The organism is Microbacterium sp. C-MGS6 (assembly GCF_058140415.1).
Map to the genome: position 1 here is coordinate 563,408 of NZ_CM176934.1, position 898,002 is coordinate 1,461,409.

Consider the following 898,002-nt stretch of genomic DNA (forward strand, 5'->3'; position numbering starts at 1 on the left):
CTACGCGGCGATCGCGTCGTTCGCGGCCTCGCTGATCGTCTCGATCCTCGGCGTCCTCATCACCGCTCGGACCACGTCTCCGTTGATCCCCGAGGCTGCGCGCATGGTCCTGCGCCCGCGACGGTTCCCTGGCGTACGGGTGATGGACGTGGGATGGCCGATGCTGGCTCAGATGGTGACGTATCCGATCGCGGTGGGGTCGCAGCGGTACGTGATCGCCCAGCTCGGCGGTCCGACCGACGTCGCCGAGTACGGTGTGGCCGGGCAGGTCTTCTTCGCGCTCAACGGTCTGGTGATGGCCGGTGGGCTCGCGCTCTGGCCGCATTTCGCCCGCATGCGACACCAGGGCGATCTCCGCCGCGGACCGTTCCTGCTCTCCGGACTGTTCGCCGTGGCGGTCGCCCTCGCGACGGTGGTGGTGTGGCTCGTCGGGCCGTGGCTGTTCGGGTTCATCACGCAGGGAGAGCTGGAGGTCCGGCCGACCACGATCTTCGCTTTCGGCCTCATGATCATGCTCACGGCGGCTGTCTACCCGCTCGGGATGTTCATCATGGACAAGCCCGGGATCCGATTCCAGGTGATCCCCACCCTCAGCATGGCCGCGGTCGGGGTCACCCTGGCGTTCGTCCTCACACCGATCCTCGGTATCGCCGGTCCGCTCCTCGGTGTCGCCTTCGCGCTCCTGGTCTGTCAGCTGATCCCGTTCTCGATCTACATCGTGCGTCATCGGGCGCGGCTCACGGCCGAGGCCGCCGTCTCGGCGTGAGCCCAGGTCGCGTGCGCCCGGCGCCGTGCGGATACCCGCGGGTCGTCAGTCGACGACGCCGGCCGTGACGCCGGCGCGGTAGACCGCAGGTGCGTGCCGACGCAGGGCTTCGTCGCGGCTCTCGGCCACACTGCCCACGAGGTCGTCCCACCGTGCGCACACGTCGTCGAGTGCGGCGGCGATCGCCGGAGCATCGTCCGGTGCGACCAGCTGCGCCGTGGCGTAGCCGCCCGCGGCCTCGCGCAGACCGCTGCTGTCGCTCGCGATGACGGGGCGGAGCCCCAGAACGCCCTCGACGGCGGTGTTCCCGAACGGCTCGTCCACCCGGGAGGGCACGACCAGCACGTCGGCTTCCGCGAGGAACGGCCAGATGTCGGCGTGGAATCCCGCGAAGGTGACGGAGACCCCGGTCTCTGCGGCACGGGCGCGCAGTTCGCGCTCGTACCATTCGTATCCCTCGAAGACCGCCCCGAGGAGCGTGACCTCGACGGGCCGCCCCTCCGCCTGCACTGCCGCCGCGGCGTCGATGACGAGGTCGGGACCCTTCCGAGGCGAGAGCCGCCCGACGTACAGCACGCGGAGGGCGCCGTCGATCCGGGGCCGCGGCGGCGCGGGGTGCGGGGGCGACGCGACGCCGTTGGCGACGATCCGGGTGCGGTCGGCGAGAGCGGGCAGCGCGCGCCGGATGGTGTCGAGGCTGAAGCGGCTGTTCACGAGGGTGCGGACCGAGGCGAGGTGCGGCATGTAGAGCAGGCGGTTCACCAGCGTGCTCCCGGAGGCCTCCGCCTCGTGCACGTGACTGACCGCGCGAGTGCCGCGGAGTCGGGCCACGAGGGGCCATTGCGGAATGATGATGGTCGACACGTAGACGGCGTCGGGGCGCACGCGTCCGATCAGACGCCATGCGGCGCCGAGGCCCCGGAACATGTCGCGGAACAGGCGGGGCAGACCGCGCGGGGTGAGCAGCACCTTGCGCAGGACGAGCATCGGCAGGATGACGACCTCTGCTCCGGCGGCGCGCAGCGGCGGGACGAGCAGACCCGAGCTCGGAAGGGCGACCACCACACGGGCGCCCGCCTCCACGAGACCGGTCGCGCTCTCGAGGAGCATGCGGTCCGACCCGAACATCTCGGCACCGGGATGCACGAGAAGGACGGTCTTCCTCTTCACGCCGGTGGTCATCGTGTCGCGTCCGCGGGGGCGGGTGCCCAGTCGGCGCTCCGTCGGCGCGCACGCCGCGCGGACGCGTGGACGCTGGAGCCTTCGGACAGACGGCGGGCGAGGTCTTCGTACTCGTCCGCCACGTCGTCCCAGCGGAAGCGCGTGCGGGCGATCTCCTGCACCGCGGCTGCATGCGCGTCGCGGGTCGTGGGGTCGGCTTCGGCGGCCGCGACGTGGGTCGCGACGTCATCCGCGTCGGCGAAGAACCAGCCGTTGCCGCCGAGGACCTCCCGGTTGAAGGGCACCTCGTAGCCGATCACCGCGGTGCCCGCCCCCATGGCGCGCAGGAGCGACGGGTTGGTGCCTCCGACGGAGTGGCCGTGCAGGTAGGTGGCGGCGTGGGCGTAGAGGCCGTCGAGGAGCTCCTGGTCGTAGACGCCGCCCACGAGGCGGATCCGCTCGTCGCCCTCGGCGGCGTTCCGGATCTCCTGGATGTATCCGGCGGCGTACGGCGCGGAGCCGACGACCACGAGCGGCAGTCGCGCGGCGCTGGCGCGGTATCCGCGGACGATCTCGAGCACGTGGTTCTCCGGCTCGAACCGAGCGACGACGAGGTGGTAGCCGTTCGGAGTGAGGTCCATCTCGGCCAGGCGGTGCGTCGGCGGCTGATCGAGGATCGGCGCGCCGTATCGGATGAGCTCCGTGGGCACGTCGAACTGGTGGCGGTAGTAGTCGGAGATGCCGGGGGCGTCGGCGATGAGCGCGTCCGCGGTGCGGACGCCGAACTGCTCGGCCCAGCGATAGTACGCCTTGCCGCGGGGACCCCACTTCGACCGGCGCCACTCCAGACCGTCCATGTGCAGGGCGACGGGCGCCCGGCGCAGCCGGAGCAGCGGGAGGAACGGCGAGTTGGCGGCGTTGAAGACGAAGGTCGCGTCGGGGCGGCGGTGGAAGAGCAGATGCAGGGCCGACAGCCCGGTGTGGCTGAGGGTCTCGATCTGCTTCACCGGGACCGCGGGGAGGTGCACCACGCGCATGCCGAGGTACTCCTTCTCGCGGTGCTCGGAGCCGCGGGTGTACACGACGACGTCGTGGCCACGGTCGGCGAGCCGTCGCCCCACCTCTTCGATGGCCGTCTCGAATCCGCCGTAGGCCGCAGGCACGCCGCGGGTCCCCACCATCGCGATCGTGAGGGGTGTCGTAGTGCTCATCCGCTCAGTATGCCCCGCTCGGCTGCGCCATGACCTTCGCGGTGCGCCACATGATCTGCAGATCGTTCATGACGGACCAGTTCTCCACGTAGCGCAGGTCGAGCCGCACGCTCTCGTCCCACGACAGGTCGCTGCGTCCGGAGACCTGCCACAGACCCGTGATCCCGGGCTTGATGTACAGGCGGCGGAACACGGTGCCGTCGTAAGCGGTGACCTCGCTGGGCAGCGGCGGCCGCGGACCGACGACGCTCATGTCGCCGACCAGCACGTTCCAGAACTGCGGGAGCTCATCCAGCGACAGCTTGCGCAGCACCTTCCCGACGCGGGTCACGCGGGGGTCGTCCTTCATCTTGAAGAGGAGGCCGGCGCCCTCGTTGTGGTCCTTCAGCGCCGCGAGCTGCTTCTCGGCGTCGGTGCGCATGGAACGGAACTTGACCATCTTGAACGTACGGCCGTCCCGGCCGACACGCTCCTGGAAGAAGAACACGGGCCCCGGAGAGTCGAGCTTGATGAGAGCGCTGAGCACAGGTGTGAGCAGCGCGATCGGAATCAGCGCGATGGCGGCCACCAGTACGTCGAGGGCGCGCTTCAGCAGGTGGACGCCGCCCTCGTAGGTCGGAATCTTCACCTGGATCAGCGGCAGGCCGTCGACCTGGCGGAGCGAGATGCGAGGACCCGCGACGTCCGTCAGGCGGCTCGAGAGGACGAGCTCGGCGGCCGTGCCTTCGAGCTGCCAGCTGAGCTGCTTGACGAAGTCGGGGGACCCCTCGGGGCGGCTCGCCACGATGATGGTGTCCGCCCCGAGCTGTGCCGCCGCGGGGGCGACGGTGTCCAGATCGCCCACGACCGGGTAGATGCTCTCCCCGATCCTGAGCGCGCCGGCATTGCGATCCAGCAACGTCGTCCCCACGACGTGGTAGCCGTTCTCCCCGCCCTTCTGCAGGGAGTCGATCACATACTCGACGTCCTCGGTGGCGCCGACCACCAGTGTCCTCGACGCGAACCGTCCGGACAGGCGCTGCCGCTGCAGCCAGCGACGCCAGGCCCAGCGGGCGAAGAGGAGACCGAGCATGCCGACCGGGAGCGCGATGAAGAACAGCGGCTGCAGCCCTTCCCACTCCAGGAGCACGCCCGCAATGGCGGTGATGCCGAAGGCGAGACCCGCCGCGTGCGCGACGCGACGGTACTCCGTGGCCCCAGACCCGAAGATGGCGGCGGCTCGGCTGTTGAGCGCCGACAGCATCAGGTACCAGGCGAGACCCAGCAATGCGGCGTTGCGCACGGCCTCGATCACCGTGACGCCGGTGAGCAGCTGGACCGTCGCCGTCAGTGCGACGGCGATCAGGATGACAGCCGCATCCGTGATCCGCAGTCGCATCCGATAGCGACGCTCCCACTGCAGGCGTCGTTCGAGCGTCGCCGAGACACGCGGCGTGCTCGCCGCATGCGTCACCGACGCGGTCGCCCGCGGAGCCGTGATCGGCGTGAAACCCGTACGAGCGATGCTCAGAGCATCCTCGACGGAAGTCATGCCGAGGCCCCTTGAGCCGTGAATGTACGCAGATAACCCCAGTGCGCCATCGTTTCCCCAGTTTTCCCCAGACCATGAACCCCACGTTCACGGACACGTCTGCGTCCCGACCCCTCGGGTCCTGCTGAAGCTTCGCGATCCCACATCGAGAAGGTGTCCTCGTCGTCCCAAACCGACGAGGCGTGCAGCAGGCACTGCAGACGGTCATCACTGTAGCGGATTCGGCCGCCCGACGGAAGCGCTTCCCGAGGGTGAGCGAAAACCCGTTCCGGAATACCGCATGCGAGGGTGCACCCGGAGCTAGTCTGTCGCGGTGACCGCGCACCCGACATCGAGTCCTCGCTTCCGTCTGCAGCCCATGCGGCCGCGCGACCCCGGTCAGCCGCATCGGGCCGCGAGTCCGCTGGAGCTCTTCTTCGACCTCGTCTTCGTGGTGGCGGTGAGCATCGCCTCGGCGCAGCTGCATCACGCGCTGAGCCACGGAGACTTCCTCCACGGGATCACCTCCTACGCGATGCTCTTCTTCGCGATCTGGTGGGCGTGGATGAACTTCACCTGGTTCGCGACCTCGTTCGACACGGACGACTGGCCGTACCGGATCGCCACGTTCGTCCAGATGGCGGGCGTCCTCATCCTCGCCGCCGGGATCCCCGGGGCCTTCGAGGAGGGCGACTTCACGCTCCCCGTGGTGGGCTACGTCGTCATGCGGATCGCGGTGGTGGCGCAGTGGCTGCGGGCCTCGCGGAACGAGGGCCCGCTCCGGCGCGTCGCTCTGCGGTACGCCCTCGGCATCGCCGTCGTGCAGGTGCTGTGGCTTCTGTTCCTGCTGATCCCGTCCGGCCCCGTGCAACTCGCGGCCTTCGTCGTCTTCGCGCTCATCGAGATCGCGGTCCCGGTGTTCGCCGAGCGCCGGCACCAGACACCCTGGCATCCGCACCACATCACGGAGCGCTACGGTCTGTTCACCCTCATCGTGCTCGGCGAGAGCCTCCTCGCCTCCGCCAACGCGATCATCGACGCGCTGGACGAGGTGGAGGCCCTGGGTCCGCTCCTGGCCATCTCGGCCCTCGCCTTCGTCGTGACGGCGGCGTTGTGGTGGATCTACTTCTGGCCGCCCCACCACCGGGCCATCACCACTCTCGGCCGTTCGCTGCGCTACGGCTACACGCACTACTTCGTCTTCGCGGCGGCCGCGGCCTTCTCCGCCGGCATCGAGGTGGAGCTGGACGTGATGACGGGGGAGAGCCATCTCACTCCCGTGGCGGCCACCGTCACGGTGTCCATCCCGATCGCGGTGTTCCTCATCGGGATCTGGTGGGTCGCCATCCGCGACAATGCCGACCGCGTCGTCAACACGGTCATCCCCGTGGGGGCGCTGCTCGTCCTGCTCGACCCGTTCGTGCCCGTGCCGGTGGCGCTGACGGCAGCGGTCATGGTGGGGATCGTGGCGGTGCTGGTGATGCGGCCGCCGATTCCCCGCGGCGCCGCGGCGACGGACGCCTGAGCGCCGCGGTCAGACGCTGGCGGCGAACAGGTCCAGGCATTCGACGCGCAGGCGCGCGATCGCCTCGGTGTCACCGCGGAGGTGACGGATGAGGGCGTGCTGCATCATGCCGTCCGTCAGCGCATACGCGAAGAGCGGCGTGAAGCGGCAGGGCCGACCGCGCAGCTCGGAGTAGCGCTCGACCACACGCCAGATGGCCTCCTGCAGGTCGGCCTCGACCTCCGCGATCGTGTCGCCGAAGCCGGACTCGAACAGCGATTGATTGCGGAGGTCGTACCAGAGCCGGTGCAGGCGGGCGTCGTCGTGCACGCTCCTGGCGAGTTCCTCCGCGGCGCCGGCCGCCAGGTCCTCCGCGGTCTCCGCCTCCTCCATGACGGCGAGGTAGCGGTCACCGAGCCCGCCCTTGGAGATCCGCACGGCCTCCGCGATGAGGTCGTTCTTGTCGGTGAAGTAGTAGTGCAGGGCTCCGTGCGAGAGCTCCGAATGCTGGGCGATCTCGCGGAGTCCCGTCCTGGCGAACCCGCGCTCGGCGATCGCCTCCAGCGCCGCTTCGGCCAGCGCTCGCCGGCGGATCGCGAACTTGTCCACCCCTGCGCGTTCCGCCCGCTTGGTCACCGTCGTCATGCTGTGCCCCCGGTCTCGTCCCCTTCGGGATCGGTGCGGGCAATGCTATGGCATTCTCGCGGATCTGGACAGACGTCCAGGAAAAACTTGACAGGTGCCAAGCTGCGTGTTGCACTGGATGCGCCATGGCCGCGCATGTCCCCTGCATGCCGGCCGTCTTCGTGGCCGCGCGAGCGATTCCCCCATCGCCCCGGCCCTGCGTTGTCCGCCGAGTTCTTCGAGCGCCAGCGCTGCAGAGCGGAGCGATGTCCCCGCATCCTCCGCTCTGCTCCCGCTTCTAGGCTCCTCATCGGTCGCGCATAGCTCCCTGATTGTTCACTCGTCGAGCATCGGGGGCAACGCCGCCCACGCTCGAGAGGAGCACATCATGAGCCGAATCCCCGAACCGACGTCGACGCCGCAGGGGCCCATGTACGAAGGACGACCGCTGGATCGCGCGGACGAAGAGGTGGTCGACCAGGGCGTCGCCTTCGATCTCCGGACGCTGATGAGCCGCCGCGGGCTCCTGATCGGCGGCGGCCTCGGCCTCGGCGCCGTCGTCCTCACCGCCTGCGCTCCGACAGCCACCGGCTCGTCGTCGACGACCGCCACGCCCACGCCCAGCGCCGGCGCCACCGCATCGGACTCCGCGATCACGGAGATCCCGGATGAGACCGCCGGCCCCTACCCGGGCGACGGCTCGAACGGTCCCGACGTCCTCGACGAGGCGGGGATCATCCGCCAGGACATCCGCTCGTCCATCGACGGCGGTGCCACCGCGGACGGGGTCCCGCTCTCGTTCGAGTTGCAGATCCTCGACCTCGCGAACGGAGGGGTGCCGTTCGCGGGCGTCGCCGTGTACGCCTGGCACTGCAACGCCCAGGGGGAGTACTCGCTCTACTCGTCGGGGCTCGAGGACGTCTCCTATCTCCGAGGGGTGCAGGTCGCTGACGGCGACGGCAGGGTCTCCTTCACGTCCGTGTTCCCCGGGTGCTATTCGGGGCGGTGGCCCCACATCCACTTCGAGGTCTACCCGGACGCGGCATCGATCACCGAAGCATCGAACGCGATCGCGACATCCCAGCTCGCGCTGCCCGAAGACGCCTGCGGAGCGGTCTACGCGGAGACGGCATACGCCGGATCGGCGGACAACCTGGCACGGATCACGCTGACCTCCGACAACGTCTTCGGCGACGACGGCGGGGCATCGCAACTCGCGACGACGACGGGGAGCGTCGCCGGCGGCTACACGGCGACGCTCGTGATCGGCGTCGACACCACGACCGCCCCGAGCGCCGGTTCCGCACCGGGCGGGAGCGGGAGCGGACGCCCGCCGGGAAGTTGAGGTCGTCGGAGCGTGGTTCCGTGGATCTGCTACACTGATCGTGCAACGTGTGCGTTTCGCCCCCTCTCGGCCGCCTCGTCGCCACTGATCAGGGCCATCCACGGACCACGCGCATCGACGCGCGCGGAATCCGCCCTCGGTCTCTTCACGTGCGGAGCGCGACAGCGCGCCCGCCCCACAGCAATGAGCATGAGCATGAGCACCACCACCATCCCTCCGTCCACCCCTCTCACCTGGAAGCAGGCCGACGTCGACGTGCACGTCGCCACCCGGAACGGCGAATTCGCCGGATTCGTCGAGTTCGACGGATCCGCGCACCGACTGCGCGACGAGCGTGGCACCGATCTCGGATCCTTCCCCTCCCTCGACGACGCCTTCCGTGCGCTCGCCGAGGCGAACGAGCCGAAGCGCGCCGCGGCGTCGCCGACTCGCCCGCGCCCCCGCCGTCGGCGCATGCGGCGGGCGCGAGCCTGACTCGTATGCCGGCTCGCGTATGCGGGCGCGGTTAGTGTGGCCACAGCGATCGGCATCCGCCCTTGGCTACCTCAGCTCAAGGGCTCCCGATCGGCAGGAGAGCATCATCTCCCTTTCACCCTCCCCGTCCGTCACCGCCACTCTGGGGCCCGTCCGTCAGACCTATGCCGGCAACGCGGACTTCCCGCCGCTCGCCCGGGCCTACCGGGACGTGCAGCAGGTCGTGAAGGAGACCGGGCTCCTGCAGCGGACGCCCGTGTTCTACTCGCTCGTCGGCGCCGCGCTGGTCGTCGCCTTCGCCGGTTGCGTCGCCGGATTCCTGCTCCTCGGTGACAGCTGGTTCCAGCTGCTCATCGCCGCCGCCCTGGGCATCGTCTTCACGCAGGTCGCGTTCCTCGCCCATGAGGCCGCGCACCGCCAGATCCTCTCCACAGGACCGGCGAACTTCCGCCTGGCCCGCGTGCTCGCCGGCATCATCGGCATGAGCTACCACTGGTGGGATTCCAAGCACACCCGCCACCACGGCAACCCGAACCAGGTCGGCAAGGACCCTGACATCCAGGTCGACACCATCTCCTTCCTGGAGGAGGATGCGGCACAGTCGCGTGGCATCGTCCGGCTCATCACGCGGAAGCAGGGCTGGCTCTTCTTCCCCCTTCTGACGCTGGAGGGGCTCAACCTGCACTTCCTGGGTCTGAAGCACCTGATGACGCGCAAGAACGTGAAGGGTCGCTGGATCGAGCTCGGACTCATCGTGCTGCGGTTCGCCGTCCTCCTCGTGCCGCTGTTCCTCCTGCTGCCCGTCGGCATGGCCTTCGCGTTCCTGGGTGTGCAGCTCGCGGTCTTCGGCGTCTACATGGGCGCATCCTTCGCCCCCAACCACAAGGGCATGCCGGTCATCGCGCCCGACGCCAAGCTCGACTTCTTCTCGAAGCAGGTGCGCACGTCGCGCAACATCCGCGGCGGATGGTGGGTCACCGGGCTCATGGGCGGCCTCAATCACCAGGTGGAGCACCACCTCTTCCCGAACATGTCGCGGCTGCACCTGTCGAAGGCTCGCGGCATCGTGCGCGACTACTGCGCCGCCAACGGCATCCCGTACACGGAGACGAGTCTCGGGCGCTCGTACGCGATCGTCATCGCCTACCTGAACCGGGTGGGCCTGGCGGCGCGCGACCCGTTCGACTGCCCCGCGGCGGCACAGCTCCGTCGCGCCTGACGCACACGGAGACGACGAAGGGGCGGGCAGACAGCTGCTCGCCCCTTCGTCGTATCCGCGCGGATCAGCGCTTCGAGTCGTCCGTCTCGACGACGTCGATCGTGATCTTCTCCAGCGGACGGTCGTCGTCGAGCTCGTCGTCGAGGACCTCGTCTCCGCGGAAGCTCTCGACGGACGCCTCGACGACGTCGTCCTCGTTCTCGTCGTCGTCCTCGTCGATCGTGGCCTCTGTCACCGCGATCTCCGTGGGGAGGCTGTCGTCGCTGAAGATGCCGTCGGGCCGGATGAGCTCGCGCACCTCGGCCATGAAGCTGGTGAGCTGCTGCTGCTGCCACCGCAGTTGACGGGCTCGGTCCTCGGCGTCGCGGAGGACGGTGGAGGTGTGCCCGGTCACCGCATCGACGATCTTCTGCGACTTCACGCGGGCACGCTCGAGGATGTCCCGCGCACGGACCTGTGCGTCGGCCTCGATCGCCTGCGCCTGCGAGCGCATGAGCTTCTCGTAGCCGTCGGCCTTCGCGGAGATGCGCTGGGCGTGCTCCAGCGAGGCCGTCACCTGCTCGTTGGCGTCGGTCGTGATGCGCTCGGCGTGGGCGACGGCCTGGTTGTGGAGGACCAGGAACTCCTGCTGCGCGTCGTCCTGCCGGCGGGTGAGGGTCTCCTCGAACTCCAGCACGCGGGCGTTCATCTCGCGTACCTCGCGCTCGGCGTCGGCCCGCAGCTGGGTGGTCTCGCGCGTGACGAGGGAACGCAGCGCGGCGGCCCCCTTCTCGGCCTCGGTGCGGATCGCCGTGGCCTCCTGCGACGCCTGGCTGACCTTCTCCGCGGCGTGTGCGGCCTCGCGCTCGATGCGCGCCTCATGGGCCGTGTACTCGGTCTCCATCTTCAGTCGCACCTGGTCGGCGTCGCGCTGAGCCTGGGAGATGATGCGCTCGGCATCCGCCTCGGCCTCGGCGCGCTGCGCGGCGACTTCTTCGCGGGCAGAGGTCATCAGGCGGTCGGCCTGCACGGCGGCGTTCTGGATGAGGACGTTCGCCTGCTCCTCGGCCACCCGCAGGATCGCCTCGAACTGCTGGCGAGACGGCGCTTCCTCACCGTCGGCCTGCGGCATGTCGACGAGCTCGGAGGTGAGCGTCGCCACCTGCTGCTCCGCGTCCGAGGCCTTGGCGTTCGCCGCGGCGAGCTCGGCCTCGAGGGCCTCCCGTGCCTCTCGCTCCTCCGCCTTGACCGCGTCGACGGACTCGGCCTCGCGGGCCTTCGCCTCGGCCACCTCGTCGGCCGCCTGCTGGAGCTGGGCCCGCATCGATGCGAGCGCGGCGTCGACCTCGCCCTTGTCGTAGCCGCGGAATCCGATGGTGAATGCGGCCGAGGTTGAGGACGACGTGTCGCGGGGATTCGTCTCGATCAGCTGATCGAAGAAGTCCGGCGACCGCTCGTCGTCGCGGGGAGTGCCCGAGGATTCGCTCATGGGTTCAAGCCTTTCTGGCGTGTCCGCGACACGAAGCGGACTTCGTTTCCGTGGACGGGATCGCAAGCACGGAGGAGGAGGCCTCCGGCATGCGCCACGACCGGGTCGTCATCCGAGTCCCTGCGGGGCGCGGCGCGCGTCTAGCCTAATTGCGTCGCCTGAGAATCGTGACCCCCATCTGCGGGGGCCGGTGAACGCTGATCAGGCCTGGCGGAACCAGCGCGCGTTGCGGTCGTCGAGCACAGGGCCCCGCTCGAACACGGAGACGGGTCCGTCGGCCACCTTGATCTGACGGGTAGCGGCCTCCGCGGCCACCAGGGCCCGCAGCTCCCGCCACAGCGGCGCGGTCTGCGGGAAGCCGAGGTACTCGCGGAAGGTCTCGACGCGCAACAGTGTTCCCTCGGGACCCGGAACCAGTCGTGCGACCGTGTCGTCCGGTTCCACGAAGCGGATACCCAGTGCGTCGTCGGGGAGCAGAGAGAAGCTTGTGCCGCGGTCCGCGATGACCGTGCGCACGATCTCGGCCGCGGCTGTGGGGGAGTCACGGACGACCAGCGTGGCGCCGAGATCGGCGAGGATCTCCTCCGTGCGGGCGGCGGTGTACCGATCGCCCGCACGCTGTCCCGCGGACGACGCGCTGCGCCGTACCCACCCCCGCAGGAACGCCGCTCCGACGATGAGGCCGAGGATGATCACGAAGAGAGCCGGGATCACTGCGGTGTCCACGGGCAGCGCCCCTTCCGTACCGGACGTCGGAGCGCGTCAGCGCGGGTCGGTGAGGTGGTCCAGGTGAAGATCGCCGGAGGCGTTGAGGGCCTGCACGATCTGCTGGATGCGGTGCGGGTCCACCGCCGGTGGCTCCGCGTCGTCGAAGCCGAACTGCAGGGGGATGGCGGGGTGGATCCACACGCTCGCCCGCCGGTCGATGCCACCCTCGAGAGGCCGCCACGTCATCATGAAGCTCTCCTGTCGGCGCAGCTTCGTGGCGATGACGATCTTCAGATGCGCGAGCGTCTCATCGTCGATGAGGATCGGATCCGAGTGCCCGTCGTACCGGAGTCTTCCCATGATGCTGACGGTACACCCCTCCGGGGTCTCACCCCGTCCGGGGCGCGAGAGCAGCGGAACGGGAGTGAAGGGGGTGGCGTTCGCGTCGCGGGACGCCCGCCCTTGGTACGGTGACCGCGGAGGACACCACGTCCCCTGGGGCCGCCGAGCAAGAGAGAACTTCGAGATGAAGCGCATGTCCCGCTTGCGTCTTGGTCGCATCGGGATCGTCGCCGTGCTCGCGATCGTGCTGGGATCCCTGGTGCCGGCCCTCACCACGACCGGCTCCGCGGTCGCCGCTTCCGACGGCTACATGGTCTATCCGGCCTCGGGCAACATTCAATCGAAGGTCGGAGACGGCTGCCTCGGCAACTATCGCGCGCACGACGGCATCGACATCTCCCGGAACGGCGGGACACCGATCCTGGCGGCGTACGACGGTGTGATCAAGAGCCGCACGTCGAACGGCGGATACGGCAACTACGTCGATGTGCAGCACCCGGGCGGCTACGTCACCCGGTACGCCCACATGGCGGCATCCGGCTGGTACGCACCGGGGACGAAGGTCCTGCGCGGGCAGCAGATCGGCGTCGTCGGGAACACCGGCAACTCCGCCGCCTACCACCTGCACTTCGAGGTGTGGTTGAACGGCAAGGTCTACTCCCAGATCAACCAGGGTTTCACCTGCCTGTCGAACGTCACGCGAGGTGGGACGATCCCGCTGTTCTTCCCCGGTCTCGGAGCCAGCGATTCGGCGGGGATCGACACCGCTGACTTCACCGGTAACGGAAAGGCCGATCTTCTCGTCGTCGCGGGCAACGGGGACCTCCGGCTGCGGGCGGGGAACGGGCGCAGCGGCCTCGCCGGCCCGACCACGCTGTTCGGAGGCGGGTGGGGGAACTCCCGACGGCACATCACCCACTCGGACTTCAACGGAGACGGCCATGCGGACATCCTCGTGGCGCGCTCCGACGGCGCCCTGGAGTTCTACGCCGGGAACGGTGCCGGCGGCTTCCGCGCAGCGACCACCCCGGGAGCCGGGTGGTACGGAATGCGTCACGTCACATCCGGTGCGGATTTCACCGGGGATGGACGGCAGGACGTCATCGGGGTGTCCCCGACCGGGACCCTCGTGATCTTCCCCGGCAACGGGGCGGGCGGCTTCCGCACTCCGAACGTCACCGTGGGCAACGGCTGGGAGGGTTTCCACTACCTCGTCGCCGGAGACTTCGACGGCGACGGACGGGGTGACCTCATCGGGGTCGCCGGTGATGGCGTGCTGAGGCTCTACACCGGCGCGTCGGGCCTGCGTACCTGGCGTCAGGCCGGGACTGGGTGGCAGGAGATCACCGAGGTCACCGGCGGCGCGGACTACAACGGGGACGGCCGTGCGGACCTCGTCGCGCGCACGGCCGCAGGACAGCTCTATCTCTATCCGGGAAACGGCGCCGGAGGGTTCGGTACCAGGATCCTCATGGCCTCGGATGCGGCGGACTACCTCGCGATCGAATAGCCCCGTCGTGTGACCGTCCCCCGCCGACGCGTATCGTGGGCGCATGGCCGCTCCGACCCTCGATGACATCGCGGCGGCGCTCTACGCCGGGCCGCCCGAGGAGTTCACGGCCGCCCGGAATGCGCGGGCGAAAGACCTCGACGATCGCGCGCTCGCCGCGGAGGTGAAGGCGCTGCGCAAGCCGGCAGTGGCTGCTTGGGTCGTCAACGTCTTCGCGCAGGAGCGTGCCGCGCAGCTCGGGGAGGCCCTGGCGCTGGCGGCGGAGCTGCGCGAGGCGCAGGCGGATCTGGACGCTGCGGCGTTGGCGAAGCTCGGCCGGGAGCGGCGCGCGCTGACCCGGCGGCTCGCCGAGACCGCCGCGGACCTCGCGGGCTCCCGCGGAGAACGAGTGACGGCGGCGACGCGGGATGCGGTCGAGCAGACGATCTCCGCGGCGTTCTTCGACCCGGACGCGGCGGCCGCCGTGGCGTCCGGACGTCTCGTGCGGACGTTGGAACCTTCGGGCACGGCGGACGACATCCGCGACGCGGTGGCCGGGACGCTCCCCGCGCTGCAGCCGCAACCCCCGCGTCCCCCGGACGAACTGCAGGAGCGCCGGAAACGTCGGGACGCGGAACGTCGGGTGGCTGCTGCGGAGAAGGACCTCGCGGTGGCGGAGCGCGCCCTCGCGAAGGAGGACGAGGCGGTGCAGGCGCTGCACGACCGCGCCGAGGAGCTGGCCGACGGAATCGCCGAGCTGGAAGCGCAGCTGGAGCAGCTGCGTCAGGAGGCCGACCGCGTCGACCGCGACCGTCCCGCCGCGGAGAAGAGGCGCACCGTGGCCGTGGAGAAGAAGGACACCGCTGCCAAGGCCGTGCAGGCGGCGCGCGAGGCCCTCGACGGCCTCTGAGCGTCAGCTTCGGGCGGCGGTCTTCTCCTCGTCGGAGTTCGGCGTCCATCCGAACCAGCCGTCGTCGGACGGGATGACGCTCCAGTCGCCGCAGACGAAGACGGTCTTCGCCTCGTACGCGGAGGGGGCATCGTCCAGAGTCCAGGTCGGGGCAGAGGTGCGCTCCGTCTCCACGCAGTCCTCCGGCAGTTTGGCCGTGCTCGCCAACAGGAGGACGGCGTCGTCGGCGTCCTCGATCGTCGACGTCCGGAGCGTGAGCGTGGTCGCGTCTTCCGGAACCCAGTCCGCATCGACCGGCGCGTCCGCGCGGAAGGCGTCGACGTCATCGAACGTCCTGGTCGACTGCTTGTGCACGAGACCCTCCACGGCGGCGCATCCGCCGAGCAGCAGGGTGCCACCGAGGAGCAGGGCGGCAGCGGGGAGGAGGGTGCGTCGTGTCATGATTCCACTCTGCTCACGGGCGCGGCGAACGGCGTCCGTCGGGGGAGGTATCCCTCGTCATCATCGGGAGTGATCTCTCCCGGAGGTGCCTCCGATAGCCTCGGAGGATGCGGGAGGAAGTCCTCGAGGGCGGCAACGCGAGCGGACCCGTCGTGCGGGTCGGGGACACCGTCCGGAAGGCGTGGACGGCCGCGACTCCGCACGTGATCGCCTATGTGCAGGCGATGCGGGACCGCGGAGTGGATGCGCCCGAGCCGCGCGGTAGAGACGCGCAGGGGCGGCAGATCATCGAGTTCGTCCCCGGCACGCTCGCGATGGACTCCGCACCGCTCTCCGCCGCCGAGCTCGGCCGCGTGGGCGGGATGGTCCGGCGGATCCATGACGTGTCGGCGCGCCATGTCCCCGCCACCGATGCGGTCTGGGAACCTCCCCTGTCAGCGCCGGCGCAGGAGCTCATCTGCCACAACGACCTGGCGCCGTGGAACCTGATGCTCGGCGACCGCTGGGTCTTCATCGACTGGGACGGCGCCGCCCCGAGCACTCGGTCCTGGGACCTCGCCTTCTCCGCGCAGACGTTCGCGCTTCCGGATCCGGCCCGCGACCCGCAGCGCTCCGCCGACGACCTGGCGGCCTTCGTCGACGGATACGGTGCCGACGAGGAGCTGCGCGCGGAGCTTCCGGACATGATGCGCCAGCGCACGCAGGCGATGCTCGATCTGCTGCGCTCGTCCGCGGAGGCGGGACGCGAGCCGTGGGGGACGATGTACCGCACGGGTCACGGGGCGCACTGGAAGGCGGTGCTCGACTACGTCACCGCGCATCGGGATGTGTGGCAGCGCGCGCTCGGGTGACGTTCCGCCGGTGTGATTCTCCTATGGTGATCGATATGAGTGACGACCTCGGCCGCGCAGTGATCGCGGATCTCTGCCGGATCCCGAACCCGGAGTCGATCGACAGGACGGCGTACGTCGACCTCGGCGGTGTCTCCCAGTTCGTCTCGATCCGCGGCCGCAGCATACGGAACCCCGTGCTCATCGTCTGTCACGGCGGTCCGGCCCTCCCGTCGCTGCCTTCGTCGTGGGTCTGGCAACGAGGCGTGGAGGAGTACTTCACGGTCGTCAACTACGACCAGCGCGCGAGCGGCAAGTCCGCGAGCGCAGTATCCGAAGGCATGGACCTCAGCGTCGACCGGTACGTCGACGATCTCGCGGAGCTGATCGCGTGGGTTCAGAGGGAGCTCGGCGTGCAGAAGGTCGGAGTCCTCGGGCACAGCTGGGGGACGGTCCTCGGTCTCACCCTCGCCCGGCGGCGTCCCGACCTGCTCTGGGCGTACGTCGGCGTCGGCCAGGTCATCTCCGGTCCCGAGAACGAGGAGGAGAGCTTCCGCCACGCGATGCGGAGTGCCGTCGCGGATCGGAACGAGCAGGCGGTCTCCGAGCTGCGGGCACTCGGGGAGTACCCCGGTGACGAGCCGTTGACCGTCGAACGCATCGTGACCTGCCGGAGATGGGCGCAGTACTACGGCGGCCTCTCGGCGTATCGCTCCGACTTCGCGTACTTCACCGAGTCGCAGGAGCTGTCCCCGTATTACACGGACGCCGACCTGGGCCTCATCGGCGTCGGGCAGCGGGCGACCATGCCCGAGGTGCTGCCCGCCCTGCTCGGCTTCGACGCCCGCGATCAGACGGCGTTCGAGGTGCCGATGCTCCAGTTCCTCGGACGACACGACTGGACGACCCCCACCGGACCGGTGGCCCGCTGGCTGGAGACCGTGACGGCGCCCGCGACGCACGTCGTCTGGTTCGAGAACTCCGCACACCTGTGCATGTTCGAGGAGCCGGGGAAGTTCCTCGTGAGCCTCGTGACCCACGCGCTGCCGCACGCGGTCGCCGCGGGGAACGCGAGGGGGGACGGCTCGACGGACTCACCCGTGCCGACGTAGGTCTGCGGGCCACCCGTCCCGTTCTCCCCTCTCTCCGAACCCAGATTCTGCATCGTCGATGCAACACTTCGGCCAGGACCGGACACGAGTGGTAGTGAACGGATCATCGGAGGAACCATGGACGACACACAGCTCAACCGGCTGCTCACTCCGCACGACAAGTGGGCGGAGTCGCAGGGACTCCTTGACGCGACGTTGGAACGAGTCGTGAGGAACGCGGCAGAGCAGCATGCGCGTCCGCCGCGTCGTCGCCGCGGTGTACGCATCGCCGTCGTGGTCGGCGCCCTCCTGGGCGTGGGGATTCTCGCGACAGCAGCCGCCGTCTACGTTGCCCCGAACTTCACTCCGGACGCCGTCATCCCGATCACGTACGTCACCGACGAGGGCAACGCCGTCGAATGCACGTACTCGCTCGCCGTCACCTCCTGGGACGGCACGAACGTCACCGAGGCCAAACAGTGGATCGCATCCCACGACTGGACGGGCGTCGGCCAGCGGGGATACGACCTCGGCGAGGAGCACCCCCTCTCCGTGGGCGACCCCGACGTGGATCCGACACTCAGCCGAGAGGACCTGGACCAGGCGACTGTTTCCACCGGCATCGTGACCGCGGTTATCGAGGAGATCCCGGCGGAGCTGCTCGACGGCGTCGGGGTCGGTACAGCAGGAACGTCGACGTGCACCTGGGTGCGGCACTGATGTCGGGCCGTCCCGACGAGTCCGTCGAAGCTCTGGCCTCGATGCTCAGCGACGAGACGCTGGACCTGCCGCGTCTGATCGAGGAGAGCAAGCGAGCGCTCTTCGCGTACTTCGCACGAAGGGTCGTCTTCACTGACGACGCTGCCGATCTCACCGGTGAGGTGCTGCTCACGATGTGGCGCAAGGTCGACGCGATGCCACGAGCGCCCGTCGAAGCGCGGATGTGGGCGTTCGGGATAGCCCGCAACGTGCTCGCCAACCACCGACGTGCCGTATCTCGCCGGATGAAACTCAGCGACAGGCTCAGAGGCGAAGCGCTCGTCAGCGGCGATACTCGTCCCGTGCGCGACGACGTGTGGGACGCGCTCCAAGCACTTCCAGCGGGGGACCGGGAGATCATCCAACTCGTCCACTGGGACGGTTTCTCCCTGAGGGAAGCCGCGACGATCCTCGGGAAGAAGTCGGCGACGGTCCGCAGCAGATACGCGCGTGCGCGAGCAAGGCTTCGGGCCGACCTCACCGTGGAGTCCGACCTCTAGAGGATGCGCCGTACCCCACGACGTGCGGCGATGGGGACCGCAGGGGCGATCCTCCTCAGGGGTCAGAGATGGATGGGGCCGGGGGAGGGGACGGCTGTCGGCAGGCCGCCATCGAGGATCCGCTCGACCATGCCGATAGCGCGATCGCTGAGACCGTCGCCCGGGTAGAAGTCCTCGTAGTGAGCCTCCGCCGCCTCCAACGTGGTGATGCCGCAGAGGGTGAGCAACTGACGAATGTCGTCCACGTCGCGTCCTGGTCGGTTGGCGCGGAGCTTCATGGCGAGAAGCGCGCCCTTCGAGGCGACCTGGATGATGACGCCATCTCGGTCGTAGATCGTCTCCCACTCGACAGTTCGACGCCCGAACGTCGGCACGGAATCCGCGTGCTCCACAGCGAAGTTGAACCAGCCGTCGCTCCACCCTCGTCGGTCTCCGACGCGCGAGGCCGCGGCGAGAACGGCTTCGTCACTTCCAGGGTTGATGTGAAGGGAATCGAGGTCTCCGGTGGCACGGCGGTCGAAGTACCTGATAACGAGCGCAGCGCCACCGACAAGTCGGATGCCTGCGACTTCGCCAGCGGCATGAAGCTCGCCGACCAGGTCGCGGAGGCCGGCGATGATGTCGTCGCGGTTCAGGGCGTCAGCCATCAGACGCTCGTCAGCGTGTCTCGCCAGACAAGGACACCACGCTCGAAGAACTCCGCGGGCACGTCGTCGGGTGCCGGGATCGGATCCGCCGGATCGACGTCCAGGGTACGGGGCACGTGGACCCGCCTGTTCGGGGCGTCGACCCACGCCGGAGTGGGGAGCCCCTCCTCGCGGAGGCGAAAATCCACGAGCGCTGCCAGGGCGGCGTCCCAGACGCGGTCGCCGGTCGGCTCGGGCTCCGCGAGACCGAGGACCCCGCGTACGAGGCCGTGCTCGGCGTTGAGGTTGTCGCTCAGTTGGATGAACTCGCGAAGCGCGCTGTACTTGTCACCCGCTCGCAGGTATCCGCGGATCGCCGCCGCGATGGTCGCCGCGTCGTCCCGTCGCGTTGGTGCGGAGTACAGGCGATAGCCGGCGCCACGGAGGAAGCGTTCGACTGTGCTGAACTCAGCCTCGCGGCCACCTTCCACTCGAGATACTCGGCCTTGGTCGACGTTGGTTCGCTCGGCGAGATCCTTCTGCGTGAGCCCGCTGCTCTTCCGCGCAGCGCGCACGAGCACTGATGCGTTGGTCACGTCGCCTCCCCGTAAAAATGTCCTCTGAGCCATATTCTACGTCGGCTGGGATTAGGATGCGACGCCTCAGATCCGGTAAGCCACGCCCTGTTCGTTCCGGGGGAAAGCAAAACCCCCGCCATGTAGAAGCTAGGCGAGGGTTTCTGGGCTGATTGTAATGATCAGCCGTGTGGCTCCGACCGGCATCGATCCGGTGACCTTTCGATTTTCAGTCGAACGCTCTACCAACTGAGCTACAGAGCCGCGCGGCGATGATGCTGCCGCGTCCTAGACGAAGAGCCCTCTCCGAAGAAAGAGCTCGTCGCACGGAGCGACCCTGACGGGACTTGAACCCGCGACCTCCGCCGTGACAGGGCGGCACGCTAACCAACTGCGCTACAGGGCCATACTGGTGTTTTCAATTGTATCGGATGGAGTGACCCCAACGGGATTCGAACCCGTGCTACCGCCGTGAAAGGGCGGCGTCCTAGGCCGCTAAACGATGGGGCCGAGTCAGTCCCGGGGGACTTCCTTGCCGACGCTCAAGCATAAGGGATCATTCGGGCAAATCGCGAATCGAGCCCGGAACCCGCTTCCCCCGGGCGTGTTCGAGCGGGACCATGGAGGAGTCGGGGATGCCGTTTCCGCCGCTTCACGAGTCTGGTGCTGGTGTGAAAGTTGTTGTTACTGTGGCATCTGTGAAACCGGCGGAAGGGGCCGTGTGAACGACAAGACCACGCAGGATGCGGCACTCGCGGCATCCGCGGACTGCGGGTGTGCGCCCACCCCGGCGGAGCGCCGTACCCTCTTCCGCGACGGGATCAGCCGCCGCGGCGCTCTCGGACTCGGCGCGCTCAGCGTCGTCGCCCTCAGCGCGTTCGGCATCTCGTCCGGTGTCACGGCCGCGCACGCCGCGTCGTATCCGAGCTGGGACGACGTGCAGAAGGCCAAGCAGAACGAGGCCTCCAAAGCCGCAGAGGTGAAGCGCATCGAGGGGCTGATCCAGTCGCTCACGCAGAAGGTCTCCGAGACGCAGGCCGCGGCCGAGGTCGCCTCGACCGAGTTCTACAACGCGCAGCAGGCCTACTTCGCCGCGATCGCGGAGGCCGATTCCCTGCAGGAGAAGGCGGACGCGCAGGCCGCCGTCGCCGACGAGTCCGCCCGCAAGGCCGGCCAGGTCGCCGCACAGCTCTACCGCAACGGCGGTGACGACACCTCGCTGGAGCTGTTCTTCGCGGATTCCGCCGCCAACGCTGACGAGCTCCTCGCCCGCCTCGGCTCCATGGACAAGCTCCTCGAGTACAACAAGACCGTCTACAACGACGCGGTCGCCGCGCGGAACTCCGCACAATCCCTCAGCGATCAGGCCGTCGTCGCCCGTGACGAGCGCGACCGCCTGCAGAAGATCGCCGAAGAGAAGATGGTCGCGGCGCAGCAGGCCGCCGACGCCGCGCAGGCCGCGCTCGACGAGCAGTCCTCGAACCTCGCCACCATGCAGGCGCAGCTCGCCGCGCTGAAGGACACCACCGCGACCACCGTCGCCGGCTACCAGAAGGGTGTCGAGGAGCGCGAGAAGGAGCGCAAGCGCCGCGAAGCCGCCGAGGCCGCCGCGAACGCCGGCGGCAACAGCGGCGGCGGCGGGACGCCGGGGAGTGGGGGCTGGGTGCGTCCGCACGGCGGCTACCGCAGCTCCGGCTACGGCCCCCGCTCGCAGCAGTGCAACGCCAACGGCTGCTCGTCGAGCTGGCACTACGGCGTCGACCTCGCCAACGGCTGCGGCGCGGCGATCTACGCAGCGCACTCGGGCACGGTGGACGCGGCCTTCTACAACGGCGGGTACGGCAACTACGTCCGGATCCAGCACGGCGGCGGCATCGCCACCGGATACGCGCATATCAAGCCCGGCGGCTTCGCCGTCCGGAACGGCCAGTGGGTGCGCGCCGGCCAGGTCATCGCGTATGCGGGCAACACCGGCGGTTCCTTCGGGTGCCACCTGCACTTCGAGGTCTACATCAACGGCCGCTACACGAACCCCATCGACTTCATGGCGGGCAAGGGCATCTCCGTCTGACGGACGGCTGGACAGCGGAAGACCCCCGGATGCATGGCGTCCGGGGGTCTTCGCTTCGACAGGCTCAGCGACCCATATGAGGTCAGCGACCAGTGAAGGTCAGCGACCCAGTGAAGGTCAGTCACCCATGAGGTCAGGGACCCAGGTGAGGTCGGCGATCTGGGGTCAGTGACCCTGCTCGCCGAAGCGGACGATGGCCTCGTCGAGGATGCGCTGCGCCTCGGCGGCGTTGCCCCACTCGTCGACCTTGACCCACTTGTTGGGCTCGAGGTCCTTGTAGTGCTCGAAGAAGTGTGCGATCTCCTTCTTCGTGTACTCGGCGATGTCGTCGATGTCCTGGATGTGGGCCCAGCGCGGGTCCTTCGAGAGCACGGCGACGAGCTTGTCGTCGCCACCGGCCTCGTCGCTCATCTTGAGCACGGCGACGGGACGGACCTCGACGACGACGCCCGGGTAGATCGCGTGGTCGAGGAGCACCAGCACGTCGAGCGGGTCGCCGTCCTCGCCGAGCGTGTTGTCGAAGTAGCCGTAGTCGGCCGGGTAGCCGAAGGTCGTGTAGAGCACGCGGTCGAGGTGCACTCGCCCGGTCTCGTGGTCGACCTCATACTTCACGCGGCTGCCGCGCGGGATCTCGATGACGGCGTCGTGTGCGCCCATGCGTGTGCTCCTCAGGAAGATCGGTTGGATGCCGCCGACCAGCCTACTCGGGGGCCGCGGATCCGACCGTGACGGCCGAGGCCGTGCCCTAGCGTGGAGGGATGCCCTCCCTCGCTCCTGCCGTCGCCGAGATCCGCCTCGCCGTGCGCACCGCGCTCGCCGATCTGCCCGAGGGCTCGACCGTCGTCGTCGCGCTGTCCGGCGGTGCCGACTCGCTCGCACTGGCGGCGGCCACCGCGTTCGAGGCTGCGAAGCGGGGGGTGCGTGCGACCACGGTGACAGTCGACCACGGTCTGCAGGAAGGGTCTGCCGAGGTCGCCGCCGAGACGGGACGCATCGCCGGACGACTCGGGCTCGAGGCGCTCGTCGTCCGTGTCGAGGTCGACGGCGACGGCGGTCCGGAGGCGGCCGCGCGGGACGCGCGGTACCGCGTGCTCCGGGACGCGGCGGGTGACATCGGCGCCAGGGCGGTCCTGCTCGGCCACACCCTCGACGATCAGGCGGAGACCGTCCTCCTCGGGCTCGCCCGCGGCTCCGGGGCGACGAGCCTGCAGGGCATGGCACCGGATCGGGAGGACGACGACGGCCTCCGCTGGCTGCGTCCTCTGCTCGGGGTGCGACGCGAGACCACCCGCGCCTTCTGTGCCGCGACGGAGCTGCAGCCGTGGGAAGACCCCCACAACACCGACGACCGCTATACGCGGGTGCGGGTGCGTCACCACGTGCTGCCGGTGCTGGAGACGCAGCTCGGCCCGGGCATCGCCGAGGCGCTGGCTCGCACCGCCGAGCAGCTCCGGGAGGACGCGGAGGCGTTCGACGAGATGATCCACGAGACGATCGAGGACATCGTCGAGCATGCCGAGGCCGGGATCTCCGTGAGCGTCGCCGCGCTCGCCGCCAACCCCGCCGCGTTGCGCAACCGCATCATCCGTCTCGTGGTCGACAGCGAGTTCGGGGCGAGCCTGAGCCGTGCGCAGACGATCGAGGTCGCCCGACTCGTGACCGACTGGTCGGGTCAAGGGCCGATCGACCTGCCGGGGTGCGCCGCCGTGCGCCAGGGCGGCCGAATCGTGTTCACCGCCGCGACCCGCTGAATCCCTGGCCGCGGCGGCGTCACGTCCTACTTCTTGCCGCCGAAGAGGCCGCCGAGGATCCCGCCGAGGTCGATGCCGCCGCCGGAGCCGCTCTTGCCGCCGCCGAGGAGGCCACCCAGCACGTCACCCAACCCGCCGCCGGAGCCCGAGTCGCCGCCGCCGAGGATGCCGCCGATGACGTCGCCGATCCCGCCGGAGCCCTCCGTGCCCGCATCCGCCTTCGCCGTCTTGTCCTTGGTCGCGTTGGCGATGAGACCCATCACGATCGGCGCGAGGATGGGGAGGAGCTTCCCGAAGTCGATGCCCGGGGTCGCCTTCGACTCCGTCAGCTCCTTCGTGACCTCCTTCTCCTTCCCGCCGAGGATGTGGGAGACGATCTTCTCGCCGTCCTCCTGGTCGATGTCGTCGACCGTCGCCGGGCTCGACGCGCCGCGGTGCTTGCCGAGGGCCTTCTCGATGGCCGCCGATCCTTCCGAGCTCTCCGCGTTCTTCGCGAGTCCGCCGAGGAGCACGGCGCCCCCCTGCTCGACCGCGACCTTGGCCTCGTCACGCGACACTCCGAGCTTCTGCGCGATGTCGTCGAGGGGCACCTGGCTGAGGATGTCGTGAGTCGCCATGGGGATCTCCTTCCGTCGGGGCGTGCGCCCGCGTCACCGTCAGAGTAGTGCGGTGTCGTCGCGCAGGGGAGGGTACGCGCCTGCGACCGGAGCACACCGCCGCGTCGCCTAAAATCGATCCATGCGCGCCGCGGAGATCCAGGACGACCTTGCACAGATCCTCGTCACCGAGGAGGAGATCAACGCCAAGCTCGAAGAGCTCGCGGCGCAGGTCGCGAAGGACTACGAGGGCAAGGACCTCCTCCTCGTCGGCGTGCTGAAGGGCGCGGTCATGGTCATGGCCGACTTCGCACGCGCACTGCCGTTCCACGCGCCGATGGACTGGATGGCGGTGTCGAGCTACGGCGCCAGTACGAAGTCGAGCGGTGTCGTGCAGATCCGGAAGGACCTCGACACCGACCTGCACGGCAAGCACGTGCTCATCGTCGAGGACATCATCGACTCCGGCCTCACGCTGAGCTGGCTGCTGGAGAACTTCGGGTCCCGCGGTGCGGAGTCGATCGAGGTGCTCGCGCTGCTGCGCAAACCGGAGGCCGCGAAGGTCGAGATCGACTGCAAGTACGTCGGCTTCGACATCCCCGTGGAATTCGTCGTCGGCTACGGGCTCGACTACGCCGAGCGCTACCGCAACCTCCGCGACGTCGCGGTGCTGGCGCCCCACGTGTACAGCTGACGCTTCGACAGGCTCAGCGACCCACGCTTCGACAGGCTCAGCGACCCACGCTTCGGCAAGCTCAGCGACCCACGTTTCGGCAAGCTCAGCGACCCAGAGGCGGGAGCGTTGCGCCGTGGGTGAACGCACAGCGGCCCCCTAGCACGGAGGCGATACGCTGATCCGACCATGGATGTGAAGAAGCTCACCCGCAATCCGCTGATCTACGTCGCTCTGATCGGCGTGCTGCTCTTCGGCGGATTCCTGCTGATCTCCAACCTCGGCGCGCCGAAGCAGATCACGACGCAGGAGGGGCTCGAGCTGCTCTCCGGCAAGACCGTGACCGAGGTCGTCACCACCGATGGCGATCAGCGCGTGGACATGACGCTGTCGAAGCCGTTCGAGGGCTCCGAGAACGTCCAGTTCTACTACGTCGAGGCCCGCGCCGACGAGGTGGTCTCCGCGATCGACGCGGCCGCTCCGAAGGACGGCTTCAACGACGCCGTGCCGCGCGCGACCTGGTTCGACGGCTTCCTCTCGCTGCTGCTTCCCCTCGTGCTGCTCGGCCTGCTGTTCTGGTGGCTCCTGTCGTCCATGCAGGGCGGCGGCGGCAAGGTCATGCAGTTCGGCAAGTCCAAGGCCAAGCTCGTCAACAAGGAGACCCCGACGGTCACCTTCGCGGACGTCGCCGGAGCAGACGAGGCGATCGAGGAACTCCACGAGATCAAGGAGTTCCTGCAGGACCCGGCGAAGTTCCAGGCCATCGGCGCCCGCATCCCGAAGGGCGTGCTGCTGTACGGCCCTCCCGGAACCGGAAAGACCCTCCTCGCCCGCGCCGTCGCCGGTGAGGCCGGCGCCCCGTTCTACTCGATCTCCGGTTCCGACTTCGTCGAGATGTTCGTCGGCGTCGGTGCCTCCCGCGTGCGCGACCTCTTCAGCCAGGCCAAGGAGAACGCTCCGGCCATCATCTTCATCGACGAGATCGACGCCGTCGGTCGCCACCGCGGCGCCGGCATGGGCGGCGGAAACGACGAGCGCGAGCAGACGCTGAACCAGATGCTCGTCGAGATGGACGGCTTCGACCCGAACGCGAACGTCATCGTGATCGCGGCCACCAACCGTCCCGACATCCTCGACCCCGCGCTCCTGCGCCCCGGACGTTTCGACCGCCAGATCGGCGTCGACGCCCCCGACCTCAAGGGTCGCCAGAAGATCCTCGAGGTGCACAGCAAGGGCAAGCCGCTGTCGAAGAACGTCGACCTCGAGGTCGTCGCCCGCAAGACCCCCGGCTTCACCGGCGCCGACCTGGCGAACGTGCTGAACGAGGCCGCGCTGCTCACGGCCCGCTCGAACGCGCAGCTCATCGACAACCGCGCCCTCGACGAGGCCATCGACCGTGTGATCGCGGGTCCGCAGCGCCGCACGCGCGTGATGAAGGACAAGGAGAAGCTCATCACGGCGTACCACGAGGGCGGACACGCACTCGCGGCGGCGGCGATGAACTACACGGATCCCGTGACGAAGATCACGATCCTGCCCCGCGGCAAGGCGCTCGGCTACACGATGGTGCTGCCGCTGGACGACAAGTACTCCGTGACCCGGAACGAGCTGCAGGATCAGCTCACCTACGCCATGGGCGGCCGCGTCGCCGAGGAGATCGTCTTCCACGACCCGACCACCGGTGCCTCGAACGACATCGAGAAGGCGACCTCGATCGCTCGCAAGATGGTCATCGAGTACGGCATGACGACGCAGGTCGGCCCCGTCAAGCTCGGCACCGAGGGCGGAGACATGTTCGTCGCCCGCGACATGGGCCGCGGCCGCGAGTACTCGGAGAAGGTCGCGGAGCGCGTCGACGCCGAGGTGCGGGCGCTCATCGAGCAGGCGCACAACGAGGCGTACGCGGTGCTCAGCGAGAACCGCGACATCCTCGACCGTCTCGCTCTGGCCCTCCTCGAGGAGGAGACCCTCGACCACAACCGCATCGCCGAGATCTTCACCGAGGTGAAGAAGCTCCCGGAGCGTCCGCTGTGGCTGTCGAGTGAGGACCGCCCGGTCTCGGAGCGGCCGCCGATCGAGGTCCCGAAGAAGGACGTCTCGCTCGCCGCCTCCGTCGAGGCGCCGACGACCCCGCCGCGCCCGCAGCAGGGCTCCGCCGGAGCGGGCAGCCCTCGTCCCGCGACGGCGTGACGTGACCGTCGACAAGGGACGCGTCGAACGGCTCACCAGGGAACTCCTGGAGGCGATCGGCGAGGACCCCGATCGCCCGGGGATCAAGCAGACTCCCTCCCGGATGGCCGAGCTGTACGCGGAGTTCTTCGCCGGGGTGGGGGAGGATCCCGCCGAGCCGCTCGCGCACACGATCAGCGTGACCCGCGGGCCGGCGCCGGACACCCTGCCCTCCGGCGCGGTGCTCCTGCGCGACATCCGCTTCCGCTCGGTGTGCGAACACCACCTGCTGCCCTTCGCGGGGCATGCGCACATCGCCTACCTTCCGGGCGAGCAGGTCGTCGGTCTCGGTGCGCTCGTGCGCGTCGTCGAGATCCTCGCCGCGCGGCCGCAGGTGCAGGAGCGGCTGGGCGAGCAGATCGCCGACACGATCGCCGAGAACCTCGATGCCCGTGGCGTGCTCGTCGTGCTCGATGCCAGCCACGGCTGCGTGACGATGCGGGGTGGACGGCAGACCGAGGCCTCGACGCTGACCATCGCGGCGCGCGGGGTCTACACCGATCCGGTGGCACGTGCGGAACTGGTGACCCTGATCGGCATGACCGTGCCAGGGGGCGGGACGTCGCGCGCATGACCGGGATCTGGGGCATCGTCAACGTCACGCCCGACTCGTTCAGCGACGGCGGGCGCTACCTCGACGCGGACCGGGCGGTCGCCCACGGCCTTCGCCTGCGAGCCGAAGGGGCGTCCGTCCTCGACGTCGGGGGAGAGTCGACCCGGCCGGGGGCGGAGCGCGTCGGGGTGGAGGAGGAGCAGCGCCGCGTCCTTCCCGTCGTCGAGCAGCTCGCGGCGGCCGGCGTCGTCGTCAGCATCGACACCCTCAACGCGTCGACCGCGGCGGCGGCCGTCCGTGCGGGGGCGCGCATCGTCAACGACGTCTCCGGCGGGCTCGCCGACCCCGACATGCGCGCCGCGGTGGCGGAGTCGGGAGCCGACTTCGCGATCGGGCACTGGCGGGGCTTCTCCGCCGACATGTACGCGAACGCCGACTATCGCCGTGTCGCCCGGGAGGTGGCCGGCGAGCTGCGCGAGCGGATCGGGGAGGCGGCGGCCGCCGGCATCGCGCCGTCCCGCGTGATCGTCGACCCGGGTATCGGGTTCGCCAAGGCGGGCGGCCAGAACTGGGATGTGCTGCGGGGCCTCGACGAGATCGTGGGCCTCGGCTTCCGCGTGCTGGTCGGGACGTCGCGCAAGCGCTTCCTCGCCGACGTGCTGCAGTCGGCGGCGCCGGGCAGTGACGGCGTCTCCGAGGAGCGCCGGGACCTCGCCACCGCGGTGACGAGTGCGCTCGCGATGCGCGCCGGCGCCTGGGCGGTGCGCGTGCACGACGTCGCGGGGACCCGCGACGCCCTTGCGATCACCCGCGCCTGGGAAGGCTGAGTGCGGAGTCGGAGCGTCACCGTACCCTAGAGGCATGGACTTCCTCGACGAGATCGTGCTGACAGGGCTGACTGTGTTCGGCCACCACGGCGTCTACCCGCACGAGCGGGAGAACGGGCAGGAGTTCACGGTCGACCTCCGGCTGCGGCTCTCCCTCGAACAGGCCGCCGCCTCCGACGACGTGGCCGACACGGTCCACTACGGCGAGCTCGCGGAGCGCGTGGCCGCGGTCGTGTCGGGTGAGCCGGTGAACCTCATCGAGACCCTGGCCGAGCGGATCGCGGACGTCGCCCTCGGCGACCGCCGCGTGCAGCAGGTGACCGTGACGGTGCACAAGCCGCAGGCGCCGATCCCGCTGACCTTCGGTGATGTGGCCGTGACGGTGCATCGGACGCGGGCGCCGGAGTCGCTGGAGGACATCACGACATGAGCCGCAACCTCACGCGCCCGCCGGAGGTGCCGGGCCCCCGGCCGCCACGCCCGGAGACGGTGGCGGTCGTGGCGCTCGGCGCCAACCTCGGCGACCGCGAGGACACGATCCGCGCTGCGGCGGCACGAATCGGGCGTCTTCCGCTCGTCTCCGACGTGCGCCTGTCGCGCCTGTTCGAGACGGTGGCGCTCCGCGTGGACGGCCCCGATCCCGACGCCCCCGGCTACGTGAACGCAGTGGCTCTGGTGACCACGCGCCTCGCTCCGGAGATCCTCCTCGGCATGCTGCACGCCATCGAGGACGAGAACGGTCGCGTCCGCGGCGAGCGGTGGGGTGACCGCACTCTGGACCTCGACCTCATCGCCTACGGCGACGTCGTCTCGGACGACCCCCGGATCCAGTTGCCCCATCCGCGGGCGGCGGAGCGGCTGTTCGTCCTGGAGCCCTGGCTCGACGTCGCCCCCGACGCCGAGCTCGCGGGGCGCCGCGTCGCTGATCTGGCGGCGGACCTCCGCGCGCGAGGCGAGGGATGAAGCGCACCTCTGCCGGGCTGCTCGCCGTCCTCGCGCTCGTCGGCGCCGGTGCGGGGTTCATCCTCGACCAGATGCTCACGGCGACCGGTCGAGCCACGTTCACGCCGTCCCTGTTCCTCCCGGTGCTGCTCGTCCTCATCGCCGGCGCATCGCTCGGGGTGGCCTGGCCGGTGCGGCGCAGCGTCCGGTCCGGGGTGCGCATCGACCCGTTCCGTGCCCTGCGGGCCGCGACCCTCGCCCGGGCGTCCAGCCTGCTGGGCGCGATCCTGGCCGGCTTCGGCGCCGGGCTGCTGGCCTTCCTCCTCACGCGCCCCATCGATCCCCCGATAGGGTCGACTGTGGCCATGGTGGCGCTGATCGCGAGTGCGGTCGTGCTCGTCGTCGCCGCTCTCGTCGCCGAACAGTTCTGCACCCTGCCGAAGGATCCTGATGACTCAGAACCCAGAGACCGCGCCCCTGAACCCGGCGGAGGGCACTGACCTCGACGCCCTCGACCAGGGCACGTACACGCGGCTGCGCACGGCACGCAACGAGTCCCGCCTCGAGCTCGACGGCACCTGGCACCAGATCTCGCCGCGCTACGTCGTGTCGCAGATCGTGCAGAACGTCATCTTCCTGGCCATCGTCGTTGCCGCCGCGATCGTCCTGAACATCGTGCTCGAGCAGGACTGGGTGTGGATCCCGGCCGGGATGATCATCCTCATCACGCTCGTGACGCTGATCATCCTCCCGCGACAGGCGCGGGCGATCGGCTACATGCTGCGGGCGGACGACATCGTATTCCGCAAGGGCATCCTGTGGCAGCGCATGATCGCGGTGCCGTACGGGCGTATGCAGCTCGTCGACATCACCCAGGGGCCGCTCGACCGGGCGTTCGGCATCTCCCAGCTCAAGATGGTCACCGCGGCGGCGACCACCGGTGTGCAGATCCCCGGCCTCACCCAGGCAGCGGCCGAGGCGCTGCGCGACACGCTGATCCAGGTCGCCGAGACCCGCCGGACCGGCCTGTGAGCGAGTCGCAGCTTCCCACCGCCGCGCCGGGGCAGACCTCCGCGGGCACGCCGTCGACGCACCTCGCGGACGGCGAATGGCACCGGATGCATCCGCTGACGCCGCTGTTCAAGGGCGGCCTGGCGCTCATCATCGTGGGCGGCATCGTGATCGCGAACATGCGCGACCGGGTCATCGCCTGGCTCGTCGGGCAGTTCGCGCCGGAGGAGGCGCACTACGACGAGTACACCGGGGGCGACCCGGTGGACTGGGTGCTCGCGAACAACTTCGCCCTGATCGCGCTGCTGGGTGTCCTGGCGCTCGTCGTGGTGCTCGTGGCGGTCTTCTGGTTCGTCTGGCGCTTCCAGCAGTTCCGCATCACCGGCGACCACGTCGAGGTGCGAAAGGGCATCATCTTCCGCTCCCATCGCCGCGCGCCCCTCGACCGCGTGCAGGGCGTGAACCTCACGCGGCCGTTCCCCGCACGCATCATCGGCCTCGCGAAGCTCGAGGTCGTGGGCGCGGGCACGGATGCGAACGTCGCGCTGGAGTACCTGGCGACGCCGCGGGCCGAGGGGGTGCGCGCCGAGATCCTCCGACTCGCCTCGGGCGCGCGCGCCGCACGGCACGCCGCCCTCGACCCTCAGGGCGCAGCGACGCCCGACGGGTCCGCTCCGACCTCCGCGCGCGCACAACTCGTCGGCTCGATGAACGAGGGCGTCAACGGCTTGCTCGCCGGAGTGGACCTGCAGGACGTCGTGCCCGAGAGCGTCGTCAAGATCCCCGCCGGCCGACTGATCGGCTCGCAGCTCATCTCCGGGCTGCTGTGGCTGGTGTTCTTCGGCGTGATCTTCGCCATCGCGATCGGCAGCACCCTGATCGGCGTCCTCATCGACGGGGATCCCGACGGCGGGATCGTCCTCCTCGGCATCGGTCTCGGCATGGGCGTCCCGATGCTCATCGCGGTCGTCGGTATCACCTGGGCGCAGATCTCGAAGTCGCTGCGGTACTCCATCGCGCCCACCCCCGACGGCGTGCGCATCACCTACGGACTGCTCACCACCGTCACCGAGACCCTCCCGCCCGGCCGTATCTTCGCGGTCGAGGTGTCGCAGTCCCTGCTCTGGCGGCCGTTCGGCTGGTGGACCATCAAGATCAACCGAATGAGCGGCAAGAGCGCCGCCCAGCAGTCGTCGAGCAGCGGTCAGCAGTTCAACGTCGTGCTGCCCGTCGGCAAGCGCGCGGACGTCGAGCGCGTGCTGTCGCTCGTGCTGCCCGACGTCCCGGCGGAGAGTATCCCCGCGCTGTGGGATCAGGGCGTCGTCGGTCCGGCCGAGAACGACCCCTACCGGACGATGCCGCGCCGGGCGTGGTGGCGGCGGCCGGTCTCCTGGAAGCGCCACGGATACGCGCTGACGACGGACGGACTGCTGCTGCGCCGCGGCATCGTGTGGCGCAAGCTCGCGGTCTTCCCGCTCGCGCGTCTCCAGGGTGTGTCGCTCAGTCAGGGGCCGATCGACCGGGCTCAGGCGGTCTCCGGAGCCCAGGTGCACACCGTGCCCGGACCGATCACCGGCCTCCTGTCGGGTCTCGAGCGGGCCGATGCCCTCGCACTGCTCGACGAGGTCAGCATCGCCGCCGCCGAAGCGGCATCCCGCGACCACACCCACCGGTGGAGCGAGCACGCCGCGGCTCCCGTCGCGCCGCCCGCTCCGCCGCAGTTCGGCGGTCCTGCCGCTCCGATGCCTCCCGCGCCTCCCGTGTTCGGCGGCCCGGCATCAGCCCCGTCCGTGGCACCCGCGCCCCCGGTCGCGCCGCCCTCCGCATCCCCGGGGTCGGCGGCCCCACCTGCTCCGCCGGTGCGGACTCCTGCGGTGACGCCGCCGCCGGCGCCTCCGGTGACCGCGCCCCCGGTCGCACCGCCTCCGGCCCCTCCCGTCACGGCGCCCCCGGTCGCACCCCCACCTGCTCCGCCGGCGCCGCAGACGACCGCGCCTTCGGCCCCGCCGGCGCCGACCGCGCCGCCCGCGCCGCCGGCGCGAACCGACGCGCCGCGCGAGGAGTGAGCGTGGTGCGCGACGGCCGTCTCGGCGTCGGCATCATCGGCGCGGGGCGGGTCGGACCGGTCATCGGCGCGGCGCTGGCCGGGGCCGGGCACGCGATCGTCGGGATCACCAGCGGGTCGGACGACGAGCGTGCGTCGGCGGTGCTCCCCGGCGTCCCGGTGCTGGAGACGCAGGAGGTGGTGCGGCGGTCCGAACTGGTGATCCTCGCGGTCCCTTCCGCTGAGCTGTCGGCCCTGGTCTCGGGCATCGCCGAGCTCGGCGGGTGGCAGATCGGCCAGCTCGTCCTCCACACCGATCCGGCACAGGGCATCGAGGTCCTTCGCCCGGCGGCGGAGCGCGGCGCCATCCCGTTGGCGGTGCATCCGGCGATCACGTTCACCGGGACCTCGATCGATCTCCGGCAGTTGCAGGCAGGATTCGCGGCGGTCACCGCTCCCGCCGCCGTGCTTCCGATCGCCCAGGCGCTGGCCGTCGAGATGGGGTGCGAACCGGTCGTCATCGCGGAGGCCGACCGTGCCGCCTATGCCGACGCGATCGCCACGGCCACGGAGTTCTCCCGTTCGATCATCGGACAGTCCACCTCGCGGCTCCGGGAGATCGGGGTCGAGAATCCGGGCGGCTTCCTGTCGGCCTTGGTGCAGTCGACCGTCGAGCGGGCGTTGCGCGACGCCTCGGACCCGCCACCTCTCGTCTGATCACGCGCCCGCGCCGTGACCCCGGCTCAGCGTCCGCCGGAGAAGCCGCCGCCACCGCCGCCCCCGGAGAAGCCTCCGCCGAACGAGCCGCCGGTGCTGGACGACGTACCGGTGGACGGGGCCGAGTAGGTCGCGGCCGCCGTGGAGGAGCTCATGAACGCCACGAGCGACGTGCGGAGAGCGAAGGACGTGGGGTCGCCGATCCACGTCGGGCCGTACGCCTCCCGGCTGTACGCCGTCTCGAGCACCCGGCCCCACTCGTCCTCCATGCCGAACAGCATCGCGTAGGGGAGGAGGCGCTCGTACACATGGATGACGTCCGCGCCCTCCTCCGTGCGCCGTTCCGCGCCGGTGTAGGACTGCAGCATCCGCAACCGATCCTCCTCCGCGACGCGGATGAACTCGCGCACCCCCTGCAGGTGCTCGTACGCCTGCGCTCCCTCCGGAGTCAGGACCGTGTGCCGAGAGAAGGTGAAGAAGCTCGAAGCCGCGACGAGCAGCGTCCCGACGGAGATGGCCAGAAGCGCGGGTCCCGCAGACAGGCGACCGGATGCCACGGCGACGATGGCGACGACGAGACCCACCACGGCGACGGCGATGGCCACGGACTGCAGGATGACGGCAGCGCGGCTCCGCACCCTGGTCGTCAAGCCCCGGCGGGAGGCCTCCTCCTGGCCCTTCGTCGTCAGCGCGGTCATCCGCGTGGCGAAGGCCTCGCTCTCGGCCGGCAGGTCCACGACGCCGTCCGCATCCGCGTGGAGGAAGAGCGCGTCGAGCGCAGCCTGGTCGAGGGGACTCGGCGCGCTGCCCTGGGGCTGTCGTCGCAGCCGGGGCGCTTCGTCCGACGCCCCTTCCTCGATGCGCAGCGTGCCGCGGACGGCGAGGTGGACGATCTCCGCCGGGACGACGTTCTTCGCGCCGGGGATGAGCGCCGCGGCGAGCAGGGGGGGCTGGTCATCGGGGACGTCGTACTGCGCCACGATGATCCCGGTGGCGCGGCGTCGACGTCGGTCGGCGGCCACGGTCGCCACCCAGCCGGCCGCCGCGAGACCGACGGCGCCGACGGCGGCGACCACCGGCCCGACATCGGCGACGGGGTCGGGGGTCCGCGCGGATGGCTGGACCACCGTGCCGGGGTCGAAGCCGACGGCCACCGTCACCCCGTCCGCCGCTGGCAGCGGTCCGGCCTCGACGCGGAAAGTCGTGGCGTCTCCGTCTGCGACCGGTCCCTCGAGGTCGCAGGGCTCCGTGGAACCGGAAGGACCGATGTAGCACTTCGTCGCCCCGGTGAGATGGCTGCTCAGGGCGGCATCGAATCGGATGTCGGCCCGGAACGCCTCGATCGGCTGCGTGCTGTCGAGGGGGAGGAGGTCCCAGTAGAACTCGTCCGCGGCGCGGGAACCGGACGCGTCGGGTGCGCTCCCGACGATGACGTCGCGCATCTCGTATTCGATGACATAGGTGGTGAGGCCATGGACGAAGTCGTCGTCCCCGGTGAGGACGAAGAGGGTCCCGTCGTCCTCCTCGGTCTCGTACGGGACCGCGGTCCCGTCCTCGTCGGTGACCGCGATGACCCGGGTGTCGATGCCGGCGCCCTTGTACGTCGTCGCCAGGCCCCGCACGATGCCGCGGTTCTGGTCGGCGTCGGGGAAGCGGGCGACCACCGTCTCCGTCACCTGCATGCGCGCCCGGCCATCGTCGTCGAGTCCGACGTCGTAGACCGCATCCCAGGATGCGTACGAGAAGTCGTCGACATCGGCGGCCGCAGCGACCGTCGTCGCCGGGCGTTCCACGGCCATGGCGACCGAGGGGGCGAGGACCGGGATGACGGCGAGGGCGAGGACGGCGCTGGCGCGGAGGATCCGGGTGGGGGCCATGGTTCGAGGCTACCGAGCCCCGCGCCGCGGGAAGAACGCCCGCCGTCGGTCTCCGCCCGACCGGCCGGAGTCCGCCGCGCCATCTCGGTAAACTGGGTACGACTTCCAAGGAGCCCCGCACATGACTGACGCGCCCGCCGCGCCCGAAACGGCCTCGGCCGCCTCTTCCGCCGAAGAGGACATCCACGAGCAGAAGGCCGTCCGCCTCGCCAAGCGCGAGCGCCTGATCGAGAAGCGCGCGGACGCGGGCGGCGGGGCGTTCCCGGTCGCCGTGCCGGTGACGCACAGCATCCCCGCCCTGCGGGCGGAGTACGGCGACCTCGAGCCCGGAGCCGAGACCGGTGTGATCGTCGGCGTCGCCGGCCGCGTGGTCTTCAGCCGCAACACCGGCAAGCTCTGCTTCGCCACCCTCCAGGCCGGGGACGGCACCCGGATCCAGGCGATGGTCTCGCTGGCCAACGTCGGCGAGGAGTCGCTCGCCGAGTGGAAGGAGTTCGTCGACCTCGGGGACCACGTCTTCGTGCACGGCGAGGTCATCTCCAGCCGCCGCGGTGAGCTGTCGATCATGGCGGATGATTGGGCCATCGCCTCGAAGGCGATCCTGCCGCTCCCCAACGCCTACGCCGAGCTCAGCGAAGAGGGCCGGGTACGGAGCCGCTACCTCGACCTCATCGTGCGGGAACAGGCGCGGACGACCGTGCGCGCACGCGCCGCGGTGAACGCCAGCCTGCGGTCCACGTTCGCCGCGCACGGCTACCTCGAGGTGGAGACTCCCATGTTGCAGGTGCAGCATGGCGGCGCATCCGCCCGACCCTTCATCACCCACTCCAACGCCTTCGACACCGAGCTCTACCTCCGCATCGCGCCGGAGCTCTACCTGAAGCGCGCGGTCGTGGGCGGTATCGAGCGCGTGTTCGAGATCAACCGGAACTTCCGCAACGAGGGCGCCGACTCGACCCACAGCCCGGAGTTCGCGATGCTCGAGGCCTACCAGGCCTACGGCGACTACAACCAGATGGCCGCGCTCACCCAGGAGCTCGTCCAGCAGGCGGCGGTCGCGGTCGCCGGGTCGACCACGGTGACCTGGGCGGACGGCACCGAGTACGACCTGGGCGGTGAGTGGGACCGCATCTCGATGTACGAGTCGCTGTCGGCCGCCTCCGGCCGCACCGTCACGCCGACGGACGCCGTCGAGGACCTGATCGCCTTCGCCGAGGCGAACGGCGTCGACGTGCCGCCCCAGGCCACGCACGGGAAGCTCGTCGAGGAGCTCTGGGAGCACTTCGTGAAGGGTGACCTCGTGCGGCCGACCTTCGTCATGGACTTCCCCGTCGACACGTCGCCTCTCGTGCGCGAGCACCGGTCCGTCGAGGGCGTCGTGGAGAAGTGGGACCTCTACATCCGTGGCTTCGAGCTGGCGACCGGCTACTCCGAGCTCGTGGACCCGGTCATCCAGCGGGAACGGTTCGAGGAGCAGGCGAAGCTCGCCGCGCGCGGCGATGTCGAGGCCATGCCGATCGACCAGGAGTTCCTGCGGGCGCTGGAGCACGGCATGCCGCCGTCCGGGGGTATGGGCATGGGCATCGATCGCCTGCTGATGGCGATCACCGGCCTCGGCATCCGCGAGACGATCCTCTTCCCGCTGGTCAAGTAGCCGCGAGCCAGTCACTCTCCACGCCGCCCGCGGAAGGCCCACTCGGGCAGCACGGCACCGCACATCATGGTGTCCAGGAGCAGGGCGAGGCTGTAGTCGGGATCGATCTCCCTGGCCATGTCGAGGTAGCGGCCCGCGTGCGTGGCGCGGCCGAGCGCCCAGGAGAGCCACGCGGCGACCGTGAGCGGTCCGGGGCGCGCTCCTCGTGGCGCCAGGGCGGTGGCGTGTCGGACGGCGTGCAGCGCGGTACGAAGGCGCTCGCCGTCCGGCGCCGGGCCGCGACCGAGGAACACCCGTCCGATGTCGTCGGGTACCGGAGCGCCGGAGGCTGCGAAAGCCAGCTGCGCCTCCATGGTGCGGATCCCGCGGCGGTGATCGGTGGCCCACTGGGCGATGGCCGCGTCGCGCACCGGCGGGCGCCCGAGGCACCACACGAGCGCTGCGGCGGCCAGAGGCTGCAGGGGTTCACGGGCGAGGGCGACGGCTTCGAGGAAGGCGGGGATGTCGTCGAGGAGGGCGTACGCCGCGATCACCTCCGCGTCCGCCGGATCGGAGGCCTCGGCAGGCCCGGACGGGAGCGCGCCGTCGAGTCCGCGCAGCACGCGCGCGACCTGCTGCTCCTCTGCGGCGGAAACCGGAGGCAGTCCCGCGCCGGAGAACTGGTCGCCGGAGACGTCGCCGAGCGCGGAGGCGTCCGGCGGGGGAACGATGTCCGACAGCGGATGCATCGCCGGCTCGGCGTCGTCGTAGCGGGCCCATCCCTCGGGCGTCACGCACAGGGCCTCGACGGCGCGCAGGCCGGCTCCCTCGGCGCAGCCCAGCAGCGTGTCGACCATCACGGCGTGCGGCAGGACCAGACCGTCAGGCGTGCGCTGTGGGAGCTCGTCGGTGTACACCACGACGGCCACCGCGTCGGTGCCAGGTACACGGACGACGAGCTCGACCGCCGCTGCGGCGTAGTGCAGGACCGGGACGGCGGCGTCAGGGAGGTCGAGGCGCATCGCCCCGTCGCTGCGGGTGCCGTGGAACGGGAGGAGGGCGATGCTCTCGCGCGGCGTGAAGCCGGCGAGAGCGGGCACGATACTGAGGAACTGGGCGGAGTCGGAGGCGCGGAGCACGGTTGTCATGAGGAGAGGTTCGCGTGCCTTCGCCCCCGTCGGACCGGTGATGGACCCATGTGGATGAGAATCCTGAGAAGCGCCGCCTGTGCACGATCAGTCGCTCGCGTACGATGGAGGCATGGACAACTTCTGGCTCGCCGCGGCATGGTCGCTCCTGCCGACGGTCGGCGTCAGCATCGTCTTCTTCGTCGTGCTCCGCGGCATCCTGCGGTTCGACCGCACGGAACGGAAGGTCCATGCGCAGATCGAGGCCGAGGAACGCGCCGCGCGCGGGCTGCCTCCGCGGGCCTGAGTCCGACCCATCCGCTACTGTGAAGCGAGCGCGCCGGGTCCGGTGCGCCCCGGGGTGACGATCCCCGGTGTGGGTGAGGGGGCGTGATGACCGCGGAGTCCTGGGGCTGGTGGGTCGCCGCCGTGGTCCTGGTGCTCGACATCATCATCCGCGTCACCGCCGTCATCGTCATCCCGCGCAACCGCCGCCCCACCGCGGCGATGGCCTGGCTCCTCGCCGTGTTCTTCATCCCGGTGGTCGGCGTCTTCCTGTTCCTGCTGATCGGGAACCCCCGCCTGCCGCGCGCGCGGCGCCGGAAGCAGGAACAGATCAACGAGTACATCGCCGAGACGAGCGAGCACCTGCACTTCGGGACGCTGCGGCCCAACGCCCCCGCATGGTTCGGTCCCATCGTGCAGATGAACCAGCGCCTCGGTGCCCTGCCGCTCTCCGGGGACAACGGCGCGCACCTCATCTCGGACTACCAGGAGTCGCTCGACGAGATGGCCGAGGCCATCCGCACCGCGCAGGATTACGTGCACGTGGAGTTCTACATCCTGCAGTCCGACGACTCGACGGACAACTTCTTCCGCGCCCTCGAGGAGGTCGCCGCGCGGGGCGTGGCGGTGCGCGTGCTCCTGGACCACTGGGCGAACCGCGGCAAGCCCCGCTATCGCCAGACCATCGCGCGTCTGAACGAGATGGGCGCCGAGTGGCACCTGATGCTGCCCGTGCAGCCGCTCAAGGGCAAGATGCAGCGGCCGGATCTGCGCAACCACCGCAAGCTCCTCGTCGTGGACGGCAACATCGCCTTCCTGGGGTCTCAGAACATCACGGATTCCACCTACAACCTGCCGAAGAACATCCGGCGCGGTCTGCACTGGGTCGACCTGATGGTCAGGCTCGACGGACCCGTCGTGCTGAGCGTCAACGCGATCTTCCTCAGCGACTGGTACAGCGAGACCGATGTCGTGCTCGAAGAGATCGACATCTCCCACGCCAACATCGGCTCCGGGGACCTGGACTGCCAGGTGGTGCCCTCAGGCCCCGGCTTCGAGGTCGAGAACAACCTGCGGCTGTTCCTCGCGCTCCTCTACGCGGCGAAGAAGCAGATCATGATCGTCAGCCCGTACTTCGTGCCCGACGAGGCCCTGCTGCTGGCGGTCACCGCGGCCGTGGACCGCGGGGTCGAGGTGCAGCTGTTCGTCTCGGAGGAGGGCGACCAGGCGATGGTCTACCACGCGCAGCGCAGCTACTACGAAGCGCTGCTGCGCGCCGGCGTGCGGATCTGGATGTACCGGAAGCCGTACATCCTCCACACGAAGAGCCTCACCATCGACGACGAGGTCGCCGTCATCGGCTCGAGCAACATGGACATGCGCTCATTCGGCCTGAACCTCGAGGTCTCGATGCTCGTGCGCGGCGAGGAGTTCGTCGCCGAGATGCGCGAGGTGGAGGACAAGTACCGGTCGCTGAGCAGGGAGCTGACCCTCGAGGAATGGATGCAGCAGCCCCTGCGCTCCACCGTGCTCGACAACCTCGCGCGGCTCACCTCCGCACTGCAGTGAGCGGGCATTCCGTCAACCCCCGTTTCGGGTGGAGGAACCCGCCGCTACCCTGAGGGCATGACTCCCCGCAGGCTCGTGATCGCCGTGTCCTCCGCGCTCGCCGCGGCCCTCGTCCTCGCCGGCTGCACGGTCGGCCCGGGCGGCACCGCACCGCACACCACGTCGGATCCCTCCAGCGGCCCCGGGAACGCCGGGAGCAGCGACGAGCAGGACGACATGGACGCGACGCTCCTCGACGACGGGCGGATGTTCGCCGTCGTGAGCTGGGGATCCTCGACGTGCCTGCCTCAGGTCGATGAGATCACCGCCGAGGGGCAGCGGGTCTCGGTCACCCTCGTCGAACCGGAAGGCGATGGCGCGACGGAGCAGGCGTGCACGGCGGACCTCGCGCCGCGGGCGAGCGTCGGTGCTCTGCCCGAGGGCGTGGACCCGACGAAGGACATCACTCTCGTGGTGACCTACGGCGACCTGCTCGACGAGATCGATGTCGATGCCGACCCCGAGGCCACGGCGACGCCGGGCTCGGCGACCGAGTACCAGCCGTCGGCCGGCTGGTTCGACGACGGCGGGCTCGTCCTGTTGACCTGGGGGTCCTCCAGTTGTGCTCCGGTCGTCGAATCCGCCGAGGCCGACGGATCCACGGGGACCGTGACCTTCGTCACCGACGAGAACCAGGTCTGCACCATGGACATGGCGCCGCGGGCCACGGTGGTCGAATTCCCCGAGGATGACGTCGACGACGACGGTCCGTTCCAGCTGACGCTCGTCGGTGGCGGCCTCGACGGCACGGTCGAGGTGCGCTGAGTCCGCAGCGCCTGGTCAGAGGATGTGCACCGGGTGCCCGGTGGGCAGCGCCAGCAGGAGCGCACCGGGGTCCGCCCGGCAGGTGACGTGCACGGCCTCCCCGAACTCGTCGCCGTCGAGCTCGATCGGCGTGGGGCCGGGTGCGGCGGCCTCGGCGCGGGCGCCGCGGAAGTAGTGAACGGACGCGTCCGTGCCGCGGCGATCGAGCACGAAGCGTCCGGCGCGGAAGCGGCGCAGCACGGAGTTGTCCCACCAGATCTTCCGCCAGACGCCCAGCCAGCCGAGAACGCCGGTGGGCTGGATGACCGCGACGTCGAGGGTGGCGTCCGTGATGGAGGCGTCCGGGATGAGGGAGATGCCCGCCGGGAGGGTGCCGCAGTTCGCGAACAGGATGCTGTGCACCTTCGTGGAGTGCAGGCGTCCCGTGCCGATCTGGTACACGGCGCGGAAGGGCTTCGCGCGCGGAAGGGACCGCGCCGCGCCGTCGACGTACGCGATCCAGCCGACGGACTTCTTCAGGTCGGCTCGGGTGTTGGCGATCATGTCGGCGTCGAGACCGATGCCGGCGAGCACGACGAAGGCGTGCTCCTCCTCGCTGCCGTCCTCCCTGGTCATCCGTGCCCACCCGATGTCGATCGGATGGTGGAAGTCGCCCAGCGCGGCGCGGATCATCTCCGCAGGGTCGGTCAGCGGGAGGCCGAGGTTCCGCGCGAGGAGATTCCCGGTGCCGCTCGGGAGGATCGCGAGTGGGACACCCGTGCGGGCGATGGCTTCGGCGACCGCCCGCACCGTGCCGTCGCCGCCGGCCACGAGCACGACGTCCACCCCGCGTGCGAGCGCTTCCGCCGTCGCACCCTGCCCCGCGTCCTCGATGGTCGTCGGATAGAAAGCGGGGTGATCCCACCCCGCTTCGCGGGAGAGGTCGCGGACCTGAGCGCGCAGGCGCTTCCCGTCCACTTTCACCGGGTTGTACACGAGCGCCGCCTGCTTCAGGACGGGGGGACTCGTGGTCATGGCGCTACTCTAGACCGCCCGCCCGGGCCCTCCCTTCGCACCTCGTAGACTTGCGGGATGATCGACCTCGCACTCCTCCGCGACAACCCGGAGATCGTCCGCCGTTCGCAGGCTGCCCGTGGCAACGACCAGAGCACCGTCGACGTCGCACTCGAGGCCGACCGATCGCGCCGCGCCGCGCTCGCCGCATTCGAGGAGCTGCGCGCCGAGCAGAACGCGTTCGGCAAGCAGGTCGCGAAGGCACCCAAGGAGGAGAAGGCCGCCCTGGTCGCGCAGGCCAAGGACCTCGCCGACCGGGTCAAGCAGGCGCAGCACGCGGCGAACGAGGCGGCCGAGGCCGCGGCCACGGCACTGGCGCGGATCGAGAACGTCGTCATCGACGGTGTCCCCGCCGGCGGTGAGGAGGACTTCGTCGAATTGCGCCGCGTGGGCGAGGTCCCCGCGTTCGACTTCGAGCCGCGCGACCACCTCGAGCTCGGTGAGATGCTCGGCGCCATCGACATGGAGCGCGGGGCCAAGGTCTCCGGAGCGCGCTTCTACTTCCTCCGCGGGATCGGCGCCCGGCTCGAGATCGCGCTCATGAACCTCGCTCTCGACAAGGCGCTGCAGAACGGCTTCGTCCCGCTCATCACGCCCACCCTCGTGCGCCCTGAGATCATGCAGGGCACCGGCTTCCTCGGCGAGCACGCTGACGAGGTCTACCACCTCGACAAGGACGACGACCTCTACCTGGTCGGCACGAGCGAGGTCGCCCTCGCCGGCTACCACAAGGACGAGATCGTCGATCTGGCACCTGGTGCGCTCCGTTACGCCGGATGGTCGACCTGCTACCGCCGTGAGGCCGGCTCGCACGGCAAGGACACCCGCGGGATCATCCGCGTGCACCAGTTCAACAAGCTGGAGATGTTCGTCTACACCACGGCCGAGGACGCCGAGGCTGAGCACCTGCGCCTCGTCGCTCTCCAGGAGGAGATGCTGACCTCGCTCGGTCTCGCGTACCGGGTGATCGACGTGGCGGCAGGTGACCTCGGGTCGAGCGCAGCCCGCAAGTACGACATCGAGGCGTGGGTGCCCACCCAGGGAGCGTTCCGCGAGCTGACCTCCACGTCGAACTGCACGACCTTCCAGGCGCGTCGTCTCGACGTGCGATACCGCCCGACGGCGGAGGACGGTGGCACGGCACCGAAGACCCAGCATGTCGCGACCCTCAACGGCACGCTCGCGACCACGCGCTGGATCGTCGCCCTGCTCGAGACGCATCAGCAGGCGGACGGCTCGGTACGGGTCCCCGAGGTCCTGCGCCCCTACCTCGGCGGACTCGAGGTGATCCGCCCGCTCGCCGACGAGCAGAGCACCCGGTGACGGCGCCCTGGCTGGTCGGCCTCGACGTCGACGGGACCATCCTCCTCCAGGACGAGACGATGAGCCCCGGGGTTCCCGAGGCCATCACCCGTGTCCGCGAGGCGGGGCACGTGGTCACCATCGCCACCGGCCGCAGCTGGATGGCGACCCGCCGCTATGTGGAGGAGCTCGGCCTCACCGCCGACTACGTGGTGTGTTCCAACGGTGCCGTGACGATGCGCCGAGACGGGGATGACTGGGAGCGCTGGCACGTCGAGACCTTCGACCCGACACCCGTGCTGGCCCTGTTGCGGGATCGGCTTCCGGACGCCCGGTACATGGTCGAGCTCGGCTCCGGCCAGCGCCTGTTCACCGAGCAGCTCGACGACTGGACTCTCGACGGCGGACGCCAGGTCGACTTCGAGGAGCTCGGAGCCCTTCCCGTCTCCCGGATCGTCGTCGTCTCGCCCGGACACGACGAGGACGACTTCCATCGGCTCGTCGCCGACGCCGGCCTCAACGAGGTCTCCTATGCGATCGGGTGGACGGCCTGGCTGGACATCGCTCCGCAGGGCGTCGACAAGGGCACGGCCCTGGAGCGTGTGCGGGACGAACTCGGTCTCGACGCTGCGCGGGTGCTCGTCGCCGGGGACGGACGCAACGACATCGGCATGTTCGGCTGGGCCCGCAGCGGCGGCGGACGCGCGGTGGCCATGGGACAGGCGCCGGTCGAGGTGAAGGACGCCGCGGGGGAGATCACCGCCGACGTCGAGCGGGGAGGGCTCGCCGCCGCCCTGAACACGCTTCCAGCGCCCGCCCAGGTCGACGCCGGAGAATAGAACTCGGCTAGACTCGCGCCTGGTCGACAGAAGTTTCTGTCGGGAGGGTTGTCCGAGCGGCCGATGGAGCTGGTCTTGAAAACCAGTGGGCAGAGATGTCTCGTGGGTTCGAATCCCACACCCTCCGCTTCCTGAGCGCGGTACCCCCGCCGTCGCTGAATCCGAAAGGGCCCGAGTGAGCGAGAACACCCGACGCCGCCGCACCGTCGCGCGACATGGTCAGCTGCGCTCGCCCGGTCCCGTCAGCCAGCTCCTCCGGCTTCTCGCGATCAGCATGGCGGTGGTGCTCGTCAGCGGCATCGGCGTCGCGGCCTACTTCTACCTCGACTTCTCCAGCACCGTCTCCGCGAACGCCGTCGATCTCGACGGGCAGGAAGACCTGCCGCCGGACATCGGGGCCTACAAGGGTGGGTTCAACCTCGTCCTCGCCGGAGTCGACACCTGCGAGGACGACTACAAGCAGTACTTCGGCGACCGGTGCACCGGCGGCGACGCCGAGGGCACGCTCAACGACGTGAACCTGCTCGTGCACGTGTCCGAGGAGCCGCGGCGGATCACCGTCGTCAGCTTCCCGCGTGACCTCATGATCCCGATCCCGTCGTGCGAGGACGAGGACGGCAACGCCACGGCCGCGATGAGCAAGCAGCCGCTCAACGTCGCGTACACCGACGGCGGGCTGAACTGCGTCGTCCGTACGATCTCGGCGCTCACGGACCAGGAGGTGCAGTTCGCCGCCTCCGTGACGTTCGGTGGTGTCATCGAGATCACCAACGCGATCGGCGGGGTCGACGTCTGCCTCGCGAACCCGATCCGGGACCGCTACACGGGTCTGGACATGGCGGCCGGCACGCACACCGTCCAGGGCCTCGAGGCTCTGCAGTTCCTCCGCACCCGGCACGGCGTCGGCGACGGCAGCGACCTGGGCCGCATCGGCAACCAGCAGCAGTACATGTCCAGTCTCGCCCGCAAGCTCATCAGCGGCGAGGTGCTGGGCAACGTGCCGGTCATGCTGAAGCTCGCCAACACCGGCATCCAGAACCTGGAGACGAGCACGTCGCTCGCCGACCCGATGATGATCGTGCAGATCGCGCTGGCCGTGAAGTCGGTGCCGTTCGAGGACATCGTGTTCGTGCAGTATCCGACCCTGGAGGACTGGGACGACCCGAACAAGGTCGTGCCGAACGAGGAGGCCGCCGCCGCCCTCTGGGACGCGATCGAGGCCAACGCCCAGTTGCAGATCACGCACGAGAACACCAGCAACGATGGCGTCGTCGTGGAGGAACCGACGACTCCGACCGAGCCCACGGAGCCCACCACGCCGACACAGGGGGCGACGCCGACCCCCACGACGGCTCCGGACGTCGTGGCGCTTCCCGATTCCATCAAGGGCAACTCCGCCGCGCAGCAGACGTGCTCGAACGGCAACGTGCGCTGAGCGGGGCTCAGGAGCTCCGCGGGCGATAGGCCGCCGGCGGATGCGTCGCGGCGACGAGGGCGCGAAGCTCCGAGAGCTCGGCCGGCGCCGCGCCCAGAGCCCGCGCCTGGACGAGGACGTTGCCGAGGGCTGTCGCCTCGACAGGCCCTGCCAGGACGGGAAGCCCGGTGCGGTCCGCCGTCGCCTGACACAGCAGCCGGTTGAGAGACCCGCCGCCGACGAGGTGGACGACGTCGAGAGACTGCCCGGAGAGCCGGCCCGCCGTGCGGACCGCGTCGGCGAACGCGGCGGCGATGCTCTCCACGACGAGCCGGACGAACGCCGGACGATCGGTGGGCGCGACGGCACCGTGTGCGTGCAGGAGGCCAGCGATACGCGTCGGCATGTCCCCGGGGGCCGACAGCGAGGGGTCGTTCGCGTCGAACACGGCGGAGGGCGGCGCCGTGGCGGCCGCCTGGTCGAGAAGCCCGGACAGGTCGATGGCCTTGCCGTCTTCGCTCTCCCACGCGCGCACGGTCTCGCTGAGGAGCCAGAGACCGGTCACGTTGTGGAGGACGCGGAACCGATCGTCCACACCGCGTTCGTTGGTGAAGTTCGCTTCCCTGGCCGCGTCCGTGAGGATCGGCTGAGCGTGCTCCACACCGACCAGCCCCCAGGTGCCGCAGGAGATGTACGCGGCGCGGGGCGATGTCATCGGAACGGCGGCCACCGCCGACGCGGTGTCGTGCGAACCGACCGCGATCACCGGCAGATCGGCGCCGATGCGCTCTGCCACCTCCGGGCGCAGCCGGCCGATGACCGTGCCGGGATCGACGAGGTCCGGCAGGAGGGAGGCGTCGATCCCGAGACGGGTCGCGAGCGCCACATCCCAGGTGCCGGACTCCACGTCCAGCAGGCCTGTCGTCGAGGCGTTGGTCCGTTCGGCGACGCGGGCACCGGTGAGGAGGAAGGCGAGGAGGTCCGGGATGAGGAGCGCGGTGTCGGCGTCGTGCCGGAGCTCGTCCGCCCGGAGCTGGTAGAGCGTGTTGAACGGGAGGAACTGCAGGCCGTTGCGGGCGTGGAGCTCCTCGAACGGGACGAGGGCGTGGACCTCGTCCACGCCGCCGGCGGTGCGGTCGTCGCGGTAGTGGAACGGCTCGGCGAGCAGCTCACCGGCACGCAGGAGGCCGTAGTCGACCGCCCACGAGTCGATCCCGATGGACTCGATGTGCGGTTCCCGGCGCACCGCTTCCGCGAGGCCGTCGAGGACATGGGCGACGAGGGCGTCGAAGTCCCAGTGCAGACCGTCGGCGCGGGTCACCGGTCCGTTCGGGAACCGCGACACGGGCTCGAGCTCCAGGACACCCGGTCCCACTCGGCCGATCATCACCCGACCGCTCGTGGCGCCGAGATCCACCGCCGCGACCGCACGGACGTGCCGTACGGTCGCGGGCGAGCGGTCGTCGGTCATCGCAGGAACGCCGCGGCGACGCCGGAGTCGACGGGGATGTGCAGACCGGTGGTGCGGCTCAGCTCCGGGCCGGTCAGCACATAGACGGCGTCCGCGACGTTCTCCGGCACGACTTCGCGCTTGAGGATCGTGCGGTCGGCGTAGAACTGGCCGAGGTCCTCTTCCTTGACGCCGTACGTGGCCGCCCGGTTCGCTCCCCAGCCGGAGGCGAATATCCCGGACCCGCGGACCACGCCGTCGGGGTTGATGCCGTTGACCCGGATGCCGTGCGCGCCGAGCTCCACGGCGAGCAGCCGCACCTGGTGCGCCTGGTCGGCCTTCGTCGCCGAGTACGCGATGTTGTTCGGGCCGGCGAAGACGGAGTTCTTGGAGGAGATGTAGATGATGTCGCCGCCGAGTCCCTGGTCGATGAGCACGCGCGCGGCGGTCTTCGAGACGAGGAACGAGCCCTTCGCCATCACGTCGTGCTGGAGATCCCAGTCCTTCTCGGTCGTCTCCAGCAGAGGCTTCGACAGCGACAGGCCGGCGTTGTTCACCACGAGGTCGATGCCGCCGAACGCGAGCACCGCCTGGTCGATCGCGGCCTGCACCGCATCGGCGTCGGCGACGTTCGCGGCCACGCCGATCGCCACGTCGTCGTTCCCGAGCTCGGCGGCCGCGGCCCTGGCCTTGTCCAGGTCCAGGTCGGCGACGACCACACAGGCGCCCTCCGCGGCGAGGCGGGTCGCGATGGCCTTGCCGATCCCGCTCGCGGCACCGGTGACGAGGGCGATGCGGCCCTGGTGGGACTTCGGCTTCGGCATGCGCTGCAGCTTCGCCTCCTCCAGCGCCCAGTACTCGATGCGGAACTTCTCGGCGTCGGAGATGGGGGAGTACGTGGACAGCGCCTCGGCACCGCGCATGACGTTGATGGCGTTCACGTAGAACTCGCCGGCGACCCGAGCGGTCTGCTTGTTCGCCCCGTAGGAGAACATGCCGACGCCGGGCACGAGGACGATCAGCGGATCCGCGCCGCGGATCGCCGGCGACTCGGCCGTGGCGTGGGCGTCGTAGTAGGCCTGGTAGTCGGCGCGGTAGGCGGCGTGGAGCTCCCGCAGCCGTGCGGTCTGCTCCTCCACGGTCGCCGTGACAGGGAGGTCGAGGAGGAGCGGCTTGACCTTGGTGCGCAGGAAGTGATCGGGGCAGCTCGTGCCGAGGGCGGCGAGGGCCGGGGCCTTCTCGGAGGCGAGGAAGTCGAGGACCACGTTGCTGTCGGTGAAGTGACCGACCATCGGCTTGTCCGTCGACGCGAGCCCGCGGATGGTTCCGGCGAGGGCGGCCGCCCGCGCGCGGCGCTCCGGCTCCGGCAGGGCTTCGAAGCCCGAGCGCGTGCCGCCGAACGGTTCGGGGGACCCGTGCTCCGCGATGTAGGCGGCGGCGGTGTCGATGATCCAGAGGGAGTTCGCCTCCGCCTCCTCGGAGGAATCGCCCCAGGCGGTGATGCCGTGTCCGCCGAGGATCGTGCCGATGGCCTGCGGGTTCGCCGCCTTGATCTCCGCGATGTCCAGCCCCAGCTGGAAGCCCGGGCGGCGCCACGGCACCCAGACGACCCGGTCGCCGAAGATCGCTCTCGTGAGCTCCTCGCCGTCGGCGGCGGTGGCGATCGCGATGCCCGAGTCGGGATGGAGGTGGTCCACGTGCGGGGCATCGACCAGGCCGTGCATCGCGGTGTCGATCGAGGGGGCGGCGCCGCCCTTGCCGTGGAGGCAGTAGTCGAAGGCGGCGACCATCTCGTCCTCCCGCTCGACGCCCGGATAGACGTCGACGAGCGCGCGCATGCGATCGAGGCGGAGGACGGCCAGGCCGTTCTCGGTCAGCGTGCCGAGGTCCCCGCCCGACCCCTTGACCCAGAGGAGCTCGACCGGCTGCCCGGTCACGGGGTCGATCTCGGTGCCCTTGGCGGACGTGTTGCCGCCGGCGTAGTTCGTGTTCTTGGGGTCGGCGCCCAGGCGGTTGCTCCGCGCGAGTAGTTCGGCGGCGGTGGGGTTCGTCATGCGAGTCCTCGGTTCGTAAGTGAAAATACCCGGTCGGCGCCGGAGAGTCAGGGGAGTTGCAGGATCCGAGCCGCGAACCGATCGATCGTCGAGGCGAACGCGGATTCCTCGGGGCGATTGAGATGGCCGTGGGTGGTGCCCGGCTCGACAGCGACGGCGACCTCGACGCCGGCGGCGGTGAGGGCTCGGGCGAATGTCTCGCCGGACACGCGGAGCTCGTCGGTCTCGTCGTTGACCATGATGGTGGGCGGGAAGGAGACGAGCGCCGCGGATGCTGCGGTGCCGGGGATGGCATAGACGTCCGCCGTCTCGGGGTCGCCGCCGAGGTAGTTCTCATACATGCCACGCACGAAGTCGGGGGTGAACACGTCGGCGGAAGGATCTCCGTCGAGCAGGGCGCGCAGCTTTGGGCCGGGCGCCGCCTGCACCGCTTGCAACGTCGGGTAGGCGAGGACGGCGAGAGCGGGCACGATGCCGCCCTCGTGGGAGAGGCGGAGCGCCGCGCCGGTCGCAAGGTTGCCACCTGCGCTGGCTCCGCCGATCGCCCATCGTCGCGTGGCGACGTCCGACGTGGCGGCCCAGCGGAACGCGAAGACCATCTCGTCGTGCGGGACGGGGTAGTGCACGCCGCCGCGTTCGGGCGCGCCGAGGCGCGCGGTCCACTCGGGGGTGATCGGGGCGAGAGCGTAGTCCACGCTCACGACCGCGATTCCCCGATCTACGAACGCCCGTGCGACGGCGTCGGCTTCCGGCATGTCAATGTCGCCGCCCGCGAATCCGCCGCCGTGCGCCCAGACCAGGCCGTGGCCGCTCGGCGACTTCGAGGAGTAGACGCGCACACGCAGCGGACCGTGCGGGCCGTCGAGGACGTGGTCGCGGATGTCGTGCGCGGTCATCGGCTCAGGCCCCCCAGCCGGCCTGCACGCCGCCCACGCGCTCCTCCGCGATCCGCTGCCCGTACCCGGAGGCCGCGTAGGCCGCCATCGGGTCGGCGGGGAGACCCCGTCCCTCTCGCCATTCGGCCAGCGCCGGACGGACGTCGGTGGAGAAGGCGTCCATGAAGACGGCGTGCGCCGTCAGCACGTCCCCGCTGCGCTGAGCGGTCGTCAGGGCTTCGCGGTCGACGAGCAGCGCACGCGCTGTCATCTCCTGCACGTTCAGCACGGAGCGGATCTGTCCGGGGATCTTGTCCTCGATGTTGTGGCACTGGTCCAGCATGAACGCCACGTCGGGGTTGTTCAGCCCTCCGCCCCGGATCACCTCGAACAGGATCCGGAACAGCTGGAACGGGTCGGCGGCACCCACGATGAGGTCGTCGTCCGCGTAGAAGCGGGAGTTGAAGTCGAACGAGCCGAGCTTCCCGAGGCGCAGCAGCTGCATGACGATGAACTCGATGTTGGTGCCCGGCGCGTGGTGACCGGTGTCGAGGCAGACCATCGCCTTGTCACCGAGGGCGGTCACCTGCACGTAGGACGTCCCCCAGTCCGGCACGTCGGTGTGGTAGAACGCGGGCTCGAAGAACTTGTACTCGAGCACGAGGCGCTGGTGGTCGCCGAGGCGCGCGTAGATCTGCTGCAGAGAATCGTGCAGCCGATCCTGCCGCCCGCGCAGATCCGCTTGCCCGGGATAGTTCGAGCCCTCCGCGAGCCAGATCTTCAGGTCGCGGCTGCCGGTCGCGTCCATGACGTCGATGCAGGCCAGGTGGTGATCGATGGCCTTGCGGCGGACGGCCGCATCCTCGTGGGTGAGGGCGCCGAACTTGTAGTCGTCGTCCTGGAAGGTGTTGGAGTTCACCGTGCCGAGGGAGACGCCCTGGTCCTCGGCGTGACGTCGCAGGTCGTCGAACGAGTCGACGAGGTCCCACGGGATGTGCAGCGCCACGGTCGGGGCGAGCCCGGTGTGGGCGTGGACCTGCGCGGCGTCCGCGATCTTCTCGTACGGGTCGCGGGGCGTGCCGGGAGTGCTGAACACCTTGAACCGGGTCCCGGAGTTGCCGAACGCCCAGCTGGGCAGCTCGATGCTCTGCTTCTCGAGCGCGGCGAGGATGTCGGGGGTGAGGATGCTCACGATGCACGGCCTTCGTTGTCGGTGGCGGGTGTGGCGCTCTCGCCGGCGGCGGCGAGCTGGTCTTCGAGGTGGAACACCTCGGTGAGAGGGGTGGCGGCCTGATCGGGACGGCCGTCGAGGTCGAGGAAGAAGGGGGCCATCTCGGCTTCCCAGCGTGCGGCGACGGGGGAGGCGGCGAGGTAGGCCTGCGCGGCCGCATCGTCATCGGTCTCGTAGTAGCCGAAGAGCACGCCGCCGGCACCGAGGAAGAGACTGTAGTCGCGCCGGCCGGCGGCCGCGATCTCGCGGAGCATCTCGGGACGCACCGGCGTGTGGCGGGCGAGGTACTCGGACAGCAGCTCGGGCTTCACCTGGAGCTGGAAGGCGACGCGGGTCATGCGATTCCTCTCGGAGGTCCGGCCGGCGCCCGCGGGGAGCGCCGGCCGGAGGGCGACTCAGAAGTCGAAGTCGCCGATGTTGTCGGCGTCGAACACGAACGGGTCGCCCAGCAGGACGACGCCGTCGGCGCCGACGGTGTACTCGCCGAGGTCGCCGGCCTCGAAGGTGTCGCCTTCCTCACCGGTGATGTCACCCGCGATCAGGGCCTGCGCGGCGTAGGCGGCCAGGTAGCCGAGGTCGGCCGGGTTCCACAGCGCGAAGGCGGTGACGGTGCCGTCCTCCACGTACTCGCGCATCTGGTTGGGCGTGCCGAGGCCGGTCAGCGCGACCTGGCCCTTGAAGTCGGACGTCGACAGGTAGCGCGCCGCGGCGGCGATGCCGACCGTGGTGGGCGAGACGATGCCCTTGAGGTCGGGGTGGGTCTGCAGCAGCGCGGCCGTCTTGTCGAACGACGTCTGGTCGTCATCGTCGCCGTAGACCGTCTCCACGATCGTGATGTCGGGGTACTCGCTGGCGACGTACTCCTCCATCAGCTCGATCCAGGCGTTCTGGTTCGTGGCGTTGGCCGAGGCGGAGAGGATGGCGATCTCCCCGGCGCCGCCGATCTGCTCGGCGATGAGGTCGATCTGCACCTTCGCGATGCCTTCGGAGTCGGCCTGGTTGATGAACAGGTCGCGGCAGTCGGTGTTGGTGTCGGAGTCGAAGGTGACGACCTTGACGCCGGCGTCCCTGGCCTCGTTCAACGCGTCGCAGATGGCCTGCGGGTCGTTGGCCGAGACGACGAGGGCGCCGACTCCCTGCTGCGTGGCCGTGTTGATGTAGCTGACCTGGGCGTCGGGCGTGGCCTCGGCCGGGCCGACCTCGGAGAACGTGCCGCCGAACTCCTCGACGGCTTTCTTGCCGCCCTCACTGGACGTGTCGAAGTACGGGTTGCCGAGGTTCTTGGGCAGGAAGGTGATCGAGGCGTCCGACCCGTCGCCGCCGCCGTCTCCTCCGCCGTCGGTGGAGCCGGCGCAGCCGGTGAGTGCGACCGCCGCCGCCACCGCGAGGGCGGCGAAGGCGGTGACACGCTTGCGTGCAAACGTCATTGTTCGTTCCTTTCGTCGGGAGATGCCGCGGATGCGGCGTCCATCGGTGCCTTCGTCGCTGTGGCGGCACCGGCGGGGGGTCTGCCCGGTCGGCGGCGTGCCTTCTGCAGCCAGGCCAGGAAGCTTGCGGCCACCACCGAGATCACGAGGAGCGTGCCGGTGATGATGTTGATGACGTCGGAGGTGACGTTCACCAGGCGGAGTGCACTCGCGAGCGCCCCGATGAGGAAGGCGGCGGCGATGACGCCGTAGATCTTGCCGCGACCGCCGAACACCGACACCCCGCCGAGCACGACGGCCGCGATGACCTGGAGCTCGAGGCCGGTGGCGTTGTCGCCGCGGGCGCTGCCGTAGCGGAGCGTATAGAAGATGCCGGCGAACGCGGCGACCGCTCCGGACAGCACGAACAGGATGAGCTTCGTGCGCTCGACGTGCACACCGGAGAAGTGCGCCGCGTCCTTCGACAGACCGATCGCGTACACCCCGCGGCCGAACGGCGTGAAGTGCAGCAGGACCGAGAAGACCGCGACGAGCAGGAGGAACGGGATCGTGATGACGGGGATCGGGGTGCCCGCGATCTTCGCCTTGGCGAGAGCCGTCCAGAACTCCGGGAAGTCGGTGACGGCGGCCGTGCCCAGCAGCGCGACGGCGAGGCCGCGGAAGAGGGCGAGCGTGCCGATCGTGACGGCGAGCGAGGGTAGTCCGACGACGGTCACGAGGAAGCCGTTGAACGCTCCGCCGACCACGCCCACGACGAGGGCGGCGAGCGCGGCGAGCTCGAACGGGAGCCCCGCCTGCACCAGCGCGCCGGTGACGACGCTGGACAGCCCGACCATGCTGCCCACCGAGAGGTCGATCTCGCCGGTGATCATGATGAGGGTCATCGGCAGGGCGATCAGGAGGATCGGCGCGATGTCGAGCAGCAGGTAGGTCAGCGTGATGGGCTGTCCGAACCCGCGGATGCTGGAGGCCGAGACGACCGCGACGAGCAGGAGCAGGCCGACGATCGCGGCTTCGCGCGTGAGCAGGAGCCGGCGCCACAGGGGCTTGTCGTAGTCGCGGATGACGCGGGTGGTCGCGGTGGCGGTCGCGGTGGTCATGATTCGTCCCTCGCCTCGATGAGCCGCCGTCTCTGCCGCACCGCGAGCACGCGGTCGAGCACGATGGCGCCGATGATGAGCAGGCCGACGACGGCACGCTGCCAGAAGTCGGGGATGCCGAGGATCGGCAGTGCGCGGTTGATGGTCAGCAGCAGCACGGCGCCGATCGCGGCGCCCCACACCGAGCCGATGCCGCCGGTGATCGCGACGCCGCCGATGACGGCCGCGCCCACCGCGTCCAGCTCCCATCCCGCTCCCGCCTGGGAGTTGATGGTGCCGTACCGGGCCGCGTAGAAGACGCCGGCGAGTCCGGCGAGAGCTCCCGACAGGACGAACGCGGTGAGCACGCGGCGGGTGACGCGCAGGCCGTAGAGCTCGGCCGCCGCGGGGTCGGAGCCGATCGCGTAGAACTCCCGGCCGCCGCGGGTGTTCTTCATGTACCAGGCGGCGACGGCGAGTACGAGGACCGCGACGATCGCGAGGATCGGGATGCCGAGGAGCTGCCCTGTGCCGAGGGCGAGGAAGTCGCGCGGCATGTCGGAGGCGTTCACGCGGTCGCTGCCGGTCCACAGCACGTTGATGCCGCGGTAGGCGTAGAGGGTGCCGAGGGTGATCACCATCGCCGGCACCTTGGCGTACGCGACGAGCGCGCCGTTGACGAGGCCGAGGAGGGCACCGAGCACCACGGCGGCGACCACGACCAGGACGATCGGGAGGCCGGGGATGTCGATGAAGAGCCGACCGGTCAGGTACGCGGTCAGACCCATCACGGAACCCACGGACAGGTCGACGTTGCGCGTGATGAGGACGATGGCCTGTCCCACCGCGACGAGCACGAGGATCGACGGCGTCAGCAGCAGGTCGCGCCAGCCGTCGGCGCTGAACAGGAACTTCGGGTTGTTGAGGGTCGCGGCGGTGACCACGAGCACGAGGGCGAGGAGGATGCCGAACTCTCGGGCCCTGCCGAGACCGGAGATGCGCTTGGTGAGCGCGGAGACGGGGATGGCGGTGGTCACGAGCTGAGCTCCGATGCGTGCGTCGCGGCGAACATGACGTTCTCGGAGGTGGCCTCCGAGCGGGGGATCTCGGCCGTGATGCGACCTTCGCGCATCACGAGCACCCGGTCGGCCATGCCGAGGACCTCGGGCAGCTCGGACGAGATCATGAGGATGCCCATGCCCTGACCGGCGAGCTGGGACAGCAGGCGGTGCACCTCGGACTTGGTGCCGACGTCGATGCCGCGGGTGGGCTCGTCGATGAGCAGCACCTGCGGCTGCGTGGCGAGCCCCTTCGCGAGGACGACCTTCTGCTGGTTGCCGCCGGAGAGCGTCGCGGCGACGGTGTCCAGGGCGTGCGTCTTCACCTCGAGCCGCGAGGCCCACTCCCGAGCGGCGCGGTTCTCCATCGCCGTGGTGAGCAGGCCGAGGCGGGCGAGACGCCGGCGGATCGCGAGGGTGATGTTCCCGCCGACGCCGGCTTCGATGACGAGGCCCTGCTTCCGGCGGTCCTCGGGGACGAGGGCGAGACCGGCGCGCATCGCGTCCACCGGACGGCGGGCGCGGATGCGGCGGCCCTTCATGCGCACGCTGCCCTCGCGGTACCCGTCCACGCCGAAGACCGCGCGGGCGACCTCGCTGCGCCCGGCGCCGACGAGGCCGGCGAGCCCGACGATCTCGCCCGCACGGACGGAGAAGGAGATGTCGTGGAAGAGGCCGGGGCTGGTCAGCCCCTCGACCTCGAGCAACGGTTCGCCGATCGTCGCCTCCTGCTTCGGGAACAGCTCGGACACCTCGCGACCCACCATCTGATGGACGAGCTCGTCCACGGTGGTCTCGGCGATGGCGGAGGTCGCGATGTACGCGCCGTCCCGCATGACCGTCACGGTGTCGCAGAGCGCGAACACCTCGTCGAACCGGTGTGAGATGAAGATGAGGCCGCGGCCTTCGTCGCGCAGGCTCCGGGCGATCGCGAACAGGCGCTCCACCTCCACGCCGGAGAGTGCCGCGGTGGGCTCGTCCATGATGAGCAGCGTGGCGTCGAGGGAGACCGCCTTGGCGATCTCGATGACCTGCTGGTCGGCGATTGACAGCCCTTCGGCGGGGCGGTCGGGATCGATGGTGACGCCGAGGCGGGTGAAGAGCCGCTCGACCTCGTGGCGCATGGCCTTGCGATCGATCCGTCCGAACCGCCCGACCGGCTGACGGCCCATGAAGATGTTCTCGGTGACGGAGAGGTCGGGGAAGAGTGTCGGCTCCTGGTAGATCACCGCGACGCCTGCGGCCTTCGACTGCGCGGTCGAGGTGAAGTCGACGTCCTCGCCGCGGAAGCGGAAGACTCCGCCGTCGCGCTGGTAAAGACCGGCGACGATCTTCACGAGGGTCGACTTGCCGGCACCGTTCTCACCGACGAGCGCATGGATGGAACCGGGGTGGACGGCGATCGTGCCGGAGCGCAGGGCGATCACCGACCCGAAGGCCTTCTGGACGTCGGCGAGCTCGAGCACGGGCGCCGTCGTGGGTGAGGACATCATTTCTCTCTCCATTGAGGGAATGAATCGTTTCAAACCCTGATGGAGTTGAGACTAGGGGCTGTGTTGACGCGTGTCAATACGGCGTGAGAGTCTGAGGCGATCCCCGCGGATGAGTCGTTTCAGCGGCGGGAACCGGAGGGAGGGCGCGATGGCCGTCAGTGTGCGGGAGGTCGCCGAGGACGCGGGTGTCTCCGTCGGGACCGTGTCGAACGTGCTCAACCGGCCGGAGAAGGTGGCTGCGGAGACCGTCGCTCGTGTACAGGCGTCCATCGACCGTCTCGGGTTCGTGCGCAACGACGCGGCGCGGCAGCTCCGTGCCGGGCGCAGCCGCACGATCGGGCTCGTCGTGCTCGACATCCGGAACCCGTTCTTCGCCGAGGTGATCCGCGGGGCCGAGGAGCGCGCCGACCAGCACGGACTCTCCGTCCTCGTCGCGAACAGCGACGAGAAGCAGGACCGCGAGGCGATGCACCTGGACCTCTTCGAGGAGCAGCGGGTGACGGGTGTGCTCGTCACGCCGGTGGCGGAGTCCCTGCCGCGGCTGGTGCGGATGCATGAGCGCGGTACGCACGCCGTCCTCGTCGACCGGGAATCGCAGGATGAGCGGTTCGCCTCCGTCGCCGTCGACGACGTCGAGGGCGGACGCATCGCGACGGAGCACCTGCTCGGGGTCGGCCGTCGCCGGATCGCCTTCGTCGGCGGCCCGGTCGCGCTGCGCCAGGTCTCCGATCGCCTGAGCGGCGCGCAGGCCGCGGCGGCAGCGGCAGGGGTCGGGCTGGAGTTCATCGCGACCTCCGCGCTCACCGTCGAGGAGGGGCGGCGCGCCGGGGCGCAGATCCTCGACCGTGCCGCGGGGGACCGGCCGGACGCCGTCTTCGCGGCGAACGATCTCCTGGCCCTCGGCCTCCTGCAGAGCCTGGTGATGACCGGCGATGCCCGGGTCCCCGAGGACATCGCGCTCGTCGGCTACGACGACATCGACTTCGCCGCGGCCGCCGTGATCCCGCTCAGCTCGGTGCGGCAGCCGGCCGCGCTGATCGGCTCCACCGCGGTCGACCTGCTGCTGCGGGGCCAGGACGACGTGGCGCCCGCGCCGGAGCACGTGCTGTTCCGGCCGGAGCTCGTCGCCCGCCGCTCGACCACCGGGGAGTGACCGCGGTCAGGCCGGCGTCGGCGTGGAGCGCTGGGCGCTGGCGCCCCGCATGATGCGCGCCACGGCGGTGATGAGGAAGAGCTGCCCGGTGATCCCCTCGGCGATGGCCACCGCCTGCACCCCCGATCCGACGGGGACGAGGTTGCCGTAGCCCGTCGTCGTCAGGGCGGTGAACGAGAAGAAGAGCTGATTGCCGAGCGAATCGCTCGCCGCATCGCCGAACAGCGGGGTCGGCAGCAGCAGCGACAGCAGGTTGTAGACGAAGGCGAAGAACATGCCCACGAGGATGTACGCGGTCACCGCGGCCAGGAGCGCCTCGACGTCGAGGCCTCGGCGGGTGACCTGGTGCGCGATGATGGCCCACGGCGCGACCAGCAGCGCGATCATGGAGGCGGCGGAGAGGGCGACGGCGAGGGCCGGACTGTCCGTGGCGAAGAACGCCGCGAGGAGGGCAGCGAGCCCGGCGGCCGAGAGCACGACCCACGACACCCGCTGCACGAGGGCGCGGGCCCTGGTCACGCGGAACACGATCGCGACCGTGACCAGCATCGCCAGGAACGCCCAGGGGCTGGGAACCGTGCCGGGTTGGGCCGCGCACAGTCCGTACGAGACGATGAGGAGGGCGAGCACCGCGGCATAGCCGAGGGCACCGCGCCTCGGGTCGGCCGGGGCGGCGAATCCCGCGCGGACGTGCGCTCCCGATGGCTCGGACATGGCGTCTCCTCTCGCGTCCGCGGGGGCGGGCCCTCGCAACGTGCGGCCAGTATCGCAGGGCGGCCAGCCCGCGCCGGGGAGCGTCCCGAGACCGGCGGTTCGTGACCACGCGTCGGACCCGTTATGATGGTGGGGTGCATCCGTGCTCTCGAGCCGGATGCCTGGAGACGTCGCATAGTCCGGCCTAGTGCACCACCCTGCTAAGGTGGAGTCCCCTCACGGGGACCAGGGGTTCAAATCCCCTCGTCTCCGCACGGAGAAGCCCCGACGAGTCCGCTCGCCGGGGCTTTCGTGTTCCCGGCTGCGGGGCTGTCCTCCTCACGCCTGCGTCCCGGGCATCCAGGTCGGATCAGGGGAGAGTGCGGCGGAGATCTTCCGGCTGGCCGCACCGAGCTGCCGCGCCTGCGCCGGTGTGAGGGCATCGAAGACGACGCGGCGGATGAGGGCCTGGTGGGCGGGAGTCGACTCCTCGACCTTCCGATGGCCGGCGTCGGTGAGGATGCCGAGGGTGAAGCGCCCGTCCTCCGCGTCGACTTCGCGTCGGACCCAGCCTTTCGCCTCCAGGCGAGTGATGGCGCGGGAGAGCCGGGACAGCGTGCTGTTCGCGTAGCCGGCGAGGACGCTGAGGCGGAGGGTGCGCTCCGGCGCCGAATCGAGGGCGAAGAGGATCCCGTGCTCGAAGTGGGTGAGCCCGCTGTCCCGCTGCAACTGCGCGTCGAGGGCCGCCGGGAGCCGTTCGAGGAGCGTCGCGAGTGTCGACCAGACGTCCATCTCTTCGGCGTTCAAGGGGGCGGGGGAGAGCGGCGACATTCCTCCACCGTAGCGGTTGAGCCATGCTCGTCGCTTGCTTGGGAAAGTGAACAGCGGCTAGTGTAACTTGCTCAGGCAAGTCATGCGGGAGGTCTGCTGAAGCGAGAGGGAGACGGATGGAACTGGGGCTGCGCGGCAAGAGGGCGTTCATCAGCGGGTCGAGCCAGGGGATCGGATATGCGGTCGCGTCCGCTCTCGCTGCCGAGGGGGTCGATGTCGTGATCAACGGTCGTGACGAGGGACGCGTCGACGCGGCGGTCGCCGCCGTGGCCCTCGCGCATCCCGGTGCGGCCGTCTCCGGGATCGCCGCGGACTTCACCGATCCCGACCAGGTGGTCGCGGTGACGGAGAAGCTCGGTCAGGTGGACATCCTCGTCAACAACGTCGGTCTCTTCGGACTCGCCGACTTCGCGGACATCACCGATGAGGACTGGGCGCGCTACTTCGAGGTGAATGTGATGAGCGGAGTGCGCCTCTCCCGGGCTCTCCTGCCGGGGATGCGGGACCGGGGCTGGGGACGCATCGTCTTGGTCAGCAGCGAGTCCGGCGTGAACGTCCCGGCCGACATGGTGCACTACGGCGTGACGAAGGCGGCGATGATCGCCCTCGGCAACGGGTTGGCCAAGCTCACCCGCGGCACCGGCGTGACGGTCAACACCGTCCTGGGTGGCCCGACCTACTCGGAGGGCGTCGCGGCGAGCGTCGCCGCCGTCGCAGCAGCCCAGTCCGTCTCCGTGGACGTGATGAAAGAGGCGATCATCGGACAGAACACGACCACACTCCTGGAGCGCTTCCTCGATCCGACCGAGGTCGCCGACCTCGTCGTCTACCTCTCCAGCGTCCGGGCCTCCGCGACGAACGGCGCCGCGCTGCGGGCGGATGGGGGCGTGCTGACGGCGATGCTCTGACCCGAGCGCGTCACTCGCCGGGGCCCATGGCTTCCGGTATCCTCGCGGGCATGCCTAGACCCACCCAGACGCCGCAGCGCGAGGCCTTCGGCTCGCGGAACGTGTTCATCCTCTCGGCGATCGGCTCGGCCGTGGGTCTCGGGAACATCTGGCGCTTCCCGTACGTCGCCTACGAGGGCGGCGGCGGTGCGTTCCTCATCCCGTATCTGTGTGCGTTGTTGACGGCCGGCATCCCGCTGCTGTTCCTGGACTACGCGATCGGCCACCGGTTCCGGGGCTCCGCGCCGCTCGCGTTCCGACGCCTGCACCGGGCCGCCGAACCGCTGGGGTGGTGGCAGGTGCTGATCTGCGTCGTCATCGCGGTGTACTACGCCGTGATCGTCGCCTGGGCCGGCATGTACACCTGGTTCTCGGCCCAGCTCACCTGGGGAGCGGGCAACGAGAACGACTTCTTCTTCGTCGACTTCCTGCAGTCCGCCGACGTCGCGGAGGTCGGCCTCTCCGGCGAGTTCGTGCCGCAGGTGGGCCTGCCGCTGATCGCGGTGTGGCTGATCGTCATCATCATCATGGCGCTCGGCGTCAAGCGCGGTATCGGGCGCGCCAACATGATCCTGATGCCGCTGCTCACCCTCATGTTCGCCGTGCTCGTGGTGCAGGCCCTCTTCCTCCCCGGCGCCCTGGACGGTCTCAACGCCTTCTTCACGCCGAACTGGGAGGCACTCGCCGACCCGGCCGTGTGGGCCTCCGCCTACGGGCACATCTTCTTCTCGCTGTCTGTCGCCTTCGGGATCATGGTGACCTACGCCTCGTACCTGAAGCGCAAGACCGACCTCACCGGCTCGGGCCTCGTGGTCGCGTTCGCCAACTCCGGTTTCGAAATCCTCGCCGGCATCGGCGTGTTCGCGGCCCTCGGGTTCATGGCGCAGGCGCAGGGCACGGATGTCTCCGGCGTCGCGACCTCGGGCATCGGCCTCGCCTTCGTCGCGTTCCCGACGATCGTGTCCCAGGCGACCGGCGGGTCGATCATCGGCGTGCTGTTCTTCGGCGCCCTCGTCTTCGCCGGGATCACCTCGATGATCTCGATCCTGGAGGTGATCGTCGCGGCACTGCAGGACAAGCTCGGCTGGGCGCGGGTGCGCACCACCCTCGTCGTCTCGATCCCGCTGGCCATCATCTCCGCCGCGCTGTTCTCCACCACCACCGCGCTGTCGGTACTCGACACCACTGATGCCTTCGTCAACGCCTTCGGCATCATGGCGGTCGCCCTCGTCGCGGTGATCGTCGTGGCCTGGGTGCTGCACAAGCTGCCGCAGCTGCAGGAGCACCTGAACCGCCGTTCGAGCTTCCGCGTCGGCCTCCTCTGGCGCCTGCTCGTGGGCGTGCTGGCCCCGCTCGTGCTCGGGTACCTGCTGATCACCGAACTCCTGACGAAGATCGCGGAGCCGTACAGCGGCTACCCCGGCTGGTTCCTCGGCGTGTTCGGCTGGGGCATGGTCATCGCGTTGGTGGTCGGCGGAGTACTGCTGTCGCTGGTGCCGTGGAGCAGGCGCTCCCGCGCCAAGGACGACGTCGGCTACGACGACTTCCTGGACCAGGAGGAGTACGCCGCCGATCCGGAGACGACGAGCATCGCCGTCCCGGCCGCGCAGACGAAGGGAGCAGGGGCATGACCACCACTGCGATCGTCATGATGATCATCGCCATGGTCACGGTGTGGGGCGGCCTCATCGCCGCCGTCGTGAACCTCGCTCGGCACCCCGAGGTGGAGGACGCCGAGCCGGCGGTGCCGACCGAGCTCTGATCTCCGACCCGATCGCATCGGACCGGGACGATCGGGTGCCGGGAGGGCTGCGGCGACACGATGGTGGGGAAAGGAGGACCCCCGTGATCGGCACGCTCAACGCCCTGGTCGACCTCGTCGACGCGGACAGCGGTCAGGAGATCGACGTCGCCGCGTTCGCCCGCGCGCACGGCACCACCGAGTACCACCTGCGCCGGATGTTCTCGGCGCTCGCCGGGGTGCCGTTGACCGAATACGTGCGGCGTCGTCGGATGACGCTCGCGGGTGCGGAGCTCGCCGCCGGTGCACCGAGTCTGCTCGATGTCGCCGTTCGGCACGGCTACGGCTCGACCGAGGCGTTCGCCCGGGCGTTCCGCGCCGTGCACGGCATCGGGCCGGCGGACGCGCGTCGGCACGGGGGTCCTCTCCGCACACAACCCACGCTCCGGTTCCGCCTGAGCGTCGAAGGGAGCACCCCGATGGATGTCACCATCACCCACCGCCCCGCGTTCGCCCTCGTCGGTCATGCCGCGGAGGTCCCGCTCATCCACGTCGGCGTCAATCCGCACATCCAGGCGCACATCGCCGCCATCCCGCCGGAGGAGCACGCCCGCCTCAAGGCGCTCGGCAACGAGGAGCCCGCGGGCATCCTCGCCGTGACCGCCGACATCGATCCGGATGCCCCGGAGGGGACGCCGCTGACCTACCTGCACGGGGTGGCCGTGCGCGACGACACCGCGGTTCCGGACGAGCTCGACACCCTGCGCGTGGCGGAGGGCACGTGGGCCGTGTTCGGCGCGAGCGGCCCGTTTCCGGAGACTCTGCAGGATCTGTGGGCGGCGACGGCGACCGAGTGGTTCCCGTCGAACCCGTGGCGGCTGCGACCCGGGCCCTCGATCGTCCGCTACCGGGAGTTCACCGGCGACACGGCCTCCTGTGAGCTCTGGCTCCCCGTCGAGCAGAGCTGAGCGTGGATCGGGTCGGGCCCGTGGGGCTCGACCCGATGTCGGTGCCCTGGGGCACACTGACCGCACGACGACGAAGCGGGGGCAGGCCATGACGGCGACCGATCCGAAGAAGACGCTCGATGCGTACCAGGCGAAACGGGGGACCTTCCGGATCCTCGACGTGCCGCCACTGACCTATCTGATGGTCGACGGCGCCGGCGATCCGAACACCGCGCCGGCGTTCTTCGACGCGGTCGCTGCCCTCTACCCGCTGGCGTACACGCTCAAGTTCGCCAGCCGTGCCGAGCTCGGCGTCGATCAGGTCGTGATGCCCCTGGAAGGCCTGTGGCACGCGCCCGACATGGCGTCGTTCACCACCCGGCGCGACAAGTCGACCTGGCTCTGGACGCTGATGATCATGGTCGGCGACCACGTCGCTCCCGCCTTCTTCGACCGCGCGGTCGAGTCGGTCGCGGCGAAGAGCGCGAAGAAGGGGGAGGAGCTCCCGGCGCTGGCCGCGGTCCGGCGGGAGGTGCTCGACGAGGGGCTGTGCGTGCAGACGGTGCACGTCGGACCGTTCGACGATGAGGGCCCCGTGCTGGAGGAGCTGCACGAGCGGTTCGTCCCGGAGAACGGGTTGCGGATGCGCGGTCGGCACCACGAGATCTACCTCAGCGACCGTCGCCGGACGGCCCCGGAGAAGCTGCGCACCATCCTGCGGCAGCCGGTGGAGCGGATCACCTGAGCACTTCCGCACCGCGCGTGCGGAAAGCAACCCCCTGATTCCGACCGCCCGCGGCGGATACTCTTCGAGCATGAGCACCGTCAAGCATGCGGCGCGCGTGGCGAAGGACTCCACCGCGTTCCGGCGGACCGCCCGCGCGGGTTTCGTCGTCCTCGGCGTCATCCACATCATCATCGGCGCGATCGCCATCACGATCGCCGCGGGCGGGTCGGGTGACGCCGACCAGGACGGCGCGATGGAGCAGGTGCGCAACAACCCGGTCGGGGGACTGCTGCTGCTCGCGATCGCCGTGGGCCTCCTCGCGCTCGCCGTGTGGCAGGTGGCGAGCGGGTTCCTCGCCGCCGACCCCGCCGAGACGAAGAAGTGGGGCAAGCGTCTCAAGCTCTTCGGCATCTCCGGCACGTACCTCGTGATCGCCGGACTGGCGCTCATCTACGCCGTGGGCGGCCGGGCGGAGTCCTCCGACGCCTCGAAGACCCTGAGCCAGGTGGTCCTGTCCGCGCCCGGCGGGGTGGTGCTGCTCGTGGTGATCGGTCTCAGCGTCATCGGTGTCGGCATCGGCTTCATCGTCGGCGGGGTCATGCGCTCGTTCCGCAAGCTCATCGACGTGCCGACCGGAGCCGCCCGAGCCGGAGTGATGGCCCTCGGCATCGTGGGCTACATCGGCAAGGGCATCGCGGTGGGAGTCACCGGCGTGCTGTTCGTGGTGGCCGCTGTGACGCAGGATCCGGAGCGCGCCGCGGGGCTCGACGCCGCCCTGCACAGTCTCCTCACCCTGCCGTTCGGCCGCCTCATCCTCGGGGCGGTCGGCGTCGGCTTCGCGCTGTACGGCGCCTTCTGCATCGCGCGGGCCCGTCTCGCCCGCATGTCCTAGTCCTTCCGCCCGTGCACGACTTCGGAGATCGCCGCCGACGCGCCGCTCGGTAGTCGCACGGCCCGGGGTGTCTCGTCCCGTCTCCGAAGCTGTGCCCGCCCGGAGCCGGACCCGGGCCACGCGGAAGATGGGAGACTGGAACGATGAGCGCTTCTCCCGGAGTCGACGTGATCACCCCGCTGACCGAGACCGAGGTGCAGCGGATCCGCGAGGACTTCCCGATCCTGCACACCCGCGTGCACGGCCACCCCCTGGCGTACCTCGACTCGGGCGCGACGTCGCAGCGTCCGGAGTCCGTGCTCGACGCCGAACGACGCTTCGCCACCACCATGAACGCGGCCGTCCACCGCGGCGCCCACACGCTCGCGGCAGAGGCGACCGAGCTGTTCGAGGATGCCCGCAGCACGCTCGCTCGTTTCGTGGGCGCCGACGACGACGAGATCGTCTGGACCTCGAACGCCACCGAGGCCGTCAATCTCGTCGCCTACTCCCTCTCCAATGCCTCGCTCGGCCGGGGCGGTGCCGCCGCTGCAGTCCTCCGGCTCCGCGAGGGGGACGAGATCGTCACCACCGAGATGGAGCACCACGCCAACCTCATCCCCTGGCAGGAGCTCGCTGCGCGCACCGGGGCCACGCTCCGGGTCATCCCGCTCGACGACGACGGGGCCCTCCGTCTGGATGCGGCCGCGGAGCTCATCTCGGAGCGCACGAAGCTCGTGGCCTTCACCCACGTATCGAACGTGTTGGGCGTGATCAACCCCGTCGAGACCCTCGTCGCGCTGGCCAGGGAGGTCGGCGCCCTCACGCTGCTCGATGCCTGCCAGTCGGCTCCGCACCTGCCGCTGGACCTCCACGCGCTCGGGGTCGATCTCGCCGTCCTCTCCGGCCACAAGATGCTCGGCCCCACCGGCATCGGGGCGCTCTACGGCCGTCGCGAGGTCCTCACCGCGATGCCCCCGTTCCTCACGGGCGGTTCCATGATCACGACCGTCACCACGACCGAGGCTGAATACCTGCCACCGCCGCAGCGCTTCGAAGCGGGCACGCAGCGGGTGTCCCAGGCGATCGCGCTCGCCGCCGCGGTCGACTACCTCTCCGCGGTGGGGATGGATCGCATCGCCGCGCACGAGGCCGCGTTCGGGCAGCGACTCGTCGACGGGCTCGGGGCGATCGACGGCGTGCGGGTCCTGGGTGCGGGCATCGAGCTGCCGCGCGTGGGGCTCGCAAGCTTCGACGTCGCCGGGATCCACTCGCACGACGTCGGGCAGTTCCTCGACGACCGGGGCATCGCCGTGCGCGTCGGGCACCACTGCGCGCAGCCGCTGCACCGCCGGCTCGGTGTGACCTCGTCGACGAGGGCGAGCACCTATCTGTACACGACAGCGTCCGAGGTGGATGCCGTCATCGAGGCGGTCGCCGGGGCGATCGCGTTCTTCGGGAGGGGCGCATGAGCGACCTGCAGAGCCTGTACCAGGAGCTGATCCTCGACCACTCGCGCACGCCGCACGGCTTCGGGCTCCGCGAGGAGATCGCGGCGCAGTCGCATCAGCTCAACCCGACCTGCGGCGACGAGGTCACCCTGCAGGTGCATCGCGGCGCCGACGGCGACGTGGAGGCGATCGCGTGGGAGGGGCACGGGTGCGCCATCTCCCAGGCGTCCGCCTCCCTGCTCGCCGAGCTCGCCGAAGGCCTCACCGTGGACGAGCTCGAGGTGCGCATCGCGGCCTTCCGCGAGGCGATGCGCTCCCGGGGCACGATCGAGCCGGACGAGGAGCTGCTCGGCGACGCCGCGGCCCTCGGCGGGGTCTCCCGGTATGTGGCTCGCGTGAAGTGCGCCATGCTGGCCTGGGTGGCGGCCGAGGACGCGCTCACGCGCCTCTGACCTCGTCCGCTCCTGTCTCGGACCGGGAATAGCATCGGGCGGCAGACGTTGGCCCGAGCATGACAACTCTCGGAATCATCGGAGCAGGCAACATCGGCAGCCAGGTCGCCCGAGTGGCGGTGGCCAACGGCTATGACGTCGTGATCGCGAACTCGCGAGGGCCGGAGACCTTGGCCGACCTCGTCGCAGAGCTCGGGCCGCACGCGAAGGCGGCGACGGCGGAGGAAGCGGCCGCCGCGGCGGACGTGGCCGTGGTGACGGTGCCGCTGCACGCGATCGATCAGCTTCCCGCCGCACAGCTCGCCGGGAAGATCGTGCTCGACACGAACAACTACTACTTCGAGCGCGACGGGCACATCGAGGCCCTCGACAAGGGCGAGACCACCACGTCCGAGCTCGTGCAGGCGCAGCTCCCGGAGTCGAGGATCGCCAAGGCGTTCAACCACATCTACGCCGCGGACATCACGACCGACGGGACTCCGGCCGGTACGCCGAACCGTCGGGCGCTGGCCACCGCGGGTGATGACGCCGAGGCTGTGGCCTTCGTGACCCGCTTCTACGACGAGGCCGGCTTCGACACGGTCAACGTCGGCCCGCTCAGCGAGTCGTGGCGGGTCGAGCGCGACCGTCCGGCGTACGTCGTCCGGCAGAACGCGGAAGAGCTGACCGCGAACGTCGCGCGGGCGAACCGTCTGCCCTGAGTCGGCTCGCGCCTCCGGTCTGGGATACCAAACTTGGCCAATCCCGGGCCGGGGTGCGAGAATGCCCGGATGGCGGGGGCTGTGGGGGTAGGCGGGGAACTCGAGTCGGTCAGGGTCACGAGGATCCTCCGAGACGACATCGTGCTCGGGCGACGCCCTCCGGGATCGCGTCTCGTGGAACGGGACATCGCCGCCGAGCTGCAGGTGTCGCGTCTCCCGGTGCGGGAGGCGATCAGGACCCTGGTCGCGGAGGGCGTGGTGGTCGCACGACCGCGGACCTGGGCGGTCGTGCGGGAGTTCACCCATGACGACATCCGCAACTTCGCCGAGGTGCGGGAGGCGATCGAGACCCTCATCTTCGTGTTCGCGGCCGAGCGGCATGACGCCGCCGGGCTCGCACGCCTGCGGGATGCCTATGAGCGCGAGGCTGCGGCGGCGCGGGCAGGAGACGCCGAGACCGCGCGCACAGCGGCGGCCGAGTTCCACGAGATCGCCGTCGATCTGGCGGGCAACGAGATGCTGGGCGAGCTCATCGCGGTGTTCCTGACCCGCCTGCGGTGGCTGTTCGGACAACACGACGATCTGGCGGCGATGGCGGACGAGCACCGCGTCATCCTCGAGGCCGTCGCCGCGCGGGACGTCGAGGCGGTGCGCCGGATGGTCCCCGCTCACCTGGCCAGCGGACATTCGGCAGCCGAACGACGGCTGGCGCAGACCGTGACTGGCTGAGCGCGTCCGTCTGCGATGACACCCCCACCGCGCGGAAGGCCGGTTGTATCCTTGTCCGGTCGGAGTCGGTCCGGTCTGTTCGCGCTGTCCTGGGGAGCGAGATGCGAAATCTTGCTGTCGTCGTCGGGGGAATCCTCCTGCTCGGCGGTGCTGCGCTCCTCGTCGTGGCCGACCAGGAGCGTGCCGCGGACGTCGCCGCTGTGAAGGCCGAGATCGCTCGGATCGAGGACGTGCTCGACGAGTCGCAGACGGAGAACCTCGCCCTCGCGGAGCGTCTCACCGAACTCCGGTCCCGTATCGCTGAGCAGGACGCCGATCTCTCGAACACGACGGGCTTCCTGCCGTGATGCGCCGGAAACTGACGGTGACGGTGTCGGTGGCCGTGCTCCTCGCGGCGGCCGTCGTCGCCCGGGCCGACGCGCTGGACCACGAGCGGGCGGAGGCGTTGGCGCAGCTCTCCGTTCTGGCCGACCGATCGCACGACGCCGCGCAGCGCACAGACCACCTGTCCGGCGCCGTCGCGCAGGCCGAGCAGGACACCGCGGATCGGGCCGCCGTGCTGGCCGTGCGTCCCGCGTTCCTCGAGGAGCTCTCGACGCTCGCGGCCGTCCTCCGTGGTGCGGACGGCAAGGTCGACACCGCGGCGCATCTCGCGTCCGCCCGGTCGGCTCAGGAGACGGTGCGCGCCGAGCGCCACGATCCCGACACCGTGGTCGCGGCGACCGCGACGGTCGAGGCGCTCACGCAGAAGGTCGGCACCGAGGTCGCAGGGTGGCAGGCATCGCAGAGCGCCGGTCCCGGCGGGCCCGTGTGGACGTCGAGCGGGCCGGACGGCTATGCGCGGGTGCGCGCGGCCCTCGACCGGGTGGGCGGCGGGGGCGTCGGGCTGTACGAGTCGTCGTCGTGTGCGGGCGGCACAGCGCCGGCCTGCGCCAACAGCAACGGCTACATCAAGTACCGTGCCGACATCACAGGGTGGAGCGACGGACGCCTGAACTGGGCGATGGCGCACGAGCTCGCCCACATCCATCAGTTCCGGGTCTGGGGTGCCCTCACCTCGTCCGGCGCCTACGCGACGATGTTCGGCGGCGATCCGGAGTTCCTGGCCAACTGCATGGCCGTCGTCCGCGGCTTCCCGGGTTCGGTCGGGTGCTCCGGCGAGCAGCAGACCTGGGCCTCCGGTATCTGGGTCGGGGTCGTCCGCTAGCCCCGGCCCGACACGGGCTTCGATGTCGGAGGTGTGCGGCATGCTGATCCGGAGCCAATCCGGCCGAGACTGCGCGGCATCGGTACCGGTACGCTCGAGAGAAGGAGGTGCCGGTGGGACGGACTGCGGATGCCATCGCCGAAGGCGTCGCGATCGCGACGGCCGCTGCGCGCCTCGCCGTGAAGAATCACATCCTCATCGGCACCATCGCCGAGGACGGCGTCTTCGACCTCGACAAGTACGTCGAGGATGCGAGGGCTGCGCTCGGGGCGATGGCCGAGGAGTCCGAGGAGGCCGCGGCCACGGTCACGGCCTTGCGCAAGCGCGCCCGCGGTCGGCATTCCGATCCGGTCGGCACGCACGACTACCGCGACCGCGATGTGCGCAATCTCCGGAGGCGGGCGAAGCAGTCGCTCGGCGTCGCGCAGCGTCTGCGCGAGATGATGGATGACCGTGCCCAGCTGGAGAGCATCGTCGAGGAGGCGCGCGCGGCGGCCTGGGCCGACGTGCGGCACAACCTCGACCGTCGACTGCGCGTCGAGGGCATGCGACCCGATCAGGATCCCGACTACGCACGTATGCGTGAGGCGCGGATGCAGGCACTGCGGCTCGTCGACCTGCAGGCGCTCTCCTCGCAGCAGCGGGCCAGGGAGAAGCGGCGGAAGAAGCAGGAGAAGGTGGCCGCGAAGGGGGAGTGAGCCCTCGTTTCGCTTTCCGGTCTCGTCTGTTGTAGGCTGGTCGTCGGCCCGCTGAGCGGTAAAGCACCGCGGGTCCTGCGCCTCTAGCTCAATGGATAGAGCATCTGACTACGGATCAGAAGGTTGGGGGTTCGAGTCCCTCGAGGCGCACACTGTGTTGAGACAGTACGGAAACCCCCGTCGCGGAAGCGGCGGGGGTTTTCGCTGTCCGGGGGCAGGTGCCGCGGTCAGAGCAGGCTGGTGATAGCGGGATCGCGTTCCGCGAGGTCGGCCGCCGTCGCCATGATCGCCGACCGCATCGCGGCGACCGCGACGGCGGGCGTCACGTCGGAGCGGTGGGCGAGGCTGATCGTCCGGGACATCGCGGGGTGGGCGAGACGCGCGGATCGCAGTGCGGGGCGTTCGTACAGCACCATCGCCGGGACCACCGCGACGCCGACGCCGCGCTCGACGAAGCGCAGCACCGCATCCATCTCCGCGCCCTCCAGCGCGAGGGTCGGGGTGAGATCGGCGGCCCGGAAGACGGCGTCCATCGCGGCGCGCAGTTCGTAGCTCTCGTCGAACTGGATGAGCGGGAGCGTGGCGAGGTGCGCCAGGCTCACGGACGAGCCGTGGGTCACCGGAGGGGCCGCCGCCGACGAGATCACCACGAGCTCCTCGGCGAGCAGCGGGACGTGCGTGAGGCTGACCCCTGCCGGCACCGGACCCTCGGACTGGGTCACGAGGGCGATGTCGACCGCGCCGACCGCGAGCTGCTCGACGAGCAGGCGAGAGCCGCCCTCCGTGAGGTGCAGATCGATGCCGGGGTGGGTGGCATGGAACGAGCTGAGAGCTTCCGCCACGAGGCTGATGCACAGGGTGGGCGGGGCGCCGAGTCGCACCCGTCCACGGCGGAGCCCGGCGAGCTCGGCCACCTCGTCGCGGATGGCGTCGGCTTCGGCGAGCATGCGCTGCGCGCGAGGGAGGACCGTCTCCCCGGCCGCCGTCAGGGCGATGTGGCCGCGCGCGCGATGGAACAGCTCGGCGCCGAGCTCGCGTTCGAGGGTCGAGATCTGACGGCTCAGCGACGGCTGGGCGAGGTGGAGGTGCTCGGAGGCGCGGGTGAAGTGGCCGAGGCGGGCGACTTCGACGAACCCGCGGAGCTGCTCGAGGTTCATATCCATAGCGTACCCGCATGGTTTCCAGACGAACTATGCATTGGAGTTATTAGGATCGCCTAACTAGCGTCGAGAGCATGAATGCACCCGAACGTCAGATCTCCACCACGGTCCTCGTGATCGGCACCGGAGGCTCCGGGCTCCGCGCCGCGATCGAGGTCGCCGAGCACGGCGTCGACGTGCTCGCCGTCGGCAAACGCCCGCGGCAGGACGCCCACACGTCGCTCGCGGCCGGCGGCATCAACGCCGCTCTCGGCACGATGGACGCCGAAGACAGCTGGCAGCAGCACGCGGCGGACACGATCAAGGAAAGCTACCTCCTCGCCAACCCCCATACCGTCCAGATCGTCACCCAGGGCGCCGAGCGCGGCATCCGCGACCTCGAGCGCTGGGGCATGGACTTCGCCCGCGAGGGCGACGGCCGCATCTCGCAGCGCTTCTTCGGTGCGCACACCTACCGCCGCACCGCCTTCGCCGGCGATTACACCGGCCTCGAGATCCAGCGGACGCTGGTCGCCCGCGCCGAGCAGCTCGACGTCCCCATCCTCGACAACGTCTACATCACCCGTCTGCTCGTGCGCGACAACGTCATCTTCGGCGCGTACGGCTTCGATCAGGCGGACGGCACGCGCTACCTCATCCATGCGGACGCGGTGATCCTCGCCGCGGGCGGGCACAACCGCATCTGGCGCCGGACGTCGTCGAGGCGTGACGAGAACACCGGAGACTCCTTCCGGCTCGCGGTCGAGGCGGGGGCGCGACTCCGCGACCCCGAGCTGGTGCAGTTCCATCCGTCCGGCATCATCGAGCCCGAGAACGCCGCCGGCACCCTCATCTCCGAGGCCGCGCGCGGGGAGGGCGGCATCCTCCGCAATGCCCGGGGCGAGCGGTTCATGGAGAAGTACGACCCCGAGCGGATGGAGCTGTCGACGCGCGACCGTGTCGCGCTCGCCGCCTACACGGAGATCCAGGAGGGCCGCGGTACGGAGAACGGCGGCGTCTGGCTCGACGTGTCGCACCTGCCCCGCGAGACCATCATGACCCGGCTTCCGCGCGTCTATCAGACGATGATGGAGCTGCAGATGCTCGACATCACCGCGGACCCGATCGAGATCGCGCCGACCGCGCACTACTCGATGGGCGGCGTGTGGGTGCGGCCGGACGACCACCAGACCGACGTCGACGGGCTGTACGCGATCGGGGAGGCGTCGAGCGGACTCCACGGCGCGAACCGTCTCGGCGGGAACTCGCTCATCGAGTTGCTCGTCTACGGCCGGATCGTCGGTCAGGCCGCCATGGCCCACGCCGCGGGGCTCGACGCCCAGCGCCGGTCGGCCGATGCGGTCGCCGCCGCTCGTGCCGAGATCGACGACCTCCTCGCCGCGGAGGGGCGCGAGAACGTGCGGGCTCTGCAGCGCGCGATCCGCAACCTCATGACGGAGTACGCCGGCGTGGTGCGGTCGGAGGACGGGCTGAAGGCGGGCCTCGCCGACCTCGACATGATCGAGGGGCGCATGGAGGACATCGGCATCCACCCGGACATCGCCGGATTCCAGGACCTCGCGCACGCGTTCGACCTCAAGGCCTCCGCGCTCGCTGCCCGGGCCACGCTGGAGGCGGCGCGGGAGCGTCGGGAGACTCGCGGATGCCACAACCGCAGCGACTTCCCGGACACCGATCCCACGCTGCAGGTGAACCTCGTGTGGTCCCCGTCCGCCGGCGTGACCCGCGAGGAGATCCCCGCGATCCCCGAGGAGATCGCCGAGCTCGTGCGCGACGTCGACACGACCGGCAAGCTCGTCGAGTAGATCCCCGAGACCCCGCTCTCGCGTCGAGACCCCGCCCTGCAGACGTCTGCGGGGCGGGGTCTCGGCGGTAGTCCGGGGTTTCGGGGAGGGAGTCAGTCGACGCCGAGGCCGACGGCCTCGTGATCCGGTTCCGGGTCGTCGCGCTTCGGGGCCTTCGGCTCCTCGCCGGGGGACTTCTCGGTGCTGGGCTCCTCCAGCTCCTCGGTGCTCGGGACCTCGGCCGGGTCCGCGTCCTCCGGGGAGTCCGCCTGCTCCGGCGTCGTCGCCTCGCCCTCCGAGGTGTCGGACGCGGGGGTCGGCGTGGGGGTCTGCGCCTCGGGCGAGAGCTCGTCGTTCGCGGTCGGTTCGGGAGTGTTGTCGGTCATGATCGTCCCTTTCTGCGATGTCGTGCTCTCAGCCTGCCTCCGCCTCGACGCGAGATGAAGGGCCTTGACGCGGACCCGTCGGCGACGCGGTTAATCGCGGTGAACCGGATCCGCGAAGTCGGCGTAGCCTGGAGGGGTGACTGCGTACGTCTCGGCCTTCGACCTCTTCTCCATCGGCGTCGGCCCGTCCAGCTCGCACACCGTCGGACCGATGCGGGCGGCACTCGACTTCGCGCGCCGGCTCTCCGGCTCCGGCGAGCTCGACCGCATCGCCCGGGTCGAATGCACGCTGTACGGCTCGCTCGGCGCCACCGGCATCGGCCATGGCACCCCGGACGCGGTGGTCGCGGGGCTGCGCGGTCTCGCACCCGAGACCTGTGACCCGGCGGCGGTGCGCGCGGCCTGGTCCGCCTACCCCGAGGGGGAGCCGCTGCGGATCGACGGCGCCCACGCGGTGCCGTTCCGGAAGGACGACATCGTGTTCGCGCCGCGGACCCGCCTCCCCGGTCATCCGAACGCCATGACGCTCATCGCCCGTGACCGGGACGGAACCATCCTGTTCGAGCAGACGTACTACTCGATCGGCGGCGGGTTCATCCGGCGCGAGGGGGAGGAAGCGCAGCTCTCCACCGGCGCCTTCCCGCAGCCGTATGCCGATGCCGCCTCGCTGCTCGCCCTGTGCGACGAGCTCGGACTGTCCATCGCGGAGGTCGCCCGCCGCAACGAGACGGCGCTGCGGAGCGAGGAGGAGGTCGCCGCCGGCCTCGACGCGATCTGGGATGCGATGTCGGGCTGCGTGGACGCGGGGCTCCACGCCGACGGGGTGCTTCCGGGCATGCTGCAGGTGAAGCGCCGCGCCGGCACGATCCGCGCACAGCTCGAGGCGGTCGAAGCCGAGGGGCACCGAGAGCTGCCCGGCGAGTGGCTCGGCGCGTTCGCGCTGGCCGTGAACGAGGAGAACGCGGCGGGTGGGCGCGTCGTGACCGCTCCGACCAACGGCGCGGCGGGCATTCTCCCCGCGGTGGCGATGTACTGGTGGCGCTTCCTCGCCGACTCGGGGCTCGGCGCCGGGAACGCGGTGACGCCGTACGGGGAGCTCGTCGGCAGCGCGCTGCTCGGGTTCGACGGGGCCCCGCCGCCCGCTCCCGCACTCGACGGGGAGGACGCGGAGATCGCGGAGGCCAATCGCCGCCGGGGCATCCGCCGGTTCCTGCTGACGGCTACCGCCCTCGGGTCGCTGTTCAAGGCCAACGCCTCGATCTCCGGCGCCGAAGGCGGGTGTCAGGCCGAGGTCGGCTCCGCGTGCGCGATGGCCGCGGGTGGGCTCACCGCGGTGATGGGCGGCACGAACCGGCAGATCGAGAACGCCGCGGAGATCGCGATGGAGCATCACCTCGGCCTCACATGCGACCCGATCGGCGGACTCGTGCAGATCCCGTGCATCGAGCGCAACGCGATCGCCGCCTCCACCGCGGTCACCGCCGCACGTCTCGCGCTCCGCGGCGACGGGAGCCACTATGTCTCGCTGGATGCCGTCGTCGAGACGATGCGCCAGACCGGTCTCGACATGTCGACCAAGTACAAGGAGACCAGCGAGGGCGGTCTGGCGGTGAACGTCATCGAGTGCTGACCTCGCCGACCCACCCCCTCTCGTGCGTTCCGGCCCGTTGCGTGCGCATGAAGAGGGGTGGCAGGCACACAGAGGGGTGGGTCGACGGAGGAGGGAAGGGAGAGGCATATGCGGCAGCAGCCGGTCGTCGCGGTGCGGGCGAACGACGAGGCGCCGACCCCGGACGGGACGTGGCCGACGAACATCCCCGCGGTGGCACAGGTGCTGCGCGAGGGACTGGATCTGGGACCGGGAGTGACCTTCCTCGTCGGCGAGAACGGCAGCGGGAAGTCCACCCTCGTCGAGGGCATCGCGATCGCGTACGGTCTCTCCCCGGAAGGCGGATCCCGGCAGGCGCAGCACCGGACACGTCCGACCGAGTCGCCGCTGTCGGACTGGCTGCGCCTCCAACGGGGCGTCGGCGCGCACCGCTGGGGATTCTTCCTGCGGGCCGAGACGATGCACTCGTTCTACACGTACCTCGAGGAGAACCCCTCCCTGCGCGGCGACGTGCCCTTCCACGAGATGAGCCACGGGGAGTCGTTCCTCGCCCTGCTCGACAGCCGCTTCGATGATCCGGGGTTCTACTGCCTGGACGAGCCGGAGGCCGCCCTGTCGTTCCATTCGACTCTCACGCTGATCGCCGTGCTGCAGCGCATCGCCGACGAGGGCGGCCAGGTGCTGTGCGCCACGCACTCCCCGGTGCTCGCGGCGCTCCCGGGCGCCACCATCCTGGAGGTCGGGGAGTGGGGGCTCCGCCCTGCCGCCTGGGAGGACCTCGAGATCGTGAACCACTGGCGCTCGTTCCTCGGGCAGCCGCAGCGGTATCTCCGGCATCTGCTCGACGAGCGAGGCTCCGCGGAGCCGTAGGCTGACGGGCATGACCGAGCAGAGGGCGCCGAGACGACGCGGGCGCCCGCGCGGCGGCACCGACTCCCGCGAGCGCATCGTGTCCGCGGCCGTCGACGAGTTCGGCGCGCAGGGGTACGACGGCGCCACGGTGCGATCGATCGCCGCCCGCGCCGGGGTCGACTCCGCACTCGTCCACCACTACTTCGGCACCAAGGCCGACCTGTTCGCAGAGGCCGCCGGGATCCCGTTGCGCCCCGACCTCGACGTCCCGGAGATCCTCGCGGGGCCGAAGGACGAAGCGGGGGCCCGGCTCGTCCGCTACGTGCTCGACGCGTTCGAGAAGCCCGACGTGCGCCGCCGCGGGGTGCTGCTCCTGCGCACGGCGATCGGGAGCAGGCTGACGACCCCCCTGCTCGCCGGCTTCCTCTCCCGCGAACTGCTCTCCCGCGTGGCACGACGCCTCGACGTGGAGGACGCCGACCTCCGCGCCGCCCTCGTCGCCTCGCAGATCGCCGGCATGCTCATCGGTCGCTACGTGCTGCAGCTCCCCGCGCTCGCCGGAGCCTCCGTCGAGGAGCTCGTCCGCCGCGTCGGCCCCACCGTCCAGCGCTACCTCTTCGACTGACGCCCGCGTCCCCGGGCACGGCTGCGGAGATCTCGACCGCCGCGCCGGTCGGCACGGGCCGGCGACGGCGTGTCGATCCGGCGCTCCGCAGCTGTGCCCACGGAGCCGTTGACGCCCGACGAGGCGAGGCGCATAATTCATCGCATGATGAATAACGCGGCGGTCGAGATCACGCAGCTCCGCGTGCGGCGTGGGGCCGTATCCGTGTTCGACGGCATCGACCTCGCCGTCCCCCGCGGGCAGATCACGGGTCTCCTCGGCCCCTCGGGGTGCGGCAAGACCACGCTCATGCGGTCGATCGTCGGTGTGCAGCGGATCGCCTCCGGCGACGTGACCGTTCTGGGTGAGCCGGGCGGTTCGCGTCGGCTCCGGCACCGCGTGGCCTACGGTACGCAGGGCGCCTCGGTCTACGGCGACCTCAGCGTGCGGCAGAACCTCTCGTACTTCGCGTCGCTCCTGAAGGCGCCGAAGGGCGATGTCGACCGGGTCATCCAGGAGGTCGGCCTCGGCGCACAGGCCACGCAGCTCGTCGATGCGCTGAGCGGCGGCCAGGCGACGCGGGTGTCGCTCGCGGTGGCTCTGATCGGCTTGCCGGAACTGATCGTGCTGGACGAGCCGACCGTCGGACTCGACCCCGTGTTGCGGGCGGAGCTCTGGACCCTGTTCCGCCGGCTGGCCGACCGGGGCGTCACGCTCATCGTGTCCAGTCACGTGATGGACGAGGCGGTGCGCTGCGACCGGCTGCTGCTGATGCGGGAGGGGAGGATCATCGCCGACACCACGCCGTCGTCCCTGCTCACCGACACCGGCACGACCGACGCCGAGGCCGCGTTCCTGGCGCTGATCGAACGTGACAGGGCCGCCGGCGCCGCGACCACCCGGCGGGCGCGGCGAGAAGCGCACGAGCGCCAGGAGAAGGACGCGACATGAACGGCCGCCGGCTGTTCGCGACCGCCGGCCGTGTGCTCACGCAGCTCCGACACGACCCGCGGTCCATCGCCTTGATGCTCATCGCCCCGAGCCTGCTCGTCGGTCTCTTCGCCTGGCTGTTCAGCGAGCAGGACGGTGTGTTCGATCAGTTCGGGGGTGCCATCCTGGCGCTGTTCCCGTTCATCGTGATGTTCCTCATCACGTCGATCACCACCTTGCGCGAACGCCGTTCCGGCACGCTCGAACGGCTGATGACCACGCCGCTCGAGAAGGCCGACTTCATCCTCGGGTATGCGCTCGCGTTCGGGCTGATGGCCGTGCTGCAGGCGGTGATCACGGTGTCGTTCGCGGTCGGGGTGTGCGGGCTCGACGTCGACGGACCGCTGTGGCAGCTGGGCCTCGTCGCGGTGGTCGACGCACTGCTCGGCACAGCCCTCGGCCTGCTGGCGAGCGCGTTCGCCCAGACCGAGTTCCAGGCCGTGCAGTTCATGCCGTTGCTGGTGTTCCCGCAGATCATCCTCGGCGGGTTGTTCATGCCGCGCGACCAGATGCCCGACGTGCTGTACGCCATCTCCGACTGGCTGCCGCTCAGCTACGCGATCGATACGATCAACGCCGTCACGGCGGGGGACGAGGGGAGGGACGTGTTCGGTCCGCTGCTCATCGTCGTGGCCTTCGCCGTCGGCGCTCTGGTGCTCGCCGCCCTCACGCTGCGGCGGCGTACACGCTGAGCCGGAGTCCTGGCCTGGGTCAGCGCGCGGCGCGGTTCTTGGTGTGCTTCGTCGGCAGGGCGGCCCAGGGGTCCTCGGGCCAGGGGTGCCGGGGGTAGCGGCCGCGCATCTCGGCGCGCACCTGGGCATAGGGGCCGGACCAGAACGAGGCGAGGTCGTCCGTGACGGCGAGCGGCCGCCCCGCGGGGGACAGCAGGTGGAAGAGGACGGGAACGCGGCCGTCCACCAGCCGGGGAGTCTCCGCCCACCCGAAGCACTCCTGCAGCTTCACCGCGACGACGGGGCGTGCGGTCGGATCCCCGTCGGGTTCCGGGTAGGTGATGCGGACGCGGGAGCCGCTGGGGACCTCGAGCCGCTCCGGGACGAGGGCCTCGAGGTGCACGGCCTCGGGCCAGGGCAGCAGACGGCGCAGCGCCGAGGACAGATCCAGCCGACTCGCGGGGGTGCCGGATGCGAGAGCCTCGAGCTCCGGTGCCATCCAGGCATCGAGGGCGTCGATCAACCCCGCGTCCGACACATCGGGCCATGGCTCACCGAGCTCACGTCGGAGCAGCGCGAGTCTGCGGCGGAGGGCCTCCGCCCCGTCGGACCAGGTGAACATGCCGAGGCCATCGCGTCGGACCGCCCGGGCCACGGCATCCCGCCCTGTCGATGCCGCCGCTCGCACCGGCACCGAGGAACGCAGGATCGCACCGATCCGGCGCTCGCGGCGGGCCTGCACACGACCTCCGACGAACTCGGCTTCCACGCGGTCGCTCATCAGGGGGCCCGCCGCGCGCTCCGCCTGCTCCTCGGTGAGGGTCGCCGCCGTGCGGATGACCGCACCGGAACCGGCGGCCGCCCGGGACGAGGCGCGGGCGACATCGGCCACGGCGAGCCATTCCGAGGACGCGAGGGAACCGCTCACTCCGGCCCGCGTGCCGGAGGCCAGCAGGAACGTGGCTCCCGATCCCGTGTGCTCGACGCGGTGGGCGACACGTTCGGGGAAGGCCAGCGCGATCATGAGACCGACGCCGTCGAGACCCGCGCGGGTGTCCGGTGTCGGATCGGCGAGGCGTTCCAGACGACGCGCGTCCTCGCGCCAGCGACGGGCCTCCGCAGTCCCGCCGCCCCGCAACGCGACAAGAGCGTGGGCGACGTCGGCATCCGGGACGCGCTGATCACCGCCCAGAAGCGCGACGACCTCGGCGGCGAGCCGGCTCCCCACCACGGGGCTGCCGTCCCGCAGCGCCCTGGCCAGCCGGGGATCGGTCGGGATGCGGGCCAGCACGCGGCCCTCGGCCGTGGCGCGCCCGTCGTCGTCGATCGCTCCGAGACCGCGAAGCACCGCGACGGCGTCGGCGAGACTGTCGGCTCGCAGCGGTTCGATCAACCGCAGGCCTGCTCCGCCCGGGGCACCCCAGCACGCCAGGAGGAGGGCGGCGCCGGTGAGGTCGGCCGTCGCGATCTCCGGGGACGGACGCGCGGGAGCCGCCGCGTAGGCGCGCTCGTCCACACACCGGACGACGATGCCGGGGCCCTGACGCGTCGCGCGTCCGGCACGCTGCACGCACGAGGAACGGGAGGCGGCGGTGGTGACCAGACCCGTCATGCCGCGGGCGGCGTCGCGCTGCGGCTGCCGGGACAGACAGCTGTCCACGACCATCCGCACACCCGGCACCGTGATCGACGACTCGGCGAGCGAGGTGGCGACGATGATGCGGGGCACGCCCCCCGGTGCACGACCGCGGATCACGGCATCCTGTTCCGCCGGCGGGATCTGGCCGTGCAGCTCCCGCACGTCGAAGGCGCCGTTCCGAGTGCGGACGCGTCGGGCGATCTCCGACACCTCGCGAGCGCCCGGGGCGAACACGAGCACGTCGGCTTCGGGGTCTTCGCGGACCAGCTCGGTGGCGGCGGAGGCGGAGACACTCGCGATGTGGTCGAGGAAGCCGCGGGTGACTCCCCGTTCGTCGAGGCGGGGCGTGGGACTCGGAGCCCAGCGCTCGGTGAGGGGGAAGGCCGGGACGTCATGGTCGACGATCGGCGCGGGGGACTCGGCGGTGCCGATGACGGCGGCGAGCCGGGCAGCGTCGAGGGTGGCGGACATCGCGACGACGACGAGGTCATCCCGCAGCTCCCGCACCTCCGAGAGCAGGCCGACGAGGAGGTCGGTCTCGAGGGCACGCTCGTGCACCTCATCGATGATGACCGCACTCACGCCGTCGAGTCCCGGGTCGTCCAGCAACCGTCGCAGGAGCACGCCGGCGGTGACGAACTCGACCCTCGTATCCGGCCCGGCTGTGCGCTCGCCGCGGACGGTGAAGCCCACCCGGGATCCGAGCGGGGAGCCATCGAGGTGTGCGAGTCGGCGGGCGGCGGCACGCGCGGCGACCCGGCGGGGTTGGGTGACGATCACGCGGTCGGTGGTTCGTGAGGCGACGAGCGGCGGTACGAGGGTGGTCTTGCCCGTGCCCGGCGGCGCGGTCACCACCACGGAGCCGCTCGTGTCGAGGGCAGCGGAGAGCTCCTCGAGGGCGCCCGCGAACGACAGGCCGGCACCGATGGCGGCGAGGTCGAAGGCAGCGCGGGTCACCCGTCCAGTCTGCCCGGTCGATCGGCGCCCGGAGCCGTTCACAACTCAGGAGATCCGGGGGGATTCGGCGCAGCGGGACGGATCGCCGCGTCCGTGCTTGCCGATCTCCTGAGTTGTGAACCGGCAGAGGCGGTGCCCGACGACAGACAGCGGATGCCGCGACCGAGTCGGTCGCGGCATCCGCTGTCCTGTGCTGCTTACTCCGCGTCGGGAGCCGGAGGAGCGGGGGGCGGCGGGGTGGTCGGTGCGGGCGTGCGCGGCGCAGGGGCCGGTGCGGACGCTTCGGCGACTCCGGCTCCGAAGCCGCGACCGACGGCCTGCCCCTGGATGATTCCGGCCAGGTCGAGGCCTGTCGCGGAGTGCACGCTGTCGAACACCGAGCGCATGGCCTTCGCGCTGTCGGCGCCCACGACGTTCGACGCGCCGTCCTCGGCGGACCCGCCGACGATCGAGACGCTGCCGATGGCGGCGTAGCCCTTCGCGAACTCCGACATGATCGACGGCAGCACTTCCAGCACGCGCTGCGAGAGGAAGGCATCCTGGTTGGAGGCGATGGCCTTGGCCTCGGCCTCGACAGCGGCTGCACGGGCCTCACCCTCGGCGCGGATCGCCTCGGCCTCGGCGTTGGCGCGGAGGCGACGGGCCTCGGCTTCGGCCTCCGCCTGGGCGCGCAGAGCATCCGCGTCACCGGTCGCCTTCGCGATCGCGGCGGCAGCCTCACCGTCGGCGCGCGCCTTGTCGGCCTGCGCCTGCTGCTCGGCGATGCGGGTGCGCGCCTCGGCCTGCTTGACCTGCTCGATCGCCGCCGCCTCGGCCGCCCGCTCACGCGTGTAGAGCTCGGCCTGCGCGCGGGTCTCCGCCTCGTACCGCTGGGCGTCCGCGACGCGCTTGACGTCGGCGTCGAGCTGCGCCTGCTTGTTCTCGGCCTGCTGCTGCAGCACGGCCTGCTCGGCCTGGGCGCGGGCGAGCTGCTCGGCCTGCTCCGCCTCGGCGCGGGCCCGGCCGATGCCGGCGTTGGCGTTGGCGGTGTTGGTGTCGAGAGCGGTCTGCTCGACGAGGTTCGCCTCCTGGTTGGCGATGTTCTTCTGGTTGATCGCGCGGTCGGCGTTGGTCTGCGAGATCTCCGCGGCCTGGCGCTTGGCCTGGATCTCCGGCGCACCGAGGGACTGGATGTAGCCGACCTTGTCGGTGATGCCCTTGATCTGGAAGGAGTCGAGGATGAGGCCCTGTTCGGCGAGCTCCTGGGAGACGTCGGCGGCGATCTGGTCGGAGAACTTCTTGCGCTCCCGCATGAGCTCCACGACGGAGAGCGTCGCGACGATGCCGCGCAGGGCGCCCTCGAGCTGCTCGGTGGTGAACTGCTCGATGGCCTTGTCCTGGGAGGCGAAGCGCTCGGCGGCCCGGCGCACCAGCAGCGGGTCGGAGCCGATCTTGACGATGGCGACGCCGTCGACGTTGAGCGTCACGTTGTCGAGCGACTGGGCCTCGGCGTTGAGCGACACCTGCCGTGAGCGGAGGGAGATGATCTCGTGGCGCTGGGTGATCGGGTTGACGAGCGACTTCCCGTTCACGATGACCGTGACGGGCGATTCCGTCATCTCCGAGCTGCTGGTGCCGTCGGCGCCGATGACGGCACGCTGCACCTTCTGCTTGCGTCCGGAGATGACGAGCGCTTCGTCGGCGCGAGCCACCTTGATCCAGCTGCGGGCGAACAGCAGCAGGATCAGCAGGACGACGATCGCGGCGACGACCGCGATCCCGATGACGATGAGGATGCCGACGATTCCGGCGATCTCCATGGATGACCTCCCTGGTTCCCCCCGAGGGGGCGGTCCGATATGCCCACGGTCGATGTGGGCGTGCGCAACCCACCCTGCCAGAAAAGAGACGCCCGCCACCGCGTCGGGTGCCATCATGCCGGTATCGGTGGACGTTCCTCCCGCCGCCCTGCCTGCGGAGGAGGGGAGCGGTCAGCGGGTGCGGAGTTTCTCCGCGAGGTCGCGCAGCAGGCGCAGCTCCTCGTCGTCGAGGCGTGACATCCGGTCGGCGATCGACCGGCCGTGCACGGTCGCGAGCGCTCGGAAGGCCCGGGCGCCCTCGTCCGTCGCGCGGATCAGGGCGCCGCGGCCGTCGTCCGGGTCGGCGCACTTCGCGACCAGTCCCCGCGTCACCATCCGGTCGACGAGGCGGGAGACGCTCGGCTGGCTGATGAGCATGTTGGCGGTGATGTCGCGCAGGCGGGCGGTCATCTCCGGCGAGCGTGTGACGGTGAGCAGCACGTCGTACTCGGCCTGCGTGATGTCGCCGGTGTCGAAGTCGGCTGCCATCTCGGTGAACAGTTCGTGCTGCGCGCGGAACAGGCTTTCCCAGGCCTCCAGCGCGAGCTTCCGATCGGTCATCCTCACAGAGTACCGGGCGCAGTAAAGGGCCGGTCGGAGAGGCTCCCGACCGGCCCTTGTCCCTTGCACCAAGAGTGTCCTGCAATCACATGCGGTGGATGCCACAGCAAACATTCACCGTGCGATCACTGTATAACGGCGAGGTAACGAATGCAACGGTTTGATCACAAATGGCAGGCCCCCCGCGACGATTGTCCGATCTCACCAAAAGTGTCGGAGTCTCACGAAAGGTGTCAGAGCGTCTCACGAAGCTGTCGGAATCTCACGAGACGTGTCGGAAGCGCGGCGTGTCGACGAGACCCGTCGAGCAGCGGACATAGTCTGCCCGTGAGCAGATCCCCAGTCGGGCATCTTTGTCAGGGCTCAGAACATAGGCCAGTACCGCTCCCCAGGAGAGAGGCTGACTGCCAAATAGGAAGCATCCGTCGACGTCGATTGGATCCCTATGGACCTGACTCAGCAGTGGCCTGTCCCTCCGTCGCCTGAAATGGGCAGGAGGCGAGCTCGCGTTGAGTATCGTCTCGATGGCGTGCAATTGGAGCTTGACGCCGTCGACTGCGACGACGTCCCCTTCGAACGAGGCGACCCTGCTCGGAGCTTTCCCAGTTGGCGCCTCAAACGGCACTACGACGGCTACCACTGGATGGGAACGCTTGGTGCGTCGATCGGATTCGAGTCGCTGACCGAGCGGGGCTGCCTCATCGAGTTGGACCGCACCCCCGGCGTAGTTGCGGTCGCCAGCCAGCCGATGTGGATTCGGTGGACCGCGTCCGACGGCCCGCGCGAGCACTACCCGGACTACTTCGTGCGTCTGGACGACGGGCACGCCGTGCTGATGGATGTCAAGCCGGCGGCTCAGATCAAAGACAACGTCAGAAGACAGTTCGACATGACGGCGGTGTTCGCCGCTGAGCGCGGCTGGCGGTATGTCGTCTATGACGCGGAATCGCCAATCCGCGAAGCCAACCTCCGATTCCTGGGCCCGTTCCGAGACTGGGCGACCAGCAAGGAACTGCCGATGCTCCCAGAAGATGGGCTGCCGCTGGCTGAGGTAGCTGCGCTATTCGGCGTCGGATCCGAGGGCTTCGCGCACTGCTACGCGCACCTCTGGTCAGGGGCGCTCGAGGCAGATCTCGATCAGCCCCTCAGCATCAGAACGATCGTGTGGGAAAGGAGCGCGTGATGCGCGTTGTGGTTGGCGGGTCGCTTGTGTGGCGTCAACGCAGATTCGCCGTTTTGTTCATTGAGAACGACTCGGCGATGCTCCGAGATGAGGACGGAAGTGAGGTCGAAGTCGCTCTCGACGAGCTTGGACATGATGCAACACCGGTGCCTAGCGACACTTCGGGTCTGCTGAACCTCTCTCTGCAGGTGCAGGACATCGAGCCCGACATGGATCCCTGGCTGCAGTCGTGCATACGCATTGAGGCGACCCGAGAAGAAATCGGGGTCGGGAAGGCTGTCGAAACGGAGCGCGAGTGGCTGGAGACGCGCCTAAGTAAAACCGTCTCCACGCGCGCTGTGGAGCGTCGGCTCAAAGCGTTCCGAGAGCAGGGGACGACCACTGCAGGGAAGTGCTCCCCACGCAAGAGCACCTGGGATCCGCGCCTCGTCGAGGCCATCAACCACGTACTCGGAGGAAAGAGCCGCGCCTCGACTGTCAGCCGAACTACAGCGATCGAACAGATCACGAGGCGCGTCGAACGTCTCCATGGCGATGCGGTGAAGCTGCCGAGCCGAGCAACGTTCTTCCGACTTCTCGAAGCAGACGAGCACGGGCAATTCACCTTCGGTTCGGCCAAGACTCGTGAGTCGCTTGCGCTGCAACCCGACGGCAAATTCGGCACCCGCACCGCACTGCGTCCCGGCGAATTGGTCGAGATGGACTCCACGCGGATCGATGTCATGTTGCGGATCGATGAGGAAACGGTCGGTCGGCCCGAGCTGACCATTCTCCTAGACGTCGCGACGCGCTCGATCCTGGCGGCGATGCTGCGCCCGGAGGGGACCAAGAGCGTCGATCTGGTGGCTGTGCTCGCACGGGCCCTGGTGCCCTATGGGCGGCGTATGGAAGGCGTTCGCGAGACTCGACAGCTGATCTCGACGGCATGGGCTGATGATCAACTGATCGATCAGGAGCGATTTGAGCGATTGCGTCTCGCGCAGCCGTACGTGTTTCCCGACACGATCACCACCGACCGCGGACGAAACTACTTGTCGCGGCATTTCCGGGCTGCGTGCGAAACCTTGAATATTTCACTGATCACCTCGGCGCCGCACACGCCAACGGACAAACCGCACGTAGAGCGAGCGTTCGGGGCCATCAACTCGATGCTGCTGCAACATGTGAAGGGATATGTAGGACGCAGCGTCGAACATCGCGGTCGCGACACAGACGTGGAATCCGACGAACTACTGACGATTGCGCAGGCCCAGGAGCTCCTCGAGGACTGGATCGCGGTGGAGTGGCAGAGCCGTCCGCATGACGGACTGCGCGACCCGTTGCATCCGCGTATCAAGTTGTCGCCGAACGAGATGTGTCGAGCGTTCCGTGCTTACGTGCCGGAGCTTCACGTACCGCTGACGCGAGACGACTACACTGCGCTGCTGCCCGTCCAGTATCGAGTGCTCAATCGCTACGGCGTGCGCATCGACCATCGCATTTACAACTCAGAGCGGCTCAAAGGCCTGTGGCGACGTAAGTCTGACGACAAGGCGAGAAACGGACGATGGCCGATCCGTGTGGACCCCTACAACCTGCACGTCGTTTGGCTTGAACATGATGGCGAGTTCATCCCGCTCCGATGGTCGAATCAGGTTCATGAACTCCCGATGCTGGGTGATGTGTGGCGGTACGCCCGTGCTGAGCACGCCCTCCGTGACGTTGAGCTCGACACGGAACGTCGTGAGCTAACGATCGCGATCAAGGCGTTCGCCGGGCAAGGAAATCGCGGGGCCAAGGATGTGAAGCCGGCTCGAAACGCGCGGCAGCGTGCGCGAGTGGCGGCGATCGCCGACGATCCAATGAACTTCACGAGCCTCAAGAGCATCGAGCTGGAGGAAACACCCGCCGATGAGGGCGAATTGTTGACCGATGGCACATCAGTCGACGAGTGGCCGAACACGGGCGGCTTCCCGTTCATCGGGGACGCACTCGATGAGGCGCGACGGAGGATCGACGAATGATCGAGATCGCAACCAAAGCCGGTTGGCGTGAGTACGTGGAAGCCACCTACGATCGACCCGCGCCGATCACTTCACAGGAACTTCGAGCGCTTAGCTTCGGCGACCGTGCTTTGTACAATCAGGGTCGCGCACAGTACGCGCAAGCAGGAGCATTCGTGCAGACTCCGCGGTTCAAGGCGTTTCAGCACGCTGTGCGAGACCGCGTAATGCTCAATACCTACCGACGAGTTGGAAAACTGGGCTTGATCTTGTCCGGGGAACCGGGTCATGGAAAAACGACTTCGCTGGTCGAGGTGGGTAGGTCACACGAACTCCGTCGGCGAGAGATCGGCCATCCTGCGGCAGGGCCGGGAAAGCTCCCTGTCGTTTACGTCGCGGTGCCGGCGCAGTGCTCTGCCAAGGCTTTGATGCATGAGTTTGCTAGGTTCTTGGGCCTGCCCCTCGTCGGACGAAAGACATACGGGGACCTGCTCGACATGGTGGCCAACGCACTTCGAGGATGCTCCACCGAACTCATATTGATCGACGACGTTCACCATCTCGACCTCAAGTACCGGCAGAACATCGAGGCTTCCGACATGCTCAAGCAACTGTCAGAGAGATGCGGGGGAACCTTCGTCTACGCAGGAATCGCGGTCGAAGGCACTGGACTGCTCGACGGTGAGCGCGGTGGGCAGATCGGGAAGCGGTTCGAAGTTCATGTCGCCGCACCGTTCAGCCTGGGCTCGAAAGCCGACGACTCCTGCTGGGGCGACCTGCTCCTGGCTATGGAGAACTCGTTGTGCCTCACGGAGCAAAAACTGGGGTCCATACTGTCCGTGGCAGAGGTTCTTCACGCGCTGACTGGTGGCGAGATCGGCTTGCTCAAAGATCTACTGCAGTTCGCTTCGCTCAAAGCCATGGACGACGGAACCGAAAAGCTCGACCTAGCGGCGTTTGATCACGACTTACAGCGGAGGCAGGAAGTCGCCAAGCTCCTCAATCCGAAGCCACCTCGCTCTCGAGTTGCGGCGCATTCGAGATGAGAAGCGTTACAGCTCTCCCTATTGCGGTTCAGCCCTTTCGCGACGAGACAGCAACGAGCTACTGGGTACGCCTGTGCCGCGCCAATGCCATCGCTCAGGCCGATCTCTGGCTCGCGTTAAGGCACCTCGATCGCGCGCTCCCAATCGGCGTCACGCCTAGGAACGCGATCAGGCATATCGAACTCCTGGGCGGACTCACCGAAGGGCTCTTGCAGCACCCAATGCGCAGAATCTCCTGCAAACACGGTGGATCCACGCGGCGGGTGGACTGTGCAGTTTGTCGGATGCTCCCCGCCGCGATCAGCCTGTGCAGGCGGTGCACTCGAGGCGAACTGGTGACCGCAGCACGTCGGAGTGGGCCGATCTGTGTGCGCCACCGCCGGTGGCACCTTGACAACCGTGACCTCGATGTCGGAGGCAAAACGAGGCACTTGAGAGCGCAGCGTCTGCTCAACGGGACGATGGCATTGCGCGGAGTGTCGTACATGTCGAGCGAAGTCGAGGCGGCGACCTTGCTGCTACAGCTGCGAGCGGGCGAGAACGATCCTGAGCCGCGCGACCGGGAGCATAACCAAGTCTCCTTGTTTCCACTGCACATCAACATCGCCCTGGTGCTTACGGATGACCGGATGGCGGGCGTGCTAATGTCCCGTCGGATCGGGCCTCACGCGACCGCAGTGGCGATCGATTGGGTCCTCAGTGCTCATTTCATTGGTCGCCGCGTCGGGAATGACGCGCTCAACGAAATCAGGATCGAAGGGCGCGAGCTCTGGCTTGGTAGAACCGCCGTCCGGCTTCAGGGCGGATGTGCTCTCACGTCATCCGCGCTGCGGCTCCTCCCGCACGTGAGAACGCTGAGGGTGCAACTCCTTCAGCATCGTTCCAAACTAGTCGGCGACCACTCATGATTCCCCTCCCTTGCCGAGTTCGACCGTTGACGGGGGAGACGCCAGACGGGTTCCTGGGACGACTCGCGGCGACGAACGCCATCGGTCTCACGAGTCTCCAGCGCTATATCTGGCAGGAGCTGGGTCTGACGACAGCGAACTCAACCAACGCTCGCTATGTCGCGGCAATTGAGCAGGCCGGGGGATTGGAGCCAGGGCACTTCGCCGGTCAACACGCTAGGTCTGGTCTGTTCCGCCGCTGCCATCACCACCACTGGCTTCTCACGCCCTGCCGCAAGTGTGGTGTGTTGGACCGCCCACGCGCGGCATGTTCAGTCTGCAGCGACGGGATCCTGACCGAGGTTGTCAGTCGAGGTGGGGGATTCTGCGTCCGGCACCGACGATGGCACATGTTCGGGCAGGACGAGTTGATTCGTCCCCCCGACGTCAACCGTCACGCCGAGCAGGTGCTGTCGGGACGGCTCTGGAACCGCGGCGTGACGATGCACACCGGCGAGATCGCGCTCGCGATCACCCTGATTCAAGACAGCCGAAGTGAGACATCCTGCAGCAGCGATGCCGCGCTCTCGCTTGTATATGGGCCTGCCGTTGAGCTGGCATTGACACTGACCGATGCCAGTGTGGCTCTCAGTTTGAGTGCTCTCTCAGAAGGCGAAGCACGCCAAGTCGAGGGACTCATCGGGCTGACGATCGGAGCAGGCCGAGGCTCTCGAACACCGGAGCTGGAGAGGACTGCGGCTCTGGTTGTCGCCGCGCATCGCACCGCGTTGGACGAGGCGGTACATATGCCGAACTCGCCCGCTACACGCGTGCGGATCGTGAGGTTTGAGAAAGGAATCGCCGAGGCGTCCTTTCGGAGCAAGGCCGTCCTGCTGCGACACGTCACACGCCCTGGGCGTCGAGTGAACGGCGCGAAGCTCCTGGTGCGAGGTGCTCCCAGTTCGCGGGTGGTTTCTCGCCGTATCGTTCCGGGGTGGGCTGATGACGCGCCGTGGATCCGAGATGTCGTCGTTCCGTCAACGGCTTCGAAGGTCGGGGACGTCGTCCGGAATCAAGTCGTGCAGTGAGATCCCCAGCACCTGCACCAGCGCGAGAACGGTGCGAATGGTCGGGTTGGCTGGATGGCCCGGACGGGACTCCCCTTTTTCGTACTTCTGGTACGTGTAACGCGTCAGGCCCGAGCGGTACGCGACGTCCTCTTGCGTCAGCCCCGCGCGCTCGCGCGCGGAACGAAGCGAGGTCGCGAGGCGGCGCGCATACGCGTTCCATTCCGCGTCGATGTCATCGTTCCGTCGGGGCACCTACCAAGCGTCGCGACGGGCAACTCCTCGTATGGCCTAATCGGTATGGCATAATTTCGAAGGCCATACGAAACAATCTCGTCCTCGTCGGATCGCTCCGCTCTTCCCTGCACGTGTGCTGCCCATCCCGATGACAGGCGGTCGCGTCGCGGGAAGGCCCGTGCGAGCGACCGCGATTGTGATGGTTGAGATGCCCGAGTCGTACCCGATCTGGTGGCAGGAAATCGACTCGCCGCCGCCAGCTGAGTGGGTGTTCATGTTCGAGGACTTCACCGGTGAAGACACCGCCGAGCAATGGGCGCTGGCCGCGGCGATCTTCATCGCCCAAACTCGCCGCCGCACGGCAGCCGGCCCCACCTTCGCTGAACTGTTCACCTACCTGCTGCCGGACACCGACGGACTCCCTGGCCCCCTGCCGCGGAACCTGGACTTCATCCAGCGGCGCCGCGCCGTCGCAGGTTTCCGCGGCCACGCGGCAATCGAGTGGCGCCGTCGGGGAATGATCAGCTTCGACATCGGCGTCATGCGCAGCCTTCGAGTTGGACGTGAGTTCCGCGAGCGGTCGCGGCGTCGCCAACAGGCCCGAGAAGCGACACGCCATCAGCGCGGAATCGAACGCGAACCAAGATTGGAACTCACGGACATTGCCGCCACCACGGAACGAGAGAGTTGACATGACCGAGGAATATCCGCCGGAACTCCGCGGCCTACTCAAGCGGATCGCTCCAGGCTGGCCAGAACTGCTGGAAGTCGGTGCCGGCTGGTACCCGCTGCTGGCGAGACTCGATGCAACGCTGTCCGTCATCGCCCCGAGCTACGTCGTGCAGCAGGTGAAGTCGAAGTTTGGTGCCCTGAGCTTCTATGCCGACCCGTCCGATGACCCGTCGAACTTCGATCAGGCGTTCGCGGACGCGGTGCGTGCGGCTGAGTGGGAAAGTACCGAGACGTGCGAGGTATGCGGGGCTCCGGCGAAGCAGTACGTGATCAGAATGTGGGTATCGACACTCTGCCAACGTCACGCCGCCGAGGCGGGAGGTGACGTGCTCGACCCAGATCCGCCGCCTTCGGCAGCCTGACTCGACGTCGCTGGCCGACACAGATTCGCACTCCTGCCGAGCCGTAGACTCGACTGCATGTCCTCTCAACCCGGAGCCAAGCCGCGCGTCGGCGCTGCTCTGGATCGGGGGGCCGCCGAGGAACTGGCGCGCACGCTGAGAGCGGTCGCTGACCCCACACGTCTGCAGATCCTCAGCATCATTCTGGGATCGGTCGACGAGCGCGCGACCGTCGGTCAGCTTGCAGATGTGCTGGGATTGCGGCAGCCGACAGTCACCCACCACGTCCGAATCCTGCTCGACGACGAATTCCTCACGCGGCAGCAGGACGGAAAGCTGGGCTGGCTGTCCGTCAGCCCCTCACGACGCAGCGCAGTTGAGGACTTCCTCCGGTGAACGATCGCTCGGCACACCGCGTCGGTCGGCCACTCGACGTGCAGTCAGCGCGAGATCGCGCGGCGCAGGTCTCGGTGCTGGGCAACCCCGACACCCTGCGAGTGCTCAGCGCACTCGCTTCCGACGTGCCGATCGGTGATATCCCTGCCGAACTGGCGCTCGATGCTGGAGTAGTCGAGGCGGCGCTCAAGTCGCTGCGGATGACAGGGCTGATTCGTGACTCTGCCGGGGCTGTGGCGCCGACGGTCGATGCCTGGGTGAGATTTGGGCGTCTGTTGGCGAGCGAGTCGATACAGCCCGCCGCGGCGGCGCCTGCAGCCACCGCGCTCCCACCGGGCGTAGCCACGATCGTCTCTGATCTCGCTTATCGGTTCAACTCGACGTTCAGTCGTGAGACGGTCGCCAGCTATGTCGCACAGAGCTATCTGCTTCTGAGCCAGCGGGCTCGTGTGCGCGAACATTTGCTGACGATGACGGCGCGGTATGCGGCTGATCGCCTCGACGCTCTCGCGACTGCACAGGGATTGATCCTGAGGGATACTCCGGAAGTGCTGTTCGTCTGTGTGCAGAATGCGGGGCGATCGCAGATGGCCGGGGCGTTCCTGCGGCATCTATCGGGCGGGAAGGTGCACGTGCGAACGGCAGGTTCGTCGCCTGCGGAGACCTCTCATCCGCGGGTGGAGGCGGCACTGGCCGAGGTGGGTGTCGAGCTCTGGGGTGAGTTCCCTAAGCCGCTCACGGAGGACGTGGTGCGCGCCGCTGACTACGTCATCACGATGGGTTGCGGGGATGCATGCCCGGTTTTCCCGGGCCGCCGATACATGGAGTGGGACCTCGCAGACCCGCTCGAACTCGATGACCAAGGGCTTCGCGTCGTGCGCGACGATATCCGCAGGCGCGTACTGGGGCTTCTCGTTGAGCTGGGTATTGAGCCTCAGGACGCGAGCCGGTAGCCGGCGACGCGGACCGTCTCGATGAGCGCCTGTGCAGGAGCGAAGTTTGCCAGACGCGCGCGCAGTTTCGTCATCGCAACCCGGACTGAGGCGTGAGGGTCCTCCAGATCCGATCCGAAGGCGAGAGCAAGCGTGTCGATGCTCACGCTCTCCGGATAGGCGCGGACGATCTGATGCAGCAGCTCGAACTCCCGCGGCGGAAGCAGGAGCGCATGGTCCCGCCAGCGGAGACTCCGGTGCGGGACATCGAGGGTCAGTTCTCCGAAGCGGAGCGAGCGATCCTGGGGCCCCGTTCTCGGGTGCAGGCGAGCTACTTCCCGCAGGCGATCGGGCGTGATGGGAAGGCGGATAGTGCCGCGCAATCCGGCCCGCATCGCGGCTTCGATCGTGGCGGTCTCGGTGTCGTCGGAGACTCCGAGGAAGATCGATCCACCACACACCGGTTCCGCGATCTGCATGATGGCTGCAAGCCTCTCGAACGACTCGCCACCGGCGAGGATGAGAGACGACCCGTAGTCGTGGGCCAAATCGGCCAGCGCGTCGACGATCTCGGCGTGAACCGTGATGGGGACTCCGGCATGGCGGAACTCAGCGAAGCTCCCGCGGAAGATCTCCGAACTTCGCCCGTGTAGGACGAACCGAGGATCGCCGCCAGACGGGGAACTCATCCGAACCGTCCGCTGATGTAGTCCTCCGTGCGCTGGTCCTGCGGCTGCTCAAAGATGTTCTTGGTGAGGTCGTATTCCACCAGAACTCCGGTGCGGTCCCCCGTCGTCTCGTCAGCCAGGGCGGTGAAGAATGCGGTCCGGTCAGCGACTCGAGCTGCCTGCTGCATGTTGTGGGTGACGATGATGATTGTGTAGTCCTTGCGCAGTTCGTGCATGAGGTCTTCGATCCGCGAGGTGGCGATGGGGTCGAGGGCCGAGCACGGCTCGTCCATGAGGATCACATCGGGCTGCACGGCGATGGTGCGCGCGATGCACAGACGCTGCTGCTGGCCGCCGGAGAGCCCGAACGCGGACTGCTTGAGCTTGTCCTTCACCTCGCCCCAGAGCGCTGAGCGTGTCAGTGCTTCCTCGACGAGGTCGTCCATGTTGTCGACCTTCATCCCGGTTACGCGAGGGCCGTAGGCGATGTTGTCGTAGATCGACTTCGGGAACGGGTTGGGCTTCTGAAACACCATGCCGATGCGTCGTCGAACCTCGATGGGGTCGACGCCCTTCGCGTAGATGTCCTCTTCCTGGAAGATGACGTTTCCTTCGACGCGGGCACCGTCGACGAGGTCGTTCATGCGGTTCAGAGAGCGCAGGAGCGTGGATTTGCCGCAGCCGGAGGGGCCGATGAGTGCGGTGATCTCGTTGCGTCCGAACTCGAGGTTCACGCCGGTGACTGCGCGGAAGTCCCCGTAGTAGACGTTGACGTCTTCGCAGCGGATGAGTCCGCTGGGGGTTTCAGCAACGTGACGCGATTCTGCGGCCTGGAAGTGGGTGTGCGCCGCCGGTGCGGAGCTGTCCTTCGAGGTGCTCGTGGAGGTGCTCATGGGTTTACCACCGTTTCTGGAACTTGTTGCGGATGAAGATGGCGAGGGCGTTCATCAGGATGAGGACGGCGAGCAGGAGGAGGCTTGTGGCTCCGGCGAGCTCGTGGAATCCCTCCTGCGGGCGTCCGGTCCAGTTGAAGATCTGGATGGGGAGCGTGGTGTAGCCGCTGAGCAGACCGTTCGGATCGAATGTGATGTATACGAGCGCACCGAGGACGAGCAATGGGGCTGCTTCGCCGAGAGCTCGTGACAGCGCGAGGATCGAGCCGGTCGCGATACCTGGGACCGATGCGGGAAGCACCTGCCTCCACGTTGTCTGCCATTGTGTGGCCCCCAACGCCAGCGAGCCGTCGCGGATCTCCCGGGGCACGGCGCGCAACGCCTCCCTGGTGGCGATGATGATGACCGGGAGGATGAGGAGCGTCAGCGCGAATGCTCCACCGATGACGATGTTCTTATTGGTGACTCCGAGCATCGACAGGAAGGCGAGGGCGAGGAGACCGTAGACGATTGAGGGGACAGCGGCGAGGTTTTGGACGTTGAGTTCGACGAACCGGTTGAACCAGCGTTTCCGGTCGGCGAACTCCTCGAGGTGCACGGCGGCGGCGATGCCCAGGGGGAGCGTCATCACCGCGGTGGCACCAATCGCCCAGACTGATCCGAGGATGGCCGGACGAGCGCCGGCCTCCTCCGGGTCAGCGGAGGGGAAGTTCGTCACGAGGTTCCAGCTGAGCTTGTTCTGCCCGGTGATGAAGATGGTGATGAGCAGTGTGACGAGCACGGCGAACGCGACGAAGAGTGACAGCCAAAGGAGCAGGAGGAAGATCAGCGCGGTGGGACGCAGTTCGCCGTTTCGGCCGGTATTCAGCGGCCGGGTCGCGTTAAGGACGCGGGACTCGGGAGTCGTGGGCGCGGACATCAGTAAGCCTCCCGGAATCGGCGAACGAATCGGATGCTGATGAAGTTGATGAGCAGGGTGATGAGGAACAACAGCAGTCCGACAGCGAAGAGGGTGTTGTACTCGAGGCTTCCGACGCGGGAGTCGCCGAGGGCGGCGTTCGCGATGAAGCCGGTCATCGTCTGCCCTTGCTCCAGCGGATTACTCACGAGCTGCGCCTGACTACCCGCAGCGATTGCGACAATCATCGTTTCTCCGACGGCTCGGGAGATTCCGAGAACCACGGCGGCGACGATGCCAGACAGCGCGGCCGGGAAGACCACGCGGAGAGTGGTCTGCATGCGGTTGGCGCCAAGAGCGGCACTTCCCTGACGGAGCGCGCTGGGGACAGCAGACATCGCGTCCTCTGCGATGGATGCGATGGTGGGGATGATCATGACTCCCATGACGAGGCCGGCGGCGAGGACGCTGAACGCCCCGGTGGGGAGCTGCAACCAGTCGCGGAGGACGGTGCCCTGCACGAACTGGAGAGCGAAGAACCCGTAGACCACGGTCGGGATACCCGCGAGGATCTCCAGCAGGGGCTTGAGCACCTTGCGCACTCGCGGTTTCGCGTACTCCGCGAGAAGGATCGCCGCACCGAGGCCGAAAGGAACGGCGACGAGGAGCGCGATGACGGTGGTCCACAGGGTTGCGGTGACCAGGGGGAGGACGCCGAAGGAGGCGTCCGCGAATCGGGGGGCCCAGCGCGTACCGAAGAGGAACTCGAACGGTGAGACCTCCGCGAAGAAGCTCAGGGACGGAACCAGGAGCGCGATGACGATGCCCACGGTCGTGATGACCGTGATGGCTGCAGCAAGGCGCAGACAGAGTTTGATGAGGAACTCACCGGGCCGGCGGCGGCCGGCGAAAGACGAGGAGGGGGCGGGGGCCCGGCCGGTAGCCGGGCCCCCGGGCCGCTCAGTGACGGTGGTCATGGGTAGCGTCCTGAGCGGTCGGGTCAGCCGAGCGAGGCGAGCTCGTCAGCAGCCGTGGTGACCTGCTCCTCGGTGAGGGGCACGAAGAGTGCGCGCTCTGCGATGTCGAGCGAGTTCGCGACGTAGAAGTCGATGAACGCCTTCACCGGCTCCTTGTCGACGTACGACGCGTTGTTGACGTAGACGAACAGCGGGCGGCCGAGCGGCGTGTACGTGCCGTCCTGAACGGTCTCGGTGCTCGGCATCACGCCGTCGACCGCGACAGCCTTGATGACGCCCTCGTTCTCTTCGACGTAGCTGAGTCCGAGGAACCCGATGGCGCCGACGTCACCTGCGACACCCTGGATGGTGATGTTGTCGTCTTCCGAGGGGCTGTAGTCGGTGCGGATCGCGCCCTCTTCGCCGTTGATGGCGTCGGTGAAGTAGTCGAACGTGCCCGAGTCAGTGCCTGCACCGAAGAGCGTGATTGCCTGGTCGGGGAAGCTCGAGTCGACCTGGTTCCAGTTGGTGATCTCGCCCTCGGCCTCGGGGCCCCAGATCTTGTTCAGCTGCTCGACGGTGAGGTCTTCAGCCCAGTCGTTCTCGGGGTTGACGACGACGGACAGGCCGTCGTTGGCCGCGATGATCTCGGTGTACTTGATGCCGGCGGCCTCGCACTCAGCGGCTTCTTCGTCCTTGATGGCGCGGGAGGCGTTGGAGATGTCTGTCTCGCCGGCGCAGAAGGTCTTGAAGCCTCCACCGGTGCCCGAGGTGGCGACGGAGACGTTCACTCCGGCTTCCTCGTCGCGGAACAGGTCAGCTGCGGCCTCCGTGAGAGGGGCGACTGTCGACGACCCATCGGTGTTCACGGAACCGGTCAATCCGCCCGATCCTTCACCGGAGCCGGCGGATTCGCCTGCGCTCGGCTGCCCGCCACAGGCGCTCAGCGCAAGAACGCCGATGACCAATGCTGTGGAGGCGAAGATCTTTGCTGTGGTCTTTCGCACGATTGCTTCCTTCATCTCAGACTCGTGACAGGCGGCCGATAGACCGCCTCGAATAGATGGTGATCTATTCGACGTATTGATAGAAGGTCATCTATGTGAACGTGAGGTTAACGGACTTGGAAGAGCGCCCGCGGATCGCAGGCAGTCGCTCGGCGGACCGTCTAGGAGAACCGGGCGAAGGCGAGTGAGATCGCCGCGAGCCCGACGGCGATGAGAGCCATGGCGGAGTAGGAACCGGTGGCTACTGCGAGAAGCGGACCGAGTGCGGGGCCGAATGCTCCGATGAGCGTTATCGGGGCAGCGAAGATCCCGTTGATGGCGCCGTAGTTGTGGGTGCCCCAGCGGTCCGCGATGGCGGAACCCTGGACAAGCGTCTGAGCGCCTCGCACGGCTCCGGCCACGATTCCGATGAAGACCAGTAACCACGGTGGCCCAGGAACCAACGCCAGGAGCGCGAGGGACCCAACGCTGAGGCCAGCCGTGACAGTCAAGGGGACCCATGGCGCGGCAGTGTGCGGGACGGCCACATAGAGCAGGCGGCCGACTACCTGCCCTGCGCCCAGGAGCCCGAGGGCCCAGGCTGCGAGCTCGTAGCTCATGCCCTTCTCAGTGAACAGAGGAATGAGAGCGAGTGTGACGCTGAAGAGCGCGGCTGCGAGAGCAAGCGTCGACAGCTCGAGCATCCAGAAGCGCCGGGTGCGCACGACCGTGCTCACCGTGTGAACCTCTGTGGCATCGTCATATCGAACGGGAGACCAGGTGCGCTCGAGGCTGAACCAGTGCAGAGGCACGGTGGTGAGGAGCAGAAAGCCAGCAAGTATCAGGAACATCGTGCGCCAGTCGATGACACCCAGGAGGCCGGCGACGACGGGAGCAAAGATCGTGGACGCGAGCCCGCCGGCCAACGTCAGAATCGTCATCGCGCTACGGCGTCGCGCCCCGTATCGCCGAGCGATGACAGTGAACGCGGCCTGATAGAGCACCGCCGATTGCGCAACACCCGCCACAACCCACCCAGCCGTGAAGATTACGAGATCCGGTGCGAGGGCGACGACCACGAGGCCGAGTGGACCGAGGATGCTCCCGGCGGTCATGATGAGGCGCGGGCCCCGCTCGTCGAGCCATTTGCCCACGAACACGCCGGCGGCCGCGGATGCGACAAGGCCAGAAGAGAATGACAGGGTTACCAGGGCCACGGGCCAGCCCGTGTCATCCGCGATTGCCGGAGACGCGACAATCAGCGCATCGAACAGGATCCCCCAACTGATGACCTGCCCCACCGAGAGCGCAGCCAACCGTCCGCCCAGGCGAGGCGGAGCACTAACTGCGCTCACACTGTGCGGAGAGCGTCGGCAGCAGCATCCATCGCGTCGCCGTTGAGAGCGAAGTACGCCCACTTGCCGCGCTGCTCCCGTGTGACCAGTCCAGCATCCGCAAGGAGCTTCATGTGGTGAGAGACGGTGCCCTGCGAGAGGCCGACTGGCTCGGTCAAGTCGCAGATGCACGCTTCCCCACCCGCGCCAGCAGCGATGAGGGACAGTAACCGGACCCGCGTCGGATCGCCGAGTGCTTTGAACACCCTCGCGACGCGCTCGGCTTCCTCGGCAGTCAGCGAGGATGTGATTCGCGGGACGCAACAGGTCGTCGCTTCGATTGTCGTTGGCAAGCTCACGGATCTAGTCTGACACGTATTGACAATCTTCGATAGATGGACGACAGTCGTTACATTGAAGAATTTCGATTTGAGGAGATGTGATGTCTGAGCTTCCTGTCGTCGTCATCGGTGCAGGGCCGCAGGGTCTCGCTGCAGCGGCGCATTTGGTCGAACGCGACGAGAACGTCCTCGTCGTTGAGCGCGGGCACGGCCCTGCCACTGCAGTCGCCGAGTGGGGGCATGTGCGGTTGTTCTCGGCATGGCCGGAGCTCACGGACGCAGCTGCGCGACGCCTGCTCGAGCCCACAGGATGGAGCGCACCCGCCTCCGGGTATCCGACCGGGGCGGAGTGGGTGAGCGGGTACCTGGCGCCGCTCGCAGGCGCCTTGGGCGAGCGAATCCGCTACGCGACGACCGTCACCGGGGTCGCCCGCCAGGGCCGCGACAAGGTCGTCGACGCAGGGCGCCGGAGCCAGCCGTTCGTCGTGCACACCGTCGACGCCGCGGGTAACGAGTCCCGCCTCCTCGCCCGCGCCGTCATCGACGCCAGCGGCACATGGGGTCTCCCGAATCCCGCTGGGGCGGATGGATTCCCCGCCCTCGGCGAAACCGCAGCGTCCGACCTGATCTCGTACCGCATCCCCTCCGACGTGTCAGAACTTGCCGGTTCGCATGTCGTCGTCGTGGGAGCGGGACACTCGGCCACGCATGCCGTGCTGCGCCTGAGCGAGTTGGCCCGCCGGTCGCCGGGAACGCGTGTGACCTGGCTGCTGCGCAGAGGGAGTGCCGCAAACGTCTTTGGTGGCGGAATCGGGGACGAGCTGCCAGAGCGCGCCGCGCTCGGCTCCCGCGCGCGCAAGGTAATCGACGACGGGGTCATCGACCTGGTGACAGGGTTCCGCGTCGCCGAGTTCCAGCGAGGCGTCGACGGTCTGACAGTCGTCGCCGAAGATGGGCGCGAGGTGACGAATGTCGGGCGAGTAATCGCGCTCACGGGCTTCCGCCCTGACACCGGGATGCTGCGGGAGCTCAGGATCGACCTCGACCCCACGCTCGAGGCGGTCGCAGGCATCGCTTCCGAGATCGACCCGAACATCCACTCCTGCGGATCGGTGTCGGCAACCGGAGCGAGAGAGCTGGCGCAGCCGGAGCAAGGGTTCTTCATCGTCGGAGTGAAGTCCTACGGGCGAGCCCCGACCTTCCTCGCATTGACTGGGTTCGAGCAGGTCCGGAGCGTCGCAGCGCACCTCGTGGGCGACCACGAGGCAGCCGCCCGTAACGAACTCGCTCTCCCTGACACCGGTGTGTGCGGTGGATCCGGTACCTTCGACGACAACGCGGGTAGCTGCTGCGCAGCCCCCCAGACCCTGCAGATCGGCGCGCGGCCTGTCACCGTCGGCTGATTGCAACTCATGAGGGGTGGGGCTCCCGAACCGAGCCCCACCCCTCAGTACTTAGCTGACGAGCCGAGCCGCCAAACCACGCACCTTCGCGTCGATGGCGTCGCGGAGTTCTCGCACGCCGTCGGCCTCCCAGTTCGACGGATCCGGGAATGACCACTCGACCAGCTCTCCACGCACCTCACCCGGGAGCGGGAGGCCCGGCTTCATCAGGACCACGACATCGGCCGCATCGAGATCTTCCACTGTCACCGCCCGCGGCGTGGCCGCTGACGTGTCAATTCCGAGCTCGTGCAGTGATTCCGCGATGGCAGGGTTGATCTTTTCCGCTGGGCTGATTCCCGCACTCCTCGCCACCAGTCGCTCATCGCCGACGTGCCCGAGAAGATGAGCGCCCAGTTGTGAGCGCCCCGCATTGTGCTTGCAAATGAACAGAACCGTCTTGGGCTGGGTCATTCGTCGTCCTCTGATTCGCTGGGTATCTTGATTGCTTCAACCGCATGATCCGTCCGGCAGGTGACGAACAGGTGAACTCCGCCAGGAGCAGTTGCAATCGGTATCGATGGATGTCAATATAGACACATGTCGATTCAAGAGGTTGAGCTGGTCATCATCGGGTCTGGCCCTGCGGGATACACCGCGGCCGTCTACGCCGCGCGTGCAGGTCTCGCTCCCGCAGTCCTCGCCGGTTCCGTGACGGCGGGCGGCGCGCTGATGACCACCACCGAGGTCGAGAACTTTCCCGGCTTCGTCAACGGCGTGCAGGGACCCGAACTAATGGAGTCGATGCGCGCTCAGGCCGAGCGCTTCGGTGCCCGCATCCTCCTCGACGACGCCATCCGGGTCGACCTCGACGGGCCTATCAAGACGGTCGAGACCGGCGCTGGAGAGACCTTCCTCGCCCGCGCCATCATCCTCACCATGGGCTCCGCTTATCGCAAGCTCGGGCTGCCGGATGAGGATCGACTCACCGGCCACGGCGTCTCCTGGTGCGCCACATGTGACGGCTTCTTCTTCCGTGATCAGGAGATCATCGTCGTCGGCGGCGGAGACTCCGCGATGGAGGAGGCACTGTTCCTCACCCGCTTCGCCTCGAAGGTGACCGTCGTGCACCGCCGGGAAGAGTTCCGCGCGTCGAAGATCATGGCACAACGCGTGCTCGACCACCCGAAGATCGAGGTCGCCTGGAACAGCGAGGTAGCCGGCCTCGTCGGCGCTGAGAAGGTCGAAGCCGTCACACTACGCGATACCGTCACCGGCGCCGAGCGGAAGTTGTCAGCCACCGGAGTGTTTGTCGCCATCGGCCATGACCCGCGGTCCGAGATCGTCACCGGCCTCGTCGACACGGATGCCGACGGCTACGTGCTCGTGGAGCACCCCTCCACCCGCACGAACCTTGCGGGAGTCTTCGCCGCCGGCGATCTCGTCGACCACACCTACCGCCAGGCCATCACCGCCGCAGGCACCGGATGCGCCGCAGCACAAGACGCGCAGCACTACCTCGCTGCCCTTGACGAGTCCGCACCAGTACCGACCGAGACCGAGGAGGTCTTCGCATGAGCGTGCCCATCACTGTCACCGATGCCACCTTCCAGGCCGAGGTCATCGACTCCGATATCCCCGTCGTCGTTGACATCTGGGCCACCTGGTGCGGGCCGTGCAAGCAGGTCGCGCCCCTCTTGGATCAGCTCGCCGCCGAGTATGACGGCCGAGTGAAGATCGTCAAGCTCGATGCCGACCAGAACCCCGAGACGGTGACCGCTGTCGGTGTCACATCCATTCCTACCCTCGGCTTCTACACGGCAGGCGCGCGCGTCGACATGCTCATCGGCGCCCACCCGAAGCCCATCATCGCCGAGAAGATGGAGGCGCTCCTCGCATGAGCACCACAACCGCCGACATCCCCACCATCGCCGCCCCGGCGACGCGCCGCCTGTCGAACCTCGACCGGTGGTTGCCGCTCTGGATCGGCCTGGCCATGGTCGGCGGCATCGTCATCGGTCGCTTCATCCCAGGAGTGTCCGGCCTCCTGGCCAGCCTCGAGGTCGGTGGAATCTCGATCCCCATCGCCCTCGGCCTCCTGGTGATGATGTATCCGGTTCTCGCGAAGGTCCGCTACGACAAGGTCGCCGCGGTCACCGGAGACAAGAAGCTCCTCATCTCCTCCCTGGTGCTCAACTGGGTCATCGGCCCGGCGCTCATGTTCGTTCTCGCCTGGGCGCTCCTCCCGGACCTGCCCGAGTATCGCACCGGGCTCATTATCGTCGGCCTCGCCCGCTGCATCGCCATGGTCGTGATCTGGAACGACCTCGCCTGTGGCGACCGAGAAGCCGCGGCAGTGCTCGTCGCCATCAACTCGGTCTTCCAGGTCTTCGCCTTCTCGCTGCTCGGCTGGTTCTACCTGACGGTTCTGCCCGGTTGGCTCGGGCTCGACTCGCAGGGCCTGGAGATCTCGGTCTGGCAGATCGCGCTGAACGTGCTGATCTTCCTCGGCATACCCCTCGTCGCCGGATTCGCCTCCCGCTTCATCGGGGAGCGCACGAAGGGACGCGACTGGTACGAAGACCGCTTCCTCCCGAAGATCGGCCCCTGGGCCCTCTACGGTCTCCTCTTCACCATCGTGCTGTTGTTCGCTCTTCAGGGCGAACAGGTCACCAGCCGCCCCTGGGACGTCGCTCGGATCGCGCTCCCATTGCTGGCGTACTTCGGGATCATGTGGTTCATCGGCCTCTTCACCGGCAAGGTGCTGGGGCTCGGATACGCCCGCTCGTCGACACTTGCGTTCACGGCGGCCGGCAACAACTTCGAACTCGCCATCGCCGTCGCCATCGGCACCTTCGGCGCGACCTCCGGCCAGGCCCTCGCCGGGGTCGTCGGCCCGCTCATCGAAGTCCCTGTTCTCGTCGGACTCGTCTATGTCTCTCTCTGGGCGGCCCGACGCTGGTTCCACACCGATCCATTCACCGCTGAAAGGATGTAGACATGAACGCCGTGCTGACCACCCAGGGCGACACCTGCAGTCCCGTCGCCAGCCACGCCATAGGCGTCGATGCGGCCACCTCGGTCGCCTCGACTCTGAAGGCGCTGTCGGATCCGCTCCGACTTCGAATGCTGTCCGCCATCGCGTCCGACCCTCGCGGGGAGTCGTGCGTCTGCGACCTCGCAGAGCTCGCCGACGTCGCCCAGCCGACGGTCTCTCACCATCTGAAGGTGCTGAAGGACGTCGATGTCCTCACCTCCGAGCGGCGTGGAACCTGGGTCTGGTACCGGATCAACCCGAACCGGCGCAGCGCCGTTACGGCCCTGCTGGAATCCTTCGCGCCCGCGACGCTCGCGCCGTGGAGTGTTCCCGACGGCCACGATGAGCCACGGCCCGACTTCGATGCGCGGGTGACCCATCTCGCAGATGAGCTCGCAGCGGAAGTCCCCGAGCTCGACCCCAACGTCGTGCTCACCATCGTTCGCGAGTCCTACACGGCCCTCGCCCGCACCGCACGAGTCACCTCAGCACTCGTGCCACTGACCGAGCGCTTCGCACGTCAGCGACTCGCCGACCTCACACGCGACCGCGACTCCGCTGTGCCCCAGGTGCTCTTCGTCTGCGTGGCCAACGCTGGGCGTTCGCAGCTCGCCGCCGCGCTCGTCAACAAGCTGGCGGCCGGCAAGGTCGTGGCTCGCTCGGCAGGATCGGCCCCCGCCGACGTCATCCACCCGCACGTCCGGTCGATTCTCGCCGAGATCGAAGGAGACGCTGCCGCCGAGCGCTTCCCGAAACCTCTCACCGATGATGCCGTCCGCGCAGCAGATGTCGTCATCACGATGGGCTGCGGAGATGTCTGCCCGATCATCCCGGGCGTCCGCTACGACGACTGGGCAGTCGGCGACCCTGCCCTCGCGTCGCGCGATGGTGTCGAAGCCATCCGTGACGACATCGCCGGACGCGTGCGCGCGCTCGTCGACGACCTTCTTTCTTGACCAACCCCTCGCACCAGGAGCAACCATGACTGACACGACCACCAAGCCCTCCGTCCTCTTCGTCTGCGTGCACAACGCCGGCCGCTCACAGATGGCCGCAGGCTTCCTCCGCGACATCGCCGGCGACCGCATCGAAGTACGCTCCGCTGGCTCCATGCCCGCCGACCAGATCAACCCGACTGCCGTCGAAGCGATGAATGAGCTCGGGATCGACATCACCGCCGAGCAGCCCAAGATCCTGACGACCGAGGCCGTGCAGGCATCCGACGTCGTCATCACGATGGGTTGCGGCGACGCCTGCCCGTTCTTCCCTGGCAAGCGCTACGAGGACTGGAAGCTCGACGACCCGGCCGGCCAGGGCATCGATGCCGTGCGTCCGATCCGGGACGACATCCGTGCGCGCATCGAGCAGTTGGTGAGCGAGCTGGTCTAAAGACCAGTCAGAACCAGCTGAAGCTTCAGCGGTTCTGATCTGTGCGCTCGAGGACGGCGGCGATTCTGACGACGTCTTCGAGCGTGAGACCCACATGCTTGTTCGGCCGCACGACGAACGAGGGAACCTCGGTCATTGCCGTGAGCCGTCGTGCGGCATCTTCTGGCGCACGGTCGTCCGCCCAGGCGACGGCGGAGGGCTTCACGTCGCGCACGTAGGAGATCAGGCTTTGCAGTCGCCAGCCCTGTTTCGGCCAGTTCTGCCAGGGCACGTAGGGGCCTGAAAGCTTGCCGCGAAGAGGCCCCTGGATGAGCCAAGCGACTTGATCGTGAGGCCACGTTGTCAGCCATGCCACGTCAATCTGAGAACCCTCGACGAGTTTGTGGAGTGCATCGACTACGTCATCATCAACGCTCATCCACGAACGCCATTGCGGCTGGTCTTCATGCAGAACGCGCTCTTCGTTTCGGTAGATCCGAGAAATGGTCCCGTCGACGTCGAGCACGAGAAGCTTGCGTTGGGGTTGCCGAGCTGACGGTGGCACTCTGTCGGCTCCTTGTGGTCATCGTGCGGCGAGTTGGACGCTTAGAGCGGAGCATCCCAGGTCGTGATCGCGAGCTCGACGCGCTCTTCCTCGAATGTGTTCACTGTAATGCGGGCATAGTTCCCGGACTGCAGGCGGATGCAGACGCGTCCATCCAGGCGATGAGGCTCGATCGTTTTCGTGGGGGCATACCCGGTGGCGACGGCGCAAGTCTCATAGGCGGCTTTTCCTTCGGGAAGTAGGAGCACATCGATATCCCACAGTGAGGTCAGAACTCCGTCCCGGGACTGGAGGGTGTCCTTCTGGATCCGATCAGCACCGTTCCCGAAGTTGGGGAGCGTGGAGTTCAGATCTATCGAATCGCCGCCGTCGGCCAAAGTTACGGTGCCGATGTTTCGTGCAGCAGGCACTTGCTCCGGCGGGATGCTCGGCGGGAGCGCAGCCAGGAGTTCCCGGTTCTCTGCGCGGAGGTCCTCGATGATCTCCTCGCGATCAGTGAGCAACGCCTCGGCGGACGCCACATCTTGGTGAAGCCCGTTGATCGTGGCGTTGAGATGAGCGACATCGGAGTTCAGGTTGGTCACCCATACGCCGAGCGCGATGCTCACGATAGGAGCAACGACGGCGAGCGAGTTCGCGATCACGCCGAGGACGCTAGAGTGTCGACCCAATCGAAGATTGCCGCGCTCGACGCGCGAAGAATTGAAGGACGTCTGAGGCATGAAATCGCATACTGGGGCGTGCCATCGACATCGTCGCACCACTGACCGCTTACGTATGAATCAGCTCACGGACACCGCAATCCGATTCGAATCGTTGCTCAGACAACCTCCCGCGCGCACCCGGATGGCGCAAGATGTAAGCGGGAGGCGATGCCCATGAATCTCTACCTCGTGAGGAACCCTGACGGCGTGCCTGTCTGGGTTGCGTTCGAGAGTGACCAGGAGCGCCTGTACACGTACGTGCAAAACTCCGGAAGATTCCATCTGAACCCGGGAATCTACAATGACTTCTACTTCGAACACAAGATGACGTACGAACCATTGGACGAGGCGGCCGCGGAGGAAGCGATCCTGAGCGGTCTCGGCCTCCTGGACGAACGCACGGTATCCCACATCATCGGGCGCTACCACCGGGATCCGGACGCCATCTCACCCGAAACGGTGTTCGTCCATGCCCTCGAATCATCGGGCACCACAGCCCAAGTCAGAAGCGAGGCGAAAATCCAAGACCCCTAGCGTCGAGCTTTCGCGCTAAGCGCCAATCTGGCGCGACCGCCCGCGATCGCGGAGTTCGGGTACGAACGTCTAGGCCCACGGACCGGGACGTGACGGGTCGAGACATGGCGCAGGATGCAAGAACCCGAACGGTGATGGACGAGCTCACGCGCCTGGCAGCGGCGGGATTCCTGTTTCCATCAGCGAGAGCGCATCAAGGATGAGATCCGCTGTCCGTTCCGTGATGAACTCAGTCCAGTCGTCCGTGAACAGCTGTTCTGGTATCAGTTGTGAATGAAGGATCGGGCCGATGTTCTTGCCCATCAAGCCTCGGTAAGAGGACGGAGCCTTATCGGAAATCTCACGGTTCTCGGATCTGCTTAGGAACGCGAAGTTTGCGAGGCAATCGATGCGAGCGCCCTTGAGATCGACGCCCTGCCTAACCAGGTATGCCTTTGGGAAGCAGTGATGATACTCACGGCGGTTTGGCTCGGCGAGCACCTTATCGAGGGCGATTTGGTTACCGCTCAATAGCGATCGGGGATGATGAGCGGCAAGCTGCAGGATGAACGCCTTCGTTGCAACCGTTCCCGTGTTGAAGCCGCGCGACGTGTAGAACGAGGGATCGATGCTCGAGGTGACGTCGTCCAGGGTGTGTGGCTGGTCTAGGCGGAGCTTGACGGCCTGCTGAACATCCGATTTCACGTTCCGCGACGGGTTGCCGCTGTACCGATGTGTAAACGACGTGCGCCAAAACCAACGTACGAGGGCGTCGCGGTGGTGGGCCGGAACCGATTTGCCTTGCCGCTGAGAGAAATATGCAGCAAGCGGGATCAGCAACGCCGAGTACGGCAAGAACTTCAGGTGCCGAACTTGGAGGTTGCTTCGTAGAAAGTCAATGGCCGCGTCCAGCGCCTTCGACACCGAGTCGAACTTGTCGCGCACCTCAGCACCGTTGACGTCAATGAGCGCCGTGGGAGAAGGGTCACCTCGAAGCACGGCAGCCGCGCACCGAAGCATCAGGTCGTTATCGGTGCCGACATCTTGAAAGCCGAACTCTTCAAATCGCTCCGCGAGTGCCTCGAACTTTGCCTGTAGATCGAAGTCTTCACTCCAGGTCCAAGCTGTCAGCAGTTGGAAGGTGTCGAGCTTGATCCCGAGCCTGTTCACACGTTCAAAGACGATAGCCACGCTGGCTCTGTTCTCTTCAACGAACGTCTCGACGGGGATAAGAGTGCCCGCGAACCGAGACTGGGCGTTGACAATTTCTGTCAATCGATCGTCATCCAGGCGCCGCTGTTCGAGAGCAAACTTCACCGGGTCGAAGAAAGTGCGCAGTGCGAAGTGGCGCTCTGGGTCAACTGCGGCGGAAGGGAGAGCGACAAACTTCGAGTCTTGGGCATCGGCCTGCGCTTCGAAGTCGTAGTAGATCGGAAGCCAGACCGCGGGGTCCTCCGCCTTTGCGGGCAGAGCGGTCTGGAAAGTTGCAAAGATGCTGGTTATTCGCTGCTGCCCATCGAGGACGTAGTCCAGCGGATAGTCCGCCTCAGGGTTTGGTAAGGCAAAGCCTCCAAGCTCCTTTTCGGTGCGTAGCTCCGTGCGAGTTCGCCAGAGCAACACGGATCCGAACGGATATTGCTTGTAGATCGAGTCCATCAAGAGTGCGGCGCGCTCGGGATCCCACACGAAGTTCCGCTGGAACCCCGGAACGCGTATTTCGCCGTGCATCACACGTTCGATCAGTCGTTGGATCTGCATGGGTTCACCCATTTCTTACCTCATCCGTTAGGGGGTACCGCGCCGTTTCAACCTGATGTTCTTCACCACTCGTAGACCGCTGCTCCGCCGATCGTGCGTGTGGGCCGCTTCACCGTTCCGCCGAGCAGATCGACAACGTCCCCGCCGTCGATGTGCTCCGAGCCGCCTCGCGTACCCATGTTCTCGATGACACCCGAGACGTGAAGGGACCCCGCCAGCCGTCCGCCACGTTTGACGATGACTCGTCCTCCCTTCGCAACGTGAACGCTTCCACTTTGCTTGCCCCGAACTGTGACCGTTGCCTCGCCTGCAACATGGAGCGAGCCGGTGTGGGAACCGCTGATGATGACCTGGGCGCCAGGCTCGACCTGCAGTGAACCACTGTGTGAAGCACTCGGACCGATCGTGAAGACGCCGGAGTGGACACATATGCCACCGCTGTGAGAGCTCCGGAGCGTCTCATCCGTCTCGACGATCTTCCGAGGAACCGTCGTCTGCGAGCCGTCAGGGCCGATACGGATGTCGTCGTCGTGTGAGTGCATCTGCTTCCTTGCAGTTCGAGGTGTGAATTTCCAGAATAGGGCGGTCGGTGCCGGCGCAGGGGCCATGAAACTCACATGACTAAGTGCCCGCACCAGCTCGGCGACTGCGCCCTGTGACTTCCGCCAACGTCGCCGACGTCATTTCTGGGGCTCTAATGGATTGAGGATGAGCTATCCGGAGAGATCCGCTCGTGATGTCGGTGGTCGCCGCTAGCATTCACATGCGGCGGGCTGCCGTCGGAGGCTGGGGGAAAGATGCGACAACGAACGGCAGAACCGTCAGTGGCGAATCGTTTGTTGCTTCTCAACCAGGTGAGGGAGCTGTACGGGCGGATCGCATACACCCAGAAGACGCATGAGAAGCAAGCTGACATCTGCGCGATGTCCTCGCGGAGGCAACGAGGGTGGAAGGTCGTCTTTACAGCGGTTGGGTCAGGGACGTTCCTTGCCTCCCTCTTCGGGGTGCTTCTGGAACCGCAGTGGGCATCGCTTGCTACTTCATTCATCGCTGTGCTGGTTACGGCGGCGAGCCTGGGCGACCGGACATTCCGGCACGGCGAGGAGATGCAGCAGCACCGCGATACAGCGGCCCAGCTTTGGGATTTGCGGGAGTCCTATCTGTCGCTGATTGTGGATCTGAAGTCGGAAACGGTGTCGCTCGGCCAAGCGCTGCACAGAAGAGACGAGCTACAGAAGGCCGCTCAAGCAGTGCTCAGGGATGCCCCGCGCACGACGCCACGGGCGTACACCATGGCTCAATCCGGTCTGAAGGACAACGAGGATCTCACCTTCAGCACGGAGGAGATCGATGTGATGCTGCCGCAGGCGCTCCGAGAGAATGGGGCGCAGTGATATCACAAACCGGCGATATCTTCGATGGTCTCCTAACCAATCTGAAGGTCAACACAGCTGAGAGCATCGCAGACCGGCGGGACGAAATCACGAAAGCGCTGAACAGCGAGTTCCGAGGTTTGACCGGCTCCACGGCGAACAAGCTGATGGTCGGTTCCTACGGTCGTTGGACAGCGATCAAAGGCATATCCGACCTCGATCTCCTGTATGTTCTGCCGGCGAGTCTGCGCGACACCTACGAGCAGGAAGGCGGGCCACTCAAAGCGCTGCAGCGCACGCGAGCCGCGATCCAGAAGCGGTACCCGACCACCACGGTCGGAGTCGACAGGCTCGTCGTCGTGGTGGAGTTCTCGAACTTCACGTTCGAGGTGCAGCCCGTGTTCGAAAATGACGACGGGTCGTTCGACTACCCAGACACTTACAGCGATTCATGGAAGCTGACAAAGCCCCGCGATGAGATTTCGGCGATCAGCGAAGAAGACACGTCGACTAGCGGCAACTTGCGAAGCCTGTGCAAACTCGCTCGAGCGTGGCGGAACAAGCACGGAGTCGTGATGGGTGGACTGCTGGTAGACACCCTCGCCTACAATTTCCTGACATCTACGACGGAACATCGCTCGGGCGCATCCGAAACCTACGGCGAGATGATGCGCGACTTCCTTCTGTACCTCGCGGACCAGGTGGACCACGATTTCTATCTGGCGCTCGGAAGCCGCCAGCGCGTTCGAGTCAAGAAGCACTTCCAGAAGAAGGCTGCGTCCGGCGCTGAGCTTTGCACTGAGGCCGTCAACGCTGCTGGTCAGAAGAACGAATACAAGAAGTGGAGAGCGGTATTCGGGAAGTCCGTCCCAGCAGTAGTGAGTGGAGGAGAGACGGCTCTTGCAGCCCGATCGTTCAACGACACAGAAGAGTTCATTGAGGACACTCATCCCGTAGACATCCGTTTCTCTGTCGAGATCAGCTGCACCGTGACCCAGGACGGATTCCGTCCTACCTCGCTGACCGCATTTCTCAACCTGTTCTCGCGACTGCCAGCAAAGAAGCAACTTGCCTTCGCGATCGACAACACCGACGTGCCGGGCTCGTACGAGGTGCGGTGGAAGGTGCTGAACCGAGGAGCCGAGGCTGAGCGGCGGGATCACATACGCGGTGAAATTATTCGTCCAACACACGGCACCGAGCGCCGCGAAGTGACTTCCTTCCGAGGGAACCACTACGTGGAGTGCTACGTCATCAAGCGCAACGTTGTCGTCGCTCGGGGGCACATCGACATTCCGATCGCAGCAGAGGCGGCTTCCTAGGCCGCCGCGCTCCGAGGGCGGCGGATGCGCATGCTCCGCCGCCTGCGGGCCGATCCATACTGCCAGGGTGGCTGGTTCTCACGCCTCTTGAGCGAGTAAAAGTGGCCGATCATGCTGATTCGCGCGGCGCTTCCGGCGAAAGGCGAGGCCGATGAAGATGTCCGTCGTCGAAATTCTGACAAGTGTCATGAGACAAAATCGCTCTATGTGCCAGCTGCAGCTGTCCCGGAAATTCGCGGGATCTGTGTCTCATCTCATGACAACTCCCGTGAGATCGGACAATTTCGACATGTCGTTTCTCATGAAACCTGTCGCATTCTCACGAAACCTGTCGCATTCTCACGAAACCTGTCGCTGTTCTCCTGAAAGGTGGCGGATTCTCGCGGATGTTGTCACACGGTCGTCCGGGATTGACGCCGTGTGTCAGCCACGCCGAGGTCGCCTACGCATCAACTTGCTCTGACGAACATCGAAAGTGGCAAGCGATCTCGTGGGGCGGTGGCACGGTTCGGCGGACGCATAGGGGATCTGCGTAAGGTGCGAATGTGCCTCGAGACCCACGTTTTAGTACCGTTCGCGGTGCGGCGGGAGTCATGCTCGCCGCAGTGTTCGCCATCGGTCTGAGCGGGTGTGCGCCGGATCCGGTCAGCGATTCCTACCTCAAGGGTGAGAACACCGGGTATGTGGCCGGCAACGGCGCTATTGTCGAGGTCCCGGTGGCCGAGCGGAGCGAGCCCGTGGTCTTCAGTGGCGTTACTGAAACTGGTGATGATTTCGACAGTGCGGACAACGCCGGCAAGGTCACGGTGGTGAACTTCTGGTACGCCGGGTGCGCGCCGTGCCGCATCGAGGCGAAGGATCTTGAAAGCGTCTGGCAGGAATACGGCGGCGAGGATGTGGCTTTCATCGGCATCAATACCCGCGACCAGGCTGACACTGCCCAGGCTTTCTCTGACGAGTTCGGCATCACCTACCCGAGCCTGATCGACGTGAACACGGCCGAGGCGAAACTCGCTTTCTCCGAGGCTGTGCCGATCCAGGCGACACCGACCACTCTCGTGCTCGACAGACAGGGCCGTGTCGCCGCCCGCATCATCGGGCCCATCGACGGCACCTCGATCCTCTCGACCCTCGTCAAAGACGCCCTAGCGGAGACGCCGTGAACGCAGACACCATCATCGGGTCCGGTGCGCTCTGGCTCGCAGTCCCCGTCGCGATGCTCGCCGGCCTCGTGTCGTTCCTGTCGCCCTGCGTGCTCCCGCTGGTCCCCGGCTTCCTCGGCTTCCTCGGCGGAGCGGTCGCGCCGCGCTCGAAGGGTGACGCGACGAACGCAGTCGCGCCTGAGCGCCGTCAGCTCGTTGTCGGCGTGCTTCTGTTCATCCTCGGCTTCAGTGTCGTCTTTGTTCTCATCACTGCGCTGAGCGGGACGGCCGGCGTGTTCTTCCTACGCTGGGGTGACCTGGTCACGCGCATCCTCGGAGTCGTCGTCATCCTGATGGGGCTCGTCTTCCTCGGGTTGTTCAGTTTCGCCCAGCGGGAGGTCCGCTTTCACGTTGGCTCCCGGGCCGGTGTCGTCGGGGCGCCGCTACTCGGAGTGGCACTCGGTATCGGCTGGGCGCCGTGTATGGGGCCGACGCTTGCCGCGATCATCGCGCTTTCGTTCAACGCCGGCGACCCTGTCCGGGCTGGCTTCCTTGGTCTCGCGTATTCGCTTGGCCTCGGCATCCCGTTCCTGCTGGTCGCACTGGGGTTCGGTTGGGCGGCGAAGACGGTCGAGTTTCTCCGTCGTCACATCCGGGTGCTGAATGTCTGCGGCGGTATCCTCCTGATCGTCCTCGGCCTCCTGATGGTGACAGGGCTGTGGACCGACATCATGTCGCGGCTGACGGCGGTGATGGGCAGCGTCATCCTCCCGCTCTGAGATCCCTAGCAAGGATGTCGGGAGTGACGACTGGAGCAGCCTTCTCTACCCAACTGTTCATGTCGACGGCGCCACTTCGTGATCCGGCGTCGGAACCTTAGATATAGACGCCACGGTCTTCCATGAACCGGACGGGGTTGGTGTAGCCACCGTTGATGTAGACCTCGAAATGCAGATGGCACCCGAAGGAGCGTCCGGTGTCACCCGCGTATGCGATGACCTGGCCGGAATTGACCCATTGCCCCCGGCTGACGGCGATGCCACCGGGTTTGATGTGGGCGTACCCGGTGCTGACGCCCCCGCCGTGTTGGATGCGGACGTAATTGCCGTAGTTGCCGTTGGCGGCGGCGTAGTCCACGGTTCCGGAGTTGGCGGCGTAGATCGCCGCTCCGCAGCCGTTGGCCAGGTCGGCGCCGTAGTGGTAGCTCGAGGAGCAGCCCTGCGAACCACAGATGGGGGTCCGCGGGCCGTAGCTTGAACTTCGGCCGCCCCCGTGGGGCCGAACCCAACCGCCGCTCCCGGCGGAGCCTCCGCCGCCACCGTTGCCGCCTCCGTTGGCTGCCGCTTCGGCGGCTTCGCGTTCGCGACGGGCGCGCTCTTCGGCCTCGCGCGCGGCTACACCCGCCTGGTAGCCGGCGACCGTCTGCGTGGTGGTGTCTTTCAGCGCGGCGAGCTGCGCCTGCATCGTCTCGAGGTTCGCGGCTTGCTCGTCGAGCGCGGCCTGTGCGGCGTCGGCCGCTTCTTGTGCGGCAATCATCTTCTGCTCCGCGACCTGCTGCAGGCGGTCTCGTTCGTCGCGGGCGACCTTCGCCTGATCGGTCAGCGATTGGGCGGTGTTGCGCGCCGAGATTGCGTCATCGTAGACCGACCGGTTGTACTCGAGCAGCTTGTCCATGGTGCCCAGCCGGGACAGGAGCTCATCGGCGTTGTCCGCGGAGCCGGAGAAGAACAGTTGCAGTGCTGAGTCGTCTCCACCGTTGCGGTACAGCTGTGCCGCAACTTGACCGGCCCTGCGCGCAGAGGTTTCGGCCATCGCTGATTGTTCGTCGGCCTGCGCCTGCAGGCTCTCGGCTTCCGTGATCGCAGCGAAGTATTCCTGTTGTGCTGCGTAGAACTCGTCGGAGGCTGTATCGGCGGCAGCCTGGGTCTCGGCGACTTTCTGCGTCAAGGACTGGATCAGCCCTTCGATTCGGGTGATCTCGGCGGCCTTGGCAGCTTCGTTGTTCTTGGCGCGTTGGACATCGTCCCAGCTCGGGTAGGACGCAGCGTACGCCGCTGAGACGCCGGAGCCGATACCGAATGCAGCGAATGCAGCGACGCCGAGGGCGCCGAGTCCGAAAGCGCCACGTCGAGTCACACTCAGCTTCCAGAATGAGTCGCGTTCGGCGGGCGTGGGTGCACACCCGCATTCTTCAGCCGCCTCCGTAGCAGCCGCGGAGACGCGTCGTTCGTTCACTGTGCCCTCTCCTCGAGTTCGGCTTCGTGGATTCTGCTGCCATGGGCGCGCCGATTGGCCATGCTCGCGTTGCCCGCTGTCTGGTCTATCGTCCGTTCGTGGGGGCCGAAGTCGCGCCGACTCGCCCGTGATCTCTGATCTGTGGCCCATATTTGACGCATCGAACTTGAGTTCGACTGTCCTGGCACGAGGCTCACTCTTTCGGGTCCGTGTGGACGTCGGCGCTCGACCGGTTGTGTTTTTTCTTCTTCACTTGCCGTACGACAACGGTGGCGGTGATCACCGCGGCACCGATGACAGCAACGGCGATGATGAGCGGGATCGCGATTGAAGCCACCTCGTTCTCGCCTGCAGATACCACCGGGGCAGGGGTGTCCGCTGCTGGCGGTTCGGTGGTTGGCGCGGTGGAGGGCGACGCCTTTGCCGGTTGGATCCGTGATTGTTCGTTCCCGCATGCTGGTTTGTCCCATCCCAGCCCTGGCTCGCTGCTGGTGGGAGCGTACGTGAACGTGAAGCTCTCGGAGATGGGGTGACCGTCGCTGGAGACGGCGTTCCACAGCACGGTGTAGACGCCCGGTTCTCCGAGTGCGACCGGGGTGGTGAGGATGTTGCGGTCGATGGTGGAGCAGCTGGATTCGTAGAAGAGGCCGTCGGGTCCTTGCACTTGGGCGAAGCTGGCCTGGCTGAAGTCAATGAGTTCCCCGCTGAACGTGAGAGCGACGTCGTCAAGTTGGGTGACGGTTTCGTCTGCCCCGGGCACGGTGTCCAGGAGGTTGTCGTGCGCGAGAGCTGCGGGGGCCGGTGCGGCCACGATTCCCAGTGTGATGAGAGCTAGAAGTGTGCTGGCGAGCCAGCGGGTGCGGTGGGTGGAGGTCACAGGTGCGGGTCCTTTCGTACGGCGGGCACGGGGGTGCTGTCGGTAGGTCGGTTGTTGCGTTTCGTGTGGAGGACGGAGAAGCCGGTGAGGATTGCGAGCATTCCCGCGATCACCAAGGTGGCGGCTCCGGCGAGGGCCTGGTCCTGGAGGGGGGTGGGTCCCCATGTCCGCCCCATGGCGCCAAACCATTCCGCGACGATGAGGTCGGAGCGAGTGATCGTGGCGATGCCGAAGAACGCTGCCACGCCTGTGAGCGCAGTGAGTGAGGCCACACGCCACCGCCCCTCGGGGGTTGTGGACGCGTTCAGGGAAAGCGATCGTATGAAAAGGCACCCGGTGACGAGGAGCTGGCTGATCATCCATTCCGCTCCGAGCTGGTCGTAGAGCGACCAGCGGAACAGGTCGGAGTAGTGGAACAACCACAGCGACGTGGCGAAAAGAGCCGCGGCGACGACGGGGCGCAGAGTAAATCTGGCCAGCGGGCTGTGGGCGGCCCAGAGAAGCCATTCCCGCGGTCCTCGGCTTCCATCGTCCCGTGGATGGATGACCAAGGCTGCGAGGGTGATCGGCGCCGCGAAGACAAGGAGCAAGGGGATCGCGAGGCTGAGGAGAGCGAAGGAGAGGAATCGCATACTGATGAGCGAGTCGTCGTAGGCGGCGAGCGGGCCACTGGTTGTCCACAGAAGCGCACCCATCCCCGCAATCCAGCTGACCGTCCGCCTGGCTGGCCACGGATACCCGCGGCGCCGTGCGCGTTGGACGCCGACGAGGTAGAAGACGATTCCGAAACCCGCGACGAGCACCCAGAGGAGGTCGGGGCTCCACGCCGTGAACCATCTCTGCAGGGTGAGTGCGATCGGGACGGGTGCGTCGGTGAGGATCTCCGCGGCGGTGTTCTGCGGCAGTGTGATCGTATCGGCGGGGGCGGCGGTGCGGGCGAGGGCGGCGGCCGCACCGCTCGCGATACCCATGAAACCGAGTTCGACGCTCACGATCATCCAGAAGGCGCCACGGCCCTCGCTGGCATTTGCGAGGAGTCGACGGCGGTAGGCGGCACCCAGGACGCCCATGACCAGAAGAGCGCCGATCTTTGTGAGAAGGATGAGGCCGTACGGTGAGGCCAAATCCTCCCACCGGCCGAGGGCAGTGAGCGCCCGCGCGTATCCCGAGACGGCGACACCGATGAACGCGATGAGCGCCACCGTCGAGTACCGGCGAAGCACGTTGTCGAGTTCGTGCGGAGAGCTGATCGGTCGCACGACGACGAGCAGGATGAGACCTCCGAGCCATATCGCTGCTGAAATGACGTGCAGGACGAGGGACATGACCGCGGGATCGTGGTTGGCGAGCTCACCCGAATGACCTTGGGTGGCCATGGGTATCAGGCTGATGATCGCAAGCATGGTTGTGATCAGCACCGCACCATAGCTGCGCACAGCGAATGCGAGGACTGTCACGACCGAGGCGAGGATCGCGGTGATAAGCCATGATCGTCCCAGTTCGGTGTCGAGGAGGAAGCGGCCCAGCTGCGCGCCGAACTCAGCGCTCAGGTTCACTTGCGGATTGAATGAGGACAGGAAGGTGAGGTAAGCCACCACCCCGCTTGTGATGGTGAGGGTCGCGGCGCCGGCGGAGGCTATATCGAGCGCGACGGTGAAGGGCTTCCCTGCCGAGGGGAGAGCGAACACCGCCAGTACCAGGGGCCCGAGCATCGCCGCACCGGAGAGATTGACGAACAGTTTCGCGGCCGGGAGTCCCCATCGCACGAGCGCTCCAGGGTCACTGGTGAGTCTTGGTGCAGCTCCTCCACCGATCGCGAGCCCGACGACCACAGCGATGAGTGCGGCGGCAACGAGGAGCGTCGGTCCAGCGATCCGGAGAACAACGGCATTCATGGAGTGGTATCCCCTGTCTCAGTGCCAGGAGCGTCCGGGTCTTCTGTCACAGGCGCCGTGCATTCACCGGTCTTGGTGAGCTGCTGGATCGCCCCGGCAAGAGATTCGAGAACCGCGTCCGCCGACAGGGTGGTGGTGTCCACGTACACCTGGGCAGCTGGCTCTCGGCCGTAGGTTGTGAGCCGCAGATTCGGGGTCTCCTCCTCGTCGACGATCCAATCGACGCCACCCAAGCTGACACATTGCAGGGTGGTGGGGGCCGGGGGCTCCAACCCGCAGGTGAGGAGCACGCTGCTGGGGGTACCCCATGCTGCGGTGGCCTGAGCGTCCGTCCAGACGCGAGCCTGGTCGCCAATTGAGTCCGGTAGTCGTACGGTGACCTCTGCGCACAGCGGGTCGTTCGCGTTTGCTGCGGGCTCGAGGTGGATGGTGGGTGCGCAGCTGGTGAGCACAAGCAGTGCGCACAGCGCCGCGACAGAGGTCAGAATCTTGAGCTTCACAACGTCATCCATCCGTCTTCCTGGGAGTCAGCACGAGTCCGTCGCGGTCGGATCGACATGACGAGCAGCGCTAGTACCGTTCCGATACTGAGCATCCAGTCGAGCCACGGCATCAGCACGACAGCGAGAGTCGTGCCGGTGCGGAGGGGGACCTCGGTGATCTTCGCCGCGGTCGTGTCCACCGCAACCTGCGCCAGCACCTTTCCATCGCGGCCGATGACTTGACTGGTCCCGGTGGTGGAGACGTTCACCGCAGTTCTCCCTGTTTCGAGCGCGCGCATGCGGGCGATGGCCAGCTGTTGGAGGTTCTCGTCGGTGCCTCTGAAGTCCGCGTTGTTGGTTTGAAACACGAACATTTGCGCGCCAGAGGCAGCGCTTTGGTGGATGACGTCGTCGTAGATGACGTCGAAACAGATCGCCAGACCGATGGGCACATCGTCAACGTTCATGAGGGGTGTGTTGGAGCCGGGCGTGTACTCGCGTTGTATCAATCCGATGAGGTCGGGGGCGATGGCTTCGTAGAACCAACGGTCCGGGACGTATTCGCCGAAAGGGACGGGGTTGACCTTGTCGTGGAGCTGCTGCGGCCCGGCGCTGGTCCACAGCATGGAGGTGTTGAACGTGTCGGCTCCGCGGGTGGTTGCCGCATTCACCAGTGCCGGAGTGCCGGCACTCTGCACGAGTCGATCAAGGCGGTCTGCGACGGCGGCATCGCGCAGGGGATCGGCGTCGACGGCCCCTTCTGGCCAGACGAGAAGGTCCATTTCACGCCCCAGGAGAGGAGATGTCGCTTCTTCCTGTGCGCGCAGGATGTCGCCTGGTGTCCTGGTGTCGAAGTAGCCGCTGGGTCCGTTGCCCTGTACCCATCCGACGCGCATCATTCCCGCTTGCTCGGTGGGGAACAGAGGGATGGCTATCGCGGCAACGACGATGACCACGGCCGTTGCTGCTGGCTCCCATCGGCGGAGGATGAGGGCTTCCACGACGCTCGCGCAGACGAGAACGGTCAGGAAGGACAGCCCCGTGGTTCCCACCCATGAAGCGGCTTCCGCGAGCGGGCTCTCGGCGAGGCTGAAACCGACGCGCGCCCATGGGAACCCGGTGTACGGCGTACTCCCCATCAGTGTTTCTCGCAGCATCCATACCCCGGCGACGAGCATGGGAGTGATCGCACGATACGCGTATCCCGCGCGGGTGGTGGTGACCCGATAGGCGAGTGCGATCAGCGCACCGCCGGCACCGAACAGCAGGGATTCCAAGCCAGCCAGCGCGACCCATGGGATGGGTCCCAGAAACCGGGTCACCCATACCAGGTGGGTGAAGTAGAAGGTCGCGCCGTAGACGAGGGAGATCAGGAACGCCCCGGGTAGAGAGCGTCCGCGGAGCGTCCACAGCCCGATGGTTACGCTCACGAACGTTGCGGGCCACCACCCGTTTGCGGGGTAGGCGAGATCCAGCATGCCTCCTGCGATGGCGGACGCGACGATCGCTACGGGAAACGGCACCCCAGCTGGTAGGCGCGCATCGTGCGCTCGGGGGTTCCCGCGCCGTGGTCGAACGGAGAGGGCGTGTCTCACCAATGGGTCAGCGGTCACGGTCATGAGAGCTCAGTTTTTTGAGGTAGGCGTTGTACATGTCGAGGTCGGTGTTCCCGTGCACGTCGGCGTACCGGTCGGCCGCGGCAGCCCGGGCGGTGTCGCTGCGGAACCAGCGATGCATCACGTAGATCAACATCAGCACGGTCGGGGCTTCACCGTAGGACCATGCCAGAGCGCCGGCTAGCTGCTGATCGGCGAGGGGATCGATGCCCAGTGCTTTGGTGGGGGCGACGAATGAGCCGACCAGGATCGTGCTGGCCATCATGAGGAACACCCCGAAGAACGCGTGGAGCGCGGCTTCAGCAAACACGTCCAGTGCACGGGCACCATGACCCAACCTGACCGGCAGCGGATCGGAGGACAGGATGGGGATGGTGAAGAGCATGCCGGCGAGGAGGAATCCGACCTCGAGTGCGACGTGGCCCCCGGGGAGAGCGAGGATGGCATCGGCAGCACCCGCAAGGTAGATGCCGTAGAACGCGAACAGGTACAGCGGGACAGTGGCCCACGGGCTGAGTATCCATTTCGCGGCCGGGCTTCGAAGAGCACTGTGGGCCGCTGTGAGGACTACCCGTCCCGCCCCATGGTGCGGTGTTGATCGCAGAAGAAGGGTTCCGGGTGAGCCGAGGACCAGTAGCGGCGGCACCATCATCATCAGAGTGAGCTGCTGGAACATGAAAACGGACACCAGCGCCTGGCCGTAGGTTTCAACACCCAGACCGGTGACCGCCGCGAGGAGAACGCACCCGAGCAGGAAGCTGACCGTGCGCCACACGGGCCAACGACGCCCGTGCGTCCACAACCGGATCGCGCCGACGAGATACAGCGCAGCGAGGATCCCCGCAACGATCGGTAGCACTGGAAGCGGAATGTCGGCCGGTGCGAGGAACGCCTGCAGAGATGGGGGGCTGTCGGGGATCTCGCCGCTCATACGCATGGTCGTGACAAGAAGATCGCGCAGTTCACTTCCGGATCACCTTGATCGTCGCCCCCGCTGCCAGGAACACCACGGCCGCGATGGGTTGTGCTGTGGTCCACACGACACCGGAGAAGGGGAAGGGCATCACCGGATTCCAGAGCACGGCAATGGCGAGGAAGACCGGGATCCACCACCAGTGGCGTGCCTGGAGCGCAAACCACGCGACGATCAGCCCGAAAATTGAGGCAATGAAGAGGACGAGCGGCGCCCAATTCGCCTGGAAGAGCGCCGGGGCCAGAAACAGGATCGCGGCGGCGACGAGGCTGGGGGCCAGGGCGTTCCGCTGGTAAGTGGAGGGGACGCGTTCTTTGGGACTCATGGGTGAACCGTTTCTTCGGCGGGTACAGGGTCGTCGGGGCGGGACGTGGGGTCTGGCCGGCGACGGCTCGTGCGCAGACCCGCGACGATGAGGAACACGGCACCGATGCCGAGAGCGATATCGGCGAGGTTGCCGATGAACAGGTTCCCGTAGGCGAGGAAATCGGTGACGTGCCCGATCCCGAACGCGGGCGGCGAGAATAAGCGATCGATGAGGTTCCCGATCGCACCGCCCACGATGAAACCGAAACCAACCGCCGACCACACGTTCCGGGCTCGGGTGGCGGCAACGATGAGGACCGCGGTGACAGCGACCCCGATGACGGTGATGACCCATGTGGAGCCTTCCCCGAGCGAGAAGATCGCCCCGGGGTTGAAGGCCAGTTGAAGACCGAGCCAGTCACCGATCAGCGGTATACGCGCATCCTGCCGCAACGTGTTCAGAGCAAGAGTCTTGGTGCCTTGATCGATCAGGATGACGATGGCGGCGACGATGAGCATCACGGCCGACCGGCGGACTCGATCACGCATCGGCGTCTTTCTCCTTAGCTGCAGCATCCTTGGCGGCCTGTGCGCGGTCGCGCTGGTGACGCTGGCGCCCGGCCATAACCACTCCCACAACGCCGATCCCCAGAATCAGTGCCAGACCCGAGAGGAAGAACAGGGGGAGCAGTTCGAAAGCACCGCCACCGGATGCCGTGCCACCGTATGTTTGCGCGGGTCGGGCCGGTTCCGGCTCCTCCGTTGGGGAGGTTTCAGGGGTGGGGCTTGTGGTCGGAGTGCTGGGTTCCGTGTCCGTCGCGGGCGTGACGGTGTACACATACTCCCCGTTGATCGGGTGTCCGTCGGCGGAGACGGTCTTCCAGCGGACGGTGAAGATGCCGGTTGCGGCGTCGGGGGAGAGGTGTTGAGTGATCGAGTCACCGCTCACCGTTGGCGGGTCGACGGCGACGTTTGCTCCGCTTTCATCGATAACCTCGACGACCGTTGCATCGTCACCACCGGTGAGGGCCCCGGTGAACATCAAAGAGATCTCGTCGGGGGAGCCGTTGATGGTCGAGTCGGCGGTGGGGTACGACGAAACGAAGTCGTCGTGAGCGGCCGCCGGAGATGCAGTCCCAAGGACGACGGATGCCGACAACAACAGGGTGGTGAGGACGGCAGCGGTGCGTGCCGAGAGGCGTTTATGCATGGGTGTCGTGCTCTCCGGGGTGGGATTCGGGTTCGATCTGAAAGGTGGAGTGTTCGATGCTCACGGCGAAATGTTCGCTGACGCATTGCTGAAGTGATGTCAGCAGTGCGGCGGAAGCTTCCATCGTGACGGTGTCATCGACCACGACATGGGCGGTGAGCGTGGGGAGGTCGGTCGAGACCTGGGTCGCGTGGAGGTCGTGCACAGCGACCACGTGCGGCAGGGCAAGGATGTGGCGGCGGACATCCTCGAGATCGAGGCCGGCAGGTGTGGACTCCATCAATACCCGGCCGGATGCTCGCAACAGGATGAGGGTGCGGGGGATGATGAGGAGCGCGATCAAGACGCCCGCGACGGCGTCCGCCTGATACCAACCGAAAACGGCGATGAGGATGGCGCTGGCGATGACGCCGACGGAACCGAGGGCATCGTTGACGACCTCGAGGAACGCGGCGCGCATGTTGAGGTTGCGTCCGCGGCCGCTGAACAATACGAGCATGGAGGCGATGTTGGCGACGAGACCGACGATGCCGAAGAACAGCAGACTTCCCGATGCGATCTCAGGGGGCTCGAACAGCCGCCGTACGCCTTCCACGAGCGCGAAGATACCCACCCCGAGCAGCAGAGCTGCTTGAGCGAGCGCACCGAGCACCTCCGTGCGTTGAAGACCGAAGGTGTACCTGGGAGTCGGGGGACGATTCATCAGATGCGCGGCGGTGACGGCCATCGCCAACCCGACGACATCGGTGAGCATGTGCGCCGCATCAACGAGCAGTGCGAGGCTGCCTGTGATAATCGCCCCGATCACTTCGACGATGAAGACCGAAGAGGTGATCGCGAACGCGATGACCAGGCGATTGCGAGGAGTGGCGTCACCAATACCGTGACTGTGCCCTGCTTCTGTCATGGTGCTCCTTACGGCCGTCCAACGATGAGTCGGGCGACGGTCGCCGCATCACGACCCGCCCCAACGAGGGTGTCCGCATCCGCCCGGGAGTAACGGGGCATGCCAACAGTGAACAGTCCCGGGATGCGTGCACTGACGTGCAAAGGCTGACCGGGCGGCTCCGAATCGGGCAGCCATGCGTCTGCCGGCCTGTACCCGGTCGCAAGGATCACGGAATGCGGCTTCACGGACGCCCCATCGGCGAACATCACGGTGTCTCCGTGAACCTCCGTCACGGCGACGGCATGAGTGACGTCTGTCGAAGCTACGCGGGGGCGTGCCTCGGAGAGCGCACCCTTACGTCGCAGCCTCGACCAGATAGGCCGCTCCGACACCCCTGAGGGTTCCGCTCGAGTGGAGAGGGTGACGTCGTGGGAGGACGCGAGCTCCTCAGCAATCTCCACTCCGCTGAATCCGCCGCCAACGATCAACACGTGGCCGGGAGGTATCTGGGCGGGGTAGAGGTACTGGCTGGAATGCAGCACAACACCGGGTACGGCCAATCCCGGGCGCCAGCCCGGTATGCGCGGCACCGCGGCAGCTCCCGTTGCACAGACCACATTTCGGGTTTGCACTTCCCCGGCGGAGGTCGACAGATGCAGCGTGGATCCGTCGCCCAACCGGTTGATTCCAAGAGCACGAGTGCCCCACACGGTCTTCACACCGAGGGCTTTCTCCACCGAAGACAGGTAATCGGACATCTCATCCACACTCGGATGACGGTCTCCATCGCCCGGGAAAGGGAACCCGCGGACGACACTGTGGCGTGCCGCGCTGCGCAGTTTCATCGACTGCCACCGTGTGGCCCAGCTTCGTCGACCGGGGGGTGCAGAATCGATGATCACGAAGTCTTTCTGTGGCTCAAGCCCAGAGGACCTGAGCGCGGCGGCTGTCGCCAATCCGGAGTGCCCGGCACCGACGATGATGACTCGACGGTGCGATAGCGAACGCGCCATCATTCAGCACCGTTCACGGCGGCTTCAATGCTGTCCTCCAGATCGGTCCACGTTTCCAGCACGACAGGCTCCCCATCGATGAAGAACGAGGGGGTACTGCTGACACCGAGCTGCTCACCCTCGTCGAGATCGAATTGAACCCGTTCCGCTGTCGCCGGATCAGCGACCGCATCATCGAACGCGGCCATGTCCAATCCGAGTTCCTCCGCAAACCCCCGGAACAGGTCCGCACGAGACTCTTGAGCCTCACCCCATTGAGACTGCGTCTCGAACAGGCGGTGATACATGTCTTCGAGCCGTCCCTGCTGCGCTGCGGCTTCGGCAGCGATTGCGGCGTTCTTTGAGTTGAGGTGACCAGGCAGCGGGAAGTAGCGGATCACGTAGGTGATCTCGCCATCGAACTTGCCGCGGAGATCCTCGACGAGGGGATAGAAAGCACCGCAGGCCTCGCACTCGAAATCGAGGAACTCGACCACCGTCACCGCCCCTTCTCCTCCGTCATCGAGGACGTGCGAGTTCTCACGGACGACTTGTGGACCGTCAGCGGTCCCCGTCTCGGGTGCGGCAGCTTGATTCTGATTAATCAGGACGAAGACCAGTGCGACGACCAGCAACACCACGGCGAGAGACACGGTGACAAGTACCGCTTTCACGGAAGATTTCATAACACTCCAGACACACACAACGAACGGGGACGACCAGTGGAGCGCCATCGAAGAGATGGCGCCGCCGGAGTCAGGTCCGCGACAGAGAAAGCTGTGTGAGAGAAGGAGGCAATGCGAACAGGCGCCCCGTCATAGCTGCCAGTGATGGTGCGCGCGGCAAACGTTCGCGAATGTGAGAAGAGGGGACGTGACGGCGGAAGTTCCGCGTGACGATGAGCACCAAGAAGCAGCAGATGATACCCAAGAGGCACCCGGCAACGCCGATCACGATGTCGTTCGCGCTATCCCCGGCCAGGAATTGTTCCGCGGTCGCGCCGACAACGCTTTCACCCGAACCCGCCGAAAAATGACCAGCAGAAGGCGTCCCTAGTGACGACGAGGATGTGGTGCTCAGATACGGAGTCGCATCTGTCGCATCACGATGGCCGCCCGGCCACGCTCCAACAACGAGAAGAAGCGCCAGCCCGAGGGCTGTAATGATCTTCGTTATCAGGAACTCGTCGGCTCGGCTAACGCATTTGTGAGCGCGACCGTGGACGACCATGACCTCAGGATGGTACCAGCCCGACCAATCAAGTCTTCTTGCGAGCCCCAGAGCCACGCACCCGCTCTACCGGCGAAGCGAGGAAGACTTGGGACGTCCGCTGAGCCAGCCCATCACCCATTCAACTGGGCCAGTTCCAACGAACCGCCACCACAACCAACCCACCACGATCATGCCCGGAACGATCACCAGCCAGCCCAAGTAGAAGTTCTCGGCAGGGCGGCCATACGCGTTACTCCAAAATGCGATGAGACTGCCGTGCAGCAAGTACAGAGACAACGCCACCTGACCGCAGGCGCACAAGGGAACAAAGACAGCACCCCAAAAACGTTCTGCGTGCTCCCGCCGCACCGTAGCCCCCAGCACAACGCAGACGTAGACGGCGAACACCAAGCCAATATCCCTCAGAGAGTCCAGGTAGTCCCCCGATAACACCGTGCCGAAGCGCTGCCCGAAACCCCAGGCAAGATACGCCAACAGCGCCACAGCCGCCATGATCCACAACAAGCGATCGCGTTTCAAGCCGTGACGGATCAACAGGGCACCGATGAGGAACACCGGCAACAGGTTGACCACCCGATACTGAGGGCCCAGGAACATCCAGGTCGTGACCTCACGCACGGGCGGCGGCGCGGTGTAGACCCAAATCCAGGTGCGTGCGACGCTCAGCAATGGCTGACTGGCCAGGACAAGGACCGCTGTCGCGGCAATCACGACCGAGCTGCGCAGGAGTAGAAGGGGCGCGCCGATGATGATCAGCAGCCCGAGATAGCTCAGGATGACCGCCAGCCAGGAGCCCCACGTGGCCATCCAAACACCCAGGACGATGAGGAACAGGCCACGCAGAGTCTGTTGCAGCAACGTCACCCCCACAGCGCCGCCGCGTCTCCACACAAGCTCCGCCGACATGCCCATGACAAGAGCGAAGAGCGGCGACGCGACACTACTGAAGTTCGCCGTGACGAATTGCACCGCCCACGGTGCGTTCGGCACGAAAGGAGCCGCGTGCGCGATGAGCATCGCGACAATCGCGAACCCGCGGAGCGCGTCCGGAACCAGAAGACGGCTCATGTCGGAGACGCGTCGAGCTCGCCTGTGCATTCTGGGCGGCAGCGTTCTTTCGGGCTCGAAGACCATGCCCTGAGGGCATTGGCTTGACCGCATAGGAAATAGGTCAGCGGAGACTGTATAGTTCAGCTTATGCTGACCATTGCTTCTCGTCTCGACGTCATGAACCGGCTCGGCCGCGCCATGGCTGATCCTACGCGTTCTCGGATTCTCATGACTCTGCTCGGTGGCCCGAGCTACCCCGCAGTCCTGTCCCGTGAGCTAGAGCTGACGCGCTCCAACGTGTCGAACCATCTCACCTGCCTGCGTGACTGCGGGATCGTTGTCGCCGAGCCTGAGGGCCGCCAAACCCGCTACGAGATCGCCGACCCGCATCTTGCGGCTGCGCTCGTCGCGCTCGTGGACGTGACACTGGCGGTCGATGAGCACGCGCCCTGCGTGGACTCAGCGTGCATGGTGGCTGGCTGCTGTGGGACGGGGGCTGACGCGTGAGCGAGGCGTGTGGCTGCGAGCACGAGCCTGCCGCGACGGCAGGCGAAGAGATCGAAGAGGCCGAGCGGCCCTGGTGGAGAGACCGCGGGGTCATGGTGCCGGTGTTCTCCGGCGTTGCGTTCCTGGCCGGTCTGATCTTCGAGTGGTCCGGGCTCGAGATCCCGGCACTGGTGCTGTTCTGGGTCGGACTGCTGCTGGGCGCATCGACGTTCACGCCCGGCGCGATCCGGAAACTGTTCAAGGGCAAGCTCGGCATCGGGCTGCTGATGACGATCAGCGCGATCGGTGCCGTCATCCTCGGGTACGTGGAGGAGGCTGCAGCTCTGGCGTTCTTGTACTCGATCGCGGAGGCGCTTGAGGACAAGGCGATGGACCGCGCCCGCGGCGGACTGAGGGCACTACTGAAGCTCGTGCCGGAAACAGCGACCGTGCTTCAGAGCGGTGTCTCCGCGCAGGTGCCGGCGAAAGAGTTGACGGTCGGCCAGGTCATGGTGGTCCGCCCGGGTGAGCGGATCGCGACTGATGGGGTCGTGCGTTCTGGTCGCTCCAGCCTGGATACCTCGGCGATCACCGGGGAGTCGATCCCGGTCGAAGTTGAGCCCGGGAATGCGGTGTCGGCCGGTGCGATCAACAGCGCCGGTGTCCTGGAAGTCGAGGCGACCGCTGCGGGCACCGATAACTCGCTCACGACGATCGTGGAGCTGGTAGAGAAAGCGCAGACCGAGAAGGGCGAGCGTGCCCGTCTGGCGGACAGGATCGCCCGCCCGCTCGTACCCGGAGTACTGATCCTCGCTGCGCTCGTCGCGATCATCGGGTCGCTGCTGGGCGACCCGGAGGTGTGGATCACTCGCGCACTCGTCGTGCTGGTCGCCGCTTCTCCGTGTGCGCTGGCAATCTCGGTTCCGCTGACGGTCGTCGCGGCGATCGGTGCGGCGAGCAAGTTCGGCGTGATCATCAAGTCCGGCGCCGTTTTCGAGCGCTTCGGCACGGTCCGCCACGTTGCCGTCGACAAGACCGGCACCCTCACCCGCAACGAACCGGCGGTCACCGCCGTGCTCACCACAGATGGCGTTACGGAGGCTCAGGCGCTGGCGTGGGCGGCCGCGTTGGAGCAGCACAGCACCCATCCTCTCGCCTCAGCGATCACTGCCGCAGCCCCGGGGACACCGGGAGCTGCAGATGTGACCGAGCAGGCCGGGCACGGCATCGACGGCACCGTCGACGGATCGAGAATCACCGTCGGCAGTCCCCGCTGGCTGAACGCCGGCGACCTCGCGGAGCGGGTCGGCGAGTTGGAAGAGCAGGGCATGACCGTCGTGATCGTCCACCGCGACGGGTCACCGGTCGCCGCGATCGGCGTTCGGGACGAGCTGCGCCCGGAAGTCCCCGAGGTCGTCCGGACACTCACCGGCCAGGGCGTCGGGGTGACGATGCTCACCGGCGACAACGCCCGGACCGCTCGTGCACTGGCGGCACAGGCAGGGATCAGCGACGTGCGCGCGGAGCTGCGCCCGGAGGACAAGGCGACCGCGATCGGGGAACTGTCGACGGCGGGACCGGTCGCGATGATCGGCGACGGCATTAACGATGCCCCGGCCCTCGCTGGCGCGGACATCGGTATCGCGATGGGCGCGACCGGCTCCGACGCAGCGATCGAATCCGCCGACGTGGCCTTCACCGGCCATGATCTGCGCCTCATCCCGCGGGCGTTCGACCACGCCCGGCGCGGTCGACGGATCATCAACCAGAACATCGTCCTGTCGCTGCTGATTATCACCGCACTGCTCCCGCTCGCGCTCTTTGGCGTGCTGGGGCTCGCCGCGGTCGTCCTGGTCCACGAGGTTGCGGAGGTCATCGTGATCCTCAATGGTCTGCGTGCCGCCCGCACCCGCACGCCACGGTTGGGAAGCTGATGCTCGCCACCATCGGTTCAGCGATCGGCCTGTTCGCGGCGACCAACATCGACGACATCGTCGTGCTTACCGTGCTGTTCCTCGCTTCCAGTCGAGGGAAGCCCCGGCCGTGGCAGATCGTCGCGGGCCAGTATCTCGGGTTCATCACCCTCGTCGTGATCAGCGTGATCGCCGCTCTCGGTCTCACCATCGTTCCGGACGAATGGGTCGGTTTCCTGGGTCTGATCCCGCTCGGCATCGGCATCTGGACGCTCATTCGCGGCCTGCGCCGTAACGGCGATGACGATGATGACGACTCCAAGATCACCGCGGTCGGACTATGGGGTGTCGCGGGTATCACGATCGCCAACGGGGCCGACAACATCTCCCTCTACACGCCGATCTTCCGCACCAGCGCCCCCAGCGACGTCGCGATCATGATCGTCGTGTTCCTGGTCCTCGTCGCGGTCTGGTGCGCGGCCGGCCGGCTGATCGGCACCAACAAGGCTGTCACCGAGGGGCTGGAGCGCGTCGAGCACTGGCTCGTACCGGCCGTGTTCATCGGCCTGGGCCTGTTCATCCTGATCGAATCTGGGGTCATCGTCCGTCTGATCGAGGTGCTCGCATGACCTCCTCCCAGGCAGAGGCTCATCCGCCCGCTGCGAGCAAGCTGTCGTCGACCCGGCGGCGGCAGCTCACTGGTGGAGCGCTCTTGATCGCCGTGGTCGTCGTGCTGATCGATCAGGGAACCAAGGTGTGGGCCGAAGCGACCCTCACCGAGCGTGAGCGCATCCCGCTGATCGGTGACCTGCTGGGTTTGCAGCTCGCCTATAACCCCGGAGCGGCATTCTCCTTCGGGGAAGGCTTCACCTGGGTGTTCGCACTGCTCGCTGTCGCAGCCACCATCACAGCGATCGTGTTCGCGTTCCGAGTGCAACGCGTGGGATGGGCGATCGTCATCGGCGCGCTCGGCGGCGCTGCCGCCTCACACGCAGGCGACCGCCTCTTCCGCGACCCCGGATTCGCCCGGGGGCACGTCGTAGACTTCCTCGCCTACGGCAACTGGTTCATCGGGAACATCGCCGACATCGTGATCTTCGCCGCAGCGATCACCGGAGCAGTTTTCATGATCCGCACAGGCGATGAGACCACCGAGTGAGATCCGTTGTGCGGTGGTGGGATATCCGTCAACTGGCTCTCTACATCGGCGCGATCGCCGTGGGGGCGGCCGTCGGGCTGATAACGCCGCAACTTGCTCCGAGCCTCGAGCATTCGATTGAACCGGCACTGATGCTGCTGTTGTTCGCGACGTTTCTCGGCGTCCCGCTCATCGAGGTGAAACGCGCGTTCCGCGATATCAGGTTTCTAGGCACGGTGCTGGTGGCGAACTTCGTCATCGTGCCGATGCTCGCCTGGGGCCTCTCGCGCTTCGTGGTCGATGACCGGGGACTGTTGCTCGGGGTGTTGTTCGTCCTGCTGACCCCGTGCATCGATTACGTCATCGTGTTCGCCGGTCTCGCAGGTGGCGCTGGCGCACGACTGCTCGCAGCCGCGCCACTGCTGATGTTGGTCCAGATCCTGCTTCTGCCGGTGTTCCTGTTCCTCTTCGCGGGCGGCGCTGCGCTCGATGTGGTCGACATCGGCCCATTCATCCGGGCATTCCTGTTGCTGATCGTGGTCCCCCTCTCCGCAGCAACGGTGGTGCAGGCTGTTGCGCGTCGTCACCGGGGAGGCCGCTTCATAGAGAAGATCATGGCGGGCGCGATGGTGCCGCTGATGATGGTGACCCTCGCTGTGGTCATCGGCTCCCAGATCGCCGCTGTTGGATCGCAGATCACCGCCCTCCTGCGCGTCGTACCGCTCTACATCGCCTTCGTCATCCTCGCCGTCGCGATCGGGAAGCTCGCCGGCCGGGTCGCACGACTAGAGGTCCCCGCCACCCGCGCGGTGATGTTCTCCGCCGCGACGCGCAACTCGATCGTCGTCCTACCGCTCGCTCTCGCTCTCCCTGCCTCGATGAGCATCGCCCCGCTCGCGGTAGTCACACAAACCCTTGTCGAACTGGTCGCGATGATCATCCTCGTCCGTGTCGTCTCCCTCCGCGGGCGCGAACCGCGGCCCAGCCTCCCGGGAAACAGCTAGGGGCCAAGAAGCGACAAGAGAATCCGAAAGTGATCGGGTCGGGCATCGTGTGAACGTGAACTATCACCCCCGCTACAGCAACCGTCAACATGCGCTGACTGTACAGCTGGTAGTGTCTAATCGTCGGCTACCCTGATTCCACTTCGAACGTAGGACCGTCCAATGATCCGCCCCGCCCTCACTGAGCGCGCTACCGCTGCGCGCACGAGTGGGCTAGCGGCGAGGCTGCTGATCGGCCTGGGGCTAGCATTGACGCTCCTGGTCGGATCGTGGGTGGCGACGCACGCGGGGACCGAGGACCTGCAGGTAGCGCCTATCGCGGAGCTGATCGCCACGAACGACTTGGGTGTCGTGCCCGGCGTGATGGCAGACGGTCATGCTGGCGAGGCTGAAGACCTTGGTGCCGCCCTATGTCTTTTGGGAGTGGCGTGCGTGCTGGCGCTCGTCATCTCTGCCTGGCGAGCACCGTCTCGCACATGCAGCACTGGACGTGTGACGCGGAGGGTGCGAGAGACAGTCGCGCGCCAGCCGTCCCAATCACCGATGCTCACACTCACGCAACTGCGCGTTTCCCGAACCTGAATCACGATCAACTCCCTCTCATCCGTGAAAGCACGCGGATTCTCGCGCTATCAAGCGCGTTTACTGAGTTCCCAATTTGGAGTAGTCGTGACCAACCCGTTCGGGGTGGCTTCCACCACCCGCGCCACACCATCTGATCCCCAGCGAAAGTTTGAACACACGTTTCGTGCCGTCGCCGCGATGGTCGCCGTCGCCACCGTGCTTACAGTCACGGGCTGCACGTCCCAAAGTGACCTCGCTGATGCGATGAACAACGGCACCGGTTCCACCAGCGTCGACGAGCGCGTCGTCGAGATACCTGCGGACGAGCGCGGCGAGACGGTGGTATTTGCCGGCGTCGACGAGCGCGACAACCCGATCAGTAGCGGCGAATTCGCTGGCGAGGTCTACGTCGTGAACTTCTGGTATGCGGCGTGCGGGCCGTGCCGGGTCGAGGCGCCGCTGCTGGAGGAGGTGTGGCAGAGCTATCAGACCGAGGGGGTGGGTTTCATCGGGGTGAATATCTACGACCAGCCTGCCACCGCGTTGTCCTTCACGGAGGACTACGGGATCACGTACCGCAGCGTGATCGACATCGTCGACGGGAAGACGAAGCTCGCGTTTGCGGCGGTCACCCCCATTCAGGCGACGCCGACGACTCTTGTTATGGACCGCGAGGGTAGGGTCGCCGCGCGAATCATCGGTCAGCTACCGGCCGCGTCTATCCTGTCCACCCTGATCGCAGACGCGCTGGCGGAAAGCGAATGAATGCCGAGGGGCTCATTTTCGACGGTGCGCTGTGGGTGGCTGTGCTCATCGCCATGCTGGCGGGGCTGATCTCCTTCGTCTCCCCGTGTGTGCTCCCGTTGGTGCCCGGCTACTTCGGCTACCTCGGCTCTTCCCTCTCCAGCTCGCCGACACGGACTCCCGCTTCTGGTCGTGGACGACTGTTCGGTGGGGTGGCATTGTTTGTGGCAGGGTTCACGCTCGTGTTCATGACCGTCACGGTGCTCGGTGGGGTCGCGGGGATGTTTTTCCTCGAGTACGCCAACATCCTCACTCGGGTGCTCGGAGTGGTCGTCGTCGTTCTGGGTCTGGTCTTCATCGGGGCATTCCCCCGCACGCAACGCACCCTCCGACCCCGTTTCCGCGGCAACCTAGGCCTGCTCAGCGCGCCGCTGCTGGGAATAGCGCTCGGGATCGGGTGGACGCCCTGCATCGGACCGACGCTCGCGGCGATTATGTCGGTGTCGTGGAATCTCGGGGACCCCGGCCGTGCTGCGCTGCTGGGGCTGGCGTACTCACTCGGCCTGGGCATTCCGTTTTTCCTACTCGCGCTCGGACTGGGCTGGGCCACCCGATCGGTTGCTTTCCTCCGCCGTCATATCCGGGTAGTCAACATCATTGGCGGCAGCATGCTGATCGCGCTGGGTGTGCTGATGGTCACGGGCATCTGGGGCATGCTGATGTCAGTTCTGCAGGGGGTGATGCTCAGTGTCACGCTCCCTCTCTGACCAGCTTCCTGCCGACCCCTCTCGACCCGCCGATCACATCGATCAGGAAGAGCCGGACACCGTCACGTCCCCGACGCTGGGAGCCGTCGGGTGGCTGCGGTGGGGGTGGCGGCAGCTGACCAGCATGCGCACCGCCATCCTGCTGCTGCTCCTGTTGGCCATCGCATCAGTTCCCGGGTCCATTTTCCCTCAGCGCACTGCGGACCCCAACGGGGTCGTCCAATACTTCCGGGACAACCCGGACCTGGCGTCTTTCCTCGACGGCATCCAGGTGTTCGATCTGTACAACTCTGCCTGGTTCTCAGGTATCTACCTGTTGCTTTTCATCTCCTTGATCGGCTGCATCATTCCTCGCACCCGACACCATTGGAAGGCGCTCCGCTCCCGTCCACCACGCACCCCGGCGCGGCTCAGTCGGCTGGGCACCCACCTCCACGTTGACGTCCCGCCGAAAGCTGAGGACATAGGCGCGGACGCGGACGCGGCGATCACCGCCGCGACAACAGATCTGCGTCGACGCGGATACCGTGTTCAGCGGTATGACACCGCCCGCTCGTGGTCGGTGTCGGCCGAACGCGGGTACCTTCGAGAAACCGGCAACCTTCTCTTTCACGCATCTCTCGTTGGGGTGCTGGTCGCTGTGCTCGCCTCCAGCGGGTTTTCCTACACCGGGCAAAGGGTCATCGTTGAGGGGACCACCTTCGTCAACACCCTCAACGACTACTCCTCGTTCAGCCCCGGCAGGTTCGTGAACGGTACACAGCTGGACCCATACTCGCTGACCCTCGACAGCTTCGAGGTCAACTACGTGCCCTTGGGGTCTGCCGGGGCCGGCCAAGCAGGCGACTTCGCCGCCAACCTCACTATCCGTGATGCCCGCGCCGGGACAGAGGGCACGGAGAAGGTGCGCGTGAACCACCCCATCACTGTCGGCAGTGAACGGGTTTACCTGCTTGGAAATGGCTACGCACCCACCATCACCGTCAGAGATCCTGAGGGGACGATCGTGTACAGCGAGTCGCAGCCCTTCCTCCCGCAGGACTCCATGATGACCTCGCTCGGCGTCATTAAGGTGCCGGATGGGCTTGCCGAACAGATCGGGCTCATCGGGTTCTTCTACCCAACCCAAGGTGTTCTTGACTCCGGGGCGTTCACCTCGGTGTATCCCGACCTGCTGAATCCGGTCGTCACGTTTAACGTGTTCTCCGGCAGCCTCGGCATCGACGACGGCGTACCCCGGTCGGTGTACACCCTCGACACCACCGACATGACCCAGCTCACGGGCGGCGGTAGCGGCACGGAGTCGATCGAGCTCACGCCCGGGCAGACCGCAGACCTTCCCAACGGGTGGGGAACTGTCACCTTCGAGGATGCGTCCGACGGCTCGGATCCGCTGGCAGCAGTGAAGAGGTTCGCGTCGTTGGATATCAAACGTGACACGGGTGGAACATGGGTGCTCGCCTTCGCCACCCTCGCCACCCTGGGCCTAATCATCGGCCTTCTCGTTCCCCGACGGCGGGTGTTCGTCAAGGCATCCGTCGTCGGCTCCCCGGTAGCACCCTCCCTGCACCTGGAATTCGCCGGCCTCGCGCGAGGAGAGGACCCGCAGCTTCCGGACGAAATAGCCCACCTCCGCGACAACCACATGGCCCGCCGCGGAGGCTCAAGCCCACAGATGCCCCGCCGAAGGAAGCCATGATGAAGTCCTCCCGGAAAGTCACCCTCATCACAATCGCTACCGTGATCGCGCTGTCACCGGCGCGATTATCTACACGATCGCCACCCGTCCAAAAGCGTCCACAGACGACAATGCCGCCGCACTTATTGGTGCTCGCGCCAACTCGCACGTGTTGGACAGCGCTGGACCCGATCCCCCGACACTGGTGGAGTTTCTCGACTTCGAATGCGAGGCCTGCGGGGCGTTCTACCCGTTCACCACGGTGATCGCACTTGGTGCGATCACCGGTTTCGCGATGGCTGGAATCAGCCATCGGCACTTCCACTCCAGCCCCCGTTCCGCCCGAGGAGAAACTGATGCCTGAACCCGAATCCCTGACCATGGACGGCATCGCTCTGCTGTTGGTGTGGACCGCAATTGCCGTATATCTGCTCGCGTTCGTCGCCTACGCAATCGACCTTGCCCAACGCTCAGTGCGCCGCGATGAGGTCCAACGGGTACCCGCGCTCGTGGCCGCCAACGGCGAAGCAAAGGCGCACGATACCGACGACGAACGCCCAACACTGAACGAAGTCCGTACCCGGCCAGGCCAGCGGCAACGTCTGCTCTGGGCGCGCATCGGCACTGTCCTGACCGGGTTCGCGTTTATCTTTCACCTCGCTGGCACTTTAGGGCGAGGGATCGCCGCAGACCGGGTCCCGTGGGCGAACATGTACGAGTTCGCCCTCACCGGTACCCTGCTGGTCGTCGCGGTCTACATGGTCGTACTCCGCCGGTACGACCTACGCTTCCTAGGCTCGTTCCTCATCGGCATGGTCGCGCTACTGCTCGGGGGAGCGACCCTTGCCTTCTACGTCGAGATAACCCCTCTGATGGATCCACTCAAGAGCGTATGGCTCGTCATCCACGTCTTCGTCGCCTCCCTCGGCACCGCCCTCTTCGCCATCTCCTGCGGACTATCAGCCACACAACTCATGCAGGCCCGACGCGAGCGACGGATCGCGGCGAAAGGCGAGGCGGCGAAGATGGCCGGGGCGGGATATCTGCGCACGCTCCCGACCGCCGAAACGCTGGAGTCCCTCGCCTATAGGTTCGCGATCGTCGGGTTCATCTTCTGGACGTTCACCTTGGTCGCCGGATCAATCTGGGCCAACGATTCCTGGGGACGATACTGGGGATTCGACACCAAGGAAGTTTGGACGTTCGTGATCTGGGTGCTGTACGCAGGCTACATCCACGCGCGGGCGACCCGCGGCTGGCGGGGCAACCCGTCGGCATGGCTGTCGATCGTCGGCTTCACCGCAGTGCTGTTCAACTTCACGATCGTGAACGTGTTCTTCAAGGGCCTGCATGCATACTCCGGCCTCAACTGACGATCAACGCCGCTTCACTAACAAAGGACGCACCGCTCCGTGTTCACAGCACTGCTAGATCCCGGCCGGCCTCCACGGTCGCAGGCGGGTACGGGTACCCTCCACCGTCGCAATAACTTCTACGTGTGGGACCCACGTTGAGGGGCGATCGTAGTCGAAGATTGGTAACCGCGTGCCTGGTTGCACTCTCGATGGCTGTCATCGACCAGGGCACGAAGGCCCTGGCGCTTGCGCAACTGAGCGAGCAAGAGCGCACTCCGCTAGTCGGTGATCTGTTCGGCATGCAGCTCGCTTTCAACCCCGGCACCATTATGTCTTTCGGCTCAAGCAGCACCTTTGTGTTCACGGTGATCGGAACCGTAGCCGTAATTGCGTTGTTCTACGCCGCATGGCGGGCGACATCCACAACGTGGGCAGTCGCCATCGGATTTGTTTGGGGTGGAGCGGCCGGGAACCTCATCGACCGCCTCTTCGCCCCTCCCGGGTTCGCCCGCGGTCACGTCACCGATTTCCTCGCCTATGGCAACCTCTTCATCGGAAATATCGCCGACGTCGCCCTCGGAATCGGTGTCGGACTCGGCATCCTCCAGATGCTCCGCAGCCGCCAACCGCAACCGTCCAGTGAACATGCAACGGAGATCTCCGCCGACGAGAAGTAACCTCGGTTTATCAAGGTGAAACGCGCATTCCGTGACATCTACGCTTATGGCACGACGTGAGGAGGAGATATGGCGGCTGTGCGCCTGATCTACAAGCGGCCCGATGGTAAGTGGGCATGGAAGCTCACATCCCAGGGCCACGTCATCGCCACCGACGGGGGACGAGGCTATAGAAACGAAGCGGATTGCCGGCGGATTGCCGACGCCGTCATCGGGGGAGCCTTTTCCGACGCTGAGACGAGAGTTCTCCGCTAGCTCACATCAGGCAGACATCCTTAGTAGCACTCAACGAGGGGTGTTCATGTTCAGTCTCGGCAGTGGCAGCGTTGATGAGGCACTCGCGGTCGGCGATCCGCTCCGATATGAATTCTTTGACGCGGCGACCACGCCGGAAACGATCGTTTCCGGCGAACTCGCGTTACACGTCACCGGACGCTCGCCGCTAACGCCCGCCGGTATCTGCTTTCGGCAGGCGTTTCCGGCGTTCAGGTAGCTGATCTGGCTGCCCTCGCTCGTCGTCTGTCGATGCGAGTTGGCGTGGTTGGTTTCGTTCCGCGCGGAGTTGTTGCTCGATCTTGGCGTGTGCTTATCGCTCGCTGCGGTCGGCTCTGACGATGGACCGCAGGACGAACCAGAATGCCGCGACGACGGCGATCGTGGGGATGACGGACCAAAAGGCGTTGGTCCAGTAGTCATTGAGATTCATCCGCGCCTCCCGGGGGGTTCACGCAGCACGAGCGCCAGTCCGACGATCGCGAGGATGAACGCTGTTTCGTAGCTTCCAAGCGTGTATGCCCAGAATGACCATTGGTCTGGGACGGTTGTGTCGATGAGGAGATGAGCTGCGATCAGTGCGACGGCGACCAGGAGGAGGATGGCCCCGCCACGTACGAGACGATCGTGACGCAGCCGCGGGGACAGGCGGCTGGTGGGCGTGACTGGTTGAGCAGGAACGTCTCGTTGTGGTCTGAGAGGAGCAGGGTACGGGTGGCGGGTCATCTGAATATGGCTCCGATGAGGTAGAAGCTCGCAAGGGCGAGAAGTAGGGCGAGGACTGTGGCGCACGCGACGAAGACGGATATGCGTCGGAAGGGATTGCGGCGGGGGACCATGGGTGGCCGTTCTGGTGGTGGCTTTCTCTACCGGGCGGGGGCGAGGATGGTTGTGTCGTCTGCTGTGATCTGGACGATGCCGCGGTCGTCGACAACGATGAAGCGTTCGTCATCGATCGCGGTGAAGGCCTGAGCGGCCCCTTGAAGCGCGTCGAGGCGTTGCCATGTTCCTTCGGTATTCTGTGACCAGAGGGCACCGTCGGTTCCGACTCCTGCGAGCGAGCCATTGGGTTTGGCGTCGAGTGTGTAGAGCAGGGGGGCGTCGGCGATGGGGGTGAAGGTGGCGCCGTTGTCGGTGCTGAGGAGCAGTCCTTCTTCTGAGGCCGCGTAGAGACCGTCGCCGTTGGCGGCGAGGTCTGCCGCGGCAAGCGTTGCGCCGCGGGTCCATTCGAGACCGTCGTCAGTGCTGATGAGCAGATCGACGCCATCGGACGCGATCCCGTAGAGAGTGCCGTCCGGTCCGGCGGTGAGGACATGGAAGTCCGTGCTGCCAGTGAGCGCGATCGGTGACCACGACTCGCCGAAGTCGTCACTGCGAATGACACCTAGGTTCGGGGAGCCGAGCTCTGCGGGTGTCTGTGTGCCCGGGTGTCCGGATGCGAAGAGGGCGTCGTCGAGGACGGTAAAGCCCATCGCATCGAAATCGTGGCCTCCGATGGGACCGGCGATCGCACCTTCGGGTGTGAGGGTGAAGAGCCCTCCGTGGGTGGCTACGAAGAGGTCCTCACCGCGGGGGTCAGCGGCAACACCGTGAATGTGTTGGATGACGGGGGGGACCGCGTTGGTGCCGGAGGCCTGCGGCACGGCGCAGCCGGTGAGGGCGACGGCTACGAGAGCGATCGCGAAAGCGGGTAGGGGCGAGTGGCGGTTCATGAGACTCCGACTTGAAGAAATGCATGCGGGTGCGCGAGCGGTACGCGAATGAGAGTCGCGACAGGGCACCAGCGCGGTGGCGTGGGTTACTGCGAGATGGCCAGTTCGGGGGTGCGGGCGAGCGCCGCACCCCCGAAGGTAGATCAGAGTGTGGCGAGGAGATCTTTCATCGTGGCGATCTCCGTGGTCTGCGCCTCGATGATCGTCTCGGCCAGAGCGACCGCGTCGCTGTTCTGGCCGTTGTCGACCTCTTCTTGGGCCATCTCGACGGCACCCTCGTGGTGCTGAATCATCTGCTCGAGGAACAGGCGGCTGGCGTCCGCACCGGTGGCATCCTCGAGAGCCTGCATGTCATCCTCCGACATCATGCCACCGCCGTGATCCATGCCCTCCATGTCGGAGGTATCAGCGCCCCACTCTTCGAGCCACTGGTCCATTTTCTGGATCTCGGGCTCCTGCGCGGCCTTGATCTCTTCCGCAAGAGCGACGACACGTTCGTCGACACCCTCCTTGCTAAGGAGCATGTCGGACATGTCGATGGCCTGGGCGTGGTGCTCTTTCATCATGCTGGCGAACATGATGTCGGCGTCGTTGGCGTCCGCGGACGCCGGGGCCGAGGTGCTGCTTTCGTGGTTCATGCCGGGCATGTCGCCGCCGGAGGTGGTACCGGCGCAGCCGGCGAGTCCAAGCACTGCGGCGAGGGTGAGTGCGGCTGTCGCCGCAAACCGGGTCTTCATGATGGGGTTCTCCAAGAGTCGATGATGGTGCCCAGCGAGAGAGGCTGGGCGAGGGCGTTACCCGCGGAAAGCGGGCGCGCCTGCCATCACGTGCGACTGATGCAGAGAACGGTGAGAGACGGAGGCCGCAGCGGATGCAGCGCATCCCGGAGATGTAGGCGGGACACGGGCGTTCCCGGGGAATGTGCGACGGTTCGCCACCAGGCGGACGGCCGGGCGAGCAGCACGACAGCGATGAGGAGCGCGAGAACGCAGGCCATCCACGCCATGCCGTGATCGTCAGAACACGTGGCGCACCCCGCCTCGTCCACCGCTGCGGCGTCGCCAGAGGCGTGTGCGGGGTGAGCATCGGCATGCGCGGGTGCGACGGCGATGGTCTCACTGTGCCCGGAGGGCATGGTGTGCGTGTTCATCGAGTGCATCGCCAGAAGCCCGAAGATCACGGAAAAGGCGACGGCGACGACGGTCAGGAGGGTGCGGGTGAGGGTGCGCTGGTCATGCACGCGCCGTGCGATCGTCATCAACACTGTCCCACCTCCCTTTCTTCCAGGGTACGTCGCCGCCGCCCATGCGCCTACTTGTCGACGACGGCGTCCGGGCTGAGGTTCAGCCGTCGCAGCAACTGCGCATTCAGCGCGACAACGATCGTGGATAGTGACATCAACACCGCACCGACCGACATCGGCAACACGAACCCGACGGGGGCGAGCACACCGGCAGCCAACGGCACCGAGAGAAGGTTGTACCCGGCGGCCCACCAGAGGTTCTGTTTCATCTTCCGGTAACTGGCCCGCGACAGCTCAATCACGGAGATCACCGATCGGGGGTCGTCGCTGGCGAGGATGACACCTGCGGAGGCGATCGCAACGTCCGTTCCTGCACCGATCGCAATCCCTACGTCTGCCTGGGCGAGGGCGGGGGCGTCGTTCACGCCGTCACCGACCATCGCGACCTTGCGGCCTTCGTTTTGCAGTTCTTTCACCTTGGAGGCTTTGTCCTCCGGACGGACCCCGGCGAAGTACCGGTCGATACCCAGCTCGCCGGCGACGGACGCGGCGACCGCATCGGCGTCACCGGTGATCATCACCACCTGCACGCCCCGTTCGTGGAGCGCATCGACCGCGTTACGCGACTCGGACCGGATCTCATCCGCCAGGCGCAGCGCGCCCGTCACCTGACCGTCAACGAGCACGTGGAGGATGATCGCACCCTCACCGCGCCACTCGTCGGCCACCGGCAGCTCGGTGGCGTGTTCTTGCTCGAGCATGTACGGGCCGCCGACCTGCACGACGTGTCCGTCGACACGGGCACGCACCCCCACGGCGGGGGAGGATTCAAAATCGGTCGATCGCGGAACGGTGAGGTTCTTCTCTTTCGCTGCGTTGACGATCGCACGGGCGAGGGGGTGCTCGGAGTCCGCTTCCGCGGCCGCCGCCCACGCGAGCAGCTGATCGGCGTCGGCCCCTGTGACGGGATCGATCGCGGTCACGGCGGGGGTGCCCTTGGTGAGCGTGCCGGTCTTGTCGAACAGGATCGTGTCGACGGTGCGCATGCTCTCCAGGGCGAGACGATCCTTGATCAGCACACCTCCACGGGCGGCGCGTTCGGTCGCTATCGACACGACCAGTGGGATCGCGAGACCCAGCGCGTGCGGGCAGGCGATGACCAGCACGGTGATGGTGCGGATCACGGCTGCCTCGGGCTGGCCGACGAGAGTCCACACAATCGCGGTGATCGCGGCAGCGCCGAGCGCGAACCAGAACAGCCACCCCGCTGCCTTATCCGCGAGTCGTTGCGCCCGCGACGATGAACTCTGCGCCTCCGTGACCAGTTTCTGGATGCCCGCGAGTGCGGTGTCTTCACCAATGGCGGTGATCTCTACCCGCACCCCGGAATCGGTGGCTACGGTTCCAGCGATTACCGGGTCACCATCGCTGCGGCGCACCGGCCGAGACTCTCCTGTGATCATCGACTCGTCCATGCTGGCCGAACCCTGCACGATCCGCCCATCCGCGGGGACCCGCCCGCCCGGACGCACCACCACCACGTCTCCGACCTGCAGATCAGCCGGTGCGACGGTGACAGTGGTGTCTCCGTCGACCTTCTCCGCCTCGTCGGGCAGCAATGCGGCGAGGGAATCCAACGCCGACGTCGTCTGGGCGAGGGAACGCATCTCGATCCAGTGGCCGAGCAGCATGATCACGATCAGCAGCGCCAGCTCCCACCAGAAATCCAGCTCGTGGTGCAGCAGCCCGATGCTCGCCCCCCAGGAGGCGAGGAACGCCACGGTGATCGCGAGGGCGATCAGCAGCATCATCCCCGGTTTGCGGGCACGAAGTTCACCGACCGCACCGGTCAGGAACGGGGCACCGCCCCACACGTACATCACCGTTCCGAGAGCCGGTGACACCCACGCGACCCACGCCGCGTCCGGCAGCGGGTACCCCAGGATCATCGAGAACATCGTCGAGAATCCGACCACCGGCACGGCGAGGAGCAGCATGATCCAGAACAGGCGCCGGAACTGCCCCACATGATCCCCGTGGCCGCCATGCCCGCCGTGACCGGCGTGATCTTCGTGGCCGCCGTGCCCGGTGTCTTCGTGCGGTGCAGCGTGATCGTGGCTCATCGCCCCATGGTCGTGCTCCGTCGTTGCCGCCGCCGTGTGGTTGCGGTGCGCGGTGTGATCGGTGTGTTCGTCGTGCTGGCTCATCGGAGACTCCTTGCTCAGGTGCGCCCGGGGTAAGCCGGACGCCGACAGATGCAACTCAGGGCTGGCTGGTCGCGAGAGCGTAGCCGGCCTCCTCCACCGCAGCCTTCACAGCGGCGGGGTCAACCGGGGCGGTGCTGCGGATGGTCACCCGGGAGGTGCCACCCGCGTTGAGATCCACGGTGACGGACTCGACACCGTCGACAGCGCCCAGCTCCTCACTGACGCTCGATGCGCAATGCGAGCATGTCATCCCGTCGACGAGCACCTCCGATGTGACCGCAGAATCGTCGTGGACGGCTGTCTCTGTGTTCGATGGGGCAGCGCAGCATGCGCAACCAGCGTTCGCATCCGTCAGTCCCAGCTCGATGCGATCAGTCATGGTGTTCTCCTTTACTAAACAGACGTGTGGTCATGAACGAACCAGGCGGGCGATGGCTTCGTTGGCCTCACGAACCTTCTCCGCTGCGAAGTCGCCACCCTCAGCACTTGCCTGAGCGACGCAGTGACTCAGATGATCGCTCAGCAACGACAACGCCACCGTCTCCAGGGCCTTCGTCGCCGCAGAGACCTGCGTAAGGATGTCGATGCAGTACTTGTCCTCATCAACCATCCGGGAGATCCCCCGCACCTGGCCTTCGACGCGATTCAACCGCTTGCGCAGGTCGTCCTTGCTTCCGTCGTACCCGTTCATGCCTCGAGCATACCCCCTGGGGGTATCTAACTCAATGTTTTCGCTTCTATTCCCGCTAGGCGAACGTGGTCGCCGACTCTGTTCAGCTCACAGGCTGATCTGCGCAGCGCGGCGGCTTATCAATACCGGGTTACCAGACCCCAGCGGGGTATTCAAGGGCCTCAGTGCGCGGGCGATGCGAGCGTACTTTCGTGGCTCACGAAAGGAGTTCTCTCATGACCGTCACCGAAGAAATGCTCAGCACGTATCCGAAAGATCTGGGCGGAATTGATCAGAAGAAGCTCGTCGACTGCATCGACGCGTGTCTCGCGTGCGCGCAAGCCTGCACCGCATGTGCCGACGCTTGCCTCAGCGAGGACATGGTTGCTGACCTAATCAAGTGCATTCGCGCGAACCAGGACTGTGCAGACCTTTGCGTAACCACCACCCGGATCCTCTCCCGTCGCACCGGGCACGACGCCAGCGTCACCCGTGCCGCGCTCGAAGCTTGCCGAGCGGCGTGCCTGAGCTGTGCTAACGAGTGTGAACAGCACACCATGCACGAACACTGCACGATCTGCGCTGAGGCATACCGACGCTGCGAACAGGCGTGCGTTGCACTGCTGGAGTCGCTATGACAAGCCAGCACGCCGACAACGGTTCACGCCCGCCGGCCGGCCACTCCCAGGGGAAGAATCAGGGCGGGATGTCGAGCTACCTTAAGCTCGCCGTCTCGCTATCGCTCAGCTTCGTTGTGATGTACTTCCTCACGTTTGCGATGATCAACGTCCTGGACGATCTCTTCCTCAACATCAGCAACCTCTACATGGCACTGATGATGGTCTTCCCCATGGGCATCATCATGGTCATCGTCATGTGGAAGATGTTCCCGAACAAGGCCGCGAACATCAGCTTGCTCGTAGGTTTCGCCGCGCTTTTCCTTGTCGCCTTCTTCATGGGACGCTCGGAAGCGTTCGTCGGTAACGACCAGTTCCTCCGTTCCATGATCCCGCATCACTCTCGAGCGATTCTGGTGTGTGAGCAATCAGACATCAGCGACCCGGAGATCCAAGATCTCTGTGAGCAGATCATCTCGTCACAGCAGGAAGAGATCGACCAGATGAATGAGATTCTCGACCGTCTCGACGATTAGTGGGGCGTCGGCACCACCCTTGCGACGAGTGGACCGGCTACCGCGCTCATGACGAGCGGACCGGATCACCGCCGTCGACAGGGTCCGGGTCGACCAGGCAACCTTACGCCTCAGCCTTACGCGAGAGCTGCCGAAAACGATCGTTTCCGGCGCGGTATCACTTGGTTGCCGGGGCGGTCGCCGCTAACGGGAGCCGGAACCCCGTTCTGGCATGGGCCTTCGGTTGGTGCCGCGACCGGACTTGCTAGCGGTCGAGCTGCGGAGGGCGCGTTTGTGGCGGGCGTACTCTTGTCCGATGACTCGACCTCTCACGAAGTGGCATTCCGCGCACGCAGAGCTCGACCTACGTCGGGATGTGCCTTCCATAGCCGCGCCGGGAGAAAGAACGGGGCGATGATGTTGGCGACGCATCCGGGTGAACCCCACCGCGGCGATCTCGCTGGGCGGCTCAACTGGCTCAGAGCCGGAGTGCTCGGCGCGAACGACGGCATCGTGTCGGTCGCGTCGCTCGTCGTCGGTGTCGCGGGGGCGACGACCGATTCCGCGACGCTGCTCGCCGCGGGTGTCGCCGGTCTCGTCGGCGGTGCGATCTCGATGGCGCTCGGGGAGTACGTGTCGGTGAGCAGCCAGCGAGACAGCCAACGGGCTCTGATCGAGAAGGAACGAGGAGAGCTGGCCGATAATCCTGCGACCGAGCTCGAGGAGCTGGCGGGCATCTATCAGGCGAAAGGTCTTAGCCCGGCGACCGCACGCCTCGTTGCGGAGGAGCTCACCGCGCACGACCCGCTGACCGCGCACCTCGAAGCGGAACTAGGCATCACGGAGAATCAGGTGGTCAGTCCGTGGGCGGCGGCGGGGGCCTCCGCACTTGCCTTCGCACTCGGAGCGCTGCTTCCGCTCTTGGCGATACTGCTCCCGCCTCCCGAGATCCGGGTGCCGGTCGCTTTCGCGGTGGTGCTGCTGGCGCTCGCGCTGACCGGATTCCTGAGCGCGAGGATCGGCGGGAACCCCGCGCTGAGGCCCACGATCAGGGTGGTGCTCGGTGGGGCGATCGCGCTGGTGGTCACGTTCGCGATCGGTACGCTGCTCGGGACGAGTGGCGTTGCCTGAGAGACAGATATGAGTTGCCTATCGGGAGCCGTTCCTTAGACCTGTCTCAGAGTCGGCGCAGCACGATTCCCCTATGACCACTCTGACGACGAGACCGCGTGCTTCCGTCCCCGCCGCTTCCCCTGAGCCACGGCGGGCAGCCCATGGCCGCGCGCGGGTCTGGCGTGCAGCGGCGATCACGGTGATCTGGGCGACCAGCCTGTTCGTCGTCGCTTTGTGGATCGCCTGTGGTGGAGTGACCGCAGTCCTGGGAGTCAACGCCGAGACCGTCACGACGCTCGGACGCCTCACCGGGTTGGTCGCGGCGAATCTGCTGCTCTATCAGGTGCTGCTGATGGCGCGCGTCCCGCTGTTCGAGCGCGGATTCGGTCGCGACGGGATCACGCGGCTGCATCGCTTCGTCGGATTCTGGTCGTTCTGGTTGATGGGCGCGCACATCGCACTGCTCGCGGTGGGCTACGCGATGGCTGCCGGCATCAACCCGCTCGTCCAGCTGTGGAGCTTCATCTGGGAATACCCCGGCATGCTCCTGGCGACTGCCGGCACTCTGCTGATCCTGCTCGTGGTCGTCACCTCGATCCGGCGTGCTCGTCGGCACCTGCGGTACGAGTCCTGGCACCTCCTGCACCTGTACGCGTACCTGGGCGTCGGGCTCGCGCTGCCGCACCAGCTGTGGACGGGCGCCGACTTCCTGTCCTCACCGATCGCGACCGTCTACTGGTGGTCGATCTGGGCGCTCTCCGCAGGATCGGTACTGCTCTTCCGCATCGGGATGCCGCTGCTGCGGTCCACTCGTCGGGCCCTGCGGGTGGCGGGGGTCGAGGCGGACGGTGCTCGGGGCGTCACCATCCGGGTCACCGGTCGCGACCTCGCGACGCTCGGTGCCAGGGCTGGTCAGTTCTTCGTCTGGCGGTTCCTCGATGGACCGGGCTGGACTCGCGCGCACCCGTTCTCGCTCTCCGCTGCGCCGGGAAGCGAGCTGACGTTGACTGCCCGTGTGCTGGGCGACGGCACGCGACGCCTCACCGCGCTGCTCCCTGGCACCAGGGTCATCATGGAAGGACCATACGGGGAGATGACCGGTGAGCGCAGGACCGGGACGAAGCTGCTTATGATCGGCGCAGGCGCCGGGGTCGCACCGCTCGTCTCGCTGCTCGAGACGGAAGGCTACGGACCGGGAGAAGCGATGCTTATCACCCGGGAGTCCGCGGCCGAGGACGCTCTTCGGCAGGAGGCCATCGCTCACCTCATCAGTACCCGTGGCCTGAGCTACCTGCCGTTCATCGGCCCGCGATCTTCCGGCGCGTCGAGCTGGATCCCTGCCACGCACGAGGCGTGGTCGGGCGCAGATCTCCTCCGCCATCTCGTGCCGGAGCCGAAGGACCACGACGTGTTCATCTGTGGCGGTGAGGCCTGGATGAAAGACCTCAGGCGCGACCTGGTTGGCGCCGGGTTCCCCGCCCATCGCATCCATTCCGAATCGTTCACGATCTGAGCAGGGAGACGGCCATGAAGAAGATCCTCTACACGCTGCTCGCGACCGTCAGCGGACTCGTGCTGCTGTTCAGCTACCGAACGTCTCTGGAGGCGGTCACCCCGACCGACGCCAGTGCGGCGACAGCGGGCAGTTCATTGACGACCGCCGAGACCGGCGCGAGCGGCTCGGGAACCACATCGACGAACTCGGGAACCATGTCTGGCACCGGCCTCGCCGACGGAACCTACACCGGCGCATCATCGCAGACCCGCTACGGGCCGGTGCAGGTGCAGATAACCGTCTCCGGTGGACAGATCACGGACGCACAGGCGGTCGATTACCCGAACAGCAACGGTCGGGACCGGCAGATCAACGGCACCGCGATCCCGAGGCTCGTCTCGGAGACGATCCAGGCGCAGAGCTCGAAGATCCAGATGGTGTCCGGTGCCACATACACGAGCGGTGGCTACCTCTCGTCGCTGCAGAGCGCGATCGACCAGGCGCAGAGCTGATGCGTACCGCGAATGAGGTGACGCGGGTCTGGGTCGAGGAGATCATGGGCATTCCGATGAGCATCCATCTGATTGCTCCGGGGGAAATGACCGACGAGGGCGCCGACCGGGCAGTGCGAGCATGCTTCGACGAACTGCGTGACATCGACCGGGTCTTCTCGACATATCGCACTGATTCCGACATCAGCCGCATCCGTCGCGGTGAACTCTCCATCGCCGACGCTGACAGCAGGGTGGCGCTGGTCGCGGATGCCTGCGAACGCGCCGAAGAGGAGACTGGCGGCCTGGTCTCCGCCCGGTGGCGGGGAAGGTTCGACCCGACGGGATACGTCAAGGGCTGGGCGGTGGAAGCTGCGGGCCGTCGGCACCTCGAGCCGCTGCTGGCTGCCGCGACCGCGGTCGGCATCAACGCCGGAGGAGACCTGCAGCTGTTCACAGCCGAGGGAGCCGACTGGCGATGGCCGGTGGGAATCGCCGACCCGCACGACCGCGGTCAGTTGATCGCGGTGGTCGACGTGGTGAACGGTGCGGTGGCGACCTCAGGGACGGCGGAGCGCGGGCATCATATCCTCGATCCGCGCACCGGTAGGCCCGCGACAGGCACCGCGTCGGCCACGATCGTGACCGACGGTCTCACGCAAGCGGACGTCTGGGCGACCGCTGCCGTGGTGGCCGGCCCGGCGAACCGCTCGTGGATCGCGGCTGCGGGGTCGCGCACCGGCATCGTCGTCGATGCTGATCGTCGCGTGACCCGCTGGCTCGGCACGACGATGGTGGACGTGCAGACGACGACGGTCGGTTCGCATCCGATCGGAGGAGACGCACTCGTTCAGGGATGAGCCGGCAGTGTGAGCAGGAAAGTCGTGCCGGATGCTGTCGACCGTTCGACCTCGATGGACCCTCCGGCACGGCGAGCGACATCTCGCACGAGTGAGAGTCCGAGACCGAAGCTGCGAGGGCGCCCACTCTCGCGCGGACGCGCGAAGCGCTCGAAGACCTGCTCGGGCGAGATGCCTTCGATCCCGGAGCCCTCGTCGATGACGCGCACCGTCACGTTGCGGGCGTCCCGCGCGATGCGGATCGAGACGGTACCTCGCGCCGGGGAGTGCTGCACGGCGTTGTCGAGCAGCGCGACCAGGATGCGGACGAGCGTGACTTCCGGCAGCTGCGCCTTCACCTCCTGATCCACGGTGATCGCGAGCGAGACCTCGGAGCGCTTCTCGCTCGTCGTCATCGCTGCGACCGCTGTCGCCGCCGCTGTCGCGACGTCCGCGTTCCCGTCGGCGAACGATTCTCCTTCCGCGGCGATGAGCAGGTCGTTGAGCACGTCGGCCATCATGTCCGCATCGCGCCGGAGGTTGGTGAGACCCGCTCCGAGGTCCTCGCCTCGGTCATGACGGCGTTGCAACACCTGGATACGGCTCGTCAGCGCCGTCAGCGGCGTACGCAGTTCGTGGCTCGCGTCGGCCACGAAGTTTCGCTGCCGACGCAGCGCCTCCCCGAGCGGGCGGACCGATCGTCGAGCGGCGACCGCGGCGACAACCCCGAGCAGCACCACGCCGATCACTCCGAGGATGATCACGGCCGGAACGATCACGTCGATGTCGACGATGAAGTCGTCCCGCGTTCCGGCGGGACCGCCGAACCAGCCGCCGCCGTGCTCCTCGCCTTCGCGGCGCGACGTTGAGAGCACCACCGCGATCAGCACGCCGATGCCGATCGCGACGATCACACCCGACGAGACTCCGACCCAGAGTCCGATGGATAGCGCTGCGCGACGCACGCGTCGATTATCGGCGTCGCTCATGACGGTGTTCCCGCGCGGTAGCCGCGTGCGCGGACGGTCTCGATCATGTCGGGGGACGTCTTGCGCCGCACATAGTGCACGTACGTGTCCACCGAACTCGTCGTATCTCCTTCATGGAACACGGCGCGGAGGATCTCGTCCCGACTGAACACGTGCTCGGGGCTGGTGCTCAACAGCTCCAGGAGCGCGCTCTCCGTCGCCGTCAGCGCCACTCGGATTCCAGATGGATCGTACGCGGCCTGGGCGTCCGGCGTGAACACCCACTCGCCGAGGCGTCGACGTACCCCATCAGCCCTGAACGCGCGTCGCAGCGCCCGAAGGCGCGCCAGCAGCTCGTCGTAATCGAACGGCTTCACCAGGTAGTCGTTCGCTCCGCCGTCGAGACCGGTGACACGATCGTCCACGGTGCCGAGCGCGGTCAGCATCAGGACCGGCGTCGTGATGTGCGCGGTACGCACGGCACAGATGAAATCGACGCCGTCCATGCCGGGGAGGCGTCGATCGACCACCATGGCGTCGTATCGCCTGCTCAGCGCGAGCCGGAGCGCGGTCTCGCCGTCCGCGGCATGCTCGACGTCGTACACCTCTTCCAGCACTTCGACGGTCAGCGCAGCGATCTCCGCATCATCTTCAACATAGAGCAGCGAACCGCGTGGCCCCTGTGCCGAGTCGCCCATGGTCGTCGTCCCGTCTTCCGCGATCGAGACCATCAGCGTACGCCCGGCGCAAACCGGGTCGGGTAACCCGGATGATCTTCCGCATGCCGTCGTCCGTCACACCAGAAACGATCGTTTTGGCGTCACTGGCCCGGTGGCTCCTTATGAGGCGCCACAAACGATCTTCGGAAACCCCTCTCGGCAGGGATTTTCGGCGCACCACGTCAAGAGGCGTTGTGTCCGTGATCGCTTAGACAGAACTAGCTGACAGCTGGAGGTGTGGGTGGCGTTCAGCTCTCGTCTGCGCTGCTGGGCTGATGTTCCACCGCTGGCGCGCGTCCTTCTTGGTACACGGAGGGTTCGGGTTCGGGGTGTCGTCGCCCCTGGACGACGAATAGCGCGATGCCGAGGGCGACGACGACGACGGATGCCCAGACGTTCGCGGGGATGCCGAACAGGGCGTCGCTGGTGGGGTCGATCCTGATGGCCTCGAGCCAGCTGCGTCCGAGGCCGTACCAGATCATATAGAGGGCGAAGGTTCGTCCCCACCGGAACCGGTATCTGCGCTCGAGGAGGAGGATGATCGCCACGCCGATCAGGTTCCAGATGATCTCGTACAGGAACAGCGGGTGGAACAGCGTTCCGGCCGGGAGGCCGTCCGGGAACATGGTGTCCGTCGGCAGGATCTCGAGCCCCCACGGCAGCGTGGTGGGCAGCCCGAAGAGTTCGTGGTTGAAGTAGTTGCCGATCCGACCCATGGACTGCGCGATGAGCATCGCGGGCGCGAGAGCGTCGGCGAAGGACCACAGCCGGATACCGGTTCGTCGGCAGCCGATGTACGCACCGACAGCGCCGCCCAGGAGGGACCCGTAGAGGGCGTTGCCGCCGTCCCAGATGGCGAAGATGTTCCCGAGGTTCGCGCCCGGATAGAAGTAGTCCCCGACGTGGGTGAACACGTGATAGAACCGGGCTCCGATGATGCCGATCGGGACAGCCCAGATGACGATGTCGACAACCACGCCGTCCTCCGCGCCTCGTGCCGACAGGCGTCGTTGGGTGATGATCACGGCGGCGATGATCCCGGCGATGATGCACAGCGCGTAGGTGTGGATTGTGAGCGGCCCGAGGGTGAACTGTGCCCACGACGGTGGGGGGCTGGGAAGACTCGTCAAAAGCACGAAGCACCGCTCCTCATCTGGCATCACTGTGAATGCTTCAACACATCATTGTTCAGCGCCGGTCCCATGCGAACAGCGCCCTGGGAAGACTAACGGTGTTCGACACGGGAATCGTCGAACTCCTCCCAGGTCACCAGGCGAGGGCCCCGAGGAGCGGGCCTGACCGGTTCAGGCCAGGGAGAGGAAGAGCTTCTCCAACTCGGCGGGGGAGGTGACGTCGTCGGCGTCCGGATCGGTGAGGCATTCCCGCAGCGCGGTCGAGATCACGAGGAATCCGGCCCGGTCGAGGGCCTTCGAGACGGCGGAGAGCTGCTGCACGACGTCGCGGCAGTGCGCGTCGTCCTCGACGGCCGTAATGACCGCCGCCAGCTGGCCCTGAGCTCGCTTGAGGCGGTTGACGACTTTGCGCTTGGCTTCGGGGTCGTGGACGAGCGGGTCGCCGGTGACGAGGGTGTCGGTCATGGGTGGTCCTTCCGTCGAGTTGACAACCACTATACCCCCTGGGGTATCGTATTCACATGAACTGATACTCCCCGGGGTATCGCCGAGCAAGGAGATCAGCGTATGTGCAGAGCAACGAAGTGCCACACCTGTGGAAAGACGACCTGGACCGGGTGCGGTCAGCACGTCGCATCCGTGCGGAAATCCGTGCCCGCATCCGACTGGTGCAATGGCAGCCATACCCGTGCCGAAGTCCAGGCCGCCCAGTCTCAGCGGGGTGGCTTCTTCGCCCGCCTGTTCGGACGGTGATCGGCGATGGCAACTGTTGAACTGACCACCGGGAACTTCGAACAGCTCACCCACGCCGAGGGCATCGCGCTGATCGACTTCTGGGCTGAGTGGTGTGGACCCTGCCGGGCCTTCGCCCCGGTATTCGATGCAGCATCCGACAGGCACCCCGACATCCTCTTCGGGAAGGTCGACACCGAGGCCGAGACCGCTCTGGCCTCCGCCCACCGCATCACCTCGATTCCGACCCTGATGGTCGTCCGCGACGGCGTCCTGGTCTACCGGCAGCCGGGAGCTCTTGCCGAACCGCAGCTCGAGCTGCTCATCGAGAAGGCCCGCGAACTGGACATGGACGACGTCCGCCGCCAGCTCGCCAACACCGCTACCCCCTGAAAGGACCTGGCACCATGTGCGCACGAATCACCTGCTCCTCCTGCGGCAAGCCCACCTGGGACGGCTGCGGCCAGCACATCGAACAAGCCCTCGCGGGCGTCCCCGTATCCCAGCGCTGCACTTGCACGCACTGACCCAGAAGAAAGCGACGGAGACCCTTATGCTCCTCGAACGCCTCTACGACGACGACCTCGCCCACGCCAGCTACATCATCGGCTGCCAGCGCACCGGTGAAGCGATCGTCGTCGACCCGCGCCGCGACATCCAGGTCTACCTCGACCTCGCCGCGAAGAACAGCATGACCATCACCGCGGTCACCGAGACCCACATCCACGCCGACTACCTCTCCGGCACCCGCGAGCTCGCAGCCCGTACCGGGGCGACGATGTATGTCTCCGGCGAGGGCGGCCCGGACTGGCAGTACGGTGTCGGGTTCCAAGACGCCACCCGGATAATGCACGGTCACCGCATCACGGTCGGCAACATCACGGTCGAGGCGGTCCACACTCCCGGGCACACCCCCGAGCACCTGTCCTTCCTCGTCATCGACGGCGCCACGACCTCCGAGCCGGGCTATGTCCTCACCGGTGACTTCGTGTTCGTCGGGGACGTCGGACGCCCGGACCTGCTGGACGAGGCCGCAGGCGGCATCGACACCCGCTTCGACGGCGCACGGGATCTATTCGCGAGCCTCCGCGACCACTTCCTCACCCTGCCCGACTACGTGCAGGTGCTCCCCGCGCACGGGTCGGGGTCCGCCTGCGGCAAGGCGCTCGGCGCCGTCCCAAGCTCGACAGTCGGATACGAGCGGCGTTTCGCCTGGTGGGCTCCCTACCTCGAGGCCGGCGATGAGCAGGGATTCATCGACACGCTGTTGAACGATCAGCCCGACGCACACGCCTACTTCGCACGAATGAAGCGGCAGAACCGCGTCGGACCGGCCGTGCTGGGCGAACTTCCTCCGCTCCTCGAGCGCAGCGTCTTCGATCTTGACGCCGACATCGACGCCGACCGGGTCATCATGGTCGACACCCGCCACCACTCCCTCGTGCACGAGGGCACTGTTCAGGGCGCGCTGAACGTGCCCGGAGTCGCGAAAGCAGCCAGCTACGGCGCCTGGGTCTACGACCCCGACACCGAGACGCGGCCGCTCGTCCTCATCATCGACTCGGGGGACGCCGCGGCCCGGTTCCGGGATCATCTGCTGCGGGTCGGCATCGATCAGGTCGACGGGTTCATCACCACACTCGATGGCCTCCCCACGGTGCAGCCCAAGACGATCGCCCCCACCGACCTGGACCAGGTCGACGCGGCGCTCCTCCTCGACGTGCGAAACCGTACCGAGTACAACGCCGGGCACATCCCCGGCGCCGCGCAGCTCTCCGGTGGTCGGGCCCTCTGGCACACCGACGAACTGCCCGCCGGCAAGATCCTCACCTACTGCCAGAGCGGCGTCCGCAACAGCGTCGCCGCCAGCGCCCTGCGCCGGGCCGGCCTCGACGTCATCGAGATCGAAGGCAGCTACAACGCCTGGCTCGCCGCGACGCCGTCTCGGCCGACGGCCGCCTGAGCGGCCGAGGAGCTCGAGTGGACACCTCCATCATCCTCGCGATGACTCTCGCGGCCCTTGTCGGTGTCGCACTCGGGCTCCTCGGCGGCGGGGGCTCCATCCTCACTTTCCCCATCTTCTCCCTCGTCCTGGGCATCGGAACGAGGGAGACGATCGTCTCCTCTCTCTTCGTCGTCGCTATCACCAGCGCCGTCTCCGCCGCCTTCCGTGTGCGCCGACGCGAGGTGCGCTGGAAAGTCGCCGGCGTCTTCGCGGCGACCGGCTTGATCGGGGGAATCGGTGGCGGGATGGTTGGTCAGCTGCTACCAGAAACCGTGCTCACCGTTCTGTTCGCGGCGATCATGATCGTCACAGCGATCGCCATGATGCGGCCGCGACGAGGACGCGCGGCGCGCCCTCCGACGCGGCCGGTCGTCCGTGGAATCCGAACGACAGCTACGGGACTCGGCGTGGGAGTCCTCACAGGGGCACTGGGAGCAGGCGGCGGGTTCCTCATCGTCCCCGCCCTCACCTTCCTCGGCCAGCCCATCGCCGCTGCAGTGGGGACATCGCTGCTAGTCGTCGCCGTGAACTCGTCCGCCGGCTTCCTCACCCAGATCACGACCGTGGCCATCCACTGGCCCATCGTCCTCACCTTCACCGCGCTCGCCGTCGCTGGATCCTTCATCGGTCTGGCACTGTCGCATCGCCTCCCGGCTGCCGGCATCCGGACCGGGTTCGGGGTTCTGGTGCTGGCCGTGGGGCTGACCATGCTCGCCACCCTCATCATTCAGACGCTCTCCGCCTGACCACCACCAGAAAGAAGCCCATGCCTCACGCGACCGACACCGCGCCCCGCACCGGGGAACACGTCGACGGATACGAGGTGCCCGTCCTCGACGAGCACGCCGTCCGCATCGCCGCCGGCATCCTCCTCGCCATAGGCATCACCGCCCTTACCATCACGCTCGCCTCCGACAGCATCAGGCCGCTGCAGATGTTCGGCATGTTCTTCCTCCTCGACATGACGACGCGCGTACTCATCAGCGACCGGCTGTCCCTCACTCTCGCCCTCGGCCGTGCTCTGACACGCCGCCGCCGTCGGCACTGGGTGGGCGCGCCGCAGAAGGTCTTCGCCTGGTGGCTCGCCCTCGGTCTCGCTGCTATCTCGTGCGTGACGATGAGCGCTGGAATGGTCCCGCTACCCGTGACTCTCGGGCTCTGCGGAGTCTGCTTCACGGTCCTGCTCCTAGAAGCCACCCTCGGGTGGTGCGCGGGATGTGCCCTGCACCAACGCTTCAGTAGGCAGCCCACCCGCCACTGCGCCAACGGCGCCTGCGACCGCTGACACTCTCGCTCCCTCACAACGAAAGGACGCACATGGGCCGCCTAACCCTCACCACCCTCGCCGTCATCACCGCACTCACGCTCACCTCCTGCGCCAGCACACCCACACCACAGGCTGACCTCGGCCCCGACGCGGTCATCATCGACGTGCGCACCCCCGCCGAGCGCGCCACCGGCCACCTCGACGGCGCCCTCCTGCTCGACGTCACGGGCGGCGACCTCCAAGCTGCGCTGCCGGACCTTGACCCCGAAGCCACCTACCTCGTCTACTGCCGTTCAGGTAACCGGGCAGGAGTCGCCATCGACCTGATGAAGCAGGCCGGCTTCACCGACCTCCTCAACCTCGGCTCCCTGGAAGACGCCGCCGCCACGACAGGCCTCCCCGTCGTGCAGCCCTGAGACGTACGTGCTCGCCCCCACGAGCACGTACCTGCGTGCACAGCACGCCACCGCATCGCTCGAGCACTGCCTCGCGATGCACAGTCGGGGCGGGGTCGCCAGATGCCCGCCCCGACTGTTCAAACCTGCTCGCCTTAGCCCACCGAAAACGATCGTTTACGGTGAGGTCAGGTGTCGTGCGCTTTCGAGGGTGCCACTAACGTTCGCCGGAAGCGCGTTTCGGCAGGCGCTTTCGGCAGCTCCCGTTGATCGCCGGCGGACGGAAAAAGTCGATGCCTACCCGTCGAACACCTCACCACTAGCAAATGCGGCATCCTCGGCTAAGAGTTCCACGAGGGGTGTTGGACACTTCGTGAGGATGTCTCGTTCTGCTGACGGCATTGGCTGCGAGCGAAAATCGGCCCTCACGTCGTAGCAGGTGTAAACCTCGCTTGGCCCGTTGTAGGCATAGCCATCATCGGTCGGGATGGCCGGTCGTGGTCCTGAGGCGATGAACACCGAGACGTGAGCGAAGGCATCCGTCGAAGAGATGTTGTAGAGGACGATGCCACCCTGCTCGATCTCGAACTCAGCCGCTGAGAGGGCGTCGCCATCCCACCGTGCGCCAGGAAGGGTGTCGAGGTAAGCCGTCGGACCATCAACTGGGGGACTGTAGAGACGCTGGGATAGAGGATCTTCGAAGGATGCGACTTGTCGCCAGAGCACACCATCTATTCCGCTGGGATAGCCATGGTATTCGACAGCGCATCCTGTGAATGTTGTCGTCGCCACGATTGCGCAGAGGAACATCGCGCCCGCTCTGCCCTTCCGCCTCATCTCCACGCTCTCACTCTCTCACTCCGAAGCTCGAGAAATGTCGGAGATGTGGTTCAACGGGATCCCCCGGAGAATAGCCGCGATCGCAGCCGAAATCGATCGTTTACGGCGCGATCCTGGCGTGTGCAACGGAAGGCCTGCCGAAAACGCGCGGCGTAACCACCAAGCGGCAGAGGTTTTCGGCTGAGCGTGCGGGTGACAGCGACGCTAGGAGCTCGCCACTAGTCAGCGTCGGGAGCTACGTTAACGTCCCAACCGCCTAACGAGTCAGGCAGCGAGCTCGTCCAGCGCAGCATGTCTTGCCAGGGAAGAGGGGTCGCATGTACGACGCTGGGCTTTCCCGCGCATAGGTCGTACCCCCATTGGAACGCTGCAATCGGCGTGATCACTCGCGGTTCGTAAACAGAGAACCGGACAAGATATGAATGGGCGCGCCATTGAAGGTCTGGCGCGTTGGGATTCGCGGGGGCGTCAAACAGCGTCGGCAGAAACCCAAGCGAACTGAAAGGACCCTGCTGGTTCAGGCTCGGCATATTGTCCAAGAACGCTGTCGAGGGCGATTCATCTGCGGGGGTCATCTCCACGAACTGAACCCAGGCGAACACAGCGTTGTAGCCGGAGCCGGCATGCTCAACGGTTGCCGTCATGATCGGGTAGCCGATGAGCCGTTCGTGTGGCACATCGTTCAGAAGGGCGTTCAGCCCAGTCTGCGAAATGTTCGTGCTCGTCACCGTGTCTACAGTGACGACGCCTGCAAACCCCTTCGACTCGAACGGGATGCGCAACACCTGACCCGTGCTCATCCTCTGAGCCTACGGTGGGTCTCATCTGACGAAGGGCATACTCCGTAGTTGTGGAGTGCCGAAAACGATCGTTTACGGCGTGATTTCGTATTCTGCTCTGCGAGGGGTGCCGCAAACGTGCACCGGAAGCCGGTTTCGGCAGACTGTTTCGGCGCGCTGGAGGGCCGAGCCTCGCGCTCGATGCCGAGCTTGAGGGTCGAGGAGCGGCGGCGTCGGTGGATGACGAAGAAGGGGCGACCCGAGGCCGCCCCTTCTTCTTGCGTGAATCGTGACTCAGTGCCCGGCGCCGAGGTTTCCGGTGAGGCGGCCGTGGAACGCTGCTGCGGTGTCGTTCAGGCCTTGGATGGTGACGGTCTTCCCGTGGTTTTCGTACTTGGTGACGATGGCGTCGAGGGCGGCCACGGTGGAAGCGTCCCAGACGTGGGAGTGACTCATGTCGATGACTACCGTGTCGGGGTCGTCGCCGTACTCGAACTGGGTGGTGAGGTCGTTGCTGGAGGCGAAGAAGAGTTCTCCATCGACGGCGTAATGCGCTGTGTCGCCGTCGTCACTGAGGGTGCGGGTGACGCTGACGAAGTGTGCGACGCGTCGGGCGAACATGATCATCGCGGCCACGACTCCGAGGATGACGCCAACGGCGAGGTTGTGGGTCCAGACGGTGGCGATGACGGTGATGAGCATGACGGCGGTCTCGCTCTTCGGCATGCGCTTGAGCGTGCTCAGGCGGATGCTGTGCCAGTCGAAAGTCGCAATCGAGACGAGGATCATGACGGCGACGAGCGCTGCCATGGGAATGATCGCCACCACGTCGCCGAGCGCGAGCACGAGGACCAGCAGGAAGACGCCGGCGAGGAAGGTCGAGATCCGGGTGCGTGCGCCGGAGGCTTTGACGTTGATCATGGTCTGGCCGATCATCGCGCAGCCACCCATGCCGCCGAACGCGCCGGAGAGAACGTTCGCGGCGCCCTGTCCAAGTGCCTCGCGGGTCTTGCGGGAGTGGGTGTCGGTGATGTCGTCAACGAGCTTCGCGGTCATGAGCGACTCGAGCAGGCCGACCACGGCCATAGCCAGCGCGTAGGGAGCGATGATCTGCAGCGTCTCGAAGGTGAGCGGCACATTCGGAATGAACAGCGCCGGCAAGCTCTCGGGAAGTTCTCCCTGATCGCCCACGTTCGGCACGTTCCACGCGAAGACCACGACTGCCGCGGTGAGCAGCACGATCGCGACGAGTGGCGCCGGGATCACCTTCGTGATCCGCGGCATGAGATACATCACCAGCAGGCCGACCGCGACGAGCGGGTAGACCAGCCAGGGAACGCCGATGAGCTGCGGAAACTGCGAAGTGAAGATCAAGATCGCCAGAGCGTTCACGAACCCGACCATCACCGAGCGCGGGATGAACCGCATCAGCTTGGCGACCCCGAGCAACGCGAGGACGATCTGGATGAGTCCACCGAGCAGGACCGTGGCGATGAAGTAGTCCATGCCGTACTCACGAGCGACGGGCGCGATGACGAGCGCGATTGCTCCGGTGGCCGCGGTGATCATGGCAGGGCGTCCGCCGAGGAACGCGATCGCGACGGCCATGATGAAGGACGAGAACAGGCCGACTCGGGGGTCGACGCCCGCGATGATCGAGAACGCGATCGCCTCCGGGATCAGGGCAAGGGCGACGACGAGGCCCGCGAGGACTTCACGGGTCAAAAGGCGCGGGCTGCGCAGCGCCTGCATGACGGTGGGTTCGATGCGGTAACGCGACGCGGAGTCGCGGGTGGGGGTGACGGCAGTCATGTGCCCTCCGGGTGCTGGGCTCTCTCGTGAGAGCGCGGGAAACGAATGGGAGCGCAGCGGTGCGCAGGCGTCGGTCAGGCCGACACGGAAAGATAAGGGGAGCGGGCGCGAGAGCCGCGCTGATCTAGACTCTAACGTAACGTGAGTGTTGTGGGGAAATCAGTGGAAGACGAACACAGGACCGTCGAGACGATGCGGATCGGCGAAGTGGCCGAGCGCACGGCGCTCTCGTTCCGCTCGCTTCGACACTGGGACGACGTGGGGCTCGTGCAGCCGTCCGCGCGCACGGAGGGCGGGTTCCGGCTTTACACCGAGAAAGATGTCGATCGCATCCTCATCATCCGCAGAATGAAACCGTTGGGATACACCCTCGACGAGATGCGCGAACTCCTCGACGTCGTCGACGCCCTCACCGTCGACCCGAGCGACGTGGCGTTGCGCGCCCGGATCGATGACATCCGCGACGGCGCCGACCAGCGTCGCCAGAAACTCACGGAGCAGCTCGCCATGGCCGACGAGTTCGTGCAACTGCTCGGTCAGCTCTAAAGAGAGACGGATGCACCGCGTTGGAGGCCTCGGCCCATAGTCGATCGGTCTGCCGAAAACGATCGTTTCCGGCAGCCCCCTCCCAGGCCGCCGGCCGACCACACGACACGCCGGCCGTGCGCCGACCGAAACCCCCTGCCGGAACCTGCCGCGCCGAAACCGTCCGCTCGACGTTTTAGGCAGGACGGGTTGAGACGCGATTACCGACAAGTTTCGTGAGACAACGGGCGCTTTCGGCGCCGCATCAGCCACCCGTCTTTCCGGGGCTGCTCTGTCTCACCAGCCGACAACTTTCGTGAGATCGGACAACGATGGTCCGCGCATCGCCTCAGCCGATCACATCGCGGCGTCGCAGCGCCCAGGCGCTTCCGGCGACGAATGCGACGTTCACCGCCCAGAGCGCCACGGTGCCGCGGGGATCGAACCCCTCCGCGAGCGGAGCCTGGTGGAACGCCCAGGAGTACGGTGAGATCGCCCGGAGCCACTCGGCGTTCTCCACCTGGTTCGCGATCGCGTTGAAGGCGTACCCGGCGACGGCGATTCCCGCGCCCCCTGCGACAGCCCAGGAAGTGCGACCGAAGAGAGCGCCCAGCAGGAGCGCGGCGCTCCCCGAGAGCATCGTGAGGCCGACGAAGACGACGGTGGTGTCGATGATGCGGATCGGATCGATGTCGAGCTGTGCCGAGTCGTTGAGCAGGGCGACGACAGCGCCCGCGAACACGCCCAGCCACGCGAGCCGGGCGAGGATGGCGAAGGCGGACGCGATCGCGTATCCGACCCGTCCCACACCGTGAGCCAGGTCGAGTTCGAGGCGCCCTGACGCCTCCGCGCCGGCGATGGCGCCCGCTCCCCAGGACGTGCCTGCGATGGTCAGGAGGAGGAAGCCGATGAGGCCGTAGAAGGTTCCCTGGGCGTAGCCCGCCCCGGTGCCGATCTGGTCGTAGCCGAGTGCTCCCACGAGCTCCGGGGGCAGGCTGTCGATGATCTGCTGCATCTGCCCGTTGCCGCCGATGCTCGGGAACAGGGGCAGGTACAGGAACAGCACTGCCGCGACGCCGATGGTCCAGCCCACCGTTCCGCGCCAGGTTTCGCGGAGAGCGCGCCGGAAGATGGGAAGCGCGTCACGCATCGCCCTCACCCGCCTCGAGACGCGAGGAGTCACCGTAGAGCCGCAGGACCGATTCCTCCAGGTCTGGTTCCTCGATCGCGAGGTCGAGGACGTGGTGCTGCGCCAGCACCTTCACCAGCGGGTCGATGGCACCTTCGACGGTGGCATTCACCTGCACGATGTCCGTCTCGCCGCGGACGTCGAGCTCGGAGATCTGCGGCAGTGCACCGAGTTGCTCCCGGATCAGGGTCGCTGCCGTCGTATCGAGACCGACGCGTACGCGCCGGATCGCGCCGAGTCTGAGTGAGGCCACATCACCCTCCGCCACGACCCTCCCTCGACTGAGGACGGCGACGATGTCGGCCGTCTGCTGGATCTCACTCAGCACATGGGAGCTCAGCAGCACGGTCTGGCCGCGATCTCTGGCTTCGGTGACGAGGTGGAGGAACTCTCTCTGGACGAGCGGGTCGAGCCCGCTGGTCGGCTCGTCCAGCACGAGCAACGGCGGTTCGTGCATGAAGGCTTGGACGATCCCGAGCTTCTGCTTGTTGCCCTTCGAGAGCGCGCGCACCGGTCGACTCAGATCGAGGTCGAGTCGGTCCGCGAGGCGGTCGATCGTGCCGGGGTTCACCGGGCCGGACACCTCGGCGTAGAAGTCGAGCATGCGGCGTCCCGTCGTGCGGTCGTCGAGTCGGAGCTCGCCGGGGATGAAGCCGATGCGTCGTCGGAGGGCCGGGCCGCCGCGGCGCGGGTCTTCGCCCAGGACGCGGATAGCGCCCGATGTGGGGCGGATGATGTCGAGGATCATGCGCAGCGTGGTGGTCTTTCCTGCGCCGTTAGGGCCGATGAGCCCGAACACGGTGCCGGGATCGACGCGGAGATCGATGGAGTCGACCGCTGTGTGCCGACCGTACTGTTTGCGAAGGTGAGTGAGCTCGATGGCAGGGGTCATGGCCCTGCTCCTTTCGGAGGGTGAAGGGGACCAGGTTCGGAGATCTCGTCAGCGGGGAGGATCCGGGTCCTGATTCGGGTCGTTCTCGCCCTTGTCCGAGGAGGGCCCGCTGCTTCTGGCGAGCGCTTCCTTCGCGGCGACGAGCAGATGGTCGTCGGCGTAGAGCCCGTGCGTGTAGAGCTCCAGCACGGGAATGGTCGACCGTTCCAGCAGCGATGTCGTCAGCGTGCTCTCTCCGAAGGCGCGCGCGAGGTGCCGCCGCAGGATGACGGGACCGAGACCGTAGAGGGTCATATACACGGCAGTGGCTTCCAGGTCGGACTGCTCGCGCATCGTGCCCGCGGCGATCTGTTCGCGCAGCATGTCTCTGGTGCTGGCGAGGAACATGTCGAAGAGATGGTCGGACGCGGCGGAGTCGTCGAGAAGCATCCGGGCGAGGTAGTCCAGTGCGACATTGCGACCCTCTAACGAGTCCAATGCCTCCCGCATCAGGCGCGCGGCGTCGGCACCCGTCATGCCGTCTCGCTCGGCGAGGAAAGTGCTCACGACGTGCGCGTCGCACACGTCGCGCAGTCCTTCCTTGCTTCCGAAGTGGTGCAGGATCAGCGCCGGGCTCACGCCCGCATCCTGCGCGATCTGCCGCAGACTCGTGCCGTCGAATCCGCGCTCGCTGAACCGGACGATCGCGGCGTCGCGAATGCGCGCCCTGGTGGTGAGGTCGTCGGCTCCTGAACGCATAGTCAGCATGCTAAACGAGCGTTCAGTCCGGGACAAGGGTCAGGGTCATCTCCGTTCCGTCGGTCTCGCAGACTGAGCGTCTGAGGCGGCGATGGATGTGGTCATCGCCGACGCGACGCGGGGAGATCGATCGGTCCCGTGACCGACAACTCGTCCTCCCAGACCTCGATCCCGCTGACCTCCGGAAGACGTGCCCTCGTGAAGACCGGGTCCAGCCCTTCTCGTCGTTGCTGGGTGTAGTCCTTCAGCAGCTTGAAGGCGATTCCGGACAGCAGCGCGATCGCGACGAGGTTGACGAGGGCCATGAATCCCATCGCGCCGTCGGCGAAGTTCCACACGACATCGGCGGAGACGAGGGCCCCAGCGAACACTGCGGCGATCGCGAAGAGACGATAGCCGAGCAGGACTCCGGTGCGGGAGGTGATGAACTCCACGTTGGTCTGCCCGTAGTAGTAGTTGCCGAGGATCGAGCTGAACGCGAGCAGGAAGATGATGACGATCAGGAGGATGTTCGACCAGGTGCCCAGCGCGCTGACGACCGCGCCCTGCGTCAGCCCGATGCCGCGTTCGGCGCCGGCCAGGTCTGGAACCGAGACCAGGATGATGAACGCGGTGATCGAGCAGACGAGGAAGGTGTCGAAGTACACGCCCAGCGTCTGCACGAGACCTTGTTTGACCGGGTGTGTCACCGCCGCGCTCGCTCCTGCGTTGGGGGCCGACCCCAGTCCGGCTTCGTTGGAGAACATCCCCCTCTTGACGCCGGTGAGGATGATGTAGCCGAGCGCTGCGCCGACGACCTCGTTCGGGCCGAAGGCTTCGAGGAAGATCGTGGCGAAGACTCCGGGAAGGCGCTCGATGTGCATCGCGACGATCACCACGCCGAGAAGCAGATACAGCAGTGCCATGATCGGGACCAGCGTCTGGGTGACGGAGGCGATGCGGCGCACGCCCCCGAAGATGACGAGCCCCATGAGCAGTGCGAGTGCGCCGCCGGTGACCCACGGCAGCCAGGCAGCAGACTCTCCGCCGAGGCTGCCCGCGATCGTCGCCTGGATGGTGTTCGCCTGCAACGAGCTGAAAGCGATGGGGAAGCAGATGATGAGGATGACGGCGAAAAGCACGCCCATCCATCGCGCTCCGAGTCCGCGTTGCATGTAGTAGGCGGGGCCGCCGATGAACCCGTCCCTATCGCGCCTCTTGTACAGCTGTGCCAGCGAGGACTCGATGAACGCGGACGCTCCACCGATGAATGCCATCAGCCACATCCAGAAGACCGCGCCGGGACCGCCGATCGCGATCGCGGTTCCCACTCCCGCGATGTTGCCGACGCCCACTCGTGAAGCGGCGGAGATGGTGAATGCCTGAAAGGAGGAGACCGATTGAGGCTCGCCGGTCTCCGTGCGGGGCGTTCGATCCTTCAGAGTGCGGAACATCTCCGGAATCAAACGGAACTGCACGACGCCCGAGCGAATCGTGAAGTAGAGCCCGAGGAGGACGACGATCGGAAGGACGATCCATGTCCACAGGTTGTCGCCCCAGGTCAGCAGCCACTCGTTAACAGCATCCATCCGCACAGTATGGCGACGTCGACGCCGGCTCACCAGGCTGAGAAAAATCCAGGAGCTGAGAAGCTGCCGGGGCCGCCGGTGTCTGCCCGCCCTGCGGAAGACGAGGAAGGCCCCGATCGGGCGGATACTGGAAGGGACGGTATCGAGAGCCCCCGCCTCCGCACCGCGCGGCAGACCTCTCGACGCCAGGAAGAAGATGCTCATGAAAGCTCTCCGCTACGTCGAGATCGGCAAGCCCCCGGTGGTGGTCGACATCCCGATTCCGAAGCCCGGCCCCGGCCAGGTCCTGCTCAAGATCACCGCGGGTGGTGTCTGCCACTCCGACGACTACGTCATGGGGCTCCCCGAGAAGGACTACCACGAGCAGGGTTACCCGCTGCCGCTGACGCTCGGGCACGAAGGCGCTGGCATCGTGCACGAGATCGGCGAGGGCGTCGACTCGACGCTCAAGGTCGGGGATGCCGTGGCCGTCTACGGTCCGTGGGGCTGTGGTCGCTGCCACAACTGCTCGATGGGCAAGGAGAACTACTGCACGAACGCCGCCGCCGAGGGCATCCGTCCTCCGGGGCTGGGCAGCCAGGGCTCGATGGCCGAGTACATGATCGTCGACGACGCGCGCCACCTCGTGCCGCTCGGTGACCTCGACCCCGTGCAGAACGTCTCGCTGACCGACGCGGGTCTCACCCCGTACCACGCGATCAAGAACTCGCTTCCGAAGCTCGGCGCCGGCACGTTCGCCGTCGTGATCGGCACCGGCGGTCTCGGCCACGTCGGCATCCAGATCCTCAAGGCCATCTCGGGGGCCACGGTCATCGCCCTCGACGTGAACGACGAGAAGCTGAAGCTCGCCACCGAGGTGGGCGCCGATCACGTGCTGATCAGCGATGCATCGGCCGCCGAGAAGATCCGCGAGCTCACCGGCGGTCTCGGCGCGAACGCGGTGTTCGACTTCGTGGGCGCGAACCCGACGATCGCCCTGGCCCAGAGCGTGGCCGCGCTCGAAGCCGACATCACCATCGTGGGCATCGGCGGGGGCAGCATGACGCTCGGGTTCGGCTCGATCGCCTACGACGCCGCCGTGCGCATTCCCTACTGGGGCTCACGCGCCGAACTGATCGAGGTGCTGGACCTCGCCCGCGCCGGGAAGATCCACGTCCAGACCGAGAGCTACACGCTCGACGACGGCCCGAAGGCGTACGAGGACCTCGCGTCGAACAGTATCCGCGGACGCGCCGTCATCGTCCCTTGACGCCGGCAGGGGAGCGCCCGGGAGGACTCACCTCCCGGGCGTTCTTCTTCTGGTTGCGCCTCCGCAGACCATTCCCCGCACGTCCTTCGATGCTCGGCGCGTCGCGTGGTAGATACTCAATTGACTTGAATATCATGTCGACATGACTACGAGAGAGATGCGTGAGCCGACGTTCCTGATTCTGACCGCACTCGCCGGAGGGCGAAAGCACGGTTACGCGCTCATCGCCGAAGCAGACGAGCTCTCGGCGCACCGCGTTCAGCTCAAGGTGGGCACTCTCTACGCAGCGTTGGATCGTCTGGGAGCTGAAGGGCTGGTGAGGGCGGCGGGGGACGAGGTGATCGATGGTCGTGTCCGTCGCTACTACGAGCTGACGGACGAGGGGGCGGCGGCGTTGGCTGCCGCCGCAGAGCGATCCGCCCGGATTGCGGCCGAGGCTCAAACGAGGTTGAAACGAGCCCGTCCGGCGTTCGGCATGACCGTGAGCGTCGCATGACCGCGCTCGATCCCCAGCGATTCCGACGCGCTTTCCTGCTGCATCCGCGAGCGTGGCGCGAACAGAATGAAGCGGCGGCGGTAGGCGTGCTCATGGATGCCGCGGAGTCCTCGGGTGAGGCGCGGCTGCCGTTCGCAGAGCGACTGAGTATTTACTTCCACGCGGGGTCTGCGTGGCTTGAGTATGCCCTTGGCCCCGCGCGCAACGCGACCGCCTCGCTCGGACTGGGCACCGGCATCGCCGTAGCTGCTGTCTACCTGGCGGCCTTCGTGGTGGCCCCCGTAGCGGCGCAGGAGTTCGTCCCCGCGAGCATGGCGCTCGTCGGCGTGGCACTCGTCGTCCCGTGGGTCGCTGCGGGGTTCCTGGCGATGTCCGGATATGGGCGCGCAAGTCGGTGGGCTGTTGTGGCCGCAGCGCTCGCATGTCTCGCGGTCGGCACGGCGCGTCTCTGGCTGCCGCATTTGCCTCTTCCGTCAACGATGACCCTGTTGTTCTTCGCCCTGTCGGCTGTCGTCGCTCTGCTGGGCCGTCCCCGAGCGTCGGTTACCTGGGGAGCACTGATCGGGGTCGGGCTCTTCGTCGCGGCGATCGCGCTGGCGTCCGGGTTGTTCGGGAGTTTCACCGATTGGCGCCTGTGGGTGCAGTCGTCCTACTTCTTGATCTTCGTCCTGAGCGCCTGGTTCGTCGGTCTTCTCACGGCTGCCGCTTGTGGGCACGAGTCTGTCGCGCTGGCGGGCATGGTTTACGCCGCTCCCTGGGCGATCCTGATGGTCGCTGGGGCAGGGAGGGGTGGCGCCCCCGCGTGGGCCCTGTTTCTGATCGTTCTCATCTGGCTGTGTGCATCCGTCGCAGTAGCCGTTACCGTGCGTGTTCGGGGTTCGCGTCTGCGACGTCGCACGTACGTCCGTTGATCTGAGCTGCGGCACGTCGGAAGTCAGACCGCAGCCATCCTGGTGAGGCCAGGGAGGAGTCGCGGCGGCTGGCCCTCAGGCGCGGCGTCGCCGGTCGGCGAGGAGGGCGAGCGCCGCGTCGATCGCACTCGCCGCGGCGTCGGGGGCCACGCGGACGAGGGCGAATGCGGAGACCACCAGACCCGTAGAGGCGTCCGCCAGGGTCGCGACTTCCGTTCCCGCGAGCTCGGGGAGGGCGGCCCGGACGCCGCGGGCGAACGCCGCACGGAGCTCCGCGCGATAGGAGGCGACGACCCGGGCGACCGCGTCGTCGGTGCCGATGGGGGCGGCGGCGGTGTTGACCAGCAGGCAGCCGCTCGTCGCCGGGAGGCTGCCTGCTGTCAGCAGTGCCGTACGCAGTCCGCCGAGGTAGGTCTCCAGAGCCTCCGGCGCCACGCTCTCACCCGTCAACGGGGCGAGGCGCGGGCGGATCACCTCGTCCAGATAGCTCTCGACGGCGGCGTCGAAGAGTCCGCGCTTGGAACCGAAGGCGTGATAGATGCTGGAACGACTGAGGCCGGTCGCGCGCTCGAGCTCCGGCAAGGGAGCGCTCTCGAAGCCGCGCTCCCAGAACACGCCGCGTGCCGCGCGGACCGCTTCCGCGGTGTCGAAGGTCTGTGTGCGCCCCATTCGCCGTGCTCCTGCCCCTTTTGTGAATCGCTCGATCCAGTATATATTGGAACGACCGATACAGAATGCGCGGCCTCGCCGCGTCGAAGGGGGACTGTCATGGTCATCGCCGGACTCGTGCTCGCAGGCATCGCAGCACTCGTGCACGTCTACATCTTCTGGCTCGAGTCGTTCGCCTGGACGAGCGCGCGCGCTCGCCGCACGTTCGGCACGGGCACGGCGGAGGAGGCCGCGCGACAAAAGGAGCTCGCGTTCAACCAGGGCTTCTACAACCTGTTCCTCGCGGTCGCCGTCCTCCTCGGCATCGTCCTCTTCGCCACGGGAGCGACGGCCGTCGGCGCGACTCTCGTCTTCACCGGCGCCGGATCGATGGTCGCCGCGAGCCTCGTGCTGCTGCTGTCGAGCCCCGACAAGGCGTCCGCCGCCCTGAAGCAGGGCGTCATCCCGGCGCTCGGCGTCATCGCGCTCGCCATCGGCCTCCTCGTCTGAGTCCGGCCGCAGCACCCCTAGATCCTCACGAAGGAGAGAAATGTCCCACGCCATCAGCACGCAGATCCAGCTCGCCCGCCGCCCCGAGGGGTGGCCGACCCACGACGACTTCCGCACCGTCGAGGTGGAGCTGAGCGATCCGGCGCCGGGGGAGGTGCGCGTGGCGAACGAGTTCGTCTCCGTCGACCCCTATATGCGCGGGCGGATGAACGACGTCCGCAGCTACGTCGCCCCCTACGCCCTCGACGAAGTCATCGCCGGTGGCGCCATCGGCCGGGTCGTCGCCTCTGCGGCGGACGACCTCCCCGTCGGCACCGTTGTGCTGCACCAGCACGGCTGGAGCGATGTCGTGCAGGCGGACGCGTCGACCTTCCGGGCCGTGCCCGAGGTGCCCGGCATGCCGCTGTCGCTGCGCCTGTACATCCTCGGCATGACCGGCCTCACCGCGTACGTCGGGCTCACCGCGATCGCCGGACTCGCCCCGGGCGACACCGTCTTCGTCTCCGGCGCCGCCGGTGCCGTCGGCACGGCTGTCGGTCAGATCGCCAAGCTCCTCGGCGCGGGCCGCGTGATCGGCTCGGCGGGCTCGCCCGAGAAGGTCGCCCTGCTGACCGAGAAGTACGGCTACGACGCGGCGTTCAACTACAAGGACGGCCCGGTGCGCGAGCAGCTCGCCGCCCTCGCGCCCGAGGGCGTGGACGTGTTCTTCGACAACGTCGGCGGCGACCACCTCGAAGCCGCGCTCGACGTGATGAACGACGGCGGTCGGATCGCGCTGTGCGGCGCCATCACGAGCTACAACACCACCGAGCCGGTGCCCGGCCCCGACAACATGGCGAACATCATCACGCGCGGTCTCCGTCTCCAGGGATTCACCCTCGCGAACTACCTGCACCTGTCGCCGGAGTTCAGCGAGAAGATGACCCGCTGGTTCGCAGAAGGGCGGATCGCGTACGACGAGACCATCGTCGACGGCATCGAGAACACGGTCGACGCGTTCCTCGACATGATGCGCGGAGCCAACACGGGGAAGATGCTCGTGCGGGTCGCACCCTCCGCCTGACGTCGGAGCGGGCCGCCCGCGCATTTGAGATATATTGCTTGAGACGTAGAACTTCACTCTCCATGACCCCCACTGGAGGCAGTGTGACACTCTCTGGCGGCCCCCTCGAACGCCGGTCGATGAGCGACGAGGCTTTCGTGCGCCTGCAGGATGCCATCATCAGCGGCGAACTCCAGCCCGGCGAGCGCCTGCGCGATTACGAACTCGCCGAACGCCTCGGCACCTCGAAGACGCCGATCCGTCATGCCCTCGACCGCCTGGCCGACAACGGCCTCGTCGAGATGCAGCGGAACCGGTACACCCGCGTGGCCCCGATCGATCTGGAGCGCGTGCGGAACGCGGTCGACCTGTTCGGCGACATCTGGATCGGCTCGGTCCGTCACGTCATGCCGGTCATCCAGGACGACGATGTGGCCTACCTCGTCGAGCTGGCCGACGACATGGCGGCGTCGGTGCAGGAGCGGGACATCATCGCGTTCGGGGCGGCGCTCCGCAGCGCGGCGACGGGCTTCGCCCGGATCGAGGGCAACGCCACGCGCGCCAACTCCATCGAGCGCCTCGGGCCGCAGATCCGTCGCTTCACCCAGCATGCGAAGGACGCCGTGGACTGGTCCGCCGTCGAGGAGTTCGTCGGCGCGATCCGCGAGGCGACGTCCGAACGGGACGCAGTCAAGACCCGGGCCGTCCTGGTGAGCTTCTTCGACGAGACGCTCCCCGCGATCATCGATCGGGCCGAGCAATCGGGGCTGGCCGAGATCACGGAGTGATCCGCCGCTGACGAACGAGGGCGACCGCACACCGCGGTCGCCCTCGTCGCGTCCCGGGGCTACGGCGTGAGGCGATGGACGTCGCGCGGGAACAGCGTCACCTCACGCACGTTGGTCGCCTCGACCAGTCGGCCGACCCAGCGCTCCAGTCCGATCGCGAAGCCGCCGTGCGGAGGCATCCCGTGCGCGAACGCCTCGAGGTAGCCGGCGTACGCCGAGGGCAACTCGCCCCGAGCTTCGATCGCCGCGATGACCTCGCTGTGCCGATGCAGCCGCTGTCCGCCGGTCACGAGCTCCAGACCGCGGAACAGGAGGTCGAAGCTGTTGCTCCCCTCCGTGTCGTCGGGCTGCGGATGCGTGTAGAACGGGCGCTTGCGCATCGGGTATCCCTCGACGGCCAGCACGTCGCTGCCGAACTCTTCCTTCGCCCACGCCCCGAGCGTCCGCTCGTGTGCGGGGGACAGGTCGGGCTCGTCGGCCGGAGCACCGACCCGGCGCAGCGCATCCCGGAAGTGCACGACGGGGATGTCCTCGGGGATGACGGGGAGCGTCACGTCGAGCAGCGCGAGTTCCTCCGCGGCGTCGGTACGGATGCCGTCGAGCATGCCGCGCAGCACGTGGCCGAGGAGGCGCAGGATGTCGCGGTGGTCGTGGATGAACCCGAACTCGACGTCCAGCGACACGTATTCCGAGAGGTGCCGCACGGTGTCGTGCGGCTCGGCGCGGAAGACGGGACCCACCTCATAGACGCGCTCGAACACCCCCACCAGCTGCTGCTTGTAGAACTGCGGACTCTGCGCGAGATATCCGGTCCTGCCGAAGTAGTCGACCGGGAACACGTTCGCTCCCGACTCCGTCACGGTGTCGACGATCTTCGGGGTCTGCACCTCGGTGAAGTCCGCGGCGTCGAGCACCCGGCGGAACGCGCGCACGCTCGCCGCGGCGATCTGCCAGGTCGCGCGGCGTGCCGGATGGCGCCAGGTCACCGCGGCGTGATCGAGCAGCGTCGGCAGGCTCGTTTCGAGTGTCGGACGCCACAGTTCCACGACCGGCGGTGCGGCCGGCTCCGACAGGCTCTCGATCTGCGGGTCGACGATCTCGACGCCGCCGGGGGCCTGCGGGTTCGCGGCGACGGTCCCCGTCACGCGGACGACCGTCTCCTCCGGAGGGAGCCCGCCGGCCGGAGCCTGCGCGGGGCGGACGACGACCTGTGCGAGTCCGGAACGGTCGCGGATGATCAGGAACGCGACGGTGGCGAGCTCCCTCCGGCGGTGGACATGGCCGAGCAGCGTGACGCGGTGGTCGGGGGCGGCCTCGGCGAGCTCCGCGGCGAGCGTGCGGGCGGGGTCGGGTGATCTCATTTCTCCTCCAGGTTGTGGGAGCCCTGGAGGTGTGGGCGGGGGCCAGATCGCGGTGCCACCACACCTTCGCCGGTGAGAAGCCGGCCTCTCGTCGGTACGCCGGACGCGCGGGGACCGCCTGCCCGGAGGCCGGAGGTCGTCACGCTCCGGCGGTCGCCGCGTCCAGTCTAGGGGCGCTCTCGGCAGATCCACAGAATCCCGCGGCCACCGTCTCGTACCCTGGATTATCCAAGGGGAGTACTCCGACACGGTCGGGTCGTCATTACGGATGCGTCTGCATCCCGGCCCACCGGTCCCGCTCGGCGGGATGGGGAAGACTTTGGCGCTGTTCCGTCACGCCCGAGTCTGGAGTACCCGTTGGAAATCACCCCCTTGATCTGGGTCATCACGATCGCGGTCACCATCGCGTTCTTCGTGTACGAGTTCTTCGCGCACGTCCGCAAGCCGCACGAGCCGAGCATCGGCGAGTCCGCACGCTGGTCGATCTTCTACATCAGCCTCGCGCTGCTCTTCGGCGTGGGCATCGGCATGGTGTCCGGCTGGACGTACGGCGGCGAGTACTTCGCCGGCTACCTCACCGAGAAGGCGCTGTCGATCGACAACCTCTTCGTGTTCCTCATCGTGATGACGGGCTTCGCGGTGCCGAAGATCTATCAGCAGAAGGTGCTGATGATCGGCATCGTGATCGCGCTGATCCTCCGCGGCATCTTCATCGCGGTCGGCGCGACCCTCATCGAGAACTTCTCCTGGATCTTCTACGTCTTCGGCGCGCTGCTGCTCTTCCTCGCGTACCGCCAGGCCTTCAGCAGCCACGAGAGCAACCCTGCGAACGGTCGCTTCATGACCTTCGTCCGCCGCCACCTTCCCGTCAGCGAGGAGTACAACGGCGACAAGCTCACGGTCGTCCAGAAGGGCAAGCGCTACGTCACGCCGATGCTGCTGACGATCATCGCGATCGGTTTCATCGACCTCGTCTTCGCCGTCGACTCGATCCCCGCCATCTACGGCCTCACGGACGAGGCGTACATCGTGTTCACCGCGAACGCGTTCGCTCTGATGGGTCTGCGTCAGCTGTACTTCCTCATCGGCGGCCTGCTCGAGCGCCTGGTCTACCTGGCTCAGGGCCTCGCCGTCATCCTCGCGTTCATCGGTGTGAAGCTCGTGCTGCATGCCCTGCACGTCAACGAGGTGCCGTTTATCAACGGCGGCGAGCCGATGCTGTGGGCGCCCGAGATCCCGATCTGGTTCTCGCTGCTGTTCATCGCCGCGACCATCGCGGTCGCCACCGTCGCGAGCCTGATGAAGACGCGCCGGCACCACAACACCCTCTCTTCCCCGACCGATTCCACCCCCACCATCGACAAGGAGCACTCTTGAGCGCGCAGCGCTGTTCTGACTCTTCGGACTCTGACAGTACGAGCACCCGGTTCATCCCGGGTGCTTACCCCGCCACCGAGGAGGTCGCCCGCTGATGGGCGATCTGCTCTGGAACATCGCCCTCGTCCTGCTCTTCGTGCTGATCGGTGGTGTCTTCGCTGCGACGGAGATGGCGCTGGTCACGCTCCGTGAGAGCCAGCTCAACGCGATCGCCGCTCGTGGCCGTCGCGGGGCGAAGGTCGCCGCGTTGGCCCGCAACCCCAACACCTTCCTCTCGGCGGTGCAGATCGGCGTGACCGTGGCGGGCTTCGCGTCCGCCGCCTATGGGGCGACCTCGATCGCGCCGTCCGTCGCGCCGCTGCTGCAGGGCTGGGGCGTCGCACCTCCGCTCGCGATGACCCTCGCGACCATCGTGCTGACGCTCATCATCGCGTACCTGTCGCTCGTGCTCGGCGAGCTCGTGCCGAAGCGGCTCGCGATCCAGCGCAACGCGCAGTTCGCGTATGCCGTGGCGCCGGCGCTGAACGGCTTCGCGACCGTCATGCGTCCGGTGATCTGGCTGCTGTCGGTCTCGACGAACGCCCTCGTCCGCGTGCTCGGCGGCGACCCGCACAAGACGAGCGACGAGCTCACCGATGAGGAGGTGCGCGATATCGTGGCGACCCACCAGGGCCTCCCCGACGACGAGCGCCGCATCCTCGACGACGTGCTCTCGCTGCGTGGGCGCCAGGTGAGCGAGGTCATGCGCCCGCGACCGGAGGTCGTGGCGCTGGACGAGGCTGCCACGGTCGGGGCGGCGGTGGAGCAGGTGCGCGAGCTGCCCTACTCCCGGTACCCGGTGTCGCAGACGTCGATCGACGACATCACCGGCTTCGTGCACGTACGTGACCTCTTCGAGGCGGCGGCGGACGACCCGGAGCGCCCGCTGCAGGGGCTCGTCCGCGACATCCCCTACATCCCGTCCACGGCAGGCGTGCTGCCGACTCTGACCCGCATGCGGGCGGAGGGACACCACATCGCGGTCGTCGTGGACGAGTACGGTGGCACCGACGGTCTGGTCACGCTGGAGGACCTCGTGGAGGAGGTCGTCGGTGAGATCTTCGACGAGTACGACGCCGAGGTGTTCCTCTCCGCCAACGACGGGCTGGACGGGCGCCTCAACCTGCAGGACTTCGAGGAGGCGACGGGGCTCGCGATGCCGCGCGGTTCCTCCGACACCATCGCCGGATTCGTCACGGAGCAGCTCGGACGGCTTGCCGTGGTCGGCGACACCGTCGAGGTCCCGGGTGCGACGATCCAGGTGGTCGAGATCGATCGCCGCCGCATCGCACGGGTGCGGGTCTCGATGCAGACCGATCCGGCAGCGGGACGAGGCGCCGAGGACTGATGCACGACCGGGTGGCGGGGTGCGTCAGTCGCGCGCCCCGCTGCCCAGCTCGCGCAGTCCGTCGTGGAGGACCTCGGTGAGGAGCCGCGCGTAGCGGCCATCCGGATCGAGGTCGGGATCGAAAACGGTGATGCTGGCTCCGATCGCCCGCGGGGCGAGGGCGCGCAGGAGAGCGGTGAGCTCCGCCGCGTCGAGACCGCCGGGGTCAGGGCTGTCGACGGCGGGCATCACCGACGGGTCCAGCACATCGACGTCGAGTTGCAGCCAGTAGCGACCGCCCGCGGACGCCGCCGTCTCGGCGGCGACCGCATCCGCTCCTCGCGCCCGCACATCGGCCGCAGGTGTGACACGTGCGAGGAGGCTGCGGACCTCCGCCTGCTCCTCGTCATCATCACGGTGCCCGATGTGGGCCGTGCCAGCGGTAGAGAAGTACGGCGCGAGCCCCTCGATGTCGGCGATGACCGGCCAGTGCGCGCCGACGGCGGCCGCCAGCGCTTCGCCCGCCACGCTCGCGCACTCGTCGCTGTTGCCCGGGTGGCGGAAGTCGGTGTGTCCGTCGATGTGCACCAGGCCGGCCCCGCCGCGGCGCTTCACCGCGATCCCGGCGGCGACGAGGATGCCGCAGTCGCCGCCGATCACGAGCGGCGCCCGACCATTATCGAGGGCCTCGCCGATACGTGACGCCAGCCGGCGGGAGTGGTCGACGAAAGCGGCCTCGTTGCGCACCCGGTCGGCGGGCCGGGTCGCGTCGTCGTCCACGTAGCGCCCGGCCAGCACGATGCCGCCGTCAGTCGCTCCCCGATCGGTGAAGCGCCGGAACAGCCCCGCTTCGCGGAACGCCTCGGGGGCCTTCGCGGAGCCGGGCACGCTGCCGGGCTCCGGTGGGCGCAGGCCGAGGTTGCTGGGGGCGGACAGCAGCGTGATCATGCGCTCATCCTGCCCCGGGCGTCCGACATCGCCGTCGATCAGCGGATGGCGTAGACGGCGCTGCCGACGATCACCGCGATGACGGTCGTCCAGCCGATGATCGCGACGGCCTGCCAGACGAGGATGCGTCCCTTGCCGATGCCGGACGCGGCCAGCATGGTGGCGGTGAAATGGGTCGGCAGCAGCAGCGGTCCCAGCAGGCTCACCCCGGGGACGCCGTAGCGCTCGAACGCGCGCTGGAACTTCTCCCGGCGGGCGGACCCGCGTCCGGTCTCCGCCGGGACGCCGTCGGCCTCCAGGCTCATCCCGCCGCCCACCGTCACCGGCTGCTTCGCCCGCGAGCGGTCCACGATGGCCCGACGGGCGCCCGCGCTGGCGAGCACCAGGATCGCGACGCAGAGGAAGTTGCCGACCATCGCCGCGACGGCCGCGACCACGGGCGGGATGCCGCCGAGGATGCCGATGCTCGCGGCGCCCTCGCCCTCGACGAACGGCACCGCACCGGCGAGGGCGACGATGAGCGGCTGGACGAGGTCGGGGACCTGGGCGACGAGGTTCTGGAAGGTCTCGATGAGGTTCATGGGGGAAGCTCCGGGTGTCGGTGCGGACGGTCTCTCCGTCGCGATGACCCCAGTCCAGTCGAAGCGGCCCCGGCGCGGCAGTGTCGCCGCGTCACCGCTCTCCATGCGGTTCGCACCGGATCCCGTGACATGTGTCACGCCTCTATCGTGGGGAGCGTGAGCAGTCCTTCCCCCGCCCTCTCCGATCCCGGCCCCGGTGCCCGCCAGCTCGCGCGGGGCATCACCGCCACCTGGTGGTACACGGTCGGCGGGGTGATCTTCATCGAGCTCATGCTGGTGGCCGCCTGGCTGGGCATCGCCGTGGCACTGGATCGCTCGGGCGTCGCGCTGCTCGTCGTGGGAGTCGGGGGCGTGCTCTGGGCGGCGTCGACCGTCCTGCTGCTGGCCGACTACCGCCATCGCGTCGAATCCGGCCCCGGGGTGGGCTGGGCTCGCCTGGCCGTGCCGACCCTCGTCGCCCTGATCTACGGCGGCGCGGCGGGGGCTCTCGTCGGCAGTTGGCAGCTCGCCGCGATGCCGGTGGTGCAGGTCTTCGTGCTGGTGAGCTGGCCCCGCGGGATCCGGGTGCGGGTGGCCGTGGCGGCGACGGTCGTGCTCGTCGCTCTCGCGCTGCTCGACTCGACCACGACCTTCGGCTCCGGCGTCCCGGTGTGGGTGCCGGTGCTCTACGGAGTCATGCTCCCCGGGATGACCGTGAGCTCGCTGTGGTGGTGGGACGTGCTCATGGCCCTCGATCGGGCGCGCGCGTCCGAGGCGCGACTGGCGGCGACGCAGGAGCGCCTGCGCGTGGCGACCGACGTGCATGACCTCCAGGGGCATCACCTCCAGGTGATCGCCCTGCAGCTCGAACTGGCCGAGCGCCTCCTCCCGACCGATCCGCAGGCGGGGATGGATCAGCTCCGTGCGGCCCGGGCGAGCGTGGACGACGCGCGGCAGGGCACCAGAGACCTCGCCACGCGGTTCCGCTCGGTGCCCCTCGGCGACGAGCTGGCGAACGCCCGAGACCTGCTCGTGGCGGCAGGGCTGACGGTGGATGCGCGGATCCACCCGGATGCGGACGCGGCGCCCGCGGCCGACCTCGGCCCCGTGATCCGGGAGACGACCACGAACGTCCTGCGGCACGGACGCGGTGGTCACGCGCGCCTGATCCTCGACCGGACGAGGGATGCCTGGCGGTACGAGGTCGCCAACGACGCGGACCCCGCGTCCGAGGACGGGGCGGGCGGCTCCGGGCTCGACGGCGTCCGCCGGCGGATCGGCGAGGCGGGCGGCACGTACGAGCAGCGGAGGGACGCCGACGAGTTCGTCGTGACGGTCACCGTGCCAGCGCAGGCGGAGATCGTCCGATGATCCGGGTGCTGCTCGCCGACGACGAGGGGATGATCCGCTCCGCGCTCGCCGCTCTGCTGCGCCTCGAGGATGACATCGACGTCGTCGCGGAGTGCGCGGACGGCGAGGAGGCCGTCGCCGCCGCCACCCGGCTCGAACCTGACGTGTGCCTGCTCGATCTGGAGATGCCGGGGCTCGACGGCGTGCAGGTCGCCGAGAGACTCAACCGCACGATCCCCACCCGCTGCATCGTCGTCACCCGGCACGCGCGTCCAGGGGTGCTCCGGCGGGCGCTCGCCTCCGGCGTCTCGGGTTTCGTGCCCAAGTCGCGGGGCGCGGACGAGCTCGCCGCGATCATCCGCCGCGTCGCGGCCGGCGCCCGGTACGTCGATCCGGAGATCGCCGCGGATGCGCTGAGCGACGAGCGCTCGCCGCTCACGGACCGCGAACTGGACGTGCTCCGCGCCGGGCGCCGAGGGGAGACCACGGGACAGATCGCGCGGGCGCTGGCGCTGGCGCCGGGGACGGTGCGCAACCACATCTCCGTCATCCTCGGGAAGCTCTCGGTGAGCACCCGTCAGCAGGCCGTGCTCGTCGCCGAGGAGCGCGGCTGGATCTGACCGTCGTCACGCGTCCGTTTCGGTGGCCACGGCCTGCGAGAATGGAGGCGCCGAGTCCCGAGCCGAGGAGCACACGTGCCGTTCATCTCCACCCGCGGCGGCATGCAGCCGCAGTCGTTCAGCGAGACGCTGCTGGAGGGCCTGGCGCCCGACGGCGGTCTGGCCGTTCCCGATGTCATGCCGGAGGTCGACGGCGAGACGCTCGAGCGCTGGCGGGCGCTGACCTATCCGCAGCTCGCGACCGAGGTCCTCGGCCTCTTCGCGACCGACATCCCGCGAGAGGACCTCGCGCGGATGACGGCGGCGGCGTACGCGGACTTCCCGGACGGCGTGGTCCCGCTTCGTCGCGTGGACGACGACCTCACGCTGGTCGGCCTCTCCGAAGGCCCGACGCTGGCGTTCAAGGACATGGCCATGCAGTTCCTCGGGCAGGTGCTGGAGTACACGCTCGAGCGCCAGGGCGCAGTCCTCAACATCCTCGGCGCGACCTCGGGCGACACCGGCTCGGCTGCGGAGCACGCGCTGCGCGGCAAGGAGCGCGTCGCGGTGTTCATGCTCTCGCCGCAGGGCCGGATGAGCGCGTTCCAGCGGGCGCAGATGTTCTCGCTCGACGACGCGAACGTGCACAACATCGCGGTGGAGGGCGTCTTCGACGACTGCCAGAACCTCGTAAAGAAGCTCGCCGGCGACCTCGACTTCAAGCGCGCCCAGCACCTGGGGGCCGTGAACTCGATCAACCTCGCCCGCATCACCGCGCAGACCGTCTACTACTTCTGGGCATGGCTGCGCGCGACCGACGCCGGCGGCTGGACCGAGGTGTCGTTCACCGTCCCCTCGGGGAACTTCGGCAACATCCTCTCCGGGTTCTTCGCGAAGCAGATGGGACTGCCGATCCGGCGGCTCGTCCTGGCCGCGAACGAGAACAACGTGCTCGACGAGTTCTTCCGCACGGGGGTGTACCGCCCGCGTAGCGCCGCGCAGACACTGGCGACCTCGAGCCCGTCGATGGACATCTCGAAGGCGTCGAACCTCGAGCGGTTCATCTTCGAGCTCGTGGACCGCGACCCCGCGCGCGTCGTCGGCGCCTGGGACGACCTGGAGGCGCAGGGCTTCTTCGACTTCTCGGCCGAGCAGGCGCGCTTCACCGAGGAGTTCGGCATCGTGAGCGGCACCTCGACGCACGAGGACCGGCTCGCGACGATCCGGGACGTCTACGAGACCTCCGGCGAGGTGATCGACCCGCACACCGCCGACGGGGTGAAGGTCGCGCGGGAGTATGTGGAGCCCGGAGTGCCGATGCTCGTGCTGGAGACGGCCAAGCCGGAGAAGTTCGCCGAGACCATCCACGAGGCCATCGGGGTCGAGCTGGCGTACGCCCCCGAGCTCCGCGCCATGCTCGACGCCGCTCAGCACGTGACCGAGATGCCCGACGACGAGGACTCTCTCCGCGCCTTCATCGAGGCGAACGCTCTGCACTGATCCGCAAGACCCCGCTTTCGCGCCGAACCCCCCTGTCCCCGACGCCGGAGACAGGGGGTTTCGACGTGAAGCCGGGGTCTCGGCGAAAAGAGGAGGGGGTGGGCAGTATGCACAGGAGGAAGGCAGATCAGGGCGGAGTGCACATGTCGGGAAAGGTGGCGGCGTGAGTACCGTGGCGGACAACCCGTTCCCTCCTCCCGAAGGACTCCCATGGCACGCACGGCGCACGCAGACGACTTCGCGCTCTCCCGAGTGACTCCCGAGGCCCGCAAACCCTGGTTCGGAATCGCCGTTCAGCGATTCGGGCAGGTCTCGGCCCTCTCGCAGTTCCTCCTCGGCGCGACCCTCGGTTACAGCATGACCTTCGGCGAGGCCGTCCTCGCCTTCCTCTTCGGCTCGCTCATCCTCGAAGTGATCATGTGCGTCGTCGGCTTCATCGGCCAGCGCGAGGGTTTGAACACGGCGCTCCTCGCCCGCTGGACCGGCTTCGGCGAGATCGGCGCCTCGCTCGTCGGCCTCGCGATCGGCATCAGCCTCATCGGCTGGTTCGGCATCCAGTCCGCGATCTCCGCGCAGTCGCTCGACGCGCTGATGCCCGGCGCGCTGCCCGTCTGGGCCTGGAGCCTCATCTTCGGCCTCGCCGTCACCGCGATCGTCGCCTTCGGCTTCGTCGGCATGCAGTGGCTCGCCAACATCACGGTGCCGCTGTTCCTGATCCTCGTGGGCTGGTCCGTCATCTCCGAGCTCACCCGCCACGACATCGGCGAACTGCTCACCGGCCCGGCGCCCGGCCCGACCATGAGCGTCTGGGCGGGAACCGGCATCGTCGCCGGGGGCCTCATCGTCGGCGCCATCATCACCGGCGACATGACCCGGTTCAACCGCTCGCGGGCCGACGTCGTCAAGCAGACGGTGCTCGGCGTCTCCCTGGGCGAATTCGTGATCGGACTCGCGGGCGTCCTCCTCGCCCACGCGGCGGCGACCGGCGACATCGTCGCGATCGTGACCTCGTCCGTCGGCTTCATCGGTCTGTTCATCGTCCTCACCGGCACGCTGAAGATCAACGACTGGAACCTGTACTCCTCCACTCTCGGCCTGGTGAACTTCATCTCCACGGCCTTCGGCAAGAACCTCCACCGTGTCACCACTACGATCGTCCTCGGAGTGGTCGGCTCGGTGCTGGCCGCCGTCGGCATCCTCGGTCAGTTCACCGAGTTCCTCGTCGTGCTCAGCGTCGCGTTCCCGCCGATCGCCGGGATCATGGTCGCCGAGTACTACGTGGTGCGCCGCTGGCGTCCCGAGCTCGACGCGACCCGTGCCGCGGGGACCCTGCCCGCCACCGCCCCGAGGATCGTCCCGGCCACGATCGTCGTCTGGCTGGTCTCCTCGCTGGTCGGCTACTTCGTGACCTGGGGCATCCCGTCGCTGCTCAGCCTCTTCCTGTCGATGGTGCTCTACATCGTCGCCGGCAAGCTCGGCTGGGTGCGCGGCGTCGGCGTCGCGACCACCCGGCAGGCGAGCCCCGTCGACAGCACCCCCGCCGCGGTCTGAGCAGACGCGCCGGAAAAGAACCACCTCCACGAAAGCGAGCACCATGCACATCGGCATCGACGTCGGCGGTACCAACACCGACGCCGTCCTCATGGACGGCACCCGCACCCTGGCCGGGGTGAAGCACTCCACGACCCCGGACGTGACGAGCGGGATCGTCCAGGCCATCGAAGACCTCCGTGCGGGGCACGCCTTCGAGGGCGCCGACATCGATGCGGTGATGATCGGCACGACGCACTTCATCAACGCGCTCGTGCAGGCGAGCCGGCTCGCCCCGGTGGCGGCGCTCCGGCTCGGCCTGCCCGCGACGCGCGCACTGCCCCCGTTGATCGACTGGCCGGAGGTGCTCGTCGCCGCCACCCGGGCGCGCAGCTACCTGGCGCACGGCGGCTACGAGTTCGACGGCCGTCCGATCTCGCCGCTCGACCCCGATGAGATCCGCGCGCACGCCGAGGACATGAAGGCGCACGGCATCCGGTCCGTCGCCATCTCGTCGGTGTTCAGCCCGGTCAACCACGACCTCGAAGTGCAGGCGGCCGAGATCGTCGCCTCGGTGCTGGGGGAGGACGCCGCCATCTCGCTCTCGCACGAGATCGGCCGCATCGGGCTTCTGGAGCGCGAGAACGCGACGATCATCAACGCCGCCCTCCGGGAGCTCGCGTCGGAGATCGTCGACGGGTTGACCTCGGCGGTCCGCGCGCAGGGCATCGAGGCGCCGATCTTCCTCAGCCAGAACGACGGCACGCTGATGGACGAGGACTACGTGCGCCGGTACCCGGTCGCCACGTTCGCGTCCGGACCGACGAACTCGATGCGTGGAGCCGCGGCCACGAGCGGACTCGTCGACTGCGCCGTCATCGACGTGGGCGGCACCACCGCCGACATCGGCCTGCTCATCAACGGCTTCCCGCGGGAGACGGCGAACGAGGTGAAGGTCGCCGGCATCCGCACGAACTTCCGGATGCCGGACGTGCTCTCCCTCGGCATCGGTGGCGGCAGCATCGTCGACGAGGAGACCGCCGAGGTCGGCCCGGCCTCGGTCGGCTACACGCTGACGACGGAGGCGCTGGTCTTCGGCGGCTCGACCCTCACGGCCACCGACATCGCGGTCGCCGCCGGTCGCGCGCAGGTGGGAGACCCCGCCAAGGTCGCGCACCTGGACCCCGCTTTCGTGGAGCGGGTGCTCGCCCGGATCGCGGAGCGGGTGGCGGAGGCGGTGGACCGCATGCGCACGTCGCCCGAACCCATCGCGGTCGTGGCGGTCGGTGGCGGGTCCATCCTGCTGCCCGACGAGCTGCCCCTGTTCGGCACCGTGCATCGGCCGGAGAACTATGCGGTCGCCAACGCCATCGGCGCCTCGATCGCGCAGGTCGGTGGCGAGATCGACAAGGTCTACGCGATCGAGCCCGGCCGTCGCGATGAGACCATCGCCGAGGTGCGCGCGGAGGCCGTCGACAAGGCCATCGCGGCCGGTGCCAAGCCCGCGACCGTGACGATCATCGACTTCGACGAGGTCCCCATCCCGTATCTTCCCGGCAACGCCACGCGCATCCGCGTGAAGGCGGTCGGCGACCTCGACATGGGGGCCTGACATGAGCACGACGATCACCGCGGCCGACATCGACGGCCTCGCCCGCGGCGCGGCCGTGCTCGGCACCGGCGGGGGTGGCGACCCGTACATCGGCGCCCTCCTCGCCCGCCAGGCCCTCGCCTCCGGAGACGTCACGGTCGTGGCGCTCGACGAGGTGCCGGACGACGCCCTGGTGCTGTTCGTCGCGATGATGGGCGCGCCCACCGTCATGGTCGAGAAGCTGCCGAGCCTCGCGGAGGTCATCGAGCCGGTCAAGGCGCTCGGCATCCACCTCGGCCGCCCGGTCACGCACATCGCCTGTGCCGAGGTGGGCGGGGTGAACTCGACGATCCCGATCGCCGCCGCCGCCGCGCTCGGGCTTGCGCTCGTCGATGCGGACGGCATGGGGCGCGCGTTCCCCGAACTGCAGATGGTGCTCCCGACGCTCTACGGCGTGACGGCCTCGCCGCTCGCCTTCAGCGACGAGAAGGGGAACACGGGCGTGCTGCAGACCGCCGACAACTCCTGGACCGAGCGCATCGCCCGTGTCGCGTGCGTCGAGATGGGCTGCTCCGTCATGATCTCCGGCTTCTCGATGTCGGGTGCCGCCGCACGTCAGTCGCTGGTGGCGGGATCGCTGTCCCGGTGCATCGACATCGGTCAGCGGATCGCGGAGGCCCGCGAGGCGAAGACCGACCCGGTCGCCGCTGTCGTCGAGCTCCTCGGCGGTCGCGAGCTGTTCGGCGGCAAGGTGGCCGACGTGAACCGGGCCACGACCACCGGCTTCGCGCGCGGCAGGGCACGGATCGATGGAGACGGCGGCACCTCGCTGACGCTGCAGTTCCAGAACGAGCACCTCGTCGCCGAAGCGGACGGACGGGTGCTGGCGACCACTCCGGACCTCATCATGGTCCTCGACGGCGAGTCGGGGGAGCCCGTCACGACCGAGGGGCTGCGCTACGGACAGCGCGTCCGCGTGATCGCCGCTCCGGCCGACGAGCGCTGGCACTCGGATGCGGCTCTCGCGATGGTCGGCCCGGGATATTTCGGCTACGACATCCCGGCGCATCGCTTCGACGGCACGGTCTCCGCCGGAGACGCCGCGGCAGGGGCCGCCGCATGAGCTGGGAGCTGACGGCGGCGGACCTGCCCGACCTCGCCCGCGGTGCGACGCTGCTCGGCACCGGCGGCGGGGGCGACCCCTACATCGGCAAGATGCTGGTGGAGCGGGTGCTCGGCGACGGGACCATCACGATCCTCGATCCGGACGACCTCGCCGATGACCTCTTCGTGATCCCGACCGCGCAGATGGGCGCGCCGACCGTGATGGTCGAGAAGATCCCCGCCGGCACCGAGCCCACCCTCGCGCTGCGCACCCTGGAGGACCACCTCGGACGTCGGGCCGATGCGACCATGCCCATCGAATGCGGCGGGATCAACTCGATGATCCCGCTCATCGTCGCCGCGGAGACCGGACTGCCGGTCGTCGACGCGGACGGCATGGGACGCGCCTTCCCCGAGCTGTCCATGGAGACCTTCGCGGTGTACGGCGTCCACGGCTCGCCGCTCGCCCTCGCCGGAGAGCGCGGGGAGCGGGTCGTCATCGACACCGGGGACGACGACCGCCAGATGGAGTGGCTCGCCCGGGGCATCACCATCCGGCTGGGTGGCGTCGGTCACATCGCCGAGTACGCCATGAGCGGCGCCGACGTGCGACGCACAGCGGTGCCGCGGACCATCTCGATGGCCCTCGCGCTGGGTCGGGCGATCCGCCTCGCCCGGGAGGAGCACCGCTCGCCGTTCGAGGCCATCGCCGCGACGCTGTCGACGACGCTCTACCCGCATATGCGCGAGCTCTGCGTCGGGAAGGTGATGGACGTCGAACGACGGACCACCGAGGGTTTCGCGAAGGGGCGGGCGGTCATCGCTCCGCTCGGTGCCGTGGAGGACGACACGTTCGAGATCGCGTTCCAGAACGAGAACCTCACCGCGCGGCGGGCTGGACGGCTCGTCGCGATCGTCCCCGATCTCATCTGCGTCGTCGACCACGAGACGGCCGAGCCCATCACCACGGAGGGCCTCCGCTACGGTCAGCGCGTCCGGGTGCTCGGCATCTCGACGCCGGCGATGATGCGCACCCCCGAGGCGCTGGCCGCCTTCGGGCCGTCGGCCTTCGGCCTGACCGAGGAGTTCGCTCCCGTCGAGGGGATGGCCGCGTCCTAGGCTGGATCCCATGAGGCTGGAGCGGGACGACCTGGAGGCGCTCGCCGGCGGGTACGCCCTGCTCGGCTCCGGCGGCGGCGGTTCCACGACGATGCTCGAACTCATCCTCGACACCACCGCGGGATGGCCCCTCGAGGTCGCGCCCGTGGATGCGCTCGATCCCGGCACGCCCTGTCTCGGCGTGGCCTTCGTCGGGTCGACGATGCTGCTCGGCGAGCGGATGCCCGGCGCCGCGCCCTTCGCCCCGCTGCTGCGGGCGGTGGAGCGGTGGCTCGGGCATCCCGTCCCGGCCGTGTGCTCCCTCGAGGGCGGCGGCATGAACGGCCTCGCGCCGCTCACCCTGGCCGGATCGCACACCGTGGTGGACGCCGACTGCACGGGGCGTGCGGTGCCGGGACTCGATCAGATGTCCCTGTTCGTCGACCGCGTGCCGGGACTGGTCTTCGCGTGCGAGACCGGCGCCGACGGGGTGGCGCTGGTGGAGGCGACGAGGGCCATCGATGCGGAGCGTGTCGTCCGTTCGGCCATCATCCAGGCCGGAGGCGTCGGCTGCGCTGTGCTCGCCGGCTTCACCGTCGGCGACCTGCGGGAGCACGCCATCGCCGACCACCTCGCCCGCGCGCTCGCCCTCGGTCGCAGCTTCCTGGCGCACCGGTCGGCGCCGCTGCCGGTCCTGGCCGACGTGCTCGGCGGGACGCTGCTCGCCGAGGGTCGCATCGTGGCCGGTGCGTCCTCCGGCACCGATCCGCACGTGAACGCGGTCGAGATCGCCGGACTCGGCGGAGCGGTGCATCGGATCGTCACCCGTTCCGAGACGCTGGCGGTGCTCACCGACGGCCTGCTCGTCGCCGCGGCCCCCGAGATCATCGTGCTCCTGGATGCCGTGTCCCGGGAAATCCTCGAGGTCACCGAACTCGCCCCCGGGCGCACGGTGGCGGCCGTCGCCCTTCCCGCGCCGGAGTGGTGGAACGCCCGCCCTGAGCGGCGGGCCCGGGTCGTGCCTTCCGCCTACGGGCTCGTCGATCTGGACGCCGCGTGAACGGCGCGCTCGCCCTGGGGGCCCTTCTGGCGCAGGAGGAGAACGGCGTCCTCCGCCATGTCGCCGGCCCGCGCGACGTCGGGTGGGACGCGGTCGTGGTGGAGGCTGCGGAGTCCGACCTGCCGGACGAAGGGACCGCCCGGCTCGCCATCCTCACGGCGGGGGCACCGCTCGCCACCTGGCAGCAGGACGCGATGCTGCGCCGGGTCCGTGACCGCGGGTTCACCGGACTCGCGCTCCCCGGCGCCGCCGGTGTCGATCCCGGGGCGCTCCGCCTCGCGGACCGGATCGGTCTCGCCCTGCTCGACGTGGAGAGACCGGTGCAGCTCGCCCGCGCCTGTTGGATGCTCATCGAGGTGAGAGACGCCCTCACGCTCACACGGGTGCGCAAGGTCGCGCAGTCCTTCGAATACGCGGCCGACGACCTCGGCGACCTGCTCGGACACCTCGCGGCGAACCTCGGGCTCGGCGTCGCCCTCGTCGACGCCGCGGGAGTGCTGCGTCAGGCCGGAGGACATCTGGGTGCCGACCTGCACGCGGCGATCCGCTTCGACTCGTGGAGCGATGGCGCCAGGGCGGGGGAGGGCGCGGCCGCCTCGGTGCGCGTGGACAGCCCCGGCCGGTCCGGTCTGCGCCTGGTCCTGTTCGGCGACGGCTTCGGAGAGGCGCAGCTGCAGTCGCTCCTGGTGGCCGCGGAGGTCGCAATGCCCGCGGTGGCCGCCCGCATCCTCATCGACGAGATCGCGGCCGTCAACGACGTCGCCGCGTCGTCCGGGCTGCTGCGGGACTTCGTCGAGCTCCGCGGAGCCGCCGATGCCGATGTCGAACGGCGCATGGCGGAGCGGGGGTGGCGCACCGGTGGGCATCACCTCGGGTTCCGCATGGTGGCGCGCAGCCGGGTGGAGCCGCTCGCGCTCCTTCGTGCGATCAGGCCGGGGCTCAGCGCGATCGACGCCGAGGCGCACGCGACCACCGCGGGTCGAGGCCTCAGCGGTTGGCTCTCCTTCGCCGAAGCCCCCGGTCCCGACCGCATCGAGCGGGCCGTGGCGGCGCTGCGCGACCTCCACCTCGCGGCCCTGCGCGACTTCGCGGTGGCGACCGGGGTGGGCTCGGCGCAGACCGGGCCGGAAGGACTGGCGGCGACCCTCGACGAGGCCGGCGATGCCGCACGGATCGCCGCGGCCCGGTCGGCGACCGGATGGTTCGTCCGCGTCGACAGCCTCGGGCTCGAACAGCTCCTGCTCGCCTGGACCGGGAACGACACCTTCGTTCCGGCCGCGCAGTCGCTGCTGGCACCCCTGGGGGAGGGGAACGGCGAGTTGCTCACGACGCTGTCGGCGTACCTCGACCATGAGTCAGGCATCGCGGCCACGGCGGCCGCTCTCGGGCTGCATCGCAACACGGTCGCCGTGCGGATCCGGCGGGTGCAGGAGCTCCTCGGGATCGACATGAGCGACCCCGAGGCGCGGCTGGCGTTGCACCTCGCGTGTCGCGCCGTGCTGCCGCGCTGAGCCCGGCGGTCACTCCGGGTCGCCGTGCAGCATTCAGGCGATCCCGAAGCGGTCGACGAGCATGCCGAACGTCCCACCCCACGGCGGCACGTCGAGCGGCATCGTGATCGTGGCGCCCTCGGAGAGCCGGTCCCACACCTGTCGGGTGACCTCCTGTGTATTGCCGCTCAGCGAGACGGAGATGCCCTGCGGTCTCTCGTAGGTCATGCCCTCCGGAGTATCCGAGGCCATGAGCACGAGACCGTCGGGGGTCGTGAGCTGCGCATGCATCACGAGATCCTTCTGGCTCGGATCCTGCACCATGTCGGGGAAGTCGCCGAAGACCGTGATGTCGAGGTCTCCGCCGAGGACTCCCCGGTAGAACTCCATGGCCTCGCGGGCCTCGGTGCGGAAGGACAGGTAGGGATTGAGGTTCGCCATGCGTGCTGCTCCTGGTCGCTCGACTGCTGGAAAGACCCCCGCCCCTCCTCAGTCTGCGCGCGCCGGCACCGCTTCGGCAAGCCATTCCGCGAACGTCTGCGTCCCGCGAATCGCGTCTGGTCCCGGCAGCGCCTTCCCCGCGCGCATCCCCGCCATCTGCGGACCTGGCACGTTCAGCGCCGGGATCCAGCCGCGGTACCCGATGCGTCGCGCGTACGCCCGCACCATGTCGGCGAGCTGCTCTTCGCGGGGGCCGGCGAGGTCGGGCACTCGGCCCAGCGCGTTCCCGGTCGCGAGCGCGACGAGCTGTTCCGCGACCTCGCGGGCCGCCACCGGCTGCGTGCGCGCACGCGGGGCGAGATGCAGCGGACCCGCCTTCGCGCGCGCGAACATCTGCGCGGCGAACTCGTGGAACTGCGTGGCTCGGAGGATCGTCGAGGGGACGGCGGACGCGGAGACCAGCTTCTCCTGGGCCACCTTGCCCGCGTAGTAGTCGTAGGGGATCCGGTCGATGCCGACGATGGAGAGCAGGACGACGTGTCCCACGCCGGCGTCCGCGGCGGCGGCGAGGAGGTTCCCGGTGGCGGCCGTGAAGAACTCGATCGCCGTGCTCGCCTTCAGCGTCTCGACGCTCACGACGTCGATCACGGCGTCGGCTCCGGTCAGCGCCGCCTCCAGCCCGCGCCCGCTGACCAGGTCGACGCCGTGCGAACGACTGAGCACGACGGCCTCATGACCCGCGCTCCGGACGGCCTCCACCGTGGGCGTGCCGACGACGCCGGTTCCTCCTGCGACGACGATCCTCATGCGTCGATCCTCACTCCCGATCCAGTCCGAAGGTGCGCTTCACGAGCGCCTGCACATCACGATCGAGTCCGTCGATACGGGCGTTGACGCCGTCGATGCGGGTGCCGACCGCGTCGAACCGGGTGTTGACCGCATCGAAGCGCGCGGTCATCTCGTTGCGCAGGCCGCCGAGCTGACCGTTCATCTCGTTGCGCAGGCCGCCGATCTCGCTGCGCAGGACGCGGATGAACAGCGTCGAGACGACCGTGAGCATGCCCATCATCAGCGCCGTGAAAGCGCCGATCATGGTCCAGACCTGTGCACCGTCCATGGTTTCCATCCCCTCATCGTGGCACCGGACCCTTCAGCCTGCCAGCATCCTGGCGGACGCCACGCTGGGCGACCCGCGCTCTGTGGAGACACCAGGAATCGCGCGGATTGGGGAGGAAGGGCCGGGCGAGGATCCTTCTCACCCGGCCCTCGGTCAGTCGCCCTTCACGTTGACGAGCTGCCGCAGCGTGTGCCGGATCCGCACCAGGCTCGCCGCATCCGCCATCACGCGATCGATGGGCTTGTACGCCTGCGGGATCTCGTCGATGAAGGCGTCGGTGTCGCGGAACTCGATGCCGGCCATCGCCTCGCGCAGCTGCGCATGCGTGAACGTCTTCCGGGCCGCGGACCGCGAGTACTCGCGCCCGGCGCCGTGCGGTGACGAGTTCAGCGACAGCGGGTCGCCGAGCCCTTCCACCACGTAGGACGCCGTGCCCATCGACCCGGGGATGAGTCCGGGCCGACCCGCATCCGCCTGGATCGCGCCCTTCCGGGACACCCAGACGCGCTTCCCGAAGTGCATCTCCGACTCCGTGAAGTTGTGGTGGCAGTTGATCCGCTCCTCCTCCTCGACCGGGGTGCCGAGGAACTCGGAGAGCTGCCGGATGACGCGGTCCATCATCTCCTCGCGGTTCAGCAGCGCGAAGTGCTGCGCCCACCTGAGCTCCCGGATGTAGCGGGTGAACTCCGGCGTGCCCTCGACGAGGTAGGCCAGGTCGGGGTCGGGGAGGTCGATCCACCATTGCTTCGCCAGACGCTGTGCGACGGCGATGTGGTGCCCGGCGATCCTGTTGCCCACGCCGCGGGAACCGGAATGCAGGAACAGCCAGACCCGGTCGAGTTCATCCGCCGACACCTCGATGAAGTGGTTTCCCGACCCGAGGGTGCCGAGCTGGAGCCGCCAGTTCTTCGCGTAGCCCTCGGGGTCGAACTCGGCCGCGGTGGCCCGCTCCTCCAGCTCGACCACGCGAGGAGCGGCCGTCCCCACGACCTTGTTGTTGTAGCGCCCGGCGGACAGCGGGACCGCGCGCTCGATCTGCTCCCGGAGCGCGGCGAGGTCGCGCCCGTCGAGGTCGTCCTTCGTGAACGGCGTGCGGACGGCGATCATGCCGCAGCCGATGTCGACGCCGACGGCGGCGGGGATGATCGCGCCGAGCGTCGGGATGACCGACCCGACGGTCGCCCCCTTGCCGAGGTGCGCATCCGGCATCAGCGCCAGGTGCGGGTGGATGAACGGCATGCGTGAGGTGGTGCGCGCCTGATCGAGGGTCTTCTCATCGATCAGGGACGCCCACGACAGCAGCCGTGCGGAGAGCCTCTCCATGATTCCTTTCCTTGTGGTGATGTCCAGCCCACAGGTCAGGGGAGTCTTCCGACGGAAAACGCCCCGGACCTGACGGTGCGGGGCGTTGCGAGAGCGGATGCTGTCACACGGCGCGCGCCGGAGGGTACGACTCGTCGCGGTCATTGCGCTTCTGCGGAAGCGGCAATGCCGTGATCGGGTGGAGATTCCGCGGGGCGGTCATCCGTCGTCTCCTCGGCTGGTGTGCGGCGCCGGTCGGCACAGCCTTGCCACCCTAGGCGGCGACACGCCCGGGCGTCAAGCGTCCCTCGGCGGGTTGTACATGAACTCGAGCCGGATGCCGTCGGCGTCCTCGACGAAGGAGGCGTAGTACCGCTCGCTGTACCGCGGATATTCCTTCGGGTCCCGCACGGCGGTCCAGCCGGATTCGAGCGCGAGATCGTGGAGCCTGTCGACCTCGGCGCGCGACGGCACCGCGAAAGCCATGTGCTGCCAGCCCACGCGGCCGTGCCGGTGGGGCGTGGAGTCGTCGTCCCAGGTGTAGAGGATGATCTCGGTCTCGTCGCCGGTGTGCCAGGAGATCGAGTGATCGTCCTCGCCGCCGAGTTCGTAGCCGAGCGCGGTGAGCACGGGATGGAACTGCGCCCGTCCGCGTTCGAGGTCGGCGACGGTGATGCCCAGGTGATCGAGGAGAGCCATGCGCCCAGTCTGTCAGCGCATCGACCCGGTGTCAGTGGGGAGCGTGGTATTCGGCCTCGCCGCGCTTCCAGTAGCCCTTCACGACGGCGTTCGCGTTGTCCACGCCCCAGCGTGCCAGCAGGGCCCGACCGGGCTTCACGATGGACTGCTCGGCGGCGATGAAGACGAACGGGTCGGGTCCGACGACCTCGTCCTCGGTGAGCGCGTCGAGGAAGGAGATCAGCGCAGAGCCGGCGGGAGCGGCGCCGCGGTGCAGCCACTCGACAGCCACCGGAGCTTCGAGAGCGACCTCGCCGGCTGCCGACGTGGTCTCGATGACGATGCGTGCCGGCGTGCCGTCGGGGATGAGGGCGGCGAAACGGCGGATCGCGGGGATGGCCGTCTCGTCACCGACGAGGAGCCACGATCCCGGCTCTCCGGTGAGGACGGCGGCGCCGCGCGGCCCGCCGACGCCGATGGTCGACCCCAGCGGGGCGTTCGCGGCCCACGGTGCGGCCACGCCCTGATCGCCGTGCACGGCGAACTCGACATCGAGCCAGTCGTCACCCCACGCGAGGGGCGTGTACTCGCGGCTCGGGGCGGCGCGCAGCTCCTCCACCGAGCCCACGGGGCCGCTCGGGAAGAAGAGCCGCATGTGGTCGTCTGAGCCCGGGGAGTCGAAGCCGGCGAGGTCGGGGCCGGACAGCCGGACGCGCACGAAATCCGGAGCGAGCCATTCGCGGGCGCTCAGCGTGACGTTGCGGAAGCGCAGCTCGAGGCCGCGACGCTCGATCGAGAAACCGGATTTCGTATCGCTCATAAAGTAAGGCTAACCTAAAAACCGACGCGGTCGGCTCGCCCGCCCGTCGGACCGGCGCCCCACGAGGGTGCACACATCCCCGCAGAACAGGAGTCTCTCCATGTCCGTGCCCAGAACCCTCACCGCCACGAGCGTCGCTCTCGTCGGCCTGCTCGCCCTCTCCGGCTGCGCGTCCGGCGGCGAAGCCGAACCCGAAGCGACGACCGCGGGATCGGGGACCGTGACCATCGAGGACAACACCGGCACGCATGAGATCACCACGCCGCCGACCTCGGTCGTCGCTCTGGACAACCGGACCTTCCAGACCCTGTCCGACTGGGGTGTCGAGCTCTCCGCCGGTGCGGTCTCCCTGATGCCGGAGACCGTCTCGTACGCGAAGGACGAGGACATCGTCGACATCGGCCTGCATACCGAGCCCGACCTCGAGGCCATCGTCGCCGCCGACCCCGACCTCATCATCAGCGGTCAGCGCTTCACTCAGCACAACGAGGCCATCGCGGAGCTGGTCCCGGACGCGACGATCATCGACCTGGAGCCCCGAGACGGCGAGCCCTTCGATGAGGAGCTCAAGCGGCAGACGACCGTCCTGGGCGAGATCTTCGGCACGCAGGACGAGGCCCAGAAGCTCGTCGAGGAGTTCGACGCCGCGGTGGACCGCGCGAAGGCGGCCTACGACGACGCCGACACCGTCATGGCCGTGAACACCTCGGGTGGCCAGATCGGCTACCTCGCTCCGACGGTCGGCCGCTCGCTCGGCCCGATCTACGACATGCTCGGCCTCACTCCGGCGCTGCAGGTCGACGATGCGAGCGACGACCACCAGGGCGACGAGATCTCGGTCGAGGCCATCGCCGCCTCGAACCCCGACTGGATCCTGGTGCTCGACCGCGACGCCGTGTTCGCCGCGGAGACGCCGGACTACGTGCAGGCGGCGGAGATCATCGAGAACTCCGAAGCGCTCGCCGGCGTCACCGCGGTGAAGGACGATCAGATCGTCTACATGCCCACGGACACCTACCTCAACGAGAGCATCCAGACGTACACGACGTTCCTCAACGACCTCGCCGACGCGCTCGAGAAGAGCGCCGACAAGTAAGGGCTGGGCGGCGGCGTCCCGACCGGGGCGCCGCCGCCGGCATCCCCCCATGACCTCTCCTCTCCTCACCTCGACACCGCGATCGTCCGCACGGCTTTTCGATCCGAAGCTGCTCATCGGCGTCCTCGTCGTGGCGGCGCTTCTGGTGATCTCGCTCTTCACCGGTGTGTACGACATCGCCGGCGCGGACGACGGCGCGCAGATGTTCCAGATCACCCGCGTCCCCCGGACGATCGCGCTCGTGCTCGCGGGCGCGGCGATGGCGATGGCCGGTCTCGTGATGCAGCTGCTCACGCAGAACCGCTTCGTCGAGCCGACCACCACCGGGACCACGGAGTGGGCGGGACTCGGGCTCCTCACCGTGATGGTGCTCGTGCCGCAGCCCTCCCTTCCGCTGCGCATGGCCGGGGCCGTGCTCGCCGCGTTCGTCGGCACGATGGTGTTCTTCGCGTTCCTCCGCCGGGTGGCGTTGAAGTCGTCGCTCATCGTGCCCATCGTCGGCATCATGCTGGGCGCGGTGGTCGGCGCGATCACGACCTACTTCGCCCTCGTCACGAACTCCCTGCAGATCATCGGTGTCTGGTTCGCGGGCAGCTTCACCTCGGTCATGCGCGGACAGTACGAGATGCTGTGGATCGTCGCCATCATCGGCGTCATCGTCTTCCTCGTGGCCGACCGACTGACCATCGCCGGGCTGGGGGAGGAGATCGCCACCAACGTCGGGGTGAACTACAACCGGATGATCCTGCTCGGCACCGCGCTGATCGCGGTGACGACCGGTGTGGTCACCGTCGTCGTCGGCAACCTTCCCTTCCTGGGGCTGATCGTTCCGAACATCGTCTCGATGGTCCGTGGCGACGACCTGCGCAGCAACCTGCCGTGGGTGTGCCTGCTCGGCATCGCGATCGTCACCGTCTGCGACATCATCGGCCGGACGATCATCATGCCGTTCGAGGTGCCGGTGTCGCTGATCCTCGGTGTCGTCGGCGCCGTCGTGTTCGTGCTCCTCCTCCTGCGGCAGCGTCGTCGTGGCTGAGGCGACGATGACGGCGACGACGGCCTCGCGGACGACGCGCTCGGCCGGGGCGTTCACGACCGTGCGGGCGCGTCGCCGCTACATCGTCGTGCTCGTGGTGCTCGGCGTGCTCGCCCTCGGTTCCGCGTTCGGTCTCCTCGCCTGGGACAACCCGCTGCCCGTCGGCACGCCCGGGTTCTGGCGCATCGCCCAGCACCGCGCGACCGCCGTGGTCGTGATGGCGCTCGTCGCCGTCGCCCAGGCCGTCGCCACGGTCAGCTTCCAGACGGTCACGAACAACCGGATCATCACTCCCTCGATCATGGGCTTCGAGTCGCTGTACCGTGTCGTCCAGACCACGACCGTGTACCTCTTCGGCGTCGCCGGGCTGGTGGCGATCCAGGGCGTCGGCCAGTTCGCCCTCCAGGTGCTCATCATGGTCGCGCTCGCCGTCCTCCTCTACGGGTGGCTCCTGTCCGGGCGCTACGGCAACCTCCAGATCATGCTGCTCGTGGGCATCGTGATCGGGGGCGGCCTCGGGGCGATCGCCACGTTCATGCAGCGGCTGCTCACCCCCAGCGAGTTCGATGTGCTCGCCGCCCGGCTGTTCGGCAACGTCTCCAACGCCGATCCCTCGTATCTCCCGCTCGCGATCCCGCTCGTGATCGCGGCCTCGACCCTCCTGTGGCTGCGGTCCCGGCGTCTGAACGTGCTCGCGCTCGGCCCCGATGCCGCACGATCGCTCGGCCTCGACCACCGGCGGGAGCAGTTCCTCGTCCTGACCCTCGTCGCCGTGCTGATGGCCACCTCCACAGCCCTCGTGGGTCCGATGACCTTCCTCGGCTTCCTCGTGGCGACGCTCGCGTACCAGTTCGCCGACACGCACGACCATCGGCTGATCTTCCCGGTCGCCGTCCTCACCGCGTTCTCGATCCTGGCGGGGGCGTACTTCGTCATGAAGAACGTCTTCTACGCGCAGGGCATGGTCTCGATCCTCATCGAGATCGTGGGCGGCACCGTGTTCCTCATCGTCATCCTCCGAAAGGGCAGACTGTGATCGCACTCGACGGCGTCCGCCGTGACTACAGCAGCGAGGTCGCGATCGGCCCCGTCGACCTCCGCATCCCCACCGGCGGGATCACCGCCCTCATCGGGCCGAACGGTGCGGGCAAGTCGACGCTCCTGACCATGATCGGCCGGCTGAACGGGATGGACGCCGGGGCCATCGAGATCGCGGGCCTCGACGTCGCCTCCACGAAGTCGAAGGACCTGGCCAAGGTGGTCTCGATCCTCCGCCAGGAGAACCACTTCGTGACCAGGCTCACCGTGCGGCAGCTCGTGGGTTTCGGCCGCTTCCCGCACTCCCAGGGCCGGTTGACGAGAGCCGACGAGGAGGTCATCAGCCAGGCGATCGACTTCCTCGATCTGGGGGCGCTCGAGGGGCGCTACCTCGACGAGCTCTCCGGCGGGCAGCGGCAGCGGGCTTACGTGGCCATGGTGCTCGCGCAGGACACGGAGTTCGTGCTGCTCGACGAGCCCCTCAACAACCTCGACATGCGGCACGCCGTGCAGATGATGAAGCACCTGCGGCGCGCGGCGGAGGAGCTCGGGCGGACGATCGTCATCGTGTTGCACGACATCAACTTCGCCGGACACTACGCCGACCACATCTGCGCCATGAAGGACGGTCGGGTGGTGGAGTTCGGCCCGCCGGCGGCGATCATGACGGACGACGTGCTGAGCCGCGTGTTCGACACCCCCGTGCAGGTCGTGGACGGACCCTCGGGCCCCCTCGCCGTCTATTACTGACGCGGGCCGGCGATCCGAGGGGCCCGGAGGTCGTCGTTCTCCACGATCACCGCGGCGTGCCGCTCCGGGTCGTCCTCTCGCAGGTACATCCGCTGACCCTCGACGTAGCGTCGGTCGCTCGCCGCCTCCGGGGCCACCGTGGGGTGCCGCGGCGCGAGGAGTTCGGCGATCTCGTCGGCGAACACCGTCTTCCCCGAGCCGTCCACGCCGTCGATGCCGACGAACACGTTGCGGCGGAGATCCTCCGGCCGCGGAATCACCGACACCACGGCCGTGAGCACGGCCCGACGGCCGGCGCTGGACTGCCGCTCCATGGCGTCAGAGCTCGACGCCGTTGTCCTCGTCGTTCACGCCCGCGTTGTGACCGCGGCGGGACTCGTAGCCGAGGAACCAGCCGAACCACACGATCGCGGCGAGCAGCACGCCCAGCCACACGTTCTGGAAGATGAGGCCGAGGACGACACCGGCGATCAGCAGGCCGACCGTGACGAAGATGCGCAGGGCGGTACGGGACATGCGCTCAGCATACGTCGGCCGCTCCGGGAACGGGCCGGTCAGCGTCGGCGGTGGTCTTCCGGGGCGAGCCGGGGTCCGCGCCGCGCCTCGGCGACGCCGCTCGCGAAGATGAGCCGGATGACGCGCTGCCGGTGACCGGCCCAGGGAGCGAGCAGCTCGACCATGCCGGCGTCATCCGTGCGGTGCCCCGTCAGGGCATGTCCGACCTCGTGCGCCAGATGGTAGTCGCCCACGCTGACGGCATCGGGGTCGCCCAGCGCGCGGATGCGCGTCTCCGCAGCGGTCCAGACGCCGACCCCGGGCAGGCTCGTGAGGACGCGGTCACGGTCAGGGCCGGTCGTGGCCGCTCGGACGGCATCGGCGATGCGGTCGCCGCGCTCCGCCGCCCGCACGATGGTCTTCGACTGCGGCGGCTCCACTCCGGCGCGGTGCCACGCCCAGGACGGGATGCGTCGCCACTGCGCCGCCGTGGGAGCGACGGCCATCGGTCGCGGCGTCGGCCCCGGCGCCGGGTCGCCGAAGCGCGACACGAGGTATCGCCAGGCGCCGAAGGCCTGCATGGAGGTGACCTTCTGCTCCAGGATGCCGCAGGCGAGGGCATCGAAGACCTCATCCGTGCGTGCGAGCCGGATGCCGGGGTGTCGTCGGGCCGCCTCGGCGATGAGGGGGTGCAGGGAGGGATCGAAGCCGGTCGGGTCGTCGCCGGCACCGCACAGTGCCGGCACGAGGGCGAGTGCGTGCTCGGCGCCCGGACCCCAGGCGGTCGCCGTGACCTCGTTCCCCGACATCCGCAGGGCCAACGTCGACGGACCCTGTGGCGTGCGGACCGCGCGCCAGATGACGGGGCCGTCGAAGACCGTCGTCGGATCGGTGCCGCCGCGGCGCAGCATGCCGACGGTACGCCGGAGATCGAGCGGGTGCGGCGGGCGGTACGTCGTCTCCCGCGGAGCATCCGCGCGGACGGCGCCCGCCGTCGCGGGGGCGGCGGCGAGGGTCATGCGCCCACCCTACGCGCGGCTCCTGACACCGGCCTCCGGGTCGAGCAGGAGCGGGTCAGAAGCGGTCCGGCGACGGGGTTCCGTGGCCGTAACGGATGACGACGTCGGCGTGACGGTCGAAGCGGTAGCCGATGCCGCGCACGGTACGGACGATGTCCTCGTAGCGGCCGAGCTTCGCCCGCAGCCGGCGCACGTGCACGTCGATCGTGCGCTCGCCAGGGGTCTCGTCGTCCTGGGCCTGCCAGAGGGCGGCGACGAGCTCGCTGCGCTCGATCGTGCGGCCCTCGCGGAGGACGAGGTACTGCAGCAGCTCGAACTCCTTGTAGGTGAAGGCGGCGGACTCGCCGTCGATGAGCACGCGCTTGCGGGAGATGTCGACGGTGACGCCGGACTCCTCGGGCGTGGTCTCCTCCTCGGCGGCGGCCTTGGTGCGGGCGATCGCGCCGGGCTCCTGCAGGGCGAGACGCACGACGTCGAGGTCGCGGCCGCCGGAGCCGTGCGGGGCGAGGGCGACGGTGGCGTGGGTCTCGGCGCCGGGCGCGAGCTCGGCAAGCGTGCGGCGGAGGGCGTCGACGAGCAGCGGAAGGCTCACACCGGCTTCGGCGGCCTTGATCTCGTCCAGGCCGACGTAGAGGGCGAAGCCGCGGGGCGAGCGGACGGCGGGGAGGTCGGCGCCGGCCGGGGCCAGCGGAGCCGACGACTCGGCGGGTCGGACGGTGCGGTTCGGGGCGGTGACGGCGGGACGCTCGAGAAGGGCGGAGTTCGACATGATGATGGGTCCTCAGGACGTGAGCCCGACGGGAGGGGGCTCGGATGCGTTGCACGAATGACCGGCGGAGCCGGGGAAGCGAGCACGGGTGTGTGCTCGGGACACTGCTCTCGCAGATGGCGAGGAGTCAGGTCAGACGAGGTGGCTGTTCGTTCAGCGACACATTCGGCAACACATGTCAACGCGACCGGGCATCATCATCCCGGCAGTCCCGTTCGCCTCCTGGGCGGACAAAGGGCGTGCGTTGATGGTCATGGGGGGATTATGTCCGATCGTGACGGGACATGTCAAAACGCCCGGGCGCGTCGCAAGAGGCGTAACGTGACACGGATGACGATCTCGCACACCGTCGGCGGCTTCATCCTGACCGACGAGAAGGACGCATCGCGGTACACCCTCACGCGCGACGGGAAGCTCGTCAGCGTGCTCGACTACCGGGACGACGGCCACACCGTCGCGCTCACCCGGGCCTACACGGTCCCGGCATTCCGCGGAAACGGATACGCCGGGAAGGTGGTCGAGGGGGCCGTGGCCGACATCGCGGAGCGCGGCGACCGCAAGGTGGACGCCGTCTGCTGGTACGTGGCGGAGTGGTTCACCGCCCACCCCGAGCAGTCCGGACTCCTCCGCTCACGCTGACGCTCCGGCTGTATGACGAACTGTTACGGCCGCCGCCTGCGAGGATGAGGACATGAGACTCGCCGAAGCCCTGGCCGCCCGCGCCGACCTGCAGCGCCGCATCGAGCAGCTGCGGGCGCGCATCGTCGCGAACGCCCGGTACCAGGAGGGTGAGGAGCCTGCGGAGGACGCGGCGGCGTTGATCGAGGAGGCCGATGACGCACTGACTCGGCTGCAGAGCCTCATCCGCCGCATCAACGTCACGAACTCCCGCCTCGACCTCGGCGCGGACGGCACGATGACCGACGCGCTCGCCGCGCGGGACGTGCTGCGCCTGCGCCACTCGGTGCTCGCCGACGCGGCGGCCGCCGCGTCCGGGGCGAGCGAGCAGTACCTGCGTCAGATGCGCTCGGAGCTGAGGCAGGTGTCGGCGCTGCCGGTCGCCGCGCTCCGGGCCCGGGCGGACGCCGTCGCCCAGGAGCTCCGTGCGCTCGACAACCGGATCCAGCAGGCGAACTGGTCGCACGACCTCGAGGAGGAGAGCGGAAGTCGGTAGTCGCGACGGAGCGGGCACAACCCTCAGCCGGCGGGGCAAGCCGGCACCTGTGGGCGGAGGGCAGCCCTGATCTCGCATCGCGCAGCCCCGCACGTCGCACAGGTGAAGATGCACGGTGCATCTCGCATCACCACGTGCCGGTCGTCGCGACGAGGGTGGGTCAGGGGACCTTCCGCCTTCTCCTCGGCCGTCGGGAGACGGCGGTCCCGGCACGCCTCGGACGGAATGTCCGAGGGGCTTCGTACCGTGGGGGTATGCGGATCCTGCACACCTCGGACTGGCACATCGGCCGGACGTTCCATGGCAACTCGACCATGGACGCGCTGGCCGAGGTGCTCACCGCCCTGACCGCGCAGGTCAGGGAGCACGAGGTCGACGTCGTGATCGTCGCGGGCGACGTGTTCGACTCCGCCACGCCCTCGGCCGCCGCCTATACGCTGCTCGGAGACGCCCTCGTCGATCTGCATGAGACGGGTGCACGGGTGGTCGTCACCAGCGGGAACCACGATTCCGCCGCGCGGCTGGGGTTCCAGGCCCGGCTGCTGCGCGACGGCATCCACGTGCTCACCGACCCCCTCGCGGTCGGTACCCCCGTCACGATCGACGACGCTCACGGTCCGGTGCATTTCTTCGGGATCCCGTATCTGGAGCCCGCGATCGTCCGCCAGCACTGGCCGGAGGGCGACGCCGAGGGACGGCAGCTGCGCACGCAGGCGCAGACCATGACGCACGCGATGACCCTCGTCCGCGCGGGCATGCAGGAGCACGCGGGTCGGTCGATCGCGATCGCCCACTGCTTCGCCGCGGGGGTGGAGCCGACGGAGGGTCTGGAGCGCGAGGTGCGACAGGGCGGCCTCGACGTCGTGCCGCTCCGGGCGTTCGACGGCCCCGACTACGTCGCACTGGGTCATATCCACGGTCGTCAGCAGGTCAGCGAGCGGGTGCGATACGCCGGCGCTCCGCTGCACTACAGCTTCGGCGAGCAGCACAAGCCGCGCGGCTCCTGGCTCGTCGACCTCGATGCCGACGGGCTCGCGGGCGTCGAGTGGCTGGAGCTGCCGGTTCCGCGGCGCCTGGTCACCCTGACCGGCGCCTTCGAGGAGATCCTCTCCGCAGAGAACATCGCCGCGCACGCCGACGCCTGGGTGTGCGCCGTCTACACCGACGCCGTACCGCAGACCGAACCCATGCGACGGCTGCGCGAGGCGTACCCGCACTGCGCCATGGTGCAGCATCAGCCCGCGACGGTCGGGGAGGAGCGTGAGCGGTCGTACGGCGAGCGGCTGCGCTCCGCGGTGACCGACGCCGACCGGATCGAGGCGTTCCTCGAGCATGTGCGGGCGGGCCAGGGAGCGACCGAGGTCGAACGCGAGCTGATCCGCGAGGTGCTCGACGACCGGGTCCGCGCGGAAGCCCTCGTCTAGTGCGGCTGCATCGGCTGGAGGTCGAGGGTTTCGGGCCGTTCCGCGCGCGTCAGACCGTGGACTTCGACGCCTTCGCCGACGACGGGATCTTCCTCATCGCCGGCCGCACCGGAGCGGGGAAGTCGAGCATCCTGGACGCGGTCTGCTTCGGGCTGTACGGCGGGGTGCCGCGGTACGACGGCGGGGAGAAGAGGCTCCGCAGCGATCACAGCGAACCGGACGATCCCTCCGAGGTGGTCGTCGAGTTCAGCACGCCGTCCGGTCGCTACCGGGTCACGCGTTCGCCCGAGTACCTCCGGCCGGCTCGGCGCGGCGGAGGCCTGACCAAGCAGGCGGCTGCGGTCTCCCTGGAGGAGCTCACGGACGACGGCTGGGTGGGTCGCGCGGCGCGGGCGGTCGACGTGGCGCACGAGCTCGATGACATCCTCCAGCTCAGCCGGGAGCAGTTCCTGCAGGTGATCCTTCTGGCGCAGAACCGCTTCTCGGAGTTCCTCCTCGCGGGTAGCAGGGATCGGCAGGCGCTGCTGCGCCGGCTCTTCGGCACCGAGCGTTTCGAAGACGTGCAGGCGCGGTTCGACGAGCGGCGGCGCCACGCTGAGCAGGGGCTCGGCGCGCGCCTGGCCACCGTCTCCGCGCGGCTGGACGAAGCGGAGCGCCTGGTGGCGGATGCCGCCCTCGGGCGCGACGGCGGTGACGACGAGGGCGGCATCGCGTCGGAGGTGCAGGGCGCTGGCACCACGACCGCCGATCGCCTGGCGGAGCTCGAACGGGCGCAGGCGCGCGCTGCGTATCGGGCGGAACGGCGCGCCGCCGATCGCCTGGAGGCGGAGAAGCGGTTCGAGGTCGCCGATGCTGCTCTGGCTGCGGCGCGCGAGGATCAGCGCGCGCAGAAGGAGCGAGACCGTGCCCGCGCGGCGATGGCCCGTCTGGATGCCGAGGAAGCGGCGGTCGCCGCGGCGAAGGCGGAGCTCGCCAGGGCGCGGGCAGCCGAGGTGCTCCGTTCCTCGATCGCCGCGGCCACACGCGCGGCGGCGGCAGCGGACGAGGCGGCCGCCACGGAGGAACGGGCACGCGCGGCCTGGGCCCGGCTCGGCGTCGAGACCGACGACCTCGACGCGTGGATCGCGGAACGGACGCGTGAGTCCGGGATCTGGGAGCGCGCCGTCACGCTGGAGGCACAGGCGCCGTCCCGCGCCACCGAGCGCGGGACGGCGGAAGCGGCTGTCGTCGCCGCCGAGCGCCGGTGCGAGGACGGGCAGGCGGAGCGCGCTGCCCTCCCCGGGCGGATCGCGGCCGCAACCCTGGAACGGGACGACGCCCGTCGACTCGCCGACCGCATCGCGGAATGGGAGAGCGTGCGCATCGCCGCGGCCGTTCGCCGCGAAGCCGCGGTAGAGGCGGAGACCCTGCAACAGGAGTGCACCTCCGCCGAGCGGGTCCTCGCCGAGGCGACGTCTGCACAGGCCGCCGCACAGTCGGCTCTCGCTGACCTGCGGCAGCGCCGGATCGACGGCATGGCGGGGGAGCTGGCCTCCGCCCTCGTCGACGATCACCCCTGCCCGGTGTGCGGTGCGCGAGAGCACCCGGCCCCGGCAGACCACGGCGCGACGGTCTCCGCGGAGGACATCGCGGCTGCGGAGGTCCGGAGGGACGAGGCGGCGCGGCGCGAGCAGCAGGCGGCGTCGACCTGCACGACGTTGCAGGTCCGACTCGCCGCGGCCACGGCGCGCGCGGACGGACGGGACGTCGAGACGGCGGGAGCCGAGCTCGATGCCGCCCTTGCCGCGGAGAAGGAAGCCCTTGCCGCCGCCGAGACCGCGCGGCGACGCGATGTCGTCCTCGCCGAGCTCCGCGAGCAGCAGGACGCCCTGGAGCTCCGCCGTGTCCAGGACGAGGCGGCCCTCGCCGCAGCCCGCGAGCAGCTGGCTCTGGTGGTCCAGCGAGACGATGACGCCCGCAGGGCGATCGACGAGGCGCGAGGGAGCTACGCGTCGGTCGCCGAGCGGACGGCGGAGACGACCGCCCACCTCGCCGTGGCCCGACGCCTCCTGGACGCCGAGGCCGAACGTGCGCGGAGACAGCAGGCGGCGACGGAGGCGGCCGCCGAGAGAGACGTTGCACTCGATGCCTCCGAGTTCCCCGACGTCACGGCCGTCGTGGAGGCGTTGCGCCCGCCGGCGGTGCAGGCAGAGCTCGATGAGCGGGTGACGACGCACGCGGTGCAGCGGGAGAAGGAGCGTGCACTTCTCTTCGACCTCGAACTGCGGACCCTGCCGGAGGAGCCGATCGACCTCGCGCCCATCGAGCAGGCAGCGCTCGATGCGAGGGCGGCGTGGACCGCCGCCGTCGACGAGGCCACGAGGACGGCGGGCGACGCTGCGCGGCTGGCCGGCCTCATCGACGCCGCGAAGGACGAGCACGCCCGCACAGCAGAGGACGCGGCGGCGTTCGAGGTGCTCCAGGCCCTCGCCGACACCATCGCCGGACGCGGTGCGAACACACGCAAGATGACGCTGGAGACCTTCGTGCTGGCGGCAGAGCTCGAAGAGATCGTCGACGCCGCGAACCGCCGCCTCCACGACATGTCGGAAGGACGCTACCGGCTGCAGCACTCCGATGCCCTGGCGGCACGCGGTGCCGCGTCCGGACTCGGCATCGTGGTCGCCGACGCGTTCACCGGGCAGACCCGCCCGCCACAGTCGCTGTCCGGCGGCGAGACGTTCCTCACGTCCCTGGCGCTCGCCCTCGGGCTGGCCGAGGTCGTGACGGCCCGCGCCGGCGGCATCCGCCTGGACACGCTCTTCATCGATGAGGGATTCGGCTCGCTCGACGGCGACACACTCGACGTCGCGATGCGCACGCTCGACGAACTGCGGCAGGGCGGGCGCACGGTCGGGGTCATCAGCCACGTCGAGGCCATGCAGGAACAGATCCCGGCTCAGCTCACCGTCCGCGCGCTGCCGAACGGGCCGAGCGTCATCGAGATGCGCTGAGCTCAGACCCCGTATTCGGCGCGGATGACTTCGCGCAGCTCGATGCTGCATCGGGCGATGGCCTCGCGGAAGTCGGCCAGGGCGCCGTCCTCGGCCTGGTCGGAGACGGCGCGGAAGGCGCGGATGGGCACGCCGAACTGTCCCGCGACCCAGATGTACGCGTAGGTCTCCATGTCCACCAGTGCGGCGCCCATCGGCCGGATCACCGCCGTGACCTCGGCGTCGTTCACGAAGTGGTCACCCGTGGCGATCACGACGCCCTCGCGGCCCGTGGTCACCTGCGGCGGAAGCGAGACGTGCCGTCCGACGACGCCGTCGAGATCGATCACGTCGTGCTGCACCGCCGTCGCGATCTCGTGCACCGCGTACGGACGCCCCTTCTCGATGGAGCCCGCGGTGCCGACGACGACGACCTCGTCGTAGGTCTTCGCGTCGAGGGCCCGGGTCAGCGCGTACGTCGCCGGCAGCTTGCCCGGGCCGGTGACCAGACGGTCGAAGCCGTCGAGCTCCTCGGGGAAGGCGGACAGTTCGGACTCGAGGGCGGCGACGAGGAGCTTCACCGCTTCAGTCTCTCAGGTCGCGGCTGGATACCGCGTCCTGGCGCAGTGGCGTGACCCGCAGGAAACACGGAAGGGCGATACTGGAGTGAACCGATGAGCGGAGGACAACGTGTCGTTGCAGAAGCAGATCGCGGAAGACCTGGGCGCCCGGCCCGACATCGACCCCGAAGCGGAGGTGGAGCGTCGCGTCGGCTTCCTCGCGGACTACCTGCGCACGACGGGCGCGAAGGGCTTCGTCCTCGGCATCTCCGGCGGACAGGACTCGACGCTCGCGGGGCGCCTCGCCCAGCTCGCGGTGGAGCGCGTGCGTGCCGAGGGCGGGGAGGCGACCTTCCTCGCGGTGCGCCTGCCCTATCGCGTGCAGCACGACGCCGACGACGCGCAGGCCGCGCTGGACTTCATCGCGCCGGACTCGTCGATCGAGGTGAACATCCAGAACGGGGTCGAGGGTGTCGAGAAGGACATCGAGTCCGCCGTCTCCAGCGACATCTCCGACTTCAACCGCGGGAACATCAAGGCCCGCCTCCGCATGGTCACCCAGTACGCGCTCGCCGGGCACGAGGGTCTGATCGTGATCGGCACCGACCATGCCGCCGAAGCCATCACGGGCTTCTACACGAAGTTCGGCGACGGCGCGGCCGACGTCCTCCCGCTCGCCGGGCTCACGAAGCGACAGGGTCGCGCCCTGCTCCAGTTCCTCGACGCCCCGGAGCGCCTGGCCTTCAAGGTGCCGACGGCCGACCTCCTCGACGACCAGCCGGGGCGCACCGACGAGGACGAGCTCGGGCTGACGTACGAGCAGATCGACGACTTCCTCGAGGGCCGGGAGGTCGACCCCGAGGTCGCCGGGCGCATCGAGGCGCGGTATCTCGCGACTCAGCACAAGCGTCATCTGCCCGTGACGCCCGACGACACCTGGTGGCGCTGACCCGGGGCGCCTCACGCGGGACCGCCCGCTTTTCGCCGTGTCGGATGCCGCGGATAGTGTCGAAGCAGCCGACAGAACGGGAGAATCGTGCGGATCGACACAGAGGCGCAGCGGGTCATCTGGAGCGCGAGCGACCTCAAGGCGGCCGCCGAGTGCGAGTTCGCCTGGTCCCGCGCGATCGATGCGAAGCTCGGTCGGGTCCCCGCGGTGGAGGAGCCGGAGGACGCGACGCTCCTCCGCGCGGCCCAGCTCGGAGACGTGCACGAGCAGAACGTGCTCGAGCGCTACATCCGGGAGCTCGGCGACGAGCGGGTGCATCGGGTCGCCAAGGTCTCGTCGAGCGATCCTGACGCGCTGGCTGCCGCCGTCGACGAGACGTTGAGCGCTCTGCGGTCCGACGCCCTGGTCGTCTTCCAGGCGGCCTTCGCCACCGACGAGTTCGTCGGGTTCGCCGACTTCCTCCGCCGCGATGCGGACGGGCGTTGGCGCGTGCAGGACTCGAAGCTGGCCCGCAAGGCCCGGGTGACCGCGCTCATGCAGCTCGCGGCATATGTCGACCAGCTCGACCGGCTCGGCATCCCGCGTGCGGACGAGGTCGACCTCATCCACGGCGACAACAGCGTCAGCACGCATGCGGTCGAGGACCTCCTCCCACTGTTCCGCGTGCGCCGGGCGCGGCTGCGCGCTCTGATCGCGGACCGCTCCGTGGCTGACGGCGCGGCCGGGGCGCCGCTCGCGTGGGGCGACGACCGCGGCGATCTGCGCGTGGTCGCCTGCGGACGTTGCGCCACGTGCGAGGAACAGGTGCTGGCCCATCGCGACCTCCTCATGGTGGCCCGCATGCGGCCGGTGCAGCGGGCCCGTCTGCGCGCCGCCGGGATCCTCACCATCGACGACCTGGCCGCGGCGACCCAGGCACCGGAGGGCATGAACGTCGACACGTTCGAGAACCTCCGCGCCCAGGCACGCGTGCAGCTGCGGGCGGATGCCGAGGGGGCGGCGACGTACGACGTGCACTATGCCGCGGCGATCCACACCCTCCCTGTGCCCAGCCACGGGGACATCTTCTTCGACTTCGAGGGCGATCCGCTGTACACCGAGCCCGCTCCCGACGGCGAGGCCGAGTGGGGCATCGACTATCTGTTCGGCTGGGTCGACAACGCCGACCAGTACACCGCGCTCTGGGCGCACTCGTTCGCGGAGGAGCGTCGGGCACTGGAGACCTTCCTCGATTTCGTGAAGGTGCGTCGCGCCGCCCACCCCGGCATGCACATCTATCACTACGCCCCCTACGAGACCTCCCACCTGGTCGCGATGGCCGCCCGCCATGGGGTGCGCGAGGGTGAGGTGGACCGCCTGCTCCGCGAGGGCGTCTTCGTTGACCTGTACCCACTGGTGCTGCGCACCGTCCGCGTGGGTTCGCGGTCCTACTCGATCAAGAAGCTCGAGCCCCTCTACATGGGGGAGGACGTGCGCACGAGCGACGTCCAGAAGGGCGACGACTCCATCGTGCAGTACGTCGCGGCGCGGGAGCTCGCGGCAGCGGGGGCGCAGGCCGAGGCCGACGCGGTGCTCGCCGACCTCGCCGACTACAACCGCTACGACTGCGTCTCCACCCGGCGGCTGCGCAACTGGCTCATCGACATCGCCCGCGCGGAGGGGGTCACGCCGGCCCCGCCGGACGACGCGGACGAGGTCATCTACGAGCCGTCGCCGCGTTCGCTCGCGCTGCTCGGCGACGCGGAGCGTGCGGTGGAGGTCGGTGGCGATGGGCTCGTGCACCGGCTCGCGGCGGCCGCCATCGACTACTTCCCACGCGAGGCGAAGAGCTTCTGGGTCGCGCACTTCCAGCGGCTGCGGGAGCCGGTCACGATGTGGGACGGCACCCGCGATGTGGTGAAGGTCGATGCGACCCGCTCGCGGGTCCGCCGGGACTGGAGCATCGGCGAGGGCCGCAGAGTCCTGTCGCGCGAGCTGGAGATCCGCGGCGAGGTGTCCCCTGGCACGACGCTCGGTCCGGGTGCCCAGCCGTTCGCGCTCTACGACGTCCCGGCGCCGTTCGACACCGACGTCCCGTCGCGCGCGGTGCACGTGCCGCACGGGGTCACGGTCGTCGAGGTGCTGGACGACGGCTATCTCGTGGCGGAGTCCGCGGTCCAGGGGCAGACCTGGAATGACCTCCCCGTCGCCCTCACCCCCGCCGCGCCGCCACGGGTGGTGTCGCTGCAGCAGGCGATCGACGAATGGGCCGATGCGGTGCACGCGGCCGCTCCGGACTTCCCCCAGGACGCGGCGACCGACATCCTCCGCCGCCTCCCTCCGCGCACCGTGTCGGGGAACGCGCTCCCGGCCGCCGGCGACGACCCGATCGACGCGATCGTCCGCGGGATCCTGGACCTCGACCGCAGCTATCTCGCCGTACAGGGGCCTCCAGGTACGGGGAAGACCTACACGGGCTCCCAGGTGATCGCCCGGCTCGTCACAGAGCACGGCTTCCGGATCGGCGTCGTCGCGCAGTCCCACGCGATCATCGAGACGCTGCTGGAGCGCGTCGTCGCCGACGGTGTCGCCCCGGGTCACGTGGCGAAGTGCCCCAAGGACGCGAACGCCGATCCCGGGTACACGGTGATCCCGAAGACCGGCATGGCCGCCTTCCTCGCGGAGCACGCAGACGGGGGCGCCGTCGTGGGCGGTACCGCCTGGGACTTCAGCAACACGCAGCGGGTGGCCAGGGGAGAGCTCGACCTGCTCGTGATCGACGAGGCCGGGCAGTTCTCGCTCGCCTCGACGATCGCGGTCGCCACGGGCGCGCAGAGGCTTCTCCTCCTCGGCGACCCGCAGCAGCTGCCCCAGGTCAGCCAGGGCGCCCACCCGGAGCCGGTGGACACGTCCGCGCTCGGCTGGGTGATGGACGGCGACCCCGTCGTGCGCCCGGAGTACGGCTACTTCCTCGCGCGCTCCTGGCGGATGCACCCGCACGTCGCGGCTCCGGTGTCGAAGCTCGCCTATGCCGGGAAGCTCGCCTCCGCACCCGGTACCGAGCGGCGCGCGGTCGAGGGCATCGACCCGGGCCTCCACGTGGTGCCGCTGCGCCACCGCGGTAACGCGACCCAGTCGCCGGAGGAAGCAGAGGAGGTCGTGCGCATCGTCCGCGACCTCGTGGGCCGCGCCTTCCACGACAACGATGCGGCGGGCACCGTGCGGCCACTGACGCCGGAGGACATCATCGTCGTGGCGCCGTACAACGCGCAGCGGCAGCTCGTGCACGACGCGCTCGCCGCGGCGGGTTTCGGCGGCGTTCCGGTGGGCACGGTCGACAACTTCCAGGGCAAGGAGGCCGTCGTCTCGATCACGACGCTCGCGGCGTCGAGTGGCCGAGACGCTCCCCGGGGCCCGGAGTTCCTGCTGCTGCAGAACCGGCTCAACGTGGCGATCTCCCGGGCGCAGGTCGTGGCCTACCTCATCCACTCGCCGGCGCTGCTCGACGACCTGCCGTACACGCCCGAGGGCGTCGCCCGGCTCAGTGCCTTCGCCCGCCTGGTGGGGGCCGCGGAGGAGGAGGGTTCATGACGACGACGGTTCCTGCACCGGCCGCCGACGGCACGCCGACCGAGGCGGACATCCTCCGTGCCGCCGCCGCGTGGGCCTGGTTTCCGCGCGGCAGCGAGCATGTCCGCGGCGACCTGCTCCTCGTGCGGTACCCGGAGCGGTTCGGGGGCGGCGTCCGCGGCTCGCAGGTGACGTCCGCGCGCCCCGCCGCCGAGGTGCTGGACGGGGCGCTGGAGCGCACCAGAGCCTGGGGCGAGAGCGTGTTCACGTTCTGGACGAATCCCGCCGACGACCCCGACCTCGAAGAGGAGCTCCGACGCCGCGGTGCCGTGCACTTCGACACCGTCACCGTGTTCGCGCGTCCGACCAGTGGAGCCGCGGTCGGCGTGCCGCCCGGGGTCTCCGCCGAGGTCGTGCGGACCGTGGATCAGCTCCGCGAGGTCGATGCGATCAACGTCCCGGTCTGGGAGCAGCAGCCCCTCGACGACGACGGTCTGCGTGCCGAGTTCGCCGAGCTGACCGAGGCTCTCGATGCCGGTACCGGTTTCCGGGTGCTCGGGCGCATCGACGGACGCGCGGTGAGCACGGGGGGATGCACCATCGTCGACGGGTTCACTCGACTGTGGGGAGCGGCGACGCTCGAAGCCGATCGTGGTCGCGGCGTCTATCGAGCGGTCCTCGCGGAACGCCTGCGGCAGAGCGCCGCGCGCGGTGCGAGGACTGCGCTCGTCAAGGGCCGTGTCTCGACATCGGCGCCGATCCTCGCGAGAGCCGGCTTCACGCGCTACGGCGACGAACGCGGCTACCGCCTGGCCCTCTGACGTGGGAGCGGCGGCGACGGCCTCAGACGGTGCCGTACAGCCGGTCTCCCGCGTCGCCGAGACCGGGCACGATGTACCCCTTCTCGTCGAGGCGCTCGTCGAGCGCTCCGAGGACGAGGGTCACGTCACGGTCGCCGGCCATCGCCTCGATCGCCGCCACACCCTCCGGAGTGCCGAGCAGGCAGATCGCGGTGACGTCCTTCGCACCGCGATCGAACAGGAACTGGATCGCGGCGGCGAGCGAGCCGCCCGTCGCCAGCATCGGGTCGATCGCGAAGCACTGGCGGTCGGAGAGATCGTCCGGAAGCCGCTCGGCGTACGTGGTGGGCTCGAAGGTCTCCTCGTCGCGGACCATGCCGAGGAAACCGACCTCCGCGGTGGGGAGGAGCTTGACGAGGCCTTCGAGCATGCCGAGACCGGCGCGCAGGATGGGGACGACGATGGGTCGCGGCTCCGAGATCTTCACGCCCGTGGTCGTGGTGACCGGCGTCGTGATCTCGATCGGAGTGACCTTCACATTCCGGGTCGCCTCGTACGCGAGGAGCGTCACGAGCTCTTCGGTCAGCTGGCGGAAGACCGGCGACGGGGTGCGCGCGTCGCGCAGCACCGAGAGCTTGTGGGTGATGAGAGGGTGGTCGGCGACGTGGACACGCATGGATACAGGCTAATGCGCCCCGCGTCCGCGCACGACATCGGGTGCCGTGGCGGACACCGCGCGCTGTCGTAGGCTCGGGGCATGACCGCCGCCGACCGCCGTGCGATGCAGCGTGCCCTCGAGCTCGCCGCCGAGGCCGCGGACGCCGCGGAGATCCCGGTCGGCGCCGTCGTCCTCGATGCCGACGGGAATTTCCTGGCGGAAGGACGGAACACCCGCGAGACCACGCACGATCCGACCGGGCACGCCGAGATCGAAGCCATCCGGGCTGCGGCGGCGCACCGGGGATCGTGGAATCTCGACGGCTGCACGCTCGTCGTCACGCTCGAGCCCTGCGTGATGTGCGCCGGCGCGATCCTGCAGGCACGCATCGGCCGCGTGGTCTTCGGCGCGTGGGATGACAAGGCGGGAGCGGCCGGATCGATGTACGACGTGCTGCGCGACCGGCGCCTGCCCTACCGCGCCGAGGTGATCGGCGGCGTGGACGAGCACGCGTCCATCGCGCTGCTCCGGGCCTTCTTCGAGGACCGTCGCTGAACGCTCAGTCCGAGGACTTGAGGACGAAGACGTCCGTCGAGGGCTCCGGATCGATCGCGGGACGGTAGACGTCCGGCTCGATGTAGACGACCCGGGCGACCGGCACGGCGGCGCGGATGCGAGCCTCGATCTCGTCGATGTCGTCGGCGACCTCGCGCAGCGGCTTGTCGGCGCTGAGCGCGATCTTCGCGGCGACCATCAGCTCGTCGGGCCCCAGGTAGAGGGTCTTCATGTGGATGATCTTCTCGATCTCCGGGCCGTCGTTGATCGCGTCCACGATCCGGTCGTAGTCGGCGGGAGTCGCTCCCTCGCCGACGAGCAGGCTCTTGGTCTCCACACCCAGCACGATCGCGATGACCACGAGCAGGACGCCGATCATCACCGTGCCGAGGGCGTCGAAGACGGGGTTGCCGGTGAGCAGCGTGAGACCGACGCCGAGCAGGGCGAAGGTGAGTCCGGTGAGGGCACCCACGTCCTCGAGGAGGACGACGGGGAGCTCCGGCGCCTTGGACCGTCGTACGAAGGAGAACCACGACTGCCCCTTCTCGCGCACGACGTTGCTCTCGCGCACGGCGGTGCGCAGCGAGAACGACTCCAGGCCGATCGCGATGAACAGCACGACGAGGGGGAGCCACCACCAGGTCTGATCGATCTCATGCGGATGGGTCAGCTTGTCCACACCCTCGTAGATCGCGAAGAGCCCGCCGACGGAGAAGAGGATGATCGACACGACGAAGGCGTAGACGTAGCGCTCGCGGCCGTAGCCGAACGGGTGCGAACGGTCCGCATGGCGCTTCGCCTTGCGCCCGCCGAGCATCAGCAGCAGCTGGTTGCCGGAGTCGGCGACGGAGTGGATCGCCTCCGCGAGCATCGATGCCGAGCCGGAGAGAGCCCACGCGAGGAACTTCGCGAGGGCGATGCCCAGGTTCGCCAGGAACGCCGCGACGATGGCCTTGCTGCCTCCGGATGCACTCATGCGACGAGTCTAGGACGGCGACCCGGCCGCCACAGGAGCGCCCGCCGTAGGATGACGACATGGCTGATGCGCTCCCGTCCCTCGCGTTCCTCGGTGCCGGATCGATGGGGGGAGCGATCCTCCGCGGCGTACTCGCCTCGGGCGTCCCCGTGCAGGGAGGGATCACGGCCACGAACCGCACGCCGGAGAAGGCGGCGGCGTTCGCGGGTCTCGACGGCGTCACGAGCATCGCGCTGTCCGAGCGGCCGGAGGGCAACGCCGAGGCCGTGGCCGGCGCACGGGTGGTCCTGGTCGGGGTGAAGCCGGCGATGGTCCCCGACCTCCTGCGCGAGATCGCGCCGCACCTGGCCGCGGAGACCGTCGTGGTGAGCCTCGCCGCGGGTGTCACGCTGCAAACCTTCGCCGACGTCCTCGGTGCCGAAGCCCGCGTCATCCGCTCCATGCCGAACACCCCGTCGACGATCCGCAAGGGGGTCACCGGGCTCGCGGCCGGCGCCGCGGCGACCCCCGACGACCTCGCGCTCGTGCGTCGTCTGTTCGAGACGGTGGGCGCGGTGGTGGAGGTCCCCGAGTCGCAGATCGATGCGCTCTCGACGATCTCGGGCTCCGGTCCCGCGTACGTCTTCCTCCTCATCGAACAGTTCACCGCAGCCGCGCGGGAGATGGGCTTCGCCGACACGGACGCCCGTCTGCTGGCCGAGCAGACCTTCATCGGCGCGACCGCGCTGCTGGATTCGACGGGGGAGGACCCCGCGGAGCTCCGCCGCCGGGTGACGAGCCCGAAGGGGACGACGGAGCGCGCGGTCGCCGTGCTCCAGGACGCGCACCTGTCCGACACCTTCGCCGCCGCTGCTGCCGCCGCCCTCGCTCGCGCGAAGGAGCTCGCCGCCGGCGTCTGATCCCGCCTGCCTGTTCTCGCGCGCTTCCATCCCGCGAAGGGAGGCTTTCACGCGAGTTCAGGCAGCCAGCACTCCTGGAGCCTGAACCCGCGCGAGTGCCTGTTGTGGCGAGGGCGGCGGGGAGCAGGCGACCACGCGAGTTCAGGCGGCCAGTGTTCCTGGAGCCTGAACTCGCGCGAGTTCCTGTTGTGGGCGAGGTGTCGTGCGGCTAGGCGTCGCTGGCGACCTCGGTGAGCACCTCGGGCCAGCGCCGTTGCAGGACGTGACCGCCGAGCACCGTGCCGCCCCAGAGGGCCGCGCCCCCGAGGACGACGGCGGCCGCGAGGCTCGCCCAGCCCAGGGGCGGGATCCAGATCGACGCGATCGCGAAGCCGAGGGCGGGGCCGCCGAGCAGCAGCGTGATCGGGGACATGATGAGCATCGCGAGGAAGGACTGCGCGCCGCCGGAGGAGCCGCGTCCGAACGGGTTGGCCTCGGGTGCCGGAGCACGTCCCGGCAGGAACGCCCCCACCCAGGACCCCGCTCCCGCCGACACCGCCATGAGCCCGAGAGCGGCGCCCAGGCTGCCCGGAAGCAGATCCGCACGCCCGGCCAGCAGGCAGCTCGCGACGCAGAGGAGGACCGTGATCGGCACCGCGATCAGCGCGAACCCGAGCAGCCGTCCGACGCGGTCGGCCGCGCCGCTCACCCCGGTGAGGATGTGCAGCGCGACGGCGTCGTTGTCGTAGGCTATCGCCATCTGCACGATGCTCCCGGCGAGGAGGGCGTTGATCGCCGGAATGAGGGTGATCGCGGGCGCGAAGCCGGCACTGTCCTGCTGCATTCCGTTCATGAGCGCGAGTCCGAGGAAGATCGCCGGGAGCAGCAGGAGCATCACGATGTTGACGACCTGGCGCGGATCGCGGCGGAAGTAACGGAGCGTCCGTCCCGCGATGGCACCGACGGGGCCCGCGGGGAGCAGGCGGTCGAGCAGGCCGCCCGAGCGCACGCGTCCGCCGCCGCTCGACTGCAGCGGCGCGACCAGGCGCGCATCGAGCATCCGGCGCGCGGCGACCCAGAAGACGACGAGGGTGCCGGCGGCGACGAGCAGTCGCAGGAGGGCGGTGAGCACGTCGCCCTGTGCCACCGCGGCCGGGACCCCGAACACGGCCGCCACCGGCGTCCACGCGGCGATCTCGGCGACCGTCGTGAAGGCGCCGCCGACGTCGCGCACGGTCGACAGTGCCTGCAGCCCGATGTTCAGGAGGAGGCCGGAGGAGGCCAGCAGCACGACGCCGAGGGTGAGGACGAGGTCTCGCGTCCGCCGACGGGCGAGCCACCCCGCGAGCAGACCGCTGACGACGCGGGCGCCGAGGACGCAGGTCGCGAGGGCCACCGGGACCATGAGCACCGCGACGAGGAGGGCCGGAACGCTGACCGACCATCCCACGAGCATCAGCAGCAGGGCCAGGGCGGTGCCGATGCCGCCGATCGTCGTCATCCCCGCCACGACCAGTCCGGGGAGGAGAGAACGGGCGGTCACCGGGAGCAGGGCGAAGCGCTCAGGTGCCAGCGAGTCGTCCGCACTGACCAGGATCGACCCGATCCACCACCCGAGCACGATGACGGCGCCGGTGAGCACCATCGCGGTCACGGCGGCGTCGGGAGCTCCCACCCGCAGGGCGATCAGCCCGACGGTGAGCAGCCCGAGCATGCTCAGCGCGATGAGACCCACGATCGCGAGGGTCACGATCATCCAGGGGTTGCGCCTGAGCTGATGTCCGAGCTGTCGCAGCCGCAGGCCTACGAGGAGCGCAACCACGCGAGCGTCTCCGTTCCGAGGTCGTGCGCGCCCACGAGGGTGAGGAAGCGCTCCTGCAGCGTGAGCCCGGCGCGCACCTCGTCGAGCGCACCGTGTGCCAGCAGGCGGCCCTCGGCGACGATGGCGACGCGGTCGCACAGCGACTCGACGAGCTCCATGACGTGGCTGGAGAGGACGACCGTGCCGCCGCCGTCCACGAAGGAGCGGAGGATCTGCCGGATCGTCTGTCCGGAGACCGGGTCGACCGCCTCGAGCGGTTCGTCGAGGATCAGCAGCCGCGGCGCGTGGATGAGCGCGCAGGCCAGGCCGATCTTCTTCTTCATGCCGGCCGAGTAGTCGACGACGAGCGTGTCGCGGGCCTCCGTCAGGCCGAGCGCGTCGAGCAGCTCACCGGAGCGGGAGACGACCTGCGCCTCCGGCATCCCGCGCAGCAGGCCGGTGTACCGCAGCAGCTCGGCGCCGGTGAGGCGGTCGAGCATCCGGATGCCGTCAGGGAGCACCCCCATCCGCGCCTTCGCGGCGGCAGGGTCCTGCCAGACGTCGGCGCCGAGCACCCAGGCGGTCCCGGCGTCCGGGCGCAGGAGCCCCGTGGTCATGGCGAGCGTCGTCGTCTTGCCCGCACCGTTCGGGCCGAGCAGCCCGAGCATCGAGCCTGCGGGGACGTCCAGGGACAGCGCGTCGACGGCGACCTTCTGCCCGAACTGCTTGCGGAGCCCGCGGAGGGCGAGGACGGGCGGTGCGGGGGCGTGATCGCTCATGCCCCCATCCCACCACGGCGGCCGTGGCGGGCGCATCCGCCGTGGGGAGGACCCGGTTCAGCGGTCGAGGGCGGCGAAGCGCTCGATGTCGCTGTTCGTCCCGGAGACGATGATGAGGTCGTGGTTGGTCACGATCGTGTTGGCCTCGGCGTACCGGAACGGCTTGCCAGGGCTCTTCACGCCGACGACCGTGACCTTGTACTTCGAGCGCACACCGGATTCGTTCAGGCCGACGCCGCGGATGAACTTCGGCGGGTACATCTTGGCCAGGACGAAGTCGTCGTCGAAGCGGATGAAGTCGAGCATGCGCCCGCTCACGAGGTGGGCCACGCGCTCGCCGGCCTCGCGCTCGGGGTAGATGACGTGGTTGGCACCCACCCGGGCGAGGATCTTGCCGTGCGACTGGGAGACCGCCTTGGCCCAGATCTGCGGCACCTTGAGGTCGACGAGGTTGGCCGTGATGAGCACCGACGCCTCGATCGAGGAGCCGACGGCGACGACCGCGACCTGGAAGTCCTGGGCGCCGATCTGACGGAGCGCGTCGATGTTGCGGGCATCGGCCTGCACGGTGTGCGTGACGCGGTCCGACCACTTCTGCACGAGCTCGAGGTTGTCGTCGATCGCGAGCACCTCGCGGTCGAGGCGGTCGAGTTCGCCGGCGCAGGCGGCGCCGAACCGGCCGAGACCGATGACGAGGACGGGAGCGTCCCCCCGAAGGACTTCAACCAACGATCGGCCTTTCCACGGGCAGTGAGTAGTACTGCGTGCGCGATGTCGCGGCGACTGCCGCAGCGAGAGTCACTGTACCAACGCGGCCCATGAAGATCGTCGCGGCCATGACGTACGAGGCGGAATCCGGCAGCTCCCCGGTGAGGCCGGTGGAGAGCCCGACGGTGCCGAACGCGGAGATGACGTCGAAGAGCACGTGGCTGATGTCGGCCTTGGTGATCTGCGCGATCACGATGGTCGACAGGGCGACGATCGTGGCACCCCAGGCGACGACGCTGAGGGCGACGCGCTGCACGTCGCTGGGGATGCGGCGGCCGAACGCCTCGACGGACTGGCGGCCCTTCGCTTCGGACCAGACGGCGATCGCGAGGACCGCGAGCGTGGTCACCTTGATGCCGCCCGCCGTCGACGCGGACCCGCCGCCGACGAACATGAGCATGCTGGCAGCGAGCAGCGACGAGCCGTTGAGGTCGTCCATCTCGATGACGTTGAAGCCGCCGGAGCGGGTCATCGCGGAGAGGAAGAACGCCTGGAAGGTCGTGTCAGCGGCGTCCATCGAGCCGAAGGTATTCGGGTTGTTGTACTCGAGGATCAGGAAGGCGGCGGCGCCCAGGATGAACAGCAGCACGGTGGTGACGATGGTCAGCTTCGAGTGCAGCGACCAGCGCTTGACGTGCCAGACGTGCTTCGCGAGCGTGTAGATCACCGGGAAGCCGATGCTCCCGAGGAACACGCCGACCATGAGGAGTGACAGCACGAGGTAGTCGTCGGCGAAGACGGCCACCCCGCCGTCGTTCGGCGCGAAGCCGGTGTTGGTGAAGGCCATCGCCGAGAAGTACGGGGCCTCCCAGAGCGCGGCGATCGGGTCCACCCCCGCCATCACCAGCGCCGGGTAGAGGAGGGCGGCGAGGGCCGCTTCGATGAAGAGGGCCGAGAGGGCGACCGTGGTGAGCAGCTGGCCCACCTCGCCCAGGCGCACCGTCTGGCTCTCGTTGACCACGCCGCCGTGCGCGCGGAGCGGATTCGTGTCGCCGGCCGCCATGAGCTTGGCTCGCAGGCCGAGGCGCTTCGAGATGAGCATCCCCATGAGGGAGGCGAGGGTCAGCACGCCGAGGGCGCCGATGTTGACGCCGATGAACACGACGACGTGGCCGAAGGGCGACCAGTGGTTGGCCATGTCGACGGTCGCGAGGCCCGTCACGCAGATCGTGGAGACGGCGGTGAAGAGCGCATCGCTGAGCGGTGTCACCGTGCCGCTGGCGGAGGCGATCGGCAGCGAGAACAGCACCGTGAACACGAGGATCAGCAGCGCGAAGACGGCGATCGCGAACCGGGAGGGCGACGAGGTGATGAGGTGCTTCACCCGGCCGGCGGCTCCGGGGAGACCGGTGCGAGGAGACGACGCCGAAACGATGCCCGACATCGCTGCCCCCTTCTTCTGCGCCGTCCGTTCCCCGGCGGCAGCACGGCGCCTCTCGCCGAGCCTTCGTCATGGTACTCCGTGCCGGGGCGCACTACCCTGATCACATGACGGACATCTTCGACGTGATCGCAGACGGTACGAGGCGCGACATCCTCCAGCTCCTGCTCCGCCGCACGTCCGAAGGCGAGTCCGGCACGAGCGTGAGCCAGATCGTCGCCGACCTCGGCATCAGCCAGCCCACGGTCTCCAAGCACCTCAAGGTGCTCCGGGACGCCGAGCTGGTGACCGTCCGCGAAGACGGCCAGCGCCGTTTCTACAGCCTGTCCGTCGCGCCGCTCGAGGCCGTCGACGACTGGCTGGTCCCGTTCCTCGTCGACGCGTTCGGCGACACCGCGCCGGACATCGCATACCCGGGCGCTCCGATCCCCGACGGTGCTGCACACGCGGCCGAGGTCGTCGGGCGTGCAGCGGCATCCGCCAAGCACGTGGTCGCCAACGCGCTGAAGCGCCTCGGCGCCTGACCCGACGCCCCGCCCGGACGGAGAACCGCCCCCGACGGCAGGGGGGATGCCGTCGGGGGCGGTGTGCGGACCCCAGATCCGCGCGGACTCGGCAGGTGCCGGCACGGGTCCTGCACTCGACACTGGCAGGGCTGTCTGAGCGATCGGGCAATGCGGGCTATGCGCGGGCTGGACGTCGGCGTGCCGGTGGGCCAGGGCGGGCCACGCATCGTTCCGGAGGAGCCCGTCGGGCAGGATGGGCACATGACGGACGAGTACCGCGCGCACTTCGACTTCGCGATCACCTTCGCCAACGGCGGCGGCCTGCAGGGGCAGGGGTTCCGCCTCGATCTGCCGAGGAAGGACATGACGGCCGAGGAGGTCTCGAGCCTGCTCGTGTCACACCTCGGCCTGACGCTCGTGGGCAGGGTCGAGCTCCGCGACCTGCAGATCGTCTCCGAGCCGCACCGAGGCAGTCGTGGCGTCGCGACGCCGGGTCCTGAGGGCCGCACCGGACGCGTCGTCGACCTGAGCCACCCGATCGCCGAGGGCATGGTCACGTATCCCGGGCTGCCCGCGCCGAGCATCACCCCGCACCTCACCCGCGCGGCCTCTCGCGAGCGCTACGCGCCGGGGACGGAGTTCGCGATGGACGTGATCACGATGATCGGCAACACGGGGACGTACCTCGACTCCCCGTTCCACCGCTATGCGGACGGGGCGGACCTGGCGGCGCTCGACCTGGAGAGCCTCGTGGATCTCCCCGCCGAGGTCTTCCACCTCCGCGACGCCTGGACGCCGCAACGGCGGGGCATCAGGGCGGCGACGCTCGCCGACCGCGAGCTCCGCGGCAGCGCGGTGCTCCTGGACACCGGCTGGAGCCGCTTGTTCGGCACCCCCGACTACGGCACGGGCGCACCCTTTCTCGCCGAGGACGCCGCGCGATTCCTCGTCGATGCCGGGGTGCGCCTCGTCGGCATCGACGCGCTCAACATCGACGACACGGAGAGCGGAGGGGAGCGGCCCGCGCACAGCATCCTCCTCGCAGCGGGCGTGCACGTCGTCGAGCACCTCACGGCTCTCGATCGCCTCCCCGCACGCGGGGCGCGGTTCACCGCGGCCCCTCCGGCGATCCGCGGGTTCGGAACGTTCCCGGTCCGGGCGTTCGCGACCGTGCCGATATCTCACTGATCACAGCAGTCACGCGGGTTTACACGCGTCCCAACGACCCCATAGAGTGTGCTCATCGAGAAAGGGGTACGTGGGATGCCCGAGGTTCCAGACGTCCGATTCCTGACGGTGGCCGAAGTCGCCGAGCTCATGCGCGTGTCCAAGATGACCGTGTACCGGCTCGTGCACGCCGGTGACCTTCCCGCCATCCGGTTCGGACGGAGCTACCGCGTGCCGGAGTCCGCCGTCGCGGAGGCTCTGCAGCGGCCCATCGCCGACGCCGGCTGACGGAGGGCGCGGGGCACCCTCCTGAGTTTGCTAGGATGATCCGAGGCATTTTTCGTGCTCGTACCCGGGTGTCCGATTCCGGCGACACCCAGCCCCTGACTTAGTGAGGTTTCCGTGGGTTCTGTCATCAAGAAGCGCCGCAAGCGCATGGCGAAGAAGAAGCACCGCAAGCTGCTTCGCAAGACTCGCCACCAGCGCCGCAACAAGAAGTAAGCGGCCAGACACCGAGCGCCTGTCTTCGGACGGGCGCTTTGTGTCTCTGCGCGCCGTTCCGCACCGCCGAGAGGATGTCATGAAGTCGATCACCGTCGCCGAACTCGCCGAGCGCTCCGGCACGCCCCTCATCGATGTCCGGGAGGTGAACGAGTTCCAGGCAGGACACGTCCCCGGCGCCGTGAACATCCCGATGTCCGAGATCGGCAACCGCTTGGAAGAGCTTCCCGCGGAGTCGTTCGACGTGATCTGCCAGGCCGGCGGCCGCTCGGCCCGTGTGGTCGAAGCGCTCGAGGCCCGCGGCTACGACGCCACCAACGTCGAGGGCGGCACCGGCGAGTGGATCGCGCAGGGACGCGAGGTCGAGGTCCCGTCGTCGTGACGACGCTGACCCTCATCGGCAAGCCCGACTGCCATCTGTGCGCCGTGGCCTCCGAGGTCGTCGACGCGGTCGTCGCCGAGCTGCCGGACGCCGCCGCGGAGCGCATCCAGATCGTCGAGGCGTCGATCCAGGACGACCCCGCCCTGTACGAGCAGTGGTGGGAGAAGATCCCGGTCGTCCTCATCGACGAGCGACTGCACGCGCACTGGCGCGTGTCCCCCGACCGCCTGCGCGAGGCGCTGGAAGAAGCCGTCGACGCGGAGGCCCGCGCCGACCAGAAGGAGCTGCGATGACCATCCGCCATGTCGTGACCTGGAAGCTGGCCGCGGAGGACGCGGGGGAGCGGAAGGCTCAGGCGGCTGAGGTCGCCCGGCGTCTGAACGCCCTCGACGGCGTCGTACCGCAGTTGCGCAGCATCTGGGCCGGCGCGAACGACGCGTACCCCGACGCCAACTGGGACGTCACCCTGGTCGCCGACTTCGACTCCGTCGCGGACCTCGAGCGGTATCAGGTGCACCCCGCGCACGAGGAGGTCGCCGGGTACATCCGCTCGGTCGTCGCCGGTCGCGTGGCGGTCGACGCCGAGGTCTGAGCGTCGAGGCTCGTCCTCGCGGCACCGAAACACAAACGTGATGCGGCGCGAGGGGATGTCATTGGTCACGCGACGAGCCGCATGTTTAGATGAACTCCTACCCGTCCGTGGGCTCACCCGCCCCCCGACTCTCAGGAGCCGACATGTCCCGTCGTAACCTCTTCGCCGGCCTCGCGATCGCGGCCACCGCCACCCTCGCGCTCGCCGGATGCGCCACCGGCTCCTCCGATGCGGGCAGCAGTGGCGAGCCCGCCGCGGGCGACGAGTACGGCCTCGTCGAGGCGGGCACGCTCACCGTCTGCTCCGACATCCCCTACCCGCCGTTCGAGTTCGAGGGTGACGACGGCGAGTACACCGGCTTCGACATCGACCTCCTCGGCGCGATCGCCGAGCAGCTCGACCTCGAGCTGTCCGTGCAGGATGTGGGCTTCGACGCGCTGCAGTCCGGCACGACCCTCGCCGCCGGTACCTGCGACGTCGGCGCCTCGGCCATGACGATCACCGACGAGCGCAAGGCCAACATCGACTTCTCGGACCCGTACTACGACTCGCTGCAGTCGCTCCTCGTGCGCACCGATTCCGGCATCACGTCCATCGATGACCTCGACGGCAAGAACGTCGGCGTGCAGCAGGGTACGACGGGTGAGGCCTACGCGACCGAGAACGCTCAGGGCGCGCAGCTCGTGCAGTACCCCTCGGACGGCGAGCTGTGGCCGGCCATCCAGGCGGGGCAGATCGACGCGATCCTGCAGGACCAGCCCGTCAACCTCGAGCACGAGAAGGCCGACTCCGCGTACGAGATCGTCGAGACCTACGAGACCGACGAGTCCTACGGCTTCGCGTTCGCGAAGGGCGAGAAGGACGAGCTCCTCGACGCCGTGAACGGTGCGCTCAAAGACCTGAGGGACAACGGCGAGTACCAGAAGATCTACGACCAGTACTTCACGGCGAACTGAGCCGGGGAACACGGAGGTCGGGAGGACCTTGACAATGGCGTTGAGGCGCACCACCAAGCAGAAGCTGTACCGGTACACCGTCTATGCGGTGCTGATCGCGATCGCCGTCTGGGTCGCGTTCAGCACCGACTGGTCCCGGCTCGGGCAGCTCTTCTTCAACCCCGAGGTCGCAGCCAAGATGCTGCCGGGGATCATCACGACCGCGCTCGTCAACACGCTGTGGTTCACTGCGGTGGCGTTCGCCGGCGGCCTTCTCCTCGGCGTGATCCTCGCGCTGATGAAGCTGTCCGAGATCGGTCCGTTCCGGTGGATCGCGACCGTCTGGATCGAACTGTTCCGCGGGCTCCCCGCCCTGCTCACGATCTTCGCCATCGGGTTCATCGTGCCGATCGCGCTCGGCGTGCGGGCGCAGGAGCTCGGCGGTCCCGTGGTGCTCGGCCTGATCGGTCTCGTGCTCGTGGCGTCGGCGTACATGGCCGAGACCATCCGCGCGGGACTCCAGGCGGTGCCGAAGGGGCAGACCGAGGCCGCGCGATCGCTCGGCATGTCGCCCATGAAGACGACCTTCTGGATCGTCGTGCCGCAGGGCTTCCGCATCATCATCCCGCCGCTGACGAACGAGTTCGTGCTGCTGCTGAAGGACACGTCGCTGCTGTTCGTCGTCGGCACGTTCATCTGGTCGAAGGAACTCACGACCTTCGCCCGTGACGCCAGCACGCAGAACGCCAACGGAACGCCGCTGATCATGGCGGCGATCCTCTACCTGATCGTGACGATCCCGCTCACGCGTTTCAGCGCGTGGCTGGAGCGTCGGATGGCGAGGACACGATGAGCACCGACCTGATCGACGTGCAGGCCCCCGCGATCGCTATCCAGGACCTGCACAAGAGCTTCGGCGACAACGAGGTGCTCAAGGGCATCGACCTGACGGTGCTCGCCGGCGAGGTCGTCTGCGTGATCGGCCCGTCCGGGTCGGGCAAGTCGACGTTGCTCCGCTCCGTGAACCTCCTGGAGGAGCCCACAGGCGGCAAGGTGCTCATCGAGGGCATCGACATCACCGATCCCGACATCGACATCGACCGCGTGCGCACCCGCATCGGGATGGTGTTCCAGAGCTTCAACCTGTTCCCGCACCTCAGCGTGCTCGGCAACCTCACGATCGCGCAGCAGCGGGTGAAGAAACGCTCGAAGGCCGAAGCGGAGAAGGTGGCCCGCGCCATGCTCGAGCGCGTCGGGCTCGCGGAGAAGGCCGACGCGTACCCCGGGCACCTGTCCGGCGGACAGCAGCAGCGGGTGGCCATCGCGCGGGCGCTGTGCATGAACCCCGACATGATGCTGTTCGACGAGCCCACGTCGGCCCTCGACCCCGAGCTCGTCGGCGAGGTCCTGCAGGTCATGCGGTCGCTGGCCGATGAGGGCATGACGATGCTCGTCGTCACGCATGAGATGGGCTTCGCGCGCGAGGTCGGCTCGCGGCTGATCTTCATGGACGGCGGACAGATCGTCGAGGAGGGCGACCCCCGCGAGGTGCTGGCGAATCCGCAGCACCAGCGCACGAAGGACTTCCTCTCCCGCGTCCTGTAGTTCGCTCCGCCGTGGTGTCGCCGAGACCCCGGGCATTCGTCGAGACCCCCGGCTGCAGACGACTGCAGCCGGGGGTCTCGACGTGAACCCGGGGTCTCAGGTCAGCCGCGCGGACGCGCGACCACCGGGACAGGGGTCACCGCGATCCGGACGCGGTCGCCGAACGACGGGTGCACGGTGGGTGCGTGCTGCACGCGGACGAGCTCGCCCGACTCGGTGCGCACGAGGGTTCTCCGCATGCTGCCGAGGAACGTGCTCTCCTCCACGAGGGCATCTGTGGCGGCATCCTCCGCGGAGGTGAAGCGCACGTTCTCCGGGCGGAGGTACACGTCGACGGGGCCATCGGCGGGGGTCTGCAAGGGAAGACGCTGCCCCCACACGACGACGTGATCGCCCTCGGCGACCCCGGACACGACGCTGGAGAGGCCCACGAACGCGGCGACCTCGGCGCTCGCGGGGGTGGTGTACAGCTCCTCCGGGGAGCCGATCTGCTCGATGCGACCCGCGTTCATGACCGCGATCCGGTCGGACACCGCGAGGGCCTCCTCCTGATCGTGCGTGACGAACACGGTCGTGATGCCGAGCCGCAGCTGAATGCGCCGGATCTCGTCACGGAGCTGCACGCGCACCTTCGCGTCGAGTGCCGACAGCGGCTCGTCGAGCAGCAGCACCCGAGGCTCCGTGACGAGGGCGCGAGCCAGGGCCACCCGCTGCTGCTGCCCGCCGGAGAGCTGATGCGGGAACCGGTCGGCCAGGTCGGCCAGACCCACGAGGGCGAGCGCGTCGAGGGCCCGTCGCGCCGCCTCACCCTTGCCGACACCCCGACGACGGAGCCCGAAGGCCGTGTTGTCGACGACGCGGAGGTGCGGGAACAGCGAGTACGACTGGAACACCATCCCGATGTCGCGCCGGTTGGTCGGCACACGCGAGACATCTCCGCCGCCGAGGAGGACGGTCCCCTCGTCGGCGCCCTCGAGTCCGGCGAGCACGCGGAGCAGGGTGGTCTTCCCGCAGCCGGACGGACCGAGCAGCGAGACGAACTCCCCGGGAGCGATGTCGAGGTCTACGCCGTGCAGCACCCTCGTGCCGCCGTAGCTCTTCACGATGCCCTGCAGCTCGACCCGCGTGCCCTCGCCGGCCTGGGCGAGCAGCAGGTTGTCCTTGGTGCGCGGGAGCGCGTGATCGAGGGTCATGAGCGGGCCTTTCGCGGACCGCGGGCGACGCGGCCGATGAGCAGGAGCAGGAGGAAGACGAACAGCAGGGCGAGCAGCGTGAAGATCGCGGGCGCGAACGGGTCCTGCTTCTGCACCACGACCATCGCCGTCTGGAAGACCTGCCGGTTGAGGAGGGACGCGATCGTGAACTCCCCGAGCACCACCGCGATGGAGATCAGCGCGGCGGCGAGCAGGCCCTGTCGGAGGTTCGGCGCGAGGACGCGGAGCACGACCGTCGGCCACCCCGCCCCGAGCGAGCGTGCTGCCTCGGACAGCGTGCGCAGATCGGCGGCATCGATGGACGCCTGGATCGAGCGGAACGCGAAGGGAAGGACTGTGACGCCGTAGGCGAAGGCGAGGGTCCAGGTGCCGGTGCCGAGGGTCCGCCCGATCTGCAGGTAGATCGGCGCGAGGCCCACCACGAGGACGATCGCGGGGATCGAGATCGGGAGGAGCGCGACGAACTCGAAGGCCGCCTTCAGTCTGGGGAAGCGCAGGTTCACGAGGATCATCGTGGGGGCCAGGAGGAACAGCACGATCGCCACTGTCACCACCGCGAGGATCAGCGAGTTGCCGAGCCCCGTCCAGATGGGCTTCAGGCTCGCCGACGCCGCGGGGTCGACGAGGGCGGCCCAGTGCGCGAAGGAGAGACCGTCCGTGCCGCGCAGCGTGAAGAGGAACGTCGACACGAGAGGCACAGCGAAGAACGCGCCGACCACGATGCCGATCACCGCACGGGTTGCGCGGGACGGGGCGAGGCCGTTCATGCCTGCCACCGCGCGGCGCGTCGCTGGATGACCGAGTACAGCGCCATCACGACGCCGACCACGACGATCATGCCGAGGGCGAGAGCGCCCGCGAGATTCTCCCGGCCGAGCAGCGTCTCGCTCGTGAGCGCCGTGCGGATCTGCAGCGGGACGATCTGCGAGCCCTGACTCGCGAGCGCCGCGGCCGTGGCGTAGGAGGAGAACGCGTTCGCGAAGAGCAGCAGCAGGCTCGCGAGGAACGACGGCGCCAGCACCGGGAGGCCGATCCGCAGCCAGAAGCTCGCCCTGCTGCCCCCGAGGGTGAGGTTCGCCTCGACCCACTGCGGCTTCAAGGCGGCGAGGGCGGGGAGGAAGGTGATGACCATGAGCGGCACCTGGAAGTAGATGTACGGGAGGATGAGGCCGGGCAGCTCGTACAGCCAGGTGCCCTCGGCGAAGATATCGATGCCGAACGTGTCGCGGAGGAAGACGGTGACCACGCCCTGGATGCCGATCATGGCGATGAAGGCGAAGGCGAGCATGACGCCGCCGAACTGCGCGAGGACCCCGGCGGCCGCGTCCACGGATCGCCGCACGACGCCGTCCGGGTTCATGCCGAGCAACGCATAGGAGACCAGGGCACCGACGGTGGCGCCGACCGCCGCGGTGAGCAGGGAGAGCCTCGCCGAGTTCGCGAAGGTCGTGAGCACGACGGGGTCGCCGAGGGCGGCGACGTTCGTCCAGGTGAAAGCGCCGTCGCCGTCGAAGAACCCGGAGCCGATCGCGAGCACGGTGGGCAGGGCGAGGAACAGCAGCACGTAGGCGGCGAAGGGCACGAGCCCCAGCCACGCCGTGGACGGCGCAGACCGCCGGGCCCGCGCGTGCGACGCGGGTCCGGCGGCGGTGACGGGGGCGGACGCCGCGGCATCCACCCCCGGTGCGACGAGAGAGGTCACTGGACCGCCGCTGCCCACTTCTCGCCGAGCAGCGTGCCGGCGTTCTCGGACTGCTCCTCGGTCGGCACGACGGTCTCCTCCGGAGCCTCCGGGAGAGCCGCCGCGAGCTTCTCGTCGATCGTGCCCGCTTCGGTCATCGCCTCCATGCGCACCGGACGGGCGCCGCCCTTCAGCCACAGGTTCTGCACCTCGTCGCTGTAGAGGAACTCCTGCCACAGACGCGCGGCCGCCGGGTTCGGCGCGTCGACGTTGATGGCCTGGTTGTAGTAGCCCGCGTAGCCGGTGCCGTCGAAGACCTCGACCTTCCAGTTCGGGTTGTCGGCCGTGTGCGCGGCGTTCAGGTAGTCCCAGTCGAAGACGACCGGGGTCTCGCCGCTGGCGACGGTCGCGGTCGTGACGTCGACCTTGAGCAGGTTCCCTGCCTTCTGCAGGTCGGCGAAGAAGTCGATGCCCGGCTGGAAGTCGTCGAGCGTGCCGTCCGACTGCACCGTCGCCAGGCCCACGGCGGCGAAGGCGGCGCCGGCCTGCGTCGGGTCGCCGTTGATGGCCACGGCACCCTTGTAGTCGGCGGAGAGCAGGTCGGACAGCTCGGCCGGCGCCTCGAACTTCGAGGAGTCGTAGCCGATCGACATGTACCCGCCGTAGTCGCCGACGAAGAGGCCGGTGGGCTCCTTCAGCTCGTCGGGGATGTCGTCCCAGGTCTGGACCTTGTAAGGAGCGAAGGCATCGGTGTTCTGCAGAGCGACGGTGAGGCCGAGGTCGAAGACGTCGGGGGCGGTGTCGAGGCCCTTGTTCGTCTCGGCGGCCTGGATCTCCTCGGCGCTGGAGACGTCGGGCGACGCCTCGTTGATGGTGATCTCGGGGTACTTCTCGGCGAAGAGGTCGAGGATCTCGCCGTAGTTCGCCCAGTCGCGCGGGAGGGCGATGACGTTGAGCTGACCCTCCTCCTTCGCGGCGGCCTCGAGGTCGGCGAACGAGCCGAAGTCCTCGACCGACGTCGCGCTCGCCGCGTCCACGGCGTCGTCGCCGGCGGCCGGGGCGTCGGTCGCCGAGGCGCAGGAGGTCAGTGCGATGACGGCCGTGGTGGCCAGGGCGATGCCGGCGCCGATGCGTGCGCGGCGGATGGAGCGTGCCATGAGTGTCCTCTCGGTGTCCGGCGTTGCACGCCGGTGTCGGGTTGCGAGAGGACACTATGAGCCCGAGGTAGCCGCGGGGAGCGGCGCGGGTGAACGGTCGGTGTCGGGCGGGTGGCGCAGGGATGCGCCGGGGGATCAGTCGTGCCGGACCGTGTACTTGAAGCCGCGGTGCGAGCCCACGTAGCCGAGGCGCTCGTAGAACCGGTGTGCGTCGGTGCGGGCGGCGTCAGAGGTGAGCTGCACCATGGCCGCGCCGAGGGCGGGCGCCGCGGCATCGCCGACCCACCGCATGACCGCGGAGCCGATGCCGGACGAGCGGAGGTCGCTGCGCACCCGGACCGCCTCGACGAGCAGCCGCCGGGCGCCGCGGCGTGCCATGCCCGGGATCGACGTGAGCTGGAGGGTGCCGACCACCGCGCCGTCGAGCTCGACCACGAGGACGTCGTTGGAGGGATCGGCCAGGATCTCGCGGAGGCCGCGCTCGTACGCCGGGCGGTCCTCGTCGGAGGCCACGTCGCCGCGGGCGGCGCTGATCGGGTCGTCGGCGAGCAGCGCGATGACGGCGTCGGTGTCGGCCTCGCTCGCTCTCCGGAGCACGGCGTCCCCGCTCCTCGACGCGAACGGGTGCGGCAGCGGGAGAGCGGGAAGCATGACCCCAGTCTGCCAGCGGCGCGGATGCGTGACGGTGCCCGCGGGTCTGGAATCATGGCGGGGTGGATATCGGCAGCCTCCTCGGACTCGAGCAGCTCACCTGGGGGATGTTGATCCTCATCATCGTGGCGGCGTTCAGTGCCGGGTGGATCGACGCGGTCGTCGGCGGCGGAGGACTGCTGCAGCTTCCGGCACTGCTCCTCATCCCCGGCATCGCCCCGGTCCAGGCGCTCGCGACGAACAAGCTCGCCTCCGTGTTCGGGACCGCGACCAGCAGCATCACCTACTACCGCCGTGCCAAGCCCGACCTCCGCACGGCCCTGCCGATGGCGGTGATCGCGTTGATCGGCTCGTTCGGCGGCGCGGCGGTCGCGACGGTGCTGCCCCCGGCCGCCTTCAAGCCCATCATCGTGATCGCGCTGCTGGCGGTCGCCCTGTTCACGGCGCTCCGTCCCCAGCTCGGGGCGGCGACGCAGCTGCGCTTCCACGGGCACAAGCACCACATCATGGCCGGGCTGGCCGGGCTCGGCATCGGGTTCTACGACGGGATGATCGGTCCGGGGACGGGCACCTTCCTCGTGATCACCCTCGTCGCGCTGCTGGGGTACGACTTCCTGCAGGCGAGCGCGAAGGCCAAGATCGTGAATCTCGCGACGAACGCGGGGGCGCTGCTCCTCTTCATCCCGCACGGCTCGGTGCTGTGGCTGCTCGGGGGCATCCTCGCGGTCGCGAACGTCGCCGGCAGCTACCTGGGCTCGCGGATGGCCATCTCCCGCGGCACGACGTTCATCCGCGTGGTGTTCCTCGTCGTGGTGGTGGCTCTCATCGCGAAGCTCGGTGTCGACGTGTGGAACGAGAACCTCGCCCCCCTCTTCGCCTGATTCTCCCTTTCTTTCTTCGCCGAGACCCCGGGTACGCGACGAGACCCCGGGCTGCCGGCGGCAGTGTCCCGGGGTCTCGGCGGTAAGACAGGGTGTCGGCGGGTCAGGCCTCGTCCTCGGGTGTGAAGTCCACACCGGCCTCGGCGCGCTGCTCCGGGGTGATCGGAGCGGGAGCGGAGGTGAGGGGATCGAAGCCGTTGCCGGACTTCGGGAAGGCGATGACATCGCGGATCGACTCGGTCTTGGTCAGGTGCTGGAGCACGCGGTCCATGCCGAGCGCGATGCCGCCGTGCGGGGGAGCGCCGAACTTGAACGCGTCGAGGAGGAAGCCGAACTGCTCCTGCGCCACCTCGTCGCTGATGCCCATGACCTCGAAGACCCGCTTCTGGATATCCTCGCGGTGGATGCGGATGGACCCGCCGCCGAGCTCCGAGCCGTTGCACACGATGTCGTACGCGTAGGCGAGGGCCGATCCGGGGTCGGTGTCGAACGTGTCCTCGAACTCGGGCTTCGGGCCCGTGAACGCGTGGTGCACGGCCGTCCAGGCGCCCGCACCCACGGCCACGTCTCCGGAGGCGACCGCATCCGCGGCCGGCTCGAACATCGGGGCGTCGACGACCCACGTGAAGGCGAACTCGTCCGGGTTCAGGTACCCGAGGCGACGGCCGATCTCGACCCGTGCGGCGCCGAGCAGCGCCCGGCTCTCCTTGGTGGCACCGGCGGCGAAGAACACGCAGTCGCCCGGCTCGGCGCCGACGAACTCCGCCAGTCCCGCCTGCTCGGCCTCGGACAGGTTCTTCGCGGCAGGGCCGCCCAGGGTGCCGTCCTCGTTGAACAGCACGTAGGCGAGACCGCGCGCGCCGCGCTGCTTGGCCCAATCCTGCCACGCGTCGAGCTGCTTGCGCGGCTGGCTCGCACCGCCGGGCATGCGCACCGCGCCGACGTACTCGGCCTGGAACACGCGGAACGGGGTGTCCGTGAAGTACTCGGTCGCCTCGACGAGCTCGAGCCCGAAGCGGAGGTCGGGCTTGTCGGAGCCGTACTTCGCCATGGCATCGGCGTACGTCATCCGCGGCAGCGGGGTCTGCACCTCGACGCCGATCGTCTTCCACATCGCCACGATGAGCGACTCCATGAGGGCGATCACGTCCTCCTGGTCGACGAAGCTCATCTCGATGTCGAGCTGCGTGAACTCGGGCTGACGGTCGGCGCGGAAGTCCTCGTCGCGGTAGCAGCGGGCGATCTGGAAGTACTTCTCCACACCGCCGACCATGAGCAGCTGCTTGAAGAGCTGCGGGGACTGCGGCAGGGCGTACCAGCTGCCCGGGTGCAGACGGGCCGGGACGACGAAGTCGCGGGCGCCCTCCGGCGTGGAACGGGTGAGGGTCGGGGTCTCGACCTCGGTGAAGTCCTCGGCGTGCAGGACGTCGCGGATCGCCTTGTAGACGTCGGACCGCAGGCGCAGCGCGGAGGCGGCGGCCGGGCGGCGGAGGTCGAGGTAGCGATATTTGAGGCGTGCCTCCTCGCCGACGGTCTCGGTGTCGGCCAGAGCGGTCGAGACCTGGAACGGCAGCGGCGCCGACTCGTTCAGCACCTCGACCTCGGCCGCGATGACCTCGATCTCGCCGGACGGCAGGTTCGGGTTCGCGTTCCCCTCGGGGCGACGCGACACCTCCCCGGTGACCTTGAGGACGAACTCGTTGCGCAGCGGGTGGGCGATCTCCTCGTCGCGGATGACGACCTGGGCGATGCCCGACGCGTCCCGCAGATCGATGAAAGCGACGCCTCCGTGGTCACGACGACGATCGACCCACCCGGTGAGGGTGACGGTCTGACCGATGTTCTCGGCGCGCAGGGAGCCTGCGGAGTGGGTGCGCAGCACGGAGGATTCCTCCTGATCCGGGGAAAGATGAACCCGCCCAGTCTACGCGGGCGTCCCGGCCCTTCCCGGCCGGGTCGCCTGCGCGGAGCAGCGGCACCTCAGTAGGATCGCCACGACGAAAGGCGCACCCCCATGAACCTCTCCATCTCGGACGGCAACGGCCTTCCCGACCTGTTCGGCGCGATCTTCTCCGGCACGACGGGACTCATCGCCCTCATCTTCTATATCCTCGTCGTGGTCGGCCTGTGGAAGGTGTTCACGAAGGCGGGCTACCCCGGAATCCTCGCGATCATCCCGATCGTGAACGTCGTGTTCCTCGTGAAGATCGCCGGGATGTCGGGCTGGTTCGCCTTGCTCTACCTCGTGCCGATCGCGAACTTCATCCTCGGTGTCATCGTCGCGTTCAAACTCGGCGCGCGCTTCGGCAAGGGCGGGGTGTTCTCCTTCTTCCTGCTGTTCCTCTTCCCCTACATCGGCTATCTGATCCTCGGGTTCGGCGACTCCCGCTACCGCGAGGTCTGACGTGGCGGCATCACTTCTGCACCTCGTTCGCCACGGTGAGGTGCACAACCCGTCCCGCGTGCTCTACGGACGGTTGCCCGACTACCACCTCAGCACCGCGGGGGAGGAGATGGCGCAGGCGGCGGCGGAGCATGTGGCCGGGCTCGGCGATCCGGTGACCGCGCTGTTCGCGTCGCCTCTGGAGCGCGCGCAGGAGTCGGCCGCCCCCTTCGCGGAGGTGTTCGACCTCGAACCCGAGACGGACATCCGCCTGATCGAGCCGACGAACGTGTTCGAGGGCACCCGGATGCGGCGGTCGCTGATGAATCCGGTGAACTGGTGGCACCTGCGCCAGCCGTCGCTGCCGAGCTGGGGGGAGCCGTACGCCTCGATCGCGGAGCGCATGCTCGGCGTGATGGACGAGGCATGGACGGCCGCGGCCGAGATCCCGACCGCGGGGGACATCGTGATGGTGTCGCATCAGGCGCCGATCTGGATCACGCACCTCCGCGTGGCCGGCCTCCCGCTGCAGCATGACCCGCGGACCCGCCGCTGCGCCCTGTCGAGTGTGACCTCGTTCGAACGCGTGGGCGACGTCTGGCGCGAGGTCTCCTACGCCGAGCCCGCCGCGACCGGCGGTGCTGTCGACGTCGGGGCCGTCTGACCCCCTGTTCGAATCGCCTGAATGGCCCCATCCGGCCCGGAGATGGGACCGATCGGGCGATTCGAAGTCAGAGGGACTGGAGCACCCCCACCGCGGCGAGCTGTCCCGCGGCGGCGGCGAGCAGGACCGAGGCCATCGGGCCGGGGAGGGTCGCGCGATGGGCGAGGTCGCCCGCCGCGAAGACCCCCGGAAGTGACGTCCTCCCGAACTCGTCGATCTCGATGGACCCCGACTCCAGCATCCGCAGCCCGAGGTCGGCGGCGAAGGGCGCCCGGTGTCGCATCGTGCCGGAGGCCACGAACACGCCCGCGACGTCGAGGTCGCCCTCGGCGCTGCGCACCCGCACCCCGTCCCCGTGCGCGGCGACAGCCTCGACCGGAGCGGAGGCCACCCGTACCCCGAGCTCCTCCAGCGCGGTACGGTCCTCCGCAGCGAACGGCTCTCCCACCGGGACCACCGTGATCTCGCCGACGATCCGGCCGAGCAACCCGATCAGATGGGCTGCCCGGGGCGCCGCCCCGAGGATCGCGATCGGCCTCCCGGCGTGCTCGTGTCCGTCGCAGAACGGGCAGCTGAAGACCCGGACGCCCCACAGCTCGGCGAGACCCGGAACCGGCGGGAGGTCGTCCGCGACGCCGGTCGCCAGGATCACCCGTCGTGCGTCGGTCACCGACCCGTCGGCGAGGCTCACCGAGAACCCCGTCTCCGCGTCGCCGGAGATCCGCTGCGCCGCGACGTCCCGCACCTCGACGTCCGCATAGGCCGCGAGCTCGGCCCGGGCCTGGGCGCGGAGGTCCGCCGGGGCCCTCCCATCGGCACCGATCATGTTGTGCATGTGCTGCACGGTGCCATTGCGGTACTCGCCGGAGTCCAGCAGGAGCACCGGCCGATGCATCCGTCCGAGGGTGAGCGCCGCCTGGAGTCCGGCGGGGCCGGCACCGATCACGATCGCGTCGTACATGGGGGTTCCCTTCTCGCGTCTTGCGTTCGGCACCAGTCTGTGACTTCATGTCAACATGAAGTCAAGCGACCTGCATCCCTGGTCCGTCGGCGAGGTCGCCGCGCGTTTCGACCTGCCGACGAACGTCCTGCGGCACTGGGAGACGGTCGGCCTGCTGCGGCCACCCCGGGACGCGGCGGGCCGGCGTCGCTACGGCGAGGACGAGGTCGTGCGCATCGCCGTCATCCAGCGCAGCAAGGCCGCCGGCATGAGCCTCGACCAGATCGCCGTGCTCCTCGACGACGGCAGCGCGGGCCGGCATCAGGTGCTGCAGCAGCATCTCGACGACCTCGACAGGCGGATGGAGGAGATGCGCCGATCCCGGGAAATGACGGAGCACGCTATGGGGTGCCGGGCGCACGACATCGCGACCTGTCCGCGGTTCCGCGCCGGGGTGGACGACGTGCTCGCGCGCTTCTGACTCCCCCCGGGGGTACCCGGCCGATGCATAGGAAGCTCTGCGTAAACTCGGAGACGTGTCCCGCGCTTCCAGGATTCACCCGATCCGCAACGGCCGCCCCTCCCGTCTTCGGCCCCTCGGCCGCCTGGGCGGAGCCGCGCTCGCTGCGGTGCTCGCCGTCGGTTTGAGCGCCTGCGCCCCCGACGCCGTGAGCGAGTCGTTCCTGAGCGGCGAGAACACCGGGTACGTCGCCGCCGACGGCGCGATCGTCGAGATCCCCGTCGCCGAGCGTGGCGAGCCGGTCGAGTTCGCCGGAGTCACGGAGCACGGCGAGGACTTCGACAGTGCCGACATCGCAGGACAGGTCGCGGTCGTCAACTTCTGGTACGCCGGCTGCGCCCCGTGCCGCGTGGAGGCCCCCGACCTGGAGGCGGTCTGGCAGGAGCACAGCGACGCGGACGTGCAGTTCATCGGCATCAACACGCGGGATCAGGCCGACACCGCGGCCGCGTTCGCCGACGAGTTCGGGATCACGTACCCGAGCCTCATCGACGTCGACACCGCCGAAGCCAAGCTCGCCTTCGCGAAGGTCGTGCCGATCTCGGCGACCCCCACCACGCTCGTGCTCGACAAGCAGGGGCGCGTCGCCGCGAAGATCATCGGTCCGATCGACGGCACCTCCGTCCTCTCCACGCTCGTCAAGGACGCGCTCGCGGAGGACTCCTGATGTCCGCGAGGTCGTCATGAGCCCCGAAGCGATCATCGGCTCCGGCGCCCTCTGGATCGCGATCCCGGTGGCCATGCTCGCCGGACTCGTCTCGTTCCTCTCGCCGTGCGTGCTCCCGCTCGTGCCCGGCTACCTCGGCTTCCTCGGCGGAGCCGTGGCACCGCGGGGATCGTCGACGACCGGCGGCACCACCCAGACGGCCACCCGAAGCCGCCCCGTCCTCGGCGTGCTGCTGTTCATCCTCGGCTTCACCGTGGTCTTCATCCTCTACACGGTGCTCGGCGGCACTGCTGGCGTGTTCCTGCTCCAGTGGGGCGACCTCATCACCCGCATCCTCGGCGTCGTCATCATCGCGATGGGCCTGGTCTTCCTCGGGCTCTTCGGGTTCGCGCAGAAGGAGGTCCGCTTCCACGTCGACTCGAAGGCCGGGATGGTCGGTGCTCCGCTCCTCGGCGTCGCGCTCGGCATCGGCTGGGCGCCCTGCATGGGCCCGACGCTCGCCGCCATCCTCGCGCTCTCCTTCAATGCCGGAGATCCCGTGCGTGCGGGGTTCCTCGGCCTCGCCTACTCGCTGGGACTCGGCATCCCGTTCCTGCTCGTCGCCCTCGGCTTCGGCTGGGCGACCAAGGCCATCGGGTTCCTGCGCCGCCACATCCGGGTCGTGAACATCCTCGGCGGCGTGCTGCTGATCCTCCTCGGTGTCCTGATGGTCACCGGCCTGTGGACCGACATCATGTCGCGGCTGACGGCGGTGATCGGCAGTGTCATCCTCCCGCTCTGACCGCTCCGAGACGACCATGACGAAGAACAAGGGTGCCGTGACCAACGACTCCAGCGATCCGCTCCGCCCGTCCGACCACGTCGACGGCGACGACACGATCACCCAGCCGCGCCTCGGATTCGTCGGCTGGCTGCGGTGGGGGTGGCGGCAGCTCACCTCCATGCGTACGGCGCTCGTCCTGCTGCTCGTGCTGGCGATCGCGGCCATCCCCGGGTCGATCTTCCCGCAGCGGATGGCCGACCCGAACGGCGTGACGCAGTGGGAGCGCGACAACCCCGATCTGTTCCCGGTGCTCGACGGGCTCAAGCTCTTCGACGTGTATCTGTCGCCCTGGTTCTCGGCGATCTACCTGCTGCTGTTCACCTCGCTCGTCGGCTGCGTCATCCCGCGCATCAAGCACCACGCGAAGGCGCTGCAGGCCCGTCCGCCGCGCACGCCCGCGCGACTGCGACGCCTGGAGGATTACCGCGCCGTCACCCGCGACACGGTCGCCGACTCCGGCACCCGCACCGGAGACGCCGCTGCGGAGGCGGCCGCCTCGATCGACGTTGCCACGAAGCAGCTCAAGGCGCTCGGCTACCGCGTGGAGCGCTACGACCGGGGGCGCACGTACTCCGTGTCGGCCGAGCGCGGCTACTGGCGGGAGACGGGCAATCTGCTCTTCCACCTCGCCCTCGTCGGCGTGCTCGTGACGATCGGCGTCGGCGGCGGCTTCGCCTACACCGGGCAGCGCGTGCTCGTCGAGGGGGAGACCTTCGCCAACACGCTGCTCGACTACGACTCGATGAACCGTGGCCGCTTCGTGGCCGACGACTCCTTCGCGCCGTACTCGATGCGGCTCGACTCCTTCGACGTCACGTATCAGCCGTTCGGCGAGCCGGGCTCCGGCCAGGCGGGCAACTTCTCCGCGAACATGACCATCCAGGAGAACGGCGAGGAGCGCGAGGGCGCCGTCAAGGTCAACGAGCCGCTGGGCGTGGCCGACGACGACGTGTTCCTGCTCGGCAACGGGTACGCCCCGACGGTGACGGTGCGCGACCCCGAGGGAAACGTGGTGTTCCACAACAGCACGCCGTTCCTCCCACAGGACAACAACATGACCTCGCTCGGGGTGCTCAAGGTCCCGGACGGCCTGGCCGAGCAGGTGGGCCTCGTCGGCTTCTTCTACCCGACCACGGGCGTGCTCGACACGGGCGCCTTCTTCTCGGCGTACCCCGACCTCACGAACCCGACGCTCACGCTCGACGTGTACACGGGTGACCTCGGGATCAACGACGGTGTGCCGCGCTCGGTCTACGTGCTCGACACCTCCGACATGACCAAGCTCACCGGACGCAGCACCGACGTCGAGTCGATCGAGCTGTCCCCGGGTGAGACCGCGCAGCTGCCGAACGGCCTCGGCTCGGTGACCTTCGACGACGAGTCGCCGGAGGGCGCCACCGACACCTCGGAGTCCGTCAAGCGCTTCGCCTCCCTGCAGATCCACCGCGACGAGTCCGGGGTGTTCGTGCTCGGCTTCGCGCTGCTCGCCCTCGGCGGCCTCATGCTCGCCCTGTTCGTGCCGCGTCGGCGCGTGTGGGTGAAGGCCACCGCGACGGACGGCGCGGTCGACCTCGAGTACGCGGCCCTGGCTCGAGGGGAAGACCCCACGCTGGCCCGCGCCGTGGACGACCTCCGTGCCGGGCACGCCCGGCTGCTCGACGCCGCGGGCGGCACGGCCGCCCGTACCCCTGAAGACGCCGACGAGGATGCCGCGGACGCCGCCGCGGACCCTGCGGCCCCGGCACCCGGAAAGTAGACTGACACCATGCTCGAGCTCACCGTGATCTCGCCCGTCCTGCTGTGGACGGCGATCGCGATCTACGCGGCGGCCTTCGTGGCCTACGCCTTCGATCTCGCGCGCCGCTCGCAGGCGACGGCCGACGCCCACACCGTCCGCGAGGGCGAGCTCGTGGCCGCCGGTCGTTCCGGTGGCGTCTCGGCTTCCGCACCCGTCGATGCGCCCGGAGCTCCGAAGCCGCAGCGCTTCGTCATGGCGCGAATCGGCACCTCGCTCACCGTGCTCGGCTTCGTGTTCCACCTCGCCGCCGCTGTGACGCGCGGCATCGCGGCCGGTCGGGTGCCGTGGGCGAACCTGTACGAGTTCGGCATGGTCGGAACGCTGCTCATCATCGCCGTCTACCTGGCGGTGCTCACCCGCCTCGACCTGCGCTTCCTCGGCACCTTCATCACGGGCCTCGTCGTGGTGCTGCTCGGGCTGGGCGCGACGAACTTCTACGTCGAGGTCTCGCCGCTGATGGACCCGCTGAAGAGCGTGTGGCTGATCATCCACGTGTTCGTCGCCTCGCTCGCGACAGCGTTCTTCGCCCTCGCCTTCGCGCTCTCGGTGATCCAGCTCATGCAGGCCCGGCGCGAGCGGCTGCTCGGTGAGGGGGCGGCCAAGACCGGCCCCGGCTTCCTGCGCACGTTCCCGCCGGCGGAGCGCCTGGAGAGCCTGGCGTACCTGTTCACGATCATCGGCTTCATCCTCTGGACCTTCACCCTCATCGCCGGGTCCATCTGGGCGTACTACGCGTGGAGCCGCTTCTGGGGCTTCGACGTGAAGGAGACCTGGACCTTCGTGATCTGGGTGCTCTACGCCGGGTACATCCACGCCAGGGCGACCCGCGGCTGGCGCGGCAACCCTTCGGCCTGGCTGTCGATCGTCGGCTTCACCGCCGTGATCTTCAACTTCACCATCGTCAACGTCTTCTTCAAGGGCCTGCACGCCTACTCCGGCCTGAGCTGAACCGGCCGAGCACAGCTTCGGAGATCGCGAGGGGCACGCCGACGGGCGGACCTCGGTCGCGGTGTGTCGTCCGGCATCTCCGAAGTCGTGCCCGCCGGGACGGAGCTCAGCCGCGGAGGGGGATGACCTCGGCGTGCTCGACGCCGCCCTCGTACCAGACGAACTCGGCCTCGGTGACGACCTCCGTCGGCGCGGGGGTGAGCGGACGGACCTCGGTGGCGGCGAGCTGCTGCCATGTCTCGGGATCCAGCGTCTTGCCGTAGAGCACCGAGAGGTGGAAGGTCCAGTCCTCGACGGAGAGCTCGTCGAGGCGACGGAAGTCCGTCGGCCGGAGCACCTCCGTCAGCGAGGCGTATGCGTGCACGAGCGCGGGGGTGCGGGCGAGGCGCAGGATCACGATCTGCCACGGCGCGGGGAAGACGTCCACGGCGTCGGCGGTGAGTTCGAGAGGACTCTGTTCCGCGGCCCAGGCGCGGATCAGGGCCCGCAGCTCCTCCCGGCGCTCCGGCTCGAAGAAGCCGCGAAGCGTCACGTGCTCCGTGTGCGGATGCCGCAGGGGCGTCCCCAGGCGATCGAGCGCGCCCTCCTGGATGGCCCGATATTCAGAAGCGACGGCCTCCGTCGGCCGGAGCACGAGATACTGCTGTCCTTCGAGGCTCGCGAGCTGGTCCGGAGTGTCCATGAACGGTCGGCGCATGGCACGAGGGTACGGGGTGTCGTCGTCGCGTCCGTGCACTGTTTCGGAGAACGGACGCGACACGCCGTCGGCAGGGGGTGTCCGGCGGCGTGTCGTCCGTGATCTCCGAAGTTGTGCCCGGGGGTCAGGCGGTGACGACGGCGCGGGCGGTGGTCGTGCGACGGACCGCGACGACCACCGTCGTGGCGACCATCGAGAGCACGCCCCAGACTACGAGGGCGGCGACGGCGGCCCCGCTCGCCTCCACGAGACCCGCGAAGGCCGGTGCGGTCGGGAGGGCGGCCCCGATGCTCGCGAGCCAGTCGGGCACGGTCGAGATCAGTCCCGTCGCCACGGCGATGACGCCGATCAGTGCGGCGATCCAGCGTCCGACGCCGCCGAACACCGCCACGAGGGCCTGGTTCACGGCGGCGAACACCACCCCGGCGAGGACGGCGGTGCCCGCGAACGCCCACCATGCCGCAACGTCATAGTCCGCCACGGTCTGCACGATGAGGGAGACGAGCAGACCCTGCGCGGCGCCGATCGCCGCGGCCGGCCAGAACGCGCGGAGGGTGAGGGAGGCGGACGAGCGTCGCGACGTGAGCGTGCGTGCCGTGTGGGCGCGGAGGACGAGGAACGACGCGAGACCGCCGAACCACAGCACCACCGCGGTGAGCAGCGGGATCGCGGTGGGACCGAAGAGCGAGCCCATCGAGGAGTCGGTCGCCACGGGATCGGCGATCACCGAGGCCAGCGACGTCGACTCCTCGTCGCTGAAGGACGGGAGGGAGTCCGCCGCGGTGCGCAGTCCGCCCGCGAGGTCGCCGGTGCCGGTCGCGAGGGTGTCGAGGCCGGTGGCGAGCTCCGTGCTGCCGTCGGCGAGCTGGGTCGCGCCGTCGGCGAGCTGCGTCGCGCCGGACGACAGGGCTCGCGCTCCCGCCGCGGACTGATCCACGCCCTCGCTCGCGAGGCGATTGAGCCCGCCGGCGAGCTCTGTCGCCCCGGCGCCCGCCTCGCCGAGCTGAGTGCCCAGGGTGGAGAAGGTTCCGGGAAGCGCGGCCACACCCGCGGCAACCTCTTCGTTGTTGAGGATGCCGGAGGCGGTTCCGGCCGACGTGGCCGCTGCCGCCGCCTTCGAGGCGAGGCCGGAGAGCTGTCCGCACTCCGGCGATTCCGGATCGGCGGCGCACGCCGTGGCCGCCATCGTCCCGAGACCCTGTGCGACCGTGGCCGAGTCCGTCGCGGCCGACTTCGCCGACGCGCCCGCCGACTGGATGCTACCGGTGAGCTTCTGGACGCCGGCGACCCGGCCCTGCAGCTCGGTCGCCGCGGAGGTGAGTCCCGCACCGATGGTGCCGGCGCCGGTCGCGGCCTGCCGGGTCTGCCCCGCGATCGTGTCGAGGCCGGACGCGAGGGTGGAGGCCCCCGTGCCCAGCTCTCCGGCACCGGCGGCGAGCTGCGTCGCGCCCTCCGGGAGGGCGGCGGCGCCGGTGGCCGCGTCGCGGGCGCCCTTCGCCAGCTCCAGGGCCCCGTCCGCCGCATCGCCGATCTGGTCGCCGATGGTGGTGAAGCCGACGAGGATGTTCTCGGTCGTCGCCTCGGACAGCATGGTGCCGAGCGTCGAGGCCGCCACGTCGGCGATCTGTCCGGTGATGAGGTCGTCGGCCACGAGGCCGTCGTCGGGCGTCGTCACCTGGATCGTCGCCTGCTCCGCGTCCCCGCCGCCGTCGGCGACCGCCTGGCCCGCGGAGGTCGCCGCGGCCGAGAAGTCCTCGGGGATCGTGATGACGGCCTGGTACGAGCCGTCGGCGAGTCCGTCGGCGGCGTCCTCCTCGTTGGAGATGACCCACGTGAGATTCGAGTCGAGGTCGTCCGACCCCTCGACGAGCCCGGAGGCGAGCTGGCGTCCCAGGGGAGTGGTCTGGCCGTCGATCTCGACGGGTTCGTCGAGGTTCACGATGGCCGCGGTCATGGAGTCGAGGCGTTCGGTCGGGTTGTAGAGCGCCGCCATGAGGATGCCGCCGACCGCTGCCGGCAGCAGCAGGACGCCGAGGATCGTCAGCCAGGTGATGGGTTTGCGCGAGCGGGCACGCTCGAGGGGGAGGGTCATGCGGGCACCTCGGTCGTTTCTGCGGCGCTCGGGCGGGGCGCGCGCGTGTCGAGAACGTCGGCGGACGGCCATCCGGCCTCCGCGAGAAGGGAACGGGCCGCGTCGGGATCGGCGGCGGTGGCGAAGACGGCGAGACTCCGGCGGGACTTCGCGTCGCGCAGCATCGCGGCCACCTGGTCGCGCTCGCCGCCGCGAAGCCGGTCCGCGCCGTCGATCACGACGAGCTCGGAACGACCGCGGAGGGCTTCGCGGAGGTCGGCGAGGACGGATCCGTCGTCGGCGAGCACGCAACCCACGTGCGAGCGGACCCACGCCGCACGACCGGGGAGCAGGTGCCCGGCGACGCGGAGGCGTCCGTCGGCTGGGGCGATCCGCGCGCCGACGGTGAGCGCGAGGGCGCGCAGTGTTCCGGCATCAGCGCCGCTGACGATCAGGGCCGCGCCGGGCGCGACCCGCAGGGACAGGCCCTGCGCCGCGGGGAGTCCCGCGCCGAGCTCCAGGTCGTCCGCGGCGACGAGCGACCCGTCTCCCGGCCAGGCTTCGAGGTGCCGTTCGCGCTCCACCGCCTCGCCCTCGATGTCCACCCGAGGGAGGATCCGCTCCAGCCACGACGGGATCTCCCAGGCGCGCTCGCCGAGGATCGCCATCAGCGCCGGGATCAGCGTCATCCGCACGAGGAAGGCGTCGAAGGCGATGCCGGCGGCGAGTCCGAGGGCGATGGGTTTGAGGGAGGAGTCGCCCTCGGGTACGAAGGCCACGAACACCGCGAACATGATGAGCCCGGCTGCCGTGACGACCTTCGCCGACCCGGTGAACCCGCTCCGTACGGCGCGCAGGGCCGCCGCACGCCGGGTGGCGCGGTCCACCGACCCCGCACCCTGGCGCAGGTCGGGATCGTGCACGAAGTCCTCGCGCATCCGCGACACCAGGAACACCTGGTAGTCCATAGCCAGGCCGAAGAGCACGCCCATGAGGATGATCGGCATGAAGCTGATGATCGGTCCGACCTTCGCCACATGCAGGAGGTCGGCGAACCAGCCCCACTCGAAGACCGCCCCGACGACACCGAAGGCGGCGACGATCGACAGCAGGTAGCCGGCCGCGGCGGTGATCGGCACCCAGAGGGAACGGAACACGATGGTGAGGAGGATCAGCGAGAGTCCGATCACGAAGATCCCGAACGGCAGCAGAGCCGCGCCGAGCTGATCCGAGATGTCGATGCCGACAGCGGTGAAGCCGGTGACCTTGAGGTCGATGCCGAACTCGTCCAGCCACTCGTCGTGGTGGCTGCGGAGCTCGCGCACGAGGTCGGCCGTCGCGGGGTCGTCGGGAGCCGTCTCCGGGATGATCTGCACGATGCCGGTGTCGGCGGTCTCGTTCGGCGTGGCGAGGGCCACCTCCTTCACGCCGGGAACCTCGGCCACCGCGTCTCCGAGGTCTTCCATGAGACCGAGCGGATCGGTGGAGGTGACGATGGTCCCGGTGAGGATGAGGGGGCCGTTGAAGCCGGGACCGAACTGCTCGCCGACGAGGTCGTAGTTCTGTCGCGCCTCGGAGTCCTTCGGCAGGACGCCGGCGTTCGGCAGGGCGAGGTCGAGGCTGAGGGCGGGGACGGCGACGATGCCGAGTCCGAGGACGACCGCGAGGGAGACGAGGACGGGGTGCTTCGTCACGCCCTCCACCCACCGACGGCTGCCGCGGGGCTTCGTGGCGGCGTCCTTCGCGGCCGCCTTCTTCGGGGCCTTCGTGCGCTTCGGCCGTCCGGCCACGCGCCCCTTGAGGAAGCCGAGCAGGGCGGGGGTCAGCGTCACGGCGATCGCGACGGCGACCGCGACGGCCACGGACGCGGCGACGCCCATGGTGGTGAGGAAAGGGATCCCCGCGAAGCCGAGCCCGATCAGCGCGATGAGCACGGTGACGCCCGCGAAGACGACCGCCGAGCCGGCCGTGCCGACCGCTCGCGCGGCCGATTCCTCGGGCTCCACACCCTCTCGGACCTGGTCCTGGTGGCGAGCGACGATGAAGAGCGCGTAGTCGATGCCGACCGCGAGTCCGAGCATCAGGGCGAGCAGCGGCGTGGTGGAGGAGACGGTCGCGAAGGCGGTCGCCGTGAAGATCCCGGCCATGGAGATGCCGACGCCGAGGATGGCGGTGAGCAGGGGGAGTCCGGCGACGACGAACGACCGGAACGTGACGATGAGCACGAGGAGCGCGATGAGCAGGCCCACGGCCTCGGTGAGCGTGACGCCGGGGATCGAGATCGCGAAGAGGTCGCCGCCGAGCGAGGCCTGCGCACCGTCGGGGAGCTCTGCCGCGAGCTCGTCGACGGTGGAGCGCAGGGCGTCCTTCGTCTCCTCGGAGACGTCGGTGGACTCGCCGTCGAACTGCAGGCGCACGATCGCCGCCGTGTCGTCGTCGTTGATCATGCCGTTGACCATCTCGTCGTACGGCGAGGTGGCGGCGAGGACCTCGTCGAGGTCGCCGAGCTCCGACACGGCGTCCTCGATCGGCTCGCGGTACTCGTCATCGGTGATCTCGTCGCCGTCCGCGGCCACGACGATGAACTGGGCGTTCGTGCCGCTCACCTGGGGGAAGGAGCGGGAGAGCTGCTCGAGGCCGGCCTGGGACTCGGTTCCGGGGATGGAGAACGTGTTGTCGGTGCCGGCGCCGAGGACCACGGCTCCGGCTCCGGCGATGCCGAGGGCGAGGAGCCAGGAGACGAGGACGCGCCACGGGTGGCGGAAGGACCAGCGTCCGAGGGACGAGAGCAGTGTGGACACGCGAATCTCCGTGGGGTGCCGGGTGGATACACAGGTGTATCCGATACATAGATGTATCGTAAGGTCATCCGCCATCCGGAGTCTGTGCACCGGGTGTGAATCGTCGAGAGGGAAGGCCAGGAGGTTCCGATGTCGTCACCCGCCACCCGCAGCCGGGAGAACACGAAGGCGCGTCTGCTGGAGGCCGCCGCGCAGGTGTTCGCCGAGGTCGGTCTGGACGGCGCCTCGGTCGAGGCGGTCTGCGAGCGCGCCGGCTTCACGCGCGGGGCGTTCTACTCGAACTTCGACTCGAAGGACGAGCTGTTCCTGACGCTCGCTGCCGGTGTCGCCGACGCGAGGGTGGCGGCCGTGCGGACTCGCGTGGAGCAGATGCGGGCGGACGGCGAGCTCGCCGACGACTGCGACCCGACAGATCTCGTCCAGCAGATCATGGAGCTCGGCAGCGACGACCGCCTGGGCGTGATGCTGATGAGCGAGATCCGGATCCGCGCCCTGCGCGACCCGCAGTTCGGCGAGGCCTACCTCGCCCAGGAGCGCGAGATGGTGGCGAGCATCGCACGCATCGTGGAGGACATCGTGGAGGCGGCGGGCACGCTGCGTCTCCGGCTGCCCGCGACCGATGCGGCGCGCATGCTGATGATCCTCTGGGAGGGCATGACCGTCCGCGGCGCCATGGCCGGCCGCGACGACGCGGCGCTGCGGCACTCCGGCGGCGAGGAGCTCGGGCGGCTCGTGGAGCTCCTCGTCGAGTCCTAGGCGCTGCGGGCTGCGAGCAGTTCGTGGTGGCAGCGGGCGAGGCGGGCCAGCCACCATTCCCGGCGTTCGTCCGCGGCGGCGAGGCGCGTGAGGGCTGACGGGTCGGGAGACAGGCGTCCGACCGGGATCGCCCCGTCGGCGGGGCGGAGGTCGGCGACGTCGTCCTGGAACAGCGAGGCCGTGCCCAGGCCGCAGTCGTAGTCGAGGGTCGGGAGGGCGGCGGCCAGGGCGGCTCCCTGCGTCAGGCCGATAGCGGTGTCCAGCGCGCTGGAGACGACCGCGGGCAGGCCGGCCGCGGTGACGATCTGCAGCGCGTGGGTGAGCCCGCCCAGCGGCTGCGCTTTGATGACGACGATGTCCGCGGCCCCCGCGCGCGCCACGGCGAGGGGGTCTCCGGACTTCCGGATGCTCTCGTCCGCCGCGACCGGGATCCCCATGTAGGCGATCCGCCGGCGCAGCTCGACGAGCTCGGGCACCGAGGCGCACGGCTGCTCGACGTACTCCAGGTCGAACGCGGCGAGCGCGTGGACGGCGTGCTCGGCCTCGTCGACGTTCCACAGGCCGTTGGCGTCGATCCGGATGCGGCCCTCCGGCCCGAGAGTCTCCCGGACGGCGCGGACCCGGTCGACGTCGTCCGCCAGCACCTGCCCGGGCTCGGCGACCTTGACCTTCGCGGTCCGGCATCCGGAGAAGCGCGCCAGGACCTCGGGCACGCGAGCGGCGTCGACGGCCGGCACCGTGGCGTTGACGCCCACCCGATCCCGCAGCGGCGCGGGTTGCGGGGCGTAGGCGTAGTCGATCGCGGCGGCCAGCCAGGTCGCCGCCTCGGCGTCGTCGTATTCGACGAAGGGGGAGAACTCGGCCCAGCCCTCCGGCCCTTCGAGCAACAGGGCCTCCCGTGTGTCGACGCCGCGGAAGCGGGTCTGCATCGGCAGGGCGACGACGCGGGCGGAATCGAGGAGCTCCGTGACGGCGGGGATCATGACCCCATTGTGCGCCACGACCCTCGGGAACATGTGGCACGGAGATGTGTCGTTGACAATGGTGCGTGACACACACTAATGTGATCGACATGAACGAGACGCTCGACACGCACCTGCAGGAACTGCGTCGGGGCACGGTGGTCCTGGCATGCCTGCAGCTGCTGCGCACGCCGGAGTACGGATACGCGCTGCTCGAGCAGCTCGAGAGCCGGGGCTTCGCCACCGATGCGAACACGCTCTATCCGCTGCTCCGTCGTCTGGAGAAGCAGGAATACCTGACGAGCGAGTGGAACACCGACGAGGCCCGTCCTCGCAAGTTCTACCGCACCTCGGAGGCCGGCATCCGGCTGGCCGACACCCTCACCGACGAATGGCGCGCGCTCACCGGCGCGATCGCCTCCCTCACCCCCGAGGAGAACTGACATGACCACGAGCACGCTCACCGAGCGTTACATCAGCGCCACGATCCGCAGCCTCGCACCGGAGGCGCAGGACGAGGTCCGCGCCGAGCTCGAAGCCGCCATCGCCGACGCCGTCGACGCGAGGCGGGAACAGGGCGAGAGCCCGGAGGAAGCGGAACGGGCCGTCCTCACCGACCTCGGCGACCCGGGCATCCTCGCCGCCGGATACGCCGACCGGCCGCTGCACCTCATCGGCCCTCGGTACTACCTCACCTGGTGGCGGCTGCTGAAGCTGCTCCTGTTCATCGTGCCGCCGTTCGCGGCCGTCGGGGTCGCGATCGGACAGCTGATCAACGGTGCCGACCCCGGAGAGGTCATCGGCGCGGTCGTCTCCGTCATGCTGTCGGTGATCGTGCACCTGTGCTTCTGGGTCACGCTCGTCTTCGTCGTGCTGGAGCGCACCGGTGCGGACACCGGGGTGCGATGGGACGTCGATCAGCTCCCCGAGCCCACGGAGCACGGGGCCGCTCGCGCCGACGTGATCGCCTCGCTCGTGTTCCTCCTCGCCGGCATCGGTGCGATCGTGTGGGACGCCACGCTCGGGTTCTTCCCGACCGGCGGCGACCCGATCCCGATCCTGGCGCCCGCGCTCTGGCCGGTGGGCATCGGCGTCCTCCTCGCGCTCATGATCGCCGAGGCCGGACTGGCCGTCGCCGTGTACGCGCGCCGCCGGTGGACCGTCGCCGCCGCCGTCGTGAACACCGTCCTCGCGGTCGCCTTCGCGGTGTGGGCGCTCACCCTGCTCCTTCGGGGCGAACTGCTGAACCCGGCCTTCCTGGAGTTCGTGTTCACGGGCAACGGGGTGGATGCCGACACGATGCGCGTCCTCACGGTGATCACGGGTGTCTGCCTCGTGGCCTTCCCGGCCTGGGACATCGTCGACGGGTGGATGAAGACGGCGCGTGCCCGGGGAATAGGCTGAAGACCGTGACCGATGCCTTCGTCTCCGACCTGTTCGATCCCGCCGAGTGGGAACTCGCGCCCGGCGCCGAGCACTACACCGACATCACCGCGCACGTGAGCCGCGACGGCGGGGTCGCCCGCATCGCCTTCGACCGGCCCGAGGTGCGCAACGCCTTCCGCCCGCACACGGTCGACGAGCTCTACCGCGCCCTGGACATCGCGCGGCAGGACGCGCGCATCGGGGCGGTGCTGCTGACCGGCAACGGACCGAGCCCGAAGGACGGCGGCTGGGCGTTCTGCTCCGGCGGCGATCAGCGCATCCGCGGCCGCGACGGGTACAAGTATGCTTCGACAGGCTCAGCAACCCAAGGGGGAGACTCAGCAACCGAGGGGGAAGGGGCCGCCCCGGCTGTCGGGCGGCTGCACGTCCTCGAGGTGCAGCGGCTCATCCGGTTCATGCCCAAGGTCGTCATCGCCGTGGTCCCCGGGTGGGCGGCCGGCGGCGGCCACTCGCTGCACGTGGTGTGCGACCTGACCATCGCATCGGCCGAGCACGCGCGCTTCAAGCAGACGGACGCCGACGTCGGCAGCTTCGACGCCGGGTACGGCTCCGCCTACATGGCCCGGCAGACGGGGCAGAAGTTCGCGCGGGAGGTGTTCTTCCTCGCCGAGGAGTACTCGGCGCAGCGGGCCTACGAGGCGGGCGCCGTGAACCGCGTGGTGCCGCACGCCGAGCTCGAGCGTGAGGCGCTGAAGATGGCGCGCACCGTGCTGACGAAGTCGCCGACGGCGATCCGGATGCTCAAGTTCGCCTTCAACGCGGTCGACGACGGCCTCGTCGGCCAGCAGGTGTTCGCGGGAGAGGCCACCCGTCTCGCCTACGGCACCGACGAGGCGGTGGAGGGCCGGGACTCCTTCCTCGAGAAGCGCGCCCCGGACTGGTCGTCCTTCCCCTGGCACTACTGAGTCCGCACGAGAGACGGAGCCGACCGTGACCGCGCTGATCCCGACCGACGCCGAGGACACCACGCTGCTGCGGGAGGCGCTGCTCCGGGCGCTCGACGAGGGACCGGCTCTCGGGTTCGGCATGCTCGCCGACGCTCCGGCGGAGGTGGACGACGGCATCGCCGCAGTGATCGCGACCTCCGGATCCAGCGGCGTCCCGAAGCGGGTGGCGCTGAGCGGCGAGGCCCTGCGGGCGAGCGCGGAGGCCACCGCCGCCCGGATCGGCAGCGGGCGCTGGCTGCTCGCGCTGCCGGCCGGTTACGTCGCGGGGCTGCAGGTGATGGTGCGGTCGATCCTCGCGGGCACGGAGCCGACGCGGATCGAGGGACGGTTCACGCCGCACGCGTTCGCCGAGGCCACGCGGGGCATGCTGCACGCCACGACCGCCGGTGTCGTCCCCGCGCTCTACACCTCCCTCGTCCCGGCGCAGATCGCGACGTTGCTGGACGCGACAGGGGAGCCGGGGGTGCTCGCGGCACTGCGGGCCTATGAGGCGATCCTCGTCGGCGGGCAGGCACTCCCGGATCCGCTGCGGGAGCGGGCGGCCGACCTCGGGGTCCGTCTCGTGCGGACCTACGGCTCGACGGAGACCAGTGGCGGCTGCGTGTACGACGGCGTCCCGCTCGACACCGTGCACGTCCGCGCCGTCGACGGGGAGCTGCGGATCGCCGGCCCCCTGCTCGCGGAGGGGTATCTCGGGGACCCGGCGCTGACCGCGCGCACGTTCGCCAGGGACGAGCACGGCATCCGCTGGTACCGGACGGGAGACCTCGGTCTCGTCGAGAACGGTGTGGTCCGCGTGCACGGCCGCGCCGACAACGTGATCGTGTCCGGCGGCATCAACATCTCGCTGGACCGGGTGGAGCGGATCGTGCGCTCGGTGCCCGGGCTGCATCAGGCCGTGGTCGTGGGCGTCGACGACGAGCGCTGGGGGGAGGCCTCGGTCATCGTCGCGGCGCGCGGGGAGGCCCTGCGGCGCAGCGAGTCCGAGCAGCTCGCCCAGGCCAGGGAGGCGGTGGCCCGCGAGATCGGCGCCCACGCGCGTCCGTCCCGTCTGATCCTCGTGGACGAGCTCGACGTCCTCTCCTCAGGCAAGCCCGACCGCGAGGCGATCCGCCGCATGGTCGCCTCCCTCTAGCCCGTCGACGGGGGTGCCAGACTGAGCGGATGGCCTCGTACACGCATGGACACCACGAATCCGTCCTCCGCTCGCACAGTGTGCGGGACATCGCGAACTCGGCGGCGTATCTGCGACCGCACCTCACGGCCGAGACCCGGCTCCTCGACGTGGGGGCGGGGCCGGGATCCATCACGGTGGACTTCGCGGGAGTGGTCGCGCACGTCACCGCGACCGAGATCGATGACGCCGCACTGTCCCTCTCGCGTGACCTCGCCGCGGCGCAGGGAGTCGCGAACATCGCCTTCTCCATCGAGGACGTGCACGCGCTGAGCTTCGCCGACGACTCCTTCGACGTCGTGCACGCGCACCAGGTGCTGCAGCACGTCGCCGATCCGGTGCAGGCGCTGCGGGAGATGCGTCGGGTCGCGAAGCCCGGGGGACTGGTCGCCGCTCGCGACGCCGACTACGCGGGCTTCCTGTGGTTCCCTGTCCTGCCGGAGCTCGACCGCTGGCTCGCGCTGTACCGCGCCGCCGCCCGGGCGAACGGCGGAGAGCCGGACGCCGGGCGCCGCCTGCTGTCCTGGGCGCGGGCGGCGGGCTTCGAGGACGTCTCGGCGACCGCGTCGACCTGGTGCTACGCGACCTCGTCCGAGCGCGCCTGGTGGGGCGGGATGTGGGCCGACCGCATCCTGGAGTCGGCGCTCGCGCGGCAGCTCGTGGACCAGGGCATGGCCACGCGCGTCGATCTGCAGGAGATCAGCGACGCCTGGAAGCGCTGGGCCGACGACGGCGACGGCTGGTTCCTCGTGCCGCACGGGGAGGTCCTCGCCCGCGCCTGACGGATACATCCCGCGACGGATGCCAGTCCACGAGCGCTCGCGTAGCGTGGGGGAGTGATCCGTCCGCTGTCCCGTACCGGCCTCGTCCTCGACATCGTCGGGGCGGTGCTGCTGTTCGCGCTCCTGACGCCGCTCGGGGTCGTGTTCTACGCCCCGCAGCCGGAGCTGGCCGGCTCGTCCGCGGTGAACGTCATCGGGCTGATCTCGTCGTCGGTGTTCCTGTTCGGCGGGGTGGCGATCGGACGCCTCGCTCCCGGTCTCGCGCTCGCCGCCGCCTGGGCCGGAGCCATCGTGCAGATGCTCGCCGGCTTCGGACCGCTGCCGACCGACTTCGCGATCCTCCTCGTGCTGTACGCGACGTCCGCGTGGGGGTCGCGCCGCGTGCTCTGGTGGGGGTTCGGCTCCGTCATCGTGGGCGGCATCGTCGCTTCGCTGTACCTGGTCTTCGTCGGGGGCGTCGCGTTCGGCTCCGGCAGCGGGTGGGAGCTCGTGACCGGCGGCACTCTGCTCGTGGCAGCCTCGATCATGGCGCTCGGGTTCGCGTGGGTGTGCGGCCTCCTCTGGCGGGTCGTGCTGCGCAACCGGCGCACGCGCTCGGCGCAGCTGCAGGCCGAGGCCCTGGCCGCCGAGGAGCAGGAGCGGGTGCGCATCGCGCGGGACATGCATGATGTGGTCGCCCACTCGCTCGCGGTCGTCATCGCTCAGGCTGACGGCGCGCGCTACGCCGCGGCGGTGAAGCCCGAGATCGCGACGGAGGCCCTCGGCACGATCGCGCAGACCGCCCGCGGAGCCCTGAGCGACGTGCGGATGCTCCTCACCCAGCTCCGCCATCGGCAGGGGGACGGTCCGCAGCCGACCCTCGCCGACCTCGAGACGCTGTTCGCCCAGGTGCGCCAGGCCGGCATCGAGCCGCGGGTCACGGTCGACCCGATGCCTCCGGGGGAGCCACCGGGGGCGATCCAACTCGCCGTCTACCGGATCCTCCAGGAGGCGTTGACGAACGCGATCCGCCACGGCGACGGCGCGGTGGACGTGCATCTCGCGTGGCTCCCCGATCGCGTGGACATCGAGGTGCGCAACGCCGTCTCGCCGGAGTCGACGCCGGGCGCGCCCGGGGGACACGGTCTGATCGGCATGCGCGAGCGGGCGCAGCTCGTGGGCGGTAGTCTGCAAGCCGAGCGCCGTGGTGCGCAGTTCGTCGTCCAGAGCAGCCTTCCGATCGGAGCCCCGCAGTGATCAGAGTCGTGCTCGTCGACGACCAGGCGCTGTTCCGTGCAGGTATCCGCATGCTCGTGGCCTCCCAGCCGGACCTCGAGGTCGTGGGGGAGGCGGGGAACGGGCAGGAGGCGCTCGCCGTGGTCGCCGCGACCCGGCCCGACGTGGTCCTCATGGACATCCGGATGCCGGTGATGGACGGGCTGACCGCGACCGCCGAGATCCTGTCCCGTCCGGAGCCCCCGCGCATCGTCATGCTCACCACGTTCGACCTCGACGAGGCGGCGGCGCGGGCGATCCGGCAGGGGGCGAGCGGCTTCCTCCTCAAAGACGCCGATCCGGAATTCCTGCTCGCGGCGATCCGGACGGTGCACGCGGGGTCGAGCGTCATCGCGGCGTCGGCGACCCGCGAGCTGTTCGAGCACTTCGCGGAGGCTCCGAAGCCGGTACCCCCGCAGTATGCCGAGTTGACGGAGCGGGAGCGGGAGATCTTCGCGCTCGCCGCCCGGGGCCTCTCGAACGCCGAGATCGCCGCGCGGGAGTTCCTCAGCGAGGCCACGGTGAAGACGCACATCAGCCGCATCCTCACGAAGCTCGCGCTCCGCGACCGTGTGCAGCTCGTCGTGTTCGCGTTCGAGCACGGCCTCGCCTGACGCCGACCCACCCCCTTCTGTTCGACCCGGCCCTTTGCGGCGGGCCGTAGAGGGGTGGGTCGAACGCAAGGGGGTGGGTCGAGGGGAGGGGGATCATCCTCCCGATGTATCGGGATGCTCCCGGAGGGCGACGCGGGGGACCGGGCGCGGAAATAGCGTCGGAAGCATGGAGATCACGACCACCGACCTCGGGCTCGCCGCCCGCGTCCAGCACCTGAAGAAGACCTACGGTTCGGGCGAGGGCACCGTCCGCGCGCTCGACGATGTGAGCGTCGGCATCCGCCGCGGACAGTTCACCGCCATCATGGGCCCGTCCGGATCCGGCAAGTCCACCCTCATGCACATCATGGCCGGCCTCGACAGCCCGACGGAGGGGCGGGCGTGGATCGGCGACACCGAGATCACCGGCCTCGGCGACCTCGACCTGACGATCCTGCGCCGCCGCCGCGTCGGGTTCATCTTCCAGGCGTTCAACCTCGTCCCCACGCTCGACGCCCTCGGCAACATCCTGCTGCCGTTCGAGCTCGACGGCCGTCGGCCCAGCGCCATCGAGCGGGCAAGGATCGACGGTCTCATCGAGACGCTCGGCCTCGGCAAGCGCCTCGGGCACCGGCCGCACCAGCTCTCGGGCGGACAGCAGCAGCGCGTCGCGATCGCCCGCGCCCTCGCCACCGCCCCCGACCTGGTGTTCGCGGACGAGCCCACGGGCAACCTCGACTCCCAGACCGGACGGGAGGTGCTGCGCCTGCTCGCCTCCGCCAGCCGGGAGCACGGCCAGTCCATCGCGATGGTCACGCACGACGCGATCGCGGCCAGCCATGCCGATCGGGTGCTCTACCTCGGCGATGGGCGCATCGTCGCAGACCACCCGCGGCAGACCGCGGAGCAGATCTCCGCCTACATGCTCGCCGCGGAGGTGTCGGCATGACCGCGCTCACCACGGTCGTCCCGGAGACGCGGACGACCGGACCCCGGCTGGCCTGGCTCCGCGACCGCGGCATGGGCGCGAGCGTCCTCGTCGCCGCGCTGTCGTCGGCGTTCGGGGTGTTCCTCGTCGAGATCACGGCCTACATCGGCGCCGTCCTCCAGGCCGATCCGTTCATCGGCGACAGCGGCACGCTCGCGGTCGTCGTCGCGATCCTGTCGGTGCTGCTCACGGCGGTGGCGATGTACGTGGCGGCGATCGTCACGGCGAACACGTTCTCGACGATCATCGCGGGACGCACGCGGCAGATCGCGCTGATGCGTCTCATCGGGGCGACGGCGCGATCGCAGCGGGCGCAGGTCGGCCGGCAGGGCCTCGTCGTCGGGCTCCTCGGAGCAGGGCTGGGGCTGCTCGCCGGCCTCCTCCTCTCCGCGGCCGCGGTGCAGCTCGGCGGACAGCTCGTCGCCACCGCGCCGTCGTCCTTCTCGCTCGCGCAGCCCGCTCTCGCCCTTCCGGCGGTCGGCGTCGCGCTCACCACGTGGGCCGCCGCATGGGTGGGCTCCCGCCGCGTCCTCGCGGTGACCCCCCTGCAGGCTCTGGGCGGCGCGGTGGAGCGCACGCGCGACGAGGTCTCCGGGCGGAAGGGCCGCCATGTCGGGGCCTGGGTGCTGTTGATCTCCGGCGCTGCTCTGCTCGCGGGCGGGGTCGTCCTCGGCCTCGTCACGCCGCTCGGGGTCGTGGTCGCGTTCTTCGGCGGCATCCTCTCCTTCACCGGGCTGGCCCTGGGGTCCGTGCTGTTCATGCCGCCGGTGCTCCGGCTCGTGGGGCGGATGTTCGGGTCGAGCGCGACCGCCCGTCTCGCGGCCGAGAACGCCCTGCGGTACCCGGAGCGGTCGTCGCGGATGGCCATCGGCGTCGTCATGGGCGTGACCCTGGTGACGATGTTCGCGGTGGCGCTGGAGTCGTCGAAGCGCCTCATGACGAGCCAGACCACGGAGGAGATCCCGGCCGAGTTCTTCGCGCCCTACGACGCCTTCGCGGCGATCATGATGGTGCTCGTCGCGGTCTCCGCGGTGATCGCGGCGGTCGGCCTCGTCAACCTCCTCACCATCGGCGTCGTGCAGCGTCGTCGCGAGCTGGGGCTGCTGCGCTCGATCGGCCTGTCCAACCGGCAGGTGCGCCGCATGGTGCTGCTGGAGGCGACGCACATCACGGTGGCAGCCACCCTCACCGGGCTCGTGCTCGGGGTGCTCTACGGGTGGATCGCGGCCCAGTCGCTGCTGGGCTCCGTGCCGGTCCTGCCGGAGTTCACGCCCGCAGGGCTGATCGCTCCGCAGGTGCCGTGGCTCCCCGTGGTGATCATCGTCGCCGCGACGGCGCTCCTCACCCTCGTGGCCGCCGCGACGCCCACCCGGTTGGCGACCAGGGTGGCTCCGGTCGAGGCGCTCGCCGCCGACTGACGGCTCTAGGCTGGACGGATGCCGTCGCCGTTCGATCAGTCCCCGTACCAGGTCCGACTCGACTGGGGGGTGTCAGGGCTCGCCCGCCTCGCCCCGGCCGACGTGGTCGTGGTGATCGACGTCCTCCGGTTCTCCTCGACGGTCGTCGACGCGGTGGCCGCGGGAACGGACGTCGACCTCTCGACAGCCCTCGGATGGTCGCGGAACGGGGCGGCGGTGGCCGATGCCGCCGCCTCGACCGGGGCCACCGTCCTGCTGGGGGCGATCCGCAACGCCGGTGCCGTGGCCAGGGCCGTGCAGGTCGAGCAGGAGCGCCGGCAGGGCCGCACCTCGGTGGCACTCATCCCGGCGGGGGAGCTCGACGCCGCGGGGGAGCTGCGCGTCGCGGTGGAGGACCAGCTCGGGGCCGGCGCGATCGCCGCGGCTCTGACCGACCTCGGCATCGACCACACGGCGCCGGACGCGGCCGTGGCAGCGGAGGGCTTCCGTGCCCTGCGGCGCGCGGTGAAGCACCTGATCGGGGCGACGGGTTCCGGACGCGAGCTGCAGGCCGGCGTCCCGGCCACCGATCGGATCCGGGCCGCCGGACTGGAGCCGACCAGCACCGCCGACGCGGCCGTCCTCGATGCCGCGGACACCGTCCCCGTCCTGCGCGACGGGCGGTTCACGCGCTACGAGTGAGCGCGCCTTCCGCGTAGGGTCGAGGAATGAGGTTCCTCCCCGCTCTCCTCGTCGACGCCGTCCTCGTCCTCGTCTTCGCCGCCATCGGCCGGGCCTCCCACCAGGAGGACCCGGCAGGGTTCCTTCTCACGGCCTGGCCCTTCCTCGTCGCCCTGCTGCTCGGGCACGCTGTCGCGGCGCTGCTCCCCGGGCGCCCGCGTCGGCCGTGGTCGCTGCCGTGGGGCGCGGTGGTCTGGGCGGTGACGGTCGTCGGCGGCATGCTGCTGCGGCTGCTCAGCGGAGACACCGCGGAGCTGCCCTTCGTCATCGTGGCGACGCTCGTGCTCGGCGTGTTCCTGCTCGGCTGGCGTGGGCTCACCGCGCTCGTCCGTCGCCGACGCGTGACCGCGGCGGCTGCGACGGGGGAGGACTCCGCCGTGCCCGCTCCGGAGGCCGCACCGGTCGCCGAAGAGGTGGCGCCGGAGGATGAGGCGCACACGCCCGATGAGGAGAACCGATCCGCCTCCGATGAGCAGGCCCGTCCCGGCGGCCCGTCGGCCTGACACGGCTCCGCTCGCGCCGCTCCGGCAGGACTCAGCGCGGCGCCTGCGCCGCGAGCCGGGCGTCGGTGGTGATCTCACGACGCGTCCAGGCGAACAGATGTTGCGCGTCGAATGTGCGGGAGCACCGGGCGCAGGACGTGGCTCGCGTCGGGCGCCGGTGGCGGTACGTGACGTGTCCGGCCGGGCATCGCCCCACCCAGGGGGCGAGCTCGACCGCGGTCTCCCCGTGATGCGTCGTACCGCCGACGTAGCCCAGGTCGCGCGCCACGCGCTTCCACGCCGGACCGTGCGCCGCCTTGTGCCCGGCGAGCGCGTGCGCGACCTCGTGCAGCAGCACCTGATGGATGTCGTCGTCCTCGAAGCGGGCGGCGAGATACCGCGACACGGTGATGCGCTTGCGCGTGTAGTCGCACTGCCCGGCGCGACGCTTGGCATGGTCGAAGTCGAACGACCAGCTGTCGTCGAGATGCAACCGGATCAGTGCCTCGCCCCAGACGCGCACGCGGTCAAGTTCCGCCATGCGCTCAGGCTAAGGCATGCCGCGGACACTCAGGCGCATCGGCGTCAGCCCGCGACGAGCTGCGCCGGACGACGACGCTCCACGGCCTCGATGGCCAGCAGCACCGTCTCGAGCTCGCGGTCCTCGGCGCCGGACTCGCGCCGCAGGAACAGCGACTGCTTGAAGCTCTCCCGCGCGGTCTCGTAGTCTCCCGCGTCGTAGGCGTTCTTGCCGTGGTGCTGGTAGGCGAACGCGGCGATCGACAGCCAACGCTGGCCCTCGGCCTCCGTGGCGCAGGTGGCCAGCTCCTGCTCGGCGGCGGCGTGGGCCCCGCGGTACTGCAGGATCGTGGCGTGGAGCACGCGGGCGCGGAGCACGTCCTTGCGCGTGCCGGCCATGCGGGCCTGCCGCACGGCCTCGTCGGCGAGGACGAGGGCGTCGTCGAGGCGACCGAGCACCTTCAGCAGCCACACGCGCTCGAGCAGGGCGGGAAGGCTCCGCTGCTCCTCGATCTCGTCCAGGCGGGCGGCGCACTCATCGAGGTCGACGCGTTCGCGGAGGCTCTCCTGGTCGTATCCCCGGATCAAACTCATTGCTCTCCTTCCGCGCGTCCCCGCGACTGTCCCCGTCCAGTCTGCCTGCCGCTTCCGCGCTCCTCGGGGCGGCGCGCCCGGTCAGCGCAGGAACAGCGACGCATCCGGGCGCGGGGAGGCGACCGCGTCGGCATCGGTGACGATGCGGGCCCCCTGGAGGAAGGCGCGGGCCTCGTCCCCCTGGGCGATCTTCGCGGGGTGCGGGCCGGCGGCCAGTATCCGCGGCAGCCACTCCGTCGGCAGCGGCGCGGCGGATGCCGCCAGCACGAGATTGCCGAAGCGGCGGCCCTTGAGCACCTGGGTGTCGGCGAGGATGCCGATCTCCGGAAGGACCTCGGCGATCGTCGCGGCCTGTCGACGGGCGAACGCGAGACCGGGGCCGTCGGCGACGTTGACCAGCAGCACCCCGCCGGGCGCGAGCAGCGCGGCGAGCTCGCGGTAGAACTCCACGCTCGTGAGGTGGGCGGGGGTCTGCGCGCCCGAGTACACGTCGGAGACGACGAGATCGCAGGCGGTGTGCAGGGCGGCCGGGAGCTTGCGGACTCCCTCCCTGGCATCGCCGATGCGCAGGCGGATCGCCGCCCCCTTCGGCAGCGGGAGGTGCTCGCGGACGAGCTGGACGAGCGGGGCCTCCAGCTCGATGACCTGCTGACGGGACCCCGGCCGCGTCGCGTCGATGTAGCGGGGGATCGTCAGGGCGCCGGCGCCGAGGTGGACGGCGGTGAGCGGTCCGGGGCGGAGCTGGTCGATCACGGCGCCCATCCGCACGATGTACTCGAAGTGCAGGTGGGTGGGGTCGTCCAGATCGACGTGGGACTGCGGGGTCTCGTCGACCACGAGCTCGAAGCCGCTCGTGAACTCGGAGGGGACGATGCGGGCGATTCCGCCGTGGTCGAGACGGGTCTGCGGGTGCTCGGCATCCCGTGATCGCGTCCGTCCCATGTCGTCGAGCCTACGCCGCGCCCGCCTCGGGTCAGCGCTGGTTGCCCACCGCGCAGGTCTCCTGCTCGAGGGTCTGGCCCGAGACCTCCGGCGGGAGGGTCGCGCGGGCATCCGGCGTTGCGGTCGCCTCGGGACCGGGGTCCGACTCCGGGGCCGTGGGCGCCGTGGGAGCGGGGGTGACGAGCTCCACGCCGCGGTGCGTCGTCACGTCTCCGGTGAGCTGCAGCGGTTTGCCGGCCCTCACCGCATCCCAGAGCGCGGCGGCGGCGTCCTCGTCGGGCACGACCTTGTCGTCGTCGAACGGGTCGACGACGTTCGGATACTGCACGAAGGCGAAGTCGCCGAACCTCACGTCCTTGAGAGCGAGCGCGAGCTGCGCCAGCCGCAGCGGGTCGGCGAGCTCGTCGCTGGGGTCGATGTTGTCGGCGATGGCGTTCGTCAGCCGGAGCACCTTGGGGATGTCGGTCAGCGTCTCCTCGCTCAGCACCTTCTTGGCCAGTCGCGACATGTACTGCTGCTGATTGGAGATGCGGGCGAGGTCGCTCTCGTCCCCCACGCCGTGCCGGGTGCGGATGAACTGGAGCGCCTCCACGCCCGAGACCGTCCGCATGCCCGCCGGCCAGTCGATGCCCGTGTGGCGGTCGCGGATGCCGTCGCCGGCGATGCAGACCTCGACCCCGCCTATCGCATCGGTGACGGCCATGACGCCGTCGAAGCTGATCTTGGCGGCGAACTCCACGGGGATGTCACCCAGTTCGCTCACGGTCTTCGCGATACAGGAGAGGCCGGCGTGCTCGAACAGCGAGTTCATCGATGCCTTCTCCATCGCCGACGCGACGGAGCCGTCCTCGCGGGTGCATTCCGGCACGGGCACGCCGAGGTCGCGGGGGAGGGAGACGACGGTCACGTTCCGCGGGGCGGCGGAGACGTGCACGAGGAGGTTCACGTCGTTCCGACTGAGGCCGTCCGCCTCGGCGCAGCGCTCATCGAAGAGCGCGGTGGCCTTCGGGCCGCATTCGTCCGTGCCCACGATGAGGATGCTGAAGGCCTTGTCGTCGGGATACGCGCCGAGGGTGGGCGGGTCGACCTGCGGTGCACCCTCCAGGGTGACGGCCCCGTCGCCCACGCGGTTGAACACGTCCCAGACGAGGAACCCGGCGACCGCCGCGGTCGAGACCAGCACCACGGCGAGTCCGATCCCGAGCCCGCGGAGCACGCGGGACGCGCGTCCGCGTGCAGGGTGCGGGGCATGCCGGGGGAGTGGGCGGCGGTCGGCGTCAGATCCACGTCGGGGCATGCGGGGAGCCTACCCCGGAGGCCTGATGTTACGGCGGTGTGACGATTCTGGGAGGAACTTGCAGGGAATTAGTTAGTCGTGAATACTTTTTCCTATCCCCGGTACGCACCCGATGCACACCTGGACTTTCAAAGAGGAGATCCCCCCATGCACAAGCGCATTCTTCCGGCGGTGGCGCTCGGCGCCGTCGCCACGATCGCTCTGGCCGGCTGTGCCGGCGGCAGCGGTGACAACGGCTCGACCAACGGCGAGGGCCAGGAGCTGACCGTCTGGATCATGAAGGGGACCAACCCCGACGCGACCGCCTTCTACGACAAGGTCTCGGAGGCCTTCGAGGAGGAGACCGGTGCGAAGGTCACCATCGAGGAGATCCAGTGGGCCGACGCCCACGACCGCTTCGTGACCTCGATCGCCGGGAGCACGACCCCGGACATCGCCGAGACCGGCACCACCTGGACCGCGGAGTTCGCCGACGCCGGCGCGCTCCTCCCGCTCGACGAGTACGTCGACGCCGAGGATGGCCTCCGCGACGACCTCGTCGAGGGCCTCGCCGTCGCCGGCACCTACGAGGACGAGCTGTACGGCATGCCGTGGTACGCCGGCGTCCGCTCCATCGTCTACCGCACCGACGTGTTCGAGGAGCTCGGTCTCGAGGCTCCGAAGACCTGGGACGACATCGTCGCCGCGGGTGAGGCCATCAAGGCCGCCAAGCCCGACATGCTGCCCTTCCCCGTCGCGGGCGACGCCGAGTTCCAGGTCTACCCCTGGGTCTGGGGCGCCGGCGGCGAGATCGCCACGAAGGACGGCGACACCTGGACCAGCGAGCTCGACAGCGCCGAGTCGCAGGCCGGCATCGAGTTCTACACGGGTCTGGCCACCGAGCACGGCTTCTCGTCGGCCGGTGCGACCACGTGGAAGGAGACCGACCTCCGGGACGCCTTCACGCAGGGCAACGTCGCGATGATGCTCTCCGGCTCCTGGACGCCGAACGCCCTCATCGAGGCCAACCCCGAGCTCGAGGGCAAGATCGGCGCCGCCGTGATCCCCGGCCAGGACGGCGGCATCGCGCCCTCCGTGCTCGGCGGCTCGCACCTGTCGGTGTTCAACACCACGAAGAACGCCGACCTCGCGTGGGAGTTCGTCAAGCTCATGACCACCGGTGAGTTCGCCGAGCAGTGGTCCGACGAGACCGGCTACTTCCCTGGCGTCCAGTCCGCGATGGAGGAGGCCCTCGCCTCGACCGACCCGCTCGTCGCACCGTTCGCCGAGCAGATGGTCGACGGCGGCGCGTCCGTCCCGGTCACGCCGAACTTCGGCGCCGTGCAGGCGAAGAAGACCACCAACGCCATGATCCAGGCCATCCTCAGCGGGCAGAAGGACGTCGCGACCGCGACGAAGGACGCCGCTGCCGAGATGACCGAACTGCTCAACCAGTAAGGAACCATTCCTTCCATGTCGATGGTGCAAGCGCCACTGCCGGCCACGAAGGCGGAGCCCTCCTCCGCCTCCGTGGCCGGCGGCCGGAAGCGTCGGGGTCTCTCGATCGTCACGGCCCGCCCCTGGCTCCTCCTCGCCCCCGGGCTGATCATCCTCGCGGGGCTGATGCTCTGGCCGCTCGTGCAGGTGTTCCTCTACTCGCTGCAGGACTACGGTCTGCGCGAGATCAACACCGGTGAGAGCAACTGGATCGGGCTGGACAACTACGCCGAGGCGCTCACCAATCCGACCCTGTGGACGGTGGTGCTCCCCAACACGGTCGGCTTCGCGGCCGTCGCGGTGTTCACCACCGTCGCACTCGGAACCCTCGTGGCGCTGCTGCTGGCGCGGCTGGGCACCGTGTGGCGCACCATCGTCTCCAGCTGCATCATGGTCGCGTGGGCGATGCCCGCCGTGACCGGCACGTACGTCTGGACCTTCATCTTCGATGCCGACCGCGGCATCTTCAACAGCGTCCTGCAGGACCTCGGCCTCATCGACGGTCAGGTCAACTGGTTCACCAACCAGTGGTCGTTCTACGCGATCGTGCTGCTGAACGTCGTCCACCACGGCTTCCCGTTCGTGGCCATCACCGTGCTCGCCGGCCTCCTGGGCGTCTCGAAGGAGATGCTCGAGGCCGCGGCGCTCGACGGGGCCGGCGCGTGGCGCCGCTTCTGGAAGATCATCTTCCCGACGCTCAAGCCCGTCTTCTCCGTCGTCATCATCCTGTCGACGATCTGGGACTTCAAGGTCTTCGCGCAGGTCTACCTCATGCCCGGCGGCAGCGGCGGCAACCGTCAGGTGCTCAACCTCGGCGTGTGGTCGTACGTGGAGTCGTTCGGTCAGAACCGCTACGGGTTCGGCGCCGCGCTGGCGGTGCTGCTGACCCTCGTGCTGATCGGCATCACGATCGTCTACATCCGCTCCCTCATGAAGGAGGACGAGCTGTGAACCCCCGCCCCAGGCTCCGGTCGCGCATCGGACTCGGCATCGGCGTCGCCGCCGTCCTCATCTTCACGCTGTTCCCCGTCTACTGGATGGTCTCCAGCGCGTTCGACGGCAAGGCCTCCAGCGGTGGGCAGTCGCTCCTCCCGCAGGAGTTCACGTGGGACAACTTCGCCTTCGTGCTCACCGAGGGCGGCTTCGGCACCTACCTGCGCAACTCCGCCATCGTGGCCCTCGTCACGGTGCTCGTCAGCGCGATCGTCTGCCTGCTCGCGGCGGTCGCCGTGGCGCGGTTCCGCTTCAAGTTCCGCACCACGGTCCTGATGATGATCCTCGTGGTGCAGATGGTGCCGCTCGAGGCCCTGGTCATCCCGCTGTTCCTCCAGGTGAAGAGCCTCGGCCTGCTGAACAGCATCATCGGCCTCATGGTGGTCTACGTGGCGCTGTCGCTCGCGTTCGGCATCTGGATGCTGCGCGGCTTCGTCGCCGCCGTCCCGGTCGAGCTCGAGGAGGCCGCCTACATCGACGGCGCGAGCTGGTGGCGGATGTTCCGCTCGATCCTGCTGCCCCTGGTGATGCCCGGCCTCGTCGCGACGAGCATCTTCAGCTTCATCACGGCGTGGAACGAGTTCATCTTCGCCATGACGATCCTCGGCGCGCAGACCGACCAGTACACGGTCTCGATCGGGCTCAAGTCGTTCTTCGGCCTGTACTCGAACGACTGGGGCAGCATCATGGCCGCCTCCACGATCATCACCGTGCCCGTCATGATCTTCTTCGTCATCGTGCAGCGCCGGCTCTCCGCCGGCATGGTCGCGGGAGCGGTGAAGGGATGACCGACGAGCTCGAGCGCCTCGCGAACGGCGTGCTCTGGCCCGGGTTCCTCGGCACCACGGCGCCCGCCTGGCTCGTGGAGGAGCTGCGCGACGGCCTGGCCGGAGTCGTGTACTTCGGACAGAACGTGGGAGAGGGACTGCCCGCGCTGAGTGCGCAGATCCTCGACGCGAACCCGGACGCCCTGATCGGCGTGGACGAGGAGGGCGGCAGCGTCACGCGGCTGGAGTCCGGGAGCGGCTCGACCCTTCCCGGCGCCGCGCAGCTCGGTGCCCTCGACGACGTGGTCGCGTCGGAGCGGACCGGAGCGGAGCTCGCCCGTCGCGTGCGCGCCGTCGGTGCGAACGTGGTGCTCGGTCCGGTCGCCGACGTCAACACCGACCCGCGCAACCCCGTCATCGGCGTGCGCTCGTTCGGATCCGACGAGGCGCTGGTGACGCGCCACGTCGTCGCCACGGTCGACGGCATCCAGGACGGCGGCGTCGCCGCGTGCGTCAAGCACTTCCCCGGTCACGGCGACACCCACCTCGACTCGCATCACGCGCTTCCCGAGATCGCGCTCGACGTGGCCGAGTACGAACGCGTGCACCTCGAGCCGTTCCGGGCGGCCGTCGAGGCGGGCGTCGACGCGATCATGACCGCGCACATCGTCGTCCCGGCGTGGGGCGCGCAGCCGGCGACCCTCAACCCGCGTGTGCTCGGCATGCTGCGGGAGTGGGGCTTCCGGGGCGTCATCATCACCGATGCGCTGGACATGGCCGCGATCCGCGAGACCGTCGGGCTGGGAGGAGGCGCCGCCCTCGCTCTGGCCGCCGGCGCCGACCTCCTGTGCATCGGAAACCCGACCAACCCCGGCGACGCCGCCCTTCCCGACCAGGACCGCCGCGACTTCCTCGCCGCCCGCGACGGGATCGTGGCCGCGCTGCGTGACGGCTCGCTCTCCCGGGAGCGCGTCGAGGAGGCCGCCGCGCGGGTGTCGGCCCTCGCCACCCGGCTGCGCACGAGCGATGCCTCGGACGAGGAGATCGCCGCGTTCGACGCCGCCGAGATCGTCCGTCGGTCCGTGTCGCTGACCGGCGTCGCACCCGAGGCCGCCGACGCCCTGGCGGTGATCGACGCCCGACGTCGCTCGACGCTCGCGGTGGACAGCGCCGCCTCCTACGTGGCCGAAGCGCTCGCGGGAGACGGCGTCCGGGTGCGGCTCGACGTGGCCGCGCGCACCGTGGACGAGCAGGACGCCGTGATCGACGAGGTCGCCGCGGCGACCGGCACGACGGTCGTCCTCGTGGACCGGCCGGATGCGGAGCCGGCGCAGCGCGCACTCATCGAGCGGACCGCGCTCCGGGATCCGGGAGCGGTCGTGGTGAACGTCGGCCTGCACGTACAGGAGCCGCTGCCGCTGCCCACCATCGAGGTCGGTGCCGCCAGCCGGCTCGGCGCTCAGACCGCGCGGGACGCGCTCCTCGGCCGCTTCGTGCCCCGACAGAGGACGACCGCCGCCGGTTGAGACGGGATCAGCGCATGGACGACGACGTTCTGGCCGTGGTGCGGCGCTCCCTCCCCAAGCTCAGCGCGGCGGAGGGACGCGTCGCCGAGAGGATCCTCGGGGACCCCACCCTCGTGGTGGACCTCGCGATCAACGACCTCGCGCAGCTCTGCCAGACCTCGCTCTCGACCGTCGCCCGGTTCGCGCAGTCGTTGGGCTACAGCGGCTATCGGGAACTCCGGGTGGCCGTCGCCCGCGCGGTCACCCTCGCACAGGCGCAGCAGGCCCGCTTCGGACTCGATTCCACGGCTATCGACCGGGACGACGGGCCGGCCGCGATCGCCGCGAAGCTCGCCGCGCAGGAGATCGACGCGATCGAGAAGACGGCACGGGCCCTGGACGCGGACGCCCTCGACCGGGTCGCGCGGGCGGTGGTCGTCGCCCGGCACATCGACCTGTTCGGGCAGGCGGCGTCGTCGCTGACCGCCCAGGATCTCCAGCTCAAGCTGTCCCGGATCGGCTGCTCGGTGACCCACTCGGCCGATCCGCACCTCGCGATCACCGCGGCCTCGTTGCGGTCGTCCGCCGACGTGGCGATCGCCTTCTCACACGGCGGCGAGACGGCCGAGACGGTCCGCGCCCTGGAGGTCGCGCGGGCCACGGGTGCACTCGCGGTGGCGGTGACGAGCGCTGCGGACTCCCCGCTCGCGGCCATCGCCGACGTCGTGCTCCTCAGCCAGGCCCAGGAGTCGCCGTTCCGGATGGCCGCCATGTCGAGCCGCATCGCGCAGCTCGCGCTCATCGATGTGCTCTTCGTGCGGATCGTGCAGCACCGGGGCGAGCACGTCGCGGTGTCGCTGCAGCGCACGCACGACGCGGTCCCGCCGCGGCGTGGACGTCACGCGGACTGAGGTCGCCCGGTCAGTCGACGTGGTCCCGCGTGCTGGTGATCGCGCGCGTCGCGATGCGGTGGGCGCGGGCCAGGCTCCCACCCAGGGTCAGACCGGTCAGGACGCCCGCGAGGAAGCCCGCGGCGAACGCGTCGCCCGCTCCGATCGTCTCCACGACCGGTACGTCGAGGGCGTCGCTGGCCGCGCGCTCCGCGCCGTCGAACGCGACGGCACCGGCGGGGTGGGTCACGACCAGGTACCGCGGCTCGGGGAACAGCGTCCGCAGGTCGTCCGGTGCGCTCGTCCCGAACACGGCCTCGGCATCCGGCCGGGTGCAGAAGACGATGTCGGCGCGGTGGGCGAGGTCGGTGAGCAGGGCACGCCCCTCGTCCTCCCGCCCCCGCCACAGCGCGGGGCGCCAGTTGAGATCGAAGCTGACGAGGCGGCCGGGTCGGGGCGCCGCCACCAGGGCCTCCTGGGCGGCGCGTGCGGACGGAGAGAGCGCCGGCGTGATGCCAGAGGTGTGCACGAGGGCTGCCGCGGCGAGCAGCTCCGTCGCCACCGGCGACTCCAGCGAACCCGGTGACAGCGCCGCCGCGGCCGACCCCGCACGGTAATAGTGCATGGTCCCGTCCACGGCGCCGTCCGTCCGCGGCGAGAGCTCCTTGACGTAGAGCCCCGTCGGCGCGACCGGGTCGACCTCGACGGCGCGGTCGTCGACCCCGTGCGCACGGAGCTCGGCGGTGAGGAACCGTCCGAACCCGTCGTCTCCGACGCGGGACACGACCGCGGTCCGGATGCCGGCGGAGGCGAGTGCGATCGCGGTGTTCCACTCCGCCCCGGCGAGGGAGCGGTGGAACGTGCGGCAGGTCTCGAGCGGCCCGGCGGTGGCGGAGACGAGGGCGACCAGGCCCTCGCCCAGGCACACGACGAGGGGAGTGGTGTCCGGCACGTTCTGGACATTACCGGATCGACGGCGGCCCCGCGTCGATACCGGATCGCAACATCGGACTCTTGGCATCCGCCGGGCCGCTGGGTACCTTCGAGGAATCACCGTCTCCGCGGCGACGATGCCCGGAGACGCGCAAGGAAGCGCCCGACAGGGAAGGTCATACACACATGCACCAGTCAGCCATGCCTCGGCGAGGACTCGCCGCCGTCACCGGAGCGACCATCGCCGCTCTCGCACTCGCCGGATGCGTCGCCAGCGAGCGCGGGGACAACGGGTCGGAAGGATCGGGTGACGTCGACGGCACCTTCGTCTTCGCCGCCTCCTCGGATCCCGCGAGCCTCGACCCGGCGTTCGCGCAGGACGGCGAGACCTTCCGCGTCTCCCGCCAGATCTTCGAGGGTCTGGTGGGCACGGAACCCGGCACGGCCGACCCGGCACCGCTGCTGGCGGAGTCGTGGGAGTCGTCCGAGGACGGCATGTCCCACACCTTCGCGCTGAAGGAGGGCGTGACCTTCCAGGACGGCACCCCGTTCAACGCCGAGGCCGTCTGTGCCAACTTCGACCGCTGGTACAACTGGACCGGTCTCGCCGCCTCCGAGGCCTTCGGGTACTACTACAACAAGCTCTTCAAGGGCTACGCCTCCAACCCGGAGGACGCGGTCTACAAGTCGTGCACGCCGGACGGCGACAACTCCGTCACCATCGAGCTGAACAAGCCGTTCGCCGGCTTCATCGCCTCGCTGTCGCTGCCGGCCTTCGGCATGCAGAGCCCCTCGGCGATGCAGGAGTTCGGCGCTGACGAGGTCGGCGGCACCGCCGAGGCCCCGCAGCTCTCCGAGTACGCCATGGGACACCCGGTCGGCACCGGCCCCTACCAGTTCGAGGAGTGGGCACCGGGCGAGCAGGTCACGCTCAAGGCCTACGACGACTACTGGGGCGAGGCCGGCCAGATCGACGAGATCATCTTCCGCACCATCGACGACCCGACGGCCCGTCGCCAGGCGCTCGAGTCGGGTTCCATCGACGGCTACGACCTCGTGGGCCCCGCCGACACGAAGGCGCTGGAGGAGGACGACTTCACCATGGTGTCGCGTCCCCCGTTCACGATCCTCTACCTCGCCTTCAACCAGGCGATCCCGGAGCTGCAGGACCCGAAGGTGCGTGAGGCGCTGTCCTACGCGATCGACAAGGACGCCCTCATCAGCCAGGTCCTCCCGGAGGGCACCGAGAAGGCGACGCAGTTCGTCCCGCCGGTGGTCAACGGCTACAACGACGAGGTCACGACCTACGACTACGACCCGGAGAAGGCCAAGGAGCTCCTCGCGGAGGCGGGCTACGACGAGGCGAACCCGCTGGCGCTGGACTTCAACTACCCGGTCAACGTCTCGCGTCCGTACATGCCGGACCCCGAGCAGATCTACACCGTCCTGTCGTCGCAGCTCTCCGAGGTCGGCGTGGAGACCACCCCGGTCTCCGAGGAGTGGGTCGAGTACCTCGACCGCACCACCGGCACCGCCGACCACGGCATCCACCTGCTCGGCTGGACCGGCGACTACAACGACACCGACAACTTCGTCGGCGTCTTCTTCGGCCAGAAGAGCTCCGAGTGGGGCTTCGACAACCCGGAGCTGTTCCAGGCGCTGACCGAGGCGCGCGGGGTCTCCAACCTCGACGACCAGACGGCGCTGTACGAGGACATCAACGAGATGGTCGCGGAGTTCATCCCCGGCGTCCCGCTCGCGCACCCGGCGCCGACGCTCGCCTTCGACCCGCGCGTCGAGAGCTACCCCGCCAGCCCGGTGAACGACGAGGTCTTCACGGACATCGTCCTCACGAAGTAGGCCTGACCTTTTGATATGCCGAGCCCCGGTTCCGCTCCTGCGGAACCGGGGCACGGCGTACCTTCTGATCGACGGAGAACTCTGTGCTGCGCACCATCGGCAGGCGACTGCTGTTCCTCATCCCCACCCTGTTCGGGCTCAGCATCCTGCTGTTCGCCTGGGTCAGGGCCCTCCCCGGCGGCCCCGCGGTCGCCCTCCTCGGCGAGAAGGCCACCCCGGAGGCCATCGCCAGGGTCAACGAGCTCTACGGCTTCAACAAGCCCCTCATCGAGCAGTACTTCATCTGGGTCACCCGGCTGCTGCAGGGCGACTTCGGTACGTCCATCCAGACCAACCGGCCGGTCACGGAGGAGTTCCTCCGCCGATTCCCCGCGACGATCGAGCTGAGCGTCGCGGCGCTCATCTTCGCCATCGGGGTCGGCATCCCGCTCGGATACTGGGCGGCCCGTCGCCACGGAAAGTTCACCGATCACGCGTCGGTCGTGCTGAGCCTCATCGGCATCACGATCCCGGTGTTCTTCCTCGCCTTCATCCTCAAGTACGTCTTCGCCGTGCAGCTGGGCTGGCTGCCCTCGGACGGTCGGCAGGATCCACGGATCGATGCGACCCATCCCACGGGCTTCTACGTCTGGGACGGCATCATCACGGGGGAGTTCGACGCCGCATGGGATGCGATCCTCCACCTGATCCTCCCGGCGCTCGCCCTCGGCACCATCCCGCTCGCGATCATCGTCCGCATCACCAGGGCGAGCGTGCTGGAGGTGCAGAACGCCGACTACGTGCGGACGGGGCGGGCGAAGGGCGTGGGCTCCGCCACCCTGCGCAGCCGGTTCATCCTCCGGAACGCCATGCTCCCGGTCATCACGACGATCGGTCTGCAGACGGGACTGCTCATCTCGGGGGCGGTGCTCACCGAGACGGTGTTCGCCTTCCCCGGCATCGGGTCGTTCCTCGCGCGGGCGATCTTCACGCGCGACTTCCCGGTGCTGCAGGGGTTCATCATCTTCATCGCGATCGCCTACGCCCTCATCAACCTGGCCGTGGACGTGTCGTACAGCTTCATCGATCCGAGAGTGAGAGTGCAGTGATGTCCTCCTCCCTCATCCGAAAGGAGGCGCTCGCATGAGCATCGCCCTCCCACCCGCACAGGGCCCGTCCGCCGAGAGCGGCGGGAGCATCGACACCGTCGCGATCGCCCAGGCCGACCTCAAGGACGGCGGCGGCGGCTTCTGGCGCGACGTCTTCCGCCGGCTCCGGCGCAACCCGACGGCGTGGATCGGCGCCGTCATCGTGCTCCTCTTCCTGCTCGTCGCGGTGCTCGCGCCGGTCCTCGCTCCGTACCCCGAGACCGCGCTCCCTGGGGCGAAGGAGATCACGCCCACGCACATCCCCGGCCCGGGGGAGCTGCCGCAGTTCCCGCTCGGTCTGGACCGGTTCGGCGGCGACGTGCTGTCGAAGCTCATCTGGGGCGCGCAGGCGTCGCTGCTGATCGGCGTCGTCTCCACCGCGATGGGTCTCGTCGGCGGCATGATCCTCGGACTCCTCGCCGGCACGTTCGGCGGCTGGGTCGACACGGTCATCATGCGCGTCGTCGACATCATCCTGTCGGTGCCGAACCTGCTGCTGGCGGTGTCGATCGCCGCGATCCTCGGACAGACGCCGTACGCCGTGATGATCGCCATCGGGGCCTCCCAGGTGCCGATCTTCGCGCGCCTGCTGCGGGCGTCCATGCTCCAGCAGCGCTCCAGCGACTATGTGCTGTCGGCGCAGACACTCGGCCTCGGCCGCGGCCGGATCACGATGTCGCACGTCCTCCCGAACGCCATCGGTCCGGTCATCGTGCAGGGCACCCTGACCCTCGCGACCGCGGTCATCGACGCGGCAGCGCTGTCGTTCCTCGGTCTCGGCGGCGGCGGGCCCGCGACCGCCGAGTGGGGCCGCATGCTCACGTACGCACAGGCCGAGCTGGCGATCGCCCCGTGGCTGGCGTTCCTCCCCGGCATCTGCATCGCCGTCACCGCGCTGGGCTTCACCCTGCTCGGCGAGGCGCTGCGTGAGGCCATGGACCCGAGGACGAGGGCACGATGAACATCCATGACGAGGGCGCCGTGCGCGCCGCGAAGGAGAACGGCATGGCGGACGAGCCCCTGCTGTCGGTCGAGGGCCTGGCGGTGGACTTCGCCACCATGGACGGCGTCGTGCACGCCGTCGAGGGCGTCGACCTCGAGATCCGCCCCGGGGAGACGGTGGCGATCGTCGGCGAGTCCGGTTCCGGCAAGTCGACCACCGCGATGGCGATCATCGGTCTGCTCGCGGGCGGGGGGAAGGTGGCCGCCGGCAGCATCAGACTCGACGGGCGGGAGATCTCCCGCGCCTCCGAGAACGAGTTGCGGTCGATCCGCGGACGGGACATCGGCCTCGTGCCGCAGGACCCCATGTCCAACCTCAACCCGGTCGCGAAGATCGGCACCCAGGTCGCCGAGACGCTGCTCGCCCACGGCCTCGCCACCCGGCAGAACGTGCAGTCCAAGGTCGTCGAGGCGCTCACCGCCGCCGGCCTCCCGGATCCGGAGAGCCGTGCGAAGCAGTACCCGCACGAGTTCTCCGGCGGCATGCGGCAGCGGGCGCTCATCGCGATCGGGCTGGCGTGCAAGCCGCGGCTGCTCATCGCGGACGAGCCCACCAGCGCCCTGGACGTGACCGTGCAGCAGACCATCCTCGACCAGATCGGCGAGATGACCAGGGAGCTCGGCACCGCCGTGCTCCTCATCACGCACGACCTCGGGCTCGCCGCCGAGCGGGCCGAGCGGGTGATCGTGATGCACCGCGGCAAGGTCGTCGAGCAGGGTCCCGCGCGGCAGATCCTCGAGGATCCGCAGCACCCGTACACCCAGTCGCTCGTGAAGGCCGCGCCGTCGGTCGCGGTGGCACGGCTGCGCCCGGAAGCCTTCGTGCAGGGCGCTTCGACAGGCTCAGCGACCCAGGAGGAGGCCGGGTCAGCGACCCAGGAGGGCGCTTCGACAGGCTCAGCGACCCAGGAGGGCGCTTCGACAGGCTCAGCGACCCAGGAGAAGGCTGGGTCCCTGAGCTCGTCGAAGGGCAACATCGTCGAGATCGAGAACCTCACGAAGGTGTACCCCGTGCGCGGCAAGCACGAGGACTTCGTCGCGGTCGACGGCGTCTCGCTCGCGATCCCGCGCGGCGAGACCGTCGCGATCGTGGGGGAGTCGGGGTCGGGCAAGACCACGACCGCGCGCATGCTCCTCAAGGTGATCGAGCCCACGAGCGGCCTCATCCGCTACGAGGGCAAGGACATCTCGACCCTGAGCCGCGCGGAGACGAAGGACTTCCGGCAGCGGGTGCAGCCCATCTTCCAGGATCCGTACTCCAGCCTGAACCCCATGTTCACGATCGAGCGGCTGATCGCGGAGCCGCTGGAGTTCTACAAGCGGGGGAGCGGAGCAGACCGGCGCAAGCGCGTGCGGCAGCTCCTGGACGACGTCGCGCTGCCGCAGTCGATGCTGCGGCGCTACCCGTCCGAGCTCTCCGGCGGGCAGCGTCAGCGCGTGGCGATCGCGCGGGCACTGGCCCTGTCGCCTGACCTCATCGTGTGCGACGAGCCCGTGTCGGCGCTCGACGTGCTCGTGCAGGACCAGATCCTGCGGCTGCTGGGCGACCTGCAGCGGGAGTACGGCCTGAGCTACCTGTTCATCTCGCACGACCTCGCGGTGGTGCGGCTCATCAGCGACTACGTGTGCGTGATGAAGGACGGGAAGCTCGTGGAGGCCGCGTCGTCGGAGGAGATCTTCACGAACCCCCGTGACCCCTACACGCGCCGCCTCCTCGCCTCGATCCCCGGCAACGAGCTCAACATCGCGTCCTGACCCGAGACCCCGGTTTCGCGTCGAAACCCCGCCCTGCCCCCGCGGCGAGGGCGGGGTTTCGACGCGAAGGCGGGGTCTCGGCCGTCCCATTACCGCAGCGAGGAAGATTGGTCAAGGATTGCGCTTGCCATGTCGTGAGATCGCGTCTATAGTTGGTAGTTGCGCTCGCTTCTCCCTGCCCTCATATGGTGGTCGGCATCTCGTGAGCTTCTGAGCGCACTCCACCTGACGACAAAGGAATCGAGAAGCCCTGCGGGGCTCACGGAGGTTATTCCCTTGGCTGCTGCTCCCAACGCATCCACATCCACCACCACCAAGAACGGACGCGGAGCTTCCCGTCTCTCGTTCGCCAAGATCTCCGACACGCTGACGGTCCCGGACCTTCTCGCCCTGCAGACCGAGTCCTTCGGTTGGCTGGTCGGCAACGACGCCTGGAAGGCGCGCGTGGCCGAGGCCAAGGCCGCCGGTCGCACCGACGTGAACGAGAACAGCGGTCTGGGCGAGATCTTCGAGGAGATCTCCCCGATCGAGGACCTCGGCGAGACGATGCAGCTGTCGTTCACGAACCCGTACCTCGAGCCCGAGAAGTACTCCATCGAGGAGTGCAAGGAGCGCGGCAAGACGTACGCGGCCCCGCTCTACGTCGAGGCCGAGTTCATGAACCACCTCACGGGTGAGATCAAGACTCAGACGGTCTTCATGGGCGACTTCCCGCTGCAGACCGACAAGGGCACGTTCATCATCAACGGCTCCGAGCGCGTCGTCGTCTCGCAGCTCGTGCGCTCGCCGGGTGTCTACTTCGACAAGACCCCCGACAAGACGTCCGACAAGGACATCGTGTCGGCGCGCGTCATTCCGAGCCGCGGCGCGTGGCTCGAGTTCGAGATCGACAAGCGCGACCAGGTCGGCGTCCGCGTCGACCGCAAGCGCAAGCAGTCCGTCACGGTCTTCCTCAAGGCGCTGGGCATGACCAGCGAGGAGATCCTCGCGGAGTTCGCCGGCTACACCTCGATCGAGGAGACGCTCGCGAAGGACACCATCGTCACCAAGGAAGACGCGCTGCGCGACATCTACCGCAAGCTGCGTCCGGGCGAGCAGGTCGCCGCCGAGGCCGCCCGCGCGCTGCTCGACAACTTCTACTTCAACCCGAAGCGCTACGACCTCGCCAAGGTCGGCCGGTACAAGATCAACCACAAGCTGGGTCTCGACACCCCGCTGACGGAGTCGGTGCTGACGGTGCAGGACATCGTCGCCACCATCAAGTACCTCGTGCGTCTGCACGCGGGCACCGAGGAGACCTTCGAGGGCATCCGCGGCGGCAAGAAGACCGAGATCCGTCTCGCGACCGACGACATCGACAACTTCGGCAACCGTCGCATCCGCGCGGTCGGCGAGCTGATCCAGAACCAGGTCCGCACCGGTCTGTCCCGCATGGAGCGCGTCGTCCGCGAGCGTATGACCACGCAGGACATCGAGGCCATCACGCCGCAGACCCTGATCAACGTGCGTCCCGTCGTCGCCGCGATCAAGGAGTTCTTCGGAACCTCGCAGCTGTCGCAGTTCATGGACCAGAACAACCCGCTCGCGGGTCTGACCAACAAGCGTCGTCTGTCGGCTCTGGGCCCCGGTGGTCTGAGCCGCGACCGCGCCGGCGTCGAGGTCCGTGACGTCCACCCCTCGCACTACGGCCGCATGTGCCCGATCGAGACCCCGGAAGGCCCGAACATCGGCCTGATCGGTGCGCTCGCGACCTTCGCGCGCATCAACTCGTTCGGCTTCATCGAGACCCCGTACCGCAAGGTCGTCGACGGTGTCGTGACCGACCAGATCGACTACCTGACCGCCTCCGAGGAGGTCGACTACAACATCGCGCAGGCCAACGCGCCGCTCGATGCGAAGGGTCGCTTCCGCGAGAGCCACGTGCTCGCGCGCCCGAAGGGCGGCAGCGGTGAGGTCGACCTGTTCCTCCCGGAGGAGATCGGCTACATCGACGTCTCGCCGCGCCAGATGGTGTCGGTCGCGACCTCGCTCGTGCCCTTCCTCGAGCACGACGACGCGCAGCGCGCGCTCATGGGCGCCAACATGCAGCGTCAGGCCGTGCCGCTGCTCCGCAGCGACTCGCCTCTCGTCGGAACCGGTATGGAGGGCTACACCGCCATCGACGCCGGTGACGTGATCACCGCCGAGAAGGCCGGTGTCGTCTCCGAGGTCTCCGCGGACCGCGTCGTGGTCATGCTCGACGAGGGCGGCACGCAGGAGTACCACCTGCGCAAGTTCGACCGCTCGAACCAGGGCACCTCCTACAACCAGAAGGTCGTCGTCAACGCCGGTGAGCGCGTCGAGGTCGGAGAGGTCATCGCCGATGGCCCCGCCACCGAGAACGGCGAGCTGGCCCTCGGAAAGAACCTCCTCGTCGCGTTCATGACGTGGGAGGGCTACAACTTCGAGGACGCCATCATCCTGAGCCAGGACCTGGTGAAGGACGACACCCTCTCCTCGATCCACATCGAGGAGTACGAGGTCGACGCCCGCGACACGAAGCTCGGCAAGGAGGAGATCACCCGTGACCTCCCCAACGTCAGCCCGGAGCTGCTGAAGGACCTCGACGAGCGCGGCATCATCCGCATCGGCGCCGAGGTCCGCCCCGGCGACATCCTCGTCGGCAAGGTCACGCCGAAGGGCGAGACCGAGCTGTCGGCCGAGGAGCGCCTGCTCCGCGCGATCTTCAACGAGAAGAGCCGCGAGGTCCGCGACACGTCCCTGAAGGTGCCGCACGGCGAGCAGGGCACGATCATCGCGGTCAAGGAGTTCAACGCCGAGGACGGCGACGACGAGCTCGGCTCCGGCGTCAACCGCCGCGTCGTGGTCTACATCGCCCAGAAGCGCAAGATCACCGAGGGTGACAAGCTCGCCGGCCGCCACGGCAACAAGGGTGTCATCGCGAAGATCCTCCCCATCGAGGACATGCCGTTCCTCTCGGACGGCACGCCGGTCGACATCGTCCTCAACCCGCTCGGCATCCCGGGCCGAATGAACTTCGGCCAGGTGCTCGAGACCCACCTCGGGTGGATCGCGAAGCAGGGCTGGAAGGTCGAGGGCACCCCGGAGTGGGCCGCTAAGCTGCCGCAGCAGGCCTTCGAGGCCGCGCCCGGCACCAAGGTCGCCACCCCGGTGTTCGACGGTGCCAGCGAGGAGGAGATCTCCGGTCTGCTCGACTCGACGCTCCCGACCCGTGACGGCCTGCGCCTGATCGACTCGAGCGGCAAGACGCAGCTGTTCGACGGCCGCTCCGGCGAGCCGTTCCCGGCGCCGATCTCCGTGGGCTACATGTACATCCTGAAGCTCCACCACCTGGTGGACGACAAGATCCACGCCCGCTCCACCGGTCCGTACTCGATGATCACCCAGCAGCCGCTCGGTGGTAAGGCGCAGTTCGGTGGACAGCGCTTCGGTGAGATGGAGGTGTGGGCCCTCGAGGCCTACGGTGCGGCGTACGCCCTCCAGGAGCTCCTCACGATCAAGTCCGACGACATCCTCGGCCGCGTCAAGGTGTACGAGGCGATCGTCAAGGGCGAGAACATCCAGGAGCCCGGCATCCCCGAGTCGTTCAAGGTGCTCATGAAGGAGATGCAGTCGCTCTGCCTGAACGTCGAGGTCCTCTCGGCCGACGGCACGCTGGTCAACCTCCGCGACACCGACGACGAGGCGTTCCGCGCCGCAGAGGAACTCGGTATCAACATCTCCAGCCGCTTCGAGGCCGCCTCGATCGACGAGATCTAACCCTTCGACGGGCTCAGGGACCCAGGTTCCTGGGATCAGGACCCACCGGGTCGCTGAGCCCGTCGAAGCCCAGACTTCTCAAAAAGAATTTCCGACACAGGAGAACTAGTGCTCGAGTCCACAACTTTCGATGAGCTTCGCATCGGCCTGGCGACCGCAGACCACATCCGCGCGTGGTCCTACGGCGAGGTCAAGAAGCCCGAAACCATCAACTACCGCACCCTCAAGCCGGAGAAGGACGGTCTCTTCGGAGAGCAGATCTTCGGCCCGTCCCGTGACTGGGAGTGCGCCTGCGGCAAGTACAAGCGCGTCCGCTTCAAGGGCATCGTCTGCGAGCGCTGCGGCGTGGAGGTCACCAAGAGCTCCGTCCGTCGTGAGCGCATGGGTCACATCGAGCTCGCCGCTCCCGTCACCCACATCTGGTACTTCAAGGGCGTGCCCTCGCGCCTCGGCTACCTGCTGGACATGGCGCCGAAGGACCTCGAGAAGGTCATCTACTTCGCCGCGTACATGGTCATCTCGGTCGACGAGGATGCCCGTCACCGCGACCTGGGCACCCAGGAGAACAACATCCGTCTCGAGCTGAAGACGCTCGGCGACCGCCGCGACTCGAAGATCGCGGAGCGCCTGGCGAAGCTGGAGGAGGAGCTCGCGGCCCTCGAGGCCGAGGGTGCCAAGGCCGACGCCAAGAAGAAGGTCAAGGACGCCGCCGAGAAGGAGATGTCGCTCATCCGCAAGGGTGCCGACGAGGCGATCCTGAAGCTGGAGCGCGTGTGGGAGGACTTCCGCACGCTCGAGGTCGGTGCCCTGCGTCCGGAGGACGACGTCTTCCACGAGCTGCAGGACCGCTTCGGCCAGTACTTCGAGGCCTACATGGGTGCCGAGGCGATCCAGCGTCGCCTGGCCGCTTTCGACCTGGCCGCCGAGGCCGAGAACCTGCGTCTGCAGATCTCGGAGGGCAAGGGCCAGCGCAAGATCCGTGCGATCAAGCGCCTCAAGGTCGTCAGCTCGTTCCTCGAGACCGGCATGAGCCCGGCCGCGATGGTTCTCGACGTCGTCCCGGTCATCCCGCCGGAGCTGCGTCCGATGGTCCAGCTCGACGGTGGCCGCTTCGCGACCTCCGACCTGAACGACCTGTACCGCCGCGTGATCAACCGCAACAACCGTCTCCGTCGCCTGATCGACCTCGGTGCCCCCGAGATCATCGTCAACAACGAGAAGCGGATGCTGCAGGAGGCCGTCGACGCCCTGTTCGACAACGGCCGCCGCGGTCGCCCCGTCACCGGTACCGGCAACCGCGCCCTGAAGTCCCTGAGCGACATGCTCAAGGGAAAGCAGGGTCGCTTCCGCCAGAACCTGCTCGGCAAGCGCGTCGACTACTCGGGCCGTTCGGTCATCGTCGTCGGCCCGCAGCTGAAGCTGCACCAGTGCGGTCTGCCCAAGCAGATGGCGCTCGAGCTCTTCAAGCCGTTCGTCATCAAGCGCCTGATCGACCTCGGTCACTCGCAGAACATCAAGGCCGCGAAGCGCGCCGTCGAGCGCACCCGTCCCGAGGTCTGGGACGTGCTCGAGGAGATCATCCGCGAGCGTCCGGTGCTGCTGAACCGTGCACCCACCCTGCACCGTCTCGGCATCCAGGCGTTCGAGCCGCAGCTCGTCGAGGGCAAGGCCATCCAGCTGCACCCGCTCGTCTGCGCGGCGTTCAACGCCGACTTCGACGGTGACCAGATGGCCGTGCACCTGCCGCTGTCGGTCGAGGCTCAGGCCGAGGCCCGCGTGCTCATGCTCGCGTCGAACAACATCCTGAAGCCGTCGGACGGCCGTCCGGTGACCCTGCCCTCGCAGGACATGATCATCGGTCTGCACCACCTGACGACGGTCAAGGCCGGCGCCAAGGGCGAGGGTCGTGCGTTCGGCTCCGTCGGCGAGGCACAGCTCGCGTACGACGAGGGCACGCTCGACCTGCAGGCGAAGGTCCGCATCCGCATCCCGGGTCTGGCCTTCCTCGAGGGCGAGGCTCCCGAGGGCTACGAGAAGCACGGCCTGGTCGACGCTTCGCTGGGTCAGGCGATCTTCAACGACGCGCTCCCGAAGGGCTACCCCTTCGTGCGCGAGCAGGCCGACAAGGGCAAGCTGTCGCAGATCGTCAACAAGCTGGCCGAGGAGTACCCCAAGGTCGAGACGGCCGCCACGCTGGACCGCATCAAGGACGCCGGTTTCTACTGGGCGACCCGTTCGGGTGTGACCGTCGCGCTGAGCGACATCCTCACCCCGCCGAACAAGGCGGAGATCGTCGCGGGCTACGAGAAGCAGGCCGCGAAGGTCCAGTCCCAGTACGAGAAGGGCCTCACGACCGACGCCGAGCGTCGTCAGGAGCTCATCAAGATCTGGACCGAGGCGACCGACGAGGTGCAGGCCGCGATGAAGGCGCACTTCCCGGAGGACAACACCATCAACCGCATGGTGTCCTCCGGCGCCCGTGGTAACTGGCTGCAGATCCGGAACATCGCCGGTATGCGTGGTCTGGTGAACAACCCCAAGGGTGAGATCATCCCGCGTCCGATCATCTCCTCGTACCGCGAGGGTCTGTCGGTGGCGGAGTACTTCATCGCGACGCACGGTACCCGTAAGGGTCTGGCCGACACCGCTCTGCGTACCGCCGACTCGGGTTACCTGACCCGTCGTCTGGTGGACGTCTCGCAGGACGTCATCATCCGCGAAGAGGACTGCGGCACGTCGAAGGGCCTCGAGCTCCCGATCGCCGCTCCGAACTCGCAGGGTGAGCTGGTGCGCGACGCGAACGTCGAGAACTCGGTGTTCGCCCGCACGCTGGCCTCCGACGTGGTGAGCGAGTCGGGCGAGGTTCTCGCTTCGGCCGGCGACGACGTGGGCGACGTGCTCATCGACAAGCTCGTCGGACTCGGTGTCGAGACCATCAAGGTCCGTTCGGTCCTGACGTGCGACTCCGCCGTCGGTGTGTGCGCGCAGTGCTACGGCCGTTCGCTCGCGACCGGCAAGACCGTCGACATCGGCGAGGCCGTCGGCATCATCGCGGCCCAGTCGATCGGTGAGCCCGGTACCCAGCTGACGATGCGTACCTTCCACACCGGAGGTTCGGCGTCGGCGGATGACATCACGCAGGGTCTGCCCCGTGTGCAGGAGCTGTTCGAGGCGCGTACCCCCAAGGGTGCGTCGCCGATCGCGGAGGCCGACGGCCGCATCACGATCGACGAGACCGAGAAGGCCAAGAAGGTCATCCTGACGCCCGACAACGGCGACGAGCCCGTCGTCTACCCGGTGCTGAAGCGTGCCACCCTCCTCGTCGAGGACGGCCAGCACGTCTCGGTCGGTCAGCCCCTGCAGGTCGGCACGCTCGACCCCAAGGAGGTCATGCGCGTCATGGGTGCCCGTGAGGTGCAGAAGTACCTCGTCGGCGGCGTCCAGGGCGTCTACCGCTCGCAGGGTGTGCCGATCCACGACAAGCACATCGAGGTCATCGTCCGTCAGATGCTCCGCAAGGTCACCGTCGTCGATCACGCCGACACGACCCTGCTGCCGGGTGAGATGGTCGACCTGAAGCGCTACCAGCAGATCAACCGCGAGGCCGTGGCCGAGGGCAAGCGCCCCGCGTCCGGTCGCCCGGAGCTGATGGGTATCACGAAGGCGTCGCTCGCGACCGAGTCGTGGCTGTCCGCTGCGTCCTTCCAGGAGACGACCCGCGTGCTCACGCAGGCCGCCATGGAGGGCAAGCGCGACCCGCTGGTCGGTCTCAAGGAGAACGTCATCATCGGAAAGCTCATCCCTGCCGGAACCGGTCTCTCGAAGTACCGCGACGTCACGGTCGAGGCCACCGAGGAAGCCAAGAGCGAGCGCTACCCGAACCGGATCTTCGCATCCGACGGTGCGTACGCGGACGGCGACTTCGGCTACGTCGACTTCGACGCGTTCTCGACGGACGACATCACCCCCGGTACCTACAACTGAGGTGTGAGTGAGTGAACGAAGGCCCCGGGGTTCTCCCCGGGGCCTTCGTCGTCCCTCGGCCCGTTCGGGTGTGCACAACTTCGGAGATACCGGGACGGCAGGCCGCCGTCGGCTGCTCGTGACGGCATGGAGGCCCAGGTCTCCTGAGTTATGCACACGGTTCGGCGCTGCTTCGGGGCGCGGGCGGCGCGGTAGGGTCGGCGAGTGAGCACTGAGACTTCCCCCGGCGGCGCGGCCGTCGTCATCGGAGACGCCCTGATCGACGAGATCCGGGATGACAGCGGCGTCCGTGAGTTCGTCGGTGGAGCGGCCCTGAACGTGGCGGTCGGGCTGCGCCGGCTCGGCATCCCCACGACCCTCATCGCGATGGTGGGGGAGGATGTCGCGGGCGCGCACATCCGCGAGTACCTGGCCGATCACGGCGTGCGGCTGATCGCGAGCGTGGCGCCGCACGGGTCGTCGCGGGCCGTCGTGACCCGGGCCGCGAACGGCGAGCCGAGTTACGTCTTCAATCGCGCGGCCCAGGAGCGGACCATCCGGTACTCGGACGAGGCGAGGGCCGCCATCGGCGACGCGGACATCGTCGCCGTGAGCTGCTTCCCCTTCGATGCCCCCGAGGAGGTCGACGCCCTCGCGGCCGCAGTGGAGGACGCGCGGCTGGCGATCGACCCGAACCCGCGCACCGGCATGCTGTCCGACCGCGAGGAGTTCGTCCGCGGCTTCGAGCGGCTGGCTTCGAGGGCCGAGCTGGTGAAGGTCGGTGCCGACGACGCTGCCGTGCTCTACGACGGCGACCTCGACGCCCTGCGCGCGCGGCTCCGGAGCCTCGGAGTCACCGCTGTGCTCGCGACGGCCGGGGCAGACGGCGCGGTGCTCGAGTCGGACGGCGGGTCGGTCTCGGCTCCCATCTCGGCGCTCCCTGGTCGCGTGGTCGACACAGTGGGGGCTGGGGATGCGACTCTCGCCGCCGTCGCCGCCGGGCTGGTGGACGGCGGCCCGAAGGCGGCCGAGGAGTGGACGGCCCTGCTCACGCGCGCGATGGACGTGGCCGCCGCGACCTGCCGCGCCGAGGGCGGGCTGCTGCGCACACCGGAGTCGCTGGCCGTCGCCGACCGCGGCGTGTACGGGAGCTGACGCCTCGATTTCTCGCGCCCGCATCCGGCAGGTATGATTGTTCTTCGTGCCCCCGGTTGGCTGTTCAAGTCGGACGGGTGCGCTCTGGCGAGTTACCCAAGTGGCCAAAGGGATCTGACTGTAAATCAGCCGTCTTCGACTTCGGGGGTTCGAATCCCTCACTCGCCACCACGGAAGCCCCCGCTCGCGGGGGCTTCTCGCGTTCCCGGCCTCACCTCCGCGCCGAGTTCCTAGACTGGAGCGATGCGACCTCTCACCGAAGCCGACGTCCGGGCCTCGTTCGTGAACGCGGACGCCGACGAGCTGCGCGTCATGGAGATGCCGCACGACTTCCTCCTCGTGGACTGGGACTACCTCGACTTCTTCGCCTGGCGCGACCCGAGTGCCGGCAAGCGCGGCTACGTCCTGATCCCGCACGAGGGGCGCGTGGTCGGCGTGGTGCTGCGGGCGTCGGAACCAGGGCGCGGGCGCTCCGGCATGTGTAACATCTGCCACACGATGCAGCCGGGCAACCAGGTGGCGTTGTTCGCCGCCCGGCGCACGGGGGAGGCGGGGGAGCGCGGCGACTCGGTCGGCACCTACATCTGCGCCGACCTGTCCTGCCACGAGAACGTGCGCCTGGCGCATCCGCTCGCACCGAACGAGATCCGGGCGGCGGGACAGGTCGACTTCCGCCTCGACGGCACCCGGCGGCGGATGGAGCGGTTCGTCGCTCGCGTCTGGGACGGCTCCTGAGCGCGGCTAGCCTGGAGGCATCCGCCTGTGCTCGAAGGAGAAGCCATGAGTGATGCCGTCCTGTTCGCCGTCGACGAGGGGATGGCGCGGCTGACGCTGAACCGTCCGACCCGCCTCAACGCCTTCAACGCCGATCTGGCGTACGCCTGGCGGGATGCGACGGTCGAGGCGACGTCGCGCGACGACGTGCAGGCCATCCTCATCGACGCGGCGGGACCGGCGTTCTGCGCGGGCGGCGACGTGATCGACATGGCGATGACCATGGGGTCGTCCGGGGCGGAGATCACCGCGCTGGCCGAGGTCATCAACACCGGGATCCGCGCGCTCACGGAGTCGAGCGTGCCCGTGGTCGCCGCCGCGCACGGGGCGACGGCCGGCGGTGGACTCGGCATCCTGCTCGCCACGGACTACGCCGTGGTGGGCTCGCGGTCGCAGCTCGGGAGCCTGTACGCGAACATCGGCCTCACGCCCGACCTCTCCGTGTCGGCGCAGCTCGCGCGGGCCGTCGGCCAGCGCCGCGCCCTCCAGCTGGTGCTGCAGGACCGGCTGCTCACCGCCGCGGAGGCCCTCGACTGGGGGCTGGTGGCCGAGGTCGTGGAAGGCGAGGACAGCAGGACGGAAGCCGACCGGGTCCGTGCGCGGGCCGAGGAGGTCGCGCGGTTCTGGCTCGCCGGGGCCGCCGACGCGTACGGACAGGCCAAGCGGCTGGTGCGGTCGCAGCCGGAGCGCACGTTCGCCGAGCAGTTGAGCGAGGAGGCCCGGTCCATCGGCGCCGCCCTGGAGACCCCGGACGCGCAGGCGCGGGTCGCGGCCTTCGCTGAGGCATCCGCGAAGAAGGCCGGCTGACCCCTCCTCCCCAGAGCGCGGTCGCTTCCCGATCTCCCGCGCGCCTGAGGGAAGCCGGAACAAGCGGGCCTGCGCGTGGCAGGATGAAGGCATCGCCGCTCGACGAGAGGATCCCCATGTCCCATCCGGACACCGCACGGCTGCAGCCGCAGGGTGACAAGAAGAACATGTCGCTGCTCATCAGGGGGTCGCTGTGGGTCGCCATCGGCGCCCTCATCGCCGCCGCACTGGTCTGCGTCGTGTGGGTCCTGGTCGGTGATCAGAACGGCCTCATCGGTCGTGCCTTCCTCACGATCCTCCTGCTCGCCGCCTTCGCCGGAATCGCCATCCTCGAGGCGGGCCTCGCGCCGAACCGGCCGGACTGGCTCCAGCTCGCCAGCATGGTCACCTGGGTCGTCGCGCTCCTCGTCGGCCTTGTGAAGATCTGGCTTCCGGAAGACGGCCTCTATTTCGGCGCGGAACGGTTCTTCCAGCTGCTGCTCGTGATCGGGATCCTTCAGCTCGCACTGCTCCACGTGCGGCTGTTCACCCGTGCCGCGCAGCGACACGTCACGACCTTCACGAAGGTGATCCACATCGTGACGATCGTCTTCCTCGGTGCCCTCGTCGCGCTGCTGGTGTTCTTCCTCGCGTTCCCGAACACCTTCGACTACACCGAGCTGTACTGGCGCATCGTCGTCGCCCTCACGATCCTCGTCGCCGTCGGCACCACGCTGATTCCGCTGCTGAACGCCCTGTTCGCGCCGAAGAAGGCTCCCGCCGCCCGTCCCGTCGCTTCCGCCCCGTCCTGGCCGACCTACGCCGATGGGATCACGCCACTCCCGGTCCTCCCGGACGGCAGCCCGGACTGGAACGCCTACTACACGGGGTACCCCTCGACGGCCCCTCCGGCACTGGGTCAGGCGCCCGCCACGGCGTTCCCCGTGGCGACGCCGCCCCTCGCGCCGACGACTCCGGCCCTTCCCGACTTCGGCGCTCCTCCCGCTCCGGGACCCGTGCCGCCCGCGCCTGACCGACCCGCTCCGCCGCAGCCGGCGTCGGCACCCGCTCAGTCGGCGCCTCCGCAGCCGGCCCCGCCGCAGCCCGCGTCGCCCGCCCAGGGTGAGCCCCCGGCCTTCCCGCCGCCGCCGCCCGCCCCCTCGCACCCGGCGCCGTGATCGACGCTCTCGAGCTCAGCGCCCTGGCGGCCGAGATCGCCGAGGAGGCGGGAGCTCTCGCTCGGACCCGTCGACGGGAGGGCGTACGCCTCGCCGCGACAAAGTCGACGCTCGCCGACATCGTCACGGACGCCGACCGCGAAGTCGAGGAGCTGATCCGCGAGCGCCTGCGCGCGGCGCGACCGGCGGACGGCTTCCTCGGTGAGGAGTCGGGCGCGGCCACCGGCGACAGCGGGATCACCTGGGTGGTCGACCCCATCGACGGCACGGTGAACTACGCCTACGGCATCCCGGCGTACAACGTGAGCATCGCAGCCGTCAGCGGTCCGCCGGAGCCGGACGAGTGGGAGGCGCTGGCCGCGGCCGTGCACGCACCCGCCGTGGGGGAGACCTTCACGGCTGCTCGCGGCCACGGGGCCTGGTCGGACGGCGTCCGGCTCGCGGTCACCGAGGTGACCGACGCCGGCGCGCTCCTGGCGACCGGATTCGGCTACGACCCGACGACCCACGACGGCGACCTCGCGACGGTCCGGCGGGTGATGCCGATCGCCCGTGACCTCCGTCGTATGGGGTCGGCGGCCCTGGATCTGGCCTATGTGGCGGCCGGCCGACTGGACGGATATTTCGAGCGCGGGCTCAAGCCGTGGGACCATGCCGCGGGCGCGCTGCTCGTCCAGGAGGCGGGTGGCCGGGCCAGCCGGATCGATCGGGAATCGCCGCGGCCTTTCCTGATCGCGGGCGGCGTGACCCTGCACGACCGACTCCGCGCTATCCTCGATGAGGAAAAACCCTGACCGATCCATGGCATTCACAGGTCGATCGGGGTAGTGTTTACCCGATCGTTACTTTCACCACCCGAAGGTGAGAGTTGTCATTGCGCCCCCGAGCATCACGAACGACCGAGAGATTAGCTTTGCCCTTCGAGAACCCCCAGGCTGCGGCTGCGCCCACGCGCCGGTCCAGCCGCCCTCGCACTGCGGCCTCCGAGGCCTCGGCGAGCGGGTCGACGGCACCCCTCGCTGACGCGGAGACCGTGATCGCCCTCGCTGCTGTCATCCCGCTCTCCCGTCGCGCCGCGCGTCAGCGTCAGGCCGACGTCCCTCCGGTGCCCGCCGCGCCGGAGGAGCCCTTCATTGCGGCGGCTCCCGCGCCTGCCATCGCCGATGTCCCCGCGGTGCCCGTCGTCGCGGAGATCGTCGAGAAGGCCGAGGACACCGTTCCGGTCGAGGACATCGCCCCGGCGTCGGAGCCCTTCGTCGCCGAAGCCGACGCCGAGGGTGACGCCTTCGAGCGCGCCTCCCGCGCCTTCCGCACCACCGGCTCCATCCCGACGTCGTCGGCGTCCCGCCGTTCGGCCTTCGCCCCGAATGCCGCGTCGCAGACCGCGCCGAAGATCGACACCGCAGGCCTCGCGGCCGTCGGTCCTCGCCGCACGCGCAGCATCCGCAAGGCCCTCACTGCCGGTGCCACCGTCGGAGCCATGGGCCTCGCCGGCCTCCTGGCCGTGTCCATGACGCTTCCTGCGGAGGCGGTCGCCGCCGCCCAGGGCGGCTCCCTCGCCTCGACCTCCCTCGTCACCGCAGCGGCTGCTGACGCAGCAGGCTCGGCGGACGACGAGATCCAGGCCTTCGTCGCGCCATCCGGCGTGCAGAACGAGCCGCTCTCGCGCGCCGACAACTTCAGCACCGTCTCGCTCGTCGAGGTCGCCGCGGAGCAGGGCATCAACTACTCCGGCGAGATCTTCACGAACGACCCGGATGCCGCCATCCAGTGGCCGTTCCTCGTCGGCGTCGGCATGAGCTACGGCTACGGCATGCGCAGCGGCCGCCTCCACGAGGGCATCGACTTCGTGCCGGGCAACGGTGCGCCCATCCAGGCCATCGCCGACGGAACCGTCCGCATCGCGACCGAGCAGGGTGCCGCCTACGGTGTCACGGTCTACATCGACCACGTCATCGACGGCTCCGTCATCACGAGCCACTACTCGCACATGCAGTACGGCTCGCTGCAGGTCAAGGCGGGCGACAAGGTCAAGGTGGGCGACATCGTGGGCAAGACCGGCAACACCGGCCGCTCCTACGGCGCGCACCTGCACTTCGAGCTCATCGTGAACGGGACGACCATCGACCCGATGCCGTGGCTCAAGAAGAACGCCGGACGCACGTCTCTCACCTCGGAGGAGTGACCGTCTCGATTTCATGAGGACGCCACAGTGATGGTATTCTCGTGTGGTTGCCCCGCGAGGGGCAGCACGCCCCGATAGCTCAGTGGCAGAGCACTTCCATGGTAAGGAAGGGGTCGTCAGTTCAATCCTGACTCGGGGCTCGGAGTTCGCATCTGCGATGCGGATGCCGTGCGGCAGGGTAGCTCAGTTGGTGAGAGCGCACGACTCATAATCGTGAGGTCGCGGGTTCAAGCCCCGCTCCTGCTACAGAATGAAACCCCCGGAACCTTCCGGGGGTTTTGTCGTCTCCGACCTCAGTGCCGGGATACCGTCCTCACCCTGCGCGGAGCGTCCTAGAGTGTGTGACGCGTCGGCCTCCCAGCCGGCCACCGAGATGGCGGGCATCGAGGGACGAGGTCTGCCGTGTCTGCGCCCGATCGCCGTGCGAGCATCGTGTTCCGGGACGCCCGGCGCGCCCTGGAGGAAGCCGTCGCGGACGGGCGCGGTCATTCCCTCGGGCTCGAAACGCTCGCGCCGCACGAGTCCTGGGACCTGCTGGTCGCCGAAGGGTACGGGCGCGCGTTGCTGACCGGCGCCCTCGCCGGGGCACTCGCCGGGCTGCTGCGACACGGCGTGACCGTCGCCGACGTGCTGAGCTGTCCTGCGGTCCCTCTCGGGGTCGAGCTCGGGACGAGATCCCTCCGGCTCGTCATGGGGTGGCTCGCGGACGGCGTGGCCGAGATGGACGATGCCGTCGTGTCGCGGACGATGGTGGCGGGCGTCGCCGACGATCTCGTCGGTGCCTCCGACGCGGCCCTGGCCGTCGGCGATGCGCACCGGGTGGCCGTGCTGGTCTTCGCGATCGCGGCCGTCGGCACGCACGCCGTCTGGCGTGCGGTGTGATCCGGGCGGTCAGCGCTGCGGGGCGAAGGTGTCGGGTGCGGAAGCCCCGACCCGACCACGGATGAAGATCATCAGCACGAGACCCGCGACGATCACGACGATGTTGCCGAGCCCCGCGACCACGGTGAGCCCGCCCTCGGCGGGGTGCAGAGTCTGCAGGAAGATACTCGGATCGGTGCTGGCGTGCAGGAGGATCGGGGCGATGATCGTCCCGGTGACCCGGAGCGCGAGGTACATGCAGATGCCGAACGCGAACGTGTACACGAGCTGGAACAGCGTCGGGAGCAGATCCTGCCCCGTCAGGAGATTCCCCGCATGCAGAGCGGCGAAGATCGCCGCGGAGACCACCGCGACGACCAGTTCGCGTGCGCCGGCGTCCCGCATCATCTTCACGACGAGGCCGCGCGTGAGCACCTCTTCCGCGAAGCCGATGGCGAGTCCCGCGAGCAGCCAGGTCGCGACAACATCACGTCCGACGCTGCCGTCCTCGATCGTGAGGAAACGGAGGACGTTGAACAGCAGGACCGCGATGATCGCGATCCACATCCACCCCGCTCCCCGGATGGGCTGGGGCCCGAACACGGGTCGCCACCACCCGAGCGAGGCGATGAACGCGACCAGCAGGAGGCCCCCGACGAGGATCGGCAGGACGTCGTAGACGAGGACGCCGGCTGCACTCGCCGGATCGTCGACCTGCGCGGCCAGCGGGAGGAGGGCCAGCGAGAGCAGCTGATAGAGCCCGTAGTACACGGCCGCGAGCAGGAGGGCGCGCCACCAGCCTCCGCGATCCCAGAAGCGCTGCCAGGCGGAACGGTGCGGTGCGGCGTCGATCACGGGTGCTCCTCGAGAAGGGAGGGAGAGGGGGGCGAACAGCTCCAGTCTGGTGGCTCCGCCCCCGGCGAGTGGGCGTGCGGCGGCGACACGCCGTGTCAACCCCCTCGGCCGCGTCGGCGCCCCCGCGCAGACTGGCCGTCCGGATCCCCAACATCAGGAGGCGCCATGTCCGACACGTCGAACAGCCAGGACAACCAGGAGGAGATCGAGGCCATCGGCGTCGACCCCGACTTCGTCACCACCGATCACGACCCCGAGCCTGACGACCTTCCCGCGACGGGCGGTGGGGAGGACGACGACGACGTCGACGTCGCCGACCTCCCCTAGCGCGGGCTACCTGCCCGTGGACGCCGAGCCGGTCTCTTCCGGCTCGGCGTCCGCGCGTCCGGCATCGACGCGTCCGGCGGTGCGGAGCTCGGCCTCGAGGCGCTCGGCCTCCTCGCCGCTGATCGCCTCGCCGCGCGCGACGAGACCCGCCTGATCCGACAGCGGGATCTGCTTGAGGAACAGCGACAGGATGAGCGCGAGCGCGATGAAGGGCACGAGGTACCAGAACACCGGGGCGAGGGCGTCCGCATATGCCGTGACGATGCCGTCGCGGACCTCGTCCGGCAGGCTGTTCAGCGTGGCGGGGTCGATCGTGGACGCGGCTTCGGAGGCGGACTCGGGGGACGCCCCGGCGCCGGCGAACACGCCGAGCAGGTTCTCCGTCAGACGTGTGGTGAAGATCGTGCCGAACACCGCCGTCCCCAGCGAGGCGCCGACCTCGCGGAAGTAGTTGTTCGTGCTCGTGGCGGTGCCGATCTCGCCCGCCGGGACGGCGTTCTGCACGACGAGCACGACGACCTGCATGATGAGGCCGAGCCCGGCGCCGAAGACGAACAGGAATGCGCAGATCAGCCAGATCGGCGTCTCCGCCGACAATGTGGTCATGGCGACCATCGCGATACCGGTGATGATCGTTCCCAGGATCGGATAGATCTTGTACTTCCCGGTCTTCGAGATCGCGAGGCCGGAGAAGATCGAGGTCCCCATGAGGCCGACCATCATCGGGATCATCAGCAGCCCGGAGGCGGCGGCGGAGGTGCCGGACGACATCTGCAGGAACGTCGGGACGAAGCCGATCGCCGCGAACATGCCGATGCCGAGGACGAGGCCGATCGCCGTGGCGTTCACGAAGATCGGGTTGCGGAAGAGGCTGAGCGGGATGATCGGGTCCTGCACCCGGGACTCGGTGATGACGAACGCCGTCGCCGACACCACGAGCCCGGCGCCCCAGGCCCAGGTCGCGAGCGAGTCCCAGCCGAACGCGGCGTCGCCGCCGAAGTCGGTGAAGAAGATGAGGCAGGTCGTGGCGGCGGACAGGAAGAGCACGCCGAGGATGTCGATCGGCTTCTCCGCCTTCTTGCTGGGGAGCTTCAGCGCCACGAGGGCGATGAGGAACGCGGCGATGCCGACCGGGATGTTGATGTAGAACGCCCACTGCCAGGTCATGTGATCGACGAAGAAACCGCCGAGGAGCGGTCCGGCGACGGCGGAGAGGCCGAACACCGCGCCGAGCGGACCCATGTACTTGCCGCGCTCGTTGGCGGGCACGATGTCGGCGATGATCGCCTGCGACAGGATCATGAGCCCGCCGCCGCCGAGACCCTGGAGGGCACGGAAGACGACGAACATCCAGAAGTCCGTCGCGAACGCGCAGCCCACCGAGGCCAGTGTGAACAGGGCGATGGCGACGAGGAAGAGCGACCGTCGTCCCAGCACGTCGCCGAACTTGCCGTAGATGGGCATGACGATGGTGGTGGCGAGCAGGTAGGCGGTGGTGATCCAGACCTGATGGTCGACGCCGCCGAGCTGGCCGACGATCGTGGGCATCGCCGTCGACACGATGGTCTGGTCGAGGCTCGCGAGCAGCATGCCCGCGATCAGGGCGCTGAAGATGATCCAGATGCGGCGCTTCGTGAGGAGGAAGGGCGCATCCGCGGTGGCGGTGGCGGACATCAGTGGGCTTTCTGTGAAGGGGAGTAGAGATCGCGCGCGAGGCGCAGTCGGCGGGCGATGAGGTCGGCGAACGGCTCGGTGGAGTGGTGATGCAGCAGCTGCTCCATGCAGAGGCGGACGAGCGCGCCGACGGAGTGGACGAGCACCTCGGCGCGGAGCTCCGCGTCGGTGGCACCGCCGATGCGGCGCGCGACGAGGGCGATGTCGCGGCGCTCGTGCTTCTCCTGCTGCTCGAACGCCGCGCGTAGCAGCCGCGGCTCCTGCTCGATGACGGCGAACAGCTCGGCGGCGTGCTCGATCGGATCGAAGAGGGCGAAGCGCTCGACGGTGAGCTGCACGAAGTCGTCCAGGAGATCGCCGTCGCCCTCGAGGAAGACCGCTTCGAGCTCCTCCTGGCGGGAGTCGATCACGGCGAACCCGAAGACGGCGTTCTCCTTGCTCTCGAAGTAGTTGAAGAACGTGCGCCGGGAGACTCCGGCATCGGCGCACAGCTCCTCGACCGTGAAGCCGGCGAAGCCCCGCTCGGCCGTCAGGCGGCGCGCGGCCTCGGTGAGTGCCCGCGTGGTCCGCCGCTTGCGTTGCTCCCTCGTGGATTCTGCACTGTTCTCCATAGAGTGCAACTTTGCACTCTGAACCTTGGAGTGCACTGAAAGTTGCCGCCGAGGAAGGCGCGGAGATTCGTTCCGAGAAGTTTGTGACATTCTGTGCTCCTCGACCGTCTTAGTGGTGTCGTGAGAACACGGCCCGCGCGGAAACCGCGTGGACACACGGATGAAGGAGCTCGAGATGGCGAACGTGACTGGGGGCACCCAGCCCAAGGCTCAGGTCGTCCCGGCGTCGCAGGGGGCGGCGGGGAAGACGACGATCGAGGATGCGGTGGTCGCGAAGATCGCCGGCATCGCGGCGCGGGAGGTCGACGGCGTCTACGCGCTCGGCGGTGGCGCCGCGCGCATGATGGGTGCGATCCGCGACGCCCTCAACACGACCGACCTCGCGCAGGGGATCAGCGTCGAGGTCGGCGAGACGCAGGTGGCCGTCGACGTGACGATCGTGGCGGAGTACCCGGTGTCCCTGCAGAAGGTGGCCGACCAGGTGCGGGCCGCGATCCACCGGGCCATGGTGGAGCTGGTGGGCATGGACGTCGCCGAGGTGAACGTGACCGTCAACGACGTGCACATCCCCTCGGAGGACGACGACGAGGCTCCGGAGGCGCGGGTCCAGTGAACGCCTCGGTGATCGGCGGAGCTGCGGCGACGGTGCTCGCGCTGACCTGGATCGTCTGGGGGTTCTGGGCGTTCCTGCTCGTCACCCTCGCGATGCTCGTCGGCGCCGTCGTCGGCCGCATCGTCGACGGTCGCCTGGACGTGCGGGCGCTCGCCGACGTGGTGCGCGGGCGGCGATCGTCCTCATGAGCGTGGCACAGACGGACGGGCCGACGACCGTGGCGGGGGCCACGGTCGTCGAAGCCCGCGCGTTGCACCGGCTCGCTCTGGGGATCGTCCGCGATGCCGCTCGGGTCGGTACCGACGACGTGAGCGTTCAGCTGGCGGACCGTCGCGGCGACCTGCGGGTGTCCGTGGAGGTTCCGGTCGTGCTGAGCCGTCAGGGCACCGATCCCGTGAGTGCACGGGCGGACGCCGTCCGCGACGCCGTCGTACAGGGGATGCGCGACCTGGCAGCGCGTCACGTGGGAGCGGTGGACGTGCGCTTCGCCGGCGTCCGACGCGAGACGGAGAGGAGAGTGGCATGACGACGAACACCGCGACACCCCGGCGGCTCCTCCGCCGAGAGGCGAGGGCGACGCGTCGCGGCCCTGCGATCGCGCTCGCCGTGGTGCTGACCCTGGTCCTCGCCGTGTTGCTGGTCGGGGTGGCGGCGTGGGCCCTCGACGAGGGGTTCCGCACGCAGGCCGCCGCCTGGTTCGCGCCCGTCCCGGCGCTCCTGCAGATGCCGTCGGCCGTGATCGCGGTCGGGGTCGTGCTTCTCCTCCTGGCGTTGCTCCTCTTCGCGCTCGCTGTGCTTCCGGGCCGGCGTGCGCGCCGCACACGTCTCGACACGCGGGCAGCGCTCGTGATCGACGACGGTGTGCTCGCCGACGCCATCGCGGACGGGGTCGCACGCCGGATCGGGGTGCCGCGCGGGCAGGTGGGCGTGACCGTGGCCCGACGCGCGGCGCTGATCCGGGTCACTCCGACGAGTGGGGTGCCGGTGGATGCGGCTGCCGCCGAGGAGGCAGCGGCCCGAATGCTGGACGAGGTCGGCTTCCGGCTCTCGCCGCGGGTGCAGGTGGAACGGGAAGGAGTGATCGCATGACGTCGGCAGGGACGGCGGCGAACCGCGCGGTCCTCCTCGGGGGAGCGGCAGTGCTTCTGAGCGGGGGCGTCGTCCTCCTCGCCGGGGGGCTGCGGGGCACGGGCATGCTCCCGCCACCCTTCGAGGAGGTGCTCGCGCAGGCGGACGGCCTCGTGGCGTGGTCGGGGGCATGGGGCCTCGACATCCCCGGTGCGGGCTTCGTGCCGCTGTGGGCGATCGTGGGGATCGCCGCTGCGGCACTGCTCGTGGTCCTGCTCGTGGCTTTCCTGTTCACCCGCCGGCCGCGGCGGGAGCACACCCTCCTCCGCCTCGTCGGCGGAGGAGGAACGACCACCGTCGACCGGAGCGTGGCGGAGGAGCTGCTCGCGGCGCCGCTCGCCGATCGGGCGGACGTGCTCGCGGCCCGGCTGACGAGCCGGAGAGTCGGGCGAGGGATCGCTCTCGGCCTCGTGGTGACCCCGCGCCCCGGTGCGGCTCTGGGCGGGCTGCTCGCGGCCGTCGATGACGTGGTGCAGGAGTGGGACGCCCTCACCGGTACCCGCATGCCGCTCGTCGTGCACGTCGCCGACCGCGGGTGGCGGGAACTCTTCCGGTCGCGGCAGCGGATGCGTCGTTCGCTCGCGACGGGACGGACCGCGGCGCCGGAGGGCCGGAACGCCGCACGGACATCGACCCCGACCGTCGGGGTCGTGTGAGGAAAGGAGACGCCATGAGCGCGGAGAACAAGATCAAGGCCGCAGCCGAGAAGGTGGCGGGCAAGGCCAAGGAGGTCGTCGGCGAGGTCACCGACAACGACAAGCTCGTCGCCGAGGGCAAGGCCGAGCAGGCCAAGGGCGATGTCAGGAACGCGGCCGAGGATGTCAAGGACACGTTCACCAAGTGACGGAGGGGGAGGAGACGCCCGTGCGGGCGTCTCCTCCGCCTGCGCGCATCGGGTCGTCACGATCCGACGCGGCGCGGGCTCCGAACGCCCGGGGAACCGTGAACGAGGGGTGGGGGAATGGCAGCCGACCGCTGGGGTGAGGCGCTGGAGCAAGCTGGGGACCGCATCGTCGCCGGCCGTGCGATGGATGGGGACGTCGCCGCATTCGCGGTGCTCGTGCGCAGGTACACGCCGATGATGAGGGCCTACACGCACAGGATGCTGAACGCATCGGCGGAGGTCGACGACATCGTGCAGGATGCGTTCGTGACCGCGTGGCAGCGGTTCGGTGAGCTGGAGGACCCCGCCAAGGTGAAGAGCTGGCTCATGCGGATCGTGAGTCGCAAAGCGGTGGACCGGCTGCGGCAGACGCGGCCGGCCCTCGACGTGGACGAGATCGACCGGCCCGCGCCGCCGCAGGCGTCGCCCGCCGCGGTCGTCGAAGCGCGAGCGGGTGTCGCGGCCCTCGGTGCCGCTCTGCGCGAGCTCCCCGAGGCCCAGCGCGAGTGCTGGGTGCTGCGGGAGCTGGGCGGCTACAGCTACGACGAGATCGCCGAGGAGCTCGGCATCCCCGTCAGCACGGTGCGCGGACTGCTGTCCCGCGCGCGACGATTCCTGATCACACGGATGGAGGCGTGGCGATGACCGATCACCACGAGGACGACCAGCTGCGCCGCCTCGGTCTCGAGCCCGCCGACCTGGACGGGCACACGATCGAGGACCTCAGCGATTACCTGGACGCCGGACGCACCCCGCGGAACCCCGCGATCGAGGAGTCTCCGGGATGCCAGCTCGCGCTCGACGCCCTGGAGAGGCTGCGCGGCCTCGGCAGCGAGCTGATGGATGACGACGCGGCCTCTGCCGCGCCGGTGGACGAGAGCTGGGTGGACCGGATCCTCAGCGGCATCGCGATGGATGCCCAGGCAGGACGCCGTATCCCGTTCGCCTCCGACGATCCGGCCGTGGAGCTGGCGATCACCGAGGGTGCCGTGCGCGGACTGGTCCGTGCCGCGGAGGAGGCCGTCCCCGGGGTTCTGGTCGGCCGGTGCCGACTGGACGGCGACGTGACCGAGCCCGGAGCGCCGGTGCGGGTGATGATCGACGCGAGCGTGCGCCTCGGCGACCCTCTCCGCAGCGTCGCCGACCGGCTGCGCGCCGAGGTGGATGTCCGGCTGCGTCGTCACACCGAGCTGCAGGTCATGGCGATCGACGTCGCGATCACCGACGTCAGGGAGGGGGCATGATGGCCGACGCCGAGCTGACGAAGGAGGAGCGCGCGGATCTCGCGATCCGGATCGAGACCGCCCTGCGCGCCTGCTCGGGGGTGCGCGGTGTGTACCGCTCCGGATCGCTCGTCTCGAACCTCGTGCGTGCGGGGGCGGCCGCCTGGGGCGTCGAGCGCGGTGCCGACCCGATCGTGTCCGTCACCGCGGCGCCGGAGGGCGTGGCGGTCGAGGCCGCGATCGGGGTCGACGGGCGGGTGAGCAGCGTCGCGACCCTGCGGCACGCCCGCGAGACCGTGGATGCCGTGCTGCACGTGGACGGCCTGCGGCGCGACAGGCTCACGCTGACCGTCGCCTATGTGCAGAGCGCCGGGGAGCCGGTGCCGGGGGAGCGCCGCCGCCCGTGACGGCGGCCGGCGGCGCTCCTCACCTCACACCAGGGCGCGGAGGCCTTCGACGAGCGGTGTCGTCGGGCGGCCGATGAGGCGGCGGAGCGTGCCGTCGGTGTCTGCCAGTGCGCCGTCGCGGATACCGGCGTCGAGGGCCACGACGAAGCCGGCGGTGCCCTCATCGAGCCCGGCGGCGCGCAGCGCGGCGAGCTGCTCGTCCGCGGAGAGCGGGAGGAAGGCGACCTCGCGGCCGGTGACCTCGGTCATCGCGGCGGCAAGGTCGGCGTAGGTCCACGCGACGTCTCCGCCGAGCTCGTAGACGGCGCCGATGTGTCCATCCTCCGTGGCCACGGCCGCGGCGGCCTCGGCGTAGTCCTTCCGGCTGGCGGAGGCGACGCGGCCGTCTCCGGTGCCGGCGCTGAGGGCGCCGGTCTCGGCGGCGCGGGCGAGGTCCGCGGCGTAGTTCTCGGTGTACCAGTTGTTGCGGAGGATCACCGCGGGGAGGCCTGCGGCCGCGATGAGCTCCTCGGTGGCCTTGTGCTCGGGAGCCAGGACGAGGGTGCTCGTGGTGGCCTTCGGCGCGCTCGTGTAGATGAACTTCGACACGCCGGCGTCCTTCGCGGCGTCGATCACCGCCCGATGCTGCGCGACGCGCTGGCCCACCTCGGAGCCCGAGACGAGCACGGCGGTGTCCACGCCGTCGAGCGCCGCGGCGACCGATTCCGGGTCGGTGTAGTCGAGACGGACGACGGGCACGCCGAGGTCGGCACCCTGGCGAGGTCGCGGGCGCCGGCGCGGATCGCCTGCGGCTCGACACCGCGCTCCAGGAGGGCGGCGACGATGAGGCGGCCGAGGTGACCGGTCGAACCGGTGACGAGGATGGTCATGGGAGTCCTTTCGTAGCTGACTCCCCGGACAACCCCGATAGCCGTCGTGAGCATTCCTTTCAGCAGGTACCCACTTTTCGGTAAGGTACCCACATGACGGTGAGTTTTGCGCAGATCCGCGATTCTCAGCCGGCCCTCTTCGATCAGGGGTGCGGCACGCGCGTCGTCCTGGACCACATCATGAGCAAGTGGGGCGTTCTGGTTCTCTCATGTCTCTCCGACGGCACCCACCGCTGGGGAGAGCTGCGCCGACAGGTGGACGGCATCAGCGAGAAGATGCTCGCCTCCACCCTGCGCACGCTCACCGACGACGGCCTGGTGCACCGGGAATCGCTGCCGACGGTGCCGCCGCACGTCGAGTACAGCCTCACGCCGCTGGGGCGCGACCTGATGGAGCGGATGCTGCCCCTGATGGAGTGGGTGGCGGCGCACGCCGACGGAATGCTCGCTCGCGACTGACCCACGGAATCCTTCGCATATCCCCACACGACGCGTGGAATCCGTCGCCGAAACAAAAGGATTGACGGGATACCGCGGCCCGCCGTACTGTTCTGAGCATGGCAACGACGCCCATCCACCTTGAACGACCCGACGGCAAGGGCCTGGCTGCAGGCACCCTCGGCCTGTGGGGATCCACCGTCATCGGTCTGGCCTCCACGGCCCCCGTCTACTCGCTCGTCGCGACGCTCGGCTTCGTCGTGCTCGCGGTGGGCGCCCAAGCACCGATCGCCTTCATCATCGCCTTCGTGCCGATGCTGCTGATCGCCTTCGCCTACCGGGAGCTCAACAACGCCGTCCCCGACTGCGGCACCACCTTCACCTGGGGCACCAAGGCCTTCGGCCCCTGGGTGGGATGGATGGGCGGCTGGGGCGTCGCGGTCGCCGGCATGGTCGTGCTCGCGAACCTGGCGCAGATCGCCTCCGTCTACTTCTGGTCGCTGATCGGACAGGACCTCGAGAACAACGACTGGCGGGTCGTCGTCGTGGCCGTGCTCTTCATCGCCGCCATGACCTGGGTGAGCTGGCGCGGCGTGGAGATCGGCGAGCGCATCCAGAACGTCCTCCTCGCGATCCAGTACCTCGCGCTGGCGATCTTCGTCGTCGCCGCCCTCTGGCAGTTCTTCACCGGCGACGCCCCCGACGCCACGCCGTTCGCGTGGGAGTGGCTGAACCCGTTCGGCTTCACCGACTGGTCGGGCTTCACGGAGGCCATCCTCCTGGCGCTCTTCATCTACTGGGGGTGGGACACCTGCCTCGCCCTCAACGAGGAGACCAAGGACCCGAAGCGCATTCCCGGCCGTGCCGCGGTGCTCACCTGCGTGATCCTCCTGGTGACGTACGTCGCCGTGACGATCGCCGCGATGATGTACGCCGGACTCGGCGAGGATGGCACGGGACTCGGCAACGAGGCCAACGCCGACGACTTCTTCCTCGCCATCAAGGACGGCCTGCTCGGCCCGTTCGGGTGGGTGCTCGTGGTCGCGGTCATCATCTCGGCGATCTCGTCCACCCAGACGACGATCCTCCCGACCGCCCGCGGCACGCTCGCGATGGGCGTGTACCGCGCGCTCCCCGCGAAGTTCAAGGACGTGCACCCCGTCTACAAGACGCCGTCGTTCTCGACGATCGTCATGGGCGTGGTGGCCTCTCTCTACTACGTGGGCATGACCCTCATCAGCGACAACATCCTCCAGGACTCGATCCTGTCGCTCGGACTCGCGATCGCGTTCTACTACGCGATCACCGGCTTCGCCTGCGTCTGGTACTTCCGCGCCGATCTGCGGCGCTCCGCTCGCGACCTGTTCTTCAAGGGGATCTTCCCGCTGGTCGGCGCCCTGCTGCTCACCGGGGCGTTCGTCCAGTCGGCGATCGACATGTGGGACGTCGACTACGGCTACACCGTGCTCTTCGGCATCGGCGGGACGTTCGTGATCGGCATCGGGTCGCTGGCGATCGGCCTGGTCCTGATGTTCCTCTGGTACCTCTTCCCGCGGTCGAAGCGGTTCTTCCGGGGCGAGAGCCTGAACCGGGAGACCCAGGTGATGGTTCCCGAGGAGCCGGGCGCGCTGATCCGATCGGTCGACGGCGGCATCTGACGCACGGGGTGCGCACGCGGCTGTCCTAGGCTGGCCTCGTGCGCATCCGGCTCGACATCGCCTACGACGGCACCCATTTCCGCGGGTGGGCCACGCAGCCCACGCTCCGCACGGTGCAGGGGACGCTGGAGGCGGCGCTCGCCCGGATCGTCGGCTCCGACGTGCGGTTCGTCGTCGCCGGGCGGACGGACGCCGGCGTGCATGCGAGCGGACAGGTCGCGCACGTGGATCTCGACGAGGCGCAGTGGGCGCGGATCGAGGCGCGCCACGGCCGCGCCGCCGAGGACCCGGCCGGCAGCATCGCGGCGCGGATGCGCGGGGTGCTCGGCGCCTACCCCGACGTGACGGTCACCCGCTCCTCTCTCGCCCCCGAGGGCTTCGACGCGCGATTCTCGGCCGTCTGGCGCCGCTACCGCTACCGGCTCGCCGACGACCTCGCCGGATACGACCCGCTGCGGCGGCTCGACACCACCACCATCCGGGGGCGGCTGGACGCGGAGGCGATGGACGCCGCGGCGCAGACGCTCATCGGCCTCCACGACTTCGCCGCCTACTGCAAACCCCGTGAGGAGGCCACGACCATCCGTACGCTGCTCGATTACCGGTGGCAGCGGGACGCGGACGGGGTGCTCGTCGCGGAGGTCAAGGCCGACGCGTTCTGCCACAGCATGGTGCGGGCCCTCGTCGGCGCCTGTGCGGCTGTGGGGGAGGGGCGCCTCAACGTCGGCGATCTCGTCGTGCTCCGCGATGCGCTCACGCGGACGAGTGAGTTCAAGGTCCTCGCCGCCCGCGGGCTGACCCTCACGGAGGTCGGCTACCCGGCAGAGGAGCTCCTGGCCACCAGAGCCGCCCAGACCAGGGCCCGACGCGACCGCGAGAGCGACTGATCGCCGGGATCGGGAGCCGGGGCACAGATGGGGCGGGTAGCGTGGGGACGATCATGAAGGTCATCTCCTACAACCTGCGCAAGCACCGCGCCGCCGGCGAGCTCGCGGCGCTCGTCGATGAGCATGATCCCGACATCCTCTGCCTCCAGGAGTGCGATGTCCCGGAGCTTCCGGATCGGATCGGCGGTCTCGTGCTGGCGGACGCGACGCAGGGCAACAGGCTCGGCCTCGCCCTCTTCTATCGCGAGAGCACCTATCGTCTGCTCGGCATCCGCACCCTCGGCCTGAAGAAGTCGCTGCATGACCGCATCGCCAAACCCGCGCATGAGCGCGTCCTCGGCGCCCGCCTGCGCGACATCGACGACGGCGGCGAGTTCATCGTGGCGTCCTTCCATGCCGCGCCCCTGACGGCGTTGAACTCACTGCGCCGGCACCAGATCCGCGCGGCGCTCGCCGAGCTCGCGACGCTCGGCGAGGGGCTGCCGCAGCTCATGGTGGGGGACTACAACTACCCCGTCTTCAAGGAGAACCTCGGTCAGGCGGTGCGCGATCAGGGATACGCGCTGTCCCTCAGCGACGACCACACCTACACGCGGTACCGGGTCTTCCGCGGGCACTACGACTTCGCGACCTCGTCCGGCTTCGAGATCGAGCGCATCACCACGCTGCCGCAGCGCTCCAGCGACCACCGCCCGATCCTCGTGACGGTCCGTCCGAACTGACACCCGTGCCGGGTGGGTTTGGGGAATGCCGTTCCGGTGGCGTATGCTGACTCTTTGGTGCCCTTCCCTGCCTGCGGGGAAGATGCACATCCGAACGTGAGCCCTCCACTGGCGTGTTCCTCCCCGTAGGGAACGAACCACCCCGGAGTGGGATTCACGAACACCTCCGTTCGACAAGAAAGCAGCACTATCGTGACGCGCACTTACACCCCCAAGGCTGGCGAAGTCCAGCGCGACTGGGTCGTCATCGACGCCACCGACGTCGTTCTCGGCCGCCTGGCCTCGCACGCGGCGACGCTTCTGCGTGGCAAGCACAAGCCGACCTTCGCCAACCACATCGACTCGGGTGACTTCGTCATCATCGTGAACGCCGACAAGGTCGCGCTCACCGGTCAGAAGCTCCAGAAGAAGCTGGCCTACCGCCACTCCGGCTACCCGGGCGGCCTGAAGTCGGTCACCTACGCCGAGCTTCTCGAGAAGAACCCGGTCCGCGCCGTGGAGAAGGCCATCCGTGGCATGCTCCCGAAGAACAGCCTGGGCCGCCAGCAGCTGTCGAAGCTGAAGGTGTACACCGGTGCCGAGCACCCGCACGCCGCGCAGCAGCCCCAGCCGTACACCCTCGACCAGGTCGCCCAGTAAGCGCCGTACAGACTAAGGACATACTCGTGGCTGACATCCAGGACTCCACCGAAAACCTCCAGAACTTCTCGACGTCGACCCCGGAGACCGACGCGGTCGAGGCGGCTCCCCGCCCCGTGCTGAGCGTCCCCGGCGCCGCTGTCGGCCGTCGCAAGCAGGCCATCGCCCGCGTGCGTCTGGTCCCCGGCTCGGGCACCATCACGGTCAACGGCCGTACGCTCGAGGACTACTTCCCGAACAAGCTGCACCAGCAGCTGATCAACGACCCGTTCACCGCGCTGAACCTCGCCGGTGCGTACGACGTGATCGCCCGCATCTCGGGTGGTGGCGACTCCGGCCAGGCCGGCGCCCTGCGTCTCGGCATCGCGCGTGCCCTCAACGGCATCGACGCGGAGAACAACCGTCCGACCCTGAAGAAGGCCGGCTTCCTCTCGCGCGACGCTCGCGTCAAGGAGCGCAAGAAGGCCGGACTCAAGAAGGCCCGTAAGGCGCCTCAGTACTCGAAGCGTTAAGGTCCACTGCTCCGATGCCGATCTTTGGCACGGACGGCGTGCGAGGACTCGCCAATGGCATCCTCACCGCCGACCTGGCGCTCACCCTGGCCCAGGCGACTGCTGTCGTCCTGGGCCAGGGCCGTACGGCGGAGGCTCGCAAAGCCGAAGGCAAGCGACTCACCGCCGTCGTCGCCCGTGACCCCCGGGTCTCCGGGCACTTCCTGACCGCTGCCGTCGCCGCGGGCCTCGCCTCTTCCGGAGTCGACGTCCTCGAGGCCGGGGTCATCCCCACGCCGGCTCTGGCGTTCCTCGTGGCGGATCGCGATGCGGACTTCGGCGTGATGATCTCCGCCTCGCACAATGCGGCGCCCGACAACGGGATCAAGATCTTCGCCCGTGGCGGACGCAAGCTCCCCGACGTCGTCGAGCAGCGCATCGAGGAAGCCATGCATGGCGAGATGCTGCGCCCCACCGGTGCCGGCGTCGGCCGCATCGACCGCTTCTCCGATGCGGAGGACCGCTACGTCGTCCACCTGCTCGGCTCGCTGCCGCACCGCCTCGAGGGCGTCCACGTCGTGCTCGACTGCGCCCATGGCGCCGCTTCCGGGGTGTCTCCCGAGACGTTCCGCGACGCCGGTGCCGAGGTCACCGTGATCGGTGCCGACCCCGACGGCTGGAACATCAACGACGGCGTCGGCTCCACGCACCTCGACAACCTGGCCGAAGCCGTCGTCCGCCTCGGCGCCGACGTGGGCATCGCCCATGACGGCGACGCCGACCGCTGCCTCGCGGTGGACGCGCAGGGCAACGTCGTGGACGGCGATCAGATCATGGCGATCCTGGCGCTGTCGATGAAGGAGCGCGGCCGTCTCACCGACGACACGCTCGTCGCGACGGTCATGAGCAATCTGGGTCTGCACGTCGCGATGCGCGAGCACGGCATCACGGTGCGCCAGACGGCCGTCGGCGACCGCTACGTGCTCGAGGACATGAACGAGGGCGGGTACGCGCTCGGCGGCGAGCAGTCCGGCCACGTCATCATGAGCGAGTACGCGACCACGGGGGACGGCCTGCTCACAGGTCTCCATCTCGTGGCCGAGATGGCGCGGCAGGGCAAGTCCCTCGCGGAGCTCGCATCGGTCATGACGGTCTACCCGCAGCTGCTGATCAACGTCCGCGACGTCGACAAGGATCGCGTCGCCGAGGACGAGGTCGTGCAGCAGGCGGTGCGCGATGTCGAGGCTGAACTCGGCGACACCGGGCGCGTGCTGCTGCGCAAGTCCGGCACCGAGCCGCTCGTGCGGGTCATGGTCGAGGCCGCCGACTCCGAGTCGGCCCGGACCTACGCGGAACGTCTCGCGGCGGTCGTGCGGGAGCGCCTCGCGCTCTAGGACCGCCGTCTCCGAACCGGTCGGTCGCCTCGGCGGCCGGCCGGTTCGTCGTCTCCGGAGGCCGCGTTCAGCGGGCGGCGCAGAGGCGGCTCGTCGTCCCCTCGGCCAACGTCGCCGTGGCGCAGTCATCGAGGGTGAGTCGCGGTGCCTCGGTCATCGACGGCGCATCCTGCAGGCCGAGATGCGCGCCGGTGAGCACCACCAGCGGCACCGCCCAGCCCCAGCGCTCCGCGGCGACCCATTCGACGTCGTTCTCCTCGACCCAGGCCCGCAGCGGCTCGACGTCGGCCCGCTGCTGGGCGAGCGTCAGCCCGGGGGACGTGACGGTGCCTGCGACGTGCAGCACCGCGCCCGCCGCGACGATCATCGCGACCAGGGCCGCCGCGACGGTCCCGCCGAGCCGCCACGCGCGTCGCTCGGGAAGCCGCGCGACCGACCAGACCGCGACGGCGGCGAGGACCGGGAAGAAGGCGAGGACCCCCGGCGCGGGATGCCGGACCCACAGCGGCAGACGCGACGCGGTCGCCCACCAGGTCACGAAGGCGAGGGCGCCGACGACGGCGGCGAGTGCGTAGGCGATGACCACACGTTCCTCTTCCGTCGCGGTGCGCCAGCGACGGGCGACGCCGAGCGTCACCAGAGCGAGGGTGAGGACAGCGCCGAGGAGCGCGACGGCGGGCGGCAGCGACCAGGAGTCGGCGAGCGTGCCGAGCTTCTGCAGCACCGTCGTCGCGGCGTCGGCCTGGCCGCCGCTGCGCACGAAGCGGACGAACGCGCGCAGGTGCTCCACGAATCCGGCCGGGCCGAGAGCGAGGAGCGCCCCCAGCTCGAACAGGGCCGTCGGCACCGCCGAGAGGAGGAGCGGCAGCCAGGCGCGGCGCAGGGCGTCGCGGACGCGTACCCATCCGTGGCCATCGGCGAGGACCCACAGCGCGACGGCGTAGGCAGGGAGGGCGAGCGCGGCGATGAGTTTGGCCTGCACTGCGAGACCGACGAGAAGCCCCGCGAGCCAGGCCCGTCGCGGGAGCACGGCGAGAGCCCAGACCAGGAGCGCCGCGGCGGGGATCTCGCCCAGCAGGTCGGCAGGCCCCTGGATGGGGGAGACGCCGGCGCCGGCGGTGAACGCCAGGGGGACCGCGACGGCGAGAAGTGCCGCCCACCGCCCGCCGATACGACGGCCGAGGACCGCGAGTCCAGCGAGGAGCAGCAGCCAGAAGGCGAGCGGCACGAGTCGGGCCGCCAGAACCGGGTCCATGCCGGTCGCCAGGAGCGTCGCGACTGGGAGGAGCACGACGGGCCCGGTGGAGATGCGGGGGTCGAACGGCGTGATCGTCGAGCCGGACAGGGCGCCGTCACTGGCGTATCCGAGCCCGGCGAGGAGGTTGCGGGGCACGGTCAGATTGAACGCCTCGTCCTCCCAGAAACGGGACACCGTGAGGCTGTGCCAGGCGAGGGCGACGTGGCCGATCACGAGGGCGGCGGCCGCCACCCAGAAGAGGGCCGTGCGCAGCCGGCTCATCGGCGCACGGGCTCCGGACGACGGACGGCCCGGAGCGGAGCGGACGGACGCAGCGAGAGGAGCCAGGCCTCGCTGAGGGCGGAGCGCACGAAGACGCGCAGGCGCTTCGGTGGCAGGGGGAGCCCGCCGCCACGGCCCCACATGGTGCCGGTGCTGGATGCACCGCGGCGCGGGATGCTGGCGACGCGGACGTAGCGCACGCGGAAACCGCCCCGCGCCTCGGCGAGCGAGAAGTGTACGTGCGGCACCGTCGCGTCCGCGGGCACCGCCTCGACCAGGACTCGCAGAGCCTCGGGACGGTAGGCGCGCAGGGGCGTGTTCACGTCCGGGATGCGGCGACCCGCTGCGACGGCGATGAGGAGGCCGACCGCGCCGGTGAGCGTCTTGCGGTACCAGGGATCGGTGCGTCCGTCGCGCACGCCGTGCACGACGTCGGCCTGCTCGTCGGTGAGCGCACGCAGCAGCCGGGGGAAGTCGGCGCCGTGGAACTGCCCGTCACCGTCGACGTGCACGAGCGCGTCCGGGTCTGCGGCGAGTCCGGCGCGATAGGCCGCGAGGGCGGTCGGACCGTGGCCGCGGTTGGTCGCCTGCACGACGACGGTGGCGTCGGCGACGTCGTCGAACACGGTCGCGGTGGCGTCCGTCGAACGATCGTCGGCGATGTGGAAGGAGACCTCGTCGGCCAGAGGCTCGACCGCCGACCGGATCTCGTCGATGAAGCCCCGGATGCCCTCCACCTCGTTGTAGGCGGGCATGACGATGGCGAGGTGGCGGAGAGTCACGGAGTCCTTGCGGTGGCGGGCTGCAGAGGTGTCAGCCAGTAGCCTAGTTGAGCCATGAATCCTCCCTCCCGACTGCGTCGCCTCGCCGGCGTGGGCAGCCGCTTCCTCGTGGTCGGGGCGCTGAGCACCCTGATCGAGGTCGGCGTCTTCAACCTCCTCGTCTACGCCTGGGGGTGGGACGTCGTCGCCGCGAAGATCGTGGCCTCGCTCGTCGCCCTCATCAACGCGTACATCGGCAACCGCGAATGGACCTTCCGCCACCGCGATCGCCGGGGACGGGCCGCGGAGGTCGCCCTGTTCCTCGCGACCAACGCCGTGTGCACCGCGCTCGGGGCCGCGCTCGTGTGGGTCGGCGTCGAAGCGGTCGGCGGCATCCTCGGCCGCACGCCCGGAGCCGTGGCGGTCAACCTCGTGAACCTCGTCAGCATCGTCATCGTCGTGCTGCTGCGCTTCGTGCTCTACCACTCGATCGTCTTCCGGGTCGCGTCGCCGAAGGCCTGAGCGGCCGACGGGGTCGGCGTCAGGCACGGGCGGTGGTGCGCTTCTTCGGGGCGCTCTTCCTGCCCCACCCGCGTCCGAACTTCGCGGTGACCCTGGTGGAGGGGCTGCCGTCGAGCTCGTGGGTCGAGCCGTAGGTGTACGCCCCGTAGCCGTAGCTGTCCGGTCCCTTCGTCGGCAGCATGGTGACCACGACGCCCAGCATCTGCACGCCGGCGTTCTCGAGAGCGCGGACGGCGCCCGAGAGCTCCTGCTTCTTGGTCTTCCCCGAGGCGGCGGCGAGGATGACACCGCGCGTCTTGGTCCCCAGGACCGCCGCGTCGGTCACCAGGAGCAGCGGCGGGGCGTCGATCAGGACATAGTCGAAGTACTCGCCCAGCGCCTGGAGCACGTCGTCCATCGCCGACGAACCGAGCAGCTCACTGGGGTTCGGCGGAACCTGTCCGCTGGGGAGGACGTAGAGGTCGTTGCGACCCCACTTCTGGAGGGCGTCCGCCACGTCCATCCGGCCGATCAGCACATCGGTGAGACCGGCGCCACCCTCGAGGCCCATGTAGTCGGCGACGCGGGGAAGGCGGAGGTCGCCGTCGAGGAGGGCGACGCGCGCGCCGGTCTCCGCAAGGGCGATCGCCAGGTTCGCGGTCGTAGTCGACTTGCCCTCGCCGGGGCCCGCGCTGGAGACGACGAAGATGCGCGGTCCGCTGTCGAGGTTCAGGAACTGCAGGTTCGTCCGCAGGCTCCGGAAGGACTCCGCGCGGGGGCTTCGCGGATCGGCGTGCACGATCAACGGACGCTTCGGTGCCTCCGGGTCGAAGGCGATGCCGCCGAGCACCGGGCGGTCGGTGAGCGCCTCGATGTCATGCAGGGTGTGGATGCGGTTGTCGAGCACGGTGCGCAGCATGGCGATGCCGACGCCCAGCGCGAGGCCGATGACGCCCCCGAGCAGGATGAGCATGCGCGTGTTCGGGCTCACGGGGGAGGTGGGGACCGCGGCCGGCTCGGTCACGGTGATCTGCACGGGGCTCACCGCGCCCTCGGCGGCCGGCTGCTCCAGTGTGTTCTGCACCGCGTTCTGGAAGCTCGCCGCTACGGCGTCGGCGATCTCCGCCGCTCTGGCCGCGTTCCCGTCGGCGACGCTGACGTCGATGAGGACGGTGTTCAGCGGCGTCGTCGCCGTGACGCGACGGCTCAGGCTCGAGACGGTCTCGTCGAGATCCAGTTCCTCGATGACCGGGTCGAGCACGAGGGCCGTGCCCACCACGTCGACGTAGCTGGTCACCATCTGCCGCGCGAACGTCGTTCCCTGCACGAGGTCGCCGGTCGCGGCGCCCTCCGTGCGGACCGAGACGTACAGCTGCGTCGAGGCGACGTAGGAGGGCTGCTGAAGTGCCGCGTACCCGGCACCGCCCACGACGCCGAGGACGAGCAGGATCAGGATCATGATCCAGTTGCGGTGCAGGATGCGCACATAGTCGCGAAGTTCCACGCGGCAGTTCTTTCTGTTGCTGGGCAGCTCCCGGTCGTCGGTGAGCCGCGGAGTCAAATCCCGATGTTCTCACACAACGCGGGCGTCGCGCCGCGCGTCTGCGTCATCGCGGAACACCTGCCTGTGCGGCGGCCTGCGCGGCGGGATCCCGCCGACCTGTCGGGGCCTTCGTGAGGACGGTCCCGAGGACCGTGGCGCCGACCGCTTCGATGCTCTTGGCGGCAGCGGAAATACGCCCGGACGGAGTGCTGCCGGACGCGGCGACGAGGATCGCTCCGGTGGTGACGCGGGCGATGACCGCGGCGTCCGTCACGAGGAGCAGGGGCGGTGCATCGATGACGACCACGTCGAAGGCGGTGGAGGCCGCCTGCACGAGCTCCTCCATCGCCGATGACCCGAGCAGCTCCGCCGGATTCGGAGGCACGGTGCCGGCTGGCAGCACGAACAGTGCGCTGCGTCCCCACCGCTGGATGACGTCGTTCAGCCGCACGCGGCCGACCAGGACATCACTGAGGCCGACGCCGCCTTCGATCCCGAAGTAGTCCGCCACGCGTGGGAGCCGGAGATCCGCATCGATGAGAGCCACGCGATGCCCGGCATCGGCGAAGGCGAGGGCGAGGTTAGCCGCCGTCGTGGACTTGCCCTCTCCCGGGCCGGAACTCGTGATGACGAAGACGCCGCGGTTCTCGCGGAACAGGAAGTGCACGTTCGTGCGGAGGGCGCGGTAGGCCTCGGCACGCGCGCTCTGGGGCGCCGAGCTGATCGCGAGGGGTCGCTCCTCGGTGCCGGTGTCGAAGGGGATGCGCCCGAGGAGGGGAACGGGCACGGCCGCCTCGATGTCCGCCTGCGTGCGTACGCGCTGATCGAGCAGCGAACGAAGGAGCGCCGCTGCCAGGCCGAGACCGAGCCCCACGACCGCTCCTATCGTCAGCGACAGCGGCATGTTCGGTGCGACGGGTGTCGTGGGCACCTGGGCTGCCTGCAGGGTGACGACGCGGATGGAGAACGGGGTCTCCTGGCCACGGTTCTCGAGGGTGTCAGCCACCACGGCGGTGAAGCTCTCCGCGATGCCGTTCGCGATCCGGGCCGCCTGGCCGGGGTTCGTGTCACCGACCTGGACGGTCACGATCGAGCTGTTCAGCTCCGAGGAGACCGCGGTGGCGGCGGCGATGTCCGAGGGCGACGCCGACAGGCCGAGGTCCTCGATCACGCGGTCGAGCACGAGTGAGCTCGTGACGACGTCACGGTAGGTCTGGATGATCTGTGTGGCGTAGCCTGTGGCCTGCGCGCGCTCCGTGGGTGAGGCCGTCTCCGACAGCTGCACCGTCACCATCATCTGGGTCGACGCCTCGAAGCGCTGCGGGGTGAGCATCGCCACCACCGCGCCTACCGAGAGCCCGATGAGCAGCCCGGACAGGATGACGACGATCTGCCGTCGGACGATCCGGAGATAGTCCTGGAGCTGCATCGGTCTCCCCGCGTGGTCAGGCCGGATGGGCGGTATGTTCTCTTGAGACTACCGATTCCCTGAAGGCGGCATGACGGCTCTCGACGAACTCTTCCCGGACGGTCCGCGCGCGGACCGTGAGAGCTCGGCCGTGCGCGAGGCGGCGTCCGGTGCACGGTTGCGCGAGCTCGTCGGGGATCCGCGCTCCCGTGCGCCCCGCGCCGCCGGCGTGACGGACACGCGGGAGCTCGCGCGCCGGGCGGAGGCCGCGGCCCGCAGTGCGGTGCCCTTCGCCGCCGCCGCCCCCACGGTTCCCCGGGAGGCCCCGCGCCGCCGTCGGCGGCTCGATCCGCTCTCGGTTTCCGCCGCCGCGCTCGCCGTCGTCGCGGTCATCGGCGCGGTCACGGTCGGCGGGATCCAGGCCGCCACGGCCAGCCCGGCAGCCAGCGCGCTCGAATCCCTCCGAGCCGACGAGGCGACCATCCAGAACACGCATCAGGCGCTCACGGCGACGCGGGACGGCATCGTCGCCGACATCGGAACCCAGACCGCGGAAGCGACGGCGCTGCGCGCTGCTCTGCTCGACACCGCCACCGTCCCCGACCCGCTCTCTTCGGAGGGCGCCGTGGTCGACGTGACCGACCCCGCGCTCCGGCAGGCCGCGGTCGCGGCGCTCGACACGTACCTCGCCGGTCTCGCCGCCATCGCGGTCCCCGAGGCTCCGGCAGAGTACCGGCGCGGAGAGGTCGACGAGGACTCCCTGGTCGAGGTCGGGGGCGCCATCGACGCGGCCCAGGAACGCCTGGAGGTGCTCGATGGCGAGACGGCCGAGATGCGAACGGTCCGAGGGACGCTCGACGCGCTCCGGCCCGCGGCTGCTCCGGCTCTCACGGCCTTCGCCGACTCGTTCGTCCGCTCCGCCGAATCCGCGACGGAGGAGCGACCGGGGGCTGGGGAGCCGTTCCGCGTGGCCGTGACCCAGACGGCCGCAGCCGCGGCCGCCGCCGACCCGTGGGCCGCGGATGCGCAGACGGCCTACGCGGCCTACCGCGATGCCTTCGGCGCGCTCGTCGACGACCAGCTGCGCGCCGAGCGCGAGGAGGCTGATCGCCGCGCGGCGGAGCAGCAGCCGAGCTTCCCGCAGAATCCGCAGAACGGCGGCACCACTCCGCCCGACCCGATCGAGTCTCCCGCCCCTACGGACCCGGACACGCAGGAGGGCGAAGGCACGCCCTAACGCACGGACCTTCTCGTTTCCTGTGAGAGCATGGCACACAGGTGGAGAAAAATGCGGGGGAGCAGACTGTCGTGAGCGGCGCACACATGATCGGCGAGGAAGCCGAAGAGCCCGGGCTGTCGCCGCAGGCATCGGTGAAGCAACGGCGCCGTCGCGGGTTCGCCGCACTGGTCGACGGGGCGTGCTGGAGCTTCGGGGTGGTCCTCGCCGTGGCGCTCCGGTTCGAGTTCCAGATGGATGCGCGGGGGTGGATCGCGACCACCGTCCTCGCGGTCGTCGCCGGCGCGATCCAGATCATCGTCGGCTTCGCCACCGCGCTGTACCGCGGCCGGTTCACCTACGGGTCCTTCGACGAGGTCCGCACGCTGGCGTTCATCGTCGTCGCCGAAGCGCTCGCGCTGTCGCTCGTCGTCATCCCGCTCGGCCCGGTGATCGGCATCCCCCGCGCGACACTGATCCTCGCCTTCCCCTTCGTCCTGCTGCTCATGTTCGGCGTGCGGTATGTGGCCCGTCTCCTCATCGAGCGTTCGCGTAAGCCCGGGGTGGACGCGGAGCCTGCGCTCATCATCGGCGCCGGATTCGTCGCCGACAAACTCCTCGCGAACATGACCACGGACCCGTTGTCCCCGATCCGGCCCGTCGGGCTCCTCGAAGACGACCCGGACAAGCGGAACCTGCGCCTGCGCGGGGTGGCGGTGATCGGCACCACGCGGGACATCGCCGCCGCGCGTGCCCGCACCGGGGCCACTCTCGCGGTGATCGCCATCGCCCGCGCCGACAGCTCCCTGCTGCGCACGCTCACCGATCGCGCCGAGGCGGCGGGGCTGCGCGTGGCGGTGACCCCCAGCATCGAGATGATGACCTCGGGGACGCGGGCGCTCACCGACGTCCGCGACATCAGCATCGAGGACCTCATCGGCCGTCACCCCGTGGAGACCAACGTCGAGCTCATCGCCGGCTACATCACGGGTCGTCGCGTGCTCGTGACCGGCGCCGGCGGCTCGATCGGCGCCGAGCTCTGCCGACAGCTGGCGAAGTTCGGCCCCCGCGAGCTCATCATGCTCGATCGCGACGAGACGGGGCTGCAGTTCGCGCAGCTCGGCACCGCCGGTCACGGGCTGCTCGACACGCCGGACGTCGTGCTCGCCGACATCAGGGAGACGGCGACGCTCGACCGGATCTTCGACGAGCGCCGCCCGGAGGTCGTCTTCCACGCCGCCGCGCTCAAGCACCTGCCGATGCTCGAGCAGTACCCCGACGAAGCCTGGAAGACGAACGTCATCGGCACGCTCAACGTGATCAACGCCTCCCGGCGCGCGGGCGTGTCGACCTTCGTCAACATCTCGACGGACAAGGCCGCCAACCCCACCAGCGTTCTCGGACACTCCAAGCGCGTCGCGGAGAAGCTCACCGCCTGGGCGGGAGAGGACACCGGCATGCGGTACCTCTCTGTGCGCTTCGGCAACGTGATCGGCAGCCGCGGTTCGATGCTCCCGACGTTCCAGCGCCTGATCGCGGAGGGACGGCCCATCACCGTCACGCACCCGCAGGCGACGCGGTACTTCATGACCATCCCCGAAGCCTGCCAGCTCGTCGTGCAGGCGGGCGGCATCGGTCGCGCGGGGGAGGTGCTCATCCTCGACATGGGCGAGCGCGTGTCGATCCTCGAGGTCGCGAAGCGGATGATTGCCATGTCCGGTAAGGACATCGAGATCGTCTTCACCGGGCTGCGCAACGGCGAGAAGCTGCACGAGGAGCTCGTCGGGTCTCGGGAGAGCCTCGAGCGCCCGTTCCACCCCAAAGTCTCCCACACACGTGCCGACACGATCACGCCCGACCGCCTCGACAAGGAAGGCTGGATGCGCCGGATGTTCGCGACCCCCCGCGAGAACGACACCGTCGCTATCGAGCCGATCCAGCTCGGACCCCGCTGATGCTGTCCGAGCTCGCGCTCGTTGGCACCACCGCGCTGGTTCTGGGGGTGCTGCTGCCTTTCGCCATCCGTCCTCTCCTCGCCCGTATCGGGTCGGTCGATGTCCCGAACGACAGATCGTCGCATTCGGCTCCGACCCTGCGTGGTGGGGGCCTTGCTCCACTCCTCGCCTGGGACGCGGCGCTCGTCGTCAGCCTGCTCCTCGGGATGCCTGACGTCGCCCCTGTCCTCATCCTTCTGGCTGCAACGAACTTGGCTGCGGCCGTGGGCTTCGTGGACGATGTGGTCAGCTTGGGCTCGGGTGTGCGCCTGCTGCTGCAACTCGCGATCGGTGTCGGTTCTGGCCTCGCGGTAACGGCCCTCTTCGGACTATCCCCGTGGTGGTCTGTCCTGATGATGATCGCTATTGCCGGCTATATCAACGTCGCGAACTTCATCGACGGCATCAACGGCATCTCCGGTGTTCATGGTGCGATAGCGGGACTGGCGTTCGTGGTGGCGGGTTCGACTGCGGGGCAGATGTGGCTCGCCGTCGCGGGCATCGCGCTCGCCGCCGCCTTCGTCGCTTTCCTTCCGTGGAATCTGCGGCGTCCGAGCCTATTCCTCGGTGATGTCGGAAGCTACCTCCTTGGGGCCGTCATCGGCGTGGTCGTAGTCATGGCCTTGGCGGCAAGCGTGAGTCCGCTTCTCGTCGTGCCGGTTCTCGCCCCTTGGCTCGCCGACACGATGACGACGATCGTGCGTCGGTTTGCTCGCGCTGAGGGCGTGCTCTCGGCCCATCGGACTCACGCCTATCAGCGACTTACAGATACGGGTCTCTCCCACGGTGTCGTCACCGTTATCGCAGGATCGGTGAGCGCGAGTTCGGCGGTGCTGGGCTATCTCTCCTGGACGCAGGCGGTGCCAACATGGCTCGGGCTTGCGGGCGTCGCCGCCTTGTCAGTGGCCTACGTCGCGCTACCGAGGATTCGCGGCTCGCGCCTACCGATGCCGGTGAACCGGCCGTTCGTGTCGAGTGTCCCGGCAGCCGCCGCTGCGGCCAACCCACGTCAGCGCCGTCGATGGGCCGTCGTCGGAGCCTCTGGTTTCGTTGGCTCGGGCGTTGCCGCGCATCTGCGTTCTCGTGGTTACGAGGTGCAGGAGCTGCGCGCGCCGCGTCTCCGATGCGATGCTCATCAGCTGTCCGGTGAGTCGATCGTTCGCCAGGCGAGCGTCGATCCTGTGGCCGCCGCGATGGCGAGTCAGCTCGCCGGCGTGGATGTCGTCATCAACGCCGCGGGCGCCGCCGCCCCGGACGCCGATGCCACGCAGGACCTCTGGGGAGCCAACGCCTACCTTCCGACGGTGCTCGCCGAAGCCAGCCGGCGCGCGGGAGCGGCGCGATTCGTGCACCTCAGCTCCGCAGCCGTCCAGGGGCGGGCTAAGGTGCTGGACGAATCGACGCGCTACGCGCCGTTCTCTCCCTATTCACGATCGAAGGCGCTGGGCGAGGTCGGCCTCCTCATGCTCGCCGATTCTGATCGCGCCGCGCGGCCGGGCATCATCATTGTGCGCGCCACCTCTGTACAGGGCCCGGGACGGCCGACTACGCAACGACTGCGCCGATTGGCGGCATCGCGGCTGGCGAGCGTCGCGTCGCCTGGGAGCCAGCAATCGGTCGTGAGCGGCCTGCATGGCTTGGCGGCCACGATCGAAGCAGTCGGAAGAGAGCCCGGCGCGGTCCCCGGCATCGTGCTGCAACCTTGGGAGGGGCTATCGGTTAGTGACGTGCTTCGCACGGCCGGTTCGCGACGTCCTCTGGTCCTTCCCCGCTGGCTCTGCACGATAGCGCTCTCTGCCGGCTACTTCGCGGGACGCGTCGCCCCGGCCTTCGCGGGGCTCGCGCGACGACTGGAGATGATGTGGTTCGGTCAGACCCAAGAAGTGGGATGGGCGAGCCCCCGCGTTGCGCGCGACGAACGGTGGTTGCAGCAGGTGCTGGCCAGCGGGGAGGTGCGAGATGACGGGTGATCGTCCTTCGATCCTCTTCGGTGTCACCATCGATTACCAGATGCGCTACCACGAGGGTCTTTATCAGCGTCTCGCCGATGACGGTTGGGACGTGCACCTAGTGAGCGGGGCCGGACCGATCGGTGAGGCGCTCGCACAGTATCCGGGTGTGTCCGCACACGTGCTTCCGATGGCGCGGGCGCCGCACCCCATCGCCGATCTGCGTGCCCTATGTCGGTGGTGGTGGTTGCTGAAGCGGTTGCGGCCGAGGGTCGTGGTCGTCGGAACTCCGAAGGCAGGACTGCTCGGCGGGATTGCTGCCGCGATGCGTCGTGTGCCGGTGCGCCTGTACGAACTGCATGGCCTCCGTCTGGAAAGCGCCCGGGGGCCTCTGCGGGTGCTCCTGCGAATGATGGAGCGCGTCAGCGGCGCGACGGCGACCCAGGTGGTCGCCGTCGGGCCGTCGCTCCGTGAGCGCGCGCTCGCGGAGCGCCTAGTCCCGGCGGAGAAGATCGTCGTGCTCGGAGCGGGAAGCCCGAACGGCGTCGACGTTCGACAGTTCGGCGACGCGCGGCATGACGCTACCGCGCGATCCACTATGCGTGAGCACCTCGGCATCCCGGCTTCCGCGCAGATCGTGGTCTTCATGGGGCGACTCACCGCAGACAAAGGGCTCGCCGCGCTGGCCGAGGCGATGGCCGTCGTTCAGCAGCATTCTCACGCATGGTTGGTGATCGTTGGAGGCATCGATGACGCCTCGGGAGTGGAAGGTGAACGGCTTCTCCGAGAGGCCGTCGCCCGGCTCGTCGTCGTCGGCGAGGTCGCGGATGTAAGGCCGTATCTCGCCGCAGCCGACGTCTTCTGCCTCCCTAGCCGCCGGGAGGGAATGCCTACTGTCGTACTGGAAGCGTTCGCCGCAAGAGTGCCGGTCGTGGCGACGCGCGCTACCGGCATCGTCGATCTCGTCACCGACGGAAAAACTGGCTGGCTCGTTCCGGTCGACAATGCCCCTGCACTCGCTCGTGCTCTCCGTCAGGCACTCGACGATCGGGAGACGGCCCGGCGGATGGCTGACGCGGCGGCGGCACTAGTTTCAGAGAGATTCGACAGAGAGATCGTACAACGGACGTGGATCAGTACGCTCGAGCAGATACGCCAGCAGAGCCGGGGCTCCCGATGACGCCGACCTCGAGCCCCGTTGCCCCGTTTCTCGCCCCCCTCATCACTCGATCGGCATGCCTGACGTGCCGCCGCCTCGAGTCGGAATAACCCGTGCATTCGATCAATAGACAGGCCGACCCGCGCCACGAACGTGCGCCGTTGGTGTCGGTGATCGTCCCCGTCTACAACATCGAGACCCTCATCGAAGCATGCGTGCGCAGCATCCTGCGACAGAGCTATCGGAACCTCGATATCATCCTTGTGGACGACGGTTCGACAGACTGCTCGCGTTCCATCTGCGAAGGGATAGCTCTCACCGACGATCGTGTTCGCGTGCTCAGCAAAGCAAACGGTGGGCTGTCTGACGCTCGAAACCACGGTATTCAGAACGCGTGGGGCGAGTTCATCACATGCGTCGATGGCGATGACCTCGTGGCGCGGCATTATGTGCAATCCCTGATGGGCCCCCTGCTCAAGACGGAAGCGGACCTTTCCACGATCGGATTTCTCCGAGTGAGGGAAGGATTCGAGGACACCTCGGCGACGCGGTCAGGAGTTGGCTACGAAGTGCTCGCACGCGAGGAAGCTCTCGAGCGGTTGTTCCTCCAAAACGGGCTTACGACGAGCGCCTGGGGAAAGATGTATCGACGAAGCGCTTTCGAAGGAATCGAGTACCCACGGGGAGCGATCCATGAAGATCTCCCCGTCACCTATCGGTTGATCGCGCGGTCCCGGGCGACGGCGGTCATCCACGGCGTCGGCTATTTCTACGTCCAGCGATCGAGCAGCATCACAGGTCGAGCCGATTACGGTCGCCGCGTACAGGCAGTGAGGTTCGCCGAAGAGGCCGTAGAGTTTTGCCGCAGAGAGGAGCGGAGCCTCGTAGGTGCCGCCCAGGTCAGGGCAGTTATGGAGTGCGCGTTCATCGTCTCGCAGGTTCCGCGTGTCGCGGAGTTGCGAAATCTGGACCCCGTCGTCCTCGGTACGTTGCGCGAGTATCGCCGCGATGCCCTCGCCTACCCGGGTGTCCCGGCAATGCAGAAGCTCACGGTGATGGCCTCGTACCCCGGCTTGCCGTCATTGTGGATGTTCATGCGGGCTCGCAGCATCGCGAGCTCCTTGCGAACGACTTTGAGGAGTGTTCGATGATTCGACGAATCAAGCACAGCCTGATTCCCCTTTACCAACGGGCCGCGACATGGCGTGCAGGGCGGACCTTCGTCCGTCGCGATGAGCGTCCCACGGCATTCCTTCTCCTCACGCCCGATTATGGAAACGTCGGCGACCTCGCCATTGGGGTCGCCGAGGTCGCCTACCTTGAAAGCAGGCTTCCCGAGTATGACATTGTCTCGATTCCGCTGACCGAGACATATGCATGGCTACGGTCGATCAAGAAGCGGTCGCGCGAGGGTGACATCGTCTTCCTTGTAGGCGGTGGCAGTACGGGCGACCTCTACCCACGTGCCCACTTCGGCCGAGTCTTTGCCATTCGCTACCTTCAACGTCTCCCCATCATCTCCTTCCCGCAGTCCATCATCTACAGTTCCGAGCACGCGAAGAGGACATTCGGTCGTAGAGAGCGCGCCGCCTTCCGCAGTCACTCGTCCCTTCGGCTCTTTATGCGAGAACGGACGAGTATGAAGATTGTCGAGGAGATCTTCGGCGGTGATGTGGGGTACGCGCCCGATATCGTCCTCTCGCAAACGAACCTCACGAATGCGGAGGCGCAGCGCTCTCACGCCCTCGTAGTGCTGCGGGCGGATGGTGAACGCAGCCTGACCGATGATGACCACGAGAGGATTCTGGTTCTGGCCGAAACGATCTCCGGGGCGGTTGTGGTGCAGGATCACGAAGTGTCTTTCGAACCGCAGCGCGGTCTGTCGCCGTCGGCCGTAGTTCAGGAAATGATGGAACAATACCGATCGGCCCAGGTCGTGATTACCGATCGACTGCACGGCATGATCTTTGCGGCGGTGACAGGTACACCCTGTGTCGTACTTCCCAACACGAATCACAAGATCGTCGGCACGTATGAGGACTGGTTGCGGGAGTCGTGTCCATACATCCGCTTCGCAGAGAGCCAGGACGCGGATGCTCTGCGGCTCCTCGCCGAAGAAGTAGTCGTCATCGGCCGGGCGGGCGCGCAGCCGCCGGTGCTGGACTTCTCACAGCTCGATGCGGCGGTGGCGGAGTTCGCGATGCGCGGCGACGTCCGGTGAGACTCCAGGAATGAGGAACATACGCTTCACGGGCGCGCGCAACGCGCTCCTGATCAGCGGAGGAACGTTTGCGGGACAAATCATCACCTTCGTGGCGCTACCTTTCCTAGCGCGCCTCTACTCTCCGGAAGAGTTCGGCGTCTACTCCCTTGCTCTTACGGTCGTCGCGCTCGGGCTCCCGGTCGCCGTGCTGCGGCTCGACCGCGCGATGCTGCTTCCCCGCCTCGACTCGACGACCAAGTCGTTGCTGTGGGCGGCGCTCACTGTTGCGTTCGCCGTCTCGGCGGCCACGGGAGCTGGCACGTGGCTTCTGGGCACTTTCCATCGGGATCCTACCGTCTCGGTTCTGGTCGGAGTGCTCATGCTCACCTCAGCTGCCATCGCGCTGTTGGTTCCGTTGGCCTCGCGTGCGGGCGACTACGGATCCATCGGCGTGCGCACCGCCGTACAGTCCGTGGCGAGCACGGCGGCCCAGTTCGCGTTCGGTATCGGGCGGCTCACCTCAGTAGGGCTCATTGGAGGCGCTCTTGCCGGATCCGCGGTCGGCGTAGCCGTACTGAGCCCGTATGCCCGACGTTTGGGGGGACGGGCGTCCGCGGCCAAGGCTGTCGCGAGTCTCCGGGCCTACTGGAGGTTCCCTGTGATTTTTATGCCCATTGCGTGCATGACGCTATTTGCGCAGCAACTTCCGCTTTTGTTCAGCGCGGCATCCTTCGGTCTCGGCGCGGCAGGGGTTGTCGGGATGGCGGAACGTATTGTCGCGATTCCGGTGACGCTACTCGGCTTGGCTGTTGGCACTGTGTTCGAGAGCGAACTCGCGCGATCTTTGCGCGCGCGCTCTGGAGGTATCGTTCGTCGCTACCTGCTGACGTCGCTCGCGCTTGCAGTCGTCGGCCTCTTCATCGGGGCGTTCCTCGCGTTGATGGCGCCGTGGGGACTGACGTTGCTGTTCGGGCAGAACTGGACCGTTGCCGGTGAAGTCGCGCAGGTGATGTCAGTTGTGGTGATGACCCGCTTGGTCGTGTCCGCAACGAGGAATCTCACACAGTTGCTTCAGCGCGGCGTGGCGTCCATCGTCTTAGAACTGGCCAGGGTCGTTCTCGCGGCAGCGGCTGCTAGCCTCGCACTTGTTAGCGGGATGGAACTCATTCCGTCTCTGTGGTTGATTTACAGCGCCCTTGCGCTGTCGGACCTAGTGACCTGGTGCTGGGGCTTCCACGTGCTGCGCGCGCATGAAAGGGAAGGCGGCCAAGCGGCATGAAGATCGTTCATGTCATCAACTCCTTGGCGACGGGCGGCGCCGAGCGCATGGTCGTCGAGCTCGCCACTCACGGCGTGCGGCGCGGGCACGATGTCCGGGTGGTCGTTCTCGCGGACACCGAGGGAATGCCTCGGCGCATCGCCGACGAGCGAGGCATCCCTATCGCGGTGGCAGCGACTTCGCTCCGCGACCCCCGGATCCTCGTACGGCTTCGTAACCTCACCGTCGGGGCGGACGTCGTACACGTGCACCTCTTTCCCGCGATGTACTGGGCGGCGACGCTCGGGGGCCCGAAGGTGTTCACCGAGCACAGCACACATAACCGCCGGATGGGCCGGCGCCTTTATCGGCTTCCCGAGCGGTGGGCATACAACAACTACGATCGGGTCGTCGCGATCGGCCCGGGGGTTGAGCGGCGGCTTCGCCAGCACGCAGCAGGGATAGGAAGCGGAACTCGTGTCGTCACGGCGCTGAACGGTGTGGCCGATGAGTTCTACGCGGTGAACACGAGAACCCACCGCAGCGGGGTACGACTTCTATCAGTCGGTTCCCTGACCGAGGTGAAGCAGCACGCGGTTGCTATTGAGGCGATGCGGCTGTTGCCGGACGCCACGCTCGATATCGCGGGCGAAGGACCGCTGCGGCGGGAACTCGAGACGCAGATCGTGAAGGCGGGCCTGCAGTCTCGGGTTCGCCTGTTGGGCAACGTCAAGGATGTGCATACGCTACTGAGCAGCTATACGCTCCTGCTCTCCACTTCCAAGTATGAGGGCTTCGGCCTCGTGGCAGCCGAAGCTCAAGCGGCGGGTCTGCCGGTTGTAGGGCCGGCGGTCGAGGGGTTTGACGATGTGGTCCTACAGGGTCGCTCCGGTCTCTTGTTCGGTTCGGCTACGCCGGAGGAGATCGCAGCGCGCGTGCGCGCGGCGATCGAGCCGTCGCAGTATGCGCGTCTTGTCGCCGGTGCACTGGCGAACTCCCGCAGATTCACCATGTCGAACTCGTTCGAAGCCAACTACGCGGTGTACAAGAGCGTCATCAGGGAGGTCGGATCCAGTCGCTAACGGGCGACTTATCGCGGCCTAGACTTATCAACATAATCCAGATCATGCGGGGGGGACTGGCGTGGCATTCATCCTCGCGTTCGTGAACATCATGGCCTACCTCGCTTCGCCGGCGGCGGGGTTCGCGACAGTCATCGTCTCCCTGTTGATCGTCGGACTCCGCCCACGGCGTACACCCCTCGAGAAGCTCCTGGCCATGCTCGTTCTCACGATGCCGCTTTATGCGCTCCCGATACTGCCTGGCCTGCACCACGTCGCGTCCTGGACCACCGTGCTCCTGTTGGTGCTCATGGTGATGGTCGTGCCGCAGATTCGAAGATTCTCCCCCCTGCTGGCGGTGGCGCTCTTCACTGTTCTCGCCTTCAGCATCCTTACCGGACTATCCTCAGCGGATGGGGCCGAGGGCTGGTACTACATCGCGCAGTTCCTGATGTTCGTCGTGCCTGCCATCCTCGTTTATGAAGCGCGGGGATGGACCGCAGCCACTCTCGGTCGGGATGCGGTCGATCGGTTGCTCGGAGTGCTCGCATCGACGCAACTTGCAATCGCCGTCGGAGTGATCGCTCAGTGGCAGCTGCACAGCCGATGGGGAGTCTCGCTGGGGTCGATCAGCTTCTTCGTCGAACGCGTCACCTACGATCTCACCGTATCCGCCTACAGCGTCCTCTCTGGTCTCTTAGCGATCGGGATCGTATTGACTCCCACCCTCTGGCGCCGTGGGCGATGGAAGATGGCGATCGTACTCGCGGTGGTCTCCTCCTTTGCGATCGTGGTGAACTCTTCTCGAACCGGGATCATCGTCGGAGCGGCAATCCTCGGCCTGGCGATCCTCTTCCCTCCGAAGGGCGCACGCCGCTTCGGAGCGCGCCTCGCCATCATCCCTGCAGGCATCCTCGCATGGTGGATGTACAACTTGTACGCGACCTCTGCGCGCGGGAGGGAAGGGTTCTTCGATGACAACGGGCGATTCGAGACGTTCCAGCACGCGTGGGAGGTCATGACCGCATCGGACATCAATCTCCTCCTCGGCGTCGGCTACGCCGACTACGAAGGAACCGCTCCGCACAACTTCTTGGTGGAGACGCTCGTGAGCTCTGGCATCATCGTGAGTGCGATGATCTTCGCGCTCATCGTGGGGCTGCTGATCTATCTGCGGGGGACCGAGTGGCAATACCCCATCTGGGCACTGCTCGCATCTTCCATGCTTTACGCCGGCTTCTACGCTGTGAAAGCGGCCGCCGTGATCGCTGTGCTGATGCTGGCGCTTCGATCCGTTCAAGACACGGCAGCGTCGAGTCGAACGACCGAACTTGTGACGCATGAGCGATCACGGGCCGGGTGAACTCCCCGCCAGTCGAACCCGCGCGAGAGCCCTGAGCAAGAGACGCAGTGTCGCGATGTGACGTATCCAGGAAGTCTCTCCTAGCCCGGTCTAGCCTTGCCTTCGCTGCTGATTGAATGGACGACATGCATCAGGAACAGCCCGGACCCCGCACGCGCCGTGAAGCGCGAACTCTCACGGAGGCCCCCGCTGTGGAGCCACGTCCGCCGCGCCGTCGTCGGCGCTGGATTTGGATCGCGTTGGTCATTGCCCTCATCCTGCTGGTCACCGCCGCGGTGGTCGCCGCCGTGCAGCTTTATGAGCGTGCGATGACGACTCGGTCCCACCTGGAGGCGGCGATGGCCGAGGTGTCGACGGTGCAAGAGTCAATCCTGTCTCAGAACACTGCTGGGGCATCGGAAGCGGCTGCGCGTCTGGCGGAGGAGACGTCGGCTGCGGTGGCGCCCACCCAAGGACGGCTGTGGGCGATGGGGGAGTGGGTGCCTTGGATCGGCTCGAACCTCACCGCTGTGCGGGAGGTCGCGGAGCTGACGGATTCCCTCGTAGCAGAGGCCGTGACGCCTGCCACGCAGCTCGACCTCTCTGCACTCACCCCGAGCGGAGGGCGAATCGACGTCGCTGCGCTGGGGGGGCTCTCGTCGCTTGTCGACGGCATCGTGGCGGAGGTTGACCGGGCAACTGCGAGGATCGGTGCCATCCACACTGGCGGGCTCATCGATCAGGTGGCTGCGGGCGTCGCAAGGCTAGACGGCGCGCTGGCACGGCTTGACGAGACACTCTCCCCTATTCACGACGTCCTGGGCGTCCTCCCCGAGGCACTGGGGGCGAATGGGCCCCGCAACTACCTGGTCATGTTCCAGGGCAATTCGGAGGCGCGTAGTCTCGCCGGCAACGCGGCGGTGTTCATCGTGATCCGTGTCGACAACGGCGCGATTGCGATCACGGAACATGTGGACAGCTCGGATTTCCACCAGCCGACCGAGGAGCCGGTCGTTTCGCTAGATCCCGAGGCCGTCACGATCTACGGGGATAAAATCGGCCGCTACACCCCCGACTTCACGATGGTGCCGGATTTCCCGACGGCCGCCGGGATCCTTCAGGGTTGGTGGAACCGGGATGTGGGGACGGATGTGGATGCCTACATATCCATGGATCCGGTGGCGCTCTCATACCTGCTCGCGGTCACGGGACCGGTGAGCCTGCCGACCGGCGACTCACTGACCGCGGAAAACGCGGTGCCGCTGCTGCTGAACGAAGCGTACTTCCGATACGAAGACCCACTCATGCAGAATGCTTTCTTCGGGTCGGCGGCGGACGCCGTCTTCACTGCGCTCACGAATGGCGCAGGCTCGCCGACGGCCATGATCAGTGCCCTCGCTCGCGCGGTGGACGAGGGGCGCCTGCTTTATTCCAGCGCGGACCCGGACGAGATGGCGCTGATCGGGACTACCCGAATGGCGGGACAGATGCCCGCGGATGAAAAGCCTCTGCTTGGTGTCTATGTGAACGACAACACGGCTTCGAAGAAGAGCTTTTACCTCGACATGAGCATCGCGGCGTGTCTCGGGGGAGGGCAGGCGCGAGCGTCCGTCACGCTGGCATCCTCGCTCGACGAAGCAGAAGCCTCACGCCTGCCGTATTACATCACCGGACCGTACTTCGCCCCGGGTGAGATCAGCAGCTATGTCGTCCTCTACGGCCCGGTGGGGTCTTCGTTCGTGAGTGCTGCGGTGGATGGCAGTGCTGTGACTCCGCTCGCGGTCGGCCAGCACCTCGGTCGTCCCGCGGTCAAGGTTGAAGTGCTGAACAGGTTCGTCAGCGAGCACACCGTCGACGTGACCTTTGATGGTGTCGCTGGTGACGGCGACGAGCTGGAAGTTTGGCACACCCCTATGACAAGGGAGACGCCCGTCGAGACCTCGACCTGTGCACCGTGACGTACTCGATCGGATGAGGTGGTGCGGGATTCGCCGTCGTCTCAGCGAAGCGCCGCCTGGACGATCCGCTCGACCTCGTCCAGCGCCGGGGTGAGCTGCGCACCCGAGAGCGCGTAGGTCTCCCGCGAACGGCGGTACGGATCGACGACGTCGTCGTCCTCCGGCCGTGCGGGGGTGAGGCCGCGCTGATCCCCGACGGCGCGGAGCACGGCGGCGAACCGGTCGCGCAGCGCTCCGTCCCCCCGGGCGGCGTCCTGGACCTCGTCGGTGCTCAGCGTCGAGGCGAGCCGTGCGAACTCGCGCAGCGTGAACGTGCGTCGGAGAGCCGCCGGCATCATCTTCACGACGGCGGAACGGTGCTCCCGCGCCATCGTCAGCACGAGGTCCGCCTCAGCGATGTACGGCTCGACGAGGTACCGGGCGCGGTGGGCCAGGGCGATCGTCGAGTCGGCGCCGCCCTGCGTGACGAGTTCGAGGGCTTCCTCCGGCATGCCGTGCCCGTCGAGCGCGTGCGTCCCGGCGCTGTGCACGCGGACGCCCAGCGGCTCGAGCCGCTGTCGGAGCAGCACCTCGGCGAGGGGAGAGCGGCAGATGTTCCCGGTGCACACCGTCAGGATGGTCAGCGTCTCGCCGGCGGGGGCGATCGGACTGACGCCGTTCTCGGGGACGGCGGTGGGCGCGGGCTGGTCCTGCTGCTCGCGCCACTCTCTGCGGCTCATGCCGGCCGGCGGGCCGTCGAGGGGAGGGAGGGTCACGAAGCCAGCCTAGGGTCCCTCGGTCCGTCCGGACCGCGTGACAACAGGGCCAGCAGCAGAGTCGCCACGACGGCTCCGAGGAAGGTGCCGGTGGTGTTGGCGATCACGTCGCTGAGCGTGGGGAACCGGGACGGCATCAAGCCCTGCACCGTCTCGATCACGACGCTCAGCAGACCACCGGCGAGCGTGACCTGCCAGAGTCGAAGCCGTGGCCAGGCGAAGGGCAGCAACAGCCCGACAGGGACGAAGAGGGCGACGTTGGCCAGGATCTCCAGCACCACGGCGCTCGGCTGGTAGGGCGCGATGCCGGCTTCCGCGACCCAGCGGGCCATCACGCCCACGAGACCCGTGACCTTGGACGACACGGCCGCGGGCAGCCAGACGGTGAAGCCCACGAACAGCAGGTAGCCGACCAGGGCGACGCGGGCTGCCACCCAGCCGCGCGGGGCACGGGTGGCGAGGGTCGGGGTCATGGCGTCATGCTATCCGCGCCGCCGGAGCAGCCCTCTCAGGATCGCGACCCGAGCTGCTCGATGTACCGCAGCAGCACTCCTTCGCGCAGCGCCCACGGCGACACCTCCAGCTCCTCCACCCCCAGTGCGCTCATCGCAGCATGCAGCGACACCGCGGCCGCCACGATCTGGAACGTCCGGTCGGGCGTGATCCCCGGGAGCTCCTGGCGCGCCGAGGCGGGAAGGCGCGCGAGCCGCGGGATCCACGACCCGAGCGCCTCGCGGGGGAGCAGCATCCGCTCGATACCCGACCAGCCGGGGACGGGATAGCCGACCAACCGTGCGAGCGAACGGATCGCCTTGGAGGACCCCACGACGTGGTCCGGACGGGGGAGGGCATGGAACCGGGGGACGACCGCGTCGAGAGTCGCTGCGGCGTGTGCCCGCAGCCGCTCCACATCGTCCTCACCCGGCGGATCCTGCGGGAGGAACTGCACCGTCATGCGCCCGGCTCCGAGCGGCACGGAGGCGGCGACGTCCGGTACCTCCTCGGCGCCCGCGGCGATCTCCAGGGAGCCGCCGCCGATGTCGAGGAGCAGCAGCTGGCCGGCGGACCACCCGAACCAGCGCCGCACCGCGAGGAAGGTGAGCGCGGCCTCGGTCTCCCCATCGAGCACCTGGAGCGGCTGACCCAGGACGGCCTCGATGCGCGCGATCACCTCGGCTCCGTTGCGGGCATCGCGCACGGCGCTCGTGGCCGTGGCGAGGAGCGCGTCCACGCGTTCCGCCTCCGCCACCCGGCGGGCCTGCGCGACAGCGGTCTCCAGGGCCTGCACGCCGTCCTCCGCGATCGCCCCGTCCGGTGTGAGGTACCGCATGAGGCGCAGCACGGTCCGGTCGCTCGTGGTCGCGAGCGGTCGTCCGCCCGGGCGTACGTCGGCGGCGAGCATGTGGACGGTGTTGGATCCGATGTCGAGGACTCCCAGGCGCACGGGATGAGGATACTCGCGCGCGGTTACGATGGACGACGTGACCACCGCCGACCCCACGCTGCCGCTGTCGCCGTACCGGGAGATCGGGCGCGCGGAGTGGGCGCGTCTCGCCGCCGGACTCGACCAGCCCCTCACCGAGACCGAGGTCGTGGAGCTGCGGGGGATCGGCGATCGTCTCGACCTCACCGAGGTCCGTGAGGTCTACCTCCCGTTGAGCCGGCTGCTGAGCCTGTACGCGAGCGCGACGAAGCAGCTCGGTGCGGCCACCTCGTCGTTCCTCCAGGAGGACGACACGACCACGCCCTTCGTCGTCGGTGTCGCCGGCTCCGTGGCCGTGGGCAAGTCGACCATCGCCCGGCTCCTCCGCGAGCTGATGAGCCGGTGGCCGGGGACGCCGCGCGTGGAGCTGGTGACGACGGACGGCTTCCTCTACCCGAACGCCGAGCTGGAGCGCCGGGGCCTCATGGACCGCAAGGGCTTCCCGGAGTCGTACGACCGCCGGGCGCTGATCGAGTTCCTCACGGAGGTCAAGAGCGGAGCGCCCGAGGTGCGGGCGCCGTTCTACTCCCACATGCGCTACGACATCGTGCCGGACGCGCACGTCGTGGTGCGCCGCCCCGACGTCGTGATCGTCGAGGGGCTCAACGTCCTGCAGCCTCCGCCCGCGCCGAACGACGTCGCCGTCAGCGACCTCTTCGACTTCTCGATCTTCGTGGACGCCGACACCGCGCACATCGAGAAGTGGTACGTCGACCGGTTCCTCGCGCTGCGGCAGGGGGCCTTCAGCAACCCGTCGTCCTACTTCAACGTGTTCGCGCACCTCACCGATGAGGAGGCGATCACCACCGCACTGGGATATTGGAACGAGATCAACATGCCGAACCTCGTCGAGAACGTCATGCCCACGCGGCACCGCGCGCGGCTTGTTCTGCGCAAGGGCGCGGATCACGACGTGGAGAGCGTGCTGCTGCGCAAGCTCTGAGCCGCCCTGGCGGGCGTCCTATTGTTCGGACGACTCGCAAAAATTCCCGCTTACCCTTATCCCCATGTGTGGAATCGTCGGATACGTGGGCCCGCGGCCCAGCCAGGACATCCTTCTCGCCGGCCTCGCCCGGCTCGAGTACCGCGGCTATGACTCCGCGGGCATCGCCGTGATCGACGGCGAGGGAACGCTGGGCATGCGCAAGAAGGCGGGCAAGCTCGCCATGCTTCGCGACTCGCTCGGCGATGCACCCCTCGCCGACGGCACGACCGGCATCGGTCACACCCGGTGGGCCACGCACGGCGGCCCGACCGACGTCAACGCGCACCCGCACCTCGCCGACGACGACAAGCTCGCGGTGATCCACAACGGCATCATCGAGAACTTCGCCGCGCTGCGCGACGAACTCCTCGCCGACGGCGTCGCCTTCCGCAGCGAGACCGACACCGAGGTGGCCGCGGCTCTGCTCGGCCGCGAGTACGCCGGCAACGGGGGCGACCTCGCGCTCGCGTTCCGCGCCGTCGTCAACCGCCTCGAGGGCGCCTTCACGCTCCTCGCGATGCACCAGGACCACCCGGGTCTCGTCGTCGGCGCTCGCCGCAACTCGCCGCTCGTGATCGGCCTGGGCGAGGGGGAGAACTTCCTCGGCTCCGACGTCGCCGCCTTCGTGGAGCACACCCGCAAGGCCCTCGCGATCGGTCAGGACCAGATCGTCTCGATCACCCCCGACGCGGTGACCGTGACCGACTTCGCCGGCACGCCCGTCGCCGCCGAGCCGTTCGACGTCTCGTGGGACGCCGCCGCCGCCGAGAAGGGCGGATGGTCGAGCTTCATGGCCAAGGAGGTCGCGGAGCAGCCGGAAGCCGTCGCGAACACCATCCGCGGCCGCATCCGCGACGGTCAGGTCGTCATCCCGGAGCTGGACGGTCTCGACGACCTGTTCGTCGGCATCAACCGCGTCATCGTCACCGCGTGCGGCACCGCCTCCTACGCGGCCCTCGTCGGCAAGTACGCGATCGAGCAGTGGGCGCGCGTGGCGGTCGACGTCGAGCTCGCCCACGAGTTCCGGTACCGCGACCCCGTCATCGGCGCGGACACCCTCGTCGTCTCGATCAGCCAGTCCGGCGAGACCATGGACACGCTGATGGCCGTGAAGTACGCCCGGGAGCGCGGTGCCCGCACGCTGTCCGTCTGCAACACGCAGGGGGCGACGATCCCGCGCGAGTCCGACGCCGTCGTCTACACGCACGCCGGCCCGGAGGTCGCCGTCGCCTCGACCAAGGCGTTCTCCGCCCAGATCACGGCGCTGCTCCTGCTCGGCCTGCACATGGGACGAGTCCGCGGCGTCGTGGCCGACGCCTCGACCGATGTCGAGGAGCTCGCCGCGCTGCCGGAGAAGGTCGCGAAGGTGCTGGAGAGCGAGCACGAGCACGTGACCCAGCTCGCGGGCTGGATGGCCGACACCCGTTCGGTGCTCTTCCTCGGTCGCCACGTGGGCTACCCGATCGCGCTCGAGGGGGCGCTCAAGCTCAAGGAGATCTCCTACATCCATGCGGAGGGCTTCGCCGCCGGCGAGCTCAAGCACGGTCCGATCGCGCTGATCGAGCCGGGCCAGCCCGTGTTCGTGCTCGTGCCGTCGCCGCGGCACTCGGCACTCGTGCACTCCAAGGTCGTCTCCAACATCCAGGAGATCCGCGCCCGCGGTGCCCGCGTGATCGTGGTGGCGGAGGAGGGCGACGCCGCCGTGCTGCCCTTCGCCGACGAGGTCATCCACATCCCGCTCGCCGGCCCCATGTTCGAGCCGCTGCTGGCCGTCGTCCCGCTGCAGATCTTCGCGATGGCGCTGGCGACCGCGAAGGGCCTCGACGTGGACCAGCCGCGCAACCTCGCGAAGTCCGTCACGGTGGAGTGACCGCCGACCCACCCTGTTCTGTTCGCCCCACCCCTCTGCGTGCGCACGCAGACGGGTGGGGCGTTCGTAACGGGGTGGGTGGGGAAGCCCGAGTAGGCTGAACGCGTGATCATCGGCACCGGCATCGACCTCGTGGACATCCCGCGGTTCGAGCGCACGATGACCAGGACGCCTCGTCTGCGGGAGCGGCTGTTCGCCCCGTCCGAACGGGAGCTCCGGCTGCCGTCCTTGGCCGCGCGGTACGCCGCGAAGGAAGCGCTGATCAAGGCCCTCGGCGGCTCCGACGGCGTGCACTGGACCGAGATCGAGATCGCCTCCGAGCCCTCAGGGCGGCCGCATTTCGTGCTGTCCGGATCCACCGCCGCGGTGGTCGAGGAACGCGGCATCCTCACGCTGCACCTCACCCTCACCCACGACGCCGGTCTCGCCGCCGCGTTCGTCGTCGCCGAAGGAGCCCCGCTGTGACCGTCCCGTTCCGCGAGGCGACGATCGACCTGGATGCGATCGCCGACAACGTGCGGCACTTCCGTCGCCTGACCGGCGTGGAGGTGCTCGTCGTCGTGAAGGCGAACGCGTACGGCCACGGTGCCGCCGCGGCCGCCGTGGCGGCTCTCTCCGCCGGCGCCACCCGCCTCGGCGTGGCCGAGATCCCGGAGGCACTGGAGCTGCGGCGTCAGGGCGTGCACGCCCCGATCGTGGCCTGGCTGCACGCTCCGGGGGAGCGCTTCGTCCAGGCGGCCGCCGAGGGGATCGAGCTCGGCATCTCGTCATACGACCAGCTGCAGGCGGCGGCCGCCGCCGCATCCGGAGACCGCCCGGTCGCCGTGCACCTGAAGCTCGAGACCGGGTTGTCCCGCAACGGCATCGCCCCCGACGGCTGGGGGACGGTGCTCGCGGAGGCCGCTCGCCTGGAGCGCATCGGACGGGTCAGGGTCGTGGGACTCTTCAGCCACCTCTCCAACGCCTCGCCCGCCGACGACCGTGCCGCGCTCGCCCGATTCGAGGAAGGGGTGGCGCAGGCCGCCGCGCTCGGCGTGCGACCCGAGATCCGACACATCGCCGCCACGGCCGCCGCCATCGACCTTCCCGAGACGCGACTGGACGCCGTCCGCATCGGCATCGGCACCTACGGCCTCTCGCCCTTCGACGACCGCTCCTCGGCGGAACTGGGCCTGCGTCCGGCCATGACCCTTCGTGGGGCGGTCGCCGCCGTGCGGCGCGTTCCCGCCGGCACCGGGGTCTCCTACGACTACGTGCACCGCACGGACCGGGAGACCACCCTGGCGCTCGTGCCGCTGGGGTATGCCGACGGCGTCCCCCGCAGCGCCTCGGGGCGACTGCCCGTGTCCATCGGAGGGCGGCGTTACACGAACGTGGGACGGATCGCGATGGATCAGTTCGTCGTGGACGTCGGCGATGCCCCGGTCGCGGTCGGCGACGAGGTCATCCTCTTCGGGGACCCGACCCTCGGCGTGCCCTCGGCCGCGGACTGGGCCGAGGCCGCCGGCACCATCGGCTACGAGATCGTCACCCGCATCGGGCACCGGGTGCCGCGGAGGACGACGTGAGCCTGGACCCGGCGTTCCTCGGACGCCGGCGGATCGCCACCTCCGAGGAGATGGAGCAGCTCGGGCTGCGTATCGGCGAGCAGCTCGAACCGGGCGACCTGCTCATCCTCACCGGACCCCTGGGGGCGGGCAAGACCACGTTCACCCGGGGTCTGGCCGAGGGACTCGGTGTGCGGGGGCCCGTGCAGAGCCCGACCTTCGTGATCGCCCGCACCCACCCGTCCCTGGTCGGCCGAGCGCCGCTCGTGCACGTGGACGCGTACCGCCTCGGCTCCGCCGCCGAACTCGACGACCTCGACCTCGATCTGGAGCGGTCGGTCGTGGTCGTGGAGTGGGGCCGCGGCATGGCGGAGGAGCTCGCCGACGCCTGGTGGGACGTCGAGATCGAACGCCCCGTCGGAGCCGGCGACGACGAGGACGACCTCGACCCCTCGGAGCTGGACGCCGACGCGCCGCGCTTCGTCACGATCGCCCGCGAGGAGCGCGCGTGACGGGGGAGACGCCGCTGGTCGCGGTCATCATCGAAGACGACCCCGGTGTGCGGTCGCTCCTGGACGAGGTGTTCCTCGCCGCGGGCTTCCGCACCGTGCTGGCGGGTTCCGGTCCGGACGGTCTCGCGGCAGTGGCGGCGCACCACCCGATCATCACCACCCTCGACATCAACCTCCCCGGCATCGACGGGTTCGAGGTCGCGCGACGCATCCGACGGGTCAGCGACACCTTCATCATCATGCTGTCCGCCCTCGCCGAGGAGTCGGACGTGGTGCTGGGCCTCACCTCCGGTGCCGACGAGTACCTCGTCAAGCCCTTCCGGCCGCGCGAGCTGCGGGCGCGGATCGAGGCGCTCCTCCGCCGTACCCGCCTGTCCGCGGCGGACAAGGGGACGCCCGCGGCCGCGAGCGCCCCGCCGCCCCGGGTCACCGTCTCGACGGCCTCCGCGGCGTCGAGCGCGTCCCTGCCGGTCATCGCCGCCGCCGACGCCACCGTCGCCACGTGGCGAGGGCTCGTGCACCGCGACCTCAGCCTCGACCTCGACACGCGTCTCGTGCTCGTCTCCCAGCGCCCCGTCGAACTCACCCCCACCGAGTTCGATCTGCTCGCCGCGCTCCTCGAGGCCGGCCGCAGAGTCTGCAGCAAGGCCGACCTCGCACGCGGGCTGCGCGGCCTCTCCGGAGACGCCTTCGACCGGGTGAGCGAGCCGGACAAGCGGGCCATCGAGACGCACATGGCCAATCTGCGCCGGAAGCTCGGTGACAACCCGAACGCCCCGCGCTACATCGAGACGGTGCGCGGCGTCGGCTACCGTCTGACCTCCGACGACCGGCCCGTCTGAGGAGAGGGGTCGAGGCCGCGGCTCCCCCACCGCGGCCCCGGATGCCTGCGAATCCCCACTCGCGCGGCCCCAGCTTCTGCGAAATCCCCAGTCGCAGCGTCGGCTCCCACTCAGAATCGTAGGACGGGAAGGCCACCTGAAGAGCGCGAAGTGACGATCTTTGAGTAATCTTGCGTGAATGCTGAGGATCGACCGGGAGGCGGGCCTTGATGATCCGCACGGTCTCGATCTGGCGGTGGCAGCTGGTGTTCACCGCGAGCATCGTCGCCATCGTGGTGATGGTCGCGGGCTTCAAGCCGCAGACCCTCGCGATCCCGCTGTTCATCGGGGGGATCGGCCTCATCGTGGTCACCACCCTGGTGGCGCTCATGGTGCCCTGGCGGCGCCTGCCGCGCACGGCGGTGACCGTCCTCCCGCTGCTGGACGTGCTCGGGGTGGGACTGACGACGAACGTGCCGGATCTCCGGCTCGGCTTCCTCTGGGTGTTCCCGGTGGTCTGGTTGGCGACCTACTTCTCGATGCCCTGGGTGTTCGTCGGCATCGTCCTCAGCGGCGGCTGCCTCGTGTTCTTCGCGGACCGCTCCGGGCCGCCGGAGGACGTACTGCTCCGGGTGCTCACCGTCGTCATCACCCTGAGCTTCCTCGGCGTGACCGTCCGTATCGGCGCCCAGCGCTCCGGTGCGGCGCGGCGGCTCCTGCAGCGCCGTTCCGAACAGGTGAACAGGGCGGCGGAGCGGGCCGAGACGAATCAGGAGCGCGTCACGCAGGTCATCGACGCGCTGGGCATCGCGCTGGTGGTGGTCACCTCCGCGGGCCGCGTCCTGCAGATGAACGACGCCTACCGCGCCCTGTACGGCCGCGACCGCTTCGGCACAGCGCTCCCGTCGGCCTCCGTCGAGTACGACGCGCGGCGCGGAACGGCTCTGACGCCGGAGCGCACCACGCTGGCACGAGCCGCCGCGGGGGAGCAGATGCGGGAGGAGCGGGTGTGGCTGTACGACGGTGCAGGGCAGTGGCATGCCCTGGCCGTGACCACCCAGCCCATCGCAAGTGCCCGGGAGGGGGAGAGCATCACCCTCGTCGTCATCGATGACGTCACCGCCCTCCTCGAGGCCGCCGAGGAGCGTCGGGCGCTGACCGCCGTGATCTCCCACGAACTGCGCAACCCGCTCACGGCGATCATCGGCCATGTCGAGCTCCTGCGGGAGCGCGACGACCTCCCCGGCCGGGTGCCGGCGCAGATCGAGGTCATCGCGGACGCCGGGGAGCGGCTGCAGGATCTCGTCACGAGCATGCAGGCTCAGACGGGGCGGATCTCGCACGACCCCTTCGAGCCGGTGGACCTGCGCGTGGTCGTGGAGGAGTCCGCCGCATCGTTCGCGCCCCTGATGGGCGCCGCGCGCCAGGAACTCGTGCTCGATGGGGCGGAGCGGGTGGTGATCACGGGAGACGCGTTCCGGTTGCGTCAGGTGGTGGACAACCTCCTGGGCAACGCCGCCAAGTACACGGAGGGAGGCGGCCGCATCACGGTACGGCTGGTGGAGTCCGACGGCCATGCGGAGGTCACGGTGGCGGACACGGGGATCGGCATCTCCGAGGACGAGCTGCCGCGGCTGTTCGAGCCGTACTTCCGCGCCGACAGCGCCGTGCGCGGCGGCATCCCCGGTACCGGGCTCGGCATGGGCATCGCGCGGGACATCGTGGTCGCACACGGCGGCGTCATCCTCGTGTCGAGCGAGGTGGACGTCGGCACCACCGTCACCGTCCGTTTCCCCCGACGAACGAAAGAGGACCCCGTATGACACCGCTCGTGCCCGTGAGCGTCGATGTCACCACGAGCATGGTGGCGGTGGTGACCGTGCTCACCGCGGTCGTCGTCGGTCTCGCGACTCTCGCCCGACCGAGCAGGGCGACCATCGTCTGGGGGGTCGCCTTCGGTATCGGGATGCTCGGCGCCTACCTGTGGCTGGCCGGGCACCACACCGGCAGCCCCGTGCTGCGGGCGGCCGCGTCCGCCATCGTCGTCTGCTTCGTGCCGCTGGTGTGGATCGGCGTGCGGATGCATTTCGAGCGCACGGCACCCTGGCTTCCGGTCATCGTCGCGCTCGTCGGGGTGCCCGCAGCCCTGATCCTGACGGCGGGCACGCGCTGGTATCTGCCGGTGTTCCACGTCGTCTTCCTGGCGATGGCGGTCTTCGCCGGGCTGCTCGCCTGGGAGCTGACGCGCGGGCAGGCGGCGACGCGGGACATCGTCCTGCCGCTCGCGCTCGCCGCGTGCGGCTTCGTGGTGGTCGCCGTCGTCAGCGCGGGGTCCGCCCTCGTCTCCGGCGGCGTGAGCACCGAGGAGCAGCTCAGCGCGCTCCGCGGAGTGAACGCCCTGGGGACGATCGTCATGAGCACCTGCGCGGCGTTCACGCTCGTGCTCCTCGTCCGGGTGGAGAGCGCGCCGCCGGGGACCGACGGCGCCGCGAACCGTGCCAGGGATCGTCTGCGCAAGGCGGCAGCGCAGAAGGACCCCGCGTGGTCGGTCCTCGACGTCCGCCTGGACGATCCCGCCGACCTCCGCGAGGCGTCGAGCAGCGCCGGGTTCCGACGCATCGCGGACCGGTTCCACGCGGACATCTGCGACGCGCTCCCGGCGACCGCCGATGCGGAACGGGTCGCCGACGACCGCGCGATCGTCCTCATCCACGGCAGCGACGAGGCGGTGCGCTTCCATCTGCGGGCGATCCTGGGATCCGTGTCGATCATCGACCTGGACGCGCCGGCGACCGGCATCCGTTCCTCCGCGAGCATCGGCTGGGCGACGGCATCCGTCGCCGGGTACGACTACGACGCTCTCGTCGCGGCGGCGGCATCGGCGGCGTGCCGGGCGCGCGATGCCGGTGGGGATCAGTGGAAGCGGGCGCAGGAGTCGGACCTGGCCGCCGTGTGACCAGGCCCTCCGGCGTCAGCCGAACAGCCTCTTCGTCGTGTCGAGGTGCTCGCGCGTCAGGGCGGCGGCTGCTCTCGGGTCGCGCGCGACGATAGCGTCGCCGATTCGCGCGTGCGCCTCCTGGTCGGCATCGTCGCCGTGATGGCCGCGGATGCGCAGCATGTCGATCATCGCCTGCAGCGAGCGGGGGGCGAAGCCGTCGAACAGCTCCCGCAGCACGGGATTGCCGGACGCGACGACGACGGCGCGGTGGAAGGCCATGTCCGCCTCGACGTGCGCGCGGACGTCCGTGCGACGACGGTCACGTTCCGCGAGCGTGCGCGTCAGCTCGTCCAGGTCTGCGGAGGTCCGGCGCTCGGCGGCGAGAGCCGCGGCTTCGACCTCGATCGCGGTGCGGGCCTCGAGGACGGCGATGATGTCGGCGCGATCGAGGACGGCATCCCAACTCGCGGCGGGTTCCGTGGCCGTGACGAAGACCCCGGCGCCCTGGCGTGTGGCGAGCACGCCTCGCCCCGCGAGGATCCGGATCGCCTCCCTGGCCGTCGACCTTCCGACCCCGAGCTGCGGAGCGAGCGTCGTCTCGCCCGGCAGCTTGCCGCCGACCTGCCACTCGCCGGCTCCGATGCGTGCGAGAAGGAGCTCGGCGGCCTGTTCGGCGAGGGATTCGCGGCGCACGGTCGTCATGGGCCCATTCTCGCATCCGACGCACTTCTCTGCTTGTCTGAGGAGTTGTGGTAGAGTGCCCGTATGCGCACGCTCCGGTTCCTCCTCCTTCGCCGCCACGGCGGGGCCTGATCAGACCGGCTCCTCGTCGTGGAGCCGCAGCACGCGTCGGTCGCCCTCCCCGCGATCCGAACAGGAACCAGACCATGACCCCGTCCCGCGCTTTCCCGACCCTCTCGACTCCCTCCGGTGTCCTGCCCGACGACGCTCCGCACTGGAATCGGCAGCGGCCCTCGCAGATGCCCTCGAACCGCTATCGAGACGTGTACTCCCGCGTCGCCGTTCCGCTGGAGACCCCGACCTGGCCGAGCGCGCGACTGACGCAGGCACCGCTCTGGGTCCCGGTGGATCTCCGCGACGGGAACCAGGCGCTGGCCGAGCCGATGGACCCGTCCCGCAAGCGACGGTTCTTCGAGCTCATGGTCGCCATGGGCTACAAGGAGATCGAAGTCGGCTACCCCTCGGCCTCCCGGACGGACTACGACTTCGTGCGGCTCCTCGCCGAGACCGACCTCGCTCCCGCCGACGTGACGATCGTGGTGTTCACGCCGGCGCGACGCGAACTCATCGAACGGACCGTGGAGTCCGTGCGCGGCATCCGCAATCCCGTCGTCATCCACATGTACACCGCTACCGCGCCCACGTGGCGGGACGTCGTCCTCGGACAGGACCGTGAGGGGCTCATCGCGCTGATCCTCGCCGGAGGGGAGGACGTGCTGCGGTTCGCGGGAGACCTCGACAACGTCCGCTTCGAGTTCTCTCCCGAGGTGTTCACCCTCACCGAGCCGGACTTCGTCCTCGACGTGTGCGGGGCGATGACGACCCTGTGGGACGCGACCCCCGAGCGTCCCGTGATCCTGAACCTGCCCGCGACCGTGGAAGTCGCGACCCCGAACGTCTACGCGGACCAGATCGAGTACATGCACCGCAACCTCGGGCGTCGCGACGGGGTCATCCTCTCCGTGCATCCGCACAACGACCGCGGTACCGGCGTCGCCTGCGCGGAACTCGCCGTCCTCGCCGGCGCGCAGCGGGTCGAGGGGTGCCTCTTCGGCAACGGGGAGCGCACCGGCAACGTCGACCTCGTGACCCTCGCCCTCAACCTCCACGCGCAGGGCGTCGATCCGATGATCGACTTCTCCGACATCGACGAGATCCGCCGGACCGTCGCGCACTGCAACGGCATCGACATCCATGTGCGGCACCCGTATGCCGGCGACCTCGTGCACACCGCCTTCTCGGGCACCCATCAGGACGCCATCCGGAAGGGGTTCGCGGAGCATCGCGCCCGTGCTGCGAGGGAAGGCCGCGCGGAACGGGACATCGAATGGCGCGTGCCGTATCTTCCCATCGACCCGGCGGACATCGGCCGCAGCTACGACGCCGTGATCCGCGTCAACTCGCAGTCCGGGAAGGGCGGCATCGCCTACCTGCTGGAGGACGCCTACGGGATCGAGCTGCCGCGGCGCCTGCAGATCGACCTCGCTCGTCACGTCCAGCAGCGCACCGAGCAGACGGGACGCGAGGTCTCGGCCGCGGAGGTATGGGCCATCTTCGATGCCGCCTACCTCGCGAGCACGAGCCCGACGACGCTGCGAGCGGAGGCCGAGGTCGCGGGAGGGTGCACGACGATCACGCTCCACGCCGACGGCGTCGAGACACGGACCCGCCATGACGGCGTCGGTCCGGTGGAGGCGCTGGGCACGGCGCTCGCAGGGATCGGCCTGCCCGTCGAAGTCCTGAGTCTGCACCAGACGAGCATCGGATCGGGGGCTGGGAGCGAAGCGCTCACCCTGATCGAGTATCGCGACGGCGTGCGCTCGGGCTGGGCGGCCGGGCGCGACCGCTCCGTGCTGACCGCGACCCTGCACGCCGTGCGGAACGCGGCGGAGCGCTCCGCCACCGCCCCGCGGGGCGAGCGGGCCTAGGGGGTCTGCTTCTCGCGCCCGCGCGCGAGTGCCGCGGTGATGGCGTCCGCGGCGCTCGCGTCGGTGTCGGCGGCGGCGGAGACGTTCTCGGCGACGACGGCCTCGATGATCTCGGTGCGCTGGATGCGGGTCTCCCGCGGGGCCTTGACGCCGATGCGCACGCTGTCGCCCTTGATGTCGAGCAGCGTGACCTCGATCTCGCCGTCGATGCGTACGCTCTCACCGATCCGCCTCGTCAACACCAGCATTCGTTCAGCCTACTGGTGCGGCGGGGGCGGCCCCGAGCGACGCGGTGGAGGAGTCCCGGACCACCCCGATCGTCTCGATCGTGAGGGCGGCCGCGGTCGCCTCGCTGTAGGAGAGCACGGGGAGGCCGTCGGTCTGCGCCGACACCAGCCGCCGCACGGCGGGGCGCAGCGATGGTGCGCACACGAGCACCGGCTCTCCGCCGTCCGTCTGCGCGGCCACGGCCTGCTTCACCGACGCGATCACCGCTTCCATCCGCGGTGGATCGAAGACGATCTGAGAGCCCTCGTCGCCGGGACGGAGGCTCTCCAGCATCGCCTGCTCCAGCAGCGGGGCGATCATCACGACCCGGAGCGTGCCGTCCTCGGCGAAGCGGGAGGCGATGGCAGGGCCCAGCGCGGCACGGGCCGCCTCGATCAGTCCTTCCGGATCGGTGGAGACCTTGGCACGGAGCGCGAGCGCCTCGTAGATGCGGCTGAGGTCGTTGATGGGCACGCGTTCGGCGAGCAGGCCCTGCAGCACCCGCTGGACCTCCGCGAGCGAGAGCAGGGCGGGCGTGAGCTCCTCGACCGCCGACGGGGAGACCTGCTTCAGGGCGTCGGTGAGCTGGCGGACGTCCTCCCGGGTGAGCAGCCGGGCGGCGTGCGTCTGGATCACGCTCGACAGATGGGTGATGATGACGCTCGCCCTGTCGATCACCGTGGCCCCGGCGAACTCCGCGCTGTGACGCATCTCCATCGGGATCCACTTGCCCTCGAGACCGAACACCGGGTCCAGAGCGGCGGTCCCCGGCAGGCTGTCCAGCCCCTGCCCGAGGGCCAGGACCGACCCGGTGGGCGCGGTGCCGCGTCCGGTCTCGACACCGGCGATGCGGATGACGTACGTCGCCTGGGGGAGTTCGATGCTGTCCCTCGTGCGCACGGGCGGGGTGACCAGACCGAGGTCGAGTGCGATGCGGCGCCGCAGCGCCTTCACCCGGGCGAGGAGGTCGTCGGGTCCGCCGGTGACCAGGTCGACGATGTCGGGGGCGAGCAGGATCTCCAGAGGATGCACCCGCATGCGCTCGATGAGCTCCTCGGGCTGGTCCACCGGCGCGGGAGCCGGGGCCTGTGCGGCCTCCGCCTCCTCGCGCTTGCGGGTCGCGGTGATGCGCTGCGCGATGAGGAGCAGCAGGGCGCCGATCACCAGGAAGGGGAGCATCGGCATGTGCGGGATGAGAGACATGACGATGGCCGCGCATCCCGCGATGATGAGGGCGTTGCGCGACTGGCCGAGCTGCGTGGACGCGGCCGATCCCATCTCGGCCTCGGCGGTCGAGCGGGTGACGATCATGCCGGTCGAGACCGCCATGAGCAGGGCGGGGATCTGCGTGACGAGGCCGTCGCCGATCGTGAGCAGGCTGTAGGTGCTCACCGCCTGGTCGATCGACATGCCGTGCTGCACGAGGCCGATCGCGATGCCGCCGACGAGGTTGATGATGATGATGACGAGTCCGGCGATCGCGTCGCCCTTGACGAACTTCGAGGCGCCGTCCATCGCCCCGTAGAAGTCGGACTCGGCCGCCACCTCCGCCCGGCGTTCGCGGGCCTCGGTGTCGCTGATGAGGCCGGCGTTGAGATCGGCGTCGATGGCCATCTGCTTGCCCGGCATCGCGTCGAGCGTGAACCGGGCGCCCACCTCGGCCACGCGCTCTGCACCCTTGGTCACCACGACGAACTGGATGACGACGAGGATGAGGAAGACCACGGCGCCGATGATGAGCGAGCCGCCCACCGCGATCGCCCCGAACGCCTCGATCACCTGTCCCGCATATGCCTCGCCGAGGACGAGGCGGGTGGAGGCGACGTTCAGCCCCAGCCGGAACAGCGTCGCCACGAGCAGCAGCGAGGGGAACACCGAGAAGTCGAGCGGCTTCTTCACGAACATCGAGGTCAGCAGGATGACCAGCGCGAACATGATGTTGAGGATGATCAGCACGTCGAGCAGGAACGGCGGCACCGGAACGACGAGCAGCATGATGATGCCGACGACGCCGATCGGCACCCCGAGCGTGATGAGCAGCTTCTTCATACGGTCCTCCGATACGGGAGAGAGTGGATGCCGCGGGCGGCGCCTCGGCGCCGGAGCGCGTCGACGAACACGAGCACGCGTGCCACGGCGTTGTAGAGGTCTTCGGGGATCTCCTGACCCAGCTCGCACGCGGCGTGCAGGGCTCGGGCGAGGGTGACGTCACGGACGAGGGGGACGCCGGACTCGAGCGCCTTCTCGCGGATGCGCTCGGCGATGACCCCGCTGCCCTTCGCCACGACCTTCGGCGCAGACGTGCCGGGGTCGTACTCCAAGGCGATGGCGATGTGCGTGGGGTTGACGACCACGACGTCGGAGCCGGCGACCGCGGCGATCATGCGGTTGCGGCTCACCGCGAGCTGGCGCGACCGGCGCTGCTGACGGATGAGCGGATCGCCCTCGGAGTTCTTGTTCTCGTCGCGCACCTCGCGCTTGGTCATGCGGGTGTGCTTGCGGTTGCGACGCATCACCACGAACAGGTCGATGGCCGCGAGCACCAGGCCCACCGCGATCGCGGTCTGCAGCAGCGCGGCGGTCCCGTCCGCCGCGGTGCCGAGCAGCCGGGAGATGGAGTGGGCGCCGCTCGCGGTGAGCACGGGCATGAGGCCGGCGATGACGACCCACAGGGCGAGGGCGATGGCGGCCGTCTTCAGCAGGGCCTTCGCCCCCTCCCAGAGGGCCTGCAGGCCGAACACCCGCCGGACCCCGGAGACGAGGTTGAACTGCTCGTAACGCCCGGACAGCTTCCGCAGATGCACGCCGCCCTGCACCACCGCACCGAACAGCGTCACGATCGCGACCGCGGCGAGCAGCGCCCCCAGGGTCGGCAGCACCGAGGCGAGGGCCCGCCCGAGGGCCGCGAGGGCGGCGTCGGGTGAGGGCGCCTGCATGAGCGAGGTGAGGGAGATGAGCTGCTCGGTGCCGGCGCCTGTCCCCGCGGCGATGGCGGCGGGCATCATGACGGCGGCGGCGCCGATGCCGAGCCACGCCGTCAGGTCCTGGCTCCGGGCGATCCGGCCCTTCTGCCTGGCCTCGCGGAGGTGCTTCTCGGTGGCCTTCTCGCTGCGCTCGCCGCTGTCCGACCCGCTCACGGCGTCACCCCCTGCATCATGCGGAAGGCCTGGGTGGCGAGGGCGTCGACGATGCCGGGGAACGCGACGTACACGGCACCGGCGAGCAGGAGCGTCAGCAGGATCTTGACCGGGAAGCCCATCGCGAAGGCGTTGAGTGCCGGCGCCACGCGCGTGATGAGCCCGAGCCCGACATCGGCGAGGAAGAGCACCAGCACCAGAGGGCCGGCGATCTGTACGGCCGCCAGCACCATCTGGGACACCCCGTCGACGAGCAGCTCGGTCGGTCCCGCCACACGGAAGATGCCGTCGACCGGAACGGCGTCGAAGCTGCGGGCGAGCCCGGCGAGGATGAGCTGATAGCCGCCGGAGGCGAAGAGCAGCGTGAGCGCCGTCAGGTGGAACAGCCGGGTGAACTGCGCGCCGTTGACCATCGCCGCCGGGTCGAAGGCCTGGGCGAGCTGGAACCCGCCGAACACGTCGATCAGGCTGCCCGCGGCCTGCACCGCGGAGAAGCAGAGCAGCACGAGGAAGCCCAGCAGGGCACCGGTGAGGAGCTGGATCACGAGTGCGCCGAGGAACGGCCCCGTGTCGAGGCTCTCGTAGCCCGGGGCGACCGCGGCACCCACCGCGAGGGACAGTCCGATCGAGAGCATCGCCTTCACCCGCACCGGGATCGCCCGATACGAGAACGGCGGGGCGATCATGATGAACGCCGTGATCCGCACGGCGGCGAGCAGCGTGGCCTCCAGCCACGCGAAGTCGATCGGGATGAACACGGGCTCATCCGCTCAGCAGAGACGGGATGCGGGCGAACATCTCGTTCGTGAAGGCGATGATCTCGGCGATCATCCAGTTCCCGGCGATGAGCAGGGCGATGCCGACGGCGACGATCTTCGGCACGAACGACAGCGTCACCTCCTGCACCTGGGTGATGGACTGCAGCAGCGAGATCGCGAAGCCCACCACGAGCGCCGTGATCAGCATCGGTGCGGCGAGCTTGGCCGCGATCAGCAGCCCCTGGGCGCCGATGTCGAGGACGGCCTCGGGGCTCATCCCACACCTCCGTAGCTCTCCAGGAGGGCTTTGATGATGAGCCCCCAGCCGTCGACGAGGATGAACAGCAGGATCTTGAACGGCAGCGAGATCATGACCGGCGGGAGCATCATCATGCCCATCGACATCAGCGCCGCGGCCACCACGAGGTCGATCACGAGGAACGGCACGAAGATCACGAAGCCGATGATGAACGCGGCCCGGAGCTCCGAGATCATGAACGCGGGGATGAGCGTGTACATCGGCACGCTCGCGGGGTCCTCCGGGTTGTCCTGCGCGGCCATACGGGTCATCAGCGCGAGGTCCTCCTCGCGCGTGTAGTGCAGCATCCACTCCCGCAGCGGGCCCTGCCCGACGTCGACGGCCTGCGTGAACGTGAGCGCGCCGTCGATGTACGGCTGGACGGCCAGCGTGTTGATCTCGGTCAGGACCGGCCACATGATGAACAGCGACAGGAAGAGCGACAGCCCGGCCAGCACCTGGTTCGGCGGGATGGTGGGGAGGGACAGCGCGTTCCTGGTCATGGCGAGCACCACGAAGATCTTCGTGAACGACGTCATCATCAGCAGCAGTGCGGGGGCCACCGACAGCAGCGTGATCCCCAGGAGGGTGAGGATCGATCCGGACGGCCCGCCGTCGATCCCGTTGATGTCGATCGTCACGCCCTCCCCGTCGTCCGGGGTGATCTCGGCGTGCGCGGCGCCGCCGGTGACGACGACGAGGACCAGGGCCAGGAGGATCGCGCCCGCGACGACGACGAGGAGCCGCGAGGCGCGAGCGCGATCGACGGCACGGCTCGCGCTCATCGGGCGCGCCGGAGGGCCTCGGCGGTCTGCCGCCAGGTATCGGGGGAGAGGATGGAACCGCGGAGCGGGTCGTTGCGGTGCCGTACGCGGCGACGGAGCTCCGGTGCGGCGGTGCCCGCTGCCGGTGTGCCGGTGAGGGCGGCCGCGGCGAGGATGCGGTCGAACTCGGCGTCGTCGCTCACCGTATCGCGCTCGGACGCGGATGCCGTCTCCGAGGTGTCCCGGACCTCGGCTCGGACGGGGAGGCGGTCGACCACGCTCACGCCGTGCTCGGTGACCCCGAGGACGTAGCGCGCGTCGTCGGTCTGCACGACCACGAGCTGCGCCTTCGGGCCGATGCCCTGGCGTCCGAGCACCGTGATCGCCTCCGCGTCACGGCGCCGCGCCTGGGTCTTCGACACCCGTCGCTGCAGGAACCAGAGCAGCCCGAGCACTGCGGCGAGCGACAGCCCGACCCGCAGCGCGAGCAGGAGGTCGTCCAGGGTCAGGCCTCGACGTTCTCGAGGATGCGGGTGATCCGCACCGCGTAGTCCTGATCCACGACGACGACCTCGCCGTGTGCGATCGTGCGTCCGTTGAGCTTGACGTCCGCCGGGGCTCCCGCGGAGCGGTCGAGCTCCACGATGCGACCCGGCTCGAGGTCGAGCACGTCGCGGACCGCCATGCGGGTGCGGCCGACCTCCACCGTGAGCTCCATCTCGACGCCCGCGATGCGGTGCAGGCGGCCGTCGGCTCCCGTCGGACGCGCCGGGCGATGCGTGATCCGCACCGCGAGTCGGCCGATGGTCCGCTCGGTGTGGTCCACGAGGTCGAAGAGCTGGGTCTGCGGGTCGGCGAAGACGGCCGAGGCGTCGCCGACCGCCGCCTCGCCCAGCAGCCCGGGGCCGAGGGCGGTCGCGGCGGCCTCGAGCGCATCCAGGAGCCGGTCCGTGAGCGGACGGTCCCCGAGGCCGTCGACCAGCACGTCGGCGTCGAGGAGCTGCACGGCGAGCTGCGCGCTCGCCTCTCCGACGAACTGCGCCACGACGGCCTCCCCGGTATCCCCGGACGCCTGGGAGGCGCGGGCGGTGACCGGTGCGGCGGTGGGCAGTCGCGCCGCGAACGCGGCGGCGACGGCGGACTCGTAGGCGGTGGTGCTGATCACGCGGACTCCTGAGCGGGGGCGGTTTCGGGGACGGTGGCGGTCACGACGCAGGCGAGGCGGGCACCGGCACTGCCGACGGCCGCCGTCGCGACGGTCTGATCTCCGACGGTGAGGAGCATCGGACGGTCGGCGGCATGCGGCAGGGGCAGCAGATCCCCGACGGCGAGGTCGAGCACCTCACGGGGCAGCACGGTCCGCGGTGCCAGCCGGAGCGCGATCTCGACCGGAGTCGATTCCACCTGGCGGCGCACGAGACCGGGGGTCTCGGAGCGGTCGGCGTCGGAGGCGCGCACCGCGAAGCCGGCGAGCACCGAGGCGGGGAGCATGATGCTGGCGGGGACGGTCCGGCCGCCGTGGCGCATCGACAGACGCGCCACGATCACCGGCTCCCCGGCGGCGGCGACCTGAGCGAACTGGGAGCTGTACTGGATGCCGGCGACGGCGACCCCGGTGGGCAGCAGTCCGTCGAGGCTGCCGGTGAGGTGATCGATCGCGTCGCCGATCAACGACCGGATCAGCGCCTGCTCGATCGGGGTGAACGTGCGGTCCTCGGCGGTGGCGGTGACCCGGCCGCCGACCATCTGCACGATCCAGGAGGTCGCGGTCGGGATCGGCACCTGCACGATCAGGCGCTCGTCGGAATCCGGCAGCGCGCACACGATCATGGTCGTGGTCGTGGGCAGCGACTGCGCGTACTCGCCGTACGTCAGCATGCCCACGTGCTCGACGGCGATGGTCGCGCGCACGTGGATCTTGCCCGAGAGCTGGGCCGACCATTGCCGGGCGAACGTCTCGAACGCGAGCTCCAGGGTGCGGGCGTGCTCGCGCGACAGCGTCGCCGCCCGGCCGAAGTCGTAGACCTCGACGTCGGCGGTCGCCGTTTCCGCGCGCACTCGCGAGCGCACGCCGTCATCCATCACCACGAACCCGACTATCGGGCGGTGATCGGCGTGCGTTAGGGGCAGGTCAGGGGGAGGTCTGCGCAGCACCCGCGGCAGGGATCAGCGCTCGCACCTCCTCGCTGGCGTCGGAGAGGATGACGATGTCCACGCGGCGGTTCTCGGCGAGCTGCTCGGGGGTGCTCCCGGCGGCCACCGGACGGGTGTCGCCGAAGCCCACGGATTTGAGGTGTGCGGGGGGCAGGCCGGCTGCCTCCACGAGATAGCGCAGCACCTGGGTCGAGCGTCCGGCCGAGAGCTCCCAGTTGGTCGGGAAGGGTGCGACCGAGCCGCGGGCGTCGGCGTGCCCCTCCACCGAGATCTCGTTCGGCGCGGAGACGAGGACCGAACCCAGGGCGTCCAGCACCTGCGTCGCGGCCGGACTGAGATCCGTGCTGTTGGTGGTGAAGAAGGTCTCGGCGCTCACCAGTCCGATGGTCAGCCCGCGCTCATCGATCGTGAAGGTGACGTCGGTCTCCAGTCCCCGTTCGGCGAGGACCTGACGCAGCCGCTCGCGCAGGGCGGACAGCTCGTCGAACTCGCGCTCCGCGGCCTCCAGGCCCGTGTCGGCGAAGTCCTGGCCCTCGTCGTCGATGAGCTCCGGAGGCACGACCACGCCGCTGGTCACGTCGACGTCGTCCGAGGGCTCCTGGCCGAAACCCGTCGCGAGCGAGGCGCTGAGGGCCTCGAACTTCTCCTGGTCGACCGTCGACATCGCGAACAGCACGATGAACATGCACATGAGCACCGTGACCATGTCGAGGTAGGACGCCATCCAGCGCTCGTCCGGTCCGCTGTGCTCGGACTCCTGGACGCGGCGTCGGGTGCGCACGCTCATGAGAAGAGGTCCTCGTGCGCCTCCGTCTCCGCGGGCTGCTCGCGGCGGCGGGAGCGGCCGGGGGAGCGGTCGGAGACGAGCGCGCTCAGACGTTCGCGGACGTGGGCGGGGGCGGCGCCGGCCTGCACGGCGAGCATGCCCTCCATCAGCACCGTCATGCGTTCGAGCTCCAGCTCGCCGAGGCGCTGCAGCCGGCCGCCGATCGGCAGCCAGATGAAGTTCGCCGACAGCAGGCCCCACAGCGTGGCGACGAAGGCCGCGGCGATCATCGGGCCGAGCGTGTCCGGCTTGTCGAGCTTCTCCAGCACGTGGGTGAGGCTGACCACCGTGCCGATGATGCCCACCGTGGGAGCGAACCCGCCGAGGGTCATGTAGAAGCGCGAGGCGGTGCGGTTCCGGGCGGCGGTGGACGTGAGCTCGTCCTCGAGGAGCACCCGCAGGTCCTCCGCGTCCGTGCCGTCGGCGATGCTCTGCAGGGCCTGCCGCAGGAACGGGTCCTTCTCCTCGTCCAGACCCTGCTCCAGCGCGAGCAGGCCCTCGGAGCGGGCCTTCTCCGCGTAGCCGACCACGGTGTCGATCGTGCTCTGCGCGGTGCGCCGCTCGCCGCGGAAGGCGCGGGGGAGGGACTTCACGGCGTGCAGGGCGTCGCGCAGCGTGCCGCTGGCGAGCCCGACCGCGATCGTGGCGCCGAAGACGAGCACCATGGGAGCCGGGAGCAGGAGCGACCCGACCGTCGCGCCCTCCAGGTTGATCATGGCGATCAGGGCGCCGAACGCGAGGACGAGCCCGAGGATGAGAGACGGATCCATCAGGCGTCCCCTCCCGTCACGTCAGCGCCGGGCAGGGGGTCCTCGGTGCCGGCCGCGACCAGCGCGGCGGCGGTCGCGAGGACACCGGCGCGGAACCGGGTGATGCGGGCGATCACGTCGTCCATCGTCTCCGTGACGACGAAGGTCGCGCCGTCGACCATCGTGATCGTCGTGTCCGGCGTGGCCTGGACACGTTCGATCAGGTCGGGGTTCACCGCGAACCGGGAACGGTTCAGGCGCGTGAGGACGATCATGGGCTCCATCCTGGAAAAGCTCGCCCCGCCCGGAAGCGGGGAACCGACGGCCCGTCCTGGGCTGTCGGAGGGGACTGTCGGCCGGGTGCTGCGCGTCGTTAGCGCCGGTGCCCGAGCGGACGGGGATCTTCCTCACGACGGGCGCGTCGTCGCCGATAGGGATCAGGGGCGGGGGACGATGAGCAGCGGGCGAAGGGAGCCTTGTGCGGGATCGGAACGTGGAGAAGGCCGCGGCGACGGCGGCCGAGGAATGCGGCTGCGCGCCGACGGCGGCCGAGCGGGGCGCGCTGTGGCGCCAGCCGGTCAGCCGCCGCAGCGCCTTCGGGATCGGGGCGCTGGGCGTGGTCGCGCTCGCCGCCTTCGGCGTCGGGTCCGGCGTCACCGCCGCGCACGCGGCGTCCTACCCGAGCTGGGACGACGTCCAGCGGGCGAAGAACAACGAGGCGGCCAAGGCCGGTGAGGTCACCCGGATCCAGGGGCTGATCCAGTCCCTCGAGCGCAAGGTCGCCGAGACCCAGGCGGCGGCGCAGGTCGCGTCGGACGAGTTCTACGAGGCGCAGCAGGCGTACTTCGCGGCCATCACGGAGGCGGAGACCCTGCAGGCTCAGGCCGACGAGCAGTCGGCGCTCGCGGAGGAGACGGCGAAGAAAGCCGGTCAGGTCGCCGCCCAGCTGTACCGCAGCGGCGGGGACGACACCGCTCTGGAGCTGTTCTTCGCAGGGTCAGGCGCCAACGCCGACGAACTCCTGTCGCGCCTCGGCACGATGAACAAGTTCCTCGAGTACAACCAGACCACCTACGACAACGCCGTCTCGGCGCGCGACACCGCCCAGGCGCTGACGGCGCAGGCCGACGTCGCCCGGGACGAGCGCGACCGCCTGCAGCAGGTCGCCGAGCAGAAGATGGTCGCGGCGCAGCAGGCCGCGGACGCCGCGCAGGCCGCACTCGACGAGCAGGCGGCGAACCTCGAGACCCTCAAGGCGCAGCTGGCGGCCCTCAAGGACACCACGACCAAGACGGTCGCGGGGTACCAGGCGGGCGTCGAGGCGCGGCGGCGGGAAGAGGAAGCCCGCCGCAAGCGCGAGGCGGCTGCGGCGGCCGCGGCGGCGGCAGCTGCCGCTCGGGGGACCAGCGGCGGTGGTGGCGGTGGCGGTGGCGGCGGTGGTGGCGGCGGCTCCGCGGGCAACGGTGGCTGGGTCCGCCCGCACGGCGGCGCGCGCAGCTCGAGCTACGGCCCGCGCACCCCCATCTGCGGTCCTCAGGGCTGCTCGTCGAGTTTCCACTACGGTGCGGACCTCGCCAACGGCTGCGGCGCCGCGATCTACGCCGCGAACTCCGGCACGGTCGACTATGCCGGACCGAACGGGAACTACGGCAACTACATCCGCATCCAGCACGGCGGCGGCATCAGCACGGGATACGCCCACATCAAGCCGGGCGGCATCAACGTGCGCAGCGGACAGTGGGTGCGCTCCGGCCAGGTCATCGCCTATGCCGGTGACACCGGGCGATCGTTCGGATGCCACCTCCACTTCGAGGTCTACATCAACGGCGGGTACACGAACCCCGTGCGCTTCATGGAGCAGCGCGGCATCTACGTCTGAGGCGCCCGAAACCCCGTGTTGTCGCCGAGGCCCCGCCGTATCCACGTGGATACGGCGGGGCCTCGGCGCGAAAGCGGGGTCTCGGGGAGGGGTCAGCGCTTGAGGTTCGTGAGCTCCTGGAGCACCTCGTCGCTGGTGGTGATGATGCGGGCGTTCGCCTGGAAACCGCGCTGCGCGACGATGAGGTTCGTGAACTCCTGGGAGAGGTCGACGTTCGACATCTCCAGAGCACCGCTGATGATGCCGCCGAGGCCGCCGGTGCCGGGCTGTCCGAGCTCGGCCTGACCCGAGTTGCCGCTCGGACGGAACTGCGACGAGCCGACCTTCTCCAGACCCCCGGGGTTGACGAAGCCGGCGAGCGCGATGCGGGCCAGCACCTGGGTGTCGCCGTTGCTGAACGTGCCGACGAGGCTGCCGTCGTTCGTCAGGGCGTAGGAGCTCAGCGTGCCGGCCGGCTTGCCGTTCTGCTCCTTGATGGCGATGTCGCTGACGTCGGCGAAACCGGTCACCCCGGACAGGTCGACGGTGACGCCGCCGGACACGATGCTGCCCGCGCCGTTCTGCACGCCGTCGGTGAAGGTCAGCGCGGTGCTCGCGCCCGCGCCGTCGGTGACGTTCCACCCGGTCGCGCTGCGCGTGAAGGTCAGGCGCAGGGTGGAGGCGGAGCCGTCGGCGCCGTAGGTCTTGATGTCGCGCACGAGCGTCTCGCCGACCGGGGCGCCGGAGGGCAGGTTGCCCGTGGCCCGTGCGGTGGTGGTGGCCGCGGCCGGGCTGAGGGCGCCGACCGGGAGGGTGATGTCGCCGATGCCCTGGCCGGGGACGATCGCGCCGTTGCGCGCCGTCCACCCCTGGACGAGCGCGCCGCCGGCGCCGACCAGACGGCCGCTCGCGTCGAAGGTGAAGCCGCCGTTGCGGGTGTACAGCGTCTCGCCACCGGAGCGGACGACGAAGAACCCGTCGCCCGAGATCATCAGGTCGGTGGGAACGCCGGTCGGCTGCGGGGCGCCGCCGGCGAAGTTGGTGCTGATGCCGGCGACCTGCACGCCGAGCCCGACCTGGGCCGGGTTCTGTCCGCCCGTCGCCTGCTGCGGCAGCATCGAGTTGCGCAGCAGCTGGGAGAGGGAGTCCTGGAACTGCACGGACGAGGCCTTGAAGCCGGTCGTGTTGACGTTGGCGATGTTGTTGCCCGTGACGTCGAGCATGGTCTGGTGCGAGCGGAGTCCGGAGATTCCGGAGAAGAGGGAACGGAGCATGGTGATGCCTTTCTGGGGAGCGGGGTCAGGCAGCGGTGCCGGGGACGAGGGAGACGCCGGAGACGGCGTCGAGGGGGATCGACTTCTCGCCGATGGTCACGGTGGGGATGGCTCCCGCATAGGAGACCGCGGTGACGATGCCCTTCTGGGTGACACCGTCGGGGTCGACGTACTGCGCCTCCTGGCCGAGGAGGGCGGCGGCGGTCTGCCGCATGCTGAGCGCGAAGCTCTCGGTGCTCGTCGAGGCGAGCGCCGTCAGCTGCTCCATGGAGGCGAGCTGCGTGGTCTGCGAGATCATCTCGTTCGTGTTCATGGGGGAGCTCGGGTCCTGGTTGGTGAGCTGGGTCACGAGCAGCTTGAGGAACACCTCGGAGTCGAGCGTCTTCTTGCGCTCGGTCGCCGGGGTCGTGCTGCCGGTCTGCACACCGGACGTCGGCGTGGCACCCGGCGGGAGGGTGCCGGTGATGGAGTCGACCGTGGTCATGGGGTCCTCTCTGGTCAGGCGTAGACGTCGATGCCGCCGAGCGGAGCGACGGGCGGTGCGGGAGGGGGCGGGGGTGGAACTTCTGCCGGCGTCGGCGGGACGGCGGAGGCGCGCGCGGTCGCCTGGTGCCGCTGGGCATCGGCGCCGCCGTTCCCGGTCTGACCGCCCGTCCCTCCGTGCTGCGGCGAGGAGGGCGAGCCGTCCGACGTGGTGAGGCTGAGGGTCGCCTGCGGAGCGGCGATCGCGAGATCACGACGGAGGTCGCCGAGGATGGCGCGCAGCGCGTCCCGCCCGAGCTCGCCGGGGGCGTGCAGCTCGATGCGGATCGTGGACCCGGCGATGAGGGCGCGCACGGTCACGGGGCCGAGGTTCTCCGGCGAGACGGTCAGCGTGATCCGGTGGTCTCCGTCCGGGGCCTGGGCGAGGGACACCACGGGGGCCGCCACCTGCGGGAGGAGAGCCGGGCGGGCCGGCGCGGCGACCGCGCTCGGCGGTGCCGCGGGGGCGAGAGCGGTGGCGGCGACCGGGCTCGGGGCGGCAGCGGACCCCGCGGCCACGGGATCGACGCTCGGCGGGGCCGCGGCCGGCGCGGAGACCGATGCGGGGATCGAGGGTGCTGCCGGCACCGGGACCGTGTCGTCGGCGGTCGTCGCCTCTGCAGCGGAGGGTGAGGGCACGATCGACGTGCGAGCCGGCGCGGCTGCGGAGACTCGGGGCAGGGAGAGGTCGGTTCCGGTGGCCGTCCCGTTCCCGACGGCGGTGCCGGGGGGCGCGACTTCTCCGGTCTCTCGACCCGGGGTGGGGGGCCGCAGGCCCGGTCGGACGGTCGCCGGGTCCGGAGACGGTGCGACCGGCGGCGCCGACGTCGGGAGGAGCGGGGCCGCCACGGCGTCCCCGGCATCGGACGACGAGGCGGAGGAGGCGGTACCCGCGGTCTCCCCGGAGGCGGGCGTCGCCGCCGCGCCCGCCGTGCCCTCGCCGGGTACGAGGAGGGCGTCCTGCCCGGCGGCGGACGGGAGGCGCGGAGGCGAGACCGCCGTGGGTGTCTCCGTCGTCGCCGGAGGTGCGTCCGATTCGGCGGAGAGGGCTGGCACGAGTGGCGCGCCGGCACCCGCGGGCGTCGACGGGGCCGGGAGCACCGGCGAGACGGTCGCGGCGCCCTCGACCGGAACGGCGGCCGCAGGCTCGGCCTCGGTCGTGGTCTCCGCGGCGCTGCCGGTGTCGTCGGTCGCACCGGGACCGGGGGCCGCCGTCTCCCGCACCGCATCGCGCACAGCCTCGGCGAACGCGGTCGCACCGGGCGAGCCGGCGCGTGCGGCTGGGGCGGAGGGACGCACGGGGCGGGCATCCAGGGCGGTGAGGAGGTCGAGCGCGGTCATGCCGTCCCCTCCGTCCGCGAGCGTGCGGCGATCTCGTCGAGCTCCGCCTGCTCGGCGTGCAGGTCGGCCGTCCGCACGGCTACCGCGTGGTTGTCCGCGAGTCGTTCGAGGCCGCGGAGCGTGCGCCGGGCGTCCGCGTGCGCGGACCGCGCCTCCGCGACCGTCTCCTGCTGGAGGTCGGCCAGCGCGGTGAGGTCGGCGAGCAGCGCCCGCCCGGAGACCCGGGCCGCGGCGAGCGCAGCGAGGGTGCGCACGTCGACGGCCTCCGTGTCGGTACCGGCCAGGTGTGCGCGCAGGGCCCGGTCCCTGGCCTCGGTGTGCTGCGCGTCGATGACCGCGCGCGAGAGGCGCTGCGCGGCGGCGCGCTCCTGGATCTCCCGCACGCGCAGGAGACCGGCGAGAGAGAACCCTCTGCTCATGATACCCCCTCGAAGGCGGAGACGAGGCCGTCCAGCCGCGCCCAGGACTCCTCGATCGCGCTCGTCTCGTCGAGCGGCTGGGTGAGGAAGGCCGAGATGGCGCGCTCGTGTGCGATCGCCGCGTCGATGCGGGCATCGGCACCGGCGTGGTAGGCGCCGATGTCGATGAGGTCGTTCGCCCGGCGTCGGGCCGCGAGCACGGCGCGGAGGGTGGCCGCCTGTGCACGGCGCTCCGGACTCGTGATCTTGCCGGCCACGCGGGACACGGACCCGAGGACGTCGATCGCGGGGTGGTGGCCGGCGAGGGCGAGCGCGCGATCCAGCACGACGTGGCCGTCGAGGATGGAGCGGACCGTGTCGGCGATGGGCTCGTTGTGATCGTCGCCGTCGACGAGCACGGTGTAGATGCCGGTGATGGACCCGGCGCGGTCGGTGCCGGCGCGCTCCAGCAACCCGGCGAGGAGGGAGAAGGTGGACGGCGGGTAGCCGCGGGTGGCCGGCGGCTCACCCGCGGAGAGCCCGATCTCGCGCTGGGCCATCGCGACCCGGGTCAGCGAGTCCATCATGAGGATCGCGTGGGCGCCCTCGTCACGGAAGGCTTCCGCGATCCGGGTGGCGGTGAACGCGGCACGGATGCGGGCCATGGCCGGCTGGTCCGAGGTCGAGACGATGACGACGGAGCGGGCGAGTCCCTCCGGCCCCAGATCGTCCTCGATGAACTCCCGCACCTCGCGACCGCGCTCGCCGACGAGGGCGATCACGGTGACCTCGGCCTCGGTGCCGCGGGCGATCATCGACAGCAGCGACGACTTCCCGACCCCTGACCCCGCGAACAGGCCGACGCGCTGTCCGCGGCCGACGCTGACGAGGGTGTCGAGGGCGCGCACGCCGAGGGGGAGCGCGGTGTCGATGCGGTCGCGCTCCATGATCGAGGGGGTGTCGTGATCCAGGCTCACGTGCGGCGCCGCGAGCGGACCCTTCCCGTCGATGGGGCGTCCGAGCCCGTCCAGGACCCGGCCGAGCAGCGCCGATCCGGTGGGAACCCGCACCGGGCCGCCGCGGCCGCGCACGGGGGCGCCGACGGTGAGCCCGGCGACCGAGGCGAGCGGCATGCAGCGCAGCCCGTCCTCCCCGGTCGCGACGACCTCGGCGTCGATGCCGTCGAGCGTCACCACGTCCCCCACGGCGCCGTCGAGCCCGCGGACCTGCACGCTGAGGCCGCGGACCTGCGAGACCTCGCCGATCCGTTCCGGACGCGCCGCCTCGAGCACCGCCGTCCAGGGGCTCACGGCGCGGCCTCCGCGACCGCGCGGCGCGCCCGGTCGAGGGCGGTCCCCACCCTGGCGTCGATGACACCGTGCTCCAGCACGGCCACGGCGTCGCCGCGGGTGAGGGTCTCGTCGGGCACCAGCGTGAGTCCGGGGATGTCGTCGCCGGCCTCCGCGGAGAGGACGCGGAGGTCGTCCGGGTGCAGACGGAGGCGACGTACGGCGGCCGCATCGGTCGCGCTCAGGGCGCGGCGGGCCGCGGCGGCGGCCGACGCTCCTGCGTCGCTCAGCTCCGCGGCGAGGATCAGTTCCGCGAGGTCGATCGCATGGGAGTGCACCTGGCTCGTCGCAGCGGACTCCAGCTCCGCCTCTCGGGCGGCGAGGGACCGCGCGGCGGCGTGCAGGGCGGCGACGGCGGCGGCGACGTCCGCGGCGCGGGCGCGCTCCCGTTCGGCCAGCTCGGCCTCGGCGACGCGACGGGCGGCGTCGGCGTCGGCCGCGCCCGCCCGGAAGCCCGCGGCGTGTCCCTCCGCGTACCCGCGGCGGCGGGCGCGCTCCTGTTCCGTCCGGTGGTCGGAGCCGCCGAGCCGGGGGAAGGCAGCGGGGGCGAAGGCGTCAGTAGACATATTCGTCCTCGTCCGCCCGCTGCACGGTGATGTCTCCCGCGGCCTCCAGGGCACGGATCGTCCGGACGATCTCGGCCCGCGCCTCCTCGACCTGGGAGACGCGCACCGGGCCCAGCGTCCGGGCCTCCTCGTCGAGGTTCTCGCGGTTGCGCTCGGACACGTTGCGGCGGATGAGGTCGACGATCGGCTGCTGCGCCCCCTTGAGGGCGAGAGCCAGGGAGCGGATGTCCATGCCCCGCAGCACGCGCTGGGTGTCCCGGTCGTCGAGCTTGACGATGTCCGCGAACGTGAACATGCGCGAGCGGATGTCCTCGGCGAGGGCGCTGTCGCGGTCCTCGATGCTGGCCAGCAGCGCCTTCTCGATCGTCGCTCCCGACCGCCCGATGATCTCCACGAGCGGCTCGACGCCGCCGAGCACCTCGGGACTGTCCCGCGAGGCGAGGCTGCCGGTCCGGGCCTTGAGGGCGTCGGCGACGATGACGATGGCCTCCTGCGAGGCGGTGCCCATGGTGGCGATGGCCTGGGCGACGTCGGTCCGCGCCGGATCGGGCAGCGCGGCGAGGACGGCGGCGGCCTGTTCGGCGGGGAGATGGGCGAGCACCAGGGCGACGGTCTGCGGCAGCTCCCCGTCGAGGAGCGTGGCGAGGTGGGCGGCGTCGGCGGAGGCGAGGAAGTCGAACGACGCGCTCATCGACGTCGAGCCGACCCGGCCGAGCACGGCTGCCGCCCGCTCGGAGCCGAACGAGGCCTCCAGCAGGCCTGCGGCGATGTCGCGTCCGCCGCGCGCCGGCGGGAGGTGCCCCGCGGCGATGCGATGGAACTGCCCCAGCGCCTGGACCGTGGTCTCCGCGTCGAGATCCTGCAGCCCGATGATCTCGGCGGCGACGGCCTCGGCCTCCGCCTCGGAGAGGTGCTTCATGACCTCGACGGCCTGCGCGCGGTCGAGGTTCATCAGGACGATCGCGGCCGTCTGCCGATCCGTCAGTCCGCTCATACCCGCGACCTGTCGTCGATGAGGGTGCGCAGCAGCTCCGCGGTGCGCTGCGGATCCTGACGGGTGAGCGCGGCGATCTCGGCGCGGCGGCGCTCGAGGCTGATCTGCGTGGGCTCGGGTTCGGGATCCGGGTCGAGGTCGGGTACCGGCTCGAGGAAGGCGAGCGGCGTGGTCGGCGCCTCCAGCACGGCCGTCGGCGCGTCCGCCGAGAGCGCGGACAGCTCGACAGGACGATCGCCGAAGAGCTGGTCGAACTCCTCCACGCCGCGTGCCTTCCGCCGGGAGCGGATGATGAGGGCGGCGATCGCGGCGATGAGCGGGATGGCGATGGCGGCCGCGATGATGACGGTGTTCAGGAGGGCGGCCTGACGGGCACCCTCTTCGGCCTCCTTCGCCGCCTGCAGCGCGGCCTGCGCGGCCTCGGCATCGGTCTGGCTGAAGGCGACGAGTTCGACGGCGAGCTCGTCGCCGCGGGTGCGGTCGATGCCGGCGGCGGTGGCCACGAGGTCGCTGAGCTGGGCGGAGCTGAGGTCGCCCCCGGCCCCGGCGTCCACGGCGACCGACACGGACTGCCGCAGCAGGGTGCCGGCGGGAGTGGAGGTGCTCTCCGTGGCCTTGTTGACGGCGTTGGTGCGCGTCTCCTCGGTGTTCGTGTAGGTGCCGTCGCCGTTCCCGTTCGGCACGGCGATGTTGTCCGGACCCAGGACACCGGCTTCGGAGGTCGATCCGTTGCTGTTCTGCTCACGGACCTCCTCGGTGAGCGGGGGAGCGCCCTCGGCCGGGGTGTAGGTCTCCTCGACGCGTTCGTTCACCGAGCGGTCGATCTCGGCGACGACGGTCACGGTCGCATTCCCCGGGCCGACCACGGTGTCGAGCATCTGCTGCACGCTCGCGGCCACGCGGGCCTCGTAGTCGCTCGCCTGCTGATCGAGTCCGCCGGTGGCCCCGCCGCCCACGGTCGAGAGCGTGCGCCCGGTCTGATCGACCACGGCGACATTCTCCGGCTTCATGCCGCTGACGGCCGCCGAGGTGAGGTGCACGATGGCCTCGACCTGCTTCTGGTCGAGCGTCGTGCGTCCGGCGGTCTCCACGAACACGGAGGCGGTCGCATCGACGGTCTCCGACACGAAGACGCTCTCCTCCGGGATGGCGAGCTGCACCGAGGCCGCGGAGACGCCGTCGATGGCGGAGATCGTCGCGGCAAGCTCGCCCTCGATCGCGCGCTTGTAGGTGACCGACTGCTGGAACTCGCTCGTGGTGACACCCATGTCGTCCAGCAGCGAGTACCCGGCCGATCCGGCGCTCGGCAGCCCGGCGGAGGCGGCGGCGAGCCGCTGGTCGTACACGTCCTTCTCGGGGACGAGCACCGTGGCGCCGCCGTCGGCGAGCTCGTAGGGCACGGAGGCGGAGCGCAGCTGCTCCACCACGGCGTTCGCGTCCGAGGCGTTCAATCCCGAGAACAGTGGGGTGTAGGTGGGGCGGCTGAGCCAGCTGGACAGCGCGATGATGCCGAGCGCGAGCACCGCGATGCCGATGATGGCGATGGTCCGCTGCGCGAGCGAGAATCCGGCGACCACCCGCCGCATCCGCTGGAACGCCCCGGTCACTGCCGGGGGCATCAGGCCTGCATCCGCATGATCTCGTTGAACGCGTCGACGCCCTTGTTGCGGACGGCGGCGACGAGTTCGAGGGTGACGGCGGCGCGCGAGGACGCGATCATCGCCGCATGGATGTCGTCGAGGTCCCCGGTCACGGCCGCGACCTTGAGGGAGTCGGACTCGGACTGCAGCGAGCGCAGCTCGTCGATCGCCCCGGTGACGCTGTTCGCGAAGGCCGTGTCGTCGCCCGTCTTCGCGCCCGTGACGGGCGAGGTGGTCATGCCGAGGGACGAGGCGACGGCCTCGATGCCGGCCACGGCGCTCACGCGTTCCGTCCGATCTGCAGCGCCGCCTCGTACGAGTTGCGGGCGCGGTCCACGATCGCCGCGCTCGCCTGGTATCCGCGCTGCGCGAGGATCAGCTGGCTCATCTGGTCTCCCAGGTCGATGTCGGGGTAGCGCACGTAGCCGTCGGCATCGGCGAGCGGGTGGTCGGGCTGGTGCACGAGCCGGCCCTCCGCGTCGCCCTGCACGGTCCCGGCGACGTAGACGCCGGGAGACTGGTCGCTGGTCTGGGCGAGGATGTAGCGTGCCCGGAACGCCGCGCCGTCGGTGGGTGTCGCGGTGTTGATGTTGGCGATGTTGTCGCTGATGGCGTCGAGCCACTTCCGGTGCACGGTCAGCCCCGTGCCGGCGATCCCGATGGCGTCGAAGGTCATGACGTCCTCATCGCGGTGCGCATCGAGGAGAACGACCCGTTCACGGCCTGGGTCGCGAACTGGTAGCGCAACATGGTGTCGATGCTGGAGAGGGTCTCGGTGTCGAGGTTCACGTTGTTGCCGTTCAAGCGCGTCGGCTCGAGCGAGGTCCCGACCGTGGCGGACACGTCCCCGTCGCCGGCGGCGATCGAGTCGGCGAGCGCCGCCTCGAACTGCACACGCTTGGCGTGGTAGTCGGGGGTGTTGATGTTGGCGATGTTGTCGGCGATGGCTCGCTGGCGCAGCGAGAGGCCGTTCAGCGCACTCGTCAGTGCGGTGATGGTCACAGAGTCGAACACGAACCGGCTCCCCGTGTGTGGGCGAAGTGGCCGTTCCCTGGCCGAGTCTTGCGAGCCATCCGTGCTCTCGGGAGACTGTCGGCCGTTCGTGCGGTTTCGTTAGGAGGGTCGCTCACCCGTCCACATCGAGGTAGGCGGGAGCATCCGGCGGGCGGGGTGCCGGAACCCGGCGGACGGCGCCGAGGTGCTGCCGCAGCCCGTCGAGCTCCGACCGGGCGCGTTCCATGGCGGCGTGCTGCCGGTCGATCACCGCGCGGGCGCGGTCGGCGAGGTGCGGCGGGAGCGGCGAGGACGGCGGCGCCCAGGGGATGATGTCATGCACCTCGACGGATCCGGCCGGCGCGGCGAGGATCCGGTCGGCGTCCGCCTCGAGCCTGTCCAGCAGCGCGGCCCAGTCCTCGTCCGTCATGCGCGGCCCTCCGCGACGGCCAGGGCGGCGGTGTGCCAGGCGTCGCGCAGCGGCACGACGAGCTCGCGGCAGGCATGGGTGCGCTCCGGGTCGCGGCCGATGTTGGCGCCGATCAGCGTCTGCGACAGGAACACGTACAGCGAGCGCAGTCCGGCACTGCCGCTCCATTCGTCGGTGAGGGAGGACGACAGCTCGGCCACGATCGCCTGCGCGTGCTGGAGCTGGGTGTTGGCCTCGGCCCAGTCGGCCGCCCGCTGCGCCGTCTCCGCGCGCTCGATGTCGAGCAGGAGCCGGTCGTAGAGCATCGTGACCAGGCGCTCCGGCGGGGCGGACAGGATGGCGTCCTCGCGGTACCGCTGCTGGGCGCGCAGGGCGGCGTTCATGCTCACGAGTCCGACCCGGAACGGCTGCTCGGCAGCGAGTTGATCTGCGAGGCGAGGTAGGAGGACTGCGACTGCATCTGCGACAGCATCACCTCGAGGCGGGCGTAGGTGCGCTCCAGCGAGGCCTTGCGCTGCGCGAGGCGCACGTCCCAGCGCTCCATCTGTTCGCCGAGGCTCTTGACCTCGCTCTCCTGGCCCGTGATCCGCGAGGTGAGCAGCCCGTCGTACTTGTCCGAGTAGGACGTCGCCGTCTGCTCCACACGCGCCGCGACCGCGGAGAAGAGACCGCCGACGGCCGCGGGGTCCTTCGCCAGCGCCTCGGAGAACTTCTCCTCGTCGAAGGTGAGCTTGCCGTACATGTCGGTCGAGATGCCGACCGTGGAGGGGGAGACCCCGTCCACCGGGTGCTGGATGGCGTCGGCGAGGGCGGTCCGCAGGCCGCGGATGGTGCTGTCGCCGGTGAAGACGCCGAGCGTCGTCTTCTCGCCCTGTCCCGCGGCGACGGTGGCCTTCGAGCCGTTGTCGATGCGGGTGAAGATGTCGGTGAGGAGGGCGATGAACTCGCCGGAGGCCTTGGCCCTGGCCTCGCTGTCGACGGCGACGGTCACGGTGACGGGGGACGTCGAGACGGTGGAGACCGTGACGTCGACGCCCTCGAAGAGATCGGTGAAGGTGTTGCCGGACGAGGTGATGACCTGTTCGGCCGCGGTGCCGGCCCAGAGGCGCAGCTGCGCGTCCGTGCCCGCGGCGATGACGGCCGCCCCGGGCTCCGTGGACACGTCCGTGGCGGTGCCGGCGGTGACGGCGGCGAGGTCTCCCGCGTAGACGCGGAAACGTCCCGCCTCGCCGGACTCCTCGGCCCGGAGCTGCAGGCGGTAGACGGGGGTGCCGTCGGCATCCTTGCCGGCGGGGACGGCGGTGGCGAGGACGCCGGTGTCGGCGTCGTTGATGGCCTGGGCGATGTCCTGCATCGAGGTGGAGTCGGCCTGCACCTGCACGCGCTTCCCCGTGGCGTCCTCGAGGGTCAGCACGGGCGGGTCCGCGGGCCAGCGGGAAGTGGCGGCGGAGACGACGGTGTGCGCCTGGGCGACGCGGTCGACGACGATGTCGGTCGACACGGGCGCGGCGCCGGTGCGCAGGGCGACCTTCACCGATTCCGACGACGAGGTGCCGGTGAAGCGGTCGAGACCGCCAGGCGCTGCGGCCTTCTCGGCGGCGGCGGCGAGGTTCTGCACGGCGGTGTTGAGGGTGCGCAGCTGCGTCATGACGACGTTCTTGTCGTCGATCTTGGCCTTGAGCAGCGTGCGGGGGATGGCGTGCACGTCCATCAGCGCCTTGATGACCTCGGTGGTCTTCAGCCCCGACACGAGGCCGTCGAGCGAGAGCGACATGCGGCTTCCCTTCTGTGTGCGGCGGGGCCCGGGCGACGGCCGAAGCCGTCACCCGGACCCCCGGAGTGATTCCGTGCGGCGGCGCGGGTCAGCGCAGCAGCTGGAGCACGCCCTGGTTGGCCTGGTTGGCCTGGGCCAGCATGGCCGTTCCCGCCTGCGACAGGATGTTCGCGGACGTGAACTTGACCATCTCGGACGCCATGTCGGTGTCGCGGATGCGGCTCTCGGCGGCGGCGAGGTTCTCGGCCGACACGTTGAGGCTGTTGATGGTCGACTCGAAGCGGTTCTGCAGCGCACCGTAGCCGGCACGTGCGGTCGAGACCGCCTGGATCTGCGTGTCGATGCCCGCCAGAGCCGCGCCGTACGTCGCCGCGTCCGTCATGCCGGCCGCGAGCGTCTTGATGTCGGCGCCGAGCGTGGCGAAGTTGGTCAGGCCCACCGAGATCTGGTCCTCGGCGGCGACCGCGCCCGCACCCACCTGGAACGTCAGCGTCGCGCCGCCCGAGAGCAGCTTGATGCCGTTGAAGTTCGTGCTCGACGCGATCCGGGTGAGCTCGTCGCCCAGGGCGGAGATCTCGGTCTGGATGGCCTCGCGCGACTTCGCGTTGTTCGAGTCGTTCGCGCCCTGGTTGGTCAGGTCGCGCACGCGCTGCAGGATGGAGTGCACCTCGGTCAGGGCGCCTTCTGCGGTCTGGATGACCGAGATGCCGTCCTGGGCGTTGCGAGCCGCGACGTTCAGGCCGTTGACCTGCGAACGCAGGCCCTCGGAGATCGCGAGGCCGGCGGCGTCGTCCGCTGCGCGGTTGATGCGCAGACCGCTCGAGAGCTTCTCGAGCGACTTCGACAGGTCGTTCTGCGTGTTGGACAGGTTGCGGTAGGCGTTGAGCGCGCCCACGTTGGTGTTGATCTGCATACCCATGAGGGTTTCCTCCGTGATGTGTTGTACGGGAGACCATCCGTGGTCTCCTGCCCTGACCTATCGGCGGAGGATGCGGACGCGTTAGGCGGGGGCGGCGGCGCGGAAGACGTCGCCGATCCGGACGCCGGCGGCCTCGGCGATGCGGCCGAAATACGCGTCGCGTGCGGCAGGCGAGACGCGGGTGGTGGTCGTGGTCTCGGTGCCGCCCTCGGCGAAGTACCGGTCGAGGGCGTCGCGGAGCAGGCGCACGGCCTCCGACCGCTGCTGCGAGACGGCCGAGTGGGTCACGCCCAGCTCCTCGGCGATCTCCTTCACGGGCCGCTCCTCGATGTAGACGGCCACGATGATGCGCCGCATGCGCTCGGGGAGGGCGCCGATGGCGTGTTCGAGCACCTCACGCCGTTCGCCGACCATCGCCGACTCCTCCGGCAGCGGGATGTCGGCGACGAGATCGCGCGTGGCGGGGTCGTCCAGCGGGGCGACGGTGCGTGCGGCGTCCGCGAGGGCCTCGACGACCACCTCCTTGGGGGAGCCCATGGCGGTGGCGATCTCGGTGGCGGTCGCCGTGCGGCCGAACGCGGCGGTGAGGGTCTCGCGGACGGCGACCGTCTCCTTGATGCGCTTGCGGATGCCGCGGGACGCCCAGTCCATGGCGCGCATCTCGTCGGCGAACGCGCCGAGGATGCGTCGACGGGCGTAGGCGCCGAAGGGGACGCCGAGCGCGGGGTCGTACGCGTCGGCGGCGGTCACGAGGGCGAGCGCGCCGACGGCGGCGAGCTCTTCGCGGGGGATATGGGTAGCCCGAGCATGGGTGTCTGCAGCGAGGTAGCCGACCAGGGGGAGGTTGGCCTCGACGAGGCGGTTGCGCTCAGCGCGCGACGACATGGGGGATGATCCACCTCTCTGGATGCACTCCGGAAGCTCATGGCGAGGGATAGATGGCCATATCACAAGGTCCGAGATATGTCCATGGGGAGCACTAACCGCCGCCAATGCACATAGTAACCTTAGGGGCGCGGCGGCCGATAGAGATTTATGAACCGTTAGCAGGCGGGCCGATCGCACCCGCGTGGGGCGGGGGATCGCTGGGGACAAAGGGGATCATGGGAGCCAACGAACTATCGATGCAGCTCTGGCGCGAGCGCGAGCTGCTCGAGATGCTGCTTTTCAAGCTCGACGAGCAGCAGCTGCTGCTCGCCGCCGGCCGGTCGCACTGGATCCAGTTCGCGGCCAGGGAGATCGATCAGGTGCTCGACCGCCTCCGCGCGGCGAGCCTGGCCAGGGCCGTCGAGGTCGCCGGTGTCGCCGAGGAGTGGGGGGCTCCTCAGGACGCGACGATCGGTCAGCTCATCGAGCACGCTCCGGACGGAGCCTGGGGCGATGTCTTCACCGACCACATGCGTGCGCTGGTGAAGCTGACAGCGGAGGTCGAGCAGATGCGCGACGCCGCCGCGGAGCAGCTCAGCGGAGTGCTCCGCGCCACGCAGGAGACCATCGCCGCTCTCGGCCAGGAGAGCGGCGAATACACCACCCGCGGCGACCGCGCCCGCGAGGACGCCGCCCGCATCATCGACACCGAGATGTGACCGAGAGGGATTCATGTCGACCTTCAGTGGACTGACCACCGCCGCCAGCGGCCTCGCCGCCGCACGGCGGGGCATGGACGTGGTCGGGCAGAACATCGCCAACCAGAAGACCGAGGGGTACACGCGGCAGCGCGTCGAGACCTCCTCGATCGCCGCCGTCGCGCAGACGGGCCGCTTCAGCATGGGCGCGCTCCCCGGACACGGCGTCTCGATCGACGGGGTGTCCCGCCTCGGTGACGCGCTGCTCGACGCCCGGGTCCGCGACACCCTCGGCGCTTCCGGCTACTGGGCCACCCGCGCGCTGGCAGCGACGACTGCCGAGTCGGCCCTCGCGGAGCCGACCGACAAGGGCCTCGCCAACCGGCTGACCAGCTTCTGGGCGGGCTGGCAGGACCTGGCCAACACCCCGGATTCGGGTGCGGCGGCCGCGAGCATCCTGGAGTCGGCGAAGGAGCTCGCCGCCCATGTCTCCGGCGGCTACCGCACGGTCGCCGCGCAGTGGACGGCCGCCCGCGGGACCGCCGAGCGCACCGTCAGCCAGGTCAACGCCGCCGCCGACCAGATCGCGGTGCTGAACAGCGAGATCCGGGAGGCGCTGGCCTCGGGGCGATCGGCCAACGAGCTCACCGACCGCCGCAACCTGCTCGCGGAGGACGTGGCCCGGCTCGCCGGCGCGACGGCCACCGTGGAGACGGACGGCACGCTCACGGTCCGCCTCGGCGGCAACGCCCTGGTCTCCGGCGGCGACGCCCGTCACATCGCGCTGACCGGCTCGGCGACGATCGACGGCGCTCCGCGCGTCGGGGTCGCCTGGGAGTCGGTGCCGGATCTTCCCCTCGTCGTCGACGGGGGAGAGCTGGGCGGCTCCCTCGCGGTGCTCGCCCCGGCCGCCGACGGCGGGATGCTGGCGCAGCTCGCCGCGACATACGACCGCGTCGCCACGGCGCTCGCGGAGTCGCTCAACGCCCAGCACCGCGCCGGCGTCACGGCGTCCGGACAGCCGGGCGGCGACTTCTTCACCCTCCCGGCCACCGGCTCCGCCGCGCTCGGGATGCAGGTGGCCGTCAGCACGGCGGCCGACCTCGCCCTCGCCGCCCCCGGGGCCGGAGCCAAGGACGCGACCAACGCCGACCTCATCTCCCAGATCGGGCGGCGCGCGACCTCTCCGGACGCACTGTGGACCGATCAGGTGACCCGCTTCGGCGTCGCCACCGCGGCCGACGTGCAACGCGCGAAGGTGTCGGATGCGGCGGCTGTCGGCGCCGTCGGTGCGCAGCAGTCCGTCGCGGCCGTGGACGGCGACGAGGAGACGATCAGCCTCCTCACGTACCAGACCGCCTACCAGGCGGCGGCCCGCGTGCTCACCGCCGTCGACGAGGCCCTCGACGTGCTCATCAAACGCACGGGCGTCGTCGGACGCTGATCGGAGAAGCTCCATGATCTCTCGCGTGACCCAGACCACGATGACGCAGACGGCGATGCGCCAGCTGCAGTCCAACCTCTCCGAACTTGCCCGTCTGCAGGAGCAGGCCACGTCGCAGAAGGCGTTCGCCGCCCCCTCGGACGACCCGGCAGCGGCGGCGGCCGCCCTCGCCCTGCACGCCGAGCAGCGGCGCACCGAGCAGTATGCGCGCAACATCGACGACGGCCTGGCCTGGGTGACTGCCGCCGATACGGCGATCACCTCCAGCACGTCCCTGCTCTCGCGGGTGCGGGACCTCACCGCGCAAGGGGCCAACGACGGGGCGCTGGACGCGACGGCGAAGGAGGCCCTCGCGGTGGAACTGGAGGGCATCCGCGACGAGCTGCTCGCGCAGGCGAACACCCGGCTGCTCGGCCGGTCCGTCTTCGCCGGCACGTCGGACACCGCGGCCTTCGGGTCCGACTACTCCTACAGCGGTGTCGCCGGCTCCGAGGTCACCCGCCGCGTGTCCGATGCGGCGGCCGTCCGCGTCGACACGGACGGTGCGGCGGTGTTCGGCACCGGAGACGACTCGGTGTTCGCCCTCGTCGACCGCATCGTCGCCGATCTCCGCTCCGGCACCAACGTGGGGCCCCGACTCGGGGAGATCGACGACCGCCGCACGGCGATGCTGGGCGTGCAGGGCGCGGTCGGCACCAGACAGGCTCAGATCGAACGCGCCAAGGAGGCGGCAGTGCAGAATTCCGTGTCCCTCGAGTCCCGCCGCGCCGCGGTCGAGGATGTCGACTCGGTCGAGGTGCTCATCCGCCTGCAGGCGCAGGAGCTCGTCTACCGCTCGGCGCTCGCCGTCAACGCGCGCGTGCTGCAGCCGACGCTGATGGACTTCCTGCGATGACCGCCGTGCTCACCTTCACGGCCCCACCGCCCGGGCTGGCTCCGCACGTGGACTTCGCCCTCGCACCCGTCGACGGTGCGGACGGGCTCTTCGCGATGCGGGCGGTCGAGGACGACGCCCTGCGGCTCTACCTCGTCGACCCGAACACGGTCCTGGCGGAGTACGCGCCGATCCTCACGGACGCCCAGGTGGCCGACCTCGCTCTCGCCTCGGCGGACGACGCCTTCGTGCTCGTGGTGGCCCACCCCGGCGCCGACGGCGTCAGCGTCAACCTGCTGGCGCCGGTCGTCGTGAACCGGGCGACGGGAGCGGCGACCCAGGTCATCCTCGAAGGCCAGGACTACCCGGTGCGGGCGCCGCTGGGCTGACCCGCGCGGGTGCCGGGGCGCCGGGCGTGACGGGCGGGGTGACGACTACCCTGGAGACGTGATCCTCGCCGTCGACACGTCCCTTGGCACCGCCGTCGCCCTCATCGACCCGGACGGGACGTCTCGTGCCGAGGCCGGTACCGCCGATCCGCTGGGCCACGCCGAGGTGATCGGCGACCTCGTCCACGACGTACTCCGGGAGGGGGGAGCCGACGGCATCACTCACGTCGTCGCCGGCATGGGCCCCGGTCCGTTCACCGGACTGCGCATCGGCATCGCGACCGCGCGGGCGTTCGCCCTCGGCCGCGGCATCCCGGTGGTGCCGGTCCCGAGTCACACGGCGGCCGCGCTGACGATCCAGTCCACGGTGACCGGGCCGTTCGCCGTCGTCACCGACGCCCGCCGCCGCGAGGTCGCCGTCACCGTGTTCGACGGACAGGACGAGGACGGGATCCCGCGCACGATCGCCGACACGGTGCTCGTGCGGGCCGCCGACGCCGACGATCATCTCGCCGGTCTCCGCCGGGTCGACGTGACGACGCTGTCCGCAGCCGACCTCGCCAGGGTGGGGGCGCGCGCACTCGCCGCCGGCCGGGTCCTCGCCGGCGACGAACCCCTCTACCTGCGGCACCCGGATGTGTCCCTGCCCGGCGCCCCGAAGAAGGTGGGCGCATGACGCTGCGGGATGCGCGGCCGGACGATCTCGACGCGATCATGGCCATCGAGCAGCGCGCGTTCCCGACCGATGCGTGGAGCCGGGAGACCATGGCGAGCGAGCTGGCGAGCCCGCACGGTCGCTACCTCGTCGACGAGCGGGGCGGGGCGATCGTCGGATACGGCGGCGTCCGGGCGCTGCAGGGCGGTGCGGACGCCGACATCCAGACCATCGCTCTCCTCGCCGAGGTCCGAGGTCAGGGCCGCGGGCGCGCGCTGCTGCGTGCGCTGCTGAAGGCGGCCGCCGACCGCGGGGCGCTCGAGGTGTTCCTCGAGGTGCGCGCCGACAACCCTCCGGCCGAAGGACTGTATCGCGCGGAGGGCTTCGAGGAGATCGGCAGGCGCCCCCGCTACTATCAGCCGGATGACGTGGACGCGATCGTGATGCGTCTGGATCTGCGCCGCCACCCGGCGCCCGCCGACACGCCGGAGGAGGCGACCGCATGAGTGAGCCCCTGGTGCTCGGCATCGAGACGAGCTGCGACGAGACCGGCATCGGCATCGTGCGCGGTCGTACGCTGCTGTCCAACACGATCGCCTCCAGCATGGACGAGCACGCCCGGTACGGCGGCGTCGTGCCGGAGGTCGCCGCCCGCGCGCATCTCGAGGCCCTCCAGCCGACCATCGACGCCGCGCTCGCCGAGGCCGGCGTCCGTCTCGCCGACCTCGATGCGGTGGCCGTGACCAGCGGTCCGGGCCTCGCGGGAGCGCTCATGGTCGGTGTGGGGGCGGCGAAGGGACTCGCGGTCGCCTTGGACAAACCGCTGTATGCGGTCAATCACCTCGTCGGTCACATCGCGGCCGACATCCTGACGCCGGACTCGGCGCCGTTGGAGTATCCGACGATCGCGCTGCTGGTCTCCGGCGGCCACACCTCCCTGCTCCACGTGCGCGATCTCACGACCGACGTGGAGCTGCTCGGCGAGACCGTGGACGACGCCGCGGGCGAGGCTTTCGACAAGGTCGCCCGACTGCTGTCCCTGCCCTACCCCGGCGGCCCCGAGATCGACAGGGCCGCGGTGGGCGGAAACCCGGACGCGATCCGCTTCCCGCGCGGGCTGTCCCGCGCCTCCGACCTCGCGAAGCATCGCTACGACTTCTCGTTCTCCGGGCTGAAGACCGCGGTCGCCCGCTGGATCGAGCGCTTCGAGGCCGAGAACGCCGAGGCGGGTGCCGACGCCCGGGACCTCCCGATCGCCAACGTCGCTGCCAGTTTCCGGGAGGCCGTCGTCGACGTCCTGGTCACCAAGGCGCTCAACGCGTGCGCCGACCTCGGAGTGCCGCGGCTGCTCCTGGGCGGCGGTGTGATCGCGAACCGTCGGCTCCGCGACGTCGCCCTCGCCAGGGCCGCCGAGGCCGGCGTCACCGTGCGCATCCCTCCGCTGTCGCTCTGCACGGACAACGGCGCCATGATCGCGGCGCTGGCCGCTGAGCTCATCGCGTCCGGGCGCCCCGCATCGACCCTCGGCTTCGGCGCCGACTCGACCCTGCCGGTCACCGAGATCCAGGTCGCGGAGGCGGTGCCGGCGTGACCGGGCTCGCGCAGGAGCCGGAGTCGGACGGGGCCACGCCCCGTGCGCGGGTCGAGCGCGCGAGCGGGCAGGTCGAACGCCCGGCAGGGACGGCGCGCCTTCCCGGAGCGCCGCGCGAGGGCTACACGAAGCTGCCGACCGGTCCGGTCGGCATCGAGCCCGTCGTCGTGACCGGGCCCGACCTCGACCACGGAGAGGACGAGGGCTGGGAGCCGGCGGTCGAGCCCGCCGTCGTCGACGACACCCGCCTGGCCCCGTGGGCGCTGCTGGCGGCGATCGTCGCCCTCGGCGCGTCGTTCTTCGTCGGGTGGGGCATCCCGGTCGCGATCGTCGCGGTGATCGCCGCCATCATGTCCCTCCGGCGCCCCGTGGAGAACCGGGCGATCGCGCGCTGGGCCCTCGTGCTCGGCCTGTGCGCGACCGTGTACAGCCTGGGATGGCTGGTCTGGGCGGGGATGCAGTTCGAGAGACTCGGCTAGGCGGGCTGGCCATGACGGACGACGACGACGTCGAGGAGCGCAGGGCCCTGCAGCGCAAGGCTTTCGGCCCAGGCGGAGGCCTCACGGACGCGGAGGCCGCGCGCCTGCGACAGCTCGACGCCGCCCGGCGACGCCCGTCGCCGGGACCTCCGCCGTCCCTCGGCTCCTTCGCCGCTGCAGAGGACGACGACGAGCCGTCGGCCGGAGACGACGCGCCCGTGGAGCCGGACGAGGAGTCCGCGGACATCGTCACCGCTCAGAGCGACGTTCCGGCTCAGAGGCGGCGGCGCCGTTCCCTCGGCATGCTCGCGCTCGGCGCGGTCGTCGTGCTCCTCCTCGGGGTCGGCGTGGGATGGCTGGCGTTCGGCCGGAGCGGCGGCACAGCGGTCTCCCTCAGCGCCGAGCAGCAGGGATGGCAGTCCGATCTCGTCGCGTCCGGACGATTCGACCCGGGCTCGGTGCGCGCGCTCGCGACGGAGGACGACGCGGTCATCTGGGTGGCGACGCAGAACGGCGGTGCGAGCATCTGCCTGGTCCTGGGCGCAGGGGAGAGCACGACGCCGAGCTGCAACCAGCGGGAAGCGGTGCAGGAGGACGGCCTCTGGGGCGAGGTGACGACCCAGCGCGACGACGAGTACACGCGCCAGGTCATGGCCCATCTGCTCCTCACGCCCGACGGTGAACCGGCGGTGAGCGTCGATGTCTCGGAGTACGGCTCCGGCGAGGGTGGCCCCACCTACGCGAACGAGGCGGAGACGCGGACCGCCGAGCGCCTGGCCGATGACGGCTTCGACCCGAACTCGATCTGGGTCGCCGGGTACGACCGCGACGTCCCGATCTGGACGGCCTCCGAAGGGGAGACGGGTCGGCAGTGCCTCATCTACGACGGGGCGACGGCCGACGCGCCGCGGGCCTGTGAGACGACGGAGACGCTGCAGGAGCACGACGGTCGGCTGCGGTTGCAGGTGACCGACGCGGAGACCGGCGGAATGACGACCTACGAGCTGCCGACCTCCGGTTTCGGGTCGTTCGTGATCATCCGAGAGGGGAGCGACGTCGGTGCGGGAGGAGACTGACCGCCAGGGCTCCGCTGCGGCGGAGGAGCGCCGAGCACTGGAGCGCGCGGCCTATGGTCGGGACGGCGGACTCGACGCCGCCGGTGCCCGGCGCCTGCGCGAGCTCCAGGAGGAGCATCGACGGCAGGAGCTTCCGGCGGAGGAACGGCCGACGACAGCCTCCGAGGCGCTCCCGGTGGCGGAAGACGAGGGTCGGGAGTCCGATCCGCCGCCGGCTTCCGACGCATCGCCGCTCGCCGCGGCCGGAGCACCACCCGCACCCGTCGAGACGGGCGCGCCGATGCGGGCGCGCGGAGTCGTGCCGGTGCTCGTGGCGGCAGCGGCCCTCCTGGCGATCGGCGTCGGGGCGGGGTGGGCGCTGTTCGCCCCGCGGTCGGAGGCGTTCCCCTTGACCGAGACGCAGGAGCAGCGACGGATCGAACTCGCCGGGGAGGACTACGACCCCGGCTCCGTGCGTCCGGTGGCGGAGGCGGAGGGCGCGCTCGCCTGGTTCGCCACGCAGGATGACGGGGCCACCCGGTGCCTGATCCTCGACGTGGGTGAGGACTCCCAATCCACCTGTCTGGCAGCGGAGGAGGAGCTGGGGCCGGGCCTGTACGCCGCGCTCCCCGTGGCGGCCTCCGATGCCGGTGACGACGAGGACTCGTTCTCCACCGACAGCGTGACGGCGGTGATGCTGTTCTCCACCGCGGACGAGCCGATGGTGAGCATCCAGCGGTGGGGCGGAAGCTCCACGCTCTTCGCCCAGTTCGGGGAGGAGCAGCGCCCGAGGGTGAAGGAACTCATCCGCGACGGCTATGACCTCAACCTCACCCTCCTCGGCTCGTTCCGCGAGCAGCCGGTGTGGCTGGGCGACCGCCGTACGACGACCGGCCCCGCCCAGCGCTGCCTGATCGTCGACGCCGACGGTTCGCGGCAGTGCGCCACCCTCGACGAGGCGCTCCAGTCCGGGCTGCGCGTGCAGCTCCTCGACGTGGATCAGGAGACGGGAGAGCTGCTGTCGGCGTCCGTGGTCGAGGTGGCCTTCACCCGCTGGCAGATGCCGTACCTCACGGTGACCTCGGGCCCGGCCGTGGTCGACGAGGCGACGGGCGAGTCGTATCTCGTGACCACCGGGCCGCCGGGGGATCCGATCCGCGTCGACATCCCTGGCCGCGACCCGGACGACTGATCGCTCTCAGTCCGCGGCGGGCACCCGGTCGGCGAGGATCGCGCGTCGCTGATCGCCGAAGCGGGCGAGGATCAGGGTCGCCTCGGCGTCGCCGCGCAGGGTCAGCTTGCGCCGGAAGGCCGCGGGGTCGACGTCGACCCCGCGCTTCTTGATCTCGATGCGGCCGATGCCGTGCGTCTTCAGGGCCGCGTTGATCGTCTTCGGCGTGATCGGCAGCGTCTCCCGGACGCGGAAGGACTGCACGAACGGGCTCGTCAGCGCGGCATCGGAGGTGAGGTAGGCGATGCGCGGGTCGAGCATCCCCGCATCGAGGCTGCGGGCGACGTCGCCGATGAGGCGCGCCCGGATGACGGCGCCGTCCGGCTCGTGGAGGAAGGCCCCGAGCGGTCGGACCGGAGCGTCCTCGGCATCGGCAGGGCCGGTGAGCTCGTGCGAGCGCTCGCCGCGGATCACCAGGGCCGAGCGCCGGACCCCTTCCCTGGCCAGCTCCCTGGACCAGACGACGAGCTCCACGACGCTGCCGTCGGCGCTGACCCACTGCGTCTCCGCGTCCGCGGGCAGGGCGTCGCGGTCGTGGGCGGGGCCGAGCTTGATCCCGGTGGGGCGCTGCGCGGCGACGGCGAACGCCCAGTCGAGGGACGGCGAGTAGTCGTCGGCGGAGACGCGCCGGGTCTCGCTGTGTCCGGAGGTGCGGCGGGCGGGATCCATCCAGATCGCCTGGCCGGGGACCGGCTCTCCGAGCGCGTCCTCGGCCGTGGCATGCCGGACGGTGGCGTCGTCCCCGAACGGGGCGAGGTTGTAGGCGGCGAGGGCCGCGGTCACCTCGTCGGCGTCCACCGCATGGACCGCCAGTCCCGCGCCGGCGAACGCGAGGGCGTCGCCGCCGATCCCGCAGCCGAGGTCCGCGACGCTCGTGAGGCCGGCTCGGCGGATCCGCTGGGCGTGGCGGGCGGCCACGCCGAGGCGGGTGGCCTGCTCGAGGCCCGCGCGGGTGAAGAGCATGCGGGCGGCGAAGGGGCCGAACTTCGCCGCGGCCCTGGCGCGCAGGTGCGCCTGCCCGACGACGGCGGAGACGAGGTCGGGGGAGTGTCCCGCAGCACGCAGTCGGGAGACGGCTGCGGCCGCCTCGGCGGTGGAGGTGACCGGCCCGAGCGCGTCGAGCAGCTCGAGGCCGGCGGGGGTCAGCAGGGCGCGCAGCTCGGACATCTCCACCCTCCCAGCCTAGGACCCGCGTGACGTGTGACCCGGGTTGGCACTCGCATTGCATGAGTGCCAGCCGACCGCCTACACTGGCATTAGCACTCTCGGGTTGAGAGTGCGAACGAGTCTTTCGTGTCAGCGTCAAGAAAGAAGAGGTAGACCGTGTCGGTTTCCATCAAGCCGCTCGAGGACCGCATCGTCATCAAGCAGGTCGAGGCCGAGCAGACCACCGCGAGTGGCCTGGTCATCCCCGACACCGCCAAGGAGAAGCCCCAGGAGGGCGAGGTCGTGGCGGTCGGCCCCGGCCGCATCGACGACAACGGCAACCGCGTTCCGCTCGACGTCGCCGTCGGCGACCGCGTGCTCTACAGCAAGTACGGCGGCACCGAGGTGAAGTTCGGCGCGGACGAGTTCCTCGTCCTGTCGGCTCGCGACGTCCTGGCGGTCGTCGTCCGCTGATCGCACACTCGGTTCCCTCTGCACGGCGGACGGGAACCCGGTCCGAAGAGGGCCCGGATGCTTCGGCATCCGGGCCCTCTTCCGCGTCCGGAGCGGCGCGGCCCTCGTCCTCGCGGGCATAGGGTTGTGCGGTGACCCCCGAGACGACCCGCGCCACCCGGACGGCGGGCGTCGCCTACGCCGGGAGCGCATACCTCCTGTGGGGCGTGCTGCCGCTCTACTTCCTCCTGCTGCAGCCCACCGGACCGTGGGAGGTGGTCGCCTGGCGGGTGCTGCTCTCCTTCGTCTTCTGTCTTCTGCTGCTCACCGTCACGAGGGGATGGCCCGCCTTCCTCGCGATCGTCCGGAGTCCGCGACTGCTCGGGTGGACGGCCCTCGCCGGCCTGCTCATCTACGTCAACTGGCAGGTCTTCGTCCTCGGCACGTTGAGCGAGAACGTGGTGGAGACGGCGCTCGGCTACTTCATCAACCCGATCACCACCGTGCTGCTCGGCGTCTTCGTCCTCAAGGAGCGCCTCCGCCGTCTGCAGTGGGCGGCGGTCGGGATCGCGGCCGTCGCGGTCGTCGTCATCATCGTGGCGTACGGCCACGTCCCCTGGATCGCCCTGACCCTCACCGCTTCCTTCGGTCTGTACGGGCTCATCAAGAAGAAGATCGGCCCTGCCGTCGACGCGGTCAGCGGGTTGACGCTCGAGTCGTTCTGGCTGATCCCCATCGCGGTGGTGCAGCTCGTGATCGTGGCGACGACGCCCGTCGGCCTGACGATGGGGACCGCGGGCTGGCCGCACGCCGTGCTGCTCGCCTTCGCGGGGGTGGCCACGGCTGTCCCCCTGCTGCTGTTCGCGGCCGGCACGCGTCGCGTCGACCTCACGATCATCGGGATGCTGCAGTTCCTCACCCCGGTCCTGCAGTTCGTGATCGGGGTCGTCGTGCTGCACGAGCCGATGCCGCCGGAGCGCTGGATCGGGTTCCTCCTGGTGTGGGTCGCGATCGCGGTCTTCGTCGTCGATCTGCTCCTCGCCGCGCGTCGCGGCCGTCGTGCCACCCGCGCCGCGGCGCTCTGATCGGTCCTGCCCGCGCCCGGAAACGGCGACCCTGGATCGTTAACGCACCGAGATACTTGCCCCTCCTGCGCGCGGGGCGCACGCCCTAGTGTTAGAGCACCCGACTGTGGTCATCATCCACGTTCGTTTACGCAAGGGAGCATCATGAACGCACTGAAGGGCTCGCGCAGCGCGAGGATCTTCGCCGGGATCGCGCTGGTCAGCGCCTCCGCCCTCATCATCGCGGGCTGCAGCAGCACGCCCGATGCGGAGCCGTCGGACGGGGGCGGCGACAAGCCCGCCGCCGACCTGACGCTCAAGCTCGGTTCGCTGCTGCCCGCCACCGGTACGCTCGCGTTCCTGGGCGCGCCGATGGAGGCCGGCGTCCAGCTCGCCGTCAACCAGATCAACGAGGCCGACGCCGGCATCACGATCGACCTCAGCACGGGCGACGAGGGCGACCTCGACAACAAGGCCTACGAGACCTCCATCACCAACCTGCGCAACGGCGACATCACCGCCATGATCGGCGCGGCGTCCTCCAGCGTCACCAAGCTCATCCTCGACGGCAACGCGGGTGCGGACATCCTCACGGTGTCCCCGTCCAACACCTCGCCGGACTTCACGGGCATCAACCCGCTGTACTTCCGCACCGCACCGAGCGACAACCTCCAGGGCGAGGTCCTCGGCAACGAGATCGCCGAGGACGGCCACAAGACGCTGGGCATCATCTACCAGAACGACCCGTACGGCACGGGCCTGTTCGAGGCGATCAAGGCCACGTTCGAGAGCACCGGCGGCGAGGTCGTCGCCGATGCGTCGTACAACCAGGGTGACGGTCAGTTCAACGCGCAGGTCTCGGAGATCGCCGCGGCGAACCCGGACGCCGTCGCTGTCGTCTCCTACGACCAGTTCGCCACCATCGCGCCGCTGCTGGGCAACGCCGGGGTCGACACGGGCTCGCTGTACCTCGTCGACGGCAACCTCAAGGACTGGGGCGCCGACATCCCGGTCAGCCTCGAGGGCTCGAAGGGCACCCGCGCCGGCGCCGAGCTGCCGCAGGACTTCCTCGACCAGCTGAACGAGGTCTGGACGGCCGAGGGCAACGACCCGATCGACGCCGTGACCTACTCGGCCGAGGCGTACGACGCCGTGGTCCTCATCGCTCTGGCGGCGCTGAAGGCCGGCTCGGTCGAGGGCCCGGACATCGCGGCGGAGATGATCACCGTCTCCGGCGGCGACGGCGACGGCGAGAAGTGCGACAACTTCGCCGACTGCGCCGCGATCATCAACGACGGCGGCACGCCGGACTACGACGGCCTCTCCGGCGAGATCACGTTCGACGAGAACAACGACCCGAAGGGTGCCGCGATCGGCGTCTACGAGTTCGACGCCGAGAACGTCACCTCGCGCATCAAGTAAACACCGCACGATGAAGGCCCCGGATGCTTCGGCATCCGGGGCCTTCCTCGTGCGGCGCGGGGTCTCAGGCGGCGTCGGTCCCGAGGGTGCCGAGGTAGAGGCCGATGACCTTCGGATCGTTCAGCAGCTCCCGACCGGTGCCCTCGTAGGCGTCCTTCCCCTGGTCGAGCACGTAGCCGCGGTCGCAGATCTGCAGGCACCGACGGGCGTTCTGCTCGACCATGATCGTCGTCACGCCCGCCTTGTTGATGTCGGAGACGCGGATGAAGGCGTCGTCCTGCCGCACGGGGGAGAGGCCGGCGGACGGCTCGTCCAGCAGCAGCACGGACGGGTCCATCATGAGCGCGCGGGACATGGCGACCATCTGGCGCTCGCCGCCGGAGAGCGAGCCCGCACGCTGCTTCAGGCGCTTGCCGATCTCCGCGAAGATGCTGCTGACGAACTCGAGCCGCTCCGCGAAGATCTTCGGGTTCTGGTAGAGCCCCATCTCCAGGTTCTCCTGGATGGTGAGCGACGGGAACACGTTGTTCGTCTGCGGCACGAAGGCGACACCGCGGCGTACGAGCTTGTCGGCCTTGAGGCCGACGATGCTCTCGCCCTTGACGGTGATATCGCCCTCGCGGACGTTCACCATGCCGAAGATCGCCTTGAGGAGCGTCGACTTCCCGGCGCCGTTCGGGCCGATGATGCCGATGAGCTCGCCCTGGCGGGCGACGAGGTTCGCGCCGTTGAGGATGTTCACTCCCGGCAGGTAGCCGGCGTGCACGTCCTTCAGCTCGACGATGACGTCGCCGGTCTCGGGGGTGCCCTCGGCGGGGATCGCGGTGCTCATGCCTTGTCCTCCTCGGCGGCGTCCTCGGCCTCGACCTCGGCCTCGACCTCCGTCTCGATCTGCTCGCGGATGCGCTCCGCGTCGGCGTCCGAGATCACCGGGAGGCGGCCGGTGACGGCGCCGAGGTCCACGTCCTGATGGGCGCCCAGGTAGGCGTCCACGACCGCGGGGTCCTCCATGACGGTCTCCGGAGGCCCCTCGGCCACCACGCGCCCCTCGGCCATCACGACGACCCAGTCGGCGATGTGACGCACCATGTGCATGTCGTGCTCCACGAAGAGCACCGTCATCCCGAGGTCCTTGAGGTCGAGGATGTGGTCGAGGAGCGACTGCGTGAGGGCGGGGTTCACCCCGGCCATCGGCTCGTCGAGCATCACCAGGTTCGGGTCGCTCATGAGCGCCCGTGCCATCTCCAGGAGCTTGCGCTGACCGCCGGAGAGGGAGGCGGCGAAGTCCTGCTCCTTGGCGTCGAGCTTGAAGCGCACGAGGAGCTCGTGGGCCCGCTGCTCGATCTCCTGCTCCTGCGCGCGCCAGAGGAAGGGGAAGAGCCCGGCCCAGAAGCCCTCGCCGCGCTGGTCCTTCGCGCCGAGCTTCATGTTCTCCAGCACGGTCAGCAGCGACAGCGACTTGGTGAGCTGGAAGGTGCGCACCTGGCCCATCCGGGCGACCTTGAAGGACGGGATGCCGGAGAGGCTCTTGCCGTCGTACGACCAGGTACCGCTGTTGGGTTTGTCGAACCCGCAGAGGAGGTTGAACAGTGTGGTCTTCCCGGCGCCGTTGGGGCCGATGAGTGCCGTGATGGCGCCACGCGGGATCTCGAGGTGATCGACGTCGACGGCGGTCAGTCCGCCGAAGCGCCGCTGCACCGCGTCCACGACGAGGATCGGGTCGACCTTCTTGACTCCGGGGGCGGCGGGACCCGCGGCGAGGCCGGTGGTCTTGGCGCGGGGAGCGCTCTTCGCGGGCGTGACGGCCGCGTCGTTCTCACTTGACAAAGGTCATCTCCCTCTTGTTCCCCAGGATGCCCTGCGGGCGGAACACGACGATGAGCATCAGCACGATGCCGATGAGGATGTAGCGCACCACGTCGGCCTGTGCGCTCGTCATGGGCAGGTAGCCGGCCGTGGCCATCGCCGGGAGGAGCGCGCCGAGGAAGGCGAACACCACCCAGAAGAGCACGGCGCCGAGCGTCGGGCCGAAGACCGTCGCCGCACCGCCGAGGAGCAGGATCGTCCACAGGAAGAACGTCAGCGACGTCGAGTAGCTGCCGGGGATGACCGCCGAGGGCAGGACGAAGACGATGCCGCCGAGCGCACCGATCACACCACCCACCACGAGCGCCTGCATCTTGTACGCGAAGACGTTCTTACCGAGCGACCGCACGGCGTCCTCGTCCTCGCGGATGCCCTTGAGCACGCGGCCCCACGGGCTGCGCATGAGCGCCCAGACCACGAGGATCGTCAGAGCGAGGGTGAGCAGACCGAACACACGCACCCAGAGGTCGTTCGCGTTGTACGTCCACGGGCCGAAGCCGTACGTCCCCGGAGGGAACGGGTTGGCGTCGCGGAAGCTCTGGTGGTAGCCGGAGAGCCCGCCGGCGGAGTTCGTCCAGTCCTTGAACAGCTCCGTGACGAACATCAGGCGCACGACCTCCGCGGCCGCGATGGTCGCGATGGCGAGGTAGTCGGCGCGCAGACGCAGCGTCGGGATGCCCAGCAGCAGGGCGAAGAGCGCTCCGCCGGTGATGCCGACGAGCACGCCCAGCCACCACGGGAAGCCGAAGGTGAGGATCGAGATCGCGTAGCCGTAGCCGCCGATCGCCATGAAGGCCGCCATGCCGAAGTTGAGCAGACCCGTGTAGCCGAAGTGCACAGCGAGGCCGGTGGCCGCGAGCGCGTAGGCGATCGTCGTCGGGCTGAACAGGTAGGAGGCGGTGTTGCCGAAGATGCTTCCGAAGTCCATGCGTCAGCCCAACCTTTCCTTGCGTCCGAGGATGCCCTGCGGTCGCACGAGCAGGATGATGATCAGCGCGACGAGGGCGCTGGCGTACTTGAGGTCGGTCGGCACCCCGAGGAGCGTGGACACCTCGACCGCGAGGCCGACGATGATCGAGCCGATCAGGGCGCCGATCGCCGAGCCGAGCCCGCCGAGCGTGATGGCGCAGAACATCAGCAGCAGCATCTGCATACCCATGTCCCACTTCACGCCGGGGCGGAAGTACGCCCAGAGGATCCCGGAGATCGCGGCCAGGGTGCCGGCGAGGATCCAGACGATGCGGATGACCTTGTCCACGTCGATGCCGGAGGCGGCGGCGAGCTGCGGGTTGTCCGAGATCGCCCTCGTCGCCTTGCCGGTGCGGGTGCGGGTGAGGAAGAACGCGACGCCGAGGATCACGATGATGCTGGTCGCCATGCCGATCAGGTCGATGTACGACAGGGAGATCGGCCCGAGACGGATGGGCTCCGGGCTGGAACCGGGCAGCTGATAGGTGTTGCCGCCGATGATGTACTGCAGACCGTAGCGGAGGGCCAGCGAGAGGCCGATGCTGACGATCATGAGCTGGACGACGCCCAGACCCCGGCGCCGCAGCGGCTTCCAGATGCCGGCGTCCAGAGCCCAGCCGAGCGCCGCACCGCCGATGACCGCGGCGATGATGCCGGCCCACAGCGGGAGCTGCCAGAACGAGGTGACGACGAGCGTGACCACCGCGCCCCAGCTCACCATCTCGCCGTGCGCGAAGTTCGACAGCCGGGTCGTGCCGTAGATCAGCGCGGCGCCCATCGAGGCGAGCCCCAGCAGCAGACCGAAGTTCAGACCGCCCACCATGCGCGACAGGAGCTGGTCGAGGAAGGAGACGGTCACCCGCTCGCCCTCGCCGAGGAAGAAGTTCACGATCTTCGTGCCGGTGAGCCCGAACTCCAGCTCGAACGAGGCGGTCGTGCCCGAGACGGGCTGGATCCCCTCGGGGAGCTGCGTCGCGTCGACGATCACGCCGTCCGGAAGCGTGGACTCGTCGACCGTCAGGGTGTACGTCTCCTTCTCCGGCACGTACAGGCGCCACTTGCCCTCGGCGTCGGTCTCGGTCTCGGCGTCGAAGCCGTTGCCCTCGATCGTCATCACGACGCCCTCGACGGGCTCGTCGCCGTCGGTGACGACGCCGGCGAAGTAGAAGTCGGTGACCTCCTGGCCGTCGTCCGTCGTCTCCGCGGATGCGGCTGAGGGAGGGAGGAGGAGCGATGCCGCGAGCGCCATCAGGATTCCGAAGAAGGCGAAGGCCCAAGGGCGCTTTCGCGGTCCGGCGAGTGCTGTGGGTCCCACGCAACCTCCACTGTGAGTGCTGTCTCCGCGGACTCGGGTCGAACCGCGGGGATGGACGACGCACTTGAGCGTAATGGGCGATCGGCGATTCACCTATCGTCCGGGCCAACGGTCCGGTAACGACAGGGCTCTGGGAATGTTCTCGGGCGTGTCTCGCTTAGAATCTCCATACGGGTCACGCCCGCGCACCGGCCGACGTCGACCCCCCATTCGCACCCGGATCCGCGCCACTCGCGCAGGAGGAGATTCCATGGACCAGCACGATCCCTTCGGCTTCGTCGGACTGACCTACGATGACGTGCTGCTGCTCCCCGGGCACACCGACGTCATCCCCAGCGAGGCCGACACGTCGTCCCGGATCACGCGGCGGATCTCCGTCGCGACGCCGCTCCTCTCCAGCGCGATGGACACCGTGACCGAGTCCCGCATGGCGATCGCCATGGCGCGGGAGGGTGGCATCGGCATCCTGCACCGCAACCTCTCGATCGCCGACCAGGCCGCGCACGTCGACCGCGTGAAGCGGAGCGAGTCCGGCATGATCACCGACCCCATCACCACGACGCAGGACGCGACCGTGGAGGAGGTCGACGCGCTGTGCGCCAAGTACCGGATCTCCGGTCTCCCGGTCGTGGACGACGAGGGTCGTCTGGTCGGCATCATCACGAACCGGGACATGCGCTTCGTCTCCGGCTTCGAGCGCCAGAGCACGTTCGTGAAGGACGTCATGACGAGGGAGAACCTCGTCACCGCCCCGGTGGGCGTCGCGGCAGGCGAGGTCATCGCGCTGTTCGCGAAGCACCGCGTCGAGAAGCTGCCCCTCATCGACGAGGACGGCAAGCTCGCCGGCCTCATCACCATCAAGGACTTCGACAAGAGCGAGAAGTACCCGCTCGCCACCAAGGACGACCAGGGCCGCCTGCGGGTGGGCGCGGCGATCGGTTTCTTCGGCGACGCCTGGGAGCGCGCCGAGGCCCTCCGCGACGCCGGTGTCGACGTGCTCGTCGTCGACACCGCCAACGGCCAGTCCCAGGGCGTGATCGACCTCGTCAAGCGCCTCAAGGCCGACGAGTCGTTCGCGCACATCGACGTCATCGGCGGCAACGTCGCCACCCGCGAGGGCGCGCAGGCGCTGGTCGACGCGGGGGTCGACGCGGTCAAGGTGGGCGTGGGTCCCGGCTCGATCTGCACGACGCGCGTGGTCGCCGGTGTCGGCGTGCCGCAGGTGACGGCCGTCTACGAGGCGTCGCTCGCGGCGCGTCCGGCCGGCGTCCCGGTGATCGCCGACGGCGGCCTGCAGTACTCGGGCGACATCGCGAAGGCCCTGGTCGCCGGCGCCGACGCCGTGATGCTCGGCTCGCTGCTCGCCGGCACGGACGAGTCGCCGGGCGAGATCGTCTTCCAGTCGGGCAAGCAGTTCAAGCAGTACCGCGGGATGGGATCGCTCGGCGCCATGCAGACGCGCGGCAAGCAGACCTCGTACTCGAAGGACCGCTACTTCCAGGCCGACGTGCCCAGTGACGACAAGCTGATCCCGGAGGGCATCGAGGGCCAGGTCCCGTACCGCGGCCCGCTCTCCGCCGTCGCCTACCAGCTCGTCGGCGGGCTGCGGCAGTCGATGTTCTACGTCGGTGCGCGCACCATCGAGGAGCTCAAGCAGCGCGGCAAGTTCGTGCGCATCACCTCGGCGGGACTCAAGGAGTCGCACCCGCACGATGTGCAGATCGTCGTCGAGGCGCCGAACTACAAGAAGTGACAGCGGCCCCCGGGAAGGGGGACGCAGGAGGGGCCGGATGCGCTGCATCCGGCCCCTCGTCGTCCGCGGTGCGGTCAGCCGCAGCGGTAGGTGACGCCGCCGACGTCCCACACCCCGGGTCCGAGCTCGGCGCACGTCCCGATCACGCCGGCCAGCACGGTCACCAGCAGGACGATCCCGATGATCGCGAAGATCGTCAGGATGGCTCCGACGATGATGCCGGCGATCGCGATGCCCTTGGGGGCCTTCGCCTTGCCGAGCTGCACGGCGGCGATGATGCTGAGGATGAGGCCGACCGGCGGCAGCAGGAACGCCAGCACGAGGCCGATGATCGACAGCACCCGCCCGGGCGGCGAGGTCGGCACGTCCTGCGCGTAGGGGGCGCCGGGCGGGGGAGCGGAGGCCGCGGGATACGGCGAGGGCGCGCCGCCGGGCGGCGGCGGGTTGTAGGGCGGCGGGGCGTCGGGCGACGGTGCGTCGGTCATGATCTCTCCTCGGTTCCGGTCGTAGCCCAGAGCGTAGCGACGGAGGGACGGGCATGCCATCCCCCTTCCGGGCCCCGCGCGCCGCGCGTACGGTGCCGGTATGTGCCGAAACATCGTGCCTCTGAACAACCTCGAGCCCGCAGCCACGGATGAGGAGTGCCAGGAGGCCGCGCTCCAGTTCGTCCGCAAGATCTCCGGGACGACGGCGCCTTCGCGCGCGAACCGCGAGGTGTTCGATCGCGCGGTGGCCGAGATCGCCGTGGCCACGCGGCGGCTGCTCGACGATCTCGTGACCTCGGCACCGCCCAAGAACCGCGAGGAGCAGGCGGCGAAGAGGCGGGCGCGATCGGCGGAGCGCTACGAGGCGATCCGGGTCTATCAGGAGGAGAAGCGGGCGGCGCGCGCGGGCTGACGCGCTGCGGGCCGGGGGTGGAGCCCTGTGCCAGAATCGACGTACCCCGCTCGACTTTCCCTGCGGCCCGGTGATGAAGGCACCGAGCTCGCACCGCCGAATCCCCCCGGCAGGGAATCTCCCCAAGGAGAGCTGTACATGGCTGAGGTCCCCCCTCGCATCCTCGTCGTCGACGACGACCACGACGTCGCCCTGCTCGTCAAGACCGTCCTGGAACGGCGTGCAGGCTGCGTCGTCGATCTCGCGGACGACGGCCGATCGGCGCTCGAGAAGGCCGCGGCGGTGAAACCCGACGTCGTCGTGACCGACATCGAGATGCCGGGGCTCAGCGGCCTGGAGCTGCTCGCGGAACTGCGGCGCCTCATGCCGACCGTGCCGGTCGTCGTGATGACCGCGCACGTCTCGGTCGAGTACGCCGTGTCGGCGCTCCGGGCGCAGGCCGACGAGTTCCTCACCAAGCCGCTCGACAACGCCCGACTCGTGGAGTCGGTCGCCCGGCTCGTCGAGGAGTCCCGGCGCCGGAAGGCGGAGGCGAAGACCGGCGAGGTCGTCCTCGCGATCGGGGCGCACCCGGACGACGTCGAGATCGGCGTCGGCGGCATCCTCGCGGCGCACGCGGCCGCCGGCGATCAGATCACGATCCTCACGCTCTCCCGCGGAGCGCGCGGCGGTGACGCGGACAGTCGCCAGCATGAGTCGCTCGCCGCGGCCGAGCAGGTGGGGGCGCGCCTGTTCGTCAAAGACCTCATCGACACCGAGATCTCGGGCGGAGGATCGACCGTCCGCCTCATCGAGGAGGTCGTGCAGGAGATCCAGCCGACCATCGTCTACACGCACTCGCACCACGACCGCCACCAGGATCACCGCGCGGTGAACGAGGCGACGATCGTCGCGACCCGCCGCGTCGGCACGGTCGCCTGCTACCAGAGCCCTTCCGCGACCATCGACTACCGGCCCACGCGCTTCGTCCGCATCGACCGCTTCCTGGATGACAAGCTGCGGCTGCTGGAGTGCTTCCAGTCCCAGACCGCGGCGAACCGGGAGTATCTCGCGCCGGAGTTCGTCACCGCCACCGCACGCTACTGGTCGCGGTTCGGCGGCGGCGAGGCGGTCGAGCCGCTGGAGGTCGTGCGCGAGACCGCCGAGTTCATCGGCGCCCATGAACTGAGTCGACGGGAGAGCTGATGACGAAGCGCGTACTGGTCACCGGAGCCGGAGGCCCCGCCGGCGTCGCCGTGATCCGCTCCCTGCTGCGACGGCCCGATCTGACGGTCTTCGCGGCCGACATGGACGGATGGGCGAGCGGCATCTACCTCGTGCCACCGGCGCAACGCCGTCTGGTTCCCCCGGGGCGTGACGAGGACTTCGTGCCGGCGATCGCGCGGATGGTCGCGGAGGACGGTCTCGACCTCGTGATCTCGACCGTCGACGTGGAGCTGATCGCCCTCGCGGACCGCCGCGACGAGCTGGCCCCCGCGGTCCTCGCCGCGCCGCCCGCCGACACGCTGCACACGGCCCTCGACAAGCTCGCCCTCGCGGAGCGCTGCGCGCCGACCGGTCGCGTGCCGCGCACCGTGCTCGCCGGGCCGGATGCCGCGGAAGTCGCGTGGGAGTTCCCGGTGTTCGCCAAGCCCCGCCAGGGTGCGGGCAGTCGCGGTGTGCGCCTCGTCCCGGACGCCGAGGCGCTCGCCGCCCTCCCCACCGATGAGGGGCTGATCGTGCAGGACTTCCTCCCGGGCGAGGAGTACTCGGTCGATGTGATCGCCGACGCGTCCGGCGGTGTGGTCGCGGCGGTCCCGCGCACCCGCGCCCGTGTGGACTCGGGGGTCGCCATCGCCGGTCGCACCCTCCGCGATCCCGAGCTCGAGGAGACCGCCGCCGCCATCGCGCGGGCGATCGGCCTCGTGGGCGTCGCCAACGTGCAGCTCCGTCGCGACCGGGACGGGCGGGCCGTGCTGCTCGAGGTCAACCCGCGCTTCCCCGGGGCGCTCCCGCTGACGATCGCCGCCGGAGTCGACATCCCGTCGCTCGTCGCCGACCTCTTCCTCGGCCGGGAGATCCCGGTGCAGGTGCCCTTCCGCGAGGTCGCATCGGTGCGCTTCCTGGAGGACGTGATCGTCGAGGTCGACGACGTGCTCGTGTCGGCGCACGCCGGTCACCAGGAGGAACTGTGAGCCATCCCGCCCTGCGCGGAGACCACCACGTCCACTCCACGTTCTCCGATGACGCGGTCTCCACGCTGGAGGAGAACGTCGCCGCCGCTGCGGCCGTCGGTCTCGAGACGGTCCGCCTCGTCGACCACGTACGGCAGAGCACGACCTGGGTGCCGGAGTACCTCGCCGCGGTCCGTCGGCTGCGCGTTCCGGACGGACTCACGGTGCTCACGGGCGTCGAGGCGAAGATCCTCGACGCCTCGGGGGAACTCGACATCCCGGTGCTGCCTGAGGGCATCGACCGGATCCTCATCGCCGACCATCAGTTCCCCGGCGTGGACGGGCCGCTCGGTCCCACCGCCGTCCGCGAGCGCATCGCCGCGGGGTGGGCGCCGGTCGACGTCCTCGACCAGTTCACGGACGCGGTCATCGCGACCATGCGACGCCATCCGGGCAACCAGCTCGCGCACTGCTTCTCGATCCTGCCGAAGATCGGTCTCGCGGAGGAGGAGCTCGGAGCCGAGCGCCTCGAGGCCTGGGCTCGCGCCGCCGCGGAGACGGATACCCTCGTCGAGGTCAACGAGAAGTGGGTGTGCCCCGGCGCGGAGGCGCTGACCGCGCTGGAGCGCGCGGGTGCCGGGATCGTCGCGTCCACCGACAGCCACGTGGCCGCAGACGTCGGCCGGTACTCCCGCATCCTCCCGCTGCTCGACGGGACGGAAGGACGCTGATGCCCGAGCTGACCTGGATCGAGACGGTCGTCGTCGTCATCCTCCTCCTCTGCGTGCTGATCGGCACGCTCCCGGTCGTCAACACCGGGCTGCAGTTCCTCATGCTGCCGCTGCACGCCTTCCGCAATCACTACGGCAAGGCCGCGCCGTACCACCCGAACGTGGCCGTGGTCATCCCGGCGTGGAACGAGGGCCTGGTCATCGGCCCCGCGATCGAGCGGCTGCTCCAGCTCGAGTACCCCGCCGAGCGCCTCCGCGTCTTCGTCGTCGACGACGCATCCACGGACGACACCCCGGCGATCGTGCAGCAGAAGGCGGCGACCTACCCGGGACGGGTCGTGCACCTGCGGCGCGAGAAGGGTGGCGAGGGCAAGGCGCACACGCTGAACCACGGCCTCGACGTCGTGCTCGCCGACCCGTGGACCGAAGCGGTGCTCATCATGGACGCCGACGTGATCTTCGCGCGGGACTCCCTGCGCAAGCTCACCCGGCACCTCGCGGACGAAGAGGTCGGGGCCGTCACGGCCTACATCGCGGAGGGCAGCAGGGACCGCAACTACCTCACCCGGTTCATCGCGATCGAGTACGTCATCGGCCAGCTCTCGGCACGGCGCACGCAGAACGTCGGGGGAGCGATCGCCTGCCTCGCCGGGGGCGCCCAGCTGCATTCCCGCGCGAACCTCGAGGCGATCGGCGGTCGCATCCCGACGGGCACGCTCGCCGAGGACACCATGACGACCTTCGAGAGTCAGCTCCACGGCCGCCGGATGGTGTTCGAGCCGCACGCCGTGGTGCTCGCCGAGGAGCCGCGGACGATCGACAGTCTCTGGAAGCAGCGGCTGCGCTGGGCGCGCGGCAACGTGCAGCTCACCTCGATCTACAAGAAGCTCTGGTTCCGTCCGAGTCGCGACCACAACCTGGGCAGCATCCCCTTCGGGCTGGCCTGGTTCACGATCCTGCTGATGCCGGCGCTCCTGCTCCTCGCCGCCACCGCGATGATCGTCCTCCTGCTCCTGCACAGCGACGTCGCGGAGTTCGTGTTCCGGTTCATGTGGATCGCCGCGGCGGCCATCTACATCTTCTCGATGCTCTACTCCGTCCAGCTCGATCCGCGCATCGGGCGGCAGTCCTGGCGCGAGGCGATCATGTTCCCGGGGCTCGGGGCGCTGATCCTCATGGCCCTGGCGCTGTTCCCCTGGGCCCTGGACGGCCTGATCGGCGCGGCCGGGCAGGAGTCGACGGAGCAGACGCGTGTGCTGTGGCTGCTGGCGTTCGCCCTCTGGGGGCCGGTGTCGATGCTCGGCATCTGGCTCGCGCGGGCGGTCGAGCCGCTTCCGGCCGGACGCTTCTTCGCGGGCCTGCTGCTCTACGTCTGCGGCTACGGATCACTGCTGTGCGCGATCACCGCCGACTCGTACCTCAAGGAGTGGCGTCGCGCGGATGCCTCCTGGATCAAGACCGAGAAGATCGGACGGGTCGACTCATGACCGACGCACCATCGCACAACGCCGAGGTGGAGGAGATCGCGGCCGACGCCCGGAAGGAGCGCCGCCTCATCCCGCAGGCGCTCATCTCCCTCGCCGTCGTGGTCGTGATCGTCGTCGTCCGAGAGATGCTCCTGCGATGACCGGACGGCCGCTCGCCCTGGTCGTCGAGGACGCTCCGGATCAGGCGACCCTCCTGGGGCGGTACCTCGATCGGGAGGGCTTCGACGTGTTCGTCGCGCCCGATGCGGAGTCTGCCATCGCCGCCTTCCCGGACATCGACCCCCAGGTCGCCGTCCTGGACCTGCTGCTCCCCGGCATCTCCGGTCAGGCGTGCTGCCGGCTGATCCACGAACGCTACCCGGAGTGCTTCCTCATCGTCAGCTCGGTGCTGGACGTCGCGGAGTATCCACCGGCTGACGCCGCGCTGCCGAAGCCCATCACGGGGGCGGACCTGCATCGGGCCGTGGAGCGGGTGCCGCGATGAGGGCCACGCCGCTGGAGCGTGCCGAGAACCGCTGGTACCGGGTCGTCGACAACCCGAGCCCGATCGTCAAGCAGGTCCCGACTCTCGTCGCCGCCGCGATCGCGGGCGTGATGACCTGGGCCATCCCCAGCCTGCCGTTCACCGATGTGGCCCTCGCGCTGACCGGCCTCGCGGTCGTGCTCGTCGCGACGCTCCACGCCGGGGTGCTCAGCGCGCTGCACATCCGCGAGGGCTGGATCGTGCTGCTGGTGCCGATGGTCGACATCCTGGGACTGGGCCTCTTCCGTGCAGGGACGGGAGGCGCGGCCTCGCTCTTCGGATCGCTCGTGCTGCTCCCGGTGATCTGGATCGCGGCGGCGCCGGGGATCCGCTGGGTCTTCGTCGTCGGCGCGTTCACGTCGTTCGCGCTGCTGATCCCCTACGTCGTCGAACCGCCGACGAACGCGGTGGTGTGGCTCCGCGGCGTCGTCGGTCCGCTCGTCTTCGCGGCCGTCGCGGCCGTGGTGAACGAGCTCTCCCGGCAGCAGCGGCTGCGGGTGCAGCAGGCGGAGGAACTGGTCACGGAGCGGACCAAGGCGCTGTCCGAGAACGTCTCGATGATCGTGCAGCTTCGTCAGAAGGAGCACGAGTACCGCGTGCTGCTCGACTCGTTCGAGGGCCTGTGGGCGTCGATCACCGCGCAGGCCGTGATCGGCACCGATCGCGAGGGGCGCGTCACGGCGTGGAACCCCGGGGCCGTCCGCCTGCTCGGGCTCTCCCACGATGAGGCTCTCGACGACGTGCGCGTCGACCGCTTCTTCTCGCCGTCGGCGCTGAAGATGCTCGCCGAGGACACCGCGTCGCGCGAAGACGTCTCGGGGGTGCCGGCGGGGCAGGGCGGGGCGCCCGACCGCGCAGGAGTGCCGGACGGGCTCCGCGAGCTCTTCGCCCACGCGGACGCCGGCCATACCGTCGACGGCGACATCGAGGTGAGGACCGCGGGTGGCACGACGGTGCCGGCGCGGGTGACCGTCACCCCGCACAAGGATCCGTCCGGCGCGCAGCAGGGCTACCTGTTCGTGCTCACGGACGAGACCAGAGCCGTCGAGGTCGCGCGCATGAAGGACGAGTTCGTGGGGATGATCTCCCATGAGCTCCGGACGCCGCTGAGTGCGATCATCGGCTTCCTCGACCTGTTGCAGAACGACCCCGGTCAGCCCCTGACCGAGGACCAGCAGGAGTTCGTCGGCATCATCGAGCGCAACGCGAAGCGCCTGCTGAACCTCGTCGGCGATCTGCTCTTCACGGCGCAGGTGGAATCGGGGCGCTTTCCCCTGGAGCGGGACGAGGCCGACATCGCGGACCTCGTGCGCTCGGCGGTCGCCTCGGCGGGGCCGCATGCGCAGCGCGAGGGGATCGAACTGGAGCTGCAGGTCGGTGACGAGCCGATCCCGCTGCTGGTCGATCCCGGACGCCTCGGGCAGGCGGTGGACAACCTCCTCTCGAACGCCATCAAGTTCACCCCGCGCGGGGGGCGAGTGACGGCCGCCGTGCGTCGCCTCGACGGCGGGGTGCAGGTCGCCATCGCCGACACCGGGGTCGGGATCCCGCAGGACGAGCAGCGCATGCTCTTCACCCGGTTCTTCCGCGCCTCGACGGCCACGCGCAACGCCGTCCCGGGGGTGGGGCTGGGTCTCACGATCACGCGCGCGATCGTGCTGGCCCACGGCGGATCGATGGACGTGACCAGCGAGGAGGGCGTGGGCACCGAGTTCCGGTTCGTGCTCCCGGCGGCTCCCAAGACCGAGGTGCTGCAGACCCTCAGTCGCGCGGACTGACACATCGGTGGGGGAGCGGTACGGTGGGCGTCATGACCGCCACCTTCACTGCTTCGCTGGATGACCACGGGCACCTGGTCATTCCCGGCGAGTTGCGCGCGCGGCAGCGTTGGAACGAGGGCGTCACTCTGCTGATGATCGAGGAGGACCGCGGCGGCGTCGTCCTCCTCGCACGGGAGCAGGCGCGGACACTTGTCCGTGCGCAGCTCACCGGTGCCAGTCTGGCGAACGCGCTCCACGATGAGCGTCGAGCGGCCGCAGCGCAGGAAGACGCGGCTTGACGGGCCCGGAAGGCTCGTCCCGGTGGTCGCGAAGCCGCGCGGACTGATAGCCTGGTCGGCTCGCTGTCCGCGGGCGGAAGGACGGCCACGCCCGTGGGGTACATCGACGCATCCGGGATCTCACTGACGCTTCCCGACGGCAGACCGCTTCTCGACGAGGTGTCGTTCCGGGTCGGGGCGGGCTCGACCAGCGCTCTGATCGGGCCGAACGGGGCGGGGAAGACGACGCTGCTGCGGATCATCCGCGGCGAGCAGCCGGCCGACGACGGGGTGGTGACCATCGACGGCGGACTCGGCGTCATGGACCAGTTCGTCGGGCACGGCGAGCCGGGCCAGACCGTGCACGAGCTGCTCGTGCGGGTGGCCCCCACGCGTCTCCGTGCGGCGGCGGAGGCGCTGGAGGCCGCGGAGAACGCGCTCATCGACCGCGACGAGCACGACACCCAGATGGCCTACGCCTCCGCCATCGCCGAGTACGCGGACGCCGGCGGATACGAGCACGAGACCGTGTGGGATCAGTGCACCGTGGCAGCGCTCGGCGTGCCGTTCGAGCGGGCACGGTACCGCGAGCTCACCTCCCTCTCCGGCGGAGAGCAGAAACGGCTCGCCCTGGAGGCGCTGCTCCGTGGCCCCGATGAGGTGCTCCTGCTCGACGAGCCGGACAACTACCTCGACGTGCCGACCAAGCGGTGGCTCGAGGAGCGGCTGCGCGCCACGGACAAGACCGTGCTGCTGGTGTCGCACGACCGCGAGCTCCTCGCCAGAGCCGCCGATCGGCTGATCACGCTGGAACCCGGTGCGGCGGGGTCGACCGCCTGGGTGCACGGCGGGAGCTTCGCGACCTACCATCAGGCGCGCGCCGATCGGATGGACCGGCTCGACGAGCTGCGCCGGCGGTGGGACGAGCAGCATGAGAAGCTCCGCATCCTGGTGGCGAACCTCAAGGTCAAGGCGTCCGCGAACGACGGCTTCGCGTCCCGGTATCAGGCGGCGCAGACGCGACTGCGGAAGTTCGAGGAGGCGGGCCCGCCCGAGGAGCGGCCCCCGGCGCAGGAGTTCGACATGCGCCTCCGCGGGGCCAGGACCGGGAAGCGGGCGGTCGTGGCTGACCGACTCGAGCTGACCGGTCTCATGCGGCCCTTCGACACCGAGATCTGGTACGGCGACCGGGTGGGCGTGCTCGGGTCGAACGGCTCAGGCAAATCGCACTTCCTGCGACTGCTGGCCCGCGGTGGCACCGACCCGGATCCGTCCCTGGGACATGTGACCGCGGTCGCGGAGGACCTCCGCCCCGTCGAGCACTCCGGACGCGCGGTGCTGGGCGCCCGCGTGGTGCCGGGGCTCTTCGCGCAGACCCACGCGCACCCGGAGTTCGTCGGCCGCACGCTGCTGGAGATCCTGCATCGGGGGGACGACCTCCGCGACGGCATGCCCCGGGACGCGGCGAGCTCGGCCCTGGACAGGTACGGCCTCGTCCGCCAGGCCCAGCAGGCGTTCGAGTCGCTCTCCGGCGGACAGCAGGCGCGGTTCCAGGTGCTCCTGCTCGAGTTGTCCGGCGCGACCCTCCTCCTCCTCGACGAGCCCACCGACAACCTCGACCTGGAGTCGGCCGAGGCGCTGGAGGAGGCGCTCGGACGCTTCGAGGGCACCGTGGTCGCGGTCACCCACGACCGATGGTTCGCTCGCTCCTTCGACCGGTTCCTCGTGTTCGGCACGGACGGCGAGGTCTACGAATCCGACGAGCCGGTCTGGGACGAGCGGCGGGTGGCGCGTGCGCGCTGACCGCCGCAGAGGCCGCCGGGCGGCGGGTAGGCTGGACGGGTGACCATGGAGATCGAGCTCGGCCGAGGAAAGCGCGCGCGTCGCGCGTACACGTTCGACGACATCGCGGTGGTGCCCTCGCGGCGCACGCGGAACCCCGAGGACGTGTCCACCGCATGGACGATCGACGCCTTCGGCTTCGAGATCCCGGTGCTCGGGGCGCCGATGGACTCGGTCGTCAGCCCGCGCACCGCGATCATGCTCGGGCAGCTCGGCGGCCTGGGGGTGCTCGACCTCGAGGGGCTCTGGACCCGGTACGAGGACCCGGAGCCGCTCCTCGCCGAGATCGCCGGCCTCGCGGAGGACCGCGCGACCGTGCGCATGCAGGAGCTCTACTCGGAGCCCATCAAGCCCGAGCTCATCACCCGCCGACTCGCCGAGATCCGCGAAGCCGGCGTCACCGTCGCCGGCTCCCTCACCCCGCAGCGCACGCAGGAGTTCTACGACACCGTCGCCGCGGCCGGCGTCGACCTGTTCGTCATCCGGGGCACGACCGTCTCCGCCGAGCACGTGTCGAGCGTGGCCGAGCCGCTGAACCTCAAGAAGTTCATCTACGACCTCGACGTGCCGGTGATCGTGGGCGGAGCCGCGACCTACACGGCGGCCCTGCACCTCATGCGCACCGGTGCCGCCGGCGTGCTCGTGGGCTTCGGCGGCGGCGCGGCGTCCACCACCCGGGCCACCCTCGGCATCCACGCGCCCATGGCCACCGCGGTGTCCGATGTGGCCGCGGCTCGCCGTGACTACCTCGACGAGTCCGGCGGGCGCTATGTCCACGTGATCGCCGACGGCGGCGTCGGCACCTCCGGCGACATCGTGAAGGCGCTCGCCATGGGCGCAGACGCCGTCATGCTCGGGGTCGCCCTGGCTCGCGCGACGGACGCTCCCGGCCAGGGATTCCACTGGGGCCCCGAGGCGCACCACCCGAAGCTGCCCCGCGGACGACGCGTCGAGGTCGGCGGGATCGGCACGCTGGAGGAGATCCTCTACGGTCCGGCGCCGGTCGCCGACGGCACCGCGAACCTCATCGGCGCGCTGCGCAAGTCGATGGCCACCACCGGGTACTCCGATCTCAAGGAGTTCCAGCGGGTGGAGGTCGTGCTGGCCCCGTACGAGGCCTGAGGTCTCCGCATCACCGTGACCGCACCTGCCCCCTTCCCGCCGACCCTTCGTGAGGTCATGCTGCGGGGACGCTGGATCGCGATGCTGCTGCTGTGCCTCGTCGTCGCCGGGGTGTTCGCCTGGCTCGGCCAATGGCAGCTGGAGCGGGCGATCGAGACAGATCCACCGGCGCCGGGGGCGACCGAGCAGGTCCGGCCGCTGGACGAGGTCGTGCAGCCGGGGGAGTACCTCCCCGAGCCCCTCGTCGGGCAGCGCGTGGAGACGGAGGGCGTCTGGGTCCCCGGGGACTTCCTCGTCGTGGGCAGCCGCTTCAACGACGGCGCCGAGGGGTACTGGGTCACCGGACAGCTCCGGGTCGACGAGCGCGTCTCGCTGGCGGTCGCCATCGGCTGGGCGCCGGATCGCGAGGCCGCCGACGCCGCCGTGGAGCGTCTGGAAGCCGAGGCGGACGGCGGCGTGGTCGAGGTCGCCGGTCGCGTCATCTCGGATGAGGGTCCGTCGGTGCCTCCGCGCTCCGATCCGGAGCAGATGGACCGGATGTCCCCGGCCGCTCTATTGAGCCGCTGGCACGACATCGAGCAGCTCGACGTCTACCGTCCGTATCTCGCCTCCACGACCGCCACGGCAGGGCTCGACGACATCGCCTCGCCCGCGCCGGAGGAGCAGTCCCCGGTCAACTGGCTCAACGTCTTCTATGCCGCCGAGTGGGTCATCTTCGCGGGCTTCGCGTTCTACCTCTGGTACCGCCTGGCGAAGGACGCCTGGGAGCGCGAGGTGGAGGAGTTCGAGGACGCCGAGGGGTCAGCGGCCGTCTGACGACCACTGCGCATCCGCGCGACGGGCGCTGCGCTTCTGCGCGTCCAGACGGCTCCGTGTGAACCTTCGTCAGGGGGCGTCGCGGCCATTCGGTGAGCGCTGGATGACCAATGGGAAAACTCCGTTGAGGATGTCCGAACCGCTCCGTATGCTCGCTCCATGTGCGCACGCTGGGAGTTCCCGATGTGTGCGATGACAGCGTCCTGAGCAGCGCCGGAACACGATCGAGGAGACAGCACCGATGATGTCCGCTCCTGAGCACGGGGAGACCCTGACCCCCGTCTCGCACCGCAGAATCCGAGGGCGCGTGGGCGCTCTCGCCGCGACGTGCGTCGCCGCCCTGAGCCTCGGCTCGCTGGTGGCCGCGCCCGCATCGGCGAACACCGAGGGCACCGGGGTGGTGATCAACGAGGCCTATCTGTCCGGCGGCAGCGCCGGGGCGGCGTTCACGAACAAGTTCGTGGAGCTCTACAACCCGACGACGGCGCCCGTCACGCTCGACGGCATGTCCCTGCAGTACCGCTCCGCGGCCGGGACCGGCGCCTTCAACGGCGTCGCACCGCTGAAGGGGACGATCCCGGCGGGCGGCTACTTCCTCGTGCAGGCGAACAGCAACGGCACCAACGGCGCCGCGCTGCCCACTCCCGACGCCACCACGACGCTGAGCCCGAGCGGCACCAACGGCACCCTGGCGCTCGTCGAGGGCACCGCGGCGGTGACCCTCACCCCCGGCTCGACCGTCGGCGTGGACGGGGTGATCGACCTCCTCGGCTACGGCACCTCGAACACCTTCGAGACGGCGGCGGCCACCGCCCCCACCAGCAACACCGACGTCCGGTCGCTGAATCGCACGGACGGTGCGGACGCGGACGACAACAAGGCCGACTTCGCACTGTCGGCGACCATCACCCCGCAGAACTCCGGCGGCACGGATCCCGGCACCGACCCGGGCGAGGAGCCGGGGACGGAGCCGAAGGCCGCCACCATCGCGGAGGTCCAGGGCACCGGCGACGTCTCGCCGCTCGCCGGACAGCGCGTCCGCGTCGAGGGCGTCGTCACGGCGGACCACCGGACCGGCGGCTACAAGGGCATCGTGATCCAGACGCAGGGCTCGGGCGGCGAGACCGACGCGACCCCGGGCGCCTCGGACGGCGTGTTCGTGTTCCTGAACGCGCTCGCGCCCACGCTCGAGATCGGCGACCTCGTCTCGGTGGCCGGCACGGTGAGCGAGTACTACGGTCAGACCCAGATCGCCCCTGCCGCGGTCGCGGACGTCTCGGTGGTCACGGCCGGCGTGGGCGTGCCCGCGCTCACGCCGCTCCCCGACACCGTGCGCGGTGCCGACCGCGAGCAGTACGAGAACATGTACGTCGCCCCGACCGGCACGTACCGGCTCGCGTCGAGCCACCAGCTCTACAACTACGGGGCGCTGTGGCTGAACGCCGGCGACGACCTCAACGTCAAGAGCACCGAGACCACGCGTCCCGGGGCCGACGCCGCCGCCATCGCGGCCGAGAACCGCGCCAACCGCATCCTGCTCGACGACGCCTGGTCCATCCAGGTGACCAACAACGGCCACCCGGGCCAGCAGCCGTACTTCACGGAGGACACGGTGGTCCGCAACGGCGACACCGTCGACTTCGGGTCCAACGGCTACGTGCTCCAGTGGGGCTTCGACGACTGGCGTCTGCAGCCGGTGGTCCCGATCGACGACGCCTCCCCCGCGGAGCGCAAGGTCACCTTCGAGGCGACGAACCCGCGCCCCGCGGAGGCCCCGGAGGTGGGCGGTGATGCGCAGGTGGCGTCGTTCAACGTCTACAACTACTTCACGACGCTGAAGAGCGAGGACGCCGACGCCCGCGGCGCGGCGAACGCGGCCCAGTTCGCGATCCAGAAGTCCAAGATCGTCTCGGCCATCAACGGCCTCGACGCGGAGATCGTGGCGCTGATGGAGATCGAGAACTCGGTCAAGCTGGGCAAGCCCGTCGACACCGCCCTCAAGGACCTCGTCGCCGGCCTCAACGCCGACGCGGGCTCCGACGTGTGGGACTACGTGCGCACCCCCGAGGCTCTGCAGGACCCGGCGACCACGGACTACATCACCAACGCGATCATCTTCAAGAAGGACGCCGTGAGCACGGTGGGCGACAGCGCCACCGTCACCGACGAGTCCGTGTGGGGCAACGCCCGCGAGCCGATCGCCCAGGCGTTCGACATCGACGGCCGCGTCGTCACCGTCGTCGCCAACCACCTGAAGTCGAAGTCCCCGCCGCAGGGCGCCGGGGCCGAGCCCGCCGACGGTCAGGGATTCTTCAACGCCGACCGGGTGAAGCAGGCGCAGGCCGTCCTCGACTTCACCGACGAGCTGGCCGAGAGCAGCGGCAGCAGCGACATGCTGCTGATCGGCGACTTCAACGCCTACGGGCAGGAAGACCCGATCGACGTCTTCACCTCGCAGGGGTGGAGCGACGTCGCCGCCGACAAGGCCGCAGGTCAGTACACCTACACGTTCGACGGCGAGCTCGGCTCGCTCGACCACGTGATCGCCTCGCCCTCGCTCGTCCCGTCGATCACGGGCGCCGGTGTGTGGGGAATCAACTCCCCCGAGTGGAGCGACCGCGGCTATGCGTTCGGCGCCGCCGAGGAGGGCACCCCCTACCGGTCCAGCGATCACGACCCGATCCTCGTCGGCGTCTCCTCGGAGATCCCGCCGGTGAGCATCGACGTGGTGACGGTGAACGACTTCCACGGCCGTATCGAGGCTGACGGGGCGGCGGCGGGAGCTGCCGTGCTCGCCGGCGCGGTGCAGCAGTTCCGTGCGGCGAACCCGAACACGATCTTCGCCGGAGCCGGCGACCTGATCGGGGCGTCGACGTTCACCTCGTTCATCAACGACGACAACCCCACGATCGACGCGCTCAACGCCGCCGGTCTGGACGTGAGCGCGGCGGGCAACCACGAGTTCGACCAGGGCTGGGAAGACCTGCGCGACCGGGTGCAGGAGCGCGCGGACTGGGAGTACATCTCCTCGAACGTCTTCCTCACCGAGACCGGTGAGCCCGCGTTGGCCCCGGCCTGGGTCAAGGAGCTCGACGGCGTGCGCGTCGGATTCGTGGGCGCCGTCACGGAAGACCTCGACTCGCTCGTCTCGCCCGAGGGCATCGCTGATCTCGAGGTGCGCAGCATCGTCGACTCCGTGAACGCCGTGGCCGACGACCTGCGCGACGGGGACCCCGCCAACGGCGAGGCGGACGTGGTGATCCTGCTCGTGCACGAAGGCGCGGAGAGCACCGCGCTGTCCGCGATCACCGAGGACTCGCCGCTGGGCGAGATCGTCTACGGGGTCGACGACGACGTGGACGCGATCGTCTCGGCGCACACGCACCTCGCCTACAACCACGTCATCGATGGCCGGCCGGTCGTCTCGGCGGGGCAGTACGGCGAGAACCTCGGCCTCATGAACATCCAGGTCGACCCGAAGACGAAGGAGCTGCTCTCGATCACCAACGAGATCAAGCCCCTCACGGCTGCGGGCAAGCCGCTGTACCCGGCGGTGCCGGAGGTGCAGGCGATCGTCGACAAGGCGAAGGCGGAGGCCGACGTGCTGGGCGCCGTGAAGGTCGGCGACATCACCGCCGACTTCAACCGTGCGCGGCAGACCAACGGCTCGGAGAACCGCGGTGGCGAGTCCACCATCGGCAACTTCGTCGCCGACGTGCAGAAGTGGTCCACGGGTGCGGACATCGCTCTTATGAACCCGGGCGGCATCCGTGCCAACCTGACCTACGCGTCGAGCAACGCCGACGATCCGAACGGCAACGTCACCTACCGGGAGGCGGCGACCGTCCAGCCGTTCGCCAACACGCTGGTCACGCTGACCCTCACCGGCACGCAGCTGAAGGGCGTGCTGGAGGAGCAGTGGCAGCCGGCCGGATCGGCGCGACCGTTCCTCAAGCTCGGCGTCTCCGAGGGGCTGGTCTACACCTACGACCCGACGGCGGCCGCGGGTTCGCGGATCACCTCGATCACGCTGAACGGCACTGCGATCGACCCGAACGGGGAGTACACGGTGGCGGCGAACTCCTTCCTCGCTGCGGGCGGCGACAACTTCGCCACCTTCAAGGAGGGCGCGGGCAAGCGGGACACCGGCAAGATCGACCTGCAGTCCATGGTCGACTGGTTCGACGCGAACAAGACGGCCTCGCCCGACCTCGCCCAGCGTGCGGTCGGCGTGACGGTCAGCCCGGCAGACGCCGACGGCTACCGCGCGGGCGACCAGGTGACCGTCTCCCTCTCCTCGCTGGCCTTCAGCGGGGGCGAGGCGGCTCCGGGAGCCGTCACCCTGTCGCTCGGTGACACGCAGCTCGCGGCTGGCACGATCGACCCGACCATCGTGGACACCACGGACGAGGGCGGGCGCGCCACCCTCACCTTCACGGTGCCGTCCGGGGTGTTCGGCGAGCAGCAGCTCACGGTCGAGGTCCCGGCGACGGGCACCACGGTGCAGGTGCCGTTCACGATCGCCGGCGAGGAGGAGTTCGCGGGGACCATCGCGCTCGGCTCCTCGAAGGTGGCCGCGGGCAAGAAGCTCGCGATCACCGGCGAGGGCTACCAACCCGGCGAGACCGTGACGGTGGAGCTCCGCCCGAAGAAGGGCCAGGGCGTCGAGGTCGGCACGGTGCAGGTCCGTCAGGACGGCACGTTCAGCACCTCGGTGACGGTGCCGAAGAACGCCCAGCCCGGGAAGTACACCGTCGCGGTGGCGCAGGCGGACGGGGACGAGGCTACGGCCACCGTGACCGTCAACCGGGCCGGCGGTATCGGCGGGATCATCAAGGACATCGTCGACTGGCTGTGGGACCTCCTGACCGGATGGTTCTGACGCCGATCGGCGGATGACGTGGCGGAGGCCGTCGGGGCGACCCGGCGGCCTCCGTCGTTTCCGCGGGGTCGGGGTGGCGCGCCCCGCCGACTAGACTGGGGGCATGCCCGAACCGAAAGTCGCCAGCTTTCCGGCGATCCGCGGTGCGCTGAAGTTCTACCAGATCGCGTCGATCATCACGGGAGTCATGCTGCTCCTGCTGCTCGCCGAGATGGTGCTGAAGTACACGCCGATCCACCTCGAGCTCTTCGCCGGAGGGTCGGGCGGCCCGCTCTGGTTCGCCGGCGTCATCGCCGGACCGGACTGCCAGTGGTGGTCGCTGTTCGCGCCGTGGACGAACTCCTGCGAGATGACCTCCCTCGGGGACGGCTTCAACATCTCGCTGTTCATCCTCGTCGCCCACGGCTGGTTCTACGTCGTCTACCTCTTCGCGTGCTTCCGCATGTGGAGTCTGATGCGCTGGCGGTTCCCGCGGTTCATCCTGCTCGCGCTCGGCGGCGTCGTGCCGCTGCTGTCGTTCTTCATGGAGGCGGTCGTCGCCCGTGAAGTCAAGACCTATCTCGCCACCAGGGAGGCCGCCGAGGCCTCCGCGATCGCCCCGGAAGGTGTCCGTTGACCGAACAGTCCGAGACCCAGCAGCGCCCCGCGCTCGTCGTCGACTTCGGCGCCCAGTACGCGCAACTCATCGCCCGCCGCGTGCGCGAGGCCGGGGTCTACAGCGAGATCGTGCCGCACACCGCCACCGCGGAGGAGATCGCCGCGAAGAACCCCGTCGCCATCATCCTCTCCGGTGGTCCGTCCTCGGTGTACGAGGAGGGTGCACCGAAGCTCGACCCGTCGGTCTTCGACCTCGGCGTCCCCACGCTCGGCATCTGCTACGGCTTCCAGTACATGGCGCAGACCCTCGGCGGCGAGGTCGCGCACACCGGCCTCCGTGAGTACGGCGCGACCGATGCCGTCATCTCCGGTGACGGGGGCACGCTGCTCAGCGGGCAGCCGACCGAGCAGAACGTGTGGATGAGTCACGGTGACCAGGTCGCGAAGGCCCCGGAGGGCTTCGAGGTGCTCGCGACGACGGAGGCCACGAAGGTCGCCGCCTTCGCGAACGAGGAGCGCGGTTTCTACGGCGTGCAGTGGCACCCCGAGGTCAAGCACTCCGACCACGGTCAGCATGTGCTCGAGAACTTCCTCCACAAGGGTGCCGGTCTGGCATCCGACTGGAACCCCGACAACGTGATCGCCGAGCAGGTCGAGCGTATCCGCGAGCAGGTCGGCGACGCCCGGGTCATCTCGGCGCTGTCCGGCGGCGTGGACTCCGCCGTATCGACCGCCCTCGTGCACAAGGCCATCGGCGACCAGCTCACCGCGGTCTTCGTCGACCACGGCCTCCTCCGCAAGGGCGAGCGCGAGCAGGTCGAGAAGGACTACGTCGAGTCCACCGGCGTGCGGCTCATCACGGTCGACGCCGCCGAGACCTTCCTCGGTCACCTCCAGGGTGTGACCGACCCGGAGGAGAAGCGCAAGATCATCGGGCGCGAGTTCATCCGGGCGTTCGAGAAGGTGCAGCTCGACCTCGTCGAGGAGGCGAAGGCCGACGGCGGCGCCCCGGTGAAGTTCCTCGTGCAGGGCACGCTCTACCCGGACGTCGTGGAGTCGGGTGGCGGTGCGGGCACCGCCAACATCAAGTCGCACCACAACGTGGGCGGGCTGCCGGACGACCTCGACTTCGAGCTCATCGAGCCGCTGCGGGCCCTCTTCAAGGACGAGGTCCGCGCGATCGGTCGCGAGCTCGGCATCCCCGAGGCGATCGTCGGCCGCCAGCCGTTTCCGGGGCCCGGCCTCGGCATCCGGATCATCGGTGAGGTCACCGCTGACCGTCTCGAGATTCTGCGTGAGGCCGACGCCATCGCCCGCGAGGAGCTGACCAAGGCCGGCCTCGATCAGGAGATCTGGCAGTGCCCCGTCGTGCTCCTCGCCGACGTGCGCTCGGTGGGCGTGCAGGGGGACGGCCGCACCTACGGGCACCCGATCGTGCTGCGTCCGGTCTCCAGCGAGGACGCCATGACGGCCGACTGGACGCGCCTGCCGTACGACGTGCTGTCGAAGATCTCGAACCGGATCACGAACGGCGTCCGTGACGTCAACCGCGTCGTGCTCGACGTCACGTCGAAGCCGCCGGGGACGATCGAGTGGGAGTAGGGGGCACGATGCCCCCGGTCTCGGCGCCCGCCCTCCCGGACGCCGAGTACCTGGTGCTGTCCAGCCGCCTGATCCCGGGGCTGGACGGCGGGTACACGATCGCCACGCTCGCGCGCGCCCGGCTGTTGGCCGCCGCAGGGGCGGGGGAGGGCGCGGGTCCGCAGCTGCTGACCTTCGACCCGGGGACGGCGGCCGAGCACGCCGAGCACCGTCGCGTGTTCACCGAGCGCGGCGCGCTCACCGCCCGCGATCGCCTGCGGAACCTCTTCGACGAGGCGGTCGCGCCGGAGGGCGGAGCCGCCTCCTGGCTGCGAGACGCGGCCGACGCTGCGGTGGCGGCCGACCCCGACGTGGAGTACCGGGTGCTCGCGGACCCCGAGGGGCGCCCCTTCGCGGCGCTCCCGGTGATCCCGGGCAACCCCGACTGGCACCTGACGGATGAACCGGTGCTGGTGTACGACGGCGCCGGCGGGGTCGTCGGTGCGCTGCACGGTTTCCGCGGACTCTACGGTGCCTGGCTCGGGCACGTCACCGCGGCGGTGGGGGACCGTCCGATCGTCGTGATCTGCGAGTCCCGCCAGCTCGGTGAGCTGATCGCCGATTGGGTCGACCCGCGCGTCCGCATCCTGCACCCCATCCACACCATGCACGTGGAGGCGCCCTACACGCCCGACGCGACCCTCAACACGCTCTGGACTCGCTGGTTCCGGCTGGCCGACCGCTTCGACGCGGTCATCTGGCCGACGGCCACGCAGCGGGACGACGTCGTGGCGCGGTTCGGTGAGGCCGCCAACCATGTCGTGGTGCCGAACCCCATCGCGCCGGTCGAGCGCCGTGACGACCTGCGCGAGGAGGGCCTCGTGGTCGTGCTGGGGCGGCTCGCGGCCGGCAAGCGCATCGACCATTCCATCCGTGCCTTCATCGAGGCGGACGTGCCGGGCTCCCGGATGGAGATCTGGGGCACGGGAGCAGAGCAGGAGCGGCTGGCGGCACTGATCGCCGAGCTCGACGCCGCGGACCGCGTGCGTCTCTGCGGCTACACCGCGGATCCGGCCACCGTGCTCGATAGGGCATCCGTGCTCGTCACCTCCACGGCGTTCGAAGGGCAGCCGCTGGGCATCGTCGAGGCCCTCCTGCACGGCACGCCCGTGGTGTCCTACGACGTGCGGTACGGCATCCGCGATGTTCTCAGTGCGGGCGGCGGGGTCCTCGTCCCCGCGGGCGACGTGAAGGCGCTGGGGGAGGCGCTCCGGGAGCTGCTGACCGACCAGGACCGTCTGGCGGCGCTGCGTGCCGAGGCGCCGGCCGTCGCGGCGGCGTGGAGTCCCGAGCGCTCGATGGAGGCGCTGGCCACGACCATCGCCGCCGTCGTGCAGGCTCCGTCCCGGCGCCGCTGAACGCGACCGTCGCGACCGCCGGGAGGTCGCGAGCGGCCCCCCGGCGGTCGATGGCGTCATCGCGTGCGGCGCCTGTGTGCGGCCACGACCGTGGTGACGGCGCCGGCGGCCAGTAGCAGGCCGCCCAGGACCAGAGCGACGATGGGGGCGTCGCCACCCGTCGCCGCGAGATCACCGCGCTCGCCACGCGTGGCCCCGCCCCCGGGTGCCGTGACGCCGTCCTCACCCGCAGCGCCCGGGTTCGACGGGCTGCCGGGGTCCGTCGGTCCGGTCGGATCCGTCGGAGTCCCCGGGTCGGTCGGGTCCACCGGCTCGTCCACGGCGACAGCCACCGGCGCACTCTCGACGGCGGCGGCATCCAGCGCGGTCACCACCCAGGTCTCCGTCGCAGCGCGCGCGGCGGTGGGGGCATCGTCGGCGGGGAGGGGGAAGCGGAACGACGCCGCGCCGCCTGCCCAGACCGTGTCCACCAGCGCGCCCGGCGTGGCGACGATCTGCGCTGGATCACCGGTTCCGCGATAGATCGCATACTGGCGGGCCTCCTGCGCGTCCCCGGCTTGCCAGCGGAGCTCGCCGTCGATGACCTCGGGGGCCGCCGGGGTGGCCACCTGTCCGTCCGAGAGCCAGGGCTTGGCCGGAACGAGCGTGGGGTGGGCGAAGGCCTCGCCCTCGAGGAGCTCGATCGCGGTGTTCTTGGCCTGGTGCTTGGGCTGCTGATCAGCGGGGAGAGAGCTCAGATCGCTGGCCTTCATGTCGTTGTAGCTGAACAGGACGCTGCCCTCGATGCCGTCGAGCGTCTGGTTGTACCGGATCTGGTTCGGCACCTCCTCCGGGTTCATCCAGGCCTGCTCCCAGCCGCCGTTGTTGACGTGCTTGTAGAGCGCATGCCCCACGTAGACCTGGGTGCGACTGCCCGCTGCGACGTCGCTCCACCACTGCGCGAGCTCCCCGTAGGGGGCGGCGGCCTGATCGAAGCTCCAGTAGATCTGCGGCACGATGTAGTCGATCAGCTCGTTCTGCACCCACCCGCGGGTGTCGGCGAAGACCGCCTGGCTGTACGTCTGCGACGAGCTGGTCGGCGTGTGGGATCCGGCCGGGTCCAGCGCCTCGTGCTCCCAGATCCCGAACGGGCTGATGCCGAGCTGCACGGCGGTGCCGCGGGCCGCGTTGCCGGCATCGATCGCGTCGCCGACGAGGGTGATGAGACCCGTGATGTTGTCGCGCCGCCACGCCTCGATGCCGTCCACGGTGTCGGGGTAGCCCGCCGTGAGGCCGAACTCCTCGAAGGTCGCGCGGTCCTCGCCCTGCGCGCCGAAGAACACGTTCTGGCCGTCGACGGTGATCCGGTACGGGTAGAAGTAGTCGTCGAAGTGGATGGCGTCGACGTCGTAGTTCTCCGTGATCTCGGCGACGGTGGCCGCGACGTACGCGGGGACCTCGGGCTGGCCCGGGTCCAGGAACAGCTTCTCCTCGAACGACAGCACCCAGTCGGGGTGCTGCACGGCGAAGTTGTCGTCGGCGAGGATGCCGGCGTCGTTGAGCGCCGCGATGTACTGCGGGATCGAGAGCGCCTTCACCTCGTCCGCGGTGAGCCCGAGTGCGGTGAGGATCGCGGGAGACGTCATCTTGGTGTTGGTCACACGGTAGGGGTTCAGCCAGGCGTGGAACTCCATGCCGCGCGCGTGCGTGGCCTCCACCATGCGCTGCAGCGGGTCGTACCCGGGATCGGCGCCCTGGGTGCCGGTGAGGAACTCGGACCACGGGTTGAGCGCCGAGGGGTAGTAGGCGTCCAGCAGCGGACGCACCTGGAAGATCACGGCGTTCATGTTCCAGGAGGCGAAGTCGTCGAGCACCGTCGCGTAGCGGGCGTCGAAGTCCGCTGCATCCGTGGGCTTGCCGAAGTTCAGGTTGCCGATCGTGCCGACCCAGGCGCTGGAGAAGCGGCGGTTCTCCGGCGTCAGCGTCGTGGGGATGGCGACCTGCTCTCCGGATCCCGGATAGGTGTACACGGGCTCCGTGCTGTAGCCATAGGCGCCGGAGGTGTCCTTGACGTACCGGGTCAACGGCTCCTCGTCGGGGGCCGCTCCGGCGGTGGTGGGGAGCGCCAGCAGGAGCAGGGCGGCAGCGGCGGTGGCCGCGATGCGTCTCTTCATCGAGTCTCGTCCGATCTGGAAAACAATTTCCATTGAAAGGGTGTGAACTGAAACTCTATGCCTTCAGTGCGTCCTCGAGAAGTCAACGAAAGACGTTCCACCCCGATGTCGATCTCCGCTGTTCCCGTTCGACGTCTGTGATGAGAGGGTCGAGGAACGGCCCTTCGGAACAAGGAGAACATCATGAAGTTCATGCTCATCATGCGCGCGACCGACGACGCGGTGGCGGCCTACCAGGAGATGCCCTTCGAGCAGGTCATCGAGGCCATGGGCCGATACAACGAGTCGATGATGAAGGCGGGCGTCCTCGTCGCCGGCGAGGGCCTGACCGACGCGGCGGAGGGCTTCGTCATCGACTTCAGCGCCGAGAAGCCGCTCCTCACGGACGGCCCCTATGGGGAGACGAAGGAGCTCTTCAACGGCTTCTGGATCATCGAGGTGTCTTCGCGCGAGGAGGCCGCCGAGTGGGCGAGCCGGGCGCCGCTGGGGCCGGGGTCGTTCCTCGAGGTGCGCCGGGTGACCGGCCCCGAGGACTTCCCCGCCGACAACGAGTGGATCGAGAAGGAGGCGGGCTGGCGGGAGGAGCAGGCTCGCCGTACCGAGCAGGCGTGAGGCCGCTCCGCTGATGGACGGCTCCTCGGACCCGGGGACCACCTCGGCCGCCTCTGCGCAGGAGGCGGCCGAGCGGGCTGTCGCAGCGGTGTGGCGCATCGAGTCCGCGCGCATCGTCGGCACGCTGACGCGGATGGTCGGAGACTTCGGCCTGGCGGAGGATCTGGCGCAAGAGGCCCTTGTCGCCGCGCTGCGGCAATGGCCCGTCGAAGGGGTCCCGCGCAACGCCGCGGCGTGGCTCACGGCCGTGGCGAAGCGGAAGGCGGTGGACGGGTGGCGCCGCCGCGAGCGGCTGGACGATCGTCTCGCTCTGATCGCGCACGAGCTCGAACAGGAGCAGGCGCAGGTGCCGGACCTGCCGTGGGATCCGGACGCGGTGGACGACGACGTGCTGCGCCTCCTCTTCATCGCGTGCCACCCGGTGCTCTCGCGGGAGGCGCAGGTCGCCCTGACGTTGCGGGTCGTCGGCGGTCTGTCGACCGGGGAGATCGCCCGCGCCTTCCTCATCCCCACAGCCACGGTGCAGCAGCGGATCGTGCGCGCGAAGAAGACGCTGGCGGCCGCGCACGCGCCGTTCGAGGTGCCACCGCGGGACGAGCATCCGGCGCGGCTCGGTGCGGTCCTCGGGGTGCTCTACCTCATCTTCAACGAGGCTCACGCAGCCAGCAGCGGTCCGGAGTGGATGCGGCCGGAGCTGAGCGACGAGGCCATCCGGCTCGCCAGGGTGCTCGCCGCGCTGCAGCCTCGGGAGCCGGAGGTGCACGGCCTGCTCGCGCTCCTGGAGCTCACGGCCGCCCGCTTCCCTGCGCGTACCGACCGGAACGGGGACCCGGTGCTGCTCGCCGATCAGGACCGCGGACGCTGGGACCGCAGCCGGATCGCGCGGGGGAGAGCGGCTCTGGCGACGGCGGACGGACTCGGCCGGGGTCGCGGGGCGTACGGTCTGCAAGCAGCCATCGCCGAGTGCCATGCCGTCGCGCCGTCCGTGGAGGAGACGGACTGGGATCGCATCGTCGTGCTCTACGAGGCACTGGGCCGGCTCACCCCGTCTCCGGTGGTGGAGCTGAACCGCGCGGCCGCCGTGGCCATGGCGACCGGGCCTGCCTCCGCCCTGCGGCTGCTCGATGAGCTGAGCGCGTCCGGGGTGCTGCGCGGGTACCATCTCCTCCCGGCCACGCGCGGCGAGCTGCTGCGTCGGCTCGGCAGGGAGAGTGAGGCGCGCAGCGAGTTCGCGGTGGCCGCAGGGCTGGCCGGCAACGACCGCGAACGCCGACTCCTGGAGCGCAAGGCACGTGGAGCCGAGGGCTGACCGGCAGCGGCACGAAAAAGACCCGCCCCTCACGGATGCTCTCGCAGCCGTGAGGGACGGGCGTGGGTGACGCGGAGCGCGTCGAGTGGGGTCTGCGTCAGTCGTTGACCCGCTGGCTGCGGCCGGCGATGAGGCCGTAGATCAGCAGCACGATGATCGAACCGCCGATGGCCAGGAGCCAGGTGCCGAGGTCCCAGAACTCCGTGAGCGGACGGTTGAGGATCAGGCTGCCGAGCCAGCCGCCGAGCAGGGCGCCGACGACGCCGAGCAGCAGGGTGATGAACCATCCGCCGCCCTGCTTGCCGGGCAGGATCAGCTTCGCGATGGCTCCGGCGATGAGGCCGAGAAGAAGAAAGCCGAGAAAACTCATGGTCAGCTCCTTGGGTCAGGAGCCCCGGGGTGCCGGGGCTTCGTGGTATCCACTGTGGCGGGTCGCCGGACCGCGTGCCAACCCCTTGCGCGCACCGTCCCGGATATGGCAAAGGCCCGCCTCCGCAGGGAGACGGGCCTTTCGTGGTGCCGTATCGCGTCAGTTGTTGCCGCGGGCGATCGCGATGATCCGCAGGATCTCGACGTAGAGCCAGACGACCGTGACCATGATGCCGAAGCCGCCGAGCCAGCCGTACTTGCGCGGAGCGCCGTTGCGGACGCCCTGCTGGATCTGGTCGAAGTCGAGCACCAGCGAGTACGCCGCCATGATCACGACGAGGACGCCGATGATGAGGCCGAGCGGGATGCCCATGACCTTCATGCTCAGGAGACCGAAGGCGTTGTCGTTGATCCCGGTCCACATGAGGACGAGGTTCAGGAGCGAGAAGACCAGGTAGCCGATCATCGCGATCATGAAGATCTTGGTCGCCTTCTTCGAGGCGCGGATCTTGCCGCTGGCGAAGAGGGCGAGGGTCACGCCGACGACCGAGACGGTCGCGAGCGTCGCTTGGAAGACGATGCCGGGCCAGCGGACCTCGAAGAACGCCGAGATGCCGCCGATGAAGAGGCCCTCGAAGGCCGCGTAGGCGAAGATCAGCGCGGGGCGGACCTTCTTGCGCGAGGTGAAGGTGATCACCATCGCCAGCACGAAGCCGCCGAGCGCCCCGAGGGCCCAGGGCAGCACGTTGACGGCGGCGGGGTTGTACGGGTCGTACCGCGGCACGTCGAGGCCGCCGAGCGTCAGCACCCAGCCGACGGCGGCGGTGACGAGGAGGATGCCGAACAGGCCGGCGGTCTTCCACACGGTGTCCTCGACGGACATCCGGTCGGTCTCGAGGGCGCCGGCCGCGGGGGCGGCGTACATGCCCTCGAGCTGCGCGTTGGCGGCGGCATCCATCGCACCGTGCTGGAGCGACGCGGCCTGTGCGCCCTGCGCACCCGGGTAGGTCGCGACGTTGCGCGGGTCCTGCTGCTGGAAAGCAGGATTGTTGAAGGCGAAGTTGCTCATCAGGTGGGCCTCACTCCAAAGGGGGGTCGTAGGTCGCTTTCCTCCACGATACCCGGGCGGCGACACTCCCGGGGTGCCTTACGCTGTGAGCGTGCCCAGCAAATCCCCGCTCGTCATCGGGCATCGCGGCGCTCCCGGCTACCGCCCCGAGCACACCCGCTCGTCCTACGAGCTCGCCCTCGCGATGGGGGTCGACGCCGTCGAGCCGGATGTGGTCGCCACCAAGGACGGCGTCCTTGTCGTGCGGCACGAGAACGAGATCTCCGGCACCACCGACGTCGCCGATCACCCGGAGTTCGCCGACCGCCGGACGACGAGGCGCGTGGACGGCGCCGCGCTGACCGGCTGGTTCACCGAGGACTTCACCTGGGAGGAACTGTCCACGCTGCGGTGCCGGGAGCGGCTGCCGAAGATCCGGTCGTCCAGCGCCTCCTTCGACGGCGCGGAGCCGATCCTGCGTCTGCGCGACGTGCTCGACCTGGTGCGGGCGGCCGCGGCCGCTCAGGGGCGGGAGATCGGCGTCGTGCTCGAGGTCAAACACGCCACCCACTTCGCGAGCATCGGGCTCGACCTCGCGCCCCTCATCGCGCAGGAGCTGCGGGATGCGCGGTGGGCGGTGGGGGAGTTGCCGCTCATCGTGGAGAGCTTCGAATCGACCGTGCTCGGACAGCTCCGCGCCGCGGGCGTCGCCGCGAGCTTCGTCTACCTCGTCGAGGCGGCGGGACAGCCGTACGATCTCCTCGTCGCGGAGGGAGCAACCGCCCTGAGTTACCCGGAGACGGTGGTGCCCGAGAACCTCGACCGTCTGGTCGGGCGGGTCGACGGGATCAGCGTCGACAAGAAGATGCTCCTCGTTCCGGGGACGACGCTGGTGTCCGACGCCCATGCCCGCGGTCTGACCGTCTTCACCTGGACCTGCCGGCCGGAGAACGCCTTCCTCGCGGCGCCCCACCGCGGGCCGGGAGGCAAGAGCGCGTTCGGGCACTACGAGGCGGAGTGGGGCGTGATCGCCCGGCAGGGCGTGGACGGCGTCTTCGTCGACCACCCCGATCTCGGCGTCGCGTTCTTCCGCGGCTGACCCGCCGGGGTCAGAGCGTGCGGTCGAACGCGCCCTGACGGGTGGAGACGATCTCCTTACCGAGCGGCATGAGCGACACCGGGACCATCTTGAAGTCGGCAATGCCCATGGGGATGCCGATGATGGTGATGCACAGCGCCAGTCCCGACACGATGTGACCGAGCGCGAGCCACCATCCCGCGAGGATGACCCAGAGCACGTTCCCGAGGAACGAACCTACGCCGGCCGTCGGCTTGCTGACGACCTCGCGGCCGAAGGGCCAGATGGCGTAGGCGGCGATGCGGAACGACGCGATGGCCCACGGGATCGTGATGATCGGGATGCACAGCAGCAGGCCGGCCAGCACGTAGCCGAGGAAGAGCGCCCAGCCCGCGAGGATGACCCAGATGATGTTGAGGATCGTGCGCATACTGCGATTGTGTCACCCGCGGGGCGGCGCGGCTGGGCATCAGCCCGGAGGTCCCCGGCGCTCGCGCCCGGCGATGCCAGACTGACCGCATGACCGGAATAGTGGTGGACGACGTCAGTAGAGCGTTCGGGGACGTGCAGGCCGTGCGAGGGGCCACGCTGCGCGCAGAGGCGGGAAGGGTGACGGGCCTGGTGGGCCCGAATGGGGCGGGCAAGACGACCCTGCTTTTGATGCTCGCCTCGCTGCTCGCCCCCGACAGCGGCTCGATCCGCATCGGCGGCATCGACCCCGAGGCCGACCCGCTCGCCGCCCGTCGGGTGCTGGGGTGGATGCCGGACGCCCTCGGCGCCTGGCCCTCCCTCACCGCCCGCGAGACGATCGTGACCACGGCCCGGCTCTACGGGATCGACCGCGCGGACGCGGAGCGGCGGGCGCAGCACCTCCTCGGCCTGGTCGGTCTCGGGGAGCTCGCGGATTCGGCGGCGAAGGTGCTCTCCCGCGGGCAGAAGCAGAAGCTCGGCCTCGCCCGCGCCCTGGTCCACGACCCGCAGGTGCTGCTCCTCGACGAGCCGGCCTCCGGCCTAGACCCCGAGGCCCGCGTGCAGCTGCGGGTGCTGCTGCGCCGCTTCGCGGCCGAGGGACGCACGGTCCTGATCTCCAGCCATGTCCTGTCCGAGCTCGAGGAGGTCGTCGACGACGCGGTCTTCCTCGTCGGCGGGGCGGTCGTGGACGCCGCTCCGGCGCAGAGCGCGGTCCGCGCCTGGCGGGTGCGGCTCGCCGGCGCGACCCCCGCACGCCTGACCGCGGACACCTGGCAGGTCGCGTCGACTCTCGGGCTGGCTCCCGAGTCCCTCGTCGTGGACCGCGGCGCCGTCCTCGTCGGCTTCCCCGGGGAAGACGCCGCCGCCCAGTCGCTGCGTCTCCTCGTGGAGGCGGGGCTGCCCGTCGCGGAGTTCGCACCCGCGCAGAGCGACCTGGAGCACACCTTCCTCGCGCTCCGGAACCCGCAGCCGCCCGCGGCGACGACCCCACCCCCGCCGCCTGCGGCACCCCACGGAACGGAGGCGGGAGCATGAGCCTCGCGAACATCGTCGTCATCGCGCGCCTCGAACTGACCCAGCGGCTGCGGAGCGTCGGCTGGTACGTGCTCCTCGGCGTCTTCGCGCTGGTGCTCCTCGGCGTCACCGGCTTGTCGTTCGCCGTGTACTCCTGGGGGGAGGACGTCGGGGCCGGCGTGTCGTCCATCGTCGTCAACGTGGTCCTGCTGCTCGTCGTGCTCGTCTCGCCGACGCTCAGCGGCAACGCCATCAACGGCGACCGGGAGGCGGCCACGCTCGCGCCGATCCAGGTCACCGCGGCGTCGACCGGCGACATCATGCTGGGAAAGCTCCTCGCGGCGATCGCGACGGGCGGCGCGTTCCTGCTGGTGGCCGTTCCGTTCCTCGCGGCGTCGCTGCTGGCGGGTGGAACCGATCCGATCGTGCTGTTCGTGGCGCTGCTCGTCCTCGCCGCCGAGATCATCATCGTCGCCGCGATCGGCGTGGGGCTGAGCGGCCTCATCGCCCGGCCGCTGTTCTCCGTCGCGTCCACCTACCTCGTGGTGTCGGCGCTCGTCATCGGCACGATCATCGTCTTCGCACTCGGCGGCCTGGCCGTGCGCAGCGAGGCGACCACCTACAGCCGCCCCTACGACAGCAACGGCAACGTGGACTGCGAGAGCTGGGACAGCTACACGTACGAGGCGCCGCGGTTCGACCTCGTGTGGTGGGCGCTCGCCGCCAACCCGTTCGTCGTGCTCGCCGACGCGACCCCCACCGAGTTCAACACGAGCGGGTACCCGGTCGATCTGTACGGGCAGATCAAGTTCGGTGTCCGCAGCGCGCAGCTCTCGCCGCTGGAGCAGCGATGGGACGACTGCGACCCGGAGAGCGGTTCCCAGACGGCTGAGCAGGTGATCGACGAGACCGTGCCCAGCTGGTTCGTGGGGCTCGGGGTGCAGGTCGTGCTCGCCGGGGCGCTGTTCGCGGGAGCGTGGGCACGGACGCGGACGCCGGCGCGACGGCTGCCGCCCGGTACGCGCATCGCCTGACCGGCAGGGCCGAGGAAGACGCCACCGACCGTTCACCGGCCGTCCACCGACGGGTCGACGGACGGCCATGCGGCAGCGGTGGTCTGGACGGGTACCCGTCTGCGCTCAGTCGAGCCATCTTCCAGGAGCCCCCATGCCCCGACTGCACTCCGTGGCGGCAGTCACGGCGGCGTGCGCGCTGAGCGCCGCCGCCCTGATCGCCGCCCCCGTCGCCGCCTCCGGTGCCATCCCTCCCGGCGAGCCCGCGCCGACCGCCGAAGCAGGGCTCGTCCTCAACGAGATCGTCTACGACGACGCGGCGACCGGGCTCGCCGACCGGATCGAGATCTACAACGCGGGCTCGGCGAGCGTCGACCTGACCGGCTGGCGGGTCTCGGACGAGAAGCGCGACAGCTTCGGCGCGGCACCGGCCGGGACGGTGCTCGCGCCGGGCGCGCTCCTCGTCCTGGTGAAGGACGTGGACTTCGCCTTCGGGCTGGGCAAGGGGGACGAGGTCGTCCTCCACGACCCGGAGGGGGTCGAGGTCGATTCCTACGCCTACGCGAACACCGCGCCGCTGGCGGTCTGGGCGCGCTGCCCCGACGGGACGGGCGACTGGGCGCATGCCACGGCGGCGACACCGGGCGCGCCCAACGACTGCCAGGTCGCGTCGGTCGCGGGCTCGATCCGCATCAACGAGGTCGACTCGCAGCCGGCCGACTGGGTCGAGTTCCACAACCCGGGGACGGAGGCGCTCGATGTCTCCGGGTACGAGATCCGCGACAACTCCGATGACCACCGGTGGCGCTTCCTGCCGGGCACCACGATCGAACCAGAAGCGTTTCTCGTCGTCGATGAGGGCACGATCGGGCTCGTCGACGGCGTGGAGGCGGCGTTCCGCGACCCGATCGGCATCGGCAGCGCCGACCGCATCCGCCTCTTCGACACCGCGGGCACGCTCGTCGACGATACGCAGCCCTGGGAGGGACACGCCGCCATCGACGGGGACTTCGCCGCCGCCACGCTCGCGCGCTGCCCGGACGGTACCGGCGCTTTCGTGCTCGCGCACGCGACCCCGGGAGCGGTGAACTCCTGCGTCCTCCCTGATGTCGCGATCAACGAGATCGAGTCCAACGGGGACGCGACCGACTGGGTCGAGGTCGTGAACACCGGCAGCACCACGGTCGACCTGTCCGGCTGGACCGTCATGGACGGCGATCCGGTCGGACACGCCTCGGAGACGACGCCGCTGCCGGCGGGGACGCTGCTGCCTCCGGGCGGATACCGGGTCTTCGATCAGCCCGCCGACTTCGTCTTCGGGCTGGGCAACGGCGACACCGTGACGCTGCGGGACGCGAACGGACTCATGATCGACGAGCACGTCTACTCCGCGCACGCCGACGGCGTCTGGGCACGCTGCGCCGACGGGACGGGCGCGTTCGTCGACGCGCCGGCAGCGACGAAGGGCCAGCGCAACGCCTGCGGGAACCCGGTGCGGATCAACGAGGTCGAGTCGGACGGCGGCGCGCCGGACGACTGGATCGAGCTCGTCAACCCGACCGGCGCCTCGCTCGAGATCGGTGGCGTCGTCGTGAAGGACGACGACGACGCCCACGCCTACACCGTTCCCGTCGGCACGACGATCCCGGCCGGAGGCTTCTTCGTCATCGAGCGTTCGGCCCTCGGCTTCGGGCTGGGCGCGGGCGACGCCGTCCGCCTCTTCGACGGTGAGCTGCTCATCGACGAGACCGCCTGGGGCGAGGGCCACGCGGCGACCTCCTGGGGCCGCTGCCCTGACACCACGGGAGCCTTCGCGGCGACCGCGACGCCGACGAAGGGCGCGCCGAACGTGTGCGCGGGCGAGGTCACCGTCGGCACCTGGCCGGGGTCGGCCGAAGTGCGGGTGCTCGACGACGTGCCGACGTTCCTCGAGGACAGCTCCGGCCTCGACGTGCAGGAGACCGCGGACGGGGCATTCCTCTGGGCCGTGGATAACGGCGAGGGGCGCATCTGGAAGCTCGAGGCCCACGCGGACGGCTCGGTGGAGAAGGCCGCGGGCTGGGACGAGGGCAAGCGTGTGCGCTTCGCCAAGGACACCGGGAACCCGGGCGCCGCAGGGCCGGACACCGAAGGCATCACGGTCGACGGGAGGGGCCTGGTCTACGTGGCGTCCGAGCGCGACAACAGCGCCAAGGGTGTGAACCAGAACGTGCTGCTGCGGGTCGATCCGGACGCGGCGGCCGGCGATCTCGTGGCGCAGCGGGAATGGGATCTCACGGCGATGCTCCCGGCGGTCGGCGCGAACCTCGGCATCGAGGCCGTGCAGTGGGTGCCGGACAGTGCGCTGAACGGAAAGCTCTTCGACGACACCACCGGGACCGCCTACGACCCGGCCGTGCATCCGGGACACGGCGACGGCCTCTTCTTCGTCGCGGTGGAGGACAACGGGCACGTCTACGCCTTCGCGCTCGCCGCGGACGGCACGGCCACGCTCGTCTCCGAGATCTCCCCCGGGCTCACCGGTGTCATGGCGCTCGACTGGGATGACGTCCGAGGCACCCTGTGGGCGGTGTGCGACGACGGCTGCCAGGGCCGCTCCGCCGAGCTCACCTTGAACGGGACCGCGCGGCCCGGGATCGCTCACTACGCGCGGCCCGCCGGCATGCCCGACATCAACAACGAGGGCTTCGCGACGGCTCCCGCGTCGCTCGCGGTCGACGGACAGCGTCCGGTGTGGTGGTTCGCCGATGGCTTCGCCTCGGAGGCGCTGCGCACCGGCACGCTGCCGGGCGGCACAGGCGCCGAGAACCCCGGTGGGGAGAACCCCGGCGGCGAGAACCCTGGTGGCGAGAACCCTGGTGCGGAGAACCCGCCGCTTCCCGGCACGGAGCTCGTGGACGGCAACCGCCGCGGCGTCACCGTCGATCCGGCGGTGGCCGCACCGGGGCAGCGGGTCACCGTCACGGTCGGCGCGGATGCCGCGGGAGCGCGGGCGGAGGTCTGGATGTACTCCGTCCCGGTCCGCCTGGCTGCGGGGACGCTTTCGGCGACGGGTGCCCTCACGGTCACCGTTCCGGTGGACGCGCCGCTGGGCGCGCACCGCATCGCGGTCTACGCGGCGGATGGGACGCTCCTCGGCTGGGCTGACCTGCGCGTCACCGCCGCGGGCGAGGGGCTGGCCGCGACCGGAGCGGACCTGCCGGTGGCCGCCACCGCGCTCGCGTTGATGCTCCTCACGACCGGGGTCCTCGCGCTGCGCCGTCGGAACCGCACCGCCTGACCGGGGGAGGGGTGCGGGCGGTCGCCTGTATCCCTCCCCGACGCGGACCGCGATGTCGGTGCCGCCGCCTAGACTCGAGAGGTCATGACCGAAGCCCCTCTCATCGTCCCCGGATCCGTCGGCCCGCAGTCCTCCGGCGCCCCCGCGCAGGACGACCTCCTCGCCGGCCTCAACCCCCAGCAGCTCGAGGCCGTCACCTATCGCGGCCCCGCGCTGCTCATCGTCGCCGGCGCCGGATCGGGCAAGACGAGCGTGCTCACGCGCCGCATCGCCTCGCTCCTGCGCAGCCGGGAGGCGTGGCCGAGCCAGATCCTCGCCATCACCTTCACCAACAAGGCCGCCGGCGAGATGCGCGAGCGCGTCGAAGGGCTCATCGGCGACGCCGCGCGCGGCATGTGGATCTCCACGTTCCACTCCGCGTGCGTGCGCATCCTCCGCCGCGAGGCGCAGCAGTTCGGGTTCACGAAGAACTTCACCATCTACGACTCCGGAGACTCCCGCGCCCTCCTCAAGCGGCTGGTCAAGGAGCACGAGGCCGACGCCTACGGCCTCACCCCGGCGGCGGTCCAGGGGCGCATCTCCAAGCTCAAGAACGAGCTCTCCGACGCCGAGGCCTATGCCCGCCAGGCCAACATGAGCGACCCGGCCGAACGCGTCTTCGTCGAGGTCTTCGCCGACTACCAGCGGCAGCTCCAGAAGGCCAACGCCTTCGACTTCGACGACCTCATCGGCCAGACGGTCTACCTGTTCCGGGCGTTCCCCCAGGTCGCCGACACCTACCGCCGCCGGTTCCGCCACATCCTCGTCGACGAGTACCAGGACACCAACCACGCGCAGTACGCGCTCATCCACGAGCTCACCCGTCCGGTGTCCGGGGTCGGCGCGACACCGGAGCCGTATGCCGCCAACGGCATGATGATCTTCGAGCCCGACCCCGAGCCGGCACCGGGCGCCGGTGAGGCCGGGGCGTCGCTGACGGTGGTCGGCGACTCGGATCAGTCGATCTACGCCTTCCGCGGCGCGGACATCCGCAACATCAGCGAGTTCGAGCGCGACTTCCCGGGGGCGAAGGTCGTCCTCCTCGAGCAGAACTACCGCTCGACGCAGAACATCCTCTCCGCGGCGAACGCCGTCATCGGCAACAACTTCGACCGCAAGGACAAGAAGCTCTGGAGCGACCGCGGCGAGGGCGACAGGATCATCGGCTTCACCGGCTACTCGCAGCACGACGAGGCCCAGTTCGTCGCCGACGAGATCGAGGCCCTGCACCGCAAGGGCATGCCGTACTCGGAGATGGCCGTCTTCTACCGCACGAACTCGCAGTCCCGCGCGCTGGAGGAGATCTTCATCCGCTCGGCCGTGCCGTACAAGATCATGGGCGGCACCAAGTTCTACGAGCGCGCCGAGATCAAGGACGCCCTGGCCTACCTCGTGGCGGTCGCCAATCCCGCCGATGAGATGGCCGTGCGCCGCATCCTCAACAAGCCGCGGCGCGGCATCGGCGACGTCACAGAGACCGCCATCGCCCGTTTCGCCGACGAGCACGGCATCGCCTTCCGCGAGGCCCTGTCGCTTCCGGGGCAGCTCGGTGTGGGCCCGAAGATCCAGGCTGCCATCGCCCAGCTCGATGCGGTTCTCGCCGAGGCGACGGCGATCATGCTCCCGCCGACGGGGGAGGTGCCGCCGCCCACCTCCGTGGCCGACGGGCTCAGCCTCCTGCTGTCCAAGAGCGGGTACCTCGACGCCCTGCGCGCCAGCCGCGACCCGCAGGACGAGGCCCGCGTGGAGAACCTCGACGAGTTCGTGGCCGTGACGCGCGACTTCGCGCGCAACAACCCCGAGGGCACCATCACCGACTTCCTCACCGAGGTCGCGCTGGTCTCCGATGCGGACGACCTCGACGACGAGTCCGGGTCGGTCTCGCTCATGACGATGCACACCGCCAAGGGCCTGGAGTACGACGCGGTCTTCGTGACCGGCGTCGAGGAGGACCTCATCCCGCACCGCATCTCGGCGGGAGAGCCCGGCGGGCCGCAGGAGGAGCGGCGGCTGTTCTACGTGGGCATCACCCGCGCCCGCAAGCGCCTGCACCTGTCCCTGGCGATGACCCGCGCGCAGTTCGGCGAGGTGACGGTCGCGATGCCCAGCCGGTTCCTGCAGGAGATCCCGGCCTCCCTCATCGACTGGCGGCAGTCCCCGGGCGACGTCAACTCCCGCGGGGGCATGCAGTCCAGGGCGCTGAACGCCCGCCGCTCCGGGGGCTCCGGCGACCGCTTCGGCGTCAAGGCCCTGCCCCGCGACTCCCTCAAGCCGCTCTCGACGGCGATGGACAAGATCCCCAACCGTGTCACCGCCAAGATGCGCGACAACGGCGACCTCGAACTCGCCGCCGGAGACCGCATCCGGCACGACGACTTCGGTGAGGGCCGGGTCGACGCCGTCACCGGTGAGGGGGCCAAGCGCATCGCCCACGTCCGGTTCGACACGGCGGGGCAGAAGAAGCTGCTCATCAAGGTCGCACCGATCCAGAAGCTCTGACGTCGCGGCGAAGGGGGCGGGGAGACACGGTTAGGCTGGCTCCCATGGCCCTCTTCTCCCGCCGCAAGAAGTCCGGCGACGACGCCGTCGCTCCCGCCCCCTCCGCCGCTCCGGCAGCCGACACCGAGGAGGACGCGAGCATGGCGACCGAGGAGTCGGAGGCGTCGACGGCCGAGGCATCGCCCGCCGTCGGCATCTCCGTCCAGGCGTTCCGCGGTGTTGGCGCCGAAGCCGGACCCGAGGTCGCCCTTCCGGATCCGGATGCCGCGACAGCACCGGCGCCCGCTGCCGCAGCGACACCGCCGCGCCCGGCGGAGGAGCCCGCGGCGCCGGCTGCCGAGCGGAAGCTCCCGCTCGCTCCTGCGCTCCCGCCCGAGCAGACCGAGACCGTCGCAGGGATGAAGGACAACGTCCTCCTGCGCGAGTCCCTGGCGCAGATCGAGGCGGGCGCCTCCAACGAGCAGCTCCTCGGAGTGCTCCGCCAGGCTCTGCAGAGCCACCTCTACATCCGCGTGAGCGGTGATGCCCGCGCGCAGATCAGCGAGGGCAAGCCGCTGGCCGTCGCCGTGGTCCGCGACGGAGAGCGGCAGTTCATGCTGGCATTCAGCTCGGCGGCCGCCGTCCGCGACTCCGTCCAGCTCGAAGCAGACCCGTCCGCCACGTCCGCGGTCGCCCAGCCGACGACCTCGGTCATGCAGCAGGTCGTCTCCGGCGACTTCGCGGGTCTCATCATCGACAACGCCTCGGCGCCGCATCGTGTGGTGTTCCCCACTGAGCTCCTGCAGAAGACGCTCGAGCAGGCCGACGTCGACATGACCGTGAAGTCGCTGCTCGCCGCTCCGCGGGAGCAGGACTCGCCCGCCAAGGTGGGCGAGGCCCTCGCCACGACGCGCATGTGGGTGGCCGTGAACGACGGATCCGGCACCGGTCAGGTCGGCATCGCCGAGGCTCAGACAGCCGACGGTCGGCGCTTCCTCCAGCTCTTCTCGCACCCGCTGGAGGTCATCGCGCTGGGCCGCGGCGACCGCCCGCTGCCCTTCGAGCCTGACCAGCTCGCGAAGGTGCTGTCGAGCCACTCCGAGATGGCCGGCGTCATCATCGACTCCGCAGGACCCTCGATGGTGGTGGAGCGCGACGCCCTCGCCCCGGTGCTCGTGCGCGCGGTGCGGATCGAGGACTGACGGCACGCGTCCACCGGGGGCCTGCCGGGGGTTCCGTGCGTCGTGACCGCCCCCTAGGGTCGGAGCATGGCCTCTGAACGCGTGACCCTGACCGTCGCCGACACCGACGGAGAGCGTGAGGTCGCGCTCTCCAGCCCGAATCGGATCGTCTGGCCCGACCTCGGTATCACCAAGGCGGAACTCGCCGAGTACGTGCAGCTCGTGTCTGTGCCGTTCCTCTCGGCGAACGGCAACCGCCCGGTGTCCCTGGAGCGCTTCCGCGACGGCGTCGGCGCTGCCGGCGGTCCGCGTCCCGAGGGGTTCTTCTCGAAGAACCCGCCGAAGGGCACTCCGGACTTCGTTGACGCCGTCACGGTGACCTACAACAGCGGCCGCCGCCATCCCCAGATCGTCCTGAACCGCACGAGCGCGATCGTGTGGGCGGTGCAGATGAACACCATCGTCTTCCACCCGTGGGCATCGCTGGCGACCGACTCCGACAACCCGGTCGAGCTGCGGATCGACCTCGATCCCCAGCCGGGCACCGGGTTCGCCGAGGCCGTCCCCGCCGCCCACGCTCTGCGGGAGGTGTTGCGGGAGGCCGGGCTGGAGGCGTTCGCGAAGACGAGCGGCAACCGCGGCCTGCACGTCTTCGCCCCGATCGAGCCGACCCACGAGTTCCTCGACGTGCGGCACGCCGTGATCGCCGCCGGCCGGGAGCTCGAACGCCGGATGCCGGATCGCGTCACGACGAACTGGTGGAAGGAAGAGCGGGGCGAGCGCCTCTTCGTCGACTTCAACCAGGCCAACCGCGACCGCACGATGGCCGGCGCCTACAGTCCGCGCGCCCTCCCCGGTGCGACCGTCGCGACGCCTGTGCACTGGGACGAGCTCGACGATCTCGACCCCAGGACGTTCACCGTCCGGAGCGTCCCGCAGCGGCTCGAAGAGGTCGGCGACCCCTGGGCCGACATGCAGGCGAAGCCCGGGCGCATCGACACGCTGCTGGAGTGGTGGGAGCGCGACACGGCGGACGGCCTCGGGGAGTTGCCCTTCCCACCGGAGTTCCCGAAGATGCCGGGAGAGCCGCCGCGCGTGCAGCCGAGCAAGAAGAACGCCGCGAACTGGGATGCCGACGGCAACCCCGTCGACGACTGAGCGCGCTCAGCTCAGGACGTCGGCGAGGTCGTAGCCGTCGACGGTGTCGAGCTGGTCGTACGTGCAGGAGCGGGCGTCCCGGTCCGGCCTCCATCGCTCGAACTGCACGGTGTGGCGGAAGCGCGCGCCCTCGAGCTGGTCGTACCGCACCTCCAGCACCCGCTCGGGGCGCAGGCGAACGAACGACACGTCCTTCGATGCGCTGAACCGCGACCGCTCACCCTCACCCGTCACGGCGGCGCCGTCCTCGTCGCGCTCGACCAGCGGCGCGAGCTCCTCCACGAGCTGCTTCCGCTTCGCGTCGCTCCACGCCGCGACCCCGCCGACCTGGCGCAGGGTCCCGTCGGCGTCGTAGAGCCCGACGAGCAGCGAGCCGACCCCGGTGCCGGACTTGTGGATGCGGTAGCCGAGGGCGACGACGTCGGCGGTCCGCGCATGCTTGATCTTGAACAGGGTGCGCTTCCCCGGCGCGTACGGCTGGGCCAGCGGCTTCGCCACGACGCCGTCGAGCCCCGCGCCCTCGAACTCCTCGAGCCAGCGGACGGCCGCGTCCCGATCGCGGGTGGTCCTGGTCAGGTGCAGCGGGTGCTCCACGGAGTCCATGAGCGTCTCCAGCCGGGCCCGGCGCGTCTCGAACGACTGGGCCCGCAGGTCGTCCTCCCCGGAGGCGAGCAGATCGAAGGCGATGAACATGGCCGGGGTCTCCGTGGCGAGCTTCGCGACCCGGGAGGCCGCCGGGTGGATGCGCTGACTGAGGGCCTCCCAGTCCAGACGCTGCGCGCCGTGCGGACCCGTGGCCACGACGATCTCACCGTCGAGCAGGCAGGGCACCGGCAGCAGCTGCGGGATCGCGTCGACGAGCTCCGGGAAGTAGCGCGTCAGGGGCTTCGCGCCGCGGGACCCGATCTCGACCTTCTCGCCGTCCCAGGCGATGAGCCCGCGGAACCCGTCCCACTTCGGCTCGTAGAGCAGGCCGCCCGGCGTCTTGTCGGGGTCGGGAACGGCCGCGACGGCTTTGGCGAGCATGGGGGCCGGGATCTCGTAGCGCATGCACCCATCCTGGACCGGGCGGCGAGCGGGGGAAAGGGCCGGGTCAGCCGAACAGGTCGTCGAGCTCCGCGGGCGTGCCGGCGTCGCGGAGCACGGTGTGTGCCGCGTGCCATCCCGCCATGCCGTTGACCGCGGGGCCGGGCGGAGTCGAGGCCGACGCGAGGTACACGCCGCGCATCGGCGTCCGCCACGGAGCGGGGGAGAGGACGGGGCGGCGCAGGGCCTGACGCATGTCGAAGACGCCGCCGGAGATGTCGCCGCCGATCTCGGCCGGGTTGATCGCCTCGCGCGAGGATGCCGGCACCGCGTGGTGGGCGAGGATCCGGTCGCGGAATCCCGGCGCGAAGCGCTCGACCTGTGCGGTGATGAGTTCGGTCGGGTCGAGGTCGGAGCCGTTCGGCACGTGGATGTACGCCCAGAGCACGGCCTTGCCGTCGGCCGCCCTGGTCGGGTCGAAGAGCGAGGGCTGGACCGCCAGCACGTACGGACGCTCGGACACGTGGCCGACCGCGACCGCGTTCTCGCTGTTCCACACCTCGTCCCTCGTCCCGGCGACGTGCACGGTCGGGGCGCTCCGCACGTGCTCGTTCGCCCACGGGACGGGTCCATCGAGCGCGAAATCGACCTTCGCCGCCGCGGCGCCGTAGCGGTAGCCGCGGAGGGCGCGGGCGTACGAGGCCGGGATGTCAGGGTGGGTGAGTGCGAGCCGGGGAGAGGTGTTGAGCAGCAGCACGTCACCGCGGTCGGGGTCGCCCCCGTCCAGGTCCGCGAGGTCGGTGACGCGGGCGCCCGTCTCGATCGTGCCGCCATGGGCCTCGAGATCGGCGATGAGGGCGTCCGCGATCACCTGCGAGCCGCCGCGGGGGTACGGCCAGCCGCCGGCGTGGGCGAGCCCGGCCAGCAGAAGACCCGCCGCGGCGCCGGCGAGCGTGGGCTGCGGGGAGTTCGCGTGCGCGACCACTCCGGCCATGAGCGCGGCCGCTTCCTCCGTGCGGAAGGCGGCCCGCGCGAGGGGCGTGCCCTGGTCGAGCATGCGGATGGCGTAGCGGACGGCGGTGATCGGGTCCTGCGGGAGGCGGAGGAGCTGGTTCCCGGTGAAGTCCGTGACGCCGTCGATGTGCGTGCTGAGGGGGCGGAGCCGGCGCAGCCAGGCGTCCCCGTCGATGCCGAGGTCGGCGGCGGTGCGCTCGATGTCGCGCCACGCGATGGCGGCACGACCGTCGTCCAGCGGATGGGCGAAGGAGATCTCGGGGCGGATCCACTCGATCCGCTCGTCGAGGCCGAACGCCTGGAAGAAGGGCGAGGCGACGGCTGCGGGGTGGACGGCCGAGCAGACGTCGTGACGGAAGCCGGGGAGGGTGGCCTCCCGAGTGCGCAGGCCCCCTCCGACCGTGTCCGCAGCCTCGAGCACGCGTACCCGGTAGCCGGCGCGGGCGAGGGAGACGGCGGCGGCGAGGCCGTTCGGGCCGGATCCGATGATCGTCGCGAGTGCCATGCGGCCAGTCTCGCACGCGAGTCCGCGGTCGGCGGAGGGGGTTGCGCCGTGCGATCCTGGAAGGGATGAATGAAGTCCAGGGCCCGACCCCCGCCGGCACCTCCCGTCCGTACCGCTCGCTTCCCGAGGCGCTACGCGCGCACCGCATCGATCCGGTGAACCATGCGTTCATCACCGAGATCGTCGATTCCGCGGGGGTGACCTCTCTGATCGACCGCGGTCGCTATATCGAGGCGATCCGGCGCGAGGGCGCGGCGCTGCACATCGGCCGCACGTACACCAACGGATTCACGGAGGACGAGGTCGTCACCGTCGGCTCGACCCGCCTGCGGCTGCAGCCCAGCGAGGGGCGCGCGCCGTACTTCTACGTCACGCACCCGAGCGAGTTCGCCCCGCAGGCCCCCGTCAAGGCCAAGCGTTCCACGACGCCGCGCACCCCGTCGGCGCCGCGCACGCCCGCGGCGCCGAAGCCCGTCGAACGCGACTACGGCGTGTGCGACGTCTGCTTCATGGTGAAGACCCCCGCCGGCGGCTGCGGCTGCGACTGATGCCCGCGGCCTCCGCGTCGCACGGCGGCGTCTCCGTCCGCGAGGCGGAGTGGCCACAGGATTCCGCGTTCGTCGGTACGGCGGTTTCGACGTACCTCCGTCAGACGGAGCAGGAGAAGCACGACGTCCTGGGTGGGCCGGAGGAACCCGAGGGCGAACTCCCCGAGCGGTACCTGCCGGAGGTCCGTGACCCTGCGACCGCGTACGCCGATGGTCGGGTGCTCGTGGCGGAGATCGACGAGGCCCCGGCCGGCGTGGTGATCGCCCTGCCGTATGCCGGTCACACCGAGATCAAGCGGCTCTGGGCTGACCCCGCCGTGCGCGGCCGAGGCGTCGGTTCCGCGCTGCTCGACGCCGTCCTGGCGGAGGCCGAGGGTGCGGTGCGGCTGTCGGTGTGGGAGTGGCGCGACGCCGCGATCCGGCTCTACACGTCCCGCGGCTTCCGCCTCGTCGACCCCTGGGACGATCGCGACCGACTCCTCTGCTTCGAATCGCTCACTTCGCTGCATCCGGCCGCCGAATCCAGCGAAGTGAGCGATTCGAAGGGCTAGGCGAAGGCGCTCATCCCGGTGATGTCGCGGCCGAGAAGGAGGGCCTGCACGGACTCGGTGCCCTCGTAGGTGTGGATGGCCTCGATGTCGGCCATGTGCTGCATGACGCCGTTCTCCAGGAGGATGCCGTTACCTCCCAGGAGGTCACGCGCCGTCGCCGCGATCCGCCGGGCCGCCCGGGTGTTGTGGAATTTGGCGAGCGAGGCCTGGGTCGGACGCAGCGCTCCTGCCTGCTCGAGGTCCGCCATCCGGCGGCAGTAGAGCTGCATCGCCGTCAGGTCCTCCAGCATGTGCGTCAGCCGCTCCTGCACCATCTGGAACTTCGCGAGCGGCTTGCCGAACTGCACACGCTCCTTCGCGTAGGCCAGAGCCGCCTCGTAGCAGGCCGTCGCGTGGCCCAGCGCCGACCAGGCGACTCCGGACCGGGTGGCGTAGAGCACGGTCGAGGCGTCCTTGAAGCTCCTGGTCCCCGGCAGCACCGCGTCCAGCGGTACCCGCACGTCGTCCAGGCGGATGTGCGCCTGATGGATCGCGCGGAGGGAGGCCTTCCCGCGGATCACGGTGCCGGTGTATCCGGGGGCGTCCTGCTCGACGAGGAAGCACCGCACCGCCCCGTGCTCGGCGGCGGACTCGTCGTCGACCCGTGCCCAGACGAATGTGATGCCGCCCGAGGCGCCGTTGCCGATCCACTTCTTGGCGCCGCGGAGGACCCAGGAGTCGCCGTCGCGGCGGGCCACGGTCTCCAGCGAGACGGAGTCCGAGCCGTGGTCGGGCTCGGTCAGCGCGAAGGATCCGAGTACCGAGCCGTCGGCGAGTGCCGTGAGCCAGCGGTCCTGCTGGGCGGGCGAGCCGAACAGGGCGAGCGTCCGCAGCGCGAGGCCGCCCTGCACGGCGAGGATCGTGCCGAGGGAGCCGTCTCCCCGCGAGATCTCCATGTTGACCAGGCCGGCGGCGAGCGGGGAGAGCCGGGTGAGCGCGGGATGGTCGACGCCGTCGACGACGAGGTCCATCTCGCCCATCCGGCGGGCGGCGTCGAGCGGGTACTCGGCGCGGTCCCAGGCCTCGGCCATCTGCGGGGCGACCTCGTCGACGTACGCCTTCGCGCGGTCCCAGGCTTCCCGGTCGACGGCGGGGATGTCGGCGAAGACGGCGTAGTAGTCGCTGTCCTGCCGTCCGGTGATGTCGTAGGACGAGACGCGCTCGCCGGGGACGGGGGAGGCTTCCGTGCTCATGATGCTCCTTCGTGACACCAGGTATCGTACTCCTCGATACTCGGTATCACGACCTCTCCGGCGGGCTCAGTCGAGCTCGGAGCGCAGCCTCCGCGTGACCTCGGCGACGGGCATCGAACGCGGGAAGACCGCCACCACCATGTCGTCCGGAGCCCCCGCCGCGGTGTCCTCGCCGACGCCGTACCGTCGACGCGCATCCGCGAGCGCGGACTGGAGGGTGGACAGCGGCACCTTCTTGCGTCCGCGCAGGAGCTGTCGCAGCACGTGGTTGTGCACCGCCGTCACGAGCGCCGCGAAGCCCACCGCGTCCAGCGGATCCACTCCCGGCAGGGCGCTGCGCAGGTACTCGTCGAACAGCCGCTCGTAGCGGAACACGGTGATGATCTCGCGTTCACGGAGCACCGGCACCTCCCGCACGATCTGGTACCGCCGTCGCGCGAGCTCCGGGTCGTTCGCGAAGTGCGTGAACACGGACTCCGATGCCGCGCAGACCGCGCCCCACGGATCGTCGTGCCCCTCGTCGAGGAACTCCCGGAGCTGCTCCAGCAGGACCTCGTGATCGGCGAAGACAACGTCCTCCTTGCCACCGAACTGCCGGAAGAAGGTCGACCGGGAGACGCCGGCGGCCTTGGCGATCTGCTCCACGGACGTCTGGTCGAACCCCTGGGCGCTGAAGAGTTCGAGCGCGGCGGCGACGACGCCCCCGGTGCGCAGCTCTGCGGATTCCTGCATGGCGAAATCCTAGACCGCCGTGGGGCCCACGCCCGAGCGTCCCCGCGGGAGCGCACCGCTGACGCAGTTCCAGGACCCGCGTTTCCGCGAGGGCGCGCGACCGTCCATGCTGATCCTGGCCGTGGTCACGAGACGTCCGAGGGTCGCCGTTCCGCGCGCGAGTCCGATGCCCGATACCGCCGAGCGATCCGTATGAAGAGGTCCAGGGCCTCGGCTTCGGAGCGGAAGCGGAGCGGCGCATGGAAGCGCTCACCGCGCTCGTCGGCCTCCCAGACGATCCACTCCTCGCCTTCGCGCTCGATCCAGGCGGACGACTGAGGTCGGCCTGTAGGGCCGAACCAGTTCGCGGTCGCGGTGAGCTTCTCGTCGCGGATGATGCGCTGCGCCTGGGCGCCGGTGAGGTCGCTCACGTCGTCTCCTCCGTCTTGCTCCGACGCCGAGAATCGTACCGGAGGCGTCGGTGGGTCGGGGAGGGCGTCGGGGCGTCGGAGCGTTCAGCCTGCGGTAGTAGGCTGGGGGACTGGTCGATGTCTCGACATCGAGAGAATCACCAGACCAGACCGCAGCCCAGTGAAGGAAGCACAGTGGATCTGTACGAGTACCAGGCACGAGACGTTTTCGAGAAGTACGGAGTGCCGGTCCTCGCCGGCATCGTCGCGGACACCCCCGAGGAGGTGAAGGCGGCTGCCGAGAAGATCGGCGGTGTCGTGGTCGTCAAGGCCCAGGTCAAGACCGGAGGCCGCGGCAAGGCCGGCGGCGTCAAGGTCGCCAAGACCCCCGATGAGGCGTACGAGGCCGCGAAGGCCATCCTCGGGCTCGACATCAAGGGCCACGTCGTCAAGCGCGTCATGGTCGCGCAGGGTGCCCGCATCGCCGAGGAGTTCTACTTCTCCGTGCTGCTCGACCGCGCCAACCGCTCCTACCTCTCCCTGTGCTCCGTCGAGGGCGGCATGGAGATCGAGCAGCTCGCCGTCGAGAAGCCCGAGGCCCTCGCCCGCGTCGAGGTCAACCCGCTGACCGGCATCGACAAGGAGAAGGCGGTCGAGATCGCTCGCGCCGCGAACTTCCCGGAGGACCTCGTCGAGAAGGTCTCCGATGTGTTCGTGAAGCTGTACGACGTCTACAAGGGTGAGGACGCGACGCTCGTCGAGGTCAACCCGCTCGTCCGCACCGAGGACGGCGACATCATCGCGCTCGACGGCAAGGTCACGCTCGACGACAACGCCTCCGAGATCCGCCACCCCGAGCACGAGGCGCTCGAGGACAAGGACGCCGCCGACCCGCTCGAGGCCAAGGCCAAGGCGTCGGGCCTCAACTACGTCAAGCTCGACGGCGAGGTCGGCATCATCGGCAACGGCGCGGGTCTGGTCATGTCGACGCTCGACGTGGTCGCCTACGCCGGAGAGAACCACAACGGCGTGAAGCCCGCCAACTTCCTCGACATCGGCGGCGGCGCCTCGGCCGAGGTCATGGCCGCCGGTCTCGACGTCATCCTCGGCGACCCGCAGGTCAAGAGCGTGTTCGTCAACGTGTTCGGCGGCATCACGGCGTGCGACGCCGTCGCCAACGGCATCAAGGGTGCCCTGGAGACGCTGGGCGACACGGCCTCCAAGCCGCTCGTCGTCCGCCTGGACGGCAACCGCGTGGACGAGGGTCGTGCGATCCTCGCCGACTACGCGCACCCGCTCGTGACCCTGGCCGCGACGATGGACGAGGGCGCCGACAAGGCCGCCGAGCTCGCCAACGCCTGACGCTTCGACAGGATTTAAGGAACAGAACATGTCGATCTACCTCAACAAGGACTCCAAGGTCATCGTCCAGGGCATCACCGGCGGCGAGGGCACCAAGCACACCGCGCTCATGCTCAAGGCCGGTACCCAGGTCGTCGGCGGCGTGAACGCCCGCAAGGCCGGCACCACGGTCTCGCACACGGACAAGGACGGCAACGCCGTCGAGCTCCCCGTCTTCGCCTCGGTCGCCGAGGCCATGAAGGAGACCGGCGCCGACGTGTCGATCGCCTTCGTCCCCGGCGCCTTCACGAAGGACGCGATGATCGAGGCCATCGACGCCGAGATCCCGCTGCTCGTCGTCATCACCGAGGGCGTCCCCGTAGGCGACTCGGCCGAGGCCTGGGCCTACGCGCAGAGCAAGGGCAACAAGACCCGCATCATCGGGCCGAACTGCCCCGGCATCATCACCCCCGGTGAGGCGCTCGTCGGCATCACGCCCGCGAACATCACCGGCAAGGGCCCGATCGGCCTCGTGTCGAAGTCGGGCACCCTGACCTACCAGATGATGTTCGAGCTGCGCGACCTGGGCTTCTCGACCGCCATCGGCATCGGCGGCGACCCGGTCATCGGCACCACGCACATCGACGCGCTCGCCGCGTTCGAGGCCGACCCCGAGACCAAGGCCATCGTCATGATCGGCGAGATCGGCGGCGACGCCGAGGAGCGTGCGGCCGAGTACATCAAGGCGAACGTCACCAAGCCGGTCGTCGGCTACGTCGCGGGCTTCACGGCTCCCGAGGGCAAGACCATGGGTCACGCCGGTGCGATCGTCTCCGGCTCGGCCGGTACTGCGCAGGCGAAGAAGGAGGCCCTCGAGGCCGCCGGCGTCAAGGTCGGCAAGACGCCGTCCGAGACCGCCGCTCTCATGCGCGAGATCATCGAGTCGCTCTGACCTGAGCTACGCTTGACCTGAAGGCCCCGGGCTCCACCCCGGGGCCTTCGTCATGCCCTCACCTCCTTCGAATTGCGCAGATGACCCCATTCCGCGGCGGAATGGGGCCATGTGCGCGACTCGGAGCGGGGCTAGATCCCGACGCCGAAGAGGGCCTCGATGGGACCGCGGGCGAAGAAGATCAGGAAGCCGGCGCCGACCACCCACAGCAGCGGGCTGATGGTCTTGGCCTTGCCGGAGAAGGCGTGGATGAGCACCCAGCTCACGAAGCCCGCCCCGATGCCGTTGGCGATCGAGTAGGTCAGCGGCATGACGGAGACCGTGAGGAACACCGGCAGCAGCACCCGGAAGTCGCCGAAGTCGATGTGCCGGATCTGCGCCATCATCATCGCACCGACGATGATGAGCGCCGCGGCGGCGATCTCCGTCGGGACGATCGAGGTCAGCGGCGTCAGGAACATCGCGATGAGGAACACGATGCCCGTCACGACGTTCGCGAGTCCCGTCCTGGCACCCTCGCCGATACCCGCGCCGGACTCGATGAAGACCGTGCTGGAGGACGACGAGGTCGCACCACCGGCGATCGCCCCGACACCCTCGACCACGAGGGCCGACTTGATGCGCGGGAAGTCGCCGTTGTCGTCGGCCAGGTTGGCCTCCTTGGCCAGGCCCGTCATGGTGCCCATGGCGTCGAAGAAGTTCGTGAAGAGGAGCGTGAAGACGATCATCACGAGGGCGACGAGGCTGACCTTGCCGAGGTCGAACGAGAAGTCGACGGCGCCGATGAGGCTCAGGTCGGGGACGCTGACGGGGGAGCCGTTCAGCGCCGGGACGGTGAGTCCCCAGCCGCCCGGATTCACGACATTGCCCTCATCGTCGACGCCGCGGGCGCCGATGTGCCAGATGGCCTCGACGATGACCGCGAGCACGGTGCCGCCGATGAGGCCGATGAGCATGCCGCCCTTGATGCGGAGCGCGACGAGGATGCCCGTGAGGAGCAGGGTGATCACGAACAGCAGGCTCGGCACGGTCGCGACCGACCCGTTGACACCGAGGCCGACGGGCGGCGACGAGGCGCCGGTCGCCGTGACGAAGCCCGAGTTCACGAAGCCGATGAAGGCGATGAACAGGCCGATGCCGACCGTGATCGCGATCTTCAGCTGGAAGGGCACGGCGTCGAAGATCGCCTTCCGCAGCCCGGTGGCGGCGAGGAGCACGATCACGACGCCGTTGATCATCACGAGCGCCATCGCCTCGGGCCAGGTGACCTGGCCGACGACGGAGAACGCGACGAAGGCGTTGATGCCGAGGCCGGCGGCGAAGCCGAACGGCAGGCGGGTGACGACACCGAAGAGGATCGTCATGACGCCGGCGGTCAGGGCCGTCGCGGCACCGACGGCGTTGAAGTCGAGCATGTCGCCGGCGACGTCCGGCTTTCCGGAGAGGATGATCGGGTTCAGGATCACGATGTAGGCCATCGTGACGAACGTCACGAGGCCTCCACGGATCTCGGTGCCGATCGTCGATCCGCGCTTGCTGATCTCGAAGAAGCGGTCCAGGGTACCGGTGGGTTCGGTGGACGCCGGGGCGGGTGGGGCAGTAGTCATCGGGAAACCTCCGGAGAAACGCTACCGTGTCGTCCGCCTCGCGCGCGCCCACGGGGGCCGGACCGGAAGTCGTCGTAGTCTCGAAGGCGCTATGCAACGCCTCCTCGTCGCGCTCCTCGCCGCCCTCGACGCCGCCATCGCGGCCGCCGTCGGGCTGGCCGTGCTGCTGGCGCCGTTGACGCTCCTGTGGACGCTCGCGTTCGGTGTCACCGCGGACTGGGGGGCGCTGTGGCCGCTCACCGGAACGCTGTGGGAGTTCGGGCACGGTGTCCCTCTGGAGATCACGATCCCGGACGCCCTGCTCGTCACCCTGGCGATTCCCGCAGACGCCGCGCGGTTCGTCGTCTCGGTCACGCCGCTGGCGTTCCTGCTGCTCACCCTGCTCTTCGCGGCGCGCTCCGGCGCCCGGGCCGCACGGTCCGGCGCGTGGGTGCTGGGTTCCCTGTCGGGGACGGTCGTGTTCGCCGTGATCTCGACGGTCGTCGCCCTCACGTCCGCGCTGGGCGCCGCACGCGTCCCGCTGGCTCTCGCGATCCTGCTGCCCCCCGCCGTCTACCTCGTGGGCGCCGTGTGCGGCGCCGTCCGCGTGGCGTGGGAGGACGGCGACGGCGGCGTGCTGGACCGCATCCACGATGTGCTGGACGCCAGGGAGGACTGGGCGCCGGTACCGTCCGCGGTCGTGCGCGGGGCGGCGTTCGCGCTCGTCGGTGTGCTGGGGGCTGCCGCGTTGGCCGTCGCCCTGTCGGTCCTGACCCGTGGGGGCGAGGTCGTCGCGCTGTTCCAGGCGGCGCGCGTCGACGCGCTCGGCGCGACCGTGCTCACCCTCGGGCAACTCGCCTATCTGCCCACACTGGTGGTGTGGGCGGCGTCCTGGCTCGCCGGCCCCGGGTTCGCCGTCGGCGCGGGCACCGCGGTGTCGCCGGCGGGGACGCAGCTCGGCGTCGTCCCGGGCATCCCCGCCTTCGGTCTGCTGCCGGAGAACACCTCGATGTGGATGCTCATCGTCATCCTGATCCCGGTGGCCGCCGGGGCGTTCGCCGGGTGGGCCGTGCGCTCGCGCCTCGTCTGGGAGGGGACACCGCTCGGGCTCCTGCAGCGGTCGGTGATCGCGGTCGGGATCGCCGCGGTCTCGGCCGGTGTGGCCGCGCTCGCCGCCGCCTTCGCGAACGGCTCGATGGGCCCGGGGCGACTCGAGGTCGTGGGACCGGCGGTGCTGCCGTTCGCGTTGTCGCTGGGAGCGGAGGTGCTCGTCGGCGCGGCGATCCTCCTGCTGTCCCCGCGCAACCGCGACGAGCTCGCGGAAGAGCGCACGGACCGCTGGATCGAGGAGATGTCCACGCTCGGCTCCGAGGACCCCGCCGACGACGACCGTCGCTAGGCGTCCCGAGCGCTCTGCGGACCGGGTCGGAGCGTCGCCGGCACGCCGGTAGACTGGGCGCGTGCTCACGGTCGCCGTACTCATCTCGGGCGCCGGCTCGAACCTTCGCGCCCTCCTCGAGGCCGCTCGTCACCCCGATTTCCCGGCGCGTGTCGTCGTGGTCGGGGCGGACCGCGAAGCCGACGGGCTGGCCCACGCCGAGGAGTTCGGCATCCCCAGCTTCACCGTGCCGTGGCACGAGCACGAGAGCCGCGAGGCGTGGGGCGAGGAGCTGGGTCGTCAGCTCGCCGTCTGGACGCCGGACCTCGTGGTGCTCAGCGGACTCATGCGCCTGCTGCCGTCCTCGCTCGTCGCCGCCTACGCGCCCCGGATCATCAACACCCATCCCGCGTACCTCCCGGAGTTCCCCGGAGCCCACGGCGTCCGCGACGCCCTCGCCGCCGGGGTCCGCGAGACCGGCGCGAGCGTGATCGTCGTGGACGACGGCGTCGACACCGGCCCCATCCTCGCCCAGGAGCGCGTGCCGATCAGGGCCGACGACACCGAGCACACGCTGCACGAGCGCATCAAGCCGGTCGAGCGCCGGCTCCTCATCGACGTCGTCCGGCGCATCGCGACCGGCGACCTCGCCCTGACCTCCGCCCCCTGACCCCCGACGCCCCGCACGAAGGAGCCCATCATGGCCGGCCCCCGCCACGACCCCACGCTCTACCGCGATCGCGACACGGTGCCGATCCGGCGCGCCCTCGTCTCGGTCAGCGACAAGACCGACCTGCTCGTGCTCGCCGCCGCGCTCGCGGAGGCGGGCGTCGAGATCGTCTCGACGGGCTCCACGGCGTCCACCATCCGCGACGCCGGCTTCGAGGTGACGGACGTGGCCGCGGTCACGGGTGTCGCCGAGATGCTCGACGGCCGCGTCAAGACCCTGCACCCGAAGGTGCACGGCGGCCTGCTCGCCGACCTGCGCCTGGAGGACCACGAGCGTCAGCTCGCCGACCTCGACATCGCGCCGTTCGAGCTCGTCGTGGTCAACCTCTATCCGTTCGTGGAGACCGTGGCCTCCGGTGCTGAGGGCGACGACGTGGTGGAGCAGATCGACATCGGCGGCCCCGCCATGGTGCGCGCGGCCGCGAAGAACCACGCCAACGTCGCGATCGTCGTGTCGCCGCAGTCCTACCCCGCGATCGTCGCGGCCGTGGAGCAGGGGGGCACCTCGCTCGCCCAGCGCCGGGAGCTCGCGGCGCGGGCCTTCGCGCACACCGCGGCCTACGATACGGCCGTCGCGCAGTGGTTCGCCGAGGGGACCCTCAACGAGCCGGGCGACCTTCCGGCTCATCTGACGATCCAGGCCGAGCGGCTCGCGACGCTCCGCTACGGCGAGAACTCCCACCAGCGCGGCGCCATCTACACCCGCGCCGGGGGCCACGGCATCGCCCAGGCCACGCAGCTGCAGGGCAAGGAGATGTCGTACAACAACTACGTCGACGCCGACGCCGCCCTGCGTGCCGCCTACGACATGGTCAAGCCCGCCGTCGCCATCATCAAGCACGCGAACCCCTGCGGGATCGCCACCACCGCCCCGAACGCCCTCGACCCGATCGCCAGCGCGCACCTCCGTGCGCACGAGTGCGACCCCGTGTCGGCGTACGGCGGCGTGATCGCCGCGAACGGCACCGTGACGCTGAAGATGGCCGAGAACCTGAAGGACATCTTCACCGAGGTCATCGTGGCGCCGTCGTTCGAGCCCGCGGCCCTCGAGGTCTTCAAGGCGAAGAAGAACCTGCGCCTGCTGCAGCTCCCCGAGGACTGGCAGCAGGAGCGCATGGACGTGCGGCTCGTGTCCGGCGGTCTCCTGCTCCAGGACGCGGACCGCTTCCCGGACGACATCGTCTCGGTCGCGAAGAACTGGGAGCTCGTGTCGGGGGAGCGTCCGAGTGACGAGGAGATGGAGAACCTGATCTTCGCGTGGAAGGCTTGCCGGGCCGTGAAGTCGAACGCGATCGTCCTGGCGAAGGACAATGCGACGGTCGGCGTCGGCATGGGCCAGGTCAACCGCGTCGACTCGTGCCGCCTCGCGGTGGAGCGGGCAGGGGATCGTGCCGCCGGATCGGTCGCGTCGTCCGATGCGTTCTTCCCCTTCGCGGACGGTGCCCAGGTGCTCATCGACGCGGGTGTCACGGCGATCGTGCAGCCCGGTGGGTCCGTTCGTGACGAGGAGGTCGTGGATGCCGCGCGCAAGGCCGGCGTCACGATGTTCTTCACGGGGGAGCGTCACTTCTTCCACTGACCGAGACCCCGGTCTTCCGTCGAGACCCCGGTGTGCGCACGTCTGCACCCCGGGGTCTCGGCGCGTCGGCGGGGTTTCGGGGAAGAAACCGCGATGTCCGATTTCCGCCAGCCGTAGCCATGCGGGGGTGAGAGAGTGGAGGACATGAGCCTCCCCGTGACCGCGTTCGACGAGCGTTACCGAGCCATCAGCGCCCGGGACACCCGCTTCGACGGCCAGTTCGTCACCGCCGTGCGCTCGACCGGGATCTACTGCCGTCCGAGCTGCCCCGCCCGCACCCCCAAGCCGCAGAACGTGACCTTCTATCCGACCAGTGCCGCGGCGCACGAGGCGGGCTACCGCGCATGCAAACGCTGCCTGCCGGAGGCCGCCCCCGGGTCGCCCGCGTGGGACGTCCGCGGAGACTCCGCCGCTCGCGCCATGCGGCTGATCGCGTCCGGCGTGGTCGAGCGCGAGGGCGTGCCAGGGCTCGCCGCGCGCCTCGGCTACTCGAGCCGTCACCTCACGCGGCTGCTGACGACCCAGCTCGGCGCCGGACCTCTGGCACTGGCGAGAGCGCATCGCGCCCACACCGCCCGCATGCTGCTCGTGGGGACGGACATGCCCATCGCCGACGTCGCCTTCGCCGCCGGCTTCCACAGCATCCGCCAGTGCAACGACACGATCCGCGAGGTGTTCGGCCTCACGCCCGGAGAGCTGCGCGCCCGCCGCCGCACGCCGTCCGCGTCCGTGCCGGGAACGATCGACCTGGTCCTGCCGTACCGGGGTCCCCTGGATGCGGCCGGGATCTTCGCGTGGATGGCGGCGCGGGCGGTGACCGGGGTCGAGGAGGCCACGGCCACGGCGTTCTCCCGACACCTCCGGATGCCCGGAGGCCCTGCGTGGTTCGAGGTGCGTCAGGAGGAGACGGAGCGGCTGCACCTCCGGGCTCGGGTCGCGCAGCTCGGCGACCTCGCGCCGCTGGTGGCGACCGCGCGTCGGATCTTCGACCTCGACGCCGACCCCCTGGCGATCGACGAGGCCCTGGCGGCGCACCCGCCTCTCGCTCCCCTCATCGCGCGCACCCCCGGTATCCGCGTGCCCGGAGCGGCCGATCCGCACGAGATGCTCATCCGCGCGATGATCGGGCAGCAGATCACGGTCGTCGCCGCCCGCACCGCGCTCACCGCCCTCACCGACGCGCTGGGGGAGCGGACCCCCGAGGGGCTGCTGTTCCCGACGATGTCGGCCATCGCGGCCCACGGCGCCGAGGTGCTGCGGGGGCCCGCCGCCCGCATCCGCGCCGTCACCGGAGCCGCCGCCGCCCTCGCGGACGGGAGCCTGACCCTCACGGTCGGCGACGACGGCCCCACGCAGCGCGCGGCCCTGCTGGCGATGCCCGGCATCGGTCCCTGGACCGCCGACTACGTGCGGATGCGGGTGCTCGGCGATCCGGACGTGCTGCTGCCCGGTGACGTCGCCCTCCGCGCCGGTGCCGCGGCTGCCGGTCTCCCGGCCGAACCGAAGACCCTCACCGCCTGGGCGGAGCGCACCGCGCCGTGGCGGAGCTACCTCAGCGCGCACCTGTGGCGTGCCGCCCCGATCCGTCCCGCCGGACCGCGGAGCAAGACCGCCACCCGGCCCGCCCGCGGCCACGAATCCGACACCGAGGAGACCTCATGACCGCACTCATCCAGACCCTCGACACCGCCGACGGTCCTTTCACGATCCTCGCCGACGAGCGCCAGCGGGTGCTCGTGTCCGGGTGGACCGACGACGTCGAGGCGATCCTCGGACGCCTGCCGTCCCGAAGCCGTCCCGACGCCGTGCGGGAGGCCGAGACGGACGCGGCGGGCGCCGTCCGCGCGTACTATGCCGGCGACGTCACGGCGATCGACGCGGTCCCGGTCGCGCAGACCGGCACCGCCCTGCAGCTCGCCGGATGGGCGGCGCTCCGCGGCATCGCCCCGGGGGAACCGCTGACGTACACGGGCTTCGCGGCCCGGCTCGGCAATCCGCGTGCGGTGCGGGCCGCCGCGTCGATTTGCGCCCGCAACGCCCCGGCCCTGTTCGTGCCCTGTCACCGGGTGCTCCGCACGGACGGCTCTCTCGGCGGCTTCGCCTGGGGCCTGCCCGTGAAGGAGAGCCTCCTGGCGCGCGAACGCGCCGCCCGCTGACCTCTCGGTTCGAAGAGCCCGCTCCCCGGAGAGCGGGCTCTTCGCCGTCTCGGGAATTCCTCTTGCGCTCAGCTGGTTCACAGGAATAGGCTGATGGGCTGTCGCGCCAACCGGACGACCTCGCCGAGCCCTGAGGAGGACACCATGACCACGATCGCCACCGCGCGGATCGCCACCCTCGGCTCGACCCCGGCGCGCCCGCTCTCCTAGAGCCCCCGCCCTCTTCTGCACCGGATGCCGGGCTCCGTGAGCCCGCTCTCGCATCCGTCCTTTCACTCTTCTCACCCTCGACTCCTCTGAGAGACATGTCTTCCACGTCTTCCGCGCAGAAACCGTCCCCCTCGTCCTCCCTCTCCACGCCCGCCGCGCTGTGGCGGCTCAAGCCTTTCGTGAAGCCGGTCATCTGGCGTCTCGCCGGCGGTGCCGCCAGCGCGCTCGCGGCCGCGCTCATCGCGCTGATGATCCCCATCGTGCTCGAACAGATCATCGGCGGGCCGGTGCAGTCCGGAGCGCTCGACGCGATCGTCTGGGGCGCGCTCGCCGTGTTCGCCCTCGGCCTCGGCGAGGCGCTCATGGTCTGGCTCCGCCGGCAGTTCGTGCTGTTCCCGGCCACGCAGGTCGAGTACCGCATGCGCACCGAGCTCTACTCGCGACTGCAGACCCTCCCGGTCGCCTTCCACGACCGGTGGCAGTCCGGCCAGCTGCTCAGCCGCATGATGCAGGACATCGGCCTGATCCGCCGGTGGCTCGCCTTCGGCCTCGTGCTTCTCGTCGTGAACGTGCTGACGATCCTCATCGGCTCCGTCCTGCTGTTCCGCTGGCACTGGCTGCTGGGCACGATCTTCCTCGTGACGGCGATCCCGCTGTGGATCCGCGGCTACCTGTTCGAGAAGCGCTACGGCGCCCTCACGCGGCGCAGCCAGGACCAGGCCGGCGACCTCGCCACGAGCGTCGAGGAGAGCGTGCACGGCATCCGGGTGCTCAAGGCGTTCGGACGGGGCACGCACGCCCTCCGCCGCTTCAGCCGTCAGGCCGAGACGCTGCGCGAGACCGAGATGAGCAAGGCCCGAGCCATCGCCTCGATCTGGTTCTGGCTCGACCTCATGCCACAGATCGCCTTCGGCCTGAGCCTGATGTCCGGCATCTGGCTCATCTCGCAGGACGCGATCACCTCGGCGGAGCTCTTCGCCTTCTTCGCGATGGCCGTCGTGCTGCGCTGGCCCATCGAGTCGATCGGCTTCCTCTTCTCGTTCATGCTCGACGCGCGCACGGCGACGGACCGCGTGTTCGACATCTTCTCGGAGACGAACACCATCACCGACCCCGCGAACCCCGTGCACATCGAGAACCCGCGCGGCGAGCTCGCGTTCGAGAACGCGCACTTCCGCTACCAGGACGCGGCCCCCGACGAGCGGGACCTGCTCGACGGCATCGACCTCGTCCTCCGACCGGGGGAGACCATGGCGCTGGTCGGGCTCACCGGCAGCGGCAAGACCACGTTGACGACCCTGCCGACGCGGCTCTACGACGTGACGGGAGGGCGGGTCACGCTCGACGGCGTCGACGTGCGCGACCTCACCCTCGCCGAGCTGCGCGAGCACATCGCGATGGCGTTCGAGGACGCGACGCTCTTCTCCGCCTCGGTCCGCGAGAACGTCCTGCTCGGGCGCGCCGACCTCGACGTGCACAGCCCCGAAGCCGAGCGCGTCCTGCGCGAGGCGCTCGACGTCGCGCAGGCCGCCTTCGTCGACACGCTCCCCGAGGGCGTCGAGACGGTCATCGGCGAAGAGGGACTGAGCCTGTCCGGCGGGCAGCGCCAGCGGCTCGCCCTCGCCCGAGCGGTGGCCGCCACGCCGCGGGTGCTCGTCCTGGACGACCCGCTGTCGGCGCTGGACGTCGACACCGAGGCCCTCGTCGAGGAGGCGCTGCGGCACGTGCTCGCCGACACCACGGCGATGATCGTCGCACACCGTCCGTCCACCGTGGCCCTCGCCGATCGCGTGGCGCTGCTGGAGGACGGCCGGATCACCGCGGTCGGCACGCACACCGAGCTGCTGAAGACGAGCCGGCACTACCGGCACGTCATCTCCAGCTTGGAGGCCGAGGAGGCGGCTCGCACCGGCGCCATCCCGATCATCCGCGACGAGCAGTCGGAGATCCACGACACCGTGCAGGACGGCATCCGCCAGGAGGCCGACGACGAGGCGCCGGGAAGCGCGTCCCGATTCGCAGGAGAGGAGGTGCAGCGATGAGCTCCCTCACCGGAACCCAGGACGAGGACCGCTCCCGCCTCACCACGGAGGAGAGCAGGGCGATCCGCCGTCGCTCGCTGCGGCTGCTCGGCTCGCTCGTGCGCCCGCTCAAGCCGCAGATCGTGCTCGCCGCCACGGTGCTCGTCATCTCGACGGCGCTGCAGGTGGCCGGGCCGATCCTCATCAGCATCGGCCTCGACCGCGCTCTCCCGGCGGTGCTCGACGATGCCGACTGGATGCCCACCTTCGTCGTCGGCGGGATCTATCTGCTCGCCGGGGCTCTGGCCGCCGTGCTCATCGCCTGGTACGTCATCATCGCGGCCAAGCTGACCCAGGCCGTGCTGCTGGACCTGCGCAAGCGCATCTTCCTGCACACCCAGCGTCTGAGCCTGGAGTTCCACGAGTCGTACACGTCCGGGCGGATCATCTCGCGCCAGACGAGCGACCTGGACTCCATCAAGGAACTCCTCGACGGCGGCCTGAACGAGCTCGTCTCCGGCGTGCTCTTCGGTGTCTTCACGTTCATCGCCCTGTGCGTGTGGGACTGGCAGTCCGGTCTGATCCTCGCGATCGGCGGCGTGCCGCTGTTCTTCCTCATGCGCTGGTTCTACTCGCGCTCCCAGCTCGTGTACCGCGAGTCCCGGGTGATCAGCGCGAAGGTGATCGTGCAGTTCGTGGAGACCATGACGGGCATCCGCGCGGTCAAGGCCTTCCGGAAGGAGCCGCGCAACGACGAGGCCTTCCAGGGCGTGGCCGGCGAGTACCGGGACGTGAACCGCCGCTCGATGCTGCTGTTCGGCACGTTCGAGCCGGGGCTCATGGGCGTCGCGGCGCTCGTCCTGGGCGTGGTCGTGCTGTGGGGCGGCATCCGGGTCTCGGAGGGGGCCCTGACGGTCGGCGTGCTGCTGTCCGCCGTGCTCTACGTGCGCAACTTCTTCGCTCCGATGCAGGAGATCGCGATGTTCCTCAACTCCTACCAGTCCGCCACCGCGGCGCTGGAGAAGGTGTCGGGCGTCCTGGAGGAGGTGCCGACGGTGCCGGACCCCGAGAAGCCGGTGGACCTCTGGGAGTCCCGGGGGCACATCCGCTTCGACGAGGTCACGTTCGCGTACAACGAGGACAAGACGATCCTGCCGAACTTCTCGCTCGACATCCCCGCCGGGCAGACGATCGCGCTGGTCGGGACGACGGGGGCGGGCAAGTCCACGCTGGCCAAGCTCATCTCCCGGTTCTACGACCCGTCCGCGGGAACGGTGACCCTCGATGGGGTCGATCTGCGGTCGCTGCACCCGAAGGACCTCCGCCGCGCGATCGTCATGGTCACGCAGGAGGCGTACCTGTTCAGCGGGACCGTCGCCGACAACATCGCGCTCGGGCGCCCGGATGCGACTCTGGACGAGATCCGCGAGGCGGCGCGGGCGGTGGGCGCCGACGCGTTCATCTCGGCGCTGCCTGACGGGTACGACACCGACGTGAACAAGCGCGGTGGTCGTGTCTCGGCAGGGCAGCGACAGCTCATCTCGTTCGCCCGCGCCTTCCTCGCCGACCCGGCGGTGCTGATCCTCGACGAGGCGACGGCCTCGCTGGACATCCCGTCTGAGCGGCTGATCCAGGACGCGCTGCAGACGCTGCTGGCCGACCGGACGGCGATCATCATCGCGCACCGGCTGTCGACGGTGGCGATCGCTGACCGTGTGCTCGTGATGGAGCACGGCCGGATCATCGAGGACGACACCCCCGCCGCCCTCATCGGCGGCACCGGGAAGTTCGCCCAGCTGCACGCGGCCTGGCAGGAGACGCTCGTCTGACGTCCTGACGCGACAGTGGCCCCGGCATCCGTACGGATGCCGGGGCTTCCTCGTCCGGGCGCGGGTGCGCCGGGATCGGTAGCATCGAGGGATGGACCCCTTCCTCCTCGTCGCGGAGTGGTGGTGGCTCGCGCCGACCGCCGCCGCCGGGGTGACCGCGGGCGCGATCGGCGTCCGTCGGCGCAACACCCGCAGCGGCCGCCGGCTGGAGTATGACGCGGCCCGGCACGACCTCCGCGAGGCCCAGCAGCGCGCGGTGGTGCGACGGACGGCCCTGAAGGTGGCACGGGCCGACCTCGCCCGGGTCTCCGCCGAGCGGGCCGCGCAGCGGGCGAGCGCGGAGCAGGTGTCCGGCGCCCGACGCATGCTCAAGGAGCGTGAGCGCGACGCCAGGGCCGCGGCGGCCGACGTCCGCGCCCGGCGGGTTAGGGTGAACGCCGCTCGCGCCGCGATCCCCGCCGGCTCCGCGCCGCGGCCGCTGGAGCGCCTGTATGCGGAGCACGACGCGGTGACCGCGCGGTGGATGCGGTATGAGACAGACCCCGCGTTGCAGATCACCTATCCCGAGATGACGGACGTGAAGCGTCCGGAGACGGCGGCCTACCTGCGGGCCGCCGGTGCCGCGGTCGAGGCGCGTCGGCAGACGACGGGCCGGGTGACCGCCGCCGAGTACGCGGCGTACCGCGACGCTGTCGCGGAGCTGGAGCGGGCGTTCGAGGCCGCCGAGCACGCGGCGAAGGTCCAGACGGGCGAGGCACCTCCGACCGCGGCCTGGCAGGACGCCGCGCAGGACATGCTGCACCGCTCCGCGGAGGCCATCGACCGCGCAGCAGGTGCTGCCGCCTCAGCGCTCGCCGCGTGGAACAGTCGCCGGGGCAAGGGCACGCCTCCGGACGGCAACGGTCAGCGCTGAGGAGGATCGAGGTCGAGCCGTCCGGCGGGATCCGAGGGCGACGGAGTCTCGATGGGGGAGGGGATTCGAGACCCCGCCGCCGGTCTCAGGAGGGGACGCGGATCTCGGCGATGACCTCGCCGTAGGCCGTCTCCCCGACGGGGGTGAAGCCGACGCGACGGAAGAAGGCCTCCGGGCCGTCCTCGCCCGCTTCGTAGATCACATTGACGTGGTCGACGCCGCGGGTGCGCGCTTCGTCGATGAGGTTCTCGACGGCGAAGCGGCCGATGCCGCGACCCTGGTCGTCCGCGTCGACGTTGATGCGCCACAGCACGGAGCGGAAGTGCTCCTCCGGGGCCTCGTCGTCGAAGTTGGCGCTGACGAAGCCCACGACCTCGTTGCGGTCCAGGATCACCCGCTGCCAGGAGGTCTGCGGGTTGATGACGGTGGCCGCGATGCCGTACGAGACGGGCGCGAGGAACTGCTCCTGTCCGGGCTTGAGCGACAGGTTGTTCACGGCGACGATCGTCGCGGCGGAGAGTTCGACCATGCGCAGTTCGGACATGCCCCCAGGCTAGCCCCTCCGCTCACCGCATTCATCACTCGGGCGGACTTTTCACGGACCGGTCACGTGCCGGACCCCGTCGCCGGGAGCGCCGCTTCGGGGCGAGGGCCGCTCAGGTATCTTGGTATCGAGACAAATAGCCCTCGTGAACGGAGAACCTCCCGGTGACCGACGACGCCATCATCTACACCTACACCGACGAGGCACCGGCGCTGGCCACCGCCTCGTTCCTGCCGATCATCCAGGCCTACACGGGCCAGGCGGGCATCGAATTCGAGACGCGGGACATCTCTCTGGCCGGCCGCATCCTCGCCGCCTTCCCCCAGAAGCTCACCCCGGAGCAGCAGGTCGGCGACGCGCTGGCCGAACTCGGCGGCCTCGCCACGCTCCCCGAGGCGAACATCATCAAGCTGCCGAACATCTCCGCGTCGATCCCGCAGCTCAAGGCCGCCATCGCGGAACTGCAGCAGCAGGGCTACGACGTCCCCGACTTCCCGGACGAGCCCTCGTCGCTGGAGGAGAAGGACGTCCGCGCCCGCTACGACCGCATCAAGGGCTCCGCAGTGAACCCGGTGCTGCGCGAGGGCAACAGCGACCGCCGCGCGCCGCTCGCGGTGAAGAACTACGCCAAGAAGCACCCGCACCGCAACAAGCCGTTCGCCGAGGGCTCGAAGACCCGCGTCGCGACCCTCGGCCACGACGACTTCAAGCACAACGAGCGCTCGTGGGTCGCCGCTCACGACGACGTCCTCTCCTTCCGCCACACGGCGAAGGACGGCACCGTCACGGTCCTCAAGGAAGGACTCAAGGTCCTCCCGCGCGAGATCATCGACGCGACGTTCCTCTCCGCGAAGGAGCTGGACGCCTTCCTCGCGGACACCCTCGCGGAGGCCGAGGCCGACGACGTGCTCTACTCGGTGCACCTCAAGGCGACGATGATGAAGGTCAGCGACCCGATCATCTTCGGCCACGTGGTGAAGGCGTTCTTCAAGGATGTCTTCGACCAGTACGGCACGCAGCTCGCCGAGGCCGGACTGAGCGCGAACGACGGCCTCGGCTCCATCCTCGCGGGCCTGGCGAACGTCACCGGCGGCGAGGAGATCGCTGCGGCGTTCGACAAGGCCATCGCCGAGGGGCCGCGTCTGTCGTACGTGAACTCCGACAAGGGGATCACCAACCTGCACGTGCCGAGCGATGTCATCGTCGACGCGTCCATGCCGGCGCTCGTCCGCAACGGCGGCAAGCTCTGGGGCAAGGACGGCGAGGAGGCCGACACGATCGCGGTCATCCCCGACTCGTCCTACGCGAGCGTCTACCAGGCGGTGATCGACGATGTGATCGCGAACGGCCCGCTCGACCCGGCCACCATCGGCACCGTGCCGAACGTGGGTCTCATGGCGCAGGCGGCCGAGGAATACGGCAGCCACGACAAGACGTTCGAGATCGCGGCGGACGGCATCGTCCAGGTGCTGGACAGCGAAGGCACCGTCCTCATCGAGCACGAGGTCGGCAAGGGCGACATCTGGCGCGCGACGCAGACCAAGCACATCCCGGTCATGGACTGGGTCAAGCTCGCCGTCGGCCGTGCCCGTGCGACCGGCGTGCCCGCGGTGTTCTGGCTCGACGCGAACCGCTCGCACGATGCCCAGATCATCGCGAAGGTGCACCAGGGCCTCGCCACGCTCGACACCAAGGGCCTGACGATCACGATCCTCGCGCCGGAGGAGGCGACGCGGTACACGCTGGCGCGCATGCGTCACGGTCTCGACACCATCTCGGTGACGGGCAACGTGCTGCGCGACTACCTCACCGACCTGTTCCCGATCCTCGAGGTCGGCACGAGCGCCAAGATGCTCTCGATCGTGCCGCTGCTCGCTGGCGGCGGACTGTTCGAGACGGGTGCCGGTGGCTCCGCTCCGAAGCACGTGCAGCAGCTGGTCGAGCAGAACTACCTGCGCTGGGACTCTCTGGGCGAGTTCTTCGCGCTGGCCGCCTCGCTCGAGCACTTCGCCGACCGCACGGGCAACGAGAAGGCCCGCGTGCTCGCCGAGACGCTGGACGCCGCGACCGGTACCTTCCTCGAGGAGGACCGCTCGCCGGGCCGCGCGCTCGGCACGATCGACAACCGCGGCAGCCACTTCTACCTGGGGCTGTACTGGGCGCAGGAGCTGGCGAAGCAGACGAAGGACCCGGAGCTCGCCGCGGCCTTCGCCCCGGTCGCCGAGAAGCTCGCAGCGAACGAGGAGGCCATCGTCTCCGAGCTCAACGCGGTGCAGGGCAAGCCCGTGGAGATCGGCGGGTACTACCGCCCGGACGAGAAGCTCGTAGCGGCGGTCATGCGCCCGTCCACGACGCTCAACGAGATCGTCGACGCCCTGCGCTGAGACGACGGAAGGGGGCGGATGCTGCGGCATCCGCCCCCTTCTCGCTGTCCGCCCTCCGCCAGGCCCGAGCACGACTGCGGAGCGCGACCGCGACACCCTGGGAGAGGGGACGCCTCGACGGCGTGTCGTTCCGCGTCTCCGAAGCTGTGCTCGGCACGCGAACCGGATCAGTTGTAGACGGAGACCTCGAGGCCCACGGGGGACCAGTCGTAGACGTACTTGGCGAGGTCGATCGGCAGGTTCACGCAGCCGTGGCTCATCCGGTTGCCGAAGTTGTTGTGCCAGTAGGTGCCGTGGAAGCCGATGTTCGGGGCGAACCACGTGATCCAGGGCACGTCCTCGGTGCAGTACGGCGCACCCTCGTAGCAGCCCATGTCCTGCATCGACGTGTGCGCGAAGACCTTGAAGTTGCCGGTCGGCGTCGGCGTACCGGGCAGGCCCGTCGAGACCGCCCAGGACTGCACGACCTTGTCGTTCTCGAAGAGGTAGGCGCGCTGCGTGCTGAGGTTGATCTCCGCACGGCGGAACAGGTTCGTCGTCTCGAACGGCGTCTCGGTCACGGAGAGCGCGAAGGTGCCGTCGCCCGCGGCGAGTTGCGTCGCGAAGTCGTCGGCGATGCCGTCGGTGTCTCCCAGGGCGCGTCCGGTGGCGCCCTCCTTCTCGGCGCGCAGCACATTCCCCGCGGAGTCGACGATGTTGGTCGCGTTCACGGGCGCGCGGTCCACGGCGGCGGGCAGCGTGTCGACGGTGGTCTGGATCGCCGCCGGATCCGCCTCGATGCGGAGCTGGCCGTCTTCGTCGACCACGGTCAGCCAGGACGCGGCGACCGCGGGGGAGACCGGGACGGTGCGCTCCTTGCCGACGTAGAAGCCGATGGTGGACAGCATGGTGTTGAGGGTGGTGGCGGTCGCCGTCGCGTCGTCGTCGGACACGGCGGGCAGGGCTTCGACAGGGTCGCCCGGGTACTCGAAGGTCGTGCGTCCGTCGCCGACAGCCTCGACGAAAGCAGCGTTCAGATCGGCCACGTCGACACCGGTGCCGGGAACGGACGGAGTGACGGTGTAGGTGCCCTTCGCGGCGTCGAAGACCACGGCGGCGTCGACCGGGTCGACGAAGCTCCCGGGGACGGCCGCCCGGAGCGCGGCGGATGCGGTCTCCTGGTCGAGGACGATGTCCGCGGGCACGGGGTCGCCCATCCAGGCGCCGAGATTCCACATCGGATGCGCCGAGAACGCGGCATCGGCGAGGGCCGTGGCGTCGGCGGTCGCCCCCAGGTCGGCGCCGGTGAGCACGGCGTCGTCGCCGTCGCCCGTGAGGGTGACCTCGGTCTGGGCGAGGTGCGAGCTGATCGTCTCGGCGGCGGCACCGGGAGTCATCCAGCCCACCGGGATGCCCGCGACGGTGGTGCCGGGGGCGATGAGGATCATCGAGGCGGCGCCGGCGCCGAGCGCGACCACGCCGAGGCCGAGACCGATCCACAGGCCGAGGCGGCGTTTCTTCGGGGCCGGCTCGACGGGAGCCCAGGCCAGGGGCTGCTCGCCGGTCTGCGGCGGGGCCGTGTCGGTCGCCGCCTCCGGCGTCAGGACACTCGTCGGTGTCGCATCGTCGGGCTGTGCCCCCGTCGCAGTGCCCGGCGTGGAAATCAGATCGGTCACGAACTACACCCCCCGCAGTCTCGACGTGTCCTGTCGTCCATGGTACGGGATGGCTGGTAACGGGGAGGCAACGGTCCTGATAAGGTGCCTCCCCGTTCGCCAGGGGTGTCGGGGGTCAGTCGATGACGGCGAGCCCGTCGATCTCGACGAGCATCTCCTCGCGGGGAAGACCGGTGAAGACGGTGGTGCGCGAGGGCAGCACGCCGCTGGTCGTGTGGGCCTCGACGAACGCGCCGTAGGCCTCGTTCATGATCGGGAAGTCCTCGCGCGTGGTGAGGTACACGCGCAGCATCACGACATCGTCGAACGTGGCGCCGGAGGCCTCCACGATGGCCTTGACGTTCTCGAGCGTGCGGGTGGTCTGCGCCGCGACGTCGCCCGGGTACAGGTACTCGTTGGTCTGCGGGTCGACGGGGCCCTGGCCGGAGACCTGGACGATCGGGCCCTTGCGGACGCCCTGGGAGAACGTGTGCGCGGGAGCGGGGGCGGCGTCGGTGGAAACTCGTGTCTTCGCGGTCATGCCGCCAGCCTAGTAGCCTTGTTAGATGCCTCTACAAATTCCGGATCCCGTCCTCGGCGCCTGGGCGAAGGGGTTCCCGGCGCACGCCGCGGGCCTGCGTCTGTCGGAGGTGGCTGGTGCGGGGCTGCGCCTCTCGGACCTCGGCACGCCGGTGCTCACGGTGCATGCCGACGCGATCGCGCACAACGAGGACACGGTGTTCGGCTGGGCCGCGCGCGAGGGCGTCCGCCTCGCCCCGCACGGCAAGACCACCATGGCGCCCGCGCTGTGGCAGCGCTTGCTGGACGCCGGGGCCTGGGGGATCTCCGTGGCGACGCCGTGGCAGGCCCGCGTCGCCGTCGACGCCGGTGTCCCGACGGTGCTCATCGCCAACGGGGTGACCGACGGCGCTGCGGCCCGTGAGCTCGGGGCGCTGCTCGCGGCCGACGAAGGCCTGCGGATCCTGTGCGGGGCGGACTCCCTCGCCGGCGTGGCGATCCTCGCCGACGCCCTCGCGGACGCCCCGCGTCCGCTGGACGTGCTCGTGGAGCTCGGCGGTGCGCAGGGGCGCACGGGTGCGCGGACCGTGGCGGAGGGCGAGCGCATCGCCGCGGCGATCATGGCCGCCCCCGGTCTCCGCCTCGCCGGAGTGACGGGCTACGAAGGCCCCTTCGGCCCCGATCGCTCCGCGGCGTCAGTCGCCGCGGTGGACGGCTTCCTGGCCACCCTCGTCGAGCTGCATCGCCGACTGGAGTACCCCGACGGCGTCCGCCCCGTGCTCAGCGCGGGCGGCAGCTCCTTCCCCGATCGCGCCGCCGCGGTCCTCGGCGCCGCGGGAGCGGACGCCGAGGTCGTGCTGCGCTCCGGTGCCTTCCAGATCCACGACGACGGCTTCTACTCCCGCATGTCGCCGTTCGGTCCGCTCACGGACACCGCCCCGCTGCGCTCCGCGATGCACGCGTGGTCGCGGGTGGTCTCGCAGCCCGAACCCGGCCTCGCCCTGCTCGACGCCGGGCGGCGGGACGTGCCGTTCGACATCGACCTCCCGGCGCCGCAGTCGGTCGCCGGCACCGTGACGGCCCTGAACGACCAGCACGCCTTCCTCCGACCCGCCGACGGGGCGACCGTCGCGGTCGGCGAGGTCGTGCGCCTCGGCCTCTCGCACCCGTGCACCGCGTTCGACAAATGGCGCGTCGTCGCCGTGATCGACGACCCCGACGCCGCGGACCCGCGGGTGATCGGGGCGGTGGCGACATGCTTCTGAGCGCGGAGAAGGCGGCGGCGGGCCTCGTGCGCGTCTACCGGCGGGCGACCGTCGTCGACGGCACCGGCGCCCCGCGCTTCGTCGCGGACGTCGCGGTGGAGGGGGCCAGGGTCGTCGCCGTCATCCGCGAGGGCGAGGCCGACCGGATCGAGCTGCCGGACGACGCGGTCGAGGTCGACGCGTCCGGCCTCGTCCTGGCGCCCGGTTTCATCGACATGCACGCGCATAGCGACCTCGCGGTGCTCCAGGGCGCCGCGCACGACGCCAAGATCCGTCAGGGGGTCACGACGGAGGTGCTCGGCCAGGACGGCCTGGGCTACGCGCCGCTGGACGAGGCGACCGCCGCCGCCATCCCCGCCCAGATCGCGGGCTGGAACGGGCGGCCGGCGGAGGTCCCGTGGCGGTCGATGGACGATTTCCTGGAGGCGATCGACGTCGCCGCGGTGGCCAACGCCGCGGTGCTGGTGCCGCAGGGCAACCTCCGGATGATGGTGGTCGGGCACGATGACCGTCGGGCGACTCCCGCCGAGATCGTGGCGATGGCCGACCTCCTCGGCCAGGCCCTGGATGCCGGGGCCTTCGGCATGTCGAGCGGCCTGACCTACACCCCGGGGATGTACGCCGACGTCGCCGAGCTGGAGGCGCTCTGCCGAGTGGTCGCGGAGCGCGGCGGCTACTGGGCGCCGCACACCCGCAGCTACGGACGGGCGGCGCTGGATGCGTATCGCGAGGCGATCGAGATCGGCCGCCGTACCGGGTGTCCCGTCCATCTCACACACGCGACCATGAACTTCGCGCCGAACCGCGGGCGTGCCGCGGAGCTGCTGGCGCTCGTCGACGAGGCGACGGCCGACGGCGTCGACGTGACGCTGGACACCTACCCGTACCTCCCGGGGGCGACCACTCTCGCGGCGCTCCTGCCGAGCAGGCTGGCGGCGACCGGCGACCTGCTGGGCGTCCTGGCCGGCCTGGATGCGGAGGGGCGCGAGGCCGTCCGCGTCGAGCTGGAGGAGATCGGCTGCGACGGGTTCCACGGCGAGGTGGCGGACTGGTCGGTGATCCAGATCTCGGGGACGGGCACCCCCGCTCTGGCCGGCCTCGTCGGCCGCACGATCGCCGCCATCGCGGCGGAGACCGGGCAGCGCGCCGTGGACGTCGTGATCGACACGATCCTCGCCGATGCGGGCGCCACCGGCGTGCTCATGCACATCGGCGACGAGGACAACGTCCGCGCCATCATGCGGCACCCGCGGCACTCCGGAGGCAGCGACGGCATCCTCATCGGTGCCCGGCCGCACCCGCGCGGCCGCGGCACATTCCCTCGCTACCTCGGTCACTACGTCAGGGACCTGGGGGTGCTGAGCCTCGAGGAGGCCGTCCACCATCTCTCCGGCAACCCGGCCGCCCGCCTGGGCCTCGACCGCGGTGACGCGCCGCGCGGTGTGCTCCGCGAGGGCGCCACCGCCGACCTGGTGCTGTTCGACCCGGAGACGATCGCGGCCGGAGCCACGTTCGACGACCCGCACGGTGCGCCGCAGGGTGTGCGCGAGGTTCTCGTCGGCGGTGTGCCGGTCGTCATCGACGGCGACCCCACCGGTGCGGTCGCCGGCCGCGCGTTGCGGATGCCCCCCTCGGCGGCGCGCGCGACGGTGCCGCACGTCGTCGCAGAGATCGACTCCCTGGCTCCGGGCTTCCGATGGACACCGTCGACGCCGATCGAGGCGGCACCGGAGCTGGCCGCGGCCGTCGCACGACTCGGCGGCGGGGGAGCGGACGACACGCTGCCCGCCATCCGCCTCGTGATCGATCCGGAGCTGGGCGCCGCGGCATCCGCGGCAGGGCGCCATGGCCCGGAGGCCTTCCGCGTGACCGTGACGGCCTCGGGGATCGAGATCGCGGGGGCGACGCCGGAGGGGGTCTTCCGCGGCGCGACCACGCTCCGTCAGCTCCGCGACCCGGACCACGACCCCGCTCTCCCCGCGACGATCCCGGCAGGGCGCTGGGAGGGCTCTCCCGCCTACGCCTGGCGTGGAGCGATGCTCGACGTGGCGCGCCACTTCCGCCCCGTGGAGGACGTGCGTCGCCTCATCGACCTGCTGGCCGATCACCACCTCAGCATCCTGCACCTGCACCTGACGGACGATCAGGGCTGGCGGTTCGAGGTGCCGGGATATCCGCGCCTGACCGAGGTCGGTGCGCGGCGCGAGGCCACGCAACGCGGCCACGGCCCTGAGGCCACGGTCGAGCCCGGCGTGCACGAGGGCTTCTACACGACCGCCGAGCTGCGCGACCTCGTGCGGTATGCGGAGGAGCGCTTCGTCACTCTCGTGCCCGAGGTGGAGCTGCCGGGACACATCCAGGCCGCGCTCGCCGCGTACCCGGAGCTGGGCAACCTCGACGTCGGGACGCCGCCCACCGGGCCGTGGGAGCGTTTCGGCGTGAACGCGCGCACCCTCGCGCCGAGCGAGGAGGCGCTGGCCTTCGGCCGTGCCGCCATCGATGCGCTGTGCGACGTGTTCCCGTCCGCATGGATCGGGATCGGCGGCGACGAGGTCCCGGTGACCGAATGGGCCGACAGCGCCACGGCCGCCGCGCGGATGCGGGAGCTCGGGCTGGCCACCGCGCACGACGTCCAGCCCTGGTTCACGGCGCACTTCGTCGCGCACGTCCGCCGCAGGGGACGGACGGCACTCGCCTGGGACGAGGTGCTGGAGGGCGAGGTCCCGGAGGGCGTGCGCATCCTCGCCTGGCGCGGACCGGTCGCCATGCGCGAGGCACTGCGGCGGGGGATCCCCGTTGTCGGGTGCCCGGATCTCGAGGTGTACCTCGACTACCCGCAGTCCGAATCGGCCGAGGAGCCCATCCGCGTCGGGCCCCCGCTGACCATCGAGCGCGCGTACTCGTTCGAGGTCGTCGACGGCGCGGTCGGCGGGCAGGCGAACATCTGGACGGAGCACCTGCCGAGCAGGGACCGGGTCGACTTCGCGATGTTCCCGCGCCTCGCCGCGATCGCGGAGCGGTTGTGGGACGGGGGAGAGCCCGCGCCCTTCGCGGACTTCGCCCGGCGGCTGCCCACGCATCTGCGGCGCCTCGCCGCGGCGGGCGTGCGGTATCGTCCGCTGGACGGGCCGTCGCCCGAGCAGCGGCGACCGGGGGTTCCCGGCAAGCCCATGACCGTCGAGACCCGGGAGGGGATCGTCGCCGGGCTCGTCGAGCGGCTGCTCCGGATGGCGGCGGACGACGAACCGCCGCGGTCGGCATGATGTCACGTTTCGGTAACCCTGCCCGCGGAATCGCGCGGAACAGTTGCACAAATCCTGTTCGTAAGGTCTACTAACAAACATGTCCGTTTCGGATGATCAGCGCCCCGCGGCGACGACTGACTTCGTCGCCGCGAACGCGCACGCCTTCGGCCCCGCGCGGCATCTCCGCTCGCGCACCAAGGTGCTCCCCGAGCACGCCCGCGGACACAACCGCGCGCTCGTGCTGCAGACGCTGTATCACTCGGGGGCGATGAGTCGCGCTGACCTCTCCCGCGAGACCGGCCTCACACGCGTCACGATCTCGGATCTGGTCGCGGAGTTCATCGCCGACGGCATCGTCGTCGAGATCGGCGTGCGCGAGGCCGTCGGCCCCGGCAAGCCGCCCATCCTCATCGACATCGATCGGGTGGGGCATCAGATCATCGGGCTCGACCTCTCCGGTCCGACCGCCTTCGAGGGCGCCGTCCTCAGCCTGGACGGCGACGTGCTGGAGCGGCGGCAGGTGCCGCGTCCGGAGACGCCGGACGGCGATGCCGCGTATGAGGCTCTCCGCGGCCTCGCGCAGACCCTCGTCGAGATCGCCACGCAGCCGGTGCTCGGCGTCGGCATCGGCACCCCGGGCGTCGTGCGCCCGGACGGCCTCGTCCTCAGCTCGCCCAACCTCGGCTGGACGGACTTCCCGCTGGAGGCGAAGCTGAGCGCCGACCTCGACCTGCCGGTGCTCGCACGGAACGACGCCAACGCCGCGGTCCTCGCCGAGTACACGTTCGGCGAGGCGGAGGCCGACTTCATGCTGATCAAGATCGGTCGAGGCGTGGGTGCTGGGCTGATCACCGGAAGCCAGCCGCTCCTCGGCAGCCGTTTCGCCGCCGGGGAGATCGGTCACGTCGTGGTCGGCACGGACGGCGGCCCTCGCTGCGCCTGCGGCAAGATCGGCTGCCTGGAGGCATGGCTGAGCGTGAGTCGCATGCAGGAGGCGCTCGACGCCGACCCGGCCGCCCGCGAGGAGATCCTCCGCGACTCCGGGACCCGCATGGCGATCGCGATCGCCCCGATCGTCGCCGCCCTGGACCTGTCCGAGGTCGTGCTCTCCGGGCCCGCCGAGCTGCTGGACGGCACGCTCATCGACGCGGCCGTCGAGACGCTGCACGCGCGGACGCTCGAGGGCGTCTTCGAGGACGTCATGGTGCGGCTCACCCGTCAGGACGACATCGTGCTCCGCGGTGCCGCCGTCATGGTCCTCTCCGGGCAGCTGGGGGTGTCGTGACATCCGCGACCATGATCGGGAACGGCATCCGATGATCGTCCCCGCCTCCGCCGACCGCGCCGGTCGGCCCCTTCGCGTGGGTCTGGACGTCGGCGGCACGAAGATCGACGCCGTCGCCGTCGATCCGGCAGGGACGATCCTCGCCCGCCTCCGCCGCCCGACCGGGTGGGGAGAGGACGCCGTCGTCGACAGCATCGTGTCGACCGTCGCCGCCCTTGCCGAGGAGAGCGGACTGCCGCTGTCCGCGGTTGGATCCGCCGGCATCGGGATCCCCGGCCTCGTCGATGCGGAGACCGGCCGCGTGCTGCACGCCGTGAATCTCGGGGTGGAGTCGCTCGACCTCGCGGCGCGCGCCGAGCAGGCGCTCGGCGTTCCGTTCCGGGTGGAGAACGACGTGAAGGCCGCCGCGCTCGGCGCCGCGGTCCTGAGCGACGTCGCCGGCTCCATGGCCTATCTGAACCTCGGCACCGGCGTCGCCGCCGGCATCGTGGTGGACGGCCGCATCTGGCGCGGCGCACGCGGGACCGCCGGCGAGGTCGGACACCTCTCCGTCGATCCCCGCGGCCGGCTGTGCGGGTGCGGGCAGCGCGGCTGCGTGGAGACCTTCTGCGGCGGTGGGGCGCTGGCCAAGGCGTGGGGACGTCCCGGTGCGCTGCCCGTCAAGGACATCGTCGAGGCGGCCGACGCGGGCGATCCGCACGCCCAGGCCCTGCAGGCGGACCTCTTCTTCGGGGCCGCGGCGGCCGTGCGCGTGCTCGTGCTGTCGGCCGACGTCGAGACCGTGGTCATCGGCGGGGGACTCACCGCTCTCGGCGGCCGGCTGGCGGCGGGGGTCCGTGCCGCCCTGCACGCCGGTGCCGAGGCGTCACCGTTCCTGAAGTCCCTGCGGCTGGATGAGAGAATCGAACTGCTCCCCGCGGGTTCCCCCGCCGCCGCTTTCGGCGCCGCTCTGGTGGGCGCATCCATTTCTGAGAAGGAGATCGTTCCGCATGGCTGAGGTCGTCATCGTCGAGAATGCCGAGGCCGCCGGCGCCCTGGTCGCCACCGAGATCGTCGAGCTCATCGACAGCCGTCGGGACGCCGTCCTGGGGCTCGCGACCGGATCGACGCCGCTGCCGGTCTATCAGGCTCTCCGCAGCCGCCTCGCGGGACGCGACGTGTCGCAGGTGCGCGGCTTCGCGCTCGACGAGTACGTCGGCATCGACCCGTCCCACCCGGAGAGCTACCGCTCCGTGATCACCCGTGAGGTGGTGGAGCCGCTCGGCCTCGACCCGGAGCGCATCCACGTGCCGAACGGCGCGCAGGCCACCATCCAGCACGCCGGTGAGGACTACGACGCGGCCATCGCGGCGGCCGGCGGCGTCGACCTGCAGATCCTCGGCATCGGCACGGACGGCCACATCGGGTTCAACGAGCCCGGGTCCTCTTTCGCGTCCCGGACGCGGGTGAAGACCCTCACCGAGCAGACGCGCGAGGACAACGCCCGTTTCTTCGACTCCATCGACGACGTGCCGATGCATTGCATCACGCAGGGCCTCGGCACCATCCTCGAGGCCCGCCACCTCGTGCTGCTGGCATTCGGCGCCGGCAAGGCGGAGGCGGTGGCCGGCGCGGTCGAGGGGCCGCTCACGGCGCTGCTGCCCGGATCGGCCATCCAGTTGCACCCGCACGCCACCGTCGTCGTCGACGAAGCCGCCGCGTCGAAGCTGCAGCTCGCGGACTACTACCGCTACACGTTCGCGAACAAGCCCTCCTGGCAGGGCATCTGACCCGGACGGGCTAGCGCGCTGCGGCGGGCCAGGCGAGCGGCAGCAGGTGCTCGACGCTCAGCGGGGCCAGCGGAAGCGTCGCGACGTCCGCCGGGGTGATCCAGCGCAGTTCGGCGAGCTCGGCCTGCACCCGGACCCCGTCGGGATCGATCGAGGCCGAGAACGCGTCGGCCACGACGCGGTGCCCCGGCTCGTTGGCGGCCGCCGACACGAAGCGCCCCAGCGGCCGGAGGTCGGTCTCCGCGAGCTCGAGACCGAGCTCCTCGTGCAGCTCCCGGATGAGGGTCTCGGCGGGGGACTCGCCCGCTTCCGGCTTCCCTCCCGGCTGCATGAAGCGCGTCGTGCCGTGCTTGCGGACGACCAGGACGCGGCCCTCCGCATCGACGATCACGGCCGCGCTCACGTGGATGTCAGGCATCGGGGGAGAAGACCTTTCCGGGGTTGAGGATGCCGAGCGGATCGAACACGGCCGCGATGTCGCGCTGAAGGCGCCACTGGTCCTCGCCGAGTTCGTCGGCCAGCCATCGTCTCTTGAGGACGCCGATGCCGTGCTCGCCGGTGAGGGTTCCGCCCAGCCGGATCGCGGCGCGGAAGAGCTCATCGGCCGCCTCCCACACCCGGGCCGGGGTCTCCGGGCCCTCGAAGATGAAGTTCGGATGCAGATTGCCGTCGCCCGCGTGTGCGACCGTCGGGATCACCATGTCGAACTCCCGCTCGATCCGTGCGATCTCGTCGAACATCGCCGGCATGGCGCTCCGCGGCACGGAGACGTCCTCGATGAGGGTGGTCCCGAGCGACGCCATCGCGGCGTGCATGGATCGCCGGACCGCGAGCAGCCGATCGCCCTCGACGGGGTCGTGCGAGACCACGGGGACGCCCTCGTGGGCGCTCAGGATCGCGGCGATGGCCTCCGCCTCCGCGCGGGCGGCGGGGCCGTCGGTCTGGATCGTCAGCTGCGCGGCCCCCGGCGTCGGTGCCGGGAGCCCGAGGAGGGCATGGACGGCGGTGAGACTGGCGGCATCCATGAGCTCCATGATCGCCGGCTGGATTCCCGCAGCGGTCACGGCGGCAGAACCCGCGGCCGCGGCTCGCACGCCGGGGAAGGTCGCGGTCACCGTGCAGGTCTCGCCCGGCACCAGTCTGCGCAGCTTGAGCGTCGCCCCGACGACGACGCCGAGCGTTCCCTCCGATCCCACCACGAGAGCGGTGAGGTCGAGCCCGGTCACGCCCTTCACGCTGCGGTGGCCGAGGTGCAGCAGGCGACCGTCCGCGAGGACGAGGTCGACGCCGAGGACCGCATCCCGCACGACACCGTACTTCGCGCAGAGGAGTCCGCCGGCTCCGGTCGCGATGTTGCCACCCACCGTCGAGATGTCGCGGCTGGCGGGGTCAGGGGCCCACCAGAGGCCGTGCGCGGCCAGGTGCGCGTTGAGGTCGGCGTTGAGGATCCCGGGTTCGACCACGGCGAGGAGGTCGTCCGGTCGCACCTCGAGGACGGCGTACATCCGGCGGAGGGTGAGGACGATCTCGCCGTCGCCCGCATTCGCGGCGCCGGCGAGCCCCGTCCCGGCGCCGCGCACGACGACGGGAGTGCGCGTGGCGGTGGCGATCCGCATCGTCTGCTGCACGTCGTCCACGCTCTCGGCATGGACGACGGCCAGCGGGAGGCCCACCGCGGCATGACCGGAACGGTCGGACCTGGCGTCCTGCCTCGTCTGCTCGCTGACGTCCACGCGCGCCCCGAGGGCGTCGCGGAGCAGCGAGACGACGCTCACGACCGTGCGCTCATGCCAGGGCGCGGCGTCCGCTGAGGACGCCCGCGACGACGGCGACCAGGGCGAAGGCGGTGCCGATCAGGGCCTGGCCCATGGACCACCAGGCGATGGTCACGCCCACGTAGATGAACAGTTCGACGACCGCCCGGAGGAAGGGGTGCACGCGAAGAACCGGCCGCGGCGAGAGGAAGAGCGCCCACAGCAGCAGGGTGACCACGGGGGCGCCGACGCCGATGACGATGCTCCACGGCAGGTCCCAGCTGGCGAACCCCCACAGGGCGAGCGAGGCGATCGCCACGATGAGGACGACGACGCGCACGATGTCGAGGGCCGTGATGGCCGGACGGTCGACGCCGGCGACGGGGGCGGAATCCGGGGTCATGCGTCCAGTCTATTCCGCGACCGGAGCGTCCTCGGTCGGAGCCGGGGCCTCCGTGGCCGGGGCCTCCTCGGCCGGTGCAGCTTCGGCGGCCGGCGCAGTTTCGGGGGCCGGCGCGGGCTCCGCCGGCGCGGGCTCCACGGGTGCGGGAGCTGCCTCGACCTCGTCGGCGGGTGTCGCGGTGTCCTCAGAGGCGGCGGGCGCCGGGGCCTCGACCGGAGCGGTCACCGGCTCGGCCTCGTCGATGACGACCGCCGTCTGCTCGACGGGCGCAGCCGCCGCAGCGCGCTCATCGGCCGCCGCGTCCTGGGGCTGCAAGGCGTAGAGCGTGGTGACGGCCGACGGGGCGTCCGCGCCGGAGGGGAGGACGTAGCGGAAGGTCACGGGCACGAGACTGGCGAACAGGAACTGGTCCAGCGAGGCGCGGAGTTCGAGGGCGCCGGTGCCGTCCTCGCCGAGGACGACGCTGCCGGCGTCTGCGGTGCCGAGGAGAGCCTGCACGATCGTGCCCGGAGCTCCGGCGATCGGCACGAGGTAGTACCAGTGCAGGTCTTCGCCAAGCCAGTAGTCGGCGGGGCTCCAGGTGGGCGGCTCCGTCGGGATCGTAGGATCCACGGGGTCCACGGGGTCGACCGGATCGACCGGGTCCACGGGGTCGACCGGCTCCACCGGATCGACCGGATCGACAGGGTCCACGGGATCGACGGGGTCCACGGGATCGATCGGGTCCACCGGAGCGACGGGCGGCTGCGTGGCCTCGGGAAGCGCCGCGGGGACATCCGGGACGGCGGGTGCCGTGTCGGGCCCAGCCTCCGAGGAGACGGGCGGCGCCGCCTCCTCCTCGGCAGGAGGTGCAGGCGTCTCGTCGTTCTCCGGCGTCTCGATCACCACGGGCTCGTCGAGGTTCAGCGAGGAGTCCGGGGCGATGTCGGTCGCGATCGACGACGGGTCGGTGTCCGAGGCGCTGGGCAGGGAGGTCGCCGGGTTCGCGCCCGCGAGTCCGGGGACGATGGCCGCTGCGGCGACCACTCCGGCCACCACGAGCGCTGCCGACCCGGCGCCGACGACGGCGCCCATGCCCGTGAAGACTCCGCCCGTGCTCGCGCCCGAGCCGGCGCCGCCGGCCGATCCCGCTCCTGAGCCGGCTGCGCCCGCGCCGGAGGTGGCCGCCGCGGCCTGGCCGATGCCGCCGTCACCGACGAACACCGCGCCCGGGATGGTGGACGACATCCCAGCCACGGCCAGGACCGGCGCACCGCCCTGCAGGGCGGCGAGGTACCCGGAGGCCCCGGTGGCGCCGAGGACGAGCGGGAGCAGGACGAGGGCGAGACGCTTGGAGACGTCCTTGGCCTCGGCGGCGACGATCATGCAGCGGGCACACTCGTCGAGGTGCAGCTCCAGGCGACGGTGGTCGCGGGTCGCGAGGTTGCCGCGCGAGTAGGCGCCGAGGTGCTCGATCGTCCACTGGCACTCGGAGCCGGGGCTCGCGCTCCGCAGGTGCGCCTGGATCCACGCCTCGCGGAGCCCCTCACGCGCACGGAACGCGAGCTGCGACACCGCGCCGGCCTTCATCCCGAGGAGCGGAGCCACCTCCTGCGGCTTCATCTGCTCGATCTCGGTGTACCAGAGCACTTCCTGCCACCGCGACGGGAGGCTGCGGAAGGCTTGCGCGGTGAGGCTGCGGTCGAGGGCCTCGTTCGTGGCGTGCTCGGTGCTGTCCGGATCGGCCACCGTGTCGAGCTCGTCGATCGCGGTCTCGCGACGTGCTCGTCCCCACGCCGCGGCGGTGTTGCGGATGCTGGTGAAGAGGTAGGCGCGGAACGAGCCGTTGGGGCCGCCGCCCTTGAGGATCGCCTGGTAGATGCGCGTGTAGGACTCCTGCACCAGATCGTCGGGATCGATCGACGAGGTCACCGATCGCGCGACGGCCATGCCGGACGGATAGTGCCGCCTCCAGAGTTCCCCGAACGCCCCCTTGTCGCCGGAGCGGACGCGGAGGATCAGGTCGGCATCGCCGATGGTCTCGTCTGGTGTGGTGTTCTCTCGGTGCACGGTCATCCATCTGGTCCCGGGGCACACAACCGTCCCCAGGAGGAGAGACGCGAGAAGGCGTCTTTCATTACGCGGTCAGTCCATTCTCTCGCGAAACAGGCGCGGTGGCCACCCCCGGGGAGGACTCGGAGCAGATGCTCGGGGACCCCTCCGCGCCCCGGCGGTGATGCCCGGCGAGAACTTTCTGAACTTTTTTCCGAGAACCGCGTAATGAACCGGGCCGGCCCTCGTCTCATCCCGTAGAGACAGCCGAAATGGACTCCACCGGGGGGCGGAGTTCCGGCGCTGGTGCGGGGGGTACTGCACCAGTGGGCGGGTCGGGATCCTCGGGGGAGGAGCTCCCGGCCCCGCCCGCTCGAACGGGAGGGAAAGGGCCGCCGATCTGGGGAGAACGGCGGCCCTCCACTCCCACCTCGCGAGAAGCGCGACGTCGATCTGGGGAATTCGGCGCCGCCATCTCGTCCGATCGACCGGAGACCGCAGCGCTGCGCGTCGCGCGGAGCGCTGTCTTCCTAGGCGGGCAGCGCCGGTCCTGTCCAGACCCGCGCGACGCGCAGCTCCGCGTCCAGCAGCACGGCATCGCCGAGCAGGCCGGGACGCAGTGCGCCGAGGTGGGCGTCGCGCCCGATCGCCCGCGCCGGCGTCTCGGTCAGCGCACGCACGACCTCCGGCAGATCGACGCCCGCTGCCACGGCCCGCTGCAGCGCGACGTCCTGGGTCAGGGTGGAGCCGGCGATCGAGCCGGTGTCGTCGGCGCGGGCCACGCCGTTCTCGACGGTCACCTTCACCGCACCGAGGTCGTATCTGCCGTCGGCGCTTCCTGCGGCCGCCATCGCATCGGTGATGAGCGCCACGCGGTGCGGGGCCGCGTCGAACACGAGCTTGACGACGTGGGGGTCGAGGTGGACGTCGTCGGCGATGGCCTCCAGGATCACCCGGTGGTCGGCGGCCGCGGCGAGCACCGGGCCGGGAGCGCGGTGGTGGATGCCGGGCATCGCGTTGAACGCGTGGGTCAGCAGCGAGGCGCCGGCCTCGAAGGCCGCGACGGCCATGGCGGCATCGGCGTCGGTGTGACCCACGGCGGCGGCGGCGCCGGCCGCGACGATCTGACGGACGGCGTCGATCCCGCCCGGGAGCTCCGGAGCGATGGTGACCTGGCGGACCGTGCCTTCTCCGGCCTCCAGCAGCCGGGCCACATCGGCCGCGACGGGGTGCCGGAGCAGCGTGGGCTCATGGGCCCCATGGTGACCGGGGTCGAGGAACGGGCCCTCGAGGTGCGAGCCGAGCACGTCCCCGTCGGTCCTGGTCAGGGCGGCGATCAGGGCGACGCTGCGGGCCAGGTCGTCGATCGTGCCGGTGACGAGCGAGATGACCGCCCTGGTGGTGCCGTGCTCGCGGTGCAGGTTCCGCCCCGTCCGGATCGCGTCCACCCCGTCGTCGTACGCGGCGCCCGCTCCACCGTGACCGTGGATGTCCACGAAGCCCGGCGTGAGCAGCGCGCCGGGGCCTGCCACCTCCGTCCCGTCCACCACCTCGGTCGCGGGCTCCCAGTCCGTGCCCGTGCCGCGCGCGACGACGACGCCGTCCTCGATGCGCACCCACGCGTCCTCGGCGATCTCCCCGCGATCGACGAGGCGGACGGAGTGGATGACGAGGGAACCGGTCGCGGAGGAGAGGGTCTTCAACGGGCGCTCCAGGGGATCTCGGGGGCGGGGTGGAAATCGACCCCCTCAGCCTTCCACAGCGGTGCGAGCGCACCGAGTCGGTCGCGGAAGGACTCCCACGTGCGGCCGACGCCCTCGCGCGGCGACCAGGCGATCTCGGCCTGCGCGGCGGCACGGGGGAACACGAGCTGCTCCACCTCGTCGAGCGTGCGGGTGGTCTCGGACCACAGCGGCGCCTCGATTCCCAGGATCGCCTCGTCGGGCACGTCGAGGACAGCGGTCGGCTCCCACTCGTAGGCGCGACGGACGTCGATGATCGCGGCCCAGGTGAGACCCAGCGGGAAGTCGGCGGTGTATTTCATGTCGAGGTAGGTCGCATCCGCCGCCGACATGATGAGGGCGCCGCCGCGCTCGACGAAGTGCGCGGCCTCCTCGGCGTGCGTTCCGGTCGGCGTCGTCATACCCCAGTACTGGCCGACCGTGCCGGAGGCGATGCCCGCAGCCGAGCCCATCTCGTGCCAGGCCACAGGGGTCTTGCCCTCCTCGACGACGATCGCCGTCGCGCGCTCCGCGAAGAGGTCGAAGTCGGCCTGTGGCGTGCCGAGGGACTCGTCGCCGCCGATGTGGATGTACGGCCCCGGGGTCATCTCGGCGAGCTCGCGGACGACGTCGCGGACGAATCGATACGTCTCCTCCTCGTGGATGCGCACGCTGGAGTGCCCGACGCCCCAGCCCAGATAGGGCTCTCCGGCCACCGGGAGCGGCTGGCCGAGCTGCTCGGACTGGGCCACCAGTGCGTCGTTCAGGACAGGGGCCTCGACCAGCTCGGGGTAGGCCACGCCGATCGCGTGGGTGTGCCCGGGGAGGTCGACCTCGGGGATCACGATCATGTGGCGTGCGGCCGCGTACGCCACGATCTCGCGGTAGCCGTCCTTGGTGTAGAAGCCACCGGGGGCGCCGTCGGCCGCGGTGGTGGCCGCCCGCTCGGTGAGCAGCGGCCAGGAGTCGATGTGCACGCGCCAGCCCTGGTCGTCCGTCAGGTGCAGGTGCAGGTGGTTGAACTTCAGCGCGGTGGTGCTGTCGATGAATCTCTTCACGTCGTCGACGCCGAAGAAATGCCGGGCCACGTCGAGCATGACGCCGCGGCGGGCGAAGCGCGGGGCGTCCGCGATGTCGGCACGGAGCAGCGCCCAGCCGGCGTCGTCCTCACGCAGCAGCTGCAGCAGCGTCTGGACCCCGTAGAAGAGCCCCGCCTCATCGGCGCCGATGAGGATGGCGCGGTCGCCGATCTCGAGCGTGTAGCCCTCCGGCGCGGAGGATGCCGGATCGACGAACAACTCGATCTCGGCGGGGCCGGAGTCCGCCGCGGTGAGGGTGAGGCCGGTGCGGCGTGCGACGGCGTCGATCAGCTGTCCGGCGGCGGGGGAGGAGCCGAGCACACGCGTCGTCGCGGACAGCGGCAGGCGTCCGTCGCGGGCCTTCGCGGACACCGGTGCAGGGACGAGGGGCAGATCAAGAGGTAGGACCATGAACAAAACCTAGCCGCCGGAACGCCGCAAGGGAACAGGGCGATCGAAACGATTCTGCAAGCGGCGGGCACGACGCCCGAAACGACCGCGTGCGCGGCGTCGCGCATCGGCTATGCTCGTAACCGTCGCGACTGGCGTCTGGGTGGACAACCACCGGGGAGCGACTGACCACGGAATTCGACCGCGCGCCTGGGCCGATAGGAACACCCTTTTCGAATCCGTCGTCAAAAGGAGCACGTCATGACCGACCGTTACTTCAACGCCCCGCTGTCCGAAGTCGACCCGGAGATCGCCGAGGTCCTCGATCGCGAGTTGAAGCGCCAGCAGACCTTCCTCGAGATGATCGCCTCGGAGAACTTCGTCCCCGTCTCGGTCCTGCAGTCGCAGGGCTCCGTGCTCACCAACAAGTACGCCGAGGGCTACCCCGGCCGTCGCTACTACGGCGGCTGCGAGGAGGTCGACGTCGCGGAGGAGCTCGCCATCTCCCGCGCCAAGAGCCTGTTCGGCGCCGAGTTCGCGAACGTCCAGCCGCACTCCGGTGCCTCGGCGAACGCCGCGGTCCTGCACGCGATCGCCCGCCCCGGCGACACCCTGCTCGGCCTCTCACTCGACCAGGGCGGCCACCTCACGCACGGCATGAAGATCAACTTCTCCGGCCGCCTGTACGACATCGTGGCCTACGGGGTCGACGCCGAGACCTCGACGATCGACATGGACGAGGTCCGCCGCCTCGCCATCGAGCACAAGCCCAAGGTCATCATCGCCGGGTGGTCCGCCTACCCGCGCACGATGGACTTCGCCGCGTTCCGCGCCATCGCCGACGAGGTGGGCGCGATCCTCTGGGTCGACATGGCGCACTTCGCCGGCCTCGTCGCCGCCGGCCTGCACCCCAACCCGGTGCCGCACGCGCACGTCGTGTCCTCCACCGTGCACAAGACCATCGGCGGCCCCCGCTCGGGCTTCATCCTCACCAACGACGCCGACCTCGCCAAGAAGATCAACACCGCGGTCTTCCCCGGTCAGCAGGGCGGTCCGCTCATGCACGTGATCGCGGCGAAGGCGACCGCCTTCAAGCTCGCCGGCACGCCGGAGTTCAAGGAGCGCCAGGAGCGCGTGCTGCGCGGGGCGAAGCTCATCGCCGAGCGCCTGTCGCAGCAGGACGTGAAGGACGCCGGCATCGCGGTGCGCTCGGGCGGGACGGACGTGCACCTCGTGCTCGTCGACCTCCGCGACGCCGAGATCGACGGCAAGCAGGCGGAGGACCTCCTGCACGACATCCACATCACCGTGAACCGCAACGCCGTGCCGAACGACCCGCGTCCGCCGATGGTGACCTCGGGCCTCCGCATCGGCACGCCCGCGCTCGCGACCCGCGGTTTCGGCGACGCCGAGTTCACGGAGGTGGCCGACATCATCGCCCTCGCGCTGCTCCCCGGTGCCGACATCGAGGCGCTCCGTGCCCGCGTGGACGCGCTCGCCGCGGCCTTCCCGCTCTACCCGGACCTGCAGCAGTGACCGCGGTCGTCCTCGACGGCAAGGCGGCGGCGGCCGACATCCGTGCCGAGCTGACGGAGCGGGTCGCGGCGCTGAAGGAGAAGGGCGTCACCCCCGGCATCGCCACGGTGCTGGTGGGGGCCGACCCCGCCTCGCAGCTCTACGTGGGCATGAAGCACCGGCAGTCCGAGGCGATCGGGATGAACTCGATCCAGCGCGAGCTGCCGGCCGACGCCACACAGGCCGACGTCGAGGCGCTGATCGACGAGCTCAACGCCGATCCCGCCTGCCACGGGTACATCGTGCAGCTGCCGCTGCCGAAGCACCTCGACACCGACGCGATCCTGGAGCGGATCGATCCGGCGAAGGACGCGGACGGGCTGCACCCGACCAACCTCGGACGCCTCGTCCTCAATGTCAACGCGCCGATCCACACGCCGCTGCCGTGCACCCCGCGCGGGGTCATCGAGCTGCTGCTGCGCAACGACTACGACCTCAAGGGCAAGCACGTCGTGGTCGTCGGTCGCGGTGTCACGATCGGGCGCTCGATCGGGCTGCTGCTGACCCGTCGCGACCTCAACGCCACGGTCACGCTGACGCACACCGGCACGGTCGACATGCCGCGCTACCTGCGGGAGGCCGACGTGATCGTCGCGGCCGCGGGGGTCAAGCACCTCATCCGCGCCGAGGACGTCAAGCCCGGCGCCGCGGTGCTGGACGTCGGCGTGACCCGGGAGACGGACCCGGGGACCGGGAAGAACGTCGTCTTCGGCGACGTCGCTCCCGAGGTCGCCGACGTCGCCGGGTACCTGTCGCCGAATCCGGGAGGGGTGGGGCCGATGACCGTCGCCCTGCTCATGACCAACGTCGTCGAGGCGGCCGAGCGGACGGTCTGACCTCCGCGCCGCGTCGCAGATTCACGCGAACGCCGCAGGGATCCCGGTGATCCCTGCGGCGTTCGTGCGTTTCTGCGGACTCAGACCTGGCCGTGCAGCGAACTCTGCACGCCGCTGATCCGGGCCTGCTCGTCGAAGCGGATCGTCGCGGTGCCCGAGGCATCCGTCACCGTGGCGCCGGAGAACGACTCGTCCGTCCAGGTGAGGGTCCACCCGGCGAGGCGGGCGAGGTCCCAGACGGCCGTGCGGGCGTCGGGTAGGGGCGTCTGCGCGAGGGTGCGGGGGAGGGCCACCACCGTGTCGGCGACCGTGAGCGGGGCCAGCGGCGCGTCGAGCAGGAACACCGCGCGGGTGCCGCCGTCGACGGGTGCCGAGTAGTACGGGGAGCGTCCGGTGAGCTCGACCGCGACGCCGCCGATCGTGTGCGCCGCGCGGGCGATCCAGTCCGCGTCGCCCGAGGCATCGGCGGGGAACGGGACCTCGGGGGTGGTGAGCTCGGCGATCCCGTGCTGCTCGCCGTAGGCGCGGAGCTGTGCCGCGACGCCCTGGGGGTCGCCCTGCGGGTGCGCCCACGCCCACAGCAGCGAGCGCGGACCGGGGGCGATCGTGGCGATGAGGTGCGCGCGGGTCACGAGCTGCCGGGTCGGGTCGGCGTTCGCGGTGAAGGTCAGGGTCCCCGCAGCGAGATCGGCGTCCCACCGGTGCTCGCCGAGTGCGTCGGCGGCCGCGGAGAGGGCGTCCTGGCGGAGCGCGGTGAAGAGAGCGGCACGGTCGGCGAGGGGCTGCAGCGGGGGGAAGGTCATGCTCACAGTCTCGCCGGGATTGCTATGAATCCGCCACTCCCGCGCGCTCCGTGACGGCCGCCGCGGGGCGCCCCATCCGCCACACCGCGGGGACGAGCAGCGTCACCAGGGCGATCGCGGCGTAGAGGACGGCGGAGGTGGTGAGCACGGTGGCCGGTTCCGCGTGCGTCACCAGCCAGCCGTACACGAGCGTGCCGATGGGCATCACGACGAAGCTGCCGAGCATGTCGTAGCTCGCGACCCGCGAGAGCTTCTCGCCGGGGATGTTCTCCATCATCGCGAGGTTCCAGCCGGTCGCGAAGACCTCGGCCCCGGCCCCGGCCACGAACGCGGCCATCGCGAGCAGCACCACGGCCGGGTGCACGCCGAGGAGGGTGAGCGGCAGGGCGAACACCGCCATCCCGATCATCCCGTAGCGCAGGGGGCGGCGGAGCGGGAACCACATCAGCAACAGGGTCATCACCAGGACCCCCGCGCCCTCCGCGCTCACGACCCACCCCCAGCCGGAGATGCCGAGGCGATCGTCGTTCTTCGCGATGTAGGGGCCGACGACGCCCCAGGCTCCGACGTGGATCGCGTTCATGATCATGAAGGCCAGCACGATCGTCCACAGCCAGGAGCGGCTCCAGAACTCGCGCCAGCCCACCCGGAGGTCGTGGAACATCGTGGTGCCGCCGGAGGCCGCAGGCGGCGGGAGCTTCACGAGGGCGAGGACCGGGATCGCGAGCAGCCAGCCGGCCGCCTGGACGACCATGGCCCACGCGGGTCCCGCGGTCGCGACCAGGACGCCCGCGATGACCGGCCCGCCGATCGTGACCGCCGAGCGGACGAACGACAGCATCGCGTTCGCCTGCTGGAGGTGCGCGGGAGTGGTCAGCTGCGGGATGATGCCCTGCATCGCCGGGAGCACGAACGCGGACGAGGCGCCGTTGATCGCGGACAGCACCGCGAGGAGCGGGACCGTAGCCGTGCCGGTGAACAGCAGAGCGGCCATCGCCCCGACCGACAGGATGTCCACGACGTAGCAGGACTGGATGATGAGGGCGCGGGGGAGGCGGTCGGCGACGACCCCTCCGAACAGGACGAACACGATGTTGCTGATCGTGAAGGCCGCGAGCACGATCGAGAGCGAGCGGGCGTCGTTGTCGATCTCGAGCACTGCGAACGCCAGGGCGATGGCCGACATCGAGCCGGTGACGAGCGTCAGGGCGCGCGCGAGGAAGAACCACCGGAAGTTGCGGTCCTGCATCGCCGCCAGTCTGTGCACCGGCTCATCCTTCCCGGCCGCTTCGAATCGCGCAAATGGCCCCATTCCGGCCGCGGATGGAGCCAGGTGCGCGACTCGAAGTCAGTAGCTGGGGCGGCCGGGGGCGTCGGAGCGGGGGAGGAAGCGGGCGGCGAGGGCCTCGGAGGCACGGGCGAGGAGGGCGACGTCGGCGCCGACGGCCACGAAGTCCGCGCCCGCCGCGAGATACGCGTCGGCGGCGGAGGGGTCGAAGGCGTTCACGCCCATCGGCTTCCCTGCGGCGCGGACCGCGGCGAACACCGACTCGACGGCGGCGACCACGTCCGGATGCGTCTGCTGTCCGAGCAGGCCCATCGACGCGGACAGGTCGGAGGGGCCGACGAACACCGCGTCCACTCCGTCCACCGCGGCGATGTCGGCGGCGGCCTCGACCCCCGCGGCCGTCTCGATCTGCACCGTCAGCGACACGTGCTGCGCGGACTCCTGCAGGTACCGGTCGACGCGGTTCCAGCGAGCGCTGCGGGCCAGGGCGCTGCCGACCCCGCGGACGCCCTCGGGGGGATACCGCGTCGCGGCCACGGCGGCCCTGGCCTCGTCGGCGGACGACACCATCGGCACGATGAGGTTCTGCGCGCCGAGGTCGAGCACCTGCTTGATCGCGACCGCATCGTTGAAGGGCACCCGGACGAGCGGGGTGACCGGATAGGCCGCGACCGCCTGGAGCTGGGTCAGCACGGACTCGAGCGTGTTCGCCGAGTGCTCCATGTCGATGAGCAGCCAGTCCAGCCCGGACCCCGCGGCGACCTCGGCGAGCAGCGGGCTGCCGGAGCACACCCACATGCCGACGAAGGGGCGGTCGGACGCGGCGAGCTGCTCACGGAAGGACGGATCTAGACGAAGCGGCATGTGATGGTCCCCATCGGTCCGTAGTCGCACAGCACCTCGTCGCCGCGCGACACCCACATCGGGCGTGTGAACGATCCTGCCAGGATGATCTCGCCCGCCTCCAGACGCGCGCCGTGCTGATGGAACTTGTTCGCGAGCCAGGCGACTCCGGTGGCGGGGTGGCCGAGCACACCTGCGGCGACACCGGTCTCCTCGATCTCCCCGTTGCGGGAGAGCACGCCGGGGACCCACCGCAGGTCGATCTCGTCCGGGCGCTTGCGCACCGTCCCCAGCACCATCGCCCCGTAGGCGGCGTTGTCGCTGATGGTGTCGACGATCGTGCGGCCCTCGAGCTCGATGTGCGAGTTCAGCACCTCGAGGGCCGGCACGGCGTAGTCGATCGCGGCGAGGGCGTCGTCCAGCGTGCAGTCGGGGCCCTCCAGGGGCTCCTTGAGCACGAAGGCGAGCTCGACCTCGATGCGGACGTTGGAGAAGTGATCGGTGGGGATCTCCGCGCCTGACTCGTATACGGTGTCGTCGAACATGACGCCGTAGTCGGGTTCGGTGATCCCCGTCGCCTGCTGCATGGCCTTCGACGTCAGACCGATCTTGCGGCCCACGAGCCGACGTCCGGCCGCGACCTGCGAGTCCCGCCACACGCCCTGGATGGCGTACGAGTCCTCCACGGTCGCCTCGGGGTATCGCGCGGTGATGCGCGGGATCACCCCGTGGGTGCGGTCGGCCTCGGCGAGCTCCGCCGCGATCTGCGCGATCGTCTCCTCAGACAGCATCCGTGACCCCTAAAGCTGGTGGCCGAGCTTGTACTCGCCCTGCTTGTACTCGGGCATCGAGGTCTCGCCCTCGTCCGCGCGGGTGTAGGAGAAGCCGTCGGCGCCGATCGTCACGGCCATCTCGCTGGAGTCCGTGCGGGCGATCACCGGCTGCGGGTTGCCGTCGAGGTCGAGCACGAGCGAGGCGTCGGTGTACCAGGAGGGGACGACGGGGGTACCCCACCAGTCACGGCGCTGGTTGTCGTGCACGTCCCAGGTGACGACAGGGTTGTCGGGGTCACCGGTGTAGTAGTCCTGCGTGTAGATCTCCACGCGGTGGCCATCGGGGTCGCGCAGATAGAGGTAGAACGCGTTGGAGACGCCGTGCCGGCCGGGGCCGCGCTCGATGGCGTCGGAGCGGCGCAGCGCCCCGAGCTTGTCGCAGATGGCGAGGATGTTGTGCTTCTCGTGCGTCGCGAAGGCGACGTGGTGCATGCGCGGACCGTCGCCGCCGGTCGCGGCGGTGTCGTGCACGGTGGGCTTGCGGCGCATCCACGCGGCGTACACGGTGCCCTCGTCGTCCTGGATGTCCTCGGTCACGCGGAAGCCGAGGTCCTGGTAGTGGCGTACCGCGCGCGGCACGTCAGGGGTGACCTGGTTGAAGTGATCCAGGCGCACGAGCTCACCGGGGGTGTGCAGGTCGTATCGCCAGGACAGGCGCTCGACGTGCTCGGTGGCGTAGAAGAACTCGTACGGGAAGCCGAGCGGGTCGACGACGCGCACGGAGTCGCCGATGCCCTTCACGAAGCCGATCTCCTGCCGACGGACGTCGCAGCCGAGCTCCGTGTAGAACTCCACGGCGCGGTCGAGGTCCTCCGCGGCGCGCACCCGGTACGAGAACGCGGCGACCGCGGCGATCGGCCCCTGACGCAGCACGAGGTTGTGGTGGATGAACTCCTCGGTCGAGCGCAGGTAGATCGCCTCGTCGTCCTCCGCGGTCACGTACAGGCCCAGGATGTCGACGTAGAACTGGCGCGAGGCGGCCAGGTCGGTCACGACGAGCTCCATGTACGCGCACCGCAGGATGTCCGGCGGGGTGCTCTTCGGCGTCGCGACGGGGTTGTCGCTCTGGATCGGTGCTTCCTGGCTCACGTAGTAGCCGGAGGAGGTGAGGGTCTTGGCGGTCTTGTCGGTCATGTCAGCGTCCTTGCTTGTGTCCGGGGGCGTCAGTTCTTGCCGAACGTCGGGTTGTGCGGGGTCGAGGCGAGCGTGATGTGCACGCTCTGCTGGTCGGTGTAGAAGTCGATGGAGCGGTAGCCGCCCTCGTGGCCGAGGCCCGACGCCTTCACGCCGCCGAACGGCGTGCGCAGGTCGCGGACGTTGTTGCTGTTCAGCCACACCATCCCGGCCTCGACGGACTGCGCGAACGTGTGGGCGCGCTTGAGGTCGTTCGTCCAGATGTAGGCCGCGAGGCCGTACTTCGTGTCGTTCGCGAGCGCCAGCGCCTCCTCGTCGGAGTCGAACGGGGTGATCGCGACGACCGGGCCGAAGATCTCCTCCTGGAAGATGCGGGCGTCGGGGGCGACATCGGCGAACACCGTCGGGGCGACGAAGTTCCCCTCCTCGAAGCCCTCGGGGCGACCGCCGCCGGCGACGAGGCGGCCCTCGGTCTTGCCGATCTCGACGTAGGACATCACCTTGTCGTAGTGCTCGGGGTGCACGAGCGCGCCGACCTCGGTCTCGGGGTCGTGCGGGTAGCCGACCTTGACGCGCTGCGCCTGCGCGGCATAGCGCTCCACGAACTCGTCGTAGATCGAGCGCTCCACGATGATGCGGGACCCGGCGGTGCAGCGCTCGCCGTTGAGGGAGAAGACGCCGAAGATCGTGGCGTCGACGGCGGCCTCCAGGTCGGCGTCCGCGAAGACCACGGCGGGCGACTTGCCGCCGAGCTCCATCGACAGGCCCTTGAGGAACGGGGCGGCGTTGCCGAAGATGATCTGTCCCGTGCGGCTCTCGCCGGTGAAGGAGATGAGCGGCACGTCGGGGTGCTTCACCAGGGCGTCGCCGGCGTCTTCACCGAGGCCGTTGACGAGGTTGAAGACGCCCTGCGGGAGCCCCGCCTCCTCGAAGATGCCCGCCCACAGCGAGGCGGAGAGGGGCGTGAACTCGGCCGGCTTGAGGACGACCGTGTTGCCGGTCGCGAGCGCGGGCCCGAGCTTCCACGACTCCAGCATGAACGGCGTGTTCCAGGGGGTGATGAGTCCCGCGACACCGATCGGCTTGCGGTTGACGTAGTTCATCTGCTTGCCGGGCACCTTGAAGGCGTCGTCGGCCTGCGCGACGATCAGGTCGGCGAAGAAGCGGAAGTTCTCGGCGGCGCGGCGGGCCTGGCCCAGGGCCTGCGTGATCGGCAGGCCGGAGTCGTAGGACTCCAGCTCCGCGAGGCGGGCGTCGCGCGACTCCACGATGTCGGCGATCCGGTGCAGCACGCGCGAGCGCTCGCGGGGGAGCATCCGGGGCCAGGGACCTTCGTCGAAGGCGCGCTTGGCGGCGGCGACGGCCCGCTCGATGTCGGCCTTCTTGCCGGCGGCTGCCGTCGTGTACGTCTGGTTCGTCACCGGGTCGAGCACGTCGAACGTGTCGCCGTCGATCGAGTCGACGAAGGCGCCGTCGATGTAGTGCTGGATGTGGTCGGGCAGGTCGGCGGGGATACGGGAGTCGGTCATGTTGCTTCTCCTTCGGCGGGGACGGAACGGGTGTGCAGGGCGTCGAGGAACGCGTCCCTCGTGCGCCACCGGTGGTTGCGGGCGGCGAGCTCGATCTCCAGCGGCTCGGCGCCGTCGCGGATGAGGTCGAGGATCTGGGTGTGCTCGTCGACCGAGTGGTGGGCGCGGCCGGGCACGTAGGCGAAGGTCGAGTCGCGGATGCCGGACAGCCGGGCCCAGCCGCGGTGCACGAGGTCGAGCAGGTGCGGGTTGGGGCAGGGCGCGAACAGCACGGAGTGGAACTGCCGGTTGAGCTCGGTGAACGTGTGCGGGTCGAAGTGGTCGAGCAGGCGGCTCATGCGCTCGTTGACCTCCGCGGCCTGCGCGAGCGCGTCCGCGTCGAGCAGGGGAGCGGACAGCGCGGTCGCCGCACCCTCGACGAGTCCGAGCGTCTGCATGGTGTGCGCGTACTCGCCCTCGTCCACGAGGGTCACCCGGGCACCGACGTTGCGCTCGAAGGTCACGAGCCCCTCGGCCTCCAGGCGGCGGATCGCCTCGCGCACCGGGACCACGCTCATGCCCAGCTCCTCGGCGATCGGCCCGAGGACCAGACGGTAGCCGGGACCGTAGGTGTGCGCCGAGATGCGCGCGCGGATCCAGGCGTACGCCTGCTCCGACTTGCTGGCGCTCTCGACCGTGCTCACTTCCGCTCCGCTCCGGTGCCGGTCGCCTGCTCGTAGCGGGCGCGCCATTCGGCGTTCATCGGGAACAGGCCGTCGACCGGGTGTCCGGCGGCGACCTGCTCGGCGATCCAGGCGTCCTCGATCTCCTGGGCCACGGCGTCGGCGGCGACCTCGGCGGCGAGAGCCGGCGGGATCACGATCACACCGTCGCTGTCGCCGACGATGATGTCGCCGGGCTGCACGGTGGCACCGCCGCACGAGATCGTCACGTCGACGTCCCACGGCACGTGCTTGCGGCCGAGTACGGACGGGTGCGCGCCCTGGGAGAAGACCGGCAGTCCGATCTCGGCGACGGCCTGGAAATCGCGGACGCCGCCGTCGGTCACCACGCCCGCCGCACCGCGGGTCTGCGCGCGCAGGGCGAGGATGTCGCCGAGCGTGCCGGTGGTCGCGTCGCCGCGGGCCTCGATGACGATGATCTCGCCCTCGGCCACGGCGTCGAACGCGCGCTTCTGGGCGTTGTACCCGCCGCCGTGGCTCCGGAAGAGATCCTCGCGGAACGGCACGAAGCGCAGGGTCTTCGCGGTGCCGACGATCTTCGTGTCCGGGAGGTTCGCAGAGACACCGTCGATGAAGCAGGAGTGGTGTCCGCGCTTGCGCAGCTGTGCCGAGAGGCCGGCGGTGGGGGCTTCGAGAAGCTGGGCGCGGAGCTCGGGGGTGAGCGTGGGCGCGGTGTCCTCGGCGGGCAGGCCCGCGGCCTCGCGGGAGCCCCAGGCCTCGGTGCGCTGGAGGTCGTCGACGGCGGGGAGCGAACCGAGGTCGCCGTCGAAGGGGACATCGCCCTGCGTGACCGTCGTGATCAGGCGGCCGGACGTGGGAGCGCCGGGGGCGCCCGGGGCGTCGACCTCGATCTCGACCACGTCGCCGGGGACGATGACCGAGGATCCTGCGGGAGTGCCGGTGAGGATCACGTCGCCGGTCTCCAGCGTGAAGTGCTGGGAGAGGTCGGCGACGAGCTGGGCCAGCGGGAAGATGAGGCCCGCGGTGGTGTCGTCCTGACGGAGCTCGCCGTTCACCCAGGCGCGCACGCGGAGGGCCGCCGGGTCGACCGTCCGGGCGTCGATGAGCTCCGGGCCGAGCGGGGTGTACCCGTCGCCGCCCTTGGAGCGGACGTTGGAGCCCTTGTCGTTCGCGCGCAGATCGTAGAGGCCGAGGTCGTTCGAGGCGGTCACCCACTGCACGTGATCCCAGGCGTCGGCGAGGGCGACCCGGCGGGCCGGGGCGCCGATGATCAGCGCGATCTCCCCCTCGAACGCGAGCAGTTCGGTGCCGGCGGGGCGCTCGACGGTGCCGCCGGAGGCGCCGACCGAGCTGGCCGGCTTGAAGAAGTAGGAGGGGTGGGTGGGGCGTCGACCACGCTGGTCGGCCCGCGAGGCGTAGCTCAGGTGGATCGCGATGATCTTCCCAGGGCGGGCGATGGTGTCCGTCACGGATGCGCCTCCTCGCGCTCGTCAGGACGCGTTGTGCGTCGTATCCGAAATCATATATCATCGTCTCACCCCTCGGCAAGCAGATCGGATTCACGTCCGTGCGCGCCGTGACAACGCGGTCACAAGCACAAAGGAGACACCCCATGAGCGGGCAGTCACAGGATGGGTTCACACCCACCGGAACCATCGCGACGGCGGCCGACCGGCGTCGTGTCGTCTTCGCCACCGTCGTCGGGACCACCGTCGAGTGGTACGACTTCTTCATCTACGCCACGGCGGTCGGGCTCGTCTTCGGACAGCTCTTCTTCGCGCCGCTCGGCGCCAACAGCGCTCTCGTCGGCTTCGCCACGGTCGGCGTGAGCTTCCTCTTCCGGCCCCTCGGCGCGTTCCTCGCGGGCCACTACGGCGACAAGCTCGGCCGCAAGGCCGTGCTGATGTGGACGCTGATCCTCATGGGTGCCGCGACCGCCCTGATCGGTCTGCTCCCCACCTACGAGACCATCGGCGTGATGGCGCCGATCCTCCTGGTGCTGCTGCGCATCGTGCAGGGCATCTCGGCCGGCGGCGAGTGGGGCGGCGCGGTGCTGATGGCCGTCGAGCACGCCCCCCGCAAGAAGCGCGGCATCTTCGGCGCCTCCCCGCAGATCGGCGTGCCGCTCGGCCTGCTGCTGGCGTCGGGCGTCATGGCGCTGTTGACCGCGATCGCTCCGGGAGACCAGTTCCTCGCCTGGGGCTGGCGCGTGCCGTTCCTGCTCAGCGTCGTGCTGATCCTCGTGGGTTACTACGTCCGCCGTCGCGTGGAGGAGAGCCCGGTGTTCGCCGAGCTCGCCGAGCGCAAGGAGAAGGCGAAGATGCCGATCGTGCAGCTCTTCCGCAAGCACCTGCTGCTCGTCATCATCGCGGCCCTCGTCTTCGCCGGGAACAACGCCGTGGGCTACATGACCACCGGCGGCTACATCCAGGGCTACGCCACGAACCCCGACGGACCCATCGGGCTCGAGCGCGGGCCGGTGCTGTGGGCCGTCACCGGATCGGCCGTGACCTGGCTGCTGACCACGCTGCTGGCCGGCTGGGTGTCGGATCGCATCGGCCGTCGCACGACCTACCTCATCGGCTGGGTGCTCCAGCTCGTCGGCGTGTTCACGCTGTTCCCGCTCGTCAACACCGGCGAGGTGGGGCTGCTGTTCGCGGGCCTCGCGATCCTCACGATCGGCCTCGGCTTCACCTACGGGCCGCAGGCGGCGCTGTACACCGAGCTGTTCCCCGCGAGCATCCGGTTCTCCGGTGTCTCCATCTCCTACGCGATCGGCGCGATCGCCGGTGGCGCCTTCGCGCCCACCATCGCGACGTTCATCGTCGATCAGACCGGCTCCACCGAGGCGGTCACCTGGTACCTCGCAGGCATGACGCTCCTCGGTCTCGTCGCCACGCTCCTGCTGCGCGACCGGTCGGGCATCCCGCTCGGTCCGGACCACGAGGAGGAGCAGTCCGTCAGCCCGATCCGCGGGCTCGCGAAGGTCTGACCCGGCGATCCGAGAGCGCACGTCCCTGAGGGGGCGTGCGCTCTCGTGCGTTCCGGCTCAGCCCTCGAGGGCTGAGCGGATGAGGTCGGCGGAACGCTGGAGTCGCGCGGCGATCTCCCCGTCGTCCAGGTCGGTGGCCACGTGCACGACCGCGATCGCGGCAGGACGCTGGCCGCGCAGACGCAGCGGGACGGCGACGGACTGCACCGTGGGGATGACCTCGTCGTGGCTCGTGGCATAGCCGCGTGCGGCGGCGGTGTCGATGTCGGCGCGCAGGGCGGGGGAGATGCCGACGGGCACCTCCGCCGGGTCGAGCTGCGCGAGGATCGCCTTCCCGGGAGCGCCGACCGTGACGGAGTGCCGCGCGCCGGGGCGCTGGGCGACGCTCGCGACGGCGTGCCGCGGTTCGACGCTGGCGAGGGTGATGCACTCGGCGCCATCGAGGACGGCGAGGAAGCAGGTCATGCCGAGCTCGTTCGCGATGGCGGTCAGCTCCGGCAACGCCTCTGCCTGGAGGTCGTGGGCGACGCCGGCGGCGAGAGCGGCCATGCGGGCGCCGAGGCTCACGGCGCCGCTCGCATCGCGGGTCACGAGGCCGTGATCCTCGAGCGTGCGCAGGAGACGGTAGGCGATGGACCGGTGCACGTCGAGGCGCCCCGCGATGACGTCGATGGTCAGCGCGCCGCGGGCGTCGGCGAGCGCCTCGAGGATGCGGATGCCGCGACTGAGCGTCTGCGACGCGGGGGCGGCGGGGCGCTCGGGCATGGCTCTCCTTGCGATGCGCGAGGCACCGGTCTAGGCTGTGTTCAATAGTAGAACACTGTGTTCGAATATAGAACACCGTGTTCCTGGACGCAACACCCGACGAAGACGTCCGGAAGGAATCGACGACGATGCAGTTCCACCACCACGGCTATGTGTCCGGAGACCCGCGCGTGCAGGACGCCGCCGGCACCGGGATCGACCGCCCCGCCGCCCTGCCCGACGAGGTCGACGTCCTCATCGTCGGCTCCGGGCCCGCGGGCATGCTGCTCGCGGCACAGATGTCGCAGTACCCCGACATCACCACCCGCATCATCGAGAAGCGCGAGGGCCGCCTCGTCCTCGGGCAGGCCGACGGCATCCAGCCCCGCAGCGTGGAGACCTTCCAGGCATTCGGCTTCGCCGAGCGCATCATCGCCGAGGCCTACAACATCGGCTGGATGAACTTCTGGGGCCCCGATCCCGAGCACCCCGATCAGATCGTGCGGACCACCCGCACCGCCGACTACGCCTACGACATCTGCGAGTTCCCGCACCTCATCGTCAACCAGGCGCGCGTGCTCGACTACTTCGCCGAGGCGGCGGCCGACGGTCCCGGCCGGATCGTGCCGGACTACGGCGTGGAGTTCCTCGGGCTCACCGTGCACGAGGAGGGCGAGTACCCGGTCGAGGTGCACGTTCGGCACGTCGGTGACGCAGAGGAGCGCGTGGTCCGGGCGAAGTACGTGGTGGGCTGCGACGGCGCCAGGAGCGGCGTGCGGCAGGCGATCGGCCGCACACACGTGGGTGCGAGCGCCGCACACGCCTGGGGCGTCATGGACGTGCTCGTCAACACCGACTTCCCGGACTGGCGCACCAAGTGCGCGATCAACTCCAAGGCCGGCAACATCCTGCACATCCCGCGGGAGGGCGGCTACCTCAGCCGCATGTACATCGATCTCGGCGAGGTCGCCGCGGACGACGACCACCGCGTGCGCCAGACGCCCATCGAGGAGATCATCCGGCGCGCCAACGCGATCCTCCACCCCTACACGCTCGATGTGAAGCAGGTGGCCTGGCACAGCGTCTACGAAGTGGGCCACCGTGTGACGGACGGCTTCGACGACGTCGACCCCGGCGTCGATCGCAGCCCGCGGGTCTTCCTCACCGGCGACGCCTGCCACACGCACAGCGCCAAGGCCGGCCAGGGCATGAACGTGTCGATGCAGGATGGCTTCAATCTCGGCTGGAAGCTCGGTTCCGTGCTGAGCGGCCGTGCCCCCGAGGCGCTGCTCGCCACGTACGGCGCCGAGCGTCGTCCCGTCGCGCAGCAGCTCATCGACTTCGACCGCGAGTGGTCCAGCCTCATGGCCCGCAAGCCGGAGGAGATCTCCGACCCGAACGAGCTGGCCACGTACTACCTCGCGACGGCGGAGTTCCCCTCCGGTTTCATGACCCAGTACACGTCCTCCATGATCACCGGCACCGACGCCCATCAGGAGCTCGCGGTCGGCTACCCGCTGGGCAAGCGCTTCAAGTCGGCGGAGGTCGTGCGGGTCGGGGACGGCAACGTCGTCCACCTCGGGCACCATGCGAAGGCCGACGGCCGCTGGCGGGTCTACGCCTTCGGCGACCGGACCGGGGAGGCGCTCGCCGCGTGGGCGGAGGAGGCGGCGCCGGTGTTCGCGCGGTTCACCCCGGCTGACGCTGACGCCGACGCCGTGTTCGACGTGAAGGCCGTGTACCAGCAGCCCTTCGAGGAGGTCGAGGTCACGACGACGCCCGAGCTCTTCCAGCCGAAGACCGGCCCGCTCGGACTCACCGACTGGGAGAAGGTCTACGCCGCGGGCCCGAGCAAGTGGTGCGAGACGGACATCTTCGAGGCGCGGGAGCTGTCCCGCGACGGCGTCGTGATCGTCGTGCGTCCGGACCAGTACGTCGCCGCGATCCTCCCGCTGGACGGCGTGGACGAGCTGGCGAAGTTCCTGGACGGGGCGCTGCTGCCGGCGCGCTGACCCTCAGCATGACACGTGTCATGCCGAGGAGATGACACCGCCCTCCGGACAGCCGCGCGCTCCGGCGCGAGGCTGGAGGCATGAACGAGACATCCGTGCAGGAGGCGGCACCGCGCGTCGCGTCGTCCTCCGCGTCCCCCGCCGTCGATGACAGACCCGTGGCGCTGGAGCTGATCGACCTGCGCAAGCACTTCGGCAGCGGCGAGCGCCGCGTGCCGGCCGTCGACGGTGTCGACCTCTCCATCCGGCGCGGCGAGGTGGTCGCCCTGCTCGGCCCCAACGGCGCGGGCAAGACCACCACACTCGACATGCTCCTCGGGCTCACCGCCCCCAGCAGCGGGACCGTGCGCGTGCTCGGGGCGGCTCCGGAGCGGGCCACCGCGAACGGGGCCATCGGAGCCGTGCTGCAGACCGGGGGGCTGCTCGGCGACCTCACCGTCGGCGAGACCGTGCGGCTGATCGCCTCGCTCTACGGGCGGGAAGCCCTCGCACGCGTGCCGGAGGTGATGCGCCGTGCCGACCTCGCCGGTCTCGCGCGCCGCCGGGTGTCCAAGTGCTCGGGCGGCGAGCAGCAGCGCGTGAAGTTCGCGCTCGCGATGATCTCCGATCCCGACATCCTCGTGCTCGATGAGCCGACCGCCGGTATGGACGTCACCGCGCGGCGCCACTTCTGGGACGTGATGCGTGCCGACGCGGACGCCGGGCGCACGATCGTGTTCGCCACGCACTATCTGGAGGAGGCGGAGCAGTTCGCCCGCCGCACGGTGGTCATGCATCGGGGCACCGTCGTCGCGGACGCGCCCACCGCCCTGCTCCGCGCGAGCCTGGGCGAGCGCACGGTCTCGGCCACCGTGCCCGCCGTGTCGGACGCGCTGGTCGCCGCGCTGACCGCCGCGGAGGGCGTGACGGGCGTGCGCATCGACGGGGACCGCCTCAGCCTCCGCGCCACCGACTCCGACGCCGCCGCCCGCCTGCTGCTCGACGGGGGAGCGCACGACCTGGAGATCGCCGCCCCCACGCTCGAGACCGCCTTCACCGCCCTCACGGAGGACTGACATGACCACGACCGTCTCGCCCACCATGCTGCGCATCGAGGGGCTGCGCCAACTGCGCAACCCCTACACGCTCGCCTTCACCCTCGCCATGCCCGTGGCCATGTACCTGCTCTTCGGTGCGGGCATGGGGTACGGCACGCTCTCTGCCGGCAACGGCAACGTCTCCTTCTACGTGATGGTCTCGATGGCGGCCTACGGCGCCGCGGTGGCGATGAGCTCGCTCACCTCGCTCGCGGCCACCGAGGCCCAGCAGGGGTGGGGAAGGCAGCTCGCGATGACGCCGCTGACGACCACCGGCTACGCCCTGACGAAGCTGCTCACCGCCGTGTCGTTCGCGGCGCTCGCCCTCGTCGCGGTGTTCGTCGCCGGGCTGCTCACCGGCGCGGAGGCGGACGGCGCCTGGCGCTGGGTCGTGACCGCCGCCCTCATCCTCGGCATCGGCCTCATGTTCGGCCTCTACGGGCTCGGGGTCGGCCTGTTCTTCGGCTCCGACTCCGCCGCCGCGCTCGCGTCCATCTCGATGACCTTCTTCGCCTTCTTCGGCAACGTGTTCATGCCGCTCGACGGCGTCATGCTCGACATCGCCCGGTTCACCCCGTTGTACGGCTTCGTCGCCCTGAGCCGGTGGCCGCTCACGGAGGGCGTGCTGACGACGGGGCAGACGGATGAGCTGTGGATGCTGCTCCTCAACGTCGCGGTCTGGCTCGTCGTCTTCGCGGTGCTGGTGACGATGGGCGTGCGGCGTTCACGGTCACGGCGGTGAGCGCCCCGGCGCGACAGTAGGTTGGACGGATGACGATGCAGGAGGGCCGGGAGGCGGACGCCCGATCCGGGACGGGCAAGGACCCCTGGGCACGGTTCGGCTGGCTGATGGCCGTCGTCTGGCTCGTGTTCCTGGTCTACCCGGTCCTCGCGCTGCTCGCCTCCGCCGCTCCGCCGGCGTGGGTCGTCACGGGATGGGTGGCGCTGGTCGCGTTCATCGTCCTCTATGTGACGGGGTTCATGCACGGCATGCGCGGCGGAGGCGGCCTCGGTCGCACCCCCTCGCGGCGACAGTGGATCACGTTCGCCGCGCTCATCGCCTGCGCGCTGGTCACGATCCCGGCGGTGGGCGGGTCGGCGCTGAGCTTCCTGCCGTTCATCATGTCGTTCGCCTCGTACGGACTGACCCGTGCCTGGCACTGGATCACGACCATCGCCGCGCTCGTGGTGGCGGCCGGCTGCGTCTTCCTCATCCCCGACAACCTCTCCTACCTGTCCGTCCTCGCGATCGTCGCCCTCCTCGGCGTCGTGAACACGGTCTCGACCTGGCTCATCGTGCGCTCGGCGGAGGCGGAGCAGCTGGGTAGGGAGCTGGCGACCAGCGAGGGGCGGGAGGCTGTGGCGCGCGACGTGCACGACCTCATCGGCCACTCGCTGACGGTCGTCGGACTCAAGGCACAGCTCGTGCGGCGGCTGATGGACTCCGACCCGGAGCGCGCCAAGGCCGAACTCGCCGACATCGAACGTCTGACCGCGGAGGCCATCGCCGGAGTGCGGCAGACCGTCGCCGGTGCGCGGGCGACGACCCTCGTCGAGCAGCTCGCCTCGACCGAGGACTCGCTGCGCGCCGCGGACATCGCGCTCGTCGTGGACGGGACCCCGGACGCCCTCTCGCCGGTCCAGGCGATCACGGCGAGCTGGATCCTCCGCGAGGCGACGACCAACACGCTGCGGCACTCCGGTGCCGCGGCCGTCCGTGTGCGCATCGCTCCGGGCGTGCTCACCGTGGAGGACGACGGTGTCGGGCCTGCGTCCGGGACCGGGCATCGCGAGGGCAACGGCATCCGGGGGATGCGGGAGCGCGCGGCGGCGGCGGGCGCCGGATTCGCCGTGCGGCCGGGCGAGGCGGCGGGCACGCTGGTGGAGGTGACGTGGTGACCGCGGCCCCGATGGTTCCGATCCGGCTGCTCATCGCCGACGACCAGGCACTCGTGCGCGGGGCGCTCGGGGCCCTTCTCGACCTGGAGCCGGATCTCCAGGTGCAGGGCCTGGCAGCGGACGGCGCGGAGGCGCTGCGCCTGGCGGAGGAGCTGCAGCCGGACGTGTGTCTGATGGACATCCAGATGCCGAGGGTGGACGGCGTCGAGGCGACGACGCGGATCCGCGCGGTCAGTCCGCAGACGCGCGTGCTCGTGGTGACCACGTTCGCACGACCCGGATACCTGCGCGCGGCGCTCGACGCCGGGGCGAGCGGGTTCGTGGTGAAGGACACCCCGGCCGAGGAGCTCGCCGCGGCCGTGCACCGCGTGCACGCCGGACTCCGAGTGCTCGATCCGAAACTCGCCGAGGAGAGCCTGTTCGAGGGAGCCAACCCGCTGAGCGACCGGGAGCGGCAGGTGCTGCGGCTCGCCGCCGACGGACGATCCGCGGCGGCCATCGCGGCGGAGGTGTTCCTGTCGGCGGGCACCGTGCGCAACCACCTCTCCGCCGCGATCGGCAAGACCGGTGCCGAGAACCGGGCGCAGGCGGTGCGGATCGCGTCCGATAAGGGCTGGCTCTGACTCCTCTGGCGGGTGTCGGAGGCCGCGCGTACTGTGAGGGCCGACGGGTGACGGAGCCCGACAGGAGGAGTGCGTGATGGACTGGAAGATCGAACTCATCTTCGTCCCGGTCAGCGATGTCGACCGGGCGAAGGACTTCTACGTGAAGATCGGTTTCAACGCCGACCACGACCATGTGCCGTACGAGGGGCTGCGCTTCGTGCAGATGACGCCGCCGGGATCGGCCTGCTCGATCGCCTTCGGCACGGGGCTGACCACCGGCTTGGAGCCGGGGCAGCAGAACACCATCCAGGTGGTCGTCCCCGACGCCGACGAGGCTCTCGCGCACCTGCGCGGCCTCGGCGTGGAGGCGGAGGGCGTGGACGAGCAGGACTGGGGGCGCTTCGTGCGCTTCGACGACCCCGATGGCAACACCTGGACCCTGCAGGAGCTCCCGGACTACAGCGCCCAGGGGTGACGACTCGGGGTCCGGTTCGGGCTCCGGTTCGGGTTCCGGGTTCGGGTTCCGGGGTCTGGTTCGGGTTCCGGGGTCTGGTTCCGGTTCGGGTTCCGGGGTCTGGTTCGGGTTCCGATTCGGGTTCCGGGGTTCGGTTCGGGTTCCGGATGCACGATGGCGGGGCGGGTGCACGACCAGGGGCTGAGGTTGGTCCTGCAGGCGGAATCGGCTCGTGCAGATGTTCCGGTGCCCGGGAAGGCGGGGCTCGAGTCGGATGACGGGTGCGCGAGGCGGGCGCGGGTGCACGACCCGGGGAGGGTTTCGGTCGTGCAGACGGAGCCGGGTCGTGCAGACGGAGCCGGGTCGTGCCGGTGAGACCGTGCCGTAGGAGCGAGGTACCGGGTGCTGTGACGGATGCACGATCCGGGGACGGATGCACGGCCGGGCGAGGGCTGTGGTCGCGCAGACGGAACCGCGTCGTGCGGGTGACCGCGCGTGCCTCGTGCTCGGTCTCTCGAGTCCGAGGAGTCTGCGGCCGGGGTCAGGGGAGGCGGGTGGCTCCGCCCGAGACGACGAGGCCTCCGGTGGACGGGATCGCGACGCGGAGTTCGCTCGGGCGACCGACGTGGGCGCCCTGATGGATGCGGACGGTGTCGCCCGGATAGCCCTGGGCGCGGAGGTAGGCGCCGACCGAAGCGGCCGCGGACCCTGTCGCCGGATCCTCCGTGATGCGCCCCACGGGGAAGAGGTTGCGGGCCTGGATCTCGGCAGGATCCTCGGCGTGCAGCACCGTCACCGTGCCGTGCCAGCCCCGCGCGCGCATGAGGGCCGCCACGTCGGCGGGGGAGAAACGGAACTGGTGGAAGAGCTCCCGGTCGGCGACGAAGACGATCGGATGCCAGTTGCCCGCGAACGCCTCGCGGACCGGGAAGCGCGGGTCGACATCGGCCGGCTCCATCCCCAGCAGCGCGAGGAGGCGGTCACGCACGACGGGGTCGAGGTCGCGCACCTCCGGCTCGACGCTCGTGAACGACACCGTGACCCGGCCGTCCGCGTCCGCGAAGGACTCCATCGACACGTCTCCGGCCGCGGTCTCGAACACGACCGCCCCGGGACCCTGCCGTTCCGCGAGGGCGACCGCCGTCGCGACCGTCGCATGACCGCAGAACGGCACCTCCGCGGCAGGCGACCAGTACCGCACCCGGAAGCGGGAGCCGTCCGCCGCAGCGTCCTGCACGAACGCGGTCTCCGAGTAGCCGACCTCGACCGCGATCCGCTGCATGTCCGCCTCATCGAGCCCGTCCGCCGCGAGCACGACGCCCGCGGGGTTGCCGCCGTCCGGGGTCGCGGCGAAGGCGCTGTAGCGCAGGACCTCGGGAGCATCCGTCATCCCGGGAGCCTATCGGCCCGCGCGGGTCAGGAGTTCACGCGGATGATCTCCTGCTGGTACGGCGCGATCACGTCGCCGGAGATCCGGAGGTCGAGGACGAGGAAGCGCCGGGTCGCCGGGTCCTCCTCGGCCCAGGTGGCCAGACGCTCCAGGTCATCGAGCGTCCGCACGACGACACCCTCCGCGCCGACCGCGGCTCCGAACGCGGCGAAGTCGACCTCGGGGATGCGCATCGGACCCTCGGCCAGGCCCTTCAGTCCGTAGAGGTTGACCTCGGCACCGTACGCCGCGTCGTTCCAGACAACGGCCATGCCGCGTCCGCCCGCCGCCCGCACGGCCGATTCGAGGTCGGCGATCGCCATGAGCCCGCCGCCGTCGCCCGAGGTGAGCACGATGGTCGCGTCACGACGGGCGAGGGCCGCGCCCACCACGCTGGGCCAGCCCTGTCCGATCGACTGGAACGCGGTGCCGATCATCATCATCCGGTCCGGTGCGGCGACCGGCCAGTACATGTTCGCCCAGCCGATGAAGTGTCCGCCGTCCGACACCACGACGCGGTCCTCGGGGAGGAGCTCGGCGATCCGGCGCGCGGCGGAACGCGGGTCGAGGCGTCCGTCGGGTGCGAGGTCGTCCCCGGGCTCGTACGCGCGGGCCGCGGCGACATCGACCGTCTCCCGCCAGGGTCGGGCGGACACAACTGCGGAGCCGGTGCCCGACTCGCCGCCGGAGTCGGGGGTGGCCCCGGCGAGTCCTGCGGCATCTCCGAAGTCGTGCCCGGAGGAGAGGCGGGCGACGAGGGCCTCGGCGGCGAGACGGGCATCGGCGCGCACGAAGCCGCCGACATGGGCATGCGTGGCGGCCGGAGCGGTGTCGATCTGGAACACCCGGGTACCAGGGGCGAAGAGATCGCCGAAGCGCATCGTGAACTGGTTCAGGCTCGCGCCGAAGACCACGGCGACATCGGCGGTCCGCACGAGCTCCATCGCCCCCTCGGCGCCGAAGCCGCCGGTGACCCCGAGGTCGTACCGGGCGTCCGGGAAGATACCGCGGCCGAGGGCGGAGGAGGCGGTGAGGGCCCCGGTCCGCGCGGCGAGGGCGCCCAGAGCCTCGCCGGCGCCGGCCAGCCAGGCCCCGCGGCCGGCGAGGAGGAACGGACGCTCGGCGTCGCGCAGGGCGGCGGCGATCTCATCCAGCATGCCCTCGGCGAAGTCCCCGCGCGGTGCGAGCGGCGTGGGGAGTCGAGGAGCCGGGGCCGCCGGCACCGCGCCCGCCTCGAGGGCGGCGACGTCGTAGGGGATCGCGAGCACCACGGGCACGCGATAGGTGAGGGCGTGCTCGACGGCGATGACGGTGGTCGCGGCGGCATCGGTCCGCCCGACGGTGTAGGTGCGGGCGCCCACCGCCGAGGCCAGCGCGATCTGGTCCACGTCCCACGGACGCGGTCCCGAGGTCGGCTCGTCGCCCACCACGAGGACGAGCGGCACGTGCGCCTGCACGGCCTCGGCCAGCGCCGTGATCGTGTTCGTGAAGCCGGCGCCGTAGGTGGAGGTGCCCGCGGCGATGCGGCCGGACGCGCGGAAGTGGGCGTCGGCCGCGACGACCGCGCCCTGCTCGTGGCGGACGGCGGTGAACGTGGCGTCGGTCTGCGTCTCGAGGGCGTCGAGGAAGTAGGCGTTGCCGTTGCCCATCACGCCGAAGACGGCATCGACGTGCTGGGCGACGGTGAGGGCGACGTGCGCGGAGACGGAGGGCATGGAGAAGCCTTTCGAGACAGGGACGGAGAAGGGGGATCCGTATGTGTCTCGCCCTCGCGGCGATGCGAGGTGCTTCGTGCCTCTTTTTCAGGCACCGGCGGGGCCGGACCTGCTCAGTCTAGCGGCGGCTCGGGCGGAGCGGATGCGCGAGAATGGACCGATGACGGATGCATCGATCGAGCGCGAGACGCTCACCTGGGACGGCTTCGGCGTGGCGACGCGCGATCTGGCGCGGAACATCTCGGCGACGGGCTTCGAGCCGGAGGTCGTGGTGGCGATCGCCCGCGGCGGCCTGCTCCCGGCCGGGGCCATCGCGTACGGGCTCGGCGTGAAGAACTGCGGCGCGATCAACGTCGAGTTCTACACCGGCATCGGCACCGTGCTGGACGCCCCGGAGGTGCTGCCGCCGGAGCTCGACATGGCCTATCTCGACGGCCGCCGGGTGCTGCTCGTGGACGATGTCGCCGACTCCGGTCGCACGCTGGCGCTCGCGGTGCAGCTGCTGCAGGAGAAGGGCGCCGACGTGCGCTCCGTCACGATCTACACGAAGCCCTCGACGATCATCCAGCCGGACTTCGCGTGGAAGGACACCGACCTCTGGATCGACTTCCCCTGGTCGTTCCGCGGCACGGTGCGCCAGGAGGACGAAGGCCTCCCGCCCACGGCCTGATCAGGCGTCGTCCGTCGCGCCCCGCCGCAGGGCGAGGAGCGTCTGGATCGTGTCGGCCTCCGCAGCGGTCTTGTCCGGACGGTAGCCCTTGACCCGGGCGAACCGGAGGGCGAGGCCGCCGGGGTAGCGCGGGGACCGCTGCACGCCGTCGATCGCGATCTCGACCACGAGCTCCGGCCGGAGGAACACCGTCGACGCGGAGCGATGGGTCTCGTGCGCCGGGAACTCGTCGGTCTGCCACTGCAGCAGCGCATCCGTGAGGCCCTTGAACGTCTTGCCGACCATCACGAAACCGCCCGGGTGCCCGAAGTCGCCGTCCGGGTCCCGCGCGCCGAGGTGCAGGTTCGACAGCCATCCACGCCGGCGCCCCGACCCCCACTCGGCGCCGAGCACGACGAGGTCGAACGTGAGCACGGGTTTCACCTTCACCCAGGACTTGCCGCGTCGACCGGCGGCGTACGGCGCATCCACGGCTTTGACCAGCACACCCTCGTGGCCGGCCGCCAGGGCTTCGCGGGACAGACGCTCGGCTTCCTCCGCACTGTCGGTGACGATGCCGGGCATGCGCCACTCACCGGCGACCGCGGCCAGGACCTCCTGACGCACCGACAGCGGCTCGTCGAGCAGATCACGGCCGTCCACGTGCAGGACGTCGAAGAACCAGGGGCGCAGGGCGAGTTCCCGCGCGGCATCCGCACCGAACCGCGACATCGTCTCCTGGAACGGCCGGGGACCGCCGTCCTCATCGAGCGCCAGGGTCTCGCCGTCGAGGATGACCTCCTGCGCGGGAAGACCGCGGACGACCTCGACGATCTCGGGAAGCCGGTGGGTGACGTCGGCGAGGCTCCGTGTGTAGATGCCGACATCGTCGCCGCGGCGGTGCACCTGGATGCGCGCGCCGTCGAGCTTGTACTCGACCGAGGCGCGGCCGGTGATCTCCAGGGCGGCTGTGGGCGTCGGCGCGGTGGCCGCGAGCATCGGGAGGACGGGGCGTCCCACCCGGAGCCCGACCTCGTCGAGTGCGCCCTCGGCGCCGGTGAGCGCGAGCAGCGCCGTCTCACCGAGGTCGCCGGAGAGCATGGCGGCTCGTCGCACCGTGGCGGGCGGGGCCTCGGCGGCGCGGGCGATCGCGTCGAGGAGCACGCCGCTCAGCGCTCCGGTGCGGAGCTCCCCGAGCATCGCCCTGGTCAGGAAGTCCCATTCGGGAGCGGTGGCCCGGGCGGCGAGGTCGTGCAGCAGCTCGCTGCGCACGCCCGCCGAACCGGAGCCCGAGGTGTGCGCGAGGGTGTCGAAGGCGTCGTCGACCTCCGCGATGGTCAGCGTCGGCGTCGTGGTGTGCTCGATGGCGAGGGCCGTCAGCCCCCGCCACCCCACGCCGAGGCGACCCTGGCGGGGTGCCGCGAGGAGCAGCCCCACGAGAGGCGGGATGTCGTCGGCGTCGGCCCGACGGAGCAGCGCCGCGATCGCCTCGACCTTGGCCAGGCGGGACGAGGTCGCGGCGACCTGGTCGGTGGTGGTGACGAGCTCCGAGAGCAGCATGCGGGCATCCTCCCACCGGGGTCGGACACCGCGCGAGACGGTTGACAGCGACGACCGGGCCGTGGCGTCAGCGCCCGTGGAACTCCGGCTTCCGCTTCTCCTGGAACGCGGCGAAGCCCTCGCGGTAGTCCTCGGTGTCGCACAGGGCGGCCTGCGCCGCGTTCTCGACGTCGATGGACTCCCACAGGGTGAGGCGTTCGTCGCGGATGCGGGCGACGAGCTCCTTGCTCGCCCGGAAGGCGGCCGTGGCGCCGTGGGCGGCCTTCCCCGCAGCGGCCGTCGCGGCGGCCCGCACCTCGTCGTCCGGGAGCACCTGGGAGAAGAGCCCCGAGCGGACGGCTTCCGTGCCGCTCATGAGCCGGCCGGTGTAGATGAGGTCGAGCGTCTTGTGCGGGCCGAGCCGGTCGAGGAACAGCGCGTGCCCGCCGGAGTCGAGGGTCGCGCCGAGCGCCGCGAATGGGGAGCCGATCTTCGCGGACTCGGCGACGTACACGACGTCCGTCGCGATGAGCAGGCCGAGTCCCACGCCGAGGCAGGCGCCGTGGGCGACGGCGAAGGTCGGCGCCGGGAAGCGGGACATCCGCTGCAGCAGAGGCGTCACGCGTCCGCCGAGGTAGCCGAGCACATCGTCGTCGCGCGGATCGACGGCGGAGATGTCCCGCCCGGCGCAGAACGCCCGCCCTTCACCGCGGAGCAGCAGCGCCCGCACCCCGGCGGCCTCGGCCTCCCGGTACGCGGCGTCGAGCTCCGCGAGGGCGGCCTCGTCCAGGGCGTTGAGCTTCGCGGGGGCGTCGAGCACCACGGTGGCGACGTCGTCGGCGATGGCGAGATCGATCATGGGGTCTCCGGGTCAGACGTCGTAGTCCACGACCACGCGGTCGCTGGTCGGGTGGGACTGGCAGGTGAGCACGTAGCCGCGCTCCAGCTCGTCGGGCTCCAAGGCGTAGTTCTCGGTCATCGTGACGCTGCCCTCCAGCACGCGCGCCCGACAGGTGCCGCAGACGCCACCCGCGCACGCGAACGGGGCGTCCGGCCGCACCCGCAGTGCGGCGTTCAGCACCGACTCGCGCGCTGCGACGGGGCTCTCCACCGTCGACGAGACGCCGTCGAGGTTCACCTCGATCCGCACGGTCTTCTCGCCCGAGCGCACCGTGACCGGTCGGGCGGCCCGCACCGGCTCGTCGCCGGTCGTGAACAGCTCGAAGCGCACGTGCTCGCGGGGCACGCCCACGTCGGCCAGCACCTCCCGGCACAGGTCGACGAGTGCGAGCGGTCCGCACAGGAACCACTCGTCCACGTCGGCCGGATCGATCAGCGCGTCGAGGATCGTCCGCAGCTTGGTCTCGTCGATGCGGCCGGACAGCACCGGCGCGGTCCGCTGCTCGCGGGACAGCACGTGGTGCAGCGTGAGCCGTGTCGGGTAGCGGTCCTTGAGGTCGGCGAGGTCCTCCAGGAACATCACGTCCAGCGTCGAGCGGTTCGTGTACAGGAGCGTGAACCGCGAGGTCTGCGAGCGGGAGAGCACGGTGTGCGCGAGGGCCATCAGCGGCGTGATCCCGGAGCCGGCCGCGATCCCGACGACGTGCTTCTCGTCCAGATCGTCGAGGCCGGAGGTGAAGGTGCCCTGGGGGCTCATGACGTCGATGCGGAAGCCCGGGTGCAGGCCGGTCTGGGCCCAGGTGGAGAACGTCCCGCCCTCGTCGCGCTTCACGGCGACGCTCAGGCGGGTGGGTGCCCCGTCGGTGCGATGCTCGGGCGCCCGGCACAGCGAGTACGAACGCCGCACCTCCACGCCGTCCAGCGTCGTGCGCAGCGCCACGTATTGCCCGGGGAGATGGTCGTAGTCGTCGGCGAGCTCCGCGGGCACCGTGAAGGTCACCTCGACGGAGTCCTCGGTGAGCGGCCGGACGTCCTCGACCTCGAGCGTGTGGAACCGGGCACGGCTCCGTGTGCGGTTCGGAGTGGCGGGAGCGGCCGACGGCGTCGTCGCCGGGGCCGGGGAGAACAGCGACATCAGTGCACCTTGAAGTGATCGAAGGGTTCCAGGCAGGCCCGGCACTCGTACAGTGCCTTGCACGAGGTCGACCCGAAGCGGGAGACCTCCCGGGTGTCGAGCGAGCCGCACCGGGGGCAGCGCACGCTGAGGGCGAGCCGGATCGGACCTGCGGGCATCGCCGCGCGGCCACTGGGCGGCGCGATCCCGTACTCCCGGAGCTTCTGCTTCCCCGCGTCGCTCATCCAGTCCGTCGTCCACGCGGGGGAGAGCACGAGTCGCACCTCGACGTCCGCGAAGCCGGCGGCCGTCAGCGCGAGCACGACGTCGTCGCGGATCGTGTCCATGGCCGGGCACCCGCTGTAGGTCGGCGTGATGTCGACGACCACGCGCTCGCCGCGGAGCTCGACCGCCCGCAGCACGCCGAGGTCCTCGATCGTGAGCACCGGCACCTCCGGGTCCGGCACGGCGGCGGCGATCCGCCAGGCCTGAGCCTCGACATCGGCGGTGGTCCGGGTCACCATGACGCCCCCGGATGCCGTCGCGCCAGCACCTGCATCTCGGCGAGGAGGTGACCGAAGGGGGTCGCGTGGGCGCCGTTCCGGCCGCCCGCGGACGACGCCGCCACCGGCGGCACCGCGAGCTCGGCCTCGGCGAACACGGTGGCGATGACCGCGTCGAACGGCGCGCGGAGCGTCGACGGTCGCACGGCGGCGTCGCCCAGCCGGTCGATCAGCGGTTCATCGCGGAACAGCTCGTCGACGTACGGCCACACATCCGCGAGGGCACGGATCATGCGGCGCCGCGACTCCTCCGTCCCGCCCGCCAGGCGCAGCACCCACTGCACGGCGTGGTCGCGGTGGTAGTCGACCTCCTTCAGCGCCTTCTCCGCGATCGCGGCGAAGGTGGGCTCGGAGCTCGCACGGAGCGCGGCGTACAGCTCGACGAGGTAGACGGACGCGACGAGCTGGCGGGCGATGGTCTGCGCGAAGTCGCCGTTCGGCTGCTCCATGATCCAGGCGCTGCGGAACTCCGGCTCGTCGCGGAAGTAGGCGAGGTCGTCCTCGGAACGGCCGTCCCACGTCCCCGCGAAGTGCAGGAAGGAGCGGGCGTGGCCGAGCAGGTCGAGCGCGATGTTCCCGAGCGCGACGTCCTCCTCCAGCTCGGGGGCCCGGGAGATCCAGGCGCCGAGTTGCTGCGACAGGATGAGGGCGTCGTCGCCGAGCCACAGGGCGTACTCGGCGATGTCGGCGCTCGCCGCGGTCGTGCCGGCGCCCGCGAGCTCCTCGCTGAGCCGCAACTCGTCGACGGAGACGTCCCCGTGCGCATCCCCGTGGACGTCGCCGGCTTGCTGAGCGGAGCGGGGTCCCTGAGCGGAGCTGGGTCCCTGAGCGTGTCGAAGGGTCACAGGTGCGGCACCCCCTCGGACGCGGTGTAGTACACCGCGTGCCGGTAGTTCTTACCCGCGGGACTCTCGAAGTACGCGCCCTTGGCGTCGGGGTCGCTCGTGGTGATCGCCTCGGCGGGGACCGCCCAGATCGACACGCCCTCGCCCCGGCGGGTGTAGAGGTCGCGGGCGTTGCGGATGGCCATGTCAGCATCGGGGGCGTGCAGCGAGCCGACGTGCACGTGGCTCAGCCCGCGGTTCGCCCGCACGAAGATCTCCCACAGCGGCCAGACCTCCCGTCCCTGGGTCCCTGAGCTCGTCGAAGGGTCGGCCCCGGGGGTCGCCATCACGCCACCGCCCCTTCAGGGGTCAGGCGGGAACGCTGCTTGCGGGCGTACTCCGCGGCGGCCTCCCGCACCCACGCGCCCTCGTCGTGCGCCGTGCGGCGGCGCTCCAGACGCTCGGCGTTGCACGGGCCGTTGCCGCGCAGCACCTGGAAGAACTCGTCCCAGTCGATCTCACCCATCTCGTAGCGACCGGTCTCCTCGTCGAACCGCAGGTCGGGATCGGGGAGGGTGACGCCGAGGATCTCGGCCTGGGGCACGAGCATGCTCACGAACCGCTGACGCAGCTCGTCGTTGGAGAAGCGCTTGATCTTCCACGCCATCGACTGGGCGGAGTTGGGGGACTGGTCGTCGGGCGGCCCGAACATCGCCAGGCTCGGCCAGTACCAGCGGTCGACCGCGTCCTGCGCCATCTGCCGCTGCTCGTCCGTACCGCGCATGAGCGAGAGGAGGATCTCGAACCCCTGGCGCTGGTGGAACGACTCCTCCTTGCAGATGCGCACCATCGCGCGGCCGTAGGGGCCGTAGGAGGCGCGGCACAGCGGCACCTGGTTGCAGATCGCGGCGCCGTCGACGAGCCAGCCGATCGCGCCCATGTCGGCCCAGGTCGGGGTGGGGTAGTTGAAGATCGACGAGTACTTCGCCTTTCCGGAGATGAGCTGGTCCATCATCTCGTCACGGGTGATGCCGAGGGTCTGCGCGGCGGAGTAGAGGTAGAGCCCGTGACCGGCCTCGTCCTGCACCTTCGCCATGAGGATCGCCTTCCGCTTGAGGCTCGGGGCGCGCGTGATCCAGTTGCCCTCGGGCTGCATGCCGATGATCTCGGAATGGGCGTGCTGGGAGATCTGCCGGATGAGGGTCTTGCGATAGGCCTCGGGCATCCAGTCGCGGGGCTCGATGCGCTGCTCGTTCGCGATCAGCTCGTCGAACAGGCGTTCCTCGTCGGAGGTCTCGCCGTCCACGAGGGACAGGTCTGCGGGACTGGTCATCATCGACTCCTCGGGGTCCGGTCCTTCTTTACTGACCGATCGTTAGGTAATTCTGACACACGCGACGGCCCGATTCAACAGGACGTGTCAGCGGGAGCGCGAGATCAGCGCCAGCAGGGCGCGGCCGTAGGCCTCCGCCGGGTCCGGGTGCTCGAACAGCAGGGGAGTCCCGGCGAGCTCGATCTCGACGCGGAACGTGTCGGGGAGGCGGATGAGGGCACGGAACGTCCCGCGGAGCAGGTCCCGCAGCTGGTCCTCGCGCGGCAGCCACACCGCATCGGCGAGGGTCACGGCGTCGAGCGCCCACTCCGTCGTGCCGTTGAAGGCGAGATCCGTGCCGGCCGGCGTCTGCCGCGCCTCGATGGTCATCGCGCTCACCGTGAAGACGTCGGCCTCCGCCTCCAGCTCCACCTCGTCCGGGAGGTCGAGCTGGAACCGGTCACCCTCCGCGGGCTTCCAGGTCAGGCCGGCATCGCGGAGCGCGACGGCGAGTTCGCGGGTGATCATTCCTCCACGCTACGGGTTCCGCGCCGGTCGTCCACCGAGCGTGGGCGACGGGCAGAGTCCTGTCAGAGGCCTGCGGCAGAGTGGAGGCATGACCTCCACGACTGCCGTGCCCCTCCGCGAGGCTGCCCGCGCCGCCCTCGGCGAACTCGTCGGCCGCCCCGACGTCGACTTCCACGACGGCCAGTTCGAGGCGATCGAGGCGCTGGTGGAGGGGCGTCGCCGCGCGCTGGTCGTGCAGCGCACCGGGTGGGGGAAGTCGGCGGTGTACTTCGTCGCGACCCTCCTGCGCCGCCGGCAGGGCACCGGCCCCACCGTGCTCGTCTCCCCGCTCCTGGCGCTCATGCGCGACCAGATCGCCGCGGCCGAGCGCGCGGGGGTGCGCGCGGTCGCCATCAACTCGACGAACGCGCACGAATGGGCGGAGGTGCAGGGCAGCCTCGCTCGGGACGAGGTCGACGTGCTGCTCGTCTCCCCGGAGCGGCTGAACAACCCGGCCTTCCGCGAGGAGCAGCTGCCGACGCTGGTGGCGCGGCTCGGCATGCTCGTCGTCGACGAGGCGCACTGCATCAGCGACTGGGGGCACGACTTCCGTCCGGACTACCGCCGGCTCCGCGATCTCATCGCGCAGATGCCGGCGGACGTGCCGGTGCTGGCGACGACCGCGACGGCCAACAGTCGCGTGGTGGCCGACGTCGCGGAGCAGCTCGGGGCGCTGCCGGGTGGCGCGAGCGGAGCGGAGGCGGTGCCCGTGCTCACGATCCGGGGGCCGCTCGCCCGCACCTCGCTGCGGCTCGGCGTGCTCCGCCTCAGGGACTCGGCGAGCCGCCTGGCCTGGCTGCTCAGTCACCTCGACGACCTCCCCGGCAGCGGGATCATCTACACGCTGACGGTGGCGGCGGCGGTCGACACCGCCCGATTCCTGCGCGACCACGGCCACGACGTGCGCGCCTACACCGGCCAGACCGATCCCGAGGAGCGCGCCGAGTCGGAGGGCATGCTCAAGCGGAACGAGGTGAAGGCGCTCGTCGCGACCAGCGCCCTCGGCATGGGGTTCGACAAGCCGGACCTCGGGTTCGTCGTGCATCTCGGTGCCCCGTCCTCGCCCGTCGCGTACTACCAGCAGGTCGGACGAGCCGGGCGTGCCAGCGAGAGCGCGGACGTGCTCCTGCTCCCCGGTGTCGAGGACCGTGAGATCTGGCACTACTTCGCGACCGCGTCGATGCCCGATCGGGAGCGCGCGGAACGGGTCATCGCGGCGCTCGGCGACAGCCCGATCTCCACGCCGGCGCTGGAGGCCGTCGTCGACATCCGTCGTACGCCCCTCGAGCTGCTGCTGAAGGTGCTCGACGTGGACGGTGCCGTGCGCCGTGTGCAGGGCGGCTGGGTCGCGACGGGACAGCCGTGGACGTACGACGCCGAGCGCTACGAGCGCATCGCCGCCGAACGGGTCGCGGAGCAGGAGCACATGCTGGAGTACGAGCGCACGGACGGCTGTCGCATGGCCTTCCTGCAGCGGGCGCTCGACGACGACACCGCGGCTCCCTGCGGTCGGTGCGACAACTGCGCGGGCGTGTGGTTCGCGGCGGAGATCGCGCAGACGGCGAGTGCACAGGCGACGGAGTCCCTGGACCGGGTCGGTGTGCCGGTCGAGCCTCGCCGCGCGTGGCCGACCGGCGCCGACCGTCTGGGCGTGCCGGTGCGCGGTCGCATCCCCGCGGGGGAGCAGGCCGACGAGGGACGCGCCCTCGCCCGGCTCACCGACCTCGGCTGGGGCGGCGCGCTGCGCGAGATCTTCGCCGCGGGTGCCGCGGACGCGCCGATCAGCCCGGCGCTGCTGCAGGCCTGCGTGCGCGTGCTGGCCGGGTGGGACTGGGCGGAGCGGCCGATGGCTGTGGTCGCGATGCCGTCGCGCTCGCATCCGCAGCTCGTCGACTCCCTCGCCCGCGGGCTCTCGGAGATCGGGCGGCTGCCGTACCTCGGCGCGCTGGAGTGGCGGAACGGGGGTCCCTCGGGGCAGGCGGGCGGGAACAGCGTGTTCCGGCTCGCGGGGGTGTGGGATCGGTTCGACGCGGCGCATCTCGAGGTCCCCGCCGGTCCGGTGCTGCTCGTCGACGACCTCATCGACAGTCGCTGGACCCTGACGGTCGCGGCGCGCGCGGTGCGGCAGGCCGGAGCCACGGCCGTGCTGCCGTTCGCGCTCGGCCTGCGCGGCTGAGCACCGGTCCCCGAACCGACGCCGTCAGTCCTCGGCGGGGGCCACGGGTGGCGGCCAGGTCGTCGCGCCGAGTTCGCGGGAGATGTTCCGTGCCGTGTCCCGCAGCGCGTGCATGGTCGCGTCGGATGCGGGTGCCTCCGACGTCGGCAGCACGACGGCGACGGCGGCGACGATCGTGTTCGAGGCGTCGGCGATCGGGGCGGCGAGGGAGGATTCGCCGAGCACGGCTTCGTCCGTCTCGGCCGCCGTCCCGCGCTCCGCGATCCCCGGCAGCTCGAGGGTCAGTCGGGCGACGTCAGTCATGGTGTCGCCGGTGAGGCTGCGCAGGGGCTCCGCGAACACGCTCTGCTGGAAGCCCTGGTCGTAGGCGAGGAGCACCTTCCCCATGGCGGAGGCATGCGCGGGGACGGCCATCCCCGTCTCCAGCATCTGCGGGCTGTCGTCGGGCCGGAGGTTGTGGTGGATAACGAGGACGTCCGTGAGGTGCGGCGCGCCGAGGCGCACGGACAGCTCGGTGCGCCGGGCCAGTTCCTGCGTCCAGCGCATCGCCCGCGCTCGCACATCCAGTGTGTCGAGGTACACGTTGCTCAGCCGCAGGAGGGTAGGGCCGAGCATGTAGCGCTGTCCGCCGCGCTCCTTCGCGACGAGGCCGTGCGCGCGCAGCGACTTCACCAGCCCGTGCACGGTCGACGGCGGAAGGCTCAGGGCCGCGGCGAGATCGGTGATACCGAGGTGGCGGGCGCCCTGGAGCAGGTCGAGGATCTTCGCCGCGCGGTCGATCGCCTGGATCATGCGTCCTCCTTCCGGTCGTCGTCGAGCCGGGTTTCCGGTCGCCGGATCGATCTTGACAACCCGGCAGGCTCCGAGCATATTCGACATTGACGAATCCTTTTCGGATTTTTGCTCGAGACTCACGCCGCATCAAAGGAGATCGCAGGATGAAGAAGCTCATCAACGCCCCGGAGGACGTCCTCGTCGAGTCCCTGAAGGGCGTCGCCGCCGCGCACCCCGAACTCTCGGTCGACCTGGAGAACCACGTCATCACCCGGGCTACACCGAAGGAACAGGGCAAGGTGGCCGTCGTCTCCGGAGGGGGATCCGGCCACGAACCGCTGCACGGCGGCTACGTCGGCACCGGCATGCTCGACGCGGCCGTCGCCGGCGAGGTCTTCACCTCGCCCACCCCCGACCGCGTGCAGGTGGCGACCCAGGCGGTCGACCGCGGCGCCGGCGTGCTGCACATCGTCAAGAACTACACGGGCGACGTGCTCAACTTCGAGATGGCCGCCGAGCTCGCGGCGATGGAGGGGATCGAGGTCGGCACGGTCGTCGTGGACGACGACGTGGCCGTGCAGGACTCGCTCTACACCGCCGGCCGTCGCGGCGTCGGCCTCACCGTCCTGCTGGAGAAGCTCGTAGGGGCCGCGGCGGAGGAGGGCCGCGACCTCGCGGCGGTCGTCGACCTCGCGAAGCGCATCAACGGGCAGGGGCGCTCGATGGGCATGGCCCTCACGAGCTGCACGGTGCCCGCCGCCGGGAAGCCCACCTTCGACCTCCCCGACGATCAGATGGAGATCGGCATCGGCATCCACGGCGAGCCGGGACGGCATCGTGAGCCGCTCGCGCCGGCGTCGGAGATCGCCCGGCAGCTCGTCGAGCCGATCCTCGGCGACCTCGACGCCACCGGACCCGCGATCGTGATGCTCAACGGCATGGGCGCCACGCCCCTGATCGAGCTCTACCTCATGTACGGCGAGGTCGCCGCGATCCTGGAGAAGTCCGGCGTGCAGATCGCGCGGAACCTGGTGGGCAACTACATCACCTCCCTCGACATGGCCGGGTGCTCCGTCACGGTGCTGAAGGCCGACGACGAGCTGCTGCGGCTGTGGGACGCCCCGGTGAACACCCCCGGCCTGCGGTGGGGCGCGTGATGGCGGCCGTCGGCACCGACGTCCTCGTCGACTGGATCTCCCGCTACCGCGAGGCCGTCACCGCGCAGCGCGACTGGCTCACGGAACTGGACTCCGCGATCGGGGACGCCGACCACGGCGCGAACATGGCGCGGGGCTTCACGGCGGTCGGGGAGAAGCTCGCGGCGACGACGCCCGCGACGATCGACGAACTCCTCAAGTCCGTCGGCATGACCCTGGTGAGCTCGGTGGGCGGTGCGAGTGGCCCCCTCTACGGCACCTTCTTCCTGCGCATGGGGATGTCGGCCGGTGCGGTGACGACATTGGACGGACCGGCGCTCGCCGCGGCACTGCGGGCGGGGCTCGAGGGCATCGTCGCGCGGGGCAAGCCCGAGGCCGGCGACAAGACGATGTTCGATGCGATGGCCCCCGCGGTCGACGCTTTCGATGCCGCCCTCGCCGGCGGAGCGGATACCGCGGCGGCGGCCAGGGCGGCTGCGGACGCCGCGGCCGCCGGTCGTGACGCCACGGTGCCCCTCGTCGCCCGGAAGGGCAGAGCGAGCTACCTCGGTGAACGCAGCGCCGGACATCTCGACCCGGGAGCCGCCTCGACGGCGCTCCTGTTCGAGACGCTCGCCGCGGCCCTCGCGGACGCCGGATGATCGGGATCGTCGCCGTCTCCCACAGCGCCCGGCTCGGGGAGGCGGCGCTCGAACTCGCCCTGCAGATGGTGCCGGGCGGCGGCGTGCAGGTCCGTGTGGCGGCCGGTGCGGGTGTGGACGCGGAGGGTGCGCCGATCCTCGGGACGGACGCCGTCGCGGTGTCGGCGGCGATCGACGAGCTCGCCCCCGACGTCGACGGCGTGCTCGTGCTGATGGATCTCGGGTCGGCCGTGCTGAGCGCCGAACTCGCGCTCGAACTGCGCAGCAGCGACGTGCCGGTGCGGCTGGCTCCGGCACCGTTCGTCGAGGGGCTCCTCGCGGCGGTCGTGGCTGCGGCGGCAGGCGGCGACCTCGACGCGATCGCCGACGAAGCCTCGTCCGCCCTCGCGGCGAAGACCGGCCAGCTCCTCCCGCCGGACGCGGAAGGCACGGCGGCAGTGGACTCCGCGCCGGTGTCGGCGGGGGACGCCTCCGCCTCGCCCGACGTGGCCGGGGAGACCGTGACGCGTCGTGTGCGCGTGCGCAACCCTCTCGGCATCCATGCCCGCCCCGCCGCGCTGATCGCGGAGTCGGCGGCGGGTGCGGACGTGCGTCTGCGACGGCTGCCGGACGGCCAGGAAGCCGCGGCCGGAAGCCTGACCCGGCTGCTCGCGCTCGGGGCGCGTCCGGGGACCGAGATCGAGCTCACCGGTCGGGGAGCGGACGCCGAGGCGGCGATCGACCGCCTGGTCTCGCTCTTCCAGGGAGGGTTCGGCGAGGGCGTCGAGACGGACGAGGGCGCCGCCGGCAGCCCGGGAACCGCACCCGCGCCCGCGCCCGGCACGGTCGGGGACGCTCAGACGGGAACCGGGGCCGACCACGCGTCCGCGCCGCCGCCGGAGATCGTCTCCGGGACCGTGCTGCAGGGCCGTGGGGTCAGTCCCGGACGTGTGGCCGCGAGGGCGGTGTCCCTCGCACCGGCACTCCCGGAACCGGATGCCGAGACCGTCGTCCCGCCGGAGGGTCGGGAGGCCGAGGTCTCCACGATCGAATGGGCGGCGGTCGCCGTCGCCGATCAGCTGCGATCGCGCGCCGAGCGGGCGCGCGGAGAGGCGCGGGCGATCCTGGACGCGTCACGGCTCCTCGCCTCGGATCCTGAGCTGGTGGCCGAAGCCACCGCCCTCGTGCGCGCACAGGGGCGGACGGCGGCGCGAGCGGTCTGGGAGACCTCCGCGGCGCACGAAGCGGCGCTCACGGCTCTCGGCGGGAGGATGGCGGAACGCGCCGCCGACATCCGTGACGTTCGCGACCGCATGATCGCCGAGATCCTCCGGGTGGACATGCCAGGGGTCCCCGAGCGCGACGAGCCGTTCGTGCTCGTCGCGACCGACCTGGCTCCTGCCGACACCGCGGCGCTGGAAGGGGGCAGCTGCGTCGCCCTCGTGACAGCGGACGGCGGGCCGACCTCGCACACGGCGATCATCGCGCGCGCGCTGGGACTGCCCGCCGTGGTCGGGGTGGCCGGAGCGACGGGGATCCCCGAGGATGCCATGCTCCTCGTCGACGGCGACCACGGCACCATCCACGTCGACCCGGACGAGGCGGAGATCGCCGAGGCACGGGCCGCGGCGGTCGTCGTCACCTTCGATGGACGGGGCCGTCTCGCCGACGGGACCCGCGTGCCGCTCCTGGCCAACGTCGGAGGGGCATCGGATGCCGGGAGCGCCGCGGCGGCGCACGCCGAGGGGGTCGGACTGTTCCGCACCGAGTTCTGCTTCCTCGACCGGACCGAAGCGCCGAGCATCGAGGAGCAGGTGGAGGCGTACCGCGGGGTCCTTCGCGCGTTCCCCGGACGCAAGGTGGTCGTGCGCACGCTGGATGCGGGGAGCGACAAGCCCCTGCCGTTCGCGAACGACGACGACGAGGACAACCCGGCGCTCGGCGTCCGGGGCCTGCGTCTCTCCCGTCGCCGGCCAGCGCTGCTCGACGACCAGCTCCGCGCGCTCGCCAGGGCTGCCGACGCGGAATCCGCGGACGTGGAGGTCATGGCGCCGATGGTCGCCACGGTCGACGAGGCGGCGGACTTCGCCGCGCGGTGTCGTGCCGCGGGGCTGGACAGAGCGGGGATCATGATCGAGACCCCGGCGGCGGCGCTGCTGGCTGCCGAGCTGTTCGAGGTCGTGGACTTCGTGAGCCTGGGGACCAACGATCTCGCGCAGTACACTCTGGCCGCCGACCGGCTGTCCAGCGCGCTCGCCGATCTCAACGACCCCTGGCAGCCGGCGGTGCTGCGGCTGATCGGGACGGTCGGGGCGGCGGGGCGAGCGGCGGGCAAGCCGGTCGGGATCTGCGGGGAGGCGGCCGGTGATCCCGCGCTCGCTCCGGTACTCGTCGGGCTCGGCGCGACCTCGCTGTCGATGACGCCTCGCGCGCTCGGGCGGGTGGCGGCAGCGCTCGACGCGGTGGGCCCGGACGAGTGCCGGCGGGCGGCGGAGGGGGCGAGCCGCGCGGCGACCGCTGCGGAGGCGCGGCAGGCAGCAGCTCTCGTGCTCGGCGGAGGCGGCGCCGGCTGAGCCGCACGGCTCCTGCGTCCAGCTCCTTGCGTTACTGACCGATCGTTCAGTTAGTATGGGCGGGCGGGACGAGGTCGTCCCGCCCGAGCGCGACGAGGAGGTCGGCGATGACGGAGACGACGACGGAGACGGCGGAGGCCGTCCGGCCGAATCGGGCCATGATGGCACGAGACCGGGCCTCGGCGATGCTCGGTCTGGTCGTGGAGCGTGACGACCCCGGGCACGCGGTCGTATCCATGCGCGTCCGTGACGACATGACCAACGGCTTCCGGATCACCCACGGCGGGCTCGTGTTCGCGCTCGCCGACACCGCCTTCGCGATCGCGTGCAACGAGGACGATCGGGTGACCGTCGCCGCCGGTGCCGACATCTCGTTCCTCAAGCCCACCGTCGCGGGGCAGACCCTCACCGCGACCGCCGTCCGCCGCACCCGTAGCGGTCGCTCCGGCCTCTACGACGTGACGGTCGTGGACGAGCACGGCGACGCGGTCGCCGAGTTCCGCGGCCGCTCCCGCACGACTTCCCGCACCTTCTGACCCCGCCCCCGTCCCGAGGAGTCCCCGTGTCGACGATGACCGCCCCCGCCTCCGCCCTCCGCCCGCCCACGGCCGATGAGCTCGACCCCGAGGAGCGGGTGAGCCGCGCCGAGATCGAGCAGCTCCAGCTCGAGCGCCTGCGGTGGACCGTGCAGCACGCCTACCGCAACGTTCCGCTCTACACGCGGAAGTTCGATGAGGCGGGCGTGCACCCCGACGACATCCGCACGCTCGACGACGTGCACCGGCTGCCCTTCACCACCAAGGACGACCTGCGCGAGACGTACCCGTTCGGGATGTTCGCGGTGCCGATGGCAGACGTCGCCCGCATCCACGCGTCCAGCGGCACCACGGGGCGCCCGACCGTCGTCGGCTACACGCGTGGCGACCTCGACCGCTGGGGGTCGCTCGTGGCCCGCTCGCTCCGGGCCAGCGGGATCCGGCGCGGGATGAAGGTGCACAACGCCTACGGCTACGGCCTCTTCACGGGTGGGCTCGGGGCGCATGCCGGGATCGAGGCGCTGGGAGCGACCGTGATCCCCATGTCGGGCGGGCAGACCGCGCGCCAGGTGCAGCTCATCCGCGACTTCGAGCCGGACGCGATCCTGTGCACGCCGAGCTACCTGCTCACGATCGCCGACGCGATGGCCGCGCAGGGCATCGACCCGCGGTCCACCTCGCTCAAGGTCGCGGTGCTCGGCGCGGAGCCCTGGACCAACGAGATGCGGCACGAGCTGGAGCAGCGGCTCGGTATCGACGCCCTCGACATCTTCGGGCTCAGCGAGGTCATGGGGCCGGGCGTCGGCAACGAGTGCCTCGAGACCAAGGACGGCCCGCACCTGTGGGAGGACCACTTCCTGCCGGAGGTGATCGACGGCGACACCCTGCAGGCGCTTCCGGACGGCGAGCGGGGGGAGCTCGTCTTCACCTCGCTCACCAAGGAGGCGTTCCCCGTCATCCGGTACCGCACACGGGACATCACCCGTCTGCTCCCTGGCACGGCGCGGCCGGGGATGCGGCGCATGGAGAAGGTCACCGGACGCAACGACGACATGATCATCCTGCGCGGCGTCAACCTCTTCCCGACGCAGATCGAGGAGCTGGTGCTCGGGATCGAGCAGCTCACGCCGCACTTCATCCTGGAGCTGACGAAGGAGGGCCGGATGGACGCCCTCACCGTGCGCATCGAGCGTCACCCCGACCTCTCCGTGGAGACGTGCGAGGCGGCGGCACAGGTGCTGGTGCAGCGTATCAAGGTGTTCATCGGCTCGTCGGTCGCCGTGCGGCTGGAGGAGCCGGGGGCACTGCCGCGTAGCGAGGGCAAGTACAAGCGCGTGTATGACCTGCGCTGACACGCGGGGGTCTCGGCGGCGACCTCCGCGATGAGCGCGGCGGGCGGTGCGAGACTGAGGGGGATGTCCGAGATGCAGACCACGCGGCGCGGCCGCCCCGGGTACGACCAGCAGGGGATCCTCGCCGTCGCGGTGGCCGCCTTCAACGAGCACGGCTACGACGCGACCTCGATCGGGAAGCTCGCGGAGCGCCTCGGGCTGTCGAAGTCGGCGATCTACCATCATTTCGGGTCGAAGGACGAGATGCTCGACCGCGCCCTCGACAGCGCCCTCGGCGGGCTGGAGGCCGTGGTCGACGCGCCCCTCCCGGACAGCGGGGGAGCCGCCGATGCGGTCGCCCGCCTGGAGCACGTGCTCCGCGGGGCCGTCCATGTACTCGTGGACCAGCTCCCCGCCGTGACGCTGCTGCTGCGCGTGCGCGGGAACACCGAGGTGGAGCGCCGTGCCCTCACCCGGCGGCGGGCGTTCGACCGCCGCATCACCGCTCTCGTCGCGGAGGCGCAGGCCGAGGGCTCTCTGCGCTCCGACATCGACGCGGCCGTCGTCGCCCGTCTGACGTTCGGCATGATCAACTCGATCGTCGAGTGGTACCGCCCCGGCGGTCGCGAGGGCGCCGATCGTCTCGCGGACGACGTCGTCGCGATCGCCCTCGACGGCCTCCGCCACCCCTGACCCACGAGACCCCGGCTTCGCGCCGAGGCCCCGCCCTCTCCGCGTGGGAAGGGCGGGGCCTCGACGAGAACCCGGGGTCTCGGGGTCAGGCGGGGGTGAGCTCCTTCGCGACGAGGGTCAGGACATCGTAGGTCGCGACGAGCTCGTCGTCCTGGTTCTTCAGGACCGCGTCCCAGCGCACCTCGCCGTACTCGTCGGTCTCCCGCGGCGTGATCTGCTTGGCGGTGAGCTCGACGCGGATCTCGTCGCCGGGGGAGACCGGGGTCACGAAGCGCAGGTTCTCCAGCCCGGAGTTCGCGAGCACGGGCCCGGGAGCCGGGTCGACGAAGAGCCCCGCCGCCCACGACACGAGCAAGTAGCCGTGGGCCACGCGTCCGGGGAAGAACGGGTTCGCCGCCGCCGACGCCTCGTCCATGTGCGCGTAGAACGTGTCGCCCGTGAACGCCGCGAACGTCTCGATGTCGTCGAGGCTGACGGTGCGTGAGGGACTGACGACCTGGTCCCCGATGCGCAGCTCCGCCAGCGACTTGCGGAAGGGGTGCACGCCGTCGCCGGCGTCGAACGGACGGGCCGAGGCCCCCTGGTGCCAGACACCGGTGAGCGCGGTCATCATCTCCGGGGAGCCCTGCACCGCCGTGCGCTGCATGTGGTGCAAAACCGCCCGGATGCCACCGAGCTCCTCGCCGCCGCCGGCGCGGCCGGGGCCGCCGTGCACGAGGTTCGGGAGCGGGGAGCCGTGTCCGGTCGAGCTGCGGGCGTCGTCGCGGTCGAGGAAGAGCACGCGGCCGTTGTACGCCGCGATCCCCGCGGCCAGCGTCGTCGCGACCTCCGGGTCGTGCGTTGCGACGCTCGTCACGAGCGAGCCGCCGCCCCGGGCCACGAGCGCCGCCGCCTCGTCCAGCGTGCGGTAGCCGAGGATGCTGGAGACGGGGCCGAACGCCTCGATCTCGTTCACGGCGGGGCTCGTCGCATCGGTGAAGCGCAGGAGCATCGGCGCCACGAACGCGCCGTCCTCCGCCGGGCCCTCGCTGCCGTCCGCACGGCGGACCGTCGGGGCCTCGGGGGAGCCGATCACGAGCTCGCCGCCGCCCTCGCGGAGTCGCGCCACCTGCCGGAGCACCTCGTCGCGCTGGGCCGTCGAGGCGAGCGGTCCCATCGTCACGCCCTCGGCGCGCGGGTCGCCCACGACGATCCGCGCCGCGAGCCGGTCGCGCACGGCGGCGATCACGTCGTCCACCGCGTCCTCCGGCACGATCGCCCGCCGGATCGCGGTGCACTTCTGCCCGGCCTTCGACGTCATCTCCGCGACGAGCTGCTTCACGTAGGCGTCGAACTCCGGGGTGCCGGAGGCGGCGTCCGTGCCGAGGACCGAGGCGTTGATCGAGTCGGTCTCGCTGGTGAAGCGGACCCCGCCGGTCTGCACCGAGTCGTGCGCCCGGAGCCGCTCGGCCGTCGACGCGGAACCGGTGAACGCGACGAGGTCGCCCAGGCGGAGGTGGTCGAAGAGGTCGGGCACGCTGCCGGACACGAGCTGCAGCGACCCCTCGGGCAGCAGACCGGACTCGACCATCACGCGCACCATGGCCTCGGTGAGGTACCCGGTGGGGGTGGCGGGCTTCACGACCGTGGGGACACCGGCGAGGAAGGCCGGCGCGAACTTCTCCAGCGAGCCCCACACGGGGAAGTTGAAGGCGTTGATCTGCACCGCCACCCCGGGCAGCCGGGTGTAGATGTGCCGACCGAGGAAGGAGCCGTCGCGCGAGAGGTTCTCCACGGCGCCGTCGACGTAGACCTTCGAGTTCGGCAGCTCGCGGCGGCCCTTGCTGGAGTACGCGAAGAGCACGCCGATGCCGCCGTCGATGTCGACCCAGGAGTCCTGCGCGGTGGCGCCGGTGCGGCTGGAGAGCGCGTACAGCTCCTCTTTGCGGGCGGTCAATGCGAGCGCGAGCTGCTTGAGCAGCACGGCGCGCTGGTGGAACGTGAGCTCCCCGAGGGACGCCTGACCGGTGGTGCGGGCGAAGTCGAGCGCCGCGCCGAGGTCGAGGCCGGTCGTGGAGACGCGGGCGACCGTCTCTCCGGTCGAGGCGTCGCGCACCTCGGTGGCGTCCGCATCGGAGGCGGGCGTCCACCAGGAGCCCTGCACGTAGCTGGGGAGGATCTCGGTCATCGGGGTTCCCTTCATCAGTCGTCCCATTCGTAGAAGCCGCGTCCGCTCTTGCGGCCGAGGTGTCCTTCGGCGACGAGGCGGCGCAGCAGGGCCGGGGGTTCGAACCGCGGCCCGAGCTGTGCCGCGAGGTACTCGGCGATGCCGAGCCGGACGTCCAGCCCGACGATGTCGGTGAGCCGGAGCGGCCCGACCGGGTGCTTGTAGCCGAGGGTCATGGCGGCGTCGATGTCGGCGGCGTCGGCGACGCCGTCCTCGAGCATCCGGATCGCCTCGAGGCCGAGGGCGACGCCGAGGCGGGAGGACGCGAAACCGGGGGCGTCGGCGACGACGATGGGCGTCTTGCCCAGCGCGCGGACCCAGGAAGCCGCGTCCGCGACGAGGTCCGGCGCGGTCGCGGCGCCGCGCACGACCTCCACGAGCGTGGAGGCGGGCACGGGGTTGAAGAAGTGCATCCCGAGGAACCGGGTGGGGCGGTCGAGCACGGCTGCGAGCTCGTCGATCGAGATGGACGAGGTGTTGGACGCGAGCGCCGCATCGTCCGCGAGGTGCTGCTCGACACGGGTGAGCGCCTCGATCTTGAGCGACAGCTCCTCCGGGACGGCTTCGACGACGAGGGTGCAGTCCGCGAGCAGTGCGGTGTCGGTCCCGGTCGCGAAGCGGGCGCGATACGCCTCGGCGGTCTCGACGGCCGTGCCGCGGGAGAGCGAGGCGTCGATCGACGCGTGCACGCGGGCGGCGGCGGCCGCGGCGGCGTCGTCGTCCCGCTCGACGACGGTCACGGGGGATCCGGCGAGGAGGAAGGCGTGGGCGATACCGGCGCCCATGCGTCCGCCACCCAGCACGCCGACGCGGGCCGGGACTGCGGCCTCGGGGGAGGAGGGCGTGCTCATCGGTCTCTCCGTTCCAGGAAGGCGGTCATGCGACGGTGCTTCTCCGGGCTCTCGAACAGCGCGGCCTGCTCCTCGAGGTCGGCTGCGGGGTGCTGGTCGCGCGGCGCCCGGAAGACCCGCTTGGTCGCGATGGTCGCCGCGGGGTCGTTGCGGGCGATGCGGTCGGCGACCGCGTGGGCGGCGGCGAGGAGATCGGCGGGTTCGTGCAGCGAGGAGACGAGCCCGATGCGGAAGGCCTCCTCGGCGTGCACGGTGCGTCCCGTGAGCAGCAGTTCGATGGCACGGGCGTCGCCCACGATCTCCTTGAGCCGCCAGCTCGCTCCGGCGGCGGCGAGGATGCCCAGGCCGGTCTCCGGGTTGCCGATCTTCAGGGTCGGCGTCGCGAGGCGGATGTCGGCGGCATACGCGAGTTCCGCGCCACCGCCGAGCGCGTAGCCGTCGATCGCGGCGATCACCGGCATCGGCAGCTCCGCGACGCGGACGAACGCGTGGGCGTTGATGCCGCGACGGGCGTCGTCGGCGCGACGGTCCCGGAGCTCCGCGATGTCGGCGCCCGCCGCGAACACCCCGTCGGCGCCGGTGAGGATGAGCGTGCGCGGCATCTCCTCCAGCTCGGCGCACAGCGCGTGCAGGGCGTCGATCGTGGCCTGGTCGATCGCGTTGCGCTTGTGCGGACGGTTCAGGGTCGCGACGACGCGGTCCGCGGTGCGGGTGACGAGCAGCGGCTCGTCCGCGCCCCTCACACCTTCTCCAGGATCACGGCCGCGCCCTGGCCGACGCCGACGCACATCGTGGCGAGGCCGTAGCGGGAGTCCTCGCGTTCCATGCGTCCCATCAGCGTCACGAGCAGGCGTGAGCCGGACGAGCCGAGCGGGTGGCCGAGGGCGATGGCTCCGCCGTCGGCGTTCACGCGGTCCTCGTCGAGGCCGAGCCGCTGGATGCAGGCGAGCGACTGCGAGGCGAACGCCTCGTTGAGCTCCACCGCGCCGATGTCGTCGAGGGAGAGCCCCGAACGGCGCAACGCCTTCTCCGTCGCGGGGACCGGTCCGAGTCCCATGATCTCCGGAGCCAGGGCGGCGGAGGTGCCGACGACGATCCGCGCGCGGGGCGTCAATCCGTGGCGCTCGACGGCTTCGGCGCTCGCCACGAGCACGGCCGAGGCGCCGTCGTTGAGGGCGCTGGAATTGCCGGCCGTGACGACCTCTCCGCCGGCCACGACGGGGCGGAGGCGCGCGAGCACCTCGAGGGTCGTGTCCGGACGCGGGCCCTCGTCGACGAGCACCTCGCCGTCGCGGACCGGCACGCCGACGATCTCCGGGGCGAAGCGGCCCGCGGCGATCGCGGCGGCGGCGCGCTGCTGGGAGCGGACGGCGAAGGCGTCGGCCTCGGCGCGCGTGATGCCGTCGACGCGGGCCACCTCCTCCGCCGTCTCCGGCATGGTGAAGGTGGCCTTGTCCCGCGCGGCGAGCCGCGGGTTCGGGAAGCGCCAGCCGATGGAGGTGTCGAAGGCGGCTCCGGGCTTCGCCCACGCCTTCTCCGGCTTGGCCTGCACCCAGGGGGCGCGGGTCATGGACTCGACGCCGCCGGCGACGAGGAGATCGGCGTCGCCCGCGCGGATCGCCTGCGCGGCCATGGTCACCGCGGACATCCCGGAGGCGCACAGGCGGTTGACCGTGATGCCCGGCACGGTGTCGGGGAGACCGGCGAGGAGCACGGCCATCCGGGCCACGTTCCGGTTGTCCTCTCCGGCCTGGTTGGCGGCGCCGAGGATGACCTCGTCCAGCTCGGTACGCGCCGGGTCGAGCCCGGCGCGGCGCACGGCCTCGCCGACCACGAGCGCCGCGAGGTCGTCGGGACGGACGGCGGAGAGGGTGCCGCCGTAACGGCCGACCGGGGTGCGGACCCCTCCGACGAGGTAGGCCTCTGGCATGCGGATCTCCTGACTTCGTCGTCCTGGTGTGGTCCGGGAACGGCCGGTCGTGAATTACTGACCGATCGTAAGGTAATTATGGCACAGGCGCACGGCCGGCCGCGATCCCGGACCGGGCGTCAGACGCTGAGATCCACGCCCTTCGTCTCCTTCACCAGCGAGACGCCGATGAGCGAGATGATCGACGCGACCGCGATGTACACGCCGATCGTCCACGCGGCGTGGAACTGGTTCAGCAGCGCCTCCGCGATCATCGGTGCGAACGCGCCGCCGAGGATGGCGCCGAGGGCGTAGCCGATCGAGACGCCCGAGTACCGCACGTTCGCAGGGAACATCTCGGCGTACAGCGCCGCCTGCGGGCCGTACGAGAGTCCGAGTGCGAACGTCATGACGAACAGGGCCACGAAGTACCAGACGATGTTCGCCGTGTCGATGAGGAACCACATCGGGATCGCCCACACCGCAAGGGCGACGTACCCGATCTGGAACGTGCGGATCCGGCCGAGACGGTCGGAGAGCGCCCCGCCCCAGAGGGTGAAGATCAGCCACCCGAACGAGGCCAGCGTCGTCGCCAGCAGCACCGGCGGGCGCTCCATGCCGAGGCCCGTGACCGCGTACGTCGCGAAGAAGGCGATCAGCAGGTAACCCGCGGCGTTGTTCGCGATGAAGATGACGGCCGTGAGCACGACCTTCTTCGTGTGCGCGCGGAAGAGCTGTCCGAGCGGGGCCGAGGCCTCCTTGCGGCGGCGGCGGAGGTCTTCGAACACGGGGCTCTCGTCGACGGCGCGGCGGATGACGTAGCCGACCGCGATGAGCACGATGGAGAGCAGGAACGGGATACGCCAGCCCCACTCGAGGAAGGCCTCGGGAGACATCGAACTCGTGAGCGCCCACAGGGTGAAGGTGGCGAGGATCATGCCGACCGGCACGCCGATCTGCGGGAACGCGCCGAACAGGCCGCGTCGCGCCGACGGGGCGTGCTCGACGGCCATCAGGGCTGCTCCGCCCCATTCGCCGCCGGCCGAGAAGCCCTGCAGGATGCGCAGGAGGATCAGGAGGATCGGGGCGGCGACGCCGATGGCGGCGTACGTCGGCAGCAGGCCGATGAGGGACGTGGACAGTCCCATCATCACGAGGGTGAAGACGAGCATCTTCTTCCGGCCGAGCTTGTCGCCGAGGTGCCCGGCGACGATCGCACCGAGCGGGCGGAAGAGGAACGAGATGCCGATGGTCGCGAACGAGAGCACCTGGGCGAGCCCGGGGCTCGACTCCGCGATGGGAGCGAGGAAGAGCGGGGCGAGCACGAGGCCCGCCGCCTGGGCGTAGATGAAGAAGTCGTACCATTCGATCGACGTCCCCACGAGGGTGCCGGCGAGGACGCGCCGCTCCTCTGCGGGCATCCTTCCGGTCGACGAGGCGGCTGCGGTGGCTGAGGTCATGCGAACTCCGTTGTTCTGCGAGGGGGGAGCACCGACGCGGGTACGTCGGCGATGACTTACCGAATGATCGGTCAGTAATCGCCGAGCGTAGCGTATCGGCGCTCCGCCCACGAGGGTTCGCCGGCCGGATCGACCTCAGACCCTCCCGAAGGCGCGGAGCGGATGCTCGATGAGCTCCACCACGCGGCGGAGGAATCCCGCCGCGTACCCGCCGTCGCAGACCCGGTGGTCGAACACGAGGGAGAGCTGGACGATGCGACGCGGCACGATCGCCCCGTCCACGACCCAGGGGCGCTCGATGATCCGGCCGATGCCGAGGATCGCGACGTCGGGGTGGTTGATGATCGCCGCCGAGCCGTCGACCCCGAGCCCGCCGTAGTTGTTGAGGGTGAAGGTGGATCCGCGGAGCCGCTCGGGCGGCAGGGTGCCGGCGCGCGCGGTGGCCGCGAGCTCGCGCAGGGCGGCGTCGAGGTCGGTGACAGTGAGCCGGTGCGCGTGCGGGACGACCGGGACGAGGAGGCCGCGTTCGGTGTCGGCGGCGACGCCGAGGTTCACGCCCTCGAACGAGATCAGCTCGGAGCCGTCGTCGCTGAGCCGCGAGGCGAGCACGGGGTAGTCCTCGAGCGCGAGGAGCACGAACCGCGCGAGCAGCGCCGTGATCGACGGGGCCTTCCCGCCGTCGGGAGCCATCTGAGCGCGGAGATTCCAGAGGTCGGTGGCGTCGACGTCGACCCACACGGTGGCTTCGGGGATCTCCGAGCGGCTGCGGGCGAGCCGGGCGCTCACGGTGCGACGCAGCGGGGAGAGGCGCTCCCTGCTGCGGACCGGGAGGCCGTCGATCTCGCCGGTGGGAGCGGTCGCGGAGGTCGGCGTCGGGGCCGCGGCGACGCCGTCCACGGCGTGGTCCACGGCGGCGCGCAGCACGTCGGCGCGGGTGATCGCCCCGTCCGCTCCGGTGGGGGAGATCGCGTGCACGTCGAGGCCCAGATCGCGGGCGAGGCGCCGCACGAGCGGCGATCGCACGGCGACCGGAGCGGGTCGCGCGGCATCGCGGGCGACCGGTGCGGCTGACTCCGGAGCGGTCGAGGCGGGTGCTGCGGGTGCGGGCGCTGTCGAGGCCGGCGCCGGGGTGGGGCGTGGCGCCGCGGGGCGTCGTCGCCGACCCGTCGAGGCGGACGCGGAGGTGCCGTACCCGATGAGGACGTTGCCCGACCCCGCACGCTCCTCCTGCCGGTACGCCTCGTGCTCGGGCTGCGTGGCGGGGGGCTGCGGCGCGGACGCGGTCTCCTCGCTGCCGGGGTCGGCGACTTCCAGCACCGGGGCCCCGACGTCGATGGTGTCGCCGGGGGTGCCGTGCAGGGCGGTCACGACTCCGGCGAACGGCGAGGGCAGTTCGACGACGCTCTTCGCGGTCTCGACCTCGGCGATCGCCTGGTCGGTCGTGATCGTGTCGCCGACGGCCACCAGCCACTGCACGAGGCCGGCCTCGGTCAGTCCCTCGCCGAGGTCGGGCAGGCGGAACACGCGGACGGCGGTCTTCACAGGCGTGCTCATGCGTCGTCCTCCCAGTGCAACGAGTCGATCGCGTCGAGCACGCGGTCGACGTCGGGCAGGTACCAGTGCTCGAACTTGGGGGGCGCGTAGGGGGTGTCGAACCCGGTCACCCGCCGCACGGGGGCCTCCAGGTACTCGAAGCAGCGCTCGAACACCCGGGCCTGGATCTCGGAGGCGACGCTGACGAAGCCCGGGGCCTCGGCGATCACGACCGCGCGTCCCGTGGACCGTACCGCCGCGGTGACCGTCTCGTCGTCGAAGGGGGAGAGGGAGCGCACGTCGACCACCTGCACGCTGCGTCCTTCGCCCGCGGCGACCTCCGCCGCCTCCAGCGCGAGCGGCACGGAGGCCCCGTACGCGAGGAGGGTCACGTCGGTGCCGTCCCTGGCGATGCGCGCCGAGCCGATCTCCGCGGTCACCGCGGTGTCGACCTCGCCCTTCGACCAGTAGAGCTTCTTCGGTTCCAGGAAGACCACGGGGTCCGGCGAGGCGATGGCCGCGCGGAGCAGCGAGTAGGCGTCCTGCGGGGTGGACGGGCTCACGACCGTGAGGCCGGGCGTGTGCGCGTAGTACGCCTCGGACGAGTCGCAGTGGTGCTCGACGCCCCCGATGCCGCCGCCGAAGGGGATGCGGATCACGAGCGGCATGCGCATCCCGCCACGGGTGCGGTTGCCGAGCTTCGCGACGTGGCTGACGATCTGCTCGAACGCGGGGAGGGCGAAGGCGTCGAACTGCATCTCGACCACAGGGCGCATCCCGTTCATCGCCATGCCGACGGCGGTGCCGATGATGCCGGACTCCGCGAGCGGGGTGTCGAAGCAGCGGTCCTCACCGAAGCGGGCGGTGAGCCCGTCGGTGATGCGGAACACGCCGCCCAGGGCTCCCACGTCCTCTCCGAACACGACCACGTCGGGGTCGGCGGCGAGGGCGTCCGCGAGGGCGCGGTTGAGGGCGGCGGCCATGGTCATGGTCGTGGTGGTGCCGACGGTCGTCGCGACCGGCGTCTCGTGCTCGGCGATGGTCATCGGGCGCCTCCGGTCGTCATCGTCTCGGCGGGGTGGGAGCGGGCGATCTCGTCGCGGAGGAGCTGCCACTGCTCCTCCCGCTGGGGCGAGCGGGTCGCTGTCACGAAGCGGAAGAGGTCTTCCGGGTCGAGCTCCGCATCGGTGTTCAGGGCGGTGCGCATGGCGGCGGCGATCTCCTCCGCGCCCGCGGCGAAGCGCGTCTCGGCCTCGTCGTCCAGCGTCCCCGTCGCGGTGAGGTGCGCGCGCAGGCGGACCAGCGGATCGCAGGCGAGCCAGGCCTGCACCTCCTCGCGTTCGCGGTAGCGGGTGTCGTCGTCGGCGTTGGTGTGCGCCTGCATGCGGTACGTGTGGGCCTCGATGAGGGAGGGGCCGCCGCCGGCGCGGGCGCGGTCGACGGCCTCCGTGAGCACCGCGAGGACCGCGGCCACGTCGTTGCCGTCGACGCGCTGCCCCGGCATGCCGTAGCCGACCGCCTTGTGGGCGAGGGAGGGGGCGGCGGTCTGCCGGGAGAGGGGGACCGAGATCGCGAACTCGTTGTTCTGCACGAAGAACACGACCGGGACGTGGAAGACGGCGGCGAAGTTCATCGCCTCGTGGAAGTCGCCCTCGCTCGTCGCGCCGTCGCCGCAGAGCGCGAGCACCACGGTGTCCTCGCCGCGGTGCTTCGCCGCCTGCGCGAAGCCGACCGCGTGCAGGAGCTGGGTCGCGAGCGGGGTCGCCTGCGGGGCGACGCGGTGCGCGCGCACGTCGTAGCCCGAGTGCCAGTCGCCCTTGAGGAGCACCATCGCTTCCGCAGGTGCGACACCCCGGGCGATCACGGCGACGGAGTCGCGGTAGGTGGGGAAGAGCCAGTCGGTGTCGCCGAGCACCATCGCCGCCGCCACCTGGCAGGCCTCCTGGCCGTGCGACGACGGGTAGACCGCGAGGCGGCCCTGGCGCACGAGCGCGCCGGCCTGATCGTTGATACGACGGCCTTCGACGAGGCCACGGTACGCCGCCAGCAGGACGTCGGCGGCGGGGAGCGCGTAGGTCTCGTCGGGGAGGGTGGTCCCGTCCTCGGCGATCAGTCGTACCGCGGTGTCGCGCGGGAGCATGTCGTGGGGGTGCATCCGTCCGCCTTCCTTGCCGAACTCGATGAGGACAGCATGCCGCGCATGCGACACTCATCCAAGATCCGTCGCGTGATCGTGGACGATTGCGCTCCACATGTCAGAATGGCGTCCGAACTGTCAGGATTTCCCGGACGCGAGAGGGGTGTCATGGCGGCGCTGGACGAGACGGATCGCGCGATCCTCGCGGAGCTGCGGCGGGATGCGCGGGCATCCATGACCGCGATCGCCGAGGCGGTGCACATCTCCCGGGCGGGGGCGCATGCGCGGATCAAGCGCCTCACCGACGCCGGGGTGATCACGGGATACACCGTGCGCACCGACCCCGTGCTGCTGGGTCATCACGCGAGTGCCTATGTCACGCTCGCGATCGAGCAGGCCACCTGGCAGGAGGTGAGCGCGCGGCTCCGGGCGATCCCGGAGATCGAGCACATGGCGCTCGTCGGCGGCGACTTCGACGTGCTGCTGCTCGTGCGCGCGAACGACGCCCGCGACCTGCGCCGCATCGTGCTGGAGGACATCCAGGCGATCCCGTCGATCCGCTCGACGCGGACGATCCTGATCTTCGAGGACTCCGACCGGGCGTGACGTTCTCTCCCGCGGTCGAGGGTGCGGGGCTCTCCCTGGGGTGCGGCGGGCGCCGGTGAGGTGCGGGGGTTCGGCGGCGGCGGGCGGTGTGGATGCTGCGGTGCTGGGGAATGTCGATCGCGGGTCTCTGTGGATGCAGGAGGAGTCCCTCGCGCGTATCGGAATATTGCGCTGAACGGGGATTATCGGGCCTCGCAATGTCGGTGGCCCTCTGTTGAATCGTCGTATGGAAAGCACCCCGGCAGCGGTTCTCGACGACACGGTCGTCGCTCTCGACGCCGTGCTGCGATCCGGCACGGTGGGCGCTCTCGACGCGCGGGAGATGATGGACCTGCTGCGGGTCGCGGGCGAGATCCAGCGACGCGTGGAGGCTGTGATCGTGGACGCGGTGGCGAGCGCCGATCCGCGTCCGGCAGGGTCCGGGGAACCGGCGTTCTGCGGACGGTTCGGCTGCCGCTCGATGAACGAGCTGCTGCAGCGTGTGCTCCGCACCGACGGCGCGTCCGCCGCGCGCCTCGTGAAGAGCGCGCGGTTGGTGCGGCGCGAGGTCGACCTCTCCTCCGGGGAGTGGCTGCCGGCGCGGTGGCCGGCGCTGCGCGAGGCCCTCCTCGACGGGGCGATCGGGGTGACCGGGTTGCTGGCCGCGACCGGGCCGATCGAGCAGGCCGGCCCTCGCGTGCGCCTCGCCGACCGCTGGGAGGCCGACGCGTATCTGGCGGAGGTCGCGCGGGGCGAGGAGAGTTGCGAGGGCGCCGAGAACAGTGATGATGACGAGAACGAGACCGGGCCGGCACCGACGCCCGAGGACCTGAGGGTGCGGGCGCAGATGATCGTGCAGTACCTCGATCCGGACGGCGCGGAGCCTGCGGAAGACATCGCGCTGCGGGCCCGGGGCGTCGTGCTGGGCCGCGCCAAGGACGGCGTGATCCCGGTCAGGGGCGCGCTGCTGCCCGAGGTCGCGGGGCAGCTGCAACGGATCTGGGACGCGTATCTGAACCCGAAGGTCGACGGTCCGCCGCTTCCCGGCGTCCACTTCGTGCCGTCGGAAGTGCGTGACGACGCTGCTGGGGAGCAACAGGCACCGGTCTCCCCGGATGACGATGTGCTTCCGTCCGGCGACGTCGGCGGGATGGTCGACGGGCGCACACGCGCACAGAAGCAGCACGACGCGCTCGCGGCGGCCCTGGGGATCGCGGCCCGGCACGACGACATGCCGCGGCTGGGCGGTGCCGCCCCGACACTCGTGGTCACGGTCGCCGCCGAGGACTATGCCACGGGGCACGGCTGGACGCGGGTCGAGGGCGTCGAGACGCCGGTGTCGACGCGGGTGGCCGCGCACACGGCGTGCGGAGGGACGGTCCAGCGCGTGGTGCTCGGTGCCGGAGGAAGGATCGTCGGGCTCGGGTCGAGCGACCGGATCTTCACCCCCGCGCAGCGCCGGGCGATCGGCGTGCGGGACGGCGAGTGTCTGATCCCCGGCTGTCACGTCCCGGCCGCCTGGTGCGAGATCCACCACGTCACGGAGCACGCTCGCGGGGGTCCGACCCACACCGACAACGGCGTCGCGCTGTGCTGGCACCATCACCGCACGTTGGACACCTCGGGCTGGCAGATCCGCATGCGAGGGGGAGTGCCGCAGGTGCGAGGGCCGGCCTGGTGGGATCCGAGACGACGATGGCGCACGCCGCGCCCGGCTTTTCCCGGCTCCCCGGACCGGACGGGGGCCCGATTCGCTCACGCGGGACCGGTCCGCGGACGCATCCTTCGCGCGGGGACATCTCCGGCGCGCTCCGCGACAAGTGCGGCGGGAAGGGCCGACCGAGAATGAGAAGAAGACCGGCGTCCGCGCCGTGACCCGCTCGAAGGAGAGACACCGATGTCCGATTCCGCCGTTCCCGTAGCCGTCGACTCCGGATCCACCGATTCTGCGGCGTCCGCCGCCGCGGCGCTGCTCGACCGTATCCAGCACCCGCGCGGCGAGGGTCGCGAGATCCCCGATGCCGCGACGCGGGAGGTCATCGGACGCGCGCCCGTGGCCACGGTCGCGGACCTCGACGATGCCATCGCCCGCGCGAAGGCCGCGCAGCCCGCGTGGGAGGCGCTGGGACACGAGAGGCGGAGCGCACTCCTCCTGGCCGCGGCCGACGCCATTGACGCGAACGCCGAAGGGCTCGCCTACCTCCTGTCGCGGGAGCAGGGCAAGCCGCTGAACGGCCCCAACGCGCGGTTCGAGCTCGGGGCCTGCTCGGCCTGGCTGCGCACCAACGCCACCACCGTCCTCGAGCCGCAGGTGCTCGTCGACGACGAGACGCTGCACGCCGAGCTCGTCTACAAGGCGGCCGGCGTGGTCGGGGCCATCGGGCCGTGGAACTGGCCGCTCATGATCACGATCTGGCAGATCGGCCCCTCGCTGCGCATGGGCAACACGGTCGTCGCGAAGCCCAGCGAGTACACGCCGCTGAGCGTCCTGGCGATGCTCGCCGTCATGAACGACGTGCTGCCCGCCGACGTCCTCATCGGGGTCTCCGGAGACCGTGAGGTGGGTGCCCGCCTCGCCTCGCACCCCGACATCGCCAAGATCATGTTCACCGGCTCCACCGCGACCGGGCGCCGCATCATCGAGAGCTCCGCGGGCAACCTCGCCCGCCTCACGCTGGAGCTGGGCGGCAACGACGCGGGCATCGTGCTCCCGGGCACCGATCCCGCCGCGATCGCGGAAGACCTCTTCTGGGGCGCGTTCATCAACACCGGACAGACCTGCGCCGCCATGAAGCGCCTCTACGTGCACGACTCCGTGTACGACGAGGTCGTGGACGCTCTCGCCGCGATTGCCGAGCAGGTGCCGATGGGCAACGGCCTCGACGAGGGCAACGTGCTCGGACCGCTGCAGAACCGCCCGCAGTTCGACATCGTCAGCCGCCTCGTCGACGACGCGAAGAGCCGCGGCGCCCGGATCGTCACGGGCGGCGAGCCGGCATCCGACCTCGGCGAGCTGTTCTACCGGCCGACCATCGTCGCCGACATCGACAACGATGCGGCGCTCGTCCAGGAGGAGCAGTTCGGCCCCGCCCTCCCCGTCATCCGGTACAGCGACGTCGACGAGGCCTTCGCGCTGGCGAACGCCCTCGACGTGGGCCTCGGAGCCTCGGTGTGGGCGAGCGACCCGGAGGAGGCCCGCGCCGTCGCCGCGCGTATGCAGTCCGGCACGGTGTGGATCAACTCGCACGGCGGGCTGCACCCGATGGTGCCGTTCGGCGGGGTGAAGAGCTCGGGTTACGGGCTGGAGTTCGGCGTCGAGGGGCTCAAGTCCGTCGCGGTCACCCAGGTCGTCTCCGGACCCGGCCGGAAGGCCTGAGCGTGGCCGCGACGAATAGCGGCGCGGCGGGCTCCGCGATTGTCGTCGGAGCCGGTACGTCGGGCGCCATCGTCGCGCGGCGTCTCACCGACGCCGGTGTCGCGGTGACGCTCGTCGAGGCGGGTGGTTACGACACGAACCCGGCCATCCACGACCCCTCGCGGGCGGGCGAGCTCTGGCACTCCGCCGAGGACTGGGACTTCTTCACCGTGCCGCAGCCGCACGCGGCCGGTCGTCGTCTGCATCTGCCTCGCGGGAAGGTCACCGGCGGTTCGCACGCGCTGAACGCCATGATCTGGGTGCGCGGCGCGGCCTCCGACTACGACGCGTGGGAGGCGGCAGGGGCGACCGGATGGGGGTGGGCCGAGGTCGAGCCGATCTACGACGCGATCGAGAACGACCTGCTGCCCGTGACCGACGACTACGCGCTCTCGCCCATCCAGGCCTCGATCATCGATGCCGCGGTGGAGGAGGGGCTGCCGCGCAACCCGAACTACAACGGCGGCACCCTCGACGGGGTGTCGCAGGAGCAGGTCACGATCAGGGACGGCCGCCGCGTCAACACCTGGACCGCCTACGCGCAGCCCGTCGCCGACCGGATGACGATCCTCACCGGTCGCGCCGTCCACTCCGTGATCGTGCGCGACGGGCGCGCGGTCGGCATCCGGCTCGGGGAGGGCGATGACACCGAGGAGGTGTTCGCGGACGAGGTCATCCTCTCCGCGGGAGCACTCGGCACGCCCGTCATCCTGCTCCGCTCGGGCATCGGTCCCGCTGCCGAGCTGAGTGCCCTCGGCATCCCCGTCGTGCTCGATGCCCCCGCCGTCGGCAAGAATCTGCACGACCACCTCCTGTCACCCGTGATCTTCGCGACCGAGAAGAAGCCCGTCGGCCCGCCGCAGCCGGGAGTGTCCGTCACGCAGAGCCACCTGTTCTGGCGGAGCCGCGACGGCCTCGCGCAGCCGGACACGCAGCCCATCCACTTCTCCGTGCCCATGTGGGGCGAGCTGGAGCCGCGCGGCACCGACGGGTTCACGCTCATGGCGGGCCTGGTGACGCCGCACAGCCGCGGCGAACTGCGCCTCACCGGCCCCGGCGTCGACGACCTGCCGCACATCGACCTGGCGGCGCTGGAGGATCAGCGCGACGCCGACGCCCTCGCGGCCTCCGTGCGCCAGTGCCGCCGCATCGGCACGCAGCCTGCGCTCGCCGAGGAGTGGGGAGCGGTCGAGGTCTACCCCGGCCTGGACGTGGCGGACGACGACGTGGAGGAGTGGGTGCGCCGCACGGCCATCACCTATCACCACCAGGTCGGCACCTGCCGCATGGGCTCCGACCCGGAGTCCGTGGTCGACCCGCAGCTCCGGGTGCGCGGGATCGAGGGGCTCCGGGTGATCGACGCCTCGGTCATGCCGACCGTGCCCACCGGCAACACCAACGCGCCCGCGGCCATGATCGGCGAACGCGGCGCGCGATTCATCCTCGCGGACTGAGGGAGGGCGGCGAGGGGACGCGGGGCGATCACGGCATCTGTCGCGATCGCCTCGCGCTCCTGCGCGTCAGCGCGTGAGCAGCGTCACGGCCACGAGCGCGAGGGCGACGATCCCGAACCCGGTCGCGAACACCGTCAGCGCGAGCGGGAGACCGCCGCCCGGCAGCGGGCCGCGCGCCCGCGCGGTGAGCACCGCGGTCGTCCGACGCTGCCGACGGCGCGCGGCGATCCAGAGCAGTGCCGCCGTGCCGACGCCCAGCACGCCCGGCACGAGGCCCCACCCCTCGGCGCCGCTCGGCAGCACGAGAGGGAAGACCCGCAGCGACAGCAGCGAGCCGACCGCGATCGCGAGGGCCGTGCGCCGCCAGGCCAGCTCCGTCCGCTCCGGCTGCAGCCCGGGGTCGTACAGATCGGGGGCAGGGGTGGCGGGCACCGGAGTATCGGGGGCGGTCATCGGCAGGCCTCGCTCAGCGCCACAGCACCCCGGCGAGGACGAGCAGCCCCGTCGTCACCACGACCACCGCGAGCACCACCGCCGACAGCGCGCCGGGCAGCGGTCGTCCCTGCCGGAGGGCGCGCTCCGCCCGCATCCACTCGAACCACGCGAGCGGCGCCACGGCCGTGCCGGCGATCATCAGCAGCAGCGAGGCCGCCAGCCGGAACCCGGGGTGCAGGTCGAGGCCGAGGACCTCGAGAGCGACGCCGCCCGCGATCAGCGCCAGGCCGGTCCGGGTCCAGGCCAGGAACGTGCGTTCGTTGGCGAGGGAGAACCGGGGGTCGGGCTCGTCCCCGACCCGATAGACGGAGGCGGGGAAGCGGCGCATGCGCCCATCGTACGGCGCGGCGCGGTCAGCGCTCGTGCACCGGGCGCCCGGCGAACCACGTCGAGACGACCTCGGTGTGCACGATCTCCTCCGCCGGTCCGCCGATCGCATCCCGTTCCAGGATCACGAAGTCGGCCGATTTGCCGGGGGTCAGGGACCCGGTCTCGGCGCCGAGCCCCATCGCCGTCGCGGCGTTGATCGTGAAGACCTCCAGCGCTTCCTCGGCCGAGATCGCCTGCTCCGGCCAGAGCGTGCCCGCGGCCCGACCGAGCGGATCGGCCCGTGTCACGAGCCCCTGCAGGCCCTCGAGCGTGTTCGGCGACTCGCTCACCGGCCAGTCCGAGCCGCCGGCCACGAGGGCCCCGGCGTCGAGGAGTGCGCGGTTGGGCTGCGAGTGCTCGGCACGCTCTCCCAGCACGTCCGCCAGCGCCTGGGGGATGACGCCCGGGTACCAGATGAACGGGGAGATGTCGGCGGAGACGTCCAGCGCCGCGAGTCGGGGGATGTCGCTCTCCGCGAGGAACTGCCCATGCGCGATCTGCACCGGCGTCGTGAATCCGTCCGCGCGCAGGCGCTCGGCGGCGTCCAGGACGAGGCGTGCCGACCCGTCGCCGGTGCAGTGCACCTTGGCCCCGAGACCGCGCGCCGCGACGGCCCGGAGCCAGTCGGTGAGCTCGTCGAGGGTCATGGTCGTCTCGCCGTGGAAGTGCGCCCCGTGCACCGGATCCGCCGGATACGGGTCGAGGAACGAGGCGGTGCGGGCGGGCGGGACGCCGTCGAGGAAGATCTTCACGAAGTCGGGACGGTGGTGCGGCGTGCGGAACTCCTCGCCGCGGTCGAGCAGGGGAGCGCCGATGGGGTCGAACCCGAAGATCTCGTCGTTGATGAGGAGCGAGGAGACCACCCAGGCGTGCAGCTCGTCGGCGCGGTCGAGTCCGGCGAGCGCGGCGAGGATGTCGACGGAGACCCCCGCGTCCTGGAACGCCGTGATCCCGAACGAGTTCAGCAGCTCGATCCCGCGACGGGAGGCGGCCGCGTGCTGCTCCGCGGTGAGTCCGCCGCTGCGGTCGTACGCCTCCTGCACCGGGATGCCGGCGGCTTCCAGGAGTACGCCGGTGGGGGTGCCGTCGTCGGGGTCGAGCAGCGTCACCCCGGAGGTCGGGATGCTGTCCGCCGTGATGCCGGCCAGCTCCAGCGCCCGGGTGCTGGCCCACCGGTTGTGGCGGGAGTCCTCCATGAGCGCCACCGGCCGTCCGCCCGCTGCCTCGTCGAGACGCAACCGCGTGGCGGTGTTGGCGAGGGTGGGAAGCAGGGTCGTGGCCACGGCGCCGCCGACGATCCAGGCGTCCTCGGGCAGGGTCTGCGCCTTCTCCCGCACCCGGTCCAGGATCTCGTCGAGCGTGAGGGAAGGGGCCAGCGACAGTTCGAAGAGCTCGGTCCGTCCGGCGAGGGCGTGGTGGTTGTGCACGTCGACGAACCCGGGATAGACGGCCGCGTCGCCGACCTCGACGACCTGCGTGCGGCGGCCCCGGAACGCCTCCACGTCGGCGCGGTCGCCGACGGCGAGGATCCGTCCGTCTCGTACGGCGAAGGCCTCGGCGCGCGGACGGGCGCGGTCCGACGTGCGGATCACGGAACCGGTGACGATGAGGTCGGCGACGTCGGTCATGTCAGGCGTCTCCGAAGGTCGCGGGCTCGAGCGACGGGGAGTGGTGGGTGGTCGACAGCAGGCGGCCGTGTGCGCCGAACGTGAGGTGCGTCGGCACCTCACCGCTCTCGTCCAGTCCGAACAGCACGCCGTGGGAGCGGATCGCGTTCACGTCGCGGTGGTCGGCGATCGTCACCGAGGCGCACGGGATCACCTTCTCGCGCCACGCGAAGATGTAGATCCCGGGGCGCACCTCCCACACGCTGTTCTCGTCGGTGTCGGCGAGCCCGCGCTCCGGACCGGCCAGGCACTGCCACGAGTACCAGCGCGGGGAGGGGTAGACGTGCTCGTAGGCGTGCTCCTCGCTGTAGACCCACTCGACGCGGCGGCCGATGAGCGTGGTCGTGGGGGCGGCCTCGGCACCGGTGACCGCGGCGCCCTCGATGGTGCCGGGGGCGAAGTGGTGCTGCACCCGGGTGCGGCCCTGCTCGGGCGCGGGGAGGATCTCGGAGATCACCGCGAGGGAGCGTCCGTGCCGCAGATCGAGCACGAGCGAGACCGCCTCGTTCGGGAGGTAGCGGTGGTGGAACTGCACGAAGTAGAGCTCGTCGTCGACCTCGAACGCCTCGTAGTCGTCGGTGTCGGACGCGGCCTCCGTGGGGTCCTCGGCGGCGGGCTGGTACTCCCAGGCGACCGTCGAGTCGTCGAAGCGGTGGACGATGCGGGTGCCGCGGGCGTCGACGACAGCGATCTCGCGACCGCTGAGCGCGGTGCTGTGCGGGGCCTTGTTGGCGTCGAAACCGGGCGCGAGGCCTTCCAGTGGCAGCCAGGTGGAGGTGTCGGCGGGGTTGAGGGTCGTCATGGGGATTCCTTCCTTCGGGGAACGGGGTCGGCGCGGGCGTCAGCGGTCGCTGAACCGCTCCAGGTCGGTGGCGAGGCCGTCGTAGACGGCGGGCTTGGCGCGGCGGAGGTAGGCGGCGTAGACGATGCCGCCGATCAGCGCGAGCACGAGCAGGAGCGGCATCAGGCGGATCGCGAGCTCCTCGGAGCCGGCCACGATGTTGAAGTTCACGATCGCCAGGATCGAGATGGCCGCGATGCCGAGGAAGCCGATGCCCGGCGCGATGAACGTGCTCCACCACCGCGGGTCGTTCCGGCGCCGGAAGTACACGACGATCGAGATCGCCGCGAGCCCCTGCAGGATCAGCACGCTGAGGGTGCCGAAGCCGAGCATCGCGGGCACGAGCGTGACGATGGGGTCGGCGCCGGCGAGGGCGAACAGGATCGCCACGATCGCTGCGAAGCCGGCCTGCACGATGCCCGCGAGCTGCGGGGCACCGTTCGGGCGGGTGCGAGCGAGGGCCTGGGGGAGGATCTTCGCGCGACCCAGCGAGTACAGGTAGCGGGTGGCCGAGTTGTGGAACGCGAGCATCGCCGCGAACAGGCTCACCAGGAGCAGCACCATCATCACGGTCGTGAGCGGACCGCCCAGGTACTGCTGCGAGAGCGAGAAGATGAGGTCGCCCGTGGGCAGGTGCTCCAGGGCCGTGGCCTGCGCCTGTGCGACGCCGGTCGCGCTCACCACGGCCCAGGTCGTGACGCCGAGGATCACGCCGATCGCGATGATCGAGGTGTAGGTCGCCCGCGGGATCGTGCGCAGCGGCTGCTTGGCCTCCTCGCTGAAGAGCGCAGTGGCCTCGAACCCGAGGAAGCCGGTCGCCGCGAGCAGCAGGCCGATGGGCAGCGAGCCGGAGAACACGGCCTCCGGGCTGAACGCGGCGACGTCGTAGCCGGTCTGCACGAGCACTGAGATGTCGAAAACGACGAGCATGAGCACCTCGAGCACGAGGCACACGCCGAGGATCTTCGAGCTGAAGTCGACGCCGATCCGCGCGAGGACGAAGCACACGACGATCGACAGCAGGCCCCAGACGAGCCAGTGCACGTCGAGACCGGTGAGGTCGCGGATGATCGTCTGCATGAAGAAGCCGCTGGTGCCGATCGTGCCGACGACGAAGAAGTTGTAGCCGAGCGTTGCGATGAGGCCCGCGACGAGTCCGCCGGTGCGGCCGAGGCCCTTCACGACGAAGGCGTAGAAGCCTCCCGCGTTCACGAGCTGCTTCGACATCTGGGCGTAGCCGATCGCGAACAGCAGCAGGATGGCCGCGACGAGGAAGAACGACATCGGGGTGCCGCCGCCGTTGCCCAGGGCGATGGCGAGGGAGGCGACGACGACGATCCCGGTCAGCGGCGCGACGGCGGCCAGGACGAGGAAGACGATGCCGGCGACGCCGAGGGCGCCGGGGCGGAGGGAGGTGTGGTGCGGCGTCGTGGGTGCGGCGGTCTGCTCTGCCACGTCGGCTCCTTTGCTCGGGTGACGGCCGTGCGGACACGGCATCGACGACGAGGGGAATCGTCGATAGAGCGAGTCTGCTCGCCGCCTCGATCCGGCGCTTGACCGTGAGCGAAGGACGATGGTGCCACCGCGCACACCCCGCCGGTGGGCGTGCGGCCCCTTCGCCCCGCGGAGCAGGATGACCGGGACGACACCGCTGTCTCGTCGGCGCCGCGCGGCGCCGGGCCGCGGTCGGAGGACGCGATGGACCTGCAGCTCGACGACACGACGGCCCTCGTCACGGGGGCCGCCAGCGGCATCGGCCGTGCCGTCGTCCGGGCGCTCGCCGCCGAGGGGGTGCGGGTCGCGCTGCTCGACCGGGACGCGGCTGCGCTCCGGGACGCCGCCGCGGTCGCCGGCGCCGATCCGGTGCTGCTCGCCGCCGACGTCACGGACGAACAGCAGGTGGCCGCCGCGGTCGACGCCGGCGTCCGCGCGATGGGAGGTCTCGATGCGGTGGTCTGCTGCGCCGGGATCTCGGGCCCGGTCGGGACGCCGATCGAGGAGACCGCACTGGAGGAGTGGAACCGCGTCCTCGCCGTCAACGTCACCGGCGCGTTCCTCGTGCTCAAGCACGCGATCCCGGCGCTCCGGGAGTCCGCCGCGGGGTCCGTCGTGCTGCTCGCGAGCGACTCGGCCGTCGTGGCCTCGCCGGGCATGGCTCCCTACGCCGCATCGAAGGCGGCGCTCGTGCAGTTCGGGCGGGCGCTCTCGGTCGACCTCGCCGGCACCGGGGTGCGGGTGAACGCGGTGGCACCGTCCATCGTCGACACTCCGATGAGCCGCGGGGATCTCGGTTCGGAGGCCTTCGCCGACCCCGCCTTCCCCGTGCAGAGCGCCGACGAGGTCGCCGGGCACGTGGCGTACCTCCTCTCCCCGCGGAGCCGGACCGTGAACGGCACCACCCTCCTCAGCGACTTCGGGTACACCGCCCGGTCGGGATTCCCCGCCTGACGCGACCGCGTCCGGCCCCACAGCGCACGCGCGCAGAACACACAGGAGCACACATGGCAACCGTGGTCGGATCGAGCGTCTCCGGACGCGTCGTCGTCATCACCGGAGGCGGCACGGGCATCGGCGCGGCGGTCGCGGAGCGGTTCGCGGCCGAGGGGGCGCACGTCGTCGTGGTGGGCCGCCGGCCGGAGCCGCTGCACGAGGTCGAGCGCGCGGTCGGAGCCCTGCCCGTCGTCGCCGATGCGGCGGACACCGCGTCGGCGCAGGCCGCGATCGCCGAGATCCTCGCGCGGTTCGGCCGGATCGACGTCCTCGTCGCGAACGCCGGGGGACACGGTTTCTCGCCGGTCGCCGAGACCGACGACGCGAGCTGGGACGCGGCGATCCGCGCCAACCTCACCACCGCGTTCGTGATGGCACGCGAGGCACTGCCGGCGCTGATCGAGGCCAAGGGGCAGGTGGTGATCGTCTCGTCGCTGGCCGGGCTCTTCGCGGGGCCGTCGGTGGCCGGATACACGGTCGGCAAGCACGCGCTCATCGGCCTCACGCGGACGCTCGCGCGCGACTACGGGCGCCACGGCGTCCGCGTCAACGCGATCTGCCCCGGGTGGGTGCAGACGCCGATGGCCGACGAGGAGATGGACGAGTTCGCCGCGCATGCCGGCCTCGGCTCCCGCGAGGAGGGGTACGCGACGGTCACCGCCGACGTGCCGCTGCGCCGCCCCGCGCGGCCCGCCGAGATCGCCTCGGTCGTCCGCTTCCTCGGGTCGGGGGAGTCGTCGTACATCACCGGCGCCGTGATCGTGGCGGACGGCGGGTCGCACGTGGTCGACGTGCCGACCATCGCCTTCGACCGCGCCGGGATGTAGCGCGGGTCAAAGTCGAGCGGCGGTTCCGGCCCTCCGCCTCAGTCGATGCGGAGTTCGAAGCCGTCGTCGGTCCGGACCACGGCGACGTGCGTGAGGTCGTCGACGTGCGCGGTCGGGGCGTGGGCTGCGGCGTGCGGGCCGATGCCGATCACGCGCATGCCCGCGGCGTGGGCGGCCTGGATGCCGGCGCCGGAGTCCTCGAACACGACGCAGTCCGCGGGGTCGATGCCGAGCGTGCGGGCGGCGAGGAGGAAGCCGTCCGGATCGGGCTTCGAGGCGGAGACGTTCTCCGCCGTGACGGCCAGCTCGGGGACCGTGAGCCCGGCCTGGCCCATCCGCGCGGTCATGAGGGCGACGTTGGCCGAGGTGACCACGGCGTGCGGGAACGGCTGCAGCGCGGCGAGCAGGTCCTCGGCACCCGGGATGCCGATCACACCGTCCACGTCGGAGGCCTCGGTCGCGAGCATGACCTCGTTCTCGCGGAGGTTGATCGCGTGGTCGCGCTCGGGGAGCAGGATCGCCATGCTCTGATGTCCCTGCCGCCCGTGGACAGTGCGGAGCACGGTCTCCGGATCGATCCCGTGCGGCTCCGCCCAGGCGAGCCAGAGGCGCTCCACGACGGCGGTCGAGTCGACGAGGGTCCCGTCCATATCGAGGAGGGCGGCGCGGGCGTGGAGGATCTCGGTCACTCCCTCAGGCTAACCCCCACGCCGCCGACCCACCCCCTTTCGCGCGCCCCGGCCCCCTGCGCACGTACGCACGGGGCGGGAGGCACGCGACGGGGTGGGTCGACGGGAGACTCAGCCCCCGAGGTAGGCGCGGTGGAGGAGGGCGGGGTCGTCTTGGAGGGCCTGCGGGGCGCCCTGGAACGACACGCGGCCGCCGGCGACGACCACCGCCTCCTGCGCGAGACCGAGCGCGAGCTGCGTGAACTGCTCCACCAGCAGCACCGCCACCCCCGACTCCGCGATCGACGACACGATCGGCATCAGACGCAGGAACACCACCGGCGCGAGGCCTAGGGACATCTCGTCGATGAGCAGCACCCGGGGTTTCGCCGCGAACGCCCGTGCCAGCACCACCATCTGCTGCTCCCCACCCGACAGCAGCGCCGTGGGGGAGTCGATGCGCTTCTCGAGCTCCGGGAACTGCGCCAGCACGGCCTCGATCTCCCCGGCGGTGCGTGCCGTGAGGGAGAGGTTCTCGCGCACGGTCAGCGACGGGAACACGGCCCGCCCCTGTTCGATGTGCACGATGCCGCGCCGGGCTCGCGCCACGCGGGAGAGCCGGTCGATCGGATCCCCGTCCAGCAGGATCGACCCGGCCGAGTGCGGTGTCACGCCGGACACCGCCTCGATCAGACTCGTCTTGCCAGCGCCGTTCGGGCCGACCAGCGCCAGGACCTCGCCGCCTGTCACCCGCAGCGAGACGTCCGAGATGACCGGCCCGGCGCCGCGGCTCACCGTCACCCCGTCGAGCACCAGTGCGCTCATTTCAGCAGCTCCGTCTCTCCCATGTACGCCTTGACGACGTCGGGGTTCGCGAGGACCTCGGCCTGCGGGCCGCTCGCCAGGACGCGGCCGAAGTCGAGGACCGTGAGGGTCGGGCACACCGAGCGGACGAGGTCCAGATCGTGCTCGATGATGATGAGGGCCACGCCGTAGCGCCCGGGGAGCTCGCGGAGGCGAGCCGCGAGCGCCAAATGCTCCTCGTGCGAGAGGCCGGCGGCGGGTTCGTCGAGGATGAGCAGGCGCGGGCGGGCGGCGACGTTCGCCGCGACCTCCACGAGCCGCCGGGTGCCGACGTCGACGCTCGAGAGGCGCGCCCGGGCCGGCGGGCATCCGAAGAACGCGAGGACCTCGTCGATGTCCGCCGCGGCGAGGCGCCGCCGGGCCACGAAGCGCACATAGCCGCCCACCGTGAGCGCCGGCGGGACGCGGTCTTGCTGGAAGGTCCGTCGCAGTCCGAGGCGGGCGCGCCGGGTGGGGGAGAGCCCGGCGAGGTCGCGGTCGCCGAGGAGCACGCGGCCCTCGTGCTGGGGGAGGAACCCGCTGATGGCATCGACGAAGGTCGACTTCCCGGCGCCGTTCGGACCGATGAGCCCCATGATCGAGGCGGCGGGCACGGTGAACGAGACGTCGTCGAGGGCCTTGAGCGCCCCGAACTGCACGGTCAGCCCGTCGACCGTGAGCACCGGGGCGCCGTCGAGGGCGGCCTCGTCGACGGTGGCCGTCGTGGTCGTGGTGATCGCCGTCGCATCGGTTCCCGCGTCCGGCGGGAGCGCCGTGAGCTCCGCGGTGGCCGTGCGCCGGTCGGCCCGCCGGTACAGGAGGTTGCGGATGCCCTGGCCGAGGTTCGTGCCGCTCGTGAGGGCCTGGACGCCCAGCACGCCGAACACCACGAAGCCCCAGTCCTGCGGCACGCCCCAGCGCTTGAGCAGCTCCGGCACGAGCACCCAGAGCAGTCCGCCGAAGATGGCCATGTCGATGAGGTGCGCGCCGGACATGATCGCCAGCACGTACAGGGCGAGGGACTGCAGTGGTGTGAAGCTCGAGGCGAAGGGGAGCTGCACCTGTCCGGCGAGCAGCCCGCCGGAGACGCCGCCGAGGGCCGCCGACACCGCGAACGCCGTGAGCTTCGCGGTGCGCACGCTCTGCCCGGCCGCGGCCGTGCCCCGCTCGGAGAATGCGACGGCCTTCCAGCTGGCGCCCCAGCGTCCGCGCTGCAGGAAGAACACCGCCAGGCCGCAGACGGCGAGCACGACGATGGAGAGGAAGAAGAACTCCCGGTCACTGCCGAACAGCGCGGGCCGCTCGATCGCGATGCCGTCCGCGGAGCCGGGGAACTGGATCTGCACGAGCGTGACGTCCGCCGCGGCCGCGAATCCGAGCGTCACGACGGCGAGGTTCACGCCGCGCAGCCGCAGGGCGGGGAGGCCGACGAGGATGCCGACGAGACCGGCCGCGACGCCGCCGAGCACGAGCCAGACGAGGAAGCCGCCGGGCGCCTGCATCACGTTCAGCAGGGAGACGATCCACGCCCCGACCGCGGCGAAGGTGAGCTGGCACAGGGCGATCATCCCGGCCGAGCCGGTGACGATGCCCAGGCCGAGGATCGCGATCGCGGCCGTGACGGCGCTGATCGCGAGGAAGACGAAGTAGCCGGGAAGGGCGGCGCTGAGGAGCGCGCCCACGCCGATGCCGACGACGGCGACGGCGAACGGCCAGGTGATCCGGAACCAGGGGCGGTCAGCGAGCGGCATCCCACACCTCCTTGCGTTGCGTCCAGAGCAGCAGGACGACGATGAACAGGAACGGCAGGAAGTTGCGCACGAGCGCCACTTCGTCGATCTGCGCGACGAGTCCGCCGAGGACGCCGAGGAGCAGCCCGCCGACGACGGCGAGGTCGAGCCGGCGGAAGCCACCGAGGAGGGCGGCTGCCGCAGCGGGGACGATGAGCATGGACAGGCTCGTGGCATCGTTCGACTGCGAGGGCGCGACGATGATGATCGCGATGGCGCTGATGATCCCGGTGACGAACCAGACGGCGATCGACAGCGGCCGGGAGCGGATGCCGAGCAGCTCCGCCGTGGTCGGCCGCTCCGACAGCGCGCGCAGCTGGGTGCCGACCCTGGTGCGGCGCAGCACGATGCGGACGGCGACGGCGGTGACGACGGCCATCGCCACCGTCGCGACGGTGACCTGGCTGATGACCACGCCGCCGAAGGAGAACGCGGGGCCGGCGATGATCGGGGTGAACGGCTGCGGCTTGTTGCCGAACAGGATGAACGACAGCGAGATGAGCAGCAGGAGCGGGCCGACCGTCATGGCGGAGCGGGTCGTCGTCGAGGCCTCCGACAGCCACGTCGCGGCGATGAAGCCGATGGCCGCGGCGAGCAGGCCCGCGACGAGGACGCCGAGGATCGAGCCGAGCCAGATGGGCAGTCCGATCTCGCGCACGAACCACACGGCGGTGAACGCGCCGAACATGCCGGTCGCGGCCTGGGCGAAGTTCACGACGCGCACGAGGCGTGACATGAGGGTGAGGCAGACGCCGAGGACGGCGTAGAGGCCGCCGGCGGCGAGTCCGGCGATGGCGCCTTGGAGCATCAGGCGTCCTTTCTGGTGAGGGCCCTTCGACAGGCTCAGGGACCCGGCGTGGGTCGCTGAGCCTGTCGAAGCGCGGGGACCCGGCGTGGGTCGCTGAGCCTGTCGAAGCGCGGGACCCGGCGTGGGTCGCTGAGCCTGTCGAAGCGCGGGGACCCGGCGTGGGTCGCTGAGCCTGTCGAAGCGCGGGGACTATTCGCCGATCCGGAGCCAGTCGTCGGCGACCTTCTCCCAGGCGTTCGTGCCCGACTTCAGGATGATCGGCCAGCCCGCGGTGTTCTGCGTGCCGAAGGCGTAGGGGGTGCCCACCATCGGGTTCTCGATCGGGTCCATGCCCTTCAGCGCCTCGGAGACGCTCTCCCGGGTGATGTCGCCGTCGATGCTCTTCAGCACCTCGATGAAGTACGTCGCCGCGAGGTAGCCGCCCTGGCTGAACGAGGTGAGGGGGATGTCGTTCTCCTCCATCAGCGTCCGCCAGTCCGCGTTGATGTCGCTGTCGTCCGTGAACGGGTAGAACTCGGCGGGGACGTAGATGCCGGCGCCCGCGTCGTCGATCGCGTCGGCGAAGTTCTCGCTGTAGACGCTCGTGAGGTAGAGCCAGGTCACGTCGTCCCAGCCCTGCGCGTTCGCGGCCTTGACCTGTCCGATCGCGTCGGGCTCGACCGGGTTGATCGCGAGGGCCTTGCAGCCCTGGTCCCGCGCCTTGACGATGTAGGGCGTGTAATCGGAGGCGCCGTACGGCACGGTGTCGTCGACGTACTTCGGCTCCTTGCCCGTGATCTCGGTCCACTTGTCGATCGCGGCCTGATAGGTCGGACGGGTGGAACCGGCGATCTCCAGCAGGATGCAGATGTCGTCGAGTCCGAGCACCTCGGAGCCGTACTGCAGCGTGAGGGTCATGTCGTTGAACGGGCCGACGTTCGCCGGCGAGATGTTCTCGCTGTCGAAGCAGCCCGTGTCGACGCCGATGCCGGGCACCGAGAGGATGCCCTCCTGCTCGTAGTACTTCGCGTTGATCTCGCACTCGATGAGGCTCGCGGAGCCCACGAGCGCGACGGCTTCGTCGCTGCCCACGATCTCCCGCGCCGAGGCGGTGGCCGTGGCGGGGTCGCCCTTGTCGTCGAGCATCTTGTACTCGATCGTGCGGCCGTCGAGGCCGCCGTCCTCGTTGAACGCGTCGAAGACGGCGGCAGCCGCCTGCGAGGCCTCCGGGAACGTCGCCGGGCCGCTGATCGTGTTCACGGAGCCGACGACGATGGGGGCACCGTCGCCCCCGGCTCCGTCGCCGCCGGCGCAGCCGGCGAGAGCGAGGGCGGCCACGGCGATGATCGCCGCGGCGCCGGATGCTCGTCTGTTCATGTGCTTCCTGCCTCTCCTGTTCGGGTCGTGCTGTCAGCTCGAAGGCTGGGTCTCGGTGCTCGTCGACGGCGCGCGCAGGGCGCGGTTCACGAGCTCCGTGTCGGTGAACTGCTCGAAGGCGACGATCTCGCCGCCCGCCACGCGCCAGACGTGGGCCACCCGGGCGGCGAAGAACCGCCCGGTGCGCTTGTAGGTGCCGGAGTAGGTGCCGATGCCGACCACGACGTCGCCGCCGTCGACGACCTCGTCGATCGCGACGGTGTAGTCGTCCCACTCCTCCTGGATGCGGCCGAAGACGTTCTCGGCGACCGCGTCCGGGCCGATGTACGTTCCGGCGTAGGGGAATCCGGCGGCCTCGGTCCACTCGATGTCGGCCGCGAAGGGCGCGAGCATGCCGTCCAGGTCGCCGCGGTCGTTGGCGGCGTAGTGGTCGCGGATCAGGTCTGCGTTGCTCATGTGCTCTCTTTCCGTGGTGGGTCGCTGCGCCCGTCTGGGTCCCTGAGCCTGTCGAAGGGCCCTGAGCCCGTCTGGGTCCCTGAGCCTGTCGAAGGGTCGAAGGGTCGAAGGGTCAGGCGGGCTGTGCGTCGGGGTAGGCGACGGCGCCCAGCGGGTAGATGTGTCCGCCGGCGCGGGAGTGCTCGGACTCGCCGTCGCCGTTGAGTCCGAGGAAGATCCCCGTCGTCATGAGCTGGTAGCCGAGGTCGTGGAGCCAGACGCTCGCCACCGCGATCCGGAACTCGCGGAAGCAGAAGAGGTAGAGGCCGTGCGCGAACTTCCACACCGTGGAGAGGTCCATGTCGCCGTGACCGCGCTGGACGCCCTCGAGGCACTGCCACGCGTAGCGCTGGCTGGAGACGTAGACGTGCTCGTACAGGTGGTGAGGGCTGTAGCGGTAGATGTTCCGCTTGCCGATGAGGTCGCGGCTCGGACCGGGGACCTCGCCGGTCGCGGGCCCGGCGTCGGTGGTCGCGGCCCAGAAGTCCTGCCCCACCTGCGGGGTACCCTCGACGGCCTTCGCGGCGATGCGGGAGCGGATGACGGTGGCGCGGTGGGTCGTGGTGGAGAAGACGACGGTGAGGGCTTCGCGCTCGCGGGTCTCGAAGGGGATGTTCACGAAGACGACGTCGTCGCGCACGCGGACGGCGTCGTACGGGTCGCTACCGGAGGAGCCCAGGCCCTCCCAGGCCACGGAGTCCTCGTCGAAGCGGAGCGCGAGCGTGGTGTCGTCGTCGAGGGTGAGCGTGAGCGCGGTTCCGGCGAGCATCGTGTTCGGCAGGCGGAACGTGTCGATGCCCGCGGCGAACTCGTCGTACGTGCGCCATTCGTCCAGAGCGGGGTCGGCGGAGATGTCGGTCATGAGGGTCCTGACGTCGCACACGGCGGGGCCTCGTCGCCCCGGGCACCGCGTCGTCGCGATGCGCTTGCCTCATGCTCCGGCCGCACCGGGGGACCCCTCAAGCGCGCGGAGTCCATCCCGCACCGAGAGTCAACCGGCGTGCCCTCCCGGGCAAGTCCCGTCCCCGCGGGGCACCGTACCGGCGGTTCCGTCCCCGCGGTTCCGTCCCTGGATCCGCCCCTGGCCCCCGTGCGGGATCAAAACCGCCCCTGCCGGACGCGAGTGGGGTGCCTTCCTGATCCCGCACGGGCGTCCCGCCTGCGGCCGCCCCGGCGCGGGACGGAAACCGCCCCTGCCGGACGCGTGTGGGGTGCGTTCCTGATCCCGCACGCTGGAGTCGTGTCATCTGGCGCGCGGGAGTCGTGTCTCTCGCGCACGGAGTGCCGCGCGTCGGTGCGGGGTCGAAAGTGCCCCTGCCCGACGGGAGTGAGGTGCGTTCCTGATCCCGCACGCGGGGCGGGGGGATGGTGCGGGATCAGAAACGTGCGCGAGGCGAGCGCTGGCGGGGCGGTTTTGATCCCGCGCGCGACGGGGAGTACGGGAACAACAGGGTCAGTGGGTGGCGCGGTACTCGCTGGGGGAGACGCCGAAGGCGGTCTTGAAGGCGCGGCTGAAATGCGCCGCGTCGACGAAGCCCCAGCGGGCGGCGATGGCGGCGACGGGGCGGTCGGCGAGCATCGGGTCGAGGAGGTCGCGACGGCACTGCTCCAGGCGGCGGGTGCGGATCCACGTCGACACGGTCACCCCCTGCTCCTGGAACAGTCCGTGCAGGTGGCGGGTGGAGATGAAGTGCGCGGCGGCGATGGAGGCCGGTCCGAGGTCCGTGGAGGCGAGGTTGCGGTCGATGTGCGAGCGGATCCGCTGCATGAGGGCACGGTGCGGGTCGGCGGAGACCTGGTCGAGACCGAGCTCCCGCGTGAAGACGGTGGTCACGAGGTCGAGGGCGCTGTGCGCGAGCCGGGCTCCCGTCGTGCCGGCGAGTTCATCGAGGTTGCCGGCGAGCTGCGTCAGGTACGGCACGACCATGCCGCCGAGCCCTTCCTGACCCGAGATGCGGACGGCCGTGAGCTGCCCGATCATGTCCGGCGGGAGGCTGATCAGGTGCTTCGGGAACATGACGACCATGGTGCGGAAGTCCTGGTCGAAGACGAGGGAGTACGGCCGATCGGTGTCGTAGACGGCGAGGTCGCCGGGCTCCAGCACGGCCTCGCGGTCGTCCTGGATGAGCAGGCCTGTCCCGGCGAGCATCAGGCTCACCTTGAAGTACGAGCGGTCCCCGCGGGCGATGAGCTCGGTGGTGCGCTCGACGACGTGCGAGGTCGCGCGGATGTCGTTGACGTGCACCTCGTCGACGGCGGCGCCGCGGATCACGCCGCGGAACTGGTCGGCGCCCGCGGTGGACACCTGCAGCGGGACGAACGACTCGGAGACGGCGGCGCGGAACTCGCTGATGTTGCGCGCGACGAGCGTGGACACCGATTCGGCGGGGGTGGTGAGGGCACCGTTCATGACTGATCACCTCGGGCTGGTGGGAACGACGACGTTGTATACGATCCGTTCCGTGATGCTACCACCGGCGACGATCCTGCGGGGGTGCCGTCTAGGATGTGGTCCGTGAACGGCGGGATGATGTCGACGGTGACGCAGCGGATCCGGCAGGTGCTCCGCCAGGTGCGCGGACCCGCCACCTCCGACGCGGTGTTCGAGGCGACCGCGCTGATCGTCGGTGCGGCGTTCCTCCTCGTCGGGTTCCTCGTGGCGTTGCCGGTGTTCTGGGGGCGGGAGCTCTCGATCAGCGGCACCGGCTCGATCGGTATGTTCGCGGCCTACGGCGGCGCGATCGCGGCGGCGCTCGCCTTCGCCCTGGGGCGGCTCGCTGTGCGGGTTCCGGAGCCCGACCCCACCCGCGCCAGGGATGGATTCGCGGTACCCGGCGACCGCCTGCGCTGGTACGACCTCGCCGCCATCGCCTTCGCGCACGCCGCGATCGCCTACCTCGGCTGGTTGGGGATCGCGCAGCTGCTGGAGCAGAGCTTCGTGGACGCCCCCGTCTTCGCGTTCCCCGGAGCGATCCTGGTCGCCGTGGCGTTCGCGCTCACGGGCTACGTCGCCTTCCTCAGCGCCGTCGCTCTGACGCCGACCGTGCTGTCGCTGGTCCTGGCGGTGTTCCTCGTCGTCGGGGCGTTCGCGGCGATGCTGGCCTCCAGTGACGTGCACTGGTGGCGCGACAACCTGTCGGCGCTGGGCATGAGCAGCAACAGCGCCTCGGTGGCCTTCAACGTGACCCTCGTCATCGCGGGGATCATGGTGACGACCATCTCGCGCTATGCGACGGCGGGGCTGCCTGTCGACGACCCGGTCGACCGCCGTGGCCGGACCATCGTGCGCGGCGGGCTCATCCTGATGGGCATCTTCCTCGCGTGCGTCGGGATCTTCCCCGTCGACGAGTTCTTCGGTCTGCACAACACCGTCGCGACGGGCATGGTGGTGGTGTTCGCGGTGGTCGTCGTCGGTCTGCCGTGGTTCGTGCGCAGCATCCCGCGCGTCTTCGTCGGCCTCGGCTGGACGTACGTGCTGGTCATCGTGCTGCTCGGGGCGTTCTTCGCTGTCGGCTACTACAACCTCACGGCGGTCGAGCTCATCGCGGCCGTGCTGATCTTCAGCTGGATCATCGTGTTCCTGCGCACGGCGGGGACGATGGGAAGCCACACGTCACGGACGGAGGCTCCGACGGTGCTGGACGCCCCTGTCCGCTGACGCACCCGCGCTCGGCGGCGTCGTCAGTCGCGGAGGAGGCGCGTCGCCTGACGCGTGCGCTGCAGGGCGTCGACGGTCTCGGCGTACCGCCGCTTGGCGACGCCGATGAACAGGCAGTCCACGAGGGCGAGCTGCGCGATCCGGCTCACCATCGCCCCGGCACGGAAGGTCGACTCGCGCACCTCGGTGAACAGGGCGTGGTCGGCGACCTGGGCGAGAGGGGAGTCCTTCACGGAGGTGACGGCGACGGTCGTCGCACCGTTGGCGACGGCGGCTTCGAGGAACCGCACCGTCTCGATCGTCGACCCCGCGTGCGAGAACCCGATGGCGACGGTGGTCCTGACGGGCAGGACCGCGGCGGCGATCGCCTCGTGGGGGTCGGCGAGGACGTGGGCGTTGCGGCCGACGCGGAGGAGCTTGTGCGCGAGGTCCTCCGCGACGAACTGACTGGCGCCGATGCCGTAGAGCAGGATCCGGTCGGCGCCGTCGATGGCCGCGACAGCCGCCGCCAGCACAGCGAAGTCGAGCTGGCCGACGGTCTCCTCGATGGCGAGGAGCTCCAGGGTCGCGAGCTTGGAGACCGCCTCCTCCAGAGAGTCCTCGTCGGAGATCTCCGAGCCGTAGGCGCCGCGGGCGGAGAACTGCGCGGCCTCCTTGCCGAGCTCGGTGGCCAGGGCCATCCGCAGCGGCGCGTATCCGGTGAAGCCGATCGCGCGGCAGAACCGCACGACGGAGGCGACCGAGGTGCGGCACTCCTCGGCGAGCTCGCTGATCGTCTTGTCGATCACGAGGGTCGGGTTCTCCCGCACAGCGGCCGCGACGCGCGCCAGCGACGGGGGCAGGGTCGCAGCGGCGGCTTCGATCGTGGACTGGATGCTCACGGTATCCTCCGGAACTGCGGAACGGGATGGTAAATTCTTTTCAGCGAGTCTACGTGTTGTGTAGTCGCTTTTCTTTCTTTCCGCCGGATCCGAGGAGTGCCGATGAGCGAGACGACCGCCACCGTCGACCTCGGCAAGTCCCGCTGCCGCCTCGTCGTGCACGGCGCGACGGCCGGGGAGCGCTCCGGGATCGGAGCGCCGGGCCTCGCCGCGGCGGGCGGAGTGGAGGCGGCGCTCACCGCGATTCTCCCGCTGCTCGACGGTGTCGAGCGCATCGACACGCTCGGCGTGGGGGCGGCCGGCGCCTGGTTCGCCCCGGAGGCGGCCGCGGAACTCGCCGCCGCGCTCGCCGCACGGACCGGAGCGCGCGTGGCCGTGGCGTCGGACGTGGTCACCGCCCATGCGGGCGCTCTCGACGGCGCGGCCGGCGTGCTGCTCATCGCCGGCACCGGAGCCGTGGCGCTGGGCGTCGACCCTTCCGGTGCGCGTCTGGTCGACGGCTGGGGTCCCGAGCTGGGCGACTTCGGCAGCGGATCCTGGCTCGGCCGCGAGGCGTTGCGCGCCGTGCTCCGTGCCCACGACGGGCTGGCCGCGCCCACCGCTCTCACCGCGGCGCTCGCCGCCCCCGTCGGCCCGCCCTCGGCCGTGCAGGCCTGGCTGGCCGCCGACGGTGCGCTCGCCCGCCGCCTCGCGACCCTCGCGCCCCTCGTACTCGCCGCCGCCGCAGACGACGACCCCGTCGCCCGCGGGATCGTCGACGAGGCCGTCCGGCTCCTCGCTGCGACGACCGCTGCGGCCGCCGGGCCGACCGCGGACGTCGCACTGCACGGCGGCCTCACCGACCACGACGGATTCCGCGCCGCCCTCACACGCGCGCTCGAAGGGAACGGCCGTCGGGTCCTCCCCGCGCGAGGCGGCGCCATGGACGGGGCCCTGCTGCTGACCCGTCGCCTCGACCTCCCCCATGAAAGGTTCGTGCACCGTGCCGAATGACCCCCGTCTGACCACCCTTCTCGCCGAGCTCGCGGGCCTGGACACCGAGGCCTCGTCCACCGAGCGGGGCGATCTCGACCTGCTGAGCACCACTGAGCTCGTCGAGCGCATGAACGCCGAGGACCGTCGGGTGCCCGAGGCCGTGGCGGGTCGCACGGCGGAGATCGCGGCGGCGGTGGACGGCATCACGGAGCGCTTCCGACGCGGCGGTCGCCTCATCTACATCGGTGCGGGCACGGCAGGTCGCATCGGCGTGCTCGACGCGAGCGAGTGCCCGCCCACCTTCGGCACCGACCCGTCGATGGTGGTCGGACTCATCGCCGGCGGGGAGACGGCCATCCGCTCGGCGGTGGAGAACGCGGAGGACGATGATGAGGCCGCGGCCCTCGCCCTGCGCGACCTCGACCTCACCGAGCGGGACACGGTGGTGGGCATCTCGGCATCCGGCCGTACGCCCTACGTCATCGGCGGGCTGCGGTACGCCCGGGGCCTCGGCGCCCTCACTGTGGCGATCGCCTCGAACGCGGGGTCGGCGACCGGCGCGGAGGCCGACATCGCGATCGAGGTCGTCACGGGGCCGGAGTTCATCTCGGGCTCCACGCGGCTGAAGTCCGGCACGGCGCAGAAGCTCGTCGTGAACATGCTGACGACGCTCTCGATGATCAAGCTCGGCAAGACGTACCGCGGGGTCATGGTCGACCTGCTGGCCACGAACGAGAAGCTGCACGCGCGCTCGATCCGCACGGTGTCGCAGCTCGCGGGTGTGGACGTCGACGCCGCGTCCGCCGCGCTGCAGGCCGCGGACGGTTCCGTCAAGCTCGCGCTGCTCCTGCTCGCGACGGGCGCCTCCGCCGAGGCCGCCGCTGAGGCGCTGGCCGCGGCCGACGGCATCCTCCGCGACGCGATCGCCGCCCTCGCCTGACCCGCTCTCCCCTCGGCAGGGATGAGAGACGCGCCTGACGGGAGCGATCGGCGCACCTTTTCGCACCCGCGACGGCGTGCCCGCTAGCGTGAGGGCATGCCCCTCGCTCTCGTCACCGGCGCCGCGCGCGCGAACAGCATCGCCGCGGGCATCGTCCCGCGGCTCCGTGCCGACGGCTGGACCGTCGTCACCAGCGACCTCGACGACGCCGATCACCCGTCCGACCTCTCCACCGCGGACGGACCGGAGCGCCTGATCGCCGAGGTCACGGAGGCGCACGGCACGATCTCCGCGCTCGTCCTCAGCCACGCGCACGACGTCGAGTCCGGAATCCTCGACACCACGGCGGAGAGCTTCGACCGGCACGTCGCCGTGAACGCGCGGGCGAGCCTGCTCCTCATCGCGGCCTTCGCCCGGCAGACCGAGGACGGCGGCGCGATCGTGGCGCTCACGAGCGATCACGTCACCGGGAACCTGCCCTACGGGGCCTCCAAGGGCGCGCTCGACCGGCTGGTCATCTCCGCCGCACGCGAGCTCGGTCCGCGCGGCATCTCCGCCAACGTCCTGAACCCCGGCCCCATCGACACCGGATGGATGGACGAGGAGACGCGCGCCGGCCTCGCCGGGATGACGCCGCTCGGGCGCCTCGGCACCCCGGGCGACATCGCCGCCGTCGTCTCGTTCCTCGTCTCGGACGAGGGGCGCTGGATATCCGGGCAGCTCCTCCAGGCCGACGGGGCCTTCTCCGCCCGCTACTGATCGCGCGGCGGAGCGGCCCCGGGTGCGCTCAGTGGCCGCAGGCGCAGGAGTCGCCGCCGCAGCAGGAGTCCGTCGCCGTCGCGCCGCCGTGCGCCTGGGAGGACTCCGGCACGTCCATGGCGGGGTTCTGGTCGAGGAAACCGTAGGGCTTGAACCAGAATCCCGCGTAGTCCACGGGCATGATCGGCCAGTCCTCCGGGCGGGGGAAGTGCGTGAGGCCGAAGGTGTGCCACAGCACCATGTCCTCGCCGTCGATCCGGCGGTCGTCGGCCGTGTACTCCGGGAGGCCGGCGCCGCCCTGGTGCGCGTTGGGGTAGCGCCCGGCCGGCCAGATCTGCCCGTGCTCGTACCGGGTCGCCCAGAGGTGCTTCGTGGCGAAGGCCGCGCGCGCGGCGACGGAGGAGGCGGGGTCGGCCATCAGCAGGGCGGTCGGCTCCGGGACGAGGTGGTAGGCGGTCGGGCGGCCGACGTGGTTGGTCCGCGAGGCGCTCTGCACCTCCCACACCCGGGCGGCGGAGGAGTCGGCCTCACGCTGGGCGGCGTGCTCGGTCTCGAGCACCGTCTCCGACCAGGTGAACGCGTTGCCGAACGGGTTGTCCGGCCCCATCGGCACCCGCTGCGCGTCGACCTCCACGAGGCGGTTGTCCTGGCCGTCGATAGCCACGTCGAGCCGCGCGCAGAACAGATGCTGGTGGACCGGGGCGAAGACGCCGGGGGCGAGCTCGGTGGCGTGCTTCTGACGGACGCCCGGCTCCCCGGCGCCGGCGAACACGATGCCCGTGGCCTTGGCGACGACCTCGATGGAGCCGTCCAGTCCGAAGTTCCAGTAGAAGCCGTAGTCGTAGTTGCCGATCGTGGAGAAGTACGAGACCACGAAGCGCCGTGAGCGCCGCACGTCGGACCGTCCCGAGAGGTCGGTGTGCTTCCAGAGGATGCCGAAGTCCTCCTCGTGCATGCAGATCACGTTCGGGATGCGCACCGGGTGGCCGTGGTCGTCGGCGACGTAGCCGTCGAGATACCGGATCACGCCCAGGCAGTCGCAGCCGAGCTCCAGGTGGTTGGCGTTCTTGCCGAGGAGGTATTCGCCCGCGTCGAAGTAGCTGATCCAGAAGCGCCCGGGGGCGGTGTCACCGTACGGCACGACCATCTCCGGCACGCTCGCCCGGTGCAGCACGGAGCGCCCCTGGAACGACACGTCGTGCAGGACGAGGCCTTCGCGGGCGTTGAAGCCCACGCGCATGGACCAGCCCTCCCACTCGACGAGCGATCCGGACACGGCGAAGCTCGGCCCGTCCGGCTGGGTGATCTCGATGGGCCGCAGCGTCGTCCGTGCCGCGCCCTGCACCTCCGGGTAGTAGTTGCCGTGCCCGGCGGGCACCGGCACGTCGCCCTCGTCCTCGACGCGGATCACGCTGTCCGTGGTGAGGTCGATGTGCACGATCAGCCCCTCGACGGGGTGGGCCCACGGGGAATCCTGCTCGTCGTATCGGAGGAAGGTGAGGGACCGGATCACGCGGCGGCCCACCTCGTCGGCCCGGCCGGTGTAGCCCGGGGCCAGGGGGGAGCAGAAGGCGAGGGCCATGTGGTCCGCCAGGCCCCGCCGCCGCATGGCCGCCTGCCAGTCCGGGGACGCCTTGGCGATGGCCTCTGCCCGCTCGTACTCCTCGAACAGGTACTGCGGCTGGCCGTACGGCGGGGCGTCGTTCGGCACTCGCTCCTGCCGCACGACCTCGCCACGGGTGATCGAGACGATCAGCTCGGTCGCGACGCCGGTGGCGGTGTCGAGCAGCGTCACGTCGACACGGCGGTCGATGGGAGAGCCGGGACGCCAGGCCGCGAGCTCCTCCTTCGTGGCTTCGTCGGGGAGCAGCATCGGCACGCGGGTGGTCGCCGTCAGCAGGCCGGCTGCGTCGAGCACGGCGCGGGCGGCGGCGATCTCGGCACCGGTGAGCGGGTCGAGCGGGTGCGGGACGGCGATCGGCTCGAGGGAGACGGGCTGGGAGTGCGGGGACATCGTTGACCTCACTATTTTCGAGCAAGTGCTCAAGAAACGGGTTGGCACGATGATACGACGGCGTGCACGGGCGCACAACCGTGGCGTGTGGGCGATGTCGAGGTCAGCGACGCCAGGGGGCGAGGATGCTGTCGAGGACCGCGAAGTGCGCCGCCGCCGTCTGCGGTTCGGTGACCTCGACGACCTGCTGGCCGTACGTGATCGAGCGCAGGAGGGCGAGGAGGTCGCCGGTGGGGGTGTCCGGGCGCAGCTCTCGGTCGCTCACCGCCTCCTCCAGTGCCTCGCGGATGCTGCCCTGCCACGTCGCGAGGGTCGGCGCTCCGGCGTCAGGAGTCGGGGCGAGGGTGGCCAGGCGCCCCCAGAAGCCGACGACGACGTGCGCCTCGGTGCGAGTGCGCTCGTCGACGGGGAGCACCTCGCCCATCAGGGCCCGCAGGCGCGCCAGGCCGCGGAGTCCGTCCGTCGCCGCGGCGATGCGCTCGTCGGTGCGACGGGTGACCTCGGCCGCGGCGGCCCGGACGACGTCGTCGAAGCCGTCGAAGTAGTGCCAGAGCGAACCGGTCGCGACGCCGAGCTCCTTGGCGACCGCCCGTGAGGACACGCTCTCATGACCGTCTCTGGCGGCGACGACGAGCAGCGCGTCGGCGATCTGACGGCGACGCTCATCATGGTCGACGATGCGGGGCACGTGCTCATTGTGCCGCATGAAGTGCGGCCTCGCTTTTTTGAGCGAACGATCAATATACTTCGGCTGTGGACCTCCTGCTCCCGGCAGCATCGTTGCTGATGGCGGCGGCGGCGCTCGTGTCGGCCGGCGCCTGCCTCGCTGCGCGGCGCGCCGTGCCGTGGCAGGGACGCCAGGCCGCGGTGGTGATGGCGGCGGGGATGCTGCTGATGGCGACGGGCGGGACCGGGCCGCTGGGTGCCCTGCTGATCGGTGCCCTGCTGCTCGTGTCCGGCATGATCGGCACGATGGGCGTCCGCGGGGCGGCGTCCGCGGCCCCCTGCTGTCACCGCGCTCTCGGGGCGCTCGTGATGGCGATCTGCGCCTTCCACGGTGCCGCCGGATCGGGCGGTCAGGGCGTGGCGTCGGCGGGACACGCGGGACACAGCCTCGGCGGTGCGCTCGGTGCGCTCATCGTGCTCGGCACCGTCGCCGTCGTCGGGTGGACGCTCGCCGCGGCCTTGCGTCCGACGGGGTATCGGGGGCGCACCGCCCGGCTGCTCGCGGTGGAGTCCTGGGCGATGGCGATAGGGGTCGTCGCGATGAGCATCGTGGGCTGACCGTGCGGTGCGACGGCCGACCTCACTCCCGCGCGGCGGGGCGGACGAAGGCCCAGGCGGCGATCGCCGCGACGGCGGCGGCCAGGGTCATGGTGACCGCCATCGTGACGGCGTTCGTGCCCCCGATCCCGGCGGCGACCGGGGCGAGCACCGGGCCGAACAGGAACGACGACATGCCGAGCAGGGCGGACGCCGTCCCCGCCCTGGCGCCGTGATGCGCGAGGGCGAGTGTCTGGCCGTTCGGGCCGCCGAGGCCCGCGCACAGCATGAACCCGACGAGTGCTGCCACCACGCCCGCCACCCCCGTCCCGCTCAGTGCCAGGACGAGGAAGGTCGTGGTCGCGACGAGCGTCGCCGTGACCCCGCCGAGGTAGACGCGGAGGGGGCCGAAGCGGCGCACGACCAGGCGGCTCGACTGGCTGCCGACGATGCTCGCGAGGGCGCCGGCGGCGAAGGCGAGACTGAAGCTCTGCGGGCTGAGGCCGAACTCGTCCTGCAGCACGAACGACGACATCGAGAGATAGGTGAAGAACGCCACGCCCGCACCGGCGGAGGCGCACAGGACCGCGGCGAAGAGCCGGTCGCCCAGCACGGCGCCGGCATGCGCCCGCAGCACGCGGAGGCCTCCGCCGTGGCGCGCCTCCGGTCGCAGCGTCTCCGGCAGGAGGAAGACGACCACGAGCAGCAGGATGACGCCGATCCCGCTGAGCACCCCGAAGATCCCGCGCCAGTCCATGATGCGGGCGAGCTGGCCGCCCACCACCGGCGCGATGATCGGCGCGGTGCCCGAGACGAGGAACAGCAGCGAGAGCATGCGGGAGAGCTCGATGCCCTCGAACTGGTCGCGGGCGATCGCCAAGCAGATCACGATGCCTGCCGATCCCGCCAGCCCCTGAAGGAAGCGGGCGACGAGCAGCAGCTCGATGGTCGGGGCGACCGCGCACACCGCGGAGAGCACCGCGAACGCCGCGACGCCGACCAGCAGCGGCAGACGTCTACCCAGCCGGTCGCTGAGGGGACCGGCCACGAGCTGCCCCAGGCCGAGGCCGATCATGCACGCCGACATGGTCACCTGCGCCAGGGCCTCGGTCGTGCCGAGCGACGCCGCGAGCTGGGGGAGCTGGGGGAGGTAGAGGTCCATCGACAGCGGACCGAAGGCTTCCAGCATGCCGAGCACCAGCATCGCCCGCAGCGTGCCCATCCGCGCGGGCTCACCGCGCGCCGGGAGACTCATCCGCCCAGGCGCAGCACGCGGCGCAGCCAGCTCTCCCGTGCGGCCACCGCGGCCTGCGACACCTCGGCCTCGGGGGAGAACCCGGAGAAGCCGTGGTAGCCGCCCGCCCAGACGTGCAGTTCCGCCTGCCCGCCCGTGGCCCAGATCCGCGACGCGTAGTCGACGGCCTCATCGCGGAAGGTCTCCGCGGCACCCACCTCGATGAACGCCGGAGCGAGTCCCCACAGATCCGTGGCCCGGGTCGGCGCCGTGTACGGCGACACGCGGTCGGTGAACCGGTCGGCTCCGGCGATCGCGTCCCACGCGGTGTCGTTGTTGTTCCGGTCCCAGGCGCCGAAGCCGTCGTACTGCCGGCTCGACGGGGTCTCGTTGCGGTCGTCGAGCATCGGGCAGCCGAGGAGCTGCCCGGCCAGCCGTGGTCCGCCGCGGTCGCGGGAGAGTAGCGCGACCGCCGCCGAGAGTCCGCCGCCGGCGCTCTGCCCGGACGCGACGATGCGGGAGGTGTCGATGCCGAGCTCGTCGGCGTGGGCGACCATCCACTCCAGTGCCGCGTAGCAGTCCTCCGCCTGCGCCGGTCCGGGGTGCTCCGGGGCGAGACGGTACTCGACCGCGACGCCGACGACACCGTGCCGCTCGGCGAGGTCGATGAGCTCGGCGGTGCCGAAGAAGCGCGTGCCGAGCACCATGCCGCCGCCGTGGATCGACAGCACCGCCGGTGCCGGGTCTGCGGGCGCCTGCGCCGGGCGCACGATGGTGACCTCGAGGTCCGGAGCCCCGACGGGGCCGGGGATGACCCGGTCCTCCCAGGTCACGGCGCGACCCTCCGCCTGCACGGCCATCGGCGGGATGATCGTGGCGAAGTGATCGCGGTTGGCGTGGATGGTGTCCGCGCGCAGCGGGATGACCTCGACGAGGTCGACGAAGGCGTCGAGTCCGGCGACGAGCTCCGGGTCGTAGGGCACCGGTTCGGGCGTGCTCATGCGGCGGTCCGCCAGATCCGTCGCAGCCAGGAGGCACGTGCGGCGAGGGCAGCGCGGGTGATCTCGGCGTCCGGCATGTACATGTCGAAGCCGTGGGCGCCGCCGCCCCACACGTGCAGCTCGGCCTGACCGCCGGTCTCCCAGATCCGGAGGGCGTACACGGTGTCCTCGTCGCGGAACATCTCCGCCTCGCCGACCTCGATGTAGGCGGGCGGAAGGCCGGAGACGTCTGTCGCCCGGCTCGGCGCGGCGTAGGCGGGAGCCTCGACGCTGAAGGCGAGCTCCTCGCCGAGGACGCACGACCAGGCGAGGAGGTTCATGTCGCGCTGCCAGGTGCCGATGCCGTCGTACTGCCGACTGGCCACCGTGGTGTTGGTGTTGTCGATCATGGGACACAGCAGCAGCTGCCCGGCCATGACGGGGCCCCGCCGATCACGCGCCAGCAAGGCGACGGCCGCGGTGAGGCCCCCGCCCGCGCTGCCGCCGCCCACGACGATGCGCGCGGGGTCGATGCCGAGCTCCGTGGCGTGGGTGTGCGTCCACACGAAGGCCGCGTAGCAGTCCTCCACGCCCGCGGGGTACGGGTCCTCCGGAGCGAGGCGGTACTCGACGTTCACGGCCACGACGCCGTGCTCCGCGACGATGTCGACGACTCGAGCCGTCTCCCAGGAGCGGTGGCCGACGATCATGCCGCCGCCGTGGATGTTCACGAAGCCGGGGAGCGTCGAGGTCTCCGAGCCGGCGGGGCGGAAGATCGTGACCTCGATGTCCGGTGCTCCGGGCGGGCCGGGGATGACGCGGTCCTCCCAGGTGATGTCCCGGCCGGCGATCACGGCGTCGTTGTCCGGGAACATCCGGTCGACGCCGTCGCGCGGCAGGGTCTCGCGGGTGAGGGCGGGCTGCGGGTTCTTCGCGATCTCGTCGAGCACGGCCTGCACGTCGGGATCGAAGGGGACGGGGATGGTCATGGTTCTCCTCGGGTGGGACGGCGTCAGGGGCCTTCGGGGTCGACGACCCCGCGGTCGGCCCAGAAGGGCTCGACGAGACGGCGCAGCTCGGCGGCGCCGACGCGGTCGACGAGGGCGGCCGCGTCGAGGTTCGCCCGCAGCTGCGCGACGCGGGAGGCGCCGAACAGCGTCGTCGTCAGGGCGGGGTGGGTGAGGGTGAACGCGATGCCGAGCTGGGCGGGGGTCACGTCGAGGTCGTCGGCGACCGCCGTGAACGCGGGGACGTCGGCGATGATCCGTTCGCGGATGCCGCCAGGGTCGCGCCCGATCTGCCGGTCGCCGATCACCTTCCCGGCGAGGATCCCGCCCTCCAGGCAGTCCGAGGCCTGCAGCGTGAGGCCCTGCTCCCAGAGGCGCGCGAAGGGCTCGCCGTCCGGGATCGACCGCCGCGAGACGCTGTACTTGAGCTGCGCGATCTGCGGACCGGGCACGCCTTCCGCGGCGGCGAGGTCGATCAGGGCCTGGATGCTCGCCGCCGACCAGTTGTTCACGCCCCACGCGCGGATGAGGCCGGCGTCGGCGAGCGCGGCGAGGTCGAGCACGAGATCGCGCAGCTCGAGGTCGTCGCGGCGGAGGTCGCCGAGGATCACGAGGTCGGCGTGCTCGACTCCCACCCGCATCAGCGCGTTCTCGAGCTGTGGACGGAAGCCGTCGGCGCCGAAGGCCTCGAGCCAGAGCTTCGACGACAGCAGCCACTCCTCTCGGCGCAGCCCGGCCGCGCGCACCATCGCCGAGAAGATCACGTCGGTGAAGACGGGCGGGGCGCCGGGCGCGGAGTACACGCCCACGTCGAAGAGGTTCACGCCGCGGTCGGTGGCCTCGCGGAGGAGCGCCACCGCGTCGGCGAAGTCCATGCGGTCGTAGGTGTGCCAGGAGCCGAGGGAGAACAGGGAGGCGTGCAGGCCGCTGCGGCCGATCTCGCGGAGGGGGAGGGGAGTGGTCATGGTGCTCCTCAGAGGCTCGGGTCGATGACGGCCTTGACCTCATCGAGGTGGTGCATGTGGGCGATCTTCGCGGAGGCGTCGGCGAGGCCGACCGGGGCGCTGAACAGGTCGTCCCAGGGGAAGCGGTCGGCGAACGCCATGAAGAAGTCGATCGCACGGGCGTAGTCGGAGATGTCGCCGTTGAGCGAGCCGACGACCGTGAGCTCCTTGCCCATGATCGTGCTGAGGGCGAAGCCGTCTCCGGCCGGACCGGTCGAGCCCACGATCGCCACGGTGCCGCGTTGGGCGGCCATGCCGACGGCGTCCGGGCCGACGCTCGGGGCTCCAGCGAAGTCGAACACGTGGTCCGCCCCCTCGCCTCCGGTGAGCGCCAGGACCTGGTCGACGACGGGCCCGTCGCGGAAGTCCACGACGGCGTCGGCGCCGAAGCGGGCGGCGAGCTCCAGACGAGCCGCGGGTGCGCCGACGGTGATGACCTGCCCGGCACCCGCGATCCTCGCGACTGCGGTGGCGAAGATGCCGAGGGCGCCGGAGCCCTGCACCACCACGCGGGAGCCGGGACGGATCCGGCCGGCCCGCTCGAACGCGCGGAGGACGGTCTTCGCGGCGCAGCCCGCCATGGAGGCCCAGGTGTCCTTGACGGCCGCCGGGAGCAGGAGCGTGGCGGCATCCGGGGTCACGTACGCGTACTCGGAGAGCCCGGCCGTCGCGAACGGCGGAACGTCGGCGCGCTGGAGGAAGCCGTAGCCGCGGCGGGAGCACGCGACCGGCTCGCGCAGCACGACGCAGCCGTGGCACTCGCCGCAGGTGGACTCCGACCAGCCGATCCGGTCGCCGGGGGAGAGTGCGCGGCCGAGCGCGTCGCGGGTGTCGGGCCCGGTGGCCACGATCTCGCCGACCATCTCGTGACCGAGGACCATGGGCAGCATGCCGGGGAACGACATCTTCCCCTCCCAGATCTCGATGTCCGTGCCGCACAGCGTCGTGCAGGCGATGCGGACGAGGGCGGCGCCGGGTTCGATCTCGGCGGGCAGCGGGAGGTCCTGCAGCGTGAGCGGCTCGCCGTGCGCGGTGAGCACCGCGGCGCGGGTGGTGGTGGGGAGGGTCATGGTTCTCCAGTCGCGGGGCGGGTGGCGGGATCGAAGACGGTCCTCCGCGGTGCCAGGAGGGGCGGGATCGATCCCGCACGGAGGGGGACGGGGGTCAGACCAGGAGCTGGCCGCCGTCGACGGGGACCGAGACCCCGGTGATGTGGCTGGCGGCCTCGCTCGCGAGGAAGAGCACGAGCGGGGTGACCTGGTCGACCTCGGCGATGGTGCCGAGCGGGATGCGCGATTCCCAGGCGGCGCGGGCATCGGGGTTCGAGGCGAAGTCGGCGGTCAGGGGCGTGAGCACGGGACCGGGGGCGACGGCGTTGACGCGCACCCCGGAGCCGGCGAGCTCGATGGCGGCCGTCCGGGTGAGCGCGTCGACCGCGGCCTTCGTGGCCTCGTAGTGTCCGAGGCCCGGTGTGGGCTGCCGGGCGCCGATCGAGGAGATGTTGACGATGGCCCCGTGGCCGGCGGCCGCGAGCAGCCCGCCGAAGACCCGCAGCATGAGGAACGTGCCGCGGACGTTGACGCGCAGGGCCGCGTCGACCGCGTCGACCGCGACCTCCTGGAGTGTGCCCCCACCGGCGACGACGCCGGCGTTGTTGACGAGGACGTCGAGCCCGCCGGCCTCCGCGAGCTGCGCGGCGGCGGTGGTGACCGCGCCCTCGTCGGCGATGTCGAGGGGGAGGGCGGTGGCGCCGATCTCGGCGGCGACGGCCCGGGCGGCCTCGAGGTTCACATCGCCGAGGAACACCTCGTCCCCGGCGGCGCGGAAGGCGCTGGCGATGCCGCGGCCGAGCCCGGAGGCTCCTCCGGTGACGAGGATGCGGCGCGGGGAAGCGGTCATGGTCGTCCTCACTGACGGTGTTCCGATGGGACTACTCCGTTATATTCTACAAACATAGAAAAACACAACCCCGTGCCCCGAGACGGCGAAGGAGCCCTCATGCCCGATGTGACATACCCCCGCAAGCCGCTGTCTTCTCGGGGTGCGACGGTGCCGCCGCTCGCCCTCGGATCGTGGAACACCTGGGACCGCATGGGCTTCGACGATGCCGTGCAGCTCATCCAGCGGGCGGTCGACCTCGATGCCGGATTCTTCGACATCGCGTACTACAACATGGGGCCGCATGCCGAGAACTCCCGGACCGACATCCTCTTCGGAGAGGCGTTCCGGGCGAGCGGGGTGGACCGTGTCGACGTCGTGCTCTGCGGCAAGCTCTGGCTGTGGGACTGGCCGCACCAGGGCTTCCGCGGGCAGATCGAGGAGTCGCTCGAGCGGGCCGGCCTCGACCGCTTCGACACCCTCGTGGTGGGGGACTACCTCGACGCCCCGGACATGCCGCGACTCGTCGCCGACGTGAACGCCCTCATCGCCGACGACCTGGTCGACTCGTGGGGGATCAACAACTGGCGGATCGCGGACACCAGGGCGGCGCTCGCCGAGGCAACCGCTCAGGGGGTGGTCGGCCCCGCGTTCGCGCAGCTCAAGTACGGCATCGCGCGCCGGGCCATGGCGGAGGGCGACGCCTACGGGCCCCTGTTCGCCGACGGAACCCTCACGCTGCAGGCCTCCGACGTGTTCGAGGGCGGAATCCTCGCCACGGGACGGATGCCCCAGCGCAAGATCGGTGCCGATGTCGGGGGTATCCGCGAGCGGATCCTCGCCGTGTACCCCGAGGTCGCGCGGGTCGCGGGGGAGTTCGGGGTGACGCCGGCTGCCCTCGGCATCGCCTTCTGTCTGGCGAACCCCGCGACGGCCAACGTACTCTTCGGTGCCTCTCGCGTCGCGCAGCTCGAGGACAACCACGCCGCCCTCGCCCTCGCCCGAGACCATGGCGCCGAGGTCCGCGCCGCCCTCGCCGACTGCCGCGTCGACCACGCCGTCCGCCCCGACGGCACCTGGTGACCTTTCGTATCTCGCACCCGCACCTCCCCCCGCTTCCCCCGCCCGCTTCCCCGGCGTCCAGGATCACTTCCGCACCTCCCGCGCGTCCCGCAGGCCCGTTTCTGATCCCGCCTCGCTCGGCCCCCGCCTCCCACTCCGGGTGCGGGATCAGTTCCGCACCTCGCGCGCACCCCGCAGGCCCGTTTCTGATCCCGCACTCGCTCGCCCCCGCGTCCCACTCGGCCCGCGCGTCCCACTCCGCGTGCGGGATCAATTTCGCACCTCGCGCGCACCCCGCAAGCACGTTCCTGATCCCGCTTCGCTCGGCCCCGTCCCACTCCGCCCCGCGTCCCACTCCGGGTGCGGGATCAGTTCCGCACCTCGCGCGCACCCCGCAAGCACGTTCCTGATCCCGCTTCGCTCGGCCCCGTCTCATTCCGCCCCCGCGTCCCAGTCCGGGCGCGGGATCAGTTCCGCACCTCGCGCGCGCCCCACGGGCACGTTTCTGATCCCGCAGGACGTGACGTTCTGCGTGCCGATTCGAGAACGCGCCGAGTAGGGAGGGCGTGCGGCCGATTCTGATCCCGCTTCTGGTGGCGGCTGTGTGTCGGTCGTCGGGCGCGCCGCTCGTGCGCGACCGGACCGCTCTCCGGAGCCCCGGATCAGAAGTGCTCCTCGAGTTCGCAGCAGATCGTAAGCGCTCCTCGCCTCCGTGCTGGATCGGAAGTGCCCCGCGCACGCTCCGGATCAGAAGTGCTCCTGGGGCCCGGGTGGGAGGTGCGTTCTTGATCCCGGGAAGGGGTGCGGGGCCCTCGGGAGCGGCAGTGTGGCCCGTTCGCGCCGTCGTTCACCCCGGTGCGGGATGAGAAGGGTGCCGAAAAGGCGTCGCCGAGGGGTGTTTCTGATCCGGCTGGAGGGGTGGGCGCGGTGGCGGGGTCAGAAGTGGGCCGCGCGGGGAGGACAGGGGTGCGTTATTGATCCCGGTACCCGCACCTGCACCCGCGGGGTGCGGGCGGGCGGGGTACGGGACGGGGCGGGGTGTGCGCGGGGGAGCAAGGCGGGTGCGCGCTGAGGCATCGGTCCGCGCGGCCAGAGGAAGAAACCCGCTTGCGCTCTTTTTCCACGCATGTAGACTAACCAGCACGACACATCGAAGTGGCGTCGGTCCCGGTCTCCGGTCAGCGGCTCTTCGAACCTTCTTCACCACCCCCTGCACCCGAGAGAAGGAACCATGAAACGAATGCCCCTCGCGGTCGCCGCCGCCGTCGCCGCGACCCTCGCACTCGCCGGCTGCAGCGGCGGCGGAACGCCCTCGCCGTCCGAGGGCGGCGGCGCCGAAGGCCCCGACGCCCTCAACATCGGCAACTTCCTGGACGTCACCTCGTGGGACCCGTCCCTCGCCGACATCGGCTTTGACGGCCCCTACCTGTCCGCGGTGTACGACGCCCTGATCGCCCTCGACGCCGACGGCACCCCGATCCCGTCGCTCGCGACGAAGTGGACCGTGGCCGACGACGACCTCAGCATCGACCTCGACATCCGCACCGACGCCGTGTTCAGCGACGGCACCCCGGTCGACGCCGACGCCGTCGTCGCGAGCCTCGAGTACCTCAAGGCCGGCGCCCGGTCCGGTGAGGCCTACGTCAACGCGAAGGGCTTCGAGAAGGTCGATGACGACACCGTCCGCATCGCCCTTACGCAGCGCGACGACACGATCCTCTACCTGATGGGCCTCGGCCGCAGCTACGTCATGCCCCCGGCCTCCATCGAGGCGGGCACGCTGGGCAGCGACCCGGTCGGCTCCGGCCCCTATGTGCTCGACAGCGACACCAGCGTCGCGGGCGCCGAGTACCACTTCACCAAGACCGAGGACCACTGGGACGCGAAGACGTACCCGTTCTCCGAGCTCGCGATCTACCCGATCACCGACGCGACCGCCCGGCACAACGCGATGCTCAGCGGACAGATCAACGTGCAGTACGGCGACGTGGCCAACCTCGACCAGGCCGAGCAGCAAGGCTGGAACACCGCCCAGCGCGTCTCCGGGTGGGCGGGCCTCGTCATCACCGACCACACCGGCGCGAAGAGCGAGCCCCTCGGCACGCTCGAGGTCCGCCAGGCGCTGAACTACGCGTTCGACGGTGCGGCCGTCCTCGCGGCGGTCGGCAGCGGTGCGGGTGTGGCCACCAACCAGGTCTTCCCGGACGGCGGCGACATCAACGACCCCGAGCTCAACGATGCCTACGCGTTCAACATGGACAAGGCGAAGGAGCTCCTGGCCGACGCCGGCTACCCGGACGGCTTCGACATCTCGATGCCGATGTCCCCGATCTTCGAGATGTGGAAGCCGTCGGCCGAGCAGGCCCTCAACGAGCTCGGCATCACCGTCACCTGGGACAACATGCAGATGCCGGACTACCAGCTCAACGCCCCGAACTACCCGATGTTCATCTCCTTCCTCGCGATGGACGGCAACGACGTGGCCACCGTCTCTCGCCAGCTGACGAGCGTGCAGTGGTTCAACCCGGAGCCCGACTACGCGAAGAACGAGGTCATCGCCCCGCTCGTCGAGAAGGTGCAGACGGAGCGCGGCGACGCGCAGACCGCCGCCATCAAGGAGCTCAACGAGGCCCTCGTCGACCAGGCCTGGTGGTCGGTCTGGTACCAGGCGAACAACATCTACTACACGGCGCCCGGCATCCAGCTGCAGCCCGTCGTGGGGATGATGTTCCCGACGCTGCGGTACATCACGCAGGGCTGAACGCCCGCCGGGGCGGTCGCCACGCGGCCGCCCCGGCACCCCTTCCCCTCCTCCTCACCATCGAGAGGCCCCCATGCTCCTCTTCACGGCGAAGCGGGTGCTGTCCGGCATCCTCCTGCTCGTCGCGGTCTCGATCGGCACGTTCTTCCTCGCCCACCTCGCGATCAGCGACCCGACCGCCTCGCTCCTCGGGACCACGGCGAGTCCTGCGCAGCAGGAGGCGCTGGCGGCGAAGATCGGTCTCGACCGCCCCCTGATCGTGCAGTTCTGGGACTGGTTCTCCCACGCCGCGCTGCTCGACTTCGGCCTCTCGTGGCGCAACTTCCAGCCGGTCGGCGCGCAGCTCGCGGTCAAGGTCCCCGTCACGCTCTCCGTCGTGACCCTGGCGACCCTCATCACCGCGGTCATCGGCGTCGCGTTCGGCATGATCACCGGACTCCGCCCCGGCACCTGGTTCGACCGGATCATCAAGGGGATCTCCGTCGTCCTCTTCGCGCTCCCCGGGTTTTGGGTGAGCCTGGTCCTCGTCATGTGGCTGGCCGTGCAGCTCAAGTGGTTCCCGGCCGTGGGGTACGTCCCGCCGACACAGTCCGTCGAAGGGTGGCTGCGCTCGATCACGCTGCCGGCGATCTCCCTCGCCCTGGGCGGCATCGTCGCCGTGTCGGAGCAGCTGCGCAATGCCGTGATCGCCCAGAGCCGCCAGGACTGGGTGCGCACCCTCCGCAGCCGCGGCCTGTCCGCCGCCCGGGTGAACCTGCACATCCTCCGCAACGCCTCGCCCGCCGCGCTCACGGTGATCGCCCTGATGTTCGTGGGCCTGCTCTCCGGGGCGATCGTGGTGGAGCAGATCTTCAGCCTCCCCGGTCTGGGGCAGCTCACGAACCAGTCGTCGCAGAATGGCGACATCCCAATGCTGCTCGGGATCACGGTGGTCTCCATCGTCTTCGTCGTCCTCATCAACCTCCTGCTCGACCTCGTGCTCGGCTGGATCAACCCGAAGGTGCGCGTCGCATGACCACGACAGACATCCGCGTCGCCTTCGACCGGGCCGCCCAGAAGCGCCGGTCGAGCCTGTTCCGACGCTTCCTCCGTCACCCCGGCGGCTACATCCCGCTCGCGATCTTCGTACTCATCGTGCTCGTCGGGGTGTTCGCGCCGTTGCTGGCGCCGATGGACCCGAACCTCGTCGACCTCGCGGCAGCCAAGGCCCCGCCCTCGCCGGAGCACCTGCTCGGCGGCGACTCCACCGGCCGCGATATCCTCAGCCGCCTCATCTACGGGACGAGGACGACACTGTGGGGTACGCTCATCACGATCGTCACGGCGCTCGTCGTCGGGGTCCCGTCGGGTGTCGCAGCCGGGTACTTCGGCGGCGTCTTCGACCGGGTCGCGACCTGGATCAGCGACGCCCTCCAGTCGATCCCCGGGATGATCATCCTCCTCGTGGTCGCCGCCGGCAGCCGCAACAACTTCGAGCTGCTGATGGTCACCGTCGGTGTCTTCATGGTGCCGGGCTACTTCCGGATCGCGCGGTCGCAGACGCTCGCCGTCCGCGGGGAGGCGTACATCGACGCCGCCCGCGTGTCGGGCCTGTCGGACGCGCGCATCATCTTCCGGCACGTCATCACCGCCGTCTACCCGCCGGTCATCATCCAGACCGCGCTCACCGCCGGCGTCGCGATGGGCATGCAGGCCGGCCTTCAGTTCCTCGGCATCGGCGACTCGAACGTGCCGAGCTGGGGCGCGATGATGCTCGAGGGCTTCCGGCTCATGCTCACCTACCCCCTCATGCTCCTGTGGCCCTCCGCCGCGCTCGGTCTCACGATCGCCGTCCTCGCGATCATGGGCTCCACGCTCGCCGAGCTCGTGCAGGTGCGCACGCCGCGGGCGGCCCGACGGCGGCGGCGCGGTGTGCTCGAGACCGGCGACGAGGTCGCCGCGGCTCCCGCCACGGGCAGCGTCCGCCACGAGGCCCCGGCGTCGGCCCTCCGCGTCGAGAACCTGCACGTCGTCCACGCGACGCCGACGGGGGAGACCGAGGTCGTGCATGGCGTGACCCTCGACGTCGCGCCAGGCGAGGTCGTCGGGATCGTCGGCGAGTCCGGGTCGGGCAAGTCGCAGACAGTGTTCTCGGTGCTCGACCTGCTGCCCGCGACCGGCCGGGCGACCGCCGACGCGATCTGGGTCGGCGGCGCGGAGGTCACCCACGCGACGCTGAAGGAGCGCCAGGCCCTGCTCGGACGCACGATCGGATACGTGCCGCAGGAGCCGATGAGCAACCTCGACCCCTCGTACACGATCGGGCATCAGCTCATCGAGCCACTGCGTCGCACGCACGGGCTCGGCAAGACCGCCGCCCGGCAGCGCGCGCGGGAGGTGCTCCTGCGGGTCGGGCTGACCGATCCTGATCGGGTGATGCGCAGCTATCCGCATCAGGTGTCCGGCGGCATGGCGCAGCGGGTGCTCATCGCCGGCGCGATCGCCGGGCGCCCCTCGCTCCTCGTCGCGGACGAGCCCACCACCGCCCTCGACGTCACCGTGCAGGCCGAGGTGCTCGAGCTGCTGCGGGAGCTGCAGGCCGAGTACGGGATGGCGCTGCTCATCGTGACACACAATTTCGGCGTCGTCGCCGACATCTGCGACCGCGTGATCGTCATGCGCGGCGGCGACATCGTGGAGTCGGGGCCCGTGGACGACCTCTTCGCCGCGCCCACCCAGGAGTACACGCGCGAGCTCATCGCCGCGTCGCTCGATGATGCCGAAGGGCGCGCCGCGCTCGACAGCCGCCGGACGGAGGTCCCCGCATGAACGCCGCTCCGGTGAACCCCCTGCTGCAGGTCGACGACCTCGTGGTCGAGTACGGCCGCGGAAGACACGCCTTCCGCGCGCTGCACGGCGTCTCCCTCGACATCGCCTCCGGTGAATGCCTGGGCCTCGTCGGGGAGTCCGGATCCGGGAAGTCGACCCTCGGCAAGGCCATCCTCGGCCTCGCCCCGGTGACCGCGGGCCGCATCCGCTTCGACGGCCGGGACATCGGCGGCCTCGGCGGCAAGGCACGACGGGCACTCGCCGACGATGTGCAGGTCGTGTTCCAGGACCCGTACGGCTCCCTCAACCCGGCACTGACCATCGGCGACATCCTCGCCGAGCCGCTGCTGACGACGGGCATCGGAGCGAAGGCGGCCGACACGCGCGTGCGCGACATGCTCGACCGCGTGCGCCTGCCTTCCACAAGCATGGACCGGTATCCGAGCGAGTTCTCCGGCGGGCAGCGGCAGCGCATCGCGATCGCCCGCGCCCTGGTCCGCGGACCCCGGCTGATCGTGTGCGACGAGCCGGTCAGCGCGCTCGACCTCACCACGCAGGCGACCATCCTCGACCTCTTCATCGAGTTGCAGCGCGACACCGGCGTGGCCTACCTGTTCGTCTCGCACGACCTCGGCGTCGTCCGGCGGGTCTGTCACCGGGTCGCCGTGATGTACCGGGGCGAGATCGTGGAGATCGGCGACGGCGAGCAGGTCACCCGCACGCCGCGTCACCCGTACGCCGAGCGCCTGCGGCTGGCCTCGCCCGTCGCGGACCCGGTGGCGCAGCGGGAACGCCGGGCGCAATGGCTCGCTCTGCGGGAGGTGCCCGATGCGGCGGTACGGTAGCTCCAGGCCGGAACACGCCACACCCCGGACTCGGCCGGAAGGACGCCATGCCGAAGATCATCGACCACGACCAGCGGCGACGGGACATCGTCGAGGTGGCCAAGAGCATCATCCTGAAGGGTGGGTTCGAGGCGGCGACCATGCGCAGCATCGCCGCGGAGGCGGGCTTCGCGAACGGCGCGCTGAAGCACTACTTCCCCGGGAAGGAGAGCATCGTCGCGGCGACGTTCGAGACGATCCTGCAGCAGATGTCCGAGGGCGTGGAGGCCGCGGGGCAGGAACCGGTGGCGGCGGACGACGCGCTGCGGGGCTTCCTGCAGGCCACCGTGCCGCGCGACCCGGAGCAGATCGCCGCGGGCCGGGTGCTCCTGGCGCTCTGGGAGTACGCGATGGCGAACGAGTCGCTGGCCGAGCTCTACCGCGGACACCTGGGTTCGTGGCGATCCTCGCTCATCGCGCGCATGGAGGCGGCCCGCGACGAGGGATCGATCCGTGATCAGGACTACGGCCCGCTCGCCGACGAGTACATCTCCGCGGCGGTCGGGGCGACGGTCATCAACCTCATGTACCCGGACGGCGACCGCATCGCCGACTACGAGAACTACATCGACCGGTTCCTCGCGCGGCTGCGCTGAGGGCGAGGGGCCGGTCCCGAGAGGACGGCCCGTCATGACCCTTTCCCCCGAACGACCCGTGGTGTTCCTGCACGGCCTCGCCTCGCGCGGCACGCAGGACTGGCCGGAGAGCGAGTGGGCGGCGGTGCTCGGCGACCGACCGCGCCGCGTCCTCGACCTGCCGGCGCACGGCGACGCCCCCGGGCTCGGAGCCGTGCCGACCTCCGCGGTGCTCGACGCGCTCGCCGAAGCGATCGGCCCGGACGAGATCGACCTCGTCGGCTACTCGCTCGGTGCCCGGCTCGCGTGGGACCTCGCCCGGCACCCGGGTGTCGCGGTGCGGCGTCTCGTGCTCGGCGGCCTCAGTGCGGGGGAGCCCTTCACGCTCGTCGATCTCTCCGCCGCGCGGGCCGCGATCGCCGGCGGACCGACCCCCGTCGATCCGCTGACCGGGATGATCGTGCACATGGTGAGCCTGCCCGGCAACCGACCGGACGATCTGCTCGACCTCATCGAGGGGCTCGCGGCCGAGCCGTTCGCTCCCCGGGCCGGAGCACCGGCGATGCCCGTGCTGCTCCTGGGCGGCACCGATGACCCGATGGCCGCGGGCATCGACGAGCTCGCCGCGCGGCTGCCCGACGTCCGGGTGGGACGCGTCCCCGGGGATCACCTCGTGGCGCTGCACACCGCCGCGTTCCGCGACGCGGTGCGCGGGTTCCTCGCGGACTGACCCGCCCGATCGACGCCCGGCCCCCTCCTGTCCTTTATTTCCAACGTTCGTAGACATATCGAAAGGCATCCGCCATGACCGACACCCCCACTCCCGACGCCGCCCGCATCCTCGACATCGCCACCGGCTACATGGCCGCGAAGCAGCTCTTCCAGGCCAGCCGCATCGGTCTGTTCGCCGCCGTCGCCGCCGGCGCCGACACGGCTGCGGCGATCGCCGAGCGCTGCGGGGTGAGCGAGCGGATCGCCCGGCTGCTCGCCGACGCCCTCGCGGCGAAGGGTCTCCTCGTCCGCACCGAGGGGCGCTACGCGCTGGCCCCCGACGCGTCCGCCTACCTCACCGGGGAGGACGCGGTGATCGACCTCGCGCCCTTCCTCACGTTCCTCGACGAGATCAGCTACCCGCACTGGCTGCAGTTCGCCCACACGGTCGACACGACCGAGCCCGGCGACCTGCAGATGGACGACGCGCGGTGGGGCACGTTCATGGCCGGCGTCATGACGTACAACCGCCTGCACGCGCAGGAGTTCGGCCGGCTCGTCGACCTCGCCGGCGCGACGAAGGCCCTCGACTTCGGTGGTCTGTCCGCCGAGTTCGCCCTCGCCGTCATGGCGCGCAACCCCGAGCTGCACACGACGTTCGTCTACGCCCCGGGATTCGAGGACGGCGTGGCCGAGGCGGTCGCAGCGGCGGGCGTCGCCGACCGGGCCGCCGTCGAGGTCGGGGACACGGCGACCACGGCTCCCGAGGGCGCGTACGACGCGGTGTTCGCCAACCACGTCATCCACCGGTTCTCCGCGGAGGAGAACGCGCAGATCTTCCGCCGACTCCGTGCGGCGGCGGCCGACGGGGCGACGCTGACGGTGCTCGACTTCTTCCTCGATGACGACGACGAGCAGCGCGCCCTGGATGCCCTGCACGCGGGGGAGTACCTCGTGATCGACGGCACCGTGGTGTACCCCGAGTCCGAGGTTCGCGGTTGGCTGTCGGATGCCGGGTGGGCGGTGCGCGACACCGTCGCCCTGCCGGGGAGCCCGCGCGTGCTCCTGGCCACCGCGGTCTGACGACCGCGGTCCGAGACTGGTCCGAGGGGGATCAGAGGCGGGCGGCATGCGTGAACATGCCGCCCGCCGTTTTCGTGGGTGGGTGGTCAGCCGCGCGCGAACACCGTGCGGCCGTCGACGATCGTGCGCTCGACCTGGAGGGCGGCGAACGGGCGCCCCGGGGTGCACGGATCCTCGTCGAGCACCGTGATGTCCGCGACCCTGCCGAGTTCGAGGGTTCCCTTCCAGGTCGCGGCACCGTCCTGGATCGCGGCGTCCGCCGTCATGGTGCGCAGCAGCCGGCGCCGAGTTGCGGCGTCGTCCGCCCGACCGTCGGCGGCGAGGAGGGCGAGGGAGGCGTCGAGGCTGGGGCGCCAGTCCGGCGTGGCGATCGGCGCGTCGCTGGTCAGCGTGGTCAGCGCCCCCGAGGAGAGCATCTCGGCCAGCGGCCAGGCGGCGGCGACGCGGGCTTCTCCGAGCTGCACGGCCGCCCAGGAGTGCGTGTGCGCGGCGATGAGGGGCTGCACGGCGAACCCGACGCCGAGACGCTCCGCGCGGCGGATCTGCGCCGGCGTCGCGAGGTCGCCGTGCACGACGTGGTGGGGTGCCGGCGGCGGGGGAGTCTCGCCGGCGCGTTCCAGTGCGGTGAGGAACTCTTCGATCGAGCGATCGCCGGTGGCGTGCACGGCGATCTGGAGTCCGCGACCGGCGGCCAGGGCGATCATCTGCTGGAAGGCGCTGAGCGGATCGGCGTCGCCGCGGGTGAGCAGGTGCCCGGTCGTCCCGTCGGGGTACGGGTCGGACGTCCATGCGGTGGCCATCGGCGGGATGCCGTCTGCGAAGATCTTCACGCCGGGGATCGCGAGCCAGCGCGGGTCGGTCGTCGGCGGCGGCACCGGGAGTCCGGCGGCGAAGTCCTTTAGGGAGCTCTCTCCGTCGATCGTCCCGAACAGGCGCAGCAGCGTGACGCGCGAGGTCTGGGCCCCCTCGCGGTGCAGCTCCACATACGACTCGAGCATGTCGGTGCCGAAGCAGCCGGTCTCCCCGTCGTCCTCCCCGGGGCCGATGCCCGGCTCCGTGTAGCTCGTGATGCCGAGCTCCGCGAGCAGAGCCCAGGCGCGGCGCAGGGCGCTGCGTCGCTCACCGGCCGTGGTCACGAGGCGGCCGGTCGGCTGCTCCTCGGGCGGGGTGTCGGAGAAGAAGAGGTGCGGCCAGCGTGCGCCCAGCCACGCGGCGTGGAGGTGCGCGTCGTTGAGGCCGGGGATCGCGGTGCGGCCGTCGAGCTGCACGATCTCGCGGGCTGGGAGGGCTTCGGCCGCGGCATCGGTGGCGACGATCATCCCGTCGCGGACGGCGATCGCGGTGGCGACGGAATCGGTGGCGTCGAAGGTGTGGATGCGGCCACCGCGGAGGAGGAGGTCGGCGTCGTCGCCGAGGAGTGCGCTGCTCATTATTCCACCAGTGTAGACGTAAAACTCGTGCACTCGGGATGTCCCGCGCCGACCGATTCGGCGCGCGGTTCCGCGGCTTGTACCCTGGAGTCATCCCCCGAACACCCCGGCAACCTCGCGCGCGCCGGCGACCTCGGCGCGCGCTCACACATGCAAGGACGCAGATGAACGATTCCGCGGCACACCGCGACGAATGGACGGCGAGCGAAGAGCTGGCGGAGCGGATGATCCCGCTCATCGGGGCTCTCAAGCGCGAGCGCGACGTGGTCACCTCGCTGCACGGCCACCGCCTGCTCGGCCTCTCGGCCACCGGCCTCGTCGAGGTGCACGAGCGCGTGGCCCAGCTCGGCCACGAGCGGCTCGAGGTCGAGGACAGCCTGGCGGTGCTCGAAGGCATCCACGCTCTCGCCCCCGGCGCCTCGTCGATCGACGTGGCCCGCCTCGTGGAGGGGCACGCGGAGAGCGGCCGCCCGCTCGAGGAGTACCTCGCCGAGACCCTGGCCCCGGCCGTCGGCGCGGTCCCGGCGCCGCCGACCGACGTGGTGCTCTACGGCTTCGGGCGCATCGGCCGGCTGCTGGCCCGCATCCTCATCGCGCACACCGGCGGCGGGAGCGGACTCCGGCTCCGCGCCATCGTCGTGCGCCGCGGCTCCGAGAACGACCTCGTCAAGCGCGCGTCGCTGCTGCTGCGGGACTCGGTGCACGGCCGCTTCGCGGGCTCGGTCACGGTGGATGAAGAGGCCGAGCAGATCATCGCGAACGGCACGCGCATCCAGGTCATCTACTCCGACGACCCGGCGGCGGTCGACTACACCGCCTACGGCATCGATGACGCGATCGTCGTCGACAACACGGGCCGCTGGCGCGACGAAGCCGGACTCTCCCAGCACCTCCGTGCGAAGGGCGTCGCCCGCGTGCTGCTCACCGCCCCCGGTAAGGGCCCGCTGAAGAACATCGTGCAGGGCATCAATGACGACACGATCACCGAGGAAGACCGCATCGTCTCCGCGGCGTCGTGCACGACCAACGCCATCACCCCGGTGCTCGCCGCGATCGACGAGGCCTACGGCGTCGTGAAGGGCCACGTCGAGACCGTGCACTCGTTCACGAACGACCAGAACCTCATCGACAACTTCCACAAGGGCGACCGCCGCGGCCGCTCCGCCGTGCTGAACATGGTGATCACCGAGACCGGGGCGGCGAAGGCCGTGGCCAAGGCCCTCCCGCAGCTCGAGGGCAAGCTCACGGGCAGCGCGATCCGCGTCCCCACGCCGGACGTCTCGCTCGCGGTGCTGCACCTCACGCTGGAGCGCCCCGCCACCAAGGACCAGGTCAACGACTACCTGCGCCGGGTGTCGCTGCACTCGAAGCTCCGGCAGCAGATCGACTACGTGGAGAGTCCTGAGGTCGTCTCGACGGACTTCGTCGGCTCGCACCGCGCCGGCATCGTCGACGGTCTGGCCACGATTGCTGACGAGGACACCCTCATCCTCTACGTCTGGTACGACAACGAGTTCGGCTACTCCTGCCAGGTCATCCGGGTGCTGGAGACCATGGCGGGCTCGCATCCCGTCGTCCTCCCCACCCGCCGCGAAGTCACCCTCTGACCTCTCCCGTCGACCCACCCCCTTCCGCTCGACCCGGCCCCCTGCGTCCGCACGCACGGGGCCGGGGCACGCGAAAGGGGGTGGGTCGCGGCATGATGAGGGGCATGAAGACCTCACAGTGGCGGGAGGAGCGGCTGCGGTGGCAGGGGCTGACCGCGCCGGAGGCGGACGTGGCGGGGGCGGCGGGACGGCTGCTCGCGGTGCAGAGCCAGGATCTCACCGCCGGACGGTGGGCGCTGGCTGTGCGGACGAAGGGCGACGTACGCCTCCGCGACGTCGATGCCGCGTTCGACCGCGGGGACCTCGTCCGGGCCTGGACCATGCGGGGGACGCTCCACACGATCCCCGCGCGCGATCTCGGGTGGGTGCTGGAGGTCACGGCCGCACGACAGCAGCAGCAGGCGGCCTCCCGACAGCGGCAGCTCGGCATCGACGACGCCATGATCGACGCGGTCGTCCGGGAGCTCACGCCGCGGCTCCGTGACGGCGGCCTCACCCGGAGCGAGATCTTCGCGGTGCTCGAGGGCATCGGCATCGACCCCTCGGGGCAGCGCGGCATCCACCTGCTGTTCGCGATGACCGTCTCCGGCGTGCTCGTGCAGGGGCCGGTCGTGCCGCGGGAGGGCATCACGCGGGAGCAGCGGTTCGTGCTCGCGGCCGATCACATCCGCGACCACGCCCACCCGGAGGACCCGCTGGCCGAGCTGTTCGTCCGCTACGTCGAGGGACACGGGCCCGCCGGGGTCGCGGACTTCGCGTGGTGGTCGGGCCTGACGCTCGGGCGGTCCCGGGAGGCGGCGGATCGGGCGGCACCCCGGGTGACCGAGGTTGACGAGGGGGTCTTCGTCGGGAGCACCCCGCCCCGGCGCGCGGCGGGCCGGCCGTCCGTGTTCGCCCTCGGTGCCTTCGACGAGTACTACATCTCTTATGCCGACCGCACCGTCGTGTGCGCTCCGGAACACCTCGCCGCCGTCGGGCCGGGGAAGAACGGGATGGTCCGGGCGACCGTGGTGGAGCACGGCCGCGTGATCGGCTGCTGGACGCACGCCGCCGCCGCCCACACCGCCCCTCCGACTCTCTTCGAGCCCCCCGAGGACCCCGCCGCCGTCACCGCCGCACTCGCCCGCTTCGCGGCCTTCATCGCCTGAGCCCCTCGTCGACCCACCCCTTTCCGTGCCTCCCGGCCCCCTACGCCCGCGCGTAGCGGGCCGGGGCGCACGCAAGGGGGTGGGTCGGCGGGTCACTCACTCGCGTGGCGGCCGAGGAAGTTGTAGACCTCGTTGTCGTCCACGCCGGGGAACATGCCGCGGGGGAGCGGCGAGAACATGTGGGTGTGCACGCGGGCGCTCGGCCACGCCCGTCCCTTCCAGCGCTCCGTGAGCTCGGCCGACGGGCGGCGGCAGCACGCCTCGTCGGGGCAGGTCGACACCGCCCTGTCGTTCGTCTCGCGTCCCCGCCACCACCGGGCGTCGTCGAACGGCACGCCCACCGTGACGGAGAACTCGCCCTCGCTCGACGACCCGGTCTGCGTGGAGCACCAGAACGTGCCGGACGGCGTGTCCGTGTACTGGTGGTGCTCGACGGTGCGGTTCTGCTCCGTGAAGGCGGAGCGGGCCTGGAACTTCCGGCACACGCGCTGCCCCTCCACCGCTCCCGTCACGTCCATCGGCAGGGGCAGGTCGTCGTTCTCGTAGACGCGAGTGATGGCTCCGGTCGAGTCGACGCGCAGGAAGTGCAGCGACATGCCGAGGTGCTGCGTGAGCAGGTTCGTCATGCGCATGCCGGCCGCTTCGTGCGTCACGCCGAACCCGTCGCGGAAGTCCTCCACCGCGAGGTTGCGGTCCTTCTTCGCCTGCTGCAGGAAGGCCACCGCGGCGGTCTCCGGCATCAGGCAGCACGCGGCGAAGTAGTTGATCTCCAACCGCTGCTGCAGGAAGTCGGCGTAGTCCGTCGGCGGCGTGTGCCCGAGCAGTCGATGCGCCATGGCCTGCAGTGCCATCGACCGCAGGCCGTGTCCACCGGGGATCGAGGCGGGGGGCAGGTAGATGCGGCCGTTCTCGAGATCGGTGACCGAGCGCGTCGAGTGCGGCAGATCGTTGACGTAGATGAGTTCGAAGCCGAGCTTCTCGGCCATGATGCTCACGGTGCGGTGGGTCAGAGCGCCCTGCGAATGGCCGGCGGCCTTGAGCTGCTTCTCCGCGAGCTTCTCGATGTCCGGGAGGTAGTTGTTCTGCGCGCGCATCCGCAGTCGCAGCTCCGTGTTGGCGCGGCGGGCCTCCTCCGGGGTGGCGATGGCCTCGCGCTCGCGGCGCTGCAGCTCGCGGTGGAGGCCGAGGATGGACTCGATGGTCTCGTCGCTCATGCCCTTCGTGACGCGGACCGGGGAGACACCGAGCTGACGGAACACCGGGCTCTCCTGGGCCCGCTCCAGCTCGATCTCCAGAGCGGCACGCCGGTTCGGCGGCTCGCCGGAGATGAGGTCGGTCACTTCGGTGCCGGTGGCCTGGGCGATCGCCTGGAGGAGGGAGAGCTTGGGCTCGCGCTTGCCGTTCTCGATGAGGCTGAGCTGGGAGCCGGCGACGCCGACGAGGGCGCCGAGCTCGTCGAGGGTGTACCCCTTCTCCAGGCGGCGGTGCCGGATGCGGTGGCCGAGGGTCGTGAGGTGGATGCCGGAGGACGCCATTGTTTGAGTCTAGCGAAAGAACAGCGATTCTTATCGTTCGGTTTGGCCGAAAGTCCGCGTCAAGGGCGAAGAAGATGGAAGCAACGCCCCACACTTCGAAGGAGCAGTCATGGCCATGGCCGAAGTCCTCACCCCTCGCACGTCCCCTGTCGCCCAGACGCGCACGTTCGGCACCGCCCCCTCCTACGACACCCCCGCAATGGCCGAGCTCGCCGCCTGGGTGGAAGAGATCCGCGCGCTCACGCAGCCGGACGCCGTGCACTGGGTGGACGGCTCGCGCGCCGAGAACGACTGGCTGCTGCGCGGACTCGTCGACGAGGGCAAGCTCATCAAGCTGAACCCCGAGTGGCGCCCCGGCTCGTACCTGGCGCGCTCGCACCCCAGCGACGTCGCCCGCACCGAAGCCCGCACCTTCATCGCCTCGGAGCGCGAGGACGACGCCGGGCCCACCAACAACTGGGCCGACCCGGAAGAGATGCACGCGAAGATGGACGAGATCTTCGAGGGCTCGATGCGCGGCCGCACGATGTACGTCGTGCCGTTCTCGATGGGTCGCGTCGGCGGCCCCCTGTCGCACATCGGCGTGCAGATCACCGACAGCGCCTACGCCGTCGCGTCGATCGGCATCATGACCCGCGTGGGCGACGAGGTCACCCGCCAGATCGCCGAGGGCGCGCCGTGGGTCAAGACGGTGCACTCCGTCGGTGCTCCGCTGGAGGCCGGCGAACCGGACGTCGAGTGGCCCTGCAACGACGACAAGTACATCGTGCACTTCCCGGAGACGCTCGAGGTCTACTCGTACGGCTCGGGCTACGGTGGCAACGCCATCCTGGCGAAGAAGTGCTTCGCGCTGCGCATCGCCTCGGTGATCGCGCGTGATGAGGGCTGGCTCGCCGAGCACATGCTCCTCATCCGCGTGATCGACCCGCGGGGCAAGGCCTACCACGTCGCGGCCGCGTTCCCGTCGGCCTGCGGCAAGACCAACCTCGCGATGCTCCGCCCGACGATCCCCGGCTGGAAGGTCGAGACCCTCGGTGACGACATCGCCTGGATCCGTCCCGGCGAGGACGGCCGCCTGTGGGCCATCAACCCCGAGGCCGGCTTCTTCGGCGTCGCGCCCGGAACGGGTGAGTCGACCAACGTCACCGCGGTCGAGACGCTGTGGGGCAACACGATCTTCACCAACGTCGCGCTCCGCCCCGACGGCGACGTGTGGTGGGAGGGCCTGACCGACGAGGCGCCCGCGAACCTCATCGACTGGGAGGGCAACGACTGGACGCCCGACTCCGGTCGTCCCGCGGCGCACCCCAACTCGCGCTTCACGGTGTCGGCGGCTCAGTGCCCGCAGATCTCCGAGGACTGGGAGGAGGCCGTGCCGCTCGACGTCATCCTCTTCGGCGGACGCCGCGCGAGCAACGTGCCGCTCGTAGTCGAGGCCACCGACTGGACGCACGGCGTCTTCCTCGGCTCGAACATCTCCTCCGAGCGCACGGCGGCGGCCGAGGGCACGGTCGGCGAGCTGCGCCGCGACCCGTTCGCGATGCTGCCGTTCTGCGGCTACAACATGGCCGACTACTTCGGTCACTGGCTCAAGGTCGGCCGGGGCCTGCGCTTCGACCGCGCGCCGCGCATCTTCCAGGTGAACTGGTTCCGTCGCGGAGCGGACGGCCGGTTCCTCTGGCCCGGGTTCGGCGACAACTCCCGCGTCGTCGACTGGATCATCCGCCGCGTGGCCGGTGACGTGCCGGCGGTGGACAGCCCCATCGGACGCCTGCCGCGCGTGGAGGACCTCAACCTCGACGGGCTCGACATCCCCGCGGAAGACCTCGACGAGCTCTTCTCCGTCGACCCCGAGGCGTGGAAGGCCGAGGCCGACCTCACGGAGGAGTTCTACGACACCTTCGGCGACCGGGTGCCCGCGGCCCTCCGCACGGAGCTCGCGTCGCTGCGCTACCGCCTCGCGAAGGCGTAGCCCCCAGACCGGTGCCGGTTCGGGGGAGCCGGCACCCTCGGCCTCCGGGTCGAGCCCTACCCGCGAAGGCGGGGCATCAGAGACGAACCCATGGCTGAGTGGTCTCCGACGCCCCGCCTTCGTGTGCCCACTCCCGCCGAGACCCCGGTTTCGCGTCGAGACCCCGCCCCGCATACGTGCGGAAGGCGGGGTCTCGGCGGTGTACAGGGAGGGTCAGGCGAGGAGCTGGTGGCGGGCGAGGTCGCGGTAGAGCGGGGTCGACTCCACGAGCTCGGCGTGGGTGCCCTGTCCCACGACCACGCCGTCCTGCAGCACGACGATGAGGTCGCTGTCGACGACGGTGGACAGACGATGGGCGATCACGACGAGCGTGCGGTCTGTGGCGACCGCATCGATGGCCTCGCGCATGCGCTGCTCGTTCACGCCGTCGAGCGAGGAGGTCGACTCGTCCAGCAGCAGGATCGGGGCGTCGGTGAGGAGCGCCCTGGCGATCGCGAGTCGCTGCCGCTCGCCGCCGGAGAGCATCACGCCGTCCTCGCCGACGGGAGCGTCGACGCCGAGCGGGTTCCGTTGGAGCACGTCGCCGAGGTTCACGGCGCGGAGCACGCGGGCGCAGTCCTCGTCCGTGGCCGTCGGTGACGCGAGCCGCAGGTTCTCGGCGAGGGTGCCGGCCAGCGTCGGGGCGTCCTGCTCGACGTAGCCGAAGTGGGCGCGGAGCTCGTCCCGCGGATAGGTGCGCGTGTCGTGCCCCTTCAACCGGATGGATCCGCCTGTCGGGTCGTAGAAGCGCTCGATGAGGGAGAGGATCGTGCTCTTCCCCGCTCCGCTCGGACCGACCAGCGCCACGCGTGCCCCACGAGGGACCGCGAACGACACCCCGCGGAGCACCTCGTGGTCCTGGGGGTCGGGTGCGGCCTGGGTCTGCTCCAGGTGCGCATCGGCGAGCAGGGTCTGCGCCTCCCTCGCGGCGGCACGGCGGGCGGCGACGACGTTCTCCGGGTAGCGGAAGCGCACGTCGCGGAACTCCAGGGCGGGGGCGTCCGGAGCCGGTTCCTCCTCGCGGGGCAGGGCCGCGGCGGTGGCCGCGTCGTCCTGGGTCTCGGTGGGCAGGTCGAGCACCTCCTGGATGCGGCCGAGCGCGCCGAGGGCCTGGTTGACGGAGGTGATCGCGCCGAACGTCGAGGCGAGCGGCATCACCAGCAGGAAGAGGAACATCACGAACGAGATGAGGGCCGCGATCGAGATGGCTCCGGCCGCGACGCGGAAGCCGCCCACGCCGAGCACGACGAGGAGGGAGAGCTGGAGGGCGATGCCGGCGACCGGCACCACGAGCGAGGAGATCTTCGCGATCCGCACGCCGATGCCGTACGCCTCGGAGGCCCGCTCCGTCACCGCCGCGGTCTCGCGTTCGGTCGCACCGGAGGCCCGGATGGTGCGGATGGAGCCGACGGCCCGCTCGACGCCCGAGGCCAGCTCGCCGACCTTCTCCTGCTGGGCCGTGGACGCCGTCCGGATCCGGCCGCTGAGGGCGACGACGACCACGACGGAGACGCCGATGACCAGGACGATGAGCAGGAGCAGAACGGGGTCGATGAGCAGCATCGCGATGAGCGCGCCCGCGAAGAGCACGACGTTGCCGACGGCGTCGGCGAGCCCCTGCGTGAGGACGGCGTAGAGGAGCGTGGTGTCGGTGCCGACGCGGGAGACGAGATCGCCGGTGCGCCGTGCGTCGAACTCGGACGTCGGCAGGTGCAGGATGCGGGCGATGAGCTTGCGGCGGCTCGAGTAGACGACCGCGGTGCCGGTGCGCTGCAGCAGATAGTGCTGGAACCCGGAGATGATCGACGACACGATCACGAAACCGACGAGCAGCCACACGAGGACGCCGATCGTGCCGTCGGCTTGCACGGCCTCGATGACCTGTCCTACGAGGAGGGGCTGCACGAGCGAGGTCGCGGCGCCGAACACGCTGAGGACGGCGACGACGACGAGCGTGCGCTTGTGCTCGAAGAGGAAGGGGAGGAGCTGGCGGAAGGTGGCGCGCGGCCCGTCGGCCGGTGCGCCCCGTCCGCGTCGGCGTGCTGTCGCCGTGCGGGACATGGGGGACCTCGATCTGGAGATGGTACTTCGACCGTACTCGGGGCGCGGTCATTTCCTATGGGGTGGCTGTATGGGCTCAGGTGCGACCGAAACGGCGATGTGCCGCCTGCTTGGTGACGCCGAGGGCGCTCGCGATCGCCTGCCACGAGTAGCCGCTCGTGCGAGCGCGACGGACCTGGGCCTCTTCGGCGCGCGCGAGCTCCTTGCGCAGCGCCGCCAGGCGGTGGAGCTCGGCGAGGGGTTCGCCGCCCTCGGCCGCGGCGATGGTGGTGGGGTGAGACATGGAGACCTCCTTCGCGTCAATATTCGTTGACGCTTGGGGCGGTGTCAAGAAGTGTTGACGTGCGCGTTGTCCACAGGGGCGCCCTTGTCCGCATGTGTGGCGCATGCGATGCTGACAGGATGGCTCGCATGCTGCAAGTGAGGAACCTGCCCGATGACGTGCATGCCCGGCTCAAGGAGCGTGCCGCGGCGGAGCGCATGAGCCTGTCGGACTACGTAGCGCGCGAGTTGGAAGACCTCGTCCGCTACCGCAGCAATGCCGAGATCCTCGAGGCGTCGCGAGCACGAGCGCGCGCGGCCGGCGTCTCTCTGACGCGCGAGAGCATCCTCGCCGCCCGTGATCGTGAACGGGACGAGCGGGAGTGAGCGGGACGTCCGAGGCGGTCGTGCTCGATGCCTCGGCGGCGATCGAGGCACTGCTCGGCGAGGAGGTTTGGACGCACGGCGAGGGGTTCCATGCGCACGCGGGCCTCGACATCGAGGTCCTCTCCGTGCTCCGACGCCTCACGATGCGGAATTCGGTGCCGGCGCATGCTGCTCGTGAGGCCCTCGAGGCGTTCGCGGCGCTGCAGATCACCCGCCATCCGCTGCGTCGGCTCATCCCGCGGATCTGGTCGCTGCGCGAGGACGTCTCCGCGCACGACGCCGGTTATGTCGCGCTCGCGGAGGCCCTCGACGTCCCACTGCTCACGGCCGATCGCCGGCTGGCGAAGACGGCGACCCGGTACTGCGATGTCGTGGTGCTGTGAGCGTCTGACCAGGAAGACGAGAACGGCTGCACCCCCGAGGGAGTGCAGCCGTTCCGCTCGTCTCGGTTCTAGAGCTCGACGGCGGAGGCGAGTCCGAGGTCGTCCTCGTAGTCGTGGTCCTTCGTCTCGGGAGTGAAGATGAGCGCGATGAAGGTCAGCACCGCCATCGACGACAGGTACAGGCCCACGAGCCAGGGCTCGCCGCCGACGGCCGCCCACAGGGCCACCGCGATGAACGGCGCCACGGCCGCTCCGAGGATCGACGACACGTTGTACGCGATCGCCGAACCGGAGTAGCGCACGTTCGTCGGGAACAGCTCCGGCAGGAGCGCCCCCATCGGCCCGAACGTCGTGCCCATGAGCATGAAGCCGAACACGAGGAAAGCCTGGGTGAGGGCCCCGGTGAACTTCGGGTCGGCCTGCGGCAGCAGGAAGAGGTTGAACGACAGACCGAAGACGACGATGAGTCCGGTGACCCACAGCAGCAGCTTGCGGCGCCCGATGGCGTCGGCGATCGGTCCGGACAGCAATGTGAAGATGCCGAAGAACACGACGCCGATGATCTGCATGAGTACGAAGTCGGTGTAGCCGAAGCCGAGGCCCGGGTAGAACTGCGCCGCGAACACACTCGGGTCGAAGTCCTTGCCGGTCGCCTCGGCCGCAGCGCGGGCGGCGGCCGACGCGGTCTCGAGGTCGGCGGCCTTCGTGCCGTAGGTGAGCGTGAAGTTCGTCATCAGGTAGAACAGCACGTACGTCGCCAGCATGATGAACGTGCCGAGGATGAGCTGCTTCCAGTGGTGCCGGAATACGGTCGCGAGCGGGAGCTTGCGGATCGCGCCGGTCTTCTCCGCCTTCTTGAACGTGTCCGACTCGACGAGGCGGAGCCGCACCCACAGACCGATGATGACCATGACGGCGGAGAACAGGAACGGCACGCGCCAGCCCCAGGAGAGGAAGGCCTCCGACTTCAGCGCCGAGTCCTCCGGGTGCGGGAGGGCGAAGTTGATGGCGAGGAAGATGCCGTTCGCGATGATGAAGCCGAGCGGTGCGCCGAGCTGCGGGAACGAGCCGTACCAGGCACGCTTGCCCTTCGGGGCGTTCTCGGTGGCCACGAGCGCGGCGCCCGACCACTCGCCGCCCAGCGCGAAGCCCTGGGCGAGACGGAGGATCAGCAGGAGCAGCGGGGCGACCCAGCCGATCTGCTGGAACGTGGGCAGGAGGCCGATCACGAACGTCGCGATGCCCATGGTGAGGAGCGAGGCGACGAGGGTCGCCTTGCGCCCGAACTTGTCGCCGAAGTGCCCGAAGACGACGGCGCCGATCGGGCGGGCGACCATGGCCGCGCCGAAGACGGCGAACGACGACAGCAGCGACGCGGTGTCGTTCGTGCTCGGGAAGAAGAGTGTGGGGAAGACGAGCACGGCTGCCGTCGCATAGACGTAGAAGTCGTAGAACTCGATGGTGGTGCCGACGAGGCTCGCGGTGATGACGCGCGAGCGGGGGTTCGCGGGGGTGGTGGCGGTGCTCAAGGGGTCTCCGATCCTCCGCCGGTATACCGGCGGACTCGGGCGAGTCTACGCCTTCCTGGGAGTTCCCTGGACGTTGATGACGGACCGGGTCGAGGGCGTCGGTGCCCGCGCGTAGAGTCGGGGGAGACCGGCCGGAGGGGGATCATGACGACACGGATGCTGCTCCTCGCCGATACGCACGTCCCGAAGCGGGCGAAGCGGCTGCCGGACGCGGTGCTGCAGGCCATCGACGAGGCCGACGTCGTCGTGCACGCGGGGGACTGGGTCGATCTCCCCACCGTCGAGCTGCTCCAGTCCCGCGCGCGCGTGCTCCACGGTGTGCACGGCAACAACGACGGCCCCGAGATCCGCCGGGTGCTGCCGGAGATCGCGCGGTTCACCGTGGAGGACACCGCCGTCGCCGTCATCCACGAGACGGGCGCCGCGACCGGGCGGGAGAAGCGGATGGATCTCGCCTTCCCCGATGTCGACGTGCTGATCTTCGGACACTCGCACATCCCCTGGGACACCGTCACGCCGAACGGTCTGCGGCTGCTCAACCCGGGCTCTCCGACCGACCGGCGTCGACAGCCGGTGCACACGATGATGCGCGTCGTGGTCGACGGGCGCGATGTCGAGGCGACCCTCGTGCCGCTCCCATGACGGACGAAAGCCCCGGCGAACCGATCGCCTACCGCGCACCGATGCGCTCTCGCGACGATGCCGTCGCGCCGGGAGTCGCGGTCGAGCGTGCGCTCGCCGAGGGCGTCTGCGGCATGGGCGGGCGGCTCGACAGCACGCCCGGCTCTCTGACTGCGGCGCTCGCAGCCGTCGACGCCCGCCATGGAGAGCGGGCCGCGCGGCGGCTGGAGCGCTTCGCGGCGCTTCCGACGGGAACCCTCGTCTGGACCAGGGACGTCGACGGACTCTTCTGGCTCGGGCGGCTGACGGGACCGTGGCGCTACGACGACGATCCGGCCGCGGTGGCGGCAGACCTCGTGCACGTGCGCGCCTGCACCTGGTCGTCGAGCCCGGTGGCGGCTTCCGACGTCCCGCCGGGCGTCACCGCCACGTTCGCCCGCGGGGGACGCAACGGCCAGCGCATCCGTACGGATGGGGCCGGGGAGCAGTCATCCGCGCTCTGGGAGCGCAGCCGGGGCTGATCCGCGCGTCAGCGCCAGATCGCGGCGATGGCGGCGTTCACGGCCGTGAGGATGCCCACGAGCCAGAAGATCGCGGGCGGCACGACCTGGTCGCGCTTCTGGCGCGCCGTGCCGATGCCGAGCAGGGCGCCGATCACGAGGAGGATGACGAGCTTCGTGCCGATCTTGGCGTAGTTCATCTCGACGCCCTCCGGGAGGCCCCACGGGGCGGAGAGGGCGAGGCCGGCGACCGCGGCGATCGTCATGCCGATGGTCATCAGACGCGTGAACACCCGCTTGCCGCCGAACGCCTGCGCCGCCCAGGCCCCGAAGAGCACGGCGAAGCCGATGAGGTGGACGAAGAGCACGATGTGGCGCAGGGTCTCCATGCCCTCACCGTACGAGAGCGCGGCATTCCGCGCCACCAAGGCACGCCTGACCTCGCGCCCGCGATCGGGCGCAGAGCGTGAGCGTGCTCAGCCGCGCAGCTCGCGGATCACGAGGGCGGTGCGCAGCGCCGCGTCCGCGGCCTCCGCGCCCTTGTCCTCCTTCGAGCCCTCCAGGCCCGCGCGGTCCAGTCCCTGCTTCTCGTCGTCGAGCGTGAGCAGCCCGAACCCGACCGGCTTGCCGGCGTCGAGGGAGACGCGGGTGAGGCCGTCGGTCGCCGCCGCCGAGACGTACTCGAAGTGCGGCGTGCCGCCGCGGATGATGACCCCGAGGGCGACCACCGCATCCGCACCGCCCGCGAAGGCGGCCTGCGCGGCCACGGCGAGCTCGAACGAACCGGGCACCCGCACCAGGCGATGCGTCGCTCCGGCCTCGTCGAGCACCCGCTGGGCGCCGGCGATCAGGCCGTTCGAGATCACCTCGTGCCAGGTGCCGGCGATCACGACGACCTCCAGCCCCCGCCCGTCGATGTTCCCCGTCTTGGGTGCTCCGGCGCCGCTCATTCCTCGTCCTTTCCTGCCGCGAGGGCCTCGGCGAGCTCTGCTTCGCCGATGATGTGGCCCATGCGGTCGCGCTTGGTCTCCAGGTACTGGTGGTTGTTCGGACCCACGCCCACGATCAGCGGCACCTGCTCGACGACGTCGAGGCCGAGCTCACGCAGCTTGTTCACCTTGTCGGTGTTGTTGGTGAGCAACCGGACCTTCGAGACCCCCAGATCGGTGAGGATCCCGGCCGCCGCCGCGTAGTCGCGGGCGTCCGCCGGGAGGCCCAGTGCCAGGTTCGCATCGACGGTGTCCAGGCCGTCCTCCTGCAGGCTGTAGGCGCGCAGCTTGTTGATGAGACCGATGCCCCGGCCCTCGTGTCCCCGCATGTAGATGACGATGCCGCCCTCGCGGTCGATGGCGTCCAGCGCGGCATCCAGCTGCGGGCCGCACTCGCACTTCTGGGATCCGAACGCCTCGCCGGTCAGGCACTCCGAGTGCACGCGCACGAGGGCGGTCTCGGTCGGCTCGCCCGATACGACCGCGATGTGGTCGGTGCCGGTGACGCGGTCCTTGTAGGCCAGGAAGCGGAACGTGCCGTGGTCGGTGGGCACGGTGGCGTCGGCACGGAGGCTCACCCGGCGACCGCGCTGGGCGGCCGGCGTCGCCCCCTCCGGGTCGATCTCGTTGAGGTGTGCGATGAGCTGCTCGATCGTGATGACCGGCACGCCGTCGCGGGCGCCGAGTTCGAGGAGCCCGGGAAGCCGCATCATGCTGCCGTCCTCGGCGACGACCTCCGCGATCGCGCCGACGGGCCGGAGGCCGGCGAGCTTCATGAGCTCGACCGCGGCCTCGGTGTGACCGCTGCGCTCGCGCACGCCGCCGTCCACGGCCCGGAGCGGGAGCACATGGCCGGGGCGGATGATGCTCGTCGCCGTCGAGTCGGGGTTCGCCAGCACGTTGAGGGTGCGGGCGCGGTCGCTGGCGCTGATCCCGGTCGTCACCCCTTCCGCGGCGTCGACGCTCACGGTGTAGGCGGTGGAGCGGGCGTCCTCGCTGGCCGCGACCATCGGCGGCAGGTTGAGGCTGTCCGCGAGGTCGGTGGGCATCGGCGCGCAGATGAACCCGGAGGACCAGCGCACGGTCCAGGCGACCCACTCGGGTGTGGCGAGTTCGGCGGAGAGGACGACGTCGCCCTCGTTCTCCCGATTCTCGTCGTCGGCCACGAGTACGGGGCGTCCTGCGCGCAGCGCCTCCAGGGCTTCGGGGATGGTTGCCAGGCTCATCGCGAGCCCCCTTCCGGTGCGGCGCGGAATGCGAGCAGCCGCTCGACGTGCCGCGCGAGGATGTCGGTCTCGAGGTTCACACGGTCGCCGACCGCGCGGGTGCCGAGGGTGGTCGCCGCCAGGGTCTCCGGGATGAGCGACACCTCGAACCAGTGCCCGCCCCCGGTGCCCGAGCGCTCCTGGGTCCCTGAGCCCTCCTGGGTCCCTGAGCCCTCCTGGGTCCCTGAGCCTGTCGAAGGGGTCGAAGGGCTCACTGCGCTCACCGTCAGCGAAGTGCCGTCGACGGAGATGGAGCCCTTGTCGACGACGAGCGGCGCGAGGTCGTCGGGAAGGCTGATGCGCAGGACGCTCCACTGCGCGCCGGGGCGCACCTCGAGCACGGTGCCGGTGCCGTCGACGTGGCCCTGCACGATGTGCCCGCCGAGCCGCGCCCCCACGGGCATCGCCTTCTCGATGTTGACCCTGGTGCCGACGGTCGCCGCTCCGAGGGCCGCGACGTCGAGCGTCTGCTTCATGACGTCGGCGTCGAAGGTCTCGGCGGTGGAGCCGACGACGGTCAGGCAGACGCCGGAGACCGCGATCGACTCGCCGTGCACGGCGTCGGCAGCGGCCTTCGGGGCGCGCACCGTGAGGCGCCAGCCGTCGCCCGACTCCGCGATGGCGGTGATCTCGCCGATCTCCTCGATGATTCCGGTGAACATCAGAGGGTTCCCTCCTTCTCCGGGCCGGTGCGGTCCGGGTCGTCCGCGTCCGCAGGATGCGCGATCGCGAGCAGGTCTGCGCCCAACGGCAGCCACTCGTCCACGACGAGGCGACGTGCCTGGTCGATCGAGCGGACACCGACGTCGGTCACGGCCAGGCGGCTCCCGCCGAGCAGGACGGGGGCGACGTATGCGAGCACGCGGTCCGCGAGCCCGGCGGAGAGGAACGCGCTGGCGAGCGTCGGGCCGCCCTCCACGAACAGCGTCTGGATGCCGCGCGCGTGCAGCTCGGCGAGGACCGCCGACAGGTCGTGCGTGTCGAAGAACAGCGGCGTGTGCGGATGACGATGCACCGCCGCATCCGCAGGGGTGGCCCTGGTGCCGATGACGACCGGGACGGGCTGGTGCGGCAGGAGCTCGTCGCCGGCGCGGGCGGTGAGCGCGGGGTCGTCGGCGAGCACGGTGCCGGTACCCACCGCGATCGCGTCGGCCTGGGCGCGTCGCCGGTGCACGTCGGCGCGGGCCTCCGGGCCAGTGATCCACTGACTGGAACCGTCGTCCGCCGCAGCCCTGCCGTCGAGGCTCTGCGCCCACTTGACGGTCACGTGCGGACGGCCGAGGCGCGACGCGGTGAGCCAGTCGCCGATCACGGCGCGGGCCTCGGTGGCTCGCTCGCCGGACTCCACGCTCACGCCCGCGGCGCGCAGCCGCTCCGCGCCGCCGCCGGAGACCTCACCGGGGTCGTCGAGCGCGTAGACGACCCGCGTCACGCCGGCCTCGATGAGCGCGAGCGCGCAGGGGCCGGTGCGACCGGTGTGGTTGCAGGGTTCCAGCGTCACGATCGCCGTCGCGCCCCGTGCAGCGCCCGGTGCGAGCTTCGAGAGGGCGTCGACCTCGGCGTGCGGGGTGCCGGAGCCCCGATGCCAGCCTTCGGCCAGCACCTCGCCGTCGGGGGAGAGGATCACGGCGCCCACCTGCGGGTTGACCCCGCGCGGGCCGCGGGTCGCGAGGGCGAGCGCACGATCCATCGCACGGAGCTCTGTCGCGGTCACTGCCATCCGTCGTCGTCCTCTCTGCGGCTCGGGGTCGCTGCAGGCTGGCGGAACGGACGCACGCGCGTGCGCCTCGTGCTGCCTCCCTTCCGGACTAGCGAGGTGTCCCTCGCATCACCGTCGGTTCCGGAATTCCACCGGATCGGCATCCCGATCACTCGGAACGCTCGCGGACTGTCACCGCCGGTTCGGATTCCCACCGACCCCGGAGCACGTTGCTGCTCTGAGTGTACTCAACGCGTCTGCGCCCGTTTCATTCCGTGGCAGGGGCCGTGCCCGGCCCTCACTTGAGCAGGCGGGACAGTCGCCGGTCGGCGAGGACCTTGCCGCCGGTCTGACAGGTGGGGCAGTACTCCAGCGAGCGGTCGGCGAAGAAGACGCTGCGCACCTCGTCGCCGCAGACCGGACACGCCTCGCCCCGGCGGGCGTGTACCCGCATGCCGCGGCGCTTGGCGTCCTTGAGGTCGGCCGGAGGTTTGCCCGCGGCAGCAGCGACGGCCTCGGCGAGGGTCTCCTGCATCGCCGCGAACAGCCGGTCGATCTCGGCGTCGTCCAGCGTGCCGGCGATGGCATACGGCGACATGCGGGCTGCATGCAGGATCTCGTCGGAGTAGGCGTTGCCGATACCCGCGATGACGCCCTGGTCGCGGAGCAGCCCCTTGATCTGCATCCGGCGGTCGTCGAGCAGCGCGGCGAAGGCGTCGCGGGTGAAGGACGGGTCGAGCGGATCGGGGCCGAGGCGGGCGATACCCGGCACCTCGGCGGGGTCGCGGACGACGTACACGGCGAGCGACTTCTTCGTCCCGGCCTCGGTCAGGTCGAAGCCACTGCCGTCGTCGAGGGCGATCCGCAGCGCGATGGGCGACTTGCCCGGCTTGAGGAGCGTGGTGGGCAGGGTGTCGTACCAGCGCAGCCATCCCGCCTTCGCCAGGTGGAAGACGAGGTGCAGCTCGGGCCCGCAGGACAGCACGACGAACTTGCCGCGGCGCTCCGCCCCGGTGATCGACGCGCCTTCCAGCGCCGAGATCGGCGGGTCGTAGGTCTTCAGCGCGGCGATCGCGGCCACGGAGGCACGGGTGATGGTGCGTCCGGTGGTGCGCTCGCCGAGGAACGCGACGAGTCCTTCGACCTCCGGCATCTCAGGCATGCAGCCATCCTGTCACCGGGGTCCGACGCTGTCACGCGTGGCGTGCGCTCAGAGCACCGGCCACTCCACCGGCGTCCGGTCATCGTCGCGCAGCAGCCCCGCGAGCCAGCCGTCGTCCCGACCGCGCTGGCTGGTGAGGCCCTGACGCATGGTGCCCTCGAAGCGGAAGCCGAGGGCGCGGGCGGCGCGGGCGGAGGGGACGTTGCCCACGACGGCCTGCCAGCGGATCCGCGCGAGACCGAGCTCCGCGAAGCCCCAGTCGAGCACGGCACGCGCGGCCTCGACGAGGTAGCCGCGGCCGCGTGCGTCCGCGACGACCCAGTAGCCGAGCTCGGCATGACCGCCGGCCGGATGCTCCCCGATGTGGTGGAGGCCGACCATGCCCACGAGGACGTCGTCGGCGTAGACACCCCAGACGGTCTGCGAGCCGTCCTCCCACCACTGCTCCACGAGGGCGACGAAGTCCTCCGCGTCCTGGCGGAAGTAGGGGGAGGGCACCGTCGTCCACCGCCCGATCTCGGGGTCCTGGCAGGCCTCGGTGATCGCGTCGACGTCGGCCTCCGTCGGAGCGTGGAGGACGAGTCGTGCGGTGGTGAGGGTGACCGGAGGCATCCCTCCAGCCTAAGACGCTCGGCCCGGCCCCTTCGGTCCGCCCCGGCCCCTTCCGCGCGTCCGTAACGGGGTGGGAGGCACGGAAAGGGGTGGGACAGGGAGAGTCGACCGCAGTGTCCGTGGGCGCGATTAGGCTTGTCCGGTGACTGTTCCGGGGATTCTGCGCGCCTTGGAAGAGGCGTCTCTGTATCGTGACGCTCTCGCCTGGGCGCACACCGACGCCGACCTCGGCCTGGTCGACGGGCTCGACGCGCCCGTTCTCGCCGGTCTGCTCGCCAAGCGTGCGGCGGCCGGCCACCCGGCGGCGCTGCTGGCCGTGGTGCCCACGGGGCGCCGCGCGGAATCGGTCGCGCAGGCCCTGGAGACCTACGTCCCGGATGCCGAGGTGCTCACCTTCCCGGCCTGGGAGACGCTGCCGCACGAGCGCCTCAGCCCCAGCCCGGACACGGTCGGCCTGCGACTGCAGACCCTGCGCCGCGTCGCCGAATGGAGAGGCGAGCGCCCTCTCGTGGTCGTCGCCTCCGTGCGCGCCGCGCTCCAGCCCATCGCCGGGAACCTCGGCGACATCGTGCCGCTGGAGCTGACGGTGGGCAGCCGCGGCAACGAGCTCGACCACGTCGCCGAACAGCTCGTGGAACGGGCCTACTCCCGCGTCGACATGGTGTCGCGACGGGGCGAGTTCGCCGTCCGCGGCGGCATCCTCGACGTCTTCCCTCCCACGTCCGAACACCCGTACCGCGTGGAGTTCTTCGGCGACGAGATCGATCAGATCCGCGCGTTCTCCGTGGCGGACCAGCGCTCTCTGCCCGGCGACGTGCCAGGCGTCGACCTCCCGCCCAGCCGCGAGCTCCTGCTCACCGCCGAGGTGCGGGAGCGGGCCAGGGCGCTCATCGGGGGCTTCCCCGCCATCAGCGGCATGCTCGAGAAGATGGCCGAGGGCATCCCGGTCGAGGGCATGGAGTCGCTGCTGCCCGCGGTCGCCGGTCCCCTCAAGTCGCTCGTCGAGTACCTGCCCGAGGGCACGGCGACCGCCGTCATCGACCCGGAGCGCTCGACCGCCCGCGCCCTCACCCTCGGCGAGACGAACCGCGAGTTCCTCGACGCCGCCTGGAGCGCGGCGACCTCGGGAGCCTCGGCCCCCATCGACCTCGGCGCCGGCGACTTCCTCACCATCGCCGATCTGCGCGAGGTCGTCCGCGACCGCGGCGGCGTGTGGTGGCGCCTGAGCCCCTTCGGGATCGGCGACGCGACCGCGGAGAGCGTCGAGGCGGCCACCGTCATCCCCTCCTTCCACGGCAACGTCGACGGCGCGATCGCCTTCGTCGACGCGAAGGTCGCCGACGGCTGGCGGGTGGTCGTCCTCGCGACCGGACACGGCCTCGTCGACCGTGCCCGCGACGTGCTCTCCGACCGCGGCATCGCGGCCCGGGTGGTGGAGTCGATCGCGGACGCACCGGACCCGGGGGTCGCGACCCTCACGGTGGGCGGGGTCGAGGCCGGCTTCCAGGTGCCCGAGGCGAAGCTCGCCGTCCTCACCGACAACGAGTTCTACGGCCGCACGATCGGCGGCGACCAGCGCGTCGTCAAGAAGCTCGCGTCCCGTCGGAAGAACGTCGTCGACCCGCTGCAGCTCAAGCAGGGCGACTTCGTGGTGCACGCCACGCACGGCATCGGCCGGTTCGTCGAGATGACCCAGCGCGAGGTCTCCACCGGCGGCCGCAACGCCGCGAAGTCGATCCGCGACTACCTCGTGCTGGAGTACGCGCCGTCCAAGCGCGGCTACCCCGGCGACAAGCTGTACGTGCCCACCGACCAGCTCGACCTCCTGTCGAAGTACGTCGGCGGCGAGGCCCCGACGCTGTCGAAGATGGGCGGCAGCGACTGGGCGCAGGCCAAGGGCAAGGCGCGCAAGGCGGTCCGCGACATCGCCGTCGAGCTCGTCAAGCTCTACTCCGCCCGGATGAGCGCCAAGGGGTACGCCTTCGGCCCTGACACCCCCTGGCAGCGCGAGCTGGAGGAGGCGTTCCCGTTCGCGGAGACCCACGACCAGCTGCAGACCATCGACGAGATCAAGGCCGACATGGAGCGGCCGATCCCGATGGACCGGCTGCTCTCGGGCGACGTCGGCTTCGGCAAGACCGAGGTCGCGGTCCGGGCGGCGTTCAAGGCCATCCAGGACGGCAAGCAGGTGGCGATGCTCGTCCCGACGACCCTGCTCGTGAAGCAGCACCTCGAGACGTTCACGGAGCGCTTCGCCGGGTTCCCGGTCAAGGTGCGGCCGCTGTCGCGGTTCCAGACCGACAAGGAGGCGCGGCTCACCCTGCAGGGCCTGCTCGACGGCTCCGTGGACATGGTGATCGGCACGCACCGCATCCTCACGGACCAGGTGCTGTTCAAGGACCTCGGCCTCATGATCATCGACGAGGAGCAGCGGTTCGGCGTCGAGCACAAGGACGCGCTGAAGAAGATGAAGACCAACGTCGACATCCTCGCCATGAGCGCCACCCCGATCCCGCGCACCCTGGAGATGGCGGTCACCGGCATCCGCGAGATGTCGACCCTCGCCACGCCGCCGGAGGATCGGCACCCGATCCTCTCGTTCGTCGGCCCCCGCAGCGACAAGCAGATCGCCGCCGCCATCCGCCGCGAGATCCTCCGAGAGGGCCAGGTCTTCTTCGTGCACAACCGCGTGCAGTCGATCCAGCGCGTCGCGGCGGAGCTCGCCGAGCTGGTCCCCGAGGCGCGGATCGCCGTCGCGCACGGCCAGATGGGCGAGCACGCGCTGGAGCAGGTCGTCGACGACTTCTGGGAGCGCAAGTTCGACGTCCTGGTGTCGACCACGATCATCGAGACCGGCCTCGACATCTCCAACGCGAACACGATCATCATCGACCGCGCCGACAAGTACGGTCTGAGCCAGCTCCACCAGCTCCGCGGACGCGTGGGTCGCGGACGGGAGCGCGCCTACGCGTACTTCCTCTACGACGACATGAAGCCGCTGAGCGAGACCGCGGCCGACCGGCTGCAGACCATCGCGGTCAACAACGACCTCGGCTCCGGTATGCAGGTCGCCCTCAAGGACCTCGAGCTGCGCGGTGCGGGCAACCTCCTCGGCGCCGAGCAGGCCGGACACATCGCGGGGGTCGGCTTCGACCTCTACCTGCGCATGATCGGCGAGGCCGTCGCGACCTTCCGGGGCGAGGAGGTCGAGACCGGGCAGGAGCTCCGACTCGAGCTGCCGCTCGACGCCCGCATACCGGAGGACTACATCGACAGCGAACGCCTCCGGCTCGAGGCGTACCAGAAGCTCTCCGCAGCCTCGGCCGCGACCGCGAAGGACGACGCCATCGACCTCGTGGTGGAGGAGCTCGTCGACCGGTACGGCACGCCGCCGGAGGAGGTCACCGGACTCGTGTCGATCGCGCGACTGCGGCGCCGGGCGGCCAGGGCCGGGCTCACCGACGTCGTGGCCATGGGCTCGAACCTGCGCCTCGCGCCCGCCCGCCTCGAGGACTCGATCAAGGTCCGGCTGCAGCGGCTCTATCCGAAGGCGAAGCTCGTCTCCGGCGGGGAGGCTCTCGTCGTGCCGATGCCCACGGTGCCCGCCGCGGTCGGCGTGGGCGTGGAGCCGCTGCCCGACGCGGAGCTGCTCGCCTGGGTCGACCAGCTGTTCACCGCCATCTTCCCCGAGCCCGCCAAGCCCGAGTGACCCGGCCGGCGGTCGCGGCCGCCTCCGCCGTGCACGACTGCGGAGCCCGCGGACGACACGCCGTCGCCGGCGGCTCGGGTCCGGCGTGTCGGTGATGATCTCCGAAGTCGTGCACGCCGCAGACGCCGGGGGCTAGTCTGGCCGCATGTTGTACGAGCACCTCGGGGCTCGCCCCCGCATCCACGACACCGCCGTCGTCGCTCCCACCGCCGTCATCTCCGGCGACGTGGAGCTCGGACCCGGCTGCCAGGTGCTGCACGGCGCCGTCATCACCGCGGAGGGCGGCCCCATCACCCTCGGGGCGCACGTCATCGTCATGGAGAACGCGCTGATCAGGGCGACCGCGGCCAACGCCGTCCACATCGGGGCGCACACCCTCGTCGGCACGCTGGCGAGCATCGCGGGGGCCACCGTGGGCGAGGAGGTGTTCTTCGCGTCCGGGGCCCGGGTCTTCAACGGAGCCCTCGTCGGGGACCGCTGCGAGGTGCGGGTCGACGCCATCGTGCATCGCCGTGCCGTGCTGCCGTCGGGGACGGTGGTGCCGATCGGCTGGGTCGCGGTGGGGGATCCGGTGCAGCTGCTCTCGCCCGACAGGGACGCGGAGATCGCGGCGGCACAGCCCGAGCTCGACTTCCCCGGACACGTCTTCGGCGTCGACCGGGACACTCCCGACCTCATGGTCCAGCTCACGGAGCGCTACGGCAGCTCCCTCGCGCGGCACGCCGACGACCGCCAGGTCTGACCGCACACCCTTCGAATCGTCCGATTGGTCGCATTCCGGCCGGATTCACGACCAATCAGGCGATTCGAACCGGGTCAGATGACGCCCTGGGCGAGCATCGCCGCAGCGACGCGCTCGAAGCCGGCGATGTTGGCGCCGGCCACGTAGTCGCCGGGGACTCCGTGACGCTCGGCGGCCTCGAAGGCGGCACGGTGGATGTCGCCCATGATCTCGCGGAGCTTGTTCTCGCTGTCGCCGAAGCTCCAGCGCTGCCGCGAGGCGTTCTGGCTCATCTCCAGCGCCGAGGTCGCGACACCGCCCGCGTTCGCTGCCTTGCCCGGGGCGAACAGCACGCCCGCCTTCTGGAAGGCCTCGACGGCCTCGGGGACGCACGGCATGTTGGCGCCCTCGGACACGGCACGCACGCCGTTCGCGATGAGGGCTTCCGCGTCGGCGAGGCTGACCTCGTTCTGCGTGGCGGAGGGCACCGCGATGTCCACGGGCACCTCCCACACGCTGCCGCTCTCCACGAAGCGGGCGCTGGGGCGGCGGTTCGCGTACTCGACGATGCGGGCGCGCTCGACCTCCTTGAGCTGACGCAGCAGGTCGAGATCGATACCCGCGTCGTCGACGACGTAGCCGGAGGAGTCGGACGCCGTGACCGCGGTCGCGCCGAGCTGGGCGGCCTTCTGGATCGCGTAGATCGCCACGTTGCCGGAGCCCGAGATGCCGACGCGCTTGCCGTCGAGGGAGTCGCCGTGCACGCCGAGCATCTCCTGCGCGAAGAACACCGCGCCGTAGCCCGTGGCCTCCGTCCGCACCTCGGCGCCGCCCCAGCCGGTGCCCTTGCCCGTGAACATGCCGGACTCGTGGCGGTTGGTGACCTTGCGGTACTGGCCGAAGAGGTAGCCGATCTCGCGGCCGCCGACGCCGATGTCACCCGCGGGGACGTCGGTGTGCTCGCCGAGGTGCCGGTAGAGCTCGTTCATGAACGACTGGCAGAACCGCATGACCTCGGCGTCGGACTTCCCGTGCGGGTCGAAGTCGGAGCCGCCCTTGCCGCCGCCGATGCCCTGACCGGTGAGCGCGTTCTTGAAGATCTGCTCGAAGCCGAGGAACTTGATGATCGAGAGGTTGACCGACGGGTGGAACCGCAGGCCGCCCTTGTACGGGCCGAGCACAGAGGAGAACTGGATGCGGTACCCGCGGTTGACCTGCAGCTTTCCGGCATCGTCGACCCACGGTACGCGGAACATGATCTGCCGCTCCGGCTCGACCAGGCGCTCCAGGATCCCGCCGTCCACGTATTCCGGGTGGCGCTCCAGCACCGGGGCGATGGAGTGCAGCACCTCGTGGACGGCCTGGTGGAACTCCGGCTCGTGCGGGCTGCGTGCCAGCACCGTGTCGAAGACGGGCTGCACGGAGTCGGCGAGCGGGTGGAAGTCGGTGGGGGTGGTGACGGTCACGCGGGAGGGCTTTCTGATGGGGGATGGGGTGCGGGCGATCGTGTCGCGCGCGAAAGCAGAGCCGGGTGAGGCGGAGGTTTCACTCTAGCGTCGGCGACGAGGGCCTCCGCGCACGCGGCGGGAGGGCTCGGGTCACCCGGTGTTCTGCAGGCCGGCGGCGACCCCGCTGACGGACAGGAGGAGCAGGCGCTGCTGTTCGGCGTCGGCCCCCGATCCCTCCGGCTGCTCCGGCGCCGACCGGAGAGCGCGGAGCGCCCGCAGCTGCAGGAGCGAGAGGGCGTCGACGTACGGGCTGCGCAGCTGCACGGCCCGCTGCAGCACGGGCTTGTTCTCCAGCAGGCCCTCGCCACCGGTGAGGCGGATGACCCAGCGGCGGGTGAGCGCGAGCTCGTCGAGCACCAGGGCGGCGAGGTCGTCGCGGTCGCCGAGGGCGAGGTACTGCCGGGCGATGCGCTCGTCGGTCTTGGCGAGGCTCATCGCGACGTTGTCGACCATCGTGCGCAGCAGCGGCCACTCGCGGTAGGCCTCCGCCAGCAGCTCCTCGTCGCCGACGGCCTCGAGCGCGGTGCCGAGCCCGAACCAGCCCGCGAGGTTGATGCGGGCCTGCGTCCACGCGAACACCCAGGGGATGGCCCGGAGGTCCTCCAGCGACTCGACCGAGAGGCCGCGGCGGGCGGGTCGCGAGCCGAGCGCGAGCAGGCCGATCTCCTCCATCGGGGTCACGGTGGCGAACCACGGGGCGAAGCCCTCGGCCTTGACGAGCGCGAAGAACCGCTCGCGCGAGGCGGCGTCCATGGTCGCGGCGACATCGGCGTAGCGGGCTGCTGCGCTGCTGGTGCGTTCCTCGACCGTGGGGGACGAGGCGAGCAGCGTCGCCGCGGCGACCTGGTCGATGTGCCGCATCGCGATCGCGGGCTCGCCGTAGCGGGCGAAGATGACCTCGCCCTGCTCGGTGAGCTTGAACCGGCCGTCGACCGAGTGCGGGGGCTGCGCGAGGATCGCCGAGTTCGCGGGACCGCCGCCGCGGCCGAGCGCACCGCCGCGGCCGTGGAAGAGGGTCAGTTCGATGCCGGACTCCTGCGCCCAGCGGGCGATCTTCTCCTGCGCCGTGTACAGCGCCAGGTTCGCGGCGACGGGCCCGACGTCCTTGGAGGAGTCGGAGTAGCCGAGCATGACCTCCAGCCGGTTCCCTGTTGCGGCCATCCGCTCGCGGAACTCGGGGAAGGTGACGGCCTCGGCGAGGATCTCCGGGGCGGCCTGGAGGTCGGCGAAGGTCTCGAACAGGGGCACGACGTCGAGCACCGGGGCGTCGTCGCCGAGCGCGTGGCGGGCGAGGCGGTGCACGTTCGCGAGGTCGGAGGCCGCCTGTGTGAAGGAGACGACGTAGCGGCCCGCGGCGCGAAGCCCCCGGTCGCGCTGGATGTCCGCGATCGCGCGGAACACCTCCAGCACCTCCTCCGTCTGCGTGCTGATCGCCCCGCCGGCCTCCAACTCGGCCAGAGCCTTCGCGTGCACCTGGGAGTGCTGGCGCACCTCGAGCTCCGTGAGGTGGAAGCCGTAGGTCTCGACCTGCCAGATCAGGTGCTGCACGCCCCCGAAGGCGTGGCGGCGGGCTCCGGCGGCGACGAGGGAGGACTGCACGGCGCTCAGCTCCGCGAGCAGCTCTTCCGGACCGGTGTAGCCCTCGTCGTCTCCGCGGCGGGTGGCCGCCACGCGGCGGGCCATGACGAGGACGACGCGGCGGTGCGGCTCGTCGGGCGAGCGGGCTGCGAGTTCGTCGGCGACCGCCGGCTCTGCGGCCGCGAAACGCTCCCAGAGCGCGATGACGTCGGTGCTGGGCGGGGTGTCGTCGGCGGCGAGCGTGAGGGTGCGGCCGATCCGGTCGAGTGCCCGCTCGAGCCCGCGGAGCACGTGGTCGGAGGCGATCTGCGAAGCCTCACGGGTCACGGCGGCCGTGACGAACGGGTTGCCGTCGCGGTCGCCGCCGACCCAGGAGCCGATACGCACGAACGCGGGGACGACCGGAGCGCTGGCGCCGGACTCCTCGCCGCGGAGGGCGTCGTCGATGCGGCGGTAGACGTGCGGGACCGTGGTGAACAGCGTCTCGTCGAAGACGCCCATGACGGTGCGCACCTCGTCGGTCGGGGAGGGCTTCTGTGCCCGCAGCGGCGCCGTCCGCCAGAGGGTGTCGATCTCCTCGAGCATCCGGCGGCGGGCCCGGTGCTCCTCGGAGCCGCCGGCGCTCGCCGCGTCGTGCTGGGTGAGCAGCTCGGAGAGGCGGCGGATGCTCGACGAGACGGCGCGTCGACGGGCCTCGGTCGGGTGCGCCGTGAAGACCGGGTGGAAGCGCAGGCCGTCCAGACGCCGGCGGGCCTCGTCGTCGCCGACCTCCTCGCGCAGCCGCGCATACGCCCCCGCGACCGTGTCCGTCGCCTGGGTCCCTGAGCCTGTCGAAGGGCCCGAGCCCCCCTGGGTCCCTGAGCCTGTCGAAGGGCCTGAGCCTGTCGAAGGGCTCGGCTGTCCCGCCCGCTCCCGGAGCACGCGCACGCGCTGGTGCTCCTCGGCGAGGTTCACGAGGTGGAAGTAGCAGGTGAACGCCCTGGCGACCTCGTCGGCGCGGGCGATCGTGAAGGAGTCGGCGATCGCCGCGGCGCGGTCGAACGCGTCGGAGCTGTGGTCCTCGTAGGCCTGGATCGTCGCGAGGCGCAGGCGCTCGACGTCCTCGAAGAGGTCGTCGCCGCCGGCTTCGCGGAGCACCTGGCCGAGGAGCTGGCCCAGCATCCGCACGTCGGAGCGCATGGCATCGGGGATGCCGCGACCGGCTTCGAAACGACCGATCACGCGGATGGCCTCGGTGGGCGTCGGCTCGGAGAAAGCGGGGGAATCGGGGGTCACCCTCCGAGAGTAGCCGGGTGGATCGGGGTGTCCCGCACGCATGACGACCGTGTGACATCCCGGCCTACGATGGACGGGATGCGCATCACAGCGAACCCCCTCCGCGGGCAGCAGTTCCCCGCCGTCCTCCTGCTCGTGGCCGCCGGCCTCGGCCTCCTCTTCGCGAACCTGCCCACGCACGACGCGATCGCCGGACTGCTGGACACGCATCTCGCGGTCCCAGGGACGGCGCTGGACCTCTCGATCGCGCACTGGGTGTCGGACGGCCTGCTCGCGATCTTCTTCCTCGTCGTGGCGATCGAGCTGCGGCACGAGCTCACCCACGGCGAGCTCGACTCCCCGCGGAAGGCTGTGCAGCCGGCCATCGCGGCGACCGGCGGCGTGCTCGTGCCGATCCTCGTGTACCTGCTGATCGCGGGCGGGCCGGAGACGGCGTCGGGCTGGCCGATCCCGACCGCCACCGACATCGCCTTCGCACTCGGCGTGCTGGCGATGTTCGGTCGCGGACTGCCCTCCCGGGTGCGGGTGTTCCTGCTGGCCCTTGCGATCCTCGACGACATCATCGGCATCATCTTCATCGCGGTGCTCTTCGCGCACGACGTGCAGTGGCTCCTCTTCGGTCTCGCGATCGTCGGGGTGGCCGTGTTCTGGTTGCTGAGCCGCCTGCTGCATGCGACCGGCCACACACTCGTCGCGGTCGCGATGGCCGTCGTCGGCGTCGTCACGTGGGGCCTCGTCGCCTCGTCCGGCATCCACGCGACCATCGCCGGCGTGATGCTCGGCCTCGTCATGGCGCCGGTACCCGCCGGACGCACCCGGCATGCGCTGGAGCCGACCGTGAACGGGGCGATCCTGCCGCTGTTCGCGTTCGTGGCGGCGTTCGTCGTGATCCCGGCGGTCTCGCCGACGGCCTTGTCCCCGGCGTTCTGGGCGATCGTCGTGGCGCTGCCGGTCGGGAAGATCATCGGCATCTCCCTGTTCGGCTGGCTCGCCATGCGCATCCGGCCGAAGGGCGCCGACCCGGCGCTGCCCTTCGCGGACATCGTCGCCGCTGGCGCCCTGGGCGGTATCGGGTTCACCGTCTCGCTCCTGCTCGCGAACCTCGCGTTCGAGGGCGATGCGGTCATCCGGGACCAGGCGATCCTCGGCGTCCTCGTGGGCTCGCTGCTCGCGCTGATCCTGTCCGGCATCGTCGTCACCCTGCGCGCCCGGTGGTACCGTCGCGCTGCGCCCATCCCCGCGTGAGCCGGAGTCCGGAGGAAGCATGACCAGCGAGCAGCGAGGCCCCGACGGCATCGACGATCCGCTGCGTGCGGCCGCGGAGACCATGCGCACGGTGCGGGAGCGGTGCGTGTGGTCGCAGCGCATCACACATCGCGATCTCGTGCCGTACCTCATCGAGGAGTCCCACGAGGTGATCGACGCGGTCGAGGACGGGTCTCGCGCCGACCTCCGCGAGGAACTCGGCGATCTGCTGTGGCAGGTGCTCTTCCACGCCGCCATCGCGGCGCAGGATCCGGACGACCCCTTCGACATCGACGATGTGGCCCGCACGCTCACCGAGAAGATGGTGCGGCGGCACCCGCACGTGTTCGGCGACGAGGTCGCGGAGACGCCGGAGGAGGTGCTCGTGCACTGGAACGCGGCGAAGGCGGCGGAGAAGCGCACCCGCCGCAGCGTGCTCGACGGGATCCCGCGCGCGATGCCGGCCCTCGCCCGCGCCCAGAAGATGTCGGGCCGTGCCGCCGGTGCCGGCGTGGCGCCCACGCATCCGTCCGCCATGCGCCCGTCTTCGGAGGAGGAACTCGGCGATGCCCTCCTCGCCCTCGTGGACACCGCCAGGGCCGAGGGCTGGGACGCGGAGCGCGCGCTCCGGGAACGGCTGACGCGCCTGGAGGACGAGGTCCGCGCCGCCGAGGCCGGCTGACGCGACGCGGACACCGCCGCCGACCTGGGAAGATGGACGGGTGGCTACCGTGAACGCGCCGCGCGGCATGCGCGACTTCCTCCCCGCCGACAAGGCCCGCCGTGAGCGGGTGCTCTCCGTCATCCGCGACCGCTATCGCGCGCACGGATTCGATGAGATCGAGACCCCCGTGGTCGAGGAGTACGACCGGCTGCATGCCGGCATCGGCGGCGACAACGAGAAGCTGTCGTTCAACATCCTGCGCCGCGGCCTGGATGCGGAGGCCATCCGCGCCGCTGCCGATGACCCCGCCGAGCTCTCCGATCTCGGCCTGCGCTACGACCTGACGGTGCCGCTCGCCCGCTTCTACGCGAGCAACCGCGGGCAGCTCCCCGGTGTCTTCCGGTCCATCCAGATCGGGCCCGTGTGGCGGGCCGAGCGCCCGCAGAAGGGGCGCTACCGCCAGTTCGTCCAGTGCGACATCGACATCATCGGCGACGCGTCGGCGCGCGCGGAGGCCGAGCTGCTGGCGGCCTCGCTCGACACCGTCGACGCGCTGGGTCTGGAGGGCGCGAGCGTGCGGATCAACGACCGCCGCGTCCTGGAGTGGATGCTCGAGCACTTCGGCTTCACCGAGGACGAGCGCCCGCAGGTGCTGATCACGATCGACAAGCTCGACAAGATCGGACCGGAGGGCGTGGCCGCCGAGCTCCGCGAGCGGGGGGCGACGGCCACGGCGGTCGACGCGTTCCAGGCCTTCCTCGGTCGCCCGCAGACGCTCGAGTACCACCCGTTCGGCGACAGCCAGATCCGCAAGGCGCTCCCGGACGGCGCGCCGGACGAGCTCGTCGCCCACCTCGTCGGCATCGGCGAGGCGGTCGCGGCGGGGCGCGGGCAGGACGACATCCCTCTCGTGTTCGACCCCTTCCTCGTGCGGGGCATGGGCTATTACACGGGGACCATCTTCGAGCTCGCGCACCCCTCCGTGACGTACTCGCTCGGCGGCGGTGGACGGTACGACGGCATGATCGGCCGGTTCCTGCAGCAGGAGGTCCCCGCGGTGGGCTTCTCCCTCGGCTTCGAGCGCCTGGTCGACCTCGTCTCGACGGATCCGGCGACCGCCGCGCAGGCCATCGTGCTCGTCCACGACGCCGCCGTCCCCGTGGCGGAGCTCGTGGCGCACAAGACGGCTCTCGTCGCCAAGGGCGCGCGGGTGCGACTCGAGCAGCGGACGAAGAACCTCAAGGCGCTGCTGGAACGGTCGGCGGCGGACGGGTACACGCACTTCGCGAGCGTGCGACCGGGAGACGACGAGCTCGAGATCAAGACGCTGGCCTGAGTCGCCCCCGTCGGAAGACGCGTTCACCGGGCGTTCACGGCGGTCGGCTCGAATCGGGCCGTGCGCCGCCTGCCTCTCTTCACCGTCATCGCGCTCGCCGCGGCCCTGCTCGTGGGCGCCCGCACGGTCCTCGACCGGCAGGCCGCCGTCGCGCGCCGGCGCATCGGGAAGCCGCTGGGGGAGCAGTCGCTCGACGCCGACCGTGTCTGGCGCCCAGGTCTCGAGGGCGAGCCGCTCGACCTCCTGCTGCTGGGCGACTCCCTCGCCGCCGGGCTGGGAGCGGCACGGCGGAAGGAGACCCTCGGGGCGCGGCTCGCGAAGGCGACGGCACGCCGACTCGGGCGTCCGGTGCGGCTGCGCACCGCCGCGGTCGTGGGCGCGGAGTCGCGGGATCTCGCCGGGCAGATCTCCCGCCTCCCCACGGACTATCGCCCCGACGTCGCCGTGATCGTGGTCGGCGGAAACGACGTCACCCACCGCCTCCCGCCCGCGGAGTCGGCACGGCATCTGCGCGAGGCCATCGTCCGCCTGCACGCGCTCGGCGCCCGCGTCGTCGTCGGCACCTGCCCCGACCTCGGCGCCCTGCGTGCCGTGCCCCAGCCGCTGCGCCGCATCGCCTCCGGTCTGTCCCGGCGGCTGGCCGAGGTGCAGGCGGAGGCGGCAGGCCGAGAGGGCGCGGAGACGGTCGACCTGCGGCGCGCCGTGGGGCCGATGTTCTTCGACGAGCCCGAGGAGATGTTCAGCCTCGACCGCTTCCATCCGAGCGCCCTCGGCTACCGCCGCACCGCGGAGGCGCTGCTGCCCGCGGTCGAGCGCTCCGCCGTGGCCGCTTTCAGCTCTCGGCGCCCTCCGGTGCCGCAGTGAAGGAGGCAGCCCACGCGGCCACCCGTCGGGCGCTCTCCTCGTCGGACAGATCCTCCACGCGCGTCATGATCGACCACCGCACGCCGAACGGGTCGCGGATGCTCGCGTAGCGGTCGCCGGAGACGAACAGGGACGGCGCCTCGCGGACGGTCGCCCCCGCCTCGACGGCGCGCGCGACGACGGCGTCCACATCCGGGACGTAGAGGCCCATCGAATAGCAGTCGTCGTCGCCGGAGGGGGCGGGCACGAGGTGGTACTCGGGACTGGGTTCGCCGAGCTGCAGCCGGCCGAGTCCGAAGTCGAGGTCGGCGTGCGCGACGGTGCCGCCGAACTCCGTGACGTCGACCACGCGGGCGCCGAAGACGTCCCGGTAGAACTCGACGGCGCGGGCGGCGTCGGGGATCGCGAGGAAGGGGGTCAGCGAGGTCGCGCTGTGGGGGCGGCCGTCGGTCGTGTGCGCGCCGGTCACGCCGGCCGGAGGTGTCTGATCCGTCATGTCGCCACGGTAGGACGGGGAGGGCGACAGCCGCTTGAAGATCCGCGACACGTCCTCGACGACACGTCGGTGGCGCGCTCTACGCTGGGGGCCATGGTGGACCGGACGCGCGGAGTGCTCTACCCCGCGCGGCTGCCCGCGTTCCATCGGCTGCCCCCGCCCGAAGACGCCGCCGCGCTCGTCGCCTGGTTCTGGATCCCGGAGTGGAGCCTTCCGGAGGGCGAGGTGTCCCGGCAGGAGATCGTCGCGTATCCGGCCGTCAACCTCGTCGTCGCCCCCGAGGGCGTGTCGATCTCGGGCGCCACGACACGGGCGTCGACCAGGGAGCTGCGGGGGTCGGGGTGGGCTGTCGGCGCTCTCCTGCGCCCGGCGGCCGTCGTGGCCCTCACCGACGACCCGCCGGGTCTGATCGACGCGGAGCGGTCCTTCGACGCCCCCGATCTGCACGAGGGGGTGACGGCGGCGATGCGGTCACAGCCCGGGCGACGGGAGCGCGCCGTCGCGGTCTTCTCCGCGTGGCTGTCTCAGCGCGTCGGCCCGGTCGGCGCGGTGGGGCGGCAGGCCAACGCGATGCTCGACGTGCTGCTGGGGGAGGGGGCGGCGCTGACTCCGGAGGAGGCGGCGACCCGACTCGCGGTCTCGGTGCGCACGCTGCAGCGGCTCACGCACCGCACCGTCGGGCTCTCGCCGGGCGCGATCATCCGCCGCCGCCGGTTGCAGGAGGCGGCACAGCGTCTCCGCGAGGAGCCGGAGACGGATCTCACGTCGCTCGCCGCCGCGCTGGGGTACGCCGACCACGCCCATCTCACGCGCGACTTCGCGGCCGTCCTCGGTCTGCCACCCCGCGACTATCGCGCGGGTGTCTCCGGCTGAGACCGATCAGGGCCGCCCGCGCTGCGGCCACCGCATCCGCAGGGCCCGTCCGGCGATGCCGAGCAGCACGACGCCTGTGCCGAGGAGCGAGGCGAGGACGGGAAGCGTGCTCACCAGCACGAGACAGCCGAGCGCTCCTCCCACCTGCAGCATCCGCGGGTAGCGTCGGGCGGCCCCCTGCTGGCGGAACGCGGCGGCGTTCGCGATGAGGTAGTACAGCAGCACGCCGAAGGACGAGAACCCGATCACCTCCCGGAGGTCTCCCACGAGCACCAGCCCGATCACGATGACGGCGAGGGTGATCTCGGCACGGCGCGGCACCTGGTGCCGGTCGTCGATACGGGCGAGGACCCGAGGGAGATCGCCTTCCCGCGCCATGGCGAGCGTCGTGCGGCCGATGCCGGTGAGCAGGGCGAGCAGCGCGCCGAGGGAGGCGGCCGCCGCAGCGATCCGCACCACGGGGGCGAACGCCGACCAGCCGGCCGCGGTGAGGATGTCGGCCAGGGGTGCGGCCGCTCCCCGCGCGTCGCCGCCGAGGACGAGGAGCACCACGAGGCCCACGAGCGCGTAGACGACGACGGCGCCGCCGAGAGCGAGCACGATCGCGCGCGGGATCGTCCGCGCGGGGTCCACCACCTCCTCGCCCATCGTGGCGATCCGGGCGTAGCCCGCGAAGGCGAAGAAGAGCAGCCCGGCGCCCTGCAGCACCCCGTAGACGGTCGCGTCAGGCAGCGGTGCGGGCGAGGCGGTCGGGGCGGCGCCGAAGCCGACCGCCACCACGACCGCGAGCCCGAGGAGGGAGCACGCCACGAGGATGCGGGTCGCCAGCGCCGTCCGGGTCACGCCCAGGCAGTTCACGACCGCGAGGGCGGCGACGGCGATCACGGCGACGGGGGTCTGCCATCCCGCCGGCGCGGCGTAGGCGGCGAAGGTCATGGCCATGGCGGCGCAGCTCGCGATCTTGCCGATCACGAAGCTCCATCCGGCGACGAAGCCCCACCACGGTCCGATCTCCGCCCGCGCATAGGCGTACGTGCCGCCGGCGACCGGGTGCACAGCGGCGAGCTGCGCAGAGGCGGTGGCGTTCGCGTAGGCGACCGCGGCGGCGATCGCGAGGGCGACGAGCGTCGCGTTTCCGGCGACGTCGACGGCCGGACCCCAGACCGCGAACACGCCGGCGCCGATCATCGATCCGAGGCCGATCGCTACGGCGTCTGGCAGCGTCAGGCGGCGGGCGAGGGGCATCCGGTCATCGTCCCACGCCGGGGTGAACGGCGGGTGACGGGTCATCCCCGCGCTGCGGTGACGCGCTTCTTCTCGCGGATGTAGACCTCGCGGCGCACCTTCGCCACGACGTCCCCGTGGCGATCGGTGATGACGGTCTCGAACCACTCGAGCACTTTGGCCCCGCCGTGGGCACGCTGTCGCAACTCCTCGGCCTTCTCCCGCGTCACCTCGAACTCCGCGGTCAGCACCCCACGCCCCGGCTTGAGGAACTCGATCTCGCCGCGCGTGTCCCATACGACGTAGTCCCGCCCGAGCTGGTGCATGACGAGCATGAAGAAGTAGGGGTCGGTCATCGCCGACATCGACCCGCCGAACGCGGTATTCACATAGTTGCGGGTGAGGAGGTTCACGTGCAGCTCCACGGTCGCGCGCGTCCAGTCGTCGCTGAACCGGCGGACACGGATGCCGCTGCACAGGTTGGGGATCCAGAGGCTCATGCCGAGGGCGAGGCGGCGGGGCGTGATGCGCATGAGGTCAGTGTGGAGGATGCGCGCGGCTGCGACGAAGACGACTGGAGGGTTGGCACAGTTATTCTAGTTCACATAGAATAACTAGAGAAGGGAGGCGCCATGCTCATCCGCGTCGATGTCGACAGTCCGCACGCGCTCTACGACCAGGTGGCCGCTTCGGTGCGCGCGGACATCCTCTCCGGCGCCCTCGCGCCCGGCGATCGTCTGCCGGCCGCCCGCGACGTGGCGGCCGCGCTCGACATCAACCAGCACACCGTCCTGCACGCCTACCAGCGCCTGCGCGACGAGGGCCTGGTCGACCTCCGGCGGGGCAGGGGCGCCGTGATCGCCGCCTCCGCCGCGCCCCTCGCGGAGCTCTCGCACGAGATCGACGGGCTGATCCGACGGGCCGCCGCCCTGGGGGTCTCCGCCGACACTCTCGCCGGAATCGTCCGCACGCACCGCGCAGAAGCCGAACCGCCCACTCCCGCCGCGACTCCCCAGGAGGCCCCCGATGACGACGCCTGACCCCACTCGCACCCCTCCGGCCACCCTGCGCCTCGCGCGACGGGCCTTCGTCCTCGTGGCGTCGGTCCTCCCCGTGCTCATCGTCGCGATCTCCGCTCTCGTGCTGATGACCTGGCTCCCGTCATTCCCCGCCGACGTCGCGATCCACTGGGGCGTCGACGGGGCGGACGGGTTCGGCCCGGCAACCACCTACCTCTGGGTGCTCCTCGGGGTCGGTCTCGGCATCCCGGTGCTCCTGACCATCACGACGCTCGTCGCCGTCGGGGCGCACTGGGGCGCCACCGCCCGGCTGCTCGGGGCGACCGCAGCCGGCATGTCGGCGTTCGCGGCCGTGATCTGCCTGGGTTCCCTCGCGATCCAGCGCGACATGCCGCCCGCCGGTGACGTCCCTGGCATCGCGGGGGTGATGGGGCTGGCCTTCGCGGCCCTGCTCGGCGTGGGCGCGATGGCGTGGTTCGTGCAGCCGCGCGTCCGTGCGATCCCCGGCGCCGCCCTCACGCCGCGACACGACGTGCGGGTCGGCGAGGGGGAGCGCGTCGTGTGGGTGGGGACGACGACCATGCCCACCGGTGCTCTCGTCTTCCTGCTGCTCGTGCTGCTCGGGCTCGTGGCGCTCGCCGTGATCATGGTCGTCACCCGAACCCCGATGGCCTGGGTCTCGGCCCTGGTGGCGCTCGTCGTCGGATTCGCGCTGGCGGCGACCACGTCGTTCCGGGTGCGTGTCACGCCGGACGGCATCGACGCCCGAGCCGTGATCGGGTGGCCTCGCAGGACCATCCCGGTGGCGGAGATCGTCTCGGTCCGGGCCGTGCGCATCTCGCCCTTCGGGGAGTTCGGCGGCTGGGGCTGGCGTCTCGCCCCGGACGGCCGCAGCGGGATCGTGATGCGGCAGGGGCCGGCGATCGAGGTGCATCGCCGCGACCACGGTCCCTTCGTCATCACGATCGACGGCGCGGAGGAGGCGGCAGCGCTCCTGCAGACGTACGTGGACCGGTCTGCGGGGCCTGCAGTCTCCGGGGAGACGGAGAGGACGGAGCGATGACCACCACGACACCGACGCGTGTCCCGTGGCGCGCCGTCCTCATCTTCACCCTCACGGCCTGCGGGCTCGCCGCTCTCGTCTGCCTGCCCCTCTGGCTCGGCGACGGCCTCGCCGAGCCCTTCGCGGGGGCGATCCTTCCCGTGATGATGTTCACCCCGGCGGCCGCGGTGCTCGTCGTCATGCTCACCACGGGCGTGCCGGAGAAGGGCGTCCGCGCGCGCTTCCTCGGGATGTGGCCCCTGCGGCCCGCGAAGCGCGTCGTCGGCCTGCTGGTCGCGGCCTGGCTCGTGCCGCCGGTGCTCGTCGCCCTCGGCATCCTCCTCGCGGCCGTGCTCGGGTGGGTGCGACTCGACCTCACCTTCTCGGCGTTCGCGGACCAGCTCGCCGAGGCCCTCCCTGCGGGCGCACCCGTGCCGCCGGTCGGCGTGGTCGTGTTCGCGCAGCTCGCGGCGATCCCCGTCGGCGCCCTCGTGAACAGCGTGCTCGCCTTCGGGGAGGAGCTCGGGTGGCGCGGCTGGCTGCTCCCGGCGCTTCGTCCGCTCGGCACCTGGCCGGCGCTCCTGCTCACCGGAGCGATCTGGGGGCTGTGGCACAGCCCTGTCATCCTGCTCGGCTACAACTTCGGCCGGACGGACGTCACCGGCGTGCTGTTCATGATCGGCGGCTGCGTGGCGTGGGGCGTGCTGTTCGGCTGGCTCCGGCTGCGCTCCGGCTCGCTGTGGCCGGCGGTCGTCGCGCATGGATCCCTCAACGCCGCCGCGGGCATGATCATGATCGTCGCCGCCGTGCAGCCCGACCTCGCCCTGGCCGGGCCGCTCGGCGCGGCGGGCTGGATCGTCGCCGCCGTCGTGGCCCTCGTCCTGGCGCTCACCGGGCAGTTCCGCCGTCAGCCGGAGCTCGCCGCGCCGCGGACCCCTCCGGCCCCGCCGACGCTTGACGGCCGACCGGCGCCGGGGGTTGGCTGAGCACATGGAATCCACTCCCGCCGCCTGGGCCCGCGCCGACACCTTCCTCGCCGACACGCTCGTGGGCACGGACCCGGCCCTGGAGGCGACGCTCGAGGCGCAGCGGGCCGCGGGGCTCCCCGAGATCGAGGTCGCCCCGGTCGCGGGGAAGCTGCTGAACCTCCTCGTAAGGATGAGCGGTGCGCGCCGCGTGCTGGAGATCGGCACCCTCGGCGGCTACTCGACGATCTGGATGGCGCGAGCGGTGGGACCGGACGGACGAGTGGTGACGATCGAGGCGGAGGCCGACAACGCCGCCGTCGCCCGCGCGAGCATCGATGCCGCCGGGGTGGGGGATCGGGTCGACATCCGGATCGGGCGCGGAGCCGACGTGCTCCCGACCCTCACCGGCGCCTTCGACCTGGTCTTCATCGACGCCGACAAGGAGTCGAACACCGTCTACCTGGACTGGGCCGCGAAGCTCGGTCACCCCGGCACCGTGGTCGTGCTCGACAACATCGGCCGCGACGGCGAGATCGTCCGCGACGACTCGACGGACTCCAAGGTCAACGGCACCCGTGCGGGCCTGCGGATGCTGGGGGAGGACCCGCGCTTCGACGCCACGGCGCTGCAGACGGTCGGGATCAAGGGGTGGGACGGCATCGCGCTCGCCCTCGTCGTGTGACTCCGGCGCATCGCGCCGCTTCATCTCCGGGAGCCGTCCGATGCCGGGGATAGACTGGGCGCGGATCGACGACGCTCCACACACCCTTCCATCCTGAACAAGGAGCACATCAGTGGCACTGATCGAGGCTGTAGGCGCACGCGAGATTCTCGACTCGCGCGGAAACCCGACCGTCGAGGTGGAGGTGCTCCTCGACGACGGCATCGTGCAGCGCGCGGCCGTCCCCTCCGGCGCCTCGACCGGCGCCTTCGAGGCGTACGAGCTGCGCGACGGCGACAAGAGCCGCTACTCGGGCAAGGGCGTGCTCAAGGCCGTCGAGGCCGTCATCGACGAGCTCGGCCCGGCCATCGAGGGCGTGGAGGCGAGCGAGCAGCGCATCGTCGACGAGATCCTCATCGAGGTCGACGGCACGGACAACAAGAAGCGCGTCGGCGCCAACGCCATCCTCGGCGTGAGCCTCGCCGTGGCCAAGGCGGCCGCCGACTCCGCCGACCTGCCGCTGTTCCGCTACCTCGGCGGTCCCAACGCGCACGTGCTGCCCGTGCCGCTGTTCAACGTCATCAACGGCGGCGAGCACGCCGACAACGGCATCGACATGCAGGAGTTCTTCCTCGCGCCCATCGGCGCGGAGACCTACTCCGAGTCGCTGCGCTGGGGCGTGGAGACCTACCACGTGCTGCGTGCCGAGCTGAAGGCCGCGGGCTACGCGACCGGTCTCGGCGACGAGGGCGGCTTCGCCCCCGACCTGCCCAGCAACCGCGAGGGCCTCGACTTCCTCGTCAAGGCGATCGAGAAGGCGGGCTTCACCCCCGGCACCGACATCGCGCTCGGCCTCGACGTCGCTGCCACCGAGTTCTTCACCGACGGCGTCTACCGTCTCGACAACAAGGACTGGGACGCCGAGGCGCTCACCGAGTACTACGTCGGTCTCGTCAACGACTTCCCGATCGTCACGATCGAGGACGCCCTCGCGGAGGACGACTGGGACAACTGGAAGCACCTCACCGACGCCCTGGGCTCGAAGGTGCAGCTCGTCGGCGACGACCTGTTCGTCACGAACCCGCAGCGTCTGGCCGACGGCATCACGCGCGGCGTCGCCAACTCGCTCCTGGTGAAGGTCAACCAGATCGGCACGCTCACCGAGACGTTCGACGCGGTGAGCCTCGCGCAGCGCTCGGGCTACACCGCCATGCTCTCGCACCGTTCGGGTGAGACCGAGGACACGACGATCGCGGACCTCGTGGTCGCGACGAACGCCGGCCAGATCAAGGCGGGCGCCCCGGCGCGCAGCGAGCGCGTCGCGAAGTACAACCAGCTGCTGCGCATCGAGGAGGAGCTGGGCGACGCGGCGGTCTTCGCCGGCCGCTCGGCCTTCCCGCGCTACCGGGCCTGAGCGCCCGAGACAGCGACGCCGCTTCCGCGGCACGACCGCGCCGCCCGGAAGGCGGCAGAGACGAAGGAGGAGCCGTGGCACGACGACCGGCTCCTCCTTCGCCGTCTCCCGGGGCGGCCCCTGCCCGCCCCGCATCGTCCAGGTCGCGACGGCCCCGCGAGGCCGCCACGACCGCGCCACGCGTGGACGTGCGCGAGTGGGCATCCGGCATCCGGCTGTCCGCGTTCTCGGTGATCATGCTGTCCCTCGTCGTGCTGGGCGCCTGGGTGCTCGTCCCCACGCTCGGGACCTTCATCGACCAGCGGCAGAAGATCGCCGCGCTGGAGCAGTCCGTGCAGGTGAGCGAAGGCGAGATCGCGGCGCTGACCGCGGAGCGCGAGCGGTGGGACGACCCCGCGTACATCACGACGCAGGCCCGTGAGCGGCTCTACTACGTCAAGCCGGGCGAGGTCGTGTACCTCATCGACAACGACCTCGATCCTTCCGCCCTCCCGCGGGAGCAGGAGCCGGTGAGCGACACGCTCGAGGAGAAGCCGGCCGACTGGATGCCGCAGCTGCTGCGCACCCTCGTCTCCGCGGGACTGAGCGACACCGCCGCCACCGCCGGCTGAGGGTCCGGCTCCGAGCATCCTCCCGGACGGCTCCCCTACGCTGGTGGGGTGACCACTCCGCCGTTCCCCGCGCCCACTTCCGCCGAGCTCGCCGTCGTGTCGACCCAGCTCGGACGGCCCGCCCGCGGAGTCGTCGGCATCGCGGCCCGTTGCCGATGCGGCAACCCCACGGTGGTGGCCACCACTCCGCGCCTGCCGGACGGCGCGCCGTTCCCCACCTTCTACTACCTGACGCACCCGGCCGCGACGGCGGCGATGTCCACGCTCGAGGCGAACCAGGTCATGCCCGAGCTGGCGGGGCTGCTCGCCGAGGATGAGACCGTGGCCGCGGCCTATCAGGCGGCGCACGAGGCCTATCTCGCGGACCGGGCGCAGTTCGGCGAGGTGCCCGAGATCGACGGGATCTCTGCCGGAGGCATGCCCACGCGGGTGAAGTGCCTGCACGCGCTCGCCGGGCACGCCCTGGCGGCGGGTGCCGGTGTGAATCCGATCGGCGACGCCGCGCTCGCCCGCAGCTCCTGGTCTCCCGAGGTGTGCCGCTGCGAGGAGCCCGGCGCCGCCCTCCGCGACGATCCGGCACGCTCGGCATGACGCGGCGGCGGGTGCTGCGCGGCGCCGTCGCCCTCGTGGCGGTGGCGGCATCCGTCCTGCTCCTCGGGTCGACCGCCACGCCGACCCCCACGCCGCCGCCGGTCGCCGACGACCCCGCCGACCCGATCCGCGCGGCGGAGTACTGGCTGGACGGCGCCGGCATCAGGGAGGCCTGGCAGACCACGCGCGGCGAGGGCGTGACCATCGCCGTCATCGACACGGGCATCGGCAAGGTGCCGCAGGTCTTCGGCGAGGCGGTCGTCGGCGGCACCGACGTGTCCGGAGCCGGCACCCCCGACGGCCGCACGCCGCTCGGTGCGGTGGACGGCAACCACGGATCCTGGGTCGCGTCGCTCGCGGCCGGGCGAGGCAAGCCCGACGGCACCGGGATGATCGGCGTCGCCCCGGAGGCGGACCTGCTCTCGGTCTCGGTCGGCTTCGGCGCCGCGGCGGCCGTGCCGTTCACCGAGCAGGTGGCCAAGGGCATCCGATGGGCGGTCGATCACGGCGCCGACATCATCAACCTGTCGTTCACGACGAACACCCTCGACTGGGACGAGAGCTGGGACGACGCGTTCCTCTACGCCTTCGAGCACGATGTCGTGGTCGTCGTCGCGGCCGGCAACCGGGGGAGCGGCACGAACATCATCGGCGCTCCCGCCACGATCCCCGGCGTGCTCACGGTCGGCGGTGTCGACCAGACCGGAACGGCCAGCATCGAGGCCTCGACCCAGGGCATCACCATCGGCATCTCGGCGCCGAGCGAGGGCCTGCTCGGCGTGTCCGCGGACGGCGAGGTCGTCTCCTGGAGCGGGACCAGCGGCGCGGCCCCCATCGTGGCCGGTGTCGCCGCACTCATCCGCTCGGCGCATCCCGACATCTCGGCCAACGACGTCATCAACCGCATCATCAAGACGGCGATGCCGGTGGCCGATGCGCAGAAGCCACGCGACCCGCTGTACGGTTTCGGGCTCGTGGACGCGGACGCGGCGATCTCGGCGAACATCCCGACCGTCAGCGAGAACCCGATGGGCGACCTGGCCGAATGGGTGCGGCTGTTCCGCCGCGCGGACAGCGCGCCGACCCCCGAGCCCACCCTCGCCCCCGTGGACATCCCGCCGCTGCCGGATGCGGATGCACCGACCGAGCCCGGTTCACCGCTGCTTCCCAGCGCCGATTCCCTGCGCTACGGTACCCTGCCGCTCATCGCCCTCACGGTCCCTGGTATCCTGGTAGCGCTTGGCGTCACCGCAGCTGCCCGGCGCATCCGATCGGCGCGCGTTCCCGTACGCCACAATCCCGACTCCGAGGAGTAGTTCTTCTGTGCCTCAGAACAGCACTGTGCCCAAGATCCTGATCGTCGGCGGAGGGTACGCGGGTTTCTACACCGCGTGGAAGCTCGAGAAGCACCTGCGCAAGGGTGAGGCCGACGTGACCATGGTCGACCCGCTGCCGTACATGACGTACCAGCCGTTCCTCCCCGAGGTCGCCGCCGGATCGATCGAGGCCCGGCATTCGGTCGTCGCGCACCGCCGTCACCTGAAGCGCACGCACGTGCTCACCGCCAAGGTCACGAACATCAACCACGCGCAGAAGGTGGCCACCATCACGCCGCCCGTCGGCGAGCCGTACGAGTTCGCGTACGACCAGATCGTCGTCACCGCGGGCGCCGTCTCGCGCACGTTCCCGATCCCGGGCATCGCCGACAACGCCATCGGGCTCAAGACGATCGAAGAGGCCGTCGCGATCCGCGACAAGGTCATGTCGAACTTCGACAAGGCCGCCTCCCTCCCGGCCGGCCCCGAGCGCGACCGCCTGCTGACCGTCGTCGTCGTCGGCGGTGGCTTCGCGGGTATCGAGGTCTTCGCGGAGCTTCGCTCGCTCGCCTCCTCGCTGGTGAGCAAGTACCCGCAGCTGAGCTTCGAGGACACGCACTTCCACCTCATCGAAGCCATGGGGCGCATCATGCCCGAGGTCTCGCTGAAGACGAGCGAGTGGGTTCTCAAGGACCTCGCCAAGCGCGGCGCGAACGTCCACCTCGACACACAGGTCACCGGTGCCATCGACGGCAACGTCGAGCTCTCGACCGGCGAGGTCATCCCGACGGATGTCATCGTCTGGACCGCCGGTGTCATGGCCAACCCGACCGTCGTGCGCGGCGGCGATCTGCCGGTGGAGGAGCGCGGTCGCATCCAGACCCGTGCCGACCTCCGCGTCGGTACGGCCGAGGCGTTCGTCGAGGGCGCCTGGGCCGCCGGTGATGTCTCGGCCGTCCCCGACCTCTCGGGTGGCGGCGTGGGCGGCTTCTGCGTCCCGAACGCCCAGCACGCCGTGCGTCAGGCGAAGCTCCTGGCCAAGAACGTCGTCGCCGTGCTCCGTGGCGAGAGCCCCAAGGAGTACTTCCACAAGAACCTCGGCGCTGTCGCGGGCCTCGGTCTGTACAACGGCGTCTTCCAGTCCGGCAAGATCGCGCTCAAGGGCTTCATCGCCTGGCTCGCGCACCGCGGCTACCACGGCCTCGCGATGCCGACGTGGGAGCGCAAGTGGCGCGTGCTCTGGGGCTGGTGGAACAACCTGTGGCTGGGCCGTGACCTCGTGAACCTGCAGACGGTGCAGAACCCTCGCTACGTCTTCGAGGAGTTCGCCGCCCGCCCGCGTCCCGCCGCACCCGCGGACACTGCTCCGGCGTCTGGTGCCCCGGCGGCGAAGGCTCCGGCCGCCGAGAAGCCGGCCGCTGCCCCCGCGGCCGAGACGCCTGCAGAGATCAAGAAGCCGGCCGCGAAGCGGCCCGCAGCCAAGAAGGCTCCGGCCTCTTCGTCGAAGGACTCCGCGGAGACCGCCGCGGCGAAGTGACCACCCGGTTCTGAGGAGAAGGCCCTGAGCGCGTGAGCGCCGGGGCCTTCTTCCGTTCGCGGGGCGGCGAGAGTTGGCGACGTAACATCTCACATTGTACGCTCGCAGGGTGCTCGGGAAGGGCGTGTGCACGCACCCCCGGACGACGCTGGGAGGAGGTCCGGTGAGCGCGCACGGGGGAGAGTCGCCGACCGTCAGTGTGTCGATCCGGACGGCTGCGGGCGACGAGGAGCGGGCGGAGCGGCTCGCGGAACAGCTCGACGGCGCGCTCGTCCGCATCAGCCGCACGAACACGGAGGCGGGTGTCGGCGCCGAGGCCGGGGCGTGGCAGCCATGGACACGACGAGCCACCCACCATCTGGTACTCGACGCCGCGGTGCGCCCGCACCCGCGTCTCATCGCGCAGGTGCACGAGGCGATCGCCGGACGGCCCGGGGCGGCCCTGAGACTCTTCACCCCCGGAGACGGCTACGCCTCGCACGCCCTCCGGGTGGCGGCGTTCTCCGGCCGCCCGTGGCTCATGCCGCCCGGACCCGACCCGTCGGCGGTCGCCGTGGTGCTCCCGCTCCCCGAGGCCGCGGAGTTCGCGCGTTCCCTCCAGGTCGGCGAGGTCGCCCCTGCGGGAGTGCTGCTGCATCGGTTCGCGAGGGAACGCGGCCTCGCTCTGCTCGCCAGTACCGCCGATCTCGTGCAGCCCGACCGGCCGGGGACGCACGCTCCGGGCACCGCCTTCCTCCCCGCCGCGGTCGCTCCCGCGGACTGGTGGCAGCGCGAGACGCTCCTCGCGCCGCCCTCGATCCCGGTGGTGCATCTGCGGGATGGAGAGCCGCTCTCCTACGAGGCCGTGCCGGGCGCGGCGGACAGCTGGCGCCTTCGCGCGCGGCGAGACGTTCCGACGCCGCATGCCCGCCGATTCGCACGCATGATGCACGACCGCCTTCTCGGCACGGAGGTCGCTCGCAGCCACCTGCGCGCGGCCGCCGTGCTCCTCGGGGTGGCGGGAGTGCTGCGCGACCAGCTCGTCCTGGCATCGGATCGGGGGCGGCCGTCCGACGGCTTCGGCGCGGCGGCGGCACGGGAGGCGGCGGCGACCCTCGCCCTCGGGACGCTGCCGGAGGCGGTACCGGCCGCGGGGCGACCGGATGGCGCTGCGGAGCTCCGCGACGCGTTCCAGACGCTGTATGAGGAGATGACCGGGATCCTCGGCGGCTCCCTCCCCGTGCCGGAGCATGGAGCCGATCCATAGGCCGCCTCGCTAGCGTGTCGAAGGCAAGGGGAGTACTCCCGTCTGCAGCGACGTCGTCATGACGGGCATGTCATCGTGCCCCGGCCCGCTGGCCCGCGAGGGTGGAGGAGACCTTGGCACCCGAATCGCGGGCTGCCCGGAACCCTTGTCGTCGCCCGACGTCGCGGAGAACGGCGGCCCGTCCCACGAAGGGACCCCCATGTCGAAGCTCTCCCGCCTGATCCGCCTCGCCACCGATGCCATCGATGCGAAGGGCGGAAGTCCCGGTGCGCGTGCCGGCGACGGCACTCGCCCCTCGACGGACTGGAGCGGGATGATCCGGAGCGCGGTGGACGCCGTCCGAGCCCAGGACCCCCAGCCGCAACGCCCGACCACGCCTTCTGCCGCCTCCTCGACTCCGGACGCCCGTCCCGGTGGCGCACGAGCGTCCACCTCGGGCACGTACGCCCCACCGCCGGCCCCTGGTGCCGCCGGCGGGCGCGACGTCACCGCGGCGGACCGTGCGGCCATCGCCCGGTACGACTACCTCCTGCAGACGGCCGACCCCCACCGGATCGAGCAGATCCATCGCGAGGCCTTCACGCGCCTCACGCCGACGCAGCGGGAGCACGTCGAGGCCCGCATGCGGGCCGAGCTCCCCGCGGAAGAGCGGCCGCGCTCGTCCTCCCCTGACGACCTCGCCCGCGCGGCCGGGCGGACCGAGGCGATGCGACCGGGCCGTCTGCGCGGACTCCTCTCCCGTGTCCGCGGCGGCGGTGCGGGCGGGGCCGCGGTCGCTGCGGGCGGCGCGGCGGTCGGCGTGCTGGGCGTCGTGGCCGGCGGCGCCGTCGTGAGCACCGTGGCCCCACCGCTCCTGGAGCAGGCGGCGGGGCTCGGCGTGGACTTCGAGGCCCTGGCCTCCGGCGTCGACCTCGATGCTCTGGCCGGCGGCGCCGACGAGATCCTCGGCTCGGCCGGCGAGGCCGTGTCGGGGCTCGGCGAGGCGGCGACCGGTTGGGGGGAACGGCTCGGTGATCTCGGCATCCCCGGGATCGGCGACATCCTCGGACGGTGACGGGTGCCCCCGCTGGGACTCGAACCCAGACTGAAGCGATTTTAAGTCGCCTGCCTCTGCCATTGGGCTACGGGGGCCGCGCGGCCAGCCTATCGTCGGCGGGGTCGTGACCCGGCGGGGCTCAGGCCATAGGGTGGGGGAGTGCTCGACCTCACCGACGAACTGAGCCCCGTCCCGGGCGGCCCCGCGGTCGCCCCCGAATGGGAGGACCCGGGCCGCTACTGGCCGCGCTTGTCGGCGGCGACCGGGCATCTTCCGGCGCCGGTCGCGGTGATCGATCGCGAGGCCCTCCGCTACAACGCGATGGACCTGCTCGTCCGTGCGGGCGGTCTGCCGATCCGGGTGGCGTCGAAGTCGGTGCGGGTGCGTGCGGTCCTCGATGCCGTGCTGCGCCTCCCGGGTTTTCGCGGCATCCTCGCGTTCACGCTGGAGGAGGCCCTCTGGCTCGCGGAGACGCACGACGACATCGTGCTGGGCTACCCGACGGTCGACCGGGCCGCCCTCGAACGGCTCTGCGCCGACGAACAGGCGGCGCAGCGCATCACTCTCATGATCGACGACCCGGTGCACCTCGATCTCGTCGACAGCGTGGCGGCTCCTTCGGCGCGGCCCGAGCTCCGGGTGGCGATCGACGTCGACGCGTCCTGGCGATCGGCGCTGCTCGGACACATCGGCGTCCGCCGCTCGGCCCTCTTCTCGGCCGGTGAGGTCGCGGCGTTCGCTCGGAAGGTTGCGGCGCGCCCCGGCTTCCGTCTCGTGGGGCTGCAGATGTACGACGCGCAGATCGCGGGACAGGGCGACGCCGGCCCCGATGGGCCGCTCATCCGTCGAGTCCAGGCCCGGTCGCGTGACGAGCTGCGGGAGCGGCGGGCGGCGATCGTCTCCGCGGTCGGCGCGGTGACGGCCCTCGAGTTCCTCAACGGCGGGGGCACGGGCTCCCTCGAGTTCAGCGGCAGCGACGAGTCCCTCACCGAGGCCAGCGCGGGCAGCGGCCTGCTCGGGGGACACCTGTTCGACGGGTACCGGTCCTTCCGGCCCGCACCGGCCGCCGCGTTCGCCTTCGACGTCGTGCGCCGTCCCGCGGTGGACATCGCCACCGTGCTGGGCGGCGGCTGGATCGCCTCCGGTCCCGCGGTCGCCTCGCGGCAGCCGCGCCCGGTGTGGCCGGCGAACCTCCGCACGCTTCCGCGGGAGGCGGCCGGAGAGGTGCAGACGCCGGTGCAGGGGCCGACCGCCGCGACCCTGGGCGTCGGCGATCGCGTCTGGTTCCGTCACGCCAAGAGCGGCGAACCGGCAGAGCGCATCGCCGCCTACCACCTCGTCTCCGGCGACGAGGTCGTCGACGAGCTGCCGACGTATCGTGGCGAGGGGAAGGCGTTCCTGTGACGAGAATCGGCGGCACCTGGCAGAACTGGGGCCGATCGGCGTCCGTCCGCCCGGTCCGGGTCGAGCGCCCGCGCAGCCCCGAAGGCGTGCAGCGCGCCGTGCGGGCAGCGGCGCGGCAGGGGCTGACGATCAAAGCGGTCGGCGCCGGTCACAGCTTCACCGGGATCGCCGTCGCGCCCGGTGTGCTCCTCGAACTCGACGATCTCCAGGGCCTCGTCTCGGCGGACGTCGCGAGCGGACGGGTCACGCTCCTCGCCGGCACGCGGTTGCATCGCATCCCCGGGCTGCTCGCGCGCTACGGCCTCGCGATGGAGAACCTCGGCGACATCGACCGGCAATCCATCGCGGGCGCGATCTCCACGGGCACGCACGGGACCGGCGCCGGCTTCGGCGGTCTCGCCACGCAGGTGGTGGGGGTGACCCTCATCACCGCAGACGGGGAGTTCCTCCGCATCGATGAGGCGCACAGTCCCGAACTGCTGCCGGCGGTCGCCTTGGGGCTGGGTGCGCTCGGCATCATCGTCGAGGTGACGCTGCAGTGCGTGCCGACCTTCGTGATGCATGCGATCGACGAGCCGGTGCCCCTGGACGAGGTGCTCTCCACGATCGACGAGCGCGTCGCCGCGGCCGATCACTTCGAGTTCTACTGGTTCCCGCACACCGACGTGGCACTGACCAAGCGGCAATCGCGGCTGCCCGAGTCGACGCGGAGAAAGCCTCTGCCGATCGTGGGCCGGTGGGTGGACGAAACCCTTCTCGCCAACGGCGTGTACCGCGTCGTCTGCGCGGCGGGACAGGCCGTCCCGGCGATCACGCCGCCGTTCAACCGGCTCGCCGTGCGGCTCACCGGGGACCGGGAGTACACCGACCTGTCGAACCGCGTGCTCACCCAGAGTCGGACCGTGCGGTTCCGCGAGATGGAGTACGCGCTGCCGGCCGCCGAGGTCGTGCCGGCGTTCCGCGCCCTCCAGGAGCTCATCGCACAGCGCGGCTGGCGCATCGAATTCCCCGTGGAGGTGCGGTTCGCGGCGGCGGACGACCGCTGGCTCTCGACGGCGCACGACCGCGCGACCGCGTACATCGCGGTGCACCGGTACTGGCGGGCGGACCCGACCGTGTACTTCGGCGCGGTGGAGGAGATCATGCTGGCGCACGGCGGCCGCCCGCATTGGGGCAAGCTGCACACGCTTACGCACGAGACCCTGCATGACCGGTATCCGCGCTTCGACGACTTCGTGGCAGTGCGCGACCGCCTCGATCCGGAGCGCCGGTTCACGAACCGGTACCTGGAGCGGGTTCTGGGCAGCTGATGCGCGGGCCGGCGAGCTGCCGAGTCCCCAGTCCACGTGCAGGCACCGCGTCTAGGATGAGAGAAACACGGGAAAGGGTGGGGCACTGATGGAATGGCTCGTGCCGGTACTGATCGTCGTCGGGGTGATCCTGCTCGTCGGCGTCTATCTCTGGGCGACGTACAACTCGCTGGTGCAGCTGAACGTCCGCGTGGACGAAGCCTGGAGCGGCATCACGGTCCAGCTCAAGCGCCGTGCCGACCTCATCCCGAATCTCATCGAGACGGTCAAGGGCTATGCCTCGCACGAGAAGGCGGTGTTCGAGAACGTCACCCGCGCCCGTGCCGAGACCCTCTCCGCCGGCAGCCCCGGTGAGGCGGGGATCGCCGAAGGGCACCTGCAGCAGGCGCTGCGCAGCCTCTTCGCTGTGGCCGAGGCCTACCCGCAGCTCCAGGCGAGCCAGAACTTCCTGCAGGTGCAGCAGGCCCTCGTCGACACCGAGGACAAGATCCAGGCCGCGCGGCGCTTCTACAACGGCGGGGTGAGGGAGCTGAACACGAAGATCAAGGTGTTCCCCAACAACCTCTTCGCCAAGGGGCTCGGCTTCACGGAGCGCGAGTTCTTCGAGGTCGCCGACAGCGGCGCCATCTCCGAGCCGCCGCGCGTGCAGTTCTGATCCTCGCCCTCACCACACGGTGAGGGCGAGTTCGTCTGCGGTGATCTCGACGCCTCCGCGCACGCTCCATGCGGTGCTGCGATAGGTGACCGAGCGCGTCGTCCCGTTCTGTCCGGTGCCGGTCACGGTCGCCTCGAGGACGCCGTCGTCGGCGGCGAACGTCGTCGGGGTGAGGGTCACCATCGGGAACCGCTCGACGCGGAAGGCGACATCGGAGACCTCTCGGAACTCCGTGCCCCAGGGGATCCGGATGCCGCAGTTCTCGGGAATCGCGCTTCCACCGGCCGTGCAGGTCTCCAGGTAGGCCTCGAGCTGCGACTGTGCGGCCTCGGTCGCCTCGGGGCGGAGCGCGGCGGTCACTGTCGCCGTGGCGTCGCCGCCGGGCAGCACGACGGCCTCGGTCGTCCCCGTCAGCAGCGTCAGGGGCGCGGCCGCCACGGGATACACGGCAGGCAGCAGCGCCGCATCCTCCGCCACCGGGAGGACGGCATCGCCGACCTGCACGGCCGTCCCGACCGTCGTCGTGGCGCGGAGCGTGCCGAGGCCGGAGGCGTCGACGACCCAGCGCCCGTCCTCCTGATCCAGCCTCAGCCGGGCCTCGTGCTCGTCCCCGTCGAGCCGGAACGTCACGGTCGCTGACACCTCGCCGTCGCTGTCGCGGACCCCCGTGACCTGGGCGTCCTCGATGGTCGAGGCTGCCCCGGCGAACGCGGCGAGGGCGCGGTCGGACACCGCGGTCCCGGTCGCCGTGACCGCCTCCGGATCGCCCGTCTCCAGAGCCCGGAGGTAGTCCCGCACGGCCTCTTCCGGTGTGGGCGAGCGGAGCGTGGAGACACCCCACCACACCGCTGCGGCCACGGCGACGACCGCGACGAGACCGGCCAGGAGCCACCAACGACGACGGGTCATGCGACGCCCTCGCGTACGTGGACATGACGCCGCACCACGCCCGGCGCGGTCGAGGCGAGCGCCGCGTGGACGCCTGCGGTCGCATCGCCCCACCCGGAGACCGACACCTGCTCGAGGCCCTGCCACTGCGCGGCCCGCAGGAGCTCCGCGGCGATCGCCTCGGCGTCACCCGGGCGAGCCTGCGGCTCCCACCACGCCGACTGCACCTGGAGGGTCGAGGTGCCGCGGTCGGCCTTGAGGTCGACGCGCGCCACGATCCGGTCGCCGACGAGCACGGGCAGCGAGTAGTAGCCGTAGCGGCGCTTCGCAGCCGGGACGTAGATCTCGATGCGGTAGTCGAGCTCGAATGCCCGCAACGCGCGTTCCCGGAACCACACCACCGGATCGAAGGGGGTCAGCAGGGCGGCGGTCTCGACCCGGCGTGGGAGCACGGCGTCCCGGTGCCGCCAGGCGGGGAGAGGTCTGCCACCACGCTCCCAGCCGCGGACGCTCACCGGCTGCACCTCTTCGGTGTCCACGAGGTCGGCGATCGCCGCCGTCACCGCAGCGCGGTCGCGGAGACGGTAGTAGTCCGCGAGATCGGCCGCGGTGCCGACGCCGCTGGAGCGCGCCGCACGCCGGACGAGCTCGCGGATGGCGTCCTCCCGCGGGATCTCCCGGGACCGGATGCCGTCCGGGATGACCTGCTCGGCGAGGGCGTACGTGCGTTCGAACCCCCGGCGCCCGCTCACGGCCACATCGCCCGTGCGCCACAGATGCTCGAGAGCGAGCTTGACCTCGTCCCAGTCCCACCAGGTGCCGCGCTCGCGCGGGGCATCGGCACGGAGGTCGACGGGGCGCAGGGGTCCGCGCGCGCGAAGCTCGTCCTGAACCCACTCCACCGTCCGGGCATTCGAGCGGAGCCAGGAGTCCTCCGCGGACCAGCGTCGCCGGAAGTCGTCCATGCGGAACCGCCACAGGGGCCAGTCTTCGACGGGGATGAAAGTCGCCTCATGGGCGAGATACTCCACGTAATGGGTCGTGCGGGACAGGAAGAGGCGGTCGAGGAGCGCGGGATCATAGGCGCCGAGACGGGAGAACAGCGGGAGGTAGTGCGACCGGGCGAACACGTTGACGGAGTCGATCTGCAGCACGCCGAGCCGGTCCATCACGCGGTGCAGATGGCGCCCGGAGACGGTGGCCGGACGTGCGCGGGTGAAGCCCTGGGCGGCGAGGGCGATCCGGCGTGCCTGAGCGGGACTGAGGGTGTCGGTCACGCCGCCAGCGTATCCCCGGTATCCGACATCGTCGCCGCGCGCAAGATGCGTCGAACGGCATACGGCATGACCGTAGACTGAGGCGATGAGCGAGGACCAGCGACCCCGGCTGCGCGATCTGTTCCGTCCGCGCCCCGTGGTGACCGATCGGACCGTGACCACCGAAGCCGACGAAGCGGTGCCGCTGCCTCTGCGCATCACGGCGAGCTACGCCTGGCGCCTGCTGCTCATCGCAGCGGCCATCGGCGTCTTCATCTGGCTGGTGATGCTGCTCAAGCTCCTCGTCATCCCGCTCATGGTCGGGATCCTCATCACCGCCCTGCTGTGGCCGGCGTTCTCCTGGATGCTGCGCCACGGGTTCCCGCGCTGGCTCGCGATCGCCGTCTCGCTCATCGGCACCGCGGCGATCGTCACGGGACTCATGTGGCTCGTGGTGTGGCAGGTGCGCGCCCAGCTCCCCGACGTGCAGCAGCGCACGACCGAGGCCTTGGACCAGTTCCAGGTCTGGCTGCACGAGGGCCCGCTGAGTCTGTCGGATACGCAGATCGCGGACTATCTGCAGCAGGGCCTCGACTTCATCAGCGAGCAGGCGCAGGTCCTCTGGACGGGGGCCCTCGCGATCGGGACCACCGTGGGGCACGTCGCCACGGGGGCGCTGCTGTCCCTGTTCATCCTCATCTGCCTCCTCGCGGACGGCGCCGGTATCTGGCGCTGGACGCTCCGGATCTTCCCGCGGAAGGCCCGTCCCGCTGTCGACGGTGCCGCGCGCAACGGCTGGACGACGATCGTCAACTACGCCAGGACGCAGCTGTTCGTGGCGACGATCGACGCGATCGGCATCGGCCTCGGTGCCTTCCTGCTCCAGGTCCCGCTCGCGCTGCCCGTCGCCGTCCTGGTGTTCCTCGGCTCGTTCATCCCGATCGTCGGTGCGGTCGTGACCGGTGCGGTCGCCGTGTTCCTCGCGCTCGTCTACAACGGCCCGTGGATCGCCCTCTGGATGCTCGTGGTCGTGCTGGCCGTGCAGCAGATCGAGGGTCACATCCTGCAGCCGATCATGATGGGTTCCGCCGTCAAGGTGCACCCGCTCGCCGTCGTCCTCGTGGTCGCGGGCGGCGCGATGATCGCGGGGATCCCCGGCGCACTCTTCGCCGTCCCGCTGGCCGCGTTCGTGAACGTGGCGGCGGTGACCATCAGCTCGGGATCCTGGCGCACCGGCGTCGGGCCGAGCGGAGACCTGATCTGGAGCACAGTTCCGCGCGAGCGGAGACGGAGGAATCGATGAGCGCAGTCCCCAGCCTGACCGAGTTCCAGGACGCGGCTCGAAGTCTGGCTGAGGTGATCTCGCACACCCCGACCCTGCCCTCGCGGGCGCTGTCCGATGCGCTCGGCGCCCCGGTGCTGCTGAAGATGGAGAACCTGCAGCGCACGGGCTCCTTCAAGATCCGCGGTGCGGCCTACCGCCTCTCCCGGCTCAGCGCGGAGGAGCGCTCCCGCGGCGTCGTGGCGGCCTCGGCCGGGAACCACGCACAGGGCGTCGCCCTGGCCGCCCAGGCACTCGGCATCCCCGCGACGATCTTCATGCCGCTCGGGGTCCCGGTTCCGAAGCTCCTCGCCACACGCGGGTACGGCGCGGACGTGGTGCTCGAGGGGGAGACGGTCGCCACCTCGCTGCGCCTGGCCGCCGAGTTCTCGGAGCGCACCGGTGCCGTGCTCATCCATCCCTTCGATCACCGTGACATCGTCATCGGGCAGGGCACGCTCGGCCTGGAACTGCTGGAGGATGCGCCCGAGATCGACACCGTCGTCCTCGGGATCGGCGGCGGCGGGCTGATCGCCGGCGTCGCCGCAGCGGTGAAGGCCAAGGCCGCGGAACTCGGTCGCACGATCCGCGTGATCGGCGTGCAGGCGGAGAACGCGGCCGCCGTCCCGCCGTCGCTGGCGGCCGGGGAGCCGGTCGACATCGTCACGCGCCCCACTATCGCGGACGGCATCCTCGTCGCGCGACCGGGCGCCGTGCCGTTCGAGATCATCAAGGAACTCGTCGACGAGGTCGTCACGGTCTCCGACGACGACCTCGCGCGCGCGATGCTCGTGCTCCTGGAACAGGCGAAGGTCGTGGTCGAGCCGGCAGGTGCGGCAGGCGTCGCTGCCATCCTCTCCGGACGCGTGTCGGCGACCGGCACGACGATGGCGGTGCTGTCCGGCGGCAACATCGACCCGCTCCTGCTGCAGCGGGTGGTGTCGCACGGCCTCGCCGCCTCCGGGCGGTACCTCACGATCCGCATCCCGCTACCCGACCGTCCGGGTCAGCTCGCCCGCGTGTCCGAGCTCATCGCGGAGGCGGGAGCGAACGTCATCGAGGCCATGCACACCCGTCACGGCCACGGACTCCAGATCAGCGAGGTCATCCTCGAACTGAGCGTGGAGACCCGCGGGGCGGAGCACTCGGCCCACACGCTGGACACCCTCCGTCGCGCCGGGTTCGCGCCCATCGTCGTCCCGGACTGAGTCCGCCCGATACGACGCACCCCCTCGACCGTCGCGGTCGAGGGGGTGCGTCGTGACGAACAGGCGTCAGCCCGTGTAGGTCTCGACCTTCACGATTTCGACGCTGATCGAGCGGCCGTTCGGCGCCTCGTACGACGAGGACTCACCGACCTTGAGGCCGAGGATCGCCTGGCCCAGCGGGCTGGCCTCGCTGTAGACGTCGAGGTCGCTGCCGGCGGCGGCGATCTCGCGGCTGCCGAGGAGGAAGACCTCCTCGCCGCCCGCGACGACCGCGGTCACGACAGTGCCCGGCTCGACGATGCCGCGGCTGGCGGGAGCCTCGCCCACCTTCGCGGTCTTCAGCAGCGCCTCCAGGGTGCGGATGCGCGCCTCCTGCTTGCCCTGCTCGTCCTTCGCCGCGTGGTAGCCGCCGTTCTCCTTGAGGTCGCCCTCCTCGCGGGCCGCCTCGATGCGCTTGGCGATCTCGTCGCGGCCGACGGTGGAGAGGTGTTCCAGCTCGGCGACGAGCCGGTCGTAGGCTTCCTGCGTGAGGAAGGGGACCTGAGCATCGGTGGACATGACGAAGCTCCTTCTATCGGGATCCCGCCGAGATGCCGCGGGGGATATGCCAAGACGCCCCGGCACGGTGCCGGGGCGTCGTCTGTCTGGCATCAGTCTAGGCGACCCAGCAGGTGTTCACCAAACCTGTCGTGGCCTCCGCGACGGTCGGGATGCGCTCCGCACGGGTGAGCGAGTGGGCGTCTCCGGCCGGGATCTCCACGATCTTCCAGCCCACGACACCGAACTCCTCGTCGAGGGCTTCGAGCACGCAGACGACGTCCTTGCCCTGGACGCCGGTGACCTGGAAGCGGAGGTCGACGGCATGCTCGTCCACGAGTTCGAAGCCCAGGTCGTCGGCATCGACGGAGCTCATCGACTGACTCACGGTGGACCAGGCGAGGGCGGCGAGGAGGAGCAGGGCGACGGCCCCGGCGAGGAACCACGGCCACCGACGGCGGCGGGTGCGGCCGTAGCGTTCGTCGAGCTGGAGGGCGGTCGTCACAGGTGGGGTCTTCCGGTCGTTAGGCTGGTGTTACCAGGTTATGCGACCTGCGTACGAAAGGCCGATTCATGCGCTTCCTCTCCGAGACTCCGATGCCGACACCGTCGATGACGGTGGCTCCGGAGTCGGTCACGCCGGGCTTCGCCGGCTTCGCGGTGATCGTCTTCGTGCTCATCGCCGTGATCCTGCTGATCTGGGACATGAACCGCCGGATCCGCCGGGTGCGGTATCGCGAAGAGGTCCGCGAGGAGCTCGACGCGGAAGAAGCCGCCCGCGCCGCCGAGAACGCCGCGGACGACGGTCGCACCGCACCGGAAGCTCCGGCCGCGTCCGATGAGGAGCCGCGCGAGCGCTGACCCCGGCTCAGGGCGCGCCGAGCGACGGCGACAGCGGGTGCAGGGCGATCAGCAGGCACGCCGTCCAGTGGCACAGGAACGCCAGAACAGTGCACACGTGGAAGATCTCGTGGAAGCCGAAGTGTCCGGGCCAGGGGTTCGGCTTCTTCAGCGCGTAGACGATGGCGCCGCCCGTGTAGAGCAGACCGCCGACGATCACGAGGACCATCATGGCGACGTTGGCGTCGAGCAGGTCGACGATGTACATCACCGCGGCCCAGCCGAGCAGTAGGTACAGCGCGACGTAGAGCCAGCGCGGCGCGTGGATCCAGAACACCCGGAAGAGGATGCCGAGCAGGGCTCCGCTCCAGACCAGCGTCAGCAGCAGGACGCCCTTCGCCGGCGGCAGCGCCAGGGTCGCGAGCGGCGTGTACGTGCCGGCGATGAGCAGCAGGATGTTCGCATGGTCGATCCGCTTGAGGATGCCCTTGACCCGCGGCCGCCAGTTGAAGCGGTGGTACACGGCCGAGTTCCCGAACAGCAGCAGCGAGGTGGCCATGAAGACCACCGCGGCCCACTTCGCCGCGGCGCCCTGCGACACGGCGACGAGGACGATGCCGGCGACGAGCGCGACGGGGAACGTGCCGGCGTGGATCCAGCCGCGCCAGGTCGGTTTGATCTCGGTCGCCGCATCGGCGGCCGCGGCTTCGAGCAGCGGCAGCTGTGGGACGTCGGCGCCGGTCTGGTCGGAAGTGCTCACGTGCTCACTCTAAGCGGCTGCGCATGCCCCGCCCCGTACATGTCCCCAGGTTCTGCACCGGCGCGGAAGACCGGGGCAGGGTAGCGTAGGTGGGTGATGTCACGCGAGAGCCCGGGGCGGGGACCGCTGTACCGGCTGTACACCAGCCGGCTGCGTCGTCAGCTCGATCCGGCCTCCGTTCCGCACCATGTCGCGATGATGATCGACGGCAATCGCCGGTGGGCGCGGCAGCTCGGATTCGACACCCCGGCCGAAGGGCACCGTGCGGGGGCGGCCAAGATGCAGGAGTTCCTCGGCTGGTGCGATGAGCTCGGGGTACGGGTCGTCTCGCTCTACCTCCTGTCCAGCGACAACCTCCGCAAACGGGACTCGGCCGAGCTCGCCGACCTCATCGAGATCATCGCGGAACTCGCCGAGGCGCTATCCCAGAAGGGGAACTGGCGGGTCAAGCACGTCGGCCGCTCCGACATCCTCCCCGTCGAACTGGCACGGGTGCTCGCCGACGCGGAGGAGCGGACGAAGGACCACACCGGACTGCACGTGAACCTCGCGGTCGGCTACGGCGGCCGGAACGAGATCGTCGACGCGGTGCGCAGCATCATCACGAAGCATGAGGCATCGGGTGGCACGCTGGAAGACCTCGCGGCGCACCTCACTCCGGAGATGATCGGGGAGCACCTCTACACGGGCGGCCAGCCCGACCCCGATCTCGTGATCCGCACGAGCGGCGAGCAGCGGCTGAGCGACTTCCTGCTGTGGCAGAGCGCGCACAGCGAGTTCTACTTCGTCGAGGCCCTGGGGCCGGACCTCCGCCAGGTCGACTTCCTCCGCGCGATCCGCGACTACGCCGACCGCGACCGCCGATTCGGACGCTGATCCGGGAACCGCGCGCGCGTGTCACAATGACGCAGTGAGCTCCTTCGACGACTACATCGGAACGTTCGACGCCGAGCCCGGGTACCTGAACTGGGCGGCGTTCGGCCCCGTGTCACCCTCGGTCCGTGCCGAGGTGTTCGCGGACGCGGACCTGCTCGGCAGCGGTCGGCCGTCGTCGCTGGCCCTCGTGGGAGAGCGGATCGGGCAGGCGCAGGAGGTCATCGCCGAACTCCTCGGCGCGGACGCCGCGGAGGTCACGCTGCAGCCGTCGTCGACGCACGGCCTCATGCACGCGCTCTACGGGGTCTCCGGCGCGGTCATCGCGAGCACGGCGGAGTTCCCGAGTGTGAGCCTCACTCTGGAGCGCGCGGCGACCGCGTCCGGCCGCGTGGTCACACCACGGTGGATCACGCCCGAGGACGGACGGGTCACTCCCGACGCCGTCAGTGCTGTCCTCGACGACGAGGTCGTCGCCCTCGCCGTCAGCCACGTCGACTTCCGCACCGGCTACCGTGCCGACCTCGCCGCGCTGCGTGACGTCCTCGGCCCTGATCGCCTCCTCATCGTCGATGCCGTGCAGTCCTTCGGTGTGATCGACGCCGACTACAGCGTCGCGGACGTCGTCGTCGGGCACGGGTACAAGTGGCTGCGCGCGGGCCGGGGCACCGGGTTCGCCTGGTTCTCGCCGCAGGCGCGCGAGCGCATCGCGCCCGTGCTCTCCGGCATCATCGGGACGACGGCGAGCGGACTCTTCGTCGACGAGCTGCCCGCCCCGGCACCGGACGCGAAGGCGTACACGATCAGCGTGCCGGACACGCTCGCCGCCGGCCGGCTCTCAACCGGCGCACGTGATGTCAGGGACGCCGGCGTCGCGGCCATCGAAGAGCGGGTCTCCGCGCAGGTGGACGCGGTGATCGAGACCGCCGACCGCCATGGGATCGCCGTCGTCTCCCCGCGCGCCCGCACCGAGCGCGCGGGGATCGTCGCCCTCGCACCGGAGGAACCCGCTCGGCTCGCGGCGGCCCTCGCGAACGCCGGACTGGTCGTCACGGCGCGTGGCGAGTCGATCCGCGTCGCACCGCACGCGGGCACCGACGCCGAGACCCTCGCACTGCTCGATGAGACCCTCGGCGCGTTCGGCAAGGAATCGTTCATCGTCCCGTAACGAATCGCTGGCGTGTCTTGTCCGTGGAAAACGCCCGGGCGGTCGTACCTTCAAGGCATCGGGCAAGGCGCCCGGTCGGGTCGGCCTCAGGTTCGCGACTCGTGACCCCCTGGTCGACTCGTTCGAATAGCCGGGAATCCCCGGGTCGGGAGTGGGTCGTGACCACACGTTCAGCGCAGCAGTCCACCAGCACCGCGCAGCAGTCCACCCGTCAGACGACGAGACAGGCCGCGGCCGCAGAACCCGATCAGGATCTGCGCACCTACGTCCTCGACACCTCGGTCCTGCTGAGCGATCCGCAGGCGCTCTTCCGCTTCGCGGAGCATTCCGTGGTGCTCCCGGTGGTCGTCATCACCGAACTCGAGGGCAAGCGGCACGACCCGGAGATCGGCTACTTCGCCCGCCAGGCGCTGCGTCACCTCGACGACCTCCGCGTCGAGCACGGCCGCCTCGACTTCCCGGTGGAGGTCGGCGAGGGCGGCACTCTCCGCGTGGAGCTCGGCAACGCCGACCTCTCGGTGCTCCCGGCCGGCATCCGCCTCAGTGACAACGACAGTCGCATCCTCTCCGTGGCGATGCACCTCGCGCAGGACGGCCAGGACGTGACCATCGTGTCGAAGGATCTCCCGATGCGGGTGAAGGCCGCGTCCCTCGGGCTGCGTGCCGAGGAGTATCTCGCGGAGCAGGCCGTCGACTCGGGCTGGACGGGTATCGCCACCCTCGACCTCTCCGGCGATGACATCAGCGACCTCTATGAGAGCGAGGTCGGGATCAGTGAGGACGTGCACGGGCTCCCCGTCAACACCGGCCTCATCATCCACTCCGAGCGCGGATCGGCCCTCGGCCGGGTCACCGGCGACGGCGAGTTCCGGCTCGTCCGCGGGGACCGGGACATCTTCGGCATGCACGGGCGCTCCGCCGAACAGCGCATCGCGATCGACCTGCTCCTCGACCCCGAGGTGGGCATCGTGTCGCTGGGCGGACGCGCAGGCACCGGCAAGTCCGCGCTGGCGCTGTGCGCGGGTCTGGAGGCCGTGCTGGAGCGGCAGCAGCAGAAGAAGATCATCGTGTTCCGTCCGCTGTTCGCCGTCGGGGGCCAGGAGCTCGGATACCTCCCGGGCGACCAGGGGGAGAAGATGAACCCCTGGGGCCAGGCGGTGTACGACACCCTCGGCTCCGTCGTCTCCGGGAACGTCATCGACGAGGTCGTGGAGCGCGGGTTGCTGGAGGTCATGCCGCTCACCCACATCCGCGGACGGTCCCTGCACGACGCCTTCGTGATCGTGGATGAGGCGCAGTCCCTGGAGCGGAACGTGCTGCTCACGGTGCTCAGCCGGATGGGCCAGAACTCCCGGGTGATCCTCACCCACGACGTCGGGCAGCGCGACAACCTCCGTGTCGGTCGGCACGACGGCATCGCGAGCGTCATCGAGACCCTCAAGGGACACGGCCTCTTCGGACACGTCACGCTGACCCGCTCGGAGCGCTCCGCCATCGCCGCCCTCGTCACGGACCTCCTGGAGGGCGGCGAGCTCAGCTGACCCGATCCGTGCGGGCGGGCTCTGCACGACCCGGGCCCGCCCGCACGATCGCGTCCCGGCCGCACGATCTCGTCCCGCCTGTTGGCCCCACCGGCCTCTTCGATCGTGCATCCATGTCGGGCTCGTGCACCTGGAGGTCCAGACGTCACGTCACGCGAGCGGGTGGATACACGGTCCCGTCGGGATACACGATCTCCCGGATGCACGATCCGACGACAGTGGTGGGTCGATCAGGGGTGTTCCGTCGTGCAGGCGTACCCAGCTCGTGCATCCGTCCCGCGGGCCCTCGGACGTCGGTAGCGACACCTGCACGATCCTGCACCGTCGGCCGGCTGCCGGGGCCAGAGGGGTCGTGCACGCGGAACGGGGTCGTGCAGGTGGAACGGGGCCGTGCGGGCGGAACGGGGCCGTGCGGGCGGAACAGGGCCGTGCGGGAGGAACCGCGGTCAGACGCGGTCGCGGGCCCGGCGCAGAGCCCCTTCGATCGCAGCCTGGACCATGGGCCAGTCGTGCACGACCTGGGCGTAGTCGAAGCGCAGCGTCTCGTACCCGAGTCGCGATGCCGCAGCATCGCGGGAGAGATCGCGGTGACGCATCTCGGGAGCACCGTGGTGCTCGCGGCCGTCGACCTCGATGATGAGGCGACCGTCGACAACGAAATCGACGCGGCCGACACCGGGGATCGAGACCTGCGTCGCGAGGTGGACGCCGAGGATGTGGAGACGGAGGCGCAGGAGGGATTCCAGACCGCTGTCCGCGTCGGAACGGGCGAAGTCCACGAGCCAACGCGCGGACCGGGGCAGCGCGGCGCGGATCCGGGCTCGTGCGGTCCGCCCGATCAGTCCCTGCCGCCAGGCCGACTCGAAGGACACGAAGAAAGCCTCGTCACCCTCGCACACGTGCAGGTGCCGGAGCGCGTCTTCGACAGCCACGATGCCGAACCGGGTGCGTCCCTCGAAATGATGCGGGATGCACCGGCACTCGATGTGCGGGTGCGCGCGCCCGTTGCGACCGAGCCAGACGTGCGGCGCATCGCTCTCCGACAGCACCCAGACTCCGTGGGCACGTAGCGCGGTGCCGCAGCTGATGGCCCCTCCGTGGGCAGCCGCCGTGAGCACCGTCGCGTCGAGGTCGTGGGTGGCGAACACCCCCGCGCGGACCCGATGGATCCGGCCGGCGCGCACCGCGCGGGACAAGGCGGAGCGGGAGATTCCGAAAGTCCCGAGGTCGCGACCGCGGGCGATGCCTCCGAGACGGTGAAGGGTCGAGACGGGATCGAGCATTCGCCGATTCTGCGTCCTCCGGCGTCACGGCGGGAGCCGAAGGACGTCGTGGGAACGAGTCGGGGTGTCCGCGGATCCGTGGAGGAAGAGTCACCTGCACGATCCGGAGCCGCGGGTAGTCCTGATCCGGGGATTCCGTCGTGCAGACGGAACGTGGTCGTGCATCCGAGGTGGGAACGAGAACGGGATCGGAGAACGGGACGGTGCCGGAAACGACGGATGCCGCGGGGACCGAGGTCCTCGCGGCATCCGTCTTCGAGCGTGGATCAGCCCGGGTGGGTCATCGACAGCAGGTCGAGCTTCTCGTCCAGCTGCTCGAGGGTGAGCTCGCCGCGCTCGACGTAGCCGAGGTCGATCACGGCGTCGCGCACCGTGATGCCCTTGGCGACCGAGTGCTTGGCGATCTTCGCCGCGGCTTCGTAGCCGATGAGCTTGTTCAGGGGCGTCACGATCGACGGGCTCATACCCGCGAAGGCCGCCGCCCGCTCGACGTTCGCCTGCAGGCCGTCGATCGTCTTGTCTGCGAGCACCCGCGAGGCGTTCGACAGCAGACGGATCGACTCGAGCACCGCGGTGCCCATGACCGGGATGGCGACGTTCAGCTCGAACGAGCCGGAGGCGCCGGCCCAGGCGACCGTGGCGTCGTTGCCGATGACCCGCGCGCACACCATGAGCACGGCCTCGGGCACGACGGGGTTGACCTTGCCCGGCATGATCGACGACCCCGGCTGCAGGTCGGGGATGTGCAGCTCGCCGAGACCGGTGTTGGGGCCGGAGCCCATCCAGCGCAGGTCGTTGTTGATCTTCGTGAGCGACACGGCGATCGTGCGGAGCGCGCCGGAGGCCTCGACGAGACCGTCGCGGTTCGCCTGCGCCTCGAAGTGGTCCTTCGCCTCGGTGATCGGCAGCTCGGTCTCGGCCGCGAGCAGCTCGATGACCTTCTGCGGGAATCCGAGGGGAGTGTTGATCCCGGTGCCGACGGCGGTGCCGCCCAGGGGCACCTCGGCCACGCGGGGGAGCGCCGACTGCACGCGCTCGATGCCCAGACGGATCTGGCGGGCGTAGCCGCCGAACTCCTGGCCGAGCGTGACGGGCGTCGCGTCCATGAGGTGCGTGCGGCCGGACTTGACCGCGTCCTTCCAGAGCTCCGCCTTGGCCTCGAGCGCGACCGCGAGGTGGTCGAGCGAAGGGATCAGGGTGTCGATGAGCGCCTGGGTGACCGCGATGTGCACCGAGGTCGGGAACACGTCGTTCGACGACTGCGAGGCGTTCACGTGGTCGTTGGGGTGCACGGTCGATCCGAGGATGCGGCTCGCGAGCGTCGCCAGGACCTCGTTCATGTTCATGTTCGACGAGGTGCCGGAGCCGGTCTGGTAGGTGTCGACCGGGAACTCGCCGTCGTGTGCGCCGGATGCGACCTGGTCGGCGGCCTGCGCGATGGCATCGGCGATGGCGCCGTCGAGGGTGCCGAGCTGCTTGTTGGCCAGGGCGGCGGCCTTCTTGATACGCGCGAGTGCGGCGATCTGCGTCGACTCCAGGCCCTTGCCGGAGATCGGGAAATTCTCCACGGCGCGCTGCGTCTGCGCCCCGTAGAGCGCGTTCACGGGCACTCGCACCTCACCCATGGTGTCGTGTTCGATGCGGTACTCGGTGTCGGTCATTCCGAACCCTCCTTGGTTGCGGGGTCGATCCCCTCGGCTTCGATGCCGACCGTGACGACGGGCGCTGCCTCGCCCTCGGCCAGACGATAGTTGGCGCCGACGATGCCGAGACGGCCTTCGGCGACGGCGTTGCTGATGATCTCGGACGACTGCAGCAGGTCGTTGACGGTGTTGCGCAGGTGCTCGCGGCCGACGAGCTCCGCATCGATGTCGGCCACCGTGCCGCCGCCGCTCTCCGCGAGGACCTTGCGGGCGGCAGGGACGATCGGCGCGATGAGCTTCCAGATGTGCGGGGGGAGCGGGTCGGCGTCGATGGCCGTGCCGTCGATGGCGGCACGCACCGCACCGCAGGAGTCGTGCGCGAGGACCACGATGAGCGGCACCTCGAGAACGGCGACCGCGTACTCCAGGCTCGCCACGATCGACTCGCCGATCACCTGTCCGGCGTTGCGCACGACGAACAGGTCGCCGAGGCCGAGGTCGAAGATGATCTCGGCGGCGAGACGGGAGTCCGAGCAGCCGAACAGCGTCGCGACGGGGTGCTGGGCCGCGGTGAGGTCCTTGCGACGGTCGACGTTCTGGTTCGGGTGCTGGGGCTCGTCGCGGACGAAGCGACGGTTGCCGTCCTGCATCTGCTTCCAGGCGGCGGCGGGGGTCAGCGGGTGGGTCATCGGGCCTCCGAGACGGTGCGGATCTGGGGGATGAGCGACTCCGCGAGCTCGGCGGTGGAGTCCGCGGAGCGGGAGCCGTAGAGGAGCACATAGTCGTCGCCGGCCTGGGTGCCGAGGGCATAGGTGACGTTCGCCTCGGCGCCGGCGGAGCCGGGCTGGTAGACGTCCCACTCCCGGCCGCCGATGCGCACGGTGTCGGTCGGGGCGACGCCGTTCAGCCGCTGCGGGGCCCAGGAGGCATCGGCGTCGAACGCCTGGGCGAGCTTGATGAATCCGCGCTCATCCTGCGCCGCGGGCGCGAGGGTGACCTCCCAGACCACGGGGGCTCCGCTCTGGAGTTCCGCCGCGTTCACCCGCCAGAACTCGTCCGTCTCGGGAACGATCGCCGGGCTGCCCATGGACGACTCGACGTCGGCGGCGATGGCGGCCACGTCGATCGGCTTCGCCGCGACCGGCTCGCCGCGGGGAACGAGCGCGATGATCACGACGACGACCGCGAGGGTCACCACGAGGGCGGCGACGAGATTGCGGACCGTCTGGCTCGACCGATAGGCCTTGCTCGACGCGGCCTTGCGCGCGGCGGTCTCGTCAGGTGTCTCCGGCCGACCGAGGTCGGCGTTGATCGCGGGGCCCTTGCTCATGACGCGTCGCTCTCGTCGGCGGCGGCGGTGCGAGCGGCCTCGAGCCGGCGCTTCGCGCCGAGCAGCCACTCCTCGCAACGGGCGGCCAGGGCCTCGCCGCGCTCCCAGAGTACGAGCGAGTGCTCGAGGGTCGGTGCCCCCTGTTCGAGCTCGGCGACGACCCGCACGAGCTCGTCACGGGCCGCCTCGAACGACAGCGTGTCCACGGGGGTGTCGTTCACGGCGCTCACTCCTCCATCCTACGTCGTGCCTCGGACGCCTCCCGCTCAGGCTTCCTCCGCGATCTCGCCCTCCGAGCGCACCGCCAACGACCCTCGGTCCACCGTGAGCGTCAGCGCACTGCCCGCGGGCGCATCGGCTGCATCGCGGAGGATGACACCGCCCTCGAGGTGTGCGATCGCGTAGCCGCGGGCCAGGGTGGCGGCGGGGGACAGGGCGCGCAGCGAGGCGCGCAACTCGCCCGTCCGGCGGCCGGCGTCGTCGAGCTGCCGGGTGACCGCGTCGCGGCCACGGGCGAGGAGCAGGAAGGTCTCCTGCGCGCGCGTGTCGATGATCGGAGCGGGGGAGCGCAGCACGGGACGGGACCGCAGCTGCTCCAGCTGTGCGATGTCGTGCGAGAGGCGCTGGGTGAGGCGCGTCGTGGCGCGGGACCGGAGCTGCGCGATGAGCGCGCGCTGCTCCCCGACGTCCGGAACGACGCGCTTGGCGGCGTCGGTCGGCGTCGACGCGCGCAGATCGGCGACGTCGTCGAGGAGGGGATGGTCGTTCTCATGGCCGATGGCGCTGACCACCGGCGTGGAGGCCGCCGCGACGGCGCGGACCAGGCGCTCGTCGCTGAAGCCGAGGAGGGTCTGCGGGTCGCCGCCGCCGCGCGCGATGATGATGACGTCGACCTCGGGGTCGGCGTCGAGACGGGCCAACGCGGCCAGGGTGTCCGGCACGCAGCGGTCGCCCTGCACGGCGGCGTACGCGGTCTTGAACCGTACCTGCGGCCAGCGCAGCTCGGCGTTGCGGTGCACGTCCTTCTCGGCGTCGGAGCGCTCGCCGGTGATGAGGCCGATGACGTGGGGGAGGAACGGTAGGCGCTTCTTGCGGGCGGGGTCGAAGAGGCCCTCCTGGCGGAGCTGCACGCGCAGCCGCTCCAGGCGTTCGAGCTGGTCGCCGAGCCCGACGTGCTTCATGGCGGAGACCGCGAAGCTGAAGTCGCCGGAGCGGACGAAGTAGTCGGCCTTGACGGCGGCGACGACGTGATCGCCCACACCCAGGTCGGCGGGGATGCGGCCGCGCACGCTCGACCAGACGCGGATGGAGATCTGCGCGTCGGAGCGGGTGTCCTTGAGGCGGGCGAAGACGTTCCCGGCGCGGACGTTCCACGAGGTGATCTCGCCCTCGACCCAGACCGTGTTCCAGCGGGCCACGAAGTCGCGGATGGTGGCGTTCAGTCGGGCCACGGACGTCGGCGCCTGGGCGGTGGAGTCGCGCGGGGCCACGGCATCCGCCGGCGGCGTCTCGCCCGGTCCTGTCGCCGCTTCGAAGACTGTCATCTGCTCCCGTTCCTGCCCGCGCGCTCACCGGCCCCGTCCAGCCGGGCGACGGTAGAATCGAGGGGTGACTTCGACTGCCGTTCATCTTCCCGCTCCTCGCATCCCACGAGTGCGCGCCGCGGCCGGGCGGCTTCAGGATAACCCGGTGCCCGGACACAAGCGCGTCCTGCTCGCCGCCCCCCGCGGATACTGTGCAGGGGTGGACCGCGCGGTGGTCGCTGTGGAGAAGGCGCTCGAGCGCTACGGCGCCCCCGTGTACGTCCGCAAGCAGATCGTGCACAACATCCACGTCGTGACGGAGCTCGAGGCCAAGGGCGCGATCTTCGTCGAAGAGGTCGACGAGGTGCCCGAGGGGGCGCACGTCGTCTTCAGCGCGCACGGCGTCTCCCCGGCCGTCGTCAATGCCGCATCGGATCGCGGCCTGCACGCGATCGACGCGACCTGCCCGCTCGTCACCAAGGTCCACCGCGAGGCCGTGCGCTTCGCCCGGGACGACTTCGAGATCCTGCTCATCGGCCACGACGGCCACGAGGAGGTCGAGGGAACCGCGGGGGAGGCCCCGGACCACGTCACCGTCGTGAACTCGCCGGAAGAGGCCGACACCGTGCAGGTGAAGGACCCGTCGAAGGTCGTGTGGCTGTCGCAGACGACGCTCTCGGTCGACGAGACGATGGAGACGGTGAACAGGCTCCGCACCCGCTTCCCCGAGCTGCACAACCCGCCGTCCGACGACATCTGCTACGCCACGCAGAACCGGCAGGTCGCCATCAAGAAGGTCGCCCAGGGCGCCGATCTCGTGATCGTGGTCGGATCGGCCAACTCGTCCAACAGCGTCCGGCTCGTCGAGGTCGCCCTCGAGTACGGCGCCAAGGCCGCCTACCGCGTGGACTACGCCGAGGAGATCCGCCAGGAGTGGCTCGACGGGGTGGAGACCGTGGGCGTCACCAGCGGTGCGTCGGTGCCCGAGGTTCTCGTGCGCGAGGTGCTCGACGCGATCGGCGATGCCGGGTACCGCGACGTGGAAGAGGTCAAGACGGCGGAGGAGGACCTCATGTTCTCGCTGCCGAAGGAGCTCCGTCAGGATGCCGCGGGTCAGCGCGACGCGCGCGCCCTCGGCGGCCGCGCCTCCGCTGGAGGGGGTGCGTAGCGGTGAACGCCGCGGAGGCGGAGCCGACCCTCATCGGGTCCGTGCAACGCGCGCTCCGCCTCGTCGACATCGTCGCGAACTCCCCACGGCCTCTTCCGGCCAAGATGCTCTCGTCGATCACGGGACTCACGCCGGGAACGACCTACAACCTCGTGCGCACGCTGGTGCATGAGGGGTATCTGAGCGCAGAGCCGGACGGACTCGTGCTGGGAGGCCGATTTCCGTCGTTCCAGCAGCAGATCGACTCGCGCGGGGTGTTCCTGGCGCGGGTGCGCGCCGCGCTGCGCGCAGTGACGGAGGACGTCGGCGCCACGGCCTACCTCTCCCGATACGCGGACGGGGAGATGCACCTCGTCGACATCGTGGACTCCGTGCGGAATCCGCGCATCGAGCTCTGGGTGGGACTGCACGCCAGTGCCCACGCCACTGCGCTCGGCAAACAGATCCTCGCGGCGCTCTCCGAGGAGGATCGCCTGGACTACCTCTCCCGGCACCGGCTCGAAGAGCTCACGCCGCGGACGATCAGCGACCGGCGGACCCTCCTCACCCAGCTCGAGCAGACGCCGGGGTGGGCGGTCGACCGGGAGGAGTACGCGATCGGCGCGACGTGCGTCGCGGTGCCCGTCATCGCGCCCGGTGTCACGGCGTCGCTGGCGGTCTCCCTGCCCGCCGACCGCGCCGTCGTCAACCGCCGACTGGTGTCGAACCTGCAACGCACGGCGCGGCGGCTCTCGCTGCAGCTGGGGGCGGATGCCCTCGACACCGACGGGCCGGACGCGGAGTTCACCATCTGAATTCCGGGGCCTGGTGCGGGCATCGCGGGTTCCCTATGATCGAAGACGTAGTGGCTGACAACGCCCTACTGATCGCCTACGGCGTCCCCAGCGCCGGCGACCAACGGGATGAGGAGCGTCCCCAGCGCTCCACGTCCGCGGCCCCGAGAAGTCCCCACTTCTCCGGGGCCGCTATCGGTTGGGGCCCGGTTTCCTGAACGTTCCGCTGAGCCCCTGCCGATACCATGGCGGGATGACCGACCAGCGCCCCCGTTACGGGGAACTCGCCACGCCAGAGGAGCAGCGGAGGGCCGCGGGTCTTCCACCCCTGGCGGAGGTGGTCGCACCGACGGCGCCGTCCCCGGCGCCGGCACCGTCGGCCGCACCGCAGACGTCCGCTCCGGCGCGCCCCCACCCTGTGGACAGGTTCGCGACGATCGCACTCCTCGCCTACGGCCTCGTCAACGTCGTGGTGACCGGTCTGTCCTACCTCGACATCGTTCCCGTCATGAACCAGACCATGGGCATGCTGGGCATCGAGGGCGAGTTCACGAATTACGCCGCGGGCCGCATGTGGGGGACCATCGCCGCCGTGGTGCTCGCTGTCGGGTGGTGCGTCACCGCGGCGCTGTCCATCCGTCGCCTGCGCCGTGGCCGCGTCACATGGTGGCTCCCGGTCGTCGGGGCGGTGGTCACGGTGGGCATCGCCGCCTTCTGTCTCGTCGTACCGATGATGGGCGATCCGGCCTTCACCGCCTACCTCGACCAGGCGACCGGGACCCGCTGACCCCGCGCGCAGACACGAAAGGGCCCGGCATGATGCCGGGCCCCTCCGGGTTCGTGCGGACGGTCAGCTCTTCGACTGGCCGTACGAGCCGAGCTGACGGGTCGACTCGACCACGCGGGCGGCCATCGCCGTCTCGGCGATCTTGCCCCAGGCGCGCGGGTCGTACTGCTTCTTGTTGCCGACCTCGCCGTCGACCTTCAGCACGCCGTCGTAGTTCTTGAACATGTAGTCGGCGATGGCACGGGTGTAGGCGTACTGCGTGTCGGTGTCGATGTTCATCTTGATGACACCGTTGGCGACCGCGAGCGCGATCTCCTCGTCGGTCGAACCGGAGCCGCCGTGGAAGACGAGGTCGAGGGGCTTGGCGCCGGTGTTGTACTTCGCGGCGACCTCGGCCTGGATCTCGCCGAGAAGCTCGGGACGCAGCTTCACGCCGCCCGGCTTGTACACGCCGTGCACGTTTCCGAAGGTGAGGGCGGCGATGTACCGGCCCTGCTCGCCGAGGCCCAGTGCCTGCACGGCCTGGTCCACGTCGGCGAAGGTCGTGTAGAGGGCCTCGTTCGAGCCCTCGTGCTGCACGCCGTCCTCCTCGCCGCCGACGACGCCGATCTCGACCTCGAGGATGGCGTTGATGGCCTTCATGCGGGGGAGCAGCTCCTTGGCGATCTCGATGTTCTCGGCGAGCGGGACCGCCGAGCCGTCCCACATGTGGGACTGGAAGATCGGGTTGCGGCCGGCCTTGACCTCTTCCTCCGAGGCGGCGATGAGCGGCTCGACGAAGCCCGCGAGGGCGTCCTTCGGGCAGTGGTCGGTGTGCAGGGCGACGGTGACCGGGTAGTTCTTGGCGACCTCGGTGGCGTAGCGGGCGAAGGCGAGGGCGCCGGTCGCGCGCGCCTTGACCGTGTGGCCGGCGAAGTAGTCGGCGCCACCGGTGGTGACCTGGATGATGCCGTCGGAGCCGGCCTCGGTCAGGCCCTGGAGGACGGCGTTGATCGTCTGCGAGCTCGAGACGTTGAACGCGGGGTACGCGAAGCCGCCTGCCTTCGCGCGGTCGAGCATGTCGGCGTACTGATCCGGGGTGGCGACGGGCATGAGAACTCCTGCGGTAGGTGAAGCCGGGACAGCTGCCACTCTATCGGGGCGGGTGTGCGGCGTCGGCAGGGCGAGGCACGCCGTCGCGGTGGGTCTCCTTCGTCGGCGTTAAGAAGTGCGATTTCTTCATAGCCCGCGAGCGGAAAACGAGCCGATCGATGCCCTCCTCGTGGCTAGGCTGGGAATCATGGTGAGTCTGACTGCCGACCTGAGTCCGCTGCGTCCCGACCGGAACCTCGCGATGGAGTTGGTGCGCGCGACCGAGGCGGCGGCGATCCGAGCCGTGCCGTTCATCGGCCGCGGGGCGAAGGAGGCCGCTGACGGTGCGGCCGTCGACGCCATGCGGGCCTTCCTCGGGACGGTCGACTTCCAGGGCCGCGTGGTGATCGGCGAGGGCGAGAAGGACAACGCCCCGATGCTCTTCAACGGCGAGGTCGTCGGGACCGGTCGCGGGCCCCTCTGCGACATCGCGGTGGACCCCATCGACGGCACGTCGCTGACCGCCGCCGGGCGGCAGAACGCCCTCTCGGTGATCGCCGTGTCCGACCGCGACACGATGCTCGACGCCTCCAGCGTCTTCTACATGGACAAGCTCGTCACGGGGCCCGCCGGTGTGGGCGTGGTGGACATCCGTCTGCCCATCGGCGCGAACATCCGCAAGCTCGCCGGTGCGCTGGACAAGCCGGTGGACGAGATCGTGGTGTCGGTGCTCAACCGCCCCCGGCACGAGCAGCTCATCCAGGAGATCCGCGACGCCGGAGCCGGAACCCGCCTCATGAGCGACGGCGATGTCGCCGGCGGCATCAACGCCGCCCGGCACGACGCCCGCACGGACATGTGCGTGGGGGTCGGCGGCAGCCCCGAGGGCATCGTCACCGCGTGTGCGATCAAGGCCCTCGGCGGTCATATCCAGGGTCGGCTCTGGCCGCGGGACGACGACGAGCGCCAGCGCGGCATCGACGCGGGGCTCGACATGGACAAGGTCTACGAAGCCGACGACCTGGTGCAGGGGAACAACACGATCTTCGTCGCGACGGGTGTCACGGACGGCCAGCTCGTGGCCGGTGTGCGGCGCGAGCGCGGCTACGTCTACACCGAGAGCGTGGTCCTGCGAGGAGCCTCCGGAACTCTGCGCCGCATCGCGTCGGAGCACCTCGTCTCGAAGTGGCTGTGAGGCCTCTCCCGCGGTGATGATCGTGGGCCGGATTCCCGCCATCGTTACCGACCCGGTATCGCCTCCTCCACGGGTCGGCCCCGGTTCGGCGAGCCGTCGTGTCACAATTGTCACTGGGTTTGTCGCCGTCGACGGAGCCGCCAGGCACCGCAGGCACAGGAGGGCGAACGCATGACAACGCAGCACACGAGCGGCTCGAAGAGCGCCGCGCCGACCAAGATCATCACGACGAACACCGGACGCATCCTCCGGGTGAGCGCCGATGCCGAAGCGGCGGCCGTGGCCCCGCCGGCACCCGTCGCGCAGCCGACCGTCGACCCGGCTCGGCGCGCCGACGTGCTGTTCCGCGTCCGCCGCGCCGAGGGGCACGAGGTCAGTGCCTGGTGGATGATCGGCGCCTTCCTCGCTACGAGCGGCCTCGTCATCCTGCTGCTCAGCGGCGTTCCCGGCGTCGCCTGACGCCCTCGCGGCCGGTCGATCCGTCGCCGCTGTCAGTCCTCCCGGTCGGGAAGCGCGGCGGCGTGATCCAGACGCGCGCGAACCTCGCCGACATCAGCCTGCATCGCGTCGGCGGCGTCTTCGGCCTCGGTCGGGACCAGGAGCTCCGGCGCGGTGAAGCGCCGTCCGTCCGCGGTGATCGCCGGCACCGGTGCCAAGGCGTCCGCATCGACGCCGGGGAACTGGCGGGCGGTGACGAGAACCCGGGACTCCAGGGATCCGGCGAAGCGGTTGTAGCTGTCGACCGTGCGCTCGATCGCCCGACGGAGGTCGTCGGCATGACCCGCGAGCGTGCCGAGGCGCTCGTACAGCTGTGTGCCGAGTGCCAGCAGTGACCGGGCCTCGGTGGACACCTCCTGTTGGGTCCACGTGTAGGCGACCGTCTTGAGGACCGCCCAGAGGTTCACGGGAGAGGCGAGCGCCACGCGGCGGCTGAAGGCGTAGTCGAGCAGCGTGGGGTCCTCGTCGATGGCGGCGGCCAGCAGCGACTCGCTCGGCAGGAAGCAGATGACGAACTCCGGGCTCGCGTCGAGGCCGGACCAGTAGGCCTTCTTGGCGAGGGCGTCGACGTGCGCGCGCACCGCGCGGACGTGTTTCTGCATGTGGGCACGACGCTGCGGTTCGTGGGCGTCGCCGACGGGGAGCGCCGACGCCTCGAGATAAGCGTCGAGCGGCACCTTCGCGTCCACGGCGATCGACGTGCCGCCCGGCAGGCGGACCACCATGTCCGGGCGCCCCTGCCCGCGGTCGGAGGTGATCGTCGCCTGCAGGTCGAAGTCGACGTGCCTGGTCAGCCCCGCGGCCTCGACGACGCGTCGCAGCTGGGTCTCGCCCCAGACGCCGCGCGTGGAGGTGGATCGCAGCGCGCCGGCGAGCGACTCGGTGGTAGCACGGAGCGCTTCATCGGACTCCTGGGCACGTCGGAGCTGCTCGGCGAGCGTGCCGAACTGCGCCTGCCGCTCGCTCTCGATCGCAGCGACCTTGGACTGCATCTGCTGGAGGCTCTCGCGCACCGGTGCCAGGGCCTGCAGCACGGCGTTCTGCTGCTGGACACGCTGCGCTTCCGCCCGCTGCTCGGAGCGGGCGTGTTCGACCGCGTCCCGGTAGAGGTCGTACTGGCGGTCGCGGTCGTCTCGCGCCGCCGCGAGCTCAGCCTGCGTGCGCGCGATGTCGGCGGCGCTCCGTCCGGCTCGGAGGAACCAGCCGAGAGCAACGCCCGCGGCGAGGGCCACGAGCAGGAGAACGATCGACAGGGCATCCATGGCTCCATGATGCCGAGGGCCTCCGACATCGCCGGGAGGCGGCGAGGCGCGTCAGGCGACGGCGCGCTCCAGCGCCGGCACGGCGGGCTCGGTGACGCGGAGCCCGAGGGCGTCGGCGAGCCCGAACACGTCGAAGGCGCCGGCGCGGGCGGCCGCGTCGACGATGATCTGTGCGCAGGCGAGCGCATCCGCGAGCGCGTCGTGATGCGAGAACTCCGCATACCCTGCCGCCGCGGCGGCGAGCGGAAGGCGGTACGAGTCGAGCTGGTAGGTCTTCCGCGCCACCTGGAGGCTGCACAGTGAACGGTACGGCGGGCAGATCTGGCCCGTCACCTCCGTCGCCCGACGCAGCACGTTGAGGTCGAAGCCGGCGTTGTGAGCCACGAGCACGTCGGCTCCGGCGAAGGCGCAGAGCCGTTCGAACTGGTCGACCCACGTGGCCGCCGAGAGCACGTGCTCGGGGCGGATGCCGTGGATGCGGACGTTCCACTCCTGGAACTCGTCATGGCCGGGCGGAGGCTGGATCAGCCAGTTCGCGGTGGCGACGACCTTCCCGTCCCGCACCCGCACGAGTCCCACGGAACACGCGGAGGCCGGGCTGGAGTTCGCGGTCTCGAAGTCGATCGCAGTGAAGTCCAGTGGCACGTCCTCACTCTCTCCCGGGCCTCCGACGTCGCTGTGCAGGCTCGCCGTATGCTGGCCACATGGCGGACGAACTGGCGAGGTCCTTCGGTGCGGCGGCCGGAAGCTACGAGGCCGGACGGCCCGAGTACCCGTTCGAAGCGGTCGCCTGGATGTTGGAACCGATGGCGGACGGTGCGCGTCGGGTCGCCGACGTCGGCGCCGGGACCGGCAAGCTCACGCGGGCGCTCGTCGCGGCTGCGGACGCCGAGGTCGTGGCGGTCGACCCGGACCCCGCGATGCTCGCCGCGCTTCGCGAGGCCGTACCAGGGGTCCCCACTTTCGTCGGGACCGCCGAGGAGCTCCCACTGCCGGACGCGAGCGTGGACGCCGTGGTGCTCGGTCAGGCATGGCACTGGGTCGAGCCCGTCGCCGCATCCGCGGAGATCGGTCGTGCGGTGCGGCCGGGCGGTGTACTGGGACTCGTCTGGAACCTCCGTGACGAGCGCGTGGACTGGGTGAAGCGGCTCACCGACATCATGCACGGCAGCAACGCCGAGATCATGCTCGCGGCCGGCGACCCCGTGGTGGCGGAGCCGTTCGGCTCCTTGGCCCAGGAACGCTGGGAGTGGTCGCGCCCCATGACGCGGGAGCTCCTGCACCGCATGGCCGCGTCGCGCAGCGCCGTGATCACCGCCGACGAGGCCGAGAAGGACCGGATCCGTCGCGAGATGGACGCGCTGTTCGACGAGCTCGGCCTGCACGGGCACGACACGGTCGAGGTGCCGTACGTGACGAGGGCGTTCCGCGCGACCCGCGGCTGAACAGGCGCCCGCGCCGTATCAGGCTGTTTCTGCGCCCTGCCGCCTGATCTCGCGTGAGTGCCTGCCCTCCGCGAGGGTGAGGAGGGGAGAGCGGCGCAGGTAGACTCGTTCCCCGTGGCTCTCACTATCGGAATCGTCGGCCTGCCCAACGTCGGCAAGTCCACCCTCTTCAACGCTCTCACCAAGAACGACGTGCTCGCGGCGAACTACCCGTTCGCGACGATCGAGCCGAACGTCGGCGTGGTGAACCTGCCCGACCCGCGGCTCGAGAAGCTCGCGGAGATCTTCGGGAGCGAGCGCATCCTGCCCGCCGCCGTGTCGTTCGTCGACATCGCGGGCATCGTCCGAGGGGCGAGCGAGGGGGAGGGCCTGGGCAACCAGTTCCTCGCGAACATCCGCGAGGCCGACGCGATCGCCCAGGTGGTGCGTGGGTTCTCCGACGACGACGTCGTGCACGTGGACGGTGCCGTGAACCCGGCGTCGGACATGGAGACCATCAACGCGGAGCTCATGCTCGCCGACCTGCAGACCGTCGAGAAGGCCATCACGCGGTACGAGAAGGAGGTGCGGGGCAAGAAGATCGACCCGTCGGTCCTCGAAGCCGCGAAGGCCGCCAAGGATGCGCTGGAGCGCGGAATTCTGCTCTCCACCAGCGGCCTCGACCTCGAGCCGATCCGTGAACTCGGGCTCCTCACGGTCAAGCCCGTCATCTTCGTCTTCAACGTCGACGAGTCCGTGCTGACCGACGACGCCCGCAAGGCCGAGCTCGCCGCCCTCGTCGCGCCGGCGCAGGCCATCTTCCTCGACGCGAAGATCGAGTCCGAGCTCAAGGACCTCGACCCCGAGGACGCCGCCGAGCTCCTCGCCTCGACGGGGCAGGACGAGTCGGGCCTCGACCAGCTCGCCCGCATCGGCTTCGACACGCTCGGCCTGCAGACCTACCTCACCGCAGGTCCGAAGGAAGCCCGCGCCTGGACCATCCCCAAGGGGTCGAAGGCCCCGCAGGCCGCCGGCGTCATCCACACCGACTTCGAGAAGGGCTTCATCAAGGCCGAGATCGTGTCGTTCGACGACCTCGTGGAGACCGGGTCCGTGCAGGAGGCCCGCGCCAAGGGCAAGGCGCGCCTGGAGGGCAAGGACTACGTCATGCAGGACGGCGACGTCGTGGAGTTCCGCTTCAACAATTAGACCGGGGTCCTCGCGCCCTGACTGCTGACGGAGCGTCCACACGAGATTCCCGTCCTCTCCGGGGCCGGATCACGTACTCCCTCGGCGTTGATCTTCATGACCTCGTGATCGTCGCGCGTCACGCGACGGGAGGATCATCCGATTGCTGCGCCGCAGCGTCCAGCAGCTGGGACAGAGTCTCGAACGTGATCAGGGGAGATTCCCCCTTCCACTCCTGCTCTGATGTGTATGCCTGAATCCCTTCGACGACGACCAACGACAGGTCGGCGTCACGACGAAGAGCCTTCTCGACCCACTCCCGTTTCTTCCCCAGGGTGGTGCGCCAGCTGTGGCTGTCGAGTCCGAGCTTCTCTGCGATGTTCCGAATCCGACCCATCGAGAAGATGGATTTGCATTCCAACACGAAGACACCGTCGTCACGCGTCGCGAGCACGTCGATCTGGCCGGGGTTCTTCTCGTCGCAGTGGAGGCGCTCCTTGCCGGATTGCGTCGTCCACGTTCCGTTGGCATCCACCGAACCGGCTCGGAACCCATGCGAACGGAGCAGGCTCACGACCTTGTCTTCGAAAGGCTGGGAGATGACGTGCTCGCGGAGTGTGGTCTGCTGAATCGCAGCCAAGAGCCACGGCGCGAGGGAGTCCGCGAGCAGATAACAGCTCGTCCAGCAGGCGCCGGCGGAGCTGATCACCGGGTACGAAGCGACTTCGTCCTCAAGGCTGATGAGGAGTGAGGTGATCTCCGCGTAACCGAGCACGATCGACTCTCCGGTTTCGGAATACAGCTGCGTGGAGAACTGCTCTGAGAGGGATGCTATGCCCGGTTCGAACGGTGCCAGGCGGATGATCAGCGACATCCGCAGATACAGAGCCAACCAGATCGGACGCGCCTCGCCCGACGCAGGTAGCCGGGACAGATGAGGGAAGTCTCCGGCGGAGAACATCTCTCCAGGGTCGGACTGCAGCGAGAGGATCTCAGCGATCGCGCGGATGCTGCCAGCCACATCGGACATCAGTGAGCGTGCATCAATCGTCGTGGGAAGGCTCGCTCCGCTGATCAGTATCGTGACGGCCTGGTCGGGGTCGGAGGACTGCCAGATCGGAGCGAGTTCCGTCATGTCGGCTTCGTGGCTGAGCCAGCATGCAGAGACCAGGTTCGCGAGATCGACGAGAGCCCTGGAGCTTCCCGAATCTGGCATCCTCTGCAAGAGCTCCAACGCCCGCTTCACGTGTGGGCGGGCAGGCTCGGTCGGCTCCCTGAGCGAGTTCCATACGGCGAGCAGTACGACAGAGGCCCAATCCGAGTCGATCGAGGCGGCGAGCTCTGCTGATCTCCCTCGGAGAAGCTCGAGGTCGACCGTCTCATCCTCTCGCCTCTTCTCGAGCACACGCGAAAGCTCCTCGGCGTCGCGGCGTGCGCGCTCTCCGACGAAACGAACATCGCTCCTCATAGGGCTCCAATCCACATCGACGTGCCGAGCAAGTAGGGCTTACCCTATGGGGTCGGCGACCCCGAGGCGCGACCGACCCGCTAGTGCCGCACCCCCGCGTCCGGCCCGTGGCGATCCTCGAACTCACGGAGCGGGCGCCTCGCGCGGCGGGTCTCGACGATCCCGACGACGATCCCGGCAGCGAACACGATGATGCTGAGAACGCGCCACAACCCGGCGGGCGCATCGAGGAGGAACGCGACCGTCCAGCCGACCGTCATCACCGACGAGAACACGATCGCGTAGATGCCCCAGTTCCGCCGCCGTTCCAGTGCCATGCGCTGCTGGATGAGCGACGGCTCCGGTCCGCCCGCGGGCCTGCTCATACCCGGAGGGAGGTGCCCTCGCCGCTGCCGGCAGGGATCGGGACCGCAGCGCCGGAGCGGGTGCGGAACCACAGGGTGAGTTCGAACAAAGCGCGCTCCATGGTGGAGGAGTCCGCGCCGTCGACGAGGTCGTCGAAGGAGTCGCGGAAGCCTGTGGGGGCGGCCGCGCTCCCACCGCGGAACGACCGGTAGCCCATCGACCAGTCGGAGAAGAGCCGGGTGGTGATCGGCGTCTCCAGGAGGATGCGCATCGCGCGGTGACGCGGATCGTCCGCGATCGTGTCAACGAGTCGGCGTACGGCCTCGACCGGTCCTTCGAGGACCTGGAGGAAGCGCCCCTGGCGGAACAGGAGGAGACCGGTGATGTCGCGGGCCGCGTTCGACCGACGGCACTGCTCCAGAAGCTGCTCCAGGGCGGTCTCACGGAACGGCTGCGCCGCCGTGCTGGTGTAGACGAGGCGGAGCAACCCGTCGGTCATGGCCGCCGTCACCCCTGCACCAGCTCCGGGGTTCCGAGGGCAGCATCGCCCTCCGAGGGGCCGGCGTGGGCGACGACCTCCGTGGTCGCGTCGCTCAGCGTGGCGTGCAAGCCGAGGGGCTGCGCGGACGCGGAGAATGCGGCGAAGCGGCCGTCGGGCTGACGGTCGACGTAGCCGAGGAAGTCTCCGCCGCGGCTTCCGACGTGGAAGCCGTCCTCGACGCACGCCCAGAGGACATCCGATGCGGGGTGGGGGGAATCAGGCACGGCTCCACCCTACGGTGGACGGCCGACATCGCCGCGGGCCTTGCGCGCACCCGCCTCGATATGGCACACGGACCCGGCGCGGCCTCAGTCGCCGGCGCGCGGGCGTCCCGGTTCCCGCCAGCGCGGCGGCACAGGTGCCGGGGTGAGCGGCTCGACGCGGTCCGGCGTCGGCAGGCTCGCGGGAACCCCGGCGTGCAGGACGAGCTCCTCGTCGGCGTGCCGGATCGTCACCGGCTCCCCGGCGCTCAGTCGGTAGGTCGTCTCCGTCGGTGTGATGTCGACGTGCAGGATGCAGCCGTGCAGCCGGACTCCGAACGCGAGACGGGTGACGCCGTCCGGAAGCTGCGGCCGGAAGGACAGGCCGTCGTCTCCCTCCCGCATACCCCCGTAGCCGGCCGTCACGCCCGTCCAGATGCCGGCGAGTGCCGCGATGTGCAGTCCCTCGTCGGTGTTGCCGTGGAGGTCGTCCAGGTCGAGGGCAGCGAGCTCGGCCAGATAGGCCGATGCCAGTTCGAGATGCCCGACCTCGGCGGCGATCACGGCCTGAGCGGCCGCGGAGAGCGAGGAGTCTCGCACGGTCAGGGCGTCGTAATAGGCGAACGCCCTGGCCTTCTCCTCCCAGGTGAACTCCTCGTGGGAGGTGTAGAGCGCCAGCACGAGGTCGGCCTGCTTCAGCACCTGCTTGCGGTAGATGTCGAAATACGGGAAGTGGCTGTGCAACGGATACTCGTCGGGCGCCGTGGCGTCGAAGTCCCACCGGGCGTGCGCGGTGAAGCCCGCCGACTGCGGGTGCACCTGTCGCTCTTCGTCGTAGAGCACGGTCATGGCGTCGGCCGCGGCCTCCCAGGCGGCGACCTCCTCCTCGTCCGCTCCCAGCGCTGCGGCGACCTCCGGGTGCCGTCGGGCGGCAGCCGCCGCCCCGCGGAGGTTCCGGCGCGCGGAGAGGTTCGTGTAGACGTTGTCGTCGACGACGGCGGTGTACTCGTCCGGGCCGGTGACGCCGTCGATGTGGAAGCCGCCGTCGTCATCCCCGCGCCCGAGGGACAGCCAGAGGCGCGCCGTCTCGACGAGGATCTCCGTGCCCGCCTCCCGCTCGAAGTCCTGGTCACCCGTCGTGCGGACGTAGTGCATCACGGCACCTGCGACGGCGGCGTTGATGTGGAAGGCCGCCGTGCTCGCGGGCCAGTAGCCGGAGCTCTCCCGGCCGTCGATCGTGCGCCAGGCGAAGGACGCGCCGCGCAGGCCGAGCGTGCGCGCCCGCTCCCTGGCGTGATCCAGCGTCGCGTGACGCCAGCGCAGTGCCTGGAGCGCGGCATCGGGAGCGGTCGAGGTGAGCACGGGGAGCACGAACGCCTCGAAGTCCCAGAACGTGTGGCCCTCGTAACCGGAGCCGGTGAGGCCCTTGCCCGGCACGGATCGGGCTTCGGCCCTCGCCGACGCCTGGAACACCTGGAACAGCGCGAAGCGCACGGCCTGCTGCAGCCGCGCATCGCCGTCGATACGGACATCACCGCACTCCCAGTACCGATCGAGGACCGCGCGCTGACCCGCCATCAGCGCCTCCCAGCCCAGACGAGCGGCTTCCTCCACGGCCTCCTCCGCGCGGTCCCGCAGCGTCTGCGGCGCGAGGGTGGCCGACCACTCGTGTCCGATGAGCTTGACGACCTCGAGCTCCTCGCCGGGCGCGAGGTCCACGCGGATGCGCGTGCGTGCCAGGTCGTCGTCGACCTCGGTCGTCACCTCCGGAGCGCCCTCTGCGGAGACGCGCACGATGTGGTCAGCGCTCACCGCGACGCGCAGGCCGCTGCGCCGGGTGCGATGCAGCAGCGTGCTCCGCGCGCCGCGCTCCGATCCCGCGACGGCTTCCAGCGGACGGGCGAGGAGCTCCTGCACGCGCGGGTCGTCGTGGGTCGTGGGAAGCGGTTCGTTCGCGAGCAGCTCGGACAGCACGGTGATCGCGAGGGCGCCGTCGACCGCTGTCACGCGGTAGCGCACGGCGGCCAGCGACCGGTGCTCGAGGGAGACCAGACGGGTCGACGTGATGTGCACGCGACGGCCCTCCGCCGATTCCCAGTCGACCTCCCGGTGCAGGGTGCCGTCGCGGAGGTCGAGGCGGCGGGTGTGCGTGTGCACCGTCCCGTGCTCGACGTCGAACGGCTCGTCGCCGACCAGCAGGCGGATGAGCTGCCCGTTCGGGACATTGATCACCGTCTGTCCGGTCTCGGGGTACCCGTACCCGTCCTCGGCATACGGCATCGGGTGCTCTTCGAACACGCCGTTGAGGTAGCTTCCCGCGACGCCTCGCGGGTCACCCTCGTCGAGGTTCCCGCGCCAGCCGACGTGGCCGTTGGAGAGACCGAAGACGGACTCCTCCTGCGCGAGATGGGCGGTGTCGACGCTCTCGATGCCGACGGCCCACGGTTCGACGGTGAAGCGCGCCGTCATCGGCGCGCCCGACCCTCGGGGGGCTCGTCCGAGGAGGAGGTGAGGATGCCGAGGAGCATGGAGTTCCCTTCTGCCGGAGACCGTGTGCCTCGACGGTATCCGTGCCTACGCGTCGGCACGAGGGAGTTGCGCGGCGCCGAGCCGGTCGGGTAGGTGCTCAGCGGCGCGAGCGGCGCCAGGGCACCAGTACCGCGCCGAGGACGCCCGCGACCGCCACGGTCCGCCACCCGGGGTGCACACGCAGCCAGGTCGTGATGCTGCCCCGTCCGCGGTGCGGCAGCCCGCCCCGCTGATCGGTGTCGCGGAGCGGACCGACGAGGTTCCCGAACTGCGCAGGGGCGCTCTCGTTCGTGCGCATCATCCGGAACCCGAACCGGCCGAGCGCCGCATCAAGAAGACCGGGCGCGATCCGCTGGACCCCGGTGAGCAGCAGGGCGCCACCGCCGACGTGGATCGTGCGGGCCGGATGGACGGCGGCGTAGACGATCGCCCGCGCGACGGACCGGGCGCGGTAGTGCGGATGCGGTCCGCTCGGGCGATACGTCATGCGGCTGCGGGCGTGGCGGTAGATCGGGGTGTCGATGACGGCGGGACGGACGACGGTGATCGTGACGGGCGCGCGCTCGGCGCGCAGTTCGCGGCGGAGGGCGTCGACCGCTCCTTCCACCGCATGCTTCGAGGCGGCGTAGGCCCCGTGCAGCGGCATCGCCGCCACCGCCTCGGCCGAGCTCACCACGATGATGGTCCCGCGCGAGTGCCGGAGCGCCGGCAGCGCCGCCTGGAGGCCGTTGAGCTGTCCGACGACGTTGACGTCGAGGACCCGCCGGAGCTCCTCGGGGGTGGTGTCGGCGACGGGGGCGTAGAGGAGCACCCCTGCGTTGCCCACCCAGGTGTCGATCCGGCCGAACGCATGCGTGATCTGGTCGACTGCGTCCTGCACCGCCCGGCGGTCGGAGACGTCGCACACGACGCCGCGGACGTCCCCGCCCTCCGCGGCGATCTCCTCGACCGTCTCGGTCAGCGCCTGTTCACCGCGGGCGAGCAGGACGACGGATGCCCCCGCTCGGGCGAAGCCGAAGGCCGCCTCCCGGCCGATCCCGCGGGAGCCGCCGGTGACCACCACCACCTGGGCGTCGAGGGGCGGCCGCCGTACGCGTGTGCGCGGCGACCGTCCCTTCCGCGAGACCGATGACGGCATGTCACTCCTTGTGGAGCGCGTCCTGCGCGGCGCCGGCCACCTTCTCCACGACGTTCGGCAGCTCGGTGGTGCCGTAGAAGCGTGCGTCCGGGTGAGTGGGCGGAGGCATCTCGGCCGTGGTCGTCGGACCCTCGTGGTAGCTGAACTCGCCGTGTCCGTCCGGCGTGGGGCCGGATGCCCAGGTGCCTTCCGCGGCGGCAGGACCGTCGCTGAAGTTGAGGTACTGGTACGACACGTCGCGGTGCTCCTTGGAGAGCGGGAAGTTGCTCGGCACGGGGAGCTTCTCGGCGCCCTCGGCCTTCAGCTCCTCGGCCGCGGCGAGCCATTGGTTCTGGTGCATCGTGTCGCGCGCCAGCAGGAAGCTCAGCAGATCCCGGACGCCGTGGTCGTCGGTCATGTGGTAGAGCCGGGCGACCTGCACCCTGCCCTGCATCTCGGCGTTCGCGTTGGCCATGAAGTCGGCGAGGAGGTTGCCGCTGGCGGTGATGTACGAGCCCTGCCACGGGTTGCCGTTGCTGTCGACCGGACGCGCGCCGGCACCGGCGACGATGCCCTGCTGCACATCCGTGCCGCCCACGATGGCGGCGACCGTCGGGTCATCCTGCACGGCGTCCTCCGTGATGCCGAGCGGGGACTTCTCGAGCAGCTGCGCGATCATGACCGCGAGCATCTCGACGTGCCCCATCTCCTCGGCGCCGATGCCGAAGACGAGGTCGCGGTACTTGCCGGGGATGTGCATGTTCCACGCCTGGAACTGGTACTGCAGCGCGACGGTGATCTCGCCGTACTGCCCGCCGAGGACCTCTTGCAGCTTGCGGGCGTAGACGGCGTCCGGGGCCTCGGGCGTCGCGGAGAATTGGAGCTCCTGTCGATGGAAGAACATATCGAGCCTTTCTCTTCTGGGGATGGGCTGGCCATGCAACGCCCGGTCGGCCGATCCACGCAGGGCCTTTCCAAACCCCGACGCGCCTGGGACAATCAGTCTCGGCCCGCGTGAGATCGGACCTCGCCGCGGCGATAGCCGGTCAGCGCCGACGCCGTCAACCCCCGCCCGCATCCGCGGTCCTCCGGGCAGTCTGTTCCCATGACGGAGGAGACGGCGGCAGCGCAGGACGCGATCGACGCCTTCCTCGAGTCCCACCTCGATGAGATGGTCGAGCGGCTGTCGGCCTGGGTCGAGATCCCCTCCGTCTCGGCGGACCCCGAGCGTCGGATGGACGGGGTGCGATCCGCGCATTGGATCGCCGCAGAGCTGCGCGACGCGGGCTTCACGACGTCGCTGCTCCCGGCGGGCGATGCGGTGACCGTGTTCGCCGAGCGCGAGGGCGCGCCGGGGTCACCCACGGTCCTCGTCTACACGCACCACGACGTCCGCCACGCCAAGCCGGAGGAGTGGAACGAGACGGCGCCGTTCGCGCCGGTGCTCCGAGAAGGGCGGCTCTACGGGCGCGGCGCGTCGGACGCGAAGGGCCAGGCCCTCGCGCACGTCTGGGCGCACCGGGCGGTCGAGGCCGTGGACGGCGTCGGAGCCGGGGTGCACCTCAAGCTGCTCATCGACGGCGAGGAGGAGATCGGCTCCCCGCACCTCAAGGACCTCCTGGAGGCCGACCCCGACCGGTTCGCGTGCGACCTCGTCGTCTTCTCCGACACCCTGCAGTGGGAGGTCGACTCCCCGGCTCCGGTCACCTCGATGCGGGGGACGCTCACCGCGACGCTCACGGTGGAGGGGCCCGACCGGGACGTGCACAGCGGTGCCGCCTCCGGCGTGACGGTGAATCCTGCCCTCGTGCTCTCCCGCGTGCTCGCGCAGCTGCACGACGAGGACGGGGGGATCGCCATCCCCGGATTCCATGACGGCGTGGCCCCGCTCAGCGACGAGCGCGCTGCGGAACTGGACGCGTTGCCGTTCGACCCCGAGGACTGGACGCGGCGTACCGAGACCAGGGTCATCGTGGGGGAGGAGGGCTTCACCCCGAAGGAGCGCCTCTGGGTGCGCCCGGCCATCGAGGTGATCTCGCTGCTCGCCGGAGACCCGGAGGGCATCGAGCGCTCCGTGATCCCGCGGGAGGCCATGGCCTCGCTGAGCATCCGAACCGTCGCCGATCAGCGAAACCACGACGTCGCCGACGCGCTCCGCGCCTTCATCGCCGACGTGATGCCCGCCGAGGCGCCGTATCGCCTCGAGGTCGACGAGGACATCGCGCAGGAACCGTATGTCTCTCCTCCCGGACCCTATCGGGACGCCCTGGAGCGGGCCCTCGCCCGCGGTTACGGTCGCGCGGTGCGGGGGAGGATGGGCAACGCCGGGGGAGGGCCGGCCGAGCTGCTGTCCCGGGAACTCGGCGCCCCGGTCGTCTTCCTCGGAACGGGTCTGCCCGAGGACCACTGGCATGCGAGCGACGAGAGCATCGATCTGCGCATGCTGGTCCGCGGCGCTGCGACCCTCGCGCATCTGTGGCGCGAGCTCGCCGCCGCCTCATGACTCCGCCGGGGGATGCGAGGAGGAGGCTCGTCCCCCGGCGGGCTACGCTGGACGCAGGCGCCACCGCCCGGTGCCCGGTCGCAGGAGCCCGGCGCGGACGGCGCCTGCGAACCTGACACCGACGGCTTGAGGAGAACGACGCCGATGACCGACACCCAGATCTTCGAGCCCGAGGGCCGCGCCATCCCCTTCGTCGACGAGGGCGATGGTCCGGTCAAGCTGGTGCTCATCCAGGAGCGCGGCCTGGCCGCCGACGTGCTCGGAGTGGTCGGTCACTACCTGGCGGAGGAGGCCGGATTCCACGTGGTGCGGATCGGCCATCGCGCGGATGACGCAGAGGCCTCGGTCGAGGACCGCGTCGCGGACGCGCTCGACGTCATCGACCACATCGGCCTCGGCGACACGTGGATCGGCGGGCACGGCTTCGGCGGCACGATCGCGCGGTCGTTCGCGCTCGTTCACCCGGAGCGCGTGAACGGTCTGGCCCTCCTCGGCGTGGAGGACGTGGACACCCCCCTCGCCCCGGTCATCCCGGTGCTGCTGATCCAGGGGACGGCCGACGAGGTCACCCCGCCCGCGAACGCCGAGAGCCTGCGCGCCATGGCTCCGGAACGCGCCAGCATCAAGGTCGTCGAGGGCGGGGATCACCTCTTCCCGATGACGCACCCCATCGAGACGGCTGTCGTGCTCGAGGAGTATCTCGACTGGGACTGAGCCCGACCCTGTGCACACGCGAACGCCGCGGCCGGATCGGCCGCGGCGTTCGAAGTCTGAGCTCTCAGGCGACCTGAGGGAGCACGGCGAAGGAGACGGAGCCCTCGTCGTCCACGCCCGCGTCGAGCACCTTGTCGTCCAGGGCGGAGGCGGCGGCCTCGTCGAGGAACAGGCGGGTGCCCGACAGCTCGACGACCTGATCGGCGGGCTCCGGGTCGGCGGTCACGGCGACGGCGAGCCGGGCCGCGCCCGTGTCGTCCTGCGCCTCGGCGGTATGGATGCGCAGCCCAGCGGCCGGCGCGTCGTTCTGACGACTCACGAGGGTCGACACGATGGCGGTGGCGTTGTCGGTGAGGGTGAGCATGAGCTCTCCTTTCCGGTTGGGGCATGACGCGGTCGCGACATGTCCGGACTACGATTCCGCATCGTCCGGATCCGCTCGACCCCCTTGCGCCTGCGGGGGTGGTGCCTTTAGCCTCGCAGCCGCTTGCGGAGGAACACCTGAGCGGTGCCGTCGCCCTGCGGCACCCGCTCGCGCTCCTCGTAGCCGCAGGACTCGTACAGCCGGATGTTCGCCTCGCTGAGGCTTCCGGTGAAGAGCTCGGACTCGCGGGCGTCCGAGGCCTTCTCCGCCGCGTCGAGGAGCTTCCTCCCGATGCCCTCGCCCTGCATGTCGGGGGCGATCGCGATCCGCCCGATCAGGAGCAGGTCGTCGTCCTCGACGAACCGGATCGCCCCCACCAGGCGGCCGTCGATCCGTGCGCCGAGCCCGCTCTCCGAGGTGAGCTCTGCCTCCATCTCGGCGAGCGTCTGCGTCAGCGGCGGCATGTCGACGCTGCCGTAGATCGCCGCCTCGGACACGAAGGCCGCCCGCTGGATCGTGAGCACCTCTCCGGCATCCGCCGCGGTGAGAGGCGCGATGACCACCTCGGGACGATCCTCCTGTGCTGCTGTTCCCACTGTTCCGCCTCTCTCGATGGCCCTGTCGCCTCCCTCACGTTCGGGGGTCCGCCCGGTGGGTGTCAACCCCCTCGAATCGGCTGTGCCGCGGGGCTACCGTGACAGCAGGAGGTCACACCATGGCAGACACGAAGACCAAGAAGACCGGCAGCTCCAGCAGCAAGAGCGGAGCGACGAAGGCGGGCGTCAAGACCACGCGCCAGCAGAATGCGGAGAAGGGGTTCACCGCATCCCCGACCCTCGCGGCGAACCTGCAGGCGGTGCTCGTCGACCTTCTCGAACTCTCGCTGCAGGGCAAGCAGGCCCACTGGAACGTCGTCGGACGGAACTTCCGCGACACCCACCGTCAGCTCGATGAGATCATCGAGGACGCCCGGACGTTCAGCGACACCATCGCGGAGCGCATGCGCGCCCTGCACGCCGTGCCTGACGGGCGCAGCGCCACGATCGCGAAGACGACGACGCTCCCCGAGTTCCCGACCGGTGAGGTGTCGACGACGGAGACCATCGACCTCGTCACCGCGCGCCTCGAAGCCGCAGTCGGGACGATGCGCGACGTGCATGACGCCGTCGACGAGGAAGACCCCACGTCCGCGGATCTGCTGCACGCCGTCATCGAGCGCCTGGAGCAGTTCGCGTGGATGGTGAGCGCGGAGAACCGCAGCCCCGCCGGCCGCTGATCAGCCCGCTGTCCGACCGCCGCCCCCGTCGCGCTCATGCCGACGAGGGCGGCGGTCCTTCGTCTGCTCCGACCCGCGCGCGGGCTCGCCGCAGCAGGCCGGGCAGCGCCATCCACAGCCCGACCACGAGCAGGAGCGAGGCGATCAGCGCGACGATCCCGGCGGTGCGGCTGACCGTGAAGTCCACGATGAGCGTCGTGACCCCGATCGTGAGGGCACCGATCACGAAGAGGTCGATCTTCACCAGGCGCGCCGCCGTCCGGACGAGCTCAGGCTTCAGCCGGCTGCCGAACAGGGCACGATGGATGCCGACGGGGGCGAGGGCGAGGATGGTGGCGACCGCCGCGAGTGCCACGAGCACGACATACAGGTCGCGCTGGAATTCGTCCATATCGGTGAAGCGCGGCTGGAACGCCACCGCGAGGAGGAAGCCGGTGAGGATCTGCGTGCCGGTCTGCATCACCCGCAGTTCCTGCAGCAGCTCCTCCCAGTTGCGGTCCGCGCGCTCGTTCGGGGTCTCGTCGCGGCCGTCATCGCGGTCGTCGCGCTCGTCGGCGCCGCCACGGGATTCTGCTGTCATGGCGATAGTCTCGTGGGCACGATCCGGCGCTGTCCAGAACCTTGCGCTGCCGGATGGACAGGCCTCAGGAAAGGACCCGAGATGACCCTTCCCCCGATCGACGAATGGTGGCCCGAGCTGTCCGACGATGCGCGTCGCGCGGTCATCGACAGCGGGTCGCGGCATCTCGACGAGGACGTCCGGGAGGAGATCCGGGAGATCACCGGAGCGGTGGTGGGGATGATCGAGTCGCTGTCCGACGACGACCTCGCGTACGCCCGGGACCACGCACCCGACGAGGACTGAGACGTCAGCCCTCCGGCTGCTCGGCGGTCTCCTCGCGCAGCCGCGGCTCCGTGCGACGTTCGGGGCGCACGCCGTGCTTGTCGGCGTAGAACGCGCGGATCCGGTCCATGTCGGCGGCCACGTCGCCCGTGAGGTCGATCGTCGGCCCGAGGCCCGTCGTCATCGTGTGGCGGTCGACGAAGCCGAGAGTGACCGGCATGCCGGTGGCTCGCGCGATCCGGTAGAAGCCGCTCTTCCAGTACTCGTTGCCGCCCCGTGTGCCGTCGGGGGTGACGACGAGGCCGAACACCGTCCCGGCATGCACCTGGTCCACGACCTCGCCGACGACGCGCGCCGGATCCGCCCGGTCGACGGCGATGCCCCCGAGCCCGCGCATGATCGGCCCCCGCCAGCCGCGGAACAGGCTCTTCTTGCCCAGCCAGTGCACGTCGATGCCGAGGCGCCACGCGATCGCGAGCATGAGCACGAAATCCCAGTTCGAGGTGTGCGGGGCGCCGATCAGGACGGTCGGTCGCGTCGGCGCGGCGTCGGCGACGAGGGTCCACCGGCTGACGGCCCAGTACACGCGGGCGAGGAATCGTCGGAGCATCCGTCCAGATTAGGCGGAACGGCCTATCGATCGCCTGGCGGCGGGGCCCCGGTGGTCCGCGTGAGAGCCGCGGTGAGCGCCGGGTCCAGCCCCGGGACGTCCTCGACGGGCACGGCCAGCGCGAGAAGAGCCCTGCTGAAGTAGTTGCGCGCCGCCGCCGCCAGGGTGATGTCCACGATCTGCCGGTCGCTGAACCCCTGGTCTCGCAGCTCCTGCGCATCGGCGTCGGTCATCGCCCCCGGATCGGTCGACAGCCGCGTGGCGAAGCGGATCACGGCCTGCTCCTGCTCCGTGAAACCGCGGTCGTCTCCCGCGGCGAAGGCGGCGAGTCCTTCCTCGTCGACGACGCCGGCGCGCAGGGAGCGGCGGCCGTGGGCGAGCAGACAGTGCGCGGATCCGATGGCCCGCGCCGCCCCCAGGGTCGCGGCCTCGTAGATCGGCACGCCGATCGACGGGACGACCGCGCGGACGAGGGCTTCGAAGGCGGCGTGGGCGTCGGGGTTCACGGCCATGGCCTTGGTGTGAGCGAACACGATGCCGTCGTCGGCGAGGTCGCTCTCGTACATCGCGGCGACGTGGCCGGTCGCGGTGGCCCGTTCGGGAGGGTGGATGATCATGGCGCCTCCTCGGCTCCGGGGCGCGCGGCGAGGGTGCGCACCCCTCGCCGGGAACGATACGCCGCTCTCAGGCCGCAGAGAAGAGCGTGCGGCGCCCGGTGCTCCTGGCAGGCGTACGATCGAGGGATGACCGAATCGAAGCAGGAGAACACCGGGCAGGACGCGCCGCTCGGGCTGCAGCCGCTGCCGGGTGCGATCGAGCTGCTCGAGGGCGATGCCGCCGGCTACTGCAGCAACGGCGTCTGCCACATCCCCGCCCCCAAGGAGCGGTGAGCAGCAGACGCCGTCGGTGTGGCTGCGCGGTCAGTGACCGCCGTGCGCCGCGTCGCCGATGTCGTCGGCGGGCTTGCGCACCAGCGGGCTGAGCGCGACCGCCGCGAGCGAGATGATCGCCGCGATGAGGAAGGCCGTCCGCGCTCCGGGGGCACCGGCCACGGCCCGCGACAGGCCCTCGTCCTCGCCGGCGTGCAGGATCGCCGAGTACGTGACCGTGAGCAGGGCGACGCCGGCCGCCCCGCCGACCTGCTGCAGCGTGTTGAGCACCGCCGAGCCGTGCGAGTACAGCGAGCGGTGCAACGACCCGAGCGACGAGGAGAACAGCGGCGTGAACGACATCGCGAGGCCGACCGACATGGCCGCCTGCACGATGATCAGCAGCCACCACACGGTGTGCTCTCCGACCGTCGAATAGAAGAACAGCGCCGCCGAGACGAGGATCGTCCCGGGGATGAGCAGCGGACGGGTGCCCTTCGCGTCGTAGACACGGCCCATGATCGGACCGAGCAGGCCCATCAGCACCGAACCGGGGAGCAAGATGAGGCCCGACTCCAGCGCGGTCAGTCCGGCCACGTTCTGCAGGTACTGCGGCAGCAGCGTCAGGGTGCCGAACATCGACAACGCCAGGATCGTCATGATGATGACGGCCAGCGAGAAGTTCGCCGAGCGGAACACGCGCAGGTCGAGCAGGGCGTCGTCGACGCGCTGCAGCACGATCTGACGCCAGACGAACAGGGCGAGCGAGACGGCGCCGACGACCAGAGCGATGACGCCGGTCGTGCCGCCCGATCCGCCCTCGCCGCCGAACTGGCTGAGGCCGAAGACGATGCCGCCGAAGCCGAGCGCCGCGAGCGGGATGGACAGCACGTCGAGCGGAGCCTTGCGGGTCTCGCCGAGGTTGGTCATCCACTTCGCGCCCATGGCGAGCGAGATCAGGGCGATGGGCAGCACGATGGCGAACAGCGCGCGCCAGTTGAACGCGTCGAGCACGGCCCCCGCGAGCGTCGGGCCGATCGCGGGCGCGAGCGAGATGACGAGACCGACGCGGCCCATCATGCGACCGCGGGACTGCGCGGGCACGACGTTCATGATCGTCGTCATCAGCAGCGGCATCATGATCCCCGTGCCGGCGGCCTGGATCACGCGGCCCACGAGCAGCACCGAGAAGCCGGGTGCGACGAAAGCCACGAGCGTCCCGATCGAGAACGCGGTCATCGCAGCGATGAAGACCTGCCGCGTCGTGAAGCGCTGCAGGATGAAGCCGGTGGTCGGGATGACCACCGCCATCGTGAGCATGAACGCGCTCGTCAGCCACTGGCCGAGCTCGGGCGGGATGCCGAGATCGGTGTTCAGGTGCGGGATTGCGATGCCCATCGTCGTCTCGTTGAGGATGGCGACGAAGGCGGCGACGAGCAGCAGCCAGATGACCCGCATGTCCTTGCGCGGGATCTCCCCGTGCGATGCGGGGGGCGTCGTGATGGAGCCGGTATCGACGGCAGACATGGGCGGCCTCCAGGGCATCGGAAGAAAAAGAGATGTGCGAGAGTTCGCGAGAGTCATTCAGCGTAACGGGTCGGTGGGACATTTCATTCCGATCCCTGCGATATCCGCCCTGAGCGGAGACGACGGCCCGCGGTGTCCGCCGTCCTGAGTACGCTGGCGCCATGAGCATGGGCGGGATGGGCGGTGGTCCGCGGGGCGGTTTCCGCGGCGTGGACGAGGACGCCCAGCGTCGGCTCAACGCGGAGGCCCCGAAGATCGACGGGCTCGGCACCCGGGTCGTCGCTCTGTTCAGCGCCTACCGGTGGCGCATCCTCTTCACCGGTGTCCTCGTGGTCCTCGGCGCGGGTATCGCGGTCATCCCGCCGCTCCTCGTGCAGCGCATCTTCGACGACGCCCTGTTCCCCGTCGACGGCGGCGGCCCCCACCTCTCCCTGCTCGGCGTGCTCGTCGGGGCGATGGTCGGCCTCTTCCTCTTCTCGGCGGTCCTCGGCGTCGCGCAGACCTGGCTCACGGCGACGGTCGGCAACAGCGTCACGGGCGATCTCCGGGTGCGGCTGTTCGAGCACCTGCAGGCGATGGAGCTCGGCTTCTTCACCCGGACGAAGACCGGGGTGATCCAGTCCCGGCTGCAGAACGACGTCGGCGGTGTCTCCGGCGTGCTGACGAACACCGTCACCAGCATCCTCGGCAACGCCGTCACGGTGATCGCCTCCCTCGTCGCGATGATCCTCATCGACTGGCGCCTCACCCTCATCGCGGTCGTGCTGATGCCCTTCCTCGTGCTCGTGCAGCGACGCGTGGGGCAGGTGCGGGCGCGCATCGCGGGGGAGACCCAGGAGTCGCTGTCCGAGTTGACCTCCATCACCCAGGAGACCCTGAGCGTCTCGGGCATGCTGCTGTCCAAGGCGTTCAACCGCCAGCGCAACGAGTCCGAGCGCTACCAGCAGGAGAATCGCAACCAGGTGCGCCTGCAGGTGCGCCGGGCCATGAGCGGCCAGGGCTTCTTCGCGGTCGTGCAGGTCATCATGGCGAGCGTGCCGGCCGTCATCTATCTGGTGTCCGGCTACCTCATCGCGGGCGGGACGGGAGCGATCACCGCGGGTACGATCGTGGCCTTCACGACGGTCCAGGCGCGGCTGCTCATGCCGCTCATGGGGCTCATGCGGGTCTCGCTCGATCTGCAGACCTCGTCCGCGCTGTTCGCCCGCATCTTCGAGTACCTCGACCTCGTACCGGAGATCACCGACGCCCCCGACGCGGTCACCGTCGCGCAGGCCCCTGGGCCGCGCGGACGCGTCGAGTTCCAGGACGTCGTGTTCCGCTATCCGGATGCCGCGGCCGACTCGCGCCCCACGCTGCACGGGGTCTCGTTCGTGGCCGAGCCCGGGCAGCACGTCGCCTTCGTCGGCCCGTCCGGCGCCGGCAAGACCACGATCCTCTATCTCGCCCCACGGCTGTACGAGGCCAAGGGCGGCGCGGTGCTGTTCGCAGGGGCGGACGTGCGCACGCTCACGCAGGAGTCGATCATCGACGACGTGGGCATCGTCTCCCAGGAGACCTACCTGTTCCACGCGACGATCCGGGAGAACCTCCGCTATGCAAAGCCCGATGCGACCGACGAGGAACTGGTCGCCGCCTGCACCGCGGCCAACATCCACCACATCATCGCGGGCTTCGAGAAGGGCTACGACACCGTCGTGGGGGAGCGCGGATACCGGCTCTCCGGCGGAGAGAAACAGCGGATCGCGATCGCCCGCGTGCTCCTGAAGGACCCGCCGGTGCTCCTGCTCGACGAGGCGACCTCCGCCCTGGACACCGTGTCCGAGCGCGTGGTGCAGGAAGCCCTCGACGAGGCGGCCAAGGGGCGCACGACCCTGTCGATCGCGCACCGCCTCTCGACGGTCATGGGGGCGGACGTCATCCATGTGCTGGAGGCCGGTCGCATCGTGGAGTCCGGCACCCACGCGGAGCTCCTCGCGCAGGGCGGCCTCTACGCCGAGCTGGCGGCACAGCAGGTGGCCGCGTCGCGTGTGCTGAACGCCGAGATCGAAGCAGAAGCCGAGGAGGAGGCCGCGATCCGTGGCGGTGTCGAGGAGGGCGTCGATGCTCCGCTCGCCGGGCGCCGTGCGGACCGCGAGCCGGAGGACTCCGCGGCGGCCGACGCCGTCGTGGCGCTCACGACCGGCGTACCGCTGCCGACGGCATCCAGCGCCGACGCCCGACCGCGCCCGACCGACGGCTGACGGCTTCGCGGGTCAGTGGACGGAGAGCCCGCCGTCGACGAACAGCGACTGGCCGGTGACATACGCCGAGCCGGGACCCGCGAGGAAGACCGCGGCCGCGGCGAAGTCCTCCGGGAGGCCGTTGCGTCCGACCATCGTCCGGGCCGCGAGGGCCGCGATCGTGGCGGGATCCTCCTGCAGGCGGGCGTTCAGGGGAGTGAGGACGAATCCCGGGACGAGGGTGTTGCTCGTCACGCCGGTACCACCCCAGGCCTCGGCCTCCGAGCGCATGAGCGACTCGACCGCGCCCTTGGAGGCGCCGTACACCCCGCTGCCCACGAATGCCCGGTGCGCCTGCTGCGAGCTGATGTGGATGAGCCGCCCGTACCCGCGCGCAGCCATGCCCTGCGCCCAGCGCTGACCGAGAAGGAACGGGGCGAGCGCGTTGACGGTCATCGTCGCGTCCCAGTCCGCCTCGGTGATCTCGGCGTAGGGCGGACGGATGTTGATGCCGGCGGAGTTGACGAGGATGTCCGGCTCGCCGAAGGGGACGGCAGCGGCCTCCGCGACCGCGTGGATGCCGTCGCGGGAGCCCAGATCGCCGACGACGCCCGCGGCCCGGCACCCCTGCGCGTTCAGCTCCTCGACGGTCTCCGCGATGCGCTCCGCGCCGCGGGCGACGATCACCGTGGCCGCGCCGGCCCGGGCGAGCGCCGTCGCGATGCCGCGGCCGATGCCCGAGCTGCCGCCGGTCACGACCGCGGTGCGGCCGTCGAGCGCGAAGAGCGAGGAGAGGTAGTCGGTCATGCGGGGGTCCTTCCGGCGGGGCTCACCACGCGAGGGCGTCGGCGAGGGTGGGGTCGGGGCGGGCGTCGGCGAATTCGGGAAGGGCGCGCAGTTCGGCCAGGAACGCGGACACCTCCGCCGCGTAGGCGGGATCCGGGTGCGTGTCCGCGATCTCCCGGAGCGGAGCGACGTCCATCGCGAGGATGAGGTCGAGTCGAGCGGTCACGGCGGCGTGCGCGCCCGCCGCCTGCAGCACACGGATGCCGCCGCGGAGCGCAGCGAGGTAGTCGCGGAGCACGGGGAGCTGCGCCTTGCCCTGGGTGATCGAGGTGCCGTCCGCTCGGACGCGCCAGCGCACCACGACGTCAGGCAGCACGTCGAAGGCGCGCGCCCGGGTGTACATCGTCTGCGCGACGACCTGGTCCTCGTAGGCGACACCCTCGGGGAACCGCAGGTCGGACCACATCTCGGTGCGGCTCACCTTGGACCATGCGACGATGTTCGACACGGCCTGCGGATGCTCCGCGAGGGTGGTGCCGAGACGGCGAGGAGAGGTCGCCGCGGCCACCCACGGCTGTACGCGGCCGGGCACGTACCCTCGCCCCTGGGGACGCAGCCGCACGTAGGCACCGGCGGCGAAGTCGCTCTCCGTGCGTTCGAGCGTGCCCACGAGCGTCGAGAGGGCGTCCGGCATCAGCTCGTCATCCGCATCGAGGAAGCCCGTGAAGGGCGTGTCGACCCGCGCGAGGCCGACATTGCGCGCGGCGCCGAGCCCGACGGAAGCCTCATGCCGGATCAGGGTGAAGCGGTGATCCGTCGCGGCGGCGTCGGCGAAGATCGCTCCCGTGTCGTCGGTGGAGCCGTCGTCGATGAGGATCGCACGCCACCGCTCGTCCGTCTGCGCACGGAGGGAGTCGAGGGCGGCGGGGGCGAACGCGGCGATGTCGCGTCCGGGCACGATCAGCGTCACGATCGGGGCGGGGGCGGTCACTCCGCCGAGTCTAGGGCCGTCCGTCAGCCGCGGACCGCGTCGACCGCTTCCGCCACGAGTGCGGCGAGACGCTCCGGAGCGTCCGCAGGGAGGGCCGAGCGCCCGAAGGTGAAGCGCACGGCCGTCTGGGCGACCTCCGGGGCGATGCCGCACGCGAGCAGCACGGGGGAGGGCTCGTCGCTGCCGGCGGCGCAGGCGGAGCCGCTGGACGAGATCACCCCGCGGCGCTCCAGCTCCAGCAGCACCGCCTCGCCGCTCACGCCGGCGATCGTGAAGCTCGCCGTCGCGGGGAGCCGCTGCGTGGGATGCCCCGTGAGTGCGGCCACGGGCACGCGGCGCTGCACCTCGGCGATGAAACGCGCCGTCGCGGCCTCCACCCGGGTCGCGGTGTCTTCGCGCTCCCGCTCGGCGAGATCCAGTGCCGTCGCCAGGCCCACCGCTCCGGCGACGTCGACGGTGCCGGACCGCCGCCCACGCTCCTGGCCGCCGCCGTGCAGGAGCGGTTCCAGAGGGAGGCGTCCGCGGACGACGAGCGCCCCGGTGCCCTTGGGAGCGCCGAGCTTGTGCCCGGCGATCGACACCGCGTCGGCATGCAGCTCGTGCAGCGGCAGCCAGCCGGCCGACTGCACGGCGTCGACGTGGAGGGGCACGCGGCGGGCGTGGACGACCTCGCGGAGCGCCGCGATGTCCTGGACGGTGCCGATCTCGTTGTTCGCGTGTCCGAGGGACACGACGGCCGTGTCGTCGGTGAGCGCCGTGTCGAGGGCGTCCGGCGTGATCCGTCCGGTGCCGTCGACGGCGGGCATCGCGACCGTCACCCCGTGGAACCGCGCGAGGTGCGCCGCCGACTCCCGGATCGACTCGTGCTCGATGGGGGACACGACGACGCGCCGCCGGCCGGAGGCGAGCGCTCCCAGGGCGAGTCCCTTCACGGCGAGGTTGTTCGCCTCCGTGCCGCCGCCGGTGAAGACGACATCCCCTGCCCGCGTCCCGAACACGCGGGCCACCCGAGCGCGGGCGTCCTCCAGCGCGCGCGCCGCGGTCTCGCCCGCGGTGTGGTGACTGGCGGGGTTGCCGAACACCTCGGTGAGGAAGGGCTCCATGGCCGCCCGCACCTCGGGGCGTACCGGAGACGTCGCGGCGTGGTCGAGGTACAGCACGGACTCAGTCGATCCGGAGGTCGAGTCCGAGGTCCAGCGCCCGCGCGGAGTGCGTGAGGGCTCCGACCGAGATCACATCCACCCCGGTCTCGGCGATGGCGCGGACGGTGGTCAGCTCGACGCCGCCCGAGGCCTCCACGGTGGCGCGCTCGCCGATGAGCGCCACGCCGGCGCGCAGATCGTCGAGGGAGAAATTGTCCAGGAGCACGGTATGGGCGCCGCCGTCGAGCACCGCAGGGATCTGGTCGAGACGGTCGACCTCGACGACGACGTGGGCGGTGTGCGGCAGCCGCGAGAGTGCCTCGCGGAGAGCCGTCGCGAGATCGAGCCCGGACCTCTGGAGCACTGCGAGGTGGTTGTCCTTCGCCATGACCGCGTCGGAGAGCGAGTACCGATGGTTCCGCCCGCCGCCGGACACGACCGCGTGCCGCTCGAACGCCCGCAGACCGGGCGTGGTCTTGCGGGTGTCGGCGATGCGCGCCCGCGTTCCCTCGACTTCGCGGACGTAGGCGGCGGTGAGCGTCGCGATGCCCGACATCCGCTGCGCGAAGTTCAACGCGACGCGTTCGGCGGTGAGCACAGCGCGGGCCGGCCCTGTCACGGTGGCCAGCACGTCGGAAGCCGTGAAGGCATCGCCGTCGCCCACGTGCAGGTCGACCGTGACGTCCGGGTCGGTGAGGATGAACGCGGCGGCGAACACCTCGCCGCCGCTGAAGACCCCGTCCTCGCGGGCGACGAGGTCGGCCGTGGCCGTCGTCTCCGCGGGGAGCAGGGTGGTGCTGGTGAGGTCGCCCCAGGGGGCGTCCTCCTCGAGCGCGGCTCCGACGACGCGGTGCAGGGTGGCGTGGGTGAGCATCAGGCGGTCTCCAGGATCGACGGGTGTGCCATGGTCGGTGCGTCGGGGGCGGGATCATCGCGGTGATGGGCGCCGACCGAGGCCGGGCGTGCCAGGGCGGCACGAAGGGTGGCGTCGGCGACCAGCAGCAGATTCCGGTCCTCGTACGTGCGGACGTCGACCGCAGGAGGCAACCCGACGGCCCACCCGCGCACGATGCGGAGAGCGCGCTGCAGGCCGGATCCGTTCCGCCGCAGGCCGACCTCGTCCCACAGCAGCCGCTGCAGAGCCGCGCGGTCGAACGGGGGGAGGGGCTCCGGTGCGACATCCGCGTCCGCCGCGTCTGTCCCGTCCGTCGGTGACGGACACGGGGTGATGTCGACTGCAGCGGTGGGCCATGGCTCGTCCAGCGCGGCGGCGGCCCTGGCTCCGAACACGGCTCCTTCGAGGAGCGAGTTGGAGGCGAGCCGGTTGGCTCCGTGCACTCCTGTCCGGGCGATCTCGCCGGCGGCGTACAGCCCCGGGATGGTGGTCCGTCCGTGCCGGTCGGTGACGACGCCGCCCATGAGGTAGTGCGCGGCGGGGGTCACCGGCAGCGGCTCCCGGGACCAGTCGAAACCGCGGTCGCGCGTCATGCGGTCGATGGTCGGGAAGCGGCGGGCGAGCGCATCGGCCCCCAGCCCGGTGGCATCGAGGTGCACAGGCGTCCCCTGCCGGGCTGCCTGCCCGGCGATGGCCCGGGCGACGACGTCGCGCGGGGCGAGCTCCCCGTCGGGGTGGCTGTCGAACACGAACCGTCGTCCGTCGCTGTCGCGGAGCACGGCTCCCTCACCGCGGACGGCTTCGGACAGGAGGAAGACCGGGACGCCGGGGAGGGTGGTCGGGTGGAACTGCACGAACTCCAGGTCGGCGATGGCGGCGCCGGCGCGCAGAGCCGCCGCGATGCCGTCGCCGGTCGTCTCGATCGGATTGGTCGTGTGCGCGTAGAGCTGCCCTGCCCCGCCCGTGGCGAGGATCACGGCGTCGGCCCGGATCTCGACCGCGGCGCCCTCGCGGAGGACCGTGATCCCGCGGATCCGTCCCGCCTCGACGATCAGATCGAGGAGCATCGTCCGCTCGCGGACGGACATCGGCGTGCGCTGAACGGCCGCGCACAGCGCCGCGGAGATCGCGGCCCCGGTCGCGTCGCCCCCGGCGTGGAGGATGCGGGCATGGGTGTGCGCCGCCTCCCGCCCGCGGGCGAGGGCACCGCCCGGCGCCCGGTCGAAGGCGACGCCGCGGGCCAGGAGCTCGGCGATCCGGGCGGCGCCGTCCGCCACGAGCGCGTCGACGGCGGCCGGATCGCACAGACCCGCTCCGGCGCTGATCGTGTCGGCGGCATGCGCCGCCGGTCCGTCGCCCGGCCCGTAGCCGCCGGCCACGCCGCCCTGCGCGAGCGGCGTGCATCCGCCCCCGAGCGCGCTCTTCGTCACGAGCGTCACGGCATGCCCGATCTCGTGCGCGTGCAGCGCGGCGGTGAGTCCGGCGATCCCGGAGCCGACGACGACGACGTTCATCGTGCCCCGGCGGCCACCGGCGGCTTGGCGGCGAGCATCCGCTCGAGCGCGAGGCGAGCCGGGGCGGCGACGTCAGGGGAGACCGTGATGCGGTTCGGGGTGCGGCCGGCGACCAGCTCCTCCAGCACCCACGCGAGGTAGCCGGGGTGGATGCGGTACATGGTCGAGCACGGGCAGACGACCGGGTCGAGGCAGAAGATCCGGTGCTGCGGGTACTGCGCGGCCAGGCGGCGCACGAGGTTGATCTCGGTCCCGACCGCGAACGTCGTCGGCTCCGTGGCCTCGGCGATGGCGCGGCGGATGTACTCCGTGGAGCCGGCCGCATCGGCCGCGTCGACGACCTCCATCGGGCACTCCGGATGCACGATCACGCGGACCCCCGGGTGCTCCGCGCGGGCCTGGTCGATCTGCGCCACGGTGAACCGCCGGTGCACGGAGCAGAAGCCGTGCCAGAGGATCACCTCCGCGTCGACGAGCTCCTCCGGGGTGGAGCCGCCGAGCGCTCGCCGCGGGTTCCACATCGGCATCCGGTCGAGCGGCACCCCCATGGCCTTCGCGGTGTTCCGACCCAGATGCTGGTCGGGGAAGAAGAGCACGCGACGGCCGCGGGCGAAGGCCCACTCCAGCACCGTGGCGGCGTTCGACGAGGTGCACACGATGCCGCCGTGCCGCCCGACGAAACCCTTGATCGCCGCGGAGGAATTCATGTAGGTGACGGGGATCACCGGCACGCGGCCGTCGGAGTCGGGGGTGTCGAGGTCGCCCAGCACGTCGGCGAGCTGCTCCCAGCACTCCTCCACCTGGTCGATGTCGGCCATGTCCGCCATGGAGCACCCGGCGGCGAGATTCGGCAGGATCACGGCCTGGTCAGGCTGCGACAGGAGGTCGGCGGTCTCGGCCATGAAGTGCACGCCGCAGAAGACGATCGCCTCCGCATCCGGCCGCATCGTGGCGGCGGTGGCGAGCTGGAACGAGTCACCCACCTCGTCCGCATGGGTCACGACCTCCTCGCGCTGGTAGAAGTGGCCGAGGATCACCACCCGGTCTCCGAGGGTCGCCTTGGCCGCCTCGATGCGCCGGTGGAGCTCGGCTTCGTCCGCCTCGCGGTAGGCGGCGGGGAGCTCCCCCTGCCGGGGAGCCCCGGTCGGGATGACGTCGCCCATGGAGGATCCGGGCCCGTACCCGGGGCGCGTGTCGAAGTCCCACGGGCCGACGGCGAGGTCGGTGGTGCACGTAGCGTCGGTGGAGGCTCCACCGACGATGGCCTGGATCGCGTGATCGACGGACGGGTCGGCCGCAGGGACCACGGGGGTCGGGATGAAGGTGATGCTCATCGGGTTCTCGTTTCCTCGGGGCGGAGCGGGCCGCGGTCGGCCAGCTCGACGTCGGTGTCGTCGCGGTACAGGCGGGCCGGGCGGTGGCTGCCCGTGCGGAAGCGGTCGGTGCGGGTGAGGTTGCCCGCGGCCTCGACCTGCCGCCGGAAGTTCGCAGGGTCCAGTGGGCGCCCGAGGATCGACTCGTACGCCTCCCGCAGCTCGGCGAGCGTGAACTCGGCGGGCAGGAAGCCCTGGGCCACGCGGCTGTAGCCGACCTTGTTGCGGAGGCGCCAGAGCGCGTACTCGATGATCTCGTGATGATCGAAGGCGAGTGCGGGCAGGCCGTCGACATCGAACCACTCCACGTTCTCCGGCGCGCGACCGGATGCCCGATGCGCGGTGATCTGGGCTTCGACGTCGTCCTGACGCAGCAGTGCCCAGTACACGATCGAGACGACCCGCGTGGGGGAGCGGTCGACGGCGCCGAAGGCGTAGAGCTGCTCCAGGTAGGTGGGCGCAAGGCCCGCCGTCTCGGCGAGTGTCCGGGCCGCGGCGTCGACCGGCGACTCCTCGGGGGTGAGCCACCCGCCGGGAAGCGCCCATCGCTCTGCGAACGGCTCGCGGGTACGGCGGACGAGGGGGAGTGCGAGAACGGGAGGACCGTCGTCACCGCGGCGCAGCGTGAGGATCACCGTCGAGACGGCGACGCGGATGTCCGCACTTCGAGTCATATGCACCTTAACCTCCGCAGCCGATCTTAGTGTCATGACGACCTTTAGTGCGGGCATATGACGCGCAGGAGTGTCGAGTCCGAAACGTTATCTCCTGCCCGCAGGAAGGCTTGTTCCCCCGGAGCGGGTTTGTTAGGTTACTGTCCTAACAAACCCCTTCGAGGGCGGCCCGCAGGCCACCTCCCGGGGTTCCCGTGAACCCCGCCCGGGGTTCGGCTCCAACCGGAGAATCCCTCCTGCAGTGCAGCACCGAGAGGAAATGAAGAATGATCCGTAACGGAAAGCGCAAGATCGCGCTCACGGCGGTCGCGGGGGCCTCGGTCCTCGCCCTGGGCCTGACGGCCTGTGGTGGCGGCGGCGGTGACGGCGACGAGGGCGGCAACGCGTCCAGCGACCGTGCCCTCCGCGTCTGGGCCGGCAGCACGACGCCGATCACGACGAACTACAACCCGTTCGCCCCGAACGTGCTCCACGGCGCACTCGGCCCGATCTACGAGCCGCTGTTCTTCTACAACAAGACCAAGGACGAGGAGCCCATCGGCCTCATCGGCGAGTCCTTCGAGTACAACGAAGACGGCACGCAGATCACGGTGAAGATCAAGCCCGACCTGAAGTGGAGCGACGGCGAGCCGCTCACGGCCGCGGACGTGGCCTTCACCTTCCTGTACGAGGCGAACAACCCCGAGGGCAACCAGCTGGTCTCCGCCGAGGCCACCGACGACACCACGGTCGTGCTCACCTACGGCATCGCGCAGTACACGACGGAGTTCCAGCGGATGGGGTCGAGCTACATCCTCCCCGAGCACATCTGGAAGGACGTCGACGACTTCGCGAACTTCACGAACGAGGAGCCGGTCGGGTCGGGCCCGTACGTCGTGGACAAGACCACGAGCGAGTCCTACACGCTGGTCGCCAACGAGAACTACCGCGGCGCCGACGAGCTGGCCATCAAGAAGGTCCAGTACATCGCGGTCGACAACAACCAGACCGCGCAGGATCTCGTGACGGCGGGTGAGCTGGACTGGACCGGCATGTTCATCCCGAACCCGGACGACGCGACCGCCAACGGCAAGATCGAGTGGATCAACACGCCGCAGGACCCGACCGTCCTCTACACCTGCTCGAACGCCGAGCTCGGCTGCACGGGCCCGCAGACGGACGTGGCGGTCCGGCAGGCGCTGAACGTCGCCGTCGACCGCGCCACCATCAAGGACAAGGCGTTCGTCGGTCTCACCGCCGACGTCTCGCCCGCCTACACGCTGCTCCCGCGCGATGAGAAGTGGCTCACCGACGACGCGTACGAGGTCAGCCCGCAGGAGGCCAACGTCGAGGAGGCCGCGTCCATCCTCGAGGCTGCCGGCTACACCAAGGGCTCCTCCGGGATCTACGAGAAGGACGGCGCGCCCGTCGAGCTCAGCCTGATCTCGGTCGACGGCTGGACGGACTACAACGACGCCGCGAAGCTCATCGCCGAGCAGGCCGAGGCTGCGGGCATCAAGATCACCGCGTCGACCGTGCAGTGGCAGGAGTTCGTCGACGCCCGCCAGTCCGGCGAGTTCCAGCTGATCGTCGGCGGCGTGGTCGGCACGACCATCGCCGACCCGTTCCAGATCTACCGCGACTGGTTCGGTGGCACCGAGGTGCAGTCCACCAGCCCCGTCGGCACCGAGATCCCCCCGGGGCGCTGGAACTTCAGCCGCTACAACAACCCGACCGTCGATGCGGCCATCCAGCAGGCCATCAGCACCGAGGACGAGGCGGAGCGCAAGGAGCTCTACGCCACGATCCAGGACGCGATCGTCACTGACGTGCCCTACATCCCGCTCGTGATCAACGCCACGCAGACCTTCTACAACACGAAGGACTACACCGGTTGGCCGACCGAGGAGAACCTCTACGCGTTCCCGCCCTCCTGGGGTGCGATCGCGGCCGGGTACGTGCTGACGCAGATCAAGCCCGCCGGCTGAGTCTCGAGAGGAGCAGGGGAAGCAGGAAGTCAGGACAGGTGACATGAAGTTCTATGCACGAAGGATCGGGTTCTACGCATTCACGCTGTGGGCCGCGATCTCCATCAACTTCCTGCTTCCCCGGCTCATGCCGGGGGATCCCGCCGACATCATGATCGCGAAGATGCAGCGGGCCGGCGGAGAGGTCTCCGAGACCACCATCCGCAACATCAAGCTCCTGCTCGGCGGTGATGATGCGTCCCTCTGGGAGCAGTACCTCGCGTACTGGGGACGCATGCTCCGCGGCGATCTCGGGGTGTCGGTGACCAAGTTCCCCACCCCGGTGTCGGAGCTGATCGCCGGCGCCCTGCCGTGGACGCTGGTGCTCGTCGGCACCGCCACGGTCATCTCCTTCCTGCTCGGCGTCGTTCTCGGCGCGTGGGCCGGGTGGAAGCGCGGCACCTGGGTCGACCACCTCATCCCGGCGACCACCGTCCTGCAGTCCATCCCGTACTTCTGGCTCGCGCTCGTCCTCATCGCCGTCTTCGCCGTCGGTCTGGGATGGTTCCCGATGTTCGGCGGGTATGACGTCTTCGACTTCCCGGACGGCCCGGAGCCGACCTGGGCGTTCTTCACCGACGCCGTCACCCACTCGCTCCTTCCCGCGATCACGATCGTGATCAGCTCGGTGGGCGGCTGGATGTTCGGCATGCGCAACATGATGGTCTCCACGCTCGCCGAGGACTACGTCCTCACCGCTGAGGCGAAGGGACTGCGGCCGCGGCGCATCATGACGACGTACGCCGCGCGGAACGCCGCCATCCCGTCGATCGCAGGCTTCTCGATCACCCTCGGCTTCGTCGTCGCCGGCTCCATCGTCATGGAGCAGGTGTTCACCTACCCGGGTGTCGGCAAGCTCATGTTCCAGGCCGTCACCAACAACGACTACGCGCTGATGCAGGGGCTGTTCCTCGTGATCACCCTCACGGTGCTCGTCGCCAACTTCTTCATGGACCTCGTCTATGGCTTCATCGACCCGAGGGCTCGCCAGAATGTCTGACACGAAGAACCCGCTCCTCGTGGAGGAGTCGCCCACCGTCGCCCCCGAGGGCACCGTCGCTCTGGCCACCCAGCGTCAGGAACGCAGACGTCGCCGCATCCTGCCCAGCACCTCGCCGAAGTTCATCGTCGGTGCCGTGCTCGTGCTCGCCATCGTGCTCTTCGCGATCATCGCGCCGTTCTTCACGCAGAACCCGCGCAGCACCGACAACCCCGCCCTCGCCGCGCCGTCGGCGGAGCACTGGCTGGGCACGACCAAGCTCGGCAACGACGTGCTCGCGCAGCTCGCGATCGGAGCGCAGGGGTCGCTGCTCATCGGCGTCACGGCCGGCGGCATCGCCATCGTGCTCTCGCTCCTCTTCGGTGTCCTGGCCGGGTACCTCGGCGGTTGGCGGGAGGACGTCCTCGCGCTGCTGACCAACGTCATGATCGTGATCCCCGGACTGCCGCTGGTCATGGTGATCGCGTCGTTCGTGCCGCAGCGCAGCTGGCAGCTCGTCGCCTTCGTCCTCGGCATCACCTCCTGGGCCGGAGCGGCGTACGTGCTGCGGCTGCAGACCCGCTCGCTCCGCACCCGCGACTACGTGTACGCGTCGAAGGTGGCAGGCGAGAAGTCCCTCCGGGTGATCCTCGTCGAGATCATGCCGAACCTGCTCCCGCTGCTGACCGCGCAGTTCCTGTTCGCGATCATCTTCGCCATCCTCGGCGAGGCGGGGCTCTCCTACCTCGGCCTCGGCCCGAACTCCTCGATCACCTGGGGCTCGATCCTCAACGACGCCCAGTCTGGTCAGGCCCTCGGCCGCGGCGCCTGGTGGTGGTTCGTGCCGCCGGGCATCATGATCGCGATCCTCGGCGCGGGGCTCGCCCTGATCAACTTCGCCATCGACGAGGTCATCAACCCGAAGCTGCGCAACGCGCCCGATGCGGCCCGTCGTCTGCGCAAGGCCGCGAAGGAGAAGGGGGTCACCGCATGAGCGACGCCGTGCTCACCGCCAGGAACGTCTCGATCGAGTACGAGGTCGACCCGCCGGTCAAAGCCGTCCGCGATGTCTCACTCACTCTCCACCGGGGCGAGATCCTCGGGCTCGCGGGGGAGTCGGGCTGCGGGAAGACCACCCTCGCGTACGGGATGAACCGGCTGCTCAAGGCGCCGGCCCTGATGACCGACGGCGAGATCGTGTTCCACGACCGCGACGGCCATGACATCGACGTCGTCGGACTCGACGGCGACGGGCTGCGCGCATTCCGCTGGGACAAGATCTCGATGGTCTTCCAGGGGGCGATGAACTCCCTCAACCCCGTCATCTCGGTCCGCGCGCAGATCTTCGACATCTTCGACACCCACCGCCCCGGAATGTCGAAGAAGGCCAAGCACGAGCGCGCCGAGGAGCTGCTCACGCTCGTCGGCGTCGACCCCGGGCGGCTGACGAGCTTCCCGCACGAGCTCTCCGGCGGCATGCGCCAGCGCATGATGATCGCGATGGCGCTGGCACTCGACCCGCAGGTCATGATCATGGACGAGCCCACCACGGCGCTCGACGTGGTCGTGCAGCGCGGCATCATCCGGGAGATCATGCGTCTGCGGGAGAAGCTCGGGTTCGCCGTGATCTTCATCACCCACGACCTGCCCATGCTCATCGAGATCAGCGACCGCATCGCCGTCATGCTGCAGGGACGGATCGTCGAGCAGGGCACGGCCGAGGAGATCTACCGCAACCCGCAGCACGAGTACACCCAGCGGCTGCTGTCGAGCTTCCCGTCCCTCACGGGCGAGCGGGGCGACTTCGTCCGCAGCGGCGGCGTGAACCAGGAGGTCATCCGATGAGCGTGGACGGGACGAGGCGTGCGGGCACCCTCGAGGCGAGGAACCTCGTCAAGGACTTCCACCTGCGGTCGGGGTTCCGCACGAGTGTGCTGCACGCGGTGAAGGACGTGTCGTTCACCCTGGAGGCGGGGCGGACCACGGCCCTCGTCGGCGAGTCCGGATCGGGGAAATCCACCATCGCCCGGATGCTGATGAAGCTGGAGACGCCGACCTCGGGGAGCATCCTCCTGGACGGCGAGGAATCCGGCACGCGGGGCTCGGCCCTGGAGCGCTACCGGTCGGACGTGCAGATGGTCTTCCAGGACCCGTTCGCCTCGCTGAATCCCTTCCACACGATCGTGCACCACCTGGAGCGTCCGATCCGGCTGCACCACCCGAAGCTCGACAGCCGCGAGGTGCGGGCGCGGGCGATCGAGCTGCTGGAGCGCGTGCGGCTCACTCCGGGGGAGAGCTTCGCCGAACGGCGCCCGCACGAGCTCTCCGGTGGGCAGCGGCAGCGCGTGGCGATCGCGCGGGCCCTCGCCCCCGGTGCCCGGTTCATCGTGGCGGACGAGCCGGTGTCGATGCTCGACGTGTCGATCCGGCTCGGCGTGCTCAACCTGCTCGCCGAGCTGCAGCGCGAGGAGAACCTCGGCGTCCTCTACATCACACACGATCTGGCGACCGCGCGGCACTTCTCCGACGACATCATGGTGCTCTTCCAGGGCGATGTCGTGGAGCGGGGAACAGCCGACGAGGTGATCCTGAACCCGCAGCACGAGTACACCAAGACGCTCCTGGCGGCGGCACCCGAACCGGAGAACCTCGGCAGGCTCCGTGACGAGGTCAGGGCGGAGCTCGCCCTGGGCTCCTGAGCGGGCGGGGGAGACCGCTAGACTGAACCCACAATCGAAGACAGGCCGAACGACCGACGCGGGAGAGCCCCGGCGCATGCAGCCGGGCACCGAAGGAGCAAGCCTCCCCGCCAATCTCTCAGGTACGCGTACCGCGGAGGTCCGGCCGCTCTGAAAAGCGATCCCGAGCACCGGGGGATCCGCCGACGGTGAAAGCCCTGTGCACGCGCGCGGGCGAAGCTCTCAGGCCCATGACAGAGGGGGAGTTCCCAGGGACGACGTCGTCGTCCCGCCCGACCCAGCCCGGGAGAACTCCATGTCCGACCCCCGCTACACCCCGTTGCGCGACCGCCATGAGGCGCTCGGCGCCTCCTTCACCGATTTCGGCGGCTGGCAGATGCCGGTGCGCTACACGTCCGACCTCGCCGAACACCACGCGGTGCGGCAGGCGGCGGGCGTCTTCGACATCTCGCATATGGCGGAGTTCACGGTCCGCGGCACCGGTGCCGCGGCGTTCCTCGACTACGCCCTCGCCGGACGGCTGTCCGCGCTCGCGGTCGGCAAGGCGAAGTACTCGCTGCTGCTGACGCCTCAGGGCGGCATCGTCGACGATGTGATCGTCTACCGCCTGGCGGACGACGACTTCCTCATCATCTCCAACGCGGGCAACCGCGAGGCCGTGCGTCAGGCACTCACCGAGCGGGTGGCGGACGCCGACGCGGGCCCCGTGGAGGTCGCGGACGTCTCGGACGACTACGCGCTGATCGCCGTGCAGGGCCCTCGGGCCGAGGAGATCCTCGCGGCGACGGAGGGCATCGCCGACGTCAGCGTCCCGTGGGCGGAGCAGAAGTACTACGCGTGGGCGACCGCGTCTTTCGCGGGGGAGCCGCTGCTCCTCGCCCGCACCGGCTACACCGGAGAGGACGGCTTCGAACTCCTCGTCCCGGCCGCCCACGCGACCGCGCTGTGGGACGCGGTGCTCGACGCCGGTACTCCGCACGGTCTGGTTCCCGCCGGCCTCGCCGCCCGCGACACGCTCCGGCTGGAGGCCGGCATGCCGCTGTACGGCCATGAGCTCAGCCTCGCCACCGCACCCGCCCAGGCCGGCCTCGGCCGCGTCGTGGTCGCCGCGAAGGACAGTTTCGTCGGCAAGGACGCGCCGGCGCCCGCCGACGACGCCCGGATCCTCGTCGGCCTGACGGCGGAGGGGCGACGCGCCGGCCGTGCCGGCTACGCGGTCGTCGACGCCGACGGCACCCCGATCGGAGAGATCACCAGCGGCGCCCTGAGCCCGACGCTCGGCCACCCCATCGCGATGGCCTTCGTCGACCCTTCTTCCGCAGAGGAGGGAACCGCAGTATTCCTTGATGTGCGGGGGACCCGCATCCCCGCGACCGTGACCGCCCTGCCTTTCTACCGGAGGACAAAATGACCGACCTCAGCGCACTCCGCTACACCGACGAGCACGAGTGGATCGCCGGTGATGGCGACACCGTCACCATCGGCATCACCGACTACGCCGCCGAGAAGTTGGGGGACGTCGTCTTCGTCGAACTCCCCGCCGTCGGCACCGAGCTGACCGCCGGCTCCGTCGTCGGCGAGATCGAGTCCACCAAGTCGGTCGGGGAGCTCTACGCCCCGGTCGCCGGCACGGTCGTCGAGATCAACGACGCCGTCGTCGACGACCCCTCGCTCGTCAACGCCGAGCCGTTCGAGGGCGGCTGGCTGCTCAAGGTGTCCGTCGCCGCCGGCGCGCTGGACGGACTGCTGGACCGCGACGCCTACGTCGCACTCACGGAGGGCTGATCCGGAAGTGGTTGCATTCGCCGATCGTCACATCGGACCGACCGAGGCCGCCCAGCGCACGATGCTCGACGCGCTCGGTCTCGGCTCCGTCGACAGCGGGACGCTGAGCCCGGTCGAGGAGCTCATGCGTCAGGCCGTCCCCGCCTCGATCTACACGGGACCGGAGGGCGCGGTCGCCGACTCCCGCATCCCGGTCGCCGCGTCGGAGACCGAGGCGCTGGCCGAGCTGCGTGCCCTCGCCGGGCGCAACACCGTGAACCGCTCGATGATCGGCCTCGGTTACTACGGCACCGTCACCCCGCAGGTCATCCAGCGCAACGTCCTCGAGAACCCGTCCTGGTACACGGCCTACACGCCGTACCAGCCCGAGATCTCGCAGGGGCGCCTGGAAGCGCTGATCAACTTCCAGACGATGGTGGCCGAGCTCACCGGCCTCACCACCGCGAACGCGTCGATGCTCGACGAGTCCACCGCGGTCGTGGAGGCGATGCTGCTCGCGCGCCGGGCATCGAAAACCGCGTCGAACGTGTTCGCAGTGGACGCGGATGCGCTGCCCCAGACGAAGGCCATGCTCGCGTCCCGCGCCGAGGCGCTCGGCATCGAGCTCGTCGCGGTCGACTTCGCGGCGGGGGAGGAGCTCCCCGCCGAGCTCTTCGGCGTCTTCGTGCAGTATCCGGGGGCTTCGGGCCGCGTGTGGGATCCGTCCGCGGTGTTCGACGCCGCGCACGTCGCCGGCGCGCTCGCCGTCGCGGCCGCCGACCTGCTCGCGCTGACGCTCCTCACCGCGCCCGGCACCCTCGGGGCCGACGTGGCCGTGGGCACGACGCAGCGCTTCGGTGTGCCGATGGGCTTCGGCGGCCCGCACGCCGGCTACATGGCCGTGCGCGCAGGCCTGGAGCGGCAGCTGCCCGGACGCCTCGTCGGCGTCTCCGTCGACGCCGAAGGCAAGCCGGCCTACCGCCTCTCGCTGCAGACCCGCGAGCAGCACATCCGCCGCGAGAAGGCGACGTCGAACATCTGCACCGCTCAGGTGCTCCTCGCCGTGATGGCGTCGATGTACGCGGTCTACCACGGCCCGGACGGGCTTCGACAGATCGCCCGCGATGTGACCGCCAAGGCGACCCTGCTGCGCGAGTGGCTCGTCGAGGCCGGCGCCGAGGTCGTCCACGAGCACTTCTTCGACACACTGACCGTGCGCGTCCCCGGCCGGGCGGCGGAGTACGCGGACCAGGCACGGGGCGGCTACGGCATCCTCCTGCGGGTCGCCGACGTCGACACGATCGGCATCGCGGTCGACGAGACGACCACGGTGGCCGAGCTGCACCAGGTCGCGCAGGTCTTCGGAGGGAAGCAGGAGCGCGCCTTCGGCTTCGGCCTCGGCGACGCGGACGCGCTGCCGGACGCCCTCCGCCGCGAGGACGAGTACCTCACGCACCCGGTGTTCCACAGCCACCGCAGCGAGACCGCCATGATGCGGTACCTGAAGAGCCTGTCCGACCGGGACTACGCGCTCGACCGCGGAATGATCCCGCTCGGCTCGTGCACCATGAAGCTCAACGCCGCCACGGAGATGGCCGCCATCACGTGGCCGGAGTTCGCGGGCATCCACCCGTTCGCCCCGGAGGCCGACGTGCGCGGCTACCTGGAGCTCATCGACCAGCTCGAGGGCTGGCTCGCCGAGATCACCGGGTACGACGCGGTGTCGCTGCAGCCGAACGCCGGATCCCAGGGGGAGCTCGCCGGCCTCCTCGCGATCCGCGGCTACCACCGCGCGAACGGCGACGACCACCGCATCGTGTGCCTCATCCCGTCCTCCGCCCACGGCACGAACGCGGCCTCCGCCGTGCTCGCGGGCATGAAGGTCGTCGTGGTGGCGAGCGATGCGCTCGGCAACGTCGACCTGGACGACCTGCGCGCGAAGATCGCCCAGCACGCCGACGACCTGGCGGCGCTGATGATCACGTACCCGTCCACGCACGGCGTGTACGAGGAGCAGGTCGTCGAGATCACCGGGGCGGTGCACGCGGCCGGCGGTCAGGTGTACGTCGACGGCGCGAACCTCAACGCGCTCCTCGGCTACGCCCGCTTCGGCGACCTGGGCGGCGACGTCTCGCACCTCAACCTGCACAAGACGTTCGCCATCCCGCACGGCGGCGGCGGCCCGGGTATCGGTCCGGTCGCGGCGAAGGCGCACCTCGCGCCGCACCTGCCGTCGCACCCGCTCGCGCAGCGCGCCGAGCACTTCGGCGGCCACACGTTCGAGGGCGCCGTGATCTCCGCGGCACCGTACGGCTCCGCGGGCATCCTCCCGATCTCGTGGGCGTACGTGCGCATGATGGGGGCCGAGGGGCTCCGGCGCGCGACCGCCGCGGCGGTCCTCTCGGCGAACTACATCGCCGAGCGCCTCGGCGGCCACTTCCCGGTGCTCTACACGGGGGAGAACGGTCGGGTCGCGCACGAGTGCATCCTCGACCTGCGTCCGCTCAAGGAGGCCACCGGCATCTCCGTCGACGACGTCGCCAAGCGCCTGATCGACTACGGGTTCCACGCCCCGACCATGTCGTTCCCGGTCGCCGGCACCCTCATGGTGGAGCCCACCGAGTCGGAGGACCTCGACGAGATCGAGCGGTTCATCGAGGCGATGATCATGATCAAGGCCGAGGCGGACGCCGTCGCCGCGGGGCGCTGGCCCGCAGACGACAACCCGCTCGTGCACGCCCCGCACACCGCGGTCTCGCTCATCGCGGGGGAGTGGGCGCACGCCTACACCCGCGAGGAGGCCGCCTATCCGGTGCGCTCGCTGGTGGCGGCGAAGTACTGGCCGCCGGTCCGCCGGATCGACCAGGCGTACGGCGACCGCAACCTCGTCTGCGCCTGCCCGCCGATCGAGGCCTTCGCCTGACACGGACCCGCACGACGAACGGCGTCGCGCCCGCCTCCCGGCGGCGCGGCGCCGTTCGCGTTACGCCATGTTTCCGTCATGTGACAGATGGTCACCACTCAGTAACAGTTCGTTAGCCGAACGTCCTGGACGCGCGACCCCCGGGTTACGCTCAGGTATCCCTGCGCGCTCGATGATGAGCCGCGCAGAATTCCCACGTCCACAGGAGGACAAAAGTGAAGCGCAACAAGATCGCCCTCGCGGGCAGCGCACTGTTCGTGATCGGCGCCCTGACTCTCGCCGGCTGCGCGAGCGGCGGCGGCAACTCGGGAGACGACGGCAGCGGGGCGAAGGCCGACCCGGATGCCATCATCACCACGAACGGCTCCGAGCCCGAGAACCCGCTCATCCCGACCAACACCAACGAGGTCGGCGGCGGCAAGATCCTCGACGAGATCTTCGCCGGGCTCGTCTACTACGACGCCGAGGGCAAGCCGGTCAACGACATGGCCGAAGAGATCGTGACCGAAGACCCGCAGCACCTCACGGTGACGCTGAAGGAGGGGCAGACCTTCTCCGACGGCGAAGAGGTCACGGCCGACAACTTCATCAAGGCGTGGAACTACGGCGCCCAGGCGGAGAACGCGCACCTCTCGAACTACTTCTTCGAGGACATCGAGGGCTTCCAGAACACCGAAGAGGTGTACGGCGCGCAGGGCGACCTGACCGGCCTCGAGCAGGTGGACGACTACACCTTCAAGATCACCCTGAACAAGCCGGCCGCCGACTTCGCGCTGCGCCTCGGCTACTCGGCGTACTACCCGCTGCCTGACGCGGCGTTCGAGGACATGGACGCCTTCGGGGAGAACCCGATCGGCAACGGTCCGTACAAGCTCGACGGCGAGGGCGCCTGGCAGCACGACGTGCAGATCGACCTGGTCCGCAACGACGACTACGAGGGCGGGCGCCAGGCGAAGAACGGCGGTCTCACGATCAAGTTCTACGCGACCCAGGATGCGGCCTACGCGGACCTGCAGGGCAACAAGGTCGACGTCATCGACGTCATCCCCGCCGTCTCGCTGCCCACGTTCCAGGACGACCTCGGCGACCGCGCTGTGAACCAGCCGTCCGCCGTGTTCCAGTCGTTCACGATCGGGCAGTTCCTGCCGCACTTCTCGGGCGAAGAGGGTATCCTCCGTCGCCAGGCCATCTCGATGGCGTTCGACCGCGACCAGATCACCGACAAGATCTTCTTCGGCACCCGCACCACGGCCTCCGACTTCACGTCGCCGGTCATCGACGGCTGGTCGGACTCGATCTCGGGCAATGAGGTCCTGAAGTACGACCCGGAGAAGGCCAAGGAGCTGTGGGCCGAGGCCGACGCGATCTCCCCGTGGGAGGGCGAGTTCAAGATCGCCTACAACACCGACGGCGGCCACCAGGAGTGGGTCGAGGCCGTGACCAACGCGATCTCCAACACGCTGGGCATCGAGGCCTCGGGTGACCCGTACCCGACCTTCTCGGTCATCCGCGAGGAGATCAACAACAACAGCATCAAGACCGCCGCCCGCTCGGGTTGGCAGGCCGACTACCCCGGTCTGTATAACTTCCTCGGCCCGCTCTACGCGACCAACGCCGGTTCGAACGACGGCGACTACTCGAACCCCGAGTTCGACAAGCTGATCGCCGACGGCATCAGCAACACCGACACCGCGGCTCAGGTCGAGGAGTTCACCAAGGCGCAGGAGATCCTCTTCAACGACCTCCCCGCGATCCCGCTGTGGTACTCCAACGTGACCGGTGGCTACGCCGACACGGTGGACAACGTCACCTTCGGCTGGAACTCGGTGCCGCTGTACTACGAGATCACGAAGGCTGCCGAATAGGCCTGACGGAGCTCGCAACCGCGAGGCGGTGACGGTCTTCCGTCACCGCCTCGTCGGGTGCTTCCGTCCTGCCTGTTCGCGACCGCCCGAAAGCGACAGCGGATGCTCAGCTATATCCTCAGACGTCTTCTCCAGGTGATCCCCGTCTTCTTCGGGGCCACTCTGCTCATCTACTTCCTCGTCTTCGCGATGCCGGGAGACCCGATCCTCGCGCTGTTCGGCGACCGTACGCCCAGCGAGGCCCTCGTCAACGCGCTCCGCGAGGAGTACCACCTCAACGATCCGTTCCTGGTGCAGTACTGGTACTACATCACCGGTGTCTTCCAGGGTGATCTCGGCGTGACGTTCTCCGGCCGGCCGGTCTCCGACGTTCTCGTCGACACCCTGCCGGTCACGGGTCGTCTCGCGATCATGGCGATCGGCATCGAGTTCGCCCTCGCGATCTCCGTCGGAACCATCTCGGCGCTGCGCAAGGGGAAGCTCTTCGACACGACGGCCCTGCTCGTCGCGCTCGTGGCCCTCGCCATCCCGATCTTCGTGATGTGCTTCCTTGCGCAGTACTTCCTGGCGATCCAGTGGGGCTGGTTCAGCCCCACGGTCGGCTCCGACAACGACTGGGGCGGCCTGTGGCTCCCCGCGCTCGTCCTCGGGTTCAGCCTGTTCGCCGTCAGCATGCGCCTGATGCGCAGCTCGGTGATCGACACCCTCAACCAGGACTGGGTGCGCACGGCATACAGCAAGGGGCTCTCGCGGCGACGCGTCCTCCCCGTGCACGTGCTGCGCAACTCCCTCATCCCGGTCATCACCAACTCCGCCACGAACTTCGGTGTCCTTCTCGTCGGGGCCACCGTGACCGAGGGGATCTTCAACATCCCCGGTGTCGGCAACACGCTCTATCAGGCGGCGATCCGGGGCGAGGGACCGACCGTGGTCTCCTTCGTGACGGTGTTCGTCATCCTGTACGTGCTGGTGAACCTTGTCATCGACCTGCTCTACGGTCTGCTCGACCCGAGGATCCGCTATGTCTGACCCCACCACGCAGAAGCACTACGTCGCCCCGGTCGAGACCGAGACGATCTCCGTCGACGCCGTCCGCGTCGGCGAGAAGCCCAGCAACCTGTGGCGTGACGCCTGGCGGGACCTGCGCCGTCGTCCGCTGTTCTGGTTCGCCGTGTTCCTCGCCGCCGTGTTCGTGCTGATGTCGTTCTGGCCGACGCTGTTCACACAGGTCAATCCGCGCGTGTGCGAACTGACGTACAGCAACGAGGGCCCCACCGCGGGTCATCCGCTCGGCTACAACTTCCAGGGATGCGACATCTACGCGCGTGTCGTGTGGGGTGCGCAGACCTCGCTCGCCGTCGGACTGATCGCGACCGTGATCTCCGCGGTCCTCGGCCTGATCATGGGAGCGATCGCCGGTTTCTACGGCGGCTGGCTCGATGCCCTCCTCTCCCGCGTGGGCGACATCTTCTTCGCGATCCCGTACATCCTCGCCGCGCTCGTCGTGATGACGGTGCTGTCGGACTACCGGTCGGTGTGGACGCTCGCGCTCGCCATCGGCGGGTTCTCCTGGGCCTCGACGGCTCGCGTCGTGCGTGCCGAGATCCTGCGGGTGCGTCAGGCGGACTTCGTCATGGCATCGCGCGCCCTGGGGTTGTCGCAGTTCAAGACGCTGGTGACCCACGTCGTTCCCAACGGGATCGCACCGCTGCTGGTCGTGTCGACGCTCGGCCTCGCCGCCGCCATCGTGGCCGAGGCGACGCTGTCGTTCCTGGGCGTCGGGCTCGACGGCACCGTCGTCTCCTGGGGTAAGGACATCAGCCAGGCGCAGGCGGCTCTGCGCGTCGCTCCGATGTCCCTCATCTATCCGTCGATCGCGCTCACCCTCGCGGTGCTCGCTTTCGTGAGCCTCGGCGAGCTCATCCGAGACGCCATCGACCCGAAGGCGAGGGCTCGCCGATGAGCGACCGCAACACCCCACAGATCCCATTGCTGAGCGTGCGCGACCTCACCGTCGCGTTCCGCACGCAGGACGGGATGCGCGAGGTCCTGCACGGGATCACGTTCGATGTGATGCCCGGTGAGACCGTGGCCATCGTCGGCGAGTCCGGCTCGGGCAAGTCGACCACGGCGACCGCCATCGTCGACCTGCTCCCGGGCACGGGGACGATCACGGGCGGGTCCATCACGCTGGAGGGACGCCCGCTGACCGGGCTGAGCCGGCGCGACATGGAGGCGGTGCGCGGTCGAGACATCGGCTTCGTTCCGCAGGACCCGATGTCGAGCCTGAACCCCGTGTGGAGCATCGGCTTCCAGGTGAAGGAGGCCGTCCGCGCGAACGGCGTCGCCCAGGGGCGCGCCGCCGCGAAGGCGCGGACGATCGAGGTGCTGCAGCAGGCCGGGCTGGCGGATGCCGAGCGTCGCCTGCACCAGTATCCGCACCAGTTCTCCGGCGGTATGCGCCAGCGGGCGCTGATCGGGATCGGTCTCGCGGCCGACCCGAAGCTCCTCATCGCCGACGAGCCGACCTCGGCTCTCGACGTGACGGTGCAGCGGGTCATCCTCGACCACATGGCGTCGCTCACGCGCGATAAGGGCACCTCGGTGCTGCTGATCACGCACGACCTGGGACTCGCGGCCGAACGCGCCGAGAAGATCATCGTCATGAACGGCGGCAACATCGTCGAGGCGGGCCCCAGCCGGCAGATCCTGGAGAACCCGCAGCACCCGTACACGAAGCGACTGGTCGCTGCGGCGCCCAGCGTCGCCTCGCAGCGGATCCAGGCGGTGGTGGAGGACCGGGGCATCGAGACGCTCGACGACCTGGCCGACATCCCGCCGACGGTCCGCGTGGCCGGGCTGACCAAGGACTACAAGATCCGGCAGGGCAACTTCCGCAGCGAGGCGTTCCGGGCGGTGGACGACGTGTCGTTCGAGATCCCGCGCGGAAAGACGCTGGCCCTCGTCGGCGAGTCGGGTTCGGGGAAGTCCACGGTCGCGAAGATGGTCCTCAAGCTGGAGGAGCCGACGAGCGGGACGATCGAGATCGACGGGCAGGACGTGTCCCACCTGTCGAACGCGCAGTCGTTCGGACTCCGCCGGCGCATGCAGCCGGTGTTCCAGGACCCCTATGGGTCCCTGGATCCGCTGCGGAACATCGGCAACACCATCGCGGAGCCGCTGCAGATCCACGGCGTCGGCGACCGGGCCTCGCATCGCGCCCGTGTGGAGGAGCTCCTGGAGCAGGTCGCCCTGCCGCAGGCGCTGGCCACGCGCTATCCGAACGAGCTCTCCGGCGGACAGCGTCAGCGCGTCGCGATCGCGCGTGCGCTGGCACTCAAGCCCGACATCATCGTCCTCGACGAGGCGGTGTCGGCGCTCGACGTGCTCGTACAGGATCAGATCCTGAAGCTCCTCGCCGACCTGCAGTCCGAGCTCGACCTCACCTACCTCTTCATCACGCACGACCTCGCGGTCGTGCGGGTCTCCAGTGACCTGGTCTGCGTCATGGAGAAGGGCAAGGTGGTCGAGCAGGGGACGGTCGACGAGATCTTCGCGGACCCGCAGGAGGAGTACACGGATCGTCTGCTGCAGGCGATCCCGGGTGCGTCGATCCCGCTCGGCGGCCTCTGAGGTGGCGTCTCCCGGACACCCCGAGGGCGCACGGACCTTCCGTGCGCCCTCGGGCACCGTCGTCTTCGTGCTCAGCATCCTGCTCGTGCTGTTCCTGCTGGGCGACACCGTCGTCAACGGCAGCATCGTGCAGGCGCTGCTCGTGGCGCCCTGGCTGCTGCTCGGCCTGTGGATCGTGTACGAGACGGCCTTCGTCTCCTTCGTCCGCGTGGATCAGGAGGGGGCCGTGGTGCAGAACCTGCTGCGTCGCACGACCTTCGGCTGGGCGCACGTGCAGGACATCGACATGCGGTGGCAGCTCGAGTTCGCGCTGGACGACGGCCGTACCCTGAGCTGCTGGGGCGGACCGGCCAAGGCGCGTCCGCCTCGTCGCTCCCGCGAGGAGGACGCCGAGCCGGAGGTGCCGTCCGCGCTCCGGGTGCTCACGGGCATCCGCGATCTGTGGACCGCGGCTCCCTCGACGGCGGACGCGCCGATCCGACGCAGCTGGGACGGCCCGGCCCTCATCGCCCTCGCGGTGATCGTGCTGTGGGCCGTCGCGGCGCTCGTCGTCGTCAACCTCGGCTGAGCGGGCCTCAGCCGGGAAGACCGAACAGGGCGGGCCAGGTGGCCGCGGCCCAGGGGTAGCCGACGAAGGCCGCCGCGTCGATGAGGAAGTGCGCCACCAGGAACGGCAGTAGCCGACCGGTGCGGTGGTAGAGCCATCCGAAGAGCAGCCCATCGCGAGGTTGCCGATGAAGGCGCCGGGCCCCTGATAGAGGTGGTACGTCGCGCGGAGCACCGAGGTCGAGACGATGATCGTCCATGGCGACCACCCCAGCTGCCGCAGGCGGGCGAACAGGTACCCGAGCACGACGAACTCCTCCTGCAGCGACGCGCGCGCGGCGGCGAGCAGCAGGATCGGCACGGTCCACCAATGGGCGTCGAGGCCCGCCGGGTTCACGGCGACGAAGAGTCCGAGGGCCCGGCCGCCGAAGTAGAGCGCCAGTCCCGGCACGCCGATCGCGAGGACGAGGAGCGCGCCGCGGCCGATGTCGGCCGCCACCCGTGTGCCGTCGAGTCCCAGCCGCTCCAGGTGGGGGCGGCGGCGCTGCCACAACAGGAAGCAGACGAGGAGCACAGGCACCAGCCCGAAGCCGATCGACAGCACCTGATAGATGAGGTCGAAGACCTCCCGGTCGCTGCGGGAGGGGTTGAGGGTGGCCGTCTGATCCGCGAGGGGCGTGTCGTCCGTGAGTCGATAGGCGAGCTGCACGATCGCGTAGATCGCGGACTGACCGAGACCCAGGGCCAGCACGATGGCGATCTCCCACCACAGCCGCCCTGAGCCTTCGCGCGGCTCGTCGCTCCGCCTCGGCGCGGTCGAGGACGTCTGCGGGACCGGGGGAGTCGGGTCGGGGAGGGTCACGGGACGATGGTACGACGTGCGTTCAGGAACCCGATCCGCGCGTACGTTATCCTGGAACGTCGGCTTCCCGGCGCAACCCCACACTCTTTGAGGACCCTTGTATGGCGCACGCCCTCCGCTCTGACCTCCGCAACGTCGCAATCGTCGCCCACGTCGACCACGGCAAGACCACGCTCGTCGACGCGATGCTCCGCCAGACGGGCTCCTTCGGCGACCACTCGCACGTGGAGGAGCGCGCGATGGACTCCAACGACCTGGAGCGCGAGAAGGGCATCACGATCCTCGCCAAGAACACGGCGATCACCTACAAGGGCAAGCACGCCGACGGCAAGGAGATCACGATCAACGTGATCGACACCCCCGGCCACGCCGACTTCGGTGGTGAGGTCGAGCGCGGCCTGTCGATGGTCGACGGCGTCGTGCTCCTCGTCGACGCGAGCGAGGGCCCGCTGCCGCAGACCCGCTTCGTGCTGCGCAAGGCGCTCGAGGCCAAGCTCCCCGTCATCCTCCTGGTCAACAAGACCGACCGTCCGGACGCCCGGATCGCCGAGGTCGAGGAGGAGGCGCACGACCTGCTGCTGGGCCTCGCCTCCGACCTCGTCGACGACGTCCCGGACCTCGACGTCGACGCGCTGCTCGACGTGCCGGTGGTCTACGCCTCCGGTCGCGCCGGCGCTGCATCGCGGAACCGTCCCGCCGATGGAGCGCTGCCCGACAACGACGACCTCGAGCCCCTGTTCGAAGCGATCCTCGAGCACGTCCCCGCTCCGGCGTACGACGACGAGGCTCCGCTGCAGGCCTGGGTCACGAACCTCGACTCCAGCCCGTTCCTCGGCCGCCTCGCCCTGCTGCGCGTCTTCAACGGCACGCTCAAGAAGGGCCAGACGGTGGCCTGGGTGCGTGCCGACGGCACCACGAGCAACGCGCGCGTCACCGAGCTGCTCAAGACCCGCGCTCTCGAGCGCTACCCGGCCGAGTCGGCCGGCCCCGGCGACATCGTCGCGATCGCCGGTTTCGAGAACATCACCATCGGCGAGACCATCGCCGACCCGGAGGACGTCCGCCCGCTTCCCGCGATCACGGTCGACGACCCCGCCATCTCGATGACGATCGGCACCAACACCTCGCCCCTCATGGGCAAGGTCAAGGGGCACAAGCTCACGGCGCGCATGGTCAAGGACCGTCTCGACAAGGAGCTCATCGGAAACGTCTCGCTCAAGGTCGTCGACATCGGGCGCCCGGATGCGTGGGAGGTGCAGGGCCGCGGCGAGCTGGCCCTCGCCATCCTCGTCGAGAACATGCGTCGTGAGGGCTTCGAGCTCACCGTGGGCAAGCCGCAGGTGGTCACCAAGAAGATCGACGGCAAGACCTATGAGCCGTTCGAGCACCTGACGATCGACACGCCGGAGGAGCACCTCGGCGCGATCACGCAGCTCCTCGCGAACCGCAAGGGCCGCATGGAGAACATGACCAACCACGGCACCGGCTGGGTGCGCATGGAGTTCATCGTCCCGTCGCGCGGTCTGATCGGCTTCCGCAGCGAGTTCCTCACCACGACCCGCGGCACCGGCATCGCGAACGCGATCTCGCACGGCTACGAGCCGTGGGCCGGTTCCATCACGACGCGCCAGAACGGCTCGATCGTCGCCGACCGCCAGGGTGTCGTCACCCCGTTCGCGATGATCGCCCTGCAGGAGCGCATGTCGTTCTTCGTGCAGCCCACGCAGGAGGTCTACGAGGGCATGGTCATCGGCGAGAACTCCCGCGCCGACGACATGGACGTGAACATCACCAAGGAGAAGAAGCTCACCAACATGCGTGCGGCCAGCTCCGACACGTTCGAGTCGATGACGCCCCCGCGCGTGCTGACCCTCGAGGAGAGCCTCGAGTTCGCCCGTGACGACGAATGCGTCGAGGTCACGCCCGAGGTCGTCCGCATCCGCAAGGTGATCCTCGACCAGACCGTCCGTGGTCGCGAGGCCTCGCGCCTCAAGCGTCAGGACGCGAACGCCTGATCGTCTCGCACTCCTCTCGAGAGGGCCCCACGCCGCCATCTGGCCGCGTGGGGCCCTCTCTCATGAAAATCCCAGGTGAGGGCTAGTTTTCGTTCAGGTTGATGGCGCAGACTCGTTCACTTGCGCCCGGGGCGAGCTCCCGATGAGTCCCCTGTAAGGGCGTACGACGACCCGAAAGTCACAGCCTTGCTTCAGAAGACCCGTGCGCTTCGGCGCGCCTCCGACGCGGCAGCCGCTCGCGCCACTGTCACCCGTACACCCCTGATCGCCCTCGGTGCCGCCACGGCCGCGCTCGTCGGCATCACCCTCAGCGTCGGCCTCGCCTCCGCCCCGGCAGCCGGGGCCGAGCGCTCCGACACCGCCTCTGCCGTCACGAGCCAGAACCTGGGCTCCGTGCCCCTCACCCGCATCGCCGACAAGGCCGTCATGACGGTCTCTGACGGAACCGACGCGGTCGCCGCGGCGAAGAGCCTGACCGCGGAGGTCGCCGAGTCGGGCCTCGACGTGAGCGCCGCGGCGCCCGTCGACACCACCGCGCTCGAAGACGACCTGGAGACCCTCGCCGACCGATCCACGCTCCCGCTGGTCCTGATCACCGTGACGGCCGAGCAGGCCGAGGCGGAGACCGAGAAGGTCGTGACCGCCACGGCTGACCTCCAGAAGGCCTTCACCGCCGCGCAGGAGAAGAAGGCGGCCGACGACGCCGCCCGCGCGGCCGAGGAGAAGGCGGCGGCTGCGGCGGCTGCACTCGCCTCCGCGAACACCCCGGACGGCGCTCGGGCCACGGCGCAGCAGATGATGGCGGACCGCTACGGCTGGGGTGGCGACCAGTTCTCCTGCCTGAACTCGCTGTGGAACAAGGAGTCCGGCTGGAACTACCAGGCGTACAACAACGACGGGGGAGCGACCGGCATCCCGCAGGCGCTGCCCGGCAGCAAGATGGCCACGGCGGGCGCCGACTGGCAGACGAACGCCGCCACCCAGATCGCCTGGGGCCTGAAGTACATCGCCGACGCCTACGGCACTCCGTGCAGCGCCTGGGGACACTCCCAGGCCATGAACTGGTACTGAGCCGCAGAGCCGGCTCCTCGCGGAGGATCTGCCCCTAGCCGTCACCCGACACGGGCGCTACCGTGTCAGGGAGACGGCTGGGGGCGTCGCGATTCCGAGGAGGAGTGGTGCTCGATCCCACCGTCTGGCTCGATGTCCCTCAGGAGGTCTCCACGGGCACGCTGCCCGGGTGGGAGCGGGTGGACGAGCTCGTCCGCGAGGCCCACGCCCGGTACGCGGACGAGGTGTCCGGCCGGGTGGCGGACTACATCCCCGTGCTCGCCGCGGTCGATCCGGAGCTCTTCGGGCTCGCGGTGATCGAGGTGGGCGGCGGCATCCACGACGCCGGAGACGCCCTGCACCCGTTCTCCATCCAGTCGATCTCGAAGATGTTCGTCTATGCGCTGGCCATCCAGGAGCACGGCCACGAGCGGGTCCGCGAGATCGTGGGTGTGAACAACACCGGGCTCGCCTTCAACTCGGTCGTGGCGCTGGAGCTCAACGACGGGCATCCGCGCAACCCGATGGTCAACGCCGGGGCGATCGCCACCACGGCGCTCATGCCGGGCGCCACGGCGGTGGAGCACTGGGAGCGTGTCCGCGAGGGGCTGTCCGCCTTCGCCGGACGGCCCCTGAGCCTGGACGGCGAGGTCTACGCGTCCGAGGCGGGGTCGAACGAGCGCAACCGGGCCCTGGGCTGGTTGCTGCGCAGCTACGGCCGGCTCGCCGGCGACCCCGATGAGATCGTCGACGTCTACACCCGGCAGTGCGCGCTGGCGGTCACCGCGCACGACCTCGCCGTCATGGGGGCCACGCTCGCCGACGGCGGAGTGAACCCGGTGACGGGGGAGCGGGTGGTCTCCGCGGACGTCTGCCGTGACACGCTGGCCGTCGTCGCGGCGAGCGGGCTGTACGAGCGGTCGGGCGACTGGCTGTTCGAGATCGGTCTGCCCGCCAAGTCGGGTGTCGCCGGCGGCCTCGTCGCGGTCTCTCCTGGCAAGGGCGCCGTCGCCGGGTTCTCACCCCGCCTGGACGAGGCGGGCAACTCGATCCGGTCGCAGATGGCGATCGGACACCTGTCGCGGTCGCTCGGGCTGAACCTCTTCGCCTCCGCGCCCGCCCGTGAGCATGCCGGCGGGGCGGGCGCCTCGTCGTCGTCGGAAGGAGAGCGCTCATGACCCGCACGGCTCCCGCACCCGTGAAGACGTCCTGGCTGCCGATGGTCAGCCTGTTCCTCGCGCAGGTGCTCATGTCCTTCAACGTCGCGGCGCTGCCGATCTCGCTCGGCGGCATGGTGGCCGACTTCGGCGTACCGCCGACCATCGCGAGCACGACGATCGTGATGTACGGCCTCGCCGTCGCCGCGCTCGTGATGACCGGTGCCAAACTCGGGCAGCGCGTCGGCTGGGTGCTGATCTTCCGCGTCGTCGTCGCGCTCTTCGCCGGGTCCGCCGTGATGATGCTCCTCGCCCCGACCGTCTGGTGGGCCATCGCCGGGCAGGCTGTCGCGGGTGCGGCCGCCGCGATCATCGTCCCCTCGATCGTGGCCCTGATCGCCGAGAACTACCGGGGACCGCAGCAGGCCACCGCGATCGGAGCGATCGGCTCGGCACGCGCGATCTCCGGCGTCAGCGCCTTCCTCATCGGAGGGACGCTCGGCACCCTCGTCGGGTGGCGTCCGCTGTTCGTCATCGTGCTGGCGATCGCCGTGGCGGTCTTCGCCCTGAGCTTCACGCTGCGCGGCGACCGCGGGGACGCGGCGATCCGCATCGATCTCGTCGCCGCCCTCCTCATCGGCGCGGCGATCGTGCTGCTCACCCTCGGGTTCAACAACCTGAACAGCTGGGGAGCACTCGCGGCGGCGCCGTCCGCGCCGTTCTCCGTCCTCGGACTCTCGCCCGCCCCGATCTTCATCGTCCTGGGCATCATCCTGGGCCAGGGGTTCTTCCTGTGGACCCGGCGGCGGATGGCCGAGGGGAAGGTGCCGCTGATCGACCTGACCGTGCTGGGCTCGTCGCGGGAGCGCGCCGCGGTGTACGCCATGTTCATCGTCGTCGCCCTCGAGGCCTGCGTGAACTTCACGGTGCCGCTGTACATCCAGATCGTCCAGGGACGCACGCCGTTCGATACGGCCCTGGCGATGATGCCGTTCAACCTCACGGTGTTCATCACGGCGACGCTCGTCGTGCGCTTCTACAGGCGATACCCGCCGCGGACGATCGGCGTGTTCGGGTTCATCCTCACCACGGCGGCGCTCGTCTGGCTGTCGGTCGTGGTGACGAACAACTGGGAGACGGTGCCGACCATCGCCGGGCTCGTCGTGTTCGGCATCGGCCAGGGCGCCCTCGTCACCCTGGTGTTCAACGTACTGGTGACGGCGGCGCCGCCCGAGCTCGCCGGCGACGTCGGGTCGCTGCGCGGCACCACGCAGAACCTGGCCTCCGCCGTGGGGACCGCGCTCGCCGGGGCGCTGCTGGTGTCCCTGCTCGCGCTCAACGTCGGCCGCGCGGTCGTGGAGCATCCCGAGCTGCCGCCGTCGCTGGTGTCGCAGGTCGATCTGAACGAGGTGAACTTCATCAGCAACGACGAACTGCGCGCGGTGCTGGAGACCACGGACGCGACGCCGGAACAGGTCGACGCCGCGGTCGCCGTGAACGAGGAGTCGCGGCTGCGCACGCTGAAACTCGGCCTTCTGATCCTCGCCGCGGTGAGCGCGCTCGCGATCCTGCCCGCGTCGCGCCTGCCGCAGTACCGACCGCACGAGATCCCCGACCCGTCGCCGACGGGCCCGGGGGAGTGAACCTCAGCGCAGCTCGGAGATGAGGACGGCGCTCGTGCCGGGCTCGACCGCCTCGAAGACGTGCGCGACGTCGCCGGCATAGGTCAGGTAGTCGCCGGGGTTCAGCACCACGGCATCGTCGGGGGGACCGACCCGTGCCTGCCCGGCGATGAGGATCACGTGCTCGACCGTGCCCGCGTGGTGGGGGTCGGACCGGCGGGGGTCGCCGGGCTCCGCCTGGATCAGGTAGACGTCCCTCCGGGCACCCGGAGGGCTCGCGGAGAGCAGGGTGGCGCTGTAGGCCGCGGCGGAGGACGGCACGCCCGCGAGGTCGTCGGCGCGGATGAGGGTCGGGGCGTTGGCCTGCTGGTCGACGAGCACCGCGAAGGGCACGCCGAGCGCGACGCCCAGCGCCCACAGCGTCTCCACGCTCGGATTGCCGGCACCGCTCTCGAGCTGCGAGACCGTGGCCTTCGAGATCCCGGCCCGTCGGGCGAGTTCGGAGACGGACAGGTTCGCGGCCTCGCGCTCGCGGCGGAGCGTGCGGGCGATGCGGGTGCGGAGATCCTCCATGTGTTCATCATGGCAAACGATCGTTCGCTTGACTATACGGATCGCCATGTTCAGAATGATGATCGTGTGTTCAGTGAAGCGAACGTCGCGGTGGAGCGGGACCCGGTGACCGCTGAGCGTGAGGTGTGGCGCGAGGCGCTCGGTGTCGTGCTCGCCACGAGCGCCTACGGCATCTCCTTCGGCGCGCTCGCCGTCGCCGCGGGGCTCGACGTCTGGCAGACGTGCGTGCTCAGCCTCCTGATGTTCACCGGGGGATCGCAGTTCGCGTTCGTGGGGGTGTTCGCCGCCGGTGGCCTGGCCGCCCTGCCTTCGGCGATCGCATCGGCGGCACTCCTCGGCGTGCGCAACGTCGCCTACGGGATGCGCATGTCGCCGCTCATCGGGGGCGGGCCGGCACGGCGAGCGGCCGCCGCGCACTTCACCATCGACGAGTCCACCGCCGTGGCGATCGCGCAGGACGATCCGCGTCTGCGTCGCGTCGGATTCTGGGTCACGGGCGTCGGGATCTTCCTCGGCTGGAACCTCACCACGCTGGTCGGTGCGCTGGTCGGCGACGTGCTCGGCGACCCGAGGGCCTGGGGGCTGGATGCCGCGGCGGCTGCGGCCTTCCTCGCCCTGCTGTGGCCGCGTCTGCGTGAGCGGCAGGCCGTCGCCGTCGGGATCGCGGCCGCCGTGATCGCGGCAGCCCTCACCCCGTTCCTCATGCCGGGACTCCCGGTGCTCGTCGCCGCTGTGGTCGCGATCGTCGTCGGGTGGTTCAACTGGCTGGGGACACCGCGTCCCGCGAGCGCCGGCGAAGGCGAGGGGGGCGCATGAGCCTCTGGAGTGCCATCCTCCTCGCCGCCCTGATCTGCCTCGCGCTGAAGGCCGTGGGCTATCTCGTGCCGCCGAAGGTGCTCGAGGCGCCGCGCCCCGCCCGCATCTCCGACCTCCTCACCGTCGCGCTGCTCGCCGCCCTCGTCGCGGTGCAGTCCCTCGGTGACGGGCAGGCGATCACCGTGGACGCGCGCGTGCCCGCCCTGCTCGTCGCGGCGGCACTCCTCTGGCTGCGGCAGTCGTTCCTCGTGGTGGTGGCGTCCGCCGCCCTCGTCGCCGCGCTGCTGCGGCTGTCCGGTCTCGCCGCCTGAGCCGTCGTCTCGCCGGGCACGGCCCGGGTAGGATCGGGGGGTGCGCGGGAAGTGGTTGTCGAGGGTGCTGTCCTGGGTGGCCGCTGCCCTGGTGGGCGGGGTCTACGGCGTCGCGGGAACCATCGCGCACAGCGTCATGTGGGGGCCGATCCCGATCGGCCTGATCGTCGCCGCTGTCGCGTGTGCCGCGATCCTCATCGCCGTGCGGGCGCTCACCCACGACCGGGGGGCCGCGGTCGCCGCCGGTCTCGGGATGCTGGCCATGATCGTACTCATCTCGGGCGTCGGTCCCGGTGGCTCCGTCGTCGTGCAGGACACCCTCGCCGGGCGCATCTGGACCTATCTCGCCGCCGGCATCGTACTGCTCGTCATCGCGTGGCCGTCGTTCTCCCGGCAGCCGGTCCGCCCCGCCACGCCGTCCTCGGAGGAACCCGAGGTCCACGGGTCGTAGACTGAGGGGGTGACGTATGTGATCGCCCTCCCGTGCGTCGATGTCAAGGATCGCGCCTGCATCGACGAGTGCCCCGTTGACTGCATCTACGAGGGCGAACGGTCGCTCTACATCCACCCGGACGAGTGCGTGGACTGCGGGGCGTGCGAGCCGGTGTGCCCCGTCGAGGCGATCTACTACGAGGACGACCTCCCCGACGAGTGGCAGGACTACTACAAGGCCAACGTCGAGTTCTTCGACGAGATCGGCTCGCCCGGCGGCGCCGCCAAGGTCGGCGTGTACCCGTTCGACCACCCGATCATCGCCGCGCTCCCGCCGCAGGGCGAGTAGGCACGCTCCGTGAGCGTCCGCGACCTCGCCGACTACCCCTGGGACGCCGTGGTCCCCTACCGCGAGCGCGCCGCCCGGTACCCGGACGGTCTCGTCGACCTCTCCGTCGGCTCGCCGGTCGATCCCACGCCGGAGGTCGTCCGTCAGGCCCTCGCCGAGGCGACCGACGCCCACGCATATCCACAGACCGTCGGCACCCCCGCGCTCCGGGAGGCGATCGTCGACTGGTATGCCCGCCGCCGCGGCGTCCCGGACCTCCGGGTCGACAACGTGCTGCCGACGATCGGCTCCAAGGAGCTCGTCGCGCTCCTGCCCACGCTGCTGGGGCTCGGTGCCGGAGACATCGTCGTGCATCCCCGCGTCGCCTACCCGACGTACGAGGTCGGCGCGCGGGTGGCGGGGGCGACGCCCCTGGCGGCCGACGACCCGGCGGAGTGGCCGGAGGGCGCGAAGCTCATCTGGATCAACACCCCCGGCAACCCGGACGGCCGCACGTGGACCGTCGACGAGCTCGCCGTGGCCGTGCAGCGGGCGCGGGAGCTCGGCGCCGTGCTGGCGAGCGACGAGTGCTATGCCGAGCTCGGCTGGGACGGCCCCTGGGCGGACGAGCCCATCCCGTCCGTGCTCGACCCCCGGGTGACCGGCGGCACACGGGCGAACCTCCTCAGCGTCTATTCGTTGAGCAAGCAGTCCAACCTCGCGGGATACCGCGCGGCCTTCGTCGCCGGATGCGCCCGCGTGGTCGGCGAGCTCCTCACCGCGCGCAAGCATCTCGGCCTCATGCCGCCTGCGCCCGTCCAGCAGGCGATGGTCGTCGCCCTCGGTGACGAGGCGCACGTCGTGGCGCAGAAGGAGCTCTACCGTGAGCGGCGCGCCCTGCTGCTCCCCGCCGTCGAGGCGGCCGGCTTCCGCATCGACGGGTCGCAGGCCGGGCTCTATCTCTGGGCGACGGAGGGACGCGACGCCTGGGAGTCGATGGCGCGTCTCGCCGACCTCGGGATCCTCGCCGGACCAGGGCACTTCTACGGAGCGTCGTCCCCCGAGCATGTGCGGCTGTCGCTGACGGCGCCGACGGAACTCGTCGCCGAGGCGGCTCGGCGTCTGCGCGGAGCGGATCTGTAGGAACCCTCCCTGCTGTGCCGATCCCTTTGGCGGTTGTCACAGTAGGCCTGTGTGACGACTAGGCTGTAAAGGCGATTCGGTCGGCACCCGGCCAGGCGCTCAGCGCCCGAGAGATCGCCAGTTCCGGCTTGATCAAGAACTTGCTGACGCCCGCGACGCCGGGGCGATCAGACAGAAGGAGGAGGTCCGCGTGAGCGCTGCGGCAGACCAGACGGCGAAGCTGACGATCGGCGACACCACCGCCGAATTCCCCCTGGTCCGCGGCACCGCGGGCCACGACAGCATCGACTTCTCGACGCTGACCCGTCAGACCGGCCTCACGGGGCTCGACTACGGCTTCGTCAACACGGCCTCCACCAAGTCGGACATCACGTTCATCGACGGTGACAAGGGCATCCTGCGGTACCGCGGCTATCCGATCGAGCAGCTCGCCGGCAGCACCAGCTACCTCGAGGTCGCCTGGCTGCTCATCTACGGAGAGCTGCCGTCCGCCACGGAGCTGGCCGAGTTCGACGAGAAGATCCGTCGGCACACCCTGCTGCACGAAGACCTCAAGCGCTTCTTCTCCGCGCTGCCGCACACCGCGCACCCCATGTCGGTGCTGTCGTCCGCCGTCGCCGCTCTGTCGACGTACTACGAGGGCCAGACCGACCCGCACAACCCCGAGCACGTCGAGCTGAACACCATCCGCATGCTCGCCAAGCTCCCGGTGATCGCCGCCTACGCGCACAAGAAGAGCGTCGGCCAGGCGTTCCTCTACCCGGACAACTCGCTCGGCTTCGTGGAGAACTTCCTGAAGCTGAACTTCGGCGTGAACTCCGAGCCGTACGAGATCAACCCGACCATGGTGAAGGCCCTCGAACTGCTGCTCATCCTGCACGAGGACCACGAGCAGAACGCCTCGACCTCCACCGTCCGTCTCGTCGGCTCGACCGGTGCCAACCAGTTCGCCTCCGTCTCGGCCGGCATCCAGGCCCTGTCCGGACCCCTGCACGGCGGTGCGAACGAGGCCGTCCTCACCATGCTCGGGCAGATCCGCGACTCGGGTCAGAGCGTCTCCCGGTTCGTCGAGCGGGTGAAGAACAAGGAAGAGGGCGTGAAGCTGATGGGCTTCGGGCACCGGGTCTACAAGAACTACGACCCGCGCGCCAAGCTCGTCAAGGAGGCCGCAGACGAGGTGCTGAGCTCGCTCGGCGTCACGGATCCGCTGCTGGACCTCGCGAAGGAGCTCGAGGAGATCGCCCTCGCCGACGACTACTTCCGTGAGCGGCGCCTGTATCCGAACGTCGACTTCTACACCGGCGTGATCTACAAGGCGATGGGATTCCCCACGCGCATGTTCACCGTCCTCTTTGCGATCGGCCGTCTTCCCGGCTGGCTCGCCCAGTGGCGCGAGCTGCAGCTCGACCCGCAGACCAAGATCGGCCGCCCGCAGCAGCTCTACACCGGGTCGCCGGAGCGCGCCTTCCCGACGCGCTGAGCGCTGCGCCGCAGACGCTGAAGGCCCCCTCGCACCGGAGTGCGAGGGGGCCTTCGCTGTTGTCAGGCACGAGCCGGGATCAGCGTCCCTGGGCTCCACGCGTGCCCTGACGGCCCTGGCCGCCCTGACGCTGCGAGCCCGACGCGCCGCCCTGGCCCGCGGCGCGGGGACGACGACGGCGGCGGGACGGCGGGGTGGTCGCGGTGCTTCTCTCGCCACCCGCCGGCCGCTGCTTCGCGGAGCGCTGCTGCTGCGGCTGCGGGGGCGCGGGCCGCACGTGCGGTGCCCGCTCCGGGACGAGCTCGGTGACGGCGTCGGTGGTGAGGTTCTCCAGCGGTGCCGTGATCGCGGCCTTGCGCAGCAGATCCTTCACGTCGCGGCGCTGCTCGGGCAGGACGACGGTGACGACGGTGCCGGCCGCGCCGGCCCGAGCCGTGCGTCCGGAACGGTGCAGGTACGCCTTGTGCTCGACGGGCGGGTCGACATGGACGACGAGGTCGACGTTGTCGACGTGCACACCGCGGGCCGCGACGTCGGTCGCGACGAGGACGCGGACGCCGCCGTCCTCAGGAGCGGCGGAGAAGGCGCCGAGGTTGCGCTCGCGCGCGTTCTGGGACAGGTTGCCGTGCAGGTCGACGGCCGGGATGCCGGCGGCGGTGAGCTGCTTGGCGAGCTTCTTCGCCTGGTGCTTGGTGCGCGTGAAGAGGATGCGGCGGCCCGTGCCGGAGGCGAGGTCGCGCACCAGCACGGTCTTGTTCTCCGGGGAGTCGACGACGAGCACCCGGTGGGTCATCTCGCCGACGGGCACGCTCGCCTCGTCGACCTCGTGGCTGACGGCGTTCGTGAGGAACCGGCGGGCGAGGGTGTCGATGCCGCGGTCCAGCGTCGCGCTGAACAGCAGGCGCTGACCGTCGGCGGGGGTCGCCGAGAGGATGCGGGTGACGCCGGGGAGGAAGCCGAGGTCGGCCATGTGGTCGGCCTCGTCCAGCACGGTGACCTCGATCGCGCTGAGACGCACGATCTGCTGCTTCATGAGGTCTTCCAGACGGCCGGGGCAGGCGACGACGATGTCGACGCCGCCCTGCAGCGCCTGCTCCTGCGGACGCTGGCTGACACCGCCGAACACGGTGGTGACGCGCAGCCCGACGGCCTCGGCCAGGGGGGCGACGGTCGCGGCGATCTGGGTGGCCAGCTCGCGGGTGGGGGCGAGCACGAGGCCGCGCGGCAGGCCGGAGCGGCGCTTGTGGCCGGACGCAGCCAGGCGGGCGACGAGCGGGAGCGCGAAGGCGATGGTCTTGCCGCTGCCCGTGCGTCCGCGGCCGAGGAGGTCACGGCCGGCGAGCGAATCGGGCAGGGTGTCGCGCTGGATGGCGAACGCCTCGGTCTTTCCGGAGGCGGCGAGAACGGTGGCGAGCTCGGCGGGAACGCCGAGATCGAGGAAGGAAGACATGCAGAGAACTCCGTCAGCGCACGAGAACGGCGCGGGATAGTGGGGTGAGGTGGGCGAAGACGCAGCGAGTGCGCGTCCGTTCGCCGTGCGAATGGCCAGTTCGGGCTGGAGAGGGGAGCGCAGGCGCTCGCTTCGGTCCTCGGAGACCCCTAGACGACGACGATGCTGACCGGCCGGCGGCGCGGGCAACGACCCCAGTCTACCAGCGGCGACCGGTCGAAGGCTGCAGGTGCGCTGTCAGGCGTGGAGCGCTTCGTTGAGCGTCACGCCGACGCCGGCCCGGCGGACGGCCTCGACGGCGCCCGTGAGGGAGTTGCGACGGAAGAGCAGGCCGTCCTCACCCGAGAGATCGGCGCCCTTGACGGTCTTCCGTCCGCCGTCGGCGGTCGCGGGGCCGTCGGCGAGGACGATCTTCGTGCCGGCGGTGACGTAGAGCCCGGCCTCCACGACGCAGTCGTCGCCGAGGGAGATGCCGATGCCGGCGTTCGCGCCGAGCAGCGTGCGGGCGCCGATCGACACACGGTGCGACCCGCCACCGGAGAGCGTGCCCATGATCGAGGCCCCGCCGCCGATGTCGCTGCCGTCGCCGACCACCACGCCCTGCGAGATACGACCCTCGACCATCGAGGCGCCGAGGGTTCCGGCGTTGAAGTTCACGAAGCCCTCGTGCATGACGGTGGTGCCCGGGGAGAGGTGGGCGCCCAGCCGCACGCGCGAGGCGTCGGCGATGCGCACCCCGGCGGGCTGCACGTAGTCGGTGAGGCGGGGGAACTTGTCCAGACCCTGGATCTGGATCCCGGCGCGCTGGAGCTGCGGGCGCAGGCGCGCCGCATCGGCGGGGAGCAGGGGGCCGGCATTGGTCCAGGCGACGTTCGGCAGATGACCGAAGATGCCGTCCAGGTTGAGGGCGTTCGGCCGCACGAGCAGGTGCGACAGGGCGTGCAGGCGCAGATAGGCGTCCGCCGTGGAGGCCGGAGCCGCGTCCAGATCGATCGTGAGCTCGACGACCGCGATGGTCACGTCGCGCCGCTCGTCCTGGCCCGTCTGCGCGTCGAGCGCGGTGCGGGCGGTGGCGACCTGGTCCGCGGACGGCGCGGACGAGCGGACCTCCGGGTACCACGCGTCGAGGACCGTGCCGTCGCTCGCGGTGGTCGTCAGGCCCAGTCCCCAGACAGATCGTGCGTCGCTCATGCCTCCACGGTATCGCGCCGACGACGGTGTCCCGTCCCGCATGACGGGCATCAGTAGGCTGGGGGCATGGTGCTCGATCTGACCGCGTCCTCCGCCGACATCACCCGCGCGATCTGCGACGTCCCGAGCGTCTCCGGCGATGAGAAGACCCTGGCCGACCTGATCGAGGAGGCCGTGTCCGGTCTGCCGCACCTGGAGGTCATCCGCCACGGCAACACGGTGGTCGCCCGCACGGATCTCGGCCGAGCGCAGCGCGTGGCGATCGCCGGGCACATCGACACCGTGCCCCTCAACGACAACCTGCCCACGCGCGACGTCGAGATCGACGGCGTGCCGCATCTGTGGGGAAGGGGCACCGTCGACATGAAGGCCGGGGTCGCGGTGCAGCTCAAGCTCGCCGCCGAGCTCACCGACCCCGCGATCGACGTGACCTGGATGTGGTACGACAACGAGGAGGTCGCGGCCTCCCTGAACGGCCTCGGGCTTCTCGCCGCGGCACGGCCCGACCTGTTCCAGGCCGACTTCGCCATCCTCGGGGAGCCGTCGAACGGACAGGTCGAGGGTGGGTGCAACGGCACGCTGCGGGCGATCGTGCGGACCACCGGCGTCCGCGCGCACAGTGCCAGGGCCTGGATCGGCGAGAACGCGATCCATCGCGCGGCCCCCATCCTCACTCGGCTGTCCGAGTACCGGGCGCGCGAGGTGATGGTCGAGGGCCTGCTCTACCGGGAGGGGCTCAGCGCGGTCCGCATCGCAGGAGGGGTCGCGGGCAACGTCATCCCGGACGCCTGCGAGGTCGAGGTCAACTACCGCTTCGCGCCGAACAAGTCCGCGGCCGACGCCGAGGCCCACGTCCGGGCGGTCCTCGCCGGATTCGACGTCGAGATCACGGATGCCGCCGAGGGCGCGCGCCCCGGTCTGGACGCCGACATCGCGCGCCGCTTCGTCGCGGCCGTCGGCGCGGAGCCGCAGCCGAAGTACGGGTGGACCGACGTGGCCCGCTTCTCGGCCCTCGGCATCCCGGCCGTGAACTACGGGCCCGGTGACCCGCATCTCGCCCATCACGACGAGGAGCGCGTGCCGCTCGCCCAGATCGACGCCGTCGAGCGGGGTCTGCGCGCATGGCTCACGTCGCACTGACGCTCACGCGTCGCTGGGCGCGGATGCCGCTCGCCCTGCGCATCGGCATCGTCTACGTCCTCGCACGGGTCGTGACGACCGGATTCCTCATCGCCGCGGCCTCCCTGTCCACGGTGTTCTCCCGCTTCGGCGACGACGCCGGACTCGTCGACTTCGTCCTCGGATGGGATGCGCAGTGGTACTGGCAGGTGGCCGTGCACGGCTATCCCTCGGACCTCCCGCTGACCGACGACGGGCAGGTGGCCGAGAACGCCTGGGCGTTCATGCCGGTGTTCGCGTACGCCGCGAAGGCGTTGGGCTTCGTGCTCGGTTCCTGGGCGGCCGGCGCCCTCGTGCTCTCGCTCGGTGCCGGCTACCTGGCCTGTCTCGCCCTGCATCGGCTGCTCCGCGACCGCGTCGGGAACGCGGCCGCGTTGTGGGCCGTCGTCTTCTTCGCATCCGGTCCGCTCGCCGCCCTGTTCCAGGTCGGATACGCCGAGACGCTCTTCCTGCTGCTGCTGTTCCTCGCCCTGGACGCGACGATCCGGCGGAACTACGCCTGGCTGTACGTGCTGATCCCCGTTCTGGGGTTCACCCGTCCCGGCGTGCTCGCCTTCGCGCTGTACCTCGGCCTGCACGGGATCCTTCGCTGGAGGCACCGCCGCACCGATCCGCTGGGCGCCAGGGAAGTGGTGCACATCGTGGCACTCGGCGCGCTGGCGACGGCCACCGGATTCGCCTGGCAGCTGATCGCGGGCGTCGTGACCGGAGACCCCGGCGCCTACCTCGCCACGGAGCTCGCGTGGCGACGGCACTGGATCGTCGGCGGCGTCGAGGGCTTCGTGCCCTTCGAGGGATGGGTGCAGGCGTCGCACTTCTGGTTCGAGCTGTGGGGTCTGCCGTCGGGATGGGGGCCGGTCGCCCTCGTCGTGCTCGTGGTCGCCGCGGCCGCCGCGCTGCTGCGGTCCCCGCAGGTGCGCGCGCTCGGCCCGGATCTGCGTCTCTGGAGCGCGAGCTACCTGCTCTATCTACTCGCGGTGTTCTTCCCCCAGTCGAGCACCTTCCGCCTCTTGCTGCCGCTCAGCCCGGCGTGGGGAGCGGTCGCGGTACCGCGCTCCCGTGCCTGGCGGCTCGGCGTGCTCGCGCTGTGCCTGCTGGGTCAGTGGGTCTGGATCTATCACGTGTATGCCCTCGGCAGTACGTTCTGGCAGGTGCCCTGACGACGCGGCGACGCGGATTGTGTCCGGTGACGTCCACGGCGCGGCCGCACCCGATAAACTCGTCCCATACCACCGGAGGAAAGGGAGCCACGATGGCAGCGATGAAGCCGAGGACCGGAGACGGACCCATGGAGGCCGTGAAAGAGGGACGACTCATCATCGTGCGTGTTCCGCTCGAAGGAGGAGGCCGCCTGGTCGTCTCCGTGAACGACGCCGAGGCCAAGGAGCTTCACGACGTGCTCGGTGCCGTCGTGGCCCCGGCCTGATCGAATCTGGTCCGCTGCGGCGGAACCGAGAGGGCGATGGATCCGCGGATCCCTCGCCCTCTTCGCGTGAGCGGCGTCCGATCAGGCGCGGTCGTCGAGGCGGATCAGCTGCAGCAGACCCTCGCCCGCGGGGGAGACGGTCGCCAGCACCGCCGACGACTCCTGGGTCTCCTGCACGAGCGACCGGTAGGCGGATGTGATGTCGTCGCGCTGGACGGGGTCGGCCACGCGGCCCCCCGCGAGGATGCGGGGCACGAGCACCAGGCCGCCCGTGCGGGCGAGGCGGAGGCCGTGCGAGACGTACTCGATGACGTTCTCGGGGTCGGCGTCCACGAAGACGATGTCGTACGACGCCTCGTTCATCCGGGGGAGCACGTCGATCGCGCGACCGGCGATGAACCGGGCACGAGTGGCGGGCACCTTCGCGTCCGCGAACGCCTGGCGGGCGGCGGCGAGGTGCTCGGGCTCGTTGTCGATCGAGGTCAGCACCGCGGTCGGCGCACCGCGCAGCAGCCAGAGTCCGGAGACGCCGGCGCCGGTGCCGATCTCGACGATGGAGCGGGCGGTGCCTGCGGCGGCGAGCACGGCGATCTGCGAGCCGACGACCGCGCTGATCGGGGCGGCCCCCAGCTCGACGGCGTGGGCGCGAGCGCGGGCGATGGTCTCCGGCTCGACGATGGACTCCCGAAGGAAGCGCGCGTTGGCGTCGTGCTCGCTCATGACCTGCCTCTCCTGCGTGCATGGCTGATGTGTCCAGGGTATTCGCTCACCGCGCGCAGAGCCTGCAGGCGCGGCGGTAGCCTGGTCACATGACGTTCGGCCTCACCTTCGAGAAGCTGCTGCTCATCGGCCTGATCGCCGTGCTGATCATCGGCCCCGAGCGTCTGCCGCGTGCCGCGGAGGGCTTTGCGCGCATCGTGCGCAAGGCCGGTGAATACCTCCGCGACACGAAGTCCCGCGTGCGCGAGGAGATGGGTCCGGAGCTCGACGACGTGGACTGGCGCAAGCTCGACCCGCGGCAGTACGACCCTCGGCGCATCATCCGCGACGCGCTCCTGGAGGAGCCGGAGCCCGCGACCCCCGCGCAGGCCACGGCGACGATCGCGGAGCCGGTGGCCCCGCGCACCGCGCCGCCGACCTTCAGCGCGGAGAACCGTCCGCCGTTCGACACCGAGGCGACCTGAGCCGCCCGGGTCACGAGATCCGCGTCCGCAGCGTCGCCAACTCCTCGTCGCTGAAGAGGGAACGCGGAATGGCGGTGGCGACGGAGGCGTCGCGGACTTTGAAGATCACCGCGTCCCGGCCGACGCGCAGGCTCTGGAACGTGCGGTAGGGGATCTCGGAACGGCGGCGATCGCTGCCCAGCTGCAGACGATCCTCGTCGAGCGCGACCCACACCACGCTCTCCACCGGCATTGCGGCGCGCACGGCCCGACGGGCGCTCGAGGTGGTGAGGATCACCGCATACGCTCCCAGAGCGATGGTCACCGCGGGCATCCAGGCGACGAGCGCGCTCACCTCCTCTCCGGCGGCGAGACGGTCGTTGAGGGTGAGGACGGAGAGCACGAGGCCCGCCGTCAGCGCGACCCACATCACGATCGCGACAGGCCTGGTCAGCGCGTAGACGGCCGCGTCTCTGGCCATCCTCCGCAGAAGCCCTTCATCCACGGTCACGGAGCGATGCGGCATCCGTCCATCCTCCCACGCGCCCTCACCCGATCGACATGGGCAGCGTTCGGCCGGCCAGGCCTCGCCCTCGACGCGCGAGCGCCTCCGCCAGCGCGCGGATCGCCCCCGCGGCGGCATCGTCCGGCGCAGAGGTGACGACCGGAACGCCCTCGTCCCCGCCCTGGCGGAGGGCCGGGCTGAGCGGGATGGAGGCCAGCAGCGGCACCGCAGCGTCGGGCACGGACAGGGCCTCCGCGACAGATGCGCCGCCGCCGGCCCCGAAGAGATCGACGACGGTGCCGTCGGGGAGCGTGTATGCGGCCATGTTCTCGACCACGCCGATCACGCGCTGTCCGGTCTGGCGTGCCACGAGCCCGCTGCGGATGGCCACGTCGGAGGCCGCCGCCTGGGGTGTGGTGACCACGAGCACCTCGGCGTGGGGGAGGAGCTGCCCGATCGAGATGGCGATGTCCCCGGTGCCAGGGGGCATGTCGATGAGCAGGACGTCGAGGTCGCCGAAGAAGACGTCGGTGAGGAACTGCGAGACCGTGCGGTGCAGCATCGGTCCGCGCCAGGCCACCACGGACTCCCCGTCGCGCAGGAACATCCCGATCGAGATGGTCTTCACCCCGTGGGCCACCGGCGGCAGCATGAGGTCGTCGATGCGCGTCGGCTGCGTGCCGGAGGGGATCCCGAGCAGTCCGGGGATCGAGAAGCCGTGCACGTCCGCATCCACCAGGCCGACGGCGAGGCCCTGGTCGGCGAGGGCGACCGCGAGGTTCGCGGTGACCGTCGACTTGCCGACGCCGCCCTTCCCGCTGGAGACGAGGATCACGCGGGTGAGCGAGTCGGGCCCGAACGGCATGTGCCGCGCCGGGCGGCCGGCGCGGAGCCGTTCGGTGAGGGCCTTGCGCTCGGCAGGCGTCATCACGCCCACCTCGACCGCGACGTCCGTGATGCCGGGGACCGCGGCGGCGGCGCCGCGCACGTCGCGCTCGATGCGGTCGGCGGCGGGGCATCCGACGATCGTCAGCACGATGCCCACACGCGCGACCCCGTCCTCGACCGAGATGTCGCGCACCATGTCGAGGTCGCCGATCGGTCGCCGCAGCTCCGGGTCGGTCACCGCCGCCACTGCGGCTCTGACGTTCTCGGCCGCGGTCATGAGGCGGTGCCGCCCGCGGACTTCTCCTCGGTGTCGCCCAGCTCAGCCAGCAGGGCACGGAGCTCCTGCCGCAGCACGTCGCGGGTGACCACCTGCGCGTTGCGCTCCTCCAGCGACATCCGCAGCGCGACGATCTCGCGGGCCAGGTACTCGGTGTCCGCGAGGTTCCGCTCGGCGCGCTGCCGGTCCTGCTCGATCTGCACGCGGTCGCGGTCGTCCTGGCGGTTCTGCGCGAGGAGGATGAGCGGCGCGGCGTACGACGCCTGCAGCGACAGCATGAGGGTGAGCGCGGTGAAGCCGAGCGCGGCGTCGTCGAAGCGGACCTCGCGCGGCATCAGCGTGTTCCAGCCGATCCAGAGGATGCAGAAGAGACTGAGGATGACGAGGAACGCGGGAGTTCCCATCGCGCGGGCGACCCACTCCGTGAAGCGGCCGAAGCGGTCGCGCGAGGTGGAACGGGGGCGGGTGCTCGTCCGTCCTGGCGCGTCGAGGCGGGCGGCCCGCTCCTTGCGCGCCATCAGTGCGCCTCCGTCACGGGCGGCGCCACGTCGTCGCTGTCGTGGGTGCGCCAGTCGTCCGGCAGCAGGTAGTCGAGGACGTCGTCGATGCTGATCGCGCCGACGAGGCGGTGCGCGGCGTCGATGACCGGCAGCGAGACGAGGTCGTAGCTGGCGAGCATGCGGGCGACCTCGGCCGCGGAGGCGGTGACCGGCACCGGCTCGAGGCTGTCGTCGAGGATGGCGCCGAGACGCTCGTGCGGCGGGTAGCGCAGCATCCGCTGGAAGTGCACGAGCCCGAGCAGGCGGCCGGTGGGGGTCTCGAACGGCGGGAGCGTGACGAACACGGCCGCGGCGAGGGCCGGATGCAGCTCGTGACGGCGGATGAGCGCCAGCGCCTCGGCGACCGTGGCGTCGGCGGAGAGGATGATCGGCTCCGGGGTCATCAGACCGCCCGCCGTGTCCGGGCCGTAGCGCAGGAGCATCCGCACGTCCTCCGCCCTCTCCGGCTCCATCCGCTGGAGCAGCTCCTCCAGCTGGGTGGGTGGGAGCTGGGCCAGGAGGTCGGCGGCGTCGTCCGGCTCCATCTGGTCGAGGATGTCGGCCGCGCGCTCCTCGCCGAGGCGGTCGAGGATGTGCACCTGCTCGTCCTCGGGCATCTCCTCGAGGGCGTCGGCGAGGCGGTCGTCGGAGAGCTCCTCCGCCACCTCGATCATCCGCTGCTGCGGGAGGTCGAGGAGCGTGTTGGCGAGGTCGGCGGCGTGCAGCTCGGAGTAGGAGGCGACGAGCTGCTCGGCGGACTGGGACTCGCCCGGCGCCTGTTCCTCGGTCACCTCGCTCCAGGCGGCGAACGTCGTCGGGCCCTTGGCGAACGGCGACGCGCCGGTCTTCGGGCGACGCAGGAAGAGCTGGCTGATCGCCCACTCGCCGAGGCGGTTGGGTTCGATCGCCACGTCCTCGATCACGGCCGTGCCGCTGCCGTCGGTGAGGCTCACCCGTCGGCCCAGCATCTCGGCGAGGACGCGCACTTCGCCGGCGCGCGGGGAGAAGCGGCGCACGTTGATGAGGCCGGTGGTGATGACCTGCCCGGACCGGATGGACGTCACCCGGCCGATCGAGAGGAACACGTGCCGGCGGCCGGGGATCTCCACGACCAGCCCGATGACACGCGGGGCCGCGGTACTTCGATAGACGACGACGACATCCCGGACCTTGCCGAGGCGGTCGCCGACGGGATCGAAGACGGCGCACCCTGCCAGGCGCGCGGCGAAAACCCGTTGTGTGCTCACTCGACCAGCGTAGCCCGCGGCGTGCCGGGGCGGCGGCTGCGGCGGTCGCTCGGCCGGCCGCGGGGCACGACGTGGAAGAATAGCCGGATGAGCATGCTGAATCGCCCCGCGAGCGGCACGGACACCGGTGAGATCGTCGCCTCCATGCGCGACTACGAGAGCGCGCAGAAGGCGGTGTCGAAGCTGATCGCCGGAGAGGTCCCCGCGCGCGACATCGCGATCGTCGGGCAGAGCGTGCGGACGGTCGAGCGGGTGACCGGACGACTCGGCTACGCCGCCGCCGCGCGCTCGGGAGCGATCAACGGGGTGCTCATCGGACTCTTCCTGTCGGCGATCCTCGTCCTGGGTAACCCCGAGGTGCCGATCCAGCTGTTCGTCGGCTTCGTCCTCATCGGCGTCGCGGTGGGCATGCTGCTCAGCCTCATCACCTACGCCATCGTGCGCCGCCGCCGGGACTTCGCGAGCGTGACGCAGTTCGCCGCGGATCACTACGAGGTGACCGTGCAGCCCGGCTCGCTGGCGAAGGCGCGGCAGGTCCTCGGCGCGCAGCGGGTCGCCCCCGTGCGTCCTCCGGTGAACCTGGACGAGCCGCCGAAGTACGGCGAGCGGATCCCGCAGGGCGCTCCGGCTCCCGCTCCTGAGCCTGTTCCGGAGCCCGCTCCCGCTCCGGAGCCTGCCCCCGCTCCCGAGCCGGCACCGTCTCCGGAGCCGGCACCGGCTCCCGAGCCGGGTCTTCCGCCGCGGCCGGCCGACCCGGAGACGGGCACCCCCGGGTCCGTGCGGTGACCACGGGGGCCACCGCCCTGCGCATCGAGGTCGCTCTGCCCGCCGGGGCGACCACGGTGTCCGCCGAGTGGACGCCGGGTACCCGTGATGACGTCGTCCTGATCGCGCACGGGGCGGGGGCCGCGAAGGACCACCCGTTCCTCGTCGGGTTCGACCGCGCACTCGCGGCGCTCGGGTACTCGACTCTGCGCTTCAACTTCCCGTACATCGAGCAGGGGCGTCGCATGCCCGGTCCTGCCGCCCACGCGGTCGCGACCTGGGAGGCCGCGGTCGCCGAGGCCCGCGCGCGGGCGCCGCGATCCGCCGTGTGGGCCACCGGGAAGTCCTACGGCGGCCGCATGGCGTCCATGGCCGTCGCCGAGGGCCTTGCCGTGGACGGCCTCGTCTACCTCGGCTATCCGCTGCATCCGCCGGGCCGCCCGGATAAGCCCCGCATCGCCCACCTGCCATCGATCACCGTCCCACAGCTCTTCGTGGAGGGCACCGCGGACCCGTTCATCCAGCCGATCGCCCAGCTCGACGAGGCCGTCGCCGGCTGTCAGGACGCGCGGGTGCACTGGGTCGAGGGCGGCGGGCACTCCTTCGAGGTGAAGGGGCGGAGGCGTCCGCCGGCGGAGGTCGCTGCGGACCTCGCACCGGTGGTCGACGCCTTCGTCACCGGGCAGCGGGACTGAGCGGGGCCGCCGCCCCGCTCCCGCCCGTCGTCAGCCCTGCAGACGCGCCATCCACGCCTCGACCTCGTCGGCCGTGCGGGGGATGCCCGCGGAGAGATTGACCGGGCCGTCCTCGGTCATCAGGATGTCGTCCTCGATCCGGACGCCGATCCCGCGCAGCTCGACGGGAACCGTGAGGTCGTCGATCTGGAAGTACAGTCCCGGCTCGATCGTGAAGACCATGCCGGGCGTGAGGATGCCGTCGTAGTACATCTCGCGGCGCGCCTGCGCGCAGTCGTGCACGTCGATGCCGAGGTGGTGCGACGTGCCGTGCACCATGTAGCGACGGTGCTGGCCGCCCTTGTCCGCGTCCAGGGCTTCCTCCGCGGTGACGGGGAGGAGGCCCCACTCCGCGGTGCGCTCAGCGATCACGGCCATGGCCGCCGCGTGCACGTCGCGGAAGCGGACGCCGACCTTCGCCGCCGAGAGAGCCGCGTCCGCGGCCTCGCGCACCGTCTCGTAGACCCGGCGCTGCACCTCGGTGAACGTTCCGGACACCGGGAGCGTGCGGGTGATGTCGGCGGTATAGAGGCTGTCGGCCTCCACACCCGCATCGACGAGGATGAGGTCTCCTGGCACGACGGCGCCGTCGTTGCGCGTCCAGTGCAGGTAGCAGGCGTGCGGTCCGGACGCGGCGATCGTGTCATAGCCTTCGCCGTTGCCGTCCTCGCGGGCGCGGCGGTGGAAGACGCCCTCGACGACGCGCTCGCCACGGGCATGTGCCACCGCGGCGGGGAGCTCGCGGATGATGTCGTCGAAGCCCTGCGCCGTGATCTCCACGGCCCGACGCATCTCGGCGATCTCGAAGTCGTCCTTGATGAGGCGCAGCTCCGAGACGACACGGGTGAGGGTCTCGTCCTCCTCGAGGACCAGCTCGCCCTCGACCGGGGCGAACTCGTGCAGGTGCGCCGTGGCCAGCTGCAGGTCGGCGGCGACACCGGCGAGCGACGGACGCGGCCCGATCCAGAACTCGCCGACCGTGGCGTCGGCGTAGAACTCCGTCGTGGTGCGGTCGGCGCGCTCGCGGAAGTACAGCGTGACGTCGTGCCCGTCGTCGGTCGGCTCGAAGACGAGCACCGAGTCCGGTTCGGCGTCGGACGCCCAGCCGGTGAGGTGCGCGAAGGCGGAGTGCGCACGGAAGACGTAGTCGGTGTCGTTGCTGCGCTGCTTGAGCGAACCGGCGGGGATCACGAGCCGCTTGCCGGGGAACGCGGCCGAGACGGCAGCGCGGCGGCGCTCGGCGTACGGAGCCTGGGCGCGCGGCGCGGGCAGCGTCTCCGGACGCTCGGCCCACCCGGTGGAGATGGTGTCGAGGAAGCCCTGCGGGAAGGGCTGCTTGCGATTGGTCGAGCTGTTCTCGACGGGGGTTTCGACGGTCTCGTCAGCGATCGTGTCGTTTTCTCCGGTGCTCATCCGTCCAGTCTCTCACCTGGAGGCCGCGCAGCGTGATCAGCCGGCCGGCTCGAGCTGCACGATGAGGGCGCGGTGGTCGCTCCCGCCGGCATCCTCGAGGACGGCAGAGCCGGTGGGGCGCCAGTTGGCGGACGCCATCACGTGATCGATGGGGGCACCGGCGAGGGCGGGGAACGAGCTCGGCCAGGTGCCGGACATCCCGTTGCCGGTCCGGGAGGCGACGTCCCGGCAGTAGCCGATGTCGCCGCCGTCGACGCCGAGGGAGGCCATGTGATCCACGGTCGCGTTGAAGTCTCCGGCGAGGATGAAGTCACCCGCAGGGCACTGGTCGGCGATCCACTGCAGATCGCTCTGCCATTGCTGCATCTCCTCCATGCGCGGCGCGACGGCGTGCACGGCGACGATCGTGGGGCCGTCCCCGTCGATCGGCATGAGCACGGCGCTCGGCACGGATCCGGTGTTGTTGCTTCCGTCCTTGGAGGACTCGATCACGGAGTACTCGCCGAGCTCGGGAGCCACCAGGACCGTGGTCTGCCACGACTGCGGGCCGTCCTCCACGTCCGGGCGGAACTGCACATGGTGCACCCACATCGGATGGCCCTGCTCGCGCAGCATGAGCGCGATCCGCTCGCCGACCTCTTCGGTGGTCTCCGGCAGCGCCACCACGTCGGCCTCCTGCTCGAGGATCTCCCGGGCGATCTGCTCGGCGGAGACGGCCTCACCCGCCGTGTTCCAGGTGAGCACCCGCAGACTCGTGTCCGTCCGCTCAGGCAGGGCCGCCACCCCGAAGCCGCGGGTCGCTCCGATCGCACCCGTCGCCGCAGCACCGAGGAGGGCGACGATCAGGACCGAGGCCGCGAACCCTCGCAGCGGTCGGGCGAGGAGCAGCAGCAGCGCCAGCACCGCGATGACCAGGAACCCGCCGAGCACGAGGCCGCGGGCGGCGACGAGCTGAGCGAACGGGTAGGTCTGCTCGAGGTGGAAGAACTGCGGCCACACCACGATCGCCGACGCGATCGCGAAGAGCACGGTGAGCAGGATCCCCAGGAGACGAAACATCCCCTCCAGCCTAGAAGCGCCGCCTGTGAAGTCCCTGCCTCGCATCGCCGGTCCGTCCACGCGATCCGGGTCCGGTTTCCGCGCCACGCGCGTCGACGCTCGGTACGCTCGGAGGATGCCCGTTCCACCCGCCGGTCCTGCCGACCTGCACCTGCACTCCAACCACTCCGACGGCACCGAGTCGCCCGCCGAGGTCATGAGGCAGGCGCATCGGCACGGCGTACGGACCGCCGCGCTCACGGACCACGACCGCACCACGGGCTGGACGGAGGCCGGCGACGCCGCCGTCGCGCTCGGCATGACCTTCCTCCCCGGGATGGAGCTGTCAGCCAAACACGAGTGGCGCAGCGTGCATGTGCTCGGCTATCTCTTCGATCCGGAGGATGCGGCGCTGCGGGCGGAGACCGACCGGATCCGGAACGACCGGATCGGACGAGCGGAGCGCATCGTCCGCAACATCGGCCGCGATTACGACCTGCACTGGGATGACGTCCTCGCCCAGACGACGCTCGACGCGACGGTCGGTCGGCCCCACATCGCGGACGCGCTGGTGGCGCGCGGCATCGTTCGGGATCGGGGCGAGGCCTTCGACGGCATCCTCCATCCGCGGGAGGGCTACTACGAGCCGCACTACGCCCCGGACCCGCTGACCGCCGTGAGGCTTCTCACCGAGGCGGGCGGCGTGGCGATCATCGCGCACCCTGTGACGGCGGGCCGTGATCGGATGATGCCGGTGCCGTACATCGAGCGTCTGATCGACGCGGGGCTGGCCGGATTCGAGGTGGACCACCGGGAGAACACCGCCGCCGGCAAGCGGCTGCTGCGCGAACTGGCAGCCCGGCACGACCTCATCGTCACCGGGTCCAGCGATTACCACGGCACCGGAAAACCGAACGTGCCGGGGGAGAACACCACCGCGGCGGACATGGTCGCCCGGATCATCGATCGCGCCTCCGGCTCCGGCCCGCGGCGTCCCTGACCCCGGCGGACTGTCGGCGGTCTCCCGGCATTCTGTCGAGGCGGACCGATACGGTCCGAGGCATGCAACGTGCCACCTCCCTGGAGCGCCGCGTCGACGCGATCGCTCGCCGACTCCTCCGTGCGGTGCCGACATCGGGCTTCCGCGCCGGGCTGGCCGAGTTCCTCGTCTTCGTGCTGAAGCAGGCCTGGGCCTGCGTGTTCGGTGCGGCGCTGCTGGTGGTGATCGTCGCCGCCCGCCTCTGGTACCCCGACGACGCCGCGCTCGCCCGCAACGATGCGCTGACGATCGCGGCCGTGCTCATCCAGGTGGCCATGCTCGTGTTCCGCCTCGAGAGCGGGCGGGAGCTCTGGGTGATCGTGCTCTTCCACATCACCGGCACGGCGATGGAGCTGTTCAAGACCGACGTCGGTTCCTGGGCGTATGCCGCGGACGGCACCCTCCGCATCGGGGGAGTCCCGCTGTTCAGCGGGTTCATGTACGCGGCGGTCGGCTCCTACATGGTGCGCGTGTACCGGCTGTTCGACCTCGGGTTCACCCGCTACCCGCGCCGGTGGTTGACGGCCGTCCTGGCCGCCGCCATCTACGTCAACTTCTTCACCCACCACTGGTGGTGGGATGCCAGGTGGCTGCTCCTCGCCGGGGTGGTGGTGCTGTGGCTGCCCACCGTCATGCACGCCCGCGTATGGCGCCGCACCATCCGGCTGCCGCTCCTCGCGGTCTTCGCCGGGGTGGCGGTGTTCATCTACCTGGCCGAGAACATCGGCACGTGGGCAGGCGCGTGGGCGTATCCCGACCAGGCGGCGGGGTGGCAGCCCGTGTCCCTGAGCAAGCTCAGTTCCTGGTTCCTGCTGATGATCATCTCGGTGGTGCTCGTCGCCTGGGTCTACCCGCCGCAGGTTCCGGCCGACCTCCTGCACGACGAAGGGCGCCCCACGGCAGACCGTGCGGGCGCCCCTCGGACGACGATGACGCGGATCAGGCGCCGGTGACGGGTGCCGCCCCGGTGCCGGAGCCGCCGCGACGACGGCGGCGACGGCGGGCGGGGGCGGGCTTGCCGTCGTGGTGCTCCTTGCCGGCGCCGTCGTGGGTGCCGGCACCCTCGGCGCCGCGGTCGGCGGTCTGCGCGGCGGAACCCTCGCCGGACGACCCTTCGGGCGTGCCCTCCGCGAACGTGGAGCCGACAGACGACGAGCCGGTGCGGCGGCGGCGACGGCGGCGCGTGCCGCCCTCTCCGGTGCCCTCTTCGGCGGCGTCCGCGGCCCGCTCCGGACGACGGGTGCGCTCCGTCTTGACCGCTTCCTTCTTCGGCGCGCTCACGAGCCGCCCCTTCGTCCCCTCGGGGATGTCGAGGTCGGTGTACAGGTGCGGGCTCGACGAGTAGGTCTCGACCGGCTCGGGCTGACCGAACTCGAGCGCGCGGTTGATGAGGGCCCACTTGTGCAGGTCCTCCCAGTCCACGAACGTCACCGCGATCCCGGTCTTGCCCGCGCGGCCCGTGCGTCCTGCGCGGTGGAGGTAGGTCTTCTCCTCGTCGGGGATGGTGTGGTTGATGACGTGGGTGACGTCGTCGACGTCGATACCGCGGGCCGCCACGTCCGTCGCCACGAGGACGTCCTTCTTGCCGGCCTTGAACGCGGCCATGGAGCGCTCACGCTGGTCCTGTCCCATGTCGCCGTGGACGCCGCCCACGTTGAAGCCGCGGTCGCTCAGCTCGTCCACCAGACGCTGCGCTGCGCGCTTCGTGCGCGTGAAGATGACCGTCTTCCCCCGGCCCTCGGCCTGCAGGATGCGAGCGATGACCTCGTCCTTGTCCAGCGAGTGGGCGCGGTAGACGAGGTGCTTGATGTTCGCCTGCGTCAGGCCCTCGTCCGGGTCGTTGGCGCGGATGTGGATCGGGTTGGTCATGAACCGCCGTGCCAGCGCGACGATCGGACCGGGCATGGTCGCGGAGAACAGCTGCGTGTGCCGCACCGCGGGAACCTTCTGGAAGATCTTCTCGATGTCGGCGAGGAAGCCGAGGTCGAGCATCTTGTCGGCCTCGTCGAGCACGACCTCGGTCGCGTTCGAGAGGTCGAGGAGGCGCTGGCCGGCGAGGTCGATGAGACGCCCCGGCGTGCCGACGACGATCTGCGCTCCGGCCTTGAGCTGGTCGATCTGCCCTTCGTACGCCTTGCCGCCGTAGATGGCGACGACGCTGGTGGAGCGGTTGCTCGTGAGCAGATCGATGTCTTCGTAGACCTGCACCGCGAGCTCGCGGGTCGGGACGACGATGAGGGCCTTGACCCCGTGCTCCGGATCCTTCCCGAGGCGCTGCACGACCGGGATGCCGAAGCCGAAGGTCTTGCCGGTACCGGTCTTCGCCTGTCCGATGATGTCCTGCCCCGGGAGCCCGAGGGGGATGGTCTGCTCCTGGATCGGGAAGGCATCGACGATGCCCTTCGCGGCCAGTGCGTCGACGATGTCCTGATCGATGCCGAGTTCGGCGAAAGTTGTCACTGTTGTTCAGATGCCTGTCCGGCGACCATGCGCGATCGCCTCGTAAACGGAGCCACGCCGTCTCGTGTGCCACAGGCGCGGGGCCCCGCTCCGACGGCGGGGACACGCCCAGCCTACCGGAGGGGCGGCTCCGGGCAGGGAGGACGTCTTCTGCCGAGTATTGTGAACGACGTGGCCGACTCGGGAGGAACACCTCGTGGTTAAGTGGTTCTGGCAGCGCGACGCCGTGCCGCGACGCACCCTGGCGCTGCGCAGCCGCGGCGAGCAGAGCGATGCGACGCGTGTCGACTTCGCGGAACTGGCGCCGGAGCTCGACCGATTCCTCGGCCAGGCGGCCTACCTCCAGCTCGGCTACTTCGAGACGCTGACGCGGCTCATCCGCGCGACTCCCGAGCTGGCCGAGAAGGAGTCGCTGTCCCGGGCCGCCGGTGCGGCGCTCACCAAGCACCGGGGCATCGTCGACATCATCGCGGCGCGCGGTCAGGACCCGACGCAGCTCATGCTCCCGTTCCGCGAGCACCTGGACGCGTTCCGGCGCAAGACCATCGGGGCGCGCCCGCGCGAGACCCTGCTCGCGGTCTACATCACGGCGGGCATGCTCGACGACTTCTATCTCGCGCTCGCTTCGAGCTACGGCGAGACGGGGCGGCGGGTCGCGGAGATCCTGCGCGAGGACGACGCGCGCCACGAGATCGTCGCGATCATCCAGGAGACGATCGAGAGCGACGAGGAGTGGCGCTCGCTGCTGTCCATGTGGGCGCGGCGTCTCGTGGGCGACACGATCCTCGTCTGTCGCGCGGCTCTGCGTCCCGAACTCCTCGCCGTGGAGGAGGCCCGCATCGAGCCGGTGTACACCGAGCTGATGGGGGCGCACGCCCGGCGCATGGACGCGATGGGCCTCGCGTCCTAGCTCAGATCCCGAGCGCGGCTCTCCGCTGCTCGTCGCCGCGTCGACGCGCTGCGGTGAGAGCCGCGGCGGCGAGCGCCGCGACCGCGGCGGCTCCGAGGGTGCTCGCCAGCCACAGCCAGACGCTGTCCTCGCCCACGCCGGACCACTGCAGAGCCGTGTAGACGATCGCCGAGACGGCCGTCGCGATCGCCGGAGCGAGTGCGACGCCGCGCCGTTCGCGACCCCCGATCAGGAAGTGCGCGGCGATGCCGAGCACGCAGGCGCCGACGAGGGCGAGGAGGATGTACATGCGCGGGTCAGGCGACGAAGCCCACGCGACGCGACTCCTCGGTGCCCAGCTCGATGTAGGCGAGGTTCGCGGTCGGCACGATGTAGGAGTTGCCCTTCACGTCGGCGAAGCTCAGGTGCGAGGCGCTCTGCTCGAGCGCGGCGGAGACCTGGGTGCGGACCTCGTCCGCCGTGGCAGCGGTGTCGAAGCTCAGCTCGCGGCCGGTGTTGATGATGCCGATGCGGATTTCCACGGGTGCTCCTTGCAGGTCGTCGGACTCGGCCAACTCTATCGCGCACCGAGCGGGGGAGACCGGCGGCGACGGTCGTTTCGCCCTGAGCGCACAACCCGCGAGGAGGTTCGCCCTCGACGCCGATGTCCGCGCCTCCCGATAGCGTGGAGGGATGATGTCGGATGCCGCGCAGCGAGCCGTGATCACGGCGCCGCCGACCGCGTCGGGCGTCGTGATCGGTGCCCCCGGCACCGGTAAGACGCGCACGCTCGTCGACCGTGTGGTGCAGCTCCTCGAGGTCGAAGGGCTGCGGCCGGAAGAGGTGCTGGCGCTCACGCCGAGCCGACAGGCGGCCACCGCGCTGCGCGACCGGATCGGCGTGCGCATCGGCCAGGCGACGCCGGGACCGCTGGCCCGGTCGCTCGGGTCGTTCGCGTTCCAGCTCGTCCGCGGCGCGATGGTGAGGGAGGGCGCGGAGCCGCCGGCTCTGCTCACCGGCGCCGATCAGGACCGCATCATCGCCGAACTGCTCGCCGGCGATGCCGAGGACGCCCGCATCGCCTGGCCTCCGGCGCTCAGCGAGCCCGTCCGCGCCTCGAAGGGCTTCCGCTCCGAACTCCGCGCCTTCCTCGCGGAGTGCACGGAGCTGGGGGCGAGCCCGGCCGAACTGCGCGCCACCGGCGATGCGGTGTGGACGGCGGCGGCCGACTTCGTGGAGGAGTACCGCGCAGTGCTCGATGCCCTACGGGCCGCGCACCGCGACGCCGCCGATCTGCTCAGCGAGGCAGCGGGGATCCTCCGCACGGCTGACAGCGCGACCCTCGGGCCGCTGTCGCCCCTGCGGGTGGTGCTCATCGACGACGCCCAGGAGCTGACGCGCGGAGGCATCGGCGTGGTGCAGGCGCTCCTCGACCGGGGCATCGCGGTCCACGCATTCGGCGACCCCGACATCTCCTCCGGTGCCTTCCGCGGAGCCAGCCCCGAGCTTTTCGCGCAACTCGCCGGCGCGCTCACCACCGTGCACGTGCTCGACGGCGCCCACCGTCAGCGCCCGCTGCTGACCGCGTTGACGCGCACGGTGACGCAGGCGATCGGCGTCTCGGGACGCGTCGAGCATCGGCGCGCCCCGGCGCCCACCGCGGGGGACGACAGCGCGGAGGTCTCGACCTTCCTCGCGCCGTCGCCCTACGAGGAGTTCGACCGCATCGCGGGAGTCATGCGCGACTGGCATCTGAGCGCCGGCATCCCGTGGGAGCGGATGGCGGTCATCGCCCACGACACCCGTCAGGTCACAGCCTTGGAGACCGAGCTGGCCGCGCGCGAGATCCCGACGAGGGCCGCCGGGGTGCAGCGCCCGCTCGGGAGCGAGGGGATCGTGCGCGACATCGTCGGCATCGTGCGGCTCGCGCTGACTCCGGACGAGGACCGCACCGTGCAGGCCTGGGAGGAGGCGCTGCGGACGCCGTTCGGTGGAATGGATGCGATCGCGCTCCGTCGGCTGCGCGCGCGGCTCCGCCACCTCGAACTCGGTCAGGGCGGGTCGACTCCCGCGCGCGAGCTGCTGCGCGCGGCGATGTCGGCGCCGGCCACCCTCACGCTCATCGATGCACCGGAGTCGCGGACCGCCGAGCGCTTCGCCGAGACGGTCGCCGGCGTCGCTCGTGCGGCGGCGGAAGGCGAGACGATCCACGACCTCCTGTGGCGCATCTGGGAGCAGGCCAGGGCCGTCGACGGGCGGCGGCTGCAGGTCGCGTGGCGGGAGATCTCGCTGCTGCCGACCGGAGCCGAGACGGCGCGATCGCTGGATGCTCTCGTGGCTCTGTTCGACGCGGCCAAGCGCTTCGTCGAGCGCACACCCGACGAGCGCCCCGAGGTCTTCGTGCGCGACATCCTCGACAGCGAGGTGCCGGAGGACACGCTGTCGTCGCCGGACCGGCCGGGGACGGTCACCCTTCTCACGCCGGCCACCGCGCTCGGCACGGAGTTCGACGCGGTGGTCGTCGCCGGTGTGCAGGACGGCGTCTGGCCCAACGTACGGCTGCGTGGCGGGCTGCTCCAGACCTGGCGGCTCGCCGACGCGCTGACCGCGGCGCGCTCCGGCCTCCCGGCGGAGGTACCGGGCGTGCTCGACCGGCGTCGGGCGGCGCTCCACGACGAGTTGCGGCTGTTCGTGCGGGCACTCTCGCGGGCGCGCCATCGCCTCCTCATCACCGCGGTGGACGATGACGACCTGTCACCCAGCGCCTTCTTCGGATTCCTTCCCCCTCCGGAGCCGCCGGAGCGTCATGCCTCCGCGGAGCACCCGCTCACGCTGCGCGGGCTGGTCGCGCGGCACCGTCGGGTGCTCACCACGACACACGCCGAACCCGCGAGGCGCGAGGCGGCCGCCCAACTCGCCGTCCTCGCCCGGGAGGGCGTGCCGGGAGCGCATCCGCACGACTGGTACGGCGTCACGGCGCCCTCGACGGCGGCGCCGCTGCGCGATCTCGCTGCGAGCGGAGCCCGGGTGTCGCCCTCGGCGGTGGAGTCGTACGAGGAATGCGGGCTCAACTGGGTCGTCTCGGCTCTCGGCGGCGACACCGTCATGCCGCCGACGGCGGGCATCGGCACGATCGTCCACGAGGCGATGGAGCGCGTGCCGGACGGCGACCTCGCGCGCATGCGGGAGATCGTCGAGGAGCACTGGCCGGAGCTCGACTTCGAGACGGCCTGGATCGGGCGCAAGGAGCGCCGTCGCGCCGACCTGTTCGTCGACCGGCTGCACAGCTACCTCGGTGAGGTGACGAGGGACGGCGGGCGCGTCCTCGGCAGCGAGGTGGAGTTCCGGTTCGCCGTCGACGTGTCCGGCGAGACCGCCGAGCCGAGCGTCTACCCGGTGGGGGAGGACCGCGGTCACCGCGCCATCGTGCACGGCTACATCGATCGGGTCGAGGCGTATCCGCCCGGCGCGGGCGAACACGGACCGGCGCGCGGCCGCGGCTGGCAGTCGATGGCCGGCGGGCCGGAGGGGACCACGGTGGTCGTCGACCTCAAGACCGGGAAGACCGATCCGGAGGCGGACGGGGGCGTCGTCGACCATGCCCAGCTCGCGGCCTATCAGATCGCTGTGCAGGAGGGGCTCGTGCCCGGTGCCGCGCCCGGTTCGCTCGGGGGCGCGCGTCTTGTGATCGTCTCGAAGACCCTGGCGAAGAGCGACTACCGCGTCGCGCACCAGCACGCCTTGGACGCCGAGGCCCGGTCGCAGTTCCTGCACCGGGTCGCCGAGGTCGCCCGCGGCATGTCGGCGGCGAGCTTCACCGCACAGGTCGAGGCGCACTGCGCCGACACGCAGCGCCGGGTCCATCCCTGCCGCATCCACACCGTGCCGGCGGTGAGCGCATGACCGCAGGAGCCCCGGACGCCGTGCTCTCGGCGACCGACATCGCCGCCGCGCTCGGACTGCCGACCCCGACGCCCGCCCAGCAGCAGGTGATCGAGGCGCCGCTGGAGCCGGCGCTCGTCGTCGCCGGGGCGGGCAGCGGCAAGACGGAGACCATGTCGGCCCGGGTGGTCTGGCTCGTCGCGAACGGGCTCGTCCGCCGGGACGAGGTCCTCGGCCTCACGTTCACCCGCAAGGCGGCGGGGGAGCTCGCGGAGCGCATCGGCGCCCGCCTCGCCGTCGTCGACGAATACGGTCGGCGGGGCCTGCTCCCGCATCTCCCGGAGATCGTCGCCGGAGGGGCACTGCGTCGAGTGGCGGAGGCCGCGCCGGGGCGGCAGCGCGAACTCGTGCGCAGCCATGTCCTCGACGAGCTCGCCCAGCACTACGGCACGGCCGGGGAGCCCGGGGCGCTCCGCACCGCCGACGACCTCCTCATCCGTCCCCGCGTCTCGACCTACAACGCCTTCGCCGACGGCATCGTGCGTGAGCACGCCGCACGCATCGGCCGGGATCCCGATGTGGCGATGCTCAGCCAGGCGGCGTCCTGGATGCTGGCGCGGGAGGTCGTGCTCCGCAGCGATCTGCCGGAGCTGGAGGAGGTCGACTACGCCCTCGGAACAGTCATCGACGCCGTGCAGCGGCTCGCCGGCGCGGCGCTCGACCATCGCGTCGACCTCGCCGAGGCCGAGCGTCTCGCGGCAGCACAGGCCGCGGCGTTCGAGCCCTACCGCTCCCATGCCGATGTCGAGAAGGCGGCGGTCAACCTGCGCACCCTCCCGACTCTGACCAGCCTCGTGCGCGACTACATCGCCGAGAAGGACCGGCGCGGCGTGCTCGACTTCGCCGACCAGGTGTCCGGAGCGTACGACATCGTCGAGTCCGCGCCGGACGTCCGCGCCGAGCTCCGGGAGCAGCACCGGGTCGTGCTGCTCGACGAGTACCAGGACACCTCGGTGATCCAGACGCGCTTCCTCGCGGAGCTGTTCCGCGACACGGCGGTCATGGCCGTCGGCGATCCGCACCAGTCGATCTACGGCTGGCGTGGAGCCAGCGCCGACAACCTCTACGCGTTCCCCCGATCCTTCTCTAGCGCCGGAGAGGTACGCACCTACAGCCTCATGACGAGCTGGCGCAACGACTGGCGGATCCTCGACGTCGCGAACCGGGTGCTGGGGCCCCTGCAGCGCCCCGGACTCGACGTCCCGCCGCTGGAACCGCGGCCCGGCGCCGGGGAGGGTACGGTCGCCGTGCGCTACCCGTTCACCGTCGACGACGAGGCCGCCGAGGTCGCGGCCTGGTTCGCGGAGCGTCGTGCCGCCCACGAGGAGACCTCCGACTCCCCGCACACCGGCGCCATCCTGTTCCGGTCCAAACGCCATATGCAGACCTTCGCCGGCGCGCTCGCCGCGCGAGGCATCCCGCACCGCATCCTTGGACTCGGGGGCCTGCTCGCCACGCCCGAGGTCGTCGACGTGGTCTCGACCCTGCGGGTGGTGCACGACCCGACGGCCGGTTCGGCGCTGATCCGGCTCCTGACGGGCCCGCGCTTCGGCGTCGGGGTGGCGGATATGGCGGCGCTGTACGAGCTGGGACGCGCGCTCGCGGAGCGCGACACCGCCCTCATGCCCCTGCCGGAAGAGGTGCGGGCGCGGCTGCGCTCCTCCCGCGGTGCCGACGAGGCCGTCTCCATCGTGGACGCGGTCGACATCGTGCGCGCGGTCCGCGACGACTATCGCCTGCTGGAGGGCATCACCCCGGAGGGCCGCTCACGGATCCGCGCCGCGGGGGAGATGCTGGAGCGCCTGCGTCGCGCGTCGTCCCAGCCGATCCCGGAACTCATCCGGCTCATCGAGCTGGAGCTGCGATTGGATATCGAGCTCGCCGCCAACGAGACCCGGGGACCCGCGCGGGTCGCAGCCACCCAGCTGCGGGCGTTCGCCGACGAGGTGCGCGCGTTCCTCGCCGCCGACGAGCGCGGCACGATCGGCAGCCTGCTGGCCTGGCTCGACAAGGCGGAGAGCACCGACGAACTCATGCCCCGACCGGAGCCCCCGGAGCCCGGGGTCGTGCAACTGCTCACGATCCACGGGTCGAAGGGCCTGGAGTGGGACGCCGTCGCGGTCGTGCGCCTCGTCGTCGACGAGCTGCCTGGGCGGGTGTCCGACACCTCGGGATGGTTCGGGTTCGGCGTCGTGCCGTTCGCGCTGCGCGGAGACCGCGACGCGCTCCCGCGTTTCGTCTGGGACCCGGAGGAGGCGATGGAGGGCGAGGTCGACCCCGGCAAGCGGCAGAAGCTCGCACAGGCGTCGCTGTCGGGCGGGGCGACGAAAGCGAACCCCCACGGCGGCGCGCTCAAGCGCTTCAAGGACGCCTACCGGGAGTATCAGCGCCAGGAGGAGCGTCGCCTCGCCTACGTGGCGATCACCCGCGCCAAGAGCGACCTGCTGCTGAGCGGCGCCCACTGGGCGGGTCAGAAGGCGCCGCGCACGCCGAGTCCGTACCTCCTGGAGGCCATCGACGTCCTCGGGCTCGACGCGATCCCTCCGGTCGACCCGGACGAGAACCCGTACGACGGTCCCGGCGCCACGCTGCACTGGCCGCTCGACCCGCTCGGCGGACGGCGCCCCGTGGTGAGCGCCGCGGCGGCGGTCGTCGAGGAGGCCCTCCAGGGCGATACCCTCGAGCCGACCGAGGAGTTGCGCCGGCTCCTCGACGAGCGCGCCGCCCGCCAGCGCGGGACGGACGCGGAGGCACCCACGCGAGTGCCCGCCTCCCGGTTCAAGGACTACGTCACGGACTACACCGGGACCCTGTCCTCGCTCGTGCGCCCGATGCCCGAACGCCCGTACCGCCAGACCCGTCTGGGGACCCTGTTCCACGCGTGGGTCGAGCAGCGCTCCGAGCTCGTCGGTGTCGGAACCCGGGTGGACGAGGCGCTCTGGGAGGTCGACGAGGACGAGCCCGAGGACGACGGTGCACCGGGTGCTCCGGCATCCGGTGCCGCTGCGGACGCCGCCGACCTCGCCGCACTGCAGGAGACCTTCGAGCGGAGCGAGTGGGGGCTGTTGCAGCCGCTCGCCGTGGAGATCGAGATCGACTTCGCGCTGGGAGCCGGTCTCCCCGGAGTGCGCCCCGACGCGACGGAAGCCCACATCGTCATCTGCAAGCTCGACGCGGTGTACCGACGCGCCGACCGCGGCGGACGGATCGAGATCGTCGACTGGAAGACCGGGCGGGCGCCACGCACACCGCAGGAGCGCGAGGAGCGCATGCTGCAGCTGGCCCTCTACCGGCTCGCGTACCACCGGCGTTTCGGCGTCCCGCTCGAGGAGATCGACGTGGCGCTGTACTACGTGGCCGACGACCTCGTCATCCGCGGGGACCGCGTCTACTCCGAGGAGGAGCTCTTCCAGCGCTGGAGCGCCGCCCGCGCCGCGCGCTGAGCCTCTTCGGAATCGTCGTCGTCCGCCGAGGGGGAGGAGGGGAAGGAAGTCTCGACCCGTCCGCTTCCGCGCGTCTCGGCGAACGCGTGCGCGACGCCGGAGAGGTCCTCGGTCTCGATGCTCGCCACGGCGGCACGATGTTCCGCGTCGGGCTGCGACGGCGCGCCCGCGGGCTCGCCCGCCCCCGCCACCGACGACCCGGTGCGCGCGGCGTCGAGATCCATGTCGTCCGCCTCCGCCGCCCAGAGCTCTTCCGGGTTGTAGGCATCGGTCTGCATCGAGGTGTCCACCTCGGGAGCGGCCGCCACCGGCACGCGGTCGAGCGCGTCCATCGCCGAGTCCACGTCCGAGCGGCGATCACCGGGCACGCCGAGATCGTCGTGGCGCAGGCCGTCGGCGAGAGCCTCCAGCAGCGCGGCCGCGTCCTCCACGATGTCCTCGCGCCGCAGCGCGTCCCCGTGGACGAGCCAGCGGGCGAACTCCAGCTCGGCGAGCAGCCGCGCACGGATCTCGAGACCGGCGTCGGGAGTTCGATCCATCGCACGGGCGTACGCGCCGTGCACGTCGGCCGCGGCGTCGGGCGCGGCCGACAGCCAGGACAGGTCGAGCGCCGGATCGCCGACCGCGAGACCGTGCCAGCCGATCACGCCGGTGACCTCGGGGCCGCGCTCGGGATGATCGTCGAAGAGGAACGACGTGGCCTGCGCGCCGCCGAGCACGACCGTCGACTCGAAGCGCCAGAGGTCGTCGTCGGCGACGGCCTCCCGCCACCGCACCGTGAGGCGGGCGGGGACGCATCCCGTGGCTGCGGCGGTGTCGACGAGCCGCTCCAGCTCGGCGCGGCTCTCCTCCGCACTGCGCATCACGAGTCCGGCACCGCGGACGACCGACGTCGGCAGCGCGTGCACGGCGGCGATCGCGGCCCCCATGGACTCCGCGGCGCCGCGTCCGGCGGGAACCATCGACGCCTCGATCTGGAAGCCGGGGAGCAGTTCGGTCACGAGCGCTCGGCCCTCGCCCACCCTCGTCTCGCCGATGTATCCGGGAGCGCGGAACGGGAGCATGGCGCGCGCGCCGTCGGTGAGGGCGCGGAGCGCGAGGGCTTCGGCCGCCAGCTCGCGCGCGGCGTCATCATCGTCCGCCACGCGGATCGCGAGCTCCCGGCCGTCGGCGAGGGAGGCGACGGCGGAGTCGAAGCGCCCGTCGCCGTTCGCGGTGAGCGCCCGGGTGCCCGTGACCTCCGCGCCGGGAAGTGCGGCCGTCACCGCCGCGGCTAGAGTGAATGGAGAGCGTCCCATGCCCCCAGGGTAGGTCGGCTCAGGGGCGGTCCCGCCTCCGCCACGCCCGTGAGAGAGGGAGTCGATGAGCATTCCGCGCCCGTTCTTCGACCGCGCCGCCGAACTCCGCGAGGAGGAGGGCGTGATCGAGCGTCTCCGCGGCCTCGCGGCCTCGCGCGTCATCGTCGTCCGGGAGGGGCGTGTGCGCGTCGCGGCCTCGGCGCTGCTGCGCGTCTCGGCGGACGACGTCACGGACGGGACATGGGCGCTGCTCGGTCGGGAAGCCGACGGCTCCGCGCTCCTGCTCGCCGCGCTCCCGCCGGAGACCGATGCTCTGGACACGGCGCCGGACGAGATCTGGCTCGGCCTCCGCGACCTCGGCGGGCGCCTGGACGCCGGGGAGTCCGAGGTGCTCGTCGCCGCGGTCGCGCTGGCCGGCTGGCTCCGCGACGCCCCGTTCTGCCCCACCTGCGGCGGAGGGACGGAGCTGCGCAACGCGGGCTGGTCGCGGCGGTGCCTGGTCTGCGGCCGCGAGCACTTCCCGCGGACCGACCCCGCGGTGATCGTCGCCGTCGAGAGCGCGGACGGCGAGCGGTTGCTGCTCGGTGCCAATGCGAACTGGGGCGGTCGCATGTACTCCTGCTTCGCCGGCTTCACGGAGGCGGGCGAATCCCTCGAGGCCACCGTGCACCGGGAGATCGAGGAGGAGTCCGGCGTGCGCCTCTCGACGCTGCGCTACATCTCCTCGCAGGCGTGGCCCTTCCCCCGCTCGCTCATGGTCGGGTTCCGCGCCGCGGTCGAAGACGAAGCCGCGGCCAGACCCGACGGCGAGGAGATCATCGACGTGCGCTGGTTCACGCGGGAGGAGATCGGCTCCGCGCTCGCCGGGGACGGTCCCGTCGGGTTGCCGGGACCCGCCTCGATCGCGCGCGCTCTCATCGTCGACTGGTTCGGGGAGCGCCCGTGAGCGCACTCGATGCCCTCGACGAGCGGCAGCGAGCGGCGGCTTCGGTCCTGCGGGGGCCGGTGGCGGTGCTCGCGGGGGCCGGAACCGGGAAGACCAGGGTCATCACGCACCGCATCGCGCACGGGGTGGACACCGGTGCCTACTCGCCGTCCCGGGTGATGGCGGTGACGTTCACCGCGAAGGCCGCCGGTGAGCTCCGCGGACGCCTCCGTGCGCTGGGCGTCGAAGGCGTCGCCGCCCGCACCTTCCACGCGGCCGCGCTCGCCCAGCTCAACTTCTTCTGGCCCACGCTGGCGGGGGCCCCCGCGCCGTCGATCATCGACAACAAGGTGCGCATGCTCGGTCAGGCCGCCGATGCCCTCCGCCTGCGTCCCCGCACGGCGACCCTGCGCGACATCGCCTCGGAGATCGAGTGGCGGAAGGTGTCGATGATCTCGATCGACCGGTACGCCGAGCTGGGCCGTCCGATCACCGGGATCGACCCCACCCAGCTCGTGGAGCTGATGCGCGGCTACGAGGCGCTGAAGGACGAGCGTCATCAGCTCGACTTCGAGGACGTGCTGCTCGCCTGTGCGGGGATGCTGGAGACCGAGCCACGGGTCGCAGCCGCCGTTCACGAGCAGTACCGGCACTTCACCGTGGACGAGTTCCAGGACGTGTCGCCGCTCCAGAACCGGCTCCTGGAGCTGTGGCTGGGCGATCGGCACGACATCTGCGTGGTGGGCGACGCCAGCCAGACGATCTACTCGTTCGCGGGGGCGGAGCAGCGGTTCCTCCTCGAGTTCGAAAGGCGGCACCCCGACGCGACGGTCATCCGGCTGGAGACGAACTACCGGTCCCAGGCCCCCATCCTGACGGCGGCGAACGCGCTGATGCACGGTCGCCCCGGGGCGCTGGAGCTGGTCCCCGCGCGGGAGCACTTCACCGCCGAGCCGCCGACGGTCACGGCGTACGACTCGGAGTCGGAGGAGGCCGCGGGGATCGCGGCCGGTGTCGCGGCCCGTATCGCCGACGGCGCCTCCCCGTCCGAGATCGCCGTGCTGTATCGGGCCCATGCGCAGTCCGCGGTGCTCCAGCAGGCGCTCGCCGCCGAGGGGATCGCCACCTCGGTGCTCGGCGGCACGCGATTCTTCGCCATGCCGGAGGTACGCCAGGCGATCCTCGCGCTCCGCGCGGCGGCGGTCGCGCCGACCGAGCACGGATTCCTACCCGGGGTGCGGCGGGTGCTTCGCGAGCTGGGACTCACCGAGGAGCCGCCGGCCGCCGGGGGAGCTCAGCGCGACGGCTGGGAGGCGCGACGGGCCATCCTGCGGCTCGCGGAGGATGCCGGACCGGAAGCGACCCTGCGATCGTTCAGCGACGAGCTCATGGCCCGCGCGAAGGATCAGCACGAGCCGACGATGCGGACGGTGACACTGTCGACGCTGCATGCGGCCAAGGGCCTCGAATGGCCGCACGTCTACCTCGCGGGGTGGGCGGAGGGGTCGCTGCCCATCTCGTATGCCACGACGTTCGAGGCCGTGGACGAGGAGCGTCGCCTCGCCTACGTGGGGATCACGCGGGCTGCGCGCACGCTGGAGCTGTCCTGGGCGCGATCGGCGGGGCGCGGCGAACGGGCGCCCTCGCGGTTCCTGGCGGAGATGGGGACGACGGGTCGCGGCACAGGCATTCTGCGCGAAACCGCACCGAACGCCACCCGATCGCGCCGTCCGCGCTGATCCGGGCGATGCGGGCGGCCTCGGGGTCGGCGAGGAGACGCGCAGCGACCGCTCCGGCCGCAGCCACCCTGGCGAGTGTGATGCGTCCGGGGTCGCGGCCGACGAGCTGACCGTGGAGCAGCGGCCAGGCAGGGTCCCGAGCGGTGTCCTCGGCATCCCGGCAGGTCAGACACGGCGTGAGCCCCGGCATGACCAGCGGTCCCACGGTGATGCGCGCCGGCTCGACGGCGATCGGCAGGTGCGGGGAGTCCGTGCGCAGGAACGGCGCGAACTGCACGGCGGCCGCCGCACCGGGAACGAGGACGACGGCGACCACCGTCGATGACGGCGCCGAGGTCGTCGCGAGCGACACGCCTTCGTCGGCGAGCGCCTCGCACAGCCGCCCTTCGGCGCGGGTGTCGGTGAGCCCGAGCGTGGACACCCGGGCGGCGAGCGGGCGGGCGGGCTCGTCCTGCAGTGCCGGGTCGACGATGGCCAGCAGCCGTCTGGCCTCCTCCCGCGGCGCTCCCGCGCGGTGCGCGATGACATCGAAGGCGCTGCGTCGGAACCCTCGGCGCATGCGGCTGAGGAGCCGTTCGACCCAGGGCGCGGACGCCGGGACCCGGATGGCGGGATCGTCGCCGACCTGGAGGGTCATCCCGTCGCGCCAGAGCAGCGGGAATGCGGGGTCGAGACGGGTCAGGGTCGTCGGGGTGAGCGGCACCCCTCGATTCTGCGGAGCATAGTGGAGCCGCAGGCCGATTCGGGGGATCGGTGGAGAAGTCGGCGGTCCGTCCGTGGTCGGGGAGGGAGAGTGATCGTCCGTCCCCGACCCGGATGGCCGGACTCAGACCGGGCGCTCGCCCTCCGGAGTGTCGTCGTCGCCGTCGGTGCGCGGATCCGTCTCGCCGTCCTCGGCGGGCGCCTCCGCGGAGAAGTCGTCGCCGTCCAGCAGGCGGGCGAGCGCCTCATCGAATTCGTCGGCCTCGGGCTGCTCCCCGCGCTCGGCGGCCTGCAGACGCGCGATCAGGGCCGTCGGGTCGTCGATGTCCTCGGCGGTGGGCATGAGGTCCGGGTAGTCCCAGAGGGAGTCCCGGGCGGCGACGCCGACCGCGTCCGTGACCGCCCGCCACATGGCCGAGGCCTCGCGGATGCGTCGCGGTCGGAGCTTGAGCCCGACCAGCGCACCCAGAGCGTCCTCCGCGGGGCCGCCGACGGCACGGCGACGACGGGCCGCCTCGGCGATCCGGCCGCCGTCCGGCAGTCGGGAGGTGGCCTCCGCCGTGACGACGTCGACCCACCCGTCGATCGTCGCGATGAGGTTCTCCAGGCGGGCGAGGGCCTCGCGCTGCGCCTCGGTCTGGGTCGGGAGCAGGGCTCCGCCCTCGATCGCCGCGCGCAGCTCCTCGGGGTTCGAGGGGTCGAGGCGGCTCGCCACGTCCTCCAGGGCATCGACGTCCACCGTCACGCCGCGGGCGAAGTCGGTGATCTGCGCCATCACGTGCAGGTGCAGCCACTTGGCGTGCCGATACAGGCGGGCGTAGGCGAGCTCGCGCGTCGCGACGTAGAGGGCGATCTGGTCTGCCGGGATCTCGAGCCCCTCGCCGAACGCGGTGAGGTTCTGCGGGATCACGGCGGCCGTACCCGCGGGGAGCACCGGGATGCCCACGTCGCCTCCGGAGACGACCTCGAGGGAGAGGTTGCCGAGGACCTGACCGAACTGGGCGGCGAACACCGATCCGCCGAGGCCCCGCATCAAGCGTCCCGCGCCCTGCACCACGCCGCGCATCTCCTCGGGCACCTGGGTGTCGAGGGCGGACGTCAGCGCGTCGGCGATGCTCGTCGAGACGGGGCCGGCGATCTCCTTCCACACCGGAAGGGTCCTCTCGACCCACTCGCCGCGGGTCATCGCCACCGGCGGCTCTGCGAGCTCGGAGATGGTGGTCGCTTCGCTCAGCCAGAGACCTGCGAGTGCGAACGAGTCGGCGAGGGAGGAGCGGGAGCCGTCGCCGATGCCCTGACCCTCGCGGTTGGCGATGTGCAGGGCCTGCCGGAGCGAGTTCTCCCAGGGATCACCGCCGAAGGCGCCCTGGAGCTGCGACATGATCGTCTGCATCATCGCCGGGTCGAAGGCGAAGCCGTCCATCCCCTGGAAGGCGCCGCGCAGCGCCTCGGGGTCGATGTCTCCACCGCCCTGGTTCGAGAGCATCCGTCGCAGGAACTCCTGGAAGTCCTCCGGGTTCGGTTCGTTGTCTGCCATGTCGCTCGCCCTCTCAGCACGTCTGAAGCCGTGGCATCTACGCTAGTCACAGGTTTCAGTGCGCGTCCCCGAAGCGGGCAGATCGCTGTACGCCGCTCGCGAACGACGGAGGATTGCTGTGGAACGACCGCGTGCAGGGAAGCTCGGACTCGGGGTCTGGGCGCTGGTGGTCGCGCTCGCCGCGCTCGCCGTCCTCACCTTCCTGCCCTCGCCGTACGTGATCCAGCGTCCGGGCCCCGTGTACGACACCCTCGGTACCGCGAAGAACGCGGACGGCGATCAGGTCCCGCTCATCAGCGTCGAGGGGACCGAGACGTACGAGACGGGCGGCACGCTCGACCTGACGACCGTCCAGGTCGTCGGCAACAGGGAGCGCACGCCGAGCTGGTTCGAGCTCGCGCTCGCCTGGACGGACGCCTCGCGCGCCGTCGTGCCGCTGGACGCGGTGTTCCCCGAGGGCGTCACGACCGAGCAGCGCGACGAGCGGAACGCGATGCTCATGGTCGACTCGCAGCACGAGGCGACGGCCGCCGCGCTGAACGAGCTCGGCTACGACACCGGAGCCGAGGTCGTGGTGGTCGACGCGGTCGAGGGCTCTCCTGCCGACGGCCTGCTCGAGGCGGACGACGTGATCACGGCGATCGACGGCACGCCCGTGACCTCGGCGACCGCGCTGCGCGAGGCCATCCAGGAGGCGGGCGGGGATCCGGTCGCGCTCACGGTGCGCCGCGACGGCTCGGAGCAGACGGTCGAGATCACGCCGGAGGAGCAGACCCAGGACGGCACGACGACGTGGCTGATCGGCATCACGCTGCGCACCGACTACGACTTCGAGGTCGACGTCACGATCCAGCTCGACAACGTCGGCGGCCCCAGCGCGGGCATGATGTTCGCCCTCGGGATCATCGACACCCTGACCCCGGGCGAGCTGAACGGCGGCAAGGAGGTCGCGGGCACCGGGACGATCGACGCCGAGGGGACCGTCGGACCGATCGGCGGCATCCGCCAGAAGCTCTACGGCGCCCGTGACGCCGGCGCGGACTACTTCCTCGCACCGGAGGCGAACTGCGACGAGGTCGTGGGGCATGTGCCGGACGGCCTGCAGGTCATCCGCACCGCGACCCTCGACGAATCCCTCGCGGCGCTCGACGTCATCGCGGAGGACGGCGACGTCGACGCGCTGCCGACCTGCGACGTTCCCGCCACCTGAGCCCGCACGGTCGTGACCCCGCCGTGACCGGTGTGACAGCCCGCCCACAGCGAGCGGTGCCTAGGATGGAGGGGTGACCTCGACCCCAGCCCAGCCCCCGGCCACGCCTCGAACCTCCCGACGCATCCTCGGCATCTCCCTGGTGATCATCGCCGCGCTCATCGCGGCGTTCTTCGTCTTCGCGTCGCTCTACACCGAATTCCTCTGGTTCGACCAGGTCGGGTTCACCGGCGTGCTCACCACGCAGTGGATCGCGACGGCGGTGATGTTCGTCATCGGCTTCCTCGGCATGGCGGTTCCGCTGTTCGTCGTCATCCAGCTCGCCTACCGGCTCCGTCCGGTCTACGTGCGGCTGAGCTCCCAGCTCGACCGCTACCAGGAGGTCATCGAGCCGCTGCGCCGCCTCGCGATGTGGGGCATGCCGATCTTCTTCGGCCTCTTCGCGGGATTCGCGGCGGCCGGCAACTGGAAGACCGTGTGGCTGTGGGCCAACGGCGTCGCCACCGGTGAGGTCGACCCGCAGTTCGGCGTCGACACCGGTTTCTACATGTTCGCGATGCCGTTCTACTCGATCCTCCTCGCGTTCGTCTCGGCGGTCCTGCTGCTGAGCCTTCTCGTCACCACGCTCGTGTCCTACCTCTATGGCTCCGTGCGCATCGGCCAGGGCGAGCTGCGCATCTCGAAGCCGGCCCGCATCCAGCTCGCGGTCATCGCAGGGCTGTACCTGCTCGTGCAGGCGGCGAGCCTGTGGCTGGACCGCTACAAGACCCTCGTCGAACCGGACGACCGGATCACCGGTGCCGCCTACACGGGCGCCAACGCGACCATCCCCGGCCTCGGCATCCTCGCGATCATCGCCGCCGTCGTCGCCATCCTGTTCTTCATCACGGCCGTCATCGGCCGCTGGCGCTTCCCCCTCGCGGCGACCGCGCTGCTGATCGTGGCCTCGCTGGTCATCGGCATCGGCTACCCGTGGGTGGTCACGACCTTCCAGGTGAAGCCGAACCAGAACGCCTATCAGGCCGAGTACTACCAGCGGAACATCGACGGCACGAAGGAGGCCTACGGCGTCGCCGACCTGGAGACCACGGCCTTCGAGGCTGAGACGGACGCCGAGGCCGGTCAGCTCCGCGCCGACGCGGAGACCACGGCGTCGATCCGCATCATGGACCCGAAGGTCATCCCGCCGACGGTCCGCCAGCTCGAGCAGTACCGCGGCTACTACCAGTTCCAGACGACCATGGACGTCGACCGCTACGAGATCGACGGCGTGAAGCAGGACACGGTCGTCTCTGTCCGCGACCTCGACATGTCGGGTCTGGGCGACGGTGACAACTGGAACAACCGCGTCGCGGTCTACACGCACGGCTATGGTCTCGTCGCCGCGGCCGGAAACCAGCGCACGACGGACGGCGAGCCCGTCTTCCTCGAGCGCGGCATCCCGACCTCGGGCTTCCTGTCCGAGCAGGGCGACTTCGAGCCGCGGGTCTACTTCGGCGAGAATTCCCCGGAGTACTCCATCGTCGGCGCCCCCGAGGGGGCCGACCCGGTCGAGATCGACTACCCGCGGGGCAAGGACGGATCGAGCGAGACGAAGACCACGTTCTCCGGGAACGGCGGACCGAAGATCGGCGACAGCTTCACCAAGCTGCTCTACGCGCTGAAGTTCCAGTCGGAGCAGATCCTCTTCTCCAACCTCGTCAACGACGACTCGCAGATCCTCTACGACCGCGACCCGAAGACCCGCGTGCAGAAGGTCGCGCCGTACCTCGAGCTCGACAGCGACCCGTACCCGAGCGTCGTGGACGGCCGCATCGTCTGGATCGTGGACGGGTACACGACCAGCTCGACGTACCCGTACTCGACGAGCGTGAGCCTGTCCGACGCGATCGCCGACTCGAACGTGCCGACGCCGTCGCTCGCGATCGACGACATCAACTACATCCGCAACTCGGTCAAGGCCACGGTCGACGCCTACGACGGCTCGGTCACGCTGTACGCCTGGGACGAGGAGGACCCGGTCCTGAAGACCTGGCAGAAGGTCTACCCGTCGACCCTCAAGCCGATCAGCGAGATGTCCGGGGAGCTCATGAGCCACGTCCGGTACCCGACCGACCTGTTCAAGGTGCAGCGCGACATCCTCGGCATCTACCACGTCGACAAGGCCGGCTCGTTCGCCCAGCAGGACAACCGCTGGCAGACGCCGAACGACCCGCGCAGCGACGCGATGCTGCAGCCGCCGTACTACCTGACCATGCAGATGCCAGGGCAGGAGGAACCGCGGTTCTCGATGTTCTCGACGTTCATCCCCGCCTCCCAGGGCGCGGGCGGCAGCCGCGACGTGTTGATGGGCTACCTGGCCGTCGACTCGGATGCGGGCGCCGAGAAGGGCGTCAAGGCCGAAGGTTACGGGCAGCTGCGCATGCTGGAGATCGACACCGACACCACGGTTCCCGGTCCCGGCCAGGTGCAGAACACCTACAACTCGGACACGGCCGTGGTGCCGCAGCTCAACCTGCTCCAGCAGGGGGAGTCCGAGGTCATCTACGGCAACCTGCTGACCCTGCCCGTCGGTGGCGGTCTGCTCTACGTCCAGCCGGTCTACGTGCAGTCGTCCGAGGGGACGCAGCTGCCGCGTCTCCAGAAGGTGCTCGTCGCCTTCGGTGACCGGGTGGCCTTCGAGAACACCCTCACGGAGGCGCTGGACACGCTGTTCGGCGGCGACTCCGGCGCGACCGGTGGCGATGACGAGGTCGAACCCACCGACCCGGAGGCGACCGATCCCGACACGGGGGAGACGCCGACCACGCCGACGCCGACGGATGAGCAGGCCGACGCCCTGGCGAAGGCGCAGCAGGCGCTCCTCGATCGCCAGGCGGCCCTCACCGAGGGTGACCTGGAGAAGTTCGGTGAGGCGGACAAGCGGCTCACCGCGGCTGTCGAGAAGCTCCTGGAGCTGGAGGCCGCCGCAGAGTGATCTTCCTGCGCACACGAAAGGGCACCCCCACGGGGTGCCCTTTCGCATTCCCCGCCACTCCCGCGTCTCTGACGCGCGCCCGCCGCATCAGGCGCTCGCGCCGTTTCAGGCGACATCCTGCAGGCGTGCCTGCTGTCGCACGGGTGCCTGCGTGCGCGCGTGGCGCGCCGGGACAGGCGTTCTCGCGGCAGCAGGCGGGCGCGCGAGGTCAGGCGCCCTCCTGATAGGAAGCCTGATCTGGCGCGAGTGCCTGAGCCGGCGGAGGGTTTTGTCCGGGACGAACCGTCGCGCGAGGAGGGGATGGCATGGGAGGGTGGAGGCGAACAGGGAGGTCGCCGTGGCTGAGCGCATCGTTGTAGGAGTGGTGGACACGTCGGCGGGACGACGAGCACTGGAGTGGGCCGCGCATCGCGCACGGTCGCGGAAGGCCACTCTGCTCCTCGCGAGCGTCGTCGGGGGAGCGGTCGGTGCCGTCGGGGAGGGCCCTGTGGTGGACGCGGCGATCGCGGCCGCGCGGAGTCTGCTGGAGGAGCACGCGGAGACGCTGAAGGCCCAGGGCCTGGACGTCGACATCGTCGTGCTCCGCGGCGACCCGGTCCGCCAGCTCGTCTCGACCACCGCGGGCGCGAACCTCCTGGTGATCGGAAGCGACTTCCGACCCGATGACGCGGACAGCCCGCGGCGCGGGGCGCACGGGCTGCGCATCGTCGCCGACTCGTCCTGCCCCGTCGTGGTGATCCCGGATATCGAGGCGGGAGACCGCCGCGGTGTCGTCGTCGGAGTGGACGGGTCGCCGATCTCGGAAGCCGCCGTCGCCTTCGCCGCTGCCGAAGCCGACCGCCTCGGCGAGCCCCTCATCGCGGTGACGGTATGGACGCCCGTGCCCCTTCCGCGCGGAGCGAGGTCGTATCCCGAGCAGTACCTCTCCTCCATGCAGGAGCTGGCCGAAGAGACTCTCGCCGTCGCTCTCGCCGGGCTGCGCCAGACGTATCCGGATCTCGGGCTGCAGCCCCGGGTCGAGCGCGGGTACCCGTCCGAGGTCATCAACCGGGCGGCCGCCACCGCGAGCCTCGCCGTGGTGGGCTCACACGGGCGGGGGGCCGTCGCCCGGTTCCTGCTCGGGTCGATCAGCCACGAGGTCCTCGCGGCGCTCGTCGCGCCCACCGCCGTCGTCCGCTGACCGGCGGGACGGCATCCGCGGCCTAGAGCGGGCTGGTCAGCACCTCGTGAAGCACGCGTCGGCTGTCGTCTCCGCCCGGTCCTGACCCGCTGGAGAGCGTCACCAGGGCTTTCCAGAGCGCCCAGCCGCGAGCCCGTCGCCACGTCGCGGCATCGAGGCCGGCGGCGTCGCGGAACGCGTCACGCGCGTCCCCCTCGAAGTACGTCCACGCCATGACGAGGTCGCAGGCAGGATCGCCGACGCCGCAGGTGCCGAAATCGATCATCGCCGACAGGCGGCCGTCGCTGACGAGGAGGTTCCCGACGGCGACATCACCGTGGAACCAGACGGGCGAAGACTCCCAGACGCTGCTCGTCGCCGCGAGCCAGACGCTCCGGCAGTTCTCCGTGTCCACGGTGCCGTCCAGCCGCTGCAGCGCGGCGTGGACGTCATCGCTGTAGACGCTCGGATGCGAACCGCGGAAGAACGAGTGCCGGCCGGCGGCCTGCCCCGCGTGCACGGGGAGAGACCTCAGGACGCGGAGGAGGCCCCCGAGATCGACGGCGAGGCGGACACGATCGAGCCCCGCGACGCGGTCGACGGTGTCGCCGTCGAGCCACCGGCGGATGGACCACGGAAACGGATAGCCGCGGCCGGGTTCGCCGAGCGCAACGACGGAGGGAACGGCGACCGGGAGCCGTCCGGCCAGGAACTCGAGCGCTCTGCTCTCCTTCTGCACGGCCGTCGCGTAGGACTCGGCAACGGGAAGGCGAACCGACAGATCCTCACCCAGGCGGAAAGTCCTGTTGTCCCACCCCTGACGCGCCACGGCGCGGACGGGCAGGTGCGCCCAGCGGGGGAACTGCTCTTCGACGAGCTCAGCTACCACGGCTGCATCGATGTCGACTGGTCGGCTCACCCCTCGATACTCCCGGAGGTCGGCTCCCGCCACATGCGAAAGGCCCTCTGGCCTGGGATTTCTCCCGGCCAGAGGGCCTTCCATTTGTTGCGGGGACAGGATTTGAACCTGCGACCTCCGGGTTATGAGCCCGGCGAGCTACCGAACTGCTCCACCCCGCGGCACAAGAGATAACTTATCACGGATCTGGAGAGGCGTCGAATCGAGCGCGGCAGCGACGGGTGCGAGAGGATGGCGTCATGCCTGAGAACGCCGCCGTCCCCGTCGCCGTGTGCCAGTTCGCTCCCACCGATTCGCGCGAGGCCAACAGGGAGCGGATCGCCGAGCTCGCGACGGACGCCGCCCGACTGGGGGCGAAGCTCATCGTGTTCCCGGAGTACTCGAGCTTCTTCGTCGATCCGATGGACGAACGCCTCGCGGCGAATGCGGAGGGTCTCGACGGTGAGTTCGTGACCGGACTGATCGGCCTGGCCGCGGAGCTCGCCGTCGTCATCGTCGCGGGCGTCACGGAGAAGGCCTCGGACGAGGGGCGCGTGCGCAACACGGTCGTCGCCGTGCGCGGCGACGGCATCCTCGCGGTCTACCGCAAGCAGCACCTGTACGACGCGTTCGGGCAGAGCGAGTCGGACTGGGTGGAGCCGGGGGAGATCGGCGAGCCCGCGGTCTTCGAGCTCGGAGGTCTGCGCTTCGGGCTGATGACCTGTTACGACCTGCGGTTCCCCGAGCTGTCGCGGCGCCTCGCGGTCGCCGGTGCCGACGCGCTCGTGGTGCCGGCGGAATGGGTGCGCGGGCCGCTCAAGGAGCACCACTGGACCACGCTGCTCGCCGCGCGCGCCATCGAGAACACGGTGTTCGTCGTCGCCGCCGACCACCCGGCGCCGATCGGCGTGGGGCACTCGCGCATCGTGGACCCGCAGGGCGTCGTCCGCGCGGGGGTCGGGCCCGAGCCGGGGGTGGCACTCGGAGTGGTCGACGGAGCGGCGATCACCAGGGTCCGGGAGACGAACCCCTCGCTGCGTGCACGGCGTTACGACGTGGTCCCGCGCTGACCGACCCGCTTCAGGCGCGCAGACCGGAGAGACGGGCGGCCGCCTCCTCCAGCACATCGACGCGTTTGCACGCCGCGAAGCGGACGAGGCCCGCGTACGCCGGGCGTCGCGCGGGGGACACGAAGGCGGTGAGGGGGATCGCCACGACCCCGGCCCGTTCCGGAAGCGCGCGGCAGAAGGCCGCCGCATCGGCGCCGCCGAGAGCCGTCGCGTCGGCCACCGTGAAGTAGCCGCCCTGTGGGGCATGGACGGTGAAGCCGGCCACGCGCAGACCGTCGCCGAGGATCGCGTGCTTGCGGGCGAGCAGGGAGGCGGCATCGGCGAAGAACGCATCGTCGAGGCGCAGGCCCACGGCCACGGCGGGCTGGAAAGGCGCGCCGTTGACGTAGGTGAGGTACTGCTTCACCGTCAGCACGGCCGTGATGAGCGCGGCGGGGCCGTGCACCCAGCCGATCTTCCACCCCGTGGTCGAGAAGGTCTTCCCGGCCGAGGAGATGGTCAGCGTCCGCTCCGCAGCGCCGGGCAGCGTGGCGATGGGCACGTGCGGGCCGCGGAAGGTGAGGTGCTCGTAGACCTCGTCGGTGACGATCACGGCCTCGTGCTTCTCGGCCAGACGCACGACCTCTCGGCGGACCACCTCGTCGAAGACCGCTCCCGTGGGGTTGTGCGGGTCGTTGACGAGGATGATCCGCGTCCGATCCGTGACCGCGTCCGCGAGCTGCTGCAGGTCGGGCTGGAAGTCCGGCGCCCGCAGCGGCACGGTCCGGAGCCGAGCGCCCGCGAGTGCGACCGCGGCGGCGTACGAGTCGTAGTAGGGCTCGAAGACGACGACCTCGTCCTCCGGCCCGTCGATGAGCGCGAGCAGGGTCGCCGTCAGCGCCTCGGTCGCCCCGGCCGTCACGATGACCTCGGTGCCCGGGTCGACGGCGAGCCCGTAGAACCTCTGTTGATGTTCGGCGATCGCCTGCAGGAGATCGGGGAAGCCGCGCCCCGGCGGGTACTGGTTGACGCCCTCGGCGATCGCTGCGCGTGCGGCGGCGAGGACCACCTCGGGGCCGTCCTCGTCCGGGAAGCCCTGCCCCAGATTGATGGAGCCGGTTCTGACCGCCGCGGCGGACATCTCTGCGAAGATGGTGGGCGCGACGGTACCGTCCGCGTCGAGCAGACCGGCACCGGCCGCCGTGCGACGCCATGCGCCGGGGATGACACTCATGAAGAACAGGCTAAGGCCATAGCTGAAACTCAAGCTCGGCATAAGGAACGCACAGGGATGCGGGGCATCCTGGAGGAGCGTTGAAGGAGCACACCATGAACCAGGACAACCCGCAGGACCGCCCGGCACCGGCGTCGGACGACGCCGTGTCGGCCGGACACACCCCTCAGACCCCTCAGACCCCCGAGGCCGCGCCGAGCGCGCCGTCTCCGGCCGCCGACGGCACCCTCACGGGCACCCCGGCCGCTTCCGCCCCGGTCGCCCCGCAGGGCCACCACATGCCGCCGACGTTCGCGTCGCACGCCGCGGGTGCCCCGACTGTGGCACCCGTGCCGCACGGGCTGGCCGCGCCCGGTCCCGCCGCGGCGGGCGTCCCCGGCGCCGCATTCGGCGTCCCGGCGCACGACACCCGGCCGCTCGACGGCACGGCGCCGCCGGCCGAGGGCACCCCGACCGCGACGAAGGAGAAGTCGCGCGGCGGCACCCGCGTCGCGGCGTTCATCGTCGCAGCCGCCCTCGTCGGCGGCGTCGCCGGCTTCGGCGGAGGCGCGCTGCTCACCGGGCTGCAGGACTCCCCGTCCTCCGGCACGGCGCAGGGACCGCAGACCGTCACGGTCAACAACCCCGGCTCGGTCAACGAGACCACCGCGGTCGCGACCGAGGCGCTTCCCTCCGTCGTCACCATCGAGGTGGCCGGGTCGCAGGAGGCCGGCAGCGGCTCCGGCGTCATCATCAGCAAGGACGGCTACGTCCTCACCAACACCCACGTCGTGACCCTCGGCGGCGCGGCGGCTGATCCGACGATCCGCGTCACGACCTCCGACGGCCGCATCTACGAGGCGACCGTGGTCGGCACCGACCCGATCTACGACCTCGCGGTGATCAAGCTCACGGACGCCGAGGGCCTGACTCCGATCGAGTTCGCCGACTCGTCGAAGCTCAACGTCGGCGATACCGCCGTGGCGCTCGGCGCCCCGCTGGGCCTGGCCAACTCGGTCACCACCGGCATCGTGAGCGCGCTGAACCGCAGCATCCAGATCGCCTCCTCCGCGCTGCCCGACTCCTCTTCCGAGGACGCCCCGCAGGAGCAGGCACCGGAGGACGGCCAGGGCGAGGGGCCCTTCCAGTTCGATCTGCCCGGCAACAGCGGGCAGCAGGCCACCGAGTCGATCTCGATCGCCGTGATCCAGACCGACGCGGCGATCAACCACGGCAATTCCGGCGGTGCCCTCGTCAACAGCAAGGGCGAGCTGATCGGCATCAACGTCGCGATCGCGAGCTCGGGCAACTCGGAGGAGTCGGGTTCGATCGGCATCGGCTTCGCCATCCCGTCCAACATCGCCCAGCGCGTCGCCGATGAGATCATCGCCGATGGCGCGGCCACGCACGGCCTCCTGGGCGCCTCGGTCCGGGATGCCTCCGGCGTCGAGGGCGCGACGGTGGCCGGCGCCTACATCGCCGAGGTCACCGACGGGGGCGCCGCCGAGGCCGCCGGTCTCCAGGCCGGTGACGTCGTGACGCGTTTCAACGGCGTCCCGATCACGAGCGCGACCGATCTCACGGCGCAGGTGCGCGCAGCGGCCGCCGACAGCAAGGCCGACGTGACCTACGTCCGCGACGGCAAGGAGAGCGACATCGAGGTGACGCTCGGCACGCTCGCCGGCTGATCCCCACGTCAGAGAAGGACGCCACCTGCGCGATAGGCTCGCCGGGTGGCGTCCTTCTCTTTCGGCACCGGCAACGCGGCCAAGCTGCTCCGGATCCCGCTGTACGCCCTCGGCCGTCTCGGCACCCTTCTCGTGCCGCGCGGTCCGCGCTGGGTCTTCGGATGCGGCGCCGGCGTCGGGGACGGCGCCCTCGCCCTGCAGCGGTACGCAGCGGAGGCGGGCCATGACACCCTGTGGCTGGCCGGGTCCCCGCGCGAAGCGGCGGACGCCGCGGCCCTCGGTCTGCGGAGTGTGCCACGGGGCGGTCTGCGCGGCTGGTGGGCGACCGCGCGCGCCGGGGTGCTGATCGTGACCCACGGCCTCGGCGACGTGAACCGCTACGGCAACGGCGGCGCGTTCGTGGTGCAACTCTGGCATGGCATCCCGCTCAAACGCATCGGCCTCGACTCTCCCGCCACGACCCAGGTGCCGGCCGTGCCCGGTGCGCCGGTCCTGCGTCGGCTCGTCGGTTGGATGTACCGGGGTGCCGCGCAGCGCATCCGGGTCCTCCCTGCCGCCTCGCACCGCGCCAGAGCACGCCTCGAGTCCGCGTTCGGGCTGGGCGATGATCGCGTGGTGGTGACCGGGGAGCCGCGCGTCGACGTGCTCTCGAGCGGTTCGCCCGAGGAACGCCGCGCCCATGCACGGCGGCTGCTCGCCGAGGCCGTGGGCGCGATCGGCGACACCGACCGGATCGTCCTCTACGCGCCGACCTGGCGCGACGGCGCTCCCGACCCCTCCGTCCCGACGGCCGAGGAATGGGTGCGGATCATCCGGGTGCTCGAAGACCACGATGCCGCTCTCCTCGTGCGCTCCCACCCCCTCGGCGACGGCAGCTACGCGCCGCCGGTGCCGACGACGCGGGTGCGGGCGCTGCCCAGCACGGTCGTCAGCGATGTGACGCCGGTGCTGCCCGCCGTCGACATCCTCATCACGGACTACTCGTCGCTCGCGTACGACGTGGGGCTCCTCGCCCTGCCGGTCGTCTTCCTCGCACCGGATGTCGCCGAGTACGCCCGCACCCGCGGCTTCTACGGCCGCTTCGAGGAGGTCGCCGCGTCCGGCGTCGCCACGGGGTGGGAAGACGCCCTCGTCCGGCTGGCGTCGCTGCTCGGCGATGCGGCCGCGTTCGACGAGGCCGCCGGGCGTTCCGCTACGCTCAGCGCGGAGATGCACGCGTTCCGTGACGGTCAGAACACTCGTCGGGTATACCGGGCGATCCGTGCGCGGGGGGTCCCCGCGCCGAAGGGAGCAGCATGACGACGGCCCGCATCGATGACACGGCACAGGCGCTGGTCATCGCAGGGACCGGGCAGCGTCCGGAGAGCGCCGAGCTCACCGGACCGCGGGCGCGGGTGAAGGCCCGCCTCACCGGTGGGGGGAAGACCTGGAAGGCGACGTTCGCGCTCCGCGCGTCGCGATGGGGCGGTCCGGAGCTGCCTCTGCCGTCCGGGGAGTACGACCTGCGGATCGACGGCGTCGATCCGGCCGAGCTGCGTCTCGCGCCGGTGCTCCTCCCGGGGGTGCGGATCGCCGTCGACGGTGCCGTCGTCCACATCGCGGCGCCCGTGGACCCCGTGTACGACACCGCCGAGGGGCGTTCCACGCTCGAGGAGCGCTACGTGGCGCAGGCAGGCGGCACCGAGAACGCCGTGTTCTTCGAGAGCTTCTACGGCCGGAGCGTCGGCTGCAACCCGCGCGCCATCGATCGCGAGCTCGCACGGCGCGCGCCGGGAGTGCGCCGGTACTGGAGCGTCGCCGACCTGTCGGTCGAGGTGCCGGACGGAGCGATCGCCGTGATCGAGGGCAGCCCGGAATGGTGGCACGCCCGCGGGGCCGCGCGCCTGCTCGTCGTGAACGACTGGCTGCGACGGCGCTTCGCGCGGAAGCCCGGGCAGAAGGTGCTGCAGACCTGGCACGGCACGCCCCTCAAGCGTCTGGCGCTGCACCGCCCCGGGTTCGATCCCCGGCGGATGGCGGCGGTGGTCAAGGAGTCCCGGCGGTGGGACGTGCTGCTCGCGCAGAACACGTACGCCGCGCGGATCCTGCGCAAGGCTTATGCGTTCTTCGGGCGGCCGATCTGGGTCGACGGCTATCCGCGCAACGATGCGCTGCGTACCGGGGACCCGGTCGCCGTCCGCGCGGCGCTCGGCATCGGGGCCGACGAGCGCGTCCTCCTCTACGCGCCGACCTGGCGCGACGACCGGGCGGAGATGGTCGACTTCGTCGATCCCGAACTCCTCGCGCGGCAGACGAACGCCGTCGTGCTGGTGCGCGGCCACTCGCGCACGCTGGGCGAGGGCAGGGATCGCGCCGGCGCCCGGGTGATCGATGTGACGGGCTACCCCGAGACGTCGCAGCTCCTGCTCGCCGCCGACGCCCTCGTCACGGACTACTCCTCCGTCATGTTCGACTACTCGGTGACCGGCAAGCCGATGTACTTCCTCGTGCCCGACCTCGACCACTACCGCGGTCAGCTCCGCGGCTTCTACTTCGATCTGGCGGAGCGGGCGCCGGGGCCCTTGCTCGGTACGCAGGACGAACTCGTGGCCGCGCTGGAGGATGCGGGGCACCGGGAGAGGTACGCCGAGCGCTATGCCGCCTGGCAGCGGCAGTTCAACACCCTCGACGACGGTCGGGCCGCGCAGCGGGTGGTCGACCGGATCCTCGACCTCGGATTCGTCACGCCGTAGTCGTCGGACGTCAGGGCAGGGGGGTGTTCCGCGTGCCGAGCCGGGACGCGTCCACCGTGTCGCCGGCTCCGCGCAGCACGCCGCCGAGGAAGCCGAGACCCCACGAGAGGTGCATCGTGGGCAGCACGAGGAGCGTCCACAGGCGTTGCCGCACGCCGCCCCCGCCGGGAGCGAGGGCCACGCCGACCACGAGCAGCACGTAGAGCGCGAGCGGGACGTAGACCAGGCACGAGGCGATGAGGGAGGCGGTTCCCGACACCGCACCGGACAGCTGCAAGGCCCCGAGGACCACGGCGAGTGCGACGAACAGCAGCAGGACCGGCGGCGCGAAGTAGCGAAGACCGTTGCGACGACCGAAGCGCCGCACCAGCTCCCCTCGCCAGGCGCCGGTCGCGCGGAACTGCCTGGCCAGGCGCAGCCAGCTCTCGCGGGGCCAGTAGGTCACCGACAGCTCGGGGTCGAACCACACGCGGTGCCCGGCCTGGCGGATGCGCAGGTTCAGCTCCCAGTCCTCGCCGCGGCGGATCGTCTCGTCGAACAGACCGACCTCGTCGAGGACGTCCCGACGGATCACGCCGAGGTAGGCGGACTCCGCCTCTCCTTCGACGCGGCCGCCGTGATACGCCCCGCCGCCGAGGCCGACGGGGGAGTTGTACAGCCGGGCGACGGCCTTCTGGAAGGGCGTCCGGCCCTCGGCGTGCATGACGCCGCCGACGTTGGCGGCCCCCGTGCGCTGCAGGGTCTGCAGGGCCCTGGCCGCGTAGCCGGGAGCGAGCTCGGAGTGGGCATCGACCCGGATGACCGTGGGGTAGCGGCTGGCCCGGATCGCGGCGTTGAGGCCGACCGGGATGTGCGCGGCCGGGTTGTCCACGAGACGGATCCGGTCGTCGGCCGCGGCCAGTCGGCGGGCGAGGGCGGTGGTGCCGTCCGATGACGGTCCCAGCGCGAGGATGAGCTCGGCGGGGACGCCGACCTCCTGGGCGAGCACCGATGCGACGGCGTGCTCCAGGTAGGCGCGTTCGTTGAGCACCGGCATCACGAAGGACACCCCGGTGACGGGGGTGGGGGATCCGTTGGCTGGCACACGTCGATCATGTCACGCCGCTCCTGCCGCTCTCTCTCAGGCGGCGTCCGCCTGTCCGCCGCCGCGGATGCCGGGACAGGACGAACTATCCTGGAGGGATGGGTGCACTGTCTGACGCGAAGAAGGCCTACCGTCTCCTGCAGCGGGCGCTCGCTTCGCGCTCGGCGGTGCAGCGCGTCCGCCGCCGGCTGGCGGATCAGGTGCCGTACCCGGCCGAGCACTTCCAGGTCGCGGTGTACTTCGCGGACGGCGCCGTGAACATGTACCAGATGCGGCAGTGGTACCGCCCGCTGGCCGCGCTCGCCGAGCGGTGGCCCGTCGTGGTGCTGGCACGCCAGGCGACCGGCGCGGAGAAGCTCCTCGAGGAGGACGGCCCGCCCGTCGCCTTCGTGCCGAAGGTGCGCGATCTCGAGCGCTTCCTGGCCACGCAGGACATCCGCGTGGTGCTGTACGTGAACCAGAACACCCGCAACTTCCAGATGTTCCGGTACGGCCGCCGGTGGCACGTGTTCATCAACCACGGCGAGTCCGACAAGATGTACATGACCACGAATCAGTACAAGGCCTACGACTACGCCTTCGTCGCCGGTCAGGCGGCGAGGGACCGGCTGTCGCGGACGCTGTGGGACTACGACGTGGAGAGCCGGACGATCGAGATCGGACGCCCCCAGGCGGACCACTATTCCGGCTCGCTCCCGTACACACCGGACGACCGTCTCGTCGTGCTGTACGCGCCGACCTGGGAGGGAGACCGGCCCAGCGCGCACTACGGCTCCATCGCCTCGCACGGCGAGCGCCTCGTGGCGCGACTCCTCGCGACGGGGGAGCACCGCGTCATCTACCGTCCGCACCCGCGAAGCGGTGTCGTCGACGAGGCCTACGGGGCGGCGCACAGGCGCATCATCGCGGCCATCGCCGCCGCGAACGCGGCCGATCCGACCGCCCAGCATGTGTTTGACGACGGTCCGGAGCTCGGATGGCAGCTGGCCGCCGCCGACGTCGCCGTCGTGGACATCTCGGCCATGGTGTACGACCGCCTCGCGGCGGGAAAGCCGCTCATGATCACGCGACCGGTCGACGAGGAGGCCGCCGTCGACACCACCGGCTACCTCTCGGACTGCGAGTGGCTGTCCGCAGAGGCGGCGGACGACATCGTCGCCGAGGTGGAGCGCGTGCGGCAGGACGAGGCGGCCGTCGCGCGGCTGCAGATGTGGGTGCGCCACTACTTCGGCGACACCACCCCCGGTGTCGCGACGCAGAAGTTCCACGCGGCCGTCGACCGTCTCATGGGGGAGTGGGAGCGGTGGCGCGATCGCGAGATCGGCGCCGTCCGCGGTGACGCGGACGATGACGACGACGAAGCCGACGACGAGGACGTATGAGCGGCGACTTCCCGCGCTCCGCCGCGCTCGCACCGCGTCTCGAGGTCGTCGACGCGGCGGGGTCGACGAACGCCGACCTCCGTGCACACGCCGACGACGCCGACGGCTGGCCGCACCTCTCGGTCCTCCTGACCCGGCACCAGACCGCCGGACGGGGGCGACTGGATCGCCGGTGGGTGGCCCCGGCGGGGTCGGCGCTCGCGGTGAGCGTCCTCCTCCGCGATCTGCCCGCCGAACCCGCGGTGCGAGGCTGGATCCCGCTCGCCGCCGGAGCGGCCATGACCGAGGCCGTCGCCGCGCAGCTGCCCGCCGCCACCGTCGCCCTCAAGTGGCCGAACGACGTCCTCGTCGACGGCCGCAAGATCTGCGGCATCCTCGCCGAGGCGACCCCGCACGCTGTCATCGTCGGCGCGGGGGTCAACACGTCCATGACCGCGACGCAGCTTCCGGTGCCCACGGCCACCTCGTTCGCCGTGCACGGCGTGGTCGTCGACGAGGACGAGCTGCTCCACTCCTACCTCTCGGCGCTCGACGGTCACCTGACCGCGCTCACCGCGGCGGACGACGCGATCGCGAGCGGTCTCCATGCGGCGGTCGCCGCACGGTGCGCGACGGTGGGACAGGCCGTGCGGGTCTCGCTCCCCGGCGGCTCCCTGCTCGACGGCACGGCCGTCGGCATCGACGCCGAGGGACGCCTGCGCGTCGAGGCGGAGGGCACCGTGCACGCGGTCTCGGCCGGCGACGTCGTGCACGTCCGCCCCGCGTGAGGCGGGGACACGCCGCCGCACGGACGGTGTTGTCGGCGATCCCGGGCACAATGGGGGTGTGACCCAGCCCGTGACGCTCGGCGGACGCCCGCTGATGCCGCCGCCCGGCACTCCCGCCGAGGAGTTGCTGATCGCGCGCTTCCGTGGCCACGCGCGTCGGCTCTTCTGGTCGGCGCTCGTGCTCATCGCCGTCTTCGGGGCCGCCGCCTACTTCTACGGCAACCTGCCGGCCGGCTTCGAGGACTGGATGCTGCTCGCGGCTGCCGGGACCGTCGTCCTCGTCGCCGTCGTGATCCCCTTCATCGTCTGGTACTCCCGGACGACGACGATCACGACCCGTCGCGTCATCGCCGCCCAGGGACTGGGCGCGCGCAACCGCCGCGAGATGTCGCACGCACGCGGTTACACGATCGGCGTCCGTCGCGGCCCGCTGCAGCGGATGTGGGGCTGCGGGACCATCACGCTCTCGAACGGCGTGGACGCGCCTCTGCGTCTGGTGAACGTGCCGAACGTCACCCTCGTGCACGAGACCCTCGCCGACCAGATCGAGGTCGGTCAGATCCTGGCCCACCGCGACGCCCAGGCGAGCGGCGACGACTTCGCCTGAGCTCGGCCGACGTGCCCGGTCCGTCCGGGGCGCACCTGCGTTCCCCGGGCGCTCGCGCGTGCGGAAGAATGGGCATGACGAATGGAGGCGGCACATGGCGCTGCGCGTGGGCGTGATCGGCGGAGGACAGCTGGCACGGATGATGATCGCTCCGGCGGTCGAGCTCGGTCTCGATCTGCGGGTGCTCGCCGAAGAGGAGGGTATGGCCGCGGGCCTCGCCGCCACAGCGGTGGGTGACTACCGGGACCTCGAGACCGTGCGTGCCTTCGCCGCCGACGTCGACGTCATCACGTTCGACCACGAGCATGTGCCGCAGGACGTGCTCCGCGCTCTCGTCGCCGAGGGCGTCGCCGTGCACCCCGGCCCGGATGCGCTCCAGTTCGCCCAGGACAAGCTCGTCATGCGCTCCCGGCTGGCGGAGCTCGGCGTGCCGCAGCCCGAGTGGGCTCCGGTCCGCTCCGCTGACGACCTGCAGCGCTTCCTCGACGAGCACGACGGTGCCGCGGTGGTCAAGACGCCGCGGGGCGGGTACGACGGCAAGGGTGTGCGGGTGGTGCGCTCGGGCGCCGAAGCGCAGGACTGGCTCGATGCGCTGCAGGGCTCCGACGCCCTGCTCGTCGAGGAGCTCGTCCCCTTCGTCCGCGAGCTCGCCCAGCAGGTCGCACGCCGACCCGGGGGAGAGATGATCCCGTATCCGGTCGTCGAGACGGTGCAGCGCGACGGCGTCTGCGCCGAGGTGATCGCCCCGGCGCCCGCGGCGACCGAGCGTCTCGCCGAGGTCGCTGAGGACATCGGCCGTCGTATCGCGGAGGGCCTGGGCGTGACCGGGATGCTCGCGGTCGAGCTCTTCGAGACGGACGACGAGCGCATCCTCGTGAACGAGCTCGCGATGCGACCGCACAACAGCGGACATTGGAGCCAGGACGGAGCCGTCACCGGACAGTTCGAGCAGCATCTGCGTGCCGTGGCGGATCTGCCACTGGGGAACACCCAGCCCCGCGCGGCCTGGTCGGTCATGGTGAACATCCTCGGCGGCCCGACGGACGGCACTCTCGGAGACCGTTTCGAGGCGGCGATGACCGCGCACCCCGATGCCAAGATCCACACGTACGGCAAGGCGCCGCGGCCCGGCCGCAAGGTGGGGCACGTGAACGTCGCCGGGGACGACCTCGACGACGCGGTGTACGAGGCCAGGGCCGCCGCAGCGGCCTTCGCCTGAGGATTCCCGCGGCGGCACACGGAAAAGACGTGTGCCGCTCGGGGGTTCTCCCAGCGCGAGACCGTAGCCTGATCTGGTGACCGAGCCACTGCACTCCTCCGCCGCTCCTCTGGTCGGCGTTGTCATGGGATCCGACTCCGACTGGCGCGTCATGAGCGACGCGTCCCAAGCGCTCACCGACTTCGGGATCCCTCACGAGGTCGAGGTGGTCTCGGCCCACCGTACGCCGGACAAGCTCATGTCGTACGCGCGTGAGGCGCGGTCTCGTGGCCTGCGCGTCATCATCGCGGGCGCCGGCGGTGCCGCCCACCTGCCCGGCATGCTCGCGTCGATGACGGCGCTCCCGGTCATCGGCGTCCCCGTGCCGCTCGCGTACCTGGACGGCATGGACTCCCTGCTGTCGATCGTGCAGATGCCCGCGGGTATCCCGGTCGCGACGGTGTCGATCGGCGGCGCGCGCAACGCCGGCCTGCTCGCGGTCCGGATCCTCGCTGCCGCGGACGACGATCTGGCGGACCGCGTCGAGGCCTACGCCGCCGACCTCGAGGCGCAGGTCGAGGAGAAGAACGATCGGCTGAAGGGCTCGCTGTGACCCTTGCGCCCCCGCGCGCGACACGACGTCCGCTCATCGAGACGCGGCCGCTGCGACACCCGGACCCGGCTGATCCGGGCCTCATGTCGAAGCGCGCCTGGTGGCTCGTCGGGCTCAACCTCCTCATCCCGGGCTCCGCGCAGGTGCTCGCGGGCAATCGCCGCCTGGGCAGGTTCGGACTCGGCGTCACGCTGACGACGTGGGTCTCGGCCGCCCTCGCCCTCGCCCTCGCCCTGTTCGCGCGCCCCGTCTTCCTCTGGCTCACGATCGGCGGCGGCTTCGTCTCGGCGGTACTGCTCACCCTCGTGCAGGTGCTGCTCGTGGGTGTCGTGGTGCTCTGGATCGTCCTCACCTTCGACACGCTCCGGCTCGTCCGTCTGGTCAAGGTCCCCGCGCCGTCGCGCTTCGTCCTCCCGGTCGTCGCCCTCCTCCTGTTGGGGCTGGTCGGCGGCATGACCGGGTACGCGGCCACGGCGGTGGGCTCGGTGCGGGGCAGCGTCGGGGCCATCTTCGGGCAGAGCGGGCCGAGCCTGCCGCCCAGCGACGGCTACTACAACATCCTGCTGCTCGGCGCGGACAGTGGAGACGGTCGCGACTCGATGCGGTTCGACAGCATCTCCGTCGTCTCCGTCAATGCCGAGACCGGCGCGGTCACCATCACCGGCATCCCCCGTGAGCTCCCGCATGCGCCGTTCAGCGACGGCAGCCCGATGCAGGAGCTGTATCCCGACGGCTTCCAGGGACAGGGCTCGTCCACCTGCGGCTGGAACGGCTGGATGAACCATGTGCGCAACGCCGCGGAGGTGTGCCGCGAGGACAAGGGGACCGGGCTCTATCCGGACGCGGAGGCCACGGGCTCGGCACCGGGCATCGAGGCGACCAAGGACGCCGCGGAGGGCGTGCTCGGCATCGAGATCCCGTACTACGTGTTCGTCGACATGCACGGCTTCGCCGACCTCGTGGACGCCCTCGGCGGCGTGGACATCACCGTCACCGAGCGCCTCCCCAAGGGCGGTCCGCCTGAGGGGTGGTCCGGGACCGACGTGAACGAGTGGGCGATCGGGTGGATCGAGCCCGGGCAGCAGCACATGGATGGCGACACCGCGCAGTGGTACGCCCGCTCGCGGTACACGACCAGCGACTGGGACCGCATGAAGCGGCAGCGCGAGCTGCAGGAGGCGATCCTCGCCCAGTTCACGCCGCAGACCGTGCTCACGCGTTTCAACGAGGTGGCTGCCGCGGGCACGGCGCTCATCGACACGGATCTTCCGCAGGGCAAGCTGCCGGAGTTCTTCGATCTCATGCTCAAGGCCAAGGAGCAGCCGGTCCAGACGGTCGAACTGACGCCGGAGAACGGTGTCGACGAGTTCGACCCGAACTACGACTTCATCCACGAGCTGCTGCAGCAGAAGCTGCACCCGCCGACGGAGACCCCCGTTCCCACTCCCTGAGTCCGCAGGGAACGACGCAGCCCACGGGCGATGTTCCCGGGAACATCGCCCGTGGGCCGTCCGGTGCATGACCGGATTCGCCAGACGACGGTGATCGGAGGGGGAGGGATCACCGTCGTCCAGCCGGCCACCGCACAAGGCGGCGACCTGGCTCAGGCGCGCGTGCGGCGCGCGACTCAGGCGCGCTTGCGGCGCGCGGCTCCGACGGCGACGAGGCCACCACCGGCGACCAGAGCGACTGCGGCGCCGCCGACGATCCACGGCGACACCGATCCGCCGGTGAGGGCGAGCTCCGTGCCGCCCGTGAGCGGCAGCTCGGTCCCGGCGGGAGCAGCGGTGCCGGGGTCGTGGTCGCAGCTGGAAGCGGCGGCGTTCCCGTGCGAGACCGTCACCGTGGCGGTGTATGCCCGAGAACCGGCGAAGTCGAGGGCGTAGGCCCCCTGCCCGTCGGAGGGCGGGCGGAACGTGACCCTCAGGCTGCCGTCGGATGCGGCGGTGTTGCCCGAGATGGCGGCGGCGCCGGCGTTCTGCCCCGAGACGGACACTCCGACGGTCTCCGAGGGCTCGAAGTACCCGGCGCCGAAGGCGACGGTCGAGACCTCACAGGTGTCGATGATCGCGTCGCCCACCTTCGCGCCCGGAGGCGAGGGGTAGGAGTCGCTCGGTGCCGCAGAGGCGACGGTCGGCGCGGCCAAGATGAGCGCGCCAGCGGTAAGGCTGATGGCAGCCAGTTTCTTCAGCATGATTTCTCCCCAGAATTTCACGCGGAATCGCCTCCGGACACACCCCTGCGTCCGACTGCGCGAGATCCTCTGCCCCCACGGCAGGTTCACGGACCCCGGTTATTCCCCAGTGAGATGACAGTACCTCATCCGTCGGCGATTGTCACGAGCCGCACTGCAGGGTGTCGCGGGTCAGCTTCGGACCCACGATCAGCGGGGTGTGCTCGACCTCGGTGAGACGTGCTCCGGCGCCGTCGCCCTGGAACTCCACGGTGATCGTCGTGGAGGCGCCGGGGGCGAGGAGCACCTCGTGCTGCACGACGGAGCGATCGCCGATGGTCGTCGTCTGCACGCCCTCTTCCGAGCCGTCCCGGTCGATGTGCGACGGCAGGGCGCCTTCCGGACCGTAGACGGCGATCAGAGTGCGCACGCTGCCGGCCGGCACGCCGTACACGCCGTCGCCGGTGACGTACGGGGGCAGGGAGGTGGCGGCGTCGGCGGGGGCCGTGTTCGACCACGTGACGCGCACCTGGGTCGTCGGCACCCCTGCGCAGGTGCCCACCGCCGTCGCGATGGACGCGCGGGTGTAATAGTCCATCTTCCCGCCGGTGCCGTCGTTCATCAGGACGCCGACCACCGCGGCGTCCTCGTCATCCTGCGGCATGGCGCCACCGAGCGCGCTGGCGGCGAGGAGCGACTCCTCCGACTCATGCGCGCTCCAGATCCGGATGCGGCCTTCGCCGGCGGCGTCGGCGAGCGCGCGGACGAGGGCCTGCGGCTCGGCATGGGACAGAGCAGCCGAGAACAGTCCGCCGGCGGCCTGAGCGAAGATCGCGTCCTGAGCCGCGGGATCGGGGATCGCTGCGTAGATCTCGGAGAGGAGCAGGTCGGTCACGGTCTCCGCGGTCGCCGTGAACGGCCCGAAGGACAGGTCTCCGGTGGCCCGCATGAGGTGCGCGGCCACCACGGCGTCCACCGCGATCACCCCGTCGACCTTTCCCCCGTACCGCCCTTCCCACCGGGCGGCGATGGTCTGCCCGGCCTCCCGGAAATCGGGGATGCTGGTGATGTTCTGCAGATAGCGGCCGGGGCGGTCCTCGAAGAGCGCGACGGTGCTGTCGCTGAGCGGGAGCGCCGTGTCCAGCGGGGGGAAGTCGCGCGTCGACGCCTGCCGCTGCAGCGTGACCTTGCCGTTCTCCGCGCGCAGGAGCGCGATCGATCCGATGATGCCGCCCGACGACCGCAGCTCGGCGTTGTTCTGCATCGCGAGCACGTAGGTGCGCGGGCCCTCACCGCCGAGCATGGTCGGCAGCAGGACCGAGGCGCCGTGCAGCGCCCCGACCGCCGTCGCGGCCTGGGTGACGGCCCCGCGCACCTCCCGGACGGCGTCGGCCAGAGGGGGGAGGGTGGCGTCGGCATCGATGCGCCGCGCCCGCTCCTCCGCGGCAGCCAAGGCCGAGCTCGCGGTGCCGAGTGGCTTCTCGACGGTCGCGAAGGGGGCGAGGCCGATCGCCCCGCCCGAGAAGCCGAGGCTCGTGATGTCGACGTCGGCGGCGACGTCGAGCAGCGGACCGAGCGCGTCCGTGGAGACGTCGTCGGCGATCTCGGCGACATCGCTCACCGCGCGGAAGTTGGGCCCGATCCAGGGCAGCACCCCGAAGGCCTGCCAGACCGGGTCCCCGGTCAGCGACCGGGCCGACTCCGCGTTGCGGGAGATGCGGTCGGCGATCGGGGCCGCCCCGTCGAGATCTCCGTCGGCGATGGACTGCTTGAGCTGACTGGTCGCCTTCGCGATCTGCTGCAGGTTGTCGACCGCGCCGATGCCGCGCACCGTGACCCAGCCCAGTGCGAGGACGAGGAGCACGAGGACGAGGCCGACGGTCCACCCGACCCATCGGCGGCGGACGGGAAGGCGACCATCGCTCACCCTGGCATTCAAGCACGGCGAAGCTGCCGGGCGCGCTCCCGATGCTGTGGGAACGCTGAGTAGCGGTGCGGACAGGTGATGCGCTCCCGGGGTCGTCGGCATCCCGCGGCTAGCCTGATCGCATGGGTGCTCGACTGCGTGTTGTTCTGGATCAGCTCGTGCACGTCGTCGACCCCGATCAGGCGGCGGCATCGCGAGATCTCGCCGCCGGGCTCGTCCAGACGGCGCCGCCGAACTGCACGGTCGATGCGATCGTGCCCTCGGGGGCAGAGGTGCCGCTCCGCGGGATCGGAGAAGTGCGCACGCTCGCGGTCGGACGGCGCGAGCTCGCCGCGTCCTGGCAACTCGGTATCGCCCCTGGCGTCGGCGGCGGCCTCATCCACGCGCCGACGCTGCTCGCCCCACTGGTCCGCCACGACCGGGTGCACGACAACGATCAGACCACCGTCACGCTGTGGGACCTGCGGGCCTGGGAGGCGCCGTCTCAGCTGTCGCGCGGCGCCGTCGCCTGGCAACGAGGCATGCTCCGACGTGCCGTGAAACACGCAGATGCCGTGGTCGTTCCGTCCCACTCCATGGCGGAGCGCCTGTCCGGTCTCGCGAAGCTCGGTGACCGCATCCGCGTCATCGCCGGCGCGCCACCTCAGGACCTCCTGCGTCCCGCGGACGTCGCCTCGCGTCGGGACGACCTCGGTGTCCCCGCGGACTACCTCGTCCTCTCCGGGCCGGAGGACGCGCTGGCCGCCGGTTTCCGCGGCGCCGTCGCGGCGAACCTCGACGCCGTGGTGATCGGAGCGGCCGAGGGGGCGGAACCGCGAATCGCCGAGATCGCCGCCGCCGCCGGGCTGCCCGAGCGGCGCGCGCACATCCGGGGGACGCTCGAGGTCTCGGATCGCGCCGCCGTCGTCGCCGGGGCGCGCGTCTTCGTGTCGACCGATGCCGTCTCCGGATGGCCGTGGCGTGCCGTGGAGGCGATGTCGCTCGGCGTCCCCGTGGTCGCCGTGGAGTCCGGGTGTCATCACGACGTCCTCGCCGACGGGGGAGCGGTGGTCAGCGAGAGTGCTCTGCCGGAGGCCGTGGAGGACGCGGCGACGACAGGGAGGGAGCGCCTGCGCGTGCTCGCCGCCGACCGGTCGCGGGCGTTCTCCTGGGCGAGTTCGGCGGAGCGCGTGTGGAGTCTGCACGCGGACCTCTGATCACCTGAACGCCAGCTTCGCATCGGCGCGACACGCCGAGAGCTGATCGCATTTCTGTGGCAACAGTGGCATCATCCCGCAACTTCCGTCACACTGGTCACATGTCTCGACGTGCCCCACGCTCTCGAAACACCACGAAGGTCACCCGCCTTCTCACCTGTTTCCTCGCTGCCTCCGCCCTGGTGATCGGCACGGTGGTCCCCGCCACCGCCGCCTCCGCCGCGACCTCCGTCGCACCGACCGTCGCGCGTACCGCCGCCGATCCCGCGCAGACCGGGCTGGCCAAGACCACTCTGGTCGGGTTCACGCCGGGCAACATCATCAGCGACGCCGTGTTCACCAACAAGAGCACGATGACCGAAGCGCAGATCCAGACCTTCTTCAACAGCAAGGTCTCCCGCTGCCTCGGCGGACGGGACGAGAACAACGAGCCGATCGTCTGTCTCAAGGACTTCCGCATGAACACGGTCACCCGTCCGGGGGACCAGTACTGCAGCGGATACTCCGGTGCTGCGAACGAGTCCGCTGCGCGCATCATCTACCGCGTGGCCCAGGCCTGCGATATCAATCCGCAGGTGCTCATCGTCATGCTCCAGAAGGAGCAGGGGCTCGTGACCCACACCTGGCCGAGCGCCTGGCGGTACCGGATCGCGCTCGGGCAGGGCTGCCCGGACACCGCGCCGTGCGACCCGAACTACATCGGCTTCTTCCACCAGATCTACGGCGCCGCGCGCCAGATGCAGATCTACATGGAGGGCAAGTGGTTCCAGTGGTACGCGCCGGGGCGCACCTGGAACATCCTCTACAACCCGAACAGCTCCTGCGGATCCTCGCCGGTCTACGTCGCGAACAAGGCGACGTCCGCGCTGTACTACTACACGCCGTACCAGCCGAACGCCGCAGCGCTGCGGGCCGGCTACGGAAAGGGTGACGGGTGCTCCGCGTACGGCAACCGGAACTTCTACAACTACTTCACGGACTGGTTCGGCTCGACCCAGAAGCCGGTGGTGGACCCGCTCGGCGACATCCGTCGCCTGCACACCTCGCTCGGCGGGGCGACCGGCGTTCTCGGCGCCGCGAAGACGACTCCGGCCTGTACGGCAACGACCGCGCGGTGCACCGTGACGTACGTCAACGGCATCATCACCTGGACGAAGGCGCTCGGCGCGCGACAGGTCTACGGTGAGGTGTATAAGGAGTACACGGCTCAGGGCGGTCTCGGGGGAAAGCTCGGATACCCGAAGACCACGCCCACGGCCGTCACGGACCCGAACGGCAACGGGACCGCGCAGCAGTTCGACGCCGGGTGGGTTCATTCGTCGGTGGCGGGGACGTTCGCGTCGTCGAACACGATCATGACCGCGTACAGCAAGGCGGGATGGCTGCGTGGAAAGCTCGGGTGGCCGGCGGGTGTGGAGACGTGCTCGGCGACGTCGTGTGTGCAGGCGTTCCAGGGCGGCTCGATCGGTTATCAGAAGGGGAAGGCGGCGGTTCCGCTGGTGGGCGTCGAGGCGGACGCGATCGATGTGGTGTTCGCGGCGCAGGGCGGCAGCTCGGGGGCGCTGGGTGCGCCGGTCGGGCAGTTGACGGTGGTGTCGGATCCGCAGGGCAATGGTCTCGTCCGTCAGTTCGCGAACGGGTGGATTCACGCGTCGGCGGCCGGGGCGTTCGTGACGTCGAACGCGTCGATGAAGGAGTACAGCGCGTCGGGGTGGCTGCGGGGGAAGCTGGGATGGCCCACGAGTGCGGAGTCCAAGGTGACGGATCCGAACGGCGACGGGGTCGCGCAGAGCTTCCGGGGTGGGTGGATCCACTCTTCTGCAAAGGGTGCGTTCGCGACCTCGACGCGGATGATGTCGGGGTACAGCAAGGCCGGTTGGGTGAGGGGTTCGCTCGGATGGCCGGTGAGCGCTGAGGTGTGCACGGGCGCTTCGTGTACCCAGGCGTTCGCCGGGGGTGTCCTCTCGTTCACGGGCACCGCTGAGCCGACGAGTGCGGTGGGTGTCTCGGCCGCGGCCATCGCGAAGGTTCGCGCTGATCCGGCCAGCAGTCCGGTCGCGCTCGGCGGAGCTGTCGATCCCGTACCTTCGCTCGTGGCGGACCCGAACGGTGGCGGTATGGCGCAGAAGTTCTCCGGTGGGTGGGTTCATTCGTCGGTGGCGGGGACGTTCGCGTCGTCGAATACGATCATGACCGCGTACAGCAAGGCGGGATGGTTGCGTGGAAAGCTCGGGTGGCCGGCGGGTGTGGAGACGTGCTCGGCGACGTCGTGTGTGCAGGCGTTCCAGGGCGGCTCGATCGGTTATCAGAAGGGGAAGGCGGCGGTTCCGCTGGTGGGCGTCGAGGCGGACGCGATCGATGTGGTGTTCGCGGCGCAGGGCGGCAGCTCGGGGGCGCTGGGTGCGCCGGTCGGGCAGTTGACGGTGGTGTCGGATCCGCAGGGCAATGGTCTCGTCCGTCAGTTCGCGAACGGGTGGATTCACGCGTCGGCGGCCGGGGCGTTCGTGACGTCGAACGCGTCGATGAAGGAGTACAGCGCGTCGGGGTGGCTGCGGGGGAAGCTGGGATGGCCCACGAGTGCGGAGTCCAAGGTGACGGATCCGAACGGCGACGGGGTCGCGCAGAGCTTCCGGGGTGGGTGGATCCACTCTTCTGCAAAGGGTGCGTTCGCGACCTCGACGCGGATGATGTCGGGGTACAGCAAGGCCGGTTGGGTGAGGGGTTCGCTCGGATGGCCGGTGAGCGCTGAGGTGTGCACGGGCGCTTCGTGTACCCAGGCGTTCGCCGGGGGTGTCCTCTCGTTCACGGGCACCGCTGAGCCGACGAGTGCGGTGGGTGTCTCGGCCGCGGCCATCGCGAAGGTTCGCGCTGATCCGGCCAGCAGTCCGGTCGCGCTCGGCGGAGCTGTCGATCCCGTACCTTCGCTCGTGGCGGACCCGAACGGTGGCGGTATGGCGCAGAAGTTCTCCGGTGGGTGGGTTCATTCGTCGGTGGCGGGGACGTTCGCGTCGTCGAATACGATCATGACCGCGTACAGCAAGGCGGGATGGTTGCGTGGAAAGCTCGGGTGGCCGGCGGGTGTGGAGACGTGCTCGGCGACGTCGTGTGTGCAGGCGTTCCAGGGCGGCTCGATCAGCTATGTGAAAGGCAAGGCGGCGACGGTCGCCTATCGCTGAGGCGCGGCCGTCGCCTCGGGCAGTTCGCGGGGATCGGATAGACTCGAACGCATGAAGGTACTGCTCACAGGAGCTGACGGATTCATCGGATCGCACCTCGCGGAGCAGCTCGTCAGAGATGGTCACGACGTCCGAGCCCTGGTGCTGTACAACTCGTTCGACTCGCGCGGTTGGCTCGATGGCATCGCGGACGAGGTCGCCCAAGAGATCGAGTTCCTGCCTGGTGACGTCCGTGATCCTGCGCTGATGATGTCGGCGGTGAGTGACCGTGATGCGGTCCTGCACCTCGCCGCGCTCATCGCCATCCCCTACTCGTACGCGGCTCCTGACCTGTATGTGCAGACGAACATCCAGGGCACGCTCAACCTGCTCAATGCAGCGCGTGCCGCCGACGTGAGCCGCTTCATCCACACGTCGACCAGCGAGGTCTACGGCACCGCCCGGTACGTGCCGATGGATGAGGGGCACCCGCTGCAGGGGCAGTCGCCGTACTCCGCATCCAAAATCGCGGCGGACCAGATGGTGAACGCGTACCACTCGTCGTTCGGGCTCCCCGCGGTGACGATCCGCCCGTTCAACACCTTCGGGCCGCGGCAGTCCGCCCGCGCCGTGATCCCCACGATCATCAGCCAGCTCGCCGCCGGCAAGCGGGAGGTCCAGCTCGGGGCACTCACTCCGACCCGCGACTTCACCTATGTCCCGGACACGGTCGCCGGATTCACGACGGCGCTGACCAGCACCGCCGGCGTCGGAGAGGTGATCAACCTCGGTGTCGGCTTCGAGGTATCCATCGGGCAGACGTTCGATCTCATCGCCGAGGTGATGGGCGTCGATGCTGTGGCCACCGAGGATCCCGCGCGGCTGCGCCCGGCGAACTCGGAGGTGGAGCGGCTTTTCTCCGACAACGCGAAGGCGCGCGAGATCCTGGGGTGGGCGCCCCGGTACGACGGTGTGGACGGCTTCCGCGAGGGCCTGCGCGCCACCGCCGAGTGGTTCACCGACCCGGGCAACCTGGCGCGCTACCGCACCGACGCGTACGTCGTATGATCACCCCCGCAGATTTCGTCCGCACGATCCGCCGCGTGGTGGGCGATGAGCCTTTCGTCGGCCTGCACGTCCCCGACATCACCGAGGTCGAGAAGGTACGGGTGCAGGAATGCCTCGACTCGACCTTCGTCTCGAGTGTCGGCGCTTTCGTGACCGAGTTCGAGCGGGGCATCGCCGAGTTCACCGGTGCCCGTCACGCGATCGCGGTGTCCAACGGAACGTCGGCCTTGCAGGTCGCGCTCGAACTGGTCGGAGTCGGCGCGGGCGACGACGTGATCGTCCCGACCCTGTCCTTCGTGGCCACCGCGAACGCGGTCTCGCATGCGGGCGCCCAGCCGTACTTCGTCGACAGCGATGAGATGTCCGCTGGGTTGTCTGTCGATGCCGTCTCGGACGTGCTCCGCTCCGCGCGATCCACGTCCGAGGGCCTGGTGAACGCCGTCACCGGACGACGCATCGCCGCCATCGTGCCGATGCACACGCTCGGCCACCCGATGCGCATCGTCGAGCTCGTCGCGCTCGCGACCGAGTACGGCGTTCCCGTGGTCGAGGATGCCGCCGAGTCGCTCGGCAGCCGGGTCGACGGCGTCCACACAGGCAGGTTCGGCCGGATGGGCATTCTCAGTTTCAACGGGAACAAGATCCTCACGACCGGTGGCGGCGGGATGATCCTCACCGACGACGACGAGCTCGCCCACAGGGCGCGCCACCTCACCACGACGGCGAAGCTGCCGCACCGCTGGGAGTTCGAGCACGACGAGGTCGCGTACAACTACCGGATGCCCAACCTCAACGCCGCCCTCGGCGTCGCGCAGCTCGAACGCCTGCCTCGCTTCCTCGCCGACAAACGCCGGCTGGCGGCTCGCTACCGCTCCGCCTTCGCCGACGTCGATGGCATCGAGTTCCTCGACGAGCCGGAGGGGACCGTGAGCAACTACTGGCTGTGCGCGGTTCGCGTGGACGGCGACATCGCGCGCCGCGATGAGTTCCTCGAGGCGACCAACGACGCCGGCCTGCAGTGCCGGCCGTTCTGGAATCTGCTGCACGCCCAGGCGCCCTATCGTCAGCTGCCCCACGCCCGGGTGCCCGTGGCTGAAGCCCTGCACGCGTCCGTCGTGTGCATTCCGAGTTCGCCGGCGCTGGCAGCGGCATGAGGACGATCGCCGTCGTCACCGGCACCCGTGCGGACTACGGGCTGCTGCGCGGATTGCTCCGGGCGATCGATGACGACCCGCAGCTCGACCTGCGGATCATCGTCACGGGCACTCATCTCACGGATTCCTTCGGGAGGACGGTGTCCGAGATCGAGCGGGACGGGTTCACCGTCGCCGCGGCGGTTCCGATCTGGTCGGGCGACGATAGCGCTCTCGCCGCCGCCGCGGACGTCGGCCGCGCCCTGCCCGAGTATGCGCGGGCGCTGGCGGATATCGGCCCCGACGTGGTCGTGGTGCTGGGGGATCGTCTGGAGGCCTACGCCGTCGCGACGGCCGCGACGATCCTCTCGGTTCCGGTCGCGCACATCCATGGCGGGGAGCTCACCGAGGGGGCGATGGACGACGCACTCCGCCACTCGATCACCAAGATGTCGTACCTGCACTTCACCTCGACACCTGAGCACCGCACGCGGGTCATCCAGCTGGGGGAGGACCCGCGACGGGTCTTCTTCTTCGGCGCGCCGATCGTCGACATCCTGGAGACCTTCGAGCCGATGCCGCGCCGTGACGTCGAGGAACGGTTCGGCATCCGGCTGCCCGAGCCGACGGCGCTCGTCACCTTCCATCCGGCGATCATGGACGTGGCACCGGCCGAGCACCTCGTCGAGGAGCTCCTCGACGGATTGCTCGCGGTGGACGAGCTCCACATCGTCATCACGGGGTCAAACTCGGACATCGGCACGGATGCGGTCCGGGAACGGATCGCGCGCTTCGTGTCCGAACACCCCGAGCGCGTCGACTATGTCGAATCGTTCGGACAGCGCGGCTATCTCAGCGCCATGAGGGCGGCTGCCGTCGTCGCGGGGAACTCGTCCAGCACCGTCTTGGAGGCGCCGGTCCTCGGGACCCCCTCTGTGCTGATCGGCGATCGCCAGAAGGGCCGACCGATCGCCGCGAGCGTGGAGGTGCCAGAGCCCACCGCCGCGGCGATCGCCGCCGCCATCCGCCGGCAGCTCGCCGCCCCGCCTCTCGCCGATCCGGAGAGTCCGTTCGGTCGGCCGGGCTTCGCCGCCCGCACGGCGGCGACGTTGCGAGACGCGGAGATCCCCCGCCCGCCGAAGAAGTCCTTCCACGATCTCGAACAGGGAGATGACCATGGCCGCTGATGTGTTCGTGATCGCAGAGGCGGGGGTGAACCACAACGGTTCGCTCGACGTCGCCAAGGAGCTCGTGGACCTCGCCGCCGACGCGGGGGCGGACGCGGTGAAGTTCCAGACCTTCTCCGCCGATGCGCTCGCGCTCGAGACGGCAGAGCTCGCGGACTATCAGCGGGTGTCCGACCAAGACGCGCGCAGCCAGCATGACCTCCTCCGCGGGCTGGAGCTGAGCCGTGAGGAGTTCCGAGCCCTGCGGACGCACTGTGACGAGCGCGGAATCCGGTTCCTGTCCACGGCCTTCGATCTCGACGGTCTCGACTTCCTCATCGACGAGCTCGGCATCCCTCTCGTGAAGATCGCGTCGGGTGATCTCACCTTCGCCCCGCTCCTGGTCAAAGCGGGCCGAAGCGGGCTGCCGGTGATCCTGTCCACGGGGATGGCCGATCTGGAGGAGATCGCCAGGGCGCTGCGCTTCCTCGCCGCGGGACTGGGGCAGCGTCACGGTGTGCTTGAGCCCTCGGAGCGCCTCACCGAGAGCGCGCTCGCCAGGGCGTGGGAGGCACGGAACGAGCGCATCCGGTTCGACGAGCACGTGACGATCCTGCACTGCACGACTGAGTACCCGGCAGCGGACGAGCACCTGAACCTGAGAGCGATGCCGACGATCGCGAGCACGTTCGGGCACAGGGTCGGCTACTCCGATCATTCGCTCGGCTCGCTGGCCTCCGTGCTCGCCGTCGGGCTCGGCGCGACCGTCCTCGAGAAGCACTTCACATTCGACGTCGCCGCGGAGGGACCTGATCACGCGGCCTCGCTGGATCCCGACGGCCTGCGCGACTACGTCGCGGCGGTCCGCCGCGTGCCGGCGATGCTCGGATCGCCGGAGAAGCGGGCGCAGAGCGTCGAGGAGGGGAACCGCGCGGTCGTGCGGCGCAGTCTGGTGGCCGCGCGGGACATCCCCTCCGGCGCCGTGATCAGGGAGCAGGACCTCGCGTGCTTCCGCCCCGCGACGGGTCGCACCTCCTTCGACTTCTGGGAAGTCGTCGGCGGCTTGGCGTCCCGGGCATATCGACGCGGTGAGCTCATCGATGAGTGAGCTGGTCCTGCTGGGCGGCGGGGGACACGCGAAGTCCGTGCTGGCGGCCGCACGCGCTCTGGGGCTCGGAGTGCGCGGGTATCTCGCGCCGGAGGCCGGAGATCTGGGCGAGGACTGTCCGTACCTCGGCGACGACGACCTGCTCTCGTCGCTCCGCGCGGATGACGTGCTCTTCGTCAACGGGCTGGGCTCGACAGCGTCGACGCGGGCCCGGCGCGCTCTGTATGAGCGGGCCGTCGCATACGGTTTGCGGGCGGCGCAGATCGTCCATCCTCGAGGTTTCGTCGACCCGGGGGCCCGCCTGGCGGCGGGGGTTCAGGTGCTCGCCGCGGCGCTCGTGAACAGCGGGGCCGTCATCGGGGAGAACGTGCTGATCAATTCCGGGGCGATCATCGAGCACGACGTCCTGGTGGACGCCCACGCGCACGTCTCTCCCGGTGCGGTGATCGCCGGCGGTGTCCGGATCGGCGAGGGTGCCCACGTCGGTCTCGGTGCCCGTGTCAGCCAGGGACTCACGCTGGGACCCGGGAGCGTCATCGGTGCCGGCGCCGTCGTGATCAGGGACGTCCCGGCGGGGGCTGTGGTCGCGGGCGTGCCGGCCAGGGTCATCGAATCCGAGAGAAGGGAACCGGCATGAGCTCGAACGCCGACCTGTCCGTGCACCCGGAGACGAGCATCCGCGACGCGCTCTCCCAACTCGACCGGAGCCGACGCCAGGTCGTCTTCGTCGAAGATGACGGAGGGCGACTGGTCGGAGCGGTGAGCGACGGCGACATCCGTCGTGGCCTCCTCGCCGGAGCATCGCTCGAGGACCGTGTCGACCGGGTGATGAACGCGAGCCCGGCCACGGTGCCTCCGACGGCGACTCAGGACGCCGTCGACGAGCTGAAGGCGAGACGCGGCATCCGCGTCGTCGCGGTGGTCGACGACGGGCGCATCGTCGACGTCGTCGGCGAGGGCGAGCGCATCGCCACGCCGCTTCCGACGTCCGTGGTACTCATGGCCGGCGGCCGGGGGCAGCGGCTCTACCCGATCACGAAGGACATCCCGAAGCCTCTCGTCCCCCTGGGCGACAGTCCGATGATCGACATCATCCTCGGCAGGCTCCGCAGTCAGGGGTTCCGCCGCGTGCACGTGTCCGTCAACCACCTCGGGCATCTCATCGAGGAGCATCTCGGCGACGGCAGCGCGCACGGGTTGGACGTCACGTACCTGCACGAGCCGATGCCGCTCGGCACAGCCGGCGCGATCGCCCAGCTGCGCGGCGAGATCACCTCGCCCTTCGTGGTGATGAACTCGGACCTGCTCACCGACGTCGATCTCCGGCGCATGCTCGGCTTCCATCGCGATGCGCGGGCGACCGCCACGATCGGAGCGCGCGAGTACGGCTTCGAGATCCCGTACGGCGTCATCCGTCGTGACGGCCACCGTGTCACCGGGCTCGCCGAGAAGCCGTATCACAGCGAGCTCGTCAGCGCCGGGATCTATGTTCTCGATCCGGACGCCCTGCAACTGCTCGAACAGGACGAGTACTGCGACATGCCGACGCTGTTGTCGCGCCTCATGGAGGTCGATCGTTCGGTCGCCGCCTATGAGATCCGCGAAGAGTGGATCGATGTGGGCAGACCGGAAGATCTCGAACGCGCCAGGGTGGCGTGGGAACGGAGAACCAGATGAGGATCTGCACGATCACCGTGCGCGCCGGTTCGAAGGGAGTCCCGGGGAAGAACCTCCGCATGGTCGCGGGGCGGCCGATGTTCGCTCATTCGGTGGCGCAAGCTGCGGCGACAGGACTCTTCGACGAGGTCGTCGTCTCCAGCGACTCGGAGGAGATCCTTGCTCTCGCCCCGCAGTACGGCGCGACGGGCGTCGTGCGCCGACCCCCGGAGATGGCTACCGACACGGCGGGCAAGGTCCCCGCCATCGCCCACGCCGTGCGCACCACGGAGCAGCGCACCGGTAGGACCTACGACGTGTGCGTGGACCTCGACGCGACCAGTCCGCTCCGCACCTTGGACGACATCCGCGCGGCCGTGCGGATGTTCGAGGAATCGGAGGCCGCGTCACTGATCACGGGTGCGGAAGCGCGGCGCAATCCGTACTTCAACCTCGTCGAGGAGCAGCCGGACGGCACCGTCGCCGTGAGCAAGCAGCCCGACGACGCGGTGCTCCGGCGGCAGGACGCGCCGCGGTGCTTCGACATGAACGGCTCCATCTACGTGTGGAAGCGGGAGGCGCTGGTGGAGGACCAGGTCGTCTTCCTGCCGTCGACCATCCTGTACGAGATGCCCGCTGAACGTTCCGTCGACGTGGACAGCGAGTTCGACTTCCGCATCGTCGAGTGGCTGATGGAGCAACGGGAGGATCTGTGACCGCCGATTCGCGCAGCCTCGACGCGCGGACGTCCGATGCGGTACGCCGGTTGCTCGACCTCGAGGACGATGCCCCCGACGTAGTGCGGGAGACGCTGCCCGGAGCATCGGTGCCCTTCTGGGCCCAGGTCCGCATGCGGGTGGCCTGGGCGCTCTCCGCACAGCAGACCGGCAGTGTCGATGTGACACCCGGTACGTGGAACCGATGGAAGCAGGCCCGGCGCATCGCGAGGGCCCAGCTTCCGGACCGCTGGGATGCGCCGCGGCGCGCTCGACGCCACGATGTCTGCTTCTACGTCGGAGGCGGCACGCTGGCCGCCTCGGACGGCACAGCGCTGAACTGGCTCGTCGACGATTTCGCCGGGGCGGCCGGGGATGCGGTGGTGGTGCAGCAGCAACCTCTGCCGTCCCCTCTGGGACGGCCGTCGTTCCGTCCGACGCTGACCATGGATGCCGCGAACGCGCGGGTGACCATGCGGGTGCGCGGCGCGCATCCGTCCGATGCGGTAGGGCGGTCGATAGAGTCGCTGCTCGCCGATTTCGCCCGACGGCTGGGGCAAGAGCCCGGTGCGTTCGCGAAGATCGCGCAACGCGCGGTCCGGGATGAGAACTATCGCCGACCGCAGCTCGACGAACTTCGCCGCCTGATCGACAGGGTCCGTCCGCGCGTCGTCCTCTTCGACAACGGCTCGTACACGTATCACGGCGAATCGGTGGGATTGTTCAAAGACGCGGGCGCGTACGTCGCCGAGCCGCAACACGGCTGGATCGGCCCGTCCCACGCCGCATACAACTACGGGCGGTTGTTCCGGGAGCCTGCGCTCCGCCGAGCGCTGCCGGACGAGGTGCTGACGTTCGGCGATTTCTGGTCCGACTCGATCCGTCATCCCGGGCGGGTGACGGCGATCGGAAAGCCGCATCTCGAGCGGCAGGCCGCATCCGCGCCGGCGTCCCGACGCCCGCAGGTCCTCGTGGTCTCCTCTCGCACTGACCCTGAGCGGACCGATGCGCTCGTCATCGAGCTGCGGGGGCTGCTCGATGACAGCTGGTCGGTCGTCTTCCGTCCGCACCCGGGCGAGCGCTACGAGACCGGGGGGAGGTACCCGCGGCTCTCTGCGCACCCGGGAGTGACGGTTGACGAGCAACCGGACGTCTACGAATCGTTGAAGCAGACGACGGTGGTGGTCGGTGAGGCGAGCACGGTGCTGTTCGAGGCCCGGGCCTTCGGGTGCGAGGTGATCCCGCGGGACAGTGCGTTCGCGGCCGCAGTAATCGGCGATGCGTTCGGGGATCGGGTGCAGGACGCGCGACAGATCGCAGATCGCATCCGCAGCATTGCGGGGCATCGGATGGCGGCGAAGGTCGACGACAGCATCTGGGCAACGCACGCAGTCCAGAACTTCCGAGACTGGCTGGCCGCAAGGCTCGACTCGGAGGACAGTCCGCGTGCAGGAAGCTCCGAACCCGCCTGATCTAGAATGATGGAGTCGCGGCACAGGCCGCCGTGCGTCGAATGAGTGGACTGTGACTGAAACCCGAGATCTCTTCGCTGCCATCCCACGCACCGAGTTCGACACCCCCGGCACGAGCCACGGGCTGATCGATGTGGTGCGCTGGCGGTATCTGCTGAGCCTCCTCGTCCGTACCGGCGTGACGACCCGGTACCGCAACTCCGTGCTGGGCTGGGTGTGGTCGTATGTCCGCCCAGCGGCGCAGTTCCTGGTCTTCTGGGTCGTCCTCGGGATATTCATGAACCTGGACCGTGTCCCGAACTACGCCGTGTACCTCTTCTCCGGCATCGTCGTCATCAACCTCTTCTCCGAGGGGTTCAAGAACGCGACGGGGTCGATCGTCGGGAATGCGGCGCTGGTGCGGAAGGTGTTCCTGCCGAGGCAGCTCTTCGCGGTCTCGGCGGTGCTGGTGTCTTTCGTGCACTTTCTCCCTCAGGTCGGGCTCCTCCTGCTGGTATGCGCGCTCATGGGCGGATTCGCGCACATGACGGTGCTCGGCGTGCTCGCGGCGATCGCCGGAATGCTCATCGTGATGGTCTTCGCGCTCGGCACCGGTCTCTTCTTCGGAGCAGTGAACGTGAGGTTCCGTGACGCGGAGAACATCGTCGAACTGCTTCTCCTGCTGGCGACGTGGGCGTCGCCAGTGCTCTATGCCTGGACCATGGTGTACGAAGCGGTGGTCGACAAGCTGGGCTGGCCGTCCTGGCTCGTCGAGGCCTACATGCTCAATCCGATCACCCAGGGCGTGGAACTCTTCCACTACGCGTTCTGGCGCCCCGCGAGTCAAGACCTCGTCCAGTCCGCCGGGTACGCCGGTGAGGCGCTGACCCCGATCCCGCCCGACCTCGGCATGAATACGCTGTGGACCGCGCTCATCGCCGTCGGCGCGCTGCTGCTCGGGCAGCTCGTGTTCCGACGCCTGGAAGGAAAGTTCGCACAGGACCTATGAGTGATACCGCGCTCCGTCCGAGCATCATCGTCGAGGGTGTTCGCAAGACGTTCACGTTGAACCATGCGTTCTCGCTGAAGGACACCGTGGTGTCCTGGATCCGGCGCCGGAAGCTGACGTCGACGTTCGAGGCTCTCCAGGGTGTCGACCTCGTTATCCAGGAAGGTGAGTCGGTCGCCATCCTCGGGATGAACGGCTCGGGGAAGTCGACACTGCTCAAGATGATTTCCGGCGTCATGGACCCGGACGCCGGTGAGGTGCTCACCCGAGGGCGCGTGGCGGGGCTCATCGAGGTCGGGGCGGGCTTCCATCCCGAGCTCTCCGGCCGAGAGAACGTGTTCTTGAACGCTGCGATCCTCGGGATGAAGAAGCACCAGATAGAGGAGCGCTACGACGAGATCGTGGCGTTCAGCGAGATCGAGGAGTTCATCGATCAGGAGGTCAAGCATTATTCGTCAGGGATGTTCCTCCGCCTGGCGTTCGCCGTGGCGATCCACGTGGAATTGGACGTGCTCCTGATGGATGAGATCCTCTCGGTCGGCGATGTGCCGTTCCGGGAGAAGTGCCGACAGAAGTTCGAAGAGCTTGTGGCTGCAGGCAAGACCCTCGTCGTGGTGAGTCACGACATGGAGATGGTCCGCCAGCTGTGCACGCGGGGCGTGGTCATCAGCAAGGGCAGGGTCGTCTACGACGGCGAGCTCGAGGGCGCCATCGCGCTGGTGGACGCGTGAGCGCCGACTGGCTCGGGCAGATCCCGGCCTTTCTCGTCGCATGCGCGCTGCTGACCCTCCCCGGTCTTCCCTCCGCGTTGCTGCTTCGTCTCCGAGGCGTGACGGCTCTCGGAGGCGCGATCGTCCTGTCGTTGGCGAGCGTCGGTGCGGCCACGCTGTTGGCACCCGTCCTCGGTCTGCGCTGGTCGCTTTTGCCCGTGCTCATCGCGGCGGCAGCAATCATGGTGGTGGCCGCTGCGCTCTGGTTCGTCCGGCGATCGGCCGTCCAGCCGTTGGGTGGGGGTGCCGGCCGGAGTGTATGGCTGGGGGTCGGCGTCGGCGCGCTCGGCTGGATACTGATCTTGATCGTGGGCATGTCGGGTGCGGGACATCCGAGTCAGCTCTTCGACGGCCTGTTCCATCTCAACGCCGTCGAGTTCGTCATGGAGAACGGCGATGCATCGCCGTTCCACATGACCATGGTGATGCCGGGCGTCGCGAGCACGTTCTACCCGACCCTGTGGCATGCGCTGGTCTCTCTGGTCGTACCCTTCAGCTCTGGCATCGTCCCCGCGACGAACGTCATGACGATCGCCGCGATCGCCGTCGTGTGGCCGGTCGCCCTCGCCACGCTGACGAACGTTCTCTTCGCGCGCTATCGCGCCGCGGCGGCGTGGGCACCGCTGGTCGCATTCGGCTTCAGCGTCTTCCCCCTCGGTTTCCTGAACTGGGGGGTGCTGTATCCCAACCTGATCGGGACGCTTCAGATCCCTCTGTTGCTCGCGTTCGTCGTCCTGGCCTGCCGTCCCGGCCTGACGTGGGGCCAGCGCACCGGTCTCGTCCTGACCGCCATCGCCGCGATGGGCGCGACCGCCCTCGGCCACCCTTCCGCGCTGCTCGGGGCGATCGCTCTGCTGGTGCCGTTCGCCGTATGGGGCGCTTGGAGGGTGGCGAAGGCGGGGAGCACCCGTACGAGGGTGCTCGTCGCCTTCGCGGTCGCTGTCGCAACGGTGGCACTGGTTGCCGTGTGGAGACTCGCCAACGTGACGACTCACGAATGGCTCCCGGGCTCGACCCTCGGCGCGGCCCTCGGCGAGGTTGCCTTCCTCAGCCCCGTCGGTCGGGCGACCGGTCTGCTCGTGGGACCGCTGGCATTCGTCGGGATCTGGACCGTCGCGAAGAGCCGTCGATGGTGGATCCTGGGGAGTTATGGGGTCGCGATCATCCTGTTCCTCGTGTCGACCTCGCTCTCGATTCTCGGGCTCCGAAGCGCGTTGGTGGGAATCTGGTACGACGACACGACTCGCGTGGCAGCGCTTCTCGGAGTGCTGGGCGTGCCGCTGGCAGCACTCGGGGCAGCCGTGGTCTGGAACTGGATCCGGACACAGTGGAAGCAGAGGCGCAGCGTGCGCGCTGTTGCGGTGGTCGTCCTGGGTGTGCTGCTCGCCGCCACACACCTGAGCGCGCTGGTCAACGATCTGCGGTACATGCGCAATGTGAGTTTCCGCTTCGACGCTCATTCGCAGGGGCTCTCCGCGGACGAGGCCGAGCTCTTCGCCGAAGCATCCTCTCTGCTCGGACCGGACGCTCTCGTGCTCGGTGATCCGCTCACCGGCGCGGCACTGCTCTATGCATACACAGGCCACGACGTCGTGTTCCCGCACGTCACCGGGCGATACGACGCCGACGCGTTGCTGCTGGCTCGATCGTTGAACACCGCCTCGACCGAGGTCTGTTCATCGATCGACCGCCTGGGGGTCACGCACGTGCTCGACTTCGGGGACAGGCAGCTCTATGAGAACCACTACGTCACGTACAACGGTCTGCACGACCTCGCCGGGTCCCCGATCCTGACCGAGGTCGCCAGCGTCGGCGACAGTGCTGCGCTCTATCAGGTCACCGGCTGCCCGTAGACCTCAGGGGCGATCGCCCTCGACCGGGTGCTCTCGTGACTCGTGTTCCTCGGCCTCCAGCAGAGCGATCTTGCGCGAGAGTCGTGTTAGCTGACGCTGCTGTTGGGCGTTTCGCCGATACTGCGTGTATACGAATGCGAGGAACATCACGATGAGTCCGTACAGCACGAGATCGGTGCCGCGTCCGACGCCGACGAGCTGAGCGAGCCACGAGAGCCACTGGGGGAAGAGTACCGAGAGCACCGCGACGACAACGAACAGGCCCATCAGGATGCGGCGGATGGCCAGATGGCTGTCGGCGCCGGTGCGCCGCATCATGAAGGCGGCGAGCACGACGATCGCCGCGATGAGAAGGAACTGGATCCACATGGGTCACCTCACCACCAGATCGACGAGGATGTTGACCGAGTTCAGCACACTCTGTCCTTTGGCTTTCGAGTAGTCGGTGTAGAGCAGCTCGACCGGATACTCCCGCCAGGGCAGGCCGGTGCGGCCGAGCTCGAGCACGATCTCTGTGGCGTGCGCCATGCGGTCTTGCTTCAGATCGATCTGCTCGGCGGCGTCGCGGCGGATCACCCGGAGGCCGTTGTGCGCGTCGGTGAGCTTCAGACTGGTGGTGAGGTTCGTCACCCACACTGCGGTCTTCAACATGACCTTCTTGATCCAGCCGGGGTTGGTCCGGTCGTCGAGGAAGCGCGAGCCGAAGACGATCGCGAGGTCCTCCGCACGCGCTAGCTCGAGCATCCCGAGGGCATCTTCGATACGGTGCTGGCCATCGGCGTCGAAGGTGACGATGTACTCGCACTCCGAGTGGCTGAGCGCGTAGGTGATGCCGGTCTGCAGTGCGGCACCCTGACCCAGGTTGACGGGGTGCTGGACGAGCATCGCTCCCGCCTCCGTGGCGATCCGTGCGGAAGCGTCGCTGGAGCCGTCGTCGACGCAGATGACGTGGGCGAACTCCTGACGCAACTGGGTGATCACGCTGCCGATGACGCTGGCTTCGTTGTACAGGGGGATGACGATCCAGGCTCGCCGATCGGGCGTTCGAGGTGAGGGGACGCTCGGGGACATGATTCCATTGTGTCAGGTGTCTTTCCGGTCACCGTGAACCCCGAGCCCGTTGGACGAGATGACGAAACGAAACAGAGTGATCGTCGCGACCCGGCTGTACACCCCGGAGGTGACCGCCGCGAGCTTCCGGATGGAGGCGCTCGTGCAGGCCATGACGACGAGCGCGGACGTGACCGTGCTCACCACCCGGCCGCCAGCCGGCAGCGTCGCGCGCGCTGAGGACACCGCAGCCAGGATCAAACGGATGCCCGTGCTGCGCGACCGCTCCGGCGCGATCCGCGGGTACGTGCAGTACCTGTCGTTCGATATCCCTCTGTTCTTCCGTCTGCTCGTGAACCGTGCCGACGTTATCGTCGCGGAGGCGCCACCTACCACGGGGTTGGTGGCTGCCGTCGCCGGCATGCTCACCAGGCGACCGGTTGTGTACTACCCGGGGGACGTGTGGTCGGATGCCGTGGCCTCGACGGAGGCGCCAGGACTGGTGGTGCGACTGATGACAGCGGTCGAGCGCTTCGTGCTCCGGCGTTCCGCGCGGTCGATCGCCGTGTCGGCGGAGGTCGCCGAACGTCTGGTCGCGGTCGGTGCGCTGCCCGAGCGCGTCGTCGAGGTGGGCAACGGCATCGACACGGATGTGTTCCGCCCCGATGTGTCACCCGCCGCCGCCGAGCGTCCGTACTTCGTGTACACGGGAACGATGTCGGAGTGGCAGCAGCCCGACGTGTTCGTGCGCGCATTGGCCGAGCTGGACGACGTCGACGTCGATATCCGGTTCTTCGGCCAGGGATCCGTGGAGGCGGAACTGAAGGCGCTGGCGGACACGCTGGTGCCCGGCCGCGTGCACTTCGGTGGGCTCGTGCCGCCTGCAGGCTCGGCGTCCTGGATCAGGGGAGCGGTGGGTGCGCTCGTGAGCATCGTGCCCGGGATCGGCTACGATTTCGCACGACCGACGAAGACGTACGCTGCGGCCGCCGTCGGCACCCCCGTGCTCTTCGCGGGGGCGCAGACGGGCGCCGAGGTCGTTCGGGCCGCGGGTCTCGGTGAGGCCAGCGACTTCACGGTCTCCGAGGTCGCGCAGGCGATGCGACGACTCGTCGCCCAGGCACAGGACGGGACGACGGAGCGCGAGCGTCCGCGTCGAGCGCAATGGGCCGTCGACACGGTGTCCTGGAGCACGGTCGGTGGGAAGGCCGCCGATGTCGTGCGGAGCGTGCTTGACGGTCTGCGCGGCCGACGCCGGTAGAATCGCCTGTGGTGCCGCCACGTCCTGGCATCATGCAAGGAGCGCTGTGACCGAATCATCCCGCGTGCGGATCGTCGAATCCGCTGATGTCTCCTCGGATGCCTCCATCGGCGACGGCTCCTCGATCTGGCATCTCGCACAGGTGCGGGAGCAGGCGCAGCTCGGCGAGAACTGCATCATCGGGCGGGGGGCCTACGTCGGCACCGGCGTCGTCATGGGCGACAACTGCAAGGTGCAGAACTACGCGCTCGTCTACGAGCCGGCGCGGCTCGGCGACGGTGTCTTCATCGGGCCGGCCGTGGTCCTCACCAATGACACGTATCCGCGGGCCATCAACCCGGACGGCTCGATCAAGAGCGCGCACGACTGGGAGCCCGTCGGCGTCACGATCGAGACGGGCGCGGCGATCGGTGCCCGGGCGACGTGCGTCGCCCCGGTCACCATCGGCGCGTGGGCGACGGTCGCCGCGGGAGCGGTGGTCGTCAAGGACGTCCCGGCGTATGCACTCGTGGCGGGTGTGCCCGCCAAGCGGATCGGCTGGGTCGGCGAGTCCGGCGTACCGTTGACCGCCGGCGCCGAGGCCGGTGTATGGATTTGCCCGCAGAGCGGCGAACGCTATGCGGAGAACGATGGAACCCTGACCAAGGAGGCAGTGTGAGCGAGTTCATCCCCCCGGCGAAGCCGATCATCGGCGACGAGGAGCGCGAGGCCGTCGACCGGGTGCTCCGCAGCGGCATGGTCGCCCAGGGGCCGGAGGTCGCTGCCTTCGAGGCGGAGTTCGCCGATCACTTCGTGCAGGGGCGTCCGTCCGTCGCCGTCAACAGCGGCACCGCCGGCCTGCACCTCGGGCTGCTGGCTGCGGGCGTCGGTGCGGGCGATGAGGTCATCGTTCCGTCGTTCACATTTGCCGCGACCGGCAACTCCGTCGCACTCACCGGCGGCACGCCGGTCTTCGTCGACATCGAGCCGGAGACCTTCTCCCTCGATCCGGCCGCCGTCGCCGCCGCCATCACCCCGAACACCAAGGGCATCCTGCCCGTGCATCTTTACGGGCACCCGGCCCGCATGCGCGAGCTCGAGGCGCTGGCCGCTGACCGCGGTGTCGCGCTGTATGAAGACGCCGCGCAGGCGCACGGCGCTTCGCTGGACGGCCGCCCTGTCGGCACGTTCGGACAGTTCGCCATGTTCAGCCTCTACCCGACGAAGAACATGACCAGTGGTGAAGGTGGCATGGTCACGGCGGAGAACGCCGGGATCGCCCGGATGCTGAAACTGCTCCGCAACCAGGGCATGGAGCGTCAGTACGAGAACGAGATCGTCGGCTTCAACGCCCGTATGACCGACATCCACGCCGCCATCGGGCGTGTGCAGCTGACGAAGGTCGACGCGTGGACGGCTCAGCGCCAGGCGAACGCCGCGTTCCTGGATGCCGAGCTGCGAGGCGTCATGACGCCTCCGGTCGCCGAGGGCGCCGTGCACGTCTACCACCAGTACACGATCCGCGTCCCCGAGGACCGTGACGGCTTCGTCGCGGCTCTCAAGGCGGAGCACAATGTGGGCTCGGGCGTCTACTATCCGATACCGAATCACCGCCTGCCGTCGCTCGCACCCTACGCACCGGATCTGGACCTGCCCGAGACCGAGCGCGCCGCCCGCGAGGTGGTGTCGCTGCCGGTGCACCCGTCGCTGTCGCAGGACGACCTCGATCGCATCGTCACCGCAGTGAACACCCTCGCGGGAGCGGGCGCCTGATGGTGTTGCGGGCGGGTCTGCTCGGCGTTGGGATGATGGGACGCCATCACGCGCGCGTCCTGCGTGAGGTGGACGGCGTCGACCTGGTCGCTATCGCCGACCCCGGAGGAGACCCGCACGGTGTCGCCGGCGACCTCAGCATCCTGCCCGACATCGAAGCCCTCATCGATGCGGGCATCGACCTCGCCGTCGTCGCCGTGCCGACGCGTTTCCACGAGGACGCGGCGCTCAAACTGGCCGCCGCCGGAGTGCACACGCTGGTGGAGAAGCCCATCGCGCACAGCATCGAGGCCGGACAGCGCATGGTGGACGCGTTCGAGAGCGCGGGCCTGGTCGGCGCGGTCGGTCACATCGAGCGCTTCAACCCCGCGCTGCAGGAGCTGCGCCGTCGGATCGAGGCCGGTGAGCTCGGTGCGGTCTACCAGGTGGCGACGCGCCGGCAGGGGCCGTTCCCGTCCCGCATCGCCGACGTCGGAGTGGCGAAGGACCTCGCCTCGCACGACGTCGACCTCACGGCCTGGGTCGTGCAGTCCGACTACGAACGCGTGTTCGCGCAGACGGCGTTCAAGAGCGGCAGAGAGCATGAGGACATGATCACGATCACCGGGCGCACCATGTCGGGTGTCATCGTGAATAACATCGTCAATTGGCTCTCGCCCATGAAGGAGCGGTTGACCGTGGTCACAGGCGAGAAGGGCGCGTTCGTCGCCGACACCTCGACCGGCGATCTCACGTTCTACGCGAATGGCACCATTCCGCTGGAGTGGGAGTCCGTGTCGACGTTCCGTGGCGTGTCCGAGGGCGACGTCACCCGCTACGCCTTCGCGAAGCGGGAACCCCTGCGCGTCGAGCACGAGGCGTTCCGCGACGCGGTCCTGGGAGCCGACAGCGACGTGGTGACGATGGCCCAGGGCTTGCGCACGCTCGCAGTCGTCGGGGCCGCGCTGGAGTCCGCGCGCACGGGCAGCTCGATCACGATCTGAGGCCCGAGGGGTCCGGAGGGATGACTCCGCACGAGCTCCTTCCGGATCTCGGGCTCAGACGATCGCTTCCAGAGCGTCCAGGAACACCCGGCTCTGGGCGTCACGCGTGAACTGCGTGCCCTCGGCGAGCGATGGGGCCTGTACGCGTCCGGTGCGCGACTTCTCCTCGGCCATCGCGTATAGAGCGTCCGCGATCGCCGCGGGGTCATTGCTGACGACGCCGAGCCCGTTGTCGCGTATCAGGTCGCCGGCGGCGCTGTCCTCGAGCCCGGTCATGATGATCGGGCGCGCAGCTCCGATGTACTCGAAGACCTTGCCGCTCAGCACGCCCTTCTCGCCGGGGTCGTTCCACAGCAGAAGCAGCAGCGCGTCGGAGTCGGCTTGGATCTGCAGCGACTCCGCGTGGCTCACCTTCCCGTGCTGGCGGACGGCGGCATCGAGCCCCAGCGACTCGATGGCGGCAGCGACCTCGGCCGAATGCGGACCGTAGAAGTCGACGGAAATGCGGGTGTCCGGGTGCGCACGCAGCAGCTCCGCAACGCCGCTGAGGAACGGCAGGGGATCGCGTCTTTTAGGGATCACCCAGCCGCAGTAGGCGATGCGCAGTTCGGAAGAGGACGGGTGGTACTCGAGATGCGCGAAGTCCTGGGGGTCGTAGCCATTGGTGACCACGACCGTGGGGACCCCATACGCAGCTTCGAGTTCGTCCGCGAGGGGGGCGCTGACCGTGGTGAGCAAGGCAGCGTCCGACACGTGCCGACGCTCGACAGACGAGTCCAGGCGACGTCGGAGCGCGCCGTACGGGTAGTAGGTGCTGTTGGAGAGCAGGTCACGGTAGTCGACGGCGAGCTTGGCCTCGAAGTGCTTCGCCAGTCTGGAACCGAGCATCAGGGCGCTGAACGGGCCGACGCTGGTCACGACCACGTCAGGGCGCCAGTCCCATGCGGCGGCGTGGCGCCCTGCGGCTTTCGCCCACCGGCCGTAGATGTCCGGCCAGACGAACTTCATCGCGATGGCGTAAGCGACCGACGCGGCACGGTGCCACGGCCGCGGCTTCTTCGGTTTGAGGCTCTGCACGCCGGAGACGGCCTTCATCATCGGGTCCGCCACGCGGTGGATGGTCAGCCCGGCGTGCTCGGGGACGATGAGACCCTCGTCCGCGCCGTCGCGGGTGAGCACACGCACCTCGTGCCCCGCGGAGGCCCAGAACGAGGCGAGCTTCGAGATCCGCACGGCGGCGATCTTGTTCTCGGGCGGGAAGAACGGGCAGATGAGCAGGATTCGCATGTTCCGGGTCTCCTGGGAAGGGCGGACGGGGGAGGGAGCGGACGAAGCTACGGCACAAGTCCGGCGAGCGACGCTTGGAACCGGAAGTCGGGTACCTGCGCGACGACTTCGTCGAAGGTGCCGAAGCCCAGGACGCGACCCTGATCGAGGTAGCAGACCTGGTCGTAGTGCCGGATGGTGGCGAGACGGTGCGCCACGGTGATGAAGGTCACCTTGCCGTGCAGCTCGTTCATCGATTCGACGACTCGGTTCTCGGTGGCCGTGTCGAGCGAGCTCGTTGCTTCGTCCATGACCATCACCAAGGGATCGGTGTAAAGCGCCCTGGCGATCCCGAGTCGCTGTTGCTGCCCTCCGGATACCGAGGAGCCGCGTTCGCCGAGACGCTCCTCGAGTCCGCCGGGACGCTCGGCAATCTCGCTGATGTGCGCTCGTCGAAGAGCCTGGACGACACGGTCGGGATCGTAGTCCTGCTCCCACGTCAGCGCGACGTTCTGCGCCACGGAGCCGTCGAACAGTGCCACCCGCTGCGGCACATACCCCACGCGCTGACGCCACTGATGCAGGACACGGTCCACGGGGTGCCCGTCGATCTCGAGAGTTCCCGACGTCGGTACGCTGAGGCCGAGGATGATATCGATCAGCGTGGACTTCCCGGCGCCCGAAGGACCGACGATAGCGAGGCTGGATCCGAACGGGACGCTCAGATCGAGGTCCTTCAAGACCGGTCCGCGGTCACCGTCGTAGCTGAAGGAGACGTTCCGCAACCGCAGCTCGCGGGGGTGCAGGGGCAGGCTCTCGGAGTCGCTCGGCTCGGTCTGCACGGCCGTGTTCGTCTGCGTGAGCTGTCGGATCACGTCCCTCGCGTAGACCTCGTTCGAGGATGCGGCTGTGAGGCTGGCCTGCACAGCGTTCATCGAGGGGATCATCCGGAATCCGGACGCGGCGAACAGCGATATGGCCACGACAGCCTCCGCGGCGCCGCCGGTCAGGAATGCCGAGGCGCCGATGAGGACGAATCCGCCGATCAGGGCGGCCTCGAAGGCGTAGCGCGGGACGATGGTCATGAAGGCGAGGTTCGCCCGCGATCGGGTCGCAACCGCTCGGTTCTTCGAGATGACGCGCCCGGCCTCGTCAAGCTTGCCCCGCAACGTGACCTCTTTCAGCGCCTCCACCATCTCCGTCATCACAGTCGCGACCCGATAGGAGTAGTCACGACTGCGTTGGCCTTCGGATTTCGAACGACGGGAGAGTGTGAGCGAGATGGTTCCGGACACGATCGAGAGGTAGACGAAGGCGATCAGTGCCGTCAGCGGCTGAGCGATCACGAGGATGAGCAGTGCCGCGAGGAACGTGAACAGGTTGCCGGGCACTTGGGAGAGCGCGAGAAGGAATCCGCGGTTCGCGCTGCCCACCGAGGAATCGACCACGCGCGTGAGCTCCGCAGTGCTGATCCGCGAACGGTCCTCCCAGCTTGAGTGGGTGTACGCGGCGAACAACCTGTCGCCGAGGTCCAGCTCGTACCTGGCGAAGCGGCGCGTGGCGCGCCAGTGCAGCGTCGCCGCGAGCACTCCCTTGAGGATGAACAGCGCGGCGACGGCGACCACGACCCAGGCCGTGGCCGACTCGGGGAGCGGGCCGAAGAACGGGATCTCGATCGGTTTGTCGGTGACGAAGGTGTTCACCGCGAGGACAATCAGAGCCAGCGCCGCGGTGTCGAGGATCGCGAGCAGGCCTGTGGCGATCGAATACCAGAGATAGAACGGGCGGGCATCGCGCGGAAGCACGCGGAACAGATCGAGCAGTGTCCGCCAGATGCTTCTCATCGGGGTGAGTCTCCTTGCTGTTTCACAGGGCTACGCCGACGCGGGAAACCCTCATGGATCCTACCCGTTGGCATTCGGGCGGATCTGTGGGCGTGCGCAGAGACGCGGAGGCGTCGCTCTTCACCCGTGTGCGAGGATGGACGGCAGCTGAACCGACGGGAGACCGATGCGCCACGCCGCCGCCAGAGAGCAGGCTTCGGAGACCTGCCTGATCCTCCTCACGAACTGCTTCCCGTTCGCCCCCGGCGAGGAGTTCCTCGAATCGGAGATCGGCCACCTCGCGGCGGCATTCGATCGTGTGCTCCTCATCCCGGTCGTCCGCAGCGTCGGACAGACACGGAGACGGGCGACTCCGGAGAACGTCGAGGTGATCCTCCCCGAAGCCGTCAGCACGGCGAAGGCTGGCATCCGGAGAGCTCTTCGCTATGTGGTCCGGCACCCCGTCAGAGCCGCGGCGGCTTTCGGGCGCGCATTGCGATCCTTCCCCCATCCGCGGCGGATCTTCGTAGACCTCCGTCTCGATCTGCTCGCCTGCACGGTCGCCGACGAGGTGGCAGCACCGGTCCGCGCGCGGCTCGCTCCGGGAACGCGCGCCGTGTTGTACAGCTACTGGATGATGGTGCCGGCGCGGACGGCGGTGCGACTGGCTGACCGGTTGGGCAGTCGGACGGTGCCGGTGATCAGCCGCGCACACGGCTACGACGTGTTCTCCGAGCGTAGCCCTGGCGACTTCCTGCCTCAGCGCGAGCTGCTCCTCTCCCGCGTCTCGGAGGTCTTCACCGCTTCAGAGCACGGGGCGGACTACCTCCGGACGAAGTACCCGGACTACGCCGACCGCATCAAGACTGGCCATCTCGGTGTCGCACCGGCGAGGTCGGCAGGCAACGTGGTGCAACACCCGCTGAAGGTGTACACCTGCGCCTACCTGGTGCCGGTGAAGCGCATCCCGCTGCTCATACAGGCGCTTGCCGTCGCGCAGCGTCGGGGGCTGAAGGTCACCTGGACCCACATCGGCTCAGGGGGCGGGGAGTATGCCGCTGCTGTCGAGAGACAGGCGGGCGAACACCTGGAGTCCGGAACCTTCGAGTTCCTCGGCGACCTCACCAACGACGAAGTCCGCGCGCAGTACACAGCACAGCCGGGCGGTGTGTTCGTCAACGTTTCCGAATCGGAGGGGGTTCCCGTGTCGATCATGGAGGCACTCGCACAGGGGTTTCCCGTGATCGCCACGGACGTCGGGGGCAACAGCGAACTGATCGACGTCGATGGCGGGATGTTCGACGGACTGCTCCCGGCTACGCCGACCGCCGAGGAGATCGCCGACCGACTCGAGCTGCTGACCGCTGCGGAGACGGATGACTACCGACGGTACGTGGAGGCGAGCATCGCGCACTGGCAGCGAGCATGGTCGAGCGATGCGAACTACTCCGCGTTCAGCGCACACCTGCTCGGCGCGGCGCGCGCAATCTGACAGCCTGTCCGCGCGCATCGCCCCGCAGCGGCTTGCCTAGGATGGGTGTCGTGAAGATCATGAGTGTCGTGGGCGCGCGCCCGCAGTTCGTCAAGCTCGCCCCCATCGCCCACGCCATGCAGGCTGCCGGCCACGAGCACGTCATCGTGCACACCGGCCAGCACTACGACCCGATGCTTTCGGACGTTTTCTTCCGCGACCTCGGCATCCCCGAGCCGGACGCGCACCTGGGTGTCGGTTCCGCTTCACACGGTGTTCAGACGGGCGCGATGCTCGCCCAGATGGATGAGGTGCTTGCGCGTTTCGAGCCGGACAGCGTCCTCGTTTACGGCGACACGAATTCCACGCTCGCGGCGGCCATCAGCGCGGTGAAGCTGCACTACCCCGTGGCGCATCTGGAGGCAGGGTTGCGGTCCTTCAACAGGGCGATGCCCGAGGAACACAACCGCGTACTCACCGACCATTCCGCCGATCTCTGCCTCGCACCCACTGAAGTGGCGATGGGCCACCTCGCAGAGGAGGGACTCTCCGCGCGGTCGGTCTTGGTTGGCGACGTCATGACCGACGTGCTGTACCAGGTTCGTGATGCTGTGATCCGCGAGGGCTCGACCGCCGCTGCAGGCATCAGTGGTCCGGGGGAGTACTACGTGGCCACCATTCACCGCGCCGAGAACACGGATAGCCCTGAGCGGCTGCGCGAAGTCGTTGCGGCCTTGGCTGCCGCGGACAAGCCGGTGATCCTGCTGGCGCATCCGCGCGTGCGCGCCAAAGCGGCCGAGCACGGCATCGCGCTCGACGCGGGCGCGTTGCGAACGCGGGATCCACTCGCGTACCCGGAGCTGATCGCCGCGGTTCTCTCGAGCGCCGGCGTCGTGACTGATTCCGGAGGCCTGCAGAAGGAGGCCTTCCTGCTGAGGGTGCCGTGCACCACAGTCCGGCGTGAGACCGAGTGGGTGGAGACGGTCGATCTCGGATGGAATGTGCTGGCGAACTCCGCGGAGGAGATCACCGCCGCACTGACGAGGCCGGCGCCCGAAGCGACCGAGGCGGCCCCGTACGGCGACGGGCATGCCGCGACACGCGCGGTGAACGCGATCGTCGCGGCTTTCGGCGGCTGAGCACTCGGCGCAGGGCGCCAGCGTGGCCATGTGGTTCTGCGATACGATTCGGCCGTGCTTCTGACTATCGGGATCCCCACCTACAACCGCGCCGAGGACGTCAGGAAGACCGTGACGGAGATTCTGGCGCACGAGGATTCTGAACTGGTCGACATCGTCGTCATCGACGACGGGGGAACCGACGACGCCGCTGAGCGCCTGCGCGCAGATCCGGCGGTCGTCGACAGGGTCCGCGTGCTGCGGAACCCGGAGAATCTGGGTTACGCAGGCACCTTTGCGAGGTTGTTCCGCGAGTGCGAGACCGAGTACCTCATGCTCACGGCCGATGACGACCGTGTCCTGATGGAGAACATCCGAGCCCTTGTGGAATACCTGAGCGACCACGCCCCCGTTTTCGTCTCTCCCCAGTTCCTCAGAGATGGGCGAGTTTCCCGGGGACGCTCGTTCACCGGGGCGATCGCCCCCAGGGACTTCCTCGCGGCATCCGCGCACGCGCCGGGCCTGGTGTATCGCGTGGAGGACTGCCTGCCCGCGCTGGGGGAGCTCGCGGAGCGAGCGGAGGCCGAGGAGGTCGACGCCCTCGTATACCCGCAGGTGCACATCGCCATGCGCCTGATGCTGGCTGGCGAACGCTGCACCTGGCTCGCGCTGCCCACCGTCGCCGAAGGTGCGTACCGGCCATCGGGTATCCGGGATGCGGCAGGGGGCCAGTACTGGTCGGTCGAGTCGCGTTGGAAACAGCTGCAGGCATACGACGCTCTTCTCTCCCGGTGGACCGCCGACGATGCGAGCGGGCGGGCGCAGGAGATGCTCACAGCGCAGCGGGACCGCGCCTTCCATGCGATCGCGAGCGCTATCCGCATGGAGCACCCTGACCTCGGCGCCGCGTTCGACGAGGGCGCTCGTCGGCGTTATCAGAGAACCCTGCGAAGCCGCATCCTTGCCGTGCCGATCGTCGGGTGGGTGGTGCGCCAGCGCCGGTCTTTCGCACGCCGATCATGACGGTGCTCCCCCTTCCGAGGGGTCTGTCGCGCGCGGGCATCATCCGCCGAATAGCCCCATAGACTGGACCCCATGCGTATCGCCGTCGTGGCCCTCGGAAAGATCGGGCTTCCCCTCGCCGTCCAGTTCGCCTCCTCCGGTCACGATGTGATCGGTGTCGATGTCAACCAGAAGGCGGTCGACATCATCAACGCCGGGCAGGAGCCGTTCCCCGGTGAGGCCCACCTGGCGGAGAAGCTGCAGGAGCTCGTCCCCTCCGGCCGTCTGCGCGCCACGACCGATTACGCCGAGGCGATCCCGGGAGCCGACGCCGTCGTGCTCGTCGCACCCGTGTTCGTGAACGACGAGACATGGGAGCCGGACTTCCAGTACATGGACTCGGCGACGCGATCGCTCGCCGAGCACCTCACGCCCGGCACCCTGGTGTCGTACGAGACGACGCTGCCCGTGGGGACGACGCGGAACCGGTGGAAGCCCATGATCGAAGAGGGCTCCGGCCTGACGGAGGGCACGGACTTCTTCCTCGCTTACTCGCCGGAGCGCGTGCTCACCGGGCGGGTCTTCGCTGACCTGCGCAAGTACCCGAAGCTCATCGGCGCGCTGTCCGACGAGGGAAACCGTCGCGCCCGCGAGTTCTACGAGTCCGTCCTGCAGTTCGACGAGCGTCCCGACCTCCCTCGCCCCAACGGTGTGTGGGACCTGGGAACGACGGAGGCCTCGGAGATGGCGAAGCTCGCCGAGACGACGTACCGCGACGTGAACATCGGTCTGGCCAACCAGTTCGGTCTGTTCGCCGCTGCACACGGCATCGACGTCTACAAGGTGATCGAGGCCTGCAACTCGCAGCCGTACAGCCACATCCACCGCCCCGGCATCGCCGTCGGCGGACACTGCATCCCGGTCTACCCCCGCCTGTACCTGTCCACCGACCCCGACGCCGACATCGTGCGCGTCGCGCGCCAGCTCAACGCCTCCATGCCGGAGCGCCTGGTGGCGCAGGCGGAAGGCATCCTCGGCGACCTGAGCGGTCTGCGAGCGGTCGTGCTCGGGGCCGCCTATCGCGGCGGCGTCAAGGAGACGGCGTTCTCCGGCGTGTTCCCGACGGTGAAGGCTCTCCAGGACCGCGGCGCGCAGGTCGTGGTGCACGATCCGCTGTACAGCGACGAGGAACTCGGACGCCTCGGCTTCGACGCGTACGAGTTCGGCGGCGAGGCGGACCTCGTGATCCTGCAGACGGATCACGCCGACTACCGCGAAGTGTCGCCGGCGGACCTGCCGGGGGTCCGGCTGCTCGTCGACGGGCGCAACGCCACGGATGCGGCTCGCTGGGCGGGGACCCCGCGGATCGTGGTGGGCGCTGCGGCCTGATCGGCCCGGTGACCCGACCTCCCAGGCGCGCCCCGATACGATGGGGAACATGGATCTTCTCGTCGTCGGGTCGGGTTTCTTCGGCCTCACCATCGCCGAGCGCGCCGCGGAAGCGGGCCGCACGGTGACCGTCATCGACCGCCGCTCGCACATCGGCGGCAACGCCTACAGCGAGGCGGAGCCCGAGACCGGGATCGAGGTGCATCGCTACGGTGCGCACCTGTTCCACACGTCGAACGCGACGGTGTGGGAGTACGTCAACCGCTTCACGTCGTTCACGAACTACGTGCACCGCGTCTACACGACCCACAAGGGCGTCGTCTTCCCGATGCCGGTGAACCTGGGGACGATCAACCAGTTCTTCCAGGCCGCGTACACGCCGGACCAGGCTCGCGCTCTCGTCAAGGAGCAGGCGGGCGAGTTCGATGCGAAGTCCGCGACGAACTTCGAGGAGAAGGGCATCGCCCTCGTCGGCCGCCCGCTGTTCGAGGCGTTCTTCCGCGACTACACCGCGAAGCAGTGGCAGACGGACCCGCAGAAGCTCTCCGGCGACATCATCAGCCGGCTCCCGGTGCGCTACACCTACGACAACCGGTACTTCAACGACACCTGGGAGGGCCTGCCCACGGACGGCTACACGGCGTGGCTCGAGCGGATGGCCGACCACCCCCGCATCGAGGTGAAGCTGGACGTCGACTACTTCGACGAGTCCCAGCCGCTGAACAAGAAGGCGACCGTCGGTCAGGTCCCGGTGGTCTACACCGGTCCCGTCGACCGCTACTTCGACTACGCCGAGGGGGCGCTGAGCTGGCGCACGCTCGACTTCGAGCAGGAGGTGCTGGACGTCCGCGACTTCCAGGGCACCAGCGTCATGAACTACCCGGACATGGACGTGCCGTACACGCGCATCCACGAGTTCAAGCACTTCCATCCGGAGCGCAAGGACGTCTACGAGTCCGAGAAGACCGTGATCATGCGGGAGTTCTCCCGGTTCGCCGAGCGCGCCGACGAGCCGTACTACCCGGTGAACACCCCGGCCGACCGCGAGGGCCTGCTGGCGTACCGCGAGCTCGCGAAGGGGGAGAAGGACGTCCACTTCGGCGGTCGCCTCGGCACGTACCAGTACCTCGACATGCATATGGCCATCGGGTCGGCGCTGTCGCTCTGGAACAACACTCTCTCCTAGACTCGGAATCGTGAGTCACGCTGCTGTCGGGGCGCCCGGGACGCCCCGGCGCTATCTGCATTCGCTGTGGCTGCTGTCCGCGCGCGACCTCAAGGTCCGGTATGCGACCAGCTTCCTCGGTTACGTGTGGTCGGTTCTCGACCCGCTGGTGATGAGCGCCATCTACTGGTTCGTGTTCACGCAGGTGTTCAGCCGCGACGTCGGCGAGCAGCCGTACATCATCTTCCTCATCAGTGCGCTGCTGCCGTGGGTGTGGTTCAACAGCTCGGTGTCGGACTTCACCCGGGCGTTCAAGAAGGACGCGCGCCTCGTCCGCTCGACGTCGATCCCTCGTTCCATCTGGGTGAACCGCATCGTCCTCAGCAAGGGCATGGAGTTCCTGTTCTCCCTGCCGGTGCTGGTGCTGTTCATCGTCATCAACCTCCTGTTCGAGAGTCATGCCGACCAGGTCGTGCAGATCGGCTGGGGCGTGCTATGGGTGCCGGTGGCCATCCTCATGCAGACCGTGCTGCTCGTCGGGCTCGGCCTGCTCGTCGCTCCGCTGTGCGTGCTCTACACCGACCTCGAGCGCACCACCGCCCTCATCCTGCGTGCGATGTTCTACGCGACACCGATCATCTACAACGTCACGGATCTGCCCGGCATCTTCCAGACCCTCGGCGCCTTCAATCCGCTCGCGGGGATCTTCATGCTGTACCGCATGCCGTTCTTCCCCGATCAGTGGAACCCGTTCACGCTCACCGTCAGTGCCGTGATGTGCCTGCTCATCCTCGCGCTCGGCGTCTGGGCGTTCCGACGTCTCGAGCGCCCCGTCCTGAAGGAGCTGTGATGGACGCCGCTATCGTCGTGCAGAACCTCGGCGTCCGCTTCCGCCGCAACCGTCGCGGGCAGCGGAACTTCAAGGACCTCTTCGCAGGAGCGTCCCGGCGCTCGCGTCCCGGCGAGTTCTGGGCGCTGCGCGACGTCTCCTTCACCGTGCAGCCGGGTGAGTCGATCGGCGTGGTCGGTCGGAACGGGCAGGGCAAGTCGACGCTGCTCCGCCTCGTGGCCGGCGTCCTCCTGCCCGATGAGGGCACGGTGAGCGTGAACGGCGGCGTCGCCCCGCTCATCGAGATCACCGGCGGATTCGTCGGCGACCTCACGGTCCGGGAGAACGTCCGCCTGACCGCCGGACTGCACGGCATGTCGAAGGACGAGGTCGCCCGTCGGTACGACGACATCATCGCCTTCGCCGAACTCGCCGGATTCGAGGAGACGCCCTACAAGCACCTCTCGAACGGCATGAAGGTGCGCCTCGCGTTCTCCGTCGTCTCCCAGCTCGACGAACCCATCCTGCTCGTCGACGAGGTGCTCGCGGTCGGCGACAAGGCCTTCAGGGAGAAGTGCTACAAGCGCATCGACGAGCTGCTCTCGGACGGCCGCACGCTGTTCTTCGTCAGCCACAACGAGCGCGACCTGCGCCGCTTCTGCACCAGGGGGCTGTACCTGGATCGCGGCACGCTCGCCATGGACGCCCCGATCAAGGACGTCCTGGACCGCTACAACGCGGACTACTCCGTCTGAGACGACGCACCGACCCGGAGTGTCAGAGGCCGACGAGGCCGCGCAGATCTGCCGCGGCGGAGCGTGCATCGGCGATCGCCCCTGACACTCCGGAGCCGCTCTCGATCGCCGCTCGCAGTGCTGCGAGGCGCTGCGCGTAGGTCTCCACGCCGGAGCGCCAGGGGTCCTGGATGGACGACGGCGGCAGTGCGTCGCCCAGGCGCTGCGCGTCCTGCTGGAGCGAATCCACGACAGGAAGCGCGTCCTGGCCGCTCGCTCCCGCGATGATGTCGAGTCCCCGGTCAGCGGAGTTCAGCCACCCGGACACCTTGTCGCGGAAGACCTCGACCGTCGGGTCGCCGACCGGGGGCGCGGTCGTGATCGGAGTCGGGTCCGGGGTCGCGGACGGGGCCGACGTGGCGGTCGGCGTGGGAGCGGACGTCTCGGACGGGCTTGCCGTCGGAGACGGACTCGCGCTGCCGGCGGGCTCGGGGCCACCATCGCGCGGCAACAGGAAGAACAGCAGGACCCCGACGATCGCGAGCGCCGCAACGCTCAGCCCGACGATCAGCCACACCCGGCCGGTGCGCTTCGGCGCGGGGGGAAGCGGGGCCCACCGTACCTCGGGCTGCGGCTCGTCCATGTCAGGCCTCCAGGGGGCTCATCGGCTCCCAGGTGCGATCGCGACCGATGCGGCCGCCGTCCCTGAGCCCGCGGAACAGGTTGCTCGTGCCGCGGACGGTGCGCTCCACGAAGACGAGCCGGATCAGCTCCTTGAAGAACGTCGCCGTCGTCCCGAGACCGAACAGCACGGGGTTGTAGACGCCGTGCACCCGGTAGTACTGCTTGATGAAGGCCCGGTTGCGCATGATGTAGTAACGGTAGGCGTTGCTCGAGGCGTTCATGTGCCGGATGCCCATGTCCCATTGGCGGATCTCGCGCGTGCGGCGCAGCACGAACTCGTCGACGATGACCGCGGTGGTCAGGCGCGAGGCCAGCCACCCGTACATCTGGTCGTCCCAGTAGATGAAGAAGCGGGGGTCGGGGAGGCCGATCTGCTTCACGATCGAGCGGTGGATGAACATCCCCTCGAAGCAGCCGCTGTTCATCTCCTTGTAGCCGGAGGAATCGAAGCCTGCAGGGGCGAAGGGGATCGGGATGCCCATGCGCTCCGCGATGCGGTACTGCCAGTAGAACTCGCTGCCGTCGTAGTCGTAGCGCCGTCCCTGGATGCTCTTGAAGCGCGGTGCCCAGGCGCCCATTCGGGCGAGACCGTCCGGGAGCACCTCGACGTCGTCGTCCATCATCCAGATCCACTGCGCGCCGAGGTCGTACGCCGTGCGCATGCCCTCGCTGAATCCGCCGGACCCGCCGGTGTTGACGTCGAGACGGCGATACACGAGGTCGGTGCCGATGTCGTCTCGGAAGGACTCGACCACGTCGGTCGTATCGTCCGAGGAGGCGTTGTCGATCACGATCACGTGGCCCGGCTTCGGATCCATCGCGGTGATGCTCGTGAGCAGGCCGGTCAGCAGATGCGAGCGGTTGTACGTGACGATGACGATCGCGGCGGAAGAGGGATCGAAGGCAGGAGCCTCGGTGGTCATGCCTTCTCCTCGAAGACCTGCTGCCAGGATTCGGGCGAGACGAGCTCCGGCAGTGCTTCCCGGTACTGACGCTGCAGTTCGGGCCATCGACGTCGCAGCTGAGCGTGCAGACGCACGGTGTCTCGGAGCATGCGGCGGTACTTGGCGCGGTCGCGCGTGTAGATGTTCTTCCCGGACCCGTCGGCGGCGCTCACGAGCGCGCTGTCGTACAGCGGGACGCGCCACCAGTGTGCGTCACCCTTCCCGAACTCCACCTCCGGCCGAGCGATGTTCGCCGGGTCGGGGCGGTGCACCCAGTGCGAGAGTAGCGTCTTCAGCGTGAAGATCCGCAGTCGCAGGCCGGTCGGACTGTCGAACTCGTTCTTCGGCAGCCGCTTGTAGACCTGTCGTCCGCGGCGCGAGTGCAGCACGCGCGCAGGATCGCGATGGACCACCGTCTCCGGGTATTCCGCGGCCAGGGCGCGTGCGGCCGGCATCGCCGTGGCCAGGTTGCGGCGCATGTGGTCGGGTCCGGAGAGCACGTCGCGGAGGGCGCGATTGCGCAGCGCCACCGGGTAGTACTGCATCATCATGAGGTGCTTCAGATCGACGCGCCGGCTGTGCACGATGAGGCGGCCGCCTCGGGGTGCTCCGGAGTGCAGGAGCCCGGCGACGATCCGGTTGCGGGCGTGGAAATAGGCCTGCCAGTCGATCGAGTCGTCCTTGTTCACCCAGGAGACGTGCCAGAGCGCGACGCCGGGCATCGACACGGTCGGGAAGCCCGCCTCGCCGGCACGCAGGCAGAACTCGGCGTCGTCCCACTTGATGAAGGCGGGAAGGGACAGCCCGACCTTGCGCACCGCGTCGAGCGGGATGAGGCACATCCACCAGCCGTTGTAGTCGGCGTCCATCCGCATGTGCAGCAGCGGCGACTGGCGCAGGTTGGCGACGCCGAAGTCGTGCGGCATCTTCTCCTGGTAGAGGTTGCGCCACATGAATGGCCCCTCGTCGACGACCTCCGCCCAGCCGTGCAGCTTCGGGCGGTCGAGGAGGTCGAACATGTGTCCGCCGACGAGCACGGGCGTCGTCGCGAACTGACCGAAGACGATGGAGCGCCGCAGGGACTCCGGCTCGATGCGGACGTCGTCGTCCAGCAACTGCACGAAGTCGCTCTCCGGGCGCTGCAGGGACTCGTGCATCGCTCGGGCGAAGCCGCCCGATCCGCCGAGGTTGCCCTGGCGGATGACCTGCAGCGTCTCGCCCAGGCGCTCGGCGACCTCGGCGTAGCCGTCCTGGTCCGCGACGAGCTGCGTGCCCTGGTCGACGAGGAAGATGCGGTCGACGAACTCCAGCGCATCGGGGGAGGAGGCGAGCGCCCTCAGGGTCTCCACGCAGTAGTCGGGCTTGTTGTACGTCGTGATGCCGAGGGAGGCCTTCCCGGTGCGGGCAGGCTCCTGCTCGGTGGTCCACTCCGCGCCCTCGAGCACGGCGGGCTTCTCGTCGGCGACGATGTCGAACCAGATCCAGCCGCCGTCGCTGTACTGGGTGAGGTCGAGGTCGAACGAGGTCGTCGCCTCGCCGGTGACCTCGCGAGTGGCCACGCGCTGGCGGACTCCGCCGCCGTTGGAGCGGTAGACGAGGATGGTCGCCGGCCCCGTGGTCCGTACCGTGAGCTGCACCTCGCGGACGCTCGTCCAGTGCTGCCAGTACGACGCGGGGAAGGCGTTGAAGTAGGTGCCGAGGGAGACGCGCCGACCGGCCACGATCCGGGCGCGGTGCCGTCCCAGGATGTTGCCCAGGTGCGCGCGGCTGGAGACCCGGACCGGTTCCTCCTCGATCACCGACCACGTTTCCGGATCCGCGTACAGCGGGAGAAGATCGGGGTCGCGATCGAGCGGGAAGACGACGTTCTGAAGGACGTGGGCCACAGGGAGGTTCTCCGTTGTTGGTGCCGCGGTTGCTGCCGGAGGGGCAGCACGCGACTCGACGAGCAGTGAGTAGCCTACCGGTGGTCGCCTTCGGATCTGCGGAGAGCCGACCCCCTGCGCTCGGCGCGTCTGGCTAGACTGGCCGCGATGAAGGTACTGATCACCGGCGGGGCCGGCTACATCGGATCGACCGTGGCGACGGCGTGCATCGAGGCCGGGATCGAGGTCGTGGTGCTCGACGATCTGTCCACCGGGCTGGCGGCCTTCGGGGAGGGACGCCACCTCTACGTCGGCGACATCGCCGACGCCGCCGTCCTCGACCGGCTGCTGAGCGAGCACCCCGACATCGACGCGGTCGTGCACTGCGCCGCGCGCATCGTCGTGCCGGAGTCCGTGGCCGATCCGCTCGGCTACTACGACAGCAACGTCGGCAAGACGATCACGCTCCTCCGGCGCCTCCGCGATGCGGGCATCCCGCGCATCGTGTTCAGCTCCTCCGCCTCGATCTACGCGGGGGAGACGGGCGACGGGGTCGACGAGAGCGGGCGTCTCGCTCCCTCGAGCCCCTATGCGACCACGAAGGCCATGGTCGAGCAGATCCTCTCCGATGCCGCCGCCGCCGGGGACTTCCGGGCCATCGCGCTCCGCTACTTCAACCCGATCGGTGCCGACCCGAAGCTCCGGACCGGATTGCAGAACCCCACGCCGTCGCACGCGCTCGGCAAGATCATGCAGGCGCGCGCGGCCGGTGAGCCTTTCACGATCACCGGCACGGACTGGGCCACCCGTGACGGGTCGGGCCTGCGGGACTACATCCACGTCTGGGATCTCGCGCTCGCACACGTCGCGGCGGTGACCCGTTTCGACGACGTCGCGACGCCGGAGCAGCCGTATCAGGTGATCAACCTCGGCACCGGAGACGGTGTCACGGTCCGGGAACTCGTGCAGGCGTTCGAGCGCGTGACCGGGGCACCGCTGCCTGTGGTCGAGACCGATCGCCGGCCCGGCGACCAGGCCGGGGCCTTCGCGATCGTGGATCGGGCGCGCGAGGTGCTGGGGTGGCGTGCGGAGCGCTCCGTAGACGACGGCGTGCGCGACGCGCTCGCCTGGGCGGAGAAGCTCCCCACCGTCCGCTGACCGCCCGCCGAGCTCACTCCTGTGGGCGCAGGGTGGGAATGGTTCCCGTGTGCGCCGCGTCGATGTTCTCGCGCCACGACCGGGACTGACCGGCGCGCAGGGCGCACAGCGCGAGCATGAACCACCCGGCGCCGACGAGGGTGAAGCTCTCGAACATCGAGTCCACCGCGAGGGTCACGAGCGTGATCGGGGTCCAGGCGTAGACGACCGAGCGGCGGACGCTCGCGACCAGCCAGGAGCGGATCAACGCGATCCCACCGAGCAGCAGGAACAGCACCAGCCCCGCCGCGCCGAGCTGCAGCAGCACGTCGAAGAAGGCGTTCAGCGCGCTCTGGTGCCGGTCGTCGAGCTGGAAGTTGATGAACGTGAAGGGGTACTCGCCTCGAGCCCAGTCGCCGAACCACCCCCACCCGGTGATGGGCTTCACGGCGACGAAGTCGAGGATCATGTTCCACAGCTCGGCCCGCATGGAGAAGTCGGAGCCGGCGTCGAGCAGCGCGATGATCTGGTGACGCAGGGCGAACGCGACGGTGAGGGCGAGAGCGACCAGGACCCCCAGCGCCCATTGCACCAGGTTCCGACGCGCCGGAGCGGTGTGGCGGACGATGGTGAGCGCGACGGTCACGATCCCCACGGCGACCGCCAGCACGAGCACCGTCGGTGAGGACGACAGGAAGGCCAGGCCGCCGGCCAGGGCGACGGAGACCACGGCGAGCGGGGGGTCGACGGACTGGGTGCGCCACTCGATGACGAACGTGATCAGGGCGAGCACCGCGATGAAGCCGAGCATGTTGCGGCTGCCGAACAGCCCCTGGACCGGACCGCCGGCGGCGAGGTTGCCCTGGATGTCCAGGAACGCGAACGGGAGGTCGAGGAGCACCCCGGAGAGGATCTCCACGCCGAGGGAGACGCCGAGGAGCACGCGCAGGGTGTCGCCGAGTGCGCGGACGGTCTGGAGCGTGTCGCGGATGTGCCCGATGGTGATGGCCAGGAACGCGTACCCGAAGAGCGACAGCCAGCCCAGCACGGTGTCGGAGCGGTCGGTCGTCCACACCAGGCTCACGAGCGCCCACGCGAGGAACGCCAGCAGGGAGGAGGGCGCGATGCGCAGCGGGGACAGCTCCTCCCTGCGCACCCAGAGGATCGCGGCTCCCAGGAGGCACAGGGCGGTGATGACGGTGGCGAGGGTGACCGGCGACGTCATCCGTCCGATGGCGAACGAGCCGAACACGGCGGTCAGTGCCGCGAGCGTGAAGGCCCTGGCCATCTCGGCCGAGCCGAGGAGACGGGCGAGCGGATGCACCGTCACGGCACCCGCCGCGTCGCCGTGCCGCGCTCGAAGACGAGGTCGCGCTCGCCGACGCCCACCAGCGGCACCGACTTGAGCTTGAACGACAGCAGCACCAGGAGCAGCCAGCCCCACAGCATGATCGGCGTGGACTCGGTGAGCCCCTGCACCAGGAGGACGACGGTGTACAGGCTCGGCAGCAGGGTCAGCGGGGAGTACGGGCGGTGGGCATCCAGGTCCCACCGCGGGCGATCGACGGCGAAGAACCAGGATCGCCACAGCAGGCTGCCGTACGCCACGGCCATCAGCACGAGTCCGAGGACGCCGAGCTGCAGCAGCACGTCCAGCCACATGTTGTGGGCGTGGAACACGGTGATCCCGTGGTCGACGATCCAGCCGTCGAAGGCAGGGTCCGTGGGGACCCACGGGCTGGAGAAGCCGTTGCCGATGACCGGGTGCTCCCCGACGCGTTCCAGGACCGCCGCCCAGATCTTGTTCGAGCGGCCGGTGAGATCGGCGCTGCGGCCGAGGAGACCGAGGAGGGGCTCGCGCAGCAGCCACACGGCGAGGGCGAGGACGGCGGTGGACCCGATCGCGACGACGTAGATCCGGGTGCGGGCGGTCGGCGACGCTGCACGGCGCATCAGCAGGGCGACGACGAGGACCACGGCGGCTGCACCGGCGCACGCGAGCGCGGTCGCGGACGCGGTGCGGAAGAGGAAGTACGCCGCGAGGATCATCCACAGCGCGAGTGTCGTCCGCCAGCGGGCCCTCGCCGCGAACAGCACGCCGAACGTGATCAGCGCGAACAGCGAGACGATGCCGAGCAGATTCGCGTTGCCGAGGATGCCCTGGATGCGTCCCCCGTCGAACAGGTTGTCGCGGACCCAGTACCACTGGGGATCGATCTTCCCGGCGGGGATGTCCGCGAAGTTCGGCAGGAGAGGGCCGTGCAGGACCAACGACACCCACAGCTCGAGTGCGAGGGAGAGCCCGAGGACCCACTTGAAGGCGGACGACAGGGCGCGCACGATCTCGTGCCAGGTGAGCACGTGCGCGATGAACAGGCCGTTCACCGTGACGGCGGCCAGGAGCATGCCCGTGGCGACGGTGGGAACCCGCCACTGGGACCAGGCGACGGAGAGGAGGGCGAGCGCGGTGTAGCCGACGGCCGCCCAGGGGAGCCGGCGCCAGCGGAAGGGTTGCGGGCGGTTCCTCGCGAGCATCGGGACGCCGATCGCGAGGGTGGCCGCGCTGAAGAGCGCGAGCACGATCGCGGCGCCGATCTCGCCGAGCAGGTTGTACACCGCCGAGTGCGCGAACGCCACGAAGAGGACGGCGATGACGTATCCGCGCAGCAGGAGGTGCCCCGTGGACTCGCGCTCGGGCGCGGTGGGCAGGGCTGCCACCGGGTGCTTGGTGTACTGGGCCATCGCGACTCAGGCTACCGCGACGTGCCCGGATCCGACCTGTCCGTCGCACCGGGCTCTACGCTGGGGGCATGCTGCGCAGCCTCACCAACGTGCCCCGCGACTATGCCTGGGGATCGCCGTCCCTCCTCGCCGAGCTCGAAGGCCGCACCCCGACGGGTGCGCCGGAGGCCGAGGTCTGGTTCGGCGACCACCCGGGAGATCCCGCCGACCTCGCGGACGGGGGGACGTTGGACACGGTGACGGGCGGCACGCTGCCGTACCTGCTCAAGCTCCTCGCCGCCGCGCGGCCGTTGTCGATCCAGGTGCACCCGACCAGGGAACAGGCCCAGGACGGCTGGGCCAGGGAGAGCGCGCTGCCGCTGGACGACCCGCGGCGGAACTACCGCGACGCCAACCACAAGCCGGAGCTCATCGTCGCCCTGAGCGACCGCTTCGAGTCGCTCAGCGGCCTGCGTCCGATCGCCGACACGCTGCGCCTGCTCGAGGCCCTCGAGGACGGTCCGGGGGTGCGGTCCCTGCGGGAACGGCTCTCGGGTGAGGGCGATCCGCTCGGCGACGCGATCGGGTGGCTGCTCGGTGGAGGAGCGCAGGAGGAGGTCGCGGAGATCATCGGCGCCGTCGTCGTCGCCGCCGCCGGCGCCGCAGGGGAGGAGTTCCCGGCCCTGCGTGCGGTGGCCGCGATCGCCGAGAGCTCGCCGGGTGATCCCGGGGTCGTCGTCGCCCTGCTCATGAACCACCTCGTGCTGCGCCGCGGCGAGGGCGTCTTCCTTCGGGCGGGGCTGCTGCACGCCTATCTCTCCGGCCTCGGTGTCGAGATCATGGCCGCGAGCGACAACGTGCTCCGGGGCGGTCTGACCCCCAAGCGCATCGATGTGCCCGAACTGCTCGCCGTGCTGGACACCACGCCCGGCGAGGTCCCGGTCCTGCGGCCCGCGGGCGACGAAGCCGTGACGACGTACCCGGTGCCCGTGCCCGACTTCGCCCTCCGACGGGTCAGGATCGACGACACGGCGGTCACCCTGGACGTGTCCGGCCCGACCATGGTGCTGGCGACAGCCGGCTCCGTCCGGGTGACGGCGGAGTCGGGAGCGGAAGTCTCCGTCCCGATCGGCACGGTGGCGTTCGCCGACGCCGACGAGCGCTCCCTCACGCTGTCCGGGGCGGGCGAGGTCTTCGTCGCGACCCCCGGCCGCTGAGGGGTCGAGCGCAGGCGCGCGACACGCCGGTGGAAGCTCATGAACCTTCAAGAAACGCTTGAGGGTTTACGATCCGCGACTTGACCCGAGCGAATGACACGGGTGTAATTAGGTGAGCACGGCCCGCCAGGGGGGCGGTTTCTGAAGGGTTGGAGGTCGAGATGACGGGTTACCGTTCCGATGTGCCGGAGAACTGGTTCGTCGATCCGGTCAACCTCGGTGTTCCCGGGGTCCGCCGGTCCGACCCGGACGACGACAACGCCCTTGCCTGGCAGAGCGACGCGCTCTGCTCCCAGACCGACCCCGAGGCCTTCTTCCCGGAGAAGGGCGGCTCCACGCGGGATGCCAAGCGCATCTGCACGGCGTGCGACGTGCGTGGCGAGTGCCTCGAATACGCGCTGGCCAACGATGAGCGCTTCGGCATCTGGGGCGGGCTCTCCGAGCGCGAGCGGCGCAAGCTCAAGCGCCGCGCCAGCTGACGCCTCCACGGCGCGGCTTCGTGGGCGCGCCGGGAGCGGTGCGCTTCCTGGACTGACGCCCCGCATAGGCTGACCACGTCATGCCAGCCCGAGTTCATGCCCTCATCGTCGCGCGCCCCGGCCCCTCCGCCCGCGCCCAGCTCCTCCGCACGCTCGACGCCGTCCGTTCCCAGACGCTCCCGCCCGCGGCCGTCACGCTGATCATCTGCGGCGACGCCACCACAGCACGGGAGAGCGACGCCGTCGCCGCCACCGTCGAGGGCATCATCGAGGCGCGGTCGTCGACCTCGTTCGCCGAGGCCCTCGAGCTGGCGCGTCCACGCGTCCTCGACGGATCGGCGATCTGGATCCTCGCGCAGGACACCGCGCCGCACCCGCGGGCGCTGGAACGGCTCACGGGCATGTTGGAGCGTTCCCCGTCCGCGGCGATCGTCGCTCCGAAGCTCGTGGCCACCGACAACGAGCGCGAGATCGTCTCCCTCGGCGTGAGCATGACCACCTTCGGCCGCTCGGTCGAGCTGGCCGCCGGGGAGCTGGACCAGGGACAGCACGACCGGATGGACGACGCCCTCGGGGCGGACATCCGCGGCCTGCTCATCCGCGGCGAGGTGCGCGACGCGCTGCGGCCGGACCCCGCCCTCGGCGGTGCCGACGAGGGCCTCGACCTCGGCGTCCGCGCGCGGCTCGGAGGCGGGCGTGTGGTCCTCGCCCCGGCTGCGAGGGTCTCCGCGGCCCCGGATGGTCCGGCGGCGCTACCGGCAGGACGAGCCCGGAGGGCATTCGTCACCCGTCTCGCCCAGCTCCATCGGCGCCTCGCCTATGCGCCCGCGGCCGCCGTGCCGCTGCACTGGCTGACCTTCCTGCCGCTCGCGCTGTGGCGTTCCCTCACCCATCTCATCGGCAAGCGGCCCGAGGCGGTGTTCCCGGAGTGGGGCGCGGCTCTCCTCGCGATGATCCGCTTCGGCGCCGTGGCGCGATCGCGCGCCCGTATCCGCTCGTTCCGATCCTCCACCTGGGCGAGCATCGCCCCGTTGCGGGTCACCCCCGCGCAGCTGCGGCGCCGGCTCGACGACGGTCATGGCAGCGAACACGGTGCCGTCAGCGAGCTCCGCTTCTTCTCCGGGGGTGGGGCCTGGGCGGTGCTGGCCGCGCTCGTCGTGAGCATCGCCTCCTTCACCAGCCTCCTCGCCTGGCCGGCGCTGGGGGGCGGGGGCCTCCTGCCCCTGCGCGAGACCGTCGCCGCGCTGTGGCAGGACGCGGCGTGGGGGATGCGCGGGCTCGGCATCGACCTCGTCGGCCCTGCGGACCCGTTCGCCGCGATCGTCGCGGTGCTGGGCTCGCTGTGGCCCGGGGCGCCGTCCTTCGCGATGGTGCTGCTGTGGATCCTCGCACTGCCGCTCGCCGTCCTCGGGGGATGGTTCGCCGCGACCCGCGTCACCGACCGAGCCGGCCTGCGCATCTTCGCCGGCATCGCGTGGGCGCTCGCGCCGACGTTCCTCACCGCACTCGTGGACGGTCGGCCTTCCGCCGTGCTCGTCCACCTGCTGCTCCCGTGGCTGTTCCACTCGGCGGTGGTCGCCCACCGTTCCTGGGGCGCGGCCGGAAGCGCGTCCCTGCTCCTGGCGGCGGCCGTCGCCTGCGCGCCGGTCCTCGCTCCGGCGCTCGCGGTGCTGTGGGTCGTGGCTCTGGGGATCGTGCTGGGAACGGCGCAGTTCCGCGGGGCCGGCCGCCTGCTCTGGCTCCCGCTGCCGACCGCGGCGCTGTTCGCTCCTCTGATCTTCTGGCAGCTCGCCCACGGCACGGCCCTCGGTCTGCTCGCCGATCCCGGACGGACGTGGCTCGGGCCGCAGGCGGCCGCCGACGCCGCCGGTCGCCTGGCGATCGCCGGTGGCTTCCCCACGAGCGATCTGGCAGGGTGGGCGACCGTCCTTCCCGGCACCTGGGCGGCGCTGCTGTGCGCGCCGCTCGCGCTGCTCGCACTGGGATCCGCCGTCTCGCCCCGGTGGCGTGCGGGGATCACCCTGCTGGTCGTCGCGCTCAGCGGACTCGCCACGGCGTTCCTCGCCGTCGGTGTCAGCGTCGCCTCCGCAGGAGCGACCGCTGTCCCGCTCTGGCCGGGCACCGGTCTGAGCCTCGCCTGGATCGGCGTCGTCGGCGCGGCGACGATCACGCTGGACACGGCGCTCACGCTTCCCCGACTGCGCGTGGCCGCCACGGGACTGGCCGCCCTCGCGCTGGTGGTGTGCGCGGTCCCCGCCCTCACCGCGTTCCACGGCGACCGTTCCGCGCTGACCAACGGCCCCGAATCCACGCTGCCCGCCTACGTGCGTGCGCAGGCGGCCGGGGACCGTCCGATCTCCACTCTCATCCTCACGCCGCAGAACGACGGCGGTCTCGCCGTCGAGGTGGTGCGCGGCGCGAGCGAGACCCTGGGAGCGCAGACGACGATGCTCTCCACGGCGGTCGAACCCCAGGGGACGGACCTCGCCGTCCTCGCCGTCGATCTCATCTCCGCCCGCGACTTCGACGCGCCGGCGCAGCTCCTGGCGCAGGGGATCAGCTACGTCCTCCTCGCCGAGGTGCCGGGCGAAGGCGATCGCGCACGCACCCTGCGCACGGCCTCCGTCGCCGCGATCGACCAGCGGGCGGGCCTCGTGCAGGCCGGTTCGACGGACCGCGGGGTCCTCTGGCGCCTCGAGGGCGAGCCGGCGGAGCCGGCAGCGCTGAGCGCGACGCAGGAGGGGACCGCCAGGGTCGTCGTGACGCTGCAGCTCCTCGTCGTGCTCGCCGCGCTGCTCCTGTCCATCCCGACGCGCGCGTCGCGTCGGGCCGCCAGAGCGCAGTCGAGGATCGTCGGCAGGGCGCCGGAGGAACCTCTGGTCCTGCCACGCCACGCGGAGGACTCGGTGCCGGACGCGGCCGTCGTGCCGCCGGTCGGTACCGTCGAGGACCCGCAGGACGAACCCGCCCTCGCCGACGAGGCACTCGCCCCGATCGCCGACGCCGAACCCGCTGACGACGGTGCAGACCCCCGCCCGACGGCGGACGGCGAGGAGGACCGGCCGGATGTCTCGTCCGCCGACCACCAGGGAAGCACCAGCTCCGAGGAGGACCACCGATGACGGGCACTCGCGCGTTCCGCGTCGCTGCGACCAGCGCACGGGTCGTCACCGGCGTCGTGGTCGCCGCCGCCTGTGTGCTGGGCGTCGCGACCGCCGTGCACGCCCCCTGGCCGACCGTCACGCACGAGCCGGCGCAGGAGCGGGTGACCCCGCTCCCCGGAGACAGCGTCCTGGTGTGCGCCGGCGACTTCCGCGCGCTCGGTCGCAACACGGCCGCGCCGTCGGAGATGCGCCGGGCGGCGACTCCCGAGCTCACAGCGGGAGGCACGAACGGCGTCCCGTCGCAGACGGGGCTCGCGGTGCCTGACCTCGTGGACGGGCAGGAGGTGCCGGTGCTCACCGGAGCCGTCGAGGGGCGGTCAGCACCGCTCATCGCCGGCGCCGAGTCGTCGACTCTCGCCGCGGAGGACCTCGCCGGCTTCGCCGCCTCTCCCTGCGGAGTGCCTCGGCTCGAGTCGTGGCTCGTCGGCGGGTCCGTGGGCACCGGAGCCGAGGACGTCGTCCTCCTCGCGAACACAGCCGACGTCCCCGCGACCGTGACGCTCGCGGTCTACGGAACGGCCCGCGGCGGACGGACGGTCATCGTCCCGCCGCGCACGCAGACGGCACTGCCGCTGACGTCCATCGCCGCGGGCAACGACGTCCCCGTCGTCAAGGTGAGTGCGGTCGGAGCGCCCGTCCGCGCCGTTCTGCAGTCGGCGCTGATGCAGGTGCTCGACCCGGTCGGGGCCGACCAGCAGGAAGCGGTGTCGGGCCCGCAGCAGCACGTCGTGCTCCCCGGCGTGCAGGCCTTCGCGGCAGCAGGGGACCAGGGCGACATGACGGTGCTGCGTCTGCTCGCGCCCGGAGCGGACGCGCTCGCCGAGGTCCGTGTGACCGCCGAGGGGGGTGGTGCCGGTCTGGACGCGTTCACGGTGCCGCTCACCGCCGACGAGCCCGCGCAGGTCTCGCTCAGCGGTCTCGAGCCGGGGACCTACACCGTGGAGATCGAGGCCGATGCCCCCGTCGTCGCCGGGGTGCGGCAGCAGGACGGCTTCGGAGCGGACTCCGATTTCGCGTGGGTCACCCCCGCACCGGAGATCGACGCGGAGGTCGCCTTCGCCGTGCCGTCCGGTCCGTCCCCGCGGCTGCAGCTGGCCAACACGTCCGATGAGGAGACCACCGTCTCCCTCTCGACCATCGACGGGGGCTCGCCGCAGGAGATCGTCATCCCGGCGGGGGAGACCCGTGGCCTCGACGTCGCAGCGGACACGACCTACGTGCTCCGTCCGGAGGGAGAGGTGCACGCCGCCGTCGCGATGACGGCGCCCGGCGCCCTCGCCGTGCTTCCGGTCCCGCCGTCGCCGGGGGTCGAGGCGTCGATCACCGTCTACCCCTGACGGGCGGGGTCAGCGGTCGTGGCCGAGATCCCACGGCTCCCGGCCGACGTACTCCGCCGCCGCACGGAAGACGGCACTCTCGATCGCCATCCGTCGATGCGCGGCGTCGTCGTGTCCCGGCGGGAGCAGCCGCTCGATCGGGATCCGGAAGAGGACGATCCTCCGCTGATCGCGGTCGAGGTGCCAACGCGGCACCTCGCCGTCGGCGTCGTACGTCGGCAGCGCACCGATCTCGAATCGGACGTCCTGGAGTTCCGGCCACGTCCCGCGCAGGAACTCGACCGCTGTGCCCACGGTGAGGTCGAAGCGATCGATGCGGCCGTCCAGCGGGGCAAGCGGCGGCTTCACGACTTCGCTGCGTCCGAGACGACCGTGCCGGCCGTGCCTGGCACCGCGGCGAGCGGCGGCGGCGGGGACGGAACGGCGACGGGGCATGCCGAAAAGTCTAGGCGCTGTGGCGGCTCCCGGCGCGGCAGCCCCGCCGCCGCCGGGGGGCGCCGTACGCTGACGGAGATGGACGGACGACTGTGCTCGAAGGTCGGCTGCGCGCGCGAGGCCGTGGCCACCCTCACGTATGACTATGGCGATCAGATGGCCGCGCTCGGGCCGCTCGGTGCGGCGAACGATCCGCAGGCGCACGACCTCTGTGCGCCGCATGCGGACCGCCTCTCCGTCCCTGCGGGATGGCTGGTCGTCCGCCACGAGGCCCTGCGCGCCTGACCGACGCGACCGGCGAGGTGGTCAGGCGCCCAGACGGCGACCCGTCAGTCGCTCCGCACGTCGATCCGCGTTGTCCAGCGCGCGGCGTTCGCGCTCGCGCCGGAGGACGGTGACACCGACCAGCACGAGCTCGGGCGGCGCCGCCGGTACGGGGGAGAGGAAGGGTGCGGCCTCGGCGAGCAGGTCGCGGGCCACGCGTTCCCGAGCAGCCGGGAGCATGCGCGGGGCGCTCACGAGGAATTGGGAGATGCGGCGGGCGAGCCGATCAGGAAGCCGCGCCACGTCGGCGACCTGCGCCCATGCCGTCAGCGCCGGAGGCAGCGTCGGCGCGAGCGTGACCAGCTGCGGGGTGCGCACCCGCTGGCTGTACGTGCCGGCGACCAGGTCGCCGAGGCGCTGGGAACGCGCCGTGAAGGCCCCGACCAGGACGGCGAGGCCGCCGAAGGTGAGATAGATCTCGAGGACGCCGAGCAGGGCGCGGATGAACGCGTGGCGGAACCCGGCCGCTCCGCCGTCCATCCGTACGATCCTGCCGCCGACGGCGAGCTTTCCGAGGCTGCGTCCCTTCAGCGCCACCTCCATCGTGATCGGCAGGATCACGAAGCTGATGACGAGGGAGGCCACGAGGGCGATGCGGTCGGTTGCGGTGTCGAGCACGCCGATGTCGAGAAGCCAGATGCGCAGGAAGATCGACCCGACGAAGACGGCGTAGCCCAGCAGCATGTCGATGACGGCCCCGGCCGCCCGGAGGAGGAACCCCACCGGCTGGACGTCGATCGCGACCGCCTCGCCGGAGAGCACCTCGTCGGAGACGTCGATCTGCGCGGACATGAGTACAGTAAATCAGGTGGATGCCGATGCCCTCACCGATGCGCGCCGGTCCGAATGGGAACGGCTGGACACCCTCAGCCGTGCCCGCCTGGACGGTGCCGGTGTCGACGAGCTCATCGTGCGCTACCGTGCCGCATCGGCCGACCTCGCGGAACTGAAGACGTCGGTCGGGGAGTCCCCGCAGGGCGCCTACCTCTCCACGATCCTCGTGCGTGCGCGGCTCCGGCTCACGGGGGCCGCGGACAGCATCCTCACCCAGACGTCGCGGTTCTTCCGCCTCCAGCTCCCCGCGGCGCTCTACCGCCTGCGTCGGACGACCCTGGTCATCGCGCTCGCCTTCGTGGCGGTCGCCGTCGGCACGGCCGCGTGGATCGCCGGTGACCCGGCGCTCGTCGCCACGCTCGGTCCACCGGACGCCTTGGAGCAGTACGCCGACGAGAGCTTCACCGGCTACTACACCGAGAACCCCGCAGCGGTGTTCATGGGGATGGTCTGGACGAACAATGCCTGGATAGCGATGCAGTGCGTGCTGTTCGGGGTGACCGGCATCTGGCCCGTCTACATGCTCGTGCAGAACGCCATGGGGCTGGGCACGTCGGGGGCGGTCATGGCGATCCACGACAAGGCCGACCTCATGGTCCTGTACATCCTTCCCCACGGCATGCTGGAGATGACGTGCATCTTCGTCGCCGCGGCCGCCGGCCTGCACATGTTCTGGGCCTGGGTCGCGCCGGGCCACCGCACCCGCGGCGAGGCGCTCGCGGAGGAGGGCAGGGCGCTGGCCACCGTCGCCCTCGGGCTCGTGTTCGCGCTCTTCCTCTCCGGGCTGGTCGAGGGGTTCGTCACCGGATGGGCACTGCCCTGGCCGGTCAAGATCGGCATCGGTGCCGCGGCCCTCGCGGTCTTCCTCATCTACATGCTCGTGATCGGCAGGCGCGCCTATCGCCGCGGCGAGACCGGTGACCTCGTCGAGTACGAGTCCGGCACGCCGCGGCTCGTGGCGGGCTGAGGCACGGCGACCGCCGTCAGAGCCGCCCCGCCGCCTTGAGCTCGAGGTAGCGGTCGGCGATCCGCGGCGGGAGGTCCTCGGGGTCCGCCGCGATGGCTTCGCCACCGGCGCGGCGGATCGCGTCCGCGACGTTCTCGGCGTCCCGGAGCGTGCGCTCGGCGGCGGCGGCGAGATAGACGTCCTCCCGGGACTCCCGCGCGCGGGTGAGGGCGGCGATGCCGTCGTCCGTCACCGATCCGACCAACACCGTCATGGCCCGTGAGGCGTCGGGGAAGGCACCGAGGAAGCCCCGTGCCGACTCGGCGGCGTCCTGCGCCGTGAGCACGACGAGAAGAGAGGGACGCGTGGTCAGCGTCCGCACCGCCGCGAAGGCCCCATGCCAATCGGTGTCGACGAGGCGGGCGTGCACCGGAGCCATGGCGTCGGTGAGAGCCGGCAGGAGCGCCGCGCCGTCCACCCCGGTCACCCGTGCCCTGGTCACCCTGTCGTGCATGAGCAGGTGCACGTGGTCGCCTGCCCGTGCCGCGAGCGCGGAGAGCAGGAGCGCGGCCTCCAGCGCCGCATCGAGTCGTGTGCCGTCGCCCACCCGGGCTGCGGCCGTGCGCCCGGTGTCGACGATGAGGACCACATGCCGGTCGCGCTCGGGGCGCCAGGTGCGCAGCATCGTCGTCCCCGCTCGTGCCGTCGCCCGCCAGTCGATGGAGCGGACGTCGTCCCCTCGCACATACTCGCGCAGGGAGTCGAACTCGGTGCCCTGTCCCCGGACCTGGATGCTGGTGTTCCCATCGAGCTCCCGCAGCCGCGCCAGCCGCGAAGGCAGATGCTTGCGCGAGGAGAAGGCGGGCAGCACACGGATCGCGCCACGGACGGGGTGCAGTGCCTGTCGGCCGGCGAGCCCCAGGGGACCGCGGGAACGAAGCACGACGAAGGCGCTGACGAGCTCGCCACGGCGTCTCGGGCGGAGGGGGATGTCCACGCGCCGCCGTTCCCCGGGCGGAATGCGCAGGTGCTGCCGTTCCGACGGCGCTCCCGCGGTGGGCTGCCACGCGTCGCGGAGCAGGACGTCGAGCGTCCGCGTCCCCCGGTTCTGCACCGCCACGCTGACCGGCACCTGCTCGCCGAGCCGGGCGCGCGACGGGACGCGACGGGTGACGGTCGCCGCGCGCGGGTCGCCGGCCAGGAGGACGTCGACGGCCACGAGGAGGAGGCACAGCCCGATCCACCCGCCCAGCACCGCATACGGCGGAAACCCCGCCAGCCCGGTGAGGACCAGCGGCACGATGCCGACGGCGAGGGCGACGGCGAGACGGCCCGAGACGAACACCTAGATCGGCACCCGGGTCTGCTGGACCACCGATGTCAGCACGGCGTCCGCGGACACGCCCTCCATCTGCGCGTCAGGACGGAGCTGGAGACGATGCCGCCAGACCGGGACGAGCATCGTCTGCACGTGGTCCGGCGTCACGGCGGTGGAGGCGTTGAGCCAGGCCCAGGCCTTGGCCGCGGCGAGCAGTCCCGTCGAGGCGCGGGGGCTCGCCCCGAGCTCGACGGAGGGGGAGTGGCGGGTCGCGCGGGCCAGGTCGACCACGTAGCCGAGCACGTCGTCGGTCACCTCGACCCGGGCGGCGGCCCGCTGGGCGGCGCGGATCTCGTCGGCGCCGATCACGGCCTCCACACCCGTGAGCTCGCGCGGCGAGAAGCCCTGGGCATGGCGCCGGAGCACGGACACCTCGGCGTCGCGTTCCGGCATGCCGACGACGAGCTTCATCAGGAAGCGGTCGAGTTGGGCTTCGGGCAGAGAGTAGGTCCCCTCGTGCTCGACGGGGTTCTGCGTCGCGGCGACGAGGAACGGGTCGGGCAGCGCGCGGCTCACGCCGTCCGCGGAGACCTGACGCTCCTCCATCGCCTCCAGGAGCGCCGCCTGGGTCTTCGGGGGCGTGCGGTTGATCTCGTCCGCAAGCAGGATGTGCGTGAACACGGGGCCCGCGCGGAAGTCGAACTCCCCGGTCCTGGCGTCGTAGACGAGGGACCCCGTGACGTCGCCGGGCATCAGGTCGGGCGTGAACTGGACGCGTTTGGTGTCGAGCCCGAGAGCCCGGGCGAACGACCGCACGACCAGGGTCTTCGCCACGCCGGGAACACCCTCCAGCAGCACATGGCCGCGCGCCAGGAGCGACACGAGCAGGCCGGTGACCGTGCCGGCCTGGCCGACCACCGCCTTGTCGACCTCGGTGCGGACGCGGTGCATGGCCTGGCGCAGCGCGGCGTCGTCGGCGGGACTGTTCTCGTCGGTCACGGGGTCTCCTCGGCTTCGGTCGGAAAAGGGGTGTGGGGCGGACGGATGGTCATGTGCCGCTCCGCGGGGACTGCGCGCTCGTCTCCACGGCGGTCTCGAGCTCGTCGAGGCGACGGGCGAGCGCGACGAGGGCGGCGTCGTCGGTGGGTGGAGGTCCCGACAGCAGGCTCTGCAGCGTGCCGCGCGGGATCCGGAGACGGTCGGCGGCGGCGTCGGCGATCTCGTCCGCGTCCGCGTGCACAGCCAACCCGAGTCGTCGGGCCAGTCGCCTCCGGGTGCCCTCCCGCAGTGCGTCCGCGGCGTGTGGGGCGTCCGCGGCCCTGGCCGTCAGCCGCGCGCGTCCGTGCATCGTCTCCGACGCGCGGACGGTCACCGGAAGGGTCTCCGCCACGAGCGGGCCGAAACGTCGGCCGCGGGCGAGGGCGACGGCCAGGCCCGCGGCGAGGAGCAGCAGGATCGCCGGGGTGACCCAGTCCGGGGTGAGGCTCCCGAGCGTGTCGGGGGTGGTGCCCTCGATGTCGGTGTCCTCGAACGACGGGACGTACCAGACGACCCGGTCGGTCTGCCCGAGCAGGGCGAGTCCGAGCGCGGCGTTGCCGTCCTCGGCGAGGGCCGCGTTGCTGAACAGCTTCACGCCCTCGACCACCGCGCGGTATCCGTCCCTCTCGTCGACGAGCACGGCCGCGGCATCGTCCTCGCCGAAGCACCCGGTCACGTCGTCCGCGGGGGAGAAGAGCCGATCAGGGCGGATGGCGCCGACTTCGGCGAACTCGGGGACTGCGCAGGTGGCTGTTCTCGGCGCGGCCGAACCCGACGCGTTCTCGCCGATCGCGAGTTCGGCCAGCAGATGCGTGCCTGTGGAGAGGAAGACGACGCGGTCGGCCGGCGCGAGGAGATCCGCCAGCGCGTCGTCGGAGAGCGTGTAGGGGTTGGTCAGGGCCAGCGTGGTGTCCTCGTCGAGGGCGGCGGCTGCCGCGGCCCGCGAGCGGACGACCTCGACCTCGACTCCCTGGTCCCGCAGCAGCTCGGCCAGGGCCAGGGCGCCGGTGCCGGACCGGCTCTCCGGATCGAGGGTGCCCCGCGCGCCGGGGCCGCTCGCCGCGAGTTGGGAGGCTGCGAGGGCGACCGCGACCACGAGCGCCGCGACGAGGAGCCACCCGAGGAGAGAGGCGGTCCGACGCCGCGGGCGCTCGGCGGTGGTGTCGACGGCGATCTCGTCCGATGCGATCGTCGTCACGCGGGCACCCCCTCGGGGCGGTGGGCGCGGAGGCGCTCGTCCGTCGCGGCGAGGTGCCGGTAGTCGTCCTCCGTGGCGGGATGCCGTAGGTAGCGCACGTCGTCGAAGGACGCGGCGGCCCGCCGCAGGGCGTCCGCCTCGTCGGTGAAGACCGCGCTCGCGGAGCGGGCGAGGGACTGCGCCGTCGCTCCGGGCGCCGGATCGATGAGGTCACGCTCGAGCAGGCTGCGGGCGATCGCGCGGTAGCGGAGCACGACCGCGGCGTCCCAATCGCTCTGGCGTGCGCTGCGCTCGGCGTCGGCGCGGAGCTGTGCCGCGCTGCGGTCGTCGGCGGCGCCGAGGAGGTCGCCGTGCGCGCGCCGGATCGCTCTCGAGCGTCGGGGGCGTCCCCACACGATCAGCGCGGTGACCAGAGCCGCGGCGATGAGCACCGTGACCACGATGAGTGCGGTCGGGCCGACGCTCGCCCCGTTCTCCCCGCTGAAGAGATCGGTGAGGAAGCGCATCACGTCGCGGGCGAGAAGGTCGAACCACGTGGGCTTCGCGTCCGCGTACCGCGGATTGGACAGCTCCTCCTCGGCCCAGCGTCGCGCTTCGTCCCCGTCCGGGACGAAGACGTCGTCGAACCGTCGCATCATGACGGCGGGGTGCTGCCCGGCGCCGTCCATCCGGCTGCGTCCTCGGCGGACGGCGGGGCGGGAGGGGCCGGTGCGGGCGGCGGCGGAGGGGCGAACGCGGTCGGCGCGGGAGAGGTCGGAAGAGGACCCGCCGCCCCCGGGAACGGCATCGGCGCCACGGGGGGCCCGCCATACGCCGGAGAGCCGTAGCCCTGGGACATCATCACGTGCTCCGGCACCTGCCGGGGCGGGGGAGCGCTGGTGACGGCACGGGCGGGATCGATCGCGAACGGGTCGCCGAGCTGGTCTTCCGGCACACCGAGGTCGCGGCGCTCCACGTGGGAGAGGAGCGTCTGGTCGAGTCCCTCGTAGCGCATCCGGCAGTCGAGGTAGACGAGCACGCCGCCGGTGCTCTGCACGACGATGGTGATCGCCTGCAGGATCAGCAGCAGCATCTGCGGGGCGAGGAGGGCGAAGACATACGCGATGACGGCGCTCGGCTCGCTGGACCCGGTCGGGGCGATGACCGTCCCGAGGAACGAGGAGAACATGGCGGTCGGGATGCTGACCACCTGCATCGCCAGGCCCATGATGAGGCTGATGAGGAAGGTCACGCCGAACGCGACCCAGAACCGGCCGCGGGTCAGGCGCCACGACCGCACGAACGCCTCCCGGAAGCGGGCCCGCTCCAGCACGAGGATCGACGGGACGAGCAGCAGCTTGGTCGACAGCCAGACCGTGAGCGGGATCGCCGCCAGGGCCAGGAGCACCACGACGAGCACGACGATGCCGATCATCTCCGGGGTGCCCCCGAGACCGCCGGCGATGAGAGCGGCGATGACGGCCGCGACGATCGCGAGGCCGCCGAAGAGCGCGAGCACGGAGAGGGAGGCGAAGCCGGCGAGCCGCCAGAAGGCCGGGGCCATGCGGCGCCACAGCATCCGCAGCGTGGCCTTGACGCCGACCGTCGCGTAGCCGACCTCGGCGGCCACCACCCCCTGCATGATCGCGGTGAACGCGACGGAGGCGAGCCCGACGACGAGGCCGGCGATGAGGTTGATGGCGATCGTGCCGGCGAACACGGCCTCGAAGTCGGGGGAGGAGGGGGAGACCGTCTCCAGCCGGGAGAACGTCGAGAACAGGACGAGCCCCATCACCCCGGCGGTGGCGACGACGACGATGAGCTGGATGACGACGGCGAACCCGAACAGGACCTTCGGGTTGTGCCGCAGCGCCGCGAAGGCCTTGCCCAGCAGCATGCCGAACGTCAGCGGATGAAGGGGGATGATGCCCTTCCGGGGAGCTGGGGTCCACGTCTGGCCGCTCACGGGCCTCCCTCCGTCGTGCGCTCCCATCGTGTCATATCCGGGCACTGAGGCGCAGACCTGCGGAGGGCGGGACTCGGTGCCATAAGGTAACAGTTATGACCTCACGCATCCTTGTGGTCGACGACGACACCGCGCTCGCCGAGATGATCGGCATCGTGCTGCGCACCGAGGGATTCGAGCCGGTGTTCTGCGCGGACGGTGCGCGCGCGGTCGACGAGTGGCGCGCGCAGCGCCCCGACCTGGTGCTCCTGGACCTGATGCTCCCCGGAATGGACGGCATCGAGATCTGCACGCGCATCCGCGCCGAGTCGGGCGTGCCGATCATCATGCTGACGGCGCGCAGCGACACGGCGGACGTCGTCCGCGGCCTCGAGGTCGGCGCCGACGACTACATGGTCAAGCCGTTCAACCCGAAGGAGCTCGTGGCCCGCATCCGCACCCGGCTGCGCCCGACGCCGCAGGCCTCCAGCGAGCAGCTGCGGATCGGCGACCTCACCGTCGACGTGGACGCGCACGAGGTGCGCCGCGGGACGACCCCGATCGCCCTCACACCGCTCGAGTTCCAGCTTCTCGTGGCCCTCGCTTCCAAGCCGCAGCAGGTGTTCTCCCGCGAGATGCTCCTCGAACAGGTCTGGGGCTACCACTACAAGGCGGACACCCGGCTCGTGAACGTGCACGTGCAGCGGCTGCGGGCGAAGGTCGAGCTCGACCCGGACAACCCCAAGATCGTCATGACGGTCCGCGGCGTCGGCTACCGCGCCGGCAGCGTCACCTAGGGACCCCATGGCCGCGACGACTGCGACCACGGCCGTCGCCGTCCTCCGCGACTGGCGCGGCTGGCCGGACGTGCTGGCGGCGCTGTGGCGGCGCTCACTCCGGTTCCGCACCCTCGCGATCACCCTCGTCGCCACGTCGCTGGCGATCCTCATCACGTGCGTCACGATGGCGCTGGTCATCCAGAACGACCTCTTCGTGTCGCGGAAGAATGTGGCCCTGGAGGACGCACGCCGAGCGGTGGACCAGGCGCAGTCCCTGCTGGACGTGGCGGAGGTGGGCGATGACCCCGCCGCGCTCACCGATCTGTGGAACGGCATCCCCGACACCCTCTCGCGCACGTCGAGCGCCGACCTGCTCGCCGGCTTCAAGATCCAGGACGGCTCGGGGACGGTCCGGCTCAACGGCTTCACCGCCGGGCTCACGCCGGATCTGCTGAGCCCCGAGCTGCAGGCCAGGGTCCGCGAGTTCGACGACCGGCAGGCCTGGCAGTCCGTCGCCCTGCCCACGGAGGACGGCGGCGTCGTGCCGGGCATCGTCGTGGGGCAGCAGCTCCAGGTGCCGCAGGCCGGGACCTTCGAGATCTACTTCGCCTACGACCTCGCCGACGCCGACCAGACCCTCGTGTTCGTGCAGCGCACCCTCTGGATCGCCGGCATCGGGCTGGTGGCCATCGTCGCGGCCATCTCCTGGATCGTGCTGCGGACCGTGTCCACCCCGATCGTCCAGGCGGCCGAGACGAGTGCGCGGCTCGCGGCGGGCGATCTCGGCGTGCGGCTGGAGGTGCACGGCGAGGACGAGCTCGCGACGCTGGGGCGCTCCTTCAATGCCATGGCCGACAGCATCGAGGCGCAGATCAAGGAGCTCGGCGAGCTCTCCATGGTGCAGCAGCGCTTCGTGTCCGACGTCTCGCACGAGCTCAGGACCCCGCTGACGACGATCCGCCTCGCCGCCGACATGCTCAACGACCAGCGCGACGAGTTCGACCCCACGACCGCCCGCACCGCCGAGCTCCTGCACGCGCAGGTGCAGCGGTTCGACACGCTGCTGGCCGACCTGTTGGAGATCAGTCGGTACGACGCGGGGTCCGTGCAGCTCGAGCTGGAGGCGACGAGTCTCGCCCAACTCGCAGAGGACATCATCGAGCAGATGCGACCTCTTGCGGAAGGGCATGGCACGGAGATCCGCTTGGTGGCGCCCGGCGGCTACTCGCCGGTGGATATGGACCCGCGTCGTGTGCGGCGCGTGCTGCGGAACCTGATCGGCAACGCGATCGAGCATGGAGAAGGGCGTCCGGTCGTCGTCACGGTCGACAGCAACCAGCACGCGGTGGCCGCGGGCGTGCGCGACTTCGGGCTCGGGATGGACCCCGGAGACGCGGAACGCGTGTTCGATCGCTTCTGGCGCGCCGACCCGTCGCGGCAGCGCACCATCGGGGGTACGGGGCTCGGCCTGTCGATCGCCCTCGGCGACGCCACCCTGCACGGCGGCACCCTCGCCGTGTGGTCGGAGCTGGGGGTGGGCTCGCACTTCGTGCTGACCATTCCCCGCCACGACCGGGTGCTGGACGGCCCGAGCCCGATCTCGGTGGAGCCGCAGGAGCCCCTCACAGAACTCGGCGACGCGACGCAGCCGATCTCGATCGCCGAGACCTATTCCGATCTGCTCGACGGGAAGGACCAGTCATGAGCCCGCGCGCGAGGAGCCGATTCGTCCGTGGCGCCGCACTGGCGCTGGTCGCGCTGCTGCTTCCCGCGTGCGCCGGCCTGCCGACGAGCGGCGACGTCGCGGTCGGTCTCCAGCTGGGGGAGTCCCCGGACGACGTCGACGTGCTCCCCGTGGCTTCCGGTCCCGTCGCGGGGGCGGGCCCCGAGGAGATCGTCGAGGGGTTCCTCGAAGCCGGCATCACGACATCGGACAACTGGGCGACGGCTCGGGAGTTCCTGGCGCCTTCTCTGCAGCGCAGCTGGCGACCATCGGCGGGGGTCTCCATCGACGCTGGTCCCGAGGCCCGCACCCTCAGCTCGAACGTCCCCGACGACCAGGTGGAGGACGCTGAGGAGGCCGAGGTGCAGGTCCTCCTCGAGCTGGTCGCCAGCGTGGACGACTCCGGGGCGTACAGCGGTGCCCCCGGCGACTCGAGCGTGCCGTTCGCGCTCGCGAGGGGGGAGGACGGCGAGTGGCGGATCACCGAGGCGCCCGACGGCGTGGTGATCGACCAGAGCCGGTTCCCGAATGTGTTCGAGGGGTACTCGCTGCAGTGGTTCGACGCGCGCTGGTCCCGACTCGTCCCGGATATGCGGTGGTTCCCGCGACGCCAGAGCCCGGCGACGACCGTGACGCAGGCCCTCGTCAGCGGTACTCCGGCGGAGTGGCTCGATCCGGCCGTGCAGACGGCGTTCCCCGCCGACGTCCAACTGGCACAGGACGCGGTGCTCATCACGGGGCAGGCGGCCGAGGTGGCGCTGACCCGACCCGCGGCGAGCCTGGACGAGACCACGCTGGCCCGGATGCGCACCCAGCTGCAGGCCACGCTGAAGGCCGCGGGCGTGAACGTCACGCAGGTGCGTTTCAGCGTCGACGGCCGCGCGCTCGACGCGGGGGTCGTCGATGTCATCAGCACCCCGTCGGAGCCGGGGACGCTCGTGCTGAAGGACGGCAGGTTCGGTCGCATCGTCGGTGACGAGATCGCGTCGATCCCCGGGATCAGCGCGCAGATCCAGGCGGTCACGCAGCCGATCGAGGCGATCGACGTGGCCGCGGACGACGCGACCGCAGCGCTGCAGCTCGACGACGGCCACGTGTACCTCGCGACCGAGAACGGACGCAACGAGCTGGATGCCCGGTCCGGCCTCGTGCAGCCGTCCCTCGACCCCTACGGCTACGTGTGGTCGGTGCCCGCGTCAGCCCCGCAGGCGGTGCTCGCCGTCGGCCCCGATGTGGTCGGACACGAGGTCGCCGGCGCGTGGCCGAACGCCTCGTCCATCTCCGATCTGCGGGTCGCCGCCGACGGCGCCAGGCTCGCGGCTGTCGTCCGGGTCGGCGGCCAGCTCTGGGTGGTCGTCGCGGCGGTCGTCCGGGACGGCGCCGGTGTGCCCACAGAGCTCGGTGAGGTGCGACAGCTGCTCCAGCTCACCGAGCCGTCGACGGGGCTCGTCTGGCTGGGGCCCGATCGGCTGGCCGTGCTCACAGACTCCACGACGCCCCGTCTGATCGTGCAGCCGGTCGGCGGACCGGGCTCGGCCGAGAGTGCACCCAGCAATGCGGCGTCGATCGCCGGTGCCCGCACTCCGGCGGGTGTGCGCATCCTGGACACCTCGGGGCAGCTGTTCGCGCACGCGGGGTCGGCGTGGCGGGAGGTGACGGAAGGCGTCTCCGTCCTGGCCACACGAACCGGCGAATGACCTCTCCTGCACGGAACGGCCTCGGCGCCGATCGAGTCCCGCCACAAGGGGATGGCTCTCGGGGGCACGCGCCTGACGGCAGGATCTCGACATGGGGTTCACGACACGGGTGGGCGCGCTCGCCGCGGAGACCGGGGCGCTGCTGCTCGCGGCGAGTTGTGCCGGATGCGACCGGCCCGGCATCGTGCTCTGCGACAGCTGCCGGGTCGCGCTCACCGCGAGGCCGCGCGACGTGCGGACCCCGGGCGGGTTGCGGGTCCGCGCCGCCCTCGACCTGGACGGTCCGGCCGCTTCCTGCATCCGGCGTCTGAAAGGAGCGGGGCAGACCGCGTTGGGACGACCGCTGGGCGCCGCCCTCTCCGCCGTCCTCCTCCCTGCTGTCGGACCGGGAGTCTGGGTGATCCCCGTCCCTACCTCGCGGGCAGCCTTCCGTCGGCGCGGCTACCGCGTGCCTGAGCTCCTCGTCCGGTCCGCCGGTGCGGAGCCGCAGCGCGTCCTCGCTCTCACCCGTCAGGTGCGGGACCAGCGCGAGCTGTCTGCCGTCGCGAGGGCCGACAATCTCCGGGGCGCGATGCGCGCACGCCGACGAGGGCTCGGCGCACCCGCGATCGTGGTGGACGACGTCGTGACAACGGGGGCCACGCTCGACGAGGCCAGCCGCGCCCTCGTCGCCGCCGGATTCGTCGTCGCCGGGGTCGTCGCGCTCGCCGCCACGCCGATGTCGGCCCGATCCGGATGAGGTTCATTGCAGACTCACCGGAGACACAGGGCCTCGGGCCGTGACATCGGCCGCGGGTCGGACTACGGTGGGGTGTCACAAGGCGACCACGGTCCGCCCTTGGCCGGGTGGACCGGGACAAGGAGGCAGCAATGGAAACGAGCATCGTGGGCGTCGGAGTGGGCATCACCGATCGCTTCCGCACCGTCGTCGAAGAGAAGATCGCCAAGATCCAGACACTCGCCGCCAAGGCGCAACGCCTGGACGTGAAGGTCACGCACCGGGTCTACCGCAACGGTCGGGTCCCGGACGAGACGGTCGAGTTGACGCTCGTCGGGAAGGGCCCCGTGGTCCGTGCCGAAGCGGTCGACGGCGACAAGTTCGTGGCGCTCGACCTCGCGATCGACAAGATGACCGAGCAGCTGCGCCGCGCGAAGGAGAAGCGCGTCGACGGACGACAGCATCCGCGAGGCCCGCACTTCGAGAAGGGCAGCGGTTCGCTCGAGGGCATCGACGTGCAGCCCGCCTCAGCCGAGGTGCTGCACGCCGTGGCGACGGGGAGCATCCCCGTGCAGAGCGAGGAGGAGGAGGACTACTCCCCGGTCGTCATCCGCACGAAGAGCTTCGAGGCGGAGTGGATGACGGTGGAGGAGGCCGTCGACCGGATGGAGCTCGTCGGGCACGACTTCTTCCTCTTCGTCGATGCGCGCACCGACCACCCGAGCGTGGTCTACCGCCGCAAGGGCTGGGACTACGGTGTCATCGCTCTCAGCACGCAGGCTCCGCCCGCTGAGGCGCTCGCCTCCTGACAGGACCGAGAACGGCCCGATCCCTGCGGGGATCGGGCCGTTCTCGTGTGAAGCTCGGGGGCGTCAGTCGAAGATGCCGTCCAGGAGGCTGCCGATGACGAGCCCGCCGAGGATACCGGAGGCGAGGTCGCCACCGCCCATGCCGCCGCCGCGACGGGGGCCGCCGCCCCAGCCCCCGCCCCAGTCCTGGTCCTGCGGGCGCGAGGAGTCGATGTCCCGCTGTGCGAGCTGGAGAGCTTCCGCGGCGAGGTGGGCCACTCTGCGGGCCTGCGCCAGGGCCGCCTCGCGCGTCTCCTCGGCGGGCAGGAGAGCCGGAAGGTCGACGCGGAGCCGCTCGGCCTCGGCCAGACGCGTGCGGGCGTCGGCGCCGATCCATCCGCGGTGGCCGGCGATGAGGCCGCGGGCGACCCCGAGCTGCCGGTCGGCGTCGTCCATCGCGTGCTGCACCTGTGCGATGGACGGCAGGGGGTTCTCGGCCCGGTGTCGCGCCGTGGCGATGGCGTGGTCGAGGCCCGCGTTCGCTTCGCGCAGCTGGGAGAGCTCCGCGAACGGATCGTTGGGCTGCCCCGAGGGGGTGAGCGCGGCCAGAGCCGCCTGCAGCCGCGCGACGGCTTCCGCCACGGCGGGCGTGGAAGGAGCGGTCCGCGCGGCGATGAGGTCGTTGCGGGAGTCGGCGATGACCTCGGCCAGCGTCGACTCGGCGCGCAGCGCCTCGATCTCGAAGTCCTCGACGGCATCGAGCAGGGCGCCGGCGCGGCGCGTCGCCTCGGTGGCCGTCTCCAGTGCGAGGTTCGCCTCCTCGTTCTGCTTCGCGGCACGACGGCGCTCCGAGATGTCGGCGCTGTGGGTGGCGAAGCGGATCAGCTGCTCCGCCTCGGCGGCGCTCGCGGTGATCTGATGCATGGCGGAGTCGGAGTAGCGGGCGGACAGCCGGGATACGGTCTCGTCCGTCTGTGGGATGCGGGCGCTCAGAGCCTCCGCGTCGGCGCGCACCTGCGCGATGATCTCGGGCGCTCGCCGCACCTTCGCGACCGACTCCGCGAGCACGGTGGTCTTCTCGTCGAGCAGGTCCTGGGCCCAGTCGCAGAGCTGCAGGATCCGCGCGTTCCGCGTGCGCAGTTCCTCATCGGTGTCCGGGATCTCGTCGTGGTTGAGCTGGTGGAGCTGGAACGCCTCCCGCAGGTGCGTCCGGACCGACAGCAGCGCGGCCTTGAGGTCGGACGTCAGGGACTCGCCGAGCTCGGCCTCCGCGAAGACGAGCTCGTCGGAGGTGGTGCGGATCCGCTCGTCGGCGGCGACGAGTGCCTGCTCCGCGCGTCGGGCGAGGTCCGCGTCCTGCGCGGCGAGTTCTTCCTGTTCGCGTTTGCGTCTACCCCAAAATCCAGCCATGTGCCGATCCTAGTTTCCCCGGCACCCGCGCGGGCTGAGCATCCGCTTCAGGCGAACGGCCCGCCGCGGAGCTCAGGCGGGCACCGCGACGGTGTCCTCGCCGCCGACGGCCAACGGCGTCGCCTTCGCCGGACGTCCCCTCTTGGGCCGTTCGGTGGTCAGTTCCAGCGCCATCTCGGGGTGCGGGTGCTGCGCGAGCCGCGCCTCCGCCTGATCGAGCCAGCGGAGCTCGGCTTCCGCCGCGCAGATGAGGGAGTCGAGGACGAGCGACCACGCGAGGTCCTCGGGGCTGCCCGCCGCGAGCCCGGGGGAGGGCGTGCGGCGCAGCTCGTCCAGCCGCTGCTGTGAGGCGTCCCGCTGGCTGCGGAGGATGGTCGCGGCATCCACTCCGGGCAGCGTGGCGGCGACCGCGAGTTTCACGGCGAGCTCCTCGCGCGTCGCCGGAGCGCGGAGCACCGGGGCGGCGAGCCAGCGCGCCGCCTCGGCCGAGCCCGCTGCGGTGATGTGCCAGTAGACATGGCCGTGGTCGTCGGCCTCCCCGCGCTGGACGAGGCCGTCGCGCTCGAGTCGCTCCAGGGTGTTGTAGATCTGGCCGACGTTGAGGGGCCAGGTCGACCCGGTCCGGCGGTCGAACTCGTGGCGCAGCTGGTAGCCGTAACAGGGGCCCTGATCGAGGATGGCGAGCAGGCTCTGGCGTACGGACATGGCCGGTCTCCCGAGGATGGTGGATGGAAAGCAGTGCCGAGTATATGCATACCCGGCAATTTCACTGACGCGGCGCGGCGGCCGCCCTTGCAGGCGACGTGGAGGTCACAGCCCGGTAACATGGCAAAGCATGCCTGTCGCTCGCCTCGCGACGACCGGCGAATGACCCAATGACAGGGAGATGACATCCGTGGCGAATCCTCTTGAGAAGCTGCTGCGTGCAGGTGAGGGGCGGATCATCCGCCGTCTGAACCAGGTGGTGAAGGCGGTGAACGCCCTCGAGGAGGACATCTCCCAGCTCACGGACGACGAGCTGCGCAACGAGACCGCCGAGCTGCGCGCCCGGTACGAGAAGGGCGAGACGCTCGACCAGCTCATGCCGGAGGCGTTCGCCGCGGTGCGCGAAGCCGCGAAGCGGACGCTCGGCATGCGCGCGTACGACGTGCAGATCATGGGTGGCGCGGCCCTGCACCTCGGCAACATCGCGGAGATGAAGACCGGTGAGGGCAAGACCCTCGTCGCGACCTTCCCCGCCTACCTGAACGCGATCGCGGGCGAGGGCGTGCACGTCATCACCGTGAACGACTTCCTCGCGAGCTACCAGGCGGAGCTCATGGGTCGTGTCTACCGCGCGCTCGGCATGACGACGGGCATCATCGTGTCCGGGCAGACACCCGCCGTGCGCCGCGAGCAGTACGCCGCCGACATCACCTACGGGACGAACAACGAGTTCGGCTTCGACTACCTCCGCGACAACATGGCCTGGCGCAAGGAGGACCTCGTCCAGCGCGAGCACTTCTTCGCGATCGTCGACGAGGTGGACTCCATCCTCATCGACGAGGCACGCACGCCTCTGATCATCTCCGGGCCGTCGTCCGGTGAGGCGAACCGCTGGTTCGCCGAGTTCGCCAAGATCGCGCGCACGCTCGTCGCCGGTGAGGACTACGAGGTCGACGAGAAGAAGCGCACCGTCGGCGTCCTGGAGCCCGGCATCGAGAAGGTCGAGGACTACCTCGGCATCGACAACCTCTACGAGTCGGCCAACACGCCGCTGATCTCGTTCCTGAACAACTCCATCAAGGCGCTCGCGCTCTTCAAGAAGGACACCGACTACGTCGTCATGAACGACGAGGTCATGATCGTCGACGAGCACACCGGCCGTATCCTCGTCGGCCGCCGCTACAACGAGGGCATCCACCAGGCGATCGAGGCGAAGGAGGGCGTGCCGGTCAAGGCCGAGAACCAGACCCTCGCCACCGTCACGCTGCAGAACTACTTCCGCCTCTACGACAAGCTCGCCGGCATGACCGGTACGGGCGAGACCGAGGCCGCCGAGTTCATGTCGACGTACAAGCTCGGCGTCATCCCGATCCCCACGAACAGGCCGATGATCCGCAAGGACCAGCCGGATCTCGTGTACAAGAACGAGGCGGCGAAGTTCGCGCAGGTCGTCGAGGACATCGCGGAGCGCCACGCGAGCGGTCAGCCCGTGCTCGTGGGCACCACCAGCGTCGAGAAGAGCGAATACCTGTCGCGGCTGCTCGCGAAGAAGGGCGTCAAGCACGAGGTCCTCAACGCGAAGAACCACGCGCGCGAGGCGGAGATCGTCGCCCGCGCCGGTCGGCTCGGTGCCGTGACGGTCGCGACGAACATGGCCGGTCGAGGCACGGACATCATGCTCGGTGGTAACGCCGAGTTCCTCGCGGTGCAGGAGCTGAAGGCGAAGGGGCTCGACCCGGTGGAGACGCCGGAGGAGTACGAGGTCGCCTGGGACGAGACCTACGAGGCGATGAAGAAGGTCGTCGAGGAGGAGGCCGAGAAGGTCATCGAGGCCGGTGGCCTCTATGTGCTCGGCACCGAGCGCCACGAGTCGCGCCGCATCGACAACCAGCTGCGCGGTCGTTCCGGCCGTCAGGGCGACCCGGGCGAGAGCCGCTTCTACCTGAGCCTCACCGACGACCTCATGCGTCTGTTCCAGTCGGGTGCCGCCGAGGCGATCCTGGCCCGCACGAACTTCCCGGACGATGTGCCGATCGAGTCGGGCCTCGTGTCCCGCGCGATCCGCAGCGCGCAGTCGCAGGTCGAGGCCCGCAACGCCGAGATGCGCAAGAACGTCCTCAAGTACGACGACGTCCTCAACCGTCAGCGTGAGGCGATCTACGCCGACCGTCGACAGATCCTCCAGGGCGACGACATCGCCGACCGGGTGCAGCACTTCATCGAGGACGCGATCAGCGGCGTCGTGCGCGATCACACCGGCGAGGGACACAACGAGAGCTGGGACTTCGACGCCCTCTGGACCGAGCTGAAGACGCTCTACCCGGTGAGCGTCACGATCGACGAGGTCGTCTCCGAGGCCGCAGGCCGCAAGGGCGGCATCACCGCCGAGGGTCTCACGCGCGAGCTGCTCTCGGACGCGAAGATCGCGTATGAGAAGCGCGAGGAGTCGCTGGGCGAGGCCGCGACCCGCGAGCTCGAGCGTCGCGTGGTCCTGCAGGTGCTCGACCGCCGCTGGCGCGACCACCTGTACGAGATGGACTACCTCAAGGACGGCATCGGCCTGCGGGCGATGGCGCAGCGTGACCCGCTCATCGAGTACCAGCGCGAGGGCTACGCGATGTTCCAGTCGATGATGGGCCAGATCAAGGAGGAGTCGGTCGGCTACCTCTACAACCTCGAGGTCGAGGTCCGTCGCGCGGGCGACGCCGAGACCGCGGAGGTCGAGGCGAAGGGCCTCGCCAACGACGGCGGAGAGCAGAGGCTGGAGTACTCGGCCGCCAACGACGCCGGAGAGGTCGAGGTCCGCAACGACCGGGGCCAGGTGCAGCAGGCCGCGACCGACCGGATGCGTCAGGCCGCCGCGCGCGCTCAGGCACCGCAGGCCGCCGAGCCCGAGGAGGCTCCGCGCGGGGCCTTCGGGCAGCGCACGGAGCAGAGCGCCCCGGCCGCGGGCAACCGCGAGCAGCGCCGCGCGCAGAGCAAGAAGAAGAAGTAGCCCCCGGGTGAGAAGGAGGGCCAGTCCGTGCGGATTGGCCCTCCTTTCGTCCCTGTAGGCTTGATCGATGACACCATCGCGCACCTTCGACCAGTCGTCGAAGCTCAAGAACGTCCTGTACGAGATCCGCGGAAACGCCCTCGTCGAGGCGGCGCGACTGGAAGCAGAGGGCCACCGGATCCTCAAGCTGAACACCGGCAATCCGGCGATCTTCGGGTTCGACGCCCCGCATCAGATCGTGCACGACATGCTCGCCGCGCTCCCCACGGCCCACGGCTACAGCGACAGCAAGGGCATCATCTCGGCTCGCCGCGCCGTCGTGAGCCGGTACGAGGAGATCGACGGGTTCCCGCGTTTCGATCCGGACGACGTCTACCTCGGCAACGGCGTCTCCGAGCTGATCACCATGACCATGCAGGCGCTGCTGGACGAAGGGGACGAGGTCCTCATCCCCGCTCCCGACTACCCGCTCTGGACGGCAATGACGAGCCTCGCCGGCGGCACCCCCGTGCACTACCTCTGCGACGAGGACGACGACTGGCAGCCCGACCCGGAGGACATCCGGTCGAAGATCACCCCGCGCACCAAGGCGCTCGTGATCATCAACCCGAACAACCCCACCGGCGTGGTCTACTCGCGGCAGGTGCTGGAGGGACTCGTGCAGATCGCGCGGGAGCACCAGCTCCTCATCCTCTCCGACGAGATCTACGACCGGATCCTCTTCGACGACGCGGTGCACATCCCGACGGCGACTCTCGCCCCTGATCTTCTCTGCCTCACCTTCAACGGACTGTCCAAGACCTACCGCGTCGCCGGCTACCGCTCCGGGTGGATGGTCGTCACGGGTCCCCAGGACCATGCCAAGGGGTTCATCGAGGGGATCACCCTGCTGGCGTCGACCCGGCTCTGCCCGAACGTCCCTGCCCAGCATGCCGTGCAGGCGGCGCTGTCCGGAGTCCAGTCGATCGACGCCCTCATCGCCCCGACGGGGCGTCTTCACGAGCAGCGCGACATCGCCTGGGAAGGGTTGGAGGCCATTCCCGGCGTCTCCTGCGTGAAGCCCCAGGGCGCTCTCTACGCGTTCCCCCGACTGGACCCGAACGTGCACGAGATCCGCGATGACGCCAAACTCGTCTACGACCTGCTCGTCTCGGAGCACATCCTCCTCGTGCAGGGCACCGGGTTCAACTGGCCGACGCCTGATCACCTGCGGCTCGTGACCCTGCCAGAGCCGCGAGTGCTGAGCGAAGCCGTCGAGCGCCTCGGGAACTTCCTGTCGAGCTACCGCCAGTAGTCGTCGGGGGGGCGGACGGCTCGAGACCGGCCGCGAGCCGACGGACGGCAGCGACGAGCGCCGACCGCGGCGCGACGTCCGAGATCGGCCGGGCATGGAGGAGAGCCGCGTCGACGGCGCGCCGATCCAGGGGAAGGAAGACGATGTCGGTGAGCCCGGCGAACCGCTCCAGCGTGCGACGGATCTGACTCCGGGCATCGAGGCCGAGGGGGCCGGGACGGACCTGGTTCACGACCACCGTCACCGGCGTCTGGCCCACGAGGCGCCGGAGCTCGGCGTGGTCGCGGAGGAATCGGCTGATCCCCAACGGATCCGCTGCCGCCACCGCCACGACCCGGTCCGCCTCGCTCAGCGCTGCGACGGTCGCCGCGTGCCGCCGCGGGCCGACCACGTCGTAGGTCGCCTCCTCGTCCGCGTCGACGGCGGCCGAGACGTCCACGACGGTCTCCTCCGTCCATGTCCGGCAGAGGGAGAGCGTCGCCCGGACCCGCGCATCGGACAGCTCCGGCCAGCGGTTGGGGCGGTTGAGCCCGGCCAGCACATCGACCTCGGCACCTCCGGCTGCGAGGCGGGTGGAGAGGCGGGTCAGTTCCGCCGGATCGAGCGCGCCGGCCTCGGCGCGACGGCAGGCGGCGGCGAGGCCCGGGGCGTCATCGTCCATCCCGAGGAGCAGCGCGAGAGCGGGGGCCACGGTGTCCGCATCGACCAGCGCCGTCCGGCGTCCGCGGCGCGCCAGCTCCACGGCGAGCTGGACGGCGACCGTCGACCGCCCCGGCGCCCCGTGCGGACCCCAGACGGCGATGACCCGGGGCGGAGCCGACGGAGCCGGGGCGACGGGCTGAAGGTCGGCGGACAGTGCCGCCGCGATCTCCCACCCCGCTGCGTCCGCGCGCAGGGGAGGGGCGAGGCCCATCCGTATCGCGGCGCGACCGTCCGCGCCTCCGAGTGTGAGGACGCGGATGCCGGCGCGGTCGCACGTGGACAGCAGTTCGGTGGTCAGCACAGCCCTGCTCGCGGGAACGACGACGGCCTCCACCTCCGGATGCAGACGAGACGTGATCATCGCCGCGGAGGCGGAGGGGATGCTGGCGGCCGAGACGCCCTCCCACTCCAGCTCGGCGACCAGCTCGTCGGCCCGCGGCGCGGCCACCGCGATGAGGACGACGCTCACGACCCTGCCCCGACCGGGACCACGGAGAGTGCCGCACCGCCGGTGACCGCGGCGAGGACCGCCGCGACATCGCTCCGGTCGATCACGATCTCCAGCTCCGCGGTGGTGTCCGCCAGGAGCCCCTCCCGCTCGAGGACGGCACGCACGACGACGTCTCCGACGAGGATGCGGGGCTCGTCATAGGAGCGCCCGTCCTCGCGCAGGGGCGCCTGCCAGATCTCGACCTCGGTTCCGGCCTCCACGTCTTCGGGAAGGCCCACGCTGCTCGCGACGACGACCGTCGTCGTACGGCTGTCCGCTGCCGTCGTCATCGCCGTCCTGGGCACCAGCTCGCCCTCCGATAGCGTCCGGGCCGCGACCTGGCCCGTGTCGAGCTGGCCTGGCCGGACGTACTCGTCGGACACGGCCCCCAGCGCCACATCGACGGTCGCGAAGTCGGAGGCGCGGAGGACTTCTCCGCGGACGATCGTGCGCTGCGCCTGAAGCACCGGCGTCGCCTGATCGGATGAGGTGAGCACGAACCAGACGCCGGCCATCGACGCCAGGACGAGCACGATGCCCACCGCGAAGCGGGCATCTCCGCGGAAGCGACGAGGGGAACGGGAGAGCGGGGCCATGGCGATATGGTCACAGAAGCGGCCACCAGGGCCGTCGAGTTATCCACAAGCTCTCGCCACCCCGCACCTCCTCCGCCCTGCGCGCCCAGAATGAGGGCATGACACCCCCGCACCCGCACACCCCCCGTTTCCTCGCGCCTGCGCAGGTGGCAGAGCTGCTGAGCATCGATGTGGACGAGGTGATCGCGCTCGTCCATGCCGGAGACCTTCGCGGCGCCCCCCTCGGTGCGCCCGCGCGCTGGCGCATCGAGGAGTCGAGCATCGAGGAGTACCTGGCCGCGCAGGTGGAGGAGGCGCGGCGGATGGCCCTGTGGCGGCAGTCGCAGGCCGCGAGCTTCCCCGAGCTGTGGGGACCCGCCGCGTCACGGCGTCCCTGATCGTCAGAGAGTCGGAGCTCCCTGCACGCGGATCGCGGCGAGGGCGGCGTACGGCACGATCCGGAAGCCCCGTACCGCGTCGGCCCGGCGGGTGGCGCCGCTGTCGTGCTCGGCGAGATCGAGGTGGTCGGCGGCGGCGCGATCGATGGTTCCGTGGAGATCGTCGCCGACGAGGAGGCGGAGCTGCACCGGAAGACGGCGACGCGCGAGGTCGCGGAGGGCGAACCCCAAGGTCATCCGTTCGCGGAGCCTGGTCGCTCCACCGTTCGTGTCGTCGGCGAGGCTGCCCAGCATCGATCCGTGGTCGAGCGTGAGTCCGAGCACGGATGTCATCGGGATCAGCAGCATGGAGCTCGGCACGCGCGCGCCCTGGGGCACGCGCGAGACGGCGGCGAGCCAGTCCACGCCCAGGGACCGCAGGCCGACGGGCAGGTGAGCCCCGTCGACGAGGTGGAGTGTCGCTTCGATGTTCGCGGCGCACAGATGGCGCAATCGAGCGCGCAGGTCGAGTCGAGCGATGCGGAGTCGCTCGGACTCGGCGTCGCGGGCGGCGCGTTCCGCCTCCCACTCCGCGGCGAGCTGTCCTTCCAGGTCGTCGAAGAGGGAATCCCAGTGCACCCGACCGAGCGTAGGGGCGGACATCGTGTCGTCCGAGTTATCCACATCCGCGCGGACGGTCGCCCCGGCCCTCGCCCGAAGCGCGGAATCTACGGGTTGTCCACAGACCTCCTCCTGCGCCGACCGTGCCGTACCGGGAACGTGTTCTACTGACGGCTCGCCGACGCCTCCGAGGGGAGATCGAGATGATGCTGGCCGAGTACTTCGGACCGCAGCCCACTCCGGCCGATGAGCTTCCGGACCCCGTGCTCCTCGTGCGGAGCCTCACCCAGGGGGCGCTCGAGGCCCTCGCCGGAGTGCGGGAGGTGGATCAGCTCGCCCGCTGGTTCAGCGAGGAGGCGTACCGCAGCGTCGTCACCAGGGCCAACCTCGCCGCCCGCGCGCGCAGTGCTCGCGGTGTCGCGCCGACCCGACCCACCTTCGTCATCCGGACGGTGCGGGTGACGCACCCGCGGGACGGCATCGTCGAGGCGGTCGTCGTGGTCGCGGGCCCGGGGCGCACCCGTGCCGTGGCCATCCGACTCGAGGGGCTGGACCGACGGTGGCGCGCGACGTCGCTCGCCATCCTCTGAGGCGGGGGAGCCTAGGCTGGTGAGGTGTCAACCCTCAGTGATCTCGCCCAGGCCCAGGGCCTTCTGACCGACGACGACGTGGAGTGGCTGCACCGGCTCGCCGGTGACGGACAGCTCCTCGCGGACCTCGCCTCCGCCGATATCGTCCTGTGGATCCAGACGGACGACGGCTCGTTCGTCGCCGTCGCTCACGCGCGACCGAGCGGTGCGGCGACGCTCTTCTACCGGGACATCGTCGGGGAGCGGGTGCGCCCGCAGTGGCGCACGCAGGTGCACGGCGCTTTCGAGTCGGCGGAGATCGTCGACTCGTCCTCGCCCGACTGGTTCGAGGAGACACCGACCAGGGTGCGCGCGGTCCCGATCGTGATCGAGCGGCGCGGCGAGGACAAGGCTCCGCGCGTGATCGGGGTGGTGACGCGGCACACCAACCTCGGGGAGGTCCGCACGCCGTCGCGTCAGCAGATCACCTTCGACGAGTGTGCCAACGACCTGTTCCGCATGATCGCGGACGGCAGCTTCCCCGACCCCGCAGCGCCGACATCGCCGCGCCGCGGTGCGCCTCGGGCATCGGACGGTCTCATCCGGATCGACGTGGACGGCATCACGACCTTCGCCAGCCCCAACGCCCTGTCCGCGTTCAATCGGATGGGCTTCGACGACGAGCTGGAGGGCGAGTCCCTGGCCGAGGTGACCACCCGGCTCGTACCGCCGTCCCGCCAGGTGGACGAGTCGCTGCCCGTGGTGGTCACGGGGCGGGCGCCCTGGCGGACCGACATCGAGGCGCGGGGGGTGACGGTCTCCCTCCGTGCCATCCCCCTGAAGGATCACGGCACCCGCATCGGGGCGATCGTGCTCTGCCGCGACGTCTCGGAGCTGCGCCACCAGGAGCAGGAGCTCATCACCAAGGACGCGACGATCCGCGAGATCCACCACCGGGTCAAGAACAATCTGCAGACGGTGGCGTCCCTGCTCCGGATCCAGGCGCGACGCACGCACTCCGACGAGGCGCGGGATGCTCTCACGCAGGCCATGCGCCGCGTCGATGCGATCGCGGTCGTCCACGACACCCTCGCTCAGGGCCTCACGCAGAAGGTCGACTTCGACGAGGTCTTCCATCGTGTCCTCAAGCTCGTCGCCGAGGTGGCGTCGGCTCCCAACACGCGGGCCCGCACGCAGTCGACGGGACACTTCGGCGTGCTCCCGAGCGAATACGCCACGCCGCTCGCCCTCGCCCTGACGGAGGTGGTCACGAACGCGGTGGAGCATGGCCTCGCCGGGCAGGAGGGCGTCGTCACGATCGACGCGAAGCGCACCGAGGACAACCTCCGGGTGACGGTTCGCGATACCGGCCACGGGCTCCCGGAGGGCCGGATCGGTCAGGGCCTCGGCACGCAGATCATCCGCACCCTGATCCAGGGCGAGCTCGGCGGCACGATCGACTGGCGGGGGAGCGAGGGTGAGGGGACCGAGGTGGTCATCGACATCCCGCTGCGCTGGCTCGAGCGCTGACGCCTCGTCGGAACACGCAGAAGCGGCCTGAGACGGTGTCTCAGGCCGCTTCTCGGATCTCAGGAGGCGCGGCGGGCGCGGGCGGCGCGGCGCTTGAGCGCGCGGCGCTCGTCCTCGGACAGGCCGCCCCAGACGCCCGAGTCCTGGCTGGTCTCCAGGGCGTACTGCAGGCAGATCTCGGTGACCGTGCACGTCGCGCAGACGGTCTTCGCCTTCTCGATCTGGTCGACGGCCGGGCCGGTGTTGCCGACCGGGAAGAACAGTTCGGGGTCGACGGTCAGGCAGGCGGCCTTGTCACGCCAGTCCATGGGGGCTCCTCGGTGTGGATTTCATGAGATGTCGCGATGCGACCTCTCGATTCGGGCGACGGTTCGGGTTCCGCTACCCTGTTGAGATACGGGCGGATGCCCGCTGATTGTGATGCGAACGCGAACGTTCGCCCCACGCCGCTGTGGGAGCACATGACTTTCTCTATTCTGTTACATGAATACCCTGAAATCAAGGGTTTTCTCGTCATTCGATCCCCGGGAGGACCACGTGCGCGCACCGGGAATCGCCCGCGCCGCCGCCGCCGTCCTGGCCGTCGAAGCGGTCGCCCTGCTCGTCTTCGCGGCCATCGAGATGGCGGGACTCGGGGCAGGGGACGCCGCATCGCTGCCGACGGCCATCGCTCTCATCGTCCTGACCCTGATCGGTGCTGCGGCACTGGGAGCCTTCGCCTTCGGCACCCGCGCCGGGCGCTCCTGGGCGCGATCGGGCGGGGTGGTGTTCCAGGTCCTCGCGATCGCCCTGGCGCTCGGCGCCCTCACGCTGCCGCCGATCCCGTGGGTGTTCGTGCTCGGCCTCGGGGTTCCCGCCGTCGCCGGCTTCGCCCTCCTCATCGCGAGCGCACGCCGTGAGGGGACGAGGCGCGAAGCGGAGTGACTCCGCCGCGACGCGTCAGGCGTCGATGCCGAGCTGCTTGCGCAGACGCGCGACGTGGCCGGTGGCCTTCACGTTGTACTGGGCACTCGTGATGATGCCGTCCTCGTCGAGGACGAAGGTCGAGCGGATGACGCCTTCGACGACCTTGCCGTAGTTCATCTTCTCGCCCCAGGCGCCGTACGCCTCGTGCACTGCGTGGTCGGGGTCGCTGAGCAGCGGGAAGGTGAGACCGTCGCGGTCGCGGAAGGCGGCCAGCTTCGCAGGCTCGTCCCTCGAGACGCCGACGACCTGGTACCCGGCGCCTTGGAGCGAAGAGATGCTGTCGCGGAAGTCGCAGGCCTCGGTGGTGCACCCCGGGGTCATCGCCGCGGGGTAGAAGTACAGCACGGTCTTCGTGCCGCGCAGATCGGCCAGCCGGACGGTGTTCCCGTCCTGGTCGAGCAGAGCGAAGTCGGGGGCGGCGGTTCCGGTTTCCAGGCGTTCGGTCACGCCCCCAGCCTACCGTCCGGGCGGCTGCTCCGCCTTGTCGGCGAAGGTCTGCAGCAGCCGCTGCAGCGAGTCCAGCCGCGCCCGCCCCGTCTCGCTCAGCTCGCCGCGCTCCGCTGCCTCGATGAGGGCGCAGTCCGGCGCGTCCGGCAGGTGCGTGCAGCCGCGCGGGCAGTCCCCCGCGATGACGGCGAGCTCGGTGAAGGCGGCGAGGATGTTCGCGGGCTCGACGTGCCCCAGCCCGAAGGAGCGCACGCCGGGGGTGTCGATGACCCAGCCCGTGCCGCCTGGGCCCTCGTAGCGGAGGGACACGGTGGAGGAGGAGGTGTGGCGTCCCCGGCCGGTGACCTGGTTCACGTGTCCGGTGGCGCGGCCCGCGGTCGGGACCAGGGCGTTCACGAGGGTCGACTTGCCCACGCCGGAGTGCCCGACGAAGACGGTCGAGTGGCCGATGAGCGCCGCGCCGATCTCGTCGACGGGCATCTCGTCCTGTGCGCTCGTGAAGACGCGGAGGTCGAGGCCGTCGAAGTGCGCGAGGAAGGGCGCCGGGTCGGCGAGATCGGTCTTCGTCACCACGAGGAGGGGGCGGATCCCGGCGTCGAGGGCCGCCACGAGGTAGCGGTCGACCAGGCGGGCACGCGGCTCGGGATCGGCCGCGGCGACGACGATGAGCATCTGGTCCGCGTTCGCCACGATCACCCGTTCGACCTCGTCGGTGTCGTCGGCGCTGCGACGCAGGAGCGAGGTCCGCTCGACGATCCCCACGATCCGCCCGAGCGTGCCCTCGTCTCCCGAGGTGTCGCCGACGACGCGGGCCTGGTCGCCCGTGACGATCGGCGTGCGCCGCAGCTCGCGGGCGCGGGCGGCGGTGATCGTGCGCTCCTGCGGGGTGTCCTCGTCGAGGAGTACGGAGTACCGGCCCCGGTCCACACCCAGGACGCGGCCGACCTGCGCGTCCTCGTGCGCGGGGCGCCGCTTGGTGCGCGGCCGGTTGGCCTTCGGGTTCGGGCGGGTCCGGATGCTGCTCTCGTCGTAGTCCTCGAAGTCGTCCTCGAGGTCGTCGGCGTCGTTCAGCCAGCTCACCCGTCAGCCTCGCAGCATCCGCTCCCAGAGCGTGGTGAACTCCGGGAGGGTCTTGGCGGTGGTGCCGATGTCGTCGATCACGACGTCGGGGACGCGGAGGCCGATGAGCGCGCCGGTCGTCGCCATCCGGTGGTCGTGGTGCGCCGCCCAGGAGCCACCGCGGAGCGGGCCCGGCACGATGCGGATGCCGTCGGGGAGCTCTTCGGCGGTCCCGCCCAGAGCGCGCAGGTTGCCGACGAGCGCCGCGATGCGATCGGTCTCGTGGAGGCGGATGTGGCCGATGCCCCGGATCGTCGTGGGGCCGTCGGCGAAGGCCGCGAGACCCACGAGGGTCGGCGTCAGCTCGCTGGCGGCGGAGAGGTCGAGATCGAGCCCGCGGATGCCGGAACCGGCGCGCACGGTGAGGACCCCGCCGTGACGGCTGACGTGGGCGCCTGCAGCCTGCAGGATCTCGGGCAGCAGCGCCCCGGGCTGGGTCGAGTGCGCCGGCCAGCCGGTGATCGCGACGGAGCCGCCGGTGACGAGCGCGGCCGCGAGGAACGGTGCCGCATTGGAGAGATCCGGCTCGATGGGGATCTCCTTGGCGCGGGGGACCCCGGCCTCCACCAGCCACTCGCCGACCGCGGGGCGCTCGATGCGGATGCCACGGCGGCTGAGGGCCTCGATGGTCATGTCGATGTGCGGCAGGCTCGGCAGCCGCTCGCCGGTGTGCACGAGGTGCAGGCCGACGTCGAAGCGTGGAGCGGCCAGAAGCAGCCCGGACACGAACTGGCTGGAGGCCGACGCGTCGATCTCCACGCGACCGCCGCGGATGTGACCGTGGCCGCGGATGGTGAACGGGAGGGCCCAGGTTCCCTCGTCGTCGATGTCGACGCCGAGGTCGCGCAGGGCGCTGATGAGCCCGCCCATGGGTCGGTGCAGAGCCGTCTCGTGCGCGGTGAGGTGGACGTCCTGCTCGGCGAGGCCGGCCAGCGGCGCGATGAAGCGCATGACGGTCCCGGCCTGGCCGCAGTCGATCGTCGTGCCGCCGCGGAGCTTGCCGGGCGTGATCACGAGGTCGGGACCGAACTCGTGGCCGGCGTCGACCTCCTCGATGCCGACGCCGAGCGCGCGGAGGGCCTCCACCATGCGCTGCGAATCGTCAGAGTGCAGCGGCGCGATCAGGCGGCCGGGGCCGTCCGCGATGGCCGCGATGAGGAGCTCGCGGTTGGTGAGGGACTTGGACCCGGGGATCGTGAGCTCGGCGTGGACCGGGCCGTCGATCGTGGGCGCGGGGTAGGCGCCCTGCACACGGGTGGGGGAATACCTTTTGGCGCTCATCGGTTCTCACCTTAGTAAACGCAACGCCGTCCTCGTGAGAGGCGGCTTCGGTGCGAAGGGAAGAGGATGCCTGCGACGCTGGAACGCGAGGTGATCGACCTCAGCCGCCTAGACTGGCCGGTGATGGACGACACCGCAACCGCAGCCACCGTCGGCGACCCTCGGCGCGAGTTCGAGGAGCAGGCGCTCCCCTTCATGGACCAGCTCTACGCCGCCGCGATGCGCATGACGCGCAATCCCGCGGACGCCGCCGATCTCGTGCAGGAGACCTTCGTCAAGGCCTACGGGTCGTGGTCGACCTTCGCGCAGGGAACGAACCTGAAGGCGTGGCTGTACCGGATCCTCACCAACACGTACATCAACATCTACCGGAAGCGGCAGCGCGAACCGTTCCAGGGCACCATCGACGAGCTCGAGGACTGGCAGCTCGGCGGCGCCGAGTCGACGACGGCCTCGCACAGCCGGTCGGCCGAAGCCGAGGCCATCGACCGCATGCCGGCGTCGGTCGTCAAGGACGCGCTGCAGGCAGTCCCGGAGGACTTCCGTCTCGCGGTGTACCTCGCCGACGTCGAGGGCTTCGCGTACCAGGAGATCGCCGACATCATGAAGACCCCCATCGGCACCGTCATGAGCCGTCTGCACCGTGGCAGGCGGATGCTGCGGGAGCTGCTGGCCGACTACGCCGCGGAGCGGGGAATCGCCGCGGCTGACCCGAGGAGCAAGAAATGAGCGACTGCGGCTGCGACAAGGCCCGTCAGGATCTGGAGGAGTACCTCCGCAATGAGGTGTGCAAGACGGAGCACGCCGAGATCCGCGAGCACCTGGAGAACTGCCCGGCGTGCCGGGACGAGGCTCTGGTGGCGACGACCCTCACCGAGGTGATCGCCCGTGCCTGCAAGGAGACCGCTCCCGAGGAGCTGCGCGACCAGGTGTTCGCCCGGCTGCGCGAGGTCCAGGCCGCACAGCACTGAGGCGCTGCGAGCGCGTGCGGGGCGTCGGAGACCGCCCGTAGGCTGTGTGCATGGCCCTCATCGATGCGCGCGGGATCCCCGCTGACCAGACCTCCGTCGACCGCCTCGCGGCACAGGACCTCGACTACCGGGTCCTCGATACGACGGACTCGGCGCGGGTGGCCGCCTTCCAGCGAGCGATGGCGCGCGGGTTCCTCGGCGCCGACCCCTCGGAGGCGGCTCGCGAGGAAGGCGTCGGCACCCTGAGGAGCCGGCGCAACATCGGCGTGTACGAGCCCGACACCCCGGCCGACCGTTTCCCCGTGGCGACCATCGACTCCTGGGTGACTCCGCTGACGATCCCCGGCGGTGAGATCGGCATGTGGGCGATCAGCGGAGTCACTGTGGCCGGCACCCATCGTCGTCGTGGCATCGCGCGGGCGCTGCTGGAGGGGGAGCTGCGCGCCGCCTCCGACGCCGGTCTCCCGGTCGCCGGGCTCACGGTGTCCGAGGCGACGATCTACGGACGGTACGGCTTCGGCTCTGCCGTCCCGGTGTCGCGGTTCACCGTCGACGTCCGCCGCGCCGGATGGGCGGGGCCCGGTCCCGCGGGCGGCGTCGAGTACCTCGAGCGCGAAGAGCTCGCGGCCGCGCTGGCGGAGGCGCACGAGCGGGCGCGTATCGCCCGATCGGGGCAGGTCCCCGGATGGCCGGCCCGCTGGGCGGGCATCAGCGGGCTCGCGAGCACAGACACCGACCGGGACCGGGTGCGCGGTATCCGCTATCGCGACGAGTCCGGGCAGGTGCGCGGCGTGATGGCGTTCCACCTCGCCGAGCGCGGGGGCACTTTCCGGTTCGCGCTGCACGTGCGTCTGCTCGTCGGCGAGACGGCGGAGGCGACGGCCGCATTGTGGCGATTCGCGCTGCAGCACGATCTCGTGGACGAGGTGACCGCCGACCTCCGTCCTCTCGACGACCCGCTGCCGTGGCTCGTCGGAGACCCGCGCGGGGTCACCCAGGAGGTGCACGACCACGGTTGGCTCCGCGTCCTGGACGTCCCCGCCGCGCTCACGGCCCGGTCCTACGCCGCGCCCCTGGACACGGTGCTCCGCATCGAGGACGCGCTCGGTTTCGCCGCGGGCACGTGGCGTCTGCGCATCGACGCCGAGGGGCGGGCGCGCGTCGAGGCGGCTCCGGATACCGGGGCGGACCTCGTCCTCGACGTCTCCGCGCTCTCGTCGATCTACGCAGGCAGTATCCGTGTCGCCGCGCTGCACGGTGCGGGCCGGATCGCCGGCGCGCCCGCGGCCGTCGAGGCCCTGGACCGCGCGTTCGTCGCCTTCCCGGCTCCGTCCCTCGACATCTGGTACTGATCCCCGGACGACGAGAAGGGCGCCCCGGCCGAAGCCGGGGCGCCCTTCTCGTCGTCCGAGAGCGGATCAGCCGAGGGTCACCGCCGCGCGGATCAGAGCGGCCTGCTCGGTGGCGTGCACCTTGGACGAGCCCGTCGCCGGAGACGCCGAAGCCGGACGCGACACGGGGCGGAAGGAGCGGTCGCCGGGGACATCCGCGAACGCGAGGGCCAGGAACGGCCAGGCGCCCTGGTTCTCCGGCTCCTCCTGCACCCATACGAGCTCGGCGTTCGGGTACGAGTCGGTGATCTTCTTCAGCTCGTCGATGGGTGTCGGGTAGAGCTGCTCCAGACGCACCAGGGCGATCTCCGGGTTCGGGTTCTTCTCCAGCTCGGCGCGGAGGTCCCAGTGCACCTTGCCGCTGTGCACGAGGACGCGCTTCACGGCGGAACGATCGAGACCGCGGTCGTCGTCGATGACCGGCTCGAACCGACCGCCGGTGAACGCCTCGACCGGGCTCGTCGCTCCCCGCAGGCGCAGCATCGCCTTCGGGGTGAACACGATCAGCGGCTTGCGCGGGCGCGCATAGGCCTGACGGCGCAGCAGGTGGAAGTGCGACGCCGGCGTCGACGGACGCGCCACGATCATGTTGTCCTGTGCGCACAGCTGCAGGAACCGCTCGATGCGTGCGGAGGAGTGGTCCGGCCCCTGGCCCTCGTAGCCGTGGGGGAGCAGGAGGGTGACGCTGGACTGCTGACCCCACTTCTGCTCCGCGGCGGAGATGTACTCGTCGATGACCGACTGCGCGCCGTTGACGAAGTCGCCGAACTGCGCCTCCCAGAGCACCAGGGCCTCGGGAGCCTCCACGGAGTAGCCGTACTCGAAGCCGAGTGCGGCGTATTCGCTGAGGAGGGAGTCGTAGACGAAGAAGCGGCCCTGGGCGTCGGAGAGATTCGACAGCGGCAGCCACTCCTGGCCGTTCGCCCGGTCATGGAGCGCGGCGTGACGCTGTACGAACGTCCCGCGGCGCGAGTCCTGGCCGGCGAGGCGCACCGGAGTGCCCTCGACGAGAAGCGACCCGAAGGCGAGCAGCTCGCCGAAGCCCCAGTCGATGTTCCCGTTGCGGCTCATGTCGAGACGCTTCTCCAGCAGCTGCTGGATCTTCGGGTGCACGGTGAAGCCCTCGGGCTTGTTCACGAACGCATCGCCGATGAGGCGGATGACCTCCGCGGGGACACCGGTGACCTCGGGGGCTCCGACCTGGTCCTCGACCTGCGGGGCCTCCTCCGGGGCGATCGGGGTGGCTCCGGTCTCGGCGGCGTGCGTCTCGGCGAAGGCGATCTCCAGACGGTTCTGGAAGTCGGCCTTGGCCTCGTCGTACTCCTCCTCGGTGATGTCACCGCGACCGACGAGCGACTCCGTGTACAGGCGGCGGACGGAGCGCTTCGCCTGGATGAGGTCGGTCATCAGCGGCTGCGTCATCGAGGGGTCGTCGCCCTCGTTGTGACCGCGTCGGCGGTAGCAGACGAGGTCGATCACGACGTCGCGGTGGAAGCGCTCGCGGTACTCGAACGCGAGCTGGGCCACGTGGATGACCGCTTCGGGGTCGTCGCCGTTCACGTGGAAGACGGGTGCCTGGATCGTCTTGGCGACGTCGGTGGCGTACACCGAGGTGCGGGCGTCGCTCGGCGTCGTGGTGAAGCCGACCTGGTTGTTGACGACCACGTGGATCGTGCCGCCGGTGCGGTAGCCGCGCAGCTGCGACATCTGCAGCGTCTCGACGACGACGCCCTGGCCGGCGAAGGCCGCGTCGCCGTGGACGAGGATCGGCAGCCAGGCGAAGGTGCCGATGGGCTTGCGGTCCTGCTTGGCGCGGACGATGCCCTCGAGCACGCCGTCGACCGTCTCCAGGTGCGAGGGGTTGGCGGCCAGGTACACGGGGAGCGAGGAGCCGTCGTCGGCGACGAAGGTGCCCTCGGTGCCGAGGTGGTACTTCACGTCGCCGGAGCCGCGCTGGTTGCCGGGGGTCTGCGTGCCCTCGAACTCGCGGAAGACCTGGCCGTAGGTCTTCCCGGCGATGTTGGTGAGCACGTTCAGGCGACCGCGGTGGGCCATGCCGATCGCGGCACCCTCGAGACCGGCGGTGGCCGCGCCCTGGAGGATCTCGTCGAGGAGCGGGATCAGCGACTCGCCGCCCTCGAGGGAGAAGCGCTTCTGACCGACGAACTTCGTCTGCAGGAAGGTCTCGAAGGCCTCGGCCTCGTTGAGCTTGCGCAGCACGCGCAGCTGCTCGTCATGGCCGGGCTTCTGGTACTTGACCTCGACCTTGTCCTGGAACCAGCGGCGCTGCTCCGGGTCCTGGATGTGCATGTACTCGATGCCGAGCGTGCGGCAGTACGAGTCGCGCAGCACGCCGAGGATGTCGCGGAGCTTCGCGACGCGGCGCCCGCCGAAGCCGCCGGTGACGAATTCGCGGTCGAGATCCCAGAACGTCAGCCCGTGACTCTCGATCTCGAGGTCCGGGTGCGAGCGCTGCCGGTACTCGAGCGGATCGATGTCGGCCATGAGATGACCGCGCACGCGGAAGGAGTTGATGAGCTCCTGCACGCGCGACTGCTTGTCGACGCGCTCGGCGAGGTCGACCGCGATGTCGGGGTTCCAGCGGATGGGCGCGTACGGGATGCGCAGCGCGGCGAAGATGTCGTCGTAGAAGCCGCGCTGGCCGATCAGCAGCTCGTGCACCTTCTTGAGGAACTCGCCGGAGCCGGCGCCCTGGATGACGCGGTGGTCGTAGGTGCTGGTGAGCGTGATCGTCTTGCCGATCGCGAGCTCGTTGAGCGTCTTGTCGCTGGCGCCCTGGAACTCGGCCGGGTACTCGAGGGCACCGGCGCCGATGATGCAGCCCTGGCCCTTCATGAGACGCGGGACCGAGTGGACCGTGCCGATGCCGCCCGGGTTGGTCAGCGAGACCGTGGTGCCCTGGAAGTCGGCGGCGGTGAGCTTGTTGGAGCGTGCGCGGGTGACGAGGTCCTCGTAGGCGGCGAGGTACTCGGTGAAGGTCATGGTGTCGGCGCGCTTGATGCTCGGGACCATCAGGGCGCGGGTGCCGTCCGGCTTGGGCAGGTCGATCGCGATGCCGAGGTTGACGTGCGCCGGGGCCACGACGGAGGGCTTGCCGTCGATCTCGGCGTAGAAGACGTTCTGGCTGCGGAACTCGTCGAGGGTGCGGATGAGCGCCCAGCCGATGAGGTGGGTGAAGCTGACCTTGCCGCCGCGGGTGCGGGCCATGTGGTTGTTGATGACGATGCGATTGTCGATCATCAGCTTGGCGGGGACCGTGCGCACGCTCGTCGCGGTGGGGACGGTGAGGGACTCGTCCATGTTCGCGGCGAGGGTCTTCGGCAGACCGCGCAGCGGGGTGACCTTGTCCTCCTCGGAGGGCGGCTGCGCCTCCTTGGATTCCTGCTTCGGCTTCGGCGCCTGGGCGGGGATCGGGGCGGACGCCGCGGGCTTCGCCGTGGTGCGGGCGACGGGCTGCGAGCCGATCACCGGGATGGGCGCGGTCACGGGGTGTGCCGGGGCCGTCGTCGCGGTGGGAGCAGCAGCGCCTCCGCCTGCGGTGGTCTCGGAGTGGTACTTCTCCAGGATGGGCCACCACTCCTTGTCGACCGAGTCGCGGTTCTCCTTGAACTGCTCGTAGAGCTCTTCGACGAGCCAGGAATTGGCTCCGAACCCCCCGTCGCCACCGACGCCGGTCACCTGGTTCGACACGCTCTATCGCCCTCTTTCATCGCTGAAGATCTCCGATGCGGACGCACGACGCAGGATGCGCTCGGGCCCGCACACTCTCGACCACCAAGCCTAACCTGTTTCGACCGGGGAGACGTCGAAGAGAGCGACCCGCGCCGCGCCGATCTGGGTACCGTGGAGGCATGGAGTTCTCAGGTGCGCAGCCGACCGTCGATCTGACCTACTCGGATGTCTTCCTGGTGCCGCGCCGTTCGGCCGTCACCAGTCGGTTGCAGGTCGATCTCGCCCCGCACGACGGCACGCCCGCGACGCTGCCGCTCGTCGCCGCGAACATGAACTCGGTGACAGGGCCGCGTATCGCCGCCGTGCTCGCACGCCGCGGGGCGCTGGGCGTGCTCCCGCAGGACCTGCCGCTCCAGGAGCTCGACGCCGCGATCCGCGACGTGAAGGGGCAGCCGGTGCTCTGGGACACGCCGCTCGTGCTGCCCCCGGAGGCGACCGTCGCCGACGCGCTCCGCCTGCTTCCGGCCGCCGTGGGACACGGGATCGTCGTGGCCCACGGGGCGGCGCCGATCGCTGTGGACCGCATCGTCGGCGTCCTTCCGGCGACGCGTCTGGCGACCGCGTTGCCCGATGCACAGCTCGGCGACCTCGTGCACCGGGGGACGCCGTCCATCGACGCGGACGACATCGGCTCCGAGCGTCACGCCTTCGACGTCATCACCGAGGCGGACGTCGAGATCGTCACCGTCGTGCACCACGGCCACCTCGTCGGGACGCTGAGCGCGCGCAGCGCCTTGCGCGCCACCCTGTACCGCCCGGCCGTGGACGCCGACGGCCGCCTCGCGGTGGCCGCGGCGGTCGGCATCAACGGCGATGTGGCGGCCAAGGCGAAGGCGCTCGCGGCCGCCGGCGTGGACGTGCTCGTCGTCGACACCGCGCACGGTCACCAGGAGGGCATGCTCCGGGCGCTGCAGGAGGTCGCGTCCCTCGGCCTCGGGCTCCCGATCGTCGCGGGGAACATCGTCACCGCGGACGGCGTCCGGGATCTCGTCGACGCGGGCGCCTCGATCCTCAAGGTCGGCGTCGGCCCCGGGGCGATGTGCACGACCCGGATGATGACGGCGGTCGGTCGTCCGCAGTTCTCCGCGGTGCTGGAGACCGCCGAGGCCGCCGCCGAGGCCGGAGCGCACGTCTGGGCCGACGGCGGGGTGCGCTACCCCCGCGACGTCGCCCTCGCGCTCGCGGCCGGTGCCGCCTCCGTCATGGTCGGCTCCTGGTTCGCCGGGACGATCGAGGCCCCGGGGGAGCTCCAGCGCGACGCGGACGGGCGGCTGTTCAAGGAGTCGTGGGGGATGGCGTCCACGAAGGCCGTGCAGGCGCGGTTCGGTCGGCTCGACGCGTACGAGCGGGCGCGCAAGGAGCTGTTCGCCGAAGGCATCTCCTCCTCGAAGATCTATCTCGACCCGCTGCGGCCGGGAGTGGAGGACCTGCTCGACATGATCACCTCGGGCGTGCGGTCGTCCTTCACGTACGCCGGTGCTGCGACCGTGCCGGAGTTCCACGAGCGCGCCCTCGTCGGACTGCAGTCCGCGGCGGGATACGAGGAGGGCAAGGCGCTGCCGGTCAGTTGGTGATCGCCTGCCGCGTCCACAGTCCGCTTCTGTAGAATCGAGCGCACTATGGACGACCCTCCCAGTTGCCGAACATCGCCCCACCGTCCCGTTCTCTCCCCGGAGAGGAAGATCTGATGGACTACATCATGTTGGGCGTGGGGCTTCTGCTCACGGTCGGCACCGGCCTCTTCGTGGCGAGCGAGTTCGCCCTCGTGAACCTCGACCGCGCGGATCTGGAGGCGCGGCAGGCGCGCGGGGAGTCCCGCCTCTCCCTGACGATCAGCGCTCTCCGGCACACGTCGACGCATCTCTCGTCTGCACAGCTCGGCATCACGCTGACCACGCTGCTGACCGGATACACGATGGAGCCGGCGCTGTCGAACCTCCTGCGTCCCACGCTGGTCGCCTGGAACATCCCGGAAGCCGCCGTCGCTCCCATCGCGACCGTGGTGGCGATGTTCGTCGCGACGGTGCTCTCGATGATCCTCGGCGAGCTCGTCCCGAAGAACTTCGCGCTGGCGCTGCCCCTGGCCACGGCCAAGCTCGTGGTGCCCTTCCAGATCGCCTTCACGACGGTGTTCAAGCCGGCGGTGGTCGTGCTGAACGGCAGCGCCAACGGCGTGCTGCGCAGCATGGGCATCGAGCCCAAGGAGGAGCTCTCCGGCGCGCGCAGCGCGGAGGAGCTGTCGTCGCTCGTGCGACGGTCGGCGAGCGCCGGAGTTCTGGAGGCCGACACCGCCACGCTGCTGGACCGCACGCTCACCTTCTCCCGGCTCACGGCGGCGGACGTCATGACGGCGCGCCCGAGCATGCACGCGATCGCCGCCGGCGACTCCGTGGACGACGTGATCCAGCTCGCCCGGCGCACGGGCCACAGCCGCTTCCCGGTGTTCGACGAGGACCTCGACGACATCACCGGCGTCGTGCACCTCAAGGCCGCCATCTCGGTGCCGCGGGAGCGTCGCGCCGAGGTGCCCGTCGGCGCTCTCGCGACCGATCCGCTCCGCGTGCCGGAGACCGCCCATGTCGACGCGCTCATCTCGGACCTCCGCGGCCGGGGTTACCAGCTCGCGGTCGTCGTCGACGAGTACGGCGGGACCGCCGGCATCGTGACCCTGGAGGACCTCGTGGAGGAGCTCGTCGGCGAGGTCTCCGACGAGCACGACCGGACGAGGGCCGGGATCATCCGGAACCGCGACGGGGTGACCTTCCCCGGCGAGCTGCGCCCGGACGAGCTGCGCAGCCGCGCGGGCGTCGAGGTGCCGGAGGGCGATGTGTACGACACGGTCGGCGGCTACGTCATGAGCGTTCTGGAGCGGGTGCCTGTCGTCGGCGACGAGGTGCCCCTGGAGAGCGGCACCCTGCAGGTGGTCCGCATGGACGGACGCCGGGTGGATCGGGTGCGCTACGTCCCGAGACCGGATGCCGTCATCATCGAGGGGGTGTCCCTGTGAGCGATTGGGGAGGCCTCGCCTGGCTCGTCGTCCTGCTGGCGGCGAACGCGTTCTTCGTCGGCGCCGAGTTCGCGGTGATCTCCGCGCGGCGCTCGCAGATCGAGCCGAAGGCGGAGCGCGGCTCGCGTCCCGCCAAGACGGCGCTGTACGCCATGGAGCACGCGACGCTCATGCTCGCGACCTCGCAGCTCGGCATCACGATCTGCTCGCTGCTCATCCTGAACGTCTCCGAGCCCGCCATCCACCACCTGCTCGCCGTGCCGCTGCACGCCGTGGGCTGGTCGGATGGTGCGGTGGACGTCGTGTCGTTCACGATCGCGCTGCTCATCGTGTCGTTCCTGCACGTCGTGTTCGGCGAGATGGTGCCGAAGAACCTCGCGTTCTCGATTCCGGACCGGGCCGTGCTGCTCCTGGCGACGCCGCTGGTGTGGGTGTCGAAGGTGTTCATGCCGGTGATCTGGCTGCTGAACGCGGCGGCGAACGGTGTGCTGCGCCTGTTCCGGGTGGAGCCGAAGAACGAGGCGGCGTCGACCTTCACGCTCGATGAGGTGGCGACGATCGTCAGTCAGTCGCGCCGGGAGGGCGTGCTCATGGACACCGCGGGCACGGTGACGGCCGCGGTGGAGTTCACCGACAAGAAGGCCCGCGACGTGGCCGTGCCGCTGAGCGACCTGGTCACACTGCCGCAGACGACCACGCCGGACGACATCGAGAAGGCGGTGGCCCGCTACGGGTTCTCGCGCTACGTGATCGTCGACGACGAGGACGTCCCGATCGGCTACGTCCACCTCAAGGACATCCTGCGGGCCTCCGAGGGGCCGGACGCCGAAGCCAAGGTGCTCGAGCCGATCCCCGGCAAGCGCATCCATCACATGGTGCCCGTGCAGGAGGACACCGACCTGGAGGACGCCCTCGCCGTCATGCGACGTGCGGGCCGTCACCTGGCCAAGGTCCGCGACGCGCGGGGGGAGACGACCGCCGTGCTGTTCCTGGAGGACATCCTCGAGGAGCTCGTCGGCGAGGTGCAGGACGCGACCCGTCGCGTCCGCGGTCACTGACGTCGCGACACGCGAAGGCCGCCGGCTCCCACGGGAACCGGCGGCCTTCGTCGTGGGCGTCAGCGCCAGTGCGCCCGCTCGTACTGCGGCGGCCAGGCGACCTCGTCCCCCAGCTCGTGCGCGGCGCGGAGCGCGAAGTGCGGGTCGCGCAGCCACTCCCGTCCGGCGAAGATCGCGTCGGCCGCGCCGTCGGCGAGCACCTGTTCGGCCTGCGCGGCCGCGGTGATGAGGCCGACGGCCGACACCGGGATCCGCCCGCCCTGGCGGACGGTCTCGGCCAGCGGGACCTGGTAACCGGGGGAGACGCTGATGCGCTGGTGCGCGACGAGGCCGCCGCTGGAGACGTCGATGAGGTCGGCGCCGTGCGCGGTCGCCCAGGTGCCGACCGTCGCGGCCTCCTCGGGCGTGAACCCGCCCTCGGCGTGATCGGTCGCCGAGATGCGGACGAACAGCGGCACGTCGTCGCCGGCCGTCTCGCGCACCGCGTCCACGACGCGCAGCAGCAGCCGGGCCCGGTTCTCCAGCGAGCCGCCGTACTCGTCCTCACGGAGGTTGGACAGCGGCGACAGGAACTGGTGCAGGAGGTAGCCGTGGGCGCCGTGGATCTCGATGACGTCGAATCCGGCCTCCCGCGCCCGCCGGGTCGCGGCGGCGAACCCGTCGACCACGCGGTCGATGCCCGCCGCGTCCAGCGCGACCGGCGCGGCGAACCCCTCGTAGGCCACGGCCGACGGTGCGGTGGTCGTCCATCCGCCCTCGGCGGCGGGGACCGTGCCGCGCTCGTCCGCCCACGGCCACCAGGTCGAGGCCTTCCGCCCGGCGTGCGCGAGCTGGATGCCCGCTGCCGCCCCTCGGTCGTGGATCGCCCGGACGATCGGGGCCAGGGCGTCGCGCTGCGCGTCGTCCCACAGCCCGAGGTCGCGGGGAGAGATGCGCCCCTCCGGCACGACGGCCGTGGCTTCGGCCACGATGAGTCCGGCGCCCCCCGAGGCGAACTGCGCGAGGTGGGTGTGGTGCCACTCCTGCGCGACGCCGTCGATGGCGCTGTACATGCACATGGGGGACACCCAGAGGCGGTTGCGGAACGTGGTGGACCGGATGGTCAGCGGGGAGAAGAGAAGACTCACCGTTCGACGGTACCGCCGACGCGGACGGGACAGGGCCGTCGGGCTAACGTGGAGTCATGAGCGACGTGCGCGAGTGGTCCCGCAACGACGCGGCGCGGTTCTTCCGCGCTCCGACCGTCGAGGACGACAAGTACTCGCGGGGCGTCGTGGGGGTGCGCACGGGATCGGCCGCCTACCCCGGCGCCGCGGTGCTCGGCGTCGAAGCCGCCTGGCGCACCGGTGCCGGGTTCGTCCGCTACGTGGGCGCGCCGTCGGCGGTCGCGGCGGTGCTCTCGCGGCGCCCGGAGACCGTCGGCGGGCCGGATGCCGGACGCACGCGGGTCGGTGCCTGGGTGATCGGCTCCGGGACCGACCCGGACGACCGGAGCGCGACGGAGGCGCAGGCACTGCGGGAGATCGTCGGCGGCGACGTCCCCGTGGTCATCGACGCCGGAGCGCTCGATCTGGCGCCGACCGCACGCGCCCCGTTCGTCGCCACGCCGCACGGCCGGGAGTTCGCGCGGCTGCGGGAGCGCATCGGCATCGACGGGGCCTCGGACGATCTCGCAGACGTCCGCGCCGTGTCCGCCGCGATCGACGGCGTGGTGCTGCGCAAGGGCGCGCGCACCGTGCTCGCCGCACCCGACGGCACGCTGATCGCCGTCGAGGCGGGAACGGGCTGGCTCGCGACGGCGGGCACGGGCGACGTGCTCGGCGGGATCGTCGCCGCCGTGATCGCCGCGAATCCGGACAGCCCGCTCGTCGAGTCCGCTGCGGCGGCCGTCTGGCTGCACGGGCACGCCGCCCGCATCGCCGCCGCGGCGACCGCGGGCGCGAGCGGCCATCCGATCGTCGCGCTCGACGTCGCGGAGACGCTGCCCCGCGCGGTCGCGGACCTCCTGTCGTGAGGACCTCGACCCGGAGGAGCGCGCTCGCCCTGTGGATCGCCTTCCTCCTCGTCCACCTCGTGACCGCGTGGCTGGGCTGGGTCTACCCGAGCCAGCCCATGGGGGACGTCGTGCTCGTGTACGAGCCCTGGGCCACCGCGGCGTGGAGCGGCGGGGAGGTCGTGGGCGTCACGGAGTCCTGGGTGTATCCGCAGCTCGCGCTCCTGCCGATGATGCTCGCCGCCGGGCTCGCCGCACCGTTCCTCCCGCTGCTCGGCGTCTCCGGCGCCTACCTCATCGGCTGGGCACTGCTGGTGACGGCGCTCGACGCCCTGGCGTTCGCCGTCCTCGTCGGGCGCGGACGCGTACGGGCGCGTCGGACAGCCGCGTGGTTCTGGTGTGCGGCGCTGCTGCTCCTCGGACCCATCGCGCTGTACAGGATCGATGCCGTGACCGTGCCCCTCGCCGTCGTCGCCGGTCTGTGGCTGGTCAGCCGCCCCACCATCGCCGCGGCGCTGCTGACGGTCGGCGCCTGGATCAAGATCTGGCCCGGTGCGCTCCTCCTCGCGGCGGTCGTGGCCGGGAGGGCGCGGCTGCGGATGCTCCTGGCCGCCGCGGGGGTCACCGCCGGTGTGGTGGTGGCGCTCCTGCTGCTCGGCGCCGACACCGAGATCCTCGGCTTCCTCACCGCACAGACCGGCCGGGGGCTCCAGATCGAGGCGGTCGCCGCGACGCCGTTCCTCTGGATGGCCGTGACGGGGGCCGCCCGCATCGAGTACAGCTACGACATCCTCACCTTCCAGTTCGTCGCTCCGGGCGCGGAGGTCGTCTCCACGGTCCTCACCCCGCTCCTCGCGCTCGCCGTGGTCGTCGTCGCGCTCGTCGGCGGGGTCAAGGCCGCGCGAGGCGCGTCGTTCGCGCGACTCTTCCCGCCGCTGGCCCTGCTGCTGGTGACGGTGCTCATCGCTCTGAACAAGGTCGGCTCGCCGCAGTTCCAGACCTGGCTGCTGGCGCCCGTGATCCTGTGGCTCGTCCTCGATCGCCGCCGCGCGCAGACCGCCGCGGCGCTCGTGCTCGCGCTGTGCCTGCTCACCTGTCTCGTGTATCCCCTGAGCTACGACGGGCTGCTGCGGGCCGAAGCCTCCCCGGTCCTGCTGCTCACGATGCGCAACGGGCTGCTCGTCGTCCTCGCCGTCGTGAGCGCCGTCGCGCTCGCGCGGGTCCCCGTCGTCCGCCGTCCCCGAACCCAGGAGTGAACCCATGTTGATCGCCTTCTCCGTCGCCCCCAGCGGCGCGCCCGTCGATGGCGCCGACCGCAGCGATGCCTCCGTGCACGATGCGGTGGCCGCCGCGGTGCGCGTCGTCCGCGCTTCGGGGCTCCCGCACCGCACGACGAGCATGTTCACCGAGATCGAGGGGCCCGACTGGGACACCGTGATGGATGTGGTCAAGCGGGCGACCGAGGCGGTCATGCCGTACGGATCGCGGGTGTCCCTCGTCCTCAAGGCGGACATCCGTCCCGGCTACACGGGGGAGCTCGACGCCAAGGTCGAGCGCCTGGAGGCGGCGATCGAGGAGTCCGACGACCGGTAAGCTGAACCGGTGAATCCCTCGACACCTTCGAGGGGTGCGGCGAAGTGGGCGCTCCTCTCCCTCGCCATCGGCAGCTTCGGCATCGGCATGACCGAGTTCGTCGTCATGGGCCTGTTGCCGAACATCGCCGCCGATCTCCTCCCGTCCGTCTGGGCGTCGAGCCAGGAGGAGGCGCTGAGCCAGGCCGGCTGGCTGATCTCGCTGTACGCGCTCGGCGTAGTCATCGGCGCCCCGACCATCGCCGGCTTCGTCGCCCGCTATCCGCGGCACCGGGTGATGATCGTCCTCGCCCTGGCGTTGACGGTGTTCAATGCGCTCACCGTGGTGCTGCCGACGTTCGAGCTCGTCGGGGTGTCGCGCTTCCTCGCCGGGCTCCCGCACGGTGCGTATTTCGGCATCGGCGCGCTCGTCGCCGCCGACGTGATGGGACCGGGCAACCGTGCCAAGGGCGTCGCGTTCATCCTCACCGGACTCACGGTCGCCAACGTCATCGGGGTGCCGCTGGGTACCTTCCTCGGTCAGGCATGGGGCTGGCGCGCGGCCTTCGCCGTCGTCGCGCTCGTGTTCGCGCTCGCCACCGTTTTCATCGCGCTGTTCGTGCCCGCACACCCGGGGAACCCCGGACGCACGATGCGGGCCGAGCTCGGAGTGTTCCGCATCGGTCAGGTGTGGTTCACGCTCGGCGTCGGGGCGATCGGGTTCGGCGGGTTCTTCGCCGTCTACAGCTACATCGCCCCGCTCGTGACGGAGGTCGCCGGATCGCCGGACTGGGTCGTGCCGATCGTGCTCGTGCTCATGGGGCTCGGCATGACCGGCGGGAACCTCGTCGGCGGTCACCTCGCCGACATCGACCTCCGCCGCACGCTGCTGCTCGGTCTCGCCGCGATGGCGGTCGTGTTCGCTCTGCTCGCCGTGCTCTCGTTCTGGATCGTGAGCCTGAGCCTCGTCGTCGTGCTCGTCGGGTTCGTCTCGTCCGTGCTGAGCCCGACGATCCAGACCCGGCTGATGGACGTGGCCGGCGACAACCAGTCCATCGCGGCGGCCATGAACCACTCCGCCCTGAACATCGGCAACAGCCTCGGCGCCTTCCTCGGCGGCATCGTGATCGCGGTCGGCTGGGGCTTCACGGCGCCGGCGTGGACCGGCGCCGTGCTCGCAGTGGCCGGTCTCCTCATCGCACTGGTGTCCTACCGCGTGGAGGCGCGGCGGGTCGCGCAGACGCCGGTCCTCGCGTCGTAGAGTGACGGGGTGACCACCCCCGACGAGGACCTCCCGCTCGCCGGCACCGTCGTGCTGCTGCGGCCCGCCGCCGACGGCTTCCAGGTGCTGCTGCTGCGCCGTCCGTCGCGAGGCTCGTTCGCAGACGCCTGGGTCTTCCCCGGCGGGAAGGTCGAGCCGGGGGACCGTCAGCCGGGCGCTGCAGAGGTCGACGACGCGCGTCGCGCCGCCGCCAGGGAGACCGCGGAGGAGGTCGGACTGACGGCGCGCGATCTGGTGCCGCTGTCGGAGTGGCGTCCGCCGGCGGAGGCGCCGGTCCGGATCCGCACCTGGTTCTTCCTCGCCCTCGCGCCGGACGCCGAACCGTCGCCGTCCGCCGACGAGGTCGTCGAGCTCGCCTGGGTGTCACCCGCCGAGGCTCTCGCCCGTCACGCGTCAGGAGAGTGGCGACTCTTCCCGCCGACTTGGCTCACACTGCACCGACTCTCCGCCTTCGCCGATGTCGATGCGGCGCTGGCCTCCGGCGGGGCTGTCGAGCTGTTCCAGACACAGGTGCGCGATGAGGGCCGGGCGTTCGGCTGGGCACAGGGGACCCTCCACGCCCACACCCTGCCGTGGCGGTTCGATCCGGTGTGACGCGGCTCAGGCGTCGAGCAGACGCCGTAGGTGCGCGCCGACGGCCTCGGTCTCGATGAGGAAGCCGTCGTGGCCGAAGTCGCTCGTGAGCACCACCGCTTCGCCGTCGAGCACGTTCGCGATGCTCCGCGCGATCCGCTGCTGCCCGTCGACGGGGAAGAGGCGGTCGCTGTCGATGCCGAGGACGAGGGTCTTCGCGGTCACCGCCTTCAGGGCCTCCTCGACGCCGCCGCGGCCGCGACCGACGTCATGCGAGTTCATCGCCTCGACGAGGGTGACGTAGCTGTTCGCATCGAAGCGCCGCGTGAACTTGTTGCCATGGAAGTCGAGGTACGACTCCACCGCGAAGCGCCCGCCGTGGCCGAGCGGCGACACGTCGGACTGCCAGGAGCGCTGGAACCGCTGGTTGAGCTCGATCGGGCTGCGGTAGTTCAGCAGAGCCATGCGGCGGGCGAGGGCGAGGCCGCGATGCGGACCGTCGCCGTCCGCGAGGTCGTAGTACTCGCCGCCCTGGTAGCGCGGGTCCATGCGGATGGTCTCCAGCTGCACGGTGTTGAGCGCGATCTGGTCGGCGGTGGTGACCGGGGGAGAGGAGAGCACCGCGAGCCGCTGCACCCGGTCGGGCTGCGACACGGCCCACTCGAGCGCATGCATGCCGCCCATCGAGCCGCCGATCACCGCCGCCCAGCTGTCGATGCCGAGCGCGTCGGCCAGGCGCACCTGCGCGGCGACCTGGTCGCGGATGGTGAGGTAGGGGAAGCGCGACGCCCACTCGTAGCCGTCCGGGGCGATGCTTGCCGGCCCCGTCGATCCCTGGCAGCCGCCGAGCATGTTCGGCGCGATCACGAACCACTCGTCGGTGTCGAGCGGCGCACCGGGGCCGACGACGTCCTCCCACCAGCCGGCGGTCGGGTGGCCGGCGCCGGCCTCGCCGCGCACATGGCTGTCGCCGGTGAGGGCGTGCAGGACGAGCACCGCGTTGTCGCGGGCGGCGTTCAACTCGCCCCAGCTCTCGTAGGCGAGGCGGATGCCGGGAAGCTGTGCTCCGCTCTCCGCGGTGAAGGCGCCGAACGCGGCGAAGCGGCGGCCGCCGACGGGATCGCCGTCCCGCCAGGCGCCGGTGGCCGGCGGGCGGGCACGGAGCAGCCGGACGTCGGCCTCCGTCACCGGTGCCGACGGCACCGTGTCCTCGGAGGTCGTCTGCCAGTCCATGTCTCCATTCTCGCCTGGCCGGTGGGTCTCGGCCCGCAGGTTACGACACGGGCACGACGAAGGCCCCGAGCCGTGCGGTCCGGGGCCTTCGTGGAGGGCGTGCGGGTCAGGCGCGCGCGGCCTCCGAGACGGCACGCGCGGCGGCGAGCGCCTGGTCCAGATCCGCCTTGAGGTCCTCGATGTTCTCGAGGCCCACGGACAGGCGCACGAGGCCGGGGGTCACACCCGCGGTGAGCTGCTGCTCAGGCGTGAGCTGGGCGTGCGTCGTGGAGGCCGGGTGGATGACGAGCGAGCGCACGTCGCCGATGTTGGCGAGGTGGCTGAACAGGGAGAGGCTGTTGACGAACTCCCGTCCGGCCTCGACACCGCCCTTGAGCTCGAACGACAGCACGGCGCCGACACCTTTCGGTGCGTACTCGTTCGCCGTGGCGTACCAGGGCGAGGAGGGAAGGCCGGAGTAGTTGACCCCGGCCACGTCGTCGCGGCTGTCCAGCCACTCGGCGATCTCCTGGGCGTTCTGCACGTGGCGCTCGATGCGCAGCGACAGCGTCTCGACACCCTGGATGAGGTTCCACGCGCTCTGCGGGGCGATGGCCGAGCCGAGGTCGCGGAGCAGCTGCACGCGGGCCTTGATGATGTAGGCGAGCGGGTCGCCGACCGCGGCCGTGTAGCTGGCGCCGTGGTACGACGGGTCCGGCTCGGTGAGCCCGGGGAACTTCTCGACGTTCTCCGACCACGCGAACGAACCGCCGTCGATCACGACGCCGCCGATCGTGGTGCCGTGGCCGCCGAGGAACTTCGTGATCGAGTGGACGACGATGTCGGCGCCGTGCTCGAACGGACGGATCAGGTACGGCGTCGCGATGGTGTTGTCGACGATCAGCGGGACGCCGTTCTCGTGGGCGATGTCGGCGACCGTGCGGATGTCGAGCACGTTGATCTGCGGGTTGCCGATCGTCTCCGCGAAGAAGAGCTTCGTGTTCGGACGGACGGCGCGGCGCCACTCCTCCGGGTCGTCCTGATTCTCGACGAAGGTGACCTCGATGCCGAGCTTGGCCAGGGTGTACTTGAACAGGTTGTAGGTGCCGCCGTAGATCGAGCTCGACGCGACGAAGTGGTCGCCGGCCTGCGCGATGTTGAGGATCGCGAAGGTCGAGGCGGCCTGGCCGCTGGAGAGGACGAGGGCGCCGGTGCCCCCTTCGAGTGCGGCGAGGCGCTGCTCCAGGACGTCCTGGGTCGGGTTCTGGATGCGGGTGTAGATGTTGCCGAACTCGGCGAGCGCGAAGAGGTTCGCGGCGTGGTCGGCGCTGTCGAACACGTAGGACGTGGTCTGGTAGATCGGCGTCGCCCTGGCCTTGGTGACGGGGTCGGGGGCGGCGCCCGAGTGGATCTGCTTGGTCTCGAAACGCCAGGTCTCGGGTGCGGACATGTGTTCCCCCTGGAACGGTCGGAAGGTCGGATGGGCTGGTGCCCTTGCAGCGAGAGTACGGAATATCGCGCCGTGTCAACAGCGACCGGGAAATGTGACGTAACACGGCGTGCGGTCCGGAACGGGCGGAACCCGCGCGGACATCGTACGGTGGAGGACATGGCCAACAGACGTGCAGTGGTGACAGGTGCGAGTTCCGGGATCGGTCAGGCGACGGTGCGGGTGCTGCGGGCGCGGGGGTGGGACGTCGTCGGCGTCGCCCGCCGTGCGGACCGCCTCGCCGCTCTCTCCGCCGAGACGGGGGCGTCGACCATCGCCTGCGACCTGACCGACGACGCCGCGGTGACGGCGCTCGTCGGAGAGCTGGAGCGCACGGGCCCGGTCCACGCCCTCGTCCAGGTCGCCGGCGGCGCGCGGGGGACCGACCGCGTCGAGGACGCCGCGCTCGCCGACTGGCAGTGGATGTACGACGCGAACGTGCTCGCCACGCAGCGCCTCGTGGCGGGGCTGCTGCCGCTGCTGCGCCGCACCGCGGACGCGGACGGTCACGCCGACCTCCTCTTCGTGACCTCGACGGCTGCGCAGACCGCCTACCCGGGTGGTGCGGGGTACAACGCGGCGAAGGCTGCCGAGGCGATGCTCGTCCGGGCGCTGCGCCAGGAGCTGAACGGCGAGCCCCTCCGCGTGGCCGAGGTCGCTCCGGGCATGGTGCACACCGAGGAGTTCACGCTGAACCGGCTCGGGGGCGACGCCGTCGCGGCGGAGGCCGTGTACTCGGGCGTCGAGGCGCCCCTCCTCGCCGAGGATGTGGCGGACGTCATCGCCTATGCCCTGGAGGCCCCCGCTCACGTGAACCTCGACCTCATCACGATGCGGCCGGTCGCCCAGTCGGCGCAGCACCTGCTCGCGCGGGGACCGCTGCGGGTCCGGCCCGTCGAGTGACCGGAGGACGCACCCTCGCCGAGCTCGCGGAAGAGGGACTGATCGACGCGGGGTGGGCGGAGGCGCTGGCCCCGGTGCAGGACACCATCACGGCGCTCGGGGAGCGGCTGCGCGCCGAGCAGGCCGCGGGTCACGGGTACCTTCCCGCGGGACCGAACGTGCTGCGGGCCTTCCAGCGACCGCTCGCCGATGTCCGGGTGCTCATCACGGGTCAGGACCCCTACCCGACCCCCGGCCACCCGATCGGGCTGTCGTTCGCCGTCGACCGCGACGTGCGCCCCTTGCCGCGGAGCCTGGTGAACATCTACAAGGAGCGCGAAGCGGACCTCGGGCTGTCCCCCGCGCCGCACGGCGACCTCACGGCGTGGAGCGATCAGGGCGTGCTGCTGCTGAACCGCGTCCTGACGGTCCGCCCCGGAGCCGCGGCCTCCCACCGCGGCTGGGGGTGGGAGCAGGTGACGGAGCTCGCGATCCGCACCCTCGTCGCGCGCGACCAGCCGCTCGTCGCGATCCTCTGGGGGCGTGACGCGGCGAACCTTCAGCCTCTCCTCGGTGACACCCCGGTGATCGCCTCGGCGCATCCGTCCCCGCTCTCCGCCAGCCGCGGCTTCTTCGGCTCCCGCCCCTTCTCCCGCGCGAACGCGCTCCTGGAAGAGCTCGGCGGCGCTCCGGTGGACTGGAGGGTGGAGGGTGAGGGGCCCGGCTCCCTAAGCTGAGCCCATGCAGTTCGAGCCCGGGGACCGTCGTCGCGTTCTCCCGCGTCATCTGCGACCGGCCGCCGCGCCGGACACGTTCTCGTACGCGATCCGCCCCGCCAGGGCCGCAGACCTCCCGCACGTGCGCGAGATCTACAACCACTTCGTCAGCAACTCGGCCGTCACTCTGGACGAGCGCCGCAGCAGCATCCCGTACTGGAGAGACAAGTTCGAGCTCCTGGAGCGGCTCGGGCTGCCTTTCCTCGTGGCGGTGTCGCCCTCCGGCGCGATCCTCGGCTATGCCCTCGCGCAGCCATGGGCCGGGAAGAACGCCTACCGGTACACGGTGGAGGACTCCATCTACCTCGGGCCGGGCGCGGCGGGGAAGGGACTCGGCTCCGCTCTCCTGCAGGCCCTGATCGACGCCTGCGAACAGCGCGGGCTCCGCGAGATGGTCGCCGTCGTCAGCGATCAAGGGGCGGACGCCTCGATCCGGCTGCACGAGAAGCTCGGCTTCGTGGAGGCCGGGCGCATGGGGCGGGTCGGCCGGAAGTTCGGTCGTGACCTGGGCACCGTCTACCTGCGCCGAGCCCTGCGCCCGTCCCGCCCCCGCCGTCGCCTCTCGCTCTTCCCGCGCTGACCCACCCCTTTGTGTGCGCCCCGGCCCCTTGCGGACGCGCGCAACGGGGTGGGAGGCACGCAAGGGGGTGGGTCGACGATCAGGCGTCGGGGATGACGGGGATCGCGGAGAGCAGCGTGCGGGTGTAGTCCGCCGACGGGTGGAGAAGGACGTCACGGGTCGGACCGCGCTCGACGATGCGGCCGTCCTTCATGACGACGACCGTGTCGCAGAGGTTCTGCACCACACCGATGTCATGGGACACGAGCAGCAGCGTGAACTCGTCCGCGACCCGCAGCTCCGCGAGGAGCTCGAGGATCTGCGCGCGCACCGTGACGTCCAGCGCCGACAGCGGTTCGTCGCCGACGAGGATCCGCGGACGATGGACGAGCGCGCGGGCGAGGGCGATCCGCTGCCGCTGCCCGCCGGAGAACTCGTGCGGGTAGCGGTCGCCCATCTCGGGGTCGAGGCCGACCTGGGCGATGACCTCTCGTACCCTGGCGCGATGATCTCCGTCGATGCCGAGTGCCCACAGCGGCTCCCGCACGATCTGCCCCGCCGTCATCCGGGGGTCGAGGGAGGCGTAGGGGTCCTGGAAGACGAGTCCGGTCTGCCGGCGCAACCAGTGCAGCGATCGTGCGGAGGCAGTGGCATCGACGGTCCGGCCGTCTATCGACACGCTCCCCGCGGTCGGACGGTCGAGCCCGAGCAGGAGCCGCACGAGGGTCGACTTCCCGGATCCGGACTCGCCGATGATCCCGACGGAGGCGCCCTCGGGGACGTCGAGGTCGGTCGGCTCCAGCGCCGTCTGCCGCCGTGTGTGCTCGAACGCCGTCCGCTTCGGCAGGACGAAGTCCCGCCGCAGCCCTCGTGCTTCGATCAGGCTCATGCCGTGCCTCCGTCGGGACGCCACAGCGTCGCGGTCGCGTCCCGCAGCAGGCCCTGCGTGACCGGCGAGGAGGGCGCGGTCAGCAGCCGCGACACCGGGGCGCTCTCGACGACGCGACCGTGCTCCAGCACCACGCCCGCGGTCGCCACCTGGGACAGCACCGCGAGGTCGTGCGTGATGAACAGCAGCGACATGCCCTCGTCGGCCACGAGCCGGAGCAGCAGCGACAGGATCTCCGCCTGGATCGTCACGTCCAGGGCGGTCGTGGGTTCGTCCGCGATCAGCAGCCGCGGACGGCAGGCGAGGGCCATCGCGATCGCCACGCGCTGCCGCTGACCCCCGGAGAGCTGGTGCGGGTACCGGTCGACGATGGTGTCCGGGTCGGGAAGCCGGACGCGGGCGGCTTCGGCGATCGCCCGGTCGCGCGCCTCGCGCCGCCCGAGGCCCTCGTGGATGCGGATGGATTCCGCGATCTGGCGGCCGACGGTGCGGATCGGGTTGAGCGCGGTCCGCGGCTCCTGGAAAACGATGCCGATGTCGTCGCCGCGCAGTCGGGCGAGATCGCGGTCCCGCATCCCGATCAGCTCGGTGTCGTCCCACCGGATGCTCCCGTGCGCTGTCGCCCCGTCCGGCAGGAGCCCGAGGACGGCGAGCGCGGTGAGGGATTTGCCGGAGCCCGACTCGCCGATCACGCCGAGGCGCGCGCCGTCGGGCACCTGGAACGACACGCCGTCGACGACGCGCCGTCCATCGATCTCGATGACGAGATCCTCGATCGTCAGACTCATGCGACCACCGCCGGTGTGTGCGTCTCGGCGGCGCGGTGCCGCAGCGTGGGATCCGTGGCCTCGCGGAGCCCGTCTCCGAGCAGGTTGAGGGCGAGCACGGTGAGGGTGATGGTGAGTCCGGGCCAGATCACCGTGAGGGGATGCACACCGATGTAACGCTGCAGATCGGCGAGCAGCAGCCCCCAGCTGGGCTCCACGACCGAAGCGCCGAACCCGAGGTAGGACAGGCCGGCCTCCGCGAGGACGGCCACGGCCATCGACCACGACAGCTGCACGATGAACACCGGCGCCACATTCGGGAGGAGGTGACGGACGAGGTTCTGCGCGGGGGTGAGGCCGGACGCGCGCGCCGCGAGCACGAAGTCGCTCTGCTGTACGCGGCGCAGCTCCGGACGCGTGACCCGCGCGATGTTCACGCCGAACCCGATCCCCACCGCCCAGATCACGACCCAGAGCGAACCGCCCCACACCGACGAGATCATCATCGCGATCAGCAGCACGGGGAAGGCGATGAGGATGTCGACGAGCACGGCCACCGTCTCCCGGACGAGGCGGGTGGTCAGGGCGCCGAGGGCGGCGAGGGCGATGCCCACGAGCGTCGCGACGAGTCCGGCACCCACGCTGACGAACACGGTCGTCCGCGCCCCGGCCATGAGCAGGCTCAGGATGTCGCGACCGGTGTCGTCCGTGCCGAGCAGGTGCGGCCAGCTCGGCGGCAGCCAGCGGTCGCCGATGTTCGAGGCCCGCGGGTCGAATGGCGTCCAGAAGAGCGACACGACGGCCGCCAGCGCGACGACGGCGATGACGATCAGCCCGAAGCGACCGGTCGAGGTCCGCCACAGCCGGGGGAACCAGCGCGCGCTCATGCGGCCTCCCGGTGTCGAGGATCGATCGCCCGGTGCAGCAGATCCACGAGGAAGCCGACCACCAGCACGAAGCCGGTCAGCACGAGCAGCTCGCTCTGCACCTTGACGAGATCCCTGGTGCCGACGTCGGTCACGAGCATGCGGCCGATGCCCGGAAGCGTGAACAACTGCTCGATCACGACCGAGCCGACGATGATCCCGGCGACCTGGAGGCCGAGGACCGTGATGATGGAGAGCCCGACCGCGGGGATGCCGTGCTGGATGAGGGCGCGGGTCTTGGTCAGTCCCTTGGCGGCCGCGGTGCGGACGAAGTCCTGCCCGGCCGCCTGCAGGGTCGCGCTGCGCACGAAGCGCATGAGCATGGCCCCCTCGACGATGCCGATGGTGAGGGCGGGCAGCAGCAGCGCCTCGATCGCCCTGCCCGGCGTGGACCATCCGGTGCGGGGGAAGCCCTGGGGCGGCAGCCAGCCGAGCCACACGGAGAACACCACGATCAGCATCATGCCCGCCCAGACGACGGGCACCGCCGCGAGCGCCTGCGCGCCGACGCTGAGCGCGGTACCGTCGCGATGGCCGCGCCGCAGGGCGGCGAGGATCCCGAAGGGGACGGCGATCAGCACGGCGATCGCCAGCGACATGATCCCGAGCGGGACGGTCACCTGCGCCTTCAGCAGGAGCTCCTCGCCGACGGATGCGCCGGACAGCAACGACGTGCCGAGGTCGCCGCGGAGGATGCCGGCGATCCAGTCGGTGTACTGCACGAGCAGGGGCTGGTTCAGGCCCAGTGACTCCCGCAGGGCCTCGACCTCGGCGGGCGAGGCCTGCGTGCCGGCGATCAGCTGCGCGACGTCGCCGGGGAAGACCCGCAGCGTGAGGAAGATGAGCGCGCTCGACACGAGGAGCCCCGCGATCAGCAGGGCCCCTCGGACGAGCGCGTAACGCAGCACGGGGAGTCGGCCGTCGTCAGCTCGCCGCGGAGACGGTCACACCCGCGAGGTCGATGCGCGAGTTGATCGAGTCCTTAGGGAAGCCGCTGACGAGCGGGCTCACGGCGGTGATCGTCTGGCCGTTGTAGAGCCAGTCGGCCGCGTGGTCCTCGGAGACGATGCGGGCCGCCTCGGCGAGGAGCTTCGCGGAGGCGTCCGCGTCGACCTCCGCCATCGCCTGCGCGTAGAGGTCCTGCACCTCGGCGTTGTCGTAGCCGAAGTAGTAGTCCGGATTGGCGAAGTTGCCGAAGTCCCGCGGCTCGACGTGCAGGACGAAGCTGAGGTCGTAGTCCTTGTTGGTGTAGACGTCCTCGAGCCAGGTCGGGAACTCCACGGAGTCGACCTCGAGGTTCACACCGACCTTGTCGAAGTCCGAGATGAGGACCTTCGGCACGGTGGTGCCGTAGAACGACGGGATCGTCAGGGTGAGGTCGAGATCCTCCTGGCCGGCCTCGGCGAGCAGCTCCTTCGCCCGGTCGGGGTCGTACGAGATGACGTCGGAGAGGTCCTCGTAGCCGGGGTCGAGCTCGGGGATCGGACCGTACAGCGGGGTGCCGGCGCCGACGGCCTCGATGAGCGCGTCGTGGTCGATCGCCAGGCGCAGGGCCTCTCGCACCCGGACGTCGTCCAGCGGGGCCTTCTTGTTGTTGAAGGCGAGCGTGGCCTTGTCGGTCGTGCGGCCCGTCGTGAGTGTGAAGTCGCCCGAGTCCTCGAGCTGGGGAGCAAGGTTGGGGTCCACCGCGGTGAGCACGTCGACGTCGCCGGCGAGAGCGGCGTTCACTCCGGCCGTGAAGTCGGGGATGTACTGGAACTCGACCTCGGCGACGCCGGCCGGCTCGCCCCAGTACTCGTCGTTGCGGGCGAAGGTGATCGTGCTGCCCTTGTTCCAGCGCGTGAGCGTGAAGGGCCCTGTGCCGTTCTCCGCGGTCTTGAGGTCGGTGGTGTCGCCCTTCTTGAAGACGAGGCCGGCCGGGCCGGTGAGCGAGAAGAGGAAGTTCTGGTTCGGCTCCGACAGCACGATCTGGACGGTCGTGGCGTCCGGGGCCGAGATCGAGGCGACGGACGCGAACTCCGCGTTGCCCTGCACCGTCGTGTCGGTGCGGACGGTCTCGTACGACGCCACGACGTCGGCGGAGGTGAGGGGCGAGCCGTCGTGGAAGGTGATGCCGTCGTTGAGGGTGAACGTGTAGGTGAGGCCGTCGTCGGACACCTCGTAGTCCGAGGCGAGCCGCTCGACGATCTCGTTCTCCTGCGTGCGGCTGACCAGTCCTTCGTAGATGTTGTCGATGAGGACCTGCTCGAGAGCGGCGCCGCTGGTGTGCCGGATGTCGAGGTTCGTGGGTTCGAGCACGAGACCGACGTGCAGGGTGGCGTCGGGGTCGGGCTCGCCGCCCGCGGACGGGGCGGGCGCGGCGGAGCCGGAGCAGGCGCTGAGGATCACGGCGGTGGCCGCGAGCGCGGAGATCAGCGCGAGGCGTCGATGACGTCGGAACATGGGTGTTTCCTCTCGGTGCGGCAGGTGCTGTGTGCCGGTGGGACGAGCCTAGGGTCGGGCAGAGGTTTGCGGGGCGGGTGCGGAACGGAACGTCATATTCCGGCCGTGACCGCGGAGGCGACGAGTGCCGCGAGGTCACGAGGTGCCGTCTCCTGCACGTTGTGCGTGGCGTCCAGCACCACGACGCGGGCGTCGGGGAGCCGCTGCTGGAACTGCTCCGCATCGGCAGCGCTGACGAAGCCGCGCTCGGCGCGGACGAGCGTGACGGGCGCTGCCACGGCCGCCAGATCATCCCAGCCGGTCTCGTGCAGCACCGAGGGGGCCGCCGCGGTGCCGGGGTCGTGAGCGGCCAGCGCGGCCGCCGCGAGGTGCGCGAAATGGTGCTTCCACTCCACGCGCCCGTCTGCACGCACGCGCGTGTTGAGGAAGACGCCGCGCTCCGTCTCGGGGCGGGTGCCGCCGAATCCGAGGGCCATCGCCTTGTCGACGAGCTCCGCACGGCTGGCGAAGTCCGTCGGGCCGGCGTAGAACTCGCGCAGGGCGGCGGGGCCGGCGGAGACATCGATGCCGGGGGTGATGTCCACGACGACGAGCGCGGCCACCAGGTCGGGTCGGGCCGCGGCGACAGCGGCGCCGGTGAGACCGCCGAGAGACTGTCCGACGAGCACCTGCGGCCGGGACGTCCATGCGTCCAGCGCGGCGACCACGTCCGCGGCGAGGGTGCGGGGGGAGTAGTCCGCATCGTCACGCCAGGCGGAGTCGCCGTGGCCGGCGAGGTCGATCGCGAGGAGCGGCTGTCCGAGCGCCAGCGCCGTCGTGTCCCACGTGTGGGCGTTCAGCCCCGCGCCGTGCAGGAGCGTGATGCGCGGGGCCTCGGTGCCGAAGCGCAGCGCGCTGACGGACCGGCCGTCGGGAAGGGGGAGGGTCAGTCGCTCCACCGTCGGGAGCGGGACGCCGAGAGCATCGGCCTGTGCGGGAAGATAGGAGAACTCGCTGCTGTCGATCGCCACGCGGCTATTCTGCGCCCGAAATCGCCGCCACGGGAAATGCGAGAGCACATCGACAATTCAGCACCGGTATTCGGTGCGCGTTCAGCTCGGATTTTGCGTAGTATGCTTGTCGATCTGCATTTCGACCTCCCCTCGGGGTGCCGCTCTCCCGCGCACTCGCCGGAATATCATGGGGGTATGACCGAACAGCGCGTGCACCTGTCCAAGACGGAGCCTGCGGCCTATCAGGCCCTCGACGCCTTCTCGAAGACGGTCGGCACGATCTGTGCCGAGAACGGGATCGACGATCGGCTGAAGGAGATCGTCATGATCCACTGCTCGCAGCTGAACGGGTGCAGCTACTGCACGCGGATCCACGTGGACCGCGCGGTCGCTGCCGGATTGGACGCCGACACGATCAGTCAGATCGCCGTGTGGCGTGAGAGCGGTGTGTTCAGCGATCGCGAGCGTGCCGCCCTCGAGCTGGCCGAGGCCTTCACCTTCATCGCGGAGGACGGCATCTCGGACGAGGTCTACGACCTGGTGGGGAGCGTCTTCACCGAGAAGGAGTACGCCGCGCTGAGCTGGGCGTGCGTGTCGATCAACGCTTTCAACCGCATCGTCATCGCCGGGCGCTACCCGGTGCCCCCGCGCGGCTCTCAGGCGGGCGCGTGACGGTCCTCGACGTCGAGGGCGTGACCAACGTCCGGGACGTCGGCGGGATCCCCGCGGCGGGTGGACGCATCCGCCACGGCGTTCTGCTGCGGTCCGGTCAGCTCTCCACGGCGACGACGAAGGGCGCCGCGCGCCTGCGGTCGGCGGTGCGCCACATCGTCGACCTCCGCGACGGCGAGGAGGTCGCCGCGGAACCGAGCGAGATCGAGGGCCCGGAGACGACCCACCTTCCGCTGTTCCTCGGGTCGGTGCGCTCCTTCTTCGAGTCCGACACGAGTCTCGACGACCTGTACCTGCATCTTCTGGAGGAGAGCGGCGAGCGGCTGGTCGCCGCCGTCCGGGTGATCGCCGCGGGGGAGCCGACGCTGGTCCACTGCACCGTGGGCAAGGACCGCACGGGGGTGACGGTCGCGCTGGCGCTCTCGGCGGTCGGCGCCGACAGGGAAGCCGTCATCGCCGATTACGCTCTCACCGAGTCGCAGCTGCCGGCCGAACGGTCACGGCGCATCGCCGCGTACCTGCGGTCGCAGCATCCCGAGGCGGTGCACGCCGTGGATCTCGCCACCCGCTCACCGGCCGAGGTGATGCGTCGGCTGCTCGCGGAAGTGGACGAACGGTGGGGGTCGGCCGCCGGCTATCTGCACGCGAACGGCATGACGGATGACGAGCTCGCCGCTCTGCGCGATGCGCTCGTCGAGCCCGTGTCGGAGGATGCCGCCGCCGAAGGTTAGGCAAGCCTTCGCTTGGTGTACGATGGGATCACCATGGACACCACGCTCGACACCCGGGGCACGCGTGCGGCACGCCGCGCGGCGCGCCGTCGCGCACACCACCTGGTCGCCGCCGACGAGCATTCGCTGCTCGACCTCGAGGCGTTCCTCGCGACTCTCCCGCTCTGTGCGTCCGGTCGCATCTTCATCGAGGTTCCCGATGCCTCCGACATCGGCGTGATCCATGCGCCGGGCCGCATGACGGTCACCTGGCTCGCGCGTTCGGCGCGCTCCGGAGCCCCGGGAAGCGGGCGCGGCTGCACCCCGGGTCAGGCGCTGGCCCGAGCCACGTGCGCATGGGCTGACGAGATGCTGCTGGATGACGAGGTCGAGACGCACGTCACACTGCTCGGCGGCTACCTCGGCACGGCCGACATCGTCGAGCACCTCACCGACCGCCTCGGCGTCGCCGCGCACCGCATCCGCGTGCCGGAGCGCTTCGGTCTGCTTCCCGTCGAGAGCTGAGTCAGCGGGTGCGGCGCACGTAGTTGCCGTCTTCCAGTCCTGCTTCGATCTCGAAGCGGTTGCGCAGCGGGTCCCGTCCCGCGAACAGGTAGAGCACCGGCATCAGGAAGCCGTAGCGCAACCACTGCTGCTTGTGGACGGCCTCGTGGCGCAGCACCGCGTCCGTCGGCCGCGCGTCGCCGGTGAGGAAGCACCCGCCGACGCAGACGCCGCCGCGGTGGAAGGTCCACCGGGGCATGCCGCGGAAGACCCAGAGTCCGCCGCGCCGTTCGATCGGACCGGTGCTCCACAGCGTGCCCCAGATCCAGCCGACGGCCGTTCCCCAGAGGTAGCCCAGTCGGCTGATCGGCGAGCGCAGCAGGAACGAGGGGATGCGGCGATCCGCCCGGCGCCCGCGGGCGAGGCGTTCCGCCGCGATCGTCTCCCAGCCCGCCCTGGCACTCATGCGACGGCTCCGACGAGGCGCAGAATCGCGCCGAGATCGTCGACCGCGTCGGCGGGCGTGCGGGGTGCGAAGCCCGCGATGGTCGCCCCCGCCAAGGGGACGCGGGCCCGCAGTTCTCTGATCGCCGTGCTCAGAGACGTCGGAGTGACGCCGAAGGGGACGGCAGCGGATACCCCGCTGAAGGTCGCGGGGTCGAGGACGTCGACGTCGATGTGCACCCAGCCGCGTTGGGCGCCCGTGTCCTGCACGGCGTCGGCGAGCGCGCCCGGATCGTCCAGATCGGCCACCCCGAGGTCCCGGAGGCGGTCCAGTTCGTCGGTCTCGGCGTCGTCCACGTTCCGGACGCCCACGGTGACGACGCGGTCCCGGGGGATGCCGGGGGAGAGGGCGAGCTGCGGTTCTCCCTCACCGAGGACGGCGCGCAGCGCCATGCCGGAGAACGCACCGGAGGGTGATGTGTCCGGAGTGTGCAGGTCGGCGTGCGCATCGCACCAGACCACCGCGAGGTCGTCGGTGCCTCCGGGGAGCGTGTCGAGTGCGGCGACGGTGATGCTGCAGTCGCCGCCGATCAGCACGGTCCCGGCTTCGAGATGCCCGGCCACGAGCTCCCGGGTCCGCGCGAGCGCGCTGAGTCGTCGGACGCCCGTGCCCAGCGATTCCCCCGCCTCGACGGGGACGTCGAGGACGGTCGTCGCCGCACGCGGCAGATCGCCCGCGATGGCCGACGCGCCGTCGACGAGGAGCATCGCGCGGGCGGCGGGTGAACCCTGCCACTGCGGCACGACGAGGAAACGCACCATGGAGACCTCCCGGAGACGGAACGGCGGATGCCCGGGCGTGCGCCCGGGCATCCGCGACGGGGTCAGTTGCCTTCGAGCGCCTGCCGCGGCGCGCTGCCGCCGGCCTTCAGCTCGGCGAGGCGCGCCTCGACCTCGGTGAGCTCCCCGAGGTCCTCGAGGCTCTCGAACTGGGCGTCGAGGCTCGAGGCGGCCAGTTCCGCCTTGCCCTGGGCGAGAGCCTCCTGGCGGCGGACCTTGTCCTCGAACCGTCCCAGCTCGCTGGTGGGGTCGAGCACGTTGATCGAGCTGACCGCGTCCTGCACCTTGGTCTGCGCCTCGGCGACCTTGGCGCGGGCGAGGAGCTCGCTGCGCTTGTTCTTGAGCTCGTTGAGCTTGTCCTTCATGCCGTTCAGGCCGCTCTTGAGCTTGTCGACGATCTCGGTCTGAGCCGCGATCTGCGGCTCGGCGCTCGTCGCCTCCCGCTCGGCGCTGATCTGGCGCTGCAGGGCGATCTTCGCGAGGTTGTCGAACTTGTCGGCGTCAGCGCTGTTGCCCGAGCCGCGCATCTCGTCGGCCTTGCGGCTGGCGGCGAGGGCCTTGTTGCCCCACTCGGTGGCCGCCTGCACGTCTTCCTCGTGGTCGCGCTCCAGCAGCCGCAGGTTGCCGATGGTCTCCGCGATGGCGGACTCGGCGTCGGCGATGCTGTTGGTGTAGTCGCGGACGAGCTGGTCGAGCATCTTCTGCGGGTCTTCCGCAGAGTCCAGGAGGGCGTTGATGTTCGCGCGGACGAGGGTGGAGATCCGTCCGAAGATGGACTGCTTGGTCATGCGTGGTTCCTTTCAGAGGGGCGTCTTCGAGAGCTTGGCGTATGTGTCTGTGCGAGGGATCAGAAGCGTCGACCTCCGGACCGTCCTCGTCCGCCACCGCGGGATCCGCCGCCGCCGAACCCGGAGCTGCGGAAGCCGCCCGAGGAGCGCCAGCCGCTGCTGCGCCGCGAGGAGCCGCCGCCCCCGCCGCCGGCGAGCAGTCCGCCGATGATCCCGCCGAGGATGTCCCCGCCGATGCCGGAGCCGGTGGAGCGGGACCCGGAGCCGCCGAAGACTCCGCCCCAGCCGTCGTCCGCGTAGGCGCCGGGGGAGTACGCGCGCAGGTCGGCCTCCGCCGCGGATGTGGCCTCGCGCGCGAGACCGAGGGCGCGCTGCGCCTCGGCGAGGGCGCGCTCCACCTCGGTCGTGCGCAGGGTGAGCGCCAGGGTGAGGGCGGCGTCCGCCGCAGCGAGCCGGGTGCGGGCGGTGGAACCCACCGTCCCCCGACGCGTTTCGATGAAGTCGCGCGCAGCGCGGATCTCCGACCCGGCCTGGGCGAGCGTCTGCTCGAGGAGCTGCTGTGCGCGACGCGCGCGGTCCACGGCTTCCCGCCCCTGGGCGATCGCGCCGTCGATCTGGGCGTTCGCAGCGGTGAGCGCGTCCAGGGCCCGCTGCGGGTTCCGCGGCGTGCCGAGGAGATCCTGGTGCGCCGCCCGCACCTGCGCGGTGACAGCGCCGGACGCGGCGGCCAGAGCGCCGGTCGGATCGGGGAGCTGCGAGGCTGCGGTGACATCGGCCTCCAGCTCCGCCACGAGGGCCTGCGCCTGCGCTTCGATGGCGGACAGCTCGGCGCCGAGGGCGGTGATCGCCTGGACGAGCTGCGCGGCCTGTGCGACCGCCTGTTCGGCGGTGCGGATCGCGAAGGCGGCCTCTCCGCTGCGGCCGGCGGCCAGGGCCTGAGCCGCCGCATCGATCGAGCGATCCGCCAGTGCCGCACGTTCCTGAGCCTGCGCGGGGTTGTCCGCCACGGTGGCCAGCGTGCTCTGGTCGTACGTTCCGGAGAGAGCAGCGAGCGCGGGTGCGGCGGAGGTGAGGAGCGGCATCAGCTGGTCGCGCTCCCGACGCACGCGCTCCAGCTCCTGCGGCGCGTTCTCCTGCAGCTTGCGCAGTTCGTCGAAGGCCTCGGTGTTGTCGTCGAGGATGTCGTCGATCTCGTCCGCCAGCCGGATGATGCGGATGTGCCACGCGCGCCGGTCGTGGATGGAATCCTCGATCTCGTCGTCGAGCTTCTGCCGGAGGTCGAACGCCTCGGCGATCTTCGCCTTCGCCTCGTCGACGGCGCGGGAGAACTCCGCGGTCGCGCCCTCGCCGTACTGCGCCACGGCGAATCCCAGCTCCTCCCGGCTCGAGGTGATGGCGTCGTCGGCGCGGACGAGCGCGGCGCCGGCCTGCTGCTCCACCTGCGCATCGGTGAGCGTGGAGAACGGATCGGCGGGGTCCGGGGTCTCCGGCATGGCGCCCCGCTCGCGGATGGCCGCGTTGCGGCGCGAGCGACGGACCAGGGCCACGACGAGCCAGATCAGCAGGGCGGCCGCGACCACCCCGACGACGATCAGCGTGACGCGGAGCGCTCCGGCTCCGCCGTCCCCCTGGATCTCGTCCGCGGCCAGTGTGATGGCGCCGACCCAGTCGCCGCTGCCGGCGAGCGGGGCGATGGCGTCCTCGATGGCGGCGAGCTGCCCGTCGCTCAACGGTCCGGAGGAGTCCGCGGAGATGTAGAGGCTGCGGCCCTCGACGGCGATCGCGAGCAGGTACTGTTCGGGGCCGAGCCGGTTGTCGTTCGCGACCTGATCGGCCCAGTCGACGCTGTCGCTCGGGTCGGTGAAGTCGTCGACGAGGACGACGAAGAGGTCGGCGGAGGAGTTGTCGGTGAGCTCCTGCAGGCGCGACTCGACCTGTTCCTCCTCGGCGGGGGAGAGGACGTCGGCCTGATCGGTGACGTACCCGGAGTCGAGCGTGAGCGGATCGGTCGCGGACGCCGCCGAGGCGGACAGCGCACCCGTCGCGACCGCGAGGGCCAGAGCACCCAGCGTCAGCCACCGTTTCGTCATCGTGTTCCCTCCGACCGGCAGCCGAGCCCCATGTGTCGAGTCTATGCACCGGGTACGACACGCGACAGCACTCGCGCGCGTCTCGGCGTTCGCCCTCAGCGGAGGCACATACGCTGGAAGGCATGGACGACAGGTACGGATCGGACGTGCTGGCGGCGGGCTGGCGCGAGCGCGGCGCGAAGCCGGTGCCGCAGGTGCCCGCGGAGGTCGATCTCGTGGTCGAGGTCGCGGCGGACGGGTTCTGCGGCGCCGTGACCAAGGTGCAGGGCGGCACCGTGGAGCTCGAGGACCGGCTCGGGCGGCGGCGCCTGTTCCCCCTCGGCGGCGGCTTCCTCATCGACGGAGCTCCGGTCCGCCTCGCCGCCCCGGCGGCGTCCGCACAGGGACCCCGTCGCACGGCCTCCGGATCTTTCGCGGTGGCGGATCAGCGGGCGCGGACGGCGCTGCCCAGCCGCATCCTCGTCGAGGGGCGGCACGACGCCGAGCTCGTCGAGAAGGTGTGGGGCGCCGACCTGCGCGTCGAGGGCGTCGTCGTCGAGTACCTGCAGGGCGTGGATCTGCTCGACGAGCTCCTCGCCGCTGAGCCCCCGAGTGCGCGACGGCGGTACGGAGTCCTCGTCGACCACCTCGTGCCGGGGTCGAAGGAGTCCCGCATCGCCGAGGCGGTCGCCCGCGGCCCGCACGGCCGGCACGTCCGCATCGCGGGCCACCCGTTCGTGGACGTCTGGCAGTGCGTCACCCCTCGGGCACTCGGCATCGCGGCATGGCCCGAGATCCCGCGCGGCGTCGACTGGAAGACCGGCATCTGCCGCGCGTTCGGCTGGCCGCACGAGACCCAGGCCGACACGGCGAGGGCCTGGCAGCACATCCTGTCGAAGGTGACGACCTACCGCGACCTCGAGCCCGCGCTCCTCGGGCGGGTGGAGGAGTTGATCGACTTCGTCACCGCGCCCGCGGGGTGACCGCGTCCGGCCGCGGGACCGCCGGCGACTACCCTGGATCCATGCCCGAACCGCGTACCTTCCGCGACGAACCGGTGTCCTTCGTGCGTCGGAGCGGCCGGATGTCCGAGGCGCAGGAGCGCGCCTTCACCGATCTCGCCCCGCACTATCTGCTGGATGTCCCGCGCGCGGTGGCATGGACCTCCGTGCACCCCGAGGCGCGGCTGGACGTCGCCGCCGAGTACGGCCGGGAGGCCGATCTCTTCGTCGAGATCGGGTCAGGACAGGGGCACGCCATCGTCGCCGCCGCGTCGAGCCGTCCGCACGACGACTTCCTCGCGGTGGAGGTCTTCCGTGCGGGGCTCGCCCGGACCATGCTCGACGCCGACCGCGCGGGTGCACAGAACCTCCGCGTCGTGGAGGCCAATGCGCCGGAGGTGCTCTCCTCGTACCTGCCGGAGGCAGCGGCGGCCGAGGTGTGGATCTTCTTCCCCGATCCCTGGCACAAGAAGCGCCACACGAAGCGTCGCCTGGTGCGCCCGGGATTCGGGGACACGGCCGCCAGGGCGCTGCGCGACGGCGGCCTCCTCCGGCTCGCGACCGACTGGGAGGACTACGCACTGCAGATGCGGGAGGTGCTCGACGCCGAGCCTCTGTTCGAGCGGGCCTTCGAGGGCGACTGGGCCGAGCGGTTCGACGGCCGCGTCATGACCGCGTTCGAGCGGAAGGGCCGTGCGAAGGGCCGCGACATCCGCGATCTCGTGTACCGCCGACGGGATCGTGCATGACGGAGGCCTCTCCGAGTGCGCCCATGGGGGTGCGCCTCGTCCCCGCGGCGCTGGTGTGCGCGGCCGCCCCGGCCTTCTTCGTCGTGGCGCTGCCCTGGCTCGGCTGGCTGCTGCTGGCGCTGGGCGTCGGTGCCGCCCTGCTCGTGGAGCGCCGCGGCGAGCCGCTGACCGGGGCCGACGGATCCCGGCGGCCCTCGCTCACCCGTGACCTCTCGCTGATCGCGCTCGGCATGCTCATCGTGAGCGTCATCCCGCTCGCGGCGGAGCTCGACAACCTGGCCATGCTGCGCTTCACCCTCGCGCTCGGCGGTGCGGTGCTCGTGCCGTATCTGCTCTCGCGGTTCGCCTTCCGCGACCGGGCGATCCGGTTCCCCTGGCGGACCGGGCAGCGCTGGGGACTGCTCCACTGGGGCTGGCTCGTCGCGGTGCTGGTGCTCGGCTGGCTGATCCTGCCCTTCTACTTCATCACCAGCGGCGTCTATCAGAACTGGCCCGTGGTGGACACGCCCGACCTCATCGCGCGGCTCTTCGTCGGCGTCGGCGCGGTCGGCATCTGGGATGAGCTGTTCTTCATCTGCACCGTCTTCGCGCTGCTGCGTCGCCATTTCCCCGATGCGCTGGCGAACGTGCTGCAGGCTGTCGTCTTCGTCTCCTTCCTCTGGGAGCTCGGCTACCGGGAGTGGGGGCCGCTGCTGACCATCCCGTTCGCGCTGCTGCAGGGGTTCATCTTCCTCCGCACCCATTCGCTGGCCTACGTCGTCACGGTGCACCTCCTCTTCGATGCGGTGGTCTTCGCCGTCCTCGTCCACGCCCACAACCCCGGGCTCCTGCCGATCTTCCTCGTCTGACGGGGTGACTTCGCGGTCGTCAGCGGTCACACTCGATGCATGACCGAGTGGGTGCTGCACGTCGACATGGATCAGTTCATCGCGGCAGTCGAGGTGCGGCGCCGTCCGGAGCTGGCCGGCCGTCCTGTCATCGTCGGGGGACGCGGTGATCCGACCGAGCGGGCCGTCGTCTCGACGGCGTCGTACGAGGCCCGCGCGTTCGGCATCGGGTCGGGCATGCCGCTGAAGATCGCGGCGCGGAAGGCGCCGGAGGACGCGGTGTTCCTGCCCGTCGATCACGCGGAGTACGAGCGGGCATCGGACGAGGTGATGGCCGCGCTGCGTGCACTGCCGGACGTGGTGCTCGAGGTGGTGGGATGGGACGAGTGCTTCCTCGGAGTCGCGACCGATGATCCGGAGGGCGTCGCGCGGGCCGCCCAGCGGGCGGTGGAGGAGGCCACCGGCCTGCACTGCTCGGTGGGCATCGGCGACAACAAGGTGCGGGCGAAGATCGCGACCGAGTTCGGCAAACCGCGGGGGGTCTTCCGGCTGACCGCCGACAACTGGTTCGCGGTGATGGGCGACCGGCCGACGCGTGACCTGTGGGGCGTGGGACCGAAGGTGCAGAAGCGCCTGGCGACCCACGGTATCGCGACGGTGCGCGAGCTGGCGGCCGCGGACGAGGAGACGCTGGTCGCGGAGTTCGGTCCGAAGATGGGGCGGTGGTATCTGGGTCTGGGCTCGGGGCTGGGGCCACGGATCGTCGACGACACCCCGTGGGTGGCCCGGAGCCACAGTCGGGAGACCACGTATCAGCAGAACCTCACGACACGCGACGCGGTACAGGATGCGCTGCGCGAGCTCGCGGGGCACGCGTTCGACGACTGCGCCGTCGAAGGGCGTCCGGTCACCCGGGTGCACCTCAAGGTGCGGTATGCGCCGTTCGAGACGAAGACCTTCGGCCGGAAGCTCCCGGACCCCACGACGGAACGAGAGGACGTGGTCGCGATGGCACTCGCTCTCGGCGAGACCCTCGACGCCGACCGGGAAGTGCGGCTGCTCGGTGTTCGTGCCGAGATGACCATGCCCGACGAGCCGGACGGCGCGGAACGCACCCCCGTGCGCGGTCGCATCTGACTCAGTCGCGGACCATTGCGGCGATCGCGCTCACCTCGATGAGTGCTCCGGACACGCCGAGGCCCGCCACCCGTGCGGCGGTCACCAGGGGCGGGGCGCCCTCTCTGGCGAGCGTGGCGGCCACGGCGCCGTACGCCGCGCGCAGATCTGCCTCCTGATCGATGAGGATGGTCCAGCTCACGACGTCGTCGAGCGTCGCCCCCGCGGACTCCAGTGCGACTCGGGCGTTGTCGAGAGCGCGAAGGGACTGCGCGGCCACGTCGGGGGAGACGACGGCACCGGAGGCATTGACGCCGTTCTGCCCTCCGATGTAGACGGTGGTCGCCCCGGGCGGGATGACGGCGGCGTGACTGAAGGCAGGGCTGCGGACGAGGCCGTCCGGTTGCAGGAAGGTGATGTCCATGCGCAGATCATGCCCGAGGGCACCGACATCGCGCACCCCTGGTCTCACACGGGGTCGGACGGGACGAGCGGTGGTGGGGCCGGGACGCTGGTCACCGTGCCGGTCGTGCCGAGGTTGCCGAGGGCATCGAAGACCGCGATCACGACCGCGGCACTCGCCACGGCACCGTGCAGCGGGTGGTGCCAGAACTGCAGCCGCGCGGTCAGCCGGTCTGCGCTCACGCTGACCACGAGTGCCCGCACGCCCTCGTGCCGGTGCACGCCCTCCGCCGTCCTGGCCGCGTCGACGAGCGGCGCGAGCAGATCATCGATCCCGGTCGTCCCGTCCCGCCGGAGCCGCACCTCCACCTCGCTGCGCCGGGCGCCATGGGTGGAGTCGTTGACGACGGGATCCGAGAGCAGGCGCGCATTGGGGATGTGGAGGGTGCGCCCGTCGACGGTGTGCAGGATCACCGCGCGGGCGTTGAGCTCGGTCACGGTCCCGGCGATGACCGAATCCAGGGCCTCCACGACGATCTCGTCGCCGATGCGGACCGTCTGCCGTGCCTGCAGCAGCACACCGGCCGCGAAGTTGTCGGCGACGCCGCGGAGGACGAGGATCGCCACGATGCCGAGGATGACGACGATCGCGAGCAGAGGCTGGACGTTGGCGCCGAGCATCGCGAGCGCGATGCCGAAGCCCAGCAGGAGGATGGCGTAGCCGACGAACTGCGCGATCGCCGTCCCGACGGCGGCGGAGATCCCGGGGGCACGCCGGAGCAGGGCTGTGGTGCCCCGGCGTGCGAACCGCGAGATGATCCAGGTCGCGAGGGCGACGAGCAGGGCGAGCAGCAGCTGCCACCAGTCGATGTCGGTGGGCAGCAGATCCTGCAGGTCCATGCCGCGGGCTCCTCGCGATGGTGGGGGCCGGCCGCGGCCTACTGCAGCGCCTTCGCCTTGATGAGGGAGTACTCGTCCGGCGTGATGGTGCCGGCGTCGAGGAGTGCCTTGGCCTTCGCGATCTCCTCGCTCGGACTGCTGCCGGCGACCTGCTGGATGTAGGCGTTCGCGGCCTCCTGCGCCCGACGCGCCTCGGCGCTGCTGCGTTCGGCCATGCCGTTGCCGCGGGCGATGAGGTAGACGAGGGCGGTGAGGAACGGCACGAAGATCAGGAAGAGGATCCACACGGCCTTCCACCAGCCGCTCAGCTTGTGATCGCGGAACAGGTCTCCGATGATCGCGAACAGAGCGAAGAGGTACGCGGTGAAGGCGAAGATCCATAGGAACCACCAGATGATGTCCCAGAACGATGCCCAAAATCCCATGACTGCTCCTTTCTCGGTGCCGCCGTCGCCGGGGCACGCTCGGAACATACCGGCGGCCGTGATCCTCCGCACCGGTTCCGTGGGGAGTTCACCCGGGTGACTCGGGTCCGCGACGCGTCCTCGGCCGGACGCCGCCGGAGCGTCGGCAGTACGCTTCCCTCGACGGCGGAGGGAGCCCCGATGAGCGCAGTGCGCAGACCGTCCTGGCTGCTGAGCACTCTGGACGGCTACCAGCGCGGGTGGATCGTGCGGGACGTCCTCGCCGGCCTCTCCGCGGGTGCGGTGGTGGTGCCGCAGGCCATGGCCTACGCGACGATCGCCGACCTCCCGGTGCAGGTCGGCCTCTACACGTGCATCGTGCCGATGCTCGTCTACGCTCTTCTGGGCGGCAGCAGGGCGATGAGTGTCTCGACGACCTCGACCATCGCCACCCTCACCGCGACGACGCTGGTCTCGGCGGGCGTCGCTGCGGGGTCGGACGACGCTCTCGGCGCGCTCATGATGCTCACCCTCCTGGTGGGGGCGGTGCTGCTGCTCGCGCGGGCGTGCCGCCTGGGCTCGCTCGTCGAGAACATCAGCGGAGCCACCGTGCTCGGACTGAAGATCGGGGTCGGGGCGACGGTGGCCGTGGGCCAGCTGCCGAAGCTCCTCGGAGAGTCGTTCGACTTCTCCGGCCACGGCTTCCTCCGGTCCCTGGTCGCCGTGGGAGGGGCGTTCGACAGCGTCAACGTGCCCACGCTGCTCCTCTCGACCGGATCCATCGCCACCCTCCTGCTCCTCAAGCGCTTCGCTCCGCGGGTGCCGGGCACCCTCGTCGTCGTCGCGGCCGGCATGCTGCTCGTCGGGGTCGGCGGGATCGATGAACTCGGGGTCGACCTCATCGCCCCGGTGGCCGGTGGTCTGCCCGTTCCTGGCATCCCTGACCTGTCCGAGGCCGCGGCCCTCCTGCCGGGAGCGCTCGCCATCGCCGTCATGGCCTTCCTCGAGTCCGCTGCCGTCGCGCGCAGCCTGCGCCAGGCGACGGAGCCGCAGATCGACAGCGACCAGGAGCTCTTCGCGACCGGGGCGGCGAACACCGTCGGCGCATTCTTCGCGGCCATGCCCGCAGCAGGCGGATTCTCGCAGAGCGCGGTCAACCAGGGAGCCGGCGCCCGCTCCCAGCTGGCGACGCTGACGACGGTCGCGCTGGCCGTCCTGGTCGCGCTCTTCCTCGCTCCTGTGCTCAGCCTGCTGCCGGAGGCGACGCTGGCCGCCATGGTCTTCACGGCGGTGGCCGGACTCATCAACATCCCCGAGCTCGTGCGGTGGGCGCGCATCAGCAGAGTGGACTTCTGGGTCGCGACCGCGGTCGCGGCGATCGGCCTCACGGCGGGACTCCTTCCTGCGGTGGCCGTCGGGGTCGTGGTGACCCTCGTCCTCGTCTTGCGGGAGCTCAACATCCCCCGGGTCCGGGTCGTGGGGCGGAGGGGGAGTGCTCTCGGTCTGGAACCGGAACGGGGGCTGTACACCGCGAACGCGCTCGCCAACCAGCGGCTCATCGTCCAGACGGTCGCGGCTCAGGCCGAGCCGGTGCGGACGCTCGTGCTCGGGCTGCCGCAGCAGGTGGTGATGTCCATCACCGTGCTCGACACCCTGGAGGCGCTCGACCGGGAGCTGGCTCAACTCGGTGTGCAGCTCCACCTCGCGGCTCTGCCGGAGGAGGCGTCCGTCGTCGCGGCGCGGACCCCTTGGTACGCCGGGCTGGTGGAGGCGGGCCGCGTGCACCCTGCCGTCGATGTCGGGCTCCGGGCCGCGGCGGACCGGGAGGAGCGCGGGGGCGTTCACCCGGGTGAAGTGCCCGACGAGCGGTGACGCGCGGTCATCGCCTGCCTAGGCTGACGGCACGAGGGATCCGTGGGGCGATCGATACCGGGGAGAGCATGCCCGACCGCAGCCGGAACCGGAGAGCGAGGCGATGATGGCGGCGCGCGGGGGACTGACGTGGCGGTGGTCGCGGTTCGGTCTCGGCGTCCTGTACGCCGTGCCTCCGATCGCGGTCGCACCGTTCGACCCCGCTCTCGCGCTGGCGCTGAGCATCGGGGTCCTGCCCGCGGCCGTCATCGGACTGCCCCCGCGGCGGCGGGCCCGCTCGGCGATCCCGGTGCTGGGGGCGCTGGTGGCGCTGGGGCTCCTGCTCGGCGCCACCCTCTCCCTCGTACCGATCTTCGCCGTGCTCGCCCTGGCCGTGCTGGCGGTGCTGGCCAGCATGCTCGCCGCGCGGGAGCGCGCCGGACAGCTCGCTCTGACCCTTGTCCTGCCCATGGTCGGGATCGGTCTGAGCTTCCCCCTGTCTTCGACGACGCTCCTTCTGGCGGGCGCGATCGTCACGGGTTCGATCTACGCGTGGCTCATCGCGCTTCTGTGGCCGGAGCACGGGGCGGGTGCGCGGGCCCCGGCGGCCATGCCCAAGGGGCGAGCCCTGCTGATCTACGGGATTCTCCTGGGCGCCGCCGCGGGGACGGCGGCCGCCATCGGCTTCGCGACCGGGGTCGAGCACGTGGGCTGGGCGACGGGCGCCGTGCTGCTCGTGATGCGTCCCGTGCGCGGGCAGCTCGTCCTCCGCAGCGTCGGTCGGGCGGCGTCGGTGCTCATCGGAGCGCTGGCGGCCGCCGGTTTCGCGTTGCTGTCTCCGAGTGGTGCGGTGATCGGCCTCGCGATCGGCGTCGTGCTGGGGTGTCTCGGCGCGGTCCACGAGAGCCGGTGGTATGTCGCCCCCGCCTTCACGACCTTCCTCGTCCTGACCCTGCTGCTGTCGACATCGGCCGAGTCGCCGACCGCGCGCATCCTGGAGCGGACCCTCGAGACGTTCCTGGGCGTGGCCCTCGCGCTGTTCTTCGGGGCGCTGGTGCCGGCGTTGTTGGCGATCCGACGGCCGGTGCGCGCCGGAGTCACCGAGTGAGCCCGGTCCGCGATACCTCTTGCGGGACCGCTCCCACCTTGCAATAGACTGCCCGCGAGGGGGAGCAAGATCGAAATCGGGGGGTTTCGAGTGCTGCACGATGTACGGAGGGCGGGAACGGACGAGAGTCCCCTACCCGCTGCGGTGAAGGGCGAGGTCCGTCGAGAGCGCCTGCTCTCGCGATTGACGGCCGCGATGGACGGGCCGTGGACGCTCACGCTCGTGAGCGCGCCGGCAGGATCAGGCAAGACCAGGCTGCTGTTGCAGTGGGCGCAGGATCTCCGCGCCGATGCGGAGATCGCGCTCGTCTGGGTGTCGCTGGAGCGCGGGGAGGCGGACCTGCCGCTCGTGCGTGCGGCCCTCGAGCGGATCGACGATCCCGGGTTGCAGGACGCGCTGTCCCAGGTGTCCTCCCTGCGGTCCGCGGCCACGGCGCGGGCGCTCGCCCGGGCCCTCAGCGAGGCGAGGGGGCGCATCGTCGTCGTCGTCGACGACGTGCACCGTGTGGAGGACGAGGAGACCGCGCAGCTGATCTCGACGTTCGTGCAGAACGCCCCGGGCAACGTGCACGTGGTGCTCTCCGGACGAGGGACGAGAGCCATCCCTCTGGCGCGTCGACGCATCGCGGGGGTGGCACTCGAACTGGACGCCCGCGCGCTCGCGTTCGACCCGACCGAGGTCAGGGCGTTCTTCCGCACGCGGGGTATCCGGCTCTCCCAGGGGGAGATCAGCTCCGTGCTCTCCCGAACCGAGGGATGGGCGACCGGCCTGCAGCTCATGATGCTCGACGCCGCGGGGGCGCAGACCGTGCTCTCCCGTCCGCTCCGCGGAGACGCCCCCGAAGTCGCGGACTACTTCGTCGAGGAGGTCCTCGGCGACCTGGACGGCGAGCTCCGGTCTTTCCTGGAGGCGACGGCGGTCGTGGAGACCTTCACCGCCGAACTCGCCGCAGTGCTCTCGGAAGCCGGGGTCGTGACGGCCCTGATCGACCGGCTGCTCCGCCTCACCGTGCTCGCGGGACCCGACGCCGCGGACCCGCCCCGCTACCACTATCCGCCACTGCTGCGGGAGTTCCTCCTCGGCCGGCTGCGGGAAGGCGGCCCCGACCGAGAGGAGCAGCTCCACCGTCGGGCGGCGGACTGGTTCGCCGCGCGACGGGAGCCTCTCCTCGCCTTGCGGCACGCGGTCCGCGGTGGGGAGACGGCCTGCACGACCGGCGTCCTGCGGCGCTGTGGGATGCAGCTCGTGCTGGACGGCCGCGCGGACGCGGTGCGGCAGGTGATGGCGGAGCTGCCGGCTGCCCTGCGATCGGTGCCGACGGTGCGGATGCTGATCGCCGCGGCGGAGTTGTCCTGCGGGGACCCGTCGGCCGCCGTGATCGTGCCGTCCGTCGACGCGGGGGAGTCCGACGTCGACCGTCGGTGGCGGCACGGGATCGAACTCCACACCGCGTTGCGCCGGGGCGGGATCGCCGAGGCGCTCGACGGGGCGGGCGCCGCCCTCCGCGGCCTCAGCGGAGAGGAGCAGCTCGACACCTACACCCTCCTGGAGGCCGCGACGGCGGAGCTCTACATCGGACGGCTGGATCAGGCGGAGGCGACCGCGCGACTCGCGGGAGATCTCGCGCGAGCGATCGGGGCGCGCGCGGCGGAGCTGCAGGCCGAAGCTGTCCTCGCCACCAGCGTGCTGTTCCGCGGGAGGCTCCGCGACGCCATCGTCGCGGGAGCCGCTCTCGAGCACCGCTGGCACGAGTTCGACGAGCCGGACAATCCCTTCTTCGAGGTGACGCGGGTCTGGCGTTTCTGGGCACCCTACGAGGGCATGCAGACCATCGACGAGGCGCAGACCCTGCACACGGCGGCGCGGGTGATCGCCGACGGCGGAGAGACCGCGATCGCGCGGGGCCTGCAGGGGATGCGCGGGCTGCTCGAGGCGGACCGGTCCGCGGATCCCCGCGAGGCGGCCGTGCGGCTCCTGGACACCCTGACCCCCCGTGATGATCTGCCGCTTCCGCCGCACTGGTACGCCATGATGGCGCCCTTCGCCGTCCATGCCTTCGACCGGCTGGGGGAGCCGACGCTCCGCGACCGTTTCATCACCGACATGGAGGGCGCGCTCGGAGATACGGGGGATGTGCTCGTGCTCCGCGCGATCGCCGCCGTGCACGACCGCCGGGACGGCATCGCCCGGGGTGCGCTGGCGTCGGTGCTGGAGGGGGCGACCCCGTGTCTGCTTCCTGCGTCGATGATCGACGCGTGGCTGGTGGAAGCCGAGCTCGACGTGCACGACGGGGAGCCGGATCGGGCGCAGTTGGCGCTCGCGACCGCCCTCGCCCTCGCGGAGCCGGAGGACCATGTGCGCCGCATCGCCGAAGCGGGACCCGTCGTGTCGCGGCTGCTCGCGGCCCGGGCGACGGTCGGGGCGCGCACGCACTTCGCCGATCGGGTGCGAGAGCGGCTCGCCGCCGCCGGGGTCCTCGTCGAGGAGGAGCTGACGCAGCGCGAGCGCATCGTGCTGAGCGCCTTGAGTCGCAACGCCACGCTGCGCCAGATCGCACAGCAGGAGTACATCTCGCCGAACACGGTGAAGACGCACGTGCGCAACATCTATCGCAAGCTGGGCGTCTCGGACCGCGACGGGGTGACGGCGGCCGCCCAGGCCCTCGGACTGCTCTGAGGGCCGGGGCGGCCGCCGGGCCGTCAGTCGCGGGCCATGGCGGCCGCCAGGTGCGCCTCCAGGTCGAGATAGGCGTCGTCGGCGATGTCGAACACGACCTGGGCGATGTTCCCGCCGCGGAAGTCGAATCCGTATCCGTACATGGACGACACGGGGTCGGCGCTGTCCCGTCCGATCGTCAGGCCCTCCCCGCAGAGCGAGAAGTGACCGAGGACCGTGCGGATCTGCTTCTCGTCGACCTTCTCCTCGTCGATGTAGAGCCGCGCGGGCCCGACGCCCTCCCGGTACTCGCCCATGCCCTCCTTGACGAAATCGACCCCGATGATGTGCTTCCCGGAAGTGGGGGCGGGACCGGAGATGCGGTCCTCCGGCGGGATCCCGAGGAAGTTGTAGACGTAATGGACCTGACCGTCCTTGACCACCAGAGCATGGCCGCCGAACCGGGAGCCGTGCGCGAAGATGACGCCCTCGGTGTCGGGCGTGAACTCGACCTCCGCCGCGATCTTGAAGGAGACGCCGTGGGTGTTCGCCGCCGACCGCTCCGGCACCTCGCTGGTGCCCGGATAGTAGACGAACCGGCCGGAGGGCGGCGCGGGCTGATGGAACTCCATCGCCACGAAGGTCTCGAAGTCCTTCGGGTTTCCGATGATCTGGAGGTCGTTCAGCGGGAGCACCGCGTTGGCCTTCGCCTCTTCCATCCAGAGCGCCTTGAGCTCCTCGAGCTTGTCCGGGTGCTCCGCGGCGAGGTTGACGGCCTCGGCGCGGTCGACGTCGGTGTGGTACAGCTCCCATTCGTCCTCGTCGAAGTGCCCCGTGCCGCTGATCGGGCCGTGGACGGTGACGGCCTTCCAGCCGTGGTGCCAGATGCCGCGCTGCCCGAACATCTCGTAGTACTGCGTCTCCTTCTCCGTGGGTGCCTCCGGCGCCGCGTCGAACGAGTACGCCATCGAGACGCCGGACAACGGCGTCTGCTCGATGCCGTTGTACACCTCTGGGAACTCGACGCCGCAGGCCTCGAGGATCGTCGGCACGATGTCGGTGGAGTGGTGGTACTGATGACGGACCTCTCCACGCGCGCTGATGCCGGCCGGCCAGTGGATCACCAACGGATCGCAGACGCCGCCCTGGTAGGTATAGCGCTTGAACATCTTGTAGGGCGTAGAGAAGGCGGCGGCCCAGCCCGTCGGGTAGTGGTTGTAGGTGTCGGGGGAGCCGAGCTTGTCGACCATGCGCAGGTTCTCGGCCTCGTCGTCCGGGTACCCGCCGAAGATCTTGCCCTCGTTGACCGAGCCGTTCGGGCTGCCCTCTCCGGAGGCGCCGTTGTCGGCGCAGTAGATGATGAGGGTGTTGTCCAGCTGTCCCGACTCCTCGAGGTAGTCGACGATACGGCCGACCTGGGCATCGGTGTACTCGCTGAATCCGGCGTAGACCTCGGCCATGCGCGAGAACATCGCCTTCTCCTCGGCATCCAGGGAGTCCCACGGGCGTACTTCGTCGGCGGCCGAGAACGAGCCTTCCGGCATCGGGTTGAGCGGGGTGAGCTCGGTGCCCTCCGGGACGATGCCCTTCTCGATCATCCGGGCCAGCACCCACTCGCGGTACGCCTCGTAGCCGTCGTCGAACATGCCCTTGTACTTGTCGATGTATTCCTGCGGGGCGTGGTGCGGGGCGTGGTTCGCGCCGGGGCAGAACCAGAGGTACCAGGGCTTGTCCGGCTCCGTCTGCTTGACGTCGCGGATCATCGACAGCGCCTGATCGGCGAGGTCCTTCGACAGGTGGTAGCCGTCTTCAGGGAGGGCGGGCTGGTCGATGTAGTGGTTGTCCTCGGCGAGGGAGGGGTACCAGTTGTTGGTCTCACCGCCGATGAAGCCGTAGAAGCGGTCGTAGCCCTGCGCCAGCGGCCAGTGCTTCTTGGAGGCGCCGGCCGTCCACTCGTCGATCGGGACGTTGTGATTCTTGCCCACCCAGAACGTCGACCAGCCGGCGTCGCGCAGGACGTGGGCCATGGTCGTGTTCGAGTCGGGGATGTGGGAGTTGTATCCGGGGAACCCCGTGGACGACTCCGAGATCGTCGCGAAGCCGTTCAGGTGGTGGTTGCGCCCGGTGAGGAACGTCGAGCGGGTCGGCGAGCAGAGCGCCGTCGTGTGCCACTGGGAGTAGGTCAGACCGTTCTGCGCCAGGCGATCCATGGTCGGCATGTTGATGCGTCCGCCGTACGGGGACCACGCCGCCATGCCGGTGTCGTCGTACAGGACGACGAGAACGTTGGGTGCTCCCTCTCGTGGCTTCGCCGGGAGGAAGGCCTCCCAGTCGGCCTCCGAATCGCGGACGTCGAGTTCGATCCTGCCCTGGAAGTCACGGGCCATGTCCATCTCCTTCATCTCTGCCGAACCGCCTTCCCCGCACAGTACTGCCGCGCCGGCGCCGTGGTCACGGATGCGAGCCGCGTTCATCCGGGTGATCTCCTCTGCCAGCCGGACGCTGTGCTCAGAAGCTGCCGATGCCCTTGCCGATCATGGACACGCCGATGACGAGCAGCAGCACGGCCATGATGACCGCGTTCTCGGCGGCGAGCCAACCGCGCAGGGCGTCGAGCGGCGCGCGAAGTCGTGCGGCGGCGATGAGATAGCCGATGACGGGAACGAGGACCGTCGATGCCCCGATCAGGGTGAAGACGGCGATCACGAGGATCGTGGAGCCTGCGTCCAGCGACGCGCTGCCGATGTCGACGCCGGCACCGGCCGCGAGGAGGAGGTTCTTGGGGTTCACCGCCGACAGCAGGAGCCCGAGACCGAGGGCGGTGCCGAACGACATCGTGTCGATCGCCTTCATCCATGACGGCAGGGCCGCGGGCTGCCCCGCTTTCGGGCGTTTGCGCCACTGACCGACGGCCAGGACCAGCAGCAGGAGGCCGAGGATGAGCTGGATGACGCCGCGGATCGGCCGGGAGGCGTCGGGATCCTCCTCCGGAAGCACGGCGGAGAGCAGGGTGAAGACGGTGACCGCGGCGACGATGCCCACGATCCATCCCAGGAGGAACCCGATGCTCGTGACCCGCGCCTTCGGGGACAGGAGCATGAGGATCGCGGCGATGATCGGCACGGGGCTGATCGCGACACCCACGGCGAGGGGGAGGATCTCCCCGATGACGGCACCCATTCAGCTGCCCTTCCTGTGCGGAGCCGGCGAGGCGGCATCGGTCGGCGAGAGGTCGGTGATCGCCGCGCGGTTGGTCGCGTAGACGGTCTCCCGGTCGAGGAGGCCCAGGGTGCGGAGGCGGCGGAGAGTGTTCGGACGGACGCGGCTGAAGGCCAGCGAGATCGACTGGGTGTCGAGCCACTCCCGGAGCGCCTGGAAGGCCTCGGCTCCGGTGACGTCGACGTCCGTGACGGCTTCCATGTCGATCACGACATGCTGGACGGCGGTGGGGCCCGCGGTGCGGACCGCGTCCTTCACGGCCGCGGAGAACACAGCGCCGTTCGCGAAGAACAGCGGGGCCGCGAGCCGGACGACGATGACCCCCGGTGCGGTGGTCGTGCCGGCGGGAGCATCCTCCAACAGGGATTCCCCGGGGTCGCCCGAGGTCTCCAGCACGTCGATCGCCGGATGGGAGGCGCGTTGCGCGAGATTGATGAGGGCGAGCACGAAGGCCACGACGATTCCCGCGATCGACCCGACGAACAGTGTCACGAGGAAGCAGACGGCACCGATGACGAACTCGAACCGATCCAGCCGCCACAGCCGGATGAAGTCGCGGATGCCGAGGAGCGGGATGATCGCCACGCCGACGATGGCGCCGATCGCCGGGAAGGGGATGTCGGCGAGGAGCGCGGTGCCGAAGAGCAGCAGCAGGAGCGTCCCGACCGCGAGCACGAGCGCGGGGAGCTGCGTGCGCGAGCCCGCCTGATCCATCGCGGCGGTGCGCGAGGTCGAGGACCCGACCGCGAAGCTGCCCTGAGCGCCGGCCGCGACGTTCGCGACGCCGAACGCCAGCAGATCGCGGTTGGCGTGGAACGGGTAGCGGTGCTTCTCGGAGTACGAGCGCGACACGAGCAGGCCCTCCGCCGTGGTCACGAGGGTCAGGGCGATCGCGGAGGGGATGAGGGCGAGCCACAGCGACCAGTCGATGACCGGCCAGGTGAGCGCGGGAGGGCCGGCGGGGACCTCGCCGAGCACATCCACGCCCCGTCCGTCGAGGCCGGTGAGGACGACCACGACGGTCGTCGCGACGAGCACGATCAGCGCCCAGGGGACGGCGCGGAGGTAGCGCTGTCCGACGAGTAGCACCGCGACGGAGACGGCGGCGAGGAGCACGGACCAGCCATTGAGCGAGGGGAGACCTGTGACCAGCGCGACGACCTTGTCCACGAACTCCGCACCGGAGTCGATCTTCACGCCGAGCATCTTCGCGATCTGGCTGACCATGATGTCCAGCGCCAGGCCTCCGACGAAGCCGACGAGGATCGGCTTGGACAGGAAATTCGCCAGGAACCCGAGCTTGAAGACGGCGAGCAGCAGGAACATCCCGCCGCAGAGGATCGCCTGGGCGAGGGCGAGGGTGGCGTAGTCGGCGCTCCCGGCGACCGCGAGCCCGCCGATGGAGGAGGCCACCAGCGCGGCGGCGGCGGCATCGGGGGAGGCGACCAGCTGACGCGACGACACCACGAGCGCATAGACGACGGTCGGGATGATCAGCGCGTACAGTCCGGCGGTGGCGGGGAGCCCCGCGATCTGCGCGTATCCGATGTTGAGGGGGATGGCGATCGCCAGAAGGGTGACTCCCGCGGTGAGCTCGGTCGCGAGGTTGCGTCGGGTCAGGCCCGCGAGCGGACGCGGCATCCGGTCTCCCTTCCCGCCCGATGGATGGTTCCGGCTTCAATATGGCATCGACGGCAGCCGACGACCAGAGGGACGAAGAGCCTCGCCCTGGTGATTTCGGATGAAAGAGTCGCCCGCGCCGCGTCAGCGTCGTCGGAAGCGGCGTCGGGTGGGCACCGCGGAGGGCTCAGGGGTCGGAGCCGGCGCCGGGAGGGCGGTGCGGTCGCCGCTCACCCAGCGCACCCACGTGGAGCCCGGGTCGCCCTCCAGGACGAGGGCGCGCACGAGCAGGGTGAGCGGGATGGAGAGGATGGCGCCGAGCGGCCCGATCACGAAGGTCCAGAAGATCACGGAGAAGAAGCTCAGCGTGAGGCTCAGGTCGACGGCGTCGCTGACGAACTTGGGCTGGACGAGCACCTGGAGCACGACGTTGACCACGCAGTACACGGCGATGACGCCGAGCAGCAGCGGCCAGCCGCCCACCACGAAGGCGAGGATCGCGGGCGGGATGAGTCCCAGCACGAAGCCGATGTTCGGGATGAAGTTCGTCACGAAAGCGAGGATCGCCCAGACGACCGGGGCGGGAACGCCCATCCACCAGAGCGCGAGGCCGTCGACGATCGCCACCACGGCGCCGAACGCGGCATTGACGACGTAGTACCGGCGGACCCCCGTCTGCAGGCGGGCGATGCGCTGCAGCGCCGGGCCGTGCGTGGCGCCGAAGAGTGCAGGTGCCGTCCGGTAGCGAGCGGCATCCGCCGCGAGGAAGATGATGTAGGCGCAGACGAAGAACAGGGCGGTGGCGACTCCGAGCACCGCGCTGCCCAGGCTCCCCGCCACACCGAGCAGGGTCTCGGGGTCGAGGACCGAGGCTGCGGCATCCGCCGCCTCCTGATCGAGTCCGAGGGACTGCAGCCAGGCGACGATCTGATCGGCGGCGCGCACCAGCCCGTCCTGAGACGCGAGGTCGCCGACCAGACGGGCGAACTGGGTGCCGGCGAGCCACAGCAGCGCCGCCATCGCCAGCAGGATCACGTAGGCGAGCACGATCACGGCGGTCGTCCCCACCCAGGCGGGCCGACCGGGGCGCTGGAACGGACGGCGGATCGGTTCGCAGATCACCACGATGACGATCGCGAGGGCCAAGGGACCGAAGACCTCACGCGCCAGCGAGACGCCGGCGAGGACGATCGCGCTCGCCGCCAGGATCAGCAAGGTCCGCAAGGCGGGCGAGGACGCGCGGTCTGCCGCGGGGCCGGAAGGAGTCGGGAGCGAGGTCACGCGGCCAGCGTAGTCCCCGGCACTTTCATCCGGGTGATTGCGGGCCCACCCCCTGGAAGGGCGCTCGGGCCCGTGGTTTCGTGTTGCCATGCCGCCTCCCGTACGTTCCACGAGGCCGGGACCGGCGATGCGTTTCCGGCCGCCCGCCCCGCCCATCGGCGTCCTGCCGCGGGAGCGCGTGACCGCAGCGATCACGGCGGCCGTGGAGGCCGACGGGGTGACGGTTCTCAGCGCGCCCAGCGGCTACGGCAAGACGACGGCGGTCATGGCCTGGGCGGTGGCGCGCGACGACGTCGCCTGGCTCACGCTGAGCGCCTCGGACGACGATCCCGCGCTGCTGACGTCCGGGGTGGTGAATGCGCTGGCGCTCGCCGCCGAGCGCACGGGGCGCGCGTTCGCCGTCCGCCGCGATATCGAGGATCCGGTGCGCGCCTACCGGCAGATCTGCGCGGCGCTTCAGGACGCCGAGCATCCGATGCACCTCATCGTGGACGACGCACACCGTGCCGGCGAGTCCTGGCGGGAGGGACTTCTCGGCCTCCTCGCCGATCAGCCTCCGGACGGACTGCACCTCGTCCTCGTCGGGACCACGTTGATCGAGGTCACCCTGTCCCGCCATCGACTCATGCATCCCGGATCGTTCGTCGGCGTGGAGACGCTCCGGTTCTCGACGGACGAGATCCGTCGTCTGCTGCGGTCGGTGCCCCGAGGTCTCGATGCGACCGCCGTGCGAGAGGAGACCGGCGGGTGGCCCATAGCGGTACGGCTCGTCCTCGTGGGAGGTGCGCTGCCGTCGACGGCCGCGTCCACGGCCGCGTCGTTCCTCGGCGAGTACGTCCGCGAGCACGTGCTGGACGCGTTGCCGCCCGCGCTCGCCGACTTCGTGCTCGACGGCACCGCCTGCGCGGAGCTCACCCCGGAGACCGCCGCACTCGTGACGGCGAGGGAGGACGCCGCCGACCTCCTGGAGAGCTGCGTCCGACTCGGCCTCTTCCTGGACCGGTTCGACGGCCCGAACGGCCCGACGTACCGGTGGCACCCCGCGTTCGCGCGTCGGTGCGCCGACCTCGCGCGGACGGATGCCGCCCGTTTCGCCACCGTGCACCGCCGGGCCGCCCGTGCTCTGGAGCACACGGATCCGATCGCCGCCGTGACGCACGCGCGGCGCGCCGGGGATCGCGCCGGTGCCAGGGCCATCCTCCTCCGGCACTGGTTGGGCCTCGTGGTCGGCTCCTCGGCCGGCGACGTGGAGCGGACGGCGACGACTCTCCTGCGCGACAACCCGGACGATCCGCACCTGCTGCTCGTGCGAGCCGGGGCCAGCGATGTCCTCGGGGACCATCGTGTCGCCCGGGAGCTGTGCCGACGGGCCGAGGCCCTCCTCGACCGCACGCCGGGGGAGGCCGCCCCTGCCGTCCTCCTCATCGTCCGCCTGCTGCTCGCGGAGTCGTCCGTCGAGGTGGCGGTGTCCGGTCCCGAGATCCGCGCGCTGCTCGATGCCGAGGACGACAGGATGTACGGCGGTCGGGTGGCGCTCAACCACCTGCTGGGGTGGACCGCTCTGCGCAGTCGCGAATCGCCGGACCTCGCGATCGAGTACTTCTCTGCAGCGGCGCGCGAGGCGCAGGAAGCGGGCGACCGGGAGCTCACGTCCCGCGCCGCCGGGCATCTCGCCTACGGCCTCGCCACCTCCGGCCGGCTCACGGAGGCCGCGACCGTGCTCGCCGAGGCCGAGAGCACCCGCGAGACTCTTCTTCCGCGGAACACCTTCGCGCGCGGCAGCGCCATGGCCGCCGCGGGGTGGGTCGCGTACTGGTCCGGCGAGGCGGAGGAGGCGGTCCGGATCTTCGACGCGGCACGGGAGGAAGCCGCATCCGGCCGCGACCTCGCCGGGCATGCACGCATGATGGGCGCCTATTCGGCCGCGCTCACAGGAGACCCCGCGATATGTCGCCGGGCGGCCATCGGCGTGCAGGAACTCCCCATCGACGTCGTGCAGGGGGTGGCGTGGCCGGCGTTCCGAGAGTCGTCGGTGGCCCTGCTCGAAGAGGCGGTGGGGCGGAGGGAGCGCGCACTGCGCATCGCGAAGAAGTACGCGAGCGGTACCGACCTCCCGCTCGTGGGCGTCGCCCTGTCCGGAATCCTGCGTCGCGCCGAGGATCACGCTGCGGCGCTGGAGATGCTGCGATCGTTGCGGGGCGCCTCCGAGCTGTCGTACGTCAAGGCCGCCACCTTGATCACCGCGGCTGCGCTCCGGAGGGCGACCGGCCACCAGGAGGACGCGCATGACCTGTGCGAGGCCGCACTCGCCGTCGCGTCCGCGGAGAACCTCGTCGTGCTCTTCGGTCCGCGGGAGGTCGCGGTGCGCCGGCTGCTGCAGGCGCATGTGCATCACGGCACGCAGTTCGAGGAGTTCATCGAGACATGCCTCGCCGTCGACGCGGTCGGATCCGTGACCGATCGGCTGTCGGAGCGGGAACGCGACGTCTTCCACCAGATGCAGACGGCGCGCACGCTGCCGGAGATCGCGCAGGAACTCTCCGTGTCGGTCAACACGGTGAAGACGCATCAACGCGCGATCTACCGCAAGCTCGGGGTGTCGTCCCGGCGGGAGGCCGTCCACGCCATGGTGTGAGCGGTGAGCCGTCTCACGACGCTGCGCCCAGGGTCGCCGCCAGGGCGGCGTTCGCGACCGCGGAGGGGATCGCCTGCGTCGCCAGGATCCGATCGCCGCCGTCCTCGACCTCGCGGACGAACCGGACGTCCCAGCACTGTTCGACGAGGATCACGGCGGCGACCGAGCCGACGGGGACCCAGGGGAGGAAGTGTCCGACGTCTTCGACGCAGATGAGTCCGGGCGCATACAGGCGGAGACCGGCGAGCGCGAAGTCGTCGCCGTCGATCTCCGTGATGCGGTGTGCGTCGGCGTCCCGCCGCACCACGAGGAAGTCCAGCACGCGCAGGGTGCCTGCTTCGACCTGCCGCAGGAGTGGCTCGAGAACCGGTGGTCCCGGGTGCTCGCGGCGGAGCTCGATCACGACGAACGCGACGTCGCCCAGCACCCGGCTTCTCATGACCGCCCTCGATCCTCCATCACTCCGTCCTTGATGGTGACAGCCGCGCGAGAGCCCGAGTACCCCCTCTCACCCGGAGCGGGTGAGAGGGGGTACGCGCCCCACGGTCGCGGTGCCATCCTGTTGCCGGACGAAGGGTGGCGACATGGAGGAGTTCCGATTCGGGCCCGTCGAGTTCTACCTCGTGGGCTTCGACGGCGACCGGCCGGACCCGGCGACGTTCGCGGCGCTGACCGACCTCGTGTCGAGCGGCGTCGTGCGCGTGCTGGATTTCGTGCTGGTGACGAGGACGGCGGGCGGGGAACTCGACATCCTCGAACTGGACGAGGGCGACGGGTCCCCGGCGCTCGGCGGGCTCGAGCCGATCGTCGCCGGACTCGCGAGCGAGGACGACGTCCTCGCCCTGGCGGAGGTCGTGCCACCGGGACGATCCGCGGCCGTGGTGGTCCTGGAACTCCTGTTCGCCCGGACCCTGGCCCAGGATGTCGCCGCCGCGGGAGGCCAGGTGCTGCGCACCGAGCGCATTCCGGCTCCCGTCGTGAACGCGGTGATGGACATCCTCGAACAGGAAGGTGAATGACATGCCCTTGCGGAGATTCGGCCGGCCGGGGCTCATCGGTCTCGCCGCACGGACCGCGGTGGTCGCCGGAACGGCGACCGCGGTGCAGGGAGCCGCCATGCGGCACCAGGAGCGCCGCGCGCAGAGCGAGTACGAGCAGCAGCAGTATGAGGCCGCCCAGCAACAGGCCCAGATGGACGACGCGGCCCGCACCGCGGCTGCGCAGTATGCGCCGCCGGCGTCCCCGCCGCCCGCACCGGCGGACGACCTGATCGCCAAGCTGCAGGAGCTCGGGTCGCTGAAGGCCTCCGGTGTGCTGACGGAAGAGGAGTTCACCGCGGCGAAGCAGAAGCTGCTGGGCTGAGCGCCCGCGACGATCGAGACGAGGCGCCCATGAGCGAGATCGACGATCTGCGGGAACGATTGCGCGCGCTGGAGCAGGAGAACGAGGAGCTGCGTCGCCCTCGACGTCGGGTCTCGGCCCGGAGCATCATCGCCGGGATCGTGCTCGTCGTCGCAGTGCTCCTCGCACCGATCGCGGCGATGGGGACGTGGGCGCGGCTGCAGCTCGTCGATGCGGATCGGTTCGTCGCGACGTTCGCTCCACTGGCCCAGGACCCGGACGTCCAGGACTTCGTCGCCGATCAGGTGACGACCGCCATCGATGAGCAGGTCGACCTGGATGCGGTGGTCGGAGAGCTCTTCGATGGGCTGCGCGCCCTCGATCTGCCGCCCCGTGCCACAGCCGCCCTCGGGCTCCTGGAAGCACCGGCCGCGTCCGGGCTGTCGTCGCTGATCGACGGTGTCGTGCACGAGGTGGTGTCGTCGCCGCAGTTCGCCGACATCTGGGCGGAGTCGCTGCGCTTCACGCATGAGCGTGCCGTCGCGATCCTCCAGGACGACCCGGGCACCGCACTGCAGCTGAGCGACGACGGCGTGCTCTCGGTGGACGTGGGGGCGGTCGTGGAACGCGTCAAGGAGGCTCTCGCCGAGCGTGGGGCCGGCGTGGCCGACCTCATCCCCGTGATCGATCGCACCATCCCGGTGGTGCAGGCGGACGCCCTCGCGTTGGTGCGCACGGTCTACCAGATCGCGGTGGCCGCAGGGTTCTGGTTGCCCTGGGTCGTGCTCGGCCTCGTCGTGCTCGGCGTGCTGCTGGCGGTGGACCGGCCGCGGGCGCTGTTCTGGACGAGCGCGGGCTTCGCCGTCGTCTTCCTGCTCCTCGCCGCGGGGATGGGGATCGGACGCGGGTTCTTCGTCAGCGCCGTCAGTCCGTCCATCATGACGGCCGCGGCGGCCGAATCCCTCTTCGATCAGCTCACGGCGCTCCTCGGGTCCACCATCGTCGCCCTCGCTCTCGTCGGCGTGCTCATCGCGCTCTGGGCCTGGCTGGCCGGATCGAGCCGCAGCGCCTCGACGGTGCGCGGTGCGACCGAGAGCGGCTCCGGGGCGCTGCGCGAGGCGGCGGAGGCTCGGGGGATATCCACGGGACGATTCGGGCGGGCGGTCGACCGCTATCGGGGCGCGATCCTCATCACGGGGATGGCGATCGGTGTGCTCATCCTCGTGGCGACGCGCCCTGTGACCTTCGGTGCCGTCGTGGGCGTGGCGATCGGCGTCCTCGTGCTGACGGTCCTCGTGGAACTGCTGCGCCGCCCGGACTCCGCAGCGGATGAGACAGACGAGCCGGTCGAGGATGACGCCACTGAGATCACCCTTCCCGGGTGAGAACCGTTGTCCACACGGACGCCGGCTCGGAAGACTCGTGCCGAGGAGCGCGGACGCGCCCTGAACGAAGGAGAGACGATGTCGGAATTCAACGCAGACTTCTCGGGCGAGATCACGCTGGACGTCCGCGACTCCCGTCCCGACTGGTCGCCGTACGAGCTGCGGAAGGCGCCGGACGGAGCACCGAACGTCCTCGTCGTGCTCTACGACGACACCGGGCTCGCCTCCTGGTCGCCGTACGGCGGTCGCATCGCGATGCCGACCATGGATCGTCTGGCCGCCGGGGGCCTCACCTACACGCAGTGGCACACCACGGCGCTGTGCTCGCCGACGCGGTCCACCATGCTCACGGGGCGCAACCACCACGTCAATCGCGCCGGCGTGATCATGGAGGGCACCAACGGCTTCCCGGGCTTCGCGGGACGGCTCCCGGCGGAGTGCGCGACGATCGGGCAGGTGCTGCAGGAGAACGGCTACAGCACGTTCTGGCTCGGCAAAGACCACAACGTCCCGGAGGAGGACATCGCGCCGGGAGGCAGCCGCTCGATGTGGCCGCTGCAACTCGGGTTCGACCGGTTCTACGGCTTCCTCGGTGGCGAGACGAACAACTGGTACCCCGATCTCGTCGAGGACAACCACTTCATCGAGCAGCCGTACCGCCCGGAGGACGGGTATCACCTGTCGAAGGATCTCGCCGACCAGGCGCTCGCGATGATCCGGAACCAGCAGGCTTCGAACCCCTCGAAGCCCTGGTACATGTGGTTCTGTCCCGGCGCGAACCACGCTCCGCACCACGCGCCGCAGGAGTACATCGACAAGTACAAGGGGGCGTTCGACGACGGCTACGACGCGTATCGCGAGTGGGTGCTCGCCCGCATGATCGAGAAGGGCGTGCTGCCGGAGGGCACGCAGATGACGCCGTTCAACCCGTTGCCGGACGAAGCGGCGAACCCGGCCGACTACGTGCGCCCGTGGGCGGAGCTGAACGACGACGAACGGAGGCTGTTCGCGCGGATGGCCGAGGTCTTCGCCGGCTTCTCCGAGTACACGGATGCCCAGGTCGGTCGGATCGTGGACTATCTGGAGGAGACGGGCCAGCTGGACAACACGATCATCTTCTACTGCGCCGACAACGGCGCCTCGGGGGAGGGATCACCGGACGGCTCCGTGAACGAGAACAAGTTCTTCAACGGCTACCCCGACGATCTCGCCGAGAACCTCGCGATGATCGACACCCTCGGCTCCGCGGACACCTACAACCACTATCCGACCGGGTGGGCGGCCGCGTTCTCCACGCCGTTCCAGATGTTCAAGCGCTACTCCCAGTACTCCGGCGGCACCTGCGACCCGATGGTCGTGCACTGGCCGAAGGGGATCGCGGCGAAGGGGGAGCTGCGCCACCAGTACCACCACTCGGTGGACGTCGTGGCGACAGTGCTCGACGTCATCGGCATCGAGATGCCGGAGTCCTACCGTGGGGTGCCGCAGAGACCGCTCGACGGCGTCTCGATGAAGTCGTCCTTCGACGCGGCGCCGGACGGTCCGACGCAGAAGACGGTGCAGTACTACTCGATGCTCGGCACGAGGGGCATCTGGAAGGACGGCTGGAAGGCCGCCGCCGTACACGCGCCGCTGAGCGGCAAGGGCCACTTCGACGACGACGTGTGGGAGCTGTATCACGTGGCGGAGGACCGTTCCGAGTCGAACGACCTCGCCGCGACCCACCCGGAGAAGCTGCAGGAGCTCATCACCGCATGGTTCGCCGAGGCGGAGGCGAACTTCGCCCTTCCGCTCGATGACCGCTCCGCTCGCGAGATCCTGACGGTCCCGCGGCCCCAGGCCGAGGCGCCCCGGGATCGGTATGTGTACTTCCCCGGCACCGCGGCGGTACCGGAGAGCGTCGCGGTGAACGTCCGAGGGCGCTCCTACAAGATCATCGCCGACGTCGTGCTCGACGAGGGTGCCGAGGGCGTGCTCTTCGCGCACGGCTCGCGCTTCGGCGGGCACTCGCTGTTCCTCAAGGACAACAGGCTCGTCTACGTGTACAACTTCCTCGGCATCCCGCCGGAGCAGTCGTTCACCTCGGACGAGCTCACCCCCGGCCCGCATACCCTCGGCGTGGAGTTCGTCCGCGAGGGGGCGGGGGAGCACGGCGAGTCCGTCGGCACGACCACGCTGTACGTCGACGATCGCGCGGTGGCGTCCGGTCCGATGCGGGCGCAGGTCGGGAAGTTCACGCTCTGCGGCGACGGACTCTGCGTCGGGTGGGACAGCGCCGACCCGGTGAGCGCGCAGTACCGCAACCCGTTCCCGTTCACCGGCGGCAAGCTCCTGGGCGTGGCGGTGGACGTGAGCACGGAGCAGTATCTCGATATGGAACTCGAGGCAACGGCGATGCTGTCGCGCGAGTGATCGACCGGAGCGGGCCGAGGCCTAGCATGAGGGCATGACGGCGATGATCGAGGTCCCCGGCGGCACGCTCCTCATGGGGTCGGACGAGTTCTACCCGGAGGAGGGGCCCGTCCACGAGCGGCGCGTGGAGCCGTTCACGCTGGACGAGCATCCCGTGACCAATCGCCAGTACGCGGCCTTCATCGAGGACACCGGCTACGTCACGATCGCCGAGCGGCCGATGGACCCTGCCGACTACCCAGGCGTGCACCCGGACGACCTCGTCCCCGGGGCCATGGTCTTCACGCCGACACGCGGTCCCGTCGACCTTCGCGACTGGCGTCAGTGGTGGCGGTGGGAGCCCGGGGCGTCCTGGCGGCACCCCTTCGGGCCGACCTCGTCGATCGATGACCGTCTCGATCATCCGGTCGTGCAGGTCGCGTACCCCGATGCCGTCGCCTACGCCGCGTGGGCCGGCAGGCGCCTGCCCACCGAGGCGGAGTGGGAATGGGCGGCGCGCGGTGGCCTCGTCGGTGCCCGCTTCGCCTGGGGGGAGGACACGAAGCCGGACGGCACCCTCATGGCGGATACCTGGCAGGGTGCCTTCCCGTACCGGAACCATGGCGCCGACGGGTGGATCGGCACCGCTCCGGTGGCCTCGTTCCCCGCCAACGGCTACGGCCTGCACGACATGATCGGCAACGTGTGGGAATGGACGGCGGACTACTGGACGCACCGACATGTACCGCCGGGAGCCGTGGGCGTCGAGGCGGGACATCGCGCGAGCCTGCTGTCCTCCGAACCCGGGTCGCCCATCCCGCGCCGCGTGCTCAAGGGCGGTTCGCACCTCTGCGCTCCGGAGTACTGCCTCCGCTACCGCCCTGCGGCGCGATCGGCGCAGGCAGAGGACACCGCCATGACCCACATCGGCTTCCGCTGCGCCCTCTGACCGCCCGGCACCGCCCGACTCAGGCGCGGTCGGGGAACACGGACGCCCAGTCGTCCTTGACGCTGACCACGGTGTAGCCGCGGTCGTCGGCTGCGCGCAGGGCCTTCTCGGCTCCCGTGTCGTAGGGGGTGTCGTCGCGGCCCGCGTCGTCGTGATGGATCAGCAGCGCGAGTCCGCGGCGAGGGCCGCCGTGCGCGAAGTCGAGCATGGGCATGTCCCCGTTGGAGTTGCCGGCGGCGAGCAGCGGACGCCGACCGATCCGGCTCCAGATCCGCACCGGTTTCTCCGGACCGTCGTCGAAGAACGCCAGGGCGGACGAGTAGCGGACGCTGGCATCCTTCTCGTCGTAGGTGAGCCCGAGCGCCGAGCCGATCACGCGCTCAGGAGGGACGCCGTAGTTCGCCTGGGTCATCGGCCGCATGAAGTCGCGCTCGCCGCCGGAGACGATGTAGCAGGTGAAGCCATGGGCTTCGAGGTAGCGCAGCAGCTCCACCATCGGCGTGTACACGGAATCCGCGTACGGGCGACCGAGGATCGGGTGCTGCGCGGAGCGGTAGAACTCCGTGACCGAACGGGCGTAGTCCTCCACGCTGACACCGTCGGTCAGCCCCAGGAGCGCCTGGATGATGACGCCGAGGTCGGAGTCGTCGCCGGCGTAGTGCTTGTCGATCGCGGTGCCGAGCCAGGCGAGGTCACCGGTCACCGCCGCGCGGTACGGCTGGTTCTCGGCGAGGGACGGGTCGCGGGTGGCCGCCTCGCGCCAGCGCTCGACCACGTAGTGCAGCTGGGTGGGCATGGGCTTCTCCGACCACAGTGTGCCGTCGTTGTCGAACACGGCGATCCGTTCTTCGACGGGGACGGCCTCCGGGCCTGTGGTCGCGGCGGCGACGAACGCCTCGATGGCGCGGCGCGTGGTGGTGTCCCGCCAGGATGACAGGGGAGTGGAGTCCATGACCGCGATCCTCCCAGGCGCGGCGTCGGATGCCGAGCGTCCCTCACCCGGAGCGGACGAGTCCCGTTGCCGCCCGGGCGTGCGGGAATACCCGCGGAGGGTATAAGGTTGTGCCGAAGGAGTACCCCAGGGGGGTATCCCGAGGAAAGGAAACATGATGAGCACGAGCGAGTATCAGGTCGCCGGAATGACGTGCGGCCACTGCGAGATGGCGATCCGCGACGAGGTGTCGCGCATCCCCGGTGTCGAGGGTATCGATGTCAGCGCGCAGAGCGGGAGACTCGTGGTGCGCAGCTCCGCCCCCGTCGACGACACGGCCGTGCTGGCCGCCGTGGACGAGGCGGGCTACCAGGCGGTCCGGTCCTGATGGACACCCCATCCGCGACCAGCGTGGAGCTGGAGATCGGCGGCATGACCTGCGCGTCGTGCGCGATGCGGATCGAGAAGAAGCTCAATCGTCTCGACGGCGTCACCGCCACCGTGAACTACGCGACCGAGAAGGCGAGCGTCACGGTGCCGGCGGGCGTCGACACCGCCCTGCTCATCGCCGAGGTCGAGAAGACCGGCTACACCGCCGTCGTCCCCGCGCCTCCCGCGCCGGAGGGTGCGCAGCCCGACGGAGAGCAGCCGGATCCGGAGCTCACCGCGCTGCGGCAGCGGCTGATCGCCGCCGTCGTGCTCACCGTCCCGGTCATCGCGATGGCGATGATCCCGGCGCTCCAGTTCACGTACTGGCAGTGGCTGTCGCTCGCGCTCGCGGGACCCGTGATCGTGTGGGCGGCCTGGCCGTTCCACAAGGCGGCCTGGATCAACCTCCGGCACGGAGCGGCCACGATGGACACGCTCATCTCGATGGGCACGCTCGCCGCGCTGCTGTGGTCGCTGTACGCGCTCTTCTTCGGCACCGCCGGGATGCCCGGTATGACGCACCCGTTCGAGCTGACCGTGGCGCCCAGCGACGGTGCTGCCAACATCTACCTCGAGGTCGGAGCCGGGGTGACCACGTTCATCCTCGCCGGGCGCTACTTCGAGAAGCGCTCGAAGCGGCAGGCCGGTGCGGCGCTCCGCGCGCTGCTGGAACTCGGCGCGAAGGAGGTCGCCGTGCTCCGCGACGGCGTCGAGACGCGGATCCCGACGAGCGAGCTGCGGGTCGGGGACCAGTTCGTCGTGCGTCCAGGGGAGAAGATCGCCACCGACGGTGTCGTGGTCGGCGGCACGTCCGCGGTCGACGCCTCCATGCTCACCGGTGAGTCGGTGCCCGTGGAGGTCGGCGCGGGCGATGCCGTCACCGGAGCCACCGTGAACGCCGGCGGGCGGCTGGTCGTCCGTGCGACCCGGGTCGGCGCCGACACCCAGCTCGCGCAGATGGCGCGGCTGGTGGAGGACGCGCAGACCGGGAAGGCCGAGGTCCAGAGGCTCGCGGACAAGGTCTCGGGGATCTTCGTGCCGATCGTGATCGTCATCGCCCTCGGCACGCTGGTGGCCTGGTTGGCGGCCGGATTCCCTGCGTCCGCCGCGTTCAGCGCCGCGGTCGCGGTGCTCATCATCGCCTGCCCCTGCGCGCTGGGTCTGGCCACGCCGACCGCCCTGCTCGTCGGCACCGGTCGCGGCGCCCAGATGGGCATCCTCATCAAGGGCCCCGAGGTGCTGGAGTCGACCAGGAAGGTCGACACGATCGTGCTCGACAAGACGGGGACGGTCACCTCCGGTCGCATGACGCTGACCGCGGTGCACACCGACGACGGGGTGGAGCGCGAGGAGCTGCTGCGGCTGGCCGGCGCCCTCGAAGACGCCTCCGAGCACCCGATCGCTCAGGCTGTGGCGGCCGCGGCCACCCGCGAACTCGGCGCCCTGCCGGCCGTCGAGGAGTTCGGGAACATCGAGGGCAAGGGTGTCCAGGGCATCGTGGACGGTCACGCCGTCGTCGTGGGACGCACCTCGCTGCTCGCCGACTGGTCGCAGCACCTGTCCGCAGGGCTGAGAGCGGCCACGACCGAGGCGGAGGCTCAGGGCACGACCGCGATCGCGGTGGGCTGGGATGGCCGGGCCCGCGGAGTGCTCGTCGTCGCCGATACGGTCAAGGCCACGAGTGCGGAGGCGGTGGCGCAGCTCCGCGCACTGGGGCTGACCCCCGTCCTGCTCACCGGTGACAACCGCGTGGTGGCGGAGCAGATCGCACGCGAGGTCGGGATCACCGAGGTGATCGCCGAGGTGCTGCCCCAGGGCAAGGTCGACGTCGTGCGCCGGCTTCAGGACGAGGGCAAGGTCGTCGCGATGGTCGGGGACGGCGTGAACGACGCGGCGGCCCTCGCGCAGGCGGACCTCGGGATGGCGATGGGGACCGGAACCGACGCGGCGATCGAGGCGAGCGACATCACCCTCGTCCGCGGCGACCTCCGCAGTGCCGCCGACGCGATCCGCCTGTCCCGCCGCACGCTCGGCACGATCAAGGGCAACCTGTTCTGGGCCTTCGCCTACAACGTCGCGGCGATCCCGCTCGCGGCGCTCGGCCTGCTCAACCCCATGCTCGCCGGTGCGGCGATGGCGTTCTCCAGCGTCTTCGTCGTCGGCAACAGCCTCCGCCTGCGGTCCTTCCGCAGCAGGGCGGTGGACACCCCGTGAACGAACGACAGAGGAGCACCGACATGTCCGATTCCCCCGCAGGATCCTGCTGCAGCGTCCCGCGCCAGAGCGGCGTCTCCGCCGACGGGCGCACCGACCTGCTCGCCGTGCCGGCCGAGGGCATGGCCGAATGCCCGGTGATGGCCGGAACACCCGTGGTGATCGCGACCGCCGAGGCCGCGGGCCTGTACCGCGACCACGAGGGCACGCGCTACTACTTCTGCTGCGCGGGCTGCGGGCCGGCGTTCGACGCCGATCCCGCGAAGTACACCAGGGCGGCCTGAGCCCCCATCCGTGCGGGGCCGCGACAGAATCGGCCCCGCACGGCATCATCGACGTTGGAGGGAAGACATGAGCACCTCGCACCACGACCATTCCGCGCACGGCCACCCCGCGGCAGCCGGGACCGGGACGCAGACGAGCCACTCCGGACACGCGGACCACACCGCGCACGGAGACCACACGGACCACGCAGGACACACCGGGCACACCGGGCACGGGGATCACGAGGGACACGGAGGTCACGGGGGCCATGGCGGTCATGGCGACCACGTCGCCCAGTTCCGGCGGCTGTTCTGGATCATGCTCGTCCTCGCGGTCCCCACCGTGCTGCTCTCGGGCATGTTCGCGATGATCCTCGGCTACCCGCTCCCCGACATCCCGGGCCTGGCATGGGTGTCGCCGGTCCTCGGCACCGTCATGTACGTGTGGGGAGGGAAGCCGTTCCTCACCGGCGCCGTCAGCGAGATCCGTGCGCGCAAGCCCGGGATGATGCTGCTCATCGGTCTCGCGATCACCGTGGCGTTCGTCGCCTCGTGGGGAGCGAGCCTCGGCCTCCTGCACCACGAGCTCGACTTCTGGTGGGAGCTCGCCCTGCTGATCGTCATCATGCTGCTGGGGCACTGGATCGAGATGCGGTCGCTCGCACAGACCACCTCCGCCCTCGACTCGCTGGCCGCCCTCCTGCCGGACGAGGCGGAGCGCGTCGAGGGCGATCAGGTCGTGCGCGTCTCTCCCTCGGACCTCCGCGTGGGAGACGTCGTGGTGGTGCGCCCCGGCGGCAGCATCCCCGCGGACGGTCGCATCGTCGACGGCCGCGCCTCGATGGACGAGTCCATGGTGACGGGGGAGTCCCGTACGGTCACCCGTGCGACCGGCGACCCCGTGACCGCGGGCACCGTCGCCACCGACTCCGGGCTGCGCGTGGAGATCACCGCGACCGGCGACGACACGACGCTCGCGGGGATCCAGCGGCTCGTCACGGAAGCGCAGAACTCCTCGTCTCGCGCGCAGCGCCTCGCCGACACGGCCGCGGGTTGGCTGTTCTGGTTCGCGTTGGGTGCCGCCGTGATCACCGCCGTCGTGTGGAGCGCCGTCGGTCTGCCGGATGACGCCGTGATCCGCACGATCACCGTCCTCGTGATCGCCTGCCCGCACGCACTGGGACTGGCCATCCCGCTCGTCGTGTCGATCGCGACCGAGCGTGCGGCGCGCGGCGGCGTCCTCGTGAAGGACCGGCTCGCCCTGGAGAGCATGCGCACCGTCGACACCGTGCTGTTCGACAAGACCGGCACCCTGACCAAGGGCGAGCCCGTCGTGTCCGAGGTGTCGGTGGCCGGCGCGGAGACCGCGGACGAGGTGCTGGCGCTCGCCGCGGCCGCCGAGGCCGACAGCGAGCATCCGCTGGCGAAGGCCATCGTGCGCGCTGCGCGCGACAAGGAGCTCCCGGTGCCGGCCAGCCGCGACTTCTCGTCTTCTCCTGCGGTCGGTGTGACCGCGACGGTGGACGGAACTGTGATCCGGGTCGGCGGCCCGCATCTGCTCACGGAGGAGGACGCCCAGGAGCTCCCCGTCGCGGAGGGCTGGCGTGCAGACGGTGCGATCATCCTGCACGTGCTGCGTGACGGCCAGGTCGTCGGGGCGCTCAAGCTCGCGGACGAGGTGCGTCCGGAGTCGCGGGACGCGGTCGATGCGTTGCATGCGCTCGGCGTCCACGTCGTGATGATCACCGGTGACGCGGAGGCCGTCGCGCACACCGTCGCGGCGGACCTCGGCATCGACCGCGTGTTCGCCGGCGTCCGGCCGGAGGACAAGGCGGCGAAGGTGCAGGAGTTGCAGCGCGAGGGCCGCAAGGTCGCGATGGTGGGAGACGGCGTGAACGATGCGCCCGCCCTCGCCCAGGCCGACGTGGGTCTCGCGATCGGCGCAGGGACCGACGTGGCGATCGCGTCCGCGGGGGTCATCCTCGCGGGCGACGACCCCCGCGCCGTGCTGTCGGTCATCGAGCTGTCCCGTGCCTCCTACCGGAAGATGAAGCAGAACCTCTGGTGGGCGGCGGGGTACAACCTGCTCTCCGTGCCGCTCGCCGCGGGGGTGCTCGCGCCGATCGGCTTCGTGCTGCCGATGTCCGTGGGTGCGGTGCTGATGTCGCTGTCGACGATCGTGGTGGCCCTCAACGCGCAGCTGCTGCGGCGGCTCGACCTCCGTCCTGAGGTCGTCACCGCAGAGATCCGGCGGCGCTGAGCCTCACACGCCGCCGTCTCGGTCCCGGCTCAGTGCCGGCGGCCGAGGCGGCGGAGAGCGCGGACGCCCAGGACCGCCGTCAGCACCCAGGGCCCGACGACGATGATCGGGTCGAGCCACGTGTGCCGGAGATCGATGCGGCCTCGTCCGAACCGTGATGCGAGCGGACGGTGACGGGGCTCCGCGAGGACGCCGGTCTGGGTGATCGGATCGTCCGGTCGCCGGGTCACCAGGGAGCGGGCGTGCGCTGTCACGGCGTCCACACGGTCTCCCAGGACGAGCAGCAGCCAGCGGGTGTTCTTCGTCTCGCTGAACCGGTCGTAGGCCACGCGCCGGATGGCTCCGGACACGCCGTGCAGCGGCTGCGCGGTGCCCCAGACCGGGGGCAGCATGCCGTGTTCGATCGAGCGCTCGCGGCCGCGGTCGGGGCCCTGACGCTCCGGGAGGTCCCAATGGGCGCCGGTGTCGCCGACATCGTCCACCTGCTGCCAGGTGCGGCGGTGCTCCGGGGCGAGGTCGGCGCCCCAGCCCGGGATCCGTGCGCGCAGCTCGTCGGGGGTCGGCGCGGGGACGGGTCGAGATCCTTCGTACGGCATGGTCATTCCTCTCCGACGACGATGAGCGGCTTGATGCAGTCGTCGAGCTTGGACGAGAACACGTGGTAGGCCTCGGCGATGTGCTCCAGGGGGAAGCGATGGGTGAGCAGCTCGGACGGACGGATGTGCCCCGCCTGGATGTGTTCGAGCAGTCGCGGCCACTGCCTCTTCACGGGAGCCTGATTGCCGCGCACGGTGAGTCCCTTGTTGACGATGTCCCCGAGACGGACGGAGGTGACCAGCGGCCCGTAAGCCCCGAGGATCGAGACCGCCCCTCCCTTGCGCGCGCTGTCGATGGCCCAGTTCAGGGCGACGGGGGAGCCGCCCTGCAGCTTCAGTTTCGCGCCGGTCACGTGCTGGACGACGCTGCCGTCCGCCTCCGCGCCGACCGCGTCGATCACCACGTCGGCGCCGAGGTAGCCGGTCGCCTTCTTCAGGGCGAGGACGATGTCACCGACCTCATGGAGGTGCATCGTCTCGGCGAAGGCGAACTGCCTGGCCTTCTCGAGCCGGTAGTCGAGGTGGTCGACGACGATGACGCGTCCCGCGCCGAGGAACCAGGCCGAGCGCGCGGCGGCGAGGCCGACGGGACCGGCGCCGAACACGACCACCGTGTCCCCTTCGGCGATGTCACCCTGCTGAGCACCGAAGTAGCCCGTGGAGAACGCGTCTGTGAGCAGCAGCGCATCCTCCGAGGCGAGCCATTCCGGGATCACCGACGGGCCGACATCGGCGAACGGCACACGGACGCGCTCGGCCTGCCCGCCGTCGTACCCGCCTGTCGTGTGCGAGTAGCCGTAGATCCCGCCGACGGCGGTCGCGTTCGGGTTCACGTTGTGGCAGTTCGAGAAGAGGCCGCGACGGCAGAAGTAGCACGACCCGCAGTAGATGTTGAAGGGCACCATCACCCGGTCGCCAGGGCGCAGCGTCTCCACCGAGGAGCCCACCTCCTCCACCACCCCGACGATCTCGTGACCGAAGGTGTGCCCGATGCGGGTGTCGGGCATCATGCCGTGGAAGAGGTGGAGATCCGATCCGCAGACGGCAGCCCTCGTGACCCGCACGATGGCGTCGTTCGGATGCTGGATCGTCGGATCGGGTTTCTCCTCGACCCGGATCTTGTACGGTCCGCGGTAGGTCATCGCCTTCATCGGGTGCTCCTTCGCTGCGTCGGGGTGACCGACGCTAAGCACCGCCTCGAGGATCACTCAGGGCGTTGACGAACGGCGCAGGAGAGCGTAGAGCGGGTGCTCACCTCTCGGAGAGGGCCCCGGTCTCCGCACGCGCACGACGGCTGCGGGCCGCGAGCACCAGGCCACCGAGGACCGCGGCGAGGAGCGAGCCGACGAGGACGCCGATCTTCACGTGATCGTCCGCGACGCTGCTGCTGCCGTACGCGAGTTCTCCCACCAGCAGCGAGACCGTGAACCCGATGCCCGCGAGCAGGGACATGCCCGCGAGATCCGGCCAGCGCAGCGACTCATCGAGGCGCAGGGCCGGCACGCGGCTCAACAGGAAGGTCGTGAGCAGGATGCCGATGGGCTTCCCGAGCACGAGCCCCACGATGATCCCGATCGTGATCGGATCGGTCAGCGCCGAGACGAGGCCGTCCATGCCGCCGATCTCGACCCCGGCCGCGAAGAACGCGAACACCGGCACGGCGACGAGGGTCGCGACGATGCCCCAGCGGTCGGCGAAGTGCGCGGCGAGCCCGTCGTACACCGGGGCACCGTCGCCGTCCGTCCCGGTGCGCACCCGCGCGCGGTCCGTCGGGCGCACCGGCACCATGAAGCCGAGCAGCACGCCGGCGACCGTCGCGTGCACCCCCGAGGCGTGCACGAATGCCCACACGGCGAGAGCGAGGGGGAGCAGGATCCACCAGGATCGGATGCCGTTCTGCACGGCGAGCGCGAAGCCTGCGAGGGGGAGGAGCGCGAGGATCAGCCAGGGGAAGCTGATGGTCTCGGTGTAGAAGGTGGCGATGATCGTGATGGCGATCAGGTCGTCGATGATCGCGAGGGTCAGCAGGAACACCCGCAGGGCCGGCGGGAGGAAGCGGCCGACCACGGCGAGCACGGCGATCGCGAACGCGATGTCCGTGGCCGTGGGGATCGCCCACCCGCGCAGCACGTCGGCGCCCGAGGCCGCGTTGATCGCGACGAACAGCAGGGCAGGGACCACCACGCCGCCGACCGCGGCGGCGATCGGAAGCGCGGCACGGCGCGGATCGCGCAGGCGCCCGGCGACGAACTCCTCCTTCAGTTCCAGACCGACGACGAAGAAGAACACCGCGAGGAGGCCGTCGGCGGCCCAGGCGCCGACACTGAGCTCGAGGTGCCACTCCGGGATCCCGAAGCGGAAGTCCCTGATCGCCTCGTACCACGGGGCGGCGGGGGAGTTGGCGAGGATCAGGGCGGCGAGCGTGGCGGTCAGCAGCAGACCGCCGCCGAGCACGTCGCTGCGGGCGGTGGAGCGGATGCCGCGCCAGAGCTCATGCGGCGCGAGACGGAAACGGGCAGGGGACGACGAAGAAGACACAGGGATACCTCACGGCAGATGGATGGGTGACGCGATGTCGCCGCACCCGTCCGGGTGCGGCCTATCCCTGTGGCGGCGGGCAGCCCGCGATCTCGCCGTGCGAGAGGGTGCCCCAGACGCTCGTCCACCCGTTCGTGCCGGGGTGCAGGACCACGCGCATCCACTCCGTCATCGGCGTCGCGGACGACAGACGGCGCGGAGCGCGCGTCGAACCGGCGATGAGGAGGGAGGGCACGGATCCAGGCTACCGGTCCGTGCGTCGGGGCTGCTGACGGGACCCTGGGCGCACGAGAAGAGGGACCGTCCGTCTGGACGATCCCTCTTGTCTCAAGTGAAGTATCCGATCCAATTGCCCAGGCCTCAGCAAGCAGATCGGTTGGTTCGATTACCCGCGGTCGCCTTCAGCTCATCTAACACGGGCATCGCATCAGACGGGTACCTGCTGCGCGAGCGAACCGCATTCAGGGTGAAATTACGATTTGACGAGCTGATGCGCGCGTTGGTGAGAAACTTCGAACAAGTCGCCTATGTCCCGAAGAGTGATCTCTTGAGCGGCTAGCTGTTTGGCCAACGCTCGAGCTCGCTCATTCGCTTCGCGCTCTTTCCTCTCGGCCTCCGCGCGTTCGATCTTGATGTCTTCGAGGATCTGCGTGACGTGCTCTACAGTCCCGATGCGCTCAGCTTTGACGTGAATTCCGAATGAATCGAGTGGAATATCGAGGGTGACGGCGATGTACTCTTTTGCCATTTGATGCGCTTCCTTGATCGTGCGGGCTTGCGTGAGCCCATCGATCTCGGGGATGGCGACCATCCACCATTTTCCCTCACGGCTGACGATGACCTCATAGCTCTTCACTTGGTGGCCTCCTCAATTGCCTTGTTGATCTGGCGAACAACGCCGGGAGAGATCGTCTTGTGCCCGTCCGGGACGCTGATGCTGGTGTTTTCCTTTGCCCAGACGGTGTGCGACCCAACCGTTCGGACCGCGGTGAACCCGGCGGCCCGTAGTGCCTTGACCATCTTCCGGGTGGGTTGCTCGCTGACCATGAGTATAGTCTACCCAGGGTAGACAGTGGCATCAAGGGAGCCTAGACAGGCGATGGGTGGCTGCGGTTTCTTCGGCCACCCGCTCAGCCCTCTCTTGAACGCGCGCGAAGAATACGCCTGGAGTCACCCCGAGAACCTCGAGCAGATCAAAGACAGTCTGCACTCGAATCGGCCTCCCGCCAGTGACCGCCCTGAACAGAGTGGTGTAGTCGACGCCAAGTTCCGCAGCGACGTTTCGGATACTGCGCCCGGCTCCCGCGATCTCGGCCCTTAGCTGCACAGTGGTCGCGGCGGCGTAGTTGATCCCCATGCTCGCATCGTAAATGCCGCTCAATTGCGTGTCATCTAGAGAAGCGGATGCCTGACGCCACAGCGATCATCGGAACCGTGACGCCCGGTACTCGCAGTCGAAACCGAGACCCGAAGCGCCCCAACCGACACCCACCCCATCCGCGGCCCAACGCCACATCAGTGAAGTCCGCTACTGGACGCTCCTCCACCGCCGGGCGATCCATTCAAGGAATCGAAGCTGGCCCGGTGACGGCGCGGATGGTGAGAGAGCGGATCGGCAAAACGGTTCCGCGGACGGCTGAAACGTGCCGCCTGAGCGCGAAACGCCGATAAAAACGTGGCCACCTCGAAAATCGAGGTGGCCACAGTTTTGGCTACTGCGAGCCGGGGTTTCCCCAGCTCTCCCAGTGTTTTCTAGTGCCCCCGACAGGAGTCGAACCTGCGACCTACGGTACCGGAAACCGGCGCTCTATCCACTGAGCTACGGAGGCGTACCGATCGACAATATCACTCGTCGGGGGTGGTCTCCGACCCACCGGCCTCGGTGACCGGCGCGGCGCGCAGTTCGTCGAGCGCTGCGGCCAGCTTCTCCGCCAGGTAGCGGTGGCCGTCGGTGGACGGATGCTTGCGCCCGACCTCCACGTCGATGACGGCGAGATAGTTCTCGTCGGTGATCCAGTCCCGCTCGATCGGGGAGATGTACCACCAGCCGCGGGCCGAGGCGAGAGCCGCGAGGTCCCGATCGATCCGTGCCGTCTGCGCCCCGACCGGGAGCTCGTGCGGCGCGGGCCCGAGCACGACGATCGCCGCCTCCGGGTAGCGCGCCGTCAGCGCGTCCCATGCGGCGGTCACGGCGTCGCGATAGCCGGCCTCGCCCTGCGCCCGGTCGTTGATGGAGCCCTGGATGATGACGAGATCCGGGTCGAGGGCCGGGTCCAGTGCCGCGATGCGCTCGCCGAAGGTGGGGCCGTCGATGCCGGGCTTGAGGTAGCCGCTGCCCCGGACGCCGTCCACGATGGTCGTGCCGCGCAGGAGGTCGGCGAGCACGTACGCATACCCCAGGGTGGGGTCGGAGGCGGCCGAGCCGTAGGTCCAGGAATCACCGAAGACGAGGACGGTCGGCTCCTCCGGGAGCGCGAGCGGCGCGGGAGCGATCACCGCGATGGATTCGTCTCCGGCTGCCGCGCCGACGGGGAGGGACGACGGCGCCGGAACCCAGGGGCGCCAGACTCCGAGGACCCCCGCGGCGACGGCGACGAGAAGAGCGGTGGCGACGCCCGCGATGCGCAGTCGACGAGAGGCGGCGGGGGCGTTCATGGCATGAGAGTAGATCACGGAACGCGGAACGCAAACTCTTCGCGACGAGGGGCGGCGGAGAGGGGCGGCGCGCCCCCGTAAACTGGGGAGTCTATGAATCCTGAAACGCTCGCCCACGCCCTCCTCGCCGTCCTCGCCCCCATCGCCGAGGAACGACGTCCGGGCGAGCCGTTCGACCTCTCCGCCGCCGACATCGTGCTGGAGCGCCCGCGTAACCGCGACCACGGCGACTGGGCCTCGAACATCGCCATGCGCCTGGCCAAGCCCTTCGGCACGAACCCGCGTGAACTCGCCCAGCAGATCGCCGGCGGACTGGCCGATGTGGACGGTATCGCGAGCGTGGAGGTCGCCGGTCCGGGCTTCCTCAACATCCGTCTCGACGCCGCCGCCGCCGGTGCGCTCGCGAAGGTCATCGTCGACGCCGGTCCCGCCTACGGGACGAACTCCTCGCAGGAGGGAGTCAGCGTGAACGTCGAGTTCGTCTCGGCCAACCCCACCGGTCCTCTCCACATCGCGCACACGCGCTGGGCCGCCCTCGGCGACGCGATCGTGCGCCTGCTCCTCGCGAGCGGCGCCCGCGCGGTCCGTGAGTACTACATCAACGACGCGGGCGTGCAGATGGACCGCTTCGCCGCGTCCGTGCTGGCCGCGGCCAAGGGGGAGCCCACGCCGGAGGGCGGCTACCCGGGGCAGTACATCGCGACGCTCGCCGGTCGCGTGCTCGAAGCGCGTCCCGACCTGCTCGATCTCCCGGAGGAGGAGCAGCTCACGGTCGCCCGCGAGCTCGGCTACGAGTACCAGCTCGCGGAGATCAAGAACTCGCTCGAGCGCTTCAACGTGCCGTTCGACGTGTGGTTCTCCGAGCGCACCCTCCACGCGAAGGACGCCTCGGGATCGAGCCTGATCGACCAAGCCGTCGACCGTCTGCGCGAGCAGGGCCATGTGTTCGACGAGGACGGCGCCGTATGGGTGCGCACGACGGACTTCGGCGACGACAAGGACCGCGTGATCCGCCGCTCGAACGGCGAGTACACGTACTTCGCCGCCGACGCCGCCTACTACCTGAACAAGGGCGACCGTGGCTTCCGCGACAAGATCTACCTGCTGGGCGCCGACCACCACGGCTACGTGCACCGCCTCAAGGCGGTTGCGGGGGCGGCGGGGGACGACCCCGCGAAGAACATCCAGGTGCTGATCGGCCAGATGGTCTCGATCAACGGCGCCCGCCTCAGCAAGCGTGCCGGCAACATCATCGAGATGGACGACCTGCTCGACTGGCTCGGCACGGACGCGCTGCGCTACTCGCTGGAGCGCTCGCCCGCCGACTCGCCGCTCGACCTCGACCCGGAGCTGCTGCAGAAGCGCACGAACGACAACCCGGTGTTCTACGTGCAGTACGCACACGCCCGTACCCACAACGTCGCGCGCAATGCCGCCGACTCCGGCGTCGACCGCTCCGTCTTCGCCCCGGAGACGCTCACGCACGAGACCGAGGCGGCGCTGCTGGGCGCGCTCCAGGAGTTCCCCCGCATCGTGGCGTTCGCGGCCGAGGTGCGCGAGCCGCACCGCGTCGCGCGCTATCTGGAGGAGCTCGCCGGCCTGTACCACCGCTGGTACGACAACTGCCGGGTGATCCCGCTGAGCGACGCCCCGGTGGAGGACGTGCACCGCACGCGCCTGTGGCTGAACGATGCCGCCGGCCAGGTCTTCCGCAACGGACTCGACCTGCTCGGCGTGTCCGCGCCCGAGCGCATGTAGGAGCGCCATGAGCGACGACAACCACACCCTCCCGTATCCGAAGCCCTCGGACGAGCACCCGACGCTCGTGGTCCCGGACGCGGCGGACGGTCGGGGCGGTGCCGGACGTCGTCGCCGGCGGTGGCCGTGGGTCGTGCTCATCGTCGTGGTCGTGCTCGCCGCCCTCGTGGTCGCGGCCGAGTTCGTCGCCCGTGCGGTGCTGCCCGGTGTCGTCCGATCGATCGTCATCGAGCAGCTCGACCTCCCTGCCGACCAGCAGCTGGACGTCGAGACCGAGGGGATCCTCCTCCCACAGCTCCTCGCCGGTCGTCTCGACACCCTGCGCCTGTCGACGGAGGCCGTCACGCTGCAGGGCATCACCGGTGCCGCCGACGTCACGGCGACGGGCGTTCCGCTGCGGGGCGGCGACCTCGACGGCGCGGACGGCACCATCCGCATCGACCAGGAGCAGTTCACCGCTCTGCTCGCCGACTCGGAACTCCCTGTCGACACCGTGGAGTTCGTGGCACCGAACGCGACCCTCGGCGGCTCGTTCGACGTGCTCGGCACCGCGGTGCCGGTATCCGTGACCCTGACCCCCGGGGCTGTCGAGGGCGACCTCGAACTCACCCCGGTGGCGGCGAGCATCGGCGGCGTCGACATCGATCTCGATCGTGTGGGCTCGTCGTTCGGCTCCCTCGGCGAGGGGATCACCGAACCGCGGCGCGTCTGCATCGCGGACCAGCTGCCGGCCGGCCTCACCCTGACGGGAATCGAGATCGTCGACGACCAGGCCGTGATCGACATCGACGTGGACGGGGCGATCGTCACGGACGAGACGCTCCAGGAGAAGGATACCTGCGACCGCTGAGCGGTCACGCACCGGTCAGGTGGCCAGGCGCTCCTCCAGACGCGCGGCGAGCTCCGCCGGCCGTTGCAGGGGGATGCCGTGTCCGCACCCCTCGGCGACCTCGAGGGTGCTGCGGGGATGCACCCGGTCCAGCAGCGCGGCGGAGCGGCGCATCATCGGCTTCTCCTCCGCACCGACCAGGATCAGGGCGGTGCCGGGATGCGCGCGCCACGCGGGCGGAGGCGTGAAACGGAGGTTCTCCTCTACCGCGCGCAGCAGGGTCGTGCGCGAGATGGCCGCGGAGGTCTCCAGATAGCGGGGGAGCAGCGCGTCGGGAATGAACAGCTCGCGGGCCTGAAGGCGGGCGAAGCGCTCGTTCCTGGCGAGCCCTGCCGTGAGGCGGAGCAGCGCGAGGGTCGGGCCGACGGCGCGCAGCGGTTCCGCCTGAGCGCTGATGACCACGGCGTCGGCGACGAGGTCCGGTCGTCGTGCCGCGAGCAGGACGGCGAGCTGGGCGCCGAGGGAGAACCCGACGACGGTCGCCGGTTGCGTCTCCTGCTCCAGCAGCGGGACGAGCGCCGCGACCGTCTCCTCGTGCGACACGTAGTCCGCTGTCGCGCTGCCACCGTGTCCCGGAAGATCCGGGAGGATGACCCGCCGTGCGGGGTCGAGGTGACTGCGCAGCGGCTCCCACATCCAGCCGGCGACCCCGCCCCCGTGCAGCAGGAGGAGGGGAGGGGTTCCTGCGGAGCCTGTCGTCTCGTGATGCATGTCACTCCGTCTCGAAGCTCGCGGCCATGCGGCCGACCGTGTCGATGGCGCTCTCCAGCGTCGCGCGATCGAGGGGCCCCAGGGTGCGGGCCGCGGAGAGCAGGCCGAGCGTGGCACTGGACAACGCGAGAGCCAGGGCCTCGGGCTCCACGTCCGGCACGATCCGGCCCTGCTCCTGCAGCTCACGGATCCCGGCGACGACCTGTTCGTGACGCATCCGGTACCGGGCGGGTGGCTGCGCGGCGACGTGCGCACCGAGCACTCCCGCGTCGTCGAGGAACGCGGCCGTCATGAGCTCGTCGCCGAGCAGGGCAGCAGCTGTGGCGCGGTAGAGGGCACTGAGCGAGGGCTGCGGTCCTGCGGTACGGGCGACCGCATCGGCGATCCGAGACGTGCCGCGCTGGAGCAGCGCGTCGAGGATGTCGCGCTTCGCCGCGAACTCCAGGTAGACCGCGCCCTTGCCGATGCCGGCCGCGCGTGCGATCGCGGCGACGCTCATGGCATCGAACCCGTGGGTCAGCACCATCCGCTCCGCGGCATCGAGGATGCGAGCGCGCCGGTCGGGCACGAGCGGCCTAGGCATCGGAGCCTCGGGCGAACCAGTCCCGGAGGGCGGGGATCACGAGGTCGGGGCGGTCGCGTTGCACCCAGTGTCCGGCTCCCGGTGCCACCAGGAGCCGGCCGGCCGGCAGCGCGTCCGCCGCCTCCTCGATCCTCCGAAGAGGCACGCCGGAATCCCGGTCGCCGTGCACGAGCAGGACGGGGACCCGGATCTCGGCGAGCCGGTCGCGGTAGTCGGTGCGGAGTCGCAGCGGTCGCACCTGATCCCGCTGCCAGTCGCCGAACGTCGTGAGACCCGATCCGGTCGCTGCCTCGGCGAGCACCGCATCGACGAGAGCCGGGTTGCGGGCGTCCGGGGAGTGCACGAGATCCTGGAGGCCGCGCATCATCGCCTTACGGTCGCGCGCGTAGGCGCGTGTCATGGCGCCGAGCAGCCCCGAACGCAGGAGCAGGAATGTCGACAGGTGCGAGAGGGCACCGAGGCGTCCGTCCGTCAGCCGTGGCATCAGCCCGTAGCTGCCGAGGAGGGCGGCGGAGAGCGCAGCGTCCGGGCGGTCGAGGAGGTGGCCCAACGCCAACCCGGCACCCAGGGAGAGTCCGCCGACGACGTAGGCCTGCAGGTCGAGGGCATCGACGAGGTCGCCGACGTACTGCACCAGGCGCTCCTGCGTCAGCGGCGCTTCGAGGCGCGGACTGCGCCCGAACCCGGGGTGGTCCGGTGCCACGACGCGGTGTCCGGCGGCCGCCAACGCCGGTCCGACCTCGCCCCAGGAGAGTTCTGCACTGTCGGCGCCGCCGCCGTGCAGAAGGAGCGCGGGCGGCTGCGTCTCCGCCGCGGGGCACCATTCCGCGACCGACACCCGCGCGCCGGGAACGGTGACGGTGTGCCGTCGTGGTGCGGACATGCGTCCCCTCTCGTTGTGACCACCATATCGACGGCGGTCACAACGAGGATGGTCAGTCTTTCTCGGTCGCCTTCTCGGCGGTGCCGTTCTCCTCGGCCGCCGCACGCTGGGCGTCACGCAGCTCGGCTGTGGCGATCTTGACGTCCACCTCGGCGCGCTGCAGCCGCCGTTGGACGAACGTCCGTGCGCCGAACCGCTCGTGCAGGCGGTCGCCGCGCTCCTCCTCGGCCGTGACGATGTAGGCGCACGAGACGAGGATGACCTGGGTGGACAGCTGGAGCCAGATCAGCAGCGCCAGGAGCGAGGCGAACGAGGCGAGCAGGGGGTTGCTCGTCGCACCGCCGACGAAGAGCCCGGAGAGCTGCTGCAGCACGATCAGACCGAAGGCGCCGAGGAAGGCGCCGCTCCACAACGACCGCGCAGCGGGTCGGACGCCGGACAGCAGGAGGAAGGCCCCCACGATCAGAGCCGCGTCGAGGATGAACACCACGAGGAGCGACAGGATCCGGACCGTCCAGGCGAGCAGAGGCGAATCCGACGGCACCCCGAGCAGGTCGCCGATCCAGGTCACCCCGAGCTGTCCGATGAAGGTGATCCCGGCGGCGAGCACGAACGCGAGGCCGATGCCGATGCCGAGAAGCAGGTTGCGGACGATGACCCAGATCCACAGGATGTCCGCCTGGATCGTGCCGGCGATGGTCCGGATGGCCGTGCGGAGCGAGCCGATGGCGCCGAGCGCGGCACCGACCAGCGCGACGAGGGAGATGATGCCGGCGATCGAGAACGACGCCGGAGTCCGGAGGTCCTTCGTATTGATGACACCGCCCTCGCCGATGAGCCCGGGGACCGCGGACTGCACGGCGTCGATGATCGCGCGCCAGGCCTCCGGGTTTCCGGAGAGCCAGAGGGCCGCGAGGGAGAAGCCGAGGAGCACGCCGGCGAAGACGCTGAACAGGGCCCGGTAGGTCACGCTGTCGGCGAGCATCGGACCGCGGCGCTCGGAGTACAGCAGCACCGCCCTGACCGGGCGCCGGGCCAGGGCCCAAGCGATCACCGGTCCCGTGATGCGGGCGACGAGTCCCGGTCGGGCCGGGGCTGCGGAACGGTTCTCGGAGTCTCGCGTGTCGGTGTCTGCCACGCCCCCACCCTATGAGCCGCTCGGCACCCCTCCCCAGGGGGTTGACGCGGCGTGTCACCATGACCAGGCGGGGACAGGGGGTGCCCTAGAATCGGGGCAACTCGATGTGCGCCTCCGCCCGAGATCCGTCCCACGATTGGTGTTCCGTGCTCGACTCTGCCGCCACGCTCGCTCCGGATTGGCTCGTCGTCCCCGACGACCCGAACGATCTCGCGGTCGGGGTCTGGCCGTCCTCCACGGAGCGCGACGAGGACGGAGCCCTCGTGCTGGCGGGTGTGACGGCGCCGGAGCTGGTCCGGGCCTACGGCACGCCGCTCCTCGTGCTCGACGAAGACGAGGTGCGCCGCCGCGCCAGGGCCTTCCGCGACGCTTTCGACCGCGCCGCCTCCGCCCACGGCACGACCGCGCAGGTGTACTACGCGGGCAAGGCGTTCCTGTGCACGACGGTCGCCCGGTGGGTCGTCGACGAGGGGCTCCGCATCGACGTGTGCACCGGCGGCGAGCTCGAAGTCGCCCTCGCCGCGGGGGTCGCTCCGGCCTCGCTCGGCTTCCACGGCAACAACAAGTCGGTCGCCGAGCTCGAGCGCGCGGTCGCCCTCGGCGTGGGGACGATCGTCGTCGACAGCGCGATCGAGATCGAGCGCCTGGCCGCCATCACCGCCCGCACCGACGCCGTGCAGCGCGTCATGGTCCGGGTCATCAGCGGCGTCCACGCCGAGACCCACGACTTCCTCGCCACGGCGCACGAGGACCAGAAGTTCGGCTTCCCGCTCGCCGAGGCGGAGGTCGCCGTGGCACGGATCCGCGAGATCCCCGGGCTGGAGTTCGCCGGACTGCACTGCCACATCGGCTCCCAGATCTTCGGCGTGGCCGGCTTCCGCGAGTCCGCCTCCCGCGTGCTCGAACTGCACGCCGCCCTCCTCGAGGACGGCCCCGTGCCGCAGCTGAACCTCGGCGGCGGGTTCGGCATCGCCTACACCCGCATCGACGACCCCACCCCCATCGACGAGCTCGCCGGCGGCATCGTCGCGGCGGTGGCCGAGGGCTGCGCGGCGCGCGGCATCCCCGTGCCGGCGCTGTCGTTCGAGCCCGGGCGTGCGATCGTCGGCACCGCGGGCGTGACGCTCTACGAGGTCGGCACGACGAAGGACGTCACGGTCGCCTCGGGGGCGACCCGGCGTTACGTCAGCGTCGACGGCGGGATGAGTGACAACGCCCGCACGGCCCTCTACGGCGCCAGCTACTCCGCCCGCCTGGCCTCGCGCGCGGGCACGGGCGACCCGCAGTTGAGCCGGGTGGTCGGCAAGCACTGCGAGTCCGGCGACATCGTCGTCGATCACGAATATCTGCCCGGCGACGTCACCCCGGGGGACCTGCTCGCGGTGCCGGCGACGGGCGCGTACTGCGCCTCTCTCGCGAGCAACTACAACCACGTCCCGCGGCCGCCGATCGTGGCGGTGCGCGAGGGTCGCTCGCGGGTGATCGTCCGCGGCGAGACCGTCCACGACCTGCTGGCCCGCGACGCGGGCATCGACGGGGCGCACGCCCCCGAGGGAGCACGATGACCCACCCCAGAAGGAGCACCCATGACTGACTACAGACGACTTCGCGTGGCGCTGCTGGGCGCCGGAGCCGTCGGCTCCCAGGTGGCGGCCCTCCTGCTCCGCCACGGCGACGAGCTGGCCGACCGCGCGGGTGCCGCGCTGGAGCTGGCGGGCATCGCGGTGCGCAACCTCGACGCGCCCCGCGACGTCGAGCTGCCGAAGGAGCTCTTCACGACCGATGCCGAGTCGCTCATCCTCGGCGCCGACATCGTGATCGAGCTGATCGGCGGGATCGAGCCCGCCCGCACCAACATCCTCCAGGCCATCGGCTCCGGCGCCGACGTGGTCACCGCCAACAAGGCGCTGCTGGCGACCCACGGGCCGGAGCTGTTCGAGGCCGCGGATCGCGTCGGCGCATCGGTGTACTACGAGGCGGCGGCCGCCGGCGCCATCCCGATCATCCGTCCGCTGCGCGACTCGCTCGCCGGCGACCGCGTCGTGCGCATCATGGGCATCGTCAACGGCACCACGAACTACATCCTCGACCGGATGGACACCGAGGGCGCCGACTTCGCCGACGTGCTCGCCGACGCGCAGCGCCTGGGGTATGCGGAGGCCGACCCCACCGCCGACGTGGAGGGCTACGACGCCGCGCAGAAGGCCGCGATCCTTGCCAGCCTCGCCTTCCACACCGCGGTGCCGCTGGAGGCGGTGCATCGCGAGGGCATCACCTCGATCACCGCGTCGATGATCGAGGAGGCCCGCGCGGCCGGCTTCGTCATCAAGCTGCTCGCCGTCTGCGAGCGGATCGAGGCGAACGGCGCCGAGTCCATCTCGGTGCGGGTCTACCCGGCCCTCGTCCCCGTGTCCCACCCGCTCGCCTCCGTGCACGGTGCCAACAACGCCGTCTTCGTCGAGGCGGAGGCCGCCGGCTCTCTCATGTTCTACGGGGCGGGCGCCGGCGGCGTGCAGACGGCCTCGGCCGTCCTCGGCGACGTCGTCTCCGCTGCGCGTCGGCATATCGCGGGCGGCGTCGGCGTGGGCGAGTCCACCCGGGCGAATCTCCCCGTCGTGCCCATCGGCCACGTCACCACGCGGTATCAGATCACCCTCGAGGTCTCCGACGCCCCCGGCGTGCTCGCGACCGTGGCGGGCATCCTCAGCGACGGCGGAGTGTCCGTCGCGACCGTCGTCCAGACCGTCGAGGGCGAGGACGAGCCGACCGCTCGCCTCATCATCGGCACGCACCGTGCGACCGAGCAGGCCCTCAGCGACACGGTGGACGTGCTGGCCGACAGCGATGTCGTCGCCCGCGTGGTCTCCGTCCTCCGGGTGGAAGGCGAGTGACCACGGTGACGGCTACGGCTCCCGCTCCCGAGGAGCACGGCGCCCGCATCGGCCGCACGGTCGAGGTGACGGTGCCGGCGACGAGCGCCAACCTCGGCCCCGGCTTCGACACGCTCGGCCTGGCCCTGAGCATCTACGACCGTCTCGAGGTGACCGCTCTGCCGGAGGGGGAGCTCGAGATCGAGGTCTCCGGTTCGGGCGCCGCCGACATCCCCCGGGATGCGTCCAACCTCATCGTCCGGACGATCGCCTACGTCTTCGCGGACGTCGGCAGGCCGATGCCCGGCCTGCGCATCGTGGCCGAGAACGCGGTCCCGCACGGCCGCGGCCTGGGGTCCTCCGGTGCGGCCGTCGCGGCCGGCGTGCTCGCGGCGAAGGGGCTGCTGGCCGGCGACGTCGACCTCTCCGACACCGATCTGCTGCGCCTCGCGACCGAGCTGGAGGGCCATCCGGACAACGTGGCGCCCGCGCTGTTCGGCGGGCTCACGATCGCGTGGATGGGGGAGCGGGGTCCGCAGCACAAGAAGCTCCTCGTGCATCGGGGCGTCTCGCCCCTGGTCCTCGTCCCCGCGTACACGATGTCGACCTCGCAGGCCCGCTCGCTGCAGCCGCCGCACGTCTCCACGGCCGACGCCGTGTTCAACGTGTCCCGGTCGGCTCTGCTCATCGCGGCGCTGATGCAGAGCCCGGAGCTGCTGCTGGACGCGACCGCCGACCGCCTGCACCAGGACTATCGCGCCGGCGCCATGCCCGAGACGCAGCGCCTCGTGCAGGCGCTGCGGGCCGCCGGATTCGCCGCCGTCGTCTCCGGGGCCGGCCCCAGTGTGCTCGTGCTCGCGGACGGTCCGGGCAGTCGTCTGGACGCCGTGGAGCTGGCCAACCGGGTGACCGACACCCCGTGGGAGGCGCTTCTGCTCGCCGTCGACGTCCGTGGTGGTACAGTGGGGGATCGAGCGGAGGGCTCCACGTAGCATTCGTGAATCTGGCCCCATTGCATCTCTTGCAAGACCCGCACGCAAACCCCTGAGGCCCAAGTGCCGAGGCTGGCTGACGCCGAGCGTCAGCCCGTGCGATCGTGCGCAGCACCCGTTGTGCGCGTTCACGCTCATTTCCCATGACCTATAAGGGAGTACTCGTGGAGAACCTCTCCGAGACCCAGAACGATCAGGCGGCTCCGACCGCCGACGCCCCCGTCGCCGCGCAGGCGACCGAGTCCGCTCCGGCCAAGAAGCGCGCGCCGCGCCGGGCGAGCACCGCGACGGCCGCTGCCAAGGCCGCCAAGGCGGAGGAGTCCGGCACCGCCGATGCTCCCGCCGCTGCCGGCGACTCCGCCGAGGGGGCAGAAGCCGCGCCCAAGGCGAAGGCTCCGCGCCGCACCCGCGCGAAGAAGGCGGACGCCGAGGCCCCCGCCGAGACCGCCGCCGCCGAGCCGGCGCCTGCTGCCGAGGCCGCCGAGGCGCCGGCCGAGGCCCCGAAGTCCGGACGCGGCCGTCGCACGAAGAAGGCGGACGCCGAGGCCCCCGAGGCGAAGACCGAGAAGGCCGAGGCGGCACCGGCCGACGGCGCGACCGAGACGACCGACGCGGGCACCGCCCAGGGCGGCCGCACCAAGAACGACGCGGCGAAGAACGAGCCGAAGAACGACGGCGCTGCCGCGAAGAACGAGGCCGAGGCGGACGCCCCCGCGAAGGACACGTCCGGCGAGGGAGACAACGGCGACGAGCAGGGTGGTCGAGGCCGCAGCCGCAACCGCAACCGCAACCGCGGCCGCGGGCAGGGCGGCGGTCAGGAGCAGGCGCAGAACGCACCGGCCGACGACGACCAGTCCGGCAACGGCAACGGGCGCAACCGTCAGCGCAACAAGCGTCGCGGCGCCGGCCCGGTCGACGAGTTCGAGACCGAGATCACCGAGGACGACGTCCTCATCCCGATCGCCGGCATCCTCGACGTGCTCGACAACTACGCCTTCGTGCGCACCACCGGCTACCTCGCCGGGCCCAGCGACGTCTACGTCTCGCTCGGCCAGGTCAAGAAGTACAACCTCCGCAAGGGCGACGCGGTCGTCGGCTCCATCAAGCAGCCGCGCGAAGGCGAGCAGCAGGGCCGCCAGAAGTACAACGCCCTCGTCAAGGTCGACTCCATCAACGGCCTCTCGGTCGACGACGCGGCCACCCGCGTGGAGTTCGGCAAGCTCACGCCGCTCTACCCGCAGGAGCGTCTGCGCCTGGAGACGGCTCCGGAGAAGCTGACGCAGCGCATCATCGACCTCGTCGCACCGATCGGCAAGGGCCAGCGCGGCCTGATCGTCGCGCCGCCCAAGGCCGGCAAGACGATCGTCCTGCAGCAGATCGCCAACGCGATCGCGCAGAACAACCCCGAGGTGCACCTCATGGTCGTGCTCGTCGACGAGCGCCCCGAAGAGGTCACCGACATGGAGCGCACGGTGAAGGGCGAGGTCATCGCCTCCACCTTCGACCGGCCAGCCGAAGACCACACGACGGTCGCCGAGCTCGCGATCGAGCGCGCCAAGCGCCTCGTCGAGCTGGGCCGCGACGTGGTCGTGCTGCTCGACTCGATCACCCGCCTCGGACGCGCGTACAACCTGGCCGCTCCGGCGTCCGGCCGCGTCCTCACCGGTGGCGTCGACGCATCCGCGCTCTACCCGCCGAAGCGCTTCTTCGGTGCCGCCCGCAACATCGAGAACGGCGGATCCCTCACGATCCTCGCCACCGCGCTCGTCGAGACCGGCTCCAAGATGGACGAGGTCATCTTCGAGGAGTTCAAGGGCACCGGCAACAGCGAGCTGCGCCTGTCCCGCCAGCTCGCCGACAAGCGCATCTTCCCGGCGGTGGACGTGAACGCGTCCAGCACCCGCCGCGAGGAGATGCTCCTCTCCGCCGACGAGGTCAAGATCACCTGGAAGCTGCGCCGCGCTCTCGCCGGCCTCGACCCGCAGCAGGCGCTGGAGGTCGTGCTCGGCAAGCTCAAGGAGACCCACTCCAACGTGGAGTTCCTCGTTCAGATGCAGAAGTCGATCCCGACGCTGCCCTCGGGCGCCCACGGGCACGACAACAACATCCGCTGAGGCCCGACGTGTTCGAGTCCGTCCAGACTCTGATCGACGAGCATCGCCGGGTCCAGGAGGAGCTCTCCGACCCGGCGGTGCACGCCGACGCGGCCCGCGCCAAGCGTGTCAACCGTCGGTACGCCGAGCTGTCACGCATCGTCGCGGCGCACGAGGCGTGGACGGGCGCCGTCGATGATCTGGAGGCGGCGCGCGAGCTCGCCAGGGAGGACGAGGCGTTCGCCGCCGAGGTCCCCGCGCTGGAGGAGGGCGTGCAGACCGCGCAGGAGCGCCTCCGACGACTCCTCATCCCGCGCGACCCCGACGACGCCCGCGACGTGATCATGGAGATCAAGGCGGGGGAGGGCGGCGCCGAGTCGGCGTTGTTCGCCGCGGACCTGCTGCGCATGTACGTGCAGTACGCCGCGTCCAAGGGGTGGAAGACCGAGCTGCTCGAGCGCAACGAGTCCGACCTCGGCGGCTACAAGGACGTCCAGGTCGCCATCAAGGGCTCTTCGTCCGACCCTGCACAGGGCGTCTGGGCGCACCTGAAGTACGAGGGCGGCGTGCACCGCGTGCAGCGGGTGCCGGCCACGGAGTCGCAGGGACGCATCCACACGTCCACGACCGGCGTGCTCGTGTTCCCCGAGGTGGAAGAGCCCGAGGAGATCCAGATCGATCAGAACGATCTGAAGATCGACGTGTTCCGTTCCTCGGGCCCCGGCGGCCAGTCGGTGAACACCACCGACTCCGCGGTCCGGATCACCCACGTGCCGACCGGCATCGTCGTGTCGATGCAGAACGAGAAGTCGCAGTTGCAGAACCGTGAGGCCGCGATGCGCGTGCTGCGCGCCCGACTGCTCGCCAAGCAGCAGGAGGAGCTCGACGCGGCCGCCTCCGACGCGCGCAAGTCGCAGATCCGCGGCATGGACCGCTCGGAGCGCATCCGTACCTACAACTTCCCGGAGAACCGGATCGCGGATCACCGGACCGGGTTCAAGGCGTACAACCTCGATCAGGTCATGGACGGTGCGCTCGACCCCATCATCGAGAGCGCCATCGCCGCCGACGAAGAAGCACGCCTCGCCGCCGTGGGCTCCGAGGGCTGAGCGGCCGCCCACCGCGTCACGTGCGCGTCGCGTACCGGTGCTCGGGCCGTCCGGTCGATCCGTACCGCAGCCGCACCTCGACGATCGTCCGTGCGGCGAGTGCCGCGAGGTGCCGTTGCGCGGTGGCCCGTGAGATGCCGACCCGCTCGGCGACCTCCGCGGCCGAGGCCTCGCCGTCTCCGAGCGCTGCGAGCACGCGCTGCTCGGTGGCCGAGCGTGAAAGGGACACCGGCTCACCGCCGCCGTGCAGGATCGCGAGCGCCCGGTCCACGTCCTCCTGCGTGAGGGGCCGCTCACCCGCGAGCAGGTTGCGATAGCGCAGGTACCGGTCGAGGAGGCCGGTCAGTCCGCGACGGTCGAACGGTTTCACGAGATAGCCGATCGCGCCGGCCCGCAGGGCTCGTCGCACGGTGGGCGCGTCGTCCGCGGCGGAGATGAGGATCGCGTCCACCCGGACCTCACGGACGAGTCCGATGCCGTCGCCGTCGGGGAGGTAGACGTCGGCGAGCAGCAGGTCGGGGCGTGTCGAGCGCACGAGGTCGCGAGCCTCGCCACAGGAGCGCGCGGTACCGGTCACGGTGTATCCGGGATGGTCGTCCACGACCGCCCGGTGCAGGTCGGCCACCCGGAAGTCGTCGTCGAGGATGAGCGCACGCAGCGGTTCCGTCACAGGTCCTCCTTCGAGAGATGCGGAGTGGGGTCGACGGCATCTCCGATGCGGGCGGCGAACACCGCGCCGTGGTCGGTGCCGCCGGGGTCGATGATCCAGAGGTCGCCGCCGCTCCGGCGGGCGATCTCCGTGGCCAGGGGCAGGCCGATACCGTGCCCGTGCACGCGATCCTCGCTTCCCGCGTCGTCGGCGGGCGCTCGGAGGTCGGGCTCCCGGATACCGGCGCCGGAGTCGGAGACGGTGACGACGAGCGCGCCGCCGTCGCTCAGCGCGGAGACCTCGACCCACCGCGGGTCCCTCGTGCCCGCGACGGCGGCGGCGATCGCGTTGTCGACGAGATTGCCGAGCACGCTCGCCACGTCCTCCGCCCGACGCACGGTGCCGATCAGCTGCGTGTCCTCCGCGATCCGCAGGGCGACGCCCCGTTCGGCGGCCTCCACGCCCTTGGCTCCCAGGAATGCGTGCAGGAACGGATCGCCCACGAGGTCGAGGCCGGCGACGGGGAACGACACGGGACCGCGGCTCACCAGCTCGTCGAGGAAGGCGCGCGCGTCGGCGACACGGCCGGCGTCGATGAGGCCGGCAGCCACGTGCAGGCGGTTGGCGAACTCGTGGCGCTGGACCCGCAGTGCTGAGGTCATCGTGCGCACGGCCTCCAGCCGCTCGGTGAGGGCGATGAGGTCGGTGCGGTCGCGCACGATCAGCACGTCACCGAGTTCCTGCCCGTCGCGCCGCACCGCGCTCGACTCGAGATAGAGCATCCGGTCGCCGACGACCGCCTCCGCACGCTCGCGGGCTCCCGTGGCCGTGTCCCGTACGACCGGTGGCAGCGGGAGCTCGCCCACGCGGCGGCCGACCGGGTCGTGGAGCCCGAGGAGCCGATCCGCCGCGGCATTGCTCACCCGCACGACGCCGTCCTTGTCGACCGCGAGCACGCCGTCGCCGACACCGTTCAGCACCGCCGTCTGGTTCTGCACGAGGGCGACCAGCTCCTCGGGCTGCACGCCGAGGGTCAACCGCTCCCAGCGGCGGCGGAGGAGAAGGAAGGTCGCGAGCGCGAGCGCGAGCGCGCCGGCGGCCGTCAGCCCGATCGCGGCGAGCACGGGCGGGAGGTCGTCGAAGACCCCGGTGCGCTCGAACCCGACGCTGATCTCGCCGACCGGCGTGCCGGTATCGTCCCGCACCGGCACCTTCGCGCGTGCCGACTCGCCGAGCGTGCCGGTCTGCCAGTCGACCACCTCGTGGCCCGCCAGCACCTCGGCGAACGGGGTGCTCACCACTTCGCCGATCCGCGACGGCAGGGGGTGGGCGAGGCGGATGCCGTGGTCGTCCGTGATCACCACGAACAGAGCCCCGGTGCGCGCCATGACGGCGGCGGAGATCTGCTGCAGCTCCCCGTCGCGCAGCGCCGCCGCATCCGGCTCGTCGTCCGACGCGGAGATGGCGGTCACCGTCTCCCGCACCTGCGCGTCCTCCGCCAGGGTCCTGGCGATGCCGAGTGCCGTCGACTCCGCCTCGGCGCGCAGCTGCTGGACCGCGAGGGCGAGATACACGCCCGTGCACAGCGTCACGGCGAGGGCGACGGCGGCGAGATGCAGCAACAGGGCGCGGGTCGCGAACCGGACCCGCTTCTCCGTGGACATCGTCACCTCGCTCCCGACGCGCAATATGCGCAGAAGTCACGGTACGCGCACAATACCCGGGAATGCGGCATACCGCGCTCCGCGTCTCCGGATTGCCTAGCCTCGTCAGGATCCGTCAGCGATGACGGAGCGACGACGAAGGAGTCACGCATGTTCCACGCATCGACCGCGCTGATCGCTGCCGCCGAGGAGGCACCCACCTACGACGTGGCCTTCGTACCGCCGGAGGGGGTGCTCGTCATCCTCGGCTTCACGATGGTCCTCGTGTTCATGACGCTGATCATGACCAAGCGCCTCACGCCCATGGTGGCGCTGATCCTGGTGCCCACCGTCTTCGGGCTGTTCGCGGGGGCGGGTCTCGGCCTGGGCGACATGATCCTCGACTCGATCGGCACCATGGCGCCCACGGCGGCGCTGCTGATGTTCGCCATCATGTTCTTCGGCATCATGATCGACGTCGGCCTCTTCGACCCGCTCATCCGGTTGATCACGCGGTTGCTCGGGGACGACCCGGCGAAGGTGGTGCTCGGGACCGCGATCCTCGCCGGCGCCGTGTCCCTCGACGGCGACGGCTCGACGACCTTCATCATCACGACCTCCGCGATGCTGCCCATCTACCTGCGCCTCGGCATGAGCCCCGTCGTCCTCACCTGCGTCGCCGGCCTCATGAACGGCACGCTCAACATCGTCCCCTGGGGCGGACCGACCGTGCGCGCCGCGACCGCGCTCGGCGTGCAGCCGACGGAGATCTTCGTGCCGATGCTTCCGGCGCTGGGCGCGGGCATCGTCGTGACGCTCGGCTTCGCCTGGCTGCTCGGCCTGGGGGAGCGGCGTCGTCTGGGGCGGATCGATGCGGACGGGCGGCTCACCGGAGCCGACGGCGGTGTGCTCGCCTCCGTGCCCCGCATCTTCCGCGGCGCCGAGCTCAAGCCGGGGGCGCGCGCCTCGCTGCGCACCGGCAACCTCGTCGTCGTCGCCGGCGGACACGCCCCGGTCGCGGCCGGGAGCGTCGACCCCGCGGATACGGCGATGGCCGACACCATGCTGGATCCGGCCCGCCCCACCCTGCGCCCGCGGCTGATCTGGTTCAACCTCCTGCTGACCGTCGCCGTCATGGTGCTCCTGGTCGTCGACATCCTTCCGCTGCCCTACGTGTTCATGGTCGGGGCCGGCGTCGCCCTCGTCGTCAACTTCCGCGGCATCAAGGATCAGGCGGCGGAGATCGTCGCGCACGCCCCGAGCATCGTCGGCGTCGTATCGATGGTCATCGCGGCCGGCGTCCTCGTGGGAGTCCTCTCCGGCACCGGAATGGTCGACGCGATGGCGACCTGGATCACCACCGTGCTGCCACCCGCGCTCGGACCGTTCCTCGCCCCGATCACGGGCGTGCTGTCCATCCCGTTCACGTTCTTCATGTCGAACGACGCCTTCTACTTCGGCATCCTCCCCGTGCTCGCACAGAGCGCCGCGAACTTCGGCATCGATCCGGTCGAGATGGCCAGGGCCTCGATCACCGGGCAGCCGGTGCACCTGCAGAGTCCGCTGGTCCCCGCGATCCTGCTGCTGGTCTCGCTCGCCGGGGTGAACCTCGGAGACCACCACCGGAAGGTGCTGTGGCGCGCGGTCATCGTGTCGCTCGTGATGCTGGGGATCGGCATCCTGGTCGGCGCCGTCCCGTTCTTCGTCGCGCAGTGACGAAGGTCACCGGCCGCGGGGCGAGCGTCAGATGGAGTAGTCCGGGGCGGTCAGCAGGGCCCTGGTGTCCTCTCCGGCGGTCCGCTGGCGCGGCTTCGCGGGAACGCCGACGAGCACGCTGTCGGCGGGTGCGTCCTTGGTGACCACGGCGTTGGCGCCCACGACGGAACGGGCTCCGACCGTGACGGCGCCGAGGATCTTCGCCCCCGCGCCCACGGCGACGCCGTCCTGCAGGGTGGGGTGCCGCTTGCCGACGTCCCGTGTCCGGCCCCCGAGCGTCACGCCGTGGTACATCAGCACGTCATCGCCGATCTCCGCTGTCTCGCCGATGACGACGCCCATGCCGTGGTCGATGAAGAAGCGCCGGCCGATCCGGGCTCCGGGGTGGATCTCGACGCCGGTCAGCCACCGGGAGATCTGCGACCCGGCGCGCGCGAGGAGCCGGAGGCGCCGCCGCCACAGCGCGTGCGAGACGCGGTGCGCCCAGATCGCGTGCAGGCCGGGGTAGAGCAGTGCCACCTCGATCGCCGTGCGCGCGGCCGGATCGCGAAGGCGCGCGGCGGCGATGTCCTCGCGCATTCGCCCGATCATGCCCATCGACGACCTCAGTCCTCGCGCAGGTCCTCGAACAGGGCGGTGGAGAGGTACCGCTCGCCGGTGTCCGGGATGATCACAACGATGGTCTTGCCGGCGTTCTCCGGGCGCGCGGCGACGGTCAGGGCCGCCGACACGGCGGCACCGGACGACATGCCGACCAGCAGACCCTCCTTCGCCGCGAGCTCGCGGGCCACGCGCAGCGAGTCCTCGAACTCCGCCGGGATGATCTCGTCGAGCACCTCGCGGTCGAGCACGTCGGGCACGAAGTTCGGGCCGATGCCCTGGATCTTGTGCGGTCCAGGGTGCCCCTCGGTGAGGACGGGGGAGTCCTTCGGCTCGACGGCGATGACCTGGACCTCGGGCTTCGCCGCCTTCAGCGCCTGGCCTGTGCCGGTGACCGTCCCGCCCGTGCCGACGCCGGCGATGAAGATGTCGACCGCGCCGTCGGTGTCCCGGAGGATCTCCTGCGCCGTGGTCTCGCGGTGGATCTGCGGATTCGCCGCGTTCTCGAACTGGCGGATCCAGACCGCGCCAGGGGTCTCGTCGACGATGCGCTTGACCTCCTCGATCGCGCCCTTCATGCCTTTGGTGGGGTCGGTGAGGACGATCTCCGCGCCGAACGCCTTGAGCAGCACACGGCGCTCCTTCGACATCGAGGCGGGCATCGTGAGGATGACACGGTAGCCGCGGGCGGCGCCGACCATGGCGAGGGCGATGCCGGTGTTGCCGCTCGTGGACTCCACGATGGTGCCGCCGGGGGAGAGCTCACCCGCGGCCTCCGCCGCATTGATCATGGCGATGCCGATGCGGTCCTTCACGCTGGACGCCGGGTTGTAGTACTCGAGCTTGGCGAGCACGGTGGCGCCGAGGCCCTCGGTCACGCGGTTGAGGCGGACGAGCGGCGTGTTGCCGAAAGCGGTGGTGATGTCGGGGTGGATGCCGGACATGGGGGAGCCCTTCCTGTGCGGGTGCGCTGCCGATCCAGCCTAGGCGAGCCCGAGGGGGGACGGGGCATTGTGACGTGCGCGCACTCTACGCTGGAGCCATGCCCGACCTCTCCCTCGCTGCGGCCGTGCGCGCCGCGGCGCAGCGTCTCGCCGACGCCGGCGTGCCCGACCCCCTCGTCGACGCCGAGCTGCTCGCCGGACACGTCCGAGGACAGCGCCGCGGGGAGGTGCAGGCGGCCATCGTCCGAGGCGACAGGCTCGACGACGACGACGCGACCGCCTTGGACGCGCTCGTCGCCCGACGCGCAGGCCGTGAGCCCCTGCAGCATCTCACCGGCACCGCACCGTTCCGGCATCTGGAGCTCGCGGTGGGCCCTGGTGTCTTCGTCCCCCGGCCCGAGACGGAGACCGTGGCGCAGTATGCGATCGACGCCCTTCTGGGATCGGGCGATCCGTCCCCCATCGGCGTCGATCTCGGCACGGGCAGCGGGGCGATCGCGCTCGCGATGGCGACCGAGGTGCCGCACGCCCGGGTGTACGCCGCGGAGATCTCCCCGGAGGCCCATGTCTGGGCCCGTCGCAACGTCGAGGGTGTCGAGAACCTCACGCTCGTGCTGTCCGATCTCGCCGATGCCTTCCCCGAACTGGACGGCACAGCCGCGGTCGTCATCTCGAACCCTCCGTACGTCCCCGCTCAGGCGATCCCGCGCGACCCCGAGGTCCGGCTGTTCGACCCCGCCCTCGCGCTCTACGGCGGAGAGGACGGGCTGGACGTCGTCCGTGTGCTCAGCACCAGGGCTCTGCGTCTGCTGCGGCCGGGGGGCATGCTGGTGATCGAGCACGGAGAACTGCAGGGCTCCCCGATCCGCGAGCTGCTCGCGGCTGACGGATGGCGGGCCGCAGCCACCCATCGCGATCTGACGCTGCGCGACCGCGCCACCACCGCCGTCCGCCCCTGATCAGCAGACGTCGAGCTCGTCCCGAACCCGCCCCGCGTAGAATCGAACCGTCATGTCCCCCATCTTCGACTGCAGCGACGAGGCGCAGCTGCTCGCCGGGATGCGCAATGCGCGCCAGGCGATCGGCCGCGGCGACCTCATCGTCATCCCCACCGACACCGTCTACGGCGTCGCCGCCGACGCCTTCTCGCCGCCTGCGGTGCAGCGCCTCCTGGACGCCAAGGGTCGCGGCCGCAATCAGCCGCCGCCCGTGCTCGTCGGCACGAAGGAGACGCTGACGGCCCTCGCGGAGGCTGTTCCGGAGCCCGTCCAGCGTCTCGTCGACGCGTTCTGGCCCGGGGGGCTCACGATCGTGCTGCCGGCGCAGCCCTCGCTGGTGTGGGATCTGGGGGAGACCAAGGGCACGGTCGCCGTCCGCATGCCCGAGGGGCGGGTGGTGCTCGAGCTGCTGGCCGAGACCGGACCGCTCGCGGTGTCCAGTGCCAACCTCACCGGCAAGGCGGCAGCGATCTCCGCGCTCGACGCGGAGAAGATGCTGGGCGACAGCGTCGCGGTGTATCTGGACGACGGCATGAGCAAGGACGGCGTCGCGTCCACGATCATCGATGCGACCTCGCTCGTCCGCCGCGCGGGTGACGCCGAGCAGGGCGCCGTCCGGATCCTGCGGGACGGCGTCGTGACCAGGGAGCAGCTGCGCGAGGTCCTGGGCGACCTGCTCGAGCCGGACCCGCAGGACGAGGATTCGTGAAGCAGTACCTCTTCACGATCATCGTCACCGCCGCGATCACCTTCGTGCTGACCTGGGCGGTGTGGCGGCTGAGCCTCCGCTTCAAGCTGTATCCCGGCATCCGCGAACGCGACGTGCACACCACGCCCACGCCCCGACTCGGCGGCGTCGCGATCTTCCTCGGCATCGTCGCCGCCTTCGCCGTGTCCGCCACGAACCCGTTCTTCCAGAGCATCTGGACGCCGCCGCAGACCATGTGGTCGATCCTGGCGGCGGCGCTGCTCATCGCCGTGATCGGGGTCATGGACGACCTCTGGGACATCGACTGGATGATCAAGCTGGGAGCGCAGTTCCTCGCCGCCGGCATCATCACGGTGGGCGGCGGCCTGCAGATCCTCTCCCTGCCGTTCGGCGACCTGATCGTCGTGTCGAGCTGGCTGAGCATCACGATCACCATGTTCGCGATCGTGATCGTCATGAACGCCGTGAACTTCATCGACGGTCTCGACGGTCTCGTCGCCGGCGTCTGCCTGATCTCGAACGGCGTCTTCTTCGCGTACTCGTATATCTTCACGCGGGACTCCGGGGCGTCGAGCTACTTCAACCTCTCCACGTTTCTCGCCGCGGTCCTCATCGGCGCCTGCCTCGGTTTCCTCCCGCTGAACTGGAGCCCGGCGAAGCTGTTCATGGGCGACTCCGGTGCTCTCGTGATCGGTCTGCTCATGGCGACCTCGGCCATCGCGATCACCGGGCAGATGGATCCGTCCGCCCTGGACCCGGAGCGTCTGGGGCGTTCGCAGCTGGTCGGCGCCTTCCTGCCGATCCTGCTCCCGTTGCTGGTCGTGCTCCTCCCGCTGCTGGACTTCGGCCTCGCCGTGCTGCGTCGGATGAGCGCGGGGCGATCGCCGTTCTCGCCGGACCGCAAGCACCTGCATCACCGGATGCTCGACCTCGGCCACCGCGACCGCGACGCGGTCCTGATCTTCTACGCCTGGACGGCCGTCATCTCCCTCGCCGTCCTCCTGATGTACGTCGGCGCCCGAGAGGACTGGCCCGGCCAGTACCTTCCGGGTGTCGCGTTCGGGGTCGTCGGCATCGCTGCATGCCTCGTCATCACCCTGAGTCCCACCCGCCGACGCAAGACCGCCGCGGGCGTCGCGCCCGACCCGATCCCCCTGGAGCCCCGATGAGCCCGAGCCCCGTTTCCAGCACCCCGATCCTGCGTCGCACCCTCGTCTGGTCGGCGGTGGCCACCGTCGTGCTGGCGCTCGTCGCCGGCGGGATCGGCTTCGCCGTCGCGCAGGGGGAGGGGCTGGTCAGCGGTCTCCTCGGTGTCCTCCTCGCCGCGCTGTTCCTCGGGATCACCGGGCTGAGCATCCTCATCGCCAACCGGTGGTACGGCGATCCGCTGTACGTGCAGCTCTTCTTCGCGATCGTGCTGGGCGGGTGGCTGCTGAAGCTCGGGGTCTTCGTCGTCGTGATGATCCTGCTCGCCGGACAGCCGTGGATCGAGCCGATGGTGTTCTTCCTGTCGATCGTCGCGGGGGTGCTCATGTCCCTCATCATCGACGTCGTCGTTCTCACCCAGATGCGGCTGCCGAACGTCAGCGACACCACGCTGCCCACCGAGGTGCCGGAGGACCGCGCCCCCGGAGCGGTGAACGATGCCTCCGACGGCCCTGCGGACGCGGCCCCGCGGTCTTAGGGCACCCTTGGATTCTGATAGTGTTGAGGAGTGCCCGCCGCTCGCCCGCGAGCGCTTGCGCTGTGTAGCACACCGACCATCGTCGCCCCGGTTCTGACCGGTGCCCCGAAGCTGGAGCCCGCGCTGTTTAATCTTGCTGCGACCCTGACCCCCCGACTCGCGTCCTCTGATGGCGAGTTCCACGGCCCTTCGATCGATGAGTTCTTCCCGGAGATCCTCTTCCACGTCGGACCCATCCCGGTCAACCGGATCCACCTGATCCAGTTGCTCTCCGTGATCGCCGTCGTCCTGATCCTCTGGCTCGGCACCCGCCGCATGAAGGTCGTGCCCGGCCGGTTCCAGAGCCTCGTCGAGATGGGCCTCGGCTTCGTCCGCGGCGGCATCGCGCACGACCTGCTCGGCCGCAAGGACGGCGACCGCTTCCTGCCGATCCTCACCACGATCTTCTTCATGGTGCTGTTCATGAACGTGACGGGAATCATCCCGTTCCTGAACATGCCGGGAACGGCGATCATCGCGGTGCCGCTCACGCTCGCCGTGGTCAGCTACGTCACGTTCATCTACGCCGGCATCAAGAAGAGCCCGAAGAACTTCTTCAAGAACGCGCTCTTCCCGTCCGGCGTGCCGTGGCCGGTCTACTTCATCGTCACGCCGATCGAGCTCATCTCGACGTTCATCATCCGCCCGGTGACCCTCACCCTGCGACTGCTGATGAACCTCGTCGTCGGCCACATGATCCTGGTCCTCTGCTTCGCGGCGACCCAGTTCTTCTTCTTCACCGCGGGCGGCGGCTGGGCTGCCCTCGGTATCGGAACCCTCGCCTTCGGCGGTGCCTTCACTCTCTTCGAGATCCTGGTCGCCGTCCTGCAGGCCTACGTCTTCACCGTCCTCACCGCGGTCTACATCCAGCTCGCGGTCGCAGAAGAGCACTGAGCGGGCGGGCAACAGCCCTCCCACCCAACGAAAGGAAAAACCCGTGGACGCAACTACGGTTCTCGCTGAAATCAACGGCCACCTCGCGGCGGTCGGCTACGGCCTCGCGGCCATCGGCCCGGCCATCGGTGTGGGCATCGTGGTCGGCAAGACCATCGAGGGCGTCGCCCGTCAGCCCGAGCTGGCCGGTCGCCTGCAGGTCCTCATGTGGATCGGTATCGCCTTCACCGAGGCGCTTGCGTTCGTCGGCATCGCCGTCGGATTCATCCCCTTCCCGTAATCCCCACCGACTTCTGAAGGAGACAGGATGCTGAACGCTCTTGTCACGAACCTCGCGGCTGAGGGTGAGGCGGCGAACAACCCGCTGATCCCCGCGTGGTACGACATCATCTGGTCGGGCTTCTGGTTCCTCATCATCCTCGCCGTCGTCTGGAAGGTCGCCCTTCCTCGTCTGACGAAGATGCTCGACGAGCGGTCCGCCGCCATCGAGGGCAACATCGCCAAGGCCGATGAGGCGCAGAAGCAGGCGGAAGCGGCTCTCGAGGAGTACACCCGACAGCTGGCCGAGGCACGCACCGAGGCCGGTGAGATCCGTGAGGCCGCCCGTGAGGACGGCAAGAAGATCATCGCCGAGGCGAAGGAGACCGCAGCCAGCGAGGCCGCGCGTCTGACCGCCACCGCGCACACGCAGATCGAGGCAGAGCGCCAGACGGCTCTCGTCTCCCTGCGCAGCGAGGTCGGCTCGCTCGCTCTGGACCTCGCCGGCGGCGTGGTCGGCGAGACGCTCTCCGACGACGCCCGCGCGGCCGCTGTGGTCGACCGCTTCCTCGCCGATCTCGAAGCATCCGACCTTCGACAGGCTCAGGTCCCGGGCGGGCAGTCGTAATGGGCAGCGCGACCGCTCAGGCACTCGCGGCATCCACTCAGACGCTTGCCGCAGCGAAGGACGTCACCCTCGAGACCGCGCGCGAGCTGTTCGCGGCCGCGCGGGCCGTGGGCGAATCGTCTCAGCTGAGCGGCGCGCTGGCTGACCCCTCGGCTCCGACCTCGGCGCGGCAGAACGTCGTGTCCGCGGTGTTCGGGCAGTACGGCTCCGCGGCGCAGGATGTCCTGCGCACCGCTGTCGCCGAACGCTGGTCGAACGCCTCCGAGCTGATCGACGGTCTCGAGGAGCTCGCGATCCGGGCGGCGACCATCGCCGAGCCCGGCGCGGACATCGAGGGCGAGCTCTTCGGCTTCTCGCGGGTGATCGCGGCGAACCCGGAGCTCGAGCTCGCGCTCGGCAGCCGGCTCGGGGGAGAGGACGCCAAGGCCGCCCTGGTCGAGCGTCTCCTCGTCGATGCCTCCGCCAGCGCTCCGACGGCCTTCATCGTCACGTCCCTCGTGCGTCAGCCGCGCGAGCGCCGGGTGCGGCAGCTGCTGAGCCGGGCGATGCGTATCGTCTCGAACCAGCGCGGTCGCCTCGTGGCCACGGTGCACACGGCGACCGAGCTCAGCGACGCGCAGCGCACGCGACTCGGCCAGACGCTCTCGCAGCGATACGGCGGCCAGGTGTCCCTCAACGTCGTCATCGACCCCAGCGTCGTCGGAGGCCTGCGCGTGCAGATCGCCGATGACGTCATCGACGGCAGCATCTCCGCACGACTCGCCGACCTTCGCCAGAAGCTCGCGGGCTAACACGACTTCGCGCGGGGAACCGCGCACCCAGATACAAAGGGAAGACAATGGCAGAACTATCGATCAGCCCCGACGTCATCCGTGACGCGCTGAAGGATTTCGCCGCCGCGTACGAGCCCACCGGGGCCGCGGCGACCGAGGTCGGCACCGTCATCGACGCCGCCGACGGCATCGCTCACGTCGAGGGACTTCCCGGCGTGATGGCGAACGAGCTCGTGACCTTCGCCGACGGCACCAAGGGTCTCGCGCTGAACCTCGACGAGCACGAGATCGGTGTCGTCGTCCTCGGCGACTTCACCGGCATCGAGGCCGGTCAGGAAGTCACCCGCACGGGTGAGGTCCTCTCCGTCCCGGTCGGTGACGGCTACCTCGGCCGTGTCGTCGACCCGCTCGGCAACCCGATCGACGGCCTCGGCGCGATCGCGACCGAGGGTGTCCGCGAGCTCGAGCTCCAGGCCCCCGGCGTCATGCAGCGCAAGTCGGTGCACGAGCCCATGCAGACCGGCATCAAGGCCATCGACGCGATGATCCCGGTCGGCCGCGGCCAGCGCCAGCTCATCATCGGCGACCGCCAGACCGGCAAGACGGCCATCGCGATCGACACGATCATCAACCAGAAGGCCAACTGGGAGTCCGGCGACGTCAACAAGCAGGTCCGCTGCATCTACGTCGCCATCGGTCAGAAGGGCTCGACCATCGCTTCGGTGAAGGGCGCGCTCGAGGAGGCCGGCGCTCTGGAGTACACCACCATCGTGGCTGCTCCGGCGTCCGACCCCGCCGGCTTCAAGTACCTCGCTCCGTACACCGGTTCGGCCATCGGTCAGCACTGGATGTACGGCGGCAAGCACGTCCTCATCATCTTCGACGACCTGTCGAAGCAGGCCGAGGCCTACCGTGCCGTCTCCCTGCTGCTGCGCCGCCCGCCGGGCCGCGAGGCATACCCTGGCGACGTCTTCTACCTGCACTCCCGTCTGCTCGAGCGGTGCGCGAAGCTGTCCGACGAGCTCGGTGCGGGTTCGATGACCGGTCTTCCGATCATCGAGACCAAGGCGAACGACGTCTCGGCGTACATCCCGACCAACGTGATCTCGATCACCGACGGCCAGATCTTCCTGCAGTCCGACCTCTTCAACGCCAACCAGCGTCCTGCGGTCGACGTGGGTATCTCGGTGTCGCGTGTCGGTGGTGACGCTCAGGTGAAGTCGATCAAGAAGGTCTCCGGAACGTTGAAGCTGGAGCTGGCGCAGTACCGCTCGCTCGAGGCGTTCGCGATGTTCGCATCGGACCTCGACGCCGCTTCGCGTCGTCAGCTCTCGCGCGGTGCCCGTCTGACCGAGCTGCTCAAGCAGCCGCAGTACTCGCCGTACCCGGTGGAGGAGCAGGTCGTCTCGATCTGGGCCGGCACCAACGGCAAGCTCGACTCGATCGAGGTCGAGGACGTGCTGCGCTTCGAGCGCGAGCTGCTCGACTACCTGCGTCGCAACACGAAGGTGCTCGACACGCTGCGGGAGACCAACGTGCTGGACGACGCCACCGTCGCCGAGCTCGACAAGCAGACCGACAACTTCCTCCTGGAGTTCCAGGGCGGCAAGGGCCACGCCATCGGCGCCCCTGGCCACGAGGAGCACGCTGCGGCCGAGGCCGAGGACGTCAACCAGGAGAAGATCGTCAAGGGTCGTCGCGCGTAACCGCGTGAGGTACTGATTCATGGGCGCTCAACTCAGGGTCTACAAGCAGAAGATCTCTTCTGCTCAGACGACCAAGAAGATCACGAAGGCGATGGAACTCATCGCGGCTTCGCGCATCCAGAAGGCGATGGCACGCGTCAAGGCGTCCACCCCCTTCGCGCGGGCCGTGACGAGGGCCGTGTCCGCCGTCGCGACGCACTCGAACGTCGACCACCCGCTCACCCGCGAGCCCGAGACGATCCGCCGCTCCGCGGTCGTGATCTTCTCGTCGGACCGCGGTCTCGCCGGAGCCTTCAACTCGCAGATCCTCCGTGAGGGTCTCGAGGTCGCGGAGCTCCTGCGCGAGCAGGGCAAGGAGCCGGTGTTCTACCTCGTGGGCCGCAAGGCCGTCGGGTACTTCCAGTTCCGTCGCATCGCGGCCGCTGCAGAGTGGACCGGCGACACCGACACCCCCTCGTTCCACACGGCGGAGGAGATCTCGCAGACGCTTCTCGAGGCCTTCAACCGTGGCGGCGAGGACGGCGGCGTCGACGAGATCCACCTCGTGTACAACCGCTTCGTCAGCATGATGACGCAGTCGCCGGAGTCCGTGCGCCTGCTGCCGCTGGAGATCGCGGAGGCCGACGACTCGGAGGCGGGCAGCACCGTCTACCCGCTGTACGAGTTCGAGCCCGACGCCGAGACGGTGCTCGACGCGATCCTGCCGGTGTACATCCAGAGCCGCGTCTTCAACGCCCTCCTGCAGTCGTCCGCCGCCAAGCAGGCCGCGACGCAGAAGGCGATGAAGTCGGCCAGCGACAACGCCGACAAGCTCATCACCGACTACACCCGCCTGCGCAACAACGCGCGTCAGGCCGAGATCACCCAGCAGATCGCCGAGATCGTCGGTGGCGCCGACGCTCTCGCATCGAGCTGACAGACCCTCAGGAAAGAGACGAAGAAATGACCACCACCGCCACGGCTGAGCAGCCGGCGACCGCGGTCGTCGGGCGCGTCGCCCGCGTCAACGGTCCGGTTGTCGACATCGAGTTCCCGCACGACTCGATCCCCGACATCTACAACGCCCTGAAGACCACCATCGTGATGGGCGAGGAGTCCACCGAGATCACGCTCGAGGTCGCGCAGCACCTCGGCGACGACCTGGTCCGCGCCATCGCCCTGAAGCCGACCGACGGCATCGTCCGCGGTCAGGAGGTGCGCGACACCGGTGAGGCCATCTCGGTCCCCGTCGGCGACGTGACCAAGGGCAAGGTCTTCAACGTGATCGGCGAGGTGCTGAACCTCGAACCCGGCGAGACCATCGAGGTCACCGAGCGCTGGCCCATCCACCGCAAGGCCCCGAAC

856 protein-coding genes, 12 tRNA genes, 2 pseudogenes and 4 riboswitches (2 of these 874 only partly in view) are annotated in these 898,002 nt (G+C 70.2%); of the genes and pseudogenes, 501 read left to right on the plus strand and 369 right to left on the minus strand.

All coding sequences use genetic code 11. The features are described from left to right. A protein-coding gene (locus AC3B5L_RS02635; RefSeq protein WP_187663194.1) for an MATE family efflux transporter crosses the window boundary here: on the plus strand, nt 1-766 show its 3' portion. It extends 545 nt beyond the left edge of the window; 766 of the gene's 1,311 nt are visible here — the last part of the coding sequence; its start codon lies beyond the left edge, outside the window; it ends in the stop codon at nt 764-766. A gap of 45 nt (nt 767-811) precedes the next feature. Here AC3B5L_RS02635 and AC3B5L_RS02640 read toward each other — a convergent pair whose 3' ends face one another. Genes AC3B5L_RS02640 through AC3B5L_RS02650 form a run of 3 tightly spaced genes read right to left on the minus strand, consistent with a single transcriptional unit; the run spans nt 812 to nt 4,669 of the window. Beyond that, on the minus strand, nt 812-1,948 hold the full coding sequence (locus AC3B5L_RS02640) for a glycosyltransferase (RefSeq protein WP_490096197.1): 1,137 nt from the start codon (nt 1,946-1,948) through the stop codon (nt 812-814). Further along, nucleotides 1,945-3,138 (minus strand): DUF1972 domain-containing protein, encoded by a 1,194-nt coding sequence (locus tag AC3B5L_RS02645; protein WP_280564739.1) that lies wholly within the window; start codon nt 3,136-3,138, stop codon nt 1,945-1,947. Before AC3B5L_RS02645 ends, AC3B5L_RS02640 begins: the two co-directional genes overlap by 4 nt. A gap of 4 nt (nt 3,139-3,142) precedes the next feature. Next, nucleotides 3,143-4,669, minus strand: a complete 1,527-nt coding sequence (locus AC3B5L_RS02650; protein ID WP_187663197.1) for a sugar transferase — start codon at nt 4,667-4,669, stop codon at nt 3,143-3,145. A gap of 313 nt (nt 4,670-4,982) precedes the next feature. On the opposite strand from AC3B5L_RS02650, the gene AC3B5L_RS02655 reads away from it, so the two are divergent. Further along, nucleotides 4,983-6,173 carry a low temperature requirement protein A gene (locus AC3B5L_RS02655; RefSeq protein WP_490096198.1) on the plus strand — a complete coding sequence of 397 codons (1,191 nt, stop codon included), beginning with the start codon at nt 4,983-4,985 and terminating at the stop codon, nt 6,171-6,173. Between the two features lie 9 nt (nt 6,174-6,182). On the opposite strand, the gene AC3B5L_RS02660 is transcribed toward AC3B5L_RS02655, so the two are convergent. After that, complete coding sequence (locus tag AC3B5L_RS02660; protein ID WP_490096199.1) at nt 6,183-6,797, minus strand: TetR/AcrR family transcriptional regulator; 615 nt, start codon at nt 6,795-6,797, stop codon at nt 6,183-6,185. A 367-nt stretch (nt 6,798-7,164) separates the two neighbouring features. Here AC3B5L_RS02660 and AC3B5L_RS02665 point away from each other — a divergent pair, with 367 nt between their 5' ends. The 3 genes from AC3B5L_RS02665 (at nt 7,165) to AC3B5L_RS02675 (ending at nt 9,814) form a co-directional block, all read left to right on the plus strand. Continuing rightward, the gene (locus AC3B5L_RS02665) at nt 7,165-8,121 is read left to right on the plus strand and encodes an intradiol ring-cleavage dioxygenase (RefSeq protein ID WP_490096200.1); all 957 of its coding nucleotides are present in this window, start codon (nt 7,165-7,167) and stop codon (nt 8,119-8,121) included. A 195-nt stretch (nt 8,122-8,316) separates the two neighbouring features. After that, nucleotides 8,317-8,595, plus strand: coding sequence for a hypothetical protein (locus tag AC3B5L_RS02670; protein ID WP_187663200.1), 279 nt, complete (start codon nt 8,317-8,319; stop codon nt 8,593-8,595). 19 nt (nt 8,596-8,614) lie between these two features. Beyond that, complete coding sequence (locus AC3B5L_RS02675) at nt 8,615-9,814, plus strand: fatty acid desaturase family protein (protein WP_187663201.1); 1,200 nt, start codon at nt 8,615-8,617, stop codon at nt 9,812-9,814. A gap of 64 nt (nt 9,815-9,878) precedes the next feature. Here the strand turns inward: AC3B5L_RS02675 and AC3B5L_RS02680 are convergent, their stop codons facing one another. The 3 genes from AC3B5L_RS02680 to AC3B5L_RS02690 all read right to left on the minus strand — a co-directional run bounded on the left by AC3B5L_RS02680 (nt 9,879) and on the right by AC3B5L_RS02690 (nt 12,350). Beyond that, nucleotides 9,879-11,282 (minus strand): coiled-coil domain-containing protein, encoded by a 1,404-nt coding sequence (locus AC3B5L_RS02680; RefSeq protein WP_259953584.1) that lies wholly within the window; start codon nt 11,280-11,282, stop codon nt 9,879-9,881. A gap of 201 nt (nt 11,283-11,483) precedes the next feature. Then, complete coding sequence (locus AC3B5L_RS02685; protein WP_259953585.1) at nt 11,484-12,008, minus strand: hypothetical protein; 525 nt, start codon at nt 12,006-12,008, stop codon at nt 11,484-11,486. Between the two features lie 36 nt (nt 12,009-12,044). After that, the gene (locus tag AC3B5L_RS02690; RefSeq protein ID WP_187663204.1) at nt 12,045-12,350 is read right to left on the minus strand and encodes a DUF7882 family protein; all 306 of its coding nucleotides are present in this window, start codon (nt 12,348-12,350) and stop codon (nt 12,045-12,047) included. 175 nt (nt 12,351-12,525) lie between these two features. Between AC3B5L_RS02690 and AC3B5L_RS02695 the strand changes: the two genes are divergently transcribed. Together AC3B5L_RS02695 and AC3B5L_RS02700 are read left to right on the plus strand one after the other, a co-directional pair. Further along, nucleotides 12,526-13,842 (plus strand): FG-GAP-like repeat-containing protein, encoded by a 1,317-nt coding sequence (locus AC3B5L_RS02695; RefSeq protein ID WP_490096201.1) that lies wholly within the window; start codon nt 12,526-12,528, stop codon nt 13,840-13,842. A 43-nt stretch (nt 13,843-13,885) separates the two neighbouring features. Further along, entirely contained in the window at nt 13,886-14,731 is an 846-nt protein-coding gene (locus tag AC3B5L_RS02700; protein ID WP_259953587.1) for a transposase, read from the plus strand. A gap of 3 nt (nt 14,732-14,734) precedes the next feature. Here the strand turns inward: AC3B5L_RS02700 and AC3B5L_RS02705 are convergent, their stop codons facing one another. Next, nucleotides 14,735-15,172 carry a hypothetical protein gene (locus tag AC3B5L_RS02705; protein WP_187663207.1) on the minus strand — a complete coding sequence of 146 codons (438 nt, stop codon included), beginning with the start codon at nt 15,170-15,172 and terminating at the stop codon, nt 14,735-14,737. 107 nt (nt 15,173-15,279) lie between these two features. Between AC3B5L_RS02705 and AC3B5L_RS02710 the strand changes: the two genes are divergently transcribed. The 4 genes from AC3B5L_RS02710 to AC3B5L_RS02725 all read left to right on the plus strand — a co-directional run bounded on the left by AC3B5L_RS02710 (nt 15,280) and on the right by AC3B5L_RS02725 (nt 18,352). Further along, on the plus strand, nt 15,280-16,023 hold the full coding sequence (locus AC3B5L_RS02710; protein ID WP_259953588.1) for a phosphotransferase: 744 nt from the start codon (nt 15,280-15,282) through the stop codon (nt 16,021-16,023). Between the two features lie 35 nt (nt 16,024-16,058). Then, nucleotides 16,059-17,114: an alpha/beta hydrolase gene (locus AC3B5L_RS02715; protein WP_259953589.1), complete on the plus strand. Its 1,056-nt coding sequence runs from the start codon at nt 16,059-16,061 to the stop codon at nt 17,112-17,114. 117 nt (nt 17,115-17,231) lie between these two features. After that, nucleotides 17,232-17,813, plus strand: coding sequence for a hypothetical protein (locus tag AC3B5L_RS02720; protein WP_259953590.1), 582 nt, complete (start codon nt 17,232-17,234; stop codon nt 17,811-17,813). Then, a complete protein-coding gene (locus AC3B5L_RS02725; RefSeq protein WP_280564763.1) occupies nt 17,813-18,352 on the plus strand; it encodes an RNA polymerase sigma factor in 540 nt (179 codons plus the stop codon). Before AC3B5L_RS02720 ends, AC3B5L_RS02725 begins: the two co-directional genes overlap by 1 nt. Nucleotides 18,353-18,414: 62 nt before the next feature. On the opposite strand, the gene AC3B5L_RS02730 is transcribed toward AC3B5L_RS02725, so the two are convergent. The 5 genes from AC3B5L_RS02730 to AC3B5L_RS02750 form a co-directional block, all read right to left on the minus strand. After that, nucleotides 18,415-18,999 carry a hypothetical protein gene (locus tag AC3B5L_RS02730; protein WP_259953593.1) on the minus strand — a complete coding sequence of 195 codons (585 nt, stop codon included), beginning with the start codon at nt 18,997-18,999 and terminating at the stop codon, nt 18,415-18,417. Then, the gene (locus tag AC3B5L_RS02735; protein WP_259953594.1) at nt 18,999-19,574 is read right to left on the minus strand and encodes a helix-turn-helix domain-containing protein; all 576 of its coding nucleotides are present in this window, start codon (nt 19,572-19,574) and stop codon (nt 18,999-19,001) included. The genes AC3B5L_RS02730 and AC3B5L_RS02735 overlap by 1 nt, the downstream gene beginning before the upstream one ends. Before the next feature lie 170 nt (nt 19,575-19,744). Then, a tRNA-Phe gene (locus AC3B5L_RS02740) sits at nt 19,745-19,817 on the minus strand. 68 nt (nt 19,818-19,885) lie between these two features. Then, a tRNA-Asp gene (locus tag AC3B5L_RS02745) sits at nt 19,886-19,959 on the minus strand. Between the two features lie 31 nt (nt 19,960-19,990). Then, nucleotides 19,991-20,063 (minus strand) — tRNA-Glu (locus AC3B5L_RS02750). A 211-nt stretch (nt 20,064-20,274) separates the two neighbouring features. On the opposite strand from AC3B5L_RS02750, the gene AC3B5L_RS02755 reads away from it, so the two are divergent. Further along, the gene (locus tag AC3B5L_RS02755) at nt 20,275-21,624 is read left to right on the plus strand and encodes a M23 family metallopeptidase (protein ID WP_259953595.1); all 1,350 of its coding nucleotides are present in this window, start codon (nt 20,275-20,277) and stop codon (nt 21,622-21,624) included. A 165-nt stretch (nt 21,625-21,789) separates the two neighbouring features. Here AC3B5L_RS02755 and AC3B5L_RS02760 read toward each other — a convergent pair whose 3' ends face one another. Continuing rightward, a complete protein-coding gene (locus tag AC3B5L_RS02760; protein WP_017204665.1) occupies nt 21,790-22,281 on the minus strand; it encodes an inorganic diphosphatase in 492 nt (163 codons plus the stop codon). A 101-nt stretch (nt 22,282-22,382) separates the two neighbouring features. On the opposite strand from AC3B5L_RS02760, the gene tilS reads away from it, so the two are divergent. Then, entirely contained in the window at nt 22,383-23,375 is a 993-nt protein-coding gene (gene tilS, locus AC3B5L_RS02765; protein ID WP_259953596.1) for a tRNA lysidine(34) synthetase TilS, read from the plus strand. Between the two features lie 26 nt (nt 23,376-23,401). Here the strand turns inward: tilS and AC3B5L_RS02770 are convergent, their stop codons facing one another. Beyond that, nucleotides 23,402-23,992, minus strand: coding sequence for a DUF937 domain-containing protein (locus tag AC3B5L_RS02770; RefSeq protein ID WP_259953597.1), 591 nt, complete (start codon nt 23,990-23,992; stop codon nt 23,402-23,404). A 121-nt stretch (nt 23,993-24,113) separates the two neighbouring features. Here AC3B5L_RS02770 and hpt point away from each other — a divergent pair, with 121 nt between their 5' ends. From hpt to AC3B5L_RS02820, 10 genes are all read left to right on the plus strand, one after another. Further along, complete coding sequence (gene hpt / locus AC3B5L_RS02775) at nt 24,114-24,665, plus strand: hypoxanthine phosphoribosyltransferase (protein ID WP_187663213.1); 552 nt, start codon at nt 24,114-24,116, stop codon at nt 24,663-24,665. 168 nt (nt 24,666-24,833) lie between these two features. Next, on the plus strand, nt 24,834-26,834 hold the full coding sequence (ftsH, locus tag AC3B5L_RS02780; protein WP_187663214.1) for an ATP-dependent zinc metalloprotease FtsH: 2,001 nt from the start codon (nt 24,834-24,836) through the stop codon (nt 26,832-26,834). A gap of 1 nt (nt 26,835) precedes the next feature. Further along, on the plus strand, nt 26,836-27,447 hold the full coding sequence (gene folE, locus AC3B5L_RS02785) for a GTP cyclohydrolase I (RefSeq protein WP_187663215.1): 612 nt from the start codon (nt 26,836-26,838) through the stop codon (nt 27,445-27,447). Continuing rightward, nucleotides 27,444-28,253, plus strand: coding sequence for a dihydropteroate synthase (gene folP / locus AC3B5L_RS02790; protein WP_259953601.1), 810 nt, complete (start codon nt 27,444-27,446; stop codon nt 28,251-28,253). Before folE ends, folP begins: the two co-directional genes overlap by 4 nt. A gap of 34 nt (nt 28,254-28,287) precedes the next feature. Continuing rightward, nucleotides 28,288-28,683, plus strand: coding sequence for a dihydroneopterin aldolase (gene folB / locus AC3B5L_RS02795; protein ID WP_259953603.1), 396 nt, complete (start codon nt 28,288-28,290; stop codon nt 28,681-28,683). After that, nucleotides 28,680-29,216 (plus strand): 2-amino-4-hydroxy-6-hydroxymethyldihydropteridine diphosphokinase, encoded by a 537-nt coding sequence (gene folK, locus AC3B5L_RS02800; RefSeq protein ID WP_187663218.1) that lies wholly within the window; start codon nt 28,680-28,682, stop codon nt 29,214-29,216. Before folB ends, folK begins: the two co-directional genes overlap by 4 nt. After that, a complete protein-coding gene (locus AC3B5L_RS02805; RefSeq protein WP_259953606.1) occupies nt 29,213-29,695 on the plus strand; it encodes a DUF3180 domain-containing protein in 483 nt (160 codons plus the stop codon). Before folK ends, AC3B5L_RS02805 begins: the two co-directional genes overlap by 4 nt. Further along, nucleotides 29,646-30,227 carry a PH domain-containing protein gene (locus AC3B5L_RS02810; RefSeq protein ID WP_259953608.1) on the plus strand — a complete coding sequence of 194 codons (582 nt, stop codon included), beginning with the start codon at nt 29,646-29,648 and terminating at the stop codon, nt 30,225-30,227. Before AC3B5L_RS02805 ends, AC3B5L_RS02810 begins: the two co-directional genes overlap by 50 nt. Further along, nucleotides 30,224-32,272 carry a PH domain-containing protein gene (locus AC3B5L_RS02815; RefSeq protein ID WP_259953612.1) on the plus strand — a complete coding sequence of 683 codons (2,049 nt, stop codon included), beginning with the start codon at nt 30,224-30,226 and terminating at the stop codon, nt 32,270-32,272. Before AC3B5L_RS02810 ends, AC3B5L_RS02815 begins: the two co-directional genes overlap by 4 nt. Nucleotides 32,273-32,274: 2 nt before the next feature. Next, on the plus strand, nt 32,275-32,967 hold the full coding sequence (locus tag AC3B5L_RS02820) for a DUF2520 domain-containing protein (protein ID WP_259953614.1): 693 nt from the start codon (nt 32,275-32,277) through the stop codon (nt 32,965-32,967). A 26-nt stretch (nt 32,968-32,993) separates the two neighbouring features. Here the strand turns inward: AC3B5L_RS02820 and AC3B5L_RS02825 are convergent, their stop codons facing one another. Beyond that, nucleotides 32,994-34,844, minus strand: a complete 1,851-nt coding sequence (locus tag AC3B5L_RS02825) for a DUF2207 domain-containing protein (protein ID WP_259953616.1) — start codon at nt 34,842-34,844, stop codon at nt 32,994-32,996. Nucleotides 34,845-34,965: 121 nt separating this feature from the next. On the opposite strand from AC3B5L_RS02825, the gene lysS reads away from it, so the two are divergent. Beyond that, nucleotides 34,966-36,498, plus strand: coding sequence for a lysine--tRNA ligase (lysS, locus tag AC3B5L_RS02830; RefSeq protein ID WP_187663223.1), 1,533 nt, complete (start codon nt 34,966-34,968; stop codon nt 36,496-36,498). 11 nt (nt 36,499-36,509) lie between these two features. On the opposite strand, the gene AC3B5L_RS02835 is transcribed toward lysS, so the two are convergent. Continuing rightward, the gene (locus tag AC3B5L_RS02835; protein ID WP_259953618.1) at nt 36,510-37,625 is read right to left on the minus strand and encodes a DUF4192 domain-containing protein; all 1,116 of its coding nucleotides are present in this window, start codon (nt 37,623-37,625) and stop codon (nt 36,510-36,512) included. 112 nt (nt 37,626-37,737) lie between these two features. Here AC3B5L_RS02835 and AC3B5L_RS02840 point away from each other — a divergent pair, with 112 nt between their 5' ends. The 3 genes from AC3B5L_RS02840 (at nt 37,738) to AC3B5L_RS02850 (ending at nt 40,262) form a co-directional block, all read left to right on the plus strand. Next, nucleotides 37,738-37,911, plus strand: a complete 174-nt coding sequence (locus tag AC3B5L_RS02840) for a hypothetical protein (protein WP_167627854.1) — start codon at nt 37,738-37,740, stop codon at nt 37,909-37,911. Nucleotides 37,912-37,997: 86 nt separating this feature from the next. Continuing rightward, nucleotides 37,998-39,458 carry a cardiolipin synthase gene (gene cls, locus AC3B5L_RS02845; RefSeq protein ID WP_268777640.1) on the plus strand — a complete coding sequence of 487 codons (1,461 nt, stop codon included), beginning with the start codon at nt 37,998-38,000 and terminating at the stop codon, nt 39,456-39,458. A 57-nt stretch (nt 39,459-39,515) separates the two neighbouring features. Further along, nucleotides 39,516-40,262 carry a hypothetical protein gene (locus tag AC3B5L_RS02850; protein WP_259953627.1) on the plus strand — a complete coding sequence of 249 codons (747 nt, stop codon included), beginning with the start codon at nt 39,516-39,518 and terminating at the stop codon, nt 40,260-40,262. A 15-nt stretch (nt 40,263-40,277) separates the two neighbouring features. Here the strand turns inward: AC3B5L_RS02850 and AC3B5L_RS02855 are convergent, their stop codons facing one another. Continuing rightward, on the minus strand, nt 40,278-41,276 hold the full coding sequence (locus AC3B5L_RS02855) for a diacylglycerol/lipid kinase family protein (RefSeq protein ID WP_187663227.1): 999 nt from the start codon (nt 41,274-41,276) through the stop codon (nt 40,278-40,280). Between the two features lie 57 nt (nt 41,277-41,333). On the opposite strand from AC3B5L_RS02855, the gene serS reads away from it, so the two are divergent. From serS to AC3B5L_RS02875, 4 genes are all read left to right on the plus strand, one after another. After that, nucleotides 41,334-42,638, plus strand: a complete 1,305-nt coding sequence (gene serS / locus AC3B5L_RS02860) for a serine--tRNA ligase (RefSeq protein ID WP_490096202.1) — start codon at nt 41,334-41,336, stop codon at nt 42,636-42,638. Further along, nucleotides 42,635-43,456, plus strand: coding sequence for an HAD family hydrolase (locus AC3B5L_RS02865; RefSeq protein WP_187663229.1), 822 nt, complete (start codon nt 42,635-42,637; stop codon nt 43,454-43,456). The genes serS and AC3B5L_RS02865 overlap by 4 nt, the downstream gene beginning before the upstream one ends. Nucleotides 43,457-43,498: 42 nt before the next feature. Continuing rightward, nucleotides 43,499-43,583, plus strand: a tRNA-Ser gene (locus tag AC3B5L_RS02870). A 48-nt stretch (nt 43,584-43,631) separates the two neighbouring features. Beyond that, entirely contained in the window at nt 43,632-44,891 is a 1,260-nt protein-coding gene (locus AC3B5L_RS02875; protein WP_187663230.1) for an LCP family protein, read from the plus strand. Between the two features lie 7 nt (nt 44,892-44,898). On the opposite strand, the gene AC3B5L_RS02880 is transcribed toward AC3B5L_RS02875, so the two are convergent. From AC3B5L_RS02880 to AC3B5L_RS02920, 9 genes are read right to left on the minus strand one after another with little or no spacing between them, the layout of a single operon-like run. Then, nucleotides 44,899-46,341 (minus strand): rhamnulokinase, encoded by a 1,443-nt coding sequence (locus tag AC3B5L_RS02880; RefSeq protein ID WP_259953631.1) that lies wholly within the window; start codon nt 46,339-46,341, stop codon nt 44,899-44,901. Beyond that, the gene (locus AC3B5L_RS02885) at nt 46,338-48,374 is read right to left on the minus strand and encodes a bifunctional aldolase/short-chain dehydrogenase (protein WP_259953632.1); all 2,037 of its coding nucleotides are present in this window, start codon (nt 48,372-48,374) and stop codon (nt 46,338-46,340) included. The genes AC3B5L_RS02880 and AC3B5L_RS02885 overlap by 4 nt, the downstream gene beginning before the upstream one ends. Nucleotides 48,375-48,421: 47 nt before the next feature. Beyond that, on the minus strand, nt 48,422-49,270 hold the full coding sequence (locus tag AC3B5L_RS02890; RefSeq protein ID WP_259953633.1) for an alpha/beta hydrolase fold domain-containing protein: 849 nt from the start codon (nt 49,268-49,270) through the stop codon (nt 48,422-48,424). Between the two features lie 4 nt (nt 49,271-49,274). Next, the gene (rhaI, locus tag AC3B5L_RS02895) at nt 49,275-50,441 is read right to left on the minus strand and encodes an L-rhamnose isomerase (RefSeq protein WP_259953634.1); all 1,167 of its coding nucleotides are present in this window, start codon (nt 50,439-50,441) and stop codon (nt 49,275-49,277) included. After that, nucleotides 50,438-50,818 carry an L-rhamnose mutarotase gene (locus AC3B5L_RS02900; protein WP_187663235.1) on the minus strand — a complete coding sequence of 127 codons (381 nt, stop codon included), beginning with the start codon at nt 50,816-50,818 and terminating at the stop codon, nt 50,438-50,440. Before AC3B5L_RS02900 ends, rhaI begins: the two co-directional genes overlap by 4 nt. Before the next feature lie 57 nt (nt 50,819-50,875). Next, nucleotides 50,876-51,907, minus strand: a complete 1,032-nt coding sequence (rhaS, locus tag AC3B5L_RS02905; protein ID WP_187663236.1) for a rhamnose ABC transporter substrate-binding protein — start codon at nt 51,905-51,907, stop codon at nt 50,876-50,878. After that, nucleotides 51,904-53,007 carry an ABC transporter permease gene (locus tag AC3B5L_RS02910; protein WP_490096203.1) on the minus strand — a complete coding sequence of 368 codons (1,104 nt, stop codon included), beginning with the start codon at nt 53,005-53,007 and terminating at the stop codon, nt 51,904-51,906. Before AC3B5L_RS02910 ends, rhaS begins: the two co-directional genes overlap by 4 nt. Continuing rightward, complete coding sequence (locus AC3B5L_RS02915; protein ID WP_060921423.1) at nt 53,004-54,023, minus strand: ABC transporter permease; 1,020 nt, start codon at nt 54,021-54,023, stop codon at nt 53,004-53,006. Before AC3B5L_RS02915 ends, AC3B5L_RS02910 begins: the two co-directional genes overlap by 4 nt. Next, nucleotides 54,020-55,537, minus strand: coding sequence for a sugar ABC transporter ATP-binding protein (locus AC3B5L_RS02920; RefSeq protein ID WP_490096204.1), 1,518 nt, complete (start codon nt 55,535-55,537; stop codon nt 54,020-54,022). The genes AC3B5L_RS02915 and AC3B5L_RS02920 overlap by 4 nt, the downstream gene beginning before the upstream one ends. 148 nt (nt 55,538-55,685) lie before the next feature. On the opposite strand from AC3B5L_RS02920, the gene AC3B5L_RS02925 reads away from it, so the two are divergent. After that, entirely contained in the window at nt 55,686-56,690 is a 1,005-nt protein-coding gene (locus AC3B5L_RS02925) for a LacI family DNA-binding transcriptional regulator (RefSeq protein WP_315637190.1), read from the plus strand. Between the two features lie 6 nt (nt 56,691-56,696). Here AC3B5L_RS02925 and AC3B5L_RS02930 read toward each other — a convergent pair whose 3' ends face one another. Then, nucleotides 56,697-57,404, minus strand: coding sequence for an ion channel (locus AC3B5L_RS02930; RefSeq protein WP_315637191.1), 708 nt, complete (start codon nt 57,402-57,404; stop codon nt 56,697-56,699). Nucleotides 57,405-57,567: 163 nt separating this feature from the next. Between AC3B5L_RS02930 and AC3B5L_RS02935 the strand changes: the two genes are divergently transcribed. After that, nucleotides 57,568-57,656: transfer RNA gene (locus AC3B5L_RS02935), tRNA-Ser, on the plus strand. A 66-nt stretch (nt 57,657-57,722) separates the two neighbouring features. On the opposite strand, the gene AC3B5L_RS02940 is transcribed toward AC3B5L_RS02935, so the two are convergent. Then, nucleotides 57,723-58,214 carry a MarR family winged helix-turn-helix transcriptional regulator gene (locus AC3B5L_RS02940; RefSeq protein ID WP_490096205.1) on the minus strand — a complete coding sequence of 164 codons (492 nt, stop codon included), beginning with the start codon at nt 58,212-58,214 and terminating at the stop codon, nt 57,723-57,725. Nucleotides 58,215-58,330: 116 nt separating this feature from the next. Here AC3B5L_RS02940 and AC3B5L_RS02945 point away from each other — a divergent pair, with 116 nt between their 5' ends. The 14 genes from AC3B5L_RS02945 (at nt 58,331) to AC3B5L_RS03010 (ending at nt 68,835) form a co-directional block, all read left to right on the plus strand. After that, nucleotides 58,331-59,122, plus strand: a complete 792-nt coding sequence (locus tag AC3B5L_RS02945) for an SDR family NAD(P)-dependent oxidoreductase (protein WP_490096206.1) — start codon at nt 58,331-58,333, stop codon at nt 59,120-59,122. Nucleotides 59,123-59,172: 50 nt separating this feature from the next. Beyond that, entirely contained in the window at nt 59,173-60,792 is a 1,620-nt protein-coding gene (locus AC3B5L_RS02950) for a sodium-dependent transporter (protein ID WP_232089177.1), read from the plus strand. Next, nucleotides 60,789-60,923: a methionine/alanine import family NSS transporter small subunit gene (locus AC3B5L_RS02955; RefSeq protein WP_187663244.1), complete on the plus strand. Its 135-nt coding sequence runs from the start codon at nt 60,789-60,791 to the stop codon at nt 60,921-60,923. The genes AC3B5L_RS02950 and AC3B5L_RS02955 overlap by 4 nt, the downstream gene beginning before the upstream one ends. A gap of 83 nt (nt 60,924-61,006) precedes the next feature. Next, nucleotides 61,007-61,870 carry an AraC family transcriptional regulator gene (locus tag AC3B5L_RS02960; protein WP_259953650.1) on the plus strand — a complete coding sequence of 288 codons (864 nt, stop codon included), beginning with the start codon at nt 61,007-61,009 and terminating at the stop codon, nt 61,868-61,870. A gap of 88 nt (nt 61,871-61,958) precedes the next feature. Beyond that, entirely contained in the window at nt 61,959-62,594 is a 636-nt protein-coding gene (locus AC3B5L_RS02965) for a GyrI-like domain-containing protein (RefSeq protein WP_259953652.1), read from the plus strand. 70 nt (nt 62,595-62,664) lie between these two features. Beyond that, nucleotides 62,665-63,468: a DUF1206 domain-containing protein gene (locus AC3B5L_RS02970; RefSeq protein ID WP_259953658.1), complete on the plus strand. Its 804-nt coding sequence runs from the start codon at nt 62,665-62,667 to the stop codon at nt 63,466-63,468. Between the two features lie 143 nt (nt 63,469-63,611). Further along, a complete protein-coding gene (locus AC3B5L_RS02975) occupies nt 63,612-64,919 on the plus strand; it encodes a cysteine desulfurase (RefSeq protein ID WP_259953661.1) in 1,308 nt (435 codons plus the stop codon). Then, nucleotides 64,916-65,350, plus strand: coding sequence for a Fe-S cluster assembly sulfur transfer protein SufU (sufU, locus tag AC3B5L_RS02980; RefSeq protein ID WP_259953664.1), 435 nt, complete (start codon nt 64,916-64,918; stop codon nt 65,348-65,350). The genes AC3B5L_RS02975 and sufU overlap by 4 nt, the downstream gene beginning before the upstream one ends. Before the next feature lie 59 nt (nt 65,351-65,409). Next, the gene (locus AC3B5L_RS02985) at nt 65,410-66,051 is read left to right on the plus strand and encodes an NADPH-dependent F420 reductase (protein WP_259953666.1); all 642 of its coding nucleotides are present in this window, start codon (nt 65,410-65,412) and stop codon (nt 66,049-66,051) included. A gap of 69 nt (nt 66,052-66,120) precedes the next feature. After that, complete coding sequence (locus tag AC3B5L_RS02990) at nt 66,121-66,780, plus strand: GntR family transcriptional regulator (protein WP_187663251.1); 660 nt, start codon at nt 66,121-66,123, stop codon at nt 66,778-66,780. A gap of 101 nt (nt 66,781-66,881) precedes the next feature. Then, on the plus strand, nt 66,882-67,127 hold the full coding sequence (locus AC3B5L_RS02995; protein WP_259953668.1) for a hypothetical protein: 246 nt from the start codon (nt 66,882-66,884) through the stop codon (nt 67,125-67,127). Further along, on the plus strand, nt 67,127-67,987 hold the full coding sequence (locus tag AC3B5L_RS03000; RefSeq protein ID WP_490096207.1) for a hypothetical protein: 861 nt from the start codon (nt 67,127-67,129) through the stop codon (nt 67,985-67,987). Before AC3B5L_RS02995 ends, AC3B5L_RS03000 begins: the two co-directional genes overlap by 1 nt. 113 nt (nt 67,988-68,100) lie before the next feature. Then, nucleotides 68,101-68,685 carry an asparagine synthase gene (locus tag AC3B5L_RS03005; RefSeq protein ID WP_187663254.1) on the plus strand — a complete coding sequence of 195 codons (585 nt, stop codon included), beginning with the start codon at nt 68,101-68,103 and terminating at the stop codon, nt 68,683-68,685. Between the two features lie 77 nt (nt 68,686-68,762). Further along, a tRNA-Arg gene (locus AC3B5L_RS03010) sits at nt 68,763-68,835 on the plus strand. Nucleotides 68,836-68,912: 77 nt separating this feature from the next. Here the strand turns inward: AC3B5L_RS03010 and AC3B5L_RS03015 are convergent. Then, entirely contained in the window at nt 68,913-69,848 is a 936-nt protein-coding gene (locus AC3B5L_RS03015) for a LysR family transcriptional regulator (protein ID WP_370428368.1), read from the minus strand. Nucleotides 69,849-69,919: 71 nt separating this feature from the next. Here AC3B5L_RS03015 and AC3B5L_RS03020 point away from each other — a divergent pair, with 71 nt between their 5' ends. After that, the gene (locus AC3B5L_RS03020) at nt 69,920-71,650 is read left to right on the plus strand and encodes an L-aspartate oxidase (RefSeq protein WP_259953670.1); all 1,731 of its coding nucleotides are present in this window, start codon (nt 69,920-69,922) and stop codon (nt 71,648-71,650) included. Nucleotides 71,651-71,742: 92 nt separating this feature from the next. Here AC3B5L_RS03020 and AC3B5L_RS03025 read toward each other — a convergent pair whose 3' ends face one another. Then, on the minus strand, nt 71,743-72,015 hold the full coding sequence (locus AC3B5L_RS03025; protein WP_187663257.1) for a hypothetical protein: 273 nt from the start codon (nt 72,013-72,015) through the stop codon (nt 71,743-71,745). A 136-nt stretch (nt 72,016-72,151) separates the two neighbouring features. Between AC3B5L_RS03025 and AC3B5L_RS03030 the strand changes: the two genes are divergently transcribed. From AC3B5L_RS03030 to AC3B5L_RS03050, 5 genes are all read left to right on the plus strand, one after another. Continuing rightward, on the plus strand, nt 72,152-73,645 hold the full coding sequence (locus AC3B5L_RS03030; protein ID WP_187663258.1) for an L-serine ammonia-lyase, iron-sulfur-dependent, subunit alpha: 1,494 nt from the start codon (nt 72,152-72,154) through the stop codon (nt 73,643-73,645). A 108-nt stretch (nt 73,646-73,753) separates the two neighbouring features. Further along, nucleotides 73,754-74,494 carry an AAA family ATPase gene (locus tag AC3B5L_RS03035; protein WP_187663259.1) on the plus strand — a complete coding sequence of 247 codons (741 nt, stop codon included), beginning with the start codon at nt 73,754-73,756 and terminating at the stop codon, nt 74,492-74,494. 10 nt (nt 74,495-74,504) lie between these two features. Beyond that, nucleotides 74,505-75,101 carry a TetR/AcrR family transcriptional regulator gene (locus tag AC3B5L_RS03040; RefSeq protein ID WP_187663260.1) on the plus strand — a complete coding sequence of 199 codons (597 nt, stop codon included), beginning with the start codon at nt 74,505-74,507 and terminating at the stop codon, nt 75,099-75,101. 147 nt (nt 75,102-75,248) lie between these two features. Beyond that, a complete protein-coding gene (locus AC3B5L_RS03045; RefSeq protein WP_490096423.1) occupies nt 75,249-76,031 on the plus strand; it encodes an ABC transporter ATP-binding protein in 783 nt (260 codons plus the stop codon). Beyond that, on the plus strand, nt 76,028-76,762 hold the full coding sequence (locus AC3B5L_RS03050; protein WP_187663261.1) for an ABC transporter permease: 735 nt from the start codon (nt 76,028-76,030) through the stop codon (nt 76,760-76,762). Before AC3B5L_RS03045 ends, AC3B5L_RS03050 begins: the two co-directional genes overlap by 4 nt. 19 nt (nt 76,763-76,781) lie before the next feature. Here the strand turns inward: AC3B5L_RS03050 and hrpB are convergent, their stop codons facing one another. The 3 genes from hrpB to AC3B5L_RS03065 form a co-directional block, all read right to left on the minus strand. Then, complete coding sequence (hrpB, locus tag AC3B5L_RS03055; protein ID WP_490096208.1) at nt 76,782-79,337, minus strand: ATP-dependent helicase HrpB; 2,556 nt, start codon at nt 79,335-79,337, stop codon at nt 76,782-76,784. Between the two features lie 197 nt (nt 79,338-79,534). After that, a complete protein-coding gene (locus AC3B5L_RS03060) occupies nt 79,535-81,136 on the minus strand; it encodes an SPFH domain-containing protein (RefSeq protein ID WP_490096209.1) in 1,602 nt (533 codons plus the stop codon). A 171-nt stretch (nt 81,137-81,307) separates the two neighbouring features. Then, nucleotides 81,308-81,736, minus strand: coding sequence for a MarR family winged helix-turn-helix transcriptional regulator (locus tag AC3B5L_RS03065; protein ID WP_025104537.1), 429 nt, complete (start codon nt 81,734-81,736; stop codon nt 81,308-81,310). Nucleotides 81,737-82,265: 529 nt separating this feature from the next. On the opposite strand from AC3B5L_RS03065, the gene AC3B5L_RS03070 reads away from it, so the two are divergent. From AC3B5L_RS03070 to AC3B5L_RS03090, 5 genes are all read left to right on the plus strand, one after another. After that, a complete protein-coding gene (locus AC3B5L_RS03070) occupies nt 82,266-82,919 on the plus strand; it encodes a TnsA-like heteromeric transposase endonuclease subunit (RefSeq protein WP_490096210.1) in 654 nt (217 codons plus the stop codon). Further along, nucleotides 82,919-84,922: a TnsB C-terminal domain-containing protein gene (locus tag AC3B5L_RS03075; protein WP_136054077.1), complete on the plus strand. Its 2,004-nt coding sequence runs from the start codon at nt 82,919-82,921 to the stop codon at nt 84,920-84,922. Before AC3B5L_RS03070 ends, AC3B5L_RS03075 begins: the two co-directional genes overlap by 1 nt. Further along, nucleotides 84,919-85,947: an AAA family ATPase gene (locus AC3B5L_RS03080; RefSeq protein WP_136054076.1), complete on the plus strand. Its 1,029-nt coding sequence runs from the start codon at nt 84,919-84,921 to the stop codon at nt 85,945-85,947. The genes AC3B5L_RS03075 and AC3B5L_RS03080 overlap by 4 nt, the downstream gene beginning before the upstream one ends. 485 nt (nt 85,948-86,432) lie before the next feature. Beyond that, complete coding sequence (locus tag AC3B5L_RS03085; RefSeq protein ID WP_136054075.1) at nt 86,433-86,855, plus strand: hypothetical protein; 423 nt, start codon at nt 86,433-86,435, stop codon at nt 86,853-86,855. A gap of 389 nt (nt 86,856-87,244) precedes the next feature. Beyond that, nucleotides 87,245-87,922, plus strand: coding sequence for a hypothetical protein (locus tag AC3B5L_RS03090; protein ID WP_136054074.1), 678 nt, complete (start codon nt 87,245-87,247; stop codon nt 87,920-87,922). Here AC3B5L_RS03090 and AC3B5L_RS03095 read toward each other — a convergent pair. Further along, nucleotides 87,872-88,156, minus strand: a complete 285-nt coding sequence (locus AC3B5L_RS03095; protein ID WP_136054073.1) for a helix-turn-helix transcriptional regulator — start codon at nt 88,154-88,156, stop codon at nt 87,872-87,874. The genes AC3B5L_RS03090 and AC3B5L_RS03095 overlap by 51 nt on opposite strands. Nucleotides 88,157-88,346: 190 nt before the next feature. Between AC3B5L_RS03095 and AC3B5L_RS03100 the strand changes: the two genes are divergently transcribed. From AC3B5L_RS03100 to AC3B5L_RS03115, 4 genes are read left to right on the plus strand one after another with little or no spacing between them, the layout of a single operon-like run. After that, complete coding sequence (locus AC3B5L_RS03100; RefSeq protein WP_136054612.1) at nt 88,347-88,829, plus strand: hypothetical protein; 483 nt, start codon at nt 88,347-88,349, stop codon at nt 88,827-88,829. Nucleotide 88,830: 1 nt separating this feature from the next. Further along, nucleotides 88,831-89,232 carry a hypothetical protein gene (locus AC3B5L_RS03105; RefSeq protein WP_136054611.1) on the plus strand — a complete coding sequence of 134 codons (402 nt, stop codon included), beginning with the start codon at nt 88,831-88,833 and terminating at the stop codon, nt 89,230-89,232. 57 nt (nt 89,233-89,289) lie between these two features. After that, nucleotides 89,290-89,607 (plus strand): ArsR/SmtB family transcription factor, encoded by a 318-nt coding sequence (locus AC3B5L_RS03110; protein WP_136054610.1) that lies wholly within the window; start codon nt 89,290-89,292, stop codon nt 89,605-89,607. After that, complete coding sequence (locus tag AC3B5L_RS03115) at nt 89,604-90,560, plus strand: arsenate reductase/protein-tyrosine-phosphatase family protein (protein ID WP_240747073.1); 957 nt, start codon at nt 89,604-89,606, stop codon at nt 90,558-90,560. The genes AC3B5L_RS03110 and AC3B5L_RS03115 overlap by 4 nt, the downstream gene beginning before the upstream one ends. Here AC3B5L_RS03115 and AC3B5L_RS03120 read toward each other — a convergent pair. From AC3B5L_RS03120 to AC3B5L_RS03150, 7 genes are all read right to left on the minus strand, one after another. After that, on the minus strand, nt 90,542-91,228 hold the full coding sequence (locus AC3B5L_RS03120) for a winged helix-turn-helix domain-containing protein (RefSeq protein ID WP_490096211.1): 687 nt from the start codon (nt 91,226-91,228) through the stop codon (nt 90,542-90,544). The two genes, AC3B5L_RS03115 and AC3B5L_RS03120, sit on opposite strands and share 19 nt — an antisense overlap. Further along, nucleotides 91,225-91,995: a phosphate ABC transporter ATP-binding protein PstB gene (pstB, locus tag AC3B5L_RS03125; protein ID WP_120776991.1), complete on the minus strand. Its 771-nt coding sequence runs from the start codon at nt 91,993-91,995 to the stop codon at nt 91,225-91,227. The genes AC3B5L_RS03120 and pstB overlap by 4 nt, the downstream gene beginning before the upstream one ends. A gap of 109 nt (nt 91,996-92,104) precedes the next feature. Beyond that, nucleotides 92,105-93,019, minus strand: a complete 915-nt coding sequence (gene pstA, locus AC3B5L_RS03130; protein WP_136054607.1) for a phosphate ABC transporter permease PstA — start codon at nt 93,017-93,019, stop codon at nt 92,105-92,107. Continuing rightward, nucleotides 93,019-93,975, minus strand: coding sequence for a phosphate ABC transporter permease subunit PstC (pstC, locus tag AC3B5L_RS03135; protein WP_136054606.1), 957 nt, complete (start codon nt 93,973-93,975; stop codon nt 93,019-93,021). The genes pstA and pstC overlap by 1 nt, the downstream gene beginning before the upstream one ends. 23 nt (nt 93,976-93,998) lie before the next feature. Beyond that, the gene (locus tag AC3B5L_RS03140; protein ID WP_240747072.1) at nt 93,999-94,961 is read right to left on the minus strand and encodes a PstS family phosphate ABC transporter substrate-binding protein; all 963 of its coding nucleotides are present in this window, start codon (nt 94,959-94,961) and stop codon (nt 93,999-94,001) included. Nucleotides 94,962-95,122: 161 nt separating this feature from the next. Then, complete coding sequence (locus AC3B5L_RS03145) at nt 95,123-96,256, minus strand: MFS transporter (RefSeq protein WP_490096212.1); 1,134 nt, start codon at nt 96,254-96,256, stop codon at nt 95,123-95,125. A gap of 35 nt (nt 96,257-96,291) precedes the next feature. Then, on the minus strand, nt 96,292-96,633 hold the full coding sequence (locus AC3B5L_RS03150) for an ArsR/SmtB family transcription factor (RefSeq protein WP_136054603.1): 342 nt from the start codon (nt 96,631-96,633) through the stop codon (nt 96,292-96,294). Nucleotides 96,634-96,716: 83 nt separating this feature from the next. On the opposite strand from AC3B5L_RS03150, the gene AC3B5L_RS03155 reads away from it, so the two are divergent. After that, nucleotides 96,717-98,018: an FAD-dependent oxidoreductase gene (locus AC3B5L_RS03155; protein ID WP_136054602.1), complete on the plus strand. Its 1,302-nt coding sequence runs from the start codon at nt 96,717-96,719 to the stop codon at nt 98,016-98,018. 51 nt (nt 98,019-98,069) lie between these two features. Here the strand turns inward: AC3B5L_RS03155 and AC3B5L_RS03160 are convergent, their stop codons facing one another. Continuing rightward, the gene (locus tag AC3B5L_RS03160; protein WP_136054601.1) at nt 98,070-98,471 is read right to left on the minus strand and encodes an arsenate-mycothiol transferase ArsC; all 402 of its coding nucleotides are present in this window, start codon (nt 98,469-98,471) and stop codon (nt 98,070-98,072) included. Nucleotides 98,472-98,597: 126 nt separating this feature from the next. On the opposite strand from AC3B5L_RS03160, the gene trxB reads away from it, so the two are divergent. Genes trxB through AC3B5L_RS03185 form a run of 5 tightly spaced genes read left to right on the plus strand, consistent with a single transcriptional unit; the run spans nt 98,598 to nt 102,423 of the window. Next, complete coding sequence (gene trxB / locus AC3B5L_RS03165) at nt 98,598-99,575, plus strand: thioredoxin-disulfide reductase (protein ID WP_136054600.1); 978 nt, start codon at nt 98,598-98,600, stop codon at nt 99,573-99,575. Next, nucleotides 99,572-99,898: a thioredoxin gene (gene trxA, locus AC3B5L_RS03170; RefSeq protein WP_136054599.1), complete on the plus strand. Its 327-nt coding sequence runs from the start codon at nt 99,572-99,574 to the stop codon at nt 99,896-99,898. The genes trxB and trxA overlap by 4 nt, the downstream gene beginning before the upstream one ends. Then, on the plus strand, nt 99,895-100,995 hold the full coding sequence (arsB, locus tag AC3B5L_RS03175; RefSeq protein ID WP_136054598.1) for an ACR3 family arsenite efflux transporter: 1,101 nt from the start codon (nt 99,895-99,897) through the stop codon (nt 100,993-100,995). Before trxA ends, arsB begins: the two co-directional genes overlap by 4 nt. 2 nt (nt 100,996-100,997) lie before the next feature. After that, nucleotides 100,998-101,990 (plus strand): metalloregulator ArsR/SmtB family transcription factor, encoded by a 993-nt coding sequence (locus AC3B5L_RS03180; protein WP_136054597.1) that lies wholly within the window; start codon nt 100,998-101,000, stop codon nt 101,988-101,990. Nucleotides 101,991-102,015: 25 nt separating this feature from the next. Continuing rightward, nucleotides 102,016-102,423: an arsenate reductase ArsC gene (locus AC3B5L_RS03185; RefSeq protein WP_136054596.1), complete on the plus strand. Its 408-nt coding sequence runs from the start codon at nt 102,016-102,018 to the stop codon at nt 102,421-102,423. A gap of 25 nt (nt 102,424-102,448) precedes the next feature. On the opposite strand, the gene AC3B5L_RS03190 is transcribed toward AC3B5L_RS03185, so the two are convergent. Together AC3B5L_RS03190 and AC3B5L_RS03195 are read right to left on the minus strand one after the other, a co-directional pair. After that, nucleotides 102,449-102,928, minus strand: coding sequence for an HAD domain-containing protein (locus tag AC3B5L_RS03190; RefSeq protein ID WP_136054595.1), 480 nt, complete (start codon nt 102,926-102,928; stop codon nt 102,449-102,451). Between the two features lie 80 nt (nt 102,929-103,008). Then, nucleotides 103,009-103,611 carry a hypothetical protein gene (locus tag AC3B5L_RS03195; RefSeq protein ID WP_136054594.1) on the minus strand — a complete coding sequence of 201 codons (603 nt, stop codon included), beginning with the start codon at nt 103,609-103,611 and terminating at the stop codon, nt 103,009-103,011. A 234-nt stretch (nt 103,612-103,845) separates the two neighbouring features. Here AC3B5L_RS03195 and AC3B5L_RS03200 point away from each other — a divergent pair, with 234 nt between their 5' ends. Further along, nucleotides 103,846-104,205, plus strand: coding sequence for a hypothetical protein (locus AC3B5L_RS03200; protein ID WP_136054593.1), 360 nt, complete (start codon nt 103,846-103,848; stop codon nt 104,203-104,205). A gap of 144 nt (nt 104,206-104,349) precedes the next feature. Here AC3B5L_RS03200 and AC3B5L_RS03205 read toward each other — a convergent pair whose 3' ends face one another. Beyond that, nucleotides 104,350-105,954: a DUF262 domain-containing protein gene (locus AC3B5L_RS03205; RefSeq protein ID WP_136054592.1), complete on the minus strand. Its 1,605-nt coding sequence runs from the start codon at nt 105,952-105,954 to the stop codon at nt 104,350-104,352. 50 nt (nt 105,955-106,004) lie between these two features. After that, nucleotides 106,005-106,484, minus strand: a complete 480-nt coding sequence (locus tag AC3B5L_RS03210; protein ID WP_136054591.1) for a hypothetical protein — start codon at nt 106,482-106,484, stop codon at nt 106,005-106,007. A 297-nt stretch (nt 106,485-106,781) separates the two neighbouring features. On the opposite strand from AC3B5L_RS03210, the gene AC3B5L_RS03215 reads away from it, so the two are divergent. The 4 genes from AC3B5L_RS03215 (at nt 106,782) to AC3B5L_RS03230 (ending at nt 110,558) form a co-directional block, all read left to right on the plus strand. Next, on the plus strand, nt 106,782-107,336 hold the full coding sequence (locus AC3B5L_RS03215; RefSeq protein WP_490096213.1) for an SLATT domain-containing protein: 555 nt from the start codon (nt 106,782-106,784) through the stop codon (nt 107,334-107,336). Beyond that, on the plus strand, nt 107,333-108,637 hold the full coding sequence (locus tag AC3B5L_RS03220; protein WP_136054589.1) for a nucleotide-binding domain-containing protein: 1,305 nt from the start codon (nt 107,333-107,335) through the stop codon (nt 108,635-108,637). The genes AC3B5L_RS03215 and AC3B5L_RS03220 overlap by 4 nt, the downstream gene beginning before the upstream one ends. Before the next feature lie 593 nt (nt 108,638-109,230). Beyond that, complete coding sequence (locus tag AC3B5L_RS03225; protein WP_136054588.1) at nt 109,231-109,800, plus strand: TlpA family protein disulfide reductase; 570 nt, start codon at nt 109,231-109,233, stop codon at nt 109,798-109,800. Next, nucleotides 109,797-110,558: a cytochrome c biogenesis CcdA family protein gene (locus tag AC3B5L_RS03230; RefSeq protein WP_194239347.1), complete on the plus strand. Its 762-nt coding sequence runs from the start codon at nt 109,797-109,799 to the stop codon at nt 110,556-110,558. The genes AC3B5L_RS03225 and AC3B5L_RS03230 overlap by 4 nt, the downstream gene beginning before the upstream one ends. 97 nt (nt 110,559-110,655) lie before the next feature. On the opposite strand, the gene AC3B5L_RS03235 is transcribed toward AC3B5L_RS03230, so the two are convergent. The 14 genes from AC3B5L_RS03235 to AC3B5L_RS03300 all read right to left on the minus strand — a co-directional run bounded on the left by AC3B5L_RS03235 (nt 110,656) and on the right by AC3B5L_RS03300 (nt 123,555). Next, nucleotides 110,656-112,014 (minus strand): M23 family metallopeptidase, encoded by a 1,359-nt coding sequence (locus AC3B5L_RS03235; RefSeq protein WP_058631461.1) that lies wholly within the window; start codon nt 112,012-112,014, stop codon nt 110,656-110,658. Between the two features lie 193 nt (nt 112,015-112,207). Continuing rightward, nucleotides 112,208-112,891 carry a copper resistance CopC family protein gene (locus tag AC3B5L_RS03240; RefSeq protein ID WP_168429240.1) on the minus strand — a complete coding sequence of 228 codons (684 nt, stop codon included), beginning with the start codon at nt 112,889-112,891 and terminating at the stop codon, nt 112,208-112,210. Continuing rightward, the gene (locus AC3B5L_RS03245) at nt 112,888-114,786 is read right to left on the minus strand and encodes a bifunctional copper resistance protein CopD/cytochrome c oxidase assembly protein (protein WP_058631459.1); all 1,899 of its coding nucleotides are present in this window, start codon (nt 114,784-114,786) and stop codon (nt 112,888-112,890) included. Before AC3B5L_RS03245 ends, AC3B5L_RS03240 begins: the two co-directional genes overlap by 4 nt. Continuing rightward, on the minus strand, nt 114,783-115,298 hold the full coding sequence (locus AC3B5L_RS03250) for a DUF3515 family protein (protein ID WP_058631458.1): 516 nt from the start codon (nt 115,296-115,298) through the stop codon (nt 114,783-114,785). Before AC3B5L_RS03250 ends, AC3B5L_RS03245 begins: the two co-directional genes overlap by 4 nt. Continuing rightward, complete coding sequence (gene lnt / locus AC3B5L_RS03255) at nt 115,283-116,746, minus strand: apolipoprotein N-acyltransferase (RefSeq protein WP_232762584.1); 1,464 nt, start codon at nt 116,744-116,746, stop codon at nt 115,283-115,285. Before lnt ends, AC3B5L_RS03250 begins: the two co-directional genes overlap by 16 nt. 124 nt (nt 116,747-116,870) lie before the next feature. Further along, complete coding sequence (locus AC3B5L_RS03260; protein ID WP_058631457.1) at nt 116,871-117,821, minus strand: cytochrome c oxidase assembly protein; 951 nt, start codon at nt 117,819-117,821, stop codon at nt 116,871-116,873. Nucleotides 117,822-117,846: 25 nt separating this feature from the next. After that, a complete protein-coding gene (locus AC3B5L_RS03265; protein ID WP_045278974.1) occupies nt 117,847-118,182 on the minus strand; it encodes a DUF6804 family protein in 336 nt (111 codons plus the stop codon). Continuing rightward, a complete protein-coding gene (gene lspA, locus AC3B5L_RS03270) occupies nt 118,179-118,682 on the minus strand; it encodes a signal peptidase II (RefSeq protein ID WP_240747075.1) in 504 nt (167 codons plus the stop codon). The genes AC3B5L_RS03265 and lspA overlap by 4 nt, the downstream gene beginning before the upstream one ends. Before the next feature lie 22 nt (nt 118,683-118,704). Continuing rightward, on the minus strand, nt 118,705-119,373 hold the full coding sequence (locus AC3B5L_RS03275; protein ID WP_058631455.1) for a copper resistance CopC family protein: 669 nt from the start codon (nt 119,371-119,373) through the stop codon (nt 118,705-118,707). Continuing rightward, nucleotides 119,366-120,280 (minus strand): cation diffusion facilitator family transporter, encoded by a 915-nt coding sequence (locus tag AC3B5L_RS03280; protein WP_058631454.1) that lies wholly within the window; start codon nt 120,278-120,280, stop codon nt 119,366-119,368. The genes AC3B5L_RS03275 and AC3B5L_RS03280 overlap by 8 nt, the downstream gene beginning before the upstream one ends. An 8-nt stretch (nt 120,281-120,288) precedes the next feature. Next, nucleotides 120,289-121,278, minus strand: a complete 990-nt coding sequence (locus tag AC3B5L_RS03285) for a flavin-containing monooxygenase (RefSeq protein ID WP_306300775.1) — start codon at nt 121,276-121,278, stop codon at nt 120,289-120,291. Next, nucleotides 121,275-121,940: a DsbA family protein gene (locus AC3B5L_RS03290; protein ID WP_058631453.1), complete on the minus strand. Its 666-nt coding sequence runs from the start codon at nt 121,938-121,940 to the stop codon at nt 121,275-121,277. Before AC3B5L_RS03290 ends, AC3B5L_RS03285 begins: the two co-directional genes overlap by 4 nt. Nucleotides 121,941-122,010: 70 nt before the next feature. Further along, nucleotides 122,011-122,484, minus strand: a complete 474-nt coding sequence (locus tag AC3B5L_RS03295) for a hypothetical protein (RefSeq protein ID WP_153002304.1) — start codon at nt 122,482-122,484, stop codon at nt 122,011-122,013. Nucleotides 122,485-122,550: 66 nt separating this feature from the next. Next, complete coding sequence (locus AC3B5L_RS03300; protein WP_058631452.1) at nt 122,551-123,555, minus strand: acyltransferase family protein; 1,005 nt, start codon at nt 123,553-123,555, stop codon at nt 122,551-122,553. Nucleotides 123,556-123,684: 129 nt separating this feature from the next. Here AC3B5L_RS03300 and cmtR point away from each other — a divergent pair, with 129 nt between their 5' ends. The 11 genes from cmtR (at nt 123,685) to AC3B5L_RS03355 (ending at nt 134,356) form a co-directional block, all read left to right on the plus strand. Beyond that, on the plus strand, nt 123,685-124,044 hold the full coding sequence (cmtR, locus tag AC3B5L_RS03305) for a Cd(II)/Pb(II)-sensing metalloregulatory transcriptional regulator CmtR (protein WP_058631451.1): 360 nt from the start codon (nt 123,685-123,687) through the stop codon (nt 124,042-124,044). Next, nucleotides 124,041-125,957 (plus strand): heavy metal translocating P-type ATPase, encoded by a 1,917-nt coding sequence (locus AC3B5L_RS03310; protein WP_058631450.1) that lies wholly within the window; start codon nt 124,041-124,043, stop codon nt 125,955-125,957. Before cmtR ends, AC3B5L_RS03310 begins: the two co-directional genes overlap by 4 nt. Continuing rightward, a complete protein-coding gene (locus tag AC3B5L_RS03315; RefSeq protein ID WP_058631449.1) occupies nt 125,957-126,565 on the plus strand; it encodes a cadmium resistance transporter in 609 nt (202 codons plus the stop codon). The genes AC3B5L_RS03310 and AC3B5L_RS03315 overlap by 1 nt, the downstream gene beginning before the upstream one ends. After that, nucleotides 126,562-127,095 (plus strand): signal peptidase II, encoded by a 534-nt coding sequence (locus tag AC3B5L_RS03320; RefSeq protein WP_227751395.1) that lies wholly within the window; start codon nt 126,562-126,564, stop codon nt 127,093-127,095. Before AC3B5L_RS03315 ends, AC3B5L_RS03320 begins: the two co-directional genes overlap by 4 nt. Before the next feature lie 8 nt (nt 127,096-127,103). Next, nucleotides 127,104-128,078: an arsenic resistance protein gene (locus tag AC3B5L_RS03325; protein ID WP_240747071.1), complete on the plus strand. Its 975-nt coding sequence runs from the start codon at nt 127,104-127,106 to the stop codon at nt 128,076-128,078. Nucleotides 128,079-128,747: 669 nt separating this feature from the next. Continuing rightward, the gene (locus AC3B5L_RS03330) at nt 128,748-129,407 is read left to right on the plus strand and encodes a TlpA family protein disulfide reductase (RefSeq protein ID WP_307861170.1); all 660 of its coding nucleotides are present in this window, start codon (nt 128,748-128,750) and stop codon (nt 129,405-129,407) included. Further along, a complete protein-coding gene (locus AC3B5L_RS03335; protein WP_058631446.1) occupies nt 129,404-130,153 on the plus strand; it encodes a cytochrome c biogenesis CcdA family protein in 750 nt (249 codons plus the stop codon). Before AC3B5L_RS03330 ends, AC3B5L_RS03335 begins: the two co-directional genes overlap by 4 nt. A 124-nt stretch (nt 130,154-130,277) precedes the next feature. Next, nucleotides 130,278-131,852, plus strand: a complete 1,575-nt coding sequence (gene resB / locus AC3B5L_RS03340) for a cytochrome c biogenesis protein ResB (RefSeq protein ID WP_307861169.1) — start codon at nt 130,278-130,280, stop codon at nt 131,850-131,852. A 335-nt stretch (nt 131,853-132,187) separates the two neighbouring features. Further along, nucleotides 132,188-133,204 (plus strand): c-type cytochrome biogenesis protein CcsB, encoded by a 1,017-nt coding sequence (ccsB, locus tag AC3B5L_RS03345; protein WP_058631444.1) that lies wholly within the window; start codon nt 132,188-132,190, stop codon nt 133,202-133,204. A 191-nt stretch (nt 133,205-133,395) separates the two neighbouring features. Next, nucleotides 133,396-133,863, plus strand: a complete 468-nt coding sequence (locus AC3B5L_RS03350) for a signal peptidase II (RefSeq protein ID WP_058631443.1) — start codon at nt 133,396-133,398, stop codon at nt 133,861-133,863. A 301-nt stretch (nt 133,864-134,164) separates the two neighbouring features. Further along, complete coding sequence (locus tag AC3B5L_RS03355; protein ID WP_136054584.1) at nt 134,165-134,356, plus strand: hypothetical protein; 192 nt, start codon at nt 134,165-134,167, stop codon at nt 134,354-134,356. Nucleotides 134,357-135,002: 646 nt separating this feature from the next. Here AC3B5L_RS03355 and AC3B5L_RS03360 read toward each other — a convergent pair. The 6 genes from AC3B5L_RS03360 to AC3B5L_RS03385 all read right to left on the minus strand — a co-directional run bounded on the left by AC3B5L_RS03360 (nt 135,003) and on the right by AC3B5L_RS03385 (nt 139,989). Beyond that, complete coding sequence (locus tag AC3B5L_RS03360) at nt 135,003-135,848, minus strand: F510_1955 family glycosylhydrolase (protein WP_058631439.1); 846 nt, start codon at nt 135,846-135,848, stop codon at nt 135,003-135,005. Nucleotides 135,849-135,991: 143 nt separating this feature from the next. After that, the gene (locus AC3B5L_RS03365) at nt 135,992-136,585 is read right to left on the minus strand and encodes a DUF305 domain-containing protein (protein WP_058631438.1); all 594 of its coding nucleotides are present in this window, start codon (nt 136,583-136,585) and stop codon (nt 135,992-135,994) included. A gap of 86 nt (nt 136,586-136,671) precedes the next feature. Then, nucleotides 136,672-137,106, minus strand: coding sequence for a DUF6153 family protein (locus AC3B5L_RS03370; RefSeq protein ID WP_058631437.1), 435 nt, complete (start codon nt 137,104-137,106; stop codon nt 136,672-136,674). A 53-nt stretch (nt 137,107-137,159) separates the two neighbouring features. Beyond that, nucleotides 137,160-139,298, minus strand: coding sequence for a heavy metal translocating P-type ATPase (locus AC3B5L_RS03375; RefSeq protein WP_168429242.1), 2,139 nt, complete (start codon nt 139,296-139,298; stop codon nt 137,160-137,162). A gap of 55 nt (nt 139,299-139,353) precedes the next feature. Continuing rightward, nucleotides 139,354-139,677, minus strand: a complete 324-nt coding sequence (locus AC3B5L_RS03380) for a heavy-metal-associated domain-containing protein (protein ID WP_060921756.1) — start codon at nt 139,675-139,677, stop codon at nt 139,354-139,356. Nucleotides 139,678-139,707: 30 nt separating this feature from the next. Next, the gene (locus tag AC3B5L_RS03385; protein ID WP_053095982.1) at nt 139,708-139,989 is read right to left on the minus strand and encodes a metal-sensitive transcriptional regulator; all 282 of its coding nucleotides are present in this window, start codon (nt 139,987-139,989) and stop codon (nt 139,708-139,710) included. A gap of 215 nt (nt 139,990-140,204) precedes the next feature. Here AC3B5L_RS03385 and AC3B5L_RS03390 point away from each other — a divergent pair, with 215 nt between their 5' ends. The 6 genes from AC3B5L_RS03390 to AC3B5L_RS03415 all read left to right on the plus strand — a co-directional run bounded on the left by AC3B5L_RS03390 (nt 140,205) and on the right by AC3B5L_RS03415 (nt 145,059). After that, the gene (locus AC3B5L_RS03390) at nt 140,205-140,606 is read left to right on the plus strand and encodes a four-helix bundle copper-binding protein (protein WP_136054583.1); all 402 of its coding nucleotides are present in this window, start codon (nt 140,205-140,207) and stop codon (nt 140,604-140,606) included. Next, nucleotides 140,603-141,121 carry a DUF305 domain-containing protein gene (locus AC3B5L_RS03395; RefSeq protein WP_200838872.1) on the plus strand — a complete coding sequence of 173 codons (519 nt, stop codon included), beginning with the start codon at nt 140,603-140,605 and terminating at the stop codon, nt 141,119-141,121. The genes AC3B5L_RS03390 and AC3B5L_RS03395 overlap by 4 nt, the downstream gene beginning before the upstream one ends. A gap of 393 nt (nt 141,122-141,514) precedes the next feature. Then, nucleotides 141,515-142,231 carry a VIT1/CCC1 transporter family protein gene (locus tag AC3B5L_RS03400; RefSeq protein ID WP_136042897.1) on the plus strand — a complete coding sequence of 239 codons (717 nt, stop codon included), beginning with the start codon at nt 141,515-141,517 and terminating at the stop codon, nt 142,229-142,231. Nucleotides 142,232-142,304: 73 nt separating this feature from the next. Next, nucleotides 142,305-143,726, plus strand: coding sequence for a ferredoxin reductase family protein (locus AC3B5L_RS03405; RefSeq protein WP_490096214.1), 1,422 nt, complete (start codon nt 142,305-142,307; stop codon nt 143,724-143,726). Between the two features lie 14 nt (nt 143,727-143,740). Beyond that, nucleotides 143,741-144,220: an FMN-binding protein gene (locus AC3B5L_RS03410; protein WP_042538263.1), complete on the plus strand. Its 480-nt coding sequence runs from the start codon at nt 143,741-143,743 to the stop codon at nt 144,218-144,220. Continuing rightward, on the plus strand, nt 144,220-145,059 hold the full coding sequence (locus AC3B5L_RS03415; RefSeq protein WP_052492863.1) for an FAD:protein FMN transferase: 840 nt from the start codon (nt 144,220-144,222) through the stop codon (nt 145,057-145,059). Before AC3B5L_RS03410 ends, AC3B5L_RS03415 begins: the two co-directional genes overlap by 1 nt. On the opposite strand, the gene AC3B5L_RS03420 is transcribed toward AC3B5L_RS03415, so the two are convergent. The 4 genes from AC3B5L_RS03420 to AC3B5L_RS03435 all read right to left on the minus strand — a co-directional run bounded on the left by AC3B5L_RS03420 (nt 145,050) and on the right by AC3B5L_RS03435 (nt 148,323). Then, a complete protein-coding gene (locus AC3B5L_RS03420; protein ID WP_071043059.1) occupies nt 145,050-146,027 on the minus strand; it encodes a sensor histidine kinase in 978 nt (325 codons plus the stop codon). The two genes, AC3B5L_RS03415 and AC3B5L_RS03420, sit on opposite strands and share 10 nt — an antisense overlap. Further along, complete coding sequence (locus AC3B5L_RS03425) at nt 146,024-146,737, minus strand: response regulator transcription factor (RefSeq protein ID WP_228385636.1); 714 nt, start codon at nt 146,735-146,737, stop codon at nt 146,024-146,026. The genes AC3B5L_RS03420 and AC3B5L_RS03425 overlap by 4 nt, the downstream gene beginning before the upstream one ends. Nucleotides 146,738-146,973: 236 nt before the next feature. Beyond that, entirely contained in the window at nt 146,974-147,885 is a 912-nt protein-coding gene (lgt, locus tag AC3B5L_RS03430; protein WP_042538259.1) for a prolipoprotein diacylglyceryl transferase, read from the minus strand. A 144-nt stretch (nt 147,886-148,029) separates the two neighbouring features. Further along, on the minus strand, nt 148,030-148,323 hold the full coding sequence (locus AC3B5L_RS03435; RefSeq protein ID WP_042538258.1) for a metal-sensitive transcriptional regulator: 294 nt from the start codon (nt 148,321-148,323) through the stop codon (nt 148,030-148,032). Between the two features lie 102 nt (nt 148,324-148,425). Between AC3B5L_RS03435 and AC3B5L_RS03440 the strand changes: the two genes are divergently transcribed. Genes AC3B5L_RS03440 through AC3B5L_RS03470 form a run of 7 tightly spaced genes read left to right on the plus strand, consistent with a single transcriptional unit; the run spans nt 148,426 to nt 152,278 of the window. Next, the gene (locus AC3B5L_RS03440; protein WP_074731942.1) at nt 148,426-148,611 is read left to right on the plus strand and encodes a DUF8730 family Cys-rich protein; all 186 of its coding nucleotides are present in this window, start codon (nt 148,426-148,428) and stop codon (nt 148,609-148,611) included. Nucleotides 148,612-148,617: 6 nt separating this feature from the next. Beyond that, entirely contained in the window at nt 148,618-148,983 is a 366-nt protein-coding gene (locus tag AC3B5L_RS03445; protein ID WP_042538256.1) for a thioredoxin family protein, read from the plus strand. Between the two features lie 14 nt (nt 148,984-148,997). Then, nucleotides 148,998-149,117 (plus strand): DUF8730 family Cys-rich protein, encoded by a 120-nt coding sequence (locus AC3B5L_RS03450; RefSeq protein ID WP_488181021.1) that lies wholly within the window; start codon nt 148,998-149,000, stop codon nt 149,115-149,117. A 26-nt stretch (nt 149,118-149,143) separates the two neighbouring features. Continuing rightward, nucleotides 149,144-150,553 (plus strand): MBL fold metallo-hydrolase, encoded by a 1,410-nt coding sequence (locus AC3B5L_RS03455; RefSeq protein ID WP_042538252.1) that lies wholly within the window; start codon nt 149,144-149,146, stop codon nt 150,551-150,553. A 17-nt stretch (nt 150,554-150,570) separates the two neighbouring features. Then, the gene (locus tag AC3B5L_RS03460) at nt 150,571-151,341 is read left to right on the plus strand and encodes a sulfite exporter TauE/SafE family protein (protein ID WP_136057005.1); all 771 of its coding nucleotides are present in this window, start codon (nt 150,571-150,573) and stop codon (nt 151,339-151,341) included. A gap of 20 nt (nt 151,342-151,361) precedes the next feature. Continuing rightward, nucleotides 151,362-151,880: a DUF4395 domain-containing protein gene (locus AC3B5L_RS03465; RefSeq protein WP_042538248.1), complete on the plus strand. Its 519-nt coding sequence runs from the start codon at nt 151,362-151,364 to the stop codon at nt 151,878-151,880. A 32-nt stretch (nt 151,881-151,912) separates the two neighbouring features. Then, nucleotides 151,913-152,278 (plus strand): rhodanese-like domain-containing protein, encoded by a 366-nt coding sequence (locus AC3B5L_RS03470; RefSeq protein WP_042538246.1) that lies wholly within the window; start codon nt 151,913-151,915, stop codon nt 152,276-152,278. 276 nt (nt 152,279-152,554) lie between these two features. On the opposite strand, the gene AC3B5L_RS03475 is transcribed toward AC3B5L_RS03470, so the two are convergent. The 3 genes from AC3B5L_RS03475 to AC3B5L_RS03485 form a co-directional block, all read right to left on the minus strand. After that, the gene (locus tag AC3B5L_RS03475) at nt 152,555-153,100 is read right to left on the minus strand and encodes a hypothetical protein (protein WP_136057006.1); all 546 of its coding nucleotides are present in this window, start codon (nt 153,098-153,100) and stop codon (nt 152,555-152,557) included. 215 nt (nt 153,101-153,315) lie between these two features. Beyond that, entirely contained in the window at nt 153,316-153,897 is a 582-nt protein-coding gene (locus AC3B5L_RS03480) for a hypothetical protein (protein WP_042538244.1), read from the minus strand. Between the two features lie 273 nt (nt 153,898-154,170). After that, a complete protein-coding gene (locus AC3B5L_RS03485) occupies nt 154,171-155,688 on the minus strand; it encodes a SulP family inorganic anion transporter (RefSeq protein WP_042538242.1) in 1,518 nt (505 codons plus the stop codon). A 192-nt stretch (nt 155,689-155,880) separates the two neighbouring features. Between AC3B5L_RS03485 and AC3B5L_RS03490 the strand changes: the two genes are divergently transcribed. Then, on the plus strand, nt 155,881-156,234 hold the full coding sequence (locus AC3B5L_RS03490; protein ID WP_042538356.1) for a MerR family transcriptional regulator: 354 nt from the start codon (nt 155,881-155,883) through the stop codon (nt 156,232-156,234). Nucleotides 156,235-156,562: 328 nt separating this feature from the next. Here the strand turns inward: AC3B5L_RS03490 and AC3B5L_RS03495 are convergent, their stop codons facing one another. The 4 genes from AC3B5L_RS03495 to AC3B5L_RS03510 form a co-directional block, all read right to left on the minus strand. Continuing rightward, entirely contained in the window at nt 156,563-157,363 is an 801-nt protein-coding gene (locus AC3B5L_RS03495; RefSeq protein WP_259953498.1) for an ABC transporter permease subunit, read from the minus strand. Then, a complete protein-coding gene (locus AC3B5L_RS03500) occupies nt 157,356-158,294 on the minus strand; it encodes an ABC transporter ATP-binding protein (protein WP_259953496.1) in 939 nt (312 codons plus the stop codon). The genes AC3B5L_RS03495 and AC3B5L_RS03500 overlap by 8 nt, the downstream gene beginning before the upstream one ends. A 48-nt stretch (nt 158,295-158,342) precedes the next feature. After that, nucleotides 158,343-159,032: a TetR/AcrR family transcriptional regulator gene (locus AC3B5L_RS03505; RefSeq protein ID WP_259953495.1), complete on the minus strand. Its 690-nt coding sequence runs from the start codon at nt 159,030-159,032 to the stop codon at nt 158,343-158,345. A 101-nt stretch (nt 159,033-159,133) separates the two neighbouring features. Continuing rightward, a complete protein-coding gene (locus AC3B5L_RS03510) occupies nt 159,134-160,600 on the minus strand; it encodes an alanine/glycine:cation symporter family protein (RefSeq protein WP_259953493.1) in 1,467 nt (488 codons plus the stop codon). Between the two features lie 202 nt (nt 160,601-160,802). Between AC3B5L_RS03510 and AC3B5L_RS03515 the strand changes: the two genes are divergently transcribed. The 3 genes from AC3B5L_RS03515 (at nt 160,803) to AC3B5L_RS03525 (ending at nt 163,256) form a co-directional block, all read left to right on the plus strand. Next, complete coding sequence (locus AC3B5L_RS03515; protein WP_259953491.1) at nt 160,803-161,849, plus strand: NAD(P)-dependent alcohol dehydrogenase; 1,047 nt, start codon at nt 160,803-160,805, stop codon at nt 161,847-161,849. Between the two features lie 142 nt (nt 161,850-161,991). After that, nucleotides 161,992-162,345, plus strand: coding sequence for a PadR family transcriptional regulator (locus AC3B5L_RS03520; protein ID WP_259953489.1), 354 nt, complete (start codon nt 161,992-161,994; stop codon nt 162,343-162,345). Then, complete coding sequence (locus tag AC3B5L_RS03525) at nt 162,342-163,256, plus strand: hypothetical protein (protein WP_259953487.1); 915 nt, start codon at nt 162,342-162,344, stop codon at nt 163,254-163,256. Before AC3B5L_RS03520 ends, AC3B5L_RS03525 begins: the two co-directional genes overlap by 4 nt. 75 nt (nt 163,257-163,331) lie before the next feature. Here the strand turns inward: AC3B5L_RS03525 and AC3B5L_RS03530 are convergent, their stop codons facing one another. Next, a complete protein-coding gene (locus AC3B5L_RS03530; RefSeq protein ID WP_259953485.1) occupies nt 163,332-163,925 on the minus strand; it encodes a TetR/AcrR family transcriptional regulator in 594 nt (197 codons plus the stop codon). Nucleotides 163,926-164,024: 99 nt separating this feature from the next. Between AC3B5L_RS03530 and AC3B5L_RS03535 the strand changes: the two genes are divergently transcribed. From AC3B5L_RS03535 to AC3B5L_RS03545, 3 genes are all read left to right on the plus strand, one after another. Further along, the gene (locus tag AC3B5L_RS03535; protein ID WP_187663270.1) at nt 164,025-164,414 is read left to right on the plus strand and encodes a DUF1304 domain-containing protein; all 390 of its coding nucleotides are present in this window, start codon (nt 164,025-164,027) and stop codon (nt 164,412-164,414) included. A 40-nt stretch (nt 164,415-164,454) separates the two neighbouring features. Continuing rightward, nucleotides 164,455-165,477: an NADP-dependent oxidoreductase gene (locus tag AC3B5L_RS03540; protein ID WP_490096215.1), complete on the plus strand. Its 1,023-nt coding sequence runs from the start codon at nt 164,455-164,457 to the stop codon at nt 165,475-165,477. A 119-nt stretch (nt 165,478-165,596) separates the two neighbouring features. Then, complete coding sequence (locus tag AC3B5L_RS03545; protein WP_187663272.1) at nt 165,597-166,244, plus strand: GntR family transcriptional regulator; 648 nt, start codon at nt 165,597-165,599, stop codon at nt 166,242-166,244. A 59-nt stretch (nt 166,245-166,303) separates the two neighbouring features. On the opposite strand, the gene aspS (AC3B5L_RS03550) is transcribed toward AC3B5L_RS03545, so the two are convergent. Beyond that, a complete protein-coding gene (gene aspS, locus AC3B5L_RS03550) occupies nt 166,304-167,605 on the minus strand; it encodes an aspartate--tRNA(Asn) ligase (protein WP_259953482.1) in 1,302 nt (433 codons plus the stop codon). A 357-nt stretch (nt 167,606-167,962) separates the two neighbouring features. Between aspS (AC3B5L_RS03550) and AC3B5L_RS03555 the strand changes: the two genes are divergently transcribed. Together AC3B5L_RS03555 and AC3B5L_RS03560 are read left to right on the plus strand one after the other, a co-directional pair. Continuing rightward, the gene (locus tag AC3B5L_RS03555; protein WP_187663274.1) at nt 167,963-168,982 is read left to right on the plus strand and encodes a TerC family protein; all 1,020 of its coding nucleotides are present in this window, start codon (nt 167,963-167,965) and stop codon (nt 168,980-168,982) included. Between the two features lie 94 nt (nt 168,983-169,076). Then, on the plus strand, nt 169,077-170,369 hold the full coding sequence (locus tag AC3B5L_RS03560) for a hemolysin family protein (protein WP_490096216.1): 1,293 nt from the start codon (nt 169,077-169,079) through the stop codon (nt 170,367-170,369). A gap of 24 nt (nt 170,370-170,393) precedes the next feature. Here AC3B5L_RS03560 and AC3B5L_RS03565 read toward each other — a convergent pair whose 3' ends face one another. Together AC3B5L_RS03565 and AC3B5L_RS03570 are read right to left on the minus strand one after the other, a co-directional pair. Continuing rightward, nucleotides 170,394-171,296: an arginase family protein gene (locus tag AC3B5L_RS03565; RefSeq protein WP_490096217.1), complete on the minus strand. Its 903-nt coding sequence runs from the start codon at nt 171,294-171,296 to the stop codon at nt 170,394-170,396. Between the two features lie 38 nt (nt 171,297-171,334). Further along, nucleotides 171,335-171,877 (minus strand): small multidrug efflux protein, encoded by a 543-nt coding sequence (locus AC3B5L_RS03570; protein ID WP_259953476.1) that lies wholly within the window; start codon nt 171,875-171,877, stop codon nt 171,335-171,337. A 156-nt stretch (nt 171,878-172,033) separates the two neighbouring features. Between AC3B5L_RS03570 and AC3B5L_RS03575 the strand changes: the two genes are divergently transcribed. The 9 genes from AC3B5L_RS03575 to AC3B5L_RS03615 all read left to right on the plus strand — a co-directional run bounded on the left by AC3B5L_RS03575 (nt 172,034) and on the right by AC3B5L_RS03615 (nt 183,199). After that, nucleotides 172,034-173,227, plus strand: a complete 1,194-nt coding sequence (locus AC3B5L_RS03575; RefSeq protein ID WP_259953474.1) for a sensor histidine kinase — start codon at nt 172,034-172,036, stop codon at nt 173,225-173,227. Next, nucleotides 173,224-173,826 carry a response regulator transcription factor gene (locus AC3B5L_RS03580; protein WP_187663279.1) on the plus strand — a complete coding sequence of 201 codons (603 nt, stop codon included), beginning with the start codon at nt 173,224-173,226 and terminating at the stop codon, nt 173,824-173,826. The genes AC3B5L_RS03575 and AC3B5L_RS03580 overlap by 4 nt, the downstream gene beginning before the upstream one ends. A 75-nt stretch (nt 173,827-173,901) precedes the next feature. Continuing rightward, nucleotides 173,902-175,305, plus strand: a complete 1,404-nt coding sequence (gene thrC, locus AC3B5L_RS03585) for a threonine synthase (RefSeq protein ID WP_187663280.1) — start codon at nt 173,902-173,904, stop codon at nt 175,303-175,305. Between the two features lie 210 nt (nt 175,306-175,515). Further along, the gene (locus AC3B5L_RS03590; protein ID WP_259953473.1) at nt 175,516-176,856 is read left to right on the plus strand and encodes a purine-cytosine permease family protein; all 1,341 of its coding nucleotides are present in this window, start codon (nt 175,516-175,518) and stop codon (nt 176,854-176,856) included. A 43-nt stretch (nt 176,857-176,899) separates the two neighbouring features. Next, the gene (locus AC3B5L_RS03595) at nt 176,900-178,447 is read left to right on the plus strand and encodes a hydantoinase/oxoprolinase N-terminal domain-containing protein (RefSeq protein ID WP_259953472.1); all 1,548 of its coding nucleotides are present in this window, start codon (nt 176,900-176,902) and stop codon (nt 178,445-178,447) included. 1 nt (nt 178,448) lies between these two features. Continuing rightward, nucleotides 178,449-179,549, plus strand: coding sequence for an S-methyl thiohydantoin desulfurase family protein (locus AC3B5L_RS03600; protein ID WP_280567528.1), 1,101 nt, complete (start codon nt 178,449-178,451; stop codon nt 179,547-179,549). Further along, entirely contained in the window at nt 179,546-180,649 is a 1,104-nt protein-coding gene (locus AC3B5L_RS03605) for an S-methyl thiohydantoin desulfurase family protein (protein ID WP_259953469.1), read from the plus strand. Before AC3B5L_RS03600 ends, AC3B5L_RS03605 begins: the two co-directional genes overlap by 4 nt. A 10-nt stretch (nt 180,650-180,659) precedes the next feature. Continuing rightward, a complete protein-coding gene (locus AC3B5L_RS03610; protein ID WP_259953468.1) occupies nt 180,660-181,688 on the plus strand; it encodes a DUF917 domain-containing protein in 1,029 nt (342 codons plus the stop codon). After that, on the plus strand, nt 181,685-183,199 hold the full coding sequence (locus tag AC3B5L_RS03615; protein ID WP_259953467.1) for a helix-turn-helix domain-containing protein: 1,515 nt from the start codon (nt 181,685-181,687) through the stop codon (nt 183,197-183,199). The genes AC3B5L_RS03610 and AC3B5L_RS03615 overlap by 4 nt, the downstream gene beginning before the upstream one ends. A 33-nt stretch (nt 183,200-183,232) precedes the next feature. Here AC3B5L_RS03615 and AC3B5L_RS03620 read toward each other — a convergent pair whose 3' ends face one another. The 6 genes from AC3B5L_RS03620 to AC3B5L_RS03645 all read right to left on the minus strand — a co-directional run bounded on the left by AC3B5L_RS03620 (nt 183,233) and on the right by AC3B5L_RS03645 (nt 187,536). Continuing rightward, complete coding sequence (locus AC3B5L_RS03620; RefSeq protein ID WP_490096218.1) at nt 183,233-183,619, minus strand: VOC family protein; 387 nt, start codon at nt 183,617-183,619, stop codon at nt 183,233-183,235. A 48-nt stretch (nt 183,620-183,667) separates the two neighbouring features. Then, nucleotides 183,668-184,426 carry an SDR family oxidoreductase gene (locus AC3B5L_RS03625; protein ID WP_259953466.1) on the minus strand — a complete coding sequence of 253 codons (759 nt, stop codon included), beginning with the start codon at nt 184,424-184,426 and terminating at the stop codon, nt 183,668-183,670. A 10-nt stretch (nt 184,427-184,436) separates the two neighbouring features. Next, a complete protein-coding gene (locus tag AC3B5L_RS03630; protein WP_187663289.1) occupies nt 184,437-184,745 on the minus strand; it encodes a hypothetical protein in 309 nt (102 codons plus the stop codon). A gap of 144 nt (nt 184,746-184,889) precedes the next feature. Further along, the gene (locus tag AC3B5L_RS03635) at nt 184,890-186,059 is read right to left on the minus strand and encodes an RtcB family protein (RefSeq protein ID WP_187663290.1); all 1,170 of its coding nucleotides are present in this window, start codon (nt 186,057-186,059) and stop codon (nt 184,890-184,892) included. Nucleotides 186,060-186,335: 276 nt separating this feature from the next. Then, nucleotides 186,336-186,737: a VOC family protein gene (locus AC3B5L_RS03640; RefSeq protein ID WP_259953464.1), complete on the minus strand. Its 402-nt coding sequence runs from the start codon at nt 186,735-186,737 to the stop codon at nt 186,336-186,338. A 31-nt stretch (nt 186,738-186,768) separates the two neighbouring features. Then, on the minus strand, nt 186,769-187,536 hold the full coding sequence (locus AC3B5L_RS03645) for a siderophore-interacting protein (protein WP_259953463.1): 768 nt from the start codon (nt 187,534-187,536) through the stop codon (nt 186,769-186,771). Nucleotides 187,537-187,636: 100 nt separating this feature from the next. Here AC3B5L_RS03645 and AC3B5L_RS03650 point away from each other — a divergent pair, with 100 nt between their 5' ends. The 4 genes from AC3B5L_RS03650 to AC3B5L_RS03665 are packed head-to-tail and all read left to right on the plus strand — an operon-like array spanning nt 187,637 to nt 191,456. Beyond that, nucleotides 187,637-188,632, plus strand: a complete 996-nt coding sequence (locus AC3B5L_RS03650) for a siderophore ABC transporter substrate-binding protein (protein WP_259953461.1) — start codon at nt 187,637-187,639, stop codon at nt 188,630-188,632. Nucleotides 188,633-188,681: 49 nt separating this feature from the next. Continuing rightward, the gene (locus tag AC3B5L_RS03655) at nt 188,682-189,668 is read left to right on the plus strand and encodes an ABC transporter permease (protein WP_259953459.1); all 987 of its coding nucleotides are present in this window, start codon (nt 188,682-188,684) and stop codon (nt 189,666-189,668) included. Between the two features lie 7 nt (nt 189,669-189,675). After that, nucleotides 189,676-190,704 (plus strand): iron chelate uptake ABC transporter family permease subunit, encoded by a 1,029-nt coding sequence (locus tag AC3B5L_RS03660; protein WP_259953534.1) that lies wholly within the window; start codon nt 189,676-189,678, stop codon nt 190,702-190,704. Further along, complete coding sequence (locus AC3B5L_RS03665) at nt 190,701-191,456, plus strand: iron ABC transporter ATP-binding protein (protein WP_187663295.1); 756 nt, start codon at nt 190,701-190,703, stop codon at nt 191,454-191,456. The genes AC3B5L_RS03660 and AC3B5L_RS03665 overlap by 4 nt, the downstream gene beginning before the upstream one ends. Here the strand turns inward: AC3B5L_RS03665 and AC3B5L_RS03670 are convergent. From AC3B5L_RS03670 to AC3B5L_RS03685, 4 genes are read right to left on the minus strand one after another with little or no spacing between them, the layout of a single operon-like run. Further along, the gene (locus AC3B5L_RS03670) at nt 191,450-191,770 is read right to left on the minus strand and encodes a nucleoside/nucleotide kinase family protein (protein ID WP_187663296.1); all 321 of its coding nucleotides are present in this window, start codon (nt 191,768-191,770) and stop codon (nt 191,450-191,452) included. The two genes, AC3B5L_RS03665 and AC3B5L_RS03670, sit on opposite strands and share 7 nt — an antisense overlap. A gap of 4 nt (nt 191,771-191,774) precedes the next feature. Then, on the minus strand, nt 191,775-191,972 hold the full coding sequence (locus AC3B5L_RS03675; RefSeq protein ID WP_259953455.1) for a hypothetical protein: 198 nt from the start codon (nt 191,970-191,972) through the stop codon (nt 191,775-191,777). A gap of 38 nt (nt 191,973-192,010) precedes the next feature. After that, nucleotides 192,011-192,970, minus strand: a complete 960-nt coding sequence (locus AC3B5L_RS03680; RefSeq protein WP_259953453.1) for a DNA-3-methyladenine glycosylase family protein — start codon at nt 192,968-192,970, stop codon at nt 192,011-192,013. 55 nt (nt 192,971-193,025) lie between these two features. Further along, complete coding sequence (locus tag AC3B5L_RS03685; RefSeq protein WP_060921402.1) at nt 193,026-193,739, minus strand: winged helix-turn-helix domain-containing protein; 714 nt, start codon at nt 193,737-193,739, stop codon at nt 193,026-193,028. A 330-nt stretch (nt 193,740-194,069) separates the two neighbouring features. Between AC3B5L_RS03685 and AC3B5L_RS03690 the strand changes: the two genes are divergently transcribed. The 4 genes from AC3B5L_RS03690 (at nt 194,070) to AC3B5L_RS03705 (ending at nt 199,330) form a co-directional block, all read left to right on the plus strand. Next, entirely contained in the window at nt 194,070-194,378 is a 309-nt protein-coding gene (locus tag AC3B5L_RS03690; RefSeq protein ID WP_187663299.1) for a GNAT family N-acetyltransferase, read from the plus strand. A 52-nt stretch (nt 194,379-194,430) separates the two neighbouring features. Continuing rightward, a complete protein-coding gene (locus tag AC3B5L_RS03695; protein ID WP_187663300.1) occupies nt 194,431-194,913 on the plus strand; it encodes a DIP1984 family protein in 483 nt (160 codons plus the stop codon). A 254-nt stretch (nt 194,914-195,167) separates the two neighbouring features. After that, nucleotides 195,168-196,337 carry an exonuclease SbcCD subunit D gene (locus AC3B5L_RS03700; RefSeq protein WP_259953451.1) on the plus strand — a complete coding sequence of 390 codons (1,170 nt, stop codon included), beginning with the start codon at nt 195,168-195,170 and terminating at the stop codon, nt 196,335-196,337. Then, on the plus strand, nt 196,337-199,330 hold the full coding sequence (locus AC3B5L_RS03705) for an AAA family ATPase (protein ID WP_280571563.1): 2,994 nt from the start codon (nt 196,337-196,339) through the stop codon (nt 199,328-199,330). The genes AC3B5L_RS03700 and AC3B5L_RS03705 overlap by 1 nt, the downstream gene beginning before the upstream one ends. A gap of 2 nt (nt 199,331-199,332) precedes the next feature. Here AC3B5L_RS03705 and AC3B5L_RS03710 read toward each other — a convergent pair whose 3' ends face one another. Then, nucleotides 199,333-199,890: a phosphorylase family protein gene (locus AC3B5L_RS03710; protein WP_187663303.1), complete on the minus strand. Its 558-nt coding sequence runs from the start codon at nt 199,888-199,890 to the stop codon at nt 199,333-199,335. 109 nt (nt 199,891-199,999) lie between these two features. On the opposite strand from AC3B5L_RS03710, the gene nadE reads away from it, so the two are divergent. The 3 genes from nadE to AC3B5L_RS03725 all read left to right on the plus strand — a co-directional run bounded on the left by nadE (nt 200,000) and on the right by AC3B5L_RS03725 (nt 205,188). Further along, nucleotides 200,000-200,818 (plus strand): NAD(+) synthase, encoded by an 819-nt coding sequence (nadE, locus tag AC3B5L_RS03715; protein WP_062635667.1) that lies wholly within the window; start codon nt 200,000-200,002, stop codon nt 200,816-200,818. An 87-nt stretch (nt 200,819-200,905) separates the two neighbouring features. Then, nucleotides 200,906-204,388: a TM0106 family RecB-like putative nuclease gene (locus AC3B5L_RS03720; RefSeq protein ID WP_259953448.1), complete on the plus strand. Its 3,483-nt coding sequence runs from the start codon at nt 200,906-200,908 to the stop codon at nt 204,386-204,388. Next, entirely contained in the window at nt 204,385-205,188 is an 804-nt protein-coding gene (locus AC3B5L_RS03725; RefSeq protein ID WP_259953442.1) for a GNAT family N-acetyltransferase, read from the plus strand. The genes AC3B5L_RS03720 and AC3B5L_RS03725 overlap by 4 nt, the downstream gene beginning before the upstream one ends. A gap of 22 nt (nt 205,189-205,210) precedes the next feature. Here AC3B5L_RS03725 and upp read toward each other — a convergent pair whose 3' ends face one another. Then, complete coding sequence (gene upp / locus AC3B5L_RS03730) at nt 205,211-205,843, minus strand: uracil phosphoribosyltransferase (protein WP_025104476.1); 633 nt, start codon at nt 205,841-205,843, stop codon at nt 205,211-205,213. A gap of 81 nt (nt 205,844-205,924) precedes the next feature. Here upp and AC3B5L_RS03735 point away from each other — a divergent pair, with 81 nt between their 5' ends. Further along, a complete protein-coding gene (locus AC3B5L_RS03735; RefSeq protein WP_259953440.1) occupies nt 205,925-206,380 on the plus strand; it encodes a nucleoside deaminase in 456 nt (151 codons plus the stop codon). Nucleotides 206,381-206,384: 4 nt separating this feature from the next. On the opposite strand, the gene AC3B5L_RS03740 is transcribed toward AC3B5L_RS03735, so the two are convergent. Continuing rightward, nucleotides 206,385-207,356, minus strand: coding sequence for a cation diffusion facilitator family transporter (locus AC3B5L_RS03740; RefSeq protein ID WP_259953438.1), 972 nt, complete (start codon nt 207,354-207,356; stop codon nt 206,385-206,387). Nucleotides 207,357-207,415: 59 nt separating this feature from the next. Here AC3B5L_RS03740 and proC point away from each other — a divergent pair, with 59 nt between their 5' ends. Next, complete coding sequence (proC, locus tag AC3B5L_RS03745) at nt 207,416-208,255, plus strand: pyrroline-5-carboxylate reductase (protein ID WP_259953436.1); 840 nt, start codon at nt 207,416-207,418, stop codon at nt 208,253-208,255. 208 nt (nt 208,256-208,463) lie between these two features. Here the strand turns inward: proC and AC3B5L_RS03750 are convergent, their stop codons facing one another. The 4 genes from AC3B5L_RS03750 to AC3B5L_RS03765 are packed head-to-tail and all read right to left on the minus strand — an operon-like array spanning nt 208,464 to nt 212,966. Then, a complete protein-coding gene (locus tag AC3B5L_RS03750; protein ID WP_259953434.1) occupies nt 208,464-210,056 on the minus strand; it encodes a hypothetical protein in 1,593 nt (530 codons plus the stop codon). Continuing rightward, nucleotides 210,038-210,814, minus strand: a complete 777-nt coding sequence (locus AC3B5L_RS03755) for an ABC transporter ATP-binding protein (RefSeq protein WP_187663311.1) — start codon at nt 210,812-210,814, stop codon at nt 210,038-210,040. Before AC3B5L_RS03755 ends, AC3B5L_RS03750 begins: the two co-directional genes overlap by 19 nt. Before the next feature lie 57 nt (nt 210,815-210,871). After that, nucleotides 210,872-211,543, minus strand: a complete 672-nt coding sequence (locus AC3B5L_RS03760; protein ID WP_025104470.1) for a potassium channel family protein — start codon at nt 211,541-211,543, stop codon at nt 210,872-210,874. Next, nucleotides 211,536-212,966, minus strand: coding sequence for a TrkH family potassium uptake protein (locus AC3B5L_RS03765; protein ID WP_490096219.1), 1,431 nt, complete (start codon nt 212,964-212,966; stop codon nt 211,536-211,538). Before AC3B5L_RS03765 ends, AC3B5L_RS03760 begins: the two co-directional genes overlap by 8 nt. A 104-nt stretch (nt 212,967-213,070) precedes the next feature. Between AC3B5L_RS03765 and AC3B5L_RS03770 the strand changes: the two genes are divergently transcribed. From AC3B5L_RS03770 to AC3B5L_RS03815, 10 genes are all read left to right on the plus strand, one after another. Continuing rightward, nucleotides 213,071-213,487: an ArsR/SmtB family transcription factor gene (locus tag AC3B5L_RS03770; RefSeq protein ID WP_187663313.1), complete on the plus strand. Its 417-nt coding sequence runs from the start codon at nt 213,071-213,073 to the stop codon at nt 213,485-213,487. Nucleotides 213,488-213,730: 243 nt separating this feature from the next. After that, nucleotides 213,731-214,657 carry a cyclase family protein gene (locus AC3B5L_RS03775; protein WP_490096220.1) on the plus strand — a complete coding sequence of 309 codons (927 nt, stop codon included), beginning with the start codon at nt 213,731-213,733 and terminating at the stop codon, nt 214,655-214,657. Nucleotides 214,658-214,732: 75 nt separating this feature from the next. Then, nucleotides 214,733-214,924, plus strand: a complete 192-nt coding sequence (locus AC3B5L_RS03780) for a helix-turn-helix domain-containing protein (RefSeq protein ID WP_025104463.1) — start codon at nt 214,733-214,735, stop codon at nt 214,922-214,924. 114 nt (nt 214,925-215,038) lie between these two features. Beyond that, entirely contained in the window at nt 215,039-215,137 is a 99-nt protein-coding gene (locus tag AC3B5L_RS03785; RefSeq protein ID WP_003792170.1) for a 30S ribosomal protein bS22, read from the plus strand. A gap of 79 nt (nt 215,138-215,216) precedes the next feature. Then, on the plus strand, nt 215,217-215,519 hold the full coding sequence (locus tag AC3B5L_RS03790; protein ID WP_187663315.1) for a rhodanese-like domain-containing protein: 303 nt from the start codon (nt 215,217-215,219) through the stop codon (nt 215,517-215,519). Next, entirely contained in the window at nt 215,516-215,812 is a 297-nt protein-coding gene (locus tag AC3B5L_RS03795; RefSeq protein ID WP_292797752.1) for a glutaredoxin family protein, read from the plus strand. Before AC3B5L_RS03790 ends, AC3B5L_RS03795 begins: the two co-directional genes overlap by 4 nt. Then, on the plus strand, nt 215,809-216,111 hold the full coding sequence (locus AC3B5L_RS03800; protein ID WP_280567187.1) for a Dabb family protein: 303 nt from the start codon (nt 215,809-215,811) through the stop codon (nt 216,109-216,111). Before AC3B5L_RS03795 ends, AC3B5L_RS03800 begins: the two co-directional genes overlap by 4 nt. Before the next feature lie 143 nt (nt 216,112-216,254). Further along, nucleotides 216,255-217,067 (plus strand): basic amino acid ABC transporter substrate-binding protein, encoded by an 813-nt coding sequence (locus AC3B5L_RS03805; RefSeq protein ID WP_268777239.1) that lies wholly within the window; start codon nt 216,255-216,257, stop codon nt 217,065-217,067. A 34-nt stretch (nt 217,068-217,101) separates the two neighbouring features. Beyond that, a complete protein-coding gene (locus AC3B5L_RS03810) occupies nt 217,102-217,899 on the plus strand; it encodes an amino acid ABC transporter permease (RefSeq protein ID WP_187663318.1) in 798 nt (265 codons plus the stop codon). Continuing rightward, the gene (locus AC3B5L_RS03815; protein ID WP_187663319.1) at nt 217,896-218,651 is read left to right on the plus strand and encodes an amino acid ABC transporter ATP-binding protein; all 756 of its coding nucleotides are present in this window, start codon (nt 217,896-217,898) and stop codon (nt 218,649-218,651) included. Before AC3B5L_RS03810 ends, AC3B5L_RS03815 begins: the two co-directional genes overlap by 4 nt. Before the next feature lie 101 nt (nt 218,652-218,752). On the opposite strand, the gene AC3B5L_RS03820 is transcribed toward AC3B5L_RS03815, so the two are convergent. From AC3B5L_RS03820 to AC3B5L_RS03840, 5 genes are all read right to left on the minus strand, one after another. After that, the gene (locus AC3B5L_RS03820; protein ID WP_187663320.1) at nt 218,753-219,844 is read right to left on the minus strand and encodes an ABC transporter ATP-binding protein; all 1,092 of its coding nucleotides are present in this window, start codon (nt 219,842-219,844) and stop codon (nt 218,753-218,755) included. After that, nucleotides 219,841-220,632: an ABC transporter permease gene (locus AC3B5L_RS03825; RefSeq protein WP_259952941.1), complete on the minus strand. Its 792-nt coding sequence runs from the start codon at nt 220,630-220,632 to the stop codon at nt 219,841-219,843. Before AC3B5L_RS03825 ends, AC3B5L_RS03820 begins: the two co-directional genes overlap by 4 nt. Next, the gene (locus AC3B5L_RS03830) at nt 220,629-221,567 is read right to left on the minus strand and encodes an ABC transporter permease (protein ID WP_396817560.1); all 939 of its coding nucleotides are present in this window, start codon (nt 221,565-221,567) and stop codon (nt 220,629-220,631) included. Before AC3B5L_RS03830 ends, AC3B5L_RS03825 begins: the two co-directional genes overlap by 4 nt. Continuing rightward, the gene (locus AC3B5L_RS03835; RefSeq protein ID WP_187663323.1) at nt 221,564-222,703 is read right to left on the minus strand and encodes an ABC transporter substrate-binding protein; all 1,140 of its coding nucleotides are present in this window, start codon (nt 222,701-222,703) and stop codon (nt 221,564-221,566) included. The genes AC3B5L_RS03830 and AC3B5L_RS03835 overlap by 4 nt, the downstream gene beginning before the upstream one ends. Before the next feature lie 135 nt (nt 222,704-222,838). Next, nucleotides 222,839-223,354, minus strand: coding sequence for a GNAT family N-acetyltransferase (locus tag AC3B5L_RS03840; protein WP_259952943.1), 516 nt, complete (start codon nt 223,352-223,354; stop codon nt 222,839-222,841). Nucleotides 223,355-223,461: 107 nt separating this feature from the next. Here AC3B5L_RS03840 and AC3B5L_RS03845 point away from each other — a divergent pair, with 107 nt between their 5' ends. Further along, complete coding sequence (locus AC3B5L_RS03845; RefSeq protein WP_187664096.1) at nt 223,462-224,235, plus strand: sulfite exporter TauE/SafE family protein; 774 nt, start codon at nt 223,462-223,464, stop codon at nt 224,233-224,235. Nucleotides 224,236-224,338: 103 nt separating this feature from the next. Here the strand turns inward: AC3B5L_RS03845 and aspS (AC3B5L_RS03850) are convergent, their stop codons facing one another. After that, complete coding sequence (gene aspS / locus AC3B5L_RS03850) at nt 224,339-226,117, minus strand: aspartate--tRNA ligase (RefSeq protein ID WP_259952945.1); 1,779 nt, start codon at nt 226,115-226,117, stop codon at nt 224,339-224,341. A 132-nt stretch (nt 226,118-226,249) separates the two neighbouring features. Here aspS (AC3B5L_RS03850) and AC3B5L_RS03855 point away from each other — a divergent pair, with 132 nt between their 5' ends. Both AC3B5L_RS03855 and AC3B5L_RS03860 read left to right on the plus strand, forming a co-directional pair. Then, nucleotides 226,250-226,639, plus strand: a complete 390-nt coding sequence (locus tag AC3B5L_RS03855) for a DUF5684 domain-containing protein (protein ID WP_126894018.1) — start codon at nt 226,250-226,252, stop codon at nt 226,637-226,639. Nucleotide 226,640: 1 nt separating this feature from the next. Beyond that, nucleotides 226,641-227,282, plus strand: coding sequence for a histidine phosphatase family protein (locus tag AC3B5L_RS03860; protein ID WP_259952947.1), 642 nt, complete (start codon nt 226,641-226,643; stop codon nt 227,280-227,282). 67 nt (nt 227,283-227,349) lie between these two features. On the opposite strand, the gene AC3B5L_RS03865 is transcribed toward AC3B5L_RS03860, so the two are convergent. Then, entirely contained in the window at nt 227,350-228,243 is an 894-nt protein-coding gene (locus AC3B5L_RS03865) for an NAD(P)/FAD-dependent oxidoreductase (protein ID WP_259952948.1), read from the minus strand. Between the two features lie 55 nt (nt 228,244-228,298). Here AC3B5L_RS03865 and AC3B5L_RS03870 point away from each other — a divergent pair, with 55 nt between their 5' ends. The 5 genes from AC3B5L_RS03870 to ccsB (AC3B5L_RS03890) are packed head-to-tail and all read left to right on the plus strand — an operon-like array spanning nt 228,299 to nt 232,978. Beyond that, nucleotides 228,299-228,703, plus strand: coding sequence for a MerR family transcriptional regulator (locus AC3B5L_RS03870; protein ID WP_187663329.1), 405 nt, complete (start codon nt 228,299-228,301; stop codon nt 228,701-228,703). Between the two features lie 55 nt (nt 228,704-228,758). Next, the gene (locus AC3B5L_RS03875) at nt 228,759-229,409 is read left to right on the plus strand and encodes a TlpA family protein disulfide reductase (protein ID WP_187663330.1); all 651 of its coding nucleotides are present in this window, start codon (nt 228,759-228,761) and stop codon (nt 229,407-229,409) included. A gap of 16 nt (nt 229,410-229,425) precedes the next feature. After that, nucleotides 229,426-230,190, plus strand: coding sequence for a cytochrome c biogenesis CcdA family protein (locus AC3B5L_RS03880; protein ID WP_259952951.1), 765 nt, complete (start codon nt 229,426-229,428; stop codon nt 230,188-230,190). Between the two features lie 16 nt (nt 230,191-230,206). Continuing rightward, the gene (resB, locus tag AC3B5L_RS03885) at nt 230,207-231,988 is read left to right on the plus strand and encodes a cytochrome c biogenesis protein ResB (RefSeq protein WP_259952952.1); all 1,782 of its coding nucleotides are present in this window, start codon (nt 230,207-230,209) and stop codon (nt 231,986-231,988) included. Between the two features lie 9 nt (nt 231,989-231,997). Next, nucleotides 231,998-232,978 (plus strand): c-type cytochrome biogenesis protein CcsB, encoded by a 981-nt coding sequence (gene ccsB / locus AC3B5L_RS03890; protein ID WP_025104442.1) that lies wholly within the window; start codon nt 231,998-232,000, stop codon nt 232,976-232,978. A gap of 106 nt (nt 232,979-233,084) precedes the next feature. On the opposite strand, the gene AC3B5L_RS03895 is transcribed toward ccsB (AC3B5L_RS03890), so the two are convergent. The 3 genes from AC3B5L_RS03895 to AC3B5L_RS03905 form a co-directional block, all read right to left on the minus strand. Next, a complete protein-coding gene (locus AC3B5L_RS03895; protein WP_259952953.1) occupies nt 233,085-233,675 on the minus strand; it encodes a 2'-5' RNA ligase family protein in 591 nt (196 codons plus the stop codon). Between the two features lie 124 nt (nt 233,676-233,799). Further along, nucleotides 233,800-235,767: a YhgE/Pip family protein gene (locus tag AC3B5L_RS03900; protein ID WP_259952954.1), complete on the minus strand. Its 1,968-nt coding sequence runs from the start codon at nt 235,765-235,767 to the stop codon at nt 233,800-233,802. Continuing rightward, nucleotides 235,764-238,547, minus strand: coding sequence for an MMPL family transporter (locus tag AC3B5L_RS03905; protein WP_259952955.1), 2,784 nt, complete (start codon nt 238,545-238,547; stop codon nt 235,764-235,766). The genes AC3B5L_RS03900 and AC3B5L_RS03905 overlap by 4 nt, the downstream gene beginning before the upstream one ends. A 129-nt stretch (nt 238,548-238,676) precedes the next feature. On the opposite strand from AC3B5L_RS03905, the gene AC3B5L_RS03910 reads away from it, so the two are divergent. Next, on the plus strand, nt 238,677-239,303 hold the full coding sequence (locus AC3B5L_RS03910) for a TetR/AcrR family transcriptional regulator (RefSeq protein WP_259952956.1): 627 nt from the start codon (nt 238,677-238,679) through the stop codon (nt 239,301-239,303). On the opposite strand, the gene AC3B5L_RS03915 is transcribed toward AC3B5L_RS03910, so the two are convergent. Then, complete coding sequence (locus AC3B5L_RS03915; protein ID WP_259952957.1) at nt 239,300-240,286, minus strand: o-succinylbenzoate synthase; 987 nt, start codon at nt 240,284-240,286, stop codon at nt 239,300-239,302. The two genes, AC3B5L_RS03910 and AC3B5L_RS03915, sit on opposite strands and share 4 nt — an antisense overlap. Before the next feature lie 89 nt (nt 240,287-240,375). On the opposite strand from AC3B5L_RS03915, the gene AC3B5L_RS03920 reads away from it, so the two are divergent. The 11 genes from AC3B5L_RS03920 (at nt 240,376) to AC3B5L_RS03970 (ending at nt 250,090) form a co-directional block, all read left to right on the plus strand. Then, nucleotides 240,376-240,708: a PadR family transcriptional regulator gene (locus AC3B5L_RS03920; RefSeq protein ID WP_187663339.1), complete on the plus strand. Its 333-nt coding sequence runs from the start codon at nt 240,376-240,378 to the stop codon at nt 240,706-240,708. Nucleotide 240,709: 1 nt separating this feature from the next. Continuing rightward, nucleotides 240,710-241,669 carry a permease prefix domain 1-containing protein gene (locus AC3B5L_RS03925; protein WP_259952959.1) on the plus strand — a complete coding sequence of 320 codons (960 nt, stop codon included), beginning with the start codon at nt 240,710-240,712 and terminating at the stop codon, nt 241,667-241,669. A gap of 5 nt (nt 241,670-241,674) precedes the next feature. Continuing rightward, nucleotides 241,675-242,616 (plus strand): 1,4-dihydroxy-2-naphthoyl-CoA synthase, encoded by a 942-nt coding sequence (locus AC3B5L_RS03930; RefSeq protein WP_259952961.1) that lies wholly within the window; start codon nt 241,675-241,677, stop codon nt 242,614-242,616. Nucleotides 242,617-242,641: 25 nt separating this feature from the next. Next, nucleotides 242,642-243,793, plus strand: a complete 1,152-nt coding sequence (locus AC3B5L_RS03935) for an AMP-binding protein (RefSeq protein WP_259952965.1) — start codon at nt 242,642-242,644, stop codon at nt 243,791-243,793. 29 nt (nt 243,794-243,822) lie between these two features. After that, a complete protein-coding gene (locus AC3B5L_RS03940; protein WP_259952966.1) occupies nt 243,823-244,614 on the plus strand; it encodes a class I SAM-dependent methyltransferase in 792 nt (263 codons plus the stop codon). Between the two features lie 54 nt (nt 244,615-244,668). Then, complete coding sequence (locus AC3B5L_RS03945) at nt 244,669-245,850, plus strand: sensor histidine kinase (protein WP_259952968.1); 1,182 nt, start codon at nt 244,669-244,671, stop codon at nt 245,848-245,850. Next, on the plus strand, nt 245,847-246,482 hold the full coding sequence (locus AC3B5L_RS03950; protein ID WP_060922342.1) for a response regulator: 636 nt from the start codon (nt 245,847-245,849) through the stop codon (nt 246,480-246,482). Before AC3B5L_RS03945 ends, AC3B5L_RS03950 begins: the two co-directional genes overlap by 4 nt. Nucleotides 246,483-246,648: 166 nt before the next feature. Continuing rightward, a complete protein-coding gene (locus AC3B5L_RS03955; protein WP_136051761.1) occupies nt 246,649-247,410 on the plus strand; it encodes an ABC transporter ATP-binding protein in 762 nt (253 codons plus the stop codon). Next, a complete protein-coding gene (locus AC3B5L_RS03960; RefSeq protein WP_259952970.1) occupies nt 247,407-248,867 on the plus strand; it encodes an ABC transporter permease in 1,461 nt (486 codons plus the stop codon). Before AC3B5L_RS03955 ends, AC3B5L_RS03960 begins: the two co-directional genes overlap by 4 nt. An 18-nt stretch (nt 248,868-248,885) precedes the next feature. Beyond that, complete coding sequence (locus AC3B5L_RS03965) at nt 248,886-249,548, plus strand: 2-phosphosulfolactate phosphatase (RefSeq protein ID WP_259952971.1); 663 nt, start codon at nt 248,886-248,888, stop codon at nt 249,546-249,548. Between the two features lie 26 nt (nt 249,549-249,574). Further along, on the plus strand, nt 249,575-250,090 hold the full coding sequence (locus tag AC3B5L_RS03970) for a DUF3054 domain-containing protein (RefSeq protein WP_311198659.1): 516 nt from the start codon (nt 249,575-249,577) through the stop codon (nt 250,088-250,090). A 31-nt stretch (nt 250,091-250,121) separates the two neighbouring features. Here AC3B5L_RS03970 and AC3B5L_RS03975 read toward each other — a convergent pair whose 3' ends face one another. From AC3B5L_RS03975 to AC3B5L_RS03990, 4 genes are all read right to left on the minus strand, one after another. Then, nucleotides 250,122-250,610, minus strand: a complete 489-nt coding sequence (locus AC3B5L_RS03975) for a SprT-like domain-containing protein (RefSeq protein ID WP_187663348.1) — start codon at nt 250,608-250,610, stop codon at nt 250,122-250,124. Between the two features lie 44 nt (nt 250,611-250,654). Next, nucleotides 250,655-251,182, minus strand: coding sequence for a hypothetical protein (locus tag AC3B5L_RS03980; RefSeq protein ID WP_187663349.1), 528 nt, complete (start codon nt 251,180-251,182; stop codon nt 250,655-250,657). A gap of 81 nt (nt 251,183-251,263) precedes the next feature. Beyond that, nucleotides 251,264-252,124, minus strand: a complete 861-nt coding sequence (locus AC3B5L_RS03985) for a spermidine synthase (protein WP_268777232.1) — start codon at nt 252,122-252,124, stop codon at nt 251,264-251,266. Between the two features lie 31 nt (nt 252,125-252,155). After that, nucleotides 252,156-253,421 carry an LCP family protein gene (locus tag AC3B5L_RS03990; RefSeq protein WP_187663351.1) on the minus strand — a complete coding sequence of 422 codons (1,266 nt, stop codon included), beginning with the start codon at nt 253,419-253,421 and terminating at the stop codon, nt 252,156-252,158. Nucleotides 253,422-253,568: 147 nt separating this feature from the next. Here AC3B5L_RS03990 and AC3B5L_RS03995 point away from each other — a divergent pair, with 147 nt between their 5' ends. The 5 genes from AC3B5L_RS03995 to AC3B5L_RS04015 are packed head-to-tail and all read left to right on the plus strand — an operon-like array spanning nt 253,569 to nt 259,073. Continuing rightward, nucleotides 253,569-254,858, plus strand: coding sequence for a sugar ABC transporter substrate-binding protein (locus tag AC3B5L_RS03995; RefSeq protein WP_259952977.1), 1,290 nt, complete (start codon nt 253,569-253,571; stop codon nt 254,856-254,858). Between the two features lie 15 nt (nt 254,859-254,873). Next, nucleotides 254,874-255,848, plus strand: a complete 975-nt coding sequence (locus tag AC3B5L_RS04000) for a carbohydrate ABC transporter permease (protein WP_187663353.1) — start codon at nt 254,874-254,876, stop codon at nt 255,846-255,848. Further along, nucleotides 255,845-256,678 (plus strand): carbohydrate ABC transporter permease, encoded by an 834-nt coding sequence (locus AC3B5L_RS04005; protein WP_187663354.1) that lies wholly within the window; start codon nt 255,845-255,847, stop codon nt 256,676-256,678. Before AC3B5L_RS04000 ends, AC3B5L_RS04005 begins: the two co-directional genes overlap by 4 nt. Beyond that, nucleotides 256,675-258,183: a glycoside hydrolase family 3 protein gene (locus AC3B5L_RS04010; RefSeq protein WP_259952979.1), complete on the plus strand. Its 1,509-nt coding sequence runs from the start codon at nt 256,675-256,677 to the stop codon at nt 258,181-258,183. Before AC3B5L_RS04005 ends, AC3B5L_RS04010 begins: the two co-directional genes overlap by 4 nt. Nucleotides 258,184-258,197: 14 nt before the next feature. Continuing rightward, nucleotides 258,198-259,073, plus strand: coding sequence for a MurR/RpiR family transcriptional regulator (locus AC3B5L_RS04015; RefSeq protein ID WP_259952981.1), 876 nt, complete (start codon nt 258,198-258,200; stop codon nt 259,071-259,073). A 10-nt stretch (nt 259,074-259,083) separates the two neighbouring features. Here the strand turns inward: AC3B5L_RS04015 and AC3B5L_RS04020 are convergent, their stop codons facing one another. After that, entirely contained in the window at nt 259,084-260,004 is a 921-nt protein-coding gene (locus AC3B5L_RS04020; RefSeq protein ID WP_187663357.1) for a sugar kinase, read from the minus strand. Nucleotides 260,005-260,171: 167 nt separating this feature from the next. Between AC3B5L_RS04020 and AC3B5L_RS04025 the strand changes: the two genes are divergently transcribed. The 16 genes from AC3B5L_RS04025 to AC3B5L_RS04100 all read left to right on the plus strand — a co-directional run bounded on the left by AC3B5L_RS04025 (nt 260,172) and on the right by AC3B5L_RS04100 (nt 280,432). Continuing rightward, complete coding sequence (locus tag AC3B5L_RS04025) at nt 260,172-261,845, plus strand: ABC transporter substrate-binding protein (RefSeq protein WP_187663358.1); 1,674 nt, start codon at nt 260,172-260,174, stop codon at nt 261,843-261,845. Nucleotides 261,846-261,928: 83 nt separating this feature from the next. Beyond that, nucleotides 261,929-262,933 (plus strand): ABC transporter permease, encoded by a 1,005-nt coding sequence (locus AC3B5L_RS04030; RefSeq protein WP_060922593.1) that lies wholly within the window; start codon nt 261,929-261,931, stop codon nt 262,931-262,933. 34 nt (nt 262,934-262,967) lie between these two features. Beyond that, nucleotides 262,968-263,933, plus strand: coding sequence for an ABC transporter permease (locus AC3B5L_RS04035; protein ID WP_259952983.1), 966 nt, complete (start codon nt 262,968-262,970; stop codon nt 263,931-263,933). Beyond that, on the plus strand, nt 263,930-265,729 hold the full coding sequence (locus AC3B5L_RS04040; protein ID WP_259952985.1) for an ABC transporter ATP-binding protein: 1,800 nt from the start codon (nt 263,930-263,932) through the stop codon (nt 265,727-265,729). The genes AC3B5L_RS04035 and AC3B5L_RS04040 overlap by 4 nt, the downstream gene beginning before the upstream one ends. 276 nt (nt 265,730-266,005) lie before the next feature. Continuing rightward, entirely contained in the window at nt 266,006-269,509 is a 3,504-nt protein-coding gene (rpoB, locus tag AC3B5L_RS04045) for a DNA-directed RNA polymerase subunit beta (RefSeq protein ID WP_259952987.1), read from the plus strand. Nucleotides 269,510-269,617: 108 nt separating this feature from the next. Next, a complete protein-coding gene (gene rpoC, locus AC3B5L_RS04050) occupies nt 269,618-273,493 on the plus strand; it encodes a DNA-directed RNA polymerase subunit beta' (RefSeq protein ID WP_187663361.1) in 3,876 nt (1,291 codons plus the stop codon). A 204-nt stretch (nt 273,494-273,697) separates the two neighbouring features. After that, nucleotides 273,698-274,627 carry a PfkB family carbohydrate kinase gene (locus AC3B5L_RS04055; protein WP_259952990.1) on the plus strand — a complete coding sequence of 310 codons (930 nt, stop codon included), beginning with the start codon at nt 273,698-273,700 and terminating at the stop codon, nt 274,625-274,627. 86 nt (nt 274,628-274,713) lie between these two features. After that, nucleotides 274,714-274,798: transfer RNA gene (locus AC3B5L_RS04060), tRNA-Tyr, on the plus strand. A gap of 72 nt (nt 274,799-274,870) precedes the next feature. Further along, on the plus strand, nt 274,871-275,362 hold the full coding sequence (locus AC3B5L_RS04065) for an FBP domain-containing protein (RefSeq protein WP_060922589.1): 492 nt from the start codon (nt 274,871-274,873) through the stop codon (nt 275,360-275,362). 45 nt (nt 275,363-275,407) lie between these two features. Next, nucleotides 275,408-276,208: an enoyl-CoA hydratase/isomerase family protein gene (locus AC3B5L_RS04070; protein ID WP_259952993.1), complete on the plus strand. Its 801-nt coding sequence runs from the start codon at nt 275,408-275,410 to the stop codon at nt 276,206-276,208. Between the two features lie 116 nt (nt 276,209-276,324). Further along, entirely contained in the window at nt 276,325-277,365 is a 1,041-nt protein-coding gene (locus AC3B5L_RS04075; protein ID WP_259953085.1) for a hypothetical protein, read from the plus strand. Continuing rightward, nucleotides 277,365-278,159: an inositol monophosphatase family protein gene (locus tag AC3B5L_RS04080; protein WP_259953082.1), complete on the plus strand. Its 795-nt coding sequence runs from the start codon at nt 277,365-277,367 to the stop codon at nt 278,157-278,159. The genes AC3B5L_RS04075 and AC3B5L_RS04080 overlap by 1 nt, the downstream gene beginning before the upstream one ends. A gap of 119 nt (nt 278,160-278,278) precedes the next feature. Then, nucleotides 278,279-279,550: a M23 family metallopeptidase gene (locus AC3B5L_RS04085; protein WP_187663365.1), complete on the plus strand. Its 1,272-nt coding sequence runs from the start codon at nt 278,279-278,281 to the stop codon at nt 279,548-279,550. A gap of 68 nt (nt 279,551-279,618) precedes the next feature. Next, nucleotides 279,619-279,690 (plus strand) — tRNA-Thr (locus tag AC3B5L_RS04090). A 32-nt stretch (nt 279,691-279,722) separates the two neighbouring features. Continuing rightward, nucleotides 279,723-279,796 (plus strand) — tRNA-Met (locus AC3B5L_RS04095). A 156-nt stretch (nt 279,797-279,952) separates the two neighbouring features. Continuing rightward, nucleotides 279,953-280,432 (plus strand): hypothetical protein, encoded by a 480-nt coding sequence (locus tag AC3B5L_RS04100; protein ID WP_259952996.1) that lies wholly within the window; start codon nt 279,953-279,955, stop codon nt 280,430-280,432. Nucleotides 280,433-280,441: 9 nt separating this feature from the next. On the opposite strand, the gene AC3B5L_RS04105 is transcribed toward AC3B5L_RS04100, so the two are convergent. Beyond that, nucleotides 280,442-281,266 carry a CPBP family intramembrane glutamic endopeptidase gene (locus tag AC3B5L_RS04105; RefSeq protein WP_259952997.1) on the minus strand — a complete coding sequence of 275 codons (825 nt, stop codon included), beginning with the start codon at nt 281,264-281,266 and terminating at the stop codon, nt 280,442-280,444. Nucleotides 281,267-281,431: 165 nt separating this feature from the next. On the opposite strand from AC3B5L_RS04105, the gene AC3B5L_RS04110 reads away from it, so the two are divergent. Next, nucleotides 281,432-281,593 (plus strand): hypothetical protein, encoded by a 162-nt coding sequence (locus AC3B5L_RS04110; protein WP_259952998.1) that lies wholly within the window; start codon nt 281,432-281,434, stop codon nt 281,591-281,593. Nucleotides 281,594-281,599: 6 nt separating this feature from the next. On the opposite strand, the gene AC3B5L_RS04115 is transcribed toward AC3B5L_RS04110, so the two are convergent. Together AC3B5L_RS04115 and AC3B5L_RS04120 are read right to left on the minus strand one after the other, a co-directional pair. Beyond that, nucleotides 281,600-283,267, minus strand: coding sequence for an MDR family MFS transporter (locus AC3B5L_RS04115; protein WP_259952999.1), 1,668 nt, complete (start codon nt 283,265-283,267; stop codon nt 281,600-281,602). Next, nucleotides 283,267-283,878 (minus strand): TetR/AcrR family transcriptional regulator, encoded by a 612-nt coding sequence (locus tag AC3B5L_RS04120; RefSeq protein WP_259953000.1) that lies wholly within the window; start codon nt 283,876-283,878, stop codon nt 283,267-283,269. The genes AC3B5L_RS04115 and AC3B5L_RS04120 overlap by 1 nt, the downstream gene beginning before the upstream one ends. Nucleotides 283,879-284,053: 175 nt before the next feature. Here AC3B5L_RS04120 and AC3B5L_RS04125 point away from each other — a divergent pair, with 175 nt between their 5' ends. The 9 genes from AC3B5L_RS04125 (at nt 284,054) to AC3B5L_RS04165 (ending at nt 288,132) form a co-directional block, all read left to right on the plus strand. Beyond that, the gene (locus tag AC3B5L_RS04125) at nt 284,054-284,491 is read left to right on the plus strand and encodes an Asp23/Gls24 family envelope stress response protein (RefSeq protein WP_187663371.1); all 438 of its coding nucleotides are present in this window, start codon (nt 284,054-284,056) and stop codon (nt 284,489-284,491) included. After that, on the plus strand, nt 284,488-284,679 hold the full coding sequence (locus tag AC3B5L_RS04130) for a DUF2273 domain-containing protein (RefSeq protein ID WP_025104398.1): 192 nt from the start codon (nt 284,488-284,490) through the stop codon (nt 284,677-284,679). The genes AC3B5L_RS04125 and AC3B5L_RS04130 overlap by 4 nt, the downstream gene beginning before the upstream one ends. Beyond that, nucleotides 284,676-285,017: a hypothetical protein gene (locus AC3B5L_RS04135; RefSeq protein ID WP_259953001.1), complete on the plus strand. Its 342-nt coding sequence runs from the start codon at nt 284,676-284,678 to the stop codon at nt 285,015-285,017. The genes AC3B5L_RS04130 and AC3B5L_RS04135 overlap by 4 nt, the downstream gene beginning before the upstream one ends. After that, complete coding sequence (locus AC3B5L_RS04140) at nt 285,014-285,580, plus strand: hypothetical protein (RefSeq protein ID WP_490096221.1); 567 nt, start codon at nt 285,014-285,016, stop codon at nt 285,578-285,580. Before AC3B5L_RS04135 ends, AC3B5L_RS04140 begins: the two co-directional genes overlap by 4 nt. Next, complete coding sequence (locus AC3B5L_RS04145) at nt 285,577-286,275, plus strand: hypothetical protein (RefSeq protein WP_259953003.1); 699 nt, start codon at nt 285,577-285,579, stop codon at nt 286,273-286,275. The genes AC3B5L_RS04140 and AC3B5L_RS04145 overlap by 4 nt, the downstream gene beginning before the upstream one ends. Nucleotides 286,276-286,289: 14 nt before the next feature. After that, a complete protein-coding gene (locus AC3B5L_RS04150) occupies nt 286,290-286,463 on the plus strand; it encodes a CsbD family protein (protein ID WP_187663375.1) in 174 nt (57 codons plus the stop codon). 117 nt (nt 286,464-286,580) lie between these two features. Further along, complete coding sequence (locus AC3B5L_RS04155; protein ID WP_259953005.1) at nt 286,581-287,147, plus strand: RNA polymerase sigma factor; 567 nt, start codon at nt 286,581-286,583, stop codon at nt 287,145-287,147. Continuing rightward, nucleotides 287,144-287,746, plus strand: coding sequence for a hypothetical protein (locus AC3B5L_RS04160; RefSeq protein WP_259953006.1), 603 nt, complete (start codon nt 287,144-287,146; stop codon nt 287,744-287,746). The genes AC3B5L_RS04155 and AC3B5L_RS04160 overlap by 4 nt, the downstream gene beginning before the upstream one ends. Continuing rightward, nucleotides 287,743-288,132 (plus strand): hypothetical protein, encoded by a 390-nt coding sequence (locus tag AC3B5L_RS04165; protein ID WP_259953008.1) that lies wholly within the window; start codon nt 287,743-287,745, stop codon nt 288,130-288,132. The genes AC3B5L_RS04160 and AC3B5L_RS04165 overlap by 4 nt, the downstream gene beginning before the upstream one ends. 24 nt (nt 288,133-288,156) lie before the next feature. Here the strand turns inward: AC3B5L_RS04165 and AC3B5L_RS04170 are convergent. Then, a pseudogene (locus AC3B5L_RS04170) lies at nt 288,157-289,001 on the minus strand (SDR family oxidoreductase). A gap of 93 nt (nt 289,002-289,094) precedes the next feature. Here AC3B5L_RS04170 and AC3B5L_RS04175 point away from each other — a divergent pair. The 7 genes from AC3B5L_RS04175 (at nt 289,095) to glmM (ending at nt 295,230) form a co-directional block, all read left to right on the plus strand. After that, the gene (locus AC3B5L_RS04175) at nt 289,095-289,460 is read left to right on the plus strand and encodes a winged helix-turn-helix transcriptional regulator (RefSeq protein ID WP_187663379.1); all 366 of its coding nucleotides are present in this window, start codon (nt 289,095-289,097) and stop codon (nt 289,458-289,460) included. Between the two features lie 98 nt (nt 289,461-289,558). Then, nucleotides 289,559-291,097, plus strand: coding sequence for an APC family permease (locus AC3B5L_RS04180; protein WP_187663380.1), 1,539 nt, complete (start codon nt 289,559-289,561; stop codon nt 291,095-291,097). 38 nt (nt 291,098-291,135) lie between these two features. Further along, nucleotides 291,136-291,984, plus strand: coding sequence for a tRNA pseudouridine(38-40) synthase TruA (gene truA / locus AC3B5L_RS04185; protein ID WP_490096222.1), 849 nt, complete (start codon nt 291,136-291,138; stop codon nt 291,982-291,984). Between the two features lie 53 nt (nt 291,985-292,037). Beyond that, nucleotides 292,038-292,706 carry an endonuclease/exonuclease/phosphatase family protein gene (locus tag AC3B5L_RS04190; protein ID WP_136052048.1) on the plus strand — a complete coding sequence of 223 codons (669 nt, stop codon included), beginning with the start codon at nt 292,038-292,040 and terminating at the stop codon, nt 292,704-292,706. A gap of 192 nt (nt 292,707-292,898) precedes the next feature. Next, the gene (gene rplM / locus AC3B5L_RS04195; RefSeq protein WP_187663382.1) at nt 292,899-293,345 is read left to right on the plus strand and encodes a 50S ribosomal protein L13; all 447 of its coding nucleotides are present in this window, start codon (nt 292,899-292,901) and stop codon (nt 293,343-293,345) included. A gap of 26 nt (nt 293,346-293,371) precedes the next feature. After that, nucleotides 293,372-293,857 carry a 30S ribosomal protein S9 gene (gene rpsI, locus AC3B5L_RS04200; RefSeq protein WP_025104384.1) on the plus strand — a complete coding sequence of 162 codons (486 nt, stop codon included), beginning with the start codon at nt 293,372-293,374 and terminating at the stop codon, nt 293,855-293,857. A gap of 14 nt (nt 293,858-293,871) precedes the next feature. Then, entirely contained in the window at nt 293,872-295,230 is a 1,359-nt protein-coding gene (gene glmM, locus AC3B5L_RS04205) for a phosphoglucosamine mutase (RefSeq protein WP_259953017.1), read from the plus strand. 67 nt (nt 295,231-295,297) lie between these two features. Here the strand turns inward: glmM and AC3B5L_RS04210 are convergent, their stop codons facing one another. Together AC3B5L_RS04210 and AC3B5L_RS04215 are read right to left on the minus strand one after the other, a co-directional pair. Continuing rightward, entirely contained in the window at nt 295,298-296,749 is a 1,452-nt protein-coding gene (locus AC3B5L_RS04210) for a hypothetical protein (protein ID WP_490096223.1), read from the minus strand. After that, on the minus strand, nt 296,746-297,531 hold the full coding sequence (locus tag AC3B5L_RS04215) for a glycosyltransferase family 2 protein (RefSeq protein WP_259953021.1): 786 nt from the start codon (nt 297,529-297,531) through the stop codon (nt 296,746-296,748). Before AC3B5L_RS04215 ends, AC3B5L_RS04210 begins: the two co-directional genes overlap by 4 nt. Nucleotides 297,532-297,585: 54 nt before the next feature. Between AC3B5L_RS04215 and AC3B5L_RS04220 the strand changes: the two genes are divergently transcribed. Continuing rightward, nucleotides 297,586-298,032, plus strand: a complete 447-nt coding sequence (locus tag AC3B5L_RS04220) for a GtrA family protein (RefSeq protein ID WP_187663385.1) — start codon at nt 297,586-297,588, stop codon at nt 298,030-298,032. Nucleotides 298,033-298,051: 19 nt separating this feature from the next. Here the strand turns inward: AC3B5L_RS04220 and AC3B5L_RS04225 are convergent, their stop codons facing one another. Beyond that, nucleotides 298,052-299,515: a tyrosine-protein kinase domain-containing protein gene (locus tag AC3B5L_RS04225; protein ID WP_259953023.1), complete on the minus strand. Its 1,464-nt coding sequence runs from the start codon at nt 299,513-299,515 to the stop codon at nt 298,052-298,054. Between the two features lie 103 nt (nt 299,516-299,618). After that, nucleotides 299,619-300,983, minus strand: coding sequence for a tyrosine-protein kinase domain-containing protein (locus AC3B5L_RS04230; RefSeq protein ID WP_259953026.1), 1,365 nt, complete (start codon nt 300,981-300,983; stop codon nt 299,619-299,621). 70 nt (nt 300,984-301,053) lie between these two features. Here AC3B5L_RS04230 and AC3B5L_RS04235 point away from each other — a divergent pair, with 70 nt between their 5' ends. The 10 genes from AC3B5L_RS04235 to AC3B5L_RS04280 all read left to right on the plus strand — a co-directional run bounded on the left by AC3B5L_RS04235 (nt 301,054) and on the right by AC3B5L_RS04280 (nt 315,102). Then, nucleotides 301,054-302,199 (plus strand): hypothetical protein, encoded by a 1,146-nt coding sequence (locus AC3B5L_RS04235; RefSeq protein ID WP_259953029.1) that lies wholly within the window; start codon nt 301,054-301,056, stop codon nt 302,197-302,199. A gap of 71 nt (nt 302,200-302,270) precedes the next feature. Beyond that, a complete protein-coding gene (locus AC3B5L_RS04240; protein ID WP_490096224.1) occupies nt 302,271-304,133 on the plus strand; it encodes a polysaccharide biosynthesis protein in 1,863 nt (620 codons plus the stop codon). Beyond that, nucleotides 304,133-306,142, plus strand: a complete 2,010-nt coding sequence (locus tag AC3B5L_RS04245; protein ID WP_259953033.1) for an NAD-dependent epimerase/dehydratase family protein — start codon at nt 304,133-304,135, stop codon at nt 306,140-306,142. The genes AC3B5L_RS04240 and AC3B5L_RS04245 overlap by 1 nt, the downstream gene beginning before the upstream one ends. Next, complete coding sequence (locus AC3B5L_RS04250) at nt 306,132-307,301, plus strand: glycosyltransferase family 4 protein (protein ID WP_259953035.1); 1,170 nt, start codon at nt 306,132-306,134, stop codon at nt 307,299-307,301. The genes AC3B5L_RS04245 and AC3B5L_RS04250 overlap by 11 nt, the downstream gene beginning before the upstream one ends. Before the next feature lie 143 nt (nt 307,302-307,444). Then, the gene (locus AC3B5L_RS04255; protein ID WP_259953037.1) at nt 307,445-308,431 is read left to right on the plus strand and encodes a glycosyltransferase family 2 protein; all 987 of its coding nucleotides are present in this window, start codon (nt 307,445-307,447) and stop codon (nt 308,429-308,431) included. Continuing rightward, nucleotides 308,428-309,501 carry a polysaccharide pyruvyl transferase family protein gene (locus AC3B5L_RS04260; RefSeq protein ID WP_259953038.1) on the plus strand — a complete coding sequence of 358 codons (1,074 nt, stop codon included), beginning with the start codon at nt 308,428-308,430 and terminating at the stop codon, nt 309,499-309,501. Before AC3B5L_RS04255 ends, AC3B5L_RS04260 begins: the two co-directional genes overlap by 4 nt. 10 nt (nt 309,502-309,511) lie before the next feature. Beyond that, nucleotides 309,512-310,762 (plus strand): oligosaccharide flippase family protein, encoded by a 1,251-nt coding sequence (locus AC3B5L_RS04265; RefSeq protein ID WP_259953039.1) that lies wholly within the window; start codon nt 309,512-309,514, stop codon nt 310,760-310,762. Further along, nucleotides 310,759-311,823 carry a glycosyltransferase gene (locus tag AC3B5L_RS04270; RefSeq protein ID WP_259953040.1) on the plus strand — a complete coding sequence of 355 codons (1,065 nt, stop codon included), beginning with the start codon at nt 310,759-310,761 and terminating at the stop codon, nt 311,821-311,823. The genes AC3B5L_RS04265 and AC3B5L_RS04270 overlap by 4 nt, the downstream gene beginning before the upstream one ends. A gap of 61 nt (nt 311,824-311,884) precedes the next feature. Then, entirely contained in the window at nt 311,885-313,165 is a 1,281-nt protein-coding gene (locus AC3B5L_RS04275) for an O-antigen ligase family protein (protein ID WP_259953041.1), read from the plus strand. Between the two features lie 125 nt (nt 313,166-313,290). Continuing rightward, nucleotides 313,291-315,102 carry a DUF4012 domain-containing protein gene (locus AC3B5L_RS04280; protein ID WP_490096225.1) on the plus strand — a complete coding sequence of 604 codons (1,812 nt, stop codon included), beginning with the start codon at nt 313,291-313,293 and terminating at the stop codon, nt 315,100-315,102. A 41-nt stretch (nt 315,103-315,143) separates the two neighbouring features. Here the strand turns inward: AC3B5L_RS04280 and AC3B5L_RS04285 are convergent, their stop codons facing one another. From AC3B5L_RS04285 to AC3B5L_RS04295, 3 genes are read right to left on the minus strand one after another with little or no spacing between them, the layout of a single operon-like run. After that, complete coding sequence (locus AC3B5L_RS04285; RefSeq protein ID WP_259953045.1) at nt 315,144-315,857, minus strand: arsenate reductase/protein-tyrosine-phosphatase family protein; 714 nt, start codon at nt 315,855-315,857, stop codon at nt 315,144-315,146. Next, nucleotides 315,854-316,330: a VanZ family protein gene (locus AC3B5L_RS04290; RefSeq protein ID WP_259953047.1), complete on the minus strand. Its 477-nt coding sequence runs from the start codon at nt 316,328-316,330 to the stop codon at nt 315,854-315,856. The genes AC3B5L_RS04285 and AC3B5L_RS04290 overlap by 4 nt, the downstream gene beginning before the upstream one ends. Nucleotides 316,331-316,365: 35 nt before the next feature. Beyond that, nucleotides 316,366-317,301, minus strand: a complete 936-nt coding sequence (locus tag AC3B5L_RS04295) for a Ppx/GppA phosphatase family protein (protein ID WP_259953048.1) — start codon at nt 317,299-317,301, stop codon at nt 316,366-316,368. Nucleotides 317,302-317,329: 28 nt separating this feature from the next. On the opposite strand from AC3B5L_RS04295, the gene coaA reads away from it, so the two are divergent. The 8 genes from coaA to AC3B5L_RS04335 all read left to right on the plus strand — a co-directional run bounded on the left by coaA (nt 317,330) and on the right by AC3B5L_RS04335 (nt 326,031). Continuing rightward, entirely contained in the window at nt 317,330-318,283 is a 954-nt protein-coding gene (coaA, locus tag AC3B5L_RS04300) for a type I pantothenate kinase (protein WP_071327518.1), read from the plus strand. A 64-nt stretch (nt 318,284-318,347) separates the two neighbouring features. Next, entirely contained in the window at nt 318,348-320,195 is a 1,848-nt protein-coding gene (gene glmS, locus AC3B5L_RS04305) for a glutamine--fructose-6-phosphate transaminase (isomerizing) (protein WP_490096226.1), read from the plus strand. 105 nt (nt 320,196-320,300) lie between these two features. After that, complete coding sequence (locus AC3B5L_RS04310; protein ID WP_187663387.1) at nt 320,301-320,660, plus strand: holo-ACP synthase; 360 nt, start codon at nt 320,301-320,303, stop codon at nt 320,658-320,660. Further along, complete coding sequence (gene alr, locus AC3B5L_RS04315; RefSeq protein WP_259953053.1) at nt 320,657-321,763, plus strand: alanine racemase; 1,107 nt, start codon at nt 320,657-320,659, stop codon at nt 321,761-321,763. Before AC3B5L_RS04310 ends, alr begins: the two co-directional genes overlap by 4 nt. Next, nucleotides 321,760-322,254 carry a tRNA (adenosine(37)-N6)-threonylcarbamoyltransferase complex ATPase subunit type 1 TsaE gene (tsaE, locus tag AC3B5L_RS04320; protein WP_396817912.1) on the plus strand — a complete coding sequence of 165 codons (495 nt, stop codon included), beginning with the start codon at nt 321,760-321,762 and terminating at the stop codon, nt 322,252-322,254. Before alr ends, tsaE begins: the two co-directional genes overlap by 4 nt. Continuing rightward, nucleotides 322,251-323,096: a response regulator transcription factor gene (locus AC3B5L_RS04325; protein WP_187663389.1), complete on the plus strand. Its 846-nt coding sequence runs from the start codon at nt 322,251-322,253 to the stop codon at nt 323,094-323,096. The genes tsaE and AC3B5L_RS04325 overlap by 4 nt, the downstream gene beginning before the upstream one ends. A 209-nt stretch (nt 323,097-323,305) precedes the next feature. Beyond that, on the plus strand, nt 323,306-324,898 hold the full coding sequence (locus AC3B5L_RS04330; RefSeq protein WP_259953055.1) for a sensor histidine kinase: 1,593 nt from the start codon (nt 323,306-323,308) through the stop codon (nt 324,896-324,898). Further along, a complete protein-coding gene (locus AC3B5L_RS04335; RefSeq protein ID WP_259953057.1) occupies nt 324,895-326,031 on the plus strand; it encodes a hypothetical protein in 1,137 nt (378 codons plus the stop codon). Before AC3B5L_RS04330 ends, AC3B5L_RS04335 begins: the two co-directional genes overlap by 4 nt. A gap of 15 nt (nt 326,032-326,046) precedes the next feature. Here AC3B5L_RS04335 and AC3B5L_RS04340 read toward each other — a convergent pair whose 3' ends face one another. Then, the gene (locus AC3B5L_RS04340) at nt 326,047-326,715 is read right to left on the minus strand and encodes a FadR/GntR family transcriptional regulator (RefSeq protein ID WP_187663392.1); all 669 of its coding nucleotides are present in this window, start codon (nt 326,713-326,715) and stop codon (nt 326,047-326,049) included. 278 nt (nt 326,716-326,993) lie between these two features. Between AC3B5L_RS04340 and AC3B5L_RS04345 the strand changes: the two genes are divergently transcribed. Then, on the plus strand, nt 326,994-328,682 hold the full coding sequence (locus tag AC3B5L_RS04345) for a 2-isopropylmalate synthase (protein ID WP_490096424.1): 1,689 nt from the start codon (nt 326,994-326,996) through the stop codon (nt 328,680-328,682). On the opposite strand, the gene csrA is transcribed toward AC3B5L_RS04345, so the two are convergent. From csrA to AC3B5L_RS04405, 12 genes are read right to left on the minus strand one after another with little or no spacing between them, the layout of a single operon-like run. Next, complete coding sequence (gene csrA, locus AC3B5L_RS04350) at nt 328,679-328,930, minus strand: carbon storage regulator CsrA (RefSeq protein ID WP_025104370.1); 252 nt, start codon at nt 328,928-328,930, stop codon at nt 328,679-328,681. The two genes, AC3B5L_RS04345 and csrA, sit on opposite strands and share 4 nt — an antisense overlap. 4 nt (nt 328,931-328,934) lie before the next feature. Then, nucleotides 328,935-330,998, minus strand: a complete 2,064-nt coding sequence (locus tag AC3B5L_RS04355; protein WP_187663394.1) for a flagellar biosynthesis protein FlhA — start codon at nt 330,996-330,998, stop codon at nt 328,935-328,937. Further along, a complete protein-coding gene (locus AC3B5L_RS04360) occupies nt 330,995-332,086 on the minus strand; it encodes an EscU/YscU/HrcU family type III secretion system export apparatus switch protein (protein ID WP_187663395.1) in 1,092 nt (363 codons plus the stop codon). The genes AC3B5L_RS04355 and AC3B5L_RS04360 overlap by 4 nt, the downstream gene beginning before the upstream one ends. Next, a complete protein-coding gene (locus AC3B5L_RS04365) occupies nt 332,083-332,844 on the minus strand; it encodes a flagellar biosynthetic protein FliR (RefSeq protein ID WP_187663396.1) in 762 nt (253 codons plus the stop codon). The genes AC3B5L_RS04360 and AC3B5L_RS04365 overlap by 4 nt, the downstream gene beginning before the upstream one ends. 4 nt (nt 332,845-332,848) lie before the next feature. Next, nucleotides 332,849-333,121 carry a flagellar biosynthesis protein FliQ gene (gene fliQ, locus AC3B5L_RS04370; protein WP_025104366.1) on the minus strand — a complete coding sequence of 91 codons (273 nt, stop codon included), beginning with the start codon at nt 333,119-333,121 and terminating at the stop codon, nt 332,849-332,851. Beyond that, entirely contained in the window at nt 333,118-333,927 is an 810-nt protein-coding gene (gene fliP / locus AC3B5L_RS04375) for a flagellar type III secretion system pore protein FliP (RefSeq protein ID WP_187663397.1), read from the minus strand. The genes fliQ and fliP overlap by 4 nt, the downstream gene beginning before the upstream one ends. Continuing rightward, complete coding sequence (locus tag AC3B5L_RS04380; protein WP_259953066.1) at nt 333,924-334,361, minus strand: FliO/MopB family protein; 438 nt, start codon at nt 334,359-334,361, stop codon at nt 333,924-333,926. Before AC3B5L_RS04380 ends, fliP begins: the two co-directional genes overlap by 4 nt. Nucleotides 334,362-334,411: 50 nt before the next feature. Further along, nucleotides 334,412-335,071, minus strand: a complete 660-nt coding sequence (gene fliN / locus AC3B5L_RS04385; RefSeq protein WP_259953068.1) for a flagellar motor switch protein FliN — start codon at nt 335,069-335,071, stop codon at nt 334,412-334,414. Continuing rightward, nucleotides 335,068-335,988, minus strand: coding sequence for a flagellar motor switch protein FliM (locus AC3B5L_RS04390; RefSeq protein ID WP_232089266.1), 921 nt, complete (start codon nt 335,986-335,988; stop codon nt 335,068-335,070). The genes fliN and AC3B5L_RS04390 overlap by 4 nt, the downstream gene beginning before the upstream one ends. A 49-nt stretch (nt 335,989-336,037) precedes the next feature. Then, a complete protein-coding gene (locus AC3B5L_RS04395) occupies nt 336,038-336,847 on the minus strand; it encodes an OmpA/MotB family protein (protein ID WP_187663400.1) in 810 nt (269 codons plus the stop codon). Beyond that, a complete protein-coding gene (locus tag AC3B5L_RS04400; protein ID WP_071327503.1) occupies nt 336,844-337,656 on the minus strand; it encodes a motility protein A in 813 nt (270 codons plus the stop codon). Before AC3B5L_RS04400 ends, AC3B5L_RS04395 begins: the two co-directional genes overlap by 4 nt. Next, a complete protein-coding gene (locus tag AC3B5L_RS04405; RefSeq protein WP_187663401.1) occupies nt 337,656-337,910 on the minus strand; it encodes a flagellar FlbD family protein in 255 nt (84 codons plus the stop codon). The genes AC3B5L_RS04400 and AC3B5L_RS04405 overlap by 1 nt, the downstream gene beginning before the upstream one ends. 218 nt (nt 337,911-338,128) lie before the next feature. On the opposite strand from AC3B5L_RS04405, the gene AC3B5L_RS04410 reads away from it, so the two are divergent. Then, nucleotides 338,129-339,514, plus strand: coding sequence for a M23 family metallopeptidase (locus AC3B5L_RS04410; protein ID WP_232089188.1), 1,386 nt, complete (start codon nt 338,129-338,131; stop codon nt 339,512-339,514). Nucleotides 339,515-339,606: 92 nt separating this feature from the next. On the opposite strand, the gene AC3B5L_RS04415 is transcribed toward AC3B5L_RS04410, so the two are convergent. The 16 genes from AC3B5L_RS04415 to AC3B5L_RS04490 all read right to left on the minus strand — a co-directional run bounded on the left by AC3B5L_RS04415 (nt 339,607) and on the right by AC3B5L_RS04490 (nt 352,578). Further along, nucleotides 339,607-340,767, minus strand: a complete 1,161-nt coding sequence (locus tag AC3B5L_RS04415; RefSeq protein WP_187663403.1) for a flagellar hook protein FlgE — start codon at nt 340,765-340,767, stop codon at nt 339,607-339,609. A gap of 25 nt (nt 340,768-340,792) precedes the next feature. Next, a complete protein-coding gene (locus tag AC3B5L_RS04420; protein WP_259955183.1) occupies nt 340,793-341,251 on the minus strand; it encodes a flagellar hook assembly protein FlgD in 459 nt (152 codons plus the stop codon). 14 nt (nt 341,252-341,265) lie between these two features. Further along, a complete protein-coding gene (locus AC3B5L_RS04425) occupies nt 341,266-342,630 on the minus strand; it encodes a flagellar hook-length control protein FliK (protein ID WP_259955185.1) in 1,365 nt (454 codons plus the stop codon). Continuing rightward, nucleotides 342,627-343,049 carry a hypothetical protein gene (locus tag AC3B5L_RS04430; protein WP_259955187.1) on the minus strand — a complete coding sequence of 141 codons (423 nt, stop codon included), beginning with the start codon at nt 343,047-343,049 and terminating at the stop codon, nt 342,627-342,629. The genes AC3B5L_RS04425 and AC3B5L_RS04430 overlap by 4 nt, the downstream gene beginning before the upstream one ends. After that, on the minus strand, nt 343,046-344,338 hold the full coding sequence (locus AC3B5L_RS04435) for a FliI/YscN family ATPase (protein ID WP_280570312.1): 1,293 nt from the start codon (nt 344,336-344,338) through the stop codon (nt 343,046-343,048). Before AC3B5L_RS04435 ends, AC3B5L_RS04430 begins: the two co-directional genes overlap by 4 nt. Then, nucleotides 344,335-344,943 carry a FliH/SctL family protein gene (locus AC3B5L_RS04440; RefSeq protein WP_363445534.1) on the minus strand — a complete coding sequence of 203 codons (609 nt, stop codon included), beginning with the start codon at nt 344,941-344,943 and terminating at the stop codon, nt 344,335-344,337. The genes AC3B5L_RS04435 and AC3B5L_RS04440 overlap by 4 nt, the downstream gene beginning before the upstream one ends. Next, nucleotides 344,933-345,937 carry a flagellar motor switch protein FliG gene (gene fliG, locus AC3B5L_RS04445; RefSeq protein WP_187663408.1) on the minus strand — a complete coding sequence of 335 codons (1,005 nt, stop codon included), beginning with the start codon at nt 345,935-345,937 and terminating at the stop codon, nt 344,933-344,935. Before fliG ends, AC3B5L_RS04440 begins: the two co-directional genes overlap by 11 nt. After that, nucleotides 345,934-347,556, minus strand: a complete 1,623-nt coding sequence (gene fliF, locus AC3B5L_RS04450; RefSeq protein ID WP_187663409.1) for a flagellar basal-body MS-ring/collar protein FliF — start codon at nt 347,554-347,556, stop codon at nt 345,934-345,936. Before fliF ends, fliG begins: the two co-directional genes overlap by 4 nt. Beyond that, nucleotides 347,556-347,816, minus strand: coding sequence for a flagellar hook-basal body complex protein FliE (fliE, locus tag AC3B5L_RS04455; protein ID WP_363445955.1), 261 nt, complete (start codon nt 347,814-347,816; stop codon nt 347,556-347,558). The genes fliF and fliE overlap by 1 nt, the downstream gene beginning before the upstream one ends. A gap of 41 nt (nt 347,817-347,857) precedes the next feature. Continuing rightward, nucleotides 347,858-348,253 (minus strand): flagellar basal body rod protein FlgC, encoded by a 396-nt coding sequence (locus AC3B5L_RS04460; protein ID WP_071327494.1) that lies wholly within the window; start codon nt 348,251-348,253, stop codon nt 347,858-347,860. After that, nucleotides 348,250-348,591 (minus strand): flagellar basal body rod protein FlgB, encoded by a 342-nt coding sequence (gene flgB, locus AC3B5L_RS04465; protein ID WP_025104347.1) that lies wholly within the window; start codon nt 348,589-348,591, stop codon nt 348,250-348,252. Before flgB ends, AC3B5L_RS04460 begins: the two co-directional genes overlap by 4 nt. A 112-nt stretch (nt 348,592-348,703) precedes the next feature. After that, nucleotides 348,704-349,000 carry a hypothetical protein gene (locus AC3B5L_RS04470; protein WP_363445537.1) on the minus strand — a complete coding sequence of 99 codons (297 nt, stop codon included), beginning with the start codon at nt 348,998-349,000 and terminating at the stop codon, nt 348,704-348,706. Continuing rightward, entirely contained in the window at nt 348,997-349,383 is a 387-nt protein-coding gene (gene fliS, locus AC3B5L_RS04475; RefSeq protein WP_363445957.1) for a flagellar export chaperone FliS, read from the minus strand. Before fliS ends, AC3B5L_RS04470 begins: the two co-directional genes overlap by 4 nt. Before the next feature lie 2 nt (nt 349,384-349,385). Continuing rightward, nucleotides 349,386-350,774 (minus strand): flagellar filament capping protein FliD, encoded by a 1,389-nt coding sequence (gene fliD, locus AC3B5L_RS04480; RefSeq protein WP_490096227.1) that lies wholly within the window; start codon nt 350,772-350,774, stop codon nt 349,386-349,388. An 88-nt stretch (nt 350,775-350,862) separates the two neighbouring features. After that, a complete protein-coding gene (locus AC3B5L_RS04485; protein WP_197971868.1) occupies nt 350,863-351,693 on the minus strand; it encodes a flagellin N-terminal helical domain-containing protein in 831 nt (276 codons plus the stop codon). Between the two features lie 81 nt (nt 351,694-351,774). Continuing rightward, a complete protein-coding gene (locus AC3B5L_RS04490) occupies nt 351,775-352,578 on the minus strand; it encodes a sigma-70 family RNA polymerase sigma factor (RefSeq protein WP_268777198.1) in 804 nt (267 codons plus the stop codon). A gap of 218 nt (nt 352,579-352,796) precedes the next feature. On the opposite strand from AC3B5L_RS04490, the gene flgN reads away from it, so the two are divergent. The 10 genes from flgN to AC3B5L_RS04540 are packed head-to-tail and all read left to right on the plus strand — an operon-like array spanning nt 352,797 to nt 360,937. Next, on the plus strand, nt 352,797-353,279 hold the full coding sequence (gene flgN / locus AC3B5L_RS04495; RefSeq protein WP_025104341.1) for a flagellar export chaperone FlgN: 483 nt from the start codon (nt 352,797-352,799) through the stop codon (nt 353,277-353,279). A gap of 13 nt (nt 353,280-353,292) precedes the next feature. Continuing rightward, a complete protein-coding gene (gene flgK, locus AC3B5L_RS04500; protein WP_490096228.1) occupies nt 353,293-354,702 on the plus strand; it encodes a flagellar hook-associated protein FlgK in 1,410 nt (469 codons plus the stop codon). Nucleotides 354,703-354,715: 13 nt separating this feature from the next. After that, nucleotides 354,716-355,597 carry a flagellar hook-associated protein FlgL gene (flgL, locus tag AC3B5L_RS04505; protein WP_268777196.1) on the plus strand — a complete coding sequence of 294 codons (882 nt, stop codon included), beginning with the start codon at nt 354,716-354,718 and terminating at the stop codon, nt 355,595-355,597. Then, nucleotides 355,594-355,965 carry a flagellar assembly protein FliW gene (locus tag AC3B5L_RS04510; protein ID WP_187663415.1) on the plus strand — a complete coding sequence of 124 codons (372 nt, stop codon included), beginning with the start codon at nt 355,594-355,596 and terminating at the stop codon, nt 355,963-355,965. Before flgL ends, AC3B5L_RS04510 begins: the two co-directional genes overlap by 4 nt. Before the next feature lie 58 nt (nt 355,966-356,023). Next, on the plus strand, nt 356,024-356,641 hold the full coding sequence (gene tsaB / locus AC3B5L_RS04515; RefSeq protein ID WP_187663416.1) for a tRNA (adenosine(37)-N6)-threonylcarbamoyltransferase complex dimerization subunit type 1 TsaB: 618 nt from the start codon (nt 356,024-356,026) through the stop codon (nt 356,639-356,641). Beyond that, the gene (gene rimI, locus AC3B5L_RS04520; protein WP_268777195.1) at nt 356,638-357,126 is read left to right on the plus strand and encodes a ribosomal protein S18-alanine N-acetyltransferase; all 489 of its coding nucleotides are present in this window, start codon (nt 356,638-356,640) and stop codon (nt 357,124-357,126) included. Before tsaB ends, rimI begins: the two co-directional genes overlap by 4 nt. Then, complete coding sequence (tsaD, locus tag AC3B5L_RS04525) at nt 357,123-358,211, plus strand: tRNA (adenosine(37)-N6)-threonylcarbamoyltransferase complex transferase subunit TsaD (RefSeq protein ID WP_268777194.1); 1,089 nt, start codon at nt 357,123-357,125, stop codon at nt 358,209-358,211. The genes rimI and tsaD overlap by 4 nt, the downstream gene beginning before the upstream one ends. After that, nucleotides 358,208-358,690, plus strand: coding sequence for a hypothetical protein (locus AC3B5L_RS04530; RefSeq protein ID WP_259955208.1), 483 nt, complete (start codon nt 358,208-358,210; stop codon nt 358,688-358,690). The genes tsaD and AC3B5L_RS04530 overlap by 4 nt, the downstream gene beginning before the upstream one ends. Before the next feature lie 11 nt (nt 358,691-358,701). Then, nucleotides 358,702-359,766 (plus strand): hypothetical protein, encoded by a 1,065-nt coding sequence (locus AC3B5L_RS04535; RefSeq protein WP_268777193.1) that lies wholly within the window; start codon nt 358,702-358,704, stop codon nt 359,764-359,766. Beyond that, entirely contained in the window at nt 359,750-360,937 is a 1,188-nt protein-coding gene (locus AC3B5L_RS04540) for a hypothetical protein (protein WP_259955211.1), read from the plus strand. The genes AC3B5L_RS04535 and AC3B5L_RS04540 overlap by 17 nt, the downstream gene beginning before the upstream one ends. Nucleotides 360,938-360,943: 6 nt before the next feature. Here the strand turns inward: AC3B5L_RS04540 and AC3B5L_RS04545 are convergent, their stop codons facing one another. Continuing rightward, the gene (locus AC3B5L_RS04545) at nt 360,944-362,149 is read right to left on the minus strand and encodes a THUMP-like domain-containing protein (RefSeq protein WP_490096229.1); all 1,206 of its coding nucleotides are present in this window, start codon (nt 362,147-362,149) and stop codon (nt 360,944-360,946) included. Nucleotides 362,150-362,299: 150 nt separating this feature from the next. Here AC3B5L_RS04545 and groES point away from each other — a divergent pair, with 150 nt between their 5' ends. From groES to AC3B5L_RS04560, 3 genes are all read left to right on the plus strand, one after another. Then, entirely contained in the window at nt 362,300-362,596 is a 297-nt protein-coding gene (gene groES / locus AC3B5L_RS04550; protein ID WP_017203655.1) for a co-chaperone GroES, read from the plus strand. A 131-nt stretch (nt 362,597-362,727) separates the two neighbouring features. After that, nucleotides 362,728-363,660: an EamA family transporter RarD gene (rarD, locus tag AC3B5L_RS04555; RefSeq protein WP_315637390.1), complete on the plus strand. Its 933-nt coding sequence runs from the start codon at nt 362,728-362,730 to the stop codon at nt 363,658-363,660. Between the two features lie 144 nt (nt 363,661-363,804). Continuing rightward, a complete protein-coding gene (locus AC3B5L_RS04560) occupies nt 363,805-365,061 on the plus strand; it encodes an ABC transporter substrate-binding protein (protein WP_187663424.1) in 1,257 nt (418 codons plus the stop codon). A 64-nt stretch (nt 365,062-365,125) separates the two neighbouring features. Here AC3B5L_RS04560 and AC3B5L_RS04565 read toward each other — a convergent pair whose 3' ends face one another. Genes AC3B5L_RS04565 through AC3B5L_RS04580 form a run of 4 tightly spaced genes read right to left on the minus strand, consistent with a single transcriptional unit; the run spans nt 365,126 to nt 369,145 of the window. Continuing rightward, nucleotides 365,126-365,893: an ABC transporter ATP-binding protein gene (locus AC3B5L_RS04565; RefSeq protein ID WP_187663425.1), complete on the minus strand. Its 768-nt coding sequence runs from the start codon at nt 365,891-365,893 to the stop codon at nt 365,126-365,128. After that, nucleotides 365,890-366,888, minus strand: coding sequence for an ABC transporter ATP-binding protein (locus AC3B5L_RS04570; protein WP_187663426.1), 999 nt, complete (start codon nt 366,886-366,888; stop codon nt 365,890-365,892). Before AC3B5L_RS04570 ends, AC3B5L_RS04565 begins: the two co-directional genes overlap by 4 nt. Then, nucleotides 366,878-367,855 carry a branched-chain amino acid ABC transporter permease gene (locus AC3B5L_RS04575; protein ID WP_025103732.1) on the minus strand — a complete coding sequence of 326 codons (978 nt, stop codon included), beginning with the start codon at nt 367,853-367,855 and terminating at the stop codon, nt 366,878-366,880. Before AC3B5L_RS04575 ends, AC3B5L_RS04570 begins: the two co-directional genes overlap by 11 nt. A 3-nt stretch (nt 367,856-367,858) precedes the next feature. After that, complete coding sequence (locus tag AC3B5L_RS04580; RefSeq protein ID WP_187663427.1) at nt 367,859-369,145, minus strand: branched-chain amino acid ABC transporter permease; 1,287 nt, start codon at nt 369,143-369,145, stop codon at nt 367,859-367,861. 316 nt (nt 369,146-369,461) lie between these two features. Between AC3B5L_RS04580 and guaB the strand changes: the two genes are divergently transcribed. Further along, on the plus strand, nt 369,462-370,964 hold the full coding sequence (gene guaB, locus AC3B5L_RS04585) for an IMP dehydrogenase (RefSeq protein WP_025103734.1): 1,503 nt from the start codon (nt 369,462-369,464) through the stop codon (nt 370,962-370,964). Between the two features lie 74 nt (nt 370,965-371,038). On the opposite strand, the gene AC3B5L_RS04590 is transcribed toward guaB, so the two are convergent. Then, nucleotides 371,039-371,449 (minus strand): hypothetical protein, encoded by a 411-nt coding sequence (locus AC3B5L_RS04590; RefSeq protein ID WP_268777189.1) that lies wholly within the window; start codon nt 371,447-371,449, stop codon nt 371,039-371,041. Nucleotides 371,450-371,549: 100 nt separating this feature from the next. On the opposite strand from AC3B5L_RS04590, the gene AC3B5L_RS04595 reads away from it, so the two are divergent. From AC3B5L_RS04595 to AC3B5L_RS04670, 16 genes are all read left to right on the plus strand, one after another. After that, the gene (locus AC3B5L_RS04595) at nt 371,550-371,861 is read left to right on the plus strand and encodes a DUF2277 domain-containing protein (RefSeq protein WP_259954242.1); all 312 of its coding nucleotides are present in this window, start codon (nt 371,550-371,552) and stop codon (nt 371,859-371,861) included. 138 nt (nt 371,862-371,999) lie between these two features. Continuing rightward, a complete protein-coding gene (locus AC3B5L_RS04600; protein ID WP_259954244.1) occupies nt 372,000-373,046 on the plus strand; it encodes a response regulator in 1,047 nt (348 codons plus the stop codon). Next, nucleotides 373,046-374,035, plus strand: a complete 990-nt coding sequence (locus AC3B5L_RS04605) for an ATP-grasp domain-containing protein (protein ID WP_187663431.1) — start codon at nt 373,046-373,048, stop codon at nt 374,033-374,035. Before AC3B5L_RS04600 ends, AC3B5L_RS04605 begins: the two co-directional genes overlap by 1 nt. Continuing rightward, nucleotides 374,032-374,745, plus strand: a complete 714-nt coding sequence (locus tag AC3B5L_RS04610; protein WP_268777188.1) for a PHP domain-containing protein — start codon at nt 374,032-374,034, stop codon at nt 374,743-374,745. Before AC3B5L_RS04605 ends, AC3B5L_RS04610 begins: the two co-directional genes overlap by 4 nt. After that, nucleotides 374,745-376,232, plus strand: coding sequence for a glycosyltransferase family 2 protein (locus AC3B5L_RS04615; protein ID WP_268777187.1), 1,488 nt, complete (start codon nt 374,745-374,747; stop codon nt 376,230-376,232). The genes AC3B5L_RS04610 and AC3B5L_RS04615 overlap by 1 nt, the downstream gene beginning before the upstream one ends. Further along, nucleotides 376,229-376,372 (plus strand): hypothetical protein, encoded by a 144-nt coding sequence (locus tag AC3B5L_RS04620; protein ID WP_490096230.1) that lies wholly within the window; start codon nt 376,229-376,231, stop codon nt 376,370-376,372. Before AC3B5L_RS04615 ends, AC3B5L_RS04620 begins: the two co-directional genes overlap by 4 nt. Beyond that, nucleotides 376,369-376,716, plus strand: coding sequence for a response regulator (locus AC3B5L_RS04625; protein WP_025103741.1), 348 nt, complete (start codon nt 376,369-376,371; stop codon nt 376,714-376,716). The genes AC3B5L_RS04620 and AC3B5L_RS04625 overlap by 4 nt, the downstream gene beginning before the upstream one ends. Continuing rightward, on the plus strand, nt 376,713-378,533 hold the full coding sequence (locus AC3B5L_RS04630; RefSeq protein WP_187663435.1) for a sensor histidine kinase: 1,821 nt from the start codon (nt 376,713-376,715) through the stop codon (nt 378,531-378,533). The genes AC3B5L_RS04625 and AC3B5L_RS04630 overlap by 4 nt, the downstream gene beginning before the upstream one ends. 32 nt (nt 378,534-378,565) lie before the next feature. Next, nucleotides 378,566-378,814: an AbrB/MazE/SpoVT family DNA-binding domain-containing protein gene (locus tag AC3B5L_RS04635; RefSeq protein WP_259954249.1), complete on the plus strand. Its 249-nt coding sequence runs from the start codon at nt 378,566-378,568 to the stop codon at nt 378,812-378,814. Nucleotides 378,815-378,907: 93 nt separating this feature from the next. Further along, a complete protein-coding gene (locus tag AC3B5L_RS04640) occupies nt 378,908-380,596 on the plus strand; it encodes an ABC-F family ATP-binding cassette domain-containing protein (RefSeq protein ID WP_268777185.1) in 1,689 nt (562 codons plus the stop codon). A gap of 45 nt (nt 380,597-380,641) precedes the next feature. Next, nucleotides 380,642-381,757 carry a GuaB3 family IMP dehydrogenase-related protein gene (locus AC3B5L_RS04645; RefSeq protein WP_025103746.1) on the plus strand — a complete coding sequence of 372 codons (1,116 nt, stop codon included), beginning with the start codon at nt 380,642-380,644 and terminating at the stop codon, nt 381,755-381,757. 57 nt (nt 381,758-381,814) lie between these two features. Next, a complete protein-coding gene (locus AC3B5L_RS04650) occupies nt 381,815-382,573 on the plus strand; it encodes an SURF1 family protein (protein WP_187664106.1) in 759 nt (252 codons plus the stop codon). 241 nt (nt 382,574-382,814) lie between these two features. Beyond that, nucleotides 382,815-387,455, plus strand: coding sequence for an ExeM/NucH family extracellular endonuclease (locus AC3B5L_RS04655; protein WP_313362765.1), 4,641 nt, complete (start codon nt 382,815-382,817; stop codon nt 387,453-387,455). A 103-nt stretch (nt 387,456-387,558) separates the two neighbouring features. Then, nucleotides 387,559-388,071 (plus strand): DUF3817 domain-containing protein, encoded by a 513-nt coding sequence (locus tag AC3B5L_RS04660; protein ID WP_060922041.1) that lies wholly within the window; start codon nt 387,559-387,561, stop codon nt 388,069-388,071. Further along, nucleotides 388,068-389,654: a glutamine-hydrolyzing GMP synthase gene (guaA, locus tag AC3B5L_RS04665; protein WP_490096231.1), complete on the plus strand. Its 1,587-nt coding sequence runs from the start codon at nt 388,068-388,070 to the stop codon at nt 389,652-389,654. The genes AC3B5L_RS04660 and guaA overlap by 4 nt, the downstream gene beginning before the upstream one ends. An 8-nt stretch (nt 389,655-389,662) precedes the next feature. Continuing rightward, a complete protein-coding gene (locus tag AC3B5L_RS04670; RefSeq protein WP_490096232.1) occupies nt 389,663-391,051 on the plus strand; it encodes a glycosyltransferase in 1,389 nt (462 codons plus the stop codon). Nucleotides 391,052-391,107: 56 nt separating this feature from the next. Here AC3B5L_RS04670 and AC3B5L_RS04675 read toward each other — a convergent pair whose 3' ends face one another. Then, the gene (locus AC3B5L_RS04675) at nt 391,108-393,204 is read right to left on the minus strand and encodes a glycoside hydrolase family 10-like protein (RefSeq protein WP_490096233.1); all 2,097 of its coding nucleotides are present in this window, start codon (nt 393,202-393,204) and stop codon (nt 391,108-391,110) included. A gap of 183 nt (nt 393,205-393,387) precedes the next feature. Here AC3B5L_RS04675 and AC3B5L_RS04680 point away from each other — a divergent pair, with 183 nt between their 5' ends. Together AC3B5L_RS04680 and AC3B5L_RS04685 are read left to right on the plus strand one after the other, a co-directional pair. After that, a complete protein-coding gene (locus tag AC3B5L_RS04680; RefSeq protein ID WP_259954256.1) occupies nt 393,388-393,816 on the plus strand; it encodes a YciI family protein in 429 nt (142 codons plus the stop codon). 13 nt (nt 393,817-393,829) lie between these two features. Continuing rightward, the gene (locus tag AC3B5L_RS04685) at nt 393,830-395,125 is read left to right on the plus strand and encodes an RNA polymerase sigma factor (protein ID WP_259954257.1); all 1,296 of its coding nucleotides are present in this window, start codon (nt 393,830-393,832) and stop codon (nt 395,123-395,125) included. Nucleotides 395,126-395,222: 97 nt separating this feature from the next. Here the strand turns inward: AC3B5L_RS04685 and AC3B5L_RS04690 are convergent, their stop codons facing one another. Then, nucleotides 395,223-395,495, minus strand: a complete 273-nt coding sequence (locus AC3B5L_RS04690) for a GlsB/YeaQ/YmgE family stress response membrane protein (RefSeq protein WP_187663444.1) — start codon at nt 395,493-395,495, stop codon at nt 395,223-395,225. 159 nt (nt 395,496-395,654) lie between these two features. Then, nucleotides 395,655-396,563, minus strand: a complete 909-nt coding sequence (locus tag AC3B5L_RS04695) for a Bax inhibitor-1/YccA family protein (protein WP_490096234.1) — start codon at nt 396,561-396,563, stop codon at nt 395,655-395,657. 91 nt (nt 396,564-396,654) lie between these two features. Here AC3B5L_RS04695 and AC3B5L_RS04700 point away from each other — a divergent pair, with 91 nt between their 5' ends. Next, entirely contained in the window at nt 396,655-397,641 is a 987-nt protein-coding gene (locus AC3B5L_RS04700) for a glycerophosphodiester phosphodiesterase family protein (RefSeq protein ID WP_259954259.1), read from the plus strand. 10 nt (nt 397,642-397,651) lie between these two features. On the opposite strand, the gene AC3B5L_RS04705 is transcribed toward AC3B5L_RS04700, so the two are convergent. Then, complete coding sequence (locus AC3B5L_RS04705) at nt 397,652-398,050, minus strand: YccF domain-containing protein (RefSeq protein WP_060922036.1); 399 nt, start codon at nt 398,048-398,050, stop codon at nt 397,652-397,654. Between the two features lie 89 nt (nt 398,051-398,139). On the opposite strand from AC3B5L_RS04705, the gene AC3B5L_RS04710 reads away from it, so the two are divergent. From AC3B5L_RS04710 to ligD, 6 genes are all read left to right on the plus strand, one after another. Further along, on the plus strand, nt 398,140-399,126 hold the full coding sequence (locus AC3B5L_RS04710) for an ABC transporter ATP-binding protein (RefSeq protein WP_259954260.1): 987 nt from the start codon (nt 398,140-398,142) through the stop codon (nt 399,124-399,126). Next, the gene (locus AC3B5L_RS04715) at nt 399,123-400,139 is read left to right on the plus strand and encodes an ABC transporter permease (RefSeq protein WP_187663448.1); all 1,017 of its coding nucleotides are present in this window, start codon (nt 399,123-399,125) and stop codon (nt 400,137-400,139) included. The genes AC3B5L_RS04710 and AC3B5L_RS04715 overlap by 4 nt, the downstream gene beginning before the upstream one ends. 133 nt (nt 400,140-400,272) lie before the next feature. Beyond that, entirely contained in the window at nt 400,273-403,398 is a 3,126-nt protein-coding gene (locus tag AC3B5L_RS04720) for a lamin tail domain-containing protein (protein ID WP_259954261.1), read from the plus strand. 84 nt (nt 403,399-403,482) lie between these two features. Then, on the plus strand, nt 403,483-405,936 hold the full coding sequence (locus AC3B5L_RS04725; RefSeq protein WP_259954262.1) for an ATP-dependent helicase: 2,454 nt from the start codon (nt 403,483-403,485) through the stop codon (nt 405,934-405,936). A 44-nt stretch (nt 405,937-405,980) separates the two neighbouring features. After that, complete coding sequence (locus AC3B5L_RS04730) at nt 405,981-407,117, plus strand: SseB family protein (protein ID WP_259954264.1); 1,137 nt, start codon at nt 405,981-405,983, stop codon at nt 407,115-407,117. A 66-nt stretch (nt 407,118-407,183) separates the two neighbouring features. After that, on the plus strand, nt 407,184-408,254 hold the full coding sequence (gene ligD / locus AC3B5L_RS04735) for a non-homologous end-joining DNA ligase (RefSeq protein ID WP_268777175.1): 1,071 nt from the start codon (nt 407,184-407,186) through the stop codon (nt 408,252-408,254). Between the two features lie 6 nt (nt 408,255-408,260). On the opposite strand, the gene AC3B5L_RS04740 is transcribed toward ligD, so the two are convergent. Continuing rightward, nucleotides 408,261-409,304, minus strand: a complete 1,044-nt coding sequence (locus tag AC3B5L_RS04740) for an ATP-dependent DNA ligase (protein WP_259954266.1) — start codon at nt 409,302-409,304, stop codon at nt 408,261-408,263. 43 nt (nt 409,305-409,347) lie between these two features. Next, nucleotides 409,348-410,799 (minus strand): phytoene desaturase family protein, encoded by a 1,452-nt coding sequence (locus AC3B5L_RS04745; RefSeq protein ID WP_490096235.1) that lies wholly within the window; start codon nt 410,797-410,799, stop codon nt 409,348-409,350. Nucleotides 410,800-410,864: 65 nt separating this feature from the next. On the opposite strand from AC3B5L_RS04745, the gene AC3B5L_RS04750 reads away from it, so the two are divergent. Beyond that, the gene (locus AC3B5L_RS04750) at nt 410,865-411,347 is read left to right on the plus strand and encodes a hypothetical protein (protein WP_259954268.1); all 483 of its coding nucleotides are present in this window, start codon (nt 410,865-410,867) and stop codon (nt 411,345-411,347) included. Then, the gene (locus tag AC3B5L_RS04755; protein WP_259954269.1) at nt 411,347-411,898 is read left to right on the plus strand and encodes a GNAT family N-acetyltransferase; all 552 of its coding nucleotides are present in this window, start codon (nt 411,347-411,349) and stop codon (nt 411,896-411,898) included. Before AC3B5L_RS04750 ends, AC3B5L_RS04755 begins: the two co-directional genes overlap by 1 nt. Here the strand turns inward: AC3B5L_RS04755 and AC3B5L_RS04760 are convergent. The 3 genes from AC3B5L_RS04760 to AC3B5L_RS04770 all read right to left on the minus strand — a co-directional run bounded on the left by AC3B5L_RS04760 (nt 411,895) and on the right by AC3B5L_RS04770 (nt 414,272). Next, a complete protein-coding gene (locus AC3B5L_RS04760) occupies nt 411,895-413,130 on the minus strand; it encodes an acyl-CoA dehydrogenase family protein (protein WP_259954270.1) in 1,236 nt (411 codons plus the stop codon). The two genes, AC3B5L_RS04755 and AC3B5L_RS04760, sit on opposite strands and share 4 nt — an antisense overlap. A gap of 66 nt (nt 413,131-413,196) precedes the next feature. Beyond that, the gene (locus tag AC3B5L_RS04765) at nt 413,197-413,862 is read right to left on the minus strand and encodes a TetR/AcrR family transcriptional regulator (RefSeq protein WP_259954271.1); all 666 of its coding nucleotides are present in this window, start codon (nt 413,860-413,862) and stop codon (nt 413,197-413,199) included. A gap of 125 nt (nt 413,863-413,987) precedes the next feature. Next, the gene (locus AC3B5L_RS04770) at nt 413,988-414,272 is read right to left on the minus strand and encodes a hypothetical protein (protein ID WP_259954272.1); all 285 of its coding nucleotides are present in this window, start codon (nt 414,270-414,272) and stop codon (nt 413,988-413,990) included. Between the two features lie 174 nt (nt 414,273-414,446). Here AC3B5L_RS04770 and sucC point away from each other — a divergent pair, with 174 nt between their 5' ends. Both sucC and sucD read left to right on the plus strand, forming a co-directional pair. Beyond that, nucleotides 414,447-415,613, plus strand: coding sequence for an ADP-forming succinate--CoA ligase subunit beta (gene sucC / locus AC3B5L_RS04775; RefSeq protein ID WP_025103777.1), 1,167 nt, complete (start codon nt 414,447-414,449; stop codon nt 415,611-415,613). Between the two features lie 28 nt (nt 415,614-415,641). Further along, nucleotides 415,642-416,544, plus strand: coding sequence for a succinate--CoA ligase subunit alpha (gene sucD, locus AC3B5L_RS04780; protein WP_187663460.1), 903 nt, complete (start codon nt 415,642-415,644; stop codon nt 416,542-416,544). A 131-nt stretch (nt 416,545-416,675) separates the two neighbouring features. Here the strand turns inward: sucD and AC3B5L_RS04785 are convergent, their stop codons facing one another. Continuing rightward, nucleotides 416,676-418,151: an NCS2 family permease gene (locus AC3B5L_RS04785; protein WP_187663461.1), complete on the minus strand. Its 1,476-nt coding sequence runs from the start codon at nt 418,149-418,151 to the stop codon at nt 416,676-416,678. A 91-nt stretch (nt 418,152-418,242) separates the two neighbouring features. Here AC3B5L_RS04785 and AC3B5L_RS04790 point away from each other — a divergent pair, with 91 nt between their 5' ends. From AC3B5L_RS04790 to AC3B5L_RS04825, 8 genes are all read left to right on the plus strand, one after another. Then, entirely contained in the window at nt 418,243-419,529 is a 1,287-nt protein-coding gene (locus tag AC3B5L_RS04790) for a cell division protein PerM (protein WP_268777174.1), read from the plus strand. Nucleotides 419,530-419,590: 61 nt separating this feature from the next. Continuing rightward, nucleotides 419,591-420,178 (plus strand): phosphoribosylglycinamide formyltransferase, encoded by a 588-nt coding sequence (gene purN / locus AC3B5L_RS04795; RefSeq protein ID WP_101847100.1) that lies wholly within the window; start codon nt 419,591-419,593, stop codon nt 420,176-420,178. Between the two features lie 30 nt (nt 420,179-420,208). Then, a complete protein-coding gene (gene purH, locus AC3B5L_RS04800) occupies nt 420,209-421,816 on the plus strand; it encodes a bifunctional phosphoribosylaminoimidazolecarboxamide formyltransferase/IMP cyclohydrolase (RefSeq protein ID WP_259954278.1) in 1,608 nt (535 codons plus the stop codon). A 144-nt stretch (nt 421,817-421,960) separates the two neighbouring features. After that, the gene (locus AC3B5L_RS04805; RefSeq protein ID WP_490096236.1) at nt 421,961-423,478 is read left to right on the plus strand and encodes a DNA-3-methyladenine glycosylase 2 family protein; all 1,518 of its coding nucleotides are present in this window, start codon (nt 421,961-421,963) and stop codon (nt 423,476-423,478) included. Continuing rightward, nucleotides 423,475-423,972, plus strand: coding sequence for a methylated-DNA--[protein]-cysteine S-methyltransferase (locus tag AC3B5L_RS04810; RefSeq protein WP_268777172.1), 498 nt, complete (start codon nt 423,475-423,477; stop codon nt 423,970-423,972). Before AC3B5L_RS04805 ends, AC3B5L_RS04810 begins: the two co-directional genes overlap by 4 nt. 305 nt (nt 423,973-424,277) lie before the next feature. Continuing rightward, entirely contained in the window at nt 424,278-426,224 is a 1,947-nt protein-coding gene (locus tag AC3B5L_RS04815; protein ID WP_232089190.1) for an ABC transporter ATP-binding protein, read from the plus strand. Further along, the gene (locus AC3B5L_RS04820; protein ID WP_060923216.1) at nt 426,221-428,032 is read left to right on the plus strand and encodes an ABC transporter ATP-binding protein; all 1,812 of its coding nucleotides are present in this window, start codon (nt 426,221-426,223) and stop codon (nt 428,030-428,032) included. Before AC3B5L_RS04815 ends, AC3B5L_RS04820 begins: the two co-directional genes overlap by 4 nt. Before the next feature lie 91 nt (nt 428,033-428,123). Then, complete coding sequence (locus AC3B5L_RS04825; protein ID WP_187663466.1) at nt 428,124-428,945, plus strand: hypothetical protein; 822 nt, start codon at nt 428,124-428,126, stop codon at nt 428,943-428,945. Between the two features lie 85 nt (nt 428,946-429,030). Here AC3B5L_RS04825 and AC3B5L_RS04830 read toward each other — a convergent pair whose 3' ends face one another. Next, nucleotides 429,031-429,489: a GNAT family N-acetyltransferase gene (locus tag AC3B5L_RS04830; protein ID WP_101847088.1), complete on the minus strand. Its 459-nt coding sequence runs from the start codon at nt 429,487-429,489 to the stop codon at nt 429,031-429,033. A 164-nt stretch (nt 429,490-429,653) separates the two neighbouring features. On the opposite strand from AC3B5L_RS04830, the gene AC3B5L_RS04835 reads away from it, so the two are divergent. After that, the gene (locus tag AC3B5L_RS04835) at nt 429,654-431,873 is read left to right on the plus strand and encodes an NADP-dependent isocitrate dehydrogenase (RefSeq protein ID WP_490096237.1); all 2,220 of its coding nucleotides are present in this window, start codon (nt 429,654-429,656) and stop codon (nt 431,871-431,873) included. A 167-nt stretch (nt 431,874-432,040) separates the two neighbouring features. Here the strand turns inward: AC3B5L_RS04835 and AC3B5L_RS04840 are convergent, their stop codons facing one another. Together AC3B5L_RS04840 and AC3B5L_RS04845 are read right to left on the minus strand one after the other, a co-directional pair. Beyond that, the gene (locus AC3B5L_RS04840) at nt 432,041-433,528 is read right to left on the minus strand and encodes a L,D-transpeptidase family protein (protein WP_232089191.1); all 1,488 of its coding nucleotides are present in this window, start codon (nt 433,526-433,528) and stop codon (nt 432,041-432,043) included. A gap of 115 nt (nt 433,529-433,643) precedes the next feature. Next, nucleotides 433,644-434,048: a RidA family protein gene (locus AC3B5L_RS04845; protein WP_187663468.1), complete on the minus strand. Its 405-nt coding sequence runs from the start codon at nt 434,046-434,048 to the stop codon at nt 433,644-433,646. Nucleotides 434,049-434,073: 25 nt separating this feature from the next. On the opposite strand from AC3B5L_RS04845, the gene AC3B5L_RS04850 reads away from it, so the two are divergent. The 5 genes from AC3B5L_RS04850 (at nt 434,074) to nagB (ending at nt 441,590) form a co-directional block, all read left to right on the plus strand. After that, complete coding sequence (locus AC3B5L_RS04850) at nt 434,074-435,291, plus strand: type III PLP-dependent enzyme domain-containing protein (RefSeq protein WP_268777168.1); 1,218 nt, start codon at nt 434,074-434,076, stop codon at nt 435,289-435,291. Then, nucleotides 435,282-438,554, plus strand: coding sequence for a family 20 glycosylhydrolase (locus AC3B5L_RS04855; RefSeq protein ID WP_490096238.1), 3,273 nt, complete (start codon nt 435,282-435,284; stop codon nt 438,552-438,554). The genes AC3B5L_RS04850 and AC3B5L_RS04855 overlap by 10 nt, the downstream gene beginning before the upstream one ends. 79 nt (nt 438,555-438,633) lie before the next feature. Next, on the plus strand, nt 438,634-439,821 hold the full coding sequence (locus tag AC3B5L_RS04860) for an ROK family transcriptional regulator (RefSeq protein ID WP_259951940.1): 1,188 nt from the start codon (nt 438,634-438,636) through the stop codon (nt 439,819-439,821). 31 nt (nt 439,822-439,852) lie between these two features. Beyond that, nucleotides 439,853-440,818, plus strand: a complete 966-nt coding sequence (locus tag AC3B5L_RS04865) for an ROK family protein (RefSeq protein ID WP_259951942.1) — start codon at nt 439,853-439,855, stop codon at nt 440,816-440,818. Continuing rightward, nucleotides 440,811-441,590, plus strand: coding sequence for a glucosamine-6-phosphate deaminase (gene nagB / locus AC3B5L_RS04870; protein WP_187663473.1), 780 nt, complete (start codon nt 440,811-440,813; stop codon nt 441,588-441,590). The genes AC3B5L_RS04865 and nagB overlap by 8 nt, the downstream gene beginning before the upstream one ends. A gap of 10 nt (nt 441,591-441,600) precedes the next feature. Here the strand turns inward: nagB and AC3B5L_RS04875 are convergent, their stop codons facing one another. The 6 genes from AC3B5L_RS04875 to AC3B5L_RS04900 form a co-directional block, all read right to left on the minus strand. After that, complete coding sequence (locus AC3B5L_RS04875) at nt 441,601-442,008, minus strand: NUDIX hydrolase (RefSeq protein WP_187663474.1); 408 nt, start codon at nt 442,006-442,008, stop codon at nt 441,601-441,603. Beyond that, on the minus strand, nt 442,001-443,365 hold the full coding sequence (locus tag AC3B5L_RS04880; RefSeq protein ID WP_490096239.1) for an FAD-binding oxidoreductase: 1,365 nt from the start codon (nt 443,363-443,365) through the stop codon (nt 442,001-442,003). Before AC3B5L_RS04880 ends, AC3B5L_RS04875 begins: the two co-directional genes overlap by 8 nt. Before the next feature lie 10 nt (nt 443,366-443,375). Next, nucleotides 443,376-443,747, minus strand: a complete 372-nt coding sequence (locus AC3B5L_RS04885) for a YrdB family protein (protein WP_187663476.1) — start codon at nt 443,745-443,747, stop codon at nt 443,376-443,378. A gap of 9 nt (nt 443,748-443,756) precedes the next feature. Continuing rightward, entirely contained in the window at nt 443,757-445,802 is a 2,046-nt protein-coding gene (locus tag AC3B5L_RS04890; RefSeq protein WP_490096240.1) for a sigma-70 family RNA polymerase sigma factor, read from the minus strand. Between the two features lie 506 nt (nt 445,803-446,308). After that, entirely contained in the window at nt 446,309-447,481 is a 1,173-nt protein-coding gene (locus AC3B5L_RS04895) for an N-acetylglucosamine-6-phosphate deacetylase (RefSeq protein WP_259951954.1), read from the minus strand. Beyond that, nucleotides 447,478-448,989, minus strand: a complete 1,512-nt coding sequence (locus AC3B5L_RS04900; RefSeq protein WP_259951956.1) for a beta-N-acetylhexosaminidase — start codon at nt 448,987-448,989, stop codon at nt 447,478-447,480. The genes AC3B5L_RS04895 and AC3B5L_RS04900 overlap by 4 nt, the downstream gene beginning before the upstream one ends. Nucleotides 448,990-449,106: 117 nt before the next feature. Further along, nucleotides 449,107-449,191: riboswitch (ZMP/ZTP riboswitch) on the plus strand. Between the two features lie 38 nt (nt 449,192-449,229). Between AC3B5L_RS04900 and glyA the strand changes: the two genes are divergently transcribed. Together glyA and AC3B5L_RS04910 are read left to right on the plus strand one after the other, a co-directional pair. After that, complete coding sequence (gene glyA / locus AC3B5L_RS04905; protein ID WP_025103803.1) at nt 449,230-450,504, plus strand: serine hydroxymethyltransferase; 1,275 nt, start codon at nt 449,230-449,232, stop codon at nt 450,502-450,504. Continuing rightward, nucleotides 450,501-451,379 carry a bifunctional methylenetetrahydrofolate dehydrogenase/methenyltetrahydrofolate cyclohydrolase gene (locus AC3B5L_RS04910; protein ID WP_259951964.1) on the plus strand — a complete coding sequence of 293 codons (879 nt, stop codon included), beginning with the start codon at nt 450,501-450,503 and terminating at the stop codon, nt 451,377-451,379. The genes glyA and AC3B5L_RS04910 overlap by 4 nt, the downstream gene beginning before the upstream one ends. Nucleotides 451,380-451,459: 80 nt before the next feature. Here the strand turns inward: AC3B5L_RS04910 and AC3B5L_RS04915 are convergent, their stop codons facing one another. The 8 genes from AC3B5L_RS04915 to AC3B5L_RS04950 form a co-directional block, all read right to left on the minus strand. After that, nucleotides 451,460-452,182 (minus strand): DUF6882 domain-containing protein, encoded by a 723-nt coding sequence (locus AC3B5L_RS04915; protein WP_259951966.1) that lies wholly within the window; start codon nt 452,180-452,182, stop codon nt 451,460-451,462. A gap of 22 nt (nt 452,183-452,204) precedes the next feature. Then, nucleotides 452,205-453,449 (minus strand): MFS transporter, encoded by a 1,245-nt coding sequence (locus AC3B5L_RS04920; protein WP_259951967.1) that lies wholly within the window; start codon nt 453,447-453,449, stop codon nt 452,205-452,207. 81 nt (nt 453,450-453,530) lie between these two features. Beyond that, entirely contained in the window at nt 453,531-454,334 is an 804-nt protein-coding gene (locus AC3B5L_RS04925; protein ID WP_366236396.1) for an HpcH/HpaI aldolase family protein, read from the minus strand. Continuing rightward, nucleotides 454,319-455,104 (minus strand): fumarylacetoacetate hydrolase family protein, encoded by a 786-nt coding sequence (locus AC3B5L_RS04930; RefSeq protein WP_259951969.1) that lies wholly within the window; start codon nt 455,102-455,104, stop codon nt 454,319-454,321. Before AC3B5L_RS04930 ends, AC3B5L_RS04925 begins: the two co-directional genes overlap by 16 nt. A gap of 9 nt (nt 455,105-455,113) precedes the next feature. After that, on the minus strand, nt 455,114-456,280 hold the full coding sequence (gene hpaD / locus AC3B5L_RS04935; RefSeq protein ID WP_490096241.1) for a 3,4-dihydroxyphenylacetate 2,3-dioxygenase: 1,167 nt from the start codon (nt 456,278-456,280) through the stop codon (nt 455,114-455,116). Between the two features lie 29 nt (nt 456,281-456,309). Further along, on the minus strand, nt 456,310-457,809 hold the full coding sequence (gene hpaE / locus AC3B5L_RS04940; protein WP_292795398.1) for a 5-carboxymethyl-2-hydroxymuconate semialdehyde dehydrogenase: 1,500 nt from the start codon (nt 457,807-457,809) through the stop codon (nt 456,310-456,312). After that, nucleotides 457,806-458,492, minus strand: a complete 687-nt coding sequence (locus tag AC3B5L_RS04945; protein WP_490096242.1) for a GntR family transcriptional regulator — start codon at nt 458,490-458,492, stop codon at nt 457,806-457,808. The genes hpaE and AC3B5L_RS04945 overlap by 4 nt, the downstream gene beginning before the upstream one ends. Then, a complete protein-coding gene (locus tag AC3B5L_RS04950; protein ID WP_490096243.1) occupies nt 458,489-459,961 on the minus strand; it encodes a fumarylacetoacetate hydrolase family protein in 1,473 nt (490 codons plus the stop codon). The genes AC3B5L_RS04945 and AC3B5L_RS04950 overlap by 4 nt, the downstream gene beginning before the upstream one ends. Nucleotides 459,962-460,104: 143 nt before the next feature. Between AC3B5L_RS04950 and AC3B5L_RS04955 the strand changes: the two genes are divergently transcribed. Beyond that, nucleotides 460,105-461,484 (plus strand): MFS transporter, encoded by a 1,380-nt coding sequence (locus AC3B5L_RS04955; RefSeq protein ID WP_490096244.1) that lies wholly within the window; start codon nt 460,105-460,107, stop codon nt 461,482-461,484. A 57-nt stretch (nt 461,485-461,541) separates the two neighbouring features. On the opposite strand, the gene AC3B5L_RS04960 is transcribed toward AC3B5L_RS04955, so the two are convergent. After that, complete coding sequence (locus AC3B5L_RS04960; protein WP_259951973.1) at nt 461,542-462,249, minus strand: IclR family transcriptional regulator; 708 nt, start codon at nt 462,247-462,249, stop codon at nt 461,542-461,544. Between the two features lie 128 nt (nt 462,250-462,377). Here AC3B5L_RS04960 and AC3B5L_RS04965 point away from each other — a divergent pair, with 128 nt between their 5' ends. The 6 genes from AC3B5L_RS04965 (at nt 462,378) to AC3B5L_RS04990 (ending at nt 468,295) form a co-directional block, all read left to right on the plus strand. Continuing rightward, the gene (locus AC3B5L_RS04965; RefSeq protein WP_259952188.1) at nt 462,378-464,240 is read left to right on the plus strand and encodes an FAD-dependent monooxygenase; all 1,863 of its coding nucleotides are present in this window, start codon (nt 462,378-462,380) and stop codon (nt 464,238-464,240) included. Between the two features lie 80 nt (nt 464,241-464,320). After that, nucleotides 464,321-465,295, plus strand: a complete 975-nt coding sequence (locus AC3B5L_RS04970) for an ABC transporter ATP-binding protein (RefSeq protein WP_259951982.1) — start codon at nt 464,321-464,323, stop codon at nt 465,293-465,295. Between the two features lies 1 nt (nt 465,296). Further along, nucleotides 465,297-466,058: an ABC transporter permease gene (locus tag AC3B5L_RS04975; protein WP_259951989.1), complete on the plus strand. Its 762-nt coding sequence runs from the start codon at nt 465,297-465,299 to the stop codon at nt 466,056-466,058. 29 nt (nt 466,059-466,087) lie between these two features. After that, nucleotides 466,088-467,215 (plus strand): sensor histidine kinase, encoded by a 1,128-nt coding sequence (locus tag AC3B5L_RS04980; protein ID WP_259951991.1) that lies wholly within the window; start codon nt 466,088-466,090, stop codon nt 467,213-467,215. Between the two features lie 11 nt (nt 467,216-467,226). Next, nucleotides 467,227-467,838, plus strand: a complete 612-nt coding sequence (locus AC3B5L_RS04985) for a response regulator transcription factor (RefSeq protein WP_490096425.1) — start codon at nt 467,227-467,229, stop codon at nt 467,836-467,838. A 76-nt stretch (nt 467,839-467,914) separates the two neighbouring features. After that, nucleotides 467,915-468,295, plus strand: a complete 381-nt coding sequence (locus AC3B5L_RS04990; RefSeq protein ID WP_187663491.1) for a VOC family protein — start codon at nt 467,915-467,917, stop codon at nt 468,293-468,295. Nucleotides 468,296-468,815: 520 nt separating this feature from the next. On the opposite strand, the gene AC3B5L_RS04995 is transcribed toward AC3B5L_RS04990, so the two are convergent. Beyond that, nucleotides 468,816-469,664 carry a PhzF family phenazine biosynthesis protein gene (locus tag AC3B5L_RS04995; RefSeq protein ID WP_259951994.1) on the minus strand — a complete coding sequence of 283 codons (849 nt, stop codon included), beginning with the start codon at nt 469,662-469,664 and terminating at the stop codon, nt 468,816-468,818. A 26-nt stretch (nt 469,665-469,690) separates the two neighbouring features. Then, nucleotides 469,691-471,418 (minus strand): thiamine pyrophosphate-binding protein, encoded by a 1,728-nt coding sequence (locus AC3B5L_RS05000; protein WP_259951996.1) that lies wholly within the window; start codon nt 471,416-471,418, stop codon nt 469,691-469,693. 160 nt (nt 471,419-471,578) lie between these two features. On the opposite strand from AC3B5L_RS05000, the gene AC3B5L_RS05005 reads away from it, so the two are divergent. Further along, nucleotides 471,579-472,088 carry a phosphoribosyltransferase gene (locus AC3B5L_RS05005; RefSeq protein ID WP_187663494.1) on the plus strand — a complete coding sequence of 170 codons (510 nt, stop codon included), beginning with the start codon at nt 471,579-471,581 and terminating at the stop codon, nt 472,086-472,088. Here AC3B5L_RS05005 and AC3B5L_RS05010 read toward each other — a convergent pair whose 3' ends face one another. From AC3B5L_RS05010 to AC3B5L_RS05045, 8 genes are all read right to left on the minus strand, one after another. Further along, the gene (locus tag AC3B5L_RS05010) at nt 472,089-473,627 is read right to left on the minus strand and encodes an ATP-dependent DNA ligase (RefSeq protein ID WP_490096245.1); all 1,539 of its coding nucleotides are present in this window, start codon (nt 473,625-473,627) and stop codon (nt 472,089-472,091) included. It lies immediately after the preceding gene. Nucleotides 473,628-473,694: 67 nt separating this feature from the next. Continuing rightward, nucleotides 473,695-474,465 (minus strand): enoyl-CoA hydratase/isomerase family protein, encoded by a 771-nt coding sequence (locus tag AC3B5L_RS05015; RefSeq protein ID WP_259952000.1) that lies wholly within the window; start codon nt 474,463-474,465, stop codon nt 473,695-473,697. Nucleotides 474,466-474,477: 12 nt separating this feature from the next. After that, nucleotides 474,478-475,641: a 1,2-phenylacetyl-CoA epoxidase subunit PaaE gene (gene paaE / locus AC3B5L_RS05020; protein ID WP_259952003.1), complete on the minus strand. Its 1,164-nt coding sequence runs from the start codon at nt 475,639-475,641 to the stop codon at nt 474,478-474,480. Beyond that, complete coding sequence (gene paaD, locus AC3B5L_RS05025) at nt 475,641-476,144, minus strand: 1,2-phenylacetyl-CoA epoxidase subunit PaaD (protein ID WP_259952005.1); 504 nt, start codon at nt 476,142-476,144, stop codon at nt 475,641-475,643. The genes paaE and paaD overlap by 1 nt, the downstream gene beginning before the upstream one ends. Continuing rightward, complete coding sequence (paaC, locus tag AC3B5L_RS05030) at nt 476,138-477,028, minus strand: 1,2-phenylacetyl-CoA epoxidase subunit PaaC (protein WP_396817655.1); 891 nt, start codon at nt 477,026-477,028, stop codon at nt 476,138-476,140. Before paaC ends, paaD begins: the two co-directional genes overlap by 7 nt. Continuing rightward, entirely contained in the window at nt 477,025-477,354 is a 330-nt protein-coding gene (gene paaB / locus AC3B5L_RS05035) for a 1,2-phenylacetyl-CoA epoxidase subunit PaaB (RefSeq protein WP_025103829.1), read from the minus strand. Before paaB ends, paaC begins: the two co-directional genes overlap by 4 nt. Next, the gene (gene paaA, locus AC3B5L_RS05040; RefSeq protein ID WP_396654799.1) at nt 477,354-478,343 is read right to left on the minus strand and encodes a 1,2-phenylacetyl-CoA epoxidase subunit PaaA; all 990 of its coding nucleotides are present in this window, start codon (nt 478,341-478,343) and stop codon (nt 477,354-477,356) included. Before paaA ends, paaB begins: the two co-directional genes overlap by 1 nt. 84 nt (nt 478,344-478,427) lie before the next feature. Continuing rightward, a complete protein-coding gene (locus AC3B5L_RS05045) occupies nt 478,428-478,847 on the minus strand; it encodes a pilus assembly protein CpaE (RefSeq protein WP_187663501.1) in 420 nt (139 codons plus the stop codon). An 88-nt stretch (nt 478,848-478,935) separates the two neighbouring features. Here AC3B5L_RS05045 and AC3B5L_RS05050 point away from each other — a divergent pair, with 88 nt between their 5' ends. Further along, entirely contained in the window at nt 478,936-481,062 is a 2,127-nt protein-coding gene (locus tag AC3B5L_RS05050) for a RecQ family ATP-dependent DNA helicase (RefSeq protein ID WP_259952007.1), read from the plus strand. 24 nt (nt 481,063-481,086) lie between these two features. Here the strand turns inward: AC3B5L_RS05050 and AC3B5L_RS05055 are convergent, their stop codons facing one another. Continuing rightward, nucleotides 481,087-481,854, minus strand: a complete 768-nt coding sequence (locus AC3B5L_RS05055; RefSeq protein WP_259952009.1) for an IclR family transcriptional regulator — start codon at nt 481,852-481,854, stop codon at nt 481,087-481,089. Between the two features lie 146 nt (nt 481,855-482,000). On the opposite strand from AC3B5L_RS05055, the gene dhaK reads away from it, so the two are divergent. The 6 genes from dhaK (at nt 482,001) to AC3B5L_RS05085 (ending at nt 488,746) form a co-directional block, all read left to right on the plus strand. Beyond that, nucleotides 482,001-482,993 (plus strand): dihydroxyacetone kinase subunit DhaK, encoded by a 993-nt coding sequence (gene dhaK, locus AC3B5L_RS05060; protein ID WP_259952011.1) that lies wholly within the window; start codon nt 482,001-482,003, stop codon nt 482,991-482,993. Next, on the plus strand, nt 482,993-483,634 hold the full coding sequence (dhaL, locus tag AC3B5L_RS05065) for a dihydroxyacetone kinase subunit DhaL (RefSeq protein ID WP_259952013.1): 642 nt from the start codon (nt 482,993-482,995) through the stop codon (nt 483,632-483,634). Before dhaK ends, dhaL begins: the two co-directional genes overlap by 1 nt. Then, complete coding sequence (ptsP, locus tag AC3B5L_RS05070; protein WP_259952015.1) at nt 483,631-486,186, plus strand: phosphoenolpyruvate--protein phosphotransferase; 2,556 nt, start codon at nt 483,631-483,633, stop codon at nt 486,184-486,186. The genes dhaL and ptsP overlap by 4 nt, the downstream gene beginning before the upstream one ends. A 107-nt stretch (nt 486,187-486,293) precedes the next feature. Further along, nucleotides 486,294-486,722: a hydroxyphenylacetyl-CoA thioesterase PaaI gene (gene paaI / locus AC3B5L_RS05075; RefSeq protein ID WP_490096246.1), complete on the plus strand. Its 429-nt coding sequence runs from the start codon at nt 486,294-486,296 to the stop codon at nt 486,720-486,722. 35 nt (nt 486,723-486,757) lie between these two features. Continuing rightward, nucleotides 486,758-488,074, plus strand: coding sequence for a phenylacetate--CoA ligase PaaK (gene paaK / locus AC3B5L_RS05080; protein WP_187664108.1), 1,317 nt, complete (start codon nt 486,758-486,760; stop codon nt 488,072-488,074). Between the two features lie 63 nt (nt 488,075-488,137). Beyond that, complete coding sequence (locus tag AC3B5L_RS05085) at nt 488,138-488,746, plus strand: TetR/AcrR family transcriptional regulator (RefSeq protein WP_490096247.1); 609 nt, start codon at nt 488,138-488,140, stop codon at nt 488,744-488,746. A gap of 85 nt (nt 488,747-488,831) precedes the next feature. On the opposite strand, the gene paaZ is transcribed toward AC3B5L_RS05085, so the two are convergent. The 8 genes from paaZ to AC3B5L_RS05125 form a co-directional block, all read right to left on the minus strand. After that, the gene (paaZ, locus tag AC3B5L_RS05090) at nt 488,832-490,913 is read right to left on the minus strand and encodes a phenylacetic acid degradation bifunctional protein PaaZ (RefSeq protein ID WP_490096248.1); all 2,082 of its coding nucleotides are present in this window, start codon (nt 490,911-490,913) and stop codon (nt 488,832-488,834) included. Between the two features lie 14 nt (nt 490,914-490,927). Further along, on the minus strand, nt 490,928-491,803 hold the full coding sequence (locus AC3B5L_RS05095; protein WP_268777139.1) for a 3-hydroxyacyl-CoA dehydrogenase family protein: 876 nt from the start codon (nt 491,801-491,803) through the stop codon (nt 490,928-490,930). After that, nucleotides 491,800-492,546, minus strand: a complete 747-nt coding sequence (locus tag AC3B5L_RS05100; RefSeq protein ID WP_259952026.1) for an enoyl-CoA hydratase/isomerase family protein — start codon at nt 492,544-492,546, stop codon at nt 491,800-491,802. The genes AC3B5L_RS05095 and AC3B5L_RS05100 overlap by 4 nt, the downstream gene beginning before the upstream one ends. Further along, entirely contained in the window at nt 492,543-493,733 is a 1,191-nt protein-coding gene (locus AC3B5L_RS05105; protein WP_268777137.1) for a thiolase family protein, read from the minus strand. Before AC3B5L_RS05105 ends, AC3B5L_RS05100 begins: the two co-directional genes overlap by 4 nt. Before the next feature lie 119 nt (nt 493,734-493,852). Next, a complete protein-coding gene (locus AC3B5L_RS05110) occupies nt 493,853-495,172 on the minus strand; it encodes an MFS transporter (RefSeq protein ID WP_268777136.1) in 1,320 nt (439 codons plus the stop codon). Between the two features lie 135 nt (nt 495,173-495,307). Continuing rightward, the gene (locus AC3B5L_RS05115; RefSeq protein WP_490096249.1) at nt 495,308-496,726 is read right to left on the minus strand and encodes a dihydrolipoamide acetyltransferase family protein; all 1,419 of its coding nucleotides are present in this window, start codon (nt 496,724-496,726) and stop codon (nt 495,308-495,310) included. After that, the gene (locus tag AC3B5L_RS05120; protein WP_259952038.1) at nt 496,723-497,751 is read right to left on the minus strand and encodes an alpha-ketoacid dehydrogenase subunit beta; all 1,029 of its coding nucleotides are present in this window, start codon (nt 497,749-497,751) and stop codon (nt 496,723-496,725) included. The genes AC3B5L_RS05115 and AC3B5L_RS05120 overlap by 4 nt, the downstream gene beginning before the upstream one ends. Then, nucleotides 497,748-498,860: a thiamine pyrophosphate-dependent enzyme gene (locus AC3B5L_RS05125; protein ID WP_490096250.1), complete on the minus strand. Its 1,113-nt coding sequence runs from the start codon at nt 498,858-498,860 to the stop codon at nt 497,748-497,750. Before AC3B5L_RS05125 ends, AC3B5L_RS05120 begins: the two co-directional genes overlap by 4 nt. Nucleotides 498,861-499,010: 150 nt before the next feature. On the opposite strand from AC3B5L_RS05125, the gene AC3B5L_RS05130 reads away from it, so the two are divergent. From AC3B5L_RS05130 to AC3B5L_RS05145, 4 genes are all read left to right on the plus strand, one after another. Beyond that, nucleotides 499,011-499,448, plus strand: a complete 438-nt coding sequence (locus AC3B5L_RS05130) for an Lrp/AsnC family transcriptional regulator (protein WP_187663516.1) — start codon at nt 499,011-499,013, stop codon at nt 499,446-499,448. A gap of 226 nt (nt 499,449-499,674) precedes the next feature. Beyond that, a complete protein-coding gene (locus tag AC3B5L_RS05135; RefSeq protein ID WP_490096251.1) occupies nt 499,675-501,276 on the plus strand; it encodes an HNH endonuclease signature motif containing protein in 1,602 nt (533 codons plus the stop codon). Nucleotides 501,277-501,324: 48 nt separating this feature from the next. Continuing rightward, nucleotides 501,325-502,803, plus strand: coding sequence for an aldehyde dehydrogenase family protein (locus tag AC3B5L_RS05140; RefSeq protein WP_490096252.1), 1,479 nt, complete (start codon nt 501,325-501,327; stop codon nt 502,801-502,803). 2 nt (nt 502,804-502,805) lie between these two features. After that, a complete protein-coding gene (locus AC3B5L_RS05145) occupies nt 502,806-504,296 on the plus strand; it encodes a GMC family oxidoreductase (RefSeq protein ID WP_490096253.1) in 1,491 nt (496 codons plus the stop codon). Between the two features lie 66 nt (nt 504,297-504,362). Here the strand turns inward: AC3B5L_RS05145 and AC3B5L_RS05150 are convergent, their stop codons facing one another. From AC3B5L_RS05150 to AC3B5L_RS05170, 5 genes are read right to left on the minus strand one after another with little or no spacing between them, the layout of a single operon-like run. After that, on the minus strand, nt 504,363-504,749 hold the full coding sequence (locus AC3B5L_RS05150; RefSeq protein WP_232089193.1) for a DUF202 domain-containing protein: 387 nt from the start codon (nt 504,747-504,749) through the stop codon (nt 504,363-504,365). 13 nt (nt 504,750-504,762) lie between these two features. Then, nucleotides 504,763-505,119, minus strand: a complete 357-nt coding sequence (locus tag AC3B5L_RS05155) for a YidH family protein (protein ID WP_025103854.1) — start codon at nt 505,117-505,119, stop codon at nt 504,763-504,765. Nucleotides 505,120-505,144: 25 nt separating this feature from the next. Then, nucleotides 505,145-506,788 carry an amidohydrolase gene (locus tag AC3B5L_RS05160; RefSeq protein WP_490096254.1) on the minus strand — a complete coding sequence of 548 codons (1,644 nt, stop codon included), beginning with the start codon at nt 506,786-506,788 and terminating at the stop codon, nt 505,145-505,147. Nucleotide 506,789: 1 nt separating this feature from the next. Further along, a complete protein-coding gene (locus tag AC3B5L_RS05165) occupies nt 506,790-507,629 on the minus strand; it encodes a MoaF C-terminal domain-containing protein (RefSeq protein WP_490096255.1) in 840 nt (279 codons plus the stop codon). 39 nt (nt 507,630-507,668) lie between these two features. Beyond that, a complete protein-coding gene (locus AC3B5L_RS05170; RefSeq protein ID WP_490096256.1) occupies nt 507,669-509,123 on the minus strand; it encodes an APC family permease in 1,455 nt (484 codons plus the stop codon). A gap of 243 nt (nt 509,124-509,366) precedes the next feature. Between AC3B5L_RS05170 and AC3B5L_RS05175 the strand changes: the two genes are divergently transcribed. Both AC3B5L_RS05175 and AC3B5L_RS05180 read left to right on the plus strand, forming a co-directional pair. Continuing rightward, nucleotides 509,367-510,116, plus strand: a complete 750-nt coding sequence (locus AC3B5L_RS05175) for an SDR family NAD(P)-dependent oxidoreductase (RefSeq protein ID WP_490096257.1) — start codon at nt 509,367-509,369, stop codon at nt 510,114-510,116. A gap of 53 nt (nt 510,117-510,169) precedes the next feature. Continuing rightward, nucleotides 510,170-510,985, plus strand: a complete 816-nt coding sequence (locus tag AC3B5L_RS05180; RefSeq protein WP_490096258.1) for an SDR family NAD(P)-dependent oxidoreductase — start codon at nt 510,170-510,172, stop codon at nt 510,983-510,985. Between the two features lie 38 nt (nt 510,986-511,023). Here AC3B5L_RS05180 and AC3B5L_RS05185 read toward each other — a convergent pair whose 3' ends face one another. From AC3B5L_RS05185 to AC3B5L_RS05220, 8 genes are all read right to left on the minus strand, one after another. Continuing rightward, nucleotides 511,024-511,674, minus strand: a complete 651-nt coding sequence (locus tag AC3B5L_RS05185; protein ID WP_490096259.1) for an HAD-IA family hydrolase — start codon at nt 511,672-511,674, stop codon at nt 511,024-511,026. Between the two features lie 111 nt (nt 511,675-511,785). Continuing rightward, nucleotides 511,786-512,478: an ABC transporter ATP-binding protein gene (locus AC3B5L_RS05190; protein WP_187663525.1), complete on the minus strand. Its 693-nt coding sequence runs from the start codon at nt 512,476-512,478 to the stop codon at nt 511,786-511,788. After that, nucleotides 512,475-514,247, minus strand: a complete 1,773-nt coding sequence (locus AC3B5L_RS05195; RefSeq protein WP_490096260.1) for a branched-chain amino acid ABC transporter ATP-binding protein/permease — start codon at nt 514,245-514,247, stop codon at nt 512,475-512,477. The genes AC3B5L_RS05190 and AC3B5L_RS05195 overlap by 4 nt, the downstream gene beginning before the upstream one ends. Then, nucleotides 514,234-515,094, minus strand: coding sequence for an ABC transporter permease subunit (locus AC3B5L_RS05200; RefSeq protein WP_101846949.1), 861 nt, complete (start codon nt 515,092-515,094; stop codon nt 514,234-514,236). The genes AC3B5L_RS05195 and AC3B5L_RS05200 overlap by 14 nt, the downstream gene beginning before the upstream one ends. A gap of 189 nt (nt 515,095-515,283) precedes the next feature. Beyond that, a complete protein-coding gene (locus AC3B5L_RS05205) occupies nt 515,284-516,450 on the minus strand; it encodes an ABC transporter substrate-binding protein (protein ID WP_187663528.1) in 1,167 nt (388 codons plus the stop codon). 33 nt (nt 516,451-516,483) lie between these two features. Further along, on the minus strand, nt 516,484-516,906 hold the full coding sequence (locus AC3B5L_RS05210; RefSeq protein ID WP_187663529.1) for a nuclear transport factor 2 family protein: 423 nt from the start codon (nt 516,904-516,906) through the stop codon (nt 516,484-516,486). Between the two features lie 112 nt (nt 516,907-517,018). Next, nucleotides 517,019-517,807: a MoaF C-terminal domain-containing protein gene (locus AC3B5L_RS05215; RefSeq protein WP_490096261.1), complete on the minus strand. Its 789-nt coding sequence runs from the start codon at nt 517,805-517,807 to the stop codon at nt 517,019-517,021. Nucleotides 517,808-518,398: 591 nt separating this feature from the next. Then, nucleotides 518,399-519,355, minus strand: coding sequence for an AraC-like ligand-binding domain-containing protein (locus AC3B5L_RS05220; protein WP_259952063.1), 957 nt, complete (start codon nt 519,353-519,355; stop codon nt 518,399-518,401). A gap of 105 nt (nt 519,356-519,460) precedes the next feature. On the opposite strand from AC3B5L_RS05220, the gene AC3B5L_RS05225 reads away from it, so the two are divergent. Next, nucleotides 519,461-520,603 (plus strand): DUF998 domain-containing protein, encoded by a 1,143-nt coding sequence (locus AC3B5L_RS05225; protein WP_259952064.1) that lies wholly within the window; start codon nt 519,461-519,463, stop codon nt 520,601-520,603. Between the two features lie 23 nt (nt 520,604-520,626). Here the strand turns inward: AC3B5L_RS05225 and AC3B5L_RS05230 are convergent, their stop codons facing one another. After that, nucleotides 520,627-521,484, minus strand: coding sequence for a MurR/RpiR family transcriptional regulator (locus AC3B5L_RS05230; RefSeq protein ID WP_490096262.1), 858 nt, complete (start codon nt 521,482-521,484; stop codon nt 520,627-520,629). 102 nt (nt 521,485-521,586) lie between these two features. Between AC3B5L_RS05230 and AC3B5L_RS05235 the strand changes: the two genes are divergently transcribed. The 3 genes from AC3B5L_RS05235 to AC3B5L_RS05245 all read left to right on the plus strand — a co-directional run bounded on the left by AC3B5L_RS05235 (nt 521,587) and on the right by AC3B5L_RS05245 (nt 524,158). Beyond that, nucleotides 521,587-522,477 (plus strand): BadF/BadG/BcrA/BcrD ATPase family protein, encoded by an 891-nt coding sequence (locus AC3B5L_RS05235; protein ID WP_313366428.1) that lies wholly within the window; start codon nt 521,587-521,589, stop codon nt 522,475-522,477. Beyond that, a complete protein-coding gene (gene murQ / locus AC3B5L_RS05240; protein ID WP_280569788.1) occupies nt 522,467-523,399 on the plus strand; it encodes an N-acetylmuramic acid 6-phosphate etherase in 933 nt (310 codons plus the stop codon). Before AC3B5L_RS05235 ends, murQ begins: the two co-directional genes overlap by 11 nt. A 96-nt stretch (nt 523,400-523,495) precedes the next feature. Beyond that, a complete protein-coding gene (locus AC3B5L_RS05245) occupies nt 523,496-524,158 on the plus strand; it encodes an SDR family oxidoreductase (RefSeq protein WP_490096263.1) in 663 nt (220 codons plus the stop codon). Between the two features lie 28 nt (nt 524,159-524,186). Here the strand turns inward: AC3B5L_RS05245 and AC3B5L_RS05250 are convergent, their stop codons facing one another. Both AC3B5L_RS05250 and AC3B5L_RS05255 read right to left on the minus strand, forming a co-directional pair. Further along, complete coding sequence (locus AC3B5L_RS05250) at nt 524,187-526,172, minus strand: primary-amine oxidase (RefSeq protein WP_490096264.1); 1,986 nt, start codon at nt 526,170-526,172, stop codon at nt 524,187-524,189. A 103-nt stretch (nt 526,173-526,275) separates the two neighbouring features. Then, nucleotides 526,276-526,860, minus strand: a complete 585-nt coding sequence (locus tag AC3B5L_RS05255; RefSeq protein WP_259952075.1) for a TetR/AcrR family transcriptional regulator — start codon at nt 526,858-526,860, stop codon at nt 526,276-526,278. 65 nt (nt 526,861-526,925) lie between these two features. On the opposite strand from AC3B5L_RS05255, the gene AC3B5L_RS05260 reads away from it, so the two are divergent. Continuing rightward, the gene (locus tag AC3B5L_RS05260) at nt 526,926-527,456 is read left to right on the plus strand and encodes a hypothetical protein (RefSeq protein ID WP_490096265.1); all 531 of its coding nucleotides are present in this window, start codon (nt 526,926-526,928) and stop codon (nt 527,454-527,456) included. Nucleotides 527,457-527,478: 22 nt separating this feature from the next. Here AC3B5L_RS05260 and AC3B5L_RS05265 read toward each other — a convergent pair whose 3' ends face one another. The 6 genes from AC3B5L_RS05265 to AC3B5L_RS05290 all read right to left on the minus strand — a co-directional run bounded on the left by AC3B5L_RS05265 (nt 527,479) and on the right by AC3B5L_RS05290 (nt 533,559). Continuing rightward, complete coding sequence (locus AC3B5L_RS05265) at nt 527,479-528,690, minus strand: multidrug effflux MFS transporter (RefSeq protein WP_232089195.1); 1,212 nt, start codon at nt 528,688-528,690, stop codon at nt 527,479-527,481. Next, entirely contained in the window at nt 528,687-529,670 is a 984-nt protein-coding gene (locus AC3B5L_RS05270; RefSeq protein ID WP_259952078.1) for an alpha/beta hydrolase, read from the minus strand. The genes AC3B5L_RS05265 and AC3B5L_RS05270 overlap by 4 nt, the downstream gene beginning before the upstream one ends. Beyond that, complete coding sequence (locus AC3B5L_RS05275; protein ID WP_187663540.1) at nt 529,667-530,638, minus strand: alpha/beta hydrolase; 972 nt, start codon at nt 530,636-530,638, stop codon at nt 529,667-529,669. Before AC3B5L_RS05275 ends, AC3B5L_RS05270 begins: the two co-directional genes overlap by 4 nt. Before the next feature lie 23 nt (nt 530,639-530,661). Beyond that, complete coding sequence (locus tag AC3B5L_RS05280; RefSeq protein WP_259952080.1) at nt 530,662-531,621, minus strand: aldo/keto reductase; 960 nt, start codon at nt 531,619-531,621, stop codon at nt 530,662-530,664. Between the two features lie 8 nt (nt 531,622-531,629). Further along, nucleotides 531,630-532,730 (minus strand): zinc-binding dehydrogenase, encoded by a 1,101-nt coding sequence (locus tag AC3B5L_RS05285; RefSeq protein WP_259952081.1) that lies wholly within the window; start codon nt 532,728-532,730, stop codon nt 531,630-531,632. A 94-nt stretch (nt 532,731-532,824) separates the two neighbouring features. Continuing rightward, a complete protein-coding gene (locus tag AC3B5L_RS05290; protein ID WP_259952082.1) occupies nt 532,825-533,559 on the minus strand; it encodes an SDR family NAD(P)-dependent oxidoreductase in 735 nt (244 codons plus the stop codon). A 99-nt stretch (nt 533,560-533,658) separates the two neighbouring features. On the opposite strand from AC3B5L_RS05290, the gene AC3B5L_RS05295 reads away from it, so the two are divergent. The 8 genes from AC3B5L_RS05295 (at nt 533,659) to AC3B5L_RS05330 (ending at nt 543,422) form a co-directional block, all read left to right on the plus strand. Next, nucleotides 533,659-534,621: an aldo/keto reductase gene (locus tag AC3B5L_RS05295; RefSeq protein ID WP_490096266.1), complete on the plus strand. Its 963-nt coding sequence runs from the start codon at nt 533,659-533,661 to the stop codon at nt 534,619-534,621. A gap of 1,210 nt (nt 534,622-535,831) precedes the next feature. Further along, nucleotides 535,832-537,361 carry an ABC transporter substrate-binding protein gene (locus AC3B5L_RS05300; protein WP_232089196.1) on the plus strand — a complete coding sequence of 510 codons (1,530 nt, stop codon included), beginning with the start codon at nt 535,832-535,834 and terminating at the stop codon, nt 537,359-537,361. A 73-nt stretch (nt 537,362-537,434) separates the two neighbouring features. After that, complete coding sequence (locus tag AC3B5L_RS05305; protein WP_268777816.1) at nt 537,435-538,376, plus strand: ABC transporter permease; 942 nt, start codon at nt 537,435-537,437, stop codon at nt 538,374-538,376. Beyond that, the gene (locus AC3B5L_RS05310) at nt 538,373-540,169 is read left to right on the plus strand and encodes a dipeptide/oligopeptide/nickel ABC transporter permease/ATP-binding protein (protein WP_268777815.1); all 1,797 of its coding nucleotides are present in this window, start codon (nt 538,373-538,375) and stop codon (nt 540,167-540,169) included. Before AC3B5L_RS05305 ends, AC3B5L_RS05310 begins: the two co-directional genes overlap by 4 nt. After that, on the plus strand, nt 540,166-541,014 hold the full coding sequence (locus AC3B5L_RS05315; protein WP_187663547.1) for an ATP-binding cassette domain-containing protein: 849 nt from the start codon (nt 540,166-540,168) through the stop codon (nt 541,012-541,014). Before AC3B5L_RS05310 ends, AC3B5L_RS05315 begins: the two co-directional genes overlap by 4 nt. A 47-nt stretch (nt 541,015-541,061) precedes the next feature. Further along, entirely contained in the window at nt 541,062-541,649 is a 588-nt protein-coding gene (locus AC3B5L_RS05320; RefSeq protein ID WP_101846902.1) for a TetR/AcrR family transcriptional regulator, read from the plus strand. Between the two features lie 34 nt (nt 541,650-541,683). Beyond that, nucleotides 541,684-542,358 carry an alpha/beta fold hydrolase gene (locus AC3B5L_RS05325; protein ID WP_268777813.1) on the plus strand — a complete coding sequence of 225 codons (675 nt, stop codon included), beginning with the start codon at nt 541,684-541,686 and terminating at the stop codon, nt 542,356-542,358. Nucleotides 542,359-542,432: 74 nt separating this feature from the next. Beyond that, nucleotides 542,433-543,422, plus strand: coding sequence for a methyltransferase family protein (locus tag AC3B5L_RS05330; protein ID WP_268777812.1), 990 nt, complete (start codon nt 542,433-542,435; stop codon nt 543,420-543,422). Between the two features lie 86 nt (nt 543,423-543,508). On the opposite strand, the gene AC3B5L_RS05335 is transcribed toward AC3B5L_RS05330, so the two are convergent. After that, on the minus strand, nt 543,509-544,852 hold the full coding sequence (locus AC3B5L_RS05335) for an amidohydrolase family protein (protein WP_187663550.1): 1,344 nt from the start codon (nt 544,850-544,852) through the stop codon (nt 543,509-543,511). Nucleotides 544,853-545,016: 164 nt separating this feature from the next. Here AC3B5L_RS05335 and AC3B5L_RS05340 point away from each other — a divergent pair, with 164 nt between their 5' ends. Then, on the plus strand, nt 545,017-546,459 hold the full coding sequence (locus AC3B5L_RS05340) for a glyceraldehyde-3-phosphate dehydrogenase (RefSeq protein ID WP_259952092.1): 1,443 nt from the start codon (nt 545,017-545,019) through the stop codon (nt 546,457-546,459). A 104-nt stretch (nt 546,460-546,563) separates the two neighbouring features. Further along, the gene (locus AC3B5L_RS05345; protein ID WP_259952095.1) at nt 546,564-547,607 is read left to right on the plus strand and encodes a winged helix DNA-binding domain-containing protein; all 1,044 of its coding nucleotides are present in this window, start codon (nt 546,564-546,566) and stop codon (nt 547,605-547,607) included. Between the two features lie 92 nt (nt 547,608-547,699). Here AC3B5L_RS05345 and AC3B5L_RS05350 read toward each other — a convergent pair whose 3' ends face one another. Next, nucleotides 547,700-549,142: an XRE family transcriptional regulator gene (locus AC3B5L_RS05350; RefSeq protein WP_071328117.1), complete on the minus strand. Its 1,443-nt coding sequence runs from the start codon at nt 549,140-549,142 to the stop codon at nt 547,700-547,702. A 109-nt stretch (nt 549,143-549,251) separates the two neighbouring features. Here AC3B5L_RS05350 and AC3B5L_RS05355 point away from each other — a divergent pair, with 109 nt between their 5' ends. Further along, complete coding sequence (locus tag AC3B5L_RS05355; protein ID WP_490096267.1) at nt 549,252-551,114, plus strand: phosphoenolpyruvate carboxykinase (GTP); 1,863 nt, start codon at nt 549,252-549,254, stop codon at nt 551,112-551,114. Nucleotides 551,115-551,327: 213 nt separating this feature from the next. Here AC3B5L_RS05355 and AC3B5L_RS05360 read toward each other — a convergent pair whose 3' ends face one another. After that, nucleotides 551,328-553,214, minus strand: coding sequence for an ABC transporter ATP-binding protein (locus tag AC3B5L_RS05360; RefSeq protein ID WP_490096268.1), 1,887 nt, complete (start codon nt 553,212-553,214; stop codon nt 551,328-551,330). 76 nt (nt 553,215-553,290) lie between these two features. Next, nucleotides 553,291-553,497, minus strand: a complete 207-nt coding sequence (locus AC3B5L_RS05365; RefSeq protein WP_187663555.1) for an AsnC family protein — start codon at nt 553,495-553,497, stop codon at nt 553,291-553,293. A 119-nt stretch (nt 553,498-553,616) separates the two neighbouring features. Here AC3B5L_RS05365 and AC3B5L_RS05370 point away from each other — a divergent pair, with 119 nt between their 5' ends. Both AC3B5L_RS05370 and AC3B5L_RS05375 read left to right on the plus strand, forming a co-directional pair. Beyond that, nucleotides 553,617-553,862: a FitA-like ribbon-helix-helix domain-containing protein gene (locus tag AC3B5L_RS05370; RefSeq protein WP_259952102.1), complete on the plus strand. Its 246-nt coding sequence runs from the start codon at nt 553,617-553,619 to the stop codon at nt 553,860-553,862. Beyond that, complete coding sequence (locus AC3B5L_RS05375; RefSeq protein WP_268777808.1) at nt 553,859-554,245, plus strand: type II toxin-antitoxin system VapC family toxin; 387 nt, start codon at nt 553,859-553,861, stop codon at nt 554,243-554,245. Before AC3B5L_RS05370 ends, AC3B5L_RS05375 begins: the two co-directional genes overlap by 4 nt. A gap of 68 nt (nt 554,246-554,313) precedes the next feature. Here the strand turns inward: AC3B5L_RS05375 and AC3B5L_RS05380 are convergent, their stop codons facing one another. After that, the gene (locus tag AC3B5L_RS05380) at nt 554,314-555,774 is read right to left on the minus strand and encodes an MFS transporter (RefSeq protein WP_187663556.1); all 1,461 of its coding nucleotides are present in this window, start codon (nt 555,772-555,774) and stop codon (nt 554,314-554,316) included. A 144-nt stretch (nt 555,775-555,918) separates the two neighbouring features. Here AC3B5L_RS05380 and AC3B5L_RS05385 point away from each other — a divergent pair, with 144 nt between their 5' ends. Together AC3B5L_RS05385 and AC3B5L_RS05390 are read left to right on the plus strand one after the other, a co-directional pair. Next, complete coding sequence (locus AC3B5L_RS05385; protein WP_259952106.1) at nt 555,919-556,416, plus strand: metallophosphoesterase family protein; 498 nt, start codon at nt 555,919-555,921, stop codon at nt 556,414-556,416. Nucleotides 556,417-556,457: 41 nt separating this feature from the next. Beyond that, nucleotides 556,458-556,916 (plus strand): GAF domain-containing protein, encoded by a 459-nt coding sequence (locus tag AC3B5L_RS05390; RefSeq protein WP_268777807.1) that lies wholly within the window; start codon nt 556,458-556,460, stop codon nt 556,914-556,916. 8 nt (nt 556,917-556,924) lie between these two features. On the opposite strand, the gene AC3B5L_RS05395 is transcribed toward AC3B5L_RS05390, so the two are convergent. The 7 genes from AC3B5L_RS05395 to AC3B5L_RS05425 form a co-directional block, all read right to left on the minus strand. After that, nucleotides 556,925-557,284, minus strand: coding sequence for a Fe-S protein (locus AC3B5L_RS05395; protein WP_268777806.1), 360 nt, complete (start codon nt 557,282-557,284; stop codon nt 556,925-556,927). An 87-nt stretch (nt 557,285-557,371) separates the two neighbouring features. Beyond that, nucleotides 557,372-557,845, minus strand: coding sequence for a 6,7-dimethyl-8-ribityllumazine synthase (gene ribH / locus AC3B5L_RS05400; protein ID WP_025103903.1), 474 nt, complete (start codon nt 557,843-557,845; stop codon nt 557,372-557,374). Next, the gene (ribA, locus tag AC3B5L_RS05405) at nt 557,842-559,110 is read right to left on the minus strand and encodes a GTP cyclohydrolase II (RefSeq protein WP_187663560.1); all 1,269 of its coding nucleotides are present in this window, start codon (nt 559,108-559,110) and stop codon (nt 557,842-557,844) included. Before ribA ends, ribH begins: the two co-directional genes overlap by 4 nt. Further along, a complete protein-coding gene (locus AC3B5L_RS05410; RefSeq protein WP_490096269.1) occupies nt 559,107-559,811 on the minus strand; it encodes a riboflavin synthase in 705 nt (234 codons plus the stop codon). The genes ribA and AC3B5L_RS05410 overlap by 4 nt, the downstream gene beginning before the upstream one ends. Next, nucleotides 559,811-560,869, minus strand: coding sequence for a bifunctional diaminohydroxyphosphoribosylaminopyrimidine deaminase/5-amino-6-(5-phosphoribosylamino)uracil reductase RibD (gene ribD, locus AC3B5L_RS05415; RefSeq protein WP_313366430.1), 1,059 nt, complete (start codon nt 560,867-560,869; stop codon nt 559,811-559,813). The genes AC3B5L_RS05410 and ribD overlap by 1 nt, the downstream gene beginning before the upstream one ends. A gap of 66 nt (nt 560,870-560,935) precedes the next feature. Further along, a riboswitch (FMN riboswitch) is annotated at nt 560,936-561,080 on the minus strand. Nucleotides 561,081-561,146: 66 nt separating this feature from the next. Next, a complete protein-coding gene (locus AC3B5L_RS05420; RefSeq protein ID WP_187663563.1) occupies nt 561,147-562,010 on the minus strand; it encodes an Fpg/Nei family DNA glycosylase in 864 nt (287 codons plus the stop codon). A gap of 48 nt (nt 562,011-562,058) precedes the next feature. Beyond that, complete coding sequence (locus AC3B5L_RS05425) at nt 562,059-562,622, minus strand: GNAT family N-acetyltransferase (RefSeq protein WP_187663564.1); 564 nt, start codon at nt 562,620-562,622, stop codon at nt 562,059-562,061. Between the two features lie 142 nt (nt 562,623-562,764). On the opposite strand from AC3B5L_RS05425, the gene mfd reads away from it, so the two are divergent. Both mfd and AC3B5L_RS05435 read left to right on the plus strand, forming a co-directional pair. Then, entirely contained in the window at nt 562,765-566,331 is a 3,567-nt protein-coding gene (mfd, locus tag AC3B5L_RS05430) for a transcription-repair coupling factor (RefSeq protein ID WP_313366431.1), read from the plus strand. A gap of 145 nt (nt 566,332-566,476) precedes the next feature. Continuing rightward, nucleotides 566,477-567,073, plus strand: a complete 597-nt coding sequence (locus AC3B5L_RS05435; RefSeq protein WP_490096270.1) for a gamma carbonic anhydrase family protein — start codon at nt 566,477-566,479, stop codon at nt 567,071-567,073. Nucleotides 567,074-567,147: 74 nt separating this feature from the next. On the opposite strand, the gene gdhA is transcribed toward AC3B5L_RS05435, so the two are convergent. Together gdhA and AC3B5L_RS05445 are read right to left on the minus strand one after the other, a co-directional pair. Further along, a complete protein-coding gene (gene gdhA, locus AC3B5L_RS05440) occupies nt 567,148-568,518 on the minus strand; it encodes an NADP-specific glutamate dehydrogenase (RefSeq protein ID WP_071328131.1) in 1,371 nt (456 codons plus the stop codon). 132 nt (nt 568,519-568,650) lie between these two features. Next, nucleotides 568,651-571,317, minus strand: coding sequence for a phosphoenolpyruvate carboxylase (locus tag AC3B5L_RS05445; RefSeq protein ID WP_419181741.1), 2,667 nt, complete (start codon nt 571,315-571,317; stop codon nt 568,651-568,653). Between the two features lie 174 nt (nt 571,318-571,491). Here AC3B5L_RS05445 and nhaA (AC3B5L_RS05450) point away from each other — a divergent pair, with 174 nt between their 5' ends. From nhaA (AC3B5L_RS05450) to AC3B5L_RS05465, 4 genes are all read left to right on the plus strand, one after another. After that, nucleotides 571,492-572,658 (plus strand): Na+/H+ antiporter NhaA, encoded by a 1,167-nt coding sequence (gene nhaA, locus AC3B5L_RS05450; RefSeq protein WP_268777800.1) that lies wholly within the window; start codon nt 571,492-571,494, stop codon nt 572,656-572,658. Nucleotides 572,659-572,677: 19 nt separating this feature from the next. Next, nucleotides 572,678-573,340, plus strand: a complete 663-nt coding sequence (locus AC3B5L_RS05455) for a nucleoside triphosphate pyrophosphohydrolase (RefSeq protein ID WP_268777799.1) — start codon at nt 572,678-572,680, stop codon at nt 573,338-573,340. A 67-nt stretch (nt 573,341-573,407) separates the two neighbouring features. Then, nucleotides 573,408-574,658, plus strand: coding sequence for a histidine--tRNA ligase (gene hisS, locus AC3B5L_RS05460; RefSeq protein ID WP_259952193.1), 1,251 nt, complete (start codon nt 573,408-573,410; stop codon nt 574,656-574,658). A 60-nt stretch (nt 574,659-574,718) separates the two neighbouring features. Next, nucleotides 574,719-575,522 (plus strand): SGNH/GDSL hydrolase family protein, encoded by an 804-nt coding sequence (locus AC3B5L_RS05465; protein ID WP_490096271.1) that lies wholly within the window; start codon nt 574,719-574,721, stop codon nt 575,520-575,522. On the opposite strand, the gene AC3B5L_RS05470 is transcribed toward AC3B5L_RS05465, so the two are convergent. Then, complete coding sequence (locus tag AC3B5L_RS05470; RefSeq protein ID WP_259952128.1) at nt 575,491-576,018, minus strand: VOC family protein; 528 nt, start codon at nt 576,016-576,018, stop codon at nt 575,491-575,493. The genes AC3B5L_RS05465 and AC3B5L_RS05470 overlap by 32 nt on opposite strands. 93 nt (nt 576,019-576,111) lie before the next feature. On the opposite strand from AC3B5L_RS05470, the gene AC3B5L_RS05475 reads away from it, so the two are divergent. After that, nucleotides 576,112-576,891, plus strand: coding sequence for an AraC family transcriptional regulator (locus tag AC3B5L_RS05475; RefSeq protein ID WP_268777797.1), 780 nt, complete (start codon nt 576,112-576,114; stop codon nt 576,889-576,891). Between the two features lie 6 nt (nt 576,892-576,897). On the opposite strand, the gene AC3B5L_RS05480 is transcribed toward AC3B5L_RS05475, so the two are convergent. Then, on the minus strand, nt 576,898-578,181 hold the full coding sequence (locus AC3B5L_RS05480; RefSeq protein WP_490096272.1) for an APC family permease: 1,284 nt from the start codon (nt 578,179-578,181) through the stop codon (nt 576,898-576,900). Then, nucleotides 578,178-578,648, minus strand: a complete 471-nt coding sequence (locus AC3B5L_RS05485) for a PaaI family thioesterase (RefSeq protein ID WP_259952131.1) — start codon at nt 578,646-578,648, stop codon at nt 578,178-578,180. The genes AC3B5L_RS05480 and AC3B5L_RS05485 overlap by 4 nt, the downstream gene beginning before the upstream one ends. Nucleotides 578,649-578,747: 99 nt before the next feature. Between AC3B5L_RS05485 and AC3B5L_RS05490 the strand changes: the two genes are divergently transcribed. The 11 genes from AC3B5L_RS05490 (at nt 578,748) to AC3B5L_RS05540 (ending at nt 589,574) form a co-directional block, all read left to right on the plus strand. Further along, nucleotides 578,748-579,155 carry a GntR family transcriptional regulator gene (locus AC3B5L_RS05490; protein WP_187663574.1) on the plus strand — a complete coding sequence of 136 codons (408 nt, stop codon included), beginning with the start codon at nt 578,748-578,750 and terminating at the stop codon, nt 579,153-579,155. Then, on the plus strand, nt 579,142-580,197 hold the full coding sequence (locus AC3B5L_RS05495; RefSeq protein WP_268777796.1) for a DUF1648 domain-containing protein: 1,056 nt from the start codon (nt 579,142-579,144) through the stop codon (nt 580,195-580,197). The genes AC3B5L_RS05490 and AC3B5L_RS05495 overlap by 14 nt, the downstream gene beginning before the upstream one ends. Beyond that, nucleotides 580,194-581,162: a CPBP family intramembrane glutamic endopeptidase gene (locus AC3B5L_RS05500; RefSeq protein ID WP_313366435.1), complete on the plus strand. Its 969-nt coding sequence runs from the start codon at nt 580,194-580,196 to the stop codon at nt 581,160-581,162. The genes AC3B5L_RS05495 and AC3B5L_RS05500 overlap by 4 nt, the downstream gene beginning before the upstream one ends. A gap of 4 nt (nt 581,163-581,166) precedes the next feature. After that, nucleotides 581,167-581,826 (plus strand): O-methyltransferase, encoded by a 660-nt coding sequence (locus tag AC3B5L_RS05505; RefSeq protein WP_187663577.1) that lies wholly within the window; start codon nt 581,167-581,169, stop codon nt 581,824-581,826. A 112-nt stretch (nt 581,827-581,938) separates the two neighbouring features. Then, nucleotides 581,939-583,219: a phosphopyruvate hydratase gene (eno, locus tag AC3B5L_RS05510; RefSeq protein ID WP_187663578.1), complete on the plus strand. Its 1,281-nt coding sequence runs from the start codon at nt 581,939-581,941 to the stop codon at nt 583,217-583,219. A gap of 182 nt (nt 583,220-583,401) precedes the next feature. Further along, nucleotides 583,402-583,830, plus strand: a complete 429-nt coding sequence (locus AC3B5L_RS05515; protein ID WP_313366437.1) for an FtsB family cell division protein — start codon at nt 583,402-583,404, stop codon at nt 583,828-583,830. Nucleotides 583,831-583,878: 48 nt separating this feature from the next. Then, nucleotides 583,879-584,421 (plus strand): DUF501 domain-containing protein, encoded by a 543-nt coding sequence (locus tag AC3B5L_RS05520; protein ID WP_259952143.1) that lies wholly within the window; start codon nt 583,879-583,881, stop codon nt 584,419-584,421. Then, nucleotides 584,418-585,737, plus strand: coding sequence for a S8 family serine peptidase (locus AC3B5L_RS05525; protein ID WP_187663581.1), 1,320 nt, complete (start codon nt 584,418-584,420; stop codon nt 585,735-585,737). Before AC3B5L_RS05520 ends, AC3B5L_RS05525 begins: the two co-directional genes overlap by 4 nt. Nucleotides 585,738-585,762: 25 nt before the next feature. Next, nucleotides 585,763-587,274, plus strand: a complete 1,512-nt coding sequence (locus AC3B5L_RS05530) for an NAD(P)/FAD-dependent oxidoreductase (protein WP_313366438.1) — start codon at nt 585,763-585,765, stop codon at nt 587,272-587,274. A gap of 163 nt (nt 587,275-587,437) precedes the next feature. Beyond that, nucleotides 587,438-588,520 (plus strand): hypothetical protein, encoded by a 1,083-nt coding sequence (locus AC3B5L_RS05535; RefSeq protein ID WP_313366439.1) that lies wholly within the window; start codon nt 587,438-587,440, stop codon nt 588,518-588,520. 199 nt (nt 588,521-588,719) lie between these two features. Beyond that, entirely contained in the window at nt 588,720-589,574 is an 855-nt protein-coding gene (locus tag AC3B5L_RS05540; protein WP_490096273.1) for a cation-transporting ATPase, read from the plus strand. Nucleotides 589,575-589,578: 4 nt separating this feature from the next. On the opposite strand, the gene AC3B5L_RS05545 is transcribed toward AC3B5L_RS05540, so the two are convergent. Then, nucleotides 589,579-589,651, minus strand: a tRNA-Leu gene (locus AC3B5L_RS05545). A 64-nt stretch (nt 589,652-589,715) separates the two neighbouring features. Here AC3B5L_RS05545 and AC3B5L_RS05550 point away from each other — a divergent pair. The 3 genes from AC3B5L_RS05550 (at nt 589,716) to AC3B5L_RS05560 (ending at nt 592,925) form a co-directional block, all read left to right on the plus strand. Then, nucleotides 589,716-590,960, plus strand: a complete 1,245-nt coding sequence (locus tag AC3B5L_RS05550; protein WP_363332972.1) for an alanine racemase — start codon at nt 589,716-589,718, stop codon at nt 590,958-590,960. Continuing rightward, entirely contained in the window at nt 590,957-592,270 is a 1,314-nt protein-coding gene (locus AC3B5L_RS05555; RefSeq protein WP_313366441.1) for a D-arabinono-1,4-lactone oxidase, read from the plus strand. The genes AC3B5L_RS05550 and AC3B5L_RS05555 overlap by 4 nt, the downstream gene beginning before the upstream one ends. A gap of 88 nt (nt 592,271-592,358) precedes the next feature. After that, a complete protein-coding gene (locus AC3B5L_RS05560) occupies nt 592,359-592,925 on the plus strand; it encodes a LemA family protein (RefSeq protein WP_136051621.1) in 567 nt (188 codons plus the stop codon). Nucleotides 592,926-592,934: 9 nt separating this feature from the next. Here the strand turns inward: AC3B5L_RS05560 and AC3B5L_RS05565 are convergent, their stop codons facing one another. Both AC3B5L_RS05565 and AC3B5L_RS05570 read right to left on the minus strand, forming a co-directional pair. Further along, a complete protein-coding gene (locus tag AC3B5L_RS05565) occupies nt 592,935-593,834 on the minus strand; it encodes a hypothetical protein (protein ID WP_490096274.1) in 900 nt (299 codons plus the stop codon). Continuing rightward, the gene (locus tag AC3B5L_RS05570) at nt 593,831-595,090 is read right to left on the minus strand and encodes a winged helix-turn-helix domain-containing protein (RefSeq protein ID WP_313366443.1); all 1,260 of its coding nucleotides are present in this window, start codon (nt 595,088-595,090) and stop codon (nt 593,831-593,833) included. The genes AC3B5L_RS05565 and AC3B5L_RS05570 overlap by 4 nt, the downstream gene beginning before the upstream one ends. Before the next feature lie 85 nt (nt 595,091-595,175). On the opposite strand from AC3B5L_RS05570, the gene AC3B5L_RS05575 reads away from it, so the two are divergent. Together AC3B5L_RS05575 and ilvA are read left to right on the plus strand one after the other, a co-directional pair. Continuing rightward, complete coding sequence (locus AC3B5L_RS05575) at nt 595,176-596,372, plus strand: AI-2E family transporter (protein ID WP_187663589.1); 1,197 nt, start codon at nt 595,176-595,178, stop codon at nt 596,370-596,372. Beyond that, nucleotides 596,369-597,598 carry a threonine ammonia-lyase gene (gene ilvA / locus AC3B5L_RS05580; protein WP_187663590.1) on the plus strand — a complete coding sequence of 410 codons (1,230 nt, stop codon included), beginning with the start codon at nt 596,369-596,371 and terminating at the stop codon, nt 597,596-597,598. Before AC3B5L_RS05575 ends, ilvA begins: the two co-directional genes overlap by 4 nt. A gap of 66 nt (nt 597,599-597,664) precedes the next feature. Here the strand turns inward: ilvA and greA are convergent, their stop codons facing one another. Next, nucleotides 597,665-598,156, minus strand: coding sequence for a transcription elongation factor GreA (gene greA, locus AC3B5L_RS05585; protein WP_136051615.1), 492 nt, complete (start codon nt 598,154-598,156; stop codon nt 597,665-597,667). Between the two features lie 97 nt (nt 598,157-598,253). After that, entirely contained in the window at nt 598,254-598,640 is a 387-nt protein-coding gene (locus AC3B5L_RS05590; RefSeq protein WP_187663591.1) for a DUF4307 domain-containing protein, read from the minus strand. A 68-nt stretch (nt 598,641-598,708) separates the two neighbouring features. Here AC3B5L_RS05590 and AC3B5L_RS05595 point away from each other — a divergent pair, with 68 nt between their 5' ends. Continuing rightward, nucleotides 598,709-598,996 (plus strand): hypothetical protein, encoded by a 288-nt coding sequence (locus tag AC3B5L_RS05595; RefSeq protein WP_187663592.1) that lies wholly within the window; start codon nt 598,709-598,711, stop codon nt 598,994-598,996. Between the two features lie 7 nt (nt 598,997-599,003). Here AC3B5L_RS05595 and trhA read toward each other — a convergent pair whose 3' ends face one another. Further along, nucleotides 599,004-599,735 (minus strand): PAQR family membrane homeostasis protein TrhA, encoded by a 732-nt coding sequence (gene trhA / locus AC3B5L_RS05600; protein ID WP_268777787.1) that lies wholly within the window; start codon nt 599,733-599,735, stop codon nt 599,004-599,006. Nucleotides 599,736-599,831: 96 nt separating this feature from the next. On the opposite strand from trhA, the gene AC3B5L_RS05605 reads away from it, so the two are divergent. The 3 genes from AC3B5L_RS05605 (at nt 599,832) to phoH2 (ending at nt 603,317) form a co-directional block, all read left to right on the plus strand. Then, nucleotides 599,832-600,611: an isoprenyl transferase gene (locus tag AC3B5L_RS05605; RefSeq protein WP_187664116.1), complete on the plus strand. Its 780-nt coding sequence runs from the start codon at nt 599,832-599,834 to the stop codon at nt 600,609-600,611. Between the two features lie 34 nt (nt 600,612-600,645). After that, a complete protein-coding gene (locus tag AC3B5L_RS05610) occupies nt 600,646-601,776 on the plus strand; it encodes an aminotransferase class V-fold PLP-dependent enzyme (protein ID WP_490096275.1) in 1,131 nt (376 codons plus the stop codon). Nucleotides 601,777-601,934: 158 nt separating this feature from the next. After that, a complete protein-coding gene (gene phoH2 / locus AC3B5L_RS05615; RefSeq protein ID WP_370428680.1) occupies nt 601,935-603,317 on the plus strand; it encodes an RNA 5'-3' helicase PhoH2 in 1,383 nt (460 codons plus the stop codon). Nucleotides 603,318-603,763: 446 nt separating this feature from the next. On the opposite strand, the gene AC3B5L_RS05620 is transcribed toward phoH2, so the two are convergent. The 6 genes from AC3B5L_RS05620 to xseA form a co-directional block, all read right to left on the minus strand. Further along, complete coding sequence (locus tag AC3B5L_RS05620; RefSeq protein WP_490096276.1) at nt 603,764-604,600, minus strand: DUF559 domain-containing protein; 837 nt, start codon at nt 604,598-604,600, stop codon at nt 603,764-603,766. A gap of 266 nt (nt 604,601-604,866) precedes the next feature. Continuing rightward, on the minus strand, nt 604,867-606,261 hold the full coding sequence (locus tag AC3B5L_RS05625) for a class II fumarate hydratase (RefSeq protein WP_490096277.1): 1,395 nt from the start codon (nt 606,259-606,261) through the stop codon (nt 604,867-604,869). After that, on the minus strand, nt 606,258-606,932 hold the full coding sequence (locus tag AC3B5L_RS05630; RefSeq protein WP_187663598.1) for a carbonic anhydrase: 675 nt from the start codon (nt 606,930-606,932) through the stop codon (nt 606,258-606,260). Before AC3B5L_RS05630 ends, AC3B5L_RS05625 begins: the two co-directional genes overlap by 4 nt. Continuing rightward, on the minus strand, nt 606,929-607,573 hold the full coding sequence (locus AC3B5L_RS05635) for a DUF4245 family protein (protein ID WP_336501123.1): 645 nt from the start codon (nt 607,571-607,573) through the stop codon (nt 606,929-606,931). The genes AC3B5L_RS05630 and AC3B5L_RS05635 overlap by 4 nt, the downstream gene beginning before the upstream one ends. Then, the gene (locus tag AC3B5L_RS05640; RefSeq protein ID WP_490096278.1) at nt 607,570-607,803 is read right to left on the minus strand and encodes an exodeoxyribonuclease VII small subunit; all 234 of its coding nucleotides are present in this window, start codon (nt 607,801-607,803) and stop codon (nt 607,570-607,572) included. The genes AC3B5L_RS05635 and AC3B5L_RS05640 overlap by 4 nt, the downstream gene beginning before the upstream one ends. A 36-nt stretch (nt 607,804-607,839) precedes the next feature. Next, nucleotides 607,840-609,117, minus strand: coding sequence for an exodeoxyribonuclease VII large subunit (gene xseA, locus AC3B5L_RS05645; protein WP_490096279.1), 1,278 nt, complete (start codon nt 609,115-609,117; stop codon nt 607,840-607,842). Between the two features lie 100 nt (nt 609,118-609,217). On the opposite strand from xseA, the gene AC3B5L_RS05650 reads away from it, so the two are divergent. The 3 genes from AC3B5L_RS05650 (at nt 609,218) to AC3B5L_RS05660 (ending at nt 611,824) form a co-directional block, all read left to right on the plus strand. Beyond that, nucleotides 609,218-610,264 (plus strand): 4-hydroxy-3-methylbut-2-enyl diphosphate reductase, encoded by a 1,047-nt coding sequence (locus tag AC3B5L_RS05650; protein ID WP_187664117.1) that lies wholly within the window; start codon nt 609,218-609,220, stop codon nt 610,262-610,264. Between the two features lie 2 nt (nt 610,265-610,266). Beyond that, nucleotides 610,267-611,058 (plus strand): IclR family transcriptional regulator, encoded by a 792-nt coding sequence (locus AC3B5L_RS05655; protein WP_187663602.1) that lies wholly within the window; start codon nt 610,267-610,269, stop codon nt 611,056-611,058. Between the two features lie 232 nt (nt 611,059-611,290). After that, a complete protein-coding gene (locus tag AC3B5L_RS05660; RefSeq protein ID WP_490096280.1) occupies nt 611,291-611,824 on the plus strand; it encodes a DUF6264 family protein in 534 nt (177 codons plus the stop codon). 63 nt (nt 611,825-611,887) lie between these two features. On the opposite strand, the gene fbaA is transcribed toward AC3B5L_RS05660, so the two are convergent. After that, nucleotides 611,888-612,916, minus strand: coding sequence for a class II fructose-bisphosphate aldolase (gene fbaA / locus AC3B5L_RS05665; RefSeq protein ID WP_187663604.1), 1,029 nt, complete (start codon nt 612,914-612,916; stop codon nt 611,888-611,890). A 187-nt stretch (nt 612,917-613,103) separates the two neighbouring features. On the opposite strand from fbaA, the gene glpX reads away from it, so the two are divergent. After that, nucleotides 613,104-614,090 carry a class II fructose-bisphosphatase gene (gene glpX, locus AC3B5L_RS05670; protein ID WP_490096281.1) on the plus strand — a complete coding sequence of 329 codons (987 nt, stop codon included), beginning with the start codon at nt 613,104-613,106 and terminating at the stop codon, nt 614,088-614,090. A gap of 171 nt (nt 614,091-614,261) precedes the next feature. Further along, nucleotides 614,262-614,549 (plus strand): hypothetical protein, encoded by a 288-nt coding sequence (locus tag AC3B5L_RS05675; RefSeq protein ID WP_259952169.1) that lies wholly within the window; start codon nt 614,262-614,264, stop codon nt 614,547-614,549. Nucleotides 614,550-614,581: 32 nt separating this feature from the next. Here AC3B5L_RS05675 and AC3B5L_RS05680 read toward each other — a convergent pair whose 3' ends face one another. Beyond that, a complete protein-coding gene (locus tag AC3B5L_RS05680) occupies nt 614,582-615,850 on the minus strand; it encodes a DNA recombination protein RmuC (RefSeq protein ID WP_363445795.1) in 1,269 nt (422 codons plus the stop codon). A 51-nt stretch (nt 615,851-615,901) separates the two neighbouring features. Next, nucleotides 615,902-616,495: an exonuclease domain-containing protein gene (locus AC3B5L_RS05685; protein ID WP_259952171.1), complete on the minus strand. Its 594-nt coding sequence runs from the start codon at nt 616,493-616,495 to the stop codon at nt 615,902-615,904. A 59-nt stretch (nt 616,496-616,554) separates the two neighbouring features. Here AC3B5L_RS05685 and AC3B5L_RS05690 point away from each other — a divergent pair, with 59 nt between their 5' ends. After that, nucleotides 616,555-617,295, plus strand: coding sequence for a class I SAM-dependent methyltransferase (locus tag AC3B5L_RS05690; protein ID WP_259952173.1), 741 nt, complete (start codon nt 616,555-616,557; stop codon nt 617,293-617,295). Between the two features lie 114 nt (nt 617,296-617,409). After that, a complete protein-coding gene (ychF, locus tag AC3B5L_RS05695) occupies nt 617,410-618,483 on the plus strand; it encodes a redox-regulated ATPase YchF (protein WP_259952176.1) in 1,074 nt (357 codons plus the stop codon). Nucleotides 618,484-618,601: 118 nt separating this feature from the next. Here the strand turns inward: ychF and AC3B5L_RS05700 are convergent, their stop codons facing one another. From AC3B5L_RS05700 to AC3B5L_RS05730, 7 genes are all read right to left on the minus strand, one after another. Beyond that, entirely contained in the window at nt 618,602-619,930 is a 1,329-nt protein-coding gene (locus AC3B5L_RS05700; protein ID WP_268777777.1) for a hypothetical protein, read from the minus strand. An 80-nt stretch (nt 619,931-620,010) separates the two neighbouring features. After that, nucleotides 620,011-620,295, minus strand: coding sequence for a hypothetical protein (locus AC3B5L_RS05705; protein WP_490096282.1), 285 nt, complete (start codon nt 620,293-620,295; stop codon nt 620,011-620,013). Then, nucleotides 620,292-620,774, minus strand: coding sequence for a BLUF domain-containing protein (locus AC3B5L_RS05710; RefSeq protein WP_259952183.1), 483 nt, complete (start codon nt 620,772-620,774; stop codon nt 620,292-620,294). Before AC3B5L_RS05710 ends, AC3B5L_RS05705 begins: the two co-directional genes overlap by 4 nt. An 8-nt stretch (nt 620,775-620,782) precedes the next feature. Then, nucleotides 620,783-621,040 carry a hypothetical protein gene (locus AC3B5L_RS05715; RefSeq protein ID WP_060923504.1) on the minus strand — a complete coding sequence of 86 codons (258 nt, stop codon included), beginning with the start codon at nt 621,038-621,040 and terminating at the stop codon, nt 620,783-620,785. 84 nt (nt 621,041-621,124) lie between these two features. Then, the gene (locus AC3B5L_RS05720; protein WP_490096283.1) at nt 621,125-623,485 is read right to left on the minus strand and encodes a glycoside hydrolase family 65 protein; all 2,361 of its coding nucleotides are present in this window, start codon (nt 623,483-623,485) and stop codon (nt 621,125-621,127) included. Between the two features lie 157 nt (nt 623,486-623,642). Beyond that, the gene (locus AC3B5L_RS05725; protein WP_370428689.1) at nt 623,643-624,683 is read right to left on the minus strand and encodes an SDR family oxidoreductase; all 1,041 of its coding nucleotides are present in this window, start codon (nt 624,681-624,683) and stop codon (nt 623,643-623,645) included. Nucleotide 624,684: 1 nt separating this feature from the next. Next, a complete protein-coding gene (locus AC3B5L_RS05730; RefSeq protein WP_085606628.1) occupies nt 624,685-625,566 on the minus strand; it encodes a manganese catalase in 882 nt (293 codons plus the stop codon). A 201-nt stretch (nt 625,567-625,767) separates the two neighbouring features. Between AC3B5L_RS05730 and AC3B5L_RS05735 the strand changes: the two genes are divergently transcribed. Together AC3B5L_RS05735 and AC3B5L_RS05740 are read left to right on the plus strand one after the other, a co-directional pair. Further along, nucleotides 625,768-627,165 carry a M20/M25/M40 family metallo-hydrolase gene (locus AC3B5L_RS05735; RefSeq protein WP_490096284.1) on the plus strand — a complete coding sequence of 466 codons (1,398 nt, stop codon included), beginning with the start codon at nt 625,768-625,770 and terminating at the stop codon, nt 627,163-627,165. A 144-nt stretch (nt 627,166-627,309) separates the two neighbouring features. Then, a complete protein-coding gene (locus tag AC3B5L_RS05740; RefSeq protein WP_490096285.1) occupies nt 627,310-627,879 on the plus strand; it encodes an alpha/beta fold hydrolase in 570 nt (189 codons plus the stop codon). 64 nt (nt 627,880-627,943) lie between these two features. Here the strand turns inward: AC3B5L_RS05740 and AC3B5L_RS05745 are convergent, their stop codons facing one another. After that, nucleotides 627,944-628,243, minus strand: a complete 300-nt coding sequence (locus AC3B5L_RS05745) for a hypothetical protein (RefSeq protein ID WP_060921362.1) — start codon at nt 628,241-628,243, stop codon at nt 627,944-627,946. Between the two features lie 107 nt (nt 628,244-628,350). Then, nucleotides 628,351-628,839 (minus strand): GNAT family N-acetyltransferase, encoded by a 489-nt coding sequence (locus AC3B5L_RS05750; protein WP_187663617.1) that lies wholly within the window; start codon nt 628,837-628,839, stop codon nt 628,351-628,353. Nucleotides 628,840-628,958: 119 nt separating this feature from the next. On the opposite strand from AC3B5L_RS05750, the gene AC3B5L_RS05755 reads away from it, so the two are divergent. Further along, nucleotides 628,959-629,519 carry a Dps family protein gene (locus AC3B5L_RS05755; protein ID WP_187663618.1) on the plus strand — a complete coding sequence of 187 codons (561 nt, stop codon included), beginning with the start codon at nt 628,959-628,961 and terminating at the stop codon, nt 629,517-629,519. Between the two features lie 34 nt (nt 629,520-629,553). On the opposite strand, the gene AC3B5L_RS05760 is transcribed toward AC3B5L_RS05755, so the two are convergent. Next, the gene (locus AC3B5L_RS05760) at nt 629,554-630,099 is read right to left on the minus strand and encodes a DUF6328 family protein (protein ID WP_292795365.1); all 546 of its coding nucleotides are present in this window, start codon (nt 630,097-630,099) and stop codon (nt 629,554-629,556) included. Nucleotides 630,100-630,180: 81 nt separating this feature from the next. On the opposite strand from AC3B5L_RS05760, the gene AC3B5L_RS05765 reads away from it, so the two are divergent. After that, nucleotides 630,181-630,384, plus strand: coding sequence for a hypothetical protein (locus AC3B5L_RS05765; protein ID WP_187663620.1), 204 nt, complete (start codon nt 630,181-630,183; stop codon nt 630,382-630,384). A 4-nt stretch (nt 630,385-630,388) separates the two neighbouring features. On the opposite strand, the gene AC3B5L_RS05770 is transcribed toward AC3B5L_RS05765, so the two are convergent. Together AC3B5L_RS05770 and AC3B5L_RS05775 are read right to left on the minus strand one after the other, a co-directional pair. Beyond that, entirely contained in the window at nt 630,389-630,973 is a 585-nt protein-coding gene (locus tag AC3B5L_RS05770; protein ID WP_370428692.1) for a 1-acyl-sn-glycerol-3-phosphate acyltransferase, read from the minus strand. Nucleotides 630,974-630,996: 23 nt separating this feature from the next. Then, the gene (locus AC3B5L_RS05775; protein WP_370428693.1) at nt 630,997-631,590 is read right to left on the minus strand and encodes a carboxymuconolactone decarboxylase family protein; all 594 of its coding nucleotides are present in this window, start codon (nt 631,588-631,590) and stop codon (nt 630,997-630,999) included. 126 nt (nt 631,591-631,716) lie between these two features. On the opposite strand from AC3B5L_RS05775, the gene AC3B5L_RS05780 reads away from it, so the two are divergent. Further along, nucleotides 631,717-631,863: a hypothetical protein gene (locus AC3B5L_RS05780; protein WP_187663623.1), complete on the plus strand. Its 147-nt coding sequence runs from the start codon at nt 631,717-631,719 to the stop codon at nt 631,861-631,863. A 30-nt stretch (nt 631,864-631,893) separates the two neighbouring features. On the opposite strand, the gene AC3B5L_RS05785 is transcribed toward AC3B5L_RS05780, so the two are convergent. Then, a complete protein-coding gene (locus AC3B5L_RS05785) occupies nt 631,894-633,369 on the minus strand; it encodes an MDR family MFS transporter (RefSeq protein ID WP_268777767.1) in 1,476 nt (491 codons plus the stop codon). Between the two features lie 167 nt (nt 633,370-633,536). Here AC3B5L_RS05785 and AC3B5L_RS05790 point away from each other — a divergent pair, with 167 nt between their 5' ends. Further along, nucleotides 633,537-635,612 (plus strand): ABC transporter ATP-binding protein, encoded by a 2,076-nt coding sequence (locus AC3B5L_RS05790; RefSeq protein WP_490096395.1) that lies wholly within the window; start codon nt 633,537-633,539, stop codon nt 635,610-635,612. 12 nt (nt 635,613-635,624) lie between these two features. Here the strand turns inward: AC3B5L_RS05790 and AC3B5L_RS05795 are convergent, their stop codons facing one another. From AC3B5L_RS05795 to AC3B5L_RS05825, 7 genes are read right to left on the minus strand one after another with little or no spacing between them, the layout of a single operon-like run. Further along, a complete protein-coding gene (locus AC3B5L_RS05795) occupies nt 635,625-636,398 on the minus strand; it encodes an SDR family NAD(P)-dependent oxidoreductase (RefSeq protein WP_136050923.1) in 774 nt (257 codons plus the stop codon). A 22-nt stretch (nt 636,399-636,420) separates the two neighbouring features. After that, on the minus strand, nt 636,421-637,368 hold the full coding sequence (locus AC3B5L_RS05800) for a glycosyltransferase family 2 protein (protein ID WP_490096286.1): 948 nt from the start codon (nt 637,366-637,368) through the stop codon (nt 636,421-636,423). Between the two features lie 23 nt (nt 637,369-637,391). Further along, nucleotides 637,392-638,528 (minus strand): cysteine desulfurase family protein, encoded by a 1,137-nt coding sequence (locus AC3B5L_RS05805; protein ID WP_490096287.1) that lies wholly within the window; start codon nt 638,526-638,528, stop codon nt 637,392-637,394. Between the two features lie 4 nt (nt 638,529-638,532). Further along, the gene (gene nadC / locus AC3B5L_RS05810; protein WP_490096288.1) at nt 638,533-639,384 is read right to left on the minus strand and encodes a carboxylating nicotinate-nucleotide diphosphorylase; all 852 of its coding nucleotides are present in this window, start codon (nt 639,382-639,384) and stop codon (nt 638,533-638,535) included. After that, entirely contained in the window at nt 639,384-640,919 is a 1,536-nt protein-coding gene (gene nadB, locus AC3B5L_RS05815; RefSeq protein WP_490096289.1) for an L-aspartate oxidase, read from the minus strand. The genes nadC and nadB overlap by 1 nt, the downstream gene beginning before the upstream one ends. Then, nucleotides 640,916-642,253, minus strand: a complete 1,338-nt coding sequence (nadA, locus tag AC3B5L_RS05820; protein ID WP_490096290.1) for a quinolinate synthase NadA — start codon at nt 642,251-642,253, stop codon at nt 640,916-640,918. The genes nadB and nadA overlap by 4 nt, the downstream gene beginning before the upstream one ends. Next, a complete protein-coding gene (locus tag AC3B5L_RS05825) occupies nt 642,250-642,966 on the minus strand; it encodes an NUDIX hydrolase (protein ID WP_259962733.1) in 717 nt (238 codons plus the stop codon). The genes nadA and AC3B5L_RS05825 overlap by 4 nt, the downstream gene beginning before the upstream one ends. A 266-nt stretch (nt 642,967-643,232) precedes the next feature. On the opposite strand from AC3B5L_RS05825, the gene AC3B5L_RS05830 reads away from it, so the two are divergent. The 13 genes from AC3B5L_RS05830 to AC3B5L_RS05890 all read left to right on the plus strand — a co-directional run bounded on the left by AC3B5L_RS05830 (nt 643,233) and on the right by AC3B5L_RS05890 (nt 659,403). Then, the gene (locus tag AC3B5L_RS05830; protein WP_187663632.1) at nt 643,233-644,933 is read left to right on the plus strand and encodes an ABC transporter substrate-binding protein; all 1,701 of its coding nucleotides are present in this window, start codon (nt 643,233-643,235) and stop codon (nt 644,931-644,933) included. A gap of 43 nt (nt 644,934-644,976) precedes the next feature. Next, nucleotides 644,977-645,972, plus strand: coding sequence for an ABC transporter permease (locus AC3B5L_RS05835; RefSeq protein WP_187663633.1), 996 nt, complete (start codon nt 644,977-644,979; stop codon nt 645,970-645,972). After that, a complete protein-coding gene (locus AC3B5L_RS05840) occupies nt 645,965-646,945 on the plus strand; it encodes an ABC transporter permease (RefSeq protein ID WP_259962736.1) in 981 nt (326 codons plus the stop codon). The genes AC3B5L_RS05835 and AC3B5L_RS05840 overlap by 8 nt, the downstream gene beginning before the upstream one ends. Continuing rightward, nucleotides 646,942-647,796: an ABC transporter ATP-binding protein gene (locus AC3B5L_RS05845; protein ID WP_187663635.1), complete on the plus strand. Its 855-nt coding sequence runs from the start codon at nt 646,942-646,944 to the stop codon at nt 647,794-647,796. Before AC3B5L_RS05840 ends, AC3B5L_RS05845 begins: the two co-directional genes overlap by 4 nt. Further along, nucleotides 647,793-648,650 (plus strand): ABC transporter ATP-binding protein, encoded by an 858-nt coding sequence (locus AC3B5L_RS05850; RefSeq protein WP_187663636.1) that lies wholly within the window; start codon nt 647,793-647,795, stop codon nt 648,648-648,650. The genes AC3B5L_RS05845 and AC3B5L_RS05850 overlap by 4 nt, the downstream gene beginning before the upstream one ends. A 49-nt stretch (nt 648,651-648,699) precedes the next feature. Then, nucleotides 648,700-648,794, plus strand: a riboswitch (glycine riboswitch). A gap of 1 nt (nt 648,795) precedes the next feature. Continuing rightward, nucleotides 648,796-648,894: riboswitch (glycine riboswitch) on the plus strand. A gap of 51 nt (nt 648,895-648,945) precedes the next feature. Beyond that, nucleotides 648,946-650,061: a glycine cleavage system aminomethyltransferase GcvT gene (gene gcvT / locus AC3B5L_RS05855; protein ID WP_490096291.1), complete on the plus strand. Its 1,116-nt coding sequence runs from the start codon at nt 648,946-648,948 to the stop codon at nt 650,059-650,061. Further along, complete coding sequence (gene gcvH, locus AC3B5L_RS05860) at nt 650,058-650,435, plus strand: glycine cleavage system protein GcvH (RefSeq protein WP_060923660.1); 378 nt, start codon at nt 650,058-650,060, stop codon at nt 650,433-650,435. The genes gcvT and gcvH overlap by 4 nt, the downstream gene beginning before the upstream one ends. 61 nt (nt 650,436-650,496) lie before the next feature. Further along, the gene (gene gcvP, locus AC3B5L_RS05865) at nt 650,497-653,337 is read left to right on the plus strand and encodes an aminomethyl-transferring glycine dehydrogenase (RefSeq protein WP_396654785.1); all 2,841 of its coding nucleotides are present in this window, start codon (nt 650,497-650,499) and stop codon (nt 653,335-653,337) included. Nucleotides 653,338-653,552: 215 nt separating this feature from the next. Further along, the gene (locus AC3B5L_RS05870; RefSeq protein WP_187663639.1) at nt 653,553-655,202 is read left to right on the plus strand and encodes a peptide ABC transporter substrate-binding protein; all 1,650 of its coding nucleotides are present in this window, start codon (nt 653,553-653,555) and stop codon (nt 655,200-655,202) included. 102 nt (nt 655,203-655,304) lie between these two features. After that, nucleotides 655,305-656,231 (plus strand): ABC transporter permease, encoded by a 927-nt coding sequence (locus AC3B5L_RS05875; protein WP_187663640.1) that lies wholly within the window; start codon nt 655,305-655,307, stop codon nt 656,229-656,231. Next, nucleotides 656,224-657,165, plus strand: a complete 942-nt coding sequence (locus AC3B5L_RS05880; RefSeq protein WP_187663641.1) for an ABC transporter permease — start codon at nt 656,224-656,226, stop codon at nt 657,163-657,165. The genes AC3B5L_RS05875 and AC3B5L_RS05880 overlap by 8 nt, the downstream gene beginning before the upstream one ends. Continuing rightward, entirely contained in the window at nt 657,162-658,835 is a 1,674-nt protein-coding gene (locus tag AC3B5L_RS05885) for a dipeptide ABC transporter ATP-binding protein (protein ID WP_259962744.1), read from the plus strand. The genes AC3B5L_RS05880 and AC3B5L_RS05885 overlap by 4 nt, the downstream gene beginning before the upstream one ends. Nucleotide 658,836: 1 nt before the next feature. Next, nucleotides 658,837-659,403 carry a PH domain-containing protein gene (locus AC3B5L_RS05890; protein ID WP_259962745.1) on the plus strand — a complete coding sequence of 189 codons (567 nt, stop codon included), beginning with the start codon at nt 658,837-658,839 and terminating at the stop codon, nt 659,401-659,403. A 7-nt stretch (nt 659,404-659,410) separates the two neighbouring features. Here the strand turns inward: AC3B5L_RS05890 and AC3B5L_RS05895 are convergent. Then, nucleotides 659,411-660,243 (minus strand): annotated as a pseudogene (locus AC3B5L_RS05895) (CPBP family intramembrane glutamic endopeptidase). 101 nt (nt 660,244-660,344) lie between these two features. Between AC3B5L_RS05895 and typA the strand changes: the two are divergent. The 4 genes from typA to AC3B5L_RS05915 all read left to right on the plus strand — a co-directional run bounded on the left by typA (nt 660,345) and on the right by AC3B5L_RS05915 (nt 666,108). Next, nucleotides 660,345-662,258, plus strand: coding sequence for a translational GTPase TypA (typA, locus tag AC3B5L_RS05900; protein ID WP_187663645.1), 1,914 nt, complete (start codon nt 660,345-660,347; stop codon nt 662,256-662,258). 186 nt (nt 662,259-662,444) lie between these two features. Further along, nucleotides 662,445-663,329, plus strand: a complete 885-nt coding sequence (locus AC3B5L_RS05905) for an aggregation-promoting factor C-terminal-like domain-containing protein (RefSeq protein ID WP_268777755.1) — start codon at nt 662,445-662,447, stop codon at nt 663,327-663,329. A 107-nt stretch (nt 663,330-663,436) separates the two neighbouring features. Continuing rightward, nucleotides 663,437-664,486 (plus strand): glutaminase A, encoded by a 1,050-nt coding sequence (gene glsA, locus AC3B5L_RS05910; RefSeq protein ID WP_259962794.1) that lies wholly within the window; start codon nt 663,437-663,439, stop codon nt 664,484-664,486. Beyond that, the gene (locus AC3B5L_RS05915) at nt 664,483-666,108 is read left to right on the plus strand and encodes an MFS transporter (protein WP_259962796.1); all 1,626 of its coding nucleotides are present in this window, start codon (nt 664,483-664,485) and stop codon (nt 666,106-666,108) included. Before glsA ends, AC3B5L_RS05915 begins: the two co-directional genes overlap by 4 nt. Nucleotides 666,109-666,111: 3 nt before the next feature. On the opposite strand, the gene AC3B5L_RS05920 is transcribed toward AC3B5L_RS05915, so the two are convergent. Continuing rightward, a complete protein-coding gene (locus AC3B5L_RS05920; RefSeq protein ID WP_187663649.1) occupies nt 666,112-666,660 on the minus strand; it encodes a helix-turn-helix domain-containing protein in 549 nt (182 codons plus the stop codon). A 105-nt stretch (nt 666,661-666,765) separates the two neighbouring features. Here AC3B5L_RS05920 and AC3B5L_RS05925 point away from each other — a divergent pair, with 105 nt between their 5' ends. From AC3B5L_RS05925 to AC3B5L_RS05950, 6 genes are all read left to right on the plus strand, one after another. Further along, nucleotides 666,766-667,476: an AzlC family ABC transporter permease gene (locus AC3B5L_RS05925; protein ID WP_259962807.1), complete on the plus strand. Its 711-nt coding sequence runs from the start codon at nt 666,766-666,768 to the stop codon at nt 667,474-667,476. After that, nucleotides 667,473-667,787 (plus strand): AzlD domain-containing protein, encoded by a 315-nt coding sequence (locus tag AC3B5L_RS05930; protein WP_259962798.1) that lies wholly within the window; start codon nt 667,473-667,475, stop codon nt 667,785-667,787. Before AC3B5L_RS05925 ends, AC3B5L_RS05930 begins: the two co-directional genes overlap by 4 nt. 40 nt (nt 667,788-667,827) lie before the next feature. Further along, nucleotides 667,828-668,238, plus strand: a complete 411-nt coding sequence (locus AC3B5L_RS05935) for a histidinol dehydrogenase (protein ID WP_259962800.1) — start codon at nt 667,828-667,830, stop codon at nt 668,236-668,238. A gap of 9 nt (nt 668,239-668,247) precedes the next feature. Beyond that, nucleotides 668,248-668,568 (plus strand): ferredoxin, encoded by a 321-nt coding sequence (fdxA, locus tag AC3B5L_RS05940; protein ID WP_017203330.1) that lies wholly within the window; start codon nt 668,248-668,250, stop codon nt 668,566-668,568. Between the two features lie 9 nt (nt 668,569-668,577). Then, a complete protein-coding gene (dapC, locus tag AC3B5L_RS05945) occupies nt 668,578-669,690 on the plus strand; it encodes a succinyldiaminopimelate transaminase (protein WP_259953086.1) in 1,113 nt (370 codons plus the stop codon). A 190-nt stretch (nt 669,691-669,880) separates the two neighbouring features. Then, complete coding sequence (locus AC3B5L_RS05950) at nt 669,881-671,170, plus strand: citrate synthase (protein ID WP_259953090.1); 1,290 nt, start codon at nt 669,881-669,883, stop codon at nt 671,168-671,170. 79 nt (nt 671,171-671,249) lie between these two features. Here the strand turns inward: AC3B5L_RS05950 and AC3B5L_RS05955 are convergent, their stop codons facing one another. Further along, entirely contained in the window at nt 671,250-672,620 is a 1,371-nt protein-coding gene (locus tag AC3B5L_RS05955; RefSeq protein ID WP_311198660.1) for a DEAD/DEAH box helicase, read from the minus strand. A 237-nt stretch (nt 672,621-672,857) separates the two neighbouring features. Next, nucleotides 672,858-673,811: a 2,3,4,5-tetrahydropyridine-2,6-dicarboxylate N-succinyltransferase gene (gene dapD / locus AC3B5L_RS05960; RefSeq protein WP_490096292.1), complete on the minus strand. Its 954-nt coding sequence runs from the start codon at nt 673,809-673,811 to the stop codon at nt 672,858-672,860. Between the two features lie 66 nt (nt 673,812-673,877). Between dapD and dapE the strand changes: the two genes are divergently transcribed. From dapE to AC3B5L_RS05975, 3 genes are all read left to right on the plus strand, one after another. After that, complete coding sequence (gene dapE, locus AC3B5L_RS05965) at nt 673,878-674,951, plus strand: succinyl-diaminopimelate desuccinylase (RefSeq protein ID WP_187663654.1); 1,074 nt, start codon at nt 673,878-673,880, stop codon at nt 674,949-674,951. Beyond that, nucleotides 674,933-676,150: a hypothetical protein gene (locus tag AC3B5L_RS05970; RefSeq protein ID WP_268777751.1), complete on the plus strand. Its 1,218-nt coding sequence runs from the start codon at nt 674,933-674,935 to the stop codon at nt 676,148-676,150. The genes dapE and AC3B5L_RS05970 overlap by 19 nt, the downstream gene beginning before the upstream one ends. A gap of 92 nt (nt 676,151-676,242) precedes the next feature. Then, nucleotides 676,243-676,416 (plus strand): DUF3117 domain-containing protein, encoded by a 174-nt coding sequence (locus AC3B5L_RS05975; protein ID WP_071328210.1) that lies wholly within the window; start codon nt 676,243-676,245, stop codon nt 676,414-676,416. Between the two features lie 81 nt (nt 676,417-676,497). Here the strand turns inward: AC3B5L_RS05975 and AC3B5L_RS05980 are convergent, their stop codons facing one another. Next, the gene (locus AC3B5L_RS05980; protein ID WP_268777750.1) at nt 676,498-677,136 is read right to left on the minus strand and encodes an O-methyltransferase; all 639 of its coding nucleotides are present in this window, start codon (nt 677,134-677,136) and stop codon (nt 676,498-676,500) included. Nucleotides 677,137-677,225: 89 nt separating this feature from the next. On the opposite strand from AC3B5L_RS05980, the gene AC3B5L_RS05985 reads away from it, so the two are divergent. Next, nucleotides 677,226-677,600 (plus strand): twin-arginine translocase TatA/TatE family subunit, encoded by a 375-nt coding sequence (locus AC3B5L_RS05985; RefSeq protein WP_268777749.1) that lies wholly within the window; start codon nt 677,226-677,228, stop codon nt 677,598-677,600. Nucleotides 677,601-677,610: 10 nt separating this feature from the next. On the opposite strand, the gene AC3B5L_RS05990 is transcribed toward AC3B5L_RS05985, so the two are convergent. From AC3B5L_RS05990 to AC3B5L_RS06005, 4 genes are read right to left on the minus strand one after another with little or no spacing between them, the layout of a single operon-like run. Further along, on the minus strand, nt 677,611-678,105 hold the full coding sequence (locus tag AC3B5L_RS05990) for a YcxB family protein (RefSeq protein ID WP_268777748.1): 495 nt from the start codon (nt 678,103-678,105) through the stop codon (nt 677,611-677,613). Between the two features lie 22 nt (nt 678,106-678,127). Next, nucleotides 678,128-679,249 (minus strand): Mrp/NBP35 family ATP-binding protein, encoded by a 1,122-nt coding sequence (locus tag AC3B5L_RS05995; protein ID WP_315638447.1) that lies wholly within the window; start codon nt 679,247-679,249, stop codon nt 678,128-678,130. Further along, complete coding sequence (locus AC3B5L_RS06000) at nt 679,246-679,767, minus strand: DUF1003 domain-containing protein (RefSeq protein WP_259953101.1); 522 nt, start codon at nt 679,765-679,767, stop codon at nt 679,246-679,248. The genes AC3B5L_RS05995 and AC3B5L_RS06000 overlap by 4 nt, the downstream gene beginning before the upstream one ends. Next, nucleotides 679,767-681,035 (minus strand): magnesium transporter MgtE N-terminal domain-containing protein, encoded by a 1,269-nt coding sequence (locus AC3B5L_RS06005; RefSeq protein ID WP_259953103.1) that lies wholly within the window; start codon nt 681,033-681,035, stop codon nt 679,767-679,769. The genes AC3B5L_RS06000 and AC3B5L_RS06005 overlap by 1 nt, the downstream gene beginning before the upstream one ends. 87 nt (nt 681,036-681,122) lie before the next feature. Between AC3B5L_RS06005 and AC3B5L_RS06010 the strand changes: the two genes are divergently transcribed. Together AC3B5L_RS06010 and AC3B5L_RS06015 are read left to right on the plus strand one after the other, a co-directional pair. Further along, entirely contained in the window at nt 681,123-681,821 is a 699-nt protein-coding gene (locus AC3B5L_RS06010) for a YflT domain-containing protein (protein WP_490096293.1), read from the plus strand. Further along, nucleotides 681,818-682,495 carry an alpha/beta hydrolase family protein gene (locus tag AC3B5L_RS06015; protein ID WP_232089206.1) on the plus strand — a complete coding sequence of 226 codons (678 nt, stop codon included), beginning with the start codon at nt 681,818-681,820 and terminating at the stop codon, nt 682,493-682,495. The genes AC3B5L_RS06010 and AC3B5L_RS06015 overlap by 4 nt, the downstream gene beginning before the upstream one ends. Nucleotides 682,496-682,525: 30 nt before the next feature. Here the strand turns inward: AC3B5L_RS06015 and AC3B5L_RS06020 are convergent, their stop codons facing one another. Next, nucleotides 682,526-683,947, minus strand: coding sequence for an aminopeptidase P family protein (locus AC3B5L_RS06020; RefSeq protein WP_490096294.1), 1,422 nt, complete (start codon nt 683,945-683,947; stop codon nt 682,526-682,528). A 36-nt stretch (nt 683,948-683,983) separates the two neighbouring features. Further along, nucleotides 683,984-685,006, minus strand: coding sequence for an endonuclease/exonuclease/phosphatase family protein (locus tag AC3B5L_RS06025; protein WP_268777745.1), 1,023 nt, complete (start codon nt 685,004-685,006; stop codon nt 683,984-683,986). 115 nt (nt 685,007-685,121) lie between these two features. Here AC3B5L_RS06025 and AC3B5L_RS06030 point away from each other — a divergent pair, with 115 nt between their 5' ends. Both AC3B5L_RS06030 and AC3B5L_RS06035 read left to right on the plus strand, forming a co-directional pair. Then, entirely contained in the window at nt 685,122-685,985 is an 864-nt protein-coding gene (locus AC3B5L_RS06030; RefSeq protein WP_259953115.1) for a PHP domain-containing protein, read from the plus strand. 62 nt (nt 685,986-686,047) lie between these two features. Next, a complete protein-coding gene (locus tag AC3B5L_RS06035; protein ID WP_490096295.1) occupies nt 686,048-686,977 on the plus strand; it encodes a DUF817 domain-containing protein in 930 nt (309 codons plus the stop codon). On the opposite strand, the gene AC3B5L_RS06040 is transcribed toward AC3B5L_RS06035, so the two are convergent. Next, nucleotides 686,964-688,484, minus strand: a complete 1,521-nt coding sequence (locus AC3B5L_RS06040) for a DEAD/DEAH box helicase (protein ID WP_259953118.1) — start codon at nt 688,482-688,484, stop codon at nt 686,964-686,966. The genes AC3B5L_RS06035 and AC3B5L_RS06040 overlap by 14 nt on opposite strands. Nucleotides 688,485-688,680: 196 nt before the next feature. Here AC3B5L_RS06040 and AC3B5L_RS06045 point away from each other — a divergent pair, with 196 nt between their 5' ends. After that, entirely contained in the window at nt 688,681-689,394 is a 714-nt protein-coding gene (locus AC3B5L_RS06045; RefSeq protein WP_268777742.1) for a ferritin-like fold-containing protein, read from the plus strand. Nucleotide 689,395: 1 nt separating this feature from the next. Here AC3B5L_RS06045 and AC3B5L_RS06050 read toward each other — a convergent pair whose 3' ends face one another. Both AC3B5L_RS06050 and AC3B5L_RS06055 read right to left on the minus strand, forming a co-directional pair. Then, a complete protein-coding gene (locus AC3B5L_RS06050; protein WP_187663666.1) occupies nt 689,396-689,683 on the minus strand; it encodes a hypothetical protein in 288 nt (95 codons plus the stop codon). Nucleotides 689,684-689,690: 7 nt separating this feature from the next. Next, nucleotides 689,691-689,915, minus strand: a complete 225-nt coding sequence (locus AC3B5L_RS06055; protein ID WP_025102974.1) for a DUF3107 domain-containing protein — start codon at nt 689,913-689,915, stop codon at nt 689,691-689,693. Nucleotides 689,916-690,066: 151 nt separating this feature from the next. Here AC3B5L_RS06055 and AC3B5L_RS06060 point away from each other — a divergent pair, with 151 nt between their 5' ends. Together AC3B5L_RS06060 and AC3B5L_RS06065 are read left to right on the plus strand one after the other, a co-directional pair. Next, on the plus strand, nt 690,067-693,276 hold the full coding sequence (locus AC3B5L_RS06060) for an ATP-dependent helicase (protein WP_370428711.1): 3,210 nt from the start codon (nt 690,067-690,069) through the stop codon (nt 693,274-693,276). Beyond that, complete coding sequence (locus tag AC3B5L_RS06065; RefSeq protein WP_490096296.1) at nt 693,273-696,758, plus strand: ATP-dependent DNA helicase; 3,486 nt, start codon at nt 693,273-693,275, stop codon at nt 696,756-696,758. Before AC3B5L_RS06060 ends, AC3B5L_RS06065 begins: the two co-directional genes overlap by 4 nt. Here the strand turns inward: AC3B5L_RS06065 and AC3B5L_RS06070 are convergent. Beyond that, entirely contained in the window at nt 696,704-698,056 is a 1,353-nt protein-coding gene (locus tag AC3B5L_RS06070) for a phosphotransferase (RefSeq protein WP_490096297.1), read from the minus strand. The genes AC3B5L_RS06065 and AC3B5L_RS06070 overlap by 55 nt on opposite strands. A 64-nt stretch (nt 698,057-698,120) precedes the next feature. Here AC3B5L_RS06070 and nudC point away from each other — a divergent pair, with 64 nt between their 5' ends. Both nudC and AC3B5L_RS06080 read left to right on the plus strand, forming a co-directional pair. Next, on the plus strand, nt 698,121-699,002 hold the full coding sequence (gene nudC, locus AC3B5L_RS06075; RefSeq protein WP_490096298.1) for an NAD(+) diphosphatase: 882 nt from the start codon (nt 698,121-698,123) through the stop codon (nt 699,000-699,002). Then, complete coding sequence (locus AC3B5L_RS06080; RefSeq protein WP_490096299.1) at nt 698,999-700,720, plus strand: ATP-dependent helicase; 1,722 nt, start codon at nt 698,999-699,001, stop codon at nt 700,718-700,720. Before nudC ends, AC3B5L_RS06080 begins: the two co-directional genes overlap by 4 nt. A gap of 826 nt (nt 700,721-701,546) precedes the next feature. On the opposite strand, the gene AC3B5L_RS06085 is transcribed toward AC3B5L_RS06080, so the two are convergent. Continuing rightward, on the minus strand, nt 701,547-702,959 hold the full coding sequence (locus tag AC3B5L_RS06085) for a zinc-dependent metalloprotease (RefSeq protein WP_259953138.1): 1,413 nt from the start codon (nt 702,957-702,959) through the stop codon (nt 701,547-701,549). Nucleotides 702,960-703,077: 118 nt separating this feature from the next. Here AC3B5L_RS06085 and AC3B5L_RS06090 point away from each other — a divergent pair, with 118 nt between their 5' ends. From AC3B5L_RS06090 to AC3B5L_RS06100, 3 genes are all read left to right on the plus strand, one after another. Continuing rightward, complete coding sequence (locus AC3B5L_RS06090) at nt 703,078-704,169, plus strand: YlbL family protein (RefSeq protein ID WP_490096300.1); 1,092 nt, start codon at nt 703,078-703,080, stop codon at nt 704,167-704,169. A 73-nt stretch (nt 704,170-704,242) separates the two neighbouring features. Next, nucleotides 704,243-707,146 carry a UPF0182 family membrane protein gene (locus AC3B5L_RS06095; RefSeq protein ID WP_490096301.1) on the plus strand — a complete coding sequence of 968 codons (2,904 nt, stop codon included), beginning with the start codon at nt 704,243-704,245 and terminating at the stop codon, nt 707,144-707,146. Between the two features lie 337 nt (nt 707,147-707,483). Next, nucleotides 707,484-708,326, plus strand: coding sequence for a universal stress protein (locus tag AC3B5L_RS06100; RefSeq protein WP_490096302.1), 843 nt, complete (start codon nt 707,484-707,486; stop codon nt 708,324-708,326). Between the two features lie 22 nt (nt 708,327-708,348). Here AC3B5L_RS06100 and AC3B5L_RS06105 read toward each other — a convergent pair whose 3' ends face one another. Both AC3B5L_RS06105 and AC3B5L_RS06110 read right to left on the minus strand, forming a co-directional pair. After that, entirely contained in the window at nt 708,349-709,224 is an 876-nt protein-coding gene (locus AC3B5L_RS06105; protein ID WP_490096303.1) for an aminoglycoside phosphotransferase family protein, read from the minus strand. A gap of 87 nt (nt 709,225-709,311) precedes the next feature. After that, nucleotides 709,312-709,385, minus strand: a tRNA-Met gene (locus tag AC3B5L_RS06110). 78 nt (nt 709,386-709,463) lie between these two features. On the opposite strand from AC3B5L_RS06110, the gene AC3B5L_RS06115 reads away from it, so the two are divergent. Further along, nucleotides 709,464-710,273, plus strand: a complete 810-nt coding sequence (locus tag AC3B5L_RS06115; protein ID WP_490096304.1) for a carbon-nitrogen hydrolase family protein — start codon at nt 709,464-709,466, stop codon at nt 710,271-710,273. A 10-nt stretch (nt 710,274-710,283) separates the two neighbouring features. Here AC3B5L_RS06115 and AC3B5L_RS06120 read toward each other — a convergent pair whose 3' ends face one another. Beyond that, on the minus strand, nt 710,284-711,486 hold the full coding sequence (locus tag AC3B5L_RS06120) for an aminotransferase class I/II-fold pyridoxal phosphate-dependent enzyme (RefSeq protein ID WP_490096305.1): 1,203 nt from the start codon (nt 711,484-711,486) through the stop codon (nt 710,284-710,286). Nucleotides 711,487-711,581: 95 nt separating this feature from the next. Between AC3B5L_RS06120 and AC3B5L_RS06125 the strand changes: the two genes are divergently transcribed. From AC3B5L_RS06125 to AC3B5L_RS06135, 3 genes are read left to right on the plus strand one after another with little or no spacing between them, the layout of a single operon-like run. Next, nucleotides 711,582-713,153 carry a S1C family serine protease gene (locus tag AC3B5L_RS06125; RefSeq protein ID WP_490096306.1) on the plus strand — a complete coding sequence of 524 codons (1,572 nt, stop codon included), beginning with the start codon at nt 711,582-711,584 and terminating at the stop codon, nt 713,151-713,153. Nucleotides 713,154-713,198: 45 nt separating this feature from the next. After that, entirely contained in the window at nt 713,199-714,452 is a 1,254-nt protein-coding gene (locus AC3B5L_RS06130; RefSeq protein WP_187663679.1) for a CDP-glycerol glycerophosphotransferase family protein, read from the plus strand. After that, entirely contained in the window at nt 714,449-715,885 is a 1,437-nt protein-coding gene (locus AC3B5L_RS06135) for a CDP-glycerol glycerophosphotransferase family protein (protein WP_490096307.1), read from the plus strand. Before AC3B5L_RS06130 ends, AC3B5L_RS06135 begins: the two co-directional genes overlap by 4 nt. Before the next feature lie 10 nt (nt 715,886-715,895). On the opposite strand, the gene AC3B5L_RS06140 is transcribed toward AC3B5L_RS06135, so the two are convergent. Then, the gene (locus tag AC3B5L_RS06140; protein WP_187664124.1) at nt 715,896-716,921 is read right to left on the minus strand and encodes a glycosyltransferase; all 1,026 of its coding nucleotides are present in this window, start codon (nt 716,919-716,921) and stop codon (nt 715,896-715,898) included. Between the two features lie 146 nt (nt 716,922-717,067). Between AC3B5L_RS06140 and AC3B5L_RS06145 the strand changes: the two genes are divergently transcribed. The 6 genes from AC3B5L_RS06145 (at nt 717,068) to AC3B5L_RS06170 (ending at nt 722,987) form a co-directional block, all read left to right on the plus strand. Then, on the plus strand, nt 717,068-718,351 hold the full coding sequence (locus AC3B5L_RS06145; RefSeq protein ID WP_490096308.1) for a CDP-glycerol glycerophosphotransferase family protein: 1,284 nt from the start codon (nt 717,068-717,070) through the stop codon (nt 718,349-718,351). Beyond that, nucleotides 718,348-719,118, plus strand: a complete 771-nt coding sequence (locus AC3B5L_RS06150) for a biotin--[acetyl-CoA-carboxylase] ligase (protein WP_490096309.1) — start codon at nt 718,348-718,350, stop codon at nt 719,116-719,118. The genes AC3B5L_RS06145 and AC3B5L_RS06150 overlap by 4 nt, the downstream gene beginning before the upstream one ends. A 94-nt stretch (nt 719,119-719,212) precedes the next feature. After that, complete coding sequence (locus AC3B5L_RS06155; protein ID WP_268777818.1) at nt 719,213-719,725, plus strand: PH domain-containing protein; 513 nt, start codon at nt 719,213-719,215, stop codon at nt 719,723-719,725. A gap of 94 nt (nt 719,726-719,819) precedes the next feature. Beyond that, nucleotides 719,820-720,944: a 5-(carboxyamino)imidazole ribonucleotide synthase gene (locus AC3B5L_RS06160; protein WP_259953161.1), complete on the plus strand. Its 1,125-nt coding sequence runs from the start codon at nt 719,820-719,822 to the stop codon at nt 720,942-720,944. Between the two features lie 124 nt (nt 720,945-721,068). Beyond that, a complete protein-coding gene (gene purE, locus AC3B5L_RS06165; RefSeq protein WP_268777817.1) occupies nt 721,069-721,536 on the plus strand; it encodes a 5-(carboxyamino)imidazole ribonucleotide mutase in 468 nt (155 codons plus the stop codon). Beyond that, entirely contained in the window at nt 721,533-722,987 is a 1,455-nt protein-coding gene (locus AC3B5L_RS06170) for an LCP family protein (protein WP_268777727.1), read from the plus strand. The genes purE and AC3B5L_RS06170 overlap by 4 nt, the downstream gene beginning before the upstream one ends. Before the next feature lie 176 nt (nt 722,988-723,163). Here AC3B5L_RS06170 and AC3B5L_RS06175 read toward each other — a convergent pair whose 3' ends face one another. Together AC3B5L_RS06175 and AC3B5L_RS06180 are read right to left on the minus strand one after the other, a co-directional pair. Then, a complete protein-coding gene (locus AC3B5L_RS06175) occupies nt 723,164-723,730 on the minus strand; it encodes an LAVTG motif-containing sortase-dependent surface protein (protein WP_187663685.1) in 567 nt (188 codons plus the stop codon). Between the two features lie 142 nt (nt 723,731-723,872). After that, on the minus strand, nt 723,873-725,636 hold the full coding sequence (locus AC3B5L_RS06180) for a DUF4012 domain-containing protein (protein ID WP_490096310.1): 1,764 nt from the start codon (nt 725,634-725,636) through the stop codon (nt 723,873-723,875). Nucleotides 725,637-725,758: 122 nt separating this feature from the next. Between AC3B5L_RS06180 and AC3B5L_RS06185 the strand changes: the two genes are divergently transcribed. From AC3B5L_RS06185 to AC3B5L_RS06245, 13 genes are all read left to right on the plus strand, one after another. Next, nucleotides 725,759-726,832 (plus strand): glycosyltransferase, encoded by a 1,074-nt coding sequence (locus AC3B5L_RS06185; protein ID WP_490096311.1) that lies wholly within the window; start codon nt 725,759-725,761, stop codon nt 726,830-726,832. 101 nt (nt 726,833-726,933) lie between these two features. Then, a complete protein-coding gene (locus AC3B5L_RS06190) occupies nt 726,934-730,008 on the plus strand; it encodes a hypothetical protein (protein ID WP_490096312.1) in 3,075 nt (1,024 codons plus the stop codon). A 51-nt stretch (nt 730,009-730,059) separates the two neighbouring features. Further along, on the plus strand, nt 730,060-731,055 hold the full coding sequence (locus AC3B5L_RS06195; RefSeq protein WP_187663690.1) for a GDP-mannose 4,6-dehydratase: 996 nt from the start codon (nt 730,060-730,062) through the stop codon (nt 731,053-731,055). Continuing rightward, nucleotides 731,052-732,209: a LegC family aminotransferase gene (locus AC3B5L_RS06200; protein WP_187663691.1), complete on the plus strand. Its 1,158-nt coding sequence runs from the start codon at nt 731,052-731,054 to the stop codon at nt 732,207-732,209. The genes AC3B5L_RS06195 and AC3B5L_RS06200 overlap by 4 nt, the downstream gene beginning before the upstream one ends. After that, nucleotides 732,206-733,375, plus strand: coding sequence for a UDP-N-acetylglucosamine 2-epimerase (gene neuC, locus AC3B5L_RS06205; protein WP_187663692.1), 1,170 nt, complete (start codon nt 732,206-732,208; stop codon nt 733,373-733,375). Before AC3B5L_RS06200 ends, neuC begins: the two co-directional genes overlap by 4 nt. Then, the gene (neuB, locus tag AC3B5L_RS06210; RefSeq protein WP_187663693.1) at nt 733,365-734,462 is read left to right on the plus strand and encodes an N-acetylneuraminate synthase; all 1,098 of its coding nucleotides are present in this window, start codon (nt 733,365-733,367) and stop codon (nt 734,460-734,462) included. The genes neuC and neuB overlap by 11 nt, the downstream gene beginning before the upstream one ends. Further along, nucleotides 734,455-735,099, plus strand: a complete 645-nt coding sequence (locus AC3B5L_RS06215) for an acetyltransferase (protein ID WP_187663694.1) — start codon at nt 734,455-734,457, stop codon at nt 735,097-735,099. The genes neuB and AC3B5L_RS06215 overlap by 8 nt, the downstream gene beginning before the upstream one ends. Further along, nucleotides 735,096-736,139 carry a nucleotidyltransferase family protein gene (locus AC3B5L_RS06220; RefSeq protein ID WP_259953168.1) on the plus strand — a complete coding sequence of 348 codons (1,044 nt, stop codon included), beginning with the start codon at nt 735,096-735,098 and terminating at the stop codon, nt 736,137-736,139. Before AC3B5L_RS06215 ends, AC3B5L_RS06220 begins: the two co-directional genes overlap by 4 nt. After that, complete coding sequence (locus tag AC3B5L_RS06225) at nt 736,136-736,834, plus strand: acylneuraminate cytidylyltransferase family protein (protein ID WP_259953169.1); 699 nt, start codon at nt 736,136-736,138, stop codon at nt 736,832-736,834. Before AC3B5L_RS06220 ends, AC3B5L_RS06225 begins: the two co-directional genes overlap by 4 nt. Next, nucleotides 736,831-738,306 (plus strand): hypothetical protein, encoded by a 1,476-nt coding sequence (locus AC3B5L_RS06230; RefSeq protein ID WP_259953172.1) that lies wholly within the window; start codon nt 736,831-736,833, stop codon nt 738,304-738,306. The genes AC3B5L_RS06225 and AC3B5L_RS06230 overlap by 4 nt, the downstream gene beginning before the upstream one ends. A 52-nt stretch (nt 738,307-738,358) precedes the next feature. Next, nucleotides 738,359-739,294, plus strand: coding sequence for an ABC transporter permease (locus tag AC3B5L_RS06235; protein WP_232089212.1), 936 nt, complete (start codon nt 738,359-738,361; stop codon nt 739,292-739,294). Then, nucleotides 739,291-740,025, plus strand: a complete 735-nt coding sequence (locus AC3B5L_RS06240; RefSeq protein ID WP_187663698.1) for an ABC transporter ATP-binding protein — start codon at nt 739,291-739,293, stop codon at nt 740,023-740,025. The genes AC3B5L_RS06235 and AC3B5L_RS06240 overlap by 4 nt, the downstream gene beginning before the upstream one ends. After that, entirely contained in the window at nt 740,022-741,917 is a 1,896-nt protein-coding gene (locus AC3B5L_RS06245) for a DUF6541 family protein (RefSeq protein WP_490096313.1), read from the plus strand. Before AC3B5L_RS06240 ends, AC3B5L_RS06245 begins: the two co-directional genes overlap by 4 nt. Before the next feature lie 3 nt (nt 741,918-741,920). On the opposite strand, the gene AC3B5L_RS06250 is transcribed toward AC3B5L_RS06245, so the two are convergent. Then, nucleotides 741,921-742,286 carry a DUF2304 domain-containing protein gene (locus tag AC3B5L_RS06250; RefSeq protein ID WP_187663700.1) on the minus strand — a complete coding sequence of 122 codons (366 nt, stop codon included), beginning with the start codon at nt 742,284-742,286 and terminating at the stop codon, nt 741,921-741,923. 3 nt (nt 742,287-742,289) lie between these two features. After that, entirely contained in the window at nt 742,290-742,988 is a 699-nt protein-coding gene (locus AC3B5L_RS06255; protein WP_187663701.1) for a glycosyltransferase family 2 protein, read from the minus strand. A 76-nt stretch (nt 742,989-743,064) separates the two neighbouring features. Between AC3B5L_RS06255 and AC3B5L_RS06260 the strand changes: the two genes are divergently transcribed. The 4 genes from AC3B5L_RS06260 to AC3B5L_RS06275 are packed head-to-tail and all read left to right on the plus strand — an operon-like array spanning nt 743,065 to nt 746,963. After that, a complete protein-coding gene (locus AC3B5L_RS06260) occupies nt 743,065-744,228 on the plus strand; it encodes a glycosyltransferase (protein WP_187663702.1) in 1,164 nt (387 codons plus the stop codon). 46 nt (nt 744,229-744,274) lie between these two features. Next, on the plus strand, nt 744,275-744,886 hold the full coding sequence (locus AC3B5L_RS06265) for an acyltransferase (protein ID WP_232089213.1): 612 nt from the start codon (nt 744,275-744,277) through the stop codon (nt 744,884-744,886). After that, nucleotides 744,883-745,980 carry a DegT/DnrJ/EryC1/StrS family aminotransferase gene (locus tag AC3B5L_RS06270; protein WP_187663704.1) on the plus strand — a complete coding sequence of 366 codons (1,098 nt, stop codon included), beginning with the start codon at nt 744,883-744,885 and terminating at the stop codon, nt 745,978-745,980. The genes AC3B5L_RS06265 and AC3B5L_RS06270 overlap by 4 nt, the downstream gene beginning before the upstream one ends. After that, nucleotides 745,977-746,963: a Gfo/Idh/MocA family protein gene (locus tag AC3B5L_RS06275; protein ID WP_259953273.1), complete on the plus strand. Its 987-nt coding sequence runs from the start codon at nt 745,977-745,979 to the stop codon at nt 746,961-746,963. The genes AC3B5L_RS06270 and AC3B5L_RS06275 overlap by 4 nt, the downstream gene beginning before the upstream one ends. A gap of 54 nt (nt 746,964-747,017) precedes the next feature. Here AC3B5L_RS06275 and AC3B5L_RS06280 read toward each other — a convergent pair whose 3' ends face one another. Both AC3B5L_RS06280 and AC3B5L_RS06285 read right to left on the minus strand, forming a co-directional pair. Continuing rightward, complete coding sequence (locus tag AC3B5L_RS06280; protein ID WP_259953178.1) at nt 747,018-748,250, minus strand: glycosyltransferase; 1,233 nt, start codon at nt 748,248-748,250, stop codon at nt 747,018-747,020. 47 nt (nt 748,251-748,297) lie between these two features. Next, nucleotides 748,298-750,073 carry an ABC transporter ATP-binding protein gene (locus AC3B5L_RS06285; RefSeq protein ID WP_187663706.1) on the minus strand — a complete coding sequence of 592 codons (1,776 nt, stop codon included), beginning with the start codon at nt 750,071-750,073 and terminating at the stop codon, nt 748,298-748,300. Between the two features lie 166 nt (nt 750,074-750,239). On the opposite strand from AC3B5L_RS06285, the gene AC3B5L_RS06290 reads away from it, so the two are divergent. From AC3B5L_RS06290 to AC3B5L_RS06320, 7 genes are all read left to right on the plus strand, one after another. Then, nucleotides 750,240-751,544, plus strand: a complete 1,305-nt coding sequence (locus tag AC3B5L_RS06290) for a glycosyltransferase (RefSeq protein WP_259953181.1) — start codon at nt 750,240-750,242, stop codon at nt 751,542-751,544. A gap of 50 nt (nt 751,545-751,594) precedes the next feature. Further along, nucleotides 751,595-752,662 (plus strand): non-hydrolyzing UDP-N-acetylglucosamine 2-epimerase, encoded by a 1,068-nt coding sequence (gene wecB / locus AC3B5L_RS06295; RefSeq protein ID WP_259953192.1) that lies wholly within the window; start codon nt 751,595-751,597, stop codon nt 752,660-752,662. 30 nt (nt 752,663-752,692) lie between these two features. Further along, on the plus strand, nt 752,693-753,664 hold the full coding sequence (locus AC3B5L_RS06300; RefSeq protein WP_490096314.1) for a glycosyltransferase family 2 protein: 972 nt from the start codon (nt 752,693-752,695) through the stop codon (nt 753,662-753,664). Between the two features lie 72 nt (nt 753,665-753,736). Then, entirely contained in the window at nt 753,737-755,032 is a 1,296-nt protein-coding gene (locus AC3B5L_RS06305) for a nucleotide sugar dehydrogenase (RefSeq protein WP_259953199.1), read from the plus strand. A 49-nt stretch (nt 755,033-755,081) separates the two neighbouring features. Next, nucleotides 755,082-756,218 carry a UDP-galactopyranose mutase gene (gene glf, locus AC3B5L_RS06310; protein ID WP_187663711.1) on the plus strand — a complete coding sequence of 379 codons (1,137 nt, stop codon included), beginning with the start codon at nt 755,082-755,084 and terminating at the stop codon, nt 756,216-756,218. Between the two features lie 10 nt (nt 756,219-756,228). Continuing rightward, nucleotides 756,229-757,047, plus strand: coding sequence for an ABC transporter permease (locus AC3B5L_RS06315; RefSeq protein WP_259953200.1), 819 nt, complete (start codon nt 756,229-756,231; stop codon nt 757,045-757,047). Next, nucleotides 757,047-757,781, plus strand: coding sequence for an ABC transporter ATP-binding protein (locus AC3B5L_RS06320; RefSeq protein ID WP_187663713.1), 735 nt, complete (start codon nt 757,047-757,049; stop codon nt 757,779-757,781). Before AC3B5L_RS06315 ends, AC3B5L_RS06320 begins: the two co-directional genes overlap by 1 nt. Before the next feature lie 22 nt (nt 757,782-757,803). Here AC3B5L_RS06320 and AC3B5L_RS06325 read toward each other — a convergent pair whose 3' ends face one another. Genes AC3B5L_RS06325 through AC3B5L_RS06335 form a run of 3 tightly spaced genes read right to left on the minus strand, consistent with a single transcriptional unit; the run spans nt 757,804 to nt 761,274 of the window. Continuing rightward, the gene (locus AC3B5L_RS06325) at nt 757,804-758,403 is read right to left on the minus strand and encodes a hypothetical protein (RefSeq protein ID WP_259953201.1); all 600 of its coding nucleotides are present in this window, start codon (nt 758,401-758,403) and stop codon (nt 757,804-757,806) included. Nucleotide 758,404: 1 nt separating this feature from the next. Beyond that, nucleotides 758,405-759,367, minus strand: coding sequence for a glycosyltransferase family 2 protein (locus AC3B5L_RS06330; protein ID WP_187663715.1), 963 nt, complete (start codon nt 759,365-759,367; stop codon nt 758,405-758,407). Further along, nucleotides 759,364-761,274: a glycosyltransferase gene (locus AC3B5L_RS06335; protein WP_187663716.1), complete on the minus strand. Its 1,911-nt coding sequence runs from the start codon at nt 761,272-761,274 to the stop codon at nt 759,364-759,366. Before AC3B5L_RS06335 ends, AC3B5L_RS06330 begins: the two co-directional genes overlap by 4 nt. 147 nt (nt 761,275-761,421) lie before the next feature. Between AC3B5L_RS06335 and galE the strand changes: the two genes are divergently transcribed. Beyond that, entirely contained in the window at nt 761,422-762,411 is a 990-nt protein-coding gene (gene galE, locus AC3B5L_RS06340) for a UDP-glucose 4-epimerase GalE (RefSeq protein ID WP_187663717.1), read from the plus strand. Nucleotides 762,412-762,424: 13 nt separating this feature from the next. Here the strand turns inward: galE and AC3B5L_RS06345 are convergent, their stop codons facing one another. Both AC3B5L_RS06345 and AC3B5L_RS06350 read right to left on the minus strand, forming a co-directional pair. Further along, entirely contained in the window at nt 762,425-763,720 is a 1,296-nt protein-coding gene (locus tag AC3B5L_RS06345) for an O-antigen ligase family protein (protein WP_259953211.1), read from the minus strand. After that, complete coding sequence (locus AC3B5L_RS06350) at nt 763,717-765,132, minus strand: O-antigen ligase family protein (RefSeq protein ID WP_259953212.1); 1,416 nt, start codon at nt 765,130-765,132, stop codon at nt 763,717-763,719. Before AC3B5L_RS06350 ends, AC3B5L_RS06345 begins: the two co-directional genes overlap by 4 nt. A gap of 68 nt (nt 765,133-765,200) precedes the next feature. Here AC3B5L_RS06350 and manA point away from each other — a divergent pair, with 68 nt between their 5' ends. The 4 genes from manA (at nt 765,201) to AC3B5L_RS06370 (ending at nt 771,308) form a co-directional block, all read left to right on the plus strand. Beyond that, the gene (gene manA / locus AC3B5L_RS06355; protein WP_259953216.1) at nt 765,201-766,328 is read left to right on the plus strand and encodes a mannose-6-phosphate isomerase, class I; all 1,128 of its coding nucleotides are present in this window, start codon (nt 765,201-765,203) and stop codon (nt 766,326-766,328) included. Between the two features lie 161 nt (nt 766,329-766,489). Continuing rightward, complete coding sequence (locus AC3B5L_RS06360) at nt 766,490-766,807, plus strand: WhiB family transcriptional regulator (RefSeq protein ID WP_149084934.1); 318 nt, start codon at nt 766,490-766,492, stop codon at nt 766,805-766,807. 80 nt (nt 766,808-766,887) lie between these two features. Beyond that, a complete protein-coding gene (locus tag AC3B5L_RS06365) occupies nt 766,888-769,929 on the plus strand; it encodes a glycosyltransferase (protein ID WP_490096315.1) in 3,042 nt (1,013 codons plus the stop codon). Further along, the gene (locus AC3B5L_RS06370) at nt 769,926-771,308 is read left to right on the plus strand and encodes a DUF5719 family protein (RefSeq protein WP_259953224.1); all 1,383 of its coding nucleotides are present in this window, start codon (nt 769,926-769,928) and stop codon (nt 771,306-771,308) included. The genes AC3B5L_RS06365 and AC3B5L_RS06370 overlap by 4 nt, the downstream gene beginning before the upstream one ends. Nucleotides 771,309-771,317: 9 nt before the next feature. On the opposite strand, the gene AC3B5L_RS06375 is transcribed toward AC3B5L_RS06370, so the two are convergent. Beyond that, nucleotides 771,318-771,743, minus strand: coding sequence for a hypothetical protein (locus AC3B5L_RS06375; RefSeq protein WP_259953229.1), 426 nt, complete (start codon nt 771,741-771,743; stop codon nt 771,318-771,320). A gap of 78 nt (nt 771,744-771,821) precedes the next feature. Between AC3B5L_RS06375 and AC3B5L_RS06380 the strand changes: the two genes are divergently transcribed. Further along, on the plus strand, nt 771,822-772,028 hold the full coding sequence (locus AC3B5L_RS06380; RefSeq protein ID WP_025103036.1) for a DUF3499 family protein: 207 nt from the start codon (nt 771,822-771,824) through the stop codon (nt 772,026-772,028). Nucleotides 772,029-772,049: 21 nt separating this feature from the next. Here AC3B5L_RS06380 and AC3B5L_RS06385 read toward each other — a convergent pair whose 3' ends face one another. Continuing rightward, nucleotides 772,050-772,859, minus strand: a complete 810-nt coding sequence (locus AC3B5L_RS06385) for an RDD family protein (protein WP_259953233.1) — start codon at nt 772,857-772,859, stop codon at nt 772,050-772,052. 16 nt (nt 772,860-772,875) lie between these two features. On the opposite strand from AC3B5L_RS06385, the gene AC3B5L_RS06390 reads away from it, so the two are divergent. Further along, nucleotides 772,876-773,868 (plus strand): stage II sporulation protein M, encoded by a 993-nt coding sequence (locus tag AC3B5L_RS06390; RefSeq protein ID WP_259953234.1) that lies wholly within the window; start codon nt 772,876-772,878, stop codon nt 773,866-773,868. Nucleotides 773,869-773,884: 16 nt separating this feature from the next. On the opposite strand, the gene AC3B5L_RS06395 is transcribed toward AC3B5L_RS06390, so the two are convergent. The 5 genes from AC3B5L_RS06395 to AC3B5L_RS06415 form a co-directional block, all read right to left on the minus strand. After that, a complete protein-coding gene (locus AC3B5L_RS06395) occupies nt 773,885-775,192 on the minus strand; it encodes a DUF58 domain-containing protein (RefSeq protein WP_259953235.1) in 1,308 nt (435 codons plus the stop codon). Then, nucleotides 775,193-776,116 carry an AAA family ATPase gene (locus AC3B5L_RS06400; protein WP_259953275.1) on the minus strand — a complete coding sequence of 308 codons (924 nt, stop codon included), beginning with the start codon at nt 776,114-776,116 and terminating at the stop codon, nt 775,193-775,195. A 97-nt stretch (nt 776,117-776,213) separates the two neighbouring features. Further along, entirely contained in the window at nt 776,214-777,401 is a 1,188-nt protein-coding gene (locus AC3B5L_RS06405; protein ID WP_259953236.1) for a DUF4350 domain-containing protein, read from the minus strand. Then, entirely contained in the window at nt 777,398-778,069 is a 672-nt protein-coding gene (locus AC3B5L_RS06410; protein WP_363445924.1) for a DUF4129 domain-containing protein, read from the minus strand. Before AC3B5L_RS06410 ends, AC3B5L_RS06405 begins: the two co-directional genes overlap by 4 nt. Then, complete coding sequence (locus AC3B5L_RS06415) at nt 778,036-779,346, minus strand: glycerophosphoryl diester phosphodiesterase membrane domain-containing protein (protein ID WP_259953239.1); 1,311 nt, start codon at nt 779,344-779,346, stop codon at nt 778,036-778,038. Before AC3B5L_RS06415 ends, AC3B5L_RS06410 begins: the two co-directional genes overlap by 34 nt. A gap of 95 nt (nt 779,347-779,441) precedes the next feature. Here AC3B5L_RS06415 and mtrA point away from each other — a divergent pair, with 95 nt between their 5' ends. From mtrA to hpf, 5 genes are all read left to right on the plus strand, one after another. After that, entirely contained in the window at nt 779,442-780,122 is a 681-nt protein-coding gene (gene mtrA, locus AC3B5L_RS06420; protein ID WP_025103044.1) for an MtrAB system response regulator MtrA, read from the plus strand. Between the two features lie 7 nt (nt 780,123-780,129). Further along, on the plus strand, nt 780,130-781,809 hold the full coding sequence (gene mtrB / locus AC3B5L_RS06425) for an MtrAB system histidine kinase MtrB (RefSeq protein ID WP_280566175.1): 1,680 nt from the start codon (nt 780,130-780,132) through the stop codon (nt 781,807-781,809). Then, a complete protein-coding gene (locus AC3B5L_RS06430) occupies nt 781,806-783,524 on the plus strand; it encodes an LpqB family beta-propeller domain-containing protein (protein ID WP_187663728.1) in 1,719 nt (572 codons plus the stop codon). Before mtrB ends, AC3B5L_RS06430 begins: the two co-directional genes overlap by 4 nt. Nucleotides 783,525-783,615: 91 nt before the next feature. After that, nucleotides 783,616-784,263: a ComF family protein gene (locus tag AC3B5L_RS06435; protein ID WP_259953261.1), complete on the plus strand. Its 648-nt coding sequence runs from the start codon at nt 783,616-783,618 to the stop codon at nt 784,261-784,263. 131 nt (nt 784,264-784,394) lie between these two features. Next, complete coding sequence (gene hpf / locus AC3B5L_RS06440; protein WP_085607163.1) at nt 784,395-785,051, plus strand: ribosome hibernation-promoting factor, HPF/YfiA family; 657 nt, start codon at nt 784,395-784,397, stop codon at nt 785,049-785,051. A gap of 63 nt (nt 785,052-785,114) precedes the next feature. On the opposite strand, the gene AC3B5L_RS06445 is transcribed toward hpf, so the two are convergent. Together AC3B5L_RS06445 and AC3B5L_RS06450 are read right to left on the minus strand one after the other, a co-directional pair. Next, nucleotides 785,115-786,440, minus strand: coding sequence for a coiled-coil domain-containing protein (locus AC3B5L_RS06445; protein WP_259955246.1), 1,326 nt, complete (start codon nt 786,438-786,440; stop codon nt 785,115-785,117). A gap of 72 nt (nt 786,441-786,512) precedes the next feature. After that, nucleotides 786,513-787,145 (minus strand): PadR family transcriptional regulator, encoded by a 633-nt coding sequence (locus AC3B5L_RS06450; RefSeq protein ID WP_187663731.1) that lies wholly within the window; start codon nt 787,143-787,145, stop codon nt 786,513-786,515. A gap of 190 nt (nt 787,146-787,335) precedes the next feature. Here AC3B5L_RS06450 and secA point away from each other — a divergent pair, with 190 nt between their 5' ends. Together secA and AC3B5L_RS06460 are read left to right on the plus strand one after the other, a co-directional pair. Beyond that, nucleotides 787,336-790,140, plus strand: a complete 2,805-nt coding sequence (gene secA / locus AC3B5L_RS06455) for a preprotein translocase subunit SecA (RefSeq protein ID WP_490096316.1) — start codon at nt 787,336-787,338, stop codon at nt 790,138-790,140. Between the two features lie 67 nt (nt 790,141-790,207). Beyond that, nucleotides 790,208-791,434 carry a pyridoxal phosphate-dependent aminotransferase gene (locus tag AC3B5L_RS06460; protein ID WP_259955247.1) on the plus strand — a complete coding sequence of 409 codons (1,227 nt, stop codon included), beginning with the start codon at nt 790,208-790,210 and terminating at the stop codon, nt 791,432-791,434. On the opposite strand, the gene AC3B5L_RS06465 is transcribed toward AC3B5L_RS06460, so the two are convergent. Both AC3B5L_RS06465 and AC3B5L_RS06470 read right to left on the minus strand, forming a co-directional pair. Beyond that, nucleotides 791,325-792,605, minus strand: a complete 1,281-nt coding sequence (locus tag AC3B5L_RS06465; RefSeq protein ID WP_259955248.1) for a CpaE/TadZ family protein — start codon at nt 792,603-792,605, stop codon at nt 791,325-791,327. The two genes, AC3B5L_RS06460 and AC3B5L_RS06465, sit on opposite strands and share 110 nt — an antisense overlap. Next, nucleotides 792,602-793,222 (minus strand): SAF domain-containing protein, encoded by a 621-nt coding sequence (locus AC3B5L_RS06470; RefSeq protein ID WP_363445937.1) that lies wholly within the window; start codon nt 793,220-793,222, stop codon nt 792,602-792,604. The genes AC3B5L_RS06465 and AC3B5L_RS06470 overlap by 4 nt, the downstream gene beginning before the upstream one ends. Nucleotides 793,223-793,320: 98 nt before the next feature. On the opposite strand from AC3B5L_RS06470, the gene AC3B5L_RS06475 reads away from it, so the two are divergent. After that, nucleotides 793,321-793,599, plus strand: a complete 279-nt coding sequence (locus tag AC3B5L_RS06475) for a helix-turn-helix domain-containing protein (RefSeq protein ID WP_259955251.1) — start codon at nt 793,321-793,323, stop codon at nt 793,597-793,599. 3 nt (nt 793,600-793,602) lie between these two features. Here the strand turns inward: AC3B5L_RS06475 and AC3B5L_RS06480 are convergent, their stop codons facing one another. After that, entirely contained in the window at nt 793,603-794,217 is a 615-nt protein-coding gene (locus AC3B5L_RS06480) for a hypothetical protein (protein ID WP_259955253.1), read from the minus strand. 185 nt (nt 794,218-794,402) lie between these two features. Here AC3B5L_RS06480 and AC3B5L_RS06485 point away from each other — a divergent pair, with 185 nt between their 5' ends. Further along, nucleotides 794,403-794,789 carry an Rv3235 family protein gene (locus AC3B5L_RS06485; RefSeq protein WP_187663737.1) on the plus strand — a complete coding sequence of 129 codons (387 nt, stop codon included), beginning with the start codon at nt 794,403-794,405 and terminating at the stop codon, nt 794,787-794,789. Between the two features lie 24 nt (nt 794,790-794,813). Then, the gene (locus AC3B5L_RS06490; RefSeq protein ID WP_187663738.1) at nt 794,814-796,298 is read left to right on the plus strand and encodes a sensor histidine kinase; all 1,485 of its coding nucleotides are present in this window, start codon (nt 794,814-794,816) and stop codon (nt 796,296-796,298) included. Between the two features lie 59 nt (nt 796,299-796,357). Here AC3B5L_RS06490 and AC3B5L_RS06495 read toward each other — a convergent pair whose 3' ends face one another. Continuing rightward, nucleotides 796,358-796,606, minus strand: coding sequence for a WhiB family transcriptional regulator (locus AC3B5L_RS06495; RefSeq protein ID WP_017203224.1), 249 nt, complete (start codon nt 796,604-796,606; stop codon nt 796,358-796,360). A 229-nt stretch (nt 796,607-796,835) separates the two neighbouring features. On the opposite strand from AC3B5L_RS06495, the gene AC3B5L_RS06500 reads away from it, so the two are divergent. After that, entirely contained in the window at nt 796,836-797,222 is a 387-nt protein-coding gene (locus AC3B5L_RS06500; RefSeq protein WP_187663739.1) for a hypothetical protein, read from the plus strand. 15 nt (nt 797,223-797,237) lie between these two features. Here AC3B5L_RS06500 and bcp read toward each other — a convergent pair whose 3' ends face one another. From bcp to aroA, 3 genes are read right to left on the minus strand one after another with little or no spacing between them, the layout of a single operon-like run. Next, nucleotides 797,238-797,711: a thioredoxin-dependent thiol peroxidase gene (gene bcp / locus AC3B5L_RS06505; protein WP_259955259.1), complete on the minus strand. Its 474-nt coding sequence runs from the start codon at nt 797,709-797,711 to the stop codon at nt 797,238-797,240. Nucleotides 797,712-797,720: 9 nt separating this feature from the next. Further along, nucleotides 797,721-798,791, minus strand: coding sequence for a ribosome small subunit-dependent GTPase A (gene rsgA / locus AC3B5L_RS06510; protein ID WP_268776524.1), 1,071 nt, complete (start codon nt 798,789-798,791; stop codon nt 797,721-797,723). A 3-nt stretch (nt 798,792-798,794) separates the two neighbouring features. Next, the gene (gene aroA / locus AC3B5L_RS06515) at nt 798,795-800,111 is read right to left on the minus strand and encodes a 3-phosphoshikimate 1-carboxyvinyltransferase (RefSeq protein ID WP_259955261.1); all 1,317 of its coding nucleotides are present in this window, start codon (nt 800,109-800,111) and stop codon (nt 798,795-798,797) included. 66 nt (nt 800,112-800,177) lie between these two features. Between aroA and AC3B5L_RS06520 the strand changes: the two genes are divergently transcribed. Genes AC3B5L_RS06520 through AC3B5L_RS06530 form a run of 3 tightly spaced genes read left to right on the plus strand, consistent with a single transcriptional unit; the run spans nt 800,178 to nt 802,434 of the window. Then, the gene (locus AC3B5L_RS06520; RefSeq protein ID WP_025103063.1) at nt 800,178-800,840 is read left to right on the plus strand and encodes a sigma-70 family RNA polymerase sigma factor; all 663 of its coding nucleotides are present in this window, start codon (nt 800,178-800,180) and stop codon (nt 800,838-800,840) included. Beyond that, complete coding sequence (locus AC3B5L_RS06525) at nt 800,837-801,082, plus strand: zf-HC2 domain-containing protein (RefSeq protein ID WP_025103064.1); 246 nt, start codon at nt 800,837-800,839, stop codon at nt 801,080-801,082. The genes AC3B5L_RS06520 and AC3B5L_RS06525 overlap by 4 nt, the downstream gene beginning before the upstream one ends. A 50-nt stretch (nt 801,083-801,132) precedes the next feature. After that, nucleotides 801,133-802,434: a GNAT family N-acetyltransferase gene (locus AC3B5L_RS06530; protein WP_268776523.1), complete on the plus strand. Its 1,302-nt coding sequence runs from the start codon at nt 801,133-801,135 to the stop codon at nt 802,432-802,434. Nucleotides 802,435-802,500: 66 nt separating this feature from the next. On the opposite strand, the gene AC3B5L_RS06535 is transcribed toward AC3B5L_RS06530, so the two are convergent. Continuing rightward, entirely contained in the window at nt 802,501-806,184 is a 3,684-nt protein-coding gene (locus AC3B5L_RS06535) for a multifunctional oxoglutarate decarboxylase/oxoglutarate dehydrogenase thiamine pyrophosphate-binding subunit/dihydrolipoyllysine-residue succinyltransferase subunit (RefSeq protein ID WP_187663744.1), read from the minus strand. 161 nt (nt 806,185-806,345) lie between these two features. Between AC3B5L_RS06535 and guaB1 the strand changes: the two genes are divergently transcribed. The 3 genes from guaB1 to AC3B5L_RS06550 all read left to right on the plus strand — a co-directional run bounded on the left by guaB1 (nt 806,346) and on the right by AC3B5L_RS06550 (nt 810,291). Then, nucleotides 806,346-807,800, plus strand: coding sequence for a GMP reductase (guaB1, locus tag AC3B5L_RS06540; protein WP_268776522.1), 1,455 nt, complete (start codon nt 806,346-806,348; stop codon nt 807,798-807,800). A gap of 113 nt (nt 807,801-807,913) precedes the next feature. Beyond that, nucleotides 807,914-809,233 (plus strand): hemolysin family protein, encoded by a 1,320-nt coding sequence (locus AC3B5L_RS06545; RefSeq protein WP_060923227.1) that lies wholly within the window; start codon nt 807,914-807,916, stop codon nt 809,231-809,233. Continuing rightward, complete coding sequence (locus tag AC3B5L_RS06550) at nt 809,230-810,291, plus strand: hemolysin family protein (RefSeq protein ID WP_187663746.1); 1,062 nt, start codon at nt 809,230-809,232, stop codon at nt 810,289-810,291. The genes AC3B5L_RS06545 and AC3B5L_RS06550 overlap by 4 nt, the downstream gene beginning before the upstream one ends. A gap of 59 nt (nt 810,292-810,350) precedes the next feature. Here the strand turns inward: AC3B5L_RS06550 and AC3B5L_RS06555 are convergent, their stop codons facing one another. After that, nucleotides 810,351-811,418: an NADH:flavin oxidoreductase/NADH oxidase gene (locus AC3B5L_RS06555; RefSeq protein WP_268776521.1), complete on the minus strand. Its 1,068-nt coding sequence runs from the start codon at nt 811,416-811,418 to the stop codon at nt 810,351-810,353. 56 nt (nt 811,419-811,474) lie between these two features. Between AC3B5L_RS06555 and AC3B5L_RS06560 the strand changes: the two genes are divergently transcribed. Genes AC3B5L_RS06560 through AC3B5L_RS06580 form a run of 5 tightly spaced genes read left to right on the plus strand, consistent with a single transcriptional unit; the run spans nt 811,475 to nt 815,731 of the window. Then, a complete protein-coding gene (locus AC3B5L_RS06560; RefSeq protein WP_490096317.1) occupies nt 811,475-812,305 on the plus strand; it encodes an ADP-dependent NAD(P)H-hydrate dehydratase in 831 nt (276 codons plus the stop codon). Further along, on the plus strand, nt 812,302-813,540 hold the full coding sequence (locus AC3B5L_RS06565) for a hypothetical protein (RefSeq protein WP_490096318.1): 1,239 nt from the start codon (nt 812,302-812,304) through the stop codon (nt 813,538-813,540). The genes AC3B5L_RS06560 and AC3B5L_RS06565 overlap by 4 nt, the downstream gene beginning before the upstream one ends. Nucleotides 813,541-813,544: 4 nt before the next feature. Beyond that, the gene (locus AC3B5L_RS06570) at nt 813,545-813,877 is read left to right on the plus strand and encodes a thiamine-binding protein (protein ID WP_292796778.1); all 333 of its coding nucleotides are present in this window, start codon (nt 813,545-813,547) and stop codon (nt 813,875-813,877) included. A gap of 9 nt (nt 813,878-813,886) precedes the next feature. Continuing rightward, entirely contained in the window at nt 813,887-815,116 is a 1,230-nt protein-coding gene (locus AC3B5L_RS06575) for an MFS transporter (RefSeq protein ID WP_187663751.1), read from the plus strand. A gap of 9 nt (nt 815,117-815,125) precedes the next feature. After that, entirely contained in the window at nt 815,126-815,731 is a 606-nt protein-coding gene (locus AC3B5L_RS06580) for an NUDIX domain-containing protein (protein WP_292796774.1), read from the plus strand. Nucleotides 815,732-815,737: 6 nt separating this feature from the next. Here the strand turns inward: AC3B5L_RS06580 and metX are convergent, their stop codons facing one another. Continuing rightward, nucleotides 815,738-816,943 carry a homoserine O-acetyltransferase MetX gene (gene metX, locus AC3B5L_RS06585; protein WP_363444549.1) on the minus strand — a complete coding sequence of 402 codons (1,206 nt, stop codon included), beginning with the start codon at nt 816,941-816,943 and terminating at the stop codon, nt 815,738-815,740. Between the two features lie 106 nt (nt 816,944-817,049). Then, on the minus strand, nt 817,050-818,372 hold the full coding sequence (locus AC3B5L_RS06590; protein WP_259955127.1) for a bifunctional o-acetylhomoserine/o-acetylserine sulfhydrylase: 1,323 nt from the start codon (nt 818,370-818,372) through the stop codon (nt 817,050-817,052). A 159-nt stretch (nt 818,373-818,531) separates the two neighbouring features. Here AC3B5L_RS06590 and AC3B5L_RS06595 point away from each other — a divergent pair, with 159 nt between their 5' ends. Genes AC3B5L_RS06595 through AC3B5L_RS06605 form a run of 3 tightly spaced genes read left to right on the plus strand, consistent with a single transcriptional unit; the run spans nt 818,532 to nt 820,649 of the window. Next, entirely contained in the window at nt 818,532-819,314 is a 783-nt protein-coding gene (locus AC3B5L_RS06595; RefSeq protein ID WP_280565936.1) for an SDR family oxidoreductase, read from the plus strand. Further along, nucleotides 819,311-820,030: a uracil-DNA glycosylase gene (locus AC3B5L_RS06600; RefSeq protein ID WP_280565934.1), complete on the plus strand. Its 720-nt coding sequence runs from the start codon at nt 819,311-819,313 to the stop codon at nt 820,028-820,030. Before AC3B5L_RS06595 ends, AC3B5L_RS06600 begins: the two co-directional genes overlap by 4 nt. 4 nt (nt 820,031-820,034) lie before the next feature. After that, a complete protein-coding gene (locus AC3B5L_RS06605) occupies nt 820,035-820,649 on the plus strand; it encodes a GNAT family N-acetyltransferase (RefSeq protein ID WP_315637089.1) in 615 nt (204 codons plus the stop codon). A 79-nt stretch (nt 820,650-820,728) separates the two neighbouring features. Here the strand turns inward: AC3B5L_RS06605 and AC3B5L_RS06610 are convergent, their stop codons facing one another. The 6 genes from AC3B5L_RS06610 to AC3B5L_RS06635 all read right to left on the minus strand — a co-directional run bounded on the left by AC3B5L_RS06610 (nt 820,729) and on the right by AC3B5L_RS06635 (nt 826,662). Beyond that, complete coding sequence (locus tag AC3B5L_RS06610; RefSeq protein WP_490096319.1) at nt 820,729-821,517, minus strand: ABC transporter ATP-binding protein; 789 nt, start codon at nt 821,515-821,517, stop codon at nt 820,729-820,731. Then, on the minus strand, nt 821,514-822,305 hold the full coding sequence (locus AC3B5L_RS06615; protein WP_292796759.1) for an ATP-binding cassette domain-containing protein: 792 nt from the start codon (nt 822,303-822,305) through the stop codon (nt 821,514-821,516). Before AC3B5L_RS06615 ends, AC3B5L_RS06610 begins: the two co-directional genes overlap by 4 nt. Next, nucleotides 822,302-823,171 (minus strand): ABC transporter permease, encoded by an 870-nt coding sequence (locus AC3B5L_RS06620; RefSeq protein WP_363444540.1) that lies wholly within the window; start codon nt 823,169-823,171, stop codon nt 822,302-822,304. Before AC3B5L_RS06620 ends, AC3B5L_RS06615 begins: the two co-directional genes overlap by 4 nt. Next, nucleotides 823,168-824,118: an ABC transporter permease gene (locus AC3B5L_RS06625; RefSeq protein WP_490096320.1), complete on the minus strand. Its 951-nt coding sequence runs from the start codon at nt 824,116-824,118 to the stop codon at nt 823,168-823,170. Before AC3B5L_RS06625 ends, AC3B5L_RS06620 begins: the two co-directional genes overlap by 4 nt. A gap of 16 nt (nt 824,119-824,134) precedes the next feature. Beyond that, nucleotides 824,135-825,652, minus strand: a complete 1,518-nt coding sequence (locus AC3B5L_RS06630) for an ABC transporter substrate-binding protein (protein WP_490096321.1) — start codon at nt 825,650-825,652, stop codon at nt 824,135-824,137. Nucleotides 825,653-825,744: 92 nt separating this feature from the next. Next, on the minus strand, nt 825,745-826,662 hold the full coding sequence (locus AC3B5L_RS06635; protein ID WP_490096322.1) for an alpha/beta fold hydrolase: 918 nt from the start codon (nt 826,660-826,662) through the stop codon (nt 825,745-825,747). Between the two features lie 177 nt (nt 826,663-826,839). Here AC3B5L_RS06635 and AC3B5L_RS06640 point away from each other — a divergent pair, with 177 nt between their 5' ends. From AC3B5L_RS06640 to AC3B5L_RS06650, 3 genes are read left to right on the plus strand one after another with little or no spacing between them, the layout of a single operon-like run. Beyond that, nucleotides 826,840-827,316 carry a carboxymuconolactone decarboxylase family protein gene (locus AC3B5L_RS06640; protein WP_292796748.1) on the plus strand — a complete coding sequence of 159 codons (477 nt, stop codon included), beginning with the start codon at nt 826,840-826,842 and terminating at the stop codon, nt 827,314-827,316. After that, nucleotides 827,313-828,047, plus strand: coding sequence for a tyrosine-protein phosphatase (locus AC3B5L_RS06645; protein ID WP_292796745.1), 735 nt, complete (start codon nt 827,313-827,315; stop codon nt 828,045-828,047). The genes AC3B5L_RS06640 and AC3B5L_RS06645 overlap by 4 nt, the downstream gene beginning before the upstream one ends. Nucleotides 828,048-828,080: 33 nt before the next feature. Then, complete coding sequence (locus tag AC3B5L_RS06650; protein ID WP_490096323.1) at nt 828,081-828,551, plus strand: SIP domain-containing protein; 471 nt, start codon at nt 828,081-828,083, stop codon at nt 828,549-828,551. A gap of 1 nt (nt 828,552) precedes the next feature. Here AC3B5L_RS06650 and AC3B5L_RS06655 read toward each other — a convergent pair whose 3' ends face one another. The 4 genes from AC3B5L_RS06655 to AC3B5L_RS06670 all read right to left on the minus strand — a co-directional run bounded on the left by AC3B5L_RS06655 (nt 828,553) and on the right by AC3B5L_RS06670 (nt 832,692). Next, nucleotides 828,553-828,996 carry a Fe-S oxidoreductase gene (locus AC3B5L_RS06655; RefSeq protein WP_313366679.1) on the minus strand — a complete coding sequence of 148 codons (444 nt, stop codon included), beginning with the start codon at nt 828,994-828,996 and terminating at the stop codon, nt 828,553-828,555. After that, nucleotides 828,993-829,796, minus strand: coding sequence for an arginase family protein (locus tag AC3B5L_RS06660; protein WP_490096324.1), 804 nt, complete (start codon nt 829,794-829,796; stop codon nt 828,993-828,995). The genes AC3B5L_RS06655 and AC3B5L_RS06660 overlap by 4 nt, the downstream gene beginning before the upstream one ends. A gap of 62 nt (nt 829,797-829,858) precedes the next feature. Further along, complete coding sequence (locus tag AC3B5L_RS06665) at nt 829,859-830,602, minus strand: PspA/IM30 family protein (protein WP_187663768.1); 744 nt, start codon at nt 830,600-830,602, stop codon at nt 829,859-829,861. A 59-nt stretch (nt 830,603-830,661) separates the two neighbouring features. Continuing rightward, nucleotides 830,662-832,692: a TPM domain-containing protein gene (locus tag AC3B5L_RS06670; protein WP_292796738.1), complete on the minus strand. Its 2,031-nt coding sequence runs from the start codon at nt 832,690-832,692 to the stop codon at nt 830,662-830,664. A gap of 122 nt (nt 832,693-832,814) precedes the next feature. Here AC3B5L_RS06670 and AC3B5L_RS06675 point away from each other — a divergent pair, with 122 nt between their 5' ends. From AC3B5L_RS06675 to AC3B5L_RS06690, 4 genes are read left to right on the plus strand one after another with little or no spacing between them, the layout of a single operon-like run. Continuing rightward, nucleotides 832,815-833,654, plus strand: coding sequence for a DUF3097 domain-containing protein (locus tag AC3B5L_RS06675; protein ID WP_366236539.1), 840 nt, complete (start codon nt 832,815-832,817; stop codon nt 833,652-833,654). 41 nt (nt 833,655-833,695) lie between these two features. After that, complete coding sequence (gene trmB, locus AC3B5L_RS06680) at nt 833,696-834,421, plus strand: tRNA (guanosine(46)-N7)-methyltransferase TrmB (RefSeq protein WP_187663771.1); 726 nt, start codon at nt 833,696-833,698, stop codon at nt 834,419-834,421. Beyond that, nucleotides 834,418-835,269 carry a CPBP family intramembrane glutamic endopeptidase gene (locus AC3B5L_RS06685; protein WP_366236540.1) on the plus strand — a complete coding sequence of 284 codons (852 nt, stop codon included), beginning with the start codon at nt 834,418-834,420 and terminating at the stop codon, nt 835,267-835,269. The genes trmB and AC3B5L_RS06685 overlap by 4 nt, the downstream gene beginning before the upstream one ends. Before the next feature lie 39 nt (nt 835,270-835,308). After that, entirely contained in the window at nt 835,309-836,385 is a 1,077-nt protein-coding gene (locus AC3B5L_RS06690; RefSeq protein ID WP_490096325.1) for a DNA polymerase IV, read from the plus strand. 1 nt (nt 836,386) lies between these two features. Here AC3B5L_RS06690 and AC3B5L_RS06695 read toward each other — a convergent pair whose 3' ends face one another. The 3 genes from AC3B5L_RS06695 to AC3B5L_RS06705 are packed head-to-tail and all read right to left on the minus strand — an operon-like array spanning nt 836,387 to nt 838,091. After that, the gene (locus AC3B5L_RS06695) at nt 836,387-836,788 is read right to left on the minus strand and encodes a RidA family protein (RefSeq protein WP_490096326.1); all 402 of its coding nucleotides are present in this window, start codon (nt 836,786-836,788) and stop codon (nt 836,387-836,389) included. Nucleotides 836,789-836,832: 44 nt separating this feature from the next. Then, nucleotides 836,833-837,666 (minus strand): mechanosensitive ion channel family protein, encoded by an 834-nt coding sequence (locus AC3B5L_RS06700; RefSeq protein WP_490096327.1) that lies wholly within the window; start codon nt 837,664-837,666, stop codon nt 836,833-836,835. 38 nt (nt 837,667-837,704) lie between these two features. Then, entirely contained in the window at nt 837,705-838,091 is a 387-nt protein-coding gene (locus AC3B5L_RS06705) for an SHOCT domain-containing protein (protein WP_187663776.1), read from the minus strand. Between the two features lie 180 nt (nt 838,092-838,271). Here AC3B5L_RS06705 and AC3B5L_RS06710 point away from each other — a divergent pair, with 180 nt between their 5' ends. The 3 genes from AC3B5L_RS06710 (at nt 838,272) to AC3B5L_RS06720 (ending at nt 843,705) form a co-directional block, all read left to right on the plus strand. Beyond that, a complete protein-coding gene (locus AC3B5L_RS06710; RefSeq protein WP_490096328.1) occupies nt 838,272-839,942 on the plus strand; it encodes a SulP family inorganic anion transporter in 1,671 nt (556 codons plus the stop codon). A gap of 103 nt (nt 839,943-840,045) precedes the next feature. After that, the gene (locus tag AC3B5L_RS06715) at nt 840,046-841,029 is read left to right on the plus strand and encodes an FUSC family protein (protein WP_490096329.1); all 984 of its coding nucleotides are present in this window, start codon (nt 840,046-840,048) and stop codon (nt 841,027-841,029) included. 144 nt (nt 841,030-841,173) lie between these two features. Next, the gene (locus tag AC3B5L_RS06720; protein WP_490096330.1) at nt 841,174-843,705 is read left to right on the plus strand and encodes a winged helix-turn-helix domain-containing protein; all 2,532 of its coding nucleotides are present in this window, start codon (nt 841,174-841,176) and stop codon (nt 843,703-843,705) included. Between the two features lie 23 nt (nt 843,706-843,728). Here AC3B5L_RS06720 and AC3B5L_RS06725 read toward each other — a convergent pair whose 3' ends face one another. The 4 genes from AC3B5L_RS06725 to AC3B5L_RS06740 form a co-directional block, all read right to left on the minus strand. Beyond that, nucleotides 843,729-846,071 carry an arylsulfatase gene (locus AC3B5L_RS06725; protein ID WP_259955244.1) on the minus strand — a complete coding sequence of 781 codons (2,343 nt, stop codon included), beginning with the start codon at nt 846,069-846,071 and terminating at the stop codon, nt 843,729-843,731. Between the two features lie 121 nt (nt 846,072-846,192). After that, on the minus strand, nt 846,193-846,864 hold the full coding sequence (locus AC3B5L_RS06730) for a GAP family protein (RefSeq protein WP_268776500.1): 672 nt from the start codon (nt 846,862-846,864) through the stop codon (nt 846,193-846,195). Further along, on the minus strand, nt 846,865-848,544 hold the full coding sequence (locus AC3B5L_RS06735) for a SulP family inorganic anion transporter (RefSeq protein ID WP_490096331.1): 1,680 nt from the start codon (nt 848,542-848,544) through the stop codon (nt 846,865-846,867). A gap of 123 nt (nt 848,545-848,667) precedes the next feature. Then, a complete protein-coding gene (locus AC3B5L_RS06740) occupies nt 848,668-849,804 on the minus strand; it encodes an AI-2E family transporter (RefSeq protein WP_232089217.1) in 1,137 nt (378 codons plus the stop codon). Between the two features lie 127 nt (nt 849,805-849,931). Between AC3B5L_RS06740 and AC3B5L_RS06745 the strand changes: the two genes are divergently transcribed. Continuing rightward, nucleotides 849,932-852,439 (plus strand): winged helix-turn-helix domain-containing protein, encoded by a 2,508-nt coding sequence (locus AC3B5L_RS06745; RefSeq protein ID WP_259955237.1) that lies wholly within the window; start codon nt 849,932-849,934, stop codon nt 852,437-852,439. Nucleotides 852,440-852,452: 13 nt separating this feature from the next. On the opposite strand, the gene AC3B5L_RS06750 is transcribed toward AC3B5L_RS06745, so the two are convergent. Further along, nucleotides 852,453-852,878 carry a DUF6325 family protein gene (locus AC3B5L_RS06750; RefSeq protein ID WP_187663785.1) on the minus strand — a complete coding sequence of 142 codons (426 nt, stop codon included), beginning with the start codon at nt 852,876-852,878 and terminating at the stop codon, nt 852,453-852,455. Between the two features lie 145 nt (nt 852,879-853,023). Here AC3B5L_RS06750 and AC3B5L_RS06755 point away from each other — a divergent pair, with 145 nt between their 5' ends. The 5 genes from AC3B5L_RS06755 (at nt 853,024) to AC3B5L_RS06775 (ending at nt 858,505) form a co-directional block, all read left to right on the plus strand. Next, a complete protein-coding gene (locus AC3B5L_RS06755) occupies nt 853,024-853,458 on the plus strand; it encodes a DUF6325 family protein (protein ID WP_490096332.1) in 435 nt (144 codons plus the stop codon). Between the two features lies 1 nt (nt 853,459). Then, nucleotides 853,460-853,801 (plus strand): SHOCT domain-containing protein, encoded by a 342-nt coding sequence (locus AC3B5L_RS06760; RefSeq protein ID WP_187663787.1) that lies wholly within the window; start codon nt 853,460-853,462, stop codon nt 853,799-853,801. A gap of 29 nt (nt 853,802-853,830) precedes the next feature. Continuing rightward, nucleotides 853,831-855,165, plus strand: coding sequence for a hypothetical protein (locus AC3B5L_RS06765; protein WP_187663788.1), 1,335 nt, complete (start codon nt 853,831-853,833; stop codon nt 855,163-855,165). A 78-nt stretch (nt 855,166-855,243) separates the two neighbouring features. Further along, entirely contained in the window at nt 855,244-857,577 is a 2,334-nt protein-coding gene (locus AC3B5L_RS06770) for an arylsulfatase (RefSeq protein ID WP_490096333.1), read from the plus strand. A gap of 34 nt (nt 857,578-857,611) precedes the next feature. Beyond that, on the plus strand, nt 857,612-858,505 hold the full coding sequence (locus AC3B5L_RS06775; protein ID WP_280565922.1) for a formylglycine-generating enzyme family protein: 894 nt from the start codon (nt 857,612-857,614) through the stop codon (nt 858,503-858,505). A 19-nt stretch (nt 858,506-858,524) separates the two neighbouring features. Here the strand turns inward: AC3B5L_RS06775 and AC3B5L_RS06780 are convergent, their stop codons facing one another. Continuing rightward, nucleotides 858,525-859,457: an HAD family hydrolase gene (locus tag AC3B5L_RS06780; RefSeq protein ID WP_292796674.1), complete on the minus strand. Its 933-nt coding sequence runs from the start codon at nt 859,455-859,457 to the stop codon at nt 858,525-858,527. Between the two features lie 157 nt (nt 859,458-859,614). On the opposite strand from AC3B5L_RS06780, the gene AC3B5L_RS06785 reads away from it, so the two are divergent. From AC3B5L_RS06785 to AC3B5L_RS06800, 4 genes are all read left to right on the plus strand, one after another. Continuing rightward, entirely contained in the window at nt 859,615-859,824 is a 210-nt protein-coding gene (locus tag AC3B5L_RS06785; RefSeq protein WP_370428776.1) for a heavy-metal-associated domain-containing protein, read from the plus strand. After that, nucleotides 859,824-862,079 (plus strand): heavy metal translocating P-type ATPase, encoded by a 2,256-nt coding sequence (locus AC3B5L_RS06790; RefSeq protein ID WP_490096334.1) that lies wholly within the window; start codon nt 859,824-859,826, stop codon nt 862,077-862,079. Before AC3B5L_RS06785 ends, AC3B5L_RS06790 begins: the two co-directional genes overlap by 1 nt. A gap of 23 nt (nt 862,080-862,102) precedes the next feature. Continuing rightward, nucleotides 862,103-862,363, plus strand: coding sequence for a YHS domain-containing protein (locus AC3B5L_RS06795; protein ID WP_187663793.1), 261 nt, complete (start codon nt 862,103-862,105; stop codon nt 862,361-862,363). 67 nt (nt 862,364-862,430) lie between these two features. Continuing rightward, on the plus strand, nt 862,431-864,602 hold the full coding sequence (locus tag AC3B5L_RS06800; RefSeq protein ID WP_490096335.1) for a heavy metal translocating P-type ATPase: 2,172 nt from the start codon (nt 862,431-862,433) through the stop codon (nt 864,600-864,602). A gap of 29 nt (nt 864,603-864,631) precedes the next feature. Here the strand turns inward: AC3B5L_RS06800 and AC3B5L_RS06805 are convergent, their stop codons facing one another. From AC3B5L_RS06805 to AC3B5L_RS06845, 9 genes are all read right to left on the minus strand, one after another. Beyond that, nucleotides 864,632-865,198, minus strand: coding sequence for a hypothetical protein (locus tag AC3B5L_RS06805; protein WP_268776495.1), 567 nt, complete (start codon nt 865,196-865,198; stop codon nt 864,632-864,634). Nucleotides 865,199-865,200: 2 nt separating this feature from the next. Then, complete coding sequence (locus AC3B5L_RS06810; RefSeq protein WP_490096336.1) at nt 865,201-866,349, minus strand: zinc-dependent alcohol dehydrogenase; 1,149 nt, start codon at nt 866,347-866,349, stop codon at nt 865,201-865,203. A 100-nt stretch (nt 866,350-866,449) separates the two neighbouring features. Next, nucleotides 866,450-867,736 (minus strand): Na+/H+ antiporter NhaA, encoded by a 1,287-nt coding sequence (gene nhaA / locus AC3B5L_RS06815; RefSeq protein ID WP_366236548.1) that lies wholly within the window; start codon nt 867,734-867,736, stop codon nt 866,450-866,452. A 61-nt stretch (nt 867,737-867,797) separates the two neighbouring features. Continuing rightward, entirely contained in the window at nt 867,798-867,971 is a 174-nt protein-coding gene (locus tag AC3B5L_RS06820) for a hypothetical protein (RefSeq protein ID WP_164498170.1), read from the minus strand. Between the two features lie 237 nt (nt 867,972-868,208). Further along, nucleotides 868,209-868,592 (minus strand): HicB family toxin-antitoxin system, encoded by a 384-nt coding sequence (locus AC3B5L_RS06825; protein ID WP_187663797.1) that lies wholly within the window; start codon nt 868,590-868,592, stop codon nt 868,209-868,211. Beyond that, on the minus strand, nt 868,589-868,783 hold the full coding sequence (locus tag AC3B5L_RS06830; protein WP_187663798.1) for a type II toxin-antitoxin system HicA family toxin: 195 nt from the start codon (nt 868,781-868,783) through the stop codon (nt 868,589-868,591). Before AC3B5L_RS06830 ends, AC3B5L_RS06825 begins: the two co-directional genes overlap by 4 nt. A gap of 31 nt (nt 868,784-868,814) precedes the next feature. Next, nucleotides 868,815-869,093, minus strand: coding sequence for a helix-turn-helix domain-containing protein (locus AC3B5L_RS06835; RefSeq protein WP_187663799.1), 279 nt, complete (start codon nt 869,091-869,093; stop codon nt 868,815-868,817). A 399-nt stretch (nt 869,094-869,492) separates the two neighbouring features. Then, nucleotides 869,493-869,565: transfer RNA gene (locus AC3B5L_RS06840), tRNA-Arg, on the minus strand. Between the two features lie 16 nt (nt 869,566-869,581). After that, nucleotides 869,582-870,391, minus strand: a complete 810-nt coding sequence (locus AC3B5L_RS06845; RefSeq protein ID WP_187663800.1) for an SGNH/GDSL hydrolase family protein — start codon at nt 870,389-870,391, stop codon at nt 869,582-869,584. A 93-nt stretch (nt 870,392-870,484) separates the two neighbouring features. Here AC3B5L_RS06845 and argS point away from each other — a divergent pair, with 93 nt between their 5' ends. Further along, nucleotides 870,485-872,149 carry an arginine--tRNA ligase gene (gene argS, locus AC3B5L_RS06850; RefSeq protein ID WP_187663801.1) on the plus strand — a complete coding sequence of 555 codons (1,665 nt, stop codon included), beginning with the start codon at nt 870,485-870,487 and terminating at the stop codon, nt 872,147-872,149. A 7-nt stretch (nt 872,150-872,156) separates the two neighbouring features. After that, on the plus strand, nt 872,157-872,999 hold the full coding sequence (locus tag AC3B5L_RS06855) for an LmeA family phospholipid-binding protein (protein ID WP_259954970.1): 843 nt from the start codon (nt 872,157-872,159) through the stop codon (nt 872,997-872,999). Between the two features lie 15 nt (nt 873,000-873,014). Here AC3B5L_RS06855 and AC3B5L_RS06860 read toward each other — a convergent pair whose 3' ends face one another. The 4 genes from AC3B5L_RS06860 to AC3B5L_RS06875 are packed head-to-tail and all read right to left on the minus strand — an operon-like array spanning nt 873,015 to nt 876,353. Further along, nucleotides 873,015-873,749, minus strand: a complete 735-nt coding sequence (locus AC3B5L_RS06860) for an alpha/beta fold hydrolase (protein ID WP_187663803.1) — start codon at nt 873,747-873,749, stop codon at nt 873,015-873,017. Between the two features lies 1 nt (nt 873,750). Continuing rightward, nucleotides 873,751-874,332: a TetR/AcrR family transcriptional regulator gene (locus tag AC3B5L_RS06865; protein WP_259954972.1), complete on the minus strand. Its 582-nt coding sequence runs from the start codon at nt 874,330-874,332 to the stop codon at nt 873,751-873,753. Beyond that, complete coding sequence (locus AC3B5L_RS06870; protein ID WP_259954974.1) at nt 874,325-875,215, minus strand: alpha/beta fold hydrolase; 891 nt, start codon at nt 875,213-875,215, stop codon at nt 874,325-874,327. Before AC3B5L_RS06870 ends, AC3B5L_RS06865 begins: the two co-directional genes overlap by 8 nt. Before the next feature lie 52 nt (nt 875,216-875,267). Further along, the gene (locus AC3B5L_RS06875) at nt 875,268-876,353 is read right to left on the minus strand and encodes a YihY/virulence factor BrkB family protein (RefSeq protein ID WP_490096337.1); all 1,086 of its coding nucleotides are present in this window, start codon (nt 876,351-876,353) and stop codon (nt 875,268-875,270) included. 146 nt (nt 876,354-876,499) lie between these two features. Between AC3B5L_RS06875 and lysA the strand changes: the two genes are divergently transcribed. From lysA to prfA, 5 genes are all read left to right on the plus strand, one after another. Beyond that, a complete protein-coding gene (lysA, locus tag AC3B5L_RS06880; RefSeq protein ID WP_259954977.1) occupies nt 876,500-877,918 on the plus strand; it encodes a diaminopimelate decarboxylase in 1,419 nt (472 codons plus the stop codon). A gap of 21 nt (nt 877,919-877,939) precedes the next feature. Further along, nucleotides 877,940-879,244 carry a homoserine dehydrogenase gene (locus tag AC3B5L_RS06885; protein WP_187663808.1) on the plus strand — a complete coding sequence of 435 codons (1,305 nt, stop codon included), beginning with the start codon at nt 877,940-877,942 and terminating at the stop codon, nt 879,242-879,244. A 5-nt stretch (nt 879,245-879,249) separates the two neighbouring features. Next, complete coding sequence (gene thrB / locus AC3B5L_RS06890; RefSeq protein ID WP_268776566.1) at nt 879,250-880,215, plus strand: homoserine kinase; 966 nt, start codon at nt 879,250-879,252, stop codon at nt 880,213-880,215. A gap of 164 nt (nt 880,216-880,379) precedes the next feature. Then, nucleotides 880,380-882,329 carry a transcription termination factor Rho gene (gene rho, locus AC3B5L_RS06895; protein ID WP_490096396.1) on the plus strand — a complete coding sequence of 650 codons (1,950 nt, stop codon included), beginning with the start codon at nt 880,380-880,382 and terminating at the stop codon, nt 882,327-882,329. Between the two features lie 8 nt (nt 882,330-882,337). Beyond that, the gene (gene prfA / locus AC3B5L_RS06900; protein WP_259954983.1) at nt 882,338-883,417 is read left to right on the plus strand and encodes a peptide chain release factor 1; all 1,080 of its coding nucleotides are present in this window, start codon (nt 882,338-882,340) and stop codon (nt 883,415-883,417) included. A 16-nt stretch (nt 883,418-883,433) separates the two neighbouring features. Here prfA and AC3B5L_RS06905 read toward each other — a convergent pair whose 3' ends face one another. Continuing rightward, nucleotides 883,434-884,087 carry a response regulator gene (locus AC3B5L_RS06905; protein WP_259954985.1) on the minus strand — a complete coding sequence of 218 codons (654 nt, stop codon included), beginning with the start codon at nt 884,085-884,087 and terminating at the stop codon, nt 883,434-883,436. After that, nucleotides 884,084-885,730 (minus strand): sensor histidine kinase, encoded by a 1,647-nt coding sequence (locus tag AC3B5L_RS06910; RefSeq protein WP_490096338.1) that lies wholly within the window; start codon nt 885,728-885,730, stop codon nt 884,084-884,086. Before AC3B5L_RS06910 ends, AC3B5L_RS06905 begins: the two co-directional genes overlap by 4 nt. A 150-nt stretch (nt 885,731-885,880) precedes the next feature. On the opposite strand from AC3B5L_RS06910, the gene AC3B5L_RS06915 reads away from it, so the two are divergent. Then, nucleotides 885,881-887,425 (plus strand): CitMHS family transporter, encoded by a 1,545-nt coding sequence (locus AC3B5L_RS06915; RefSeq protein WP_187663813.1) that lies wholly within the window; start codon nt 885,881-885,883, stop codon nt 887,423-887,425. 27 nt (nt 887,426-887,452) lie between these two features. On the opposite strand, the gene epsC is transcribed toward AC3B5L_RS06915, so the two are convergent. Together epsC and cysK are read right to left on the minus strand one after the other, a co-directional pair. Further along, nucleotides 887,453-888,022, minus strand: a complete 570-nt coding sequence (gene epsC, locus AC3B5L_RS06920) for a serine O-acetyltransferase EpsC (protein WP_292797914.1) — start codon at nt 888,020-888,022, stop codon at nt 887,453-887,455. Nucleotides 888,023-888,030: 8 nt separating this feature from the next. After that, nucleotides 888,031-888,969 (minus strand): cysteine synthase A, encoded by a 939-nt coding sequence (cysK, locus tag AC3B5L_RS06925; protein ID WP_490096339.1) that lies wholly within the window; start codon nt 888,967-888,969, stop codon nt 888,031-888,033. A 98-nt stretch (nt 888,970-889,067) separates the two neighbouring features. On the opposite strand from cysK, the gene prmC reads away from it, so the two are divergent. The 11 genes from prmC to atpD all read left to right on the plus strand — a co-directional run. Beyond that, complete coding sequence (gene prmC, locus AC3B5L_RS06930; RefSeq protein ID WP_292797908.1) at nt 889,068-889,928, plus strand: peptide chain release factor N(5)-glutamine methyltransferase; 861 nt, start codon at nt 889,068-889,070, stop codon at nt 889,926-889,928. Between the two features lie 52 nt (nt 889,929-889,980). Then, complete coding sequence (locus AC3B5L_RS06935) at nt 889,981-890,676, plus strand: L-threonylcarbamoyladenylate synthase (protein WP_490096340.1); 696 nt, start codon at nt 889,981-889,983, stop codon at nt 890,674-890,676. After that, complete coding sequence (locus AC3B5L_RS06940; protein WP_292797904.1) at nt 890,673-891,845, plus strand: MraY family glycosyltransferase; 1,173 nt, start codon at nt 890,673-890,675, stop codon at nt 891,843-891,845. Before AC3B5L_RS06935 ends, AC3B5L_RS06940 begins: the two co-directional genes overlap by 4 nt. Beyond that, nucleotides 891,842-892,360, plus strand: coding sequence for a Cg1360 family ATP-synthase-associated protein (locus AC3B5L_RS06945; RefSeq protein ID WP_187663819.1), 519 nt, complete (start codon nt 891,842-891,844; stop codon nt 892,358-892,360). The genes AC3B5L_RS06940 and AC3B5L_RS06945 overlap by 4 nt, the downstream gene beginning before the upstream one ends. 111 nt (nt 892,361-892,471) lie before the next feature. Then, nucleotides 892,472-893,293 carry a F0F1 ATP synthase subunit A gene (atpB, locus tag AC3B5L_RS06950; RefSeq protein ID WP_136035259.1) on the plus strand — a complete coding sequence of 274 codons (822 nt, stop codon included), beginning with the start codon at nt 892,472-892,474 and terminating at the stop codon, nt 893,291-893,293. 43 nt (nt 893,294-893,336) lie between these two features. Continuing rightward, entirely contained in the window at nt 893,337-893,573 is a 237-nt protein-coding gene (gene atpE, locus AC3B5L_RS06955; protein WP_025103147.1) for an ATP synthase F0 subunit C, read from the plus strand. 27 nt (nt 893,574-893,600) lie between these two features. Next, nucleotides 893,601-894,179 carry a F0F1 ATP synthase subunit B gene (locus AC3B5L_RS06960; RefSeq protein WP_060922506.1) on the plus strand — a complete coding sequence of 193 codons (579 nt, stop codon included), beginning with the start codon at nt 893,601-893,603 and terminating at the stop codon, nt 894,177-894,179. After that, entirely contained in the window at nt 894,179-894,970 is a 792-nt protein-coding gene (locus AC3B5L_RS06965) for a F0F1 ATP synthase subunit delta (RefSeq protein WP_292797898.1), read from the plus strand. Before AC3B5L_RS06960 ends, AC3B5L_RS06965 begins: the two co-directional genes overlap by 1 nt. 47 nt (nt 894,971-895,017) lie before the next feature. Then, nucleotides 895,018-896,658, plus strand: coding sequence for a F0F1 ATP synthase subunit alpha (gene atpA / locus AC3B5L_RS06970; protein ID WP_062634989.1), 1,641 nt, complete (start codon nt 895,018-895,020; stop codon nt 896,656-896,658). 19 nt (nt 896,659-896,677) lie between these two features. Further along, nucleotides 896,678-897,574 (plus strand): F0F1 ATP synthase subunit gamma, encoded by an 897-nt coding sequence (locus AC3B5L_RS06975; RefSeq protein ID WP_187663821.1) that lies wholly within the window; start codon nt 896,678-896,680, stop codon nt 897,572-897,574. Nucleotides 897,575-897,600: 26 nt separating this feature from the next. Beyond that, nucleotides 897,601-898,002: the beginning of a F0F1 ATP synthase subunit beta gene (gene atpD, locus AC3B5L_RS06980; RefSeq protein WP_187663822.1), read on the plus strand. It continues 1,053 nt past the right edge of the window; the window shows 402 of its 1,455 coding nt (coding positions 1-402); it begins with the start codon at nt 897,601-897,603; the stop codon falls past the right edge of the window.

Bases quoted from the DNA above. Each gene is read 5' to 3' on its own strand.
- AC3B5L_RS02640 (WP_490096197.1), bottom strand. From the start codon at position 1,948: ATGACCACCGGCGTGAAGAGGAAGACCGTCCTTCTCGTGCATCCCGGT.
- AC3B5L_RS02645 (WP_280564739.1), bottom strand. From the start codon at position 3,138: ATGAGCACTACGACACCCCTCACGATCGCGATGGTGGGGACCCGCGGC.
- AC3B5L_RS02650 (WP_187663197.1), bottom strand. From the start codon at position 4,669: ATGACTTCCGTCGAGGATGCTCTGAGCATCGCTCGTACGGGTTTCACG.
- AC3B5L_RS02660 (WP_490096199.1), bottom strand. From the start codon at position 6,797: ATGACGACGGTGACCAAGCGGGCGGAACGCGCAGGGGTGGACAAGTTC.
- AC3B5L_RS02665 (WP_490096200.1), top strand. From the start codon at position 7,165: ATGAGCCGAATCCCCGAACCGACGTCGACGCCGCAGGGGCCCATGTAC.
- AC3B5L_RS02670 (WP_187663200.1), top strand. From the start codon at position 8,317: ATGAGCACCACCACCATCCCTCCGTCCACCCCTCTCACCTGGAAGCAG.
- AC3B5L_RS02675 (WP_187663201.1), top strand. From the start codon at position 8,615: ATGCGGGCGCGGTTAGTGTGGCCACAGCGATCGGCATCCGCCCTTGGC.
- AC3B5L_RS02680 (WP_259953584.1), bottom strand. From the start codon at position 11,282: ATGAGCGAATCCTCGGGCACTCCCCGCGACGACGAGCGGTCGCCGGAC.
- AC3B5L_RS02690 (WP_187663204.1), bottom strand. From the start codon at position 12,350: ATGGGAAGACTCCGGTACGACGGGCACTCGGATCCGATCCTCATCGAC.
- AC3B5L_RS02695 (WP_490096201.1), top strand. From the start codon at position 12,526: ATGTCCCGCTTGCGTCTTGGTCGCATCGGGATCGTCGCCGTGCTCGCG.
- AC3B5L_RS02700 (WP_259953587.1), top strand. From the start codon at position 13,886: ATGGCCGCTCCGACCCTCGATGACATCGCGGCGGCGCTCTACGCCGGG.
- AC3B5L_RS02705 (WP_187663207.1), bottom strand. From the start codon at position 15,172: ATGACACGACGCACCCTCCTCCCCGCTGCCGCCCTGCTCCTCGGTGGC.
- AC3B5L_RS02710 (WP_259953588.1), top strand. From the start codon at position 15,280: ATGCGGGAGGAAGTCCTCGAGGGCGGCAACGCGAGCGGACCCGTCGTG.
- AC3B5L_RS02715 (WP_259953589.1), top strand. From the start codon at position 16,059: ATGAGTGACGACCTCGGCCGCGCAGTGATCGCGGATCTCTGCCGGATC.
- AC3B5L_RS02720 (WP_259953590.1), top strand. From the start codon at position 17,232: ATGGACGACACACAGCTCAACCGGCTGCTCACTCCGCACGACAAGTGG.
- AC3B5L_RS02725 (WP_280564763.1), top strand. From the start codon at position 17,813: ATGTCGGGCCGTCCCGACGAGTCCGTCGAAGCTCTGGCCTCGATGCTC.
- AC3B5L_RS02730 (WP_259953593.1), bottom strand. From the start codon at position 18,999: ATGGCTGACGCCCTGAACCGCGACGACATCATCGCCGGCCTCCGCGAC.
- AC3B5L_RS02760 (WP_017204665.1), bottom strand. From the start codon at position 22,281: ATGGGCGCACACGACGCCGTCATCGAGATCCCGCGCGGCAGCCGCGTG.
- tilS (WP_259953596.1), top strand. From the start codon at position 22,383: ATGCCCTCCCTCGCTCCTGCCGTCGCCGAGATCCGCCTCGCCGTGCGC.
- AC3B5L_RS02770 (WP_259953597.1), bottom strand. From the start codon at position 23,992: ATGGCGACTCACGACATCCTCAGCCAGGTGCCCCTCGACGACATCGCG.
- hpt (WP_187663213.1), top strand. From the start codon at position 24,114: ATGCGCGCCGCGGAGATCCAGGACGACCTTGCACAGATCCTCGTCACC.
- ftsH (WP_187663214.1), top strand. From the start codon at position 24,834: ATGGATGTGAAGAAGCTCACCCGCAATCCGCTGATCTACGTCGCTCTG.
- folP (WP_259953601.1), top strand. From the start codon at position 27,444: ATGACCGGGATCTGGGGCATCGTCAACGTCACGCCCGACTCGTTCAGC.
- folB (WP_259953603.1), top strand. From the start codon at position 28,288: ATGGACTTCCTCGACGAGATCGTGCTGACAGGGCTGACTGTGTTCGGC.
- folK (WP_187663218.1), top strand. From the start codon at position 28,680: ATGAGCCGCAACCTCACGCGCCCGCCGGAGGTGCCGGGCCCCCGGCCG.
- AC3B5L_RS02805 (WP_259953606.1), top strand. From the start codon at position 29,213: ATGAAGCGCACCTCTGCCGGGCTGCTCGCCGTCCTCGCGCTCGTCGGC.
- AC3B5L_RS02810 (WP_259953608.1), top strand. From the start codon at position 29,646: ATGACTCAGAACCCAGAGACCGCGCCCCTGAACCCGGCGGAGGGCACT.
- AC3B5L_RS02825 (WP_259953616.1), bottom strand. From the start codon at position 34,844: ATGGCCCCCACCCGGATCCTCCGCGCCAGCGCCGTCCTCGCCCTCGCC.
- lysS (WP_187663223.1), top strand. From the start codon at position 34,966: ATGACTGACGCGCCCGCCGCGCCCGAAACGGCCTCGGCCGCCTCTTCC.
- AC3B5L_RS02835 (WP_259953618.1), bottom strand. From the start codon at position 37,625: ATGACAACCGTGCTCCGCGCCTCCGACTCCGCCCAGTTCCTCAGTATC.
- AC3B5L_RS02840 (WP_167627854.1), top strand. From the start codon at position 37,738: ATGGACAACTTCTGGCTCGCCGCGGCATGGTCGCTCCTGCCGACGGTC.
- cls (WP_268777640.1), top strand. From the start codon at position 37,998: ATGACCGCGGAGTCCTGGGGCTGGTGGGTCGCCGCCGTGGTCCTGGTG.
- AC3B5L_RS02850 (WP_259953627.1), top strand. From the start codon at position 39,516: ATGACTCCCCGCAGGCTCGTGATCGCCGTGTCCTCCGCGCTCGCCGCG.
- AC3B5L_RS02855 (WP_187663227.1), bottom strand. From the start codon at position 41,276: ATGACCACGAGTCCCCCCGTCCTGAAGCAGGCGGCGCTCGTGTACAAC.
- serS (WP_490096202.1), top strand. From the start codon at position 41,334: ATGATCGACCTCGCACTCCTCCGCGACAACCCGGAGATCGTCCGCCGT.
- AC3B5L_RS02880 (WP_259953631.1), bottom strand. From the start codon at position 46,341: ATGACCGACGACCGCTCGCCCGCGACCGTACGGCACGTCCGTGCGGTC.
- AC3B5L_RS02885 (WP_259953632.1), bottom strand. From the start codon at position 48,374: ATGACGAACCCCACCGCCGCCGAACTACTCGCGCGGAGCAACCGCCTG.
- AC3B5L_RS02890 (WP_259953633.1), bottom strand. From the start codon at position 49,270: ATGACCGCGCACGACATCCGCGACCACGTCCTCGACGGCCCGCACGGT.
- AC3B5L_RS02900 (WP_187663235.1), bottom strand. From the start codon at position 50,818: ATGACCCGCGTCGCCTTCCAGCTCCAGGTGAAGCCCGAGCTGCTGTCC.
- rhaS (WP_187663236.1), bottom strand. From the start codon at position 51,907: ATGACGTTTGCACGCAAGCGTGTCACCGCCTTCGCCGCCCTCGCGGTG.
- AC3B5L_RS02910 (WP_490096203.1), bottom strand. From the start codon at position 53,007: ATGACCACCGCGACCGCCACCGCGACCACCCGCGTCATCCGCGACTAC.
- AC3B5L_RS02920 (WP_490096204.1), bottom strand. From the start codon at position 55,537: ATGATGTCCTCACCCACGACGGCGCCCGTGCTCGAGCTCGCCGACGTC.
- AC3B5L_RS02925 (WP_315637190.1), top strand. From the start codon at position 55,686: ATGGCCGTCAGTGTGCGGGAGGTCGCCGAGGACGCGGGTGTCTCCGTC.
- AC3B5L_RS02930 (WP_315637191.1), bottom strand. From the start codon at position 57,404: ATGTCCGAGCCATCGGGAGCGCACGTCCGCGCGGGATTCGCCGCCCCG.
- AC3B5L_RS02940 (WP_490096205.1), bottom strand. From the start codon at position 58,214: ATGTCGCCGCTCTCCCCCGCCCCCTTGAACGCCGAAGAGATGGACGTC.
- AC3B5L_RS02945 (WP_490096206.1), top strand. From the start codon at position 58,331: ATGGAACTGGGGCTGCGCGGCAAGAGGGCGTTCATCAGCGGGTCGAGC.
- AC3B5L_RS02950 (WP_232089177.1), top strand. From the start codon at position 59,173: ATGCCTAGACCCACCCAGACGCCGCAGCGCGAGGCCTTCGGCTCGCGG.
- AC3B5L_RS02955 (WP_187663244.1), top strand. From the start codon at position 60,789: ATGACCACCACTGCGATCGTCATGATGATCATCGCCATGGTCACGGTG.
- AC3B5L_RS02965 (WP_259953652.1), top strand. From the start codon at position 61,959: ATGACGGCGACCGATCCGAAGAAGACGCTCGATGCGTACCAGGCGAAA.
- AC3B5L_RS02970 (WP_259953658.1), top strand. From the start codon at position 62,665: ATGAGCACCGTCAAGCATGCGGCGCGCGTGGCGAAGGACTCCACCGCG.
- AC3B5L_RS02975 (WP_259953661.1), top strand. From the start codon at position 63,612: ATGAGCGCTTCTCCCGGAGTCGACGTGATCACCCCGCTGACCGAGACC.
- sufU (WP_259953664.1), top strand. From the start codon at position 64,916: ATGAGCGACCTGCAGAGCCTGTACCAGGAGCTGATCCTCGACCACTCG.
- AC3B5L_RS02985 (WP_259953666.1), top strand. From the start codon at position 65,410: ATGACAACTCTCGGAATCATCGGAGCAGGCAACATCGGCAGCCAGGTC.
- AC3B5L_RS02990 (WP_187663251.1), top strand. From the start codon at position 66,121: ATGGCGGGGGCTGTGGGGGTAGGCGGGGAACTCGAGTCGGTCAGGGTC.
- AC3B5L_RS02995 (WP_259953668.1), top strand. From the start codon at position 66,882: ATGCGAAATCTTGCTGTCGTCGTCGGGGGAATCCTCCTGCTCGGCGGT.
- AC3B5L_RS03000 (WP_490096207.1), top strand. From the start codon at position 67,127: ATGCGCCGGAAACTGACGGTGACGGTGTCGGTGGCCGTGCTCCTCGCG.
- AC3B5L_RS03015 (WP_370428368.1), bottom strand. From the start codon at position 69,848: ATGGATATGAACCTCGAGCAGCTCCGCGGGTTCGTCGAAGTCGCCCGC.
- AC3B5L_RS03020 (WP_259953670.1), top strand. From the start codon at position 69,920: ATGAATGCACCCGAACGTCAGATCTCCACCACGGTCCTCGTGATCGGC.
- AC3B5L_RS03025 (WP_187663257.1), bottom strand. From the start codon at position 72,015: ATGACCGACAACACTCCCGAACCGACCGCGAACGACGAGCTCTCGCCC.
- AC3B5L_RS03035 (WP_187663259.1), top strand. From the start codon at position 73,754: ATGCGGCAGCAGCCGGTCGTCGCGGTGCGGGCGAACGACGAGGCGCCG.
- AC3B5L_RS03040 (WP_187663260.1), top strand. From the start codon at position 74,505: ATGACCGAGCAGAGGGCGCCGAGACGACGCGGGCGCCCGCGCGGCGGC.
- AC3B5L_RS03045 (WP_490096423.1), top strand. From the start codon at position 75,249: ATGAATAACGCGGCGGTCGAGATCACGCAGCTCCGCGTGCGGCGTGGG.
- AC3B5L_RS03050 (WP_187663261.1), top strand. From the start codon at position 76,028: ATGAACGGCCGCCGGCTGTTCGCGACCGCCGGCCGTGTGCTCACGCAG.
- AC3B5L_RS03060 (WP_490096209.1), bottom strand. From the start codon at position 81,136: ATGGAGATCGCCGGAATCGTCGGCATCCTCATCGTCATCGGGATCGCG.
- AC3B5L_RS03065 (WP_025104537.1), bottom strand. From the start codon at position 81,736: ATGACCGATCGGAAGCTCGCGCTGGAGGCCTGGGAAAGCCTGTTCCGC.
- AC3B5L_RS03075 (WP_136054077.1), top strand. From the start codon at position 82,919: ATGCGCGTTGTGGTTGGCGGGTCGCTTGTGTGGCGTCAACGCAGATTC.
- AC3B5L_RS03080 (WP_136054076.1), top strand. From the start codon at position 84,919: ATGATCGAGATCGCAACCAAAGCCGGTTGGCGTGAGTACGTGGAAGCC.
- AC3B5L_RS03085 (WP_136054075.1), top strand. From the start codon at position 86,433: ATGTCGAGCGAAGTCGAGGCGGCGACCTTGCTGCTACAGCTGCGAGCG.
- AC3B5L_RS03090 (WP_136054074.1), top strand. From the start codon at position 87,245: ATGTTCGGGCAGGACGAGTTGATTCGTCCCCCCGACGTCAACCGTCAC.
- AC3B5L_RS03100 (WP_136054612.1), top strand. From the start codon at position 88,347: ATGCCCGAGTCGTACCCGATCTGGTGGCAGGAAATCGACTCGCCGCCG.
- AC3B5L_RS03105 (WP_136054611.1), top strand. From the start codon at position 88,831: ATGACCGAGGAATATCCGCCGGAACTCCGCGGCCTACTCAAGCGGATC.
- AC3B5L_RS03110 (WP_136054610.1), top strand. From the start codon at position 89,290: ATGTCCTCTCAACCCGGAGCCAAGCCGCGCGTCGGCGCTGCTCTGGAT.
- AC3B5L_RS03120 (WP_490096211.1), bottom strand. From the start codon at position 91,228: ATGAGTTCCCCGTCTGGCGGCGATCCTCGGTTCGTCCTACACGGGCGA.
- pstA (WP_136054607.1), bottom strand. From the start codon at position 93,019: ATGTCCGCGCCCACGACTCCCGAGTCCCGCGTCCTTAACGCGACCCGG.
- pstC (WP_136054606.1), bottom strand. From the start codon at position 93,975: ATGACCACCGTCACTGAGCGGCCCGGGGGCCCGGCTACCGGCCGGGCC.
- AC3B5L_RS03155 (WP_136054602.1), top strand. From the start codon at position 96,717: ATGTCTGAGCTTCCTGTCGTCGTCATCGGTGCAGGGCCGCAGGGTCTC.
- AC3B5L_RS03160 (WP_136054601.1), bottom strand. From the start codon at position 98,471: ATGACCCAGCCCAAGACGGTTCTGTTCATTTGCAAGCACAATGCGGGG.
- trxB (WP_136054600.1), top strand. From the start codon at position 98,598: ATGTCGATTCAAGAGGTTGAGCTGGTCATCATCGGGTCTGGCCCTGCG.
- trxA (WP_136054599.1), top strand. From the start codon at position 99,572: ATGAGCGTGCCCATCACTGTCACCGATGCCACCTTCCAGGCCGAGGTC.
- arsB (WP_136054598.1), top strand. From the start codon at position 99,895: ATGAGCACCACAACCGCCGACATCCCCACCATCGCCGCCCCGGCGACG.
- AC3B5L_RS03180 (WP_136054597.1), top strand. From the start codon at position 100,998: ATGAACGCCGTGCTGACCACCCAGGGCGACACCTGCAGTCCCGTCGCC.
- AC3B5L_RS03185 (WP_136054596.1), top strand. From the start codon at position 102,016: ATGACTGACACGACCACCAAGCCCTCCGTCCTCTTCGTCTGCGTGCAC.
- AC3B5L_RS03200 (WP_136054593.1), top strand. From the start codon at position 103,846: ATGAATCTCTACCTCGTGAGGAACCCTGACGGCGTGCCTGTCTGGGTT.
- AC3B5L_RS03205 (WP_136054592.1), bottom strand. From the start codon at position 105,954: ATGGGTGAACCCATGCAGATCCAACGACTGATCGAACGTGTGATGCAC.
- AC3B5L_RS03210 (WP_136054591.1), bottom strand. From the start codon at position 106,484: ATGCACTCACACGACGACGACATCCGTATCGGCCCTGACGGCTCGCAG.
- AC3B5L_RS03225 (WP_136054588.1), top strand. From the start codon at position 109,231: ATGCTCGCCGCAGTGTTCGCCATCGGTCTGAGCGGGTGTGCGCCGGAT.
- AC3B5L_RS03245 (WP_058631459.1), bottom strand. From the start codon at position 114,786: ATGAATGCCGTTGTTCTCCGGATCGCTGGACCGACGCTCCTCGTTGCC.
- AC3B5L_RS03250 (WP_058631458.1), bottom strand. From the start codon at position 115,298: ATGGATGACGTTGTGAAGCTCAAGATTCTGACCTCTGTCGCGGCGCTG.
- lnt (WP_232762584.1), bottom strand. From the start codon at position 116,746: ATGCTGGATCTCGCCTACCCCGCAAACGGGTGGTGGCCCGCAACGTTC.
- AC3B5L_RS03260 (WP_058631457.1), bottom strand. From the start codon at position 117,821: ATGCGTATGAGCGGCGAGATCCCCGACAGCCCCCCATCTCTGCAGGCG.
- AC3B5L_RS03265 (WP_045278974.1), bottom strand. From the start codon at position 118,182: ATGAGTCCCAAAGAACGCGTCCCCTCCACTTACCAGCGGAACGCCCTG.
- lspA (WP_240747075.1), bottom strand. From the start codon at position 118,682: ATGCTCATCGTCGCCGCCATCGTCATCCTGATCGATCAAGGCACCAAG.
- AC3B5L_RS03275 (WP_058631455.1), bottom strand. From the start codon at position 119,373: ATGCATAAACGCCTCTCGGCACGCACCGCTGCCGTCCTCACCACCCTG.
- AC3B5L_RS03280 (WP_058631454.1), bottom strand. From the start codon at position 120,280: ATGACAGAAGCAGGGCACAGTCACGGTATTGGTGACGCCACTCCTCGC.
- AC3B5L_RS03285 (WP_306300775.1), bottom strand. From the start codon at position 121,278: ATGATGGCGCGTTCGCTATCGCACCGTCGAGTCATCATCGTCGGTGCC.
- AC3B5L_RS03290 (WP_058631453.1), bottom strand. From the start codon at position 121,940: ATGAAATCTTCCGTGAAAGCGGTACTTGTCACCGTGTCTCTCGCCGTG.
- AC3B5L_RS03295 (WP_153002304.1), bottom strand. From the start codon at position 122,484: ATGGTCGTCCACGGTCGCGCTCACAAATGCGTTAGCCGAGCCGACGAG.
- AC3B5L_RS03300 (WP_058631452.1), bottom strand. From the start codon at position 123,555: ATGAGCCGTCTTCTGGTTCCGGACGCGCTCCGCGGGTTCGCGATTGTC.
- cmtR (WP_058631451.1), top strand. From the start codon at position 123,685: ATGCTGACCATTGCTTCTCGTCTCGACGTCATGAACCGGCTCGGCCGC.
- AC3B5L_RS03315 (WP_058631449.1), top strand. From the start codon at position 125,957: ATGCTCGCCACCATCGGTTCAGCGATCGGCCTGTTCGCGGCGACCAAC.
- AC3B5L_RS03320 (WP_227751395.1), top strand. From the start codon at position 126,562: ATGACCTCCTCCCAGGCAGAGGCTCATCCGCCCGCTGCGAGCAAGCTG.
- AC3B5L_RS03335 (WP_058631446.1), top strand. From the start codon at position 129,404: ATGAATGCCGAGGGGCTCATTTTCGACGGTGCGCTGTGGGTGGCTGTG.
- resB (WP_307861169.1), top strand. From the start codon at position 130,278: ATGCGCACCGCCATCCTGCTGCTGCTCCTGTTGGCCATCGCATCAGTT.
- ccsB (WP_058631444.1), top strand. From the start codon at position 132,188: ATGCCTGAACCCGAATCCCTGACCATGGACGGCATCGCTCTGCTGTTG.
- AC3B5L_RS03350 (WP_058631443.1), top strand. From the start codon at position 133,396: ATGGCTGTCATCGACCAGGGCACGAAGGCCCTGGCGCTTGCGCAACTG.
- AC3B5L_RS03355 (WP_136054584.1), top strand. From the start codon at position 134,165: ATGTTCAGTCTCGGCAGTGGCAGCGTTGATGAGGCACTCGCGGTCGGC.
- AC3B5L_RS03360 (WP_058631439.1), bottom strand. From the start codon at position 135,848: ATGAACCGCCACTCGCCCCTACCCGCTTTCGCGATCGCTCTCGTAGCC.
- AC3B5L_RS03365 (WP_058631438.1), bottom strand. From the start codon at position 136,585: ATGAAGACCCGGTTTGCGGCGACAGCCGCACTCACCCTCGCCGCAGTG.
- AC3B5L_RS03370 (WP_058631437.1), bottom strand. From the start codon at position 137,106: ATGACGATCGCACGGCGCGTGCATGACCAGCGCACCCTCACCCGCACC.
- AC3B5L_RS03375 (WP_168429242.1), bottom strand. From the start codon at position 139,298: ATGAGCCAGCACGACGAACACACCGATCACACCGCGCACCGCAACCAC.
- AC3B5L_RS03380 (WP_060921756.1), bottom strand. From the start codon at position 139,677: ATGACTGATCGCATCGAGCTGGGACTGACGGATGCGAACGCTGGTTGC.
- AC3B5L_RS03385 (WP_053095982.1), bottom strand. From the start codon at position 139,989: ATGAACGGGTACGACGGAAGCAAGGACGACCTGCGCAAGCGGTTGAAT.
- AC3B5L_RS03390 (WP_136054583.1), top strand. From the start codon at position 140,205: ATGACCGTCACCGAAGAAATGCTCAGCACGTATCCGAAAGATCTGGGC.
- AC3B5L_RS03395 (WP_200838872.1), top strand. From the start codon at position 140,603: ATGACAAGCCAGCACGCCGACAACGGTTCACGCCCGCCGGCCGGCCAC.
- AC3B5L_RS03400 (WP_136042897.1), top strand. From the start codon at position 141,515: ATGATGTTGGCGACGCATCCGGGTGAACCCCACCGCGGCGATCTCGCT.
- AC3B5L_RS03405 (WP_490096214.1), top strand. From the start codon at position 142,305: ATGACCACTCTGACGACGAGACCGCGTGCTTCCGTCCCCGCCGCTTCC.
- AC3B5L_RS03410 (WP_042538263.1), top strand. From the start codon at position 143,741: ATGAAGAAGATCCTCTACACGCTGCTCGCGACCGTCAGCGGACTCGTG.
- AC3B5L_RS03415 (WP_052492863.1), top strand. From the start codon at position 144,220: ATGCGTACCGCGAATGAGGTGACGCGGGTCTGGGTCGAGGAGATCATG.
- AC3B5L_RS03420 (WP_071043059.1), bottom strand. From the start codon at position 146,027: ATGAGCGACGCCGATAATCGACGCGTGCGTCGCGCAGCGCTATCCATC.
- AC3B5L_RS03425 (WP_228385636.1), bottom strand. From the start codon at position 146,737: ATGGTCTCGATCGCGGAAGACGGGACGACGACCATGGGCGACTCGGCA.
- lgt (WP_042538259.1), bottom strand. From the start codon at position 147,885: ATGCCAGATGAGGAGCGGTGCTTCGTGCTTTTGACGAGTCTTCCCAGC.
- AC3B5L_RS03435 (WP_042538258.1), bottom strand. From the start codon at position 148,323: ATGACCGACACCCTCGTCACCGGCGACCCGCTCGTCCACGACCCCGAA.
- AC3B5L_RS03440 (WP_074731942.1), top strand. From the start codon at position 148,426: ATGTGCAGAGCAACGAAGTGCCACACCTGTGGAAAGACGACCTGGACC.
- AC3B5L_RS03445 (WP_042538256.1), top strand. From the start codon at position 148,618: ATGGCAACTGTTGAACTGACCACCGGGAACTTCGAACAGCTCACCCAC.
- AC3B5L_RS03450 (WP_488181021.1), top strand. From the start codon at position 148,998: ATGTGCGCACGAATCACCTGCTCCTCCTGCGGCAAGCCCACCTGGGAC.
- AC3B5L_RS03455 (WP_042538252.1), top strand. From the start codon at position 149,144: ATGCTCCTCGAACGCCTCTACGACGACGACCTCGCCCACGCCAGCTAC.
- AC3B5L_RS03465 (WP_042538248.1), top strand. From the start codon at position 151,362: ATGCCTCACGCGACCGACACCGCGCCCCGCACCGGGGAACACGTCGAC.
- AC3B5L_RS03470 (WP_042538246.1), top strand. From the start codon at position 151,913: ATGGGCCGCCTAACCCTCACCACCCTCGCCGTCATCACCGCACTCACG.
- AC3B5L_RS03480 (WP_042538244.1), bottom strand. From the start codon at position 153,897: ATGAGCACGGGTCAGGTGTTGCGCATCCCGTTCGAGTCGAAGGGGTTT.
- AC3B5L_RS03485 (WP_042538242.1), bottom strand. From the start codon at position 155,688: ATGACTGCCGTCACCCCCACCCGCGACTCCGCGTCGCGTTACCGCATC.
- AC3B5L_RS03490 (WP_042538356.1), top strand. From the start codon at position 155,881: ATGCGGATCGGCGAAGTGGCCGAGCGCACGGCGCTCTCGTTCCGCTCG.
- AC3B5L_RS03495 (WP_259953498.1), bottom strand. From the start codon at position 157,363: ATGCGTGACGCGCTTCCCATCTTCCGGCGCGCTCTCCGCGAAACCTGG.
- AC3B5L_RS03500 (WP_259953496.1), bottom strand. From the start codon at position 158,294: ATGACCCCTGCCATCGAGCTCACTCACCTTCGCAAACAGTACGGTCGG.
- AC3B5L_RS03505 (WP_259953495.1), bottom strand. From the start codon at position 159,032: ATGCGTTCAGGAGCCGACGACCTCACCACCAGGGCGCGCATTCGCGAC.
- AC3B5L_RS03510 (WP_259953493.1), bottom strand. From the start codon at position 160,600: ATGGATGCTGTTAACGAGTGGCTGCTGACCTGGGGCGACAACCTGTGG.
- AC3B5L_RS03515 (WP_259953491.1), top strand. From the start codon at position 160,803: ATGAAAGCTCTCCGCTACGTCGAGATCGGCAAGCCCCCGGTGGTGGTC.
- AC3B5L_RS03520 (WP_259953489.1), top strand. From the start codon at position 161,992: ATGACTACGAGAGAGATGCGTGAGCCGACGTTCCTGATTCTGACCGCA.
- AC3B5L_RS03525 (WP_259953487.1), top strand. From the start codon at position 162,342: ATGACCGCGCTCGATCCCCAGCGATTCCGACGCGCTTTCCTGCTGCAT.
- AC3B5L_RS03530 (WP_259953485.1), bottom strand. From the start codon at position 163,925: ATGGGGCGCACACAGACCTTCGACACCGCGGAAGCGGTCCGCGCGGCA.
- AC3B5L_RS03535 (WP_187663270.1), top strand. From the start codon at position 164,025: ATGGTCATCGCCGGACTCGTGCTCGCAGGCATCGCAGCACTCGTGCAC.
- AC3B5L_RS03540 (WP_490096215.1), top strand. From the start codon at position 164,455: ATGTCCCACGCCATCAGCACGCAGATCCAGCTCGCCCGCCGCCCCGAG.
- AC3B5L_RS03545 (WP_187663272.1), top strand. From the start codon at position 165,597: ATGAGCGACGAGGCTTTCGTGCGCCTGCAGGATGCCATCATCAGCGGC.
- aspS (WP_259953482.1), bottom strand. From the start codon at position 167,605: ATGAGATCACCCGACCCCGCCCGCACGCTCGCCGCGGAGCTCGCCGAG.
- AC3B5L_RS03560 (WP_490096216.1), top strand. From the start codon at position 169,077: ATGGGCGATCTGCTCTGGAACATCGCCCTCGTCCTGCTCTTCGTGCTG.
- AC3B5L_RS03565 (WP_490096217.1), bottom strand. From the start codon at position 171,296: ATGATCACGCTGCTGTCCGCCCCCAGCAACCTCGGCCTGCGCCCACCG.
- AC3B5L_RS03570 (WP_259953476.1), bottom strand. From the start codon at position 171,877: ATGAACCTCATCGAGACCTTCCAGAACCTCGTCGCCCAGGTCCCCGAC.
- AC3B5L_RS03580 (WP_187663279.1), top strand. From the start codon at position 173,224: ATGATCCGGGTGCTGCTCGCCGACGACGAGGGGATGATCCGCTCCGCG.
- AC3B5L_RS03590 (WP_259953473.1), top strand. From the start codon at position 175,516: ATGGCACGCACGGCGCACGCAGACGACTTCGCGCTCTCCCGAGTGACT.
- AC3B5L_RS03595 (WP_259953472.1), top strand. From the start codon at position 176,900: ATGCACATCGGCATCGACGTCGGCGGTACCAACACCGACGCCGTCCTC.
- AC3B5L_RS03600 (WP_280567528.1), top strand. From the start codon at position 178,449: ATGAGCACGACGATCACCGCGGCCGACATCGACGGCCTCGCCCGCGGC.
- AC3B5L_RS03605 (WP_259953469.1), top strand. From the start codon at position 179,546: ATGAGCTGGGAGCTGACGGCGGCGGACCTGCCCGACCTCGCCCGCGGT.
- AC3B5L_RS03610 (WP_259953468.1), top strand. From the start codon at position 180,660: ATGAGGCTGGAGCGGGACGACCTGGAGGCGCTCGCCGGCGGGTACGCC.
- AC3B5L_RS03620 (WP_490096218.1), bottom strand. From the start codon at position 183,619: ATGGCGAACCTCAATCCCTACCTGTCCTTCCGCACCGAGGCCCGCGAG.
- AC3B5L_RS03625 (WP_259953466.1), bottom strand. From the start codon at position 184,426: ATGAGGATCGTCGTCGCAGGAGGAACCGGCGTCGTCGGCACGCCCACG.
- AC3B5L_RS03630 (WP_187663289.1), bottom strand. From the start codon at position 184,745: ATGGAAACCATGGACGGTGCACAGGTCTGGACCATGATCGGCGCTTTC.
- AC3B5L_RS03635 (WP_187663290.1), bottom strand. From the start codon at position 186,059: ATGGAGAGGCTCTCCGCACGGCTGCTGTCGTGGGCGTCCCTGATCGAT.
- AC3B5L_RS03640 (WP_259953464.1), bottom strand. From the start codon at position 186,737: ATGGCTCTCCTCGATCACCTGGGCATCACCGTCGCCGACCTCGAACGC.
- AC3B5L_RS03645 (WP_259953463.1), bottom strand. From the start codon at position 187,536: ATGAGCGATACGAAATCCGGTTTCTCGATCGAGCGTCGCGGCCTCGAG.
- AC3B5L_RS03650 (WP_259953461.1), top strand. From the start codon at position 187,637: ATGTCCGTGCCCAGAACCCTCACCGCCACGAGCGTCGCTCTCGTCGGC.
- AC3B5L_RS03655 (WP_259953459.1), top strand. From the start codon at position 188,682: ATGACCTCTCCTCTCCTCACCTCGACACCGCGATCGTCCGCACGGCTT.
- AC3B5L_RS03660 (WP_259953534.1), top strand. From the start codon at position 189,676: ATGACGGCGACGACGGCCTCGCGGACGACGCGCTCGGCCGGGGCGTTC.
- AC3B5L_RS03670 (WP_187663296.1), bottom strand. From the start codon at position 191,770: ATGGAGCGGCAGTCCAGCGCCGGCCGTCGGGCCGTGCTCACGGCCGTG.
- AC3B5L_RS03675 (WP_259953455.1), bottom strand. From the start codon at position 191,972: ATGTCCCGTACCGCCCTGCGCATCTTCGTCACGGTCGGCCTGCTGATC.
- AC3B5L_RS03680 (WP_259953453.1), bottom strand. From the start codon at position 192,970: ATGACCCTCGCCGCCGCCCCCGCGACGGCGGGCGCCGTCCGCGCGGAT.
- AC3B5L_RS03685 (WP_060921402.1), bottom strand. From the start codon at position 193,739: ATGTCGAACTCCGCCCTTCTCGAGCGTCCCGCCGTCACCGCCCCGAAC.
- AC3B5L_RS03690 (WP_187663299.1), top strand. From the start codon at position 194,070: ATGACGATCTCGCACACCGTCGGCGGCTTCATCCTGACCGACGAGAAG.
- AC3B5L_RS03695 (WP_187663300.1), top strand. From the start codon at position 194,431: ATGAGACTCGCCGAAGCCCTGGCCGCCCGCGCCGACCTGCAGCGCCGC.
- AC3B5L_RS03700 (WP_259953451.1), top strand. From the start codon at position 195,168: ATGCGGATCCTGCACACCTCGGACTGGCACATCGGCCGGACGTTCCAT.
- AC3B5L_RS03725 (WP_259953442.1), top strand. From the start codon at position 204,385: ATGACGACGACGGTTCCTGCACCGGCCGCCGACGGCACGCCGACCGAG.
- upp (WP_025104476.1), bottom strand. From the start codon at position 205,843: ATGCGTGTCCACGTCGCCGACCACCCTCTCATCACCCACAAGCTCTCG.
- AC3B5L_RS03735 (WP_259953440.1), top strand. From the start codon at position 205,925: ATGACCGCCGCCGACCGCCGTGCGATGCAGCGTGCCCTCGAGCTCGCC.
- AC3B5L_RS03740 (WP_259953438.1), bottom strand. From the start codon at position 207,356: ATGAGTGCATCCGGAGGCAGCAAGGCCATCGTCGCGGCGTTCCTGGCG.
- proC (WP_259953436.1), top strand. From the start codon at position 207,416: ATGGCTGATGCGCTCCCGTCCCTCGCGTTCCTCGGTGCCGGATCGATG.
- AC3B5L_RS03755 (WP_187663311.1), bottom strand. From the start codon at position 210,814: ATGAGCGATCACGCCCCCGCACCGCCCGTCCTCGCCCTCCGCGGGCTC.
- AC3B5L_RS03765 (WP_490096219.1), bottom strand. From the start codon at position 212,966: ATGTCGGGCATCGTTTCGGCGTCGTCTCCTCGCACCGGTCTCCCCGGA.
- AC3B5L_RS03770 (WP_187663313.1), top strand. From the start codon at position 213,071: ATGACGGACATCTTCGACGTGATCGCAGACGGTACGAGGCGCGACATC.
- AC3B5L_RS03775 (WP_490096220.1), top strand. From the start codon at position 213,731: ATGACGGACGAGTACCGCGCGCACTTCGACTTCGCGATCACCTTCGCC.
- AC3B5L_RS03780 (WP_025104463.1), top strand. From the start codon at position 214,733: ATGCCCGAGGTTCCAGACGTCCGATTCCTGACGGTGGCCGAAGTCGCC.
- AC3B5L_RS03790 (WP_187663315.1), top strand. From the start codon at position 215,217: ATGAAGTCGATCACCGTCGCCGAACTCGCCGAGCGCTCCGGCACGCCC.
- AC3B5L_RS03800 (WP_280567187.1), top strand. From the start codon at position 215,809: ATGACCATCCGCCATGTCGTGACCTGGAAGCTGGCCGCGGAGGACGCG.
- AC3B5L_RS03805 (WP_268777239.1), top strand. From the start codon at position 216,255: ATGTCCCGTCGTAACCTCTTCGCCGGCCTCGCGATCGCGGCCACCGCC.
- AC3B5L_RS03810 (WP_187663318.1), top strand. From the start codon at position 217,102: ATGGCGTTGAGGCGCACCACCAAGCAGAAGCTGTACCGGTACACCGTC.
- AC3B5L_RS03815 (WP_187663319.1), top strand. From the start codon at position 217,896: ATGAGCACCGACCTGATCGACGTGCAGGCCCCCGCGATCGCTATCCAG.
- AC3B5L_RS03820 (WP_187663320.1), bottom strand. From the start codon at position 219,844: ATGACCCTCGATCACGCGCTCCCGCGCACCAAGGACAACCTGCTGCTC.
- AC3B5L_RS03825 (WP_259952941.1), bottom strand. From the start codon at position 220,632: ATGAACGGCCTCGCCCCGTCCCGCGCAACCCGTGCGGTGATCGGCATC.
- AC3B5L_RS03835 (WP_187663323.1), bottom strand. From the start codon at position 222,703: ATGGCACGCTCCATCCGCCGCGCACGCATCGGCGCCGGCATCGCCCTG.
- AC3B5L_RS03840 (WP_259952943.1), bottom strand. From the start codon at position 223,354: ATGCTTCCCGCTCTCCCGCTGCCGCACCCGTTCGCGTCGAGGAGCGGG.
- AC3B5L_RS03845 (WP_187664096.1), top strand. From the start codon at position 223,462: ATGTTGATCCTCATCATCGTGGCGGCGTTCAGTGCCGGGTGGATCGAC.
- AC3B5L_RS03855 (WP_126894018.1), top strand. From the start codon at position 226,250: ATGAACCTCTCCATCTCGGACGGCAACGGCCTTCCCGACCTGTTCGGC.
- AC3B5L_RS03865 (WP_259952948.1), bottom strand. From the start codon at position 228,243: ATGTACGACGCGATCGTGATCGGTGCCGGCCCCGCCGGACTCCAGGCG.
- AC3B5L_RS03870 (WP_187663329.1), top strand. From the start codon at position 228,299: ATGAAGTCAAGCGACCTGCATCCCTGGTCCGTCGGCGAGGTCGCCGCG.
- AC3B5L_RS03880 (WP_259952951.1), top strand. From the start codon at position 229,426: ATGAGCCCCGAAGCGATCATCGGCTCCGGCGCCCTCTGGATCGCGATC.
- resB (WP_259952952.1), top strand. From the start codon at position 230,207: ATGACGAAGAACAAGGGTGCCGTGACCAACGACTCCAGCGATCCGCTC.
- ccsB (WP_025104442.1), top strand. From the start codon at position 231,998: ATGCTCGAGCTCACCGTGATCTCGCCCGTCCTGCTGTGGACGGCGATC.
- AC3B5L_RS03895 (WP_259952953.1), bottom strand. From the start codon at position 233,675: ATGCGCCGACCGTTCATGGACACTCCGGACCAGCTCGCGAGCCTCGAA.
- AC3B5L_RS03900 (WP_259952954.1), bottom strand. From the start codon at position 235,767: ATGACCCTCCCCCTCGAGCGTGCCCGCTCGCGCAAACCCATCACCTGG.
- AC3B5L_RS03910 (WP_259952956.1), top strand. From the start codon at position 238,677: ATGTCGTCACCCGCCACCCGCAGCCGGGAGAACACGAAGGCGCGTCTG.
- AC3B5L_RS03915 (WP_259952957.1), bottom strand. From the start codon at position 240,286: ATGATCCCCGCCGTCACGGAGCTCCTCGATTCCGCCCGCGTCGTCGCC.
- AC3B5L_RS03920 (WP_187663339.1), top strand. From the start codon at position 240,376: ATGAACGAGACGCTCGACACGCACCTGCAGGAACTGCGTCGGGGCACG.
- AC3B5L_RS03925 (WP_259952959.1), top strand. From the start codon at position 240,710: ATGACCACGAGCACGCTCACCGAGCGTTACATCAGCGCCACGATCCGC.
- AC3B5L_RS03940 (WP_259952966.1), top strand. From the start codon at position 243,823: ATGGCCTCGTACACGCATGGACACCACGAATCCGTCCTCCGCTCGCAC.
- AC3B5L_RS03955 (WP_136051761.1), top strand. From the start codon at position 246,649: ATGGAGATCACGACCACCGACCTCGGGCTCGCCGCCCGCGTCCAGCAC.
- AC3B5L_RS03960 (WP_259952970.1), top strand. From the start codon at position 247,407: ATGACCGCGCTCACCACGGTCGTCCCGGAGACGCGGACGACCGGACCC.
- AC3B5L_RS03965 (WP_259952971.1), top strand. From the start codon at position 248,886: ATGCCGTCGCCGTTCGATCAGTCCCCGTACCAGGTCCGACTCGACTGG.
- AC3B5L_RS03970 (WP_311198659.1), top strand. From the start codon at position 249,575: ATGAGGTTCCTCCCCGCTCTCCTCGTCGACGCCGTCCTCGTCCTCGTC.
- AC3B5L_RS03975 (WP_187663348.1), bottom strand. From the start codon at position 250,610: ATGGCGGAACTTGACCGCGTGCGCGTCTGGGGCGAGGCACTGATCCGG.
- AC3B5L_RS03980 (WP_187663349.1), bottom strand. From the start codon at position 251,182: ATGAGTTTGATCCGGGGATACGACCAGGAGAGCCTCCGCGAACGCGTC.
- AC3B5L_RS03985 (WP_268777232.1), bottom strand. From the start codon at position 252,124: ATGGGACGGACGCGATCACGGGATGCCGAGCACCCGCAGACCCGTCTC.
- AC3B5L_RS03990 (WP_187663351.1), bottom strand. From the start codon at position 253,421: ATGCCCCGACGTGGATCTGACGCCGACCGCCGCCCACTCCCCCGGCAT.
- AC3B5L_RS03995 (WP_259952977.1), top strand. From the start codon at position 253,569: ATGCACAAGCGCATTCTTCCGGCGGTGGCGCTCGGCGCCGTCGCCACG.
- AC3B5L_RS04000 (WP_187663353.1), top strand. From the start codon at position 254,874: ATGTCGATGGTGCAAGCGCCACTGCCGGCCACGAAGGCGGAGCCCTCC.
- AC3B5L_RS04010 (WP_259952979.1), top strand. From the start codon at position 256,675: ATGACCGACGAGCTCGAGCGCCTCGCGAACGGCGTGCTCTGGCCCGGG.
- AC3B5L_RS04015 (WP_259952981.1), top strand. From the start codon at position 258,198: ATGGACGACGACGTTCTGGCCGTGGTGCGGCGCTCCCTCCCCAAGCTC.
- AC3B5L_RS04025 (WP_187663358.1), top strand. From the start codon at position 260,172: ATGCACCAGTCAGCCATGCCTCGGCGAGGACTCGCCGCCGTCACCGGA.
- AC3B5L_RS04035 (WP_259952983.1), top strand. From the start codon at position 262,968: ATGAGCATCGCCCTCCCACCCGCACAGGGCCCGTCCGCCGAGAGCGGC.
- AC3B5L_RS04040 (WP_259952985.1), top strand. From the start codon at position 263,930: ATGAACATCCATGACGAGGGCGCCGTGCGCGCCGCGAAGGAGAACGGC.
- AC3B5L_RS04065 (WP_060922589.1), top strand. From the start codon at position 274,871: ATGCGACCTCTCACCGAAGCCGACGTCCGGGCCTCGTTCGTGAACGCG.
- AC3B5L_RS04070 (WP_259952993.1), top strand. From the start codon at position 275,408: ATGAGTGATGCCGTCCTGTTCGCCGTCGACGAGGGGATGGCGCGGCTG.
- AC3B5L_RS04075 (WP_259953085.1), top strand. From the start codon at position 276,325: ATGTCCCATCCGGACACCGCACGGCTGCAGCCGCAGGGTGACAAGAAG.
- AC3B5L_RS04110 (WP_259952998.1), top strand. From the start codon at position 281,432: ATGTCCGACACGTCGAACAGCCAGGACAACCAGGAGGAGATCGAGGCC.
- AC3B5L_RS04115 (WP_259952999.1), bottom strand. From the start codon at position 283,267: ATGTCCGCCACCGCCACCGCGGATGCGCCCTTCCTCCTCACGAAGCGC.
- AC3B5L_RS04120 (WP_259953000.1), bottom strand. From the start codon at position 283,878: ATGGAGAACAGTGCAGAATCCACGAGGGAGCAACGCAAGCGGCGGACC.
- AC3B5L_RS04125 (WP_187663371.1), top strand. From the start codon at position 284,054: ATGGCGAACGTGACTGGGGGCACCCAGCCCAAGGCTCAGGTCGTCCCG.
- AC3B5L_RS04135 (WP_259953001.1), top strand. From the start codon at position 284,676: ATGAGCGTGGCACAGACGGACGGGCCGACGACCGTGGCGGGGGCCACG.
- AC3B5L_RS04140 (WP_490096221.1), top strand. From the start codon at position 285,014: ATGACGACGAACACCGCGACACCCCGGCGGCTCCTCCGCCGAGAGGCG.
- AC3B5L_RS04145 (WP_259953003.1), top strand. From the start codon at position 285,577: ATGACGTCGGCAGGGACGGCGGCGAACCGCGCGGTCCTCCTCGGGGGA.
- AC3B5L_RS04150 (WP_187663375.1), top strand. From the start codon at position 286,290: ATGAGCGCGGAGAACAAGATCAAGGCCGCAGCCGAGAAGGTGGCGGGC.
- AC3B5L_RS04155 (WP_259953005.1), top strand. From the start codon at position 286,581: ATGGCAGCCGACCGCTGGGGTGAGGCGCTGGAGCAAGCTGGGGACCGC.
- AC3B5L_RS04160 (WP_259953006.1), top strand. From the start codon at position 287,144: ATGACCGATCACCACGAGGACGACCAGCTGCGCCGCCTCGGTCTCGAG.
- AC3B5L_RS04165 (WP_259953008.1), top strand. From the start codon at position 287,743: ATGATGGCCGACGCCGAGCTGACGAAGGAGGAGCGCGCGGATCTCGCG.
- AC3B5L_RS04175 (WP_187663379.1), top strand. From the start codon at position 289,095: ATGACGGTGAGTTTTGCGCAGATCCGCGATTCTCAGCCGGCCCTCTTC.
- AC3B5L_RS04180 (WP_187663380.1), top strand. From the start codon at position 289,559: ATGGCAACGACGCCCATCCACCTTGAACGACCCGACGGCAAGGGCCTG.
- AC3B5L_RS04190 (WP_136052048.1), top strand. From the start codon at position 292,038: ATGAAGGTCATCTCCTACAACCTGCGCAAGCACCGCGCCGCCGGCGAG.
- glmM (WP_259953017.1), top strand. From the start codon at position 293,872: ATGCCGATCTTTGGCACGGACGGCGTGCGAGGACTCGCCAATGGCATC.
- AC3B5L_RS04210 (WP_490096223.1), bottom strand. From the start codon at position 296,749: ATGAGCCGGCTGCGCACGGCCCTCTTCTGGGTGGCGGCCGCCGCCCTC.
- AC3B5L_RS04220 (WP_187663385.1), top strand. From the start codon at position 297,586: ATGAATCCTCCCTCCCGACTGCGTCGCCTCGCCGGCGTGGGCAGCCGC.
- AC3B5L_RS04230 (WP_259953026.1), bottom strand. From the start codon at position 300,983: ATGCAGCTCCAGGACTATCTCCGGATCGTCCGACGGCAGATCGTCGTC.
- AC3B5L_RS04235 (WP_259953029.1), top strand. From the start codon at position 301,054: ATGACGGCTCTCGACGAACTCTTCCCGGACGGTCCGCGCGCGGACCGT.
- AC3B5L_RS04245 (WP_259953033.1), top strand. From the start codon at position 304,133: ATGCTGTCCGAGCTCGCGCTCGTTGGCACCACCGCGCTGGTTCTGGGG.
- AC3B5L_RS04250 (WP_259953035.1), top strand. From the start codon at position 306,132: ATGACGGGTGATCGTCCTTCGATCCTCTTCGGTGTCACCATCGATTAC.
- AC3B5L_RS04260 (WP_259953038.1), top strand. From the start codon at position 308,428: ATGATTCGACGAATCAAGCACAGCCTGATTCCCCTTTACCAACGGGCC.
- AC3B5L_RS04265 (WP_259953039.1), top strand. From the start codon at position 309,512: ATGAGGAACATACGCTTCACGGGCGCGCGCAACGCGCTCCTGATCAGC.
- AC3B5L_RS04270 (WP_259953040.1), top strand. From the start codon at position 310,759: ATGAAGATCGTTCATGTCATCAACTCCTTGGCGACGGGCGGCGCCGAG.
- AC3B5L_RS04280 (WP_490096225.1), top strand. From the start codon at position 313,291: ATGCATCAGGAACAGCCCGGACCCCGCACGCGCCGTGAAGCGCGAACT.
- AC3B5L_RS04290 (WP_259953047.1), bottom strand. From the start codon at position 316,330: ATGACCCCGACCCTCGCCACCCGTGCCCCGCGCGGCTGGGTGGCAGCC.
- coaA (WP_071327518.1), top strand. From the start codon at position 317,330: ATGGACGACGTGACCACCGCCGACCCCACGCTGCCGCTGTCGCCGTAC.
- glmS (WP_490096226.1), top strand. From the start codon at position 318,348: ATGTGTGGAATCGTCGGATACGTGGGCCCGCGGCCCAGCCAGGACATC.
- AC3B5L_RS04330 (WP_259953055.1), top strand. From the start codon at position 323,306: ATGATCCGCACGGTCTCGATCTGGCGGTGGCAGCTGGTGTTCACCGCG.
- AC3B5L_RS04335 (WP_259953057.1), top strand. From the start codon at position 324,895: ATGACACCGCTCGTGCCCGTGAGCGTCGATGTCACCACGAGCATGGTG.
- AC3B5L_RS04340 (WP_187663392.1), bottom strand. From the start codon at position 326,715: ATGACGACCGTGCGCCGCGAATCCCTCGCCGAACAGGCCGCCGAGCTC.
- AC3B5L_RS04345 (WP_490096424.1), top strand. From the start codon at position 326,994: ATGCCCTCGAACCGCTATCGAGACGTGTACTCCCGCGTCGCCGTTCCG.
- csrA (WP_025104370.1), bottom strand. From the start codon at position 328,930: ATGCTGGTGTTGACGAGGCGGATCGGTGAGAGCGTACGCATCGACGGC.
- AC3B5L_RS04355 (WP_187663394.1), bottom strand. From the start codon at position 330,998: ATGAAGAAGCTGCTCATCACGCTCGGGGTGCCGATCGGCGTCGTCGGC.
- fliQ (WP_025104366.1), bottom strand. From the start codon at position 333,121: ATGAGCCCCGAGGCCGTCCTCGACATCGGCGCCCAGGGGCTGCTGATC.
- fliP (WP_187663397.1), bottom strand. From the start codon at position 333,927: ATGAGCGCGAGCCGTGCCGTCGATCGCGCTCGCGCCTCGCGGCTCCTC.
- AC3B5L_RS04390 (WP_232089266.1), bottom strand. From the start codon at position 335,988: ATGGATGACGGCGTGCGCTCGCGAGTGCGCGCGGAAACGGCGACCGCC.
- AC3B5L_RS04395 (WP_187663400.1), bottom strand. From the start codon at position 336,847: ATGAGCGTGCGCACCCGACGCCGCGTCCAGGAGTCCGAGCACAGCGGA.
- AC3B5L_RS04400 (WP_071327503.1), bottom strand. From the start codon at position 337,656: ATGGATCCGTCTCTCATCCTCGGGCTCGTCCTCGCGTTCGGCGCCCTG.
- AC3B5L_RS04405 (WP_187663401.1), bottom strand. From the start codon at position 337,910: ATGATCGTCCTCACGCGCCTGAACCGTTCCCGGTTCGCGGTGAACCCC.
- AC3B5L_RS04415 (WP_187663403.1), bottom strand. From the start codon at position 340,767: ATGCTCCGTTCCCTCTTCTCCGGAATCTCCGGACTCCGCTCGCACCAG.
- AC3B5L_RS04420 (WP_259955183.1), bottom strand. From the start codon at position 341,251: ATGACCACGGTCGACTCCATCACCGGCACCCTCCCGCCGGGTGCCACG.
- AC3B5L_RS04425 (WP_259955185.1), bottom strand. From the start codon at position 342,630: ATGACCGCGCTCGACCTCCTCACCGCCCTGGATGCCCGCCCCGTGCGT.
- AC3B5L_RS04430 (WP_259955187.1), bottom strand. From the start codon at position 343,049: ATGAGCAGAGGGTTCTCTCTCGCCGGTCTCCTGCGCGTGCGGGAGATC.
- AC3B5L_RS04440 (WP_363445534.1), bottom strand. From the start codon at position 344,943: ATGTCTACTGACGCCTTCGCCCCCGCTGCCTTCCCCCGGCTCGGCGGC.
- fliG (WP_187663408.1), bottom strand. From the start codon at position 345,937: ATGAGCGGACTGACGGATCGGCAGACGGCCGCGATCGTCCTGATGAAC.
- fliF (WP_187663409.1), bottom strand. From the start codon at position 347,556: ATGCCCCCGGCAGTGACCGGGGCGTTCCAGCGGATGCGGCGGGTGGTC.
- fliE (WP_363445955.1), bottom strand. From the start codon at position 347,816: ATGACCACCTCGCCCGTCACGGGCGCGAAGACGGGCGACGACACGGCC.
- AC3B5L_RS04460 (WP_071327494.1), bottom strand. From the start codon at position 348,253: ATGACCTTCGACGCCATCGGGATCGCCGGCACGGGGCTGACCGTGCAC.
- AC3B5L_RS04470 (WP_363445537.1), bottom strand. From the start codon at position 349,000: ATGACGGACGAGGACTGGGCCGCGCTGCTGGACAGGCTCGAGGCGGAC.
- fliS (WP_363445957.1), bottom strand. From the start codon at position 349,383: ATGAACGCCGCCCTGCGCGCCCAGCAGCGGTACCGCGAGGACGCCATC.
- fliD (WP_490096227.1), bottom strand. From the start codon at position 350,774: ATGTCGCTCTCGCTCGACGGCCTCGTGTCGGGGCTGAAGACCACCGAG.
- AC3B5L_RS04485 (WP_197971868.1), bottom strand. From the start codon at position 351,693: ATGGGTATGCAGATCAACACCAACGTGGGCGCGCTCAACGCCTACCGC.
- AC3B5L_RS04490 (WP_268777198.1), bottom strand. From the start codon at position 352,578: ATGTCGTCGCGCGCTGAGCGCAACCGCCTCGTCGAGGCCAACCTCCCC.
- flgN (WP_025104341.1), top strand. From the start codon at position 352,797: ATGGGAGCCAACGAACTATCGATGCAGCTCTGGCGCGAGCGCGAGCTG.
- flgK (WP_490096228.1), top strand. From the start codon at position 353,293: ATGTCGACCTTCAGTGGACTGACCACCGCCGCCAGCGGCCTCGCCGCC.
- flgL (WP_268777196.1), top strand. From the start codon at position 354,716: ATGATCTCTCGCGTGACCCAGACCACGATGACGCAGACGGCGATGCGC.
- AC3B5L_RS04510 (WP_187663415.1), top strand. From the start codon at position 355,594: ATGACCGCCGTGCTCACCTTCACGGCCCCACCGCCCGGGCTGGCTCCG.
- rimI (WP_268777195.1), top strand. From the start codon at position 356,638: ATGACGCTGCGGGATGCGCGGCCGGACGATCTCGACGCGATCATGGCC.
- tsaD (WP_268777194.1), top strand. From the start codon at position 357,123: ATGAGTGAGCCCCTGGTGCTCGGCATCGAGACGAGCTGCGACGAGACC.
- AC3B5L_RS04535 (WP_268777193.1), top strand. From the start codon at position 358,702: ATGACGGACGACGACGACGTCGAGGAGCGCAGGGCCCTGCAGCGCAAG.
- AC3B5L_RS04560 (WP_187663424.1), top strand. From the start codon at position 363,805: ATGAACGCACTGAAGGGCTCGCGCAGCGCGAGGATCTTCGCCGGGATC.
- AC3B5L_RS04565 (WP_187663425.1), bottom strand. From the start codon at position 365,893: ATGAGCACCGCGATCCCCGCCGAGGGCACCCCCGAGACCGGCGACGTC.
- AC3B5L_RS04575 (WP_025103732.1), bottom strand. From the start codon at position 367,855: ATGGACTTCGGAAGCATCTTCGGCAACACCGCCTCCTACCTGTTCAGC.
- AC3B5L_RS04580 (WP_187663427.1), bottom strand. From the start codon at position 369,145: ATGGCGCTCGCGGCATCGCTCCTCCTCCCTCCCTCAGCCGCATCCGCG.
- guaB (WP_025103734.1), top strand. From the start codon at position 369,462: ATGGACCAGCACGATCCCTTCGGCTTCGTCGGACTGACCTACGATGAC.
- AC3B5L_RS04590 (WP_268777189.1), bottom strand. From the start codon at position 371,449: ATGACCGACGCACCGTCGCCCGACGCCCCGCCGCCCTACAACCCGCCG.
- AC3B5L_RS04595 (WP_259954242.1), top strand. From the start codon at position 371,550: ATGTGCCGAAACATCGTGCCTCTGAACAACCTCGAGCCCGCAGCCACG.
- AC3B5L_RS04600 (WP_259954244.1), top strand. From the start codon at position 372,000: ATGGCTGAGGTCCCCCCTCGCATCCTCGTCGTCGACGACGACCACGAC.
- AC3B5L_RS04605 (WP_187663431.1), top strand. From the start codon at position 373,046: ATGACGAAGCGCGTACTGGTCACCGGAGCCGGAGGCCCCGCCGGCGTC.
- AC3B5L_RS04615 (WP_268777187.1), top strand. From the start codon at position 374,745: ATGCCCGAGCTGACCTGGATCGAGACGGTCGTCGTCGTCATCCTCCTC.
- AC3B5L_RS04620 (WP_490096230.1), top strand. From the start codon at position 376,229: ATGACCGACGCACCATCGCACAACGCCGAGGTGGAGGAGATCGCGGCC.
- AC3B5L_RS04625 (WP_025103741.1), top strand. From the start codon at position 376,369: ATGACCGGACGGCCGCTCGCCCTGGTCGTCGAGGACGCTCCGGATCAG.
- AC3B5L_RS04630 (WP_187663435.1), top strand. From the start codon at position 376,713: ATGAGGGCCACGCCGCTGGAGCGTGCCGAGAACCGCTGGTACCGGGTC.
- AC3B5L_RS04635 (WP_259954249.1), top strand. From the start codon at position 378,566: ATGACCGCCACCTTCACTGCTTCGCTGGATGACCACGGGCACCTGGTC.
- AC3B5L_RS04645 (WP_025103746.1), top strand. From the start codon at position 380,642: ATGGAGATCGAGCTCGGCCGAGGAAAGCGCGCGCGTCGCGCGTACACG.
- AC3B5L_RS04650 (WP_187664106.1), top strand. From the start codon at position 381,815: ATGCTGCGGGGACGCTGGATCGCGATGCTGCTGCTGTGCCTCGTCGTC.
- AC3B5L_RS04655 (WP_313362765.1), top strand. From the start codon at position 382,815: ATGATGTCCGCTCCTGAGCACGGGGAGACCCTGACCCCCGTCTCGCAC.
- AC3B5L_RS04660 (WP_060922041.1), top strand. From the start codon at position 387,559: ATGCCCGAACCGAAAGTCGCCAGCTTTCCGGCGATCCGCGGTGCGCTG.
- AC3B5L_RS04670 (WP_490096232.1), top strand. From the start codon at position 389,663: ATGCCCCCGGTCTCGGCGCCCGCCCTCCCGGACGCCGAGTACCTGGTG.
- AC3B5L_RS04675 (WP_490096233.1), bottom strand. From the start codon at position 393,204: ATGAAGAGACGCATCGCGGCCACCGCCGCTGCCGCCCTGCTCCTGCTG.
- AC3B5L_RS04680 (WP_259954256.1), top strand. From the start codon at position 393,388: ATGAAGTTCATGCTCATCATGCGCGCGACCGACGACGCGGTGGCGGCC.
- AC3B5L_RS04685 (WP_259954257.1), top strand. From the start codon at position 393,830: ATGGACGGCTCCTCGGACCCGGGGACCACCTCGGCCGCCTCTGCGCAG.
- AC3B5L_RS04690 (WP_187663444.1), bottom strand. From the start codon at position 395,495: ATGAGTTTTCTCGGCTTTCTTCTTCTCGGCCTCATCGCCGGAGCCATC.
- AC3B5L_RS04695 (WP_490096234.1), bottom strand. From the start codon at position 396,563: ATGAGCAACTTCGCCTTCAACAATCCTGCTTTCCAGCAGCAGGACCCG.
- AC3B5L_RS04705 (WP_060922036.1), bottom strand. From the start codon at position 398,050: ATGCGCACGATCCTCAACATCATCTGGGTCATCCTCGCGGGCTGGGCG.
- AC3B5L_RS04710 (WP_259954260.1), top strand. From the start codon at position 398,140: ATGACCGGAATAGTGGTGGACGACGTCAGTAGAGCGTTCGGGGACGTG.
- AC3B5L_RS04715 (WP_187663448.1), top strand. From the start codon at position 399,123: ATGAGCCTCGCGAACATCGTCGTCATCGCGCGCCTCGAACTGACCCAG.
- AC3B5L_RS04720 (WP_259954261.1), top strand. From the start codon at position 400,273: ATGCCCCGACTGCACTCCGTGGCGGCAGTCACGGCGGCGTGCGCGCTG.
- AC3B5L_RS04725 (WP_259954262.1), top strand. From the start codon at position 403,483: ATGACCGAAGCCCCTCTCATCGTCCCCGGATCCGTCGGCCCGCAGTCC.
- AC3B5L_RS04730 (WP_259954264.1), top strand. From the start codon at position 405,981: ATGGCCCTCTTCTCCCGCCGCAAGAAGTCCGGCGACGACGCCGTCGCT.
- ligD (WP_268777175.1), top strand. From the start codon at position 407,184: ATGGCCTCTGAACGCGTGACCCTGACCGTCGCCGACACCGACGGAGAG.
- AC3B5L_RS04740 (WP_259954266.1), bottom strand. From the start codon at position 409,304: ATGCGCTACGAGATCCCGGCCCCCATGCTCGCCAAAGCCGTCGCGGCC.
- AC3B5L_RS04745 (WP_490096235.1), bottom strand. From the start codon at position 410,799: ATGGCACTCGCGACGATCATCGGATCCGGCCCGAACGGCCTCGCCGCC.
- AC3B5L_RS04750 (WP_259954268.1), top strand. From the start codon at position 410,865: ATGAATGAAGTCCAGGGCCCGACCCCCGCCGGCACCTCCCGTCCGTAC.
- AC3B5L_RS04755 (WP_259954269.1), top strand. From the start codon at position 411,347: ATGCCCGCGGCCTCCGCGTCGCACGGCGGCGTCTCCGTCCGCGAGGCG.
- AC3B5L_RS04760 (WP_259954270.1), bottom strand. From the start codon at position 413,130: ATGAGCACGGAAGCCTCCCCCGTCCCCGGCGAGCGCGTCTCGTCCTAC.
- AC3B5L_RS04765 (WP_259954271.1), bottom strand. From the start codon at position 413,862: ATGCAGGAATCCGCAGAGCTGCGCACCGGGGGCGTCGTCGCCGCCGCG.
- sucD (WP_187663460.1), top strand. From the start codon at position 415,642: ATGTCGATCTACCTCAACAAGGACTCCAAGGTCATCGTCCAGGGCATC.
- AC3B5L_RS04785 (WP_187663461.1), bottom strand. From the start codon at position 418,151: ATGACTACTGCCCCACCCGCCCCGGCGTCCACCGAACCCACCGGTACC.
- AC3B5L_RS04790 (WP_268777174.1), top strand. From the start codon at position 418,243: ATGCAACGCCTCCTCGTCGCGCTCCTCGCCGCCCTCGACGCCGCCATC.
- purH (WP_259954278.1), top strand. From the start codon at position 420,209: ATGGCCGGCCCCCGCCACGACCCCACGCTCTACCGCGATCGCGACACG.
- AC3B5L_RS04805 (WP_490096236.1), top strand. From the start codon at position 421,961: ATGAGCCTCCCCGTGACCGCGTTCGACGAGCGTTACCGAGCCATCAGC.
- AC3B5L_RS04810 (WP_268777172.1), top strand. From the start codon at position 423,475: ATGACCGCACTCATCCAGACCCTCGACACCGCCGACGGTCCTTTCACG.
- AC3B5L_RS04815 (WP_232089190.1), top strand. From the start codon at position 424,278: ATGTCTTCCACGTCTTCCGCGCAGAAACCGTCCCCCTCGTCCTCCCTC.
- AC3B5L_RS04820 (WP_060923216.1), top strand. From the start codon at position 426,221: ATGAGCTCCCTCACCGGAACCCAGGACGAGGACCGCTCCCGCCTCACC.
- AC3B5L_RS04825 (WP_187663466.1), top strand. From the start codon at position 428,124: ATGGACCCCTTCCTCCTCGTCGCGGAGTGGTGGTGGCTCGCGCCGACC.
- AC3B5L_RS04830 (WP_101847088.1), bottom strand. From the start codon at position 429,489: ATGTCCGAACTGCGCATGGTCGAACTCTCCGCCGCGACGATCGTCGCC.
- AC3B5L_RS04845 (WP_187663468.1), bottom strand. From the start codon at position 434,048: ATGACCGCGAAGACACGAGTTTCCACCGACGCCGCCCCCGCTCCCGCG.
- AC3B5L_RS04850 (WP_268777168.1), top strand. From the start codon at position 434,074: ATGCCTCTACAAATTCCGGATCCCGTCCTCGGCGCCTGGGCGAAGGGG.
- AC3B5L_RS04855 (WP_490096238.1), top strand. From the start codon at position 435,282: ATGCTTCTGAGCGCGGAGAAGGCGGCGGCGGGCCTCGTGCGCGTCTAC.
- AC3B5L_RS04860 (WP_259951940.1), top strand. From the start codon at position 438,634: ATGTCCGTTTCGGATGATCAGCGCCCCGCGGCGACGACTGACTTCGTC.
- AC3B5L_RS04865 (WP_259951942.1), top strand. From the start codon at position 439,853: ATGATCGTCCCCGCCTCCGCCGACCGCGCCGGTCGGCCCCTTCGCGTG.
- nagB (WP_187663473.1), top strand. From the start codon at position 440,811: ATGGCTGAGGTCGTCATCGTCGAGAATGCCGAGGCCGCCGGCGCCCTG.
- AC3B5L_RS04875 (WP_187663474.1), bottom strand. From the start codon at position 442,008: ATGCCTGACATCCACGTGAGCGCGGCCGTGATCGTCGATGCGGAGGGC.
- AC3B5L_RS04885 (WP_187663476.1), bottom strand. From the start codon at position 443,747: ATGACCCCGGATTCCGCCCCCGTCGCCGGCGTCGACCGTCCGGCCATC.
- AC3B5L_RS04890 (WP_490096240.1), bottom strand. From the start codon at position 445,802: ATGACCGTGCACCGAGAGAACACCACACCAGACGAGACCATCGGCGAT.
- AC3B5L_RS04900 (WP_259951956.1), bottom strand. From the start codon at position 448,989: ATGGTCCTACCTCTTGATCTGCCCCTCGTCCCTGCACCGGTGTCCGCG.
- glyA (WP_025103803.1), top strand. From the start codon at position 449,230: ATGACCGACCGTTACTTCAACGCCCCGCTGTCCGAAGTCGACCCGGAG.
- AC3B5L_RS04915 (WP_259951966.1), bottom strand. From the start codon at position 452,182: ATGACCTTCCCCCCGCTGCAGCCCCTCGCCGACCGTGCCGCTCTCTTC.
- AC3B5L_RS04925 (WP_366236396.1), bottom strand. From the start codon at position 454,334: ATGCCGCTTCGTCTAGATCCGTCCTTCCGTGAGCAGCTCGCCGCGTCC.
- AC3B5L_RS04930 (WP_259951969.1), bottom strand. From the start codon at position 455,104: ATGCTGTCTGAGGAGACGATCGCGCAGATCGCGGCGGAGCTCGCCGAG.
- hpaD (WP_490096241.1), bottom strand. From the start codon at position 456,280: ATGACCGACAAGACCGCCAAGACCCTCACCTCCTCCGGCTACTACGTG.
- hpaE (WP_292795398.1), bottom strand. From the start codon at position 457,809: ATGACCGACTCCCGTATCCCCGCCGACCTGCCCGACCACATCCAGCAC.
- AC3B5L_RS04955 (WP_490096244.1), top strand. From the start codon at position 460,105: ATGAGCGGGCAGTCACAGGATGGGTTCACACCCACCGGAACCATCGCG.
- AC3B5L_RS04960 (WP_259951973.1), bottom strand. From the start codon at position 462,249: ATGCCCGAGCGCCCCGCCGCCCCCGCGTCGCAGACGCTCAGTCGCGGC.
- AC3B5L_RS04965 (WP_259952188.1), top strand. From the start codon at position 462,378: ATGCAGTTCCACCACCACGGCTATGTGTCCGGAGACCCGCGCGTGCAG.
- AC3B5L_RS04970 (WP_259951982.1), top strand. From the start codon at position 464,321: ATGAACGAGACATCCGTGCAGGAGGCGGCACCGCGCGTCGCGTCGTCC.
- AC3B5L_RS04975 (WP_259951989.1), top strand. From the start codon at position 465,297: ATGACCACGACCGTCTCGCCCACCATGCTGCGCATCGAGGGGCTGCGC.
- AC3B5L_RS04980 (WP_259951991.1), top strand. From the start codon at position 466,088: ATGACGATGCAGGAGGGCCGGGAGGCGGACGCCCGATCCGGGACGGGC.
- AC3B5L_RS04985 (WP_490096425.1), top strand. From the start codon at position 467,227: ATGGTTCCGATCCGGCTGCTCATCGCCGACGACCAGGCACTCGTGCGC.
- AC3B5L_RS04990 (WP_187663491.1), top strand. From the start codon at position 467,915: ATGGACTGGAAGATCGAACTCATCTTCGTCCCGGTCAGCGATGTCGAC.
- AC3B5L_RS04995 (WP_259951994.1), bottom strand. From the start codon at position 469,664: ATGACGGATGCTCCCGAGGTCCTGCGCTACAGCGCCTTCGCCGCGACC.
- AC3B5L_RS05000 (WP_259951996.1), bottom strand. From the start codon at position 471,418: ATGCCCTCCGTCTCCGCGCACGTCGCCCTCACCGTCGCCCAGCACGTC.
- AC3B5L_RS05005 (WP_187663494.1), top strand. From the start codon at position 471,579: ATGACGGATGCATCGATCGAGCGCGAGACGCTCACCTGGGACGGCTTC.
- AC3B5L_RS05010 (WP_490096245.1), bottom strand. From the start codon at position 473,627: ATGCTGCTCTCGGAGCTCGTCACCACCACCGACCAGGTCGCCGCGACC.
- AC3B5L_RS05015 (WP_259952000.1), bottom strand. From the start codon at position 474,465: ATGATCGATCTCGCCATCGCCGACGACGTCGCCACCGTGGTGCTCGAC.
- paaE (WP_259952003.1), bottom strand. From the start codon at position 475,641: ATGTCGCTGTTCTCCCCGGCCCCGGCGACGACGCCGTCGGCCGCTCCC.
- paaD (WP_259952005.1), bottom strand. From the start codon at position 476,144: ATGGTGACCCGGACCACCGCCGATGTCGAGGCTCAGGCCTGGCGGATC.
- paaB (WP_025103829.1), bottom strand. From the start codon at position 477,354: ATGGCGACCCCCGGGGCCGACCCTTCGACGAGCTCAGGGACCCAGGGA.
- paaA (WP_396654799.1), bottom strand. From the start codon at position 478,343: ATGATGACCAGTCCCGCAGACCTGTCCCTCGTGGACGGCGAGACCTCC.
- AC3B5L_RS05045 (WP_187663501.1), bottom strand. From the start codon at position 478,847: ATGATCACCCGCGAACTCGCCGTCGCGCTCCGCGATGCCGGCCTGACC.
- AC3B5L_RS05050 (WP_259952007.1), top strand. From the start codon at position 478,936: ATGACCTCCACGACTGCCGTGCCCCTCCGCGAGGCTGCCCGCGCCGCC.
- AC3B5L_RS05055 (WP_259952009.1), bottom strand. From the start codon at position 481,854: ATGATCCAGGCGATCGACCGCGCGGCGAAGATCCTCGACCTGCTCCAG.
- dhaK (WP_259952011.1), top strand. From the start codon at position 482,001: ATGAAGAAGCTCATCAACGCCCCGGAGGACGTCCTCGTCGAGTCCCTG.
- dhaL (WP_259952013.1), top strand. From the start codon at position 482,993: ATGGCGGCCGTCGGCACCGACGTCCTCGTCGACTGGATCTCCCGCTAC.
- ptsP (WP_259952015.1), top strand. From the start codon at position 483,631: ATGATCGGGATCGTCGCCGTCTCCCACAGCGCCCGGCTCGGGGAGGCG.
- paaI (WP_490096246.1), top strand. From the start codon at position 486,294: ATGACGGAGACGACGACGGAGACGGCGGAGGCCGTCCGGCCGAATCGG.
- paaK (WP_187664108.1), top strand. From the start codon at position 486,758: ATGACCGCCCCCGCCTCCGCCCTCCGCCCGCCCACGGCCGATGAGCTC.
- AC3B5L_RS05085 (WP_490096247.1), top strand. From the start codon at position 488,138: ATGTCCGAGATGCAGACCACGCGGCGCGGCCGCCCCGGGTACGACCAG.
- paaZ (WP_490096248.1), bottom strand. From the start codon at position 490,913: ATGACCGAGATCCTCCCCAGCTACGTGCAGGGCTCCTGGTGGACGCCC.
- AC3B5L_RS05095 (WP_268777139.1), bottom strand. From the start codon at position 491,803: ATGAGCACGCCCTCCTCCCCCGAGGCCGCAGTCCCGGCCCGCGTCGGC.
- AC3B5L_RS05105 (WP_268777137.1), bottom strand. From the start codon at position 493,733: ATGCCAGAGGCCTACCTCGTCGGAGGGGTCCGCACCCCGGTCGGCCGT.
- AC3B5L_RS05110 (WP_268777136.1), bottom strand. From the start codon at position 495,172: ATGACCTCAGCCACCGCAGCCGCCTCGTCGACCGGAAGGATGCCCGCA.
- AC3B5L_RS05115 (WP_490096249.1), bottom strand. From the start codon at position 496,726: ATGAGCACGCCTGTGAAGACCGCCGTCCGCGTGTTCCGCCTGCCCGAC.
- AC3B5L_RS05120 (WP_259952038.1), bottom strand. From the start codon at position 497,751: ATGACCATCGCCGAGCACGAGACGCCGGTCGCGACGACCGTCGGCACC.
- AC3B5L_RS05125 (WP_490096250.1), bottom strand. From the start codon at position 498,860: ATGCACCCCCACGACATGCTCCCGCGCGACACCGCGGTACGACTGATC.
- AC3B5L_RS05130 (WP_187663516.1), top strand. From the start codon at position 499,011: ATGGCGGCGCTGGACGAGACGGATCGCGCGATCCTCGCGGAGCTGCGG.
- AC3B5L_RS05135 (WP_490096251.1), top strand. From the start codon at position 499,675: ATGGAAAGCACCCCGGCAGCGGTTCTCGACGACACGGTCGTCGCTCTC.
- AC3B5L_RS05140 (WP_490096252.1), top strand. From the start codon at position 501,325: ATGTCCGATTCCGCCGTTCCCGTAGCCGTCGACTCCGGATCCACCGAT.
- AC3B5L_RS05150 (WP_232089193.1), bottom strand. From the start codon at position 504,749: ATGACCGCCCCCGATACTCCGGTGCCCGCCACCCCTGCCCCCGATCTG.
- AC3B5L_RS05155 (WP_025103854.1), bottom strand. From the start codon at position 505,119: ATGCGCCGCTTCCCCGCCTCCGTCTATCGGGTCGGGGACGAGCCCGAC.
- AC3B5L_RS05160 (WP_490096254.1), bottom strand. From the start codon at position 506,788: ATGACCGACGTCGCCGACCTCATCGTCACCGGTTCCGTGATCCGCACG.
- AC3B5L_RS05165 (WP_490096255.1), bottom strand. From the start codon at position 507,629: ATGACGACCCTCAACCCCGCCGACACCTCCACCTGGCTGCCACTGGAA.
- AC3B5L_RS05175 (WP_490096257.1), top strand. From the start codon at position 509,367: ATGGACCTGCAGCTCGACGACACGACGGCCCTCGTCACGGGGGCCGCC.
- AC3B5L_RS05180 (WP_490096258.1), top strand. From the start codon at position 510,170: ATGGCAACCGTGGTCGGATCGAGCGTCTCCGGACGCGTCGTCGTCATC.
- AC3B5L_RS05190 (WP_187663525.1), bottom strand. From the start codon at position 512,478: ATGAGCGCACTGGTGCTCGACGGGGTGACGGTGAGCCGCGGCGCCGGG.
- AC3B5L_RS05195 (WP_490096260.1), bottom strand. From the start codon at position 514,247: ATGCCGCTCGCTGACCGCCCCTGGTTCCGGATCACCTGGCCGTTCGCC.
- AC3B5L_RS05200 (WP_101846949.1), bottom strand. From the start codon at position 515,094: ATGCTCCAAGGCGCCATCGCCGGACTCGCCGCCGGCGGCCTCTACGCC.
- AC3B5L_RS05205 (WP_187663528.1), bottom strand. From the start codon at position 516,450: ATGAACAGACGAGCATCCGGCGCCGCGGCGATCATCGCCGTGGCCGCC.
- AC3B5L_RS05210 (WP_187663529.1), bottom strand. From the start codon at position 516,906: ATGAGCAACGCAGACCTGATCCGCGACCACTACGCCGCCAACGACCGC.
- AC3B5L_RS05215 (WP_490096261.1), bottom strand. From the start codon at position 517,807: ATGACCGACATCTCCGCCGACCCCGCTCTGGACGAATGGCGCACGTAC.
- AC3B5L_RS05220 (WP_259952063.1), bottom strand. From the start codon at position 519,355: ATGAACGGTGCCCTCACCACCCCCGCCGAATCGGTGTCCACGCTCGTC.
- AC3B5L_RS05235 (WP_313366428.1), top strand. From the start codon at position 521,587: ATGAGCGAGACGACCGCCACCGTCGACCTCGGCAAGTCCCGCTGCCGC.
- AC3B5L_RS05245 (WP_490096263.1), top strand. From the start codon at position 523,496: ATGCCCCTCGCTCTCGTCACCGGCGCCGCGCGCGCGAACAGCATCGCC.
- AC3B5L_RS05250 (WP_490096264.1), bottom strand. From the start codon at position 526,172: ATGTCCCCGCACTCCCAGCCCGTCTCCCTCGAGCCGATCGCCGTCCCG.
- AC3B5L_RS05265 (WP_232089195.1), bottom strand. From the start codon at position 528,690: ATGAGTCTCCCGGCGCGCGGTGAGCCCGCGCGGATGGGCACGCTGCGG.
- AC3B5L_RS05270 (WP_259952078.1), bottom strand. From the start codon at position 529,670: ATGAGCACGCCCGAACCGGTGCCCTACGACCCGGAGCTCGTCGCCGGA.
- AC3B5L_RS05275 (WP_187663540.1), bottom strand. From the start codon at position 530,638: ATGACCATCCCCGTCCCCTTCGATCCCGACGTGCAGGCCGTGCTCGAC.
- AC3B5L_RS05280 (WP_259952080.1), bottom strand. From the start codon at position 531,621: ATGACCACTCCCCTCCCCCTCCGCGAGATCGGCCGCAGCGGCCTGCAC.
- AC3B5L_RS05285 (WP_259952081.1), bottom strand. From the start codon at position 532,730: ATGACCCTCCCCACCACCACCCGCGCCGCGGTGCTCACCGCGCACGGC.
- AC3B5L_RS05290 (WP_259952082.1), bottom strand. From the start codon at position 533,559: ATGACCGCTTCCCCGCGCCGCATCCTCGTCACCGGAGGAGCCTCCGGG.
- AC3B5L_RS05295 (WP_490096266.1), top strand. From the start codon at position 533,659: ATGCCCGATGTGACATACCCCCGCAAGCCGCTGTCTTCTCGGGGTGCG.
- AC3B5L_RS05300 (WP_232089196.1), top strand. From the start codon at position 535,832: ATGAAACGAATGCCCCTCGCGGTCGCCGCCGCCGTCGCCGCGACCCTC.
- AC3B5L_RS05305 (WP_268777816.1), top strand. From the start codon at position 537,435: ATGCTCCTCTTCACGGCGAAGCGGGTGCTGTCCGGCATCCTCCTGCTC.
- AC3B5L_RS05310 (WP_268777815.1), top strand. From the start codon at position 538,373: ATGACCACGACAGACATCCGCGTCGCCTTCGACCGGGCCGCCCAGAAG.
- AC3B5L_RS05315 (WP_187663547.1), top strand. From the start codon at position 540,166: ATGAACGCCGCTCCGGTGAACCCCCTGCTGCAGGTCGACGACCTCGTG.
- AC3B5L_RS05320 (WP_101846902.1), top strand. From the start codon at position 541,062: ATGCCGAAGATCATCGACCACGACCAGCGGCGACGGGACATCGTCGAG.
- AC3B5L_RS05325 (WP_268777813.1), top strand. From the start codon at position 541,684: ATGACCCTTTCCCCCGAACGACCCGTGGTGTTCCTGCACGGCCTCGCC.
- AC3B5L_RS05330 (WP_268777812.1), top strand. From the start codon at position 542,433: ATGACCGACACCCCCACTCCCGACGCCGCCCGCATCCTCGACATCGCC.
- AC3B5L_RS05335 (WP_187663550.1), bottom strand. From the start codon at position 544,852: ATGAGCAGCGCACTCCTCGGCGACGACGCCGACCTCCTCCTCCGCGGT.
- AC3B5L_RS05340 (WP_259952092.1), top strand. From the start codon at position 545,017: ATGAACGATTCCGCGGCACACCGCGACGAATGGACGGCGAGCGAAGAG.
- AC3B5L_RS05345 (WP_259952095.1), top strand. From the start codon at position 546,564: ATGAAGACCTCACAGTGGCGGGAGGAGCGGCTGCGGTGGCAGGGGCTG.
- AC3B5L_RS05350 (WP_071328117.1), bottom strand. From the start codon at position 549,142: ATGGCGTCCTCCGGCATCCACCTCACGACCCTCGGCCACCGCATCCGG.
- AC3B5L_RS05355 (WP_490096267.1), top strand. From the start codon at position 549,252: ATGGCCATGGCCGAAGTCCTCACCCCTCGCACGTCCCCTGTCGCCCAG.
- AC3B5L_RS05360 (WP_490096268.1), bottom strand. From the start codon at position 553,214: ATGTCCCGCACGGCGACAGCACGCCGACGCGGACGGGGCGCACCGGCC.
- AC3B5L_RS05365 (WP_187663555.1), bottom strand. From the start codon at position 553,497: ATGTCTCACCCCACCACCATCGCCGCGGCCGAGGGCGGCGAACCCCTC.
- AC3B5L_RS05370 (WP_259952102.1), top strand. From the start codon at position 553,617: ATGGCTCGCATGCTGCAAGTGAGGAACCTGCCCGATGACGTGCATGCC.
- AC3B5L_RS05385 (WP_259952106.1), top strand. From the start codon at position 555,919: ATGACGACACGGATGCTGCTCCTCGCCGATACGCACGTCCCGAAGCGG.
- AC3B5L_RS05390 (WP_268777807.1), top strand. From the start codon at position 556,458: ATGCGCTCTCGCGACGATGCCGTCGCGCCGGGAGTCGCGGTCGAGCGT.
- AC3B5L_RS05395 (WP_268777806.1), bottom strand. From the start codon at position 557,284: ATGGAGACCCTGCGCCACATCGTGCTCTTCGTCCACCTCATCGGCTTC.
- ribH (WP_025103903.1), bottom strand. From the start codon at position 557,845: ATGAGCGGCGCCGGAGCACCCAAGACGGGGAACATCGACGGGCGGGGG.
- ribA (WP_187663560.1), bottom strand. From the start codon at position 559,110: ATGAGCCTGGCAACCATCCCCGAAGCCCTGGAGGCGCTGCGCGCAGGA.
- AC3B5L_RS05410 (WP_490096269.1), bottom strand. From the start codon at position 559,811: ATGTTCACCGGAATCATCGAGGAGATCGGCGAGATCACCGCCATCGCG.
- ribD (WP_313366430.1), bottom strand. From the start codon at position 560,869: ATGGCAGTGACCGCGACAGAGCTCCGTGCGATGGATCGTGCGCTCGCC.
- AC3B5L_RS05420 (WP_187663563.1), bottom strand. From the start codon at position 562,010: ATGCCTGAGATGCCGGAGGTCGAAGGACTCGTCGCGTTCCTCGGCGAG.
- AC3B5L_RS05425 (WP_187663564.1), bottom strand. From the start codon at position 562,622: ATGCCTCCGGTCACCCTCACCACCGCACGACTCGTCCTCCACGCTCCG.
- AC3B5L_RS05435 (WP_490096270.1), top strand. From the start codon at position 566,477: ATGTTGTACGAGCACCTCGGGGCTCGCCCCCGCATCCACGACACCGCC.
- AC3B5L_RS05445 (WP_419181741.1), bottom strand. From the start codon at position 571,317: ATGCGCTCCGACGTGCGGATGCTGGGCCAGCTCCTCGGCCAGGTGCTC.
- nhaA (WP_268777800.1), top strand. From the start codon at position 571,492: ATGCGCATCACAGCGAACCCCCTCCGCGGGCAGCAGTTCCCCGCCGTC.
- AC3B5L_RS05455 (WP_268777799.1), top strand. From the start codon at position 572,678: ATGACCAGCGAGCAGCGAGGCCCCGACGGCATCGACGATCCGCTGCGT.
- hisS (WP_259952193.1), top strand. From the start codon at position 573,408: ATGCGCGACTTCCTCCCCGCCGACAAGGCCCGCCGTGAGCGGGTGCTC.
- AC3B5L_RS05470 (WP_259952128.1), bottom strand. From the start codon at position 576,018: ATGACGGATCAGACACCTCCGGCCGGCGTGACCGGCGCGCACACGACC.
- AC3B5L_RS05475 (WP_268777797.1), top strand. From the start codon at position 576,112: ATGGTGGACCGGACGCGCGGAGTGCTCTACCCCGCGCGGCTGCCCGCG.
- AC3B5L_RS05480 (WP_490096272.1), bottom strand. From the start codon at position 578,181: ATGACCCGTCACCCGCCGTTCACCCCGGCGTGGGACGATGACCGGATG.
- AC3B5L_RS05485 (WP_259952131.1), bottom strand. From the start codon at position 578,648: ATGCGCATCACGCCCCGCCGCCTCGCCCTCGGCATGAGCCTCTGGATC.
- AC3B5L_RS05490 (WP_187663574.1), top strand. From the start codon at position 578,748: ATGCTCATCCGCGTCGATGTCGACAGTCCGCACGCGCTCTACGACCAG.
- AC3B5L_RS05495 (WP_268777796.1), top strand. From the start codon at position 579,142: ATGACGACGCCTGACCCCACTCGCACCCCTCCGGCCACCCTGCGCCTC.
- AC3B5L_RS05500 (WP_313366435.1), top strand. From the start codon at position 580,194: ATGACCACCACGACACCGACGCGTGTCCCGTGGCGCGCCGTCCTCATC.
- AC3B5L_RS05505 (WP_187663577.1), top strand. From the start codon at position 581,167: ATGGAATCCACTCCCGCCGCCTGGGCCCGCGCCGACACCTTCCTCGCC.
- AC3B5L_RS05525 (WP_187663581.1), top strand. From the start codon at position 584,418: ATGACGCGGCGGCGGGTGCTGCGCGGCGCCGTCGCCCTCGTGGCGGTG.
- AC3B5L_RS05540 (WP_490096273.1), top strand. From the start codon at position 588,720: ATGTCGAAGCTCTCCCGCCTGATCCGCCTCGCCACCGATGCCATCGAT.
- AC3B5L_RS05560 (WP_136051621.1), top strand. From the start codon at position 592,359: ATGGAATGGCTCGTGCCGGTACTGATCGTCGTCGGGGTGATCCTGCTC.
- AC3B5L_RS05565 (WP_490096274.1), bottom strand. From the start codon at position 593,834: ATGACCCGTCGTCGTTGGTGGCTCCTGGCCGGTCTCGTCGCGGTCGTC.
- AC3B5L_RS05575 (WP_187663589.1), top strand. From the start codon at position 595,176: ATGAGCGAGGACCAGCGACCCCGGCTGCGCGATCTGTTCCGTCCGCGC.
- ilvA (WP_187663590.1), top strand. From the start codon at position 596,369: ATGAGCGCAGTCCCCAGCCTGACCGAGTTCCAGGACGCGGCTCGAAGT.
- greA (WP_136051615.1), bottom strand. From the start codon at position 598,156: ATGTCCACCGATGCTCAGGTCCCCTTCCTCACGCAGGAAGCCTACGAC.
- AC3B5L_RS05595 (WP_187663592.1), top strand. From the start codon at position 598,709: ATGCGCTTCCTCTCCGAGACTCCGATGCCGACACCGTCGATGACGGTG.
- AC3B5L_RS05605 (WP_187664116.1), top strand. From the start codon at position 599,832: ATGTCACGCGAGAGCCCGGGGCGGGGACCGCTGTACCGGCTGTACACC.
- AC3B5L_RS05620 (WP_490096276.1), bottom strand. From the start codon at position 604,600: ATGCTCGATCCCGTCTCGACCCTTCACCGTCTCGGAGGCATCGCCCGC.
- AC3B5L_RS05625 (WP_490096277.1), bottom strand. From the start codon at position 606,261: ATGACCGACACCGAGTACCGCATCGAACACGACACCATGGGTGAGGTG.
- AC3B5L_RS05630 (WP_187663598.1), bottom strand. From the start codon at position 606,932: ATGACCCACCCGCTGACCCCCGCCGCCGCCTGGAAGCAGATGCAGGAC.
- AC3B5L_RS05635 (WP_336501123.1), bottom strand. From the start codon at position 607,573: ATGAGCAAGGGCCCCGCGATCAACGCCGACCTCGGTCGGCCGGAGACA.
- xseA (WP_490096279.1), bottom strand. From the start codon at position 609,117: ATGACAGTCTTCGAAGCGGCGACAGGACCGGGCGAGACGCCGCCGGCG.
- AC3B5L_RS05660 (WP_490096280.1), top strand. From the start codon at position 611,291: ATGACCGACCAGCGCCCCCGTTACGGGGAACTCGCCACGCCAGAGGAG.
- fbaA (WP_187663604.1), bottom strand. From the start codon at position 612,916: ATGCCCGTCGCCACCCCGGATCAGTACGCCGACATGCTCGACCGCGCG.
- glpX (WP_490096281.1), top strand. From the start codon at position 613,104: ATGGTGAGTCTGACTGCCGACCTGAGTCCGCTGCGTCCCGACCGGAAC.
- AC3B5L_RS05675 (WP_259952169.1), top strand. From the start codon at position 614,262: ATGACAACGCAGCACACGAGCGGCTCGAAGAGCGCCGCGCCGACCAAG.
- AC3B5L_RS05680 (WP_363445795.1), bottom strand. From the start codon at position 615,850: ATGGATGCCCTGTCGATCGTTCTCCTGCTCGTGGCCCTCGCCGCGGGC.
- AC3B5L_RS05690 (WP_259952173.1), top strand. From the start codon at position 616,555: ATGGCGGACGAACTGGCGAGGTCCTTCGGTGCGGCGGCCGGAAGCTAC.
- AC3B5L_RS05700 (WP_268777777.1), bottom strand. From the start codon at position 619,930: ATGAGGAGCGATGTTCGTTTCGTCGGAGAGCGCGCACGCCGCGACGCC.
- AC3B5L_RS05705 (WP_490096282.1), bottom strand. From the start codon at position 620,295: ATGAGCAGGCCCGCGGGCGGACCGGAGCCGTCGCTCATCCAGCAGCGC.
- AC3B5L_RS05710 (WP_259952183.1), bottom strand. From the start codon at position 620,774: ATGACCGACGGGTTGCTCCGCCTCGTCTACACCAGCACGGCGGCGCAG.
- AC3B5L_RS05720 (WP_490096283.1), bottom strand. From the start codon at position 623,485: ATGACGGCGCGCTTCACCGTCGAACCGTGGGCCGTCGGCATCGAGAGC.
- AC3B5L_RS05725 (WP_370428689.1), bottom strand. From the start codon at position 624,683: ATGCCGTCATCGGTCTCGCGGAAGGGACGGTCGCCGCGCACACGCGTA.
- AC3B5L_RS05730 (WP_085606628.1), bottom strand. From the start codon at position 625,566: ATGTTCTTCCATCGACAGGAGCTCCAATTCTCCGCGACGCCCGAGGCC.
- AC3B5L_RS05735 (WP_490096284.1), top strand. From the start codon at position 625,768: ATGACGGAGGAGACGGCGGCAGCGCAGGACGCGATCGACGCCTTCCTC.
- AC3B5L_RS05740 (WP_490096285.1), top strand. From the start codon at position 627,310: ATGACCGACACCCAGATCTTCGAGCCCGAGGGCCGCGCCATCCCCTTC.
- AC3B5L_RS05745 (WP_060921362.1), bottom strand. From the start codon at position 628,243: ATGCTCACCCTCACCGACAACGCCACCGCCATCGTGTCGACCCTCGTG.
- AC3B5L_RS05755 (WP_187663618.1), top strand. From the start codon at position 628,959: ATGGCAGACACGAAGACCAAGAAGACCGGCAGCTCCAGCAGCAAGAGC.
- AC3B5L_RS05760 (WP_292795365.1), bottom strand. From the start codon at position 630,099: ATGACAGCAGAATCCCGTGGCGGCGCCGACGAGCGCGACGACCGCGAT.
- AC3B5L_RS05765 (WP_187663620.1), top strand. From the start codon at position 630,181: ATGACCCTTCCCCCGATCGACGAATGGTGGCCCGAGCTGTCCGACGAT.
- AC3B5L_RS05770 (WP_370428692.1), bottom strand. From the start codon at position 630,973: ATGCTCCGACGATTCCTCGCCCGCGTGTACTGGGCCGTCAGCCGGTGG.
- AC3B5L_RS05775 (WP_370428693.1), bottom strand. From the start codon at position 631,590: ATGATCATCCACCCTCCCGAACGGGCCACCGCGACCGGCCACGTCGCC.
- AC3B5L_RS05780 (WP_187663623.1), top strand. From the start codon at position 631,717: ATGACCGAATCGAAGCAGGAGAACACCGGGCAGGACGCGCCGCTCGGG.
- AC3B5L_RS05785 (WP_268777767.1), bottom strand. From the start codon at position 633,369: ATGTCTGCCGTCGATACCGGCTCCATCACGACGCCCCCCGCATCGCAC.
- AC3B5L_RS05790 (WP_490096395.1), top strand. From the start codon at position 633,537: ATGGGCGGGATGGGCGGTGGTCCGCGGGGCGGTTTCCGCGGCGTGGAC.
- AC3B5L_RS05795 (WP_136050923.1), bottom strand. From the start codon at position 636,398: ATGACCGACTACCTCTCCTCGCTCTTCGCGCTCGACGGCCGCACCGCG.
- nadC (WP_490096288.1), bottom strand. From the start codon at position 639,384: ATGCTCACCCACGCCACCCTGCACCGCGTCGTCGGAGCCGCGCTCGAG.
- nadB (WP_490096289.1), bottom strand. From the start codon at position 640,919: ATGAACGTCGTCGTCGTCGGCTCCGGGATCGCCGGACTCACCGCCGCG.
- nadA (WP_490096290.1), bottom strand. From the start codon at position 642,253: ATGAGCATCACCTTCATCCCGACCCCCGTGGTCCCTGCGGCCGACCCG.
- AC3B5L_RS05825 (WP_259962733.1), bottom strand. From the start codon at position 642,966: ATGACTCGAAGTGCGGACATCCGCGTCGCCGTCTCGACGGTGATCCTC.
- AC3B5L_RS05830 (WP_187663632.1), top strand. From the start codon at position 643,233: ATGATCCGTAACGGAAAGCGCAAGATCGCGCTCACGGCGGTCGCGGGG.
- AC3B5L_RS05835 (WP_187663633.1), top strand. From the start codon at position 644,977: ATGAAGTTCTATGCACGAAGGATCGGGTTCTACGCATTCACGCTGTGG.
- AC3B5L_RS05840 (WP_259962736.1), top strand. From the start codon at position 645,965: ATGTCTGACACGAAGAACCCGCTCCTCGTGGAGGAGTCGCCCACCGTC.
- AC3B5L_RS05845 (WP_187663635.1), top strand. From the start codon at position 646,942: ATGAGCGACGCCGTGCTCACCGCCAGGAACGTCTCGATCGAGTACGAG.
- AC3B5L_RS05850 (WP_187663636.1), top strand. From the start codon at position 647,793: ATGAGCGTGGACGGGACGAGGCGTGCGGGCACCCTCGAGGCGAGGAAC.
- gcvT (WP_490096291.1), top strand. From the start codon at position 648,946: ATGTCCGACCCCCGCTACACCCCGTTGCGCGACCGCCATGAGGCGCTC.
- gcvH (WP_060923660.1), top strand. From the start codon at position 650,058: ATGACCGACCTCAGCGCACTCCGCTACACCGACGAGCACGAGTGGATC.
- gcvP (WP_396654785.1), top strand. From the start codon at position 650,497: ATGCTCGACGCGCTCGGTCTCGGCTCCGTCGACAGCGGGACGCTGAGC.
- AC3B5L_RS05875 (WP_187663640.1), top strand. From the start codon at position 655,305: ATGCTCAGCTATATCCTCAGACGTCTTCTCCAGGTGATCCCCGTCTTC.
- AC3B5L_RS05880 (WP_187663641.1), top strand. From the start codon at position 656,224: ATGTCTGACCCCACCACGCAGAAGCACTACGTCGCCCCGGTCGAGACC.
- AC3B5L_RS05885 (WP_259962744.1), top strand. From the start codon at position 657,162: ATGAGCGACCGCAACACCCCACAGATCCCATTGCTGAGCGTGCGCGAC.
- typA (WP_187663645.1), top strand. From the start codon at position 660,345: ATGGCGCACGCCCTCCGCTCTGACCTCCGCAACGTCGCAATCGTCGCC.
- AC3B5L_RS05915 (WP_259962796.1), top strand. From the start codon at position 664,483: ATGACCCGCACGGCTCCCGCACCCGTGAAGACGTCCTGGCTGCCGATG.
- AC3B5L_RS05920 (WP_187663649.1), bottom strand. From the start codon at position 666,660: ATGGAGGATCTCCGCACCCGCATCGCCCGCACGCTCCGCCGCGAGCGC.
- AC3B5L_RS05930 (WP_259962798.1), top strand. From the start codon at position 667,473: ATGAGCCTCTGGAGTGCCATCCTCCTCGCCGCCCTGATCTGCCTCGCG.
- AC3B5L_RS05955 (WP_311198660.1), bottom strand. From the start codon at position 672,620: ATGTCTTCCTTCCTCGATCTCGGCGTTCCCGCCGAGCTCGCCACCGTT.
- dapD (WP_490096292.1), bottom strand. From the start codon at position 673,811: ATGAGCGACGCACGATCTGTCTGGGGACTGGGCCTGACGACCACCGCG.
- dapE (WP_187663654.1), top strand. From the start codon at position 673,878: ATGGTGCTCGATCTGACCGCGTCCTCCGCCGACATCACCCGCGCGATC.
- AC3B5L_RS05970 (WP_268777751.1), top strand. From the start codon at position 674,933: ATGGCTCACGTCGCACTGACGCTCACGCGTCGCTGGGCGCGGATGCCG.
- AC3B5L_RS05975 (WP_071328210.1), top strand. From the start codon at position 676,243: ATGGCAGCGATGAAGCCGAGGACCGGAGACGGACCCATGGAGGCCGTG.
- AC3B5L_RS05980 (WP_268777750.1), bottom strand. From the start codon at position 677,136: ATGAGCGAGCACGACGCCAACGCGCGCTTCCTTCGGGAGTCCATCGTC.
- AC3B5L_RS05985 (WP_268777749.1), top strand. From the start codon at position 677,226: ATGACGTTCGGCCTCACCTTCGAGAAGCTGCTGCTCATCGGCCTGATC.
- AC3B5L_RS05990 (WP_268777748.1), bottom strand. From the start codon at position 678,105: ATGCCGCATCGCTCCGTGACCGTGGATGAAGGGCTTCTGCGGAGGATG.
- AC3B5L_RS05995 (WP_315638447.1), bottom strand. From the start codon at position 679,249: ATGACCGCGGCCGAGAACGTCAGAGCCGCAGTGGCGGCGGTGACCGAC.
- AC3B5L_RS06000 (WP_259953101.1), bottom strand. From the start codon at position 679,767: ATGGCGCGCAAGGAGCGGGCCGCCCGCCTCGACGCGCCAGGACGGACG.
- AC3B5L_RS06010 (WP_490096293.1), top strand. From the start codon at position 681,123: ATGAGCATGCTGAATCGCCCCGCGAGCGGCACGGACACCGGTGAGATC.
- AC3B5L_RS06020 (WP_490096294.1), bottom strand. From the start codon at position 683,947: ATGAGCACCGGAGAAAACGACACGATCGCTGACGAGACCGTCGAAACC.
- AC3B5L_RS06025 (WP_268777745.1), bottom strand. From the start codon at position 685,006: ATGTTTCGTCTCCTGGGGATCCTGCTCACCGTGCTCTTCGCGATCGCG.
- AC3B5L_RS06030 (WP_259953115.1), top strand. From the start codon at position 685,122: ATGCCCGTTCCACCCGCCGGTCCTGCCGACCTGCACCTGCACTCCAAC.
- AC3B5L_RS06035 (WP_490096295.1), top strand. From the start codon at position 686,048: ATGCAACGTGCCACCTCCCTGGAGCGCCGCGTCGACGCGATCGCTCGC.
- AC3B5L_RS06050 (WP_187663666.1), bottom strand. From the start codon at position 689,683: ATGTACATCCTCCTCGCCCTCGTCGGCGCCTGCGTGCTCGGCATCGCC.
- AC3B5L_RS06060 (WP_370428711.1), top strand. From the start codon at position 690,067: ATGATGTCGGATGCCGCGCAGCGAGCCGTGATCACGGCGCCGCCGACC.
- AC3B5L_RS06065 (WP_490096296.1), top strand. From the start codon at position 693,273: ATGACCGCAGGAGCCCCGGACGCCGTGCTCTCGGCGACCGACATCGCC.
- AC3B5L_RS06070 (WP_490096297.1), bottom strand. From the start codon at position 698,056: ATGGGACGCTCTCCATTCACTCTAGCCGCGGCGGTGACGGCCGCACTT.
- nudC (WP_490096298.1), top strand. From the start codon at position 698,121: ATGAGCATTCCGCGCCCGTTCTTCGACCGCGCCGCCGAACTCCGCGAG.
- AC3B5L_RS06085 (WP_259953138.1), bottom strand. From the start codon at position 702,959: ATGGCAGACAACGAACCGAACCCGGAGGACTTCCAGGAGTTCCTGCGA.
- AC3B5L_RS06115 (WP_490096304.1), top strand. From the start codon at position 709,464: ATGCCTGAGAACGCCGCCGTCCCCGTCGCCGTGTGCCAGTTCGCTCCC.
- AC3B5L_RS06120 (WP_490096305.1), bottom strand. From the start codon at position 711,486: ATGAGTGTCATCCCCGGCGCATGGCGTCGCACGGCGGCCGGTGCCGGT.
- AC3B5L_RS06125 (WP_490096306.1), top strand. From the start codon at position 711,582: ATGAACCAGGACAACCCGCAGGACCGCCCGGCACCGGCGTCGGACGAC.
- AC3B5L_RS06135 (WP_490096307.1), top strand. From the start codon at position 714,449: ATGACGACGGCCCGCATCGATGACACGGCACAGGCGCTGGTCATCGCA.
- AC3B5L_RS06140 (WP_187664124.1), bottom strand. From the start codon at position 716,921: ATGCCGGTGCTCAACGAACGCGCCTACCTGGAGCACGCCGTCGCATCG.
- AC3B5L_RS06145 (WP_490096308.1), top strand. From the start codon at position 717,068: ATGGGTGCACTGTCTGACGCGAAGAAGGCCTACCGTCTCCTGCAGCGG.
- AC3B5L_RS06150 (WP_490096309.1), top strand. From the start codon at position 718,348: ATGAGCGGCGACTTCCCGCGCTCCGCCGCGCTCGCACCGCGTCTCGAG.
- AC3B5L_RS06155 (WP_268777818.1), top strand. From the start codon at position 719,213: ATGCCGCCGCCCGGCACTCCCGCCGAGGAGTTGCTGATCGCGCGCTTC.
- AC3B5L_RS06160 (WP_259953161.1), top strand. From the start codon at position 719,820: ATGGCGCTGCGCGTGGGCGTGATCGGCGGAGGACAGCTGGCACGGATG.
- purE (WP_268777817.1), top strand. From the start codon at position 721,069: ATGGGATCCGACTCCGACTGGCGCGTCATGAGCGACGCGTCCCAAGCG.
- AC3B5L_RS06175 (WP_187663685.1), bottom strand. From the start codon at position 723,730: ATGCTGAAGAAACTGGCTGCCATCAGCCTTACCGCTGGCGCGCTCATC.
- AC3B5L_RS06185 (WP_490096311.1), top strand. From the start codon at position 725,759: ATGGGTGCTCGACTGCGTGTTGTTCTGGATCAGCTCGTGCACGTCGTC.
- AC3B5L_RS06190 (WP_490096312.1), top strand. From the start codon at position 726,934: ATGTCTCGACGTGCCCCACGCTCTCGAAACACCACGAAGGTCACCCGC.
- AC3B5L_RS06195 (WP_187663690.1), top strand. From the start codon at position 730,060: ATGAAGGTACTGCTCACAGGAGCTGACGGATTCATCGGATCGCACCTC.
- AC3B5L_RS06200 (WP_187663691.1), top strand. From the start codon at position 731,052: ATGATCACCCCCGCAGATTTCGTCCGCACGATCCGCCGCGTGGTGGGC.
- neuC (WP_187663692.1), top strand. From the start codon at position 732,206: ATGAGGACGATCGCCGTCGTCACCGGCACCCGTGCGGACTACGGGCTG.
- neuB (WP_187663693.1), top strand. From the start codon at position 733,365: ATGGCCGCTGATGTGTTCGTGATCGCAGAGGCGGGGGTGAACCACAAC.
- AC3B5L_RS06215 (WP_187663694.1), top strand. From the start codon at position 734,455: ATGAGTGAGCTGGTCCTGCTGGGCGGCGGGGGACACGCGAAGTCCGTG.
- AC3B5L_RS06220 (WP_259953168.1), top strand. From the start codon at position 735,096: ATGAGCTCGAACGCCGACCTGTCCGTGCACCCGGAGACGAGCATCCGC.
- AC3B5L_RS06225 (WP_259953169.1), top strand. From the start codon at position 736,136: ATGAGGATCTGCACGATCACCGTGCGCGCCGGTTCGAAGGGAGTCCCG.
- AC3B5L_RS06240 (WP_187663698.1), top strand. From the start codon at position 739,291: ATGAGTGATACCGCGCTCCGTCCGAGCATCATCGTCGAGGGTGTTCGC.
- AC3B5L_RS06250 (WP_187663700.1), bottom strand. From the start codon at position 742,286: ATGTGGATCCAGTTCCTTCTCATCGCGGCGATCGTCGTGCTCGCCGCC.
- AC3B5L_RS06255 (WP_187663701.1), bottom strand. From the start codon at position 742,988: ATGTCCCCGAGCGTCCCCTCACCTCGAACGCCCGATCGGCGAGCCTGG.
- AC3B5L_RS06280 (WP_259953178.1), bottom strand. From the start codon at position 748,250: ATGCGAATCCTGCTCATCTGCCCGTTCTTCCCGCCCGAGAACAAGATC.
- AC3B5L_RS06285 (WP_187663706.1), bottom strand. From the start codon at position 750,073: ATGAGAAGCATCTGGCGGACACTGCTCGATCTGTTCCGCGTGCTTCCG.
- AC3B5L_RS06290 (WP_259953181.1), top strand. From the start codon at position 750,240: ATGCGCCACGCCGCCGCCAGAGAGCAGGCTTCGGAGACCTGCCTGATC.
- AC3B5L_RS06305 (WP_259953199.1), top strand. From the start codon at position 753,737: ATGCGTATCGCCGTCGTGGCCCTCGGAAAGATCGGGCTTCCCCTCGCC.
- glf (WP_187663711.1), top strand. From the start codon at position 755,082: ATGGATCTTCTCGTCGTCGGGTCGGGTTTCTTCGGCCTCACCATCGCC.
- AC3B5L_RS06320 (WP_187663713.1), top strand. From the start codon at position 757,047: ATGGACGCCGCTATCGTCGTGCAGAACCTCGGCGTCCGCTTCCGCCGC.
- AC3B5L_RS06325 (WP_259953201.1), bottom strand. From the start codon at position 758,403: ATGGACGAGCCGCAGCCCGAGGTACGGTGGGCCCCGCTTCCCCCCGCG.
- AC3B5L_RS06330 (WP_187663715.1), bottom strand. From the start codon at position 759,367: ATGACCACCGAGGCTCCTGCCTTCGATCCCTCTTCCGCCGCGATCGTC.
- galE (WP_187663717.1), top strand. From the start codon at position 761,422: ATGAAGGTACTGATCACCGGCGGGGCCGGCTACATCGGATCGACCGTG.
- AC3B5L_RS06350 (WP_259953212.1), bottom strand. From the start codon at position 765,132: ATGGCCCAGTACACCAAGCACCCGGTGGCAGCCCTGCCCACCGCGCCC.
- manA (WP_259953216.1), top strand. From the start codon at position 765,201: ATGCTGCGCAGCCTCACCAACGTGCCCCGCGACTATGCCTGGGGATCG.
- AC3B5L_RS06360 (WP_149084934.1), top strand. From the start codon at position 766,490: ATGACGGGTTACCGTTCCGATGTGCCGGAGAACTGGTTCGTCGATCCG.
- AC3B5L_RS06365 (WP_490096315.1), top strand. From the start codon at position 766,888: ATGCCAGCCCGAGTTCATGCCCTCATCGTCGCGCGCCCCGGCCCCTCC.
- AC3B5L_RS06370 (WP_259953224.1), top strand. From the start codon at position 769,926: ATGACGGGCACTCGCGCGTTCCGCGTCGCTGCGACCAGCGCACGGGTC.
- AC3B5L_RS06375 (WP_259953229.1), bottom strand. From the start codon at position 771,743: ATGCCCCGTCGCCGTTCCGTCCCCGCCGCCGCCGCTCGCCGCGGTGCC.
- AC3B5L_RS06380 (WP_025103036.1), top strand. From the start codon at position 771,822: ATGGACGGACGACTGTGCTCGAAGGTCGGCTGCGCGCGCGAGGCCGTG.
- AC3B5L_RS06385 (WP_259953233.1), bottom strand. From the start codon at position 772,859: ATGTCCGCGCAGATCGACGTCTCCGACGAGGTGCTCTCCGGCGAGGCG.
- AC3B5L_RS06400 (WP_259953275.1), bottom strand. From the start codon at position 776,116: ATGCACCGCGTCCGCACCGAGGTCGACAAGGCGGTGGTCGGCCAGGCC.
- AC3B5L_RS06410 (WP_363445924.1), bottom strand. From the start codon at position 778,069: ATGGACGGCGCCGGGCAGCACCCCGCCGTCATGATGCGACGGTTCGAC.
- mtrA (WP_025103044.1), top strand. From the start codon at position 779,442: ATGACCTCACGCATCCTTGTGGTCGACGACGACACCGCGCTCGCCGAG.
- mtrB (WP_280566175.1), top strand. From the start codon at position 780,130: ATGGCCGCGACGACTGCGACCACGGCCGTCGCCGTCCTCCGCGACTGG.
- AC3B5L_RS06430 (WP_187663728.1), top strand. From the start codon at position 781,806: ATGAGCCCGCGCGCGAGGAGCCGATTCGTCCGTGGCGCCGCACTGGCG.
- AC3B5L_RS06435 (WP_259953261.1), top strand. From the start codon at position 783,616: ATGGGGTTCACGACACGGGTGGGCGCGCTCGCCGCGGAGACCGGGGCG.
- hpf (WP_085607163.1), top strand. From the start codon at position 784,395: ATGGAAACGAGCATCGTGGGCGTCGGAGTGGGCATCACCGATCGCTTC.
- AC3B5L_RS06445 (WP_259955246.1), bottom strand. From the start codon at position 786,440: ATGGCTGGATTTTGGGGTAGACGCAAACGCGAACAGGAAGAACTCGCC.
- AC3B5L_RS06450 (WP_187663731.1), bottom strand. From the start codon at position 787,145: ATGTCCGTACGCCAGAGCCTGCTCGCCATCCTCGATCAGGGCCCCTGT.
- AC3B5L_RS06460 (WP_259955247.1), top strand. From the start codon at position 790,208: ATGACACCATCGCGCACCTTCGACCAGTCGTCGAAGCTCAAGAACGTC.
- AC3B5L_RS06470 (WP_363445937.1), bottom strand. From the start codon at position 793,222: ATGGCCCCGCTCTCCCGTTCCCCTCGTCGCTTCCGCGGAGATGCCCGC.
- AC3B5L_RS06475 (WP_259955251.1), top strand. From the start codon at position 793,321: ATGACACCCCCGCACCCGCACACCCCCCGTTTCCTCGCGCCTGCGCAG.
- AC3B5L_RS06485 (WP_187663737.1), top strand. From the start codon at position 794,403: ATGATGCTGGCCGAGTACTTCGGACCGCAGCCCACTCCGGCCGATGAG.
- AC3B5L_RS06495 (WP_017203224.1), bottom strand. From the start codon at position 796,606: ATGGACTGGCGTGACAAGGCCGCCTGCCTGACCGTCGACCCCGAACTG.
- aroA (WP_259955261.1), bottom strand. From the start codon at position 800,111: ATGAGCGCCAAAAGGTATTCCCCCACCCGTGTGCAGGGCGCCTACCCC.
- AC3B5L_RS06520 (WP_025103063.1), top strand. From the start codon at position 800,178: ATGCCTGCGACGCTGGAACGCGAGGTGATCGACCTCAGCCGCCTAGAC.
- AC3B5L_RS06525 (WP_025103064.1), top strand. From the start codon at position 800,837: ATGAGCGACTGCGGCTGCGACAAGGCCCGTCAGGATCTGGAGGAGTAC.
- AC3B5L_RS06530 (WP_268776523.1), top strand. From the start codon at position 801,133: ATGGCCCTCATCGATGCGCGCGGGATCCCCGCTGACCAGACCTCCGTC.
- guaB1 (WP_268776522.1), top strand. From the start codon at position 806,346: ATGGAGTTCTCAGGTGCGCAGCCGACCGTCGATCTGACCTACTCGGAT.
- AC3B5L_RS06545 (WP_060923227.1), top strand. From the start codon at position 807,914: ATGGACTACATCATGTTGGGCGTGGGGCTTCTGCTCACGGTCGGCACC.
- AC3B5L_RS06560 (WP_490096317.1), top strand. From the start codon at position 811,475: ATGAGCGACGTGCGCGAGTGGTCCCGCAACGACGCGGCGCGGTTCTTC.
- AC3B5L_RS06570 (WP_292796778.1), top strand. From the start codon at position 813,545: ATGTTGATCGCCTTCTCCGTCGCCCCCAGCGGCGCGCCCGTCGATGGC.
- metX (WP_363444549.1), bottom strand. From the start codon at position 816,943: ATGGACTGGCAGACGACCTCCGAGGACACGGTGCCGTCGGCACCGGTG.
- AC3B5L_RS06590 (WP_259955127.1), bottom strand. From the start codon at position 818,372: ATGTCCGCACCCGAGACCTGGCGTTTCGAGACCAAGCAGATCCACTCG.
- AC3B5L_RS06595 (WP_280565936.1), top strand. From the start codon at position 818,532: ATGGCCAACAGACGTGCAGTGGTGACAGGTGCGAGTTCCGGGATCGGT.
- AC3B5L_RS06605 (WP_315637089.1), top strand. From the start codon at position 820,035: ATGCAGTTCGAGCCCGGGGACCGTCGTCGCGTTCTCCCGCGTCATCTG.
- AC3B5L_RS06610 (WP_490096319.1), bottom strand. From the start codon at position 821,517: ATGAGCCTGATCGAAGCACGAGGGCTGCGGCGGGACTTCGTCCTGCCG.
- AC3B5L_RS06615 (WP_292796759.1), bottom strand. From the start codon at position 822,305: ATGAGTCTGACGATCGAGGATCTCGTCATCGAGATCGATGGACGGCGC.
- AC3B5L_RS06620 (WP_363444540.1), bottom strand. From the start codon at position 823,171: ATGAGCGCGCGCTGGTTCCCCCGGCTGTGGCGGACCTCGACCGGTCGC.
- AC3B5L_RS06630 (WP_490096321.1), bottom strand. From the start codon at position 825,652: ATGTTCCGACGTCATCGACGCCTCGCGCTGATCTCCGCGCTCGCGGCC.
- AC3B5L_RS06640 (WP_292796748.1), top strand. From the start codon at position 826,840: ATGACCGAACAGCGCGTGCACCTGTCCAAGACGGAGCCTGCGGCCTAT.
- AC3B5L_RS06650 (WP_490096323.1), top strand. From the start codon at position 828,081: ATGGACACCACGCTCGACACCCGGGGCACGCGTGCGGCACGCCGCGCG.
- AC3B5L_RS06655 (WP_313366679.1), bottom strand. From the start codon at position 828,996: ATGAGTGCCAGGGCGGGCTGGGAGACGATCGCGGCGGAACGCCTCGCC.
- AC3B5L_RS06660 (WP_490096324.1), bottom strand. From the start codon at position 829,796: ATGGTGCGTTTCCTCGTCGTGCCGCAGTGGCAGGGTTCACCCGCCGCC.
- AC3B5L_RS06665 (WP_187663768.1), bottom strand. From the start codon at position 830,602: ATGACCAAGCAGTCCATCTTCGGACGGATCTCCACCCTCGTCCGCGCG.
- AC3B5L_RS06670 (WP_292796738.1), bottom strand. From the start codon at position 832,692: ATGACGAAACGGTGGCTGACGCTGGGTGCTCTGGCCCTCGCGGTCGCG.
- AC3B5L_RS06675 (WP_366236539.1), top strand. From the start codon at position 832,815: ATGGACGACAGGTACGGATCGGACGTGCTGGCGGCGGGCTGGCGCGAG.
- trmB (WP_187663771.1), top strand. From the start codon at position 833,696: ATGCCCGAACCGCGTACCTTCCGCGACGAACCGGTGTCCTTCGTGCGT.
- AC3B5L_RS06685 (WP_366236540.1), top strand. From the start codon at position 834,418: ATGACGGAGGCCTCTCCGAGTGCGCCCATGGGGGTGCGCCTCGTCCCC.
- AC3B5L_RS06690 (WP_490096325.1), top strand. From the start codon at position 835,309: ATGACCGAGTGGGTGCTGCACGTCGACATGGATCAGTTCATCGCGGCA.
- AC3B5L_RS06695 (WP_490096326.1), bottom strand. From the start codon at position 836,788: ATGGACATCACCTTCCTGCAACCGGACGGCCTCGTCCGCAGCCCTGCC.
- AC3B5L_RS06700 (WP_490096327.1), bottom strand. From the start codon at position 837,666: ATGGACCTGCAGGATCTGCTGCCCACCGACATCGACTGGTGGCAGCTG.
- AC3B5L_RS06705 (WP_187663776.1), bottom strand. From the start codon at position 838,091: ATGGGATTTTGGGCATCGTTCTGGGACATCATCTGGTGGTTCCTATGG.
- AC3B5L_RS06710 (WP_490096328.1), top strand. From the start codon at position 838,272: ATGAGCGCAGTGCGCAGACCGTCCTGGCTGCTGAGCACTCTGGACGGC.
- AC3B5L_RS06715 (WP_490096329.1), top strand. From the start codon at position 840,046: ATGATGGCGGCGCGCGGGGGACTGACGTGGCGGTGGTCGCGGTTCGGT.
- AC3B5L_RS06725 (WP_259955244.1), bottom strand. From the start codon at position 846,071: ATGGCCCGTGACTTCCAGGGCAGGATCGAACTCGACGTCCGCGATTCG.
- AC3B5L_RS06730 (WP_268776500.1), bottom strand. From the start codon at position 846,864: ATGGGTGCCGTCATCGGGGAGATCCTCCCCCTCGCCGTGGGTGTCGCG.
- AC3B5L_RS06735 (WP_490096331.1), bottom strand. From the start codon at position 848,544: ATGCCGCGTCCGCTCGCGGGCCTGACCCGACGCAACCTCGCGACCGAG.
- AC3B5L_RS06745 (WP_259955237.1), top strand. From the start codon at position 849,932: ATGCGTTTCCGGCCGCCCGCCCCGCCCATCGGCGTCCTGCCGCGGGAG.
- AC3B5L_RS06750 (WP_187663785.1), bottom strand. From the start codon at position 852,878: ATGAGAAGCCGGGTGCTGGGCGACGTCGCGTTCGTCGTGATCGAGCTC.
- AC3B5L_RS06755 (WP_490096332.1), top strand. From the start codon at position 853,024: ATGGAGGAGTTCCGATTCGGGCCCGTCGAGTTCTACCTCGTGGGCTTC.
- AC3B5L_RS06760 (WP_187663787.1), top strand. From the start codon at position 853,460: ATGCCCTTGCGGAGATTCGGCCGGCCGGGGCTCATCGGTCTCGCCGCA.
- AC3B5L_RS06765 (WP_187663788.1), top strand. From the start codon at position 853,831: ATGAGCGAGATCGACGATCTGCGGGAACGATTGCGCGCGCTGGAGCAG.
- AC3B5L_RS06770 (WP_490096333.1), top strand. From the start codon at position 855,244: ATGTCGGAATTCAACGCAGACTTCTCGGGCGAGATCACGCTGGACGTC.
- AC3B5L_RS06775 (WP_280565922.1), top strand. From the start codon at position 857,612: ATGACGGCGATGATCGAGGTCCCCGGCGGCACGCTCCTCATGGGGTCG.
- AC3B5L_RS06780 (WP_292796674.1), bottom strand. From the start codon at position 859,457: ATGGACTCCACTCCCCTGTCATCCTGGCGGGACACCACCACGCGCCGC.
- AC3B5L_RS06785 (WP_370428776.1), top strand. From the start codon at position 859,615: ATGAGCACGAGCGAGTATCAGGTCGCCGGAATGACGTGCGGCCACTGC.
- AC3B5L_RS06790 (WP_490096334.1), top strand. From the start codon at position 859,824: ATGGACACCCCATCCGCGACCAGCGTGGAGCTGGAGATCGGCGGCATG.
- AC3B5L_RS06795 (WP_187663793.1), top strand. From the start codon at position 862,103: ATGTCCGATTCCCCCGCAGGATCCTGCTGCAGCGTCCCGCGCCAGAGC.
- AC3B5L_RS06800 (WP_490096335.1), top strand. From the start codon at position 862,431: ATGAGCACCTCGCACCACGACCATTCCGCGCACGGCCACCCCGCGGCA.
- AC3B5L_RS06805 (WP_268776495.1), bottom strand. From the start codon at position 865,198: ATGCCGTACGAAGGATCTCGACCCGTCCCCGCGCCGACCCCCGACGAG.
- AC3B5L_RS06810 (WP_490096336.1), bottom strand. From the start codon at position 866,349: ATGAAGGCGATGACCTACCGCGGACCGTACAAGATCCGGGTCGAGGAG.
- AC3B5L_RS06830 (WP_187663798.1), bottom strand. From the start codon at position 868,783: ATGGTCAGCGAGCAACCCACCCGGAAGATGGTCAAGGCACTACGGGCC.
- AC3B5L_RS06835 (WP_187663799.1), bottom strand. From the start codon at position 869,093: ATGGGGATCAACTACGCCGCCGCGACCACTGTGCAGCTAAGGGCCGAG.
- AC3B5L_RS06845 (WP_187663800.1), bottom strand. From the start codon at position 870,391: ATGAACGCCCCCGCCGCCTCTCGTCGACTGCGCATCGCGGGCGTCGCC.
- argS (WP_187663801.1), top strand. From the start codon at position 870,485: ATGAATCCTGAAACGCTCGCCCACGCCCTCCTCGCCGTCCTCGCCCCC.
- AC3B5L_RS06855 (WP_259954970.1), top strand. From the start codon at position 872,157: ATGAGCGACGACAACCACACCCTCCCGTATCCGAAGCCCTCGGACGAG.
- AC3B5L_RS06860 (WP_187663803.1), bottom strand. From the start codon at position 873,749: ATGCATCACGAGACGACAGGCTCCGCAGGAACCCCTCCCCTCCTCCTG.
- AC3B5L_RS06865 (WP_259954972.1), bottom strand. From the start codon at position 874,332: ATGCCTAGGCCGCTCGTGCCCGACCGGCGCGCTCGCATCCTCGATGCC.
- AC3B5L_RS06870 (WP_259954974.1), bottom strand. From the start codon at position 875,215: ATGTCCGCACCACGACGGCACACCGTCACCGTTCCCGGCGCGCGGGTG.
- AC3B5L_RS06885 (WP_187663808.1), top strand. From the start codon at position 877,940: ATGACTGACTACAGACGACTTCGCGTGGCGCTGCTGGGCGCCGGAGCC.
- AC3B5L_RS06910 (WP_490096338.1), bottom strand. From the start codon at position 885,730: ATGTCCACGGAGAAGCGGGTCCGGTTCGCGACCCGCGCCCTGTTGCTG.
- AC3B5L_RS06915 (WP_187663813.1), top strand. From the start codon at position 885,881: ATGTTCCACGCATCGACCGCGCTGATCGCTGCCGCCGAGGAGGCACCC.
- epsC (WP_292797914.1), bottom strand. From the start codon at position 888,022: ATGGGCATGATCGGGCGAATGCGCGAGGACATCGCCGCCGCGCGCCTT.
- cysK (WP_490096339.1), bottom strand. From the start codon at position 888,969: ATGTCCGGCATCCACCCCGACATCACCACCGCTTTCGGCAACACGCCG.
- prmC (WP_292797908.1), top strand. From the start codon at position 889,068: ATGCCCGACCTCTCCCTCGCTGCGGCCGTGCGCGCCGCGGCGCAGCGT.
- AC3B5L_RS06935 (WP_490096340.1), top strand. From the start codon at position 889,981: ATGTCCCCCATCTTCGACTGCAGCGACGAGGCGCAGCTGCTCGCCGGG.
- AC3B5L_RS06945 (WP_187663819.1), top strand. From the start codon at position 891,842: ATGAGCCCGAGCCCCGTTTCCAGCACCCCGATCCTGCGTCGCACCCTC.
- AC3B5L_RS06960 (WP_060922506.1), top strand. From the start codon at position 893,601: ATGCTGAACGCTCTTGTCACGAACCTCGCGGCTGAGGGTGAGGCGGCG.
- AC3B5L_RS06965 (WP_292797898.1), top strand. From the start codon at position 894,179: ATGGGCAGCGCGACCGCTCAGGCACTCGCGGCATCCACTCAGACGCTT.
- atpA (WP_062634989.1), top strand. From the start codon at position 895,018: ATGGCAGAACTATCGATCAGCCCCGACGTCATCCGTGACGCGCTGAAG.
- AC3B5L_RS06975 (WP_187663821.1), top strand. From the start codon at position 896,678: ATGGGCGCTCAACTCAGGGTCTACAAGCAGAAGATCTCTTCTGCTCAG.